Genomic DNA, 765,328 nt, shown 5'->3' with positions numbered 1-765,328 from the left:
GAAACGCCCGGTCCCATTCCGAACCCGGAAGCTAAGACCCACAGCGCCGATGGTACTGCATCCGGGAGGATGTGGGAGAGTAGGTCACCGCCGGACAATATTTGAATACAGGTCGAGCCCGTACCAGTGCTGGTACGGGCTCTTCCTCTTTAACCCGCCAATCCGGATAGATTGAATACATGGATTCCAAGGTCGAGACAAAAATCACCAGCGGGCGCGGTATCTTCTGGCTGATCCATTTCGCTGCATTGCTTGTTTCGCTGTCTTGTTTTGCCTACGGAACCACGATTTACGATTCCCTGCCGGAGACAATTCCGACCCATTGGGGCGCCGGCGGCAGCCCGGACGAGTGGGAAGCCAAGTCTTTCGGCACCGTTTTCTTCCCCTTGATGATGGGCGGCGGCCTCAGCGTCCTCCTGGCCCTGATTGCTGCCGTCGTGCCTGCCATGGTTCCCCCGGAGACGGATTCATCGGACTGGGAGCTGTACCGCCGGGAGGGGACGATCCGCGGCACAGTTGCGGCCCTGGGCTGGACCTCATTCCTGATAGCGGTGCTGATCGGTACGCTCACTGTTGCCGGCTGGCGAACCCCGGACCATGTCCCCGCCGGGCCGGCCCTCGTGATGGTTGCGCTGATTCTTGGCTGCCTGGTCCTTTGCTATGCGGCTGGCGCGCGCTGGGCGCGGCGGACGGCTGAGCGGGACGGTGTCCGCCCGACAGCAGAGGAACAGGAAGAGGAGAAGCGATGGGTGGGCGGTATCCTCTACAACGATCCGAATGACCCCCACGTGCTGGTACCCAAGCGCAGCGGGTCCGGCACTGGCTTGACGGTGAATGTCGGCAACCGCGCCGGACGCACCGCCGTCGTTGTGTTCCTGGTCGTTTTTGTTGTCCTTCCTGCCGGTTTCGGAGTCTTCCAGGCCCTGTAAGTACCGCCTGCCGGCTTGGCCAGTTTCTCCACTAGGCTTATACCCATGCGTATTGCTCGATTTGTACAGGACAGCGACCCCGCCTTCGGCGTGGTCGGCGGAGAAGAAGGCAGCGAAGAAATCGCCGTCATTAAGGGTGACCCGTTCTTTTCGGGCGTCCAGCTGACGGGGGAGCGGCACAAGCTGGAAGACGTGCGCCTGCTGGCCCCGATCATCCCGCGAAGCAAAGTGGTCGGCATCGGCCGTAACTACGCGGACCACGCCAGCGAAATGGGCAATGACGTGCCGCCGGCGCCGTTGATGTTCCTCAAGCCGAACACCTCGGTGATCGGCCCCAACGATCCCGTGGTGCTGCCCTCGTTCTCGGACGAGGTTTCCTACGAAGCCGAACTCGCCGTCGTCATCGGGCGCATCTGCAAGGATGTCCCGATTGAACGCGTGGACGAAGTCATCTTCGGCTACACCTGCGCCAACGACCTCACGGCCCGCGATGCCCAGCGCACCGACGACCAGTGGGCCCGCGCCAAGGGCTTTGACACCTCCTGCCCGCTGGGCCCGTGGATCGAAACCGAACTGGATCCCGAGAACACGGCGGTCCGCGGCTACCTCAACGGCGAACTGGTCCAGGACGGCAACACCAACTCGATGATCTGGGGGGTCAAGGAACTGGTTTCCTACGTCTCGCAGGCCTTCACACTGCTGCCGGGCGACGTCATCCTCACAGGCACCCCCGCCGGCGTCGGCATCATCAGCGACGGCGAACGCTTCGAGGTCGATATCGAAGGCATCGGCCGGCTGGTCAACACCGTCCGCAGCTGATGCCCCGCGGAGCGGACCGGGAGTCCGGCCGGAACACAGCCGTGCCTGCGCTGATCTGGTCCTTCATCCTCCTGGCCGCTCCGTTTCTCGGCTTTCCACCCGGTGCCGCCCTGCCGTGGGGTGCAGGTGCAGCGTTGCTGATGGGCGTTTTCCCGGCCGTCCTGGTCACCTACCTGCAGCGGCACAACGACCTCCGCAGCCTGCCGCCGTCGTCCCTGCCGCCCACCGTGCTTGGCGCGGCGGCACTGGCGTTTATGTTCCAGCGGCTCATCCTCTGGCTGGACGGCCCGCTGCCGCTTTCTGCGGCGGCCTTCGCCCTGCTGGCCGCAGTCCTCGTGCTGCTGGTCGCCAACGCGTTCACGTCCTGGTCCTGGCTGGACCTCACGCTGGGGGCGGGCATTGTGATCCTCGGTTCGACGGCGGCCCTGCTGTTCCCGGGATTGCCGGGGACAGTGTCAGGTGTCGTCATTGCCTGCGCCCTGGCGCTTTTCCTAGCCGCCCGGCTGCAGCAGGGACGCCCGGCAGGCCATCTCCTCGCAGCCGCCGCCGGAGCGGCAGCCGGCGGGGGAGTCTTCCTCTGGCTGCTGTCCTACGCACAATAAGGCGGCTACCGGACAGAAGAGTCTAAACTGGGAAGTATCATGACTAACGCTCCCACTCCCTTAGCTGACCTGCCCACCGTTACCGATGACACGCCCGTACGCGTGCGCTTCTGCCCGTCTCCCACGGGCACCCCGCACGTCGGCCTCATCCGGACCGCCCTTTTCAACTGGGCCTATGCCAAGCACACCAAGGGCACCATGGTGTTCCGCATCGAAGATACCGACACTGCGCGTGACAGCGAGGAAAGCTACCTCCAGCTCCTCGACGCGCTGAAGTGGCTGGGCATCACGTGGGATGAAGGCGTGGAAGTGGGCGGCCCGCACGAACCGTACCGGCAGTCCCAGCGCGGCGCGATCTACCAGGACGTCATCGCGAAGCTGCGCGAGGCCGGGTACGTTTACGAGTCCTACTCCACCCCGGAGGAAATCGAAGCACGCCACCGCGCCGCCGGACGCGACATCAAGCTTGGCTATGACAACTATGACCGCGACCTGACCCCGGAGCAGATCGAAGCCTTCCGGGCTGAAGGCCGTTCACCTGTGCTGCGCGTGCGGATGCCGGATGAAGACATCACCTTCACGGACCTGGTCCGCGGCGAGATCACCTTCAAGGCCGGAACCGTTCCCGACTTCGTAGTGGTCCGGGCCAACGGCGCACCGCTGTACACGCTGGTCAACCCGGTGGACGACGCGCTCATGGGCATCACCCACATCCTCCGCGGCGAGGACCTGCTGTCCTCCACCCCCCGCCAGGTCGCGCTCTACCGCGCGCTGATCGACGTCGGCGTGGCCAAGTACATGCCCTTGTTCGGGCACCTCCCGTACGTCATGGGTGCCGGCAACAAGAAGCTGTCCAAGCGCGATCCGGAGTCCAGCCTCTTCCTGCACCGGGAACGCGGCTTCATCCCCGAAGGCCTGCTGAACTACCTGTCCCTGCTGGGCTGGTCCCTGTCCGCAGATGAGGACATTTTCACGGTCGACCAGCTGGTGGAGAACTTCGACATCCACAACGTGCTGGCCAACCCCGCCCGCTTCGACCTGAAGAAGGCCGAGGCCATCAACGGCACCCACGTACGCATGCTCGAAGCCGAAGACTTCCGCAACCGGCTGGTTCCCTACCTGCAGCAGGCCGGCTTGGTAGGGGAGACCCTCACCCCGCGTGAAGAGGAAATCCTGACCGAAGCCGCCCCGCTGGTACAGGAACGCATCACCCTGCTGGGCGAGGCCCCGGACATGCTCGGCTTCCTCTTCAAGGCCGACGACGCCGTCGACGTTGCCGATGACGCCCGCAAGGGCCTGCCGGCGAACCTGGGCGAGGTCCTCGACGCCGCCCTGGCGGCGCTCGAGTCCGTGTCCGACTGGACCGCGGAGAACATCCAGGCAGCGCTGCGCCAGGCACTGGTGGAAGACATGGGCATCAAGCCCCGCCTGGCCTTCGGTCCGGTGCGCACTGCCGTCTCCGGACGCCGGATCTCACCGCCCCTGTTCGAGTCCATGGTCATCCTTGGCCGGGAATCCTCGCTCGCACGGATCCGCGCGTTCCGCGCCGCAGCCTAGGGAACACCGAAATGGGCAGGTTCATCGATGCGGTGCTGTTCGACATCGACGAGACCCTCATCGATCTGCAGGCGGCCATGGGCACTACCCTGCAGGCGGTCAGCGCCGATGACCTGACCCACTTCACAGCGGCGGACTGGGAGGCCTACACCTCCCTGTTCGCCGCCGACCCCCAGGGGCACTATGACGCCTACCTGGCCGGACGGCTGGGCTTTGCCGACCAGCGGGTGCTGCGCCTGCAGCATGCCCGCGAACAGGCGGGGCTGGCATCCCTGGACAGTGACGCGGCACGGGCATGGAACCAGGCCTATGAACAAGCCCTGCCGCAGTACTTCCGCGCCTTTGACGACGTCGCTCCGCTGCTCGATGCCTTGGAAGCCCGCGGCATCGCGTACGGGGCAGTCAGCAACAACGTGCACGACTACCAGCGGGCCAAGCTGGACGCCGCCGGGCTGCAGCGCATCAAGGTCCTGGTCGGCATCGACACCGTCGGTGCCGCCAAACCGGAACCGGCCATCTTCCATGAAGGAGTACGCCTGCTCGGCAGCCGGCTGGAACGGACCGCCTACGTCGGGGACAACCTGCAGGTGGACGCCGTGGGAGCGGCAGGCGCCGGCCTGCTGGGCGTTTGGCTCGACCGCACGGGCAATCCTTCTCCGGTGCGCGACGACGGAGCAGCAGCGCCTTCGGAAGTGCACACCATCGGGTCCCTCGGGGAGCTGCTGGAGCTGGTCTGAAGCGGGCACCGGGCTCGTTTTGTACTTGGTCCGGAAGCCGTGTATAGTTATATCTCGTGCTGAGGGGCTGCGGCCGGGGATAACTCCTCGAGAAGCAGCCGGAAAAGTGCATTGGGATATGGTGTAATTGGCAACACATCGGTTTCTGGTACCGACATTCTAGGTTCGAGTCCTGGTATCCCAGCGGTAATCAATTGGTGGTTTAGCCCCGATTGGTCTCCTCTGAAAGAGTATGAAATACTCTACAGGCCGGTTCTCCGAAACCGGCAAGGAAGTGCCTGGGTTGAAAGACTTGGAGCACTGTACACGGCCCCATCGTATAGCGGCCTAGTACGCTGCCCTCTCACGGCGGTAACGCGGGTTCGAATCCCGCTGGGGTCACAGATTACCGGCTCCGGACAATATGTCCGGGGCCGGTTTTGTTTTGCCCCGATAATATTGGCCCGCGGCGCAGGATTGCCGCCGTGCTAATTTCGAAAAGTCAGCCGCAAAACCATAACCAGAGGAACAGCCCGTGCCGTCCGAAGCCCTGACCGTGGACCAGCTCGATGAAAAGTCACTCCTGGCCCGGATCTTCCCTAGGCTCGGACCGGATACTGCGCTGCTGGGGCCGGGTGACGACGCCGCCGTCATCGCTGCTCCGGACGGCCGAACGGTGATCTCCATCGACACCCTCGTCCAGGACGCAGATTTCCGCCTGCTTTGGCCCTCCGGTTACCGCACCTCTGGGGCCGACGTCGGCTGGAAATGCGTGGCCCAGAATGTCTCCGATATCCGTGCCATGGGTGCGGTGCCCACCTCGCTGGTGGTCAGTCTCACCCTCCCGGGCAGTACGGAAGTCGCATGGGTGGAGGAACTCGCTGCAGGGCTTGCCGCCGGCATTGAATCCCTGGCATTCGAGCGGTGCTCCGTGGTGGGCGGCGACCTTGGCCGGGGCAGCCAGATTGTCGTCACGGCAGCTGTGACAGGTGATTTGGAGGGGCGGGACCCGGTTCTGCGTTCCGGGGCCCGGCCGGGGAACGTTCTGGCCCACATTGGATCGCTGGGACTCGCGGCCGGCGGGCTGGCCGTACTCGAGAGCAACGTTGACATGGCAGACCCCGGGAAGTCCAAGGACCACTTGCTTGCCGTGCTGGCCATGGCGCAGTGCAGGCCGCGTCCGCCGCGGACCGGCGCCGGACCCGAGGCAGCAATTGCGGGCGCTACGGCCATGCTGGACGTCTCCGACGGCCTGGTGCGCGACGCCGGACGCATCGCCCGCGCCTCGGGCGTGGCCATTGACCTCGACGCCGGCTATCTCGCCTCCCGGGCGGAGCTGCTGGCACCGGCAGCTGCGCGCCTCGGTGCGGATCCGCTGGCCTGGGTGCTCGGCGGGGGAGAGGATCACGGGCTGCTGGCCACCTTCCCGCCGGACGCGGTCCTGCCGGAAGGGTTTGTCCGTATTGGAGAGGTAACGGACGGCGAGGGAGTTACCTTCGGCGGAGAGGTGCCGCCGGCCGTCGGCTGGGACCACTTCGCCGGCTAGCTCAGGAGTCCGGCATGATGCGCCGGTTGCGGATCCGTTCGGCCAGCTCCAGCAGCTGCTCCCGGGACAGGTCCGGCAGGTGCTCCAGCTCCTTGACGAAGTCATCCAGTGCGTTGGTGGCCCGGGCCTTGAGGAGTTCGGTGTAGAAACCGACGATGATGCCGGTCATGAGGGCCACAACGAGGATCCCGTACAGGGTCACGACCACCGTGATAATCCGGCCGGCCGGTCCGGTAGCCACATAATCGCCGAAGCCGACGGTTGTGAAGGAAACGAACAGGTACCAGAGGCCGTCGCCGAAATCGGAGAATTGCGGTTCGAGCCGCGGCAGCAGGAAGCCGGCGACCCCAAGGACAATCAGGAAGCCAAAGAAAATGTAGTCGGCGCCGGAGATCCGGACAATGTGCCACAGCACCCGCATCCGCTTCATGGGAACTCCCTTGGGTTTCGATCCCCAACGGTTCTAGGTTCCCAATATAGGGTTACTCGCCGCTGTTGCGCAGTGCCTCGGTAAGCTGGGCTCCGGCCTTGGCCACCACTTCGGCGTGAACGCGGCCCGGCTGGCGGGTGAGGCGTTCTATCGGCCCTGAAATGGACACGGCGGCAATCACCCGTCCGGACGGCCCGCGCACCGGAGCGGAAACGGAGGCAACGCCGGGTTCACGTTCGCCCAGGCTCTGGGCCCAGCCGCGGCGTCGGACACCGGCGAGGACGGTCGGAGTGAAGCGGGCATTCTGCAGGCCCTCGAGCAGACGGTCATGGTCCTCCCAGGCCAGCAGACACTGGGCGGCGGAACCGGCTTTCATGGACAGCTGGGTGCCCACCGGGATGGTGTCCCGCAGGCCGATGGGCCGCTCGGCGGAGGCGACGCAGACCCGCCACTCGCCCTGCCGCCGGAAGACCTGGGAGCTTTCGCCCGTCGCGTCACGCAGCGACAGCAGCACCGGCCCGGCGGAGGCTATCAAACGGTCTTCACCGGCCGCGGAGGCCAGTTCCACCAGGCGTCCGCCCAGGACAAACCGGCCCTGGATATCGCGGCCGACCAGGCGGTGGTGCACCAGTGCCAGTGCCAGCCGGTGCACAGTGGGACGGGCCAGTCCCGTCGCGGAAACCAGCTGCGCCAGCGTGGTGGGGCCGGCTTCCAGTGCATCAAGCACCATGGCCGCTTTGTCGATAACGCCTACCCCGCTGACTGTGTCCATAAGCTGATACTGCCGTCTCACTATCTGAGATGCAAATCGGAAAGCTGGACCGCCGGCTCTGCCTGCTGGTTCTCTTGAGGGACTAGGGATTGAACCAAATGAGGGGTACCGGTATGGGTGAGCATGTGGCAGGCAGGACGCTTGCGCAGAAAGTCTGGGACGAGCACGTGGTCCGCAAGGGGGAGGACGGTGCACCCGACCTGCTCTACATCGATCTCCACCTCGTCCACGAGGTCACCTCCCCGCAGGCCTTCGAGGGCCTGCGGCTGTCAGGCCGCGGACTGCGCCGCCCGGACCTGACCATTGCCACCGAGGACCACAACACTCCCACCCTGGCCATCGACAAGCCCATTGCAGACCCGGTGAGCCGCACCCAGATCGAAACGCTGCGGGCCAACTGCGCCGAGTTCGGCGTGCGGCTGCATCCGCTGGGGGATGCCGAGCAGGGCATCGTCCATGTGGTGGGCCCTCAGCTTGGCCTGACCCAGCCCGGACTCACTGTGGTCTGCGGAGACTCCCACACCTCGACACACGGCGCGTTCGGCGCGCTGGCCATGGGTATCGGCACCTCCGAGGTCGAACACGTCATGGCCACCCAGACACTGTCCCTCAAGCCGTTTCGGACCATGGCAATCAACGTCGAGGGAACCCTGCGGCCCGGTGTGACGTCCAAGGACATCATCCTGGCGGTGATCGCCAAGATCGGCACCGGCGGCGGGCAGGGCTACGTGCTGGAATACCGCGGCTCCGCCATTCGCGCACTGTCGATGGAGGCGCGGATGACCATCTGCAACATGTCCATCGAGGCCGGCGCCCGTGCAGGGATGGTCGCCCCGGACGAAACGACCTTCGCCTACCTCAAGCACCGCCCGCACGCACCACAGGGCCGGGACTGGGACGCCGCCGTCGAGCACTGGAAATCCCTTGCCACGGACGCCGACGCCGAGTTCGACGCCGAGGTTTTCCTGGACGCCGACACCCTGGAACCGTTCGTCACCTGGGGAACCAACCCCGGGCAGGGAGTTTCGCTCTCCGAAGCAGTTCCCGCGCCCGAAGATTTCAGCGATGAAAACGCGCGCGCCGCCGCCGAACGTGCGCTGGCCTACATGGACCTGGCCGCCGGCACTCCCATGAAGGACATCCGCGTGGACACCGTCTTCCTGGGCTCCTGTACCAACAGCCGCATCGAGGACCTGCGGATAGCCGCGGATATTATCCGCGGCCGGCAGAAGGACCCGGCAGTCCGGATGATGGTGGTGCCCGGCTCCGCGCGGGTGCGGCTGGAGGCCGAAGCCGAAGGACTGGACCGGGTGTTCAAGGACTTCGGCGCCGAATGGCGGTTCGCCGGCTGTTCCATGTGCCTGGGCATGAATCCCGACCAGCTCGAGCCGGGGGAGCGCTGCGCCTCCACCTCCAACCGAAACTTCGAGGGCCGGCAGGGCAAGGGTGGACGGACCCACCTGGTCTCCCCGGTGGTGGCAGCAGCCACTGCCGTCCGGGGAACCCTCAGCTCACCCTCGGACCTTGACCCGCTGCCGGGCGCCGTCGTCGGCACCGCAGCCTAGGAGAACCGTCATGGACAAGATCACCACCCACACCGGAATCGGCGTCCCGCTGCGCCAAAGCGACGTGGACACCGACCAGATCATTCCGGCCGTCTACCTCAAGCGGATCACCCGCACCGGATTCGAGGATGCGCTCTTCGCCGGCTGGCGGAAGAACGAGGAATTCATCCTGAACCGGGAACCCTACCGCCAGGGCTCCGTGCTGGTGGCCGGGCCGGACTTCGGTACCGGATCCTCCCGCGAACATGCCGTCTGGGCCCTGAACGACTACGGCTTCCGGGCCGTGCTCTCCTCCCGCTTCGCTGACATTTTCCGCGGGAACGCCGGCAAACAGGGCCTGGTCGCGGCCCAGCTTGCGCAGGATGACATCGAGCTGATCTGGAAGGTCCTGGAAAACTCGCCGGGAACCACGGTCACCGTTGATCTGCAGGCCCGGACCGCGGTCTGCGGCAGCGTCACGGCTCCATTCGAGATTGACGAGTACACCCGCTGGCGCCTGCTGGAGGGATTGGACGACATTGCCCTGACCCTGCGCCATGAGTCGGACATCACGTCGTTCGAGGCCGAGCGCCCCGCGTACAAGCCCACCACGCTCCCTGCCCTGCACTAGTACGGTCCAGGCAGGGGCAGGCCGGCACCGCAATAATCAGCAGGCTTCCGGTTTGCACTCCGGCGGTTTTTCTGCCTCTCCCAGCGCCCCGATATCATTGATAGGCCCCGCTTCGGCGGGGCCTATCCGCTTTCCACTGCGGGCATGACCGGAATCACACCGGTTCCGGCCTGCCGGAGGGCGGCGTTATTTCAGTAAGCAGAGCCTTGCTCATATGCTTGAGTGCAGTCTCTTATTGCTTCCGGGGCCAATCTATTTTAAGAAATCAGGTGTTCATGGGTAGCGTCCTCACCATCCGAGGCGGTGTTCCTCTCTCAGGGAAGGTACCGGTCCGCGGGGCGAAAAATCTGGTCCCCAAGGCGATGGTTGCGGCCCTGCTTGGCACCGGCCCGTCCACCCTGCGCAACGTTCCTGAAATCAAGGACGTCGAGGTAGTTACGTCGCTGCTGCAGCTGCACGGCGTCGAGGTCACCAAGGACCCTGTCACGGGTGATCTCACCATGGATCCGAAGAACGCCAAGACGGCGGCGTCCAAGGACATCGACGCCCACGCCGGCGATTCCCGCATCCCGATCCTGCTCTGCGGGCCCCTCATGCACAGCCTGGGCGAAGCCTTTATTCCTGACCTCGGCGGCTGCAAAATCGGCGACCGGCCCATCGACTACCACCTGCAGATGCTGCGCAACTTCGGTGCCGTAGTGGAAAAGCGCCCCGGCGGCATTTCCATTTCCGCGCCCAAGGGCCTCAGCGGCGCAAAGCTCGAACTGCCGTACCCGAGCGTCGGAGCCACCGAACAGGTGCTCCTGACGGCGGTCAAGGCCGTAGGCATCACCGAGCTTCGCGGCGCGGCCGTGGAACCGGAAATCATGGACCTGATCGCCATCCTGCAGAAGATGGGCGCCATCATCTCCGTGCAGACGGACCGAGTGATCCGCATCGAGGGCGTTTCCGAACTCGCCGGGTACAACCACCGGGCGCTTCCGGACCGCAACGAGGCTGCTTCCTGGGCCTCCGCCGCACTCGTCACCAAGGGTGACATCTACGTTGAGGGCGCGGAGCAGAAGGACCTCACCGCCTTCCTGAATACCTACCGCAAGATCGGCGGCGCGTTCGACGTCGACGACGGCGGCATCCGGTTCTACCACCCGGGCGGCGCACTGAACCCGCTGGTGCTGGAAACGGATGTACACCCCGGCTTTATGACCGACTGGCAGCAGCCCCTGGTTGTCGCCCTGACGCAGGCCGAGGGCGTGTCCATCGTGCACGAAACCGTGTACGAGAACCGTTTCGGGTTCACGGATGCGCTGATCCGCATGGGTGCCAACATCCAGGTGCACCGTGAGTGCCTGGGCAGCGTTCCGTGCCGTTTCGGCCAGCGCAACTTCCTGCACTCGGCGGTTATTGCCGGATCCGTGCAGCTGCGCGGTGCAGAGATCGACATCCCGGACCTGCGCGGCGGCTTCAGCCACCTCATTGCGGCGCTGGCTGCCGAGGGAACCTCGCGGGTGACCGGCATCGAGCTGATCAACCGCGGGTACGAGCACTTCCAGGGCAAGCTCGAGGGCCTCGGCGCGGACTTTGACGTCGCTTCCGGCGTATCTGCCGGACTCCGGTAGCCTGACGGAATGACGGAATCGAATAAGTCACGGGTTGTTTTTGCTCTGCTCGCCGGATCTCTCCGGCCGGTATTCAATATCTTCCTGAAAAAGCAGTGGCAGGGGGCAGAGAACCTGCCGAAGGACCCGGGCTTCATTGTCTGCCCGAACCACGTGACTGAAATCGATCCGGTGGTCGTGGGGCACTTCCTGTACAACCAGGGGCGCCCGCCGCACTTCCTCGCGAAGGCATCCCTCTTTAAGGTGCCCGTGCTGGGACCGGCGCTGTCCGCCACGAACCAGGTCCCGGTGGAGCGGATCACCACCGGGGCCGCCGGTTCGCTGGACGCTGCCCGTGAAGCCCTGGCGGCAGGGCGCACGCTGGTCATCTACCCCGAAGGCACCCTCACCCGGGACCCCGACCTCTGGCCGATGAAAGGCCGGACCGGGGCTGCGCGGCTGGCCCTGCAGACCGGGGTGCCCGTCATTCCGATCGCCCACTGGGGTGCCCAGGAAGCCTTCCCGCGCTACGCGAAGTTCCCCAAGCTGTTCCCGCGCAAGCGGGTGCGGCTGGTGGTCGGCAAGCCCGTGGACCTGTCCGAATTCTCCGGACTGCCGATCAGCAAGGCAGTGCTGGACGCAGCCACGGAACGGATCATGTCCGACCTTACGGACATGGTCTCCAAGCTCCGCGGCACCCAGCCGCCCACCGAGCGGTGGAACCCCGTGGCCCGGGGCCAGCGGCAGGTGGGACGTTCCTTCGAAAACGGAGCCGGCGCATCCGCCACATCAACCAAACCAATCCAACCGGAGGCCGGACAGTGACCCCCCGCAGTGAACACCCCGCCGTCGTCGTCGTACTGGGCGCCGGCAGCTGGGGTACCGCCTTTGCCAAGATTGCCGCCGACTCGGGAGCCGGGCGCGGCACCGACGTCCGGCTCTGGGCCCGCCGCCCCGAGGTGGCCGCAGACATCAACGGCAGGCACCGCAACACCCAGTACCTCAAGGACACCGTCCTGCCCGCGAACCTGCGCGCCTTCACGGACCTCGGCGAGGTGCTCGCCGGAGCCGACATGGTGGTCCTCGCCGTCCCTGCACAGTCCCTGCGCGCACAGCTCCGGGACGTTGCCGGCCGGATCCCCGCCGACGCCGTCGTTGTGTCGCTGATGAAGGGCCTGGAGCGGGGCACCGACGCCCGGATGAGCCAGGTGATCGCCGAGGAACTGGGACTGCCCGCCGAGCGTATCGCCGTGGTTTCCGGACCGAACCTTGCCATGGAAATTGCCCGGCAGGAGCCCACCGCGTCCGTAGTGGCCTGCACCGACCTGGATACCGCCGCTTGGATCGCCGAGGCCTGCACGGCGCCGTATTTCCGCCCCTACACCAACGAGGACGTGGTGGGCACCGAGATCGGCGGCATCGTCAAGAACGTTATTGCCCTCGCGGTGGGGATCTGCGACGGCAAGGGCATGGGCGACAACACCAAGGCGTCCGTGATGACCCGCGGACTTGCCGAAACCACCCGCCTGGCCCTGGCGCTGGGCGGCAATGCGGAAACCATGGCCGGCCTGGCCGGCATGGGCGACCTGATTGCCACCTGTTCCTCGCCGCTGTCGCGCAACCACACGGCAGGTACGCTGCTGGCCCAGGGCCTGAGCCTTGCCGAGGTCAACGCGTCCATGACCCAGACCGCCGAGGGCATCAAGTCCGCGCAGGCCGTGCTGGACCGCGCCACCCAGCTTGGCGTCTACATGCCCATCACCGAAAACGTTGTCGCCGTACTGCAGGGCGTAATTACTGTTGACGAACTGGGCCCGCGGTTGCTGGCCCGAGAACTGAAATCCGAAGGTGTGTCCGCCCCGTGACTGTTGAACCCCTGCCCGCCGGTACCGTAGCTGACCGTCCCGGAACTGAGCGCCCCCGGGTTGCCGTCCTGTTCGGCGGACGCTCCAGCGAACACGCCGTCAGCTGCGTGACCGCGGCCGGCGTGCTGCAGGCCATTGATACGTCCAAGTACGACGTCGTTCCCATCGGCATCGCGAAGAACGGCCAGTGGAGCCTGGTGTCGGCTGACCCGGCCGAGTGGTCCCTGCGCGCCGCGACCCTGCCCGAGGTTCCGGCGTCGGAGGAATCCGTGGTGCTCTCCTCGCAGAACGGCAGCCGGGAACTGGTGGCACACGCCGCCGGCAGCCTGCCCCGCAGCCTCGGCACCATCGACGTGGTGATGCCGCTGCTGCACGGCCCCTTCGGCGAGGACGGAACCCTCCAGGGCATGCTGGAGATGGCTGACATGAGGTATGTGGGAGCAGGTGTCCTGGCGTCTGCCGTCGGCATGGACAAGCACTACATGAAGGTGGTCTTCGAATCCGCAGGCCTGATGGTAGGCCCCTATGAGGTCATCACCGACCGGCAGTGGCTGCGCGACCCGCAGTCCTGCCTTGACCGTGCCGGTGCCCTGGAATTCCCGCTGTTCGTCAAGCCGGCCCGCGCCGGTTCCTCCATGGGCATCACCCGTGTCACGGATGCAGCGGAACTGCCGGCAGCCATCGAAGCGGCACGCCTCCACGACCCGAAGGTGGTCGTGGAAGCCGGGATCGTCGGCCGGGAAATCGAAGTGGCCGTCCTGCAGGGACGCGGCACCGAGGATCCGCGCACCAGCCAGCCCGGCGAGGTTGCCGTGCGCGACGGCGGCCACGAGTGGTACGACTTCGAAGCCAAGTACGTGGACGGGGCGGCGGCAGACCTGAGCTGCCCGGCCGACCTTCCGGCGGATATCACCGCCCGGGTCCGCAGGCTTGCCGGGACCGCCTTCGACGCAGTGGGCGGTGAAGGCCTGTCCCGGGTGGACTTCTTCTACACGCCGGACGGCGAACTGATCATCAACGAGATCAACACCATGCCCGGCTTCACACCCATCAGCATGTATCCGCAGATGTGGGCCAAGTCCGGGTTGCCGTACACCGAGCTGATCGATGAACTGATTTCCCTGGCGCTGGCCCGGAAGACGGGGCTGCGCTAGCCCTGCCCGGCCTCCAGGTCCAGCGTGTCCGCGGGGCTCAGGCACTGGCTGGTGGGCTCGATTTTGGACACTGCGTTCTGCAGCTGGACCAAAAGCGTGGACGAGGCCACCTCGTTCGGATTAAAGATCACTTCCACCGCCGGTTCCCGGCCGTAGGTGGTGGCGGTCCAGGTGTCTTCGCCCTCACGCAGGATCCAGTCGACGCCGTTCACTGAGGCGCACGGATCGGTGGTCGGGCCCGGCACGGGGACACCGCACTTCAGGATCGCCCGGGACGGGTTGCCCCACGCGGCCGTCGACTGGCTGTCGGTGTCCCGCAGGGCGTAACCGGCCATCTCGTCCGGCAAAGCCACCATGACGGCGGCGCAGTCCGGATTGGCAGCGTCCGGGGCCGATTCGATGCTGGCTACCGGACTGCAGCCGGTGGCCGCCACTGCAGCGAGAATGAGGACTGCTGGTAACGCATAGAACTTCATGATTCCAGCGTATCCGCCGCGGTGCCCCGGACCGGAATCGGAATGTATAGACTCATACCGCCCCCGACCTGAGGAAAAACACTTGAGCGAGTACCCCTTTTCCCCTGAAACTGACGTTCCCGCAGACACCACGCGCAGGAAGTCACACCGTGTGCGAAATGTGCTGCTGGTTTTTGTTGCCCTCGTGTTGGTTGCCGCGCTGGCGGCCGGTGGCTACCTGTGGCATCTGGCGCGGACCTTCGACAGTTCCACGGACACCATTGCCAATGCGCTTCCAGAGACACGTCCGGAGAAGGGCGCTGCCGCAGGAGACTCACAGAACATCCTGCTGATGGGAAGCGATACCCGCGATCCCGCTTCCGGCGACGCACGGTCGGACACGATGATGCTGGTCCATATCCCCGGGGATCGAAGCGGCGTTTACGTTATGTCGATCATGCGGGACACCTGGGTGGAGATCCCCGGGCACGGGGAACACAAGATCAACGCTGCCATGGCTCTCGGCGGAGTGTCCCTGACGGTTGACACCGTTCAGACCCTGTTCGACGTCCCCATCGACCACGTGGCGATTATCGATTTTGAAGGTTTCCAGGGTCTGACGGACGCCCTGGGCGGGGTTACCCTCAACAACGACATCGCCTTCCAGTCCGAGGGCGGCCACGGCGAGTACTTTGCCGCCGGGCCGATCACCGTTGAGGGTGAGTCCGCGCTCAAGTACGTCCGCGAGCGGTACGCCTTTGCCGACGGGGACTACCAGCGGGTCAAGAACCAGCAGGCTTTCCTGAGCGGTGTGATCTCCGGTGTCCTCAACACGGAAACCCTGACCGACCCGGTAAAGGTCAGCAACATCGTGGGCGAAATTTCACCGTACCTGAGCGTTGATGAAGACCTGGACGCAGCGGCGGCAGGGGCGTTGGCGGTCAGCCTCCGCAACGTCCGGTCCGGGGATGTCCATATGTTCACCCTGCCGAACGCCGGGGTAGGCACGTCCTCCGACGGACAGTCGATTGTGGTGCCGGACGAGGCAGCCATCGCCGAAATCGGTGCTGCACTGGACGCTGACGACCTCGCCGGCTACCTCCGGTCCGCCGTTCCGCAGAGTTGACCGGCCCAACCGGCGGCAAATCGTTATCGGCCACTGTCAGTGCCCTGCGGTAGGCTTCCTAATGACATAGACGGTTAGCGGCAATGACGGCGAAGACCGGATGGGACGGGCCCCGATGAGCGGCACCAGCAGGACCAGAGACAGCTCTACAAGCAGGAAACGGGATTACCTTGCAGACTAAAATCACCGCCAACGCGCAAGCGCTGAAGCGATGGTTGAGCAACGCAGAGGTCTCCTTGGGTAACCACAGCGACCGCCTCAATGCCATCAATATCTTTCCCGTGGCCGACGGCGATACCGGCACCAACCTCTACCTGACGCTCCGCTCCGCCTCGAGGGCTATTGTGGAAGAGGATACCGCCGACATCGGCGAGCTGCTGGGAATAGCCGGCCGTGCAGCGATGGAAGAAGCCCGCGGCAACTCCGGAACCCTGTTTTCCGTCTTCCTCACCTCCATGGCGGAACCCCTGGCCGGCGCAACCCGGCTCTCCGCGCCGTTGCTCGCATCCGCCCTGCAGCGTGCGCAGCTGCGCTCCTGGTCGGTACTTAGCGACCCGGTGCCCGGCACCATGCTCTCCGTCCTCGAGGCGGCAGCCCACGCCGCCTCCGACAGCGAAGCAGCAGTCACCGGAGATGACAGCAACGTGGGACTCGCGGTCACGCTGCGCGCCGTGATGGACGCCGCCCTGACGGCCGTCATCCACACCGAAAGCCAGCTGGATGCGCTTGCCGCTGCCCATGTGGTGGACGCCGGCGGCGTCGGTTTCCTGCTGGTACTGGACGCCCTGCGAGCCGCAGCCCTGGGCGAGGAACTGCAGGAAGAACTGTTGGACGGACTGCACGGCTACGACGTCCAGGACCCGCACATCCACGCCCACATGCCCCGCATGGAAGGCGTGGAGGTCATGTGCACCATCACCCTCAGCCCGTTGGATGCAGCCACGCTGCGGCTCCAGCTGGACGAGCTGGGGGACTCCGTCATCATGAGCGCCGTCAGCCCGGTGGGAGACGGCTACCGCTGGCGGATCCACGTCCACACGCCCGACGCCGGTGCCGCCATCGATCTGCTGCGCACCCTGGGCGATCCCGAGAACCTGACCATCACCGAGCTGTCCGCAGACGGACACGAAACCAAAGAAGTCCCCGAGGCACATGGACTCTAGGCTCCCCGGAGAACTCGACTTTCCGCTGGACCGCCGGATCGGCAAGACCACGGCCAACGCCATGGAGAAGCAGCTCGGCCTGAAGACCGTCGGCGATCTGCTCCACCATTTCCCGCGCCGGTACCTCGAGCGGGGCGAACTCACACCCATCGCCGAAATACCGTTCGACGAAGACGTCACCCTGATAGCCCGGGTGCAAAGCAACAACCGCCGGCAGATGCGGGCCCGCAAGGGATCGATCGTTGAAGTGGTGGTCACCGACGACACCGACGGCAGCCTCGGCCAGCTGCACCTGACGTTCTTCAACGGGTTCAACGCCCACAAGGAGCTCACCGTCGGCACCCGGGCCATGTTCTCCGGCAAGGTCGGTGCCTACCGCGGCCAGCTGCAGCTGACCAATCCCAGTTACGCGCTGCTGGATGATGACGCCGTGGATGAGGAGGAGGCCAAACGGCCTATCCCCGTCTACCCGGCCTCCGCCAAACTAGCCAGTCCCACCATTGAAAAGTCCGTGTCGATGCTGCTGGACGTGCTTCAGGCAGCCCGGCTGCGTGATCCGATCCCGGAGCCGATCCGCCGTCGGGAACACTTACCCGACATCACGCAGGCCTACCAGCGGATCCACCGGCCGGCCACCATGGAGGAGGCCTACGCCGCCCGGCACCGGTTCCGGTACCAGGAAGCCCTGGTCCTGCAGACCGCACTGGCCCGGCGTCGTGCCCTGACCGCCGAAGAGGAAGCCACCGCGCGTCCGGCAGTGCCCGGCGGCCTCCTGGACCGCTTTGACGCGTCCCTACCCTTCACCCTGACTCGCGGCCAGGCCGAAATCGGGCGCGACCTTTCCGCCGAACTGGGCGGGGACCATCCCATGAACCGCCTCCTGCAGGGCGAGGTGGGCTCGGGCAAGACCCTGGTGGCGCTGCGCGCCATGCTGCAGGTGATCGACGCCGGGGGACAGGCCGCGCTGCTGGCACCCACCGAAGTTCTGGCATCGCAGCACTACGAATCCATCAGCGCCATGCTGGGACCGCTGGGCCGCGGCGGCCAGCTCGACGGCGATCCGGACGGCACCCGCGTGGCGCTGCTCACCGGGTCGATGAGCACCGCCGGGCGGCGGGCGGCCATGCTGGATGCTGCCGGCGGCGCCGCCGGAATCATCATCGGCACGCACGCACTGCTGTCCGAGAACGTCTCCTTTGCCGACCTCGGCCTGGTGGTGGTGGATGAACAGCACCGGTTCGGCGTCGAGCAGCGCGATGTCCTGCGCACCAAGGGGCACAGCACCCCGCACCTGCTGGTCATGACGGCCACCCCGATTCCCCGTACCGTGGCGATGACCGTCTTCGGTGACCTCGAGGTCTCCACCCTCACCGAGCTGCCGGCCGGGCGGGCCCCCATCTCCACCTACGTCTCGCCGCTGGCCGAAAAGCCGCAGTGGGAGCAGCGGATCTGGGCCCGCGCCCGGGAAGAGATCGACGCCGGCCGTCAGGTGTACGTGGTCTGCCCCAAAATCGGAGCGAAAGAAGAGGAACCCGGTACGGAGCTGGACCTGTTCGACGAGAAGGAAGCAGCTGCCGGACGGGAGCGTGCCCAGCGGCAGGAGCTGACCTCCGTCACCGAGTTGACCGAATACCTCACCACCGTGCCGGCGCTCGCAGGGAAGGTCATTGCGCCGCTGCACGGCCGGCTGGACCCGAACGACAAGCACGAGACCATGGCTGCCTTCAATCGCGGCGACATTGACGTGCTGGTCTCCACCACCGTCATCGAAGTGGGGGTGGATGTGCCCAATGCCTCGCTGATGGTGATCATGGACGCGGACCGGTTCGGCATCTCCCAGCTGCACCAGCTGCGCGGCCGGGTGGGCCGCGGCGGGCTGCCCGGCACCTGCCTGCTCGTGACGCAGCTGGAACCGGGACATCCGAGCCGTGAGCGGCTGGAGGCCGTGGCGGCCACCACCGACGGCTTCGAACTGTCCCGCAAGGACCTGGAACTGCGCCGCGAAGGCGACATCCTCGGCGCCAGCCAGTCCGGCGGCCGCTCCACCCTGAAACTGCTGCGCGCCGTCCAGGACGAAAAGCTCATTGAAAAGGCACGTGCCGACGCCGTGGCCCTGGTGGCCGAGGATCCGGACCTGCGCGACTACCCGGCCCTGGATGAAGCCATCGAGGCCTACCTGAACCCCGAAGCCGAGGCGTTCCTGGAGCGCGGCTAACGCCCGCCTTCCGTCCTCTCGGCTTCCGGCAGCGGATAAAGTGAAGGCATGAGCCGCATTATTGCCGGGGCTGCCGGCGGATCCTCCTTGTACAGCGTTCCGGGTGACGGAACGCGTCCCACCACGGACCGGGTGAAGGAAGCCCTCTTTTCCCGCCTCGAGTCCTACGGCATCCTGCAGGAAGCCCGCGTGCTGGATCTGTTTGCCGGGTCCGGTGCCCTGGGGGTGGAGAGCGCAAGCCGCGGCGCGGCCGCCGTCGACCTGGTGGAACTGGCCGACAAGCCCGCGGCCACCTGCCGGCAGAACGCGGAACTGGTCAACAAGATCCTGGGCCGGACCTGCGTCAACGTGCACCGGGCCAAGGCCGAAACCTTCCTGCTGCGGGTCCCGGCGGACGTGCGCTGGGACGTGGTGTTTATCGATCCGCCTTACGCGTTCACCGAAGCGGAGCTGGCTACGGTCCTTACCCCGCTGGCCGGGCACCTCGCAGTCGGAGCGGTTGTGGTGCTCGAGCGCTCCACGCGTTCCCCCGAGCCGGTCTGGCCCGAGGGCCTGGAGCGTTTCAGCGAGCGTAAATACGGTGAAACCACTCTGTGGTTCGCCGAACCCGCCGACGATGACGCAGAGTCCGACGACGCCGAGGCCGCGCAGGCCTAACCCGCGAAGCGGTCCAGATCCTCGCCCGTCAGCACCGCTGCCGGGTGCGGACCGGCAGCCAGGAGCTGCTGCGTCCACTCGGCGGGCCAAGGGAACCGGGTTGCCGCGAGCACGATGTTGCCGGGGTAGCGCCCCGTGAACATGTCCCGCTGCGCCAGCGCCGCCACGTCGCCGTCCGTGCGCTCAGAGTCCGTTTCCGTGCCGTCCGTGCCCAGCGCGGCCTGCATCTGGCGGACCTGCCGGCGGGCGAAGGCCAGCGGCGGATCGTCCCCGACGTTGACCAGCAGCACCCCGGCGGGGGAGAGCAACGCAAGCAGCTCGGCGTAGAAGTCCGACGTCGCCAGGTGCGCGGGTGCATCGGGGCCGGCGAAGATGTCCAGGACAATGGCATCGAAACGCCGGCCGGCAAAGCGGTCCAGTGATTCCCGTGCGTCCCCGATAACGGTCTCCAGCTTGGTGCCCTCCGGCAGCGGAAGGTGCGCCAGCACGAAGTCCAGCAGTTCGCGTTCCAGCTCCACCGCCGCCTGCTCGGACCCGGGGCGGGTGGCCTGGAGGTAACGGGTGAGGGTCAGCGCTCCGGCACCCAGATGCAGTGCACGCAGCGGCTCCCCGTCCGGTGCGGCCAGGTCCAGGACGTTGCCTATCCGGCGCAGGTACTCGTAGAAGATTTCCTGCGGGTGAGCCAGGTCCACGTGGGACTGCTCCGCGCCGCCGATGCTCAGGATGAAGGCACCGGGGGTGAAGCCGTCTTCGGTGATGGTGGCGTGGGCACCGATGCCCCGCAGCAGCCGGGACGCGTTCACAGCAGCCCGCCCAGCCGGGCGAGGCGCTCGGAGGCCTGGTCCAGGACGTCCGTTTTCTTGCAGAACGCGAACCGGAGCAGGGACCGGGTGCGCTGCGCTCCTTCCGCATGGCAGAACACGGCCACCGGAATGGCCGCCACACCGATCAGTTCCGGCAGCCGCCGGGCCAGTTCCGTGGCGTCGGTAATCCCCAGGGGCGACGTGTCGGCGGTAACGAAGTACGTTCCGGCGGACGGCAGGACTTCCATCCCGGCCGCCCGCAGTCCGGAACCGAGCAGGTCCCGCTTCGCCTGCAGTGCCGCGGCGGCTCCGGTGAAGTAGGAATCCTCCAGTCCCAGGCCGACGGCGACCGCGGACTGGAAGGGGGTGCCGGAGGTGTAGCTCAGGAAGGTTTTGACGGTGCGGACTGCTGCCACCAGCGGCGCCGGGCCCGTAAGCCAGCCGATTTTCCAGCCGGTCACGGAAAACGTTTTGCCCGCCGAGGAAATGGTCAGGGTCCGTTCCGCGGCACCGGGCAGCGTGGCTACGGGAATGTGCACCGGCCCGAAGGTCAGGTGTTCGTACACCTCGTCGGTGACGATCACGGCGTCGTGCTTCGCTGCCAGGTCCACGATCCGCTGCAGGACCTCGCGGGGAAGGACAGCGCCCGTGGGGTTGTGCGGGTTATTGACCAGCACCACCCGGGTGCGGTCGGTGAACGCCGCTTCGAGGGCGCCGTCGGCGGGGAGGAAATGCGGTGCCTCGAGGGCGACGGTGGTGTGCGTGGCGCCGCTGAGCCCGATGACCGCGCCGTAGGAATCGTAGAACGGTTCGAAGGTCAGCACCTCGTCGCCGGGACCCGTCAGGGCCAGCAGGGACGACGCAATGGCTTCCGTGGCGCCGGTGCTGACGATCACCTCGGTGTCCGGGTCCACGTGCAGCCCGTAGAACCGCTCCTGGTGCGCTGCGACGGCGGTGCGCAGGACGGGCAGGCCCTGTCCCGGGGCGTACTGGTTGGCGCCGGAGGCAATGGCTTCCCGTGCGGCGTCGAGCATTACGGCCGGGCCGTCCTCATCGGGAAAGCCCTGGCCGAGGTTGATGGCTCCGTGCTGTCCGGCAAGGGCAGTGATTTCCTCGAAAATGGTCACCCCGAGGTTGCCGTCGGCCGCGAGCAGGTTGGCCCCCGCGGCGGTCCGCTGCCAGGGCTGGGCGGCGGCCGGGCCGGTGCCGGACCGGGCGCGGAGCAGGGACGCGGCTGTGCTGATACTCATTCCTCAAGTATTACCCGCCCGCACCCGGTAGATTCGACCTATGCGACGCGCTGTATGCCCCGGTTCCTTTGATCCCATCCACAACGGCCACGTGGAGGTGATTGCCCGTGCGGCGACCCTCTTCGACGAAGTCATCGTGGCGGTGTCCACCAACTATGCGAAGAAGTACCGCTTCAGTGCCGAGGAACGCCTGGAACTCGCAGCGGAAACCTTTGAGGCTCTGAGCGGGGTCTCCGTGGTCCCCATGGGGGACGGGCTCCTGGCCGACTTCTGCCGGGAACACGGAGCCTCCGCGATCGTGAAGGGGCTGCGGTCCGTCCAGGACTACCAGTACGAACTGCCCATGGCCGTCATGAACAGGCAGCTCACCGGCGTCGAAACCGTCTTCCTGGCCGCGGAAAGCAGCTACACCCACCTGTCCTCGTCCCTGATCAAGGAAGTGGCGGCCCTGGGCGGCGACGTCGCCGGCTATGTTCCCCCAACGGTGTTCAAGCGCCTGACGGCAAGCTAGGCGGGGTCGGATCCGTCCCCGGACGCACCGGAGGGGAAGTACCGGGGACGCCGATTAGCCGGATGCCCCGTGGCGGGTAAACTGGGTGATGGAGCACGTGCCCGCACGTGTTCCTTGGCTGCGGTGCAGCCGCAGTTTGAGAGATTCCGGCAAGTCAGGCTAAGATGATATGTCGGTCTATGTTCTACAGGAGTTCTCATTAGCGAATTTTCGCGGTCCAATCCGGAAACTCCCCTGGCTATCAACGTCAGGGACCTCGGGCGCAGCCCGGGAACGATGCGGACCTTGCATGAACATGTACCGGCACCGAAAGACTTCGGTGTTGCGCTTATCGGCGTTCCGGAAGGATCCGGCCTCGAGCTCGATCTGAGGTTGGAGGCCGTGCACGAAGGGATTCTGGTATCCGGCGTAGTAATCGCCCCCGTAAAGGGCGAATGCGGCCGCTGCCTGAAGCCACTCGCGTACGACCAAGAAGTCGATGTGCAGGAACTCTTCTACTACGAGGACGCTGAGTCCTTCGAAGAAGAAGATGAAGAAGAGCAACACCGGATCGAGCGAGATGTCATCGATCTTGAGCCGGTATTGCGGGACGCAGTGGTTCTTACCATGCCGTTCCAGCCGGTGTGCCGGGAAGACTGCGAAGGCCTTTGCTCCGAATGCGGAGCGCGCCTTGAGGAGGATCCGGGTCACCACCATGAAGCAGTGGATCCTCGCTGGGCAGCCCTCGCCGGGCTGACCGGCACGGCCGCAGAAGATACTGCGGCACCAAGTACAGAGTCAGACGAGAGAGAAGAGAGTTAGCCGTGGCTGTTCCGAAGCGGAAAATGTCCCGCGCGAATACACGTGCACGCCGGTCCCAGTGGAAGGCGACCGCGCCCAACCTGGTGAAGACCGTGGAGAACGGCCGCGTCACCTATAGCCTGCCGCACCAGGCCAAGGTCGTAACCGACTCCGCCGGTACTGCGCTGTTCCTTGAATACAAGGGCCGCAAGGTCGCGGACGTCTAAGACCAGTGTTCGGCCCGGTTTTGCGCATCATTAGTGTTGTTGCGGTCGGGCACGTGAATACTGCTTTTCGGGTTGTATCCAAAAAGTGAAGAATACTGAAGAGCTTATGAAGCGTCTCGGTGTCGATATCGACGCCGGGACGCTTCGTCTTGCACTCACGCACCGTTCCTACGCTTACGAGCAGGGCGGCATCCCCACGAACGAGCGCCTGGAATTCCTGGGTGACTCCATTCTGGGGTTCTCGGTAACCGATGCGCTCTACCGGGATAATCCTGATCTTTCCGAGGGCGAGCTGGCCAAGCGCCGCTCCGCCGTCGTGAGTACCCGTGCCCTCGCCGGCATTGCCCGCGGCCTGGGGCTGGGGGAGTACATCCTGCTGGGCCAGGGTGAAAAGCTGACCAACGGGCGCGACAAATCCTCCATCCTTGCGGACACCACCGAGGCAATCATCGGTGCCGTGTACCTGGATCACGGAATCGAAACCGCGCGGCAGATGGTGATGCGCCTTGTCGGGCCGCTGCTGTCCAATGCCGAGGCACTCGGCGCCGGCACGGACTGGAAAACGAGCATCCAGGAGATCGCTGCCGGCCGGAAAATGGGCGACATCGAATACCGGGTCTCCGGATCCGGTCCCGACCATTCCCGCAGCTTCGTTGCTGTCCTGCATATCGGTGACAAGGCCTACGGCACCGGTGTCGGCCACTCCAAGAAGGAAGCCGAGCAGGAAGCCGCCGCTGCCTCCTGGAAGATGATCAACGCCAAGGAAGCCGATTCCGCGGCTGCCGGTTCCTAGGCACTCCCGGCAATGCCTGAGCTTCCCGAAGTCGAGGTGGTCCGCCGCGGACTGGCGTCATGGGTCCGCGGCCGTACCATCACCGGCGTCGAAGTCGTGGATCCCCGGTCCGTGCGGCGCCATGCGCCCGGCCCGGCCGACCTCGTCGCCAACCTTGAAGGCGCGGTGGTGGCCGACGTCGTGCGCCGCGGCAAGTTCCTTTGGCTGCCGCTGCTCGAGTCGGCTCCTTCACCGAACGGTGCGGACGACGACGTCGTGCCCCCCTTTGCGCTGATGGCCCACCTCGGCATGAGCGGGCAGCTGCTGATGGAGGACTCGGCGCTTCCGGACGAGAAGCACCTGAAGGTCCGGTTCACGCTCAGTCCCGCCGTTGATGCCTCCGGTGCTGCGATGCCGGACGAGCTGCGTTTTGTGGACCAGCGGATCTTCGGCGGTGTGTTCCTCACCGATCTGGTGCCGACTCCCGACGGCGCTCCCGGCGGCCTGTCCGAAACCGGACTTCCGCTCGTGGCGCAGGAAGCCGCGCACATTGCGCGGGACCCCCTCGATCCGGCGTTTTCCTTTGACGAGTTCTACCGTCGGCTGCGGGGCAGGAAGACCGGGATCAAACGCGCCCTGCTGGACCAGGGACTGATTTCCGGGGTCGGAAACATTTATGCCGACGAGTCCCTGTGGGCGGCACGGATGCACTTTGCCCGCCCCACGGACACCATGCGCCGGGCTGACGCGCTGCGGCTGGTCGAGGCCGCCCGGGACGTGATGACCCGTGCCCTGGCTGCGGGCGGCACCAGCTTCGACTCGCTGTACGTCAATGTGAACGGCGCCTCCGGGTACTTCTCCCGGTCCCTCAACGCCTATGGCCGCGAAGGGCTGCCCTGCCCGCGCTGCGAGGAACTGGGACTGCATACCCTGATCCGGCGGGATTCGTTTATGAACCGGTCGTCGTACAGCTGTCCCGTGTGCCAGCCGCGGCCCCGGAACGGCCGCTGGTAGTTTTCCGTTCCGCGAACTGGATCGGATGTCCGTCGAAGTCCTCGACGAATGCAACCCGCAGTTTTCCGTCCAGGAACGGGTGCGGTCCTTGAAGGTCTTTCGCTCCGGCGTCGAGCGCAGCTGTGTAGGCGGCTGCGGCGTCATCCGTCCAGAGCGTGAGGCACGCACGGTGTCCGGCCGTGACCGGGGTGAGCCCGTGGGCTTCGGCCGCCGGTCCAGGCAGAGCGAGCCCGAGTTCGAAGCCTTCCAATGACATTTCGATTTTGACGGGTGCTGTCCCTGCTCCCGTTGCGCGGAACTCTTCAGTGAAGCCGAGGGCCGCGTAGAAGCGTGCCGCCCGCGCGACGTCGGCGACGAACAAGATGACCTGCGGATTGTAGATTTTCACGGCTGTCCTCATCTCGGGCGTTGGAGTGCGCCCGTTCACGGCACCTTTGCGTACGGTAACAAATCCGGGTGGTATCCGTCGCCCAGCAGCCGGCGTCACACCGGGCGCGCTCCATCTATGGCTGGTCCCGCCACCAGCGCCAGGACCAGGAAAATCACGAAACTCTTGCAATCTTTTCGGAATTACGTAATTCTCTATTCATGACTGCAGGAGACGACGCCCGGCTGGAGGCGCTGGAAGCACGCGTGGCAGCCCTGGAGCAACGCACGGAAGCAGCCGAACCGACGTCGGCCGCGGACGGGGCAGACGTGTTCTGGGCCCTGGAAGGGGTGCGGAAGCGCCATCCCGAGCCGGGAGCCGTGCTGTTCACCGGCACCGCCACTACCGCCGCCGGTGCCCACTACGAGTACCAGTACGGGTTGGAGACCGGGCACCTGCTCGACGTCGACTGGACGCAGTTCGCCGAAACCCTTGCCTCCCTCGGCCATCCCGTCCGTCTGGCCGTGCTCCGCGCCGTGCTCGGCGGAACCGAGACCGTGGCAGAACTGGTGGAGGAACTGGGTTCCGGAACCTCCGGACAGATTTACCACCACGTTCACCAGCTGACCGCCTCGGGATGGCTCGCACCGCACGCCCGGTCCCGCTACCAAATCCCGCCGGCCCGGGTCATCCCGCTGCTGGCGATTCTGACCGCTGCCTCCGGAGGTAACTGACATGTCCAAACACCGACGCATGACCGTGGCCGTCCTGGCTGCTGCAGCGGTACTGGCCGCCGGGCTCCTAGCTGCCCCGTGGACGCCGCGCCTGTCGACGCAGGTTTCCGGGGATGCAGCCCTCGCCGATGCTGTCCGGCCCCTGCTGCAGAAACCTGCCGATGCGGTCAGCGTGGCCTACCTCGAAAACGGCGCTGTCCGGTTTGCCGGATTCGGTGCCGACGAGCGGACCGAGTTCGAAATCGGTTCGGTGTCCAAGACATTCACTGCAGCGCTGCTCGCCGACGCCGTCGAGCGCGGCGAGGTGACGTTGGAGACCACCGTTGCCGAGATCCTGGGGCCTGAGCTGCGGGTCTCGGAAGCCGAGATCGGCACCGTCACCCTGGCCGAATTGGCCAGCCACCGTTCGGGGCTACCCCGGCTTGCCACCGATCCGGGAGCGATGGTCTCCCTGCTTGCCGGCACCGTGCTCCACCGCGACCCCTACACCGCCTCGCCTGCCGAGGTGCTGGAGCAGGCACAGTCTGCGTCGGTGGGCGGAAGGGGAACGGTGGCCTACTCCAACCTCGGGTATGCCTTCCTCGGGCAGCTGCTCGCCAAGGCAGCCGGGATGGAATACACCGACCTGCTGGAGCAGCGGATTTTCGAGCCACTGGGAATGAAGGACACGTACGTGCCAATGACGGCCGACAACCTGCGTCCCGATGCTCCGACCGGCCGGAATGCAAGCGGACTGCCAGAGGGTGCCTGGACCGGCAACGGCGGGGCGCCGATGGGTGGGATCCGGTCTACCGCAGCGGATATGTCGCTCTACCTCCAGGCACTGCTGGCGGACGCTGCTCCGGGTTCCCGCGCCCTGGAACCGCAGTGGGATACCGGTGAGGACGGAGAGCAGGTGGGCCTGGCATGGTTCACCCAGGCTTCTCCCTCGAGTGGGCGGGCTGCGACCTGGCACAACGGCATGACCGGAGGCTTCTCGGCCATGGCGGCGATGGACCGCGAGGCGGGCACGGCGGTGCTGATCCTCTCCAACGTGGCTGCCGGGCAGGAAGAAGCTGCCTTGGCTTTGCTGAAGGAAGGTCTCTGATGACATTCACCCTGTTGTCCTGGATCCTCGCCGTCTGGCTGGTGGCGCTCTGCCTGTCCGTGGCGGTTCCCGTCTGGAAGCGGGCGGGACAGCCGTCCGGCCCCAGCCGGAGGTCTTTGCTGGCCGGTTTGATGGAAGCGGCATTTATCGCCGGCCTTTTACGTCTGATGTCCCCGTGGGCTTCCGGGTCTGTGGCCCTATGGGTGGTGGCCGTGGTCGCGCTCGCTGCGGCTGTTGCCGGTGCCGTTCTTCGCTGGCCGGAGCTGCCGGGTCGGGTTGAGTCTGAGGGTCCGTTACGGGAGAAGGTATCCGAGGCTACGACGGGACCGGAGCCGGCCGGTTCGGAGCTGGTTCCGAACCCAGACATCCCTGCGGAGGCGTCGGATCAATCCCGGCTGCCGCAGACCGCGGCGGCACAAGCCGCATCGGTGGAGCGGTCACGGCTACCGTTCTTTCCTGTGCGGGAAAGGGCGGCCGCACCCGGCACCGGGAATTCCGACCCTGGCAGCCCAGACCCCGGAAGCCCAGACCCCGGAAAGCCTGACCGGAAGCCGAAGGCCGGGAAGAAGAAGCCGAAGAAGGAGCCCGGAAACCTCGCGCTGGCGGGGAACGCTGCACTGCTGCTCGGCGTCGTCGTGGTTTCTTTTCTCGCTGGGTAAGGCCGGTTTCGGCCGCAAGAGCGTCGCTTGGAAGGCTATAAAAGACAACTGAAAAAACAGGTGGTTGAACGGGTATTTTACGCCTAGATCAGAGCTCCAGACCCCGATAGACTCGAACACATGTTCGAATATTCTCACCCTGCAAACCACCCTGCAAACCACCCTGCAAACCACCCGCGGACCGGCGGATCGACCGCCGGTACCGCGTTGGTGAACGCGTGGGTTGAGGTACTGGGGGATCAAGCTGAGGGCCTGTCCAGCGGGGCGCCGGATGACCGCGAGCTCATTGGCCGGATCCGGGCGCTCGAGGAACTGAAAGCCGCAGCCTCGGCGGCACAGGCCCGGGCCGCTGTAGAATTCGATGCCTCGCAGCGCCGGAAGCAGGCCGAGGCCGGAGTGCGGCGCGAGGATCTGGGCCGCGGTGTCGCCGGACAGATTGCCTTGGCCCGCAGGGAGTCACCGAGCCGCGGGGGACGGCTGCTGGGGTTTGCCAAGGTGCTGACAAAAGAGATGCCGTGCACGCTGGACGCGCTGACCCGCGGGAAAATCAGTGAATGGCGGGCAACGCTGCTGGTCCGCGAGACAGCTTGCCTGAGTCTGGAGGACCGGCGGCGGGTGGATGAAGAACTGGCCGGAGATCCGGACGTGCTTGAAAGCCTGGGGGACCGGCAGATCATTTCCCGTACCAGAGGTGCCGCTTACCGGCTCGACCCGCAGGCAGCGGCCAAGCGCGCAGCCAAAGCCGAATCCGAACGCTTTGTTTCCTGCCGTCCGGCACCGGACACCATGACTTACCTAACCGGACTACTGCCCGTCGCCCAGGGAGTGGGAGTCTTTGCCGCACTGTCCCGTGAAGCAGACCGGCTGCGGGCAACCGGAGATACCCGGGGGCGGGGCCAGATCATGGCGGACACTCTCGTGGAACGCGTGACCGGCCAGGCGGAGGCAGGGCAGCTGAAGGTGGAAGTTCAGCTGGTGATGTCGGACCGGACACTGTTCGGCGGAGACTCAGAGCCTGCTCTGGTCCCCGGGTACGGCCCGGTGCCGGCGCAATGGGCAAGGGACCTGGTCCGGGGAAGGCGTCCGGGGCAGGAACCCGGGCAGGACTCCGAACATGACGGGCAACGGGCTGCAGGCCGGACAACGAAGCAGGACAAGCAGGAAGAACGCTGGATCCGCCGGCTCTACACCGAACCGATTGCCGGTCAATTAGTCACTATGGATTCCCGGGCGCGCTTGTTCACGGCTTCGCTGGGACGGTTTATCGCGGCACGCGACCAGACCTGCCGAATGCCGTGGTGCGGGGCACCGATTCGGCATCTCGACCATATTCGTCCCCATCAGGACGGCGGTCCCACCGAAATCGCAAATGGGCAGGGACTCTGCGAGGCATGCAACCAGGCTAAGGAAGCACCCGATTGGAAGGCGCAAACGCTCGATCCGCCGCCGGGATCAACTACACCGCACACCGTCGAGACCACCACCCCAACAGGGCACACCTACCGGTCCACGGCGCCTCCGCTCCCCGGAAGCAGGGCCGAGGACAGCGCTGGCGATCGGACGGGAGGCAAGCCGCCCCCGAAGGGTTTCCTGGAAGCCTGCATCGTGGACCTGGTTTGGGCCGCGTAGCAGGCAGAACGCTACCGGTCCGCCAGCTCCGCAAGGACCCCGTCGGTAAAGGGAGGCCACACCTCGGCAGCCCAAGGACCGAAATCGCGGTCGGTAAGGCAGACAGCAGCAGCACGAGCCGCAGGATCCACCCAGAGGAAAGTGCCCGACTGGCCGAAGTGCCCGAAAGCGGCCGGCGAGCTGTTGGCACCGGTCCAGTGCGGAGACTTATGGGCACGGATCTCGAAACCGAGACCCCAGTCGTTCTCCTTCTGCCGGCCGAAACCGGGAAGCACTCCCGCCAGGCCGGGAAAGACCACCTGCGTGGCTTCCGTCAGCCGGCCCGGATCCGTGAGCGTGGGAGCCTGCAGCTCGGCAGCAAACCTGCTGAGGTCCGCAGCCGTGGAGACGGCACCGGCAGCGGGGGAGCCCTCCAGTGTTGTGGAAGACATGCCCAGCGGAACCAGCACGCCTTCCCGCAGGTATTCCCCGAAGGCCATGCCCGTAGCCTGCTCCAGTGTCTCTCCGAGTACCTCAAAACCCGCGTTGGAATACAGGCGCCGGGTACCGGGGGTGTAGCGGACGGTGCGCTCGCCGAAGTCGTAGCCGCCGGAATGGGCCAGCAGATGCCGGACGGTGGATCCCTCGGGGCCCGCAGGCTGATCGAGTTCCAAGGCTCCCTCATCGAGGGACACCAGAACGGCGTATGCGCTCAGCAGCTTGGTGACTGACGCCAGCCGAAAACGGAGGTCCTGGTCGCCGGCGGTTCCCAGCACCTCGCCGTCAACGCCTACGACGGCGGCAGCGGCGTGGTCTACGGGCCAGGACTCGATCTTCTGCAGGCTTTTCACGGGATCATCCTAGGAGTAGTGCCGGGCAAGCCGGATCATGCCGTCTTCAATCGAAACTTCGGGCGTCCAGTCCAGCATTTCGCGGGTTTCGCGCTGGTCAAACCAGTGCGACGTCGAGAGCTGCTCGGCTAGGAAGCGGGTCATGGGCGGCTCGTCATGGACCAGGCCCCGCCGGCCGGCCACCAACCATGCCTTCTCGATCAGGCTTCCTGCGCCGCGGGCAACCTTGCCGGGAACGCTCCAGCCCGGTGCAGCCACTCCAGCGGCGGCACAGATCCCGGCAATCAGTTCCCCTACCGGCCTCGGCTGTCCGTTAGTCACCACGAGGGCTCGGCCGGCCGCGGCATCCATCCGCTCCAGCCCGCGGACAATGGCTGCCGCCGCGTTGTCGATATACGTGGTGTCGATCAGCGCAGCACCGGCATCGAGCAGCGGCAGCCGGCCGGACCGGGCACGGTCGATCACGCGTTCCACCAGCTGCGTATCGCCGGGACCCCAGACGATATGCGGGCGGATGGCAGTGACCCGGAAATCGGAGGAGTTCTGCGCCAGCGCAATGAGCTCGGCCTGGGCCTTGGACGCGGCGTAGAAGCCGCGGGCACGGGACGGATCTGCAGTACCCGCACCGGCACCGGCAATCGGTTCGCCGAAGTGCGCCACGGACGGAGAGGACACGAAGACGACGTCGCGGACCCCGGCCGCCTGCGCAGCCTGCAGCAGGACCTGCGTACCAACGATGTTGGTTTCCTCGAACTCATGCCACTCGCCGGTAAAGGAAACCTTCGCGGCGAGATGGATTACTGCGTCCATCCCGTCCACGGCGCGGGCAGCAGCAGCGGGATCGGCAACGGACCCGGCCACGGAGTCCCGGCCCGGGACTCCCGGCCGGCGCTGGAACGTGCGGACCTTGTGGCCCTTGGCTTCCAGCAGGTCCGCAACGGCGCCGCCCAGCAGGCCGCTGGCGCCAGTGACGAGGACATTCCGGGGAGGCAGGACGGCGGAGCTCATCGCCGTCCCTTGCCCGGGCTCGGCACCGGACCGCCGGCGAGCAGCCGGGAGGCCCAGTCCGCCAACGCGGTGCGGTCGATCTTGGAATTGTGCCGGATATCGGTGGGCATCTGCGGCAGCACCAGTACCGCCGCCAGATCGAGCCCCACCAGCTCGGCCACGCGGGACCGTACAGCTGCAGTCAGCGCCGGAGTCGCGGTCCCGGCCCGGCGGGCGGGCGGTTCCGTTTCCAGCACGGCCACGGGCACCTGGGCACCGGCGGGTCCGACGCCGACCAGCGCCACCCTGCCTACGCCGTCGACCGTCTCGGCCGCCTGCTCGGCTGCCACCGGAGTCCGGACACCGTCCGCAGTGGTGAGGATGTGCCCCAGGCGGCCCTCGACCCACAGCCGGCCCTCGTCGTCGAAGTGGCCGACGTCGCCGGTGCGGTGCCAGCCGTCAATGGAGGAACTGTGGCGTTCCGTGATCCAGAGCCGGTCGTAGCGGTCCTTGACGTGCGGGGCGCTGACCAGGATTTCACCGGTGCGGTTCGCGACGGTCAGCGGTTTGTAGCCGACCGAACCGTCCGGCAAGACTTCGGCGATGGCCACGTCGGCCCGGGACACCGGGGTGCCCACGCAGACGCCGTTGCCGGTACCCGCGGCACGGATGCCCTCGAGGCTGATGTCGGTGACCGGCAGCGCTTCGGTCATGCCGTACGGGGTGTGCAGGGACGCCTTCGGCACCAGATCCTGCACCTGGGCCAGAAGCGGCTCGGCTATCGGGGCGCCGGCGGAAAGCAGCAGTTCCACCTGTGCCAGTGCGGCCCGCTGTGCAGCGTCCAGTTGGCCGGACGTGGCCAGCACGTTGGTCAGCGCCGCAGGGGAAGCAAAGATGGTGGTGGCATCCACGGCGACGGCGGCATCAGCCAGGGCTGCCGCGGTCAGGGTGCGCGGGGAGGTGACGTCCATGTCCGGAGTCACTGACGTTGCCCCCAGCGCCGGCCCCAGCAGGGCGAACGGCGCGAAGCCGGCCACCAGCGAGGTCCCGGCACGGAGGTTATAGGTGTCCTTGATGGCGTCGCGCATCGCGGCCAGCTGCCGGTGCGTGTACACCACGCCCTTGGCCGGGCCCGTCGAGCCGGAGGTGAACAGGACGGCGGCGTCGGCGTCGGGGTCCGCGGGATACCACGGCGCTTCGGAGCCGGAACCGTCGGCAATGAGACCCTCGACGGAATGCCGCACACCCAGCAGCCGTTTGCGGGCCGGAGACAGCTCGGACACGCTGATCCGGGTTCCCGGCCAGCCCAGCGCCCGGGCACCGATCAGCGCCCGGTCGATGCCGATCAGGAACGCCGGACCGGCGCCCTTGATGGCGCGGCCGAGTCCCTTGGTGCCGAGGCCGGCGTCGGCCACCACGATGACGGCGTTCAGGCGCAGGCACGCGTAAATCAGCGAGGTCAGTTCAATGCCGGGCGGAACCAGCAGGTTCACCCGGGTTCCGGGACGCACGCCCGCCGCGGCGAGACCCGCAGCGAGGGCATTCACGCGTTCCGCAAGGCCCGCCCAGGACAAGGTGCGCGGGGCCGTGCCTTCGCCTCCGCCCAGCGGTGCCATGTCGACGACGGCGGGGCTCGTATCGCGCGCCCGCTCATCCAACTCGGCAAGCATGGGGCGGAACGGCTCAGTGCGCCGGAGGGCGGAATCCGCAGGCTCTTCGACGGCGGTCCGCAGCCAGGCGAAGACGGGGGAGGCGATGTCGACGTCTTCGGGAAGCAGGTGCCCCGCACCCTCGAACCGGTGCACGGAGGATTCCGGCAGCCGCTCCAGCAGGTCGCGCAGGTAGCGGTCGGAAAAGACCGGATCCCGAGGACCCCAGAGAACCAGCGAGGGAACGTTGAGCCGGCGGATGCCCTCGGCTACGGTGTTCAGCGCGCGCCAGCTCGGGTGGGAATCGACGGCGGGAATGTCGGCAACGAAGTTCGCGACGCCCTGCCGGCGGGCCGCACCGCGGTACGGCAGCGCGAAGGCCTCCCGCACGGGAGCCGGGAGTGCTGGCTGCGCGAGGGAATGCGTGACCCGGATAAAGGCATCGGTGCTGCGCGTGCCCCAGGGGTGGACAGCCGGATGCAGGGCCAGCTTCAGGGCCGGCGGCAGCGAGTAGCCGGCCGGATGCACAGCGGTGTTGGTCAGGACGACGCCGGCCAGCTGGCGGCGGTGCCGCAGCGCCCAGCCCAGGGAAATCACGCCGCCCCAGTCATGGCCGACAGTGACCACGGGACCCGTGATCCCCAGCGTGTCCGTGAGGTTGCCGAGGTCGGTGATCCGGTCCTCCAGCCGCCGGAAGGCACCGGTGCGCTCGGAGAAGCCCATATCCAGCTGGTCAACGGCCACTACGCGCCACGGCTTGTCGGCGGAAGCGCCGGCAGCCAGCAGGGTGCGCCAGAGATAGGACCAGGTGGGATTGCCGTGCACGCAGAGCAGGGTTCCGGCCGGTTCAACCCCGGCGGCGGCCAGGTCAGGGCCGTTGTCGAGGATGTGCCACTTGCGCACGGAGCCGGCGACGTCGACGGCGGCGGTGGAGGGAACGTGGACAAACGTGGACCAGGCGGCGGAAACGCCGGGCCAAAGCTCCTCTACCACGCAATCTCCATCATGGTCGTGTTCAGTCCGGAGCCCACGCCCATGCACAGCACGCGGTCGCCGGGGTTCAGGGAACGGGATTCCTGGGCCAGGGTCATCGGCAGCGATGCCGGACCGACATTGCCCCAGTTCGGGAACGTGATCGGCACCTTTTTCCGGTCCAGGTCCACGGCCTTGATGATGGCGTTGGTGTAGGAGTTGGACACCTGGTGGGTCACGTAGCGGTCCATGCCGGACCAGTCCCAGCCGTTGCCATGGGCTTCGTGCCACGCATCCACCACGAGTTCCAGGCCGCCGTCCAGCAGGCCCTTGGTGTCGGTGTACATGCCGTCGATGCCGCCCACGCACAGCTCGTGGTGCTGGGTGCCGGCACGCGAAACGCCGCCGAGGATGCGGTGCGAGCCGGGGTGGCGGTCCGCGCGGCCGATGACGGCGGCAGCCGCACCGGAGCCGAGGGTGAGGGTGGCGAATTCCCGCAGGTAGTCGTCGCGGGTGGAATCGGGGGCGTTCAGGCGCTCGAAAGTGGCTTCCTGCACGCCCTGGGAATCTTCGCCGGCCACGATCAGGGCATAGTTGATCTGCCCTGAGTCGATCATGTTGGACGCCAGGGTGATGCCGTTGACGAAGCCCAGGCAGGCGTTGGCCAGGTCGAAGTTCATGGCGGAGGAGGGCAGTCCCAGGCCGTTGTGGATCTTCACGGCTACGGAAGGCTCAAGGTTCCGGCGCGTCACCGAGGTGTTGATGAGCAGTCCGATTTCGGATGCTTCGACGCCGGCTTCGGCCAGGGCCTTGGCACCGGCTTCGGTGGCGCCGTCGTCGAACGCGGTGCCGGGGGCCCACCAGCGGCGTTCACTCACGCCTGCCACCCGCTCGAGCAGGCGTTTGGAGAGCCGCAGCCGCTTGAGCGACGGCTCGAGGCGCTCGTCGAATTCACTGGAACTCATGACCACCGGAGCTTCAACGCTGTTCACGCTGAGGATGGCGGAGTTGGAGTGCTGGAAGTTGAAGTTCCCGGTCAAAATGCCTGCCTTGTCTGCTGCTGAACCTATCGCGCTGGCGGCCGCCGTGAAGCCTGCATCCACGCCCTAAAATCATATGACTCTTCTAGAAGCCTACTGACCGGCCCCGCGATTCCGCAGGCAAAAGCCGGATTACGCTCTCCGAGTAGAGCGGAATTTTGACGCTAACCGCGTAGATTTAAGGAATCAACCCCGGCAGGAGAGATTAACCCCCGTGCATCTGAAGACCCTGACCATGCGAGGATTCAAGTCCTTTGCATCGGCCACCACCTTTGAGTTCGAACCCGGTGTGACGGCGGTGGTTGGCCCCAACGGGTCCGGGAAGTCCAATGTGGTGGATGCCCTGGCATGGGTGATGGGCGAACAGGGCGCCAAAACCCTGCGCGGCGGAAAGATGGAAGACGTGATCTTCGCGGGTACGTCCGGCGCTTCCGGCCGTGCACCGCTGGGCAGGGCCCAGGTATCGCTGACCATCGACAACGCCGACGGCGCCCTGCCGATCGAATACTCCGAAGTCACCATTTCGCGCACGCTCTTCCGCACCGGCGGATCCGAGTACGCCATCAACGGCAGCCCCTGCCGCCTGCTCGACATCCAGGAACTGCTCTCGGACTCCGGCCTGGGCCGTGAGATGCATGTCATAGTCGGGCAGGGCCAGCTGGACAAGGTGCTGCACGCTTCAGCGGAGGAACGCCGGGGCTTTATCGAGGAAGCCGCCGGCATCCTCAAGCACCGGCGGCGCAAGGAAAAAACCCTGCGCAAGCTGGACGCCATGGCCGCGAACCTCGCCCGCGTCACCGACCTCACTGCCGAACTGCGGCGCCAGCTCGGCCCGCTGGGCAAGCAGGCCGCCGTCGCCCGCCGGGCCAAGACGGTGCAGCAGGATGTCCGGGACGCCCGTTCACGGCTGCTGGCCGATGACCTGGCCACCCTGAAGGCTGCCTACGAGAAGGACGCCGCGGATGAATCGGCCCTGAAGGCACGCCGCACGGTAGTGGAGGCTGCGGTGGAAGAGGGCCGGAAGCGGCAGGCCGAACTCGAGGCCCTGGCTGCGCAGGCCGCACCGAAGCTCAACGCCGCACGGGACACCTGGTACGAACTGTCCTCCCTGCAGGAACGGTTCCGTTCCCTTGCCGCGCTCGCGGCCGAACGTGCCCGGCTGCTGGGGGCAGCGGAACCGGCGGCCGGCAGCGGCCGGGACCCGGAACAGCTGCAGGCCTCCGCGGACCGGGTCCGCGCTGAAGCCGCGGCCTTGGACACCGAAATCGAGGACCGGCGGGCACGGCTGGAGGACGCCGTGGAGATCCGCGAGGCGGCCGAAGAGGAAGCGGCTGCGGAGGAAAAGCGGTATGCCGGGTTGCTCCGGGCCGCCGCGGACCGGCGCGAGGGCATGGCCCGGCTGACCGGCTCGGTGGAAGCCGCCCGTTCGAGGGTGGCCTCGGCACAGTCCGAAGCGGGCCGGCTGCGGGCCTCGATCACCGCTGCCGAGGAACGCCGTACCCGCGCCCGCGAAGAGTTCGAGCAGCTGGAAGGGTCCGCTGCCGGAGCCGAGGCAGGCGAAGCGGACCTGGACGCCGAGTATGAAGAAGCGCAGGCAGCCCTCGAAGCGGCCGAGCAGGAACTCCGGCAGCTGCAGCAGGCCGAGCGGGAAGCAGTCCGCGAAACCGAGAACCTCGCCGCCCGCCGTGAGGCCCTCGCCGTCGGCCTGGACCGGCGCGACGGCAGCGCCTCCCTGCGCGGGGCCGGGGTGGACGGCGTGCTGGAACCGCTGGCGGAATTGGTCAGCGTCAAGCCGGGCTGTGAACGGACAGTGGCGGCAGCATTGGGATCCGCAGCGGACGCCCTGGCCGCCGCGGACCTCGACGCCGCAGCCCGGGCCCTGCAGCACCTGAAGGACACGGGGGAGGGGCAGGTGGAACTGCTGCTGGGCGGGGCACCGGCCCGGGCCGCTGAGCTGCCCGCGGACCTTCCGGCCGGCGCGGTGCCCGTGCTGTCCCTGCTGAGCGCCGATGCCAAGGTGCAGGAAGCCCTGTACGCACTGCTGGGCAACGCCGTGGCAGTCCCCGACCTGGCCTCGGCCGTGAGCCTGGTGGCCGCCTCGCCCGGTGCCGTCGCGGTGACGCCCGACGGAGATGTGCTGAGCGCCTTCAGCGCCCGGGGCGGGTCCGCCTCGGCCCCGGGGCTGCTGGAAATCTCCGCCGCGGTGGAGGAAACGGATGCCCGCCTGGCAGCGGCACGCGCCCGGGCGGAGGAAGCCGGTGCCGGCATCGGCGCAGCGGCCGCGCGGGTCGAGGCGTGCCGGCTGCGGGCGGACACGGCGCTCGCGGCCCTGCACGAGTCCGATGCTCGGCTGGCTGCGGTAGCTGAACGGCTCGGCACTCTGGGTTCCGCCCTGCGCGCCGCCTCGGGGGAGGCCGAGCGGCTCTCGTCCCTGGTGGCGGCGGCAGAAGCCAACGTGGTGGCGGAAGAAGCGAAACTGGCGGCCGTGTCCGAGCGCCTCGCCGCAGCCGGCGAGGAACACCTGCCCGACGAGGAACCGTCTGCGGACCGGCGGGATGCTTTGGCGCTCGCCGCTGCGTCCGCACGGCAGGCGGAAATGGATGCCCGGCTGGGCCTGCGCTCGGCCGAAGAACAGCTCAAGGCCGTAGCCGGCCGCGCGGAGTCACTGGAACGCGCTGCCCTGGCCGAACGCCGGGCCCGGGCTGCCGCGGCGGAACGGGCCCGACGCCGTGCCGGACAGCATGCCCGCGCGGTTGCCGTGGGCGCGGCGGCAGAAGCCGTGCTGGCACACCTGCAGGTTTCCCTGGCACTGGCAGCCGAGGAACGCAGCCGTGCGGAGGAAGCCCGGACCGCACAGGAAGCCGAACTGTCCGCCGTCCGCAGCGCCAACAACGACGCCGCTGCGGAACTGGCACGGCTCACGGACTCCGTCCACCGCGACGAGCTGGTCCGTGCACAGCAGCGGCTGCGCATCGAGACCCTCGAAGCCCGCGCCCTCGAGGAGCTGGGCATGACCGCCGAGCATCTGGTGGCGAACTTCGGGCCGGACCAGCCGGTTCCGGTGCCCGCCGAGCCGGTCAGCGGCGACAAGTGGGCGGCACTGCGCACGCCCGTGGACGAGGACGGCAATCCGCTCCTGGACGGCATCCCGTATGTCCGGGCGGAGCAGGAGAAGCGGCTGAAGCGCGCCGAGCGGGACCTGGCGGCGCTCGGAAAGGTCAACCCCCTGGCGCTGGAGGAATTTGCCGCCCTGGAGGAACGCCACCAGTTCCTGTCCACGCAGCTGGAAGACCTCAAAGCCACCCGGAAGGACCTGCTGGACATCATTGCCGACGTCGACCGCCGCGTGGAAGAGGTCTTCACCGCCGCGTACCGGGACACTGCCGAGCAGTTCAAGCATGTCTTCGGCACGCTGTTCCCGGGCGGGGAGGGACGGCTGGTGCTGACCGATCCGGACAACATGCTGACCACCGGAATCGAGGTCCATGCCCGGCCGGCCGGCAAGAAGATCAAGCGGCTTTCCCTGCTCTCCGGCGGGGAACGCTCACTGACGGCCGTGGCGCTGCTGGTGGCCATCTTCAAGGCCCGGCCCTCGCCGTTCTACGTGATGGACGAGGTGGAGGCCGCGCTGGATGACACGAACCTCGGCCGGCTGCTCACCATCTTCGAGGAACTGCGGGAGTCCAGCCAGCTGATCGTCATCACCCACCAGAAGCGCACCATGGAAGTGGCGGACGCGCTCTACGGCGTGACCATGCGCGGCGACGGGGTTTCCACCGTCATCAGCCAGCGGATCGAGCGCGGGACGGAGCCCGGAGCCGTCCGGAGCTAGGACGCGTAACGGCTCACGAAGTTGCGCAGCACCCGCGGCGGCACGTGCACGGCCGATCCGCGGACGGCGTCCATCACCGTCTCCGCCTCATCCGGCTCAAAGTAGCCGGCATGCCGGTACACGGAGATCCGCGTCAGCAGCCCGGCCACGTCCAGCTCCGGATGGAACTGCGTGGCGTACAGGTTGGACTTCACCCGGAACATCTGCACCGGGCAGGTTGCCGAACCGGCAAGGTTCACCGCATGGGCCGGCAGCTCGGCGACGGCCTCCTTATGCCCCACGTACGCGGCGAAGGTATCCGGTACGCCTTCCAACAGCGGGTCGCGTCGGCCTTCGGGCGTCAGCCGGACCTCGACCGGGCCCACCGGCTCGCCGTACCGGCGGTCCACGGTTGCGCCCTGGTGCCGGCCCAGCGTGCCCACTCCGTAGCAGGCGCCGAAGAACGGGAAGTCGCGGGCCACGACGTCGTCCAGCAGCTCGGCCATCTCCGACTCCACCCGCAGCTGGACCGGGGACTTGGACTCCTCGGGATCGCTCGAGTTGAACGGGCCGCCGCCCACAATCACGCCGCTGTAGGAATCCAGGTCCACCGGCGGCAGCGGGCCGGCTTCGAGACGGACCCGGTGCAGCTGCCCCTCGTCGAGCCCGCCGAAGCGCAGGAAAGAGGCGTACTCCTCGTCGGCGGCGTCATCTTCGGCGCGGGTGGCCAGGAGCAGGAAAGGCTTCATTCCTCGATGGTAGTGGGGGCCGGGGCCGCTTTCCTGGCAGGCAGGGTCTCCCGCGCCGTCAGCCAGGCGATGAAGCCCATGGCGGCAATGGCACCGGTAACGCCGAACGCCCAGGAGTAGCCCAGCGAGTCGGCGAGCATGCCGGCGAGGATGGGACCGGCAATGGCACCGGTGTCGCTGGCCATCTGGAAGGTGGCCAGCACCTTTCCGCCGCTGCGCCCGTTGCCGATGATGTCGCCCACGGCGGCCTGCTGTGCGGGATTGAGCAGGCCGGTGCCCATGCCGGCGATGACGGAGATGATCAGGAACTCCGGCACGCTGGAGCTGAAGCCCATCAACGCGGTGGCTGCGGCGTTGACGGCCAGTCCGATAAGGGCCAGGGGCTTGCGGCCCCAGCTGTCGGCCAGCCGGCCGGAGAACGTCAGGACGACGGCGGTACCCACAGCGAAGGCGGTCAGGGAAATGCCCGCCACCTCCGGTCCGGCGGACAGCGCCGCGGCAGCGAACAGCGGAACCAGGGCATTCCGCACACCGAACGAGGACCAGCCGTTGGCGAAGGAGGAAACCAGCGCCGCACGGTACGTCGGATCCCGCAGCGCCTCCGCGACGGTCAGTACGGGCAGTGCGGCGGGCTTGGTGTCGTCGGGCCCGGCGACCGGCCGGGAGTCCTTCAGCCGGAGGAAGACGACGCCGGCGGCCAGCACCAGCGCGGCGGCATAGACAAGGAACGGAACGCGCAGTCCGAATCCGGCCAGCAGGCCGCCGAGCAGCGGTCCGCCGATATTGCCCAGCAGGAACGAGGAGGCATAGGCGCTGGAAACCCTGCCGCGGATCTCCGGAGGTGCAAGCCGGATGATGAGCGCCATGGCCGAGATCGTGAACATGGTCGAACCAATGCCGCCCAGGCCGCGGAAGACCAGGAGCTGCCAGTAGCTCTGGGCAAAGGCGCATGCGGCGGTGGACAGGGCCACGATCAGCAGGCCGGCAATGTAGACCGGGCGCTCGCCGAGCTTTTCCAGCAGCATGCCGCCGGCCGGGGCAAACACCAGCCGGGTGAACGCGAACGCGCTGACAATGACGGCGGAAGCGGTCACGCCGACGTCGAAACTCTGCGCGAACTGCGGTAACACCGGCGCCACCAGGCCAAAGCCAAGGGCGATGACGAAGGCGGCCGCGATGAGGACCTGGATTTCCTGCGGGATTCGGATTCTGGAAGAGCGCACCATGATAAGGCGATTCTCTCAGATCCCAGGGGAGGGGATGAGCAGCATGTGAGAAGCTTGGGAGCGTGAATGAGACCCTTTCGATAGTGATCTATGTCCTTGTTGCGATCGCCGTTGTCGGCTTCTCCGCGACACTGCTGGTACGGACCCGGCGTACACCCAAGAGCATGTACCCCACCCGCCGGGACGCCAACGATCCGGTCACGGGAACCGGCGGCGGCACCGACACCCTGGAGGCACCGCCGGGGGAGACCGACGTCGTCGTCCCGGATGACCTGCGCGACCTGGAGGAAGCCCCTGCCCCGCAGGCGCCGACCATCGAAACGCCCGAACCGGTGCAGGGCCGCCTGGCCCGGCTGCGGGCACGGCTGGCGAAATCCAACAACGCGCTGGGCAAGGCGCTGCTGGCACTGCTGTCCCGGGACACGATCGATGAAGACGTCTGGGACGAGATCGAGGAAACCCTCCTCCTTGCCGACCTGGGCACCGAACCCACCATGGAACTCGTGGACGCGCTGCGTCAGCGGGTCAAGGTCTCCGGCAGCCAGGATCCGCAGGAAGTCCACGCGATGCTGCGCGAGGAACTGATCAAGCTGGTGGATCCGTCCATGGACCGTTCCCTGGCAGTGACCCGCCACGCCGAGACCCCCGCCGTCGTTATGGTCGTGGGCGTCAACGGCGTCGGCAAGACCACCACCGTGGGCAAGCTGGCCCGCGTACTCGTCGCCGAAGACAAGGACGTGCTGCTGGGCGCTGCCGACACCTTCCGTGCCGCCGCCGCCGAACAGCTGGCCACCTGGGGACAGCGCGTAGGCGTGCCCACCGTGCGCTCCGAGATCGACGGCGCTGACCCCGCCTCCGTGGCGTTCGAAGCGGTCAAGGCCGGCATCGAGGGCGAAGTCGACGTGGTCCTGATTGACACCGCCGGACGGCTGCAGAACAAGGTCGGCCTGATGGACGAGCTCGGCAAGGTCAAGCGCGTCATCGAAAAGCAGGCCGCCGTGGACGAGGTCCTGCTGGTCCTGGATGCCACCACCGGCCAGAACGGACTGACCCAGGCGAAGGTTTTCGCCGAGGTCGTCAACATCTCCGGCATCGTCCTGACCAAGCTGGACGGCACCGCCAAGGGCGGCATCGTCGTCGCCATCCAGCGGACCCTGGGCGTGCCCGTGAAGCTCGTGGGACTGGGCGAAGGTGCCGACGACCTGGCACCGTTCGAAGCGGAGAGCTTCGTGGACGCACTGCTGAGCTAGGCAGCCTCCCGAACCCAAAGCCCCGTTTCCCGCAAGGGAGGCGGGGCTTTTGCGTGTCCGGAAACGTTTCCGAAATGTCGTTGTCACGATCCTTTTACCTCAGCGCCCGGTTTGTAACCTCCCGGCAACACCTCCGGGTCCGGACGGAAATCTGGCCCCGGCAGAGTTCGTTGTGCGGGAGATGCCCGCCATATGTGAAGGGACGTGAAGATGGATCTGTCAGCAGGTCACGTCTGGGTAATGGTTTCGGCGGCGCTTGTGCTGCTCATGACGCCGGGTGTGGCATTTTTCTACGGCGGCATGACCCGCGCCAAGGCCGCGTTGAACATGATGATGATGAGCTTCGTCTCGATCGGACTCATCGGCGTGGTCTGGATCCTCTGGGGCTTCTCCATGACCGGCGGGGACGGTATCGCCGGGCTGTTCGGCAACCCCTTCACCTCCTTCGGGCTGAAAGACATCCTCGGCTCCGAGGACCTCATCAGCGCCGGCTACGGGGCCACGTTCGCCATTATCACCGTTGCCCTGATCAGCGGCGCGGTGGCCGACCGGACCAAGTTCGGCGCCTGGGCGGTGTTCGTACCGGTCTGGGTGACCCTGGTCTACTGCCCGCTGGCGTTCATGGTCTGGGGCGGCGGACTCCTCGGTGCCGAAGGGGCCGTGGGTTCGGTGGTCGGTGAAGCCATCGACTTCGCCGGCGGCACCGTGGTCCATATCAACGCAGGCGTGGCCGGACTGGTCCTGGCCCTGATCCTCGGCAAGCGGAAGGGCTTCGGGAAGGACCCCAACCAGCGTCCGCACAACATCCCGTTCGTGATGCTCGGTGCCACGCTGCTCTGGTTCGGGTGGTTCGGCTTCAACGGCGGCGCCGCGGGCACTGCCGAGGAAGCGGGACTGATCTGGATCAACACCCTCGCCGCTCCGGCCGCAGCGATGCTCGGCTGGCTGCTGACCGAACGGCTGCGCGACGGCCGCGCGACGTCGCTCGGAGCCGCCTCCGGCGTCGTGGCAGGACTCGTGGCCATCACCCCGGCCTGCGCCAACGTCAGCCCGCTCGCTGCGGTGGGGCTCGGCCTGGTCTCCGGTGCCCTGTCCGCCCTCGCCGTCGGACTCAAATACCGGTTCGGCTATGACGACTCACTCGACGTCGTCGGCGTGCACCTCGTCGCCGGCCTTGCGGGCACCCTGGCCCTGGGCTTCATTGCCCTGCCGGTCGACGGCGCGGGCGGGGGCCTGTTCTACGGCGGAGGTTTGGGCCAGCTCGGCGCCCAGGCAGCAGCCGCGGCAGTGGCCATTGTCTTCTCCGGCGTCCTGACGCTGATTATCGGGCTGGCGATCCACAAGACCATGGGCTTCCGGATCTCGGAGGAGGACGAAATCAACGGCGTGGACCTGAGCGAACATGCCGAAACCGCCTACGAATTCGGCGGACTCGGCACCGGCGGCTCCTTCAGCCCCTTCCAGGACACGGCACGTGCCACCACAACCAAGGAGACGGTCAACTCATGAAACTCGTAACCGCTATTGTCCGGCCGGAAAAGCTTGACGCCGTCCGGGGAAGCCTGGAGAGCTACGGGGTCCAGGGCCTGACCGTAAGCTCCGCCAACGGGTACGGCCGCCAGCGCGGCCACACCGAGGTCTACCGCGGCGCCGAATACACCGTGGATCTGCTGCCCAAGGTCCGGGTGGAGATCCTGGTGGCCAATGACTGGGTCAACGACATTGTGGATGTCCTGGTTTCCACGGCCAACACGGGCCAGGCCGGCGACGGCAAGGTCTGGGTGGTGAACGTGGAGGAAGCCCTTCGGGTCCGGACGGGGGAGCGGGGGGACTCGGCGCTCTAACGCCCCGGCGCGAAAGGAACTTACCGCCCGGCTGGTGCTCCAGCCGGGCGGTCCGGCGATCCGGCGAAGCCATCCGCCAGGGCAGGAGGGGCGAATAGCGGGAGCGGCTTGGTACCCTTAACAGCTGGGCCTGCCAAACATGGCGAAGAACTGACGAAAGAAGTGCGCGGCACGTGTTCAATTCACTGTCTGACCGGTTGACTTCAACCTTCAAGAATCTCCGCGGCAAGGGCCGGCTCACCGAGGCCGACGTCGATGCCACCGTTCGCGAGATCCGCCGCGCCCTGCTGGACGCCGACGTCGCCGTTCCGGTGGTGCGCGCCTTCACCGCTTCCGTCAAGGAACGCGCCCTCGGCCTGGAGGTTTCGCAGGCGCTGAACCCGGGCCAGCAGGTCGTCAAGATCGTCAACGAGGAGCTCAAGGGCATCCTCGGCGGCGAGACCCGCCGGCTGCGCCTGGCGAAGAACCCGCCCACGGTCATCATGCTCGCGGGCCTGCAGGGTGCCGGTAAGACCACCCTCGCCGGCAAACTCTCCAAGCACCTGAAGTCCCAGGGCCACAGCCCGCTGCTGGTCGCAGCGGACCTGCAGCGCCCCAACGCCGTCCGCCAGCTGCAGGTCAACGGCGAACGCGCCGGCGTCCCCGTCTACGCACCGCACCCCGGCGTTTCCTCCGAGTTCGAGGCAGCCACCGGCGATCCGGTCGCCGTCGCCCGCCAGGGCATCGAGGAAGCACGCACCAAGCTTTACGACGTCGTCATTGTCGATACCGCCGGCCGCCTGGGCGTGGATGCCGAACTGATGCAGCAGGCCGCGGACATCCGCGCCGCGATCAACCCGGACGAAGTCCTGTTCGTCATTGATGCCATGATCGGCCAGGACGCCGTGAACACGGCGCAGGCCTTCAACGAGGGCGTCAACTTCACCGGCGTGGTCCTCACCAAGCTCGACGGTGATGCCCGCGGCGGTGCCGCACTGTCCGTGGCGTCGGTGACCGGCAAGCCCATCATGTTCGCCTCCACCGGCGAGGGCCTGACCGACTTCGAGGTCTTCCACCCGGACCGCATGGCCAGCCGCATCCTGGACCTCGGCGACGTCCTGACCCTGATCGAGCAGGCCGAGCAGAGCTGGGACAAGGACGAAGCCAACCGGATGGCGAAGAAGTTCGCCGACCAGGAAGACTTCACCCTCGACGACTTCCTCGCCCAGATGCAGCAGATCCGCAAGATGGGCTCCATGAAGAAGATGCTCATGATGATGCCCGGCGCCGCCGGCATGCGTGAGCAGCTGGAGAACTTCGACGAACGCGAAATCGACCGGGTGGAAGCGATTGTCCGCTCCATGACCCCGCACGAGCGGGTAGCACCCAAGATCATCAACGGATCCCGGCGCGCCCGCATCGCCCGCGGTTCCGGCGTCCACGTCTCCGAGGTCAACGGCCTGCTCGAGCGTTTCGTGCAGGCACAGAAGATGATGAAGAAGATGGCTGCCGGCGGCGGCATTCCGGGCATGCCCGGCATGGCAGGACCCGGCGGGTTCGGCGGTGCGCGCAAGAAGCAGCAGGCAGCCAAGGGCAAGAAGAAGGCCAAGTCGGGCAACCCGGCCAAGGCCGCCCAGGAACGGGCAGAGGCGGAGGCCCGGCGTGCCGGAGCCCGGCAGGCCCTGCCCACCGGCAGTGCGTTCGGCGGCCAGGAGGCGGACTTCGACCCGTCCTCGCTGAACCTGCCCAAGGGCTTCGACAAGTTCCTCGGTAAGTAGGGTCTGCACCGCACCCCCGCACAACGCCGGACTCGGAGTCCGGCGTTGTGTGTTTAATGGCGGATGCGCGCCTTCACGGCGCAGCGCCGAAGTTCGGCAGCAGAGGAAGGGACCAGCATGGCGGCACAGGGGCTGAGCGGCTTTTACGGGTCGGTCTTCCGACGCAGCATCACCGTACGGGTCCTGATCCGCACCAGCGACGGCCGCGTGCTGATGCTGCGTAACGGCAACGCCTGGGAGCTGCCGGGAGGAGTGGTGAAGGGCGGGGAGGATCCACGCTCCGCCGCCCGCCGCATTGCCCGTGCAACCCTGGATCCCGAGTTCAATGTCGGCCGCGTGCTGGTGCTGGACTGCGTGCAGGGCACCCAGGGACAGGCGGACTCGATCGATTTCCTGTTCGACGGCGGCACGCTGTCCACGTCCGTGACGTCCTTTACCGGAGCAGGCGGGGAGTGGGAGGCCGGCTTCATTCCCCTGGCGGATTGCGGTTCGGGACTGGACGAGGGGCATGGCGGGGAGTGGGGAGCCGCGCTGGAAGCACTGGAACTGGGCACCATGGTGGAACTCGTGAACGGTGAACCTGTTTCCGCGGGGCCGGTCGCCGCGCCGGCGCTCCGCCGGATGATGCCGCCGCTGGAGGGCTTCACCGGAATTCTTGGACATTAGGAGTGGGTTTGCCTCGGGAACGAGTGGTGTTTGTGCACGGCGCCGGCAGTTTCGGCGCGGCCGCCTGGCCCCGGCAGCACGGGCTTGCCCTCGACTATGACTGCCTGTTCCTTCGGCGCCACGGCTATGACGCCGTCGCCGATCCGCTGCCTCCGGACCTGGAAGCGGATATCGCCCTGATCCGGGAGGAACTGGCCGGCGGAGGGCACCTGGTGGCGCATGCGGCCGGTGCGGTTCCGGCCATGCTGGCGGCACTCCGCGATCCGGCTCGGGTCTTTTCCCTGGTCCTGTGTGAGCCTGCGGTCTTCTCCCTGACCCGCGACCTGCCGGCCACGACGGCTCACCGCAACCTGCTGCAGCCCCTCTTTGACGACGCTCCGCTGGACATTGTCCCGGGTGTCCCCACGCTGGTCCTTACCGGCGGATGGGAACCGCTGTATGAAGAGGTGGCGGATTTCCTGGTCTCGACGGGAGCCGAGCACCGGCAGGTCGGCGGGAACCACCGCCCGCAGGACACGGATGCCGGGCGGCAGGCGATCCGGGAGTTCCTGGCCTCTGTCAGCCGGATGCCGGCCAACTGATGGGCGGACCGTCCATCCGGAGCGCGGGCCCCGAAGATCTTCCCGTCCTGCCCGCGTTGGAGCAAGCATCCGACACGTTGCTGGACGGGATGCTGCCCGCAGGCCCCGGGGAGCTGCCGCCGCCGGCCACCGTTCCGGAGCTCGCAGCTTCCCTCCACATTCTGGTTGCGGGCAATCCGCCCGTCGGATTCGCCCGCCTGGAGGAGGTTGACGGACAGGCCCACCTGGAGCAGCTTTCGGTACACCCAGACGCCGCCGGAGCCGGAGTGGGCCGGGCGCTGGTGAAGGCTGCCCTCGGATGGGCGCGGCAGCGGGGCTACACCTCGATGACGCTGTGCACCTTTGCCGAGGTGCCGTTCAACGCCCCGTTCTACGCCAGCTGCGGCTTCGAGATCGTGACCCATCCCGTCGGCGGGCTTGCCGCACTCCGGACCCACGAAAGGCAGCTCGGCCTGGATGCCCTGGGGGAGCGGGTCGCCCTGCGCCGGGACCTGCTCAAGCGGCAGGGCCCGGCGTCCCGGCCGCCGTCGTCGTCCGGGACACCCTAGGCGAAGGATTCGGCCAGCCCCAGGGGCAGCTTTGCCCGCCAGTACTGCCGTGCCAGCAGCACCCCGAGGACCATGGGCACGGCGCCGATGGCCAGGAGGATCACCATAGCAGCGGGATCGACGTAGGGCAGGAAGGCAAACGAGACGCCGATGAACGCTCCTCCGAATGCTCCGAGCCACAGGTCGAAGCGCCAGCGGAAGGTGAGCCAGCGCCAGATTCCCCGCTGGGGCTCATCCAGCCGGAGGTTATCGGCGGCGGACAGCGCCAGATAGTGCTGTTTCTTGAGGTGGGAGACGAAAAGGACACCTGCGATTGCCGCCGCGAGGCCGCCGTAGAGCACCAGGTTGACCCAGACCTGGCCTCTCGCCGTGTCGCTGACGGTCTGCGGCCAGCCGCCCCCGAGGGAGAGCAGAACGGGAACGGGAATGAGGACGATCCAGAAGGCCAGCGCCGCACCCAGCCACGCCAGATGGGCCCGTGGGGAGAGATAGGTGTTGACGGAGACGACCGTTCCGCCCTCCAGGCCTTTGGGGGTCGTCGTGCTCACTTGGCCGCGCAGGACCCGTCCGGTGAAGATGAAGCACATCGCGAGCAGGAACAGAACCCCGGGGACGGAGGAAAGGACGGCGAGTTCGTCGATCTCGGAAGAGGAGAGGGGGAGGAGCCCTTCCGGAACCGGGACGTCATCATCCCACGACGACGGATTGTAGGTATTGGAGAAGACGAACAGGTTCAAGGCCACCATGGCCACGCCGAGCACCGCCAACACGACGCCGATGCCGGTGACGACCCCCAGCACTCTGCGCTTTGTTCTTCCGCCGGACGGTTTCCTGCTTCCGCCGGACGGTTTCCGCTTTCGTTGGACCGTTGACTGGCTCATCCCCGTTCCAGCCCAATGTCGTAGTCGGCGAGTATCCGGTTGTGTCGCTTTGCACCCAGCATGCGGATTTCCCCAGTTGTATTTGTCCGCGGCCCATTGCCGAGCCGACCGTAACAGGCATCAAGGAACCGGACAATGGGCCCTTGCATTGTCACCGCCTTCGCCCTGGGCAGGAGACTTGGGATTAGATGAAGCTTCAAGTAAACTCATTGCATGAACCTTCAAGTAAATGACCTGCTGCCCGCCGATCTCGCCATGGGCACGGTCATGCTCAAGGTGGGCGACCTCGCAAAGGTCTCCGCCTACTACCGCGGTGCCCTCGGCCTGGAGGTAGTGGCGGAGGCTGACGGCGGCCAGTATCTGGGGCGGGGAAGCGTCCCGGTGGTGCATCTGGCGCCGGCGCCCGGATTGCAGGTGGCCACCCGCGGCGAGGCAGGACTGTTCCACACCGCCGTCCTCTTCGAAACCCAGGCCGACCTTGCTGCCACCGTTGCCTCCGCGGCCCGGTATGACCCGTCGGCCTTTGCCGGTTCCGCGGACCACCTCGTCAGCGAGGCGTTCTACTTCACCGATCCTGAAGGCAACGGCATCGAGCTCTACTATGACAAGCCGCGCGAAACCTGGGGCTGGGATCGGACGGAGACCGGCAGGGAAGTGCGGATGGCGTCATTGCCGCTGTCTGCTCAGGCCTACTTCCGCGAGCACCTCACCGAAGCGGCACTGGATGGACTCCAGGCCGCCGATGCCGCCGTCGGGCACGTTCACCTGCAGGTAGGCGACACGGAAACCGCTGCCGCGTTCTACATCGATACACTCGGCTTTGAGCGGACCGCCGGTTTCCACGGGCAGGCACTCTTTGTCTCCGCCGGCGGCTACCACCACCACATGGCGATGAACGTCTGGAACAGCCGCGGCGCCGGACCGCGCCGCGACACGCTGGGCCTGGGCGAGGTACTGATTACCGTTCCAACCGCCGACGACGTCGCCGGGCTTGCGGACCGCCTTCGGGTTGCCGGAATTTCCAGCCACTCCACCGGGGCCGAGCTGCGTTTCGAGGACCCGTGGCGGAACCGGCTGCGTGTTGCCGCCGGCTGAAAATCCGCCGATATCCGCCGCGGCCGTGCGAGTCGCAAAAGATGAAGTCATCTGGCACAATGGTCTGGTACTCGATCTGCGCGGGCCCTCTCTCCGTGCATGCATCTTGTCCTTTTGAACCCCAACGTTATGGCCCGCCCCACGGGAGCAGAAGTACGGGTTCGCCCATTTCAGATCAGGAGTGACCACAAAAGTGGCCGTAAAGATTCGCCTTAAGCGCCTTGGCAAGAAGTTCTCAGCACACTACCGCGTTGTTGTCATGGATTCCCGTGCCAAGCGCGATGGCCGTGCCATCGAAGAAATCGGACTTTACCGTCCGACCGAAGAGCCGTCGTACATCGACATCAAGTCGGACCGTGCGCAGTACTGGCTCGGCGTCGGCGCCCAGCCCACCGAGCAGGTCGCAGCACTGCTGAAGATCACCGGTGACTGGCAGAAGTTCAAGAACATCGACGGCCAGGAAGGTACCCTGCGTACCAAGGCCCCGAAGGAACCCTTCGTGGTTCCCGAAAAGAAGTCCGTGATTGTCCCCGAGGCCATCACCCCGAAGGCCAAGAAGGAAGAGGCCCCCGAGGCCTCCACCGAGGCTGAGGCAGAGTAACTTGCTCGCTGAAGCGCTGGAGCACCTCGTGCGCGGAATCGTTGACAGTCCTGAGGACGTCAAGGTTTCCGCCAAGAGCAACCGCCGTGGGGAAACCCTCGAGGTTCGGGTTCACCAGGACGACCTCGGCCGGGTCATCGGGAGGCAGGGACGGACCGCACGCGCACTGCGCACGGTCATCGCAGCCCTTGCCGACGGTGAGCAGGTCCGAGTGGACGTAGTGGACACGGACCGGCGCCGCTGATCTGAAAATGATCACCGACGGCGCAGCGGAAGCGAACAGTTCTTCACTGCAGTACCGGAAGTAAAGCAGTACACAGGATCCGGCCCCGACACCAGATAATGGTGAAGGGGCCGGATTTTTTTCAGGCGCCGGCCAATCCAGGCGACGAAAACCCCATAGAGGAGAATCCATGCAGTTACAGGTGGCACGCATCGGCAAGCCGCACGGCATCCGCGGTGAAGTGACCGTCCAGGTGCTGACCGACGCACCCGAGGACCGCTTTGTCCCGGGCACCGAGCTCACCGTAGAGCCGGCCGCCAAGGGCCCGCTGACGGTGATCAGTGCGCGTTGGAACAAGGACATCCTGCTGCTGGGCTTCGAAGAAATCACGGACCGCAACGGCGCAGAGGAACTGCGCGGCGTGAAGCTGTTCATCGACACCGAAACGGTGGACGAGGACGACGACGACGAGGGCTGGTACGAGCACGAACTGGTGGGCCTGAAGGCACGGGTAGGCGACGACGTCGTCGGCACCGTCAGCGGCCTGCGCACCCTCACCGTCCAGGACCTGCTGGTGGTCGAGGACGGCCGCGGCGAGGAAATCCTCGTACCGTTCGTCGAGGCCATTGTCCCCGAAGTGAATATCGAAGACGGCTATGTCCTGCTCACTCCGCCGGAGGGGCTCTTCGAGCTGAATAAGCCCGAAGACAAAAAGGACGCAGCCCCGGCCGACACGAAGGAAGCCGGACAGTAAGTGCGCATCGACGTCGTCAGTATTTTCCCGGAGTACCTGGCAGCCCTTGAGCTGTCCCTGATCGGCAAGGCCCGGCAGGAAGGCCTGCTGGAGCTGGCCGTGCATGACCTGCGGGAGTTCACCACCGACCGGCACCGTACCGTGGATGACACCCCCTACGGCGGGGGAGCGGGCATGGTTATGAAGCCCGAGCCCTGGGCCGCCGCACTGGACGCGGTTGCGGGCGACGGCGACGAGCGGCCGGTCCTGATCGTCCCCTCGCCGGCCGGTGCAGTCTTCACGCAGGCCATGGCCTACGAGCTGGCCGAGGAGAAGCACCTCGTCTTCGCCTGCGGCCGCTACGAAGGAATCGACGAGCGGGTGCTGGAATGGGCCGGGGAACGCTTTGACGTCCGTCCCGTCAGCCTCGGAGACTACGTGCTCAACGGCGGGGAGGTCGCGGTGCTGGCCATGGTCGAGGCCGTAGGCAGGCTGGTGCCCGGCGTCGTCGGGAATCCCGAGTCCCTTGTCGAGGAATCCCATTCGGACGGGCTGCTGGAATACCCGGTCTACACCAAGCCCTCGGCCTGGCGCGATCGTGCCGTCCCGGAGGTCCTGCTCAGCGGCAACCACGGCAAGATCGCCCGGTTCCGGCGGGACGAACAGCTGAGGCGCACCGCGGCACGCCGGCCCGATCTGATCGAAAAGCTCGACGCCGCTTCGCTGGACAAGGCCGACCGGGCCACTTTGGCGGCGCTGGGCTACGAAATCCGTGACGGCAGGGTCTGCCCGCCCGCCTGACGGCAGCGCCGGATTGGTGCCGTTCGGATGCGTATGGCAAAATGGGGAGTTGTGTCATCTGGGTCCGTACCTGCCACAGGGGGAACGCGGCCAACAGATATGTACACACCGGCATTCCATCCTCGGTCCTGCCGGTCTACTAACTTCGACAGCATCCGTGCAGCCCGCATTTTGGGGGCGCATTCTTGCTGCCGTTACCAAAGTGAATGACCTGTGGCGTTCACCAGGAGTGATAAACAATGCACATCCTAGATTCTGTTGACGCAGCTTCCCTGCGTACGGACATCCCCGAGTTCCGCGCCGGTGACACGGTCAAGGTTCACGTAAACATCATCGAAGGCAAGAACACCCGTGTTCAGGTCTTCCAGGGCTTCGTGCTCAAGCGCCAGGGCGACGGCCTCCGCGCGACCTTCACGGTCCGCAAGGTCAGCTTCGGCGTCGGCGTGGAGCGTACCTTCCCGGTACACTCCCCGGTCATCGACAAGCTCGAGGTTGTCTCCAAGGGCGACGTCCGCCGCGCGAAGCTGTACTACATGCGCGATCTGCGCGGCAAGGCAGCCAAGATCAAGGAAAAGCGCGACTTCCGTCCCGCCAAGTAACTTACTTGACTGCAGCATCCGCCTCCGGGGGTCCCTCCGCGAAGCACACGAAACGCCGGCCCCGGTTTGTGGGCTGGCGTTTTGTGCTATGTGCTCTCGCCGCGGCCGTGATCCTGGCCGCCCTCGTGCGGGCGTTCCTGTTCGACGTTTTCTACATCCCCTCGGATTCCATGCAGCCGCTGCTGGAACCCGGTGACCGGATCCTGGTCTCCCGCACCGCCTATGATTCGGCTGACATCCGGCGCGGCGATGTGGTGGTGTTCGACGGCCGGGGCTCGCTGGCGCCGCTGCACAGCGGGCGTCCGGCAGTGGCCGACGCCGCGGTCACCGTGGGGCGCTGGGTCGGGCTGGCCGGCAGCGACACCGTTTACGTGAAACGGGTCATCGGTGTGGCGGGGGACAGGGTGAGCTGCTGCACGGACGGGGATCCGCGGATAACCATCAACGGAACTCCCGTGGACGAGCCGTACGTTTACTCTGGAGACGCTCCCAGCGACCACGGGTTCGACGTCGTCGTTCCCGAAGGCAGGCTGTGGCTGATGGGGGACCACCGGTCCGTTTCGGCGGATTCCCGGTCCCTGCTGGGAGCTCCCGGCGGCGGCCTGATCTCCACGGAACGGGTGATCGGACAGGCCCAGCGAATTCTTTGGCCGCTCGAGCGCGGCACCAATATTGACCGGCTATCCTTAGGAGCCGAGTGGAACACGGAGAAATAAGAGGAAACGCAATGTCGCAGCAACCGGACCAGTCCCCTGACGGGACGCCCGGCTCCGGGGAGCAGCGGGACCACGCAGCGCACTCGGCCGCACCGAAGGAAAAGAAACGCGGTTTCGGCGCCTGGCTGCGTGAAGTCCTCACGATCGTGGTGATAGCCCTGGTGCTGTCCTTCCTGATCAAGACCTTCCTTTTCCGGGCGTTTTACATCCCCTCGGGGTCCATGGAAGAGACGCTGGAAATCAACGACCGGATTTTCGTGAACCTTCTGGTCCCTGAACCGATGGACTTGAACCGCGGCGACGTCGTGGTCTTCAAGGACACCAAGGGCTGGCTGCCGCAGACCGCGGAGAAGGCAACGAATCCGATCCGCGAGGGCCTGACCTTTGTTGGCCTGCTTCCTGACGAGTCCCAGCAGCACCTGGTCAAGCGTGTCATCGGCACCGAAGGCGACCATGTGGTCTGCTGCGATGCCAACGGCAGGATCACCGTCAACGGCGAACCCTTGGACGAGCCCTACCTGTACCCCGGCGCCGCGCCCTCCGACATCCCCTTTGACGTGGTTGTCCCCGAGGGCAAGGTCTGGGTGATGGGGGACCACCGCAATGCCTCTGCCGATTCCCGCGAACACCAATACGGTGAGGGCGGCGGTTTCGTAGACGTGGCGGACATTGAGGGCAAGGCCGTAGTGACGGCCTGGCCGCTGAACCGCGTCGGCGGGGTTGACGACTATTCGGAAGTCTTCGAGGATGTCCCGGAACCGAGCGGCAGCAAGTGAGTTCCACGGCGAAGCCACCGACCCTTCGGTATGAGCGCACGTTCGCTGCCTCCGGGCACCGGATCCTGGCCGGCTGCGACGAAGTAGGCCGCGGCGCCCTGGCCGGACCGGTGTCCGTAGGGATGGTGGCCGTGGACCTGGCTACCGTGCGCTCCCTCAAGGGAGTGCGGGACAGCAAGCTGCTTTCCGTGGCGGACCGGAACGCACTGGTTCCGCAGATCAGGAAATGGGCCCTGGCCTGGGGTGTGGGCCATGCCAGTGCGGCGGAGATCGACCTGCACGGGCTGACCGTCGCCCTTCGCCTGGCCGGAACGCGCGCCTGGGACCAGGTGTGCTCAACCCTGCGTCCCGACGTCGTACTCCTGGACGGCAACTACAACTGGCTCTCGCCCGAGCGGCAGGGCAGCCTGTTCGACGATCCGGATGAACCGGCACCGGGATGCACCGCACCCGTGCACACCCGGATCAAGGCGGACATGCAGTGCCTGAGCGTGGCCGCCGCCAGCGTGCTGGCGAAGGTGGAACGCGACGCCATGATGGTAGAGTTTGCCGCTTCGAACCCGCACTATTCGTGGGAGATCAACAAGGGTTATGCCACCGAGTCGCACCGCGCGGCCATCGACGTCCACGGACCAACGCCGCTGCACCGCATGTCCTGGCGGCTGGGCTCCAAGCCCCGCCCGGCGGAACCGTTGCTGGAACCGGAAGACGACTTGAGCACAGTTGGGGGATGATAGGAACATGAGCGCCGAAGACCTTGAGAACTATGAAACGGACATGGAGCTCCAGCTGTACCGGGAGTACCGCGACGTCGTAGGCCTCTTCAGCTACGTGGTGGAAACCGAGCGGCGCTTTTACCTGGCCAACCACGTGGACCTGCAGGCCCGGTCCGCCGACGGCGAGATCTACTTCGACCTCACGCTGCAGGACGCGTGGGTCTGGGACGTCTACCGGTCCGCTCGGTTCGTCAAAAGCGTGCGGGTGATCACCTTCAAGGACGTCAACGTGGAGGAATTGACCCGCAACGACGACCTCACACTGCCGAAGGCCGACGAACTGTAGCTTCCGCCCCTGCCTTCGCCCAGCTGACGGATGGGCTCCTTGGGTCATTCCGGGCGAGGCTGGAAATCCATCCCTCAACCATTGTTCCGCGGTGGTTCAGCAGATATGGCACCGCGATCGGCGGCGGGAAACCGCAGCGCCAGACGGTCTTATAGCTGCCGGTGTTTCCCGCATTCGCCTTCCATGTGACCACATCCCAGTCCAGGTCCTCGAAGGCGTGCCCCACTGCCAGCCGGACCGCGCGGGACATCAGGCCGCGGCCCCGGTATTCCGGCGACGTGACGAAGCCCAGCGAACCGGAGGCTGCACCTTCGAAGCGCAGGTCGATGGTGCCTGCATAGCTGCCGCCGACGTCGAGCGCCCAGGACACGGCGTTTTCCTGCGGCACCGAGATGGCGGCCAGGTACTGCTGCGCCATCTCCGGCGTGTAGCCCAGCGGAATGGTGGTCCACTGGACCGACACAGGGTCGATGCAGCGTGCATACACGGCATCGAGGTCGGCGGCGGCGTGCGGACGGAGCAGGAGGATGTCGTCGCTGAGCAGTGGGATCGCGAAAGCCATCCCGACAGCCTAGCGGGTGTAATCCGGGCCTAGACTTAGCGGCATGCCCGAGTCCCGGCGCGGCTTCGACGCCAACCTCCGCCTGTACGCACAAATGCAGCCCGACGGTCCGTCACTGGCACACCTGCTGTCCCTGCAGGAGTCGCTGCCGGCCGGCACCCGGCTGGTGCCGCGGCAGCAGCTGCACCTGACGCTGATCCACTTCGGGAAGGTGCTGGACGTGCACCGGGCCGTCAATGCCCAGACCGGCATTTCGCGTTCTGCCTACGAGCAGCTGCTCGCCGGGTACGTTGCCCGGACCGAGGCGCTGCTGCCCGCGGTTTCCTTCCGGCTGGAGCCGGCGGGGTTTGCCGGGTTCGGTATGCGCGGATCGACCTTGGTAGTGGAATACCTGCCGACGCCGGAACTGGCCTTGCTGCATCGGGACCTGTACGCCGAGCTGGTTGGTTTTCTCGGCGCCGCCGGGATCCGGGACGCCGCGGCCTTCATGGCCGGTGATCCGAACTTCATGCATGCCGGGACCTTGCGCCCGCACATCTCCCTGGCGCGGGGGTTTGCGGGCACCCTGCCTTCGCTTCCGCTGGAATCCGTGACGCTGCAGCGGATGCCGGTGGTGTACCCCGGGCACTGACGGCATCCGGGGTACACCTTTGGGCTTAGGCTTTCCTGCGGCGGGCAATGACCACCAGTACCGCTCCGACAGCCAGAATGGCTGCGCCGGCCGCGGCAAGCCACGTTCCGCCGGCACCCGTGTGGGCGAGCCCGGCATCGGGAACGCGGGGGCTGGGGTTGCCGGCAACCTGGATCCCGGGGTCCGTGGTGCCCGGGGCCGGCGGGGTGCTGCCCGGGGCAGGAGTGGTGCTGTTCGATCCGGGCGGGGTTACCGAACCTGCCGGGGTTTCCGACGGGGTGGCTGCCGGTGTCGGCGTGACCGCACCTGCCGGGGGCCTGGACGGGGTGTCCGTGGGGGTCGGCGTCGGCTTCTGGGACGGGGTGTCCGTGGGGGTGGGCGTCGGCGTCGACGTGGGAGGGGGATTAGCAGGCTCCGGTGTCGGTGTCGGCGTCGGCGTGGAAGCGCACTCGGGAACCGTCATCACCTCCTCGAGCTCCTGATGCTGGGAGGCCTTTAGCTTCGGGTTCCCGGGGAAGGGCTCGGGATAAAGGAGGTTCTTCGGCCACTCATAAGTGCCTTCGAACTCGAGTACGTCTTGCTGGACGGCCCAGCCGGGACCGCATACCTCGAATGGAACCAAGGGGACCAGGGACGTTACATCGGTGAACCACTGGTGTCCGGGCTGCTTGGCCAGGAAGGTTTGTTTTCCCGAGTTCTCCCAGGCGGCCGGCTTCTGCGCGTCTACCTTCCGGTACAAGTAGATTCCTGTTTCCGTCACGGAAACCTCCGCCGAGGGAGACCCACTCGGCGACGTGGTTGGGACAGTGTCCCCGGTCGCCGGCGCGGCGGTGGCCAAAGCCGGTGCACCGGTGACAATCGACAGCCCCGCTAAGGCTGCAAATCCTGCCACGACAGCGGTTGTATTTCGCTTGCGGTTTTGCATGATGTCCTTTTTGTGAGTCGAACATGGGCGTTAGCGTCGCTATCCTGTCCGGGCCGTCTCAGCGTTCCCCTACGGAATGACGCAGTTTCCCGACAAGACCCGCTCAAATTCCGGTCGGGCGTCTTATCTGCCCTTGGCGGCATGGCATCGGTGGTGTATCCCGGAAGTTGAAAACACCGAGGTCCTGCCCACGACCAGCGAGGAGAGCGTTATGGATACTGCGGGACGGGTTGCCCTGGTGACCGGAGGATCCGGCGGGATCGGAGCGGCCGTGGTCCGACGGCTCGCGTTGAACGGCTATTCGGTGGGTGTGCACTACGCGCGGAACCGACAGACAGCGGACGGGGTTGTTGCCGACCTTGCCGCCGAGGGCGGACGTGCCTTGGCCGTGGGCGGAGACGTGGGGGACGAGCCCGCGATGGCCGCCGCGTTCGACGCCGTCGAGACAGCGTTCGGCGGTCTGGACGTGGTCGTCAACACCGCAGGCATCATGCTCCTTTCCCCTGTCGCCGAGCTGGATCTGGCGGACCTGGACCGGATGCACCACACGAATATCCGGGGAACGTTCGTGGTCTCGCAGCAGGCGGCCCGCCGGGTCCGTCCGGGTGGAACGATCATCAACTTTTCGACCACCGTCCGGCGCACCCAATACCCTGGCTACGGCGCCTATGTGGCCAGCAAAGCTGCAGTGGAAGGGATGACGCTGATCCTGGCGCGGGAACTGCGGGGACGGGACATCACGGTCAACGCGGTGGCGCCCGGACCGACAGCGACGGCGTTGTTCCTGGACGGAAAGGACGAGGCCACCGTCGAGCGGCTGGCCGAGGCGGCGCCGCCAGGGCGCCTGGGCCAGCCCGAAGACATCGCCGAAACCGTTGCCTTCCTTGCCGGGCCGGGTCGCTGGGTCAACGGCCAGGTGGTCTACGCCAACGGGGGACTGGCCTGAACTTCTGCTCCTCCACACCCAGGTTCCGGTGCGCGGCGGCGGAATCCTTCTCCACACGGCTGTGTGCTGCTGTGCCCGGTCCGTCCGGTTTGAGCCAACGTGGTGGACATGAAAGCCAAAGACATCCTGGGAAGCCGCGGAGAAGAACTGGCGGCGCGGTACCTGACCGACGCCGGGCTTCGCATCATCGACCGGAACTGGCGGTGTCCCGAGGGCGAGATCGACCTGGTCGCCGTGGACGGGGCCACCCTGGTGGTGGTCGAAGTGAAGACGCGCTCCTCGCTGGACTTCGGACACCCCTTCGAAGCGATCGGGCAGGATAAGGTCGCCCGCCTCTACCAGCTGGCAGGGGCCTGGGCCCGGGCCAACAGCCGCTACTTCACCCACCGCCGGATCGACGCAGTCTCGATTCTCGACGACGGCGCCAATCCGCCCGTCGTGGAGCACCTGCGGGGAATCTCCTGATGGGGCTCGGACGGACCTACGGGGTAGGGTTGGTCGGCCTGCAGGGCAGGATCGTTGAGATTGAAGCCGACATCGGTCAGTCCCTTCCGTCCTTTATCCTGCTGGGGCTGCCGGACGCCTCCCTTAATGAGGCGCGCGACCGGGTGAAGTCGGCGGCAAAAAACGCCGGGCTGCCGCTGAGCCGGCGCCGCATCACGGTCAACCTGATGCCTGCGGATGTACCGAAGCACGGCTCCGGCTTCGACCTGGCCATAGTCGTGGCTGCACTCTGCGCCGGCGGTGTCCTGCGCAGCCCGGGCCGCTGCATCTTCCTGGCGGAACTCGGACTGGATAGCCGGCTTCGGCCGATCCGGGGCATACTTCCGGCTGTTATGGCCGCGGTTGCGGCCGGCTACACGGACTTTGCCGTGGCGGCGGAGAACGCAGAGGAGGCTGCACTGGTGCCTGCTGCCCGCGTCCGGGGATACTCCTGCCTGGCCGAGGTGGCCGCCGACCTCGGCGCCGACGCCGAGCAGCTTAGTTTTCCACTGCCGGTGGCCCGTACCGGAGAAGATCCCGACCACGAAGAGGGCCCGGCTGAATCCCGGATCCCCGACCTTGCGGACGTGGCGGGGCAGGCAGAGGCCCGCTTCGCCGTCGAAGTGGCTGCGGCAGGAGCACACCATCTGTTGATGACCGGGCCGCCGGGCGCCGGAAAGACCATGCTGGCTGAGCGGTTGCCCGGCATCCTTCCGGACCTTTCCGATGACCAGGCAATGGAAGTCACCGCCATTCACTCCCTCGCCTGGCAGGGACGCCCCTGCCGCCAGCTGCTCCGTCGACCACCGTTCGAAAGTCCGCACCACACCGCGTCCACGGCAGCGGTGATCGGGGGCGGTTCAGGCATCCCGCGCCCCGGCGCTGCCTCCCGCGCCCACCGCGGCGTGTTGTTCCTCGATGAGGCGCCAGAGTATGAGAGACGGGTCCTGGACGGCTTGCGCCAACCGCTTGAGAGCGGCGAGCTTGTCCTGCACCGGGCAGCGGGTACAGCCGTGTATCCGGCACGCTTCCAGCTCGTCCTTGCCGCCAATCCCTGTCCCTGCGGACTCGCAACCGGCAAGGGAATCGAGTGCACCTGCACCTCCACACAGCGGCGCCGATACTTCAGCCGGCTCTCCGGTCCGCTGCTGGATCGGGTGGACCTGCAGCTGTCCGTGCAGCGGGTCTCCCTGGTCGACTACTTCGCCGCAGAGCCTGCGGAGGCCAGCTCCACGGTGGCGGCACGCGTGCTGGAGGCGCGGCGGTTCCAACGGGAGCGGCTTCAGCCGCTTGGATGCGAAACCAATGCCGAGGTTCCCGGCACCTTGCTGCGGGACAGCCTGCGGCCGCCGAGCAAAGCAACGTCGGCCCTGGACCGGGCCTTGGACCGCCAGCTCCTGACGGCCCGGGGCTACGACCGGGTATTGCGGGTGGCCTGGACCGTCGCCGATCTTGCCGGGCACGGAAGCCCGGACGCCGACGACGTCGGGCAGGCCCTCGCTTTCCGCCGGCAGGGAGCGGCGGCATGAGTAATGACGAGGTGTTGGTCGCACGGGCGGCATTGTCCAGGCTGTTCGAACCTTCAGATACCGTGGGCCTGGCACTCGTGGCGGCCGCCGGTCCGGTCCAGGCGCTGCAGATCGCCACCGGAGCGGCGGGCACGCCTCCGGATCTCGCCGCCGAAACGTCACGCTTTCCATCCCCGGGCAGCGGCCAGGGAAGCGCCCTGGCAGAGGGACTGAAAAGGTGGGCCCCGCGGGTAGCGGACCTTGCGCCGGACCGGGACCTGGACGCGATCCGCCGTCTGGGTGGGGAACTCCTTGTGCCGGAGGATCCCCGTTGGCCCGAGTCATTGCGCCACCTGCAGCAGGAAATGCCGTTGTGTCTCTGGGTACGGGGAGACCTGGAGCGGGGCCTGCCGGAACTGGACCGGACCGTGGCAGTAGTGGGTTCCCGGGACGCGACCGGATACGGGCTGTCCATAGCGGGGGACCTTGCAGCGGGGCTGGCCAACCGCGGGTACACCGTTGTCTCCGGAGGCGCCTACGGAATCGATGCCCAGGCACATCGTGCCGCGCTCGCAGCTGCATCCGCTGATGCCCCGGCCACGCTAGCGGTCATGGCGTGCGGTGCGGACCGGTTCTACCCGGCCGGCAACGAGGACCTGCTTCGCGCCGTCGCGGAGCGCGGACTGCTGCTGTCCGAAGTGCCGCCGGGATCTGCCCCCACCCGCTGGAGATTCCTGCAACGGAACCGGATCATCGCTGCGCTGAGCGCCGTCACCGTGGTGGTGGAGGCCCGCTGGAGATCCGGAGCACTGAACACTGCCCACCATGCCGCCGGGTTAGGGCGGGAAGTCGGTGCGGTGCCGGGCTCCGTGTACTCAGCCAACTCTGCCGGATGCCACCGGCTGCTGCGCGACGGAAGTGCAGTCTGCGTGACCGATGCCCGGGAAGTGGTGGAGCTGGCCGGGCCGCTCCGTGATGTCCCGCCGGGAGAGCCGGGCGATCCGGCCAGCCGGGCAGGGGACAGCCGGGAGGGAGGCCGCCGGGCAGATCACGACGGGCTGCCCGTGGAGGACCTGCTGTTGTTGGATGCGCTGCCGGTGCGCAGCGGAACGACCACCGAGAAACTGGCTACCGTCGCCGGGCTTTCCCTGCAAGGGGTGCGCGCCGGGCTGGCGCGGCTGGAATTGGAAGGACTGGCCGTACGGTCCGAAGGAGACCAGTGGCGCCGCGGCCGGCGTTAGCAGCATCGACATTTCGACTATCCGCACATCCAGGAAGGACGTCATCATGATCACTCACAAGATAGTCACCTCGCCGGTAGGGGTACTCACCCTCGTCGCTATGGACGGACTCCTGTCCATGGTCCGGCTGGGGCCGCCCGCTGCGCCGGCAGGGTCAGGGACACCGTACGGCATTGCGGCCGAAGACGGCTTCGAGGATGTCGAACGTCAACTGACGGAGTACTTCGAGGGCCGGCGCTGCTGCTTCAGCGTGGATACCAATCCCCAGGGGACCGAGTTCCAGCGCAGGGTATGGGAGCAGGTCTCGGGCATCGCCTACGGCAGGACGGCAAGCTACAAGCAGCTGGCGGTCCTGCTGGGCGACGCGGCCAAGGCCCGAAGCGTGGGAGCAGCATTGGCCCATAACCCGTTGAACCTGGTTGTGCCCACCCACCGCGTGGTGGGGTCCCGCGGCGCGCTGACGGGATACTCGGGCGGCGTCGATGCGAAACGGTACCTGCTGGAACTCGAGCAGGCCCCGCAGACAGAACACCTGCGGCGCAACTGCCTGCGTGCCGACAGCGTGCCTGCTTGAACGGCGGCGGCAAAGAGAGAACAGTAAAGAGGTGACATCAAAGGGAGCAGCAGGGCGAACTGCGTGGCCGGCGGAATTCCGTTCCGCACTGGAGGGCTTCTGCCGGTACCTTACGGCGGAGCGTGGCCGCTCCGAGCACACGGTCCGTGCCTATGAGTCGGATGTGTCGAAGCTGCTCGACTATGCCCTCGGCGCCGGAGCAGGCTCGCTCCAGGAACTGGACCTGGGCATCCTGCGCGGCTGGCTGGGCGAACTCAGTGCCGGCGGGCAGGCCCGTTCCACGCTGGCCCGCCGCGCCGCCACGGCACGCAGCTTCACCAACTGGGCCCTGCGCGAGGAACTTATCAGCGAAAACCCGGCCCTGCGGCTGAAAGCACCGAAGAAGGAAAAGACCCTTCCCGGCGTGCTGCGCAGCAGCCAGCTCGATGACCTGTTCGAAACCCTGCAGGCGGCTGCCGCCGAGGGCGAACCCGTGGCTCTGCGGGACCGCGCGATGGTCGAACTGCTCTACGCAACGGGCATCCGGGTGGGGGAGCTGGCCGGATTGGACGTCGACGACCTCGATCCGGACCGCAGGACGCTCACCGTGCTGGGCAAGGGCAACAAGGAACGCACGGTGCCTTACGGCCTGCCGGCTGCGCTGGCGGTGGATGACTGGCTGCGCCGCGGCCGTCCGTCGATGGCGACCGGGGACAGCGGTCCGGCATTGTTCCTGGGCAAGCGGGGCGGACGGGTGGACCAGCGGCAGGTCCGCAGCGTGGTGGCAGGGCTTTTGGAAGCCGTGCCGGACACGTCCGCCTCCGGGCCGCACGCCCTGCGCCACTCCGCGGCCACCCACCTGCTCGACGGCGGTGCCGACCTGCGTGCCGTGCAGGAAATCCTGGGCCATTCGTCGCTGGCCACCACGCAGCTCTACACACACGTGTCAGTGGACAGGCTGCGCCAGAGCTACAGCCAGGCGCATCCGCGAGCCTAAGGGACGGCCGCCCAGGGACCGCCGCCCGACTCCGGCAGCACCGCCGAGCCTGCGGTGCTGCAGAGGCTCAAAAGGATACATTGGCGCATCGACGTAACTTACGGCACAATGATGGACAGCGGTCACATCCGGCTCGATATCCGTCCATGCAGCAGCAGGTCGTTGGGGAAGACGTACCTACAGCTATGGAGGATGGAATGTCTGTTGTGATGGCGCGCGGCGTACTGTTTGTGCACTCTGCCCCTTCCGCGTTGTGCCCCCATATTGAGTGGGCCATCGGATCCGTCGTGGAAAAGCGAACGGATCTACAGTGGACCCCTCAGCCGGCTGCGCCCGGAATGGTACGGGCCGAAATCGCCTGGACCGGACCGCAGGGCACCGGTTCCCTGCTCGCGTCCGCGCTGCGCGGCTGGGCGCACCTCCGGTACGAGGTGACGGAGGAACAGAGCCCCGGAGCCGACGGCAGCCGCTGGGCACACACGCCTGAGCTGGGCATCTTCCACGCCGCCACCGACGTGCACGGCAACATCATGATTTCCGAGAACCGCATCCGTTACGCCTATGAAAACGGTGCCGGCGATCCGTCGGCGGTCTACCACGAACTCTCACTCGCCCTGGGCGAGGCCTGGGACGAAGAGCTGGAGCCGTTCCGGCACGCGGCCGACGGCGCTCCGGTGCGCTGGCTGCACCAGGTCGGCTAGTCTCCTCAAAAACTCCGTAGCAAACACAACAGGCGTCCGTTCCCCGCGGGGAACGGACGCCTGTTGTCGTAAGCGAACGGGTTAGCGGCTGCGCAGCACGGCGACGGCGTTGTGCCCGCCGAAGCCGAAGGAATTGCTCAGCGCCACGATGTCTCCGCCGCGCAGCTGGCGGCTGGAGGTCACCACGTCGAGCGGAATCTCCGGATCCTGGTTTTCCAGGTTGATCGTGGCCGGCGCCTGGCGCTCGTAGACCGCCAAAGCCGTCAGGACGGCTTCGACTGCACCGGAGGCACCCAGCAGGTGGCCCATCTGCGACTTGGTCGCTGACACGGCAACTCCGTCGAGGGCACTGCCCAGGGCAGCCTTCAGCGCGGTGTATTCCGGCTTGTCGCCCACCGGGGTGGAGGTGGCGTGCGCGTTCACGTGGACTACGTCCTCGGCCTGCGCCCGGGCATCAAAGAGAGCGGACTTCAGGGCCCTGGTGGCGCCGAGGCCCTCGGGGTCCGGGGCGGTGATGTGGTACGCGTCGGCGGTGACGGCCGTGCCTGCAAGTTCGGCGTAAATCCGTGCTCCGCGGGCCAGGGCGTGCTCTTCGCTTTCGAGCACCAGCGCACCGGCGCCCTCACCCATCACGAAGCCGTCGCGGTCCTTGTCATAGGGGCGGGAGGCACGCTGGGGATCATCGTTGCGCTTGGACAGGGCCTGCATGGAGGCGAAGGATGCCAAGGGCATCGGGTGAATGCAGGCTTCCGCGCCGCCGGCGACGACGATGTCGGCTTTGCCGGAGCGGATCATGTCCAGGCCCTGGTGGAGGGCCTCGGTTCCGGAGGCGCAGGCTGAGACGGGTGTGTGGGCGCCGGCGCGGGCACCCAGGTCGAGGCTGACCGCGGCGGACGGGCCGTTGGGCATCAGCATCGGAACGGTCATGGGCAGTACCCGCCGCGGCCCCTTTTCGCGCAGGGTGTCCCAGGCGTCGAGCAGGGTCCAGATGCCGCCGATACCGGTGGCGAAGGAGACGGCAAGCCGGTCGTGGTCAATGTCTGCGAGGCCGGAATCGGCCCAGGCTTCGCGCGCCGCGACGACGGCGAACTGCGTGGAGGGGTCCATCCGCTTGGCTTCGACGCGGGAAAGGACTTCCGAAGCGGGAGTGGTGGCCCGCGCTGCAAAGGTCACGGGCAGCGAGTACTTCTCCACCCATTCGTCTTCCAGGGTACGGGCGCCGGAGACACCCTGCAGTGCGTTCTTCCACATGGTTGGAACGTCCCCGCCGATGGGCGTGGTCGCTCCGAGGCCTGTGATGACTACTTTGCGGGCCATGATTCACTCTCTTGAAGCAGTTGCAGGTGCTGGTTCCGGCAGTACCGGGCGGCCGCCGCCAGGCAGCGGCCGCCGGAAGGTTATGCCTGGGCGTTGGAGATGAAGTCCACGGCGTCGCCGACGGTCTTCAGGTTCTTGACCTCTTCGTCCGGGATGCGCACGCCGAACTTTTCTTCAGCGTTGACGACGATGGTCATCATGGAAATGGAGTCGATGTCCAGGTCATCGGTGAAGGACTTGTCCAGCTCAACGGCCTCGGGGGCCAGACCCGTCTCTTCATTGACGATCTCGGCGAGGCCGGCCAGGATTTCTTCTTTGCTAGCCATGTTGGCTCCTTTTCTTGTAGTGCCGGTACGGGACCGGTCCGGTTTTCCAACCGCCGAAGCGGTGTGGTTCTGTGGGCTGCACCGGCGTGGCCGGCACTGCGGAATTGGGGCTAGGGAAGGACAACTACCTGCGCGCCGAACACAAGGCCGGCGCCGAAGCCGATCTGCAGCGACAGCTTGCCGCTCAGTTCGGGGTGCTCCTGCAGCAGGCGGTAGGTGGCCAGCGGAATGGACGCGGCCGAGGTGTTTCCCGCATCGGCAATGTCGCGGGCAATGATGACTGACTCGGGCAGCTTCAACTGCTTCGCCATCTCGTCAATGATGCGCATGTTGGCCTGGTGCGGCACGAAGGCGGAGAGATCCTCGGCGGTGATCCCGGCGGCGTCGAGCGCCTGCTGGGCAGCCTTGGCCATCTCCCATACGGCCCAGCGGAAGACCGTCTGGCCGTCCTGGCGCAGGGTGGGCCAGAGCTTGGTGTCCCGGTCGGAGAGGTCCGCGGGGCTCATGCCGCCGTCGGCCTCGGCGGCGAGGGAAAGTTCCCGGACATCCAGCATGGAGTGGGTCATGCCGATGGCACCGGACTTGCTGCCGTCGGATCCCCAGACGGAGGGCGCGATTCCGGGGGTGTCGGAGGGGCCGACGACGACGGCGCCGGCACCATCGCCGAGCAGGAAGGAGATGGTGCGTTCGGTGTTGTCGATGAAGTCGGAGAGCTTTTCCACGCCGATGACCAGCACGTAGGTGGCGGCGCCGGAGCGGACCAGCGCGTCTGCCTGGGCAATGCCGTAGCAGTACCCGGCGCACGCGGCGGAAACATCGTAGGCCGGTGCCGGCGTCGCGCCCAGCCGCTCGGTGATCTGGGTGGCCGCGGAAGGCGTCGCGTAGGGGTGGGTCACGGTGGAGACGATGACGGCGCCGAGCTGGGATCCCTCGATGCCGGCGTTCTTCAACGCCTCGCGTCCGGCAGCCTCTGCCATGTCCACCACGGACGTGCCCTTGTCCGCACGGTGCCGGGTCACGATGCCGGTGCGCTGGCGGATCCATTCATCGGAGGAATCGATCCACTGGCAGACGTCGTCGTTGCTGACAATGACGTCGGGGCGGAAGGCGCCGATGCCGTGGATTCGGCTGAATTCGTTGACGGGGGACTGCTTCAGGGTGGGCGTGCTCACGCGTTACCTTCTCCGGTTGTTGCTGCCGTTCCGGAATGCTCACGGATGAACTCCCGGGCAGCGGTTAGATCTTCTGGGGATTTCAGGGCGAGTGTCGGTATGCCCTTCATGCCGCGGCGTGCCAGTCCGGTGAGGGTTCCTGCCGGCGGCAGTTCCAGCAGGCCGGTCACGCCCATGCCGAGCATGTTCTCCATGCAGAGGTCCCACCGTACCGGGCGGGATACCTGGGCGATGAGGCTGTCAAGGTTGGCGTCACCGGACACCACTGCGGCGCCGTCGCGGTTGGAGAGCAGGGTGGCCAGCGGCGCCTGCGGGGTGAGGGAGGGACGCAGTGCTTCCAGGACAGTCACGGCGGGGGCCATGTGGGAGGTGTGGAACGCCCCGGCGACCTTCAACGGAATAACCCGTGCCTTGGCCGGCGGTGCTGCGGTGAGTACCTCGAGCTGGTTGTGCGTCCCGGCAGCCACGGTCTGCCCGCCGCCGTTGGCGTTCGCCGCCGTGAGCCCTGCGGCTTCCAGCACGGCGGCCACGTCGTCGGGATCCCCGCCCAGAATGGCGCTCATGCCCGTGGGCTCAACCGCTGCGGCGCGTGCCATGGCGTTGGCCCGTTCCCGGACAAACACCAGGGCGTCGTTTTCCGGCAGCGCACCGGCGATGGCGGAGGCGGTGATCTCGCCGACCGAGTGGCCGGCCAGGACGGTGGAGGATGTCAGTGCCGAGGGCTCCAGCAGCAGCCGGGCGGCCATCAGGCCCGCGGCAACGATCAGGGGCTGGGCGACGGCGGTGTCCTTGATGGTTTCCTCGTCGGAGACCGTGCCGTGGGCAATGAGGTCCAGGCCGGCGACGTCGCTCAGCGCGGAAAGGTGATCCCGTACGCCGGGCAGTTCCAGCCACGGTGAGAGGAATCCTGGCGTTTGGGACCCCTGGCCGGGGCAGACGATTGCAAGCACGTATACAGCTTTCCAAAGATAGGGGACGGGACCGGGTGTTTGCGTAGACCAAGCTCCCCGGACGCCTTTGTAGGAAGTCTACAAGCCAACGACGGCGCCTGGGCAGGGTTCAGAGGCGGACGGCGGGCTTCTCGGGGGCGGCTTTTCCGGCCGGTGCCAGGCGTCCGACCACCAGCGCGGTCTGCAGTACGAACGCTTCGCGGGGCAGCATCGGGTCCCATCCGGTCACATCGCAGACGCGCCGCAGGCGGTAGCGGACCGTATTGGCATGGACGAAGAGTTCACGTGCCGTGGCCTCCAGGGAGTGGCCCAGCGAGAGGTACGCGCTAAGGGTCTCGGCCAGCCCGTTGGAGGCACCCAGCAGGGGTGTGTAGATGCTTTCCACCAGGGCCTTGCGTGCTGTGTCATCCCCGGACATCACCCGCTCGGGCCACAGGTCGTCAGCCGCCACCGGGCGTGGCGCAGCCGGCCAGGCGCGGGCGGCGGTGAGTCCGGCGAACGCGGCCTGCGCGGACGGGCCGGCCTCGACAAGGGAGAGTGCGGGCGGGCCGTACACCACCGGTCCCGGACCGAAGAGTTCGGACAGGCGGGTGTAGGAGAAGGCCTTGTCCTCCAGGCCGCCCAGGACCAGGATCAGCCGCTCGCCCTGGATCCCCACGAGGGTGTCCTCGGCCAGCCGGCCCGTGGCCCGGCGGAGTTCATTCACGAATGTGGCATTGGCTTCGGCAGGAGAGCCGCCCACCATGACGGTGACCGGTGCCGCGGAGCTCCAGCCGACGGCGGCAATCCGGGAGCGCAGCGCGTCCGAACTCTCGCCGCGCAGGATGGCGTCGACCACAAGGGCCTCCAGCCGGGTGTCCCAGGCACCCCGGGTTTCGGCCGCACGGGCATAGACATCGGCGGCGGCGAAGGCCACTTCACGCGAATAGCGCAGCACCGCTTCGCGCAGTTTGGACTGGACCTCGCTGCCGGCCAGCTCCGGCACCCGGTCCTCGACCACCTGGACCACCACCCGGATCAGCTGGAGGGCCTTCTGCAGGCTGATCGAGCGGGTGAGCTCGGTAGGGGCGGTGCCGAAGACGTCGCTGAGCACCCAGGCGGGCGAGGCAGGACGCTGGTACCAGTTCACGAAGGACGCGATGCCCTTCTGTGCAACCATTCCCAGGGCCGAGCGCTCGTCCGGGCGCAGCCCCCGGTACCACGGCAGGGAAATGTCCAGCTGCTGCAGGGTGGCAGTCGAAAGCCTGCCGATATTCGCTTTCAGGCGCTCGACGGTGGGCTGGTCTGCTTCCGGCGGCGCTGAGGCAGCGGACGTATTGGGACGCACTGGCATACCTGCGAGCTTACGGCCTGCACGAGTGAACCGCTATTTTGTGTGAAGGCTACAAGTTGGCTAGGCAGGCAGCTTGGGTTTCACATCGTTCCCGGCTGCCGCCCGGTTACTGCCCATGCCGGCGCGGGGGCAGTGACAGCGGTACTACAGCGCCGATCCCAGCCGCCGGAATCGCTCCGTGCGCAGTGCCAGCCGCTCGTCCGGCGGAACGGCGCGAAGCGAGGCCAGCTCGTATTCCACGGCCCGGGCCATCCGCCGGCAGAATTCGGGTGCCTCCTCGGCGGCATCTGGCAGTTCCGCCACCGTGTGGTCCACAATCCCGTGGGCGGCCAGCGGCGTGCCTCCCGGAGCGAAGCCGGTCCCAGGGCAGCCTGTCCTGTTCCGTGTTCCCGGTCCTGCCCCAGCACTTTGCAGGATGTCCGGCCGAAGCGGGCCAGGGCCAGTAACAGGCCCGGGTCCTTTTCGCCCTGCCCGCTGCCGTTCAGGGGCAGCACGTCGCTCGCGCCGAAATGCAGCAGCTGGCGGACGCCCGGACGGCGGGGGTTGCGCGAAATCCGTATGGATTCCCAGTCAGGTCAACACGGGGCCGCCAAATGAAAAGGAACCGCCGCAGATGCGGCGGTTCCTTTTCATGTTCCCCGAGTTCGAGGACCGGCGGATTACCTAGGCGTCGCCGCCGGCGTTTCCGCTGGTGCCGGCGTTGACGTCCAGCAGGTGGTACTTCTCGATTGCCTCCTTGGGGGCATTGGCGTCGACTTCACCGCGGCGGGCGAGCATCTCCAATGCCCGCACCACCATCGAGTGGCTGTCGATCTTGAAGTACCGGCGAGCAGCTGCACGCGTGTCCGCAAAACCGAAGTCGTCGGCACCGAGGGTGGCGAATTCGTTCGGCAGGAACTGGCGGATCTGGTCCGGTACGGCCTTCATGTAGTCCGTGGAGGCAACAATCGGGCCGGTGGCACCGGCCAGCTGCTGGGTGACGAAGGGTACCCGCGGCTCAGAGCCGGGGTTCAGGAAGGCTTCCTCCTCGGCGGCGAGGCCGTCGCGGCGAAGCTCGTTCCAGGAGGTCACGGACCAGACATCGGCCGAAACACCCCAGTCCTCGGCAAGGAGCTTCTGGGCTTCCAGGGCCCACGGCACGGCAACACCGGAGGCCAGCAGCTGGGTGCGGGGTCCGTCGATCTTTGCCGGTGCGAGCAGGTAGATACCCTTGATGATGCCTTCCACGTCCAGGTCCTCGGGGGCCTTGGGCTGCTGGATCGGCTCGTTGTAGACCATGAGGTTGTAGATGACGTTCGGATCCTTGGAATCCGGGCCGTACATCTCCTCGAGGCCGTGGCGGACAATGTGTCCGATCTCGTAGCCGTAGGCCGGATCGTAGGTCTTCACCGCGGGGTTGGTGGAGGCCAGGATCGGCGAGTGGCCGTCGGCGTGCTGCAGGCCTTCACCGGTGAGGGTGGTGCGGCCGGCGGTAGCCGAGATCAGGAACCCGCGTGCCATCTGGTCGGTAGCCGCCCAGATGTAGTCGGCGGTGCGCTGGAAGCCGAACATCGAGTAGAACACGTAGACCGGGATCAGCGGCTCGCCGTGCGTGGCGTAGGACGTGCCCGCCGCGGTGAACGCCGCAATCGAGCCGGCCTCGTTGATGCCGACGTGCACAATCTGGCCCTGCGGGGATTCCTTGTAGGCCAGGACGAGGTCCCGGTCCACGGACAGGTAGTTCTGCCCCTTGGGGTTGTAGATCTTTGCCGTCGGGAAGAACGAGTCCATGCCGAAGGTACGGGCCTCATCGGGGATGATCGGCACAATGCGCTTGCCGAACTCCTTGTCCCGCATCAGGTCCTTGAGCAGGCGGACGAAGGCCATGGTCGTGGCGGCCAGCTGCTTGCCGGAACCCCGGTTGGCTACTTCGTAGGCTTTCTCGTCCGGAAGGTGGACGGGTTCGTGCTTTACCCGGCGTTCCGGGACGTTGCCGCCCAGTTCGCGCCGGCGTTCCAGCATGTACTTGATCTCGGGGGCATCCGCTCCCGGGTTGTAGTACGGCGGCTGGTACGGGTCGGCTTCGAGCTGCTCGTCGCTGATCGGGATCCGCAGGTGGTCGCGGAAGGCCTTCAGGTCATCGAGCGTGAGCTTCTTCATCTGGTGGGTCGCGTTGCGGCCCTCGAAGTGCGTGCCCAGGCCGTAGCCCTTGACCGTGTGGGCCAGGATGACCGTCGGCGCGCCCTTGAATTCCGTGGCGGCCTTGTACGCGGCGTAAACCTTGCGGTAGTCGTGGCCGCCGCGCTTGAGGTTCCAGATTTCCTCGTCGGTCAGGTTGGCAACGAGTTCCTTGGTCTCCGGGGTCTTGCCGAAGAAGTGGTCGCGCACAAATCCGCCGGACTCGGCCTTGTAGGTCTGGTAGTCGCCGTCGGGGGTGGCATTCATGATGTCCACCAGCGAGCCGTCCTTGTCGCGCTGGAGCAGGTCATCCCACTCGCGGCCCCAGACAACCTTGATGACATTCCAGCCTGCGCCTCGGAAGAAGGCTTCCAGTTCCTGCATGATCTTGCCGTTGCCGCGGACCGGGCCGTCGAGGCGCTGCAGGTTGCAGTTGATCACGAAGGTCAGGTTGTCGAGCTTGTCATTGGCGGCGAGCTGGAGCAGGCCGCGCGATTCGGGCTCGTCCATTTCTCCGTCGCCAAGGAACGCCCAAACATGCTGCTCGGAAGTGTCCTTGATGCCGCGGTTCTGCAGGTAGCGGTTGGACTGTGCCTGGTAGATGGCGTTCATGGGACCAATGCCCATGGAAACCGTCGGGAATTCCCAGAAGTCCGGCATGCTGCGCGGATGCGGGTAGGAGGACAGTGCATGCCCCTCGCGGGACTTCTCCTGGCGGAAGCCGTCCATGTCCTCTTCGGACAGGCGGCCTTCGAGGAAGGCGCGGGCATACATGCCGGGGGAGGCGTGACCCTGGAAGTAAATCTGGTCTCCGCCGCCCGGGTGGTCCTTGCCCCGGAAGAAGTGGTTCATGCCCACTTCGTACAGGGTCGCTGCTCCGGCGTACGTTGAAATATGGCCGCCGACGCCGATGCCCGGGCGCTGGGCCCGGTGCACCATGATGGCGGCGTTCCAACGCAGCCAGGCGCGGTATCGCCGTTCGATTTCCTCGTCACCGGGGAATTCGGGTTCCTGATCAACCGGGATGGTGTTGACGTAGTCGGTGGTGGTTACCATCGGCACGCCCACGCTCTGGGAACCGGCGCGCTGGAGCAGTGAACGCATTATGTACTGCGCGCGTTCAGTGCCCTGCGAACGGATCAGATCGTCGAGCGATTCGATCCATTCTGCGGTTTCCTCGGGATCACGGTCCGGCAGCTGGTTGGTTAACCCGCTCAGGATGTCCGTTGTGTCTTCTGCGGCCACGGCCAACCTCTCTCATGTACAGATTGTGTCTGCGGCATTCTTTCTGTGGTATCCGGCCGGTGTCCGCCGGATCTTCGCTTGCGCGTATGCGCGCCTCGGCGCCCCTTTTTATCCACTCTAGTCCCGAGCGGCCGTAGTTGCGTAGCCTGCCCGGCACTCATCGCTGACGGCGTAGACCCCCAAACCCTTGAAGCCTGCGGGTTTTAGGTGTTTCGTTGAGTCGGAGACAGCGCAGATCAGGCAAATGTGTGATTCCCTTGTATTTATGCAGTCAACCAGGAGGAGTGAAGTGAGCGAGGCCGAAGCCGTCACTGAAGAAAACGTGGCGAGCAGATTGGGTTTCAAGGACGGGGACCTGGTTCAGGAGTACGGCTACGACGAGGATGTGGACTTCGACTTCCGTGAGGACCTAGAGGACCTCATCGGCGGCGAGTTGCTCACTGAAGACGACCACGATGTTGTGGACGGCGTCATCCTCTGGTGGCGCGCCGACGACGGCGACCTCGTGGACGCGCTGGTCGATTCCCTGACCACGCTCGACGACGGCGGCGTGGTCTGGGTTCTGACTCCGAAGTCCGGGCGCGAGGGCTACGTTCCTCCGGCCGACATCGAGGAAGCAGCACCCACAGCGGGACTGCACGTCACCACTTCCCCGGGCGTCACCGATGACTGGGCTGCCACACGCCTGGTGAGCCGACGCAAGAAGTGACTGCGCACCTGCTCACGGCAGGTGCTGCGGTACCGGACTTCTGCCTTCCCAACCAGTTCGGCGAAGAGGTCCGGCTGGACGGTCTCCGGGGATCCGGCGTCGTGCTGGTCTTTTTCCCGTTCGCGTTCTCCCAGGTGTGCCGGGGCGAGCTCGCGGAGCTGCAGTCCGAACGTGCCCTTTTCGACGACGCCGGCGTGCGCCTGCTGGCAGCTTCCTGTGACTCGAAGTACACCCTGCGTGCCTGGGCCGAGCAGGAAGGCTTCGGCTTCGACCTGCTTTCCGATTTCTGGCCGCACGGCGAGACGGCGCGGGCTTTTGGGGCTTTTGACGCACGCAGGGGGCTGGCGGAACGCGCCAGCTTTGTGATGGACGGGGAAGGCGCCCTCCGCGCATGCATCCGTTCCGACCCGGGCGCAGCGCGTCCGCTCGAGCAGTACCGTACTGCTTTGGAGGCACTGTGAGCGAACAGCAGCCGAAGGACTCCCGCCCGGGCCTCGGCCTCACGGGTTTCGCCAGCGGCCATGCCCTCGAATCCGTTCCGCCGCCCACCGAGGCGGAGCTGCGGCTCCTCGAGCGCGCCGTCGGCTATCTGGGCGGGCAGCGGCTGGCGCTGCTGACCGGTGCCGGGCTGAGCACGGATTCCGGCATCCCGGACTACCGCGGGCCCGACGCGCCCCCGCGGAATCCGCTGACCTACCAGCAGTTTGTCGGTGATCCGGACCTCCGCCGCCGGTATTGGGCCCGCAACCACATTGGCTGGCACCATCTGCGCCATGCGGTGCCCAACCCCGGCCATGGGGCCGCGGTGGTCCTGGAACGGCGGGGACTGCTCTCGGGCCTGATCACCCAGAACGTGGACCGGCTCCACACGGACGCCGGCAGCGTCAACGTCATCGACCTGCACGGGCGTTACGACCGTGTGGTCTGCCTGAACTGCCGTTCGGGCTTTTCCCGTTCCGAAGTTGCCGGGCTGCTGCAGGAGCTGAACCCCGGCTATCTGGAGCAGGTGCGGCTCGACGGCGGGATCGCCCCGGATGCCGACGCGGATATCGCCGATACCGAGAACTTCGTCGTTGCGGACTGTCCCGTCTGCGGCGGAATGCTGAAGCCCGACTTCGTGTACTTCGGCGAGAACGTTCCCAAGGACCGAGTGGCCCGGGCCTTCTCTGTGGTGGACGACGCCGGTGCCCTGCTGGTGGCGGGTTCCTCACTGACCGTGATGAGCGGGCTGCGCTTTGTCCGGTACGCGGCCAAGGCCGGCAAACCGGTGGTCATCATCAACCGTGGGTCCACACGGGGGGATCCGCTGGCCACCCTGAAAATCGATATGGGAGTCAGCACGGCCTTGACCTGGCTGGCCGAAAACCTCCCGGACCTGCCGGCCGAAGCGCAGAACGGCGCCGATTAGGCATCCGGTGCGGTCTTACGGTAATGTAGTTCCTCGTGATGCAGGGCCTGCGGAGAAGTTTCTGACGGCCGGGCAACATGTCTTGGGTCTTTAGCTCAGCTGGTAGAGCGCCACGTTTACACCGTGGATGTCATCGGTTCGATCCCGGTAGGACCCACCAGAGAAGCCGCCGTTACTTTCCGCAGATGTGGAAGGCAACGGCGGCTTTTGGTTTAACCGCACAGACGTACGAAACGAGTGGGGTTGATGGCAAAGGAATTCCAGGCGCGGAAGCGCGTTGGCGCAGCGCTTGCCGTAATGATCCTGCTGGGCGGCTGCTCGGCGCCGGGCGACGCTCCGCTGGTACCACCAACCGCAGAGCAAGGCACCGCCAGCACCGCGGACACAGGGGCACCGGAAGCGATTGCAGCCGCCCTGGACGTGATGGCCGGGGACAGGCGGGAAGATTTCTCCGTGGCCCTCCAGGACAACCGCACCGGGAAGTCCTGGATCGAAAACCCGGACGGACGGTACCTCGAGGCAAGCCTGGTGAAGGTTCCCATCCTCCTGACCCTGGTCCGCCAGGCCACCGAAGAGCAGCGCAGCTTCACGGCGGAGGAAGAATACCTGGCAACCCTGATGATCGAATACAGCGACAATGAAGCCACCACCGAGTTGTACGGCCGGCTTGGGGGCCGGGAGGAACTGAACCGCACCTATGAGCTCATCGGGGTGGAGGATACGGAAGCCGGTGAAGTCTGGGGAGCCGGCGAAACCACTGCAGGGGACCAGTTGCGCATTGCCCGGACGGTGGCCTGCGGGGCCGACTGGCTGGACCCGGACCTGTTGGCGTTCGCCGTCGGACTCATGGAAAACGTCTGCCCGGAGCAGAACTGGGGGATCAATGCGGGGGTGCAGGCGCCCGATGCCGAGGTGGCGTTGAAGAACGGCTGGCTGCAGGACGACGACGCCGTGTGGAACGTGGGCAGCGCCGGGTTCGTCCGGACCGGGGGGAGCGACTACAGCATTGTTGTGCTCAGTTCCCGGAACTCCACGCTCGAGGAAGGGATCGGGATTGTCGAAGGCGTTGCCTCGGTGATCAACGGCTACGAAGCCGGGGCCTGATCCCGCGGCCGGGGCCCCTGTGGCGGCGGGACGCCGAAGAAGCATAGGCTGGAGCGTGAACACGGCGCAATGATCATGTGCCGTCCCCGTGCCCGCCGGGCACCCGAACCATCCTTGGAGAGAACTTGAGTGCACAAATTGGTGTAACCGGCCTTGCCGTCATGGGTGCAAACCTCGCCCGCAATCTCGCCCGCAACGGTTACACGGTGGCCCTGCACAACCGTTCCATCGAGAAAACGGATGCCCTGCTTTCCGCCCACGGCGATGAGGGGGAGTTCATCCGCACCGAGACGCTGCAGGAACTGGTTGACTCACTGGAGAAACCGCGCCGCGTTCTGATCATGGTCAAGGCCGGAGCGCCGGTGGATTCGGTGATCGGCCAGCTGGTTCCGCTGCTGGAGCCGGGCGACATCGTGATCGACGGCGGCAACTCGCATTTCGAGGACACCCGCCGCCGCGAGGCCGCCCTGGCTGAGAAGGACCTGCACTTTGTCGGCGTCGGCGTCTCCGGGGGTGAAGAGGGAGCCCTCCTGGGCCCCTCCATCATGCCCGGCGGTTCCCGCGAGTCCTACGATTCCCTGGGCCCGATGCTGGAGAAGATCGCCGCGAAGTACGACGGCGAGCCCTGCTGCACCTGGATCGGCACCGACGGGGCCGGCCACTTTGTGAAGATGGTGCACAACGGCATCGAATACGCGGACATGCAGGTGATCGGCGAGGCCTACGACCTGCTGCGCTCCGCTGCCGGCATTGAACCGGCCGAGCAGGCCAGGATCTTCAACGAGTGGAACACCGGCCAGCTCAGCTCCTTCCTGATCGAAATCACCGCGGAGGTCCTGGGCCACGTGGACGCCCGGACCGGGAAGCCGTTCGTGGACGTAGTGGTGGACTCCGCCGGACAGAAAGGCACCGGACGCTGGACGGTCGTCTCCGGCCTGGACCTGGGTTCCCCGGTTTCCGCCATCGCCGAGTCGGTCTTCGCCCGCGCACTGTCCTCCCAGCGCGGACAGCGCGAAGTTGCACAGCACACGCTCCAGGGCGAGGAAGCCGCCGTCGAGCTTCCGGATACGTTCGTCGACGACGTGCGGCAGGCCCTCTACGCCTCCAAGCTGGTCAGCTACGCGCAGGGCATCGACATGCTCAACGCTGCAGCCAGGGAATACGGCTGGGAACTGAAGCTGGACGAGATCGCCTCGCTCTGGCGTGCCGGCTGCATCATCCGCGCGGAACTGCTGGATGACATCATGAAGGCCTACGCCGGCAGCGAAGCTCCCGCGAACCTGCTGTTCGCCCCGGCATTCGCGGAGTCGATCGCCGCCGCCGTCCCGGCCTGGCGCCGTGTGGTCTCCGTCGCCGTGCAGCTTGGCATTCCCGTGCCGGTGTTCTCCTCCTCGCTGGCCTACTACGACGGCCTGCGCCGCAAGCGCCTTCCGGCGGCACTGACGCAGGGCCTGCGGGACCTGTTCGGTGCACACACCTACCACCGGGTCGACGCCGAAGGAACCTTCCACACCATGTGGGGCGAAGACCGCGCCGAGGTCGAGGCAGTGGACACCCACTAAGGAACCCAAAGGGTACTAAAAAGGTCCGCAGCGGAAGCTGCGGACCTTTTTAGTGTGCTGTTCCGGCTAGATGTAAATGGCCGGATCGATGTACTCGGCCGGGTCCACCGCGGGCTGGGTCATCTTGGTGTCCCGATGCCGCCACTTGGCCGGGATGCCGGTGATGATCGAATCCGCCGGGGCATCCTTGACCACCACGGCGTTGGCTCCCACCGCGCTGTTCGCACCTATGGTCACCGGCCCCAGGATCTTCGCTCCCGCACCTACGGTGACCCCGTCGCAGATGGTCGGGTGGCGCTTGACCTTGGCCAGCGAACGGCCGCCCAGGGTCACCCCGTGGTAAAGCATGACGTCATTGCCGATCTCCGCTGTCTCGCCGATGACCACCCCCATGCCGTGGTCGATAAAGAACCGGCGGCCGATGGTCGCTCCGGGGTGGATCTCGATGCCGGTGGTAAAACGGGTCACCTGCGAGAGCACGCGCGCCGGGAACCGCAGCGGGGGCCGGGCCCACATGCGGTGCGTCAGCCGGTGCATCCATATGGCATGCAGGCCGGAGTAGACAACGAGGTTTTCGAGCGAGCCTCTGGCCGCCGGATCGTGTGATGCGGCGGCGTCGAGGTCTTCGCGCAGTCGGGCTAACAGACTCACAGAGAACTTTCTGCTCGGATGATCCGCCCCGCAGGGACGGAACGCGGACTAACCGCGGATGTCGTCGTACAGGACCGTAGAGATGTAACGTTCTCCGAAGTCGCAGACGGTGGCAACAATCAGCTTACCGGCGTTCTCTTCGCGCTTGGCGAGTTCCAGCGCAGCCCAGACGATGGCACCGGAGGAGATACCGCCGAGGATGCCCTCCTGGGTGCCCAGTGCGCGGGCCGTGGCTACGGAATCCTCGATGGAGGCGTCAAAGACCTCGTCATAGACGGTGGTGTCCAGGATCTCGGGGACGAAGTTGGCACCGATGCCCTGGATCTTGTGGGGGCCGGGGGATCCGCCGTTGAGGATGGCGGAGTCCTTGGGCTCTACCGCCACAATCTTCACGTCCGGCTTGCGTTCCTTCAGGACCTGCCCGACGCCGGTGATGGTGCCGCCGGTGCCGATGCCGGCCACGAAGATGTCCACCTTTCCATCGGTGTCGGCCCAGATTTCCTCGGCGGTGGTGGCGCGGTGTACGGCCGGGTTCGCTTCATTGGCGAACTGCTGCGCCCAGATGGCGTTTTCGGTGGTGGCCACGATTTCCTTGGCCTTGTCCACTGCTCCGCGCATGCCCTCGGCGCCGGGGGTGAGGACAATCTCCGCACCGTAGGCACGGAGCATCACGCGGCGCTCCGTGGACATGGTTTCGGGCATAGTGAGGATCACCTTGTAGCCGCGGGCAGCGCCCACCATGGCCAGGGCGATACCGGTATTGCCGGAGGTGCCCTCCACGATGGTGCCGCCGGGCTGAAGCGCGCCCGCCTTCTCGGCGGCGTCGACGATGGCCACGCCGATCCGGTCCTTGACGCTGTTGGCCGGGTTGTAGAACTCCAGCTTCACCGCCACCTGGGCGGGAAGCCCCTCGGCGAGCCGGTTCAGGCGGACCAGCGGGGTACCGCCTACGAGCTGGGTTACATCGTCATAAATACGAGCCATGGTTTCCTCTATTCCTTCAACGTTCCTTCAAAAAGCCGGACTCAACAAAGCCGGACTCAGTTATGCCCGTTCCAGCCTATCGGCGCGGCCGGACAGCCTTAGTCCTGAAGCCATTCGGAGTAATACTTGCGGGCCTTGGCCAGCTTCGGATTGATGATCACCTGACAGTAACCCTGGCCGGGGTGCTTGGCGTAGAAGTCCTGGTGGAAATCCTCCGCCGGGTAAAACCGGGGAAGGGGCACGATCTCGGTGACGATCGGGTCCTTCCAGTTCTCCCGGGCACGCTCAAGCGCAGCTTCGAATTCCTTGCGCTGATCCTCGTCCCGGTAGAACATCGAGGACCGGTACTGGGTGCCGACGTCGTAGCCCTGTTGGTTCAGGGTGGTGGGGTCATGCTGCGAAAAGAACATGTCCAGGATGACTTCCGGAGGGATCATGTCCTCGTCAAAGGTCACGGCCACTACTTCTGCGTGTCCGGTGATCCCGGCGCTCACGCTGTCATAGTCCGGGTTGTCCACCGCGCCCCCTGTGTAGCCGGAAACTACGTCGGTTACGCCGCGGACCTTGCGGTAAAGAGCATCGAGGCACCAAAAGCAGCCTCCGCCTAATACATACGTCTTCATGCCCTTAACAAGGCATCAGGTCCCGCTTTGATTCCCGATGTCCGGTAACCGGGTGCGGCGGTGTTCGTTCCGTCACGGCAGGCGCGGCGGAATTGAGCACGGCAACGGCAGCGGGTAGAACTAAAGTCATGGAAGCGGATCACCCCCACGAGCGCGCCGGCGCGGACACTGAACCTGACCAGGCCACCGGCGGCAGCGACACACCCACCCTTGGCGACGTACTCCTGGCAGCCGAAGAGCTCTGGCCCGAATCACTGGCCGAGGACTGGGACGCGCCCGGCCTGGTTGCAGGCCGCGGCGACCGGGAGGTCCGGCGGATCCTGTTCGCGGTTGATCCCACCCGTGAGGTCATCGACGAGGCCCTTGAATGGGGAGCGGATCTGCTCGTCACCCATCACCCCCTGCTGCTGAAACCGGTGAACTCCGTAGCTGCCAATTCGTTCAAGGGCGATGTCGTGCACCGGCTGATCGAGGGCGGCTGCGCACTGTTGACGGTGCATACCAACGGCGACAGCGCCGTCGGCGGCGTGTCCGACGTGCTCGCAGATGCCTTCGGGCTCCGGAACGTCAGCCCGCTGGTTCCCGCCGCGGAAGGCCTGCCCGAAGAGGGAATCGGCCGGGTCGGGGATCTTCCCGAGATGCTGTCGCTTGCGGACTTCGCCGAGCGCGTCTTCAGCCTCCTGCCCGCCGTCGCCGGCGGCGTCCGCGTGGCGGGCGACCCGCAGGGCATGGTCCGCCGGGTGGCCGTCTGCGGCGGAGCCGGCGACAGCCTGTTCGACGCCGTCCGTGCCCAGCGTGCCGACGTCTACGTCACCGCGGACCTGCGCCACCATCCGGCGTCGGAACTGCGGGAGCGTGCCTCTGCCGGAAACGGCCGTCCGTACCTCATGGACGTCTCCCACTTCGGCAGCGAATGGCTGTGGCTGACGCCGGCCGCGAACGCCCTCGAAAATGTCCTGACGGACCAGGGCTTCGCCGCTGACGTGCGCGTCAGCGGCGTGAACACGGATCCGTGGGACTTCGTGCTGACGCCGTAGGCTGAAGTGATCCCCGGCGGTGGCATAGGCTTAGGAGAGCCGGGCCAGGCAGGCCCGGATATACACGGAGGTAACCGGTGGCAAAAGCATCGCCCGCGGAGCAGCTGAGGCTGCTGGATCTGCAGGCCCTGGACAGCAGGATCAAGTCCCTGCGCAATCAGGCCCGCAACGTTAGCAACAATCCCGAGATCGCGTCCCTGGCCGGTGCCGTCGCCGCAGCTGAAAGCGCACGCGTGGCAGCCGGCACGGAAGTGGCCGACATCGAACGTGAGCTCACCCGCGCCGAAGCGGACGTAGCGTCCGTTGTCGCACGGATGGCCCGTGACCAGCAGCACCTGGACAGCGGCAAGGGCGGCTCCAAGGAGCTCACGGCGCTGCAGGCGGAAATCGTATCCCTCGAACGCCGCCGGTCCGACCTTGAAGACGTCGAACTCGACGTGATGGAACGGCTCGAGGCTGCCCGCACCCGCGAAGCCGAAGCCGGTGAAGCACTGACATCCCTGCACGGGAAGCGCCGGGAACTGGAGGAGAAGCGCGACGCCGAACTCGCCGTCATTGCTGCCGACAGCTCCGACGCCGAAGCCCGCCGTGCAGAGCTGGCCGACAGCTTCGATACCGCGCTGCTTGCCGTCTACGAAAAGACCTTGTCAAAGCACGGCATCGGCGCCGCCCGGCTCTTCCACGGCACCTCCGAGGGCTCGGGCATGCAGCTGAGCCCCGGTGACCTTGCTGACATCCGCAAGGCTGCCGAAGACGAGATTGTGTTCTGCCCGGATTCGGGCTGCATCCTGGTCCGCTCTGCCGAGTGGGGCAGCTAAGCGGTGACATTGTTTGACCCGGAGCCTGACTCCGGCGAGGAACCCCGCCGTGCCTCCGCCGGCAGCTCCCGGCGGACCCTGATCGTGGAAGCCGACGGGGGGTCGCGGGGCAATCCGGGTATTGCCGGTTACGGTGCGCTGGTCCGCGATCCTGACACCGGCCGCATCCTGGCTGAAAAAGCCGAATACGTGGGCCGGGTGTCCAATAACGTTGCCGAGTATTCAGGCCTTATCGCCGCCCTGGAGCTGGCGCACAGCATCGACCCGGACTGCTGGATCCTGGCGAAGATGGATTCCAAGCTCGTGGTCGAGCAGATGAGCGGCCGCTGGAAGATCAAGCATGCCGACATGCAGAAGCTTGCGGCGAAAGCACGTTCCATCGTCAATCCGCAGCGGGTGAAATACCAGTGGATTCCGCGGGAACTGAACAAGGACGCGGACCGGTTGTCCAATGAGGCAATGGATGCCGGCACGGCCGGCATTCCGTGGAAGCCGCGCGCCGGTGCGGATACCAAGGCAGCCGCCGCCGCGGCGGTACTCGAAGCGGCGTCGTCTCCTGCTCCTGCGGCCGCCCCCACGGGACGGCTGCATCACACGGAGATCTGGGTCAACGACTTCGCTGCGGCGGAAAAGTCGCTGGGCTGGCTGCTGGAACGGGTGGGCTACGTCCGGAAGGACACCTGGACCACCGGTGCGAGCTGGCAGGGCGCCGAGGGCTACATCGTGCTCGAGGAAGGCCCCGACGTTGAACGCGGTCCCTATTCCCGGAAGCGGCCCGGACTGAACCACCTCGCGTTCTGCGCCGGTTCGGAGGCCGACGTCGAACTCCTGGCACGGCGTGCGGCCAGCCACGGCTGGACCCTGATGTTCGCGGACCGGCATCCCCACGCCGGGGGAGCGGAGCACTACGCCGCCTACCTGGAAAACGAAGAGGGTTTCGAAGTGGAACTGGTGGCCGGGTAGGGCGCTATCCGGCCAGGATGAGGTTGAGCTGGTACGGCTTCCGGCCTGCCGGGGGCACCAGCTCGGCCTCCCACTTTTCCTGTGCAGCAGCCAGCAGGTCCTGCGGCGTCGCCGGCTCCGTGCCGGTGCGCAGGAGCAGATGGCGGGCCAGCTCACCGCGGGTGTGCTTGGCGAAATGCGAAACCACTTTGCGTTGGCCGTCGCGGACGGTAAATACGTTAACCGCCGCCGTGCGCTGCGGATCCGGCACCCAAGCCGCGGCATAGGTGCTGGAGCGGCAGTCCACCACCAGTGAATCCCCGGCGTACTCGTCCAGCGGACCGGTCAGGTGCTGCTTCCAGAAGGCGGCAAGGCGCCCGGTCTCCGGAAGCCGCACTGACATCGAGAGCCGGTAGGCCGGAATCGGATCCGCAAAGCCGAGGGCACCCCACAGGGCGGACATCACCAGCACGGCATCGTCCGCACGCCGCTGCACCGCCGGCGGGAGCGAGGCGTAGCCCAGCGCGTCGTACAACACACCCGTGTAGACCTGGTGCGCGGGCGCGCAGGGCTCGGTGTCCAAGGCGGTATTGCGCCGTACTTCCGGGGCCAGGGTTGCCCCCACCCCCAAGACAGCCAGGGCATTATCGGAGCCGCTGGCTCCGGCCAGGGCCTTGAGTACCAGCGAGCGGGGTTCGGAAAGCAACGGGAAATGCAGCCGGGACGGGTCCAGGGGCGGCCCGGACGCTGCAGGGGTTTTTCCTTCGGAGGGCGGGAGCAGAATCAGCACCGGTTAATCCTACGCGAGCCGGCCGGCGCAGGTCCGGACCGGGCAGCGACTCCGGGACGGTAGAGTTGACTGTGGACGGGTTGGCCAGGCAATCGCGTCGGCGCGGATTCCTTCGAGGAAACCGCAGCCGCCGAGGAAAGTCCGGGCTCCGCAGGGCAGGGTGGTGGGTAACGCCCACTCGGGGAAACCCGCAGGCCAGTGCCACAGAAAAGAAACCGCCGGCTAAAGCTGCTTTGCAGCCTGAGCAGGTAAGGGTGAAAAGGCGGTGTAAGAGACCACCAGCGTCCCGGGTGACCGGGACGGCTAGGTAAACCCCACCCGGAGCAAGGCCATACAGGACACGTTTGAGGGCTGCCCGCCCGATGTGTCCGGGTAGGCCGCTTGAGGCAGCCGGCAACGGCGGCCCTAGATGGATGATTGCCGCTCCCGGTCCGGTAACGGTCCGGGCGTACAAAACCCGGCTTATCGGCCAACCCGTCCACATACTTCCGCAGAACGGCTGCGGCCGCTTGCAGCAGCCAAAGATTTGCGCATCGTTGGCAAAGCTTTCGTGCAATATTCCTTTTCCGGCACGTTGACTCGTTTTATTCAACCGGTGCTGGGCTAGTCTGTGGCAATGTCCCACACGGAGGCGGCAAGGAAGCCCCTGGTTCTGCGAAATGCGAATTTCCGACGGCTGTGGATCTCTTCAACCGCCGGAATATTCGGCACTGCCGTAACCAGCGTGGCCCTGCCGGTGATAGCGGTGACGGAATTGGACGCCTCGAACTCCACGGTTGCCGTCCTTTCCGGTATGACCTTTCTTCCCTGGCTCCTGTTCGCGCTGCCTATCGGCGTGCTCGTGGACAGGCACCGCCGCCGCCCGCTGATAGTGGTTTCGCTTGCCGTACGGACACTGCTGCTGGCCAGCCTGCCGGTGGCCTGGTGGCTGGGGGCGCTCACGGTTACCCAGTTATTCGCGGTGTCTTTCGGCGCAGGACTCGCAGCAGTGTTCTTTACCCTTGCCGAGCAGGCACTCGTGCCTGCTGCGGTGGACCGCGAGGAACTGGTGGAGGGCAACGGGCTCATGACGGGTTCCGGTGCCCTTGGCGACGCCGGCGGCCGGGCCGTGGGCGGCTGGGTCACGGATGCCTGGGGGGCATCCAATGCTTTGCTGCTGCAGGTCGCCGCGTCCTTTGCCTCCCTGACGGCGATTCTCCGGCTTGACGTTGCCGAGGCCCGTCCCGACCGCCCGAAGGACCGGAGGGTTTTCCGGGACATGGGGGAGGGACTGCGCTACACCTTCAGTACCGTGCCCCTGCGCGTGCTGCTCATCACCGGCGCGCTCTGGAACCTCGGCGGCAACATCGTGGTGTCGCTGCTGGTCCTGCTGGTGATCCGTTCCCTCGGAGAGTCTCCGGGCATGCTGGGCCTCCTGACGGCAGCTACGGCGGTGGGGGGAACCATCGGCGGCTTGTCCACCAAGTGGATCACCGGCCGTCTCGGCTCCGGGCGGGTGTGGCGGTATTCGATGTTCCCGGTAGTAGGCGGATACGCGACCCTGCTGTTCATCTCTCCGGGCTGGGGAATGACTGCCGGCTTTGTCGGACTCTTCATCGCGGGCTTTTCCATTGCCTTGAACATTGTCGTCTCCACGACCTTCCGCCAGCGGGTCTGCCCGCCGCAGATGCTCGGCCGTCTCGGGTCCGCCCAGCGGATGGTGACCTGGGGCATGCTCGCCGTCGCGGCATTTGCCGCCGGGCTGCTGGTCGAGGTGATGGATATCCGGGGAGGGATCCTGACCGGGATCCTGGTAGCCGCGCTTGCCCCGTTGGCCGCTGTCTTCGGCCCGCTGCGCCGGGTAAGGGATCTTGCGGACCTGGAACCTCCACGAGCGGAAGGTCCGGCAGGCGACCGTGCCGAAAGCGGCCTGCAGACCTCCTGAATGTGACTGATCTCTCAGCCGTGGGTCCGGCGGGGTTGATGTGTCCTAATACACTGGTAGGGATTACCGCCCAACCGGCACAACGCAGTGCCGGCTGAGAAAAGGATGTGAAGTTCTGTGAGCTCCAATTCGGATACGTGCCTTGATGCCTGGATGGATCGGGAGGCCCTCGCCGAGGCCATGATTCCGCTGATCGGGCGGCTCTACCGGGAAAACAGCGTGGTGACCTCGGTCTATGGGCGTCCACTCGTCAACAAGTCGGTTATCGACATCCTGAAGGCGCACCGGTTCGCCCGCCAGATCGACGAAACCGAACTCCCGGTCGCAGAGACCTACCCGTTGCTCCGGGCCCTGACCGAGCTGGAACTGGGTGCCGCGTCCGTGGACCTGGCCAGGCTGAGCAACAAGTACAAGGAGCAGGGCGGGGACCTCAACGACTTCCTGCGCGCCGAACTGGCCGACGTCGCCGGCAAGAGCGGAGCCGACGAGCGGACGAGCACCGACGTCGTCCTCTACGGCTTTGGCCGCATCGGACGGCTCCTGGCCCGGATCCTCGTGGAGAAAGCAGGCGGCGGGCAGGGCCTGCGGCTGCGCGCGATCGTAGTGCGGAAGGGCTCCGAAAACGATCTCGTGAAGCGCGCCAGCCTGCTGCGCCGGGACTCGGTCCACGGGGCCTTCAACGGCACCATCACGGTGGACGAAGAAAAAAACACCATCCTCGCCAACGGAACCCTGATCCAGGTCATTTACTCGAACGATCCGGCGACCGTGGATTACACGGCGTACGGCATCAACGATGCGGTGGTGGTGGACAACACCGGCCGCTGGCGCGATGAGGAAGGCCTGTCCCAGCACCTGGCCGCGAAGGGTGTGTCCCGGGTGCTGCTGACCGCACCGGGCAAGGGGGACCTGAAGAACATCGTGCACGGGATCAACCACGGGTCCATCACGGACGAGGACCGGATCATTACGGCTGCCTCCTGCACCACCAACGCCATCACCCCGGTGCTCAAGGTCCTCAACGACAAGTACGGCATTGTGAACGGGCACGTGGAAACGGTGCATTCCTTCACCAATGACCAGAACCTGATCGACAACTTCCACAACGGCGACCGGCGCGGGCGCTCCGCGGCGCTGAACATGGTCATCACGGAAACCGGTGCCGCGAAGGCGGTTGCCAAGGCACTGCCGGAGCTGGAAGGCAAGCTCAGCGGCAACGCGATCCGCGTACCCACCCCGGACGTGTCGATGGCCATCCTCAACCTGAACCTGGAGAGCGCCGCCACCAGGGACGAAGTGAACGCCTTCCTGCGCGAAACCTCGTTGAACTCTCCGCTGCACAAGCAGATCGACTACATCGCCTCGCCCGAGGTGGTGTCCAGCGACTTCGTGGGTTCCAAGCGCGCCGGGATCGTGGACGGTCTCGCGACCATTTCCAACGGCAAGAACCTCGTGCTGTACGTCTGGTACGACAACGAATTCGGGTACAGCTGCCAGGTGGTCCGGGTCCTGGAGGAGATGGCGCACGTCAACCCGCCGGCTTTCCCCAAGGCACAGTCGCTGGCAGCCATCGCCGGCTAAGGGCCGGCAACGCGCAGCGAGCTTAAATCACGAAGGGCCCGCAGGAGATTTCCTGCGGGCCCTTCGTGCGTTACGGGTGGTGTCGGTACAGAAGGACTCAGTGCCCGAAGGGGTCCGGGTCTACACCCGGCATCCAGGTATGGCCCGGGACGGTCCAGCCCTGCGCCTTCATCACCTTCCGCGCCTTGCGGCTCCAGCGGTCGGTAAGCCGGTCCACGTAGAGCTTGCCGTCGAGGTGGTCGTACTCGTGCTGCAGGACGCGGGCAAACCAGTCGGTCGCCTCGAACTGCACGGGCGCGCCGAACTCGTCGAAGCCGCTGATCTTCGCCCATTCGGCCCGGTTCACCGGGAAATTCTCGCCGGGTACGGAGAGGCAGCCTTCGGAGGTTTCGTCCGGATCGGGGGCGGAGCCCGGGATCTTGGACGTGATCAGGACCGGGTTGATGACGACGCCGCGGTTCGGAGCGTCGTCGTCGTTCTCATAGTCGAAGGTGAACAGGCGCAGGCCGACGCCGATCTGCGGGGCTGCGAGGCCGACGCCGTTGGCGACGTCCATCGTTTCGAACATATCGGCAACCAAGGTGCGCAGCTCGTCATTGAACTCTTCCACCTCGGCCGCCCTGCGGTGCAGTACGGGTTCTCCGTGGATGACGATGGGACGAACGGTCATTACTGTCTTTCTCTCGTGGTGTTGGTGCCGGGAACCGGGCTCAGCGGACGATGCCGCGTCCGATGACTTCCCGCATGATTTCGCTGGTGCCGCCGAAGATGGTCAGCAGGCGGGCGGCCAGGAAGGCCTGGGCCACCGGGTATTCCAGGATGTAGCCGTAGCCGCCGTGCAGCTGCAGGCAGCGGTCCGTGATGGACTTGGCCCGTTCGCTGGCCCAGAGCTTGGCCTTGGCGGCCGAGACGGCGTCGAGCTTTCCTTCATTGAACGCAAGGACGGCCGAATCGACGTAGGCTTCGGTGACTTCGACCTCGGTGAGGATGTCCGCCAGTGCAAACCGGCTGTTCTGGAAGTCGGCGATCCGGTCCCCGAAGGCGTTGCGGTTCTTGGTGTATTCCACGGTGGCTTCGTAGACCTGCCGGGCGACGGCGGAGGAGGCGACGGCGATGGCCAGCCGGCCCTGGGGAAGCTGCCCCTCGGCGTACTCCAGTCCGCGGCCGACGTCGCCCACAAGGTTGGCGGCCGGGACGTGAACATCGTCGAAGAACAGTTCAGCGGTGTCGGAGGCCTTCAGGCCCATCTTGTCGAGCTGGCGGCCGGTGCTGTAGCCCTCGGTTTTCTCCACCATGAACATGCTGAACGAATCGCGCTGTCCACGGCCGGTGCCGCCGTCCGTCCGGGCAAGGACCAGGGACGCATCGCCGCTGATGCCGTTGCCGATGAAGGTCTTCTGGCCGCTGAGGCGCCAGTCGCCGTCGTCGGTGCGGACCGCCTTGGTGCGGATGCCCCGGAGGTCGCTGCCCGCGCCGGGCTCGGTCCAGGCCACCGAGGTGACCAGATCTCCGGACACCATGCCGGGCAGCCAGTGTTCCTTCAGCTCGTCGGAGCCGTAGGCCAGCAGGTGGGGGAGGACCATGTCGTCATGCAGATGGAAGGCGAGGCCGACGGCGAGGTGGTTGGAGCGGGCAAATTCCTCGTCCATCACGGCGCGGAAGCGGTAATCCGGCATCCCGGCGCCGCCGAACTCCTCGGGAACGGCCAGACCGAGCAGGCCCTGTTCGCCGGCTGCTTTCCAGAGCCGGCGGGGCATCATGTGCGCCGCATCCCATTCCGGGTATCCGGCGGCGACTTCGCGGGCATCGAATTCCCGGACGACTTCCCGGAACAGCTCATGGTCCTCTTCGAACAGTCTGCGCTCCAAGGCGGCGCCTCCTCATTGATAAGCCACGCATAGGCGTATGGGGTTCAGTGCGGGCCATTGCCCACGGGCGCCGTGCATTAGGCACTGCACCGCTAACAGTGAAACACAAACATAAAAGGCCGCCCCGGACTAATCCGAGGCGGCCTTTCGAAGCTGGAACCGCCAGCCTCATTGGGGTGAGTAACGGGGGTTGAACCCGCGACCTCCTGGACCACAACCAGGCGCTCTGCCAACTGAGCTATACCCACCATGTGCCTCAAACGTTCATCCGCGAAGTCCAGGCGAGTGGTCTTGCGGACTCATTTATCTGAGGCAGCGGAATCAAGCTTACACGGTTTTTGGAGTGCTTTTGACACGTCCGGCGCCGAGCAGCACTTTTGTGATGGAGCTAACTCGAAATTCCTGCGGCAATCTTCTTCGCAGTGGCGGAATCCGGCCCCGGCGCGGGGACGAAAACAGCCTCGCGGTAGTAGCGCAGCTCATTGATGGAATCGCGGATATCACCGAGGGCGCGGTGGCCGCCGTTCTTCGCCGGCGCCTGGAAGTAGGCCCTCGGATACCAGCGGCGGGCCAGCTCCTTGATGGTGGATACATCGATGATCCGGTAGTGCAGGTAATCGATCACTTCGGGCATGTCGCGGGCCAGGAACATCTTGTCCGTCCCCACGGAGTTGCCGGCGAGCTGCGCTTTCTTGGGCTCGGGCACCCACTTGGTGATGTATTCGACGACGGCGGCCTCGGCCTCGGCCATGGTGATGCCGTTGGGCAGTTCGTCGAGGAGCTTGGAGGTGGTGTGCATCTGGCGCACAAAGTCACCCATCTGCGCCAGCGAGGCGTCATCTGGCTTGATGACCACGTCCACGCCGTCGCCGAGGATGTTCAGCTCGGAGTCCGTGACGAGGACGGCCACTTCGATCAGGGCGTCGTTCTTGATGTCCAGACCGGTCATTTCGCAGTCGATCCAGACCATACGTTCATTTGTTATTGGCACTCCTCCAATGTACCGCTTTCGACCACCTGGTCCCTGGAAAGGGTCCGGAGGCTAAAGGCTGGAGTGGCTGCGCTGGCGCCGGTCCGGAAGGGCGTTGTCAGCGGTGGCGTAGCTTGCCGGCACGCCGGACAGGTAGGGCTGCAGGGGAATCTGGCCGGTGTCGGGCGGTCCGAAGGTGCGGGTCCAGCGGCTCGGTTCGGCGGGCATCAACACCGGGGCGGCGGCAGCACGCCGTCCGTGCGGCGCGTTTCGGGCCCGGTCTGCGGAGCGGGGACGGGCATGCGCAGCGGCGGCTCCAGCGGATGGGGGAGATGCAACTGCAGCCGTGGGCGGGGCGGGCGCGGGAACGATTGCCGGAGCCGCCGGAGCACGCACCGCCGGAGCCGGCAGGGCCTGAGCGGGAACTGCGGAGGCCGCCGCCGTCGTCGTACGCGGCGGAGCGAAGAGCCAGCTGAGCCCGAAGGCGAGGAACAGCAGCGCCGACGCGGCGGTCACGGTCCCCCAAGGCACCTCGACCCACAGCATGGCGACGACGGCAACGGCAGTGAGGAAGACACCCCACGCCAGCAGTTCCGGACTGCGTCCCTGCGGTAGTGCGGGCCGCGCTGCCGCAACCCGGATCCTTACGGGTTTGTTTATCTTTGTTGCCCGGTGGCGCCCCACAGCCAATACCGCCTTGCCTCGTTTGTCACAACAGAAACACCAGTGTAAGCGACAGTGGTCCGGCTCACAGGATTGACGGCGGCCGCGTCGGCTACGACCCGGGCAAGCGCAGGGCCCGGTGCTAATATCAGCCTGTTACGGTACCCGGGCATTTTCATGCCCGCATTCGAAGCAGGTACCGGACCCTGACTGCCGACAGGCCCGCAGGACACAGTGTCACCCAGAGATTGGAACCACGTAGATGACCGCCCAGGTCCCCGCGACCGAGCCTTCGTCTCCTGGCACGGAGATAGCGAAAGCCGACCGCCCCAACATCGCGATCCTGCAGGGGTTCATCGGTTCCCTTTTGATCCTCTTCGGATCATTCGGCGTGGGCTGGCTGTCGCTCGATTCCGCCGCTCTCCGGAGCAATCCGCTGATTATCTGGATGCGCTTCGATCAGCCCATCGGCGCCGTGGCCGCTGTGCTGATGCTGGCAACGGGCGGGATGCTCCTGGTGCGGTCCTGGCTGCGGCTTGGCCAGCGGATGAAGGGGTGCTGGGGTCCGGAATCGCGTCCGGTGGTACTGCGCGCCGTGATCGCATGGTCGGCACCCATGTGCGTTGCCCTGCCGCTGTTCAGCCGCGATGTCTTCGCCTACATCGCCCAGGGGCTGGTGATGGTCAGCGGGTTGAACCCGTACAAGGACGGCTACTCCCAGATCTCCAACTACCTGCAGCTCGGCGCAGATGATCTCTGGGCCCAAAGCCCCACCCCTTACGGACCGGTCTTCCTCTGGATCGAGGAACTCGTGGTCCGGATTACCGGCGGCCAGCCTGAGTTCTCGATCCTGCTGTTCCGGCTGATAGCGCTGATCGGCGTCGCGCTCTGCGTCTACTACGTGCCGAAGCTGGCCGAGCTGCACGGCATCAACCCGAACCGTGCCCTCTGGCTGACCGCAGCCAACCCGCTGTTCCTGGTGAATTTCATCGCCGCAGTCCATAACGATGCCCTGATGATCGGCCTGGCACTGGCCGGACTGTATCTGGCCGCGACCAACCGGGCCCTCGCCGGCATCCTGCTGGTGACCCTGTCCATCGGCATCAAGCCGATCACCATCATTTTCCTTCCGTTTATCGGCCTGCTGTGGGCCGGAAAGAACGCGTCATGGCGGCGGAAGTTTGTCTACTGGTTCATGACTGCGGGCATTTCCCTGGGCCTGCTGTGGATCATGGGCCTGATCAACGGCTTCGGCTTCGGCTGGGTGGGCGCCCTGAGCACGCCCGGAAGTGTCTGGATCTGGTACGCCCCGGTGGGCTTCGCCGGCATGCTGGTGGCAACGCTGGGCAACGCCCTGGGACTGCCGGGCTGGACCCTGGCCGACATTGTCCACACGATCGGACGCGTGGCCTCCGTGGGGATTGTGCTGTGGCAGATGTTCGTGGGGCAGTACAGCCGCCTGATCAGGCGTCTGGCGCTGGCCTTCGCCGCCATCGTGATGCTGGCACCGATGATCCAGTCCTGGTACGTCGTGTGGCTCATCCCGCTGTTCGCCGTGACGGGCCTGCGGGATGACTGGCAGGTGAAGACGCTGTACCTGTTTGTTTCGTTCTTTATGGTCTACGCCATCAGCGACCAGCTCGATATCTGGCCCTACTTCGAGTTCAGCCTCAGCGCGGCCCGCCAGATCGCCGCCGTGATCGCGCTGGGCTTCGCCCTCTACCTGATCTTCCTGGATCCCAAGACCAAGGTCCTGTTCCGCAAAAAGCTTACGGAGCCTGCTCCGGGCGAACTGCGGACGCACTGAGGCTGTCGCCGCCGGCCCGGGTAAGGCGGATGACCCGGGCCACCGACCAGCCGAAGAGCACCAGCAGCAGGATGTTGCGGGCGGTCAGGAGCAGGGCCACGGCAATGTTCAGGTCGTTGTACAGGGCAGAGTAGAACATCGGATAGACCAGCGTGGTCAGCGCGGCAATCGCCGGCATAAGTACCCCGGGCACCTTCCACGCCTTGCCTTCCCAGGCCAGTCCGACGGCGACCACGGCGCCCAGCCACAGCATGAACTGCGGCGACCCCACCTTGTTGAACACAATGAACGCGCTCACCAGTGCCAGCGAGCCGGAGATCAGCAGGGCACGCGAATCGGCCCCGCGGCGCAGCGCCCAGATGAGCAGTCCGACGACGGCGAGGGCAGCCACCGCCAGCAGCGGCGTCATCAGCGCGGCCACGGGCTCGCCGAGGGCGCCGCGGACTTCGCGGGTGTTGATGACCTTGTCTTCGAAAATGTACGCGTCGGAGGATCCGAGGATCGCCTGCCAGAGCCCCGGCGTGGTGAACGGCGCTTCCATCTGCATGCCGCGGGCGCCCTGTTCACCGATGAAGCTCAGCAGGTGGGAAAGGCCGCCGGACAGTGCCACGGCGACGGCAATGACCGCCGATACGGCGGCACCGGTGGCCAGCAGGGTGAGGCGTTTCTTCCACGCCACGAGCACGGCGAGGATCACGGCGGCGGGCCAGACCTTGATCCAGGTAGCCAGCGACAGCAGCGCCGAGGCAAGGACGGGACGGGTGGCAAGGAAGAGCAGGCCCATAATCACCAGCGGTGCGGTAAGTCCGTCCACGCGCCCCACGGCAACCGGGCCGAGCAGTGCCGTGACGGCCAGCCACCAGTAGGCGGACGCGATGCCCTGGGTCCCGGCGCGCCGGGCAAGGACCGCGACGCCGGCCGCGTTCAGGGCGGTGAAGAGCAGGAACCAGGTGAACTGGTAGGCATCGTAGCCAAAGGCCGCTGACAGGACCATCGGTATGAGCGCCGCTATGGGATAGACCCAGCCGCCGTCAATCCCGACCCAGTAGCCGTTCTGGATTCCCGAGAACGCCCACAGCCGGTAGAAGCCCACATCACTGAGGACGTCCCCGCCCAGGATGCGGGTTGCGAGGGCGGCAAGGAAGCCCAGGTGGACTACGGCAAATACCGTCCAGAGGGTGGCGGGGCGGAGTAACCGATGATGCTGGAATGCCGATTTCCGGGTCATGCGAGGGTGGTGCTCCTTAGGTAAATCCGTTGCCGTGCCGCGTCCGTGCACAGCGATAAGGCTACCCAAGCGCGGCTCCCGGCATGCAATCCGCCGTCGGACACGGGATACTGGAGTAATGACCGACCTAACTGAAGAAGTGATTGTGGCGGATTTCGACGTTTCGGAGTGGGAACCCACGCCGTACCAGGTGGAAGGAACCAACAGCGAACTCTCCACGGTTCGGGCGGTGAAGATCTACGAGGGTGACATCACCGGGACGTCCGTCGCGGACCTGATTATGGCCGGCAACTCCGTGGGGGCCGGCTATGTGGGCTCCGAAGTCTTTGCCGGAACCATAGCGGGCCGCTCCGGAACCATGGTCATCCAGCACTGGGGGCTGGCCGAGGGGACTGCGACGGCGAGCTCCGGGCACATCATTCCAGGTTCCGGCACCGACGACCTCGCCGGCATCTCCGGCAAGGCCATCTACACGCAGGAAGAAGACGGCCAGCATCGGCTCGAGCTGCGGGTAACTTTCCCCGCTCCCCAGGCCTAGGCCCGCGGCCGGACTAGGCACCCAGCGCGGCGAACACCGTCGTCGCGAGCGAAGCGGCAATGACCAGGGCGAATCCCGCCAGCCACAGGGCGGCAGGAACCCCGGTACGCCGGAAGAGGATGTAGGCGTCGGAGCTTTCCAGGTTCCGGCGCCGGCGTGTGTGGACGCTCAGCACATTGAGCCAGTCCCGGACAGCGCCCACCAGGAGCGCGATACCGGTACACATGGCCACATAGCCCGCCACCGGCGGGGCAGCGAACCAGACCAGCAGCACCGAGACGGACGCGCAGCCGAAAGCAATCACGAACCCCTGGCCGTTTCGGATGAACAGCAGGGCGGCAACCAGGACCAGGGCGCTGAGCGACAGTGCCGCACCCGACCAGCCGCCGAGCGCTGCCAGCACCAGGACGGCACCGACCACGGCCGGAACGGGGTAGCCCCAGAAGCCGGCCCACGCCGCGGGGAAACCGCCCCTCCCCAGGGAACGCATGTCTCCTGAGTGGTCAAAGCGGAGGCGGATGCCCTTCACTACCTGCCCGGTCATCAGTGCCGCGAAGGCATGGCCGAGTTCATGGACAAATGTCACGAATAGCCCGAACCACCGCCACGTTGTCCGGGGAACGCTCAGCAGTGCGGCAGCGGCGGCAATCATCAGCAGCACCCCGGGCTCGGGTTCCACGGCCGGAACGCGGTCGAAGCCGGCCAGGACCCGCGACCACCACTCGGCGGCGACGCCCAGGGACTCATCCACGGACGGCCGCCGGTGCGGGCTTAGAGCTCGAGGACTCCGCGCAGGATGGAATCGCCGGAATGGGTGGGGTTGCCGTCAAAGGGCTCGTCCGAGATATCAACAATTGGGTACTCATCGAGGTCAAGATTAGCCGGAATGGTGAACCGGCCTTCCGTGCCCTCCATCGTCCCCAGACTGACCATGCGCTGCACGTCAGGGGCGATCAGCCAGACTTCGCGGAACCCCTGGGCATCGGATCCGCTCGCCGTGACTACCAGCTCGCGTCCGCCGTCGGAACGCTGGTCCACCTCGGCCCGACCCGTTTCCGAATAGGCAGGCAAGGGGGCCAGCTCCACCGCGGCAATAACTTCGCTGCGGTCTGCCAGGATCCGGGAGACGCCCCAGGTGCCCGCAGCTGCCAGCACCACGGCCGCAGCAGCGGCACCGAGGACCTGCGGCAGCCGACGTCGTTCGCGGCGCTTCCGGGCGGCTTCCAGCGGAACCGGCGTCGACCCTGCCGGGGGCGATTGCAGCGATGCCGGAGACGGCGCCGATCCGGTCTCGGCGTTCTTGTCAGGCGAAGACGATGCCTGCGCAGCCTCATTGGACGGAGCCGCGGGACGGGGATCGGCATCAAAGGGATCGGCGCGCACGGCATCCCCGAGTCCCAACCGGGCATGGATGGAGTCCCAGACCGACGACGGCGGACGGGGGAGCCCCTCGGGAACTGACGTGGTCCTTCCGGCGGTCACAACGCGGTGCAGCGCGGTGACCTCGGCGGTGCACTCGGCGCAGTTGTCGAGGTGCGCCGTGTCCTGTGGACCGGCCTCGCCGAGGGCGCACAGGGCCAGCGCTTCAGGTGGCAGATGCTGCATCGCTGACCTCCAATCGCTGCCGGAGTTGGACAAGGCTTCTTCGAATATGGCTCTTTACGGTACCCAACGGGAGTTTCAGTGTTTCCGATATCTGCTGATGTGTCAGGTCTTCATGAAAGGCCAGGCGGAGGATGGAACCCTGGGGTTCCCCGAGCCTGGCCAGTTCTGCATCAAGCACCACGCGGTCTGCCACGCCGTCGGGATCAGGACCGGCGGGCGGAACCGGGTTCCTGCCGGACTCCGGAACTTCCATCAGGGTTTCCGAAGAACGGCCCCGGGCAGTGGCCATGCCGACCGCCACGTTCCGTCCGATCCCTACCAGCCAGGCGGCGAGGGTGGAGCGGTCCGGTGCGTAGCTGTCCCGGTATTTCCAGGCCCGGATGAACACTTCCTGCACGGCGTCGTCGGCTGCGCCCTGATCGAGCAGCTTGCGCATCGCCAGCGCGCGGATCAGGGGCGAGAACCGACGGTAGGCCTCTGCCAGCGCCGCTTCGTCCCCTGCCGCAAAGGCATGGTCCATCGCGGCGTCGCGATCTGAGGCGCCCGTGGGCATCAGTGCCGTTCTCCTGCCGTGCGGGGCTGCGTCCGGTATGCGGCAGCTCTCTGAGGTAGCCACTATGGTACGGGTACGGCGGTGAGCACAACGTTGTCTTCATAGTCACCTACCGAGTCCAGCCATCTACCGCCGCACGTTACCAGTTCCAGCCGCGGCGCACCGTCACGGTCGAAGAGATTAAACTCGTCGAGTGATGCCTTGGGAATGTTCTGCACCTTTTCGGTGGTGTATTCCACGACGGTTCCGTCGCTGCGGGTCACGGTCACGGGGGTGCCGGCAGGGACATCGTCCAAGCCCGCAATGGGAAGTTCCTCGGTGCGTGAGTCCACATGGGCGGCCAGCACCGCTGCTCCGCAGGAGGATCCGGGCGCGGGTCCGTAGCGGTACCAGCCGGCCTGGTAATGGTTGTCCGGCAGCGTCATGGCGCCGTTTGCTTCCTGCCCCACCGGGATCACCTCCAGCTCGATGCCGGTTCCTTCCACGCTGACCCGCACGGGCTCGGGAACGGCTTCCGCCGGGGTAGGTACGGCGGGCCGCACGGGTATGTCAGTGGCGGGGACGGTCGGTGCCGCCGTCGACGTCGGCGCGGGCGCCGCCGTCGACGCCGGTGCGGGTGCCGTCGAAACCGAATCCGCCGGGGAAGCGGTCTCGGGGGCGCCGCTGCAGGCCGCCGTACCGCCCAGGATGCCGGCGGAGAGGCAAGCCGCTGCGGCGAAACGTCGCAGGGGAACAACGGGCATGGATGGACCTCCGGAAAAAGGGTGGCCCCGGTGCTGCGGCGCGGAAAGGGGGTGCGCCGCAGCACCGGGGGATCGGGCGGGTGCTGCTTAGCTGTCGCTGACCGTGGAACGGCGGCGCAGCAGGGCGGCACCCAAGGTGAGCAGCGCGACGCCGCCGACAGCGGCAGCCGCCGTCATGGTCTGGTCATCCCCGGACTGGGCAACCTGCTCCAGTGCACCCGGCACCGCGTGCGGCGCGGAGTGCAGCCCCTCGATGGTCTGGGTGGCGAGGGCCAGGTTTCCTGCTTCGAGCGAACCCCACGCATAGACAATCGTGTTCGTGCCTTCGGCCAGGGCGAGATCTGCCGGACCGATCACCGGAGTGGTGGTGCCGGCTGCAGCGACCGAAGCGGAAACCGTTCCGGCATCCACGGTCAGCGCTTTCTCATTGGGGTTGGTGAGGCCCTCGATCACCGGCGTGCCGCCGGCCAGGACGTCGACGGCCGGTGCGGCGGCCACGTGGCGGACGGTCAGGCGTGACTTGCCCGCGTCGACGGCGGATGTGTCATTGGTGAACAGGTTTGCCGTCGGGTTGCCCGAGGCATCCAGGTTGGCGGTGGCGGTGTAGTTGCCTCCCGCTGCCAGGTCAGCCGAGACCGGGCCGATGATCGGGGCGGAGGCGTCGGCGGCGTCGGCGGCCGTGATGGCCAGCTGGTAGTTGCCGCCCGGCAGCTCCAGCGGCCCGGCAAGATCACCGGGCATGAAGTCATCCAGGGTAAGCGTGCCGTTGACGTAGACGTCCACGGGAGTGTCCGGGACGCCGTGCAGTACCGACAGTTTTGCCGTGTCGGAATCAGCAGCGGATGCCGGTACAGCCGAGAAGGCTGCGGCGGCACCCAGTCCGAGGGTCGCGAGAGCGGTAGCGGTCTTGCGCATGGTCTGAGCTCCTTGATCTGCCGCACCTTTCGGGTACGGGTTCCGTGACTTACACCCCTACTACTTCCGGTGGGATCGTCTTGGATGCAGAACCGGCGATAATTTCCGCAGAAGTTTTTCGAGGAGCCGGGCCGGGGACTTCGAGGAGCCAAATCCGGGACGGTGGCGGCGGGTATTAGCCCGGGACGGGCGGCCCGCAGCAGCGGGGTGCGGGAACGGACTCGGACGGGAGCCTGCGGCGTCCGTAGTATCATCGTGTGGTTGCCCCCGTAGCTCAATGGATAGAGCAACGGCCTTCTAATCCGTAGGTTGCGCGTTCGAGTCGCGCCGGGGGCACTCAGCAGGATCTGTTGCAGCGCCCCGGCGGCGGCCTGGGGCTTCGCGTTTTGGCTGCCCGGCGACGCCAAGCCCGCGTAAACGCCCCGCCGGCCGTCCCGTCGGTCCGCGGCGACCCCACCCTCTTGGCATGACCTTCGCCGAGGCAGAGCACATGGTCCGGGGACTGACAGCTCTTCCTCCACAGGGCCGGCAGTGCCCCTTCCCGCCTTACGCGGTCCACATTCCGGCCCTTCCCGAGGGCACGCGCACGCACATCGGTGAAGACTCGCACGCACCGGCGGACCAGCCGGAACGCATGCGGGCGACACTGCGCATCGTCAAAGCACAGGCGCCGCGGTACCGAACCGAAGGCAGGAAAACATGAGTGACACCATTACGCTCCGGGGCTACGTTGCCACCGACCTCCGTCAGAACACCACTGACAATGGACTCGCGGTGGCGAGCTTTCGAATGTGCACCACGGAGCGCCGGTATGACCGCGACACCGGGGGATGGCAGGACGGACAGACAAACTGGTACGCCGTCAGCCTGTTCCGCCAGCTGGCCACCAACGCCGCGTTCAGCATCCACAAGGGGGACCGGGTAGTAGTGACCGGCCGGCTGCGCCTGCGGCAGTGGGTCACGGAGGACGGTCGCAGCGGCACCAGCGCCGACATTGACGCCGACACGGTGGGCCATGACCTGATGTGGGGGACCGCCAGCTTCCGCCGCACCACGTCCGCCGGCAGCGACGCATCCGGCGTCGGCGGCGGTATCGACGGCGGGATGGCCGGCGGAGCAGGAACGGACGACGCCGCCGGGCCCGGGTCTCACGAGGATCTTGAGTCCGCGGAGTCCCTGGGTCGGATTGATGCGCTGACCGGTGAACTTCTTGATGCCGTCGCCGGGGACAGCATGGCCGCGGAGGACAAACAGGCGGAAACCACGAAGGCTGCCCGTGAAGGAGCTGCCGCGCCGTATTGAGAGCGCACCCCTATATCCCGGGACCCCTTTTGTCCGCGCAGCGTAATACGTGGCACAATCGCCGGATGAACCCCCGCCGCAGAGCCCGACCGACCCCTCCCGCCGCTGGCATGGCGGCCGGGTTCCTGGCGCTCGCGGTCGGGCTTTCCGGCTGCGGATGGCAAGGGGAAAACACCGAGGAACCTGCGCCGGCGGGATCGACCGCGCCGGGATCGACCTCGGCGGAGACACCCTCGCCCCATGCCGCGGTCACCGAAGTACTGGAATCCGAGTTGGGAAAGCTGGCTGATTCGGATTCGCTGCCGGACGGGGAAGCGGTGGCTGCGGCGTTTGCCGCGGCCGGCTTCCCGGCGGGATCGGTGGAAGTCTCGGCTGACAGCACCCCGACCGGCCTGGAGGTTGACTCGATCCAGGCTGCGGCTGTGCAGGACGGGGAATGCATTTTCGGTGAGGTCCGGGACGGGTCGGCCTACGTCACAGTGTTGCCGGTGTTGTCCGGCGGCGGATGCTTCGTCGGGAACTGACCGGGAACTGACACCGGAATCCCCATGCAGGCACCGGCGCGGAGTCGGATCAGCTGTCCGGACCGGCAGGCCAACTCAGCCGGGGAAAGCCCCTTCGGTTTGTCGTGATCCCTGCGGTCTGTGACAATTCCTGCGCCGCGCGGTGCAGGAATCCGGACATACTGCGGGGATCCGGACAACTTGCGGGGACAACCTGCAGGGATCCGGACATGCTGCGGGGATCCGGACAACTTGCGGGGACAACCTGCAGGGATCCGGACATGCTGCGGGGATCCGGACGCTTTGCGGGGACAACCTGCGGGGATCCGGACATGCTGCGGGGATCCGGACGCTTTGCGGGGACAACCTGCAGGGATCCGGACATGCTGCGGGGATCCGGACGCTTTGCGGGGACAACCTGCAGGGATCCGGACGCTTTGCGGGGACAACCTGCAGGGATCCGGACATGCTGCGGGGATCCGGACAACTTGCGGGGACAACCTGCAGGGATCCGGACACCCTGGAGCCCCGGTCTCCCCGGCCGCAGCGCAGGGGTAACCGCCCGGGCCCGAAGCCGGGAAATGGTACATATCGGCGCTGACACATTAGCCTTGTAGATATGGCGGAATTTATCTACACGATGACCAAGGCCCGCAAGGCCGTTGGCGACAAAGTTATCCTCGACGACGTAAGCATGTCCTTCTACCCCGGTGCCAAGATCGGCGTGGTGGGTCCCAACGGTGCGGGTAAGTCCACCATCCTCAAGATCATGGCTGGACTGGACACCCCCTCCAACGGTGAGGCCCGGCTCAGCGCCGGCTACACGGTGGGCATCCTGCTCCAGGAGCCGCCGCTGAATGAGGAAAAGACCGTACTCGGCAACGTCCAGGAGGGCGTCGGCGAGATTTACGGCAAGATCCAGCGGTTCAACGAAATTTCCGAAGAGATGTCGCAGCCGGACGCGGACTTCGACAGCCTGCTTGAGGAAATGGGCAAGCTGCAGGAAGCCATTGACGCCGCCGATGCGTGGGACATTGATTCCCAGCTCGAACAGGCCATGGACGCCCTGCGCTGCCCGCCGCCCGAAGCCGATGTCACCCTCCTCTCCGGCGGTGAGCGCCGCCGCGTGGCGCTCTGCAAGCTGCTGCTGCAGAAGCCGGACCTGCTGCTCCTCGATGAGCCCACCAACCACCTGGACGCCGAGAGCGTGCTCTGGCTTGAGCAGCACCTCTCCGCCTACCACGGCGCCGTCCTGGCCGTGACCCACGACCGGTACTTCCTGGACCACGTGGCCCAGTGGATCGCCGAAGTGGACCGCGGACACCTGTACCCGTACGAGGGCAACTACTCCACGTACCTGGAAAAGAAGCGCGCACGCCTGGAAGTCCAGGGCAAGAAGGACCAGAAGCTGGCCAAGCGCCTCACCGATGAGCTGGACTGGGTCCGGTCCAACGCGAAGGGCCGCCAGACGAAGTCCAAGGCCCGTCTGGCCCGCTACGAGGAAATGGCAGCCGAAGCGGACCGCACCCGCAAGCTGGACTTCGAAGAAATCCAGATCCCGCCGGGCCCGCGCCTGGGCTCCCTCGTGCTGGAAGCCAAGGGCCTGCAGAAGGGCTTCGGCGACCGGCAGCTGATCGACGGACTGTCCTTCTCGCTTCCGCGCAACGGCATCGTCGGCGTCATCGGCCCGAACGGCGTGGGTAAGTCCACCCTGTTCAAGACCATCGTCGGTCTGGAAGAGCTCGACGGCGGTGAGCTGAAGATCGGCGACTCCGTGAAGATCTCCTACGTGGACCAGTCCCGCGGCGGCATCGACCCGGAGAAGAGCCTGTGGGAGGTCGTTTCCGAGGGGCACGACTGGATCCAGGTGGGACAGGTGGAAATGCCGTCCCGCGCCTATGTCTCCGCTTTCGGGTTCAAGGGCCCGGACCAGCAGAAGAAGGCCGGCGTGCTTTCCGGTGGTGAGCGCAACCGGCTGAACCTGGCCATGACCCTGAAGCAGGGCGGAAACCTGCTCCTGCTCGATGAGCCCACTAACGACCTGGACGTCGAAACCCTGTCCAGCCTCGAAAACGCGCTGCTGGAATTCCCCGGCTGCGCCGTGGTGGTCTCGCACGACCGGTGGTTCCTGGACCGTGTGGCCACCCACATCCTCGCCTTCGAAGGCACCGAGGAAAACCCGGCGAACTGGTACTGGTTCGAGGGCAACTTCGAGTCCTATGAGCAGAACAAGATCGAACGCCTCGGCCCGGATGCAGCCAAGCCGCACCGTGTGACGCACCGCCGCCTGACCCGCGACTAAGTCCGGCGCAGCCCGAGAAAAAAGAGCTCCGCTTCCCTTCGGGGAAGCGGAGCTCTTTTCGTGCAGGGTCGGCAGTGCTTACTGCGGGACGCGGACCATGCCTTCCTGGGCAACGGTGGCCACCAGTTCACCGCTTCGGTTGAAGATCCGTCCGGTGGACAGCCCCCGCGCGGCGGAAGCGCTGGGGGATTCCTGGACGTAGAGCAGCCAGTCATCCACCCGCACCGGCCGGTGCCACCACATGGCGTGGTCCAGGCTGGCAATGCTCATGCCCGGGGTGGTCCAGGCAAGCCCGTGCCCGCGCAGCACCGGTTCCAGCAGGGTGTAGTCGCTGGCGTAGGCCAGGGCCGCGCGGTGGAGGTTCTCGCCGTCGGGCATTGGCTTGAAGGTCTTCATCCAGACGGCGTTGTGCGGGGTCTTTTCCCGTCCGGCGCGAACGTAGACCGGGTCCATTACGTGGCGGATGTCCATGGGACGCCGGTGGGACCACGCCTCGGCCACCGGGTGGTCGAAGTCCTTCAGCAGTTCGGCAGTGGTCGGCAGGTCCTCCGGCTCGGGGATGCCGGCGGGCATCTCCTCCTGGTGATCCACCCCCGAATCGGGAACCTGGAAGGAAGCGATCATGGACAGGATCGGCTTGCCGTTCTGGTAGGCGTGGCTGCGCCTGGCGGAGAAGGAGCGGCCGTCCCGCAGCCGTTCCACACCGAAGGTAATGGGCACCTCGGTGTCGCCGGGGCGGAGGAAGTACCCGTGCATGGAGTGCATGATCCGGTCTTCGGGAACGGTGCGGGCCGCAGCAACAAGGGACTGGCCCAGCACCTGTCCGCCGAAGACCCGCTTGCGCGGTTCTGCCTGGGAACCCCCGACAAAAATGTCCTCGTCGGTCTTCGCGCCGTCGGCCCAGCTAAGGTTCAGGAGCTCGAGCAGGGACGCGGTCGGATCGAAGGATTCATCAATGGACATGAGGGACTATCTCCTAGCAGGAAAGGCGGTGCTGCCTCAGGCAGGAACCGTGGAACACTTCTAGCTTAAACGTACCGGCCAGTAACCAGTGCGGCCGCCGGTGCCCTGCGTTTTAGGGCAAACCTCACTCTCTGGAAAGATGGGGGCATGTCTGTGCATCGTTTCCCCGTCCAGCTTCGGTTCGGCGACCAAGATCCCAACGGCCACATCAACAACGTTCGGTTCGTCCAGTTCCTCGAGGAAGCGCGGGTCCAGCTGGGCCTGCTGCCGCTTCCGGCCGGTGCGGGCGGGCCGGGTAGCTTCCGGGACCTGGCCGGGGACAGGACGGCAACATACGTGGTCCGGCAGGAAATCGAGTACGTGTCGCCGTTGCTCCACCGGAAGGAACCTGTCTGGGTGGACGTCTGGGTGACCCGGATCGGCTCCAGCAGCCTTGCCTACGGTTTCCGCGTGGCGGATGAAGACCCGGCGACGGTGTACGCCTACGCCGAAGCGGCCATGGTGCAGGTGGAGGCTGCCACCGGCAGGCCCACCCCGCTCACGGACGAGCAGCGGGAAGTGCTCCAGGCGTGGATGGGCGAGCCCGTGCCGTTCCGTGCAGCCGTTCCTGCCGGACAGGGGAACTAGATGGACAGCGAACTCCGGCTGGCGGATCCGCAGGTCACGGCCGATCTGCGTAACTTCGTGGCCCGTGCCCGAACAGCCGACGACGGTGCGGTCCGCCTGCAGGCCGTGGGCAGTGTCCTGGCCGCCTATGTCTGCGTCCTGCGCCCCCGGATTCTCGGGGAAGACACACCGACCGTGCTGGGCCTGCGGACCATGCCGCTGGCTGCTCCAGCGGAGGTGGACGCCACGGTCCAGCTGTCGGCTGTGGGGGACCGGCTTGCCCGGATGGGAACCGCAGACACCGTGCTTCCCGTGCCGCCGATGACCGTGCGCGAAACGTGGGCGGGCATCCTGGCACCGCGTTCGGGCTGGCAGCCGGCCGGCCGGGTTCCGGTACAGCTGCTCGAGCAGACGGCACACCGCGGAATCCGCGAGGTCGCGGCGATGCTGCCCCAGAGTCCGGGAGCCGCCGTCGTGCACAGTGCCCGGACACGGGTCTGGGCGCAGCCCATGGGCGGAACCGAAACGCCGGTGCCCGCAGGGGCTGCCTTTGCGGCGCTGTCCCTCGGCTTCCTGCCCGCCGACGGACCCGAGACCGACGCCGCCCTGTTCAGCAACGGGCGCTGGCTGCGGCTGAGTACCCCGCTCGGGCATGTCCTGACCCGGTTGCCGGCGGTCCTGTAGGCCGGCCGCGGCGGCGGATCAGGCCGAATTGACCATGGAGTGGGCAGCCCGCTCCAGGTAATCCCAGAGGGTCCCCTCGTGCAGGGGTGAGAGCTCGAGGGAGTCGACGGCGGCACGCATGTGCCGCAGCCAGGCGTCCCGCGCCGCGGGGGTGACGATGAAGGGCATGTGCCGCATCCGCAGGCGGGGGTGCCCGCGCTGCTCGCCGTAGGTCTTCGGGCCGCCCCAGTACTGCTCGAGGAACAGGAGCAGGCGTTCCTTGGCCGGCCCGAGGTCTTCCTCGGGATACATCGGCCGCATCAGGGGGTCCTCCGCCACTCCGGCATAGAACACGTCCACGAGTTTCACGAACGTGGGATGCCCGCCCACGGCCTCATAGAAGTTGTCCGTGTACTGCGGCTGCTGGAAAGCCTGCGGTTGCAGCGTGGGCTGCTGCGCCGGCTGCAGCGGCAGGGATGCCGCGCTCGGGGGCGCCTGGGGTGCCGTTTCAGGCGACGGTTCAGTCATTGGCGGCCATGCCGTCCTTGAGCGCGCCGGCCTTCGCCGGTTCCTCCGGTTCTGCCGGTGTTTCGCCCAGGTACGTGCCCTGGGAGCGGTTGCCGATCTTGGCGATCTCGCCGTTGCGGATGTACCAGATGACGCCGCGGTCATCGATGATCCGCGTGATCCGGATGCCCACGGACTGCACCGTTCCGGCGGTGTCGCCGACTTCGATGACGTCGCCGATTCCGTACTGGTCCTCAATGGTGATGAAGAACCCGGCCAGGGCGTCGCGGATGAGTTCCCGCGCGCCGAAACCGAGGGCGATGCCGACAATGCCGACACTGGCCAGCAGCGGGGCGATGTTGATGCCGACGGCATCCAGGACCATGATGATCGCGACGGTCCAGATGGAAACGTTGACGGCGCTGCGCAGCAGGGCGCCGATGGTGTCTGCGCGCTGGGCGCGGCGTTTCTTGTCCAGGTTGCGCATCACCGGCTGCGCCCACTTGATCTTGGAGGAGTGCAGCAGCGAATAGCCCTTCTGGGCGCGCGCCACCAGCCGGTTGATCAGGAAACGGGCGACAAACCACACGCCCGTGGCGGCCAGGACAATAAAGGCAGCCTCGATCAGGCCGGAAAAGTCAAAATCATTGACGGTCACTGAAGAGAGGTCAATTTCGGAAGCGGAAAGCACGGGTAGCCGTTCACCTTTGTGTAGCCGGACAGTGGTCTGCGGTTAAGGCTACCCGTGCCGGCCGTGCCCGGAGGGCAGCCCGGGCACGGTCAGCGTCCGGGGCCGGTGCTCCACCGGGAAATTGACGCTCCGCGCAATGAAGCACAGTCGGTTCGCCTCGGCGTGCATCGGCCCGGTTGCCAGTTCGACGGCGGCCGGCCCGGCGCCGCCGTCGATAGTCACCTTGGGACGAAGCACGGCTGTGGTGAACTCACCGCTGCCGTCCCGGTTGAGCCGCAGCAGCCCCTCCGGGGAGTCCTCATAGGCGAGCACCCTGATGCCATTTCGGACCGCCACGTGGAGGTAGGAAAGCATGTGGCACTGGGCCAGTGCGGCCAGCAGAAGCTGCTCGGGGTTCCAGCGGTCCCGGTCGCCGTGGAAGGTGGGATCCGCCGTTCCGGGCAGGTCAGGCAGCCCGGGGGCGCGGATGATGTGGTCGCGGCCGTAGCCGCGGTAGGAAGCGGTCCCGTCGCCGCGGTTTCCCGTCCATTCCAGGTCGAGCGTGTAACGGTGTTCGGAGAGATTCACGTTCTCCAAGCTACCGTCTGAGCCGTGGGATGGAAGGGAACCGCGGCGGCAAGGTGTTACCGGTCGGCCTGCTGCGCCTTCAGGGCGCGGACCACGCCGTCGCGGCTTTCCAGGATCAGCCGTCGCAGCGAGGGCGAGTCCCCGCCCAGATCGGCGAGGAAGGCATCGGTGGTGTCCACCGTGTCCTGGCGCGTCAGCCGGGACGGGTAGAGGCCGACGGCGATCTGCTGGGCGATCTCGTGGGTGCGGCTGGCCCACACGTCGCGGATCGACGCAAAGTACTTCTGTGCGTACGGTTCCAGCAGGCCGGTGTCGTGGACCCGCATGAATCCGGCGATGGCCGAACGCTGCGCGGCGTTGGGCATGTCGGAGCGCTCCACGATCGCTTCCCAGGCCGCTGCCTTGGCTTCTGCCGTGGGAATGGCCGCACGGGCCATGGCCGCTGCAAGGGCACCCGTGGCGGTGGCATCGCGCTCGAGTTCCGCGTCGATGTCCGCTGTGCCCAGCCGGCCCCCGGCCACGAGACCGGTAAGCAGCTCCCAGCGCAGGTCCGCGTCGACAGTCAGCCCCTCAAGGGACTGCTCGCCGGTGAACAGACCTGCCAGCGCGTCCAGCTGCTCGTCCGACGAGGCGTGGGCGGCGAAGGCCTTGACGAACTGCAGCTGCGAATCGGAGCCCGGCTCCGCTGCCGAAGCCAACTCCCAGAGACTCTCCGCAGCGGCAACGGTCATGGGCCCGCGGTCCTGGGGGCTGACGTAGAAGGCCAGGGTGGTGGCCAGCTGGCGCAGCAGCACCTGGACAACGGTCGAGTCGGACTCGGAGGCGATGTTCTGCAGGACCAGTTCCACGTAGTTGCGGGCGGGGATCTCGGCGTCCCGCGCTGCGTCCCAGGCGGAGGCCCACACGAGCGTCCGGGGGAGGGAATCCGCAATGTTGCGCAGGCTGCGGGTGGCGGTGTGCTGCGAGGCGGCGTCCAGGCGGATCTTTGCGTAGGCAAGGTCGTCGTCGTTGAGCAGCAGCAGGGCCGGGCGCGGCTGGCCGATGAGTTCGGAAACTTCGGTGCGTTCGCCGTCGACGTCGAGCTCCACGCGGTGCGTGCGCTGCAGCCTGCCGTCCGCGTCCGGGTTGTAGAAGCCGATCGCCAGGCGGTGCGGGCGAAGGGTGGGGTATTCCTCGATAGCGCTCTGCAGCACGGCGAAGGACGTGATGGTGCCGTCCTCATCGGTCTCGAACTCCGGACGCAGGGTGTTTACGCCGGCAGTCTCCAGCCACTTCGCGGACCAGTCGGACAGGTCCCGGCCGCTGGCTGTTTCCAGCTCCGACAGCAGATCCGACAGCTCGGTGTTCTGCCAGGAGTGCTTGCCGAAGTACTCGCGCACGCCGGCCATGAACTTATCCTGTCCGACCCAGGCCACCAGCTGCTTGAGCACGGAAGCGCCCTTGGCATAGGTGATGCCGTCGAAGTTCACCTGGACGTCTTCCAGGTCCCGGATTTCGGCGACGATGGGGTGCGTGGTGGGCAGCTGGTCCTGGCGGTAGGCCCAGGCCTTTTCCAACGAGGCGAACGTGGTCCAGGACTGCTTGAACTCGGTGGCCTCGGCAGCGGCGAGGGTAGACATGAACTCTGCGAAGGATTCATTCAGCCACAGGTCGTTCCACCAGCGCATCGTTACCAGGTCGCCGAACCACATGTGCGCCAGTTCGTGCAGGATCGTCACGGCGCGGCGTTCCACGGTGGCTTCGGTAACCCGGGAACGGAAGACATAGCTCTCGAGGAAGGTCACGGCACCGGCGTTTTCCATGGCCCCGGCGTTGAACTCGGGCACAAAGAGCTGGTCATACTTTTCGAACGGGTACGGCGTACCGAACTGCTCCTCGTAGAAGGCGAAGCCCTGGCGGGTGAGTTCGAAGATGTTCTCCGCGTCCATGAACTGCATCAGGGACCGGCGGGCAAAGACACCCAGGGGGATGGTGCGTCCGTCGGAACTGGTCAGCTCGCTGCGGACGGACTGGTACGGACCTGCGATCAGCGCGGTGATGTAGGAGGAGATCCGCGGCGTGGGTTCGAAGGACCAGGTGGAGCGCGGACTGGCGTCCGTCAGGTCGCCGGCGGCAACGGGTTCCGGGGTGGGGGAGTTGGAAATGACGTCCCAGTGCGACGGCGCGGTGACCGTGAAGCGGAAGGTGGCCTTCAAATCCGGCTGTTCGAAGACCGCGAACATCCGGCGGGAGTCCGGAACCTCGAACTGCGAATAAAGGTAGACCTCGTTGTCCACGGGGTCCACGAAACGGTGCAGGCCCTCACCGGTGTTCATGTAGCGGGCGTCCGCGTCTACCACGAGTTCGTTGGACTCGGCGAGGTTCGGCAGGGAGATCCGCACGCCGTCGGACACCTCCGCCGGGTCCAGGGACACGCCGTTGAGCGTGATCCGGTGAACCGTGTCGGTGACCGCGTCGATGAAGGTCGAGGTCCCGGGGCGGGCGGAGAACCGGACGACGGTCGTGCTGCCGAACACCGTCTCTCCCCGGGTCAGGTCGAGGTTGACGTCGTAGGACTCGACGTCGAGGAGTTCTGCACGTTCACGGGCTTCGGAGCGCGTGAGATTCATACCTGGCAAGGTTGGGCCTTTCTCAAGGACAAGGAGTGCGGCGGATTCATGGTGTTTGCAAGAATCTTCCACACTAGTGATCTTGTGCAACAGTCTCTCACCGCCAAGCACCCTTCCAAAGCAGGGAACGGCGGATTGCAAAGAGCAATCCGCCGTTCCGGTGTCCTGCCGTCAGCCGCTAGTTGTAGCTGACCTGTACCTTGCCGTCGGCATCCCGGGTGATCTTTCCGCCCTTGAAGCTCTGGACCGTTGCACCGCCTGCGGCCGCGGTCGGACCGGAGGTCGGGTATCCGAGACGTCCCGTCTCCGCGCCCTGCGCACGGTAGGCGTCCCGGACGGGCCCGTTTGCGAGGATATGCGTTCCCGTGCCGGCAGAGGAGAGGATGGTGCCGCCCTCGTATTCCTGTGTGGTTCCGCCGTTGGAGGATTTTTCTCCGCTGGTCGGCAGGCCGAGGTAGCCCGAGTTGAAACCGGTGGAGCCCCAGGCTGAACGAATTGCCCCGTTCTTCGAGATCTGCGCCCCGGTCTTCTGGGACCAGATGATCGCGCCGCCCTCATAGTCCTGGTACTTGCCCTGCGCTCCCATGCTCCGTTCCCCTCCGGTGGGAAGCCCCAGATAGCCGGAGTTGAAGCCCGTGGAACCCCAGGCGGAGCGGATCGGTCCGTTCACGGAGACCTGGGCTCCGGTCTTTGCGGACCAGATAATGGCTCCGCCTTCGTAGTCCTGGTAGCTGCCCTGGGTGCCCATGGCCCGTTCCTCCCCGGTCGGCAGGCCCAGCGGACCGGCGTTGAAGCCTGTGGCGCCCCAGGCCGAGCGGATGGGACCGTTCCGGGAGATCCTGGCCCCGGTCTTCTCCGACCAGATGATCGCGCCGCCCTGGTAGTCCTGGTATTTCCCCTGAGTGCCCATGCTTGTCTCCGGGCCGGTGGGAAGCCCAAGGTAGCTGGCGTTGAAGCCCGTGGCGCCCCAGGCCGAGCGGATGGGGCCGCTCTTGGAGATCTGTGCTCCGGTCGCAGCGGACCAGATCATGGCACCGCCCTGATAGTCCTGGTAGGTGCCCTGGGTCCCCATCAGGACTTCATTGCCCACGGGATATTTGAGGTCCGACTTTTCCGCTCCGGCGGCACGCCAGACATTCCGGACGGCACCCGTGACGATCCAGGCCCCGGACGCAGGGGAGTGGATGATGGTTCCGCGCTGGTACTCCTGGGAGGTGCCGCCGTCTGCGAGCGTCACCTGGTTTGTCGTCGGGTAGCCGATGGGGCTGTTCTCGAAGCCGGAACGGCGCCAGGCTTCACGGATGGGTCCGTTCCGGGAAACGCGCGCACCCGTGGCCGGAGACCAGATGATGGCTCCGTTCTGGAAGTCCTGGTAGGTTCCGCCGTTGGGCAGTCCGCCTATTTCGTTGCTCGTGGGATAGCCCAGGTAGCTGCGTTCAAAACCGGTGTAGCCCCACTCGGTGCGGATCGGGCCGTTCTTGGAGACCCGCGCCCCGGTGGCGGGCGACCAGATAATGGCGCCGCCCTGGTAATCCTGGTAGGCGCCGCCGTTGGGCAGGCCGTAGACCTCGTCACTGGTGGGAAGGCCGAGGTAGCCGGCGTCGAAACCGGTGGACGCCCAGGCGGAGCGGATCGCTCCGGTGGAAACGCGTGCACCTGTGTTGGGGGACCAGATGATGGCTCCGTTTTGGAAGTCCTGGTAGGCCCCGCCGTCCTTCAACCCGCCGCGGATATCGCCGATCGCGTTGCCCAGCTCCGGGTGCGCCCTGCGGGCTTCGTCGATCGGGGCTCCGGCACGAGCGGCGACGCCGCCGGTCACCGTGACGGACGCGGCTTCGCCGCTGATCCAGTTGACGTGCACCGTTGTGCCGGAATGCGAGGTGAAGGTCTGGCCGGCCTGCCAGGTGCTGTTGGCATTGGTATAACCGCTGAAATCCCGGGTGTTGGGTGCAATAACCAGGGAATTCACGGCCCAGTCGTTCGCCAGGTCCGGCTTGACGATCTTCACGCCGCGGTTGCCGCCGACAGCCGTGGACTCGTCATATCCCACCGGAAGCCGAAGCTCGAGGTAATAGGTCTCGCCGGAAGAATCCCTGAATTTCACCGCACGCTGCGCGGAAGAGCCGGCCCAGGGCCTCAGGGTGTAGGTGATCGAGGATCCGGGTGTACCGGCGTTGTAGATCTCGTCGCCGCGGCCGAAACCGCCGGCGTCCCAGAAATACGAATTAATGGCCGGCGAAGGATACTGTGCGTAACCCATGAGATCGGAAGTGTCTCCGTACTCACGCGAGGTGCAGGAACCGTCGGCCCAGGCGCCGTTGGAGCCGACACCGATATCGGATCGGCCGTTGTTGCATTTGAGGCTGTTGGCGTGCAGCAGGCCCAGTACGTGGCCGAATTCGTGCGTCACCACGTTGTTGGTGAAGCCCGAAGGCTGCGGCATCAACACCGAACCGCTGGTGGGACCGGAAGTCCAGCCGCCGCCGAGGATGCCGCCGTACCCCCCGCTCTTGAGATCGCCGGCAGGCACAAAGACCAGCAGGGCATTGTTGGCGCTGTCCCGCCATCCGAGGTCACGCTTGATGGTATTCATCATGTCGGCGTAGTCCTGCCGGGAATTGGCGGAGCTGTTGATGGCGCGGGTGCTGGTATGGAGCACGCCCAGCCGGCCGTTGGACATGGCACGCCAGTACTGGTTGGCCGCGGTCATCGAGTTAAGTGCTCCGGCTTCATTCACCGCGCCCCGGTTATCGGTAAGCGTGGCGTACACGAGCGTGATGTTGATCGTCCCGCTGCGGGCGGCGGCACCCATCGTGCTTGCACCGCCGGCCGCGCTGCTGAAGGCAGAGGCGCCGTGGTCATGCGCTGCGGAGATGTCCGTCTCCACGGCGGAACGCACGGTCCCGTCCGGGTCCGTGACCATCGGAGTGTTGGGACCGGGGACCGGGAAGCCCCCGCCGACCACGGGGTCGTACCCGAGCTCATCCCCGGATTCGGCCGTGTCCGTGTGGCTTTCATCGCCGTCGGCGGGATGTTCCTCAGCCGGGTCGGCGGTCAGCGGGGCGGATGGCGTCGGTTCAGCCTCCGGCACGGCTTCCGCGACGGCGCTGCCGGCGTCGGGCGCAGGAGAGGGAGGCAGGGTGGCGGCGCCGGGATCGGCGGGGACCTGTGTGGCCGCGGGTTCGCCGGGGACGGCGTACTCCTGTGCCGGAAGCCCTCCTGCTGTCAGCGAAACGGCGAGGAGGGCCAGAACGGCGAGTTTTGCACTTTTCAAATGACTAATCCTTGTAGGGCGATTCCTGGTGGGCGCAACGGTGCTGTATCCGCGACGCCAGCGTCGGACGCGGGTAGACCGCTCCAATCCGGAGGGATCGGAGTATAGTCCTACCTGCTCTATCGGCACGCAGCAACGCCATGTAAGGGCGGTTTCCGGTCGGGCCGGGGGAATTTGGAGACGCGGCTGCAGCGGAAGCTAGGCTGGAAGCGTCTTTTCCCCATCCTCAAGAAACGGACTTACCCCAAATGCGCGTCCATATTGCAACCGACCACGCAGGCATGGAACTGAGCTCCCACCTCATTGCCCATCTGACGGGCAAGGGGTACGACGTCGTCGACCACGGCCCCCGGGAATACGATGCCGAGGACGATTACCCCGCGTTCTGCATCGATGCGGCCGAGGCCGTTGTCCGGGATCAGGAAGCGGGCACGGATGCCCTGGGAATCGTGCTGGGCGGCTCAGGCAACGGCGAACAGATCGCCGCCAACAAGGTTCGGGGAATCCGGGCCGCACTGGCCTGGAACCTGGAGACCGCAAAGCTCGCACGCCAGCACAATGATGCCAATATCGTCGCCGTGGGCGGGCGCCAGCACAGCGTAGAGGAGGCCACCGGAATCATCGAAGCCTTCCTCGCCGAGCCCTTCAGCGACGCCGAACGCCATGTCCGCCGGATCGGACAGATTGCACGGTACGAAACCACCGGCTCCACGCTCTAATGCCCGAAGGGCATTCCATCCACCGCCTGGCCCGGCAGTTCTCCTCGGTGTTCGGTGGCGAAAGGCTCACCGTAAGCAGCCCGCAGGGCCGGTTTGCTGCCGGTGCCGCCCGGCTGGACGGACATGTGCTCGAGGCGGCGGAAGCCCACGGCAAGCAGCTGTTCCTGCGTTTCGACCATGATCTCTACCTGCGCATCCACCTTGGCCTCTACGGCGCCTTCGATTTCGGCGGGGACGAAACGTTCATCGGATCCTCCAGTATCGGAGCGCCCCGGCGGCTGGGGGAGCAGGAGGTGGCAGGCGACGACGGCGCGGGCTACTCCGGGCCGCCCGAACCCAAGGGGGCGGTGCGGGTCCGGCTGGTTTCCAAGCACGGCTGGGCGGACCTGCGCGGCCCCACCGCCTGCGAGGTGGTGACCGAAGCCGAACGCCGAAAGGTGCTGGCCAGGCTGGGGCCGGACCCGCTGGCGGGCGGGGACGGCGGCGCCGGGGATGACGGCGCCGCAGGTGCCGGGCGTGCTGCGGAATTCACGCGCCGGCTGCGCAGCAAGGGCTCGCCTGTCGGCCTCCTGCTGATGAACCAGGAGGTGCTGGCGGGGGTGGGCAACGTCTACCGCGCCGAAGTGCTGTTCCGGGCCCGGATTTCACCCTGGCGGCTGGGCCGCAGCGTGGGCGAGGCCGAGGCGGGGGCCCTGTGGGACGACGTCGTGCGCCTGATGAACGACGGAGTGCGGCAGGGCCGGATCATCACTACGGAGCCGCAGGACCGGGACGACACCGGCGAGCCGGTCCCCGTGTCCGAGGCCCACTATGTCTATAAGCGGACCGGACTGCCGTGCCGGCGCTGCGGAACCCCGGTGGCGGGAACCGAGATGGGCGCCCGCAAACTGTACTGGTGCCCGTCCTGCCAGGCCGACTGATCCTGCCAGGCCGACTGAGCGCGGGCGCGGGCACCTGCCTGGCCGCCTGGCCTGCACGGGCCTAAAAGCAAGAAGGGCCTTCCGCGCGGCGGAAGGCCCTTCTAAGGTGGAGGGGATGACGGGAATCGAACCCGCGTAATCAGTTTGGAAGACTGAGGCTCTACCATTGAGCTACATCCCCGGCGCCGTAAGGCAGGTTTTACCTTAGCACGCGAAAACCGGCCGTGAGTAATCGGCCCGTATCCGGCTCCCAACCGGGTGCGGAATCGATCGTGGTGCCGGGAAAATTCGTCATACCAGCTTCAGGGCAGGTAGGCTGTCAGGTGCACTGACGGGGTGTAGCTCAGCTTGGAAGAGCGCCTGCTTTGGGAGCAGGAAGTCGCAGGTTCAAATCCTGTCACCCCGACTCTGTATAACCATGGTGCAGACCAATCCCAGAACCCTCAGGAGAACTTACGCTGTGAAGAGCGCCGTAGAAAACCTCACACCCACGCGGGTAAAGCTCAACGTCGAAGTTCCGTTCGAGGAACTGAAGCCGAGCATCGAAGAGGCCTACAAGACCATCGCCACTCAGGTGCAGGTCCCGGGCTTCCGCAAGGGCAAGGTTCCCAACCGCCTCATCGATCAGCGCGTTGGCCGCGGCTACGTCCTCGAGACGGCGATCAACGACGGACTCAACGGCTTCTACGCCGAAGCCGTCCAGGAAACCGGAATCAGCCCCCTGAGCCGGCCCGAAGTTGAGATCACCGAAGTGCCGGACCCGACCACCGACGAGGGCCAGCTGGTCTTCACCGTCGAGCTGGACATCCGCCCCGAAATCGAGCTCCCGGACTACGCCGGCCTCGAGGTCACCGTCGAGCCCGCCGAGGCTTCCGACGCCGACGTCGACAAGGCCCTGGACGAGCTGCGCAGCCGCTTCGGCACGCTGAAGTCCGTGGACCGCCCCGCCGCCGCCGATGACTTCCTGACCATGGACCTGGTCGCCAAGGTAGACGGTGAAGAGGTGGATTCCGCTGCTGACCTGTCCTACCAGGTAGGCGCCGGCACCATGCTCGAGGGTATGGACGAGGCCGTTACCGGCCTGAGCAGCGGCGAATCCGCCACCTTCAACACCAAGCTGGCCGGCGGTGAGCACGCCGGTTCCGACGCCGTGGTCACCGTTACCGTCAAGGCAGTCAAGGAGCGCGAGCTCCCCGAGGCCAACGACGACTTCGCCCAGCTGGCAAGCGAGTTCGACACCATCGCCGAGCTCCGCGAAGACCTCACCAAGCGCGCGGCCGAGTCCAAGCTGATGGAGCAGGGCGTCGAAGCCCGCGACAAGGTCCTGGAGAAGCTGCTCGAGCTCGTTGAGGTTCCGGTTCCGGAATCCGTCATCGAAGAGCAGATCGAACAGCACTTCAACTCCGAGAGCGCCCAGACCTCCGGTCCGGACCACGACACCGAAGAGCACCGCGCCGAGGTTCGGTCCAACACCGAGCAGGCGTTCAAGAACGAGATCATCCTTGACGCCGTAGCCGAGAAGGAAGAAGTAGGGGTCAACCAGAACGAGCTGATCGACTACATCGTTTCCTCCGCTTCGCAGTACGGCATGGATCCGAACCAGTTCGCCCAGCTGATCGACCAGAGCGGCCAGGTTCCGATGATGGTCGGCGAAGTCCGCCGCCGCAAGGCACTGGCCAAGGTCCTCGAGCTGGCCAAGGTCACCGACACCACCGGTGCCGAGATCGACCTCACCGAATTCGTCCGGCCCGCCGGCGAAGAGGTCGAGGCAGCAGAAGCAGAAGCAGAAGAGCAGCAGAACGAAGACAAGGCCTAGCCTGTCCCGGTTTCCTTAACCGCCTGTTGTGCCGCCGGTCCGAAAGGGCCGGCGGCACAGTGGTTTAAGCGTTCCTTTGGCGGGCGGCCCGCGCCACAGACCGATGTGACGCGCATCGTGCGCCGTCAGCGAACAGCCGGCCAAACAGAAGCAGATCGCCGCCGCGACAGGCTAGTGTCCTAGAAGAGACAAACGGCAGGAGCCGCTGGCACGGCCAGCATCCGTTCCTGCCAGAGCGAGAGGTCACTCAGTATGGCAACTGCACCGAACACACCCACCATGGCTACGGTGGACCCGGCCGGCCGGGACGACTACATCTACAACCGCCTGCTCAAGGAGCGGATTATCTGGTTGGGCTCGGAAGTCCGGGACGAGAATGCCAACGCGATCTGCTCCCAGCTTCTGCTGCTTTCCGCGGAAGATCCCGAGAAGGACATCTACCTTTACATCAACTCTCCCGGCGGCTCCGTGACCGCAGGCATGGCGATCTACGACACCATGCAGTTCATCCCGAACGACGTCGTCACCGTCGCCACCGGCCTGGCCGCCTCCATGGGCCAGTTCCTGCTCTCCTCCGGCACCAAGGGCAAGCGCTACGCAACGCCGCACGCCCGCATCCTGATGCACCAGCCCTCCGGCGGAATCGGCGGCACGGCTTCGGACATCAAGATCCAGGCCGAGCTGATCCTGAACATGAAGCGTGTGATGGCTGAGCTGACTGCCGAGCAGACCGGCCAGACCGTCGAAACCATCCTCAAGGACAATGACCGCGACAAGTGGTTCACCGCGCAGGAAGCCCTCGAATACGGCTTCTTCGACAAGATCTCCGCACACGCAGGCGGAGTGACCGGCGGCGGCGGAACCAACCAGGACCAGGCAGAGGGCAAGGACGAGGACTAGGGTCCCCGGCCAGCCACCCCTCCATTTGCAGACTTCAGGAGTAATTCATGAACCATAATTTCGGCACCGCCGGCTCCGCCGTCGCCCCGCAGATGCCCACCAGCCGCTACGTCCTGCCGCAGTTCGAAGAGCGCACGCCCTACGGCTTCAAGCGCCAGGATCCGTACACCAAGCTGTTCGAAGACCGCATCATCTTCCTGGGCGTCCAGGTTGATGACGCGTCCGCTGACGACGTCATGGCCCAGCTGCTGGTGCTTGAGTCCACGGATCCGGACCGCGACATCACCCTGTACATCAACTCCCCGGGCGGCTCGTTCACGGCCATGACGGCCATTTACGACACCATGCAGTACATCCGTCCGGAGATCCAGACGGTCTGCCTCGGTCAGGCTGCCAGCGCCGCCGCCGTGCTGCTGGCCGCAGGGACCCCGGGCAAGCGCCTGGCACTGCCGAACGCCCGCGTGCTCATCCACCAGCCGTCGCTGTCCGGCGGCCAGGGCGGCCAGGCCTCCGACCTGGAAATCCAGGCCGCCGAGGTCATGCGGATGCGTACCTGGCTGGAGGACACCTTGGCGCTGCACTCCAACCGCACCTCCGAGCAGGTCAATACGGACATCGAGCGTGACAAGATCCTGACCGCCGACTCGGCCCTGGAATACGGGCTGATCGACCAGGTGCTTGATTCCCGCAAGCTCAAGACGCCGGCCATTAACAAGATGTAACCTGCTTCGCCGAAATAACGGCATGTCCAGCCGGCCCGTGGCGCGTAATATCGCACCACGGGCCGTTTGGTTGCTGAATAGCTCCTCCAAGTGTCCTAGAGTGGATCATGGTTGGCTCAGCCCATGCTGCGGAACCGTTTTTGATGGACCATCTAAGGGGACTGAACTATGGCTCGCATTGGTGAGAGCACGGATCTGCTCAAGTGCTCTTTCTGCGGAAAGAGCCAGAAGCAGGTACGCAAACTCATTGCCGGCCCCGGCGTGTATATCTGCGATGAGTGCATCGACCTCTGCAACGAGATCATCGAGGAAGAACTCTCCGAGGTTGCTGACCTGGGTACCTTCGAGCTGCCCAAGCCGCGGGAAATCTTCGACTCGCTGCAGGAATACGTCATTGGCCAGGAACCCGCCAAGCGGTCGCTGGCCGTTGCGGTCTACAACCATTACAAGCGGATCCAGGCCGGCCATGCTCCGCGCAACGCCGGCAACCTTGCGGACGCGGTAGCGGCCGACGACGTCGAAATCGGCAAGTCCAATATCCTCCTGATCGGTCCCACCGGCTGCGGCAAGACCTATCTGGCGCAGACCCTGGCCCGCCGGCTCAACGTCCCCTTCGCCGTCGCCGACGCCACCGCGCTCACCGAAGCCGGGTATGTCGGCGAAGACGTGGAAAACATCCTGCTCAAGCTCATCCAGGCGGCGGACTACGACGTCAAGAAGGCGGAGCAGGGCATCATCTACATCGATGAGATCGACAAGATTTCGCGCAAGAGCGAGAACCCCTCGATCACCCGGGACGTCTCCGGCGAAGGCGTACAGCAGGCACTGCTGAAGATCCTCGAAGGAACGGTCGCCTCCGTGCCGCCGCAGGGCGGACGCAAGCATCCGCACCAGGAATTCATCCAGATCGACACCACCAACGTCCTCTTCATCGTGGCCGGCGCCTTTGCCGGACTGGAAGAAATCATCGGTTCGCGCTCCGGCCGCAAGGGCATCGGGTTCGGCGCGCCGCTGATCGAAACCACCAAGGGCACGGACTCGTACGCCGAGGTCATGCCCGAGGACCTGCTCAAATTCGGCCTGATTCCCGAATTCATCGGCCGGTTGCCCGTCATCACCACCGTGTCCAATCTGGACCGCACGGCCCTGATCCGTATCCTGACCGAGCCGAAGAACGCCCTGGTGAAGCAGTACCAGAAGATGTTCCAGCTCGACGGCGTCGAACTCACCTTCGAGCAGGGCGCCCTGGACGCGATCGCGGACCAGGCGCTGGACCGCGGCACCGGAGCCCGCGGCCTGCGTGCCATCCTCGAAGAAGTGCTGCTGCCGGTAATGTTCGACCTGCCTAGCCAGGAGGACGTCGCCACGGTGGTCATTACCGCGGATACCGTGGAGAAGAAGGCCGAACCGACCCTTATCTCCCACGCAGTCGCCACCAAGCGCCGGAACAAATCCGCGTAGTACGGGGTTGGGAGGAGTAGTACGTTCGGCGTTGAATGCGCCATCGACCGCTTCGAAGGAGTTTCCGTGACCGTAAATGGTTCTGCGTCGCCTGCCAGTTCCGCATCGACTGCCGATTTCTGGTTTGACCCGATGTGCCCGTTCGCCTGGGTCACCTCCCGCTGGATGGATGAGGTGGAAAAGGTCCGCGACGTCCGCACCAACTGGCACGTCATGAGCCTGTCCGTGCTGAACGAGGGGCGCGACCACCTTCCGGAGGACTACCGGAAGCGGATGGATGCGGCCTGGGGTCCTGTGCGCGTGATCATCGCAGCGCAGGAACTGCACGGCAGCGAGTACATCAAGAAGCTGTACGACGCCATGGGAACCCGAATCCATATCGGCGGCAACTCCGACTTCCCCACGGTGATCCGTGAGGCCCTGGCCGAGGTGGGCCTGCCCGCCGAGCTCGCGCAGTACGCCGAAACCGACGAGTATGACTCCCAGCTGCGCGCCTCACACAAGGAAGGCATCGCAAAGGTGGGGGACGACGTCGGCACCCCCATCGTGGCCTTCAACGGCACCGCCTTCTTCGGCCCGGTCCTGACCCGCATACCGCGGGGCGAAGAGGCCGGCGCGATGTTCGACGGCGCCGTTATGCTTGCCTCCAACCCGGCGTTCTTCGAACTCAAGCGCAGCCGTACCGAGAGCCCGCAGTTCGACTGATTGCTTTGCTTCCATAAACCAGAACGCCCGGCCGGGTAACCCGGCCGGGCGTTCTGCTGTCCTGCTGCGGTTACTCTGCCGGCGGTGCCAGTTCGACGTCGGAAACGCTCAGCTCGCCCTCGCCGACGGCCAGGTTGAGTTCGCGGACGTTACCGGCGGCCTTCAGATCCGCCTGCCCGGCACGGAGGCGGGCGACGGCACCCTCAGGCGCGGTGACCGTGGCCTTGAGGACCTCGGTCCGCTGCTTCACCTTGGCCTCGGACTTCGCCTTGCGGATACCGCCCAGGGCGGCGGCAACCGTACCGAGGATGCCGGCGTCGGCATCCACCACTGCGGCGGCGAGGCCGTCTACGTTGGGCCACGGCGCGCGGTGCACCGATCCGGCGCGCCACCAGCCCCAGACCTCTTCCGTGGCGAACGGCAGGAACGGTGCGAACAGGCGCAGCAGCGCATCCAGCGTGGTTGCCAGCGTAGCGAGCACCGAAGCCTGCTCCGCGTCCCCGGCAGCCCCGTAGGCACGGTCCTTGATCAGCTCCACATAGTCATCCGTGAAGGACCAGAAGAAGGACTCGGTCAGCTGCAGTGCCTTGGCGTAGTCGTAGCGTTCGAAAGCACTCGTGGCGGCGTTGACGACGTCGGTCAGCTGGGCCAGCAGTGCCAGGTCCAGCGCGTTGGTGATCACCGAGGTGTCCGCCAGGGCCACGTTCTTCTCCGTAGCGCCCAGGTTCAGGACGAACTTTGACGCGTTGAGCAGCTTGATGGCCAGCCGGCGGCCGATCTTCATCTGCGCAATTTCGTATGCCGTATCCGCTCCGAGCTTCGCCGAAGCGGCCCAGTAGCGCACGGCGTCGGAACCGAACTCGTTCAGCACGTCGGTGGGGACCACCACGTTGCCCTTGGACTTGGACATCTTCTTCCGGTCCGGATCCAGGATCCAGCCCGAAATCGCGGCGTGCTTCCACGGCGCAGCGGCGTTCAACGCATCGGCGCGGACCACTGACGAGAACAGCCAGGTCCGGATGATGTCGTGGCCCTGCGGCCGCAGGTCGAACGGGAAGACCTTCGCGAAGAGGTCCTCGTCCACGCTCCAGCCGCCCACAATCTGCGGGGTCAGCGAGGAGGTGGCCCAGGTGTCGAGCACATCCGCGTCGCCGATGAAGCCGTTCGGCTGGTTGCGGGCAGACTCTTCGTAGCCCGGAGCCGGTTCGGCGGCCGGGTCCACGGGGAGGGATGCCGAATCCGGCAGCACCGGGTGGTCGTAATCCGGGTTGCCGGCGGCATCCAGGGGGTACCAGACCGGAACGGGCACGCCGAAGAAGCGCTGGCGGGAGACCAGCCAGTCACCGTTGAGGCCCTCAATCCAGTTCTCGTAGCGGGAGCGCATAAACGCCGGGTGGAAGTCGATTTCCTTGCCCCGGGCAATCAGGCGTTCGCGGCGTTCCTCGTCGCGGCCGCCGTTGCGGATGTACCACTGGCGGCTGGTGACCACTTCGAGGGGCTTGTCGCCCTTTTCGAAGAAGTTGACCGGGTGGGTGATCTTCTTCGGTTCGCCGTCGAGGTCGCCGCTTTCGCGGAGCATTTCCACCACGGTTTCTTTGGCGCTGAAGACGGTCTTCGTGGCGATGGCCGCGTAGTTTTCCTTGGCCGTCTCGGTGGCGATCCACTCCGGGGTATCCGCGAGGATGCGCCCGTCGCGGCCGATCACGGCACGGGTGGGCAGGTTCAGCTCGCGCCACCAGGTCACGTCGGTCAGGTCGCCGAAGGTGCAGATCATGGCGATGCCGGAGCCCTTGTCGGGCTTGGCCAGCGGGTGCGCCTTCACTTCCACCTCGACGTCGAACAGCGGCGACTTCACCGTGGTGCCGAAGAGGCGCTGGTACCGCTCGTCGTCGGGATGCGCAACGAGGGCAACGCAGGCCGGCAGCAGTTCCGGACGGGTGGTCTCGATGTAGATCTTCTCGCCGTCGGGGGCGTGGAAGCTCACCCGGTGGTAGGCGCCGGGCTGCTCGCGGTCCTCAAGCTCTGCCTGGGCCACGGCGGTGCGGAAGGTGACGTCCCAGAGCGTGGGGGCTTCGGCCATGTAGGCGTCGCCGGCCCGCAGGTTGTCCAGGAAGGCGCGCTGGCTGACGGCACGTGAGTGGTCGTCGATGGTGCGGTAGGTGCGGTTCCAGTCCACGGACAGGCCCAGGGTGGAGAAGAGGTCCTCGAAGACCTTCTCGTCCTCCACCGCCAGCTCCTCGCACAGCTCGATGAAATTGCGGCGGGAGACGACGTCGAAATCACGCTGGTTCTTCGCGGCCTTGGCCGGCGGACGGTAGTCGGCGTCGTACGGCTTGGTGGGATCGCACCGCACACCGTAGTAGTTCTGCACGCGGCGCTCAGTGGGCAGGCCGTTGTCGTCCCAGCCCATCGGGTAGAAGACGTTCTTGCCGGTCATCCGCTTGTAGCGGGCCATCACATCGGTCTGCGTGTAGGAGAACATGTGCCCCACGTGCAGCGAGCCGGAGGCCGTGGGCGGGGGAGTGTCGATGGAGTAGACCTCGTCGCGGACCGTGTCCGGCTCGAACGCGTACGTTCCCTCCTCGCGCCAGCGGGCGCTCAGCTTGGACTCAAGCCCCTCAAGGGCGGGCTTGTCGGGGACGGAAACGGTCTGGGGTTCGTTGTCGGGCGTGTCTGTGCCCGGGATATGTTCAGCCATGGTTTCCATTCTTCCATGTAGGCCTATGGTCTGAGGCACTGCCGGGTTTACCGGACTGTCCCGGGTGTTGCCGCCTGTTTCCCGTCCTGCGGTGACTTCCCGAAGTAATGGGCCAGAAAGAAGGTCATGGCGACTGCTCCGGTGAGCAGCGAGATGCGTTCACGTGGACCGGACGGGGCCCGGCCCAGAAGGGCGACGCCGCCCGCTGCGTTCAGGGCGCTCCAGACGGCGTTGGCCACGGGGCCCGAGAGTCCGACGCCGGGCGGATTGGCAAACGGGGTGGGGAACCTTCGGCCCTGGACGGCGCTGACCCCGTGCGGGACTGCGTTGGCAAGGAGTACTCCGGCGAGGAATCTGGTGACAAGAGGCATGGACAGGTCCTGTTCGGTTCGCGGAGGGTCGGGGCAGCTAGCGGGGACGGCGTACCGAGAGCCTACAGCTTGGCCCCCGCCTGTGCGGGGCGGGGGTCTGCTGCGAGCACAGCGTCCCACCGGGTGGTGCTGCTGGTGCTGGTGGGAGCTCGGGAGATGCCAGGAGCCCCAAACCGTGGGACCCCGTGCGGGCAGGCACGGCCTCCATCCCTCCACACAGGACCGAACCGCATCGGGTGACCTGATGCACGCCACCCCGCAGCACGGAAGAGCAACAACCGGCCGGAGACCCACCACTGTGAGGGGATGCAGCAACTGGAGGCATTCCTGCTCACACGTTACGGAGTAGCCAGCTACGGGACGCTGACCGCCAACGGGTTCCCTCGGCGCACGATCGACCAGGCCTTGCGCACCGGGATCGTCCGGCGCGTGGCCCGCGGAACGTTGGCGCTGCCTCAGGCAGACGCCCGGTTGGTCCATGCCGCACGCAGCCAGACCTCGCTGACATGCACCTCGGCGGCCGACATTCTTGGCTGGTGGTGGTTGCTGACCCCACCCGAAACCGTACACGTCCGGTGCGACGCGGCCCGGTCAATACCCGGCACGGTTGTCCACCGGGGACAGCGGTCGGCACACCGGCTGATAGCACCGCCCCGGCAGATCCTGAAGGACGCCTTCCGCTGCCTTCCCCCGCTGGACGCACTGGTGATGGCGGAATCCGCAGTCGTAACCAAAGCCGTAGGACTGCAGAGCCTGCAGAAGGAATTCTCCGGTCAGCAGGACTGGCAGGTCCGGGCCCTGCTGGGGACCGTTCGGCGCACCACGGCATCACCGCTGGAGGTCTGCGCGCGGTTCCACTTGCTGAACGCCGGACTGCGGGTTGAGACAGAGGTGGCCCTGCCTGGTCTCGGACGAGTGGATCTGCTTGTTGACGGGTGGCTGATCATCGAGATCGATGGGTTCGCGTTCCACAGCAGCCGGGAGCACTACCGCGCGGACCGGCGACGCTGGAACACGTCGGCAGCGGGCGGGTGGATCACGCTGAGAATCACCGCGGAACTTGTCCTGCACCGGCCGGAAGAGTATGTGGATCTGGTGAAAAAGACGCGGGACATGTGGAGTCTTCGCGAACATGCCCAGCTGCCGCCGTCGTCACAGAGGGAAGGAAAGCGCCGCAAAACCAGGACGGAACCAAACGCTGGCTAAAGTGGTGCCATGACTGAGATCACACCGAAGCGGGCCGTTGTTACCGGAGCAAGTTCAGGGATCGGGGCTGCCGCAGTGCGCGCACTGCGCGCCTCGGGCTGGGACGTCGTCGCCGTCGCCCGTCGGAGGGAGAAGCTGGAGGCGCTCGCAGGGGAAACCGGCGCTGAAGCCATCGCTGCGGATGTCACCGATGACGCTTCGGTGGCACGGCTCGCCGAGCAGGTCCTGGCGGGCGGGGGAGTGGACGCCTTGATCAACAACGCCGGCGGTGCCTTCGGACTCGACCCGGTTGCGAACGGAAGCATCAGCGACTGGCAGCGCATGTACGACGTCAATGTGCTGGGGGCACTGCGGACAACGCAGGCATTCCTGCCCGCGCTGCGGGCGAACGGCCGGGGATCGGTACTGCTGCTCACGTCGACGGCGGCCTTTACCGCCTACGAGGGCGGTGCCGGTTACAGTGCAGCGAAGTCCGGGGAAGAAATGCTGGCCCGGACGCTGCGCCTGGAGGAAGCCGAACACAATGTCCGTGTCATCGAGATTGCCCCGGGCATGGTCAAGACAGAGGAGTTCTCCCTGAACCGGGTGGGGGACAAGGAGGCTGCGGACAAGGTGTACGCCGGCGTCGAAAAGCCGCTGACGGCGGAAGACGTCGCCGAGGTCATCGCGTTCGCGTTGAACGTGCCGCACCACGTCAACCTGGACCAGGTGGTCCTGCGCCCGCTGGCGCAGGCTGCCCAGCACAAGGTCATACGCACCGGATTGTAGGCGGGCAGGTACTCCCGGAGCGCCCCGCCGGGGACGGTGCTTCGACAACCGGCGCGGGCGTGGCCTAAACTTGACCGGAACAGCACTGACCCGGCCATCACCGGTGAGCTTCCGGAAGAACAGCTACCCCTTAAATAGGGGCAGCCCAGTAGAACCGGACGGGTAAGCCCGTCACAGCAGTCAATGAGCGGCAGCCGCGCGACCCCAGCACCAGCGGGAACGCACGGCGGCAAGCGAGGTGGTACCGCGGTTACCGCCGGCCTTTCGGGGCCGGTAGAGGCCGCCCTCGCATCCTGTTCCACAGCCAGATTCACTTGCCGCTATCAGGATGACGAATATGCCCTCTGTATACCCCAAAGCCAGCACCGGCGACGCAGCTTCTGCTGCCGTTCCCTCCTCTCCCCGGTTTCCGGAACTCGAAGAACGCGTTCTGAAGTACTGGGAAAATGACGGCACCTTCCAGGCTTCCATCGACGCCCGGCCGGCCGGAAACGACGGCGAGAACGAGTTCGTCTTCTACGACGGTCCGCCCTTCGCCAACGGCCTGCCGCACTACGGCCACCTGCTCACCGGCTACGTGAAGGACCTGGTGGCCCGCTACCAGACCCAGCGCGGCCGCCGCGTGGAACGCCGCTTCGGGTGGGACACCCACGGCCTTCCCGCCGAACTCGAGGCCATGAAGCAGCTCGGGATGAGCGACAAGGTCCAGATCGAGAAGATGGGCATCGACAAGTTCAACGATGCCTGCCGCGCCTCGGTCATGAAGTACGCCGGCGACTGGCAGGACTATGTCACCCGCCAGGCCCGCTGGGTCGATTTCGAGAACGATTACAAGACGCTCAACGTCGAGTACATGGAATCGGTCATCTGGGCGTTCAAGACCCTGCACGAAAAGGGCCTGACCTACAGCGGTTTCCGGGTGCTTCCGTACTGCTGGAAGGACGAGACACCGCTGTCCAACCATGAGCTGCGCATGGACGACGACGTCTACAAGATGCGCCAGGACCAGACGGTCACGGTCACCTTCCCCATCACGGCCGGCGACAACGCGCTTTCCGCCGAGCTCGAAGGCGTGCAGGCCATCGCCTGGACCACCACCCCCTGGACCCTGCCCACTAACATGGCCCTCGCCGTCGGACCCGAGGTCCGCTACGCCGTCGTGCCCGCGGGTCCGAAGGGCACCCAGGCCGGCGAGGGACGTTTCCTCCTGGCCGAGGACCTTGTGGGCTCCTACGCGAAGGACCTGGGGTACGACGACGCCGAGGCGGCCCGCGCGGCCGTCACGGCCGTCCACCTCGGCAAGGACCTCGCCGGGCTGCGCTACGCACCGCTGTGGAACTACTACACCGACACGGAAAAGTGGGGCACTGCCAACGCCTGGCAGGTCGTCACCGCGGATTACGTCACCACCACCGACGGCACCGGCATCGTCCACCAGGCACCCGCCTACGGTGAAGACGACCAGAAGGTCTGCGAGGAATACGGCATCCCCGTGATCCTCTCCGTGGACGAGGGCGGCAAGTTCCTGCCCATGTTCGCCGTCGGGGAGCTCGCCGACATCGCCGGACTGCAGGTCTTCGACGCCAACAAGCCGATCACCCGCGTCCTGAAGGCGGAGGGGCGGCTGCTGCGCCAGGCCAGCTACGAGCACAGCTACCCGCACTGCTGGCGCTGCCGGAATCCGCTGATCTACAAGGCGGTCTCCTCCTGGTTCGTTGAGGTCACCAAGATCAAGGACCGCATGGTCGAGCTGAACCAGCAGATCAACTGGATCCCGGAGAACGTCAAGGACGGCCAGTTCGGCAAGTGGCTGGAAAACGCCCGTGACTGGTCCATCAGCCGCAACCGCTACTGGGGCAGCCCCATCCCGGTCTGGGTTTCGGACGATCCCAACTACCCCCGTACCGACGTGTACGGTTCGCTGGCTGAAATGGAAGCCGACTTCGGCCGGCTGCCGCTGAACAAGGAAGGCCAGCCGGACCTGCACCGCCCGTTCATCGACGAGCTGACGCGACCCAACCCGGACGACCCCACCGGGCAGTCCACCATGCGCCGCGTGGAGGATGTCCTGGACGTGTGGTTCGACTCCGGGTCCATGCCGTACGCCCAGGTGCACTACCCGCACGAGAACGCCGACTGGTTCGAGAACCACAACCCCGGCGACTTCATCGTCGAGTACATCGGCCAGACCCGCGGCTGGTTCTACACCCTGCATGTCCTGGCCACGGCACTGTTTGACCGGCCGGCCTTCCGCAACGTCATCAGCCACGGCATTGTCCTGGGCTCCGACGGGCAGAAAATGTCCAAGTCGCTGCAGAACTATCCGAATGTCTCGGAGGTGCTGGACCGTGACGGTTCCGACGCGATGCGCTGGTTCCTGATGGCCTCCCCGATCCTGCGCGGCGGCAACCTGATCGTCACCGAGCAGGGTATCCGCGACGGCGTCCGCCAGGCCATCCTGCCGCTGTGGAATGTGTGGCACTTCTTCAGCCTCTACACCAACGCCGCCAACAACGGCAACGGCTACGAGGCCAAGGCCTGCTACGACTCCACCGAGCCGCTGGACCGCTACCTGCTCGCCGCCACCGGCGACCTCGTGCGGGACATGGGCACGGCACTGGACACCTATGACGTGTCCGTGGCCTGCGAGATCCTCCGCGCCTACATGGACACGCTGACCAACTGGTACATCCGCCGCAGCCGTACACGCTTCTTCGAAGAAGATACGCAGGCCTTCGACGTGCTCTACACCTGCCTGGAGACCGTGTGCCGGGTGGCAGCTCCGCTGCTGCCGCTGATCGGTGAGGAAATCTGGCGCGGCCTGACCGGCGGGCGCTCCGTGCACCTGACCGACTGGCCGGACGCGGACCTCTTCCCGAGCGACCCGGCCCTGGTGGAACGCATGGAGGCGACCCGCCGGATTGCCTCCGTCGGTTCCTCGCTCCGCAAGGGTGCCAACCTGCGCGTGCGCCTGCCGCTGTCCGAAATGACCGTCGTCGCTCCGGAGGCGCAGTCCCTGACCGGCCAGTTCGCAGCGATCATCGCGGATGAGCTGAACCTGAAGAACGTCCGCCTGGTGGAGGCCGCCGACGCCGACCCGGCAGAATTCGGCATCAGCCAGAAGCTCGTGGTCAATGCGCGCGCCGCCGGGCCCCGCCTGGGCAAGAACGTCCAGACGGCCATCAAGGCTGCCAAGTCCGGCGACTGGTCCGTGGACGACGCCGGCACGGTCACCGCCGGCGGCCTCGCCCTGGAGCCGCAGGAGTACACCCTGGAAACCGTCGTCGAATCGGATGAAGGGGAATCCGCCAAGGCGGTTGCCGTTCTGCCCGGCGGCGGCTTCCTGGTGCTCAACACCGAGGTCACCCCGGAACTGGCCGCCGAAGGCACCGCCCGCGACGCCATCCGGGCGGTCCAGCAGGCCCGCCGCGACGCGAACCTGCATATCAGCGACCGCATCCGCACCCGCATCAGCACGGGGGAGGAAGAGGCAGCCGCCCTCCAGGCCAACGTGGCCCTGGTGAAGGCCGAAACGCTCACCGATGACCTCGTCATCACCGGGGACCTGGTCACCGACGGCGCCGATACCGACGCCGAGAAATACACCGTCACAGTGGAGAAGATCTAATGAGTTCAGCAGACCGCCCGTCCGGTTCCATTGACGGGTTCTCCGTGGAGAGCGTCTACGCCGAGCTGCTTAGCCGCGCGCCGGAGAACAAGATGGAGCCGCGCATGGCTCCGCTGTTCCGGGCAATGGAGGTACTGGGGGAGCCGAACAAGGCGTTCCCGATCATCCACATCACCGGTACCAACGGCAAGACGTCCACCGCCCGCATGATCGAAGCCGGGCTGCGGGCTTACGGGCTGCGGACCGGCCGGTACACCAGCCCGCACCTGACCAGCGTCACCGAGCGGATCAGCATTGACGGCGAGCCTGTCAGCGATGAAACGTTTGTCCGGATCTGGGACGAGATCCATCCCTACCTGGACATTGTCGACGCCGAGCTGGAGGCCGCGGGCGAGCCCCGGCTGACGTACTTCGAAGCCGTGACCATCCTGGCCTTCGCGGTGTTCGCGGACGAACCGGTGGACGTGGCGGTCATCGAGGTGGGCCTCGGCGGCATCACCGATGCCACCAACGTCGGCGACGGCACCGTTTCCGTAGTCACACCCATTTCCCTGGACCATACCGAGCTGCTCGGCGACGACGTCGCCGACATTGCCCGGGAAAAGGCCGGCATCATCAAGGAGGACGGGTTCCTCATCAGCGCCGCCCAGCCCATGGAGGCAGCGCAGGTGCTGCTGGAAAAGGCCCACGAGGCAGGCGTCCCGTTCCGGTTCGAAGGCGTCGAGTTCGGCGTCGAATCCCGGGTGATGGCAGTGGGCGGACAGATGGTCACCATCAACGGCCTCGCCGGCCGCTATGAGGACCTGCAGGTTCCCCTGCACGGCGCCCACCAGGCCGAAAATGCCGCAGTAGCCGTGGCGGCGCTGGAAGCCTTCATCGGCGGCGGGACCAAGGAGCTCGACGTCGAACTGCTGCGTACCGGGTTCCTGACCGTCACCTCGCCGGGCCGCCTTGAGGTGGTGCGGACCGCACCCACCATCGTTGTCGACGCCGCGCACAACCCGGCGGGCGCGAAGGCAACCGCTGAGGCGCTGCGCGAGGCGTTCAACTTCACCACGCTTGTCCTGGTGGTCGGCATCCTGGCGGAGAAGGACGCCGTCGGCATCCTGAGCGAACTCCGGGAACAGTTCGGCGACCTGGTCAGCGGCGTTGTCCTGACCCAGTCCGGCTCGCCGCGGGCCATTCCCGCCGAGGAACTGGTCCAGGATGCCGTGGACGCCGGGTTCGCCGACGAAGACATCCAGGTCGAGCCCGGCCTGGACAACGCCATCGAATGGGCCGTAGCCAAGGCTGAGGAGAACAACGATCTCTCCGGCGGCGTGCTCGTGGTCGGTTCCATCACCTTGGTCGCCGAAGCGCGCACCCTCCTCGGAAAGTAGGCTTCGCAGCCATGGCTAAACTGACCAAAGCGCAGCGCGAATGGCGTCCGGGAATGCCCAAGAAGCGCCGCTCCGTCAAGGTAATGTTCGCGTCGACGGTGCTGACACTGGAAGCATTCGTGGTGCTGTTCGGGACGCTGGCGGTCTTCGGGCTGCACCGGGACAGCATCTCCCCGCCGCTGCTGCTCAGCGGCGGACTGCTGCTGGCAGTGGCGCTGATCGGAACCTGTGCGCTGCTCTCCAAGCCGGCGGGTCCGCTGATCGGGTGGATCCTGCAGCTGGTGATCATTGCCAGCGGATTCCTGGAACCCATGATGTTCCTCGTCGGCGTGCTCTTCGCCATGACCTGGTGGTACGGACTCAAAGCCGGAATGCGCCTGGACCGGGAAAACCGCGAACGGGACCGGATGCAGGCCGAATGGGAGAAAGCCCATCCCGAGGAAGGCAACGCGGCAGCCGGCCCCGAAACCGCCGCCGGCACCGACTAGGCTTAGATCCGATATCCGATCGTTCCAAGGAGATACACCGTGAGCACCGAGCGCACACTTGTCCTGATCAAGCCCGACGGCGTCGAGCGCCGGCTCACCGGAGCCATCCTGGCCCGGATCGAAGCCAAGGGTTACACCGTGGCCGAGCTGAAGAAGACCGAAGCCACTCGCGGCATCCTCGAAGAGCACTACGCCGAGCACCAGGGCAAGCCGTTCTACGAGCCGCTGGTCGAGTTCATGCTCAGCGGGCCGATTGTTGCGGTGGTCCTTGAAGGACAGCGCGTGATTGAAGGCTTCCGGTCCCTGGCCGGCACCACCGACCCCACCACGGCGGCACCGGGCACCATCCGCGGCGACTTCGGCCGCGACTGGGGTTCCGCCGTCCAGCAGAACCTGGTCCACGGGTCCGATTCGCCTGAATCGGCGGCCCGCGAAATCGGCATCTGGTTCAACTGACAGCACAGTCCATCCGGACGCAGGAAGGGCCGGCACCATCACTGGTGCCGGCCCTTCCTGTGTAATCCGCCTGCTTCCCGCCCGTTAGGGAATCAGGTTTTCGGCCCGAAGCCGCGCAAAGAGCGCCTTGAAGGCATCCTCCGTGCGGCGGTAGCCCGTGAAACCGGCGACCCGGCTCTTGCTCATATCCGTGAGTACCTCGACCTTCCGGCCAAGGTCGGCATCGGTGTGCCACCAGGAAGCCAGGCGTCCGAGGTCAGGCTCGGCCAGGCCGTGCTCGGCGGCAATCTTCGCCCAGGCTTCGGACATGCCGGCCATTTGCTCCTCCAGCGGACGCGGCTCCGACTCAAAACCGACGGGTTCCACCCCGAACTCGGCGGCCAGGCGCGGCCACAGGGAACGCCAGCGGAAAACGTCGCCGTTGACCACGTTGAAGGCTTCATTGGCGGTGTGCCCATCCGTAGCGGCCCAAAGCATGTGCTCGGCAAGCAGGCCGGCGTCGGTCATGTCGGTGACCGAATTCCACTGGGTTTCGGAACCCGGGAAAATAAACGGCATCCCCAGCTCGCGGCAGAGTGTCGCCTGCACGGCAAGGGTCTGTCCCATGTTCATGGCGTTGCCGACGGCGAAGCCGATCACGGTGTGGGCACGGTGGACCGACCAGGCGAAGCCCTGCCGCTCGGCCGCTGCCATCAGTTCGTCTTCCTGCGCATAGTAGAAGTTCTCCACCGGCAGGCGCGGCTCGTCTTCGGAGAAGGGAGTGTCCGGCATGGGACCCTCCCCGTACGCCTCGAACGGCCCCATGTAGTGCTTGAGCCCGGTCATCAGGGCCACATGCTCCAGGGGAGCGTCCGCCAGGGCGGTGAGCAGGTTCCGGACCATGGCCGAATTGACGGCAATGTTCTCCGCCTCCGTCTCCTGCCGGGACCAGGACGTAAAGAAGACATGCGTGGGGCGGGCGCCTTCCAGCGCCTTTGCCAGGCTGTCGGGGGAACCGAGGTCCGCTGCAACCGGAACGACGCCGGGACGCGCCGGGTCGGGGTTTCCGGCCTTCCGGGACAAGGCCAGGACGGTCCAGCCCTCGTTCGCGAGCAGGTCCACCAGGGCCGCTCCGGCGATTCCGGTGGCGCCGGCAACGAGTGCGGTGCGGGGAGTTTCCGGGCGGGCGGGCGTGGTTCTGAGCATGGTTCTCCTCATGGATCGAAATGCGGCGCTGCGGGGCAATCTTCCGCACGCCTTCCTCTGGGCCAACGGGGAACCGGCGGGGGAAATTCCTCACGGGTTCCGGAGAAAGTCGCCTAGGCTGTGGCCATGGCACTTATATACGACGCCGAGCTGCGTCCGGGCAAAATGGAATTGATCTCCGGCTGGTTGCCGGGCACCTGGTGGTTTCCCTCAACGGAACCGGTGACGGCTCGGAAGGTGGCTTCCTTCCGGTTCGATGACCCCGAGGGCGAGGTGGGAATCGAAACCCATATCGTGGAAGCCGGTTCACTGCTGCTGCAGGTGCCCCTGACCTACCGCGGCGCACCGCTGGCCGGCGCGGAGGAATTCCTGATCAACGAAATGGAGCACTCGGTGCTCGGGCGGCGCTGGGTCTACGACGCGCTCGGCGACCCGGTCTACGCCCGGGCCCTGGAAGCGGCACTCCTTTCCCGGCAGCCGCAGGCCGCCCAGTACCTTGAAAGCGACGGCGGACGCGAGCTGTTGTCCGAAACCGTGCAGGTCAGCAGCACGGGGATGCCCGACGGCGCCGGGCTGGTTGATGCGCCTGCTTCCGATCCGGAGGGCTGGGCAACCTCCGTCCTGACCGAGGGCGGCTGGGAGTTCTCCGTAGTGCGCTTGCTGGACCTGGACGGACGCACGGCACCGGACCCCTCGCTGACGGCCACATGGGAGGGCCAGGACATACCGGTGGTGCTCGCCTGGGGGCTTCCGCTGGAACGGTAGCTTCAACCCAAGGCCGCTGAGACTCCGGGGGAGGTCTAGCTGCCCAGGAAGGAGTTCAGGAACCGGAAGAAGATGGACGCCGCCGTCGCGACCCAGAGGAGAACGACGATCGGCCACGCCCAGTCCGTGAGGAAGCGGACCAGGCCGGCCGGCGCCGGGATGGTGCCGGCCGTCAGGTTGCGGATGGTCGTGAAGACGAACAGCGGAATCATGGCCGCCCACACCACGATGCAGTAGATGCACAGCACGTAAATGTCGAACAGTGCCTGGCTCCACAGCCAGACCACGAACACCATGCCGAGGGTGACGCCGATCTGCAGTCCGATCCAGTACCAGCGGGCGAACCGGGCACCCGCCAGCAGCCCCATGGCAGTGGTGATGACGACGGCGAAGGCCACGATGCCGATCAGCGGGTTGGGGAAGCCGAAGATGGCCGCCTGCCAGGTCTGGAACACCGTTCCGCAGGAGACCCACGGGCTGATGTCGCAGCTGGTGATGTAGTCGGCGTCCGCGTACACGTGGAGGCGTTCAATCACGAGGATGCCGGACGCGACCCAACCGACTACCGAGGTGACCAGGAGCGTCCAGGCAAAGGACCGGCGTTCCGGACGGACGGCAGCGGCTGCCTGGTCCCGGGGATCGGCGGCTTCGTCCGGGGTGGCGCCGGATGATGGACGGGCTGCGCTGGAGGGCACGGAAGCTCCTTACGGAGTAGCTGTCGGAAGTAACTATCTGCGTCGAGTCTATGCGCAGGGACGGGCCAAAAAGGCGGCCGTATGCGATAATGAAGCTTGGCTGACAACGGAACCACATTCCGTCGCCGGTCCAGCGACAGGCTTCCGGTTCTGCCGGTGACGCTTCCCGTGTAGTTGGCCCATCAATCCGGATGGGAACCAGGGAATCCGCCGGCCAGACCTACCCAGAACAGCCGTAACGAAAATTATCCGTTCCGCAGGGGTAGCAGGAAAAGCGCCGCTGGTCTTCGAGTGATACCGCGCCCCACAGCTGGCACGACCTCGAATGACATCCAGACGACTTCCGGCTGGCGGGCAGGCTGCGATGCCACCGCACAGCCGACACATTGCCTTGGGGCATTGGAATGTGGCCAGTGCCGCAGGGCCGGAGCATAGGCCTACATGACTAATCAGAATAATGGAACCAATGAACTGCCTGTGGAAACCGCAGCGGCAGGGGATCTTCCCGTGCAGCAGGGCGAGCAGCCGGCACCCGTAAAAAAGGCCACCCGCAGCCGCCGTAAGTCTGTCCCCGCTGCGTCCCCCGCAGGGCAGTCCGCAGCGGAGGCGCCGCAAGCCGAAACGGCAGCGGCGGACATCCAGCCGGAAACCCCCGCGCCCGCCGCTGAGAAGCCCAAGCGCACACGCACCCCCCGTAAGAAGGCAGCACCGGCCGCCGAAGCAGTCATGCCGCCCGAAGAGACCCCCGAGGCCGTTGCCGAGACCGCTTCCGCCGCTGCGGACTCGGTTTCCGCTGACGCAGCTGCCGAAACCGCCTCCGCTGAAGCAGCTCCCGCCAAGACAGTGCGCCGGCGCCGCAGCCCGGCCAAGAAGCCTGCCGTGGATGCCGTTGCCGTTGAGAACGCTGCTGCCGACGAAGTGACGCTGGCTGCCGGTCCGGAGTCCACCAACACTGCCGAACCCGCTGCCGAAGCGGCCGCTGCACCGAAAACCCGGACGCGCCGCCGCGCCAGCACGCCGACCGGCCCGGCACGCTCGGCTGAGTCGGCCGCGTCCGCTGCTGCGGAACCCGCCGAAACCCCGGCCGAGCCTGTGCTGCCCGCCGCGGCTGAAGCACCCGCCAAGGAAGAGTCCCCCGCCAAGGACCAGGAGCCGGCAAAGGCTGAAGCCGCAGGCCCCACCTCGGCGCTGGATCCGTTCTCGGTACCGGAATCGCCCACGTCGGTGCTGTTCCACGCCCCGGACCTCACCGCTGTGCGTTCCGTGCCGGTGGCCAAGCCCGCCGAAGCCGAAGAAACAGACGAGCCGGAGGGCAGCGACGATTCCGGCCGGTCCCGCCGCCGGTCCCGCCGCGGCCGCAGCCGCCAGGGCTCGGAATCAGGAAACGGGCAGGAAGCCGGTGCAGAAGAAGCAGCGACCGGCCCCGAGGACTCCGAGTCCGACGGTGTAACCTCCCGCCGTCGTCGTCGGCGCCGCCGCGGGGACGCCGATCTGGAACTGACCGGGGGAGCGGACGATGATCCGCCCAACACCGTCACCCGGGTGCGTGCACCGCGCGCCCACGCCGAGGCTCCGGTCTCGGACCGCGTGACCAGCGTCAAGGGGTCGACCCGGCTGGAAGCCAAGAAGCAGCGCCGCCGCGAGTCCCGCGAGTCGGGCCGGCGCCGCCACGTAATCACCGAGGCTGAGTTCCTGGCCCGCCGTGAGTCCGTGGACCGCCAGATGATTGTGCGCCAGCGTGACGAGCGGATCCAGATAGGCGTGCTGGAAGACGGCGTCCTCGCCGAGCACTTTGTCTCCAACACCCAGCAGGACTCCCTGATCGGCAACGTCTACGTCGGCAAGGTCCAGAACGTGCTGCCCAGCATGGAGGCCGCCTTCGTGGACATCGGCCGCGGACGCAACGCCGTGCTGTACGCCGGCGAGGTCAACTGGGATGCCGCCGGCCTGGACGGCCAGCCGCGCCGTATTGAACTGGCGCTGAAGTCCGGCGATTCGGTCCTGGTGCAGGTCACCAAGGATCCGGTGGGCCATAAGGGTGCACGCCTGACCAGCCAGATTTCCCTGCCGGGCCGCTACCTCGTGTACGTCCCGGGTGGTTCGATGACCGGCATCTCACGCAAGCTGCCCGACGTCGAACGCAACCGGCTCAAGAAGATCCTCAAGGACCACCTGCCGGAAAACGCCGGGGTCATTGTGCGCACTGCCGCTGAAGGTGCCAGCGAGGAAGAGTTGATGAATGACATCAACCGCCTCCGCGCCCAGTGGGAGAACATCGAAGCCAAGTCCACGTCCACCAAGACGCTGCCGCCGGAACTCCTGTACGGCGAACCGGACCTGACCATCAAGGTGGTCCGCGACGTCTTCAACGAGGACTTCTCCAAGCTTGTGGTCTCCGGTGAAGAGGCCTGGGACACCATCGAGGCCTATGTCACGTACGTGGCTCCGGACCTGGTGGGACGCCTCGAGAAGTGGACCAAGGACGAGGACATCTTCTCGGCGCACCGCATCGACGAGCAGATTGCCAAGGCGCTGGACCGCAAGGTGTTCCTGCCTTCGGGCGGCTCCCTGGTGATTGACCGCACCGAAGCCATGACAGTGGTGGACGTCAACACGGGCAAGTTCACCGGCAGCGGCGGCAACCTGGAAGAAACCGTCACCAAGAACAACCTCGAAGCGGCCGAAGAAGTGGTCCGCCAGCTGCGTCTGCGCGACATCGGCGGCATCATCGTCATCGACTTCATCGACATGGTCCTTGAAGCCAACCGCGACCTGGTGCTGCGCCGTCTCGTGGAGTGCCTGGGCCGGGACCGTACCAAGCACCAGGTCGCCGAGGTTACCTCGCTGGGCCTGGTACAGATGACCCGCAAGCGCATGGGCACCGGCCTGCTCGAGGTCTTCGGTGAGACCTGCGAGCACTGCGACGGCCGCGGCGTCGTCACGCAGGACGTACCCGTGGAGCACCGCCGCAGCACCAGCCACACGCCGGCCGGCAACGGCCACGCGGTTGCCGATGATAACCACCAGCAGCACCTCAAGCAGGAAAAGCAGTCCCGCGGGGACCGTAAGCGCAACCGCAGCCGCGGACAGAACGGCAACGTCCAGGCAGCGGAAGAGCAGCCGCAGGCTGAGGAACCGGTACAGGAAGACGCCGAGCGGCAGGCGAAGGCCGAAGCCGCCCGCGCGGCCTTGGCCAGCATTGCCGCTGCGACCGCCGCCGCACACGAGGTGGTTGACGCTGCCGCCAACGGCGACGCGGGATCGTCGGTACCGGCCGCGAATGAGGCAGCCGATGATGAGTCCGACACCGAGCCGGGGGCCGTGCTGAACATCCAGGGGGAAACCGTAGTGGTTCCCCGCCGCCAGAGGCGCCGCCAGGTGAAGGAAGAACCCGTCCTGACCCTCGAAAGCCTGACCGAAGCCTTCAACGAGGTCGCCTCGGCCGTGTCCCAGCCCGTGCAGCCGGCCGCCGATCCGGAGCCCGCTGCCCAGGCGCAGGAGCCGAAGTCCACCCGGCAGGCTGCAGTGCAGGCATCCGCACCGGAGGCACCGGCCCGCCCGGCACGCCGCCGCAGGGCAGCCAGCAGCCCGCAGGGTGCCGCCGAGGTCCTGGCACCGGCAGCAGGGGAAGCAGTTTCCTCCACGCCGGCACGGCATACGGTTACGGCGGCCGGCAAGCCGCCGGTTGCCCGTGAGGAAAAGACCGGTGCTGCGGCTCCGGTGATCCTTGGCGTAGGCGTACCCGCCTCCGAGCTGTAGGCCCGCGTACCACTGCCTGCGGGCGGCCTGTCCCTTAGGGGCCGGGCCGCCCGCAGGCTTTTAAGCCCGTGCCATGGACCCGCCGTGGCGCCGATGCCCGGAACACCGGCATCATGGGATAAAGTAGAGATCGAGCAGTGGCACCGGTTCGGTGGCGCCCTTGGTCTGAGTGCATATGTACGGCTGCATATACCGTGTGCAGGCACCGCATTTGCGGGTTATAGGACCATTAGCGTAGCCTTGAACTTCGGTGCGAACGCCTTCCAACCGTTTATCGGCTTAGGCGGAACTGCATGGCGCAAGGCAGGCCCAATCTGGTCCCAGCTAAATGCGCATCCAAGTATTAAACGTCGAGAGAAGTGAGTTCCCAAGTGGTGTACGCGATTGTCCGCGCTGGCGGCCGCCAAGAAAAGGTTTCCGTCGGAGACCTCGTAACCCTGGACCGCGTCCCCGGTGGAGCCGGTAGCACCTTTGAGCTGCCTGCCCTGCTTTTGGTTGATGGCGACAAGGTCACCTCTGCTGCACAGGACCTGGCCAAGGTTACCGTGACTGCAGAAATCGTCGAGAACTTCCGGGGTCCGAAGATTGTTATCCAGAAGTTCAAGAACAAGACCGGCTACAAGAAGCGTCAGGGCTACCGCTCCTCGCTGACCAAGGTCAAGGTTACGTCCATCAACTCCTGATTCTCCTGCCGGCCCCAGGGCCGGGAACGCGGGTGTGATCCCGCCTGAGGGTTTCAATATCAGTTAGCAAAGGCAGGCAAAGAAATGGCACATAAGAAAGGTGCGAGTTCCACTCGCAACGGTCGCGACTCCAACGCCCAGTACCTCGGCGTAAAGCGTTTCGGCGGCCAGGTTGTCAAGGCAGGCGAAATCATCGTTCGCCAGCGCGGCACCCACTTCCACCCGGGTGAGGGCGTTGGCCGCGGAGGCGACGACACCCTGTTCGCCCTGGAAGCAGGCGCAGTTGAATTCGGCAGCCGTCGTGGCCGCCGCGTCGTGAACATCGTGGCTGCTGCAGCCGCCGAGTAATCACCGGCATTTAGCTTTTCCGACGGGGCGGGCCTTGATGGCCCGCCCCGTCGTTTTTTAAGCCAAGTAGAATTGGCATGATCAAGAAGTTCCTTTGAAGGAGAACCATGGCCAGCTTTGTAGACCGCGTAGTGCTGCATGTTTCGGGCGGTACAGGCGGCCATGGTTGCGTGTCCGTCAAGCGTGAAAAGTTCAAGCCCCTGGGTGGGCCCGACGGCGGCAACGGCGGCGACGGCGGCGACGTCATCCTGCGCGTTGACTCGAATACCACCACCCTGCTGGACTACCACCACGCCCCGCACCGGCATGCCACCAACGGCGGCAACGGGATGGGCGACTGGCGCGCGGGCAAGACCGGCGAGACGCTGATCCTCCCCGTGCCGGACGGCACCGTCGTCAAGAACAAGGCCGGCGAGGTCCTGGCGGACCTGGTTGGGGAGGGCTCCGAGTACATCGCCGCCGCCGGCGGCCAGGGCGGCCTGGGCAACTCCTCGCTTTCCTCACAGAAGCGCAAGGCTCCCGGATTCGCGCTGCTGGGCGTGCCCGGCGAAGAGTCCGACATTGTCCTGGAGCTCAAGTCCATCGCCGACATTGCACTGGTCGGCTTCCCGTCGGCCGGCAAGTCCTCGCTGATTGCGGCCATCTCCGCGGCCCGGCCGAAGATCGCCGACTACCCCTTCACCACGCTGATCCCGAACCTGGGCGTTGTCCAGTCCGGTGACGTGCGCTTTACCGTCGCCGACGTTCCCGGCCTGATTGAAGGCGCCTCGGAAGGCAAGGGCCTGGGCCACAACTTCCTGCGCCACGTGGAACGCTGCGCCGCCCTGGTGCACGTGCTGGATTGTGCCGCACTGGAAACGGATCGGGACCCCATTGGGGACCTGGAAGTCATTGAGCGCGAGCTCGAGAAGTACGAAGTGGACATGAGCTACGCGGGCACCGACGGCGACGTCGTGCCGCTGAACCGCCGTCCCCGCCTTGTCGCACTGAACAAGGTCGACGTTCCTGACGGCCGCGACATGGCCGAGTTCGTCCGGCCGGAACTGGAGAAGCGCGGCTACCGCGTGTTCGAGGTTTCCGCGTCCAGCCATGAAGGCCTGCGTGAGCTCGGGTTCGCCATGGCTGCCATCGTCAAGGAAGCACGGGACGCCGTGGAGAAGGCTCCGCCGCGCATCCAGCCGCCGGTCCTGAAGCCGCGCGGCGTCAACTACAAGGGCGGCTTCCTGATCCGCCGCGAGGAGCGCAACCTTGAGCCGCTCTTCCGCGTCCTGGGCGAGAAGCCGGTTCGCTGGGTCCAGCAGACCGACTTCACCAATGACGAAGCCGTGGGCTACCTGGCGGACCGCCTGGCCAAGCTGGGCGTGGAGGAGAAACTGTTCAAGGAAGGCGCCAAGCCCGGTGACGCCGTGGTCATCGGCGAGGGCGACGGCGTCGTCTTCGACTGGGAGCCCACGATGATCGGCGGTGCGGAACTGCTTGCCGCCTCCCCGCGTGGCAGCGACATCCGTGTCGAAGACTTCTCCCGCCCCACCCGCGAGGAAAAGCGCGGCGACCACCAGAAGCGCAAGGAAGCCCGGGCTGCCGCCCGGGACGAGCTCGAAGCCGAGCGCAAGGCAGGCATCTGGACCGAGTCCGTGAACTACAAGCACTCGTCCCGTCCTGCGGACGTCGAGGGTAACGAAGCGGAGTAACGCCTTCATCTTCCCGGTAGGGACGGGGCGCAGCGCATAGGCTGGGCAGGTTATGAGTGAACACATCGAATTCGCCTCTCCTGCCCGCCGTGCGTTGACTTCCCGCTCCGGGCTTGCCCGGGCCCGCCGGGTGGTGGTCAAGGTAGGTTCCTCGTCCCTGACCTCCGTGGCGGGCGGGATCTCCGACTCTGCCCTGCGGTCCCTGGCCGACGTGCTTTCCGCCCGGCATGCGCAGGGAACCGAGATCATCCTGGTCTCCTCCGGCGCTATCAGCGCCGGGCTGGCGCCGCTGGGCCTCACCAAGCGTCCGGCGCAGCTTTCCTCCCAGCAGGCTGCCGCCAGCGTGGGCCAGGGCCTGCTGATGGCGCGTTACACGCAGGCGTTCAGTGTGCACGGTGTCACCGTCAGCCAGGTGCTGCTCACCATTGAGGACCTGATGCGCCGCGCCCATCACGCCAATGCGCACCGGGCCATGGAACGGCTGCTGAACTTCGGTGTCCTGCCGATCGTGAATGAGAACGACGCCGTCGCCAGCCACGAAATCCGCTTCGGCGACAATGACCGCCTGGCCGCCCTGGTGGCGCACCTCGTGAAGGCCGACGCGCTCATCCTGCTATCCGACGTCGACGCCCTCTACGACGGTCCGCCGTCCGAGGGTGCCCGCCGCATCCCCGAAGTCACCGGTCCCAAGGACCTGGCGGACGTGCGGATCGGCAAGGTGGGCAGGGCCGGCGTCGGTACGGGCGGGATGGCAACCAAGGTCGAAGCAGCCACCATTGCCGCGGAATCGGGCATCCCGGCACTGGTCACGTCCACGGCCAACGCGGCCGCCGCGCTGGCCGGAGAAGACGTGGGCACCTGGTTCACCACCCGCGGCCGGCGCCGGTCCATCCGCCTGCTGTGGCTCGCCCACCTCGCCCGTATCCAAGGCACCCTGGTGCTCGACGACGGCGCCGCAAAGGCAGTGGGGGACCGGCACCGTTCGCTGCTGCCGGCAGGAATCACTGCGGTCAAGGGGCAGTTCGAACCCGGTGACGCCGTTGCCCTGGCCGATACCGCGGGCCGCGTGATTGCCCATGGCCTGACCAACTACGGTTCGGACGAGCTGCCCTCCATGCTCGGCCGCTCCACCCGGGAACTGTCCCGCGAGCTGGGGCGCGGCTATGAACGCGCGGTGGTCCACGTTAACGACCTCGTTCTCCTGCACCCCAACGAAGCACCGGCACCCGCGCCGGATGCCGGCACCGGGCCTACACTGGGGTCATGACTTCCGTGAACACAACAGAGGCTGACCTGGAACCTGCCGGCACGGACAACGGCGTGGAAGCCCAGGTCCATGCCCTTGCCGACCGTTCCCGCGCGGCTGCCCGGCGCCTGGCGCGGGCCAACCGTGCCTGGAAGGACCGCGCCCTGCGGCAGATTGCGCAGAACGTCAATGCGAAACAGGCCGCCATCCTTGCGGCCAACGCCCGCGATGTGGCGGCAGGCCGGGACAACGGGACCTCCGCGGCCATGCTGGACCGGCTGTCGCTGACGCCGGCACGCATCACCGCGCTGGCCGCAGCGCTGGAGAACCTGGCCGGGCTGCCGGATCCGGTGGGATCCGTAGCCCGCGGCCAGACGCTGCCCAACGGCCTGCGGCTGCGCCAGGTGCATGTTCCGATGGGCGTGGTGGCCGCGATCTACGAGGCCCGCCCCAACGTCACCCTCGATATTGCCGGACTGGCGCTGAAAAGCGGCAATGCCGTTCTCCTGCGCGGCGGCAGCGCCGCGGAGAACACCAACGCCGTCCTCGTGGAGATCATCCGTGACTCCCTCGAGGAAGCGGGCCTGCCCGCCGATGCCGTGCAGAGCGTTGACCAGTACGGCCGTGAGGGCGCCACCGTCCTGATGAAGGCCCGGGGCCGGGTGGACGTGCTGATTCCGCGCGGCGGCCGCTCCCTGATCCAGTCCGTCGTCACCAACGCCACCGTGCCCGTCATCGAGACGGGGGAGGGCAACGTCCACATCTACCTGGACCGGACGGCGCCGGTGGAGATGGCAGTGGATATCCTGCTCAACGCCAAGACGCAGCGCCCCAGCGTCTGCAATACCGTCGAGACCCTGCTCATCCACGAGGGTGCTCCGGCTGCCCGCGACGTCCTGGCGGCGCTGGCTGCCGCCGGCGTCCGCCTGCACGCCGACCCCCGCGCCATGGAACTGCTGCCCGCCGGAGTCAGCGCGGAAAAAGCCGACGACGGCGACTGGGGGCGTGAGTACATGGACCTGGACCTGGCCGTGGCGGTAGTGGACACGCTCGATGACGCGCTGGAGCACATTCGGCGCTGGACCACCGGACACACTGAAGCGATCATCACCAATGACCTTGCCAATGCGGAGCGGTTCATTGCGGAGATCGATTCCGCGGCGGTGATTGTCAATGCCTCCACCAGGTTCACGGACGGGGGCGAACTCGGGCTCGGCGCCGAGGTGGGCATTTCCACGCAGAAAATGCATGCGCGCGGCCCCATGGGGCTCAGGGAACTGACCACCACGAAATGGATCATCCAGGGCGACGGGCAGATCCGCGACTAGTTCCGTCCAGCGCCCGGCGACGGGTCCGGCTGCGATGTGCACTCCGTTACGCGTACCATTGACTAAGAACCCGTTCCGCCGGCTGCCCGGCGGAACCTATCGATCTCTAGGGGAGATACATGCTGATCCAGCTTACGGGCGCCGTGTTTACTGCTGCCGAAGAACACCACGTTGAACTGCCGGCGTCTCCGTACGTCTACGGCGGAGTGATCTTTGCGGCGCTGCTGCTGCTGATGCTGATCACGGTGTCCTTCTCCAATGTGGGCAACCGCCACACGGCCGAGCCGGAGCACGTTGACCCCCAGCGCCAGTTCCCCGACAAGCATGACCACGGCCAGGCCATCCGGGACTGACCCCGTACGTGGAGTCAGCGGAGGCGTTCTTCCCCATGGGTGAACCGCAGCGGACACAAAGCAACGGAAAGCGCAGATTCCGCCTCGGAGTCATGGGTGGAACGTTCGACCCCATTCATAACGGCCACCTGGTTGCCGCGAGTGAGGTTGCGTCCACGTTCGATCTGGACGAAGTGGTTTTCGTCCCCACCGGCGACCCGTGGCATAAGCCGGCCGCCCAGCAGGTGAGTCCGGCCGAGCACCGGTACCTGATGACGGTCATTGCTACGGCATCGAACCCGCGGTTCACGGTGAGCCGCGTCGACATCGACCGGCCGGGCCCTACGTACACCATTGATACTCTGCGTGACTTGAAGACGGCAAGGCCCGAGGCTGACCTGTTCTTCATTACCGGCGCCGATGCCATGGCGCAGATCCTGTCCTGGAAAGACATCCAGGAGCTGTGGTCACTGGCGCGGTTCGTGGGGGTGACGCGGCCGGGGCACGTTCTGGAGAACGTCGGCCGGGATGACGTCTTCCTGTTGGACGTGCCGGCCATGGCGATTTCGTCGACCGATTGCCGGCGCCGCGTGGCCGAAGGCAACCCCGTGTGGTACCTCGTCCCGGACGGGGTAGTGCAGTACATCGCGAAGCACCGTTTGTACGCCGCCGACAGGCAGGCTCCGAACTCCGCGGAAACCGAAACAGAACCAGTAGCGTAAATACACATACCGGATGGGTAGGAAATGACTAACGGTCCAGAGTCCGCGCCGCGGCGCAGCCGCCGGGCGGCCGACGTACCCGTGGATTCCCCGGCCGGGCCGCGGGAACGTGAGTCCCAGCAGCGTGCCCGGGACCGGGAAGCGCTGCGTGCGTACAAGGCCCTGGCAGAGACGCCGGAGCGCCGTGACCCTGAGACTGCGCCGCCCACCCGCCGCCAGCTGAGGCTGCAGCAGCAACAGCGTGCTGCAGCTGCGGGTACCGGGGCCGGCTCGGCTGAGTTGCCCGCGGATGTCCCGGCCTCGCCGGAGGCAACCGGACCGGTCTCTTCCGAACCGTCTCCACCGGCACCTGCCGGTCCGTCGCTGCGTCGGGAACGACGCCGGCAATCGTCCTTGGCGGGTACGGACGCGGAACCGGAGTCCCAGGTCCCGGAGCCCAAGGCTCCGCAGCTTAAGGCTTCGGAACGGCAGGTTGCGGAAACGCAGGACGAGCAGGAATTGAGCTCTCGGGCATCCCGAAAGCAGAGCCGCCGCGCGGCACCGGCTTTGGCAACTCCCGCCGTTACGGAAGGTCCGGCCGCCGGTCCCGCTGCCGGCACCGACCCGAACGCCGACGTCGAGGGTATGAGCGTGGAACAGGCCCTGGCTGCCCGCCAGGCACTGGAGGGACAGGCCCGCAACCATGTTGCGGCCATGGAGGCACTGCAGGTTGATGATCCGCAGGCCGTGGACCTGGAACTGCTGGCCCAGCAGAAGGCCCTGGCCGAACGTGCCAAGGTACTGAACCGCCGCACCCGCGCCATCGAGAAACTGTCGCAGGAAAACGAGCAGCGCAAACCGTCGCCGAGCGACCCGAGTACTGCCCACAACCTGGCGATGGTGACGCCGCTCGAGTTCGTGAAGGTCCCGGGGATGGAACATCCCGTGATGAAGGCGCCGCAGACCTCGCACATTCCCATTGTCACCTCGTCGACGCCGGTGGTGGATCCGGAGGCTGCTGCCGCGCGGCCCCTGCCGGCGGTTCCTGCCCAGCGTCCGGCGTCCGTGCCGCGCCGGGTACCCGTCGGCGCCACGGACGTGCGCCATTCACGGATCCTCGCCCGCGCTGATGCGCTGGTCAATAAACCGGTTGAATCCGAGGAAGCTGCGGCCCCCATCGGTGCCCGCAGTGCCTTCGGGCTTGACCCCCTAGATGTCATGACGGCCGGACTCGGCCGTACCCGGAGGCTGCGTTTTGCGGCCGCCGGAGTTGCAGGTCTGGGCACACTTGCCCTGATCGTCGGAGTACTAATGATCGTCGGCGGCCTTGGCGGCTGACCGATTACCCCAAGGAGACACACTTTGAGCGCCACCGAATCTTCCATCGACATTGCACGGGCGGCGGCCAAAGCGGCCTCGGCCAAGATTGCGGACGATATCGTCGCAATCGACGTGAGCGAACGGCTTGCCATCACCGACGTCTTCCTCATTGCCTCGGCCTCGAATGAGCGCCAGGTCAACGCCATTGTTGACGGCATCGAAGAGGAACTGTCCAAGATGGACCTCAAGCCCGTGCGCCGTGAAGGACGCAGCGAAGGCCGTTGGGTCCTGCTGGACTACGCCAACGTCGTTGTGCACGTCCAGCACGAGGAGGACCGCGTGTTCTACGCCTTGGAGCGTCTGTGGAAGGACTGCCCCGAGGTTGACCTCCAGCTTGAAGACGCTCCTGCCGGCGCCGAGTCCGAATAGCCTGTGACCATGAGCGCCCCTGCCCCTTGGGATCCGGATTCCGCGTCGCGCCGGGTGGTTTTCTGGCGCCATGGACGTACGGAATGGAACCGGGCGGGGCGCTTCCAAGGGCAGCAGGATATTGCCCTTGACGACACCGGCCTGCGGCAGGCTGCCGAGGCGGCGGCAGTGCTGCGGTTCCTCGAACCCGACGCGATAGTTTCCTCGGACCTGAGCCGTGCCCTGGGCACAGGCAGGGTCCTGGCCGCCGAGACCGGTCTTGACGTGGCGGAGGACAAACGCCTGCGGGAAACATTTGCCGGCACGTGGGAAGGGCGTACCTTCACACAGATCGCGGAGCAGGACGCACCGCTGCTCAGCGCCTGGTCGGCGGGAGTAGGCAGCGCCCGGGCGGGCGGCGGGGAAACGCGCGTCGACGTCGGCCGGCGGGTCGCCGAGGCAGTGGGGGAGGCCGTCCAGGAACTGCCTGCCGGCGGCACGCTTGTGGCCGTAAGCCACGGGGGAGCGATCCGCGCCGGAATCTGCGCGCTGCTCGGCCTGCCTACGGAGTCCTGGGCGGTCATCTCGGGGGTATCCAATTGCCACTGGTCGGTCCTTCAGGAAATCCCGGACCGGCACGGGAATTCCGCCTGGCACCTGGCCCAGCACAACGTGGGGCTGGACTCGCTTCCCAGCGGCCCGGTGGAGGGCTGAAAGACCCTCTTTCCTGCCCGTCAGGGGAGCGCTGAGTGGATTTTGCGCTCCTGTTGATTTGTACTAAGGTAGAGGAGTTGCTTCGCCCCGGTGAACGGGAAAGTGAAGTAAACAACCTTTAGTTTTGGGGCTGTGGCGCAGCTGGTAGCGCACCTGCATGGCATGCAGGGGGTCAGGGGTTCGAGTCCCCTCAGCTCCACCAAAACCTTCGGGAGACCGAAGGGTTTGCGGTGGAAAATCACTGAAAGTTCGGGGCTGTGGCGCAGCTGGTAGCGCACCTGCATGGCATGCAGGGGGTCAGGGGTTCGAGTCCCCTCAGCTCCACCAACAAGACCGCTGGAACACGGGAAATCCTGTGTCCAGCGGTTTTTTAGTGCCCGGAATGCTCCGGTTTGTTGTGACGTAGCTCTCAATACTGGTCCACGGCAGGTCTTCCGTTCTCTCACCATCGGCCTTAGGCTACTCATTGTCACACTGACAATAAATCAGGAGAGCGTCATGAATGCAGTACTGGACTGGATGAACTCGCCGGCAGCATCCCTGCTTGGAGCACCCGTCAGCTGGATCGAAGTCATCGGGTTCGTCACCGGTGCTGCCTGCGTCTACGGCGTCGCCCGGCAGAAGGCCTGGAACTGGCCCGTGGGCATCATCAACAACATCGCGTTTATGGTTCTCTTCTTCGGGGCCGGGCTCTACGGCGAGACCCTCCTGCAGGCCGTGTTCGCCGGCGTCGCCGTTTACGGGTGGTACAACTGGGTCCGCGGCGCCAAGGATACGGAGCAGAAAAGCGACCTGCCGATCCGCGACGCAAGCCGGAACGAGATTATTGCCGGTATCGCCGCCGTCGTCCTGGCCACCGTGGGGATCGCCATGATCCTCACGCACGGAACCGACTCCGAGGTTCCCTGGCCCGATGCCTTCGTCCTGGCCGCGTCGCTCCTGGCCACCTACGGACAGGCGAAGAAGATCTTCCAGCACTGGTACGTCTGGATTGCCATCGACCTCGTCAGTGTTCCGCTGTACTTCTCCCGCGGACTCAACCTCACCGCCATCCTCTACATCGGTTTCACCGCCCTCTGCGTCTACGGTCTTATCGACTGGAAGCGCACCCGCACCGCGGCCGTCCGCCCGGCTGCCGAGGCCGGAAAGATACCGGCATGAGCCTGTTTGGCCAGGGTGTCGTGATCGGCAAGTTCTATCCGCCGCACGTCGGCCACCGGCACCTCATCGCCCGGGCGTCGGAGCAGTGCACAAGGCTCGCCGTCGTCATCCTTGGCAGCCGGTTCGAGAGTATCGCCCTTGAAGACCGGGTGAAGTGGCTTGCCGCCGAGTTCGCAGAGACGAACGTAACGGTCATCGGGATGCCGGACGACTGCCCGGTGGACTACAACTCCCGGACCATCTGGAAGGCACACAACGAGGCCTTGCGCATCGCCCTCAAGCTAAAGGGCATCACAGCCGTCGACGCCGTCTTCAGCTCCGAGGACTACGGCAGCGAACTCGCGCAGGACTTCGGCGCGGCCCACGTCATGGTGGACAGGCTCCGCACCGCCTATCCCGTCAGCGGCACCCTCTGCCGGGACGACATCGGCGCAGCCTGGCGGAACATCATCAAAGGTGCCCGGCAGGACATGGCCGTGCGAATCATCGTGGTCGGAGCCGAGTCCGCCGGCACCACCACCCTCGCCCGGGCACTGACCGAGCACTACCGGGCGAGCTTCCCCGAGCTCGTCGACGTTCCCGAATTCGGCCGCCAGTACACCTATGACAAGTTCGCCGCTCTGCAGGAAACCAAGCCCGACGCCGTCCTGTCCGACATGGTCTGGACCGCGGAGGATTTCGCCGTCATCGGGGAACGGCAGAACGAGATGGAAAACGAAGCAGCGGCGCGGTGTCCGCTGGTCATTGCCGATACGGATGTGATCGCCACTGCGCTCTTTGAACGGATCTACATCGGTGAGCAAAGCTACGGTTCCTACCATGCCGTGGAGCGGTTGCCCCGCCGCGACCTCTACCTCGTCACCGACCACGACGGCGTGCCCTTCGAGGACGACGGATGGCGCGATCCGGAGCACCCCCGGGCCGAAATGACCGAGTGGTTCAAGGAGGAGCTCACGGCAGCCGGGCATTCCTGGATCCTTGTTTCCGGCACTCCGGAGGAGCGGATATCCACGGCAACTGAGATAATCGACCTCATCATCGCCCAGCGGAACCGCTTCACCTCACCGCCCTGGGCAAAGCGGACGGTACTGACAGGAGCCTGATGGCCACCGAAGAAGAGCAGTTCCTTCAGGACTACGCGCCCAGGGAGTATCCCTCCGTTGCGCTGACCGTGGATCTGGTCGTCTTCGCCGTCAAAGGAAGCACCCTCCATGCAGCCCTCGTCCGCCGCGGAGGGCATCCCTTCAAGGGTGCCCTGGCGCTGCCCGGCGGCTTCGTGGGGCCGGATGAGGATGCCCTCACGGCTGCGTGGCGTGAGCTGCAGGAGGAAACCGGACTGGACCTGGGTGCGCACCGCGCCTACGTCGAGCAGCTCGCCACCTACAGCTCACCTGTTCGCGACCCGCGGATGCGCGTTGTGTCCGTCGCCCATCTGGCGCTGCTCGCAACCGACGGCAGCGCCCTGCCCGCGCTGAACCCGGGCACCGACACTGCAGCCGCGCAGTGGATGCCGGTATATGACGTCCTCGCCAATGAGGCGCTGGCCTTCGACCACCGCGAGATCCTCACCGCGGCCCTGGACCGCCTTGCCGGCAAGATCGAATACACCCTCACCGCAGCCAGGCTTCTGCCTGAGGAATTTGCCCTCTACCAGCTGCGCCGCGTGTACCAGGCCGTGTGGAACACCGACAAGCTCGACGCCGGGAACTTCACCCGGAAGATGACCGGCGCCCTGCGGGACACCGGACGCAAGGTCCTCCGCGGGAAGGGTGCCCCCGCAGCGGTATTCACCGTCAAGGACGAGTACCTCAGCCCGCCGATGATGCGGCCCGCGGAGGGCTGAGGCGTTTCCACCGGGGGCTGGACCCTCAGCGTCCGTCCCGCCAGGTCCGAAGCACCCCGGCAACAATAAGGGCCTGCCCCGCACAGTAGGTCAGCATGACAAGGGGATTGGTCCAGTCAGGCATCTGCTCGGGCAGGAAGATCCGGCCGGCCAGGATCGTGTCCGAGGCCAGGAACAGCAGGCCGCCGGCGGCCACCATCGGCCGGCAGCGCGCCGCCGTCGCCGCAGTGCCGGCGAGGACAATGCCGTACGCGGCCACGGCCAGGGCCAGACCGCCCAGTGCAGGCCACAGCACCACAAGCATCAGTACCCACCACAGCGGGAAGACCAGTGCCCACCGCGGGATTCGTCCGGCAGCGGCGTACCCCGCCAGGAGCCAGATATAACAGACGTGGGCCAGGCCGAAGGAGCCGAGCATTACCGGCAGTTCCGGTGCCGACGGGAAGAACGCGGCGGCGCCGTCACCGATCCAGGAGAAGAACAGGGCCGCAAGCAGCAGTGCCGCCGGCAGCATCCGGCCGGCAGGCCCGCGGACGACGCCGCGCGCGCCCCAGAGGGCGGCGACGGCAAGCAGCGGCATCAGGGTGAGTTTGGTGGGTTCGGCGATGTCGGTGGCTTCGACTGCCCGCGCCCCGACATGAACGGCAGAGGCTGCTGCGAAAGGCAGGAATCCCCACCACCACGAGCGGGGCAGGACGGTGGTCTGGCTTTGGGCGGGCGCGGCGGTCACGGCACTCCTTCGGGTCGGCTGCAGACCATCGTACGGTGCCTCCGGCGCGATGGCCGTTAGGCGCCCAGCACCCGGTCCAGATAGGCGTTCGCGAAGACCCGGCCCGGATCCAGCTGCTCCCGTACCGCCAGGAAGTCCCTGAAACGCGGGTACCGCTCCGCCAGTGCCGCCGCCTGGAGCGAATGCAGCTTGCCCCAATGCGGCCGCCCGCCGTGGGCGAGCATAAGTTCCTCGACGGCGTCGAAGTACTCGGCGAAGTCCTCCCGGTAATAGCGGTGCACGGCTATATAGGCGGTCTCCCGGCCGTAGGCGGTGGACAGCCAGCGGTCATCGGCCGCCGCCCAGCGGACCTCCACGGGAAAAGAGATCCGCCAGCGGCGCTCCTCGATCAGCTCCCGGAGGGCGGAGAAGGCCGGGCCCAGGCGGTCCGCCGGGACGGCGTACTCCATCTCCCGGAACCTCACGTTGCGCCGGGTGGTGAAGACCCGCGCCGAAGCGTCCGAATAGTCCCGGCCGCCGAGCAGCCGTGCCGCGGCGGCGTTCACGGCAGGGACAACCGCCGGTACCGCACTGCCTACGGCACAGGTACCCCGGAACACGGTGTTTGCCAGCAGGGAGTCGTTAATCCAGCGCGCAGCGGGACCGGGCGGACGGCAGCAGGCAGCACCGGGCAGGCGGGTGTTCGCCTTGGTGGCAGCGCGGTCGGTGTGCGGAAACCAGTAGAACTCAAAATGGTCGGTTGCTTTCACCCGGTCGTCCAGTCCCTCGAGCACATCCGCCAGGGGCTCGGACCGTTCTTCGGCCTGGAGCACGAATGCGGGTACGCACTGGAGGGTGACGTCGGCGATGACACCCAGGGCACCCAGTCCGAGGGCGGCGGCCGGGAGCAGGGGATCCCCGCTGCCCACGCTGAGCAGGCCGCCGTCGGGCTGGACCAGGGTCACGCCCGCCACTTGGGTGGCCATTCCGCCGAACCCGGCACCCGTTCCGTGCGTCCCGGTGGAAACTGCACCGGCGATGGACTGCCGGTCAATGTCGCCGAGGTTCGGCATTGCCAGTCCGTACGGTTCCAGCAGTGCCGGAATCCGATGCAGCCGGGTGCCGGCCCGGAGCCGCACCCGGCACCTTTCGGTGTCCACTGCGACTACCCCCTGCAGGGCACTGAGGTCCAGCTGGACGCTGTCGGTGGCGGCAATGTCGGTGAAGCTGTGGCCCGCCCCTACGGCCTTGACCCGCTGCCCGGCGCCGGCCGCGCCGGCCACGCAACGCTGCAGGCCGGCGGTATCGATCGGGCGCTCCACGCGAAGCGGTTCCGCAGTAACGTTCCGTCCCCAGTTTTCCCACCCGGCGCCCGCCGTCCTCACAGGAACGCCTTCCCCTCGCCGCGGTAGGTGGGCAACGTGTCCACGATCTTCCCGCCGTCCACGACCTGGTACTCGTTGAGGTGTTCGGCCGGCTCGCCGCTCTTGGCATGCCGGAACCAGACGCGGTCACCGGGACGCAGCGTCCCGGCAGCCGCTCCGTGCAGGGGAGTCTGTACCTCTCCCGCCCCTTCCCGCGGGAGGAAACGCAGGCCCGCCGGCCAGACCGGACGCGGAAGGCGGCTGGCTCCCGGCGGCCCCGAGGCGATCCATCCGCCGCCCAGCACGGTGGCGGTGTCCGACGTCGGACGGCGGACGACGTCGAACGCGTAGGCGGCGGCAGGGGCCGGCGTAAACGCACGGTAGTTGTCGAACAGGTGTCCGCCGAAGAGTCCGGAACCGGCCGTAATCTCGGTGACCGCCGGGTCCGCGCGCGTGGCTTCGATGGAGCCGGTGCCGCCGCCGTTCACGAATTCGAGCGGGGCCAGATCGCGCAGCCACCCGGCAATGAGCTGCCTGCGGCCGAGGAGCTCGGCCATGGACCGCGGCTGCAGGTGCCGCATGAGGACATTCCGCGGGCCTGCCCCGGGAACCGCGTCGCCCACGCCGGCCACCTGGGCTTCGTACATCATCAAACCCACCAGCCGGAAGCCGGGGCGGGCGGCAATCCGACGGCCCAGTCGGACGGCGTCGTCCGGGGTGTGCAGGGGAGACCGCCGGGTGCCGATGAAGCCCAGCGCCGGCGCCTGCCAGGAGGCGTCCGCATCCAGGCAGATACGCACCTCCGGGCGCTTGCCCGCCGGTGCCAGGGCATCTATCAGGTCCAGCTGGGACTCGTCGTCGACCATCAGGGTCACCCGGGCGGCCAGCCGTTCGTCGCCCAGCAGCCGGGTGAGGGCCGGCCGGTCCGTGCTGGGATATCCCACTAAAACATCCGTGCACCGCTCCGCCAGCCACAGGGCTTCGGGGAGTGTGTAACCGAAAACGCCCCGAAAACCGGGGAGCTGAAGCAGCGCCTCTATGACGCCGCGGACGCGGAGGGACTTGCTGGCAATCCGCAGGGGCATGCCGCCGGCGCGCCGGAGCAGGTCCGCAGCGTTGGACCGAAGAGCCTCCAGCCCCAGCACCGCCACCGGTGCCGGCAGGGCCGCGGTGGCCTCCGACAATGCGGGCCAATAGGTTTCGGGGGTCAGCCAGGGAGGGGACACGGGAACACCGGACGGCTCCGGTGTTCCCGGCAAGCCGGGCGGGAACAGTTGCAGAGGGGGAGCCGGAGTCCCGGCGTCGTTGCGGTTACCCATGGTGACCTCCGTTGTCTGCACCCACCCTAAACGCGGAATGCCGCACCCTCCAGCACGCAACGCTCGGCAGCCGCAGCGCAATGTCACAGACAAACACCAGCCTTCCGGGTTAGGGTGGTCACATCCGCAGAGCGAAACCGCTCGCCACGCCGACTGGGAAGTCGTACACCACCAGAAGGCCGCATGAGTTTAACCGCATCCTCCACTGCACCCGTTGAAGAAGTCCCGAGCGAAAAGAAGCCGCGCCGGAATAACGTCACCAGCACCTACTCCGGACTGCTTAAAGCCGTCCGTGACGAAGGCCTGCTGAAGCGCCGGAGCTCTTTCTACATCACCACTTTCGTGTTCCTGTGCATCGGCCTGGTTGCCGCCGCCACAGGGTCTTTCTTTATCGGGGAGAGCTGGTTCCAGCTGCTCATCGCCGCGGCGCTGGGCATCCTCCTGACGCAGCTAGCGTTTATTGCGCACGAGGCCTCGCACCGCCAGGTGTTCGAATCGGGGCCGGCTAATGACCGGGCCGGTAAGTTCGTGGCAAACGCCGTCGTCGGCATCAGTTACCAGTGGTGGATGAACAAGCACAGCCGGCACCATGCCAACCCCAACACGGTGGGCAAGGACCCGGACATCGACATGGACACCATCTCCTTCCTTCCGGAGCAGGCGGCACGGCAGAAGGGCTTCATGGCCTGGTTTGCACGCCGCCAGGGATGGCTGTTCTTCCCGCTGCTGATGCTGGAGGGCATCAACCTGCATGCGACGTCCATCAAGCACCTGTTCGCGAACAAGCAGGTCAAGGGACGCATCTCCGAACTGGTCATGGTCTTCACCCGTCTGGGCCTGTACCTGGCTGCCGTGTTCTTCTTCCTGCCGGTGGGAATGGCCTTCGCCTTCATCGGCGTGCAGCTTGCAGTTTTCGGTGTCTACATGGGTGCTTCGTTCGCCCCGAACCACAAGGGCATGCCGATTCTCCCCAGGGACTCCAAGGTCGATTTCCTTAGCCGCCAGGTTCTGACTTCGCGGAACATCGTGGGCCGCGGCATGAACACCCTGATGGGTGGACTGAACTACCAGGTGGAGCACCACCTGTTCCCGAGCATGCCCCGGCCGTCGCTGGCCCGGGCCAGCGAACTGGTGAAGGAACACTGCTCCAAGCACTCCATCCCCTACACCGAGACCACGCTCGTGCAGTCCTACGCCATTGTGGTCCGGTACCTCAACGAGGTGGGGCTCTCCGCCCGGGATCCGTTCGACTGCCCGGTCCGGTCAAAGTACCGCATCTAGCGTGCTGATCCGGCAAATACCTGCGATCGAAGCATCTGACAGACTAGGAATATGACAAAAAACCCCGCAGACCGTCCGGCGGATAAAACTCCGGTGGCCCACCTCGGCATGCGCATGGAGGATTCCCTGCATGCATGGCGCGATGAACGTGCCCGGAAGCGGGGGGACGTGCAGATAGTCCTTCCCTTCACCGGATACGGCTCCACGGAATGGGTGCGCGTACTTGGCCGGGTCATCCTGGCCAAGCCCGGTTATTTTGACGGCGCTGAAAAGTCGATGGCGTCCAAGGCGATCGCCGACGGCATCCGCGGCTGGCGGAACTTCATGAGCCCGCCGGTCAACAAAGCCACGGTCACCGTGGTTGTGGGCGACCAGAAGCATGTGGTCACCGCGGACCGGGGAGGAGTGGTTGACGCCGTCCTTCCTGCGGATCTTGCTCCGGGCTGGACCACCGTCCTGCTTCGTTCCGAAGACGGCGAGGAAACCACCGCGCCGATCTACGTGGTGGATCCGGCGGCCGAGGTTGGCGTCGTGTCGGACATTGACGACACCATCATGGTCACCGCACTTCCACGGCCGATGCTGGCAGCCTGGAACACCTTTGTCCTCGACGAGCACGCCCGTACGCCCACACCGGGAATGGCGGTGATGATGGACCGCCTGGCACGGGAAAACCCCGTGGGCCCGGTGCTCTACCTCTCGACCGGCGCCTGGAACGTCGCCGCTACGCTGACCAGGTTCATTACCCGCAACCTCTATCCGGCCGGTCCGCTGCTGCTGACCGACTGGGGTCCCACCACGGACCGCTGGTTCCGCAGCGGCCAGGCGCACAAGCGCAGCCAGCTGGAACGGCTGGCCCAGGAATTCCCGGACATCAAGTGGCTGCTGATCGGCGATAACGGCCAGCATGACGAAGAAATCTACGCCGACTTCGCCCAGCGCCACCCGGAAAACGTTCGGGCCATTGCCATCCGCCAGCTGTCGGCCGGCGAAGCGGTGCTGGCCGGCGGACGGACGGGCAAGCCGGGGGAGACCCCCGTGGACGTCCCCTGGATCTACGCGCCCGACGGCGCCGGGATGGCCCGTCAGCTCGCGGAGCTCGGGCTGCTGACCGACGAGGGCTAGTTTTCCCCCTTTCGCGAACCGGCTCGTGCCCTGGAGGTCCCAGGGTACGAGCCGGTTCGCGTTTAAGGCAGTTCCGCCTCAGTGATCGTTACTCCCCAGGGAACGCCTTCGGTGCCGTGTACGTCCACATCGAGCGCCCCTGCGGCGGGCCTGATGTCCACGGTAGGCGAATGGTTGTTCGCATCCGGCCCGCATGAGAGCTCCATTGGTCCTACCCTGGCCAGCTCGATGGTGATGGTGCCGGTCTGGGCGCAGGCTGCCTGCAGGGTGACGGCCTCGGCCTCGGTCTTGAGACCGCGGACGGCGCGGACGCCGCCGTTCCGGCTATTGGTCTGGACGACCAGAGCGGCTGCGCCCGGATCCGGCGCCGCGACCGGGAGCGCGGACTCGGACGGGTCGGCTCCCGGGCTCTGGCTTGCCGGGGTCTCCGAGACAGCGGAGCCTTCCCCTGTATCTGCTGTTGAACAACCCGACAAGGAGATAGCGGCAAGTGAGAATGCGGCTAATGCCGGCAGTGCAATTCTGCGTTTTTTCATTAACATTGGTTCCCCTTTTTAGTGGGGAGGCCCTCCATGTTGTCTAACCCGATTTCCGGGCGGCTGACCCCTACGGATGGTGCTTTATGAATCGCAGTTCAATCTGTGTTTACATTTCGAAGTCTTGCTTTTCCGCCGGGCAGTGTCAATAAGAAGACGCGTTCCCGGAGGGCCCGCCAGCCCTTGGATGCCCTTTATTTCAGGCTTTTTGGGGAATGCAATTAATTTCCTGAAACCGGCTTCCAGGGGGTAATTTCCCGTGTACTAGCTCTGCGGATTCAGGGCCGGGCGAAGGACATCGTAAGCCCACGCCGCCAGGGAGGTGGGGGTGGAGGTCACCAGGCTGCGGGGGTCTTCCGGGGTGAAGTCCAGCTGGCCGCGCGACATCCCCAGGATCCCCTCGATCCTGGCCTCCGTTAGTCCGGCCCCGCGCAGCATGCCGGCATACTCCGTCTCGGATATCTGCAGTGCGGCCAGCGGGCGGCCGACGGCGGCACCCACAACCGCAGCAACCTCACGGCACGAGAGGTCCTGCGGGCCGAGAACCCCGAGGGTGCGCCTGCCGTGCCAGTCCGTGGCCAGCAGCCGCGCGGCCGCAACGTCCCCGATGTCCCGCGGATCGACCCACGGCATCCGGTGCTCGACGGGCAGGATGGTGGTCAGCACGCCGGCGCGCACGGAGTCCAGATCAGCGAGCAGGTTCGTGAAGAAATAGCCGCAGCGCAGGTGCGTCACGTGCGCGCCCGTACCGTTCAGCAGTACTTCGGTGCGGGCCAGGCCGTCCACTTCACCGAACCCGCTGCGGACCTCGGCTCCCACACTGCTCTGGAACACCACGCGTGGAACGGCATTGGCGGTCACCGCTGCGGCGGCCGTCTCCCCGAACCGCTCATAGCCGTCCAGCGGGTCGTCGTCATCACTGGGCGGATCCACCCAGTACAGGGCATCGGCGCCGAAGGTGGCACGCAGGACGGCGTCCTCATCGTCCTGGTTGCCCTCCACCACATCGCAGAACCCCCGGAGTCCGGGCTCCAGCCGGGAGGCGTCGCGCAGCAGGGCCGTCGGCCGGACGCCTGCCTGGATGAGCAGCCTTAAGACCCGGGAACCAACGTGCCCCGTGGGCGTGGTAACGACAATTTTCACGGCGCTGTCCCTTGTCCGGCGTCATCCTTCGTGCGGCGCGGCCTGGTTGCGGTCCCTGCTGCGGGGGAGTCTAACCGTCCGCCCGCGCTGCAGGAAAGGGCGGCGCGGACCTAGGCGTCGCCGTCGGACTCCGTGTTGATGATCCGCAGGATGCGGCGCAGGTCCATGGCCAGGGCGGCCGTCGCATCCACGGGGCTGTCGGCCGAGCCCGAGGTGTTGACCAGGCGCACCAGTTCCACGAGCGCCTGGGTTGCCGTGGAGTGCTCCTCGCTTTCGGGATCCCAGGCCTCCACCGCTTCGGCGCAGCCGTTTACTGCTTTGGCCAGGGGTACGGTCAGGGCGGCCGGGACAGCGACGTTCTGCGGATTCCGCCAGATGGCGTCGGTGAGGACTTCGGTCATGTCCTTCACATGCCGGGTGGCGCGTTCCATGGCCCGCAGCGCCCGGTAGTCGGCAGTGAAATCACGGCTGTACTTGCGGCTGCGGATGTTTCCGTGCCGGCTGGTGTCCGCCAGCTCCACGGCTTCCCGGACCTCCTTGGTCAGGGTATCCAGTTCGCTCTCGCGCTGGGACCAGTCCTCGTGTTTGGGCGGCCAGGTTTCCTCCAGCGCCGTTCCCATGTCCCGCAGTTGCCGTGCCAGCGATTTCCGCAGTGTGACCAGCCCGTTGACGGCGCCGTTCAGGTGCAGGGGCGGGAAGACGAGGGCGTTGACGGCCAGCCCGACAACGACACCAACCAGCATCTGCACGCCGTAGCCGAACGAGTAGCCGTCCGGATCATCACCGCCCAGGAGCAGCACGAACAGCGCAGCCATCGGCACGTATTCCCGGCCGGACGCCCCCAGGAAGTTCAACCCGCCGAGCAGCACGCCAATGCCGACGATCACGGAAATGGTCCAGACATTCGGGGTGCCGATCAGCAGGGCCCCCAGCGCCAAAAGCATGCCGGTCACCAGGCCGGCCAGGGTTTCCATGCCGGTGCGGAAGGAGCCGGAGACGGTGGGGTACATGCTGACAATGGCACCCAGCGGAGCGTAATAGGGGTACTGCGAAGCCACCCCCGGCACGTGCGGGGCAAGTGTCCAGGCGATGCCGACAGCGAGGGTGGCCTTGAAGGCGAGCTGGAAGCGGGTGACGCGCAGGACTCCGGTCACCCGGTTGGTAACGGCACTCAATGACCGTTTGGAGATGGTTTTTTCGCCAGTGGTCATGTTTCGAGTATGGCCCGGGCCTAACTCAGGAAACGACTTTTCAGCCCTGCCGGGCACCGGATGTGGGGAGCGGCACTATGCTTCGGCGGCCCAGTACATCGGCCAGCCGGTCCAGGAACAGCCGGACCTGCACGTTTTGTTCGTGGATCAGCAGGGCGAAGATGCTACGGGCCAGCCGGATTTCGGGGACATCCAGCACTACGGTGCCGGCCGGCCGGTTCAGCATCGCCAGTTCGGGAACCAGCGCCGCGCCAAGGCCGGCGGAAGCCATGGCCAGGCTGGCGTTGAAGTCATCGCAGTACGCGGCCACCTGCGGGTGGAGGCTGCAGCTGGCGAAGAGCCGCTCGATCACCAGGGCATCGGGGGTGCCTGGATGATGCATGATCCAGGGCATCCCCGCCAGCTGCTCGGCGGACATCTCGGCACCGCTGCGGATGCCCCAGGACTCGGGCAGCACCACACGGAAATTATCGTCGCCCAGCCAGCGGCGGCTGATGGAGGACGGCCAGGCCAGCCCGCCCTGGCCCACCTGGTACACCAGTGCGACGTCGAGGTTCCCTCCCGTGCGCAGCCCCTGGATAGTCTGTGCCGGTTCGGCGACGGAAAGCAGCAGGTCAATTCCCAGATCCCGCCACTGGGGCGACGCCAGCAGTTCCGGCAGGGCGAAGGTGGCCAGGCTGGGGAAGATGCCCAGGCGCAGCACCTCTGAGCTGCCCGGTCCGGGACGGGCCGCGGCCGCCAGGAGGGCATCCATGTCGGTGAGCACCTTGACGGCGTGCCGGGCCATGACGACGGCGGCTTCCGTGGGCGAGGCGGTGCGGGCGGAACGCTCGAACAGGCGCGCACCGGTGTCCTTCTCCAGGGCGGACATCTGCTGGGACACGGCCGAGGCCGTGTAGCCCAGCCGCAGGGCGGCTCCGGCAAACGACCCGGTGCGGAGAACCTCCAGCAGCGTCTTCAGGTGCACGGGGTTGACCATTCCGGCACCCTCCTTCCTCGCCCCTGCGGGGCCGACCACAATATCTAGTGTTGGCGGGTACTAGACCCGACACGCCCACGGTACGCGACACGCTTGAATCTTGCCTGCCTCGTCACATGTGCATCGCGTTCTGCACAGGCTGTGGAGAACCCCTGCCGGGCCGCTGGAATCCCGCCTATTTACGCGGCATGCCCTGTGCACAAACTGTGGACGGCGGCCCCCTGTAATGACATACTTGTAATACATCATGTAGGGGTTCCACCTTGAGGGGCGCACTAGATGTAGTGTCTGGGCATGGAACTGGATGTAGTATCTAGGAACAGACTTCGAGAGCTTCACCAAGCTCCACAAGCAACTTTTTGAACACAACGAACGACCAGTATCGCCAGCTTCATCAGGCACCATCCAGCAGCACAGAACAGACTTCACGCTTCACTAGGGGAGACCACGCCATGACCGTTACGGTTTACACCAAGCCCGCCTGCGTACAGTGCAACGCCACTTACCGCGCCCTCGACAAGAAGGGCATTGTGTACCAGAGCGTGGACATGTCGCAGGACCCCGAGGCCCTCGAGCGCGTCCGTGCCATGGGCTACATGCAGGCCCCCGTTGTCGTCACCGAGCAGGACTCCTGGTCCGGCTTCCGGCCCGACAAGATCGAAGAGCTGGCCCAGGCGCAGGTTTCCTCCGTAGCCTAGGGAGCCGCCGGGCTCCGTCCGGCTTTCCCGCCGCAGCACCTCGCATCACGCACCACCCGCGCAATACCCGTCAGGAGCGCAGCAACCATGGCACTGGGGATGGCAGACCAAGCCGGCTTTGCGCCGGCATCGGCATCCGCAGGGGATGGACAACCGGAAACGGACGCCTCCCTGATCTACTTCTCCTCAGCCTCCGGGTATACCCGCCGTTTTGTGGAAAAGCTCGGGATCTTCGCGGCGGCTCTTCCGCTCCACACCTCCCAGCCCACACTGCTGGCCACCCGGCCCTACGTACTGCTGCTTCCCACCTACGGTGGAACGGCTGCATCACCGGGGGCCGCAGCCCGGGGCGCCGTTCCCAAGCAGGTCATCAAGTTCCTGAACAACGAGCGCAACCGCTCCTTGATCCGGGGTGTGATCGGGGCGGGCAACACAAACTTCGGGGACTCCTATTGCCTCGCGGCGGACATCATCGCCGTGAAGTGCCAGGTCCCCGTGCTGTATCGATTTGAACTCATGGGCACGTCCGAGGACGTTGCCAAGGTTAACGAAGGATTGGAAAAGTTTTGGACACATCAGTCGCAGAAGCCGGCATGACGGACTCCAAGGAGCTCCCGGAGGCTTACAAGGACCTGGGCTACCACGAGCTCAACGCCATGCTGAACCTGTACGGCAAGAACGGAGAGATCCAGTTCGACGCCGACCGCGCTGCTGCGCGCCAGTACTTCCTCCAGCACGTTAACAACAACACGGTCTTCTTCCATGACCTGGAAGAGAAGCTGGAATACCTGGTCAAGAACGAGTACTACGAGCCGGAAACGCTCGACCAGTACTCCATGACCTTCATCAAGGAGCTGTACACCCGCGCCTACAAGAAGAAGTTCCGCTTCGAAACCTTCCTCGGCGCGTTCAAGTTCTACACCTCGTACACGCTGAAGACCTTCGACGGCAAGCGTTACCTGGAGCGCTACGAAGACCGTGTCTGCATGGTTGCCCTGCACCTGGCCCGCGGCGACGAGCAGCTCGCCACGCAGATGGTGGACGAAATCATCGAGGGCCGCTTCCAGCCGGCCACCCCCACGTTCCTCAACGCCGGCAAGGCCCAGCGCGGCGAGCTCGTCTCCTGCTTCCTGCTGCGCATCGAAGACAACATGGAGTCCATCGGCCGCTCCATCAACTCCGCGCTGCAGCTCTCCAAGCGCGGCGGCGGCGTCGCCTTTGCACTGACCAACATCCGCGAGGTCGGCGCGCCGATCAAGCAGATCGAGAACCAGTCCTCCGGCGTCATCCCCGTGATGAAGCTCCTTGAGGACAGCTTCTCCTACGCGAACCAGCTCGGTGCCCGCCAGGGTGCCGGTGCCGTGTACCTGCACGCCCACCACCCGGACATCAACCGGTTCCTCGACACCAAGCGCGAGAACGCCGACGAGAAGATCCGCATCAAGACCCTCTCCCTCGGCGTCGTCGTCCCGGACATCACCTTCGACCTGGCCAAGCGCGACGAGGACATGTACCTGTTCTCGCCGTACGACGTCGAGAAGGTCTACGGCATGCCGTTCTCCGACATCTCGGTCACCGAGAAGTACTACGAGATGGTGGACGATTCCCGGATCAAGAAGACCAAGATCCGTGCCCGCGAGTTCTTCCAGACCCTCGCCGAGATCCAGTTCGAGTCCGGCTACCCGTACATCATGTTCGAGGACACGGTGAACCGGGAGAACCCGATCGACGGCAAGATCATCATGTCCAACCTGTGCTCGGAAATCCTCCAGGTTTCCCAGCCCACCACGTACAACGATGACCTGTCCTACGACGAGACCGGCAAGGACATCTCCTGCAACCTCGGCTCGCTGAACATTGCCAAGACCATGGACTCGCCGGACTTCGGCCGGACCATCGAGACGGCTATCCGTGCGCTGACCGCCGTTTCGGACATGAGCCACATCGGCTCCGTTCCGTCCATTGCCAAGGGCAATGACATGTCGCATGCCATCGGCCTGGGCCAGATGAACCTGCACGGCTACCTGGCACGCGAGCGGGTCTATTACGGTTCCGAAGAAGGCATCGACTTCACGAACATCTACTTCTACACGGTGGTCTACCACGCCGTGCGGGCGTCGAACCTGCTGGCCATCGAGACCGGCCGCAAGTTCGCCGGCTTCGAGCGCTCCAAGTACGCCACGGGGGAGTACTTCGACAAGTACACCAACCAGGAATGGGCACCGCAGACCCAGCGTGTCCGCGAACTGTTCGACGGCGTGCACATCCCCACCCAGGCTGACTGGGAGGCGCTGAAGGCTTCGGTCATGGAACACGGCATCTACAACCAGAACCTGCAGGCCGTGCCGCCCACGGGCTCGATCTCCTACATCAACAACTCCACCTCCTCCATCCACCCGGTGGCATCGAAGATCGAGATCCGCAAGGAAGGCAAGCTGGGACGCGTCTACTACCCGGCTCCGTACCTGACCAACGACAACCTGGAGTACTACCAGGATGCGTACGAGATCGGCTACGAGAAGATCATCGACACCTACGCCGCTGCGACGCAGCACGTGGACCAGGGCCTGTCCCTGACGCTGTTCTTCAAGGACACCGCAACCACCCGCGACATCAACAAGGCGCAGATCTACGCCTGGCGCAAGGGCATCAAGACCATCTACTACATCCGCCTGCGCCAGCTCGCGCTGGAAGGCACCGAGGTTGAGGGCTGCGTTTCCTGCATGCTGTAAGGCTGCCGCTTTCCGCACCCCCTTCCCCGAACTTTTGAAGACAAGGAATTATTCATGACCGAGAAGCTGAAGCTGATCGACGGCGTCCAGGCGATCAACTGGAACCGGATCCAGGATGAGAAGGACGTTGAGGTCTGGAACCGTCTGGTCAACAACTTCTGGCTGCCGGAGAAGGTGCCGCTGTCCAACGACGTCCAGTCCTGGGCCACGCTGACTCCGGATGAGCAGCAGCTCACCATGCGTGTGTTCACGGGCCTGACCCTGCTGGACACCATGCAGGCCACCGTCGGTGCCGTCTCGCTGATCCCCGATGCGCTCACCCCGCACGAGGAAGCGGTCTACACGAACATTGCGTTCATGGAGTCCGTGCACGCCAAGAGCTACTCCTCGATCTTCTCCACCCTGGCTTCCACCAAGGAGATTGACGAGGCCTTCCGCTGGTCCACGGAGAACCCGAACCTGCAGAAGAAGGCGCAGATCATCACCGATTACTACCGCGGCGATGATCCCCTGAAGCGCAAGGTGGCTTCCACCCTGCTGGAGTCCTTCCTCTTCTACTCGGGCTTCTACCTGCCGATGTACTGGTCCTCGCGGGCCAAGCTCACAAACACGGCCGACCTGATCCGCCTCATCATCCGTGACGAGGCAGTGCACGGCTACTACATCGGCTACAAGTTCCAGCGCGGTCTGGAGACGGTTCCCGAGGAGCGCCGCCAGGAGCTGAAGGACTACACGTACGAGCTGCTCTTCGAGCTGTACGAAAACGAAGTCCAGTACACGCATGACCTGTACGACGGCGTCGGCCTGGCCGAGGACGTCAAGAAGTTCCTGCACTACAACGCCAACAAGGCGCTGATGAACCTGGGCTACGAGGCCATGTTCCCGTCCACCCTGACGGACGTGAACCCGGCGATCCTCTCGGCCCTGTCACCGAATGCCGACGAGAACCACGACTTCTTCTCCGGCTCGGGATCTTCCTACGTGATCGGCAAGGCCGTGAACACGGAAGACGACGACTGGGACTTCTAGTTCCTTAGCGGAATCCGCACCATTGCCGCCGCGGCGGGCCTTTCGGGTCCGTCGCGGCGGCAGCGCTGTTTAAGGCGCGGAATGTTCTTCTTTCAGCCCATCACTCCGTACCTGTGAGATCTGGCCCTAGTTGGCGGAAACTCCGCCTACTAGACGACGCTTTCACGGATCCGTCTCCGAGGATGACCATCATGAACGCTCACCTGTAGTCGGGGACATCAGGTTGAGCCGAGAGGGAAGTGTGGGTGTGGCGGCATTACTCCCAGATTGGGCTGGGAGGGACGTCGACCGTTGGGCTGGGGCTCTAGCGCGAGTTCGTCTCTCGAGAGTGGCGGGCTGGGTGAAATTCTAGCTGCGGGTCCAGATGGAACTTTGGAGTCAAAAGCCGGAGAATGCCGAGGCTCGTCGTCGAACCGACCCGGGCTGTTCGTTCGTCACCGCGAAGTGACTGCTTGTACCCGACCGCAGCCGCTCTATGGCATTAAACAGAGCACTGGGTGGCGGACGGCCGAGTGGATTTTGGAGTACCGCCCCGAGATCAAAATTCACCAGTGAAACTCGCGTCGCAACGGGGAATTCGGTACTGGCGTCGTAGGCTCATTTCAAAGGCCGCTCTAAGGCGCAGGCGATAGGCAATTAGACACCTTCCGCTCTTTTCGCAAGGCAAAGCGTTCTTGAAGTGCCAATGGCTGACGGCACGCAATCGTTTGCGGTTGATGGCAGGTATGCAAGAAGGGGGAGGCATGGGGTTTTGGCACACCGGCTACATGGAGTTCCATGAACCGACTGGGGAAGGCACGGCCTTAGCGCCACGGCCTGTGACATTTCCATGCGGGAAATGCGGGGTGGAATTATCCACCGAACGCGATCTTCGCGTGCACAACTTCGAGGGACATTCAACTCAACGGCCAATCATGGTACTTAGGGGACGAGAGTGCGGCAATAGCCGACTCACCATCACTGGCGCGACATCTGTTGAGGATTGGGTGATCCACTCCGCTGACGCGGTGGCGCTAAACGGGAGCCCCGCGTCTGCCGACGATGTGGCGAAGAGCTTAGCAACCAAACGAAGCGGCATTGCTGAGGTGTCTCTGAGGAACAGCGATGTGGTTCAAACCTTCCACTTTGAGTTCTCTCTAGCCGAGGAAGACGACCTCGACGGAGTGGATGATGCCCTGAATCACTTCATCAAGAGTGGTGAGCTGAGTCTCCGTGCCATCGACGACTTCATCATGCGCTCCAAGCGTTACTCGACAGCATCTCGGTACCTGTCTGGTGTTGCCAACTATCTGTATGGCGTCCTCGCGCGTGAGGACAGCGCTGATTCAGCCGTCTGCGACGAGGCGCGTGACCGGGGCAGCTACCAGGGAAAGTACGACAAAGCAGTTGCAATCTTGAGAGGCTTTGACCGGCCACCTGCCGAGGCAGTGTGCGGCATCGTCGCTTTCCACTACAACCAATTCGGTCATGCGATGACGAAGACCAAGAGCCAGCGTGTCGCTGAAGTATCGCTGCGGTTTCAGGCTCTCCTGAAGGGGGAAGCGTGGTCCCGCGACGATTTGTCGCGGTCACCGCACTCGAGCTTGGATTTCGCGCTCAGTGACTCGGTCATCGAACAGGTGCTTCGGTGGAGTGCCTTACCGCTCAATGGCAGCGCCTTGGCAGAAGTAGAGGAATTGACGGCCAGTATCGACTCCCAACGACCATACGACGTTCTAAAGCTGCATCTGATCGCTGCCGAACACGCGCTCTCAGCAGGGGATCTCATCTCGGCGACTCGGCACGCTGAACGTCTTCGTGACAGCAGCGTGGCGGAAATCTGGTATGCGGCCTTCCGGAACCGTGCCCACAATCAAGGAGTTTCGTGAAATTTACTACCGACGATGGATTGCACGAAGTTATCGCGGAGCAAGTTCCTGCGATTGTCTCAATCAAGAATCCGCCAGCCGACGGACCGCGGGCGCTCAAAGTGGATAGCAAGAGGAAGAGCCGGCCACGATCAATTCTCGAGTTGATCGAATTCTCCTACGGTGAAGCGGGGCGCAAGCTCAACCTTGCTCGCAAGGACTTGGACAGTCTTTCTGTGAACAAAGACGTAATGCCGGAAGAGATCGCCGCCGTCCGGCGCCTAGCACCTGCAGATCCAATGCTTGCAGTGCCGCTTAGTCTGCTGGCAGCCCTGGCAGAGCTCGGGGCGAAGCATTCTGTCCTTCTCCGCCTTCTCCAGTTGGTCGAAGTGGCTTTCGCCAGCCACCCTCTTTTCGAAGGACGGATCGAACAGCTGCACGATCCCCGTGCCCTTCCGGGTCTCACAGCTGAGGAAGTGAATGAAGCGGTCACGAAGCTCAATCTCAAAGGACTGAGTCAGCAGACGTCGGTGGAGGCTTCGGAAACCGATCTGAAGCGCCTCCGGGTGAACGCGGTTACCGGATTGGGTCTGTTCCGCGTACTTCGTGATGGCTGGACGTCGAAGCAGTTCATTGCAGATATGGCTGCCTTCGTGTGGGACTCGCCGCCCCAGGAAAGCACGTCCAAGACTGCCGCTCTACTCGCAACTTCCAAAAGCACAGAAGCGCTGGCACAGCTGTCACGGCATTTTGAGGGCGCGATTCGTGATGCTCAACGAGCGACAGCCACCGCTCGCGCCCACGCCGCACATCAGGAACACCGCGCCGCGGCAGCGGAGGCCCACTGCCAAGGGCTTTCCGCCGAGCTGGAGATCGAGAAGCAGCGCTCTAATAAGCTTCTCGTTCAGGTGGATGACCTCACTCGGCTGCTTACGGCAGAGCAGAGCAGCCGAGTCGTCGACAAGAGCCATTTGGTGGATGACTACGAGGCATTGCGGACTCAAGTTATCCGGCGGCTCACGGACCAGGTCGGGCTCCTCAGCGACGGGCTTCACGCAATACGAAATGGAAGCACCGGTGTAGCGGAAGAGTTCGTCGACAGGGCTCTGACCGCAATAGATGGTGAGGTCACGCACCTCAAGGACCTTGATGGAGGGGTGCAATGATCGTCGGGTTTGACTTCGGGACTACTAACAGTTTGATTTCGGCCGTGGTAGGCGACCGCGTTATCGACGTGGTGGATGAGGAGGGGCGGCCGCACCCCTCAGTTGTTCGCTACGAGGGTGAAAGCGTTATCGTCGGTCGTGAGGCGCGGCGCGCGCTGGAGGAGGTCGGGATCGGGGTTTACGGCAACACCGTGCGCTCACCGAAGTTCCTCCTTGGGCAGGAAGTGGTCAGCGTGGGCGGGGTCGAGCGCAGCCCCATCGACATCGTGGCGGACGTGATCCGATATGTCCGCTCCGAGACGCGCCGCAGCCGACAGCGGCAGGTGCTGGGCGAGCTGGACCGCGCCGTCGTCACTATACCGGTCAATATGAACGGCCCACGCCGTGCTGCGCTTCGTGAGGCCTTTGCTCAGGCCGGAATCTCAGTGGCTCAGTTCGTGCATGAGCCTCTGGCCGCCTTATACGGCCACTTGCGCGGAGCGTCTGATCCTGTGAGTGAAATTCGCCGGCTCATGCGACGAAACGTGCTTGTTGTGGATTGGGGTGGAGGAACGCTCGACCTCACTCTGTGTCGGATCGAACCTGGCCGGATCGTCCAGCTTCGTAATGGCGGCACCGATCAAGTTGGTGGTGACAAATTCGATGAGGTCATCCGCGACGAAGTGGTCGCAAGGTTCTCGACCAAGCACGGAATTTCCGAATCGGATCACCCGATCCGGGAAGCGCGCCTCCGCTTGCTGCAGGACGCCGAACGTAACAAGATCGAGCTCTCCGATCGCCCGAGCGTCACCTTCTATCGACCTAACTACTTCCCTGAGTCCGACACCACGCTTGAGTATGCTCTGAGCCGCCAGGAATTGGACGGTATCACCCGTCCTTTGGTGACCAGCGGCATCCGAGAGATAGAGGCGCTTCTCGATAGCGTGGGCATGGCGCCTGCGCAGGTCTCTCTTTGCCTGGTGGCGGGCGGCATGGCGGCGATGCCAAGCATCCGCAGCCGATTGCACGAACTATTTGGACCGGAGCGGGTGCTCGTCCCAGCGAACAGCGCGACCCTTGTGTCCCAAGGAGCTGCGCGGATTGCGCACGATGCGCAGCGGCTGGTACTTGCGAAGCAGATCGAGTTGGAGATGGCCCGGGGGTCGCGGCTTCCACTACTACGGGCTGGAACGGAGATGCCCGCTGACGGTGAAGTCCGCCAGGATCGGTTTCACCTGTATTGCACTGACCCGACCGAAGGTGTTGCGAAGTTCTCCATTGTTGCCCCATCTGAGGTGGTTGAGCAGCCACAAGCGAGCGATCCGCGGACGTCGCTCGGTATTGTGACTGTATCGGTGGACACGACGGCGCCGCCGCTTGTTGAGCGGTTGGAACTCGGCGTGCAGGTCGATGACGACCTGATCTTGACGATCGACGCGGCATCCAGTCAGCGCGGTGACCGGTCGCGCGCGTCGTACTTCGACCTCGAGTTCGGCATCGGACTCACAGGGAGCGCCAATCTCGGACCAGTTGATATCGCAGATACGGACGCCTGGGTACAAAACGATGGTCTCATCGCCCGTGCCAACGTTGCGAATAAGCCGGACTCACAGCTGATCCCTGGGGATGTGTTGCATAAGCACAATCCGCTCGCGTTTGCCCGGATCCCCGGTCCCGATGAGGCAACGAGCGAGCAACGCACTGAATACCTCTACTACAAGCCGTGCGCCGTTTGTAGGCGCAAGTGGGGCGACCCCGCTTGTAGGTGCGCCACGGTGGCCTAAAGGTGGCAGCACAACAACTCGATGTACGCGTCACAGACGGCACTTCCGTCGTTGAATCTGTCCGCCGCGCGGTTCGGTTAACCCCGGAGGGGTACGCCGGCATCGTGTATGCAGGAGCTGTCTACCCGGTGTTCGTCGACGACGTTGTTGACATAGGCGGGGCGTCGCAGGAGATCGAGGACTGCAATAGGTTCCTCTTCGCGGGTGCCGCTGTCCCGTATGCCCCTAGAGCGGATGCCGCAGAGGCGCCGCAGCGGTTTGAAGGGTTCCACGGCGAGTGGAGCATCGAGACAGGTTCCTTTGGGCACTACGTCGTCTTCAACGCTTCCGAGCGGCTCGCAACGATCGTCGTCGACGCTTTGGAAGCTGGTGGTCTCGCTGTACAGCGGTGGGATGTCAGCCACCGTCTGGCCAGCGACGGCCAATTTTACGACTGGTTCGCCCGACTCCGCTTCAAAGGAAGTCACGACGAGGCCGTGTCGCGGGTCTCGGCTGTGCTCTTCCCTGTATCGGTCGATCCGTCTGTTGAATACCCTGATGCCCCGGCAGACACTCGTCTTGAGGATCTCGCGGCCAGGGTCGAAGAGCTGCTTGACCTGACGGGAGAGCTCAGAGAGAGACTCAACGCGTCCGAAGTTGAAGTTGCGTTCCTAACCCGGCGGCTCGCATCAGTTACGGACAGCGAGTTCAAGTTGTACGGGGAACTGGATACGGCGCTTGCTCATCAGAAGTCGCTCCACGATCAAATTAGCGAGTTGAGCCGCTCTCCGGAGCAAACCGCCGATACCAGGGCCCTTCTCGAAATGCAGTCGGAAACCGAAGAACTGCTCGAGCTGGCACTGACCGAGAACTCCGACCTTACTAGCAGCATCGGTGCACTCCGTAACCAAGTTGATCACGGAGACGCGCAAATTCTCACCTTAGAAGCAGCCGTTGTCGGTTTGAAGGCGAGGCTCGAAGAACTTGCGGAGCAGGAGGCGGAGCGTCGCCGAGCCGACTCTGTTCATCGTGCACCTCGCCGCGGTCTTCTCGGATTTTTGGATACGGCATTTGCCCGGCTCAACTTTGTTCTGGACGGTGACGAAGTTCTGGCCAATGTCGACGCGCCCGCCTCGCTGTTGCGGTCACTCGTGCAAATCGATATGGGACAGATGGTCGGAAAAGATCTTGAAGGCCTGGGCGGATGGCGTGAAGTTTCCAAACTGGGTACCGGCATGGCCGGCAGCGAAAGCATGGGCCGGATCTACTACAAACCTGATGGTGAGCGGGTGCTGGTAAGTGTCCACGTCAAGCAGGACGACAAGGAGCAACGCCGCCACATTGAGCGCCTTCGCTCACTTAACGGAGGCAACAAGCGCAGCCGCTAAGGTGTTCTTTACGGTGGAGGAGGTCCCGCACCTTCGGGACTGCCGACACTTGGAAGTGACACCAATCAACTCGCGGTAAAGGCGGTTCATGAGCTGAGAGCGGGTTCCAGGCAATCGGCAAAGCGCCTAATGTATCTCGCTGCATGCAACTGGCTTTGCCCGTACTCCTCCACAGCTTCCTGCGCTGCGACCTGAATATCGTTGAGTTTGAAGACTGCTAGATTGTGGGGCTCCTGAGCGTCTGCGGCAGTCGATCCTCCTAAGGGTTGTCCATGACGCCCTTATCACCTGCAGCGATGCCTCCGGCAGTCACTATGAGCAGTGGGACAACTAGAGGGGCAACCGTGTATTCACCCGGTGGTAGGTAAGAGAGCATGGTGCCACTGGGTGATGCCAATCCTAGGTTTTCGACTGACGTGGCATGACCGAAACGGCCTTCTCGCGAGTTGCTGTCTGTACCGCCCCGCCCAGCAAAGTCATGAGGTGAATACGGCCAGCGTGCTCACCACCCAATGATGATCCCCGGCCAGCGCCTGCCGGCACCTGATTAGCTATGTGCCAGCGGCGCACCGTTTGCTCTCCCCAATTTCTTCGGACGCCGAGGATACCCAACGGCAGTTCAGAACACTGCGCGATACCCACGGTTCGAGACTTCGCCCACTAGGTCCGTTGACTTTTGATGATGGGCCGGGGAAATTCCGCGGAGATATGCAAGGACTATCAGGTAGGTGCCGCCAGCCAGCCCAGAACCCCGTATCTGAAGGCAAAGGCGACGGGGATGAGGGCGAGGAAGACCACTAGCCCGAACAGTATCGCCGGACCGCCGATATTCTCGATGAACCCGGCATGGGCGAAAACCCCTGCAAAAAGCACTGCCATAACACCCAGTGAAACTGCCATGATGTTGGCCCATCCCGTCGACCGACGTGTCACGGACCTGTCTGCTGCTGCAGCTGAGACCAGTTGCCAGGCTGCCAGCAACGCCAGCTCGAAGGCTGCCACCGCGACCCCGATGACCGTGATGTACGAGGACGCCAGATCAGCAACCTCCGGATAGGCAGCCGCGGACCGAGCCGCCATCCGCGGAACAACGACGAGTTGGGTCAGCAGGGCGGCCACGGCAAACGCCACGACCGCGCAGCGGAGGGGGAGGGCTTCCTGCCGAGTCATGACGTGATCCTCGCCCGGGCCGGGACAGCTGTCAACCATGCATCAGCGGCCGCCGTTCCAGTAAGCAGGGCCGAGAAGCGCGTTGGAGCGAAGCACGTATGGACGCGGCTGCGCCGTCCGCTTACTCTTCGGCGCTATGACTGGAATCCCGGACAAAATCGAACCTCCGCTTGCCGGAACGGAAACCGAAACCCTGCTGGGTTCCCTGGACCGGCAACGCGCCACCTTTGCCTGGAAAACCGGCGGGCTTGGTGCCGAAGCCCTCACCGCCACCATCGGCTCCTCCGCGATTACCCTCGGCGGTCTGCTCAAGCACCTGGCGGGTGTGGAGGACATGTACTTCGCCTGGCGGCTGAAAGGCCAGGACCCGGGAGCTCCGTGGAATGCCGTTGACTGGCAAAACGACCCGGACTGGGATTGGCGTACCGCTGCAGACAACACCCCGGAGGACCTCTACGCGCTGTGGAGCTACGCCGTCGGACGTTCACGGCAACGCCTTGCCGCAGCGCTGGCCGAGGGCGGACTCGACCAACTGCTGCCCGCCATTAATGGCCAAGCCGGGAGCCTGCGCCGCATGCTGATCGACCTGATTGAGGAATATGCCCGGCATACCGGACATGCCGACCTGCTCCGTGAATCCGTGGACGGGCTGGTGGGGGAGGATCCTCCGGGGGACGTGTCCTGGCCCGCTCCGGCGTCCGGTGCCGCCGCCTATCCGGCCCCCGCGGCAGGCGCGTAGCCTGACCGCATGGAACCTGGCTCTGGCTCAGCCGTTGTCCGCACCCGCGGGCTGCACAAGAACTTCGGACGCGTTGCAGCGCTGAAAGGCATCGACTTGGATGTCCCGGCGGGAAGCGTCTTCGGGGTCATCGGTCCCAACGGTGCCGGCAAGACCACGCTGATGCGCCTGCTGCTGGACCTGCTGCGTCCCAGCTCCGGGGAGATAGCCGTCCTCGGCGTTAATCCCCGCAGCGGAGGGCCGGCCCTGCGTCGTCGTATCGGCTTCCTGCCGGGGGATCCGGCATTAGCGGACAGAGTCAGCGGACGGGAACTTCTCCGCTTTTTCTCACATATCAGTGGAGCCGTAGACCCGGGGACCGTTCCGGCGCTGGCGGAGCGGCTCGATCTGGACCTCGGCCGCCCGGTGCGTGCCCTGTCCAAGGGAAACCGGCAGAAACTGGGACTCATCCAGGCGTTTATGCATCAACCGCCGCTGTTGATCCTTGACGAACCAACCAGCGGATTGGACCCGTTGGTTCAACAGGAGTTTCTGGCGCTGGTGAGGGAGGCGAGCAGCAACGGCCAGACGGTACTGCTCAGCTCGCACGTTCTCAGTGAGATTGAGGAAGCCGCTGACACTGTGGCCATCCTTCGGAAGGGGGCAGTGGTATCCGCCGCCAGCACCGCGGATATCCGTGCGTCGGCCGGCCGCCGTGTGCGGATTGGTATCCCTGCAGCAGAGGCACCTGCCTTGGTTGAACGCCTTCGGCGGGTGCCCGGTTTCGAGCTGCTGCAGGTGCCCACGGACCCGGACCCCCTGGGCCCAGCCTCAATCCATGGCCGGTTCAAGGGTGACATGCCGGACCTGATCACGGCCCTGGCGGGACATCACCTCCTCGACCTGGTGGTGCAGGAGCCCGACCTCGAGGAGGCCGTGCTGCGGTTTTACGGGCCGGAGAACGCTGCCGGGCCGGCCGACGGCGGTGCCGCCGAATGAGTCGCCTCCCCTTGTTCACCCGTTCACTCGCCGCGTCATGGCGTCCGCTTCTGGGATGGGCGGCAGGCATCCTCGCTGTCCTGAGCCTGTACCTGCCCCTCTATCCGTCCCTGGCCGGCCAGGATTTCCAGGATCTCCTGCAGAGCCTGCCGCCCGAACTCATTTCCGCGCTGGGCTATGACGAGCTGACCACCGGCGCCGGCTACACCCAGGCGACGTTCTTCGGCCTCATCGGGTTCGCCCTCTTCACCATCGCCGCCATCTCCTGGGGAACCCGGGCGATTGCCGGCGACGAGGAGAGCGGGACACTGGAACTCGTGCTGGCCCACGCGGTCGGCCGGGTCCAGCTCGTGCTGGAGCGCAGCGCCGCCATTGTTGCGCGTCTGCTGCTGCTCGGCCTTTTCGCGGGTCTGGCCGTGCTGGTTTTCAACCGCCCCGCACAACTCGGACTCGTCCCTTCCCACGTTTGGGCCGGGTGTGCGGCGCTCGTCGGGCTGGCACTGCTGACGGCGTCCGTCGCCCTGGCTGCGGGGGCCTTCACCGGCCGCCGCGTCTGGGCGCTCACTGCGGCCGTTGCGGTCGCCGTCGGCGGGTACGCCCTCAACGCGGTGGCCAACCAGAACCAGGACCTGGACTACCTCCACGACTGGACGCCCTATCACTGGGCCTTCGGCTCCGGGCCGCTCAGCAACGGGGCGGATTGGGCCGGGCTCGGTGCGCTGTATGGCACAAGCGCGCTGCTGGTCCTGCTCGCTGCCGTCGCCCTTACCCGGAGGGACATCGGCACGTGACCGCCAGCCCTGTGCAATGATGTCCCCACCAAACACGACGGGTGGGCGCCGATGCGCAAGGTAAAGGGACTCGCAGCCGCGGCAGCGGCGGTGCTGCTGCTTTCCGCCTGCACGGACGCCGGATCGTCGACCGCGGAAGAGCAGTCCACTCCGCCGGTACCGAATGACGGCGCCTCAATCACGGCCTGCCAAAATGCCGTGGTCCTTGGCGAGGACCGGGTGCTGGACTTGAGCGATGCCCGCGACTTCCAGGCCTGGGGCTTAGTGGCGCCAGCCGGCGCTTCGGTTCCGTTCTCCACCGGATCGCCGGTGGAAATTGCCTGGCGGGTTACCGGGACCGGTACGTTCGATACATGGCTTGCCGATCCGCAGGGAAACCGGGTTGAGGCGTTGAAGAAACCGGGCACTTCCACTGGAGGGGAGCTGGACAAGCCGGGGGAGGGCTGGGACGCCGTCTACGAGTTTGACGAGCCCGGGTGCTGGTCGCTGCGGGTGGAGCGGCAGATGCCGGACCGCACGACGGCGATATCGGTCGACCTTCGGGTTGAGGAGGGGGCCCCTTCCTTCGCCTCAGTCAACGAAGTGTACGACGCCGTCGCGGGCGTCCTGGACTGCGACCCCGGCACCACAGCGGAACCGGTCACGATACAGATCGACGGATATCTTCCCGAGTACCGGATGTGCACCGACGCGGTCGAAATAGTCCGCTACGAGAACGAGGCGGACCGGGCCAAGGCGTCTGAATTGCTGCAGGCCGCCGAAAACCCGTTCCCGTACTTCGCCGAAGGCAGCAACTGGCACGTGCTGGTCCTGCCGGACCGTGAGGGACGGATGCCGGGCCCCGACCAAATCGCTGCCCTCGCCGCGGAACTGGGCGGCAGTTATGTCAGCGCAGCGGGCGAATAGCCCGCACGCCAGGCGTCATTATTCGTAACACTACGTTTATTGGACCAATAAACTTCCAATGACGAAAAAGCTGTGTAGGCTGGCAGCATGTTCACCGCATACGCCACAGTCCCGCAGGGATACACCGTCCACTCGGCAGCGACGCCGATGTCCTTCCCGGCCGGGGAGGCCCACCTCAAGGTCGAAGGCAGCCCGGCGGAAACCCCGCTGTACTTCTACCTCACCGGCGCCGATGCCAACGAGTACATAACCGCGGCCATGTGGATCGACCACGCCCACCAGGGCGGACACAAGGTCCAGGCCCTCATTCCGTACCTGCCCGGAGCCCGCCAGGACCGCGGCAATCCCTTCGGCGCCAAGGTCTACGCCAACCTCATCAACGCCATGAACGCCGACGAAGTGGTCTGCTTCGACCCGCACTCTCCCGTCATGCCGGCTCTGGTCCGCAACCTGCGCGCTGTGGATTCCTCGACCGTCATCGCCCAGGTCCTGCGGAACAAAGCAGGGGAGTATGCCGGCGTCATCTGCCCGGACGCCGGGGCGAAGGAACGCACCGCCCGAACCGCTGCAGCCCTCGGACTTCCGCTCTACTCCGCCGAGAAGCACCGGGACTTTGCCACCGGCAAGCTGTCCGGGTTCACCTGCGCGGAACTGCCCGACGAAGGACGCTTCCTGGTCGTGGACGACATCTGCGACGGCGGCGGAACCTTCATGGGCCTGGCCGCAGCCACCGGGCTGGGACCGGACCGCCTGGACCTGTGGGTGAGCCACGGAGTGTTCTCCGGCAAAGCAGCCCAGCTGCGGCAGGCCTACGGCTCCATCTACACCACGGATTCACACCCCGGCGCCGCCAACCCGGACGTCGCCGCTTCCATCACGCCCCTGATCTCCCACCTCATCTAAGGAACCGGCCATGACCACGACATCAGCACCGACCGCCCTGACCACCGCCAGCATCACCGCAGCCCTGTTCCAGACAGACGCGTACAAGCTCGGCCACGTCCACATGTACCCCCGGGGCACCACAAAGGTTCTCTCCAACTTCACCAACCGCGGCTCCCGGATCGAGGGTGTGGACCATGTGGTGCACTTCGGGCTCCAGGCCTTCCTGCAGAGGTTCTGCATTGAAGCCTTCGCGCCGTTCTTCGCCGCCGATGAAGACGACGCCGTGGCCGAGTACCAGGCCGGCCTCAACGACATCCTCGGCCCCAACACCGTCGGCACCGACCACATCCGGTCCCTGCACCGCCGCGGTTACCTGCCGCTGATCTTCCGTGCCGTGCCCGAGGGAACCCGGGTGCCCCTGCGGGTCCCCTCCGTCACCGTCGAATCCACCGAGCCGGAGTTCTTCTGGCTGGTCAACTACATCGAGACGGCGCTCAGCGCCTCCATCTGGCAGCCCTCCACCGCAGCGACCATTGCCGACAAGTACCGCGGCATCCTCGACACCGCCGCGGCGAAGACCGGTACGGACGCCGCCTATGTGGACTGGCAGCTCCACGACTTCTCTTTCCGGGGCATGCCCGGTGTCGAAGCTGCCGCAGCCTCCGGCGCCGGCCACCTGCTCTCCTTCAAGGGCTCGGACTCCCTCGGTTCGGCCGACTTCATCCGCCGCTACTACAACTCCTCCTTCGGCACGGACAACGGCCAGATCCTCGGTTCCATCCCCGCCAGCGAGCACGCCGTGATGTGCGCCGGCGGCCAGGACGGAGAAGCGGAAACCTTCCGCCACATCCTGGAGGTCAACCCCACCGGTAATATCTCCCTGGTCTCCGACGGGTACGACCTGTGGCACGTGCTGCAGGGCATCCTGCCCGGGCTCAAGGACATCATCACCTCACGCGACGGCAACGTCGTCATCCGTCCCGACTCCGGAGACCCGGCCGACATCGTCTGCGGAACCTCCACCCGCCCCGGCGCCGTCGCCCCGGACACGGCACCATCGATGGCAGAGGACCCGGCCTACTTCGGCGTCGTCGCCCTCCTGGACGCCGAGTTCGGCTCCACCCGCAACGACGCCGGCTACAAGGTGCTGAACAACGTGCGCGTTATGTACGGCGACTCCATCACCCCCGAGCGTGCCGCGGACATCACCGCACGCCTGGAGAAAGCGGGCTACGCCTCGGAGAACGTCGTGCTCGGCGCCGGTTCGTTCACCTACCAGTACGTCACCCGGGACACGTTCTCCTCGGCCATCAAGGTCACCTACATCGAGGTCAACGGCCAGCCCCGCAACGTGTTCAAGGATCCGATCACCGCCCAGGGTTTCGGGTCCAAGCGTTCCGCCACCGGCCGCCTGGCCGTCACCCGGAACGACGACGGCGAACTGGTCCTCATCGAGAAGGCCACCCCCGAGCAGGAAGCGGCATCCCTGCTGCAGCCCGTGTGGGCCAACGGCGAGTTCCTCCGCCGCCAGTCCTTCGCGGACGTCCGTGCCGTGCTCGGTAACATTGCCTCATGAATTCCGAAAGACAGCAGCCCCTCGTCTCGATCGATACCGTGCCCTTCATCGTGAGGGACGGGGGGCTGTGCCTGGTGACGGCGGAGCGGGCCAACGAGCCCTTCGCCGGCGTGCAGGCGCTCCCCGGCGTCCTCCTGCTTCCCTCCGAACGGCTGGCCGAGGCCGCACTGCGGGCGCTGACGGTCAAGACCGGAGTAGGGGAGGACCGAGTGGAACACCTCGACACGGCGGGTGTCTACGACAACCCGGACCGGGATCCACGCGGGCCGACCATTTCGATTGTCCATACCGCTGTCCTGCACCCGGACGCCCGGCTGAACGAAGCCGCCGTAAGGGTCACGCCGGTGGAGCGAGTATCCGGGCTGCCGTTCGACCACGACACCATCATCCGCCGTACCGCCGGCACCGTGCTGGACGCGCTTTGGGTGGACGCGCCACTGACCAAGGCGCTGCTGGGGAAGCACTTCACCACGGCCCAGGCCGCACGGATCAGCCGGAGCCTCGCGGCGGCCGCCGGACGCACCGAACCGGACTCCTCCAACCTGGGCCGGATGCTCGCCCGTAACCCTGGCCTGTCCAAATCCAGTGAGACAGTCGCCGCGGGCCGCGGGCGGCCGGCTGCAGGGTGGTCCTGGACATAGCCGGAAACATCGAAATTAATGGCGGCTTTCGAAAGGAGCAATCGGTTACAGTTATTGTCGCCAGGATTTGATCCGTTCAGCTGTGACACAGACTGACCTTACGAAAGTCGAACTCCATGTCTTTTGAGTATGTTTCAGCGGTAATGGCCCAAGGGGCGGGTGAAAGCGACGGCTCAGGAAAAACCTGGATCTTCGTCGCGGTAATAGTCCTGCTCACCTTGGTATTGCCGAATGCTTCGAAATCCACCAAATCCAAGGGGGAATCCGTCACATACGGAACCGGAACTCTCACAGCTGAAGAGGTTGTCGCGAAGCGCTTCCAGCCCACCAAATTCAAGGAGGGCTATGACCAGGACGAGGTGGATGACTTCTTGGAACGCACTGTCCAGGAGCTTCGGCGACTCGAAAAGGAACGTCTTGAACTGCAAAAGACGGACATTTTTAGGCAGGACATTACCGCTTCAATTCTCAGCCCTGAAGAGGTAATAAATCAGAGGTTCCAGCCGACAAAGTTCCGCGAGGGGTATGCGCAGAATGAGGTGGATGACTTCCTGGACCGGATTGCCACGGGTCTTCGGGACCGGGTTTCCGAAAATGAGCAGCTTCGGCGCCGGCTAGGCCCGTCCCAGTACGGAACTCCGACGACGCCGAGCTGACCCGGATACGGCACTTCGACGGACAGCAGCCCTCAAATTGATGCCAATCACTGGTGGAATTAATCAGTCGGCGGCCGTTGCCGTTGCCGCTTCGTGGCACCCCGTTGTTTCTTTGCATCGAGGCGGCGGTAGTTCGAGCCGCGGGTAGGTTTGGTGGTCCGGCGCGGAGCAGGTCCGGGCGCCAGTCCGTCTGCCACGAGTGCGGCGAGCTTGGCCAGGGCTGTTTCCCGGTTGCGAAGCTGGGAACGTTGCTCGGAGGCCGTCACGGTCAGCACTCCGGCCACGAGACTGCGTTTCAGCCGCTGCAGCAGCAGCAGGCGTTGCTGTTCCGACAGCACCGCAGAACCGGCTACGTTCCAGGAGAGTGCGACGCGGCTGTCCGAGGTGTTGACGTGCTGGCCCCCGGGGCCGGACGAACGGGAGAACCGCCACTCGAGTTCAGCCGCGGGAATCGTGAGCGCGGGCGACACCACCAAATCCATCCCTCCAGCGTCGCACGAACGAATCCGGTACGGCTAACGCGACTGCAGCCGGTCGGTGGGCAGCAGCAACTCGATTGCAGCGGTCATATCGGCGGCCTTGGCAATCGCGCCCTCCGCTGTGGGGGCCACCACCACCCGGTCCCGGTGGACTTCCTGGATCAGCACCGGAATCTGCCGGCCGTCGTCGTCGAGCCACCACTGCTCGATGAACATCCGAAGGCCGAGCTCGTCGAGCAGGGCTTCGGCGGCATCGAGGTCACCGGCCTCAGCGCAGCGGCGGTGCAGCAGGTCATACGGGACAAACCCGCCGTCGTCGGTCATATGGATATACCCGACGTGCTCGCCGTCGAGGCTCCGCAGATGGTCAAAGGTGTTGTCGGGCGGCAGGGGTTCGGACATGGCAGGACCCTAGCACCCTGGGATCACTCGGGCAGCAGGTCCCACAGTTTCCGGGTGGTGTTCCAGCTGCGGATGGTCATCGATTTGTACAGCGGCGAGGCCGCGATGGCACTCAGCCGGCTCTTGGTCAGCTCGGCGCTGAGCCGCTGCGAATAGATGACGCCTTCGCCGGCCCAGATCTCGTCAACGCCTTCCCTCGGCCGGAAAGCTTCCAGGGCGGTGTCGGCATCGATGTCCATGAGGAAGATCGCGTCCGAGTGGTAGAGGTCCGGCCGCTCACCAAAGTGCTGCGGCCGATGCTCGACGACGGCCTGCAGCTGCGCGCGGCCCAGCACCAGGACCTTGATGAGTTCGTCGTCGAGGTCGAAGCGGTCCGTGAGCGCGGCTTCGATCTGCCGTCCGACCGAGCCGGCGTCGTCATTCGATGCCAGGAAGACATTCCCGCTCGCAATGTAGGTGGACACCTGCTGGAACCCGAGGTTTTCCAGATGCCCCCGTAATGCCTTCATGGGGACCTTGTTCCGCCCGCCGACGTTGATGCCGCGCAGGAGGGCCAGATAAGGGAACGTGTCCGCGGCCGGGCTGTCGGTCACTGCACCGGGATGCGGCGGCGGATTTCGCGAACCGTGCCCGCCGGATCGGGGGAGTGGTCGTGGGACTCGGGCACGGTGACCAGCACGGCCTGCGGCATCCGCCGCGCCAGCTTCTCGGTGGCGGCCATGATCACCGGGTAGGTGGTGGTTCCCCGCAGGATGGTGACGGGGACCGAAACCTGTGCCATCGCCGCCGTCGGGGTGGACACGGCCTGCGACAGCAGCGCGTCATAGACGGCGGACTGCGCCAGCGGAACCAGGGAATCGAACATGGGGCTGGCCTGGATCTGTTCAATAAACGGTTCGGGCAGACCGATTCCTTCCCGCTGGAAGGTGGTCACGGCATCCGCCGGGTTCCCTGAATCAACAAGGGCCTGAAGCCGCTGCGGAAGGTCCATCGAGGGTTCCCCCTCGCCGAAGAGGAACGGCGGCTCGGACAGGAACAGATGGCTGATCGGTGCTCCCTCGGCCGCCGCCAGCAGGGCGAGCATGGCGCCGGAGGAATGTCCGAGGACCACCGCGTCGCCGCCGACGGCGTTGAGGACCGCTGTGAGGTCCTCCACCTCCCGCCGCGGAGAGTAGGGGGAAGAGTCCGTGCTTTCCCCGCGGGCACGGCGGTCCATCGTCACCGCCTGGAAACCGGCGGCTTTCAGCGCGTCGGCCAACGGGGCGCCGGCGTCGGCTGTCGAAAACGCACCGCCGACAATGACCACCGGCGGACCATGGCCCGTCTGCTCGAAAGCGATCCGGGTGCCGTCTGCTGAGTCTGCGTACAACATGCCCCAGATTCGATCATGCCGACGAGGCCCCGGCAATCAGTGGCTCCGCATCCGCGGCTCCGGCGGCCAACTTTCTTCCGCGCCTCCGGCACCCCGCCGCCGCGCGCGGGCCGTGGACCTAGCCGGCGACCTGGCTGCGCTGGCCGGTATCGACGGCGGCCACCGCACCGCCGTCGAGCAGGAGGTCCGCGCCGGTCATGAAGCTGGCATCCTGGCTGAGCAGGAAGGCCGTGGCATTGGCGATGTCGAAGGCGGTGCCGAGGCGCTTGGTGCCGGACGCCTCGATCATGGCACGCATTTGCGCGCCCGATTCGCCGGCGAGTTCCTGCTGTCCCATCGGGGTGGAAATGACGCCGGGGCTGATGCTGTTCACGCGTGCCCCGCGGGCACCCCAGCGCAGGCTGGCGGTCTGGACGCGGACCTGATTGGCGCGCTTGGCCACACTGTAGGCGTGTCCGGGGTGGTCGATGCCGGCAACAAACGGGATCAGCAGCAGATCGTCCGCAGGGACGGTGGCCAGGCTCGCCAGCACGTCGGCGGGCATCTGGCCGCCGGCCATGTAAGCGGACATGCTGGAAATGACGACGCCGGCACCGCCCGGGGCGATGACCTTCTCGAACTCCTCCAGCACCACGGCCACGCCGAACAGGTCGACCTTCCAGATCGCCTCCACCGGTGCCTGGACGGGGGAGAGCCCGGCGGTGTGGACGACGCCGGTTACCGCTCCCAGCTCACGGGCAGTTGCGGCCAGGGCGGCCACGGACTGACGTGAGGAGACGTCCACCTGCTGGGAGACGACGTCGTAGCCCTCACCGAGCGCGGTGGCCACTGTGCTCTCCAGCAGTTCTTCATTGAAGTCCGCCACCAGGATCTTCCGTCCTGCGCCGGACCGGCGCATAACCGCCTGCCCCATGCCGCCCATGCCGATAACTACCAGTACTTCCGAGGCCATGATGCTCCGATGCTTAGAGTGCCGGCGGGAAACCGCCGGATGTATGCCTCTGAGACTAGCGGGTCTCGGTTTCCCCGCGGCACGGCGCGGCGGTGGGCATCGAAGTTAGCCGGCAGGGTCATAGGCGACGGCGACGTCGAGTACCCAGACGACGCCGAAGCGGTCCTGCACCATTCCGTAGGCGGGGGAGAAGGCCGAGGGCGCCAGGTCCTGCAGCACGGTGGAGCCCTCGGCAAGCCGGTCCCAGAGAGCTGTGATCTCCTCGGCCGATTCGCCGCGGACCGAGACAAAGGAGGATTTGTCCCCCTGGTCGTAGGACACGCTGGCGGGAACGTCGTAGGCCATGATCGAGAAGCCGTTCCCGCCGATGACCTGCCCGAACTTGACCTGGCCGGCCTCCTCCGGGAGTTCGACGCTGTAGGCATCCTCATTGGTGACGACGATAAGCTGCCCGCCGAAAACCGAGTGGTAGAACTCCAGCGCATCCCGGGCATCGCCGCGGAAGTTCAGGTGGGGCGTGGTGGTGACAGACATGGGTTGCTCCTTCTGGGGTAGCCCGGGTGTTTCCCGGTAACACCCACTCTTCTCCCAGTAGAGGTCAGTTTCTGGCCGCTATATCGTTTATCTTTCTCGTATGCCCACCACGACGTCGCGGCTCCTGCTGCTCCTCTCACTTCTGCAGACCCCGCGGGACTGGCCGGGGCAGGTGCTCGCGGACCGGCTGGAGATCAGCCCCCGGACCGTGCGCCGCGACGTCGACCGCCTGCGGGAAATGGGCTATTCAATCCGGGCGTTGAAGGGGCCGGATGGGGGCTACCGCCTGGACGCCGGTGCCGAGCTGCCGCCGCTGCTTTTCGATGAGAACCAGGTGCTGGCGCTCGCCGTCGCACTGCAGTCCGCACCCCTTACGGGTGCGGCGATCGAGGAGGCCGCGGCACGGGCGCTGGCCACGGTCCGGCAGGTGATGCCCTCGCGGCTGCGCCACCGTCTTGACGCGCTGCAGTTCACCGCGCTGTCCGTGGGTCCCGGTGACGCCGGATCGGTTTCGCCGGAACTGCTGCTGACCCTCGCCGCTGCCGTCCGATCACGTCAGGTGCTGCGCTTTGACTATGCAGGTGCCCAGTCGGGAGACGGCGACGTCGGCTTCTCACCGCCGCGCCGGGCGGAGCCGCATCATCTGGTGGCCTCCCGCGGACGCTGGTACCTGGTGGCCTGGGACCTGGACCGGAACGACTGGCGGATCTTCCGTGCCGACCGGATCGCGCCGCGGACGCCGGTGGGTGCCCGGTTCCGGGAGCGGGAACTGCCCGGCGGCAGCGTGCACGCCTTCGTCTCCGCCCGGTTCCGGGGAACGGAGCCGGGAAAGAATCCCGGTAAGGGGTCCGACTGGCCCTGCCGGGGTGCCGTAATCCTGCATCTGCCGGCGGCCGCCGTCGTTCCGTTCGCCGGTGACGGCACGGTCGAAGCAGTTGGATCCGACCGGTGCCGGCTGGAGGCGGGCTCCTGGTCCTGGGCGGCACTGGCAGCCGCCTTTGGCCGGTTCGACGCCGGACTCGAGGTGGTCGGCCCGCCTGAACTGGCCGCCGCCTTCGGGAAGCTGGCTACCCGCTTCACCGCGGCGGCAGCACGGTAGGCGCGTGATATCTCCGCTTCTCGGTCGAGCGGGCCCGCGGGAACCGGGATCGGACTGCATAATGCCGTTATGGCTGCCCATCACCGGAACACGAATCCACTTCCCGCACTCTGGCAGGACCTGGCCCCGCTGCTGCCGACGGACACGGACACGGCGCCGTGGTCGGGGCCGCGCTGGTGGTGGGCGGGCGCACTGGACGTGGAAGGACTGGCCCTCGGATCCCTGCAGGCGCTGGCTACGGCGCTCGCCGCCGGGACCGGCGCCGCGGGCAGGAGCCGGGACATCGGACTGACCTCCCGGGGTGCCGCGGCGTCCTTTGCCTCCTATACCCACCTGCGGGTCAACGGCCAGGCCGTGGGCGGGTTCGCCCCGCTGTCGGGTTTCCGCCGCACCATCGACGGATGGGTCCGGCTGCACGCCAACTATCCGCACCACGAACGCGCCCTGCTTACGGCGCTGGGCGTTGCCTCACCGGACGCCGTAGATGCCGCACTACTGCGGTTGACCGCCATGGAGGTGGAGGACCGGGTGACGGCATACGGGGGAGTGGCAGCCGCGGTTCGGCCGCCAGCGGAGTGGATGAACTCCCCGGCAGGCAGGGCCCTGCAGGGGGAACCCTGGATCCGGCTGAACACAGCCCCGGCACCAGCGCCCTCCCGTACAGTGCCGGCTGCCCTGCGCGGCGGGTCCGGCGGGATTCTGGACGGCCTGCATGTTCTGGACCTGACGCGGGTGATCGCCGGTCCGTCGGGCAGCCGGATCCTGGGCGCCCTGGGGGCCGACGTGCTGCGGATCGACCCGCCCGCCACACCGGAGCTGGTGGAGCAGCACATTGACACCGGCTTCTCGAAGCGCAGTGCGGTGGCCGACCTAACCGACCCGGCCGCTTACCGGCGGTTCCGCGAGCTCCTCGAGGAGGCCGACGTCGTGCTGCTGGGGTACCGGGGCGGCTCCCTGGCCCGCTTCGGACTGGATCCGGAAGCGCTGCGGGCGGATTTCCCGGGACTGGGCGTGGTCAGCTTCGACGCCTGGGGGAATGCCGGGCCATGGGCGGCCCGGCGGGGTTTCGACAGCATTGTGCAGGCCGCGAGCGGCATTGCCACCATCTACGGCGGCGGGGAGGGAGACTCGTGGCGGCCCGGAGCGCTGCCGGTCCAGGCGCTGGACTATGCCACCGGCCTCGGGGCAGCCGCCGCTGCGGCGGCGCTCATGGGTGCCCGGAATCGAGGGATCAGCGGATCGGCCCATCTGTCGCTGGTGCGCACCGCGCTGGAGCTGATGCGGCTGCCTGCTCCGCCCTCGGGTACGGAACGGAACGAACTGGAACCGGAGCTCCGCACCTCGCCAAGCGCCTACGGCGAACTGACGTTTGTGCCGCCGCCCCTGCTGGTGGACGGAAAGCATCTTGAGTACAGCCGGCCGCCGCAGCGTTACGGCAGTTCTGTGCCGGTGTGGGACTGACCCCGCCTCCGGTCCGTCCGTTAGGGAAGGCGGCCCGGCCTCAGCAATGAGGGGACGGCAGCCCGCGCCGGATCCAGCGGCACGGGGCTGATAAGCACCGCCGGTCCGCGGTGAAGCGTCCCGCTGCTCAACGGCCGGCAGCGCAGCCCGCCCCGGCCCCGCATCGCCTTGTGCGCGCCGGGCGCCAGGACCTGATCCATCCAGGCGCACGGGTGGGCCTGCCTGCCGCCGTGGAACTCAACCAGGCCACCTGCCGATTCGAGAACAAAGTCCTGCCCCAACAGCGGGACCAGCTCGGCACCGCGGAGCACCACGTTCCGGCGGGCCAGCAGCGGGTCGAAAGGATCGGCACCAAGCTCCGCGGCGATGGCCTCCAACGACTCGACGGCGAACAAGGTCACGGCCGCATCCATGTGGGCCGCCTTGCCGAAGAACCGGTCCCCGACAATCCCCTTGCCGGCCACCACCTCAGCCTGGTCCGCATCAGTGGTGACGACGTCGGCCGCGCCGTCCTTGGCACGCCCGAAGTAGGCGTGTGCGGGCGACACGAGCAGGTGCAGGATCTCGACGTCGTACGCGTAACTCATGCCTCCACGCTAACCCTTCCGGTGCGGACGGTCCGCAGCCGCTCATCCCGTCCCCGGCACGGGCGCGCCGGTGCCGCGCGCGTTGGGCCGCACGTGCGAGGATGGCGCGAAATGACGAGGGTGCCATGCCGGATAAGGGGTGGGTAACGGGACAATGCGGTACGTCTACCTGCGGACCTGCGCGTCAATGGCCGGCCTGCTGTGTTTATGCCTGGTCGTCTCCCTTGCCGTGTTCCTGAACCTTTCCAATGAGCCGGCCGGCGCGGCGGCTGCCCCTGAAGCCCAGGCACCGGACAGCGTCACGCTCGTGGTCAACAAGCACCGTCCCCTGGCGGCGGACTATGTGCCGCCGGACCTGGTCGACGCGGGCGGGCTGCTGCTCCGCGCCGAAGCGGCTGAAGCCTATGCCCGCATGGTTGGGGACGCCGCCGCGGAGGGTGTCGCCATTTCTCCCGTCAGCGGCTATCGGTCGAGCGAAGAACAGTCCCGGCTGCACTCCTCCTACACCGAGAGGTACGGGCAGGAGGGAGCCGATTCGCTCTCCGCCCGGCCCGGCTACAGCGAGCATGAGACCGGGCTGGCCGTGGATGTCGGCAACCCGGATGGCCTGTGTGCGCTGGAAACCTGTTTCGAGGGAACGGCGGCCGGTGCCTGGACGGCGGCGAACGCGCACCGGTACGGCTTCCTGATCCGCTATCCGGCGGGGGCGGAACACATCACCGGGTATGCCTACGAGCCCTGGCACCTGCGCTACGTGGGGCCGGAGGTTGCGGCGGCCGTCTACGACGCCGGGGTGACCCTGGAGGAGTTCCTCGGCTTTCCGGCCGCCCCGGATTACTGATCGGGTGTAGCTAAACCGCCTTTACCACCGGCAGTTCGCTCCACTCGGTGGTGTACCGCGGCGAGGAATACTTACGCGACATGGTCCACTCCGGCGTCGCCGTCGACATCCCCGCCAGCCCGAGCCCGATGCTCGCCGCCCCGTATTTGTCCGTGACTTTCCCCAGCAGTTCGCCCAGGTTCCGCCGTTCCTGTGCGGAGACGAACTCCTCGAACAGGGGCTGCGCTCCGGCGGATTCCAGCCCGCTGAGCATCACCCCGGCCTTGGTGTAGGGCACCCCCTCGACCACCTGGGACTCCAGGGCACCGACGGCGGCCCGGCTGAGGACCACGGGATCCGACGTCGGGCTGGGCAGGCGCACCGTGGCCGAGGGGAACGACGCCGCCCGCTCGCTGAAGTGCGACGTGCCGGCATAAGCGGTGAGAATGCTGGCCTGCTGTCCTTCGCGCTCCAGCCGGGCGGCAGCCTGCTGGGCGTAGATGCTCATGACCTGGCGCATTTCCGCGCCGGTGGTGACCGGGGTTGAGAAGCTCCGGGAGAAGATCAGCTGCTTGCGGTCCGCCCGCTCGTCCTCGTGCGGAATGCAGGCGGTGCCGTTGAGCTCCAGCACGGTGCGCTGCAGGATGACCGAGAATTTCCGGCGGATCAGCGCGGGATCAGCGGCGCGCAGGTCCGCGACGGTGGAGATTCCCATGGCTTCGAGCTTCGTGCCCAGCCGGGACCCCACGCCCCACAGGCCGGTGACCGGCACCCGGGACATGATGGTTTCCACGGCGGCCGGGTCCATGGTCTCGAGGTTGCAGACGCCCTGCAGATGCCGGTTCTGTTTGGCGATCCGATTGGCGAACTTCGCCAGGGTCTTGGTGGTGCCGATGCCCACGCAGACCGGCAGGCCGGTGTGGCGGGCGACGGCGGTGCGGATGGTTGCGCCCTGCGCCTCCAGGTCGCGCGGCGTCCCGGCGAGTCCGAGGAAGGACTCATCGATCGAGTACACCTCCTGCCACAGCGCGTAGCGCCCCAGCAGTTCCATCACGCGGGAACTGAGGTCTCCGTAGAGCTCATAGTTGCTCGAGCGCTGGATCAGGCCCACGCGCGGCGCGGATTCGGCGAGCTTGAACCACGGCGTGCCGGTCTTGATGCCCAGCGCCTTCGCCTCGTCCGAGCGCGCCACCACGCAGCCGTCGTTATTGGACAGCACCACCACCGGCACCCCGGCCAGTTTCGGGTCGAAGGCGCGCTCGCAGGAAACGTAGAAGCTGTTGACGTCCACCAGGGCGATCCGCTGGGCGGCGTTCGGCGACACGGACTGCTCAGACATGGTGCAGGCAGCGGGTCACAACACCCCAGACGGACAGTTCCGACGGCTCCGCCACGAGGATGTCCGGATACCCGGGGCTTTCGGCCCGCAGCACGATCCGCTGCCCGCCCAGCAGCAGCCGGCGGACCGTGAGCTCGCCGTCCACCACGGCGACGACGACGGCGCCGTCGCGCGGAGTGAGTGAACGGTCCACAATTAGTTCATCCCCGTTGCAGATGCCGGTGCCCGCCATGGAATCGCCTTCCACCCGCACCACGTAGGTGGAGGTGGGATCGCGGATCAGGTGCCGGTTGAGGTCGATCCGGCCGTCGAAGTAGTCCCGGGCCGGACTGGGAAAGCCCGCTGCGGTGGCTGCGTCGGACTCCGTCGGCGGCGCGGGGCGGCGCGACCGGTCCGCTGAGAACACCGCCATGCCGAGGCCTCCTGAGGGGAAAATTCTAGAACATACTTTCGAACCCTCAGCCTAGCACCGGACCGCTGTACGTTACTTGAGCGGAACCCCGTGCGCATCGGTGCGGAAGGACTTGGCGTTGCAGAGAATCATCAGGCCTTCGACGAATCCCCAGACAGCTCCCATGCCCGTGAAACAGGTGAGGACAACTTGCGCGATGCCCACGCTGTTGTTGCCCAGGTAGAAGCGGTGGACGCCGAAGCCGCCGAGGAAAATCCCGAGGAGCCCGGCGGCGACGCGGGATTTCTGGGGCCGGTAACCGGACCCCTGCGGCGCATGGCCGAACTGGGCATGACCGTAGCCCTGGGCCTGCTGGTGGCCGGCAGCCGGATAACCCTGGCCGGGATACCCCGGGGCGGGCTGGTTCGGGTAGCCAGGGTTCGGGTAGCCCTGGACGGGATACCCCTGGGCCTGGTTCGGATATCCGGGTGAGGGATAGTGAGGTGCCTGCTGCTGCGGCTGCTGAGCCTGGGCCGCCGGCGGCGGGGTGGGCTCGGGTTTCTTGGGGGAGGCGTATTGCTCGTCCCACTCGTCGGACCACCGGTTTCCGTGGTTGTTTCCCTGGCCGGGACCGTTACCTGACATGGTTTCCTCCAACGTTTATTCGAAGCCATCCGGACCGGGTGTCGAGACTGCGCTTCCACTCCGGCGGCGAGCGCCGCAACCGTCCGGATATACCTGCTGCCTGCACTCTAACAGCCGCCGGAAACAGAAGCTTCGGACCCGCCGCCCCGGAGGGAGTTGCCCCTAGGCGCCCGCCCGTGCCCAGCCCGCGAGCCGGTCGCTGACTTCCATCCATCCGGTTTCCAGTACCTGTTCGCGGGGATGGGCGTCGTACCACTGGACGATTTCGCGGGCACCCTCGGAAAACGGAATGACTGCACGGTAATCCGGCACCAGGGATTTGATCTTGCTGTTGTCGAAGATGACCGAATGGCTCTTGTCGCCCAGCAGGCCCGGGCCCCGCCCCGGATCCAGCGCTGCAATGGTCTCGGAGGCCACGTGGACCAGGAGCGGCTCGGGGACGCCGGCGGCAGCGGCCAGGGAACGGTAGACGGCATCCCAGGGCAGGAACTCATCGGAGGTGATGGTGTAGCTTTCGCCGACGGCGGCGGGCCGGCCCAGAAGGCCCACGAAGGCCTTCGCGAAATCCCGGCTGTGCGTCAGCGTCCACAAGGACGTGCCGTCACCGTGCACCACCACCGGTAGCCCGGAGCGCATCCGGTGGATATCCGTCCAGTGTCCGGACAGCGGGACCATGGTGGCGTCATAGGTATGCGACGGGCGCACCACCGTCCCCGGAAAGCCCTCGCTCCGGTAGGCCTGCACCAGGATGTCCTCCCCGGCGATCTTGTCCCGGGAGTACTGCCAGAACGGGTTGCGCAGCGGCGTCGACTCCCGCACCGGCAGCCGCGCGGGCGGTTTCTGGTAGGCGGAGGCCGAGCTGATGAACACGTACTGCCCGGTCCGGCCGCGGTACAGCTCCACCGCCGCTGCCACATGCTCGGCGGTGAAGGACAGGAAGTCCGCCACGGCGTCGAACGTCCGGCGGCCCAGGGCGTCCCGCACGGCACCTGCATCCCGGACATCCGCGGCCAGGACCTCGACGCCGGCCGGCACCGGACGCAGCGCAGACACGCCCCGGTTCAGCACGGTCACCCGATGCCCGAGGCTGGAAGCGTGCGCGACGGCCGCGGCGCTGATTACGCCGGTGCCGCCGATGAAAAGCAGATCAAGAGCCGCGGGATGCGTCATTGCGGGTTTCCTTACGGGTTTCCTTGACTGGGGGCAGGAGCCGGGCTTAGGTGGAGGTGCCCGGCTCCGAACTGCACCAAGCCTAGATGAACGCACGGCAGGAAGGCACCGCCATGACAGAGAGTCCCCGCACCGTTGTCCCGGAACTGACGCTCGGCAACTCCGTACGGATTCCGCAACTGGGGTTCGGCGTCTTCCAGGTTCCGGCGGACCGGACGCAGGAAGTGGTGGAGGACGCCCTGGCTGCCGGATACCGGCATATCGACACCGCTGCAGCGTACGGCAACGAGGCCGGAGTGGGAGCGGCCATCGCAGCGTCCGGCATTCCGCGGTCCGAGATCTTCGTGACCACCAAGCTGCGCAACGGAGACCAGGGGAGGGCGAGGGCAGCGTTCCTGGACAGCCGGCGAGCGCTGAACCTCGACGTCGTCGACCTCTACCTGATCCACTGGCCGGTGCCCTCGCAGGGGACGTTCGTGCAGGCCTGGAAGGAACTCGAGGCCCTGTACCGGGACGGCTATATGCGCGCCATCGGGGTCTCCAACTTCCTCGCGGACCACCTGGATGCCCTGTATGAGCAGAGCCAGGTCCTGCCGGCCGTAAACCAGATAGAGCTGCATCCCGGATATCAGCAGGCGGCGCTCGCGGCCGACACCATTTCCCGCGGCATCGCGGTCGAGGCCTACAGCCCGCTGGGGCAGGGCCGGGAACTGGCCGGAGCGGAGGTGGCCGCGCTCGCAGAGAAATACGCAGCCACGGCAGCTCAGGTGGTGCTGGCCTGGCACCTGGGGTCGGGACGGATCGTCATTCCCAAATCCTCCGACTCGGCACGGATGCGGGAGAACCTGGCTGCCGCCGGGCTCGAACTGACGCAGGAGGAACTGGACCTCCTGGACACGCTGGAGGGAGGTCGCCGGATCGGTGCCGATCCGGCGACGGCGGACTTCAGCCAGTTCTGACCCGCCGGACAGTCTGGGGAGGATGGATGCGGCCGTCTCAGGAAGCACTGGATCTCCTGCACGCCATCGCCGACGTACTGCAGGACGGTCCGCTGACCGTGGGCACCATGTTCCGCAGCCCGGGGCTGCGTACCGGATCTAAGATCGTGGCCTTCCTCGGTTCCGGCGATTACCTGATCGTGAAGCTGCCGAAAGCCCGCGCCCGGGAGCTCATTGCTGCAGGCGCGGCAGGGCCGGTCACCATGGGTAAGCGCACCATGCGGGAATGGGTCGAGGTGCCGTCCGCCGCGGACCCGGAGTCCACGGCACGTCAATGGACGGCACTCACCCGGGAGGCGCTGGCATATGTCCGCAGCCTTCCGGGTTAGCTGACCTCATCTGGTATCCCGGGCGGTGCGGTCACCCAGGGTTTCCTTGCGTGAGTTGTTCGTGCGGCGGGTGACGGCCGAGGCCCAGACCCAGGTGGCCCGGCGCAGTCCGGCATCCTCCCAGAGCACCTGCACCGCCCGGGAGGACCAGCTGCAGGCTTCGCCCTTAACCCGCTCGGCAGCGCCGGGGAACCGGATCCAGGCCCAGACGGGCACGCCGGGCACCGACGTGGTGACCGGATTGTGCTCGAAGTCCAGCTCTTCCGGGGTAAGGCTGATCGGCTCGGCCCGCCGCGCATAGCGGGCCGCCAACCGCTCGGCGGCGTCCTGGTTCATACAAATAGAATATATGTTCGAATGCGGGTAACCGGCCCGGGTCCCTTCCCTGCTCCTGCGGGCGGCCGGTCCATGGTGCACAATAGGTGCCATGTGCGGACGGTACGTAATGGCAAGGGCGACGTCGGATCTGGTCTCGGCGTTCGCCGTCGAGCAAACGGTGGGACCGGATGTGCTGCCGTCCTGGAACGTCGCCCCCACGGACGACGTGCGGATCGTCACCGAGCGGTTCGCCAACGAAGCACCGGTGCGGCGGCTGGCGACGGCTAAATGGGGGCTGGTGCCGGTCTGGGCCAAGGACCCCAAGATCGGCTCCCGGATGATCAACGCCCGGCGGGAGACCATCCTGGAGAAACCGGCGTTCCGCAAGGCGGCCGTAAAGCGCCGTGCCCTGGTGCCGGCGGACGGCTACTACGAGTGGGAAAAGTCCGCGGACGGCAAGATCCCCACCTACCTCTACTCCGGGAAACAGGACCCGCTGGCCTTCGCCGGCCTGTACGAATTCTGGCCGGACCCGGCGCTGCCGGAGGACCACGAACACAAATGGCTGCTGAGCGTCACCATCATCACCACGAAAGCCGCCGACGCACTGGGCCACATCCACGACCGCACCCCGCTGATCATCCCGCCGGACCTCTACGCGGACTGGCTGGACCCGAAGCTGACCGACGGAGCCGACGTCGCCCAACTGCTGGACGCCGTGCCCGAACCCACGCTCACCCCGCGGGTGGTGTCGCGCGAGGTCAACTCGGTGCGCAACAACGGGCCGGAACTGATCGAGCCTGCGAGCGCCTGACCCCCGGTGAACCCCGGTGGATCACCAGGCGTAATCCTCCGGCGCCGGGGAGTGGCCCGGGAAGATCTCATCCAGGCGGGCCAGCGTCCCTGAATCCAGGGGAACGTCAAGGGCCAGCAGCGCCTCGTCCAGCTGCTCCTGGGTCCGCGGGCCCACCAAAGGCGCCGTCACCGCGGGCTGGTGCAGCAGCCAGGCCAGTGCCAGGACGCCGGGCAGGATGTCCAGTTCCGCGGCCAGGTCCTCGTACTGCCGGATCTGGTCCCCGTGTTTCTCGAGCAGGTCCCGCACCCTGCCCTCGGCGCGCCGCCCGCCGCCGTCGGCCTCCTTCGCCAGAATCCCGCCGAGCAGCCCGCCCTGCAGCGGTGACCACGGGAGGATGCCGAGCCCATACTGCTGCGCGGCGGGGAGGACTTCCAGCTCCACGGACCGGTTGATCAGGTTGTAGATGCTCTGCTCGCTCACCAGCCCCGCGAAGTTCCGCCGGTTGGCGTTCTCCTGTGCCCGGGCAATGTGCCAGCCGGCGAAGTTGCTGCTGCCGCTGTAAATGATCTTGCCCTGCGCCACCGCCACCTCCATGGCCTGCCAGATCTCCTCCCACGGCGTGTTCCGGTCCACGTGGTGGAACTGGTACAGGTCGATGTAATCCGTCTGCAGCCGCTTCAGGCTGGCGTCGAGGGCGCGGCGGATGTTCAGCGCGGAGAGGTACGTGTCATTGGGGCGCTCGCTCATGGAGCCGTAGAGCTTGGTGGCCAGGACGGTGTCCTCGCGCCGCCCGCCGCCTTTGGCGAACCAGCGTCCGATGATCTGCTCGGTCCAGCCCTTACGCTCGCCCCAGCCGTACACATTGGCGGTGTCGAAGAAATTGATGCCGGTTTCCCGGGCGGAGTCCATGATGGCGTGGGCGTCCGCCTCGTCGGTTTTGGGTCCGAAGTTCATGGTGCCCAGGCACAGGCGGGACACGGACAGGCCGGAGCGGCCAAGATGCGTATATTCCATCGGGCCAGTGTGCTCCCCGTTACGTTGCGGGGCCAGCCGTCGGGCGGCGCTGGGGTAGCCTGAAAGCCAATTCCGGAACGGCAGGGAGAAGCAAGCACGTGGCTGAATCGTATTACCGCTCGCTGGGCAACGACGCCTATGAGGCAACCATCCATACCCAGGGCGCCTGGAATCCGCAGGAGCAGCACATGGCCCCCATTTCCGGCCTGCTGGCCCACTGCCTGGAGCAGTTCCGTCCACGCCCCGAGCTGCGCATGGCCCGGATCAGCTACGACATTTTCGGGTTGATCCCGCGCACCGCCTTCGAGGTGAAAACCTCCGTCCTGCGCCCCGGACGGACCATTGAACTGGTGCAGGCCGAGATGGTGGTTGACGGGCGCACCGCCGTCCGCGCCACCGCCTGGCGCCTGGCCCGCGGCTCGACGGCCGAGGTGGCTGCCGTGGAAGACGATGCCATGCCCGGTCCGGCAGAGGCGGGCACCCATGAGGGCATGACCGAGTGGCCCGGGGCGTTTATCGAATCCCTGGAGAAGCGGGCGCTGCCGGGGCTGCGCCCGGGCCGCGGCCGGGCGTGGCTGCGCACCCCGCACGAAATGGTGGAGGGTACGCCGACGTCGGACCTGGTCCGCCTCGTGGGCATGGCAGACACCGCCAACGGTATTTCCACCCGCGTGCCTCCGGGCGGGGACAGCTACATGTTCCCGAACGTTGACCTGCAGCTGCACCTGCACCGCGAACCCCGCGGGGAATGGCTGGGCCTGGACACCCGGGTGACGTTCGGTGCCGACGGCATCGGCCTGACTTCGACGGTCCTGCATGACCTGCAGGGCCCGTTTGGACGCAGCGAGCAGATCCTGACCGTCCGGCCGCTCGGCGGAGCGTAGGCGGTGCCCGCCGCCTTGGAAGTATTCCGGCAGGAGGAATCCCTGGGCGCCGCCGCCGACCTCGACTTCGCGCTCGCCATGCTCGACGCCGTCCGCAGCGGTGGGCTCGGCCCGGCCCTGCGGATTTACCGTCCCCGCCCCACGGTGGCCCTGGGGCAGCGCGACGCCAAGCTGCCCGGCTTCGCCGCGGCGCAGGAGGCCTGCCGCCGGCACGGATTCGAGCCCCTGGTCCGCAAGGCCGGCGGCCGGGCAGCCGCCTACCATGACGGCTGCCTGGTCCTGGACCATGTAGAGCCGGACGCGGATGCCCTCGCCGGCTCGAGACGCCGGTTCGCGGACTTCGGCGAGCTGCTGGCCGGCGCGTTCCGCAAGGTCGGGCTGACCGCAGGTGTAGGCGAAATCCCGGGGGAGTACTGTCCCGGGGAATTCACCGTCTCCGGCCAGGCATCCGGCGGGGAGCGGATCAAACTGGTGGGCACGGCCCAACGGGTGATTGCCGGCGGCTGGCTGTTTTCCTCGGTGCTGGTGGTGGACAACGCCGGCCCGCTGCGCCGGGTGTTGACCGACTGTTATGCCGAGCTCGGGCTGGGCTGGGACCCGCGCACCGCCGGAGCCGCCCGGGACCTGGCACCGGGACTGGACATGGCCCAGGTCCTGGATGCCGTGCTGGCCGCCTACGCCGGCTACGCACCCGTCGTCGACGAGGACTTCGCCGCACTGCAGGGGAGAGTTGCGCAACACTAGGGCCGCGTCGCTTCGTCCCGGCGGTTCCCGGCGATAGTGTTGATGCCGGTGAGCCGGCATAACCGGAGCGGCCATCAACATCTCGTAACAAAGGAATTCCATTGGGCTCAGACACCGTTGAAAATACTGCGCTGCGGCTGCAGGCGGTCCTTGAGATCCTCGCAGCAGAGGACCCGTCAGCTACCGGCAAGGTCAGCAGGGCAAAGGTACTCGGTGCCGCCCTGGACCGTGTGCCGCTCGCAGGACGCGAAGCGGAGGCCCTGGCCAGCGGCACCTCCCGCGGTGAGCGTGCCCTGGTGAATGCCACCACCAAGCTCGTCAAGGCGGGCTGGATCCTCAAGGAAGCCCGCTCGGGCTGGAGCATCACCAACGAGGGCCGCCGGGCCCTGAAGGACTTCCCGGAACCGGCGCACCTGTCGGCCGCCCTCAGCGGAAAGCCGGTGGCTGCGGCCGAAGCCGCTTCCCCGGCAGAGGAAGTAGTGGAAGAGGTCCTGCGCGACGCCGTCGCCGTCCCCTCCGCTCCGGCCGAGCAGCACGGCTCGCACCCGGAGACCGATATCCCGGAGCCGTCCTTCCCGCAGCCGGAGTCCGTGGCCCTCGCCGGCGATTTCGGTGCAGCGCTCGGCACCGAGGACTGGAATCCGGCCGGGGCACAGTTCGCCTTCGACCGCCATGACGAACTGTGGAAGCTCACGGTGGACCTGCCCGAAGGCACGTACACCTACAAGGTGGCCTTGAACGGTTCGTGGGAAGAGAACTACGGGTTCGACGCACACCGCGACGGCGGCAACATCGAGCTGTGGCATGCCGGCGGTCCGCTGACGTTCCTGTATGACCACGCCACGCACAACGTGGTCACCAAGGCAACCGCCTAGGACCGACGCGGCGTCGTGCCCGGACCCTCAACGGGGTCCACCAGGAATCCGCGGGGTTCCCGCACCCACCAGACCCGTTCGCGGCGCAGCTCCGCGGGCGTGGAAAAGCGGTAGCGGTAGACACGGGCACGGATCCAGCGGGGCGGCTCGCCGTCGAACGGGTCCCTGCGCAGCAGGCGCAGGGTCCGCCGGTCGGCGGTGAGCAGCTTCCGCAGCAGCACCGGGAACCAGGCACCCGAGGCGCCCAGGCCCAGGAACCACATCAGCCAGTCCAGCCGCAGATGATAGGGCGCAAACTGGCGCGGCATCCGGTGCGGGTCCCCGGGCTTGCCCTTGAACTCGTACTCCAGCCAGCGGGCGTCCGGCCCCGGCGGATCGTTGGTGCCCTCGATGACCACCTCGTTCCGGTGCCGCGTGATGCTGCCGAACGCCCCGTAGGCATTGGAGAGGTGCCAGCGGTTGAAGCTGGCATTCATCAGCTGGTCGCGGCGGACCAGATTCTTCAGCGGTGCCCACGCCCAGTACAGCACCGCCAGGGTCACGGCGCCGACGACGACGGCGAACGCCGCCGGGGTTGCCGCCGGATCCGGTGCGGCGAACTGTGCCTCCGGGAGCACCGCCTGCACCGCCGAATCGCTGATCGCCGTGCACGCGAGCAGGATGGTCAGCACGTTCAGCCAGGCGAAGTTCCCCGAAAGGACCAGCCAGAACTGGGTCACAATCACCACCGCCGCGGCAATCGACGCCACCGGCTGCGGGAAGAACAGGAAGAACGGCACCACCAGCTGGGCGAAGTGGTTGCCCAGCACCTCCATCCGGTGCAGCGGCTTTGGCAGGTGGTGGAAGAACCAGCTGGCCGGGTTCGGCATCGGCTGGGTTTCGTGGTGGTAGTACAGGGCGGTGAGGTCCCGCCACACCTTGTCGCCGCGCATCTTGATCAGGCCGGCACCGAATTCGAGCCGGAACACCAGCCAGCGGAAGGCCCACAGCACCGCGACCGGAACCGCGACGTCGTCCGAGCCGAGGAACGCGGCCAGGAACCCCGCCTCCAGCAGCAGCGATTCCCAGCCGAACCCGTAGAACGTCTGCCCGATGTTCACCACGGACAGGTACAGCCCCCAGATAAACAGGAAAGCTGCCATCGGCAGCCACCACGGCCCGGACTGCGGCACTCCGGCCACCAACAGGGCGGCGACGACGGCGCCGGCCCAGACCACTGCGAGCAGGAACCGGTCCGAATAGTGCCAGTGGAAGAGGGTGGGGATTCCCCTGCCCTTGATCCGGGCCAGGAACTGCGGGGCCGGGAGCAGGCCGTTTTCGCCGAGCAGCGCCGGAAACTGGGCGGCCGCGGAGAGGAACGCGATCAGGTAGACGGCGCCGATGCCGCGCTGCAGCACCTGTCGGGCGAACTCGTATCCTTCGGCGCTGAACCACTCCATGGCATGTCAGCCTAGCTCCAGCGGCGGGCCGGCGCCGCCCGTCCGGGGGCCCGGCTTAAATGTACTTATTGATGTACACCCAGCGTCCCCCGAGGTCTGCACGGAGGGCTTCGAGCAGGGTCGTGACGAGTTCGGGTGAATACCCGCCGGTGCCGGTATCAATAATGACCGCGAAGGACGCCATTGCCATGCAACTCCCCAGGTCCCAGTCACCGAATAGTCCCGTCCATGAGCAGTCGGGACAGGCAAGCCGAGGCTCGGGGCCGCCGTCGTACCATTCACTGACCAGCGGAACAATCAGCTCGAGCGGAAACTGGAAGGGGCAGCGCCGGCAAACGGGACCCTCGGTACCCTCACCGGCAAAGTAGTACTCCCGTTCGGCGACAAAACTGTAGCTTCCGTTGGCGTCTGCGGATGCCGCCAAGGTGCGCGGTCCGAAGGCGTCGGCGGGGTGCTTGTCGTAGTAGGGGTCGTAGACCGTAGGGTCGGCCATGCTCCAGCCGGTGCTGCGGAACCAGCTCCGTACCTGGCTGAATCGTGCCTCGCTTCCTTGCGCGTCTACGGAAAGGTCCAGCAGTTGTTCCCGGTTATCGCTCATGCCACACGGTAACGAATGCCGCCGGAAAATACCCGGAAGAGCAACAGGTTCCTCTTGCCTGCCCCTCGTCCTACGCTGGAACGGTGGCAGAACCCTCTGCCGCGGGAGGTGCCGGAAAATGACCGGATCGCATGTCCTTGCCCTCGTTGTCGCCCATCCCGACGACGATGCCTACGGGCTGGCGGGAACAGTGGCACTGCACGAAGATGATCCGCAGTTCCGCTTCGTCCTGGTCCACGCGACCGACGGCGGCGCCGGGCAGATCGATCCGTCCTATCCGCCGGTCAACGAGCCGCTCGGGCGGATCCGCCGGCGGGAAACGGACGCGGCCTGGACGGCTCACGGCCGGCCGCCGGACCGCCACGAGTGGCTGGACTACGACGACGGCGCGGTGGCCGAGGTTCCCTTCGCGGAACTCGAGGAACGGATCGGCGGCATCCTGGCGCAGGAGCGGCCCGACGTCGTCGCCACCTTTGGTCCCGACGGGCTCACCGGGCATCCGGACCACATCGCGGTCGGTGCGGCTACGGACGCGGCCTTCGGGCATCTGAAGGCCGACGGCGGACCGGGACTGCAGCGCCTGCTGCACGGCGGAGTGTGCCGCTCCACCTGGGACCGGTGGAACCGCAGCCGGATCCGGCACGGACTCCAGCCGTGGATCGAGGGGAGGGTGTATGACGTGCATCCGATCCCGGATGAGCTGATCGGGATCGAGGTTGATGTCGGCAGCGTGGTTCACCGGGTGGTGGCGGGCCTGATGGAGCACCGGACCCAGCGCCATGTGGTCTCCCCGGGGGTGCCGCCGGACGTGGAGGAAGACGTCCGCTGGGGACGCACCGTCAGCTCCGAGATGCTGGCCATCGCGTGGCCCCCGTGGCAGCCAGGGGGTGCGGTGCTGGGCGATGTCTTCGAGGGGCTGGACTAGACGGGCGTCGTATCCGTCTTCGGTTCCTTGCGGTGCCCGGCGGAGGGTCCCTTAGCGGGCGTGTATTGGTTCCGCCCGCCCGTGAGATGGCTTGGTCAGATTGTTTGCACGCAGTAGCGTTCTTCGGGTGAATGAGGAAGCTGAAGAACTTGAAGGCGGAAACGCCTCAGAGAGTGTCGTTCGTATTGGCGATACTGTCCGCAAACCGTGGCAGGAAAACTCTGCCACGGTTCAGAAATACCTGAAAGCTCTCCAAGCGGCTGGCGTTGACGTGCCCGAACCCCTGGGCAAGGATCACGATGAGCGGCATGTCATCGAGTACGTCGATGGTAAATCTGCGATGGACCAGTTGCCCCTAGGGCAGAATGACCTCCTGCGGATCGGTCGTTTGATTCGCCAAATTCACGATGCCAGCGAAGGATTTGGCCTCCCGGATACGACCGGATGGAACCTTCTGCTTCCTGCCGACAACGCGAACCTAATGTGCCACAACGACCTGGCGCCATGGAACCTCATCATGGGTGAACGGTGGGTATTCATCGATTGGGACGCCGCGGGCCCGAGTACGCGCCTCTGGGACCTTGCATATGCAGTGCAGTCCTTTGGAATGCTCTTTGAAGGCCAACCCGTTCCAGAGGCAGCCGCGAGGCTGCGTGCTGTTATCGACGGATATGAAGCTGACGAGGTCTTACGGGAAGCGTTGCCCGAAGCCCTAGGAAAGAGGACGGCGGCCATGCATGAGCTGTTGAAGTCCTCACATGAAACCGGATTCCAGCCTTGGGCAGAAATGTATGTCAGCGGACACGGCGATCACTGGCGCGGGGCGGCTGACTATGTCCTACGCAATAAAGATGCCTGGAAACGGGCCCTGGCTTAGATTGCTGTTGGCCTACAGAGACCCGATGCAGGATCCTTCAGCGGGCACGTCCCTTGCCAGGCGGGGGAATAACGACAGTTGAGGTAGCTAAAGGCTGGTGTGAGCATGGCGAGTACACCCAGGCCGATCTCGCTGGACTATTCCCAGTCTCTCGAACGACGATCTACCGAGAAGTGCAGCGACGAGCAATCGCGGCCATGCCACAGCCCCGTCAATAGAATTGGTTTGACTGCGGTGCGTTAACCGGCTGACACCACCGTCGTTTTTGTTCGGGGAAGACTCGTCAGTACCAACGCGCCGACGATCGCCGCAATTCCACCTACGGTCAGGGCGTAGGTCGCACCGGCGCCGTCGACGAGGAGTCCGCCCAAGCCGGCTCCGACGGCGATCGCGATATTGCAGACCGTCACGATGAGCCCGCCGATTTGTTCAAGCCGTGTCGGTGCAGTCCTGGCGCCCCAGCTGAGCACTGCGGTCGGGAGTCCGCCGAAACCAAACCCCCAGAGTGCGGCGGCGATGAAGAGGCCGGTGATTGATCCGCCGGCGAGGAGCATAACGAGCATTCCGAGCCCCAATACCGCAGGGAAGAGGAACACGGCGGCCCGAAGCGCACGGTCGGCCAGGGGGCCGCTGAGAACGGTGCCCAGGACGCTGGCGGCTCCGAACACGAGCAGCAGCACGGCCAGGCCGCCGGCATCGATTCCGGACACGGTTTCTGCCGCCGGGCGGATATACGTGAATCCGCCGAAGTGGCCGCCGAAGACCAGCAGGACCGCAACCAATCCCACCACGACCACTCCGGAGCGAAGGGTCGATCCGAGGGCGCGAAGCCCGCTCACCCCTGTAGGTCTGATGGCCGGCAGTGTGGCCGCCTGCACGAGCAGGGCCAGAGCCGCGACGACTGCGGCGATGGAAAAGACGGCCCGCCATCCCCAGATTTCCCCGAGCCAGGCACCGAGAGGTACGGCAACGATGGTTGCAACCGCTACACCGGCGTTGATGACGGTCAGCGCGCGGCCGAGATGGTCGGCGGGTACCAGGTGCGCGGCCATGGCGGTGGCCATTGCCCAGAAGCCGCCAAGGGCAACGCCGAGCAGGAGCCGCGCCGACAGAAGAATGAAAAGGCCGGGTGCCAGGGCAACGAGGATGTTGGAGAGGATGGCCAAGGCGGTAAGACCGATCATGACCCGCCGGCGATCGGTGCGGGGGAGGACCACGGCGATAAAGAGGGCCGAGAAAACAGCAGCGACGGCGGTCATTGTCACGCTTTGTCCTGCAGCACCGACCGATACGTCCAGGGTTCCGGCGATACGCGGAAGGAGGCTCGCGGGCAGGAACTCAGACATAACGATCGCGAAGATTCCAAGGCCGAGCGAGACAACACCGCCCCAGGAGGCTGTCTGGCCTGCTTTGGTGAGGTGTAAGGGGGTGGCGGTCATTGTGGTGATCCTTCTCCTAGAAGTGCAGCTCGCCGTTTTCGTCCCGGAGGGTTCCGGTTGGGCCCTCCGAGCCGTGGGTGGCGAGGCGCACAACGACTCGTGCGCTTTCTTCCGGTGGCCTCCCGATTCCGAAGCGGGCCGTCATTTCCGTGGCAGTGGTGCCGGGTTCGAGTGCGTTGAACTTGATGCCGGGGTGGGACTTGGCGTACTGCACGGTGAGCATGGTCGCCGCCGTCTTGGACGCCGAGTAGAGGGCGAGCGGCAGGTCGAACTCCGGTCGATCGGGGTTGGTGACCGCCCAGAAGGATCCGGCGCTGCTCGAGATGGTGACCACATGGGCGTTGGCGGACCTGCGCAGCAGGGGGAGTGCGGCCTGCGTGACGCGGACAATACCTACCGCATTGGTATCGAAGGCCCGGAGGGCGGAGGGGCCGTCCATCTCTGTCTCGAGGACGCCCGCGTTGTGCACCAGGACGTCGAGCCGGCCCTCGGCGGCATCAATGCTCGCGAGTGCGCTGCTGACTGAGGGGTCGTCCGTTACGTCGAGCTGCACGAATCGAGCGCCCAGCTCTGCTGCGGCTTTCTCACCCCGCTCGGCATCACGGGCACCTATGTAAACGACATGCCCCAACTCCAGCAGTTGCCTGGCTGTTTCGAATCCGATGCCCTTGTTCGCCCCGGTGATTAATGTGATGGTCAATTTTCTGTCCTCTCGGTAGGCTCAGCTCCAGCTGAGCCACTGCAACGCTACGAATGCCTGCTTTCACCGGCCAGAGCCCTGTCCAGCCGGGGGAGTGACAGGACCCCCTCTGCCGCTGTCCCAACCGCCCTGCCAGGTCCTAGGCTGGCTCCCATGAGTAAGACATCGAACGCCCTTGGCGACTATCTGCGGGCCAGGCGCGAGCTGGTAACACCGAAGCAGGCCGGCATCCCGGACATAGGTGTGCGTCGCGTGCCCGGACTGCGGCGCGAGGAAGTGGCCATGCTCGCCGGCATCAGCGCCGATTACTACCTGCGGTTGGAGCGTGGACGGGACCGGCACCCCTCCGTGCAGGTCCTCGAGTCCATCGCCCGCGTGCTCCAACTTGACGACGAGCACCTCGCGTACCTGCTCACGCTGGTCGCGGACGTTCCCCGGCAGCGCGTTCGCCGGCCGTCCAAGGAAACCGTTCCCGCTGGTGCACTCAAGCTGCTGGATTCGCTCGCCCAGCCCGCCTTCATCGAGGGCCGGTACTTTGACATCCTGGCCGCAAACAGCCTGGCGAAAGCGCTCTCACCGCGTCTTGATCTCGGGGGGAACCAGCTGAGGGACATGTTCCTCGACCCGGCCGAGCAGGCCCTTTATCCGGAGTGGGAAGTGGTGACGGAGTGCTTCATTGCGAACCTTCGGCAGTCCGTGGGCAAGGATGTCGACAATCCCCGTTTCATCGAACTCGTCGGAGAGCTTTCGCTGGCGAGCCCCTACTTCCGCCGAATGTGGGCACGGCATGAAGTGCGGGCCCAGAGAGGCACACCGATGCGCCTCAACCACCCGCAGGTCGGGGAAATGACCCTCAACCGGGAGCGCCTGGGCATCAACGGAGCGGACGGACTGATGCTCGTCATTTACCACCCCGACGCCGGCTCCGACAATGCTGAGAAACTTGCGCTCCTTGCCTCCGCGGCCTTCTCAACGAACACGAGCCAGGAACATCCGCAAACCGGCGCCGGGTTAACCAGGGAGTGAAACCGTGACTACTGTCGGCATCCTCGGCGCGGGCCAGGCCGGAGCAACGCTTGCCCGCGTGGCAACCGCGGCGGGCTACGACGTCGTTATCGCGAATTCGCGGGGACCTGAAACCTTACAGCGGCTGGTCAAGGACTTGGGACCGCGGGCACGCGCAGCCTACGCGGCAGAGGCTGCGGCTGCAGCTGACTTCGCCGTCACCGCGTTCCCGTACGCGCCCGGTGACCGGCTGCCGGTGCGGGAACTCGCAGGAAAGGTCGTGATCGATAACAACAATTACATGGTCTGGCGCGACGGGAACTTCCCCGACGTCGACTCCGGGCTCAAGACAGTCCATGAGTTACGTCAGGAACAGCTGCCCGCTTCGAAGGTCGTCAAGGCGTTCACTCACGTCCAGTTCCATGAGCGCTTCCACCTCCGTGTCCCCAGCGACGCGCTGCCGGCCATCATGCGGCTGGCGCGACCGGCCGGAGCACCTGACCGTAAGGCGCTGGTCGTCTCCAGCGACTATCCGGAGGCCGTCGAACTGGTGACCCGGTTCTATGACGATCTCGGATTCGACGCAGTTGATAACAGTCCCCTGAGCGAATCCTGGCGCAGCAGCCCCGGTACGCCGATGTGGCACCACCACGTCGATGGACAAAGCCGCGAGGAACTCATCCGCAATCTGCAGCGCGCTCAACGGTCCGTCATCTCAACCCCGGCAGCGGCTCAGGCGAAGGGGCCCACGCCTGCGTAAAAAGCTTCGGGAGGCAGGCTCAGCTGGTCCTTGACGGCTTGCGTGTCTGCATCCAAAAACTCGTGCGACCCCTTCACCAGGGCATCGAGCACATCCGAGATGATCACGCGGGGGTCGTTCTTGGGAATGTCCCAGCCCTTCATCATGTCGGTATCGGTGGAAGAGAGGTGCACGCCCATCACGTGTGTGCCCTGGCCGGCAAGCTCCAGGCGCGTGCTGTTGGTGAGCTGCCACTCGGCGGCCTTCGCGGCAGCGTAGGCACCCGCTCAACCAGCTGGATCACGAATTCCCGTCCCAGCCCCCTGTTCGCTCCGGTTACCAGCGCAACCGTCTCAGTCATGTTCATGGCGCTGACATGACTCCCTGAACGATGAGGCCGACGCCGGCGGCCAGCACGCCGACGCCCAGCACAGCCGCTCCAATCCAGAGAAGCATAATGGCTCCGTTGGGCCGTGCGGGATCCTGGCCGAGGACGGTGAGGAGAACGACGCCGGCGATGACCTGGTGAGTGCTGTCGAGCATGATGTCCTCTCCTGGTACTGGTCAGCCGTTTCGCCGCATCCGAGCCACTTCGGCTTCAATACGGCGATCCGATATGGCGGGACGGCCTGCGTAGACGGGGATCCCCGCAATGACTGCGGCGACAAGAGTTCCCAGGATCGGCCAGACCGGCCAGAAGTAGCCGTCCGGCGTCGTGAAGTACCAGATAGCGACCTGAAGGACCGCGAGCAGCAGCCAGAGACCGACCACCCCCTTGTAGATGGTCTTCGCGATGACGCGGCGGCGGGCGAGTTCGTACGATTCATTGGGCGTTGACATGGTGTGGTCTTCCGTTCTGATGTCGGCGTTGGGGCATCAACGCTACAAATCCCGCTTATCAGCGGCCAGTGCCCTGCACAGCCGGGGGTTTGACAGGACCACCTCTCCCGCATTTGCCTGGCGCACCGGATACTGGCCGTGTGCCGACGGAACTCCCGGATAGCCGGCACGTGAAAACCCGAACAGATAGGGAGCAACCATGAGGATTGTGGTGACCAGTATTTTTGTGGACGACCAAGATAAGGCACTGGATTTTTACACGCGGGTGCTGGGATTCGAACAGCGGCAGGATGTGCGGGCGGGCGGGGCGCGCTGGCTGACCGTGAGGGTGCCGGGGGAGGACGCCGGGGTGGAACTGCTGCTCGAGCCGACCGGGCATCCCGCCGTTGCGCCGTTCACGGAGGCGCTGGTAGCGGACGGGATCCCGTTCACTTCCTTCGCTGTGGACAGCGTCGAGGACGAATATCACCGGCTATTGGACCTGGGCGTGGCTTTCACTCAGCCGCCTACCCGGATGGGACCGATAACGACGGCGGTTTTCTCCGACACCGTGGGCAACCTCATCCAGATCGCGGATACGGCGGACTGAAGCAGCCTTAGAAGCGGAACAGGGAATTGATCTCCTGCTTGGCGTCGTCCACGTAGACCTCGGTGCGCTCGTCGAAGAACGAGACCCGGTCCTTGAGCTGCGCCGAATCCGGAAGCACCCGTTCAAACGACCAGGCCAGGTCCGTTCCCGCCGGATGCCCGGTCACCGACCAGTAGTTCGCCGTCCCCTTGTACGGGCAGACGGACCGGAAGCTCGATGCGTTGAGGACATCCCAGTCCACGTCCCTGCGCGGAAAGTAGGTCCGCGGCGGAAGCATGGTTTCGTACACGAGCAGCGGCTGCCGGGTCTCGGCCAGCAGTTGTCCGCCCAGATGCACCCGCACGGCTCTCGAGGAGTCCACGGCGTCGACCCGGTGGAAAGGATCCCGGGGGTGTCCCTCGACCACCTGGTCTTCCTCCAGCCACCGGTCGAACGCATTGAAGTCGAGCAGCACATACCCGCCAAGATCTGCATCATCCGGACGGAACCCGGCACCGGGCAGCTCATGCGCTCCTGCACGCAGGTCCAGTGGCTGGCCGGGGGCAGTGTGCGCGGAGAACGGGTAGCGCGGGTCCATCAGGGCGCCGGGCGGCACATCGGCCAGCGGATCGCCGTCGGGTTCCGAAGCAGCCGTCACCTCCGCTGAGATATCCCCGGCGGGTACGGCGTAGATAGGGGTGACCCGCCTCGGCTCGTAGGCCAGCACCGTATTGGTGGAATCCACCACGGTGTTGCCGCCGAGCTGCGCACGGATACGCCGAGGCGTGGGTTCATAGCGCAGCTCCGGCAGGAGCTTCCAGAAAGCGGGACTGATTTGCAGGGCCATAAGTTCAGTTTCCGGCGGGATAACACCCGATACAAGGGCCTGCGGATACGGTTGGCAAAGTCTTAACCCTTGAAGTGCATAAGCACCCAGCGCCCGCCGAGATCCGCCTGCAGCTGCTCCGTAAGATGCCGGGACAGTTCCTGCGGATCCGGGGTCTGGGAGTCCTGATGGATGATGACGGCCAACGCGGAAAGCACCAGGGACCAGCTCAGGTCCCAGTTCCCCCAGGGCGCCTTCCATGAACAGCTCGGACAGGTAAGCTCCGGTTCGCGGTGCGAGTCCAGCCACTCCTGAATCATCCCGGCAGCTTCGTCGAAGTCCCGGTATTCGCCGCATTCCCGGCACTGGGGCCCGCCCACAGACCCTGCGTAATAGAAATCACGGCCGGGAATGAAAGTGAAGACAAAGTGCGGCGAGCGGGAATCCAGCTGCTCCCTCAAACGGGGACCCGGCCCGTCGGAAATATGCTCGATGTGGCGCGGATCGTAGTTATCGGGTGCGGGTGCACTCCAGCCATTGGCACGGAACCAGTTCCGCACCTCGCACATCCGCGCTTCGGCAGAACTCTCGTCCACGGACAAATCCAGCAGCATCTCGCGGTGATCCCCCATGCGCATACCCTAACCCGGGCGGTCAAGGCATGCGCATGGAAGATCGCGGCGGGTCCTAGTGTCCCCGGTCGATCCATTCCTGCAGGTGCGGACCTTCGGCGGCGATCGACGTCGAATCCCCGTGCCCGGTGAGCACCTTCGTCTCCGCCGGCAGCGTCAGCAGCCGTTCCCGGATGGACTCGATGATGGTCGGGAAATCGCTGTAGGAACGGCCGGTGGCGCCGGGGCCGCCGCTAAACAGTGTGTCGCCGCTGAAGACCACCGGCTCCGGAACGTCCTCGCCGGCGGCCAGCGAGAAGCAGACCGATCCGGGGGAGTGGCCCGGCGTGTGCAGGGCGCGCAGGGTATGGCCGGCAATCTCGAACGTGTCACCGTCCTCGATCACATCGTCCGGTCCCTCGTCGGGGAACACGGCGTCCCACAGCATCCGGTCCGCGGCGTGCAGGAACACCGGGGCGCTGAAGCGGTCCCGGGCTTCGCCGACGGCGCGGATGTGGTCGTCGTGCCCGTGGGTGAGCAGGATGGCCATGACCTCCCGGTCACCCACGGCTTCGGCAACCGCATTGATGTTGTGGGCGGGGTCGATGACGATCACCTGGGCGTCGTCGCCGACAATCCAGACGTTGTTGTCCACGTCCCAGGTGCCGCCGTCCAGGGAGAAGGTTCCCGAGGTGACCACGTTGTCGATGCGGAACATTACAGTTCCACCACCGAACGCAGGACCTTGCCGTCATGCATCTTGGTGAAGGCTTCCTCGATGTCGCCCAGGCCGATGCGCTCGGTGACGAAGGCATCCAGGTCCAGCCGGCCGAGCTTGTACTGCTCCACCAGCATGGGGAAGTCCCGGGAGGGCAGGCAGTCGCCGTACCAGGAGGACTTCAGGGAGCCGCCGCGGCCGAACACATCCGCCAGCGGCAGTTCGATCTTCATCTCCGGGTTCGGCACACCTACCAGCACCACGCGGCCGGCGAGGTCGCGGGCGTAGAAGGCCTGCTTATACGTTTCCGGGCGTCCCACCGCGTCAATCACGACGTCGGCGCCGAAGCCGCCGGTGAGGGCGCGGATGGCTTCCACCGGATCTTCGTCCTTGGAGTTGATGCCGTGCGTAGCGCCCTGGGCCATGGCCAGTTCAACCTTGGCCGGGTCGATGTCCACGGCGATGATGGTGGTGGCGCCGGCCAGCTTCGCGCCGGCGACGGCGGCAATGCCCACGCCGCCGCAGCCGATGACGGCCACGGATTCTCCGCGCTGCACGGCGCCGGTGTTAATGGCGGCGCCGATGCCGGCCATAACGCCGCAGCCGAGCAGGCCCACCGCGGCGGCGTCGACGTCGTCGTCCACCTTGGTGCACTGGCCGGCGGCCACGAGGGTCTTCTCGGCGAACGCGCCGATGCCCAGCGCGGGCGTCAGCTCGGTGCCGTCCTCCAAGGTCATCTTCTGCGTGGCGTTGGCGGTGTTGAAGCAGTACTGCGGCTCGCCCTTGCGGCAGGCGCGGCATTCGCCGCAGACAGCGCGCCAGTTCAGCACCACGCGGTCGCCGGGGGCTACCTCGGTCACGTCGGGGCCGACGGCGGACACGACGCCGGTGGCTTCGTGCCCGAGCAGGAACGGATAGTCATCATTGATGGCGCCCTGCTTGTAGTGCAGGTCGGTATGGCAGACGCCGCAGGTGAGGATGTCCACCAGCGCTTCGCCGGGCCCGGGATCCGGAACCAGGATGGTCTCCAGGGAGACGGGGGCGTTCTTTTCCTTGACGACTACGGCCTGAACCTTATGAACCATGAGTGTGCTGCCTCTTTCGATGTCCGGGCGGGACGCCTGAGTCCAGCATCCCGCTTCCCATCCTATGGACCCGGGGCGCCGGGGGCGAAGCGGGAAATGCCCTTCCGCTCCCGGCTCAACTGTCAGGGCCTGCCGCCGGACCGGGTACCGTCCTAGCATGGAAGGCAGGAACGGGTCCGGAGTCTGCCGGCCGCCAACACCAGGAAGTGCCCCCATGCTAGGAACCCTGTTGTACGGAGAGCGGGATGTCCGGGTGGAGGATGTCCCCCGGCCGGCACTCCAGGAACCCACTGACGCCATCCTGCGAGTGGTGGCGGGCTGCGTCTGCGGATCGGACCTGTGGCCGTACCGGGGCATCGACCCGGTGCGCCGTCCCCGTCCGATGGGGCATGAATACGTGGGCATAGTCGAAGAAACCGGGGCAGCGGTTTCGTTGATCCGGCCGGGCCAGTTTGTGGTGGGCTCGTTTTTCGCCTCCGACAACACCTGCGAGATCTGCGCCGCGGGGTATCAGAGCCGGTGTGTCCATGCCGTCGGCGTCGGCGGAGCGCAGGCCGAGTATCTGCGTGTTCCCCTCGCGGACGGCACACTCGTGGCGACGGCGGACCCGCCGGATGCAGACGTGATCCCCTCACTGCTCGCCGCTTCGGACGTGCTCGGGACGGGCTGGTTCGGTGCGGCGGCGGCCGAAGCCGGGCCCGGCAAGACAGTTGCGGTTGTGGGCGACGGCGCGGTGGGTCTCCTGGCCGTGCTGGCCGCCCGGCAGATGGGCGCCGAACGGATCATCGCCATGAGCGGCCACGCGGACCGTCAGGAACTGGCGCGGGAGTTCGGAGCCACGGACATCGTCCAGGAACGCGGCGACGACGGCGTAGCAGCGGTGCGCGAACTGACCGGCGGGCTGGGCGCCCACAGCGTCGTGGAGGCAGTGGGGACCCAGGCCTCGATGCTGCAGGGTATCGGCTGCACCCGCCCCGGCGGCCATATGGGCTACGTGGGGGTGCCGCACGGCGTGCAGCTGCCCGGGGAACAGCTCTTTTTCGCGGAGATTCACCTGCTGGGCGGCCCGGCACCGGTGCGCCGGTTCCTGCCCGAGCTCATGGGGTTGATCCTGCAGCGCAAGATCAACCCGGGGAAGGTCTTTACCCTGGAGCTGCCGCTGGGCGAGGCCGCGGAAGGCTACCGGGCCATGGATGAACGGCGCACCATAAAGGCCCTGCTGCGTCCCTGACTCACCGCCCGGCAGGTTCCCACCCGCGGCGCTAGAAGTCTACGTAGGTTCCGGTTGGAACGGTTCCGCTGAAGTCCGTTGCGGGACCGAAGCGTCCGTCGAGTCCACATTCCTGCTGTGAACCGGAAAACGACATCAGGTTGAACCCGTATGTCACATCGTGTGACTGGCCCGCCGGCAAGGTTAGTTGGAATACCGACTGTCCGGCACGCCAGCTGGCGGTTTCGAACGCCAGCGGGGTGACCTCGGTCCGCACTGCGGGGAGGATCGCGCTGAGCGGTATCGTCCCCTTGGAAGACGCCTGGCTGGTCACGGAACGTTCACTGGTGAGCGCGACAGGTGCAGTGACCGTGGAACTGTTCGTGAGCGTTGCCGTGCCGACTGTTTCCCGGCTTGTGGTGGACCCGGTGAAGGTGGTTGATGTGGACCCGGGTTCACATTCGGTGACAGCCGCTGAGGCCGGTGCCGCAAAAACCGCGGAACCGGCGATCAGTCCGGCTGTCGACAAAAGGACGGCGGTCCGCGTCGTCGTGGTCTTCATCTCGCTCCTTCGTGTCCCGGTAGTACCGTTCCCTCTGGAAGAGCCCCCACACTACTACTCAGTAACCGTGAGTCAAGCACGCGGTTCCGCCGTCCGCCGGGCCCGAGGGGCCTACCGCCTAGAGGCCGAGGCGGGACTTCACCTCGGAAGCGGAAGGGTTGGTGGCCGCGGAACCGTCCGGGAAAATCACGGTCGGGACGGTCTGGTTGCCGCCGTTGAGCGAGGCCACCAGCTCCGCAGTACCTTCCACGTCCTCGATGTTGACCTCGGTGTAGCCGATGCCCTGGGCATCCAGCTGGGACTTCAGGCGCCGGCAGTATCCGCACCATGAGGTGGAGAACATGGTGATGGTTCCGGTTGCGGGGGTGAAAGCTTCAGCAGTGGCAGCCACGATGGTTGCTCCTCTTCGTCGAAATGGATTGTTGCCCGATCCAACAATATTCCGGCCGGCGGCATTCCCGGTGGCAGACTGGAGGCATGTGCGGAAGATACGTCATGGCCCGCTCCGTGGGGGACCTCGTGGCCGACGCTGAAGCGGAGGCTGACGCCCGGCTGGAACTGCGCGCGTCCTGGAACGTGGCCCCGACGTCGGACGTCCCTGTTGTCCTCGAACGGTTCGTGGAGGTGCCGGGCCGGGGGCGGATGCAGGTGCGCCAGATCCACGTTGCCCGCTGGGGCCTGGTTCCGGGGTGGGCAGCCGATGCGTCCGTAGGCGTACGTGCGTTCAATGCCCGCAGCGAGACCGTCCTGGAAAAGCCCACGTTCCGCGACGCGGTTCTCTCGCGTCGCTGTGCGGTGCCGGTGGACGGTTACTACGAATGGAAGGCCGGCCCCGGCAAGGCACGCCGCCCGTTCCACGTGTCCCGGGCCGACGGCGCCCCGATCTACTTTGCCGGTCTCTATGAGTGGTGGCGGGATTCGGCCAAGGCCGAAGACGACGCGGAGAAGTGGCTGCTCTCGACATCGATCCTCACCGTCGCCTCGCCCCCGGAGGACAGCGCGGAACCCGTGCTGCGCGAACTGGCCGGCCTGCATGACCGGCTGCCGCTGCCGCTGTCCCCGGACGCAATGGCTGCCTGGCTTGACCCGGCGCGGCGCGATGCGGGCACGCTGGTAGCCCTGGCCGCGGCGCAGGCCTACACGACGGCGGCGGACTGGGTGTTGTCCGAAGCGCATCCGGCCGTAGGCAACGTGCGCAACGACGGCGAGTACCTGCTGCATCCGGACCCGGCGGAGACGGTGCCGACGGAGAACGTGCTGTTCTAGCGGGAACTTATTCGGAAATCACTGCCAGGGTGACCCGGCCGGCGTCGTCCACCCTGAGGCCGGGGTTGAAGCAGACTTCCCAGCGCAGCCCGTCGGGATCCGTGAAGTAGCCGGAATAGCCGCCCCAGCTCATCTGGGTTCCGGGGGCGGTGATGACCCCGCCGGCACCGGCGGCGTTGGCCAGCACGGCGTCTACCTCTGCTGCCGAGTCCACGTTGTGCCCGAGGGTGACCGGGGCGTTGTGGAGCTCGCCGACCGCGCCGGCTTCAGCCGCCAGATGGTCTGCCCGGAAAAAGGCCAGGAGCAGCCCGTGGTTGATCTGGAAGAAGATCACCTCGTCGGGGACGTATTGGACGGTTTCCCAGCCGAGCCGCGAAACGTAGAACGCGTGTGTTACTTCGAGGTCCCGTACGCCTACGGTGACCACGGAAACGTGGGGGTTCACGCCTATGATCCTGCCATGAAGACGCCCAACGGCCGTTACCCGGGTAGCGGAGGCCCGGTGCGGTGCCTGCTGCCCGGGAATGGTTACTCTTAAGGCATGGAACCAGCTGAGCAGAAATCCGTTTCGGGACAGCTCGATAATGTCCGGACAGCAATTGACGAAATCGATGAGGAAATTGTCGCGCTGATCTGGCGGCGGCAGCGGTTGGTCCGGCTCGCCGGGGGGCTGAAGGACAACGACGACGCCGTCCGCTCGCCCAAGCGCATGGAGGAAGTCATTGCCCATGTCCGCCATGCGGCCCAGGAGCAGGACGGCGACTGCAATGTGGTGGAACGCACGTACACGGCCATGATCGAGGCCTTCATCGACTACGAGCTGAAGGTCCGCCACGAGATGGAGACCCAGCGCAAGCTGGACGCCTTCAGCCGCAGCTAGCAGCCAGGCGCACCGCCCCCCGAACCCTCGCTGGAGACGCGGCCTGAATCGGGTAGGTTGTGGCGCATGGCACTTACCGTCGCTGACCTGTTTCCCGAAGCTGAGGGAAGCGAGCGTGCCTGGATTCACCTCGGCTGGGGATCCCGGAAGGAAACCCCAAAACACGTGGCAGCCAGGATCCTTCCGACCCTGGAGCTGCTTCAGGACCGCTTCGGCGTGCCGTCAGTGCGGTGGCAGATCACGGTGGGGAAAACCTTCGACCTGCAAAAGGAACTGCCTGTTCCACAGGATGCCGCAGCCCTCGCCGGGCTCATCGAGAGCCCCCGGCAGCGTGACCTGCCCGACGCCGAGGTTTCCACCGGAACGCTGAAAGCCAGGTTCACCCTTTTCGGCGGAGCGGACCCCGAAAGCGGGAAGCTGTTCGAGTTTGAGGTCGAGGCCGGCCGCAGCGGTCCCTACATGCGCAATGAAATCACCCTGCGCCTGCCGGACGGGTTCGTCTTCGGAACCCCGGGGAAACTGGCCGCCTTGTTTCAGCGGCTGGTCCGGATCTGGCAGCCGGAAACTGCCGCTCTGGAGTCGAGGGAAAGTTTGCGGGCTGTGTGGAAACGCCGTGACGAGCTGGGCGTCCGCAGATCGGATCCCCGCCTCGGATACATGAACTGGTTCTCCCTGACGGGGTACGGACGGCCGCCTTTCCCCCTGCATGCCCGAGTCCGTGCTTTTCCCGACGGCACCCTGATCTGCGCTCAGAGCTGGAACGCCGGCTCGGTGGCGGATCTGTATGCGGACCTGCAGGTCATGGGGATGATGCACGATATGCCGAAGGTCCAGGTGCTGGCACCGCCGCCCAATGATGATGAACAACCGCACACCGGAATGAAGGAGCACCGTGGGGGAAGCTAATAATGCGCCGGAAGAGAACCGCTGGCGTCCCGTGGCGGCGGCGCTCGCAGACCGCCGGCGCCTGCACCTGTACGCCCGCGCCGTGCTGGCAGCCGACGACGGCGCACACCTGGACCCGGAGGATCTCACCTCCGCCGAGGCCAAGTCGCTGGCCGTGCTGCAGAACGCCGGCCTGGTCCGCGTCGGCGAGCGCGGGGTGGAACCCGTGGCGACCGCCTTCGCCGATCTGCTGGCCGCCGGGGTACGGCCACCCGACACGTCGGCCCGACGCTTCCTGGTCAACGGCAGGCTCGAGTCCTACCCGCGCAAACGCTCCGACCGGCTGGAGCTGCTGCACTTCCTGGCCGGGGAGGTCTTTGAACATGCCCGGCCGCCGGAGCCGGGGCTGCGGCCGGTGCTGTCGGAGAAGGAACTCACCACCCGGCTGGCGGCCTTCACCGCAGACCCCGCTGCCATCCGCCGCTATCTGGTGGATGAAGGCATCGTGGCCCGGGATGCGGCAGGCACCCAGTACTGGCTCACCCGTCCCCGCCCGGCTGAAGGAATGGAATTTGCCTAGTTCCCCGGATACGGCCAACCTCACCGCAGTCGACGCGCGGGTTCTTCGCCCCGTGGAGGGGCTGGTGAACTTCCGCGACCTGGGCGGACGACGACGGCGCGACGGCACGCTTACGCCGCACGGGGTCTTCTTCCGCTCCGAAACGGTGGACCTGATCCGCCCCCGCGGCTGGGACACCCTGCATGCGCTGGGAGTGCGTACCGTCGTCGATCTCCGCCAGCCGCCCGAACGTGCGCGGGACACCACCGCCCGCCCGGACTGGCTCACCACGGTTCCCGTGGACCTGGACGGCCTGGCCGAGAACCCGGAGTTTTGGGAAGGGTACTGGAACAACGGGCTGATGGGCACGCCGCTGTACTACCTGCCGCACCTCACGCGGCTGCCGGACCGGATGGGTGCCGTCCTGCAGGCGCTTGCCGATGCCCCGCCCGGCGGGGTGCTCTTCCACTGCATGGCCGGACGCGACCGCACCGGAATGACGGCAATGGTCCTGCTCGCGGCAGTGGACGCGGAGCCGGAGGAGATCCGGGAGGACTACTTCGAAACCGTCCGCAACGCGGACGCCTTCGCAGCAGCAACGGGACGGCCCAATCCGGAGGCAGAGAGCGAAAAACTGTGCGCCGGGCACGGAACCAGCATGGACGGTGCCTTCCGTGCGGCGGTGGACGGCTTTTCGCTGCAGCGGCTCTTTGACGACGCCGGACTGCCGGAAGCAGTCCGCACCGGCATCCGCACCTGGCGGGGAGCAGCTACCGCCGGGCCTTAACGCTGCTCTGCTACTCCGACGTTCCCGCTTCGAGGATCGACACGATTGAGAAGAGCGTAAAGCAGACAGCCCCGAGCCCAACCAGCACGTGCGCGGGGACAAAGAACGCCGGGTCTGTGCCTGCGGCTTCAAAGAGGAACGCTGCGAAGAACAGGCAGGTGAGCGCTGTTCCGATGGGCATCAGCGGGATGCGGTTGGCCAGGGCAAACGTGCGACGCCAGACGAGGGCGAGCAACAGCACCTTCGACAGGATGCTGAAGCAGATCAGCCCGAGGCCGATCAGCACACATCCCGGGGCCAGCCGATAGGGTTCGTGTGAGCTGAACAGCACGAATAGTCCGAGCAGCACATTGATCGTGCCGGCGGCAGCGACAAGCCAGGGCCATGCGGAACGTTCGCCGTCGCTGAATTCGTTGCGCACCTGGCGCACGATGCTCGCGACCAGGGCGATCAGCGCCGTGCAGATTGCCGACAGTCCGATCAGGACGTGGCCGGCAACGAATCCGGGAGTATCTCCGCGCACCAACAGGCCGATCGCAAGGGAGAAACCGACGACGGCGGACACCACCGGAACTGCGAGCAGCACGGCGCCGACGGTGCGGGAGTGAGCACCTTCCGGCGGGCCGCCCTGGGGCTCGAGTAACTGTGCTGACTGGATGAGCGTGAATTTTGTGGACGCGGCCGCGACGGTGCTGACGCACGCGGCGACGAAGCCGATGCCGATCACAACGAAGCCCGCCGTGAGGTTCTCCGCGGTGTTGTCCCGGTTGGCCAGAACGATGCCCCAGAGGATGGCGGCGGCAGCAGCCACGTAGCCGGAGAGCGGCAGGATGATCGCCCAAACACGCCCATAGCGGTTGATGAGCTGCCTGATGATGGTGGCCGCCGTAGTGAACAGTGCATAACAGATTGCGGTCAGCCCGACGTTGACGTGTCCGGCGACAAACCGATTGGCATCGTCAGGCCCGGCCAGGATGTAGAGGCCAAAGGACAGACAGACAGCGCCCATGATTAGCGGTATGACGCGGAAAATGACACTTATCGTACGGTTCATGGCGTACCCCGAAGGTGAGACCGTGCGGCTTCGACATCTTGGCCGGTCCGCGTTTAGTGCCAGTTTGCGCCTGTCCTGACCGCGGAACAACGCCGGGGCAGGGAGCCGCTCCCGGACTATGGAAGTTAGCGCCCTCCACAGCCACGACGCCGGCTGGCACCGGCGGCAGGGATGGCCGCCGCCGACCGTTGACTTGGCAGGACGGCGGGCGTCGAATGGAAGTTCCAACCGGACTGCCATCATCCGGCCGAAATTTCCAAGGAGGAGTGCATGGCCGACCGGTTTACGCCCCACGGAACCGCAGCCACCCATCCGATAGCAGGTATGGCCGGAGCCATGGGAGCGCCGGTCAACGCCGTCCCCCTGGTGGCCCATTCCCCGCAGTCGCGGTCAACGCCTCCGCCGGGCGGTGCCGGAGCGCAGGGCAGCGCCGAGGCGGGAGGCGGGCACTCGCGGCGCCGGATCGCCTTCGTATTCGCCGGGCTGATGCTGGCGGTGCTCGTTGCGGCCCTGGACCAGACCATCGTCGCCACCGCGCTGCCCACCATCGTGGGGGACCTGCAGGGCATGGACCACCTGTCCTGGGTGATCACCGCCTACCTGCTGACCTCCACGATCGGGCTGCCGATATACGGGAAACTCGGGGACCTGCTGGGGCGCAAGAACATCTTCATTTTCGCCATCGTGGTGTTTCTGGGCGGGTCCGCCCTGTCCGGGCAGGCGCACAGCATGGCCGAACTCATCACCTACCGGGCCATCCAGGGCGTAGGCGGCGGCGGGCTGATCATCGGTGCGCAGGCCATCATCGGCGACATTGTGCCCGCCCGCGAGCGCGGCAAGTACATGGGAATGATCGGGGCGGCGTTCGGCATCGCTTCCGTCAGCGGACCGCTGCTGGGCGGCTACCTTACCGATTACTGGTCCTGGCGGTGGGTGTTCTACATCAACCTGCCCATCGGTGCGGTGGCGCTCGCGGTCATCATCACCGCCCTGCACCTGCCGCGGTCCGAACGCAAGGGGATCCGGCTGGACTATGCCGGTGCCGCACTGCTTGCGGTCGGCAGCGCGGCCCTGGTGCTGCTGACCAGCTGGGGCGGCAACAACTACGCCTGGACCTCGCCCACGATCCTTACGCTGGGAGCGGTGGCCGCCGTCGCCGTTGCCATCTTCATTCCGGTGGAACTGCGCGCGTCCGAACCGATACTTCCGCTGCGCCTGTTCGGGATCCGCAACTTCCTGATCTGCACACTGGTGGGGCTGGCGGTGGGGCTGGCCATGTTCGGGTCCATTGCCTACCTGCCGACCTTCCTGCAGATCGTCAACGGAGCCAGTCCCACTATGTCGGGGCTGATGATGCTCCCGATGACCGCGGGGCTGCTCACCACCTCGATCGGGACGGGGCAGCTGATCTCCCGCACGGGCAAGTACAAGATTTATCCGATACTCGGGTCCCTCACCATGGTCGGCGGCCTGCTGCTGCTCTCACGCATCTCCAGCACGACGCCGTATTCCCTCACCGCGCTGGGCATGTTCGTGCTGGGACTGGGGATCGGGGCGCTGATGCAGAACGTGGTGCTGATTGTGCAGAACAGCGTCCCGGCCAAGGACATGGGTACCGGGGTTTCCACCGCCAACTACTTCCGGCAGATGGGCGGTTCCCTGGGGATTGCCCTTTTCGGTTCCCTGTTCATCCGCCGGCTGAACGACCAGCTGGCCTCGGCACCGCCCGGAGCCGGCGATGCGGCGTCGGGCGGTGCCAATTCGATCAGCCCGGACAAGATCCGGGCGCTGCCCGCACCGGCGCAGGACTTCATCAAATCCGCGTTCGGCGAGGCGCTGCCGCCGATCTTCCTGCTCGGGGTGCCGATCCTGGGGGCGGCCTTTGTCCTGACGCTGTTCCTGGTGCAGCAGCCGTTGTCCAGGACGGCGCGGGTGGACGTGGACGCAACGTAGGCCGCCAACCGAGAAGAGAAGAAACCCGCCATGTCCCACAGAGCAATAACGCCGCGCACCGCGGCGCCCGCGGCCCGCTCCGGGCCCGCCCTGCCGAAGCACCGGGTGGCGGCTGCCCCGGGCGAGGAACCGAAGCGGAACCTCGTGCCGGTTTTCACGGGTCTGGTGCTCTCGGTGCTGCTGGCAGCCCTGGACCAAACCATCGTCGCTACGGCCCTGCCCACCATCGTGGGGGACCTGAACGGGTTGGAGCATCTGTCCTGGGTGGTCACCGCGTATATCCTGGCGGCAACCATCGGCCTGCCGATCTACGGCAAGCTCGGCGATCTGTTCGGCCGCAAGAGCATTTTCATTTTCGCTATCGTAGTGTTCCTCGCCGGCTCGGTCCTGTCCGGACTGGCGCAGAACATGGGCCAGCTGATCGGGTTCCGTGCGCTGCAGGGGGTAGGCGGCGGCGGGCTGATGATCGGGGCGCAGGCCATCCTCGGAGACCTGGTTTCCCCGCGGGAGCGCGGGAAGTACATGGGCCTGATCGGGGCGGCCTTCGGGCTGGCGTCCGTGGGCGGTCCGCTGCTGGGCGGCTGGATCACCGATGCCTGGTCCTGGCGGTGGGTGTTCTACATCAACCTGCCCATCGGCGCGGTGGCGCTCGCCGTCGTCGTCTCTTCGCTGCATCTGCCCAAACCCCGCGGCAGGCGCCCGAAACTGGATTACGCAGGCGCCGGACTGCTTGCGCTCGCGAGCGCAGCCCTGGTGATGCTCACCACCTGGGCCGGCACCACCTACGCCTGGTCAAGTCCGCAGATTCTTGCCCTGGCCGTGGTGACGCTGGCGGCCGGCACGTCATTTGTCCTGGTGGAGAGGCGGGCAGCGGAACCCATCCTTCCGCTGGGCCTGTTCCGCAGCCGGAATTTCCTGCTGCCGGTGCTGGTGGGCATCGCCGTCGGCATCGCGATGTTCTCCACCATCTCCTACCTGCCCACCTTCCTGCAGATGGTCAACCGGGCCACCGCCACGCAGTCGGGCCTGATGATGCTACCCATGATGGGCGGGCTGCTGCTGACCTCCATCGGCACCGGGCAGCTGATTTCGCGCACCGGCCGGTACAAGATCTACCCGGTGCTGGGCTGTGCGGTGATCATCGCCGGGTTGGTGCTGCTCTCCCGGATCTCAGACACCACCGCATACAGTTTCACCGCTCTTGGCATGCTGGTGATGGGACTCGGGCTGGGAATGCTGATGCAGAACCTGGTGCTGATTGTGCAGAACAGCGTGCCGGGCAGGGATATGGGCGCGGCCATCTCCGCAGCGAATTATTTCCGCCAGATCGGCGCCTCGTTCGGGATCGCGCTGTTCGGGTCGATCTTCATCCACCGGTTGGGCAATGAGATTGCAGCGGCGCCGCCGGGGGCCGGGACTGCCCTCGGCGGGGACATCAATTCGCTGAGCCCGGCCATGCTCCGCGGACTCCCCGCACCGGCGCAGGACTTCATCGCTGCGGCCTTCGGGCAGGCCCTGCCTCCCATTTTCCTGCTCAGTGTGCCCATCGTGGCCGTTGCCCTGGTGCTGTGCCTGTTCATCAGGGAAACGCCGTTGTCCACCACGGCGCGGGCCGACGTGGACAGCGGGAGGTAGGAGCGGGCCTGCCGTTAGGTGCCGTCATAACCGGATAGGGCGATCACCAGCAAGAAAAGTGCGGCCAGGGCCCCTCCCTGCCAGATCAGGGAGGGAATGATGTACAGGCGGGCGGCAAGCTTCTTGTTCCCCTGGATAAGCGCCGCGATGAATCCCGTCACTCCTCCGAGCAGGGTGAACAGGCCGGAAAAGGCGATGAAGCTCAAAAAGGAGAAGTCGGAGACGTCCCAGGCGGTGAAGGCGACGAGGGGGCGGACGAGGATCGCCCAGGCGATCGACACGAGGACCATTCCCGTTATCGCTGCCGCGCTGAACCGTGTTTTCCCGGAGGCCGCTTCTGGAGGAACCGGTCCCTGATCCGCAGGCAGGACGTCCTGCATATATGGATTATGGTGCTGCTGCGGTTCAGACTCCTGGCCGAACGGATCCCATGGTTCCGGTTGCTGCCGTCCACTAAGCGGTGTGTTGCTGTCTGCTGTCATAACCGGCCCCCATCCGATGAGTATTGCCTGGACCAAGGCATCCTGCGCAAAATCCAGCTGTCTGGAAACAGTGTGCACCATGCGGGCATCGGCGCCGGCAGCGGCGCACCTGGGCTCTGCTGCTTCTGAGCGGATCTCCCTTTCCGTCCATCCCCGAGTGGTGCCGTTTGTCCCCGGCTGGTCGTACACTGGTGGCGGAGCTGTTCGAACATATGTTCGAATTAGTTGCCAACTGATAACCAAGTGAACCAATGGATAAACCAGTGGGTTGGTGCGTGTGCGGCGTGCATGCATCCATGGGCGGAGAGGAAGCTGAATGGGTACCTTCAGCGAAGCAATCGAGGTGGTGTGCTCGCCCGCGGGCCAGCCTCTCCGGCTTATCTGGGGCGGGCGCACCTACAAGGTGGGGGCCGATCCTGTGCGCTGGTATGAACGCCGCAACTGGTGGGAAGAGGAAACCCGCGCCGAACGCGGGCACGGTGCCGGGCTGGTGGATACCGAAATCTGGCGGGTCCAGGCCCGGATCAATGACCGCTCCGACCTGCGTACCCTCGACCTCTCGCACCATGTCCGCAGCAACCGCTGGCGCCTGATCCGCATCCACGATGCCCTGAGGGACAGTGCCTAATGGAAGACAGTGCCTAAGCAATGAGCTTTACCCACCTGCACGCAGCCACTGCGTTCAGCGCCCACTACGGGGTGTCCTGGCCGGAGGAGATGGCGCAGGCCGCAGCGGCCGACGGTGCGGATGCGCTCGCCTGCACCGACCGGGACGGGCTCTATGGAACGGTCAAGCATCTGCGTGCGTGCATGGAGGCGGGCATCGATCCCATCGTGGGCGTGGACCTGGCCGTGCTGGATGGCAGCAACGCCGTCACGGGACGGGTGGTCATTCTCGCCCACGGGCATACCGGGGGAGCGGGCTACCGTGCCCTGTGCCGGCTGATCTCCGCCGCGCACGCCGCCACCTCCGCCTCCCGGGCACGCGCCGGCAAACCGGCAGGCGTCACCATGGAGCAGCTCGCAGGGTACGTCCGCGGCGCAGGAGCAGGGGAAGGCGTCTCCGATGTGGAGGCCGAACCGGTCCTGACCGTCCTCGTCGGCCCGCAGTCCGACGTCGGCCAGGCCATGCGCAGCCGCAGCTACGCCGTTGCCCGCACCCTGTTCGGCCGCTGGCGCTCGCTGATCCCTGCCCGGGCGCTCGCCGTCGAGGTGGTTACCCATCTGTCCGCCCCGGGGGAGAACCTCAGCCTTGCCCACGCCGTACGCATGTTCCGGCTGGCTGATGAGATGCGCGTGCCCGGCATCCTCACCAACGCCGTGCGCTACGTGGACGAGGATGGAGCCGCCACCGCTGACGTGCTCGACGCCGCGCGCTCGCTGACTTCCCTCTCCCACCTTCCGGACCGGCAGCCCAACGGGCAGGGCTGGCTCAAGGGGGCACGGGAGATGACTGCGCTGGCCCGCGAGATCAGCTCCGAGGCAGGCTACGGTTCCACGGGAGCGGCACGGATGCTGGCCGACACTGCGGCGCTCGCGGATAACTGCCGGATAGACCCCGTGGCGGATATGGGCTGGAAGCAGCCCGTGGTACCCGAAGCCTCGGTGATCGGCATCGAGGCCGAACCCATGATCGAACTGCGCCAGCGCTGCGAGGCGGGGATCACCCGCAGGCTGCGCGCCCGGGACTCGATTGCCGAGGTGGAACTGCGCAACCGGCTCGAACACGAGCTGGGCATCATCGAGCGGCTGGGCTTCGCCTCGTACTTCCTCACCGTTGCGGAAGTCTCCGCCATGATCACCGGAATGGGGGTACGCGCCGCGGCCCGGGGGTCGGGGGCCTCCTCACTGGTGAATTACCTGCTGGGCGTCAGCCACGTGAACCCGCTGGACCACGACCTGATCTTTGAACGCTTCCTCTCCCGGGACCGCTCCACGCTGCCGGACATCGACATAGACGTGGAAAGCGCCGAGCGGCACAACGTCTATCACCGCATCTTCGAACGCTTCGGCTCCGAACGGGTCACGCTGATGAGCATGCAGAACGGCTACCGGGCGCGCGGAGCGGTGCGCGACGCCGGACTGGCGCTGGGCATGCCCGAGGAGGAAATCGGCGCTGTGGCTAAGCAGCTATGGCGTTTCTCGGCCCGCAACTTCCGCGAGGCGCTCGCCGAAAAGCCCGAACTGCGCGAATTCTCCGGCCAGGTGGAAAAGAACCAGCAGTTGGACCTGCTGGTGGACCTCACCGAACGCCTGGACCGGCTGCCCCGGCACATTTCCATGCATCCGTGCGGAGTGATCCTGGGAGACACCTCCCTGCTGGACCGAACCCCCGTGCAGCCCAGCGGCCTGGGCCTGCCCATGTCCCAGTTCGACAAGCACGACATGGACCCCATGGGCATGCTCAAACTCGACGTGCTGGGTGTGCGGATGCAGAGCGCCATGGCCTTTGCCGTCCGCGAAGTAGTGCGTGTGCACTCCTCCCGTGAAGAGGTCATTGCCGCCGGGAAGCATCGGGACGGGCCGGAGAAGCCGGACCCGGAGTTCGTTGAACCCGACGGACGGATCAACCTCGACGCCGTGCCGTTCGACGACGAACCCACCTACGAACTCATCCGCAGCACGCACACCCTGGGTTGCTTCCAGATCGAATCCCCGGGACAGCGCGAGCTGGTGGGCAAGCTGGCGCCGCGCGAGTTCAATGACCTGATCATCGACATTTCCCTGTTCCGGCCCGGGCCGATGAAATCCGACATGGTCCGGCCGTTCCTGGAACACCGGCACGGTTTCTCCCCGGAGGTCTATCCGCACGAGGCACTGCGCCCGGTGCTGGCCGAAACCCACGGCGTCACGGTTTTCCACGAGCAGGTGCTGCGGACGCTGAACGTCTTTACCGGCTGCGGGCTGGCGAAGGCGGACGAACTGCGCCGCCTGCTGGGCAACGAATCCGCTGAGCCCGGAGTAGAGGAATACTTCCGCAGCAAGTCCGCCGCCCGCGGCTACACGCAGGAGACCATCGACAAGGTCTGGGACACGCTCAAGGCCTTCGGCAGCTTCGGCTTCTGCAAGGCCCACGGCGCGGCCTTCGCCGTACCCACCTACCAGTCGGCGTGGCTGAAGGCACACCACCCGGCGGCGTTCCTCGCAGGCATCTTCGAACACGATCCCGGAATGTACCCGCGCCGGCTGCTCGTCGCCGAGGCCCGGCGGATGGGCATCCCCATCCTGCCCCTGGACATCAACCGCAGCGGCGAAACCTACCGGGTGGAACGGCTCGACGACGGCCGGCTGGGGATCCGGCTGTCCCTGGCCGGGATCTACGGGCTGTCCGCCGTCGAGCTAAAGCGCATTGCCGCCGGGCAGCCCTATGACTCCCTGGCGGACCTGAGGGCACGAGCGAAGGTCTCCCGGCCCACCCTGCGCCGGCTGGCGCAGCTCGGCGCCTTCGATTCGCTCGGCAAGCAGACCGGCTCCGAGGGCAGCCGTGCAGACCTGATCCAGTACCTCGACGCCGCGCCGGCAAAGTCCGCGTCCCGGAAGCACGATCCGATTCCCGGGCAGCTGGCCCTGCCGCTGGGGGATACCGAGCTGGCGAACCTGCACCACCACCTGCCGGAACCGGGGCTGCGGGAAAAGGTCCGCACCGAACTGGACCTACTGTCCGTGGACGTCAGTGCGCACCTGATGGAAAGCTACGGTCCATTGCTGCGCGGGCTGGGCGTCACGCCCGCGGAAGCACTGATGGACCTGCGCAACGGGACCGAGGTGCTGGTCGCCGGGATCCGGGTGGCCACGCAGACGCCTCCCATGCGCGGGGGACGCCGGGTGGTGTTCATCAGCCTCGACGACGGCACAGGCTGCATCGACTGCACGTTCTTCCACGAGGCGCAGGAGAAATCCGGTCCGCTGCTTTTCGGCACGGAACTGCTGCTGGTCCGCGGGCTGACCCGCCGCACCGGCCCGCGGGGCATCAGCCTCCAGGCGCTCGAAGCATGGAATCTGGCGGACACGGACTCGCTTCCGAAACCCGGCAGCCCGCGCGGCATGTTGGTGGGGTCCAAGCGCAGCGGATAACATCGGTACGGGCGGAAGTGCGGCCGTGTCCAGGCCGTGCAGCAGACGCCGTACAACGAAATCTAGGAGACAACCGTGTCAGTGCCAGAGAAGTTCACCCTCATCGTCGACGGCGAAGAGACCACGGTGGATACTGGCACCACTGGTGCTCAGCTCTTCTTCGAACGCCGCGACGTCGTCGTGATGCGCGTGCACTCCGTCCTCAAGGACCTGGATACGCCGCTGGAGCAGGGCGACATCGTGGAATCCGTCACCATTGAGTCCGAAGACGGACTGAATGTCCTGCGCCACTCCACCGCGCACGTCATGGCCCAGGCCGTGCAGCAGCTGCGTCCGGATGCCAAGCTGGGCATCGGCCCGTACATCAAGGACGGTTTCTACTTCGACTTCGACGTTGCCGAGCCGTTCACGCCGGAGGACCTGAAGACCCTCGAGAAGATGATGCAGAAGATCATCAACTCGAACCAGAAATTTGCCCGCCGCGTGGTCAGCGAAGACGAAGCCCGCGAAGCCATGAAGAACGAGCCGTACAAGCTTGAACTGCTGGGCAAGAAGGACGGCGCCGAGGAAGCCGGCGAAGGTGCGAGCATCGAGGTCGGCGCCGGCGAGATCACCATTTACGACAACGTGGACCGCAAGTCCGGCGACGTCGTCTGGTGCGATCTGTGCCGCGGCCCGCACCTGCCCAACACCAAACTGATCTCCAACGCCTTCGCCCTGACCCGCTCCGCCGCCGCCTACTGGCTGGGCAACCAGAAGAACCAGCAGCTGCAGCGCATCTACGGCACCGCCTGGCCCACCAAGGACGCACTGAAGGCCTACCAGGAGCGCCTGGCCGAAGCCGAGCGCCGCGACCACCGCAAGCTGGGCACCGAACTGGATCTGTTCTCCTTCCCGGATGAGCTGGGTTCGGGCCTGCCGGTGTTCCACCCCAAGGGCGGCATCATCCGCAAGGCCATGGAGGACTACTCCCGGCAGCGCCACACCGAGGCCGGTTACGAGTTCGTTTACACCCCGCACATCACCAAGGGCCACCTGTACGAGGTTTCCGGCCACCTGGACTGGTACCGCGACGGGATGTTCCCTCCCATGCACGTGGATGAGGTTACCGATCCGGAGACCGGCGAGGTCACCAAGCCCGGCCAGGACTACTACCTGAAGCCGATGAACTGCCCCATGCACAACCTGATCTTCCGCTCCCGCGGACGGTCCTACCGCGAGCTGCCGCTGCGGCTGTTCGAATTCGGTTCCGTGTACCGCTACGAAAAGTCCGGCGTGATCCACGGCCTGACGCGCGTGCGGGGCATGACCCAGGACGACGCCCACATCTACTGCACCCGTGAGCAGATGAAGGACGAGCTGACCACCACGCTGAAGTTCGTGCTGGACCTGCTCAAGGACTACGGCCTGGATGACTTCTACCTGGAGCTGTCCACCAAGGACCCGGAGAAGTACGTCGGCTCCGACGATGTGTGGGAGGAAGCCACCCGCACCCTCGCCGAGGTTGCCGAAGCCTCCGGCCTGGACCTGGTCCCGGATCCGGGCGGAGCAGCCTTCTACGGCCCGAAGATCTCCGTCCAGGCCCGCGACGCCATCGGCCGCACCTGGCAGATGTCCACCATCCAGCTGGACTTCAACCTGCCCGAGCGCTTCGAGCTCGAGTACCAGGCCGCCGACGGCACCCGCCAGCGCCCCGTCATGATCCACCGCGCCCTGTTCGGTTCCGTGGAACGCTTCATGGCCGTGCTCACCGAGCATTACGCCGGCGCGTTCCCGGCCTGGCTGGCACCGGTGCAGGTGGTCGGCATCCCCGTGGCCGAAGCGTTCAACGACTACATGTTCGACGTCGTCGACAAGCTCAAGGCGCACGGCATCCGCGCCCAGGTGGACACCGGTACCGACCGCTTCCCGAAGAAGATCCGCACCGCGTCCAAGGACAAGATCCCGTTTGTCCTGATCGCCGGCGGCGACGACGCCGAGGCCGGCGCCGTCTCCTTCCGCTTCCGGGATGGCAGCCAGGACAACGGCGTACCCGTTGAAGAGGCCGTCAAGCGGATTGTCGAAGCCGTCCGTAACCGGGACAAGTAGGGCGGCGGGGACGCAATGGGAGAACAGCCTGACGACGCCGCGGTGACGGACACGTTCGAACTCGCCGGTGTCCCCGACGCATTCCAGCGGCTCTGGACCCCGCACCGGCTTGCCTACATCAAGGGCGGGCAGAAGCAGGTCTCCTCGAAGGAGACCTGCCCGTTCTGCGCCGCTCCGGAGCGGTCGGACGAGGAATCGTTGATTGTCCACCGCGGCCGGCACGCCTTCGTGATCCTGAACCTCTTCCCGTACAACGCCGGCCACCTGCTGGTCTGCCCGTACCGGCATGTGCCGGACTACACGGACATCGACCCGGAGGAGACGGCGGAGATCGCGGCGCTTACCCAGACCGCCATGCGCGTGCTGCGGAAGGTGTCCAGCCCCACCGGTTTCAACCTGGGCATGAACCAGGGGGAAACCGGCGGGGCCGGGATCGCCGCCCACCTGCACCAGCACATCGTTCCGCGGTGGGGCGGTGATGGAAACTTCCTGCCGATCATCGCGCAGACCAAGGCCATCACCCAGACCCTGGGCGACGTGCGCCGGCAAGTGGCCGATGCCTGGCCCGTAGAGGGCTCCGGCCCGGACAGTGAGGACTGACGCGTGCTCAACAAATACGCACGGGGATTCTTCACTGCCGTTTTCACCCCGCTGGCCACCTGGCTGCTCCGCCGCGGCGTAACCCCGGACATGGTCACCATTGCCGGCACGCTCGGTGTGATGATCGGCGGACTGGTCTTTTATCCGCTGGGTGAGCTGTTCTGGGGCACCATCTTCATCACCGTTTTCATCTTCTCCGACGTGGTGGACGGGATCATGGCCCGGCAGCAGCAGCGCAAGGGCAGCTGGGGCGGGTTCCTGGATTCCACCCTCGACCGCTTCGCCGACGGCGCCCTGTTTGCCGGCGTCGCCATCTGGTTCTTCACCGGCGGCGGCAACGACGCGATCGGCATCGCGGCCATCCTCTGCCTGGTAGTCGGCATGCTGGTTTCCTACATCCGGGCCAAGGCCGAGTCGCTGGGCTTCTCCGCCAACGTCGGCATTGCCGAGCGGGCCGAGCGGCTGGTCTCCCTGCTGGTCGCTACCGGGCTGGTGGGCCTGGGCGTCCCCGAGGTCCTGCTGCTGGTGGTCCTGATCCTGCTGACCCTGGCCAGCTGCGTGACCATCGGGCAGCGGATGCACACCGTGCGGAAGCAGGCGCGGATGGCCAACCCTGCCTAGGCAGGCTTATTAGGCGCAGCAGAAGGCGGGAACCGGTTATCCGGTTCCCGCCTTCTGTTTATGGTCCCTGCGGCTGCGGCTGCGGCTGCGGCTGGGGGAGCGGAGCCTAGGCCAGACCGCGCCGGTCCAGCAGCGGCTGGATCTGCGCATCGCGTCCCCGGAAGTTCCGGAACGCCTGCAGCGGGTCGATGCTGTTGCCGCGGGACAGCAGTTCCGTCCGGAAACGGTCCCCGTTCTCCCGGGTCAGGCCGCCGTTTTCCCGGAACCACTCGACCGTGTCGGCGTCGAGCACTTCACTCCAGATATACGCGTAGTACGAGGCCGCATAGCCGCCGGCAAAGATGTGCTTGAAGTATCCGGTGCGGTAACGCGGGGGAACCAGGTCCAGGTCGACGCCGGCCGCCGCCAGGGCCGCGGACTCGAAGGCTTCCGGATCCTGCACCGTTTCGCCCGGTGCGAGTTCGTGCCAGGCCAGATCCAGCAGGGCGGCACCCAGGTACTCGGTGGTGGAGAACCCCTCGCCCCAGACGGCCGCCGCATTCACCTTGTCGATTTCCTCCTGCGGCAGCGGCTCCCCGGTGACGTGGTGCTTTGCGAAGTTGCTGACCACCTCCGGCCACAGCATCCACATCTCGTTGACCTGTGACGGGTATTCAACGAAGTCGCGCGGTACGGAAGTGCCGGAGAACTGGGGATAGGTGACATCCGAGAACAATCCGTGCAGCGCATGGCCGAATTCATGGAATGCGGTCACGACCTCGTCGAACGTCAGCAGCGTCGGTTCACCGGCTGCGGGCTTGGAAATGTTCAGGTTGTTGATGACCACGGGAGGGGCGTCCAGCAGCCGGGACTGGTGGACCAGGGAGTTCATCCAGGCGCCGCCGTTCTTGGTGTCCCGGGTGTAATAGTCGCCCAGGAACAGGCCCAGGCCGGTGCCGTCGTCGTCCTTGACCTCCCAGACCCGGACGTCCGGGTGATAGCCCGCTAGGTCTGCCCGTTCGGTGAAGGACAGTCCGTAGAGTCGGTTGGCGGCGTAGAACACGCCGTCAGTGAGGACTCGTTCCAGTTCGAAGTACGGGCGCAGGGCGGAGGAGTCGACGTCGAACTTCTCCCGGCAGACCTGCTCCGAGTAGTACGCCCAGTCCCAGGCGGCCAGTTCGTGTCCGTCCCGCCGGGCCGCTGCGCGCAGCTCTTCGGCCTCGGCCTTGGCATTGCGGACGGCTGCAGGGGCGAGCTTGTCCAGCATGGCGTGGATCGCCGCCAGGGTCGGTGCGGTCTGGTCATCCGTCCCGTACTCGGCATGGTTCGCGAAACCGAGCAGTGCTGCCTTTTCCGCCCGCAGTGCGGCCATTTCCGCCGCGATTGCAAGCGTGTTCCCGTCATTGTTCCGGAAACCGCGGTTTCGGGCTGCCTCATGCAGCCGACGGCGGCTCTCACGGTTGGTCAGCGACGCCAGGGCCGGCTGCGGGGTGGGCAGCACGAGGGGCAGCAGGAACTTACCGTCATGTCCCGCTTCCGCCGCAGCGGTCGCTGCTGCGGCGATGTCGTCGTCGGGCAGGCCGTCCAGTTCTGCGGCGTCGTCCACCACCAGGGCCGAATCGTTGGTGTCCTTCAGCAGGCGCTGGGAAAAGTCCGTGCCCAGTTCCGAAAGCCGGGCGTTCAGCTCCCGCATGCGGGCCTGCCCGGCGTCATCGAGCTGCGCTCCGGCGCGGATGAAGCGGCGGCGGTACTCGGACACGAGGCGTGCCTGTTCATCGTCCAAGCCGGCGACGTTCTCCGCGACGGCTTCGACCCGGGCAAAGAGCTGCCGGTTGAGGTAGATCGTGTCCTCGTGCGCGGCGAGCCGCGGGCCGATCTGCTGCTGGATCCGCTGCACGCCTTCCGTGGCGTGAGCGGCACAGAGGGTGAAGAAGACGACGGCGGTGCGCCCCAGCTCCTGGCCCGATGATTCCAGGGCTTCGATCGTGTTTTCGAAGTCCGGTGCCTGCGGGTTCGCGGCAATACGGTCAATCTCGGCGGCATGCCCGGAAATTCCGGAGTCAAAGGCGGGCAGGAAAACGTCTTCGTTGATCTGCTCGAACGGGGGCAGCTGGTACGGCAGGCTACTCGGGTAAAGGAAAGGGTTGTCCATAAAGCCCAAGACTGGCACAGCGGGGCATCCCGCTCCAACCTGGCACTGCAGTATGACCGGTCCGACTCCCCGCTGCTGCAGCCCGCGGGCCTGGTGAGATGCGTGGGGAAGTTCATGAAACGCAACCTGGGTGTTCGTCCTGCGGCGGTGCTGGTGACGCAGGACGGCGGGGGAGGGTAGGCGTGTGGCGTGCGGACGGGTTAAACCGCTTCGGTGAGAAAGATCCACTCCGGTGAATCCCGTCGCACCGGGCTTCGGTCCCAGTGGCCCCAGCACTGGTCGACCGTAAGTCCTGCGGCTTCCAAACCGGCGGTAACCGTGTCCCAGGAAGGGAAGCGGAGGGTCTCGATCGTCGTCCGCGTTCCGGAACCGTCGGTCCAGGTATCGGTGTGCGTGACCAGATCGTCTTGCCGCCGTACGGTCTGCGTGACCGTTCCCCGGCTGGTGCTGTGCGTGCCCTCCCACCGGCGCCAGGCCTCAACATCCGGGTTGCGTACTTCGAACGCGAGCCTGCCTCCGGGCCTGAGCGCTCGTCCGGCATGGGTGAGCACCCGCACCCATGCGGTGTCATCAAGGAAGTACTGCGCGACATGTCCGGTCATCAGCACCAGATCTGCCCAGGCTTCCGGCAGGTTTTCCGCGGTTCCTCGAATCCAGGTGACGGCGTCGGCGTGCGGCTGGGCGGCTGCGAGCGAAAGCATGGTTTGTTCAGGCTCGACTCCCGTGACCTCATACCCCTGCCCCGCCAGCAGGCTGCACAGCAGGCCCGTTCCCGCTCCAAGATCCGCAACGCGCCGGGCTCCCGTCTCGGCGGCCAGTGCCAGGTAGAACTGCAGGTCCTGCCGGGCTTTGCTGTCCGCATCATATGCGGCCGCAAGTTCAGGGACGGCATAGTAGTTAGCGGGCTTCGATGTGCTCATGCGGTTCGTTTCAGTCGGGGGCTTTTCACTAGGGGAGCAGGGCAGCTTCGTTCTGGGTACGCGCCTGAACGGTAGCACGCGTCCCGGACCCGGGGCTGGCGGAGGCGGCCGCGGACCTGGGGCGCACCGACGTCGGGACGCCCAGCCGGCCGACTGCGGCCGGGTCCAGACCAGCCTCCGCGCCGACGATGGCACGCCTCCAACGAGCACCCAGTACCGGCAGCCCGCGGCAGGATTCTGACCGACCCTTTCACGTGTTACCCCAAGTCAGGGCGGAGGTACCCAAGGGTGTGGGTAGTTTTCCACAAGGACGAAACTCCTATTGCAGCGGTGGTTGGAAGTCCATAGCATCGAACACATGTTCGAATCAAATCGGGACTATCCGCCACCTGTTCATGGCGTTGAGCCCTGCTTCGGTACACCCGCTGGGCAGCACTGTGGCAGTAACGGTCCGGCGTCCGCGCCACCACTGTCCAGCCGTGAGCGCCCTGGTCCGGCAACCCTCAGCGAGGCGTATTGCGGCAATGAACCGTCATCCCCGCAGGTCGCCACGTGGATCACCGAGCTGTCTTCCGGGCGGGTCCTGGAGGAGATCGCCTCCGATACAGATGCCTGTCTGATAAGCCGGCTGCGCGTACTGGAAGAACTCAAGGCGGCTGCTGCAGCAGCCCAGGTCCGGGTCGCCGCCGCTTTCGATGCTTCCGTCCGTGCGGCACATGCCCGCTCCGGGGTTCCCCTGGAGCAGCAGGGGAGAGGAGTAGCTGCTCAAATTGCCCTCGCCCGACGCGAATCGCCTGCCCGCGGCGGGCGGATTCTTGGCTTCTCCAAAGCGCTTGCGCATGAAATGCCGTGCACGCTCCGGGCGCTGTCCGAGGGCAGACTCAACGAATGGCGGGCCACGCTGCTGGTCCGTGAAACTGCATGCCTTTCAGTATCCGACCGTCGTTTGGTGGACCGTGAGGTAGCTGGAGACCCCGCAGGGCTGGAGGGTTTGGGCGACGGACGCTTGATCGGCCGGATCCGGAAACTGACCTACCGGATCGATCAGGAAGCGCTGGTCCGCCGGGCAGCCAAGGCGCAGACGGACCGCCATGTTTCCTGCCGGCCCGCACCGGACACCATGACCTACCTGACCGGCCTGCTGCCGGTGGCACAGGGAGTCGCAGTCTTTGCAGCCCTCAGCCGTGAAGCAGATTACCTTCGGGCACGGGGCGATTCACGCGGGCGCGGCCAGATCATGGCGGACACGATGGTGGAAAGAATCACTGGGCTTGCCCAAGCGGACCGGGTGCCGTTGGAGGTCCAGCTTGTTATGACCGACCGTACGCTGCTGGCGGGTTCGAACGAACCGGCCTATCTCAGCGGATACGGCGCGGTGCCAGCCATGTGGGCGCGGGACGCGGTGCGGAAAGCTGCAACTGGAAGGGCTGGTGGTGGACTGGCCGCAAGCGGCAGCGCCGGCGGTGAAAGGAGCGGCAGCGCCTCGACACCCAAAGCCGGACGTAAGGACCCCGCGAGCCGACACGAAGAATCAGCGTCACCGGATCTCTGGCTCCGCCGCCTCTATACGGCGTCGACCTCCGGAGAGCTGATCGCCATGGATTCCAAGGCGCGGTACGTCCCCGATTCCCTGGCCAGGTTCATCTCCGCGAGGGATCAAACCTGCCGGACACCGTGGTGCAAGGCCCCAATACGGCACCGCGACCATATCCGTCCGCACCGCATCGGCGGGAGTACAAACGCCGAAAACCTGCAGGGCCTGTGCGAAGCCTGCAACCAGGCCAAGGAAGCACCAGACTGGCGGGCAAGGAGTGTTGGAAGTCCGGGCCGGCACACGGTCGAAATCACCACGCCGACTGGATACTCCTATCAATCCACGGCGCCGCCGCTGCCGGACGATTGATCATTTGAGCCGCACGCTAAACGGCAGGTGCGTGCAGCGCTTTGATTGCACCGTCGATTATGGATGTCCCCGTACCCGATCCCTGACCGGGACGCCGAGCTGGCGGGTGGTTCCGATCCGGGCCCAGTATTGAGCACCTATCGCTGTCGGTATCGCGCTGCGAGGGCATCTCCCGTGAGGGCACGGAACATCTCGGTCATATGGACAGCGACACCCGCATATTGCGCGATTCGGTCGGCACCGGCGCCGAGTGCGGCTCGAACTGGCTCCAGCGCAGGCGTAGTGGGGTCAGCGGCGGCGGCACGCAACAGCTCCAGACGCTGCGGGCCGGAGGTATAACCGAGTTCAAATAACGTCCAGTGGAACAGGTGCATCAGGGCGGTATCGCGGTCAAAGCCGTCATGCGTGAGCATGGATGCTTCTTCCTCCGCAGTGAGGTCGAAGTCGCGGTGGAGCGCCAGGCCGAAGTCGGTGAAGAGCAGTCTGCCGTCCCGGATGAGGATGTTCCCGGGGTGCACGTCAAAGTGCTGGAATCCCTGGCTGTTCATCCACGCTGTGGCTTTCAGGAGCTGGTCGACAACTTCAGGAAAGACGGTCGCCCCAGTGCCCTCGACCAGGCTTCTGCGCACCCAGGCGCCCAGAGTCTCGGGCACGTACTCAAGGAAGAACACCATGCTTTTGGACGCGTTCTTCATCGCGGTGAGCTTGCTCTGGACCGAAGGCCAATGTGGCCCCCACTGGCGGGGAGACGCATCGCCGTCGAACTCGCTAAGGTCTGCCTCGCATTTCAGATCAATGACTCGCCAGCCGAGCAGGAGCGGGAAGAAGTCCGCCACTCCCGTTTGAACCCACTCGGACGTCGCCTGATGTGCTGCCAGCTCCCGCCCGACCGCGTGGGTAGGGCTTCCTATGCCGTAGTGGGAAACGAAGGGAAGCCGGAGCAGACTTGCAGTGGCGGTGGGATCCGCTTCTTCGATGCTTGTCAGCGGGAGCTGTTTCACGAAGACAGTGGATTCACCGATGCGCACTGTCTTGGTTGTTCCCCCGATACCGATGCCTACTTGATCAGCATCATGGATAAGCATCCGCACGCCGGCATCGTCCAGCCCGTCGAGTATAGAAGAGATCGCTTGGGCTTCATCTATACGGACCGTCATCAGTACACCCTAAGGCCCGGTGCCGGCTCCGCGCGGCGGATTAAATGCTCTTGCCGGACCATCAGCAGGGGGAAGCCGCCCCACGCCCGGCAAGAGCTAGCGCGGCCGCTGCCCGGCGTGCTGGCGTGCCATTTCCGAAAGCTTCGACAGATCAGCCAGGTCCTGTTCCGAACGGGGAGCAGGGGAGAAGCTGCCGAACTTCCGCGTGGCTGCCTTTTCGATCAGGAAGTCCGCAATTGCCGGGTTCTTGGGAAGGAGGGAACCGTGCAGGTAGCTGGCCACGACGTTCTTGTACCGCGCGCCCTCGGTGCTGTCCTTGGTGTTGTTGCCCTCACCCTTGCGGATCTCCGCCAGCGGCTTCACACCCGGACCGAGGAACGTCTGGCCGCTGTGGTTCTCATAGCCGTGGATCTCGCCGAACTCTTCGCTGACGGAAAGCACGTTGCCGATCAACCGCACGTCACCTCCGTGGGTCTCCAGATCCAGGATGCCGATTCCCGGAATGAGCGCACCCTCATGCGTCTTGAAGAACCGTCCGAACAACTGGTACAGGCCGCAGATCACCAGCATCGGCAGGCCGTCCTCGGCAAGCCCCTGCAGGGTGGGAGCCAACTGCTGGAGATCCTGCTGGATCACCACCTGTCCGCTGTCCTGGCCGCCGCCGCCGACAATGATGTCGACGTCGGCAGGGAACTCGTCCCCCGCGTTGTACTCCTCGACGACAGGCTGGTAGCCGTACCACTTCAGGCGCTGCTTGAGCACCAGCACGTTGCCCCAGTCGCCGTAAATATTCATTTCCCGCGGGTACAGCTGCAGGATCTTGATTGTGCGGTCCTCGGTCATGAGACCACCTCTACCTTCGTGATCTTGGAGAGTTCCCGGCGTACGGCCAGCATGGCCGTGTACGTGCAGAAGATCCGCATGGGAACCCCGGGGGAGTCCTTGATGAAACGCTTCAGTCCGTCCGTGATGTCCGGTTCGATGGTGCGCACCGGCACGTCGTCGTACTTCAGCCGCAACGCCATGTCGTAGGCGCGCACGCCGCTGACGACGTCGACGCCGCCCTCGGCCAGGGACTCGAAGTCGACATCCCACAGCCAGGACATGTCCCGGCCGTCGGCGTAATTGTCATTGATGGCGATCATCGTCGAATAGCCGTGGGCGGCAAAGGACTTCAGGCCCAGGCGGAAGCCGCTGGGATTCTTCACCAGCACCAGCTCCAGCGGCTGGCCGTTGACGGTCAGGGACTCGCCGCGCCCGAAGGCAGGCTCCACATTGGCAAGCGCCTCGAACAGCGCGTCGGAGTCGAGGTCCTTGCCCTTGATGGTGCGCGCAAAGGCGAGGGCAGCGGCGGCATTGAAGATGTTGTAAACGCCGCGCAGCTTCAGCCCCGAGGTGCGGACCTGTCCGTCGACCAGGAAGTCCGCGTCCGTCTCACTCACGCGTTCAAGGACGACGTCGGCCTCCTGCGTTGCGGCCAGCGCTTCGGCAAGGCTGCCGCGCATCTCGTCGTCGTTGGGGAAGGTGCTGCGCAGCGAGGCATCGAGCCCGAAGTACACGGCACACTGGCCGTTCAGGGAATCCGCGATGCCCGCCACGCGGGGATCCTCACGGTTCAGGACCACCGTCTCGGTGGTCGCGCGGGCAATGGATTCCAGCAGGCGGGTGGTCTTGTCGATCTCGCCGAACCGGTCCAGCTGGTCACGCAGGACATTCAGCAGCAGGCTGTAGCGCGGCTGGATCAGTTTCACGAAGTGCACGGCGTGCGCCTCGTCCAGCTCCAGGACGGCGATGTCCGCATCCAGGTGCCCGCGCAGGTTCACCTCGCCCAGCAGGGCTGCCGCAACGCCGCGGGTGAAGTTGCTGCCCGTGCGGTTCGTGAAAACCTTCAGCCCCTGGCTCTCGAGCAGCTCCACCACCATCTTGGTAGTGGTGGTCTTACCGTTGGTTCCGGAGACGACGGCGACGCCGAGCGGCAGGTCTGCGAGGGTGCGGCGAATGAAATCGGGATCGATTTTCTCCACCACCAGGCCGGGCAGGGCGGAACCGCCGCCACGCAGTTTGGAGGCACTGCGGACCAGTTTTCCGACCAGGATGGAGAAAGAACTCATGGTTACTGAATATAGCGCACACCCTTGAAACGGCACCGTTCCGCAAGGCGTGAGGCTGCACGCATCGTGACAGGTCAGAGCTGGTTTATCCGTCCTTATCCGACGTCGGCCGGGAGCGCGGAAGCGTTTCCGGCCCCGGAAACGGATTCGGTCGCTAGAATTGTGGCAGTGCGTTCGGGAAGCTTAGCTGGTCTCCCTGTTCGGCCCGGGTTCCCCGGAGTCCTGGACGGGTGGCAAGCAGCCGGACTTTTTTATCGATCAGAGGAGAAGCGTAGAGCATGTCGGGCCACTCTAAATGGGCAACCACCAAGCACAAGAAGGCCGTAATTGATGCCAAGCGCGCCAAGTCCTTCGCCAAGCTGATCAAGAACATCGAAGTTGCAGCACGCGCCGGCGGAGCAGACATGGCAGGCAACCCGGCCCTTGAACTGGCCGTTTCCAAGGCCAAGAAGACGTCGGTGCCGATCGACAACATCAACCGTGCGGTCAAGCGCGGCGCCGGCCTGCTCGGCGAGGCCGTCGATTACCAGACGATCATGTACGAGGGCTACGGACCGCAGGGCTCCGCCCTCCTGATCGAGTGCCTCACGGACAACAAGAACCGTGCGGCCTCCGAGGTCCGCCTTGCCGTGACCCGCAACGGCGGCAACATGGGTGATCCCGGTTCCGTCGCCTACATGTTCACCCGCAAGGGCGTAGTGAACCTGCCCAAGAACGGCCTCACCGAAGACGATCTGCTGATGGCCGTCCTTGACGCCGGTGCGGATGAAGTAAAGGAATCGGGCGAGAACTTCGAGATCATCTCCGAGCCGCAGGACCTCCGCGCCGTCGTCGGTGCGCTGGAAGAGGCGAGCATCGAGTACGAAACCGATGAAGCCGAATTCGTTCCGTCCATGCATGTCGAACTGGATGCGGATGCTGCCCGCAAGTTCCTCAAGCTCGTGGATGCGCTGGAAGACCTCGACGACGTCCAGAACGTTTACTCCAACGCTGATATCCCGGCCGCCGTAATGGCCGAGCTTGAAGAAGACGACTAAGACGTACCTGTGTCTTTACGCGTCCTGGGGGTGGACCCCGGCCTGACCCGCTGCGGCCTTGGAGTAGTCGAGGTCGAGGGAAACCGCCGGGCCACCCTCGTGGCCGTCGGAGTTGTCGGCACAGTGGCCGGAACGGCGCTTGACGCCCGGCTGCTGGTCATTTCCGAAGCCATCGATCTGTGGCTGGACACCCACCGGCCCGATGTCCTGGCCGTGGAACGGGTCTTCAGCCAGCTCAATGTCAGCACGGTGATGGGTACCGCCCAGGCGTCCGGCGTCGTTATTGCCGCCGCTGCCCGGCGCGGCATCCCGGTCGCCCTGCACACGCCTACTGAGGTCAAGGCGGCGGTCACCGGCTCCGGCTCGGCCAACAAGGACGCCGTGGGCAAGATGGTGACCAAGATCCTGCGGCTGGACGAGATGCCCAAGCCCGCCGACGCCGCCGACGCCCTTGCCCTGGCGATCACCCACGCCTGGCGCCGCGGCGTCGCCGGTCCCGGACCCACCGCCGGCTCCGCCTCGCGGGGGACGGCACCCGCGACCGGGTTAACTCCGGCCCAGCGGCTGTGGGCCGAAGCGGAAGCGCGGGCAAAACGCGGAAGCTACTGAACAGCAGGGGAATGCGGGCGCCAGCAAGTAGGGTATTCGTAGATATGTTCTATACAGCTTCTGGAGTTCCTTCATGATCAGTTCCCTCCGCGGGGTCGTTTCGCACGTGGGCCTTACCTCTGCCGTCATTGATGTCCACGGATTCGGGATGCTCGTCCAGGCCACCCCGCAGACCCTGGCGTCGCTGCGCACGGGAAGTGAAGCCAGCGTCCATACCGCCATGATCGTGCGCGAAGACTCCATGACCCTGTACGGGTTCAGCGACGCGGACCAGCGCGAGGTCTTTGAAATCCTCCTCGGCGTCAGCGGCGTGGGTCCGCGGATCGCCCTCGCTGTCCTGGCGGTCCACACTCCTGAAGCCATCCGGGTGGCCGCCTCCACCGGGGACGACAAGGCCTTCAGCAAGGTCTCCGGCATTGGCCCCAAGGGTGCCCGCCGTATTGTCCTCGAGCTGGCCGACAAGCTGGTGCCGCACGGCACCGTGGAAAACCCGGCGGCACCGCGCTGGCAGGAACAGGTCCTGGCCGCAATGACCGGCCTCGGCTGGTCCGAAAAGGACGCGACCGCCGCCATGGACGACACCGCCGCCGAGCATCCGGACGTCGCTGCCGCCGGCAACGTCGGGGAAATCCTGAAACTGACGCTGCGCCGCCTCGGGACCGACGGCGCCCGGGTGTCCTCGCGCCGAAAGGCCGGCTGAGATGTCCACCACAGACTCCCTCGTCGCACCCGGTCCCGATCCGGACGACAAAGCCATCGAAGCCGCCCTGCGGCCCAAGAACTTGGACGACTTCGTAGGTCAGAAGCGCGTCCGCGAACAGCTGTCGCTGGTACTCGAAGCGTCCCGGCTGCGCGGCCGCAGCGCCGACCACGTACTGCTGTCCGGCCCGCCCGGACTGGGCAAGACCACCCTGTCCATGATCATTGCAGCGGAAATGAACGCACCGCTGCGGATCAGTTCCGGGCCGGCCATCCAGCACGCCGGTGACCTCGCAGCCATCCTGTCTTCCCTGACTGAGGGCGAGGTGCTGTTCCTGGACGAAATCCACCGCATGTCCCGGCCGGCCGAGGAAATGCTCTACATGGCCATGGAGGATTTCCGCGTCGACATCATCGTCGGCAAGGGCGCCGGTGCCACCGCCATTCCGCTGGACCTGCCGCCGTTCACCCTGGTGGGAGCCACGACCCGCGCCGGCCTGCTGCCCGGCCCGCTGCGGGACCGTTTCGGGTTCACCGGCCACCTGGAGTTCTACTCGACGGACGAGCTGGAACTGGTGTTGCGCCGTTCGGCCATGCTGATGGACATGAAGGTCAACTCCGCGGGCTTTGCCGAGGTTGCCGGACGCTCGCGCGGCACCCCGCGAATTGCGAACCGGCTGCTGCGCCGCGTCCGGGACTGGGCGCTGGTGCACGGCATCGAGCAGATCGACGCCCGCTCGGCGGGAGCCGCGCTGGATATGTACGAAGTGGACGTGCTCGGCCTCGACCGGTTGGACCGCGCCGTGCTGACCGCGCTGATCACCAAGTTCAACGGGGGACCGGTGGGACTGTCCACACTGGCAATCGCCGTCGGCGAGGAACCGGAGACCGTGGAGACGGTGGCCGAACCGTACCTCGTCCGTGAAGGCCTGCTCGGCAGGACCCCGCGGGGCCGCATTGCGACCCGGGCCGCGTGGGAGCATCTGGGCCTCCAGATGCCCGAGAACGTTGCCGCAGCCATGCCGCAGAACATGTTTTCCGGCCCCGGCACAAACACCTCATCCGCTCCCGCCGAGGAGGCCGGGCCGGAAACTTAACAGTCCGCTCCCACGTTTTCCGTTTAGACTGGCCCTTGGGCACGGTCCCGGCAGTATGCCAGGACGCCCGGCACTTCCCCAACAGAAACGGAACTCTCCACGTGAATATTGCTGATCTCTTTCTCCCTCTGCTGCTGGCGGTCTTCGTCATCATGATGTTCCGCAAGCAGAAGAAGTCGCAGCAGACGGTTACCCAGCAGCGGGCCCAAATGCTTCCCGGCACCGAGGTCATGACCCAGTTCGGGCTTTTCGGCCGGATTGTTTCCGTGGACCAGGAAGAAAACAAGGCCGTGCTGGAGCTTTCCCCCGGCAACACCGCCACGGTGCACCTCCAGGCACTGACCAAGGTCGTCACTGTTCCCGCCGAAGAAGCACCGGCCGATGACGCCGCTGCGGTCCCCGATGACGCCTCTTCCCTCACGCTCGGCAAGGACTCCTCCGAGCGCCGGGACGCCGTGCAGGACGAGACACCTGAAGAAACACTCAAGCGCCTGAACCGCGACGACAAAAAAGAGAACTAGACTCTCCACGAGCCAAGCGGGGCATCGGTGCCCCGCTTGCCGCCCGGAGACCATGACGGTCCCGGTGATCTTCGCCCTTAAGGAAAATTCCCTATGCCCCGTACCGGCCCCGGCTCGGCCGCGAAAAAGACGCTCCTCTGGTTGGGCGTCATTTTTGCTGCCCTGGCCCTTTTGCTTGGCGGTGGTTCCATGTGGAGCAACGCCAGCTGGACCCCAAAACTCGCCCTCGACCTTGAGGGCGGAACCCAGATGATCCTTGCTCCCGAGGTGCAGGGCGGTGACTCCGAAATCACGACCGAACAGCTCGACCAGGCCGTGGAGATCATCCGCCAGCGCGTGGACGGCAGCGGCGTCTCCGAAGCGGAGATCAGCACGCAGTCCAACCGCAACGTCGTGGTGTCGCTGCCCGGTGTCCCCGATCCCGAGACCCGCGAACTGATCCAGGCTTCCGCGAACATGGAGTTCCGTCCGGTCCTCACCGGCGGCGGGGGACAGGGTGCAGCAGTCACGGATCCCACTCCCGCGGAACAGCTGCCCACACCGTCGGCGGAACCCACGGATGCTTCGGACACCAACTGGATTTCACCCGAGCTCCAGACACAGTTCGAAACCACTGACTGCCTGAACCCGGACACCATCGCCAACGCGGAGCAGGCGCCGGCCGACGAGCCGATGGTCGCCTGCGAGCCCGGCACCGCCGGCAAATACATCCTGGGTCCGGTCGAAGTTCCCGGCGTGGACATTTCCACCGCCAGCTTCGGCATGGCACAGGGCAACAACGGTGTTTCCACCAACCAGTGGGCCGTGAACATCGAGTTCAACCGCGAGGGCACCGACAAGTTCCGCGACGTGACCGAGCGTCTCTTCGCCTTCCCGCAGGGCGACCCGCGGAACCAGTTCGCCATCGTCCTCGACGGGCAGATCATCTCGGCGCCGACCGTCAACGCCGTCATCACCGACGGCAAGCCCCAGATCACGGGCAACTTCACCCAGGAAAGCTCCGAAGCGCTCTCCGAGCAGCTGAAATACGGTGCCCTGCCGATCAGCTTCGAGATCCAGAGCGAACAGCAGGTCTCGGCGACCCTCGGCGCGGACCAGCTGCGGATGGGCATCATCGCCGGCCTGATCGGCCTGGCCCTTGTTGCCGTCTACTCGCTCTTCCAGTACCGCGCGCTGGGCTTCGTCACCATCATCTCGCTCGTCGTCGCCGGCCTGCTGACCTACCTGGCCATCGCCATCCTGGGCTGGAGCCACAACTACCGGCTCTCACTCGCCGGTGTGGCCGGCCTGATCGTCGCCATCGGGCAGACCGCGGACTCGTTCATCGTGTACTTCGAACGCATCCGTGACGAGCTTCGCGACGGCCGCGGGCTGGTTTCCGCGGTGGACAACGGCTGGAAGCGCGCCAAGCGCACCGTCCTGGCCTCCAAGGCCGTGAACATCCTCGCCGCCGTCGTCCTGTACTTCGTGGCAGTGGGCAACGTGCGGGGCTTTGCCTTCACCCTGGGCCTTACCGCCATTGCGGACCTCATCGTGGTCTTTATGTTCACCCACCCCACCATGGTGCTTCTGGCCCGCACCAAGTTCTTCGGCGACGGCCACCGGTTCTCCGGCCTCGATGCGAGCAAGCTGGGCGCGGTACCGCTGTACCGCGGCGCCGGACGGCTGCGTGATCCCTCCGAAGCACCGGCTGCGCGCACCAAGAACAAGGGAGCGGCCAAGGAAGCCGAACGAAGGATGACCATCGCCGAACGGCGGCTTGCCGAAAAGCAGGATTCAATGGCCGGTACCGGCCGCAGCTCCGAGAAGGACGGCGAGTAATGAGTAAGCTCCCCAGTTTCGCCGCATTCGGCAACGACCTTTACACCGGAAAGCGGTCCTACAACTTCGTTGGCAAGGCAAAGCTGTGGTTCTTCATCGCAGCGGCAGCCGTGCTGCTTTCGATCCTCATCCCGGTGGCCAAGGGTGGATTCAACCTCGGCATCGAATTCCGCGGCGGCTCCGAGTTCACCGTCTCCAACGTCAGCAATACCGACGTCAGCGGCGGTGAGAAGGCCGTGGCCGAGGTTGCCGGCACCGCCGACCCGAAGGTCACCAACATCGCCCCGGGCACCATGCGGATCCAGACGGAGAAGCTGAGCGATGACCAGACCATCGAGGTCAAGGAATCGCTGGCGGACACCTACGGCGTAAGCCAGGACGAGGTCACCTCCACCTTCATCGGTCCCACCTGGGGAAGCGACGTCAGCCGGCAGGCACTGGTGGGCCTCGTCGTCTTCGTCGCACTGGCAGCAGTGCTGATGGCCTTGTACTTCCGGACCTGGAAGATGTCGGTAGCTGCCGTCGTCGGGCTTCTGGTGGTTATGGTCGTCACGGCCGGCGTCTATGCGCTGAGCGGTTTCGAAGTGACGCCGTCGGCCATCATCGGTTTCCTTACCGTGCTCAGCTACTCGCTGTATGACACCGTGGTGGTCTTCGACAAGGTCCGCGAAAACACGAAGGACCTGGACAAGCGCACCAAGCGGACCTTCGCGGAAGAAGTGAACCTGGCCGTGAACCAGACCCTGGTGCGGTCCATCAACACGTCCGTGGTCGCAGTCCTTCCGGTGGCCTCCATCCTGTTCATCGGTGCGCTGCTGCTGGGCGCCGGCACCCTGAAGGACCTGTCCCTGGCCTTGTTCGTGGGGATCATCCTGGGCACCATCGCGACCATCTACATTGCAGCGCCCCTGTACGCCTGGCTGCGCCGGAATGAACCGGACATCCGCAAGCAGGCCAAGCGGGTGGCCGAACGCCGGGCCAACGAAGCAAAGGGCTCCGCGGCTGTCAGCGCCTAAGGGGTAAATCCCGCTCCGACCATCCGGTTCCGTACTCCACGCCAAAGGAGTACGGAACCGGCGGTTTAAGTGCGGTGCGGGCAGGCTTAGACTGGTTGACAGGTGCCGCGTAAGCGCGGCCGCCGAAAACGTTTTGACCACCTGCTTTTGAACGTACGAAGAAAGGTCGTCAGTGGCCAACAGTGCAACACCTGCCGATGAGGCAGGAAACAGCGGCACCGCGGGGATCGTCCCGGGGCATGAGGACACCGCAGCGCGCGAAGCTGCGGCGTTGGATGCTGCCGCCGGCAACACTGACGCCCTGCTTCCCGTCGCCGGCCCGGCGAAGGCCCCCGTACCGGTGAAACCCGGCAGCGGCGCAGGCCGCACGCCCTCGACCGGCCGCCGTGCCTCGACCCGTGCCCGGCTCGCCCGCCTGGCCGGCCGGGGCAACCCCGGCTACTCGCCGATGCTGGAACCTCTGCTCCGCACGGTCCGGGTCAACAACCCCAAGGAAGACCTGGACCTGATCCAGCGGGCCTATGTGGTTGCCGAGCGGAGCCACGAGGGACAGAAGCGCAAGAGCGGGGATCCGTACATCACGCACCCGGTGGCGGTGGCGACCATCCTGGCGGAGCTGGGCATGACCGGCACCACCCTGGCCGCGGCCCTGCTGCATGACACGGTGGAGGACACCAGCTACACCCTGGACGAGCTGCGGCGCGAGTTCGGCCCGGAGGTGGCGATGCTCGTGGACGGTGTCACCAAGCTGGACAAGGTCACCTTCGGGGACGCCGCGCAGTCCGAAACCGTACGCAAGATGGTCGTCGCCATGGCCAAGGACATCCGCGTTCTGGTCATCAAGCTCGCGGACCGGCTGCACAACGCCCGCACCTGGCGTTTCGTGTCGCCGGAATCGTCCGCCAAGAAGGCACGCGAAACCCTGGAAATCTTCGCCCCGCTGGCGCACCGGCTGGGCATGAACACCATCAAGTGGGAGTTGGAGGATCTTTCCTTCGCCGCACTGCACCCCAAGGTGTATGACGAGATCGTCCGGATGGTAGGCGACCGGACTCCGGAACGGGAAAAGTACCTGGGCACCGTGCGGTCGCAGATCGCCGATGACCTGCACGCGGTCAAGATCAAGGCCACCATCACCGGCCGGCCCAAGCACTATTACTCGATCTACCAAAAGATGATCGTGCGGGGCAAGGACTTCGACGACATCCATGACCTGATGGGCGTGCGCGTCCTGGTGGACTCCGTCCGCGACTGCTACGCCACCCTCGGTGCCCTGCATTCGCGGTGGAACCCCCTTCCCGGGCGGTTCAAGGACTACATCGCGATGCCGAAGTTCAACATGTACCAGTCGCTGCACACCACGGTGATCGGCCCCGGCGGCAAGCCCGTGGAAATCCAGATCCGCACGCATGACATGCACCGCCGCGCCGAATACGGCGTCGCCGCGCACTGGAAGTACAAGGACGGCAACAAGGGCCCCGAAGCCCCTGACGACATGGGCTGGCTGCGCAGCCTGGTGGACTGGCAGCAGGAAACCTCGGATCCCGACGAGTTCCTGGATTCGCTGCGGTTCGAGATTAATGCGCGCGAAGTCTTCGTCTTTACGCCCAAGGGCGAGGTCATGGCGCTTCCGGCCGGATCGACGCCGGTGGACTTCGCCTACGCAGTGCACACCGAGGTGGGCCACCGGACCATCGGGGCACGCGTCAACGGGAAACTGGTGCCGCTCAACAGCGAACTGCAGCACGGCGACTGGGTGGAGATCTTCACCTCCAAGGCCGAGGGCGCCGGTCCCAGCCAGGACTGGCAGGGCTTCGTCAAGAGCCCGCGCGCCCGGAACAAGATCCGGCAGTGGTTCACCAAGGAACGCCGCGAAGAGGCAATCGAAAAGGGCAAGGACCTGCTCACCCGCGGCATGCGCAAGCAGAACCTGCCGCTGCAGCGCCTGATGACGCATGATGCGCTGGTGGCGGTGGCCGAGGAACTGCACCACCAGGACATTTCCGCGCTGTACGCCGCGGTGGGCGACGGCCATACCTCTGCGCAGAACGTCATTGAGCACCTGGTCAACCTCATGGGCGGGCACCAGGGCGCCGAGGAGGACCTGGCCGAAACGCCGGTGGCCACCGCAGCCCGCCGCCCCAAGTTCTCCGATTCCGGCGTCACCGTACGCGGTACCGGCGATGTGTGGGTCAAGCTGGCCCGCTGCTGCACCCCGGTTCCGCCGGATCCGATCATCGGGTTCGTTACCCGCGGTTCGGGTGTTTCGGTACACCGCAGCGACTGCCGCAACGTACAGGAACTGCGCGCCACGCCGGACCGCATTGTCCCCGTGGAGTGGGCGCCCACCCAGTCCAGCGTCTTCCTGGTCGAGATCCAGGTGGAGGCACTGGACCGCAAGAGCCTGCTGTCGGACGTGACACGGGTCCTGTCGGAAAACCATGTGAACATCCTCTCCGCCAGCGTCAACACCTCCAGCGACCGCGTGGCGATGTCGAAGTTCGTGTTCGAGATGGGGGATCCGAAATATCTGAACCACATCCTCAGTGCGGTCCGCAAGATCGACGGCGTGTTCGACGTCTACCGCACCACGGGGTCGCAGCGGCGGGTCTAGGCTCCGGGATCCACTAACCGGTCGGCTCGGCGGCGGCAGCTGCAACGCGTTCCAGCGCCGCCGCCTTGCCCGGTACCCGGTGTCCGGCTTCCAGGGCCCGCTGCACGAGGTCCAGCCGGCAGCCCAGGGCCGGGAGCGCCGCCAGGCGCCGCAGGGTGGAAACCGCTTCCGCGGTGCCCGCATAGAGGGCGACGTCGACGGCGGTCCGCAGCGGAGAGGCGACCGACACTGTTCCTACGTCCACGCGGTCTGCGGGGCCCAGCAGGACCTCGTGGAGGACGGCGGTGCTGAAGGGCTGCAGGGCACCGGTGCGGCTGCGGCGGTCCGCCAGCACATCGAGCCGCGGCGGCCGCCGAGCGCAGCCGTAGATCCAGGCAGCGGTCAATCTCCCCATGGTCAGCCTGCGGCGCAGCTGCACGGGCAGCTCGGCAGACGCCGCAAGGGCACGGACCACCGGGTCCGGCCGGACATCCCAGCGGACAAAGGTTCCCGCGTACACGTGCCGGAGCAGCCCGTCCATTGCCATGGCCTGGAGTTCCTCGTGCCGGAACACCTCACCTGCGGTGAACAGTGCTCCGCCCGTGGAGGTGATCTGCGGGAGGGCACCGGGGTAGGGAAAGAGCTGCGCAGGCATGCACACCAGCATGTGCAGCCGGCGGGCAAAGCGAAAGCCCCGCCCCGCCCGTTGTGGATAACGGGAGGGACGGGGCTTTCGCTGTGGAACCGGTACGCAGCCTAGGCGAAGTCCTGCGCGGACTTCTGCAGCATTGCCAGCCACTGCTGGCGGGCTTCCAGGGCCTCGCGGGCGTCCGCGATCTTTTTCGCGTTGCCCGCCTTCTCGGCGTCGGCCAGGTCCTGTTCGAGGGACGCGATGGTCGCCTCCAGCTGGGACAGGGCCGAGTTGGTGCGTGCCTTGGTCTCGGGGTTGCTCCGCTGCCAGTGCTCGTCTTCGGCAGCCTTCACGGCTTCCTCAACCTTGCGGATGCCGGCCTCCATGCGGCCCATATCGGCCCGGGGCACCTTGCCGGCGTCTTCCCAGCGTTCCCGGATCGACTGGAGGGCCTTGCGGGCCGAGTTCAGGTCCGTGATCGGCAGGAGGGCCTGTGCTTCCTTCAGCAGCTCTTCCTTGACCACGAGGTTAGCGGCGAATTCCTCGTCGATAACCTCGTTGGCCGCCTGGCGGGCGGCGAAGAACTGATCCTGCGCGGCACGGAAGCGGGCCCACAGGGCATCGTCATCCTTGCGGCTGGCGCGCTTGGAGGCCTTCCACTCGTCCATGAGCTGCCGGTATTCGGCGGCGGTGTTGCCCCAGTCCGTGGACGTCGCCAGTTCCTCGGCGCGGGCAATGAGTGCCTCCTTCGCAGCCTTGGCGGACGAGTTTTCACTGTCCAGCTGGGAGAAGTAGGCACGGCGGTGGCGGTCGAAGACCGTGCGGGCGGAACGGAACCGCTTCCACAGGGTGTCCTCGGTGCTGCGGCCCAGGCGCGGGCCGTTCTTCTGCGCGGTCTTCCACGCATCGAACAGCTCGTTCATCCGGTTGCTGCTGGTCTTCCACTGAATCGTGGCCGGGTCCTTGGCAGCGATTTCCTCCGCCTCGGCAACAATGGCCTCACGGGCGGCAAGCTCACGCGCCTTGGCGGCCTCAGCCTCGGCGCGCTCGGCGGCCTCGGCCTCCTTGAGCGAGGCTTCGAGTGCTTCGATGCGGGCATCGAGAGCCTTGATATCGCCCACCATCTTGCGCTCGGCCACCTGCTGGGCCAGGTGCTTCAGGGTCTTGTGGATGTCCGCGGCCGGAGCCTTGACCTGCACCCGCTGCTCCAGGAGCAGCAGCTGGCTGGCGACGTCGTCGTACTTGCGCACGAAGTAGGCCAGTGCTTCTTCCTTGGAGGCGTCGGGGAACTGGCCGACGGCCGATTCCTCGCCGTCCACGATCAGGAAGACGTGGCCGTCCTCCTCGACCCGCGCGAAGCGGGCGGCTTCCTCCAGCGGGGTGGAGTGGGCGGCCGGAGCTGCCACCACCGGCTGGGCTGCCGCGCCGGGCCGGGGGCCTACTGCTGCGGGGGAGGGCCGTCGCGCCGCAAGTGCTGCGGGGCTCGGAGTGGCAGGCCGGGACGTCTCCGTAGTGGAAGGGCCTGCTGTTTCGTCGGATTTCTGACTGTCTGTCACCGCTAAAAGTCTTTCACTCGATGGATGGCAGTTTGCGAAGCCCGCGCCGCCACTTAGTTCAGGGTGAACGAGTTAATCGTCACCGGGTCTTTCGGGAAACCATCGGTCTCCCCGGAGGCTGTGCCCGAGGAAGCGATGGCCTCCAGTACGTCAAGACCTGACGTTACCTTACCCATTATCGTGTAGCCGCCGGTTTCCTGCGTTAGCGTCGAATCCTTGTAAACAATGAAGAACTGTGTGCCGTGGCTCATTTGGTCTTCACCGCGGGCGACGGCGATGGTGCCGGCGGGGTAAAAGCCGTCTGCCGGCGAGTTCTCCACCGGCCCCCACAGGAAGTCCTGGTCGGCCTTCCCGTCCCCGTTCGGGGAACCGCATTGGAGCACGGACGTGGATTCGGTGGCGGTCAGCCGGTGGCAGTCCTTGCCGCTGAAGTAGCCCGCATCGGCAAGCGTCTTGAAGGAGGCAACCGCCTGGGGTGCCGCCGTGCCGTCCAGTTCCACGCCGATTTCGCCCTGTCCCAGCGCCAGGGACCCGGTGAAGGTCCTGCCCTCGGCGACAGACGGATCCGGAACGTCGGGCAGTTCGACGACGTCGGCCTGTTCCCGCAGCAGCTCCAGGTCCGCCGCCGTGGGATCGGAACTGAACCACGCCATCTGCAGCGCAACGGCGAGGGCCAGGACAACGACGGCGGCCGCTGCGGCGAAGAGGTTGTCACGCTTGCGCCGCTTGGCACGGGCGGCGGCGAAGGCCCTCCGCGCTTCCATCCGGGCCAGCCGGCGCCTGTCTTCACGGCTGGTGCGGTTTGCTGCCACCGTTGCCTCCTGTACTGGATCGGATCGGGATCGGGTCTGGGAGCGGCGCGCCGGTCTGAAACGGGGGCTGCGTCCCAAGCGGCTAAAATGAGTGCCGCACATAGTTTATGCACGCTCATGCGTGCACCGTGGCCGGGCGGGGTTCCGCCTGCGCCGTTTCGCCCACCTAAGGAGTTGCCACCATGGCACGCAAGGCCTCACTGTCCGGTTTCCCCGAATGGCTACCGCAGGAGCGCCTTGTTGAACTCCATGTCCTGGACGTACTGCGCCGCACCTTCGAACTGCACGGCTTCTCCAACATCGAAACCCGGGCCGTGGAAACGGTGGGCCAGCTGCTGCGCAAGGGCGACATTGACAAGGAAGTCTACGCGCTGAGCCGGCTGCAGGCCGAAGAGGGCGAGGCCGCCGGCAAGGAAGATCCCAACCAGCTGGCCCTGCACTTCGACCTGACCGTGCCGTTTGCCCGCTACGTGGTGGAGAACGCCGGCCACCTCTCCTTCCCGTTCCGCCGCTACCAGATCCAGAAGGTCTGGCGCGGCGAGCGTCCGCAGGAGGGGCGCGCCCGCGAGTTCACGCAGGCGGACATTGATGTGGTGGGTGACGGAGAGCTGCCGTTCCGGTACGACGTCGAGCTGGCGCTGGTCATCGCCGAAGCCCTCGGCGCGCTGCCCATCCCCGAGTTCAAGATCAGGGTCAACAACCGCAAGCTGGCCGAAGGCTTCTACCGCGGCATCGGCCTGGAAGACACCGCCGGCGTGCTGCGCAGCATCGACAAGCTGGAGAAGATCGGGGCGCAGCGCGTAGCCGAGCTCCTGCAGGAGGAACTCGGCGCCACCCCCGAACAGGCCGAGGCAGCCCTGAAGCTGGCCTCCATCCGCACGGAGGACACCTCGTTCGTGGAGCAGGTCCGGGCACTGGGTGTGTCCAATGAACTGCTGGACGAAGGCCTCGATGAACTGTTCCAGGTCATCAGCGAAGCCTCCCGCCGCGCTCCGGGCCGGGTCCTCGCGGACCTCAGCATCGCCCGCGGCCTGGACTACTACACCGGCACCGTTTACGAAACGGTCCTGGTGGGACATGAAGCGCTCGGCTCGATCTGCTCCGGCGGCCGCTACGATTCCCTGGCCAGCAAGGGGAACCGCACCTTCCCCGGCGTCGGCCTCTCCATCGGCGTCACGCGGCTGGTCATGCGCATCCTCAGCCAGGAATTCGCGCAGGCTTCGCGCAGCGTTCCCACCACAGTGCTGCTGACCCTGGCCACCGACGAGTCCTGGTCCGAAGCCCAGGACACCGCCGCCCAGCTGCGCAGCCGCGGAATTTCGGTGGAAGTGGCCCCTAAGGCGGAAAAGTTCGGCAAGCAGATCAAGTTCGCCGACCGCCGGGGCATCCCGTTTGTCTGGTTCACCGCCGAAGACGGCAGCCACGAGGTCAAGGACATCCGCACCGGTGAGCAGGTGCCGGCCGATCCCGCGCTGTGGACTCCGCCGGCCGAGGACCTCACCGTGCAGGTAACCCCTGTGCAGGTGCCGTCCGCCTAGCGGCCCGGGCCGCCGCCGCGTTCCCGGAACGCGATGGCGGCCTGCACCCGGGAGGAGACTCCCAGCTTGGCCAGGACACGGGACACATGGGTTTTGACGGTGGTCTCGGCGATCCCCAGCCGACGGGAAATCTGCTGGTTGGACAATCCCTCGCCGATGCAGGCCAGGACCGCTTCCTCCCGTGCGGTCAGGGACTCCGCCGGCAGAGTCCCGGTAGCGGCTGCCGCTGCCGGTGCCGCAGCCGCAGCCGGTGACTGCACGAACGCGGAGATCAGCCTGCCGGTGACCTCCGGGGAGAGGACACTGTCGCCGTCGGCCACGCTTTGCACCGCGCGCACCAATTCGGCAGGTTCCACCGATTTCAGCAGGAATCCGGCAGCGCCGGCCCGCAGCGCGGCGAAAACGTACTCGTCAATGTCGAAGGTGGTCAGCACCAGCACCGCGGACAGTCCCTCTCCGGTGATCTCCGCGGTGGCGGCAATTCCGTCCATTCCGGGCATGCGAAGGTCCATCAGGACGACGTCGGGCCGCAGGGCGCGTGCCATGCGTACGGCTCCTGCACCGTCCGCAGCCTCGCCGACGACGGTGAAGCCGCCGATGGACTCCAGGATCATGCGCAGGCCGCCGCGGATGGCCGAGTGGTCATCCGCCAGCAGCACAGTGGCGGCGGTCAAAGCGTCTCCTGGTGCTGGCGGGGGAGTGCGCCGGGGAGCGCGCGGGGGAGGGCAGATGCCGCTCCGTCGGCGTCTTCTGCAGGCAGGACGGCTTCGACGAGCCAGGCTGGCCGCAGGTCCTGCCCCGCGGCAGGGCCGGCGACCCGTCCGGCAGAGAAACTGCCGCCGAGCTGCGCCGCCCGCAGTTTCATATTCCGCAGGCCCGAACCGTTTCCGGCGGCCGCGGAACTGCCGCCGTCGGAGGCGGGGAGAGCGTTGCGGATCCGCAGCTCCAGCTGTTTGTCCTGCCGCCGGACCGAGATACTCACGGGGCAGCCCGGCGCGTGCCGGACCGCGTTGGCCAGCGATTCCTGCACGATCCGATACACGCTGCTGCCCACCAGTACCGGCACCTCAACGTCACCGGACAGATGCAGTTCCACCGGGCTTCCGGCCAGCCGGGCGGAAGCGGCCAGGGACTCCAGATGGCCCAGACCCCCTGCGGCCGCAGCGGCTTCCGCCTGCTCCCGGCTGTCCAACGGGCCGTCGGACTGGAGCAGGTCGATCATGGACCGCATTTCCCGCAGGGCGGCGACGCTTTCCGTCCGGACCTGGGCCAGCACCCGGCGGTCCAGGGCAGCATCGGCTGCCGCCAGTGCAGCACCGGACTGCAGCGCTATGGCGGACAGATGCCCGGCAATCGCGTCGTGCAGTTCGCGCGCCATCGCTCCGCGCTCCGACGCCACGGCAACCTGCAGGTTGAGCTCGGCCAGCTGGGCGGTGCGTTCGGCCTTGAGGCGTTCCGTTTCCGCCCGCTGCCGTTCGCGTTCGGCCCTCTCGGTCTGGCGGCGCAGGGAGCCGGCCCACCAGAGCGGAACCAGGCAGACAAAAACCGCCTGGAACAAACCGAAGAGCAGGTACGGCCATCCCCGGTAGACCAGTCCTACGGAAACGGGAAGGACAACCATGCCGGTCACCGCCGCCCGCTGCACGCCGCGGCTTACGCGCGGGGAGCCAAAGAGGATTCCGGAGTACAGCACCTCGAACAGGAGCAGGTAGGTGATGATCCCGCCGCCGAGCAGTGCGCCGGCACCGGTTGCCGTTCCGGTGACGGCCAGCATCAGCGGAACATTCCGGCGGCGGAACAGCAGGCCCGTACATCCCAGCACCAGGACCGGTACCCAGGCCCAGTCCGGTGCACCCGGAATCGGCGGGAACAGACCTGCGGCGTTCACCCCGAGGAGTTTCAGCACGGTACCGCCCACCAGATAGCCGGCGGCCGCGGCGGCGCCGGAAGGCCAGATTCCGTTCCCGGTGCCCTGGTCTGGGGTTCTTTGCATGGGTTCAGCCTAAATGAGCGGCGCTCCCCTGGGGTCCGGGCGGCGGGCTATGTCCTCCGAAGGGATGACGGAAGGCACCCTCGCGGTGGCACCTTTCGCCGACGACACCGGGTTTCCCGCCCGGAAGGCTGGGGTCATGGACATCCTCGTGTATTTGATCATCGGCTCAGAGATTGGTTTCTGGGTCCTGCTGGCGGCCGGCCTGGGAGCCCGCTACCTGCTTCACCGCAGACGGCTGGGCATGGTGCTGCTCGCCTGTGTTCCGCTGCTCGACGTCGTGCTTTTGGCGGCATCCGCCGCCGATTTGGCACAGGGCGGACGGCCCGGGTCCATCCACGGACTTGCGGCGTTCTACCTGGGCTTCAGTGTCGCCTTCGGCCACAGCCTGATCCGGTGGGCGGATGTGCGGGTTGCCCACCGGTTCGCCGGGGGACCGGCACCGGTGAAGCCGGTGAAGGGGACGCCGGAGTACCGGCGGTCACTGTGGGTGGAATACGGCCGCGTCCTGCTGGCCACTGGAATTGCCGTCGCCGTCCTGCTGGGCATGATCGGAATCGTGGCCGCACCCGGGGAAGCGGAGGTGCTGTGGGACTGGGTGAAGCGGGCCGGCCTGGTCGCAGGGATCTGGCTGCTGGCCGGTCCGGTGTACGGAATGTTTGAAACCGCTCCCCGCGAACGCGCCGGCCTCCGCTGACCTCGTGGATGGCGGTCCAAGGCACAGGCCCCCTAGGCTTTAACCATGGCTGTTGACCCGCTTCCCACCCCGCCGTGCGCCGAACTCCACCTCCACATTGAGGGAACGCTGGAACCGGAGCTGATCTTCGAACTGGCCGCCCGCAACGGCTTGGACCTGCCCTACGACAGTCTCGAGGACCTTCGTGCGCGGTACCGGTTCACGGATCTGCAGTCCTTCCTGGACCTCTACTACTCCAATATGGATGTGCTGCGGACCGAGGCGGATTTCACCGACATGACCCGTGCCTACCTGCGCCGGGCTGCGGCGGCCGGGGTGCGGCATGTGGAAATGATGATGGATCCGCAGGCGCACCTAGTCCGCGGCGTCCCGTTGAGCGTCTCGGTGGGCGGAGTCTGGGCGGCTTTGGCCCGCAGCGAGGAAGAATTCGGGATCTCCACGGAGCTGATTGCCGCGTTCCTGCGCGACCATCCGGTGGCCGAAGCGCTGGAGGTGCTGGAGGAACTGCTGGCCATGGATGCGCCGATCATCGGGATCGGCCTGGACTCCGCGGAAGTGGGGAACCCGCCGTCGTCGTTCATCGAGCTGTACCGTCGTGCCCGGGAGGCAGGGCTGCGGTCCGTAGCCCACGCAGGTGAGGAGGGTCCGTCCTCGTACATCGAGGAGGCGCTGGACCTGCTTCACGCGGACCGCATCGACCACGGGATCCGCTGCCTGGATGACCCGGACCTGGTGGACCGGCTGGTCCGCGATCAGGTGCCGCTGACCGTCTGCCCGCTGTCCAACGTGCGGCTGCAGGCGGTGTCGGCCCTGGCTGAGCATCCCTTGCCGCGGATGCTCGAGCACGGCCTGAACATTTCCGTGAACTCGGATGACCCGGCCTACTTTGACGGCTACGTGGATGACAATTTCCGGGCGGTGCAGGAAACCTTCGGGCTCAGCAGGGCGCAGCTTGCCCAGCTCGCCGCAAACTCGATCGAAGCCTCGTTCGCGCCTGCCGGGCGCCGCGCCGAGCTGCTGGGCGAAGTCCGTGCGTGGGAGGCTGCCGGCGCCTAGGTGAGCGCCGGCCCCCGGATGAGGCTAGAACGGCGGCGTCCTGGGGGTCCGCGGGCGACGGAAACTCAACCGGACCACGAGCCCCGCCACCAGGATGATCAGGGCCAGGCTGATGGACACGGGCGGCAGGGCGAGGGCCAGCAGCAGTGCGCCCACCGCACCGGCCAGGTTCAGGACCCGGGGTGCGTAGCGCGTGCGGTCCTTCAGGGTGAAAGCACACACGGTGGTGATGGCCGCGTAGAACAGCAGGGCGAAGGACGCCATCCCCAGCAGTGCGTCCAGGTCCCCGAACAGCACAAGCAGCAGGACGACGGCGGCCGCCGTGGCTTCGGCGGCCCACGGGGTCTGTCCGCGGCCGAAGCGGGATTCCCTCGACGCGCCGAAGAAGGACGGAAGGTCGCGGTCCGCGGCCATGTCGGAGGCTGCCCGGCCTGCCGATTCCGTCAGCGACCACAGGCCGCCCAGGGCGGCGGCGGCAACAGCAAGGATAACGGCACCCGTACCGACGCCCGCGCCCACGCTCTCCAGGGGTTCAAGCAGGGGAGCGGTCTCGGCGGACAAGGCAGCCGCTCCGTAGTAGGCCAGCATCGAAGAACCCATGAACCAGTACAGTCCGAAGGCCACGGCAATGGCAGCGGGGATCGCGATGGGCAGGTTGCGTGAGGGATTGCGCACACCGGACCCCATCGTGGCCAGCCGCGTGTACCCGGAGAAAATGAAGAACAGCAGCCCGGCGGCCTGCAGCACGCCCGAGGTGGAAGCCTCAATCTCCGCACCCACCCGCACCGGCTGGTGAGGCGCCTCGTTGAAGAGCACCACCACTGTGAAGGCCAGGACGCTGAAGACAAAGGCCACTATGAAGCGGGTGACCCAGGAACCCCGGTTCACCCCCAGCAGGTTCACGGCGGCCATGACAATCACGGCTCCCGCTGCGCCGGCCCGAGGATGCTCAGGGACGACATACGCCCCGAATGCGAGGGCCAGGACAGCCGAGGAAAGCAGTAATGCCCAGATCAGGGTCCAGCCGGAAAGGAAACCGCTGTACGGCCCCAGCAGGATCCGCGCGGCTGTCCGCGCCGTGGCGTCTCCGCCCCGGTCCTCGGGGAGCCGGCGCGAGACGGCCCTGCTGAGCTGGAAGGTGGAGAGCCCGCAGAGGAAGGCCACAACCGCGGCTATGCCGAGGCCCGCGCCCAGCGCCGGTCCTGCAGCGGCCGCAGCCGGAGCGAAGGCGACGAACGCACCCGCACCGACGATGGAGCCTAGGCCGGCAGTGGTGGCATCAAAGCCGCCCAGGGGAACACGCGGCTGGGTAGTGCCGGACAACAGGCTTATCCAATCGGTAGGTACATGGCGGAGCGGGGGTCGGTTCACCGGTAAACTCTGAAGGAGACCGTGTATTTACAATGGGCGGAAACAGTGGTTTCCGCAAGTTTTTCGAAAGGACAGCTGTGCTGCGCACTCATGCCCTTGGTTCCCTGAGGGCCGAGCATATTGGACAGACCGTTACTCTCGCAGGATGGGTCGCCCGACGGCGCGACCACGGCGGCGTTGCCTTCCTCGACCTCCGCGATGCCTCGGGTGTGGCGCAGGTTGTGGTGCGTGAAGAGGATGTCTTCCACGGGCTGCGCAACGAGTACGTCCTGCAGATCACCGGCACCGTGCAGAAGCGGCCCGAGGGTAACGAGAACCCGGCCCTGGCTACGGGCGAAGTCGAGGTGATCGCGGACGACGTCGTCATCCTGAACACCTCTGACCCGCTGCCGTTCCAGATCGACGAGCATGTGGAGGTCGGCGAGGAAGCCCGCCTGCGCCACCGTTACCTGGACCTCCGCCGCCCGGCACCGGCCGCTGCCATGCGCCTGCGCTCGGAAGCCAACCGCGTGGCCCGTGAACTGCTGCACGATGAAGGCTTCGTGGAGATCGAAACCCCCACGCTGACCCGGTCCACCCCCGAAGGTGCCCGCGACTTCGTGGTTCCCGCACGCCTGGCCCCGGGTTCCTGGTACGCCCTGCCGCAGTCCCCGCAGCTGTTCAAGCAGCTGCTGCAGGTTGGCGGCTTCGAAAAGTACTACCAGATTGCCCGCTGCTACCGCGATGAGGACTTCCGCGCGGACCGCCAGCCGGAGTTCACGCAGCTGGACATTGAAGCCAGCTTCGTCGAGGAAGACGACATCATCGCCCTGGGCGAGCAGATCGTGAAGTCGCTGTGGAAGCTGATCGGCGTCGAGATCAGCACCCCCATCCCGCGCATGACCTACGCCGATGCCATGGCCCGCTACGGTTCGGACAAGCCGGACCTGCGGTTCGGCCTGGAACTCACCGAGCTGACCGAATTCTTCAAGGACACCACCTTCCGCGTCTTCCAGGCTCCCTACGTGGGTGCCGTGGTGATGCCGGGCGGTGCTTCCCAGGCACGCCGCACCCTTGATGCCTGGCAGGAATGGGCCAAGCAGCGCGGCGCGAAGGGCCTGGCCTACGTGCTGATCCAGGAAGACGGCACGCTGACCGGACCGGTCGCCAAGAACCTGACCGACTTCGAGCGGGAGAACCTCGCCGAAAAGGTGGGCGCCAAGCCCGGTGACTGCATCTTCTTCGGTGCCGGCGAAAAGAGCGAGGCACGTGCCCTGCTCGGCGCCGCGCGCGTGGAAATCGGCCACCGCACCGGCCTGATCGATCCCAAGGACTGGGCGTTCGTCTGGGTGGTTGACGCACCCATGTTCGAGCCGGCGTCGGCCGCAGTTGCCGCCGGCGACGTGGCTGTGGGCGGCGGGGCCTGGACGGCCGTGCACCATGCCTTCACCTCGCCCAAGCCCGAATTCATGGATACCTTCGACACGGATCCCGAGTCGGCAGTGGCCTACGCCTACGACATTGTCTGCAACGGCAACGAAATCGGCGGCGGTTCCATCCGTATCCACCAGCGCGACGTGCAGGAACGCGTCTTCAAGGTCATGGGCCTTTCGCAGGAAGATGCACAGGAAAAGTTCGGATTCCTGCTCGAAGGCTTCAAGTACGGCGCACCGCCCCACGGCGGCATCGCCTTCGGCTGGGACCGCGTAGTGGCCCTGCTGGCCGGCACCGAGTCCATCCGCGACGTCATCGCCTTCCCGAAGTCCGGCGGCGGCTACGACCCGCTGACGCAGGCTCCGGCGCCGATCACGCCGCAGCAGCGCAAGGAAGCCGGCGTGGACTTCAAGCCGGAAGCCAAGAAGGACAAGGAAGCAGCCGCGAAGGAAGCGTAGCTTCCCGCCGCAGGTACGGTACCCGGTCGCAGCATGCGGCCGGGTACCGTGTTTTAACCGTGTTTTGACATGCCCGCCTGCGCTGGACAGTCCGGCACCGGCACCCGATAGTGTTTGGGCATGAGAGATCGCTGGTTCAAGCAGGTGGATGTATTCGGCACGAAGCCCTATCTGGGCAACCCGGTGGCCGTGGTGTTGGATGCCGACGGTGTTTCCGACGCCGCCATGGCCTCCTTTGCCCGGTGGACGAACCTGTCCGAGACGACGTTCGTGCTGCCGCCCACCCAGGAAGGCGCCGACTACCGGGTCCGGATTTTCACGCCCGGGGGAGAGATCCCCTTCGCCGGGCACCCCACGCTGGGCACCTGCCACGCCTGGCTCGAAGCCGGCAACATCCCGCATTATCCCGGCGTCGTGATCTCCGAATGCGAAGTGGGACTGGTGACCCTGCACGCCTCGGCCGGGATGGCCGCGTTCGGCGCGCCGCCGCTGATCCGCTCGGGCGAGCTGGAGGAAGCCGTGCTGAAGCAGGCGGTGGACGCCCTCGGGATTACCCGGGACCAGGTTGCCGCCTCGAACTGGATCGACAACGGTCCCGGCTGGCTGGGCCTGCTCCTGAAGGATGCCGAAACCGTGCTGTCCCTGACACCGGATCCGGCGGCTATGGGCTCCCTGGCCGTGGGCGTCATCGGCCCGCAGCCCGACGGCGGCGAAACGGACTTCGAAGTCCGCGCCTTTGCACCCGGGCACGGGGTGCGGGAGGATCCCGTCACCGGCAGCCTCAACGCGGGGCTGGCACAGTGGCTGATCGGAGCCGGCCTCGCGCCGGAGCGTTACACCGTCACGCAGGGCACTGTGCTGGAGCGTTCCGGACTGGTGCGGATCTTTACCCGGGACCGGAAGATCTGGGTGGGCGGGGAAACCGCCACCTGCATTGACGGCACCGTAAAGCTGTAGCCGCGGACATGTTTACGCTGGCGTCCCTTCCGCACGCCGTCGTCGGCGCTCCCATGGCCGGCGGGCCGTCCACTCCGGCGCTGGCGGCGGCCGTCAGCAACGCCGGGGGTCTGGGCTTCCTCGCTGCGGGCTATAAAAGCGCCGAAGCGCTGGCCGGGGAAATCATGGCGACCCGAGGGCTGACCGGCCGGCCGTTCGGGGTGAACCTCTTCGTGCCGGACTCCGCGAACACGGGCGGTTCCGGAACATCCCGGCAGGTCGCTGCCGCCCTGGCCTACCGGGAGCAGCTGGCCCGGATCTATCCGCCGGAGCTGCTGCCGCTGCCGGACCCGGAGGACGACGACGGGTGGGATGCCAAGCTCGAACTGGTCCTCCGCCTGCAGGTACCCGTGGCGTCCTTTACCTTCGGCCTGCCCGGCGCAGACGTTATTACTGCGCTCCGGGACGCAGGCACCGCCGTCGCCGTCACCGTGACCACTGCACGGGAAGCCGAGCTGGCCGTTGCGGCAGGTGCACGGATGCTGTGCCTGCAGGGACCGGCGGCCGGCGGTCACCGCGGAACCTTCGACGCCGCGGCGGAACCGTCCGCGCAGCCGTTGGATGAACTGGTGCGTGCGGCCCGGGACGCCGTCAGTGACGATGTCGAGCTCATTGCCGCCGGAGGAATCAGCACCGCTGCACAGGTCCGGTCCCTGCGGGCCGCCGGGGCGGATGCCGTGCAGGTCGGCACCGCGCTGCTGTTGAGCCCGGAGGCCGGGACCGCGGCCGTGCACCGGGCGGCCCTGCAGGACCCGCAGTTTACGCAGACCGCACTGACCCGGGCCTTTTCCGGCCGTACCGCCCGGGGACTGGCCAACCGGTTCATGGCCGAACACGCGGATGCCCCGGCCGCCTATCCGCTGGTCAACCAGGTCACCAAGGGGCTCCGGGCACGGGCGGCAGCCGCCGGAGATCCGCACGGCACCAGCCTCTGGGCCGGAACCGGCTACCGCTCGGCAGTGCCCGAACCTGCCGCCGCCGTGGTCGCAGGTCTGGGGACGCGGTAACCGTTCCTAGGGCAGGCTGATCCGGACAAACACCGACGCCGCATTCCGGGCCGCCTGCGCCAGCACGGCTGCTTTCGGGTCTGCGACGTCCAGCGGGCGCAGCCGGGGCAGCGCGGCCCAGCGGGCGAACACCCGCCGGTCGGCCACCTGCTCGGCCAGCATCCGGTCGCCGCCGAAGACCAGGTACTCCGGAGCGGCGCTGCTGAATACGGCCACTGCCTGCTCCGCGACGGTCGCCACGAGGGCATCGGCTGCATTGGCCCGGCGGCTGTTCGGCGAACCCGTCTTCGAGCCCAGCAGGCGGCCTTCCCGGGCAACGCCCACGGCATAGCCGCCGCGCCGGACCAGCACCAGGCCCAGGGTCCGGGCCTGCCCGGCCAGCGAAGCCAGGCGTTCGACGTCGTTGGCGCCCCGTCCGGGGCGGCCGTCGGCAGGCCACGGTTCGAACAGTTCGGCCTCGGCGCCGGACGCGGCACGGACCCGCACGCCCTCATTCCCGGGGACAAACTCCAGTGCGCCCTGGCCCGCTTCGAACCGTTCCAGCCAGCCGGCCATCCGTTCTGCCGAAACATAGGTGGTGCGCGAGGCAGGCATGGACGGGTCTGCTTTCAACGTAAGAGGGGTGGACCTGCTCAGGTTACGGCACGAGTAGCCTTGAAGCGTGAATGGTTTGCCGGGGAATGATTTGTTCAGCGTAGACGGAGACGACGACGCGGAGTTCGACGACGCCGGGGCAGTCCCGGGCACGAGGGTGCGGCCGCGCAGCCCCCTGGCTGTCCGGATGCGCCCGCGCACAGTGGACGAGGTGGTGGGACAGCAGCACCTGCTCGGCCCCGGTTCGCCGCTGCGCACGCTGGCTTCCTCCGCCGATGAACGCAACCCCGCCGGACCCTCCTCGGTCATGCTGTGGGGGCCGCCCGGCACGGGCAAGACCACGCTGGCACACGTCGTCGCCCGGGGCGCCGGGCGCAAGTTCGTGGAGCTCTCCGCCATCACCGCCGGCGTCAAGGATGTCCGCCGGGTCATGGAGCAGGCCCTGACAGACCGGGACCTGCACGGCGTCACCACCATCCTCTTCCTGGACGAGATCCACCGCTTCAACAAGGCCCAGCAGGATGCCCTGCTGCCCGGGGTGGAAAACCGGTGGGTGGTCCTGATGGCCGCCACCACGGAGAACCCGTCCTTCTCCGTGGTCTCCCCGCTGCTGTCCCGGTCGCTGCTACTGACACTGAAACCGCTGACCGAGGAGGACATCGCCGCCCTGCTGCAACGCGCCGTCGAGGATGAACGGGGACTGGCCGGACGGGTGACGCTTAGCGCGGAGGCGCTGGAGCACCTGGTCCGGCTGGCGGCAGGGGACGCCCGCCGCGGCCTGACCGCGCTCGAGGCCGCCGCCGGCGTCGCCTACTCCGAAAAAGCGGACGGCGACGACATCCCTGAAGTCACCCTGAAACACGCGGAAGAGGCACTGGACGTTGCGGCGCTGCGCTATGACCGCGCGGGTGACCAGCACTATGACATCACCAGCGCGTTCATCAAGTCCCTCCGGGGATCCGACGTCGACGCCGCCCTGCACTACCTGGCCCGCATGCTGGAATCGGGGGAGGACCCCCGGTTCATCTCCCGGCGGCTGATCATCTCGGCATCGGAGGACGTGGGAATGGCGGACCCGACGGCGCTGCAGACCGCCGTCGCGGCCGCCCAGGCCGTCCAGCTGATCGGCATGCCCGAAGGACGGATCATCCTGGCCGAGGCGGTGGTGCATATTGCCACCGCACCCAAGTCCAACGCCGCCTACAACGGCATCAACGCCGCCATCGCCGATGTGCGGGCCGGGCGCGGGCAGGGCGTTCCATCCCATCTGCGCGATGCCCACTACCCGGGTGCGAAGCAGCTGGGGCACGGCAAGGGGTATATCTATTCGCATGACTCACCGCACGGCGTCGCACGCCAGCAGTACGCGCCGGATGACCTGGTCGGAACGAACTACTACGAACCCACCGGCAACGGAGTGGAGCGTGACATCTCCGCCAGGCTGGACCGGCTGCGGGGAATCATCCGGGGCGAGAAGTCCTGACCGGGAGCGCTGTTCCTGACCGGCGGGTCCTGCGGTGCGTGTTAGCATTGATGGTTGACTGGCAAGCCGGTTGTCGATTTCGACACCCTCGGCTGTAGCAGACGGCAGCGGTTGGCCGGAGCTCTCCCTAATGGAGGCCAGCATATTTCGCAGCAGTCACGGCACGTACTACCGCCGTGGCCAAACCGCCAAACAGTGAAAGGTGAACGTGGCTAACAACACACGTGCACGCCGGCAGGCACGCGCATCGCGCGCCCTCGGCATTGCTTTGACCCCCAAGGCAGCAAAGTACTTCGAGCGTCGGCCTTACCCCCCGGGTGAGCACGGCCGCGCACGTCGCAAGCAGGACAGCGACTACGCCGTACGTCTGCGCGAAAAGCAGCGTCTGCGTGCCCAGTACGGCATCCGCGAAGCACAGATGACCCGTGTCTTCGAAGAAGCCCGCCGTACCGCCGGCCTGACCGGTGAAAACCTGATCGAACTGCTCGAAATGCGTCTCGACGCACTCGTGCTGCGTGCCGGCTTTGCCCGCACGATCGCCCAGGCCCGCCAGCTGGTTGTGCACCGTCACATCATGGTTGACGGCGCCCGCGTGGACCGCCCGTCCTTCCGCGTTTCCGAAGGCCAGCTCATCCACGTGCACCAGCGCAGCGAGACCATGACGCCGTTCCAGGTTGCCGCAGCCGGCGCCCACCGCGACGTCCTGCCCGCCGTTCCGGGTTACCTCGATGTTTCCCTGGACAAGCTGCAGGCACGCCTCGTGCGTCGCCCGAAGCGCTCGGAAGTCCCCGTGACCTGCGAAGAGCAGCTCGTGGTGGAATACTACGCACGCTAATAACGGAAACATTTCCGTTTACTGTTCAGCCCGCGGCCTTGTGCCGCGGGCTGTTCCGTTATCCGGGGCCGTATTCCTCCTTTCGTGGCGTACACGGCAAAAGTAAGTGCCGCGGCGTTGCAGTAGGTAAGGTACATACCGGAGTCTTTCGCCGTATCCAGGCGGGGACTTCCGGGCAGAGCCGTTAACGGCGATGCGAACCACGAATTTTCTGCGCAAGAAGGAGTCCCATGTCGGGTGGAGATATAGCCGGTCTGATCGCGGCCGGTGTGTTTGCCGTATTGGTCGCGTTGCTGGCCGTTCCCGTCTGGAAACTGGGGAAGGTCTTCGACGAGATGCGCGGCGCCATCCGTACGCTCAGCGAGGAGACCACTCCGCTGATCGACGAGGTCACCACCACGGTGTCCACCACCAACCTGCAGCTGCAGAAGGTGGACGGCATCTCCTCGAACGTTTCGGACGCATCGGCCAACTTGTCCGCTCTGTCCTCCCTGGTGGCCGCCACCGTGGGTTCCCCGCTGATCAAGGTCTCGGCGTTCAGCTACGGCGTACGTTCCGCCCTCGCCTCCCGCAGGACCGCCGGCCGTGGCCGGCGCAGCCGCTAAGCACACCAACAATTACAGGAGCCAGCCATGATCAAGCGCGTATTTTGGATGTCCATTGGCGTTGCCATCGGCGTAATCGCCGTCCGCCGGGTTTCCGAGGCCAAGACCAGCCTGAGCCAGGCGGGGATCAACCGTGCGGTGGATTCCGCAGCCGGTGCCGTGCAGAGCTTCGCCGAAGCCCTGCGTGAAGGCATGGGCCAGCGTGAGGGCGAGCTGCGCGCTGCCCTGGGCCTGGACAACTCCGACAACGTTGCCGAGACCCTGAGGTCCACGCGCCGCTAAGCGCCGCACTTCTTCGTCACTGGCAGCACAGCATTACGCACGCAGTCCCACCTGCCTGCTGAAACACCATTACCGGAAGGGTATAGAAGCACCATGAAGTCCCACGAGATTGCACGCCGCTGGCTGGATTACTTCAGCAATAAGGGACATACGGTGGTGCCCTCGGCGTCGCTCGTCTCCAACGATCCCTCGCTGCTGTTCACCGTGGCCGGCATGGTGCCGTTCATCCCTTACCTCACCGCCCGCGAAAAGGCTCCGTACAGCCGGGCAACCAGCGTGCAGAAGTGCATCCGCACCGCGGACATCGAAGAAGTGGGCAAGACCGCCCGCCACGGCACCTTCTTCCAGATGGCAGGCAACTTCTCCTTCGGTGACTACTTCAAGGAAGAAGCAATCACCTACGCCTGGGAACTGCTGACCTCCGACGTCGAGAAGGGCGGTTACGGGCTGGACCCGCAGCGGCTCTGGGTCACCGTTTACGAGGACGGCGACGAGCGCGACGACGAAGCCCGCGCCATCTGGCGGGACAAGATCGGCATCCCGAATGACCGCATCATCGGGACCGGCAAGGCGGACAACTACTGGAACACCGGACAGGCAGGCCCGGGCGGCCCCTGCTCCGAGATCTACTACGACCGCGGCCCGGCCTACGGCCAGGAGGGCGGCCCGGCAGTAGACGAGACGCGCTACATCGAGATCTGGAACCTGGTCTTTATGCAGTACCAGCTCTCCGCCGTGCGCTCCAAGACGGACTTCGACGTGGCCGGCGAACTGCCGCAGAAGAACATCGACACGGGCCTCGGCCTCGAGCGTCTGGCGATGATCCTGCAGGGCGTGGAGAACATGTACGAGACGGACCAGGTCCGTCCCGTGCTGGATAAGGCCGCCGAGCTCTCCGGCAAGACCTACACCAGCTCCGAAAACCCCTCGGACCCGCACCACACGGACGACGTCCGGATGCGCGTGGTTGCCGACCATATCCGCTCCGCCCTGATGTTGATTTCCGACGGCGTGAGCCCGTCCAACGAAGGCCGCGGCTACGTGCTGCGCCGCCTCATCCGCCGGGCCGTGCGCGCCATGCGCCTGCTGGGCGTGGACACCGCCGTGCTGCCCGAACTGCTGCCCGTCTCCCGCGATGCCATGAAGGGCACGTACCCCGAGGTTGAAGCCGACTTCGCCCGGATCAGCCGGATCGCCTATGCCGAGGAGAAGGCGTTCCTGCGCACCATCGCCTCCGGCACCGAGCGCCTGGAAGAGGCCGTCAAGGTTTCCAAGGCCGCCGGAGCTCCGTTGAGCGGCGAAGAAGCTTTTGCCCTGCACGACACCTACGGTTTCCCCATCGACCTCACGCTGGAAATGGCCGAGGAAGCGGGCCTGAAGGTCGACGAGGCCGGATTCCGCTCGCTCATGTCCGAGCAGCGCAAGCGCGCCCAGGCAGATGCCCGCGGGAAGAAGCACGGGCACGCCGATATGTCGGTGTTCAACGAACTGCTGGCCGCCGGTTCCACGGTATTCACGGGCTACGACGAGCTGAAGACCGAATCGAAGGTCCGCGGCATCATTTCCGGGAACTCCCGCGTGGAATACGCCGGACAGGGTTCCGAAATCTCCCTGGTGCTGGACTCCACGCCGTTCTACGCCGAAGCGGGCGGGCAGGCCGCCGATACCGGCCTCATCACCGGTGACGGCTTCGTCCTCGAGGTGCAGGACGTCCAGCGCCCGGTCAAGGGGCTGAGCGTGCACAAGGCAATTGTCCGCGAAGGCGAGATCGCCGCCGGCGCCAATGTGCTGGCCGCCGTCGACGCCCAGCGCCGCCACGAGGCTGAGCAGGCGCACTCCGGCACGCACATCGTGCACGCGGCCCTGCACCAGATCCTCGGCCCGGAAGCGCTACAGCGCGGCTCCTTCAACAAGGCCGGCTACCTGCGCTTCGACTTCTCCTGGGGTGAAGGCCTCTCCGACGCCGCGAAATCCGAAATCGAAGAGGTCTCCAACCTCGCGATCCGCAGCAACTACCAGGTAGAGACCAAGATCATGTCCCTGGCGGACGCCAAGGCACTGGGCGCCACCGCACTGTTCGGCGAAGCCTACGGTGACACCGTGCGGGTCGTGGAAATGAACGGCGACTGGTCCCGCGAACTCTGCGGCGGCACCCACGTGGCCTCGACTTCCCGCATCGGCAGCCTGACCCTGCTGGGCGAACAGTCCGTCGGATCCGGCAACCGCCGGGTCGAAGCCTTCGTGGGTATGGACGCCTTCCGCCACCTCGCCGCCGAGCGGGCACTGGTGAATGAGCTCTCCGAGATGCTCAAGGTCCCTTCGGCGCAGCTGCCGGACCGCCTCGCTGCCACCCTGGCCAAGCTGAAGTCCACCGAGAAGGAACTCGAAAAGCTGCGCCGCGAGCAGCTGGCCGCTTCCGCCGCTGCCCTCGTAGGCACCGCAGTGGACGTAGACGGCGTCCGGCTCCTGGCCCACAACGCCGGCGAGGTCGGGGGAGCGGATGACCTGCGCACCTTGGCACTCGACCTGCGTTCCCGCCTGGGCAGCGAACCCGCAGCGGTGGCTGTCGCCGGTGTCTCCAACAACCGTCCCGTGGTGATTGTTGCCACCAACGAAGGTGCCCGCGGTGCCGGCGTCAAGGCCGGTGCCCTCGTCAAGGTTGCTGCCGGCGTGCTCGGCGGCGGCGGCGGCGGCAAGGACGACGTCGCCCAGGGCGGCGGCTCCGATGCAGGCAGGATCGGAGATGCCCTCACGGCGATCCGCGAAGCCGTGGCCGGGCGGAGCTGACTTGAGTGGTCTGCGCGGGGTGAAGCTGGGTGTCGACGTCGGCCTGGTTCGGGTCGGCCTCGCAGCCAGCGACCCCGACGGCGTCCTGGCCATGCCGGTCAGGACGCTGAAGCGGGACGCGAAGAAAAACAGCGACATCCGCGTGGTGGTCCGGGAAGCTGCGGAGCGGGGTGCCGTCGAAGTGTTTGTCGGCCTGCCGCGCAGCCTGGGCGGCGGCGAAACCGCCTCCACCCAGATGGCCCGGGACTACGCGCAGGCGCTGGTCCGGGCCCTGGCCGACGCCGGCCAGGAACAGCAGGTGCGGCTGGTGGACGAACGCCTGACCACGGTCTCCGCGCACCGTAACCTGCGCGAAGCTGGAATGAACAGCCGGAATCACCGTACAGTGGTTGATCAAGCGGCTGCAGTGGCTATTCTGCAGCAGGCTATTGACACACAACGATCCCAGAACCGGGACGTAGGGGAGCTGGTTACACTGCGCCGGCCGCGCCGCGAAAGCGGCGGGATGCCGGCCCCGACCGAGGAGTTCGAAATTTCGCAGGACATCGAGCGCGAAAGCGGTAATACGCCGTGAGCCACAGATATCCCGAGTACCCGGCCATGGCGGAGCCTGACCGCAGGCCCCGGGAGGGCGGCAGTCCTCTCCCCGTGGGCGTGTTCTTCGAGGAGCCCTCGGAGCTTCCCAGCCGCAGGAGCCAACGGCCGAGCCGCGAAAAGCAGCGTCGCCGCCGTCGCCGCACCATCATCATGATCACCGTGCTGGCCGTGTTTGCAGGCGTGATTTTCGGCCTCATCATGTTCCTCCGGGACCTGCTGGGCATGAACGAGATCCAGGACTACGAGGGTGCAGGCAACGGCACCGTGGCGTTCACCGTGGCAGAAGGTGACGGCCCGCTGCTGATCGGCGGAAAGCTCGAAGCCGAAGACATCGTCGCCACGTCCAAGGAATTCGTCAACGCCTTCACCGCCCAGTCTGACGGACGGGAAATCCAGCCCGGCACGTACGAAATGAAATACCAGATGTCCTCCTCCGCCGCCGTGGATGCCCTGCTCGGGGACGGCGGCAGCCAGGTGCATTACGCGGCAGTGGCACGCGACCTGCGCCAGGGCGAGGTCTTCGAAGTCCTGAACACCTCCACCCGGATCCCGCTTTCGGAGTTCCAGGCCTTGGCCGCGGACCCGCAGCAGTTCGGCCTGCCGGAGGAAGCCGTAAGCCTTGAGGGCTACCTGCATCCGGGCGAATACCGGTTCGACGTCGAAAAGGACGCCACCGAGATCATCACCGAGATGGTGGATAACACGTTCGCTGAACTCGAAGCGGCCGGTATTACCGATCCCGCCGAGCAGTACCGGATCCTGACCAAGGCCAGCATCATCCAGGCCGAGGCCGGGGAGGCTGACTACGGCGCCGTCGCCGGTTCCATCGAGAACCGGCTGGGCCCGGACAACAAGGAAACCAACGGGCTGATCCAGTCCGATGCCACGGTGACCTACGGCCTGAACCGCAAGAGCTATGAACTCACCGCGGAGGAAAAGGCGGACAAATCCAACCCGTACAACACCTACGCCAACCCCGGCCTGCCCGTCGGTCCCATCGGTTCCCCGAGCCGGGAGGCCATTGAGGCAGCGGCCAACCCGGATGACGTCCCGTACTACTACTGGGTCACCGTCAACCTGGACAGCGGCGAAACCAAGTTCTCCTCCACCCTCGCCGAGCACGCCAAGTACGTCGAGGAATACCAGAACTGGTGCAGTACCCAAAAAGCCGGGCGGTGTGGTTAGCGGTGGATAGCGCCCCGCGGCGCGCAGCCGTGCTGGGGCATCCGATCAGCCATTCCCGGTCACCCCGGCTGCACCGGGCTGCGTACAACCATCTGGGGTTCGACTGCAGCTACGAGGCAATAGACCTCCGTGTTGAGGAGGCCGCGGGATTCGCGGCCTCCCTCCGGGGGCAGGCGGGCTGGACCGGTCTGTCCGTCACTATGCCGCTGAAGGCGGTCATGGCGGCGCAGATGGACGAGGTCGAGCCGCTGGTGAAGGCCCTCGGGGTGCTGAACACCGTGACCTTCTCCCGGACAGGCTCCCGCACGGTCCTGACCGGCCACAACACCGATGTGGCCGGCATTGTCGGCGCGCTGCGGTACGCCGGAATCGGTTCCGGAGCGCGCGCCGTGGTGCTTGGCGCAGGCGGAACCGCGTGCGCCGCTGTTGCGGCACTGGCCCGGCTGGACCCGGCCGAAACGGTAGTCTGCGCCCGCCGCTTCCCGGTACCCGCCCCCGGACAGGCAGGGGTGCTGGAGGCAGGCCGCGCAACCGGCGTTGCCGTACACCCACGCCCGTGGGAGGAGGCAGCCGCCGCCTGCGCGGCAGCCGACGTCGTTATCTGCACCCTTCCGCCGCACGGCGCCGACGGCCTCGCGGACGCAATCTCCGAAGTCCGGCAGGACGCCATCCTCCTGGATGCCGCGTACGACCCCTGGCCAAGCCGGATCGCGTCCGTCTGGTCCGGGTTCGGCGGAACGGTGGTGCCGGGCATCGAGATGCTGCTCTACCAGGCCGTGGAGCAGGTAAAGCTGTTTACTGCGGACGCGTTCTTCGATGAACCCGGCGTCATAAACGCCATGTGTGACGCCGTGCGAATACCGCGGCGCTGAACGCCCCCGCCGGGCATGGCAGTATTGAAAGCATGTTGCGTTGGTTGACCGCCGGTGAGTCCCATGGCCCTGCATTGGTTGGAATTGTTGAAGGTGTCCCTGCCGGAGTGGAGGTGGACAGCACCCTCATCTCCGCGGCTCTGGCCCGCCGCCGCCTCGGTTACGGCCGCGGTGCGCGGATGAAATTTGAACAGGATGCCGTGCGCATCCTGGGCGGCGTCCGCCACGGCAAGACCCAGGGCGGCCCCGTCGCCATCGAGATCGGCAACACCGAGTGGCCCAAGTGGGAACAGGTGATGGCTGCCGATCCGGTGGACCCTGCAGTCCTGGCCGACTCTGCACGCAACGCGCCCCTCACCCGTCCCCGTCCGGGGCATGCTGATTTCACCGGCATGCAGAAGTACGGTTTTGACGAAGCCCGTCCTGTCCTGGAACGCGCCAGCGCAAGGGAAACCGCCACCCGCGTGGCGCTTGGTGCCGTGGCCTCCGCGTTCCTGAAGCAGCTGGGCATTGAGCTGGTCAGCCACACCGTGGGTATTGCCGGCGTGATGGCGCCCGGCGACTCGGCGTTGCCGCTCCCGGCCGACGTCGACGCGCTCGACGCCGATCCGATGCGCTGCTTCGATGCAGGCGTCTCGGCCGCCATGGTGGCTGAGGTCGATGCCGCCCATAAGGAGGGTGAGACGCTCGGGGGAGTGGTGGAGGTGCTGGCCTACGGACTGCCGCCGGGACTGGGCAGCTACGTTCATTGGGACCGCCGGCTGGACGCCCGGATTGCCGGTGCCCTGATGGGCATCCAGGCCATCAAGGGCGTGGAAGTAGGGGACGGTTTCCTGACTGCCACCCGCCGCGGCTCCGCCGCCCACGACGAAATCCTGCAGGATGCCGAGGGCCGGGTGGTCCGCTCCGGCAACCGCGCCGGAGGCATTGAAGGCGGCATGAGCATCGGCGAACTGCTGCGGGTACGCGCCGCAATGAAACCCATTGCCACCGTGCCGCGGGCACTGCGCACCGTTGACGTGAGTACCTCCGAACCGGCCCGGGCCCACCACCAGCGCTCGGATGTCTGCGCGGTCCCCGCTGCCGGTGTGGTTGCCGAAGCCATGGTGGCGCTGGTCCTGGCCGAAGCCGTGATCGAGAAGTTCGGCGGCGATTCCGTGCCCGAAACCGCACGGAACCTGCACGCCTACCTGGCCGCCATCCCGCAGCCGCTGGAATCCGCCGGTACCGATGTCTCCTAGGAGCGGCAGGTCCAGCGGGCTCGATCGGCACCTGGTCCTGATGGGCTTTATGGCCGCCGGGAAGTCCGTCGTCGGACGCGGGTTCGCTGCCCGCCACGGGATGCCCTTCCTGGACACGGACGAGGCCGTCGTGGCACGGTACGGGCCCATTGCCGGCATTTTCAGCGCCTACGGCGAGCACTATTTCCGCGAGGTTGAAGCGCGGGCCGTTGCCGCGGCCCTTGAGGCCCGGGTGCCCACGGTGATTTCACTGGGCGGGGGCGCGGTGCTGGACTCGGGGACCCAGCAACTGCTCGGCCGCGCCACTGTAGTGTTTCTGGATACGGACCTTGCCACCGTGCTTCCACGGATCACCCGTGCAGGCCACCGTCCACTGCTCGCACCGGACCCCGTCCGGCGCTGGCAGGAGCTGGCGGACATCCGCCGCCCCATATACGAATCCCTGGCCGACATCACCATTGACACCAGGGGACTTACTGTTCCGGCCATTATTGACCGGCTGACTTCCGTCCTCATCAAAGGAGAAGACTAGATGCCCTCCGACCCCACGATCATTCCGGTGACCGGCACCAACCCCGCAGAGAACTACGACGTCGTCGTAGGCAACGGCCTGCTTGGCCGGCTGCCGGACATGCTCGGTGAGCGCGTGCGCCGCGTCCTGGTGATCCACCCGCGCGCCCTGCGCACCACCGGCGATACCGTACGCGATGAACTCGCCGCCACGGGCCTGACCGCCGTCACCGCGGAAATCCCGGACGCCGAAGAGGGCAAGCACATCCAGGTGGCGTCCTTCTGCTGGCAGGTCCTGGGCCAGAACGATTTCACCCGGTCCGATGCCATTGTCGCCGTCGGCGGCGGGGCGGTCACCGACGTGGCCGGCTTCGTGGCCGCCACCTGGCTGCGAGGCATCAAAGTGGTGCACATCCCCACGTCCCTGCTGGGCATGGTGGACGCGGCCGTGGGCGGCAAGACCGCCATCAACACGGCTGAAGGCAAGAACCTCGTGGGCGCTTTCCATCCGCCCGCCGGGGTCCTGGCCGACCTGGACGCCCTGGCCACCCTGCCCAAGAACGAGCTGCTCAGCGGCATGGCCGAGGTCATCAAATGCGGGTTCATCGCCGACCCCGCCATCCTGGACCTGGTCGAAGCGAACCCGGTGGCAGTGGCCGACGGCGCTTCCGACGTCGTCCGCGAACTGGTGGAACGCTCCATCGGGGTCAAGGCCGAGATTGTCTCCTCGGACCTGCGCGAATCCGGGCGGCGGGAATTCCTGAACTACGGGCACACCCTGGGCCACTCCATCGAGCTGGCGGAACGCTACCAGTGGCGGCACGGCGCGGCAGTGTCCGTCGGCCTGGTCTTCGCTGCGGAACTGGGAAGGACGGTGGGCCGGCTGGATGACGCCACCGCGGACCGGCACAAGGAGATCCTCTCCTCGCTGGGGCTGCCCGTGACCTACCGCAAGGACCGCTGGTCCGCCCTGCTGGACGGCATGCGCCGGGACAAGAAGTCCCGCGGGGACCTCTTGCGCTTCGTGGTGCTGGACGGACTGGCCAAACCGTCCATGCTGGAGGTGCCGGATACCTCGCTGCTGTTCGCGGCCTACCAGGAGATTGCCTCCGAGCCGCAGGGCGGAATCCGCCTCAGCCTGTAGGTTCCGCGCGAGCGGGTAGAATAGTCGACGGACTTGAATAAAACGCACTTTGACTAACGACTGACGAACAATATCTAGACGGACAACGGAAGAGAAACTGTGGCGACGACCAACGACATCAAGAACGGCACCGTGCTGAAGCTTGAAGGCAACCTCTGGAGCATCATCGAGTTCCAGCACGTGAAGCCGGGCAAGGGTGGTGCGTTCGTCCGTACCAAGATGCGCAACGTGACTTCGGGCAAGGTAGTGGACAAGACGTTCAACGCCGGCATCAAGGTCGAGACCGCCACGGTGGACCGCCGCGACTACCAGTACCTGTACCAGGACGGCGAAGACTACGTCTTCATGGACACCTCCGACTTCGACCAGCTCACGGTCCCCGGCAAGATTGTCGGTGACAACGCGAACTTCATGATGGAGTCCATGATGGTCACCATCGCGATCCACGAGGGTTCGCCGCTGTACATCGAACTGCCGCCGTCGGTCACCATGGAGATCACGTACACCGAGCCGGGCCTGCAGGGCGACCGCTCCACCGGCGGCACCAAGCCCGCCACCATCGAGACCGGCTACGAGATCCAGGTGCCCCTGTTCCTGGAGCAGGGCACCAAGGTCAAGGTCGACACCCGCACCGGCGACTACCTGGGACGCGTTAACGAGTGAGTGCACGCAGTAAAGCACGGACCCGGGCACTGGAGGTCCTTTTCGAAGCCGAACAGCGTTCGGTTTCTGCCTTCGATGCCATTCGGGCCCGCCGCGAAAAGACCGACCAGACCATCAACCCCTACACCATGGACCTGGTGGAAGGCGTGGTTGCGATGCAGGAGCAGATCGATGAGTTCCTGAGCACGTATTCGCAGGGCTGGACGCTTGATCGCATGCCTTCGGTGGACCGCATCATCCTCCGCCTGGGCACTTGGGAACTTCTCTACAACGACGACGTTCCCGACAAAGTGGCCATCAGCGAAGCCGTGGAATTGGCGAAAGCGCTCTCCACGGACGAATCCCCGGCCTTCATCAACGGCCTGCTCGGACGGCTGCAGGAACTGAAGCCCTCCCTGCTGGCCTAGGCAGGATCCAAGCATCGAGAAAAGACCGGCCCCGCGGGGCCGGTCTTTTCTGCGTTTCCAGCCGTTTTCCCTGGCCTACAGGGCCTGCCCGGCCAGCATGGTGGTCCGGATGCCGGTGAGTTCCCCCAGCAGGGTCCGCTCGTACTCCATATTGGCGCTGACATCCCGGCCGGAGGCTATCTGCTGCCGGGTCAAGGCCAGGCGGGTGGCACGCCGGATGAACTCCTTCATGTGCGGTGCCGCCCCGGTGGCCCGTGCCCAGCCCATTGCCTGGCGGCGGCCGGCGCCGGTGGCCAGCATCCGCACTTCTGCGGGGGTGAACCAGCCCGCCGCTGCGTATTCGGAAAGCCGTTGCAGGGTCAGGCGCTGCTCCGCGCGGCGCAGCAGCCATACCCCGGTGACCGCCGCGCCGAAGAACGGAACCTGGAGCAGGAAGTAGAAGAGGAAGAAGTCCCCGAAAAACAACGCGGGACCCCCGTTCCACAGCATGTGCCCCAGAATGGCGGGAATCAATCCGATGACGAAGGCCGGCAGGATCCACGCGTTGCCCGCACGCCGCGCCGCCAGGCCCAGGGCGAGCCCGGTGCAGGCGGTGAACAGGACATGCGCAAAGGGGGAGAGCAGCCCGCGGAGGATGAAAATAAACCCGAGCTCGTACACCGTCTCGGGCCCGGCTGTCCGCAGCGCTGCCCCGAAATAGAGGATGTTTTCCGTGAAGGCGAACCCCGCTGCCACTGCAGCCGCAAACACGATGCCGTCCACCGGCCCGTCAAAGATCCGCCGGCGGACCAGCAGCAGCAGGAGGATGCCCAGGCCCTTGGCGATTTCCTCCACTACGGGAGCCTGGACCACCGCGCCCAGCAGGTCCGCCGAGCCGTAGGGGACCAGCTCCAGCAGGGCAAACGTGAAGTACGGGCCAACCACCAGGGCGATGGCCACCGAAACCCCGGCACCCCACAGGAACGAGAAAACCAGGCTGCTTCGCGGTTCCGGCTCCCACCGGTCCACCCACCAGATACCCAGCACGCAGATGCCCAGGGGAACCAGCGCCAGGAGCCCGCAGAAAATGAAGGCCGGCGGGCCGAGGCCGTCGAGAAGGTACATGCCCACCCAGGCCAGGGCCACGGAGGAGAGCGCAATCAGCACCACGGTGGCTGCCAGGCCCTTGTCCCGGCGTGGTGCCGGAGGGGACCAGAACGGCTGGACAGGTGCGGCGCCGTCGGCAGCGCCGTAGCCCGGAGGGGCGGGATGCTGCTGGTCAGGGTAGATACCGGGTGCGCTCATGCGCTGGGCCTGCTCATAGCAGACAGGATAGTTCCACCGCGGCATATCCCGTCACACACAGCGGGCGGCGGCGTGGCCTGTGATAGCTTGGTGCCGCATTCAACCTTTAAATTCCGTCCTGTGAGGCGGGGAAGGAGGAAGCGAATATGACGGCCAAAGATGCTCTTTCCAGCCGTACTGTTTTGTCTTCAGCTGACATTGACCGTGCCCTGACGCGTATTGCCTACGAGATCCTCGAGGCCAACAAAGGTCCCGAAGACCTGGTCCTGATGGGGATCCCGCGCCGCGGTTATCCGCTGGCCCAGCGCCTGGCCGCCAAGATCGCGGCGGCGGCTCCCGGCGTCGATCCCGCTGCCATCACCGGCCAGCTCGACGTCACCATGTTCCGTGACGACCTCGCCCGCAGGCCCACCCGGCCGCCCTACGCCACCCGCGTCCCGGTCACCGGGATTGACGACAAAGTGGTGGTGCTGGTGGACGACGTCCTGTATTCCGGCCGCACCATCCGTTCCGCGCTCGATGCCCTCGTGGACCTCGGCCGGCCGCGCATCGTCCGGCTGGCAGTGCTTGTGGACCGCGGCCACCGCGAACTACCCATCCGGGCAGACCATGTGGGCAAGAACCTGCCCACCGCATCCATCGAACAGGTCCGGGTCCGGCTGGCCGAAAGCGACAGCGCGGCCACGGGTGAAGCGGCCACAGACGAAGTGGTCATCGAGGGCACTGCATGAGGCACCTCCTGTCCACGCTGGACCTCAGCCGGTCCGATGCCCTGGCCATCCTGGATACGGCAGAGCAGATGGCCGCAGTAGGGGAACGGGAAGTAAAGAAGCTTCCGGCCCTGCGCGGGCGCACCGTGGTGAACCTCTTCTTCGAGGACTCCACCCGCACGCGCATCTCCTTTGAGGCGGCCGCGAAACGGCTGTCCGCCGACGTCATCAATTTCTCCGCCAAGGGATCGTCGGTCTCCAAGGGCGAATCACTGAAGGACACTGCACAGACGCTGGCTGCCATGGGCGCCGACGCCGTAGTGATCCGGCACGGTTCCTCCGGCGCGCCGGCGCGGCTGGCGTCCTCCGGCTGGATAGATGCCGCAGTGCTCAACGCCGGGGACGGCACGCACGAACACCCCACCCAGGCGCTGCTGGATGCCTTCACCATGCGACGGCACTGGGCGCGGCTGCACGGTACGGAATCCACCGGCACCGACCTGGCCGGAATGAAGGTGGTGATTGCCGGGGACGTGCTGCATTCGCGGGTCGCCCGCTCGGATCTGTGGCTGCTTCGGACACTTGGCGCGGAGGTCACCCTGGTTGCACCGCCCACGCTGCTGCCGTTCGGCGTCGAATCCTGGCCCTGCACCGTCAGTTACGACCTGGACGAGGCACTGGCGACCCGGCCGGATGCCGTCATGATGCTGCGGGTGCAGGGGGAACGGATGCACTCTGCCTTCTTCCCCTCCGTCCGCGAGTATTCCCGCCGCTGGGGCCTGGACGACGTCCGCCTCGACCGGCTGGACACCCTGGGCCTGACGGACACCATCATCATGCACCCCGGTCCGATGAACCGCGGGCTGGAAATTTCCGCCCGTGCCGCTGATTCGCCCCGCTCGACCGTCCTGGACCAGGTCCGCAACGGCGTTTCGGTGCGGATGGCCGCCCTTTACCTGCTGCTCTCCGGAGAGAACAGCACCCCCCGTACCCAGCAGGAGCAGCCCCGATGAGCACTACCGGCACCTATCTGATCCGCGGAGCGTCACTGCTCGGCACCGAACGTGCGGATATCCGCATCGAAGACGGCACCATCACCGCCGTCGCCCCTGAACTGCCGGTGCCTCCCGGCGCCGCCGTGGTCGAGGCGGAGGGCCTGATCGCCCTGCCCGGCATGGTGGACCTGCACACGCACCTGCGCGAACCCGGCCGGGAAGACGCCGAAACCGTAGAGACCGGCACCCGTGCCGCAGCACTCGGCGGCTTCACCGCCGTACACGCCATGGCCAACAGCATGCCGGTTGCAGACACCGCCGGCGTGGTGGAACAGGTCCTCAGCCTGGGGGAGCGGGCCGGCTGGGTGGATGTGCGTCCCGTCGGGGCGGTCACCGTAGGCCTGGAAGGCCGGCAGCTGGCGGAACTCGGCGCGATGGCCGACTCCCGGGCCCGGGTGCGGGTGTTTTCCGACGACGGCAAGTGCGTTTCGGACCCGGTGCTGATGCGCCGTGCACTGGAATATGTGAAGGCGTTCGACGGCGTCGTTGCCCAGCACGCGCAGGAGCCCCGCCTCACCGAGGGGGCACAGATGAACGAAGGCGAAGTCAGCGCCGTCCTCGGACTGGCCGGCTGGCCCGCCGTCGCCGAGGAATCCATCATCGCCCGCGACGTCCTGCTGGCACGGCACACGGGCTCCCGCCTGCATGTCTGCCACCTGTCCACCGCCGGGTCGGTGGAAATCATCCGGTGGGCCAAGGAACGCGGCATCCGGGTTACCGCCGAGGTTACCCCCCACCATCTGCTGCTCACCGACGAACTGGTCCGCACCTACGATCCGGTCTACAAGGTGAACCCGCCCCTGCGCACCGAAGCGGATGTGCAGGCGGTCCGCCGCGGCCTCGCCGACGGCACCATCGATATTGTCGGCACCGACCACGCCCCGCATCCCAGCGAACACAAGGAAGGCGAGTGGGCGACGGCGGCCATGGGCATGACCGGCCTGGAGACCGCGCTGTCCGTGGTGCAGCACGCCATGATCGACACGGGGCTGATGGACTGGGCAGGTTTCGCCCGGGTCACCTCTTCCACCCCTGCGCTGATCGGCCGGGTGGCGGGCCAAGGCAGGCCCCTTGCCGCCGGCGAACCGGCCAACGTCATATTGGTGGACCCGTCTGCGCGAAGGAGGGTCGACCCTTCTAAGATGGCTAGCAAGGGACGCAACAGTCCGTTTGCCGGACTGGAACTGCCCGGTGGAGTCGAAGCGGTTTTCTACGCCGGCCACCCCACCGTCCTGAACGGCAGACTGAACACGCCCCACCCCGCTGCCGCAAAGGAATCCTGATGGAACTGGTCTTTTTCTTCCTGGGCCTGGCCGCCCTTATCGTCGTGGTCCTGGGCCTGTTCGCCCTGGGCTGGCGCGGCCGACGACGCCGCCAGCAGGACACGCCCCGCCCCCTGCCCCTGCCGGACGAACTCTCCGATCCGGGCTTCCAGGCACTGGGCCAATACGTCGCCACCACCACCGCCGGTGACTGGCTGGACCGCGTGGCACTCTACGGCCTGGGCGTAAAGTCCAACGCCACCGCGGCGGTTTTCCCCGAAGGCGTGCTGTTTGCCCGGTCCGGTGCCGACGACCTCTGGATTCCGCGGCAGGATCTGCACGGCGTCCGCCTGGAGCGCGGCATAGCCGGAAAATTCGTAGAAAAGGACGGATTGGTCATTGTGACCTGGCAGCTGGGTCCCAAGCGCGTGGATACCGGCTTCCGTACCCGCTCCTCGGATGAGAAGACTCCCCTTGTCCGCGCCATTACCGAACTTCTGCCGGAATCGGCCACCCCTAGCGAGGAACAACTGTGACAGTTCACGAAACCATCAACCCCACGCCCGCCGTCCTCATGCTGGAAGACGGCCGCACCTTCCGCGGGCGTGCCTACGGTGCGCAGGGAACGGCCCTGGGCGAAGCGGTGTTTGCCACCGGCATGACCGGCTACCAGGAGACCATCACCGACCCCTCCTATGCCCGGCAGCTCGTGGTCCAGACGGCCCCGCATATCGGCAACACCGGAGTCAACGGCGACGACGCCGAGTCCCGGCGGATCTGGGTGGCCGGGTACATCGTGCGCGACGCCGCCCGCCGCCCCTCGAGCTGGCGTTCCGAATCCACCCTGGACGAGCAGCTGGCGGAACAGGGCGTCGTCGGCATCTCCGGCGTCGACACCCGCGCCGTGACCCGGCACCTGCGCGAACGCGGGGCCATGAAGGCCGGGATTTTCTCCGGCCCCGACGCCGAACGCCCCGACAGCGAACTGCTCGCCGAGGTCCGTGCCCAGCAGGGTATGGAGGGCGCACGGCTGGCCGAAGAGGTCAGCGTGGACGAAACCTACCTCATTGACCCGGCAGACCACGGCTGGGCCGGCGACCCGCTGTTCACCGTTGCCGCCATCGACCTGGGCATCAAGTCCATGACCCCGGTGCGCCTGGCCGAGCGCGGCATCCGCACCTATGTGCTGCCCGCCGCCTCCACCTTCGAGGACATCAAAGCCCTGGCCGCCGACGGCGTGTTTATGTCCAACGGCCCCGGCGACCCGGCCACCGCCGATGTCCAGGTGGACCTGCTGCGCGAAGTGCTGGATGCCCGCATTCCGTTCTTCGGGATCTGCTTCGGCAACCAGATCCTCGGGCGTGCCCTGGGCTTCGGCACCTACAAGCTGCGCTACGGGCACCGCGGGATCAACCAGCCCGTCCTGGACCGGCGGACCGGCAAGGTGGAAATCACCAGCCAGAACCACGGATTCGCCGTCGACGCCCCGCTGGACGGCCCCGTCACTGCACCGGAAGCCCGCTACGGCCGGGTGGAGGTCAGCCACGTCAGCCTGAACGACGACGTCGTCGAGGGCCTCGCCTGCCTCGACCTCCCCGCCTTCTCGGTCCAGTACCACCCCGAGGCTGCCGCCGGACCGCACGACTCCGCGTACCTCTTTGACCGCTTCGTCGAGCTTATGGCAGCCAGCAAGAGCAAGGAAAGCATCTAATGCCCCGCAGAACCGACCTCAAGTCCGTCCTGGTCATCGGCTCCGGCCCGATCGTCATCGGCCAGGCCGCGGAATTCGACTACTCCGGCACGCAGGCCCTGCGGGTGCTCAAGGAGGAGGGCCTGCGGGTCATCCTCGTGAACTCCAACCCGGCCACCATCATGACCGACCCGGAGTTCGCCGACGCCACGTACGTGGAACCGATCACCCCGGAGATGGTCGAGAAGATCATCGCCAAGGAACGGCCCGACGCGATCCTGCCCACCCTCGGCGGGCAGACGGCCCTGAACACCGCCATCGCCCTGGACAAGAGCGGCGCGCTGGAGAAGTACAACGTGGAACTGATCGGCGCGAACATCGCCGCGATCGAACTCGGCGAGGACCGCGAGAAGTTCAAGGGCGTCGTCGAGCGCTGCGGTGCCGAATCCGCGAAGTCGATCATCGTGCACAGCATGGATGAGGCCTTCGCCGCGGCCGACAAACTGGGCTACCCGATGGTGGTCCGGCCTTCCTTCACCATGGGCGGGCTCGGCTCCGGCCTGGCTTACAATGCCGAGGACCTGCGCCGCATTGCCGGGGCCGGCATCCAGTACAGCCCCACCTCCGAGGTTCTGCTTGAAGAGAGCATCCTGGGCTGGAAGGAATACGAACTGGAGATGATGCGGGATAAGAACGACAACGTGGTTGTCGTCTGTTCCATCGAGAATTTCGATCCGGTGGGCGTGCACACCGGAGACTCCATCACCGTGGCCCCCGCCATGACCCTGACCGACCGCGAGTACCAGAAGCTGCGCAACATCGCGATCGCCGTCATCCGCGAGGTAGGCGTGGACACCGGCGGCTGCAACATCCAGTTCGCCATCGAGCCGGACACCGGCCGCGTGGTGGTCATTGAAATGAACCCGCGCGTCTCCCGCTCCTCGGCGCTGGCGTCCAAGGCCACCGGCTTCGCCATCGCCAAGATCGCCACGAAGCTTTCCCTCGGCTACACCCTGGACGAGATTCCGAACGACATCACCAAGAAGACGCCGGCGTCGTTCGAGCCCACCCTCGACTACGTCGTGGTGAAGGTCCCACGGTTCGCTTTCGAGAAGTTCCCGGCCGCGGATCCCACGCTGACCACCACCATGAAGTCGGTAGGCGAGGCCATGGCGATCGGCCGCAACTTCACCGAAGCCCTGCAGAAGGCACTGCGTTCCCTGGAGCAGAAGGGCGCCTCGCTGTCCTTCGACCCGGTGGACGCAGCCGACGTGCCCGGACTCATTGAAGCGTCGCGGCGGCCCACCACCGCCCGGCTGCAGCAGGTGCAGCAGGCGCTGCTGGGCGGTGCCTCCATCGAGGAGCTCTTCGAAGCCACCGGTATCGACCCCTGGTACCTGGACCAGTTGGTGCTCATCAACGAAACCGCCGAGCAGATCCGTGCCACGCCGTCGGTCAACGAGGACATCCTGCGCCTGGCCAAGCGGCACGGCTTCTCCGACGAGCAGATCGGCGCGCTGACCAACACCCCCGAAGCAGTGGTGCGCGGCGTCCGGCACGCCCTGAACGTACGCCCGGTCTTCAAGACCGTGGACACCTGCGCCGCCGAATTCGCCGCGTACACGCCGTACCACTACTCCTCCTATGACGAGGAGGACGAGGTGGCCGAGCATGCCAAGCCGTCCATCATCATCCTCGGCTCCGGGCCGAACCGGATCGGGCAGGGCATCGAGTTCGACTACTCCTGTGTCCACGCGACCATGGCACTGCGCGAAGCCGGCCACGAGACCGTGATGATCAACTGCAACCCGGAAACCGTGTCCACCGACTACGACATCTCCGACCGGCTCTACTTCGAGCCGCTGACCCTGGAGGATGTCCTGGAGGTCATCGCCGCGGAGCAGCGCACCGGCGGCGTCCTAGGTGTTTTCGTCCAGCTCGGCGGGCAGACGCCGCTGAAGCTGGCACAGGCCCTGGCCGACGCCGGCGTGCCCATCCTGGGCACCTCACCCGCCGCAATCGACCTGGCCGAACACCGCGGTGCGTTCCAGCAGGTGCTGGACGAGGGCGGGCTCACCGCCCCCAAGAACGGCACGGCCGTGTCCTTCGAGGACGCCAAGCGGGTGGCGGACGAGATCGGCTACCCCGTCCTGGTCCGCCCGTCCTATGTCCTGGGCGGCCGCGGCATGGAGATCGTCTATGACGAAGCGAACCTCTCCCGCTACATCACCAACGCCACCGAGATCACCCCGGACCACCCCGTCCTGGTGGACCGGTTCCTTGAAGACGCCATCGAGATCGACGTCGACGCGCTCTTCGACGGCACCGACCTCTACGTGGGCGGAATCATGGAGCACATCGAGGAGGCCGGCATCCATTCGGGCGACTCCGCCTGCGTGCTGCCGCCCATCACCTTCGGCACCGACGTGATCGACCGGGTCCGCGAGGCCACCCGGGTGATCGCCGCCGGCGTCGGCGTCCGCGGGCTGATCAACATCCAGTTCGCCCTGGCCTCGGACATCCTCTACGTCATCGAAGCCAACCCGCGTGCCTCCCGCACCGTGCCGTTCGTGTCCAAGGCCACCGGTGTCCAGCTGGCCAAGGCCGCGGCTCTCATCGGCACCGGCGCCAGCATCGCCGAGCTGCGGGCCGCCGGGAAGCTGACCGCCGTCGGCGACGGCTCCACCCTGCCGCTGGACGCCCCGGTGGCCGTGAAGGAAGCGGTGCTGCCGTTCAGCCGGTTCCGGACCCCCGAGGGCACCGTGGTGGACTCTCTCCTGGGCCCGGAAATGCGGTCCACCGGTGAGGTCATGGGCATTGACAAGTACTTCGACACCGCCTTCGCCAAGTCACAGGCCGCCGCGAACAGTGCCCTGCCCACCGCCGGCAAGGTCTTCGTGTCGGTGGCGAACCGGGACAAGCGCTCGATCATCATGCCGGTGAAGCGGATGAGCGACCTCGGCTTCGAGATCCTCTCCACCGGCGGCACGGCCGAGGTACTGCGCCGCAACGGCATTGCCGCCACGGTGGTGCGCAAGGTCGGCGAGGGTGTCGGACCGGACGGCGAAGGGACCGTCGTGGACCTGATCACCGCCGGCGAGATCAACCTGGTGGTCAACACGCCTTCCGGCGGCCAGGCCCGCGGCGACGGATACGAAATCCGGGCCGCGGCAACGTCCATCGGCTGCCCGGTGGTCACCACCGTCTCCGAGTTCGGTGCCGCCGTGCAGGCGATCGACGCGATGCGCTCCTACGAATGGGACGTGACTTCCCTGCAGGAACACGCCGCCCGGTTGAAGGCAGCCGGTGCCTGAGGAACGTCCCGCTTTCGGTGCGCGGCTGCGCGCGGCCATGGACCGCCGCGGGCAGCTGTGCGTCGGCATCGATCCGCACCCCGAACTGCTGGCCCAGTGGGGCCTGAACGACGACGCCGCCGGGCTCGAACGTTTCTCCCTCACCGTCCTCGCGGCGGTGGGGGAGCAGGTCGCGGCCGTGAAGCCACAGGTGGCGCTGTACGAACGCCACGGATCCGCCGGGCTGGCGGTCCTGGAACGCCTGCTGGGGGAGTGTTCGGATGCCGGCGTGCTCAGTATCGCCGACGCCAAGCGCGGGGACATCGGCTCCACGATGGCAGCCTATGCGGACGCGTGGCTGCGGGACGGTTCGCCGCTGGCGGCCGACGCCGTGACGCTCAGTCCGTATCTCGGGTTCGGGTCCCTGCGGCCCGCCTTGGACCTTGCCGCTGCCACCGGACGCGGTGTATTTGTCCTGGCACTGACGTCAAACCCGGAAGGGGCGTCCGTTCAGCACGTCGGCGCCGGGGGAGCGGAACGGTCCGTGGCTGCCCGGATCGTGGACGCGGCAGCGGCGGAAAATGTGCGCCCGGGAGGTGGTTCCGGGACGGAACTGGGCTCCGTGGGACTTGTGGTCGGCGCGACCGTCGGCACGGCACTGGCAGATCTGGAGATCGACCTTGCCGCCTCGCGGGCACCGCTGCTCGCTCCAGGCCTGGGCGCCCAGGGGGCAACCGCCGCCGACCTGCGCGGAACCTTCGCTGCGGCGTACCCCAATGTCCTGGCTACCTCCAGCCGCGGCATCCTGCGGGCCGGCCCCGACCCCCGGGGCCTCCGCGACGCAGCGCTGCGGACCGGATCGGAGCTGGCATCCGTACGCTAGGGGAGCGGCATCTGCGAATCGGGTTCCATTGCAATTGGGCTTCGATTGCGGATAGGTTCGGAGCTACCAGCAGAGCCGCTGACAGCGGTGTGTCTTCGTCCGGGAGCGTCTCTTGAACCTCAAGCCACTGACAGAAGCCGAGCGTACGCTTGCCCGCGAAAAGGCCACCGCGGCCCGGGCGGTCCGTGCGGAGGTCAAGTCACGTATCAAGTCCGGTGATCTCAGCATCGAGGAAGTCATCCTGTCCCGTTCCGGCGAGGAAGCGGTTGGGCGGCTGAAGGTCATGGACCTGCTGCGCGCCCTGCCTGGTGTCGGGGAGCGCCGCGCAGCTGGAATAATGGCTACGGTAGGTATTGCGCCCACCCGCCGGGTCCGGGGGTTGGGCGTGCATCAGCGCAAGGCGCTGATAGACCTGCTGGCGAGCCATTAGGCTCCGGAGGCCCGCAATAACAACGAGTGAATGAGGTTTACGTGTCGCAACCGCGGCTGACAGTTCTGGCAGGTCCAACCGCAGTTGGCAAGGGCACTGTATCCACCTATATCCGGGACAACTATCCCGAGGTCTGGCTTTCCGTCTCGGCCACCACCCGTGCCCCCCGTCCGGGTGAAGAAGACGGCGTACATTACTTCTTCGTCAGCGCCGAAGAGTTCGACGCCATGATTGAGCAGGACCAGATGCTCGAGTGGGCAGTGGTCCACGGACGCAACCGCTATGGAACCCTGCGCCGCACCGTGGAAGCAGCCATGGCCGAGGGCCGCAGCGTATTGCTGGAGATCGATCTCCAGGGTGCGCGGCAGGTCAAGAAGTCGATGCCGGAGGCGAATTTCGTGTTCCTGGCCCCGCCTACCTGGGACGAAATGGTGCGGCGACTGGTCGGGCGCGGAACCGAAACGCCCGAAGAGCAGCAGCAACGGCTGGAAACCGCTAAACTGGAACTTGCTGCCGAGTCCGAGTTCGATCACACCGTCATTAATGATGACGTCCAGCGGGCTGCAGCTGAGCTTGTATCACTCATGGGAATCAGTCCGCGCACGCGCTGACAAACCGCGAATCCCGTTCAAGAATTTTGGAGAACCCTGTGTCTGAAGGCATCATCAACCCGCCGATCGACGACCTGCTCGAAGCCGCCGATTCCAAGTACGCGCTGGTCATCTACGGTGCCAAGCGCGCCCGCCAGATCAACGCCTACTACTCCCAGCTGCACGAGGGCCTGTTCGAGTACGTCGGCCCGCTGGTGGAAACCAAGCTGAACGAAAAGCCGCTGTCCATCGCCCTGCGCGAGATCAACGACGGCATGCTCGTGGTGCGCCCGAACGAGAACGCCGAGTAAAGCTCAGCGACCACAAGGGGGAAGGCAGCAGCGTGCGCATAGTCCTGGGCGTCGGCGGCGGAATCGCCGCGTACAAGGCCGCGTCGCTGCTGCGGCTTTTCACCGAGGCGGGGCACAACGTCACCGTTGTCCCCACCGAATCCTCCAAGCAGTTCGTCGGTGTTGCAACGTGGGAGGCGCTCTCCGGCAACCCCGTCTCCTCCTCTGTCTTCGACGAAGTGGAGAAGGTCAACCATGTGCGGCTCGGACACGAAGCGGATCTGATCGTGGTTGCCCCGGCCACTGCGGACCTGCTGGCCCGGGCTGCCGCCGGCCAGGCAAACGACCTGCTCACCAATACCCTGCTGATGGCCCGCGGGCCGGTGGTTTTCGCCCCGGCCATGCATACCGAAATGTGGATGCATCCCGCGACCACCGCCAACGTCGCCACCCTGCGCAGCCGGGGTGCCGTGGTGCTGGAACCGGGCATCGGGCGGCTGACGGGTAAGGACACCGGCCCCGGCCGCCTGCCGGAACCGGAAGCCATCTTCACCGCCGCACTGGCCGCCGTGGAAGCTGACAGCGTCGAAGCTGACAGCAGCGAGGCCGCAAACACCGCAGCCGCTCCCGGCGATCTGGCCGGCACCACCGTCACCATCACCGCCGGAGGCACCCGCGAACCGCTGGACCCGGTACGGTTCCTCGGCAACCGCTCCTCAGGAAAGCAGGGGACCGCGCTGGCCGAAGCGGCGCTGGCGGCCGGCGCCCGGGTGCGGCTCGTCGCGGCGCACATGGATGTTCCGGCGCCGAGCGGCGTCGAGCTTATCCGCGTCGAAACAGCCCTCGAACTCCGTACCGCCGTGCACGCGGCCGCCGCGGATTCCGACGTCGTGATCATGGCCGCCGCGGTCGCGGATTTCCGCCCGTCACAGGTGGTGGACACCAAAATCAAGAAGCGCGACGACGAAGCGGATCCCGTGATCACCCTCGTCCGCAATCCCGACATCCTGCAGGAACTGGTCCAGGCGCGCGAAGCAGCCGGAGCGGGCACCCCGAAACTCATTGTCGGTTTCGCCGCCGAAACCGGAGATGCCAGCTCCGATGTGCTCGAATACGGGCGCAAGAAGCTAGCCCGGAAGGGCTGCGACCTGCTGGTTCTCAACCGGGTCGGCAAATCCCTGGTCTTCGGCCAGGACGACACCGAGGTGAGGATTCTCTCACCGGCAGACGCCGCAGAGGATGCAGGCGAAAGCGCAGCCGGCACCAAAGCCGACGTTTCGGCACGCATCATCGCGCGGATTTCCGCCGAGCTCGCCGCACGCACCGCCTGAGGCCGCGCACCCTGCACGTGCTTCGATGGTCGGTGCGGCCCGGTAGAGTAAATCCCGTGACTTTTTCCGATACATCATCCCCCTCCAAGCCGCAGTCCAACCTGCGCCTTTTCACCTCGGAATCCGTCACTGAGGGCCACCCGGACAAAATCTGTGACCAGATCAGTGACGCAATCCTCGACGGCCTGCTCAAGGTCGATCCCGAGTCCCGGGTAGCCGTTGAAACCCTGGTGACCACAGGCCTGGTGCACGTCGCAGGAGAAGTGACCACCGAGGGTTACGTTGAGATCCCGCAGCTGGTCCGCGACACCATCCTGGACATCGGCTACGATTCCTCGGCCAACGGCTTCGACGGCGCCCGCTGCGGCGTGTCCGTATCCATCGGCCAGCAGTCCCCGGAAATCGCTTCAGGTGTGTTCAACTCCCTGGAGAACCGGACCGGCAAGGTTGTTGACCCCTATGACGCCCAGGGCGCGGGGGACCAGGGCATCATGTTCGGCTACGCCAGTGACGAGACCTCGGTGCTGATGCCCACGCCCATCTGGCTGGCCCACCGCCTCTCCGAACGCCTTACCACCGTCCGCAAGGACGGCACCCTCCCGTACCTTCGTCCGGACGGCAAGACCCAGGTCACCGTGGGGTACGACGGCGACCGGCCGGTTTCCGTGGACTCCGTGGTTGTCTCCACCCAGCACGCCGCGGAGCTGGACCTGGAACAACTGCGGGCCGACATGGTCGAGTACGTGGTGAACCCCGTCCTGGCCGGGACCGACCTGGACATTTCCGACGTCAAGCACATCATCAACCCCGGCGGCCCCTTCGTCATTGGCGGTCCCGTCGGCGATGCCGGCCTCACCGGCCGCAAGATCATCGTTGACACCTACGGTGGATTTGCCCGCCACGGCGGCGGTGCGTTCAGCGGCAAGGACCCGAGCAAGGTGGACCGTTCCGCGGCCTACGCCATGCGCTGGGTAGCCAAGAACGTGGTTGCCGCAGGCCTGGCCCGGCGTGCGGAAATCCAGATTGCCTACGCCATCGGGATGGCCCGCCCCGTGGGCATCTACGTGGAGACCTTCGGTACCGAGACAGTGGACCCGGCCCGGATTGCCGACGCCGTGCAGGAAGTCTTCGACCTGCGTCCGCTGGGCATCATCAACGGCCTGGACCTCAAGCGTCCCATCTACCAGCGGACTGCCGCCCACGGCCACTTCGGCCGTGAGGACGAAGGTTTCACCTGGGAGCGCAAGGACAAGGTCGAGGACCTCCGTAGCTACTTCAACGTGTAGCCGGCCATGGCCGCCGACGACACTACCGAGGCCGTGCAGCTTTCCCTGCTGCACGGCTTCACGCCGTCGGCAAAACCGGTAGGCAAGTCCCAGCCGGCTTCCGCCCTGCCGATTGCCCGTGTCCTGCTGGATTCCCCGCTGCCGCACCTGGACCGGCCCTTTGACTACCTGGTCCCCGCAGACCTCGACGCCGACGCTGTGCCCGGCGCCCGGGTCAAGGTGCGGTTCGGCGGCCAGGAACTCCCTGGATTTATCACTGAACGGGCGGCCGAAGCGGACACCACCGCCCGGTTGATTCCGCTGGGGAAGGTAATCTCCCCGCAGCCCGTGCTTTCGCCGCAGATCCTGCGCCTGGCCGAGGCCGTTGCAGCACGCTACGCCGGAACCGTCCATGACGTGCTGCGGGTGGCGATTCCGCCGCGTGCGGCGAGGGTGGAGAAGGAATTCACTCCGGAAGCGCGGGCGGCATCCGCTGGGACGGGCGCCGGGAGTGACGCCGGCTCCGGCTCCGGTGCCGACACTGATTCGGGAGCAGCAGCGGCAGACACCGTACCCGGACCGGAAGGGGCCGGAGCCAACCCGCTGGCACGCTATCCGCACGGACCGCGGTTCCTGACCCATCTGGCCGCGGGCCACCGCCCCCGCGCCGTGCTCTCCTCGCTCGGCGGTTACGGCACGAAGGACTGGCCTGCCGAAATTGCCGAAGCTGTGCGCTCCACGCTGCTCTCCGGGCGGGGCGCCGTCGTCGTCGTTCCCGACAATAAGGACCTCTCGCGGGTGCAGTCGGCGCTTACTGCCCGGATCGGTGCAGGCTCCTTTGTGCGGTTGACGGCCGAAGACGGACCCACTCCGCGCTACCGCAGTTTCCTCCAGTTGCTGCACGGTGATGTCCGTGTGGCCATCGGGACCCGTTCGGCCGCTTATGCGCCGGTGCGGGATCTCGGGCTGGCGGTGATCTGGGACGACGCCGATGATCTGCACGCCGAACAGCGGGCCCCCTACCAGCACGCCCGCGACGTCCTTCTGCTCCGTGCCGAACTGGAAGACGCAGCCCTGCTCCTGGCGTCGCATTCGCGGAGCACCGAGGCCCAGCGGCTGGTCGCCAGCGGCTGGGCAGCCGGTATAGCGGCCGACCGTTCAACCGTCCGGGCGCATGCCCCGCGGGTGGTCAGCACTACTGATTCCTTCACGATGGAACGCGACCCCTTGGCTGCCCGTGCCCGGATCCCGCACGCCGCGTGGAAGGCGGCGCAGGACGGGCTGACGCGCGGACCGGTGCTGGTCCAGGTGGCCCGGACCGGTTTCTCGCCTGCGTTGTCCTGCCAGGAATGCCGGGAACCCGCCCGGTGCCGCAACTGCTCCGGCCCCTTGGGCCTTGCCAGCAGGAACGGTATTCCGGCATGCCGCTGGTGCGGGCGGCCGGAGCCCATGTGGCATTGCGGCAACTGCGGAGGAACCCAGCTGCGGGGCTCCACCGCCGGTGCCGGGCGCACCGCCGAGGAGCTGGGCCGTGCGTTCCCCTCCACCACAGTGATTTCTTCCGCCGGCGACCACATCCGGACCGAGATTCCGGACACTCCGGCACTGGTCGTCGCCACCCCCGGCGCCGAGCCCGTAGCTCCGGGTGGCTACGCCGCAGCCATTCTGCTGGACGGCAATGCGATGCTGTCCCGCGAATCACTGCGCGCGGGGGAGGACACCCTGCGCCGCTGGTTTACGGCGGCATCGCTGGTCCGGCCGGCAACGGAAAAAGGCCTCGTGGTTGTCACGGCTGATGATTCGGCAACGGTTGGCCATCTGCTCCGTTGGGACCCGGCGTCGGCGGCGGAACGCGAACTGGAGCTGCGGCGCGAGCTGGGTTTGCCGCCGGCCGTGCGGTATGCCGAACTGACCGGGTCGCGGGAGGGGCTTGACGCGTTCATTACGCGGCTCGAGCTGCCTGAGGGTGTCCGGACCGTGGGGCCGGCGCCGCTTGCACCCGCAGTTGCCCCGCCGCCGGGGAACGCCCAGCAACGGGACAGCAAGTCTCCGGACGGCCAGTTGGGCGGCGCCGGCGGACGCTACCGGACACTCCTGTTTTTCCCCTACCCTGCGGCCCCCGCGATTACGGCGGCGCTTCGTTCAACCAAGGCTGCTGCCTCTGCCCGCCGGACGGGCGATCCCGTCTACATTCGAGTGGACGGAACCGACGTTCTCTAGGGCCTGGCGTCCTGCGACTGGTTCCAGCTGCAGTCTTTGCTTACAGCAGCTCGTGTTCCTGCAGCTGGTGCTTACAGCAACTCGAAAAGCACGGCGCAGGCGCCAAGCAGGGAAAGCAAAGCCAGTTGGGCCGCGCCGCCCAACCGGGACAACCGCCCCAACAGTCCACGGGGTACTCCGTGGATCATCCAGTACCGATGATTGACAGTGGGCAGCTTCACTGCTGCGTCCCCTTTCCCAGCCCCCGGGCCTGGCGGCTGCAGCTGTGTGTGCCCACCCACTTGCCCGGGCCGATCCGTTTCAAGGCGTACATTTCCCAGTATCCCGCCCCGCGGAAAGCAGAATTGACCGGAATCGGGGTGAAGTTTGCCACTGGGTGTGCCCCTGTGGCGGGTACAACGAAGGGCTCCGGATTTCCGGAGCCCTTCGTTGCAGAAAATGGAGTCAGGGATTAGGCCCCGACGGTTTCCCGGCTGGTACCTTCGACTGCGCTGTTTCCTTCGACTGCACCGTTTCCTTCGACGGTTTCGCCGTTGATAGCGGAAGCTTCCGTTGAGGTTTGGACGGCGATCTTGCGGGGCTTGGCCCGCTCAACCACCGGGATGATGACACTGAGGACACCGTTCTCGTACTGGGCCGAAATCTGTTCAGTGTCGATCCCCTGGCCGAGGTTGAGCTGGCGCAGGAAGGAACCGCTTTCCCGTTCGCGGGTGAGCCACTTGACCCCGTCCGTGTTCTGCAGCGTGCGCTGGGCCCGGATGGTCAGCAGCTGGCCGTCGACATCAATGTCGATGGATCCGGGATCGATCCCGGGGAGATCTGCTGCGAGGATGTACTGGTCGCCTTGCCGGTAGAGGTCCATGGGCATGCCGCGCAGGGTTCCTTCGCCACGCAGTGCCTGAGCCATGCGGTCCAGTTCCTGGAACGGATCAAACTTCATAGCCATGGTGGTACCAACTCCTTCAACATAATCGCTTTTTCAGCGGTGCCGAGATTCAGTTCCAAAGTTGAGTCAGTGACGCTCAACTTGCGAAAATGAGATTAGCACTCTCAAGGGGCGAGTGCCAACTACTTTTTCCGGTGTTGAATTTGTTCTCTTAGCGGTTGCCTCCGCGACCCGTTCGCACTGCTGCCAGGCGTGCCAGCTCCTGGACGTCGCCCGGGGTGCCGCGCCATGGAGCTCCATGTCCGGGGAGCACCCAGTTGGCCTCGATGCCGGCCAGCCGATTCAGGGAATGCAGGGCTAACGCAGGGTCATCAGTGAACGGTGCGGGCCGAATGCCCGTCCGCCCGGTCAGCACGTCGCGGGTGGTGAGTGCATCCCCGACAAAGACCGCATCCGCGGCCGGCACGTACACGGCAATGCTGCCCGGGGAGTGTCCAGGCAGGGCTATGACCTGCGGTTCACCCGGCAGCGGGAGAACGTCACCGTCCGCCACCTCGGAGACCTCGGTGAGGTACGTGGTTCGCCAACCCCGCTTGCGCACCGCGTAGGCGAAGAACCGGACCACGGGACCCGGCCGCATGGGGCCCATCGCAGGCTTTGGCTTCTTGCCGCCGCGAGCACGATCTGCATCCTCGGAGTGGACGAAGACAGGCACGTTCCGGGTCCGGCGCAGTCTTTCGGCAAAGCCGATGTGGTCACTGTCCCCGTGCGTCAGGACCACCCCGCGTATGTCGTCCAGGGTTCGGCCCATGGCCTTCAGTTCAGCGCGCAGATCCTTCCAATGCCCGGGGAGTCCGGTATCGATCACGGTAATCCCGTCCTCCGTGTCCACCAGATAAGCGGCCACAATGTCGTTGCCGATGCGGTGCAGGTGCGGTCCAAGCTTCACTGGTACTCCTTCTCATGGGCAGGCAGTTGGCCGATCCGTGCGTGCTGATTCGGCGGCACCAGCTGATGTGCTGCCATAAGCTGATTGGCCGCCACTATAGCCATGTGCTTCCAGCAGTGGCAGTCCTCCAGGGGCCGCCTTCAGGCTGCCCAAACAAAATCCGCTATGCATGCTTCAACGGGGGAGTGCAGGGAACGTTCTGGGGAACGCGCCGGGGGATGTTCCGGGGGATGTTCCGGGTGGTATGGCCGGTGCGCCGGCTGCGGCATTGTTCCGCGCGGTGTCGTCCCGGGCAGGGGCGGAGCGGTGGAACGATACGTGTGGCCGGTCGGCGTCGTCGTGTCCACCGTGTGTCCGGCGGGTGCCGTGTCTGCCGTGCCTGCCGTGTCCGCCGTGTCTCTGGTTCCGGTGGTGATGCCGGCTTCTGCTGCGGGCTCCGGACTGCTTATTCGGACTGGTTCTGCGGTCCACCCCGGCGCTTCCTTGGCATGGTTGCACGCCTCGCATAGCCCCTGCCCGTTGGCAGCATTTGTGGGTCCGCCGCGGTTGTGAGGGCGAATATGGTCCAGATGGCGGATTGGTGCTCCGCACCAGGGCATTCGGCAGGTGGTGTCCCGGGCCGCGATGAATCGTGCCAGCGATTTGGGAAACAGCCGTGCCCGGGAGTCCATTGCCACCAGTTCTCCCGTATCGGGAGCCGCGTAGAGCCTCCGGATCCAGCGTTCCGCATGCTTGTCGGGCCCGCCCACGTCCGGGTCCTTGGTCCGGCCCCGGTTGCTCCGGGCCAGGCTGCTCCGGCGTCGAACCAGATCCCGAGCCCATTGCGCCGGAACCGGGCCATACCCGGGCACTAGCACCGGTTCGGAATTGCCTGCCAGCAAAGTCCGGTCCGTCATTACCAGCTGGATCTCCACCTTCAACGAGCCGGCATCTCCCTGCCCGGTGACCCGTTCCACCAGGGTGTCGGCCATGATCTGGCCCCGCCCCCTTGCGTCGCCGGCGGCGCGTAGCCGGTCGGCCTCGCGTGAAAGGGCTGCGTATACGCCCACCCCCTGCGCGACGGGCAGTAACCCGGTCAGGTATGTCATGGTGTCCGGCGCCGGACGGCAGGAAACAAACCGTTCGGATGTTGCTTTCGCGGCACGGTTCACTGCCGCCCGTGGGTCCAACCGGTATGCGGCAGCCTTGGCACGGGCGATGATCTGCCGGTCACCCAGGGACTCCAAGAGACCGGTATCACCTGCCACTTCTTCATCCACCAGCCTGCGGTCCTGAAGGGAGAGGCAAGCTGTCTCACGCACCAGGAGGGTGGCCCGCCATTCGCTGATCTGCCCCAGGGACAAGGCCCGCATCGTGTACGGCATCTCCGAGGTAAGGACTTTTGCAAGACCGAGCAGCCGTCCGCCCTTGTTGGCGGATTCCCGCCGGGCCAGAGCGATCTGTGAAGCTACCCCTCGCCCAAGATCTTCCTTCCGAAGTCCGGCCTGTTCCTGCTTGCGCCGCTGCGAGGCATCGAATGCCGCTGAGATCCGTGCCTGCGCGGCGGCAGCTGCACCCTTCAGTTCCTCCAGTGCGCGGAGTTGGTCGATCAGTTCCGCATCCGAGACGATTTCCGAAACTGAACCCTCCGGCGTGTGGCCGGAGGTGGGCCCGGAATCTGCGGCCAAGTACTCCACCCAGGCGTCGAACACTGCGGATTGGACCTCCAGCGGCCCCCTCCGATGGTGATCAGCCGACGGCGAGTATTCGAACATGTGTTCGAGTCTAGCGTTCGTTCGGACTGGCTAAAAGGGCAAACCTACGCGTCGTAATACCTGTTTTTTGATCGGACACTGTGCGTTTGGCCTCGCGGGAACCGCGCCGAATTGCCGGGGCAGATGGCGCTTCGGGGCGCGCTGCGCCAGTAGGCGCGCTGGGGTAATCGTTGCCCGTGCCGGCAAAACAGGTTGTGCACAATTGAATTGTGCCCTACGGTGGGTCCATGAACGAATCCCTACAGCGGCAGGTGTGCTTCTCGCTGTACTCCGCCTCCCGGGCGGCCACGGCCCTCTATCGTCCGATGCTTGAAGAGATGGGGCTGACCTACCCGCAGTACCTGGTGATGTCCCTGCTCTGGGAGAAGGACGCCCAAAGCGTCCGGGACCTGGGGGAGGCACTGGACCTGGATTCCGGCACGCTTTCACCGCTGCTCAAGCGGCTGGAGGCAGCGGACCTGGTCCAGCGCCGTCGCGCCGTCGAGGACGAAAGGCGCGTCCGTATCCACCTCACGGATGCCGGCCGCGCGCTCGAACATGACGCGAGGAACCTGCCGGACCGGCTCGCAGCCTCCGCCGGACTGGCACCGCAGGACCTGGAAAGCCTGCAGGACACCCTCGCCAAGGTCACTGCCGCGCTGCGGCAGGCCGTGGCGAAGTAAATACCGACCATCAACCCCGACAGTAAGGTTCATTCCATGAGCAGTTACCCCGAAACCGGCCGCGAAATCCAGCTTGCTTCCCGCCCCGAAGGGTGGCCGACGGAGCAGAACTTCCGCCTGGCGGAGGTGCCGGTACCCGAGCTGCAGGAGGGCCAGGTCCTGGTCCGCAACCTGCACATGTCCGTTGACCCGTACATGCGCGGCCGGATGAATGACGCCAAGTCCTATGTTCCGCCGTTCCAGCTTGACGCTCCGCTGGAGGGCGGCGCCGTCGGTGAAGTCGTGGAGTCACGCTCACCGGACCACAAGCCGGGGGACAAGGTACTGCACGGCCTCGGCTGGCGCGACTACGCCGTCCTTGACGGGCGCCGTGCCCGCATCATCGATACGGAGGCCGCTCCGGCCAGCGCGTACCTCGGGGTGCTGGGCATGACCGGCCAGACGGCCTATGCCGGCCTGACCAAGGTGGCGGAGTTCAAGGAAGGCGACGTTGTCTTCGTTTCGGGTGCCGCGGGCGCCGTGGGTTCGCTGGTCGGGCAGATCGCCAAGGCCATGGGTGCCAAGAAGGTCATCGGCAGTGCCGGTTCCGCCGAAAAGGTCCAGCGGCTGCTGGACCTGGGCTTCGACGAGGCGTTCAACTACCACGACGGTCCGGTGAAGGATTCGCTGAAGAAGGCCGCCGGTGCCGACGGCATTGACGTCTACTTCGACAACGTGGGCGGCGAGCACCTCGAAGCGGCCCTTTCGGTAATGAACAAGTTCGGCCGGATCGCCATGTGCGGTGCCATCTCGCAGTACAACGATGCACCCGTCGGCCCGCGGAACCTGGCCATTGCCATCGGCAAGGAAATCACCCTCCGGGGCTTCCTCGTGGGCAGCTACAACCAGTACGCCGACGAGTTTGCCTCCCTGATGACCAGCTGGCTGCAGGAAGGCCTGGTCCGTTACGACGAGACGTTTGTGGACGGGCTCGAAAACTCCCCGCAGGCCTTCATTGACCTGATGAAGGGCGCCAATAAGGGCAAGATGATCGTTAACCTGGGCAAGTAAGGATCAACGACGACGGCGGCGGCCGGGGAACAGGCGGACAGCCTCCCCGGCCGCATCCATGAGCTGGTCGGCAGAGGCAGCCCAGCTGTAGTCGGCGGCCCGCTGCACGCCGGCGTGGGACGCCTTCTGCCAGCGCCCCGGTTCGCCCAGCTGCCGGACGGCGTCCGCGAAGGCCGACGGATCCTCCGGATCCACCAGCAGCGCCGCACCCCCGGAGACCTCGCGGAAAATCGGAATGTCGCTGGCGACCACCGGGGTGCCCACGGCCATTGCCTCAATCACCGGAAGCCCGTAGCCCTCGGCTTGTGACAGGGTCACCAAGGCCGTGGTGCGGCGCAGCAGGCCGTCATACTCCTCATCGGTCACGCCGTTGTGGAACGTTACGCGCGCACCGGCGGGAATCAGCGCTTCAAGCTCGCTTCGCCGCGCATCGGAAATCCGGCTCAGCAGGTGCAGCGTGTAATCCGGCAGGTATTCCATGCCGCGGATGATGGTCTCCACGTTCTTGTACGGCATGAAGGACCCCATATACAGCAGCGACGCCTCGGCTCCCGCGTCGTCCCGCGGTACGGCACCCTCCTGGGGTGCGTTGGCCACTATCCGGACGGGCCGTTTGGTCAACCGGTGGCGGGACATCAGCTCCCGCGTCGTCCCGCTGATGGTGGCAACGACGTCGGCCCTGTCCAGCAGCAGCCGCTGCGGCCAGTAGGCCAGGTGGTAAAGCCGCCACAGCCAGCGCACCGCCGCCGGAAGGAACGACGGCGGCGTCGGGTTCGAGTAATAGATCAGGTCATGCAGGGTCAGGATCAGCGGATACTTCCGGCCCCAGCTGCCCATGGTCTGCATCGGGCAGAAAACCGCGTCGGCACCGAGCCGGTTGATCCGGAAAGCCACAAACAGCTCGGCGGGGGAAAGCGGGCTGTTGATCTTCACCCACGGCAGGTCCGGGAGCAGTCCCAGCTGGCGTTCGTCCGAAATCAGCATCACGACGTCGGCCTGCCTGGCCACCGCCTCGATCAGGCTCGCGCCGTAGCGGCTGATGCCGTCATGGTGGTCGGTGCGGGTAAACCGGGCGTCTACGGCCAGGCGCATCCTCATATATGCCTCCGGGACAGGAAGTCCTCGATCGTATCGGCTGCCTCAGCCGGCTTTTCGTAATGCACCAGATGGCCCACGCCGGGCAGTATCTGCAGTTCGGCGTCGGGAATCAGCTCGGCAAGCAGGCGCTGCCCCCGCACCGATCCGAGGTCGTCCTGTTCCGCGGCGATGAGCAGCACGGGCATGGAAAGCTGCCCGGCGACGTCGCGCACCGTGGCCGAAATGGAGGCCCGGAAGGCATCGAGGACCACCCGGCGGTTGGCGAAGGCACTGAAGTACGCATCGTGCTGGGCATGGATCCAGCGGCGCAGGCCCGGATCCTTTGTCTTTGCCATCAGCATGCTCATGCCCCGGACAATCAGCGGGCTGCGGAGCAGCGCCATGCCGGGTTTTTCCGGCAGTGCGGCCGCCAGCCGGTAGTAAAGTTCAGCCGCCTTGCTGGTGATCCCCTTGGGACCCTCCAGCGCAGGCTCGCAGATGGGGTTCACGAGCACCAGCTCACTGATCAGTTCCGGTGACTGAGCCGCAAGGTGCGCGGCAATAATGGAGCCGAAGGAATGGCCGAGCAGGACCGTGTCCGGGCCCAAGCCCAGGTCCGCCAGTGCCTCGCGGACAAATGCGGTGTAGGCGGGGACATCGTGCGTAGAGGGAAGGGCGGCACCGGCGCCGAAGCCGGGAAGGTCGGGCACCAGGACGCGGTGGCGGGGGAGCGCTTCGACAATCCGCAGCAGTCCATGGTGGTCGCCGCGGAAGCCGTGGACCATGAAGATCGGCGGCAGGCCCGCGTCGTCCTCCGTGACCGGCGCGAAGTCCCGGCAGACCTGCTCGGTGCCGTCCACCGAAAAGGACCGCACGGCGGCCTTGCGCAGGAAAGGCGCAGGGGCGCCCGACGGCGTCGACGCACTCCGCGCTGCAGTGCCGGACATTCAGTTCACCTCGTCGGGATGCGATCCGGACCGCTGGCCCCGGTCCAGTCCGTTCAATGCCGTCCGGTGATCGGCGGTCAGCTCGAAGGAGTACAGGTCCAGGTTTCCGGCAATCCGCTCCGGACTGCTGGCCTTGGGAATAACGATGTTGCCGAGGTCCAGGTGCCAGCGGAGGATCACCTGCGCGGGGGAGCGGCCGAGCTCGGCCGCAATCCGCACAACTACCGGGTCCGCGAGGACTGCACCGCGGCCCAGCGGGCTCCACGCGGCCGTGCGGATTCCGAGCCGCTGGTGCAGCTGCCGCAGTTCCTCCTGCGCCAGCCAGGGGTGCAGTTCAATCTGGTTTACCGCCGGGACAATTCCGGTCGCGTCCAGCAGCTGCTGCAGATGGCCGGGCTGGAAATTTGAGACGCCGATGGCACGGACCCGGCCCGCGGCGTAGAGCTCCTCCAACGCCCGGTACGTGTCGACGAACTGTCCCCGCTGCGGGCACGGCCAGTGGATGAGGTACAGATCCAAGTAGTCCAGGCCCAGCCGGGAGAGGGACGCGTCAAAGGCACGCAGAGTGGAGTCGTAGCCCTGGTCTGTGTTCCAGACCTTCGAGGTGACGAAGATGTCGCTGCGGTCGACGCCGCTCGCGCGGGTGAAGGTGTTCACGGCCTCGCCCACCCCGGCTTCATTGCCGTAGAGGGCGGCAGTGTCGAGGTGCCGGTAGCCCGCCCCGAGTGCCTCCAGGCAGAGCCGGGCGGCGTCGTCGGCCGGGATCTTGTAGGTACCGAAGCCGACCTGATCCATCAGGACGCCGTTATTGAGCGGAATTCGAGCTGCAGGCTGCATATGACGACTTTACCGAGGTGCGGGCACCGTACCGAATCGCGCGCTGACTACCTGTTTTGCCGCGGGAAGATTGGCGTGGCGCCAAAGAGGTCGGCTAAGGTAATGGCGCTTCTTGCAAAAGATTGATTGCATAGAAACCAACAGTCCGCCCTCCCACTTGGGTCGTGGACAGATACGAATGATCGGAGGAGTCGATGGTGACTCTCGGAGAAGTTTTCATCAGTGAGCTGGCGGGCACCGCCATCCTCATTATTCTGGGCTGCGGCGTTGTGGCCAACGTCGCGCTGGCGAAAACGAAGGGTGCCGGCGGCGGGTTCCTGATGGTCAACTGGGGGTGGGCCATCGGTGTGTTTGCCGGCGTGTACGCGGCCGCTATTTCCGGCGCGCACATCAACCCCGCCGTCACGGTAGGTCTCTGGGCAGCCGGCAACGAGGAGTTTGCGCCGGGCGTCGAGGTTTCCTTCGGTGCGGCCATGGTCTACTTCGCAGGGCAGATGGCCGGTGCCATCATTGGTGCCTTCGTGGCGTGGCTCGCCTACAAGAAGCAGTTCGACGACGAGCCCGACGCCGCCAACATCCTGGGTGTCTTCTCCACAGGTCCGGCTATCCGGTCCTACGGATGGAACGTTGTGACTGAGGTTGTAGGTACCTTCGTCCTCGTCTTCACGATCGTTGCCTTCGCGGGAACGCCCACGGAACTCGGCCCGCTGGCTGTGGCCCTCGTGGTGCTCGGCATCGGTGCCTCCCTCGGCGGCCCCACCGGCTACGCCATCAACCCGGCCCGTGACCTTGGCCCGCGCATCGTGCACGCCCTGCTGCCCATCCCGGGCAAGGGCAGCAGCGACTGGGGCTACGCCTGGGTGCCCGTCGTCGGCCCGCTGATCGGCGGCGCCCTGGGCGGCCTTCTGGGCGCCCAGATTCCCCTCCCGCTTCCGGTATAAGCGGACCGGCCGGCCGTATGGTCCGGCCACCCCCAAAGACCCCCACCGCAAGGAGCAGAAACAATGCCTGACAATCCCAGGTACATCATCGCCATCGACCAAGGCACCACCAGCAGCCGGGCAATCGTCTTCGGCCACGATGGAAACATCATTTCCACCGGGCAGAAGGAACATGAGCAGATCTTCCCGCACGCCGGCTGGGTGGAGCACGATCCGATGGAGATCTGGACGAACGTCCGCGAAGTTGTCGGCAGTGCCCTGTCCAAAGCCAACCTGACCCGGCACGACATTGCCGCCGTCGGTATCACCAACCAGCGTGAAACGGCAGTGGTCTGGGACCGCAACACGGGCGAACCCGTCTACAACGCCATTGTCTGGCAGGACACCCGTACACAGCCCATCGTCAACGAGCTGGCGGAAAACGGCGGCCTGGACCGTTTCAAGGACACTGTCGGCCTGCCGCTGGCAACGTACTTCTCGGGTACGAAGATCAAGTGGATCCTGGACAACGTTGAGGGGGCACGCGAACGGGCAGAGGCGGGGGACCTCATGTTCGGCAACACGGACTCCTGGATTGTCTGGAACCTCACCGGCGGGACGGACGGCGGCGTACACATCACTGATGTGACCAACGCTTCCCGCACCCTGTTCATGAACCTTGAGACACTCACCTGGGATGAGGAGATCCTCAAGGAGTTCGGCATTCCGCGGTCGATGCTGCCGGAAATCAAGTCCTCCTCCGAGGTCTACGGCATGGTCGCGGGCTCGCAGCTGCTCCGCGAAACCCCGGTGGCCGGCATCCTCGGCGACCAGCAGGCCGCAACGTTCGGGCAGGCCGCGTTCGAGAAGGGCGACGCCAAGAACACCTACGGAACCGGCTGCTTCCTGATCTTCAACACCGGTGAGGAGATTGTCCGTTCCGAGAACGGCCTCATCACCACCGTTGCCTACCAGCTCGGCGACGCCAAGCCGGTCTACGCCCTCGAGGGTTCCATCGCCGTCACCGGCTCCCTGGTGCAGTGGCTCCGCGACAACCTGGGCATCATTAACAGTGCCCCGGAAATCGAAGAGCTTGCCCGCAAGGTGGAGGACAACGGCGGCGTGTACATCGTGCCGGCGTTCTCCGGACTGTTCGCACCTTACTGGCGTGCGGATGCCCGCGGTGCGATGGTGGGCCTGACCCGCTACGTGAACAAGAACCACATTGCCCGGGCAGCACTGGAAGCGACCGCGTTCCAGACCCGGGAAGTACTCGACGCCGTGAACGCCGACTCCGGTGTTCCGCTGACGGAGCTGCGGGTCGACGGCGGCATGGTTGCCAATGACGCGCTCATGCAGTTCCAGGCCGATATCCTCGGCGTGGACGTGGTCCGGCCCAAGGTCATCGAGACCACGGCGCTGGGCGCCGCGTACGCCGCAGGCCTGGCCGTCGGGTTCTGGAACGACACCGACGAGCTCGAGCAGAACTGGGCTGAAGGCAAGCGCTGGACCCCGCAGATGGATGACGCCGAACGTCAGCGCCAGATGCGGCTTTGGAAGAAAGCAGTCACCAAGACCTTCGATTGGGTCGACGACGACGTTGAGTAATCCGTACGCAGAGTGAAAAGGCCCCGGCAGCCAGGCTGCCGGGGCCTTTCGCATCTCTTCACACGGAGCCGGTTTGACCGGCACATCCACCCTTGGGTAGCGTTCGGGCAGCATCTACAGTGATGCAGGTCACAGAAGCAGGTGGAAGTGTCTCCCGCAGCAAACGCCGTACGATCGGAACTGCCAGTCGCCGTCATAGGCTCCGGACCCAGCGGCCTTGCCGCCATGCGTGCCTTGTCTGGCCAGGGGCTGGACTTTGTCGGCTTTGAACAGCACACGGACGTGGGCGGGCTCTGGAACATCGAGAATCCAGCCAGCACGGTTTACGAATCGGCGCACCTGATCTCCTCGAAATCCACCACCCAGTTTTCCGAGTTCCCCATGCCCCGGGACGCTCCCGACTATCCCGGGCACCGCCACCTGCACGCCTATTTCCGCTCCTATGCGGACCACTTCGGTTTGCGCCGTTTCATCCGGTTTGGTGTATCGGTCACCGCAGCGGAGCCGACCGACGACGGCGCCTGGACGGTTTCGTGGGAAAGCACCGACGGGCACGGAAGCGGCCGTTTCAGTGCTGTCATCGTCGCGTCCGGCACCCTGCACACGCCGGCAATGCCGGCCCTGCCCGGCCGGTTTGCCGGTGAGGTCCGCCATTCCGCCTCCTACAAAGATGCCCGGGAGTTCGCCGGGAAACGGGTACTGATTGTCGGTGCGGGCAACAGCGGCTGCGACATTGCGGTGGACGCCGTCCACCACGCCGCCGCCGTCGACATCAGCGTCCGGCGCGGCTACTACTTCATTCCCAAGTACGTCTTCGGCCGGCCAACCGACACCCTGAACCAGGGCAAGCCGCTGCCCCGGCCGCTGAAGCAGTTCTTCGACAAGCGGCTCCTGCGCATGTTCACCGGAGACCCGCACCGCTTCGGCTTCCCGAAGCCTGACTACCGCATCTACGAATCCCATCCCGTGGTGAACTCCCTGATCCTGCACCATCTGGGGCACGGGGACCTGCAGGTCAAAGGCGACATCGACCGGCTGGACGGGCAGACCGTGTACTTCCGGGACGGCAGCACGGGGGAGTATGACCTGCTCCTGCTCGCCACCGGGTATGCCCTGGACTATCCGTTCCTGGACCCGGCGCTGCTCGGCTGGGACGGCCCGTCGCCGTCGTTGTACCTGAACATCTTCAGCCGCCAGGCGGAGAACCTGCTGGTCATCGGCATGGTGGAAGCTTCCGGACTGGGCTGGGAGGGAAGGTTCCGGCAGGCCGAACTGGCAGCCGCCTACCTTGCAGGCCAAAAACACACCCCGGAGGCCGCAGAGGAGTTCCGGCAGCTGCTGGCGGGGGAGTCCCCGGATGTCACCGGCGGCTACCGGTATCTGGGCCTGGACCGGATGAGCTACTACGTGAACAAGGACGCCTACCGCGCCGAACTCGACGCACACCTGGACCTGCTTGCCGCTGCCGCTAGTGAAAAGGTGAACCACTGATGCCCATCGACGACGTCGTCCTGAACTTCACGCCGGCCTCCCTGCTGATCCTGAACGTGGTGCTGGCGATCATCATTCTCGGCATCGCCCTCGAGGTGCGTCCGGCGGACTTCCGGACCGTGGCGCGCAGCCCGAAGGCCGTGCTGCTGGGAATCTGCGCCCAGTACCTGGTGCTTCCCGCGGTGACGGTAGGGCTGGCGCTCCTGCTGCAGGTCCCGGCATCCATCGCCCTGGGCATGATCCTCGTTGCCTGCTGTCCGCCCGGCGGCATTTCGAATGTGCTCACCCACCGGGCGCACGGCAATGTTGCCCTGTCCGCTTCCATGACCGCCGTCTCGAATCTGGTGGCTATCGCCGTGATGCCGCTGAACGTGGCACTGTGGGCGCGGCTGAATCCGGCCACCGCCGGGCTGATGCGGGACTTCTCCCTGGACCGCTGGGAAATGCTGGTCCAGGTCCTGCTTATCATCGGCGTGCCCTTTGCTGTGGGCATGCCCCTCGCCCGGCGCTTCCCCGCGGTGACCGACATCCTGCGGCCCTGGGTGCAGCGGATCGGCCTGCTGGCCCTGCTCGTTTTCATTGTTGCCGGGACGGCCAGCAACCTTGGGCCGCTCCGCGAGCATTTAGGCACCATCTTCCTGGTCGTGCTGCTGCATGATGCCGTGGCGCTGGCCGTCGGATACTGGACGGCGGCGGCGGTGCGGCTGGACGAACCCAGCCGGCGGGCCTTCACCTTCGAAGTGGGTGCCCGCAATACCGGACTCGGACTTGGCCTGACGCTGACCTTCTTTGCCGGGCTGGGCGGGATGGCGATGGTGGCCGCCTGGTGGGGCATCTGGGACATCCTGGCCGGGCTGCTGCTGGCCGCCTGGTGGCGGCGGCGGGATGCGCGCCGCAGTACCGCAGCCAAGCCGGAGCCGCGGGAGACAGCACGATGACCCGAGTCTGCGTCACCGGCGGCAACGGCTTCCTGGGCAGCGCGGTGACCGCCGGCCTGGCGGACCATCCCGAAATCTCCTATGTCCTCAGCCTCGACATCCGGGAACCGGCGGAGGAACGCCGGCTCGCCGGGGTCGAGTACGCCCTCGCGGATGTATGTTCCCCGGACGTGGCGCGGCTGCTGCAGTCCCACCGGATCGACACCGTGGTCCATCTGGCCGCCATCGTGAATCCGGGCAAACACACCACCCGGGAACAGGAATTCCAAGTGGACGTGGTGGGTTCACGAAACGTACTGGCGGCCTGCATTTCCGCCGGCGTGAAGCACGTGGTCATTTCCTCGTCCGGCGCCGCCTACGGATACCACCCGGACAACGCCCCGTGGCTGACGGAATCCGATCCGCTGCGCGGCAATGACGAGTTTGCCTATTCCCGGCATAAACGGCTGGTCGAGGAGGAACTGGCCCGCGTCCGCGAAGAGCATCCCGAACTGCAGCAGACCATCTTCCGGATCGGCACCATCCTCGGCGAGCGGGTCCGCAACCAGATCACCGCCCTTTTCGACGCACCGAAGCTGCTTCGGGTAGCCGGCAGCGAATCCCCGTTCGTGTTCATCTGGGATGAAGACGTGGCCGGCATCATGGTGCAGGCCGTCGTCACGGGACGCAGCGGCATTTTCAACGTGGCCGGAGACGGTGCCCTGACCGTCCGCGACATCGCCGGGCTGCTGGGACGCGGCACCGTCACCGTTCCGGCGCCGGTCCTGGCCGCCGCGCTCTGGCTGGGGCACCTGCTGCGGCTGACCGTGCACGGGCCGGAGCAGGTGAGGTTCCTGCGTTACCGTCCGGTGCTGGACAACACCGCCCTGAAGCAGGAGTTCGGGTTTACTCCCACGCGGACGAGCAGGGAAGCATTCCTCGCGTTCCGGGCCGCCCGGGACGCCGCCCGGGACCTGCGTCAGAAGTAGGAAACCCCGTTCGTCTTGAACGGCAACCCCAGACCGCCGGCCACCTCGGACAGGACTTCCGGGCAGAAGAAGTACCACCGGAGTTCGGCTATCACCGGTTCCCCGTGGGCACAGCTGAGGCGAAGGACATCGGCCACAACCTCGGGAGTTTCCGGCGCATCCTTAGGGCGTTCCCACAGGAGGATCAGGTCCTCGCCGTCATAGCGGTGCACGCTGGCCCGGTAGAGCTCTGCGGCGTCCGGCCCGAAAGTGTGGGTCATGGAGCCGGTGCGGATCTCCTCGTGTCCGGTTTCGCTGACGTTGCCGATCACCTCCGTGCGTCCGCCGGCCAGGAACAGGCTGACCATGGCATCAATGTCGTAGGAGTTGAAAGCATCGGCGAGGCGGCGCAGCAACTCGGGGTGCCCCTCCGGCCGGGGTGGGCGGGCCTGTGTTGAACCGGTCCCGTCGCCGGCGGCAGCGCCGTCGTCGGCGGGAACAGGTCCTCCATCCCGGGCTGTTGCCAGCGTGCCCCGGCCGCGGTGAAGCGCGGACTTTACCGCCCCGGCGGTGGTGTCCAGCATTTGCGCGATCTCGGCCAGGGAGTAGTGAAACACGTCCTTGAGGACCACGCAGGCTCGTTCCCGGGGAGGCAGGACCAGCAGCAAATGCCCCAGCGCCGACTCCACCTCCAGGGATGTCAGGGGATCCGCGCCGTCGTCGGGCCGGTCCGCGCCCGGTTCGCTGAAGTCCTGCACCGTTACCCGGCCGCTGCGGCGCAGGGTATCCAGCCAGGTGTTCGTGGCGATCCGGATCAGCCAGGCCTGCACGTTGCTGATGGGTTCATGCCGTTGGGAGGCATCGGAAAGGGCCTTCACCAGGGTTTCCTGCAACAGGTCCTCGGCATCCCAGACAGTGCCGGTCAATCTGCGGCAATAACCGTAAACGGCCGGGCGCACAGGCTCGAGTGCTACCAGGAAGTTCCTTCGGGCCTGCCGGAGTTCTCCGGCCTGGACGTATATCGGTTCCGGCTTTGTTGCTGCTGCTGACATTCCTGGCTCCATCCCGTTCGGCCGCCCCGGCGGCTCCTGCGACAACAATGGCATTTTTGCTTTTGTCTTACCGGGTAGACGCACGGGATGGGGCAAAAGATACGCAGGGGTCCATCCTCCCTGCGGCTCACCCCAATGCACTGGCTCCGGGGGCCGTGTGCTGTTGTAAAGTGGAGAAATGATCGCAGTACTCCTCCTTAGCTAGCCGCGCACCGTCCGTGCGCGGCCGCCCCTTGCTTGTCGAGGGGCTTTTGTGTGTCTGGGGAGGACCTAAAAATTTATCGGGCCGGATTTACCGACGGCCCGCAGCGCGGATCGATTTTCTTTGAGGACAGAGGCGAAGCATAGTGAGCACGCAGTCACAGACTGATCAGCAGGAAGAGGCCGTCTACAGTTTCGCGGCCATCGAGCAGAAATGGCCGAAGGTCTGGGATGACCTCGGTGTTTTCACCCCTGCCGACGACGGCTCGCGCGAACGACGCTATGTACTGGACATGTTCCCGTACCCCTCCGGCGACCTGCACATGGGCCACGCCGAAGCGTTCGCGATGGGCGACGTCGTCGCCCGTTACTGGCGCCAGCGCGGGTATGACGTGCTGCACCCGATCGGCTGGGACTCCTTCGGCCTGCCCGCGGAAAACGCGGCCATCAAGAACAACGCGCACCCCAGCGACTGGACCTACCGCAACATCGAGACGCAGGCGGAGTCCTTCAAGCGCTACGCCATCAGCGTTGACTGGTCCCGCCGGATCCACACCTCGGACCCCGAGTACTACCGCTGGACCCAGTGGCTGTTCACCCGGTTCTACGAGCGCGGCCTGGCCTACCGGAAGAACTCCCCGGTCAACTGGTGCCCCAAGGACCAGACCGTGCTGGCCAACGAACAGGTGGTCAACGGTGCCTGCGAACGCTGCGGAACCCAGGTGACCAAGAAGTCGCTGAACCAGTGGTACTTCAAGATCACCGACTACGCCGACCGCCTGCTCGATGACATGGAACAGCTCAAGGGCCACTGGCCCGAGCGTGTCCTGGCCATGCAGAAAAACTGGATCGGCCGCTCCGAGGGCGCGCACGTCCGGTTCAACATCGAGGCCGACGGCGGCAAGCCCGCCGAGCAGGTCACCGTGTTCACCACCCGCCCGGACACCCTGGCCGGCGCCACCTTCTTCGTTGTCGCCGCGGACGCCCCGCTGGCGCTGGACCTGGTGACGGACGAAAACCGGAACGCCCTGCTGGACTACCGCGAATCGGTGAAGGCACTCTCGGACATCGAGCGCCAGTCCACCGAACGCGTCAAGACCGGCGTCTTCACCGGCCGGTACGCCGTGAACCCGCTGAACGGCGAGAAGCTGCCCGTCTGGGCCGCCGACTACGTGCTGGCGGACTACGGCACCGGCGCCATCATGGCCGTCCCGGCGCACGACCAGCGTGACCTGGACTTCGCCAAGACCTTCGACCTGCCCGTCAAGGCTGTGCTGGACACCGGTGAAGAGGATCCCGCCGTCAGCGGTGTGGCCACCACCGGCGAAGGCACCTTGATCAACTCCGGCGCCCTGGACGGCCTGCCCAAGGCCGAAGCCATTCCGGCCGCCGTCCGGATGCTCGAGGAACAGGGCACCGGCGAGAAGTTCGTGAACTTCCGCCTGCGCGACTGGCTGCTGTCCCGCCAGCGCTTCTGGGGTACCCCCATCCCGATCATCCACTGCGACAACTGCGGCGAGGTTCCGGTCCCCGATGACCAGCTGCCGGTCACGCTGCCCACCGGGCTGCGCGGCGAGGCACTGGCTCCGAAGGGCACCTCTCCGCTGGCCTCCGCAGAGGAATGGGTCAACGTGGCCTGCCCGAAGTGCGACGGTCCCGCCCGGCGCGATACCGACACCATGGACACGTTCGTGGATTCGTCCTGGTACTTCATGCGCTTCGTGTCCCCGCACTTCACGGACGGACCGTTCGATCCCGAAGCAGCGAAGAACTGGATGCCGGTCGGGCAGTACGTGGGCGGCGTCGAGCACGCGATCCTGCACCTGCTCTATGCGCGTTTCTTCACCAAGGTGGTCCACGACATGGGCCTGCTGGAAGCCAGCGAGCCGTTCAGCTCGCTGCTGAACCAGGGGCAGGTGCTCAACGGCGGCAAGGCCATGTCCAAGTCGCTGGGCAACGGCGTGGACCTGGGCCAGCAGCTGGACAAGTACGGTGTGGACGCGGTGCGCCTGACCATGATCTTCGCTTCCCCGCCGGAAGACGACGTCGACTGGGCGGATGTGTCGCCGTCGGGCTCCGCCAAGTTCCTGGCCCGCGCGTGGCGCCTGGGACAGGACATCACCAGCGAACCCGGCGTGGACTACTCGGCCGGGGACCGGAAGCTGCGCGCGCTCACGCACCGGACCGTCGCCGATGCCACCGAGCTGCTGGAGAACAACAAGTTCAACGTAGTGGTCGCCAAGCTGATGGAACTGGTCAACGCGACCCGCAAGGCCATCGACTCCGGCGCCGGCGCCGCTGACCCGGCAGTACGCGAGGCGGCGGAAGCCGTCGCCGTCATCCTGAGCCTCTTCGCGCCGTACACGGCCGAGGATCTCTGGAACCTGCTGGGCCGCGAAGCCTCCGTCGTAAACGCCGGCTGGCCCGTGGTCGATGAAACCCTGCTGGTGCAGGACACGGTCACCGCCGTTGTCCAGGTGCAGGGCAAGGTCCGCGACCGGCTCGAGGTCGCCGCGGACATCAGCGAGGAGGACCTGCGGGAGGCCGCCTTGGCATCCGACGCAGTGCAGCGGTTCCTGGACGGACGCAGCATCCGTACGGTGATCGTCCGGGCGCCGAAGCTCGTCAACATCGTCCCGGCCTAGGCCCGGACAACCATGGACTGGCTCGAACGGCTCGCATCGCGGGCCAGGGGACGGCAGCGGGAAACCGCGGCCGTCCCCGGGCCGTCCGTGGGAGTGGTGACCGATTCGGCGTCGGCACTGCCGGCTGGCTGGGCGGACGCGGCCAACGCCGCTGATTTTGTCCGGGTGGTTCCCATGCCCGTGATGATCGGGGACCAGATCTACGGCGAAGGATCTGCGGACCTGATTCCGGCCCTTGCCCTGGCGATGGCACAGGGCCATGAAGTGCGGACCTCCCGGCCGGCGCCGGGGCAGTTCGAAGCGGCCTACCGCGAGCTGGCTGCCGCCGGGTGCACCTCCATAATTTCCATCCATCTCTCCGGTCAGCTCTCAGGCACGGTGGACTCCGCCCGGCTGGCCGCCCGGACCGCCGAAATTCCGGTGGAGGTCATCGACAGTGCGACGGCGGCCATGGGCCTCGGTTTTGCCGTGGCGGCCGCGACGGAGAGCGCCCGGTCCGGTTCCTCCGCGGCGGAGGTCGCGGCATGCGCCCGTTCGGTAGCGGTCGATGCAACCATCCTCTTTTACGTCCCCAGCCTGGACCAGCTGCGCCGGGGCGGACGGATTGGTGCAGCTGCCGGCTGGCTGGGCACCCTGCTTGCCGTGAAGCCGATCCTGGTGGTCCGCGACGGCATGGTCCTTCCGCTGGAACGGGTGAGGACCGCGCCCAAAGCCCTGGCACGGCTGGCCGAACTCGTGCAGCAGGACATTGCCGGGCGAAACGGGAAAGTCCGCGCCGCGGTGCACCACTTCGGTAACGCCGCTGAAGCCGAACGGCTGGCCGGGATCATCGGCGCCGCCGCGCCCGAGGTGGAGTTCCTCCTCTGCCCGCTGCCCGCCGTCCTGGCCGCGCATGCGGGGCTGGGGGTGCTGGCCGTGGCGGTTGCCGGAGACGGGAGTGATGGAGGCCGGAGTGATCCTGCCGGACAGGACACGGGACCTGCCGGTACCCGTGTGCCGACGGAGGGGACCGCCGCGGAAGATGAAGGCTGCCGCATGGACAACGACAACGCAGCCGGGAAACCGGCCGCCAAAGGTCCGGCATCCCGGACCAGGTCCGCCGGACTCAAAGCCAGGGGCAATAAGACTTCCGGCGGCGCCAAGAATTAGCCCCCGCAATTGCGGCCGGTACGTGAAAACCGGGTGCTATAGTGAGCGGAAAATTTGCCCCTATTGAAAGCGATTACCGCTATGGCACCGTTTGGATTCGGCAAGAACAATGAAACTGCTCCGGCCGCTCCGGCTGTAGACCTTGGAAAGAAAGCCGGTGCTATTTCCCTTGAAAAGGGGAACCGGGTCACCATTGAAAAAACACCGGTAGTCACGGCCCGCTGCGAATGGTCGTCCAACACCGACTATGACCTTTACGCACTGGTCATCCTCAAGGATGGAACAGAGCTGGTTTGTTCCACATTCGGCTCCGAGGCCCAGCCGGTTCCCACGCCGGAACTGCTCGGGGGTGCCGTCCGTCATCTTGGCGATGTTGGTCGCGGGCAGAACGGCAAGGCGCAGGAAACCATTGAAATCAAGCTGACCGACGAGATTGAAGCCGTCGTTCCGATTGCTTACTCAGCCCAGTCCAACGGTATGGGCTCTTTCCGTAAGTACGGGGTTTCCCTGGGGATCGACAACGGTTCGGGAACCAGCGTAACTATCGATTCGGCGAACGCTTCCAAGCGCATGAGTGTGTTCACTGTTGCCATCGGAGTTATTCGCAATACCGCCGAAGGGGTTGTCGTTGAGTCGCTGGAGACTTATTCAAAGTCACTGAGTGAATTCCGTCCGGCCTGGCAGAATGGCCAGGTTGTTATGGACGCAGGCTCCAAGAACATCTTCAAGTAAATCCGAAACCGGATTGATGCAGGCGCCGAGAGGTTCTGTTTCATCCGGACCGGATCCGGGAGGCCTTGAAGTCCTGGATCGTCAGCGGAGCGGGGAACGGTGGGGAACCGCAAAGGTTCAGGAGTGGCCGCGGGAAATGGACGGCCGCTTGTCTCGTCCTCAACAATGCCGTCTCTGAGCGGCGGCTGGCCTTGGTCCGTCCACCGGCCTCAACACCGTGGAACCCCGGCGGGTGGCGATAGCTAGTTTTGTCCCATGGCACAGCATCGTTGGGATACCTCGGACGTCCATGTCCCTGAACTGGAGGGGGTGGAGCCGTCGGGCGATTCTCACCCCGAAAGTAGGCGCCGGTGGGCATTCTCCCTGCCGGCAGCGGTCTTGGCGGTGTGCCTGTTGCTGGGCAGCGGTGCGGCGATCGTACTGTTCCGGGACCGAGGTCCCGTTCCGGTGGCCAGCATCGATCTGTCCCCACCTGCCGCCGACCCGTCATCTGCCTTGGATCCGTCAGCGCCCGCTGAAGGCAGCGGCAGCCCGCCGGGCACTTCGTCTCCTGCATCCGCGACCCCGGCGCCTTCGGCTGTGCCGTCAGATCCGGGGGAGCCCGGCGGGGGCCCGGCAACCACGGTGGTTCACGTGGCTGGAGCCGTACAGCGCCCGGGGGTCGTCCGATTGGCGCCGGGCAGCCGGATTGTTGACGCCGTTGAAGCCGCCGGTGGAACGGCAGCCGATGCGGACCTCGCCGGCGTGAATCTCGCGGCCCTGGTGGAGGACGGCGCGATGGTGCTTGTTCCGAGGATCGGGGAGAACCCGCCGCGCACTGCCGGCACAGGAGGACCTGCGGCGGATGGCAGCGCATCCCGTGCGGCTGGTTCCGGAGCACGGGCTGAAGACGGCGCTTCGGGCAGCGTCAACCTGAACACGGCAGACTCGACCCGGCTTCAAACCCTGCCGAGGGTCGGGCCGGTGCTGGCCGAGCGGATCATCGCGTGGCGGACCGAGCACGGCAGGTTCAGCCGGCCCGAAGATCTTGACGCCGTTCCCGGGATCGGGGAAGCGATGATGGCTGCGTTGCTCCCACTGGTCACCGTCTAGCAGTTGACCAATGTCCAGCCGGGAAACGAGCAGGTGGTCACGGTACGTCGCGTCGGCGTTGGATCCGGACGCGCAGCCCTCGGGTCCGCAGGTCACCGGCAGCCAGGCAGCAGGTGACGGGGAGCCGGACGCGGGGCGCGGCGCGGCCGTCGGCGGCCCGTGGGAGAGGTGCCGGGCCGGAATCGGCAGGGCACGGGAAGCCTGGGACAACCGGGAAGCTGCGTCCGCTGACGTGCCTCCGCCGCTCCGTGAACTGCGGCTCCTGCCTGCGGCAGCAACGGTATGGGCCGCAGCCTTTGCCGCGGTCCGGTTACCGCCGCCGGCGGGATGGGCTGTGGCAGGCTCGGCCGCTGTTTTGGCGGTCCTTCTGGTCCTGGCAGCATCACGCGGGCAGGTCCGGGATCTACGGGGAGGAAGCACCCGCCCGGCAACATCCCGGAGGACGCCGCACCGCGGCCGCAGAAGCAGACCCGTGCACACCGGTGCCGCGGCGATCCTGCGAGGTGCCGCTGTCCCGGCCGCGGCGGCAGCACTGGTCTGTGCCGGCGCAACGGCCAGCTTGGCGGCACGCACCGGCGGACCTATCTCCGGGCTCATTGCCGAAGAATCCGCCATCACTGCAGAACTGCGGGCCGCATCGGATGCACGGCCTGCGGCGGCGGACCGGTTTTCGGGAAAGCCGCGTTACCTCATTGACGCCGTGGCGGAATCAGGCACTGCGGACGGCCAGCGGTTCGGCACTTCGGCGACGCTCCTGGTTGTCGGAGGAGAGGATTATGCCCCCATCAGGTTGGGGGACCGGTTCAGCAGTGCCGGCTCCCTGCAGCCTCTTCCGGCAGGAGACCGGAACCTTGCCCTCCTGCGGGCTGCCGTTCCGCCCGAGGTCACGCCTGCCGGCGGCTGGTACGCAGCGACGGCAGGACTCCGCGGAGCTTTTGTCCGGGTGGCTGAAGACCGCGGTGCGGACGTGGAGGGGCTGCTTCCGGGCATGGTGCTCGGTGACCGGGGCGGCCTCGATCCGGGCCTGGAGCAGGCGATGAAGAATACCGGCCTGACCCATCTGACGGCTGTCTCCGGCGCCAACTGCAGCTATCTGCTGGCATTCATCTTCCTGAGCGCCCGGGCGCTGCGGATGCCGCGGGCCCCGGCGGTGCTGCTGGCCTTGACCGGGCTGACGGCGTTCGTGCTCCTGGTAAGGCCGGATCCCAGTGTGCTGCGCGCAGCGGTTATGGGCGGACTGGGTACCCTCGCCGTGCTCTCCGGACGCGGACGTCTTTCGGCAGCATTGCTCTTCCTGTCGATCTCCGTACTGCTGTGCATTGATCCCTGGTTGTGCGGAAGCTACGCGTTCATCCTGTCAGTCTGCGCGACGCTGGGTCTTATTGTCTTGGGACCGCATCTGGTGCGGGTGCTGTCGATGCGCCTGCCCCGCTGGTTGGCAGCGGCCCTGGCCATACCCGTCGCAGCGCAGCTGTTTTGCTCCCCGGTCCTGGTGCTCCTGCAACCACAGTTGCCGGTCTATTCGGTTCCTGCGAATCTGGTGGCTGCGCCCGTTGTTCCTGCCGTGACGATTGCCGGGATGCTTGCCGTCGCGCTGGTGGGTGCAGCTCCGGCGCTGGCGACGCCGCCGCTCCTGCTTGCGTCCGCCGGAGCCTGGTGGGTGGCTAAAACTGCCCGGCTCTTTGAGTCCGTTCCCGGTGCGTTGGCGGCCTGGCCGGAGGGCAGCCTTGGCGTGGTGCTCATGAGCGTGTGCGCGGGTACGGCCGTAGTTGGCATCCTGTATCTCCCACGGCGCGCAGGCGGCGGGATATTCCCGTCACGGGCGGAACGGGCGGAACGGGCGGAACGGGCGGAACGGGCGAACGCAAAGGACGGGGAGGACGAAGCGAACCAGGGGGACAGGCGCACCGGGTCCCGGCGTCGGGGTTCAGGAACCAACCGGCAGGCAGGCTTCGCAGGGTGGCCCAGCCCCCGCCGGCGCTGGGTAGCGGCAGGTGCAGCCGCTTCGCTGGTCCTGCCGGCCGGTGCGGTCCTTGCTGTCCGTGCGCTGCAGGGAGAACGGGGCGAGGAGGATGAGTGGATGGTGGCCGCCTGCGACGTCGGGCAGGGGGACGGGTTCGCGATCCGTGCGGGTCCGGACAGTGCGGTGGTGATCGATGCCGGCGGAGAGCCCGACCCCATGGATGCCTGCCTTGATCGGCTGGGGGTGCGGACCGTTGAGTTCCTCGTGTTCACTCATGCCCACCTGGACCATTACGGCGGTGCTGCCGGAGTGCTTTCCGGACGGTCCGTGCTGCAGGTGGGCTACTCGTCGGCGGATCGGGAACTGCCGGAGAATCTGACCGGGGTGTTGGCCGGAACGGCAGCACCCCGGACACGCCTGGCCCAGGGGATGGCGGGAACGGCCGGCCTCGTGCACTGGGAAGTCCTCTGGCCGCCGGCATCGGGCAGTGCGGTGCCCGTGGCTGGAGACGGGGAGGAGAACAATGCCAGTGCCGTCCTGCTGGTGACTGTCGGGGATCCGGGGCAGGGGGAGCGGCCGCTGCGGATACTGTTCACCGGTGATGCCGAGGAGGAGGCCGCTGCAACGATTCTCGCAACACAGGCCAATCTTCGTGCCGGCGTCGACGTGCTGAAAGTGGCCCACCATGGGGCACGCAACGGCGGTGACGGCTGGTTCCGCGCAGTCCGACCGTCCCTGGCATTGATTTCCGTTGGTGCCGATAACGAGTACGGGCACCCGGCACCGGAAATCCTGGCGCAGCTCCGGTCTGCCGGCACCGGGGTGGCGCGGACGGACCAGCACGGCACAGTAGTGGTGGTCCGCGAAGGCAACGGTCTTGAGGTCCAGAGCCTGCCGCCGTAGATCCGATAGATCCCGTAGGTCCGGTAGGTCCCGCTGAGGATCGGCAGTCGAGGGCCGCCGCAGGCCGGAAAATACGGCCGCCGCCGGACGGAAAATTGGCCGCCGACCGGTACCGTGGCAATCTTGGAGGGAGGATATCCGCGGTGCGGATACCTTTCGATCCTTCGCCCCGGCAGGCCGGAAGGCCGCCACACAATCCCAGGAGCACCAGCTGTGAATCCGGCAGTCCCTTCCAAACGCAGCTCCAGCAGTAAGTCCTCCGCGAGCAAGTCCTCAGCGACGGTCTCCTGGCGCGAGGTCGAACCCGCACCGGTGGTCCTGCTGGCGGGCCCGGAGGACTATCTGGCCTCCCGGGCCCGGGACCGGCTGCGCGGGCTGCTCCGGGAGAAGCAGCCCGACACGGAGCTGGTGCACTTCGACGCCTCCACCTACGCCTCCGGGGAACTCACACTGCAGTCGAGCCCCTCGCTGTTCGGCGAGGCCAAACTTATCGAGGCCGTGAATCTCGCGTCGATGAACGAGGATTTCCTCACCGAAACGCTGGCCTATTTGAAGGATCCGTCCCCGGACGCCGTACTGGTGCTGCACCACGCGGGCGGCAACCGCGGCAAGAAGCTGCTGGATGCGGTTAAGGCTGCCGGAGCCCCCGTCGTGGAGTGCCAGCCCTTCAAGAAGGATGCGGAGAAGCTGGACTTCGTCACTTCGGAGTTCCGCACTGCCCGTCGCAGGATCGACCCGGGCGCGGCCCGCGCGCTGGTAAACGCCGTCGGGTCGAGCCTCTCCGAGCTTGCAGCATCCTGCCAACAGCTGATCAGTGATTCCACCGGCGAGGTCACCGAGGAACTGGTGGAGCGCTATTACGGTGGCCGGGTCGAGGCCACGGCCTTTAAAGTCGCCGACGCCGCCCTGGCCGGCCGCGCTGCGCAGGCACTGTCCATGCTCCGGCACGCGCTGGATACCGGCGTGGATCCGGTGCCGCTGGTCGGCGCCCTGGCCATGAAAGTCCGGGCCGTAGCCCGGGTGGCCAACCTGCGTGGCTCCTCTGCCTCGATGGCCAAGGAACTGTCCATGGCGCCGTGGCAGGTGGACCAGGCTCGACGGGATGCCCAGCGGTTTACCTCGGAGTCCCTGATCGAAGCTGTCCAGGCCCTCGCCGAAGCGGATGCACAGGTCAAGGGCGCCGGACGCGATCCGGTGTACGCCGTGGAACGGGCCGTCACCGTCATAGCCCTGGCAGCCTCCGGGCGCTAGGAGCAGTTAGCCAGCCAACACGCGCCGGCCCGGCGATGTCCGCCGGCGGTGTCCGCTGGCGGGCACGCAGCCGACACGCACCCCGCATCCTTAGCTGCCCACTGGCCCGCCGACACGCACCCGCACGGCTGTCCGAAACAGTCGAGAACAGTCCGGAAGCCGGCTTAAAACAAAGCGTGGCCGGTCCCGAAGGACCGGCCACGCTGAGTAAGTCTGCAATGCTGGCTGCTGGTTAGAGCGCGCTGACCTTCTTGGAGATGGCCGACTTGCGGTTGGCAGCGTTGTTCTTGTGGATTACGCCCTTGCTGACGGCCTTGTCCAGCTTGCGGCTGGCGGTCTTCAGCGCTTCGGCTGCTGCGTCCTTGTCGCTGGCCTTGACTGCGGCATCAACCTTGCTGATGACGGTCTTCAGCTCGGACTTCACCGAGTTGTTACGCTGACGCGCCTTCTCGTTGGTGAGGATGCGCTTCTTCTGGGACTTAATATTGGCCACTTATAAACTCTCTTTGTATTGCGGACTTGGTCGGTGAGGGTATTTCAGCCCAGACATTGACTGAGCGGCGTGGGGATACCGTAATGGCGTCTGAACCAAAGTGCCCGTCGACCTGCGCGGACACACAGCAATAAATGTTAGCAGAGTTTGGGCTCCGGTAACTAAAGTGCCGGTTCAGCGTGCCGGGCGCATCACGGCCAGCCGACGCGCAACTGTCTGGAACACGTTCCTATCCATGATTGCACCTTCCCGGCGCACGCTGCCCGGTTCGAGCCGGAGGACGCGGTCCAGCTTCACCTCACTGGGACGACCCTTGCTGTCCCACGGGCCGGTGCCGACGTCGAGGTAGCGAGGGTCGGACCCGCTGCTGTTGTTCCGGTCCCGGCTGGTCATCATGAGGCCCAGCAACAGGCCGCCGCTTCGCCCGATCAGCAGGACCGGACGGTCCTTGCCCTGGCTGGGGTCATCTTCGTACGGGACCCAGGCCCACACCACTTCGCCGGGATCGGGATCGCCGTCCGGCTGCGGGGCGTAGACCGGGGTCACAGGACCGGCGTAGTCGCCGGCGTAACCCGAAGGGGCTGCTGCCGGAGCGGTCCGCGCGGATGACGACGGCGACGACGGCGACTGCCGGGCAGCCGGGGTGTGCGGGGGAGTGGCCTTGGTCCCGGGGGAGGGCGACGGCGTCCGCCTGGTCTCCGGCGTCCGGCGTCTGTCCGGCGTTCGGGGACGGGCCGAACGGCCGGTTCCGCGGCTGCTTTCGGCAGGGCCGGCAGAGGAGGAAGCGGAGCGCAGCAGGCGCAGGGCCGAGCGGGCAAAGGAGGCAAAGGCGCGGGCATTAAAGGGCATGGCACTACGTTATGCTCCCGGCCACGAAACCTCAGGTGCGTCCGGTTCCTGCTGCGGCAGGCAAACGTGGGAGACTGTTAACTCGATAGAACACCCACCAGACCGCCAGGACCAAGGACACCCGCGCACCGCGCCGCGTCCGGCTTGTCCCGGAACAGTAAAGGAACCGCCACAGTGTCACCCATGGCCCGCTTCTCGCCGGTGCCTGCCGCGACGGATCCGGCGATCATCAGAAACTTCTGCATCATCGCCCACATCGACCACGGCAAGTCCACCTTGGCCGACCGCATGCTCCAGTCCACCGGAGTGGTTGAGCACCGGAACATGAAGGCCCAGTACCTGGACCGGATGGATATCGAGCGTGAGCGCGGCATCACCATCAAGTCCCAGGCCGTACGCATGCCGTGGGAACTGGACGGGCAGTCTTACGCCCTGAACATGATCGACACACCGGGCCACGTGGACTTCACCTACGAAGTCTCCCGTTCCCTGGCTGCCTGCGAAGGAGCAGTGCTGCTGGTGGACGCCGCCCAGGGTATCGAGGCGCAGACGCTGGCGAACCTTTACCTGGCGATGGAAAACGACCTGACCATCATTCCGGTCCTGAACAAGATCGACCTCCCGGCGGCGCAGCCGGAGAAGTACGCCGAGGAACTGGCGAAGCTGATCGGCGGCGATCCGGAGGACGTGCTGAGGGTCTCCGGCAAGACCGGTGTTGGCGTTGAAGCCCTGTTGGATCAGATTGTCCGCGAGATTCCGGCACCGGTGGGCGACCCCGACGCTCCCGCCCGTGCCATGATCTTCGACTCCGTGTATGACACCTACCGCGGCGTCGTCACCTATGTCCGCGTGATCGACGGGTCGCTGTCCCCGCGTGAACGCATCCAGATGATGTCCACCCGGGCCAGCCATGAGCTCCTCGAAATCGGTGTGAGCTCGCCGGAACCCACCCCGTCCAAGGGCCTGGGCGTGGGTGAGGTGGGGTACCTCATCACCGGCGTGAAGGATGTACGGCTGTCCAAGGTGGGCGACACCGTCACCAACCTGGCCAAGCCGGCCGAGAAGTCACTCGAGGGCTACGCCGATCCCAAACCCATGGTGTTCTCCGGGCTGTACCCCATCGACGGCGCCGACTACCCGGTGCTCCGCGAAGCGCTGGAAAAGCTGATGCTCAACGATGCCGCGCTGGTGTACGAACCCGAGACGTCCGCGGCGCTGGGCTTCGGCTTCCGGGTGGGCTTCCTGGGCCTGCTGCACCTGGAAATCACCCGTGAACGGCTCGAGCGCGAATACAACCTGGACCTGATCTCCACTGCCCCCAACGTGGAGTACGAGGTGACGCTCGAGGACAAAAAGGTGGTCACCGTGACCAACCCCAGCGAGTACCCCGAAGGCAAGATCAAAGAGGTCCGCGAGCCGATGGTCTCGGCCACGATCCTGGCGCCGAACGAATTTGTCGGCGCCATCATGGAGCTGTGCCAGTCCCGCCGCGGCGTCCTGGGCGGCATGGACTATCTCTCCGAGGACCGGGTGGAAATCCGGTACCGCCTGCCGCTGGCCGAAATCGTTTTCGACTTCTTCGACATCCTCAAGTCCAAGACCCGCGGCTACGCCTCCCTGGACTGGAAGGCCGACGGCGAACAGGTCGCCGACCTGGTCAAGGTGGACATCCTGCTCCAGGGCGAACAGGTTGACGCCTTCAGCTCCATCACGCACAAGGACAAGGCCTACGCCTACGGCGTCATGATGACCGGCAAGCTGCGTGAGCTGATCCCGCGGCAGCAGTTCGAGGTGCCCATCCAGGCAGCCATCGGCTCCCGCATCATCGCCCGCGAATCCATCCGCGCCATCCGCAAGGACGTGCTTGCCAAGTGCTACGGCGGCGACATCAGCCGTAAGCGCAAGCTGCTGGAAAAGCAGAAGGAAGGCAAGAAGCGCATGAAGATGGTGGGCCGCGTGGAAGTTCCCCAGGAAGCCTTCGTGGCTGCGCTTTCCTCCGACGAGTCCAAGGACAAATCCAAGAAGTGACACCCAGTGCACTGCCCCTCGGAGACCCGGCACCGGCCGACGGCCTCCTCCCCGCACAGGCCGCGGACGGAGCAGCGGAGCGGAACTTCGGACTGTACGTCCACATTCCGTTCTGCTCCGTCCGCTGCGGCTACTGCGATTTCAACACGTATACGGCCACCGAGCTGGGCGGCGGTGCGTCGCAGGCTGCCTACGGCGGCACGGCGGCCCGCGAGGTGGTCTTTGCCGCCGACGCCCTGCGGCGTTCGGGCCTGCCGGAGCGCCGGATGGGCACCGTCTTCTTCGGCGGCGGCACTCCCACGCTGCTCCCGGCGGAGGACCTCGCGCTGATCCTCCGCACCGCCGTCGACCAGTGGGGCCTGGCGCCCGGCGCCGAAGTCACCACCGAAGCGAACCCGGACTCCGTCACGCCGCAGTCCCTGCAGCTGCTTGCCGACGCCGGCTTCACCCGGGTTTCCTTCGGCATGCAGTCCGCCGTGCCGCACGTGCTGGCAGTGCTGGACCGCACGCACACGCCGTCGAGGGTTCCGCAGGCCGTGCAGTGGGCGCGCGACGCCGGCCTGCACGTGAGCGTGGACCTCATCTATGGAACTCCCGGGGAGTCCATGGCCGACTGGAAGCACTCGCTCGAAGAGGCACTGAGCTACGAGCCTGACCATATCTCCGCCTACGCGCTCATCATCGAGGAGGGGACCAAGCTCGCCGCCCGGATGCGCCGCGGCGAGGTCCCGCCCATCGACGACGACGACCACGCCGACAAATACGTGCTGGCGGATGAAATGATGACCGCCGCCGGACTGAACTGGTACGAGGTCAGCAACTGGGCGCGGACCCCCGAGGACCAGTGCCGGCACAACCTGGCCTACTGGCGCAGTGATGACTGGTGGGGCGTCGGCCCGGGTGCCCATTCACACGCCGGCGGCGTGCGCTGGTGGAATGCCAAGCATCCCACCGCCTATGCCCAGCGGATCGGCGCGGGGGAGTCGCCCGCCGTCGGACGCGAGACCCTGGACGCCGATACCCGGTACATGGAAGACGTTATGCTGCGGACCCGGCTCGCTGAAGGCCTGGCACTGGACCGGCTGCGTGAGCCCGGCAGGCTGGCCGTGGCGGGACTCATGGCCGACGGCCTTGTGGATCCGCGCGCTGCGCTGACGGGCAAGGTGATCCTCACGCCGCGGGGCCGGCTGCTGGCCGACGCAGTGGTCCGGCGGCTGCTGCCGGACTGAGTTCCCCGGCGGCGGTCCCGCCCGGCGGCGGTCCCGCCCGGCGGCGGTCCCGCCCTGCGGCGCTACTTGATGCGGCGCAGGTTGAGCGGGTAGCGGTACGGCCGGCCGCGGTTGCACTCGATGCCCGCGATCACCGAGGACACAGCCACGTAGACCCAGATCATGGCATTGAGCACGGCGAAGAAGCCGCCGATCTCGGGAATGAAGGACAACGCCCAGACGGTCAGGGCAGCAATGCTGGGCGGAAGCGTGAAGTTCAGGGCTTCCTTGGATTCCTGGGCAGTGAACGGACCGCGGTCGCGGAACACCAGGTAGATGATCAGTGACGGAACAAAAGCGAGGATGCCGCCGAAGTGCGCCAGAGTTGCCCACTGCCGGTCTTCGGACGCGGTCAGCGGCAGTGCGTTGGCCGGAGCCCCCTGGTAAACAGGACGCTGCGCTCCGCCGTGTTCTTCCGGTCGGGGGCGGTGGTTCTGGCGTGTGTTGGACACGGCGTATTTTCCTTTTGGCTCACGGTGACACAGGGTCGGTCCACTACTACGTATTCCTCAAGAGTACTGGCTCGCACGCTTCCTCACGGAAAGGAATGAGGCAGTGCGATGCGCGTCTCACCCGGGAACGGTCAGGAAATCGATGACTTCCTCCACTCGTCCGAGCAGTGACGGTTCCAGATCCGCATAGCTGTTCACCTGCCCCAGCAGCTTCTTCCAGCCCATTGCGACGTCGATATGGTCGCGGTGCGGCCAGCCCAGTCCCTGCAGGATGCCGGTTTTCCAGTCCAGGTGACGGGGGACCACGGGCCAGGCGGTACGCCCGATCACGGACGGCTTGATGGCCTGCCAGACGTCCACGTACGGATGCCCGACAATCAAGACATTGCCCGGCGCGCCGGGGGAGGTCATCGCCTCGGCGGCAATGCGCGATTCCTTGGAGCCCGGAACCAGGTGATCCACCAGGATGCCCAGCCTGCGTCCGGGGCCCGGGGCAAACTCCCGGACCGCGGAGTACAGGTCGTCGACGCCGTGGAGGGGCTCGACGACGATTCCCTCCACCCGCAGGTCATCGCCCCAGACCTTCTCCACCAGTTCGGCGTCGTGCTTGCCCTCCACCCAGATGCGGCTGGCCCGGGCGGTGCGGGCGCGCTGGTTGGCGACGCGGACCGAGCCGGACGCCGTCCGGGCCGGACCTGCCTTGGCCGCCGCCGCAGCCGCGGGCACAACTTCCACCGGCTCGCCCTCGAGCAGGAAGCCGAAGCCCAGTTCGAAGGATTTCTTTTTCCCGCGCCGGTCTTCCAGCACCATCAGGTGCAGTCCGCCGGATTTCTCCACGCGCACCACCGCACCAACCCAGCCCGAGGCAACGTCCTCAAGGACCAGGCCGGGTTCGGCGCCGACTTTGCGCAGGACGGTCCGGGCCGGCGCGGTGATGTCCTGCGGACCCCAGGAAAAGCTGGACACGGAAGTTGCCTCACTTACGGTTCTGATCGGGCGGAAACCGCAGCAGGCCGCGGGTTCCTCAATGCTAGCAACGCTGCCGATCCGTACTAGACTTGGCACTTGAACACTGTGAGTGCTAAACGTCCGGTGCTCTGCCCATAGGTCGCCCACAGATCACCGCGCAGGGCACCACGCAAGTAAGAATGCCGAGCAACCGCCGAGCACACCGCCGATCAACAGGGAGGGAAATCCATGAGTGAGCCACGCCGACTCGAGGTCCTCCGCGCCATTGTTGAGGACTACGTCCATTCGCGGGAGCCCGTGGGATCCAAGGCACTTGTGGAACGGCATCACCTGGGTGTTTCCTCGGCCACCATCCGCAATGACATGGCCGCCCTTGAGGAAGAGGGGCTGATCACCGCCCCGCACACGTCCGCCGGGCGCATCCCCACCGACAAGGGCTACCGCCTGTTCGTCGACCGGATTTCCGACGTCAAGCCGCTCTCCGCTCCCGAACGCCGCGCCATCCAGTCGCTGCTGGAAGAAGCCGACGACCTCGACGATGTGATGGACCGTACCGTCAGGCTGCTGTCGCAGCTGACCAACCAGGTGGCCGTGGTGCAGTACCCGCATCTGGGCAATGCCAAGGTCCGGCACATTGAATTTGTCCTGCTGGCTCCGGCGCAGGTGCTGGTAGTGCTCATCTCGACCACGGGGCGGGTGGAGCAGCGCGTCATTACCGTTCCGCAGCCGGTGACGGAGCCGGACCTGGGCGACCTGCGCCAGCACTTCCTGTCCGCGTTGGCAGGCACGCCGCTGAGCAGCATCACGAGCCAGCTGGCCAATGCCCTTGCCACGGTGCCGGCCGAACGCAGGCGCGTGGGCAACTCCCTGGGGCACTGCCTGGAGCAGCTGGCCGGCATCAACCGCGAGGACCGCATGGTGATGGCAGGGACAGCCAACCTGGCCCGCTCCACTGTAGACTTCCCGCTGACTATCGGTCCCGTGCTCGAAGCGCTCGAGGAGCAAGTGGTGATGCTGCGGCTGCTGTCGGAGATGGAACAGGATGCCCGCGGCGTTGCCGTCCGGATCGGCCGGGAGAATCCGTACGGCGGATTGTCGGAAGCCTCGGTGGTGGCTACGGGATACGGTCCCGACGCCACCGCGAAGGTCGGCATTCTCGGTCCCACGCGGATGGACTATCCCACCACCATGGCAGCGGTGCGAGCCGTGGCCAGGTACCTGTCCCGAATACTGAACAACTAACGCGGTCCCCAGCAGTTACGGACCCGCCTGCCGGGGAACCGGCGGGAACCCAACCTCCGTCTTCAAAGTTTGAAGGCACGCAATACAGGAAAGCGATGTGCACGAGTGAGCGATCACTACCAGGTTCTGGGTGTCGGACGAGACGCCACCGGTGAAGAAATCAAGAAGGCGTACCGGAAGCTAGCCCGCAAGCTGCACCCGGACGTCAACAATGCTCCGGGCGCCTCGGACGAGTTCAAAGCCGTATCGCACGCCTACGAGGTTCTTTCCGATCCGGAAAAACGGCGGATCTACGACACCACGGGCAACGAGAACGGCAACGACAACGGCTTCGGAGGCGGCGGTTTCGGCGCCCAGGGGTTCGGTTTCCAGGACATCTTCGACACCTTCTTCGGCGGCGGCGCCCCGGGCGGAGGACGCGGACCGGCCTCACGCAGCCGCCGCGGACAGGACGCCCTGATCAACGTCCGGATCGACCTCAAGGATGCCGTCTTCGGCACCAACAAGAAGATCGACGTCGACACTGCAGTCGTCTGCCCCACCTGCGACGGTTCCTGCTGCCAGCCCGGCACGTCTCCGCGCACCTGCGACATCTGCCACGGCACCGGTCAGGTCCAGCGGGCGGTCCGCTCGATCCTGGGCCAGGTCATGACCTCGGCACCCTGCGGCACCTGCAACGGCTTCGGCACCGTCATCCCCGACCCCTGCCACGAGTGCTCCGGCGAGGGCCGCGTCCGCAACCGGCGTACCCTGACCATCAAGATCCCGGCCGGCGTCGCCACCGGTACCCGGATCCAGCTCGGCGGGCAGGGTGAAGCCGGGATGGCCGGCGGTCCCGCCGGCGATCTCTACGTGGAGATCCGCGTCAACAATGACCCGACGTTCCTCCGTGACGGCGACGACCTGCACGCCACACTCACCATCCCCATGACTGCCGCAGCGCTGGGAACCACCGTTGCACTGGAGACCTTCGACGGCGAACGCGAAATCACCGTCAAGCCCGGCACGCAGTCCGGCGAGGTGTCCGTCCTCAACGACCTGGGCGTCACGCACCTTCGCGGCCACGGCCGCGGCGATCTCCGGGTGCACCTGCATGTGGAGACCCCGCAGAAGCTGGACTCAGAGCAGGAGGAACTGCTCCGCCGCCTCGCCAAGCTGCGCGGCGAGGAATACAGCGAGGGAAAGCTCAACAGTTCAGGCAACGGCGTTTTCGCCAAGCTGCGGGACCGTCTGGGCAACCTCTGAGATGACCAACCCGATTTTCTTCGGTGACCCGGCGCAGGTGGCGGCGGCCGGGCCCGGAGACATCTTCCGTCTCGAAGGCCCGGAAGCTCGGCACGCTGTATCTGTGAAGCGCCTCGGAGCCGGTGAAAGCGTGGACGTGGTCGACGGCGCCGGCCGCCGGCTCACCGGCACGGTAACGGAAACCGGTGCGTCGCTTCTGGAACTGCGGGTGTCAGGTGTCATCGACGAACCGGTCGAGCCCGAACGGTTCTTCCTGGTCCAGGCGCTGGCCAAGGGGGACCGGGACGAGCAGGCAGTGGAAGCTGCGACCGAGCTGGGTGTGGACACGGTGATCCCGTGGCAATCCGACCGCAGCATTGTCCGGTGGCGCGCCGAGAAGGCGGTTAAGGGACAGGCCAAATGGCAGGCCCTGACCTTTGCCGCTGCCAAGCAGTCCCGCCGTTCCCGCATCCCTGCGGTGGAGCCCGCGCTGGACAGCCGTGCCCTGCCGGCCAGGCTGGCGGAACTTGACCTCGTCCTTGTCCTCCATGAGGAGGCCGACGTGCCGCTGGCGGATGCGGTGCGTGACCTTGGCAGGCGCGGTCCGGACGAGGCCTCCGCCTCCATAGCGGTAGTCGTGGGTCCGGAAGGCGGCATCAGCCCCGCCGAGCTGGAAGCGCTGCGCGGGGCCGGAGCGGTCGCCGTCCGGCTCGGACCGCATGTGCTGCGTTCCTCCACTGCAGGTCCGGCAGCGCTGGCCGTGCTGAATTCGCTGCTCGGCCGCTGGTAGGAAGCCTGCCGGGCTAGCCCTCCGGATCCTCCCGGGACGCAGAGACCGTAATGCGCTTGGAATCCCCGGCGGTTTCCTGCCCGCTGTAGAAGACCCGGAGGCTGTATTCGCCCGGGGCGAGGGAAGCTGTGAAGCTGAATTCGCCCGTCTTGCCGGGCGCCTTGTCCAGTTGCACGCTGCCGGAAGCCGCAGCCCCGGCCGACGGCCTGCCGTCCACTATGGGTTCGGCCCGCCAGAGCAGTTCAACCGTCTGCGCCACCGCAGTCCCGCTGACCTCGACCTCGGTGCCCCGGATCTGGGATTCCTGCGGATCAATCACCCAGATCGGTGCCACCAGCGCGGGATCCCTGTGCAGCGGCTCCTCCAGGGTCACATGGCCGAACGCGCGGTACCCCTCCTTGCCGTCCACCAGGATCGCCACACTGCTTTCCTGCCCTACGGTGGTCAACCCCGCGTTGGCTGCTGCTGCCGTGGCGGTGTAGACCAGCTGCTGCACTGCACGGTGGGCCATGCCCGAGTCGAGGGAGCCCTTGAACGCGTCCGAGGAGATGTCCACGGTAATGACGTTCTTGCTGGAAATGGATGCGGTGACGCTGTCCGCCGCGTGCCAGGGAGTGAAGTAGTCCTGGTCCAGCGGTTGGGCCGCCGTCATGGCCTGGACTGCCTCGCCGATGGGATCACCGGTGTTGTCCGAGGAGAGGAACTCACGGTAAAGACTGACCGTCGAGTCGTTCCGTCCCAGCCAGTACACCGGCATGAGCGTTCCGGCGGAACTGGCCTCCGCCGGCGGGGAGACCGTCATCGGAGCAGCAGCGGAGGCCCCTGAGCCGTCGAAGGACGACGGCATCGTGATGGTGGGATTCTCGGCTAAGACGCCGCATCCACCCAGCCCCAGCGCAGCCGCGGCCAACAGGGAACCGGCCAGGAAATACCGCTGGCGAAGCCCTCGGAGACAGGACGTTGCGTCGTTGGATCCGGCGTCCATCTATCCTCCTCTGGGGTAACTCGAAAACGTACGTCTTCAACCTTTGCACATGCTTTGGGGCCTTCCCGTGCCGTGGACGGGCCAGCGCCCGGACTGAAACACGATTGAGACATCACCGTTGCGGGGCCGAGACAAAAACCCGATGCCGGTCGGTTCGCCGGGGAGCACATCAAGTAAGATTTAGGTAGCGTGCGGTGCGCGGCGCGTCGTCCGGGACCCGCGGAAATAATCGTCTGTACCAGGGCGTTTACTTTGCCGGGACGGATGGCCGGACCGGCCGTCACCACCGTAAAAAGTTCGAAGAACTTTAAAACCAGACTCTATAAGGGGCGATGAAAGGCCTGAAAGGGCCGTCTATATGACCGAATCTTCAACGGAAATCGGCACCATTCGGCTGGACAACCAGACAATAGTCTTTGACTCGACGGAACACATGGTCCAGTCTTTGGGTGCCAATGACGAGGCGCTCAGGATCATTGAGACGGCAAATCCCGAGGTAAGCCTGATGGTGCGCGGCAACGAACTGTCCGTGTCCGGCCCCGCGGCAGAGGTGGAACAGACCGTACGCCTGGTCAACGAAGTCCGTGTACTGGCCCGCCACCAGACCCGCGTCACGCCGCAGGTTCTCGAACAGCTGATCAGCATGCTCAAGGACCAGAGCACCCACCGCCCGGCCGATGTCCTGACGCAGAACATCCTCTCCACCCGGGGAAAGACCATTCGGCCCAAGACCCTGAACCAAAAGAACTACGTGGATGCGATTGACCGCAACACGGTGGTTTTCGGCATCGGTCCTGCGGGCACCGGCAAGACGTACCTGGCGATGGCCAAGGCAGTGCAGGCCCTGCAGCAAAAAGAGGTCAACCGGATCATCCTCACCCGTCCGGCAGTGGAAGCGGGGGAGCGGCTCGGCTTCCTTCCGGGGACGCTGAGCGACAAGATCGACCCGTACCTGCGGCCGCTCTACGACGCCCTGCACGACATGATGGACCCCGAATCGATTCCCCGCCTGATGGCGGCCGGCACCATCGAGGTGGCGCCCCTGGCCTACATGCGCGGCCGGACTCTCAATGACGCGTTCATCATCCTCGATGAAGCCCAGAACACCACGCCCGAGCAGATGAAGATGTTCCTTACCCGTCTCGGCTTCGGCTCGAAGATGGTCGTCACCGGCGACGTTACCCAAGTGGACCTGCCCGGCGGCACCGCCTCCGGCCTGCGGATTGTCCACGACATCCTGGGCGGCATCGACGACGTCGCATTCTCGGAACTGCAGGCAGTGGACGTTGTCCGGCACCGCCTGGTCAGTGACATTGTCACGGCCTACAGCGAATGGGACGAGGTCCGGCGCTCCGGCGCAGCCCGCGCCGAGGGCGGCCGGTCCAACGGCAGCGGCCATGCCAACGCCGGACGCAACCGGGAGGCCCGCGCATGAGCATCGAAGTGAACAACGAATCCAGTGCACCGGCTGTCGATGAAGAGGAACTCGCCCGGCTGGGCAGGTACCTCCTGGACAGCCTGTACGTCCATCCGGAGGCAGACCTGTCCATCATCCTCGTGGATGAGGACGCCATAGAAAAGCTGCACATCGAATGGATGGATCTGCCGGGTCCCACAGATGTGCTGTCCTTCCCGATGGATGAACTGCGCCCCGGAACCGCCGGCCGGATCACCCCCGCCGGGGTCCTTGGCGACATTGTGCTGTGCCCGCAGGTGGCGGCCCTGCAGGCCGCCGACGCCGGCCACAGCACCGGTGAGGAGCTGCTGCTCCTGACCACCCACGGCGTCCTCCACCTGCTGGGCTACGACCACGCCGAGCCGGAAGAGGAGAAGGAGATGTTCGGTCTCCAGCGCCGCCTCCTTTCCGCTTACCTGGGTAAACAGGCACCCAAGGAGACCCGAAGTTGAGTATTGGTGTCCTCGTCGTCATGGCCATGGCTTTCATGGTCCTGGCGGGCCTGCTCACCGCCGCGGAGTCGGCCTACGGCTACCTGCCCCGGCAGGACGCCGAAGCGCTGCTCCACGGCAAGGCAGGAGCCCCGCTGCGCCGCATCCTGGCGCACCCGGTGGCACACATGCACGCGCTGCGGTTCTGGCGCGTGTGGTTCGAAATGGCCATGGCGGTGTCCGTGGCGACGCTCTTCCAGCTGCTGCTGGATAATATCTGGCTGGCGGGACTGCTTGCCACGGTGACCATGGCTGCCGTCGGTTTTGTCCTCGTGGGCGTCTCTCCGCGGCAGATCGGGCGCAAGCACGTCACGGCCGTCGTTGTGCTCACGGCCGGACTGGTCCGCGTGCTGCGGACCGTCCTGGGGCCGATCCCCGGATGGCTCGTCCGCCTCGGCACCGCCGTCGCCCCCGGCACCCAGGGGCCCGATGCCGCGTTCTTCACGGAAGAGGAATTCCGCGAGCTGCTGGACCGCGCGTCCGACGCGGACATGATCGAGGATACCGAGGCGGAACTGATCCACTCCGTCTTCGAACTCGGCGACACCAAAGTCCGGTCCGTCATGGTCCCGCGCACGGACATGGTCTGCATCGAAGCCGGCAGCACCCTGCGCCAGGCCATGTCCCTGTTCCTGCGCTCGGGCTATTCCCGCGTCCCGGTGATCGAGGACAGCGCCGACCACCTGGTGGGCATCCTCTACCTGAAGGACGTCGCCGCGCAGATGCACAGTGACCCGGAGCGCGCCTCGGTGCAGAAGGTCGAAGATTACGCCCGAAGCGTCCGCTACGTTCCCGAGTCCAAGGCCGTAAGCGAACTGCTGCAGGAACTGCAGCGTGAATCAACGCACGTGGCGATCGTGATCGACGAATACGGCGGAACGGCGGGATTGGTTACGCTGGAGGACCTGATCGAAGAAATCGTCGGGGAAATCGTGGACGAGTACGACTCGGAGCGCCCCGACATCGAAGGCCTCGGCAACGGCCGCTACCGGGTCAGCTCCAAGACCGGGATCGACGACCTTGGTGAGTTGTTCGGCGTCGAACTGGAGGATGATGAAGTGGACACGGTGGGCGGCCTCCTGGCCAAGGCCCTGGGCCGCGTCCCGATTGTCGGCAGCGAGGTAGTGGTCGAAGGCATCGCCCTGCACGCCGAACGGCTGGAGGGCCGGCGCAACCGCGTTTCGCATGTGCTGGCCTGGAACACCGAAAACGAAGAAATCAGCGATGAGGGCAGAAACCCTGCTCCGCGCACCCGCTCTACAGAATTGGTACCCCGTAATGACTGAACCGCAGTTCCGCGCAGGATTCGTTTCCCTGGTGGGCCGGCCCAACGCCGGAAAGTCCACCCTGACCAATGCGCTGGTCGGTTCCAAGGTGGCCATCACTTCCGCCAAGCCGCAGACCACCCGGCACACCATCCGCGGCATCGTCCACCGCGAGGACTCCCAGGTGATCCTCGTGGACACCCCGGGCCTGCACCGGCCGCGGACCCTGCTGGGCAAGCGGCTGAACGAGCTGGTGGCGGATACTTTGGCCGAGGTTGACGCCGTTGGTTTCTGCCTGCCCGCCAACGAGGCAGTGGGCCCCGGCGACCGCTACATCGCTGCGCAGCTGGCGGCCCTGAAGCGGACACCCGTGATTGCCCTGGTTACCAAGACGGATCTGGTGGACCGCGCCGCGCTGGCCAAGCAGCTGATGTCCGTCACCGCACTGGGCAATGAAGTGCTGGGCGAGGCAGGATGGGCCGACGTCGTGCCCGTTTCGGCAGCTGACGGCTTCCAGGTCGATACCGTGGCGAAGGTCCTGGCGGGGCACATGCCCGCGTCCCCGCCCCTGTACCCGGACGGCGAACTGACCGACGAGCCCGAAGCCGTGATGGTGGCCGAACTGGTCCGCGAAGCAGCCCTTGAAGGCGTCCGCGACGAGCTGCCGCACTCCCTTGCCGTGGTAGTGGACGAGATTGTGCCGCGCGAGGGACGCAGCGAAGACAACCAGCTGCTGGATGTCCGGGTCAACCTCTACGTGGAGCGTTCTTCGCAGAAGGCCATTATTATCGGCCGCGGCGGGTCCCGGCTGCGCGACGTCGGAACCACTGCGCGACGCGGCATCGAGGCGTTGCTGGGCACTAAGGTGTACCTTGACCTGCACGTTAAAATCGCCAAGGACTGGCAGCGGGATCCCAAGCAGCTGGTGAAGCTCGGTTTCTAGTCCGGAGCGGCCGGCTCCCGTATCCACAGGAGCTGGCCGTACACTTTGAAGCATTCGTTTGAGCACATTGATTCATGAAGGGGACCGGCTATGTCATCTCGCCGTGCCGCAACGGGCGGCGGCCCCTTGGGAAAACCGACTGCAGGTAAGGGTTCAGCGGAACCGGGCGGGAGGCACCTCTCGAGCGGAGCCGCCGCAGGCCATCCGCTGCTGAAAGGCATCGCCGCGGCGCTGGCCCTGGTTCTGGTCGGCGGGGTGGTCTTCGGTGCCGTCCAGCTGCTGAGGCTGAGGGGCAACTTCGATACCCAGCCCCTGAACCTCGGGTCGAACGACACCCAGGTGGAGCAGGTGGACGCCAACACCGATCCCATGCAGATCCTGGTGCTCGGTACCGACCAGCGGGACGGGCAGGACTCGAACAACTCCGACGTAATGATGCTGGTGAACCTCACGGCGGACCGCTCGAACGTCACCGTGGTCAGTTTCCCCCGGGACCTCCTGGTCCCGCTGCCGGAATGCGAGGATCCCGCGTCCGGCGCGGTGTATGACGCCATGGACCTGGGCCAGCTGAACGGTGCCCTGGGCAACGGCGGACCCGGCTGCACCGTTGCTGCTATCAACGAGGTCACCGGCCTGTCGATCGACCACTTCATGATGGCCGACTTCGATGCGGTGAAGGAACTGTCGAACACCCTCGGCGGCGTGGAAGTCTGCGTCAACCAGCCCGTTGACGACCCGCTCTCCGGCCTGAACCTGCCGGCCGGAGTGAGCAGCGTCCAGGGCGAGCAGGCCCTCGCCTTCCTCCGGACCCGGCACGGGTTCGGCAATGGCGGCGACGAAGGCCGCATCCGCGCCCAGCAAAGCTTCCTGGCCTCCATGGTGCGGAAGGTCAAGGAGGAGGGAACGCTGAACAACCTGCCCAAGCTCTATTCGATTGCGGAAACCGTCACGAAGAACCTCACCGTGGACGAAGAGCTTGCGAACATCCCCGACCTGGTCTCCCTGGCAACCCGCCTCAAAGACGTTGACCTCGGGAACGTTGCCTTCGTGACGGCTCCCGTAGTGCCGTACGAATACGACACCAACCGGCTGGTCCTCGACGAAGCCAAGGCCCAGCCGCTCTTCGATGCACTGGTCTCCGACCAGGGCATCAGTGCGGGCGAAACCCCGTCCCCGGCGGCCACTGATACGGCTGAAGCGGGCACCCCCGCGACGGCGGAACCTGCCGCGCCGGCCGTGGACCCCGCTGCGGTTCCGGTGACGCTCGTCAACGCTTCGGGCACCGCCGGCCGCGACGCCGCGGTCCTTGGGTACCTCACTTCCAAGGGGTTCACCCAGGCACTTGCCGGCGGCGCAGCCGAGTCCGAGAGCCCGGCCACCCAGATCTTCTACGGCTACGGATATGAAGAGATGGCCCTGGAAGTGGCCCGGACACTGAACATTCCGGGCGTGCAGGTGGTACTCAGCACCGCCTACACCGGAGTGTCGGTGGAGATCGGCGCGGACTTCGCCAGCGGCTCCACCATGGGGGACCTGGGCGATCTGGGTGACCTGGACGGGCAAACCGCGGCCCAGGTTACGTGCCAGACGGCGTTTGGGAACTAGCCGTTCGGCAAACGGGATCGGCTGCATGTTAGTCTGGTCACGTGCACGCAGAGATCCTCCTCCTTAGCTGCCGCGGCGAGGCCACACAAGCACCTGCTTAGGCCGCCCCTCGCTGCGGAGTCTGTGTTGCCCGGCCACTCTTTCTGATGATCGACTAGAAAAGGCCAAACCAACACCATGCGTAACGCACAGCAGTCTTCGGGCATGCCGATCTCCAAGTACGTCCCTTTCCACGAACAGATTGCCGTGGACCTGCCGGACCGGACCTGGCCGGACAAGGTCCTCACCAAGGCACCGCGCTGGTGCGCCGTGGACCTGCGGGACGGAAACCAGGCGCTGATCGATCCCATGACGCCCGAACGCAAGCACAAGATGTTCGACCTGCTGGTGAAGATGGGCTTCAAGGAGATCGAAGTCGGTTTCCCCTCCGCCTCCCAGCTGGACTTTGACTTTGTCCGCCAGCTCATCGAGGGGGACCGGATCCCCGATGACGTCACCATCCAGGTGCTCACCCAGTCCCGGGAACACCTGATTGAGCGCACCTACGAATCCCTCGAGGGCGCAGACCGGGCGATTGTCCACCTCTACAACTCGACCTCGGTGCTGCAGCGCCGCGTTGTGTTCAACACGGACCGCGACGGCATTGTCGATATTGCCCTCTCGGGTGCGCGCCTGTGCAAAAAGTACGAGGAGCAGCTGCGCGGCGTCGACGTCACCTACGAGTACTCGCCCGAGTCCTACACCGGCACGGAGCTGGATTTCGCCCTGCGGATCTCCGACGCCGTCGGGGAAGTGCTGGAGGCATCTCCCGACCGGCAGATGATCCTGAACCTGCCGGCGACGGTGGAAATGACCACGCCGAATGTCTACGCAGACTCCATCGAGTGGATGCACCGGAACATTGCCAACCGTGAATCGGTGATCCTGTCACTGCACCCGCACAATGACCGGGGCACCGGTGTCGCAGCGGCGGAACTGGGCTACCTCGCCGGCGCGGACCGGATCGAAGGCTGCCTCTTCGGCAACGGCGAACGCACCGGCAACGTGGACCTGGTGACGCTGGGCATGAACCTGTTCAGCCACGGCATTGACCCCCAGATCGACTTCTCCGACATGGACGAGATCCGCCGCACCGTCGAATACTGCAACCAGCTCCCCGTGCCCGAACGGTCTCCGTACGGCGGAGACCTGGTCTTCACCGCCTTCTCCGGCTCCCACCAGGACGCTATTAAGAAGGGCTTCGAAGCCATGGAGAAGGAAGCCGCCGCCGCCGGCAGGACGGTGGGCGAGCTGCAGTGGGGCGTGCCCTACCTGCCGATCGATCCGAAGGACATCGGCCGCAGCTACGAAGCCGTGATCCGGGTGAATTCCCAGTCCGGCAAGGGCGGCGTGGCCTACCTGCTCAAGAACGAGCACAACCTGGACCTGCCGCGCCGCGCGCAGATCGAATTCTCCGGTGTGATCCAGCGCCGCACGGACACCGCCGGCGGCGAGATCACCGGAGCCGAGCTCTGGAAGGTGTTCCAGGACGAGTACCTGCCGAACACACCGGAGTCCGACGGCGCCGCCTGGGGACATTACGAGCTCACTTCGGTGAACGCGGACACGGCTGCCGACGGCCGCTTCAACCTCACCGCCGCCCTGAGCACGGACGGGATAGTGAAGCGGCGGATGGCCAGCGGAACCGGTCCCATCGCGGCGCTGCTGGAAATCCTGGGCCAGGACGGAATCGACGTCCGGCTGCTCGACTACACCGAACACGCCTTGTCCGCCAGCGGCAACGCGCACGCTGCGGCGTACGTTGAGCTGGCCGTGGGGGAGCGGGTGCTGTGGGGTGTCGGGATCGATCCCAACACGACCATGTCCGCGTTGAAGGCAGTCATCTCGGCCGTGAACCGGGCCATCCGGGACCAGTCCTAGGCCGCCCGGAGGCACGCCGGGCGGAAGCGGTCCGCCGGGCGTGCCCGGGCATGGGAAAATAGGTTCCGTGGCCAAATCCTTTGCATCCCGCACCTATCGGGATGACGCGGTTGTCCTGCGCACCCACAAGCTGGGCGAAGCGGACCGCATCCTCGTCCTCCTCACCCGCGAGCACGGGCAGGTGCGTGCCGTGGCCAAAGGCGTTCGGCGGACCTCCAGCAAGTTCGGTGCCCGGCTGGAACCCTTCATGGTCGCCGAACTGCTGCTCTCGCACGGCCGGAACCTGGACATTGTGACCCAGGCCCAGACCAAGGGCGCCTACGGGCACGGCATCGCAGCCGATTACGCCCGCTACACGGCGGCGGCCGCCATTGCCGAAACCGCGGAGCGGCTGACCGACATTGACGGCGAATCCGCGAAGGCCCACTACCAGCTGGTGATCGGCGCCTTTGCGGCACTCAGCCGCGGCTCCCACGCCCCGGAACTGATCCTGGATTCCTATCTGCTGCGCGCCCTGTCCACCGCCGGGTGGGCACCGAGTTTTACCGACTGTGCCCGCTGCGGGGCCGCAGGCCCGCACACCGCCTTCTCCGCCCCGCTGGGCGGCGCTGTTTGTCCCGCCTGCCGCCCGCCGGGCTCGGCGTCGCCGTCCCCGGAAACAATGGTGCTGCTGGGGGCGCTGCTCACCGGCGACTGGCCCACTGCCGACGCCTCCGGCCCGCAGCCGCGCCATGAATCCGCCGGCCTGGTGGCCGGATATCTTCAGTGGCACCTGGAACGGGTGCTGCGGTCCCTTCAACATGTGGAGCGTGTCTGACCTTGCGTTCAAAATCTTCCGCCGCCAAACCGGCAGGACCCGCGAGCCGGCCTGCGCCCCACCCCTCCGGTGCGGTCCCGCCGCAGGTTCCGGCCGAACTGGTGCCCGCCCATGTGGCGATCGTGATGGACGGCAACGGCCGCTGGGCGAACCAGCGCGGCCTGCCCCGGACCGAGGGGCACCGCGCCGGCGAGGCCGCGCTGCTGGACGTCATGGCAGGCGCCATCGAGATGGGTATCCGCCACGTTTCCGTGTATGCGTTCTCCACCGAGAACTGGAAGCGGTCCCCGGAGGAGGTCCGCTTCCTGATGGGCTTCAGCCGGGATGTGCTGCGCCGGCAGCGGGACCAGCTCAGCGAGTGGGGAGTACGGATCCGCTGGTCGGGGCGCCGCCCGCGGCTGTGGCAAAGCGTGGTGCGGGAACTGGAGATCGCCGAAGAGGAAACCCGCAGCAACACCGTGTGCACCTTGAACATGTGCGTGAACTACGGGGGCCGGGCCGAGATCGCCGACGCCGTTGCCGCCATTGCCGCCGACGTCCAGAAAGGCAAGCTGCGGCCGGGATCCATTTCCGAGAAGACCATCCAGAAGTACCTCGACGAACCCGACCTGCCCGACGTCGACCTGTTCCTGCGCACCTCGGGAGAGCAGCGGTTCTCCAACTTCATGCTCTGGCAGTCCGCGTACGCCGAGATGGTCTTTATGGATACGCTCTGGCCGGACGTGGACCGGCGGACCCTGTGGGAAGCCGTGGAGATCTACGCCCGCCGGGACCGCAGGTACGGCGGTGCGGTCGACAAGGCGGCCGGGGGCACGGACGCCGGCGAAGCGGACGGCCAGGCTGCTGCTCCTGCCGCTGACAAGGCCGGAGCTAGCGCGGGAGCATAAAGGCCCTGGACCACCGCAGGATTCCCTCGTAGACCCGGGTGCGGACCGGCAGCGCGGACAGCAGGGTGTCGTGCAGGGCGCCGTCGAACCGGTACACGGTGATTTCCGGACCAAGCAGGACGCCGCGCTGAACCATCAGGTTCACGTCCAGCACGCTGTCGGTCCGCAGCATCAGCGGATTCCACGCAGGGGCGATGGTGGAGGCCGCGGAGGCCAGCAGCAGCACCGGCACCCGGATGTCCAGGCCCCGGGCAACCTGCGCGTGGCCCGCGAGCACAGCCCTGAGCCAGCCGGCACGGACCGGGAAGCTGAACGGCGGCCGCCAGAGCGGATCCACGTCCCACTCTCCGTCCATAGCCGAACTGATGCTCCGGAAGTAGAAACCGAACTCCGGGATTTTCAGCCGTGTCCGGGGCCGGCGGCGGGCGACCGGTTCCAGCAGGCCGTTGGTGGCGAAGCGCAGCATGGAACTGCCGCTGAGCTCCAGCCAGGGACTGTTCAGGATCAGTGCCTGCAGGCGCCCGGGGAAACGGTCCGCCCAGAGCGCGGCGACCAGCCCGCCGGTTGAGTGCGCCATCAGCGTGGTGCGCATGCCGGCACCGCAGCGGGCCTGGAGGTCCGCTTCCATTGCCTCGAGCGCTGCCTCGATATCGGCGTCGTACTCCGCCAGGTCGCCCACATAGCCCTCCGACTGGCCCGGGCGCAGGCTTCTGCCGTACTTGCGCAGGTCAAGGGCATAGAAGGCCACACCTTGGGCGGCCCAGAACCGCGCCAGATCCGTCTGGAAGAAATAGTCACTCCATCCGTGCAGGTACAGGACGGCATCCACTTTGCCCTCGACCGGGACGGACGGAACCGCCGGGCAGTGCGAGACCAGGGTGGCAACCACCGGGCCTTCATCGTCTTCCCCCAGCTCGAGGGTCAGGCTGCGGAACCCGTCGCCGAGAACGTCAGGTTTCCAGGCGGGGTGTTCACGGCGCATGCAACTGACATTAGCCGACAGGCCGCCGGTTTGCGGTTGGGGTTTGGAACGCGGTGCCGGTTCTGGAATCTTTGACGTATGCGCATCTATCCCACCTTCTTCCGGCTCGTTTTCTCCGGCATGGATCCCGAACTGGCCCACCGGATCGGTTTTGTCCTGATCCGCGCGGCCGCCCGCACCCCGGCCGGTCCGGTACTGCGCCGCCTGATGCGCCCTGCCCCGGTACTGCGGACCGAGGCGCTGGGCCTGACGTTTCCCTCCCCGTTCGGGCTGGCGGCGGGATTCGATAAGGAAGGCTCGGGCATTGTTGCCCTCTGCAACCTGGGCTTTGGACACGTGGAGGTGGGTACCGTGACCGCTTCCGCCCAGCCGGGCAATCCGAAGCCGCGGCTGTTCCGCCTGGTCGAGGACCGGGCGGTGATCAACCGGATGGGTTTCAACAACGACGGCGCCGCCGCGGTGGCCCCCCGCCTGGACAAAGCCCGGAAGGGACTGGCAAAAGCCTTCGGGACGCCGCCCCCCGTCATCGGCATCAATATCGGCAAGACCAAGACCGTCGAGCTCACGGACGCCGTTGAGGACTACCTCGCCAGTGCCCGGGCCCTCGCCCCGCACGCGGACTACCTCGCCGTAAACGTCAGCTCACCCAACACGCCCGGGCTGCGGCTGCTGCAGGACATTTCCACGCTGCGCCCGCTGCTGGCCCAGGTGGGCAGCGCCGCGGACCAGGTCGCCGGCCGGCACGTCCCGCTGCTGGTCAAGATCGCCCCGGACCTGAGCGACGCGGACATTGACGACGTCGCCGAGCTCGCCCTGGCCCTGAAGCTGGACGGCGTGATCGCCACCAACACCACCGTCACCCGGGAAAACCTGGTCACGGACCCGGAGCGCGTCATTGCCTGCGGCGTCGGCGGGCTCAGCGGTGCACCGCTGAAGAAACGGTCCCTCGAGGTCCTGCGGCGGCTCCGCACCGCATTGGGGCAGGACGGCCCGGCCATCATTTCCGTCGGGGGAGTGGAAACGGCTGCCGATGTGCAGGAGCGACTCGACGCCGGTGCGGTCCTGGTGCAGGGGTACACCGCGTTCCTGTATGAGGGTCCTTTCTGGGCGGCACGGATCAACCGGGGCCTGGCCCGGTCCCGGCGTTAAAGCAATGAAAGGGCCGCCCGCGGGCGGCCCTTTCATTTTCGTACGGAAGTTGTCCTGGAAAACCTAGGAAGGGTACTGGCCGCGGGTGACCTGCGGCTTGGGCAGGCGGAAACGCCGCAGCTGCAGGGACCGGGAAACCCCATACCAGACATCACCGGGATTGGGTCCGCCGAACTTGGCCGTCAAGCGCTTCCGGATCTGCCGGCGCAGCATAAAGCTGTCCGCAATGACCAAAAGGATGAGTACCCAGAACGCAGCCATCACAATCAGCTGGACATCGACGCTCTGGATGAAGCTGAACAGGACGAACACCAGCGCAGCGATCATGATGAATTCGCCGAGGTTCCAGCGGGCATCGACAATGTCGCGGACAAACCGGCGGTTGGGGCCCTTGTCCCGAAGGGGAAGGTAACGCTCCTCGCCGGTGTCCAGCGCGCGGCGGGTCTTCAGCCGCTCCTCCCGGAGTGCCTCGCGGTTGGCAGCCTTGGCCGCCTTCCGGTCATCAGGCACCAGCGGCCGCCGGCGGGCGGCTACCTGGTCCTTGCGGCGGGGCGTCGGGGCTCCCTTGCCCACCCGTACGTTGGCTGCCTGGTCAGCGGCAGCTGCCTGGTCCACAGTTTCCTGCGCGGTGGGCGCTTCTTTCTTTCGTCCGAACACATCCCAAGGATACCGTGAAAGATTGTAGGGTTTTGGCTATGACTTCCAACCCCACTCCAGACGCAAATCCCTCATCCGCGGACGTCCACGAAGACGCCCTCCGTGCCAGCGTGGCCGCGGATTTCCCGCGGACCGTCGAGCAGCTCAAGTCCCTGGTGAGCATTCCGGGCATCGCGTGGGACTCCTTTGATCCCGAGCACCTCAACCGCAGTGCCGCCGCCGTCGCCGAGTTGGTCCGCGAAGCCGGCATCGAAGACGTCCAGGTGCTGCGCGTTGACAACGACGGCACGCCCGGCGGCCCCGCCGTCGTCGCCCGCCGTCCCGCCCGGGCCGGCGCGCCCACCGTCCTGCTGTACGCCCACCACGATGTCCAGCCGCCCGGGGACCCGGACCTCTGGGAGTCCGACCCGTTCACCGCCGAAGAGCGCAACGGACGGCTCTACGGCCGCGGCGCTGCTGATGACAAGGCCGGCATCATGGCGCATATCGGTGCGCTGCGTGCCCTGGAAGATGTCCTGGGGGAGGAGTCCGGCGTCGGCGTCACCCTGTTCATCGAAGGTGAGGAAGAAGCCGGATCCCCGACCTTCCGCACCTTCCTGGAGACCTACCAGGACCTGCTGCGCGCCGACGTCATTGTGGTGGCCGATTCGGGCAACTGGAAGGTAGGCGTACCGGCGCTCACCACGAGCCTGCGCGGGCTGGTGGACGGCACGGTCGAGGTCCAGGTGCTGGACCATGCCGTGCACTCGGGGATGTTCGGCGGTCCGGTGCTGGACGCGCCCACCCTGCTGGCCCGGTTGATTGCGACCTTCCATGACGACGCCGGTGACGTCGCCATCGCCGGACTCGTGTCCGGCGACGACGCCGCGGTGGACTACCCCGAGGCGGACTTCCGTGCCGATTCGTCGCTGCTCGACGGCGTCCGGCTCGCCGGAACGGGCTCCATTGCCTCCCGGCTGTGGACCAAGCCCGCCCTGTCGATCATCGGCATAGATGTGCCGACCGTGGCGATGTCCTCCAACACCATCCAGCCGAAGGCCCGCGCGAAGTTCAGCCTGCGCCTGGCCCCCGGGCAGAGCCCGGAGGAAGCCATGGCAGCCGTCGACGCGCACGTCCAGGCCCACGCTCCCTTCGGCGCCAAGGTCACCTTCACGCCGGGGGAGCAGGGCAACGCCTTCGCAACCGACACCAGCGCCAGCGCCGCACGCACCGCGCTGTGGGCCCTGGAGCGGGCGTGGGGGGTGCAGCCGGTGGAATCGGGCATGGGCGGATCCATCCCGTTCATTTCGGACCTCGTCGAATTGTTCCCGGAGGCGCAGATCCTGATCACCGGCGTCGAAGATCCGGATTCGCGCGCCCACAGCGCCAACGAGTCGCTGGACCTGGGCGACTTCCGGAACGCGATCCTGGCCGAAGCGCTGCTCCTTGCCCGCCTTGGTGCCGTAGCCGGCTAGGAAACAGGACAAAAGCAGGTGCCGGGCGGGAATTCTTTTAGGCCCGGCACCTGTTAGATCGTTGGGGGTCAGCAGACGTACCATTGAGACACTGGTCCGGCCCGCGGCAGGCGATTCAAGGCGTGCACGCGGAAAGACCAGCTGAGGAAAGAGAGAAACTATGAGCGTTTCCACCAGCGAAAACAAGACCGCCGCAGCAGAGGCCGAGCTGCCCGTACACGAAGTACTGCTGTCGGATGTAGCCGCACAGAAGGTCCGCAGCCTGCTGGAGCAGGAAGGCCGCACCGACCTCCGTCTCCGTGTGGCAGTCCAGCCCGGAGGCTGCTCGGGACTCATCTACCAGCTCTACTTCGACGAACGCGTCCTCGACGGCGACGCCGTCCGTGACTTCGACGGCGTCGAGGTCATCGTGGACAAGATGAGCGTTCCCTACCTGTCCGGCGCGTCGATCGACTTCGAGGACACCATCTCGAAGCAGGGGTTCACCATCGACAACCCCAATGCCGGCGGCTCATGCGCCTGTGGAGATTCCTTCCACTAGGAGCCAAGGCTGCGACGGCCCGTAACAGGAGCATTAAACGCCCGGCGCGGCGGTGATCTGTCACTGGATCGCCGCGCGTACGGGTAAGCTCTACACGTAGTAGTAAAACTAATGTCCGTAACCGGGAACTTTTTTGTCCCCGTGCGGACAGCACTTGCACGCAACAAGAGGAAGGGCCGTCTGTGAGTTCGCAGGACCGAACCAGCAGCCGACGCGCCAGGATCTTAAAGATCTCAGCCGTAACGTCGGCCGGCGCGTTGTTTTTATCGGGGTGTTCATCGGAGGCTCAAACGGGCTGGTTGCCGACGGACCGCGACACCACTAACCACACCGGCCGGATCATTGACCTTTGGGTCAACTCGTGGATCGCTGCCTTGGCTGTTGGTATCCTCACCTGGGCTTTGATCCTGTGGTGCATGGTTGCCTACCGCCGTCGCAAGAACGAGACCGGGTACCCGCGCCAGCTCAGCTACAACCTGCCGCTGGAGATTTTCTACACGGCCGTGCCGCTGTTCATGGTTCTGGTGTTGTTCTACTTCACCAACCAGGACATCAAGGCGATCAATGCAACCAGCGATGACCCGGACCGGGTCATTATTGATGTGCGCGCCAAGCAGTGGTCCTGGGACTTCAACTATGTCAACGAAGACAAGTACTACCAGGGCGTTCAGGTCAACCTTGACGGCCAGGAAGTCGACCAGGATGAGTTCCCCACGCTGGTGCTCCCCGTCGACAAGACCATCGAGCTGCAGCTGAACACCCGCGACGTCCAGCACTCCTTCTGGGTGCCTGCATTCCTGCAGAAGATGGACGTCTACCCCGGCCGCACCAACGTCATTACCCTCGAAACCGGCAAGACCGGCACCTTCGACGGTAAGTGCGCCGAGCTTTGCGGTGAGTACCACTCCGAAATGCTCTTCAACGTCGAGGTTGTCACCGAAGAGGCCTACAACGACTACGTAGAGACCCTGCCCAGCGGGCAGGTCGACGGGGACTACGACCGCCAGTACAACTCAGAATCTAGCGAAGTTAGGAAGTAGGTGACGTCATGACTACTCTCGAATACACTTCGGAAGATTCCGGCACCAGGGTTGCGCCTCGCGTAGTACCCGTCTCCAAGGGACGAATCGTTGTCAGCTGGATCACGTCCACTGACCACAAGACCATCGGGTACATGTACCTGATCGCCTCGTTTATCTTCTTCTGCCTCGCCGGCGTGATGGCCCTGGTCATCCGCGCGGAGCTGTTTGAGCCCGGTATGCAGATCCTGCAGACCAAGGACCAGTACAACCAGCTCTTCACGATGCACGGCACCGTGATGCTCCTGATGTTCGCCACCCCGCTGTTCTCCGGCTTCGCGAACGTCATCATGCCCCTGCAGATCGGCGCACCGGATGTCGCGTTCCCGCGGCTGAACGCCCTGGCGTTCTGGTTCTTCCTCTTCGGCAGCACCATTGCCGTTGCCGGCTTCATTACGCCGCAGGGCGCTGCGTCCTTCGGCTGGTTTGCGTACACCCCGCTCTCCAGCACCACTTTCTCTCCGGGCGTGGGCGGAGACCTCTGGGTCTTCGGCCTGGCACTGTCCGGCTTCGGCACCATCCTTGGTGCCGTCAACTTCATCACCACCATCATCTGCATGCGTGCCCCGGGCATGACCATGTGGCGGATGCCGATCTTCACCTGGAACACCCTCGTGACGGCCATCCTGGTCCTGATGGCGTTCCCGCCCCTGGCCGCTGCACTGTTCGCCCTCGGCGCCGACCGGCGCTTCGGAGCTCACATCTTCGATCCGGAACGCGGCGGCGCCATCCTGTGGCAGCACCTGTTCTGGTTCTTCGGCCACCCCGAGGTCTACATCATCGCGCTGCCGTTCTTCGGCATCGTGTCCGAGATCTTCCCGGTCTTCAGCCGCAAGCCGATCTTCGGCTACAAGGGCCTGGTCTACGCAACCATCGCCATCGCCGCACTGTCGGTGACGGTCTGGGCGCACCACATGTACGTGACCGGCGCAGTCATGCTGCCGTTCTTCGCCTTCATGACGATGTTGATCGCGGTGCCTACTGGCGTGAAGTTCTTCAACTGGATCGGCACGATGTGGCGGGGGTCCATTACCTTCGAGACCCCCATGCTCTGGAGCATCGGCTTCCTCATTACGTTCCTCTTCGGCGGCCTGACCGGCATCATCCTGTCCTCCCCGCCGCTGGACTTCCACGTCTCGGATACGTACTTCGTGGTGGCGCACTTCCACTACGTCATCTTCGGCACCGTGGTGTTTGCAATGTTCGCGGGCTTCTACTTCTGGTGGCCCAAGTGGACCGGCAAGATGCTCAACGAACGCCTGGGCAAGATCCACTTCTGGCTCCTGTTCATCGGCTTCCACGGCACCTTCCTCATCCAGCACTGGCTGGGTGTCCTGGGTATGCCGCGCCGCTACGCCGATTACCTGGTGGAAGACAACTTCACCGCGATGAACCAGTTCTCCACCATCGCGTCCTTCGTCCTGGGTGCCTCGATGATCCCGTTCTTCTGGAACGTGTACATCACCTGGCGCCACGGCAAGAAGGTTGAAGTGGATGACCCCTGGGGCTTCGGTGGCTCGCTCGAGTGGGCAACTTCCTGCCCGCCGCCGCGCCACAACTTCACCTCGCTGCCCCGGATCCGTTCCGAGCGTCCGGCACTGGACCTGCACCACCCCGAGCTGCAGCAGCACGTCACTGACGATTCCGCCGCTGCCAAGGTATTCGGCCCCGGCGACCGGAAGGAAAAAGTCTAATGAAGGTTGAGACTAAGCTCTTCGCTTACATGACGCCGTTCTTCATCGTCGTCGGTGTTGTCTACGGCTACATGGTGGATTGGATGGAGCCCGTCGGTTATCTGGCGCTCTTCCTCACCGGCGGCATGTCCGGCATGATCGCCTACTACATCGGCTTCACCGGCAAGCGCGTCGGCCCCCGGCCCGAGGACCGCCTGGACGCCGAGATCCACGAAGGATCCGGCGAGCAGGGCTTCTTCAGCCCGTGGAGCTGGTGGCCGCTGCTGCTGGGTGCCTCTGCCGCTATCGGCTTCCTGGGCATGGCAGTAGGCTGGTGGATCCTTTACATCGGCGCCGGCCTGGCCGTTGTCGCACTGGTTGGCTGGGTATTCGAATACAGCCGCGGAAACCACGCCCACTAGGGACCGCATAACAGCATAAAAAAGGAAGGACCCGCAGGAGACTGCGGGTCCTTCCTTTTTGCCTTGGCCCGCCGCGGCAGGACAAGGAGCGCGGCAGGGGAGGGGCGGTGCGGGATGCCGGTATCCTTAGACGGCAGCAGTATTTCCCAGCCGGAGGGGCGGAATAGAAACATGCACGTTACGGGTCCGTTCATTCGCTCGGGATACCGCGGGTGAGCAATCACCGGCTGCGCCTGATAACCGAGGGCATCGATCCCGGCACGGGCGTCGCCAAGCACTTACAGCTCCAAGGCATCCTCCGCCGCTTCGTGGAAACCCATGCCGGGGCAGGGGAAATCATCCCTTCGGAGCGTGAGCTCTCCGAACACTTCTCCGTAGCCCGCATGACCATCCGCCAGGCCGTGGATGCCCTGGTGGCGGACGGCGTGCTTGAGCGCGTCGTCGGGCTGGGGACCTTCGTGGCACGGACGAAGATGGACCTGCAGGTCCAGCTGACCTCGTACTCCGAGGAAATGCACCGCCGCGGCATGGTCCCTGACGCACACGTCCTGAGTTTCGAGCAGATCGGCGCCTCGCAGCTGGTGGCGCGTGAACTCCAGATCGAGCCGGGCCAGCCCGTCGTGCGGTTCCGGCGGCAGCTGCTGGCGGACGGCGAACCGATGAGCGTCGATGAGAACTTTATCCCCGCACACTACGTGCCGGGGATTCTCGAGGAAGAGCCGCCGACGTCGCTCTACAACGTGCTGAGCGAACGGTACGGGCTGGTGATGGAGTGGGGCGAGGACACCATTGAGGCAACGGCCGCCTCGGCCTCCATCGCCCGCCTGCTCAACGTTGAGCTCGGAGCACCGGTGCTGAAGATCCAGCGCCACGCCTATGTCTCGCGGGCGATGGTCGACTATTCGGTGTCCTACTACCGGGCGGACCGTTACAAGCTCTGGGTGCCGTTGCAGCGGCCCGGAGTCCGCACCCCACGCTCTTACCACCCACGCCGGCGCCCGCACGCCTGAGCGCCGCCCAGGGGGGCTCGCAGCCCCCGCCAAGACCCCACAGCAGGAAGAGGAACACCACGATGGTCACCATTCGGATGTACAAGCGCGACGAGGCGGGGGTGCTCCACTTCCGTGAGGCGCTCTATGACGAGGACGAAGGGCAGCTGATGCTTTCCTCCGGACCCGTGGGCTACGAAGGCTCGGCCAAGGTCCAGGAGGTGGCACCGGAAGCCGCGGAGGGCCTGCTGCACGCCTTTGCCGTCACCTCGGAGGAAGAGGGGTACGCGGAGATTGATCCGGCGGACCAGCACTGGGTCATCGTCCAGTACGCGCTCAAGACCGCCGAAGGCACCGAGCGGGACCGCTACCTCGAGCACAAGGCCACCCAGGCCATTTCCTCGTACTTCCTGTGGCGGGGACTGGGGGAGGTGGACCACACGGAATTCGCACCGCGGAAGCTGAATATCTATTGCCTGGTCCCGGACGTGAACAAGGCAGTTGCAGGCCTGAAGGTAGTGCTGCGGGATCCGCTGCTCGACTTCACCAAGCTCACCATCGGAGCGGCGCCCGTGGCGGATCTCTCCGCACTGAAGCAGCGGTACCCGCTTCCGGCCAAGCGGCCCTTCACACTGGCCTAACCGCGTTATCCGCCCGCCGGCGCATTGCCGAGGGACAAACAAAAGAAGAGGGCCCGACCGGATGATCCGGTCGGGCCCTCTTCTGCACTGCCTTGCGGTTAGTGCTGTTCGATCGATGCCTGGTCGTCAGCCTTGGCTGCAACCTCGGACGGCGATTCGTGGTGATGCGCGTTCTCCAGTTCGGACGGCGTCACCGGAGCAACGCGGTCCTCGAAGAAGAAGCGGGACAGCTTCGCGCGCCGCTTCTCCTTCCGGGAGACCTTGCCGTTGGCGTCCGGCTGGGCCGGGAGTGCCTTGTAGGAGTCAAAGTCCACCAGGCGGTAGCGCTTGTACTCGTCGAGCGGCTCATGCACCTCGATGTACTCACCGTGCGGGAGACGGACGATACGTCCGCTCTCAACACCGTGAAGGACAATCTCGCGGTCCTTGCGCTGCAGCGCCAGGGCGATGCGGCGGGCAATGATGAAGCCCAGGATCGGACCGACGAAGAACAGGACGCGGAGCCAGTACGTCACATCGTTCAGCGACACGTGGAAGTGCGTGGCGATGAGGTCGGAGCTGGCAGCAGCCCACATGACGCAGTAGAACGTGATGCCTGCAACGCCGACGGCGGTGCGGTACGGCGCGTTGCGCGGGCGGTCCAGCAGGTTGTGGACCCGCTTGTCCTTGGTCAGCCAGGCTTCGATCCACGGCCATGCGAAGAGCAGGGTGAAGACGAGGCCTGCCGGGCCCAGGGCCGGGAGCAGCACGTTCAGCGACAGGGTGTTATCGCCCCAAGGGAACGGGATGACCCATTCCAGCGGGAACGCCCCGATGAATCCGGGCATCAGGCGCAGGGCGCCGTCGACCCAACCGATGTACCAGTCGGGCTGGGTACCGGCGGACACGGGGGAGGGATCGTAGGGACCGTAGTTCCAGATCGGGTTGATGGTGAAGAAGCCCGCGATGATCGCAATCACGCCGAAGACGATGAAGAAGAAGCCGCCGGCCTTCGCTGCGTAGACCGGGCCGACCGGGTAGCCGACAACGTTGTTGTTGGTCCGGCCGGGGCCGCGGAACTGCGTGTGCTTGTGGATAACCACCATGAACAGGTGGATGGCAATCATCAGCAGGATCAGCGCCGGAACCAGGAGGATGTGCAGCATGTAAAGGCGGCCGATAATCGCGGTTCCGGGGAATTCACCTCCGAAGAGGAAGAAGCTGATGTAGGTGCCTACCACCGGGACCGACTTGATGACGCCGTCGATGATGCGCAGGCCGTTGCCGGAGAGCAGGTCATCGGGGAGGGAGTAGCCGGTGAAGCCCGCAGCCAGGGACAGGATCAGCAGGACGCCGCCCACCACCCAGTTGAGTTCGCGGGGCTTGCGGAAAGCACCGGTGAAGAACACGCGGAGCATGTGCACCGAGACGGCTGCTACGAAGAGCAGGGCCGACCAGTGGTGTACCTGGCGCATGAAGAGGCCGCCGCGGACATCGAAGGAGATGTTCAGGGAGGACTCGTAGGCCACGGACATTTCGACGCCGCGCAGCGGTACGTAGCTGCCTTCGTAATGCGTTTCCGCCATGGACGGATCGAAGAAGAACGTCAGGAACGTTCCGGTCAGCAGCAGGATGACGAAGCAGTACAGCGCAACTTCGCCGAACATGAACGACCAGTGGTCGGGGAAGACCTTGCGGCCGAGCCCCTTGACTATGCCGGAACCGTTGACGCGGGAGTCAACAAAGTTGGTGACCCGTCCCAGACGGGTCTTGGCCTCGTAAGGCGTGGCAGAGGGAACACTCATGATCAGCCACGCTCCCAGTAGCTCGGTCCGACAGGTTCTTCGAAGTCACGCTGGGCGACCAGGTAGCCCTCGCTGTCGACCTCGATCGGCAGCTGCGGCAGTGCGTGCCCGGCCGGTCCGAAGATGACTTTGCATTCCTGCGTGACATCGAAGGTCGACTGGTGGCACGGGCACAGCAGGTGGTGCGTCTGCTGCTCGTAAAGGGCAACCGGGCATCCAACGTGCGTGCAGATCTTGGAGTAGGCGACAATGCCGTCCACTGCCCAGTCTTCGCGTCCGGGGGAGGGATTCAGGTCCTCGGGGTTCAGGCGCATCAGCAGGACAACTGCCTTGGCCTTTTCCTCAAGCTTGTGCTCGGGCAGATCGTTCAGACCGTCCGGGATGACGTGGAACGCAGAGCCCAGTGTGACATCCGAAGCCTTGATGGGCGTGCCGCTGGGGTCGCGCACCAGGCGGGTTCCCTCTTTCCACATGGTGTGGCGAAGGGTGTTGCCCGGAAGCGGGCCGAGGTCCCGGAAGACGGCGATGGCCGGCAGCGGTGCCAGGACCATGGCGCCGAGGAGAGTGTTGCGGATCAGGGGACGGCGCTTGATGCCCGTTTCCTCGATGATGTCCCCAACCATCTTCTCCGCGACCACGCGGTCCTCTTCAGGACGGATCTCGTGACGGTCTTCGGTGATCTCGTGGTCCGGCATAAGCGTCTTTGCCCAGTGGACAATGCCGACGCCGATTCCGAGCATCGCGAACGCGGTGCCGAGTCCCAGGAGGATGTTCTGCAGCCGCAGTTCAGCGATGCTGGCATCATCCAGGTGGATGCTGAAGTACCCGATGAAAAATACGATGGTGCCGATGATCGACACGATGAACAGGCTCGCCACCTGCCGCTCTGCCCGCTTTTCGGCGCGGGGATTTGTGTCGGCTAGACGAGGGCGGTGTGGGGGAAGTCCCGGATTCTGGAACTTCTCCTCATCTCCCTGGCCAGCCGTAGCGACGGTGCCCGAGGTGTTCGGACTGCCGTGACTATGGTCGCCCATGATCCCCCTCATCCTTCTCTGAAAACTGCATTTATAGACCTATATGTAACTGTGATGTCACCCGTGGAGGTGAGCGCGGCTGTGGTTAGGAAGACCGGGAGGTCAACCAGATGGTGAAAGCGATGATGATTCCCAGACCAGCGGTCCAGATGAACAGACCCTCGGAGACCGGACCGAGCGAGCCCAGCTGGGCTCCACCGGGGGAGCCGCTGGATTCGATGTCCTTGAGGAACGTGATGATGTCCTGCTTGTCCTCGGGAGTGATGTTGGTGTCGCTGAAGACAGGCATGTTCTGCGGGCCGGTGACCATGGCCTCGTAGATGTGCTTTTCGCTGACGCCGTCCAGGCTCGGAGCGAACTTGCCCCGGGTCAGTGCACCGCCGGCAGCTGCTGCGTTGTGGCACATGGCGCAGTTCACGCGGAAGAGCTCACCGCCGTTGGCGGCTGCCTCTTCGTCTGTGGTGTCCGGCTCAAGGTATTCCGAGTCCGGAACCGAAGGTCCGGCACCGAGGCTGGAAACGTAGGCAGCCAGGTCAGCGGTCTGGTCTTCGTCAAACTGGACCGGCTTCTGCTGGGCCTGCGGGCCCTGCATGGCCATCGGCATGCGGCCGGTGCCGACCTGGAAGTCGACCGATGCTGCGCCGACGCCTACCAGCGAAGGACCGTTTTCGGTGCCCGTGGCTTCAATGCCGTGGCACGTTGCACAGTTGGCGACGAAGAGCTTCTCGCCCTCGCTGACGTCTTCGGCAGTGTACGTGGTGGTAGCCGCCTGGGCCTGGTTGGCTCCGTTGGCTACGGCATAGAGACCACCCGTAACGAGGAGTCCCAGCAGCAGCAGCGCGACTGCTGCGAGGGGATGACGCCGCCTTTGCGATAGTGCCTTCACTTCGTAGTTCCTAACTTATGTGGTCTTTGGGAAACTTGTGCCACTTTGAAGTATTTCGTGGGGTGCGATCCTCAAGCAGTGTTACTTGAGGAAGTAAATGATGACGAACAGGGCAATCCAGACCACATCAACGAAGTGCCAGTAGTACGAGGTTACGATCGCCGAAGTTGCTTCGAAGTGTCCGAAGCGCTTGGCGGCGTAGGCACGGCCGATGATGAAGAGGAACGCGATCAGGCCGCCGGTCACGTGCAGGCCGTGGAAACCGGTGGTGAGGTAGAACGCGGAACCGTAGGAGTTCGACGAGAGGGAGACGCCTTCAGAGACGAGCATGGCGTATTCGTAGGCCTGTACGGAGACGAAGATGGCTCCGAGTACGAAGGTCAGCAGGAACCACTCAGTCATGCCCCAACGGGAGAACTTCAGGAGCCCTCCGGTGCGGCGTGCCTGGAGTCGTTCTGCGGCGAAGACGCCGAACTGGCAGGTGAAGGAGCTGGAAACAAGGATCACCGTGTTCACGAAAGCGAACGGAACGTTCAGCTTCTCGGTCTCCATGGCCCACAGTTCGCTCGAGACCGAGCGGAGAGTGAAATACATGGCGAAGAGGGCAGCAAAGAACATCAGTTCGCTGGAGAGCCACACCACGGTTCCTACGGAAACCATATTGGGGCGGTTCAGCGTGGGGTGAGCCGGGGTACTGGGGGCATGGGTCGCTGTTGTCACATAGACATTATGGCGGTAAAACTGCCCAGTTCTCCAACAGATCAGGGCCGACGGCGCGTCCAAAGTCGGCCACGGCGCCCCGGATCCCTGTATTGGCGCGGAAATAGGCCTCGCAGAAAGAAATCAGCTTTTTCTACGAAACGTAGATAACCTAGGGTGTGTGACTACGATTCCGAGTTCCGGTGACACCTGGCCGAGCCTGATTAATGCCCTCATTGGAGGCGAAAACCTCTCCACCGAGCAGACCCGATGGGCGATGGCCACCATCATGGCGGGCAACGCCACGGACTCGCAGATTGCGGGGTTCCTCGTGGCGCTGCGGGCCAAGGGCGAAACCGTCGATGAGCTCACCGGGCTGGTCGAGGCCATGGTTGCCAGCGCCCGGCCCATTAACATCCCGGGGGAGACCCTCGACATCGTGGGCACCGGCGGGGACCGCCACAACACCGTGAACATCTCCTCCATGGCTGCACTCGTGTGTGCCGGTGCGGGCGCGAAGGTGGTCAAGCACGGAAACCGTGCTGCGTCGTCGGCCTCCGGATCCGCGGATGTCATTGAAGCGTTGGGGGTCCGGCTGGATCTGTCCGTGGAGCGGGTGGCGCAGGCTGCTGTTGAAGCCGGCATCACGTTTTGCTTTGCCCAGGTCTTCCACCCGTCCATGCGCTTCGCCGCCGTGCCCCGCCGCGAGATGGGGGTGGCCACGGCCTTCAACTTCATGGGGCCGCTGACGAATCCGTCCAACCCCAGCGCCTCGGCCATTGGTGTCGCAGACGCCCGGCTGGCACCGCTGATGGCCGGCGTGCTCGCAAGGCGCGGTGTGCGCGCCCTGGTGTTCCGCGGCGACGACGGGCTCGACGAGATGACCACCACCGGCGTCTCTACCGTCTGGGAAGTCCGTAACGGGGCCGTAGAGGAGTCCGTAGTGGATCCCTTGGATCTCGGGATCAGCCGGGCCACGCTGGAGGATCTGCGGGGCGGTGACGCCGCCGCGAATGCGGCAGTGGTGCGCAGCGTACTGGCGGGGGACAAGGGACCGGTGCGGGACGCCGTCGTACTGAACGCGGCAGCGGCACTGGTGGCCCTGGACAGCGAGGCGGACGGCCCGCTGATCGACCGGCTGTCCCGCGGCCTGGTCCGTGCCTGCGAGTCGATTGACAGCGGCGCGGCCCAGGCAGCGCTGGACCGCTGGGTGGCCGTTACGCAGTAAGCTCCGGCGGTCAGGCCGCCGGGGTTTGCTAGCTGTCGAAGCCCAGCGAGAACGCCGCGTCCAGGTCATGCTGCGAGTAGGCGCGGAACGCGATCTGCGTGGTGGTTCCGAGCACGCCGTCGACCTTGGACAGGCGGTTGGCAATCGCATCGGCGAGGTCCTCGTGGCGCTGCACCCGTGCGATGGCAATCAGGTCGCATTCGCCGGTCACTGAGTAGACCTCGCTGATGCCGTCGATCTCGGAGATTTCCTCGGCGCATTCCGGGATCCTGGCGGAGTCGGTCTGGATGAGTACGAAAGCGGTGATCATGGAGGGCCTTCCCTGCGGGTCTTCTAGCGCGGTGGCTTGTAAATGCGGTGGCGTCTAAATGCGGTGGCGTCTAAATGCGGTGGGGTTTTAATGCGGTTGCGTCGAGTGGTGCTCTCTTTGAGCCTAGTGGATGGAACGGCGCCGGCGGCGGGAAATCACTGTCCACACCGCGCGCTGGCCGAGCAGGAACACCCCGAGCACTGCGAGGGTGACTACTTGGAAGCTGACGGCGGTGCCGCCGCCGGCCAGCGCACGGATACCCAGGCCGGCGGCTACGGTTCCGAGCCAGATGACGACGCCGTCGGGCCATAGCCGTGCCGGACGCCGCCAGGCGCGCATGGCCGCCCAGGAGAGCAGGCAGGCCAGCAGGAACGGCAGCGCGGTGGTGAGGATGCCGAGCATGGCCAAGCCGTGTTCGTGGCTTTGCCGGCCGAGTGCGGCGAAAACGACGATGAGGACGAGGTCCGAAGCGAGAACCCAGGGCCAGGTCCGGACGGCCGTTGCGGATCGAACGGTCGTGTCTGTCATGCGGAGTCCTCCCGGGCGGGATGGGTGGAGCGTTTGTCGCGGACGTAGGGGCCGAGGAGCTCCCGGACGCGCTCCTCGACTGTCTCCCGGGCGGTCCCGGATTCGAGCAGCCGGGTGGACGAGTGCACGATGGCGTTGATGAGTTCGGCAGTGACCTGCGGCTCCGGCACCCCAAGAAGCGTGAGCGTGTCCATCAGCGGGGTCAGCAGCTGGCGGTGCATCATGGCACTTTGGTTGTTCAGTTCCTCGCCGGGGGCGACGGCGGCCAGCGCATTGCCGACGGCGTGTTCACCCTCTGCGACGAGCGCGATGTTGGTCAGGACGTACGCCAGGATGCGGTCTGCGGGATCCGGTTCCGCATCCATGGCCTCGCGCACCCGGCGGGTCCAGCGCGGAAACACATCCAGCACCAGGGCGTGCAGCAGGTCCTGGCGGGACTTGTAATACTGGTAGGCACTCGGACGGGCGAGGCCCGCCAGCGCGGCCACTTCGGCCATGCTGGGGGCCTCGCCCGTGCGGGCCAGGAGGGTGCGTGCCGCATCAAGCAGCGCCCGCTGCTGTGCCGCCCGGTGTTCGGCCACCGTGGGGGCAGTAATTCGGGGCACTTATGCCCTCCTGTTCGTGCTCTGGCTAGCTTGAGAGGCGACCATCCACCATCTCGACGACGCGGTCGCAATGGTGCAGGACGTCGTGATCGTGCGTCACCATAACTGTAGCAACGCCGCGCTCATGGGTTTCCCGGGCGAGCAGGGCAACCACGTCCTGGCTGCGGGCGCGGTCCAGTGCTGCAGTGGGCTCATCCACAAGCAGCAGCGAGGGCCGGTTTACCAGCGAGCGGGCAATGCCGACGCGCTGGCGCTCACCGCCGGACAGCTGGTCCGGACGGCTCCGGGCCTTGTGGTCCATGCCCACTGCCGCCAGGAGCTCCAGCGGATCGAGCGTGTCCCGGCTTCCGGCAAGCTTCTGCATCAGGCGCAGCTGTTCCACCGAATTCAGTGCCGGAATCAGGTTCCCGGACTGGAACACGAAGCCGATCTCCTGCAGGCGGAACCGGGCCCGGGCCGCCTTGCCCAAGGTGCCCAGATCCACACCGTTGACCCGGACCGTTCCGGAATCGGGGGTGGTGAGGGCCCCGGCCACGGCCAGCAGGCTGGATTTTCCGGCGCCGGACGGGCCGACGATGGCGACCATCTCACCGGGCCGGACGGTCAGCGACACGTTATCCAGGGCCTGCACCGTGCTGTCACCGTCGCCCAGGGCGAGGTTTGCGGACTCGATCAGCAGTCCGCCGGTACGCGTGCCGGGGGTGCGTTCTTCAGTGGCGGTGCTCATCTCTGTCCTCCAAGGGCTGCAAGGGGATCTACGCGGGAAATCCGGACGATGGCCAGGGCGGCGCCCACCAGGCCCAGGACGATCGTCAGGACCGTGGCCGTCACGATGGGAGTGGCCTCAAGCGCGAAAGGCATGGCCGTACCGCTCAGTCCGGCCCCCATGGCGAGGCCGGCGAGAATGCCGACGACGGTGGAGGTCACCAGGATGATGGCCGCCTGGAGCAGTCCGTCACGCAGCAGGTAGCCGGTGGAGGCGCCTACGGCGCGCAGCACCGCAAGTTCATGCTTCCGCTGGATGGTCCAGACCGTGAAGAACGCTCCGACCACGAGGGCGCAGATGGCGTACAGGAAGATCTGGATCATTTCCAGGGTCATGGTTTCGGCGGAGTAGCCGGGGGAGGCGTTGAAGGACTCCGCCAGGGTCGAGGTGACCGTTCGGGCGGCTTCATCGCCGGCGGCGTAATCGATGTCCGCACCGTCGGCTGCCTTCAGGGCAACCGTGCTGGCGGTGTCGAAGTCGACGCGGGACATGGTGTCAGTGGTCGGCGTTCCGGGGGCACTCTGTCCGCTGGCCAGGTACTGCCAGGTGTCCAGCGGGAGGTAGGCGAGGTCAACGTGTCCGAAAGTCTCCTGGCCGTCGGTGTAGCCCACTACGGTCAGCTCGACGCCGATCCGCTCCAGGGTGACGACGTCGCCGATGTGCAGGCCTTCTTCGGCTGCGGTGGCGGACACCACGATCTCGTTCGGGGCGGCCATGCTGCGGCCCTCGCCGACGGTCGGGGCCAGGAAGGAACCGGGCTCGATCCCGAACAAGGCCAGGTCAACCTGGGTGCCGTTGCCGGTGGTGCCATTCATCATGGCGGTGCCCATCAGTGCGGACTCTTCCACGCCGGGCTGCTCGGCCCAGACGGCGGCCTGGTGCTCGTCCACCACGCTGCGGGAAAAGGCATTGTCGGTCTTGGTGCCCTCGTTGAAGGCGAAGGCGGTGGCTGGCATGGCTTTCAGGCCGGACACGCCGTCGTTGACGAGTCCGGAGGACAAGCCGGATAGAAGGACCATAAGAACGGCGATGAGGGCGACGACGCCACCCATCAGTCCGAACCTGGCCCGGGCAAAACGCAACTCTCGAAGCGCTAGGAACATCGGAACCCCTTGGTGGATTGCTGGAAATGTTGCCAACACCGTGTTGGGAACATACCAACATCATGTCAGAAAAAGACCGGCTGGGTGAAATGCGCGCACTGGAGCTTCCCGGCCCGGGCCGGGCAAAGACAGGGGAGTGGCCTGGGCGCAGCCCGTCTGCTGCGTAGGTTCCGTGCCGGCGCACGGCTTCGCGGCGGGTGCAGGGGGACGACGTCGGCTGCAGGCCGTATCGGGCTGATCAGCCAGCCGGCACTGATGGTGCCGGCACTGTTCGTGCGTGTGATGGTTCTGCCGACCGTGCCGGACCGGCATCCCGCGGGCGTGGGGCGGGGCGGTGTGGGCGGTGCGGTCGGTGGCAGGGGCGGTTCCAGTTCCTGGTTGCCGATCCCCGCGGGGGCGCCGGCCCAGGTCTTACTGCGGCCGGGCGCACTGCGCCGGGCGAGCCGCCGGCGCCGGGAGGTAGTCCTCACCGGCGCCAACGGTTCCGCCGAAGGGCGGTTGGGTTGGTTAGGACCAGATGTCGTCGCCGCGCAGCGTGGCGTCGGCGCCGCCGTCGGTGTAGATGGTCTGCCCCGTGGTGTGGGTGTTCTCTTCGGAGGTCAGCCAGACCAGGAGGCGGGCAATAACTTCCGGTTCCGAGTGGCCGTTCAGCGGCATGGGCACGTTGGCGTCCACCATGGCCCGGCCTTCAGGGGTGGACAGCAGGTCTCGCGTCATCGCGGAGAGCACGGTGCCCGGTGCAACCGCGTTCAGCGGAATCCCGGCGCCGGCAAAGGCGGGGGTGATGCTCTCGCGGCGGACCCAGCGGCTCAGTGCCCGCTTGCTGGACGGGTAGTTCAGGTAGCCGGTCTGGGGGCCGTTGTCGGCAAGCGCCTGGCCGATCCGCAGGGCTTCCTCCTCGTTGCCGGCGAGCATGGCGTCGACAAGTTCGGGGGAGTTGGGCTGCAGGCTCGCCATGGAGCTGACGACGGCGGCGCGCGGGGCACTGCTCTTCGCCAGGGTCGGGGCCAGTTCGGTCAGGAAATCCGTGACGCCGAAGAAGTTCACGGCAACGGTGATGGGTGCCGGGGCGGAAATGCCGGCGCACGCGATGACTGCGTCGACGTTCCCGCCGGCAAGTTCCACGGCCTTCGCGACGGCGGCGGAGCGGCCCTCGGGCTTGCTCAGGTCCGCTTCGACGTCGGCGTTGCGCAGGTCGACGCCGATGACGGTGTTGCCGCGCTCCTTCAGGATGGCGGCGGTTGCTGCTCCGATGCCGGAGGCGGATCCGGTCACAATGTAGGTTCTAGTCATGTTTACAGTGTAGACCTGTCAGCCTCGTCCCGGCGTTTCAATGCAGCAGTTCCTGCCAGTCCGGCGGCACCCGGTCAGCTGGCCCGGGAACAGACTGGCTGTTCGGGTGGTGGGCCGGCGGGGCGAGCTCCGGCCCCACGAAGACCGAGGACTCCGCGTAGTTCCAGAACCAGTCCTCCCCGGGTTCGAAGCTGCGGATCACGGGATGCCCGGACTGCTGTTCGTGAAGGGTGGCGTGCTGCCCGGGGGAGCTGTCGCAGCAGCCGATGTGCCCGCATTCGGCACACCGGCGCAGGTGGTACCACCACCCCTGCTGCTCGGCGCATTCCACACAGCCCGGGCCGCTGGGCGGAACTGAAACGTTGATACCGGGGATCGGGTCCATGACGGACCTCCTTTGACGTACGGGCTGATCATCAGTACCGGCCGGCATACGGGAATGCCGTCCCCACCACGTTAGCCACCCGGCCGTCCCCGTCAACAGGTGCCGGGCACAACAGGTCCCGGGTCCGGGGTCCGGACTAGGCCAGCCAGGCGGTGGTGTCGGGCGGCAGCAGGCCGCCCTCGAGTGCGCCGCTGCTGAGCAGCACGGACCCTTCCGGCAGTTCGATGGCCGCACCGCCGAAGTTGGTGATGCTCTGCCACCCGCCGGGCCGTTGGAAGTGCAGCACGGTAGCCGCGCTCCGGACCCAGAGCAGTTCCTCCGGACCCTGCTGCTTTCCGCGCAGCTCCAAGGCACGGCGGTAGAAATGCAGGGTCGAGTCCCCGTCCTGCTCCTGGGCGGAGACGGCAGCCCGCGCGAAGTCGCCGGGCTGGGGCAGATGGGCGGAGCCGGTGCCGAAGCCGAAGGACGGGCCGTCCGCGGTCCAGGGCAGGGGTACCCGGCACCCGTCACGGCCCTTGTCCACACCCGCGTTGCGGTGGAACGTTGGATCCTGCCGGCCTGCGTCCGGGATGTCCGCCACTTCGTGCAGGCCCAGTTCCTCCCCTTGGTACAGGTAAGCCGAACCCGGCAGCGCGAGCATCAGCAGCGTGGCGGCCCGCGCCCGGCGCAGGCCCAGCTCACGGTCCAGCGCCGGTTCGGTGCCGCCCGAGAAGACCCACGCTTTTCCGTCCTGTCCTTTTTTACTCCCTGCCGGAGCGGGCGGCAGGCCGTACCGCGTGGCGTGCCGGACGACGTCGTGGTTGGACAGCACCCAGGTGGAGGAGGCGCCGGTGGCAGCGGCCTGGTCCAGGTTGGCGGTGATGACCTCCCGGAACCGGGCGGCATCGAAGTCCGCCTGGAGCAGGTCGAAGTTGAACGCCTGGCCCAGGCCTTCGGGACTGGCGTACCGCCCGCGGCGCGAGGCATGCACCCAGGCCTCGGCAACCGCCGTGCGCGGAGGATCGTACTCGTTGAACAGCTTCCGCCACTCGGCATAGATTTGGTGGACCTCGTCACGGTCCCAGAACGGGTGGCCGCCGTCGACACCGTCACCTTCCGGCGTCAGCTCGGCGCTGGCTGCCAGGGGCTCGGTAAGGTCCTTCGCCAGTGCGTGGGCCACATCGATCCGGAAGCCGTCCACGCCGCGGTCGGACCAGAAGCGCAGGGTGGTGAGGAACTCCGCGCGCACCTCGGGGTTCTCCCAGTTGAAATCGGGCTGTTCCGGGGCGAACAGGTGCAGGTACCACTGCCCGTCCGGCACCTGCTCCCAGGCGCTGCCGCCGAAGACAGACTGCCAGTCCGAGGGCGGCAGGCTTCCGCCGGGTCCTGTTCCGTCCCGGAAGATGTACCGGTTGCGGGCCGGGGAGCCCTTGGGGGACGCCAGCGCTTCCTGGAACCAGGCGTGGCGGTTGGAGGAGTGGTTCGGGACGATGTCCACGATCAGTTTGATGCCGGCGGAGTGCAGTGCCGCGGCAAGGTCATCGAAGTCGTCCAGGCCGCCCAGGCGCGGATCGACGGCGCGGTAGTCGTCGACGTCGTACCCGCCGTCCGCGAGCGCCGAGGGGTAGAACGGGCTCAGCCAGACGGCGTCGACCCCCAGTTGCGCAAGGTACGGAACCTTGGCCGTGATGCCGGGCAGGTCACCGAGGCCGTCTGCGTTCGAATCCGAGAAGCTGCGCGGATAGATCTGGTAGACGGCGGCCTGCCGCCACCAGTGCGGATCCTTCATCGGGTCGGCGTGGAACGGCTGTGCGGAAGCGGTCAAGGCGGTCCTTCGGGTATGCGGCGTTTATGCGTTCCCTGGACTCTACCAACGGGTGTGGCACAGCTGACATCTCAGGGGGCGGCGGCCCGGCGTTCGAGCACCTCCCGTTCGCGGCGGTTCCGGGCCAGGGCTGCGGCAGCGGAAAATTCGGCCCGGGCCTCGTCCGTCCGGCCGAGCCTTGCCAGCAGCTCGGCCCGCACACTGGGCAACAGATGGGATCCCCGCAGTGCACCTTCGGCCGCCAGGCGGTCCACGATGGCCAAGGCAGCTTCCGGGCCTGTCGCCATGGACACTGCCACCGCCCGGTTCAGTTCAACCACGGGACCGGGGGAGAGCCGGCCCAGTGCTTCGTAGAGCAGCACGATGCGGGGCCAGTCCGTGAGCTCGGGCCGTGCGGCCGTGGCGTGGCACTGCGCGATAGCGGCCTGCAGGGCATAGCTCCCGCGTGCGCGGCCGAGTTCCTCCGACAGCCCGTCGGCACGGGCAAGGCCAGCGACGCCGCGGTGGATCTGCGCCCGGTCCCAGCGGGTGCGGTCCTGGTCCGCCAGCAGGACGGGCGCACCGCCGGGACCGGTGCGGGCGGCGAAGCGGGAGGCGGAGAATTCCATCAGGGCCACCAGCGCCTGTGCTTCCGGTACCCGGGGGACCAGCCCGGCGAGGACCCTTCCGATCCGCAGCGCTTCGTTCGCCAGGTCCGGCCGGGTCCAGTTCTCGCCGCTGGTCGCCGCGTACCCTTCGGTGAACATCAGGTAGATGACATGCAGCACCCCGCGCAGCCGCGGCGTCCACTCATTGGGCTCCGGCGGTTCAAAGGGAACCCTGGCCGCCGCCAGGGTCTTCCGGGCCCGGACAATGCGCTGCTGCACTGTGGCTGCGGGGACCAGGAACAGCCGGGCAATTTCATCGGTGCGCAGCGACCCCACCACCCGCAGGGTCAAGGCAATCTGTGCCTCCGTGGAGAGCACCGGATGGCAGGCCGTGAACAGCAGCCGAAGCACATCATCGGGCAGCGGGTCCCACTCCGGGGCTGCCTCGTCCTGCGCCCGGCGTGCCAGCATCTCGTAGCGGTCCTGAAGCCGCTCGGCCCGCCGCCACCTGTCGATGGCCCGGCGTTTGGCCACCGTACTGATCCAGGCACCGGGGTTGCGGGGAATGCCGGTTCCGCTCCATGTGACCAGGGCCTCGGCGACGGCGTCCTGCGCGGCGTCCTCGGCAAGGCCGACGTCGCCGGTCACCCGGGCCAGGGCAGCCACAATCCGGGCGCCTTCGATGCGCCACAGGGCATCGAGGCGTCCCCGGACTGCTGCCGCGGAATCCACGGCTATCTGTTCTCCGCGTTCAGGTTCTCCTCTTCCTGACGCCACAGCTCTTCCTTCCGGATGTATTCGTTGTCCGCAAAGTCGGCGAAATCGTCAGCTTCATTCACGCGCCGGACCTCGAGTTTGGACCCGGGACCAAGCGGCGCACGGCTGGCCCACTCCGCGGCCTCCTCACGGGAGCCCACCTGCACAATCCAAAATCCGTTGAAGAGTTCGTGGGTTTCACCGTAGGGGCCGTCGGTGACCAGCGGCGGATCCTCGGAGAAATCCACCACCAACCCGCTGCCCTCGGAGACGTCCGCCAGGCCTTCGCCTCCGATCATCACTCCGGCATTGATCATCGACTCGTTGTAGGCACCCATCTGGTTGATGATCTGCTCAAACGGGATGGCCTTGGACGCCTGCAGCGCCTCGTCGGTGGCCCGCATGATGAACATGTACTTCATGGCACTCTCCTTGCTGCTTGTTTTATGGAAGGTGCTGATGCGCCTCCTACTATGACGTCGAACGGGCAGGATGGATATCGACAGCAGAGAAGAATTTTCCTGGCGCCGGAGTGCGGGGCCGCCTCAGTGCCAGCAGCCGTTCAGCCGACGGCGGTGATGCCGCGTGTCTGGTTGCGTCCCGGCCTTTCGGCCAGCCGGACCGGGTCCTACAGTGTGGTGCATGGCTGGGATTAGGGTGCGCCTCCTGGGGCCGCCGTCGATCGAGTGCCCAGCCGGTGACGGGAGGCAGCCCCGTGGCCGGAAGGGTTGGGGGCTGCTCACCTATCTGCTGCTGCACCGCATTCCCACTCCGCGCGGCCAGCTGGCCGCGATGCTGTTTCCCGATGCCGGGGATCCGCTCGGGGCGCTGCGCTGGCACCTGTCGGATCTGCGCCGCGTGCTGGGCCCGGGCTCGGTGCTGCAGGGCGACCCGCTGATCCTGCGGCTGCCGCCGTCGTCGTCCTGCGACGCCGATACCGCCGCACCTTGGTCAGCGGACACCGGGTCCGCCGAACTCCTTGAGCGGCTGGAGTTCGCTGACTGCCCCGGCTTCGATACCTGGCTGACCGTGGAACGCCACCGGCTGCGGCACTTCGTTGAAACAGCGGCCTACGAAAAGGGGTTGGCTGCCCTCGCCGACGGCGATACCGGCAGTGCCGTGCAGTTCGCCGGGCAGGCCGTTCGCCTGGACCCGCTGAACGGTGACTTCCATGCCCAGCTTGTCCGCGCCCTCCTGGCCGGCGGGGACCGCAGCGGAGCCCGGGACCAGGCCGCCCGGTGCACCCGCCTTTTTGCCGAACACCTTGGCCTGGGCATGCCCGCTGAAGTCCAGCAGGCCCTGGCCGCCCCGGATGTCAGGATCAGTGCCCTGCCGGCCACCGCCGTCGCTGTCAGGTCCTATCTGGAAGCGGCCGCGTCCTGCCTCGCCGCCGGTGCCGCCACGCCCGCGTTGGCGCACCTGCGGGTGGCCGGCGGCCTGGCCGAACGGACCCGGAACCGCCAGCTGCAGGCCGAGGCACTTCTGGCCCTGGCGGGAGCCCTGATCCACGGTGCCGGCGGCCGCGGCGCCGAGGTCGCCGACCTGATGCACCGCGTGGTGTCCCTCTCCGGGCCGGACGGCAGCCCTGCCGTGCAGGCTGCCGCCTACCGGGAACTGGGATTCCTCGCCGTGCAGCGCGGCTTCCCGGCGAGCGGGATTCGCTGGCTGGCCCGGGCGTTGGCGTTGGCGTCGGCGGCCGGACTGGCGGACGAAACGGCCAGGGTGTTGGGCGTCCGCGGAATGCTGGCCACCGATACCGCTGACTATCCCGCAGCCGCCGAAGCGCTGGCCACATCGACGGGCCTGAGCACCGACGGCGGCAACCTCCGGCAGGCAGCGTTCGCCCGTGCCATGCTGGGCCGGCTATACCTGCTGACCGGGCAGCACCGCACCGCCGCTGAGGAACTCGACGCGTCCCTGATGCTCCTCGCGAGTGAGCACTGGACCGCGTTCCGACCGCTGGTGGAGGCCCTGAGAAGCGAGGCATATCTGCTTTCCGGCGCTTCGGCGGAAGCGGCGGAGCTGGCCGACCACGCGGTCGCGCTGGCCGAGGCATTCGGGGACCGCTGTTATCTGGACTCGGCGTTCCAGGCCAAGGCCCGGGTCCTGCTGGCTGCCGGCGACCGGGCTGCTGCGGGAGAGTGGATCCGCCGCGGGCTGCGCCCCGACCCCTGGTACCGCTGGTTCCGGGGACGGAACCTGGAATTCGCCTGCACGGTTGCGCTGCATTCGGATCCCCCGCTGGCACTCGTGTACGCACGGGAGCTCAGCGAGTTGTCCAGCCGCTACGGGCACGACGAGCTCACCGTCCGGGCCTATTCCTTCCGGGCGGCGCTGGGGGACTCGGCCGTGGAAACGGCTATTCCGCTGCTGGCCGCCCGCATCACCAATCCCCGGCTGCGGGCTGACCTTGCCGGCCTTGCACACGGCACCGCACACGCCGGGATCGGACACTGACGGGGTCAGGCAGCACAAGGGGCGCAATGCAAGCCCCTCAAACGCAAGGACGTGAGGATCATGACGGACACACAAACCAGCCCCGACCGGGAACTGAAGGCGAAGCTCCGGGCGGTATGGGCGCTCGGGAACTATCCGGCCGTGGCCAGCGAGATCATTCCCGGCCTGGGACCGGTGCTGGTGGAGGCCTGCGGTGTTACGGACCGGGATGAGGTCTTGGACATTGCGGCGGGTACGGGCAACGCAGCAATTCCGGCGGCGGAGACCGGCGCCGCCGTGACAGCCTCGGACCTGACACCGGAACTCCTCGAATCGGGCAAACGGATAGCGCAGTCCCGGGGTGCGTACCTGAACTGGGTGGTGGCCGACGCCGAATCGCTTCCGTTCGCGGACGGCTCCTTCGACGCGGTGATCTCCTGCGTCGGAGTGATGTTCGCTCCGCACCACGGGCCGGCGGCGTCGGAAATGGTGCGTGTGTGCCGGCCCGGCGGAAGGATCGGGCTGATCAACTGGACCCCGGAAGGATTCATCGGGCGCATGTTCGCCGCCATGAAGCCGTACGCGCCGCCTCCGCCTCCCGGAGCGGAGCCGCCGCCGTTGTGGGGAAACCCCGAGCATGTGGAGTCTCTCCTGGCGGGCAAGGTGCGGAATTTCACCGCCGAACGCCGGACCCTTCGTGTTGACCGGTTCGCGACGCCGGAGGAATTCCTGGGCTTTTTCAAAGCGAACTACGGTCCCACCATCGCCGTGTACAAATCGCTCGGGGACAGCCCGGACCGCGCTGCAGCACTGGATCAGGAACTGCTGGAACTGGCGAGCCGGTTCAGCGCCGGCACGGGCAACACGGCCATGGACTGGGAGTACTTGCTGGTCACGGCGCGGCGCGCCTAGGGGAGTGGCCCAGGAGAGTAGGCCCAGGCGAGTGGGCCGGGCCCGGCCCGGTCAGTTCGGCTCCGCGCAGGAAGTCCCGCCGCGCACAGCGTCCCACTGAGTGAGGCGTATGTGACTGGAGGGTTCATTTTCTCCCCATGCGTCACAAACCTCGGGATCCTGTGGGAATCAGCCGCACCTTGTGTACAGCTGATGCTGCCTGCGGGCGATCCAGACAGCATCAGCTGTACACAAGCGGAACGGACCGGCGTCCGTCGTGAGGCATGGATGCTGCCGGAGAGTCGGCCCGGGAATCCGGAATTCGGTCAGCCGCTTGTCTATCAAGGCGCCGGTTTGTGGGTGTAGGACGGTTTCCGTGCGAGCCTGGCCCTCCGGGCCGGGGAACCCGCCCCGGGGGACCCCCTTCTCAACGCTAGTTGACATAATGTAGATTATCGGCGTTATTGACGGGGTGCCGGAAGTGGCGTAAACCACAGATATTCCCCAATCGTCCATCCGGCCCCGATTACCCGCTAATCCCCCGTTTTCGCCGCATTTTCCGGAAATTACCAGCGTCCGTCGTTTTCCGCGCCGGCTCCGGTGCCGTGGATGCTGTCCCGTACTGAAAGGCCGCCTACGGCTGGGGGCCCCAAAACGGCTGACCAGGTCCGACGGTTTCCGTCCCCTTGGCGCCCGATGCGCTGCCGCGTACTCAGTTGACATAACGTCCCCCGGGAACCCGGTCGGGTGATCTGCGCGGCTTTACATAACCGCCGCTCGGCTCCTGCCCTGCCCGGGAAACCGCGTGACCTGGTCGCGCGCCTTTCAGCCGGCGCCAGCCGCGCAAGGCGTAGCTTCCCGGGTTGACATAATGCCCCGATCAGCTGCTCGGCCGGGACTGCGCGGATTGACATAACCGGCTGCTCAACGCTGCCCTGCCGTGCCCTGCAGAGTGACCTGGCCCCGGCCGGCCCGGGCATGAAAGCGGGAATACAAAGTTCCGACGGGACGTTGATCACTTTCCTGCCGTATTTCGTCATCCGTGGCCCGCCACGCCTGTACGGTTTGGTGCAGCGACTTTCGTTGCCCTATATGATCTACGCTTCACCCCCCCACAATCAGGAGATAAGCACAAGAAAATGGCTACCGATTACGATGCCCCGCGCGTCAAGGAAGAAGACCAGCACACAGACTCCCTCGAGGGTCTGAAAGCTCAGCAGCGTGGCGGAGCGATGACAGCAGTCATCGATGTCGAAGAGTCAGACGCCATTGACGGTTTTGACCTTCCGGGTGCGGATCTTTCCGGCGAGGAACTGCTCATCAAGGTGGTTCCCCCGCAGGCAGACGAGTTCACCTGCATGTCCTGCTTCCTCGTACGCCACCGTTCGCAGATTGCCCGCGAAAAAAACGGCGAGGCCTACTGCGTGGACTGCGAGGGCTAGTCACTCCCCGAGCCGCCCAGCCGGGTTCCGCCAGACGGCGGACCCGGCTGTTTGTCTTTAACGGCCGGACCCGCGCCGTAGACTCTGCGCATGCCTACTTCCCTTCCCCCGTCCGCCCTGCCGCTTACCCCTGCGGACCGGGCACTCGTGGACCTGGCCCGGTGCACCATTGACGCTGCCACCGACGCCGGGCCCGACGAAGACGGCATCCACACCATGGGCGCGGCGGTCCGCACGGCCGACGGCGGCATGCACGCGGGTGTGAACCTCTATCACTTCACCGGCGGTCCCTGCGCCGAACTTGTTGCCCTGGGCGCGGCACGGGCGGCCGGAGCCGCCGAGCCCACCTGCATTGTCGCCGTCGGCAACCATGGCCGCGGTGTCCAAAGCCCGTGCGGCCGGGACCGGCAGATCCTTGCCGACTACTACCCCGGGATCCGCGTGATCCTGCCGACGCCGGAGGGCCCGGTCAGCATTTCCGCGGGAGACCTGCTGCCACTGGGATTCGTCCCGCCTGCGACATAACCGCCGGATGCGGGCCGCTCCCCTGCTGCGTGCCTGGACGCAGGCCGACGCTCCGTCCCTCCATGCGGCGTTCGCCGCCGATCCTGGGATCGAGCACCAGCTGGGCTGCCGGCTCGACGACGTCGGACAGGCCGCCCGGTATCTCCAGACCGCCCTGGCCGATTCTCCGCAGCGGCGAAGCTTCGCGGTCGACATGGGCGGCACGGCCGTAGGGAACATCGGAATCAGTGCCATCGACATGCGGCACCAGACCGCCTGGGTCTCCTATTGGCTCGCTCCGTCCGCGCGGGGACATTCCCTGGCCTCCCGCGGCGTCGCGGCCGCAGCAGCCTGGGCCCTCGGCGACGGCGGCCTTTTCCGCCTCGAGCTGGGACACCGGACCAACAACCCCGCATCGTGCCGGGTGGCGCTGAACGCCGGATTCCGGCCGGAGGGTATCGAACGGTCGAAACTGCGCTACGGCAAGGACCGCTTCGACGTGGAAACCCATGCGCGGCTTGCCTCCGATCCGGTGCCCGGCATCAGTGCGCTGCCGCTTCAATCCCCCGGCCCCTCCACGTCCTGAACCACTTCATTGCGGCGCAGGAACCACGGCCGGAACGGCGGGTCGAACCGCGCGAACCGCGGACCACCCAGAGGGGAGAACCCTTCGGCAGATACTGCAGCCAGCAGGGTGTGGAGATGGCTTTGGTAGTTGGCTTCGCTCCAACGGCCGGAAAACGCCGCAGCAGCCGCCGTCTGACCCGGCACCGAAACAATGCTGACGGCCGGATCCTCAGGTACCGGGGCGGCGGCAGCGGTCAGCTCCGCGGGCAGGACGAAAGCCACGCAGAAGGCACCCGGAATCGGGCTTGGCTCCAGCAGGACCGGAGCGGTCATTGCCAGGGCCTGCCCGTCGGTACCGGACGGCGCCTGTTCCGGCGGGAGCAGGAACGAGTTCCTCCCGCTGATGTACGCGTAGAGGTGCCGGAAGCCGGCATTGCCCGCCACCTGGAAGCCTGCGTTCACGGTGACCTGGGCCACGAGGTGCGCGGGGTAATGGCGCAACTCGAAACCCGGATACCGCCCCAGGACGCTGTACGTCTGCTGCTCGGTCATGGTGCCCACGACGTTACGCCGCCCTGGCTGCGCGCGAACACCGTAGCGGCCACTAGGATGAAGCGGTGCCCACAGATTCCACCGCCCTGCTGCGCGACCTGGTCCTGCCGATGCTTGAGCAGGAGCTCGTGCCGATAGTCCAACTGGGGCACCCCGCCCTCCGCCGTGAGGCGCTGCCCTTCGACGGCGAACTGGACGCCGCCGAACTGGACGCTCTCGTTGCGCTCATGCGCCGGGTCATGCATGCCGCCCCCGGCGTGGGACTGGCTGCACCCCAACTGGGTATTCCGCTCCAGATCGCGGTGCTGGAAGACACCTTCGACGCCGGTGCCGAAGCCTCCGCCCTCCGGGAGCGGGTTCCCCTGCCGTTCTTCACCATCATCAATCCCCGGTACGAAGCCGACGGAGACGAGACCGCCGCGTTCTTCGAAGGCTGCCTGTCCTTCGAGGGCTACCAAGGCGTGGTCCGCCGGCCCCGTTCCGTGGTGCTGGACTACACCGACCTGCAGTCCCGGCAGCGCATGGAGCGCTTCAGCGGCTGGCAGGCGCGGATAGTCCAGCATGAAACGGACCATCTCTTCGGAACCGTGTACGTGGACAAGATGCTTCCCCGGTCCCTGTGCAGCAACGCCGAATACGCCCGCCGCTGGGCCGCACCGGGTATCGGCGAGGCCCAGCGGATACTGGGTTTCTAGGCTAGGCAGGTTCTAGGCTAGGCAGGTTCTAGGCACGCGCAGGCTCCGGCGTGCGGGCCTGCTCCGGGGCCGGGTTCTGCGGCGTCGGCAGCCAGCGGGCCCACCATGCGAGCAGATGCTCGAAGCGGCGCCGCCGGTGCCACGGCGTGCCGCTGCGTGAAAGCTCGTGGTTTTCGCCCGGGAAGAGCAGCAGCTCGGTAGGCACCGACCGCAGCTTTAAGGCGGTGTAATACCGCTGGGCCTGCTCCACCGGACAGCGCAGGTCCTCTTCGGAATGGACCACGAACGTGGGGGTGCGGACGGAGTCCACGCACGCCATCGGGCTCTGCGCCTGCACGGCGGCCGGATCCGTGCCGGTGTAGCCGGCGCTGAAGAACCAGCCGATGTCCGCGGAGCCGACAAAGGACAGGGGATCCAGGAAGCCGCGTTCCACCACGGCGGCAGTGAACCGGTGGTCGTGCGCGATGGTCCATGCCGTGAGATAGCCGCCGTAGGATCCGCCCATGATACCCAGCCGGCTTCCGTCCAGTTCCGGATGCGCGGCCAGCGCACCGTCCACGAACGCCAGCACGTCGGCCAGGTCCAGGGTGCCCATGGCTTCCTTGATGCTTCGGCCGTGCGCCTGCCCGTAGCCGGCTGACCCGCGGGGGTTGCACATCAGCACCGCGTAACCGGCGTTGGTGTAGACCTGTGTCTCGTCGAAATAGCCCCAGCCGTACTGGGCGAACGGACCGCCGTGGATGTTCAGCAGCACCGGGTGCGGGCCGGGCCCCTCGGGCAGCGCCAGCCAGCCGTGCACGGGATAGCCGCCCCCGGAGGGATGGGTTTCCTCCACCGGCAGCGCCACTGCGGTTTCCCGGCGCAGCGCGTCGGAGAAGTCCGTGATGGGGCGGAGGCCGCCGGCGTCGACGACGGCGAGGTCGCCGGCCGTCCGCGGGTCGGTGTAGCCGACCACCACTGTGCCGCCCGCGGACCCGGCCGTTTCCACGACCCGGGGCCCCGCCACCAGGACTTCCACGCGTCCGCGCGGATCCACGGCCAGGAGTTCACCTGCCCCGCGCGTCCGGCGAAAGACCAGCACCTCGGCGCCGTGGTGCGGCACCACGGTACCCTCTGCGAGGTCAGCGCTCTCCGGATCCGTCAGTCGGCGCACTGCCGTTGGATCCGCTGCCGGGGCCGCATACAGTGCGGTGTTCCGGGCGACGAAATCGGTGCCGGTGACGGAAACCTCCTGGCCCAGATAGAACAGCCAGTGCCCGTTGGTGCTCTCCACCGGGTCCGAAACCGTCAGCGGGTTGCCGGCGTCGTGATTGGTAAGCCGGGTGAGGCCGGTGCCGTCGGGGAGAATGCTGAAGACATCGGACACCAGGGACGCATCCAGATCCGGGGAGGACGTGAACAGGATCCGGCCGCCGTCCGCCGTGAACACCGGCTGCAGATGGTCTGCTGCGTCGGAAGTCAGCTGGACGGCCTCGGGCAGGCCCTTTCCGGACTCGGCGCCGTCCTTGGCCCGGCCCCGCGGCTCGATGTGCGGTTCGGCGTCGAGGTCCGGCAAGACCAAGTGGAAGATCTGCACCGGCTTGTCGCCGGTGTAGCCCACCCCGTTCATCCGGTATTTGAAGGTGGTGATGAGCCGGGGATCCTCAGCGGCGGAACCCACGCCGTCCGTGGTTCCGTACCGGCCTTCCTCCGGTACGCGGGCGGAAAACACCACGCTGCGGCCGTCCGGCGAGAAATTGAACCAGGACACGCCCAGCAATGCGTCAGTCAGCCGGACGGGCTCCCCGCTGCCGGCACCGAGGATGAACAGCTGGGCCGGCTCCCCCGGTGCTGCACGCAGGAACCCGAGGCTGGAACCGTCGGGACTGTACTTCGGCGACGTGTCCCGGAAACCGCGGGTGAGCCGGCGCGGCCGGCCTCCCTGCGTCAGGGGAACCCGCCACAGCTGCCCGGTATAGGCATCGGCGGTGAAGTCCGGCCGGGTCACTGAGACCACGCAGTGCAGGGCATCGGGATGGACGGCCGGAGCGGACAGGGAATTCAGGAGAGGCAGGTCACATGGTTTCACGCTCCGAAGCCTAATGTCCGCGGCCGCCGGGGCCAACCGCCGCCTTAGGATGGACTCATGCCTTCCCTGCCGCTGCTGGTCTGTCCCGTCTGTGGCAGCAGCCTCGAACCCGATTCGGGCAACCGTTCCCTCAGCTGCGCTGCCGGCCATCGATATGATGCGGCCAAGCAGGGCTACTTCAATCTCCTCACAGGCGGCGGCACCAAGTTCCAGGCCGACACTGCCGCCATGGTGCAGGCCCGCACGGACTTCCTCGCGGCCGGGCACTACCAACCCATGGCGGCCGAGCTGGCACGCCTCGTATCGGCAGCAGCACCTCACGCAGGAGCGGTTCTCGACGCCGGCGCCGGCACGGGCTACTACCTCGCCGAGGTGCTTCGGCCGCTTCCCGGGGCCGCCGCGGTGGCACTGGACATTTCCAAGTACGCGCTGCGCCGTGCGGCCCGTGCGCTGCCGGGAAGCTACGCACTGGTGTGGGACGTCTGGCGGCGGCTACCGCTGCGGGATGCCTCCGTGGATGTGGTCCTGAACGTCTTCGCGCCAAGGAACCCGTCCGAATTCCGCCGTGTCCTGGCTCCCGGCGGCATCCTGGCAGTGGTGACTCCGCAGCCTGGGCACCTGCAGGAAATCAGGGCAGGCGCGGCGATGCTGGGTATCGCCGCCGAAAAGGAAGAACGGGTCAGCGCGTCCCTGTCGCCCGGTTTCTCTCCCGTGCAGACCGCACAGTGCACGTACTCCATGCAACTGGGCAAAGCGGACGTTCGAAACGCCGTGATGATGGGTCCTTCCGCCCGGCACCTGGAGCAGTCTGCCCTTGAACAGACCCTGGCCGGCCTGCCCGACCCCGTCGAGGTGACTGCGTCCTTCACCCTGCAGATCTTCCGCGCGGACTGAGCGCGGACGCACAAAACGTTATCCTTCCGCCGCCCGTAGCCCTAGGTCTGCGGCACGGTCTCGGGCAGAATGTACTAAACGCCCGGTAACCGACGCCGCGCGCTACCGGCGCCAAAGGCGGGGGAACAACCAGGACAAGCGGAACTGTCCGGAAGATAAGGGGAAAAACGGATGCAGGATGTCTTCGAATGGATGCTCAGCTACGGCTGGGCCCTCTGGTTGGTGCTTTTCCTCGGATTCGCCGCCGTGGAGGCCCTTACCCTGGACCTGTTCTTCGGCATGCTCGCCGCGGGCGCCCTGGCCGCTATGCTGGCGTCGTTCTTCGCCGCCCCGCTCTTCCTGCAGGTGGTGGTGTTCGCGGTGGTCTCCGTACTCATGATCGGCGTAGTCCGCCCGGTCGCCCTGAAGCACCTGCAGAAGGGCGACAAGGACCAGTTGTCCAATATCGACCGGATAATAGGCGCGCCTGCGCTGACGCTGGAATCCGTGACGGGTTCCTCCGGAACGGTGAAAATCGGCGGCGACACGTGGACTGCCCGCAGCGTTGACGGATCCCCGCTTCCCGCGGGCGTCGAGGTCAGCGTCGCACGCATCGAGGGTGCCACCGCCCTGGTCCAGGCTGCGGGAACGGAAACAACAGCGGCATCCTGAACAACCGGCGGCAAAGCCGCCAAACCGAATGCGGGCATTTCCGGAAGGGATCCCGCTGAACCAAACCGCGCGAGCCGGCCCGGCACCCGCGGAACGCAAGGGGGAACATGAGTGGAACAGCAGTCCTAGTAATTCTCGCCGTCCTGGTGATCTTTGTACTGGTCATCCTGGTCAAGGCGGTCAAGATCGTCCCGCAGGCCCGGGCAGGCGTGGTGGAACGGCTTGGCAAGTACCAGCGCACATTGAATCCCGGCCTGACCATCCTGGTTCCTTTTGTGGACCGGATGCTGCCCCTGCTGGACCTGCGTGAGCAGGTAGTGTCTTTCCCTCCGCAGCAGGTCATCACCGAGGACTCCCTCGTGGTCTCCATCGATACCGTGGTCTACTTCCAGGTCACCGACGCCCGGGCAGCCACCTATGAGATCGCGAACTACATCCAGGCAGTGGAACAGCTGACCACCACCACGCTCCGCAACGTGGTGGGCGGCCTCAACCTGGAAGAGGCGCTGACCTCCCGTGACCAGATCAACGGCCAGCTGCGCGGCGTCCTGGACGACGCCACCGGCCGCTGGGGCATCCGGGTCTCCCGGGTGGAGCTCAAGGCCATTGAACCGCCCCTGTCGATCCAGGATTCCATGGAGAAGCAGATGCGGGCCGAGCGGGAACGGCGCGCAACCATCCTGACGGCCGAAGGCACCAAGCAGTCGCAGATCCTCACCGCCGAAGGCCGCCGGCAGGCCGCCATCCTCGCTGCCGAGGGTGACGCCAAAGCCGCGATCCTCCGGGCCGACGGCGAGGCCCAGGCCATCGCCAAGGTCTTCGATGCCATCCACAAGGGCAATCCGGACCAGAAGCTCCTGGCCTACCAGTACCTGCAGACCCTGCCGAAGCTGGCCGAAGGCACGTCCAACAAACTGTGGATCATTCCCAGCGAGCTCGGCGAAGCCCTCAAGGGTGTCGGCAGCGCACTGGGCGACTTCGTGCCGGACGCGGCCATGCACTCATCCAACGGGAGCACCCCGGCCCAGGCCGCCGGCCCTGCAGCCGGAGCCTAGCCCCTCCGCTCCCCCTGTTAGCCGAATCCCGTTCGGTGCCGGTATAATCGGTTGTTTGCCGGACAATAGCTGCGGCACCGAACGGGACCGCCGACGGGAACAGCTGCGGCGTCGTCGGCGTTGTATTGGCTGTGACGGCCAGCCTTAGGCACCCTGCCGGTCCGCCTCCGGGCGGCAGGCGGGTACGGCACCGGCATAACAAGGGATCCGCCAGCGGATCCAGCGGATTGAAGAGGGAGAAAAGATGAGCGATCGTAGCCTGCGGGGTATGCGCCTGGGCGCGCAGAGCATGGAGACTGAATCCGGTGTGGAGCCGGCTCCCCGCCAGCGGGTGGAATACCGCTGTGAGGACGGCGAGCGTGTTTTCGTAACTTTCGCTGCCGAAGCGGACGTTCCTCCGGTCTGGATCTCCAAGACCGGCAAGGAAGCGCTTCTGGTGGACGGCGAGAAGCCGGACACCAGCAACGACAAGCCGGTGCGGACGCACTGGGACATGCTGCTGGAACGACGCAGCATCGAGGAACTTGAAACGATCCTCCAGGACCGCCTGACGATCCTGCGCGAACGCCGCGGAGAGCGCACCAGCGCCTAGATCCCTGCGGTGCCCTGGTCCGGTGAACGGACAAGGGCGCTTAGAGACAAAAAAGCGGGGCGGCTGCCAAACGGCAGCTGCCCCGCTTTTTTCTTTTCGGCTCAGCCGCGTCCGGTGAGCTTCCGCCAGCGGGCGGTCAGACCCCAGCGGGTCACATTGGCCATTGCCTCAACGACAATGTTGCCGCTCATCTTGGAGTCACCGAGTTCGCGTTCGACGAAGGTGATCGGCACCTCGGTGATCTTCAGGCCCAGGCGTGCCACGCGGAAGGTCATGTCCACCTGGAAGCCGTAGCCGACGGACTCGACGGCGCCCAGGTCCAGCTGCTCCAGCGTGCCGCGGCGGAAGGCCCGGTAGCCTGCGGTGATGTCCCGGACAGGGATGCCCAGCATGAACCGCGAGTAGGTGCTGCCGGCGCGGGAAAGCAGCTTTCGGTGGAACGGCCAGTTGACCACCGATCCCCCGGTGACCCAGCGGGAACCGATGACGAGGTCGGCGCCCGCCTTGGAGGCTTCAAGCAGGCGGGGCAGCTCCTCCGGGCGGTGCGAACCATCGGCGTCCATTTCGACCAGGATGTCGTAGCCGCGTTCCAGGCCCCATCGGAAGCCGGCAATGTACGCAGCTCCGAGCCCTTCCTTGCCCTTGCGGTGCAGCACATGCACCTTCGGATCGTTGGCAGCGGCTTCGTCGGCGTAGCCGCCGGTGCCGTCCGGGCTGTTATCGTCCGCGATCAGTACATCCGAATCTGGAACTGCGTCCCGCAGCCGCTTCAGTGTGATGGGGAGCGACTCGATCTCGTTGTAAGTGGGGATGATAGTCAGGACACGCACTCAGTAAGCCTTTCAGCGGACGCACGCCGCGTTGTTCGCGGCAGGGACGGGGTTACTCCCCCGGCAGACTATCCAGTATATGGGAGTACGCGGCCCCTCGGGTCAGCGCCTTGCAGCCCGGGACAGCGCAACCGGGCGGATCCAGCCGTCTTCGGGCCAGTACCGGCGAACTGCCGGCCCTGTTTTCTACTGACGGTTGAATCCACCCGGTTGTGTAATGCTGGACCCGGTAACCGTCACCCGCGGAGCAGCTGCTCGGGTGCGCGTAGTACAGGCCATGGCAGTACGGGCCGGCCGAAGGCACCCGAAGCGCAGCCTGGAAACAGCTCCAGGACAGCGCTCGGTATACCTCGAAAGGCCGGACCCGACTACGGTCCTCATAGACTACGTGCTGGCTAGCCCCTGTCAATATGGCCCCTGACTAGGACGTTTCCATGTCCATGCAGGTCAGACGCGGTGTGGAGGAGGCCGAAGCACGCAGGTTGTTTCGCTGTTCAGGCAAGATCCGGAGCGCGGTACAGTTCTTTGCCGTTGTGGACCGTCTGCAGGCAGCGCGGCTCGTCTCCGTTGTCCAGCGCGGGCAGCAGGGGCGTGCCGGCGCGCGGATCCGTGCTCCACGCGGATACGTTCGCATCCGGCGTCTGGACCATCAGTTCCTGCACTTCCCAGAGCGCAAAGGACGCCGGTGCTCCGGCGGCCAGCTGGCCCCGCATGAAATTGCTCTCCCCTGCCGCACGCCAACCGGCACGGGTATGGCCGATAAACGCCGCCCTCGCCGAGACCCGCTCCTTCGGGTTGGAATGGGACACAGCGGCGCGCACACCGGACCAGGGATCCAGCGGCAGGACGGGAGTGTCGGAACCCAGGGCAACGGGCACACCGGCGGAGAGCAGGGAGGCCATCCGGTTCATATTTCCGCGCCTGTCCCCCAGACGCTGTTCATACAGTCCGCCGGGATGGCCCCATGCAGCATCGAACCCGGGCTGCAGGCTGACAGTGACGCCGAAGCGCAGCAGTTCGGCAATGGCGGCGTCATCAGTCAGTTCCGCATGTTCCAGCCGGTGGTGGGCAGCCCGGACGGCTGCTTCCCCGACGGCCTCGGCAGCGAGGCGGAGCCCGGCCAGCGCCGTGTCCATCCCTGCGTCGCCAATGACGTGGAAACCGCCCTGCAGTCCGGCCTTCGTCATGAGCTCCAAGTGCCGCCCGGCCTGTTCCGGAGTCAGGTACATGGTGCCGCTTGTGTCGGGCCGGTCGGCGTAGGGCTCGCGCAGCGCAGCCGTCCGGGCACCGAAGGACCCGTCAATGTTCAGGTCGCCGGCGAGGCCCAGCAGCCGGCCCTCAAAGAAGTCCACCAGTCCGGCTACCTGCGCCTCGCTTTCGGCCAGCTGGCCCCAGTACGGCAGGATCTGCGGCAGCGCCTCGTCGCTGAGGGGACCGTCCAGGCCCAGCAACCGGCGCAGGTCCTCCGGCGGCGCAATGTGCGGGGCGGCCATTTCCGCGACTGCCACCACCCCGCGGGAGGCCGCATGCTTCAGGGCAGCCAGCTGGAAGACGCCGCGCTGGTCCGGATCGGCGTCGCGCGCTACGGTGCGCGCGGCGTCGTGCGCGGCACGGACGACGAAGCCGTTGTCCCAGCCGTCGTACTCCTGCAGCCGGAGTTCGGCCGCCAGCGTGCCGGAGACGGCCGCACAGTGCACATCGGAGCGGGAGAGGTACACGGCGCGGTTGCCGGAGGCTGCGTCGAGCTCGGCCGCGGTGGGCGCGCGCCGTTCCGGCCAGCGCGACTCGTCCCAGTTGGACCCCAGGATCAGGCCCGTGGTCCCCGCCGCATGGTCCCGGACCTTGTCCAGCAAATCGTCGAGGGAGGTGCATCCGCTCAGATCCAGCGTCACCAGGGACATGCCCAGCTCGGTGGTGTGGACGTGGGAATCCACGAATCCGGGCGCCACCAATGCGCCCTGCAGGTCCACTACGTCCATCTTGCTGTCCTGGATGGAGGTGGCGGCCTGTTCCGACCCCACCCAGGCGACGGTATCGCCGTCGACCAGCATTGCGGTGGCAAAGGGATCGCCGGCGCTGTAGACCGAACCGTTGCGGTAGAGCGTCAGGGTGCGGGCGCTCGGGATGGGACTGCCGTTCAAGGACTCACCTGTTTTCTGTAGGGCGATGGAGGGTGGCGGCGGTTCAGTCGCCGACGTTGGAGTAGGCGACGACGCCGCGCCGCACCAGGGAAATGGCGTCCAGGAAGCGGCGGCGCATGCCGGCCGGCAGGTCCGGGACCTTGGCCAGCTGGTCCAGCAGGTCGATCACCTGCTTGGCCCAGCGGACAAAGTCCCCCGCAGCCAGCTCAGTGCCGTTCAGGGCCACCTGCAGGTGCTTGCCCTTGACCCACTTGTACATGGGCCAGACCAGGCCAAGTTCGGGTTCGACGGTCTGCGGCAGCCGGGACGCCTCTTCGAGGTCCGTGAGCTCGGACCACTGGCGGATGACGATGTCCACCGCCGACTCCAGCGAAACACTCGGCATCTTCGGCCGCAGCCCGCGCTCTTCCCGCTTCGCCTGGTAGACCAGGGCGGAGGCCAGGCAGGCCAGCTCGGCGGCGTCGAGGTCGGTGAAGGCGCCCTGCTCCAGCGAGAGGGCCACGAGGAGGTCCTTTTCGCCGTAGATGCGCCGCAGTTTCTGGCCTGCCGGGGTCACGGCGTCGAGGCCGGACTCGTCCGGGGCTACGTAGCCGTACCTGGTCAGCACCTCGCAGACCCGGTCGAAGGTCTTGGCAATGGTGTTGGTGCGGCCCCGGATCTGTCCGACGAGGTTGTCGGTCTCCCGGCGCAGCTTCCACCAGCGCTCGGCCCAGCGGGCGTGGTCTTCGCGTTCGCTGCAGCCGTGGCAGGGATGCGCCCGCATTTTCCGGCGCAGCTCTGCGATTGCCTGCTCCTGCCGCTGGGTGCCCGCCGTGTGCATGGCATTGGCGCGGGCCGACGCCGGCCGCGGCGGCCGGTGGTCGTGCAATGCGTTGCGCAGCGACGAGGACAGATCGCGGCGGTCCTTGGGTGAGCGCGCGTTGAAGGACTTGGGGATGCGGATGTGCGAGACCGGTTCAAGGACGTCATCGATGTCGGCAGCGCTGATGCGCCGGATCTGCTTGTCTTCGGTCAGGATCGCCGGCCGCACCTCGCGGGCGGAGGCATCCACGTCCAGTACGACGGCGTGGCCGGAGTTCCGGCCGGCGGGAAGGAACACGATGTCCCCCGGGCGCAGGTTCTCCAGCGAGGCTGCGGCAGCACTCCGCCGATTCCGTGCCTTCGTCTTTGAAGCGGTGTTTTCCAGGTCGGAGAGCTGCCGGCGCAGGGCCGCGTATTCGTTGAAGTCCCCCAGATGGCAGGTCATTGCCTTTTCGTAGCCGGCGAGTGATTCTTCACGCGAACGGACCTGCTTCGCCAGGCCCACCACGGACCGGTCCGCCTGGAACTGGGCGAAGGAGGACTCGAGGATCCCGCGCGCCCGTTCCCGCCCGAACTGCGCGATGAGGTTGATGCTCATGTTGTAGGTGGGCCGGAAACTGGAGTTCAGCGGGTACGTGCGCCGCGAGGCCAGGCCCGCCACGGCAGCGGGGTCGGTTCCCGGCTGCCAGAGCACCACGGCGTGGCCCTCGACGTCGATTCCGCGGCGTCCTGCCCGTCCGGTCAGCTGGGTGTACTCGCCGGCTGTGATGTCCACGTGCGCTTCGCCGTTGAACTTGTCCAGCTTTTCCAGCACCACCGACCGTGCCGGCATGTTGATGCCCAGCGCCAGCGTTTCGGTGGCGAAAACCGCGCGGACCAGCCCGGCGGCGAACAGGCGTTCCACGACTTCCTTGAAGGTGGGCAGCATGCCGGCGTGGTGGGCGGCGAAACCGCGCACCAGGCCTTCGCGCCACGTCCAGAACCCCAGCACCTCGAGGTCTTCTTCGGGAATGTCCTGGGTGGCTTCGTCCACCACCCGGGCAATCTCCCGGCGCTCGTCTTCGTCCGTCAGCCAAAGCCCCGACTCGACGCACTGGCGTACAGCGCCCTCGCAGCCGTTGCGGGAAAAGATGAAGGTGATGGCGGGCAGCAGGCCGTTGCGGTCCAGCTGGGCGATGACCTGCGGCCGCGATGCCCGCTGGATGCGCGTGATCGGCGGCCCGCCGTGGCCGCCGCCGTGGCCGCCGGGCCTCCCTCCGCGGGAGGAGTCACGGCGTCCGCCGCGGGAGGAACCGCGTGGACCGCCCCAGTGGCCGCGCTGGTTGACGCGGGACTCGGCCCGCGCCAGTTCCATCAGCTCGGGGTTGACCCGGTAGCGTTCCTTGGCGCCGGGCTGCTCATCGGCCGCCTCGTCGAAGGAAACATCGGATTCGAACAGGTCGAAGATGTCGCGGCCAACCATCACGTGCTGCCACAGCGGAACCGGACGGTGCTCTGAAACCACCACGTCGGTGTCGCCGCGGACGGTGTCCAGCCAGGCGCCGAATTCCTCGGCATTGGACACGGTGGCGCTGAGCGAAACCACCCGGACGTCGGAAGGCAGGTGGATGATGACCTCTTCCCAGACCGCCCCGCGGAACCGGTCCGCGAGGTAATGCACCTCGTCCATGACCACGTAGCCCAGGTCGATGAGGGTGTCCGAGTTGGAATAGAGCATGTTCCGCAGCACTTCGGTGGTCATCACCACAACGTCGGCGTCCGGGTTGATGCTGGTGTCTCCGGTCAGCAGGCCCACCCGGTCACTGCCGTAGGCGGCCGCCAGCTCACTGTATTTCTGGTTGCTCAGGGCCTTGATGGGGGTGGTGTAGAAGGCCTTCAGGCCGTTCTGCAGGGCCAGATAGACGGCGAACTCCCCCACCACGGTCTTGCCGGCCCCCGTGGGAGCCGCGACGAGGACGCCGCGCCCGGCTTCGAGGGAGCGGCAGGCTTCCGACTGGAAAGCGTCCAGTTCGAAGCCCAGCGACTGCTCGAAGACCCCCAGCTGCGTCTTGGAATGTTCGGAACGTTGTTTTGCGGCAAGGTACCGCTCCGAAGGAGAAGTCATGAACCAAGCCTATGCGCTGCGCCCGCCGCAGTACGCCAATATCATCGGTGGGCGAACGCGTCCATGGCCTTACAGCTTGTCGATGGGGGTGGCGGTGTCCGCTTCGGCTTCCACTGCTGCTTCCCGCTCGGCCTGCTTCCGGACCCGGCGCCGGTCATTGAGCAGGCAGATGCCCACTGCTACGGCGAACAGCAGCAGCAGCGGCGCGGCGAGGTAGAACATGCTCAGGGCGTCGGCGCCGGGGGCAGCCATGGCGGCGAAAAGGCAGATCAGGAAGACGGTGATCCGCCAGTATTTGATGATGGTCCGCCCGCTCAACAGGCCGGCCAGGTTCAGGCCCACCAGGAATACCGGAATCAGGAAGGCGATGCCGAAGGCCAGGAGCAACCGCAGCACGAAGGCCAGGTAGACCGAAGCCGTAATGACGTTGGACCCGCCCTCGGGCGTGAAGTCGGTAAGCACCCGCACGGCCTGGGGCAGGATCAGCCACGCCAGGACAATACCGCCGATGAACAGCGGAACGGCGGCGGCCAGGAAGCCCAGGGCCGCGCGGCGTTCCTTGCGCTTGAGGCCGGGCGTGATGAACGCCCAGGCCTGGTAGAGCCACACCGGGCTGGAGGCCACAAGCCCCACGAATACCGAGACCTGGACCATCTGGTCGAACGGAGTAGCGACGCCTTCGAAGTTGATGGTGGTGAAACGGCCGCCGCTGTTGCCTGCGTCCAGGAGCGGCCGGGTCAGCGCCTCAAAAACCGGCAGGTAGACGAAGAACCCGCCCACGGTGCCCAGCACCACGGCGATGGCCGATTTGAAGAGCCTGTTGCGGAATTCCCGCAGATGCTCCTTGAGGGCCATCCGCCCTTCGGGGTTGGATTTGCGCCCTTTGTTCAGCGCCACGGCTGCTAGCGGCTGGTTGGCGGGTTACCCGCAGAATCCGGGGACCCGCCCGGGGTGCCGGAGGGCGGAGTCTGTCCGGGGAAGAACGTCTGTTCGGACGCCTTCTGCTGCGGTGCGGGGTGCACTACCTTCCCCTCCACCGGATCGGTGGGCGCCGTGGTCGAAGGACTGTCGTCCTTCATCTGGCGGACTTCGGATTTGAAGATGCGAAGGGACTGCCCCAAGCTCCTTGCCAGCCCCGGAAGCTTCGGAGCGCCGAAGAGCAGAATGGCCAGTACAACAATGACGATGATTTGCCAGCCTTCAAGCCTCATGGCGGTGTCCTTTCGTTGGAGAATATTCTATGTCAGAGTTCCGGGAAATCCCGCCACGCGCGCGGCTGTCCCTTGGCGGTGCGCCGCTCGATGCGGCGCAGGCGCCGGGCCTCCCGGCGGGCCGCCTTGCCGGCGTCGTAGGCCTTCCGTGCTTCGTCCGGATCCGTGAAGATGCCGGCAGGCTCTTCTTCGAGGACGGTGGACGGAACGGTATCCGGAGTGCGTAGGGACAGCTTCGCAGATGCGGCTTCGAATTCCCGGAGAATACCGAGGAACCTCTGGAAGAGCCGGTAGCCGATCAGGGCGTAGAAAGCCGCAGCGCCTGCCGCAAGGGCAAGCCAAATGAGTATCCAGGACCACCAAGGCATATCCCCAGCATAGTGGAGACTGCCTGCCCGGCCGGACCGGAGGCTAGGCAGGCCGGTAGTTCGCGGCGGCCGCCTCCAGCCAGGCCAGGGTGGCGGAACGCAGTTCGTCCGGCGCCGCGACCGCGGCTGCTCCGCCCAGGCGGGCAGTGAAAGCCGGGATCCAGCCGGTATCCGCGGTGCGCAGTTCCACGGCGGTCCGTCCGTCCTCCAGCGGGGCCTGCCGTTCGGCGTCGTAGGCCTCGGCCACCCAGAGGGCGGCGGGGTCCAGGACCATTGTGACCCGGTGATCCAGGGGTCCCGGGGTGAACAGGCTGGCGGGGAATGCGGCCCCCGGCTCCGGGGCGTGGGTCAGCGCCGGGCCGGTGTCCCGCACGCCGTGGATCCGGTCCACCCGGAAATTCCGCGGCGCTTCCGCCCGGTGGCACCACGCTTCCAGGTACCAGGTGTTGTCCACGGAGAAGAGCCGCCTCGGGTCAACGGTGCGGAGAGTGACTTCGTCGCGGCGCGGAACCAGATAGCGCAGTTCAAGCTGGCGCGTGCCGCTGATCGCCTGCTGGAGTTCGGCCAGTACGGTGCCGTCGGATTCGTCGTCCAGGCGGGCCGCGACGGCGGTGCCGACGCCGCCGGCCTCCCCTGCCGCTTCGGTCAGCTTCTCCAGGGCGCTGGCAACCGCGGCGGAGGAACCGATGCCCGGCAGTGCCGACAGTGTGTCCAACCCCACGATCAGGGCCGCGGCTTCGTCCATGCCGAAACGCACCGGCTCGGAGAGGTTCTCGGCGTTCTCGATGTAGATCCGGTCGTCGTCGAAACTGACGTCCATCAGCCCGTTGGGGTAATGCCGCGGGCCGCTCACGAACAGCAGGTTCAGGTCCTTGCCCAGCTGTTCCTTGCTGACACCGAAGGCATCGGCGGTCTCGTTCATGTCCGCGCCCTGGTTCGCCAGGACGTAGGGCACCAGGTCCAGCAGGCGGGTGAGGTGGTCCTGCGCGCCCGACGCCGGACGGCGGGCGGGAGCGGCGGAGGCGGCCAGTTCGAACCCGGGCAGCGGCCGGCGCTGGGTGTCCAGGGCCCGCGCGAGGGCGGTACGGACGGCGTCGGCAAATTCGGCCGGTTCGACGGCGACGGCGGCCGCACCGAGGGCGGCGGTGTCCGCGGCCAGCGCATCCAGGTCGCGGACCCGCAGGTGCAGCCGGTCCCGGCCCGCGTTTCCGGGCTCGATGGATTCTGCCTGCAGCCGCAGGGCCGCACCGGCGCCGGGGTCCACGTCCACTGCTGCCGGCCGCGGCGCGTAGACGTCGTCCAGGGAAGCGAGCGAGGCGTCGATGTCGAAGTCCGCGGGGACGGTGTAGGCGCCGGGCCGCAGCCGTACCGGCCCTTCCATCCGGGAAAGCCGGAAGATCCGTTCCGCACCGCGGTCCAGGTCGTAGCCCACCAGGTACCAGTGGCCGAAGCGGCTGCCCATGCCCCAGGGCTGGACCTGTCGGACGGACTGCTCCGTGCTGCCGACCGGCCGGTAGCCGAAGGTTACCGGGGTGTGGGTGGTGGCGGCACGCCAGATCTCGTCGAAATGCGCGTCATTGGTGCGGATGCTGGGCTGGAGGGGGATGGCCGCGGCGTCGTCGGGAAGTACCCCCCGGGCGTGGAGCTTGCGCAGGGCGCGGGCGGCGGCGGAGCCCAGCGATGCCTGGTCCCACATGCGGGCGGCCAGGGTCAGGACGGCGGATTCCTCGGGCGTGAACCGGACACCCGGAAGCCGGTATGCGTCCTGCCGGATGCGGTAGCGCTGCGTGGTGTTGTCCTCGAACATGGTCTCTTCGCTGTAGGACTCCACCGGGATGCCCTGCTCACGGAGGAAGGCCTTATCCCGGTCAAAGAGCTTTTCCCGGGCATCTGCCGTGGAGGCTTCGGAATACAGTTCAATCTCTTCGAACAACTCGTGCTTGGTGAAGCCCCTGCGCGTGGACAGCAGCGCAATGACCAGATTCAGCAGGCGTTCGGTTCTCTTGGCGGACACGGGAGCTAATCTACCTTCCTTCCGGGCCGGGACATGCGAAAGGGCGGAACCGCCGTCGCAGGTGACAGCGGTTCCGCCCTTGGCAGGAGGGACGGATCAGCGGACGCCGAGCAGGTCCACTACGAAGATCAGCGACTCGCCCGGAGCCACGGCGGATCCGGCGCCCCGGTCCCCGTAGGCCATCGAGGAAGGGATCTCGAGCCGGCGGCGACCGCCGACCTTCATGCCCAGCAGGCCCTGGTCCCAGCCCTGGATAACCTGGCCCACGCCCACACGGAAGTCCAGGGGTGTACCCCGGTTCCAGGACGCGTCGAATTCCTCGCCGGTGGAGAAGGCGACGCCCACGTAGTGGGTGGAAACCGTGTCTCCGGCCTTTACTTCCCGGCCGTCGCCGACCACGAGGTCCTCGATAACGAGATCCGTGGGGGCATCGTGGGCCGGGAAATCGATTTCCGGCTTCTGGCGGTCGTATTCACGCTTTCCGAATGACATTGGTGCTCCTTATGTCTGGTGGGTCAGGAGTTAAGGCTACTTGACTTCCTTGATGTCTACGACGAAGACCAGCGGACCCGAGGGGCTGCTGCCGCCGGCAGGATCACCGTAGGCCAGCTCGGACGGCAGGACCAAGAGGACCTTGGAGCCGGCCTTCTGACCGGCCAGGCCGTAGGTCCAGCCCGGAATCACGTTCGCCAGGGGGAACTCGGCAGGTTCGCCGCGCTCGTAGCTGGAGTCGAACGTCTCGCCGTCCCGCAGGCCGACACCGAGGTAATCGGCTACCACGGTCCCGGTGGATTCGAGCACCGGACCGTCGCCTTCTTCCAGGACCTTCACTACCAGGCGCTCCGGTTCCTCGGCGCCTTCCGGGATGGTGATGGACGGGGTGCCGTCTTCGGCGAAGGAAACCTCGGGAAGCTTCCCTTCGTCTTCAAGGGCCGTGACGTCTTCGCTGCTCATCAGCAGGGTGCCGTCGGTGTTCCGGGCAGCAGCTTCGTCCGGGCTCAACGTCGGGACCGTGTCCATCGCATCAGTGATGGTGAAGACGAGGAAATTCGCTTCGGTTCCGGCTTCTTCATTGGCCGGAATGTAATACGCGAAATCCGAGCCCACGGGAGCGCCGAGCAGTGCGTCATACATCTGCGAATTGCCGGACTTCAGGCTCTCGTCCACGGCGATGCCTTCTGCGTTTTCGCCGCTGTAGGTTTCCTGGCCGACCGTGCCGTCTTCCGGGTTGACGATCGCGAGGCGGATCATGGCCGTCTGGCCCTCGGCTACTTTGTCGCCGTCACCGTCGTTGACCCGGGTCAGGGTGGGCTCGTCGGCGCTCAGCGGCTTATCGAAGTCGACGCTCGGGACGGAGGTTTCTTCCTCGCCGCGCTCGATCTTCACGGAGGACAACGGCCCGCTGCTCTTGGCTTCATCGCCGCCGGAGCAGGCGGTGAGGAACAGCAGGAAGGGCAGGAGGATTGCTAGTACTTTACGCACAGTACTTCTTTCAGTGGTGGACAGTGAGCAGGGCGGCCTTACCGTAGTTGCCGGTACGCCGGGCAGGGAGACGCCGCGCGGCCGCAATACGCCCCAGACTAGCCGGTCCAGCTGGATGAAGCCTAGGTAAGGTTCCGGGGCAGCGCCGGCGGACGGCGGCGAAGAGGGATCAGAGAGTGGACAGCAGCGCCTCGACCCGTTCATCGACGGACGCGAAAGGGTCCTTGCACAGCACCGTCTGCTGGGCACGGTCATTAAGCTTGAGGTGCACCCAGTCCACCGTGAAGTCGCGGTTCGCATTCTTGGCACGGCGGACGAAGTCGCCGCGCAGCTTGGCGCGGGTGGTCTGCGGCGGCTGGTCCACGGCTTCCTTGATGTCGCTGTCCTCCACCACTCGGGCCGTTTCGCCGCGGGACTGCAGCAGGTAGAACAATCCGCGGCGCCGGGAGATGTCGTGGTAGGTCAGGTCGACCTGGGCCAGGCGCGGGGAAGACATCTCGAGTCCGTGCCGCTCTGCCACCCGGGTCACCAGTTTTTTCTTGATGGCCCAGTCGATTTCCGTATCGATCCCGGAGTGGTCGCCGGATTCGATGGCGTCCAGCGTGCGTGTCCACAGATCGATGATCCGTCCGACATGCCGGTTGTGCTCACCGTTGGCTGCGACGAAGTCCTGGACGCGCTGCAGGTAGATGCGCTGCAGGTCCAGCGGCGACATCGTGGAGCCGTTGGCCAGTTTCAGCGGCTGCCGGCCGGAGAGGTCATGGGAGGTTTCCCGGATGCTGCGGATCGGGTTCTCCAGGCGGAGGTCCCGCATCAGGACGCCGGCCTCGATCATCCGCAGCATCAGGTCGACAGACCCGGCCTTGAGGAGCATGGTCGTCTCGGACATGTTCGAATCTCCGGCTATCACGTGCAGCCGGCGGTAGTGCTCGGCGTCGGCATGCGGCTCATCCCGGGTGTTGATGATGGGCCGGGACCGGGTGGTCGCAGAGGAGACGCCTTCCCAGATGTGGTCCGCCCGCTGGGAAAACGCGAAGAGGGAACCGGACTGGGTCTTGAGCACCTTGCCGGCACCGACCAGCAGTTGGCGGGTGACCAGGAACGGAATGAGGACGTCCGCCAGCCGGGAAAATTCGAGGCGGCGCGGAATGAGGTAGTTTTCGTGGCTGCCGTAGGAGTTTCCGGCGGAGTCGGTGTTGTTCTTGAAGAGGTAGACGTTGCCGTTGAAGCCTTCGGCTTTGAGCCGGTCCTCCGCCTCCTCCACCAGGTCTTCCAGGATCAGCTCGCCGGCGCGGTCATGGGCCACCAGCTGTGCCAGGTCGTCGCACTCCGCGGTGGCGTACTCCGGGTGCGAGCCGACGTCGAGGTAGAGGCGTGAGCCGTTGGTCAGGAAGACATTTGATGAGCGGCCCCAGCTGACGACCTTGCGGAAGAGGTAGCGGGCCACTTCCTCGGGGGAAAGGGGACGCGAATCGGGCCCGGAATAGGCAATGCCGAATTCCGTTTCGACTCCATAGATCCTGCGGTCCATCAGTCTCCTTCCGCGCTGGCCAGCAAACGGTCCAGCTCAACGGTGTTTATCCTGCGGAACGCCCTGACGGTGCCGCGGGTGGAAAGCGGGTTCCGGTCCAGGACGGCGACCTCCAGCAGTCCGGCGCCCAGCGGTTCGGGTGCCTGCCCGTTGCCCGAACCGTTGGCTGCGCGGGTGGCGGAAAGCGCCTGAACCGCCGTCCGGATGGCGGAGCCGAAATCGGCGTCCTGGTTCCAGGACCGGCTGAGGGCTTCGTTGACGATCTCCGCCTGCCCGCCCATCACCGTGTAATTGCTTTCATCCGCGATGGAGCCGTCGAAGTTCAAGCGGTACAGGCGGTCCGAATACGGATCCTCCCCTACCTCTGCGACGGCCAGCTCCACCTCGAACGGTTTTCCCTCGGTGGTGAAAACCGAGCCGAGGCTCTGCGCGTAGACACTGGCCAGCCCGCGCGCGGAGACGTCGTCGCGGGAATAGGAGTAGCCGCGCACATCCGCGAACCGGATGCCGGCCTGGCGCAGGGACTCGAATTCGTTGTACTTGCCGACGGCGGCGAAGCCGATCCGGTCATAGATCTCGCTGAGCTTATGGAGGGACGGTGAAGGGTTCTCCGCCACCAGGGCAATGCCTTCCCTGCAGGTCAGGACCACTACCGAGCGTCCCCGGGCAATGCCTTTGCGGGCGAAGTCCGCCCGGTCCTTCATCAGTTGTTCGGGCGAGACGTAGAACTGCTGGGTCACGGCTACGCCTCCAGTCCGGCAGCGGTGCGCCTTGCGATGAGGTCACGGGAGAGTTCCTGCAGTTCCCGTTCGGGGATCTCCCGGTTGCCGGCACTGTTGACGACATAGACCACCGGCCACAGACGCCGGACCATGTCCGGGCCGCCGGTGGCCGAGTCGTCGTCGGCCGCGTCGTAGAGGGACTCCACGGCCACCCGGACCGCATCCTCCTCGTCGAGGTTCGGCTGCCAGAGTTTTTTCAGGGCGCCGCGTGCGAACACGGACCCGGACCCGACGCTGTGGTGCTCGTATTCCTCATACCGGCCTCCGGTGACGTCGTAGGAAAAGAGCCGGCCGGTCCGCCGCTGGGTGTCGAACCCGGCAAAAAGCGGGACAACGGCCAGTCCCTGCAGCGCCAGCGCAAGGTTGGAGCGCACCATGGCCGCGAGCCGGTTGGACTTGCCGTCCAGGCTCATAGGCGTTCCCTCGATCTTCTCGTAGTGCTCCAGTTCCACCTGGAACAGCCGGATCATGTCAAGGGCGAGCCCTGCCGTACCGGCGATCCCGAGCACGGAGTAGTTGTCCGCCGGGAAGACCTTCTTGATGTGCCGGCTGGCGATCATGTTGCCCATCGTGGCCCGCCGGTCCCCTGCCATCAGGACTCCCCCTGCGTAGGTGAGGGAAACGATGGTGGTGGCCTGCGGGGCGAGCTCCCCCGCGGAACCGTGCGACGCCGGTCCCAGGGATCGGGAGGACGGCAGCAGTTCGGGGCGGTGAAGGGCGAGATGGTCGGTAAAGGAAGAGGACGGGGCTTGATGGATGGAGGCGGCGGGGTCCCGGGGGGCCATCCGTTACTGACCGCCCTTTTGGATGAAGCCGCGGACGAACTCTTCGGCGTTGCTCTCCAGCACGCCGTCGATCTCGTCCAGCAGGTCGTCCACGCCTTCAGTCTCGGTGGAAGCTTCCGCTTCGGCTGCAGGGGGCGGGACGGCCTCGGTTTCTTCTTCTTCGACGGGATGCGTTCCGGTGTTTTTGCGGTCCTGGGTTGCCATGATGCCTAGCCCTTTCTTGCCCGGGGGATGAATCCTAGTCCTATGGTGCCACGGCGGCGTCGGAACCGGTCAGGAGTCTGGTGACAAAATCCTCCGCATCGGCTGATGCGTTGAAGAGTTCCTCGGTCAGGGCCCTGGTGCCGCGCAGCGGCTCGCGGGTGGGGATCCGCTGGAGCCGCCGCCGGGAGGGCAGTTCGAAGATGATCGAATCCCAGCTTGCTCCGATCACTTCCTTGGGGAAACGGGTGAGGCAGTTCCCGCGGAAGTAGGCACGGGTGTCGTCCGGCGGGGAGGTGACGGCACGGGCAATCTCCTCGTCGGTAAGCACCCGTTCCATCTGGCCCCGGGCCGCCAGCCGGTAGTACAGCCCCTTCTCCGGGCGCATATCCGAGTACTGCAGATCCACCAGGTGCAGCCGGGCGTCCGACCAGGCCAACCCGTCGCGCTCGCGGTAGGCCTGCAGCAGCTTCAGCTTCGCCACCCAGTCCACGGAAGCGGCTGCCTCCAGCGGGTCGCGCTTCAGGGTGCCCAGCAAAGCGGACCAGCGGGCGAGTATGTCTTCGGTGTCTGCGTCCGTTCCTCCGCCGGCGCGGGAGTGTGCCGCTGCTGCTTCGAAGTAGATCTCCTGCAGGTCCAGGCCGGTCACCATCCTGCCGTCCGTCAGTTCCACCAGCTGTTCCAGCGACGGGTCGTGGCTGATGGCCTGCAGTGCGCCCACCGGGTCCCGCAGCTCGACGGCGGGGGCGCTGCCGGCTTCGATCATCGACAGGACAAGCGAGGTGGTGCCGATCTTCAGCAGGGCGGATACCTCGCTGAGGTTCGCGTCCCCGATGATGACGTGCAGGCGCCGGTACTTTTCCGCTACGGCGTGCGGCTCGTCCCGGGTATTGATGATCGGGCGGCGGATGGTGGTTTCCAGCCCCACTTCCGTTTCGAAGAAGTCCGCCCGCTGGCTCAGCTGGAATCCCTGGCGCTGGTTGTTGGTGCCGATGCCCACCCGGCCGGAACCGGCGATGACCTGGCGGGAAACGAAGAACGGCACCAGTCCGCTCACGAGGGCTCCGAAAGGAACGCTGCGGGGAACAAGGTAGTTTTCATGCGACCCGTAGGAGGCGCCCTTGTTGTCGGTGTTGTTCTTGTACAGGTTGACGGGTGCGAATCCCGGCATCCTGGCGATATGCCGCATGGCGGACAGCACCACGGCGTCCCCGGCCTTGTCCCACAGCACGGCGTCGCGGGGCCGGGTGACTTCGGGCGAGGAGTACTCCGGGTGGGCGTGGTCCACGTACAGCCGCGCCCCGTTGCCCAGGACCATGTTCATCAGCACCGGGTTGTCCTGCGTCTGTTCTCCATATAGTGCTGCGGGTCCGCCGCCCTCCATGGCGATCTGTTCGGCGTCCAGCACCGGCGGTTCGTCGGTCAGCTGGGTGGGATCCGCAGCGGCACGGGGCACCGCGAATCCGCGCGCATCGTTCAGCGGCGCCTCGTCGGTGTAGTCCCAGCGGGTGCCCGACAGGTTGCCCGTCCCGGTCCGCAGCGTGGCCGCGTACGCGTTGACGATCTGGCTGGACAGGACGGTGGCGTTGGCGGTCGGCAGGGACGGAGCGAGCACGCCGTACTCGGTTTCCGTCCCCATGACACGGCGGACGGTCACAGATACTGTCCCGGGTTGGCCGCCGTTTCGATGGTCCGGCCCGGTTCCTGGCCGGCCTTGCCCTGGACGATGGTGCGGATGTAGGTGATCCGTTCGCCCTTCTTCCCCGAAATCCGTGCCCAGTCATCAGGGTTGGTGGTGTTGGGCATGTCCTCATGCTCGCGGAATTCGTCCACGACGGCGCGCATCAGGTGTTCGATGCGCAGGCCGCGCTGGTGCAGCTGCAGCAGGTCCTTGATGGCGTACTTCTTGGCCCGGTCCACCACGTTCTGGATGACGGCACCGGAGTTGAAATCCTTGAAGTAGAGCATCTCGGTGTCCCCGTTGGCGTAGGTGACCTCCAGGTATTCGTTGGCCTTGTCCTCGGCGTACATCTTCTCCACCGTGCGCCGGACCATGTCACTGACCGTTTCCACCGGATCGTAGCCGTGCTCGGCAAGGTCGTCGCGGTGCAGCGGCAGGTCCGGGGTCAGGTACTTCGCGAAGATCTCCGCCGCGCCTTCGGCATCGGGGCGCTGGATCTTGATCTTCACGTCCAGGCGGCCGGGCCGCAGGATGGCCGGATCGATCATGTCCTCCCGGTTGGAGGCGCCGATGACAATCACGTTTTCCAGCTTCTCGACGCCGTCGATTTCGCTGAGCAGCTGCGGAACAATGGTGGTTTCGACGTCGGAGGACACCCCGGTGCCGCGGGTGCGGAACAGCGAATCCATTTCGTCGAAGAACACCACCACGGGGCTGCCGTCGGAGGCCTTCTCCCGGGCGCGGCCGAAGATCAGGCGGATGTGGCGTTCGGTCTCCCCCACGTACTTGTCCAGCAGTTCGGGTCCCTTGATGTTCAGGAAGTAGCTGCGGGCACCAAGCGTACCGGTCTGCTCCATCACCCGTGCCGCGAGGGCGTGTGCCACGGCCTTGGCAATGAGCGTCTTGCCGCAGCCGGGAGGGCCGTAGAGCAGGATGCCTTTGGGCGGCTTCAAGCCGTGTTCGCGGTAGAGATCGGGATGCATGAACGGCAGTTCGACGGCGTCGCGGATCTGCTCGATCTGCGGTCCGAGGCCGCCGATGTCGGCGTAGGAGATGTCCGGGACCTCTTCGAGGACCAGGTTCTCCACTTCGCTGCGCGGGATCTTTTCCAATGCGTAGCCGATGCGGGTGTCCACGGTGAGGGCATCCCCCACCCGGACCTTTTCCCGGCTCAGGGGCCCGTTCAGGCGCACCACGCGCTCGTCGTCGGCCCGGCCGATCACCAGCACCCGGTCCGGTTCCAGGAGTTCCTTGACCGTAAAGAGTTCCCCGGCGCGTTCGAAGCCGAGGGCGGCAATGACGGTAAGGGATTCGTTCAGCAGCACCTCCTGGCCCGGGACGATCTGGCCCAGGTCCAGGAGGGGCGAAACGGCAACCCGGAGTTTGCGGCCCGACTGGATGATGTCCAGGCTTTCCTGGACTGCCGCGATGGTCGTCACGCCGGGTTCGGCTTCGCGGCGCTGGTTCACGCCGATGACGGTGCCGAAGCTGAAGGGTGTTGCTCCCTCGTTTTCGAGGGCATCCTTCAACCGGATGATTTCGGCTTTCGCGGTCTCCAGCATGGTCACGAGCCGGGCGTTGTTGTGGGTAAGGGCAGCGAGCTGCCGGTCCAGATTCCGGAGTTTGTCCCGAAGGACATTCAATTGGCGTGCTTCGGTGCCTGCTACAGCCGCTGCGGACACCGGGCGGGATTCCCCGGTCCCGGGTCCGACGTTTTCGGGTTCAGCCATCATACCGACCGCCTTCACGTAGCTCTGGGTCTGTTCAATGACAGTAACCCAGCGCTGCTGAAGATACACGGGGTCCGGCGTCTTGTGTTTAGCCGGTTACCCCCGTTATGGGGTGTCGGTCTCCTGCTGGAACTTTTCGGCGTTTTCGAGGGCTCCGCGCTGCACGGTGGAGCTGGCATCCTTGGCCGCACGGCGCAGCTTATGGGCGGAAACTTCCCGCTCCCCCACGGCCGCGGGGGTCCAGGCGTTGAGGTCCTCTTCGCTGAAGTTGGTTTTCGAAGCGCGGCGCTTGGCCACGAGCCCGGTGGCACCTTCTGCGAGCCGGCGCGCGGTGAGCAGGAAGCCGGTGTGGGCCACCATGCGGTGGTCCGGGCGTACGGCCAGGCCCTCGAGGTGCCAGCCGCGGACCATGGATTCCCAGCCGTCCGGCTCGGTGAAGCGGCCGTCTGCCCGGATGGCTTCCGCGGTGCGGGAGAGCTGGGTGACGGTGGCGACGTAGGAGATCCACACGCCGCCCGGGGCGAGCACGGTGGCTACGGCGTCGGTGCATTCCCAGGGAGCGAGCATGTCCAGGACCACGCGGTCCACGCTGCCGGGCTCTTCGGTTTTCACGACTTCGTCCTGGAAATCCCCGAGGGTGATGTCCCAGGCCGGATGCGGCCCGCCGAAGAAGGTTTCCACGTTTCCGCGGGCGATCTGCGCGAATTCCTCGCGCCGTTCAAAGGAGTGCAGGGTGCCGTGGTCACCGACTGCACGCAGCAGCGAGATGCTCAGGGCGCCGGAGCCGACGCCGGCTTCCACTACGCGGGCGCCGGGGTAGATGTCCGCCATGGTGACAATCTGGGCGGCGTCCTTGGGATAGACGACGGCGGCGCCGCGCGGCATGGACAGGACGAAGTCCGAGAGCAGCGGACGCAGGATCTGGTACTGGTGTCCGGCGGTGTTGGACACCACGGACCCTTCGGGCAGTCCGATGACGGTGTCGTGCTGCAGGTAACCGCGGTGTGTGTGGAAGGCGCCGCCCTCGGTGAGGGTGATGGTGTTGCGGCGGCCCTTCTCATCGGTGAGCTGGACCCGTTCCCCGGGGCGGAGCGGTCCCCTGCGGATCTCGGCACCGTGGGGTGCAGCAGCGGCGGCCTGCGCCTGGTTATCGGAGTTCATGGTATTCCTTTGGTTCTCTTGCTGGATTATGGGTGCCGGCGTGCTTGTGCCGGCAGGTAAAAGCTGGAGGTGTCAGCGCCGCGGGGCGGGCTTGCCGGTGACGGCGGCGACGACGGCGGATTGGCGCAGCAGGCCGGTAACCGTTCCGTCCCGGTCAATGACCGCGTATTCGCTGCCCTGCAGTTTGGCCAGGTACTGGACGAGTTCCTGTCCGGCCGCGGCTTCGGGAACATAGGCGCCGGCAGCCAGCGGGCGGGCGACGGCGCTCACCGGCACCTGGGCGGCCTGTTCGTGGGGAACCGAGGCAAGGGCGCCGCGGTCCACAACGGCTTCCGGCTGGCCGGTTGCGGCAGTGAGCACCACGGCGGCGTCCGGATACTCGCGGGCCAGCCGGAGTGCCTCGCCGACGGGTGCCCCGCCGGGCAGGGACACGGCCGGTTCCATCAGTGCACCGGCACTGACCTGCGGGAGCCGCAGGCGCACCCGCGCGTTGGAGATGGCAGAACCTGCCCCCATCCAGAGGAAGCCGCACAGCAGGGCGGCCAGCAGGACAAGGCTCAGTGAGGGCGTCTCTCCCCGGAGGTAGGGCGGAACGAAAACGGCGGCGAGGAGCAGGACCGAGATGATGCGTCCGGCCCAGCCGGCTGCGACCGTGCCGCGTTCCTGCGATCCGGTGATCTTCCAGACCGCGCTTTCCACAATGCGTCCGCCGTCCAGGGGCAGCCCGGGCAGGACGTTGAAAACGCCTATCAGCACATTGGCGGACACGAAGATGAAGGTGACCAGCGCAGCCACGCTGCCTTCGGAAAGGAGCTGCAGGACCCCGAATCCGGCTGCCGCCAGCAGGAAATTGGCTGCCGGGCCCGCCAGGGCGACGAGCAGGGAGCGTCCCGGGGTGGAGCGCAGGTCCCCGAACTGGGTGTGCCCGCCCCACAGCGTGAGGACGATCTTGGAGGTGGGCCAGTGGTAGGCGCGGGCGGTCAAGGCGTGCGCGGCCTCGTGCGCCAGGATCGAGAGCAGCAGCAGGACCGCGTACCCCAGGGCCACGGCAAAGGCACCGGCCCCAAGGCTCGGGAAAGCGTCCCGCACCTGCGGTCCGAACACTGCCACGATGAACGCGGCAATGAGGAACCACGAATACGCCAGGGTTACCGGTACTCCGGCAATGCTGCCCAGCGGGATACCTTCCCGGCGTTCCGTTCCGGCGGGCCCGTTGCTGCTCACCTAGCGGACTCCAGGACGGAACCGGGAAGCAGCTCGCGCAGCTGGTCTATTCCGCGGCCGGCCAGGGACTGCCATTCGTGCTCAAAGGCACCCGGCGGCAACGGAACGAAGTTCGGGACCGTCAGGGTCACCAGGCCGGCCGCCTGTGCGGACGTTGCCCCGGGCAGGGAGTCCTCGACGGCGACCACGCCGGCCTTGTCCAGGCCTGGAAGGGAGCGCGCGAGCGTGTCGAAGGCCAGCTGATACGGCTCGGGATCCGGTTTGCCGCGGCTGACCATGTCACCGGTCACCACGACGTCGAACGTCCCGGCGGGAAGCGCGCGGATGATTTCCTGCGCGAGCACCGGCTCCGACATGGTGACCAGGGCGCAGGGAATACCCGCGGCCTGCAGCTCGGCCAGCAGCTCGCGGGCGCCGGGGCGCCAGGGCACCTCGCGGCGGACCTGTGCCGCAACCTGTCCGATCAGCCGGTCGATGATTTCGCGGTTTTCCAAGGGGACACCTGCTCGTTGCAGCATTCCGGCGCTGACCGCCAGGGCCTGGCCGACCATCGCCTCGGCCTGGGCGTCCGTCCAATCAACGTTGAAATCCGAGGTCAGTTCCTTTTCGGCGGCGATCCAATACGGCTCGGTATCCACGAGCGTGCCGTCCATATCCCAGAAAACTGCCTGCAGTGCTGCGTCGGCGTGGCTGTGGGAAGAATCGGAAAGGAGGGGCATGCCCTAAGTCTACGGGGCGGCGGAAGCCGGTGTTTCTTTTGCTCTACGCGAAGCGCCGTTGCCCGGTCCTGACATGCGGGGCGGACGGGGCATAGTGTGAAGTGGTGAGCAATACCGAAGGCTTTGAAGCCACAGGCCTCCAGGACTTTTTTGGCGACGGGACGTCCTCCGAACGCGTCACGGTGATGCTGGCCGCGTTCGAAGGTTGGAACGATGCAGGTGAAGCAGCCTCCGATGCCCTGAAATTCCTGAGCCGGCACTGGGACAGCGAAAAAATAGCCAGTATCGACGCGGATGAGTACTACGACTTCCAGTTCACCAGACCGTCGCTGAAACGGACGGCTTCGGGCGGGCATCGGATCAAGTGGCCGACGACGCGGATCTCCCGTGCCGAGGTGCCGGACAGCAACCTGGACATCATCTTCGTTACCGGCGTCGAACCCTCTTACAAGTGGCGGGCCTACACCGCCGAGCTCATCGCCCTGGCCAAGGAACTGGACGTGGACTGCATTGTCCTGGCCGGTGCCCTGCTCGCCGATGTTCCGCATTCCCGGCCCATCCCGGTGAGCGCTTCCTGCGAGGAACCGGACCTGCAGGAAAGCCTGAGCCTGGAACCTTCCACCTACGAGGGGCCCATCGGCATTGTGGGCGTGGTGTCCGAAATGGCCGGCCTGGCGGACATCCCCTCCATCTCGCTCTGGGCGGCCGTACCGCACTATGTGGGGCAGGCACCCTCACCCAAGGCGCAGCTGGCGTTGCTCAACCGGATCGAGGAGCTGCTGCAGGCGCCCCTGGACACGCATCTGCTGACCGAAGAGGCCGAAGCCTGGGAACGCGGCGTGGACGAGCTCGCAACCGAGGACCCGGAAGTTGCGGCGTACGTCCGCCAGCTTGAAGAGGCCAAGGACACGGCGGAACTCCCCGAAGCCAGCGGCGAATCGATTGCGCGTGAATTCGAGCGGTACCTGAAGCGCCGACGCCGGGACTGAGCAGCGCCGAACCGCGGTTCGGCGTTCCGCCTAGAGCTGGAGTCCGAGCAGGGCATTCAGCGAGGCGCAGACGAGTTCGGCGCCCGCCTGGCTTCCCGCCGTTTCGCTGCGGACTGCGGCAGCGGCCCAGGCGTCGACGGCCTGCAACGCGGCCGGAGCATCCAGGTCATCAGCCAGCGCGGCGCGGATCTGCTCCAGGAGCGCGGCGGCGTCGTCGGCATTGGTGAACTGCAGGGCCTTCCGCCACGCCACCAGGCGTTCCTCGGCGCCGCGCAGCTGGTCGGAGGTCCAGAACCAATCCGTGCGGTAGTGGTGGGAGAGCAGCACCAGGCGGATGGCGGCCGGCTCCACTCCCTCGGCACGCAGCCGGGAAACCAGGACCAGGTTGCCCAGGGACTTGCTCATTTTCTGCCCGTCCAGCCCCACCATGCCGGCATGGGCGTAGTGCGAGGCCAGCGGTGTGCCCTCGCAGGCAAAGGCGTGTCCGGCACTCATTTCGTGGTGCGGGAAGACCAGGTCCGAGCCGCCGGCCTGCACAGTGAACGGACGGGGCAGGAAACGCTGGGCGATGACGGAGCACTCAATGTGCCAGCCCGGACGTCCGGTACCGAGCCGGCCGCCGTCCCAGGACGGTTCGCCGGTACGGGCCATGCGCCACAGCAGCGGGTCCAGGGCGTTCCGCTTGCCGGGACGCTCCGGGTCTCCCCCGCGCTCTGCGAAGACCGGAAGCATCTGTTCCCGGGTCAGGTGCGAAACCTGTCCCAGCCACCAGGCATCCGGATCGCCTTCGGCCAGGCGGGAAGCGGCCTCCACGTCGAAGTACAGGTCGCCGTCGGGCTCTGCGCCGCTGCCGGAAACCCGGTAGGCCAGGCCGCGGTCCATCAGGTCCTCCACCACCGGCACGATCCACTCCACTGCCTCTACGGCACCGATGTAGTGGTCCGGCGCCAGGACGTTCAAGGCCTCCATGTCGTCACGGAAAAGCTGCGTCTGTTCCTGTGCGAGCTCCCGCCAGTCCGCACCGGTGGCGGTGGCGCGCTCGAGCAGCGGATCATCGACGTCGGTGATGTTCTGGACGTACCGGACGGTGTGCCCGGCGTCGCGCCACTGGCGGTTGAGCAGGTCGAACGCCACGTAGGTGGAGGCGTGGCCCATGTGCGTGGCGTCGTACGGAGTGATTCCGCAGACGTACATGCTCGCTTCGCCGCCGGGACGCACGGTCACCCGGGCCTGTGCGGCCGTGTCATAAAGCCGGACGTCGTCCGACTTTCCGGGCAGGGAGGGCAGGGAGGAAGATTTCCAGGCAATCACCCCTCCACTCTAACGGGCACGGCTAGGCGGTAAGGACGCCGAAGCCCAGCAGGAGGTAGATGCAGATGCCGAGAAGGATGCGGTACCAGACAAAGAGGCGGTAGCTGCGGGTGGAGACGTAACGCAGGAACCAGCCGATGATGATGAAGCCCACAACGAAGGCGACCACCGTAGCGGCGCCGGTCTGCAGGGCGGTGTAGGGCATGGGCTCGTCCAGCGACTTGACCAGCTGGAACAGCCCGCTGCCGAACACTGCGGGAATGGCCAGCAGGAAGGCATACCGGGCGGCGGCCTCGCGGGTGTAGCCCATGAGCAGCCCCGCGGTAATGGTGCCGCCTGACCGGGAAACGCCGGGAATCAGCGCCAGGGCCTGGGCGAAGCCGTAGAGGATGCCGTGCCGATAGGTGAGCTGGTCCAGTTTGCGCTCCTGGCGGCCGACCGTATCAGCCACCGCCAGGATGATGCCGAAGACAATCAGCATGGTGGCGACGATCCAGAGACTGCGGAAGGTGCTTTCGATCTGGTCCTGGAAGAGCAGGCCCAGGACCACGATGGGGATGGTGCCGATGATGATCAGCCAGCCCATGCGGGCATCCGGATCATTGCGCGGTACCCGGCCGAACAGGGAGCCGAACCAGGACTTGATGATCCGGACAATGTCCTTCCAGAAATACACCGCGACGGCGGTTTCCGTGCCGAGCTGGGTAATGGCGGTAAAGGCCGCTCCCGGGTCCTGGGCTCCGGGCAGCAACTCCCCCACTATGCGCAGGTGAGCGCTGGAGGAGATGGGGAGGAACTCTGTCAGGCCCTGGATCAGGCCAAGGAAGATCGCTTCAAACCAATTCACACCTAAGACTCTAATTGACTCCTGCGACGCAGCCGTTCACCACCGCTACCGGTTGGCTGAACGTCCCAGCGGGTTGCCGTTGTCCTGGTCTCCGACGCTCGGATCCTCCAGGATTTCGTCCACCTCGTCCGCGGTGTCGTAGTCGTCCTCGTCCTCATCGTCTTCGTAGATCTCCAGCGGCGTCACTTCGCCGTAGGCGTCGTAAAGCACTTCCTCATAGACTTCGAAGGCATCGGCGATGGCCAGGTACGCGCTTTCGACCACTGGATCCTTGTCACCGCGTCGTGCGGCCGCGGCCGCGAGGTGTTCCTCGAACGCAGCGACAAGGGACTGGAGCGCGATGCGCGGATCTATGCTCATGACCTAGACGTTATCGGTAAAGTAGGGAAAATTGGAGGGAAATGCGCGAACAAATTCTTGCACCTGATGTCTCCCGCCGGCGCGAAAACTCCCGGGACTACGAGTACCTGGTGGTGTCGGTTGACCCGAACGAATCGCTGCCCGATGCTCGGCGCCGCCTCGTCGAGCACGCAGAATACGGCAAGTGGGAACTGCACCGCAGCCGCATCTACAGCGGCGGCGGACGGCGGTTCTGGCTGCGCCGAAGAGTCCTGCGCGTCCAGCGGACCACCTAGCCTCCGACCTTCCCTGCTCCACGGGGACCTACTCCACCGGGCCCTGCTCCACGGGGCCCTGCTCCACCGGGCCCTGCTCCACCGGGCCCTGCTCCACCGGGCCCTGCTCCACCGGGCCCTGCTCCACGGGGCCCTACTCCACGGGGCCTAGGACGGCGTTGGCCACGCCGGCATGCACGGAGTCCTCGCTCGAGGGGTGGAACATTCCGGCGAGGACGTCGCGGTAGAGCCGTTCCAGCTCGGAACCCCGGAAATAGCTGCGCCCTCCCGCTACCCGGACAGCGGTTTCCACGACGCCGCGCGCCGTTTCGGTGGTCCGGTACTTCAGGCCGGAAAGCAGCGGGAACCAGTAGCTGCCGTGGTCCGTCCCCTCCTCCAGATCCCGCGCCACAGCCCCGAGCTGCAGATGGACGCCGTCCATCCGGAGCGCGGCGTCGGCAATCTTCCAACGGGTAGCGGGGTCCGCCGACGCCGGAGCGCCGTCGCGCCCGGCACGGCCGGAGGCGGCCTCGACGGCCAACTCCACGGCGCGGTCTCCGATGCCCGTATAGACGGCGGACAGCAGGGTCTCAAACAAGGCGAAAATTCCGAAGACAAAGGCATCGCGGTGCGGACCCACCGGCGTCGAACGGACCATCCGTGCTGCCGGCACCACTGCGTTGTCCAGACGGGTGGTGCAGGACTGGCTGGCCCGCATGCCCATGGTGTCCCAGTCATCCGCGATGGTGATGCCCCCGGTTCCGCGGTCGGCAAACCCGAAGACCAGCCGCGGCTCCTCCGGGTCCGACGCATCCTTTCCGAAGATTCCCAGCCGGGTCCAGGCCGGGGACAGGCTGGTGAAGATCTTGGTGCCGGTGAAGGCGTAGCCGCCGTCGCCCGTCGGACGGGCCGCGGTGTGCGAATCGAAGAGTACGGCGGGGTTCCCCGGCTCGGACACGCCGAAGGCAAACAGCTCGCCCGCCGCCGCCTCGCGGAGCACGAAGTCCAGCGAGTGGTCTCCCGCCAGTGCGAGCAGGTGCGCCACGCCGCACCAGACCAGGTGCATGTTCACTGCCAACGCCGTCGCCGGCGCGGCGGATGCCAGGAGCCGCTGGCAGGAGACGACGTCGGGAATCCCCAATCCGGCCCCGCCCTCATCCGTTGGGGTGAACAGGGCGAGGTAGCCCGCGGCGCGCAGGTCCCCCAGGTCCTCGGTGAAGAAGCTGTTGGTTTCGTCATAGCCTGCGGCACGGGAGCGCACGCGCTCCAGTAGTTCCGGGGTGAGGATATCGGCGGGGGCCGGCAAGGGGTTCTCCTTCGAAAGGCCGGGCAGGGATCAGTAGTCGGTCAGCAGCCGCGACAGGACCCGGGTGCCGAACTTCAGGGAGTCCACCGGAACCCGTTCATCGACGCCGTGGAACATGCCGGTGAAGTCCAGGTCCTCCGGCAGGCGCAGCGGGGCGAAGCCGTACCCGGTGATGCCCAGCCGGCTGAGGGACTTGTTGTCGGTGCCGCCCGAAAGCGTGTAGGGCAGCACCGGAGCCCCGGGATCCTCTGCCTGCAGGGCGGAGATCATCGAGTCGACCAGGTTTCCCTTGAACGGCACTTCGAGGGACACGTCCTGGTGCTCGTAGCTGATGTCGATGCCTTCGCCGGCCAGTTCCCGGATGGTGGCCAGCACCTGTTCCTCCTGCCCGGGCAGGGTCCGGGCATCGATCAGGGCCTCGGCGGTGCCGGGGATGACGTTGTGCTTGTACCCGGCCTTCAACACGGTCGGGTTGGAGGTGTTCTGCAGGGTGGCACCCACAAACCGGGCAACGGTCCCCAGTTCGGCGAGGATCCGGTCCGGGTTCTCCGGATCGAACTCGACGCCGGTCAGTTCGGTGACGCCGTCCAGGAAGGCACGGGTGGTGTCCGTCAGTTCGATGGGCCAGGGGTGGCTGCCGATATTGGCGACGGCGCGGGCCAGCCGGGTGACGGCATTGTCGGTGTTGATCTGGGAGCCGTGCCCGGCACGGCCGTGGGCGACCAGCCGCAGCCAGGAGATGCCCTTTTCCGCTGTCTGCAGCAGATACGTCCGCTTCCCGCCGATGGTGGCCGAGAATCCGCCCACCTCTGAGATGGCCTCGGTGGCGCCGTCAAACAGTTCCGGACGGTGTTCCACGGCCCAGCGTGCGCCGTAGTCGCCGCCGGCTTCTTCGTCGGCGAAGAACGCGAAAACAATGTCCCGCCGCGGACGTGTTCCGGTGCGGGACATGGAACGCATCACGGACAGGATCATGGCATCCATGTCCTTCATGTCCACGGCCCCCCGCCCCCAGATCAGGCCGTCCCGTTCCTCGCCGCTGAACGGGTCCACGGTCCAGTCCGCTTTCTGCGCCGGAACCACGTCAAGGTGGCCGTGCACCACGAGGGCGGGCAGGGAGGAGTCGGTGCCCTCCATCCGCGTGACCACGGAGGCGCGTCCGGGGGCAGACTCGAAGAGATCGGCGGACAAGCCGGCTTCTTCGATCAGCCCGGCGGTGTACTCGGCGGCGGCGCGCTCCCCCGGCCCCGAATTGTCGCCGAAGTTGGAGGTGTCGAAACGGATGAGCTCCTGGCAGATCCGGGCCACCTCGTCTTCGGCGCGGGGCTGCTCGGCACGGACGTCTGTAGGCATGGGGCTTCTCCTTCGATGAACTGTGCAGCCAGCTTAGCCAGAGCAGCGGGAGGATGGGCCGTATTGCGCCTTCGCGGGACACCAATCTGCCTCCGGCTTGGGCCGATTCGTGGTTCGCGCCTAAACCGTGTTAGAGTTTTTCCCGTTGCTTCCACAGCTTTTGAACAACTGAAGAGCCTGTGGAAATCACCCAAGCGCGGGTGGCGGAATGGCAGACGCGCTAGCTTGAGGTGCTAGTCCTCTAACGAGGGTGGGGGTTCAAGTCCCCCTCCGCGCACAGCGAAGTCCTCCTGGAATCTACGGATTCCAGGAGGACTTTTTTGTTTGTCCGGAACCAATCCGTGTGATCTTTGACTCACATCACCCGCCGCCTTCGGTACCCTCGCACCATGGACGGCAGCGGAGTCTTTAATCTCCTGCTCGTGGCTTTTTTCATTCTGCTGGGCGGAATCTTCGCCGGTGCGGAGATGGCACTGGTGTCGCTCCGCGAGAGCCAGATCAGCGCCATCGAGCGGACCGGGAAGCAGGGCAGGCGCACAGCACTCCTGGCCCGCAACCCCAACCTGTTCCTGTCCGCAATCCAGATCGGCGTGACCCTCTCCGGTTTTTTCTCGGCTGCGTACGGCGCCTCGGCGCTGGCACCGGCGGTTGTGCCCTTGCTGCGTCAGTGGGGGCTGCCGCAGCCGACGGCGGAGGCAACAGCGTTCATCCTGCTGACCCTCGTTGTGGCCTACCTTTCCCTGGTGTTCTCGGAACTGGTGCCCAAGCGGCTGGCCATGCAGAATGCCGTCCTCTACGCGCGGTTCCTCTCCCCCGCCCTGAACCTGTTTGCCGTGCTGATGCGCCCCGCCATCCGGCTGCTTTCCTTTTCGACTGACACCGTGGTGCGCCTGCTGGGCGGAAATCCGAACGTCAAGACCGTGCCGGTGAGCAGCCAGGAACTGTGGGACATGGTGGCGGCGAGTCCGATGCTTGCCGAGGACAGCCGCCGGATTCTTTCGGACGTCTTCGGAGCGGGCACCAGGCTGGTGCAGGAGGTGATGCGGCCCAGGACCGAAGTGGTGTTTGTCCGGGCAGACCTTCCGCTGGAGGAAGCAAGGAACCGGGTGCGGCACCAGCCCTATTCCCGGTACCCGGTTACCGGCGCATCGGTGGATGACATCCTGGGGTTCATCCACGTCCGGGACCTGATGCCGGACCCGGACGTGACGGGCACGGATGACCGCACCGTAGCCGACATCCTCCGTCCCGTCCTGTTCCTGCCGGGGACCGCAGCAGTCCTGCCGTCCCTGGGCAGGATGCGCCGGGAGAACAGCCACATCGCAATAGTGGCGGATGAATACGGCGGCACTGACGGCATTGTCACGCTCGAAGACCTCGTGGAGGAACTGGTCGGGGAAATCTACGACGAGTACGACACAGGCCGGGACCCCGAGGACCGTTACCGCAGGGAAAAGGGACAGCTGGTGGTGGACGGTGCACTCATCCTGCAGGAGTTCGAACGGCTGACAGGCGTCGGCCTGCCTGAGGGCCAGTATGAAACGGTGGCCGGGTACATCCTGGAGCAGCTGGGCCGGATGGCCCGGCCCGGTGACACGGTGCAGGGCCCGGACTGCAGGCTCGAGGTACTCGGCGTGCGGGGACGGCGGATCGGCGCGGTCCGGGTAATTCCCGCGGCACCCGGGTAAACCCTCACCGCAGCCCATTGCCTAAAGACGGCGCCACCGCGCAGAATACCGACCAACGCGGCATCCCTGAACGTCCGGAAGGACAGCCATGGCTGACATCAAGGCGGAAACCGTCCAGCCCGAACTCAAGCGGGTCATGGGCACCAAACTGTTGCTGCTCTTTATTGTCGGCGACATCCTGGGCACCGGTGTCTATGCCCTGACCGGACAGGTGGCCGGCGAAATCGGCGGTGCGGCCTGGGCTCCGATCCTGCTCGCTTTCGCAGTGGCGACGATTACTGCCTTGTCCTACCTGGAACTGGTGACAAAGTATCCGCAGGCCGCCGGTGCAGCCCTGTACACGCATAAGGCCTTCGGTGTGCATTTCCTGACCTTCCTCGTGACCTTCGGGGTGCTTTGCTCCGGGATTACTTCCGCGTCAACGGCGTCGAAATTCCTTGCCGAGAATTTCATTGTGGGATTTCAGCTGGAGTGGGGGCAGACCGGGGTCACGGCGATCGCTGTCACCTTCATGCTGCTGCTGGCGGTGGTCAACCTGCGGGGTGCCGCGGAAAGCGTGAAGTTCAACATCGTCCTGACGGCCATTGAGCTGACCGGGCTCCTGATCGTGATTGTCATCGGGTTCTGGGCCATGACCCAGGGCAACGCGGACTTCTCCCGGGTGGTCGTGTTTGAAACCGAAACCGGCAAGAGCGTGTTCCTGGCCCTGACCGGAGCCACCGCCCTGGCCTTCTTCTCCATGGTCGGTTTTGAAGACTCGGTGAACATGGCGGAAGAGACCCGCGACCCGGCACGGATCTTCCCGAAGGTCATGCTGACCGGCTTGACCATCACGGTCTCCGTCTATCTCCTGGTGTCCATCGCGGCCGTGGCCGTGGTGCCGGTGGGCCAGCTGTCCGAATCCGCCACCCCGCTGCTGGAAGTGGTGCGTGCCGGTGCCCCCAACCTCCCCGTGGACACCATCTATCCGTTCCTCTCCATCTTTGCCGTGGCCAATACCGCCCTGATCAACATGCTGATGGCCAGCCGCCTGCTCTACGGCATGGCGAAGCAGGACGTCCTGCCCCGCGCACTGTCCGCCGTCCTGCCCGGACGCCGCACTCCGTGGGCATCCATTGTCTTCACGACGGCCATCGCAGCCGGCCTGATCATCGTGGTCACCAACTTCATGGGCCGGGAAACGGTGACCGCGCTGGGCGGAACCACCGCGCTCCTGCTGCTGGCCGTCTTCACGGTGGTGAACATCGCCTGCATCGTCCTGCGCCGCACGCCGGTGGACCGGCCGCACTTCCGCTCCCCCGGCATCATGCCCTTCATCGGTGCCATAACCTGCGCCTTCCTGCTTGGCCCCTGGGCGCAGGACGCCATCGAGTACCGGATTGCCGGGTTGCTGCTGCTGCTCGGACTGGCTCTTTGGGTGCTCACCTGGATCTGGAACCGGGCGGTCAAGGCGCGTAAAACCCGTTTCAGCGACCCCACGCAGCTGAGTTGAGCGAGCCAGCGATGAAGCAGGCAGGAAGAAGGAAGCCATGAGCGTCGTCGTCGGATATGTCCCCACACCGGAGGGGGAAACAGCACTGCGTGCTGCGCTCCGTGCGGCCCGGGACCTGGCCACCGCACTCGTGGTGGTCAATGTGGAGAGCACGCGCAAGCCGCGGCCGGAACATACCCCGGACTACCTGCAGACGTTGACCGGCGTCCTGGAGGGCAGCGGGGTTCCGCACGTCCTGCTTCACCCCATGGGGGATTTTGATGCCTCCGAGGAAATCCTGAAGGCTGCCCAGGAGCACGGGGCCCGGCTGGTGGTGCTGGGGATCCGGCACCGGACGCCGGTGGGCAAGCTTTTCCTGGGCAGCACTTCCCAGCGTGTGCTGCTGGAGGCTGCCTGCCCGGTCCTGGCGGTCAAAGCGGGCCAGGCATGAGGCCCGGCTAGCCCCGGAGCTCGCCCAGAATCGCTTCGATCCCGGTGAAGGTCTCCACGAAGGACGTGGACAGGGGCGACAGGCCCAGCCGGATGCCGTCCGGATTGCGGTAGTCCGGAATGATCCCCTGCTCCCAGAGCGCGGCGGTCACCGCTTTGAACTTCGGATGGTCGACGGTGATGTGGCTGCCGCGGCGCTCCGGATCGCGCGGCGAGGCCAGCACGACGCCGCGCGGCACCAGCAGCGCGTCCACAGCTGTGACGGCGTATTCGGTAAGCGCCTGCGACTTCGCACGGACGGCATCCATGCCGGCCTCCCGGATCAGGGCAATCATGTCCTGCATGGCGAGCATGCCCAGGATGGGAGGGGTGCCCGAGACCAGGCGGCGGATGCCCTCGGCCGGAACATAGCCCTGCGCCATGCCGAACGGGTCACTGGAGCCCAGCCAGCCCTGAATGGGCTGGGAGAAGTCCGCCTGATGGCGGGCGGCCACGTAGGCCCAGGCCAGCGCACCCGGCCCGCCGTTGAGGTACTTGTAGCTGCAGCCGACGGCGTAGTCGGCGCCCTCGGCGTCCAGCTCGGCGGGAACGGCGCCTGCCGAATGGCACAGGTCCCACAGGACCAGGCCGCCGGCGTCGTGCACAATCTCGTTGATTGCCGCTGAATCGGCAAGGTAGCCGGAGCGGTAGGCCACGTGGCTGAAGACGGCCAGCGCCGTCTGCGGCCCGACGGCGTCCGCCACCGCCTCGGCGCTCACTCCGCCGGCGTAGTCGGCCGACACCCAGCGCAGGGTCAGCCCGCATTCCCGGGCCACGCCTTCCAGGACGTACCGGTCCGTGGGGAAATTGTCGGCATCGAGCAGGATCTCGGACCGGCCGGGGCGGGCGGCAACGGCGGCGCGGGCCAGTTTGTAGAGCAGCACAGTGGTGGAATCCGCCACGATGCACTGGCCGGGGGCGGCACCGAGCGCCACCTCGCCGAGTGCGTCGCCGATCCGGCCGGGCAGCTCGAGCCACTGCTCGTCCCAGCCGCGGATCAACCGTCCGCCCCACTGGCGGGAGACGAAATCCTGCAGGTTTTCGGCGGTGGCGCGGAGCGGGCGGCCCAGCGAATTCCCGTCCAGGTACGCCCCGACTCCCTCTGCCGGCAGGAACCGGTCCCGGTAGCCCGCGAGGGGATCGGCGGCGTCGAGTTCCTTGGCGGCAACCAGCAGGCCGGCAGCATCAATCATGAGGGAACCTTAGCATCAGGCACATCCAAGCCCGTCCGCTTCCGGGCGTTGCCGGAGGCGGACGGGCTATGTCTGAGGTGTGCTCAGGCCCGGGTTGCGGCGCCGAACCCGTTGGGCCCCGCGCCGTTCGGATCCAGTGGAGATACCGAACCGGAGAAGTGCCGGCGCTGCGAACGCGGATTCCACCCCGTGAAGGTGGAGCCTGCCCAGCCGTCGGGCGTCTGGTCATCCGAGATGGCTACGGCAACGGTGGCCGGCAGGAACACCGGAGCCTCGAAGTCGATGCTCCACTGGAACGGGCCCTCGTGCGTCTGCACGGTGTCCGCGACGACCCGTGAGGCCAGGTACATGCCGTGGGCCAGGGACTGCTTCATGCCCAGTGCCTTCGCCGACAGGCGGCTCAGGTGGATGGGGTTGAAGTCGCCGGAGACCCGGGCGTAGTTGCGGCCGGCGTCGGCACCCAGGCGCCACAGCGCCGTCGGGAGCGGGGGAACGAATTCCGCGCGCGCCGCAGACTTGTCCGGGCGGTCGAACTTCGGCAGGAAGACGCCCTTGGCCAGATAGGTGGAACGGCCCCGCCAAACTGTTTCCGCGTTGCCGCCGGCCTCAACAGTGACCTCCGCGACGAGTTCCACCTGGGTGCCGGCACGGTGCCCGGCGAGGTTCTCCGCCCACGCCGTCACCGTCAGCGCTTCGCCATAGTGGATGGGCCGTAGATGCTGCACCTCGTTGCGCAGGTGCACCATGCCCAGCAGGGGCAGCGGGAAGTCCTCGCGCGCCATCAGGCTCATGGCCACCGGGAACGCGAAGGTGTGCACGTATCCGGTGGGCAGGTAGTCGCTGGCGCTGTGCTGGACCAGGCGCTGGAAATCGGTGAGCCGGGCCAGGTCCACGGACGCTCCGCGGACCACGTGCCGGTCCGACGTCAGCGTGCCCGCGGCCTTGGACGGCGACAGGCGCGACTTCGCCGCGCTGCCCACCGCCCCGGCATAAAGCCGCCCGAGCGTGGGGATCTCGCTCAGCTGGGTATCGCTCATGCGCCCACCATGTTCTGCCCGCAGACCCGTACGACCTGGCCGTTGACGCCGGCCGCGGAGTCGGAGGCGAGGAAGGAAATGGTTTCGGCCACATCCACGGGCAGGCCGCCCTGCTGCAGGCTGGACAGCCGGCGGGCCACCTGCCGGGTGAGGGCGGGAATGGCAGCGGTCATGTCGGTTTCAATGAAGCCCGGCGCGACGGCGTTGATCGAGCCGCCGCGCGGTGCCAGCAGCGGTGCGGTGGCGCGGACCATGCCGATGACGCCGCCCTTGGAAGCTGCGTAGTTGGTCTGGCCGCGGTTGCCGGCAATACCGCTGGTGGAAGCCAGCGAAACAATGCGGCCTTCCGGACTGAAGCCTCCGGAGGCCAGGAAGGTTTCGTTCATCCGCAGCTGCGAGGCAATGTTGACGGCAATGACCGAACCCCAGCGGGCTTCGTCCATGTTGGCCAGCAGCTTGTCGCGCGTGATGCCGGCGTTGTGGATCACAATGTCCAGGTGCCCGTAGCGTTCGACGGCGTGGGCCAGGATGCGGTCCGCGGCGTCTTCGCGGGTGATATCGACCTGGAGCGCGGTGCCGGAGATTTCGTTGGCCACCTTCGCCAGCTGTTCTCCGGCGGCAGGCACGTCCACGACGATCACGGATGCACCGTCGCGGTGCAGCACGCGGGCGATGGCCGCACCGATGCCGCGGGCGGCACCCGTGACCACGGCGACCTTGCCGGCGAGGGGCGCGTTCCAGTCCGCCGGAAGTTCACCGGCGTCGGAACCGACGGTGATGAACTGACCGCTGACGTAGGCGCTCTTGCCCGAGAGCAGGAACCGCAGTGCGGCCGCCACCGAGGGCGCGGTCGCCTGCACACCGTTGGCCAGCACGATGCCGTTGGCCGTCGCCCCGCCGCGCAGTTCGTGCGCAATGGAGCGCAGCGTGCCGTCGACACCTTGGCGTGCCGCTGCGGCTGCCGGGTCCTGGGCTTCCGCAGCGGGCCGGGAAACCGTGATGACCCGTCCGCCGGGAGCGAGGTCCCGCAGGGCCGCACCGGCAGCCAGGGTCGGTTCGCCCAGGTCCGTCGGCGCCGCGGCGTCGTCGAGCACGATCAGGATGGCGCCGAGCTTTTCCTTGGGCGTGGCGTGCCGGCGGACGTCCTGGTCCCAGCCAAGGAGCAGCTTGGAGAGGTCATCGGCGGCAGCGCTCTTGCCGAGCACGAGGACCGGGCCCGGCACCAGGGGCTTGGCCGGGTCGAAACGCCGCAGGATGGCCGGCCGGGGCAGGCCGAGCTTCTTGGACAGTTCCTTGGTGAAACCGCTGTTCACGAGGTTCAGGTAGGTGTCACTCATGGTTAGCGTGCCTCGAGGATCGCGACGAGGCCCTGGCCGCCGGCAGCGCAGATGGAGATCAGGCCGCGGCCCGAACCCTTTTCGTGCAGCATCTTGGCCAGCGAGGCGACAATGCGTCCGCCGGTGGCGGCGAACGGGTGGCCGGCGGCCAGCGAGGAACCGTTGACGTTGAGCTTGCTGCGGTCAATGCTGCCCAGCGGGGCGTCCAGGCCGAGCCGGGTCCGGCAGAATTCCTCGTCCTCCCAGGCGGCCAGGGTGGAGAGGACGGTTCCGGCGAAGGCCTCGTGGATTTCGAAGAAATCGAAGTCATCGAAGGTCAGGTTGTGGCGGGCCAGCAGGCGGGGAACGGCGAAGGCCGGGGCCATCAGCAGCCCGTCCTTGCCGTGTACGAAGTCGACGGCTCCGGCTTCGGCATCCACGATATTCGCCAGCATCGGCAGGTCATGTTCGCGGGCGTAGTCCTCGGAGCCCAGCAGCACCACGGAGGCGCCGTCGGTCAGCGGGGTGGAGTTGCCGGCGGTCATGGTGGCGTCATCGCCCAGGGACTTGCCGAAGGCGGGCTTGAGCTTGGCAAGCTTTTCCATGGTGGTGTCGGGGCGCAGGTTCGCGTCCTTTGCCAGGCCGCGGTACGGGGTCACGAGGTCGTCGAAGAAACCGCGGTCGTAGGCGGCGGCCATGTTGCGGTGGCTGTTGTAGGCCAGCTCATCCTGGGCCTCGCGGGTGATCTTCCACTGGGCGGTGGTCAGGGCCTGGTGCTCGCCCATGGACAGTCCGGTGCGCGGTTCGCCGGTGGACGGCGCGTTCGGGGACAGGTCCTTGGGACGGATCTTTGCGACCGCAGCCAGTTTCTGCTTGGTGGTCCGGGCGCGGGAGAGATCCAGCAGTGCACGGCGGAGGCCTTCGCTGACGGCGATGGGCGCGTCCGAGGCGGAGTCGACGCCGCCGGCAATGGCGGATTCCAGCTGTCCCAGCTTGATCTTGTTGGCCAGGCTGACCACTGTCTCAAGGCCCGTGGCGCAGGCCTGCTGCACGTCATAGGCGGGGGTTTCCGGCGACAGTGCCGAGCCCAGGACCGCTTCGCGGGTCAGGTTGAAGTCGCGTGAGTGCTTGAGGACGGCTCCGCCGGCTACTTCGCCGATCCGCTCGCCCTGCAGGCCGAAGCGGGCAATCAGCCCGTCGAGGGCCGCGGTGAGCATGTCCTGGTTGGAGCTGTAGGTGTACTTGCCGCCCGAGCGGGCGAAGGGAATGCGGTTTCCGCCGATCACAACCGCCTTGCGCACCGAAGACCCGGCGCCGTTGTTCGTGGGTGTAGCTCGTGCGGATTCAGGCTGTGCAGCCATTCGTCGTTCTCCTTGGGAGTGCATGGGGGTTGGTGTGACGCCAGTTACTGTAACCCAGCGTACCTGATACGCTCAGTATCGTGAACAACGTACTGGAAGATCCTTCCGCGCCGACCCCGGCCGCGGACGGCCGTGCCCTCCGCTGGGAAGCGCACCGGGCCGAGCGCCGTCGTACCCTCATCAAGACGGCCCGCCGGGCCGTGCATACCCTGGGCTGCGCGGCGTCGATGGAAGAGATCGCCGCCGCTTCCGGGACATCGAAGTCCGTGTTCTACCGCTACTTCGGGGACAAGGCCGGACTGCAGAAGGCAATGGGCGAAATGGCGGTGGCCCGGATGCAGGAAAAGATCCTGGATGCAGGCCGTACCGCCCCCTCCGCCAGGTCGGGCCTGCGCGCCATGGTCTCCGCCTACCTGCAGATGGCCGAAACCTCCCCCAACGTCTACCTGTTCGTGACCGGCCAGCTGGCCGACGGCGGGCCGGGACAGATCGACAGCACCCTCTCCTCCTTCTTCGAAACCATCACCGCAATGATGGACTCGGCCATGCGCCACTATCTGGCGGGCCGGGAGGTTCCGCCCGAGGCCAGCGCTACCGCGCAGTACTGGCCCACGGCGGCACTCGGGATGATCCGGGCAGCCGGTGAGCGCTGGATTGCCGCTCCCCCCGGCCCCGGGAAGCCGACCGAAGAACAAATGACCGACCAGCTGACCGCCTGGCTCTTTGACGGCATCGGCTACGACCGGGGGCATCCGCTCCCGACCCCTCCAGTTACTCCCTCCACCCACGAGAAGGAAACGCAATGACGCAAACACTTTCCCCCACCGAACGGCAGCTTCCGGCCAGCGCCACGATCAGCGACAACGATGCCGCCGTAGTGGACGTCGAGGCACTTGGCCGGGTCCTGCTCGGCAAATGGGCCGAGAAGCGGCTCGCGGCCCGCAAGATCGCAGGCATGGAAGCCATGCATACGCCCGCGGGGCTGACGTACACCGAGCACCGTGAGCGGGTCATGGACCAGCTGAAGATCCTGGTGGAGAGCAAGTCCGTCCACGGCGCATTCCCCAAGTACGTGGGCGGCGAAGACAGCCACGGCGCAAACGTCGCGGGCTTTACCGAACTCGTGGTGGCCGATCCGTCCCTGCAGATCAAGGCCGGCGTCCAGTGGGGTCTCTTCGGTTCCGCCGTGATGCACCTGGGCAACCGGGAGCACCACGAAAAGTGGCTGCCCGGCATCATGAGCCTGGAGATTCCGGGCTGCTTCGCGATGACGGAAACCGGCCACGGTTCCGACGTTGCCAGCATCGCCACCACCGCGGAGTACGACGCCGCCTCCGAAGAATTCATCATCAACACCCCCTTCCGTGCCGCCTGGAAGGACTACATCGGCAACGGCGCCGTCAACGGCAAAGCCGCCGTCGTCTTCGCCCACCTCATCACCCAGGGCGTGGACCACGGAGTGCACGCGTTCTATGTGGAGCTTCGCGACGACAACGGTTTCCTGCCCGGCATCGGCGGCGAGGATGACGGCATCAAGGGCGGGCTGAACGGCATCGACAACGGCCGGCTGCACTTCTCCAATGTGCGCATCCCCCGCACCAACCTGCTGAACAAGTACGGCGACGTCGCCGCGGACGGCACCTACACTTCGGACATCAGCAGCCCCGGACGCCGCTTCTTCACCATGATCGGCACCCTGGTGCAGGGCCGCGTTTCGCTCGACGGTGCAGCCGTCAACGCGAGCAAGCTGGCGCTGAAGACGGCCATCCAGTACGGCACCGAGCGCCGCCAGTTCAACGGTGCTTCCGACATCAAGGAAGAGGTGCTGATGGACTACCAGCAGCACCAGCGCCGCCTGCTCCCCCTGCTGGCCACCACGTTCGCTGCCACGTTCGCCCACGAGGAACTGCTGCATAAGTTCGACGACGTCTTCTCCGGTGCACATGACACGGACGCAGACCGCCAGGACCTGGAAACCCTTGCCGCGGGCCTGAAGTCCCTCTCCACCTGGCACGCCCTGGACACGCTGCAGGAATGCCGGGAAGCCACCGGCGGCGCCGGGTTCCTGGCCGAGAACCGGTTCACGTCCCTGCGCGCGGACCTGGATATCTATGCCACCTTCGAGGGTGACAACACGGTGCTGCTGCAGTTGGTTGCCAAGCGACTGCTGGCCGATTACGCCAAGGAATTCGCCGGTGCGGACTTCGGCGTGCTTGCCCGCTACGTGGTGGGACAGGCCACGGACGTGACCCTGCACCGCACGGGCCTGCGCAGGATTGCCCAGTCCTTCCGTGACTCCGGCTCGGAGAAGAAATCCGCCATTGCGCTGCGCGATCCGCGCACCCAGCATGACCTGCTGGCAGACCGCGTGGGCACCATGGTGGCGGAGGTTGCCACCGCACTTAAGGAAGCCCGCGGGCTGCCGAAGGACAAGGGCGCGGCGGTGTTCAACGAGAACCAGCACGCCCTGATCGAAGCCGCGCGTGCGCACGCAGAACTGCTCCAGTGGGAGGCCTTCACACGGGGGCTGGAACGGATCGAGGATGCCGGCACCCGGCAGGTCATGACCTGGGTCCGCGACCTGTTCGGGCTGCGCCTGATTGAAAAGAACGTGGGCTGGTACCTCATGAACGGGCGCCTGTCCGCACAGCGTGCCCGCACCCTGGGCCCGTACATCAACCGCCTGCTGGCCAAGATCCGCCCGCATGCCCTGGACCTGGTCGATTCGTTCGGTTACGGCCAGGAGCACCTGCGGGCTCGGATTGCTTCGGGCGCTGAGAAGGTCCGCCAGGACGAAGCCATGGAGTACCAGCGCCTGCTGCGTGCCAGCGGCGCCGCGCCGGTGGACGAAAAGGTCCTGATTGCCCGCCGGAAGGCCGAGCAGAAGAAGTCCGGCCGGAAGTAGCCTCCCCGGGTCCCGGGTCCCGGGTCTCCCGGGTCCCCGGGCAGGACGGGCAGGCGAAAGCCGAAGGGCGCCGTCGCACACTGTGCGAGGGCGCCCTTTGGGCGTTCGGATCCCCCGCCCGGCCTAGGCCAGGACGGAGCGGTACACCGCGAGGGTCTCCTCCGCGATGGACTCCCAGGAGAACTGCTCGGTCGCCCGGATGCGGCCCGCCTCGCCCATCCGCCGGGCCAGCTCCGTATCCGTGACCACTTCGGTCAGCGCAGCAGCGAAGTCCCGCACGAATTTCTCCGGGTCCAGCGGCGTGCCGGTCCCGTCGGTGACCTGCTCGATGGGCACCAGCAGCCCGGTGACGCCGGTATCGACGACTTCGGGGATACCCCCGGTGGCGCTGGCGACGACGGCGGTCCCGCAGGCCATGGCCTCGAGGTTCACGATGCCCAGCGGCTCGTAGACCGACGGGCAGGCGAACACGGTGGCGATGGAGAGGACCTTGATCAGCTCGGCGCGCGGCAGCATGCGCTCAATCACCACGACGCCGGTGCGGGTGCGCCGCAGTTCCTCGATCAGCACGGCGGTTTCCGCAGCCAGTTCAGGCGTGTCGGCTGCGCCGAGACACAGCACCAGCTGGACCTCCGGCGGCAGCATTGCCGCCGCGCGCAGCAGGTAGGGCACACCCTTCTGGCGCGTGTTGCGGCCAACGAAGACCACGCTGGGACGGTCCGGATCAATGTCGAGGGCACGGACGCCGTCGGGGTCGATATCCGGCTGCCACTGCTGCACATCGATGCCGTTGTGGACTACCCGAACCCGGTCCGGGTCCACATCGGGGTAGCTGCGCAGGATGTCCTGGCGCATGCCCTCGGAGACGGCGATGATGGCGGCGGCTGCCTCGTAGGCGGTTTTCTCCACCCAGGAGGAGACGGCGTATCCCCCGCCGAGCTGCTCGGCCTTCCATGGCCGCAGCGGCTCCAGGCTGTGGGCGCTGAGCACGTGCGGAACGCCGTGCAGCAGCGATCCCAGGTGGCCGGCCATATTGGCATACCAGGTATGTGAATGGACCAGGTCCGCTCCGGCCAGTCCGCCCAGGATTTCAAGGTCTGTCCCGAGGGTCTGCACGGCAGGATTCGCGGACTGGAGTTCCGCCGGCACCTCATAACTCTTTACTTTGGCTCCGTGGAAATCTTCGGGGCGCGGGGCCCCGAAACAATGCACATGGAGATCTACTTCTCCGGCCAGGACCCGGCTGAGCTCGGCAACGTGAACGCCTGCTCCTCCGTAGATTTCCGGCGGGAATTCCTTCGACACAATATCTACTCGCACTAAACCAACGTAGTGCACCGGGCAACCAGTGATCTAGTCTGAAGTCAGTAGACTTATTTTCGGAAGAGGTTCATGACAATGGCGCCAAAGAAGGTCCTGGCAGTAGTTCTCGCAGGCGGCGAGGGTAAACGGCTAATGCCGCTCACAGCAGATCGGGCTAAACCGGCGGTTCCCTTTGCCGGACGTTACCGCCTCATCGACTTCGCACTTTCAAACCTGGTGAACTCCGGGTACCTGCAGATCGTGGTCCTGACCCAGTACAAATCCCACAGCCTGGATCGGCATATTTCTGAAACCTGGCGGCTTTCCACCCAGCTGCAGAATTATGTAGCCTCCGTGCCCGCACAGCAGCGGGTGGGCAAGAGCTGGTTCCTGGGCAGCGCGAACGCCATCTACCAGTCCATGAACCTGATTGAGGATGCCCAGCCGGACATCGTCGTCGTCATCGGTGCGGACCACGTGTACCGCATGGACTTCTCCCAGATGGTCGAGGCGCACATTGCTTCCGGCGCGTCGGTCAGCGTTGCCGCCGTGCGGCAGCCGCTGCACCTGGCGGATCAGTTCGGCGTGATCGAAACCGATTCCGAGAACCCGGAGCGCATCGCTGCGTTCGTGGAAAAGCCGGAGACCACCCCCGGACTTCCGGATGATCCGGGCAGCTTCCTGGCCTCCATGGGCAATTACGTGTTCAACACCGATGCCCTGGTCTCGGCGCTGCAGTGGGACGAGGAGCGCCTGGTCACCAAGCACGACATGGGCGGGGACATCATTCCCTACTTCGTGGAACGCGGCGATGCTGCCGTTTACGACTTCACCCGGAACATCATTCCCGGTGCCACCGGCAGCGACCACCAGTACTGGCGTGACGTGGGCACCCTGGATTCCTACTACGACGCGAACATGGACCTGATTTCGCCGCTGCCGGCGTTCAACCTGTACAACCTGAAGTGGCCCATCTACACGCGGCAGAGCATCTCCCCGCCCGCCAAGTTCGTCCGCAGCGCCTCCGACCAGGCCGGAACCGCCGTCGACTCGATCGTGTCCGACGGCACCGTGATCTCCGGCGGCACAGTGACGGGGTCCGTGCTGGCGCAGGACGTCTACGTGGCCTCCAACGCCGAGGTGACCGACTCGGTGCTGATGGACAAGGTGCATGTGGGTGAGGGCGCGGTGGTCCGAAGGGCCATCATCGACAAGAACGTGCGCATCCCCGCCGGTGCCACCGTGGGAGTGGACCGGGAACTGGACCTCAGCCGCGGGTTCACCGTGACCGAGTCCGGCCTCACCGTGCTCAGCAAGGGACAGCGCGTCCCGGAGAACTAAACGGTCAGGGGCGGGGTGCCGGGTGTGAGATATCCCGGTGCCCCCGCCCCCGATACGGGTGCCTGCGGTCTTCTCCGGTATCCTCGGAAGGCGCACACGGTGCGCCTGCACTGTGGATCCTCCGGTGCCGATGAGCGTAAAGGCCCCCATGAGTACCCCTGAACTAAGCCCGGAAGAAATCCAGACAGCCCTGAAGGTCCTGGCTTCCATCCATGTCCTGGAGGAAGAAAACCCCGACTACGTCGCGGTCCGGCGGGCCACCGCCAAGATGTTCAAATCCGTGAAGAAGCACCGGAAGAACGAAAAGCGCACCGCCGTCGCCGAGGCGGACCGCGCCGTTGTCGCCCTCACGGCCACCGGCGCCGCTGACCGGATTGATGATGAAACCCGCGGTGCGCAGCTCACCACCGCGGCGCACGGACCGTCCGCCGGCACGCTGCTCAAGCCGCGCAACTGCTACATCTGCAAGCAGCCCTATACCGTAGTGGATGCCTTCTACCACCAGCTCTGCCCCGAGTGCGCGGGCTTCAGCCACACCAAGCGGGACGCCCGCACCGACCTGACCGGCAGGCGGGCACTGCTGACCGGCGGCCGCGCGAAGATCGGCATGTATATCGCCCTGCGGCTCCTGCGCGACGGTGCGCACACCACCATCACCACCCGCTTCCCGAAGGACGCTGCACGCCGTTTTGCCGCGATGGAAGACTCCGCGGACTGGCTGCACCGGCTGCGCATTGTCGGCATCGACCTGCGTGACCCGGCCCAGGTCATCTCGCTTGCCGAGTCCGTGGCGGAGGCCGGTCCCCTGGACATCCTGATCAACAATGCCGCCCAGACCGTCCGGCGGTCCTCCAACGCCTACCGCCCGCTGACCGACGCCGAACTGGCACCGCTGCCGGACGGTCCCATGCCCGAGCTGGTCACCTTCGGGCACACCTACGACGCGCATCCCACGGCGCTGGCCGGGTCAGTCGCCGCTCATCCGGTGCTGGCAGCCGACGCCGTCACGGCCCTGGCGCTCACCGCCGGCTCTTCGTCGCTGGCGCGGATGGAGGCCGGAACGGCAATCGACGCCGGCGGGCTGGTCCCGGACACGGCGCCGATCAACAGCTGGACGCAGGTGGTGGACCAGGTGGACCCGCTGGAAATGCTGGAGGTGCAGCTGTGCAACGTCACGGCGCCGTTCCTGCTCGTCAACCGGCTCCGCCCCGCGATGGCGGCGTCTCCGGCACGGCGGAAGTACATCGTGAACGTCTCAGCCATGGAAGGGCAGTTCTCCCGCCGTTACAAGGGACCCGGCCATCCGCACACCAACATGGCCAAGGCGTCCCTGAACATGCTCACGCGCACCAGTGCCGAGGAAATGCTGGAAACGGACGGGATCCTCATGACGGCCGTGGACACCGGCTGGATCACCGACGAGCGTCCCCACCCCACCAAGGTGCGCCTGGCGGAGGAAGGCTTCCACGCGCCGCTGGACCTGGTCGACGGCGCGGCCCGCGTCTACGACCCGATCGTGATGGGCGAAAACGGCGAAGACCAGTACGGGGTCTTCCTCAAGGACTACAAGCCCTCCCCCTGGTAGGCCTTCGGCACCGGCCCCGGCCGACGACGGCGGGCGGACAGCCGCTGCACCGCCTTGCCGATCTCGGAGACCACCAGGACGGTCGCCCCGACGGCGAAGCAGAGGAACCACTGCGCTGAGGTCAGCGGCACCGTGTCGAAGATGCCCGCGAAGATGCTCAGCTGCACCACCAGGATCTGCAGTACAACCACAGCGACGAGGGAAACCCAGATGGCGCGGTTGGTGAAGGTCCGCAGCGTGAAGACGCTGCCGGTTTCGGAGCGGACGTTCAACAGGTTGAACACCTGGTAGAACACGAAGGTGGTGAAGGCCATGGTCGTGGCGAAGTTGGTACTGCCGGCGCTTTCGGGGAACCACCGCGGAGCATTGACCAGGACGGTGCAGGTACCCACCGCCATCACGATGCCGAGCATTGTCAGCACGGCGATCCGCCGGCCCGTAAGCAGGGGCTCGGTGGCCGGCCGGGGCGGCTTTTTCATCACGTCCGGGTCGGTCCGGTCCACACCGAGGGCCAGGGCGGGCGGACCGTCCATGATGATGTTCACCCACAGGATCTGCAGTGCGGTGAAGGGTGCCCCGCCGGCGAAGCCGAAGGTTGCCGCCGCGAGGAAGATCAGCACGAAGCCCCACGCGGTGGTCAGCTGGAACCGGACGAATTTCAGGATGTTGTCGTAGATGCCGCGGCCTTCTTCGACGGCCGCCACGATGGTGGCGAAGTTGTCGTCGGTGAGGATCATCTTGGCCGCACCCTTGGACACGTCGGTGCCGGTGATACCCATGGCAATCCCGATGTCGGCGCGTTTCAGCGCCGGAGCGTCATTCACGCCGTCGCCGGTCATGGCCACGATGTAGCCGTCCGCCTGGAGCGCCTCCACAATCCGGATCTTGTGTTCGGGGGAAACCCGGGCCAGCACCCCCAGCTGCGGCGCCTGCCGCCGCAGCTCTGCATCATCCATGGCGTCAAGCGCCGTGCCCGCAGCGGCCCTGCCCTCGATCCCGAGGTCCCTGGCAATCGCCGAAGCCGTGACCAGATGGTCCCCGGTGATCATGTGCACGTCGATCCCGGCGGCCCGCGCCCGGGCAATGGCTTCGGCTGCCTCCTGCCGCGGCGGATCCAGGATCCCGACGACGGCGTACAGCACCAGGTTGGCGGCCTCGGCAAACAGCGCATCCGGGCTGGACGGCAGCGGTGCATCCAGTACCCGCCCGGCTACCGCCATGGTCCGCAGGCCGGCGTTGGCCAGGGACTCCACGTCGCGGGAGATGCGCGCGCGTTCCTCGGGGTCCAGCGGGACCAGGCCGTCCGGGGTCTGCAGGAACGCTGTCCGGTCCAGGACCACGCCGGGCGCCCCCTTGACGTTGCAGTGCACGGCGGCCGCGGCGTCGTCGGAGCGGTTGAACGTGGCCATGAACTTGTAGTCGGAGTCGAACGGAACTTCGGCGATGCGCCGGTGGGTGGCACGGGCGCCGGCGACGTCGATCCCGCCCTTTTCCGCCAGGACCACGAGGGAGCCCTCGGTCGGGTCTCCGGTCAGCCTGCCGTCCTCGACCGAGGCGTCATTGCACAGCGCCATGGCCATAAACGCCTCCGGCGGCAAGGGGGCGGACTGCCCGTCGGGGCTGAGGATCTTTCCGTCCGTGGAATAGCCGTTTCCGGTCACCCGGAACCGGCGGCCCTCGGGCGAATACAACCGCCGCACCGTCATTTCGTTGAGGGTGAGCGTGCCGGTCTTGTCCGTGCAGATCTGCGACGTGCTGCCGAGGGTCTCCACGGCTGCCAGCTGCTTGATGATCGCCCCGCGTGCGGCAAGCCGGGAGGCACCCATGGCGAGGGTGAAGGCCACGACGGCGGTCAGCCCCTCGGGAATGGTGGCCACGGCCAGTGAAACGGCGGTCAGGAACAGGTCTTCCCAGCTGTCCCCGCGCAGCAGCCCCAGCACGAACACGAGGGCAACGACGGCGAAGGCGATGTAGGTGAGGACCCGTGCCAGCTGGTCGATGCTGCGCTGCAGGGTGGTCTTTTCCTCCGCGGTACTGCCCAGCAAATGCGCGATGGTGCCGATCTGGGTTTCCATGCCCGTCCCCGTAACCAGCAGCACGCCGCGCCCTCGGGTCACATCCGTGTCCATAAACAGCAGGTTGGTGCGGTCCGCGACGGGCAGCTGCGGATCCGACAGCGGGGCGACCATCTTGTTGGTGGGCTTGGACTCGCCGGTGAGGGCCGCCTCGGCCACCTGCAGGCGCACGGCCTCCAGCAGCCGTCCGTCCGCGGGCACGCTGTCCCCCGCCTCAAGGAGCACGACGTCGCCGGGCACCAGCTCCGTCCGTTCCGCCGTTACCGCGTTGCCGGACCGCAGCACCCGGCAGCTGTCGACCGACGCGTTGCGCAGGGCTTCCAGGCTGTTCTCGGCCCGTTGCTCCTGCACATAGTTCAGGGTGGTGTTGAGGATGATGACCAGCAGGATCACCACCGGGGTTTCCCACTCGCGGGAGACCACGGCACTGACCACCGCGGCGATGATCAGGACGATGGTCAGCCGGTCCGAGAGCAGGGCCAGGACCTTCCGCCACACCGGTACTTTTTTGCCCTCGGCGAGCTGGTTCGGCCCGTAACGGGCCAGCCGGTCCCGGACTTCGCCGGCGTCGAGCCCGGTCTCCGGGTCGGTTCCCAGCGCCGCTGCCACCTCTTCTGCGGGGAACAACCACGGGGATTGGATCTGCTGCTGCATGGAAACGCCTGGGACGCTTCCACTGTTGCCTTGCGAACTCATGGGCGCTTCCCGGTTCCTTGAGGATGGTGCCCCAATGGTAGCAACGCAGGCCTTGGCAGCAGTATGCCAACGGCGGGCGGCCCGGGCCGGGAAGGCGGAAAGCTGGAGCGCTTTGGATAACGGCAGCGTCTGCGGCAGGGTGTAAACGTGCCAGATTCCTCCGCAGCCTCCACCGCCGCATCCTCCCCCGTGCCGCCCTCCCGGCGTGCCCGCCTGCAACGCACCGTCCCCGGGCTGCTGACCGCTGCGGCCGCCGTCGCCGCCTCCTTCCTGGTGCATCTGCTCCTGCCGGCGGTGCCTGTCCTGACGGCAGCAGTCGTACTGGGCCTGCTGGCGGCGAACCTCCCCGGTACCGCGGACCGGGCCGTCGGCTCCTGGAAGCCCGGACTGGCCCTGGCCGCGCGCAAATTCCTGCGCCTCGGAATCGTGCTGCTGGGGCTGAAGGTCTCGCTGGTCGATATCGCGGGACTGGGCTGGACAGCACTGCTGCTGATCGTGGCGCTGGTGCTGGCGGCGTTCGCGGGGACTTACGTCATCTGCCGGTTGTTCCGCCTTCCGGGTGATGAACCGGTGCTGATCGCTGCAGGGTTCTCCATCTGCGGTGTTTCCGCCATCGGGGCAATGGCCGCAGTCCGCAGGACCCGCACCGAAGAAACGGTGGTACCGGTCGCCCTGGTAACACTCTGCGGCACGCTGGCCATTGCAGCGCTGCCGCTTGCCGGCAGGGTGTTGCACCTGCCGCCGGAAGTTTTCGGCTCCTGGGCCGGGGCGTCCGTGCACGACGTCGGACAGGTAGTCGCCACGGCGCAGACCGCAGGAACCGCGGCGCTGGCGGCGGCCGTCGTCGTGAAGCTGGCGCGGGTGGTGCTGCTGGCCCCGATGACCGCAGCCGCCGGGCTGCTGGCCCGCCGCGCAGAGGCGCAGCTTCCGGTGCAGGGCAAGCGCCCTCCGCTGGTCCCCTTGTTTGTCCTGGGGTTCCTCGCGCTGATCCTGGTCCGCACCTGGGGCGTGCTGCCCGGGGCGGCGCTGGAAGCCGCCGCCGTCCTGCAGGAACTGCTGTTTGCCGCGGCGTTGTTTGCACTGGGGGCCGGTGTCCGGGTGAAGGCGCTGTTCGCCTCCGGTTTCCGCGCGGCGGCAGCGGCGTTGACCTCGTGGGCCCTGATATCCGGGCTGGGCCTAGCCGTGGCGGTGCTGCTGGCCGGATAGTGGGACCGGGGTTCCGCCAGGGCAGAACCAGTCCCGCCACCCAACTCCCCCGCCAGCCAACTAGGACTCGTGAGCCATGTCCGGAGAAGGCGTTGCGCAACACACCGTCGGCGGCGTCCAACGGCGTCATGCCGCGTCGTCGCGATCCCGCCGGCGGCCCGCGGACTTACCGGCTGCTGCCGGCCTGGTGCTCTGTGCGTTGATCCTGTGGTCCCTGCTGACCAACGTGGTTGACCCGCACTACGGCATTTCGCGGTACCGCACCGGATGGGCCCTTCTGGCCGCGGCGTCCGTGCCGGTGCTGATGGCGGGGCTGTATTGGCTGCTGCGAAAAGCGGCGCCGCTGGCTGAGCGGCACCGCGCCTTGACGTACCTGCCGTGGGCAGCGGTGTGGGTCCTGCTGCTGATCCTGCAGCTGCGGGTGGCCTACGCCGTTCGGCTGCCCCCGGACTGGGACGCGCATGCAATCGCCGATGCCGCCGCCGGACTGGCAGGCAAAACCGCTGACTCCGTCACCCCCTATTTCGAGACCAACCCGAACAACCTGCTCCTGGTGCTGCTGGTGGCGGCGTACTACGAGTTCGCGCTCTCGCTCGGCTACCAGGACCTGGGAATGATCACGGCGTTCCTCAACGGGCTGGTGCTCTTCACCGGGACGGTGCTGACCTATTGCGCGGTACGCATGCTGGGCGGCCGGACAGCCGCCGCCGTTTCGCTGGTGCCGACAACTGTCTTTCTGGTTCTCTCACCGTGGGCGGGAGTGCTCTACTCGGACACGGCGGGCGTGCTGTTCACCGTCCTGATCCTCTGCCTGCTGCTTGCTTCCCGCCGTTCGGCCCGGCTTGCCGTCCGCGTGCCGCTGTGGATCCTTGCGGGTGCGGTGGCCGCAGTGGGCTACGGAATCAAACCCACCGTGCTGATCTGCGTGGTGGCTGCCGGCATCACGGCGGTATGCCTGCTCGCATCCCGGAAGACCCCCGGAGTCCTGATTCTGGCGGTTGTGGTTGTTGGGGGGAGCTTCTTCATCGGCAACCGGCTGATCGCGGCCTTCGAACAACAAACCCCGGTCATTGCGTTCGATATCGAGGACAATCCCCGCGCGATGAACCCCGGCCATTTCCTGAAGGTCGGAGCAGGCACTACGCAGGGACCCCACGGCCCCTACTACGGCACGTACAACGAGGATGATTACCAGAGCACGGTTGCCCTCACCGGCGAAGAGGAGAAATTCCGGCAAGGGGTGCAAACGTACGCGGAGCGGGTGTCCAGCATGGGACCGGGCGGCTACGTTGTCTTCCTTCACCACAAGCTGGCGTGGTTCACCGGAGACGGTTCCTTCTTCTCCTGGGGCGAAGGAGTGCTGACCGGGGAAGATTTCCTTTCGTCCCGCCCGGCAGACCAAGGCATCCAGGACCTGTTCGGCAATACCCGTCCGAACTTCCACTGGCTGCTCTCCCTCTGGCAGGGAACCTGGTTCGCGGTCCTTGCCCTCGTGGCCGTGCCGTTGTTCCTGCGGACGCCCCGCCTCCTGCGCCCGGAGCTTTCGGCAATGCGGATTGCACTGCTCGGATTGCTCCTGTTCCTCTTGCTCTTCGAGGCCCGCGCACGGTTCCTCTATCTCTACGCGCCGTATTTCATAGTGCTGGCCTCGTTGTCCTTCACTGCAGTAATGGAACGACTGCAGGCAGCAGCGGTTCGGAGCCGCGTGCGGAGCCGGCCACGTCATGCGGCACTGCCGGGGGCTGCAGAAGTGATTGAATGAACAAGTGCCTAACCAGAACCTGAGCCGTGACGAAGCCGCTTTGCGATCCCGCCTGCTGTCCGTGACCTCCTATGACGTCCAGCTGGACCTGGGCAATGCCCGGGACCAGGACGCCGCAGGCTTCCGGTCGCGAAGCACCATAACCTTCGGCTGTTCAGAGCCCGGTGCCGGGACGTTCCTGGACTTCATCCACGGCGGTGTATCCTCGGTGGTCCTGAACGGCGTCGAGCTGGACCTGGCGGACGTTGTGGACGAATCCCGGATCCACCTGCCCGGCCTGCAGGAGCAAAACACCGTCACCGTGGACGGCACGGCGCTCTACAGCCGCAGCGGCGAGGGCCTGCACCGCTTCCGCGACCCGGCGGACGGGCAGACCTACCTCTACACGCAGTACGAGCCCGCCGACGCGCGGCGCGTGTTTGCCGACTTTGAGCAGCCGGACCTGAAGGCATCCTTCAGTTTCACCGTAACGGCACCGACCGGCTGGGAAGTGGCCTCCAACGGCGTCGAAACGCAGCGGACACCGCTGGGTGACGGCACCTTGAGCCGGTGGGAGTTCGCCCCCACCCAGCGCATCTCCACCTACATCACCACAGTCCTCGCCGGGCCGTACCACCGCGCCGATGGCGAGTGGTCCGTCCGGCTCGACGACGGCACCGATCTGCACGTTCCGCTGGCTGCGTACTGCCGTTCCTCCCTGGCCGGGTATTTCGACCCGGAAAACATCTTCGCGGTCACTAAGCGGGGACTGGACTACTTCCACCGCCTCTTTGCCTTCCCCTATCCCTTCGGGAAGTACGATTCCGCCTTTGTTCCCGAGTACAACCTCGGCGCCATGGAGAATCCCGGCCTGGTGACCTTCACGGAGGCCTATGTGTTCCGGTCCCGGGCTACGGAGGCGCAGTACGAGGCGCGGGCAAACACCATCCTGCATGAGATGGCGCATATGTGGTTCGGCGACCTGGTGACCATGAAATGGTGGGACGACCTGTGGCTCAAGGAGTCCTTCGCGGACTACATGGGCGCCCTGGCCGTGGACCGCGCCACCGACTTCACCAACTCGTGGGTCAGCTTCGCGAACCGGCGCAAGGCGTGGGCCTACGTCCAGGACCAGCTGCCCACCACGCACCCCATCGTGGCGGACATTCCCGATCTGGAGGCAGCGAAGCAGAACTTCGACGGCATCACGTATGCCAAGGGTGCCTCGGTGCTCAAGCAGCTGGTGGCCTACGTCGGGTTCGATACCTTTATTGAAGCCGCCCGCGGGTACTTCCGGGCCCACGCCTTCGGCAACACCACACTCGCGGATCTCCTCGGCGCCCTGGAAGCGGCGTCCGGCAGGGATATGGCGCTGTGGTCCAGCCGGTGGCTCCAGACCGCTGGCGTTCCGGTCCTGGTTCCGGAGACCGAAACCGACGACGCCGGTGCCTACACTTCCGTGGTCATCCGGCAGAATGCTCCGGATCCGGTCAGCGGCGAACAGGTCCCCCGGCCGCACCGGCTCCGCGTCGGCCTGTACGATTTCGACGCCGCCGGCGCGCTGGTCCGCACCGACAGCGTGGAACTGGACGTCGCCGGTGCACGGACGGAGGTACCCGAACTGCTCGGCAGGCAGCGTCCGGCGCTTCTGCTGCTCAATGACGAGGACCTTACCTACGCCAAGATCCGCTTCGACGACGCGTCGCTGGGCACCCTGCTGGAGTCCCTGCACCGGCTCAGCGATCCCCTGGCCCGGGCCATCACGCTCTCAGCTCTGTGGAACAGCGTCCGTGACGGTGTCCTCAGCGCCAAGGACTACGTACGGCTGGTCCAGCGGGTGGCGCCGCAGGAAAGCGGTGCCGGCGTCCTGCAGGTACTGCTGGACAACGCCCTCAGTGCCATCGAGTACTACGCACCGACGTCGCGGCGGGACGGATTGCGTGAGGAGTTCTACGCGCATATTGCCGAGCAGTTGAAGTCGGCGGCACCTGGCAGCGACCGGCAGATCATCTGGGCCCGGGCCGCCGCCGGCGCCGGACGGCGCAGCAGCACCTACAACCAGCTCCTGCGCGGACTGCTGGACGGCAGCGCCGGCGTCGAAGGCCTGGCAGTGGATTCCGATCTTCGCTGGCGCCTCTGGGTTGCACTTGCGGCCACAGATTCCGCGAGCCGCGCGGAACTGGATGCGGAGCTGGAACGGGATACCACGGCGTCGGGCCGGGTGGGCCACACCACCGCTGCGGCTGCCTTCCCGGATCCGGAGGTAAAGGCCGCGGCATGGCAGGCAGCAGTGCACTCCGACACTCTCTCCAATGAACTGCTCTCGGCGACAATCACCGGGTTCGGCCTGGGCAGCCACGAGCTGCTCGACGGATACATAGAGGACTATTTCGCCTCCCTTACCGGGGTCTGGTCCGCGCGCAGCATCGAGCTGGCTTCACGCGTGGTCGGCGGGCTCTACCCGGGGCACCAGGACGCAGCAGCGGGCATGGTGCCGGCCGACCATCCGGTGGTGCAGAAATCGGTCGAATGGCTGGAGCTCCATCCCCACGCGCCGGGCGCGCTGCGCAGGATCATTATCGAGCAGCAGGACCAGCTGCTTCGGTCCCTGCGCGTCCAGGCGGCCGGACTGTAGGCCCGGGTCAGGCCAGCTGCGGCTTGGCGACGGTGAGGAGGATGGCCGAGTCCTCCAGGGCCTCGACGGAGTGCCGTGCCTGCGGAACAATCAGCAGGTCTCCCGCGGAGCCGTCCCAGCTGTTTCCCTCGGCAGCGAGGGCAACCCGGCCCTTGAGGACGTAGACCGTAGCCTCGCCCGGATTCTCATGCTCGTCCATAACAAACCCGGCCCGGAGGGCGATCACGGTCTGCCGCAGCACGTGCTCGTGTCCGCCGTAGACGGTGGAGGCGCTGCGTCCGCTGGCCGCCTGCCGTGAGGATTCCATGTGTTGGCGGGCGAGGGCGGTCAGCGACTTTTTCTCCATCTCCGCAGTCTAGGCCTACGGACCGCCGCCGGGGTAGTTCGACGGCCCGCAGGCCCGCGGGTTAGGGAACGCGGCTCAGCCACTCCGGGGTGTCGAACTTTTCGGCGACCTTCTGCTCCGCGAGGGCAAGCTCCTCTTCGGAGATCGATGCCTCCACGGCGCCGTAACGCGCGGCGAAGGTGTCCATCATGGTTGCAATGATGTCTTCGCGGGAAAGCCCGGTCTGCCGCTTAAGCGGGTCCACGCGCTTTTTGGCGCTGGTAGTGCCCTTGTCGGAGAGCTTTTCCTTGCCGATGCGCAGCACCTCCACCATCTTGTCCGCGTCGATGTTGTAGGACATGGTGACGTGGTGCAGCATTCCGCCGCTGCTGAAGCGCTTCTGCGCGGCACCGCCGATCTTGCCCTGGTCGGTGGCAATGTCGTTCAGCGGAACGTACCAGGCGGAGATTCCGAGCTTCTTCAGGGATTCCATCACCCAGCCGTCCAGGAAGGGGTAGGAATCCGCGAAGCTGAGTCCGTCCACCAGGGACTGGGGAACGTAGAGGGAGTAGGTGATGGCGTTGCCGTGCTCCATGAACATGGCACCCCCGCCGGTGATGCGCCGGACAACGGTGACGCCGTGCCGGTCCGCACCTTCCGGATCCACCTCGTTCTTCAGGGACTGGAAGCTGCCGATCACCACTGAGGGCGACTCCCATTCCCAGAACCGGAGCGTGGGGTTGCGCTTACCGGCGCCCACTTCCTCCGCCAGGACCTCGTCCATGGCTACATGCATGTGGGTGGACAGCGGGGTGGGCGGGATGATCTCCCACTGGTGGTCGCCCCAGCCGGTGGCCTTGCCCAGGGCGCGGCGCACGGTGGTGGCCACGGCTTCGGGCGAGAAGCCGAAGAGGACCGCATCCGGGGACAACCGGGAGCGGACGGCTACGGCAATATCACCGAACGTCGTCTCGGCAGGCAGCCCCTCGAGGGCGGCATTGATATCCCCGAGTGCTTCATCAGGTTCCAGGAAGAAGTCGCCGCCAAGGGACACATCGGCCAGCCTGCCGTCACGGACTTCCAGGTCCACTACAACAAGTTTTCCGCCGGGCACTTTGTATTCCCCGTGCCGGCGCCCCTTGTTATCCGTGCTTGCCATCAAGACTCCTTAGCTCCGAACCGCTCTGCCGGGACCGCACGGCCCCCTGTTACAGGGAAAGGCCCGCCGGGCTGATGCCGGCGGACCTTTCTCTAAGTACTGCTGTATTTCCGTTACTGGCTACTTCTTTGCGCCGAAGCCCTTGAAGCGGGCGTTGAAGCGCTCCACGCGGCCGGCGGAGTCCATGATGCGCTGCTTGCCCGTGTAGAACGGGTGCGATGCAGAGGAGATTTCCACCTCGATGAGCGGGTAGGTGTTTCCGTCTTCCCACTCGATCGTCTTGGAGGAGGTGGCGGTGGAGGCCGTCAGGAAAGCGGTGTCGGACGCGAGGTCACGGAAGACAACCGGAGCATACTTGGGGTGGATATCAGACTTCACAGTTTTACCTTCTTTTGGTGCCTGGATTTTGCCAGGCACAGTGTGGTTGAAAGCTTTATCGGCCGTACATTCGGCCAGCAACCCATACTAGCGCATTTCACGGGCCGGCAGGAAACCCTTCGACCCTCGGTTCAGGAGAGCGGGCGGGTGCCCCACTGGGCGTTGACCGCGGTGATCGTCGAGGTGATGCCCTGGTTCAGTCCGGTGATCTCAATCTTCAGGGGCCGGTAAAAATCATCCAGGCAGAGTGAAAACGATCCGGCCGGAAGCACCGCGGATGAGCCGTCCGGAGGTCCGGTTTCGTTTCCTCGCTGCTGCGCATCCCCGGTGTCTAAATCCCCGGTGTCCAAATCCCCTGTGTCCAAATCCCCTGTGTCGAAGCTGCCGCTGATCTGCGTGCAGGGCTCCCCGTCGAGCACTGCCCCGTACCGGACGGCGACCTCTTCCGCCGGCGCGAGCAGTGCGGCTACTTTCTCCGGCCGGACGGTCAGCTCGGCGGCGTCGGCAAGGATCGCCGCATAGGCCTCTTCAGCCGTGCCGTCCCGGTCCGCGGAGATGTCCTGGTTCTCCTTATGCAGCACCCGCTGCCCCTCGCGGATGGTGATGGAGAGGTCCGTATCCGTGTCCTGCAGGGTCATGGCAAAGTCAGGCCCGCTGGCGAACCGGACACTGTATGTGCCCGCCGGGAGCCAGCTGGTGTCGGTCCGAAGGGTCTGGACGCCGCCTCCGCCCGCGGCCATGGCGGCAGAGACGCAGGCCCCGGCTTCCGCGCCGGACGCCGGCTCCGGATCCCGGCGGAGGAGCCACTGGCAGGCATCCTGGACCGGCTGCGGCATGCCTGCCTGACTGCCGGTGACACCCACCCGTGTCGGCGGAGCGGTGGTTGCGGGAACGGGCGCCGGCGGCTGGGTGGGATGGGCGGTGCGGGACGGCTCGGCAGCACCACCACGTCCGGTGGCCGACGGTGCCGCCGAAGCGGGTGCGTCCCGTTCCTGCAGCTGTCCGGCTGTGGGGCCGCAGGCCGAAACGGTCAGCAGTAATCCGGCGCACAGCGCCAGGACCTTGCCTGGCCGGGTGCTTGCACGGGATTCCATGGCAGCTCCGCTGTTGTCCTCGAAGGGTGGATGACTGCGCACAGTCTGGCACCTGAGGGGCTGCAGGGTAAGGGCAGCAGGCCGCCCGGCGGCCTTAGGGCCGACACTCCCAGAAGGCGACGGCGCTGGCGGCGGCCACATTCAACGAATCGACGCCCCCGCTCATCGGGATGCGCACGGCCAGGTCGACGCCGGCGAGGGTCGTCTCGGCCAATCCGTCGCCTTCCGTGCCAAGGACCAGGGCCAGGCGCTCGTCGCGGCGGGCGCTCAGTTCATCCAGGGTCAGGGAATCCTCCCGCAGTGCCAGGGCAGCAGTCACAAAGCCGGCTTCGCGGAGCTGTCCAAGTTGACCGGGCCAGTCCGTCAGCCGCACCCACGGAACCTGGAAGACGGCACCCATGCTCACGCGGATGGCCCGGCGGTACAGCGGATCGGCGCAACGGGGCGTCACCAGCACGGCGTCCACCTGCAGGGCGGCTGCGGATCGGAAGATCGCACCGATGTTGGTGTGGTCGACAATGTCTTCCAGCACCGCAATCCTGCGGGCCGTACCCAGCAGGCCGGGCAGGTCCAGGGGCGCCGGGCGTTCCATGGCCGCGAGGGCACCGCGGTGCAGGTGGAACCCGGTGATCTGTTCCAGGACCTCGGGCGTACCTACGTAGGCGGGCACATCCGGAAACCGGGCCAGGATGTCCGCCAGGTCCGGAAGCCATTTCTCGGCCAGGAAAAAGGACCGCGGGCGGTGTCCGGCGTCGACCGCACGGCGCAGGACCTTGGAGGATTCGGCGATGTACATGCCTTCCTCCGGTTCCCGCCGCTTCCGGAGGGAGGTGTCCGTGAGGGAGGTGTAGTCGTAGACGCGGGGATCGTCGGCGGACAGCAAATACTGGAGGTTCACCCGGAAACTGCTCCTAGCCGCGCCGGGCAGTGGCCGAGTAGCGGCCGCCTTCGCGGCGCAGATCCAGCGGCAGGTCAAAGGCGGTGCTCAGGTGTTCCTCGGTGAACACCTCGTCGATGGGACCGGACGCCACCACGCCGCCTTCGCGGAGCAGCAGGGCGTGGGTGAAGCCGGTCGGGACCTCTTCCAGGTGATGGGTGACCAGCACCATGGCGGGTGCTTCCTCGTCCCGGGCCAGTTCGCCGAGCCGGAACAGCAGGTCCTCGCGGCCGGCGAGGTCCAGGCCGGCGGCCGGCTCGTCCAGCAGCAGCAGTTCCGGATCCGTCATCAGGGCGCGGGCAATCTGAACGCGCTTGCGCTCCCCTTCGCTGAGGGAGGAGAAGCGGCGGTTCATGAAGGTGGACATGCCCCACTCGTGCAGGAGGCGGAAGGCGCGCCGTTCGTCGAGCTTTTCGTACTTCTCGCGCCAGCGCCCGGTCATCCCGTAGGACGCGGTGAGCACCACGTTGAGGACTGTTTCGTCTTCGGGGATCTGCCCGGCCAATGCCGCGGAGGCGAGGCCGATACGCGGGCGGAGTTCAAAGACGTCCACCGCGCCGAGGACTTCCTCGAGGATTCCCGCTACGCCGCGGGTTGGGTGCATCCGACCGCTGGCAATCTGCAGCAGCGTGGTCTTTCCGGCACCGTTGGGGCCCATGATGACCCAGCGTTCCCCCTCCTTGACCTGCCAGTTGACGCCGTCCAACAGGTTTTTGCCGCTGCGGACAACGCTTACGCCGGCAAATTCAAGAACATCACTCATAGCACTAGACATTAGGCTAAAGAAAGGGGCATTGGCGAAACGATGCGCGCCGGCGGCCATGCAGACGCGGCCGGGATCCCCGTAGCAAACACGTACCCACCCGTTGGACCGATCAGAACGGAAACCATGCCGAACTCCCCCGAATACAGTGTCGTCAGCTACGGGCGGGACCTGTCCGACGCCTATCTGGGGGCGGTGCAGAGTGCCGTCTCGGGCTTGGGGGCGCGGATCCTGGAACTGGAGAACGCTGCGGGGAACGGTTACACCGTGTCCAAGCTTTACGTGGGCTACGACGGCGGCCTCCCCCGGCTGCGGCGCGCCGTCGAAGCAGCCGCGGCAGCCGTGCCGGCAAGACCGGGCGGTGAGCACAGCGCCGTGGTGCCGCCGTCGCTCCTCGAGGACGCCCGGAAGCTGCTGGTGCTTGACGTGGACTCGACCCTGATCAAACAGGAAGTCATTGAACTGCTGGCGGCGCACGCAGGACGGGAAGCGGAGGTGGCCGCGGTGACCGAGGCCGCCATGCGCGGGGAACTGGATTTTGCTGCGAGCCTGCACGCCCGGGTGAAAACGCTTGCCGGGCTGCCGGCGTCCGTCATCGACGAAGTGGGTGCCCGGATTGAGCTTTCCGACGGCGCGGAACTGCTGGTGAAGGAGTTCCTTGCGGCCGGGCACGGGGTTGCCGTGGTGTCGGGTGGTTTCACCCAGGTGCTTGATCCGCTGGCCGACCGCCTGCGGCTCAGCTTCCGCAGGGCGAACCTGCTGGAAATCGAGGACGGGGTGCTAACCGGCGCCGTGTCGGGGGAAGTCGTGGACCGTGCGGTCAAGGCCCGCTCCCTGGCTGAGTGGGCTCGGGAGCTGGGTGTGGCACCCGGGCACACCATTGCGGTGGGCGACGGCGCCAATGACCTGGACATGCTCGCGGCGGCCGCACTGGGCGTGGCGTTTAACGCCAAACCGGCAGTGCAGGCCGCCGCGGATGCCGTGCTGAACCTGCCCCAACTGGACGCGGTTCAGCACTTCGTGAAGCTCTAGGCGGGTCCGCCTGCCGCTCCGGCGGCCAGGTAGTCCGCACCGCCCACGTATTCGGTGTGCCCGGACGGAACGTCGGCCATGGCCATGCGGGCTACTTCGGCGCCGAACTCCTGCACGGAGTAAAGCCTTCCGGCTTCCTCGCGGCGGGCTTCGATGGCGCCCGGGTTGGCCCGGTCCAGCAGGGTTGCCGTCACGGTGCCTTCGATCATGTCCCCGGAGACCACCACCAGGCTGATGCCCTTCTCTTCCAGCTGCGGGAGCATGCTGCGCAGCGCGTCCTCGCCGGCGCGCTTGCTGAGGGCAACGGCTTCGTATTCGGGCATGGTCGGTACCGAGCGAATGAAGTGCGCCTGGTGGCTGGTGACGAAGACCACCCGCGAACCGGCGGGCATCACTTCGAGCGCGGCGGTGAGCATGTTGACCTGCGCGTCGCGGTTGAGCTTCAGCGCGTAGTCCTCTTCCACGCCGGTTTCCATGCCGCCGGAGGCATTGAGCACCAGGATGTCGAGGCCGCCGAAGTTTTCCTGCGCGGCGGCCACCAGGGCAGCTGTCCCCTCGGGCGCGGTGAGGTCCGCGCCAACGGCGACTGCGCGTCCGCCGGCTTCCTCAATGGCGGCGACCACCTTGTTGGCACGCGGTGCCTTTTGGCGGTAGTTGACGACGACGCCGGCACCCTCGGCTGCCAGGAACCGGGCCACTTCGGCTCCGATTCCGCGCGATGATCCGGTGACTATCGCGGCTTTGCCCTCCAGCAGACCCATGTGAACTCCTCTTTGTAGAAAGTATCTAAGCGTTCAGCTCTTTGAACCCATCCTGCCAGCCGGCGGGCCGGCTGGCAGTTGAGGAAACCTCCAATGATTCCGGAGCCCCGCGTTGGGCCGTGCTAGTGCCCCATGCCCAGGCCGCCGTCGACCGGGATGACTGCACCGGAAATGTAGCCTGCCTCGTCGCCGGCAATCCAGCGCACCACGTTGGCAACTTCCTCCGGCTCGGCGAACCGGCCGGCGGGGATGGAGGACAGGTAGTTCTTCTGCGTGTCCTCGGGCAGGGCGCGGGTCATGTCGGTGTTGATGAACCCCGGAGCCACGACATTTGCCGTGATGTTGCGGGAACCCAGTTCGCGGGTGAGGGAACGGGCAATGCCGATCAGCCCGGATTTGGAGGCGGCGTAGTTGATCTGCCCGGGCGATCCGTACAGTCCGACCACCGAGGAGATCAGCACCACCCGGCCCTTCTTCATCCGGAGCATGCCCTTGGAGGCACGCTTAACCACACGGAAGGCGCCGGTGAGGTTGGTGTCGATGACGTCGGAGAAATCCTCTTCACTCATCCGCAGCAGCAGCGTGTCCCGGGTGATCCCGGCATTGGCTACGAGGACTTCGACCGGCCCGTGAGCGGCCTCCACCTCGGTAAATGCGGCGTCGACCGATGCCATATCCGTCACATCAGCCTTGACGCCCAGCATCCCATCGGGAACCTCGCCGCTGCGGTATGTGATGGCCACGCGGTCACCTGCGGCCAGGAACGACTTGGCGATTGCCAGCCCGATTCCGCGGTTTCCTCCGGTCACCAGGACGCTGCGGCCGGATGAGTTCTCTGTCGTGTTCTGCACGGATGTTCCTTCTTTCAGCCAGCGATTGGGGGTTTCCTCGATCCTACGTGCGACGGATTCAACTTCTGCAACGCCGCCGCTAGTGAGAGAATGAACGAACCTGTTTGGAGGGTGAGGAAGACTACCGATGGCTACTGATGGCTAGGGACACAAACCGCCGGGACAGCGTCCCCAGAATCACTGACGCGCCCAGCCCGCACACGGACGAAATGCGCGCCCGCATGATCAAGTACAGCGTGTCCATGGGTATCCGTGTGGTCTGCCTGTTCCTGATGTTCTTCGTGCACGGCTGGTTGTTGTGGGTGGTGATTGCCGGAGCGGTGGTGCTCCCCTACTTCGCGGTCGTCATCGCCAACGGAGGCTCGGATACCCGGCTTATGACCGGCTCTGATGCGATGATAGAGCGTCCGCCGGCCACTGCGCTGGACGCTCCGCGGGCGGCCGAAGAACCCGGTGAAAGCCCCGAAACCACTGTGTTGTCGGGCGAAATCGTAGACAATGACGACAACATCAATGACGACGAAGACAAGGCCTGATCCCCCAGCATGAACCTCCTCGATTCCCTCTCCGGCACCCCGGACGCCGGCGCCGGGACCCCGGTGTGCTCCCGGAAGGCGTGCCGGCTCAACGCGAGCTGGCAGCTGCTGTGGAACAACCCCCGCATCCATACCCCGGAACGCCGCAAGGCCTGGCTTGCCTGCGATGAGCACCGGGACTGGCTGGAGGATTACCTGCGCACCCGCGGCCTCTGGAAGGAAACCCTCCCGCTGGACGGCAGCACTGAAGGCGGTACGGCGTAGATGTACCGTTTCCTCTTTTCGCCCCGGTGGCTGGGCTGGTTTGTCCTCGTCTGCATCCTTGCGGCCGCCTGTGTGGGGCTGGGCCGGTGGCAGATGGACCGCCGCGAAGCCTCCCTCGCCGACAGCGCCCGGATCGAATCCAATTACGACGCCGCGCCGGTCCCCTATGACGAGGCCAGGAACTACTTCGACACGTACGACGAAGCAGCCGAATGGCTGCCCGTGAAGCTTGAGGGAACGTATGACTCCTCCGAGCAGCGCATCATCCGCAACCGCCCGCTGAAGGGCCGGCCCGGCTACGAGGTCCTGGTACCGCTGAAGCTTGATGACGGCACCAGCGTGGCGGTCAACCGCGGCTGGCTGCCGATCGGCGACGACGAGGCCGGCCGGCCGGACAGCATCCCTGCCGCCCCCGAGGGACGGGTGGGCGTGGTGGCCCGGATTAAGGCAACCGAACCCACCCTGGCCCGCAGCGCCCCTGAAGGCCAGCTTCCCTCCATCGATCTCGGCGCCTTCGCGGAGCAGCTGGACTATCCGCTGCACCAGGGCTCTTACGGGCTCATGGCCAGCGAGGACCCGGGTGCCGCCGTCGCACCCGAAAGCGCACCGCGGCCGGAGGTGGACGAGGGCCTGCACCTTTCGTACGGACTGCAGTGGTACGGGTTCGCGCTGATGATGTTCATCGGGCTGGGGTACGCCGCACGCCAGGAAGCCCTGAACCGCTATTACGACGGCATCGACGATGAAGACGAGGAGGACGACGATGAAATAATCGCCGCCCACCCGACTCCGTCCCGGCGTCGTCCGCCGCGCCGCAAAAAGCGCGGGCCCACCGGCGAAGAGGAAGAGGACGCGATCCTGGACGCCCAGGGGTTCTAGCCGCCGCTTCCGCAGGCATCTGCTCCCAGTGACATAAAAGGCGGCCCTGCTCCGATTGGAGCAGGGCCGCCTTTTATGTGCGGGGTGGGCCGGCGGCTAGGCCAGGGTCACCAGGTCGAGGTAGTTCTCGTTCCAGTGGTCCTCGTCGCCGTCCGGCAGGAGCACTACGCGTTCCGGGTTCAACGCCGCAACGGCGCCCTCATCGTGGCTGACCATCACCACGGCGCCGGTGTAGTTGCTCAGGGCGCCCAGGATCTCGGCGCGCGACGCGGGGTCCAGGTTGTTGGTGGGTTCGTCCAGCAGCAGGACGTTGGCGGAGGACGCCACGATGGTGGCCAGCGCCAGTCGGGTTTTCTCGCCGCCGGAAAGGACTCCGGCCTTCTTCTCGACGTCGTCGCCGCTGAACATGAAGGAACCCAGCACGCTGCGGACCTCGGCGTCGTCCATATCGGGTGCGGAGGAACGCATGTTCTCCAGAACGGTCCGGTCCGTATCGAGGGTCTCGTGCTCCTGGGCGTAGTAGCCCACCTTCAGCCCGTGTCCGGCAATGACCTTGCCGGTGTCCGGCTTGTCGACGCCGGCCAGCATGCGCAGCAGGGTGGTCTTGCCGGCGCCGTTGAGGCCCAGGATGACTACCTTTGAACCGCGGTCAATCGCGAGGTCCACGTCGGTGAAGATTTCCAGGGACCCGTAGCTCTTGCTGAGGCCCTCGGCGGTCATGGGCGTCTTGCCGCAGGGTGCCGGATCCGGGAAGCGCAGCGCAGCAACGCGGTCACTGGCGCGGACTGCGTCCAAACCGCCCATCAGGCGGTCCACGCGCTTGAGCATGCTCTGGGCCGCGGAGGCACCGGACGCACGGGCCTTCATCTTGTTTGCCTGGGCCAGCAGGATGCCGGCCTTCTTTTCGGTGTTGGCACGCTCGCGCTTGCGGGCGCGCTCGTCGGTCTCGCGCTGGACCTTGTAGCGCTTCCAGTCCATGTTGTAGATGTCGATGGTGGCGCGGTTGGCGTCCAGGCTGAAGACCTTGTTGACAGTCGCTTCAAGCAGCTCGGTATCGTGGCTGATCACGATCAGGCCGCCGGTGTGGTTCCTGAGGAACTCCCGCAGCCAGGCGATGGAGTCGGCATCGAGGTGGTTGGTGGGCTCATCGAGGAGCATCGTCTCGGCGTCGGAGTACAGGATGCGGGCCAGTTCCACACGGCGGCGCTGGCCGCCGGAGAGGGTCTTCAGGGGCTGGTTCAGCAAGCGGTCCGGCAGCGCCAGGTTGGCACAGATGGAGGCTGCCTCCGACTCTGCCGCGTAGCCGCCGGCCGAGAGGAACTCGGACTCCAGCCGGTCATAGCGGTTCATGGCCTTCTGCGAGATCTTCGGATCATCGCTGGCCATCTCGTCCTGGCACTTCTTCAGCTGCGCGGAAACCTTGTCCAGTCCGCGGGCGGAGAGGATCCGGTCCCGGCCCAGCTGGTCCATGTCCGGCGTGCGCGGATCCTGGGGCAGGTAGCCGATCTCGCCGACGCGCTTCACCGTGCCGGCGGCCGGGAGGGCTTCACCGGCGAGGACCTTGGTGAGGGTGGTCTTGCCGGCGCCGTTGCGGCCGACCAGTCCGATTTTGTCTCCCTTGTCAACACGGAATGAAACCGCTTCCATGAGCAGCCGTGCGCCTGCACGCAGCTCGAGACCAGATACGGAAATCACTCAGTGGACCTTTCGAAGGTTTTTGTATTGCAGATACGCTGCGCGGTGCGCGGGCCTTGAACGGTGGGATTCCACCGAGGCGGGAAGGGTCACAATGACCGGTCATGGGGGCCTGGTTGGCCGTAACAGCCTTTCCAGTCTAGCCGCCGATGCCCATTTGTAGAAAACCTCCAATGGAATCCCGCTCCGGCGCAGCTAATGTTCGAAACGAAATCCGGACCGTTTTTCTTCCCCTACAAGGAAAAGTGCAGCGATGAACAACACATCGGCCAACGCGCCGCGACCCCTCCCCGGCACTGGCACGCACGGCTCCAGGGGCTCCCACGGCACCCCCGGCACTGGCACGCACGGCTCCCCCGGCTACAGGCGCTCCCGGTGGACCTCGGCCGACCTGTCCCTGATCGCTGTCTTCGCCGCCCTCACCGCCGTCTTCTCCATCCTTCCCGGCGTGCCGCTGGGAGCCGGTGTGCCGATCACCCTGCAGACGCTGGCGGTCATGCTGACCGGAATGCTTCTTGGTCCCGGACGCGGAGCAGCGGCAGTGGGCCTCTTCCTGGTAGCGGGCCTGGCCGGCCTGCCGGTCTTCAGCGGATTCCGCGGCGGCCTGGGTGTCCTGGCCGGACCGTCCGCGGGGTACCTGCTGTCCTTCCCGGTGGCGGCCGCCGTCGTCGGCCTGCTTGCCGGCCTGGTGCTGCGCCGCGCCCGGAAGGGGAGGACGGTTCTCTTGTTCGCCGCGGGACTGGCCACGAGCTTCGCAGTGGTGCATCCGGCCGGCATCGCGGGGCTCATGCTCAACGGGCACCTGTCGTTCCCGGCAGCACTGGCAGCGGACATGGCGTTCTGGCCCGGTGACGTGGTCAAGAACCTGCTTGCCGCTGCGGTGGCCGTCAGTGTCTTCAAGGCCTTTCCACGTATGGCTGTTCCGGACCGCGGCGGCCGCTGATGCCCTGCATCCAGCTGCAGGACGTTTCCGTCATTCCACCCGGGGCAGCCGGGGAGGCCGGGGAGTCCGCGGAACCGATACTGCACCTGCTGTCGCTGACGCTGGACACTCCCCGCACCGCCGTCGTCGGCGCCAACGGTTCGGGCAAGTCCACCCTGCTGAAGCTGCTGAACGGGTTGGTGCTGCCGGATACCGGCACGGTCAGCGTGGACGGCCTGGACACTGCCCGGCACGGCGCGGATGTACGGCGGCGGGTCGGGTTCGTTTTCACCGATCCCCTCTCGCAGCTCGTGATGCCCACGGGGCGGGACGACGTCGAACTGTCCCTGCGTGCTTCGGTCCGGAACAGGTCCCAGCGGCGCGCAGCGGCCGAGGCCCGGCTGGTGGCGCTGGGGCTGCTGGAGTTGGCGGACCGAAGCATCTACGACCTTTCCGGCGGTGAACGCCAGTTGATGGCCCTGGCCTCGGTGCTGGCGGTTGAGCCTGCCGTGCTGGTGGCAGACGAACCCAGCACACTGCTGGACCTGAGGAACACCGCCCGGCTGCGGGAAGTCTTTGCCTCCCTGCCGCAGCAGGTCATCTACACCACCCATGACCTGGAGTTCGCCGCGGACGCCGATCGGGTGCTGGTGATGGATGCCGGCGCGGTGGTGTTCGACGGCGGCCCGCGCGAAGGTATTGCGGCGTACCGGGCGCTGGCGCTGGGGGTGCGATGAAGCGTTCCGCTGGCTCCTACGACCTGCTGGGCGCCTACCGCCCCGGCGTTACGCCCGTGCATGCGGCACCGCTGGGCATGAAGGCGGGCGCTCTGGTTCTGCTGTCCGTAGCTGTTTTGGCGGCGCGCTCCCCTGTGGTGCTGGTGGTTGCCGCAGTCCTGGTGCTGGCCGCCTATGCCGGCGCCCGGCTGTTGCGGGAGGCCTGGGTGCCGCTGAAGCTGATGTGGCCGGTCCTGCTGCTGCTGGGGGTTTTCCAGTGGTGGGCGTCCGGTGTGCTGGCAGCGGTCCTGGTGACCGGCAGCATTGCGGTCTGCGTAGTGGCGGCTCGGCTGCTGACACTGACCACTGCACCGCAGGTGCTGCTGGACGGGCTCGTGTCGTTGGCCCGCCCGCTGCAACCGCTCGGTGCGGACCCGGAACGTTTCGGGCTGACCTTGGCGCTGATGCTGCGCAGCATTCCGTTCCTGCTCGGGTCCGCCCGGGATGTCCGTGAATCTGCCATGGCCCGCGGACTGGAGCGCAATCCCCGCGCACTGACTGTTCCCGTGGTGATCCGTGCGGTTGCCTATGCCCGGCAGACCGGTGATGCGCTGGCCGCACGCGGTATCGGGGAAAGCTCCGACACGAAGGTTGACCAAGGCAACCGATAACCTGAGGGCATGAGTTTCAATAACAACGCGCGCCTGGATTCCTCCCGGGTCAGTGACCGGCGCGGCAAGGGTAAGGGCATTGCGGTCGGCGGCGGACTGGGCGGCGGGCTGCTGCTGATCCTGTCCCTGTTCTTCGGGTCGGACGTGATTGACGGCCTCGGCCTGAGCGACGGCTCCGGTGTAGCCGCCGGCCAGGCGCAGTCCGAGAGCATCGACACCTGCTTGAACGGCGAAGACGCCAACGAACGGCTGGACTGCCGCATCCTGGGCACCGCCGAAAGCCTGGACAGCTTCTGGGAACCGTACCTGGACGGTTACGGCCTGACCTACACGGAGCCCGGCGTGGTGCTCTTTACCGACCGGACCACCACCGGCTGCGGCACGGCAACCAGCGCTGTCGGACCGTTCTACTGCCCGGCAGACGAGCAGACCTATTACGACACTGCCTTCTTCTCCGACCTCGTCACCAACTACGGTTCCTCTGGCGGTCCGCTGGCGCAGGAATACGTGGTCGCGCACGAGTTCGGCCACCACATCCAGCAGATCACCGGCTCCAGTGCCGGCCGGAACGCCGATCCGCAGGGTGCGGACTCCGCCTCCGTACGCACCGAGCTGCAGGCCGACTGCTATGCCGGCCTGTGGGCACGGCATGCGGCGGACCAGCCGGCTCCGGGTTCGGACATGCCTTTCCTGGCTCCGTTCACCGAAGCCGATATCAGTGACGCCCTCTCTGCGGCGTCCGCTATCGGTGATGACCGGATCCAGGCTTCGGCCACCGGTCAGGTGAACCCGGAGAGCTGGACGCACGGTTCCAGCGCGCAGCGCCAGGCCTGGTTCCTGGCCGGCTACAACGACGGCGGCAGCCTGGAAAAGTGCGATACCTTCAGCGCTGCGGACCTGTCCCGCCCGTAGGGTCGGGCCGGATCCCGCCCGTAGGGTCTGGCCGGGCGGCTGTCCCGTTCCTGGGCCTGCCTTCCGGTCGCGTTTCGCCGGGCGGGAAGGCGGCATCAGAATGGTGGCGCTTGTTCCGGCAGAGAGTACTGCAGCACGTCATCCTGTAGCACCGAGTCCGTCTGTGGCACTTGCCTGAAATCTGTACCCGGACCCGGACCCGGCACCGCGTCCGGCGGTCCGAGTTCCAGAAAGGGGTCGGTCCGATAAACCCTCCCGGTCGGGGACGTCCATTGGATGACTCCGGGCGCGGGTTGGCACGCCTTCCAATAACCCAGGGTCTTGAACCGGTGGTGTCGACGGCACAGGTGTTCCAAGTTCCCATGGTCTGTAGGCCCGCCCTGTGCCCAGTCGATGGTGTGGTCAACGTCCGAATTCGCTGTACTGACCCGACAGCCGGGGAATCTGCAGGTTCCGTCCCTGGCCCGAAGCCAACGCCGGAGCCCGGCCGGGACCTTTCGGCGTCGTCCCACCCCGAGGATTTCTCCGGTGTGCGGGTCCTGCGCCAGTCCGGTCCACCCGACGGCGTTCCTAGCCAACCTACGGGCGGCTTCAGCGCTGATGGGCCCGTAACCGTGCAGTTCGGCCGGCTGGTCGTCCGCACCAAAGAGGGTTTCGGCGTTGATCAGGACCATGATTTCCGTCTTCGGGATTACCCCCTCATCCGGTCCGTTCTCTGAACCGGGCTTCCCCTTCACTGCGCCCTCAAATCCGAGCCCGTCCCCGCACTCTGTGGATGCGTCAGTGTCGTCGCCGGTTTGCCTCACGCTGCTGTTGTTCGAAGCCCCTCCCCGGGTTCCCGCCGCGGCGAAGAGTCCACGGCTGCTGCCCATCAGCAACTGGGCGAGGATGTCGGCACGGAGCTGGTCTGCTGTCCGGGAATCCCCAGCGGACTGCTCGCCCCGGGCTGCAGTACTGAGTGCCGTGTAGATCTGCTGGGCTTCAGCCGCACGCAGGTGCGCGGAAAGGCAGGACATACCGTCCTCTTCCCGGTCCAGAGTGACCTTGCGCTGTTCGAACGCGGTCAGGTGTCGCTCGCTTATGGTCTCCGGAAACTTCCCTTCCCGCAGACGCCGTGCCTTGCAGGAGAACCGGGCCCGCGTCTGTCCGGACGCAGCCGCCAGCAGGTCCGCCTCGAATTCCGGGAGCTGATCCGGTGGAACGTTCAGGCACTGGTCCAGTACGACCTGTACGTGCTGGTAACTCAGCTGTCCTTCTTCCAAGGCGGTCAGGGTGGCCGTGTGGGTGCTGCACAGCCTGTCCGCTTCGAACATCATCCGCTGGGCGGTGACCTGCGGGATATTCAGGATGGCGGCGCATTCGGAAGCCGCAAGGCTGAACGCCATCCCGGGCTCGAGCCGCCCCGACGCGGCACGAAAGTCCTCCCGGAAGATCTCTTCCATGCGGTTGATCAGGCGGGCTTGCAGTGCCTGCACCCAGGACATCAAATGGGCCATCCGGGACAGGGCTTCGCCGACTGTCTGTTCGTCAAAGGCTTCCAGGTTCTGCAGTGCCAGTGTCCCGGTGAAGCCGTCCGGATATTCGGCGTCAGGACTTCCGACCTGAGCGGCACCATCAGCGTCTGGCTCGGCGTCCAGTTCCGCCCGATACACCGCCAGGGTGCAGGCAGCACGGGGCGCATCCGCTTCACCCGCCATGCCTTCCGGCTGGGGGCATTCACTGCCTGGTTCTTCGGTTGTCCGTTCGGTGTTCCCGAGGTGATCCATACCTCAGGATTTCATCCCGCACTGACATTCCAGGCCCGAAAACTGGCCCAAACAGGCCTGATCCGAAGACCGGAAATACCCGTCTTTCGAACGCAACTACCTACCCCGGACACGCCGGTTCCGTTGACTGTTTCCGGACCATCGACTCGGGCACAAGGGCCGACGCCGACCGAACCTGCCCCTCAGCTCAGGCTTCCAGCAGCCCAACAGCGGACGCTGGAACGGCCCCGGCCAGCCAGACTCCTGAATCCGATCGATAGAAAGATACCCCCTGGGCCACGGCGACCCCGGTATCCACCGTCAGGATCACGGGATCGGCGTCCTTGCGCAGTCCCACCTGACGCGCCTGCTCCACGGAGTCCGACAGATGGACGTACTGCCGCCGCATGGGCAGAATTCCGGCTGCACGGATCTGCGGCACAGCAGCAGGCGAAGTCCCATGGAACAACACCGCCGGCGGTGAACCTGGCTCCCCTGCCGGCTCCACCGGTACGGAATGCCCGTGCACTGCGCGTATCCGCCCGTCGCTCATCTGGTGCCGTTTTTTCTCCGCAGCTTCCAGCACCTCGTGAAGTTCCTTCTCATCAACGGATGTCCACTCCGGTCCCAGCCGGTGCAGCGCAGCGAGCACGTCAGAAACCGGCGCCCAACCCTCCGGATCCAGCTCCAGCGAATACTCTTCCGGAGCATGACGCAGCGCATGGGATAACACCCGGCTGATCACTGTCCGGCTTGGTGGCTTAGCCATCGGTTCCACTTTCCTCAGCTCCAGTCGAACTCAACGAAGTCACGCACGGCAGCCAAAAGCCACTCCTCCATCGAGGGGTATTCATCCTGAACGTGGCGTATCGGCTTTCCGTCGGTCGACCACACGTCCCAGTCGTCGATCACCACAACGCTGCTGCCGGTCCAGCACGCAACGTCATCGTTGTCCGTCCTGCGGGCAAAGGGAACGATTCCCCATCCCGGGAAAACCTGCTCAATGTGCCGTGCCCGCCTCACCTGCGTTTCCCCGCGCAGCAGGTGCCACGGATCCAGATCAACCACCCCGCACTCGATCATGTGGGCGTAAAGCGCCGGCAAAGACTGCTCCGGCATCCTAGGTTGCCGGCTGCCCGACGTTCACTTCGGTGAAATCGCGGCAAAGCATCCACCGGCTGTCCTGGAGCCGCCAGGATTCCATCAGCAGGGCCCGCCCGGTCACTTCGCTGCCCGAACGGTAGGTCATCTCGTAGAACACCACAGCCTCGTCCCGGCCGCGGGGCGTGACTGTCCGGAAGTCCGCGTGCACGGTACTCCCCCGCAGGGCGGACACTGTGCCGCCAAACCCCTCGCGCGCCGTCGCCGCATCAAACGGCTCCGTGGCGGTTGCGTCCTGCCCCAGCCAGCCGTGGTACTCCGGCGACAGGAAGGTTTCGATTGGAGCGCTGTCGCCCGTGGCCATGGCTTCGTTCCACGCTGCCAGATACTGGTCATGAAAATGTGTGCTGTTCCCCATGGCGCACACGCTAGCACGCAGGCAGGGCCGCTTCCCCGCATTGGGGAAGCGGCCCTGCCTGTTCGACTAGCTAGCTGCCGAACCTTTAGATGTTGAAGCCGAGGGCGCGCATCTGGTCGCGGCCGTCGTCGGTGATCTTGTCAGGTCCCCACGGCGGCATCCATACCCAGTTCAGGCGCCACTCATCAACGACGCCGTCCAGGGCCTGGGCGGTCTGCTCTTCAAGCACATCGGTCAGCGGGCAGGCCGCCGTCGTCAGCGTCATGTCGATCAGCAGTGCGCCGTCCTCGGCGTACTTCAGGCCGTAGAGCAGGCCAAGGTCAACGACATTCACCCCGAGCTCGGGGTCAATGACGTCCTTGAGGGCCTCTTCGACGTCCTCAAGGGACGTGGAGGCCAGATCGGAGTCGCTCATATTTGCTCCTTCAGCTGTCTTTACTACGCGCCGGCTGCGGCGTTGGCGCCGGTGAAGCGGTCGTAGCCTTCTTCTTCGAGGCGGTCGGCAAGTTCGGGCCCGCCCTGCTCGGCGATGTGGCCGTCGACGAAGACGTGCACATAGTCGGGCTTGATGTAACGAAGGATACGCGTGTAGTGCGTAATGAGCAGCGTGCCCATGCCGCCCTTGGAGTGCTCGCGGTTAACGCCTTCGGAAACGATCTTCAGGGCGTCGACGTCGAGGCCGGAGTCGGTCTCGTCCAGGATGGCGATCTTCGGGTGGAAGAGTTCCATCTGGAGGATCTCGACGCGCTTCTTCTCGCCGCCGGAGAAGCCTTCATTGACGTTGCGCTGGGCGAAGTCGGCATCGATGCGAAGGTCGGCCATGGCCGCCTTGACGTCCTTGGTCCAGTGGCGCAGGGAGGGGGCTTCGCCGTCGAGCGCGGTCTTGGCGGTACGCAGGAAGTTGGTCATGGTGACGCCGGGAACCTCTACCGGGTACTGCATGGCCAGGAAGAGACCGGCGCGGGCACGCTCGTCAACGCTCATGGCCAGGACGTCTTCGCCGTCGAGCGTGATGGAGCCGCTGTCCACGCTGTAGCGCGGGTGACCGGCAATGGTGGAGGCCAGGGTGGACTTGCCGGAGCCGTTGGGGCCCATGATGGCGTGCGTCTCACCGGTTTTGATGGTCAGGCTGACACCCTTCAGGATCGGCTTGCGGCCCTGTTCGGTCTCAATGCTGACGTGAAGATCCTTGATCTCAAGAGTAGACATGCGAGTTGGCTTTCTCCTTTGCACCCGCGGGTGCGTTACTAAGCTTTGGGGATGGAAGGCGAGAGGGTCCGGGTGCCGGGATGATCCGGCACCCGGACTAGGGTCTCAGTAGGCTCCGGAGGCTTCGAGCTCGCGCTCGACGGCGTCGGTGAGACGCTCTTCCAGGGCAGGTACCTTGATCTGCTGGATGATCTCGGTGAGGAAGCCCCGAACCACCAGGCGGCGGGCGGTGTCCTCGGGGATGCCGCGTGCCATCAGGTAGAACAGGTGCTCGTCGTCGAACCGGCCGGTGGCGCTGGCGTGGCCGGCACCCTCGATCAGTCCGGTTTCGATCTCCAGGTTCGGTACGGAGTCGGCGCGGCCGCCGTCGGTCAGCAGCAGGTTGCGGTTGACTTCGTACGTGTCGGTGCCTTCTGCTTCCTTGCGGATCAGGACGTCGCCAACCCACACGGTGTGCGCGTCGCGGCCCTGCAGGGCGCCCTTGTACATGACGCGGGACTTGCAGTTCGCCACTGCGTGGTCCACGAACAGGCGCTGCTCAAGGTGCTGGCCGGCGTCGGCGTAGTACAGGCCGAACATTTCCACGTCGCCGCCGGTGGCGGTGAACTTGGAAGACGGGGTGACGCGCACCAGGTCGCCGCCAAGGCTGACGACGACGTGCTTGAACTTCGCGTCGCGGCCGATCTTCGCGTACTGCGCGGAGGCGTGCACGGCGTCGTCGTCCCAGTCCTGGACGGAGACGACGGTCAGTTCCGCACCGTCGCCGACCACGATTTCGACGTTCTGGGACAGCACTGCCGAACCCTTGTGGTCCAGGACCACAACGCCCTTGGAGAACTTCTCCGCGGTGATGACGATGTGCTGGGCGGCCGGATCCTTGCTGACACCGTTGATGGTCAGCGTGACGCTGCCTTCAACTACGGTCTCGGCGGGAATGGTTACGGCAGTGGCCTCGCGGAAGTCTTCCCACGCGGCGGCGGCAACCCGGTCTTCGGGGATGCCGGCCGAGCCGATGCGGGCGTCGGTGCGGGCAATGCTCTCGACCAGCACGCCGTCGGGGGCGACGACTGCCAGCTCGGGAGCTGTTCCGTCGAGGTCCGCGGTATGCAGTCCGCGCAGGCGCTTGAGCGGGGTGAACCGCCAGTCTTCTTCGCGGCCGGTCATTTTGCCGAAGTCAGCCCGGTGGAACGAGGTGGTACGGCCGGCGCGCGAGCTGTCCGGGATGCCCTCTCCGCCACCGTGGCTGTGGGACTTGCTGCTGTCGCCGCCCAGCGGTGAGGAGGCCTCGTTCAGCGGGGAGAGGTTTTCGCCCTCCTCGGTGAAGCCGTCAATGCGCACACGGCTGGTTTCCTTGGGGGAACCAACCTTCGCCTTGACCTCCTCCACTACATTGCTGACCTTTTCGGTCACGGTTTCGACGACGTCGTTAAGCTTCGACATTAACCGACGGCTCCTTCCATCTGGAGTTCGATGAGGCGGTTGAGTTCAAGGGCGTATTCCATCGGCAGTTCACGCGCGATCGGCTCGATAAAGCCACGCACGATCATTGCCATTGCCTCGTCCTCGGGAAGGCCGCGGGACATGAGGTAGAACAGCTGCTCCTCGCTGACGCGGGAGACAGTGGCTTCGTGGCCCATGGTGACGTCATCTTCGCGGATGTCCACGTACGGGTACGTGTCCGAGCGGGAGATGGTGTCCACCAGCAGGGCGTCGCAGCGCACGGTGTTGGCCGAGTGCGTGGCGCCTTCGCGGACCTGGACCAGGCCGCGGTAGGCGGCGCGGCCGCCGCCGCGGGCCACGGACTTGGAAATGATGGAGCTCTTGGTGTTCGGGGCAATGTGGACCATCTTGGATCCGGTGTCCTGGTGCTGGCCCTCGCCGGCAAAGGCGATGGACAGGGTCTCACCCTTGGCGTGCTCGCCGACCAGGTAGACAGCCGGGTACTTCATGGTGACCTTGGAGCCGATGTTGCCGTCAATCCACTCCATGGTCGCGCCCTCGTGTGCAATGGCGCGCTTGGTCACCAGGTTGTACACGTTGTTGGACCAGTTCTGGATGGTCGTGTAGCGGACGCGGGCGCCCTTCTTCACGATGATTTCGACGACGGCGCTGTGCAGCGAGTCCGAGGTGTAGATCGGTGCGGTGCAGCCCTCGATGTAGTGGACGTAGGAATCCTCGTCCGCAATGATCAGGGTGCGCTCGAACTGGCCCATGTTCTCCGTGTTGATACGGAAGTAGGCCTGCAGCGGGATCTCCACGTGGACGCCCTTGGGGACGTACACGAAGGAACCGCCGGACCACACGGCAGTGTTCAGCGAGCCGAACTTGTTGTCACCGACGGGAATGACGGTGCCGAAGTACTCCTGGAACATTTCCGGGTGTTCCTTCAGCGCGGTGTCGGTGTCCAGGAAGATGACGCCCTGGCGTTCCAGGTCCTCGCGGAGCTGGTGGTAGACAACCTCGGACTCGTACTGCGCTGCGACGCCGGAAACCAGGCGGCCGCGCTCAGCCTCGGGGATCCCGAGCTTCTCGTACGTGTTGCGGATGTCCTCGGGGAGGTCTTCCCAGGTGTTGGCCTGCTTCTCCGTGGAACGGACGAAGTACTTGATGTTGTCGAAGTCGATGCCGGAGAGGTCTGCGCCCCAGGTCGGCATCGGCTTGCGCTCAAAGTACTTCAGGCCCTTGAGGCGAAGGTCCAGCATCCACTGCGGCTCGTTCTTCTTAGCCGAAATGTCGCGGACGACTTCCTCACTCAGGCCGCGGCGGGCGGTTGCACCGGCGACGTCCGAGTCTGCCCATCCGTACTCGTATGTACCGATGCCCTCGAGTTCGGGGTTCTTCTCCAGGATGTCTGAAATCACAGACTCCGGCACCATGGAAGGTGCCGTTGGCTTCTGGGTTACTTGATCCGTCATCACGGCCTTTCTTGCTGATGAATGGATGTGGACTGGTTGGTCTCGGCGTGCAGTGGAACCTGCGGCGCGGATCGGGTCCGACCCACGGGAATGTGGGTCGTACAAACATGGCCGCCGCGGGAGAGCGTGGACAGTCGGCGGACGTCCACCTCCAGCAGGCGGGCAAAAACTTCGGTCTCCTTGTCACAGAAGACGGGGTAGGCCGTGGCGAGTCCCTGGATGGGGCAGTGCGCCTGGCACAGCTGGATACTCAGCAGCGTGCTCTTTTTCGCCGTGGCGCCGATCATGGTGGTCGACGCGACGAAACCGTCCTTCGTCAGTTCGGCGGCCAGCGCTTCGGCGCGGTCGGCGAGTTCGGGACCGGCGGCGTCGACGACGGGGCGGTAGCGATCCTCCATCCGGCCGAACCGTTCCGCGGCAAACGCCTCGATTGCCTGGGGGCCAAGGGCTGCACCAAGCTGGCGCAGCGCCTCGGTGGCGATGTCGAGGTAATCGTTGCCCAGGTGGGCCTGTCCCTGCGGGCTCAATACGTACCGCCGGGCCGGCCTTCCTGCACCGGAAGAGGAATTACGGACAAGCTTGACCTGGATCAGGCCCTTCCCCGAGAGGGCGTCAAGATGGCGGCGCACGGCGGCGGGCGTGAAGCCCAGCCGTTCCCCGAGCTCCGCGGCACTGACCGGGCCGTGCTCCAGAACCGCACCCAGCACTTTGTCCCGGGTGCGCTCCTCCGCTTCGCGGGCAGCGCTCGGCACGGCCGCCGCCTTAGTCTCAGAGTTGCTCACAGAATACACAACACAAGCATGACCTAATCTGTTCCCCGATTCCACTAAGGCAAGGCTTGCCATCGCCAAGGTCCATCGCGCGTGATGCCTGTGCCGGGGTCCTGTACTACCTAACGTAGAATATGCAGGTGCCTATCGATGAACCCTGCCTGACCATTAAAGGTCTGATCAAGGACTGCGGCCCGGTTGCTGGTCTCGACGGCAAAATGATCCGTGTGCTGGCCGGCGTCGACTTCAGTGCCCGCCGCGGATCCGTCACTGCCCTCCTTGGTGCCAACGGAGCGGGGAAGACCACCACGCTTGAATGCGCCCAGGGCCTGCAGTCCATTGACGGCGGGGAAATCCGCCTGCTCGGACAGGATCCTTACCGAGCGGATGCCCGCCTCCGGAGCCGCGTAGGCGTGATGCTCCAGGAAGGCGGACTCCCGCCGTCGGCCCGTCCCGTAGCCCTGCTTGAGCATGTGGCCCGCATGTACGAGGCACCCCGGCCGGTCGCCGAGCTGGTGGACCGCCTGGGTATCCGCAGCTTCGCCAACACCGGCATCCGGCGCCTCTCCGGCGGGCAGAAGCAGCGACTGGCCATGGCCGCGGCGCTGATCGGCCGCCCCGAGGTCCTTTTCCTGGACGAACCCAGCGCCGGCCTGGATCCCCAGTCCCGCCAGATCGTGTTCGACCTGATCTCCGAGCTGCGCGACGAGGGACTCGGCATCATCCTCACCACCCACCTGATGGACGACGCGCAGAAGCTGGCCGACTACGTCTACATCATCGACGCCGGCAAGACCGTCGCCTCGGGCACCGTAGCCGAACTCACCTCCGCCACCGGCTCCCCCGCCGAGCAGCGGTTGCTGACGTTCGACGCTGAACCCGGGCTCGACGTCGTCACCCTCGCCTCAGGACGGCTGCACCATCTGGAGGTGCAGGAGGCCGCACCCGGGCACTACGCCGTCCGCGGGGCGCTGACGCCCCACGACCTGGCCGCATTGGCCGCGTGGTGGGCGGAACGGAACATCCTGCCTTCTTCAGTACACATGGCTTCGCGTACCCTCGAGGACGTTTTCCTCGACCTGTCCGGAAGGACCATCCGTTGAGTGCTCCCGCATCGTTGCCGGCGCGCATCCTGAACCAGGGCCGGTATGAGGCCCTGACGATGCTGCGCAACGGCGAACAGCTGATCCTCGCCGTGGTCCTGCCGCTGCTGGCCATGGTGGCCCTGGTGGTCACTCCCCTGCTGGACGGCTACGGGACCAGCCGGATCAACATGGCTGCCCCGGGCATCTTTGCGCTCTGCGCCATGTCCACCGCATTTACCGGGCAGGGCATCGCCACCGGCTTTGACCGCCGGTACGGCGTGCTCCGCTACCTGTCCACCACTCCCCTGGGCCGCACCGGCCTGATTGCCGGGAAGGTCATTGCGGTCCTGGCCGTCCTGGCCATCCAGGCGGTACTGGTCTCCGTAGCGGCGCTGCTGTTCGGCTGGCAGCCGGAGCTGAGCGGGTTGCTGCCGGCCGCCGTGCAGCTGGTGCTCGGCGCGGTGGCGTTCACTGCCCTCGGCCTCCTGGTCGCCGGCACCGTACGGCCTGAGGCCACCTTGGCCATAACCAACCTGCTGTGGATCCTGCTGGCTGCCGCCGGCGGTATCATCATCCCGGTAGGCAACCTGCCCGATGTACTGCAGCCGTTTATCGAGGTCCTCCCCTCTGCGGCCCTTGGTGACGCACTGCGCTCGGCCCTGATCGACTCGCAGTTCAACATTTCCGCCACGCTGATCCTTCTGGCGTGGACAATACTGGGCGGCCTGGGTGCTGTCCGCTGGTTCAAATGGAGTTAGAAACCGTGTCATCAACCTCGGCCGGTGTCCCCGCCCGGCAGTCCAACAGCCAGCTGCCGGTGGCCGGACGCCTTATCCGCAACCTTGCCGTGGCCTCACTGGTGGCCAACATCGTAATCGTGGTGACCGGCGGTGCCGTGCGCCTGACGGCGTCCGGGCTCGGCTGTCCGGAATGGCCGCTGTGCACGGCCGATTCCCTCGTTACGACCCCCGAGATGGGGCTGCACGGCGTCATCGAGTTCGGCAATCGGCTACTCACTTTCGTGCTGACGGCCATTGCCTTTGCGATGGTCTTCTCCGTGTGGCGCCTGCGGTCCGAACGCCGTGATCTCTGGTGGCTTTCCATTGCCCTGCTGGCCGGCGTCCCGGCGCAGGCCGTCATCGGCGGGATCACCGTCCTGACGGACCTCAACCCGTGGGTTGTGGGCCTGCACTTCCTTGCCTCCACCATCATGATCACCGTGGCCGTGGTCATGGTGAACCGCTCAAGGCTTTCCGCGATGGACCTCCAGGCACGCCATGCTCCGCTGGCGGATAAAAACCTCCGCCCCGTACTGGGTGCCATCGGCGTCCTGTCCGCGCTGACCGTGGTGCTGGGCGTTGTAGTAACCGGTTCCGGCCCGCACGCCGGCGACCACGGAGCTGCGCGTAACGGCCTGAACCCGGACCTGATCACCCGCATCCACGTGGTGCCCGTCTACCTGCTGGTCTTTGCGCTGGCCGTGGCCCTGTACCTGGTGGTCCGCAGGGCGACCGATGCCCGGGTGCGCCGGGCCGTGATGGTGCTGGGCGTCGTCGTACTGGCACAGGCAGCCATCGGCTACGTGCAGCACTTCCTGCACCTGCCCATCGCACTGGTGGCCCTGCACATGTTCGGCGCCTGCCTGCTGACGGCCGCAGCCGCCCAGGCCGTCTATATCGGCTTCAACAAGCAGGTTCCCGGCGGGGCCGCGATTGCGGTCCAGCAGGCCCGGCGGGCGCGGAAGACCCGGACCGTTCGCAGGTAACGGGCGCACTTTCCGAAGAAGGGCCGGACTCCTGACGGGGTCCGGCCCTTCTTCTGTCTCCGGGCCTGGCCGGGACCGGCATGCACGGGGCCTGGTCGTCTGCCGGCCCGGACCCTGCCCCGCCCCACCCCGACACTGGATCGGCTGAGCAGATAACGGGGCTATGCCGGGTTCTGAAGGCCGTTATCTGCTCTTTCGACGCTTCACAACGAGGTTCCGGCTGGCATAACCGCTTCCGCAGCAACAGCACACTAGGTGGTGGGAATACCCGCTCGGAACTGCACTGGCCGGGGCTGCTGCATTCAAAGGGCAGTGGATCGGCACGTCCTAACGGAGGATGCGGCACGTTCTGGGTGAACACACGCACGGACCGGCACGGGAGAGGCACGGGGTGCTGTAACGGGCGCGGAGGACGTTCCGGGTTAGGCGGCTTTAATACTCCCTGCGAGCTCTGCGAGCAGGGAGTTTCGTTGCCGCCGTTCCGGAACGCCCGAAGCGCACGGCGCCCGAAGCGCACGGCGCCCGAAGCGCACGGCGCCCGAAGCGCGCGGCGCCCGGAGCGCGTTCTGCCCCCGGAACGCCCCGGCGAACCCTGGAAACAGAGAAGCCCGGACACAACAATGGCCGGACCCCTAAGGGGATCCGGCCACCGTAAAGCGGAAAGGCTAGACCAGCGCGCCGCCCACGAACGGATCCACGGCCAGGGCCAGGAAGAGGATCGTGAGGTAGCTGATGGACAGGTGGAAGACCTTCATGGCGGACTTGTCATTGAGCTCTTCGCGCTGCGCACGGGAATGCAGCTTGTGGGCCTCGGCCACGAACCAGCCGCCGGAGAGCAGGGCGGCAACGGTGTAGACCCAGCCGGCACCGCCCACGGGAACCAGCAGCAGCGAGCAGGCGACGGTGGCGTAGGCGTACAGCACCACCTGGACGGAGACGAGCTTGGCGCCCGCAACCGCGCCGAGCATCGGCACGCTGGCGTTGCGGTAGTCCTCGCCGTACTTCATGGACAGCGGCCAGTAGTGCGGCGGCGTCCACAGGAAGATGATCATGAACAGGATGATGGCCGGCCATTCCACCTTGTCGGTGACGGCAGCCCACGCGATGAGTACGGGCATGCAGCCCGCGGCGCCGCCCCAGACAATGTTCTGGGTGGTGCGGCGCTTGAGGATCAGCGTGTAGAAGACCACGTACAGGAGGATTGCTCCGAGGCCCAGAAGGCCGGTGAGCGGGTTGGCCCCGAACCAGAGCAGGGCAATGGCGACTATGCCCAGCACCCACGCAAAGACCATGGCCTCCCGCGGGGACACCTCGCCGGTGACCAGCGGACGGTTCTTTGTCCGCTTCATCAGCTTGTCCATGTCGCGGTCGATATAGCAGTTGAAGGCACCGGCGCTTCCTGCTGCCAGTGCGCCGCCGATCATGGTGACCAGGATCAGGCCCAGGGACGGAAGTCCCTGCTCGGCGAAGATCATGGTGGGCAGGGTGGTCACGAGCAGGAGTTCGATGACACGCGGTTTGGTGAGCGCCACGTATGCCCGGACCTTGCGGCCCGCCGTCATCTTCCCCGTGTGGACCGGGGACTCGGCATGCTGGGTAGTCACGAAGCGATCACTTTATCCAATCTGGAACGAAAAAGTCCGTCCTCATCATAACCTCTATCGGCTGTAGAAATCGAAGCATGGAATACGCATGCGCCTGCACACGTGCAGGAATCGGAACAGCGCCGGCCCGAAGGCCGGGATCATGCCGCAGGGGCGGGCAGGAAGCAGCCTTAGACGATAAGGTTGGAACGGACCTTTCCCGCGGCTAATTACGCTGCGGCACGGGAAAAGCAACAAACAGCATTAAGCAGTATCCGCGGCCTCGGCTGCGGAACGCGGAACAAGTTATGCCGTGAACGCGGTATCGATTTGCGTCTGCCGTTGGTTGTAGTGGTAAAGGAACCGGACGCACCCCGTTCACGGGGGCTTCCGGGCATGTCCGGCGCTGTACGGCGCCGGTTGTCTGTAGAGAGAGGGGCCCGGTAAACGTGCCACATATGGAAGAGCAAGAACTGATCTGGACCGAGACAGACCGCAAGGCAGTGGACACCGTCCGCGTCCTGGCTGCCGACGCCGTGGAGAAGGTCGGCAACGGCCATCCCGGCACGGCCATGAGCCTGGCTCCGGCCGCCTACCTTCTGTTCCAGAAGGTCATGCGCCATGACCCGTCCGATCCGCAGTGGATTGGCCGCGACCGCTTCGTCCTCTCCCCCGGGCACACCTCCCTCACGCTCTACATCGAGCTCTTCCTTTCCGGCTACGGCCTGGAACTCGAGGACCTGCAGTCCCTGCGCACCTGGGGTTCCAAGACCCCCGGCCACCCGGAATACCGCCACACCGACGGCGTGGAAATCACCACCGGCCCGCTGGGCCAGGGCCTGGCGTCCTCGGTTGGCTTCGCGTTCGCCCAGCGCCGCCTGCGCGGCCTGCTCGACGCCGACGCCGCCGAAGGGACCAGCCCGTTCGACCACACCATCTGGGTCATTGCGTCCGACGGCGACCTGCAGGAAGGCGTTACGGCCGAGGCCTCCTCACTGGCCGGGCACCAGGAACTGGGCAACCTCGTAGTCCTGTACGACGAGAACCACATCTCCATCGAAGATGACACCGACATTGCCTTCACCGAAGACGTGCTCAAGCGCTACGAAGCCTACGGCTGGCACACCCAGCGGGTGGACTGGACCAAGACGGGCGAATACGTCGAGGACGTTCACGAGCTCTACAACGCCCTGATGGCAGCCAAGGCCGAAACGGGCCGGCCGTCCATCATCTCCCTGCGCACCATCATCGGCTGGCCCGCGCCGAACAAGCAGAACACCGGCAAGATCCACGGTTCCGCACTGGGCGCCGATGAAGTGGCCGCGCTGAAGGAAACCCTGGGCTTCGACCCGGCCAAGAACTTCGACGTTGACCCCGAGGTCCTCGAGCACGCCCGCCAGGCAGTCGCCCGCGGCGCCGAGGCGCACGAGAAGTGGAACGAAGGTTTCAACGCCTGGGAGGAAGCCAACAACGAAGGCTCCGCACTGCTGGCCCGCCTGGAAAAGGGCGAGCTGCCGGAGGGCTGGGAGGCATCACTGCCCGTCTTCGAGGCCGGCAAGGACATGTCCACCCGCGCGGCTTCGGGCAAGGTCCTCTCCGCCATCGGCCCGGCACTGCCGGAACTGTGGGGCGGCTCCGCCGACCTCGCCGAGTCCAACAACACCACCATTGAAGGCTCCCCCTCCTTCATCCCCGCGGGGAAGCAGACCAACGCCTGGTCCGGCAACCCCTACGGCCGGGTGCTGCACTTCGGCATCCGCGAGCACGCCGCGGCATCGATCGTCAACGGCATCACGATGCACAGCAACACGCGCGCCTTCTCCGGTACGTTCCTGATCTTCAGCGACTACCAGCGTCCGGCCATCCGCCTCGGCGCACTGATGGGCGTGCCTGCCATCTACGTCTGGACCCACGATTCCATTGGCCTGGGCGAAGACGGTCCCACCCACCAGCCGGTGGAGCAGCTCGCTTCCCTGCGCGCAATCCCGGGGCTCGACGTCGTCCGTCCGGGCGACGCCAACGAGGTGGCCGTCGCGTGGCGAACCATCCTGGAGAACACCGAGAACCCGGCCGGCATTGTGCTGACGCGCCAGAACATCCCGACCTATGCGCGGGGCGCCGGCGCTGCCACCGCGACCGAGTTCGGCTCCGCCGAAGGTGCCGCCCGCGGCGGGTACGTGCTTGCCGAAGCCGTCCGCGACGGCAGCGTCGTAACGCCGGACGTCATCCTGGTCGGCACCGGTTCCGAGGTCCAGCTGGCTGTTGAAGCCCGCGAAGCACTCGCTGCCGAAGGCGTAGCCGCCCGCGTGGTATCGATGCCGAGCATCGAGTGGTTCAACAAGCAGGACAAGGAATACCGCGAGTCGGTACTGCCCAAGGACATCCGTGCCCGGGTTTCCGTCGAGGCGGGAATTGCCCTCGGCTGGCGTGAAATCGTCGGCGACGCGGGCCGCAGCGTCTCCCTGGAGCACTTCGGTGCCTCCGCCGACTACAAGACGCTGTTCCGCGAATTCGGCATCACTGCCGACGCCGTGGCCCAGGCTGCCCGGGACTCCCTCGACGCTGTCGGCGGCACCGGATCCGCCCCCGACGGCACAACCGGTGCCGCTTCCGGAGCACAGTCCACCGAGACCGGCGACCAGCAGTAATCCCCTTAGTTAAGGAGCATCAAACAATGACTTCCACTCCCACCGCCCGGCTTTCCGAAGCCGGAGTCTCCATCTGGCTCGACGACCTCTCCCGTGAACGGATTGTTTCCGGTTCCCTGAAGAAGCTCATCGATGAGCGCAACGTGGTCGGCGTGACCACGAACCCGAGCATCTTCGCTGCCGCACTGGCCAACGGCGAGTCCTACGCCGCCCAGGTGCAGCAGCTCTCGCGGTCGGGCGCCGACGTCGACAAGTCCGTCTTCGAGATCACCACCGACGACGTCATCCAGGCCTGCGATGTCTTCGCCCCCGTAGCCGAGGCCACGCACGGCGTTGACGGCCGGGTGTCCATTGAGGTTGATCCGCGCCTGTCACGCGACACGCAGGGCACCATCAATGAGGCGAAGGAACTCTTCGACAAGGTTGGCCGCTACAACGTGCTGATCAAGATCCCCGCCACCCAGGAAGGCCTGCCGGCAATCACCGCCACGCTGGCCGCGGGCATCAGCGTCAATGTGACCCTGATCTTCTCCCTCGAGCGCTACCGCGAGGTCATCAACGCCTACATGCTCGGCATTGAGCAGGCGAAGGAAAACGGGCACGACCTCTCCACCATCCACTCGGTGGCGTCCTTCTTCGTCTCACGCGTCGACGCGGAAATCGACAAGCGCCTGGACGGCATCGGCACCGACGAGGCCAAGGGCCTGAAGGGCAAGGCCGGCCTGGCCAACGCCCGCCTGGCCTACCAGGTCTTCGAAGAGCAGTTCGCCAGCGAACGCTGGCAGGTGCTGGCCGCGGCCGGTGCCAACGCCCAGCGCCCGCTGTGGGCCTCCACCGGCGTGAAGGATCCGGCCCTGCCGGACACCCTGTACGTCACCGGCCTCGTGGCGCCGAACTCGGTGAACACCATGCCGGAAAAGACGCTGGAAGCCACTGCGGACCACGGCGAAGTCACCGGTGACACCATCACCGGCACGTACGCCGAGTCCAATGCCGTCCTGGACCAGCTGGACGGCCTTGGCATCTCCTACAACGACGTTGTGGAGCAGCTGGAGACCGAAGGCCTGGATAAGTTCGTGGTCAGCTGGGGCGAACTCCTCCAGACCGTTCAGACCGCACTGGATACCGCGAAAGAGGCATAGGAAAAAATGACCACACTGTCCTTTGAAGCAGCCGGGGCGGCCAGCGTTGCCGTCGATGCCAAGGTGCCCGAACTCGTGGGGGATGAAGTTGCCTCCCGCCTCGTGGCCCAGGATCCCACCCTTTGGGGACCCGATGCCGAAGCCGAGGCGTCCATCCGCCTGGGCTGGCTCAACCCCGGAGAAAGCTCCCGGCCGCTCGTGGGACAGATTGCGGCGCTGAGGGAAGAGCTCGCCGCCGAGTCAGTGACCCGCGTGGTCCTGGCCGGCATGGGCGGCTCTTCCCTGGCACCCGAGGTCATTACCCGCACTGCGGGCGTGGACCTGACAGTCCTGGATTCCACCGACCCGGACGTCGTTGCGGCCGCCCTTGGAGACCGGCTGGCCGAAACCGTCATTGTCGTGAGCTCGAAATCGGGTTCCACGGTGGAGACGGATTCGCAGCGCCGGGTTTTCGAACAGGCCTTCACCGACGCCGGTATCGACGCCAGGTCCCGCATAGTGGTTGTCACCGACCCGGGGTCGCCGTTGGACGCGGCGGCCCGCGAGGCCGGTTACCGCGCCGTGTTCAACGCCGACCCCAACGTCGGCGGACGCTACTCCGCCCTGACGGCCTTTGGCCTGGTGCCTTCGGGCCTGGCTGGAGCCGACATTGAAACCCTGCTGGACGACGCCGAGATGACAGCGGAAATCCTGCGGGACGACGCGCCGGACAACATCGGCCTGGAACTCGGCGCAGCACTCGGCGGAACCGACCCGCTGCGCAACAAGATCGTCATTGTGGACGAAGGCTCCGGACTGGCCGGCTTCCCCGACTGGGCAGAGCAGCTGATCGCGGAATCCACCGGCAAGCTCGGCACGGGCCTGCTGCCCGTCGTCGTCGAACCCGGCGCCCCGGAGATGGTTTCCGGTGCCGGCGACGTGCTTACCGTACGGATTGTCCCCGTCGATTCCGAGGTGCTCCCCGAAGGAGACCAGGTAGTGGTTTCCGGCAGCCTGGGCAGCTCCATGATGCTCTGGGAATTCGCGACCGCGGTGGCCGGACGCCTGTTGAACATCAATCCGTTTGACCAGCCGGATGTCGAAGCTGCGAAGAAGGCGGCACGCGGCCTGCTTGACGCTACCCCGGAGCCCACGGAACCGTCCTTCATTGACGGGTCCGTCGAGGTGCGCGGGCCGGCTGACCTCCTCGGCACGGCGCACACCCTGCGGGGCGCGCTGGCGGCCCTGCTCCGGCACCTCGGCACGGACGGCTACCTCAGCGTCCAGGCCTACCTCGACCGTTTCCGGCAGGCAGAACTGGAGCAGATCCGTCCGGAGCTTGCTGCAGCCACCGGCCGTCCCGTGACCTTCGGCTGGGGTCCGCGCTTCCTGCACTCCACCGGCCAGTTCCACAAGGGCGGCCCGGCGCAGGGAGTTTACCTGCAGATCACCGGTAAGCCGGCACAGGACATCGGCATCCCGGACCGGCCCTTCACCTTCGGCGAACTCATCAGCGCGCAGGCTGCCGGTGACGCGCAGGTCCTCGCGGACCAGGGCCGCCCGGTACTGCGGCTGCACCTGTTGAACCGCGACGAAGGGGTCCGTGAAATCGAAAACGTCGTGCGGGCCCTCGCCGCAGAAGCAGGCAGTAAGTAAATGCCCGCCAAGGAAAAGACCAGGAAGGGCAACCCGCTCCGGGATCCACGGGACCGCCGGCTGAGCCGGATCGCCGGTCCGTCCTCCCTGGTGATCTTTGGCGTCACCGGAGACCTGGCCCGGAAGAAGCTCATTCCGGCGGTCTACGATCTCGCCAACCGCGGCCTGCTTCCGCCCAGCTTCTCGCTGGTGGGCTTCGGCCGCCGGCCGTGGAGCCACGAGGAGTTCGCCGCCCAGGTGAAGGAAGCGGTGCAGGCGCATGCCCGGACCGATTTCAATGAGGGCGTGTGGAAGCAGCTGGCTGAGGGTATCCGGTTTGTCGAAGGCGGATTCGACAGCGACGAAGCCTTCGAGGAACTCAAAGCGACCCTCGAGGACCTGGACGAACGACGCGGAACCCGCGGGAACCACGCGTTCTACCTTTCCGTGCCGCCCAAGTCCTTTGAACAGGTCTGCCAGCAGCTTTCCGAACACGGCCTGGCCAAGACCTCCGAGGGCAAGTGGCGGCGGGTGGTCATTGAAAAGCCGTTCGGCCACGACCTCGCCTCTGCCCGGGAACTCAACAACGTGGTGGAATCGGTGTTCCCCGCCGATTCGGTCTTCCGCATCGACCACTACCTCGGCAAGGAGACGGTCCAGAACATCCTGGCGCTGCGTTTCGCGAACCAGCTGTTCGAACCGATCTGGAACGCCAACTACGTGGACCACGTGCAGATCACCATGGCCGAGGACATCGGCATCGGCGGTCGGGCGGGTTATTACGACGGCGTGGGCGCCGCCCGTGACGTGATCCAAAACCACCTGCTGCAGCTTTTGGCGCTGACCGCTATGGAGGAACCCATTTCCTTCAATGCGGACCACCTCCGCGCGGAAAAGGAGAAGGTCCTGGCCGCCGTCCGGCTGCCGGAGGACCTCTCCCGCAGTTCCGCCCGCGGCCAGTACACAGGCGGCTGGCAGGGCGGTGAGAAGGTCACCGGTTTCCTGGAGGAGGAAGGGTTCAACCCGGATTCCAAGACCGAGACCTTCGCCGCGATCCGGCTCGATATCAATACCCGCCGATGGGCCGGAGCACCGTTCTACCTGCGGGCCGGTAAACGGCTGGGCCGGCGCGTCACCGAGATCGCCGTCGTCTTCAAGCGCGCCCCCAATCTGCTGTTCCGCGAACACAACGGTGACGACTTCGGCCAGAACGCCGTCGTCATCCGTGTCCAGCCGGACGAAGGTGCCACCATCCGCTTCGGCTCCAAGGTACCGGGCACACAGATGGAGGTCCGCGACGTTTCCATGGACTTCGGCTACGGGCACTCCTTCACCGAGTCCAGCCCCGAGGCCTATGAACGGCTGATCCTGGACGTGCTGTTGGGTGAGCCTCCGCTCTTCCCCCGGCACCAGGAAGTCGAGCTGTCCTGGAAGATCGTGGATCCGTTCGAAGAATACTGGGCGTCGCTCGACACCCAGCCGGAGCCTTACGCGCCCGGTAGCTGGGGGCCGGACTCCGCCAACGAGCTGCTCGCCCAAGACGGAAGGACCTGGAGAAGGCCGTGATAGTAGAACTGCCGGACACCACCACCTCCAAGGTGTCCAAGGAAATCGTAGCCATGCGCGAAAAAGGCGGCGTGGTCACCCTCGGCCGCGTGCTGACCCTGGTGGTGGATACCCAGCCGGACTTCGTAGAGGAGGCCATCGCCGCCGCCAACGAGGCCAGCAGGGAACACCCGTGCCGCATCATCGTGCTGGCCGAGGGCAGCCCGGACGAGAAAACCCGCCTTGACGCTCAGATCCGGGTGGGCGGCGACGCCGGCGCCTCGGAAGTGATTGTGCTGTCCGGGTACGGCGAACTTACGGGGGAAAGCGAATCCCTGGTGTCCGCCCTGCTGCTGCCGGACGCGCCCATAGTGGTCTGGTGGCCGCACGGAGTTCCTTCCGATCCGGCGCAGACTCCGCTGGGCTGCATTGCCCACCGCCGGATTACCGATGCCGCCACGGAGGATGATCCGAAGAAGGCGCTGTTGGGCCTGGCGGACAGCTACGCTGCCGGGGATACCGACCTGAGCTGGACCCGGTTGACGAATTGGCGCGTCCAGCTCGCCGCTGTCCTGGACGGTGGCGGAGCGGCCCAGGTCCGGTCCGTCGTCGTCGAGGGCGCCTCGGACTCGGCCAGCACCTTCCTGCTGGCCGCCTGGCTGAAAAAGGCATTGAAAGTACCGCTGGAGATCATCGAAGGGGAAGCCGGAACCGGCATCCACAGGGTAGTGTTTAGCCGCGGCGACGGAGACGTGGAACTGGCCCGGCCGGACCAGGTCACCGCGCATCTGACCCAGCCGGGGCAGCCGGAGCAGCAGATTGCGCTGCCGCGCCGCACCCTGCGCGACTGCCTGGCGGAGGAACTGCGTCGGCTGGATCCGGACGAGGTGTTCGGAGAAGTACTTACCGAGGGGCTGGCTGCGTGCCTGTCCAAGGAAGGGGCGGACGCATGAAGCACTCCCCCAAAGGCGTCAGCATCCACCCGGATCCCCAGGCGCTCGTCTCCACAACGGCAGCGCGGCTGATCACCAAGCTCGTGGACGTCCAGAGCCGACGCGGGGAGGCCACCGTGGTGCTCACGGGCGGAACCGTGGGTATCGCGACGCTGGAGGCTGTGACGGCCAATCCGGCGCGCACAGCGGTGGACTGGACGAAGGTCAACTTCTGGTGGGGCGATGAACGGTTCCTGCCGGCCGGCGATCCGGAGCTGAACTCACTGCAGGCGCGGCAGGCGATGCTGGATCCGCTTGGCGTCCCGGCCGGCCGCATCCACGCGGTCGCTTCCGCCAATGAGGCGGAGACGGTGGAAGACGCCGCAGCCGACTATGCCCGGCAGCTGGCCGACGCCGCCGCCGCCGAACACCTGGCAACCGGGTTCGAACCTGTGGACCCGCGGCTCCCCCGCTTTGACGTCCTGCTGCTCGGGGTAGGGCCGGACGCGCATATTGCGTCCCTCTTCCCCGAAACCCCGGGCGTTCGGACCGTCGGCGCCACCACCGTAGCCGTGCGGGATGCTCCCAAGCCGCCGCCGGAGCGGATCTCGCTCACGCTGGAGAGCATCAACACGGCGTTCGAGGTGTGGCTGGGTGTCGCCGGCAATGACAAGGCCGGCGCCGTGGGCCTGGCTCTCGCCGGCGCGGGGGAAATCCAGGTCCCGGCCGCGGGTGCCCACGGCCGCACCAAGACCCGGTGGCTGATTGACCAGGCAGCGGCATCGCAGCTGTCCCAGCGGCTCTTCGACTCCGAAGACCGCGACGCCGGCGACGAGGACTAGGCCCGACCCGCTTAAAAGGAATGGCCCCCGGACTCATCCGGGGGCCATTCCTTTTAAGCTATTGCTGCGCTGCTGCCTACGCTTCGCCGGCGAAGCGCTGGATCAGCCCGAGGGCCACGATGACCAAGCCCCAGGAGAGCGCCAGCGCCACCGTGAAGCGGTTCAAGTTCTTTTCGGCAACACCGGAGGATCCGAGGCTGCTGGTCATGCCGCCGCCGAACATATCCGACATGCCGCCGCCGCGGCCCTTGTGGAGCAGGATGAGCAGCGTCAGCAGCAGGCTCGTGATCGCAAGGAGCACCAGCAGGACGATCTTCAGAATTTCCACTTACGGCCTTTCGGGTGACTCATGGATTGGAGACGCCGCTGCGGCGCCCTTCAGCTGCAGTTCAGTCAGTCACCAGATGTTGTTCGAACCTGACAATATTAGCAAATTCGCCTACATCCAAACTGGCGCCGCCTACCAGCACGCCGTCCACGTCCCGCTCCCCCAGAATGCTTGCTGCATTGGCCGCCTTCACCGAGCCGCCGTAGAGCAGGCGGGTCTTGGCAGCAACGGCATCGTCGTACAGGTCCGCGATTTCGGCACGGATAGCGGCACACATTTCCTGGGCGTCCTCGGGGCCGGCAACTTCACCGGTACCGATGGCCCAGATGGGCTCGTAGGCAATGACAAGGCGTGACACCTGCCCGGCATCCAGTCCCGCGAGGTCCCTGCGGACCTGCTCCAGGGTGTGGATCACGTGATCCCCGGCCTGCCGGACTTCGAGACCTTCGCCAACGCAGAGGATGGGCACGAGGTTGTGGCGGTAGGCAGCCTTGAGCTTTTCGTTCAGCAGCTCGTCGCTCTCGCCGTGGACGGACCGGCGTTCGCTGTGCCCCACGAGGACGTAGCTGCAGCCGAGCTTGGCGAGGAACTGGCCGGAGATGTCACCGGTGTACGCGCCGGAATCGTTGGGCGACAGGTCCTGCGCGCCGTATTCCACCTTCAGCTTGTCGCCCGCTACCAGCGTCTGCGTGCTGCGCAGGTCGGTGAACGGAGGGAACACCACAACTTCCACGCGGCCGTAATCATGCCGTGCGTCGCTCAGCGTCCACGCCAGCTTCTGCAAAAGGGTGATGCCCTGGACGTGGTCCATGTTCATCTTCCAGTTGCCGGCGATCAGGGGTGTGCGGTCGAACTTGCCGTTCGTGGAGGTGGTCATGGTTACTCCGGTTTCTTACTCGCGGTGCGCCGGCGCTGAGGCCGGGCGGGATGGGACATGCGGGTGCGGGCCCGCTGGAACAGCGGACCCGCACCGTGGGTTTTACTTGTCGAGGACGGTAAGGCCCGGAAGGGCCTTGCCTTCGAGGTATTCGAGGCTGGCGCCGCCGCCGGTGGAGATGTGCCCGAAGTCGGCTTCCGAGAAGCCCAGCTTGCGGACGGCCGCTGCTGAATCGCCGCCGCCGACGACGCTGAAGCCGCTGGAGTCCTTCAAAGCCTGGGCAACGGCACGGGTGCCGTTGGCGAAGGCTTCGAACTCGAACACGCCCATCGGGCCGTTCCAGAAGATGGTCTTGCCGTGGCGGATCCGCTCGGCGAAGGCGGCAGCCGAGTCGGGGCCGATATCCAGGCCGATGCCGGAAGCGCCGAAGCGGCTGTCCTCCATGCCCTCGGCCGGAACGGTGTCGACGTCGGCGTCCGCAGCGAACTTATCCGCCACCACAATGTCGGTGGGCAGCACAAACTCGCAGCCCACCTCCTTGGCCCGGCTCAGGTAACCCTTCACGTTTTCGATCTGGTCTGCCTCGAGCAGTGACGCGCCGACCTTGTGGCCCTGTGCTGCCAGGAAGGTAAAGACCATGCCGCCGCCCACCAGCAGATAATCGGCCCGGTCCATCAGGTTCTCGATCACTGCCAGCTTGTCGGACACCTTGGAACCGCCCAGAACCACCACATAGGGCTTCTCCGGGTTCTCGGTGAGGCGCTTGAGGACCTCGACCTCGGTGTGCACCAACCCTCCTTCGTAGGCGGGCAGCACCTCGGCAACGTCGTAAACACTGGCGTGCCTGCGGTGCACGGCACCGAAGGCATCATCCACGTAGGCTCCGTTGCCGCCGGTCAGGGCCGCCAGCTCCCCTGCCAGCGCCTGGCGTTCGGCGTCGTCCTTGGAGGTCTCGCGCGGATCGAAGCGGATGTTCTGCAGCACCAGGACGGACCCGGCGGCCAGGGAGGCTGCCAGGCTGCGGGCACTGTCGCCAACCACGTCCTCGGCGAACTCCACCGGGAAGATGGAGAGTTCGTCGAGGCGGTCGACGGCGGGACGCAGCGAGTACTTCTCGTCCGGCTTGCCCTTCGGGCGGCCGAGGTGGGCCATCACAATAACCTTGGCACCGTGCTCCACGAGGGTCTGCAGGGTGGGAATCGACGCCCGGATGCGTCCGTCGTCGGTAACCCGGCCGTCGTCGAGCGGGACGTTCAGGTCGGAGCGGACGAGGACGTACCTGCCGTCAACGCCTTCGCTGATCAGGTCGGGGAGAGTTTTGACAGTCATGTCTACCTTTGCGTACTCGGTTGATTAAAGCTTTGAGCCGACAAGCTTGGTGAGGTCCACCAGACGGCAGGAATAGCCCCACTCGTTGTCGTACCAGCCCACGACCTTCACCTGGTTCCCCATAACGCGGGTCAAGCCGGAGTCGAAGATGCACGAGGCAGGATCGGTGACGATGTCGGAAGAGACAATCGGCTCGTCCGTGTAGCGCAGGATGCCCGCCAGCGGTCCGTTGCCCGCGGTCTTGTAGACATCGTTGATCTGTTCCACCGTGGCCTCCTTGGAAACCGTCACGGTGAGGTCGGTGACCGAACCGGTGGGCACCGGCACGCGCAGCGCGAAGCCGTCCAGCTTGCCGTCGAGGGCCGGCAGGACCAGGCCGATGGCCTTGGCGGCGCCGGTGGTGGTCGGGACGATGTTAAGCGCTGCGGCACGGGCCCGGCGGAGGTCGCGGTGCGGGCCGTCCTGCAGGTTCTGGTCTGCGGTGTAGGCGTGGACGGTGGTCATCAGGCCGCGTTCAATGCCGAACGCCTCATGCAGGACCATGGCCAGCGGGCCGAGGCAGTTGGTGGTGCAGGAGGCGTTGGAGATGATGTTGTGGGACGCCGGGTCGTAGTCGCCGTCGTTGACCCCCATAACAACCGTGAGGTCGGCGCCCTTGCCCGGCGCGGAGATCAGGACCTTCTTGGCGCCGGCGTCGATGTGCTTCCTGGCGTCCTCGGCCTTGGTGAAGAATCCGGTGGACTCAATGACGATGTCCACGCCGAGATCGCGCCAGGGGAGGTTCGAGGGATCCCGCTCGGCCAGTACGCGGATGGTCTTGCCCCCGACAACGATGTTGCCCTCGCTGACTTTGACATCGGCACCCAGGCGTCCGGTGACTGAATCGTACTTGAGGAGGTGGGCGAGGGTCTCGGGGCTGGTGAGGTCATTTACCGCGACGATGTCGAGGTCGGCGTTCTGCTCCAGGGCCGCCCGGAAGTAGTTGCGGCCGATACGCCCGAATCCGTTGATTCCAACACGAGTAGTCACTGTTCTGTCTCCTTGAGTAGGGGTTCAATCGAGAGCTGCGTGACCTCATGGTAAGAAGCCACCGGACTGACTGCGGCCTGACACTTCCGCTTGGGAAACCCTTCCGGCCGCGGCGCCGTGGCCCCGTCCCGCCGGTGCCCGAAAGCACCGGGCGGGACCGGACCTACGGATTTATCTTACGCGTCACAGTCTCCGTAGGGACCGGGGCACCCGCACAAATGTGCGGCAGGGGCTCAAGACTAAGCCGGGACGATCAGGCTCTTGGCGCCGGTGCGGGCGGCGTCGAAGCGCGCGGCGACGTCGGCCCAGTTCACGATGTTCCACCATGCCTTGACGTAGTCGCCCTTAACGTTGGCGTAGTCCAGGTAGTAGGAGTGCTCCCACATGTCGAGCATCAGCAGCGGGATGGTGCCCACCGGGATGTTGCCCTGCTGGTCGTAGAGCTGCTCGATGACCAGGTTCTTGCCCAGCGGTTCGTAGGCCAGGATGGACCAGCCGGAGCCCTGGATGGAGTTGGCCACGGCAGTGAACTGGCCGCGGAAACCGTCGAAGGAACCGAAGAACTCATCGATGGCTGCTGCCAGTTCGCCTTCGGGCTTGTCGCCGCCGTCCGGGGACATGTTGTTCCAGAAGATGCTGTGGTTGGTGTGGCCGCCAAGGTGGAAGGCCAGATCCTTGGAGAGCTTGCCGATGGTGCCGAACTCGCCCTTGTCGCGTGCCTCTGCCATCTGGGCGAGGGCGGTGTTGGCGCCGGCCACGTAGGTGGCGTGGTGCTTGTCGTGGTGCAGCTCCATGATGCGTGCGGAAATATGCGGCTCAAGGGCCGCGTAGTCGTACGGCAGTTCCGGCAGTGTGTATTCGTTCACGAAAATCCTCCGTTGGTGTCGGATCAAAGTTCCGGGCGGAATTCCCGTCCGGAAACTCGTTGTGCCGCCGAAAGGCAGCAGGCTTCCATCCTATGCAATAACGCTATTCGTCCAACATTTCCGGAGTGACGCTCGACTCAGTACCCGGAATGCCCAGTTCCGCTGCCCGCTTGTCAGCCATGGCCAGCAGCCGCCGGATCCGCCCGGCAATGGCGTCCTTGGTCATGGGCGGGTCGGCCAGGTGGCCCAGCTCGTCCAGGCTGGCCTGCTTGTGGGCCACGCGCAGTTCGCCGGCGTAGCGCAGGTGCTCAGGGACGTCCTCGCCGAGGATCTCCAGGGCACGCTCCACCCGGGCGCCGGCCGCGACGGCGGCCTGCGCGGAGCGGCGGAGGTTGGCGTCGTCGAAGTTGGCAAGCCGGTTCGCCGTGGCGCGTACTTCCTTGCGCATCCGGCGCTCTTCCCACACCATGAGCGCGTCATGCGCACCCATCCGGGTGAGCAGGGCCGCGATGGTGTCGCCGTCGCGGATTACCACGCGGTCCACACCGCGCACCTCGCGTGCCTTGGCAGCGATGCCGATCCGACGGGCGGATCCAACCAGGGCCAGGGCAGCTTCAGGTCCCGGGCAGGTGACTTCAAGCGAGGAGGAGCGCCCGGGTTCGGTGAGTGAACCGTGGGCAAGGAAGGCGCCCCGCCAGACGGCCTCCGCGTCGGCCGCGGAACCGTTCACGACGACGGAGGGCAGCCCCCGCACCGGACGTCCGCGGGCATCCAGGAGGCCGGTCTGCCGGGCGAGTGATTCGCCGTCCTTGACCACCCGAACCACGTAGCGGTTGCCGCGGCGCAGTCCCCCGCCGGACACCACAATGATGTCGCTGGCGTGGCCGTAGACCTCGGCAATGGCTGCCCGCAGCCGTCGGGCAGTAGACGCGAGGTCTACCTCGGCTTCGATGACTATCCGTCCGGAAATGATGTGCAGGCCGCCGGCAAAACGCAGCATTGCCGACACCTCGGCCTTGCGGACTGAGGATTTCTTCACGTCCAGACGCGACAGTTCCTCTTTTACAGCTGCGGTTAACGCCACAAATACACTCCTAATTCTCCCCAAAAATATCGTGGAAGGCGGTCGCGAGGCGGAGCGGATCATGGATCGGACGCCCCGACGCTGCCCCCACCTTACCGAAGACCGGACGGCCGCCCATTTCTGCTACAGCGTCCTCGAAGGCCGCTTTGTCCGCCACCACCGACGGATCCACCAGCACGGCGTCCACCTTGAACTCCGGTGCGTAGCGGCGGATGACGGCCAAGTGGTCGACGGCGGTCATCCCCGACGTTTCGGTTGTCTCATTGCTGAGGTTCATGGTCAGGCAGCGTTTGGCCGATGTGGCGCACAACGCGTCCCTAAGCTGCGGCAGCATCAGGTGCGGCAGGACCGACGTGTACCAGGAGCCGGGTCCCAGGACCACCCAGTCGGCCAGGTCGATTGCTTCCAGCGCGGCCGGGCACGCCGGCGCGTCGACGGGCAGCAGCCGGACGTCGCTGACGTTGCTGCGGGCACCGGCAGCGGCGAGGCTGGCCTGGCCGCTGATGGTCTCGAACAGGTCTCCGTCGGCGGTGCGCCGAAGGACGTCGCCTTCAATGGTCAGCGGCAGGGTGGACATCGGCAGTACCTGGCCGCGGGCACCCAACAGGGCGCCGGCCCACTGGAGTCCGGCGACGGGATCCCCCAGCAGCTCCCAGAGCGTGACAATCAGCAGGTTGCCGAGGGCATGGTCGTCCAGGGAACCTTCGACACCGGGCTGGGACCGGAAGCGGTGCTGCATGACGTCGCGCCAGGTGCGCCCCCAGTCAGTGTCGTCGCAGAGCGCCGCCAGGGCCATCCGCAGGTCCCCGGGCGGAAGGACGCCCAGTTCCCGGCGGAGGCGGCCGGAGGAGCCGCCGTCGTCCGCCACCGTAACGATGGCCGTGAGGTCGGTGGTGAGCAGGCGGAGGGCCGAGAGGGAGGCGGACAGCCCGTGGCCGCCGCCGAGCGCGACGATCGATCCGCTCCCGCTCCCGCTCTCACGCCCCTTCCCCTCGGGAATCAGGGGCAGGGGTCCGGTGAGGAAGGACATTACTCGCGCCCCAGATCCCGGTGGTGGGAGCTGACCGTTACGTGCGGAAGCTGGGCCAGTCGCTTGGCCAGTTCCTCCGTGACGGCCACGGAGCGGTGCTTGCCGCCGGTGCAGCCGACGGCGATCGTGGCGTAGTGCTTGTTTTCCCGGCGGTAGCCGTCAATGACGGGCTCCAGGGCGTCCACGTAGCGGTCCAGGAACTCCGCGGTGCCCTTGGCCTGCAGGACGTAGTCGCGGACGTCTTCGTCCAGTCCGGTGTGCGGGCGCAGCTGCGGAACCCAGTGCGGGTTGGGGATGAAGCGGACATCGGCGACGTAGTTCGCGTCCACCGGCAGTCCGTATTTGAAACCGAAGCTCATCACGTTCAGGCGCAACACAATCGGGCCGGACTCCGTGAACAGCTCCGTGACGGCGGTGGCCAGTGCGTGGACATTGAGCTTGGAGGTGTCCAGGACGATGTCGGAGGACTCCCTCAGCTCCGTCAGGACCTCGCGTTCGGCGGCGATGCCGTCCAGGATGCTGCCGTCGGCCTGCAGGGGATGCGGGCGGCGTCCCTGTTCAAAGCGCCGGACCAGGGTGGAATCATCGGCGTCGAGGAACAGCAGGCGGTAGGTGACGCCGGCGGCGCGCAGGTTGCGCAGGGCTTCGCGGATGTCCTGGAAGAGTTCCTTGCTGCGGACGTCGACCACCACGGCCAGCTTCGGGATGGACTGGGGCATCCGGGAGACCAGCTCGGTGAGGGTGCCGAGCATCATCGGAGGCAGGTTCTCGACGACGTACCAGCCGTGGTCTTCCAACGCATTGGCGGCGGTACTGCGCCCGGCACCGGACATGCCCGTGACTACGAGCAGCTCCGATTCCTCCGGTTTGACTACGGTCAAGCCGTCCTCTTGCGTCATTACTGTGATCCCATCCTGATTGTCCTGCTTTTCGAAGAACTCCGAACGGTTCGAAGCCGACACGCCGGTTCCCAAGCCTAACTAAGTTTCCAGGATTTCGCCGGTGGCCATATTGACCGCCGGAACTCCCGCCGTTTCCTTGTCCGCCAGGCGGCTGCGCAGGTTGGCGGCCATGGCCGGGCCGATGCCCGGCACCTCCAGGAGTTCCTCCTCGGTCGCGGCACGCAGTTTCTTCACGGAGCCGAAGTGCTTGAGCAGCGCCTGCCGCTTGGACGGTCCCAGTCCGGGCACCTCATCGAGCAGGGACGCAGTCATGGACTTGCCCCGCTTCTGCCGGTGGAAGGTGATGGCGAAGCGGTGCGCCTCGTCCCGGACGCGCTGGAGCAGGAACAAGGCCTCGGAAGCGCGCGGGAGGATCACCGGGAAGTCACTGTCCGGAACCCAGACCTCCTCCAGGCGCTTGGCCAGTCCGACCACCTGCACATCGGTGATGCCCAGATCCGCGAGGGCCTTCGATGCCGCCGCGACCTGGGGCTGGCCGCCGTCCACCACCACCAGGTTCGGCGGGTAGGCGAACTTTGCCTTGGGCGCCGGGGTCAGGGTGTCCGTCAACGGCTGGACATCGCCGTTGCCGCCGCGCTCGTCCGGCAGGTCCACCGGGGCATCCGGATCGGCGGCGGGATCCGCGTTCTCCGCAAGGTAATTGCGGAAACGGCGGGAAATGACGTTGTACATGGAGGACGTGTCGTCCCGGGCGGCGTCGCCGGTGATCGAGAACTTGCGGTAGTCCGATTTCTTCGGCAGGCCGTCTTCGGCCACCACCATGGAGGCCACCACATTGGTGCCCTGTACATGGGAAATGTCGTAGCACTCGATGCGCAGCGGCGGCGAGGGCAGGTCCAGGGCCTCCTGCAGTTCCTGCAGGGCGGCGGAGCGGGTGGTGATGTCCCCGGCCCGGCGGCTCTTGTGCAGCCGCAGGGCATCCGCGGCATTGCGGGCAACGGTTTCCATGAGGGCCTTTTTGTCTCCGCGCATGGGCACCCGGATGTCCACCCGGGCGCCGCGCAGCCCGCCCAGCCACTCGGCCAGCTCCTCCGCGTCCGGCGGCAGCACCGGGACGAGGACCTGCCGTGGAATGCGGTCGGTCGAGTTCGCCTCGCCGTAGACCTGCTGGATCAGGTGCTCCACGAGGTCGGCGGTGTCGTTGTCCTCGACCTTTTCCACCACCCAGCCGCGCTGGCCGCGGATGCGTCCGCCGCGGACATGGAACACCTGGGCCGACGCCTCGAGTTCGTCCTCCTCCAGCGCGAATATGTCCGCGTCCGTGTCTTCGCTGAGGACCACGTTGTTGCGTTCGAAGACTTTCCGCAGGGCCGAGATGTCGTCGCGGAGCCGGGCGGCGGTTTCGTAGTCCAGTTCGGCGACGGCGGCCTGCATCTCCTTCTCGAGGCTGGAGATGAAGCGCTTGCCCTCGCCGGCCATGAAGTCGCAGAGTTCCGAGGCCAGCTCGCGGTGGTCCTCGGGGCTGATCCGTCCGACGCAGGGGGCGGAGCACTTGTCGATGTAGCCGAGCAGGCACGGCCTGCCCGTGCGCTCTGCGCGCTTGAAGACGCCGCTGCTGCAGGTCCGGACGGGGAAGACCCGGAGGAGCGTGTCCAGGGTTTCGCGGATGGCCTTGGCCGGATAGAAGGGCCCGAAGTAGCGGGTGTCCTTGCGCCGGTCCCCGCGCATGACCTGGGCCCGGGGGTACTTCTCCCCCATGGTCACGGCCAGGTAGGGGTAGGACTTGTCGTCCCGGAACATGATGTTGAACCGGGGGTTGAATTCCTTGATCCAGGTGTATTCCAGCTGCAGCGCTTCGAGCTCGGTGCCGACCACCGTCCATTCGACACCGGCCGCGGTATGCACCATGGCCCGGGTCTTGGGCATCAGACCGCGCGGGTTCGCAAAATAGGAGTTCAGGCGGGAGCGGAGGTTCTTCGCCTTGCCCACATAGATAACCCGGCCGTGCTCGTCCCGGAAGCGGTATACGCCCGGTGCCGTGGGGATCTCCCCTGTTTTCGGCCGGTAGGTTGCTGGATCTGCCACCTCTCCATCCTACGTTCGCCTTTCGCCTGCCCCGGACGGCGGCATGGGGTTTCGCGCGGCGCTGAACGGTCCGGCCCGCTTCGGGTGCCGGTACGCGTGTTTACCGGGTACGGCTACCCCTCCGGCCGGTTCCGGTTGTAGCTGTCCGAGCGCTCCTGTCCGCTGAGCTCGGCGATGGCGTCCATGACGCGGTCAGTGGCCTGGCGGCGGGCCGGCAGCGCATGCTCCGGACCGGTCTTCTGGAAGTACAGCGGCTGCCCCACCTTCAGGGCGAAGTGTCCGGGCTTGACCGTTTTCTTGCCGGCGGGCTGCAGTTTGTCGGTGTCGATGAGCCCCACGGGCACCACCGGCGCCCCGGAGGTCAGGGCCAGCCAGCCCACGCCGGTGCGTCCGCGGTAGAGCAGTCCGTCGCGTGAGCGGGTGCCTTCGGGGTAGATTCCGACGCCGCCGCCCTCCTCAAGGATGTCCAGCAGGGTCTTGAGTGCCGCAACACTGGCGGCCTGCTGGTCGCGCTGCACCGGAATGGATCCCACGCCTTCGAAGAAGCTTTTCATCGCAAGCCCCTTGAGGCCGGTCCCGGTGAAGTATTCGGCCTTGGCGAAGAAACCCACGCGGCGCGGCAGCAGGGCCTGGACCAGGACGCTGTCCAGGAAGGACTGGTGGTTGCAGGCGACGATGAACGGGCCGTGGGCGGGAACGTGCTCGAGTCCGGTGATCGTGGGCCGGCACAGACCGGCGACAAGCCCGCGGGTGCTTGCCCGGGTCAGGTTATAGAGAACCATTCAGTGCCGCTCCGTTCTGCGCATAGGCCAGCACAGCATCGGCCAGTTCTTCCGCGGTGTCAACGACGACGGCGGCCCCCGCCGCGTCGAGCTCGCCGTCGGCAGCGAAGCCCCAGGAGACTCCGATGCAGTCGATTCCGTTGGCGGCGGCGCCCTCGACGTCGTGCCGGCGGTCGCCGATCATGACGGCCCGGTCGAAGGTGCCCGCGTGCCGCTCCAGAGCGGCACGGATGATGCCGGCTTTCCCGTTGAGCGCGGCGGCGGCCTGCTCGTCGGCGGGTGAGCCGTGAACGGAAGCAAAGAGGCTGTCCATGCCCTGCACCTCCAGGAGTTCCACCGCCAAGTGCCCGGGTTTCTGGGTGGCCACGGCCACGGTGTGTTCCGTGCGCAGTTTCTCCACCAGTCCGCGGATGCCCGGGTAAGGCCGGCTCTGTGCCATGCCCGCCTCCCGGTAACCCTGCCGGTAGTGGCGGATCACCGCTTCCAGGCGGTCCCGGGGAACGCCGGCAATGTCACGCAGGGACGTCACCAGGGACGGGCCGACCATCCGGAACAGGTCCGCCTCTGACGGCTCCGGCAGCCCGCAGGCGGTGAGGGCGGAACAGATGCCGCCCGTAATGGCACCGGCCGGATCAACCAGCGTTCCATCGAGATCGAACAGCACCAAAAGCCGGGGAGAAGTCACGGGCCTAAGTTTGGCATATCGGGGCGGCCCAAGGGAAAAAGGTATGCCCGGCGGCGCATATCTCCCGGGTGCGTTTTGCCCGCGCGACGGGACCGGGCATGCCGAAGGCCGGCGCCGCCCCCTCGGGCGGCCACCGGCCTTCATTGGACTACGGGTTGAGGATCTCCGCCAGGAACGTCGCGGTGTGGCTGCCTTCCACCTTGGCAACCTTCTCCGGGGTGCCGGAGGCTACCACCTTGCCGCCGCCGGTACCGCCGTCGGGGCCGAGGTCGATAATCCAGTCGGCGCTCTTGATGACGTCCAGGTTGTGCTCGATGGTGATCACGGTGTTGCCCTTGTCCACCAGTCCCTGCAGCACTTCCAGCAGCTTGCGGACGTCTTCGAAGTGCAGGCCCGTGGTGGGCTCGTCGAGGACGTAGATGCTGCGGCCGTTGGACCGCTTCTGCAGTTCGCTGGCGAGCTTCACGCGCTGCGCCTCGCCGCCGGAGAGCGTGGTGGCGGGCTGGCCCAGCCGGACGTAGCCCAGGCCCACGTCCACCAGCGTGTTCAGGTGCCGGGAAATGGGACCGAAGGCGGCGAAGAACTCTGCCGCCTCTTCGATCGGCATGTCCAGCACCTCGGCGATGTTCTTGCCCTTGTAGTGCACCTCCATGGTTTCCCGGTTGAACCGGGCGCCGTGGCACACCTCGCAGGGAACATAGACGTCGGGCAGGAAGTTCATTTCGATTTTCAGCGTGCCGTCGCCGTGGCAGGCCTCGCAGCGGCCGCCCTTGACGTTGAAGGAGAAGCGGCCCGGCAGGTAGCCGCGCACCTTCGCTTCGTTGGTCTCGGCGAAGAGCTTGCGGATGTGGTCCCAGACGCCGGTGTAGGTGGCCGGGTTGGACCGCGGGGTCCGTCCGATCGGGCTCTGGTCCACGTGGATGACCTTGTCCAGCTGCTCCAGGCCCTCCACGCGGGTGTGCCGCCCGGCCACGTGCTTGGCACCGTTGAGCTTGTTCGCCATGGTCCTGTAGAGGATGTCGTTGATCAGCGTGGACTTGCCGGACCCGCTGACGCCCGTCACGGCGGTGAAGACGCCCAGCGGAACATCTACGTTCAGGTTCTGCAGGTTGTTTTCCCGCGCTCCGACGATCTTCAGCTGGCGGGACTTGTCCACCTTGCGCCGCTTCGCCGGGATTTCGATCTTCTTCCGGCCGGACAGGTAGGCGCCCGTGATGGAGCGCTCGTTGGTGAGCAGCTCGGCCAACGGTCCGGAGTGCACCACCTCGCCGCCGCGCTCTCCGGCGCCGGGGCCGACGTCGACAATCCAGTCCGCTTCCTGGATGGTGTCTTCGTCGTGTTCCACCACGATCAGGGTGTTGCCCAGGCTGCGCAGCCGGATCAGGGTGTCGATCAGGCGCCGGTTGTCCTTCTGGTGGAGGCCGATGGACGGCTCATCCAGGACGTACAGCACGCCCACAAGCCCCGAACCGATCTGCGTGGCCAGGCGGATGCGCTGGGCCTCGCCGCCGGACAGCGTGGCTGCCGGGCGGTTCAGGCTCAGGTATTCGAGGCCGACGTCGAGCAGGAAGGTCAGGCGGGCCTGGATTTCCTTCAGCACCTGGTTGGCGATCTGTGCTTCGCGCCCGGTGAGGACCAGGGTGTTGAGGAAGTCCGCGGCTTCACGCAGCGGCAGGGCGCTGATCTCGGCAATGTTGCGGCCGTTGATCAGCACGGACAGGGACGCCGGGTTCAGGCGCGCTCCCCCGCACTCGGGGCAGGCGATTTCCCGCATGTACTCCTCGTACCGGTCGCGGGCGTGGTCCGATTCGGTTTCCCCGTGCTTGCGGTGGATGTACTGGATGACGCCTTCGAAGCCGGTGCTGTACTTGCGTTCGCGGCCGAAGCGGTTCCGGTACTGGACCACGACCTTGTGGTCCTTGCCGTGGAGCACTGCCTCGCGTGCCTTGGCCGGCAGCTTCTTCCAGGGGGTGTCCATGGAGAAGCCCATGTCCTTGGCCAGGCCGTCGAGCAGCCGGTTCCAGTACTCGGTGGTGGCGGTGCCCAGGGACCACGGGGCGATGGCGCCCTCGGCCAGGGACTTGGAGGGGTCCGGAATGATCAGGTCCTCATCGACTTCCAGCCGGGAGCCGATGCCGGTGCAGACCGGGCAGGCTCCGAACGGGTTGTTGAAGGAGAAGGACCGCGGTTCGATTTCGTCGATGGCCAGCGGGTGCTCGTTCGGGCAGGCCAGGTTCTCGGAGAAGGTGCGGGTGCGTCCGCTGCTGTCCTCGGGGAGGTCGACGAAGTCCACCACCACCCGGCCGTCGGCCAGGCCGAGTCCGGTTTCCACCGAGTCCGTGAGCCGCTGCCGGATACCGTCCTTGGCCACCAGGCGGTCCACGACCACTTCGATGTTGTGCTTGTACTGCTTGCCAAGCTTCGGCGGATCGGACAGCTGGACCTGCTTGCCGTCCACCCGGGCACGGGAGTAGCCCTTGGCGGCGAGTTCCTTGAACAGGTCGACGAATTCGCCCTTCCGGCCGCGGACCACCGGGGCAAGGATCTGGAAGCGGGTTCCCTCTTCCAGTTCGAGGAGCTGGTCCACGATCTGCTGCGGGGTCTGCCGGCTGACGGGCTCGCCGCAGACGGGGCAGAAGGGGCGGCCCACACGGGCCCAGAGCAGGCGCATGTAGTCGTGGATCTCGGTGATGGTTCCCACCGTGGACCGCGGGTTCTTGCTGGTGGACTTCTGGTCGATCGAGACGGCGGGCGAAAGCCCCTCGATGAAGTCGACGTCGGGCTTGTCCACCTGGCCGAGGAACATGCGCGCGTAGGCGGACAGGGACTCGACGTAGCGCCGCTGTCCCTCCGCGAAGATCGTGTCGAACGCCAGGGAGGATTTGCCCGAGCCGGACAGGCCGGTGAACACGATCATGGCGTCCCGCGGCAGGTCCAGGTCAACGTTGCGGAGGTTGTGCTCGCGCGCACCTTTCACTACCAGGCGGGAAAGGTCATTGGCTTTATGCGGCACGAACGTGGTGTCAGCCGTCGGAAGAGTCGATTTAGGCACGTTTTCCACTGTAGTTCAAACGCCGATTCGAAGAAGTATTCGACCCCCCGGGTTTCGCCGCGGGCGAAGCGGAACCGGTGCGGGGCTCCCTGGCTGCATGGCCTTGGAGCGATCCGAAACCCCGCAAACCGGAGGCTACGTGGCCGTTTAGCCCAGCGCCGCCCGCAGGAGGGACACGGCGTCGTCATCCGAGACGCCGTTGGCCCGCACCGCCGCGGCATAGGCGGCGGCAGCTTCGGCCACCCGGCCGCGGCCGGTGTCGCCGCCCGCCGCGACAACGGTGCCGGCGCGGGACCGCGTGGTGACGACCTGCGCCTGCTCCAGCTCGCGGTAGGCCTTCGCCACCGTGTTGACGGCCAGTCCGAGGTGTCCGGCCAGGGCACGCACCGGTGGAAGCCGGGTTCCGATGGCGAGGCGCCCCTCATTCACGGCGTCCAGGATCTGCAGGCGCAGCTGTTCGTAGGGCGGGACCGAGCTGGAAGCGTCAATCCGGACCCCTGCCAGCACACCGGCGTCGTTGCCGGCGGAGGTCGGTGCGGTTACGGGGGTTGTGTCAGGCGTCATGGTGCAATGCTAGTGCCCGGCCGGATCGGCAGGCGCCGGCATGTCGTCCTCCGCCCCTGCATCCTGTGCCGGCTCGGCGAACTGTGAACGGTAGAGCTCGGTATAGAACCCCTCGGCCTCCAGCAGCGCAGCATGGGTTCCCTGCTCCACGATCTGCCCGTCCCGCACCACCAGGATGATGTCCGCGTCCCGGATGGTGGACAGGCGATGGGCAATCACGAAGCTAGTGCGGTCCTGCCGCAGGGCGTTCATCGCCAGCCGGATGGCGATTTCGGTGCGGGTGTCCACGGAACTGGTGGCCTCGTCCAGCACCAGGATGGACGGGTTTGAAAGCCAGGCCCGGGCGATTGTCAGCAACTGCCGCTGGCCCTGGCTCAGCGCCCCGCCGTCGTACCCGAGCACGGTGTCGTAGCCCTCCGGCAGGGACCGGACGAAGTGATCCACATGGGTGGCCTGCGCCGCCTCAACGATCTGCTCCTCGGTTGCATCGGGTGCGCCGTAGGCCAGGTTCTCCCGCACCGTGCCCTCGAACAGCCAGGCGTCCTGGAGCACCATGCCGATGTGGCCGCGCAGTTCCTCGCGGCGGAGCCGGGCAATGTCGATGCCGTCGATGGTGATGCGGCCCGCGTCCACCTCGTAGAAACGCATCAGCAGGTTGACCAGGGTGGTCTTGCCGGCACCGGTGGGACCCACGATGGCCACGGTCTGCCCGGGCTCCGCGGTGAAGGACAGGTTCCGGATCAACGGCGCATCGGGGCTGTAGCTGAAGGAGACATCCTCGAAGGCCACCCGCCCCCGCACCGCCTTCAGGTGCTCGGGCCGGGAGGGGTCCGGCTGCTGTTCCTTCGCGTCAAGGAGGGCGAACACCCGTTCGGCGGACGCGACGCCGGACTGGAGCATGTTGATCAGCCCGCCAAGCTGTCCCAGCGGCTGGCTGAACTGGCGGCTGTACTGCACAAAGGCCTGCACGCCGCCGATGGACAGCTGCCCGTTGGCGACCTGCAGTCCGCCGACCACCGCCACGGCCACGTAATTCAGGTTCGAGATGAACGTCATGGCCGGCATGATGATGCCCGAGACGAACTGGGCCCGGAAGGCGGAGCGGTACAAGCGGTTGTTGGCGGGGGCGAAGCCTTCGATGATCCGCTCCTGCTGGCCGAAGGCCTTCACCACGTCCTGCCCGGTGAACATTTCCTCGATATAGCCGTTTACCTCGCCGGTGGACTTCCACTGGGTCTTGAACTCTGCCTGCGAGCGCCGGGCAATGAGGACGGTGACCAGTGCAGAGACGGGCACGGTAATCACGGCGATCAGCGCCAGCAGCGGGGAGATGGAAACCATCATTGCCAGCACGCCCACGATGGTCAGGACCGAGGTGATGATCTGGGTCAGGCTCTGGGAGAGGGTCTGGGCCAGGTTGTCGATGTCGTTGGTGACCCGGCTGAGGACGTCTCCCCGCGATTGCTGCTGGAAGTGGGACATGGGCAGCCGGAACAGTTTGCCGTCGACGTCGCGGCGCAGCCGGTACATGGCGTTCTGCACAATGCGGGCGGTCACCCGTGCCTGGAACCAGCCGAACGCGAAGGCGGCCAGGTAGATGCCCAGCACGCCGAGCAGGATCCCTGCCAGTCTGCCGAAGTCCAGTCCCTGCCCCGGGACCACGTCCATTGCCGCGAGCATGTCCGCCAGTTCCCGCTCCCCCGAGTCCCGCAGTGCCTGGACCTGGGCGTCCTTGGACACCCCCGCGGGCAGGCCCTGGCCGATGAAGCCGTCGAAGATGACGTTGGTGGCCTCCCCGAGGATCCGTGGCGCGCTGACGGCGAGCGCCACGGAGACGACGGCGGCAACCAGTACCGCCGCTACCCGTACCCGGTCCGGTGCCATCAGCACCAGGATCCGACGGACACTGGAGGCGAAGTTCTCCGGCTTGGCCGTTGCGGCGGCTCCCGGGCGTCCCCGTACCCCCGGCGTACTCATGCCACTTCCTCCGCGGTGAGCTGCGAAGCAACGATTTCCCGGTAGGTGTCCGAGGATTCCATCAGCTCTGCATGGGTTCCCTGACCTACGATCCGGCCTTCTTCCAGCACCAGGATCTTCGCGGCGTCGGTAATGGTGTTCACCCGCTGTGCCACGACAACTACGGTGGCATCCCGGGTCTGCGGCTTGAGTGCCGCCCGGAGCCGGGCATCCGTGGCGAAGTCGAGGGCGGAGAAGCTGTCGTCAAAGAGGTAGATGGACGGCCGAACCACCAGGGCCCGGGCAATCGCGAGGCGTTGCCGCTGTCCCCCGGAGAAGTTGGCTCCGCCCTGTTCCACCTGGTGGTCCAGTCCTCCCTCGGCTGTCCGCACGAAATCTGCCGCCTGGGCGGTCTCCAGGGCTTCCCAGAGTTCGGCGTCGGTGGCGTCCGGCCGGCCGAAGCGCAGGTTCGAGGCGATGGTTCCGCTGAAGAGGTAGGCCCGCTGGGGAACCAGCCCGATACCGCGGCGCAGCGAGGAGAGGGTGACCCCGGCAATGTCCTGCCCGTCGACGGCGATGCTGCCGGAAGTGGAGTCGAGCAGCCGCGGGACCAGGTTGAGCAGCGTGGTCTTCCCCGCCCCCGTGGAACCGATGATGGCCGTGGTCTCCCCGGGCAGGGCTTCGAAGCTGAGGTTGAACAGCACCGGGTCCTCCGCGCCCGGGTAGCTGTACCCGACGTCGGTAAAGGCGAGCCGCCCGCCGTCGTACGCCAGCGTCCCCGCCCCGGGGGCATCCGCAACGCTGGTCCGGGTATCCAGCACCTCGAAGATCCGTTCGGCGCAGACCGCTGCGCGGGGAAGCATCATGATCATGAACATGGACATCATCACCGCCATCAGGATCTGCATGATGTAGGCAATGAACGCCGTAAGCGCACCGATCTGCATCTGCCCGGCGTCAATCCGGAAGGCACCGAACCACACCACCGCGACCGTGGCGAGGTTGGCGATCAGCATGGCGGCGGGAAACAGCAGGGCCAGCAGCTGGCTCACCCGCAGCTGGGTGGAGGTGAGGTCCCTGTTCGCCCCGGCGAAGCGTTCCTGCTCGGAGTGCTCCCGGATGAACGCGCGGATGACGCTGATCCCCATGATCTGTTCCCGCAGGACCGAGTTGACCCGGTCGATCTGCCGCTGGGCCCGCCGGAACAGGGGAATCAGCCGCTTCAGCACCAGCCCGATCACCAGGAACAATGCCGGCAGGATCAACAGCAGGATGCCGGAGAGCGGTATGTCCTGGTTGAGGGCCAGCAGGACCCCGCCCACTCCCATGATGGGAGCCGAAACCATCATGGTGAAGGTCATCAGCAGGGTCATCTGCACCTGCTGCACGTCATTGGTGGTCCGGGTGATCAGCGACGGCGGCCCGAACAGGCCGACTTCCCGGGAGGAGAAGGTCTCCACGTTGGTAAACAGCGCGGCCCGGATGTTGCGGCCGGCACTCATGGCCACCCGCGACGCCAGATAAGTGGCCGCGACGGAACACAGGACCTGGCCCGCCGTGACGGCAAGCATCCACCCGCCCACCTGCATGATGACGCCCGTATCTCCGGTGACCACGCCGCGGTCAATGATGTCCGCGTTGAGGGTAGGGAGGTACAGCGTGGCGACGGTCTGCAGCAGCTGCAGGAGAACGACGGCGGCCACCGCGCCTTTATAGGGGGCCAGGTTTTCCCGGACCAGCCTCAGAAGCATCCTTGCAACGTACGCCCGTCCGCGAGCGCAGACAATACCCGGGTAAGACTGCTGCCCCCGGGGCCGGGACAGGGCCGGATCGCTAGACTGGCGGGATGGAGGATCTGGAGAACATCACTATCCGCAGCGTGTCCGTCAGCGAGATGGACAACAACGTCTACCTGCTCACCGGTAAAGCATCCGGTGCGCAGGTACTAATCGATGCCGCCGCCGACTTCCCCGCCATCCAGCAGCTGCTGGCCGAGGGTGCGCAGGACGCAGCGGTACCGGCGAAGCTGGAACTGGTCATCACCACGCACAGCCACTGGGACCATGTCCGGGCGCTCGCCGAAACGGTGGCGGCCACCGGTGCCCGGACCGCAGCCGGCACCGCGGACATCCCCGACATTGAGGTGCCCACGCTTGTTCCCCTGGAGCACGGGGACACCGGCACGTTCCCGGACTTCGAGCTGGAGGCCATCTCGCTGCGCGGCCACACGCCCGGGTCCGTGGCGCTGCTCTACCGCGATCCGCACGGTCCGGCCCACCTGTTTACCGGGGATTCCCTCTTCCCCGGCGGGCTGGGCAACACGCAGAAGGACCCGGAACGGTTTGCCCAGCTCTACCAGGACGTATTCGAACGTGTGTTCGATTACCTGCCGGATGACACGGTGGTGCACCCGGGACACGGTGCCGGCACCACGCTGGGCGCCGAGCGTCCGCACCTGCGGGAATGGAAGGAACGCGGCTGGTAGCTGCCGCGTTCCGTACCGCCAGGGCGCGCCGCTAGCCCGCCTTCCGCCCCACCATGAACAGCCGCCGGAACGGGAAAACGGTTCCCCAGGCCTGCCGCGGATAGGCCTGGCGGAGCAGCGCCGCGTATTCGGTTTCGAACGCGGTGAAGTCCTCGGTGGACAAGGCATCGATGACCGGACGCAGGGCGGTGCCGCGCACCCACTCCAGTACCGGGTCCTCACCGGCTAGGGCCTGGGCGTAGCTGGTCTCCCAGACGTCCGCTTCGAATCCGGCCTCGGTGAAGAGGGCCAGGTAGTCCACGGGCTCGTCCACGGCGTCGGCATGCCGCAGCACCCCCTCCAGCTTCGGGGCCCAGGCGGCGCTCGCCGCCAGTTCCCGCATCAGCACATGGGAAGGTGCCGTGAAGTTGCCGGGGACCTGTACGGCCAGCCAGGCGCCGTCGTCGAGCTGCTTGGCCCAGCGGCGCAGCAGCTCCTGGTGACCGGGCACCCACTGCAGTGCGGCGTTGGACACCACCACCTCCGTGCCCGGCTCCGGTTCCCAGTCCTCGATCCGGCCCTGCACGAAGTCCAGGTTCGACGGCGCGCCCTCCAGGGCCCGGGCCGCGGCGACCATCTCCTGCGAGGAATCGACGCCGGTAACCTGCGCCTGCGGCCAACGGGCCGCGAGTGCGGCGGTGAGGACGCCCGTGCCGCAGCCCAGGTCCACCACCCGGGCCGGGGAAGAAGCCGCTACCCGGGCCGTGAGGTCGAAGAACGGGCGGTCGCGGTGCGAGGAGAACTGTGTGTACTTTTCGGGATCCCATTTCATGGCCCCGAGCCTAGCCGCCGCACCCCGCGGAAAACGGGACCGGCACGGCCCCGTTAGTCTGGTATGGACATGAAACTTCTTGAGCAACTTGCCTCCGGCCCGTCCAGCACCCGCACCATCGATCCCGACGAGACCTACACGTCCTTCCTGGAGTGGGTGGAGAGCCGGGGAATGTCGCTGTACCCGGCGCAGGACGAGGCAGTGATGGAGCTGGTGACGGGCAACAACGTCATCCTGGCCACCCCCACCGGGTCCGGCAAATCGATGGTGGCGATTGCTGCGCATTTCCATGCCATGGCGCACGATGAGCGCAGTTACTACACCGCCCCCATCAAGGCCCTGGTGTCGGAGAAGTTCTTTGCCCTGTGCGAGATCTTCGGCGCCGAGAACGTCGGCATGGTCACCGGCGACTCCTCCGTCAACAAGGACGCCCCGATCATCTGCTGCACCGCGGAGATCCTGGCCAACATCGCCCTGCGCGAAGGGGCCGACGCGGACCTGGGCACCGTCATCATGGACGAGTTCCACTTCTACTCGGACCCGCAGCGCGGCTGGGCCTGGCAGGTTCCGCTGCTGGAGCTGCCGCAGGCCCAGTTCCTGCTCATGTCCGCCACCCTGGGCGACATGACCCGGATCGCCAACGAGCTCAGCGAACTCACCAACCGGGACACCGTCACTGTCTCCTCCGTGCAGCGGCCCATCCCCCTGCACTACTACTACGTGGAGACACCGGTCCAGGAATCCCTGGAGGAGCTGCTGGCCACCAAGCAGGTGCCGGTCTACGTAGTGCACTTTTCCCAGATCGAAGCCATTGACCGGGCCCAGGCCCTGATGAGCATCAATGTCTGCACCCGCGAGGAAAAGGACCGGATTGCGGAGCTGATTGCCGGCTTCCGGTTCGCCCCCGGCTTCGGCAAGACCCTGAACCGGCTGGTCCGGCACGGCATCGGCGTGCACCACGCCGGCATGCTGCCCAAGTACCGACGCCTGGTGGAGCAGTTGGCGCAGGCCGGCCTGCTGAAGGTCATCTGCGGCACCGACACCCTGGGGGTCGGCATTAACGTGCCCATCCGCACAGTGCTGATCACCGCCCTGTCCAAGTACGACGGCACGCGCACCCGGCCCCTGAAGGTCCGCGAGTTCCACCAGATCGCCGGGCGCGCCGGGCGGGCCGGCTATGACACGGCGGGCACCGTCGTCGTACAGGCACCGGAACACGTGATCGAGAACGTCAAGGCGATGGCCAAGGCGCAGGCGAAGTTCGGTGATGACCAGAAGAAGCTGCGCCAGGTGGTGAAGAAGAAACCGCAGGCCGGGTTTGTGTCCTGGGGCAAGCCCACCTTCGAAAAGCTGGTGGACGGCACCCCGGAGCCGCTGACCTCCAGCTTCAACATCACCCACTCCATGCTGCTGAACCTGCTGGAGCGTCCGGGTGACCCGTTCACCGCGGCCAAGAAACTGCTCACCAACAACCACGAGACCCGGTCCTCCCAGCTGGCCCTGATGAAGAAGGCCCTGAGCATCTACCGGGAGCTGAAGACCGCCGGCATTGTCGAGGTGCTGCCCGAGCCCGACGCCGACGGCCGCACCGTCCGCCTGAAGGTGCACCTGCAGCCGAACTTCGCCCTCAACCAGCCGCTGTCCCCGTTTGCCATGGCCTCCCTGGAGATTTTGGACCCGGACAGCCCGTCCTACGCCCTGGACGTGGTGTCCGTGATCGAGGCGATCATGGAAAAGCCCCGCCAGGTCCTCTCCGCCCAGGAAAAGAAGGCCCGCGGCGAGGCGATCGCCGCCATGAAGTCCCAGGGCATCGAGTACGACGAGCGGATGGCCCTGCTGGAGGAAGTCACCTATCCGCAGCCGCTGGCGGAGCTGCTGGAACAGTCCTTCGAGGTGTACCGGTCCGGTGCTCCCTGGCTGGGCGAGTTCGAACTCAGTCCCAAGTCGATTGTCCGCGACATGTACGAGCGGGCCATGAGCTTCGGCGAATACGTGCAGTTCTACTCGCTGGCCCGTTCCGAGGGTGTGCTTCTGCGCTACCTCTCGGACACCTACAAGGCCCTGCTGCACACCGTCCCGCCGGAACGGCTGCGCGAAGACCTGGAAGACATCATCGAGTGGCTGGGCGAGCTGGTCCGCCAGACCGATTCCTCGCTGCTGGACGAATGGGAAGAGCTGACCAACGGCATCAACCCCGATGCTTCGAACGAACCGGTCCTTCCGCCGGTGCCGGACCGGCTGACCGCCAACGTGCGGGCCTTCCGGGTCATGGTCCGCAACGAGATGTTCTCCCGGGTGAAGCTCTTTGCCGACGAGGACGACCGCGCCCTGGGCGAGCTCGACGGCGACGCCGGCTGGGACGCCGACCGCTGGGCCGAGGTCCTGGACGCGTACTTCGAGGAACACGAGGACATCGACGACGGGCCCGACGGCCGCGGCCCGAACCTGCTGATCATCAAGGAACTGCCCGGCAAATGGGAAGTCCGGCAGATCTTCAAGGACCCGGCCAACCACTTGGACTGGGGCATCACTGCGGAAGTGGACCTGCCCGCCTCGGATGAAGCCGGCAGCCCCGTCATCAAGGTGATCACCGCCGGCCGCCTGGATTAGGCTGGGCAGCATGCAGATCCGTCCCGCACGTCGAGAAGACGTCCCCGTCATCCTCGAACTGATCCATGACCTTGCCATCTATGAAAAAGAGCCGCACGCGGTAAAAAACACCGTGGCGGCCCTGGAAGCCAACCTCTTCGGCGAGCACCCGGCCATCTTCGCCCACGTGGCGGTGGAGCACGGAGCGATACAGGGCTTTGCCCTCTGGTTCCTGAACTACTCCACCTGGGAGGGCGTGCACGGCATCTACCTCGAGGACCTCTACGTCCGGCCCGAGGCCCGGGCCGGGGGCATCGGCAAGGCGCTGCTGCGCACGCTGGCGGAAACCGCCGTCGAGCGCGGCTACGCCCGGGTCGAATGGTGCGTGCTGAATTGGAATGAACCTTCCATCGGCTTCTACAAATCCCTGGGTGCCGTCCCGCAGGATGACTGGACCACGTTCCGGCTCGCCGGGGACGCACTGGCCAGCTTCGGCACCTCGTCAGAGGCGGCGAAGTGACCGCCGTCCCGCACATCCCTGTCCCCCACTCCGCCTCGCGCACCTACCCGGTGCGCGGCATGAACGTGACGGACCACTGGTTTACCGTGCCGCTGGACCACTCGGCGCCGGACGGCGAAACCATCACGGTCTTTGCCCGCGAATACGTCGACGCCGAACTGCCCGCGGGTGACATCGAAGACCTGCCGTGGCTGCTGTACCTGCAGGGCGGCCCCGGCGGCAAGGGCAACCGGCTGCTGCAGTTCGGCGGCTGGACGAAGGCGGCGTCCAAGCACTTCCGGATCCTGATGCTGGACCAGCGCGGCACCGGGCTTTCCACTCCGGCGGACCGGCAGACCCTGCCGCGCCGCGGAGACGCTGCGGCGCAGGCAGCGTATCTCACCCATTTCCGGGCAGATTCAATTGTGGCCGACGCCGAACTGATCCGGCAGGCCCTCGGCTCAGGGCCGTGGAGCACCTACGGGCAGAGCTACGGCGGCTTCTGCACCCTGACCTACCTCTCCTTCGCCCCCGAGGGACTGCGCGAATGCCTCGTCACCGGCGGGTTGGCCCCCTTGACGGGACCCGCGGACCGGGTCTACGAGGCAACCTTCCGGCGGGTGGCGGCACGCAACGCGGAGTACTTCGGACGCTACCCGGAAGACCGGGAAACCACCACGCGGATTGCCCGGCACCTCGAGTCCGTCCCGGAGTTCCTGCCCACCGGGGAACGGCTGACCGTGCGGCGTTTCCAGATGGCCGGGTCCTATCTGGGCGGCAACACCCGGGTGGACGGGCTGCATTACCTGCTGCAGGAAGCCTTCGTTCCCACCCCGGACGGCGAACGCCTCTCGGACACCTTCCTGGAGGCCGTCCACGGGCTGGTCACCCGTGCCCCGAATCCGCTGTACGCGGTGATGCACGAGTCAATCTACGGCCAGGGCGAAGCCACCAACTGGGCCGCGGAGCGCGTCCTGGAGTCCTTCCCCGAGTTCGAACCCACGGCCACGGAACCGCTCTTCACCGGCGAGATGGTCTACCCGTGGTACTTCGACGAGGACCCGGCGCTCGTCCCGCTTCGCGGCACGGCAGAACTGCTGGCCCGGAAGTCGGACTGGGATCCCCTCTACGACACCGCCCAACTGGCGCGCAACACCGTGCCCGTGGCCGCGGCCGTCTACACGGACGACATTTACGTGGACCGGGAGCTGTCCCTGGAGACGGCCGGTGCCGTGAAGGGTGTGCAGGTCTGGGAAACCGCCGATTTTCACCACGACGGAATTGCGGACGACGGCGAGGCCATCTTCAACCGCCTGCTGGGCATGGTCCGCGGCAAGGACGCGTAGGGTCAAAGGCAAAGGCAGGTCCCCCGGCGTACCGGGGACCTGCCTTCGTTGTCTTGGTGGCCGCTACAGCGGACGGTCAGCGAGTTTCCGGACCCATTCCGGGGTGGGCTTGCCGAGCTTGCGGTCGGTGGTGAGCCGGAGCCGTGCGGCCCGGATCTGCACCCGTTCGCGGTCCCGATCGCGTTCGGCCTTTTCGGCGGGGACCTTAGAGCCTCGTGCCAGCGGCAGTGCTGCTGTTGTCATCGTCAGCCTCCTCCGTTCCGCGTGCGCTCGTGATGTTTTCATTCTGGCTCATATCGCCGGTCGAGTCCACTATCGCCGTCAGCGGGCGTGCCCACGCAATGCTGATGATAGCCGCTTCCTCGGTTCCGGCAAGGTCACTCTGGGCCAGCAGGTCCAGGACGCCCAGTCCCGTCTCCTGCCGGCGGGGATCATCCGACAGGGAGGCCTCGATGGCCCACTGGGCACGGGTCCACCACTCCGAGCGCTGATCCGCCTTCCGGCGCTGCTCCAGTGTCTTCCAGCCGACAAAGAAGGTCAGGGCGCCGGCGAGCAGGACCGCCAGCGGGCCAAGGGCAGCGAGGATTTCCCACCAGGGTGCGCCGCCGAAAGGAACTGACGCAGCCGCCTCCGGCGGCGGGGTGGGTGGCGGAGAGAACATATCCACACCTTAGCCGCCGCCTGTGACACTCCCGGGCATTAGGTGCGGCTACTGGCCGGGTGTCCGGTCACCCGTCCAGAACGCGTAGGCGGACAACGTCAGGCCGTCGGCTATCTCCCCTGCCGCCATGAGGGCCGGGACGCTGTCCACCGGGACCCAGCGGAACCCATCTATTTCACCGTCGCGGGTGAGCGGTTCCGCGGACCGGTCCACGGTGGCCGCGACAACCACTGCATGGCCCTGCAGGAGAGAGCTGTCTGCCCACACGGGCCCCAGTACCCGGAAGCGGGTACCCTGCAGTCCGGTTTCCTCTTCCAGCTCGCGCGCTGCATCGTGGACGGCCAGGTCCGGCCCGGAGTCGGCAGGGCTCCCGAACCCCCTCGGAAACTCGAGGAAACTGCGCCCGGCTGCAGGCCGCCAGTGCTCCACCATGGCAAAGTGGCCGTCGGCCACCGCGACGATGACCACGCCGGGGGTGCCGTGTTCCGCAACAAGCCGGTGCTGCAGCCAGGACCTTCCGTTGCGGGTGACCTCTTCGGTCCACAGTTCAAGGCTTGGCGGTCCGGACCAGGCATACACCAGGCTCTGGCCCGGGCGAGGCTCCGGCATCACCGCGGGACTGCCGGGAAGTGGATATGTGCTCTCATTTTCTTCTTTCGCGTTGCGTGCAGCTCGGCAAACTCCACCAGGGGGACACCCAGGACAACCGTAGCTATGGCTGAACCGACGCCGGCAAGCAGGTTGGAGAAAAAGCCCGCCGTCAAGGTGCCGACGACGGCCGGCAGGAGCGTCAGCGCAATCCTCGTCCACATGGCTTTCCGGTCCTCCCCCAGGCTGACCGCGGCATTCGATCTGGCGACGGCATAGGCAAGTGCGTTGGATGTTTTCTGGCTTGGACGGGTCTGCCAATCGTGGATGGCTGACCGGGCCTGATGCCGCAGGACTGCATAAACCTGCGGCGGCATATCGTGGAGGGTGGCCACCAGGCTCCCCTGGAACTGGATGGTTTCACCTCCGGTCGGGCCCCGCCCGCGGCGCTGCGCCTCCTGCATAACGGTGTCCTCGCGGAACCGGAGCCAGTTGGTCTCATGCTGCTCAGCCATGGCGTCGAAATACGCGCCCATCCACCAGTCCTGCAGAAGCGTCGCGTTGCCTGCCAGCCGGGGCGCGTTTGCGTCAAGGTAGGACAGCGCGGCGGTACGGATCACGGTTTCCGACAGGAAATGCACAGCGGCGTCGGCCTCCGGCTCCGAATCGCGGAGTTCCCGTACGACGGCGGCCCGCCGGGACAACGCTCCCCTCAGGTCGAACGGTTCCCGGGTCCTTTCACGGACACGTATCTGATCTGCGGCTGCTTCGGCAAACCACGCTTCCCAGGCCCGGGCGAGCCGGTCGAATTCTTCCGTGGGCGCCTGGACATGCTGGCCTGCGTCCAGGCCTTCCCAGGCAGCCTGCAGTTCGGCCGCCACCGTCCGCGCCACCTCGGACGCCGGACAGCTGCGAAGCCGGGCGCTGCTCCTGGCGTGGAGGGCGGCCGCCAACGGGCGCGGTGTTTCCCAGAACATCGCCAACGAAGAAAACTCGAACTCCGCCAGGACCGGACTCAACGGATCCGTGCCCAGCAGGAGGAAGCGCAGGCTCTCCTCCAAGGAGGGCTTCCGCGCCACGACGGAGAACGTCTGGTCGAAGGAACCGGTGCGGGCGAGGAGCGTCCGGACGGCATCGGGGCCCCGATCCAGGAAGAAGGCGCCGTCGAGCAGCTGCACATCCAGCAGCAGAATCTCCCGGCTCAGGAGGTCGGCTGCCCGCAGCATGCCCGGGAAAGACACGCGGTTTTCCGGTGCAGCCGCCACGTCCGGGTCGGTAAAGAGTGCCTCGTCGGAGACCAATGAACGGAAAGTGTTCTTTTGCTCCACGGTGTCGAAGTCGAAAACCAGGGTCCGCTTCATTTGGAGCGGTTGTGAGCCACCAGCGTCAACCACGGTGTTGCCCTGCCTCCGGTAGGTTCGTCCGGCGTGCGGTTCCCCCCGGCTCAGTCATCCTGCAACCATAAGCGCGGCCTGGGCGATGACTGAAATTACCGGTCCACGGTCCGGGCCGTACCTGGAGGAACGGCGCCCGCCTAGGCGTGCCCGGCGGCCTGCATCTGCCGCAGTTCCTTCTTCAGGTCCCCCACCTCGTCGCGCAGCCGGGCAGCCAATTCGAACTGCAGCTCGGCTGCAGCAGCATGCATCTGCTCGGTCATGGACGCGATCAGGCTGGTGAGGTCCTCGGCGGGAGCAGCAGCCAGGCCGTCCTTCCGGACCCCCTTGCCCTTGCCCTTCGTCTTCTGCTTGGCAGCCTCCGCCAGGAGGGCCTTGGTGTCGGCATCCTCGCGCGCCAGCTGGTCCGTGATGTCCGCGATCTTCTTGCGCAGCGGCTGCGGGTCCACGCCGTGCTTCTTGTTGTACGCCACCTGGATTTCGCGCCGGCGGTTGGTCTCATCGATGGCCTTGGCCATGGAATCGGTGATCCGGTCCGCATACATGTGCACCTCGCCCGAGACGTTACGGGCGGCACGGCCGATGGTCTGGATCAGCGAGGTGGAGGAACGCAGGAAGCCTTCCTTGTCGGCGTCGAGGATGCTCACCAGCGATACCTCGGGAAGGTCGAGGCCCTCTCGAAGCAGGTTAATGCCGACCAGCACATCGAAGGTGCCCATCCGCAGTTCGCGGAGCAGCTCCACGCGGCGCAGCGTGTCGACGTCGGAGTGCAGGTATTCCACCTTGACCCCGTGCTCCAGCAGATAGCCGGTCAGGTCCTCGGCCATTCGCTTGGTCAGCGTGGTCACCAGGACGCGTTCATCCCGTTCGGTGCGGGTGCGGATTTCACCCAGCAGGTCATCGATCTGGCCCTTGCTCGGCTTGACCACCACCTGCGGATCCACCAGGCCGGTGGGGCGGATGATCTGCTCCACGTAGCCGTCGGACTTGGACAGTTCGTACTTGCCCGGGGTAGCGGACATGTAGACGGTCTGGCCGATCCGTTCCAGGAATTCGTCCCATTTCAGCGGGCGGTTGTCCATGGCCGAGGGCAGCCGGAAGCCGTGGTCCACCAGGGTGCGCTTGCGGGACATGTCGCCTTCGTACATGGCACCGATCTGCGGAATGGTGACGTGGGATTCGTCCACCACCAGCAGGAAGTCGTCCGGGAAATAGTCCAGCAGGCAGTGCGGGGCGGTGCCCGGGCCGCGGCCGTCGATATGCCGCGAGTAGTTCTCGATGCCGTTGCAGAAGCCCATCTGCTGCATCATTTCCAGGTCATAGGTGGTGCGCATCCGCAGCCGCTGGGCTTCCACCAGCTTGTTCTGCGATTCCAGTTCCTTCAGCCGCACCTGCAGCTCGTCCTCGATCTGGCGGATGGCCCGGTGCATCCGGTCCTCGCCGGCCACATAGTGCGACGCCGGGAAGACGTACATCTCCGTCTCTTCGTGGATCACGTCCCCGGTCAGCGGATGCAGGGTGTAGATGTTCTCGATCTCGTCGCCGAAGAACTCGACGCGGATCGCGTTCTCTTCGTACATCGGAATGATTTCCACGGTGTCGCCGCGGACCCGGAAGGTGCCGCGGTGGAAGTCCATGTCATTGCGGACGTACTGCATGGCCACGAAGCGGCGCAGCAGGTCATCGCGGTTCATCTGCTGGCCCCGGCGCAGGGTCACCATTGCCTCGATGTACTCTTCCGGGGTGCCCAGGCCGTAAATGCAGGACACCGTAGCCACCACAATCACGTCACGCCGGGTCAGCAGGGCGTTGGTGGCCGAGTGGCGCAGGCGTTCGACTTCCTCATTGATCGAGGAGTCCTTCTCAATGAACGTATCCGTCTGCGGGACGTAGGCTTCCGGCTGGTAGTAGTCGTAGTAGGAAACGAAGTACTCCACCGCGTTGTTGGGCAGCAGCTCCCGGAACTCGTTGGCCAGCTGGGCGGCCAGCGTCTTGTTCTGCACCATCACCAGCGTGGGCCGCTGCACCTGCTCCACGAGCCAGGCCGCCGTCGCGCTCTTACCGGTACCGGTGGCACCAAGCAGCACTACGTCCTTCTCGCCTGCGTTGATCCGCTCGGCGAGTTCCTTGATGGCGGTCGGCTGGTCACCGGCGGGCTTGTAGTCACTGATGACCTCAAACGGTGCTACGACTCTCTTGATGTCCTGCGCAAGACTCATGCCTATAAAACTACTCCGGTCCGCGGACAGCCGCGGTCCGCTTTGCTAGGGGCTGAACTACCGGCCGGCCCGGCTCCGCGCCTCGTTCAGCGGCACCAGCCGGGTCTCCCAGAGGTCGCGTACGGCGGCCACCAGTTCCTCGGGGGTGCCGGTGTTGTGCAGGACGACGTCGGCCGCCTCCGCCCGCTGTTCGGGAGTGGCCTGCGCGGCGATCCGGGCGCGCGCGGCCTCGGGATCCATCCCCCGGTCCTGCACCATGCGCTGAAGCCGCACGTCCTCGGGCGCCTCCACCACGACGACGAAGTCGAAGTTCCCGGCCTGGCCGGTTTCCACCAGCAGCGGGATGTCCTGGACCAGGATCCCGTCCGGCGGCGCCTCCGCCGCAAGCTGCGCGGCCCGCGCCCGGACCAGCGGATGGACAATGCCGTTCAGCACGGCACGGCGTTCCTCGTCGCCGAAGACCACGGCGGCCAGCGCCGGGCGGTCCAGCGAGCCGTCCGCGGCCAGGACCTGAGGGCCGAAGGCTTCGACGACGGCGGCCAGGCCTTCAGTGCCCGGCGCCACCACTTCACGGGCCAGGGCATCGGCGTCCACCAGCACGGCACCGCGCTGGACGAGGGTCCGGGCGGCCAGGGATTTTCCGGCGGCGATCCCGCCGGTGAGTCCAACCTTGAGCATGCCCCCACCTTACCGCCGTCCCGGGCCGGAACCGCCTACTAGACTGGAAGGGTGAGCGATATCGACGCGGCGGCGGGGCGCTACACCACCATCGCCGGTGAACACCGCGCTGAACTCGAAATCAGACGCTCACGCTTCATCACCGTGCTGCGCCGCACCGAAACCGAGGAGCAGGCGCGCGCCCTGGTGGCGGACCTGCGCCGCGAGTTCCATGACGCCCGGCACCACTGCAGCGCCTTCGTGCTGGGCCCCGGGCGCGAGGTGCAGCGTTCCAACGACGACGGCGAACCCTCCGGCACCGCCGGCATTCCGATGCTGGAAGCGCTCACCAAGCGGGAAACCTTCAACGGAGCGACCGACCTCAGCGACATCACTGCCGTGACCGTCCGCTACTTCGGCGGGATCCTCCTCGGCGCGGGCGGGCTGGTGCGTGCCTACTCCGAGTCCGTCTCCTCGGCCCTCGACACCGCTCCCCTGCTGCGCCGACGGCGGATGCAGCTTTACGGCATTCCGGCCGGACACTCCGCCGCCGGAAGGCTGGAAAACGACCTCCGTACCGCAGGCGTCAGCGTGCTGGGCACGGATTATTCCGCCGCCGGTGCCTCCATCAACGTCGCCCTGCCGGACACCCCCGACGCCCTGGCTGCCTTCCATGCCAGGCTCGCCTCCCTGACCGCCGGAGCCTCCGAACCGGTCCCCCTTGGAACAGAATGGATCGACCGTGACTGACCCCGCACCGGGCCGGACCGATTTCGACTTTTCCCGACTGCGCCGCAGGCCGGACGTCGAAGCTCCCAACCTGCAGGCCTGGGATACCGCCGACACACTTCTGCTCGACACTGCCGCAGCAGATCTTTCCGCAGCAGCGGACCCGGACCAGCCCGGCGTCGTCGTCATCGGCGACTCCTACGGCGCGCTCACGCTCGGAGCCGCGGCCCGGCACGGGCTGCACAGCCTCCGCGTGCACCAGGATCCGCTGAGCGGCGAACAGGCACTGGATGCCAACGCCGCGGACCTGGGGCTGCCGGACGTTTTCAGCCACCATTCCCTCACGGCGCCGCTTGTGAAAGACGCCCGCCTGGTGCTGCTGCGGCTCCCCCGCTCGCTGGCCGCGCTGGAAGAGATCGCTGCGCTGATCGCGGCCTCCGCCGCACCCGATGTCACGGTCTACGCCGGCGGACGGGTCAAGCACATGACTCCGGCCATGAACGAGGTCCTTGCCCGGTACTTCGGCTCCGTGACCGGCGGGCTGGGCCGGCAGAAATCCCGGGTCCTGACGGCCGGCTCGCCCCTTCCGGCCGGACAGCTCCCGGAACCCTCCTTTCCGATGTCGCAGCGGCACGACGTCGGACTGGCGCGGCCGCTGGAACTCTGGGCCTACGGTGCGGCGTTCGGCGGTACCGCGCTGGATCCCGGCACCCGGTTCCTGCTGCCGCACCTGGCCCAGGCGCGCGCTGCCCGGCGCGCCGTGGACCTGGGCTGCGGGACCGGGACCATCGCCGCCTACCTCGCGCTGACCCGGCCTGGCCTCACGGTCCTGGCTACGGACCAGTCAGCCGCTGCCGTGGCCTCGGCCGCACGGACACTGGCGGCCAACGGCGTGGCGGACCGCGCCGTCGTCACCCGGGCCGATGCCCTGGGCCCGCTGCCGGACAGCTCGGAGGAACTGGTGGTGCTGAACCCGCCGTTCCACATCGGTGCCGCGGTGCATGCCGGCATCGCCCTCAAGCTTTTTGCCGATGCCGGACGCGTCCTGCAGCCGGGCGGCGAACTCTGGACGGTTTGGAACAGCCACCTGCTGTACCGGCCCGCCCTAGCCAGGCTGGTGGGTCCCACCAGGGAAGTGGCCCGCAACCCCAAGTTCACGGTCACGGTCAGCACCCGGCGCTAACGCCGCCCCCGCCGTACGGCCCCTCCCGTGGGTCTTTTTTAACCGGAGAGAGCGCTCTCTTGACAGTGGCGCAGATCACTCCTAGCCTGTAACCGACGCGTAGAGAGCGCTCTCTCAGACTCCGCTCCCGGCGCAGGAACCGCTTTTCTTTCTCCCGCTTTCGTCGGATCACGCCACCGAACCACCTGGCACGGTCTACCACCCGGGATCATCAACTGCTTTACCCACACACAAAGGAGTGACCGTGAAGAATTTCCGACATCCCGCGGCGGCGATTGCAGGTGCTGCCGTAGTGGCCCTGCTGGCCGTAGGCTGCGGCGGCGGCGACAGCGAAGCTGCCAGCGAAGACAATCCCCTCGAACTGACCGTCACCACTTTCGGAACCTTCGGGTATGACGATCTGTATGCCGAATACGAGGAAGCCAACCCCGGCATCGACATCAAGGCCAACAACATTGACCGCGGTGCCAATGCACAGACCGATCTCTTCACCAAGCTCGCGGCCGGATCCGGCGTCAGCGACGTGGTGGCCCTCGAAGAGGGCTGGCTTGGCGCCGTCATGGACGTCTCGGACCAGTTCGTGGACCTGAACGAGTACGGCGCGGAAGACATCAAGGACAACTGGGTCGACTGGAAATACAAGCAGGGCACCGACGCCGACGGCCGGGTCATCGGCTACGGCACCGACATCGGACCGCAGGGCCTGTGCTACAACGGCAAGCTGTTCGAAGCGGCCGGCCTGCCCAGCGACCGCGAGGCAGTTGCCGAGCTCTTCGGCGGAGACGACGCCACGTGGGACACCTACTTCGAACTTGGAAAGCAGTACCACGAGAAGACCGGACAGGCCTGGTACGACCAGTCCGGGTTCGTCTGGAACTCCATGGTGAACCAGATGAAGGAGGGCTACTACACCGCCGACGGTGACTTGAACATCGAAGGCAATGACGCCATGAAGGAACAGTTCATGCAGCTCGCTGCCGGAACCCAGGCAGGGCTCTCCGCCAACGAAACCAAGTGGGACTGGGGAACCGGCAAGGCGTTCACTGACGGCTCCTTCGCCACCTTCGTGTGCCCGGGCTGGATGCTGGGCACCATCCAGGAACAGCTCGAATCGGCCGGCGGCGGCGCGGATTCGGGCTGGGACTTCGCCGATGTCTTCCCCGGCGGCGCCTCGAACTGGGGCGGTGCGTTCCTTGCAGTCCCCGAAACCTCCGAACACAAGGAGGAAGCGGCGAAACTCGCAGCCTGGCTCACGGCCCCCGAGCAGCAGGTGAAGCAGTCGGCGGCGGCCAACAACTTCCCCAGCACCCTTGAGGCGCAGGAGCAGCTGGCGGCGGATGCCACTCCGAACCCGATGTTCAACAACGCCCCGACCGGCGCCATCCTGGCTTCACGGGCCGAGGGCGTAGTTGCCCAGTTCAAGGGCCCGGACGATTCAGTAATCCAGGAAAAGGTCTTCGGTGTGGCACTGACCCAGCTTGATGCGGGCAAGGTCGACGGCGAAGGCGCCTGGAATGAAGCAGTTCAACTCCTGAACGAGCTGGTCGTCAAGGACTAGTACCCAGCGGGGCCTCCGGGTATCCGGAGGCCCCCTGATGGACTGTGAGAATCGATATGACCGTAACCATGAAACGGCCCGCGCCAGCCGCGCCGCCGGAGAAAATCAAACCCACGTTCAGGCAGCGGCTCAACATCTGGGACGTCAAAGCCTCCCCCTACCTGTACATATCCCCTTTCTTCCTGCTCTTCGCGCTGGTGGGCCTGTTTCCACTGGTCTACACGTTTTATGTTTCGCTCCACGACTGGCACCTGCTGAAGGGCCAGGGCGAGTTTGTCGGACTGGGCAACTTTGCGGATGTCCTCGCCGACCGCTTTTTCTGGAACTCGCTTTTCAACACGATGAGCATCTTCCTGCTCTCCGCGATTCCCCAGCTAGCCGGCGCACTGCTGATTGCAGCTGTCCTGGACCAGAACATCCGCGCCAAGACCTTCTGGCGCATGAGCGTCCTGCTCCCCTATGTGGTCACCCCGGTTGCCGTGGCCCTGATCTTCACGAACATGTTCAATGAGCAGCACGGCCTTATCAACAGCTTCCTGGGCAACTTCGGCGTCGATCCGATCATGTGGCGCACGGAGACATTCCCCAGCCACGTGGCCATAGCCGCCATGGTCAACTGGCGGTGGACCGGCTACAACGCGCTGATCCTGCTGGCCGCCATGCAGGCCGTGCCCCGCGACATCTACGAATCGGCCGCCATCGACGGTGCGGGTGCTGTCCGGCGCTTCTTCAGCATCACCCTGCCGAGCATCCGCCCCACCATGATCTTCGTAGTCATCACCTCCACCATCGGCGGACTGCAGATCTTCACCGAACCGCGCCTTTTCGATCCGACGTATGCCGGCGGCCCGGAGCGCGAGTTCCAGACCACCGTCCTGTACCTGTGGGAGATGGCCTTCCAACGGCAGGACTTCGGAGAGGCATCTGCCATTGCCTGGCTGCTGTTCCTCATCATCGTTCTTTTCGGAGTCCTTAATCTGGCCTTGTCCAGGCGGATAGCGTCCTCCGACGGCAGGCGGCAGCGCCGCCGGCCGGCAGTGAAAGGGAAGCAAAAGTGAGTATCGTCCAACAAAAGACCGTGCCGCGAACCCAACCGCAGCCGGTGCGCCGCGGTCCGGCGCTGCGGCATCGGCTCCTGGGCAACGGCCTTCGCCCTGGCTACCTGACCTACGGCCTGCTGCTTGCTTTCTTCATCGGGTCCTCCTACCCGCTCTGGTGGTCCGCGGTGGTGGGGAGCCGGTCCAATGAGGCATTGAGCCTCACCTGGCCGCCGCTGCTGCCAGGGGGGAATTTCTGGACCAATGTTGCCGAGGTGTTCGACACGATTCCGTTCTGGACGGCCTTGTGGAACAGCATCCTGATCTCGACCATCATCACCGTTTCCGTGGTGATGTTCTCCACGCTGGCGGGGTACGCCTTTGCGAAGCTGCGGTTCCGCGGGAACAACGGGCTGATGGTCGCAGTAGTGGCAACCATGGCGATTCCGACCCAGCTCGGCATCATCCCCCTCTTCATGGTGATGCGGCATTATGGCTGGACCGGTGAGATCGGTGCGGTAATCATTCCGACACTCGTGACCGCCTTCGGAGTGTTCTTTATGCGCCAGTACCTGGTGGACGTCATCCCGGACGAGCTGATCGAATCCGCGCGGATGGACGGCGCCAACATGATCAAGACCTTCTGGCATGTGGCCCTGCCCGCCGCGCGGCCGGCGATGGCCATCCTCAGCCTGTTTACGTTCATGTCGGCGTGGACGGACTTCCTGTGGCCGCTGCTGGTACTCGACGCCGGCAATCCCACCCTGCAGACGGCCCTGAGCCAGCTGCAGTCCAACCGGTATACCGACTACTCGGTGGTCCTTACCGGTGCCGTGCTGGCAACCATTCCCCTGCTCATCCTCTTTGCGGTGGCAGGCAAACAACTTATATCCGGAATCATGCAGGGAGCAGTGAAGGGCTAATGACGAACAACGCCACGGAGTGGAAGAATTTCCCGGCCGGCTTTATCTGGGGGTCCGCCACGGCGGCCGCCCAGGTTGAAGGAGCCGCGTGGGAGGACGGGAAGGAAGACTCCGTGTGGGACGCATTCGCCCGCACCCCCGGAAACATCAGGAACTCCGACACCCCGGCAACCGCGGTGGACCATTACCACCGGATGCCCGCCGACGTCGCACTGATGAAGGACCTGGGACTGGGCTCCTACCGGTTCTCCACCAGCTGGGCCCGCGTGCGCCCGGGTGACCGGAACACTAACTCTTTGGGGCTGGATTTCTATTCGCGCCTGGTGGATGAACTCCTGGGCGCCGGGATCCTGCCCTGGCTCACCCTCTACCACTGGGATCTGCCGCAGGCCCTGGAAGAGAAGGGCGGCTGGGCCAACCGGGACACCGCGTACCGCTTTGTTGAGTACGCCAATGATGTCTACTCCGCCCTTGGGGACCGGGTGCAGCATTGGACCACCTTCAACGAACCGTTCTGCTCCTCGCTGCTGGGGTACGGGTCCGGGGTGCATGCACCCGGCCGGCAGGAACCGCGGGCAGCGGTGGCAGCGGTGCACCACCAGCATCTGGCGCATGGACTGGCAGTCAACGAACTGCGGAGCCGTGGTGCGCAGGAGCTCGGGATCACCCTGAACCTCAGCAACTCCATCCCCCGCGATCCCGCTGACCCCGTGGATCTGGAAGCCGCCCGGCTTTTTGACTCCCTGCAGAACCGGATCTTCCTGGACCCCATCCTGCGCGGCGCCTATCCGGAGGATTCACTGAAGGACCTGGAACCGTTCGGCCTGGGCGACGTCATCCACCCGGGTGACCTGGACATCATCTCCGCCCCGATCGACTTCCTCGGCGTCAACCACTACCACGATGACCTCATCAGCGGGCATCCGGATAACAGCGGAACGGACGGCCACTCCGGCGGTTCCGGCCGGGAAGCTGCGTCGCCGTGGATCGGGGCCGAACACATCACCTTCCCGAGCCGCGGCCTGCCCCGCACCGCCATGGACTGGGAGGTCAACCCCGACGGGCTCCGCCGGCTCCTGGTCCGCCTCGGTGAGGAGTACCCGGCGCTGCCGCCGCTGTACATCACCGAAAACGGGGCTGCCTACGACGACGTCGTGAGCGACGACGGAAGCGTGCCGGATGCCGAACGGACCGGCTTCATCATGGACCACATCGCCGCGGTCGGCCGTGCAATTGAGGCGGGAGCAGACGTCCGCGGCTACTTCGTGTGGTCCCTGATGGACAACTTTGAGTGGTCCTGGGGCTACAGCAAGCGTTTCGGCATTGTCCGGGTGGATTACGACACCCAGGAACGCACCGTCAAGGACAGCGGCCTTGCCTACAGCCGGCTGATCGCAGCCAGCCGGGGCGAAGATTCCGGCACCCGTGGGACGGCTGCCGCGTCGATGGTGTGACGTCCCGTAAACTGGGCACCGATCGGGCGTCTCAGCCCTCAGTCGCGTAGGAGAAAACTGTGAGTGCTGAATCCGGCCAGGCGCGCCCCGCACCGACCCTGGAAATGGTGGCCGCCCTGGCCGGCGTTTCCAGGGCCACGGTGTCCCGGGTGGTCAACGGTTCGCCGTCGGTTGACCCGAGCATGGCCGACTCGGTGGAAAAGGCCGTCCGGGCGCTGAACTATGTACCCAACCGCGCCGCCCGGACCCTGGCCAGCCGGCGGACGTATACGGTGACCCTGCTCGTTCCGGAGTCCACCTCCAAGGTCTTTGCGGATCCCTTCTTCGCCAGTGTGGTGGAAGGAATCGCCCGTTACCTAAACACCACCGAATACATGCTCAACATGGTGACCTCCTCGGAATCCAACCCGGAGAAAACCCGCCGCTACCTGCTGGGCGGCAACGTGGACGGCGTGCTCGTGGTTTCACACCACACGGGCGACCATTCCTGGGAGCGGTTGAACGGCCAGCTGCCGGTGGTTTTCGCCGGGCGTCCGCTGGTGGACGCCGGCCAGAGCTACTTCGTGGAAGTGGACAATGAGGAAGGCGCTGCCGCGGCCACGGCCAGGCTCACCGGCGCCGGACGGCGGAGCATTGCCACGATCGCCGGGCCGCAGGACATGCTTGCGGGTGTGGACCGGCTCGCCGGCTGGCGGGCGGAAGTCCGCCGGGCAGGCCTGGATGACGCCCTGGTGGAGACCGGGGACTTTACCGTAGCCTCCGGGGCGGCCGCGATGCGCCGCCTGCTGGACCGCGGCAGGGAGATCGACGCTGTGTTCGCGGCAAACGACCAGATGGCGTCGGGTGCGTATTCGGTGCTGCAGGAACGCGGGCTGCGCATCCCGGAGGATATCGCCGTGGTGGGGTTCGACGACGACTACTACGCCACCAGCCTGAGTCCTGCCCTGACAACCATCCACCACCCGATCACCGCCCTCGGGGCAAAGATGGCGGAGGTGCTGGTGGACCTGATTGAAGGCAGGCCGACCGAACGGGTTAACCGCCTGCCGACATCGCTGGTGGTGCGGGACTCGGCCTAGGCGAGCCTGGGTCAGCCCGCAGAATCCGCCATGGGGAACGCCGGTTCCGGACCCAGCCAGAACAGGAACAGCAAGACAACGAATGCCACGAGGCGGCGTAGGCGCCGACGACGGTGGTGAGCACGGAGGCGGTCATCAGGGCCGCGAACTCGGCACCGGATCCGGCTTTCGCCGTTGTTCCGCCATGATCTCCCCCTGATCCCCCCTGCTCGACATCCAAGAACGGTTCTCCGGCCCTACCCCAGGGTGCCGCCCACCCGTCCGCACCCAGAAACGCCCGTACACGCAAAAAGCGGACCCCCACCGAAGTGGAGGCCCGCTTTAGGCAGTTACACGGTCCGGCTTACCGGACAGCGGAACCAGTGGGAATTAGTTTCCCGTGAGCTTCTCGCGCAGTGCAGCCAGGGCTTCGTCGGAAGCCAGCGTGCCGGCACCCGTCTCGGCAACGGCCGGCTCGGAGGAGTAGCTGGTGGTGCCGGAATCGGTGGATTCCGAAGCAGCAGCGATGTCCTCGGAGTTGTGCTGAGCGACCTGCTTCTTGTGGGCTTCCCAACGTGCCTGGGCGTCAGCGTACTGCTGCTCCCAAGCTGCGCGCTGGGTTTCGTAGCCTTCGAGCCATTCGTTGGACTCGGGGTCGAAGCCCTCCGGGTACTTGTAGTTGCCGGCTTCGTCGTACTCTGCGGCCATGCCGTACAGAGCCGGATCGAACTCGGTGCCCTCGGGATCGACACCCTCGTTGGCCTGCTTGAGGGACAGCGAGATGCGGCGACGCTCGAGATCGATGTCGATGACCTTGACGAACAGTTCGTCACCAACGGAGACAACCTGCTCGGCGAGCTCCACGTGGCGGACAGCCAGTTCGGAGATGTGGACCAGGCCTTCGATGCCGTCTTCGACGCGGACGAACGCACCGAACGGAACCAGCTTGGTGACCTTACCCGGAACAACCTGGCCGAGGGCGTGGGTGCGGGCGAAGGTCTGCCACGGATCTTCCTGCGTAGCCTTCAGCGACAGGGAGACACGCTCGCGGTCAAGGTCAACTTCCAGAACCTCAACGGTGACTTCCTGGCCAACTTCGACAACCTCGGAGGGGTGGTCGATGTGCTTCCAGGACAGCTCGGAAACGTGGACGAGGCCGTCTACGCCGCCAAGGTCCACGAATGCACCGAAGTTGACGATGGAGGAAACAACGCCGGGACGAACCTGGCCCTTTTCCAGCTTGTTGAGGAACGTGGAACGAACCTCGGACTGGGTCTGCTCGAGCCAGGCACGGCGGGACAGAACAACGTTGTTGCGGTTCTTGTCCAGCTCGATGATCTTGGCTTCGATCTGCTGACCGATGTACGGAGCCAGGTCGCGGACGCGACGCATCTCCACGAGGGATGCCGGCAGGAAGCCGCGCAGCCCGATGTCGAGGATAAGACCACCCTTGACAACCTCGATGACGGTACCGGTAACGACGCCGTCTTCTTCCTTGACCTTCTCGATGTCGCCCCAGGCACGCTCGTACTGAGCACGCTTCTTGGAGAGGATCAGACGGCCTTCTTTGTCTTCCTTGGTGAGCACCAGGGCTTCGACCTGATCGCCAACGGAGACAACGTCTCCGGGATCAACGTCGTGCTTGATGGAAAGCTCGCGGGAAGGGATGACACCCTCGGTCTTGTAACCGATGTCGAGCAGGACCTCGTCGCGGTCAACCTTGACAACGGTACCTTCGACGAGATCGCCGTCGTTGAAGTACTTGATCGTTGCGTCAATCGCGGCGAGGAAGTCCTCGGCAGTACCGATGTCGTTGATGGCGACCTGCGGGGTACCGGACTTCTCGTTGGTGGTGATGGTCATGTAGTTGGGACTCCGATGTGGAAGTTGTTTTGTATTCCGGACTGGTTTCCACTAACCGGCGGTTGGGCCGGGTGGCCCCCGCAGGCAAGATACTTGCCCAAGTGAATGCCGAAGGCACGAAAGTGCCGAAGACGAACAGCTTGTTTGCCCGGAGATGGACAGGATTGGTTATAACTTGCGCTATTACGCGCCCGATCAGTCTAGCCGGACCCGCCAACGCAGGTCAAAGGGAACTGCCGGTCCGTGGCTGAAAAATACCCGACTGCCACTCAGGTGATTAGAAATGCGTGCTGCAGTAAGGCGCCGGTCCGGCCGAAAACAGCTCGTCCAGGACGCCCAGGGCCGCTTCCCCGGCCTGCACCGACCCGGCTGCCGCCAGCGTCCGCGCACTCACTGACCCCAGATACAGGGAACCGAGTGCCGCCGCAGTCAGCTGCACCCGCGGCGTGTCCGCTTCTTTTCCGGCTGCGGCCGGACGCACGGTTCCGACGCCGCCGCGTACCTCGAGCACGAAACTCCCCGCTGCCAGCGCCATCGGATCGTCGACGTCGAGCACTACCGTGCCGTCGCCGAAGTATCCTCTGGCAGCAAGTGCGGCCACTGGGTCCAGGATCCGCAGCCACAAGACGTCCTCGACGTGCTTTACCTTGTACCGCCGGCGGTCAGTCAGCATCCACGGCAGCGGATCCTCCACCGGGGCCTCGGAGAAGGACAGCCGGTCCACCAGGTCAATGGATCCGAGGTAGCGCCAGAGTTCGCGGTAGGCCTCGTCGCTGGCCGCCACCAGGTCGGTGACCTTCACTGTGTGCGGCTCGTTCTGCCAGCCCAGCGACTTGTAGGCCGCATAGCCGTCCGGGACGCCGTCTGCGTTGTACCGGAGAACACCGCGCACGGCCAGGTCCGGTTGCGTGTTTTCCCCGCTCCACTCTCCCGCGGCACGCATGGCGTACGCATGCTGCCGACCCAGGGCGCCGAAGGTGCGTTCCAGGTGGGCCCGGAAGATTTCCGGCGCCAGCCCCCGGAGCTTGTCGGCGTCGGCAATCGCGATACTGCCGCGCGGCGGGGCGGCGAATTCGAGGCCGCCGCGGGTGTCCAGTTCGACGCCTGCGGTGGAGGTGGCGGCCCCGAACCCGAAGCGCCCGTAAATGGTTGCTTCCGACGCGGTGAGGGCGGCCAACGCCAGGCCGGAGTCTTTGGCCCGGGTGAGGTCCGCGGTAATCATCCGCCGCAGGATGCCCCGGCGCCGGTGCGTGGGACGGACGGTGACTGCCGTGACCAGGTGCGCGGGCAGCAGTTCGCTTCCCCCGACGTTCAGGTCATTGACCATGGTCCCGTAGGTGGCCACAGGCACGGCCGGATCCCAGGCATACTCCGGCAGGCCGTCGTCGTACACCGCGGTCAGGACGCGGCCGTCCCGCCGGTAGCCGTCCACTTGGGCAGGCAGCCCCTCCGCTTTGGTGCGGTCCTCGTGGAAACCCAGGTTGACGGCATCGAACCACTTGGCGGTCCGCTCGTCGGCTTTGCCCGGGTCCGCGGCGTCGTAGCCGGCAGGGAAGGAAGCGAACCGCAGCCCGTCCGCCGTGCTGTCCGTGCTGTGGTCCGTATCCATGGTTCCCCCTGTGTCTAGGCGGCAGTTTCGGCGGTAGTGCCTAGTGCCCGGCCTCGTGCCAGCTGATCCCCTCGCCGACGGAGACATCCAGCGGAACGGACAGGTCCGCCGCGGAACCCATCTGCTCCCGCACCAGCTTCTCCACCGCGTCCCGCTCCCCGGCGGCGACTTCGAGGACCAGTTCATCGTGGACCTGCAGCAGCATCCGGGATTTCAGCCCCTGCGCCTTCAGCTCGCTGTCCACGCCGAGCATGGCCTTCTTGATGATGTCCGCCGCGGATCCCTGGATGGGGGCATTGAGTGCGGCCCGTTCGGCCATTTCGCGGAGCTGCCGGTTGTCGCTGGACAGGTCCGGCAGGTAACGGCGGCGGCCCTCGATGGTGGAGGTGAAGCCGTCCTTGCGGGCCTGCTCGACGACGCCGCGCAGGTAGTCCCGCACGGCACCGAACCGCTCGAAGTAGTCACGGATCAGGGTCCGGGCCTCGTCCACCGGGATGGCCAGCTGCTTGGACAGGCCGAAGGAGCTCAGGCCGTAGACCAGCCCGTAGGACATCGCCTTGACCTTGGACCGCATGGCGCTGGTGACCTCTTCGGGGGCCACGTTGAACACGTGGGACCCGACGAACCGGTGCAGGTCCTCGCCCGCCTGGAAAGCGGCGATCAGCCCTTCGTCGCCGGAGAGGTGGGCCATGATCCGCATTTCGATCTGCGAGTAGTCCGCGGTGAGCAGCGAATCGTAGCCTTCGCCGACCACGAAGACCTCGCGGATGCGGCGGCCCTCTTCGGAACGGATCGGGATGTTCTGCAGGTTCGGGTTCACTGAGGACAGCCGTCCGGTGGCGGCCACTGTCTGGGCGTAAGTGGTATGGATGCGGCCGTCGTCGGCAACGGACTTCCGCAGGCCCTCGACGGTGGAGCGCAGCTTGGACGCGTCGCGGAAGGCGAGCAGCTGCTCCAGGAACGGATGTCCGGTCTTCACGATCAGGTCCGTCAGCGCATCGGCGTCCGTGGAGTACCCGGTCTTGATCTTCTTGGTCTTCGGCAGGCCGAGTTCGTCGAAGAGGACGGCCTGCAGCTGCTTCGGGGAGCCGAGGTTGATCTCCTTGCCGATGATCCGGAAGGCTTCCTCGCTCGCACGGGTGATGGTGGCGCTGAAATCGTCCAGCAGCCGGTCCAGCTTCTCCGAGGACACCGCAATGCCGGCGAGTTCCATTTCCGCGAGGACCTCGGACAGCGGCAGTTCCAGTCCGCCGAGGAGCTGGTTGGCGCCGCGCTCCACGAGCTGGCCGGCGAAGTGCTCGCTCAGCCGCAGGGCGGCAAACGCCTTGGACACGGCGGGCGTTGCCGCGTCTTCGTCCCCGAGGGACAGTTCCAGCTGGTTGCTGGCGGCGGCCGCGGGCACAATGTTCATCTTCAGGTGGTACTGCGCCAGGTCCGCCAGCTCATAGCTGCGGCGGTCCGGCTGGATCAGGTAGCCGGAGATGGCGGTGTCATCGACCTCGCCGGCCAGGTGGAGGCCGCGGGCAGCCAGTGCCTTGTAAGCCTCCTTGAAATCGTGGACCACCTTGGGCGCGTCAAGGTCCGCCAGCCAGTCCGCCAGCACCTGCTCGGCGGCGCTGTCGAGCTCGGTGAGCGGCACGTAGGCGGCCGATGCGTCCGTCACCAGGGCAATGCCGACGACGTCGCGTGCCCCGGCGGCACCCTCCGTCACCAACTGCACGGCAGTGCGGGCCTGGTTGGCGGCACGGAACCAGCTGTCCAGTTCCCCGGCATCGGTGATGATGCTGTGTTCAGGGGCGGGCACTTCGGCGTGCGCGGCGGCCTCGCCCTCATCTTCCCCGTAGACGTCGAAGAGCCGCTTGCGCAGCGCGTTGAACTGCAGGGCGTCAAAGAGTTCCTCAATGGCCTCCCGGTCCGGCCGCTGGGCGGCCATGGCTTCGAGGTCCACCGGCAGGTCCAGGTCCCGCAGGAGCCGGTTTAGGCGCCGGTTCCGCTTGACGTCCTCGATGTTCTCGCGCAGGGAATCGCCGACCTTGCCCTTGATGGAGTCCAGGTTCTCGAGGATGCCCTCCAGCCCGCCGTAAAGCTTGATCCACTTCGCAGCGGTCTTGGGACCCACACCCGGGACGCCGGGCAGGTTGTCCGCGCTCTCGCCCACCAGGGCAGCGAGGTCTGAGTACTTGTCCGGGGGAACCAGGTATTTTGCTTCCACGGCTGCGGCGTCCATGCGCGGCAGGTCGGAAACACCCTTCTTGGGGTAGAACACCGTGACGTGGTCATCCACCAGCTGGAAGGCATCCCGGTCCCCCGAGACAACCATGACGTCCCAGTTGAGGGCGGACGCCTTCTCGGCCAGCGTCGCAAGGATGTCGTCCGCTTCGTAGCCGTCCATGGACAGTGTGGGAATGCGCATGGCTTCCATGACCTTGATGATCAGGTCGATCTGCCCGTGGAACTCCTCGGGCGTCTTGTTCCGGCCGCCCTTGTATTCGGTGTATTCCTCAGACCGGAACGTAGGTGTGTCCAGGTCGAAGGCCACGGCCACGTGAGTGGGCTTCTCCTCCTTGATCAGGTTGATCAGCATGGAGGTGAAACCGTAGACGGCATTGGTGTGCTGGCCGGTGTCGGTGGAGAAGTTCTCGGCCGGGAGCGCGTAGAAGGCCCGGAACGCCATGGAGTGTCCGTCAATCACCAGCAGCCGGTTGTGTCCCCCGGCGTTCACGGTTCCCAGGGAAACGGGCGCTGCACCCGGGGTGCCCGGGGTTTCGGCGGCGGTACCGCCGTTATCAACGCCGCTTTTGCCGTCGTCTCCCGTGTTGCCGTTAATGTCGCCGTTAATGTTGCTGCTAAGGGGGGTCGTGGCCAGTTTGGTAGATTCACTCACAAATGCAAGCCTAGTTGCCATGAGCGAGATTTTCACGCCGGGCCCTTCCGGCCATCAGGCGGACACCAACCCCCACAAGCAGGAACTTATCGACGCCGGTGTCCCGGAAGAGATGCATGACTGGTTGTCCGCGCACGGCGTGGGCCGGCTGGTGGCGAAGATGGGCATCCGTTTCCTCGAGATGTCGGCGGACCGGCTGGTGGCCACCATGCCGGTGGAGGGCAACGAACAGGTGGCAGGCATCCTCCACGGCGGCGCGCACCTGGTCCTCGCCGAGACCCTCGGCTCCTTCGGCGCCGGCATCCATGCCGGACCCGGACGGCACGCCGTGGGAATAGAAATCGGAGCCACGCACCACCGGTCCGCGTCCTCAGGTCTGGTCACCGGAACGGCCACGGCCGTGCACCTGGGCAACACCCTCACCACGCACGAAGTGGTTATGACCGACGAGGACGGCCGCAGGCTCTCCACGGCACGCATTACGAACATGATCCGGGAGTCCCGCTAGGGCTCCTGCCCGGCGTGGATCCCGTAACACAGCCGTACGCTGCCGTCGGCGGACGGCCGGGCGCTGAGCAGCAGCGCCGGCCGTTCCGCGGCGAGGGGCAGCAGCGGCCGGCCACTGCCGAGCAGGACCGGATGCACCACCAGGCGCAGTTCGTCCAGCAGTCCGTGGTGCAGGTACTGGCCCGCCAGGTCCACACCCCGCAGCCAGACGTCCCCGCCGTTGGCCGAGTCCGCGATGTCCGCCGCGAACTCCTCCACCGGACCGCGGACAAACATGATGTCCGCTCCGGCGACGGCGGGAAACTCGTGATGTGTGTAGACCCAGACAGGCCCGGGCGGACAGTCCCACGCGTCGGCGCCGCCCTCCCCTACCTGCCGCTGCAGCCGGCCGTAGGTCCCCGCCCCCATCACCACGGCACCGGCGTTCGCCGGTGATTCGGCCACCCGGAACCGGTGGTCCTCCGGCGGGCCGGCGTCGTCGTCGGCGGTGAATCCGTCAAGGGAAACCGAGGCGTAGTACACAGTCCGCACCATGCCGCCATGGTAGCCAGCCGGCGGCCGGACGGGTATGGGCTGCGCCACAGTCGGCGCCGCCCGCGGAATAGGTTGGCGGGGTACCGGGTTGCGCCTATGAACCCACACTGCCGCTGTCAGCGCTGCCTATGCAGGCGCGGGCAGCGGCAATCGATAGGAAGAGTTACTTAGTGAACCTGTTTTCCCCGATGACCGCCGGCAGCCTTGAACTGTCCAACCGCCTCGTGATGGCACCGCTGACCCGCCAGCGGGCCGGACGCGACGGCATCCCGGGCCCGATGATGGTTGAGCACTACAGCCAGCGCGCCTCGCTCGGCCTGATCGTCAGCGAAGGAACGTATCCCAGCCGTGAAGGGCAGGGATTCCCCGGACAGCCCGGGCTCGTGGACCCCGAGCAGCTGGCAGGCTGGCGCCGGGTCACCGACGCCGTGCATGAAGCCGGCGGCCGGATTGTCGCGCAGGTCATGCACGCCGGCCGGGTGACCCATCCGAACATCAACGGCGGCGTGGACCCCGTAGCCCCGAGTGCCGTGGGCGTGGACGGCATGTCCCACACCTACGACGGCAAGCAGGCGTACACAGTGCCGCGTGCACTGGAAACCGAAGAACTGGCGTCTGTGACCGCGGACTTCGTGCGCGGGTCCAGGGCAGCGGTGGACGCCGGGTTCGACGGCGTGGAGCTGCACGGAGCGAACGGTTACCTCCTGCATGAATTCCTCTCCCCGACGGCGAACCAGCGCACGGACAACTACGGCGGAAGCCCCGAAAACCGTGCACGGTTCGTCATTGAAACCCTTTCCGCCGTGGCGGCCGAAATCGGCGCCGACCGGGTTGGCCTGCGCATTTCGCCCGAACACAATGTGCAGGGCTGCCTGGAGATGGACCCGGAGGATGTGCTTGCCACGTACGGCGTCCTGCTGGATGCCGTAGCACCGCTCGGCCTCGCGTACCTGAGCATCCTGCACCGTGATCCCGCCGGCGAGCTGGTCCAGGCCCTCCGCACCCGCTTCGGCGGCAAGGTACTGCTCAACACGGGCTTCGGCCCCCTCACCACCCGCGAGGAAGCCCTGGCCATGATGGACGACGGACTGGGCGACGCCGTCGTTGTCGGCCGTCCGGCCATCGCCAACCCGGACCTCGCGCGCCGCTGGCAGGAAGACCTGCCGCTGAATACCCCGGACGCAACGACGTTCTACTCCTTCGGACCCGAGGGCTACACGGATTACCCGTTCTACGCCCCGGACCCGGCGTTGCAGAACTAGGCACCACCAACGTAAAAGGCCCGCAGGATCAGATGATCCTGCGGGCCTTTTTAGTGTTTCTGAGAGCCTAGCCGTGCAGCGCCGGGACAATCAGGTAAATCCCGAACAGTACCGCTGCGGCGCTTAGTGCGAAGCAGGTGAACGCTCCCGCCTTTGCCAGGGCGACGCGGTTGCGCGGGGTGGAACCGGTCTCAGCATCGAGCGAGACCGCGTACAGGCGAACCCCGAACGAATAGATGCAGACCACGGTCAGCGCGGCGAGAAGCGTGACGCCGAAGACCGTCAGGTAGTCCATCCAGTGGATGTTCATTTGGAACCTTCCTTGACCTTGACCCCGGCAGCGGTGCTTCCGCCCTTACCGGAGTTGTTGTTCTTGCCGGTGCTGCCGTTCTTGCCCTTGCGGTTGTTCTTGCCGCGGCGCTTCTTGATGCGGACTACTTCACCGGCATTTTCAATGTCGCTGACGGCGTTGTCGTGGTTCACCGGGCTGCGGCGGGACCACAGGAAGATGCCCAGGATGGTGAGGGTGCCGAGAATGGAGATCGCAACCACACCTGCGGTGCCGATGGACGCGATGAGCGCCGCAATGGCACCCATGACGGCGGCAGCGGGAAGCGTGAGGAGCCAGCCGGCACCCACCTTCCCTGCGGTGCCCCAACGGACCTCGGCGCCCTTGCGGCCCAGGCCCGAACCGATGACGGAGCCGGAGGCGACCTGGGTGGTGGACAGTGCGAAGCCCAGGTGGGACGAGGCCAGGATGGCAGCGGCCGTACTGGTTTCGGCAGCAAAGCCCTGTGCCGGCTTGACCTCGGTCAGGCCGGTTCCCATGGTGCGGATGATGCGCCAGCCGCCGGCGTAGGTTCCGGCGGCAATGGCAATGGCACAGGCTGCAACGACCCAGAAGGCGGGGCCGGTGCCGGAGGTCTGCAGGCCGCCGGCAACCAGGACAAGGGTGATCACACCCATGGTCTTCTGGGCGTCGTTGGTGCCGTGAGCCAGGGCGACCAGGGAGGAGGAGAAGATCTGGGCGTAGCGGAAGCCGCCGCGCTTGCGGGGCAGCTTGTTGCCCGAATCGGGATCATGCCGGCGGGTGATCCGGTACGCCAGCTTGGTGGCGAGATAAGCCACGAACAGGGCGATGCACGGAGCGATCAGCGCAGGCAGGACAACCTTGGACATCAGCACGGAGTAATCCACCGAACCGAATCCGGCGCCGACAATCGCGGCGCCGATCAGCCCGCCGAACAGGGCGTGGGAGGAACTGCTCGGCAGTCCCCGCAGCCAGGTGATCAGGTTCCAGATGACGGCGCCCATCAGGCCGGCGAAGATCATGACGGGGGTTATCTGGATCCCGCCCTCACCTTCCTTGATGAGTCCGCCGGAGATGGTTTTGGCTACCTCCGTGGAGAGGAAGGCACCTACCAGGTTGAGCACGGCCGCCAGGGCGACGGCCGTTTTGGGCTTGATGGCACCGGTTGCGATGGGGGTAGCCATCGCATTGGCGGTGTCATGAAAGCCGTTGGTGAAGTCGAAGAATAGTGCTAGCGCGATCACCAGCGCGACCATGAGGGTGAGGTCCACCGCATACCCTAACTAAAGACGAGTGAAAGAATCCGCGCAGCGGGACATAGCTCGGCACGTGTTTGGCTGCCGACGCCCGCTTTACGCCAGATTGATCGTATGCGCTTGGACAGGCGCGTACCAAAGCGGCAGATGTGCCCTTGGTCTCGCTGATGGGCGGCCCGGTCAGATCCTGAGGCCGGTGTGCGGTTCCCGTCCTCCGAGTTCCACGTCGATCACGGTGTCCGGCGCCGGGAGGACCACGGTCCGGGTGTGGGTGGTCCGGGCATCCGGTTCAATGACGCTAAGGACATACTCACCGGATCCGGGCAGGGGCAGCTCGTAGTTCCCCCTGCCGTCTGAACGGGCCGAGGCTGCTACCTCTCCGCCCGGCCGGACCAGGATCACGAGTGCATCAGCGACGGCGCGGCCGGCATGCCGGATCCGTCCCGTGAGGGCCAGCGGCCGGCGGAAATGGAGGTCGTGGTGTACCGCCGCACCCCGGATGGCCAGCACTTCCGAAACCGGCAGCCAGCTGGCCTGGCTCGCAACCATGACGTATTGTCCCTCGCCGGGAAGCAGGACGGCATAGCCGCCGTCCTGGTCCGTGCGGTCCCAGTCCACCGGACTGCCACCGCTGTCCAGCACAGTGACGGTGCCCCGGCCCACCGGCCTGCCGTCAGTGGCCGACAGCAGCCGTCCGCTGACCATGATCTCCCGTTTTTCCTCCGGTTGCGGCTGCCGTTGTGTGCCGTCGGCGTGCAGGTCCGGGTGCGTGGCCTCGTGCCGGCGGGACCGGGGAATCAGGCAGGCGACGCCGGCGGCGGCCAGTGCCGCCAGACCGGCCAACACGAAAATGGTCCGGAACGCGTCCAGTCCGGGAAAGGTGCTGCCGCCGATGGTTATTGTCAGCGAGGCCAGGACAGTGGCCACTGCTGCGCTGCAGGTGGAGGTGCCTACGGACCGGAGCAGGGTGTTCAGGCCGTTGGCTGCCGCTGTGTCGGTGAGCGGGACGTTGCTCATGATGATGGTGGGCATGGCGGCCATGGAGATTGCCGTGCCGATGGACACGATCACGGCCCCGGTGATGATTTGAGGAACCGTGTGCACGAAGAGGATGCGTGCCAGATATCCCGCTGCCATAACGGTGCAGCCGGTCACCAGCGTGACCTTGGCTCCGTACGTGTTGGTGATGCGCGCCGAGACCGGGGAAGCCGCCACCATGGCCAGCCCTGACGGGATCATGGTGAGGCCGGCCGCGAGAACGCTCAGTCCGAAGCCGTAGCCGGTCTCCTTCGAGAGCTGCAGCTGCTGCGTGGTGACCAGCATGTTCGCGTACATGGAAAAGCCCACCAGGACGGCTCCGATGTTGGTGAGCAGGACCGGGCGGAGGGCGGATGTCCGCAGGTCCACCAGGGGCTGTCCGTTGCGCAGCTCCGCCGGAAACCACAGTGCGAAGCAGACGGCGGCGGCGGCAAAAAGGCCCAGGATCGGGTAACTGGTCCAGCCCCAGACCCCGCCCTTGGTAATGGCCAGCAATACGGCGGTCATGGCGGCCGACAGCAGCAGGGCCCCGACGTAGTCAAACGGAGCCGGGTTGCGGACCTTCGACTCCGGGACAAAGACGACGACGGCGGCAATCACCAACGCGCCAATCACTCCCACCACCCAAAAGGTGCCCTGCCAGCCCAACCGTGCATAGACCAGCCCGGCAAGCGGCAGCCCCAGGGCGCTGCCGATGCCGAAGCTGGCACTCATCAGCGCAACGGCGCCGGCGATCTTCTTCTGCGGCAGGGTTTCCCGCAGGATGCTGATCCCCACCGGTATCACCGCACCGGCAAGGCCCTGCAGCCCGCGGCCGACCAGGGCCCACGTGAAGGTCCCGCCGATGGAGGCCGTGAAGGCGCCGGCAACCATCAGGGCCATGGCCACCAGCAGCATCCGGCGTTTGCCGTACATGTCCGCGAGCCGGGAGACGATGGGGGTTGCCACCGCTGCGGAGAGCAGCGTGACGGTGACCAGCCAGGACACATCGTCGGAGGTGACTCCGAAGATCCGGGGGTATTCCGGCAGCAGCGGAACCACCGCGGTTTTTTCAAGCGAGACCACTATGCCGCCGCAGCCCAGCGTGGCAATGACCAGCCAGTCCGGGAACGTCCGTGCGCCCTTGCGTGCTGCTGGCCGTTCAGTCATGCGGCTCCTTCGGCTTCAGCTCGGCGGCCGCCCTAGCCCCGCGAGATGGGAACCTTGGTTGACGATGGTCCAACCTCGGGGACCGGCACGCGCACCTCCAGCACGCCGTCGTTGTAGGTAGCCGTGACATTGTCCTGGCTGGCTCCGGACGGCAGCGCTATTTCGCGGGTGAATGACCCGTAACGGAACTCGGAACGGTAGCCGTGCCGTCCCTTGTGCTCCGTCTTTTCCTTCCGTTCCCCCTTGATATGCAGGACCCCGTCGCTCACCGTGACGTCCAGGTCCTGTTCCGGATTGATGTTGGGCAGTTCGGCCCGGATCACCATGGCCGAGCCGTCCTGGTATTCCTCGACGGGGAAGGCAGGAACCTCCCAGTCCCCCTCGAAGAATTTACGGACCTGGTCCGGCAGTTCAAAACGCTCGCGCCGTGCAAGGGAAGCCATGGATATCTCCTTCTCGATTGCCCGGTCCGGCGGCGTTGGAGCGCGGGAGCCGGGCAGGAATAAGCGGTCCGGCAAGGGTACGTCCGGCACCGGCCGGCCCTCAATGAAAGACCAGGAAAAAGCGCTGCCGGACACTGCCTTTACCGCCGTTTTGGGTCCGGAGCCGCGTAAACCGCGCCAAACCTAGCACCGGGTATTTGCCGCGCGTAGAGTTTTTCCTGCGCGCAGCCTTGGGGGGACCCACCGCCGTTCACTACGGCCTGATGCCGGTTGGCATATTGTCGATGAGAGGCTTCCAAAATGGTGCAGAAAAATCCTGATTCGCTTTCCGTCAATCCGCTTTTTGCCCGGCCGGGCGAGGAGACTGCCGCTCCGAAATTCCGGCTGAATGATGGTGAAATGCTGCCGGAAACGGCATACCAGATTGTCCATGACGAAACCATGCTGGACGGCAACGCACGCCTGAACCTGGCGACGTTTGTCAGCACCTGGATGGACGACCACGCGAACCGGCTCTACAGCGAGACGTTCGACAAGAACATGATCGACAAGGACGAATACCCGCAGACTGCGCAGATTGAGCAGAACTGCTGGCGGATCCTCGCCGATCTGTGGCATTCCCCCTCCCCGGAGAACTCCATCGGCACCTCGACGGTCGGTTCCTCCGAAGCCTGCATGCTGGGCGGATTGGCGTTCAAACGGCTTTGGCAGCATCGGCGCCGCAGCGAGGGAAAGCCTACTGATAAGCCGAACCTGGTGATGAGTTCCGCGGTCCAGGTGTGCTGGGAGAAGTTCTGCAACTACTTCGACGTCGAGCCGCGGCTGGTGCCCATCAGTGAAGAGCACAAATGCCTGGACGGCTTCGAGTTGGAGAACTATGTCGATGAAAACACCATCGGCGTCGTCGCCATCATGGGCGTGACCTACACCGGCATGTATGAGCCGGTAAAGCAGATCGCGGCCAAGCTGGACGAGATCCAGGCCTCCACCGGCCTCGACATTCCCATCCACGTGGACGGGGCGTCCGGCGCCATGATCGCGCCGTTCATCCAACAGGACCTGGAGTGGGACTTCCGGCTGGAACGGGTCCACTCGATCAGCACTTCCGGCCATAAATACGGCCTGGTCTATCCGGGGCTCGGCTGGGTGGTCTGGCGGGAACGGCAGTGGCTTCCGGAGGACCTGATTTTCTACGTGAGCTACCTTGGCGGCGATATGCCGACCTTTGCCCTGAACTTCTCGCGCCCCGGTGCACAGGTGGTCCTGCAGTTTTACTTGTTCCTGCGCCTGGGCCGCGACGGCTATGCACGGATCCAGCAGGCCTCGCAGGACGTTGCGCTGCACCTGTCCGGCGCGATCGCTGAGCTGGGCCCCTTCGAACTGTGGAACGACGGCTCCGACATCCCGGTGTTCGCCTGGCGGCTGAAAGACGGATACACGGACAAGTGGAACCTGTATGACCTGGCGGAGCGGCTCCGCACCAGGGGGTGGCTCGTGCCCGCCTATCCCCTGCCGGACAACCTCTCGAACCTGACGGTGGAACGGATTGTGGTCCGCAACGGGCTGAGTATGGACCTGGCAGAGAAACTGCTGGCGGATATCCGACGGGAAACCACGTACCTGGATCAGCTGAGTGCCCCGATGCCTCGCGAGGCGGAGCGTCCCGGATTCCATCACTAATCGAGGAGGTGGCCTAAATGAGCGATTCGAAGGCAGCAAATTCCCCCGCAGCGGATCAGCAGCGGGCGAAATCGAAGCAGAATGCCCAGATCACCATCGGCGCCCTGGCGGTGATGAACATTGTGGCCGTGGTCAGCCTCCGCGGGCTTCCGTCGGAGGCCGAGTACGGCCTGAGCTCGATTTTCTACTATGTCCTGGCCGCCGTCGTCTTCCTGATTCCGGTCTCCCTCGTGGCCGCGGAGCTGGCCACTGGATGGCCGGAGACGGGCGGCGTCTTCCGATGGGTTGGCGAGGCGTTCGGGCCGCGGTGGGCCTTCCTGGCCATGTTCATGCTCTTCATCGAGGTGACCATCTGGTTCCCCACCGTGCTGACGTTCGGCGCTGTGTCACTGGCCTACACCGGGGACAACCAGAACCTTGACGCGCAACTCGCAGGAAACAAGCTCTTCGTCCTCGCGGTGGTCCTGGTGGTCTACTGGCTGGCCACGTTCATTGCCTTCCGCGGTGCGAAGGCCTTCTCCCGGGTAAGCCAGTGGGGCGGCATCATCGGAACCATCATTCCGGCGGCCATCTTGATCGTCCTTGGCTTCTCCTATTTCTTTGCCGGGAACACCCCGCAGATCCAGCTGGGCTGGGGCGAACTCATTCCCGACTTCGGCAACTTCTCCAACGTGGTGCTCGCGGCGTCGATTTTCCTTTTCTACGCCGGCATGGAAATGAACGCGATCCACGTCAAAGAGGTCAAGAACCCCACCCGCGACTACCCGATCGCCGTGCTGACCGCGGCGGCAGGGACCGTCATCATCTTCGTGCTGGGAACCCTGGCCATCGCGTTCGTGGTGCCCCAGGCCGATATCAACCTCACCCAGAGCCTGTTGACCTCCTACAACGACATGTTTGAATGGGCCGGCATTGGCTGGGCTGGACCCATAGTCGCGTTTATGCTGCTGATCGGCGTCCTCGCCGGCGTAGTGACCTGGGTGGCAGGTCCGTCAATGGGCATGCTTGCCGTGGCGAAGGCAGGTTACCTCCCCCGCTTCTGGCAGCACACCAACAAGAATGGAATGGGCACCCACATCCTGTTCTTCCAGGCCTTTATGGTCACCGGCCTGGGACTGACCTACGTAGTGCTGCCCTCGGTTCAGGCCGCCTACCAGATCCTGAGCCAGCTGACGGTGATCCTGTACCTCATCATGTACATGCTGATGTTCGCTGCCGCGATTTACCTGCGCTACAGCCAGCCGAACCGTCCGCGGCCCTACCGGGTGCCCGGAGGCGACGTCGGCATGTGGATTATCGGCGGCGTGGGTTTCCTCGGTTCACTGATGGCTTTCGCCTTCAGCTTCATCCCGCCCGACCAGATTTCCGTAGGATCCCCGGAAGTCTACGTGGGCATCCTCGTGGGCGGGGCTGTGGTGATGGTCATCCTGCCGTTCCTTATTTATGCCTTCCGCAAGCCGCACTGGCGGGACCGGACCAGCGAGTTCGTTCCGTTCACGTGGCAGATTGAGCATTCGCATCCCGGGACGGTCTCGGAGTCCAGTGTTTCCACCCAACAGTTGACCAGGGAAGCGGAATCCTCCGGTTCGCCGGTGATGTTCTCGCACGACGACGGCGGCGGGCACGGCGGGAGCACGGCGGTATGACACTCGATGACGCCGCAATTGAATCGGCGGTCCGGACGGCGTACGCAGACCACCGAAACGACTCCGGGGGAAGGAACGCCAGCTACATCCCGTACCTGGCGTCCGTGAACCCGGACCTCTTCGGGGTTTGCGTGATGACCGCGGACGGAGCGTTGTTCGAAGCCGGTGACACAGGCTTCGAATTCGCCCTGGAATCCATTTCCAAGGTGTTCTCCATGGCGTGGGCCATGGAACAGGTGGGGCTGGAAACCTTCCAGGAAAAGGTCGGTGCGGATCCTACCGGGGAGCCGTTCAACTCGGTGATTTCCGTTGTCCTGCACGGTGACACACCGGTTTCGCCCTTGGTCAATGCCGGGGCCATGTCCACGGTTTCCCTGATTCCCGGCGACAACGCCGAGGATCGGTGGGAGGCGATCCTGCAGGTCCAGAGCGCATTTGCCGGCCGGAGAATCACGCTGAGTGACGAGGTGAATAACTCCGAACAGTCCACCAACTTCCACAACCGGGCGATTGCCTGGCTGCTGTACTCGGGCGGCACCATGTATTCGGATCCGATGGAAGCGTGTGATGTGTATACCCGGCAGTGCTCTACCCTCGTCACCGCCCGTGACCTGGCGGCCATGGGAGCCACCATCGCCAACAAGGGAATCAATCCCTTGAGCGGGGACCGGGTGGTGCAGGCTGCCAACATCCCGGCCATGCTGGCCGAGATGACCATGGAAGGGATGTATACCGCCTCCGGTGACTGGGCCTACCGCGTGGGACTGCCGGGAAAGTCCGGCGTGGGCGGGGGCATCCTGGCCATCATGCCCGGCAAGCTGGCGATTGCCGGGTTTGCGCCGCCGCTGGACGAGGTGGGCAACAGCGTCAAGGCACAGCGTGCGGTGGCCCAGGTTGCCGCGGCGCTGGGCCTGAGTATCTACAAGGCCACCGAGTACAGCGACTAGCCCAGGTCCCGGCCTATCCGGTCCGCGGCGGCGCGCAGCGGCGGAAGCACGGTCTCCTCCACGCGTTCGGCGCTGTGCAGCTGCAGCGACACGTTGGCGGCCGCGACCACTGTGCCGTCGCCGCTGCGGACCGGAACGGCCACGCCCCGCAGGCCGTCCTCCAACTCATCAGCCACCCGTGACCAGCCCCGCTCGCCGGTCTCCCGAACGGACGCCCTCAGCTCCTGGATGGTGCGGACGGTGCGCGCGGTGTAAGGCATCAGTTCCACGGTGCTGAAATAGGCTTCCTGCTCCGCCTCGGGCAGGGACGCCAGCAGCACCCTGCCCATCGAAGTGGCCCAGGCCGGGAACCGGGTCCCGACGTTGACCGCCACCCGCACCAGCCGGGGGGAAGTGATCCGCGAAACATAGACGACGTCGGTCCCGTCCAGGATGCAGAGCGACGTTGTCTCGCCCAGGTCAACGGAGAGCTGCTTCAGGTGCGGCTCGGCCGCGTGCGGCAGGGAAAGATGCGCCAGGAACGAGGACCCGATGTCCAGGGTCCTCGGCGCCAGGCGGAAAGTGGTTCCGTCAAAGCCCAGGTAGCCGAGGTCCCGGAGGGTGAGGAGGAACCGGCGCGACGCAGCCCGGCTGATGCCTGCCGCCGCGGCTGCGGAGCTGACCGTGTGTTCGGGCACGTTCAGCGTGAAGGCGCCCAGCACAGCGAAGGCCTTCTCCACCGATTTCACGTAATAGCCGTCTGCGCCCTCCACTTAACGCGCTTTCGGTTCCCCGCGGGAAGCCAGGTACTGGGAGGCCAGCCGAACGGGTGCATTGGGTGCACCGTAACCTTCGTACCCGCCCCGCCGCTCCACCACTTCGAAGAACACGTTGCCCACGGTGCCCGTGTAGAAGTGCAGGAATTCGCCGTCACCGTCGCGGTCATAGAGCAGGTTCAGCCCCTGCAGTTCCGCCAGGAACCCCGGATCAAGCCGGAAGCGGGCTGCCAGGTCCTCATAGTAATTGGCCGGCACCGGCAGGAACCGAAGCCCCCTTTCGGCCGCCTGGCGGGCGGTGGCGACCAGATCGGTGGAGGTGAAAGCGACGTGCTGGGGGTACTCCGCGCCGCCGGGCCCGGATTCCACGATCAACGGAGCAATGTTCAACGCCAGCCGCACCCCGCCGTCGGCGCTGCGCATCACCTGGCTGCGGACCAGGCCCATGGGACTGGGGACTTCCTGCGAGGCGATAGGGGTCAGCGAAAGCGTGGACTCGTAGAAGAGCACCGCTTCGTCGAAGTGCTGCCACGGCTGGGACAGGTTGATGTGGTCAATGGCCGAAATCAGCGGCTGCGTCGGTTGCCCGGCGGTTTCCCCGGGGCCGGGCGTCGCCGCGGGTCCGAACTCGTCCGCCCACGCGGCAGTGCCGTCGGCGGTGGCTTCGCAGAGGAAGACCTCCGTGGAATCCGGGGCAAACACGGCCTGGAGCACCTGCTCATCCGCCTGGCTGCGTCGGCTCACCGGCCGGGCCCGCAGCTGCACCGCGCGGGAAGCTGCGGCCTGCGGGTCCTGCACGTCCAGCCCGAGTGCGGAAATGCCCGGTTCCATCCCGCCGGCCTGCTGCCCGTTGATGATCACCCGAGCCGTGCCGGAGGTCCACAGCTGCACGGGTTTGGTCCGGTGCCGCCCGGCGAAGGTGAAGCCCAGCTGGTGCAGGAGCGCGGAGACCGTGTCCGGGTTCCCGGCCTTGACCTCGGCGAAGTTGAACCCGGTGGGCTCGGCCACGCTCGGCAGGGTCGCGAGGGACATCGGATAGTGCGCACTGCCGTCGTGCTGCAAGAGGTACGACGCCGTGCGCTCCTCCAGCCAGATAAGGGACCGCATCGCGTCCACCGCGGTGCGGTCCTCGGCGGTCTGCCGGAACACGTCGTTGAAGATCTCCAGGGACACCGGTCCGTCATAGCCGCTGCGGACCAGATGGGCCATGAACCGCACCAGGTCGAACGCGCCCTCACCGGGGAAGACCCGGTAGTGCCGGCTCCAGGAGAGGACATCGAGGGATAGTTCGGGCGCGTCGGCGAGCTGGACGAAGAAGATTTTCTCCGCCGGGATTTTTTCGATCGCGGCCGGGTCCCAGCTGCGGGAGAGGATGTGGAAGCTGTCCAGGCAGGTGCCGATCTGCGGGTGGTCGGCCAGGTCCACTATGCGCTGGGCATGCTCGAAGTCATTTACGTAGCGTCCCCAGGCGAGTGCTTCGTAGGCGACCTTTACCCCGTAGCCGGCCGCCAGTTCACCCAGCCGGCGCAGCTGGTCCGCCGCCGCGGCGTCGTCGTCGATGGTCGCCGTGCCCACGTTGCTGCACAGCAGCATGGTTTCGATCCCGAGGCGGTTCATCAGTTCGAACTTTGCCCGGGCGCGGTCCAGGTTGGCTTCGAGCAGGGGGTCCTCGACGCCTTCAAAGTCCCGGAACGGCTGGTACAGGTCCAGGGTCAGTCCCAGGTGGGCCGCCAGGGCGCGGATCTGCTCCGGGCTGGACGGAGAGACCAAAAGGTCCGGTTCGAAGATTTCGACGCCGTCGAAGCCTGCATCGGCGCAGGCCCGCATTTTCTCTTCGAGCGTCCCGCTCAGGCAGACGGTGGCAATTGACGTGCGCATGGTGCTCCGGTCCCGGCCCTCAGCGGCCCTGGCTAATCAGTTCGTGGAAGTGGGCGAGCATCCGTGCCGCGTCGGGCCGGATGCCGGTAATCAGTTCAAAGGCATCCACGGCCTGGCCCACGGCCATCCGGCCGCCGTCCAGCACCCGGCAGCCCCGCGCCTGGGCGCCGCGGATCAGTTCCGTTTCCACCGGACGGTAGACGACGTCGGCCACCCACTGGGAGGAGTTGAGCAGGTCCAGGTCCACGGCAAGGCCTGGATGGGAATGCATCCCCACCGGAGTGGCATGGACCAGGCCGTCGGCACCGGGCAGGACGGCGGGGAGGTCAGCGGGCGTGCCGGCGCTGATCCGCTGGTCCGGGAAAAGCCCGGACAGCGCGGCTGCGCGTTCTGCGGCACGATCGGGGTCCAGGTCCAGCAGGGTCAGCTCGCCGGTTCCGGCTTTGAGGAGGGCGTAGGCCACGGCGGCGCCGGCACCACCCACGCCCAGCTGGACCACCGAGGCCAGCGCGGCATCCGGAAGTCCGCCGGCCAGCGCCCCGCCGAAGCCGGAGAAATCGGTGTTGTGCCCGATGAACCGGCCGTCCCGGATCAGGACCGTGTTTACTGCGCCGAGCCGCTCGGCGTCGTCCGACACAACATCAAGTTCGGCCAGGACCAGCTGCTTGCAGGGATGCGTCACGTTGAAGGCATTGAAACCCAGGTCCCGGCCTGCGCGAAGCAGCGCTCCGACATCGGTGCCCGGGCGGCCCAGCTGAGTGAGGTCAATCGGCCGGTAAATGTACCGGAGCCCCTGGTGATCGGCCTCCCTTTCATGCATGGGCGGGGTAAGGGAGGCGGTGATGCCTTCCCCGATCAACCCGACAATGAATGATTCCTCGGTGCCGCTCATGGCGCTGTTCCTTCCGGTGCCTACGTGCGGGCGGCAGTGCCTTTCGAACACGCAGGACACATATGCGCCGCTGCTTGCCGGACCCTTAGCTGTGGGCTACATTACTTCAAGCGTACGGACAATGCACACAAGTGCGTATAGCGCACACCGCCCCGGAGTTCCGTACCCCCCCCCACCACAGCCCACGTCAGGAGAGATGCAATGGACGCATCCGCCCCCGCTGGACCAGCAACGGGCAAGACCCCGCGCAAGGCCGCCACTGCCAGCTTTATGGGCAGTGCCGTCGAGTACTACGACTTCTTCATCTTCGGTTCCGCTGCCGCGCTCATTTTCCCGCGCGTGTTCTTCCCGGACGCCGACACCCAGGCCAGCGTCATGTCGCTCGCCACCTTCGGCTTCGCCTATATTGCCCGTCCGGTCGGCGCCGTCATTCTCGGGCATTTCGGTGACCGGGTGGGCCGCCAGAAGGTCCTGATGTTCACCCTCCTGCTGATGGGCGGAAGCACCTTCCTGATCGGCTGCCTGCCGGACTTCAATACGATCGGCTGGTGGGCTCCGGTCCTGCTGGTCTTCTGCCGCCTGATGCAGGGACTTTCCGCCGCAGGCGAGCAGGCCGGTGCCAGTTCCATGACCCTGGAACACGCGCCGGACAACCGCCGCTCGTTCTTCACGTCCTGGACACTGACAGGTACCCAGGGCGGGCAGATCCTTGCCGCACTGGTGTTCATCCCCGTGGTTGCCCTGCCGGACGACATCAAATACGGCATCGGCTGGCGCATTCCGTTCTGGCTGAGCGCCGTGGTTGTCGTCGTCACCTACTTCATCCGCCGCTCGCTGCATGAAACCCCCACCTTCACGGAGGCCAAGGAACGCAACGAGATCGCGAAGCTGCCGGCAGGCGTCCTGCTGAAGGACCACTGGCGCGACGTACTGCGGGTCATCTGCTGCGCCTTTATTGCAGCGGTTTCCACCGTCTACGGGACACTGGCCATCAAGTACGGCACCGAGGTAGGCAACGTGGACGCGAACATTACGCTCTGGCTCGTGGTGGCCGGCAACGTCTTCGCACTGTTCACGCAGCCGCTGTTCGGCCGGCTGGCCGACCGGATCGGCCGCCGTCCGGTCTTCATCTACGGCGCACTGTCCAGCGCGGTGATCATGCCGTTCTACCTGCTGTCCATGGAGTCCGGTAACACCCTGCTGCAGTTCGCCCTCTCCGTGGCGGTCTTCTCCTTCGGCTACGCGGCGGCGAACGCTGTCTGGCCGTCGTTCTACGGAGAGATGTTCAGCGCCAAGGTCCGATTCTCGGGCCTCGCCATCGGCACGCAGCTCGGCTTCCTGATGGCCGGTTTTGCACCGTCCATCGTTGCTGCCATCGGCGGACTGGAGCCCGGCGGATGGCTGGTGACCAGCGTATTCACCGGCACTATCTGCGCCATCGCCGCCATTTCCGCCCTCACCGCCAAGGAGACCGCGCACACCCCGACGGCGGAACTGGGCCTGAACCTGGCCAAGGCCGCCGCGCCGGTGCGCCCGGCCACGGCATAGGGACGGCAAGCACCAGTACAAGCACAAGCCAACAGGGCCGGGGCGGGAACTTTTCCCGCCCCGGCCCTGTGCCGTCTGCAGCGGTGCCATCTGCCGCAGTGTCACATACCGCGCAGCCGCGCCCGGCGCGAAGTCCAGGCGATGTATCCGCCCAACGCCCCCGTAGACGCGAGCCCGGCACTCATCAGCGGTGCCTGCCACGATTTCCAGCGGGACGAATCACCCAGCGTCAGCTCCCCCACTCCACGAATAAACGCCGACGCGAAGATTGCCGCCACCAGCCGGTTTCCCACGCGCTCCAGCCGCATCACCAGCGGAAGCAGTTCCTCGCCGCGGAGGTGGACCTCCACCCCCTCGATCTCCAGGGTGCTGAGCAGCCGGCGGGCCTGGTCCGGCAGTTCGGCACCCAGCTCCAGGACCTCCGTTCCGGCACGGCCGAGCCTGCGGGCATAGTTCACCGGGTTCAGCTGCTGCAGTGCCATCCTGCGCGCATAGGGGCCCAGGGTGGGGCCGAGCCGGAACTGGGGATCCAGCACCTCGCCCATGCCTTCGGTCATGATCAGCATCCTCAGCAGCAGCGCCATTTCCCGCGGCAGCTGGATGTGGTGCGTGCGCAGGATGCCCAGCCCGGTTGTAATGATGGTTCCCACCGGTGCCGACGCCAGGTCCTTGCCGGAATACAGGCGGATCAGCGGACCAAGGTCCATCCTGAGCTTCACGCGGTTCACCCGCATCCCGGAAGCATTGATCCGGACCAGCGCATTGGTGATCCGCTCCGGATCCTTGCGCACAATGCCGATGAACAGGGCCGACAGCTGGCTGCGCAGCTTCTCGTCCACCTCGCCCACCATGCCGAAGTCGATCAGTCCAACCCGGCCGCCGGGCTCCACGAAGAGGTTTCCCGGGTGCGGGTCGGCATGGAAAAACCCGTCATCGAAGACCATCTTCATTTCGACGCGTGAAGCAGCCACCGCCAGCGCCGGACGGTCGATCCCGGCGGCGTCGAGAGCGGCAACGTCCGTGACCTTCATTCCGCGGATCCGGTCCATCGTCAGGACACGGGAGGTGCTGTGGTCCCAATAAACGTAGGGAATGGTTATCGCAGCGTCGTCTTCGAAGTTGGCCCGGAACCGGTCCGCGTTGCGGCCTTCCTGGAGATAGTCCAGCTCCGAGCGAAGCGTGGAGGCGAACTCGTCCATCAGTCCGGTGAGGTCGTAGTCGCGGGCGGCTTCCCAGCGTTTGCTGGCCGCGTTGGCCAGGTTCTGCAGGATTTCCAGGTCCTGTTCCACCTGGGCAGCGATCCCGGGCCGGCGTACCTTGACCACCACCTCCGTGCCGTCCTTCAGGACGGCGGCATAGACCTGCCCGATCGAGGCGCTTGCCATGACCGTGGTGTCGAAGGACCGGAAGACCTCCAACGGGTCTCCGCCCAGTTCCTGGTGCAGCTCGTCCTTGATCTGCGGCCACGGGACCGCTTCGGCGTCATCCTGCAGCTTCGCCAGTTCGCTCTGGTAGTCCGGGGGCAGCAGGTCCGGACGGGTGGAGAGCAACTGGCCCATCTTCACGTACGTGGCACCGAGCTCCTCGAGGGCCGTACGCAGGTACTCCGGACGGGTGCGGGGTTTGCCTCCCGCCTCGGCCGCGTGCTGGCGGCGGAACGGCAGCCTGCCCTCCAGGCCAAGGGCGGACACCAGGAAGCCAAGGCCGTTGCGGGAGAGGATCTCGGCGATCTGCCGATAACGGTCCAGCTGGCTGATCATTGGTCTGCTCCGTCCGCGAAGGCTCGGTTCTCCGCTGCTGTTCGCTAACGAAACACTAGCCGCAGGGCAGGTTCCGCCGACAGGTCCTTCGTGCCTGCACCTCTTCTGTCGCCCGGTGCTCTTCTCCCGGCTGCGGAGGGCACCTAGACTCCGGCACATGCCGATGTCCTCACCTGACCAGCCGTCCGCCGCTTCGCTGCGGGAGCGGGTGTCTTCCCTCCCGCCGGATGAAAGACCCGCCCTGCTGTCCGGAGCGTCTTTCTGGACCACCGTCGCTGCCCCGGCGGCGGGGCTCCGGCCCCTGGTGCTCTCCGACGGGCCACACGGTATCCGGCGTCCACGCAGCGAGTCGGAACCCGGAATCGGTGACGCGCTGCCTGCCACCTGCTTCCCTGCGGAATGCCTCACCGCGTGTTCCTGGGACCCGGACCTGCTGGCCCGGCTCGGCACGGCGACGGCGAAGGAAGCGGCAGCTGCGCATGTCGACGTCGTGCTGGGGCCGGGACTGAACATCAAGCGCACTCCCCTGTGCGGGCGCAACTTCGAGTACTTTTCCGAAGACCCGCTGCTCGCCGGCGCGCTGGGTGCCGCCTGGATCCGCGCCCTCCAGTCCGAGGGGGTGGCTGCCTGCCCCAAGCATTTCGCGGCGAACAACCAGGAAGCGGACCGGATGCGGATTGACGCGTCGGTGGACGAACGCACCCTGCACGAGATTTACCTCCGGGCCTTCGAAACGGTGGTTCGGACCGCACACCCGTGGACCCTGATGGCTGCCTACAACAAGGTCAACGGCATCCACGCCGCGGAGAATGCCTGGCTGCTGCAGACGGTCCTGCGTGACGAGTGGGGATTCGACGGCCTGGTGATGTCCGACTGGGGTGCGGTCACCGACCGGGCGGCGGCGCTCGACGCCGGACTGGACCTGGAAATGCCCGCCAGCGGCGGATTGGGGCCGGCGGAGCTGCAGGCCGGACTGGAAGCCGGCACCGTCAACCAGGAGATGGTGGATTCATCCGCGGCGAGGCTCCTGCAGCTGGCGGACCGCACCGCCTCGCCGTCGCACAGCAGCGCGGACCCTGACGAACACCACCGGCTGGCACGCGAGGCCGCTGCGGCCTCCATGGTGCTGTTGAAGAACGAGGGCGGGATCCTGCCGCTCTCCCCCGATCTCCGACTGGCCGTGGTGGGCGAGCTGGCCCGCACCCCGCGGTACCAGGGCGGCGGCTCCTCGCAGGTGACCCCCACGCGGGTCAGCGTTCCGCTGGAGGTCCTGTCCGAGCGGACCGCTGCGGCCGTCTTTGCCGCCGGCTACCGGCTGGACGGAACGCCCGACCCGGAGCTGGTGGCCGAGGCTGAGGCCGCTGCCGCTGCTGCGGACGCAGTGCTGTTCTTCCTTGGCCTGCCCGAGGACAAGGAGTCGGAGGGATTCGACCGGCCGGACCTGGCCCTGCCGGAAAACCAGTTGGCGCTGCTGCGGGCGGTGACCTCCGCCAACCCCTGGACAGTGGTGATCCTGTTCAACGGCGGCGCCGTGGAGACCGGGTGGGTGGAGCAGGTACCGGCCGTGCTGGAGGCGTGGCTGCCCGGCCAGGCCGGAGGCGAGGCGCTGGCGGATGTCCTGCTGGGAGATGTGAACCCGTCCGGAAAGCTGGCGGAAACCTTCCCCCGGCGGATCGAAGACACTCCGGCGTTTGGGAACTATCCCGGCGAGGCAGGCACGGTCCGCTACGGCGAAGGGGTACTGGTGGGCTACCGCTGGTATGACGCGCGTGGGATCGAACCGGCGTTCGCCTTCGGGCACGGCCTGTCCTACACCGCTTTCGACTACACCGGCCTGGACCTCCGCCTTGTGGACACGGATACGGGGCCTGCCTTGGCCGTCGGGGCAACGCTCACGAATATCGGCAGCCGGGCCGGAGCCGAAGTCCTGCAGGTGTACTCCGGCGCTCCGGCGGGACCCGCGGTACGGCCGCCGCGCGAGCTCCGGGCCTTCCGCAAGGTCTTCCTCGAACCCGGCGCCTCGGCTCCGGTTGCGCTGACGGTACCGCTGCGGGAGCTTGCGAGGTTCGACCCGGCGTCGCACCGGTGGATTACCGACGGCGGAACGTACCGCATCGACGTCGGGTCCTCCTCCCGGGACATCCGGCTCAGCGGAACCATCGACCTGCCCGGCACCGACGGCGGCACGGCGGCGCCGCTGACACTGGATTCGACTATCGCACAATGGCTGGCGCATCCGCTGGGCCGGCAGCTGCTGGGCGGCGGGGACCCGGGCATGGCCGACGCGCTGGCGCTCATGGGCAGTATGCCGCTGCGACGGCTGGCCCGGTTTCCCGGCACCCCCCTTACGCGGGACCGGCTGGCCGCACTGGAACAGGCGCTGCGCGGCGCCGGCCCTGCGGGAGGCGCATCCGGCTAGGCGCCGAGCAGGGACCGGTAGATTTCCTCATGCGCTGCGGCTACCTGCCGGCGCTCTGCGGTCCGTTCCCCGCGGCTCATTCCCGGCCAGCTCCGGGCAGCGTGCACCTGCTTGAGCGCGCTGGCCAGGGACTGGGCATCGAGGCCGTCCTCGTTATGCACGAATTCCGTGACGCCGGCACGCTGCTGGGCGTAGAAGCCGCAGGACGGCGCCAGCACGGCCGTGCCCAGATCGGTGCACGCTTCGAGCCAGCCGGAATGGGTGCCGAACCGGTACGGCAGCACGGAGACATCCAGGCTCGACAGGTAGTCCCAGAGCTGCGGTTCGTCGAAGTAGTCCCGGACCTGCAGCTCGAGCCGTCCGGCCGCGGCGGCCTCCGCCAGCCAGCGGTGCAGTTCCGGCCGGTACTTGTCCCCTCCGGGGGTGAGGATGTCCGGATGCCCGTTCACCTGCAGCACGGCACCGGGAAGCTGTTCCACGGCGTCGAGCAGGCCCGGAAGGACCGCACCCTCCATCATGTTCGGGCGCAGGCTCTTCAGGTGCACACCGACGCGGAACTCCTCCCGCGGACCGGCTGCCAGCCGCAGGGCCTGGCGCCGCTCAAGCTCCGCCAGGTCCACCACGTGCGGATGCGGCAGCACGTGCGGGCGGCGGCCCCACCGGCGCTCGACGACGGCGGCGGCCCCGGGCGTCAGCGTGATCAGTTCATCAGCTGCGGCAATCAGCACATCCAGCTGCGCGTCATGCGCCTCCGGAGTGAGGTGGTGCGGATTGCGCAGATCGTGGACCGTGTAGACCAGCGGTTTCCCCTGGGCCTTCAGCTCGTCGGTAACCGCCTGCAGGTCCCGGGGCGAAATGGCGTCGAAGCCGAAGTGGATGTGCATCAGGTCGAAGCTGTCCGCGTTCTCCCGGATCCAGCCGGCGTCCAGCATGACCGGCGGCCACCATGTCGCCTCCGTGGACTGGCCGGGGTTGCGGGGGTCCGGGTCCGGCAGGCGTACCACCGGGTTCCGCTCCCCCGGGACGGCGCCGGTATGCCGGATATAGACCTGGCTGTGCGGCACTGACGCCACCCTGATGTTCGATCCTTCCGGCCTGCCCACGCATCCTCTTCCGCCGCTGTAAACAATCCGTGTTCAGTATACTTAGTATTTTGCGGCGCCCGCGGAGGGCGCCCCCGGCGGAAGGAAAGAATGCAGCCGCAGCAGACCGCCCCGGAGCAGGCGTTTTCGGTGCTTATCATCAGCTCCGGACGAGATGCCCACCTGTCCAACGCCGTCCGCGGGATCAGCCGCTCCACCCGCCGGCCGGCAGAGATCGTGGTCTGCTACCTGAACCAGCCCGAGGCTGTTCCCCCGCCGAGCGACGTGCCGCTGCGGGTGGTCCATGCGGCGTCGGGCGCCGGCGAACCGCTGCCGCTGGGGGCGGGCAGGAACGCCGCTGCTGCGGCGGCGCGGTCCGAAACACTGGTCTTCCTCGACGTGGACTGCATTCCCGCAACTGGCATGTTCGGGCACCTGCTGTCGGACCTGGACCGCACCCGCGGCCTGGTGATGGCCGCCCCCCGCTACCTCACGGCAGATGCGGACGTGCCGGGGTGGGTATCCGACGGCGACGATCAGGTGCTGTACCGGGACTCCGTACCGCACCACGCACGTGCTGCCCTGGCACCGGCGCCGGGAGAACCGGCACGTGCCTCGCAGGAATACGCCCTGTTCTGGTCCCTGGGGTTTGCCGTGCACCGCGGGACATTCGAACGGATCGGCGGCTTTGACGAGTCCTTTGCCGGGTACGGCGGCGAGGACACGGACTTCGCCTTCACCGCGCAGCGGAAGGCGGTCCCGCTGGCATTTTCCGGGGCAACCATGTTCCACCAGCACCACGGCGTTCACCGGCCGCCGCTGCAGCACCTGGAATCCATTGTCATTAACGCCAAGGCGTTCCGGGGCAAATGGGGCAGCTGGCCGATGACCGGCTGGCTCGAAACCTTTGCCCGGGACGGCTACGTATCCTGGGAGCGCGACGGCGGGGACCTGCGGCTGCTGCGCCGTCCGGGTCCCGCCGAGCTCGCCGCCGCCCGCGTCAATGCGCCGTACTGACGTCCCTGCCGGCGGGAACGGGTTCCCCCTCGCTCCCGGAGACGGCCGACTCGACGGCGGCCAGGAACCGTTCCCGGAAGTGGGCGGGAGAAACCAGGAGGGTCCTGGCCAGCAGCTGCGGATCGGTCCCGCGCAGTTCTTCCAGCAGGCCCCGCCAGTCCGCCACTGAGGCGAAGCTTGGCGCGGCGGCTGCGCCCGCCGACGCGAGCGAAGAGGCAAAAACGGCCTGTTCCCGGAACGGCCGGGGTTCGGGAATCAGCAGCGCCGGACGGCGTGCGGCGGCCGCGGCGGCCACCGCATTGTGGCCGGCCGAGGTGACCACCACATCCGCGGCGGCCAGCCGGGGCCCCGGATCCGCCACTACGCCCAGCAGCGACACATTCGCGGGAACCTGCCCCGGGGCGCCGGCGGTATGTCCCATAACGTCCCACTGCCACCCCGGTGTCTGCCGGGCCGCGGCAAGGACGTCCTCAAGTGATACGCCGCTGCCGCCCAGGGAGGTCTGCACCGCGACGGTCCGGGGCCGCACGGGGATGGGCCCGGGTGCGGTGTCCGGAGCGAGCATGCCCAGATAAGTGCTCTTGGAGCCGTAAGCCTGCAGATGCGCCGGATCTTCGATGGCTTCCGGGAAGTAGGCGATGAGCCGGTGAACGGAGTCGTAGGCCAGCCGGTGTGCCGTGTCGGTCCGTTCCCCGTGCATCCGGCGGTGGATAACCGGATAGCCCGCGAGCCTGGCAAAGGCGGCGACCTCCACGGACACATCCACGACCACCACGTCCGGGGCGAACTCTTCCCAGAGCCGGTGCAGCTGGCTGAAGCGGGACTGCAGCGCCGGACCTGCCGGCGCATAGTGCAGGAAGCTCCCCGGCCCGGGCGCGAAGGGTCCGTCGGGTCCGACGTCGGGCGGGAGCTGCGCGAACCGCGCTCCCCCGGGCAGGCGCGGAAGTCCCCCGGCCGGGGTGGTGCCGGTGACAAGCAGCTCCACGGCAGCCAGCCGGGCAATGTTGGCGGCGTGACGCAGGTGTCCGGTGCCGTGGTGGTGCGCGTAGTAGGCCACGCGTGGCATGCGGGAAGAAGGCAAGTGCTGCTCCTGTTAAGGCACGAGGACGGCGTCGGGATGGCCGGAGTCGGACAGGCCGTCCGGTTGGGGCAGGGAACGCATCTGCTCCTCGTAGGAATCCACCATGGCTGAGGCGCTGAAGCGGGCTGCGGATTTCCGTACCCGCTCACGGTCGAGGCCGCGGGCGTCCGTGACGGCTGCGGCCAGGGCATCGGCACCGAGGCCTTCCGCGAGCCGGCCGCCGTCGGCGTCGATGATTTCCGGCATGGCGCCCAGGGGCAGGGCAGCCACCGGCGTACCGCAGGCCATTGCCTCCAGTGCGGTCAATCCGAAGGGCTCGGACCAGACAGGCGAGGCAATGAAGACCTCTCCGGACCCAAGGAAGGCGGCCAGTTCCCGGTGGTCGAGGTGGCCGACGTGCTGCACCCCGCGGCCCAGGTGCGGTGCGACGGTGCGTTCGAAATACTTCGCATCGCTGATCGGCCCGGCGAAGTGCAGTTCCATACCTGCCATCCGGGCCGCATCAATCGCTATGTGCAGTCCCTTTTCGGGCGTGACCCGTCCGGCCCAGACGACGGTTCCGGTGCGGCGTCCGGTGCCTGCGGGCCAGTCCGCCAGCCGGATGCCGTTGTGGATGACGTGCAGGTCCGGCAGGTGCGGGGACCAGCCGGTGGCATTGCGGGCCGAAACACTGACGAAGCGGTGCAGCGGTGAAAGCGGTGCGCGGCCGTCCTCCACGGCGTCCACGATCCACGGCAGCGGCGGGGTGTGGAGGATGGTCAGCATGGGCACATCCGCCAGCTCCAGGTACGGGAGCAGGCTCAGGGAGTTGTTCACGACGACGTGGAAAGCGCCTGCCCGGACCGCGGCAACGGCGGAGCCCAGCGCGGCGTCGAGGGACTGCTGCTGCCGCTGCATTTGTGCGGGAGCCAGCCCGCGCCGGAATTCGAAGGTTTCCGGGAGGACCTCCACCACCCGGCCGCCGGACACGGAGCCGGCCTTGGCGAAGAGCGTAACGTCGTGGCCGCGGGACGCGAGTTCGTCTGCCATCAGCGAGGTGTGCATTTCGAGCCCGCCCTGGAACGGGCTGGAGATCGGGTGGTGCAGGTGGGACAGGACGGCTATGCGCAATGGTTTCCCGCCTGCCGCACGCCCCTGCGGCAGGGGGAAGTCAAGACTCATATTAGTAAGTATGCCTTGTATTCGCGGCCCGCACCTGAGCAGGCAGGCGGGTACTGACCGGCGGGGTACTGGCAGGCGGAGCCGCTAGGCGGAGTACGGCTCCACGCCGAACGGCACCGGCGGGATGTGGTGGGAAGGCAGGCGGTCGCGGTCGTAACTGATGGTGGTGTAGCCGTGCGGGACGGGCTTGCCTTCTTCATCCAGGTTGACGAACACGATCTTGTCGATCGTCAGGATACTGCGGCGGGTAATCATGTTCCGCACTTCTGCCTGCATGGTCAGCGACGTGCGGCCGAACTTGGTTGCCGTGAGCCCCATTTCAATCAGGTCGCCCTGCACCGCCGAGCTGACGAAGTTGATCTCCGACATGAATTTGGTGACCACCCGGCCGTTGCCCATCTGCAGGATGGCATAGACCGTAGCTTCTTCGTCGATCCAGCGCAGCAGGCTGCCGCCGAACAGGGTGCCGTTGGCGTTCAGGTCCTCGGGGCGGACCCACTTGCGGGTGTGGAAATTGATGTTCTCGAGGGGCATATATTCAGCTTATCCACAGGACTGTTGCTCATCGGCCGGATCCGTGGATGCCTTGCTCACAGACCCCTGTTAGCTGTCTGACGCTGCTGTGACGGCGCTCCCGGGCAGACGGCCGCCGCTTCAGTCGGGGGCCTCATTCAGCTGGTCGCCGAGGTGGGTCAGGTCACCGTCCGGTGGAACCTCCATGGCTTCGAGCGCTGCGGCCTGCAGCAGGTCCCGGATCAGGTCCGCCGACCCGCCCACGATCGTGGAGTCGAAGTCGATCTCGGAGGCCAGGAACCATGCGCCGTCGGCCGGCCAGAGAAGATTGGGGCTCTGGATCGGATCCCAGCCGTTGTGCTCCTGCCAGCCCGGTTCGGCAAAGACCGCCAGGCTGCCGGCAAACAACAGGTAGTCGCGCAGCGGCAGTTCGAGGCGGCGCGCGGTCTGCACGGAGTCGTGGCCCCGGAAGGGCTGCGCCGGCCCCTCCGGGTCTCCGGCGCCCGGGGACCCGGGAAGGGTCTCCCCGCTGCCGGCCACCCAGCCGTACCCGTCCCACAGCCCGGCAAAGCAACGGCCGGAAGTTTGTGTGTGTGCACCGAGAATGCGGCTTACCTCGGCCAGGGTGCCCGCCGGGAGCGCGCCGACCAACGGGTCTTCGTAGTGCCACCCCGGTTCATTCGATACCGGATTGCGGTAGCCGGCCAGAATGGAGGACCACTGCATCATCGGATGGGCCACCGTGCCGCGCACCTCCGCCAGCTCTTCCCAGCGCATGGGGCGGGACTCGGCACGTACCGGCCCGTCCTGCTGCCAGCCCAGCAGCTGCGCCCGGATCGGGTGGAAAACCCGTGCGTAGGCCTCGAACCCGCCGGGAACGGTGCCCGCAACTGTACCGGGCTCAGCCAGCCGCTCCGCGATCCAGACTCCGGACTGCGGATCGGAAAGCGGCCCTTCCAAGCTCGTCATGCGGCCCAGTATGCCCTACCGGACCCCGCAGCGGGTGCCGCTGCGGCAAGGGCTGCCGTGCCGTAGGCAGATCGGCCGGCTAGCTGAAACGTGCCGCACCCCCGGCAGCCGGCAGGTCCCGCGCGTCAACCGGTCCCTGGTCCAGCCGGAACGGCGGGTATTCGTCGCGCATCAGCGCCGTGTAGGCCAGGACGCGGTAGGACCAGCGCTGCAGGCCCATAACGAAGTCGAACAGCGGACGCGGATAGCGGCCGGTGAACAACAGGGCCACTGCAGCGACCAGGACCAGCAGGGTCAGCAGGGAGATGCCCACTGTCCAGCCGCCGGCCGACCGCAGGCCTTCGCCGGCCGGGTCCGTTGCCCAGTTCACCGCCGAGCCGCCGTCGCCGCCGCCCATGCTCCGGTCCCACCCGCCGAACGGGCCGTTTTGGCGCACAATGACGTAGCCGGACCCGGTGAACGCCCCCACGATCAGTGCCTGCGGGATAACCAGCAGCCACCACTTCACCAGCACCAGCCCGCGCGAAAGCCGTTCCGGGTAGGCGACGTCGAAGTCCGCCGGATAGTCGGTCCGCTCCAGGCTGAAGGGCGGATACCTGTCCGTGCCCAGCACGCCTGTGGCATAGAACGCCACCCGCCAGCTCCAGCGGAGCACCCCCACGTTGAACTCGAAAAGCCCCCGCGGATAACGGGCAGTGAAGAGGATGGCGAAACCCGCAATGACGGTGGCTACCCAGAAGGCGATCCACAGGAAGGCCAGCAGGATGAAGTGCGGAATGGCCAGGAACCACTTCACCAGCCACAACCAGCGGGAGAGCCCCGGGTCCAGTTCCCCGTAGAGCCGGGCCGGATACGGTGCCCCGGTGCCTCCAGCGGACAGCTGCGCTGCCCGGGCGCCGGACAACGCCGGTGCCTCCGCGGTGCCTGGCGGCGCACCTGCCGCCGTGGCGCCTGCCGGAACCGGCGTCCCTGCAGGCGTCCCCGCAGGCGTCTCATCGGAAGCGGGAACCGGCGCCGCTGCGTAACCATAGGGACCGTGCCCGCCGCTGGGCCCGGGGTATCCTCCGGTGTGCTTCCGGCCGGCCAGGATCGCAGCGAGGATCAGCGCCGCGCCGCCGAGCACCAGCACGACGGCCCCGATCAGCAGCCACCAGGCGAGAGGTCCCAGAACGTCGGAGCGGATTCCCACCTGCAGGTCCGCCGTGACCCCCGGAGAGGCGTCGGCGTTCATCACGACGACGGTCCATTCGCCCTCCTGCAGCGGCCACTCAAGCTCCTGCGTGCCGGTTCCTGCGGAAGAGGCGGACCAGAAGTCCTGCTCCCCCGGCGGGGCCGGTGCGGCGGCGCCCGGGCTCTCCTCGTATTGCGCGGAGAAGGGATCGAACGTAACGTCTCCGAGTTCCGAATGGGCGACCCCGGCCAGGTACCGGTCGACATCGGCCTTGGACGCAATCCCGATAAACAGCTCACCGTCGGGGTCGGTTCCCCGGACCTGCACCCTCCCGACATCGTCCTGAGCCCGGATGCCCGGACTCACCTCGACGTTCTCGCTGGTCAGGGCGTACGAGCCAACACTGTAGGTCTCTTCGGGAACGGATAGGTAGCCGTCGTCGCCCTGGGCCGCGGCCAGGGTTCCCAAGCCGGCAGCGCCGGCCCCGGCAGTCAGTCCGGCGAGGACCAGCAGGGAACCAATAACGATCAGTACGATTCTGCCTGCATTCATGGCGGTGCCCTTCGCTCGCTGGAAAGCGGTACCCCGGCTAGAAGTTGATCATGTGGCCGGTCAGTCCGTGGAAGGCTTCCTGCAGCGCTTCACTGAGGGTCGGGTGGGTGTGCACATTGCGGGCGAGTTCGGCCGCTGTCAGGTCCCACTTCTGTGCCAGGGTCAGTTCCGGCAGCAGCTCCGAGACGTCGGGGCCGATCAGGTGCCCGCCCAGCAGTTCCCCGTACTTGGCGTCGGCCACCAGTTTCACGAAGCCCACCGGTTCGCCCAGCCCGTGGGCTTTGCCGTTGGCGGTAAACGGGAAGGTGCTGACTATGACCTCGTGACCCTCGTCGCGGGCCTGCTGTTCGGTGAGCCCGAAGCTGGCTACCTGCGGCTGGCAGAAGGTGGCACGGGGCATCATGCGGTAATCGCCCAGCGGCAGGGTTTCCGCCTTGCCGATGGTTTCAGCTGCCACCACTCCCATGGCCTCCGCCACATGGGCGAGCTGGAGCTTGGCAGTGATATCGCCGATGGCGTAGATGTGCGGGACATTGGTGCGCATGTAGTCATCGATGCCGATGGCTCCGCGGTCGGTGAGCTCCACCCCGGTTTTTTCCAGGCCGAAGCCCTCGGTGCGCGGGGCAAAGCCGATGGACATCATCACCCGGTCGGCTTCGATGCTGCCCTGCTGGCCGTTCTTGTCCGTATAGGTGACTGTGACGGACGAGCCGTTGTCCTTCACCGTTTCCACCTTGGTGGAGGTGAGGATGGGGATGCCGAGCTTCTTGTACTGCTTGGTGATCTCCTTGGAGACGTCCACATCCTCGTTGGGCAGGGCCCGGTCCAGGAATTCGATGATGGTCACATCCACGCCGTAGCTACGCAGCACATAGCCGAATTCCATCCCGATGGCCCCGGCACCGACGATCACCATTTTCTTCGGCAGGTCCCGGTCCAGGATCTGGGCTTCGTAGGTGACCACGTTCTCGCTCAGTTCGACGCCGGGCAGCAGCCGTACGTAGGTCCCGGTGGCGATGATCGCGTTGTCGAACGTGATGCTCTCGCTGCCGCCTTTGGACAGGTCCACCTCGAGGGTGTGGTCGTCGGTGAAGACGCCGTGGCCGTCGTACTCCGTGATCTTGTTCTTCTTCATCAGGAAGTGGACGCCCTTGACCCGGCCGTCGGCGACCTGGCGGCTGCGGTCAAAGGCCGCTCCGTAATCAAAGGTGACGTCGCCGCTCATGCCGAACGTCTTGGCCTGGTTGGTGAAAATCTGCGCCAGTTCGGCATTGCGCAGCAGTGCCTTGGACGGAATGCACCCGACATTGAGGCAGACGCCGCCCCAGTATTTCTCTTCCACGATTGCCGTCTTCAAGCCCAGTTGGGCCGCGCGGATGGCGGCTACATAGCCTCCCGGTCCGGCCCCGAGGACCACGACGTCGTAATGTTCGCTCATGGGAACCAACTCTCCTTGCCTGGGGTGCGGGGAAATTCCTCAGCCGGTTTAAGGCTCTCACGAGGTGCCGCCAAGGGCACGGGTGCCGGGAACGATCAGATGTAGCCCCGGTAACCGGACCAGGCCCGGCGCCGCTCCGGAAACGGATCCGATTCAATCCGGTCCAGCTTGTCGAACACGCGGGTTTGCCGGCGGACTTCGTCGTAGGCCGGCCAGTCACTGCCGGGGTGGGAATGCCGGGCCAGGCTCAGCAACGAACCCTGGAATCGTTTGGACAGGGCCCTCAGCTCTCCTGCTCCGCCCAGCAGGGTCAGGGCCTTGGCGGTTCCGATTCCGATATCCCCGAACATCACCGGCACATCGAAGGAATGGGTGGCGCCGAACCCCAGCAGGTTCATTGCCGGTGTTGCATAGTCATAGCGGTATGCCCAGGTGGGAGCAACACGCGAGTGGCCCTCGGCAACCATCTGGCTGGGATACCAGAACACCAGGTCGCCGCTGATATCCACCGAACGCTGCCGGGACGGGTAGCCGGGATACGCAGCCACCACCCGGTCCCGCGCCAGCGGATCGGTGCCTGCAAACATCTTCTCGATCCGTTCGGGCGTGGACGGCAGGATGTTGGAAACCTTCGCGAACAGCGCCCCCTCCCGGGCCATGGTGCCCAGCACCAGGGGAACCGGATTCGAATCTCCGGCAAGGAACATGTCAACGGGGTGTCTGGGCAGGAAGTCGCCGTCTATCACCGGTGACACACTCAGCGACCCGGGCTGCTTGACCGGACCGATCTTAGTGGTCAGTTTCCGGGTGGCGTTGACCAGTTTCGCCGCTGGCAGCCCGGTCAGCGCTTCGGCGGCGGCAGAGGGTGGTACGCCGAGGATTTCCAGCAGATCAGCTGCCCACGCGGCGTGCATCTCCGGAGAATAGGCCGCCGATGGTGCCGGACTTTGCGCATAGGCCTGGTGGAACAGGGACCGGGCACTGGGAACGCACATCAGGGAGGTGACGGCGAGGCCGCCGGCGGATTCCCCGAAGAGGGTGACGTTGCGGGGGTCACCGCCGAATGCTTCGATGTTCTGCTGCACCCATTCCAAAGCGGCGACCTGGTCCCGCAGGCCCAAGTTGGCATCGAACGGCCGGTCCGGCGTCGAGTACGCGCGGAAGTCCATGAAGCCCAGCGCACCGATGCGGTAGTTGAGCGACACGTAGACAACGCCGCCGTCCCGGACCAGCCTTGTGCCCCGGTACGTCGGCTCCGCCGAGGACCCGGAGCTGAAGGCACCGCCGTACAGGTAGACCAGGACCGGCAGCAGCCCGTCCGCGGGTTCCAACGGTGCAGAGACATTCAGGGAGAGGCAGTCCTCGTCCATGGCCACCCGGCGCCGGGTTCCGGTGAGGCTGGGAGCTTTGGACTGGGGAGGAACAGGCCCAAAGCTGCCGGCGAAGCGGATACCGCTCCAGCTCTGCGGCGGCTGCGGCGCCCTGAGCCGGAAGCCGCCCACGGGTGGTGCCGCGTAGGGGATGCCGCGCCAGGTGCGCACGCCGTCGTCGACTATGCCCTGTACCAGCCCGCTGCCGGTTTCAACCACCAGTGAAGCAACGTCAATAGCCACAATCGACTCTTTTCAGCCGGGGGAACCGCTGACCTGCGACTACCTACGATAGGCGTGCGTCGATTGGGCCACCAGATCACGACCCGTTGCCGGCCGTCCCGGCCCAACATCCCCGGCCCAACATCCCCGGACCCGGCATCCCCGGGCCCGGCATCCGGGCCCGGCATCGGGCCCGGCCGTCCCGGTGCCTAGGCTGCGGTCGCGAGCTGCCGCTGTGAACCGGCGCTGCGCCGTCCATGGGCGGGCCTCGCCCCCAGGCGGCGGTGCAGGATGGCTTCCCGAAGGCAAAGTGCAGCCACTGCTGCGACGTTGAGGGCGATTTTTGTGCCCGTTGACCAATCGGTGCCGACGCACAACATCCAGACAAGGATCAGGACGGGCACCTCCGCCGACCTTAACGCCTTCACAGGGCGCTTCCGAGGCGCGCCAATGGAGTGCGCGGAATCCCTGCGCACCTGTACTGAACCGTAATGCCGTTGCTCCCGCAGGCCGCTGAGGCAGCACTGCGGTATTCCATCCTTGGAGCCATGAGGACACTTCTTCCGTGAAATCGCCCGAGACCTACGTTCCACACCTCCCAAGGATGCGTCACAGCATACTTTGTATCACATCCGGCACCGTGCCGCCGGATCGGAGGCCGGCGCCGGATCCGCCTGGTGCCCGGCGGCCAGCCGGGGCTAGGCTGCGCTGACTTTCCCGTCCGCGACTTCCCAGCGTGTGTCGAGCCGGACGTTCTCCAAGAGCCGCCTGTCGTGGGACACCAGCAACAAAGCCCCCTCGTAGCTTTCCAGCGCCTCTTCGAGCTGCTCGATGGCGGGCAGGTCCAAGTGGTTGGTGGGCTCATCCAGGACCAGCAGGTTCACGCCCCGGGCCTGCAGGAGGGCCAGCGAAGCGCGGGTACGCTCCCCCGGGGACAACGCGTCGACGCGGCTCGCCACCTGATCCGCCTTGAGCCCGAACTTGGCCAGCAGGGTCCGCGCTTCCGCGGATGAGAGTTCCGGGACAGCAGCTTCAAAGGCTTCCCCCAGCGGCAGGTGGCCCGGGAGCTGGCCGCGGCCCTGGTCGATTTCCCCCACCGCGACCGAGGCGCCCAGGGAGGCCGTGCCGGCATCGGGCACCTCACGCCCCAGCAGCAGCCGCAGCAGCGTGGACTTGCCGGCACCGTTGGGGCCGGTGATACCGATCCGCTCCCCGGCGTTCACCTGCACCGACACCGGGCCGAGGGTGAATCCGCCCCGGGTGAGTGCGGCGTCGTTCAACGTGGACACCACCGAGCTGGAGCGGGGCGCAGACCCGATGCGCAGCTGCAGCTGCCACTCCTTGCGTGGTTCCTCCACCTCGTCCAGGCGGGCGATGCGTGACTCCATCTGGCGGACTTTCCGTGCCTGCTTTTCGGATGACTCGGTGCTGGCCTTGCGCCTGATCTTGTCATTGTCAGGGTTCTTCTTCATGGCGTTGCGCACGCCCTGCGAGCTCCATTCCCGGGTGGTCCGGGCGCGGGAAACCAGATCCGCCTTCTTGTCAGCGAACTCGTCGTACGCCTCGCGGGCATGCCGGCGGGCGACGGCGCGTTCCTCCAGGTACGCCTCGTAGCCGCCGTCGTAGACCGCCACGCTGTTCTGTGCCAGGTCCAGCTCCACCACGGTGGTTACGCAGCGGGCGAGGAATTCACGGTCATGGGACACCAGCACGACGCCGCCGCGGAGTCCGCGGACAAACTGTTCCAGACGTGCCAGGCCGTCCAGGTCAAGGTCATTGGTGGGTTCGTCGAGCAGGACGATGTCGAAGCGGCTCAGCAGCAGGGCGGCCAGCGCCACGCGTGCCGCCTGCCCGCCCGAAAGCCCGGCCATCCCGGTGTCCAGGCCGAGCTGCAGGCCCAGGTCCGCCAGTACGGCGGGTGCCCGGTCTTCCAGGTCGGCTGCGCCGGACGCCAGCCACCGGTCCAGTGCGGCCGCATAGGCGTCATCCGCTCCGGGGAGTTCGGATCCCAGCGCCTCGGCAGCAGCCTCCATGGCTTCGGTGGAAGCCGCCGCCCCGGTACGCCGGGCCAGATACGCGCCCACGGTTTCACCGGCGAGCCGTTCGTGTTCCTGCGGCAGCCAGCCGACAAAGGCATCGGCCGGGGATGTGCTGACCGTGCCGGCCTGCGGTTCGGCCGCTCCGGCGAGCAACCGCAGAAGCGTCGATTTGCCGGCACCGTTGGCGCCCACCACGCCCACGACGTCCCCCGGCGCGACGGTGAGGGAAAGATGCTCGAAAAGGGTGCGGTGGGCGTGGCCGCCGGAAAGGTCCCGGGCGACGAGGGTTGCAGTCATGCCTCCATTCTATTTTGTGCACGCACCTGTTTCGGCTCAGGTCCGCGGCGGTAAGGTAGGCACCTGTTCCGTACCTAAGGACGATCATGACCTCCATGCATCCATCCGGTCCCGGGGCCCTTCGGCTGATCTTTCCGCAGTGGCAGGGCGCTGCCGGAGCAGGCGCCGTCGGTTCGCTGCCTGCGGGTCAGCCGCACCAGACCCAGCTTTCCTACCATCTCGGACCTTCCCTGCTCGAGTTGCTCTCCCCCGCCCATGAGGGACCCACCGCCTTTGTGCCGGTCAGCACCGACACAACGGATGAGGCAGTGGAGACGGTGGACGGCATTTATGCCCGCGAAGCGGTCCTGCGCCAGCTCCGGGAAGGGCTCCGGCTGGTGTCGGAAGCCGATCCGGCGTCAGTGGTCACTTTCGGCGGGGAATGTTCGGTGAGTGTCGCTCCGTTCAGTTACCTGGCCGCCAGGTACGGGCCGGACCTGGCGGTGCTGTGGGTGGATGCGCACCCGGACACCGGGACCCCGGGCGACAGTTATACCGGGTTCCGGTCGATGTCCCTGTCGGCGCTCGCCGGGGAGGGCGACGCCGAATTCCTGGCCGCGCTGCCGGCAGTGGTGGCGCCGTCAAACATCCTCCACGTCGGCCTGCAGGACTGGCAGGATCCCGGCATGGCCAATAAACGCCGGCTGGGGATCTCCAGCGTCGGGATCACCGACACTCCGGAGGATACCCGCCGGATTCTGGATTGGCTGGCGCTCACCGGAGCTACGAAGCTGGCCATCCACGTGGACCTGGATGTGCTGGACCGGCGGGATTTCACCGGAGCAACGGGCAACGGCACCCGGGGCATGCGGGTGCCGGATCTGCTTCGGATTATCGACGCCCTGGGCGATGCCGGGGAGATAGTCGGCCTCTCGCTCGCCCAGCACGCACCGCTGGAGCTCCTCCGCCTGGGCGGACTGCTGCGGGACCTGCCGGTCTAGGTCAGCGGTAGCCGCGGTACCCGTTCCAGGCTTCCCGGCGGTCCCGGTGCGGATCATGGATCACGTTGTCGGTGCCGTCGAAGACCTTGGTGGCGCGCGTCTCGACGCTGTACTCCGGCCACAGGCCCGGACCTCCGGTGCGGGCAAAGCGCAGCAGCGCACCGCGGAACCGGTTGCCAACGGAAACGGCAGTGCGCTTGCCGCCGAGCAGCGTCAGGAACCGGCCCAGTCCGTCGTCGTAGTTTCCGAACACCGCAGGGATGTCCATAGCGTGGGTGGCACCCATTCCCAGCAGGTTCGCCATCCGCGGGGCATAGTCAAACCGGTAGGACCACGTGGGCGCGTACGCGCTGTGCCCTTCCGCCACCTGGATACTGGGCAGCCAGAAGACGACATCCCCGCCTACGTCCACGGCGGCGCGCTTGGACGGGTAGCCGGGGTAGGCGGCGAGGACCTGTTCCTTGAGCTCCGGTTCCGTGCGGGCAAACATCGTGCCGATCCGTTCCTCCGTGGTGGGGAGGATGTCCTGCACCCGGTCGAACAGCGCGCCTTCGCGGAACATATTGCCGATGACGAGCGGGATCCGGTGCGCCTTGCCCGTCCGGAAGGCATCGATGGGATGCAGCGGCAGGAACTCCCCGTCGACCACCGGTGCTACGGCCCGGGCACCGGGCTCGGACTCCGGCGTGACCTTGCGGGTGAGCGTGCCGACTGCCTTCACCAGGCGCTGGGCAGGTAACGTGGCCAGCGCATTCGGCGCGTCCTCTTCGGAGACCCCCAGCAGCTCGATCAGGCTGGCTGCCCACTTTTCCGGCAGGCCGGGGCCATAGGCAGTAGAGGGTGCCGAACTCTGCACGAAGGCCCGGTGGAAGAGCCCCTCGGCAGACGGAACGCACATCAGCGCAGTAATCGACATGGCGCCGGCAGACTCGCCGAAAACCGTCACGTTCCCGGGATCCCCGCCGAAGGCGGCAATGTTGCGCTGGACCCAGCGCAGGGCGGCCACCTGGTCCGCCAGCCCGACGTTTACGTCGAACGGCCGCTCCGGCGTCGAATACCGGCGGAAATCCATGAAGCCGAGTGCTCCCAGCCGATAATTCATGCAGACGTAGACCACATCCCCGCGTTCCACGAGGTTCCGGCCGTCATAGTCCGGCGCGGAAGCCGCCCCGATGGTGAACGCGCCGCCGTGGAAATACACCAGGACCGGGCGCGGCGGTGCCTCGCCCACCGGTGCAGTGACGTTGATGGTGAGGCAGTCTTCGTCCATGGGAGTCTTCCGGCCGGCGCCCATGGACGGCAGTCCGCGTTCCTGCGGCGCTACGGGACCGTAGCGGCCGGCGTCCAGCACGCCCTCCCACGGCTCCACGGGCCGCGGCAGGCGCAGCCGCAGCCCGCCGATCGGCGGTGCCGCGTACGGTATTCCCCGCCACGTCCGCACGCCGTTCACTAGTGTTCCCCGCACCATTCCGTCCGACGTCGAAACAGTGAGGTCCGGCTGAGCGGTAGTTGTTGCCACAGCGTTCCTTCCGCGGTTTTTCGAGCCCAGCGCGATCATATCCACGCCGCGGAGGCCGCCGCTATCCCCGCCGAACCTATTCGCACGAACTGCTAAGCCCTTGGCGGACGGGAGGGGCGCAAACCCTGCACAAGTTCAACAGCATGCTTATGGTGGAGGAACCGTCACCAACCAAAGGAGTAACGCATGTCCCGCATCGCCATTATCGGAGGTCACGGAAAAGTCGCCCTGCACCTGGCCCGCCGGCTGACCGACAAGGGTCACACCGTCACCTCCCTCTTCCGCAACCCGGACCACGCAGCCGATGTTGAACAGACCGGCGCGGAAGCCGTCGTCGCCGACGTGGAAAACCTCTCCACCGAACAGATCACCGAACTGCTTCGCGGGCAGGACGCCGTCGTCTGGAGCGCCGGGGCCGGGGGCGGCACCCCCGAACGCACTTTCGCCGTGGACCGGGACGCCGCAATCCGCTCCATGGACGCCGCAGAAGCCGCCGGTGCCGGCCGCTACGTGATGGTGTCCTACTTCGGTGCCGGCAAGGACCATGGAGTCCCCGAAGACGACGGGTTCTTTGCCTACGCCGAAGCCAAGGCCGACGCGGATGAGCACCTGCGGGCCAGCGGCCTGAACTGGACCATCCTTGGCCCCAGCGCGCTGACCATGGATCCCGGCACCGGCCGGATCGAAACGGGAGCAGGAGTCGAGGGCAAGTCCGTTTCGCGCGAAGACGTTGCCCACGTGGCCGCCGAAGTCCTCGAACGCCCGGAAACCGCCGGAAAGACCATCGAGTTCAACAACGGCCCGACGCCGATTGCCGAGGCCCTGGATTCCCTCGCCTAGCCGGTCCACCAACAGCAACGGCAGCCGCACCTGCGGCTGCCGTTGCTGTCTGTCCGGTGTTAACCAGTGATTTTGTACTTCTCGCGGTCCGCGGCGTCGAGGACCTGCTGTTCTTCAACGGCCATGGCGCTGCCGCCGCGGCTCCGCGGCATCCACCACGCGCCGGGCTCGGGCGTCACGGGGTAGGTATCGATGCAGTAATCGATTCCCTCCTGCAGTTCCTCCTGCAGCCGGCGGGTCTCTTCGACAACGTCGGCATCCGCTTCGACGCGCATCATTTCGCCCACGTGCACGCGCACCGGGGTTTTCCAGACGGCCTTGATGCTTAGGCCGTGCCCGCGGGTCAGCATGCGGTGGCCGCCCCAGACCGACACCGGAATGATCGGGACTCCGGCCTCGGCGGCCATGCGAACGGCGCCGGTCTTCAGCTGCCGCACGGTGAAGCTGCGGCTGACGCCTGCCTCGGGCAGGACCGCAAGGTAATCACCGCCGCGCAGCTTTTCTACGGACTCCTTGTAGGCTGCTGCGCCGTCGGCACGGTCCACCACAATGTGCTCGCACCAGTCGCAGACAGCCTTGACGAACTTCTTTTTCGTGGCTTTCTTGGTGACGAGGAACCGCATGTGGACCTTCAGCTTCCGCCACATCAGGAGCTCCGCGAACGCGAAGTCCAGGTAGCCAAAGTGGGTAATGGCCACCACTGCCCCCTTGCCGGGGACGACGGTGCGGTTCAGGCCGTGGATGTCTTCGTGGGCGGGAAGGTTCTCCAGGCCGGAGGGGATCACGGGGACCCTGAAGAGGCTGCGGGCAGTGAGGCCCGTAAATACGATGCCTCGATAGACGAACTTGTTGGGGTTACGCTTTGCGGGCAACGTCGGCTCCTGAGTCGGGGGGAATTTCGGGGCAGGCAACGAAATTCTACCGCGGTGCCCGATGGACGCCGGCCTGTTTGTCCGCGCGGCGGGGAAATGTCCGGCTCCGTGCTTCCCAGGTCCTCGACCAGCAGACGGGGGCCCGTTTGGCGGCTATCTTTTAGCCATGGTGATACGCGGAAGGTTCGCCGGCCGGGGGCCGGGCGGAAGGCCGCGCACCGAACCGGCCGCCCCGGCCGATCCTGCTGCCGCACGCGACGCACTACTCGGCGACGTTGACTGGTTCGCTCTTCCGGAGGGAGCGGTCCGTTCACGGTTCGCGGCGCCCAGCGGGTCCCTGGCTGCCGTAAGCATGGGAGAGCCGGGCAACCCGCCGGTGGTCCTCGTGCCCGGTGCCATGGGGTCGAAGGAGGACTTCTCCCTGGTTCTGCCGGAGCTTGCGGCTGCAGGGTATTTCGCCTTCTCCTTCGATCTTGCCGGGCAGTACGAATCGACGGGCGCGGGCCCTGAGCATCTCCGCCCGCCGCGCCAGCGGTTCGACTTCGATCTGTTTACGGACGACCTCACGGCAGTGCTGACAGCGTGCGGCCCGGCCCATGTGGTGGGCTATTCATTTGCCGGCATTGTTGCCCAGCTGACCCTGCTGAAACGGCCGGACCTGTTCCGCAGTATTACCCTGCTCGGCTGCCCGCCCCAGGGCGGGCAGAGTTTCCGCGGCGTGAGCTGGATCGGCTGGGCGGCCCCCCTGGTCGGGGACAGGATCAGCGCGGACCTGATCGTCTGGGGTGTGAAGCGCAATTTCATCCGCGCTTCCCCGGGCCGGATGGCGCTTGTCATGCACCGGTTCACGCTCACCCGGAAGGACTCGATCCGGGACATGGTGGGACTGATGCGCCACGCCCCGGACCTGAGGCCGGCCCTGCGCGCCACCCCGGTTCCCAAATTAGTAGCCGTGGGCGAGCATGATGTGTGGCCGCTGCAGCTGCACCGCAGTTTTGCCGACAGCATCGGGGCGTCCTTTGCGTCCTACAGCAGCGGACACAGTCCCAGCGAGCAATCGCCGTACGAGTTCACCCGCGACCTGCTGCGTCTGTTCGGTTCCGCGTCCTGAGAGCGGCCCGCTCCCTGCGGCGCCGCAGCGGCGGCTCCTCGCGGAACTCCACTTTGAAGGTGTCATAGGCCATGGCCACCCGCCGGCCGAGGCCGCGCCACGTGTTGAAGGGCCGTGCGGAGACGGCCACGCGCAGGTCCGGATCCCACCGGACCTGCATCCCGGGACGCAACTGATAGCAAAGGTCAAGGTCATCATGCACCCGAGGATTGTCCCGGTGCACCCGGGTCCTTAGCCGGTTCCACATGCTGCAGTGGAGGCCGAAGTTGGAGCCGAAGATCGGCGGGTGGCCCATCAACAGTGTCATGGACCAGCGGTACCCGCCGATGTAAAGGTGTTCCGCGATCCACCGGATCAGCCGGTTAGCACCGTAGAACTGACCCGGTCCGGTCACCGCAGTGTCTTCCCCCGCTTCAAGCAGGTCTGCTTCCAGCCGTTCCAGCCATTGCGGCGGCGGTACCGAGTCCGCATCCAGCCGGGCCAGCCATTCGCCCCGCGCCTCGTCAAAGCCGCGGAACGTCGCGGAGGTGACCCCCACGCGGGGTTCGTAGATCCGGCGCACTCCCGCTGCCCGGCAGACGTCCGCCGTTGCATCGGTGCTGGCGTTGTCCACGACCAGCACCTCGTCCGGCGGCCGGGTCTGCCGTGACACCGCGTCCAGGCAGGCGGCCAGCATGACGGCGTCGTTATGGGAAGGGATTACCACTGTGATAGTTGACATCGCGTCCTGGCTGCCGGTTGTCCGTTGCCCTCCGATTCTGCCACCGCACCCCTGCCGCGGCCATGCCGCGGGCAGCGGGGGCGGTGCCGGGCACCAAAACGGGAACCGCCCTTCCCGGACCGGCCTTCGTCCAACCGCCCGTCACGCGGCTTAACCCGCGGACATACGGGGCCACAATCCTTGGCGGGGCGAAAGCTGCGCAATTAGCGTGGCAGGGCTGCGGCAGTCGGCTGCGCAATCCTCTTTTCCTAGGAGCAGTTCAATGCTTATTTCAGGCCTGCTGGTCGGGTTGGCACTCGGATTCGTTATGCAGCGGGGCCGCTTCTGCGTCACCGGAGCCTTCCGCGATGTCTGGGTTACACGCAATACCCGCTGGCTCACCGCGTTCCTGGTGGTTGTGGCCGTGCAAAGCGTCGGCGTCTTCGCCTTGGACGCCGCGGGCGTCATCACCCTGCAGGCCGAGGCGTTCCCCTGGCTGGCAACCATCGTGGGCGGCTTCATCTTCGGCTTTGCCATTGTGCTGGCCGGCGGCTGCGCCACCGGAACCTACTACCGCGCCGGCGAGGGCCTGGTCGGCAGCTGGCTGGCGCTGATCTCCTACGCACTGTTCGCCGCGATCATGAAGACGGGACCCCTGGCCGGTTTCAACACCGCGATGCGTTCCGTGACCGTGGAGCAGAGCAATTTCTACTCCGTCCTGGGCATCTCCCCGTGGCTGTTCGTGGCGGTGCTCGTCACCGCCGTGGCACTGGCGGTCCGGCACCACCTGGCCAAGCCCAAGTTCGCCGTGGCCGCCCTGCCGGCGTCGAAGACCGGACTGGCGCATCTCCTGTTCGAAAAGCCGTGGAATGCCTTCGCCACCGCCGTCGTCATCGGGCTCATTGCCACGGCCGCCTGGCCGCTGAGCTGGGCCACCGGCCGGGAAGACGGCCTGGGCATCACCACCCCCTCCTCCAAGCTGGTCACCTACCTTGTCACCGGCGATGCCGAGCTCGTGGACTGGGGTGTGTACCTGGTCATCGGCATCCTGCTCGGCTCCTTCATCGCAGCCAAGGGCAGCGGCGAATTCCGGGTCCGGGTCCCCGACGCCGCGACCGCTGTGAAGAGCCTCGGCGGCGGTGCCCTGATGGGCATCGGCGCCGCCCTGGCCGGCGGCTGCACCATCGGAAACGCCATGGTGCAGACGGCCCAGTTCACCTTCCAGGGCTGGACCGCGCTGATCTTCATGATCCTCGGCACGGGCGTCGCTGCGAAGCTCACCATCATGAACCACCGACCGGCGCCTGCCTCCGCACGCGTCCCCGTCGGCGTCTGATTCCCCCACCCAAAAGCTCGAAAAGGAAATACACCATGGCACAGGTCACCCTGGAAACCAACGGATCCGTCTGCCCCTTCCCCCTCGTGGAGGCCAAGCAGGCTATGACAACACTGACCAGCGGCGATGAACTCGTCATCCACTTCGACTGCACCCAGGCCACGGACGCAATTCCGCGCTGGGCTGCCGAAAGCGGCTACCCGGTCACGGATTTCTCCAAGCGCGGCCCCGCGGAGTGGTCCATCACGGTGCAGAAGCGCTAGCACCGCTTGACCGCCGCACCGCTGAAGCCCGGCTCCGCCGTTCCGCGCCAGTCAAGAGCGCAGGATCCGCTGGCGCCGGGCTTCGGCGATGGCGGCGGTCCGGTTGTCCACACCGAGCTTTTCGTAGATGTGCACCAAGTGCGTTTTCACAGTCGCTTCAGAGATAAACAGCTTCCGGGCGATGGCCCGGTTCCCGAGGCCCGTTGCCAGCAGCTCCAGCAGTTCGAGTTCACGGCTGCTGAGGGCCGGTGCCGGACTCCGCAGATGGCCCATCAGCCGGGCTGCAACCAGCGGCGACAATGCCGTCCGCCCGTCCGCAGCAGCAGTGACCGCGGTACGGATCTCCCCGGGATCCGCATCCTTGAGCATGTAACCGGCCGCCCCGGCTTCGATGGCCGCCAGGATATCGGCGTCAGTGTCATAGGTGGTCAGAATCAACACCGGCGGGCCGTCGGCCGCCCGGATTCTCCGCGTGGCCTCCACTCCGTCCATGCCCGCGCCCATCTGCAGATCCATCAGTACAAGATCGACTGGGGTGCCCAGCACCTCCTGTTTACGGACTTCGGCCACGGCTGATTCCCCGTCCGCGGATTCGGCGGCAACCCGAATGCCTTCAAAGTCCTCCAGCATGGCGCGCAGACCGGCCCGAACCACCGGGTGATCGTCAACCAGCAGGATCCGCATCACTCTCATGTCCGTGTCTTCGCCGGAGCCGGTTGCGCCGGTTGCTCGGCAGCCGGCAGCGGAAGCCGTACCGCCACCACCGCGCCTTCGCCGGGCGCGGATTCGATGCTCAGCACCCCGCCCAGATCCGCTGCCCGCTCGCGCAGGGAGAGCAGCCCGAATCCGCTGCCGTCCCGGCGGGGGACGTCCGGGAGCGTTGCGGTGCTGAAGCCCGCACCGTCATCGAAGACATCCAGCGTCACTGCGTCGGGGGCGTAGCTGAGGGTCAGTACCGCGGTATGTGCGCAGGAATGCGCCCGCACGTTGGCGAGGGAAGCCTGCGCCGCCCTCAGCAGGGTGGTTTCATACCGGGCATCGAGGTCCACTGGCTCTCCGTCCACCCGGAGGGTGCACTCCAGCGGCTGACCGCCGGAAGCCGCCTGCCGGGAGTTATCGGCGCAAAGGCGCTCCAGCCCCGCGATGAGGGTCCCGCTCCCCGTTGCCGGTTCGGTCAGGCCGCGCACAAACTTCCTGGCCTCGGCCAGGTTCTCCGACGCAGTGGCCTGGACGGTGGCAATGCGTTCCCGGGCCAGATCCGCCTGTCCGCTTTCCAGTGCCGCGCCGGCCGCCCGCGACATCAGGACAATGCTGGAAAACCCCTGGGCCAAGGTGTCATGGATCTCGCGGGCCAGGCGTTCCCGTTCCGCCAGGACGCCCGCACGATGCTGGGACGCTGCCAGCTGCCCGCGGGTGCGCCGAAGCTCGGCCAGCGCACGCCGCTGGTTCACGCTTTCTCCGTGCAGCGCCGCGTAGGCGAAGCCCATCACCACCGCAAAAAGGGCCCCCACCACCGGGCCCAACAGGACTGCGAGAGTAAACCCTCCGGAGTGCACGCCTTGGGCGGCGACCACCGCAGCCGTCATCGCGGTTACTGCCGCCAACGCGGGCACGGTCCGCAGCAGATGCAGGTCCAGGAAGAACAGGGGGAAGGCCAGCCAGGAAAAATCGGCGCTTATCAGCAGCAGAAGAAGCCATAGGAACGTTACGGCCGCCAGCCAATAGGGCCCGGCACGGCCGGGGTCCGGCCCGGTCCCCGTTGCTGCGTAGCGTTTCTCTGCCACGGTTCCGGCGAGATAGACGACGGCGAGCACACAGGCGCAGGCATAGGCAGCCACGAGGCGGGGTGTTCCGGGCCCGTCCAGGGTCAGCTGGACCAAAGCCAGAACAAGCAGCCCGGCGAAGGCAACGTGCAGGGCTACCCGCAGCAGGCGGAGCACGGCGTCCCCTGCGACGGTCGCTGCAGCGGCAGACACGGTGCCGGCGCCGCCGTCGGGACCCCCACTGCTTTGATTCGGCGCGCTCATGATTCCAGCCTAGGTCCGGCAGTCGGCGTCGGCATCAACCAAACGGTTGAGCGCAGGACCAACCGGTTTCTCCGCCCGGATCATCCGTCCATGCGATGGGTTCGCCCCGGGACCGGCGGAGGGTTGAAAGGTACCCTCCACTGCCGCTGCGGCGGCCGATCCGAAAGGAAGCAAAACGTGTATCTGGCACTCCGCGACATTCGCTTCGCCAAGGGGCGGTTTGCCCTGATGGGCAGCGTCGTCGCCCTGATTACCCTCCTTCTGGTGCTGCTCTCCGGGCTTACCGCGGGCCTGGGCAACCAAAACACTGCGGCGATCAAGGACCTTGGCTCCGCCGGGGTGAACATCGTTGCCTTCGGTGCACCCGACGGCGGTGAAGCCAAGGTCTCCTATACGGAATCAACCGTCACAGCTGAGCAGTTGGCTGAGTGGCGGAAGACGCCCGGCATCGAGACCGCTGAACCCGTAGGCATCACCCAAACGCGCATTACCGGCGGGGCCAGCGCAAACGTGGCTGTCTTCGGCGTCGAACCGGGCAGCACTCTCGCGCCCCGCCAGGTCGGCGACGGACAGATCCTCATTGGATCGGAAACAGCGGATTCCCTGTCCCTGGATCCGGGGGACGAAGTGCGCCTGGGCGGCCGGGTCCTGACTGTTGAAGACATTGTCGACCAGTCCTACTACAGCCATACGCCGCTCGTCTGGACGTCCCTGGCTACGTGGCAAGCTGCGGCCCATACCAACGATGAGGGCTCCGACGCGGCGCCGGTGGCCACCGTGATCGCCGCCTCGGGCTCCGCCGCCGAGCAGGCAGACGACGCCGCAGGCACTGTCTCCACGGGTATCCGCGGCTCTTTCAACGGACTGGGCGCCTACACCTCGGAAAACGGTTCGCTGCTGATGATGCAGGCGTTCCTGTACGGCATCTCCGCACTGGTCATTGTGGCCTTCCTGGCGGTCTGGACCATCCAGCGCACCCGCGACATCGCCGTGCTGAAGGCCTTGGGCGGCAGCTCCGCTTACCTGATGCGTGACGCACTGGCCCAGGCCGGGACCATCGTTGCCGCAGGTGCCGTCACCGGCGGGGTGCTCGCCGTACTGATCGGCCTGGCCGCCGCTGCGGTTGCTCCGTTCATCCTGTCGGTTTCCACCGCACTGCTGCCGATCCTCGGCATCGTGGTGCTCGGGCTTGCCGGGGCGGCCGGCGCCGTACGCCGGGTTGCCAAGGTAGATCCGCTGACTGCTCTCGGCGGCAACTAGGGACCTCCAGTCTGTATTCCCAAGAAAGGACCAGCACAACATGGCAGAAACCTCAGCTTCGGCATTTGTTCCACCCACCCGCGCAGCCACTGCCGCACTGCACCTGCAGGACGTAACCCTCGAATACCCCGACGGCGTCAGCACGCTGAAGGCACTGGACCGGGTCAGCCTGGCTGTTCCCCGGGGAAAGATCCTCTCGCTGGTGGGTCCGTCCGGGTCCGGCAAGTCCTCCCTCCTCGCCGTTGCCGCCACTCTGATACGCCCGGCGTCGGGCACCGTGACGGTGAGCGGCCGGGATGCCGGCGAACTGGACGACGCCGGCCGGACTGCACTGCGGCGTACCGCACTTGGCATTGTCTTCCAGCAGGCGAACCTGCTTCCGTCCCTCACGGCCGTGGAGCAGCTCGTCATCACTGACCGGCTGCGCGGCAGGGCCGGGAAGGAATCCGAGTCCCGGGCGCGGGAGCTCCTGGAACTCGTGGGGCTGTCCCAATCCACCGCGGCGCGCCATCCCCACCAGCTCTCCGGCGGACAGCGTCAGCGGGTCAACATTGCCCGTGCCCTGATGGGCAGTCCGTCCCTGCTGCTGGTGGATGAACCCACCGCCGCGCTGGACCACGACCGGTCCGAGGCGATTGTCCGCCTATTGGTTGCCGTGACACGCGAATTCGACCTGGGTACGGTGATGGTGACCCACGATACCGAGTTCGTGCCCCTGACCGATGAGGTGGCGGCCATGCGGGACGGCAGGCTTATTGAACACGACCCCGCAGCCTAGTCCTTCCGACGGGCGCGGCTGGGCTGGACCCGGGGCGGCTCCCCCGGCATCTTCGGATAGTCCGGCGGGAAAGGCAGTTCGCCCAGGCCGTTGGCCAGGTCCCGTTCCCACCAGCCCAGCAGGACGTCGATGGACCCCGGCCGGGCGGACATCTCCGCCCAGGGATCCCCGACGGTGCGCAGCCGCTCCGGAACTGTCTGCATAGTGAAGTCCGCAGGATGCACCCGTTCCAGCTCGTCCCAGGTGATCGGGCAGGAGACGGGTGCGTTCGGAAGCGCCCGGGGGCTGTATGCGCCGGCCATGGTCCGGTCGCGGTTGGCCTGGTTGAAGTCCACGAACACCCGCGTGCCGCGCTCTTCCTTCCACCAGGCCGTGGTCACCTTGTCCGGCATCCGGCGCTCCACCTCCCGGGCCGCGGCAATCACGGCATGCCGGACGTCCAGGAATTCACGCTCCGGGCGGATGGGCGCGAAGAGGTGGATGCCCCGGTTGCCCGAAGTCTTGATGTAGGCGTCCAACCCGGCCTCGGCGAGGATGGACCGCAGCTCCTGGGCCGGACGCACGGCGTCGTCAAAATCCGTGCCCGGCTGCGGATCCAGGTCAATGCGCAGCTGGTCCGGGTTGTCCGTGTTGTCCGCCCGTGACGGCCAGGGATGGAACACCACCGTGTTCATCTGCGCCGCCCACACCGCGGCGGCAGGTTCATCCAGGACCACCTGCGGGTGTGAACGCGCGCTCGGGTATTTCACGGTGACGGCGCGCATCCAGTCCGGCATGCCGCGCGGCGGATTCTTGGAGAAGAACACCTCTCCGCCGATGCCCTCCGGGAAGCGCTCCAGTGAGACGGGCCGGCCGCCGTTGGCCCGGATGAACGCCTCACCCACCTCCGCGAGATAACGGGCCAGATCCAGTTTCGTGATTCCGGGATCAGGCCAGATGACCCGTCCGGGACTGGAGATGCGGACCTGCCGCTCCCCCTCCGGGCCGGGAACGGCCAAGGTGGTTTCCTCGCGTGCCATCGTTCTGCTTTCCCTCATCGGACAGTGTGGGAAAGAGGCTACCGTGTCAGGCCGTAGGCTTCCCCCGCACCGGTTCCACCGGTGCGCCGGGCCGGTAGTTCTTCCGCCCGTGGACAAAGTGGTACAGCACCGTGGAGGCCAGCAGGACGGCGGCCAGCACCCAGTACATACCGTGGAATCCCATCAGCGGCAGGAGCATGCCCAGAAGCAGCGGACCAAGGCCCACACCGGCGTCCATCAGGATGAAGAACGTGGACGTCGCCAGGCCGATCCGGGCCGCCGGCGCCGTTGTCACGGCAATCGCCTGGGCGCACGGCATCAGTGCACCGAAGCCGAACCCCACAAACACGCCGGCCAGGGCCATCACGGTGTCATTGGGGGCGTAGGCCAGCAGCGCCAGGCCGACGGCGAAGGAGACCAGGGTCGGGTACACCACGGCGTTGTCACCGTGCCGGTCCTGGATGCGGCCCACAAACAACCGCGAAACCAGCACCACGCACGCATAGACCACAAAGAAGAGGCTGGCGCCGAGCACCAGGCCTTCCGTCTGGGCATAGGAGTTAAGGAAGGAGAGGATGCCGGCGTAAGCCGCGCCGGCAATGAACATCACCGATGCGATGGCCAGTGCCGACGGATCGATGATGTCCGTGAGGTGCATCCGCCACTTGTTCTCTTGTTCCTCGGCGGTCGGTGTGCGTTCCGGCAGGGACAGCACCAGGGACAAGGCGAGGGCGACGGCGGCGCAGCCGGCAGCAAACAGGAACAGGGCGCGGTAACTGACGGACTCCGCCAGGAACACGGCCAGGAACGGGCCTACCGCGGTAGCCATCGTGGTGGAGATACCGAAGTAGCCGGTACCCTCGCCCCGCCGGTGGACCGGAATGAGCCCCATGACCGAGGCGGAAATACTCGTGCTGGCCGCTCCGAAGGCCATGCCGTGCAGGATCCGGACAACCAGGAGCAGCGCCAGGTTGGACGCCGGGATATACAGCAGCGAGGCCACCACGAACACCGCAAGGCTGGTCACCAGCAGCCGGCGCCGCCCCACGAAGTCCAGGAACTTCCCGGCGAACACCCGTGCCGCCAACGCGCCGAGGACGAAGGATCCGGAAGCAAATCCGGCAGCGCTGTCGGATGCGGAGAACTCCTGCACCGTATAGAGCGCCATGGTGGTCATCAACAGATAAAACACCAGTGAGATAAAGAGGTTCGTGATGATCGCCAGCACAAATCCCCTGGTCCATAATTTCTGACCGCTGCCAGCCACTGCATTCTCCTGTTTCCTCGGAACAAGCGACCGATATTGGAAGGCCGCCTAACAATCTTACGCGCCGTCGTCACCGGTCGGGAAATCGGCCTGCCGCCGCCGTCCACGGGCTGGATTGGAGGAAATTACAGTGATCCCGACCACTTTTACCTGCGTGGTGATGCAGTCGTGACGGATGCGAAAACTTCAGTCACTCCTGTACCGGAGGGTGGAATTTCTCGAGCGCAGATCAGGGCGCAGGGACAGCGATTCCGAGGCGGTGGTACGCCTGTTACTGAAGGGGTCACACGCGTAACACCTGTCTCGAGGCCTGGATGACCAGCGACTCGGGGCAGGAGGAAAAGCCCTGTTAATATTGAGACTGAAGCCGGCCGATGTGGCCGAAGAGGCAGATTTCGGTTAGCATATCGCGCCCTCGATCACACGCCTGAGAGAAGCAGATCACACAATGGTTATCCAACCGTAACTATCTTGTACGGTTATTCCCATGCCGCTTTCTGATGCGGCTCCCCCGGGCTTGTTACCTAGCTCTGCCGCTGGTCCCGGGGTCCACAGAACGCACAACCACGGCAGAGGCGGGGGAACCAATTATGGGTTCCTTGAATCCTTGGGGTTAAGTCTCCGGTTTCACCGGCGGCCGGGTGTCTCCCATCCGAATCCGACAGCTCACCTCGCAGGTATCGGGAGAGGTTATTACATGACTTTCAACAAGACTCGTGGACGCCACCGCGCCGAGAACATCGTCGTTGCTGGCCGCGGACGGACCATCGGCAGCGCCGCTGCAGTAGTCGTCGCAGGTTCCGGCCTGATGCTCAGCATGGCCGCACCGGCCTCCGCCGGAGTTGTCGCCAATGACAACTACACCCCGTCGCAGGCCGTTGCACCGGCCGCTCCGGTAGCAGCCGCACCCGTTGCAGCCGCACCGGTAGCTGCCCCCGCAGCTGCTGCCACCACCCACACCGTTGTTTCCGGTGACACCCTGGGCCAGATCTCCGCCGCTTACGGCGTTGGCCTGGACTCCGTCCTGGCGCTGAACGGCCTGTCCCTGGCTTCGATCATCTACCCCGGCGATGTCATCACCGTTGCCGGCGAAGCCGCTCCGGCCATTGCTGCCGAGCCCGTTGCGTCCTACGCCGCTCCGGCTGCAGCACCGGTCGCAGCACCGGTTGAGCCCGCCAATACCGGCGTGGTCACCACCCAGTCCACCAACATCACGCCGGCTGCAGCAACCCCCGCAGCCAGCGGCACCAACGCCATCATGCTGGCTTCGGCACAGTCGCAGCTGGGCGCAGCCCAGGACTGCACCGTGCTGGTTGAGGTTGCCCTGCGCGCCGCAGGCCACAGCGTGGGGGACCTTGCTCCCGCACAGCTGGCCGCCTACGGCACCCAGGTCTCCACCCCGGAGCCCGGTGACATGGTCTACTACGCCGACGGCGGCATGGGCCTGGCCCACATTGCCATCTACATCGGCAACGGCGAAGCCATCCACAGCGGCTGGAACGGCAACCAGACCGTAGTCCAGTCCGTCAACGTCGGCTCCGGCCCCGTGTTCTACCGCGCATAAGGCTTCCAGCCACACCGCGCCAAAATAAGCGTCCGTCCCGCAAGGGACGGACGCTTATTGCGTTAAGCGGTGAGGACCGGCCGGACGCATCAGGGCACAAACCGGTAGCCCATGCCGTGTTCAGTGAGCAGGTGTTCCGGGGCAGCCGGGTCACGCTCCAGTTTCCGCCTCAGCTGTCCGATGTACAGCCGCAGATAGCCCGAGTCCGTGGTGCCGGGGCCCCAGACGTTCGTGAGCAGGGCCTGCTGGGTGACCAGCATGCCTGGATGGGCGAGCAGTTCGGACAGGAACCGCCACTCGGTCGGCGTCAGGCGGATGTCCGAGCCGTCGTCGACCCGCGCGATGCGCCGCGCGGCCAGGTCCACCCGTACGGCCCCGAACGTGATCTCGCTGGGGCCGGCCGCGGCGGGCGACCGGCGGGACAGTGCCCGGATCCGGGCCAGCAGCTCCTCGGTGGAAAAGGGTTTAGTGACGTAGTCATCCGCCCCCAGGTCCAGCGCCCGCACCTTGTCCGCCGGGTCGATCCGGCCCGAGACCACCAGGATGGGCACGGCACTCCAGCCTCGGACCGCTTCAATGACGTCCATGCCGCTCAGCCCCGGCATGCCCAGGTCCAGCACCAGCAGGTCCGGATGGGTGTCCACTGCCTTCCGGATGGCGGCACTGCCGCTTTCCGCTGTCACTACCTCATATCCGTACGCGCTCAGGGTGATGCGCAGCGCGCGGAGGATCTGCACGTCGTCGTCGGCGACCAGGATCTTCATCCGGCCACCGCCGGCGTGGAGATCCCTGCCGCATGGATACCGCGTTCAGCGGCAGGCAGCGAGAGGACCATGGTCAGTCCGCCGCCGGGTGTGTCTTCGGTTTCCAGCGTTCCGCCCATTCCTTCGGTGAATCCCTTGGCCAATGCCAGGCCCAGGCCCAGCCCGGTTGAGTTATCCGTGTCCCCCAGCCGCTGGAAGGGGACGAAGATTTCTCCCCGCCGCTGCTCCGGGACACCGGGTCCCGAGTCTATGACGCGGATTTCCACCCGGCCAGCAAACTCGCTGACGGACAGGACAGATTTCGTTCCCTCCGGGCTGAAGCGCACCGCGTTGGCCAGCAGGTTGACCAGAACCCGCTGCAGGAGCACGGGATCGGCCACCACCACGCGCGGGGCGGCGGGGATTTCCAGTTCCACGTCCGCCGGTCCCAGTTCGAGTTCCTCGAGCGCCGGCAGCACCGCATCCGCTACATTCAGGGGCTCCAGGCTCACGCCGACGACGCCGGCCTGCAGCCTGCTCACGTCCAGCAGGCTGGTGACGAGTCCGGAAAGTGAGGCCAGTGATTCCTCGGCGGTGGCGAGAAGTTCGCTGCGGTCCTGCTCGGACCAGGTGACGTCCGTTGCCCGCAGCCCGGTAACGGCGGCGGTCGCTGCGGTCAGGGGCCGGCGCAGGTCATGCCCGACGGCGGCCAGCAGCGCGGTGCGGACCTTGTCCGCCTCGGCCAGTGAGCCGAGCCCCCTGGCGGTTTCGGTCAGTTCACGGTGTTCCAGCGCCGCCTCCAATTGGGCGGTGATGACCGCCAGCAGCCGCCGGTCGGACGCAGCCAGTTCGCGCCCCCACAGATCAAGGGAGCACCGCTCCCCCACCGGCAGGCGGGTGAACGCCGGATCGTCGGGTGAGGCGGAGGCCGGCCACTCGCCTTCGGAGTACAGGTCTTCGCCCTCGGACCGCATCCGTGCGGCGCTCACGTTGAAGGCTTCACGGGTGCGGCTGACCAGGGCGGCCAGTGCATCTTCACCGCGCAGCACGCTGCCGGCCACCGATGCGAGCAGCTCGGATTCCGACGCCGAGCGCCGGGCGGTGCGCGCGCGGCGGGCGGCGGCATCCACCACGTAGCTGACGAGCAGTGCGTTCACTACGTAGAGCCCCAGTGCCAGCATGTGCGACGGCGTGGCCACGGTAACGGTGTACAGCGGTTGGATGAAGAAGAAGTCCAGGGTCAGGCCCGAGAGCAGCGCCGCGAACAGGGCCGGCCAGATGCCGCCGATCAGGGCCACGAGGATGACCAGCAGCTGGTAGCTCAGCACGTCGCCGGTGATGGTTTCGGCGCTCCGGAGCGAAACCAGGCCTGCCGTCAGCAGCGGACCGCCCACAAGGGCGAAGGCGAAGCCCAGCAGGCGCCGACGCATCGAGAGGGCGCCCCCGAAGTGCGGCAGCACCAGAGTCCGGGCAGCCGCCGAGTGGGAGACCATATGCACGTCGATGTCCCCGGATTCCCGGATGACCGTGGCGCCGATGCCCGGTCCGGACAGCAGTGCTGCGATCCGGGGGCGGCGGCTGACCCCCACCACCAGCTGCGTGGCGTTGACGCCCCGGGCAAAGTCAACCAATGCCCGCGGAACATCGTTGCCCACCACCTGGTGGAACGTGCCGCCGAGCTTCTCCACCAGGAGCCGCTGCGCGGCCAGTTCTGCCGGTTCCGGCCCGCGCAGTCCGTCGGCCCCGGAGACGTGGACGGCCAGCAGCTTTCCCCCGGCGGACCGGGCAGCAATCCGTGCCCCGCGGCGCAGCAGGGTGCGCCCTTCGGCGCCGCCGGTGAGCGCCACCACCACCCGCTCCCGGGCCTCCCATTTGCGGCTAATGCCGTGCTCTTCACGGTAGCGGTTCAGAGCCGAGTCCACCTCGTCCGCCAGCCACAGCAGGGCCAGTTCGCGCAGGGCCGTCAGGTTTCCGAGGCGGAAATAGTTGGACAGGGCTGCGTCCACCCGTTCTTCCGGGTAGATGACGCCGTCGGCCAGGCGGCCGCGCAGCGACTGGGGAGTGAGGTCCACCAGCTCCACCTGTTCGGCTCCGCGCAGGACGGCGTCCGGTACGGTTTCGGCCTGCAGGGTCCCGGTGATCTGCTCGATCACATCGTTGAGGGAGTCGATGTGCTGGATGTTCACGGTGGACAGGACGTTGATCCCGGCGTCGAGCAGGGCCTGCACGTCCTGCCACCGCTTTTCGTTCTTCAGTCCGGGCACGTTGGTATGGGCCAGTTCATCCACCAGCGCGTATTCCGGCGCCCGCGCCAGGACGGCGTCCAGGTCCAGCTCCGTGAGTTCCAGCCCGCGGTGGCTGAGGGCGGCGCGCGGGACCGTCTCCAGCCCCTCGGCCAGGGCAGCTGTCGCGGCGCGGCCATGGGTTTCCACCAGCGCGACGACGACGTCGGATCCCTCATCCCGGAGGCGGCGCCCCTCTTCAAGCATGGCGTAGGTCTTGCCCACGCCGGGCGCCGCCCCCAGGAATACCCTCAGTTGTCCTCGCGTCATGGACTAAGTGTCCAGCTCCGCCAGCGAAATGTTCAAAAGCAACACGTTGACGGTACTGCTGCCCAGGACTCCGGCGAACGGGGCCTGCGTGGCGTCGTCCACCAGGGCGGAGACCTGCTCCGGGTCCAGGCCGCGTTCGGCGGCCACCCGGTCCACCTGCATCCGGGCGTACTCGGGGCTGATGTGCGGATCCAGCCCGGACCCCGATGTGGTGACGGCATCGGCGGGGACGTCTTCCGGATCCACCCCTTCCAGCTCGGCCACGGCTGCCCGCCGCTCGGCCACGGCAGCCGCCAGATCCTCGCTCAGCGGGCCGAGGTTGGAACCGCTGGAGGCACCGCCGTCATACCCGTCCCCCGCTGCGGAGGGCCGGGACTGGAACCATTCGGGCAGGGCCGCGCCGTCGGCGTCCGTGAACGGCTGGCCGATCAATTCGGAGCCCACCTCGTTGCCGCCGCTGCTGACCATCGAGCCATTGGCCCGGCCGTGCAGCGCGGCCTGGCCGATCCCGGCCACTGCCAGCGGATACACGACGCCGAGCAGGAGCGTGAGCACCGCCAGGGCGCGGAGGGAGACGCCAAGCTGGCGCATGCTGCTGCGGACGGGATTCATTTCCTGCTCCTAGTAAGGGGGATGCTGCGGATGGTGCGGATGATGGTTGCCATGTCAGAACCCCGGGATGAGGCTGATCAGCAGGTCAATGAGCTTGATGCCGATGAACGGCGCAATCACGCCGCCCACTCCGTAGATCAGCAGGTTGCGGCTGAGGATCGAGGAGGATCCGGCAGCCCGGTACTTCACGCCGCGCAGCGCCAGCGGAATCAGTGCCACGATGATCACCGCGTTGAAGATCACCGCGGAGAGGATGGCCGAGGCCGGAGAGTGGAGCTGCATCAGGTTCAGCGCGGCAAGGCCGGGGAAAATCCCCACGAACATCGCCGGGATGATGGCGAAGTACTTGGCAATGTCGTTGGCGATCGAGAAGGTGGTCAGGGCGCCGCGGGTAATCAGCAGCTGCTTGCCGATCCCGACGATGTCAATCAGTTTGGTGGGGTCCGAGTCCAGGTCCACCATGTTGCCGGCTTCCTTGGCCGCGGACGTGCCCGTGTTCATGGCCACGCCGACGTCGGCCTGGGCCAGTGCCGGGGCGTCGTTGGTGCCGTCGCCCGTCATGGCCACCAGATGCCCGCCCGCCTGTTCGCGGCGGATCAGGGCCATCTTGTCCTCGGGGGTGGCTTCGGCCAGGAAGTCGTCCACGCCTGCCTCGGCGGCAATGGCCTTCGCGGTGTACGGGTTGTCGCCGGTGATCATCACGGTCCGGATGCCCATGGCCCGCAGCTGCGTGAAGCGTTCCTTCAGGCCGTCCTTGACCACGTCCTTCAGGTGGATCACACCGAGCACCCGGGTGCCGCCGTCGGCGTCCCGAACCGCCACCAGCAGCGGAGTGCCGCCGCCGGTCGAGATCTTCTTGACCTGGTCCTCGACCGCGATGAGGACGTCGACGTCGATGCCGCCGGACTCCGCCGTCCAGTCCAGGATGGCGGAGGAGGCGCCCTTGCGGATCTTCGCCCCGTCGGGGAAGTCCATGCCGCTCATCCGCGTCTGGGCGGTGAAGGGAACACTGGTGGAGCCGGCCGGCGGTTCCGGGCGGCAGCCCTTCGCGGCGGCCAGGTCCACAACGGACTTGCCCTCCGGGGTGGGATCCCCAAAGGAGGACAACACGGCGGCGTCGATCAGGTCGGTGCTGTCGGTGCCGTTGATCGGGATGAACCCGGCGGCCTGGCGGTTGCCGTACGTGATGGTGCCCGTCTTATCGAGCAGCAGCGTGGTGACGTCGCCGGCGGCCTCCACCGCACGGCCGGACATGGCCAGGACATTGCGCTGGACCAGGCGGTCCATGCCGGCAATGCCGATGGCCGATAGCAGCGCGCCGATAGTGGTGGGGATCAGGCAGACCAGCAGGGCCACCAGGACGGGGATGCTGACCGTGGCGGATGAATAGCTTGCCAGCGGGTTAAGCGTCAGCACCACCACGATGAAAATGAGCGACAGCGTGGCCAGGAGGATGTTCAGGGCAATCTCGTTGGGCGTCTTCTGCCGCGCGGCGCCTTCGACGAGCCGGATCATCCGGTCCACGAAGGTTTCCCCGGGTTTGCTGGTGATCCGGACGATAATCCGGTCGGACAGGACCCGGGTACCGCCGGTAACCGCCGAGCGGTCGCCGCCGGATTCGCGGACGACCGGGGCGGATTCGCCGGTGATTGCCGACTCGTCGACGGACGCGATGCCGTCGATGATGTCGCCGTCGCCGGGGATGATCTGCCCGGCCTCGACCACCACCACGTCGTCCAGCCCGAGATCGGCCGAGGGAACCTCCGAGATGGTTGCCCCGAGGCCGGCGGGATCGCGGCCGGAGTCGTAACCCTCCAGCCGGTAGGCGGTGGTGGTGGCCCGGCTGTTGCGCAGGCTGGCTGCCTGCGCCTTCCCGCGGCCCTCGGCCACGGCTTCAGCGAGGTTGGCAAAGATGACGGTGGCCCAGAGCCAGCCGGCAATCAGCCAGGAGAAAGCGCCGGGGACGGGTGTGCCGCCGGAGTCCTGCGGGCCGCCGAGGAAGGGCTCGGCAACGGCGATCGCGGTGATCAGTACGGCACCCACTTCGACGATAAACATCACCGGGGTGCGGACCATCAGCCGCGGGTCCAGTTTCCGGAAGGCTCCGGGCAGGGCGGCGGCCAGGGAGCCTGCGGTTATGCCACGGCCGGCAGGAGCCGGTTCGGAGTCCGCAACGGATTCCAGGGGTTTGGTAAGTGTGGACATGGTTATTGCAGTCCTTCCGCCAGGGGACCCAGCGCGAGTACGGGAAAGAAGGTCAGGGCAGTCACGATCACGGTGACGCCGCACAGCAGCGTCACGGACTGGGGCCTGTGGGTGGGCAGGGTGCCGGCCGAGGCGGGGACCTTGCCCTGTTCGGCGAAGGCTCCGGCCAGGGCGACCACGAAGACCATCGGCAGGAAACGGCCCACAAGCATGGCCACGCCGAGTGCCGTGTTCAGCCACGGGGTGTTGGCCGTGAGTCCGGCGAACGCGGAGCCGTTGTTATTGGCTGCTGAAGTGAAGGCGTAGAGAACCTCGCTGAAGCCGTGGAGCCCGGTGTTCAGGATGGAAGTGCCCTCGATGTCGGCCCGGATGCCGGGAACCGCGAAGCTCAGCGCCGTCCCCACCAGGACCAGGGTGGGCATGGTGAGGATGTAGAGGCTGGCAAGCTTGATTTCCCGCGGGCCGATTTTCTTGCCCAGGTACTCAGGAGTGCGTCCCACCAGGAGCCCGGCCACAAAAGCGGTGATGATCGCCAGGATCAGCATGCCGTAGAGCCCGGACCCGACGCCGCCCGGCGCCACTTCCCCGAGCATCATGTTCAGCATCGCCATCATGCCGCCCAGCGGACTGAAGCTGTCATGCATGGCGTTCACCGCACCGGTGGACGTCAGCGTGCTGGTTGAGCCAAAGAGGGTCGATGCGGCTATTCCGAACCGCTGTTCCTTTCCTTCCATGGAACCGGCCGCACCGTCCGCGGCACCGAATTCGAATGCGGTCATGGCCGCGAGCGACACCGTGAAGATTGAGGCCATGGCTGCCAGGATCGCGTACCCCTGCCGGCGGTCCCCCACCATGGTGCCGAACGTTCGGGGCAGGCTAAACGGGATAACGAGCATCAGGAAGATTTCCACCAGGTTGGTCCACCCGCTGGGGTTTTCAAACGGGTGCGCGGAGTTGGCATTGAAGAAGCCGCCGCCGTTGGTGCCCAGGAGCTTAATGGCTTCCTGGGAGGCCACCGGTCCGCCGGGGACCGTGGAGGTTCCGCCGAGGAGGTTGGTGACGGAGGTGAAGCCGTTGAAGTTCTGGATCACGCCGCCGAGGATCAGCACAACGGCGGCCAGGAAAGCACCGGGCAGCAGCAACCGCAGCACGCTGCGGGTCAGGTCCACCCAGAAATTGCCGATGGTGGTTGAGTTGCGGCCGGCCAGGCCGCGGATCAGTGCCACCGCCACGGCCAGACCCACAGCTGCGGACAGGAAGTTCTGCACCGCCAGGCCGGCCATCTGCACCGCGTAACCCATGGTGACTTCGGGCGAGTAGGACTGCCAGTTGGTGTTGGCCACGAAGGAGGCTGCCGTGTTGAAGGACAGGGCCTCGGGCACCGCCGGAAGGCCGAGCGAGCCCGGCAGCAGGTGCTGGAGTCGCTGCAGCAGGTAAAGCAGGAGCATGCTGGCCCCGGAGAAAACCAGGACTGAGCGCAGGTAGCTCTGCCAAGCCTGGCCGGAGGAACCGTCCACTCCGACCAGTCGGTAGAAGCCGCGCTCCGCACGGAGGTGTTTGTCGGAGGAGTACAGCCGGGCCATGTAGTCACCGAGCGGCCGGTGGACCGCCGCGAGCAGGACCACCAGGCTGAGGACCTGTGCGGCCGTTACCCAGCCGCCCATCAGAACCGCTCCGGTCGAACAAGTGCCGCCAGGAGATAGCCGACGGCGGCCACCCCGAGGCAGAGTGCAAGGACGTTGAAAACGATCACAGCTTTTCCACCGCCCCGGCCATCAGGACAAACGCAGCGAAAAGCCCTACGAAGCCCACCACAAATAAAACATCAAGCACGGGAATTGCCCCCAGCCGTTCAGCGTGCTGCCGCTTTGGCAGCACGGGCACACCTTGTGCCGCATCTGATTACATGCCCTCGCCGGCGCTCAAAGAGCCATCCTCACGCTTTCCTCACGCCGGCACCCCAAACCCTTACGGAATGCCCATGTAAACGGGTGATTGCGACGCCGGGCTGCCGGAGTGCAGCCGGATCGGGGCCGCGCGGTATACACTGTAAACTGTCGTCCACCGAAGGAACCGCCGTGTCCCGCAACCTGCCCCTCAGCCCCGCCGCGATAGCTGCGGCTGCACTCCGAATCGCGGACGCGGACGGCCTTGAGGCCGTCTCCATGCGCAGGGTGGCGGGAGAGTTCGGCGTTTCGGCGATGGCACTGTACCGCCATGTGGCGGACCGCAGCGCCCTGCTGCTCCTGATGGCCGATGCCGCCACCAAGGACTACGCCCTCCTGCCCGCCCGGGACCTGTCGTGGCAGGAAACCCTGGCACACCTGGCCGATGCCCAATGGCGGGCCTTCACGGCGCACCCCTGGCTGCTGCGCATTATCCTGACGCCGCGCCGGCTCGTGAACATGGCCACCCCGGACGAGGTGGAACTGGTGCTCTCCCGGCTGGGCTCAGCCGGCCTGAGCGAAGACGAAGGCTTCGACTGCCTGCTGGGCATTTCCGCGGCCGTGATCGGCACGGCGTCCATCACGGCCGCAGCCCACTTCGGAGCCCCGGGAAAGGCTGACGACTCCGATTCAAGCGGACACCCGCACTGGACGCCGGATGCCGTGGAGCAACACCCGCGGGCGGCCCGGTTCCAGGCCCAGGGCATCAGCTATTCGGGCTCACGCCGGTCACTGGACTTCTTCGTCGCAAACTTCATTGCCGGCGTCGAACAGCAACTCACCCAAGCTCCGGGCGCCCCAACCCGCCCGGTTTCACGGAAGGAAGAAAATGAAACTCAGCAATAAGACCGCCATCATCACCGGCGGGGCCGGCGGAATCGGCCAGGGCATTGTCCGGAGGTTCCTCGCCGAAGGCGCCAAGGTGGCCGTGGTAGACATCGACCAGGCCCAGGGCGACAAGCTGCTGGCCGATCTGGAGGGCAAGGGCGAGGTCATTTTCATCGCCAAGGACATTGCCAAGGCGGAGAACGCTGCGGCCATCGTGGCGGAAACCGTGGAGCGCTTCGGCGGCCTGGACATCCTGGTCAACAACGCCCACGCGTCCAAGCAGGCACCCATCATGGAAACCACGCCGGAGATCTGGGACCTGTCCTTCAACACGGGCACCATGGCAACTTTCCACCTGATGCGCGCCGCGTACCCGGAGCTGAAGAAGACCCGGGGCAGCATCATCAACTTCGGCTCCGGCGCCGGGATCAAGGGCCTGCCGAACCAGGTGGCCTACGCCGCGGCAAAGGAAGCCATCCGCGCCATTTCCCGCACCGCCGCAAACGAATGGGCCGCGGACGGCATCCGCGTCAACGTGGTTTCCCCCGTCGCACTGACCCCCGGCATTGTCCAGTGGAGCCAGGCCTTCCCGGAGGCCTACCAGGAAGTCGTCGACGGCGTTCCTCTGGGCCGCCTGGGCGATCCCGAAACGGACATCGCCCCCATCGTGGTGTTCCTCGCCAGCGAGGATTCCCAGTACCTGACCGGGCAGACCCTCATGGCCGACGGCGGCACCATCAAGCTCTACTAGCCGGCAGCCGGGGCCGGGCCGAGTATTGCCCAGCCCTTCGCCGGCAGGGCCAGCTGCCTGCCCGGGACGTCCAGCCCGCCCGCGCCGGCCAGGACGTCCCGGGCAGCTTCGGGCACCTGCACGGTGACCGACGTGTCCTCGAGGTTCATCGCCACGAACAGTGAGTGGCCGGCGTCGAACACCTCGTAGACCAGCTGCTCGTTGGCGAGCGAATGTACCCGTGTGCGGGCGGCATGCACCCAGTGGTGCCTGCGGCGCAGCCCGATCAGTTCCTGGTGCAGGTGGTAGAGCGGCTGCCCCACGGCCGAAAGCTCCTCGGGGGAAGCCGGGAAGGACGGACGGATGTCGTCGTCCCCTCCGGCGCGGTCCTCCTTGTCGCCCCGGTAGCCCTGCTCGTCGCCGTAGTACACCGTCGGGGTGCCCGGGAGGGTGAACAGCAGCACCAGTGCGTGCGCGAGCCGGCCCGACGGCGCCAGCCGGCTGGCGATGCGGGTGACGTCATGGTTGCCGACAAAGGTCAACGGCACAAAGGTGTCCAGGAAGGTGTTGTGCCGTTCCAGCGCGGCGGACAGCTCATAGAAGTTCGCTTCGGCCAGCGAACTCCAGATGGCCTTCCACAGTTCGTACTGGGTCACCGAATCCAGGTGTCCGGCACGCACGTCCTCCGGGTAGTTCCCGTGGATGTACTCCCCCACGAAATACGCGTCGGGGAACTCCGTGCGGACCTCGTCCAGGACCTTCGCCCAGAACGGTGACGGCACCGCGTAAGCGGCGTCCAGCCGCCAGCCGTCCGCGCCGCGGCGCAGCCAGTGCTTCATCACGTCGGCCACGAAATCCGCGACGGCGGGCTCGGCATGGTTCAGGGCCACCAGGTGGTGGTGGCCCTCGAAGTCTTTGTAGTCCGGTTCGGTTCCCGGCGTCCAGCCGTCCGGCCAGATAAAACCGAACCAGTCCGCCGTCGTCGCCCCCGGGCCCTGCTCGAGCGCCTGGCGGAAGGGGGCGAAGGAGCGGCCGGTGTGGTTGAAGACGCCGTCGAGGAGCACCCTGATGCCGCGTGCGTGCGCCTGGGCCACCAATTCGTCGAAGTCGGCATCGTCGCCCAGCCGGGAATCTATCCGGTAATAGTCGGTGGTGTCATACCCGTGGGTTTCGGAGGCAAACACCGGTCCGAGCGCGAGGCCGGAGGCCCCCATCTCCACGAGGTAATCGAGCCACGGAACCAGCTGCGTCAGTCCGTGCCGCGCCGGGGCCTGCTCCGGGAGTGCGGCCTTTTCCGCTCCGGCAAAGCCCAGCGGATAGACCTGCCACCACACCACATGCTCCACCCAGTCCGGCGTCGTCATATGTTTCTCATCCCTTCGCGCTGCGGAGTACTGCCTCCTAACAGTCTGCCATCAGCACGCTTACCTTCGGGAATTTCCTCCCGGCACCTGCATCCAGGCCTAGAGCATGCTCTCCGGGACGGAGGGGAAGTCCTTCGCTTCGTAGAGCTTGGCGACGGCGGTCATGTAGTCGGTCCACTGGGCACCGGCGATCGCGGAGCCGTCCACGTAAGAGCGGGTGACGCCGTTGATTTCCTGATCATTCAGGGAGGAGTAGGAGTTCCAGTTCCCCACCCAGGACGCCGTCGCGATGCCGGTGGTGTAGCCGACGGTCCAGGTCTGCTCGGACATGTCCGTGGTGCCGGTCTTGGCCGCGGCAGGGACGCCGATGGGGTGGATGCTGCCCGGTGAGCCCTCAACCAGTTTCTGCAGCGGCTGCGTCACGGCAGCGGCCACGTCCTCGCTGATGGCGCGGGTGCATTCGCCGCCGGCGACGTCGTAGGCGTTGCCGGAGCCGTCGGTGACTTCGGTCAGCGCGGTGGGTGTGCAGTACTCGCCGCCGCTGGCAAAGGTGGCGTAGGCCGAAGCGATGGTCAGCGGGGAGACTTCCTGGCCGCCGAGGACAAAGGAGGGACTGGTGACTTCCAGGGGTTCACCGTCCACTGCGCGGTGGACACCCATGCTGGTGGCAGTATCCCGGATGTCGCACAGGTCGAGCTGGGCTGCCTGCGCCACGGTGGCGGTGTTGACGGACTGCCGCAGGCCGTCCGCAACGGTCATCTTCTTCTCGTAGCCCTCGGAGGCGTTCTTGAATTTCCATTCATCGAACTCCGCATTCGGACCGAGGCAGCTGGCCTTCCAGTCGAAACCTGCCGGGTACGACGTACGCGTGGCGTCGATGGTGTCGTTGAGGCCGTGGCCGGCCGCCAGCCAGGCGGCGGTGGTGAACGGCTTCATGGTGGAACCGGGCTGGAACCCGTAGGGAGTGCCGCCCATGTCTGCGTCCACATTGAAGTTGAGCTGGGTTTTACCGTCGCCCAGCTCCGGCGTGTACTCGGTGTTCTGGGCCATGGCAAGAATTTTGCCCGTGCCCGGTTCCACGGAGACTATGGCCGAGCCGGCCCCGGAGGGATCCCCCACCGGAACCTGGGCTTCGACCTGCTTCTGCGCCTGCGACTGCAGCCGCGAGTCCAGCGTGGTCCGGATGGTCAACCCGCCCCGTGCCAGGAGCTTGGCGCGCTCTTCGACGTCGGCACCGAAGGCTTCCGACTGCAGGATGGTCTGTTCCACGTAGCTGCAGAAATACTGGGCCGTTTCGGCTCCCGTACATCCCGAGGTCACTGTCTGCGGGTTCAGGTCCAGTCCACTCGCCACCGCTTCGTCATACTCGGCCTGGCTGATCTTGTCGTTCTTCAGCATGGCCGCGAGCACGATGTCCCGGCGTGCCTGCGTTCCTTCGGGATTGGTGAACGGGTTGTAGTGGCTGGGCGACTGCACCATGCCGGCCAGCATCGCCGACTGTGCCGGGGTCAGCTCCGAAGCGGAGATACCGAAGTAGCTCTGGGCCGCGGCTTCCACGCCGTAGGTCTGTCCGCCGAAGAGGACGATGTTGAGGTAGCCCTCCAGGATCTCTTCCTTGGAGTACTGCTTTTCGACGGCGACGGCGAGTTTGGCTTCACGCAGTTTGTCGCCGAGGTCCTTGGTGCCGCTCAGGGTGAGGTCGCTGCCGCCCTTGCCGGAGGCAATGTCCCGGCTGATGAGCACGTTGTTCACGTACTGCATGGTCAGGGTGGAGGCGCCCTGCGTGTGCGAACCGGCCGCGTTGGAGGCAACGGCACGGGCAACGCCCTTGAAATCAATGCCGTTGTGCTCGAAGAAGCGTGCGTCCTCGATGGAGACGATGGCGTCCTGCATGCTCTGCGACATCTCGTCCAGCTCCACCGGAACCCGGTTCTGGGCATAGAAGGTGGCCAGCAGGACGCCGTCGGCGCTGTAGATCTTTGATCCCTCATCCAGGGGTCCGGTTTCCAGCTCGTCGGGCAGCTGGTCCAGCACTCCGACGGCCATGTCCGTGCCCGTGGCTGCTACTGCCGCCATGGGGATCAGGGTGCTGGCTGCCAACACGCCGGCCAGCAGGCTGACGAGGAGGAACGCGACTAACCGTCCGGGCACGGAAAGTCTCTCGAGGAATGAGGATTTGGGGGGACGCATCCGTACAAGTTATCGACATTGCCTGAGAAGGATCTTGACCGTATGGGTCACATCGGGTAAAGGACGGATGGAAGCGGCGTCCGGAATCAGGCCGGAATCCCGCTCCAGCATTGGGATCGGGCCGCTGCCGGTCCACGCTGCGGGCAACCGGCAGCGGGACCGGCCCGGAACCCCCGCGAGAACAAGATCACAGCAAACCCGCACTTCCGGGAGTGCAAAAGGAGGGGCCGCAAGCCGCTGATGCGACTTACGGCCCCTCCTTCTTTGTGTTGGCTAAAGCGTGTTGGCTAAGGCCTCACAGCAACGGTGCTTTAGGCGTCGACGACAATCGAGGTGATGGCCGGGGTGCGGTTGTAGAAGCGGCGCATCCAGTTGGCGACGGCGCGCTCGATGATGTCTTCGAGGTCCTCGCCCTTCGCGCCGCGGCGGTTACCGGCGTTGGCCAGGGCCTTTTCCACGGCATCCTCGGCCTTGGGCAGGTCCTCGGACTTGATGGTGAAACCCTTGGTGAAGAACTCAGCCGGCTCGGCAATGGTGCCCGTGTCGGCGTCGACCAGGGCCAGCACCGTCACGGCACCTTCCTCGGCCAGCTGCATGCGTTCCTTCAGCGTTTCCTCAGTGGTGTGGCCAACGCTGTCGCCGTCCACGAAGACCAGGTCCACCTGGTGCTTGCCGGAGATCGTGGCGCGGCCGCGGCGCAGGTCCACGGTCATGCCGTTCTCGGCGATGACGACGTCCCGGGGATCCATTCCGGTGGCCTCTGCGATGGCTCCGTTAGCTTTGAGGTGGCGCCATTCGCCGTGCACCGGCATCACGTTGCGCGGCTTGACGATGTTGTAGCAGTAGGCGAGTTCGCCGGCGCTGGCGTGGCCGGAGACGTGCACCTTGGCATTGCCCTTGTGCACCACGTTGGCGCCGATCTTGGTCAGGTTGTTGATGATGCCGTAGATGGCGTTCTCGTTACCCGGGATCAGCGAGCTGGCCATCAGCACGGTGTCGCCCTCGTGGATCCGGATCTGGTGGTCCTTGTTGGCCATGCGGGACAGCGCAGCCATCGGCTCACCCTGTGAACCGGTGCAGATCAGCACCACCTTGTGGTCATCGGTGCGCTGCAGGGACTTGAAGTCCACCAGGATGCCCTTGGGGATCTTCAGGTAGCCCAGTTCCTCGGCAATGGTCATGTTGCGGATCATCGACCGGCCCACGAAGGACACCTTGCGGTTGTAGCGCTCGGCGGCGTCAATGACCTGCTGGATGCGGTGGATATGGCTGGCGAAGCTGGAGACGATGATCCGGCGCGGGGCGGTGCGGAACACGGTGTCGATGGCCGGAGCCAGTTCCTTTTCCGAGGCCATGAAGCCGGGAACCTCGGCGTTGGTGGAGTCGGTGAGGAACAGGTCCACGCCCTCCACGCCCAGCCGGGCGAAGCCGGTGAGGTCGGTGATGCGGCGGTCCAGCGGGAACTGGTCCATCTTGAAGTCGCCGGTGTGCAGCGCCATGCCGGCCGCCGTGCGGATGGCAATGGCCAGGCCGTCGGGGATGGAGTGGTTCACGGCGAGGAACTCAAGGTCGAAGCCGCCGATGGTGCGGCGGTCGCCTTCCTTGACCTGGATCAGCTTGGGCTTGATCCGGTGTTCCTTCAGCTTGGCCTCGATGAACGCCAGGGTCAGCTTGGAGCCGACAATGGGGATATCCGAGCGCTCACGCAGCAGGTACGGCACGCCGCCGATGTGGTCTTCGTGGCCGTGCGTCAGGACCACGGCGACGACGTCTTGCAGGCGGTCGCGGATGGCGGTGAAGTCCGGCAGGATCAGGTTTACGCCCGGGTGTTCTTCTTCGGGGAAGAGCACGCCGCAGTCGACGATCAGCAGTTTGCCGTCGAATTCGAAAACGGTCATGTTCCTGCCGATTTCGCCAAGGCCGCCGAGGTTCATGACACGCATGGTTCCCTTGGCAAGTTCCCGGGGGGCTTTCAGGACGGCAGGTGTTCTATTCACGGATGAGGGTTCTTTCGTTGGGGATCGGATTGCAGGTTGGAACGGCAGCCGTACGGCGGCATTCCGGAAGTCTGTGGTGCGGCCAGAACAGGGCCGGCAGCTGTTGTGCTTCTTTCATTCTATTGACTTTTCCGGCGCGCCGGGGACACCGGGCCCTCACGGAGAGTCTCGGAAGGGTTCGGCGGGTGTTTTCTTCCCGTGCCGGCAGCGGTTCAGCCCCGCTGGAGGGCGTTCTTCTGCGACTTGTTGATCCCGGTGCTGCGGCCGCAGTTGGAGCAGGTAAAAGCGTAGCGGCGGCTGGTGGTGAAGACGGGGATGAAGAAGAGCGTCAGTCGGTTGGCGCGCTCTTCCACATACTGCTCTCCGTAGACACCGCAGTACTGGCAGGTGGCCGGCCGCGAAAAGAGTGAGGAGAGCACGGTCTTGAATCCAATGAGCACGAACATCCGACCACTCTACGTCCCGCCGGCAGGCCGGGGCGTGCGGACACGCGGGTTTTACTAAGGTTGCTTATCACTAAGGGGCATGGATATCTTTCGGGCATGCAACACCGCCGCCCCCGGCTGGACGCCGAATACCTGCTTCCGTTGAAGTGGGCCGAGGACACCGGCCTGGATGAGCTGGTGGAATACCTGGAACTGCTCAGCACGCACCTGCGGGTCCTGGTGGTCGACGGCTCCGGCGACGAGCTGTACGCGCGGCACGAGCAGGCCTTCCCTGCCGGCGTGTTCCACTGCCGACCCAGGCACCCCGAGTGCGGGAACGGCAAAGTCGACGGTGTCCTCACCGGCGTCGACCTGGCCGAGGCGCAGCAGCTCATCATTGCCGACGACGACGTCCGCTACACGCCGGAGCAGCTGGAACGGATCTGCGCACTGCTGGAGGAGGTCGACGTCGTCCGTCCACAAAACTACTTTTCCTCACCCTCTCCCCTGCCTTGGCACGCCCGCTGGGATACCGGCCGCATCCTCCTGAACCGTGCGTTCGGTGCCGACTACCCGGGAACGCTCGCGGTGCGGACCGCAATCCTTCGGCAGGCGGGCGGCTACAGCGGGGACGTGTTGTTCGAGAATCTCGAATTGTTGCGCACCGTCCGGGCAGCCGGGGGTGCCCAGATGCGTGCCGATGACCTGTTTGTCGCGCGGCTCCCGTCCTCCACAGCGCACTTCTTCCGGCAACGGGTGCGGCAGGCCTATGACGATTTGGCCCAGCCCCTGCGGCTCGCTGCCGAATTGTCCTTATTCCCGGTCCTGTGCTGGAGTGCCCGGAGGCCCCTGCACCTGGCGGCATTGGCCGCTTCCGTCACGGCAGCAGCGGAATACGGGCGACGGCGCGACGGCGGCCGCCGAGTCTGGGGTCCGGCGTCGCCCCTGTGCGCTCCGCTGTGGCTGGTGAGCGTGCGGTGTGTGTCTGGCTTGCCGTGCAGTGGCGGCTGCGCGGCGGCATCCCCTACTCGGGTGTGCGGCTGAAGACTGCTGCGCATTCGGTGCGCCGGATCCGGCGGTCGTTGCGGGGGTAAGCGGGGGTTACGGGGTGAGCGGAGTTGCGGGGGCCTGCGAGCGCTGGAGGTGCCGGGAGTGTGCCTGCGAGCGCGAACGCCAGGGCTGCGGAGGTGGGCCGTGAGGCTGCGTCTGCGAGCGCGTTCCAAATGGGACGCCCATTGGACGGGGAGAACGTCAAGTATTCGACAGAATGCCTGCCGAATTTCACGGAACCGATGGCAGCGGAGGGCGGTGGTGACCAGACAGCTATCAGCCTGATTCACTCCGGCCTCGGGCCCGAAAGACAGGTACCAGGTCAGGTATTTCGTTCCTTCTCGGTGCCGCTTACCGCCGATAAACTCGAACACATGTTCGAATATCGTCCGGATGGACACCACTTATCTGCTGACCCTTCCCACGCCAGTAGAGCGTTGGTGAACGCATGGGTAGGCGTCTTGAGTGAGGAGGGCGACGCTGAGTATGCCCCTCAGCCGGACCCAGAGCTAATCGACCGGATTCGAGCCTTGGAAGAGCTGAAGGCAGCCGCGTCGGCAGCGCAGGCCCGGGCCGCCGCGGCGTTTGATGCCTCACAGCGGAGGAAGCAGGCGGTGGAGGGAGTATCCCGTGACAAGCAGGGTTGGGGCGTGGCCTCGCAGATAGCTTTGGCCCGGAGGGAATCCGCCAACCGCGGCGGGCGCCTGCTGGGGTTCGCCAAGGCCCTGACCCAGGACATGCCCTGCACCCTCTACGCTCTGAGCCACGGAAAGATCAACGAATGGCGGGCCACACTGCTGGTGCGTGAAACCGCGTGCCTGAGCAGAGAAGACCGGCAGCGGGTGGATGCGGAAGTGGCCGGAGATCCGGAGCTGCTGGAATCCCTGGGAGATCGGCAGCTCATTTCCCGCGCCAGGGCAGCTTCTTACCGGCTGGATCCACAGGCTGCCGTGAACCGGGCTGCCAAGGCTGCATCCGAACGTTTCGTTTCCTGCCGTCCCGCGCCGGACACCATGACGTACCTGACGGGACTTCTGCCGGTCGCCCAGGGGGTAGGCGTGTATGCGGCCCTGGTTCGCGAGGCTGACCGGCTGACGGCGGCCGGGGACGGGCGTACCCGCGGCCAGATCATGGCGGACACGCTGGTAGGCAGAATCACCGGTCAGGCACAGGCGGACTCCATGAAGGTGGAGGTCCAGCTGGTAATGACGGACCGGACACTGCTTGCCGGAGAGTCAGAGCCGGCATTCGTCCCCGGCTATGGCCCCGTTCCGGCGCAGTGGGCCAGGGATCTGGTCCGCAACCGGGGCGTGGCTAAGGAGAACGCGAGCAGGGGACGTCGCCAGGATCGGAGCGACAGACCAGCCAGGGATGTCCAGACCTTCATCCGCAGGCTGTACATGGCTCCGGCAACCGGCGAGCTGATCGCTATGGATTCTCGCGCACGTTTGTTCCCGACCTCCTTGGCCCGGTTCATCGCCGCACGGGACTCTACCTGCCGGATACCGTGGTGCGGTGCTCCAATCCGGGAGTTCGACCATGTCCGGCGGCACAGCGACGGAGGTCCCACCAGCGTCGGGAACGGACAGGGACTCTGCGAAGCGTGCAACCACGCTAAGGAAGCGCCGGGGTGGTCCGCAAAGGCAAGCAAACCTCCCGGCTCAGCTGCCTCAACAGGCGCGGCGGGCGGAGGCATGGAAGGCTTACCCCCGATACTCGCCCATACCGTGGAAACCTCCACCCCAACCGGACACACATACCGCTCCACTGCGCCACCGTTGGCAGGTACTCCTATTGAGGACGGCCTGTCTGCGGTCGAGAGGATAGTGGTGGACCTGATCCAGGCGGCATAGCATGCGGCATAGCTGGGGGCACAGCCGGGTCTCCCGGCGCTCGCGGAATCTCCCCAGCGCTCGCCGGCTCTCGGACCCTGCCAGTCCACGTCGGCGACGGCCACCGGTAGGCTGGGGAGATGGCCAGATACTTTGACGTACACCCGGAAAACCCGCAGCCCAGGGCCATCGGCCAGATTGTGAATCTGCTCGAATCCGGCGGGTTGATCGCCTACCCCACCGACTCCTGCTATGCACTGGGAGTGCAGCTGGGCAACCGTGAGGGGCTGGAACGCATCCGGCAGATCCGCCAGCTGGACGATAAGCACCACTTCACCCTGGTTTGCCGCAACTTCGCGCAGCTGGGCCAGTTTGTGCAGCTGGACAACTCGGTGTTCCGCAGCATCAAGGCCGCCACCCCCGGAAGCTACACCTTCATCCTGCCGGCGGTCAAAGAAGTGCCCAAGTGGCTGCTCCAGCCCAAGAAGCGGACCGTCGGCGTGCGCATCCCGGACAACACGGTGGTGCAGTCGATCCTGGAGGGCCTCGGCGAACCGCTGCTCTCCAGCACACTGCTGCTGCCCGGCGACGAGGATCCCATGACCCAGGGCTGGGAAATCAAGGAACGCCTGGACCACCAGGTGGACGCCGTCATCGATTCCGGGTTCTGCGGCCCGGAGCCCACAACAGTCATCGATTTCTCCGGTGACTCGCCCGAAATCGTGCGGCGCGGAACCGGAGATCCGACACCCTTCGAGTAACCCCGGCGGCCCGGAACCTTTATTGGTTCCTGCGGTTGACTCTCCCTCGGCGCGCACGAAGTCTGGCACGCGTCAGGGGGAACCATCGCTAGGCACTCGCAGGGGAAACCACATGAAGAAGACGGCTAAAACACTATCGACGGCGATATTGAGTATCTGCGTCCTGGCAGGATGCGGCGTAGGTACCGGGCTTCCGGGCATAGGCGGCGGGAACGGCCATCCCACCGGCTCCCCCGGGCCCACAAAGACTTCCACACCCACTCCCACCACAAGTCCGACTCCTACCTCCACCCCGACCCCCACCGGAACACCGTCACCGACCCATACGGGGACACCATCCCCGACCCCGACGCCGACAGACGACGACGGCGGACACGGTAACGACGACGCCGTCAACGTAATCCTGATGGTCGGCGATGGGATGGGGACGGCGCAACGCGACGCCATCCGGCTCGCGTCGGTAGGGCTGACCGGGGAACTGGCCATGGATTCGCTGCCCGAGGTGGGCCGGGTCCACACCAACTCCGCGGATCCCGGTACCTTCATCACCGACTCGGCCGCCGCTGCCACCTCCATGGCCACCGGGGTGAAAACCTACAACGGCGCCATCGGAGTGGACCTGGAGCAGCAGCCCGTGACCTCGGCACTGGAAATCGCCGAACGGCTCGGAAAGTCCTCCGGGCTGGTCACCACCGCCCAGGTTACGGATGCCACCCCGGCCGCTTTCGGCTCGCACGTTTTGGACCGGGATGAGCAGAGCGCCATCGCTGCCCAGTTCCTGCGCAGTTCCCACCCGGAGGTGATCCTGGGCGGCGGTGAGGATTACTGGTACCCGGCAGGCAACCCGGGCAGGTACCCAGACAATCCCGCAGAGGATGATTCCGAGGAAAGCGCCGGCACCGAGGGCAACCTGGTGGAAGAGGCCCAGGACCTGGGGTATGAATACGTCTGGGATTTGCCCGGCCTGCAGGCGGCAGAGGGCGACATGCTCCTTGGGCTCTTCGCCAACGAGGAGATGTTCCAGTACGGCGACGACGTCGAAGAGGCTTACGAGCCCACGGTTCCGCTGACCGAAATGACCCGGAAAGCCATTGACGTCCTGAATAACAACCAGGATGACAACGGCTTCTTCCTCATGGTGGAGGAAGAGGGCATCGACGCCATGAGCCATGTCAATAACGGGGCGTTGACCATTGAGTCCGGCATCCAGTTCGACAACTCCGTCGCCCTGGCCAAGGAGTTCGCCGAGCAGGACGGGAATACCCTGCTGATCACGGTGGGCGACCACCAGACCGGCGGTATGACCATCGAACCGCTGGGTGATGATTCCAACCCGGAGAGCCCGGTGCAGGAAGGACCGTTCGACGTCGCCAACTCCGACCAGCAGTTCCAGATCGATTGGACCACCGGCGGCCATACGGGCGACGACGTGCCCCTGACCGCCATGGGACCCGGCGCCGAGATGCTGACGGGCGTTTATGAGAACACCCGGATTTTCGAAGTCATGGCTTCGGTGATGCGCTCCGGCACGGAACGGGACTTTGACCTACAGGCGCACCGCGGCGGACGCGGCGAAGTAACCGAAGAATCCCTGGCGGCCTTCGCACACGCATTGGAACTGGGCGTCACCACACTGGAACTGGACACGCACCTGACCGAGGACGGCCGGGTGATTGTCTGGCATGACGACATCATCCTGGCCGCAAAGTGCGCTGATACGGCCCCTGCCACTTCCGGGGATCCGGAGTTCCCCTACGTGGGCGACCGCGTAGCGGAACTGAGCCTCCTGCAGCTCCAGACCCTGAACTGCGGCTATCAGCAGTTGCCGGGCTACCCGGAGCAGGATGTCGCGGAGGGCAACCGGATTGCGGAGCTGAGCGATGTGTATCGCCTCGCCCGGGAGTACGGTGCACGCAGAATCCAGTTCAATGTGGAAACCAAGGTCGAGGAAGGCCAGGCCGGCGGGCCGCGCAGTGTCGCCCTGACCGAGGCGGTGGTGGACGTGGTCCGCGATGCGAACCGGGAGCGCCGCACCACCATCCAGTCCTTTGACTGGTCCACCCTGAACCTGCTCGAGCGGATCGCCCCGGAACTGACGAGGGTGGCTTTGGCCAGCACGGCGGAGGACCTCGGCGTAGGCCAGCCGGGCGCAGCCCCGCAGCTGGGCGGAATCGATATAGATGACTTCGGCGGGTCCGTTGTCCGTGCCGCCCAGGCCCAGGGCTACGACGTGCTCTCCCCCATCTTCACCACGGTCACTGCCGAGATGATTGCCGAGGCACACGCACTCGGCATGCCGGTCATCCCCTGGACAGTCAATGAGGTGGCAGACATGCACCGGCTCATTGACCTGGGCGTGGACGGAATCATCACCGACTACCCCACCCGGCTGCGCGCGGTAATGGAAGAGCGGGGCTTCGACCTTCCCCGGGCCTACCGCCGCTGAGTTCCGCAAGGACTGCGGCAGCAAAGGATCGATAACACCGGACACCGTGCCGGGACCGAAGCCTCGGTCCCGGCACGAGTCTGTTTCGCCACCGCGGCATCCCGTTTCGGCCCGCCGGATCGCGGATGGCATGCTGAAGTAATGCCCGGTCTCTACATCCTCCCCTCCAGCTGGCTGCTCGACGCGACCCCCGAGGCGGTGTGGGAGACCGTGGCCAGCCCGGACATGAGCTGGCCGCGCTGGTGGCCCGGCTGCACGCTCCAGGACCTCGCCACCGATCCGCGCGCCGAAGCAGACGCCGAAACCGCAGACCCGACTGCGGAACTGCTGGCCACTACCGTCCGTCTGCGCTTCCGTGCAGCATTGGGCTATCACCTGTCCATCACCATCCACCCGACCGCCGCGGCCCGGCCACGGATCATAGAGTTCGACGCCGGCGGAGACCTGGCGGGCACCGGCCGGATCCGCCTGTTCCCCGTGCCGGCGGCCGCTCCCGGGAACGCCCCCGGTGGCGCGGCGCAGACCCGGATGGACATCGACTGGAGGGTTCGGCCCACCCGGCCCTGGATGCGCCTGCTCACCCCCGTGGCACGGCCGGTCTTCACCGCAGCCCACTCGCTGCTGATGCGGCAGGGCGAACGCGGCCTGCGCCGGGAACTGGCCGGCTCAGGCAATCCGTCGCGGACGGCCGAAGAAGGTGCGCACACCGGGTGAGTAATGCACGGTGTCCGGCGGCCCTTCAACGGGAAGCCCGGCCGCAGGCACCAGTCCATCGTGGAAACGCGTCAGCCGGGCCGGATACAGCGGCCAGGGCCGGTGCGAGTTGGGAATGAACACCGTCCTGCCTGCGAAGACCGCATGCAGGCCGAACCGTGCGGTAAGCAGCAGGGACAGGCCATCGTCCGCCTGCCGCGCATAGTCCGGCACCACGGCGAAGGACGAGCGGGGCTGTTTCCCGAACCGCTCGACGTCGTACCCCGGCTCCCGGCCGGAACGCGCGGGGCGGCAGCGGGACCAGACATACGGAATGTGCAGGGTGCGGGCAACGAGGACCGGAACCAGCCGGGAGGCGTCCAGGGTCAGGAAGAGCACCCCGCGGCTGCCGTCGCTGCCGCGAGAATACAGGCGCACGTTGATTTCGGTGAAGGACCCGAAAAACGGAACGGGGACCCGCCCGAATATCCGGGTCTCCCGCGCCAGGAACCCCACCAGCCCCACCCAGGTGGAACCGTGGAAGACATCCGGTTCGACGCCGGGCGGCATGTACGGTGCGGCAGCAGACGCGGGAAGGCGCCAGTGGAGGAAAACGGTTCCGGCCCAGGACTGGGCCATCAGTATCGGCGGCGTCACCCTTGGTCCCGCGGGCCAGGGATCCTCCGTGCCGTGGACGGGGGTACCCATGGCGCCAAGCTAACAGCGCCCCGGCCGGGCGGAAAGAGTTAGACGGCCGTATCCGGCCGTTCCTCGCCGAAGCGTTCCACGGCCGTCTTCCGGCGGATCCGGTCCAGCCGGTTGATCACCGGTGCCGCCGTGATTCCGTGCAGCACGATGGAGGAGGCCACCACCAGGCCCAGCAGCCCCCACAGCTGCTCGGCGCCGTCGAAGTTCCCCTTACCCAGTGCGTAGCCGAGGTAATAAAGGGAGCCGATCCCGCGGACGCCGAAGAAGGCGATGGCCATCCGCTCGCGGGGGCCCGGCTTGCCGCCCAGCAGGCCCAGCCAGCCGGCAAGGGGCCGGACCACCAGCAGGAAGGCCGCGGCCACCGCCATCTCGCGCCAGCCGATGCCGGACAGCAGTCCGCGGGCAATGGCGCCGCCGAGCAGCAGCAGCAGGACCACGGTCAGCAGCCGTTCCAGCTGCTCCACGTAGCTGTGCAGCACCCGATGGTAGCCGTGGGTACGTTCAGCGGCCCGGATGGTAACGGCACAGACGAAGACGGCAACAAAACCGTAGCCGTCCAGCATCTCGGTGATGCCGTAGGCCAGGAAGGTGGCCGCCAGGGCCACGAAGCCTTCGGAGTGGTTGGAGAGACGGATGCTTTCCAGCCGTGCGGAGAAGAAGAGGCGGCTCAGGACCTTGCCCGTGACGAGGCCAAGGAGGACGCCCATCCCGATCCGCCAGAAAACGTCCACGGCAATCCAGTGCGGGAACCAGTCCGACGGCGCCGTCCCCACCAGGCTCATGCCGATGGCGAGGTAGACAAACGGGAACGCCAGGCCGTCGTTCAACCCGGCTTCGGAGGTCAGTCCGAAGCGGACCTCGTCTTCGGCTTCGCCCTCCGAGTCCTCTTCCTCATCGTCGGCGGGTTCGCCTACCTGGACCTCGGAGGCCAGGACCGGATCGGTCGGGGCCAGCGCTGCGGCCAACAGGATGGCCGCAGCCAGGCCGACGCCGAGGACCCAAAGGTTCAGCAGCGTCAGGCCCAGCAGGCTCAGCGGCATGGCAATGCCCAGCATCCGCCAGGTAGTGGACCACCGCCGCCAGCCGACCGGGCGGTCCAGTGCGAGTCCCGCGCCCATCAAGGAAATAATCACGCACACCTCGGTCAGGTGCGTCGTGAATTCTCCATACCGCACCGGATCCGGGTCCGGCAGGTCCTTCAGGAGGCTGAACGCCAGGATTCCCGCGCCAAGGAACACCATGGGCATGGAAACCGGAACATTGCGCAGCACCTTGGGCAGCACGGCTGCAAGGAAGACTGCTAGGCCGGCTGCAAAGAAGACAAGGCTGGGTCCGTCGAACACCCCCCGACATTAGCGGCGCATCGGGCACCCCGACAGGCGCCGCGCCGAATTGGTGTCGGCGCCCTAGGCCTCGCGGATGGTGACCTGCCCCGGCTGCGCTCCGTCGGCACCGAAGACGAGCCAGCGGGTAGCGATTTTTTCGGTGAAGAACCGGTCGTGGCTGACCACGATGACGGCGCCCGGGAAATGCAGCAGGGCGCGTTCCATGACCTGCGTGCTGGACATGTCCAGGTGGTTGGTCGGTTCGTCCAGCAGCAGGACGGGAGCCCCCGACAGCAGGCACTGGGCCATGGCGACGCGGGCGCGCTGCCCGCCGGAAAGGTTGCCGATCTTCTGCACCAGGTCCGCTTCGGAGAACTGGAACATGGTCAGGAACCGGTTGACGGACTTTTTCGTGGCGCTGAAGGCGAGGGATCCCGGCAGCGAGTTGACCGCATGGGTGACGGTGTCGGCGTCGTCGAGTTCCGCCAGCATCTGGTTGTAGGAAACCATGGCCGGCCCCTTCGGCCAGGTGACCTCTCCGGCGTCGGGCTGTTCTTCGCCCGTGAGCACGCGCAGCAGCGTGGTCTTGCCGCTGCCGTTGGTTCCAGTGACCGCGATGCGGTCCCCCTTGTTCACCTCGAAGCTCAGGTCCTCGAAGAGGACCTTTTCCCCGTAGGACTTGGACACGCCGCGGACGCGGCCAAGCACGTCCTTGACGTGCAGGCCGTCGTAGATGCCGGTGATGATTTCGTCCACGGGCCGGGGCGCACGGGATTTCTTGATCCGGGCCAGCTGGGTGCTGAGCCGCCCGCCGGCTTTGGCCGCCTCGCGGCGGTCCGCAATGCCTTCGGCTTCAAAGGCCAGCAGTTCCGCCTCGTGGACGAACTGGGCCTGGAGGTTCTTCAAGCGGAACTGCTTCTGCACCACGTACTCCGCGAAATTTCCCGGGTATTCGTGCAGGTGGAAGTTCTCCACCTCCACGATGCGGGTCACGACGGCGTCGAGGAACTTCCGGTCGTGCGAGACGATGATGGCTGCTCCCCGGAAGTCGCGGAACCAGCCCTCGAGCCATTCGACGCCGGCCACGTCGAGGTAGTTGGTGGGTTCGTCGAGCAGGAGCACTTCAGGCTGTTCCAGCAGGATCTTGGCCAGCGCCGCACGGTTCCGCCAGCCACCGGAGAGGGCATCGATCGGGCAGACACGGTGTGCGGCGGTGAAGCCGAGGGTGGTGAGCACGCTGTCGATGCGGCGCGGGTAGTCCCAGCCGTCGAGCCGGTCCATGGTCTCGAACAGTTCGGACTGGCGGCGGATGAGCCGGTCCATTTCCTTGCCCGCGGGATCGGTTGCAATGGCTTCATCAATCCCCGCCAGCTCAGCCTCGACGTCCTTGATTTCCGTGAAGACGGAATCCAGGACCTCGGCAATGCTGGCCTGCCCGTCCAGTTCGGAGAACTGGGAGAAGTAACCGATCTTCACGCCCGGTTCCACGGTCACGGTGCCCGAGTCCGGCTGGACCTGGTCCAGGACCAGTTTCAGGATGGTGGATTTGCCGGAGCCGTTCCGGCCGATCAGGCCGATCCGGTCCTTGGGATCGAGCCGCAGGAACGCTTCACGCAGCACCTGCTTGTTCTCGAAGGAAGTATTGACGTCCTGCAGCCGGATCAGGCTCATGGTGTCCTCTCAAAGGGGTTGGTTTCCTCGCCCCGCGGGACAACGACCATTCATCCTATCGGCTGATGCCGCACGCGGCGGCGAGACTAGCCGCGCAGGGTGTAGCTGCCCTGGGGGCGGCGGTTGAGGTGCGTGGCGGTGTCCACGTAGCTGCCGAGGTTACGGGCACGGGTGAGCGCCCGGCGGCCGGTGGAGACGTAGGTTCCCTCGGCACGCGGGGTTCCCAGCGGGCGGCCGTAGCAGGTGGTGTAGGTGCCCGGACGACGGGGCTGGGTTGCCGGAGCGGACTGCGACGCCGCGGGGGCAACGGTGCTGCCGGTGGTGGCTTTGCGGGGTGCGGCGTTTTCGGTGGTGGCCGTGCGGGGTGCGGCGTTTTCGGTGGCGGCCGGGGCTGCGTTTCGATTGATCAAAGTGGTCATGGTGTCTCCTCAGTTGACGCTTGGGGTGAGACTCGGGCCGTGGCGGCAGGTTTTGGGCAGCGTTCAGCCCGGGATGTGTCGCCGTTGATTGGTGCCCGCCGTTTATTTGGGCGGTGGTGCGCCTTAGCGGGCGGAGGAATCCGCCTGCATGGCGCAGGTGCTGCAGATGCCGCTGAAGGTGACTTCGGCAGCCAGTACGGTAAAGCCGGAATCGTCCGACGGGGTCAGGCAGGGTGCCTGGCCGATCACGCAGTCGACGTCCTTGATGGCTCCGCAGCGGATGCAGACCAGGTGGTGGTGGTTGTCCCCCACCCGCGACTCGTAGAGTGCCGGCGAACCGGCGGGCTCTACCCGCCGGGCCAGTCCGGCCTCGGTAAAGGCGGACAGGATGCCGTAGACGGCCTGCGCGGAAATACCCGGCAGTTCCGACCGAACGGAAGCCAGGACCTTGTCGGCACTGGAATGCGGTTCCCGCTGCAGCGCTCCCAGCACTGCTACGCGTTGTGACGTGGATTTCAGCCCCGCTGACCGGATGTTTCCGGCCAGGGTTTCTGCTGTTTCCGCCGCGTTCTGCATACCTAAAACCCTAACAGTTGTTTTGATTGCCTCAAGACAACTATCGACCTTTTGCGCTGTGATTCCGGACGCTGTGACCGCCGCCGCAGGCGGTCATTGACGCGGGCTGAACGCCTGGACCCGCCCGCATAGGGGACGATGGGAAAGGAAAGCACTACATCACCGTAAGGACGAGGACCATGGGCACTTTGAAAGAACAGCTGCAGGCGGATATGAAGATGCACATGAAATCGGGCAACCGCGTTGCCCTGACCACCGTGCGCAACGTACTGGGCGAAATCACCACCCGGGAGAAGTCCGGGAAGACGCCGGTGGAGCTCGACGACGTCCAGATTGTGTCCCTGCTGCAGAAGGAAGCCGCCAAGCGCCGGGATACGGCCGGGATCTACACGGAGGCCGGCGAGACCGAGCGTGCTGCCTCCGAGACGGCCGAGGCAGAGATCATCGAAGCCTACCTGCCCGCACCCCTGACCCGTGCCGACGTGGAGGCCATTGTGGATGAAGCAATCGCTGATCTGCGTGCCGGCGGGGAAGAGCCCACGAGGCGGCAGATGGGACAGGTCATGAAGCCCGTGACCGCCAAAGTGGCAGGACGGTTCGACGGCAAGACCGTGAGCGAAATCGTCCGTTCGCGTCTCGCCTAGCGGCGGCCGGTCCCACTGCTACTCTGGTTGCTGAACGCTCATTCCGCTCATCATCCGGAGGTACAGGTGCCCGCAACAGGTACGGGCCAGCGCCTGCTGGATTCCGCCACGGAGGCCTTCGCGGCGAAGGGCTTCCACGGCACCACCACCCGCGACATTGCAACGGCGGCCGGGGTCACTCCCGGCGCCGTCTATGTCCACCACCGTTCCAAGGAAGAGCTGCTCTACAGCATTTCCCGCCTCGGCCACGAGCGGACCCTGGAACTGGTCCGCTCCGGTGCCGCCTCAAGCAGCGATCCGGTGCAGCAGATCTCGACCATGGTGCGTGACTTCGTCCAGTGGCAGGCAGCCAACCGCACCAAGTCCAGCGTGGTGAACTTCGAGCTGGCTGCCCTTACGGAGGACCACCGGGCCGAGGTGCTGAAGATCCGCCGGGCCGTGGACGCAGAGTTCCGGACCGTCGTCGACCGCGGACGGCAGGAAGGCGTGTTCGACGTCGAGGACACCGGCCTTGCCGTCCTCGCCCTGCTCTCCCTTTGCGTGGACGTGGCCCGCTGGTACCGCAACGACGGACGGCAGACAGCAGCCGGCATCGGAGAACACCACAGCCGGCTGGCCCTGCGGATGCTGGGCGCGGCCGGACCGTCGAAGCCCTAGGCCTGTTGTCCGCTTCGGGGTGCCCGTCATACTGGAAGCCCGAACCTCAACAAGCGAGGTGCAGCATGGCTGAACCGACAACGCTGGTCTCCGGGATCGGCATGGGCGAGTCCGCCCGCTGGCACGCCGACGAACTTTGGTTCGCGGACTGGACGGCGGGGACCATCTCCGCACTGAACCCGGACGGGGACCTGCGGCGGGTGACGGCGGTGCCGTCCTTTCCAATCAGCTTTGACTGGCTGCCGGACGGGCGGATGGCCGTGGTCTCCGGGACGGACCGGACCGTCTTCCTGGAGATTCCCAATGCGGGACTGGTCCCGCACGCGGATTTGAGCGGACTGTCGGAGCACCCCTGGAACGAGATTGCCGTGCATCCCTCCGGCAACATCTATGTGAACGGCTTGGGCTACGACTATTCGGCTGACCCGCAAAGCAGCGGGATCATCGCGCTCATCCGGCCGGACGGTTCAGTGGTGCAGGTGGCGGACGGCCTGGCCTTCCCCAACGGCATGCTGGTCTCCGACGACGGCGCCGCCCTCGTGGTGGCTGAATCCAACGCAGGACGCCTGGCGTCCTTCGCCATTGCAGACGACGGCGCCCTCACGCCTGCCGGGGAATGGGCAGCGGTTTCGGGCAGCGCTCCGGACGGTATCTGCTGGGACGGCACCGGGGGCATCTGGTTCGCCGAAGTGCCCGGCGAACGCTGCGTCCGCGTCCGGGAGGGCGGGGCCGTGGTGGAAACGGTGCAGCTGGACCAGGGCTGTTTCTCCTGCGCCACCGGCGGCGACGACGGCGGCCTGCTGTTTATGATGACCGCCCAGTGGCCGGAGGTGATGGATCCGGCCACCCCCGGCACCGGGCAGGTCCTGGGCCTGCGGGTGCGCTGATCTCCGCCGGCCCGGGACCCCTAGGCGAACGCGGACAGTCCGGTGATGTGGCGGCCCAGGATCAGTGACTGCATGGAATCGGTGCCCTCATAGGTGAACACCACCTCCATGTCGGTCAGGTGCCGGGCCACATGGTTCTCCAGAAGCAGGCCGTTGCCGCCCATGATGTCGCGTGCCTCCGAGCAGACCCAGCGGCCCTGCCGGGCGGCGAACATCTTGGCCATGGATGCCATGGGACCGGTCATCTTCCCCTGGTCGCCGAGCTCGTTGAGGCGGAAACAGGTCAGCTTGATCGCGGTGACCTGGGCGAGCATGTTCGCGAGCTTGTTCTGCACCAGCTGGAACCCGGCAAGGGGCTGGCCGAACTGCACCCGGTCCTTGGCATAGGCCACGGCAATCTCGTACGCGGCCACGGCGTGACCCAGCGCTTCCCACGCGACTCCCCCGCGGGTCGCGGCCAGCACCTTGTTGACGTCCTTGAACGAGTTGCAGTTCTCCAGGCGGTTCTCCGCGGGAATGCGGAGGTCCTCGATGACGATGTCCGGCTGCAGCACGGCACGCTTGCCGATCTTGCCGGTGATCACGGTCGCCTGGTAGCCGGCAGGGTGGTTGCCGTCGGCATCCTTTTCCATAACGAACGCCTTGACTGCACCGTCGGCCTCGTCTCGGGCATAGATGATCACAATGTCCGCAAAGCTGGCATTGCCGATCCACCGCTTGTTGCCGTTCAGGATGTAGGAATCGCCCTCGCGGCGGGCGGTGGTTTCCAGCGACACGGAATCGGACCCGTGGGTGGGTTCGGTCAGGGCAAACGCGCCGATCTTCTCGAACCTGGCCATGGGCGGCAGCCACCGCTGCTTCTGCTCCTCGCTGCCGAGCATGTCGATGCTGCCCATGGCGAGGCCGGAGTGCACCCCGAAGAACGTGTTGATGGAGCCGTCGCCCCGGGCGAGCTCAGCTGCGGCGGTGGAGGCGGCCATGCGGCTCATGCCCGGGCAGTCGTAGCCCTTGATGGTGCCGCCAGCGATGTTCAGCGCGGCCAGCTTGGGAATCAGCTCGTAGGGGACCTCCGCCCGCTCCCAGTAGTCATTGATGACCGGCAGCAGATCGTTGTCAACGAACGCCCGGACCCGGTCCCGCACGTCGCGGGCCTCGTCGTCCAGCAGCTCATCGAGAAGGTAGAGGTCGGCGTCGACGTCGCCCACCGCGGTGGGGTCGAAGGCTGGGCGCGCGGTCTGTGTGACGGTCATGGAGGCTCCTGACGGAAGGTACTAACTAATCGTTCATTTAGTATGAGCCGCGCCACAGTACTGGTCAAGCGTGCGCTTCTTCGGCCGCGAGCATGTGCGGGGCGTTGGTGACCACCAGCCACGCGGGCAGCAGCGCCAGGCACAGGACGGCGGTAACGGTCACGTCACCGGTGATGACCACGGCGATGAAGAGCGCCATCCAGCCGTCCCGGGCAACGGCAAGCACCAGCCCCAGCACTGCAGCGGCCACCGCCAGGCTCACCGGCACTGCCGGCACGACGGCCGAAACCGCCAGGCCCGCGGCCACCCCGATGAACACCGCCGGGAAGATGCGGCCGCCGCGGAAGCCGGCAGCCGCGGAGATTACCAGGGCGGCGAGCTTGACCACCGCCAGGTACACCAGGGCCCAGGCCGGTTCATCGCCTCGGTGCTGCAGCAGTTCGGCTGACTCCTCGGCGCCCTTGAACAACGTGATTGTCCCGCCGGCCACTCCCAGCAGGCCCAGCAGCGCTCCGCCGAGCGTGGTGAAGAGGACGGGATTGCCGAGTCGGTGGAACCACCGGTGCACCTGTGCGAAGACGGCGACGCCCAACAGTCCGAAGGCCGCTGCCAGCGGCGCGATAACGAACCCGGCCAGCACGTCCCAGCCGTCGGGGCTGCCCATGGGCGGTAGTTCGATCCGCAGCAGTGTGCCGCCGAACAGGGTCATGGTCACCGCCCCGGCGCCGGCGGAGACGAGCGGAAGGAAGAGCCGGTCGAAGAGCGCGCCCCCGGTCTTGAGGGTCCCGGCCATGCCGGTGAAGAGCAGCGCCGCGGCCACCGGGGTGCCGAACAGTGCGCCGACGGTTCCCGCCACCGTCAGTCCGACGATCAGCCGGGCCGGGACACGGGTAAACGACCGGCCGATCAGCACCGTCAACAGGGCGGTGTTGATGGCGATGATCGGATTCTCCGGGCCCAGGCTGACACCGCCGGCCAGTCCGAGGACCGCGACGGCGGCCAGGGAAGGCACCACCCCGACGGGCAGGGCGGCACCACCAAGCTCCGACACCGCCGAATCCGGACCGGCATGGCCCGGCGCGTAGCGGACGATGAGCCCGACGGCGAGCCCGGTGAGGGTCAGGGTGCCGAAAATCCACCAGCCGCCGTCGGGGTCGACCCCGACGGCGGCTGGCAGGTTGTCCCAGATGAGGTGCTGCAGGAGCCGGCTGAGCTCGTCGAGGGCGAACAGGACCAGCGCCGACACGACGCCGATGAGGACCGCCGGAACTGCCAGTGCCAGCAGGGTCCGGACCCGGTTGTGCCCGAGGAGTCCATCCTTCGCAGGTTCGGACATGGCGTCACTTCCCTGGGTGCAGCCCCCGGCGGATCACGCGTGCCTAACCAAGGCTAGTAGCCCGGACCGGCCGCTCCTAGGGCAACCGGACCGGCGGCTAGTGGACGGCCATGCCCTCGGGCAGCTCGTTGGTGGGCCTGCGGACCAGGAACGACGCCGCGACGGCTACCAGTGAGACAACCGCACCCCAGAAGAACGCCGTGTGCACGCCCGAGGCGGCTGCGGAGACCGCTGACGCGCCGTCGGCCAGGGCCGCCGTCGTACCGGTGGTCATCAGGGTGATGAAAACGGCCGTGCCGGCGGCGCCGGCAAGCTGCTGCAGCGTGTTGATGATGGCACTGCCGTGGGAGTACAGCGACTTGTCCAGCGAACCCAAGGCAGAGGTGAACAGCGGAGTGAAAATGAAGCCCAGCCCGGCGTTCAGCAGGCAGTGCATCAGGATCACGAGGCCAACGGGGGTTTCTTCGGTCAGCAAGGTCATTCCCCACAGGGCACCGCTGAGCACCAGTGCGCCCGGAACCACCAGCGGGCGGGGACCGAAACGGTCAAACAGGTTGCCGACAATCGGCGAGAGGATGGCCATCACGGCACCGCCGGGGAGCAGCAGCAGCCCGGTGTGAAGCGTGTCCAGGCCCAGCACGTTCTGCAGGTACAGGGGCAGCACAATCAGGCAGCCGAACAGCGCCATCATGGACACCAGGACCATGATGATCGCCACCACGAAGGGCTTGCTGGTGAAGGTGCGCAGATCCATCAGGGCGCGGTCGGTACGCTGGAGCACCAGCTGCCGCAGCACAAAGCCGGCCATGGCCAGGACGCCGACGGCCAGCGGGATCCACAGCGGCATCAGTTCCTTGCCCTGTGCAGCCTCGCCGATGCTGCTGAGGCCGAAGATGAGGCCGCCGAAGGCGAAGGTGGACAACACGATCGACAGCACGTCGAACGGCACGCGCTTGGTTTCCGTGAGGTTCTCGATCTTCATCGCGCCCAGCCCCAGCGAGAGCAGGGCGATGGGCAGGACCAGCCAGAACATCCAGCGCCAGTCCAGGGCGTTGAGGATGATTCCGGAGACCGTCGGGCCGATGGCCGGTGCAACTGCGATGACGATGGAAATGGTGCCCATCATCTGTCCGCGCTTATGTGCCGGAACAGCATTCAGGACGGTGGTCATCAGCAGCGGGAGCATGATGGCGGTGCCGCCGGCCTGGATGATCCGGCCGCCCAGCAGGGTGCCGAACCCGGGGGCCAGGGCCGCCAGCAGCGTCCCGGCGCTGAACAGGGACATGGCGGTCAGGAACAGGCCGCGCATGGAGAAGCGCTGCAGCAGGAAGCCGGTGGCCGGGATGACCACGGCCATGGTCAGCATAAAGCCGGTGGTCAGCCACTGGGCGGTTCCCGCCGTGATGTCCAGGTCGGCCATGAGCCGCGGCAGCGCCACGCTCATGATGGTTTCGTTCAGGATGACCACAAACGAGGAGACCAGCAGCAGGCCGATCACGGTCTTGGTGCGCGGATCCAGGGTGGACGGAGCCGACGTCGTTGCGGCGCGCCGGGAGGTTCCGGCGGCAGGCACGGGCTTTGCGGAGGGATCGATACTCAAAGAGGGAAGGTCCTATTCATGATGCGGGTGCGCCGCATGCAGTGGGCGCGGAAACGGACGGCACTTCAGCGGGCCCGGCCTGCAATCCTATGCGCCGGCACCTGCCTGCCCGGACTACCGTGCCCGTCCGCCCGGCGTGTTCCGCCGGATATTCGCCCAGCGCTGAACCGGGAACCCGGGCCGGAGGCTGGAGGCGGCTTGAACCGGCTAGAACCCGGTGACCAGCAATCCGAACCCCAGCACAAACAGCACCACCATCCAGCAGCCGCCCGCTATCGCGGCCGCCGCGGTGAGGACCAGCACTGCCCAGGGACGCCGGAACCGGTTGCGGATCCAGTCGAAGACCAGCGGAGCGGACACCAGCAGCATTACCGCCGAGGCCAGGATCAGGGCCAGCAGCACTACCGCCTGGACGGTTTCGGGAAAGACCCAGAGCTGCAGCACAACGACGGCGACGGCCAGTGTCGCAGCCGCGGCCGACTGCACCAGCCATGCGACGCCGAGATGCGGCCAGGATTCCACGTTCTTGCTCATGTTCAGGAAGTCTAGTGGCGTTCCGGGCGGTCCAAGGTGACGGTGCGCAGATCCAGGCGGCGCAGGACACGGTCCACGGCCTCCGGATCCATGCCGGCCTGCCGGCGGGCATCGAGTACTTCCCGGCGGGCAGCGTCCATCGCTTCGCGCTGGACCACGTCCATGATTTCCAGGGTCGCCTTCCGGTCCAGCATCTTCTGCGAATCATCCTCCTCGTCGCTCTCCAGCATGGCGTGCAGCGAGGACATCCGCTTGGCCAGTGCGGCGCGGCGGTCCGGCGGCAGCTGCTGGATGGCCGTCGAGCGCTTCATCGTCTCGATTGCCACCCGTTCGGCCCGGAGCGCGAGTTCGCGTTCCATCCGGTCCGCCTCTTTATGGTCGTCAGGCAGCTTCAGGACGCGCATCAGCCACGGCAGCGTCAATCCCGGCAGCACCAGCGTCACCACGAGGACCGCGCACGCGCAGGCTACGACGAAGTTGCGTCCGGGCAGCGCGTCACCGGCGAGCGTGGTGCCCGGCAGGGCGAGGGCAAGCGCAAGCGTCGCCAGGCCGCGCATACCGCACCAGGACAGCACGAGGACCTCTTTCAGCGAACCCGGCACATGGTTCTTCTCAGTCCCGCCCATCCGGTAGATCGCCATCATCCACAGGAACCGGACAAGCAGCACGGCCGCGCAAACGGCCAGGATGCCCGGAATGAAACTCAGCAGCTGGGAACCCTCGTCCTTGATGATGTACCGCATCTCGATACCCACCAGGCCGAACGCGGCGCCGGCGGTCAGCAGCTCCACCACGTCCCAGAAGGCGGTTCGGGTCAGGCGCTCCTCCGAGTCCTGGGGGCGGGCCCGCCGGCCCAGTTCCAACGCGGTGACGACGACGGCGACCACTCCGGAGAAGTGCACTTCTTCGGCGAGCAGGTAGACGGCAAAGGGTGCAACGAGGGTGGACGCCGAACGCGCCACCAGGTTCGGCACGAACCGGTTCAGGCTACCGACGACCCAGGCCATCGCCAGGCCCAGCACCACGGCGCCGGCTGCGGCAATGAGGAAGTCCGGCACCACGTCCCAACCCACGTGCCCGCCGCTGGTGCTCGCTGCGACGGCGGCCTGGAAGATGACAATGGCAATGGCGTCGTTGAAGAGGCCTTCGGTCTGCAGCACCGTGATGAGCCGCCGCGGCATCCGGACCTTTCCAGCAACCGCTTCCACGGCTACCGGATCGGGCGGGGCAACAATGGCCCCCAAGGCAATCGCGGCAGGCAGCCCGAGCGCCGGCACCATGGCCCAGGACACACCGGCCACTACAGCCACGGTGACTGCCACCAACGCCACCGCCAGCAGTACCAGGGAACGCCAGCGCAGCCGGAAAACGGACCAGGAGCTGCGCTGGGCGGCTGCGAAGAGCAGCGGCGGGAGGAACAGCGGAAGGATAAGCTCCGGGTTGATGTGCACTTCGGGGATGATCGGCAGGAACGCGATCAGGGCCGAGGAAATCAGCATCAGCACGGGGTACGGCAGCCGGATGCGTTCGCCGATTCCCGCGGCCAGCACGGTTCCGAACAGCAGCCCGATCAGGAGTATCAGGAAATCCACCGGCTCAGCCGTCCGCTCGGTGCGTGCTTCGGACCGACTGCGCCGCGTGTTTCATAACCGCACCTGCTTCTTTCGGATGTGTAAGTATTTCGTTAATTATTGCATTGAGTGCATCGACTGGCGCACACCCAGGGCGGGCGGCGGAAGCGGCGGGTAAACGAGCAGGGAGCCCCGGGAGTCTCCACACCGCACGCTAAACCCGATAAAATTGGACGGACATCTGACTCGTTCAAGGAAGCTGCTCTATTGGCCATCAGCGATATGAGGCAAGACCCCGGCGAATTGAGATTGACCCCTCCTGCCATCAGTAAGGAGGGTCTGTACCCGTGACTGCCGTCTACGGCGTGGTAAGGGAAACCCGTAACCCGGCAGCCGCGATGAAGGCACTGACGGACAGTGCCGCCGCAGAGCCCCGCGGGCAGCAGGGCCAAGACAGCTCGGCGAATTCCCGGTCCGCTAAAGGTGCCGTCATCACCTGGGATCCCGATGACCTGCCCGGTGCCCTCCATCGGCTGCTGAGCTCCCATCCCCGCCATTTCTCCGACCCGGAGGCAGTGCCGGCGCGCCCTGTCCCCTTCCGGATGCACCTCATGGACGCGGATGTGCCCAAGTCGATCCAGCTGCACCCCCGGCCGGACCAGGCTTTGGCCGGCTATGTGCGTGAACAGACCCGCGGTGTCCCTTTGAACGCCGGAAACCGAAACTATAAGGACAGGTACGCCAAGTTTGAAGTGGCGGTATCCCTCACTCCCCTTCGCGTCCTGTCTGGACAGCGCAGCAGGGAAGAACTCCGTGCCATTGCCGACGGGGTGGACCTTCCATGGCTTGATACCTTATTGACGTTCCGGCATGAGATGCCGGTGCACGCCCTCCTCCGCATGCAGTCTTCCGAGACTGCCCGTGCACTGCGGGAAACCGAGGCTGCCATGGCCGGGGTGACGGAAACCGAAGGTCCTGCGGCAGACGCTGCGGCGGTTTTCCGCCGGCTTGCGCCGCTTTTTCCGGGCGACCGCGGAATTCTGATAGCCATCTGCATGAACCTCATCAAGCTGGACCCCGGTGAGGCAATGGTCACCCCCGCGGGGTGCCTCCACTCCTACCTCTCCGGCCAGGCCATGGTGGTTATGGGCCTGTCGGACAATGCGCTGAAGGCCGGGTTAACCACGGACTACGTGGACGTTGCCGAGCTGCAGCAGGTCCTGGGCGACGGCCAGCCCGGCCCCGCATTTCTTGAGGTGGAGCGTATTGATGAGCGCCAGGATCGTATTCCGCTCTGGAGTGAGGACCTGGACCTGCGACGGACCGTGATCGACGGCGGCACCGCATCCATTCCGCTGGAACGTTTCACCGTTGTGCTTGCCGCACTGGGAGAAGCGAGGGTCTGGGTGGGCGACGTGAGCACGTACTTGGAGCAGGGTGCCAGCATGCTCTATCTGGGCGACCCGACGACTGCCGAAGTCGAAGGCTCGGCACAGCTCTTCAGTGCGTCGAGGACCTAGCAGCCGGCGCGGACCTGCGGGTGGTGGCGGCAATGACCGCCAGGGCCACGAGCGCCCCTATGGTCGTTTGGACGGCCCGGTCCAGGGTTACGGCCAGCACCGGCTGGGTAGCAATAAACCCCGTCATCAGCAGGGCCACCGGCGTCAGGAACACCATTGCCAGGCCATAGTGCAGCACCGCGTAAATCTCTCCGCATAGCTGCAGCATGGCCAACAGCACCGCCAGCTGGACCGGCGACCACTGAACCTGGAGCAGCACCGCAGAGACCAGCACACCGGCGTAGGTGCCCAGGATGAAGTGCACTGCGCGGGTCACTCCCCCGGCCGCGTCCACTGCCGCGATCGGAGCGCAGGCGGCGAGCATCGCCCAGTATCCGTGTCCCAGCCCCAACCCCGCCGAAATCGAACCCGCGGCAGCAACGGCAGCAGCGTACCGGCCCGAGTGGCGCAGGATCCGCCCCCAGGACGGCGGCCGGTACGGCAGCAATGTCCGTGGAGTGTGGCGGCGCGCGTGCAGCCGGCCGGCAAAACCCAGCGCCACGGCGAGCAGCACGCTGCCCGCCACAGTCAGCGCAGCCTCCTCCAACCGTCCGGAGAACGGTGCAGCGGAGGTGGCGGTAAACGCGAAGATGTAGGTAAACGGGCCGGCGGGGCGCACCCTCAGATAACTGGCAGCCGCCGCAATAAGGCCCGCGATCACGGTTCCCGCCCCCACCACCGTCCAGGAATCCGCTCCGGAGAGGGACAGGAACACACCGGCCAGCACGGTCAGGACCATCAACACGCCCGACAGGGACTGGTGCTGCAGACGCCGCCAGTGCAGTTCCGCACGGCCGAAAACACCGGTCAGCGAACCGAAGATAGCGCACATCGTCAGGTCGGTCCGCCCCAGCAGGATCAGGACCAGCAGCGGCAGGAACACCCCGATCGCCACGCGGACGGCAGGCACCCGGTGCCCGCGGCCCGGAGGCACGGTGAGGAAGCTACGGACATGCTGCTGCACGGGAAACAACGAACCTTTCACTGCGGCCGAAGGCACATGGGCCGCGGTTCAAGCCTAGAACCCGCGGACGACGACGCCCGGCAGCTTCCCGTGTGACGGTCCTCGCATCCGCTGTTACATCCGGGCCTTTGTCCTTGCCGTGGCCTTGGCAGACCAAGGGTCCTCCGGCCAGGGGTGCCGTGGGTACCGGCCGCGCATCTCGGACCGGACCTGGGCATAGGGTCCGGACCAGAAGGATGCCAGGTCGTCGGTGACGGCCAGCGGCCTGCCTGCCGGGGACAGCAGGTGGAAGAGCACCGGGACGCGTCCATCCACGAGCCGCGGGGTTTCGGCCCATCCGAAGCACTCCTGCAGCTTGACCGCCACCACCGGCCGGCCGCCGTCGTCGTGCTCCGGATCCGGGTAGTCGATCCGGACCCGTGAACCGCTGGGCACCTCAAGCCGTTCCGGGACGAGGTCGCCCAGCCGGGATGCCTCCGGCCAGGGCAGCAGCCGCCGCAGCGCATCGGTGAGGTCGATGCTGTTGGCGGATGCTCCCCGGGCCAGGGCGTCCAGTTCGGGGCCGAGCCAGTCCTGCAGCCGGGCCAGCAGGGCCGGTTCGCTGACATCCGGCCATGGCTCCCCCAGTTCCCGGTGCAGCAGGGCCAGGCGCCGGCGCAGCGCGTCGGCGGCCGTGGAGAAGCCGACCAGTTCCAGCCCCTTTGCCGTCATGGCGCGGGCGACGGCGGCCCGTCCCTCCTCGGCGGACGGGCGTACCGGGGTGGAGCCGAGCAGGATTGCGCCGAGCCGGTGTTCCCGGCGCGCGGTGACCCGGCCGCCGGCGAATTCCGCCTCCACAGTGTCCGTGACGAGGTGTTCGGCGGCGGCTTCCGCGGTGTCCAGGGTCAACGGGGCGGCAGCGCGGATCACGGCACCGGTGCCGGCGGCGTCGCGCCCCTCGGCCCGGGCCACATCGGCGACGGCCAGCCAGTCCTGTCCCGTGAGGGAACTGCCCGCGGGCAGTCCGGCACGGGTTCCGGAGGCGAGCAGGTAACGCTCCGGGCCCGCGCCGGGAACGCGCCGCGCAATCCGGTCCGGGAAGGCCAGGGAAATCACGTACCCCGGCGCTTCCCCGGCCGGGACTTCCCGTTCGGCAGGGCCGGCAGACTTCTCCCGGCGGGCCAGCTGTTCCAGCCTCCTGACGTCTTCGGACCACCGGCGTTCACCGGGCTCGCGTCCGGTCCGCAGTCCGGCCAGCAAGCGGGTGAGGTCCGCCCCGTGTGCACGGTTGTCCCCCGAAAGCAGGGCAACGACCTCGGCTGCGGTCCGGGCACCCACCGCACCGGCGCCGTCGAGCAGTGCCCGTGCGAGCCGGGGATCGGCGGGCACGCCCGCGAGTGTTTTGCCGCGGGGCGTTGCCAGCCCCTCGGCGTCCACGGCACCGATCCCGCGCAGCACCTGGAGGGCGTCGCGCATGGCGGCCGGCGGCGGTGCGTCGGGAAGGGACAGGCCCTCACCTCCCGGGGCACCCCAGCATGCCAGCACCAGGGCTGCGGCCGTGAGGTCCGCGACGGCGATTTCCGGGGTCTGGTGGGCGGGCGCGGCTCCGTAGGCCCTGTCGTCATAGCAGCGCACCACCGTACCCGGCCCCAGCCGGGCGGCGCGGCCGGCCCGCTGCTCGGCGGAGGCACGGGAACAGGAGACAGTGACGAGGCCGGACATCCCGCGCATCGCATCCCGGCGCGGTTCGCGGGCAAGCCCCGAGTCGATGACCAGCCGGACACCAGGAACGGTCAGCGAGGATTCGGCCAGTGACGTGGACACAATGATCCGGGCGGGCTCGCCCGGGCCGCGGCCGGAAACGGCCCGGTCCTGCTCGGCGGGCGTAATCTGCCCATGCAGTTCCAATACCTCCGTTCCCGCCGGAATACGCGAACGCAGCCGGCCCGCCACGGTGGACACCTCACGTGCGCCGGGCACAAACACCAAGGCATCGACATCCGGATCCCGGGCCATGGCGTGGGAATGGGCCCGAAGCGCAGTATCCGCGACATGGTCCAGGAACCCGCGGGTCACGCCGCGTTCATCGAAGCGGGGAACCGGCGCGGGGGCCCAGACCGTTTCGAGCGGGTGCAGCGCAGACGGGCAGCCGACCACGGGAGCCGGCCCGGCGCCGTCGGGCGAACCGATCAGCGCGGCGAACCGCGGTGCGTCGAGGGTTGCGGACATGGCCACCAGGGTCAGGTCCTCGCGCAGCTGGCGGACCTCGGTGAGCATTCCAAGCAGGAGGTCCGTTTCCAGCCCCCGCTCATGGACCTCATCCAGGATGACGGCGGACGTTCCATCCAGGCCCGGGTCGGCCAGCAGGCGGCGCAGCAGAATTCCCGGCGTCACGAATTCCACCAGCGTGGAGGGTCCCGTGCGGCTCTCGCCCCGGACCGTGTAGCCGATCCGCCCGCCGAGGGCAGAGCCGTCCAACGCAGCCAGCCGGCGGGCCGCCGAACGGACCGCAACGCGCCGCGGCTGGGTGACCACCACCCGCGGCCGCGTCCCTCCGCGGGTGAGTACGTTGGCGACGAGCGGCGGCACCAGGGTTGTCTTTCCGGTTCCGGGCGGGGCCTGGACGACGGCGGTGCCCGCTCCGTGCGTTTCGCCGGCACCTCCGCCCAGCGCCGCTGCGAGCTGCGGGACCGACTCGGCGAAGACCAACCCGTTGCCTATGCCCGCAAGGTCGAAGGGCGGGTTGGTTGGGTGCGGAGAGGCCGGAGAAGTCACTCTTCCATTCTGCCTCCTGCGGGAAGCGGTAAAATGATAAGAGTCTCGTCACTCGCCCCTGCCTTTCCTCTTCCTTGGAGGTAGCAGTTGCCATTTTCCAAAGGCCAGATCCTGGTCCACCCCCATCACGGCCCCGCCGTTGTCAGCTCCTTCCAAACGCATCCGCGCATGCAGAAGAACTGTATTGTCCTGGAGGTCCAGTCCTCCCACCTGATGGTCTGGGTGCCCGTTGACCAAGTGGACCATGTAGGCCTTCGTCCGGTCCTGGACCGGGCGGGACTCGACACACTGTTTGGCGTCCTCCGCGCGCCCGCGGATAAAGAAGATCCCCAATGGTCGCGCCGGTACAAGGACAACGCGGAGAAACTTGCCACCGGTGATCCGATGGTGATTGCGGCCGTGGTCCGCAACCTGATGTTGCGCGAGGCGGACCGCGGTCTCTCGCAGGCCGAACGGGAAATGCTCCGGCACGCCCGTCGGCCGCTGCTGACGGAGATTTCCCTCTCGCTCGGACTCTCTGAAGTGGAGGCCGGCGCCAAGCTGGACGCCGTCTGGGCTCCGTCCAGCGCGGTCGCTTAGGCCGGCAGGTCCGTTACCGGACGGCAAGTCCGCTCTGCTGCCTCCGCGCACCTATGGGTGTGATGGATGTCACCATAGGCGCCGCCCTTATTCTGCACCCCTTTCGGGTTTACTTGAAGCGTCAAGTGTCTGGAGACACGAACCGTTACCCTAAGGAGGTGTGCTGCGTATGAACGACGGCACTCTGGAGTCCATCCCCGCCATCGATGCCGCAGCCCTCGGCCTCCTCTTCCGTGACGCGCGCACGGTCTCGGAATTCACTACGGCCGCTGTCACGGACGAGCAGCTTCAATCCATCTACGACTTGACCAAGATGGGTCCGACGGCGATGAACATCCAGCCGCTGCGGATCACCTGGGTGCGTTCCGCCGCGGCTCGGCAGCGGCTGGTGCAGCACATGGCCGAAGGCAACAAGGCCAAGACAGCCGCGGCTCCCATGGTTGCGGTGCTGAGCTTTGACCGCACCTGGCCTGAGCACTTCCCCACCGTTTTCCCGCCGGCACCGCAGCAGGGCGCAGTCTTTGCCGCCAACCCGGAACTGAGTGCCGTGATGGGCAATGACAATGCGCATCTGCAGGCCGGATACTTCCTCCTGGCGGTCCGTGCACTGGGCCTGGCCGCGGGGCCGATGGGCGGGTTCGACGCCGCCGGGCTGGACGCTGACCTGCACGCAGGCCTCAACCTGCAGTCCTTCCTCGTCGTCAACATCGGTGTGCCTGCCGGCGAGCCACGCCACCCGCGACTGCCCCGACTGGATTACGCGACGGCGACCACCGAACTCTAGGCCGCAGACAATAGACCGCCGCCCTGTTGGGGAAACAGCAGAGGGCGGACACCGTATCGGTGTCCGCCCTCTGCGGTTGCTGCTTTGCTTCTTTGCTTTACTCCGGGTTAGGAAGCCAGCGCCGGGATCTTCATGCCGTGCATGGTGACCAGCAGGTCGCGGGCGAACTCGGCCTGGCGGCGCTTTTCGGCGTCGTCCCAGCCCAGCTGCGGGGCCAGCAGGTCCGCCAGCTCGGTCAGCATGTCCTCGGACACCAGGCCGCGGAAGGCCAGCGAGGTGCGGCGGATCAGGATGTCGGCGAGCTGCGTGATCTGCTCGTTTTCCACCATGTAGGTCAGCTCGCGGGTGCTGAGCTCGCTGGTGGAGGCCAGCAGCTGGTCCCCGCCCTGGGACAGGAACTCCAGGACGTCGACGGCGCGGGTGCCGTAGCGGGTCAGCAGGACCCGGACGCGGTCACGGTCGGCCACGTCGGAGGCCATGCGGTTGACCCACAGGCGCTCTTCAGCCTCGGTGGCCGGGAAGTCCTTGCCTCCACCGATCTGCAGTTCCGCCGTCGTCGTCTTCCGCGGCATGCCCAGCGCGGTCATTGCCTCGGTGGCCAGGGTCTCGGACAGGGCGCGGAAGGTGGTCCACTTGCCGCCGACCAGGGACAGGCTCGTGACGTTCTTGCCGGCGCGCTTGTCCATGCGCTTTTCCACGCGGTAGTCGCGGGACACGAAGCCGGGCTGCGTGTCGTCGTGCTTCGGCAGCGGGCGGACACCCGAGAAGGTGTACACGATGTGGTCGCGGCGCACGTCAACCGTGGGGAAGACGTGGGCGATCAGTTCGAAGAAGTACTCGATCTCTTCGTCCGTGCAGACCGAGGCCTCGTTGATGTCGGCGTCGATGTCCGTGGTGCCCACCAGGACGCGGTCGCCCATCGGGTAGATGAGGACGATGCGGCCGTCGGTGTGTTCGAAGAACATTTCGCGGCCGGCGCAGGCTTCCAGCAGTTCCGGGTGGTCCAGGACGATGTGCGAGCCCTTGGTGCCGCCCATGAAGGAAGTGCGCTTGCCGAAGGAATCGTTGGTCTCGTCAACCCAGGCGCCGGTGGCGTTGATGACGACGTCGGCGTCGAAGACGAATTCTTCGCCGGTGACCTCGTCGCGCAGCACGGTGCCGGCGTCGGTGGTGCCGACGGCGCTGACGTAGTTGCTGGCGCGGGACTGCGGGTTGGCCTCGAGGCCGTCACGCAGCACGTCGAGGGTGAGGCGCTCGGGGTTGTGCACCGAGGCGTCAAAGTACGTGGCGGTGTACTTTACGTCCGGGCGCAGCTTCGGCAGTTCCTGCAGGGACTTCTTCTTGCCGACGAAGTTGTGCTTGGGGGCCACGCGGCCGCCGCGGGAGAAGAAGTCATACATCAGCAGGCCGGCCTTGATCAGCACGGCGCCGCGCTCGGTGTGCTTGCCCTGCTTGTGCGTCAGGAAACGCAGCGGTGCGGCAGTGATGCCCGAGAAGGTGGTGGTGATCGGGATGGTGGTCTGCAGCGGCTTGACGTAGTGCGGGGCCAGGCGGAGCAGGGCATTGCGCTCGACGACGGACTCGTGCACGAGGCGGAACTCGCCGTTCTCCAGGTAGCGGATGCCGCCGTGGATCATGTGGGAAGACGCGCCCGAAGCGCCCTGGCAGTAATCACCGCGCTCTACGAGGGCTACGTCCACGCCCTGCAGCGACAGGTCACGGAAGGTGCCGACGCCGTTGATGCCGCCGCCGATGATCAGCACCGAGGCCTTGGGCCGGTCCTTCAGCTGCTGTACCACCGGACGGGTCCGGGCGGCGGTCTTTGCCTTGCTGGGGTTCACGGAATTGTCCACGTATATCTCCAAACGCTTCTGTGGCTGCATTGCCATATCTACTCAATGGTCGAAGCCTGCGGCTCCCGGGGCCAACCAATGCACATACGTGCACCCTGCGATAATGGATTCATGGAGTACACAACCGTGTCGATGGACAGCAAATGAACATTGGTGTCAGTGGCCGGTTCCCGGACGCCTCCGGCGCCGGACCTGCAGCGAACGAGAAGGAAAGCCGCGACCGCGATGCCCTCCGGGCTGCGCAGATGTATTACCTGCAGAGCCTGACCATGGAGGCGATCGCCCGGGAACTTCGGATTTCCCGTTCCACCGTTTCCCGGCTGCTCTCCTACGCGCGCAGCACCGGGCTGGTCCGGATCGAGATCCGCAACCCGTCGGACCGGGCCCCGGCGCTGGAACAGGAGATTGCCTCCCGGTTCCGCATCCAGGCCCATGTGGTTCCGGTAGCCGAAACGGTCTCCCCCGCCCAGGCACTGCAGCGGGTCGCCGTGCAGGCGGCGCACCTGATCGGTCCGCTCATCGATTCGGATGCGATCATCGGCGTCGCGTGGGGCTCAACCCTGACGGCAGTGAGCCAGCACCTGCCGATCAAGAACACCCATGACAGCACAATCGTGCAGATGAACGGGGCCGGGAATTTCCGCACATCGGGCATCACCTACGCCAGTGAAATCCTGCAGCGTTTCGGCCACGCCTACGGGGCGCGGGTGGTCCAATTCCCCGTTCCGGCGTTCTTCGACCACGCCGAAACCAAGGAAGCGATGTGGCGGGAACGTCCGGTGAAACGCGTGCTGGATCTGCAGGCCCGGATGAACACCGCGATCTTCGGGGTGGGTTCCATGGAGGCGGGCGTGCCCAGCCACGTCTACAACGGCGCCTACCTGGACGAAGAAGACCTGAATGAACTGATGGCCGAGGGCGTAGTGGGGGACGTCGCCACCATGTTCTACCGGGCGGACGGCACCTGGGACGGGATCAAGCTGAACTACCGCAGCACCGGCCCTGACCTGTCTACCCTGCGGCAGGTCCCGCGCCGGATCTGTGTGGTGGCCGGGGAAACCAAGACCACCAGCCTGCTTGGCGCCCTGCGTGCCGGTCTGGTCACGGACCTGATTCTGGACGAAAATTCCGCCCGGCGGTTGGCCTCCTCCTAACCCCTTGTATCCTCCAGGAACCTTGCCAAGCCCGATCAGGAGGCATCCGCATGGACAACGAACCCACCCGACGGCTGCAGGAACTGCAGGGCGGGACCGACGCCGGGACAGCGCTGGAGTTCTTCGACGCCCTGCCGCCGCTTCAGGTGCCTGAGCTGTACGGCTCCTGGCGGGGTACTGAAATACCAACGGGTCACCGGCTCGACGGCCTGCTGGAACCGCTGGGCTGGCACGGGAAACGGTTCGACGGCGACGAGGAGGTCTTCCCTCTCGTCTTCGCCGGAGCCGGCGGGGGCGTGTTCAATGTGAATCCGGCGCTGGTCCCGCTTTCCGCAGTGCTGCGTTTCGGCCCTTTGCTGCAGAAGCCCGAACTGCTGGCGCAGATCCGCCCGGCGCTGCGGCTGGCGCGCACGCGGCGGCCCGGCGCCCGGCTGCGGATGACCGAGTACCGGGGCGTGTCCAGCGCCACCATGATCTATGACGCCCTGCCGGTCCTGGATGTCTTCCGCCGGGTCGATGCCGAAACGGTGCTGGGTGCCATGGACCTTCGTGGCCCCGGGGCTCCGTTCTTTTTCGCGCTGCACAGGGAGTAGGCGTTCGGCACTTAGTGGATGCTGTGTCGGGCAGAGCACCTATTGGCAGAGCTGCGTGCCCGGGTCCACCGCGATGGTCTCCAGGACCTTGCCGGTGGCGGTGTCTATCACGACTACTGAATCGGCGGGCCAGCTTTCGTCAGGGACGGGTTGGTAGCCGACGTCGGAGACATCAGTGGTTTTGCCGGCGTCGTTGCGGCTGCGGTTGAAGGCGTCGACGGTCTTGCCTGTGTTGGTATCGACAGTCACGGTTTCCTCCGGCAGACCGGTTGTATCGCCGGACACCGGGGTGGAGTTCCACCAGCCGTCGTAGCCGCCGACACAAGCGGCCTCTTCGTTTTCGGCGTGCGCGCTGCTGTGCCCGCTGCCGCCGCACCCGGATAGCGCGGCGCCCAGTACCAGCAGACCCGCAATCGCCGTCTTCTTCATGTTTGAGCCTCTCCCCCGATATTCCGGGGGAAGCCTAACAGGCCTCGTCGCTTGTCGGGGCGTACCGGAAGACACCGGTTGTACAGGCCGCCGACCCGTCATCCCCGTCGAACCCCGTCACTTCGCCAGCATCGCCACCGTGCGGTTCCAGAGACCCAAAGCCAGCGCAGCGTCCCCTGCCTGCTTGTTGGGCTTGGCCACCTTGCTCCGGACAAAGTACTTGCCGGTCGGGTAATCCGTTCCCGGAGTTCCCTCCGCAAGGAACACCAGTGTCCGGGCACCCTTTTCCGGAGTCGGAAGCAGCCTGCGCAGCAGTGGCGACTGGTAGACCGCACGCATAGCCGAGCCCTCGGCGCTGGAGAAGCTCGACCCGATCACGCCCGGGTGGAAGGCAGTGGAAGTTGCCCCGTGGGAACGGTACCGGCGGTCGAACTCCTCCGTGAACAGGATCTGCTCCAGTTTGGCGTTTCCGTAAGCCTTGCTGGGGTTGTACCCGTTTTCATTCTCCAGATCGTCCAGGTCCACGTTGCCGAACAAGCGGTTGGCCATGCTGGAAGTGTTGATCACCGTCCCGCCGGATTCAATGAGCCGGTCTGTCAGCAGCTGGGTAAGCAGGAACGGCGCCAGGTAGTTCACCTGGAAGGTCATCTCGTGTCCGTCCTCGGTAACCTGGCGGACATTGCCGAAAACCGCTCCGGCGTTGTTGGCCAGGACGTCGATATGCGGGTAACGCTGGAGCAGTTCCGAAGCCAGGGTACGCACGCTGCCCAGGTCCGCGAAGTCGGCCAGGAAATACTCGCCGCCCGTGTCCTTGGCGACGGCGGCGGTCTTCTCCGGCGACCGTCCCACCACCACAACATGATGCCCGTTTCGTGCGAGCTGCCTTGCCGCGGCGGCACCGATTCCGTCGCTGGCGCCGGTGATCACTATGGTTTTGGGAGACACGAAAGCCTGCTTTCCTCAGAGTGCGGCCGTGGCGGCAACACCGTTCCCACCTTAGCGGCGCGTGCCGCGGGCACGGTAGGCAAGCCCGGGTCTGCCCGGGTCAGCCGGCAACCGCAGCCCGCCGACCGGGCGCCCGCTAAACCGCCCGACCCTGCAGCCGCACCAGCTTGTCCGGGTTGCGCACCGCGTACACCGCCTGCACCCGGCCCTCCACGAGTTCCAGCTGGAAAACCGTAGTCACCGCCCCCTCTTCACGGAACGCGACCGCCGGCAGCCCGTTCAGTTCAATGAACTCGGGGACGGCCCCGGCACCGTACTTGTCCGCCAGCCCGATCATCAACCGTGCCACCTTCTCCGGACCGTAGACCGGCCGAAGTGCGGCGCTGACCTTGCCGCCGCCGTCGGAGACCAGGACCACGTCCGGAGCCAGGACGTCCAGCAGTGACTGGATCTGCCCGGTCATGGTGGCGGCCAGGAAACGTTCGACGGCGGCGCGGTGCTCGCCCGTATCCGGCACGGTCCGGGGCGTGCCGGACCGCAGCCGGGTCCGTGCCCGGTGAACCGTCTGCCGCACGGCGGGCTCGCCGATGTCCAGGGTCGCCGCAATCTCGGGATAACCGAAGCCGAAGACCTCGTGCAGGATGAACGCCGCCCGCTCCGGACCGCTCAGGGTCTGCAGCAGCACCAGCATCGCCGTCGAAACCTCGCTGGCGGTCAGGGCCGCCGTCTCCGGATTCTCCGGAAGCCGCGCAGGGCCGGTAGGCAGCGGTTCGGGCAGCCATTCACCCGGATAGTCCTCCCGCCGCCGGGACGCTGTGCGGAGGGAATTCAGCGCCTGGCGCGAGGCGATCCGCGCCAGGTACGCCCGCGGGTTTTCCACCTGTTCCGCCACCGCCCGCCACCGCAGATAGGTCTCCTGCACAACGTCCTCGGCATCGGTAACGGTGCCCAGGACGTCGTACGCAATGGTGAAGACCATCCCTCGGTGCTTCAGGAACTGGGAGTCACGGCTTGACCGGACCCCGGTCAGCTCCGCGTCACCGGCGCGGGAGCCGCCGCCGTCGTCGCCGTCTGGGGACCTGTTGGCCATGTGTACGCTCCGCTTCGTTTCGCTTCGCCGCGGATCCACCGCAGCGTCATCCGGCAGATGATTTCCTTTTGGACCGCGGCCATCCTGCCGTGCACATGGAAGCGGGTCGGAGAATCGTCGGCAGACAGGAATTGAACCGCTCCGTCACTGCGGCCCAGACTAATGCACAGACCGCGGAATCCGCTGTCGTGCCGCACTCCCGCCTTTCCGTCCAAAGCCCGGAGGATGTTTCCTGCCGCGTCGGCTCCCATCGGCAGGGCCGCCGCGCAGCACATCCGCAGGTAGTCGTAGAACGGTTCATCGATCACGGCCGCATCGCCGGCGCCGTAGATGCGGTCCTGGCCGCGTACCCGCAGGGTCGGTTCCAGGCTCAGCCGTCCGACGTCGTTCACCGGAAGTCCGCTGGCCGCGGCCAGGTCCGGTACGCCGAAGCCTGCGCACCAGAGCACGATGTCGGCACCCAGGCCGGTGCGGACGTCACCGTCGGCACGCACCGGCGACCCGCTGCGCAGTTCCACTCCTGCCCGGCGCAGGCTCTTCTCCACGGACCGGCGGGTCTGGGTGCCCAGCCGCGGCGCCACGGAACCGGCGCTGTGCAGGCTCACCTGCAGGTGTCCGAAGGACCTGGCGGCCTCCGCGGCCGTCTCGACGGCGGTCAGCCCGCCGCCCACCACGGCCACGCGGGCCCCGGCGGGCAGGGCAGCCAACTCCCCGCGTGCCGCCGCGGCACCGTCCAGCTGTTCGATTCTGAGGGCGCCGTCCGGTGCCGTCCCCGCTGCCGAACCCACGGCGTAGACCAGATAGTCGTAGCCCGCTTCTGCTCCCCCGGCCAGCTGAACCGTCCGCCGGTCCGGCCGGATCTCCACTGCTGCATCGGAGATCCGGCGCACGCCCGGATGCAGGATCGAATCGAAGCCGACGGTGGCGTCGGCACGGGTTCCGGCAGTGTATTCATGCAACCGGATCCGCTCCACGAACCGGGGCTCGGGGGTAACCAGGACGACGTCGAGTCCCGGCCTCCCGTTGGCCGCCAGCCGGTTCGCCGCCATTACCCCTGCGTATCCCCCGCCCAGAATGACTGCTGTGGTGCCCATGAGTGCACTCCCTGCTTTCGCGTCTCATCCGGCTTCCGCGCCGGCTGAACATGGGACACCGCCCGGGGACGGTTTGTGACCGGTTGCGGAGAAATCAGTCGGGCCGGACGGGTGCCGTGCCCGCAATCTCCTGCAGGGCCAGCACATGGGCGTCGAAGCTGCTCCGGCCGGCCGGGGTGAGTGCCACCCAGGTGACGCGGCGGGCGTCCCGACGGGCCGGCGACGTCGTCTTTGCCAGGCGCACGTAGCCGGCCTCCGCGAGAATTTTCAGTTGCTTCGAGAGCGTGGCATCGGAAATTCCCAGGGTGTCCCGGAGGACGGCGAAGTCCATCTCCTCCAGCGGGCGCAGCAGCCCGCAGATCCGCAGCCGCGTCGGCGGATGCACAACCTCGTCAAACCGGGGTTCAGGCATGCGGAACCGCGCGGAGCTGGTCAACAGCGGCCCGGAACGCGACTCCGGCGAGCCCGTAAACCGCAGCGAACGCCGCAAGGCTGGTGATCATCACGGCCCAGCCGAGTCCCAGCGACACCAGGCCCAGACTCACGGAAAAAAGAAACAGGCAGACCAGCGCCGCCAGGGCAATTGCGCCGTTCGCCCGCGCACCCAGCCTGCGGAACTTCAACCCGGTGTCACGGCGGATCAAGTGCAGGATGACGAACAGCAGTCCCGCGAGCAGCCAGGGCCAGGACGGAGATTGATAGTCGGCTCCGGGCCGGGCATCCAGTGCCGCCGCCACCCAGCAGGCAGCCAGTGCACCGATGGCTGCCACCAGCGCACGGGGAGGCGTGACGCCTGCTGCCAGGGTGTCGCGGTCGGTGGTTAAGTCTCTGAGCCGGGCGGCAGCATCCTCTGCCGCACCCAAGTTATTTTCCATGATGGAAAGAGTATTGGCCGGCAACCCCGGCGTCAATGTTGCGGGAGAGGTTACGGCAAGGGTTCGTGTGCCGGCTTCGAAGGCGGGGCCGGCGGCTTCGGCGGGGCCGGCGGGTGGTACAGCCCGGCGTACTCCTCCAGCGTGATGTTGGCGTCGTGGATCTTCAGGGCTGCATCGGGGCCCAGGTAACGAAGGTGCCACGGCTCGTAGGCGTAGCCGGTAATGGTCTCGGCACCTGCGGGATAGCGGATGATAAAGCCGTACCGGTGGGCGTTCGCAGCGGCCCACGCCCCTGCGCCGGTCCCCTCGAAGCAGGCCTGCAGCGAGCACGCGCCGTCGGCAGCACCGATGTCCACGGCCAGCCCTGTCTGGTGTTCACTGTGGCCGGGCCGTGCCGAAATCGATTCCGCCAGCGCGGAGCCGTAGCGCCCGGTGTAGGCATCATGCAGCCGGGCCTGCGCTTCGGCGGTCCGGAAACCGCTCACGGCATCAATCACCACGCCGGCGGCCGCGGCGTCGTTCTTCATCTGGACGAACGCGTCCGCTGCTTCCCGGCGCAACGGGACGCCACCGGCGTCAACCACGTCCTGTGGTGCATAGCCGGGGTCACCGAGCGGGCGCTCCTTGTTCACGACCACTGAGACGCTGCCGGGAGAATCGAAATCCTGTCCGGGCGGCGCCGTGAAGGCGGACACCGGCTGGTCCACGGAAAAGAGGTAGGCCAGCAGTCCGAGGCACACGCAACCGAGGATAGCGATGTGCGTGGTGATGTGCTGGCGCGGCATTGTCTTTCCCTCCCCTTCCACTTTCCCATAGCGGCGGCCGGTCCGGGAGGATCGACGCGTACGTTCGACACATCGCCTCCGGTCAAGCACAGTCGGCGGAAAATGCCGTCAAACGCGGCATCGACAAACCTTGTTTCCCCTAAAACCTAACGGTAAATTTAGGCGGCCGCTTCCATTTCCGTACCGCAGCGCCGAAGGGACCATCATCAGCGACGCCCAGAAAAACAGCTCCACATTGTCCGCGCTTTGGACAATCCAGGCCCTTCTCGCAATAGTCGGTTCCGCCTCCTCGCTCGCCGTTTCCCTGGTTCTTTTTGAAAATTCCGCCAGTGCAGCGATCCTTGCCGTTTCCACGTTCCTGGGTGCGGCAGCCGCCATCTACCTGGCGCCGTTGATCGGCGGGCTGACCGACCTCTTTTCCCGCCGTACCGCCATCTGCGCGGTCAACATCACCAATGCCGGCGCCATGGCGGCCATGGCCTGGGCAACCCTCATCCACAGCACGGCCCTGATGCTCGTTTTCGTTTTTGCCACAGCCGTCTGTTCCACCGCCCTGGCCCTGACCCTGCAGGCCTCTGTGCGGGTGCTGCGCTCAGAGAAGGACCTCACCAAGGTCAACGGCATGCTCGGACTCATTGATTCGGCACCGGTGCTGCTCGGTCCGGTGCTGGGTGCTGTCCTGTATTCGCTCGGGATGCCCGTCGCGGTGTTTCTGGCCGATGCAGTCTTGAGCGTTGCGGGCGCGGGGATGGTAGTGCTGCTCGCCTGGCCGGCGGAGGAAGCCCGGCCACGCAATGTGCAGTATTTCGGCGGCAATGTGAAAGCCGGTTTCCGGTTCATCAATGAGCGCCGTGATTTACTGCGCCTCCAACTCGCCTTTGCGGTCTACAACTTTGCCGGCGGCCTCTGTGTGCCGGTGGTAATTGTTTTTATCCTCTCCTTCCCGGGCACCGGGACCCCGGAATGGAATCTTTCGGCAAGCAATATCGCCAGTGGCCTGGGGCTGATGGCCGGCGCTGCCCTGGTCGCGCGGTTCGGCACTTCGGTCTCCCGGACCAACCTCGTGTGCGGCTCAACGTTCCTGGGGTCGCTGTTCGGCCGCGCGCTGGTCGTGGCCGCGCCCACCCTCTGGCTGGTCATTCCGGGGATGTTTCTCCGGAATGCGATGGTGCAGGCCACCAATGCCCCGCTGTCGGCGCTGTGGCAGGAACGGACACCGGTTCAGATCCAGGGCATCGTCTTCGGCTGCCGGCGGCTGCTCGGCCAGGGGCTCTTCCCGGTGGCAGTCCTGCTGGGCGGCGTGCTGGTGGATGTGCTGGCCACGGTGGACGGCATGAACCAGCAAAGTGCCGCCAAGACGGTGCTCATGATTGGCGGAGCACTCGAAATTGCCTGCATTGCGTACATTCGCTTTTCCCGGACGAGCAGGGTCTTCGAACCGGTGGAGGTCCCGCAGCCCACGGCTGCGTGAGGTTCGCTTAAACCGCCAAGGGCCGCTGCAGCGCAGCGGCCCCTGGGGTACTTCCGACGCGGGTCAGACGCCTGCGGGAACCCGTTCCTGCTCAGCCGGGACATCGGCGTCGACAGGGTGCTCCTCGGTGCGCGGCGGCTTGAAGTGGTCGATGACAGCCACTACGACCAGCGAGGCCGCACCCCAGATGCCGAGGGTCAGCAGGTGGGACCAGACGGTATCCGAGCCGAAGTACAGGATCGAGCGGATTGACTCGACGGCGGCCGGCATCGGCAGCACCTCGTGGAGGAAACGGAAGATTTCCGGTTCCATGTAGATGGACATCGCTGCTCCGGAGGCCGGTACGCCGAGGAACATCAGGATGCCGATCGTCGGGAGGATTGCAAGCATCCCCATGAACCGTTCGAAGACCGTGGTGAACATGGCGACGCAGAAGATGGCCACGGCGCCGGCTCCCCAGAGCGGCAGGAAGTGCCCGTCGATCGCCCCGACGAAGACGTCGGCAATGACCCAGAGGAAGGCCGACATCCCGACGGCCCAGGCCGCAACGATGGGGAGCAGCATGCGCAGCGGGCGGCTGGCCGGAGCCGCCGTCGAGCCGACCACGATGATCATGAACCCGGCCATGATCCAGCCCATGGCCAGGTACATGGTGGCCATGCCCATGGAGTCGGAATCCTTCAGCGGGGCAACATTGTCGTGTGCCATTTCCATTTGCTGTCCCGCGGAAACCTGGCCGAACACCGAGGTGAGGACCTGCTGCTGGCTCATGCCGCCGGCCTCGTTGGTGATGAGCGTGGCACTGGGGCTCTCGGCCGACGGCAGCACGTACGCGCCGACAACGGTACGGTCCCGGACCTGGTCGCGGGCGTCGTCGGCGTTATCCATCGGGCGCAGGTCAAAGAGCCCGGACATGTTTTCGTCGAGTCCGGATACTGCCTGCTCCGCCTGTTCCGCGGTGGAGCCGACGACGGCGACGGGCATGTCCCGCGGTGTCGGCTCGTACATTGCGCCCAGCATGAACGAGAGCATCATCGTGACCATGGCCAGCGGGAAGAAAGCCAGGGTGCCGTAGCGCCAGCGGCGGGTCTTCGGACGCGGCCCGCCGTGCAGCGAGGCGACGTTGATTGCCGGCGGAGCCGCGTTCGGCTTGCGGCGGCGCTTGACTGCATCGAGGACGAGGGTGAGCAGCAGGGCCGCCACCGCCCCGATCACGAGCACCAGCAGGTGGGGCCCGGCGCCGTTGCCGTCGAAGTACAGGAACGAACGCAGCGATTCACCGGTGGCGGCCGCGGGCAGGAAGCTGTGGAGGTACGGGTAGAGACCCGGCATGGTGTGGACGGACATGCTCATGTTGGAGGCGGGAACGCCCAGCACCATCAGGAACAGCATGCCGGCAAGGACGGCCATCGGGCCGAGGATCCGGGTTAGGAACAACTGGACGCTGCCGACGGCGAAGACCGTCAGCCAGGAGATCCCCAGCACGGCGGCGGAGTGTCCCTCGACGACGCCGAGCATCGGACCCGTCACGGCCCAGACGAGTCCGGCAATCAGTGCGGCCCAGCCGGCAAGCAGGGGAACGAAGCGGCGGAAACGAAGCAACTCGGGTGAGTTGGAAAGGACCAGGCTCAATGGCATGTAACCGGCCAGCATCAGGGCCGTGGTCAGGAACATTGCACCCAGCCCGGCCATGTCATGGTCCGGCAGCGGGGCGAGGTCCTCGGCCTGCAGGGCCAGACCCTGTCCGAGGACCTGCGGGGCCAGCAGTGCCGTGACGGTGCTGGACTGCGAGGCGCCGGCAGCACTTGCGGTATAGACCGAGGCGGTGCCCTCATTCAGCGACACTGCGCCCGAGACTTCACGGTCCAGGACCAGCTGGCGCGCTTCGGCGTCGGATCCCACCACTCGGACGTCGACGGCGTCGGGATCAGCGGCTCCCAGCGCGTCTGCGAAGCGGTCCGCCTGCGGGCCGGAACCCGTGACCGCAATCGGCATGTCGTTCGGCGTAGGCGCGTGCATGGCGGCGAGGTAGCCGCCCACCAGCATGGAAACCATCAGCAGAGGCATCAGGAACATGGCGACATAACGGCCGATCTTCTCGGCCTTTGCCCGCTTGGCCGCGGCAAGGGCCTCGGCGTCCGACGACTGCGCCGGGGTTTCTCCTGCTGGGTCCGTATCCGGCGGAGAACCTGGGGATGTCGGGGAAATACTGGTCAAGGACGTGCTCCTGTAGCTGAATTCAAGGGTGATGGTGCGAAGTGCGCGTCGACGCGATAGTCGAAGCGGGGCCTGTGGGACCGACTCGTCAAAATTACGCCATGTGGCGTAAATTGGGTAATTGAAGCAGCAGCAACGCCAGGACGAGGACATATATGGGACAGCACGGCGACAAGGCACGCGGAACCCTGCTCGATGCTGCCGAGGAGCTTTTTGCCCGGCACGGCATCGACGCCGTGTCCAACCGGCGGATCGCAGAGCATGCGGGAACCGCGAACCACTCCGCCGTCGCCTACCACTTCGGGGGGCGCGATGAACTGCTCGAGGCCTTGATCACCCGCCACCTCGAAGACACCCACCGCCGCCGTGCGGTGCTCCTGGAACAACTGGACGACGCCGCGGGGCTCCACGATCTGCTGGCCTGCCTGATCCTGCCGTGGGTGGACCACTTGGCGTCACTGCCCGTGCCGAGCTGGCGGGCGCGTTTCCTGCACCAGATGCGTGCGGTGCCCTCCATGGAATCCGTGCTTCAGCGGTCGGCCGTGGCCAACCCGGTCACCGAGGACTTGATCAGCCGGACCCAGGCCGCCGTCGGAGACCTCGCCCCCACCGTCCTGCACGGCCGTTCGTGGATCCTGGGCAACATGACCATCGGGGTCTGCGCGGAGTACGAGGCACGCATCCAAGACGGAGCCGAGACCCCGAACTGGACCGGAGTGGGCTACTTCCTGATCGATTCCTGCGCCGGGATGCTGTCCGCGCCGGTAACCCACCCCGGCGACTTCCTTCCGCAGCCGTCCCCGGTCTACCTGCTCTAGGGCTGCCTGCTCCAGGACTGCCCGTCAGGGCGTCGGGACCAGCTCTGCCCGGCGTCGGCCGAACATCCGGTCATAAAGGACCGAGAAGATCATGGCGACCGCAACGGCTATCAGGATGAGAATGAGCATGCCGATAATCCCGCTCTGCAGGCCCGCGTCACCTTCGGCGTCGAAATACAGCACCGCGCGGTTGGCCATGGTCATCTGGTACAGCGGCTCGCCCCGGGCGATGAACGTGAAGAACCCCGGCAGAGCCTCCAGCGGCACCACTCCGGTCGCAGCAGGCAGGCCCATAAACACCACGTAGATCAGCGAGAGCACCATGCCGATGCTGCCGAACAGGGTGATCAGCGCCGTGGTGACCGCCGATACCGTGACGATGGACAGCCAGGTCGTGAGGAAGAACCAGCCGCCGTGCGGAATCGGCATCCCGACGGCGGATGCCACCCACATCATCAGCCCAGCCGTCGGCAGCGCACCCAGGACGACGATGCCCCACTTGATCAGGTAGGTTTTCCACCGGGCGGGCTGCACCCTCGGCCCCAGGGCAAACCGCGGACCCATTTCGACCGGCGCCACTCCGAGCCGCGAATCGACCAGGAAGTGGATGGCCACGGAACCACTGACCCCCACCACCATCAGCAGCACGGAGTAGAAGAACGCACCCATGCCAAGGGCGGAACCTTCCGGCGGGGTTTCATAGGCGGTGGTGGTGACAGAGATCGGAGCCCGGAGAAGGTCCGTTGACGTGCCGTCCACGGTTGGTGCCACCTGCTGCTGCACCTCTGCAGGCAGGCCCAGCTCCCCGAGCTCGCGCTGTTGTTCCGCCCGGGCTTCCGTCTGCGCTTCCTCTGCGGCGGAGGTCAGCTGCTCGCCCAAACCGGTGTTGGCCTGTTCGAGCGCCGGGTCGACGGCGGCAGTCCCCAGGGTGCTCGCCAGTGGCCCGGCCAGCGGATTTGTGTAGACGGTGATGGACGGCCGCGTAACTTCCGTGTCCGTCAATGCGCCGCTCACCAGTCCCAGGGCGTCGGCCGAAAAGGACTCGGGAATGACGACGGCGCCGTGGATCTGCCCCTTGCGCAGCTGGTCCTGTGCCTCGTCCCACGACAGGACGCGCAGATCGATTTCGTCGTTTTGCGCGAAGCCCTGCTGCATCTGGTCCGTGATGTTCTGCCCGAGGTTCTCCGGGCTGCCGCCGTCGGCCGGCGTCGCACCCCTGTCCTGGTTGACCACGGCCAGCGGAAAGTGCTTGAGGTGGTCCCCCGGGCTGCCGAGACCGCCGATGTACAGGGCAGTGCCGGCACCGCCCAGCAACAGAAGCACCAGCAGCGGCAGGAGCCAGAACCGGGGAGACCAATACGAGTGCCGGTCGTGTCCGCGCCCCTGGGGCCGGGAATCGGATTCCATCGCATGTGCCGACATGGACACACCTCCCAGCTGAGCCTGAGTCGGGATTCGTCCTACCGTTTGAGGGTAGCCGCCGTGCAGGGCTGCGGATATAGCAGCGCCCCCGCTGGCCCTGTATCAGCAGACGAAGTCACCCACTAGCTCCTTGACTTTGCCGCAGCGTCAACTTCTAGGGTTGGTGGTGTCGAGAAGGAGCACACATGGACTGGTCCATTGCGGACGTGGCGAAACTGGCCGGGACAACATCCCGGACCCTGCGCCATTACGACAGCATCGGACTGCTGGCCCCCTCACGGGTCGGCGCCAACGGCTACCGGTATTACGACCGGGCAGCCCTGGTCCGGCTGCAGCGGATCCTGTTGCTGCGCCGGCTCGGGATGGGCCTGCCGCAGATTGGGCAGGTGTTGGAAGGCCAGCAGGATGATGTCGCTGCCTTGGCCGCGCATCTGGTGTATCTCCAGGATGAACAGGCCCGGCTGCAGACACAGATCCGTGCCGTGCGCTCGACGTTGCAGGCACTGAAAGGAGATGAGGAAATCATGGCAGAGAAAATGTTTGAAGGCTTTGTCCACACCACGTACCGCGAGGAGGTGGAAGAACGCTGGGGCACGGAGGCCTACGCCGAATCCGATCGTTGGTGGCGTTCGCTGGACGCCGCCGGCAAGCGCGGCTTCTCCGCTGAACATGCAGCACTGCAGGACGCCTGGGACGAGGCCCAGCGACGGGGGCTGGCGCCTGCGAGCGCCGAAGCGCAGGAACTCGCACGGCGGCATGCGGAATGGATTGCTGCCGGTACCCGGAAGGAGCCCGATCCGCAGATGCTGATCGGCATCGCTGAAATGTATGTGGCCGATGACCGCTTCGGAGCCAATTACACCCGTGAGTTCGACTTGGGTGCGCAGTTTGTCCGCGACGCGCTGGTCACCTACGCCCGGGGGCTGCGGGGCTAGTCCGGACAGCTGACGGCCCCTACCGGCTCTCCGGGCATCATCAGCTGTGCGGCGTCGGCCGCGCATGGCTTCCCGCCCTTTGGTGCTGCTGTGTCTGAGGGGGTCACTCCCTCCTCATCAGTCACGGAGGGTGGGATCCTGCGTGCTTCCGACCGCAAACGGGGTGCGCCGGGGACCGCCGCTGTACAGATAACGGGGCTAAGAGCCCGGGATAAGCCCGTTATCTGTACACCGGATACCCAGCCGCCCGGGATAAGCCCATTACCTGTACACCGGCCATCCCCACCGGGCACCCGGACCCGGCTAGCTCCCCAGCAGCCGAAGCAGCGCATCCAGCACCTGGGCCTGCCCCTTGACCAGCTTCGTGCGCGCCACGGCCTCCGGAAACCAGCCGGCCCGGTCGATCTCCGGGTACTCGCGGACGGTGCCCGATCCCCGCGGCCACTCCAATTCGAACGTGTTGCTCTCGATCCGTTCCGGAGCAAAGTCCGCCTCCGCGGCGAAGACCGTCACGGTCTTCTGCGCCGACTGCCGGAAAGTGCCCAGCAGCAGATACTCGGCCGCCGGGGCCTGCGTTCCCATCTCCTCGGCGAACTCCCGCAGCGCAGCGGCCCGCGGTTCCTCCTCGGGCGGGTACTCCCCCTTGGGAAGAGACCAGGCATGCTCGTCCTTCCGCGCCCAGAACGGACCGCCCATATGGCCGATCCACACTTCCAGGCCTTCAGCCCCGCGCCGGTACAGCAGGATCCCTGCACTGGAAATCATGTTCATCTCCCCTCGGAGGCTCAGGCGTCTCCAAACCCGAACGTGACAATGGGCGGCAGTCCGCTCCGCAAACGTTCCAAGACAAACCTTTCATGCGGGACGACGGCGGCGGGCAGGTCATCGAGGGAAAACCATTCCAGCCGGGCTGCCTTGCCGGGCTCCATGATGCGCGGCTCCCCCGACCAGCCGGTGCAGCGGAAGAAGAAGTCCACCCGCTCGTCCACGGCTGTCCCGGTGTCCTCCTGCGTACGGTGCATGGACGTCAGCGGCACGGCGTCGTCGGGCGCCACCGCTATGCCGAGTTCCTCCCGAGCCTCCCGCACGGCGGCCTGCACGGCGGACTCCCCCGCCTCCACATGGCCGGCTGCGGCCGTGGCCCAGTAGCCGTCCATGTACCCGGTGCCCTGCCTAAGCTGCAGCAGCACCTTGTCCCGGCGCTGGAAGATGAGATAGCTGGCCGGCACAACCTGGAATCGGTTCAACAACGCGGGAGTCCCCTCGGTCGGAAAGCTGGTGCCTCAGCCTAACCGAGCTTCACCGTGGAACTGCTCGGAGCAGGCGCCTGCTCGCGGCGGGCTAGAGCGCCGGCGCCGAAACTGCCGGTCCCGGAAGGCGCAGGGCAGCGGCGTCGCGGGTGTGGAACTGCCGTTCGAGTTCCTCCAGGCTCTTGCCCCGGGTTTCGGGCAGGTAGGCCCGAACGAACAGAACCGCGAAAACGCCGAGGCCGGCAAAGAGGAAGAACGTGTTGGAGATGCCGATGCCGGCGGTGAGCACGGGGAAGCTGAAGCCCACCGCAAAGTTGACCATCCAGAGGATGAACGCGGTACTGCCCATGCCCAGGCCGCGGATCTTCAACGGGAAGATCTCGGAGAGCATCAGCCACGTCACCGGGGAAATGGCACCCTGCTGGAACGCGAGGAAGGAGACCGTCAGCGCCAGGATCACGAACCCGCGGCCGGTGCCCTCCGGCAGCAGCAGGGAGAAGAGACCGATGAGGGTCAGCGCCGCGATGGTGCCCATCTGTCCGATCATCAGCATCGGCCGCCGGCCCACCCGGCCCAGCAGCCAGATCCCCACGAAGGTGGCGAGCACGGAAATGATGCCGTTGGCAATGTTCGCGGTCAGGGCGGCCTGGGTGCCGAAGCCGGACTGCTTCAGGATCTCGGTGCCGTAGTACATTATCGAGTTCGCGCCGGTGATCTGCTGGCAGATGGCCACCCCTACCCCGATCAGGAAAATCCGCCGCATCCAGGGGACGCGAAGGTCGCTGAAGGACCCCTTCTTGGCCTCGTAGTCTTCCCGCGCCAGTGCCCGGACATCGTCGATCTCCTGACGTGCGACGGCAGCGGTCCGGATTTTTTTGAGCACTTCGAAGGCTTCGGCGTAGCTGCCGCTGGCGGCCAGCCACCGCGGGCTCTCGGGCACGCGGAGCATCCCGAGCCACAGGCCGATGGCCGGCAGCGTGGCCAGCACCAGCATCCACCGCCAGATGCCGACCTGGTCGGACCACACATTGCCGAGCACGGCGTTGGTCACGAAGGCCAGCAGCTGCCCGGTCACAATCATTAGCTCGTTGCGGGTCACCATCTGGCCGCGCAGGTGCGCGGGCGACATTTCGGCCAGGAACACGGGCACCATGGCCGAGGCGCCGCCGACGGCGAGGCCCAGGACAAAGCGGAACCCCACAGTGACGGTGACGTTCGGCGCCAGGGACACCCCTATCGTGCCCAGGAGGAAAACCGCGGCAAGGCCCATGATCAGGCGGCGACGGCCGTACCGGTCCGCGAGCCGGCCACCTATCAAAGCACCGAAGGCGGCGCCGATGAGCAGGGAGCTGGTCACCAGTCCGGTGGTCAGCGGAGTCAGGCCGAGGTCTTCCTCCATAAAGGGCAGTGCACCGTTGATGACGCCTGTGTCATAGCCGAAGAGCAGTCCGCCGAGGGTGCTGACGCCCGCAATGCGCTTCAGTGCCTTATTGGGTTTGGCATCTTTGCCGGGATTGATGGTCGAGCTCATGATGCCTCCGTCGGTTTGCTCCGGCTCAGCGGATTCCGTTGACCCTGTCCCTGCTGCAGAAGGTCGCAGGCCGCGACGACCACGTTGGGCGGCGAGCCGCAGGCCCCGCAGCCACCCGCAGTGATCATAGCGACAGGCAACACTGTGCGCCTGAAAGTTTGTCCTGTCCTGCATCACTGCCATGGCTGTCTTGGCCACAGGCGGGGTTTCGCCAGCGGCTGGGGATTTCCGCCGGTGCGCATCCCCGCCGGATCGTGCGAGGATCGGCCTATGACCCAGCGCCTGATGCTCCTCGACACCGCGTCACTGTACTTCCGTGCCTTCTACGGCGTCCCCGACAGCATCCGCCGGTCCGACGGTACGCCGGTGAACGCCGTACGCGGCCTGCTGGACATGATCGCCAGGCTCACCACCGACTACGAGGCCACGCACCTGATCGCCTGCTGGGATGACGACTGGCGGCCGCAGTGGCGGGTGGACCTGCTGCCCACGTACAAGGCGCACCGGGTGGCCGAAGAAGTGAGTGGGAACCCCGACGTCGAAACGGTTCCGGATCCCCTTGAGGCCCAGATCCCGATGATCCGCCGCACGCTCGAGCTGGCGGGCATCGCCGTCGTCGGCGCTGCGGAACACGAGGCCGACGACGTGATCGGCACCTACGCATCCACCGCGTCCATGCCGGTGGACGTGGTGACCGGGGACCGGGACCTGTTCCAGGTGATCAACGACGAGAGGGACGTCCGCGTGATCTACACGGCCCGCGGCATGAAGAACCTGGACGTGATGACCGATGCGTCAATGGTGGCAAAGTACCAGGTGCTGCCCGAGCAGTACGCGGATTATGCGACCCTGCGCGGCGACGCGTCCGACGGATTGCCCGGCGTCTCCGGGATCGGCGAGAAAACCGCCGCGTCGCTGCTGGCCGAGTACGGCACCCTGGATTCGCTGCTGGCCGCCGCGCAGGACCCGGACAGCGGCCTCTCGTCGCCGGTGCGGTCCAAGCTCGCCAAGGCCGCGGACTATCTGGAAGTTGCACCGAAGGTGGTGAAGGTGGTGCGGGACCTCGAGCTGCCCACCCCGGCAAAGGCCGGCGCCGAGCTGCACCCGATCACCGGCGACGAGCGCGCGGAACTGGAGCGGCTCGCCAAGGACTGGAACCTGGGCGGGTCCGTGAAGCGGCTGCTGGACGCCTTCGACCGCTACGCGTAGGCGGCAAACAAAACACCCCCAGTCCGAAGACCGGGGGTGTTCAACTGCAGCAAATGGTGCCCGAAGTGGGACTCGAACCCACACACCTCTCGATACTGCATTTTGAGTGCAGCGCGTCTGCCAATTCCGCCATTCGGGCGTGCCCTGCGTCACGAAGCACGAGTACTTACCGTGTTGAGCGCAAAACTACTCTACATGCGGATACGCTGATTGTGTGAACTGCCGGTCTGCCGGCGGGAGAGACCGTATCTGAGGAGCCATCTGTGTCTGAGTCCACCGAGTCCGCGCCCGCCGCGTCGACCCACGCTGCGTCTGCCAACACGCCGTCCAACACCCCGGCCCGCCGTGTACTCGTCGCCGAAGACGAGACCCTGATCCGCCTGGACATTGTCGAGATCCTCACCGGTGAGGGTTACGACGTCGTCGGCGAGGCGGACAACGGTGAGAAGGCCGTCCAGCTGGCCAACGAGCTGAAGCCGGACCTGGTGCTGATGGACGTCAAGATGCCGCTGATGGACGGCATTACCGCTGCCGAGCAGATCGTCAAGGCACGCATTGCCCCGGTGGTGCTGCTGACCGCGTTCAGCCAGAAGGAACTGGTGGAGCGTGCGCGCGAGGCCGGTGCCATGGCCTATGTGGTCAAGCCCTTCACTCCCGCGGACCTGATTCCCGCCATTGAGATTGCCCTCTCCCGCCATGAGGAGATCAAGGCGCTCGAAGCCGAGGTCACCGACCTGAAGGAACAGTTCGCCACCCGCAAGCTGGTGGAGCGTGCAAAGTCGCTGCTGACCACCAAGATGGGCCTCACCGAGCCCGAGGCCTTCCGCTGGATCCAGAAGACTTCGATGGACCGCCGTCTGAGCATGCGCGAGGTTGCCGAGACCATCATCAACCAGGTGAACTGACACCTACTCCCCCGCAGGAACCAACACCAACGCAGGAACCAAAAAGGAAAGGTCCCGTCCAATCGGACGGGACCTTTCCTTTTAGTGCAGGGAAACGGGGAACCTAGATGGCCTTGGCCTGGCCCTTCTTGCTTTCCTTGATCGGCCACGGACCGACCTTTTCCTTGACGCGCTCCTGGCCGTCAGCACGCTGGCCTGCGTCGGCAATGTCACCGACGCGGTGCACCTTGATGCTGTTGGTCGAGCCGGCCTGTCCGGGAGGCGAACCGGCAGCGATGACCACCAGGTCGTCGTCTTCCACCAGGCCCTCTTCGAGCAGGGTGCGGTCCACCTGTGCGGTCATCTGGTCGGTGTGCTCGGCGAACTCCACGAGCATGGGTGCCACGCCCCAGAACAGGGTCATGTAGCGGTAGGTCTCCTCCACGGGGGTGAAGGCGAACACCGGCTTGGACGGGCGCAGGCGGGACAGGCGGCGGGCGGAGTCGCCGGACTGGGTGAAGGTACAGATGTACTTGGCATCCAGCTGGTCGGAGATTTCCACCGCGGCGCGGGTGATGGCGCCGCCGCGGGTCCGCGGCTTGGAGCCCAGCGGGGGAACACGGTTCAGGCCGTGCTTTTCGGTGGACTCGATGATGCGGGCCATGGTTTCGACGGTTTCGATGGCGTACGTGCCCACCGAGGTTTCGCCGGAGAGCATCACTGCGTCCGCGCCGTCGAGCACGGCGTTGGCGCAGTCGGAGGCCTCGGCGCGGGTCGGGCGGGGGTTGTCGATCATGGATTCGAGCACCTGGGTGGCCACGATCACGGGCTTGGCCCAGCGGCGTGCCAGCTCAATGGCGTTCTTCTGCACGATCGGAACCTCTTCGAGCGGCAGTTCGACGCCGAGGTCACCGCGGGCAACCATGATGGAGTCGAACGCGTCGATGATCTCTTCGAGGTTCTCCACAGCCTGCGGCTTTTCGATCTTGGCGATGACCGGCACGCGGCGGCCTTCCTCGTCCATGATCTCGTGCACGCGGGAAATGTCGCCGGCGTTGCGGACGAAGGAGAGGGCAACCATGTCGACGCCGCGGCGCATGGCCCAGCGGAGGTCGTCCTCATCCTTTTCGCTCAGTGCCGGAACGTTGACGGCAACACCGGGCAGGTTGATGCCCTTGTTGTTGGACACCTTGCCCGGTACTACTACCTCGGTGACAACGGTGTTGGCAGTTACCTCTACGGCACGCAGCTTGACCTTGCCGTCGTCGATCAGCAGGAAGTCGCCCGCGTTCACGTCGCCGGGCAGGCCCTTGTACGTGGTGGAGCAGATTTCCTTGGTGCCGGGAATGTCATCGGTGGTGATGGTGAAGGTATCGCCCACGTTCAGGAAGTGGGGTTCCTCGGTGAACCGGCCCAGCCGGATCTTGGGGCCCTGGAGGTCGGCGAAGATGCCTACGGGCATCCCCAGCTCGGCGGAGGCCTTGCGCACGTTTTCATACGTGGCGTTGTGTACGGAGTGGTCGCCGTGGCTCATATTCATACGGGCGACGTTCACGCCCGCGCGAAGAACCGCTACGGTATTTTCATAGCTGGCGATCGCTGGTCCAAATGTGGCAACAATCTTTGCGCGTCTCATACTTCTAGCCTAGTCTCCCTTGCCAGTTTGCGCATGGGAGCGGGCCGCGTGGCCACCCGGATCCTGCACCTCGGAAGCCGTGGTAGGCGGCTTTTTGCCCCGCCGCCAGAGGAAGTGCGTGCACAGATTCCCATAAAGCGGGTATATCGAGCGGCTCCGACCTAGAGGCAGCTGGAAAACGTTCCCGGCGAATGGGAATCTGTGCAGGCGTCCCGCCCGGTTCAGCCCACCCGACGCCGGTAGACGGCTGTCGCGACGGCGTAGCCCACACCCAGGATGCCGGCCAGCCAGAGAAGCGCGACCCAGAAATCGCTGCCGACGGGCTCCCGGGCAAGCAATGCCCGGAGGGTGTCCACGATGGAAGTCACTGGCTGGTTCTCGGCAAACCACGCCACCGGGCCGGGCATGGTGCTGGTGGGCACAAATGCCGAGCTGATGAACGGCAGGAAAATCAGCGGGTAGCTGAACGCACTCGCGCCCTCCACTGTCTTTGCGCTCAGCCCGGCGATCACGGCCAGCCACGTCAGGGCAAGGGTGAACAAGACGAGGATCCCGACGACGGCGAGCCACGCAGCCGGCGACGCACCGGAGCGGAAGCCCGCAATCAGGGCCACGCCGACAACGAGCGCGAGCGAGGCCAGGTTGGCGGTCACGGAGGTGAGGACGTGTGCCCAGAGCACACCCGAGCGGGCAATGGGCATGGACTGGAAGCGTTCGAAGATTCCTCCCTGCCGGTCGAGGAACAGCCGGTAAGCGGTGTAGGCCACGCCGGAGGCAACCGTGATCAGCAGGATGCCGGGCAGCGTGTAGTTGATGTAGGACTCCCCCGATCCGGTGCTGATTGCTCCGCCGAACACGTACACAAACATCAGCATCAGTGCGACCGGCGTAACCGCCGTCGTAATGATCGTGTCCGGGCTGCGGAGGACGTGGCGCAGGGAGCGTCCCGTGAGGGCGGCAGTGTCATGAAACGTCTGGGTGGTCATCGGTTTCCCTCTTTCTGCTGCGCCGGGGGAAGTTCCTCCTTCGGCGCGGTGCCGTCACCGGTATCGCCGGTGAGGGCGAGGAAGACGTCCTCGAGGGACGGCTGTTTAGTGATGTATTCGGCCTTTGCCGGCGGAAGGAGCTGCTGCAGTTCAACCAGGGTTCCGTTTTGGATGATGACGCCCCGGTGCAGGATCCCGATCCGGTCCGCAAGCTGCTCCGCCTCGTCGAGGTACTGCGTGGTGAGCAGCACCGTCGTGCCGCCGTCGGCAAGCTCCCGGATGATCTGCCATACCTCGTTGCGTGCCTGCGGATCCAGGCCCGCCGTCGGCTCGTCGAGGAAGATGATTTTCGGATCCCCGACCAGGCTCATGGCGATATCGAGCCGGCGGCGCATACCGCCGGAGTACGCCCCCGCCTTCCGGCTCCCCGCGTCGGTGAGCGCAAAACGGGCCAGCATGTCATCCGCTACCGCGCCCGGATTCTTCCGGTGGCGAAGCTTCGCGATGAGGACCAGGTTCTCGCGGCCTGTCAGCACTTCATCAATGGCAGTAAATTGGCCGGTCAGGCTGATCGATCGTCGCACTTCACCCGGGTGGGCTGCGACGTCGTGCCCGTCCACCGCTGCGGTGCCGGCGTCGGCCTTCAGCAGCGTTGACAGGATTCGCACCAGCGTTGTCTTGCCCGCTCCGTTGGAGCCCAGCAGGGCGAAGATACTGCCGGCATTCACCTCAAAGTCAACGCCGGACAACACCTGCAGATCCCGAAAGGACTTCTCGATGCCCTGTACCCGGATGGCGGGTTCGAGGGTTTGGTCGGTATGCATATCCGGTCTCCAATCCGGTGTTTTTATACCTCTTCGTCGGACCGGTCGATGGTCTCGATAAGGCGCCTGCGCTCCTTGTCGATCCACTGGCCGTCCGCGTAATTCGCCATGAAGGCCTCCGCGAACTCCACCGGATCCTGTCCGACAATGCTGCGGACCGGAGTGCCGTCAACAGCGGCACGCTCCACCAGATCAACAAGGTCCTCGAGCATCTGGACGTAAACATCACCCTTCGCAATCGGTGCCGCGTACATGAAGTAGCGTTCGAGCCCGTCCATGGCCCTGCGGTATCCGGCGGGCAGCTGTTCCTTGCGCTGCTTGAACCGGCGCCAGCGCCTCTTTTCCTCCAGCGGTCCCGTGACCAGCTCTATCCATTTGGCGGTCATGATGGGTCTCCTTCGTGCGGGTTCGAGGCGTGCTGCTGGAGCTGTTCAATCCGGGAAGCGAGAAAGCTCCAGGTTCCCCAGAACTCATCGAGGTACTCGGAGCCCCGGGTGTTCAAGGTATAGACCTTCCGCGGAGGTCCCTTTTCCGACGGAACCTTCTCGACGTCGACGAGTCCGCGTTTCTCGATCCGGACCAGGAGCGCATAGACGGTTCCCTCGGCAATCTCGGTGAAGCCCTGCTCACGCAGCCTGGCCGTGATGTCGTAGCCGTAGGCGGGTGAAACGGCGAGGATCCCCAGGATGATGCCTTCGAGGGTCCCCTTGAGCATCTCCGTCATCTGCTTGCCCATGGATGTTGCGCCTATCTACCTAGTGTTGCTAGCTACCAGTACACAGTAACACTAAGTACTGTCGGGGCAAGGAGCTTCGGCAAAGAAAAAGCCCGGAGATCAACTAAGTGATCTCCGGGCTTTTAGTGAAACGGTACGTACCTACTGCTGGTGCGGGGCCGGGGGCGGCGGAGGGGTGAAACCGGCCGGGGCGTTGGCGAATCCCGGATACTGGGGCGGCGCGGCCGCTCCCCCGTAGACCGGCGCCGTCGCTCCCCCGTAAGCCGGCGCGGGAACCGGCTTGGGGTTCAGCTCTTCCCCGATCCCGACCACCACGAAGGGCAGTCCTGCCTTGGAAAGATAGACGGGACGTGCCGTGCCGGCCAGCAATATGAGCGAGAACGACACTGCGTAGATGGGCAGGTCCCGGTAGACCACCAGGAACAGGCCCAAGCAGACTGCCAGCAGCATCGCTCCAACGAGCAGCGCCAATCCGACGAGGCCCTTGGGGCTGAAGCGGACCTCCATCCGGGGGCGCGCCGGGTGCCGTTTCAGTTGGCCGAGCTTCCTCAGGTAGATCACGAGCACGGCGATCCCGAAGGTGACCACCGCCCCGATGACCAGCGATGCAATGGCAGTCCCCATTTTCCTGTCCCCCAACATAAGTGTGCTTGTGTATGTGTGCACCGACACCCTACCCGACTTCGCGGCAGGCACGGCGCAACAAAAGCAGGCGCCGGACGAGTCTCCGACGCCTGCTTTGTTTACGCGGTTTCTACAGCACGGTGATCGCGCGGTCCGTCGGCGCCACCGGTGCGGGCAGCCGGGTGGAGCCCATCAGCCACTGGTCAACGGCGGCCGCGGCGGCCCGTCCCTCCGCGATGGCCCAGACAATCAGGGACTGCCCGCGCCCGGCGTCGCCGGCGGCGAAGACCCCCGGGGTTCCGGTCATGTAGTAGCCGTCGCGGGCCACGTTGCCCCGGTCGTCGAACTCGGCGGAGACCTGCTCGGCCAGGCCGGCCGGCTCCGGCCCGGTGAAGCCCAGGGACAGGAAGACCAGGTCCGCCGGAATAATCCGCTCGGTGCCGGCCTTCGGCAGCCGCCGGCCGTCTACGAATTCCGTCTTGGCCACCTTCACGCCGGTGAGCTGCCCGTCCTCCCCCACGAACTCCACGGTGGATGCCAGGAACGTGCGTTCCCCGCCTTCCTCGTGGGCGCTGGCCATCTCGAACAGCGTGGGGTACATCGGCCACGGCTGGTGCGCGGCCCGCTCGGCGGGCGGCTGCTGGCCGATCGCCAGCGTGGTCACCGACGCGGCCTGCTGGCGGTGCGCTGTGCCCAGGCAGTCGGCGCCGGTGTCTCCGCCGCCGAGGATCACCACACGCTTGCCCTCGGCGCTGATCTGGTTCTTGACGTTGTCCCCGGCCACGGCACGGTTGGACTGCACCAGGTAGTCCATGGCGAAGTGCACGCCGGACAGCTCCCGGCCCGGGATGGGCAGGTCGCGGGGCACGGTGGCGCCGGTGGCGATCACCACGGCGTCGTAGCGGCGGCGCAGCTGCTCCCAGCTGATGTCCCTGCCCACTTCGACGCCGGTGCGGAAGCGGGTGCCTTCGGCGCGCATCTGTTCCAGCCGGCGGTCCACCTGGATTTTCTCCATCTTGAAATCCGGGATCCCGTAGCGCAGCAGCCCGCCGATCCGGTCATCCCGCTCATACACGGCCACGGTGTGCCCTGCCCGGGTGAGCTGCTGCGCGGCGGCCAGACCGGCAGGGCCGGAGCCGACGACGGCGATGGTGCGGTCGGTCAGCCGCTCCGGCGGATGCGGGGTAACCCAGCCCTCGCCCCAGGCTTCGTCGATGATGGAGACCTCCACCTGCTTGATGGTGACCGGCGGCTGGTTGATGCCCAGCACGCAGGAGGCCTCGCAGGGGGCCGGGCAGAGCCGGCCGGTGAACTCCGGGAAGTTGTTCGTGGCGTGCAGCCGTTCAATGGCCTCGGCACCCTTGTCCCGCCACGTCAGGTCATTCCACTCCGGAATGAGGTTGCCCAGCGGGCAGCCCTGGTGGCAGAACGGGATGCCGCAGTCCATGCAGCGTCCCGCCTGGGCCCGCAGCACGCCCTTTTCCTGCGCTTCGTAGACTTCCTTGTAGTCCATGATGCGCACCGGAACCGGACGCCGCGGCTGGGTTTCCCGCTCCCGTACCTTCAAGAATCCGCGTGGATCAGCCACCGGTGACCTCCAAAATCTTGTTCCAGGCCTCAGCGCCGTCGGGATCGAGTCCCGCTTCGGCGGCGGAGGCGCGGGCGCCGAGCACTGCCGCGTAGTCCCGCGGCAGCACCTTGGTAATGCGGGAAACCGTGTCCTCGAAGCTCTCCAGCATCTTCTGGGCCAGGTCGGAGCCGGTCTCCTCCAGGTGCCGGACCAGCAGCCCGCGGATGATGTCGACGTCCTCGGCGTCCGGGGCATCGAGAAGCAGCTCGCCGCGCTCCAGGGACTCCTTGTTGACGCGGGCGGATTCCAGGTCCACCACAAACGCGGTGCCGCCGGACATACCCGCGCCGAAGTTCCGGCCCGTGGGCCCCAGGATCAGGGCCTGCCCGCCGGTCATGTACTCACAGCCGTGGTCGCCGATGCCTTCGACGACGGCGGTGGCCCCGGAGTTGCGCACCAGGAAGCGTTCGCCCACCTGGCCGCTGAGGAACATCTCTCCGCTGGTGGCGCCGTAGCCGATCACGTTGCCGGCAATGACGTTGCGTTCGGCTGCGAAGACGTTGCCGCGGTCCGGGCGGACGATGATCCGGCCGCCGGACAGGCCCTTGCCCACGTAGTCGTTCGAGTCGCCGAACAGCCGCAGCGTGATCCCGGCGGGCAGGAACGCGCCGAGCGACTGCCCGGCCTGCCCGGTGAGGGTGATGTCGATGGTGTCCGGAGCCAGGGTGTCCACGCCGAAGGTCTTGGTGACGGTGTGCCCGAGCATGGTGCCCACGGACCGGTCGGTGTTGACTACGTCCAGCGCAATCCGCACCGGCGCCCGGTTCTGCAAAGCGTCGGCGCTCATGTCGATGAGCTTATTGTCGAAGTGCAGATCGAGTTCATGGTTCTGCTGCACCATGTTCCGCAGCGGCGCGCCGGGATCCACCTCGGGTCCCCGAAGGATCGGTTCCAGGTCCAGGCCGTCGGCCTTCCAGTGGTCGATCGCGGCCTGGGTGTCCAGCAGTTCGGTGCGGCCAATGGCCTCCTCGAGGGTCCGGAACCCGAGCTCGGCAAGGATTTCGCGGATTTCCTCGGCAATGAACTCGAAGAAGTTCACCACGAACTCCGGCTTGCCGCTGAACCGGGCCCGAAGTTCCGGGTTCTGCGTGGCCACTCCCACCGGACAGGTATCCAGGTGGCAGACACGCATCATCACGCAGCCGGAGACCACCAGCGGCGCGGTGGCGAAGCCGAATTCCTCGCCGCCCAGCAGCGCCGCCATCACGACGTCGCGGCCGGTCTTGAGCTGGCCGTCCACCTGGACCACAACCCGGTCCCGCAGGCCGTTGAGCATCAGGGTCTGCTGCGTTTCTGCCAGCCCGAGTTCCCAGGGAGCCCCGGCGTGCTTGAGCGAGTTCAGCGGCGAGGCGCCCGTGCCGCCGTCGTGCCCGGAGACCAGCACGACGTCGGCCTTCGCCTTGGTCACGCCGGCCGCCACGGTGCCGATCCCGGCTTCGGATACCAGCTTCACGTGCACCCGGGCGCTCGGGTTGGAGCGCTTCAGGTCATAGATCAGCTGGGCGAGGTCCTCGATGGAGTAGATGTCGTGGTGCGGCGGCGGGGAGATCAGCCCGACGCCGGGCGTCGAGTGGCGGGTGCGGGCCACCCACGGGTAGACCTTCTGCGCCATCAGCTGGCCGCCCTCGCCCGGCTTGGCGCCCTGGGCCATCTTGATCTGGATGTCCTGCGCATTGGTCAGGTACAGGCTGGTGACGCCGAACCGGCCGGAAGCCACCTGCTTGATGGCCGAGCTGCGCTCCGGATCCAGCAGCCGTTCCGGGTCTTCGCCGCCCTCGCCGGTGTTGGATTTGGCGCCCAGGCGATTCATCGCGATGGCCAGCGTTTCATGCGCTTCCTGGGAGATGGACCCGTAGCTCATGGCACCGGTGGAGAAGCGCTTCACGATGCTGGAGACGGGCTCCACCTCGTCCAGCGGCACGGGTGTGCGGTCCCCGGTGCGGAAGTCCAGCAGCCCGCGCAGCGTCATGAGGTTCTTGGACTGGTCGTTCACGCCGTGGGTGTAGGCCTTGAACACGTCATACCGGCGTTCGCGGGTGGCGTGCTGCAGCCGGAAGACCGTCTCCGGGTTGAACAGGTGCGGCGGTCCTTCGCGGCGCCACTGGTATTCGCCGCCGTTGTCCAGGGCGCGGTGCGGCTCCTCCACGCCGTCGCTCGGGTACGCCTCGGCGTGCCGGGCAGCGGCTTCGGCGGCGATCACGTCCAGGCCGACGCCGCCGAGCTGGGTCTGGGTGCCGTGGAAGAACTCGTCCACCAGTTCCTGGCCCAGGCCGAGCGCCTCGAAGGTCTGCGCGCCGCAGTAGGACGCGACGGTGGAAATACCCATCTTGGACATGATCTTCAGGACGCCCTTGCCCAGGCCCTTGATCAGGTTGGCGACGGCCTCTTCGCCGGTGACACCGGTGATGTCGCCGTTGCGGACCAGTTCCTCGCAGCTTTCCATGGCCAGGTACGGGTTCACCGCGGAGGCGCCGTAGCCGATCAGCAGGGCCACGTGGTGGACCTCGCGGACGTCACCGGCCTCCACCAGCAGGGAGATCTTGGTGCGGTTGGCGCTCTTGAGCAGGTGGTTGTGGACCGCGGAGAGCAGCAGCAGGGACGGGATGGGCGCCCACTGGGCATTGGAATCCCGGTCCGAGAGCACGATGTACTGCACACCGCGGTTCACTGCACCGGAAACCTTCTCGCAGATCTCGCTGATCCTTGCCCGCAGTTCGGCTTCGCCCCCTTCGGGACGGTAGAGGCCGCGGACCTTCAGCGCTATCCGGTCGCCGTCGTCGTCGGTGAGATTGGCGATCTTGGCGAGCTCGTCGTTGTTGATCACCGGGAACTTCAGCGCAACCTGGCTGGTTTTCACCTGCTTCAGGGAGAGCAGGTTTCCGTTGGGGCCAATCGAGGCCTGCAGGGAGGTGACCAGTTCCTCGCGGATGGAATCCAGCGGCGGGTTGGTGACCTGGGCAAAGGACTGCACAAAGTAATCGAAGAGCAGCCGCGGCCGCTTGGAGAGCACGGCGATGGGGGTGTCGGAGCCCATGGCCCCCAGCGGTTCGGCGGCGGTGCGGGCCATCGGACCCAGCAGGATCCGCAGTTCCTCCACCGTGTAGCCGAAGGTCCGCTGCCGGCGGTTGATGGAGGCCTTGGTGTGCAGCACGTGCTCGCGTTCGGGCAGTTCCTCCAGGCGGACCTGGTTTTCCTTCACCCATTCCGCCCACGGGTTGGCGGCGGCAACCTCGGCCTTGATCTCGTCGTCTTCGATCAGCCGGCCCTCGGCGGTGTCCACCAGGAACATCTTGCCCGGCGAGACGCGGCCCTTGCGGACCACCTTGGCAGGGTCGATGTCCACCACGCCCACCTCGGAGGCCAGGACCACCAGGCCGTCGTCGGTCACCCAGTAGCGGGCGGGACGCAGTCCGTTGCGGTCCAGCACCGCACCTACCTGCACGCCGTCGGTGAAGGACACGGCGGCGGGACCGTCCCACGGTTCCATCAGCATGGAGTGGTACTGGTAGAACGCCCGGCGGGCCGGGTCCATGGTTGCGTGGTTCTCCCAGGCCTCCGGGATCATCATCATGATCGCGTGGGTGATGGGCCGGCCGGAGAGCATCAGCAGTTCGGCCACTTCGTCGAAGGACGCGGAGTCCGAAGCGCCGGGGGTGCAGATGGGGAAGAGCTCTTCCGGGGTCTGCCCGAGCAGCGGGTTCTTCATCTGCGACTGCCGGGCACGCATCCAGTTCCGGTTGCCCTTGACCGTGTTGATCTCGCCGTTGTGCGCGATGGCGCGGAACGGCTGGGCCAGCGGCCAGGACGGGAACGTGTTGGTGGAGAAGCGGGAGTGGACAATGCCCAGCCGGGTCTTGAACCGCGGATCGGACAGGTCCGGGAAGAACGGTTCCAGCTGCGCGGTGGTCACCATGCCCTTGTAGACCATGGTCCGGGAGGACAGCGAGGGGAAGTACACGCCGAACTTGTTCTGCGAACGCTTCCGGACGCGGAAGGCCCGGGCGTCCAGGTCCTCGGTTCCGATCCCTTCTTCCGGGGCCAGGAACACCTGGACGAAGTGCGGCATGCAGGCCCGGGACATGGCTCCCACGAGTTCGGCCACGATGGGCACCTCGCGCCAGCCCAGCACCCGCAGGCCCTCGCTGGCTGCAATGAGCTCGACGCCGGCGCGTGCGGTCAGCTGCTCCCGGTCCTCGGTGGGCAGGAAAGCGGTGCCGACGGCGTAGCCTCCGGCCGCGGGAAGTTCAAAGTCCACTACTGCGCGGAAGAATTCGTCCGGGACCTGGGTCAGGAGGCCGGCGCCGTCGCCGGTACCTTCATCGGCGCCCACGGCACCGCGGTGCTCAAGGTTGCGGAGGGCGGCCAGGGCGGCGTCCACAATTCCGTGGGTGGGCTCGCCCTGCAGGGTGGCAATGACGGCCAGGCCGCAGGCGTCCTTTTCATTCTCGGCGCGGTACAGGCCGGAATCCTCCGGGAGCGCGGCGAAACGGGTGAACGGTGACACCACCGTGTTCGGAAAAGCAGACAGGGAATCAGTCATAAGAAGTGAGTCCTTCCCCCTTGTAGAGCGTTGGGAGGGGACAGCGCTGGCCCCTGCGGAAATCCATGAGGGGATGCTCCGCGGCGTTGATTGATTTTACGGCTCACTTCACCCCGGTAAACCCCGAAACTGATCCGGTTTTTACTGGGAATCCCTGGTGCCGTTAACCGCCGCTTTTCCGGAGGGGTGTCCCGGTGCTGCAGCCGCCTGGCGCCACGTCAATGTGGCTCCGCCTGCAGCGCCTTCGAGGGTAACCCGAAGGGTCAGGCAGAAGGTCCGTTGTCCTTGGACCGGTGAGGAAGGGACTCCTCGGTTTTTGTCTCTGCGAGATTAGCACGCACGGGGCGTTCGGCTGATGCCGATTCCGCATTCCCGGCTTCTGTTTCTTTCTCGTTATCCGCGGCGGGAATACCGCCCTGAGGTGCGGGTTCGTGGCCCGGCAGGTAAAGCGAGCCCTCCCCGCCCTTGCGGGCCTTGAAAGTCAGGTAAATGAACATCGCGATGGAGGCGACAAGGATCAGCAGGCTGGTCCACACATTGAGGCGTTGTGTGACGCCGAGCAGCGTAATCATTTCGGCGTCGTCAATGCGCAGGAGCTCGATCCAGAGCCGTCCGGCGGTGTAGAAGGCCGCGTAGATCCAGAACAGGCGGCCGCCGCGGAGCCGGAAGCGGCGGTCAAGCAGCAGGAGCAGGGCGACACCGGCCAGGTTCCACAGGGACTCGTAAAGGAACGTGGGGTGGAACGTGGTGCCGGGGGCGGCGCCGTCGGGGAAGTTGGCGTTGTCGGCGTCGATTTCCAGGCCCCAGGGCGCGTCCGTTTCGGAGCCGAAGAGTTCCTGGTTGAACCAGTTGCCCCAGCGGCCCACGGCCTGGGCCAGCAGCAGGCCGGGGGCGCCGACGTCGGCGAACGTGGAGAGCTTGATGCCCGCACGGCGGCAGCCGATCCAGGCGCCCACGGCACCCAGTGCCACCGCGCCCCAGATGCCCAGTCCGCCCAGCCAGATCTGCGGAATGAGGGACAGGTCGCCGTCCGGACCGAAATACGCGTCGGGTGAGGAGACCACGTGGTACAGCCGTCCGCCGATGATGCCGAACGGGATGGCCCAGATCGAGATGTCCCAGACCGCGTCTTCCGGCAGTCCGCGCCGTTTCCAGCGCACGGACGTCATCCACAGGGCGAGCAGGATGCCGGCCAGGATGCACAGCGCGTACGCGTGGATGGTCAGCGGGCCCAGCGAGAAACTGCTGAAATCGGCAGGCGGGCTGGGAATGCTGGCGTACACGGACATCGGGTTCATTTGCTGGCCTTCGGGGATCCGGTACTGAGGTCACGGGTAAGGGCGGCGACGGCGTCCGTGCCGCCGTCGCGCAGGGCGGCCACCAGGGCGGTGCCCACGATGACGCCGTCGGCATAGGCACCGATTTCACGCACGTGTTCGGCACGGGACACACCCAGGCCTACGCAGACGCGCTGGGCGCCGGCGGCGCGGGCGGCGCTGACCACGCTCTGGGCGGCGTCGCTGACACTGTCGCGGGCACCGGTGACGCCCATGATCGAAACGGCGTAGACGAAGCCGCGGCTGGCGGCCACCGTGCTCTTCATCCGGGCTTCAGTGGAGGACGGGGCAACCAGGAACACCCGGTCCAGGCCGTACTTGTCAGACGCTTCGAGCCATTCGGAGGCTTCATCCGGGACCAGGTCCGGGGTGATCAGCCCTGCTCCCCCGGCTTCGGCCAGGCGGCGGGAGAACTCATCCACACCCATCCGGACCACCGGGTTCCAGTAGGTCATCACAAGCACGGCGGCGTCAGTAGCTGCGGTGATGCCTGCAACGACGTCGAACACCTGCGCCACGCGGAAACCGTCCGCCAGCGCCTGGGTGGTAGCGGCCTGGATGACGTGGCCGTCCATCACCGGATCGGAATACGGAATGCCGATTTCGATCAGGTCCGCACCGTTTTCCGCCAGGGCGATGCCTGCGGCGATGGTGGCTTCCACGGTGGGGAAGCCGGCCGGCAGGTAGCCGATAAGCGCGGCACGCCCCTGGGCTGCGGCCCGGTCAATCGCGGCCGCGGACTTGCTCTGCATTACCTCGGTGCTCAAAGCTGTTCCCCTTCTTTGCCGATTTCGGCTTCGGCTGAGCGCTCGTCCAGCAGGTTGAACCATTCGGCGGCGGTGGCCACGTCCTTGTCCCCGCGTCCGGAAAGGTTCACCAGGACAATCTTCTCGGAAACATTTCCGTCGGAGCCGGCCTCCTCGGCGAGCCGCCGGCCCACCTTGATGGCGCCGGCCAGGGCGTGCGCGGACTCGATCGCGGGGATGATGCCCTCGGTGCGGCAGAGCAGCTGGAAGGCATCCATGGCTTCGGCATCGGTGATCGGCTCGTAGCTGACCCGCCCGATGTCGGCGAGGTGGGCATGCTCGGGTCCGACGCCCGGGTAGTCCAGGCCGGCCGAGATGGAGTGCGATTCGACCGTCTGGCCGTCGTCGTCCTGCATGAGGTAGGAGCGGGCGCCGTGCAGCACGCCGGGCCGCCCCAGGGTAATGGTGGCGGCGTGGCGGCCGGTTTCAACGCCGTCGCCGCCGGCCTCGAAGCCGTAAATCTTCACTTCGGGATCGTCCAGGAAGCCGTGGAAGATGCCGATGGCGTTGGAACCGCCGCCGATGCAGGCGCACACCGCGTCCGGCAGCCGGCCGGCCTGCTCCAGCATCTGGGCGCGGGCCTCTTCGCCGATGACTTCGTGGAAGTAGCGGACCATGGCCGGGAAGGGGTGCGCCCCCGCGGCGGTGCCCAGCAGGTAATGGGTGCTGTCAACGTTCGCGACCCAGTCCCGCAGCGCCTCGTTGATGGCGTCCTTCAGGGTCTGGGAGCCATTGGTCACCGGAATCACCTTCGCACCGAGCAGTTCCATCCGGGCCACGTTAAGTGCCTGGCGGCGGCAGTCCTCGGCGCCCATATAGACCACGCACTCCAGGCCGAGCAGTGCTGCGGCGGTGGCGCTGGCCACGCCGTGCTGGCCGGCACCGGTTTCCGCGATGACGCGGGTCTTGCCCATCCGCTTGGCCAGCAGGGCCTGGCCCAGGACGTTGTTGATCTTATGGGATCCGGTGTGGTTGAGGTCTTCGCGCTTGAGGAAGATCCGCACTCCGCCGGCGTGCTCCGAGAAGCGTTTGGCCTCGGTGAGCAGGGACGGGCGGCCGGAGTAGTTCTTGTTCAGGTCCGCCACCTGGGCGGTGAACTCGGGATCGGCCTTGGCCTTCTCGAAGGTGTCTTCCAGCTCGTCAAGGGCCGCGATCAGGGACTCGGGCATCCAACGGCCGCCGTACTCGCCGAAGTACGGACCGGGCGCGTGCCGCAGGGAGGAGACTCCCCCGTTCAGGAAGGCCTCCGTAACGCTTCCGGTTCCGGTTTCTGCGGCAGCACCGGCTGCCTGAGCCTGTTCCGACTTCCCGATCATGAGCTTTGTGTCCTGTCCTGCTTGAGCCCGGGCCGTTCCTGCCCGGACAGGGAGTTGGTGCTATGGGTCAGCTTTCACCGTGGTGCCGGGCGCGGGCTGCAATCGCCTTAGCGCCGACGGCGGTGAACTCGCCGATGGTTTCAGCCGGGGATGCGTGCTTCACGAGGGCCTCGCCCACCAGCACGGCGTTGGCTCCGCTGGAAGCGTAGTGCTCGACGTCGGCAGCGTCACGGACGCCGGATTCGGCAATCACCACGGGACCGGCGGGAATGCTGCCGGCCAGGGAGGCGAACACCGAACGGTCGACGTCCAGGGTTTTCAGGTTGCGCACATTGATGCCGATGATCCGTGCGCCCAGGGCCAGGGCCCGGTCCACTTCTTCGGCGGTGTGGGTCTCGACGAGGGCATTCATGCCCAGCTCGTGCGTGAGGTCCAGGAAGCGGCGCAGCTGCGCGTCCTCCAGCGCCGCCACGATGAGCAGGATCAGGTCCGCGCCGTGGGCACGGGCTTCCCAGATCTGGTACTCATCGACGGTGAAGTCCTTGCGCAGCACGGGGATGCCGACGGCGGCGCGCACCGCATCCAGGTCCGCCAGGGATCCGCGGAACCGGCGCTGTTCGGTGAGGACGCTGATGACGGCCGCTCCCCCGCGCTCATAGGCTGCGGCGAGGGAAGCGGGGTCGGCGATGTCCGCCAGTTCGCCCTTGGAGGGGCTGCTGCGCTTGACCTCGGCGACAACCCGCAGTTCGGTCCGCGGTTGAGCGTTGCCGCCCAGTGCTGCGTACGCGTCCAGCGGGGCCGGTGCCTGCAGCGCCTGCGCGCGGACCTGTTCGAGCGAGACACTTTGCCGGCGTTCGGAAAGGTCTTCCCGAACGCCGGCAATGATGTCATCGAGAACGCTCACTCAGTGGCTGCTGTTCTTCAGCTTCGATCCGTTGACGCCGTAGCCTGCCTTGCGCATGATGAAGCCGACCAGCAGGCCGATCAGCATCACGGCGATGCCGGCGAAGAAGCCGACGAAGCTGGCCATGATGTAGGCAACGGAGGACACAGCGGCGCCGATGATCATAATCAGCACGCAGGTCCAGGCTGCGGGGGTGTTGCCGTGCCCGATGGTTTCATCGTGGATGCTGGCGTGGCTTTCGCCCTCGTTTTCCTGGCCGGCTCCCAGGTGCTGTTCGGTGCTGCTAGTGCTCATGATGAATCTCCTCGTTAACGAATCTGGTTTCCATTCTGCCATTACTGGGCGGAAACCCTTTCACATATTGCGCCGGTGTTCGGCGCAATCCGGTGGCTGTGGGGGAAACCTACTTGGGGTCGGTCGGGTCCTCGCCCCGCGTGAGCCGGTCCCAGCTGTCGATTTCATCGACGGGCGGGCCTGCCGCGGCGTCCTTGGGGTGACGTACCTCCGGGCTGGTTCCGGTGCCGGCTGCATCGGCATCCGGAGCCGCGCCGCCGTCCGGTTCCGCCGTGGGCGCGTAACGCCGCGACGTCGTCCAGTGCCGGCCCGCGAGGGCCAGCCAGATACCTGCGAGGGCAATGAGGATGCCGATGACCAGCGCGGCGTAGGGCATGGGGGTGAGTTCCACCTGTGTGCCCTCGGCGGAGCTGACGCCGATGGCCTTGCCGATGGCACCGGCCGCCCCCTGCAGGGGGTCGGCGATGATCGCCGAGGTGGCTACGGCCACTCCCACGCCGGAAACTACGATGATGACGGCGATGATCCAGCGGGCAATCCGCCCGGCGATTCCTGCCGCCAGGGCGGCGGCCACGCCCACCACGGCAAACGCGGTTACGGCGGTGGCGGCATCGCTGCCCGAGACGGCGACGTCGGGGGTCACGACGTTCGCGGCGGGCAGGGTGACGTTCAGCCAGGTGCGGGTGGTGGTGCCGAAGGCCAGTGCCGCCAGCAGGACGGTCACCATGATGACGATGCCCTTGCGCTGCCGGCGGGGGGTGGTGGTGCTCACTTGTCTGCTTCCTGTGCGATGGTTCCGGCGGGAGTGCCGGCGTCGTTTCCGGCGGGAGGTGCCGCAACGGTCTCCAGCGATCCGGCGAGGAGGGCGGCCCGCAGCGGAGCGGCCGCCTTGTTGACGGTTTCCTGCGCTTCGGCTTCGAGGTCCGAGTCGTTGACGATGCCGCCGCCGGCCTGGACGTACGCCTTGCCGTCGCGCAGCAGCGCGGAGCGGATGGCGATGGCCATGTCCATATCTCCGGCGAAGTCGAGGTAGCCCACGACGCCGCCGTAAATGCCTCGGCGGTGCGGTTCCACTTCATCCAGCAGGCGTAGGGCCCGGGGCTTCGGCGCGCCGGACAGTGTTCCGGCCGGGAACGTCGCAGCGAGGACGTCATAGGCGGTGGATGCGTCTGCGAGCCGGCCGACGACGGTGGAGACCAGGTGCATGATGTGGCTGAACCGCTCCACTTCCATGAACTGGGTGACGTCGATGCTGCCGGGGCGGCAGACCTTGGACAGGTCGTTGCGGGCCAGGTCCACCAGCATCAGGTGTTCGGCCCGTTCCTTCTCGTCTTCCAGCAGTTCCTCGGCCAGGGCCCGGTCCAGTTCGGAGGTCCTGCCGCGGGGCCGGGAGCCGGCAATCGGGTGCGTGATGACATCCCGGCCGGTCACGGTGACGAGCGCTTCCGGGGAGGAACCCACCACGTTGAACGGGTTGCCGTGCGCGTCCTCGAAATTAAACAGGTACATATACGGGCTGGGGTTGGTGGTGCGCAGCACCCGGTACACGTCCAGCGCCTCGGCCCGGCATTCGGCCTCGAAGCGGCGCGAGATGACCACCTGGAAGACTTCGCCGTCCACAATGGCCTGCTTGCCGCGCTCCACCGCCCGGGTGTATTCGGGCTTGGGCCAGCTTTCCTTCACATTGGCGGCGATATCGACGGCGGTTCCCGGCGCCAGCACGGAAACGGCCTGCGGGGTGGGTGCGGCGAGCCGGCCGAGCATCGAGCGGACGCGGGCCACGGCGTCGTGCCACGCTTCGTCCACGCGTTCGTCGGAGCCGTCGAAGTTGATGGCGTTGGCCACCAGCGTGACGGTGCCGTCGCTGTTGTCGTGGATGGCCATGTCCGAGACCAGGTTCATCGCGATCTCGGGCAGGTCCAGGTCATCAGCCGGCGGGTTGGGCAGTTTCTCCCAGTGCCGTACGGTTTCCCAGCCGACAAAGCCGACCATGCCCGAGGTAAACGGGGGAAGCTCGGCGAAACGGTCGGTGGCGAGCAGCTCCACGGTGCGGGCCAGGGCCTCGACCGGGCTGCCGTCCACGGGGACGCCGGCGGGCGGTTCGCCGAGCCAGTGCGCCTTGCCGTCCAGCGTGGTCAGGGTGGCGCGGGACCGGGCGCCAATGAAGGAGTACCGGGACCAGACGCCGCCGGACGCGGCCGATTCCATCAGGAAGGTACCGGCCTCGCCGTTGGTGAGCTTGCGGTAGATGCCGATGGGGGTGTGTGCGTCCGCCAGGACCGTCAGGCGCACGGGAATCACCCGGCGGTCGGCGGCCAGGGCCCGGAATTCTTCCAGGGTGGGGCGGATGGCTCCTAGATCCTGCATGGTGGTGTTCCTACTTCTTCCCTAAGCGATGGGTGGAGCGGGTTTATGCGGCGCCGACGACGGCGGGCAGCTCACGGCCGTCGAAGCAGGTGCGGGTACCGGTGTGGCAGGCCGCCCCCACCTGGTCCACGCGGATCAGCAGGGCGTCGCCGTCGCAGTCAACGGCTACGGACTTCACCCACTGCACGTGTCCGGAGGTGTCCCCCTTGCGCCAGTACTCCTGCCGGGAGCGGGACCAGAAGGTCACCCGGCCCGAGGTCAGGGTGCGGTGCAGGGCTTCGTCATCCATCCAGCCGAGCATCAGGACCTGGTTCGTGTCGTACTGCTGGATGACGGCGGCCACCAGCCCGGCGTCGTCGCGCTTCAATGACGCGCTGAGCCCGGGATCGAGGGAAGCCGGCGGATTCTGGGGGGAAGGTGTGGGAAGCATCGCTACCGATTCTACTGCCCGGCGGAAAAACGCCGCTCAACACGTTCTTTTGGGGCTGCAGCCCCGGCGAAAGACCGGGTTCCATGCTAGTTTCAGCAGTGATGCATTTTGTTGATCCGTCCCGTGAAGTCCTGGCCGAGACGCTGCTTGCAGCCGGGCCCAATGCACCCACGCTTTGCGAGGGGTGGCAGACCAAGGAGCTCGCAGCTCACCTCTATCTGCGCGAGCACCGGATGAGTGCTGCCCTGGGCACGTTCATCAAGCCCCTTGCCGCACGCGCGGACAAGGCGTTGGAGGAAACTGCGCAGAAGGCGTCCACCACGGAGAGTTACGCCAAACTGGTCCGCGCCTTCCGTGCCGGCCCGCCCCGCCTCTCCCCCATGCACCTGAAATCCGTGGACAACAGCGCCAACCTGAGTGAGTACTTTGTGCACACCGAGGACATTCGGCGTGCCTCGGACCGCTGGGCGCCGCGCGCCCTGGATTCCGACTATTCTGACGCCCTCTGGGCCGAACTGATCAAGCGCGCCGCCATCCTGTACCGCGGCGTGGACCTGGGCATTGTGCTGGTCCGTCCGGACGGCCCCCGGCATGTGGCCAAGCGCGCTCCGGTGTCCGTGGCGATTGTCGGTGAACCCTGTGAGCTGCTGCTGCACGCCCACGGCCGTACCGGCCACGCGCTGGTGATGTACGAGGGCCAGCCGGACGCCGTCGCCCTGCTGGAGAGCGCGGAGATCGGGCTTTAGCCCGGCTTTCCTGTTATCTCGTTCGCGGCGTTCTCCGCGGGATTTCTGCCGTACGTCGGGCGAGCCTGTTGGCACCCAACGGAAGCCCGATAGTGGCCCCTTGGCCGGCAGCGATTTCCAGTGCACCTTTCCCCTTCCGTGCAGCTGATGCCGGACACCTCCGCCTTCCGTACAGCTGATGCGGGACACGACCACCTTCCGTACAGCTGATGCCGGACACCTCCGCCCTCTGTACAGATAAGGAGCTTTGGCCTCACTGCAGACCGCATTAGCTGTACACAAGCGATGGAGGACGCGGCGACTTCGGTTGCGTCACCCGATTGAGGGTCACCGGTATTGACAACCGGCCTGCCCTTTCCGATCTTGGGGGTGTGCCGAACTGCCGCCCAGAAGCGTGTCCGGTGCTGCGCTCAGGCGCCGTTGTCCGGCGTCGTCTTGCCCTCACCCCGAGGAGATAGCTATGAGCCGTGTCCGCGTTGACCTCAATATCTCACTCGACGGCTTCGCCACAACAACGGACCAGACTCCGGAGAACCCGTTCGGCGACGACTGGGGGCGCCTCACCGCCGCGTATGCTGCCACCCGCACCTTCCGCCAGCGGGTGCTGCACGACGAAAGCGGAGAGGGAACCACCGGCGTCGACGATCGTTATGCCGAGCGCTACTTCGAAGACATTGGCGCGGAGATCATGGGCGCAGGCATGTTCGGGCTGCATGCGAACCCTGATGACCCGGACTGGCGCGGATGGTGGGGCGAGGACCCACCCTTCCATGTTCCGGTCTATGTGCTGACGCACGAGCCGCGGCAGTCGCTCGAAATGGCAGGAGGCACCACCTTCGAGTTCCTCACGGCAACACCCGAGGAGGCGCTGGATACAGCCACGGCGGTCGCCGGCGGTGGAGACGTGCGGGTCGGCGGCGGCGCTTCGACCGTGCGCGACTTTCTTCGGGCCGGTCTCGTCGATGATCTCCACGTTGGCATCGCCCCCATCATCCTGGGCCGCGGCGTGCGGTTGTGGGATGACCTTCGCGGTCTGGAGGCGGATTGCCAGGTCACCGCTGAAACGGCGCCGAGCGGCACCACGCATGTCACGTTCCGGCGCGGGGGGCGATCCTGACACTGCATGATCTGCTCCTGGGCCGAGAGGCCCGCAGGCATGCAAAAGGGGCGGCCCCCTTAGTGAGGGGGCCGCCCCTTTGAGATCGGAGCCGAGGTTAGCCGGCGGGATCGGCGTCCGGCTTCTCCGGGCTGTGCCCGGCTGCTGCCGCCCGGGTATCACCTTCGTTATGTCCGTCCTTCTTACCGAAGGGCAGCACCTTTTTCAGCGGGTGCAGAATCGCCATGACAACCAGGCCCCAGACCAGTCCGACGACGGCTGAGCAGAGCGTGTTCACGAGCCAGCCGAGGAATCCTCCCACCACGGCAAGGCCTGCCACGGGGTGTTCCAGCGCATGGACCAGGTCATACGGTGCATGCCAGCCAAGGTCGGAAACACCGACCAGCATGATGTGTCCGCCTACCCAGAGCATGGCGATGGTTCCCACGAAGGTGATGGCCGCCAGTACGGCAGGCATGCCCCGAACCAGGAGCCCGCCGACACGCTGGGATCCTGCTGATTCCTTCTTGGCCAGGTGCAGGCCAATGTCGTCCATCTTAACGATCAGCCCAACGGCCCCGTAGACGAGGATCGTGATGGCAATAGCCACAACAACGAGGATGATCGCCCGGACCCAGATGGACGCGTCGCCGACCTCGTTCATCGAGATCACCATGATCTCGCAGGACAGGATGAAGTCCGTGGTGATGGCTCCCTTGACTACCTTGGACTCGGCGTCGGGCCCTCGCTCTACCGCCGGCGCCTCCTTGTCCTCATGATGGCCGAAGAACTTGTGCCAGACCTTCTCCGCACCCTCGTAGCAGAGGTACGTGCCTCCCAGCATGAGAATGAACGGGATGATGACTGGAATGAAAGCGCTGATCAACAGCAGTGCCGGCAGGATGAACAGAAGCTTGTTCCGGAGCGAGCCCCAGAAGATGCGCTTGATCATCGGCAGTTCACGGGACGGGTCCGCACCGGACACGTACTGCGGCGTCACGGCGGCATCATCGATGACGACGCCGGCCGCCTTGGCACCCGCTTTCGCCGCTCCTGCCGCGATGTCGTCCACCGAGGCGGCGGCTATCCGTGCCAGCGCAGCGACGTCGTCCAGCAGGGCAACGAGCCCGCCGCTCACAGTGCGGCTCCATGCTGGTGCGGGACGGGCGGTTGTTCGTAGGTGGCGCCCTCGAGACGCAGAATTGGCATGATGCAATTATAGGTGGGATGGGAAGGCCCCTTAGTACAGGGACCAAGCGCGCCCGGCCAACAGGAAAGGCACCCCACCAAACGGCGGAGCGCCTTTGCTGACAGAAACAGCTACGAACTAGATAGTCGCCGCATCAATGACGAACCGGTAGCGGACGTCGGACTTCAGCACACGCTCGTACGCGGTGTTGATGTCCTCGGCCTTGATCAGCTCGATCTCCGGAGCAATGTTGTGCTCGGCGCAGAAGTCCAGCATTTCCTGGGTTTCGCTGATGCCGCCGATGTTGGAGGCCGCGTAGGAGCGGCGCTTGCTCATCAGGGTGAAGACCGAGATGGGCAGTGCCTCGGGCGGAGCACCCACGCTGACCATGGTTCCGTCCAGGCGCAGCAGGGACAGGTACTGCTGCAGGTCGATCGGGGCGCTGACCGTGTTGATGATCAGGTCGAACGTGTTCGCGAGCTTCTCGAACGTGCTCTCATCGCTGGTGGCGTAGTAGTGCTCGGCACCGAAACGCAGGCCGTCTTCCTGCTTGCTCAGCGTCTGGGACAGCACGGTGACTTCGGCGCCCATCGCGACGGCGATCTTGACGGCCATGTGGCCGAGTCCGCCCATGCCGACGACGGCGACCCGCTTGCCCGGCCCTGCGTTCCAGTGAGCGAGGGGCGAGTAGGTGGTGATGCCTGCGCAGAGCAGCGGAGCGGCTGCTTCATACGGGATGCTTTCCGGAACGCGGAGCACGAAGCCGTCATTCACGACGACGGAGGTGGCGTAGCCGCCCTGGGTGATGGTGCCGTCGCGGTCCTTGCTGGCGTAGGTGCCGACGTTGCCGTTCAGGCAGTAGTTCTCCATGCCGGCCCGGCAGTTTTCGCATTCGCCGCAGGAGTTGACCATGCAGCCCACGCCCACGCGGTCGCCGACCTTGTGCGCGGTGACGTCGGAGCCGACCTCGGCCACGGTTCCCACGATTTCGTGCCCGACGACCTGCGGGTACGCGATGGGTCCCCATTCGCCGCGGACGGTGTGTATGTCCGAGTGGCAGACACCGGCATAGGCGATGTCGATGAGGACGTCATGCGGGCCGACCTCGCGGCGTTCGATCGTGGTGGGGACCAGCGGATCGGTGGCGGAGGTGGCTGCGTAGGCGCGTGCGGTTGTCATATTTCTCCAAGCTGTGGGGGAACAGTGCCATAGGGCACTTAAAGCACAAGTCCGATCCGGCGTCGTTTATTTCCGCGGCGTTCCGACGGCGGCGGATCCGGCCCGCTTCGAGCCCAGCCGCCGGTACGCCAGACCGATGCCGCCGCAGACCAGGTAAGCCGCGCCAATGGACAGCCACCCGGCGAGGAAGCCGCCGGAGTATTGGAGCAGCAGGCCCATGGCCAGCGGCCCCAGCGCGAAACCGGAGTACATGCCCAGCGAGACGGCCCCGGACGCCGCGCCCACCCGTTCCCGGGGAACCTCGCGCAGCACGCCGGCCATCACCACCACGTTCACGCCCAGTACGGAGGCGCCGTGGAAGACGACGCCGGACCACAGCAGCAGCGGCACTCCGGTCTGTCCGGCGGCAAGGAGCAGGGCTGCGCCGCAGACCGCCCCGGCAGCGAGGATCAGCAGCAGGGTGGAGGCTCGGACGCCGTCGGCCATCCGCCGACCCCAGAGCACCCGTGAGGTCACGCCTACGACGCCGGCCACCGCCGCGGTGACGCCGCCCATCAGCAGCGAGAAGCCGATCTCCCGCTGCGCGAACAGGGGCAGGTAGACGTTGGTGGCCTGCATGCCCGCACCGGAAAACAGCGCAAACGCGGCCAGCAGCCAGACCGACGCCGGGAACTTCCGGTCCGCGGGCTGCCCGGGATCCCGCGGTGCCGGGAGCCGCGGTTCGGACGGCAGCCGGAACCACGCGTAGGCCAGCAGGAGGAGCAGGACCGCGACGGCGCCGACGGCGGCTCCACGCCACCCGGCGATCAGGGCGGCTGCCGGGAAGAAGAGACTGGAGAACAGCTGGCTGGCCTGTACGCCGGACTGCTTGATCCCCATCCAGCCGGGCCGTTTGCCGGGTTCGACGGCGTGGATGATGATGCGGTTGGTGGTGGGGTTTGAGATGGCCTGGGCGGGGCCGGAGAGCAGGACGGCGGCCAGCAGCCACAGGTAGTTGCCGGACAACGCGGCGAAGCCCAGGGCCAGTGCGGTGCCGCCGAAGATGATCAGCAGTTGGGAGCGGGCACTGATCCGGTCGCTCAACCGGCCCAGCCACATGGAGGACACCGCAGCCCCGGCGAAACAGGTCGCGGCCAGAAGTCCGAACTGTGCATCGCTGATCCGCAGGTCCGCCATGATCAGCGTGCTGGTGGCGGAGAGCCCGTAGTTCATCATCGGGCCGGCGCCCATGGCGCAGACCAGCACAAACAGCAGGCCCGGCCCGGCGGTGGAGCGCACGCTTATCCCTTCGTGGAGTAACAGGACCCATTGTGGCCTGTGAACACGAAGGTTACCGAGTGCGACAGCCGGGGCGTCCGGATATCATTGGTGGGCACCCGCCCCACTTCACTGCTAGGAACCCGAACCCGTTGAACAAGAAATCACTCAAGGATGACGGCTTCACCGGTTTCCGCCCCATCGACGGTCTGGACATCAACCGGATCCCGCAGCGTCAGGGCATTTTCGCCGTACTTCGGCCCGAGGGGTTCGAACCGCGGTTCCTCAAGGAAAGCACGGCCGGGGTGTTCAAAAAGAAGAAGCCAACCCTGTCCCGGGATGAGCTCGCCGTCGAATGGGTGGCGGATGCCGACGTGCTGTTTCTCGGCAAGGCCAGCGCCGGCAGCCAGGGCAACCGCGGTCTGCGACGGCAGATCTCCGAATTCGTGGACTTCGGCAGGGGAAAGCCGCCGGGGCACTGGGACGGCCGGCTGATTTGGCAGCTGCTCGATGCAGAGGATCTTCTGGTGGCGTGGAAGGAACTGCCGCCCGACGCGCTCAACCCGGCCCTCGCGGAGTACCAGGCGGAGTTCCGTCGGGTTTACGGCAGGCTGCCCTTCGCCAACCTCGTCCAGGCGCGGGCGTAGGAGCGGTTAGCCCTGCCTGATAACGGCGATCAGGGTCAATTCGAGTCTGCGGCAGGAATGCCTACAATTAAAAGACTGGTTGTGTGCCGGTCGGACCCTCCGGTCCCCCGAATAGCTTCGTCTTTGTCCCATTCTGGTGATGTAAGTGACCCTCGCGCGTAGTGATTCTGCCCTGTCACGGTCCGTAGGAACCGCTCGCCGGCTTTTGCCGCTGGCCTCCCGCGGCCTGCTGATTGACTGGGATCCCTCGACCTACCGGCAAACGCTGGAGCGGTTCGCCGGGGATCGGCCGGTCGAGATCCCCCATCCGGAGGCCGGAACCGGCTCTCCGTTTCCCTTCCGCCTCTGCGTCTTGGACGCCGTTGTTCCGCCGCCGATCATGCTGCACCCGCACTGGGAGCAGGCACTGGCGGGTTTCGTTCGGGAACAGGCCCGGGGCGTGCCGTTGGGCGCCCGAAACCGTAACTATAAGGACCGCAACCCGAAGTGTGAGGTGGCCGTAGCCCTCACGCCCCTGCGCGTGCTTGCCGGGGAACGGCCAATGGAAGAACTACGGGCCATCGCTTCGGGGCTGGAACTGCCCTGGCTGGGTTCGTACCTCCGCTTCCGCCATGAGACCGTCATCCACTCCGTACTGCGCATGTCAGCGGCCGAAACCGCAGCTGCACTGCGGGAAACAGCCACCGCTGTGGACCGGGCCCGGAACGTTGAAGGACCGGCCGCCGAGGCGGCCACCGTCGTACGTCGGCTGCAGCAGCTTTTCCCCCACGACCGGGGCATCCTGCTGGCTGTCTGCATGAAGTTGATTGAGCTGGAACCCGGGCAGGCAGCCGTAATCCCGCCCGGGTGCCTGCATACCTATCTGTCCGGCCAAGCAGTGCTGGTTATGGGCACCTCCGATAATGCGCTGCAGGCCGGCCTGGCCAACGGGTACGTGGACCTGTGCGAACTGCAGCTCCTAACGGCGGACGGACAGCCGCAGCCTTCTCCCCTGCCCGTGCTCGACGTCGGCGACGGCGAGCAGCGCATTCCGCTCTGGAGCGACGACATGGACCTGCGCCGGGTGGTCGTGGGCGATGATCCAAAGCCCGTCCGTCTGGGGCCGTTCAGCGTGGTGCTGGCTGCGATGGAACCCGCTGCCATCACCATGGATGAGGTTACGGCGGACATGGAGCCCGAAGAGAAGATCCTGTACGCCGGCGAACCCGTCACGGCCACGTTCACGGGGCCGGCCCAGATCTTCGTGGCCACGACACGCTAGCTGCTGCTAGCGGACGTCGAACCCGGCGTCGCGGATGGCCTGTTTGACCTGATGAATCGCGTCGTCCGGGCCGAAGTGGAACACCGAGGCGGCCAGGACGGCGTCGGCCCCGGCAATCACGGCGGCCGGGAAGTGCTCGGGCTTGCCGGCCCCGCCGGAGGCGATCAGCGGCACGTCCACTGCGGCGCGGACGGCCTTGATCATCTCGATGTCGAAGCCCTCACGGGTGCCGTCGGCGTCGATGGAGTTCAGCAGGATCTCACCCACGCCGCGGTCGGCCGCCTCCTTCGCCCAGGCGACGGCGTCGATCCCGGTGCCGGTACGCCCGCCGTGGGTGGTGACCTCGAAGCCCGACGGCGTGGCGCCGTCGTGCGTGCGCCGGGCGTCCACGGAGAGCGTCAGCACCTGCGAGCCGAAGTGCCGGGTGATTTCATCAATCACGTCGGGCCGGGCGACGGCGGCGGTGTTGATGGAGGCCTTGTCCGCGCCGTAGCGCAGCAGCCGGTCCACGTCCGCGATGGTGCGCACTCCTCCACCGACGGTCAGCGGAATGAAGACCTCTTCGGCGGTGCGGGCGACGACGTCGAACGTGGTGTCGCGGTTGCCGGAGGATGCGGTGACGTCGAGGAAGGTCAGTTCGTCGGCCCCGGCACGGTCATAGCGGTGCGCGAGCTCCACCGGATCGCCGGCGTCGCGCAGGCCTTCGAAGTTAATCCCCTTGACCACCCGGCCGGCGTCGACGTCCAGGCAGGGGATAACGCGGATGGCAACACTCATAGCGGGTCCCCTTCCCTAGATCCGGCAGGCGTGGATGCTGCTGACCAGGATGGCGCGGGCGCCGATGTCGTAGAGCTCGTCCATGATGCGGTTGGTGTCCGACTTCTTGATCATGGAGCGCACGGCCACCCAGTCGCTGTTCTGCAGCGGGGAAACGGTGGGCGATTCCAGGCCCGGGGTCAGCGCGGCCGCCTCGTCCACGAGATCCTTGCGGACGTCGTAGTCCATCATCACGTACTGCCGGGCGACCAGGACGCCGCGCAGGCGGCGGATCAGCACGTCGACGCCTGCGGGGCTGGCACCCTTGCGGCCGATCAGCACGGCCTCGGACTTCAGGATCGGTTCGCCGAAGATCTCCATGCCAGCGGCACGGAGGGTGGTTCCGGTTTCAACGACGTCGGCAATCGCGTCGGCGACGCCGAGGCGCACGGAGGATTCCACGGCGCCGTCAAGCCGGACCACGGAGGCGTTGATGCCGCGTTCGGACAGGTAGGAGCGCAGCAGGCCGTCGTAGCTGGTGGCCAGGCGCTTGCCTTCGAGCTGGTCGATGGAGGAGAAGTCCCCCACCGGGCCGGCGAAGCGGAAGGTGGAGGCGCCGAAGCCGAGGTTCATCAGTTCCTCGGCGTCCACCTGCGCGTCCAGGAACAGGTCGCGGCCGGTGATGCCGACGTCGAGCGTTCCGGCGCCAACGTAGACGGCAATGTCCCGGGGGCGGAGGAAGAAGAATTCGACGTCGTTATCGGGGTCCACCATGACCAGTTCGCGGGTGTCGCGGCGCTGGCGGTAGCCCGCCTCGTTGAGCATGGCGGAGGCGGATTCGGACAGGGCACCCTTGTTGGGTACGGCTACACGGAGCATGGGAGCATCTTTCGCTGGAAGTTCGTCTGGGAAGGTTCGACCGGCGGGCCACACGCTGAAAGTCAGCGCGCGGCTAGAGATGCTTGTAGACGTCCTGCAGGGTCAGGCCTTTGGCCAGCATCAGGACCTGGAGGTGGTAGAGCAGCTGGGAGATTTCTTCGGCGCATTCGGCATCGGATTCGTATTCGGCGGCCATCCATACTTCGGCGGCCTCCTCAACAACCTTCTTACCGATGCCATGCACGCCCGACTCGAATTCGGCCACGGTGCGTGACCCGGCGGGGCGGTCCTGAACTTTCTGGCTCAGCTCGGCAAAGAGGTCTTCGAAGGTTTTCACAGTGACAAGGGTACGCTGTGACGCCGGGTGGGGCGGAATCGTGGGGCGTGGTGGTTCGTCATGTTGTACTTGGCGCAACCTGTCAGTGCTGGAGCAGCAGGCTCCGGGTGTCCGGTGAAAAAGCATTATCGAAGACCGCACAGGCAGCACCGATGGCTCCCACGTCCGTACCGAACGCGGTCCCCTCCACCCGGATGTCCGAGGCATGCGGAGCGACGGTCAGTTTCCGCAGGGCAGCCGGAACCAAGGCAAGATACGTCTCGGAGAGCATCGGCCAGTATGGACCGCCGAAGATCACGCGGTCGAAATCCAGGGCATTCGTCAACACCGACACGGCTTTGGCCACGCGCGTCGCCGAACGGTCGATGATCGCTCCGGCACCGGAATCGCCCCGGCGCGCTTTCGCACAGAGCTCCAGGAAAGCCTCCTCGACGGCCGAAGGGTCCGTTTTGTCGACCGGCCCGAGATGGACGCCTGCCCGCACGGCCTCCTCAACCAGGTTCTGCGGCATGCACGTCACGGCCACACAGCCCCGCAGACCGCAGAAGCACACCGGCCCGTCCGGGTCGACGACGATGTGCCCCACCTCCCCCGCGTTCTGGCTCGTCCCCCTCAGCACCGCGCCGCCGGAGACAAGCCCCATGCCGATGCCGGTGCCCAGGTACACGAAGATGAAGTTTTCCGGCGACTCACTGTGACTGCCCCAGATTTCTGCAACTGCCGTAGCGGCAACATCCTTTTCGAGCACGACGGGGAAGCCCGTGGCCGTGCTGAGCGCTTTCCGCAACGGAACCCGTTCCCATCCGAGCAGGTGCGGCGGATCGACCACAATGCCGTGGTCGGAATCTATTGGCCCGGGCGAGGCGACGCCCACGCCGAGCACGCGCCGTGCGTCCACTCCGGTTTCCGTGAGCAGGTCCGACACCGCCTCCACCATCACGCCGATCACGGCATCGGCGTCCATCGGCTGCGGCGTCCGCCGCGCCGAATGGGACACCACCCGCCCGCTCAGGTCGAGGATCACGGTAGTGATGACAGCCGGGTCAAGGTGCACACCGATAGCGAAACGTGCCGAGGGATTGAGCGTGAGCAGTGTCCTCGGCTTGCCGGGACCCAGCTGGATCTTTCCCGACTCGAGAATGAGCCCCTCGTCCAGCAGGCGGCGCGCAATATTGGACAGTGTCTGTGCGGAGAGCCCCGAAATATCCGCCAATTCCACCCGGCTGAGCCCATCGGGAGAGCGCCGGATCGCGTCGAGGACCACTGTTTGGTTGAACCCGCCCATCCGCGGAAGGTTGGTGCCCCGGCGGATCGCGGATCGCTGTGGAGCGCTCAGGGCACAACCTCCGTCTGGACGTTTGGCCTCACCGGCCGTGGACACCAAATCTTAGCGTGACCAGCTCAAACGGCCGGAGCACAAGCTCGGTGTTGTTTCCGTTGCCTTGCCGGAGAGCGGAACTTTCCCGGGGCCGCTCCAGCAGGTCGGTTTCCGTGACGCCGGTATGGCTGAAACCGGCCGTCAGGGTCCCCCGTGCCCTGGTCCCGTGGGCCTCATAGAGACGCACAATAACGTCGCCGGAACCGTCCTCGGCCAGCTTGACCGCTTCGACCACCAGGGCCGGGTTGTCCAGCCGCACGAGGGGATCCACCGTGGTGCGTTCCACCCCGCTGATGGTGCGCAGGGGAAGATTCAACCGGTACCCCTCAGCAACAGCCTCGGGGATGCCTGCGCCCAGAACCACTGAGGTTGCCATCCGGTGGGTGCCCTGGTCGGCCGCCGGGTCAGGGAACACCGGTGCCCGCAGCAGCGACTGGCGCACTGTTGTCGTGGTGGCCCGGCCGGAGTGTGCAGAGCGGGTGATGTCGTGCCCGTAGGTGGAATCGTTGGCTACCGCCACCCCGTAGTCGGGCTCCCCTACGTGGACCCAGCGGTGGGCAACTGTCTCAAAACGGGCCGCATCCCAGGAGGTATTCGCGTGCGTCGGCCGATGGATATGCCCGAACTGGATTTCCGACGTCGCCCGCTCGGCATGGACATCCAGCGGAAAGGAGAGTTTGAGGAGTTTTTTCTGTTCATGCCAATCCACTTCGGTGCTGATCTCCAGCCGCGGCGCCCGGCTGTCGAGGGAAAGATGCTGGACCACCCGCGAGGAATTGAACGTGCGCTCGATCCGCAGCGCCGTGCCCGCGGGACCGTCCACGATCTCCAAGGCGGATACGTCCACCAAATCGACGGTGTTCCGGCGGTAGTGCTCGTCGATGTCCCACGCATCCCACTGCGTGGGGGTGTCACGGTGCAGCTGCAGCAAGTTGGCGGCGGAACCGGACGGAACGAGTTCCCGGCCGGCAATCCTGTCGTACATCGAACGGATGAGCCCGGCATGGTCAACGAAGATCCGGACGGCATCGTTTTCAAGGACGAACCCGTCCCCGGACCGGGACACGTTCCGCCTCTCCGGAGCCGGTTCGGGCCCGGCACCGAAAGCAGCTATTCCCGCCACCGGATAAGGGGACGCATTGAGCACCGCGGCGACCGGACCCCGGCCCAGAAGCTCATGCGCCGCCGCCTCGATGATCGTTCCCAGCGTGGCAGCCACCTCGGCATAGTTACGCTCGGCCTCCTGATATACCCAGGCGATGGACGTACCCGGCAGAATGTCGTGGAACTGCTGCAGAAGCACGGTCTCCCAGGCTTTGCTCAACTCCTCCGCCGGGTAGGGCGCCCCGGCCCGGACAGCAGCGGTTGCCGCCCACAGTTCCGCCTCACGCAGCAGGTGCTCGGAGCGCCGGTTGCCGCGCTTGGTCCTGGCCTGGGAGGTGTAGGTGCCGCGGTGGAACTCCAAATACAGTTCACCGGACCAGACCGGAGGTTCGGCATACTCCGCCTCGGCAGCCTCGAAGAAGGCGCGCGGGCTGGACAGCTCAACGGTGGGAGACCCTTCGAGGGACCGGGTGCGGCGCGCAGCGGCGATCATTTCCCGGGTGGGCCCGCCGCCGCCGTCGCCGTGGCCGAAGGGAACCATCGACGTCGTCCCGTTGCCCTTTTCGGCGTACTGCCGCTCCGCCCGCGCCAGCTCCGCCCCGCCCAGATCCGAGTTGTAGGTATCGACCGGCGGGAAGTGGGTGAATATCCGCGACCCGTCGATTCCCTCCCACCGGAAGGTGTGGTGCGGCATCGTGTTGGTTTCGTTCCAGGAGATTTTCTGGGTGAGGAACCAGCGGGCGCCGGCTCCAGCCATGATCTGCGGCAGCGCAGCGGAGTAGCCGAAGGAGTCCGGCAGCCAGACCTCCTCGCAGTCAATCCCGAACTCCCGCAGGAAAAACCCCTTGCCTGCCACCAGCTGCCGCACGAGCGCCTCCCCGCCCGGAAGGTTGGTGTCCGATTCGACCCACATACCGCCCACTGGAACGAAGTTGCCGGCAGCGACCTTTTCCTTCACCCGCGCGAAAAGATCCGGATAGGACTGCTTAAGCCAGGCGTATTGCTGCGCCGAGGACGCGGCGAAAACGAAGTCCGGGTTCTCATCAATCAGGTCGCAGACGTTGGAGAAGGTGCGCGCCACCTTGCGGACAGTCTCCCGCGTCGGCCAGAGCCAGGCCGAATCGATATGCGCGTGCCCAACGGCGTGCAGATGGTGTGCGCTTGCCGCGGCGGGTTTAGCGAGCACCGGCTGGAGGATGCGGCGGCCGACGGCGGCAGTACCGGACACGTCATCCGGGTCCATGGCATCCACCATCCGGTCCAGGGCACGAAGGACTTCAGCGCGCCTCTGTGAAGACTCGGGCAACTCCCGCATGAGTCCCATCAATGCCTCTACGTCCTGCTCGAGTTCCCATACCGGCAGGTCGAGGAGCCCTGCCTCGATCTGCGCCAACCGGTACAGCCGGGCGTCCCCGGCAGTCGCCTTGTCCCCGTAGGGTGTGGGGATAAAGAGGAAATCCTGGGCAACATTCGGGTTGGCGGCTGCTTCGATGTAGAGGTCGATTACGCCGCCCGCGCCGACGTCGAGCCGGACGGCGCGGTTCAGTGGCTCCACCCCCTTGATGATGGTCCCCGAGGATGAATACACGGTCCCCTCGGCCTGGAACCCGGGCTGCTGGCCGGTGAACCCCAGGTCGACAACGAGCTCGGCCCGGGCGTCCTTTTCCTCCGCCCAGGCTGCGGGCACCTTACCTTCGGCATGGAACCACACAGTGCCCCAGGGTTTGCCCCAAACCATTCCGTGCCGGGCCGGCAGGAACTGCTGCCCGACGGCCGTGGCGAACGGTACGGGTTCATCGGGAACCTCCCAGAAGGCCAGGTCGAGCGGCTCGGTGCGGCGGTAAAGGGCCGGTACGAGCCGTTCGCCGCGGAACCGCCGGACGCGGGCTTCAACAAGGGTGGCGTCATAGTGCATGGAGTGCTGCCTTTCGAGGCTGGTAAGGAGGGAGGCCGGTGTGCGCGGGGATCAGCCCTTGAGCGCTCCGGCGGTGGCGAAGGACCCGCCGATGCCCTTGGTGACGATGACGTAGAGAACGATCACGGGCAGGGAATACAACAGTGAAAAGGCAGCCAGCTCACCGTAGGCAACGCTCCCGTACTGTCCGAAGAAGTTGAAGACGGTGACGGCTGCGGGTTGCTTGTGGCTGGACAGCAGCAGGATGAACGGGATGAAGAAGTTTCCCCACGCCTGGATGAACACGAAGATGAACACCACCGCCAGACCCGGCCGCATCAGGGGTACGACGACGGTGCGGAGCGCCTTCATGGAGCTGGCCCCGTCTATCCACGCGGCTTCCTCCAGGCTCACGGGCACCGAATCCATGAAGTTCTTGGTCATCCAGATGGCCATCGGAAGGGACGTTGCAGCCATGAAGAGCGCAACCGCGGGCACACTGTCGAGCTGCCCCAGCCGGACGAACATGCTGTACACCGGGACCATCATGGCCGTGATGGGCAGTCCCGTGCCGAACAGCACCCCGTACAGGAACGGTTTGTTGTAGCGGGCCTGGTAGCGGGAGAGCGGATATGCGGCGAGGACGGCAGCAAGGACGGTGATCACAGCGCATCCGGTCGAGAGCAGGAAGCTGTTCCACAGCGGCCACAGGGTTTGCCCCGGCGTCAGCACCGCGGAGAAATTGGCCAGCGAAAACCGCTCGGGCATCCCCAGCGACGCACTCGCCCCGGGATCGAGGGAGGCGAGAACCAGCCAGGCCAGCGGCAACAGGAAGCAGGCCGCGATAGCGAGCAGCACACCGGAGGCTGCCGCCTTGGACGCACGGCGTTGTGTGGTGGCGATCCCGGCGCTCATGCGTTCCCTCCCGGTTTGAGGATACGGATATAGAGGAAGGAGAAAACCGCCCCCAGAAGCAGCATCACCGTCGCTATGGCGGTGCCGTAGCCGATCTTTCCCAGGCCAAACGCTTCAGCGTAGGCGAACAGCGGGAGCGTGGTGCTGCGCTGATTCGGGCCGCCGCTGGTCATCACGAAAATCAAGGTGAACACGGAGAGCGTCTGCAGGGTGATCAGCATGAGGTTCGTCGAGATGCTGTTGCGGATCATCGGGATGGTCACAAAGGCCAGACGTTTCCAGCCGCCGGCGCCATCGATTACCGCTGCTTCGGTGATTTCAGGGGCGACGTCGTTCAGGGCGGCTTCGTAGATCATCATCGAGAAGGCCGTCCCACGCCAGATGTTCGCGAGCACCACGGCTGCCAGCGGATAGGCAAAAAGCCATTCAACCGGTTCAATCCCGGCCAGGCCCGTGAGCGCGTTCAGTGTCCCGTCGCTGCTGAAAAATGCGTAGCAGGCAAAGGCAGCTACAATTTCCGGCAGCACCCAGGCCGTGACCACGGTCGTCGCAACGATCGAGCGGACGATTTTCGGTGCGTTGGCAGTCATCAATGCCAACGCCAGGCCGAGGAAGTTCTGGCCGATGACCGCCGAGACCAGCAGGAAAACGACGGTCAGCCAGAGGGCGTTCGGGAAGTCCGGGTCCGTCAGCAGCGCCACGTAGTTGTCGATGCCTATGAAACGCGGTTCGGAAGCCGCTCTGCCCGAAAGCGCCGCGTTGGTGAATGAACCCCAGATGGACCACAGGACCGGACCGAGCATAAACAACAGGAGCAGGACGACTGCCGGTGCCAAGGGGACGGCACGCCGGATCGACCTTCCCCTGGAGGAACGCCGCCCGGCAGGAACGGGTGACCGCACTGGATGGCGCGGCCCCCGCTCCTGCACCGGTTGGGTGGGAGTGGTTGTCATCCCCGGCTGACATTCTCTTCGCCTACGAGGGAAGTGACGGCTTCGTCGTATGCCGCCGCTGCCTCGTCCACCGATTGTTCTCCGGTCATAACCGCTTCCATGGCCTGCTGGATGTTCCCGGAGATCTCGGCGTAGTCGGAGGTGGTGGGGCGGTAGTGCGTCACTTCCACCAAGTCGCTGAAGAATCCGCTGACCGGACTGGATTCGGTGAAGGCCGGATCTTCCGCGACATCGCTGCGCACCGGAACCTGGGACGCGTTCACGTTGTAGGACAGGCTGTTGTCCTTGTTTAACGCGGTGCTGACGAAGTCAAAGGCCAGGTCCGGGTCCTCGGTCCCGGCGCCGACCGCGAGGGTCCAGCCGCCGGACATGCTGGTGGCGCCCGGCTCACCGCCGTCCTGGGTGGGCATCGGCGTCACACCCATCACCTCGGACCATTCGGGCCAGGGGGTCGGACCGTCCTCGAGCCAGTTCCCGGCAATCCATGAACCGTCGATCGAGGCGCCCACTTTGTTTTCCGGGTACCACTCGCCGTTGAGCTGCTGGTAATAGGTGGAATCGAGGGCTGTCGCGACGTCGGGGCCAAGGCCACCGACGTAAATGTCGGAGATGAACTGCAGGGAATCCTTGAAGCCCTGCGAACCGACAATCCACTTGCCTTCGTCAGTGTCGTAAAGGGTGTCGTCCGTGCCATAGAGAAGCATCTCGAAGCCCTGCATCGACGCTGCTTCACCCATGCCGGTGCCGGAGTAGATATTGAACGGCACGGCGTCGGGATCCGCTGCCTTTACCGCTTTCGCCGCGGCCAGAATGTCTTCCCAGGTCTGCGGCTCCCAGGGTATCGGCAGGCCGGCCTCTTCAAAGACAACTTTGTTGTACCAAAGCGCGCGGGTGTCAGTCCCCATCGGCACCGCATAGGTCTTGCCGTCTGATCCGAGTCCGGCCTGTTTTGCGCTTTCGATGAAGCCGGTATCCCAGTCTTCCCACTCGGCAAGGTAGTCATCAAGTGGCAGCAGATAGCCTGCTTCCGCGTCCGGCCGGACCCTGAAGCTGTCTTCATAGAAGACGTCCGGAGCGGTGTCCGGGGACCGCTGCATGAGGGACAACTTGGTGGCGTAGTCGTTTTCTTCTGCTTCGATCGGCTCCAAGTTCACCGTGACACCCGGGTTAGCCGCCTCGAAGTCTTCCTTCGCTTGCTGCATCAGTGCATCAACCTGCGTATACGCACTGGTTTTCTGGTACGCGACGGTGATCGATCCCCCGTCTGCGTTTTCTCCTCCTCCGCTTCCCTCGGGTGCGCAGCCACTGGCTGCGAGGACCAGGAGGACGGTGGTGGGCAATGCCCAGGACATGGACCTTCGCATGGTGCTCCTTTGCTCCATTCGCGACCCACGCTGTCTGAGCAACCGTTCGCTGTGACCGGAACCCAAAATGTGTGGGAGACGGCCCGGGTAGATATCGGCCGCCGTGCGGATAAGTAAAGCGACTGGACTAATTGCTGTCAACGGTTTCTTGAGAGGATCGAATCCGCACTCCGGGGCGGCGTACCCTGAGCTATGGAATCCGAGGTCCGCAATCTCAGCCTTCACACCGGCATCACGGTGCCGTGCCTGGTCCAGGGCGACGCCGATGCACCACCGGTATTGCTGCTGCACGCCTGGGCTGAATCCCGCCGGAGCTTCGACCGGCTGGTACCCGGACTGGCCGGCTTCCGGATCTACGCCCCAGACCTCCGCGGCCAAGGCGATGCGGATAAACCGCAGGACGGATACTCGCTGGCAGAGCAGGCCCAGGATGCCGCCGCGGTTCTGGATGCCCTCGACGTCGCGTCGGCGTCGGTCCTTGGCTCCTCGAGCGGCGGTTATGTGGCCCAGCAGCTGGCCGTTGCGCACCCCGGCCGGGTGGCGGCCCTCGTGCTGGTGGGCGCCCCCTTAACCCTCCAGGGCCGGCCCCCTTTCGCCGACGACGTCGACGGCTTGACGGATCCGGTCGCCGAGGACTGGGTGCACGGTTTCCTCGACTCGTTTCCCTTGATCCAAGAGGTTCCCCCGTGGTTCATCGAGGACCGGGTGCGTGACGGCGTCAAAATGCCATCCCACGCGTGGAAGTCCAGCCTGCGCGGCTTGTACATGGCCGCTCCGCCGACCGAAACGGGACCCATCGACGTTCCCACGCTGATCCTGTGGGGCGGGCAGGACGGCCTGCTGCCCCGCGCGGACCAGGACACCCTGGCCGCCCGGATTGAGGGCGCAGAACTGAAGATCTATCCCGATGCGGCCCACTTGGTCTTGTGGGAATGTCCGGAACAGGTCGCAGCGGATACGACGGCGTTCCTGGGCTCTCTCGCTTGAGGCCCGGTTCCGCCCAAAACCCGTCAGGGATGCAAACTTCCCGACATCATGTCGGTATAATCTTCTCGCCGGGCAGATCTGCCCGCGCGACAGTCGAAAGGACGCAAATGTACGTTGTGGTCAACACTTTGGAAGTTGGACCCGAAACCGCCGAGGCCTTTGAAAAGGCGTTCATTGACAGCATGGTGAATCTGGAAGGCGTCCCGGGACTGGGCCGCAGCACGTTGATGCGTCCCGAGGGAAAGAGCAACACGTATCTTTCCACCATGGAATTCGACTCCAAGGAGAGCTTTTTCGCGTGGCTGAAGTCCGATTCCTTCAAAGCTTCACACTCCGATGACCAGGCGCCGGGCATGCAGGCACCGAACGCTGTCGCTTCCTACACCGTCATCAAGGACACTGCAGCCTAGCGAAAAGTGACCGGGTACCTGCTGATCGCGGTTCCCTGTCGAGATTCCCTCCCCTGTTCCGTCCCCGGTGCGAACACAGCCACAATGGCTGTGTCACCACTGAACAAGGGAGACCGTCATGGCCAAGTACCTGCTGCTCAAGCATTACCGCGGCGCACCGGAAGCGCTCAACAACGTACCGATGGACCAGTGGACACCTGACGAAGTCGCGGCGCACATGCAGTTCATGGAGGACTATGCCGAACGGCTGCAGGCCAACGGCGAATACGTGGAGGGCCAGGCCCTCTCCCCCGAAGGAACCTTCGTGCGGTACGACGGCGAGGGCCGGCCTCCGGTGACCGACGGCCCGTTCGCGGAAACCAAGGACCTGATCGCCGGCTGGTTCGCCATCGACGTGGACGGCTATGACCGTGCGCTCGAATTGGCCGGAGAGCTGTCCGCGGCACCGGCCGCCGGCGGTAAACCGCTGCACGAGTGGATCGAGGTCCGTCCGTTCCTGGCTGCGCCCGTCACGATCACGGAATAACCACTCGTGGAAGAAAGCCTGCTGCGGGTGCTCACCCCGCAGGTCATCGCCGTCCTTGTCCGCCGCGGAGCCGACTTCGCGGCGGCCGAGGACGCGGTGCAGGACGCCCTGCTCGAAGCCCTGCGCACCTGGCCGGATAATCCGCCCCGGGATCCGAAGGGCTGGCTGGTCACCGCCGCGTGGCGGAAGTTCCTCGATGCCACCCGCGCGGAGTCGTCCCGCCGCCGTCGTGAACTAAAGGTCGACGGCGACCGCGCGCCCGGCGTCGTCGGCTCCACCGATGACACGCTGCAGCTGTATTTCCTGTGTGCGCATCCGTCGCTGTCCCCTTCCTCGGCGGTGGCGTTGACCCTGCGTGCCGTCGGCGGCCTGGCCACCCGGCAGATCGCTGCCGCGTATCTGGTGGGCGAGGCCACCATGGCGCAGCGGATCAGCCGGGCCAAACGGACCGTGGCCGGCGTCCGCTTCGACACCCCCGGCGACGTTGCCACCGTGCTGCGGGTGCTGTACCTGGTGTTCAACGAGGGCTACTCGGGCGACGTCGACCTCGCAGCCGAAGCCATCCGCCTTACGCGCCAACTGGCCGCCGCCGTCGACCATCCGGAGGTGCGGGGACTGCTGGCACTCATGTTGCTGCACCACGCCCGGCGGGCCGCACGGACCGACGGCGGCGGACGGCTTGTTCCGCTGGACCAGCAGGACCGCAGCCGCTGGGATACCCGGGTAATCATTGAGGGCGTGTCCATCCTGCAGCGGGCGCTGGCCCGCGACCGGCTGGGCGAGTACCAGGCCCAGGCCGCCATAGCGGCCCTGCACGCGGACGCGCAGACGGCGGAGGACACCGATTGGCCGCAGATTGTTCAGTGGTACGACGAACTGGTCCGGCTCACGGGCAGCCCGGTCGCCCTGTTGAACCGGGCCGTCGCCGTCGGGGAGGCAGATGGGCCGCGCGCAGGCTTGGCCGCGCTGGCGGAACTGGATCCGTCGCTCCCCCGGTACACCGCGGCTCGGGCGTACCTGCAGGAGAAGAGCGGCGACGTCGAACTAGCCGCGCGGCTCTACGCGGAGGCGGCCCGGCTGGCACCGAACCTCGCCGAGCGTGACCATCTGACCCTGCAGGCGGCACGGCTCAATGCTGCGGCGGGTGAAGGACGTACATAGCGGTGCGGCCGCACTTATTGACGCCGACGCAAGAGCTAAAAGACGGTATACCCTCCATCGACCACCAGCACGGAACCGGTAACAAAACTCGATGCATCAGAGGCGAGGAAAACGACTGCTGGGCTGACTTCATCGGGGTCGGCATAACGCTGCTGCGGTGCGTCTTCGATCCAGTAGCGTCGAAACCGGGGATCGTCCACTGGTGACATATCCGTTTTCACGTAACCAGGCGCTACAGCATTCACGCGGACACCGAGGGGCGCCCATTCGGCCGCCAGCGATTTTGTCAGCTGGTGCACGGCCGCTTTGGAGGCGTTGTAGGCCGGCTGCATCTGCGGACGGTTTACGATCATTCCCGAAATCGATCCAATGTTCACGATGCTCCCGGATCGGCGCTCGGTCATATGAGCGCCGACCTCCTGGGACATGTGCCAGAGTGCCGTGAGGTTCGTATCGATCACATGGGACCACTCGTCCTCGGTGACCTTCAGCGCCTCGTGGTGGATACAGGCACCGGCATTGTTGACGAGGACGTCAATGCGTCCCGCCTTGCCGACCGCCTCGGCGACAATGCGCTCGATGCCTGCCCTCTCGGTTAGCTCCCCTAGGACAACGTGAGAAGTGCTGCCGCGCGCCTCGATCTCGCTCTGCAGTTTGGCGGCGGCTTCAGCATCGCGTCCGTGCACGACGACGTCGGCGCCGGCTTCGGCGAGGGCAAGGGCAAACGCTCGGCCGAGGCCGCGGGTCGCGCCGGTCACCAGGGCAACACGGCCGTCCAGACGGAACTTGTTCAGTACGGTCACAGGTCTCTCTCATCTCTTCGGTCCATTTGAGTTTCCGGCGTAACCTCGGATGCTAGTTGCCGATAAGCCCTGCTGCCTTGTACAGGTCGATGTACTCCTGGGTGTTGTCTTTCGTGATGAGCGGATTGCCTACGTTCACCGAGACATTGTCTTCAGCCCCGGTCAAGAGGTCGTGCACTGCTTTGAGGTTCAGCTGGGCCAGCTCCGCGGCGTCCTGCAGTGAAGTAGCGGTCATCGTGCCCTCCTGGATGAGGAGGGTGGCTTCGGGTGTGCCGTCGACGCCGTATGCCAGCATCCCGTCGAAACCGGACTTGCCCTTCACCGCTTCGAGCGCCCCCGAAGCCATGTTGTCGTTCATTGAAATGACCGCGTCGATCTTCGGGTTGGCCAGCGACCAGTCCTCCATAAGGGTGAGCGCCTCATCCTTATTCCAATTGGCAGTGTCCTCGGCAACGATCGTGACATCCGGGCGCTGATCAAAGAACTCCTTTTCCCATGCCTCACGGCGCGCAGTGCCGTGGAAGTTCGCGGCTGGCCCGTTGAGGACCACAACATTGGCGTTCTCAGGGACTTGTTCCAAGGCAGCCTGAGCAACTATTGCGCCCTGGTCGTACGGATTGGCGTCCACGGAGCTCGCGCCGTCGATTCCCTCCACACGAGGATTGGTAGTGACCGTGACGATGCCGGCGTCGACGGCCTGCTGGATGTACGGAAGCTGGGCATCGGCGTTATTGGGCTGAATGATGATGGCGTCGAATTTGTTGGCGATCGCGTTCTCGATCAGTCGGTTCTCGATTTCATCGTCGGCCTGCCCATCGAAAACCTCCAAGGTGATGTCTTCATAGTTCGCAGCCTCGGCCTTCATTTCGTTCGCGAGCCACGCGGCGAAGGAATCCGCCTGTGCCCGGGCGATGTACGCAACCCGGTATTCATCTTTCTGTTCGCGTTCTCCGCCACCGTCGGAGGTGGGGTTGCCCGTGGTTACTGAACAACCAGCAACGTTGAGTGCCAAAAAGGCTGCCGCGCTGACCGCGGCGATCCTGCGGGTGAGGTTCTTCATTGAAGTCTCCTAGTGGACGTTGAAGGCAGAACGATTGGGATATGTCATTGCTTGGGATTGGCGTTTTCCAGGGCACCGGGTGACTCTCCGGCGGATGGTGGGGGCTGAACCGGCGGGGCCGACTTGAGGATGGTGGTCTTGGTCCTGCCCCGCTTGCTGAACACGTCGTAGGCCACGGCGACAACGATGATCAGCCCCATCACGATCTGCTGCACATAAGAGCCGATACCGATGAGATTCATAATGTTTCCGAGTACACCGACGATAAGTGCGCCGGCGAGCGTGCCGAAGACCGTCCCGACCCCGCCGGAAAAGCTGGTTCCACCAATAATCGGGGCGGTGATGGCCTGCAGTTCATAGCCGATGCCCGCATTGGGGAGGCCCGCGTTGACGCGTGACATGAAGATAACTCCGGCGATCCCGACCAACGCGCCGTTGATCAAGAACGCCTGATACTTCACACGCTCCACCGCAATGCCGGCCGCACGTGCCGCTTCCTCGTTGCCGCCAACGGCGTATACGGACCGGCCGTAACGGGTCTGGTTCATCAAGTACCAGATGACGGCAGTGATGATGAGCAATATCAGGACCGGTATCGGCAGCAAACCGAGGTTGCCCTGGCCGATCAAGATGAAATCCCCCAGCTGCAGGACGTTCTGCCCCTGCGTGAGTTCGAGGACCGCGCCTCGGGCCATCAGCATCATTCCAAGAGTGACGATGAAGGCCGGGGTGTGCAGAGTAGCTACGAGGAACGCATTGATGAGATTGCAGATCACGCCCACCGCTATCCCGGCTAGGAAGGCGAGAAGCATGCTATTGCTCGACTTATAGATCAGGACCGAAGCGACACCTGCGAATGCCATCACGGCGCCGGCAGAAAGGTCGATCATTCCGCCGATAATCAGCGTCATGGCACCGTACGCCAGGATCGTGATCACCGCGACTTGCCGCAGTACGTTGAAGACGTTGTCACCACTGAGAAAATTGGGGCTTAGGAAACTCGCTGCCACGAGTACCACTACCAGGATGATGAAAATGGAGTAGCGGCTTGCTTCGAAAGATCTCAGCCTGGACAACATAGTCATGCCACCTCGATTTGATTCATGGCGTGTTTGAGGATGGTTTCCTGTGAGAACTGATGCGGCTCCAACTCGGCGGTCATCCGCCCTGCCGACATGACGTAGATGCGGTCGCACATACCGATCAGCTCGGGCAACTCGGAAGAGATCATCAGGATGGCGCGGCCCTGGCGGGCCAGTGCGGTCATGAGCTTGTAGATCTCGAACTTGGCGCCCACGTCGATCCCCCGCGTGGGCTCATCGAGGAGCATGACCTTGGGATCGGCAATAAGCCAACGGGCCAGGAGAACTTTCTGCTGGTTGCCTCCGCTGAGCGATTCGATGCGGGTCTCGGTGCTCGGCGCCTTTACATTCATCTTCTGGAAGTACTCAGTGACTAATTGCTCTTCGACACTTGATCGATGAAATCCGCCGTGTATGACTTTCTTGAGACTGGCGAGCGTCGCGTTCTTTTTGATGCTGAGTTTCGGAATGATGCCCACCAGTCTCCGGTCCTCGGACAACATCGCTATTCCGTGCTCGATCGCCTTCTTCGGTGTATTGGTCCTGACCAGCACTCCGTCCACTTCGACGGTTCCTGAATCGAGAGGGTCGAGTCCGAAAACTGCTCGCACCACTTCGCTCCTGCCGGCACCGATCAGGCCCGCAAGGCCGACGATCTCGCCCGCCCGGATCTCGAAGTTGATGTCCTCGAAGGCATTCTCCCGGGACAGTCGCGAAGCTTTGAAGACCATGGCTCCCAGCTCAACACGTTCTTTTGGATAGCTTTGGTGGTCCAGATCGCGTCCCACCATCTGGGCAATCACCCGGGCCGAGGTGGTTTCCTGTGCCGGTTGAGAACTGACGATTGCGCCGTCGCGGAGAACGCTGACATCATCTGCGAGCTGGAACACCTCGTCCATTTTGTGGGAGATGTAGATGATCGACTTGCCTTCATCCCGAAGCGCCCGGATCTTCGCGAAAAGCGACTCGACTTCCTTGTGCGCGATCGCCGAGGTGGGCTCGTCCATGATGAGAATCTCGGCACTGTGATAGACAGCGCGCAGGATCTCCAGCGTTTGAATCTCGGATACCGTCAGCGTGTTGAGACGGCGGTTGCCGGAAAAATCCAGCCCCTCCTCTGTCATCACCCTTTTCGCTTCGCCGCGGATATAGCGCCAGTTCACCCTGCCGTACTTGAGGGGAAGACGTCCCATGAAGAAGCTCTCCGCGATTGTCATCTCCGGGACATAGTTCAATTCCTGGGAGATCATCGCGATGCCGTGGGCCCGTGCATCGATCGGGCTCTTGATGTGCACCTCCTCGCCGCGAACGTGGATCGTTCCGCTGTCGGGCTGGTAGATGCCGTTGATGATCTTCATGAGCGTGGACTTGCCCGCTCCGTTCTCACCGCAGACTGCGTGCACGGAACCGGGACGCACATCAAACGAGACCTGGTTCAGCGCCTTCACCCCGGGAAAGGACTTATTCAGGTCCCGGACCGACAGCAGGGCGCTGCTCATGCTGTGCCCCGCACATGCGGATTCTCCACGGTGCGCACGCCCGGAAGGACCATCCGCTTGAGGGAATTTCCAGCGCCTTCACCTACGAGAGCGTCCTCGACCTGCTCAATTCCGTATTCGTGGGTGACAAGCGAATCGACTTCCACAAGACCGGATATAAGAAGCGACCGTGCTATCGGCCACGTATTCGTATATCTAAACGTCCCGGTGACACTCAGCTCCCGCATGGCGATTTCGGGCACGGAAAGCGGAAATTCATCAGCGCTGCCGACCAGTACTACTGTCCCGCCTGCACGCGTGGAACGGATTCCGTTGAGAATGGCCGGCGTCGCCCCCGAGGCGTCAACGAATACATGCGCACCCAGTTGCTCCGTGGAATCCGCAGCTGGATCCACGACGCGGAGGCCATAACCTGCAGCAAGAGCGCGGCGGCCAGCGTTAATGTCGGCGACGACGACGTCGGTGGCGCCGAAGGCCCGCGCGACCTGGCCCGTCAGGATCCCAATTGGACCGCCTCCGGCGATGAGTACGGTATCTCCCACCTTTATCCCGCCCTTTTGCGCAGCGGCGATGCCGACGGACAACGGTTCCATAAGAGCCGCAGCATGATCGCTGATCGAGTCCGGCACGTCGTACGCGAAATCGTCTTGGATCAGGACGTATTCACAAAACGCTCCGTCAATCGGGGGCGTGGCATAAAACTCCATCTTCGGGCACAAGTTGTAGGCGCCCTCTCGGCAGAATTCACACACTCTGCAGGGACGCTGCGGCTCGATTGCCACCCGGCGGCCAACCCGGGACTCATCTACATCTGCACCGACGGCAACGATGGTGCCGCTCGCTTCGTGGCCGAGAACCAACGGGGACTCCACAACATAGGGACCGATACGGCCATGCTGGAAGTAGTGCACGTCTGACCCGCACACCCCCACGCTGTGAACCCGGATCAGCACCTCATCGGCCGCGGGAACCGGCACCGGCCGCTCCTCGACGATCAGGTCTTTCACTCCTCGAAGTACGCTCGCAGTCATCGTCGACGGGATCAGCACCATGAACTCCTTCGTTCCAGGTCTGCGCTTCAGTAGCGGGATGCGGTGAACATTAGAACGGTTTACGTAGAGTGGTCAATGTCTCCTCAAGGCCTTTACTTCGCATGGAACTTTTCTACTCAGGTAGTCGTGGCAGCGTTTAAACGTTTAGGTTGTTAGCATCGCGCAGTGACTAGGCAACCGAATCCCTCTAAGGCACCGACACTGACGAGCATCGCCCGGTCCCTGGGGCTTTCTCCTGCCACGGTCTCCAACGTCTACAACCACCCCGAGCGGGTCTCAAAGTCGGTGAGCGAGCGTGTACTCGCCGTTGCGGATGCGGTCGGGTACGCAGGGCCGGATCCCGTCGCCCGCCAGTTTCGCCGCGGGAAATCGGAGACCATCGGCGTTGTCTTCACGGACGAGATGTCCTTCGCTTTGCGCGATCCAGCCTCGGTCTCCCTCCTCGCGGGCCTTTCGACGGCCCTGCAGGATGCCCAGCTAAACCTGCTCCTGCTGCCGGCCGGCCCACCTCTTGGCAGCTCACGGGTATCAAACGTGATGGGAGCGGTGGTGGACGGCTTCGTGTTTTATTCGGTACCCGACGATGACCCGCATTTGGCGGCTGCGCTCAAGAGAAGGTTGCCGATTGTCGTCGTCGACGAGCCGGAAGTTGTGGGACACGCCGACTGGTTGGGACTCGACGACCATTCCGCAGCAGCTGATCTTGGTCGCTACTTGAGCCGCTTGGGCCACCGGAAAGTGGGGGTGATTACCTCCAGGTTGGGCCGTACCCGGCATAACGGGCCAGCGGATGAAGAGATGTGGAAAAACGCTGTCTACTCAGTCCAGCGCAATCGCATCCATGGTCTGAGGGAAGGCCTCTTCGGAGCGGACGCTGGGTCGATTGCGGTCGAGGAGCGCTTTGAAAACTCGGTGGACGCCGGGGTTACCGCTCTTCACACCCTTTTGCACCGGGACCCGGGCATCACTGCGGTCTGCTGCTTCGGTGATGTCCTGGCAATAGGCGCCCTTGAGGGGGCACGCCAGCGCGGATTGAGTGTGCCTGGGGACCTGACAGTCACAGGATTCGACGACGTGCCGGAAGCCGCACGGGCGGGTCTGACCACTGTGCGTCAGCCGCTGTTCGAGAAGGGCCGCATCGCTGGTGAAATGCTGCTCAGCCATCCGTTCTCCGATCGCCCCCGTCGCAGGTATCTGCCGACGTCCCTGGAGGTTCGGTCGACAAGCGACCGCCCGAATCGCAATTCCGTGTAAGCGGGGCCGTTCAGCTCGTCGGGTCCCGGCTGCCTGGAACCACAACACGCCAGGACTGAAGGCGTGGCCGCGATCCTAATCCTCCTTTCCTCGGCCGAGAAGCATTTAGCTAGGACTTCCTTGGCCTGATACGGTTTTTAGTCTGATTCACGCCCGCGGTAAGGACCGCCTGCCACACCGCGCCGCGACCGCCGCAGCAGCCGGCAAGCCCTACCTCCCCCACCAACCCCGAAGCACCGAGAGCACAAACCCACATGAGCAAGCACGCAGCAATGCCCGAACGGCCCGAACCGACGCCGATCCCCAACCCCGAGCGCACGCTCACCGTGTGGGAGGACGGGGTGCAGCTGGACTTCACCTTCGCCGACTGCATGAAGTACCACGGCCCGGGCTTCCCCGGCGGCGTCGCGCACGCCTTCGCAGCACTCGGCCGCGCATTGCCGGAACTGGCAGCCCGCACCCCCGGCGGCCGGGTGGAGCGCCGCGGGATCCGGATCCGCACCCCCTTCGGCGGCCCCGGCGCCCGGGACGCCTTCGAACTCGTGACCCGTGCGGTCACCGGCGACCGCTACGCCGTGCTGCCGGAGCTGGCCCGTCCCGAGCGCGGCAACACCCTGGCCCGCTACGTCTTCGAGCTGACCGCCGGGGAGGCAACCGTCACCTGCGTGATCCGGAATGAGGGCATCGTCGCGGACGAGTTCATCGAGCTCACCGCGAAGCCGGAGAAGACCGCTGACGAGCTGGCCCACCTGGAAGTCCTCAAGCGCGAGATGCGGGACCGGATCCTCGAGCGCGACCCGGCTCAGGTGTACGACGTCGAAGGCTAATTTCCACCTATTGGAAACCGGCCCTTCGCCTAGTGCCTGCGGTAGCGACTATTGGCAGAGGGGTCCGGGTGTTCTTCGCAGATTGAGGCAACCACCTTGGTCCCCGTTTCATCCGGGCTGATCCGGATATTGACCGGCCGCCCGTAGGTGTCGGTAGCCGGTATGTCGTAGGGATTCAGCGTGGTTTTGCTCTGCACAGTCAGGATGAGCGTCTTGGGATGATCCACTGTGTAACCGTGTTCCTGCCGCAGCATTTCCGCGATCCTGCCTTTAGCCGCTGACAGTTTCCTCTTGGCTGCAACTCCGACCTTGATGAGCACGGCAAAAGAAACAACGATAACGGCCAGAAGAATAATGATCCCCAGCATCAGCAGGTCTTTATAACCCTCAGCCTTGGGGTCACCCATGAATTCGCTGGCGACGATCATTCCAACGATCGATCCGATCGCCAGCACGATTGCCAGCCATGGGGCGGGCACCTTGGGAACGAGGCTTTCGCCCGCTTCTACTCCGGGGATTTCTTTGGCTTTTGACACTTTGAGACCTAACGGTAAAAGGCGTGCGGAACAGTAACTTCAGCAGTAGCACTGCAACGATACGGCTGGATCGCACGGATCACGGATTAAACCAAAACAGATTCAAGCGGGACGCGGAATCACTAAGAGATCCCCCACCTCGCAATCCAGCGCATTGCAGATCGCGGTCAGAGTGGAGAACCGGATGGCCTTGGCCCGGTCATTCTTGAGCACCGACAAATTCACCAGACTCACGCCAACCTGGCGGCTCAGTTCCGTCAACGTCATCCCGCGGGCTTCCAGGAGTTCATCAAGACGGCAGTGGATGTTCGACGAATCATCCGCCGGCATCAGACCAGGCCGTCCGTATCCTGCTGAATCCGACGGCCGTATTGGAAGACTCCCGCAACCAGTATCAGGACGAGGCTAAGCACCAGCGGCCAGGGGCTCAGCGTGCCTTCAAAGAGGACCAGTTCGTCGCCCGTCTGCCGCTCCATCACGACCAGGTCCGCGACGCGGGGCAGCGCGATTCCGTAGAGGCCCTGGCTAAACGTCCCGACCAGCAGCAGGACGATGCCGCAGGCGCCGATGATCCGTACGGACGCGGCGGTGAACAGGACCGCGCTGCGGAGCCGGTAGGCCAGCAGGAATACCAACGCCTGGACGGCCAGCACACCTGCCTGGTGCAGCGCCGAAGACCAGGCAAGGAGCGCTGCGGGGCCGGAGGGAAGAGCGGGAACCGTAGCCGTCAGTGTTGTGTAGTGCGCTGTCACTCCGGCCGTCAGCCCGTCCACACTCTGGTCCCGTGCGCTGACCGGAAGCTCCAGCGTCACCGGGCCCGTGAAGTACCCGACGATTTCGGAGATTGAAAAGGCAGTGCTGACCACCGCGGCCAATGCCGCCACAATCATGAATACGGTCGCGTCCGTTCGCGAAACGATTCTCTTTTCGCCTGCCGGCGCGCCGGTGTTTTTCATCAGCTTCATGTCCCCCCCCCCATATCGACTTTCGTTATTAACGATTGTCGATAACCTACGGCGCTGCGGTGTCGGCGTCAATGGCACCCTCCGATAACCGTCTCACTCTGGCGGCCCAGCCCGGCCGGCGCTAGGCTCCTGCGCCCTGGGCCCGGCGGATCCGGCAGCCCACCCTCTTCGGAAGGATCGGCATGCGCATTGTGCGGACGTGGCGCGGCGTAGTCCGCAGCGACGACCTCGAGACATACGTCGAATACGTTCAGGAGACCGGGATCGACGAGTACCGCGCCACTGCCGGCAACCTCGGCGCCTGGATTCTCACCCGGAGTCTGGACGAGGAGCGTAGCGAGATTGTCACGGCTTCCCTATGGGTTTCCCTGGAGGCGATTCGCGCTTTCGCGGGCGACGACGTCGGCGCGGCCGTCTTCTATCCCGAGGACGATCGGTACCTGCTGGAGCGTGACCGCACCGTCTCGCACTATGAGCTCGCCGACTAGTCCGGCCTAATGCTGTTCGTAGGGATGGTTTGCCGCTGGAGTGGGATGTTCCTCGCAGATGGAGGCGACCACTTTGGTACCCGTTTCATCCGGGCTGATTCGGATATTGACCGCCCGCCCGTAAGTGTCGGTCGCCGGTATGTCGAAGGGATTTAGCCGGATGGTGGAATTGCCGGTCAGGATCAAAGTTTTCGGGCGGTCAACGGTGAACCCGTATTGCCACCGCAGGGATTCGGCGATGTTCCGGTTGGCTGCTGATATTGCCTTCCTGAGTTTCACGATAAGCGGGATCGCGACCACAAGACCCACAAGCGCAGCGAGGAGAAAAACCAGGAGTAATACGAACCAAAACTCTTCTGCCGGACTGCCCTCAGTCTCGTCCATAGCCACACCTGCGAGGATGAGCCCAATGCCCGGGCCACCCAGCATGCCCATCAGCAACCACGAACTGGTCACCTTCGGAACGAGGCTCTCGCTCGGCTGCACACCGGGGATTTCTTTCGCTTTTGACACTTTGAGACCTATCGATAACGGGCGGACCGGCGGATCAGCAGTAGCAGTCTCCCGGGTGGGAGACAGGATCTGAATTAGACCCGGCGTTCGCGACGGTAGCCGGCAGCCTGAAGCATCAGCAGCGCAAGGGCACCGGCCAGGCCGAAGGGCAGCAGATACACACCCATCATCTGGAAGTTCATCATCGCTACGTCCTGGGCACTCGTGACTGCACTGCCGCCGCCGTAAATGGCCGACGTGATTTGGAGGTTGCCGGAGAGCCAGATCAGTCCAAGGACAAGCATCATCGCCACAACCGCCCACGCGGCACAGAGATAGGGGTTGAACCGGCTCCTGGGGGCAGCAGCCACTCCGAGGGGCCCTTGAGCAGCGGCGCCGTCAACGTCCGCGTCACTGAACTCCGCTTCGGTATGGGTAGTACGACTGGACACCCGCGGAGGTTCCCCGCCGTCATCCACCACTTCCACCCAGTCCCCGCTTTCGCCAGGCACCGGGCGGGAGTACATCCGGTAATCCGATTCACTGGTGCTTCGCCGATTTCCCATGGCCCGAAGCCTACTACGGGGCGGCTCCGGCCTGAGGAGCGGATGGGCACAAAGGTTAAAAGCCGATGCCCGTGTTCCGGTGATGGAACACGGGCATCGACCCGAGACGGATAAGAATCAAGGCGGGCAAACCGTGCGCCGCCTAGCTCTCTTCCACCTCCGAAAACAGGGCGATGAAGGTGGTCCCGGTGGCCTTCAGCTGACCGAAGAGGTCCGCGGCCGCAGGTGTTGTTACGGCAGCGGAGGCGTCCTCATAGGTGTCGAAGTACAGGTCCAGTGTCCGGTGGGCAGGCGTGGGCGAGCCGTTTTCCTTCGGCCATACCTTTCCTGCCTCGTAGCGGAGCAGCTTCGGGAGCTGCTTGGCGCTGTCCGCGATGCCTTTGTAGGCCGCCTCAAAGGCGTCGGGGTCCGCGGGGTTATCAATGACGAAGGTGATCTTGGTGGGCATGGTGTTCTTTCCTTTCGGGGGTGGGGATGGTTGAAGTGTCCGGGCACGTGGGACGGTTGTCTACCGTGCGGCGGTCTCCAGGAGCCGGAGCCAGACTTCACTGATCGTGGGATAGGCCGGAACCGCATGCCAGAGCCGGTCGATCGGCACTTCCCCGGCGATTGCGATGGTTGCGGCGTGCACCAGCTCGGTCACGTCAGGTCCGACGGCGGTGAACCCGACAATCGTGTTGGTGTCCTCCTTGATGACGATGCTTGCCCGGCCGGTATAGCCGTCGGCATGCAGGGAGGCACCGGCAACCGATCCAAGGTCGTATTCCACGGAACGGACCCGGAGCCCGGCGTCGACGGCGCCGGCCAGCGTGAGGCCGGCGGAGGCAATCTCGGGGTCAGTGAAGATGACCTGCGGAACTGCCCGGACGTCGGCGGTCGCCGCATGACGCCCCCACGGGAAGTCCTCCACAGGAGCGCCGGTTGCCCGTGCCACGATCGAGTCCCCCGCAGCCCGGGCCTGGTACTTGCCCTGGTGGGTGAGCAGCGCCCGTCCGTTGACGTCGCCCGCGGCGTAAAGCCAGCCGCCGTCGGGCACGGTCCCGTCGGGGCCGACCACCCGGAGCGTCTCGTCCACGTTCAGCCAGCCGGAGGCCGCGAGCCCGAGGCGTTCAAGCCCGAGGTCGCCGGTATTCGGCCTGCGTCCCGTCGCAACCAGGACCTCGTCGGCGTCGATAATCCCGCCGTCGGCCAACGCTATGTGCACGGTGCCGCGGGCATCGCGGGTGACCTCGCCAGGGCTTGCACCGATCAGCACCCGCACGCCGCTGCTCCCGAGGGACGCGACAACGTGCTCGGCAGCGTACGGCTCGACCCTCGGCAGGACGCCGTCGCGCGCAATCAACGTCACCGCAGCGCCCAGCGCGCTGAAGGCCGATGCCATTTCCGTGCCGACGACGCCGCCGCCGATGATCGCGAGCCGCTCCGGGATTTTCTTCGCGGACACCGCTTCACGGCTGGTCCACGGGGCGGCGTCCGCCAGTCCGGGGATCGGCGGAAGCGCCGCGCTGGTGCCGGTGGCGACGACGACGGCGTGCCGCGCCGTGATCGTGCTGACCGTGCCGTCCCGGCCCGTGACCTCCACGGTCCGCAGGGCACTGATCCGCCCGTGCCCGCGCTTCAGGGTGATGCCGGCCTGTTGGAGCCAGGCGACCTGGCCCTCGTCGTTCCAGTTCGAGGCGAACCGGTCCCGGCGGGCCAGCACCGCGTCGACGTCGAGCGTGCCGGTTACCGCCGCGGCGGCCCCGGGCAGCTGCCGGACGGCGCGGAGGGCGGCGGCGTCCCGCAGCAGCGCTTTGGTCGGCATGTATGCCCAGTAGGAGCATTCGCCGCCCACCAGCTCGGATTCGACAATCACCGCGCTCAGGCCGCCGGCAACTATCCGGTCCGCAACGTTCTCCCCCACCGGACCGGCGCCGATAACAATAACGTCCGTAACTGTCCCGGTCATCGCGTGCCTGCCTTGGCGAGACGCTGCAGCCGGATCGCGGAGAGCAGGAAGAACACGCCGCCGAGGGTGGCGTATCCCGCGACGCCGGTGAGGGCCGCCGAGGAGCTGCCGGACATCAGGATGAATCCGGTGCCGGCGAGGGTGGAGATGCCGCCGCTGAGAATCATCGGCCACTGCCCGCCCAGCCGCAGGCGGGAAACGGCAACGGCGAGCTGGACGGCGCCCGCAGTAATAGCCCACACACCCCAGACGACCAGTACTGCGGACACTCCCGAGGTGACGGCCACGCCGAGGGCGACGGCGGTCAGCAGGCTGAGCGCCATATTCACCAGGAGCAGCGGGCCGGGACGGGTGGCGCGGGAGGCGCGGTGGTCGACGACGGCGGCCGCGACGTCGAACAGCGGGTAGAGGATGAGCAGGGCGATGCTGAAGGGTCCGAGGGTGGAAGCGGTCAGGGCAATAAGGACTGCCCAGACGATAGCGAATCCGAAGCGGACGAAGTACAGCTTCCGGAGGACCGGCGAGATCGCCGGTGGGGCCTGGATGGTTGATGCAGTCATGATGTTCCGTTCTGTTTGAAGTGTTTGAAAGCGGGAAGGGGGCCTGTGAGGGGTCATCGGACGGTTACAGCCGACGTCGCCGCTTGGAGAATGAGGCCCGCGACGGTCGAAGGATGGCTGACCATGACGGCATGGGAGGCCTCGACCTCGATGACGGCCGCGCCGGTACGATGCGCCATCATCCCCTGCAGGTCCGGGTCGATGGCCCGATCCGCAGTGGTGACGAGTACATAGGCGGGCACGGTACGGAAGGCCTCCCGGGTGATCGGTTCCGCGACCGCCCGGACGTTGGCGGGACGCTGGACGATGCCGAGGACACCTGCCGTGCGCTGGTCGACGTCGGCGGCGAACGCTTCGCGGAAGCCCTCCGGGCTGATGTGCACCTCAGGCCCGCCCGGTGTCTCGACTGTCACCAGGGGCAGCGGGGTCGAAGACTGAGCGGCCAGCTGGCCGACCGTCTCCCCCGCAACCGGGATAAATGCCGCGACGTACACGAGGGCTCGCACATCGAAGGCACTCGTATCGACGTTCGTGATGATTGCACCGCCGTACGAATGGCCCACCAGCACCACGGGACCCTCGACCGCCGCTAGGTAGCTGGCCAGGTAGGCCGTGTCATGTTCCACGCCCCGCAGCGGGTTCGCAACGGCCCGGACAGGGAATCCTGCGTGCAGGAGTTCGTTGATCACCGGCACCCAGCTGGAGGAATCGGCCCACGCGCCGTGCACAAGCACTATGGTCGGCAAGCCCTGGTTTTCGGCCTGGTTTTCGGCGGCGGCGGAATCGGTGGCGGACCCCAATCGGGGTGAATTGTTGAACATCTCGGTTGTCCTTTCATCGGTGGTGAAGCCGCCCGACCGTCATCTGGAAGGTGTTTCGCGGCTGGTAGAATGACCAGTCACTCTACTTAGAAGGAGCGTAATGTGGATCACGGGGACACGCAAGGGCAACGGGAAGGAAACCATGGCAGAGGCTGTGAAGGTATCGATGAGGGAACGACTCGTCGAAGCCGCGACTGAGCTGTTCTATGCCGAGGGGCTGCGGGCGGTCAGCGTCGACAAGGTGATCGACCGTGCCGGCACGACGAAAGTGACCTTCTACCGGCATTTCAAAAGCAAGGACGACCTGGTGGTGGCCCATCTGGAACGCCGGGCAAAGATTGAGCGCGAGGGAATCGGCGCTGCAATGGAACATGCAGGCGGAGATGCCGATAAGACGTTCCAACTCATTGCCGAACACTTAGGCACGATGTCGTGCGAACCCGGATTCCGCGGGTGCCCCTTTATCAACGCCGCGGCAGAATATCCGGATCCCGCCAGTGCGGTCCGTAAAACCATCAAGGACCACCGCGAATGGTGCAAGGCTGCGTACACGGAAATTGTCCGTCCCCTGGCTCCCGCCGACCCGAACGCTGTGGCCCAGGACCTGATGCTTCTTCACGGCGGTGCGATGGTTGCCGGCTACCTTGACGCCGACGGCGATAACCTCGCCGCGTCCTTCCTGCGCAGCTGCCGTGCGGTCGTCAACGCCGGCTGACTGCGGACAGATTCATGAGCGCCGAAGGCGCCCGCTGCGAACGTGTGCGGCAGCTTGCTGCCCGCCTAGATCGCCGGAAGTGTCGCCGTGTCGATGACGAACCGGTACCGAACATCGGATGCGAGAACACGTTCGTAGGCATCGTTGATGGCGTCGGCGGCTATGAGTTCAATTTCGGGTGCGATGCCGTGCTCGGCGCAGAAGTCCAGCATGTCCTGGGTCTCACGGATACTGCCGATACCAGTGCCCGCGAACGAGCGCCGGTTGCTGCACAGCGTGTACACCTGTACCGGCAGTACCTCCGTCGGCGCACCGATGTTCACCATGGTTCCGTCGAGGCCGAGCAGTAAGAGGTAGCCATCCACGTCGATCTTCGCGCTCACTGTGTTGATGATGAGATCAAAGGTGTTGGCGAGGGTTTCGAATGTAGCCGGGTCACTCGTGGCGTAGTAGTGGTCAGCACCGAACCGCAGCCCGTCCTCCTGCTTACTAAGCGAGTGCGAGAGAACCGTGGTTTCCGCTCCCATGGCATGTGAAATCTTTACGGCCATGTGACCGAGTCCGCCCATCCCAATGACGGCTACCTTCTTGCCTGGGCCGGCATTCCAGTGCGCCAGTGGTGAATAGGTCGTAATGCCGGCGCACAAGAGGGGCGCGGCCGCTTCATACGGGATGCTCTGCGGAACACTCAGCACGAAGTCCTCCACCACGACGATATGCGTGGAGTACCCACCCTGGGTGATAGTGCCGTCGCGGTCCACGGCGCCGTAGGTAGCGGTGTTGCCGTTGAGGCAGTACTGCTCTGCACCCGCGCGGCAATTGGCGCATTCACGGCAGGAGTTGACGAGGCACCCCACGCCGACGCGGTCGCCGACTTGGTGCTGTGTGACGTCCGCACCAATCTCGCTGACGACCCCGACGATCTCGTGACCCACCGTCAACGGGTACTGGACCGGCCCCCAGTCACCCCGAACAGTGTGGATGTCTGAGTGGCAGATCCCCACGTAGGCGATCTCGATAAGTACGTCTTTCGCGCCAACGCTGCGTCGTTCAATCGTGGTAGCGACGAGCGGATCAGTGGGCGATATCGCGGCGTAGGCACTCACGGTCCGAGTCGGACGAGTCGCGATCTGAACTGGTGAAACCATGGTGGACTCCTAGAAACAGACTAGTTTGCTAAGTTGCGTGCCGACGCTTCTCGCCGGTCCTGCACGAGGCAACCGGATTTGTGAGTCGTGAATCTACTTAGCCCTCAGAGAGTTAGCCAGTGCCCCCGCGGGCCGAGGCACTGGCAGCCCCCCCCTTTGCCTGCAGGTCCACGCTTTTGCCGTTCCACAACAGGTAAAGGCCCTTATCCGGGCGCGCATGGTCAGCGGCCGGAATAGCGGTTGGCCTGACGGCGACCGTCGATGCCGAGCACGGCTGCGAGCTGTGGGACCGGGTGAGCCCGGCACCTTAGTATTCGTTCATGACCAGCGCGGCCAGCAGCCCCTCCGGTAACACCCGGCTGCTGGCCGTCGCCATTCTCGCCACCTTCGTGGCCTTCCTCGACGGATCCATCGTCACCGTGGCCCTGCCGGCCATCAGCGGAGAACTCGGCGGCGGGCTGCCCACCCAGCAGTGGACCGTGAACGCCTATCTACTCACCCTGGGGGCGTTCATCCTGCTGGCCGGCTCACTCTCGGACTCCTTCGGCCGGCTGCGGATCCTGCGGATCGGCATCCTGGGCTTCGGGGTCTCCTCCCTCGCCTGCGCCTTGGCCTGGGCACCCGGCGTCCTGATCCTCGCCCGCGGCATCCAGGGCATCACCGCCGCACTGCTGGTGCCCGGCTCGCTGGCGCTCATTACGACGGCGTACCGCGACGCCGCGCGGGCCGCCGCGATCGGCAGGTGGACGGCGTGGACCGGCACGGCCGCGATCATCGGCCCGCTTCTGGGCGGAGTGCTCGTGGACGTGGGAAGCTGGCGGCTGATCTTCGCCGTAAACGTCCTGCCGGTGGCCGCCTGCCTGCTGCTGATGACCGGCCTGCCGGAGAGCAGCGGACCGAGGCGGGCCGCGTTCGACCTGCCCGGCGTTGTGCTGGCCGTTGCCGGACAGGCAGGTCCTGTCTATGCACTGATCGAACAGGAGCGGCTCGGCTGGGGGCATCCCGCCGTCGTCGTTCCCCTGGCCGCAGGGCTGCTGGCCCTAGTGCTGTTCCTGCTGCGCGAGGCCCGAGCACCGGCACCGATGATGCCGCTGTCCCTGTTCCGGGCGCGGAACTTCCGCTACGGCAACGTGGTCACTGCGGGCGCTTACGCCGGGCTCTCGCTGGGGACCTTCGCCGTGACCGTTTTCGTGCAGGAGACCGCGGGGTTCTCCGCGACGGCGGCCGGCTTCACTGCCCTGGCGCTGCCGGTGGCCATGCTGCTGCTGTCCGCCCGCGTCGGCAGACTGGCCGGGATTTACGGGCCGCGCCTATTTATGACCGCCGGGCCGGTGATCTGCGGGACCGGGTTCCTCCTTATGCTCATGGTCCAGCCGCCGCTGGACTTTCTTACCGAGCTGCTGCCCGGGCTGCTGCTGTGCGGGCTGGGCCTGGCGCTGATGGTGGCGCCGCTGACCTCCGCGGTGCTCGGCGCACTGAGCGAGGACGACGCCGGCATCGGCTCCGCGGTCAACAATGCCGTGTCGCGGGTGGCCGGGCTCATTGCCATCGCGCTGGCCGGCACCGTGTCCGGCGGCGCCCTGGACTTTCCGGGCTTCCGGCAGACGGTGCTGGTGACCGCGGTCCTGTTCCTGGCGGCCGGGGCGGTCGCGTTCCTGGGGATCCGGAATCCGGCGACGTCGGCCCCCCACTCCCCTGACGGTTGAGGAGGAGCGGATACGCCGTCGTCGTGCTCCCCTTCACCGGGCCATGGTGCAGGCGGGCTAGCCTATTCGCGGGACCAACGCTGCGGCATTTTCGGGCGGCATTTCCTCGCCGCTGCGGACCAGAAGCAGTGCCAACCCGGTGCAGGCAACGAAGACGGCGCCGCCTGCAGCGACCGGGAGGGCCACATCGATGGTGGCCAGTGCTCCACCGGCAAGGGAACCGGCCATCGGGCCCAGCAGTTCCAGGGTGCGTGTTCCGGCATTGACCCTTCCGCGGAGGTTGTCCGCTACCAGCCGGGCGGTATTCCTCGTTTCAACAGCCTGAGTTCGATGCCGCTTTCCGCGGTCTGGGAAACGGCACCGGTCGCGGTGCTGGTAACGGTGGCCTATCTGGTCTTGCTGCTGACATCGGTGCTGCTTTGCGCCGTCCTCGTCACCGTCTCCCTCACCGCCGGCTCAACTTCCCGACGGCTCGGGACCCACCACCAGGCAGGTGCTTGACGCTGTAGCGAGAACCCGGCCGGCGGCGTCGCGCAGGTCCGCTTCGACAAACGCTGCGTTGCGTCCGGCCTTGGTCACCCATCCGTGGGCGGTGACGGTGCCCGTGTTCGCGGTGGCGGGCCGCAGGAAGGACACTTTGAGTTCGAGGCTGGTGTAGCCGGCGCCGGCCGGCAGCGTGGAGTGCACGGCGCAGCCGCAGGCGGAGTCCAGGACGGTGGCGAAAAAGCCGCCGTGGACGGACCCGATCGGGTTGTAGTGCGATTCGTCCGGTTCCGCCGTCATCACCACATCCCCCTCGCTTACGCTGACGAGGCGCAGCCCCACGTGGCTGCTGATCGGCGGGCCGGGAACCTCACCGGCGGCAAGCGCCTGCAGGTGCTCGAGTCCGGTCCGCGAGAATATGCGTGCGACGTCCCGTTCTGCAGGGGAGTATTCAAGCGTTTTCGAACGCATTTCGGAAGCGGGCATCGGAGCTCCTTCAGGGTTGGTGAGTGCTGGGACTCATAGACACAGCAATGCAGGCCATCTTGTCATGCCGGGTTCATGGCCGCAGATCCCAGCCCGCACAGCAGCCGAGCAACGCCGGCGACCGCGTCCTCGACGGTCCGTTCTCCAGGTCCTCGCCCACCCGCAGCAGCGCGAAAACAGGGACGGCGGTAGCTCTTCTCATGGTTCTTTCCCCCGGGAATCGTAGACGGTGGGGCTCTCCGACGACGGCGGCCCGGCCCCGCCGTCGTCGTGCCGCGGCGCTGCCGGCTAGAACCCGGACCGCCAGTCGAGAATGATGTCCGCAACCTCGTCGAGGTGTGACTCGAGGAGGAAGTGGCCGCCGTCGAGAAGTTCCACGCGGGCCTTGGGGACATCGTGGCGGAACTCTTCGGCTCCGGCCGGACCGAAGATTTCGTCATTCCGCCCCCATACGGCAAGCACCGGAACCTGGGTGGAACGCAGCCATTCGTGGAGCGCCGGATACAGTGCCCGGTTGGTGTGGTAGTCGCCGAAGAGCGCCAACTGGGCCTCGTCGACGCCGGAGCGGGCCAGGAGCGCCAGATCGTGCTCCCAGGCGTCCGGGTCCACGGTGGTGGGGTCCGGAACGCCGTGCTTGTACTGCCACTCGACTGCCTCCCGGCCCAAGGCCGGACGCAGGACCGCCTTGTTTTCTGGCGAAGGGTCCGCACCGTAGGCCCAGATGGGAGCCCAGAAGTCGGGCACAAAACCCTCTTCGTAGGCGTTGCCGTTCTGCGAAATCACCCCTTCCACCGCTGCCGGGTTGGCCAGGGCCAGCCGCCAGGCGATGGGGGCGCCGTAGTCCTGGGTGTAGACCGTATAGGCGTCCACGCCGAGTTCAGCCAGGAAAGCACGCGTCACCTCGGCCAGCCCGTCGAAAGTGTACGTAAACTCCTCGACCGACGGCGCTGACGAGCGGCCAAAGCCGACATGGTCCGGGGCGATCACCCGGTATTGTTCGGCGAGCCTGGGGATGAGGTGGCGGAACATGTGCGAGCTGGTGGGATATCCGTGCAGGAGCAGGAGCACCGGGGCGTCCACGGGGCCGGCTTCGCGGTAAAACACGTCTAGCCCGTTGACGGAAACGGTGCGGTGATGGACGGCAACCATGGACTAACCCCTAACAATCGTTTTACTGGTTATGGGACGGTAGCATGGAACTCGTTCAGCGCACCCGCGTAACCCCTGGAAAGTGTGCCGTCCTCCGAGAAAGGAACCCGATGGTCGAGGATGAAGACCTGCTGCTGGCGCTGCTGAACAGCACACCCGTTGTCGCGGGCCGTCCCACGGATGGACTCGCGGGCGCCTCCTGCGTCGAGTTCGTTGCACGCTACGGAGGCACGGGCTCTCAAGCCGAGCTTGCACATCTTCGACGGATGCGGGAGTGCCTGCAGGACGCCGTCCGGGAATCCAATGACGCACTGTCCCGCCTTTCAACAGCGCTGGGCGACGGCGCCCTGGTCCCCCGGGTCACTCCGCAGGGACTCCGCTGGGAAGTCCGGGCGCCGGAGGACGAGCGGCTAGCCTTCCGCGCGGCGCTTGCCTGGTCCCGTGTGGTCCAGGAGTTTCCCGGCCGTCTTCGTCCTTGTGCCAACAACGAGTGCAACCTCTTCCTCATCGACAGGAGCCGGCCGGGCACCGCCAAGTGGTGTTCCATGGCCGTCTGCGGCAACCGCATGAAGGCCCGCTCCCATGCCGGGCGCCAGCGGGCGGCTGCGGACCGACCGTAACGGGTCTGATTGTGAGTCGGCCGGGGCCCGGATCAGAGTAGCGTCCCAGGGCCGTTTGACCACCCTGTTAGGTTCGGACCATGGGGACAATCGAGAGCCGCACACTACATACCCTCGTGGATGCCGCCGTTGAAGGGCTGCCGCCCGCTGCCCAAGCAGCGCCCCGCTCGATTGCGGACACAGGGTCAGCCCACACCGTGGTCCTGCTGGACGGCACCGCCGCCGTTCGAATTGCACGGGACCCGGACACGGCGGCCGCCATGCGGAAGCTGCAGCAGCTGGTGGACAGCGTCCCGGACTCGATCGGCTTCCCCGGCGGACCGTGCCCTGCAGGGGAAGGCGAACCCGGCCAGCTTCGAGACCTCGGAGGGCACAACGTGTTCTGGGAAGGGAACCGCATAGTCGGGGTACTGGATTGGGATCTGGCGTCCCGGAGCGACCGCTCCACGGATCTTGCCTGCATCGGTGTCTGGAACGGGTGGGACAAGCTGCCGCTGATCGCCGGCTCCGCGGAAGTGCGCCGTGCTGCCATCCGGCGGAACACCTTCCGGCTGCAGCAAGTCGCGTTCGCGTTATTGAACGGCCGGCCCACGGACGAGATCGGGCAAGCGGTCGCCCGGGCAAACGCGTGGCTCCGGGAAAGCTTGTAACCGGTGGACTCCAACGAACCTCGCTACCGGACAGTTGCGCTGCGGGTTGTTGTGCCCGGTGCCTGCCTGCTGCTTGGGCTTGCGTTAGTCCTGTCATCTGCCACCGGCTGGATCCTCGTGATCGGCTCCCACGTCGTCAGCCCCTGGCCGGCGGCCGCCGCGCTGCTGCTGGCCGCCGTGGCGATTCGGTGGCTCGGCTCTCGGAACCGCGTCGGCGACCGCAAAAATCCACGGTTGCACTCCCCCGTTCCGGCACTGCTGGCGGCCGCCGTCGCGGGAGTCGGAATCGCCGTCGGATCGCTGCTCGACGCAGGGACCGAGAGCTTCATTCTGGATCCCCAGGGACCGGAGGGCTGCCGCGCCGCAGTGCGTGAGTCCGCTTTCCTCATGTCAGGAAGCGGCAAGGTTTACGCGGTCGGCAGCCACGGAATCGGCAGGCTGGCCGGTGAGTGGAACAGCGACGACGGCTACCGGCCGATCGAGGCCGGCAACTACACCCTGGAATGGACCGCGTCCGGCGGGCTGCTCACCGTCGGCGGCGCCTCCACCCCCAACGGGTATCGGCTGGTTGAAGACAGTGAATACACGGTGCAGGTCGACGCCGACGGCAACGAGCTCAGCGGTTACGTGCCCGTGGGGCCCACCAGGTTTGAGCAGCAGCCGGTCGCCTGCCATTGAGCCAGGTTTCCGCTAGTCCACCGGCAGCGCGAAATAGGTCGGCAGGTCCTCGTACTTGAACATTGCCAGGCCCTCACTGGTGATCGCCGTGGGGAGGTCACGCTTCGCCTCGTCGAACTGCGGCGCCATCTGCTCCGGGAACTTCAGGTACCCGGTTCTATCCCCGGCGTTGTTCCTGCCGTACACCTCGCCCGCGTCGGAGACCATGGCGGGGTAAAAGTCTGACGCCGGGTCGATCCGCTTCTGCTCCCCCGTCCTCAGATTCACCACCCACTGCGCGTCAACGCCCTGTTCGTTCTGCCAGTGCATCAGATGCAGCTCACCATTCGGGCTGGCCGCTGTTGCGTATCCGGGCAGCCGGGCCGCCGGGAAGGCGCATCCCTGTGCCGCGCCCTCGAAGACAACCGGTTGCCCGGTGTGCACGTCGACGGACTCGCACGTCTCGTCCACTTTGCGGACGGAAACGAACGTGGAGCCGAAGACGATGGACCCGGACGGATGGTCCGCGAACGTCATCGACCATTCGCCAATGCTGAGCGTTGCCTCCGGCAGACCCTGCTGCGGGTTCGCTGCCCGGGGTGAGCGGTACACGTCCACCCCGTCGATCCGGGCCAGCCAGGACTGCCCCTCAAGTTCCGGAATCGGTTCCAGCAGTCCTATCTCGGCATTGAGCACCCGGACAAAACCGGCGCTGTCCGGGCCGGCTGCGACGCCGCTTTGCATGCCGAGGCCGCCGTCGGTGGCGGTGAAGGCCAGCGCACCGTTACCGTCATGCGTCGACGTCGGACGGTAGCCGGTCATATCCTCTTCGACGGCCGTTGCTTTCCCCGCCGCGTCGACGACGATCAACTGGGCAACGGGTGCAGCACCTTGACCGGCGCCTGGCTGGAGCGGCACGCCGATCTGGTAAAACGTGAAGAACTCCTGCCCGTTCTGCCGCACCCGGTCCAGGGACGGCTCGACGCGCTGTTCCGGGTCCAGTCCGAGGGACGGCGACCGATACAGGATGTCGCCGGCGCTGTCGGTCACCACGAGGGTCTGGTCCCGGGTCTGCATATCCTGCTCAACGAAGGCAGTCAGGTCACCGATGACCTCCGCCCCGGCCCCTTTCTGGGCGTACCAACCGGCTTGGCTCAGCCACCGCGCCGGTAGGGCACCGGTCGCGTAGGAAAAGCCTTCCTCGTAGGAGGCGGGCTTGCCCAGCGTTGGCCGCTCAGTCGCGGTGGGCTCGGGTGTCCGGGAGGGGCTCGCCGAAACAGGGGCGGACGTCCGGGACGGGGACGCATCGGCCCCGTCGGTTGAAGAGGCTGGATCCTGCGACGACGGAGCACAGGCCGTAACGAGCAGCAGCGCTGCAAGACAAGGTGCGACGACGTGCTTGTTCATGCTGATTCCCCCATGGTGGTACCCGAAAACCGGAGTGTGCCGACCACTGTCACTTTGTGCCCGTGGGACGGCCTTACTTTAGACACCCTAACTAATGGCGCAACCGTCCAATCATGGGCCCGCGGCAATATCCCCCTGTGCGCCAAAGAAACTCCTAGCGCAAATAGCCTTCTCATTGTTGACTAATGCCCATGCCAGCCGTTGAAATCCGCCGAGCCACCGAAAATGACGCCCACAACCTCGCTCGCGTCCATGTCCACGCATGGCAATGGGCCTATCGCGGATTGATGCCCGATTCCCTCCTCGACGCACTGGACATTGAGCGGAGAGCTGCGGGATGGAAGCGAATGATCCATGAAGGGCGGGTGCCGCAACCACATTTGGCCGTGATCGGCTCGAACGTCGTGGGGTTTTCCCATGCGGACAGCAGCAGCGACGACGACGCCGACCCTCAGGTCGGAGAGGTCACGGCCCTCTACCTCCTGGAGGAATTTGTCGGCACGGGAGTCGGGCGCCGCTTGTGGGAGGCAGCGCTGAACCAGCTGCGCGAAAGCGGACACACCGTTGTCTCGGTGTGGGTGCTGGATTCCAACCAGCGCGGAAGAACCTTCTACGAACGAAGGGGAATGTCCCCGGACGGAGCAACCAAAGAAGAGTCCTTCTCCGGCTCCACCCTGACGGAGGTGCGGTACCGCTCTTCGTTGCATGCGGCGGGGAAGAGACAAGGGGCTATCGGCGTCGAGGGCCAGGACCGTTAGTCGTCAGGGCGATCGATAGTCCAGTAGCTCACCTCGTCGTCGGGAAACGGCCGCTCCGCCATTCCGATCTTGCGCGCTACCCGTTTCGACTGCTCGTTACCGGCATCGATCGTCGCGGAGATGAACTCCAGATGAGAGACCTCAAAGACGTAGGCGAGCATCGACCGGCCAATTTCGGTGGCATAACCTTTGCCCCAGAACCTTTGATGGAAAACGTATATCAGTTCGTCGAAGTCCTGGCCGGGCGCACGGATGACGCCGCAATAGCCGACAAATTCGCCGCTGTCCCGTTCAAAGACGGCTGAGGTGCCATAGCCGCGCTTCGCATACTTTTCTTTGCAGACCTGAATCCATCCTGCGACTTCGAACCGGTCCAATGTCGTCCCGTCACCGACGAACCGCATGACCGCCGGATCCGCGCAGAGCGCTGCAAAGTCCTCCAGATCCTCTCCACAAAGTGGCGGGCTTCAAGGCGGTCGGTTTCAAACATCATCCGGGAACGATAACCCACGGCAGCCGCATAACTCATTCCCTGTCTCCGGGGGCTTCTCCACTGCCCGGCCGTTCCGAAAGGGCACAATGACCAGTCCGAGGTGCCGTTGGTGGCCACTGTACTGGGAGAGCAGACGTTCCTCCCGCGCCATGGATTCGTCGCAGTTGTCTCTGATTCCATCGCTCGTGAGACGCTCTCAATCTCTCCGCGAGGATCTCGGTAACGGCTTTTGCCGCTCCTGCATCTTACTGTCAAGCTGATCAAATGACTGTTCAGCTCGTCCCTCTCCGCGCCCAACAATTCCCTGCCTGGATGGAACGAAGCCGCACTGAATACGCATCTGATCTCATTACGACAGGCGAATCCCCGCAAGAGGCACATCGGCGCGCTTATGAGAGCCTAGATGCCGCGTTTCCTGAGAACATTCCAACCACAGATAATGCCGTGTTCGATGTTCTTGACGGTACCGGCACAACCATTGGCTACCTTTGGGTTGGAACTGACAGTTCTGAAGATCATCGCTCTTGGTGGGTGTGGGACATAGTCGTTGATGAGGAGCATCGCGGCAAAGGGCTAGGCAGGAAGGCAATGAAGCTGGCCGAAGACTACGCGCGTTCCCAAGGCGCCCACACCCTTGGACTCAGCGTCTTCGGATTCAACCACGGCGCCCGAGGACTCTACGAATCGATGGGTTACGAAATAGTGACCACGAAAATGAAGAAGCACCTCTAAACCTTGAATCTGTGCCCCATCGAAGGATTCTTTAGCGGCCGCCCAAGGTGGGGTGGATAGTTCAGAGTCCGAGCGCTCCAGTCGGCCGAAGGAAATGGAATCGCCGTACCCGGTCGACTGGCCCTAACGGGCTGGGACGCATCCGCTGCCGGTGGGGAACGGCGACTGTCGTCAGCCGGCCCGGACGGATTCATCCTGGCCGGAGTCCGCCAGGGTCACTCCGGCGACCGACCAATTCTCACGGGGCAGCTCGTGAAGAACAACCCGAATAGTGTCCGGCCGAATCTCCATAACCCGGGCATAAGTTTCCGTAAGCGCTGCCAGCAGCTGGCGCTTCTTCTCGGTGGTGGATGGCGAGGCGTTAAGTACCTGAATAAGTGGCATCCGCAGAGTCTGCCACATTGCCGATGTCATTCCCGGAGGAAAGCTCGGTAGGGCGGTGATGCTCCGGTGGGGAGCGACTGCCTTCCCGTCATGGTTATCCTTAGCCGCATGCGCAACCTACCAACCACACAATCATGAAGATCGGAATCGTCGGCGCCGGCGGAGTCGGCGCCTACTTCGCCGCCGCCCTGTCCCGGGCAGGCCACGACGTCCACCTCCTGGTTACGCCCCGCCATGTCGATCCCCTTTCCGACCATGGGATTCACCTCACCTCGGGCGACGGACGGGATGAATTCATCGCGCTGGCCGGTGTTTCAACGGACGCTGCAGCCATCGGGGTGTGCGACGCCGTCATCCTAGGCTGCAAAGCAGGCCAGGTCCGCGCCGTCGTGGAAACCGCACTGCCGCTCCTCGGACCCGATACCCCGGTGCTGCCGCTGCAGAACGGTGTCACCGCATCCGAGCAGATCGAAGCCGCCGCCGGAAGCGGGCACGCTCTCGGCGGGCTGTGCATGATCATCTCGTACCTCGTCGAACCCGGGCACGTCCATCACGTGGGCGGGAATCCTGCCGTCACCCTCGGCGAGCTCAACGGCACCCCGACTGCTCGGGTAAAGGCCGTCGCCGCCGCTTTGATTTCAGCCGGCATCAGCACCCGTATCTCTGACGACATCACCACCGACCTGTGGCGGAAGTTCATGCTCATTGCCTCCTACGGCGGCATCGGAGCGCTGTGCCGTAAAAACGTGGGTGAAACGCGGACCCATCCGGGCACGCGGACGTTAGTTGAAGACGCCATGCGTGAAGTCGCCACGATCGCCGCAGCGGTTGGAGTGAACCTCACCGAGGATGACGTGAAAACGACAATGGCCCAGTACGACGCATTCACGCCCGACAGCACCGCTTCCATGCAGCGCGACCTCATCGCGGGACGCCCTTCCGAACTCGAAGAACAAAACGGCGCCCTCGCCCGTATCGCCGCGAAGCACAATACCCCTGCACCTATCCACACAACCATCTATCGGGCACTGAGCATCCTGGACCGTCCCACCTAGCCGATGCGTACGAAGGGCCTGGTACCCGTACGGAGGTACCCCTCAGGGGCTGGTGGGTTCGGCGTCGTGCAGGACCGTCCCGTCACGAAGGGTGATGGTGTAGGCGAGGTCAGGTGCGGGGCCGCCGTTGCCCTCAAGCTCGGAACCGAACGCGGTTCCCGGCCACCAGGCAACGTACCGGCCGTCTTCGAGGGAGGCCTGGACCTGCTGCCCATCGGCCGTGTGAATGGTTACGCCGACAACGTTGTCCCCGATTTGGCCCTGGGTGAGGGAAACCGTAGGCCGCGGCCGGCTGATCAGCGTCCTGCGGTCGTTGTATTCGGTGATGGGACCCTGCGTGAACTGATCCCCGACGGGCACTGCACCTTTTCCGCCGTTGCCCGAGGTTGCGACGTCGTCCGCCCGGCCGCTGCCTACCGGCACATGCGCCAGACAGTCCGCGGAGGTATCGTTCGCTCCGGCGTAAAGGAGCACCACCCACTCCCCCCTGCGCTCGGCGATGTCGAGTGACGGAGAGTCGATGTTCAGGCCCTGCTCGCGGCATGCCTTTTCCGTGGTGGCCAGGTCTGCGTCGGTCAGGGTCTCAGGGACGGGTGTCCAGGAAGCGTAAGCATTTTCCGCGCTAAGCAGGTTCGGGGCCAGTACGACGGCGGCCGCCAGGACCGCCGCGACGGCCGGTACCGCTATCCAGCGGGTGCGCCGGTGCTGCCGACGCGGGGCCGGCTCGATCCGTTCGGCTGTTGTGCCCGCCCCGGCTGTGGGATCGGTGGCAAGGATCTGCTGCAGTCCCGTCTCGTACCGCTGTCGGGATTCGCCGTCCGGTGCGGAACGCGGTGCCGGGTCCAGCGTGCGCAGGGCCCTGAGATAGGTATCGGGTTTCATATCAATTCCTCCAAGGTCGAGTAGTCCGGCGCCCGGTGCCGAAGGGCACGGTGCAGGGACTGGCGTGCGCGGTGGAGACGGATACGGTAGGCGGCCGCAGAGATTCCCAGTACGCGGCCGGCCTGCGGAGAGGTCAGGTTTTCCCACACTGCGAGCGACAGCACTTCCCGGTCCTCGGGCCGGACCCTGCTCCAAGCGGCCGCCAGGTCCACTTGGAGGGCAACCAAGTCGTCCTCCGGATCAATGAATTCCGGGATATGGGAGGCTATCCGAACCTCAAGGGCACCTTGGCGCGCACGGGAACGCTGATCGTTGAGCAGACAGTTGCGGGCCGTGCCGTACAGCCATGCCCGCGCGTCCCCTGGCTCCCGAGGCAGGTCATCCAGCCGGCGCCATGCTGCCATGAAGGCTTCATGGGTTACGTCTTCGGCCCGGTGCGATTCCGTCCGGCGCTGCACAAAGCGCAGGACGTCACCGTATGTTGTCGCGTAGAGCGCGGCGAAGCGGGCCTCGCGTTCCTTAGAGCTTCGTGTTGTCCCCATACCTCTACATGTCCGGCTCGGTGCCAAGTGTTACTAACCAGAGAAGATCACTGGATCGTACAGTGCCGGTGACGGATGGCAGTCTCTGCCACACGCCAGGTTAAGTCCGAGATCCGGGGCCGCCTCAACACTCTTGACAGCGGCAAACCTGTAAAGCCAACTAGACGTGTAAAGCGAGCTGTACATCCGAGGAGGCCGGCAATGTCCGTTGAGCAAACCCGCACAAAGTGGGGATATGCCAAGTTCGGAACCGGCCGCGTACCGGCCGCAGCCATCGCTGTTCCCTGTGGATTAGCCCTTGGAGCAGCAGGAGGTTTGCTGTCTGTCTTGCTCGGCATCACCGATCCGAATCCTGCCCTCGGCTTCTGGGTCTTTTTTGCCTGCATCGCGATGCCGGCTGTGGCCCTGGTCTATCTCCTGGTCGTGGATCGAAACACTTTGATAGGTGCAACCGAACGGCCTGACGACTCCGTCGAATCCGGGTGGATCGACAAGGCGGCTGCGGGTTCCTTCATGGATCTGATCCTGGTGCTTGGGGTCGCGGCTACCGTTCTGGCCTTCATCCCACGGGAGCTGGTAATCGATCTGAAGCTCGTCCTTCCAGCTGTGATCGCTCTGGGCTTCGCCTCCTTCGGCATCCGGTACCTGGTGCTGCGGTGGAAAGGCTGACGTGAAGAACCTGGTGCATGAGTCACGTCAGCGCCTGGCCTGGTCCCAACAGCGGCTCGCTGACGAGCTGGGCGTATCCCGCCAGACCGTCATCTCCATCGAACGCGGACGTTTTGACCCGTCATTGCCGCTGGCCTTTCGGATCGCCGGCGTCTTCAACTGCACCATCGAGGACCTTTTCTTTCCCGACGAGCCGCAATGAGGGGCGGCGGTGCCAAAGAGGTAGAGCCGACCCTGCGTCGCTATCCGGCATTCGTCCGGTTTTGGCTCGCGTCGACGGTTTCCGACTTCGGAACTTATACGACCACTTTGGCTTTGTCCGTACTGGTACTGGTAACCATGAACGGGACGGCGCTGTCGTCGTCGATAATGAGCCTTGAGCCCGGCCAGCGTTTGTGAAGTTCCCATGTGGTGATGACGAGGCATGTCCAGTCCAGAATTGCCGCCAACAGGCAGGCAGGCAGGGGAAAACATTGGTCACCATGGTGGATGTACCAGCACACTAACTGTAGGGACGGCTAGGGAACGGGGAGGCTATGAGCGCGGAGTTGGCCATCAGTGTTCAGGGGCTCGAGAAATCTTTCGGGAAATTCCAGGCTCTGAACGGGCTGAACCTCCAAGTTCAGCGTGGGCAGGTGCACGGTTTCCTGGGGCCAAACGGCGCCGGGAAGTCAACAACTATCCGTGTGCTCCTAGGACTGTTGAAGGCCGACGCCGGAGCCCTGCAGGTCCTGGGAAAGGATCCGTGGCGAGAGGCCGTGCCGCTGCATCGCCGGCTTGCCTATGTGCCGGGCGATGTCGCGTTGTGGCCGGGCATGACCGGCGGCGAGGCCATCGACCTGCTGGGATCGCTCCGCGGCGGCCTGGACGAGGGGCGGCGGGCGGAACTGATCCAGCGGTTTGAGCTGGATCCCGCGAAGCGGGGCCGCCAGTACTCCAAGGGTAACCGGCAAAAGGTGGCCATCGTCGCCGCCCTGGCCTCCGACGTCGAGCTCCTAATCCTTGACGAGCCAACCAGCGGTCTGGACCCGCTGATGGAGAACGTCTTCCAGGAAGTGATCGGCGAGGCAAAGCAACGCGGCACCACGGTGCTGCTCAGCAGCCATATTCTCGCCGAAGTTGAAACCCTCGCGGACCGGGTGAGCATTATCCGGGACGGACGGATCGTGGAGGAAGGGACACTGGCCCAGCTTCGCGGGCATACCACCGTCGCCGTCCACGCCACTCTGGAACGTGACCCACAGCCCGGCCAGCTGGCCGCATTCGAGGACGTGCACCTGGACGGCGGCAAACTCACGGCTGTGGTGGAGTCCGCACGGGTGGGTGAGGCAATGGCAGCACTCACCCCGTTCGGCATCACATCGCTGACCGTCGAACCGCCCTCGCTGGAGAGCCTCTTCCTGCGGCTGTACGAGGACGACGCCCCCTCCACACGGGCGCGCCCATGAGCAACGCCCTGACGGGTACCGGACCGCTGCTGCGTGCTACTGTCCGGTTCGACGGACGTAGCTTTGTGCCGTGGATCCTGATCGCGACGGCACTCTCTGCGTCCTCCGTACTCGTCTACCCATGGGTCTTTCCCACCCAGCAGGACCGCCTCGGACTAGCGCTTGCCATTGGCTCCAACCCGGCACTGGGCCTGATCTTCGGACCGGCCTACGATCTGAGCACCGACGACGGCTTCAATGCCTGGCGCAGCCTCGCCCTGGGCGGTTTCCTCGCCGCCCTCGGATCGATTTTCACCGTCACCCGGTCCAGCCGGGGCCAGGAGGACTCCGGACAGGCCGAGCTTCTGGCATCCGGTGTGCTGGGCCGGGGCAGCCGCCTGCTGGCGGGAGTCAGCCTGGCCCTGATCGGCTCGGCGGCTCTCGGAGCCGTCGCCGGGGTCGTCACTGCCTGGTGCGGCGGCGGCTGGAATGCCTCCCTGCTGCTGGGAGCAACGTTCGCTGCCACCGGTTGGATGTTTGCTGCGGTCGCCGCTGTGACCGCGCAGCTAGGATCCGATGCGCGGACGGCCAACTCGCTGGCCGTGGGCACCTTCGGCGCGTTGTTCCTGCTGCGCGGATTCCTGTATTCGGTGGAGGCACCGGACTGGATGTCCTGGACCAATCCGTTAAGTTGGATGACCGAAACCCGGCCGGCCAGCGGCAACCACTGGTGGCCGCTGCTTCCCGCAGTGGCCCTCGCCCTGGTCCTGCTCGGTGTAGCCTTCCTGCTGCAGTCGCGGCGCGACTTCGGGCAGGGGGCCATCGTTCCCGATCCCGGCCCGGCCCGGGGCAGAGTTGGAACTCCATGGAGCCTGGCGGTCCGGCTGAACCGCGCCCCGATCCTGACATGGACCATTGCATTCATGATTATCGGGGTGGTCTTCGGATTTTTTGCCCGCTCCTTTAAGGACATCCTGAGCGGTGACAGTGCTGCCGCCTCGGTTCTCGCCTCCGGTGCCGCCACGCCGGAGGCTCTCGCGCCGGCCTTCCTGGTGACGATTCTGAGCCTTGCCGGAATCATTGCGGCCATTCCCGGCGTGCAGATCCTGCAGAAGGTGCGGACCGAGGAGCTCGCGGGCCGGCTGGAGCCCGTTCTGGCCGCCGCCGTTCCGCGCTCCCGTTACTTCACGGCAAACGTCATGCTCGCATTGGCCACACCAACCATCTACCTGCTTCTCGCTGGAGCCATCATCACGGTGCTGGCCTCCGGAGACCTGGGCATCGACGCCGGCAAGGTTCTCCTGCAGGCCGTGGTGACCGTTCCGGCCATGTGGACGGCCACCGCCGTTTCGGTGGCGGTCGTCGGTGCACGGCCGCAGGTGGTAATCGCGTCCTGGGCCGGTGTTTTTATTTCCTTCGTGCTCACGTTGCTGGGCCCGACGTTCAGGCTCTGGGACTGGGTACTGGCGATCAGTCCGTTCTGGCACGTTCCCAACGTTTCCGTCGACGACGAAGGATGGGCCGGGTTGACGGGAATTTCCGCCGTCACCGCTGTGTTCCTACTGATCGGTTTCACTGGTTTTCGCCGTCGGGACCTCGATGGGTAGCCATTCGTCGCTGGCTCAACGGCGCACCAGCCCTTCCGGCGCCGCTCGATCCACGAAAGAGGAGACATCATGCAGACACGCACTCTGGGCAGCCAAGGCCTGACCACTTCCGCCATTGGTTACGGCTCAATGGGCATCTCGCTTGCCTACGGTCCCGGTGATGAGCAGGAAGGCATTTCTGCGATCCAGAAAGCGCATGAGCTGGGCGTGACGTTCTTTGATACAGCCGAGCTGTACGGCTGGGGTGCGAACGAGGAGATCGTTGGCCGGGCCGTGAAGAGCTTCCGTGACGAGGTTGTCATCGCCACGAAGTTCGGCTTCACGCGCGACGGCGGTTTCGATAGCCGCCCGGAACACATCCGCGACGTCGTCGAGAACAGCTTGGGTCGTCTCGGCGTAGACCACATCGATGTGCTCTACCAGCACAGGGTGGACCCCAGCGTTCCCATCGAGGATGTCGCCGGGACCGTGAAGGAGTTTATCGATGCCGGCAAGGTGAAGTACTTCGGTCTCAGCGAAGCTGGCCCGGAGACCTTGCGCCGCGCCCATGCCGTGCAGCCCGTCTCGGTCCTTCAGACCGAGTACTCCCTCTTCGAGCGCGACGTGGAGGTGCTGTTCCCCGTCCTGAACGAGCTCGGCATCGGGTTCGTGCCCTACTCACCCCTCGGGCGCGGGTTCCTCACCGGCACCGCGAAGCCGGCAGCCGAGTATGACGAGACCGACATGCGCAGCTGGGACGCCCGATGGCAGCCCGGCAACTTCGAGAAGAACGTCGACGCCACCCGTAAGCTGACTGAACTCGCCGCATCCAAGGACGCCACCGTGGCGCAGCTCGCCCTTGCCTGGCTGCTCGCACAGGGTGAACACATCGTCCCGATCCCCGGCACCCGCAGTGCCAAGCGCGTCGAGGAGAACGTCGGCGCCGTTGACCTCAGTCTCACTGATGCCGACCTGGCCCGCATCAAAGAGATCCTTCCGACCGGCGGATTCGGTGCCCGCTATCCGGAAGGCATGAGCCCGACCTGGCAGTAATCAGCTAAGGGAACACCGAGGCGCGGGACCCGCAATGGGCCCCGCGCCTTCGTCTGGGACAACTGATCCTGCTGTCGTCAGTGCACAGCGCCCAGTTCGATGAGCAGCACACCGCCGGCAATAAGGACTATTCCCAGGCCCATCAGCCAGGTGAAGGGTTCCTTGAATAAGACCCTGCCGATAACCGCAGTCAGTGCAACGCCGGCCGCCGCCCAGATCCCGTAGGCGATGCCCAGCGGCAGGCCGTGGGCGAGGGTGAGGGTGAGCATGCCGAACGCCACCAGATAGCCGACGGCGACTCCGGCGTACCAGCGCTTGTCGTCGACGGCGAGACGGAGGGAAACTGTGCCGGCTACTTCGAAGACGATCGCGCCGATCAGGAACAGGTAGGCCATTATGCGGTTTCGGCTTTCTCATGTGCCGCTTGGGACCCGAGTTCGACGCAGAGCACCCCGGCGATGACAACGGCAATGCCGATGCCCATCAGCAGGGTGAGCGGTTCGCCGAAGAAGACCAGGGAGCCGATGGCGGTCAGGGCGACGCCGCTTGCGCCCCAGACGCCGTACGCGACACCCAAGGCCATGCCGGCGCGCAGGACGCCGGCGAGCAGGATGAAGGAGCCTAGATAGCCGGCCGCGACCACGGCATAGAGACCGGCATGCTCCAGCGCACCTTTGAGCGAGAGCGACGCCGTCACTTCAGCCAGGATGGCGGCGGACAGGAGCAGCCACCCTTTTGCGGCGTTGTTCATCGGCCGGTTCCTTCCGGGACGTAGTAGCGGGTGGACTGCCGCATCGTATCCCGGAACTAGTTCCCCTGTTCTCCGGAGCGGCCGTGTTCCAGTCCGGTAGGAATACCGAGGAATGCAGGTTCCGGCGTCCCACAGCAGGACTCAGCAGTGGGTGCAGCAGCTGCAGGTTCCGGCGTCCCACAGCAGGACTCAGCAGCGGGCACAGCAGCTGCCGGTTCCGGCGCCGAGCAGCAGGACTCAGCAGCGGGCGTAGCAGCTGCCGGCTCCGGCACACCGCAGCAGGACTCAGCGGCAGGCGCAGCGGTGGCGTCGGTATCGCAGCCGGCCACGGTATCGCAGCTGCCGCCCAGATCCGTGGAGCAGACCCCGGTTTCGGGCAGGACGAGTTCGACGTCGTCGGCCGCCTTCTGGTCCCCGGCAAGGGCCGCGGCGATGGAACGGACCTGCTCATAGCCGGTGGCCATCAGGAACGTCGGTGCCCGGCCGTAGGACTTCATCCCGGTGATGTAGAAGTCCTTCTCGGGGTGGGACAGCAGCCGGGCGCCGTGCGGCGTCACGGTGCCGCAGCTGTGGAATTCCGGATCGATGAGCGGCCCGAGCGCCCGCGGAGCTTCCACGGCGGCATCCAGATCCAGCCGGATTTCACGGAGCATGTCCAGGTTCGGCCGGAAGCCGGTGGCCGGAACCAGCAGGTCGACGTCCAACTGCGTCTCCCCGCATGGAGTGGTCCCGATGACGGCGAGGCTGCCGGAGCTCTTGAAGCCGGTAATGGTGAACGAGGTGTGCAGTTCGATGCGGCCTTCCTCGACCAGGGTCCGCAGCCGACTGCCCAACGCGCCGCGGGCCGGCAGTCCGTCCAGGTCGCCGCCGCCGTACACGCTGGCCGCCGAGGACCGGCGGATGGCCCAGCTGATCCGGGTGTCCGGTTCCTGCTCGGCCAGCTCCCCCAGCGCCAGCAGCGTGTTGGCCGCCGAATGGCCTGCACCGACCACCAGGATGTGCTTGCCGGCGAACCGGTCGCGGTCCCGGCCGGTGACATCCGGCAGCGGCGCCGTGATGAAGCCCTCTGCATAGGCGGCGGCCTCCCCCGGTGCTGCGAGTCCGGCCGAGCCCAGCGGGTTCGGGGAGTTCCAGGTGCCGGAAGCGTCGATGACGGCGCGGACCCGGTGATCGGCGGTTGTGCCGTCGGCGGTCCGGACACGGACCAGGAACGGAGTGGCATCGCGCCCGCCGGTGCGGGTTTTGTCCAGGCCTTCCCGGCTGACGGCAACAACTTCGCTGTTGGTGTGCAGCACGTTCCGGATGGCGGGCACGGCAGCCAGCGGCTGCAGGTACTGCTCGAGGAGTTCCACGCCGGTCGGCAGGGTCTCGGCGTCCGGTTCCTGCCAGCCGGTGCCGGCGAGCAGGCGGCGGGCGGCGGCGTCGACGTCGTACTGCCACGGCGAGAACAGCCGAATGTGCCCCCAGGCGCGCACGGCCGAGGCGGGCGCGTCGCCGGCTTCGAAGATGACCGGAGTCAGTCCGCGTTCGAGCAGGTGCGCGGCGGCCGCCAGGCCCACGGGGCCGGACCCGATGACGGCGACGGGAAGCTGGGACAGTTCAGTGTTCATTGGTGCTTTTCCTCAAGGAGTACGAAGGTTTTGCTAAGCCGGCAGGAGGTCGGCGATGAGTGCGGTGATCCGGGTCTTGATGTCGTCGCGGATGGGTCGGACCGCGTCCACTCCCTGGCCTGCGGGGTCGTCGAGTTTCCAGTCCTCGTAGCGCTTGCCGGGGAAGATCGGGCAGGCGTCGCCGCAGCCCATGGTGATCACGACGTCGGACTCCTTCACTGCCTCGGTGGTCAGCACCTTGGGCAGCTCGGCGGACATGTCGATGCCCTCTTCGGCCATGGCTTCGACGGCGGCAGGGTTGACCGAGTCGGCGGGAGCGGATCCGGCGGACCGGACTTCGATCCGCCCCTCGCCGAGGTGTCGCAGGTACGCGGCGGCCATCTGCGACCGTCCGGCGTTGTGCACGCAGACGAACAGGACGGAGGGCTTGGCTGCGGTTTCGGTGCTCATCGGTTCGTCTTTTCTGTGGTGGCGTTTGTGGAGGCGGCAGGGGTGGCGGCAGGGGTGGCGGCGGGCCAGTATTTCTTCTGCGCCCAAAGGGCGACGTAGACCAGGGCGACCAGGACGGGGACTTCGATCAGGGGGCCGACGACGCCGGCCAGCGCCTGCCCGGAGGTCACGCCGTAGGTGCCGATCGCCACGGCGATGGCGAGTTCGAAGTTGTTTCCCGCGGCGGTGAAGGCCAGCGTGGTGGTGCGGGCGTAGCCCAGGTCCAGGAGCTTGCCCAGCAGCATGCCGGCACCGAAGACCACGAGGAAGTAGACCAGCAGCGGCAGGGCAATGCGGGCGACGTCGAGCGGGTTCGAGGTGATTTCATCCCCCTGCAGGGCGAACAGCAGCACGATGGTGAACAGCAGGCCGTAGAGCGCCCACGGGCCAAGCTTCGGCAGGAAGGTGCCCTCGTACCAGTCGCGGCCCTTCGCCTTTTCACCGAGGGTGCGGGTGAGGAAGCCGGCCAGCAACGGGATGCCCAGGAAAACCAGCACGCTGGCGGTGATGGCCCAGAAGGAGAAGCCGGCGCTGGTGGTTTCCAGGCCGAGCCAGCCGGGCAGGACCTGCAGGTAGAACCACCCCAGCGCGCCGAAGGCCAGCACCTGGAAAACGGAGTTGATGGCGACCAGCACGGCGGCGGCTTCGCGGTCACCGCAGGCAAGGTCGTTCCAGATCATCACCATGGCGATGCAGCGGGCCAGCCCCACGATGATCAGCCCGGTGCGGTATTCGGGCAGGTCCGGCAGGAAAATCCAGGCCAGGGCGAACATAAACGCCGGTGCGGCCACCCAGTTCAGTACCAGCGAGGTGATCATCAGTTTCCGGTCGGCAATCACCCGCGAGGTTTCGTCGTAACGGACCTTGGCCAGCACCGGATACATCATCACCAGCAGGCCGACGGCGATGGGCAGCGACACATTGGACACCTTCACCGAGTCCAGCGCGGGACCGATGCCCGGAACGAACCGGCCCAGCAGCAGCCCGACGGCCATTGCGGCGAGGATCCACACCGGCAGGAACCGGTCAAGCGTCGAAAGCCGGCCGGTGACCTGACCGGTCTGGGGTGGTGCGGTGGACGTGCTCACAAAGCTCCTCGGCGGGACATCGACAGGGCGAACTGCATTGAAGAATATCGATATCCTTCGATGTCGAGTATCCCGGGATATATCGATACCTGTCAATCTGTGCATAATGGGCAGGTGACCTCTGCACTGACAGTTCCCGCTCCCGCCGTCGAGGCATGCTGCACCCCGCTGACTTCTGAAGCGCTGAGCATCGAAGACGCCCAGCGCTTCGCCCAGCTGCTCAAGGCCGTGGCCGAGCCGACCCGACTGCGCCTGGTCTCGATGATCGCCGCCCAGGAGAACAAGGAAGCCTGCGTGTGCGACCTCACCGAGCCGATCGGCCTCGGCCAGCCAACGGTGTCCCATCATCTGAAGATCCTGGTCGACGCCGGCATCCTGCACCGTGAGAAGCGCGGTGTCTGGGCCTACTACTCCATCGTGCCGGGTGCGCTCGAACGCGCTGCTGCTGTTTTGTCGCCCCGGTGAGCCTGCAGCGCCTGGTGGTTTTGTAGATCGCTCGGTCTTCGGGTGTCGATCTAGCGCCCGCTTAGACTGCATCCATGTCAGTCTCCCCGCAGTCCTCCTTGGTAACCCTCATTCGCTCCACCCAGCTGTCCGACGCCGCGGAGTATGCCTACGCCGCCACGGCACCCGCGGACGCCAGGCTCATCTTCCTAGCGGGCTCCTGCCCGCTGGAGGAAGACGGCTCGACGGCGGCCATCGGCGACTATGCCGGCCAGGCGGCCAAGTGCATGGCCAACCTGGAGCTTGCGCTGAAGGCCGCCGGGGCGACACTCGAGGACGTCCTCAGCACGCGGGTGCTGGTTGCGTCCAGTGCCCAAGCGGACCTGGTCACCGCCTGGGAAGTAGTTCGGGATGCCTTCGGCAGCCACGACGCCCCCAGTACTTTGCTGGGCGTCACAGTGCTGGGTTACGACCACCAACTCGTAGAGATCGAAGCGGTAGCCGCGGTCCGCGACTAGTACCTTTCCACTGCCTTGCTACGCCGGGCCCAGAACAGCACCGGGATCAGCAGCAAGGCCAGGATGCCGCAGGAAAGGGCGAGTGCGGCGTAGCCGGCGCCGGCCATCGTCACGCCGGACAAGGTTCCGCCTCCGGCCCCGGCCAGGGCAACCAGCACGTCGATCTTGCCTTGGACGCGGGGACGGATCTCCGGCGACGTGTTATCGACTACCAGTGCCGTGCCGGCAATCAGGCCGAAGTTCCAGCCCATGCCGAGCAGGGCGAGGGCCAGGATCAGCAGGCCCAGGGATTCCCCCGGCGCGAAGGCTGCAGTGACTCCGGCCAAGAGCAGGGTGACCCCGGAGGCGATAGCCATTGGAGTACGTCCGAGTTTGTCCACCAATATCCCCGTGACGAGCGACGGCAGATACATCGCGCCGATGTGCACCCCGATAACCATTCCGACCGCGGCAAGGTCATGGTGATGGGCCCGCATATGCACCGGCGTCATGGTCATGATCGCCACCATCGCGATCTGGGTCAGCACCATCACGGCGGCACCCACGTAGACTCCGGTCCCCGGACGTACCGCTGCTTCGCCGACGGTGCTCGGCATCGGATCCGCTGCCTGGTTCCGGAACCGGCGTGCCAGCAAGAACGGGTCCGGGCGCAAAAGCACCAGCAGTACGACGCCGGCGGCCAGGAACGCTGTTCCGGCAAGGAGGAAGGGGCCGGCCAGGGCGGGAATACCCAAGCCCTCGGCGAAGCGGCCCATGGGCGTCACCAGATTGGGTCCGGCAACCGCCCCGAACGTCGTCGAGACCATCGCAATGCTGATGGCCTGTCCCCTGCGGTCCGGCAGCGCCAGGTCCGTTCCGGCATATCGAGCCTGCAAATTGGTGGCCGTTCCCGCCCCATATAGGAACAAGGCCGTAAACAGCAGAACAGGGCTGTCCACCACAGCAGCCAGGACCACGCCCAGCGCACCGAGACCGCCGGCCAGGAACCCGGACCCGAGTCCGATCCGCCGTCCGGCCCGCTGGGTAACCCTTCCCACGAGGTAGGCCGCCAGCGCGGAACCCAGGGTAATCAGCCCCGCCGGCAGGCCGGCCAACCCCTCCGACCCAAGCATGTCCTGCGCCAGGAGTGCCCCCACCGTGACGCCCGCGGCCAAGCCCGCCCCACCGAGAATCTGGCTGAGGACAACCGCGGTGAGGGTACGCCGCTGCACTGCGGCACGGCGCGCCTCATCCAGCACGATGGTCTTCATCCCCCGAGAATAGCCCGTACCAACGCGGGCATCCCAGCACTTAAAGCGCCGCGGCAATTACGCCTACCGCTGGTACTGTTCCACTGGTACAGTCCCCAGGCATGGACACAAACACCCTGCCACAGCCCACCGTCAATGCCCGCTCGCTTCTGCTGCCGTACACACTCTCCCTGGTTGCGGCCATGCTGCTCGTCCAGGCGTTGATCGCCCTGACCGGCGGCACAGTCACCGTCCTCGCCGGAGTCCTGACCGGCGCCGTCGCCGCCGGAATTGCCGTCTGGATGTGGCGCAACGCCCGGAAACTCACCCGGGTCCGCTTCGGTTTCGCCGTCGCGCATGCGATCGCCTTCGTCTCCGTGACAACCTCGTTCAATGCGCACGCGGTGCTGCGGGCGTTCACCGCGGGGGGCGACGGAGCCGCCGCCGAACTTCTGGGAACGCCATGGTTCGGGGCAACCCTGGTGATGAGCGCGGCCTGGGGGCTCGGGCTGCTGGTCCACCTCACCGGTGCGGCACTGGGCCGCGGCTGGGAGGACTGAGCATGGCCCGCCCCACGGAGGACGAGGAATGGGTGGAAGCCCGGATCGAGTCCTGGGTGGAGACCTATAAGAAATCGATGCTGACGCCGGTGATCCTTCGGGTCGTTGAAGCTGCGCAACCGGTGACGGTCGCCCGGATTGCAGCCGGCGTCGCGTCGGCCACCGGATGGACGATCACCGAACGGAGCATGTACCGGAGCCTGAAGCGGCTGCAGGATTCCGGCTTCCTACAGAGCGCAGAGGTTGCCGCACCCCGGACCGGAGCCAAGCGCAAGGAGATTTCGCTGACCGCGGTGGGCGCACGGTTCCTGGCCGGCATCAACGACAGCCTCGTCGGTTTCTCCCCGCCGCGCAGCGGGGAGGGTGCCGGCGCCTAGAGCACCAGATCAAACTCCAGCCGGCCGTGCCGGACCCCGTTCACCTGCACCTCCAGGGCGTGCGTACCGGCGTAATGCCGCCGGGTGGTCATCTGCCGGAAGCCGTGCCGGCCGCTCAGCTGCCGGGACTCCCCCGGTTCCAGGGACACGGTCGCCAGCTTGAAGACCTTCTCGGCCGTGGACCTGTTCGCCTTGACGTAGTGCACTGCGTAATCAACTGACAGGCGGGCCGGAGCGTCGCCGGTGTTGCTCAAGACAAAGTCGAAGGTTAGTTCGCCCGGCAGCTGCAGGACGGTTGTCTCCGTCTGCAGCCCGGTAATGCGCACCTCCGCTGGAGTGAAACCCATCAGCTCAAGCGCGCCCGGGTTTCCATTTTTCACCAGGGTGCGCAGGCTGCGCCGCACCACCCAGATGGCACCGGGCGTGCCGGTCTGCTGCCAGCGTGCGGCCGCCTTCAGCACGAGCTCGGGCGCGTGCCGCGCGAGGTCGTTGGTGTGGTTGGCGACGGACCGGCGCACGTATTCGGACTCGTCATTGTGCATCGCATCCAGCAGCGGCAGCGTGGCTCCCGATGTAGCGAGCAGCGACGGTACCCGGACGGCCCACGGCAGGTAGGGCCGGGTTCCCTCGCTGGCCAGCCGGCGTACGTGTTCGTTGGGGTGGTCGGTCCAGGTTCGGATGATGTCCAGCGCCCGCTTGTGATCGGCCTTCAGCAGCCGCCGGATGGCGAACTCGCTGGTCAGCCCCGGGGTCAGCTCCGCGAGCAGGGCTAAGGCGTCGTCGAAGGCCGGGGTGCCGCCGTCGGCCAGTGCCAAAGTTACGGCAGCCTCGGTGACGGGCCACAGCACCCAACCGGTGAAGGTCGGATCGTCCAGCGCGGCGCGGAACGCAGCCGCGGCGGCCGGATAGGTGCCCAGTGCGCTAACGAGGGCGTGCGCGACGGCGTCCGTCCGGCCGCGCAGCGACAACGGTTCCAGCTGGGTCCGGGTGGCCAGCACCCCGTCCCAATCGACACCGGGTGCCGCGCCGGCCAGCGCATCGTGCAGGGTCTTGACCTCGTTCGGCCCCAGCAAGTCATCCATCGCACCCATGGTGGTCCCCCGTTTTCCATTGCCTCTGATATCCGACGGGCAGCCAAACTGGATCCGATTGTCCCTTTGCTCGAGCCGGGTAAGCCTATCCCTAACCTACTGGTTATCGGATTCAGCCGCCGCTGCCGAAATCATCTGCGCTGACGCGACGGTAGGACTCGGCGATGATTCCTTCGAGGATCTCGAGGTCCACCTTCGCCAAGTCCTTGATGTACAGGCAGCCAGCACCCGTCGTGTGGTCGCCGAGCCGGGACAGTTGCTCCGTGTACGCGTCCACGCCGTCAGGAAGGTAAACCGTGGTGGCGCCCTTGCGCGGAGAAAATGCCGCCGCGCCGGCGTCCCCCTCCCGGCCGCTGGCATATTTGTAGTGGTAGCTGCCGAAGCCGACGATCGACGGCCCCCACATAGCCGGCTGCTCGCCCGTGATCCGCGTCATCAGCGCGACCAGGGTCTGGGCGTCGCGGCGGCGAACGGGAGATGCCACACCGTCGATGAAGCTGCTGACGCTGGTGCTGGCTGGTTCCATGGTGCGCCTCCTGGTTTAGGTCACGGCTACCGGGTCCGCGGGTCCGGCATCATCACTTCCACCTGCGGCTTCTCGTCCCGCTTGGCCTTCCACCAGACAAAGAATCCGGCAAGGGTGAAGCCGCCGTAGAAGAGGTACATAAACGCTGTGGCGTAGTAACCGGCGCTGAAGAGCAGCGGCACGCCCACTATGTCCACGGCCACCCAGATGAGCCAGAACTCGACCCAGCCCTTGGCCATGCCGTAAGTGGCCAGCAGCGAGCCGACGAAGGTCCAGGCGTCGGCCCACACCGGTTCGTAGGAACCGAGCCGGGCGAAGACCGGGGTCAGGGCAACGGTGCCCAGCAGCATGATGGTCACCAGCCCGATGCGTTCCCGGCCCGAAGCCCACTGCGGGGTCACCGCGCTCTCGCCGTGGGACTTGCTCTGCTGCCAGCGACGCCAGCCGTAGATGGACACGGCGATAAACATGATCTGCCGGCCGGCCTGGCCCAGCAGCGTGGCCGTATCGGCGCCGCCGAACATGGAGCCAAGGAAGACGGTCAGCAGGAGCAGGTTGCCCAGGATGCCGACGGGCCAGGCCCAGACTTTACGGCGCATACCGCCGAAGGCGCTGAGCAGCCCGAAGATGTTGCCCACAAGTTCGCGCACCAGCAGTGAGCTTGAGCCCACCGGAATCTGTGCCTCGAAGAGCCACCGTAGAAAATCCATGTCGTCCTATCCCTAAGCGGGTGCTCCGGGGGTACGACAGTACGATGCGTCGCCAGGGTGCGACCGGGTCGAGGGGTCACCCCTGCAAAAGGGGACCTCGAAGGGTCGGCAAAGCCGGCGGAACAACAAACTGCACGTGCTTCTCCCATCCAGACTTTAACTGTCGGTATCGGAATTTCACCGATTCAACCGAACCGCTGCCCCGATTACTCGGATCAGCAGTGCGGGTCGCGGACTATAACCGCCGGTTCGGAATTACACCGACCCCGGAGCACGTTTGTTGCTAACTATTCTTGCACAGCAGCCTCGGCAGATGCGCGCAGTTTGCGGATAGCGTCATTGGGATCACCAGCGCCGTACACCGCCGACCCGGCCACGAACACGTTCGCTCCGGCCTCCGCGGCCCGTTCGATGGTCTCCGGGGAGATCCCACCGTCCACCTGGATGGCCAGCGGCAGCCCGGAGCCGCGGACGGCCTCGGCAGCGCGGCGGATCTTGGGCAGCGTGACGTCCAGGAACTTCTGCCCGCCGAAGCCCGGCTCCACCGTCATGATCAGCAGCATGTCCAGTTCGGACAGCATGTCCAGGTACGGTTCCACCGGGGTGGCCGGGCGCAGGGCCATGCCGGCCTTGGCGCCGCGCTCCCGCAGGTCGCGGGCGAGCTTGATCGGGGCCGTCGACGCTTCTACGTGGAACGTGACCGAGGCGAGGCCGGCTTCGGCGTACAGCGGCGCCCAGCGGTCGACGTCGGCGATCATCAGGTGCGCGTCCAACGGCAGGGCGGACACCTGCTGGATCCGTTCCACCACGGGCAGGCCAATGGTCAGGTTCGGTACGAAGTGGTTGTCCATAACGTCCACGTGCACGGCGTCCGCGGCGCTGATCCGCTGCAGCTCGGCTTCGAGGTTCACGAAGTCGGCCGAGAGGATGCTCGGGTTGATGCAGCACTTGCTCACGAAGGGTCTCCTAGATTTTGCGGCGGATCAGTGCCAGGAACATGGCGTCGGTGGCGTGGATGTGCGGCCACAGCTGGGCGGTCGATTCGTGGCCGGCCTCCAGCGCGCCGGGCAGGCTGACGGCGTCCAGCGCGGCGCCGGCGTCGAGCAGTTCCAAGTCGTTGCGCTTGCGCATCACGTCGGCGACGACGGCGGTGGTTTCCGCGGGGTGCGGAGAGCACGTTACATAGGCCACCACTCCCCCGGGCTTAACCGCGTCCACAGCGGTGGTGAGCAGCTCGCGCTGCAGGATCCCGAGTTCGCCGACGTCGGTGGGCTTGCGCCGCCAGCGGGACTCCGGACGGCGGCGCAGGGCGCCCAGGCCGGTGCAGGGTGCGTCGACGAGAATCCGGTCGAAGGTTTCCGGGTAGTCCTCGGCGATGGTCCGGCCGTCTCCGGTACGCACGTTCCAGGTTTCCCCGGGCACAGCGTCCAGGGCCTGGCGGACCAGCTGCGCGCGGTGCGGAGCGGGCTCGTTGGCCAGCAGCACAGCGCCGGATTCGTGGGCGAGGGCGGCGAGCAGTGCGGCCTTGCCGCCGGGGCCGGCACACATGTCCAGCCACTTTTCCACGCCGTCCTCATCGACGGACGCGCCGCCGAGGTCCAGTTCGGCCAGGGCACGGGCGACCAGCTGGGAGCCGGCGTCCTGCACGCGGGTGGTGCCGGCGCGGACCGAGTCCAGCCGGCCGACGTCGCCGGCGGAGAACAGCGCCGAATCCTTCACGAGCTCGCCGTCCGTCGCTCCGGCGGCGCGGGCCTCATCGAGGTCGCCGAGGCCGGGCAGGGCGACCAGGTTCACCACGGGAGCGTCGTTGTCGGCACGCAGCAGGTCGGTGATCTCATCGACACTGCGTCCGTGCGCCACGAGTGACTGGCGCAGTGCCCGGACAATCCACTCCGGGTGGGAATGCTCAATGGCGGAGCGCTTAACTGCGTCGGTTTCGCCTTCGGTGAGCAGCTCCACCCACTCGTCCAGGCTGCGGGCGGCGACCTTGCGCAGCACCGCGTTGATCAGCGCCGAGGGTCCGGCGCCGATGACGGCACGGGCCAGGCCGACGGTCTGGTCGAGGGCGGCATGTGCAGGGACGCGCATGGCCAGCAGCTGATGGGTGCCGATGCGCAGGGCGTCCAGGACAGCGGGGTCCAGGCGCTCCAGCGGGCGGTCCACGCACTTGGCGAGGATGGCGTCATAGGTGCCCTGGCCGCGCAGGGCGCCGTAGGCCAGTTCGGTGGCAAAGCCGGCGTCGCGCTTGTCCAGCCGGTGCTTGCGGATGCTTTTCGGCAGCACGAGGTTGGCGTAAGCGTCCTCGCCGGAGACGGCGCGGAGCACTTCAAAGGCAACCAGCCGGGCCGGATCGGCTGCGCGGGTGCGCTGGCCGGGGGCGGCGGCGGTGCGGGTCTTCACTGCGGCGCGGCGGCGTTCGTGGCCCTTGTCGTTGCGGTGCTTTTCAGGTTGGGGGGTCATTCGAAGACCACGTCCTCACGGTTGGCGAGGCCGCGGGCCCAGTCGGGCCCCGGCATCATTTTCTTGCCTGCGGGCTGGACACGCAGCAGTTCGAGTCCGTGTGAGCCGGTGCCCACGACGGCGGCGGCGTCCCCGCCGCCGGTGAAGCGGACCTGGCCGGGGCGCAGGTCGGTGACATCGGGGCGCAGCTTGGCCGCGCCGATCTTGAACCGGGAGCCGTCCCAGGTGGTCCACGCGCCTGGTTCGGGGGTGACGCCGTTGATGCGGCGGCGGATAGCCAGGGCCGGCTGCTGCCAGTCCACGCGGGCATCGTCGATGCTGAGCTTGGGTGCCAGTGTGATGTCCCCCTGCTGCGGCACCGGCACGGCGGCGCCGGCGTCGACTGCGCTGAGCGTCTGGGCCAGCAGCACGGCACCGGAGTGCGAGAGGCGTTCGAGCAGGTCACCGCTGGTGTCCTCGGGCCGCACCGTTTCGGTGAGGGTGCCGTAGACCGGGCCGGTGTCCAGCCCGGTTTCAAGCAGGAAGGTGGACGCGCCGGTGATGTCGTCACCGGCAATGACGGCGTGCTGCACCGGGGCGGCGCCGCGCCAGGCAGGCAGCAGCGAGAAGTGCAGGTTGATCCAGCCGTGCTTCGGCACGGTGAGGGCGCGGGCCGGAACGAGGGCACCGTACGCAACGATGGCTGCGACGTCGGGCTCCAGGGCGGCGATGGCCGCGATGGCTTCGTCGTCCACCTTTGCAGCGCGGATCACGGGCAGACCCAGTTCCTCGGCGCGGGCGGCCACCGGCGATGGCGTCAGGACCTTTTTGCGGCCCAGCGGGGCATCGGGGCGGGTAAGGACGCCGACGACGTCGAACCCGGCGTCAATCAGCGCGTCGAGGGACGGTACGGCGACCGCGGGGGTGCCGGCAAACAGGACGCGAAGTGCCGCGGCCACCTAGGCTCCGGCCTGGGTGCCGAACGTACCCTTGGCCGCCTGGCCGAAGGTACCGAAGCTGGAGCCCACGCTCTGGGCACGCTGCGCTGCGGTACGGTCCGCGATTGCGTCGTACTCGCGCTGCCGGATGGCCCGGAGTGCTTCCTTGCGGTGCTCGCCTTCGAGCCGGTCGATATAGAGGGCGCCGTTCAGGTGGTCCGTTTCGTGCTGGAAGCACCGGGCGAGCATGCCCTCCCCTTCGATGCTGATGGGGTTTCCGTGCAGGTCCTGGCCGGTGACGCGGGCCCAGCGGAAGCGCGGTGTCTGGTAGCCAAGCCCGGGGATGGACAGGCAACCCTCCAGATGGTCCGGCTGGAGGTCATCGCTCAGGTCAAGGACGGGATTGACCACATGCCCGGCCTGGCCGTCCACGCGGTAGGTGAATACGCGCAGGCTGACGCCCACCTGGGGTGCTGCCAGCCCGGCACCTTCGACGTCCTCCATGGTTTCCTCCATGTCCGCTACCAGCTTCGCCAGTTCGGGGCCGAAGTCGGTCACGTCTTCGGCGCGGGTCCGCAGGACCGGGTCGCCGAGCGTGCGGATAGTCAGGATGGCCATCGGGGGTTTGTTCCTTACTCTTGCTGCAGGGGATCGGAATCCAGTCTAGTTGGCTCCGCCGCCCGCCGGGACGCTCAGGCCTGAGGAGCGCCCGCTGCCACCGAAGTCTGCGGATCTGGCGTCGGTGCAGCCTGCAGGGTTGAAGCCTGTGCAGCGGGGGCTTCGTGCGCTCCGACCGGGGGCGGCGGCACGGGCAGCAGGGCACGGCCTGCGGCAACGGCGTCGATGTTGGTCTGCCAGACCCGGCGCAGTGCGCAGAACTTGAACCAGTGCTGGGGCAGCACGTCCGGGTTGGCGCGCATGGGACGCACCTCGGTCTGGCCCACGGCGACGCCAAGCAGCAGCGGGTCCTGTCCGTAGGCCCACGGCTCCCAGGTGCCGGCACCGGCGTCGACCAGCGATTCCTGTGCCTTCATCCCGGCAACGAGCTGCATCACGACCTTGTCATCCAGCTGCTTCACCTGTCCGTCGCGGTCGGTGTTCTTGGTCTTGTAATCGATCAGGCACAGCCGGCCGCCGATCCGCGCCACCAGGTCCAGGGTGCCGGCGTAGCCAAGCTCGGCGTTCCACACGGTGATTTCCGGGGCGATGGGCTGGACATCGTAGAGCTTCCACCATTCGTCGAACCGGTCCGCGAACTGGTGCTCGCCGCGGGCCACAAGGTCCTCGCGGGCACGTTCGAGCTCATGCGGGCGGTCCAGGGCGCGGAGCGCAACCTGCTCGCAGTAGAAGTGGACGCGCGTGCCCCGCTGGGCGGCGGCGTCGCGGTAGCGTTCGGAGGCCGAGGAGGCCTCCTTGACCACGGAGCGCAGCTGCGACGGGCTCCCGAGGGCGGCGGTGAGTTTCGGATCCTTGACGACGGCGGAAGCTGCCATATAGCTGTGCCAGCCGTCCAGGGACGTTGAGCCCTGGGAAATGACCGTGGTGATGGACGGGACCGTGGGCGGCTCGGAAAGGGACCGCGAATACATGCGTCCGTATTCGGTTGCGTGTGCCAGTGCTGGTTCAGTCATGTCTCCAGTCTGCCACCCGGCGGTGACAGTCTGCTTTCGGCTCCCCGCACGGCCTGCGACTAGCGGCGTCCGCCTGCGCGGACCCGGTCTATCACGGCATCGACGCGGCTTCGAATCTCATCCTTGCCTCCGACCAGCCCGAAAGGAGGGCCGTCGTCCGTAGTGCCCCACGGCACGAGTACGTCAAAGTCCAGATCACGGACCTGCGCGAGGCTGGCGAGGTAATCACCTCGAAGGTGCTCGTCCAGAACCACCGCTTTCCACTCGCCGTGCTCAATCCAGATGAAGTCCCCGGTGAACAGGAAGCGCCTGTCCCCGTTGTTCCATAGGTAGCTTGTTGTGCCCGCAGTGTGTCCCGGCGTCGGAATTACCTCCAGGTCTTCGCCAATCATCTGACGCCGGTCAAACACGGCCGACACCGGAAGCGACCCGGCCACCTCGGCACGGTCCCCCTCATGGACGTATACCGGAACATCGAACTCCGGCACTCCGTACATCGCTTCATGGGCATGGTTGATCAGCAGCCGAGCAGCTCCGCCCCGGTCCATGATGGCCTCCGCGGAGCTGTTGATGCCCGGCGAGTTGTAAACAATCATGTTGCCGCCGGGCCGCTCGAGGACGAACGAGCGAAGCAGCACGTTGTGCTGATAGGGCAGGCGCACGGCGGAAGTGGCAAGCAACCCGTCCAAGGGTGCGTGCAACGGGCTGGTTTCCGGAAGGGTCACGATTGGCTCCGTAGTCATTGGGTCCGCAGTGTGGATGCAGGACCCATAACTACGCCCCAAAAAGAGCCGGCGCCAGATAGACGCAAAAAGCCGCCACCTTCCCGAAGGAAAGTGACGGCCAGTGAAGGGTGGGCGATACTGGGTTCGAACCAGTGACCTCTTCGGTGTGAACGAAGCGCGCTACCACTGCGCCAATCGCCCTTCTTTTGCTAAATCACGTTGATGCGCCCGGAAGCACTCCAACGTCTAAAGATGCTAGCCCAGATCCCGCCCCAGTCCAAACCTGGGCCGAACCCGGGACCGATTGGACGAACCCGCAAACGTCCTATAGAGTTTTTCTTCGTTGGAAAGCGGGGGTTCGCCGCGGAAAGCGCAAGCAATCCGGGGCAATAGCTCCCTCACCTGATCAACATGCGGACGTAGCTCAGCTGGCTAGAGCACCACCTTGCCAAGGTGGATGTCGCGGGTTCGAATCCCGTCGTCCGCTCGCAAGTCACTGTACAAGCCGCTCCCGGTTCGCCGGGTCCGGTTCTCCAAAGCTTTATGCGGCGGTTACGGTGGGGTGGCCGAGAGGCGAGGCAGCGGCCTGCAAAGCCGTATACGCGGGTTCGAATCCCGTCCCCACCTCCACAGTGGATTGTAAGAAACCCATTTATGGGCGCGATTGGCGCAGCGGTAGCGCGCTTCCCTGACACGGAAGAGGTCACTGGTTCGATCCCAGTATCGCGCACGAACAGTACTGTTTCAGTGCTTTTCTTGCGGACGTAGCTCAGCTGGCTAGAGCACCACCTTGCCAAGGTGGATGTCGCGGGTTCGAATCCCGTCGTCCGCTCTCCCTTCTGCTTATGGTTTTCCAGGAGTAATCCTGAACGGGCCGAGCAGTTTAGGGCGCGATTGGCGCAGCGGTAGCGCGCTTCCCTGACACGGAAGAGGTCACTGGTTCGATCCCAGTATCGCGCACGGACAGTTTCGACTGTTTGCATTTGCGGACGTAGCTCAGCTGGCTAGAGCACCACCTTGCCAAGGTGGATGTCGCGGGTTCGAATCCCGTCGTCCGCTCTCCCCCGGCGAATTGCCGGCTTAGAAGGAACAGGTTATTGCCTGTTCCTTCTTTTTGTTTAACCCGCAGTTCACACCAGCCGGATCTGCTCAGCAATAAAAGCTAAGTTTGCTTATTATCCGGCCTCTCGATAAAGTCTTTCCAGTAGAGAAAATGTCGACATGGTTTCAGTAGCGGGATCAAAGTTGCATGGCCACCAGGCCGCTCACACCACTACTTGAGGAGAACCACATGGCTAATACGCAGACTCACAACGATCACACGAACACCACCGTTCGCAACGCCAACGACATCAAGGTGTCCACGCGGACCCTCGAATTCGCCGTTTACGTCCTGGCCGTTATCGCCACGATCATCACGGCAGCAGTTGTTGGCGACAACGCCAACGAAAACGGCCTTGACGTGTTCAACGCCGCACAGGCAATGCAGTACATCACCTTCCTCACGGTCGGTCTGATGGTTGCCCGCGGCCTGGCCAAGTCCGGCCACCGCGGTAACAACAACCACAACGCGTAACACGCGTTTCCGGCCTTGAGCCGGACGCTTATTCCGGCGTGGAGCTCCTTGAGCTTCACGCCGGTTTTGCTTTAAATGCACATGTTTCCGGCGTCGGCATCAGCAACTCCCCCGCGGTTCTTTGCCGATAAACATCCCTGAAGACCTTAGAGTGTGGCCTATGGAAATCCGCCCGCTGGACCTCGATAATGACAGCGCCATGGCCGAGGCCTACCGCATTGAATGCGCGGCAAACCAAAGCGTAAGGCCCGGCTGGATTTCCCCCAACAAGGAAGCCCGGATTCTTGGCTGGCGTACACCCAACGGATGGCAAAACCATTTGCTGGGTGCATGGAACGGCACCACATTGATTGGTTTCGCAGCCGGCATGCATTCACCCGATACTCCGGACACCACGTGGATATTCGTTTGGGTCGACCCCGTCCACCAAAACGCAGGGGTTGGGTCGGCATTGGCTCGTGCCGCCGAAGACGCCGGTCCTGCATCCACGGCCAGGTTCGTGGCAAGCGCCATCCGGTCGTCCTCGGTCGAATTGGACGCGCTGATGCAGAATTTTGCTTTCCCTCTGGGTTATTCCCCGGCAACCACCGAAACCGTCGTAGAGCTGGATCTCCGTGACGCACAGCTTGCCGGTCCGACGACGGCGCCCGGCTACGAAATTTCAACGCACGTCAACGGCGTCCCGGAGCGGTTCCGGGAACAGGTTGGGCAGATCAAGGGCCTCGTGGATGCCGAGGCGCCCAACGGCGAGCTCGGCTGGGGTGAGACACCTGTATCGCCCGATGAGTATGCCGCCGAGATGGACCTCTGGATCGCGCAGGGGTCCACGGTATTCGAGTCGATCGCCGTGGACGCCGCCGGAAACGTTACCGCCTGGACCTGCCTGGTGGTTGATGCCGATACCGAACGGCCGGCGCACATCGAAGGGACCCTCGTGGTCTCCGGCCACCGCGGCCACGGCCTCGGAGCGGCCGTGAAGCTGGCTTCCCTGCACCGCGCCGTCGAACTGGGAAACGTCCGCACAGTCAGGACCAGCAGCGATGACGGGAATGTATGGATGCGTTCCATCAACACCCGCCTCGGGTTCACTCCCGTGGAGACCGAGATCATCCTGCAGAAGGAAACGATCAGCCCGTGACCGCGTCCGCTGCCACGTGTGCGGCATACAACGTCTCGAAAGTGGCATGCAGCGGCCAGAACCGGGACGCAGGAATGGCGCCCCCGGCAATGGCGGCTTCCAGATACGTCAGGTGGGTAATCCAGCCGGGGCCGTAGGAATCGACGAGGGCTCCGAGGTCGTGGTGCGTGAAGTCCATCAGTGTCCCCTCCTCCGCGTCCTGCAGTCGGATCTGGATCCGTGATTCGTGTTCCTCGGGAAACTCCCAGCTCATGGCCAAATGGCGCGGCTCCTCCACGTCGGTGATAACGCTGCGGGACAGGTAGCCGCCGCTATGGTCGACGACGATTGATCCGTCCGCTCGAACGTCGCATTCCACGGGACGGCCCAGCCACTGGGACAAAAGGGCTGCATCAGCGAACCCCGCCCAGACGGCCGGCGCCGGGGCGGGAAACGTCCAGGAAATCCGAAGCGAACCGTCGGCGGTCGAAACTGAAGTGAGCGGCATGGCCACGATTGTGGCACACCGTCATGTTCGCCGCACCGATCAGCTTCCGATGGCGAGTGCCAGCTGTTCGGCGGACGGGAGATCAGCCAGCACCACCTGGTAGCGGTGGCCGCCGGCGTCGGAGAACGTGACTGCACCGGCGCCGCCCATGTTCAGTCTCGTCAGGGAGCCGCGTCCGTGCCGCGTCACTGGCCAGTTCACCAGACCGGTGTTCAGTCCGTTGTCTCTGGCCACCGCGATGTCCTGTACGTTTCGGCGCTGAATGGAGCGTTTCCAAAGGGGTCCGCGTAGGGTGACGTACTGCTGGTCTACCGCAACCGTGATCCGCGCAAGAAAACACCACCAGCCGGCAGCGAGCAGGAACGCTGCGGCAGCTACATACAGCGGCCACACCGACTCGACGGCTGCCCCTACGCCCAGCGCGGCACCCACGGCGGCCAGCAAGGCTCCGCCTCCCCACCGCAGCCAACCGGGCGAACGTTCCACGAACCTGACACTGCTTGCCGGTGCCTGCGGCGCCATGCCTTCCCCCTCATCGTTTGCGCGGGCGGTCCTGATTAGGGAACGCTACCTCATTCTCCTGGCACCCTGAGAGGCTGCCGCCTACCCCATCCGCTCTTCCAGTCCGCAACTGTCTCGCTGGTGATCCAGCCGGTCCGCGCATAGTCTTTCACCACTCCCGCTGGCCCACCTGAAAGGATCCTTCCGTGACCATTGCCATCTTCGGCGCGACCGGACAACTCGGCGGCCTCGTGATTGACTCCCTGATCGCACGCGGTGTCGCGCCGGGCGACATCCTTGCCCTGGGCCGCAACCAGGACCGCCTGTCCCAGCTCGCCGGCCGCGGCCTGCGTACGGCACGGGTTGACCTCGACGACGCCGCCACCACAGCCGGTGTGCTGGACGGCGTCGAAAAGGTCCTGCTCATTTCCATGAGCGAACCGGGACGCCGCGTTGCGCAGCATGCAAACGCAATCGAGGCAGCACGGAACGCCGGCGTCCGCCAGCTGGTTTACACCTCAGTTCTTGAGGCGCCGACGACGATTCTCGCCCTCGCTCCGGAGCATCGAGCGACCGAGGAACTCATCACTGCGTCCGGCCTTCCGGCGACCTTTCTGCGCCATGGCTGGTACACGGAAAACCACAGGCAGGAGTTCGACGCCGCGCGGCAAACCGGCGTCGTCGCCAACAGTGTGGGTCCAGGGCGCATTGCCAGCGCCCCGCGCCGGGACTATGCCGAGGCAGCCGCTGTCGTGCTCAGCACTCCAGGCCACGAAGGCAAGGCCTATGAACTATCCGGGGATACGGCCTGGACCTACACGGAATTCGCTGCGGCCGCGCAGGAAGTGCTTGGAACCCCCGTGCGCTACGAGGTCCTGGCACCGGAGGAAGAACAGAAACAGCTGGTCGCCCTCGGACTTGATGAGGCGACCGCAGGCTTCCTGGGTACGCTCAATGCCAATATGCGCGACGGTGCGTTGGCTCCGGCGCCCGGCGACCTGGCCAAACTGATCGGCAGGCCTACCGAGCCGCTGATCGAGACCATGCGCGCCTGGGTCCGCTGAGCTGCGTCGTCAGCCGGCCCGGCGCTGCAGCCGCCGGCGTACGGCTATGAAGACAGCGCCGGCAAGGATGATGTGCACCAAGACCAGGGCGATCGCACCCGGTTCAACCCAGGTGATGGTCCATCCTGAGTCGAGCCATCCCGTTCCCCCGAGAATCGTGCGGGTGACGGTCAGCTGCGTCCAGTGGAATGCGACCGCCACCAACAACGCGCCGGGCACCGGGATGCGCCGGGCCGCCACGAGCGCGAGCCCGAACAGCACCAGCTGCACGATGTAGACAATCGGGTCGTTACCTGCCGGGAACACCTCGATTCCTCCTCCGTCGCCGCCGAGCACGGTGGTGATAGCCCACCGCACCGGTCCCACCACCACTCCCACGAATGGGAACAACGCAGTGGTCACCAGCGTCGCAACCGCCAGCCCCCAGCCGTCCCGCAGGTTCGTCCAGACATACCCGCGCAGGGCAAGTTCCTCCGGAAGCGCCTCGTAGAGAGCCAGCACCACGCCGTTCAGGAGCAGGAAGCCCAGGAACACGGCAAGGTCGAGCTGTTCCACCCGTATCCACCCGGCCAGGCCGGCGGGTAGCCAGACGAGGAGGCCGGTGAGCGCGCCCACAGCCATGCCCAGGGCCAGCGGCCGGGCGGCTGACCTGCTGAGGCCGAGTCCCTCCAGGTCGCGGTGGTCGAGCCGCCGACGCAGCAGCACGATACCCGGCACCACGACGGCGGACATCAGCACTGCCTGCAACAGGACTTCAGGAAGCCGTCCCCAACCAAATGCCTGGCCCAGGGCTTCGGCAATTCCTATGGCGGTTCCAAGGCTGATGCCGAGAAATGCCCATCCAAGGACTGCAGCCTGGAGTGCGCGCCGCCGCGGAATCGGTTGCCGCGTCTGGTCCGGCAGGTGAGACGTCACTGCAGTCGGTGTGCGTGCAGGCATATCGAGGGTCCTCATTTATCGCGTCGGGGCGGTAGTGCAGGATCGACGCCAGTCCACCACGAAGACCCGGGCAACCTACGAAGCCACGCCCGCTGGGTTGATTGCCGCGGCGACCGTAGCGGTGGCAGCGTACATCCGAGCAGCAACGGCGTCCTTGTTCGTCGACTCGGACTCGTGGATAAAGGCGGTTTTGCCGCGTCGCATTCCACAGAAGTCGATGATGCCGTGCTCCACCGAGGTGCTGAAGGACTGCGTATAGCCGTGCCTGGCAAAAGATTCAAAGCCCTCCTGTGCCAGGTGGACGATGCGGGTCGGCTCCTCCCCCAGCAGGTTGTGCAGCTGCGCCGCGGTGGCGTGCGTCAGCGATCCGGGATCCGGATGCGCGGTAACGATCAAGGTCCTCATGGCTGCTTACTCCTATCACCTGTCCCCCGGCCTCGCAGCGGGCCCCGAAAAATTACTCGCTTCGGCACCCCGGAAATTACTTGGTTTTTCTGAACGGCGGGCTGGCGCATGTGCCAAAACTACGTGTTCGCTGAGCCCGGCCATCCCTAGGCTTTGAATGCCTTGGCCGGGGGCGTGGCCGGGATCCACGGGAGGCCAAGAGGCGAGTCTCGCATTGCACCGCACCAATGCTGAGGAGATCACCGTGAAGAAATCATCACCTGCCCTCGCCGTTCTTGCCGCAACCGCAGCGCTGGGGCTGGCAGCCTCACCTGCGACCGCCGGCGGACGGCACCACCCACCATCACCATCCCCAGTACCTGTTGCCGGGGAAGTCACCACCGTTGCCGAGGGGCTGCTCGGTCCCTTGAGTTTCGCCGTCGGCCGTGGCGGCACCCTCGACGTAGCCCAATCATTCACTACGCTCCTGACCCGCATTACTGACGGCGGAGAACCCGAGGTCCTGGCCACGGCACCCGACGGCTATTCCCCCGGTTCCGTTTCCCGCGACCGCGGAGCTACCTATTACACGGTTGCCACCGGCGCCGGAAGCAACGACCCGGTCGCCAACGTCACCTTGCTGCAGTTCATTGACCGGGACGGCAACATTGAGACCGTCGCGGACATTTCCGCCTACGAATTCGCTGAGAATCCGGACAGCATCAACACTTACGGCTTCGAGGAGGCGCTTCCCGCCGAATGCGCGGCCCAACTGCCGCCTGGTGTTGCCCCTGCTCCCTACACCGGGCTCCCGGACTCCAACCCCGTGGCTTCGCTTCCCGGCAGGTACGGCGGAACCATCGTGGCCGACGCGGGAATGAACGCCCTCATCCAGGTGAACGACGACGGCGGCATCCTGACGGTCGCGGTGCTGCCTCCTGTGCCGCTCACCATTACCGCCGAAACGGCCGCGGGGTTCGGGCTGCCGGCGTGCACGGTGGGACTCACCTACAACCTGGAACCGGTGCCGACCGACGTCGAACGCGGTCCCGACGGCGCCCTGTACGTGACCTCGTTGCCGGGCGGCCCGGAGGGTGGAGCTCCGGGTTCCGTGTTCCGGGTCGACCCGGCCACTCTCGCACCGGAACTCGTGGCGACCGGCTTCATCGGGGCCACCGGTCTGGCGGTGAACGACAACGGCGATATCTTCGTGGCGGAGCTGTTCGCTAACCGGATCTCGGTAGTACCGTCCGGATCAGACACTCCGGAGCTGTTTCTGGAGGCCAACCAACCGGCCGCCCTGGAACTGCGCGGCGACGCGCTGTACGCGTCGGTTGATGTACTGGCCGGACTCCCGGCCGGACCAGGCCCCGAGGCCAAGCCGGTTGCGGAGCCTCCGGCCGAGCCGGCTCCTCCAACCGGCGGCAGCATCATCCGGATCGAACTGGACGACAACTGCGCCGGATACCACCATCACCACGGCGGTTCGGATCGGCACTCGGGTGACGGCGTCCGGGAGGACGGGTCCGGGGAATAGCGAAGGATATGCCCGCAGAGGAAAGTCCTTTCCTCCAACCCCTGCGGGACCTAACATGGAGGCGAACGGGAAACGAGCGGGTTTCCCCTGTGAAAGGAGGTGATCCGTGTCTGTATTTGACGAGCTCAAAGGCAGGGCCGGTGAGCTGAAGGAAAAGGCCACCGGATTTGTCGGACAGAATGCCGACAAGATCAAGGGCGGCATCGATCAGGCAGGGAACTTCGTCGACCAGAAGACCGGTCGCAAGTACTCCAGCAAGATCGATGGTTTCCAGAGCAAGGCCTCGGAAGCAGTTGATAAGACCAACCGCAACCGCGAGCCGGGAACCGGCAACGGTCCCGGACAGACGCCTCCGGCCTAACGACCCGAGAGCACGACAAAGAAGCGCCGGTCCCGCCGAGAGGCGGCACCGGCGCTTCCGCCGTTTAAACGGGTCCTGCTACGACGCTTCACCCGTCTGGCCCTCGCGGGCCAGTGCGGTCAGGCGCGAAACAGCTCGGAAGTACTTCTTCATGTACCCGCCGGCCATCATTTCCTTGGTGAACAGCTGATCGAACGGCACCCCGCTGGCCAGGATCGGCACGTCCTTGTCGTACAGCCGGTCGGCAAGGACCACAAAGCGCAGCGCCACGGACTGTTCGGTGATGGTCTGCACGTTGTGCCAGGCGACCGCTTCCACCCCGTCGAGCATCTGCCGGTACCGGCTCGGGTGGACCTGGGAAAGGTGGTTGATGAGTTCGGAGAAGTCGTCAACAGCGACGGTCCGGCCGGAGAATTCGGTTTCCATCCGCACTTCCAGTTCCCCGTCCTGCAGCGGCTGGGGCGACTCGGGCAGACCGCGGTGGCGGTAATCCTCACCGTCAATGCGGACGACGTCGAACTGGTCCGCCAGGACCTGGATCTCGCGCTGGAAGTCGACGGCGGCAAAGCGGCCCTCGCCCAGGGAACCCGGCAGGGTGTTGGACGTAGCCGCAAGCTTCACGCCGGCGTCGGCCAGTTCACGCATCAGGCGGGACATGAGCACCGTGTCGCCCGGATCGTCGAGTTCGAATTCGTCAATGCAGACCAGTTTGTAGGCGCTCAGCGCATCCACGGTCTTGCGGAACGTAAGCGCACCCACGAGGTTGGTGTACTCCACAAACGTGCCGAAGGCCTTGGGCCCTTCCACGGCATGCCAGAGCGAGGCCAGCAGGTGGGTCTTGCCGACGCCGAATCCGCCGTCCAGGTAGAACCCGGCTTTGCTCTCGGGTTTCCTGCCGCCGAAGAACTTCCGCAGGCCGCTGGGCTCGGGAGTGTCGACGTCGGCTGCGAAGGAACGCATCGCGCCCACGGCTTTGGCCTGGGAGGGCTGCTCCGGATCGGGACGGTAGGAATCAAAGGACACGCTGCCGAACCGGGGCGAGGGGAAGAATCCCTGCAGCAGTTCATCCACCGATACCTGGGGAGTCCGTTCTGTCAGGTGCTCGAGTTGTGCCACTGCGCGCTTTTCCGTCCGTTTGATGCCTGCTTCCGGCACGAAACGTGCCGGTTCTGCGGCGTTCTGCCGCCCTCGCTACGATACGCCAACGCGTTCGGGAATCTGGAACCGCCGCCGGTGGACTGCGGCTGTGTCTGCGGTCCATAGTCGGAGCATGATGCAGCAGCAGGACACGGCGGGCGCTCATCGGTATTCAGGCGAAGAGCGGACCCTGATGGGGCTGGAGTTCGGCACAGCTGGAGCGGCGCTTGGCGGTGGCATCCTCCTGGCCCTACGCCCCGACGGGGCCTTCCTGCACGCTGACCCGTCCGTGCTGCGGCGGACCCCGTTCCGGGACTGGCGGCGTCCGGGACTTCTCCTTGCCACAGGTTGCGGCGGCGGTTACCTCACCGCCGGGATGCTGCACCTTCGACGCCACCGGGCCGCCCGGCGGGTTTCCATCGCCGCCGGGCTCGCCCTGATCGGTTTGGAGGCTTGGGAAACCGCGTTCATCGAGTTCCAGCCGCTGGAAGCGGTGTTCGCGGGGATCGGCGCAGCCGTCGTCGTGCTGGCACTGCGCCTTCCGCCGGAGACGCCCGATCCAGGGGCACTAGGTGCTGCAGGTGCACTCCCGGCGGCACATTCACTGCACCGCAGGCGGCGCCGCAGAGGGCGCCCGATGAAGGCTGGCCTTGCGTCGACCGTAGCGGATGTCCGCCTGCATCCCTGAGGGGATCGGGTCAGAACGGCGGCACCTGTTCCTGCAACGAATCTTCCACGTCTGACTCCTCCCGTCCCTCTCGGGTGGAGTACATACCCGGATTCGGTGCCGTGTCCGGTAAGCCAAATTCCAGGAAAGGTTCCGTGCGGTAGACGCGTCCGGTCGGCGAGGTCCACTCGATCACCCCGGGCGAGGGCTGACAGGCTTTCCAGTAACCGAGGGTCTTGAACCGGTGGTGGCGTCGGCACAGATGTTCCAGGTTTCCGTGGTCGGTGGGTCCGCCGCGGGCCCAGTCGACGGTGTGGTCAATGTCCGCGTTCGCGGTGTTGACCCGGCAGCCGGGAAACCTGCAGGTTCCGTCCCGTGCCCGGAGCCAGCGGCGGAGTCCGGCAGGGACTTTTCTGCGCCGTCCTACGCCCAGGATCTCTCCGGTGTGCGGGTTTTGCGCCAGCCCGGTCCATCCGACGGCGTTGCGGGCCAGTCGGCGGGCTTCTTCGGCGCTGATGGGGCCGTAGCCGTGCAGCTCGGCGGGCTGCTCGTCGGCTCCGAAGAGGGTTTCGGCGCTGATCAGGACCATGATTTCCGCTCGAGGGACGATTCCCTCGTCCGGTCCTGCGTCTTGGCTCGTCGCGGTTTCGCCCGCTGCCGCATTTCTGTCCGCACTTCCACCGTCCGCCCCTCCAACACGGGCTGAACCGCTACCCGCAACACCGCCAGTCCAGCTAGTCCTGCCGGTCCCGCCTGCACCGTCCTCCACCCGGCCAGTCCCAGCAGCATTCCTGACACGAGCCGTTCCGAACCCTCCCATCAGCAGCTGCGCGAGGATGTCCGCACGCAGCTGATCCGTAGTCCGGGAATCGCCGGCTACCTGCTCACCCCGTGCTGCGGTACTCAAGGCCGTGTAGATCTGCTGGGCTTCTGCGGCCCGCAGATAGGCGGACAGGCAGGACATGCCGTCTTCTTCGCGGTCCAGGGTGACCTTGCGCTGCTCGAACGCGCTCAAATGCCGTTTGCTGATGGTCTCCGGATACCGTTTCTCGCGCAGCCGGCGGGCCTTGGCGGAGAACCGGGACCGGGTCTGGCCCTCCGCTGCTGCCAGCAGGTCTGCCTCAAATTCCGGTAGCGCCGAGGCTGGAACGTTCATGCATTGTTCCAGCACCACTTGGGCATGCTGGTAGGAAAGACGCCCCTCTTCCAGTCCGGTCAGGGTTGCCGTGTGGGAAGTGCATAGGCTCGTCGCTTCGTTCAGGAGCCGCTGACCGGTGACCTGCGGAACGTTTAGGATGGCCGCGCATTCGGAAGCTGCGAGGCTGAAAGCCAGACCCGGTTCGATCCGCTCGGAAGGGGCATACGTGTCGTCCCGGAAGAGTTCCCCCATGCGGTTGATCAGGCGGGCCTCCAGGGCCTGCCCCCAGGAAATCAGGTGCGCCGCCCGGGAAAGGGCTTCGCCGACCGTCTGCTCGTCAAAGGCTTCAAGGTTCTGCAACGCCAGTGTCCCGGTGAAACCGTCCGGGAAACCGCCCGCAGCCTCTCCACCCGGACCCACGTGGTCAGTGCCTTCAGGTTCTGCAGGCTCGGCTGCCGGTTCAGCCCGGTACACCGTCAGGGTACAGGCCGTGCGGGGCTCATCCGTTTCACCGGCGGTGCCATCCGGCTGCTGGTCTTCACTGCTTGGTTCTTCGGTTGTCCATTCGGTGTTCCCGAGCTGATCCATACCTCAGGATTTCATCCCGCACTGACATTTCCGGACCAAAAACAGGCTCAAACGAGCCTCCGCGGAAACCTAAAATACGCGTCTTTTTGAGACGACTACGTGCTGGGAAAACCGAGCATTTTGACCTGGCAGCAGGACCACACAGACCCCAACCGAATATGACCCTCAGGCCCTCCGCATCGGCTCGATTCGCGGCGCGTCGGGAAGCTGGCGTACCGCACCCGTCCAGGGCAGCAGCACAGCATCCCACCGGGTGGTGCTGGTGGTGTCGGAGGGACCTCAGCGACACCAGCAACCCCAAACCGTGGGACAGCGTGCCGAATGGCTTCACCTCCAGGGTTCGGCGCATGGAAGTTTTCGGCCGCCGTCATCGTTAGGCTAGAAGGAAGCCCAATTGCCGAGGAAAGAAGTTCCGCGTATGTCGATCGCAGCTGACAGCAGCCCCAAGTTCTCCGCCTATGCCCACCCGGAACGCCTGGTCTCCACGCAGTGGCTGGCCGACAACCTGGACGCTGAGAACCTGGTGGTCCTTGAATCCAACGAGGACATCCTGCTGTACGAAACGGGCCACATCCCCGGTGCCCGGAAGATCGACTGGCACACCGACCTCAACGATGCCGATACGCGGGACTTCGTAGACGGTAAGGCCTTCGCCCAGCTGATGGCCCGCAAGGGCATCACCCGGGACTCCACCGTGGTGATCTACGGCGACAAGAGCAACTGGTGGGCCGCCTACGCCCTGTGGGTCTTCACCCTCTTCGGCCACGAGGATGTCCGCCTGCTCGACGGCGGCCGCGACAAGTGGATTGCCGAAGGCCGTCCGGTCACCACCGACAAGGTCCCCGTGGAACCCGCCGAATACCCCGTGGTGGAGCGTGACGACGAGAAGATCCGCGCGTTCCTGCCCGACGTCGTCGGACACCTGGGCAAGGGACCGCTGATCGATGTCCGCTCCCCCGCCGAATACACGGGCGAACGCACCCACATGCCCGATTACATGGATGAGGGCGCCATGAAGGGCGGCCACATTCCCACCGCGAAGTCCGTTCCGTGGAGCAAGGCCGCAGCCGAAGACGGAACCTTCCGCGCCCGCGAGGAACTCGAAGCGCTCTACAAGGACGACGCCGGGCTGAAGGAAGGCGACGACGTCGTGGCCTACTGCCGCATCGGCGAACGTTCCAGCCATACCTGGTTTGTGCTCAAGCACCTGCTGGGCTTCGAGTCCGTGCGTAACTACGACGGGTCCTGGACCGAATGGGGCAACGCCGTGCGCGTTCCGATTGCCCGCGGTGAAGAACCCGGCAACGCCCCCAGCTGAAGCACCAAGTAAGAGAGATTTACTCATGACTGCCACACCCGAAAACGCTGTCCCGGACTCCCTGGCCGAGATCATCGACGACTTCCAGGCCATGGAGGAATCCGACCGCCTGGAGCTGCTGCTGGAATTCTCCCGCAGCCTGCCCGATCTGCCGGCTGAAATCGCCGACCGGCCCGAGCTCCTCGAACAGGTGGTGGAATGCCAGTCGCCGGTGTTCCTCAGCCTGGACGTGGACGACTCCCCCGAGCACCTGGTCTCGCTGTTCTTCAAGGCACCGCGGGAGGCCCCCACCACCCGCGGGTTCGCGAGCGTGCTTTACGAAGGCCTGAACGGTCTTCCGGCCGCCGCCATCCTGGCCGTTCCGGCCGATGTTCCTGACCGTCTGGGCCTCACCCGGGCCATTACCCCGCTGCGCATGCGGGGAATGTCCGCCATGCTGGGACGCATCAAGCGTCGGCTCGCCCAGCACGAAAAACTGGCACAGCAGCCGGCGTAGCCCGTAACCGGCCGGGTTTGCGGCCGCAGGAGCACAGGAGACGCAGCCATGGCAGGGAACCGCGACAAGCATCCGGGTAAGGGCGCGACGCCGGCCACCAAGGTACTGGACGACGCCGGGGTCACGTACACGGTGCACCACTACGAGCACGACGCCGGCGCGCCGTCGTACGGGCTGGAAGCCGCCGAAAAGCTCGGACTGCCGCCCGAAGCCGTCTACAAAACGCTGATGGTGGATCTGGGCGGGCATCTGGCGGTGGCCATGGTTCCGGTAGCCCTGAACCTGGACCTGAAGAAGTTCGCCGCCCTGATGGGGGCGCGCAAGGCCGTGATGGCTGACCGGCGGGACGCGGAGCGGCGCACCGGCTACGTGGTGGGCGGCATTTCACCGCTGGGGCAGAAACACTCCTCCCCTGCCGGAATCGAATCCCGGGTGGAGCTGCTGGACACCGTGTATGTCTCCGGCGGCCGGCGGGGGCTGCAGATCGGACTCTCGCCCTTTGACCTGCTCCGCCTCACGCACGCCATCACGGCCCCCATCGCCGCCGCACCTGCCTAGCGGCGGTTCCGCTCTCCTTTGGAGAGGTGGTGCAGGGCGTAACCGTAGCTCAGCCGGACCCGCTGCGGATCCTCGTTTAGCCACTGATCGGCGGTCCCGTTGGGGAATTCCATGCTGATCACGTCGACCAGGTCCTGCGGCTTGTCAAAGGTCCAGCTGCTCATGACCAGGGTCGTGGAGGCACCCTGCTGTGCCCACCAGTCCTTGATGTATTTGCCCTCGCCCTGATGCGCCGATGCGTTGGCCGCCTCCAGCAGGGCCGCAAAGTCGCCGTCGCACTGATCATTGTCGATGACGACCAGTGATCCGCCCGGACGCAGGACCCGCAGGACTTCCGTCAGCCCCGCCGTGCAGTCGCTCTGGGGCGACGGAAAGAAATAGGCGAACCGGGCATGGACAACATCCACCGAGGCGTCCGGCAGCGGGATGTGTTCAGCCGAGCCGTGCAGGACCTCGGCTCCGCCGGGCCTTGACCGGGCGGCCGCGAGCAGCTCCGGATCGGGTTCGACGCCGATGACGGACTTTGCGAGTTCGGCATAGCGCGGCAGCCAGAACCCGGTGCCGCAGCCGAGATCGAGGAGAGTCCGCCCGGCCCAGGGCGCCAGGCCCGCAAGTGCATTCCAGACCACCCCTTCCCGGTCAAAGGCCCGATTCTCCAGCTCATACAGCTCGGGATGTGCACCCTGGTTCCAGGCCGGAAAAAAGTCGTCCAGCGGAGCGGCCCCCTGTTGGTCCTGCATTATTGGTCCCCCCGTGAATGTGTCAGTGCGCCTCTAACCTACTCTGTGCCTGCCCTGGTTTTGTGCGGGTCCGGTCCGACGCCCGGCCTGCATTTCCCTGCGGTTTGTGCATTTTCCTGCGGTTTGTGCCTTTCCCTGCGCCGCGCCGCGCAGGGATTGGCACAAACCGGAGGGTTCTTCCCAAAGCGCAGGAAAACCACCGGTAGTAATGGCAGGATGAACCAACGCCATCGCCCTGGCGGGCCACACCAGCACCATCATCGGGGGAATCTTGTTGTCAGTCAGCGAAACACACCAGCCAGCCAGCCAGCGGCCCGAAGCGACGCTCGGGCAGGCCGCCTGGGCGTCGATGTTCGTCGCCCTGTACATTCTCGCCGCCTCCGGCGCACTGGTAGCGCTCGGACTCTCCGGCGTCGTTGACTTCACCCTCGAGTCGCTTCTCCCCGCTGCCTTCGGCTCCGTCACGGCCGCGGCGATGCTGGCCCTTTACGTCCACCTGTTCCGCCGCAATTCGATGACACCTGCGGACCTCGGGTTTCGCCGGCCCGGGCTGAGAATACTGCACCTGCTGTGGCAGATCCCCGTGGCGATCATCGTGTGCATGCTGGCACAGGGCCTGTTCCTCGGGCTGCTGTCCCTCATCGACTTCGATACGGCAACGGCTCGGTCCACCAGCGACCCGCTGAAGGATCTCGGCGGCCTGTCCACTCCGCTGACGGCCGTCGTCGTGCTTGTCGTAACGGTCCTGACGCCGCTGTGGGAGGAAGTCCTGTTCCGGGGCGCCCTCCTCGACGGGCTCTCGCGGCGCTTCCGGCCCTTCACCGCCGTCGTCCTGTCCGCAGCACTCTTCGCTGTGGTGCACCTGGTCCTGGTGGGATTCGCCTACCTCTTTATGCTGGGCCTTGCGCTGGCACTGCTGCGGCGCTTCCACGGGAACATCTGGGCCCCGATTCTGCTCCACGCCGCAAGCAACGCCCTTGTCACCCTTGTAGTCCTTACCGCGATCTAACTACCCGCTATTCCGCGTCCATACGGTGCTCCGCCGGATGCCGGGTGCGGCCCAGGGCTTCGTTGAGCCACCCCAGGACCAGGCGCTCCCACCGCTCGGGGTCCACGTTGTATTCCTTGGTATGCCGGGCCTTGGTGAAAGCCTCGAACGTGATGACGTCCGGGTTTTTCTCCGCAAGTTCCGCGGACGGCCCGTACGGCACAAAGTCGTCGTCCTTGCTGTGCAGGATGAGGGTGGGGATCCGGATTTCCTCCGCACGGGTCACCCAGTCCATGCTCTTGAGGTCCAGCGGAGCAGCCAGCCCGGTCAGCGCCCGTCCGGCGGCGTTGGAAATCAGCCACTGTCCCAGCCGGCCGGCCTGGGCAGGAATCCGGTTGACGCGGGCATGGTGGGCCAGCACGTCCACCCAGTTGATCACCGGCCCGTCCAGCACCATGGCACGGATGTACCGGCGCAGCGGCGAGCGGTCCGCGGCCTGCAGGCTGATCGCCCCGCCCATGGACCAGCCGAACAGCACCACATCCTGGGCGCCGTGGTCCAGGGCGTAGCGGATGGCCGCCTCCACGTCCTGCCACTCGGTCAGGCCCAGCCCGTACCGGCCGTCGGCGGCGTAGGGGGCCTCGCCGTCGTTCCGGTAGGAAATGACCAGGCTGGTGAGCCCGGCTTCGCGGGCGGTACGCAGCGCCCGCAGGCATTCGGTCCGCCGGGCGCCTCGGCCGTGGACCATGATGGCCCACGTGTCGGCACCGGGAGTACGCACCAGCCAGGCCGGCGCCGTTCCGTTTTCCACCGGGATGTCGACTTCCTCCTCGGGAAGCCCGACGGCGGCCGGCGAGGGATAGATGGAACCGCTCCACCAACCGCGGCGCGCCTTGCTTAGGTCGCCGCTATACACCTCTTCCACGTCCCGCTGCACGGTGCCCTCACGGGGCACATAGGAACGAATGGCTCCGATCCGGGCATGCCCGTTGCCGTTGTCGAAGTACAGGCTGTACGTGCCTTCGACCGTGGTGTCCAGGTTTGCCGGCAGGATGACCTGCCGGCCGTGCTCGCTGTCCATGACGGCCAGGATCTCCAGGTTCGCATCCCGCGTGCGCGCCGGGGTGACCACCTGGCGCGCGAAGTAGATGCCGAGTCCGGAGGCAGCCGCCACGACGGCGGTGGAAGCCGCAGCACCGACGCCGGCGCCGAACGCCGTCCAACGGACCCACGGAACCGAGAGAACCGGGGTGGTGCCGGAGGATGCATCGGAAGGAACGGAGATAGCCATAGAACATTTTTACCGGATGGGTGCCGGGTCCGTGTAACGGCAGGCCGGTGCGGCCTTGGGCGGCCTGCCCGGACAGGCGTACTAGGCTGGTGCGCATGACTTCGACAATTGTGGTGCTGACGGAAGAATCGCTGGGTAGCCGCGACATAGACAACCTGCGTGCGGTTGCAGGAGAGAACCCCGTCCGCTTTGAGGTTCTGGTGCCCGCTGATCCGGGCCGGAACCTGCTGGTGGACGTGCTGGACAACCTCAGCCTGCTCGATTTTGCAGAAGCCTTCCGGAACCTGACCGGCGGCCGCCCGTCCAAGGCCGACGAGGTGAAGGAAGCGGTCACCTCGCTCGCCGACTCCCTGGAACAGCTGCAGGCAGCCGGCCTCGAGGCCACCGGCACGGTCACCGGCGAAGACCCGGTGGCCGCCGTCGTCGAAACCGCCAAGCGCACGCACGCGGACCAGGTTGTAGTGATCACCACGCCGCACGCCGTCGAAGACACCTTCCACACGGACTGGGCCAATGAGGCGCAGGACCGGCTCGGCGTTCCCGTGCTGCATCTGTACAGCGGCTCGGGATTTATTGGCGACTCTTAAGCGTTGACGCTGACATGACTACCGAAGAGAACACCGGAACCGTCCCGGTCCAGAAAACCGACGAGCAGTGGCGCGAGGAACTCACTGAGCAGGAGTACGCCGTGCTGCGCAAGGCCGGCACCGAACGGCCGTACACCGGCGAGTACTGGGACACCAAGACCGCCGGCGTTTACCAGTGCCGTGCCTGCGGCAGCGATCTGTTCACCAGCAGCGAGAAGTTCGATTCACACTGCGGCTGGCCGTCCTTCTTCGCTCCGCTGGCCGAGGGCAAGGTCCGCTACCTGCATGACCGCAGCATGGGCATGGACCGGATTGAAGTCCGCTGCGCCAACTGCGATTCGCACATGGGACACCTGTTCGAAGGCGAAGGTTTCGACACTCCCACCGACCAGCGGTTCTGCATCAACTCCGTCTCCGTGAAGCTGGTCCCCGCCGCCGACACCGCGGAATAGGGAGCCATGGAGCACGGAGTCTTTCCCGGGGAAACAGTTGCCGGGCCCGACCTCCCGGACGAGGTCATCGACCGGTACCGGGAGCTGAGCGCGGACATCGCGTCCGGCGTCGGCGTGGTGTCCACCCGCCTTCGCGGACGCGACTACGCGGCGACCGTCAGCGGGTTCCTCTCCGTCTCCTACGATCCGCCCACCCTCCTCGTGAGCCTGTACGCCGAGGCACGCATTGCCGAGGCAGTGATCGACGCCGGCAGCTGGGCCCTGAGCCTGCTGCCGGCTCGGCTGCGGGGCACTGCCAACTGGCTTGCCAGTCCCGGCTCGCCCCTCGAAGGGCTGCTGAACCAGGTGAACTACGGCCGGGCGCCGGAAACCGGTGCCGCCGTCATCGAGGACTCCATCGCCTGGTTTGAGGTCCGCACCACGCAGGTGACGACGGCGGCCACCCACCAGCTGATCGTGGGCGAGGTGGTGTCCATGGGCCGGCGCGCGGGGGCCGACGACGAGGCCGACCCGCTGCTGCACTTTGCCTCCGCTTACGCCCGGCTGGCCCGCTGACCTTTCGTTCCTTCCGCTGCGGCCGCCCGACCCGGTCGAACCATTGTTTCCCTCCCGTGCCCCACGTAACGTCGATGAACGGGGGAACGTTTCGCAGCCGGATGGACGCTGCGGATCCACCGGGCCTGAGGAGATGCAAATGGGCACAGACCAGTACCATGAGCCGCCTTCCGAACTTCCCGCAGAGACGCGGACCTTTGCGCGCATGTGCGCCAGCCTGGCGGAGGAAGCCGAAGCCATCGGCTGGTATGTCCAGCGGATGGCCGTGGAACCCGACGCCGAGTCGCGGGCCATCATGCTTGATTCGCTCGGCGAGGAGTTCAAGCACTTCAGCATGGAACTTGAATTCCTGCTGCGCCGCACTCCCCTCTGGCGGGAAATCGCCCGCGGCATCCTCTTCACGGACGGCGACATAGTCCGGCACGGCGAGGCCTCGGAAGCCGAAGCCACCGGAGACTAGCTTGCAGGAACCCGCAACCGCCCCTCCGCTCAGGGAGATGCCGCATGGCACGCAACAGCTTGCTGGACCGTTTCCGACCCGTCGGCGCGCCAGGACCGGCCGGTCCTGCCGGCGTCCCGGCTACTGACGACGAAGGCACAGCCGCCGAGCTTATCCCCGTCTTCGAAGCACTTGACCCCACGATCGCCGAGGGCAGCGAGCAGACCGGATCCGCCGGTGCGCAGGCACAGCAGACCGTCGCTGCTGCCCGGCGCCAGGCCGCTGCCCTGGTGGAACAGGCCCGGTTGGACAGCGGTGCCGTGCGCGCCGAAGCCGCAGCGCGGGTCTCCGCCGAAGCCGCAAGCGAAAATGAACACCTGCTCGACGAAGCCCGGGAAGAGGCACAAAGACTCCGCAGCCACGGCGAATCGCGGGTGCCGGAACTCGCCTCCGCCATTGTGGCGGACCTGGTGCAGGACCTGCTGGGCCGCGGAACGGACACCGGCTGATGCGAGCGGACTGGGTGGCGGCCACCGTACGAGCACGGTCCATGGCGCAGCGGCGGGTGGGCGCCGGCACCTGCCGGGAACTCTCCGCGCTGCCGGACCTCCCGGCAGCCGTCGAGGCCTTGGAAGGATCGGTGTACGCCGATCAGCTGTCCGGCGCCCGAACACTTGGAGCCGCGCAGCAGGCCACCCGGCGTACCGTGCTCTGGCAGCTGCGTGTCCTGGCGGGCTGGCTGCCGGCCGGCCAGGACACGCAGCTGGTCCGGGCTGCCGCCGCACGGTACGAGGCGGACAACATCGTTGCCCTGGCCGCCGCACTGCGGCGGAACGTCGCCAGCGGGACGGAGCCGGAACCAGCGTCTGATTCCGCACCCGTGTTCGACCTGGGCGGGCTGGCCACGGCCTGGCCGCGGCTGCAGACCGCCGACTCCCCCGAGACCCTGCAGGCCATGCTGGCCGCGTCGCCCTGGGGCGACCCCGGGTCCGCCGTGTCCCTGCCGGATATGCTCACCGCCGTCTGGCTGCGCCGGCTGGCCTCGGCCGCCCCTGCAACACGCCCGTGGGCCGTTGCCGGTGCCGTGCTGCTGGCCGCCCGCCTGCTGCTGGTGACCCGAACCGGAACCACGGACCGGCTGGTATCCCTGCTCCGTCCGCTGATCGGCACCGAATGGACCGAAGCTGCGTCGCTGCCGGAACTGACAGCGGCACTGAGCCCGGCGGCCGGACAGGCCCTGGCCGAGGTGCAGGAACCGCACGAGCTGTGGCGGGCAGAGGCCCGTCTCGCCGCGCAGGTCGAAGCCGACGGTTTCGGCCTGCTGCGGGCCGGGCTGCCCGGCCCGGACGTCGTTGTCGGGGCCATGGCGGTCCTGGCCGCTGATGCCTGGCGGGTCCGGGCCGCCCTGGCCGCCGCCGCGACCGGCAACGGGAGAAGCGAGGTGCTTGATGCCGTGGCGTGAAACCCTCAGTCCGGTTCGGATGGAACGTATTGCCCTGGTCTGGCCCTTGGACGCCGGCCGTCCCGTGCTGACCGAGGTGGCGGGCAGCGCCGCCGTCGAACTGGATCTTCCCTACGAGCCCGGTGACGGACCCGACGAGCTGGAGCGCGCTGAAGACGCCGCCGTCGTGCACGGTCCCGTGGCCGCACTGGTTGGCTGGTCCCCCACCCGGCAGCTGCCGGAACTCCGGAAGGCCCTGGAACCGCACGGCGCCTCGGCGGTTCCCCTGCGCCGGCCGCACGGCGTGCAGCCACCCACCCAGCTGACCGGCGAGGAACGACGCCGGCCCCGGCTGTCACGGCTGCTGGTGGACACCTACACCACGGTCCCCTATGCGGACCTGGACCCTGCACGGATAGCCGCCGTGGCGTACGTGGTGATGTTCGGCATGATGTTCGGCGACGCCGGGCAGGGTGCGCTGCTGGTGATTGCCGGGCTGCTGGTCCGGTTCCTTCGCGTGCCCTGGCTGGACCGCTACCGCCGGACGTGGCTGTTCATTACCGGCGCGGGTGCCGCTGCGGTGTTTTTCGGGTTCCTCTACGGGGAGTTCTTCGGTCCCACCCACGTGCTGCCGGTGCTGTGGCTGGAACCGCTCGAAGAACCCATCCCGCTGATCGTCGCCGCCCTGGTGCTGGGCGCCGTCCTGCTGGCCGGGTCCTACGCGCTGGGGACCATCAACCGGGTCCGCGAGGGTGGCTGGGCGTATGCCCTCTACGCCCGCTCGGGGTTGGCCGGCGCGTTGCTGTTCGCGGCAATCGGGCTGGTGGCCTGGGGGCTGCTGGCCGGCAGCGCAGTAATCCTGGTGGCCGCCGGAACCGCAGCACTGATCGCACTGGTGTTCATCTTCATCGGTTTGTTCGTGGAATCCGGCGGCGGGCCCACCGGCGGGCTGCAGGCCACAGTGGAGCTGGTGGACACAGTGGTTCAGCTGGCTTCCAACTTGGTGTCCTTTACCCGGCTGGCCGCGTTCGGCCTCACCCACGCCGCCCTGATGATGGTGGTCTGGCAGGCAACCACGGCCATCTGGGAACCGGGCTGGAGGATCATTCCCGCCATCCTGATGTTCGTCCTGGGCAACGTGCTCACCTTCGCCCTGGAAGGCCTCGTTGCCGGAATCCAGGCCCTGCGGCTGGAGTACTACGAGCTTTTCTCCCGCGTCTTCACCGAGGAGGGACGCCCGTTCCGCCCCTGGACCCCCGATCTTGGCGCCGCCCCTGCCCCCGCCCCTGCTGAAAGGCCTCTGCCGTGAATCCCTGGTTTGCCGTCCTTCCACTGGCCCTGTTCCTTACCGTCCTGCTGGCCGGGGGCGCCCTGGCCCTGATGCGCCGTCGCCGCCGGGCGGGGATCCGCGCGCTGCTCGGGTTGAACGGCGTCCTGATGGCCGGAGCACTGGCCCTGCTGGTCTCCGCCCTGAACGCGGCACCGGCCACGGCGGGCGACGGCGGAGCCGCCGCCACCGCTGTCGCTGCAGCGACCGACGGCAGCGACAGCAGCGGTGCGGCCCTGATCGGCGCCGCCATAGCCGTCGCCGGGTCCTCCATCGGTGCGGCCATCGCCGTGGCCTACACCGGCTCGGCTGCCCTGGCGGCAATGAGTGAGCGGCCGGAAATCTTCGGACGCGCCATGGTGGTGGTCGGGCTGGCGGAAGGCATCGCGATTTACGGGCTGATCATTTCCATCATCCTCATCGGCCAGGCATGAGCCGCCGGGAAGGAAGTGTTGCAGCGGTGGGCAACCGTGCCCTGCTGGAGGGGTACCGGCTGGCAGGGGCCGTGCTCTACCCGGCCGCGGGAGCAGCCGATGTGCGGGCGGTCTGGGCCAACCTGCCGGACTCGGTGTGCGTTGTCCTGCTCACGCCCGACGCCGCCGCGGAGCTGGGCATCGAACTGGCCGATCCGGCGTCGCCCCTCACCGCGGTGCTGCCTTCATGACCCGGCTGCCGCAGGGCGCCGAGGCAGCCCTGGACCCGGTGCGCCAGGCACTGCGCCGAAAGGCCGGGACGGAAGCCGCCCGGCTGGATGCCGAGGCCAGGCAGCAGGCCGCGGATCTGCTCGGCCGGGCGCAGGCGGAAGCGGACGCCATCCACCGAACGGCGCAGCGCGAGGGGGCCGAGGCCGCCAGGGCCGACGCCGCTGCCTCCTCCGCACGCGCCCGCAGGCAGGCACGCCGGACAGTGCTGGCCGAACAGGAAAACCTGCGGTCGCTGCTGGCCGAGCAGGTGCAGGAGCAGGTGCATGAAGTCCGGAGGGACCCGCGCTACCCGCAGATCCTGCGGCGGCTGACAGCGCAGGCGGACCGCGTCCTCGGCCCCATGGCATCCGTGACCGAAAGCTACAAGGGCGGAGTCATCGGAACAGCCGGTTCGCGGCGGCTGGACCTGTCGCTGCCCACCCTGGCCGACCAGGCGCTTGAGGACCATGCCGGGGAGGTGCGGCGGTTATGGGACGACGCGTGAGGACTTCGGGCCCGGCTGAATCAGCAGGCGGCGGCCGGATCACCCGGGTGAGCGGACCGCTCGTGGAAATCAGCGGACTGCCGGGATTGTCCATGCTTGAGGTGGTCAACATCGGTCCGGACGGCATTGCCGCGCAGGCGGTCGCCATCAACGGCGACGAAGCCACCCTGCAGGCTTATGAGTACACCGGCGGATTGAAGGCCGGCGACCGCGCCGAGCGGACCGGCCATCAGCTGGCCGGACTACTGGGGCCGGGACTGCTGGGCACGGTCTTCGACGGGCTGCTGCGCCCCCTGTCCTCCGCTCCCCTGTGGCTCACGCAGGAGCGGCAGAGTTCGGCCGAAGACCCGGCAGTACTGGAGACCCGGTGGGAGTTCGCGCCGACGGTGGCCGTCGGCGACGTGGTGCGGGCCGGCCAGGTGCTGGGAACCGTCCCCGGAGTGGGGACGATCGAGTTCCGCGTGCTGGCACCGCCGTCGGTCTCCGGGGAGGTGACCTGGCTGGCCGAGGGCAAGGTCCGGCCGTTGGATCCCGTGGCCCGGATCGGCGGCGTGGAGGTGCCGCTGGCGCAGCGCTGGCCGGTACACAGCCCCCGGCCGTTCGGCGAGCGCATCACCGATGTGGTTCCGCTGCAGACCGGGCAGCGGGTCCTGGACCTGCTCTTCCCGGTTCCCCGCGGCGCGGCAGCCGCGGTACCCGGCGGCTTCGGCACTGGCAAGACCCTCACCCTGCAGCAGATCGCCAAGTGGTCGGACGCGGATGTGATTGTCTATGTGGGCTGCGGCGAGCGCGGCAACGAGATGGCCGACGTCCTGGAAGGGCTCTCCGGGCTGGACGATCCCCGCACCGGCGGGAAGCTGATTGACCGGACCGTCATCATCGCCAATACCTCCAACATGCCCATGATGGCCCGGGAAGCGTCCATCGCCACCGGCGTCACCGTGGCCGAATTCTTCCGGGACATGGGTTACGACGCCGTCGTGATTGCCGACTCCACCTCCCGCTGGGCCGAGGCGCTGCGCGAGTTCGCCAACCGCAACGGCGACCTCCCCGCCGAGGAAGGCTATCCGGCTTCCCTCGCCAGCGAACTCGCGGCGTTCTACGAACGCGCCGCCCGGGTCCGCACGTTGGGCGGTGCGACGGCGTCGGTCACCGTGATCGGGGCGGTCTCCCCTCCGGGCGGGGACATGAGCGAACCGGTGACCACCGGCACCCAGCGCTTTGTCCGTTCCCTGTGGCTGCTGGACCGGGACCTCGCCTACTCCCGGCATTACCCTGCCGTCAGCTGGCGCGGTTCCTTCTCCCGGGATGCGGAGTCGCTGGGCCGCTGGTACTCCGCCCACGGGGATCCGCAGTGGGCACAGCGCCGCGCCTCCGCCTCCCTGCTCCTCTCGGAAGCTGACCGGCTGACCGCCCTGGCGGAAATCATCGGCGCCTCCTCCCTCCCCGGACATGAGCAGATGGTCCTCCTGGGCGGGCGGCTGATCCGCGACGGGGTGCTGCTGCAGAACGCGCTCAGCCCCAATGACGGCTACAGCTCCGCCGACAAGGGTGCCGCCCTGCTGCAGGCGGTCCTGGATGTGGTGGACACCTGCCAAACCCTGGTGGCCCGCGGGGTGCCGCCGGCCGACGTCGACCGCTATGACTTCTCCCCCATCCTGCGCCTGCGCGAAGACACCGGGCCCACCGATGCCGCCGGGGTGCAGGAGCGCGGCCGGGCCTTCGTGCGGCAGCTTACCGAGACACTGGACCAGCCATCGACGGGAGATGCCCATGGCTAGCGGCAACCGAGCACGGGTGGGACACAGCGATGTGCGTGAACTGCGCGGACCCCTGCTGGTTCTGGGCGACACGGAGGGTGTGGGCTGGGACGAGTTCGCCACCGTCGACGTCGACGGCGGTCCCCAGCGGCACGGGCTCGTGCTGGAGATAGACGGCGACGAGACCACCCTGCAGGTGCTCGAAGGCACCGAGGGCATGGCACTGGGCGGAGTGGAGGTCCGGTTCCAGGGCCGGCCGCTGGCGGTGCCGGTGGGTACCGGCTGGCTCGGCCGGGTATGCAACGGACGGGGAGAGCCGCTCGACGGAGGCCCGCCGGTCACCGCGGAGCACACCTCCCCGGTGAGCGGCTGGCCGCTGAACCCCGTCTTCCGGGAACCGCCGCAGGACCCGGTGATCACCGGCATCTCCGTGGTGGACGCCCTCACCACCCTGGTCCGCGGCCAAAAGCTGCCGATCTTCTCCATCCCCGGGCTGCCGCACCTGACCCTGGCCACGCAGATCGCCGCCCAGGCGACCGCATCCTCCGGGCGGGCCTTCCGGGTGGTGTTCGCTGCCATGGGCATGACGCATGCCGATATCGCCTATATCCGCGACCGGCTGGAGGAACGCTCCGCCGCCGGCGAGCTGGTCCTGCTGCTGAACGCGGCCGATGATCCGGTGATTGAACGCATCCTGACCCCGCGCATCGCCCTGACCATCGCGGAGTCCCTGGCCTACGACGACGGTTCCGACGTGCTGGTGGTGATGTCGGATATGACCAGCTACGCCGAGGCGGTGCGCGAAGTGTCCGCGGCCCGCCGGGAAATCCCGGCCCGGCGCGGCTACCCGGGTTATCTCTACAGCGACCTGGCCACCCTGTACGAACGCTGCGGACGCGTCCGGGGCCGGGAGGGATCGGTGACCATTGTGCCGGTGCTGACCATGCCCGCCGGGGACATCACCCACCCGGTGCCGGACCTCACCGGCTACATTACCGAGGGGCAGGTGGTGCTCGACGGCGACATCGACGCCCGCGGCATCTATCCCCCGGTGGATGTGCTCTCCTCCCTGTCACGACTGATGCGCAGCGGTGCCGGGCGGGGACGCACCCGGGAGGACCACCTCGACGTCGCCGCGCAGATCCTGTCCGCCATGGCCCGCGCCCGGTCCGCAGCGGAACTGGCCGAACTGGTGGGGGCCGCGGCGCTGAGCGAAACCGACAAGGCCTACATCGAGTTCCGCACAGTGGTGGAGAAGGAACTGCTCAACCAGGGGCGGGACGAACTGCGCACCCTGGAACAGACGCTGGACCTTGCCTGGCAGGCACTGTCCCTGCTGCCGCGGCGGGAACTGACCATGCTGTCCGCCGAATTCCTGGACCGGTACCTGCCCGGGACAGGCGCGGACGTGCCATGAGCGGAGTCCAGCCGTGAGCGGGTTCCGGTCCGGAGGCAGCCGCGCCGAGCGGTCCGAGGTGCAGCGGCGGCTCGCCACGGCCCGGCGCGGGGCCGAGCTGCTGGACCGGAAGCAGCGCATCCTGCAGGCGGCCATCGACGGCCTGCAGGAACGCGCCGATGAGGGCATCCGCGTCTGGGAAACCAGAGCCCGTGAAGCCGCGGTGTGGCTGCAGCGCAGTACCGGGCTGGACGGTGCGGACCGGCTGCTGGGGGCGGCCCCGCCGGACCCGGCGGTCGCCGTCGTGCAGTGGGGCGGGGCGATGGGCATCTCGTATCCCGAATCCGCATCCTGTACGGTGCCGACGTCTCCGCCTGCCGGCGGCAGCTCTGCCCTGGCGTTTGCGGCGTCGGCGCACCGGGCAGCCCTTGAGGCGGCCGTGGCCGCGGCGGCCGGGCAACGGGCGTTGCTGCTGGTGTCGGAGGAACTCGCCGCCACCCGGACGCGGCAGCGGGCAGTAGAGAATCGGTGGATCCCCCGGCTGGAGGAACAGTTGACCGCTATCGAACGCCGCATCGCGGAGCAGGAGCTGGAGGAGAGCCTGCGGCTGCGCTGGGCTGCCGGGCTGATGTGAGGGCGGGAACGCGGGCGGCCCTCAGCGGAACAAGGACCCGTTCAGGGCACGTTGTGGCCCGCTGCCTGAAGGAGTCCGTACCACTCGCCCCTGGTCAGCGGAATGTCCGATCCCTGTGCCGCATCGGTGACGCGCTGCGGCGTCGTGGTCCCGAGGACCACCTGCATCCCGGCCGGATGCCGGGCGATCCAGGCGACCGCGATCGCGGTAGGCGTCACCCCGTACTTCACCGCGAGCCTGTCGAGTTCGGCGTTCAACTCCGGGTAGTCGGGCGACCCGAAGAAGACGCCGCCCTGGAACCCTCTCTGGAACGGTGACCAGGCCTGCAGGGTGATCTTATTGATCCGGGCATAGTCGACCAGGCCTCCGCCGTCGCGGCTGATCGAGTCGTCATGGCTGGCCATGTTCGATGACAGGCCCTGGGCGATAATCGTGGAGTGCGTGATTGAGAGCTGCACCTGGTTAGCCACGATCGGCTGCCGCACCGCGGTCTTCAGCAGGTCGATCTGGCGCGGGGTGTGGTTGGAGACTCCGAAGGAGCGGACCTTTCCGCTGGACTCGAGGTGGTCGAAGGCACGGGCGACTTCCTCGGGTTCGACCAGGGCGTCAGGCCGGTGCAGCAGCAGCACATCGAGGTAGTCGGTGCGCAGCGCCTTCAGGGATTCCTCTGCCGAGGTGACGATGTGTTCGTACGACTGGTCGTAGCCCCATGGGTCGTCGACGATGCCCGTCTTGGTCTGCAGGCTGATCTGCCCGCGCTCTGAGGAGGTCAGCTGCAGCGCCTCGGCGAAACGGCGCTCGCACAGGTGGTAGCCACCGCCTGGGTGGTTGAACCCGTACAGGTCGGCGTGGTCGAAGAAGTCGATCCCCGCCTCGCGGGACGCCGTATACAGGGCACGGATCTGCTCATCGGTGTCGCCGGCGATGCGCATCATTCCCGCAATGACGTTGGGCACCAAAAGGTCGGTACTGCCGAAGGGCACAGTCTTCATTGGTTCCTCCAGGTGGGCTTTGGTCGGGGAGGCGTGTCCCGGGGGCCCCAGCCTACCGGGTTGGTGCCGGGCAGGGTGCTGGACCGCCGGAACCGGGAACGAGTCAGGGCTTAAACGCCACCGCGCGCACGGGCGAACCGTCCAGCCCCTCCAGCCGCAGGGGCAGCGCCGAGAACCACGGTTCCGGCCACGGCACCGCGTCCAGATTCGTCAGGTTCTCGACGATCCCGCCGCCTGAGCCCAGGAACACATCGTGGAACGGCAGGAACGTTCCGCCCTGGGCCTGTCCGGGTTCCGCCGGTCCGGGAGTTGGATCCGGGTTCAGGGTGTCGACGCCGACCAGCCGCACCCCGGCCGCCACCAGACGCTCGGCGATTTCGGCATCGAAGGTCGGGTGCTGCAGGTAGGTGCGCGTGTTGAAGTGCCGGGACCAGCCCGTGGAGAACAGCACGATGGTTCCGGGCAGCAGGCCCGCCAGTTGCCCGCTCACGTCCTTCCAGCTCAGGACGGTGTTGGCGGCGGACCCGGGCAGGGAAACGATCCGCGCGGGACCCATGAGGGCCTCCAACGGCATCGCGTCCACGGCAGTACCGTCCTGCACCGTATGCAGCGGCGCGTCCAGATGCGTTCCGGTATGGCTGCCCAGGTGCAGCTGCGCCACGGCGAAGCCGTCCGCAGCCACGGTGGCCGCACTGCGCAGCTCCACCGACGGGTCGCCCGGGAAAACCTGCATTCCGGTGCGGACCGGATGGCTGAGGTCGACAACCTGCATCGGCTACACAGTTCCGTCCGCAACCGGGGCGGGCTCGCTCAGGTGGAGGGACTGCGGCCGGCCTGGAACCACGCGGCCGGTCACCGCACACCAGCCGAGGTAGAGGACAAAGGTGAGGGCAAAGGTGGGGATGGTCGCCCCGAGCGGACTGGGCAGCACATAGGTCAGGAGCACGGAGGCACCCGCACCCACCAGCCAGGCCACCAGCGCCGCCGCGTTGACACCGCTCCGGAACCAGTAGCGCCCGCCGTCGCCAAGCAGGATGTCCGCGCTGTACGAACGTTTCTGCACTACGTAATAGTCCGCGATCATCACCGCGAACACCGGAATGAACAGGGCGCCGATGACGGTCAGGAAGGACGTGAAGCTGTCCAGCAGGCCCAGCCAGGTGGAACCGAGGACGGACACGGCACCCAGCACGACGGCTGTGGGAAGGAAACGGATCCGCCGGGACGGCACCATGTTCACCACGGAGGAGACCATGCCGTACACCACCATGGTGTTGGTCGCCATCACGGACAGGAAAATCACCACGGCCAGCGGCGCGCCGAAGATCGCCACGATCAGGGCCGGATCGAAGCCCACCGCCTCGCCGCCGTCGAGCACAACATAGCCGATCGCGGTGGCGCCCAGCGCCATGGCCAGAACTGTCGAGACCACGTAACCGACGGCGGAGCCGGCCACGCCGGCGGTCTGGGACTTCGCCAGCCGGTTGAACTCGGCGGAAAGGACCGTCCAGGAGATGGCCGTGGCAATGACGACGTCGAGCACGGAGATCGCTGACATCCCGGCGTCGGCGTCCCGCGGAATGGCAGCGAAGTCAGCCACCGGGAATTCCCGGAACGCGACGGCGAAGACGTAGGCCATGATGGCCAGGATCACCAGGGCCAGCCACGGCTCCACGCGGGCGATGCCCTTGTGGCCGAAGATGGCCAAGGCCACCACCAGCAGCTGGCAGAGCACGGAGAAGAGGACGGGGCTGGAGAAACCGGTGGCGCGTTCCACCAGGAAGTTCACCGTGACTCCGGCAAGCATGGCCTGGACCCAGCTCCAGCCCATCAGGATGACCACGTTTGCGGCCACGGGCAGGAACGAGCCACGCAGTCCGAAAGACCCCTTGGTCAGGGACATGGTGGGCAGCCCGGTGCGCGTGCCCATGTTGCCCACCAGCACCAGTACTCCTCCCCCGATCAGGGTGCCCAGCACGATCATAGCCAGGGCCATGGGCCAGCTGACGCCGGGAACGAAGAGGGTTCCGGTGAGCAGGGTGGTGACCACCAGGTTGGCGGCCAGCCAGATCATGCCGATGCGTCCGACGCCGAGGGTGCCGCGGAGCGGGCCGTAGCCCTCGGCGTCCTTGTCGAGGCGGAGGGAGAGACGGGTCCAGGCGGACGGCTGCCCGGTTGCTGACATTGGATTCCCCTTAGGCAACGACGACGACGGGCGTGGCGCCGGCTTCGGCGCCTTCTGCAGCACCCGCATCCGCCGGCTCGAGACTGAAGCCGGGGTCCGGCACCGGGGAAAGATGCTCGTGAACTGCCAGGATCCGGTCCCCGGACCGGGTGAAGACGATCGTTTCCCGTTCCCGGGTGGTCGCCGTGGCGCCGGGGGTGCCGGCCGTTGTCAGCACCGTGTGGCTGAACACCGCGCTGGTGCCGTACACCTGCACATGTGCCTCGGTACTCTCACAGGACGTGACCGACCAGCCGTCAGCTAGCCAGAATGCCCAGAGCGCCTCGTATTCGGCACGGCTTTCAAGCCTGGCCGGCTCCGTGTGGAAGACGAACGTAGCGTCCGGAGCGAACGCCGCGAAGTACTCCTGCGTGTCTGTACGGGAGAACGCGGCGACCAGGCGGGCCGCCGCGTCCAAGACGTCGGTTTCGGACAGGGACTGGGCCGGAGTGGGGGTATCCATGGGCCAGCCTTTCAGAACGGGCTGCGGGCAGCGTTAGCGGATGGGGCGTTCCTGAAACGCACCCTCAGGAAACAAGTGGTGCGTATTAGAAAACCTGCTCCAGTCTGATGTGAGCGCTGTCACGTGTCAAACGGGGCGGGACCCGCTCGGTGTGGCCGGCCCGCGCGTGCCGCCCGTCGCGTGCCGCCCGTCCCGCCTACAGACGGAAGCCCTCGTCCAGCCGCTCGATGATGGTGACGTTCGCCTGGCCGCCGCCCTCGCACATGGTCTGCAGCCCGTAGCGGCCGCCGGTGCGTTCGAGTTCATGCAGCAGGGTGGTCATGATCCGCGCACCGGTGGCGCCGATCGGGTGGCCCAGGGCGATGCCGCCGCCGTTGACATTGACCTTGTCCATATCCACGCCGAGCTCACGCTGCCAGGCCAGCACCACGGAGGCGAACGCCTCGTTGATTTCAAGCAGGTCCATGTCATCGATGCTCATCCCCGTGCGCTTCAGTGCATGGCGGGTCGCTTCGATGGGGGCACTGAGCATCATGACCGGATCATCCCCGCGGGCGGAGATGGAGTGGATGCGGGCCCGCGGCTTCAGACCGTAACGGCGCACCGCGTCCTCGGAGGCGAGCAGCAGGACGGCGGCGGCGTCGGAAATCTGCGAAGAGGTGGCGGCCGTGAGGTGCCCGCCCTCGGCCAGCGGGGCCAGGGTGGCGATCTTCGCGCGGTCGGGATCGCGGGGGCCCTCGTCCGCGGTGACCCCGTTCATGGCAAGGATTTCCCGGTCAAAGCGCCCCTCGGCCTGCGCGGCGATGGCCCGGACGTGGGATTCGACGGCGAAGTCCTCCATCTCCTCACGGCTCAGCCCCCACTGCTTCACCATCATTTCCGCGCCGATGAACTGTGAGATCTGCTGGTTCCCGTAGCGCTTTTCCCATCCCACGGAACCGGCGAACGGGTTCGGGAAGCCCAGCTCCTTGGCTGCGGAGTTGGCGAAGGACAACGGGACGGAGGACATGCTCTGCACGCCGCCGGCAATCACCAGATCACTGGTGCCGCTCATAACGGCCTGCGCCGCGTAGGACACGGCCTGCTGGCCCGAGCCGCACTGGCGCTCCACGGTGGTGCCGGGGACACGTTCAGACAGGCCTGCCGCGAGCCAGGAGGTGCGGGCAATATCCATGGCCTGCGGTCCCACCTGGTCGATGGCACCGAGGATGACCTCGTCATACTCTTCGGAGTCGATTCCCGTGCGCCTAACCGTTTCGGCAATCACGTGCGCGGCGAGGTCGGCAGGGTGGATTTTGCTCAGCCCCCCGTTGCGCTTGCCGACGGGAGTGCGGACGGCGTCGATGATGAACGCTTCAGCCATGGTCGAGGGCCTTTCGTCGTTGTAAGGCAGGTTGGCACCAAGTCTTCGGAACCCGGGGCGGCACTCGATGCACAAGGCATGTGCCGTGCACCACAATAAGCGATTCTGACGCGCCGGTAACCAGACCGGCGGTATGTGTCCGGCCGTGCCGCCTTCCGGCCCGGCCAGCCCTCCGGTTTGTCCAGATCCCCGGCCCGAGTCCCTCCGGTTTGTCCAGATCCCTGCACTTTGTGACATTCCCTGCGCTGCGCGGCGTAGGGATCGCGACAAACCGGAGGGATTGCGACATAACCCAGGGATTCAGCACCGGGCCCCGCACCGTCCGCACGATCCCCGCGACCCCAACACCGCAACGGGCGGACGCCGGCCCCGCACCGTCCGCACGAGCCCAGACCCAGCCCCGGCACCGAGCCACGCCGGCCCCGCACCCGAGCACTTGCTCGACTTCGTCCTCCCGGAATCCAACCTAAAGAACCCTTGCTAAAGATTCCTTTAGCACTTAGCCTCGACCCATGAACCAGACCCCGGACCCGGCGGAACCCGGCATCAAACGGCACGCGGCAACCCCGGGAGCGCCCGGCGAGCAAGTGTTCGCCGATCCGGTGCAGATCCGCGCATTGGCGCATCCGGTCCGGCTGGAACTGCTCGGCCACCTGGACGACGCCGGAACGGCCACGGCAACTCAGTGTGCCGCCGCCATCGGCGAATCCGTAGCCAGCTGCTCCTACCATCTGCGTATCCTGGCCAGGCACGGCTTCATCGAACAGGTCCAGCAGGCCGGGCGCGAAAAACCGTGGAAGACGGTTGCACTCCACCGCTCGCACGTCATCGATCCGAAGGCGCCCGGCTCCGTACACGCGGTTTCCGCCGTGGCCGCCATAGAGGTGGACCGCCAGCTGGCACGCATCCAGTCCTGGCTCCGCCGCTCCCCCGCACTCCCTCCGGAGGACCTTGAGGTTTCCACGGTGCACGAGGCCCGCACCTACGCCACCCACGAAGAAATCCTGCAGCTGCGCGAAGACCTGTGGCAGTTGGCCCGACGCTTCGAAGGCCGCTGGGAGAACCCGGATCAACGCCCCGAAGGAGCGGTCCCGGTCCGCCTGTTCTCCGTCCTCAATGTCGATCCGGGGCAGGAATGACCACGGCGCCGCCGGCAGTGGGCACCAACCGCGACGTCCTGCGCGTTCCCGGCTTCCGGAGACTGGCGCTGGCCTGGGTGTTCTCCAACTTCGGCGACTCGGTGCTGTTCCTGACCGCCGCCATCTGGGTCAAGCAGCTCACCGGCAGCGACGCCGCCGCTGGCCTCGTCTTCGCGGCCCTCGGCCTCCCGGCCCTGCTGGCGCCCTTCACCGGGCGGCTGGCAGACCGTTACCGGCGTCGACCGCTGCTCATCATCAACAACCTGGGCGCCGGCGTCGTCGTCCTGGCACTCCTGGCTGTCCGCGGCGTCGACACCGTGTGGCTGGTCTATGCAGTCATCTTTGTTTACGCCATTTCCTCCTACATCACTGCAGCCGCCCAATCCGGACTGCTTCGCGACCTGCTGGACACCCGACTCCTCGCCCCCGCAAACGGCATCCTGAGCAGCATCGACCAGGGCCTGCGCATCGTCTCGCCGCTGGCAGGCGCCGGGATGCTCGCCCTCTGGGGAATGCACACCGTTGTACTGCTCGCCAGCACCTGTTTCCTTGCGGCCGCGCTGATCCTGGCCACCTTGAAACTGGCCGAAACGGTCTCTGTCCGGGACGCCGGTGAGACGTTCTGGCAGAGCATGACGGCGGGTGTCCGGTTCATGGCACGGCATCGCCTGCTCGGCCGCGCCCTGCTGACCCTGGGTATCGCCATGGGCGCCACCGGCATCCTCAACGTGACCGTCTTCGCCACGGTGGAGCAGGGCCTGGGGAAGCCGCCGGAGTTCCTCAGCGTGCTGCTGGGCGCACAGGGAGTCATGGCGGTCTTGGGCGGGCTCACGGCCAGCCTGGTGATCCGGCGATTCGGGATCCGCCGCTGCATGGTCTTCGGCGTCGCCCTGCTCGCCGGCGGCGTACTGACCACCGCGCTGACCGTCCTGCCCTTGGTGATGGCCGGCGCCGCGGCGGTCGGCACGGGCGCTTCGTGGATGATCATCGCCTTTGTCACGCTGCGCCAGGAGGAGACACCGCCCGGCATGCAGGGGCGGACCGCGGCCGTAACGCAGGTAATGACCAACCTTCCCCAGGTCGGGGCCTCGGTGCTTGCGGCGGTGCTCATCGGGATCCTGCCTTACCAAGTGCTGGTGGCGTCCATGGCCGCCGCCAGCCTGCTTGCGGTGATGCCCCTGCTCTCCCGGCGCGCACGGTCGGTCGGAGACGCGCGTGGCGACGGCGACGACGGCGGCACCGACACACCCGTCCGGGTGCCCGAGAGAGGACGGGTAGAATGAAAAAGCTGTGTTCTGAGCAGCCGACTGCCCGGCAGCAAGCAGTTCCCCCGCCGGCAGTCCCACCCACCAGAGTCTGAAAGCAGCGGAGTGTCCCAACAGGTTTCCACCCCCGTCAGCGCCACCGCCACCAAAGAGATCATCAAGGAGTCCGCCCGGCGGCGTACCTTCGCCGTGATCTCGCACCCCGACGCCGGTAAGTCCACGCTCACCGAAGCGCTGGCCCTGCACGCCCGGGTGATCGGCACGGCCGGTGCCACCAACGGCAAGGAAAACCGCCGCGAAACGGTCTCCGACTGGATGCAGATGGAAAAGGACCGCGGCATCTCCATCAGCTCCACTGCCCTGCAGTTCGCGTACCGCGACACCGTGATCAACCTGCTGGACACGCCCGGCCACGCCGACTTCTCCGAGGACACGTACCGCGTCCTCGCCGCGGTGGACTGCGCAGTGATGCTGGTGGACGCCGCCAAGGGCCTGGAAACCCAGACCATGAAGCTCTTCGAGGTCTGCCGCGCCCGGAACCTGCCCATCATCACCGTGATCAACAAGTGGGACCGGCCCGGCCTGGATCCGCTGGCCCTGATGGACGAGATCACCGAACGCACCGGCCTCGAGCCGATGCCGCTGACCTGGGCCGTGGGCATCGCCGGCGACTTCCGCGGCGTCTGGGACCTGCAGAAGGACGAATACGTCCACTTCGAACGGCAGAACTCCGGCGCCTCGCTGGCGAAGGAAGAACACTTCAGCCCCGAAGACGCGCTGGCCCGCGAAGGCGACGTCTGGACCGATTCGCTGGACGAAGCCGAGCTGGTCATCGACGGCCGCGAGTTCGACCGCAACAAGTTCCTGGACGCGAAGGCCACCCCCATCCTCTTCTCCTCGGCAGCCCTGAACTTCGGCGTCAAGCAGATCCTGGACGCCCTGGTGGACCTGGCGCCGTCGGCCTCCGCCCGCGAGGACAAGGACGGCGGGCTCCGGCCGGTCGAGGCGCCGTTCTCCGGCTTTGTGTTCAAGGTGCAGGCCGGCATGAACAAGGCCCACCGCGACCACGTGGCATTCATCCGTGTCTGCTCCGGCATCTTCGAACGCGGCATGGTGGTCACGCATTCCAACACCGGCAAGACCTTCGCCACCAAGTACGCGCAGCACCTGTTCGGCCGCGAACGCGAGGTCATCGACCAGGCGTACCCGGGCGACGTCGTCGGGCTGGTCAACGCTTCCGCCCTGCGGGTGGGCGACAGCCTCTACGTCGAGGAACCGGTGGAATACCCGCCCATTCCGTTCTTCTCCCCCGAACACTTCCGCGTGGCTCGGTCCCAGGACCCCAGCCGCTACAAGCAGTTCCGGCGCGGCATCGACCAGCTCGAGCACGAGGGCATCATCCAGGTGCTGCGCTCGGACCGGCGAGGCGATCAGGCACCGGTCCTGGCCGCCGTCGGCCCGATGCAGTTCGAAGTGGTCGAGGACCGCATGACGCAGGACTTCAATGCGCCCATGCGCTACGAGCAGCTCTCCTACTCGCTGGCCCGGCTCACCACGGCAGACGCCGCGGAAATCCTGTCCAACGTGCATGGGGCCGAGGTCCTGGTCCGCACCGACGGCGCCTACGTGGCCGTCTTCAACGACGTCTGGGCGCTGCGGCGGGTGGAAAAGAACCACCCGGAGGTGTCCCTGACGGTCATCGGTACCGAATCGCCCAACAGCAGCCGCGGCTACTAGGCTCTGCTTCCCGCACGCCTTCGGACTTCGTGAAGGGATTCTTCCCAGGCGCACCGTTCGGTGCCAATCTGCGTTAGCCTGCCCGAATGATGCGGAAAGGGATCGCGGGATGCTGGGTACTCCTGGCTGCCTCACTGCTAACAGCGGGGTGCGGGGGCGGCGCGGGCGCGGGCGCGGCGCCAGCTGACCCGGCCGGAACGATGGATCCCGCACCGGCAGTGCATCCTGCCCCGCAGATCGAGTGCACGAGCGGCGCGGACGCGGCGCCCGCCGGACCGGTGGAGGTCGTAGAACCCGTACCTGCGGGCCAGTCTGCCACTCCGGAACAGCCCACCCCGCCGGACCAGGCTGCCCCCGAGGCAACGCCTACTGACCCCGATCCCTGCGCGCTGTCCGTCTCCCACGCGGCGGAACCCGGTGAGGCTGCCGAGGCGTTGGAGTACTGGACACCCGAGCGCATGGAAAGCGCCATCCCCGAGATGCCCACGGAGAACGAGCCCCGGAGAGAAGGCGGCCATTCGCCGTCGGACCCAAGCGAGACCACTGGAGTGACCCCCGCCACATCACGTTGAGCATAAGCATTGCTAATTTATCCGCAGCTTTCAGGTAAGCGTTAGGAATTTGTGAGTATGCTGGCCGCAACTACTCCACCTGCCGCCCCCGGTCTCACGGGAAGGCCCTTCCCGGAAGGCACTGCACCATGTCCTCCCCTGTTTTCCCCTCACTCTCCCGCCCGGTTTTCGCTGCCGTTACCGCGGACGTCCGGCCCGAGGAATCCGAAGCCTGGACGGCGCTGAAGCAGGCGGCCACGGCCCTGCAGCCCCTGCAGAACAAGAACGGATCGGTGGATCCCGAGCACCACGGGCAGGCGGTTGAACTGATTGGAACCATTGCCGCTGCCGTCACGGCCCTGGCTCCGGCCTTCCCGCACGACGCCGGGTATCTGCATCTCGTAGTGGAAGACTTTGAACGCTGGGTGGACGGCGGACTGGACAAGGAACCGGATTTCCTGGATTCGCTGATGGCCTTCGCCCCGCAGCAGGACCGCGTGAACGGCCTCTCCCATCTGGTGGTCTTCCCCATGTACACGCAGAACGGCAGCACCAACCGCCTCGTGGAAGCCGTGCTGATCGAGGTTATCTGGCCTGAATTTGTCGCCGAGCTCGAGGCCGGCGAGTACTCCAACGGGCTCTTCGTCCCCATCCGCTTCCTGGACTTCACCCCCGGCTACGACACCAACTCCGCCGTACTCTTCCCGGAAACCGTGGCCGTGCGCGAAACCCCCGCCTTCACCTGGGGCGCCATCTTCGCCGACCGCGAGGCCGCCCGCTTCCGCAAGGTCCTGGCCGCGGCCGCGGACATCACCTCGCTGCAGCTTCCCGCCGAGGCCGCCGAACTGCTGAACAACCAGCAGCTCACCGAGGAAACCTTCATCATGTGGGACCTCATCCACGACCGCACCCACATGCGCGGGGATCTCCCGTTTGATCCGTTCATGATCAAACAGCGCATGCCCTACTTCCTCTACTCCCTGGAGGAACTGCGCTGCGACCTCACCGCGTTCCGCGAAGCCGTGAAGATCCAGCGGAACGAGGACGCCCCCGAGGAAACCCGCCGGCACGCCCGGCTGGTCCAGTACGCGGTGATCTTCGACCGCATCTTCCGCTTTGCGATCACCGGCAGCCGGGTGCGCAACTACGACGGCCTCGGCGGCCAGCTGCTCTTCGCCTGGATGCACCAGAACCACGTACTCCACTGGACCGACGGAAAGCTCAGCATCGACTGGGAGGAAACGGCCGACGTCGTCGTCCGGCTGGGTGCCGAAATCGAGGAGCTCTACTGGCGTTCCATCGACCGGCCCAAGACCGCGCACTGGCTTGCGGCGTACGATCTGGTGGCAGGAACACTGACGCCGAACCCGGCCTCGGTCTGGGCCCGCGGCCCGCAGGCCCTGCCGCTGGACGGGCCGCCGCGCGGCCTTACCGACCAGGTGCTCGACGACGAATTCCCGCTCTCCATGTTCTACGAAGCCCTGTCCAAGAAGATGGCCCCGGTGATCGAATCCACGGCCGGGATCACCGGCTACCGCACGGGAGGCACCTCCGAATGAGCGCTGAATCCGGCACGGCAGCCCCGGCCCCGTTGAAGGGCCGGACCGTCCTGGTGGCCGGCGCCGGAAGCCCCTCGGGCACTGCCGTCTGTGAAGCCCTGGAGGCGGCGGGTGCCAAGGTGGTTGCGGTAGGCCGCGATGCGGCACGGCTCGAGAACACGCTGTTCCAGCTGTACGACGCCGACGTGCGCACCTGCGACCTCAGCGACGCCGGCGAAGTGGCGGCCCTGGCGGCCGACATGCAGGAAATCTACGGCGGGATCGACGGACTGATCCACCTCGTGGGCGGCTGGCGGGCCGGTACCGGCATCGGCTCCCAGAGCGAGCAGGACTGGGACTTCCTGGAAACGAACATCCTGCGCACCCTGCGCAATGTCAGCCGCAGCTTCTACGACCAGCTCGAGGCCTCCCCGGGCGGGCGGCTGGCGATCGTCTCCTCCACGGCCGTGGAGTCCCCCACGGCCGCCGGCGCGGGATATGCGGCTGCCAAAGCCGCGGCCGAAGCCTGGGTCCGGGCCATCGCCGCTGGTTTCCGCGGTGCCCAGTCCGGACGGAAGGAAGACCCGGAACCCCAGCGCGCCGCCGCCGTCGTGTTCGTGGTCAAGGCATTGGTGGACTCCGCTGAGCGCGCCGCAGCCCCGGACCGCAGGTTCCCCGGCTACACCGACGTCGCGGACCTGGCCGCCGCCGTCGTCCGGCTCTTCCAGCAGGATGCCGCAGAGGTCAACGGGCAGCGGATTCGCCTCGTACCGGCGACGTGACCTGAACTACATCAAGGTAAGAGATACTAGGAACCGTGACTGACATACTCCCCCTGCACGACACCGCAATTAAGGCTTTTGCTTCCGACAACTACTCCGGTGTCCATCCGGAAATCCTCGCCGCACTGACCGCCGCGAACCAGGGCCACCAGGTGGCCTACGGCGAAGATGTGTACACCGCGAAGCTGCGCGAGGTTTTGACCGACCAGTTCGGCAACCACATCCGCGCGTTCCCGGTCTTCAACGGCACCGGCGCGAACGTCATCGCCCTCCAGTCCCTGCTGCCCCGCTGGGGTGCGGTCATCTGCCCGACGACGGCGCACATCAACGTCGACGAGAACGGCGCACCGGAGCGGATCGGCGGCATGAAGCTGCTGGGCATCCCGACCGACGACGGCAAGCTCACGCCCGAGCTGATCGACCGTGAGGCGTGGGGCTGGGGCGACGAGCACCGCGCGCAGCCGCTGGCCGTTTCCATCACCCAGTCCACCGAGCTCGGCACGCTGTACACGGTGGAGGAGATCGCCGCGATAGCGGACCACATCCACGCACGCGGAATGAAGCTGCACATGGACGGCGCCCGGCTGGGCAACGCCGCCGCAGCGCTGGGCGTGACCTTCAAGGAAATGACCGCCGACGCCGGCGTGGACATCCTCTCCCTGGGCGGCACCAAGAACGGGATGATGTACGGCGAGTGCATTATCACCTTCGACCCGGAAGCCTCCCCCGGACTGGATTACCTGCGCAAGATGAACATGCAGCTGGCCTCCAAGATGCGCTTCATCTCCGCACAGTTCGTCGCCCTGTACGGTACGGACCTGTGGCACCGCTCCGCCTCGCACGCGAACGCCATGGCGAGTCGCCTCCGCGCCGCCGTCGAGCAGATCGACGGGGTGGAAATCACCCAGCCCAGCCAGGTCAACGCTGTCTTCGCCAAGCTGCCTGCCGGTGTCGCCGACCGCCTGCGCGGCGACTTCCGGTTCTACGACTGGGACCAGTCCACCGGTGAAGTGCGCTGGATGTGCACCTTCGATACCTCCGAGGATGATGTTGATGCCTTCGCTGCGGCCATCGCCCGCGAAGTCGCTGCGGATCCGGCACCGCTGGCCGCCCGCTGAGCCGCGGTTACCTGCCGTCCGGCCGCTTCCGCGGCATGGACGGCAGGTAACGAAACGGCCACAGCGGCGAGCCTGCCCCGCCCCCGGCCCTGCACAGCCCGTAGTCTGCGGAGGTGAGTGCAATAGGTGACCTGTCCCAGGTACCCCCGGATTTCCTGACCGCGCTCGGTGCCCTGCGCCGGGCGGCCTGCCGGGCGGAGCTGAAGCTGGAAGAAATCCCGGCACCCACGCGGCTGGCCCCGTATGCCGTTTCCCTCGGCGCCGAGGTTCTGGCTCCCGGCCCCGTCGGTCCGGGCAGCCTGCACGGACCCGCCGCACCCCCGGTCCCCGACCAGCTTGAGCTGGCCACCGGACGCTTCATCCTGCTCCACGATCCCGCCGGCTCCCCCGTCTGGAACGGCACCTTCCGCATCGTCACCTATATCCGTGCGGAGCTGGAACCGGACATGGGCAATGACCAGCTGCTCGGCTCCGTCGCCTGGACCTGGCTGGTGGAAGCGCTGGAGCAGCACGACGCCCGCTATTCCATGGCCGGCGGAACGGCCACCCGGGTGCTGTCGGAGAGCTACGGCACCCTCGAGCGCCGGGACGATTCGATCGACATTGAACTCCGCGCCTCCTGGACCCCGGCCGACGCCGATGTGCAGTCCCATCTGGAAGCCTGGTCGGACATGGTGTGCACCTTCGCCGGCCTGCCCCCGCTGCCCGACGGCGTCACGCCCCTTCCCGGCCGACGCCGGAGCTGAGCGCTGCACCTGCCGCGGGCGCGGACCCGCGGGCTGTCCCCACTGTCCGCAGCCGCCGGCTTCCTCGGTAGAATGGAATCCTTATGACCGCGCACATACCCGGCACGACCGAAAACCAGTCCAGCACCACATCCGATTCAGCCGGAGAACAGCCGGAGCCGCAGCCGATTCCGGTGCTGGAAACGCCGCGGGACGGCGTGCCGCTGGTCATTGATTCCCAGCGCGGCCTCGAACGGGCCGCAGCGGCCCTGGCCGCAGGCACCGGCCCGGCCGGTGTCGATGCCGAACGCGCCTCGGGATTCCGCTACGGCCAGCGCGCGTTCCTGGTCCAGATCCGCCGTGAAGGCGCCGGTACCTGGCTGATCGATCCGGAAGCCTTCGATGACCTGCGCATCATCAACGACGCCCTGAGCGGCGTCGAGTGGATCCTGCATGCGGCGACCCAGGACCTGCCCTGCCTTTCGGCACTGGGCATGTGGCCCGACAAGCTCTTCGACACCGAACTGGCCGCGCGCCTCGCCGGACTGCCTCGCGTGGGCCTGGCGGCCGTCATCGAAGCCCTGCTCGGCTTCTCGCTGGCCAAGGAACATTCGGCTGCGGACTGGTCTACCCGCCCGTTGCCCGAACCGTGGCTGCGTTACGCCGCGCTCGACGTCGAGGTCCTCGCCGAGCTGCGCGTGGAACTGATCCGCGTCCTGGCGGAAGCCGGCAAGCTGGAACTGGCCGAGGAGGAATTCGAAGCCATCCGTACCGCTCCGCCGGTGCCTCCGCGGGTGGATCCCTGGCGCCGCACCTCCGGCATGCACCAGCTCCGGGACCGCCGCCAGCTGGCCGCCGTCCGCGAACTCTGGACCGAACGCGAGCACCTGGCCGAGCTGCGGGACACCGCACCCGGCCGGCTGATTCCGGATTCGGCCATTGTCGCCGCCGCCCGGGCCATGCCGACGACCGTGCCGCAGCTGCTCAAGACCCCCGGCTTCCACGGCCGCGCGGCACAGAAGGAAGCTCCGCGCTGGCTCCGCTGCATCTCCGCGGCGCGCTCTTCTGCGGACCTGCCCCCGCTGCATATCCCGACCCATGCACCGCCCCCTCCCCGCGTCTGGGCCAAGAACGATCCGGCAGCCGCTGCCCGCCTGCAGACCGCCAAACCGCGGCTCACCGCGCTGGCGGAGAAGCTGAACCTGCCGCTGGAGAACCTGCTCACGCCGGACCATCTGCGGCGCCTGGCCTGGCGTCCGCCCGCCGAAATCAACCTGGAGACCGTGGGGGCCGCACTGCGCGACCTCGGTGCCCGGGAGTGGCAGATCGAGCAGACCGCCGCTGTCCTCACGGTGGCCTTCCTCGATCCGGACCCGCTGGAGGAAAAGCCGGCGGAGGACAAATCCGCCGGCCACCGCGGCCGCTAGCGGGTAGAGCCTGCTTCCCTACTGCTTCCAGGTGGTAATCCGGTGGGCATGCTCCGGCAGCCACTCCTGAAGGGGAGCCACCAGTTCCGGGTCCACAACCACGTCAAGGTCCATGGAGGACTCCAGGATCGGCTTGATGGCATCGGGTACCCGGTTCGGGCCCTTGTACAAGGGCTTCAGCATGGAAATCGCCGGCTGAACGCCTTCTGACCAGATACCCTGCAGCGTCAGCGACCACTGCGCCATCAGCAGCGGATCAGTGCCGACGTCGTGCCCCACATAGATAAACGGCTGCCTGCCTGGAACGGCCATGGCCTCGAGCTTCTCGATTGACTTAGGGAGACGCCCGGACAGTGACTCGTCCTGGTTGACGGCAACCTCCGAGCCAAACGCCGAGGCCTTCAGTCCCTTTTCGTCCAGGCCCGTGTACGGGGCACCGAAGAAATGTGTGGCGCAGAGAGTCGCGACGACAGATGCCGCGGTGACCATGCGCCGGTCAGAGACTGCGCGGATTCGCGGGAGCAGAAGTTCAGCGGCACCAATGACTGCGCAGGCCACCGCAACCAGTTCCACTGCCAGCATCGACTTGTGGAAGTAATACGTGATCTCGTCGGCGCTTGCGAGCTGGAACACTGCCAAGGCAATGAGCAGCACGGCGGCATAGAGCGGTGTGGCAAGAAGCCAGCCCGAATGCTCAGCCCTCTGGATGGTGCGGGACCGGGTCCCGCGTGACGCTGCCAGGGCCCAGACCACCACGACATTCGCCATAACGAAAATAAGGGTATGGCCGGGATCCGCTTCACTCATCCCGCCGTCAGTGTTCAGCACTTCGCCTGCAGACAGTTTCCGAAGCTGCCAGGCGGCAGCCAGTACGCCTGCGAAGCCAATGGCGATAATCAGGACCTGGCCTGTGAGTTCCGGCCAGCGCCAATCGCGGCGATGCGACAGCAGATACGCGGCATAGACGATAACCGCCGGGAGGCAAAGGACGAGCAGCAGGATCCAGCCATGTGCCACTCCAACAACGGCAAGCACCAGAGCCGCTGACGAGACAAGAGGATGCAGGAGTGTCCGCAGGTGCACCAGCGCTATAACGGCAATGCAGAGGGCCACAGCAAGTCCGAAGTTCGGGAACGCGTTGAACACCGGGATGGCCCCCGGGCCCACAACCCAGGCAGTGCAGGCCAATGCCGTCAACGGTGCCGTCACTGCAAGACGGCGCCGGAACACCGGCAGGGCAGTCAGCGCCGAAACCACCAAAACCGTCCCGAGGATGGAACTGACCCCCACAAGCTTGAGGAACAGGGTAGCTTCCCCGGCGGCGTCCATGGCTTCGCTGCCCATGGAAATCTCCGCAAGGGACGCCAGCAGGGCGTGATAGCCCTGCGGATACGACGAGGCGGTCCACGAGCTGCCGTCGAATGCCGGTGGAAGCACCGCGATCACCGAGCCGTGGTTCCGGATCATGTTGAACATGTTGAAGTGCGGCACAAAATCCCAGGACCGCGTCAGGAGGAACAGGGTGGACTCGAGACTTCTCGAGAAGAGGTAATTATGGACAATCCAGGTTGACGCAGCGCCGGCAAGGAGCGGAAGAACGTCCATCGAACGGAACTCCGGCAGCAGCCTCCGTAGGGACAAGCCCCTGGCAGCCACAGCACCGGCCGAACCACACAGGACCCCCGCTGCCAGCGCCAACAGGATAGTGCCCCGGTCCGTAAACAGCAGGTCGGCTCTGACCCACCACAGGAACGGGGAAATGCCGGCAAGTCCAATGATGCCAAGCAGGATCCGAAGCGAAAAAGACCTGGCGACGGGCGTAAGGATGATCATCCCGGCCAACAGGACCAAACTGCCCCACCCGACCAGTCCTCCGGCTGCCCGGACTGCCACGACTGTCCCAAACCCGGCAGCGGAGCAAAGCAGGGAGACCAACACCCACGTGAATGTGGCACTGCGGGTGCGGCGCGCGGCCCGATGGGAGGACGACAAATGACGCGGGAGCACAGTGCTCTGTTCGTCGGTGGCTGTTGTTCTGATCTCGTCCCCCGTTAACTATCCCGAAAAATCCCGGCGTCTTACAATACCAGCAGTGTGCCATCGGCCTGCCCCCTCCGTGATGCACGGAACGCCGCCCGCTCCTAGCCAGTGGCTGCTGACCCTCCCAGATCCAGTTCAAGCACCCATGCCTCCGCGGTTTCCCCGCGTGGATCGATCACGAATCCCAGCCCCTGGTAGGCCCGCAGGGCGACGGCGTTCCCCTTGGCGACCCTCAACCCCGCGCTTCGGGCGCCCTCGGCGCGGGCCCGTCCCAGGACCAACCGCATCAACCGTTTCGAAAGCCCCTGCCCCCGGAACATCGGGTCCACGATGACCCGGGCAATATGCGCGTGCCCGTTCTGCACGGTCAGCTCGGCATGCCCCAGCGGCGAACGCCCGGCACACATTACCCAAGAGCTAAGTCCCGGCACGGCTGCCGGTTCCGCGAACTGTGCACCGGTTGGCGGCCACGACAGCCGGGGTCCGGCAAACATCAAAAGCGCGGCATCGTCGGGAATCCAACTGATGACGGTGTCCAGGTCCCGGGAAGTACGTGGGCGCAGGGATAGCGGTTCGGGCATGTATGGATTATCGTCACCCGCGACGGCACCCGGTAGTGCCACCCCTCAGGAAAGCGGATCCACTATGGACGAGACAGCTTCGACGATCTACCGCACGCACATCGCAGCCACTCCCGGCCGGGTCTGGGCAGAGCTGACTGCTGCCGGCACCCCGAAGGCCTGGATGTGGGACTCGGTCCTGACCGGATCGTTGGCGGAGGGTAGTTCCTATGCCTTCCGCTACGACGGCGAGGACCTGATCACCGGAACGGTCCTGACGGTGGAGGCTCCCGTACGCCTGGCCCTGACATTCAACCCGGAATGGGATGGAACGGTGGCCGCCGAACCTCCCGGTGTCCTCGAATACACCCTGGAACAAGCCGGAGACGGGTGTGATCTCACCGTCCGCATCACCGGACTGCACGGTGCCTCCGCCATCTCCGTGGACCATGACACACCGGGCATCTACGCGGGACTGAAGACACTGTTGGAAGCAATACCCGTGGCCGGACAGGCGGAACCTGTCTAGGGGTTGGGCAGCCCTGTCCCAGGGCGCAATAATTGCGGATGCCACTTCTCGCGCAGACCCCGGACACACTCCAAGTGGGGAGGTTCACCCTCCACATCCTGACGGCGGCGGACTGGCGCCTTGAGCAGGCCCTGTCCAGGGACGGCGACGTCATCCGCTGGACCCTCTTCCCGCCGGACCTCAGCGAGGATCGGGCCCGCTACCGGATGAGCCGGGCAGCGGAAGCCCGCGGCGAGAGCCTCCTGGCCCGGTACTCGCTGCGGGAGGGCAAGGAGGTGCTGGGCACAGCGGGAATCTCATCCACGGTGGACGGCACGCCGGAGCTTATGTATGCACTGTTGCCCTCCGGCCGCGGCCGGGGCGCCGCCACTGCCGCCACGCGCGGACTCAGCGACTGGGCCCTGGCCAGTGGCATTCCCAAGGTCGCCCTGCGCACCATCTACGGAAACAGCCTGAGTGAGGCTGTTGCGCGCAGGGCCGGATTCCATCCGGTGCGGACCGAGCAGCAACGCCAACGCGGTGCACTCGTCAAGATGTACTACTGGACCCGGTCCGGTTCGGACGGCACTCGGCTGACGGACTAGTCGCCGGTGGAGCCGTCCAGCAGCTCGCGCAGAATGTCCAAATGGCCGCAGTGCCGGCCGGTTTCTTCAATCATGTGCACCAGCACCCAACGCACGCTCTGTTCCCCATTGCCGCCCCGGCAGCGGTCCTCCAGGCCATACCGCGCCAACACTTCCCGTGACCGGCGGCAGGCAACGTCATAGTCGGCAAGCAGCCGGTCCAGGCTGTCTGACTCGGAGACGCGGAACTCTCCGTCCGGGTCCTCGTCGGACCACCGTGTCCGCACCCCCTGCTGCCCGTCTATCCGGCCCTGGAACCAGAACTGCTCGACGTCGGTCAAGTGCTGAACGAGTCCCGAGACCGTTGTCAGGGAGGGCAGTAGCTGTTTGGCGCCGTCGGAATCGCTGAGTCCTGCCGCCTTCAGGTGCACTGTGGCCCGGAAGTAGTCCAGGAAACCGATCAGGGTCTCACGTTCGCCTGCTGTCTCGGGCGGGTCCACCCGGGTGTCATTTTCCATGGCCCCAATCTAAGTGTTCTTCCCCTTATCGGCCGTATTTACATAGGGTGCCGAACAGGTTAGGGTGGTAATCCCTTGGTTTAGACGCGGGCCCGGGTTCCTCTGTTTAGGATTCTCAATGACCCAACGTCCCATTGTTTCCATTGATCTGTTCCCGGCCTTTTCCGCAATGACGGACAGCACGCTTGAATCCCTGTGCGATCAGGCGTTTATCCAACTTGAAGACGGCCCCCTCGTTGAAGGGCTTCTTGCCTTCTACCTCTCCCTTCAAGCGGAGATTCGAGATCGTGAGGCCCAAACCGTTCCGAGGACGATGCTCCCGGTGGAGCAGCAGAGCGGCTGGCAGCCCGTTTCGGCCTAGACCGGGCCCGACCCCCAAGCATTTTTCCGGCTGGCAAAGCAGCCTTAAACCAAGCCGTCCCGGCACCCAACGCGTTGTACGCGCCGGGTGCCGGGACGGCTTTGGTTAATGGTGCGGTCTAGCGGCGTACCTGGTTGCCCTTGCCGCGGCCGGCAACGGCCTCGGCGACGCCGATCAGCAGGACGGCGGCAACAACGGCGACGATGAAGCCAAGGATGTTGAGCTCCCAGATGTCTCCGGTGCCCAGCAGGCTGGCGATGACTCCGCCGATGACGGAGCCGACAAGGCCGAGAAGGAGGGTCGCAACGATTCCCAGGTTCTGCCGGCCCGGCTTGATCAGCCGCGCGAGGGCTCCGATGACAAGCCCTGCAATGATGAATCCGATCATGGTTCTGGTCCCTTCGTAGCGGTGCATGCAACGGGAGCACGAGGCGCCCGCGCGTTCTGCAGTTAAGCTTAGACAAAACCCGCTGGATTTCCTAAGCGTGCTGTCTAATTCGGCTTGGCCAGGCCGGGATAACCGGACGATTGGGTCCGGTCAGCCCGGCAGTGTCAGCTGCCCGGCTATTCGAAGACAGGCACCCCGTTGCGTACCAGGCGCCAGTTGTCCTCGGCGAAATCAGCCGGATCCACGGTCCCCTGGGCCACCACATAGTCGATGAGCAGCTGCCGGATTTCCGTCTGCTGGTTCACCAGCACCGGAGCCGTGGAAATGTGCGGGAAATTCCCGCCGCCTGACTGCCGGTAGTTGTTGGTTGCCACGGCAAACCGCTGGGCCGGATCCACCGGAGCCCCGTTGAAGCTCAGGTTGACGATGCGCTCCCCCACCGGGCGGCTGATGTCGATGTCGTAGTCGACGCCGGACATCATGTCGTAGTTGTAGTCGGGAGTGCCGCCTGCGTTGGTCAGGGTGGCGGGATCCACCGGTGCGCCGGGGGCGGTCTGGGTGAAGTACTTCGCCGAGTACTCCAGGTAATCCTTGACCTGTGCGCCGGTCATTTCCACGCCGAACAGGGTGTTCGGGAAGACGTACAAACCGGCGAGGTCCCGGATGGTGACCGGACCGGCGGGGATTTCCGCGGTGCGGCTGAAGGGTGCCACCAGCGAGAGCACCGGCAGGTCGGCGTTGGGGCCGCCGTCGAGCGCCCGGTCCACCGCCTGGGCCTGGACGGAATTCACGAAGTCCATCACGGCGGTGTCGCGGTACCGGGACTCCTCCGCGGGCATTGACTCGGTGGCGTTGCCGACGGGCGTGTTGACGTAGTCGATCACGCGCTGGTGCTGTTCGGCCACCAGTTTGGAGACCACGGGGTCCGCCTCGACGGTGTTGGCGTTCAGCAGGGATGCCGACGCCGAGGTCACGTCCCACTGCCCCCGCACCTTGGTCAGTTCGAAGTCCATAACGGACAGGCGCATGCCCCAGTTCAGCGGCTCGGTCAGCAGTACCTTCTCGCCGGTGGTCTTGTTGGCGACGAACCGTTCAGGGATTTCCTGATGGGCATGGCCCACCAGGATGGCGTCGATGCCGGGCACGGTTTCAGCCAGCTGGGTGGAGGCGTTTTCCAGCGGCAGGTCGTCGCCGTAGGAGGAGGTGCCGGAGGTTCCCGAGTGGGAGCTGACCACCACCACGTCGGCGCCGCGTGCCTTCATTTCGGGAACGTATTTCTGTGCCTGCTCCACGATGCCGGGAAATTCGAGCTTCCCGTCAACGTTGTTCTTGTCCCAAATGGCCACCCCCGGATTCGTGAGTCCCAGGATCCCGACCTTCACGGGTTTGTTGCCCTTCGTCTTGACCGTCTTGATGATGTACGGGGTGAAGGCAGGTTTGTCCGTTGCTGCGTCCACGGCGTTGGCCCCGAGCAGCGGGAAGTCCAACTGGCCTTCAAACTCGCGGAGCAATTCGAGGCCGTAATTGAATTCATGGTTGCCCAGTGCGGCGGCGTCGTAGTCCATGGAATTCATTGCCGCAGCCATGGGATGGATTTCCCCGGTCTCCGTGATCGGCTCCGTGTTGGCGAAATAGTCGGTCAGGGAAGTGCCTTGGATGGTGTCGCCGGCATCTATAAACATGGTGGATTCCACGCCGCGGTCGGCGCGGACGGAGTCCACCAGTGTGGAGACCTTTGCCAATCCGACGTCGTTGTGTGCTGCGTCGTCGTATTCGCCGTCCTTGAAGTAATCCCAGTTCTCGACATAGCCATGCATGTCGGAGGTCCCCATGACCGTGACACTGGTCTTCTGGTCCTTGCCGGCATGCTCGGGCGGCGCGGCTGCTGCGGGTGTCATCGACACGAGTGTAACTGCCACGGCCGCGGTGACTGCGGTGGCAGTGCCCCGGCGGCGGACGGATGAATGCATCAATCTAAACAACTCCTCATAGTGCGTGTGAATGTCCCCTTAGGCACCCTTACAGGTAAAAGTTCCATTCCGGAAGACCTCGGCGTTCTTTTGCTTCCACTTTTCTCCAAATAAAAAGACTCCAGTCTGTCCGGCCTGAAAGGCGACATCCAAAACGTAACGTAATCCCACCTCACTCACACGCTGCACTAAGGGGAAGCCTTGAAAAACGAAAACAGGCGCCGGAGTTTCCGGTGCGCATTGGTATTGGCCATCGGCAGTGCCGTTGCCCTCTCCCCGGTGGCGGCCGTGGCCGCCCCGGCCAAACCTGCGCTGGCACCCAGCGGATTCTCCGGTGCGCCGGGACCGGACGGGAACGCCGCCAAATCAGACGACCGTTCCGATCCGGCGGCCGACGAACGCCGGCAATTGAACCAGCAGGCTATTGAAAAGGTCCTCCGCTCAGAAGCGCCCGTGCAGACGCGCGGCGGTTCAAAGGCCGTGCAGGTGGCGCCCGGGCAGTGGGCGGAGTACGGACTGGAGGACAGCGACCAGATCCTGTCCTTCCTCATCGACTTCGGCACCCAGGTGGATCCGCGCTTCCCGACTGCGCCCGCCGGGCCGCAGCACAACCAGATTCCGGAACCGAACCGCGCGGTGGACAACTCGACGTACTGGGAGCCGGACTTCGACCGGCAGCACTATCTCGATATGTTCTTCGATCCCCAGGGGGAATCGTTGAAAACCCTCTATGAGGAGATGTCCAGCGGCCGCTACACGGTCGACGGCGATGTCAGCGACTGGGTTACGGTCCCCTACAACTCCGCCAGCTACGGGGAGACCGAGAGCCAGCAGGACATGACCCGCTTCGTGCAGGACGCCGCCGACGCCTGGTACGAGGCGCAGATTGCTGCCGGGAAGACTGCCGCGGATATCGACGCCTATCTGGCCGGGTTCGACCAGTGGGACCGCTACGACTACAACAACAACGGCAACTTCGATGAGCCCGACGGCTACATCGACCACTTCCAGGCCATCCACGCAGGCGAGGGCGAAGAGGCCGGCGCTCCGACGTCGACCATCTGGTCGCACCGCTGGTCAGTTGGCCAGGCCGGCGCCGGCACGCAGGGACCCGCCACCAACCCGTTCGGTGGTATCCGGATCGGCGATTCCAAGGTCTGGATCCGCGACTACACCACGGAACCGGAAAACGGCGGCCTCGGCGTGTTTGCACACGAGTACGCCCATGACCTCGGACTTCCGGATCTCTACGACACCAGCGGCGGCGAAAACAGCACCGGATTCTGGACGCTCATGAGCTCCGGTTCCTGGCTGGGCCACGGCAACGGAACAATCGGCACCACACCGAACCACATGGGGGCCTGGGAAAAGCTGCAGCTCGGCTGGCTGGACTACGACACCGCGGCCGCCGGCACAAAGTCCACCCACAAGCTCGGCCCGGCCTACCACGCAACCAAGAAACAGCAGGCCCTGGTGGTCACGCTGCCCCGGGATGCCGCCGGAAACGGCCGTTACTACATTGCCGAAAACCGGCAGTACATGGGTTACGACGACACCCTGCGGACCGGCCCGTACAACTTCGGCTGGGCGGTCAGCGCCCCGGACCGGGTAGAGCACTACCCGTACCAGGACGGCTTGCTGGTCACGTACTGGAACGCCGGACAGCGGAACAACAACACCCAGCAGCACCCGGGTGCGGGTCTGATCCTTCCGGTTGATGCGCATCCGCAGACCCTGCGGTGGTCCGACGGCACCATCGCCCGCAACCGCATCCAGAGCTTCGACGCCACCTTCGGCAAGGAAGCCACCGACCCGATCCTCCTGCACCGGGAAACGGCCACCGGGATGACCACTATGCAGGCACCGTCCCGTCCCGGCGTTCAGGTATTCGATGACACCAACCCGAACGCCTACTACGATCCGGCGAACCCGCAGGCGAGCGTGGTGGTGGCCGGGACGGGCACGAAGATTACCGTCGTGAACAGTAATCCGAAGGGCATGATGACGGTGCGGGTGAACTAGGCCGCCCTTTGCTGGAACCGTTTTCCAGGCTTGGCCCCGCCTACGGGGCCTGGCTCCGGCGGCAACGAAATTCCAGAGCTCGCAGAGCTCGCTTGGAATATTAAAGCCGCCTCCGCCAGACCCCTACGGCTAACCCGACAGCGTCACCGCACAAGCGAAGTCACCACACAAGAGAAACGGCAGGGCCTCGGTATCGTCCGAGGCCCTGCCTTTTCCTTGTTGCCGTCGTCCCTAGATCGTTATGCCCCAGTTGGGGTGGAGTCTTCCCAGTATTCTTCGCCGTCCTCGTCAAAACGGCCGGTCGGGGTGAGGCCCAGGTGGCGGGCGACCGAGGCTGAGGCAGTGTTTTCCGGATGGATAGACGCCGTGATCCGGACCGGTGGTTGTTGGTGCCGCAGCCAGGTGACCATGGCTCGGGCGGCCTCGGTGGCAGCACCCCGGCCCTGGAACGGCTCACCCACCACCCACGCAACGTCCGACGTCGCCCCGTCCGTCTCCACCGTGGCCTGGACAAACCCGATGCTTCTGCCCTGTTCACGGATAATCCAGTTGAGCCACGCCTCACGGCCGTCCGGCGATGATCCAATCGATTGGGCGGCATACCGCTTCTCCAGCTCCTCAGCTGTCGGTGCCTGACCGCCGATGTACTGGTAGATGGCTGTGCCGGCCAAAACGCTCACCATGTCGGCCGCGTGGTGCACACCCAACGGTTCCAGTGTGAAGCGGTCGGTGGGGATCAGTGCGGCCCGCAGGATGTCCGGCATCGCTTCCTCCTAAAGGATCCGCTGGAAGAGCAGATGGTCCTGCCACTCTCCGGCAATTCGCAGGTAGTCCGGTGCCATGCCGATCCGCTCGAACCCTGAGCGGTCCAGGACTCTCTGCGACGCGGCGTTCTCAAGCAGGGTTGCCGCCTGGATCCGGTGCAGCCCCAGCTGGCTTCGACCCAATTCGACGACTGCCGCCACCGCTGCAGTGCCGATCCCCCGTCCGGCGTAATCGCCGTCCACCCAGTAGCCGAGGTTGGCCGATTGGAAGGGACCTCCGACGATCCCGGTGAGGGTAATGGTCCCGATGATCCGCTCGTGATGAACCAGGACCCAGGGCACCTCCGTACCCGCGGCATGCTGGACCAGCTTTGACCGGATGACCGAGCGTTGGCCGGCAGGAGTGAAGAACAAATCCTCCCGGAGCGGTTCCCAAGGCGCCAAGTAGGTCCGGTTCCGGTGGTAGGCGGCGGCGAGTGCATCGGCGTCGGACAAGTCCGCGACTCGAAGCCGGACACCGTGCAGCAGCTGTGTGGCGGGGAAAGGTTCGCTAAGCACACTTCAGGGTAGCTGCCGTGTTCCCGGTCACTGTGTAAAGCGCCTACGCCGCGCGTCGCCACCGGAGCGCCAGTGCAGGGCCCGCGCAATGCCCGCCGTCTCCCACGCGGCCAACTCGCAGGTTGGTGTGGAAAGCTGGCCCCATGAATAGGACGGAACGGATTCCAGCGTGGCTGCGCCGCACCGGCATTGAGGTGGCCGGATGGTCCCTGGTGATCCTGGGCCTGGCCGCTCTGGTGCTCCCCGGCCCGGGGCTGCTTATGGTGGTGGCCGGGCTGGCCGTCCTGTCCCTGCGCTATGCGTGGGCCCACCGCTGGCTGCATCCCGTGAAAGCACGCGCTTTCCGTGCGGCCGCTCAGGGGGTGCAGACCACGCCGCGGATTGTCGCGACTGTCTGCGGCGGCCTGGCGGTCATGGCCGCCGGCGTGATCTGGGGGCTTTGGCGGCAGGTGCCGCATTGGTGGCCGCTGCAGGATTCCTGGTGGCTGCCCGGCGGGTGGGTCACCGGTGGAACGCTCATTGGGTCGGGCGTCATCGGCCTGGCCCTGATTGTTTACAGCTATGTGCGCTTCCGCCGTCCGGGGTCAACCCGTCACTAGGTCCTCGACGCCGGGGGCCGGCCCGTCTAGCGGAACCCGGCCAGCGACTTGGTAAAGGCGACCGGCAGCGCGGCCAGCCCGGCCAGCACTGCCCACAGCCAGAGCACCGGCAGGGTGCCCGCTGCCGCTGCCGCCAGCCCGGCCAGCAGCGCTGCCACGGGCATCACGCCGAGGGTCAGCGTCCGTTGCGCGGCACCCACCGTGGCCAGTTCGTTCCGCGGCACCGTCCGGGGCAGCACTTCCGCACCGGCGACGCCGGACAGAGCCACCAGGCAGCCCCAGGCCAGGGTGGAACCCGCTAGCCACGCCAGCGCCGGACCGGGGAGGGCGGAACAGAACACCGCCAGCAGGACGGCGGGCACCGACAGCAGGGCGGCACCGGTCCTGACCGCTTTCAGCCCCAGCCGGCCTGTGAGGTACGGCGCGGCCGCAGCACCGGAAACGGCTCCGAGAGCGGACAGCACCCCCAGGGCCGCAAAGGCCGGCGGCGCAACAGCCAGGTCTCGCAGCACGTAGACCGGCAGGACGGTGTTGCCGACCATGGCACCGGCATTCGTCAGGCAGGCGGACAGGGTCAAGGCCCTCAGCGCCGGGGTGCGCCGGAGCGTGGCGAATCCACGGCGGGCCCGCCCACGTGCAGGGCGCCCGGGAGCCGGTGCAGCCGCAGGCAGCCGGATCCCGAGTTGAAGCAGCCAGGACGAGGCATAGGCCGCAGCACCGGTCAGGAGCAGCACCGGCATGCCCATCAGGCCCAGAACAGTGCCGGCCGCGGCAGCGCCGCCGGCAGTAGTCGCCTGGTTGATCATGGCCAGCCGGGAGTAGGCCCGCTTCATTCCCTGCGGACCGGACACCACCGGGACAACGGTGGAATGGGCGGTGGTGAAAAGGAGGTCCGCGATACCGATCAGCACGGCAGCAGCGAACAGGCCGCTTCCGGAGAGCCACCCCTGCCAGGCGCCGGCGGCGAGGAACAGCAGGACTCCGCAACGCAGCAGGGAAGCTGCACCCATCGCAAGCAGTGGTTTGCCGATGCGGTCCACGGCCACTCCGGCGCTCATACCCAGCAGCAGGAAGGCTGCAATTCCGGTGGCGTTGAGAATACCCACGAATACCGGCCCGAGACCCAGCACCGCAACCGCAAGAATGGGCAGGACCGTGCGGGTCAGGGCGTCGCCGAAACCTTCCGCCGCACCTGTGGAGGCGAGGAGGCGGAAAGGGCGTTCACTCCGCCCCCCGGCGGCCGTCACCGGATCCGGAAGTTGATCAGTAGCCACGCGACTCCCCCTCATGTGTCAGGTAATGCCTGACACATACTGTCAGGGGTTGCCTGACAACACAAGGGGTAGGTTCGATGGACCGCTGGCTAGACTGGGGCCATGCCTTCTGAGCTGAGCGGTACGGACCGCGATCACCCGGGAAATGAGCCCTTCATGTGTTCGTTCTGTCTTCGGCCGCGGGAGGAAACCGGAGTATTGGCAGCGGCCCCCACCGCAGCCATCTGCCGGGACTGTGCGGAAGGTGCCCGGAAACTGCTGGATACACCCCGTCCGGCGGACCCCGATCCGCTGCCGGCCACGCCCTGGGAGGCGCTGAGCAACGACGAGTTGCTGGAACGGCTCCCCCGCGTGGCGGAAGCACGGGACCAGGTGGAGGAGCAGCTACGTCGCTGGGTGGGAGCGGCCCGCGGCAGGAGCATCAGCTGGGCCGCCATCGGCTCGTCGCTGGGGATGTCCCGCCAATCCGCATGGGAGCGTTTCCGGACCGCGCCCTAGGCTACGGGAGCAGCTTGAGCGCCGCCGACAGGTAGGGTGCCGTCCGGCTGGCGTCGCACGCGGCGACGTCGTCGGCCGTGCCGGCACAGATGATCCGGCCGCCTTCCTCGCCGCCGGAGGGCCCCATGTCGATGACCCAGTCCGCGGACGCCACCACGTTCATGGAGTGCTCCACCACCACCACGGTGTTGCCGTTATCCACCAGCCGGTTCAGCTGGCGCAGCAGCAGCTGCACGTCCTGCGGGTGCAGGCCGGTGGTCGGCTCGTCGAGCAGGAACAGCGTATGGCCGCGGCGGGCGCGCTGCAGTTCGGTGGCGAGCTTGATCCGCTGTGCTTCGCCGCCGGAGAGCTCGGTGGCGGGCTGGCCCAGGCGGAGGTAGCCCAGCCCGACGTCGAGCAGCGTCCGCAGGCTCCGGGCTGCCGCCGGAACGTCAGCCAGGAACTCGGCGGCGGTTTCCACCCGCATCGCCAGGACGTCGGCAATGCTCTTGCCCCGGTAGGTGACCTGCAGGGTTTCCTCGTTGTAACGGGCGCCGTGGCAGACCGGGCAGGGGCCGTAGGTTCCGGGCAGGAACAGCAGTTCGACGGCGAGGAAGCCTTCACCCTGGCAGGGCTCGCACCGTCCGCCGGCCACATTGAAGGAAAAGCGTCCGGCGTTGTAGCCGCGGGCGCGGGCTTCCTCGGTGCCGGCGTACAGCTTCCGCACCGCGTCGAAGAGTCCGGTATAGGTGGCGAGGTTGGAGCGCGGGGTGCGGCCGATGGGCCGCTGGTCCACCCGGACCAGCCGGTCCAGGTGTTCCAGTCCGGCGATGCTGCGCACGTGGGCCCCGGGATCATGTTCTTCGGGAGCTTCCGGGTCTTCGGGTTCAGTCGGCACGCCGTTCACCTGGCGGCCCACCGTTTCGGCCAGGACCTGGCTGACGAGGGTGGATTTGCCGGAGCCGGAGACGCCGGTCACTGCGGTGAAGACGCCGAGCGGGATCTCGGCATCCAGTCCGCGCAGGTTGTGGCGGGTGATTCCCTTCAGGCTCAGCCACTGGTCCGGCGTGCGGCGGGCCGGCTTTGCTGTTTCGGCCTCCCCGAACAGGAACGGACGGGTGGCGCTCTCCTCAACCTCGGCCAGGCCCTCGACCGGTCCGCTGTAGAGCACGGTTCCGCCGCCGTCGCCGGCCTGGGGACCTACGTCCACAATCCATTCGGCGCTGCGCACCACATCCATGTTGTGCTCAACGACGAACACGGAGTTGCCGGCGTCCTTGAGTTCCTGCAGCACGGTCAGCAGCGGCTCGGCGTCGGCCGGGTGCAGTCCCGCGGAGGGCTCGTCCAGGACATAGATAACCCCGAAGAGGCCCGAGCGCAGCTGGGTGGCGATCCGCAGACGCTGCATTTCCCCGGGTGAAAGGGTGGGGGTGGCACGGGAGAGGCTGAGATAGCCGAGGCCCAGGCCGATCAGCACCTCCAGCCGGCCCAGCAGGTCCCGTGTGATGGTTACCGCAACTTCAGTGTCTTCATTGGAGGCCGCCGCACGGGAGGCGGTGCCCGCAGATTTCAGTTCCGCCGTCGGCCGGATGATTTCGGCCAGCTCCGCCAGCGTGGCACCGTTCAACTCGGCAATGTTCCGGCCGGCGAACGTGACGGCAAGCGCCTCGGGACGCAGGCCCGCTCCGCCGCAGACGGGGCAGGGACCGGACACCATGTAGGCCAGGACGCGTTCGCGCATCTGGGCGCTGCCGGAATCCGCGAGGGTATGCATCACGTAGCTCTTGGCGCTCCAGAACCGCCCCTTGTACGGTTTGGCTACGCGGTCGCGCTGCGGAGTGATCATGACTACCGGCTGTTCTTCCGTGAACAGGATCCAGTCACGGTCCTTCTTCGGCAGCTTCTTCCAGGGCACGTCGACGTCGTAGCCGAGCTGGATGAGGATGTCACGCAGGTTCTTGCCCTGCCAGGCGCCGGGCCAGGCGGCAATCGCGCCGTCCCGGATACTGAGGCTGGGATCCGGGACCAGGGACTCTTCGGTGACGGTATGCGCAATGCCCAGTCCGGAGCACTCCCGGCAGGCGCCGGCGGCTGTGTTCGGCGAGAAGGCGTCAGAGTCGAGGCTGCCCGGTTCGGCATTTGCCGGATAGGTGCCGCCGCGCGAATACAGCATCCGCATCGAGTTGGAGAGCGTGGTGAGGGTGCCGACGGTGGAGCGCGAGCTGGGGGCTCCGCGGCGCTGCTGCAGGGCGACGGCGGGCGGCAGCCCGGCGATTTCCTCCACCTTCGGGTTGTGCCCCTGCGAGAGCAGGCGGCGCGCGTAGGGGGCCACCGACTCGAAGTAGCGCCGCTGCGCCTCGGCGTAGATGGTACCGAAGGCCAGGGAGGACTTACCTGAACCTGAAACGCCGGTGAAGGCGACAATCGCGTCGCGGGGGATGTCGACGTCGACGTTGCGCAGGTTGTTCTCCTGCGCTCCGCGCACGCGCACCATGCCGCTGGCGTGCAGATTAGGGGCAGATTCCGGGGAAGTTTTCGCGCTAGTCATCATCAACAGGTTACCGAGCCCGTGCTCCCGGGACTAAATCATCAGCATGCTTTCCGCCTAGAGCGTGAGCTGCCGGACTGGCACGTTCTTACCCATTGGCATCATGGGCGTGCCGCAGCGCCGTCCCGTAACGCCGCAGCAGGGCATCGCCTGCCTGCCGGGCGGCCGGCGAGACAGTGTCCAGGGTCAGGAAGCCGTGCACCAAACCGGGGTGGGCCACATAGTCGACGTCGGTTCCACCGCGCACCAGGGTTTCAGCCAGCAGCTGCCCCTCGTCCCGCAGCGGATCATGCTCTGCCGTGGCGAGCAGGGTCCGCACGGACATCAGCCGCCGTCCGCCGGCAGCGGCAACAGCCAACGGGCTGTACTCGGCAAACATCTCCGGGGACGCCGCCGGCACCCACTGTGAAATGAAAAACGTCAGCTCCCGCACCGACAGACCCCATCCCTCGCCCTTTTCGCCGGCACTGGGCAGGGCTAGGGCCAGGTCGGCGTTGGGATAGGCCAGCAGGAGCAACTGAGGCTGCAACGCGGTACCGGCCAGCCTGTCTGCGGCCAGGAAAGCGATCAGGCCGCCGGCACTGTCACCGGCCAGCCCGACGCCGGGACGGACGGACCCCAGTTCCCCCGGACCCTCCGCAACCCAGGCCAGGGCACACACAATGTCATCCACTGCCGCCGGCGCGGCATGCTCGGGGGCGAGCCGGTAGTCCACCGCCAGGACCGCGGTGTTGGCCAACAGTGCGAGGCGGCGGCAGAGCCTGTCGTGCGACTCGAGCCCGCCGAACACGAACCCGCCGCCGTGCACAAACACCGTCAGCGGCTGAATTCCGGCACCAGAGCGGTACAACCGGGCCCGCAGCGCAGGCCTTCCTGGGATGGTGATGTCGGTGACGCTGGCCAGTTCCGGGCCGGGAGGCCGGGCGCGGTCCTTCCTCAACAAACAGATGGTTTCGAGTGAGGGCTCCACGCTTTCGCCGGCACGTATCTCATCCAGCCAGGCAGCCAACGCCGGATCAGCTATGGACTCCATGCGCACAACTTACCAGCGCCGTTAGCGGGACACCTTCCAACCGGTGGACGCCGGGAGGAAAATGACGACACCAGCGGACTCCACGATTGCTCTTCGATGTGCACATGGCCACGTACGGCGGGCCCGCCACGCACCCCGGGGGGAATTATCAAAGGAGATTGACATGAGCTTCTGGGAATCCATGTGGAGCATCGTTGTGGCGTTCTTTTTCGTGGCCTATCTAATCCTGCTGTTCCAGATCCTGTCGGATCTGTTCCGTGACCGGGAACTCGGCGGTTTCGCCAAGGCGGCCTGGATTTTCTTTCTGTTCATCGCCCCCTTTATTACGGCGCTGGTGTACATCATCGCCCGGGGCGGAGGCATGGCTGCGCGGGGTGAGGCCCGGGTCCGGGAGGAGGCGGAGGCAACAGACAGCTATGTACGGCGGATCGCCGGAACGGCTTCTCCCGCCCAGCAGATTGAGTCCGCACGCAGCCTCCTTGCCGACGGGAGCATCACCGAATCCGAGTTTGACCGGCTGAAGTCCATGGCGCTGTCCGCCTAACCCCCGGCCGCATGAAAAACCTGCTGATGACGTGCCTGCTGCAGATACTTGCGGCAAGCGCAGCCCTTCTGCTGAGTATGTGGTGGGTGCCCGGATTCCGCGTCCAGTGGCCCGGATTCGTCGCCACGGTACTGGTTGTGGTGCTCGCCCAGGCACTTATGACGCCGCTGACCAACTGGGCGGCAAAACGCTACGCGCCCGCGTTCCTCGGCGGGACGGGGCTCGTCGCTGCCCTGTTGGCGTTGGTGATAGCCAGTACCATCCCGGCTGGAATCAGCAACACCGGGATTGGCAACTGGATCCTTTCGGCACTCATCCTCTGGGTCGCATCGGCGGCCGGAACAGCGGTTGCCCAGGTTTTGGCCTCACGTCGCGGGGGCTCCCCGGACCAGGCTGCCGGACGCGCATAGCCCTGCTCCCCGCCTAACCTGCTCCGTTGCTGCCCGGTGCACCGGAATCCCGGCACGGACCACGGGTTTGTCGAACGCCGGTATGTGGGTAGGGTCGATTCGGAAGCGGCGTGATCCACGCCATAGCGGTCAGTCCATGGCTGTCCGCCGGCGTCCTTGCGGCCTATGTTACTCACGAGTAACATCGACTCGGACGTTGTTCCGTTTCATATCTCAAAGAGGAGTAAGTACGTGAGCCCACAAAGCCGATCACGGCAGATCAGGGACGTAGTTTTCGTTGACGGAGTGCGGACCCCGTTCGGCAAAGCAGGCGAAAAAGGCATCTACGCCGGCATGCGGGCTGATGACCTGGTGGTCAAGTGCATCCGCGAACTGATGCGCCGCAACCCCTCCCTTCCTCCGGAACGCATTGACGAGGTTGCCATTGCAGCCACCACCCAGTCCGGCGACCAGGGCATGACCATCGGGCGCACCGCCGCGCTGCTGGCCGGCCTGCCGCGCACCGTCCCGGGCTTCGCCATTGACCGCATGTGCGCCGGTGCCATGACGGCCGTGACCACCACTGCGTCCGGCATCGGCTTCGGCGCCTACGACGTCGTCATCGCCGGCGGTGTGGAGCACATGGGCAACCACCCGATGGGCAAGGACGCCGATCCGAACCCCCGCTTCATGACCGAGCGGCTGGTGGACCCGGCCGCCCTGAACATGGGCAACACCGCGGAAAACCTGCATGACCGCTTCCCGCACATCACCAAGGACCGCACCGACGCGTACGCCGCCGCCAGCCAGGAGAAGCTGGCCAAGGCCTACGCCGGTAATGCCATCCAGCCGGATCTGGTCCCCGTCGCCACGAAGAAGCCCGGCTCCGGCTGGACGCTGAACACCGTGGACGAACCGCCGCGCCCGGGCACCACCGTTGAAGACCTCGCCCAGCTGCGGACCCCGTTCCGTGCCCACGGCCGGGTCACCGCCGGCAACGCCGCCGGCCTGAACGACGGCGCCACCACCGCCCTGCTGGCCTCCGCCGAAGCGGCCGAGGAACTGGGATTGGGCGTCAAGATGCGCCTGGTCGGCTACGCCTTCGCCGGCGTCGAGCCCGAGGTCATGGGCTACGGCCCGGTCCCCGCCACCGAAAAGGTGCTGGAGCAGACCGGACTGTCCATCGAGGACATCGGCCTGTTTGAGATCAACGAGGCCTTCGCCATCCAGGTGCTGGCTTTCCTGGACCACTTCGGCATCGCCGACGACGATCCCCGCGTGAACCGCTACGGCGGCGCCATCGCCGTTGGCCACCCGCTGGCCTCCTCGGGCGTCCGCCTGATGAACCAGCTGGCCCGCCAGTTCGAGGAAGACCCGAGCGTGCGTTACGGCATGACGACCATGTGCATCGGCCTGGGCATGGGCGCCACCGTGATCTGGGAAAACCCGAACCACCCCGACTACAACACCGATTCCACGGAGGCCACGAAGTAATGTCTGCTCCTGACTACCAGCGCCTCGCGGGACTCTTCCCCACCGAGGTCATCACCCACTCGTACGTCTCCGACATCCAGCTGCCGGGCAACCAGGGCACCTTCGCCCTGATCACCCTGGACAACGACGTCGACCACTCACGTCCCACCACGCTCGGCCCGAACACGCTCCTTGAGCTGGGCGAGAAGCTCGACGAGCTCAAGGCCCGTGCGGACAAGGGCGAGATTGTCGGCGTCGGCGTCACCGGCAAGCCGTTCTACCTCGTCGCCGGCGCCGACCTTTCCGCCGTGAAGTCCATCTCCGAATATGAAGACGGCGCCGCCATGGCCCACCTGGGCCATGACGTCTACGCCAAGCTCGGCAACCTGGGCGTGCCCAGCTTCGCCTTCATCAACGGCGTTGCCCTCGGCGGCGGCCTGGAGATCGCCCTGCAGTCGGATTACCGCACGGTCTCCACCGGCGCCGGTGCCCTGTCGCTGCCGGAGGCCTTCATCGGCCTGGTTCCGGGCTGGGGCGGCGTGTACCTGCTGCCGCGCCTGATCGGACCCGAGAACGCCGTGAAGGTGATGATCGAGAACCCGCTCAGCAACAACCGCACCCTCTCCGGGGCTGCCGCTTACAAGCTGGGCATTGCCGACGCCCTGTTCGAGCCGGCCGACTTCCTGGAGCAGTCCCTGGCCTGGGCCTCCCGCGTCATCAGCGGCGAGGAGCAGGTTTCCCGGCCCAACGCCGTCGAACCCGCCGAGGCCGGCGAAGCCTGGGACGCCGCCGTCGCCAAGGGACGTGCGTTTGTGGAGGCCAAGACCTCCAACGCAGCCCCCGCCCCGGCCCTGGTCCTGGACCTACTTGAAGCCGGCAAGACCTGGACCCGCGAGGAATCCCGCGAGGCCGAGTGCAATGCCTTGGCCGAGCTCATGCAGACCCCGCAGTTCCGCTCCACGGTCTATGCCTTCCTTGACCTGGTCCAGAAGCGCGGCAAGCGCCCCGCCGGCGCGCCGGACAAGAAGCTGGCCCGCCCGGTCACCAAGGTGGGCGTGGTCGGCGCCGGCCTGATGGCCAGCCAGCTCGCCCTGCTCTTCGCCCGGCAGCTCAAGGTGCCCGTGGTGATGACGGACATCGACCAGGCGCGCGTGGACAAGGGCGTGGGCTACGTGCACGCCGAGGTGGACAAGCTCCTGGCCAAGAAGCGCATCTCCCCCGACGCCGCCAACCGCACCAAGGGCCTGGTCACCGGTTCCGTCTCGAAGGAAGCGTTCTCCGACGCCGACTTCGTCATCGAGGCCGTCTTCGAGGAACTCTCCGTAAAGAAGCAGGTGTTCGCCGAGGTGGAGGCCGTGGTCTCCCCCGAATGCATCCTGGCTACCAACACCTCCTCGCTCTCCGTGACGGAAATGGCCGCGGACCTGCAGCACCCGGAGCGGGTAGTGGGCTTCCACTTCTTCAACCCGGTCGCCGTTATGCCGCTGCTGGAAATCGTGCGCGCTCCCAAGACCGACGACGCCGTGCTGGCCACCGCCTTTGTCCTGGCCAAGCAGCTGAAGAAGACGGCCGTGCTGGTCAAGGATGCCGCAGCCTTCGTGGTCAACCGCATCCTGGGCCGCATGTTCGGCGAGATCACCATGGTCTTCGATGAGGGCACCGACGCCGCCACCGCAGACAATGCGCTGCGTCCGATGGGCCTGCCCATGTCTCCGTTCACCCTGCTCGCCCTCGTGGGCCTGCCGGTGGGACAGCATGTGCAGGAATCGCTGCACTCGGCCTTCGGTGAGCGCTTCTGGCTCTCGAAGAACTCGCAGAAGATCATCGACGCCGGCATTAAGTCCCTGTGGCAGAAGGACGAGGACGGCAACGCCTACATCCCCGAGGAAACCCTGGCGATGCTGGACTTCGGCACCACGCCGTCCACCTCCGAGGAAGTCCTGCGCCGGACGCAGGACGCGCTGGCCGAGGAAATCGGGCTCATGCTCGAAGAGGGCGTTGTGGCAGCTCCCGAAGACATCGACCTGTGCATGATCCTGGGTGCCGGCTGGCCGATGCACCTGGGCGGCATCACGCCGTACCTGGACCGTGTCGGTGCATCCGAGCGTGTGAACGGCAAGAAGTTCCATGAGGCTGCTGTGGCTGCTCCAGCCTAGCTAGGCCGTTTGTTTCGCCCGCGCCGGGCGGACCGGAACGGCGGCAACGAAAATCCTTTGCTCGCAGAGCTCGCAAGGATTATTAGAGCCGCCTAACCCGGTCCGTCCGGCGCTTTCGCGTGCCTGTCCCGGTACATTTCATTCGGGTCTGGTCAGCGGGCAGCGGCCGCGCTAGCCTCCCTGCATGAGTCAGGGCCCAGCATGGTCGCAGACGCGTACAAAGCGAATGGTCGTGTTCATGCTCAGTGCTTGCGTCTCGTTGTGGCTGGTTCTTCTCCTACCGTTCGACGAGCCGTGGAATTGGCTATTGATAGGTCTTTTCCTGGTACTGGGCGCTGCTTTCATCAGGCTGCTGGCAGGCTTCGTCCTACATCAGCGTGGGGGTTACCGGCAGGAACGCCGGGAAGAGACCGGCGGCTAGCGATCCAGCGAATCCGCAAAATCAGCTCAGGATTTAGGAGAACAACCATGTCTTTCCAGGCTTATCTAGACGCAGTTGAAGAAAAAACAGGATTGACGCCCCGCCAGCTTATGGATATCGCCGCAGCCAAGGGGTTCAGCGGCGGCAACGTCAAGGCCGGCGATATCCTCGAATGGCTCAAGACCGATTACGGAATCGGACGCGGGCACGGCATGGCGCTCGTCCACGTCATCAAAAACGGCCCCCAAATAGATCAGAAACACGTCGGAACCACAGGAACACACCGGGACGACTCCGACACCCTCTGGCTCGACGGCAGGGCCACCAAACCGGAATGAACCTCCCGAACCACGCAGGCCGGGAGTCGGCGGCGGGTCTGCATGCTTCGAAGGAGCCGCAGGGTCCGGGTTAGGCGGCGGGTCTGGATGCTCCGAAGGAGCCGGAGGGTCCGGGTTAGGCGGCTTTAATAATGCGAGCGAGTTCTGCGAGCTCGGATTTTCGTTGCCGCCGTTCCGGACCCTCCGGCGCACCCAAGGCGACGCACGGTTGCCGAGAGGAACCTAGAACAAAGCGACCTTCGGCGTCCGCGGGAAGATCCGGTCCAGTTCCTCGAGGTCCTTCTCGGACGGGACCCAGGAAACGGCGTCGGCATTCTGCTGCACCTGCTCCACCTTGGTGGCACCGGCAATCACTGAGGCCACGGACGGCTGGGCGGCAAGCCAGGAGAAGGCCACCTGGACCTCGGTAAGGCCGCGCTCGGCAGCGAACCGGCCAAACGCGCCAAGCTGCTCGAAGTCAGCGTTCTCGAGCAGGTTGGTCCGGGAATGCGTCAGCCGGCTGCCCTCGGGAGCCTTGCCGCTGCTGTACTTGCCCGTAAGCAGGCCGTTGGCCAGCGGGAAGTAGGGCAGCACGCCCAGTCCGTAGGCTTCGGCTGCCGGAGTGACCTCCAGCTCGGCCCGGCGGTCCAGCAGGTTGTAATGGTTCTGCGAGGAGATAAACGGAGTGAAGCCGCCCATCCGGGCCACAAACTCGGCTTCGGCAATCTGCCAGCCCGCCCGGTTGGAGTGTCCGATGTACCGGACCTTGCCGCTGGTCACCAGATCATCCAGGGCCGCGAGGGTCTCCTCGATGGGCGTCAGCGGGTCCGGGGTGTGGAACTGGTAGAGGTCAATCCAGTCCGTGTTCAGGCGGCGCAGGGAAGCCTCCGCAGCCTTGACGATGTACCGGCGGGATCCCCGGGCACCGAAGTCTGCACCGTTGACGCCCTTCATGTCCATGCCGAATTTGGTGGCTACCACCACGTCGTCGCGGCGGTTGCCCAGCGCCTTGCCCAGCATTTCCTCGCTGAGCCCCGGGGTGCGCCCGTAGGCGTCCGCAACGTCAAACAGCGTAATGCCGGCGTCGACAGCGGCGTTGACGACGGCGTCGGTGCCCTCCTGCGATTCGGTGGGCGTCCCCGGACGGCCCAGATTGTTGCAGCCCAGTCCGACCGTGGAGACGGTCAGGCCGGAATTTCCGAGTCTGTTGTAAGAAGTCATGCAAGCTACGGTACTCCCGTGTACCGATCTCCTTGTGCGTCCCCTGGATCCCTGCGGTTTGCGCAGAATCCTTCGGTTTGTCCGGCTTCCTGCTCGGCGCGGCGCGGGAATCCGGACAAACCGCAGGGATTCGGACAGAAGGCAGGGATTCGGGCTGCCGCTGCGCAGCGGAGGCTTTTCCCAAACCGGCAGCAAAGTCCCGGACCGGCAGCAGAACGCGTTAGCCCAGGAAGGTGTCCAGGCTGTTGTTGGGACCCGGGGCCTTGTCCGTTTCCAGGATGTACTGGATGGGAATGGCTCCGGTGGGAAGCAGTCCGGTGTAGACCTGCTCGCTGCGCCGGCGCTCGGCCTCGATGCCCTCTTCCTGGACGGCGGCGGAGAACGCCTGCACTGCCAGCGGCTCGGTCCCCTGCTGCTCGCTCCAGATAATGTACATGCCGTACAGGTCCGCTACGGGTGTTGTTTCGTCATCCAGATCGCCCACCGTGCATTCAGCGAGAAAGCGTGGGACGTCCGAGGGCATGTGGTGTTCCATACATTCGAGCCTATCCCCTGAAGGCCCCGCCGGGCACTCCCCTGCGGCGATCAACTACTGGTTTGCTGCAGGTAATCCTCGAGCCCCAGCGGGGCAATACCGGTGAGCTGTTCGATGTCCGGGGTGGCCGGTGCCAGCTGGCCCTCGGCAATGGCCCGGTAGCTGCTCGTCCACGCCTCCGCCTGCCATCGGGCGGCGCCCGCCTTCATTCGGGAGGCCATGGCCTCGTCCTCGGTTTCCGCCTGGTAGCTCACGGGTCTTCCGGTGACCCGGGCCAGGATGCCGGCAACATCCTCCATGGTCAGCTCATCAGGACCGGTCAGGGTGTAGGTGCGGTTCCGGTGCTGCTCCGGCGACAGCAGGATCTTCACGGCGGTGCGGGCAATGTCCCTCCGCGCCACCGGGGCGAAACGCCCCTCTCCCGCCGGGCCGCGGATGACGCCGTCGGGCTGGACAAAGGTGGGAAGTACGTCTTGGTAGAGGCAGTCGCGCAGGAACGTGTGCTCCAGGCCCTGCCGGGACGCGATGTACTCCTCGGTGGCTGCGTGGTCTCGGGCCAGCGTGAAGACGGCGTCGGGCGCCGCGCCCATGAAGGACGTGTAGACGATGTGCTCCACACCGGCGTCGACGGCCGCGTCCACAAAGGTGCAGTGGTCCTCCACCCGGTGCGGGCTCTCAGCGGCTGACACCATAAACAGGGTCTGCACCCCGCGCAGGGCACTGACCGCCTGCGGCCTATCCAGGTAGGAGGCCGCGAAGACGGGGGTATCCGGCAGCTCGGGCAGGCGGGCGGTGCGCCGCGCGAGCAGCCGCTGCCGGACCCCTGCCTCTGCGAGCAATCGGGCAACCGCGCCGCCCAAGGCACCGGTGGCTCCCGTAACGGCAAGGGCAGGAACATTATCCGCCATGGCTTACACCCCTTCAGAGTGGTCCGGCCGCGCCGGACCCTGCGCGGCTACTGGATCTTCGGTACCTGCCCCGTCGGCATTTCGGAGCCCGGCAGCGGCCGGGCAAACGGCACCTTCGTGCCGAGGACCTGGGCGACGACGTCGTTGGCGATCTGCCGGGCGGTCAGCCCCACGCGCTCCAGCACCTCGCTGCGGCTGCCGTGGTCGAGGAACTCGGCCGGCAGTCCAACCTCGTTCAACGCGGTATCCACGCCAGCGGCCCGCATTTCCTGCCGGATCCGCGAGCCCACACCGCCGGCCCGGACGCCGTCTTCGATCACGATGACAATCCGGTGGTCGGCGGCAATGCGGATGATGGACTGCGGCACGGGCAGCACCCAGCGCGGATCCACGACGGTGGAACTGATGCCCTGCGCGCCGAGCCTGTCGGCGACGTCGAGGGCCATGCCCGCCATGGCACCCACGCTGACGATCAAAACGTCATTGGAGCTGTCCTCGGTGGGGCGCCGGGCCAGGATGTCCACGCCGTCGGCGGTCCGTTCCACGGCGTCGATGTCGCTTCCGACCGTGCCCTTGGAGAAGCGCACTACGCTGGGGGCGTCGGAGATGGCCACGGCTTCGCGCAGCTCCTCCTTCAGCCGGGTGGCGTCGCGCGGCGCGGCCAAGTGCAGCCCGGGGACGATCTGCAGCATGGACATGTCCCACATGCCGTGGTGGCTGGCCCCGTCCGGACCGGTAACGCCGGCCCGGTCCAGGACGATGGTCACGCCGGCCTTGTGCAGGGCGACGTCCATCAGCAGCTGGTCGAAGGCACGGTTCAGGAAGGTGGCGTACAGCGCCACCACCGGGTGCAGGCCGCCGAAGGCCATGCCGGCGGCGGACGTGAGGGCGTGCTGCTCGGCGATGCCGACGTCGAACACCCGGTCCGGATGCCGCTCGGCAAAACGGTGCAGGCCCACCGGGATGAGCATGGCACCGGTGATCCCCACGATGTCCGCGCGTTCGTCGGCGATCTCGGCGATCTCGGTGGCGAATACGGACGTCCAGGATTCCTTGCCGCCCGGTTCCACGGGGGCGCCTGTTTCCGGGTCGATGATCCCGACGGCGTGGAACTGGTCCGCTTCGTGGGCGCGCGCCGGAGCGTAGCCGCGTCCCTTCTCGGTCATGGCGTGCACAATGACCGGGCCGGCGTAGTTCTTCGCTTTGAGGAGGGCGCGTTCGACGGCGTCGAGGTCGTGGCCGTCGATCGGTCCCACGTATTTCATGCCCAGGTCCTCGAAGAGGCCCTGCGGGGACCACCAGTCCTTGATCCCCTTCTTCGCGGCGTGCAGGCTGCGGTAGGCGAAACGGCCCGCAGGACCGCCCTGCTGCAGGCGCTTCCGCCACCAGTCCAGGGTGTTCTCGTAGGCGTGGTGGGTGCGGACGGCGTCGATGGTCGGACGCAGGGACGCCAGGTAGTCGGCAAGGCCGCCGATGGTCGGGGCGTAGGAGCGGCCGTTGTCGTTGACCACAATCACCACGCGGCGGCGCTGGTCCACGGCAATGTTGTTAAGGGCTTCCCAGGCCATGCCGCCGGTCAGGGCGCCGTCGCCCACCATGACCACGGTGTAGCGGTCGCCTTCGCCGCTGAGCTGCCGGGCACGGGAGATGCCGTCCGCCCAGGACAGGGAGGATGAGGCGTGGGAGCTTTCCACGATGTCGTGGACCGATTCGGCCCGCGACGGATAGCCGGACATGCCGCCCTGCTGGCGCAGCGTGGCGAAGTCCTGGCGGCCGGTGAGGATCTTGTGCACGTAGGACTGGTGCCCGGTGTCAAAGACAATGCTGTCCCGCGGCGAATCAAAGACCCGGTGGATGCCCATGGTCAGTTCCACCACGCCCAGGTTCGGTCCGAGGTGCCCGCCGGTCTGCGCGACGTTAGTGATCAGGAATGAACGGATCTCCTCAGCAAGCCGCTTCAGCTGTGTCAGCGAAAGCCTGCTGAGGTCCCGAGGATCCCGGATTGTTTCCAGAAGTCCCAACAGGGGTGCCTCCCTTGAGTCGTATCGGCGGCACTGCACACCGTCGCAATGGATTAACTCTAACGCGCGGCGTGCGCTCCGCGGTTCCTACCCAACGCTTCAGGGCCCCGTTTCCCTCCACCGCCCTTTGGACGGATCGGGGAAACGGGGCCCTGAACGTGGTGCGTTTGCTACTACTTAGCGGAGATCTGGCGCAGTACGTACTGCAGGATGCCGCCGTTGCGGTAGTAGTCGGCTTCACCCGGAGTATCGATGCGGAGGACCGCGTCGAACGTGATGGCTTCGCCGTTTTCGGGGGTGGCCGTGACCTTTACGGTCTTGGGCGTGGTCCCGTTGTTCAGTTCGGTGACACCTTCAACGGAGAAGGTTTCCGTACCGGTCAGGCCCAGGGACTCGGCATTGACGCCGGCCGGGTACTGCAGCGGAAGGACGCCCATGCCGATGAGGTTGGAGCGGTGGATGCGCTCGTAGCTCTCGGCGACAACGGCCTTGACGCCCAGCAGTGCGGTGCCCTTGGCGGCCCAGTCACGCGAGGAACCGGATCCGTATTCCTTGCCGGCCAGGACTACCAGCGGGGTGCCGGCAGCCTGGTAGTTCATCGCGGCATCGTAAACGGCAGCCTGCGGTGCGTCGGCCTGGCTGAAGTCACGGGTGAAACCGCCTTCAACGCCGTCGAGCAGCTGGTTCTTGATGCGGATGTTGGCGAAGGTGCCGCGGATCATGACTTCGTGGTTGCCACGGCGCGAGCCGTAGGAGTTGAAGTCCTTGCGGGCCACACCGTGTTCCAGCAGGTACTTGCCTGCGGGGGTGTCGGACTTGAAGGAACCGGCCGGGGAGATGTGGTCGGTGGTGACCGAATCGCCCAGCTTCAGCAGCACGCGTGCGCCTTCGATGTCGGAGACGGGCTCCGGCTCGGCCTTCATGCCCTCGAAGTACGGGGGCTTCCGGACGTACGTAGACTCCATGTCCCATTCGAAGGTTGCACCTTCGGGGGTGGGCAGGGACTTCCAGCGGTCGTCGCCTTCGAAGATGGTGTCGTAGCTGTCGCTGAACATCTTCTTGTCGATGGAGGCATCGATGATCTGCTGGACCTCGACCGGGTTCGGCCAGATGTCCTTCAGGAAGATGTCGTTGCCTGCTTCGTCCTGGCCCAGCGGGTCATTCTCGAAGTCGAAGTCCATGGTGCCGGCCAGGGCGTAGGCGACTACCAGCGGCGGGGAGGCCAGGTAGTTCATCTTCACGTCCGGGTTGATGCGGCCTTCGAAGTTGCGGTTGCCGGAAAGAACGGCGGTGACCGCCAGGTCGGCTTCGTTGATCGCCTCGGAGATTTCCTCTTCGAGGGGACCGGAGTTGCCGATGCAGGTGGCGCAGCCGTAACCCACCACGAAGAAGCCGAGCTTCTCGAGGTACGGGATCAGGCCGGACTTCTCGTAGTAGTCCGTGACAACCTTGGAGCCCGGAGCAACGGAGGTCTTGACCCACGGCTTGGACGCCAGGCCCTTGTCCACCGCGTTACGGGCCAGCACGGCGGCGGCCATCATCACGGAGGGGTTGGACGTGTTGGTGCAGGAGGTGATCGAGGCGATCGTTACCGCACCGTGGTCCAGCTCGAAGCTGCGGCCGTCGGCCATGGTGACCGGCACGGAGTTGGTGGCGCGGTGGGCGGGAGCATCCGCCTCGGCAACCAGGTCGTGGTCATGGTCTTCAACCGTGGTGGCGTTGGCATTGAACGAGGGGGCGTCGGAGGCCGGGAAGGTCTCTTCCAGCGTCTCGTCGACAGTGCCGCTCTCGGCCTCTACGGTCTCGTGGACGTAGTTCTTGAGGTCGTTACGGAACTGCGTCTTGGCGTTGGTCAGTTCCACGCGGTCCTGCGGACGCTTCGGGCCGGCGATGGAGGAAACCACCGTGGACAGGTCCAGTTCCAGGTACTCGGAGTACTTGATTTCCTTGGACGGATCGTGCCACAGGCCCTGTTCCTTGGCGTAGGCCTCAACGAGGTCTACGTTCTCCTCGGACCGGCCGGTGAGGCGCAGGTATTCCAGCGTCACGTCGTCGATGGGGAAGATCGCCGCAGTGGAACCGAACTCGGGGCTCATGTTGCCGATGGTGGCGCGGTTGGCGAGCGGAACAGCGCCGACGCCTTCACCGTAGAACTCGACGAACTTGCCGACCACACCGTGCTTGCGCAGCATTTCGGTGATCGTCAGGACGACGTCGGTGGCCGTTGCGCCGGCGGGGATCTCGCCGGTCAGCTTGAAGCCGACGACGCGCGGGATCAGCATGGAGACGGGCTGGCCGAGCATTGCTGCTTCGGCCTCAATGCCGCCAACGCCCCAGCCGAGCACGCCCAGGCCGTTGACCATGGTGGTGTGGGAGTCGGTGCCGACGCAGGTGTCCGGGTAGGCACGCAGGACGCCGTCAACTTCGCGGGTCATGACTGTGCGGGCCAGGTACTCGATATTGACCTGGTGCACGATGCCCATTCCCGGGGGAACAACCTTGAAGTCATCGAATGCCGTCTGGCCCCAGCGGAGGAACTGGTACCGCTCGCCGTTGCGCTGGTATTCGATCTCCATGTTGCGCTCAAGGGCGCCGGAGTTGCCGAAGGCATCGATCTGCACGGAGTGGTCGATGACCATTTCGGCAGGTGCCAGCGGGTTCACGCGCTTGGGATCGCCGCCGAGAGCGGCAACGGCCTCGCGCATGGTAGCCAGGTCAACGATGCAGGGTACGCCGGTGAAGTCCTGCATGATCACCCGGGCAGGGGTGAACTGGATTTCGGTGCTGGGCTCTGCGTCTGCGTCCCACTGCGCCAGGGCACGTACGTGGTCTGCCGTGATGTTTGCACCGTCTTCGGTGCGGAGCAGGTTCTCCAGCAGGACCTTGAGGCTGAACGGAAGGCTCTGGGCGCCTTCGACGGAATTCAGCCGGAAAATTTCATACTCGGACCCTTTGACGTCTAAGACGCCCTTGGATCCGAAGCTGTCCACATTAGTCATAACAGGACTCCTCTCGCCACCTTGTTATCTTTGTCCAGGTCACAACTGCCCGCCAGTTAGGTTTCCCTAAAAAGTCGGGCAAAGGGGGCGGCATGGAAACCGGTGGTTCATTTCCTGCCGACACAGGCCCCCTGCCTGGGCAACGACTCCTCCGAAAACAGAAATTTCCGGAGAACTCCCCCATAAAGGCGCAGTACTGGACAACTGCTTCCCATCCTAGCCTTTACAGGGGCGCCCCGAGGAGATATGGGCCACGACGCGTCGTGACCGGCGTCGCCGGCGGCGTTTCCGGCGCCGGCGACGGTCCCGCTAGCGCTTGCGCAGGACGGCGAAGGACTCCATGTGGTGGGTATGCGGGTACAGGTCGAAGACCCGCAGGCTGTCCATTTCCCAGCCGGCGGCACGGAAATAGCCCAGGTCCCGGGAGAACGACGCCGGGTCGCAGGACACGTAGCCGACCACGCGGGGCGCGGCGGCGTCGATCTGCTGCACCACCGCTTTCCCGGCTCCGACACGGGGCGGGTCCAGGAGCACGACGTCGAGGTCCCCGGCTTCGCGGAGCATCTTGTCCACCCGGCCCTGGCTGATCTGCACCTGGGGCGCGGCGAAGAGGTTCTTCCGGGCGTCACGGCTGGCGCCCGGGGATCCTTCCACCGAGAGCACCCGGCCGGATTCCCCGGCGGCCGCGGCCAACGGAGCCGTGAACAGCCCGGCACCTGCGTACAGGTCCGCCACGGATTCCCCGGACTGCACCTGGAGCCCTTCGAGGACTGCCGAGGCCAGCGTCTGCGGTGCG

General features: G+C 66.2%; 729 protein-coding genes, 18 tRNA genes, 1 rRNA gene, 1 other RNA gene, 3 pseudogenes and 2 riboswitches (1 of these 754 only partly in view). Of the genes and pseudogenes, 391 read left to right on the top strand and 361 right to left on the bottom strand.

Annotation, left to right across the window (positions count from 1 at the left end):
- From rrf to thiL, 9 genes are all read left to right on the top strand, one after another.
- Window positions 1-96, top strand: a 5S ribosomal RNA gene (gene rrf, locus NNX34_RS11200); the annotation flags it as partial.
- A gap of 83 nt (window positions 97-179) precedes the next feature.
- Window positions 180-929, top strand: coding sequence for a DUF1648 domain-containing protein (locus tag NNX34_RS11195; protein WP_255766571.1), 750 nt, complete (start codon window positions 180-182; stop codon window positions 927-929).
- 45 nt (window positions 930-974) lie between these two features.
- On the top strand, window positions 975-1,748 hold the full coding sequence (locus NNX34_RS11190; RefSeq protein WP_227923562.1) for a fumarylacetoacetate hydrolase family protein: 774 nt from the start codon (window positions 975-977) through the stop codon (window positions 1,746-1,748).
- Window positions 1,749-1,789: 41 nt separating this feature from the next.
- Window positions 1,790-2,350: a hypothetical protein gene (locus NNX34_RS11185; protein WP_255766570.1), complete on the top strand. Its 561-nt coding sequence runs from the start codon at window positions 1,790-1,792 to the stop codon at window positions 2,348-2,350.
- A gap of 39 nt (window positions 2,351-2,389) precedes the next feature.
- Window positions 2,390-3,907: a glutamate--tRNA ligase gene (gene gltX, locus NNX34_RS11180; protein ID WP_255766569.1), complete on the top strand. Its 1,518-nt coding sequence runs from the start codon at window positions 2,390-2,392 to the stop codon at window positions 3,905-3,907.
- A gap of 11 nt (window positions 3,908-3,918) precedes the next feature.
- Window positions 3,919-4,644, top strand: a complete 726-nt coding sequence (locus tag NNX34_RS11175; protein ID WP_255766568.1) for an HAD family hydrolase — start codon at window positions 3,919-3,921, stop codon at window positions 4,642-4,644.
- Between the two features lie 112 nt (window positions 4,645-4,756).
- Window positions 4,757-4,828 (top strand) — tRNA-Gln (locus NNX34_RS11170).
- Window positions 4,829-4,952: 124 nt separating this feature from the next.
- Window positions 4,953-5,025 (top strand) — tRNA-Glu (locus NNX34_RS11165).
- A 133-nt stretch (window positions 5,026-5,158) separates the two neighbouring features.
- Window positions 5,159-6,169, top strand: coding sequence for a thiamine-phosphate kinase (gene thiL, locus NNX34_RS11160; protein WP_255766567.1), 1,011 nt, complete (start codon window positions 5,159-5,161; stop codon window positions 6,167-6,169).
- 1 nt (window position 6,170) lies between these two features.
- On the opposite strand, the gene NNX34_RS11155 is transcribed toward thiL, so the two are convergent.
- Together NNX34_RS11155 and NNX34_RS11150 are read right to left on the bottom strand one after the other, a co-directional pair.
- On the bottom strand, window positions 6,171-6,599 hold the full coding sequence (locus tag NNX34_RS11155) for a potassium channel family protein (protein ID WP_255766566.1): 429 nt from the start codon (window positions 6,597-6,599) through the stop codon (window positions 6,171-6,173).
- 52 nt (window positions 6,600-6,651) lie between these two features.
- Window positions 6,652-7,371, bottom strand: a complete 720-nt coding sequence (locus NNX34_RS11150; RefSeq protein ID WP_227923577.1) for an IclR family transcriptional regulator — start codon at window positions 7,369-7,371, stop codon at window positions 6,652-6,654.
- Window positions 7,372-7,469: 98 nt separating this feature from the next.
- Between NNX34_RS11150 and leuC the strand changes: the two genes are divergently transcribed.
- The 6 genes from leuC to NNX34_RS11120 all read left to right on the top strand — a co-directional run bounded on the left by leuC (window position 7,470) and on the right by NNX34_RS11120 (window position 14,160).
- Complete coding sequence (leuC, locus tag NNX34_RS11145) at window positions 7,470-8,936, top strand: 3-isopropylmalate dehydratase large subunit (RefSeq protein ID WP_255766565.1); 1,467 nt, start codon at window positions 7,470-7,472, stop codon at window positions 8,934-8,936.
- A 10-nt stretch (window positions 8,937-8,946) separates the two neighbouring features.
- Window positions 8,947-9,546, top strand: a complete 600-nt coding sequence (gene leuD, locus NNX34_RS11140; protein ID WP_255766564.1) for a 3-isopropylmalate dehydratase small subunit — start codon at window positions 8,947-8,949, stop codon at window positions 9,544-9,546.
- A gap of 275 nt (window positions 9,547-9,821) precedes the next feature.
- Window positions 9,822-11,162, top strand: a complete 1,341-nt coding sequence (murA, locus tag NNX34_RS11135; protein ID WP_255766563.1) for a UDP-N-acetylglucosamine 1-carboxyvinyltransferase — start codon at window positions 9,822-9,824, stop codon at window positions 11,160-11,162.
- A 9-nt stretch (window positions 11,163-11,171) separates the two neighbouring features.
- Window positions 11,172-11,966 carry a 1-acyl-sn-glycerol-3-phosphate acyltransferase gene (locus NNX34_RS11130; protein ID WP_255766562.1) on the top strand — a complete coding sequence of 265 codons (795 nt, stop codon included), beginning with the start codon at window positions 11,172-11,174 and terminating at the stop codon, window positions 11,964-11,966.
- Window positions 11,963-13,006: an NAD(P)H-dependent glycerol-3-phosphate dehydrogenase gene (locus NNX34_RS11125; protein WP_255766561.1), complete on the top strand. Its 1,044-nt coding sequence runs from the start codon at window positions 11,963-11,965 to the stop codon at window positions 13,004-13,006. Before NNX34_RS11130 ends, NNX34_RS11125 begins: the two co-directional genes overlap by 4 nt.
- Window positions 13,003-14,160, top strand: coding sequence for a D-alanine--D-alanine ligase family protein (locus tag NNX34_RS11120; RefSeq protein WP_255766560.1), 1,158 nt, complete (start codon window positions 13,003-13,005; stop codon window positions 14,158-14,160). Before NNX34_RS11125 ends, NNX34_RS11120 begins: the two co-directional genes overlap by 4 nt.
- Here the strand turns inward: NNX34_RS11120 and NNX34_RS11115 are convergent.
- Window positions 14,157-14,636 carry a DUF3515 domain-containing protein gene (locus tag NNX34_RS11115; RefSeq protein WP_255766559.1) on the bottom strand — a complete coding sequence of 160 codons (480 nt, stop codon included), beginning with the start codon at window positions 14,634-14,636 and terminating at the stop codon, window positions 14,157-14,159. The two genes, NNX34_RS11120 and NNX34_RS11115, sit on opposite strands and share 4 nt — an antisense overlap.
- Before the next feature lie 82 nt (window positions 14,637-14,718).
- On the opposite strand from NNX34_RS11115, the gene NNX34_RS11110 reads away from it, so the two are divergent.
- The 4 genes from NNX34_RS11110 (at window position 14,719) to rsmD (ending at window position 19,776) form a co-directional block, all read left to right on the top strand.
- Window positions 14,719-15,741 (top strand): LCP family protein, encoded by a 1,023-nt coding sequence (locus NNX34_RS11110; protein ID WP_255766558.1) that lies wholly within the window; start codon window positions 14,719-14,721, stop codon window positions 15,739-15,741.
- 203 nt (window positions 15,742-15,944) lie between these two features.
- Window positions 15,945-16,904, top strand: a complete 960-nt coding sequence (locus NNX34_RS11105) for a DAK2 domain-containing protein (RefSeq protein WP_255766598.1) — start codon at window positions 15,945-15,947, stop codon at window positions 16,902-16,904.
- Window positions 16,894-19,119 carry an ATP-dependent DNA helicase RecG gene (locus NNX34_RS11100; protein ID WP_255766557.1) on the top strand — a complete coding sequence of 742 codons (2,226 nt, stop codon included), beginning with the start codon at window positions 16,894-16,896 and terminating at the stop codon, window positions 19,117-19,119. Before NNX34_RS11105 ends, NNX34_RS11100 begins: the two co-directional genes overlap by 11 nt.
- A gap of 48 nt (window positions 19,120-19,167) precedes the next feature.
- Window positions 19,168-19,776, top strand: coding sequence for a 16S rRNA (guanine(966)-N(2))-methyltransferase RsmD (gene rsmD, locus NNX34_RS11095; RefSeq protein ID WP_255766556.1), 609 nt, complete (start codon window positions 19,168-19,170; stop codon window positions 19,774-19,776).
- Here rsmD and NNX34_RS11090 read toward each other — a convergent pair.
- The gene (locus NNX34_RS11090; protein WP_255766555.1) at window positions 19,773-20,579 is read right to left on the bottom strand and encodes a fused MFS/spermidine synthase; all 807 of its coding nucleotides are present in this window, start codon (window positions 20,577-20,579) and stop codon (window positions 19,773-19,775) included. The genes rsmD and NNX34_RS11090 overlap by 4 nt on opposite strands.
- Window positions 20,576-21,829, bottom strand: a complete 1,254-nt coding sequence (locus NNX34_RS11085; protein ID WP_255766554.1) for an aminotransferase class I/II-fold pyridoxal phosphate-dependent enzyme — start codon at window positions 21,827-21,829, stop codon at window positions 20,576-20,578. The genes NNX34_RS11090 and NNX34_RS11085 overlap by 4 nt, the downstream gene beginning before the upstream one ends.
- Window positions 21,830-21,869: 40 nt before the next feature.
- Here NNX34_RS11085 and coaD point away from each other — a divergent pair, with 40 nt between their 5' ends.
- From coaD to mutM, 5 genes are all read left to right on the top strand, one after another.
- Window positions 21,870-22,340 (top strand): pantetheine-phosphate adenylyltransferase, encoded by a 471-nt coding sequence (gene coaD, locus NNX34_RS11080; RefSeq protein ID WP_255766553.1) that lies wholly within the window; start codon window positions 21,870-21,872, stop codon window positions 22,338-22,340.
- Window positions 22,341-22,574: 234 nt separating this feature from the next.
- On the top strand, window positions 22,575-23,141 hold the full coding sequence (locus NNX34_RS11075; RefSeq protein WP_227923697.1) for a DUF177 domain-containing protein: 567 nt from the start codon (window positions 22,575-22,577) through the stop codon (window positions 23,139-23,141).
- Between the two features lie 2 nt (window positions 23,142-23,143).
- Window positions 23,144-23,347: a 50S ribosomal protein L32 gene (gene rpmF, locus NNX34_RS11070; RefSeq protein ID WP_146364453.1), complete on the top strand. Its 204-nt coding sequence runs from the start codon at window positions 23,144-23,146 to the stop codon at window positions 23,345-23,347.
- An 85-nt stretch (window positions 23,348-23,432) separates the two neighbouring features.
- Entirely contained in the window at window positions 23,433-24,140 is a 708-nt protein-coding gene (rnc, locus tag NNX34_RS11065; protein WP_255766552.1) for a ribonuclease III, read from the top strand.
- Window positions 24,141-24,152: 12 nt separating this feature from the next.
- Window positions 24,153-25,133: a bifunctional DNA-formamidopyrimidine glycosylase/DNA-(apurinic or apyrimidinic site) lyase gene (gene mutM, locus NNX34_RS11060; protein WP_255766551.1), complete on the top strand. Its 981-nt coding sequence runs from the start codon at window positions 24,153-24,155 to the stop codon at window positions 25,131-25,133.
- Here the strand turns inward: mutM and NNX34_RS11055 are convergent.
- The gene (locus NNX34_RS11055; RefSeq protein ID WP_255766550.1) at window positions 25,069-25,521 is read right to left on the bottom strand and encodes a VOC family protein; all 453 of its coding nucleotides are present in this window, start codon (window positions 25,519-25,521) and stop codon (window positions 25,069-25,071) included. The genes mutM and NNX34_RS11055 overlap by 65 nt on opposite strands.
- A gap of 200 nt (window positions 25,522-25,721) precedes the next feature.
- On the opposite strand from NNX34_RS11055, the gene NNX34_RS11050 reads away from it, so the two are divergent.
- From NNX34_RS11050 to NNX34_RS11040, 3 genes are all read left to right on the top strand, one after another.
- On the top strand, window positions 25,722-26,234 hold the full coding sequence (locus NNX34_RS11050; RefSeq protein WP_255766549.1) for a helix-turn-helix domain-containing protein: 513 nt from the start codon (window positions 25,722-25,724) through the stop codon (window positions 26,232-26,234).
- 1 nt (window position 26,235) lies between these two features.
- On the top strand, window positions 26,236-27,321 hold the full coding sequence (locus NNX34_RS11045) for a serine hydrolase (RefSeq protein ID WP_255766548.1): 1,086 nt from the start codon (window positions 26,236-26,238) through the stop codon (window positions 27,319-27,321).
- Window positions 27,322-28,100: 779 nt separating this feature from the next.
- Window positions 28,101-29,609, top strand: coding sequence for a DUF222 domain-containing protein (locus tag NNX34_RS11040; protein ID WP_255766547.1), 1,509 nt, complete (start codon window positions 28,101-28,103; stop codon window positions 29,607-29,609).
- Between the two features lie 11 nt (window positions 29,610-29,620).
- Here the strand turns inward: NNX34_RS11040 and NNX34_RS11035 are convergent, their stop codons facing one another.
- The 4 genes from NNX34_RS11035 to NNX34_RS11020 are packed head-to-tail and all read right to left on the bottom strand — an operon-like array spanning window position 29,621 to window position 35,087.
- Window positions 29,621-30,439: a serine hydrolase domain-containing protein gene (locus tag NNX34_RS11035; protein WP_255766546.1), complete on the bottom strand. Its 819-nt coding sequence runs from the start codon at window positions 30,437-30,439 to the stop codon at window positions 29,621-29,623.
- Between the two features lie 9 nt (window positions 30,440-30,448).
- The gene (locus NNX34_RS11030) at window positions 30,449-31,447 is read right to left on the bottom strand and encodes an NAD(P)-dependent oxidoreductase (RefSeq protein ID WP_255766545.1); all 999 of its coding nucleotides are present in this window, start codon (window positions 31,445-31,447) and stop codon (window positions 30,449-30,451) included.
- Window positions 31,444-34,068 carry an alpha/beta fold hydrolase gene (locus NNX34_RS11025; protein ID WP_255766544.1) on the bottom strand — a complete coding sequence of 875 codons (2,625 nt, stop codon included), beginning with the start codon at window positions 34,066-34,068 and terminating at the stop codon, window positions 31,444-31,446. Before NNX34_RS11025 ends, NNX34_RS11030 begins: the two co-directional genes overlap by 4 nt.
- The gene (locus tag NNX34_RS11020) at window positions 34,062-35,087 is read right to left on the bottom strand and encodes a 3-oxoacyl-ACP synthase III (RefSeq protein ID WP_255766543.1); all 1,026 of its coding nucleotides are present in this window, start codon (window positions 35,085-35,087) and stop codon (window positions 34,062-34,064) included. The genes NNX34_RS11025 and NNX34_RS11020 overlap by 7 nt, the downstream gene beginning before the upstream one ends.
- Before the next feature lie 214 nt (window positions 35,088-35,301).
- Here NNX34_RS11020 and smc point away from each other — a divergent pair, with 214 nt between their 5' ends.
- Window positions 35,302-38,919, top strand: a complete 3,618-nt coding sequence (gene smc / locus NNX34_RS11015; protein ID WP_255766542.1) for a chromosome segregation protein SMC — start codon at window positions 35,302-35,304, stop codon at window positions 38,917-38,919.
- On the opposite strand, the gene NNX34_RS11010 is transcribed toward smc, so the two are convergent.
- A complete protein-coding gene (locus NNX34_RS11010) occupies window positions 38,916-39,647 on the bottom strand; it encodes a glutamine amidotransferase (protein ID WP_255766540.1) in 732 nt (243 codons plus the stop codon). The two genes, smc and NNX34_RS11010, sit on opposite strands and share 4 nt — an antisense overlap.
- The gene (locus NNX34_RS11005) at window positions 39,644-40,870 is read right to left on the bottom strand and encodes an MFS transporter (RefSeq protein WP_255766539.1); all 1,227 of its coding nucleotides are present in this window, start codon (window positions 40,868-40,870) and stop codon (window positions 39,644-39,646) included. The genes NNX34_RS11010 and NNX34_RS11005 overlap by 4 nt, the downstream gene beginning before the upstream one ends.
- Before the next feature lie 65 nt (window positions 40,871-40,935).
- On the opposite strand from NNX34_RS11005, the gene ftsY reads away from it, so the two are divergent.
- From ftsY to NNX34_RS10970, 7 genes are all read left to right on the top strand, one after another.
- Window positions 40,936-42,123 carry a signal recognition particle-docking protein FtsY gene (gene ftsY, locus NNX34_RS11000; protein ID WP_255766538.1) on the top strand — a complete coding sequence of 396 codons (1,188 nt, stop codon included), beginning with the start codon at window positions 40,936-40,938 and terminating at the stop codon, window positions 42,121-42,123.
- A 210-nt stretch (window positions 42,124-42,333) separates the two neighbouring features.
- Window positions 42,334-43,632, top strand: coding sequence for an ammonium transporter (locus NNX34_RS10995; RefSeq protein WP_255766537.1), 1,299 nt, complete (start codon window positions 42,334-42,336; stop codon window positions 43,630-43,632).
- The gene (locus NNX34_RS10990; RefSeq protein WP_227923647.1) at window positions 43,629-43,967 is read left to right on the top strand and encodes a P-II family nitrogen regulator; all 339 of its coding nucleotides are present in this window, start codon (window positions 43,629-43,631) and stop codon (window positions 43,965-43,967) included. The genes NNX34_RS10995 and NNX34_RS10990 overlap by 4 nt, the downstream gene beginning before the upstream one ends.
- A 173-nt stretch (window positions 43,968-44,140) precedes the next feature.
- A complete protein-coding gene (gene ffh, locus NNX34_RS10985; protein WP_229951593.1) occupies window positions 44,141-45,724 on the top strand; it encodes a signal recognition particle protein in 1,584 nt (527 codons plus the stop codon).
- 117 nt (window positions 45,725-45,841) lie between these two features.
- Entirely contained in the window at window positions 45,842-46,390 is a 549-nt protein-coding gene (locus NNX34_RS10980) for an NUDIX domain-containing protein (protein WP_255766536.1), read from the top strand.
- A gap of 8 nt (window positions 46,391-46,398) precedes the next feature.
- Window positions 46,399-46,971 (top strand): alpha/beta fold hydrolase, encoded by a 573-nt coding sequence (locus NNX34_RS10975; protein WP_255766534.1) that lies wholly within the window; start codon window positions 46,399-46,401, stop codon window positions 46,969-46,971.
- A gap of 56 nt (window positions 46,972-47,027) precedes the next feature.
- Complete coding sequence (locus NNX34_RS10970) at window positions 47,028-47,519, top strand: GNAT family N-acetyltransferase (protein WP_255766532.1); 492 nt, start codon at window positions 47,028-47,030, stop codon at window positions 47,517-47,519.
- On the opposite strand, the gene NNX34_RS10965 is transcribed toward NNX34_RS10970, so the two are convergent.
- Complete coding sequence (locus tag NNX34_RS10965; protein WP_255766531.1) at window positions 47,516-48,319, bottom strand: hypothetical protein; 804 nt, start codon at window positions 48,317-48,319, stop codon at window positions 47,516-47,518. The genes NNX34_RS10970 and NNX34_RS10965 overlap by 4 nt on opposite strands.
- A gap of 294 nt (window positions 48,320-48,613) precedes the next feature.
- Here NNX34_RS10965 and NNX34_RS10960 point away from each other — a divergent pair, with 294 nt between their 5' ends.
- From NNX34_RS10960 to NNX34_RS10915, 10 genes are all read left to right on the top strand, one after another.
- Window positions 48,614-49,495, top strand: a complete 882-nt coding sequence (locus NNX34_RS10960) for a VOC family protein (RefSeq protein ID WP_255766529.1) — start codon at window positions 48,614-48,616, stop codon at window positions 49,493-49,495.
- 193 nt (window positions 49,496-49,688) lie between these two features.
- On the top strand, window positions 49,689-50,096 hold the full coding sequence (gene rpsP, locus NNX34_RS10955) for a 30S ribosomal protein S16 (RefSeq protein ID WP_255766527.1): 408 nt from the start codon (window positions 49,689-49,691) through the stop codon (window positions 50,094-50,096).
- Window position 50,097: 1 nt separating this feature from the next.
- Window positions 50,098-50,340 (top strand): RNA-binding protein, encoded by a 243-nt coding sequence (locus NNX34_RS10950; RefSeq protein WP_255766526.1) that lies wholly within the window; start codon window positions 50,098-50,100, stop codon window positions 50,338-50,340.
- Window positions 50,341-50,509: 169 nt separating this feature from the next.
- Window positions 50,510-51,073, top strand: a complete 564-nt coding sequence (rimM, locus tag NNX34_RS10945; RefSeq protein ID WP_255766524.1) for a ribosome maturation factor RimM — start codon at window positions 50,510-50,512, stop codon at window positions 51,071-51,073.
- A complete protein-coding gene (gene trmD / locus NNX34_RS10940) occupies window positions 51,074-51,853 on the top strand; it encodes a tRNA (guanosine(37)-N1)-methyltransferase TrmD (RefSeq protein WP_255766523.1) in 780 nt (259 codons plus the stop codon).
- Window positions 51,854-52,092: 239 nt separating this feature from the next.
- On the top strand, window positions 52,093-52,452 hold the full coding sequence (gene rplS, locus NNX34_RS10935; RefSeq protein ID WP_146364401.1) for a 50S ribosomal protein L19: 360 nt from the start codon (window positions 52,093-52,095) through the stop codon (window positions 52,450-52,452).
- Window positions 52,453-52,457: 5 nt separating this feature from the next.
- Window positions 52,458-53,168, top strand: a complete 711-nt coding sequence (gene lepB / locus NNX34_RS10930) for a signal peptidase I (protein WP_255766522.1) — start codon at window positions 52,458-52,460, stop codon at window positions 53,166-53,168.
- 11 nt (window positions 53,169-53,179) lie between these two features.
- Window positions 53,180-53,944: a signal peptidase I gene (lepB, locus tag NNX34_RS10925; protein ID WP_255766521.1), complete on the top strand. Its 765-nt coding sequence runs from the start codon at window positions 53,180-53,182 to the stop codon at window positions 53,942-53,944.
- Window positions 53,941-54,678 carry a ribonuclease HII gene (locus NNX34_RS10920; protein WP_255766520.1) on the top strand — a complete coding sequence of 246 codons (738 nt, stop codon included), beginning with the start codon at window positions 53,941-53,943 and terminating at the stop codon, window positions 54,676-54,678. The genes lepB (NNX34_RS10925) and NNX34_RS10920 overlap by 4 nt, the downstream gene beginning before the upstream one ends.
- A 7-nt stretch (window positions 54,679-54,685) precedes the next feature.
- The gene (locus tag NNX34_RS10915; RefSeq protein ID WP_227901490.1) at window positions 54,686-55,006 is read left to right on the top strand and encodes a DUF2469 domain-containing protein; all 321 of its coding nucleotides are present in this window, start codon (window positions 54,686-54,688) and stop codon (window positions 55,004-55,006) included.
- On the opposite strand, the gene NNX34_RS10910 is transcribed toward NNX34_RS10915, so the two are convergent.
- On the bottom strand, window positions 54,978-55,568 hold the full coding sequence (locus NNX34_RS10910) for a GNAT family N-acetyltransferase (protein ID WP_255766516.1): 591 nt from the start codon (window positions 55,566-55,568) through the stop codon (window positions 54,978-54,980). The genes NNX34_RS10915 and NNX34_RS10910 overlap by 29 nt on opposite strands.
- Before the next feature lie 43 nt (window positions 55,569-55,611).
- Between NNX34_RS10910 and NNX34_RS10905 the strand changes: the two genes are divergently transcribed.
- The gene (locus NNX34_RS10905) at window positions 55,612-56,199 is read left to right on the top strand and encodes a 2'-5' RNA ligase family protein (protein WP_255766515.1); all 588 of its coding nucleotides are present in this window, start codon (window positions 55,612-55,614) and stop codon (window positions 56,197-56,199) included.
- A gap of 25 nt (window positions 56,200-56,224) precedes the next feature.
- On the opposite strand, the gene NNX34_RS16155 is transcribed toward NNX34_RS10905, so the two are convergent.
- Window positions 56,225-56,959: an LPXTG cell wall anchor domain-containing protein gene (locus tag NNX34_RS16155; protein ID WP_370647259.1), complete on the bottom strand. Its 735-nt coding sequence runs from the start codon at window positions 56,957-56,959 to the stop codon at window positions 56,225-56,227.
- 376 nt (window positions 56,960-57,335) lie between these two features.
- On the opposite strand from NNX34_RS16155, the gene NNX34_RS10895 reads away from it, so the two are divergent.
- From NNX34_RS10895 to NNX34_RS10865, 7 genes are all read left to right on the top strand, one after another.
- Window positions 57,336-58,070, top strand: coding sequence for an SDR family oxidoreductase (locus NNX34_RS10895; RefSeq protein WP_255766514.1), 735 nt, complete (start codon window positions 57,336-57,338; stop codon window positions 58,068-58,070).
- 99 nt (window positions 58,071-58,169) lie between these two features.
- Window positions 58,170-58,535: a YraN family protein gene (locus NNX34_RS10890; protein ID WP_255766513.1), complete on the top strand. Its 366-nt coding sequence runs from the start codon at window positions 58,170-58,172 to the stop codon at window positions 58,533-58,535.
- Window positions 58,535-60,082, top strand: a complete 1,548-nt coding sequence (locus NNX34_RS10885) for a YifB family Mg chelatase-like AAA ATPase (RefSeq protein WP_255766512.1) — start codon at window positions 58,535-58,537, stop codon at window positions 60,080-60,082. The genes NNX34_RS10890 and NNX34_RS10885 overlap by 1 nt, the downstream gene beginning before the upstream one ends.
- Window positions 60,079-61,302 (top strand): DNA-processing protein DprA, encoded by a 1,224-nt coding sequence (gene dprA / locus NNX34_RS10880; protein WP_255766510.1) that lies wholly within the window; start codon window positions 60,079-60,081, stop codon window positions 61,300-61,302. The genes NNX34_RS10885 and dprA overlap by 4 nt, the downstream gene beginning before the upstream one ends.
- Before the next feature lie 46 nt (window positions 61,303-61,348).
- Entirely contained in the window at window positions 61,349-61,876 is a 528-nt protein-coding gene (locus NNX34_RS10875; RefSeq protein WP_255766509.1) for a methylated-DNA--[protein]-cysteine S-methyltransferase, read from the top strand.
- Window positions 61,877-61,907: 31 nt separating this feature from the next.
- The gene (locus tag NNX34_RS10870) at window positions 61,908-62,852 is read left to right on the top strand and encodes a tyrosine recombinase XerC (RefSeq protein WP_255766508.1); all 945 of its coding nucleotides are present in this window, start codon (window positions 61,908-61,910) and stop codon (window positions 62,850-62,852) included.
- Between the two features lie 197 nt (window positions 62,853-63,049).
- Window positions 63,050-63,553 (top strand): DUF3145 domain-containing protein, encoded by a 504-nt coding sequence (locus tag NNX34_RS10865; protein WP_227923692.1) that lies wholly within the window; start codon window positions 63,050-63,052, stop codon window positions 63,551-63,553.
- Between the two features lie 81 nt (window positions 63,554-63,634).
- Here the strand turns inward: NNX34_RS10865 and fabF are convergent, their stop codons facing one another.
- The 8 genes and pseudogenes from fabF to aceE form a co-directional block, all read right to left on the bottom strand.
- Window positions 63,635-64,870: a beta-ketoacyl-ACP synthase II gene (fabF, locus tag NNX34_RS10860; RefSeq protein ID WP_255766506.1), complete on the bottom strand. Its 1,236-nt coding sequence runs from the start codon at window positions 64,868-64,870 to the stop codon at window positions 63,635-63,637.
- Between the two features lie 80 nt (window positions 64,871-64,950).
- Window positions 64,951-65,196, bottom strand: a complete 246-nt coding sequence (locus NNX34_RS10855; RefSeq protein WP_255766505.1) for an acyl carrier protein — start codon at window positions 65,194-65,196, stop codon at window positions 64,951-64,953.
- Between the two features lie 110 nt (window positions 65,197-65,306).
- The gene (locus tag NNX34_RS10850) at window positions 65,307-66,368 is read right to left on the bottom strand and encodes a beta-ketoacyl-ACP synthase III (protein ID WP_255766504.1); all 1,062 of its coding nucleotides are present in this window, start codon (window positions 66,366-66,368) and stop codon (window positions 65,307-65,309) included.
- Window positions 66,365-67,318, bottom strand: a complete 954-nt coding sequence (locus tag NNX34_RS10845) for an ACP S-malonyltransferase (RefSeq protein WP_255766503.1) — start codon at window positions 67,316-67,318, stop codon at window positions 66,365-66,367. Before NNX34_RS10845 ends, NNX34_RS10850 begins: the two co-directional genes overlap by 4 nt.
- Before the next feature lie 109 nt (window positions 67,319-67,427).
- Window positions 67,428-68,651, bottom strand: coding sequence for a CdaR family transcriptional regulator (locus tag NNX34_RS10840; protein ID WP_227923715.1), 1,224 nt, complete (start codon window positions 68,649-68,651; stop codon window positions 67,428-67,430).
- A 144-nt stretch (window positions 68,652-68,795) separates the two neighbouring features.
- Window positions 68,796-68,954: a hypothetical protein gene (locus NNX34_RS16150; RefSeq protein ID WP_370647258.1), complete on the bottom strand. Its 159-nt coding sequence runs from the start codon at window positions 68,952-68,954 to the stop codon at window positions 68,796-68,798.
- 29 nt (window positions 68,955-68,983) lie between these two features.
- Window positions 68,984-69,220, bottom strand: a pseudogene (locus tag NNX34_RS16145) (acetyl-CoA carboxyl transferase); the annotation flags it as partial.
- A gap of 94 nt (window positions 69,221-69,314) precedes the next feature.
- Window positions 69,315-72,059: a pyruvate dehydrogenase (acetyl-transferring), homodimeric type gene (aceE, locus tag NNX34_RS10830; RefSeq protein WP_304659840.1), complete on the bottom strand. Its 2,745-nt coding sequence runs from the start codon at window positions 72,057-72,059 to the stop codon at window positions 69,315-69,317.
- A 283-nt stretch (window positions 72,060-72,342) separates the two neighbouring features.
- Between aceE and NNX34_RS10825 the strand changes: the two genes are divergently transcribed.
- From NNX34_RS10825 to gndA, 6 genes are all read left to right on the top strand, one after another.
- Entirely contained in the window at window positions 72,343-72,762 is a 420-nt protein-coding gene (locus tag NNX34_RS10825; RefSeq protein WP_255766501.1) for a DUF3052 domain-containing protein, read from the top strand.
- Window positions 72,759-73,223 (top strand): peroxiredoxin, encoded by a 465-nt coding sequence (locus NNX34_RS10820; RefSeq protein ID WP_255766500.1) that lies wholly within the window; start codon window positions 72,759-72,761, stop codon window positions 73,221-73,223. The genes NNX34_RS10825 and NNX34_RS10820 overlap by 4 nt, the downstream gene beginning before the upstream one ends.
- Window positions 73,220-74,170: an NAD-dependent protein deacetylase gene (locus tag NNX34_RS10815; protein ID WP_255766499.1), complete on the top strand. Its 951-nt coding sequence runs from the start codon at window positions 73,220-73,222 to the stop codon at window positions 74,168-74,170. Before NNX34_RS10820 ends, NNX34_RS10815 begins: the two co-directional genes overlap by 4 nt.
- Window positions 74,171-74,254: 84 nt before the next feature.
- Window positions 74,255-74,330, top strand: a tRNA-Val gene (locus NNX34_RS10810).
- A gap of 86 nt (window positions 74,331-74,416) precedes the next feature.
- Complete coding sequence (locus NNX34_RS10805) at window positions 74,417-75,274, top strand: class A beta-lactamase-related serine hydrolase (RefSeq protein WP_255766498.1); 858 nt, start codon at window positions 74,417-74,419, stop codon at window positions 75,272-75,274.
- A 125-nt stretch (window positions 75,275-75,399) separates the two neighbouring features.
- Window positions 75,400-76,836, top strand: coding sequence for an NADP-dependent phosphogluconate dehydrogenase (gndA, locus tag NNX34_RS10800; RefSeq protein ID WP_255766497.1), 1,437 nt, complete (start codon window positions 75,400-75,402; stop codon window positions 76,834-76,836).
- Between the two features lie 66 nt (window positions 76,837-76,902).
- Here the strand turns inward: gndA and epsC are convergent, their stop codons facing one another.
- The 3 genes from epsC to msrA all read right to left on the bottom strand — a co-directional run bounded on the left by epsC (window position 76,903) and on the right by msrA (window position 79,094).
- The gene (gene epsC, locus NNX34_RS10795; RefSeq protein WP_255766495.1) at window positions 76,903-77,487 is read right to left on the bottom strand and encodes a serine O-acetyltransferase EpsC; all 585 of its coding nucleotides are present in this window, start codon (window positions 77,485-77,487) and stop codon (window positions 76,903-76,905) included.
- Between the two features lie 48 nt (window positions 77,488-77,535).
- On the bottom strand, window positions 77,536-78,471 hold the full coding sequence (gene cysK / locus NNX34_RS10790) for a cysteine synthase A (RefSeq protein ID WP_227923738.1): 936 nt from the start codon (window positions 78,469-78,471) through the stop codon (window positions 77,536-77,538).
- A gap of 98 nt (window positions 78,472-78,569) precedes the next feature.
- Window positions 78,570-79,094 (bottom strand): peptide-methionine (S)-S-oxide reductase MsrA, encoded by a 525-nt coding sequence (gene msrA / locus NNX34_RS10785; protein ID WP_255766492.1) that lies wholly within the window; start codon window positions 79,092-79,094, stop codon window positions 78,570-78,572.
- A gap of 128 nt (window positions 79,095-79,222) precedes the next feature.
- Here msrA and NNX34_RS10780 point away from each other — a divergent pair, with 128 nt between their 5' ends.
- From NNX34_RS10780 to NNX34_RS10770, 3 genes are all read left to right on the top strand, one after another.
- Window positions 79,223-80,131: a Nif3-like dinuclear metal center hexameric protein gene (locus NNX34_RS10780; protein WP_255766491.1), complete on the top strand. Its 909-nt coding sequence runs from the start codon at window positions 79,223-79,225 to the stop codon at window positions 80,129-80,131.
- Between the two features lie 77 nt (window positions 80,132-80,208).
- Window positions 80,209-80,949 carry a C4-type zinc ribbon domain-containing protein gene (locus tag NNX34_RS10775; protein WP_255766490.1) on the top strand — a complete coding sequence of 247 codons (741 nt, stop codon included), beginning with the start codon at window positions 80,209-80,211 and terminating at the stop codon, window positions 80,947-80,949.
- A 3-nt stretch (window positions 80,950-80,952) separates the two neighbouring features.
- Complete coding sequence (locus NNX34_RS10770) at window positions 80,953-81,912, top strand: reverse transcriptase-like protein (protein ID WP_308219728.1); 960 nt, start codon at window positions 80,953-80,955, stop codon at window positions 81,910-81,912.
- Between the two features lie 4 nt (window positions 81,913-81,916).
- Here the strand turns inward: NNX34_RS10770 and NNX34_RS10765 are convergent, their stop codons facing one another.
- On the bottom strand, window positions 81,917-82,681 hold the full coding sequence (locus NNX34_RS10765) for a peroxide stress protein YaaA (RefSeq protein WP_255766489.1): 765 nt from the start codon (window positions 82,679-82,681) through the stop codon (window positions 81,917-81,919).
- A 76-nt stretch (window positions 82,682-82,757) separates the two neighbouring features.
- On the opposite strand from NNX34_RS10765, the gene rnpB reads away from it, so the two are divergent.
- The 3 genes from rnpB to NNX34_RS10750 all read left to right on the top strand — a co-directional run bounded on the left by rnpB (window position 82,758) and on the right by NNX34_RS10750 (window position 86,186).
- Window positions 82,758-83,162: RNase P RNA component class A (gene rnpB / locus NNX34_RS10760), an RNA gene on the top strand.
- Between the two features lie 135 nt (window positions 83,163-83,297).
- Window positions 83,298-84,605, top strand: coding sequence for an MFS transporter (locus NNX34_RS10755; RefSeq protein ID WP_255766487.1), 1,308 nt, complete (start codon window positions 83,298-83,300; stop codon window positions 84,603-84,605).
- A 117-nt stretch (window positions 84,606-84,722) separates the two neighbouring features.
- Entirely contained in the window at window positions 84,723-86,186 is a 1,464-nt protein-coding gene (locus NNX34_RS10750) for a glyceraldehyde-3-phosphate dehydrogenase (protein WP_255766486.1), read from the top strand.
- Between the two features lie 97 nt (window positions 86,187-86,283).
- On the opposite strand, the gene NNX34_RS10745 is transcribed toward NNX34_RS10750, so the two are convergent.
- The 5 genes from NNX34_RS10745 to NNX34_RS10725 form a co-directional block, all read right to left on the bottom strand.
- Window positions 86,284-86,856, bottom strand: coding sequence for a peptide deformylase (locus NNX34_RS10745; protein ID WP_255766484.1), 573 nt, complete (start codon window positions 86,854-86,856; stop codon window positions 86,284-86,286).
- A 40-nt stretch (window positions 86,857-86,896) separates the two neighbouring features.
- Window positions 86,897-88,054 (bottom strand): acyl-CoA dehydrogenase family protein, encoded by a 1,158-nt coding sequence (locus tag NNX34_RS10740; protein WP_255766483.1) that lies wholly within the window; start codon window positions 88,052-88,054, stop codon window positions 86,897-86,899.
- Window positions 88,055-88,226: 172 nt separating this feature from the next.
- Window positions 88,227-88,302, bottom strand: a tRNA-His gene (locus tag NNX34_RS10735).
- A 140-nt stretch (window positions 88,303-88,442) separates the two neighbouring features.
- Window positions 88,443-89,045 (bottom strand): oligoribonuclease, encoded by a 603-nt coding sequence (gene orn, locus NNX34_RS10730; RefSeq protein WP_255766482.1) that lies wholly within the window; start codon window positions 89,043-89,045, stop codon window positions 88,443-88,445.
- A gap of 51 nt (window positions 89,046-89,096) precedes the next feature.
- Window positions 89,097-89,708 (bottom strand): hypothetical protein, encoded by a 612-nt coding sequence (locus tag NNX34_RS10725; RefSeq protein ID WP_255766481.1) that lies wholly within the window; start codon window positions 89,706-89,708, stop codon window positions 89,097-89,099.
- A gap of 241 nt (window positions 89,709-89,949) precedes the next feature.
- On the opposite strand from NNX34_RS10725, the gene mptB reads away from it, so the two are divergent.
- A complete protein-coding gene (gene mptB / locus NNX34_RS10720) occupies window positions 89,950-91,494 on the top strand; it encodes a polyprenol phosphomannose-dependent alpha 1,6 mannosyltransferase MptB (RefSeq protein WP_255766480.1) in 1,545 nt (514 codons plus the stop codon).
- On the opposite strand, the gene NNX34_RS10715 is transcribed toward mptB, so the two are convergent.
- Window positions 91,457-92,722, bottom strand: a complete 1,266-nt coding sequence (locus tag NNX34_RS10715) for a glycosyltransferase family 87 protein (RefSeq protein ID WP_255766479.1) — start codon at window positions 92,720-92,722, stop codon at window positions 91,457-91,459. The two genes, mptB and NNX34_RS10715, sit on opposite strands and share 38 nt — an antisense overlap.
- Before the next feature lie 118 nt (window positions 92,723-92,840).
- Here NNX34_RS10715 and NNX34_RS10710 point away from each other — a divergent pair, with 118 nt between their 5' ends.
- Window positions 92,841-93,260, top strand: coding sequence for a DUF3224 domain-containing protein (locus NNX34_RS10710; RefSeq protein WP_255766478.1), 420 nt, complete (start codon window positions 92,841-92,843; stop codon window positions 93,258-93,260).
- 13 nt (window positions 93,261-93,273) lie between these two features.
- On the opposite strand, the gene NNX34_RS10705 is transcribed toward NNX34_RS10710, so the two are convergent.
- From NNX34_RS10705 to NNX34_RS10685, 5 genes are all read right to left on the bottom strand, one after another.
- Window positions 93,274-94,011, bottom strand: coding sequence for a M50 family metallopeptidase (locus tag NNX34_RS10705; RefSeq protein WP_255766477.1), 738 nt, complete (start codon window positions 94,009-94,011; stop codon window positions 93,274-93,276).
- A gap of 20 nt (window positions 94,012-94,031) precedes the next feature.
- Window positions 94,032-94,865, bottom strand: a complete 834-nt coding sequence (locus tag NNX34_RS10700) for an anti-sigma factor (RefSeq protein WP_255766476.1) — start codon at window positions 94,863-94,865, stop codon at window positions 94,032-94,034.
- Entirely contained in the window at window positions 94,846-95,418 is a 573-nt protein-coding gene (locus tag NNX34_RS10695) for an RNA polymerase sigma factor (RefSeq protein WP_255766475.1), read from the bottom strand. The genes NNX34_RS10700 and NNX34_RS10695 overlap by 20 nt, the downstream gene beginning before the upstream one ends.
- 62 nt (window positions 95,419-95,480) lie before the next feature.
- Window positions 95,481-96,161: a class F sortase gene (locus NNX34_RS10690; RefSeq protein WP_255766474.1), complete on the bottom strand. Its 681-nt coding sequence runs from the start codon at window positions 96,159-96,161 to the stop codon at window positions 95,481-95,483.
- A gap of 87 nt (window positions 96,162-96,248) precedes the next feature.
- A complete protein-coding gene (locus tag NNX34_RS10685) occupies window positions 96,249-97,076 on the bottom strand; it encodes a DUF4397 domain-containing protein (RefSeq protein ID WP_255766472.1) in 828 nt (275 codons plus the stop codon).
- Between the two features lie 263 nt (window positions 97,077-97,339).
- On the opposite strand from NNX34_RS10685, the gene NNX34_RS10680 reads away from it, so the two are divergent.
- The 4 genes from NNX34_RS10680 to ettA all read left to right on the top strand — a co-directional run bounded on the left by NNX34_RS10680 (window position 97,340) and on the right by ettA (window position 101,183).
- Window positions 97,340-97,412 (top strand) — tRNA-Arg (locus tag NNX34_RS10680).
- 363 nt (window positions 97,413-97,775) lie between these two features.
- Window positions 97,776-98,378: a single-stranded DNA-binding protein gene (locus tag NNX34_RS10675; protein WP_255766471.1), complete on the top strand. Its 603-nt coding sequence runs from the start codon at window positions 97,776-97,778 to the stop codon at window positions 98,376-98,378.
- A 110-nt stretch (window positions 98,379-98,488) separates the two neighbouring features.
- The gene (locus tag NNX34_RS10670) at window positions 98,489-98,902 is read left to right on the top strand and encodes a hypothetical protein (protein WP_255766470.1); all 414 of its coding nucleotides are present in this window, start codon (window positions 98,489-98,491) and stop codon (window positions 98,900-98,902) included.
- A 598-nt stretch (window positions 98,903-99,500) separates the two neighbouring features.
- The gene (gene ettA / locus NNX34_RS10665; RefSeq protein WP_227921013.1) at window positions 99,501-101,183 is read left to right on the top strand and encodes an energy-dependent translational throttle protein EttA; all 1,683 of its coding nucleotides are present in this window, start codon (window positions 99,501-99,503) and stop codon (window positions 101,181-101,183) included.
- 78 nt (window positions 101,184-101,261) lie between these two features.
- On the opposite strand, the gene NNX34_RS10660 is transcribed toward ettA, so the two are convergent.
- On the bottom strand, window positions 101,262-102,146 hold the full coding sequence (locus tag NNX34_RS10660; protein ID WP_255766469.1) for an acyl-CoA thioesterase II: 885 nt from the start codon (window positions 102,144-102,146) through the stop codon (window positions 101,262-101,264).
- A 147-nt stretch (window positions 102,147-102,293) separates the two neighbouring features.
- Between NNX34_RS10660 and NNX34_RS10655 the strand changes: the two genes are divergently transcribed.
- Both NNX34_RS10655 and NNX34_RS10650 read left to right on the top strand, forming a co-directional pair.
- Window positions 102,294-102,773, top strand: a complete 480-nt coding sequence (locus tag NNX34_RS10655) for a thioesterase family protein (RefSeq protein ID WP_255766468.1) — start codon at window positions 102,294-102,296, stop codon at window positions 102,771-102,773.
- On the top strand, window positions 102,774-103,436 hold the full coding sequence (locus NNX34_RS10650; RefSeq protein WP_255766467.1) for a hypothetical protein: 663 nt from the start codon (window positions 102,774-102,776) through the stop codon (window positions 103,434-103,436).
- Between the two features lie 18 nt (window positions 103,437-103,454).
- On the opposite strand, the gene NNX34_RS10645 is transcribed toward NNX34_RS10650, so the two are convergent.
- From NNX34_RS10645 to NNX34_RS10625, 5 genes are all read right to left on the bottom strand, one after another.
- The gene (locus NNX34_RS10645; protein ID WP_255766466.1) at window positions 103,455-103,943 is read right to left on the bottom strand and encodes a globin; all 489 of its coding nucleotides are present in this window, start codon (window positions 103,941-103,943) and stop codon (window positions 103,455-103,457) included.
- Window positions 103,936-104,613, bottom strand: a complete 678-nt coding sequence (locus NNX34_RS10640) for a mechanosensitive ion channel family protein (RefSeq protein ID WP_255766465.1) — start codon at window positions 104,611-104,613, stop codon at window positions 103,936-103,938. Before NNX34_RS10640 ends, NNX34_RS10645 begins: the two co-directional genes overlap by 8 nt.
- A 48-nt stretch (window positions 104,614-104,661) precedes the next feature.
- Window positions 104,662-105,180: an OsmC family protein gene (locus tag NNX34_RS10635; protein ID WP_255766464.1), complete on the bottom strand. Its 519-nt coding sequence runs from the start codon at window positions 105,178-105,180 to the stop codon at window positions 104,662-104,664.
- Window positions 105,181-105,236: 56 nt separating this feature from the next.
- Window positions 105,237-107,789 carry an aminopeptidase N gene (pepN, locus tag NNX34_RS10630; protein ID WP_255766463.1) on the bottom strand — a complete coding sequence of 851 codons (2,553 nt, stop codon included), beginning with the start codon at window positions 107,787-107,789 and terminating at the stop codon, window positions 105,237-105,239.
- A gap of 178 nt (window positions 107,790-107,967) precedes the next feature.
- Complete coding sequence (locus NNX34_RS10625; RefSeq protein ID WP_255766458.1) at window positions 107,968-111,063, bottom strand: zinc-dependent metalloprotease family protein; 3,096 nt, start codon at window positions 111,061-111,063, stop codon at window positions 107,968-107,970.
- Window positions 111,064-111,311: 248 nt separating this feature from the next.
- Here NNX34_RS10625 and NNX34_RS10620 point away from each other — a divergent pair, with 248 nt between their 5' ends.
- Window positions 111,312-111,782, top strand: a complete 471-nt coding sequence (locus tag NNX34_RS10620) for a ribose-5-phosphate isomerase (protein WP_255766457.1) — start codon at window positions 111,312-111,314, stop codon at window positions 111,780-111,782.
- On the top strand, window positions 111,782-112,702 hold the full coding sequence (locus NNX34_RS10615) for an Fpg/Nei family DNA glycosylase (protein WP_255766456.1): 921 nt from the start codon (window positions 111,782-111,784) through the stop codon (window positions 112,700-112,702). The genes NNX34_RS10620 and NNX34_RS10615 overlap by 1 nt, the downstream gene beginning before the upstream one ends.
- A 107-nt stretch (window positions 112,703-112,809) precedes the next feature.
- On the opposite strand, the gene NNX34_RS10610 is transcribed toward NNX34_RS10615, so the two are convergent.
- A tRNA-Gly gene (locus NNX34_RS10610) sits at window positions 112,810-112,883 on the bottom strand.
- Between the two features lie 151 nt (window positions 112,884-113,034).
- Here NNX34_RS10610 and NNX34_RS10605 point away from each other — a divergent pair.
- The 6 genes from NNX34_RS10605 to NNX34_RS10580 all read left to right on the top strand — a co-directional run bounded on the left by NNX34_RS10605 (window position 113,035) and on the right by NNX34_RS10580 (window position 118,306).
- Window positions 113,035-113,108 (top strand) — tRNA-Pro (locus tag NNX34_RS10605).
- A gap of 54 nt (window positions 113,109-113,162) precedes the next feature.
- A complete protein-coding gene (tig, locus tag NNX34_RS10600; RefSeq protein ID WP_255766455.1) occupies window positions 113,163-114,518 on the top strand; it encodes a trigger factor in 1,356 nt (451 codons plus the stop codon).
- A 279-nt stretch (window positions 114,519-114,797) separates the two neighbouring features.
- A complete protein-coding gene (locus tag NNX34_RS10595; protein WP_227922731.1) occupies window positions 114,798-115,418 on the top strand; it encodes an ATP-dependent Clp protease proteolytic subunit in 621 nt (206 codons plus the stop codon).
- Between the two features lie 47 nt (window positions 115,419-115,465).
- Window positions 115,466-116,140 carry an ATP-dependent Clp protease proteolytic subunit gene (locus NNX34_RS10590; RefSeq protein WP_227921049.1) on the top strand — a complete coding sequence of 225 codons (675 nt, stop codon included), beginning with the start codon at window positions 115,466-115,468 and terminating at the stop codon, window positions 116,138-116,140.
- A 168-nt stretch (window positions 116,141-116,308) separates the two neighbouring features.
- Window positions 116,309-117,601: an ATP-dependent Clp protease ATP-binding subunit ClpX gene (clpX, locus tag NNX34_RS10585; RefSeq protein ID WP_255766454.1), complete on the top strand. Its 1,293-nt coding sequence runs from the start codon at window positions 116,309-116,311 to the stop codon at window positions 117,599-117,601.
- A gap of 66 nt (window positions 117,602-117,667) precedes the next feature.
- Window positions 117,668-118,306, top strand: coding sequence for a DsbA family protein (locus tag NNX34_RS10580; protein ID WP_255766453.1), 639 nt, complete (start codon window positions 117,668-117,670; stop codon window positions 118,304-118,306).
- Window positions 118,307-118,376: 70 nt separating this feature from the next.
- On the opposite strand, the gene valS is transcribed toward NNX34_RS10580, so the two are convergent.
- Complete coding sequence (gene valS, locus NNX34_RS10575) at window positions 118,377-121,004, bottom strand: valine--tRNA ligase (RefSeq protein ID WP_255766451.1); 2,628 nt, start codon at window positions 121,002-121,004, stop codon at window positions 118,377-118,379.
- Between the two features lie 47 nt (window positions 121,005-121,051).
- Complete coding sequence (locus tag NNX34_RS10570) at window positions 121,052-121,375, bottom strand: hypothetical protein (RefSeq protein ID WP_255766450.1); 324 nt, start codon at window positions 121,373-121,375, stop codon at window positions 121,052-121,054.
- Between the two features lie 306 nt (window positions 121,376-121,681).
- Here NNX34_RS10570 and NNX34_RS10565 point away from each other — a divergent pair, with 306 nt between their 5' ends.
- The 6 genes from NNX34_RS10565 (at window position 121,682) to ndk (ending at window position 129,300) form a co-directional block, all read left to right on the top strand.
- A complete protein-coding gene (locus NNX34_RS10565; protein ID WP_255766449.1) occupies window positions 121,682-122,581 on the top strand; it encodes a hypothetical protein in 900 nt (299 codons plus the stop codon).
- A 9-nt stretch (window positions 122,582-122,590) separates the two neighbouring features.
- Complete coding sequence (locus NNX34_RS10560) at window positions 122,591-123,349, top strand: SDR family oxidoreductase (RefSeq protein ID WP_255766448.1); 759 nt, start codon at window positions 122,591-122,593, stop codon at window positions 123,347-123,349.
- 328 nt (window positions 123,350-123,677) lie between these two features.
- Entirely contained in the window at window positions 123,678-126,977 is a 3,300-nt protein-coding gene (gene ileS / locus NNX34_RS10555; RefSeq protein WP_255766447.1) for an isoleucine--tRNA ligase, read from the top strand.
- Window positions 126,977-128,356, top strand: coding sequence for a folylpolyglutamate synthase/dihydrofolate synthase family protein (locus NNX34_RS10550; protein ID WP_255766446.1), 1,380 nt, complete (start codon window positions 126,977-126,979; stop codon window positions 128,354-128,356). Before ileS ends, NNX34_RS10550 begins: the two co-directional genes overlap by 1 nt.
- Before the next feature lie 11 nt (window positions 128,357-128,367).
- Window positions 128,368-128,844 carry a DUF4233 domain-containing protein gene (locus tag NNX34_RS10545; protein ID WP_255766445.1) on the top strand — a complete coding sequence of 159 codons (477 nt, stop codon included), beginning with the start codon at window positions 128,368-128,370 and terminating at the stop codon, window positions 128,842-128,844.
- Between the two features lie 39 nt (window positions 128,845-128,883).
- A complete protein-coding gene (gene ndk / locus NNX34_RS10540) occupies window positions 128,884-129,300 on the top strand; it encodes a nucleoside-diphosphate kinase (RefSeq protein WP_227921063.1) in 417 nt (138 codons plus the stop codon).
- 84 nt (window positions 129,301-129,384) lie between these two features.
- Here ndk and NNX34_RS10535 read toward each other — a convergent pair whose 3' ends face one another.
- Window positions 129,385-130,485 carry an SDR family oxidoreductase gene (locus NNX34_RS10535; protein ID WP_255766444.1) on the bottom strand — a complete coding sequence of 367 codons (1,101 nt, stop codon included), beginning with the start codon at window positions 130,483-130,485 and terminating at the stop codon, window positions 129,385-129,387.
- Window positions 130,486-130,611: 126 nt separating this feature from the next.
- Here NNX34_RS10535 and NNX34_RS10530 point away from each other — a divergent pair, with 126 nt between their 5' ends.
- The gene (locus NNX34_RS10530; protein WP_255766443.1) at window positions 130,612-131,250 is read left to right on the top strand and encodes a hypothetical protein; all 639 of its coding nucleotides are present in this window, start codon (window positions 130,612-130,614) and stop codon (window positions 131,248-131,250) included.
- A gap of 35 nt (window positions 131,251-131,285) precedes the next feature.
- On the opposite strand, the gene NNX34_RS10525 is transcribed toward NNX34_RS10530, so the two are convergent.
- Window positions 131,286-131,945 (bottom strand): vitamin K epoxide reductase family protein, encoded by a 660-nt coding sequence (locus NNX34_RS10525; protein WP_370647256.1) that lies wholly within the window; start codon window positions 131,943-131,945, stop codon window positions 131,286-131,288.
- A gap of 441 nt (window positions 131,946-132,386) precedes the next feature.
- Here NNX34_RS10525 and NNX34_RS10520 point away from each other — a divergent pair, with 441 nt between their 5' ends.
- The 16 genes from NNX34_RS10520 (at window position 132,387) to NNX34_RS10445 (ending at window position 147,479) form a co-directional block, all read left to right on the top strand.
- Complete coding sequence (locus NNX34_RS10520; RefSeq protein ID WP_255766442.1) at window positions 132,387-135,704, top strand: ribonuclease E/G; 3,318 nt, start codon at window positions 132,387-132,389, stop codon at window positions 135,702-135,704.
- A 371-nt stretch (window positions 135,705-136,075) separates the two neighbouring features.
- Window positions 136,076-136,387, top strand: coding sequence for a 50S ribosomal protein L21 (gene rplU / locus NNX34_RS10515; protein WP_146361875.1), 312 nt, complete (start codon window positions 136,076-136,078; stop codon window positions 136,385-136,387).
- Window positions 136,388-136,471: 84 nt separating this feature from the next.
- Window positions 136,472-136,735 (top strand): 50S ribosomal protein L27, encoded by a 264-nt coding sequence (gene rpmA, locus NNX34_RS10510; RefSeq protein WP_104053918.1) that lies wholly within the window; start codon window positions 136,472-136,474, stop codon window positions 136,733-136,735.
- Between the two features lie 107 nt (window positions 136,736-136,842).
- Window positions 136,843-138,426: a GTPase ObgE gene (gene obgE, locus NNX34_RS10505; RefSeq protein WP_255766441.1), complete on the top strand. Its 1,584-nt coding sequence runs from the start codon at window positions 136,843-136,845 to the stop codon at window positions 138,424-138,426.
- Between the two features lie 52 nt (window positions 138,427-138,478).
- Window positions 138,479-139,693 carry a glutamate 5-kinase gene (proB, locus tag NNX34_RS10500; RefSeq protein WP_255766440.1) on the top strand — a complete coding sequence of 405 codons (1,215 nt, stop codon included), beginning with the start codon at window positions 138,479-138,481 and terminating at the stop codon, window positions 139,691-139,693.
- Window positions 139,690-141,000, top strand: coding sequence for a glutamate-5-semialdehyde dehydrogenase (locus tag NNX34_RS10495; protein ID WP_255766438.1), 1,311 nt, complete (start codon window positions 139,690-139,692; stop codon window positions 140,998-141,000). Before proB ends, NNX34_RS10495 begins: the two co-directional genes overlap by 4 nt.
- A gap of 119 nt (window positions 141,001-141,119) precedes the next feature.
- Window positions 141,120-141,353, top strand: a complete 234-nt coding sequence (locus NNX34_RS10490; protein WP_227921083.1) for a hypothetical protein — start codon at window positions 141,120-141,122, stop codon at window positions 141,351-141,353.
- Window positions 141,354-141,388: 35 nt separating this feature from the next.
- On the top strand, window positions 141,389-142,054 hold the full coding sequence (gene nadD, locus NNX34_RS10485; RefSeq protein ID WP_255766437.1) for a nicotinate-nucleotide adenylyltransferase: 666 nt from the start codon (window positions 141,389-141,391) through the stop codon (window positions 142,052-142,054).
- A 24-nt stretch (window positions 142,055-142,078) separates the two neighbouring features.
- Window positions 142,079-143,371 carry a hypothetical protein gene (locus tag NNX34_RS10480; RefSeq protein WP_255766436.1) on the top strand — a complete coding sequence of 431 codons (1,293 nt, stop codon included), beginning with the start codon at window positions 142,079-142,081 and terminating at the stop codon, window positions 143,369-143,371.
- Window positions 143,372-143,395: 24 nt separating this feature from the next.
- On the top strand, window positions 143,396-143,782 hold the full coding sequence (rsfS, locus tag NNX34_RS10475; protein WP_227921091.1) for a ribosome silencing factor: 387 nt from the start codon (window positions 143,396-143,398) through the stop codon (window positions 143,780-143,782).
- A gap of 9 nt (window positions 143,783-143,791) precedes the next feature.
- The gene (locus NNX34_RS10470) at window positions 143,792-144,475 is read left to right on the top strand and encodes a histidine phosphatase family protein (RefSeq protein WP_255766435.1); all 684 of its coding nucleotides are present in this window, start codon (window positions 143,792-143,794) and stop codon (window positions 144,473-144,475) included.
- 126 nt (window positions 144,476-144,601) lie between these two features.
- A tRNA-Ala gene (locus NNX34_RS10465) sits at window positions 144,602-144,677 on the top strand.
- 49 nt (window positions 144,678-144,726) lie between these two features.
- Window positions 144,727-144,802, top strand: a tRNA-Ala gene (locus NNX34_RS10460).
- Between the two features lie 171 nt (window positions 144,803-144,973).
- Window positions 144,974-145,636, top strand: coding sequence for a nicotinamide riboside transporter PnuC (pnuC, locus tag NNX34_RS10455; protein WP_255766434.1), 663 nt, complete (start codon window positions 144,974-144,976; stop codon window positions 145,634-145,636).
- Window positions 145,633-146,739: an AAA family ATPase gene (locus NNX34_RS10450; protein WP_255766433.1), complete on the top strand. Its 1,107-nt coding sequence runs from the start codon at window positions 145,633-145,635 to the stop codon at window positions 146,737-146,739. Before pnuC (NNX34_RS10455) ends, NNX34_RS10450 begins: the two co-directional genes overlap by 4 nt.
- Window positions 146,739-147,479: an NUDIX domain-containing protein gene (locus tag NNX34_RS10445; protein ID WP_255766432.1), complete on the top strand. Its 741-nt coding sequence runs from the start codon at window positions 146,739-146,741 to the stop codon at window positions 147,477-147,479. The genes NNX34_RS10450 and NNX34_RS10445 overlap by 1 nt, the downstream gene beginning before the upstream one ends.
- Window positions 147,480-147,504: 25 nt before the next feature.
- Here NNX34_RS10445 and NNX34_RS10440 read toward each other — a convergent pair whose 3' ends face one another.
- The 3 genes from NNX34_RS10440 to NNX34_RS10430 are packed head-to-tail and all read right to left on the bottom strand — an operon-like array spanning window position 147,505 to window position 150,778.
- Window positions 147,505-148,209, bottom strand: a complete 705-nt coding sequence (locus NNX34_RS10440) for a lysoplasmalogenase (RefSeq protein ID WP_255766431.1) — start codon at window positions 148,207-148,209, stop codon at window positions 147,505-147,507.
- A gap of 56 nt (window positions 148,210-148,265) precedes the next feature.
- Window positions 148,266-149,573, bottom strand: coding sequence for a D-arabinono-1,4-lactone oxidase (locus NNX34_RS10435; protein WP_255766430.1), 1,308 nt, complete (start codon window positions 149,571-149,573; stop codon window positions 148,266-148,268).
- The gene (locus NNX34_RS10430; protein WP_255766429.1) at window positions 149,570-150,778 is read right to left on the bottom strand and encodes an amino acid deaminase/aldolase; all 1,209 of its coding nucleotides are present in this window, start codon (window positions 150,776-150,778) and stop codon (window positions 149,570-149,572) included. Before NNX34_RS10430 ends, NNX34_RS10435 begins: the two co-directional genes overlap by 4 nt.
- Window positions 150,779-151,054: 276 nt before the next feature.
- Here NNX34_RS10430 and NNX34_RS10425 point away from each other — a divergent pair, with 276 nt between their 5' ends.
- Together NNX34_RS10425 and NNX34_RS10420 are read left to right on the top strand one after the other, a co-directional pair.
- Entirely contained in the window at window positions 151,055-152,152 is a 1,098-nt protein-coding gene (locus NNX34_RS10425) for an acyl-CoA desaturase (protein WP_227921104.1), read from the top strand.
- 51 nt (window positions 152,153-152,203) lie between these two features.
- Window positions 152,204-153,277 (top strand): App1 family protein, encoded by a 1,074-nt coding sequence (locus NNX34_RS10420; protein WP_255766428.1) that lies wholly within the window; start codon window positions 152,204-152,206, stop codon window positions 153,275-153,277.
- A gap of 62 nt (window positions 153,278-153,339) precedes the next feature.
- On the opposite strand, the gene NNX34_RS10415 is transcribed toward NNX34_RS10420, so the two are convergent.
- The 4 genes from NNX34_RS10415 to NNX34_RS10400 all read right to left on the bottom strand — a co-directional run bounded on the left by NNX34_RS10415 (window position 153,340) and on the right by NNX34_RS10400 (window position 157,146).
- On the bottom strand, window positions 153,340-153,813 hold the full coding sequence (locus NNX34_RS10415; RefSeq protein WP_255766427.1) for a hypothetical protein: 474 nt from the start codon (window positions 153,811-153,813) through the stop codon (window positions 153,340-153,342).
- Between the two features lie 264 nt (window positions 153,814-154,077).
- On the bottom strand, window positions 154,078-154,956 hold the full coding sequence (locus NNX34_RS10410) for an NAD(P)H-binding protein (protein WP_255766426.1): 879 nt from the start codon (window positions 154,954-154,956) through the stop codon (window positions 154,078-154,080).
- A 110-nt stretch (window positions 154,957-155,066) separates the two neighbouring features.
- A complete protein-coding gene (locus NNX34_RS10405) occupies window positions 155,067-156,167 on the bottom strand; it encodes an aromatic acid exporter family protein (protein ID WP_255766425.1) in 1,101 nt (366 codons plus the stop codon).
- Window positions 156,168-156,207: 40 nt separating this feature from the next.
- A complete protein-coding gene (locus NNX34_RS10400; protein ID WP_255766424.1) occupies window positions 156,208-157,146 on the bottom strand; it encodes a LysR family transcriptional regulator in 939 nt (312 codons plus the stop codon).
- Window positions 157,147-157,598: 452 nt separating this feature from the next.
- Between NNX34_RS10400 and nrdH the strand changes: the two genes are divergently transcribed.
- The 8 genes from nrdH to NNX34_RS10360 all read left to right on the top strand — a co-directional run bounded on the left by nrdH (window position 157,599) and on the right by NNX34_RS10360 (window position 167,748).
- A complete protein-coding gene (nrdH, locus tag NNX34_RS10395) occupies window positions 157,599-157,844 on the top strand; it encodes a glutaredoxin-like protein NrdH (RefSeq protein WP_146361766.1) in 246 nt (81 codons plus the stop codon).
- Between the two features lie 99 nt (window positions 157,845-157,943).
- On the top strand, window positions 157,944-158,441 hold the full coding sequence (gene nrdI / locus NNX34_RS10390) for a class Ib ribonucleoside-diphosphate reductase assembly flavoprotein NrdI (protein ID WP_255766423.1): 498 nt from the start codon (window positions 157,944-157,946) through the stop codon (window positions 158,439-158,441).
- Complete coding sequence (gene nrdE, locus NNX34_RS10385) at window positions 158,438-160,576, top strand: class 1b ribonucleoside-diphosphate reductase subunit alpha (RefSeq protein WP_255766596.1); 2,139 nt, start codon at window positions 158,438-158,440, stop codon at window positions 160,574-160,576. Before nrdI ends, nrdE begins: the two co-directional genes overlap by 4 nt.
- A 54-nt stretch (window positions 160,577-160,630) precedes the next feature.
- Complete coding sequence (nrdF, locus tag NNX34_RS10380) at window positions 160,631-161,605, top strand: class 1b ribonucleoside-diphosphate reductase subunit beta (protein ID WP_229951693.1); 975 nt, start codon at window positions 160,631-160,633, stop codon at window positions 161,603-161,605.
- Between the two features lie 845 nt (window positions 161,606-162,450).
- Complete coding sequence (locus NNX34_RS10375; protein WP_255766421.1) at window positions 162,451-163,473, top strand: hypothetical protein; 1,023 nt, start codon at window positions 162,451-162,453, stop codon at window positions 163,471-163,473.
- Entirely contained in the window at window positions 163,470-164,618 is a 1,149-nt protein-coding gene (locus NNX34_RS10370; RefSeq protein ID WP_255766420.1) for a hypothetical protein, read from the top strand. The genes NNX34_RS10375 and NNX34_RS10370 overlap by 4 nt, the downstream gene beginning before the upstream one ends.
- Window positions 164,615-166,381 (top strand): Hsp70 family protein, encoded by a 1,767-nt coding sequence (locus NNX34_RS10365; protein WP_255766419.1) that lies wholly within the window; start codon window positions 164,615-164,617, stop codon window positions 166,379-166,381. Before NNX34_RS10370 ends, NNX34_RS10365 begins: the two co-directional genes overlap by 4 nt.
- 2 nt (window positions 166,382-166,383) lie before the next feature.
- Window positions 166,384-167,748: a hypothetical protein gene (locus NNX34_RS10360; protein WP_255766418.1), complete on the top strand. Its 1,365-nt coding sequence runs from the start codon at window positions 166,384-166,386 to the stop codon at window positions 167,746-167,748.
- 720 nt (window positions 167,749-168,468) lie between these two features.
- Here NNX34_RS10360 and NNX34_RS10355 read toward each other — a convergent pair.
- On the bottom strand, window positions 168,469-168,918 hold the full coding sequence (locus NNX34_RS10355; RefSeq protein ID WP_255766417.1) for a DUF2975 domain-containing protein: 450 nt from the start codon (window positions 168,916-168,918) through the stop codon (window positions 168,469-168,471).
- A gap of 136 nt (window positions 168,919-169,054) precedes the next feature.
- Here NNX34_RS10355 and NNX34_RS10350 point away from each other — a divergent pair, with 136 nt between their 5' ends.
- The 9 genes and pseudogenes from NNX34_RS10350 (at window position 169,055) to NNX34_RS10310 (ending at window position 176,090) form a co-directional block, all read left to right on the top strand.
- Window positions 169,055-169,657 carry a DinB family protein gene (locus tag NNX34_RS10350; protein WP_255766416.1) on the top strand — a complete coding sequence of 201 codons (603 nt, stop codon included), beginning with the start codon at window positions 169,055-169,057 and terminating at the stop codon, window positions 169,655-169,657.
- 9 nt (window positions 169,658-169,666) lie between these two features.
- Complete coding sequence (locus NNX34_RS10345) at window positions 169,667-170,635, top strand: ABC transporter ATP-binding protein (RefSeq protein ID WP_255766415.1); 969 nt, start codon at window positions 169,667-169,669, stop codon at window positions 170,633-170,635.
- The gene (locus tag NNX34_RS10340) at window positions 170,632-171,426 is read left to right on the top strand and encodes an ABC transporter permease subunit (protein ID WP_255766414.1); all 795 of its coding nucleotides are present in this window, start codon (window positions 170,632-170,634) and stop codon (window positions 171,424-171,426) included. The genes NNX34_RS10345 and NNX34_RS10340 overlap by 4 nt, the downstream gene beginning before the upstream one ends.
- A gap of 51 nt (window positions 171,427-171,477) precedes the next feature.
- Window positions 171,478-172,332, top strand: coding sequence for a hypothetical protein (locus tag NNX34_RS10335; protein ID WP_255766413.1), 855 nt, complete (start codon window positions 171,478-171,480; stop codon window positions 172,330-172,332).
- An 87-nt stretch (window positions 172,333-172,419) separates the two neighbouring features.
- Window positions 172,420-173,235 carry a ribose-phosphate pyrophosphokinase gene (locus NNX34_RS10330; RefSeq protein ID WP_255766412.1) on the top strand — a complete coding sequence of 272 codons (816 nt, stop codon included), beginning with the start codon at window positions 172,420-172,422 and terminating at the stop codon, window positions 173,233-173,235.
- Window positions 173,236-173,245: 10 nt separating this feature from the next.
- Window positions 173,246-174,793, top strand: coding sequence for a nicotinate phosphoribosyltransferase (locus tag NNX34_RS10325; protein ID WP_255766411.1), 1,548 nt, complete (start codon window positions 173,246-173,248; stop codon window positions 174,791-174,793).
- Window positions 174,790-175,434: an NUDIX domain-containing protein gene (locus NNX34_RS10320; protein WP_255766410.1), complete on the top strand. Its 645-nt coding sequence runs from the start codon at window positions 174,790-174,792 to the stop codon at window positions 175,432-175,434. The genes NNX34_RS10325 and NNX34_RS10320 overlap by 4 nt, the downstream gene beginning before the upstream one ends.
- A 224-nt stretch (window positions 175,435-175,658) precedes the next feature.
- Window positions 175,659-175,865 (top strand): annotated as a pseudogene (locus NNX34_RS10315) (DivIVA domain-containing protein); the annotation flags it as partial.
- Window positions 175,857-176,090: a DivIVA domain-containing protein gene (locus tag NNX34_RS10310; protein ID WP_370647268.1), complete on the top strand. Its 234-nt coding sequence runs from the start codon at window positions 175,857-175,859 to the stop codon at window positions 176,088-176,090. The pseudogene NNX34_RS10315 and the gene NNX34_RS10310, both read left to right, overlap by 9 nt.
- 59 nt (window positions 176,091-176,149) lie before the next feature.
- On the opposite strand, the gene arfB is transcribed toward NNX34_RS10310, so the two are convergent.
- The 6 genes from arfB to NNX34_RS10280 form a co-directional block, all read right to left on the bottom strand.
- Window positions 176,150-176,572 (bottom strand): alternative ribosome rescue aminoacyl-tRNA hydrolase ArfB, encoded by a 423-nt coding sequence (gene arfB / locus NNX34_RS10305; protein ID WP_255766409.1) that lies wholly within the window; start codon window positions 176,570-176,572, stop codon window positions 176,150-176,152.
- 33 nt (window positions 176,573-176,605) lie between these two features.
- A complete protein-coding gene (locus NNX34_RS10300) occupies window positions 176,606-176,971 on the bottom strand; it encodes a serine/threonine protein phosphatase (protein ID WP_255766408.1) in 366 nt (121 codons plus the stop codon).
- Window positions 176,972-176,994: 23 nt separating this feature from the next.
- Window positions 176,995-177,564, bottom strand: coding sequence for a DUF1697 domain-containing protein (locus tag NNX34_RS10295; protein ID WP_255766407.1), 570 nt, complete (start codon window positions 177,562-177,564; stop codon window positions 176,995-176,997).
- A complete protein-coding gene (locus NNX34_RS10290; protein ID WP_255766406.1) occupies window positions 177,561-178,343 on the bottom strand; it encodes an alpha/beta fold hydrolase in 783 nt (260 codons plus the stop codon). Before NNX34_RS10290 ends, NNX34_RS10295 begins: the two co-directional genes overlap by 4 nt.
- A 118-nt stretch (window positions 178,344-178,461) precedes the next feature.
- Window positions 178,462-179,295, bottom strand: coding sequence for an SDR family oxidoreductase (locus tag NNX34_RS10285; RefSeq protein WP_255766405.1), 834 nt, complete (start codon window positions 179,293-179,295; stop codon window positions 178,462-178,464).
- A gap of 105 nt (window positions 179,296-179,400) precedes the next feature.
- Window positions 179,401-179,829, bottom strand: coding sequence for a VOC family protein (locus NNX34_RS10280; protein ID WP_255766404.1), 429 nt, complete (start codon window positions 179,827-179,829; stop codon window positions 179,401-179,403).
- 100 nt (window positions 179,830-179,929) lie between these two features.
- Between NNX34_RS10280 and NNX34_RS10275 the strand changes: the two genes are divergently transcribed.
- Together NNX34_RS10275 and NNX34_RS10270 are read left to right on the top strand one after the other, a co-directional pair.
- Entirely contained in the window at window positions 179,930-180,928 is a 999-nt protein-coding gene (locus tag NNX34_RS10275; RefSeq protein ID WP_255766403.1) for a YafY family protein, read from the top strand.
- Between the two features lie 69 nt (window positions 180,929-180,997).
- Entirely contained in the window at window positions 180,998-182,389 is a 1,392-nt protein-coding gene (locus tag NNX34_RS10270) for a CoA transferase (protein ID WP_255766402.1), read from the top strand.
- 20 nt (window positions 182,390-182,409) lie between these two features.
- Here the strand turns inward: NNX34_RS10270 and NNX34_RS10265 are convergent, their stop codons facing one another.
- On the bottom strand, window positions 182,410-182,976 hold the full coding sequence (locus tag NNX34_RS10265) for an MOSC domain-containing protein (RefSeq protein WP_255766401.1): 567 nt from the start codon (window positions 182,974-182,976) through the stop codon (window positions 182,410-182,412).
- 139 nt (window positions 182,977-183,115) lie between these two features.
- Between NNX34_RS10265 and NNX34_RS10260 the strand changes: the two genes are divergently transcribed.
- Window positions 183,116-183,817: a D-alanyl-D-alanine carboxypeptidase family protein gene (locus NNX34_RS10260; RefSeq protein ID WP_255766400.1), complete on the top strand. Its 702-nt coding sequence runs from the start codon at window positions 183,116-183,118 to the stop codon at window positions 183,815-183,817.
- Between the two features lie 10 nt (window positions 183,818-183,827).
- Here NNX34_RS10260 and NNX34_RS10255 read toward each other — a convergent pair whose 3' ends face one another.
- From NNX34_RS10255 to NNX34_RS10240, 4 genes are all read right to left on the bottom strand, one after another.
- On the bottom strand, window positions 183,828-185,135 hold the full coding sequence (locus NNX34_RS10255; protein ID WP_255766399.1) for a Y-family DNA polymerase: 1,308 nt from the start codon (window positions 185,133-185,135) through the stop codon (window positions 183,828-183,830).
- The gene (locus tag NNX34_RS10250) at window positions 185,128-185,547 is read right to left on the bottom strand and encodes a LexA family transcriptional regulator (protein ID WP_227921169.1); all 420 of its coding nucleotides are present in this window, start codon (window positions 185,545-185,547) and stop codon (window positions 185,128-185,130) included. Before NNX34_RS10250 ends, NNX34_RS10255 begins: the two co-directional genes overlap by 8 nt.
- Window positions 185,548-185,619: 72 nt before the next feature.
- On the bottom strand, window positions 185,620-186,171 hold the full coding sequence (locus NNX34_RS10245) for a TM2 domain-containing protein (protein ID WP_255766398.1): 552 nt from the start codon (window positions 186,169-186,171) through the stop codon (window positions 185,620-185,622).
- A 162-nt stretch (window positions 186,172-186,333) separates the two neighbouring features.
- Complete coding sequence (locus NNX34_RS10240; RefSeq protein ID WP_255766397.1) at window positions 186,334-187,341, bottom strand: NAD-dependent epimerase/dehydratase family protein; 1,008 nt, start codon at window positions 187,339-187,341, stop codon at window positions 186,334-186,336.
- Window positions 187,342-187,454: 113 nt separating this feature from the next.
- Here NNX34_RS10240 and NNX34_RS10235 point away from each other — a divergent pair, with 113 nt between their 5' ends.
- A complete protein-coding gene (locus tag NNX34_RS10235) occupies window positions 187,455-188,300 on the top strand; it encodes an aldo/keto reductase (RefSeq protein ID WP_255766396.1) in 846 nt (281 codons plus the stop codon).
- Between the two features lie 26 nt (window positions 188,301-188,326).
- Entirely contained in the window at window positions 188,327-188,668 is a 342-nt protein-coding gene (locus NNX34_RS10230) for a hypothetical protein (RefSeq protein ID WP_255766395.1), read from the top strand.
- A 6-nt stretch (window positions 188,669-188,674) separates the two neighbouring features.
- Here NNX34_RS10230 and NNX34_RS10225 read toward each other — a convergent pair whose 3' ends face one another.
- Entirely contained in the window at window positions 188,675-189,004 is a 330-nt protein-coding gene (locus NNX34_RS10225; protein ID WP_255766394.1) for a hypothetical protein, read from the bottom strand.
- A 91-nt stretch (window positions 189,005-189,095) separates the two neighbouring features.
- On the opposite strand from NNX34_RS10225, the gene NNX34_RS10220 reads away from it, so the two are divergent.
- The gene (locus NNX34_RS10220) at window positions 189,096-189,800 is read left to right on the top strand and encodes an SOS response-associated peptidase (RefSeq protein WP_255766393.1); all 705 of its coding nucleotides are present in this window, start codon (window positions 189,096-189,098) and stop codon (window positions 189,798-189,800) included.
- A gap of 21 nt (window positions 189,801-189,821) precedes the next feature.
- Here the strand turns inward: NNX34_RS10220 and NNX34_RS10215 are convergent, their stop codons facing one another.
- Complete coding sequence (locus NNX34_RS10215; RefSeq protein WP_255766392.1) at window positions 189,822-190,796, bottom strand: aldo/keto reductase; 975 nt, start codon at window positions 190,794-190,796, stop codon at window positions 189,822-189,824.
- Between the two features lie 98 nt (window positions 190,797-190,894).
- Here NNX34_RS10215 and NNX34_RS10210 point away from each other — a divergent pair, with 98 nt between their 5' ends.
- The 3 genes from NNX34_RS10210 to NNX34_RS10200 all read left to right on the top strand — a co-directional run bounded on the left by NNX34_RS10210 (window position 190,895) and on the right by NNX34_RS10200 (window position 193,299).
- Window positions 190,895-191,680: a thioesterase family protein gene (locus NNX34_RS10210; protein WP_255766391.1), complete on the top strand. Its 786-nt coding sequence runs from the start codon at window positions 190,895-190,897 to the stop codon at window positions 191,678-191,680.
- 15 nt (window positions 191,681-191,695) lie between these two features.
- On the top strand, window positions 191,696-192,424 hold the full coding sequence (locus NNX34_RS10205) for a lipoate--protein ligase family protein (protein WP_255766390.1): 729 nt from the start codon (window positions 191,696-191,698) through the stop codon (window positions 192,422-192,424).
- A gap of 101 nt (window positions 192,425-192,525) precedes the next feature.
- Window positions 192,526-193,299 carry a winged helix-turn-helix domain-containing protein gene (locus NNX34_RS10200; protein ID WP_255766389.1) on the top strand — a complete coding sequence of 258 codons (774 nt, stop codon included), beginning with the start codon at window positions 192,526-192,528 and terminating at the stop codon, window positions 193,297-193,299.
- Here NNX34_RS10200 and NNX34_RS10195 read toward each other — a convergent pair.
- Together NNX34_RS10195 and NNX34_RS10190 are read right to left on the bottom strand one after the other, a co-directional pair.
- The gene (locus NNX34_RS10195; RefSeq protein ID WP_255766388.1) at window positions 193,296-194,738 is read right to left on the bottom strand and encodes a lipase maturation factor family protein; all 1,443 of its coding nucleotides are present in this window, start codon (window positions 194,736-194,738) and stop codon (window positions 193,296-193,298) included. The two genes, NNX34_RS10200 and NNX34_RS10195, sit on opposite strands and share 4 nt — an antisense overlap.
- Before the next feature lie 55 nt (window positions 194,739-194,793).
- Window positions 194,794-195,336: a hypothetical protein gene (locus tag NNX34_RS10190; RefSeq protein WP_255766387.1), complete on the bottom strand. Its 543-nt coding sequence runs from the start codon at window positions 195,334-195,336 to the stop codon at window positions 194,794-194,796.
- 118 nt (window positions 195,337-195,454) lie between these two features.
- Here NNX34_RS10190 and NNX34_RS10185 point away from each other — a divergent pair, with 118 nt between their 5' ends.
- Together NNX34_RS10185 and NNX34_RS10180 are read left to right on the top strand one after the other, a co-directional pair.
- Window positions 195,455-196,261, top strand: a complete 807-nt coding sequence (locus NNX34_RS10185; protein ID WP_255766386.1) for a PIG-L deacetylase family protein — start codon at window positions 195,455-195,457, stop codon at window positions 196,259-196,261.
- Between the two features lie 127 nt (window positions 196,262-196,388).
- Window positions 196,389-197,138 carry a phosphotransferase gene (locus NNX34_RS10180; protein WP_255766385.1) on the top strand — a complete coding sequence of 250 codons (750 nt, stop codon included), beginning with the start codon at window positions 196,389-196,391 and terminating at the stop codon, window positions 197,136-197,138.
- 239 nt (window positions 197,139-197,377) lie between these two features.
- Here NNX34_RS10180 and NNX34_RS10175 read toward each other — a convergent pair whose 3' ends face one another.
- Together NNX34_RS10175 and NNX34_RS10170 are read right to left on the bottom strand one after the other, a co-directional pair.
- Window positions 197,378-198,577 carry an MFS transporter gene (locus NNX34_RS10175; RefSeq protein WP_255766384.1) on the bottom strand — a complete coding sequence of 400 codons (1,200 nt, stop codon included), beginning with the start codon at window positions 198,575-198,577 and terminating at the stop codon, window positions 197,378-197,380.
- A gap of 16 nt (window positions 198,578-198,593) precedes the next feature.
- The gene (locus NNX34_RS10170; RefSeq protein WP_255766383.1) at window positions 198,594-199,277 is read right to left on the bottom strand and encodes an SDR family NAD(P)-dependent oxidoreductase; all 684 of its coding nucleotides are present in this window, start codon (window positions 199,275-199,277) and stop codon (window positions 198,594-198,596) included.
- Window positions 199,278-199,430: 153 nt separating this feature from the next.
- Between NNX34_RS10170 and NNX34_RS10165 the strand changes: the two genes are divergently transcribed.
- Window positions 199,431-200,303: a helix-turn-helix domain-containing protein gene (locus NNX34_RS10165; protein ID WP_255766382.1), complete on the top strand. Its 873-nt coding sequence runs from the start codon at window positions 199,431-199,433 to the stop codon at window positions 200,301-200,303.
- A gap of 4 nt (window positions 200,304-200,307) precedes the next feature.
- Complete coding sequence (locus NNX34_RS10160) at window positions 200,308-201,042, top strand: NADPH-dependent F420 reductase (protein WP_255766381.1); 735 nt, start codon at window positions 200,308-200,310, stop codon at window positions 201,040-201,042.
- On the opposite strand, the gene NNX34_RS10155 is transcribed toward NNX34_RS10160, so the two are convergent.
- From NNX34_RS10155 to NNX34_RS10145, 3 genes are all read right to left on the bottom strand, one after another.
- On the bottom strand, window positions 201,015-201,215 hold the full coding sequence (locus NNX34_RS10155) for a hypothetical protein (RefSeq protein ID WP_255766380.1): 201 nt from the start codon (window positions 201,213-201,215) through the stop codon (window positions 201,015-201,017). The genes NNX34_RS10160 and NNX34_RS10155 overlap by 28 nt on opposite strands.
- A gap of 169 nt (window positions 201,216-201,384) precedes the next feature.
- The gene (locus NNX34_RS10150) at window positions 201,385-201,564 is read right to left on the bottom strand and encodes a hypothetical protein (protein ID WP_255766379.1); all 180 of its coding nucleotides are present in this window, start codon (window positions 201,562-201,564) and stop codon (window positions 201,385-201,387) included.
- Between the two features lie 21 nt (window positions 201,565-201,585).
- Window positions 201,586-201,861 (bottom strand): hypothetical protein, encoded by a 276-nt coding sequence (locus NNX34_RS10145; RefSeq protein WP_255766378.1) that lies wholly within the window; start codon window positions 201,859-201,861, stop codon window positions 201,586-201,588.
- A 199-nt stretch (window positions 201,862-202,060) separates the two neighbouring features.
- Between NNX34_RS10145 and NNX34_RS10140 the strand changes: the two genes are divergently transcribed.
- Complete coding sequence (locus tag NNX34_RS10140) at window positions 202,061-202,450, top strand: VOC family protein (RefSeq protein ID WP_255766377.1); 390 nt, start codon at window positions 202,061-202,063, stop codon at window positions 202,448-202,450.
- Between the two features lie 7 nt (window positions 202,451-202,457).
- On the opposite strand, the gene NNX34_RS10135 is transcribed toward NNX34_RS10140, so the two are convergent.
- The 4 genes from NNX34_RS10135 to NNX34_RS10120 form a co-directional block, all read right to left on the bottom strand.
- Entirely contained in the window at window positions 202,458-203,276 is an 819-nt protein-coding gene (locus tag NNX34_RS10135) for a DUF427 domain-containing protein (protein ID WP_255766376.1), read from the bottom strand.
- A gap of 62 nt (window positions 203,277-203,338) precedes the next feature.
- Window positions 203,339-203,887: a hypothetical protein gene (locus NNX34_RS10130; RefSeq protein WP_255766375.1), complete on the bottom strand. Its 549-nt coding sequence runs from the start codon at window positions 203,885-203,887 to the stop codon at window positions 203,339-203,341.
- Window positions 203,888-203,942: 55 nt separating this feature from the next.
- Window positions 203,943-204,584 carry an MBL fold metallo-hydrolase gene (locus NNX34_RS10125; protein ID WP_255766374.1) on the bottom strand — a complete coding sequence of 214 codons (642 nt, stop codon included), beginning with the start codon at window positions 204,582-204,584 and terminating at the stop codon, window positions 203,943-203,945.
- Window positions 204,584-205,669 carry an S-(hydroxymethyl)mycothiol dehydrogenase gene (locus NNX34_RS10120; RefSeq protein WP_255766373.1) on the bottom strand — a complete coding sequence of 362 codons (1,086 nt, stop codon included), beginning with the start codon at window positions 205,667-205,669 and terminating at the stop codon, window positions 204,584-204,586. Before NNX34_RS10120 ends, NNX34_RS10125 begins: the two co-directional genes overlap by 1 nt.
- Window positions 205,670-205,883: 214 nt before the next feature.
- On the opposite strand from NNX34_RS10120, the gene NNX34_RS10115 reads away from it, so the two are divergent.
- Window positions 205,884-206,900, top strand: a complete 1,017-nt coding sequence (locus NNX34_RS10115; RefSeq protein WP_255766372.1) for a zinc-dependent alcohol dehydrogenase family protein — start codon at window positions 205,884-205,886, stop codon at window positions 206,898-206,900.
- A 31-nt stretch (window positions 206,901-206,931) separates the two neighbouring features.
- Here the strand turns inward: NNX34_RS10115 and NNX34_RS10110 are convergent, their stop codons facing one another.
- Both NNX34_RS10110 and NNX34_RS10105 read right to left on the bottom strand, forming a co-directional pair.
- Window positions 206,932-207,441, bottom strand: a complete 510-nt coding sequence (locus tag NNX34_RS10110; RefSeq protein WP_255766371.1) for a hypothetical protein — start codon at window positions 207,439-207,441, stop codon at window positions 206,932-206,934.
- A gap of 118 nt (window positions 207,442-207,559) precedes the next feature.
- Entirely contained in the window at window positions 207,560-207,784 is a 225-nt protein-coding gene (locus NNX34_RS10105; RefSeq protein WP_227933722.1) for a mycoredoxin, read from the bottom strand.
- Between the two features lie 134 nt (window positions 207,785-207,918).
- On the opposite strand from NNX34_RS10105, the gene NNX34_RS10100 reads away from it, so the two are divergent.
- Window positions 207,919-208,707, top strand: coding sequence for an SOS response-associated peptidase (locus NNX34_RS10100; RefSeq protein ID WP_255766370.1), 789 nt, complete (start codon window positions 207,919-207,921; stop codon window positions 208,705-208,707).
- 7 nt (window positions 208,708-208,714) lie between these two features.
- Here NNX34_RS10100 and NNX34_RS10095 read toward each other — a convergent pair whose 3' ends face one another.
- The gene (locus NNX34_RS10095; protein WP_255766369.1) at window positions 208,715-209,152 is read right to left on the bottom strand and encodes a VOC family protein; all 438 of its coding nucleotides are present in this window, start codon (window positions 209,150-209,152) and stop codon (window positions 208,715-208,717) included.
- A gap of 96 nt (window positions 209,153-209,248) precedes the next feature.
- On the opposite strand from NNX34_RS10095, the gene NNX34_RS10090 reads away from it, so the two are divergent.
- The 4 genes from NNX34_RS10090 (at window position 209,249) to NNX34_RS10075 (ending at window position 211,818) form a co-directional block, all read left to right on the top strand.
- Window positions 209,249-209,587 (top strand): chorismate mutase, encoded by a 339-nt coding sequence (locus tag NNX34_RS10090; protein WP_227921230.1) that lies wholly within the window; start codon window positions 209,249-209,251, stop codon window positions 209,585-209,587.
- 66 nt (window positions 209,588-209,653) lie between these two features.
- Window positions 209,654-210,493 carry a hypothetical protein gene (locus tag NNX34_RS10085; RefSeq protein ID WP_255766368.1) on the top strand — a complete coding sequence of 280 codons (840 nt, stop codon included), beginning with the start codon at window positions 209,654-209,656 and terminating at the stop codon, window positions 210,491-210,493.
- On the top strand, window positions 210,480-211,052 hold the full coding sequence (locus NNX34_RS16140) for a DUF2087 domain-containing protein (RefSeq protein ID WP_255766367.1): 573 nt from the start codon (window positions 210,480-210,482) through the stop codon (window positions 211,050-211,052). The genes NNX34_RS10085 and NNX34_RS16140 overlap by 14 nt, the downstream gene beginning before the upstream one ends.
- Window positions 211,045-211,818, top strand: coding sequence for a tyrosine-protein phosphatase (locus NNX34_RS10075; RefSeq protein WP_255766366.1), 774 nt, complete (start codon window positions 211,045-211,047; stop codon window positions 211,816-211,818). The genes NNX34_RS16140 and NNX34_RS10075 overlap by 8 nt, the downstream gene beginning before the upstream one ends.
- 10 nt (window positions 211,819-211,828) lie before the next feature.
- Here NNX34_RS10075 and NNX34_RS10070 read toward each other — a convergent pair whose 3' ends face one another.
- Window positions 211,829-212,872 (bottom strand): DUF2776 family protein, encoded by a 1,044-nt coding sequence (locus NNX34_RS10070; RefSeq protein WP_255766365.1) that lies wholly within the window; start codon window positions 212,870-212,872, stop codon window positions 211,829-211,831.
- 270 nt (window positions 212,873-213,142) lie between these two features.
- Here NNX34_RS10070 and NNX34_RS10065 point away from each other — a divergent pair, with 270 nt between their 5' ends.
- Window positions 213,143-214,825 (top strand): MDR family MFS transporter, encoded by a 1,683-nt coding sequence (locus tag NNX34_RS10065; RefSeq protein ID WP_255766364.1) that lies wholly within the window; start codon window positions 213,143-213,145, stop codon window positions 214,823-214,825.
- Between the two features lie 30 nt (window positions 214,826-214,855).
- Window positions 214,856-216,460 (top strand): MDR family MFS transporter, encoded by a 1,605-nt coding sequence (locus NNX34_RS10060; protein WP_255766363.1) that lies wholly within the window; start codon window positions 214,856-214,858, stop codon window positions 216,458-216,460.
- Between the two features lie 14 nt (window positions 216,461-216,474).
- Here NNX34_RS10060 and NNX34_RS10055 read toward each other — a convergent pair whose 3' ends face one another.
- Window positions 216,475-216,840, bottom strand: a complete 366-nt coding sequence (locus tag NNX34_RS10055) for a hypothetical protein (protein ID WP_255766362.1) — start codon at window positions 216,838-216,840, stop codon at window positions 216,475-216,477.
- Between the two features lie 418 nt (window positions 216,841-217,258).
- On the opposite strand from NNX34_RS10055, the gene NNX34_RS10050 reads away from it, so the two are divergent.
- The 5 genes from NNX34_RS10050 (at window position 217,259) to pgsA (ending at window position 224,325) form a co-directional block, all read left to right on the top strand.
- Window positions 217,259-217,570 carry a DUF6504 family protein gene (locus tag NNX34_RS10050; protein ID WP_255766361.1) on the top strand — a complete coding sequence of 104 codons (312 nt, stop codon included), beginning with the start codon at window positions 217,259-217,261 and terminating at the stop codon, window positions 217,568-217,570.
- 20 nt (window positions 217,571-217,590) lie between these two features.
- Entirely contained in the window at window positions 217,591-221,016 is a 3,426-nt protein-coding gene (locus NNX34_RS10045; protein WP_255766359.1) for a DNA polymerase III subunit alpha, read from the top strand.
- A 75-nt stretch (window positions 221,017-221,091) separates the two neighbouring features.
- Window positions 221,092-223,104 carry a threonine--tRNA ligase gene (gene thrS, locus NNX34_RS10040; RefSeq protein WP_255766358.1) on the top strand — a complete coding sequence of 671 codons (2,013 nt, stop codon included), beginning with the start codon at window positions 221,092-221,094 and terminating at the stop codon, window positions 223,102-223,104.
- Window positions 223,105-223,119: 15 nt separating this feature from the next.
- The gene (locus tag NNX34_RS10035; protein WP_255766357.1) at window positions 223,120-223,704 is read left to right on the top strand and encodes an HIT domain-containing protein; all 585 of its coding nucleotides are present in this window, start codon (window positions 223,120-223,122) and stop codon (window positions 223,702-223,704) included.
- Between the two features lie 3 nt (window positions 223,705-223,707).
- Entirely contained in the window at window positions 223,708-224,325 is a 618-nt protein-coding gene (gene pgsA / locus NNX34_RS10030) for a phosphatidylinositol phosphate synthase (protein WP_255766356.1), read from the top strand.
- A gap of 106 nt (window positions 224,326-224,431) precedes the next feature.
- Here the strand turns inward: pgsA and NNX34_RS10025 are convergent, their stop codons facing one another.
- Window positions 224,432-226,456, bottom strand: coding sequence for a M3 family metallopeptidase (locus NNX34_RS10025; protein WP_255766355.1), 2,025 nt, complete (start codon window positions 226,454-226,456; stop codon window positions 224,432-224,434).
- A gap of 200 nt (window positions 226,457-226,656) precedes the next feature.
- Complete coding sequence (locus tag NNX34_RS10020; RefSeq protein ID WP_255766354.1) at window positions 226,657-227,376, bottom strand: class I SAM-dependent methyltransferase; 720 nt, start codon at window positions 227,374-227,376, stop codon at window positions 226,657-226,659.
- Window positions 227,377-227,734: 358 nt separating this feature from the next.
- Between NNX34_RS10020 and NNX34_RS10015 the strand changes: the two genes are divergently transcribed.
- Window positions 227,735-229,279 carry an HNH endonuclease signature motif containing protein gene (locus NNX34_RS10015; RefSeq protein ID WP_255766353.1) on the top strand — a complete coding sequence of 515 codons (1,545 nt, stop codon included), beginning with the start codon at window positions 227,735-227,737 and terminating at the stop codon, window positions 229,277-229,279.
- A 137-nt stretch (window positions 229,280-229,416) separates the two neighbouring features.
- Here NNX34_RS10015 and NNX34_RS10010 read toward each other — a convergent pair whose 3' ends face one another.
- From NNX34_RS10010 to NNX34_RS10000, 3 genes are all read right to left on the bottom strand, one after another.
- Window positions 229,417-230,436 (bottom strand): hypothetical protein, encoded by a 1,020-nt coding sequence (locus NNX34_RS10010; RefSeq protein ID WP_255766352.1) that lies wholly within the window; start codon window positions 230,434-230,436, stop codon window positions 229,417-229,419.
- A gap of 96 nt (window positions 230,437-230,532) precedes the next feature.
- Window positions 230,533-231,279, bottom strand: coding sequence for a type 1 glutamine amidotransferase (locus tag NNX34_RS10005; protein ID WP_255766351.1), 747 nt, complete (start codon window positions 231,277-231,279; stop codon window positions 230,533-230,535).
- Window positions 231,276-232,547: a Mur ligase family protein gene (locus NNX34_RS10000; RefSeq protein ID WP_255766350.1), complete on the bottom strand. Its 1,272-nt coding sequence runs from the start codon at window positions 232,545-232,547 to the stop codon at window positions 231,276-231,278. The genes NNX34_RS10005 and NNX34_RS10000 overlap by 4 nt, the downstream gene beginning before the upstream one ends.
- Window positions 232,548-232,825: 278 nt before the next feature.
- Between NNX34_RS10000 and NNX34_RS09995 the strand changes: the two genes are divergently transcribed.
- The 8 genes from NNX34_RS09995 (at window position 232,826) to NNX34_RS09960 (ending at window position 241,961) form a co-directional block, all read left to right on the top strand.
- Window positions 232,826-233,584, top strand: coding sequence for a YebC/PmpR family DNA-binding transcriptional regulator (locus NNX34_RS09995; RefSeq protein WP_227921280.1), 759 nt, complete (start codon window positions 232,826-232,828; stop codon window positions 233,582-233,584).
- 9 nt (window positions 233,585-233,593) lie between these two features.
- A complete protein-coding gene (ruvC, locus tag NNX34_RS09990; RefSeq protein WP_255766349.1) occupies window positions 233,594-234,193 on the top strand; it encodes a crossover junction endodeoxyribonuclease RuvC in 600 nt (199 codons plus the stop codon).
- A 73-nt stretch (window positions 234,194-234,266) separates the two neighbouring features.
- Complete coding sequence (gene ruvA, locus NNX34_RS09985) at window positions 234,267-234,893, top strand: Holliday junction branch migration protein RuvA (RefSeq protein ID WP_255766348.1); 627 nt, start codon at window positions 234,267-234,269, stop codon at window positions 234,891-234,893.
- 1 nt (window position 234,894) lies between these two features.
- Window positions 234,895-235,989: a Holliday junction branch migration DNA helicase RuvB gene (gene ruvB / locus NNX34_RS09980; protein ID WP_255766347.1), complete on the top strand. Its 1,095-nt coding sequence runs from the start codon at window positions 234,895-234,897 to the stop codon at window positions 235,987-235,989.
- 101 nt (window positions 235,990-236,090) lie between these two features.
- Window positions 236,091-236,510: a preprotein translocase subunit YajC gene (gene yajC / locus NNX34_RS09975; RefSeq protein ID WP_255766346.1), complete on the top strand. Its 420-nt coding sequence runs from the start codon at window positions 236,091-236,093 to the stop codon at window positions 236,508-236,510.
- Window positions 236,511-236,603: 93 nt separating this feature from the next.
- A complete protein-coding gene (gene secD, locus NNX34_RS09970; protein WP_255766345.1) occupies window positions 236,604-238,331 on the top strand; it encodes a protein translocase subunit SecD in 1,728 nt (575 codons plus the stop codon).
- Entirely contained in the window at window positions 238,331-239,347 is a 1,017-nt protein-coding gene (gene secF, locus NNX34_RS09965; RefSeq protein ID WP_255766344.1) for a protein translocase subunit SecF, read from the top strand. The genes secD and secF overlap by 1 nt, the downstream gene beginning before the upstream one ends.
- A 172-nt stretch (window positions 239,348-239,519) precedes the next feature.
- Window positions 239,520-241,961, top strand: coding sequence for a bifunctional (p)ppGpp synthetase/guanosine-3',5'-bis(diphosphate) 3'-pyrophosphohydrolase (locus NNX34_RS09960; RefSeq protein WP_370647255.1), 2,442 nt, complete (start codon window positions 239,520-239,522; stop codon window positions 241,959-241,961).
- Window positions 241,962-241,974: 13 nt separating this feature from the next.
- Here NNX34_RS09960 and NNX34_RS09955 read toward each other — a convergent pair whose 3' ends face one another.
- The 3 genes from NNX34_RS09955 to NNX34_RS09945 form a co-directional block, all read right to left on the bottom strand.
- Window positions 241,975-242,595, bottom strand: a complete 621-nt coding sequence (locus tag NNX34_RS09955; protein WP_255766343.1) for a type IV toxin-antitoxin system AbiEi family antitoxin — start codon at window positions 242,593-242,595, stop codon at window positions 241,975-241,977.
- Window positions 242,596-242,696: 101 nt separating this feature from the next.
- Window positions 242,697-244,127: a DUF349 domain-containing protein gene (locus tag NNX34_RS09950; protein ID WP_255766342.1), complete on the bottom strand. Its 1,431-nt coding sequence runs from the start codon at window positions 244,125-244,127 to the stop codon at window positions 242,697-242,699.
- Between the two features lie 53 nt (window positions 244,128-244,180).
- Window positions 244,181-244,939 (bottom strand): peptidylprolyl isomerase, encoded by a 759-nt coding sequence (locus NNX34_RS09945; protein WP_255766341.1) that lies wholly within the window; start codon window positions 244,937-244,939, stop codon window positions 244,181-244,183.
- A 182-nt stretch (window positions 244,940-245,121) separates the two neighbouring features.
- Between NNX34_RS09945 and hisS the strand changes: the two genes are divergently transcribed.
- Window positions 245,122-246,477 (top strand): histidine--tRNA ligase, encoded by a 1,356-nt coding sequence (gene hisS, locus NNX34_RS09940; protein ID WP_255766340.1) that lies wholly within the window; start codon window positions 245,122-245,124, stop codon window positions 246,475-246,477.
- Here hisS and NNX34_RS09935 read toward each other — a convergent pair.
- Together NNX34_RS09935 and NNX34_RS09930 are read right to left on the bottom strand one after the other, a co-directional pair.
- Complete coding sequence (locus NNX34_RS09935) at window positions 246,474-247,091, bottom strand: response regulator (protein WP_370647267.1); 618 nt, start codon at window positions 247,089-247,091, stop codon at window positions 246,474-246,476. The genes hisS and NNX34_RS09935 overlap by 4 nt on opposite strands.
- 56 nt (window positions 247,092-247,147) lie before the next feature.
- Window positions 247,148-248,470 carry a sensor histidine kinase gene (locus tag NNX34_RS09930; RefSeq protein ID WP_255766337.1) on the bottom strand — a complete coding sequence of 441 codons (1,323 nt, stop codon included), beginning with the start codon at window positions 248,468-248,470 and terminating at the stop codon, window positions 247,148-247,150.
- A gap of 13 nt (window positions 248,471-248,483) precedes the next feature.
- Between NNX34_RS09930 and NNX34_RS09925 the strand changes: the two genes are divergently transcribed.
- Window positions 248,484-249,164, top strand: a complete 681-nt coding sequence (locus tag NNX34_RS09925; protein WP_255766336.1) for a hypothetical protein — start codon at window positions 248,484-248,486, stop codon at window positions 249,162-249,164.
- Window positions 249,165-249,209: 45 nt separating this feature from the next.
- Complete coding sequence (locus NNX34_RS09920) at window positions 249,210-250,220, top strand: adenosine deaminase (RefSeq protein WP_255766335.1); 1,011 nt, start codon at window positions 249,210-249,212, stop codon at window positions 250,218-250,220.
- 24 nt (window positions 250,221-250,244) lie between these two features.
- Here the strand turns inward: NNX34_RS09920 and NNX34_RS09915 are convergent, their stop codons facing one another.
- Complete coding sequence (locus NNX34_RS09915; protein ID WP_255766334.1) at window positions 250,245-251,543, bottom strand: APC family permease; 1,299 nt, start codon at window positions 251,541-251,543, stop codon at window positions 250,245-250,247.
- Between the two features lie 125 nt (window positions 251,544-251,668).
- Here NNX34_RS09915 and aspS point away from each other — a divergent pair, with 125 nt between their 5' ends.
- From aspS to NNX34_RS09900, 3 genes are all read left to right on the top strand, one after another.
- The gene (gene aspS / locus NNX34_RS09910; protein ID WP_227921325.1) at window positions 251,669-253,462 is read left to right on the top strand and encodes an aspartate--tRNA ligase; all 1,794 of its coding nucleotides are present in this window, start codon (window positions 251,669-251,671) and stop codon (window positions 253,460-253,462) included.
- A gap of 120 nt (window positions 253,463-253,582) precedes the next feature.
- Window positions 253,583-254,419, top strand: coding sequence for a PhzF family phenazine biosynthesis protein (locus NNX34_RS09905; RefSeq protein ID WP_255766333.1), 837 nt, complete (start codon window positions 253,583-253,585; stop codon window positions 254,417-254,419).
- Between the two features lie 8 nt (window positions 254,420-254,427).
- Window positions 254,428-255,465: a nitronate monooxygenase gene (locus tag NNX34_RS09900; RefSeq protein ID WP_255766332.1), complete on the top strand. Its 1,038-nt coding sequence runs from the start codon at window positions 254,428-254,430 to the stop codon at window positions 255,463-255,465.
- A gap of 6 nt (window positions 255,466-255,471) precedes the next feature.
- Here the strand turns inward: NNX34_RS09900 and NNX34_RS09895 are convergent, their stop codons facing one another.
- Window positions 255,472-256,059: a Vms1/Ankzf1 family peptidyl-tRNA hydrolase gene (locus NNX34_RS09895; protein WP_255766331.1), complete on the bottom strand. Its 588-nt coding sequence runs from the start codon at window positions 256,057-256,059 to the stop codon at window positions 255,472-255,474.
- Window positions 256,060-256,126: 67 nt separating this feature from the next.
- Here NNX34_RS09895 and NNX34_RS09890 point away from each other — a divergent pair, with 67 nt between their 5' ends.
- The 13 genes from NNX34_RS09890 (at window position 256,127) to nusB (ending at window position 268,670) form a co-directional block, all read left to right on the top strand.
- Window positions 256,127-257,542: a replication-associated recombination protein A gene (locus tag NNX34_RS09890; protein ID WP_255766330.1), complete on the top strand. Its 1,416-nt coding sequence runs from the start codon at window positions 256,127-256,129 to the stop codon at window positions 257,540-257,542.
- 208 nt (window positions 257,543-257,750) lie between these two features.
- Window positions 257,751-258,377 (top strand): 30S ribosomal protein S4, encoded by a 627-nt coding sequence (gene rpsD, locus NNX34_RS09885; RefSeq protein WP_104054795.1) that lies wholly within the window; start codon window positions 257,751-257,753, stop codon window positions 258,375-258,377.
- 230 nt (window positions 258,378-258,607) lie between these two features.
- Window positions 258,608-258,982, top strand: coding sequence for a DUF948 domain-containing protein (locus NNX34_RS09880; protein ID WP_227921340.1), 375 nt, complete (start codon window positions 258,608-258,610; stop codon window positions 258,980-258,982).
- A gap of 27 nt (window positions 258,983-259,009) precedes the next feature.
- The gene (locus tag NNX34_RS09875) at window positions 259,010-259,264 is read left to right on the top strand and encodes a hypothetical protein (protein WP_227921347.1); all 255 of its coding nucleotides are present in this window, start codon (window positions 259,010-259,012) and stop codon (window positions 259,262-259,264) included.
- 93 nt (window positions 259,265-259,357) lie between these two features.
- Window positions 259,358-262,051 (top strand): alanine--tRNA ligase, encoded by a 2,694-nt coding sequence (alaS, locus tag NNX34_RS09870; RefSeq protein WP_255766329.1) that lies wholly within the window; start codon window positions 259,358-259,360, stop codon window positions 262,049-262,051.
- Window positions 262,008-262,625: a Holliday junction resolvase RuvX gene (gene ruvX / locus NNX34_RS09865; RefSeq protein WP_370646996.1), complete on the top strand. Its 618-nt coding sequence runs from the start codon at window positions 262,008-262,010 to the stop codon at window positions 262,623-262,625. The genes alaS and ruvX overlap by 44 nt, the downstream gene beginning before the upstream one ends.
- The gene (mltG, locus tag NNX34_RS09860; RefSeq protein ID WP_255766327.1) at window positions 262,622-263,833 is read left to right on the top strand and encodes an endolytic transglycosylase MltG; all 1,212 of its coding nucleotides are present in this window, start codon (window positions 262,622-262,624) and stop codon (window positions 263,831-263,833) included. The genes ruvX and mltG overlap by 4 nt, the downstream gene beginning before the upstream one ends.
- A gap of 2 nt (window positions 263,834-263,835) precedes the next feature.
- Entirely contained in the window at window positions 263,836-264,705 is an 870-nt protein-coding gene (locus NNX34_RS09855) for a shikimate dehydrogenase (protein WP_255766326.1), read from the top strand.
- Window positions 264,706-264,737: 32 nt separating this feature from the next.
- On the top strand, window positions 264,738-265,946 hold the full coding sequence (gene aroC / locus NNX34_RS09850) for a chorismate synthase (RefSeq protein ID WP_255766325.1): 1,209 nt from the start codon (window positions 264,738-264,740) through the stop codon (window positions 265,944-265,946).
- On the top strand, window positions 265,936-266,478 hold the full coding sequence (locus NNX34_RS09845) for a shikimate kinase (RefSeq protein ID WP_255766323.1): 543 nt from the start codon (window positions 265,936-265,938) through the stop codon (window positions 266,476-266,478). Before aroC ends, NNX34_RS09845 begins: the two co-directional genes overlap by 11 nt.
- A complete protein-coding gene (gene aroB, locus NNX34_RS09840; RefSeq protein WP_255766322.1) occupies window positions 266,479-267,600 on the top strand; it encodes a 3-dehydroquinate synthase in 1,122 nt (373 codons plus the stop codon). It abuts the gene before it with no gap.
- 99 nt (window positions 267,601-267,699) lie between these two features.
- A complete protein-coding gene (efp, locus tag NNX34_RS09835) occupies window positions 267,700-268,263 on the top strand; it encodes an elongation factor P (RefSeq protein WP_227911484.1) in 564 nt (187 codons plus the stop codon).
- Window positions 268,260-268,670: a transcription antitermination factor NusB gene (nusB, locus tag NNX34_RS09830; RefSeq protein ID WP_227921364.1), complete on the top strand. Its 411-nt coding sequence runs from the start codon at window positions 268,260-268,262 to the stop codon at window positions 268,668-268,670. Before efp ends, nusB begins: the two co-directional genes overlap by 4 nt.
- A gap of 75 nt (window positions 268,671-268,745) precedes the next feature.
- On the opposite strand, the gene NNX34_RS09825 is transcribed toward nusB, so the two are convergent.
- Window positions 268,746-269,954: a PrsW family intramembrane metalloprotease gene (locus NNX34_RS09825; RefSeq protein WP_255766321.1), complete on the bottom strand. Its 1,209-nt coding sequence runs from the start codon at window positions 269,952-269,954 to the stop codon at window positions 268,746-268,748.
- 146 nt (window positions 269,955-270,100) lie between these two features.
- Here NNX34_RS09825 and pyrR point away from each other — a divergent pair, with 146 nt between their 5' ends.
- From pyrR to NNX34_RS09760, 13 genes are all read left to right on the top strand, one after another.
- Complete coding sequence (gene pyrR / locus NNX34_RS09820; protein WP_255766320.1) at window positions 270,101-270,685, top strand: bifunctional pyr operon transcriptional regulator/uracil phosphoribosyltransferase PyrR; 585 nt, start codon at window positions 270,101-270,103, stop codon at window positions 270,683-270,685.
- The gene (locus tag NNX34_RS09815) at window positions 270,682-271,677 is read left to right on the top strand and encodes an aspartate carbamoyltransferase catalytic subunit (protein ID WP_255766319.1); all 996 of its coding nucleotides are present in this window, start codon (window positions 270,682-270,684) and stop codon (window positions 271,675-271,677) included. The genes pyrR and NNX34_RS09815 overlap by 4 nt, the downstream gene beginning before the upstream one ends.
- Window positions 271,674-273,002 carry a dihydroorotase gene (locus NNX34_RS09810; protein ID WP_255766318.1) on the top strand — a complete coding sequence of 443 codons (1,329 nt, stop codon included), beginning with the start codon at window positions 271,674-271,676 and terminating at the stop codon, window positions 273,000-273,002. Before NNX34_RS09815 ends, NNX34_RS09810 begins: the two co-directional genes overlap by 4 nt.
- Entirely contained in the window at window positions 273,002-273,517 is a 516-nt protein-coding gene (locus tag NNX34_RS09805) for a hypothetical protein (protein ID WP_255766317.1), read from the top strand. The genes NNX34_RS09810 and NNX34_RS09805 overlap by 1 nt, the downstream gene beginning before the upstream one ends.
- Before the next feature lie 38 nt (window positions 273,518-273,555).
- A complete protein-coding gene (carA, locus tag NNX34_RS09800; RefSeq protein WP_255766595.1) occupies window positions 273,556-274,692 on the top strand; it encodes a glutamine-hydrolyzing carbamoyl-phosphate synthase small subunit in 1,137 nt (378 codons plus the stop codon).
- Window positions 274,692-277,985 carry a carbamoyl-phosphate synthase large subunit gene (gene carB, locus NNX34_RS09795; protein WP_255766315.1) on the top strand — a complete coding sequence of 1,098 codons (3,294 nt, stop codon included), beginning with the start codon at window positions 274,692-274,694 and terminating at the stop codon, window positions 277,983-277,985. The genes carA and carB overlap by 1 nt, the downstream gene beginning before the upstream one ends.
- Window positions 277,978-278,847, top strand: a complete 870-nt coding sequence (gene pyrF, locus NNX34_RS09790; protein ID WP_255766314.1) for an orotidine-5'-phosphate decarboxylase — start codon at window positions 277,978-277,980, stop codon at window positions 278,845-278,847. Before carB ends, pyrF begins: the two co-directional genes overlap by 8 nt.
- A gap of 112 nt (window positions 278,848-278,959) precedes the next feature.
- A complete protein-coding gene (gene mihF / locus NNX34_RS09785; RefSeq protein WP_227921382.1) occupies window positions 278,960-279,277 on the top strand; it encodes an integration host factor, actinobacterial type in 318 nt (105 codons plus the stop codon).
- Window positions 279,278-279,318: 41 nt separating this feature from the next.
- Window positions 279,319-279,888 (top strand): guanylate kinase, encoded by a 570-nt coding sequence (gene gmk / locus NNX34_RS09780; RefSeq protein ID WP_255766313.1) that lies wholly within the window; start codon window positions 279,319-279,321, stop codon window positions 279,886-279,888.
- A 26-nt stretch (window positions 279,889-279,914) separates the two neighbouring features.
- Window positions 279,915-280,178, top strand: a complete 264-nt coding sequence (gene rpoZ / locus NNX34_RS09775) for a DNA-directed RNA polymerase subunit omega (protein ID WP_227921386.1) — start codon at window positions 279,915-279,917, stop codon at window positions 280,176-280,178.
- A gap of 32 nt (window positions 280,179-280,210) precedes the next feature.
- The gene (gene coaBC / locus NNX34_RS09770; RefSeq protein WP_255766312.1) at window positions 280,211-281,488 is read left to right on the top strand and encodes a bifunctional phosphopantothenoylcysteine decarboxylase/phosphopantothenate--cysteine ligase CoaBC; all 1,278 of its coding nucleotides are present in this window, start codon (window positions 280,211-280,213) and stop codon (window positions 281,486-281,488) included.
- A gap of 56 nt (window positions 281,489-281,544) precedes the next feature.
- Entirely contained in the window at window positions 281,545-282,774 is a 1,230-nt protein-coding gene (gene metK / locus NNX34_RS09765) for a methionine adenosyltransferase (RefSeq protein WP_255766311.1), read from the top strand.
- Window positions 282,775-282,780: 6 nt separating this feature from the next.
- Window positions 282,781-284,973 carry a primosomal protein N' gene (locus NNX34_RS09760; protein WP_255766310.1) on the top strand — a complete coding sequence of 731 codons (2,193 nt, stop codon included), beginning with the start codon at window positions 282,781-282,783 and terminating at the stop codon, window positions 284,971-284,973.
- A gap of 71 nt (window positions 284,974-285,044) precedes the next feature.
- Here NNX34_RS09760 and NNX34_RS09755 read toward each other — a convergent pair whose 3' ends face one another.
- The 4 genes from NNX34_RS09755 to NNX34_RS09740 all read right to left on the bottom strand — a co-directional run bounded on the left by NNX34_RS09755 (window position 285,045) and on the right by NNX34_RS09740 (window position 288,562).
- Window positions 285,045-285,194 (bottom strand): hypothetical protein, encoded by a 150-nt coding sequence (locus NNX34_RS09755; RefSeq protein WP_255766309.1) that lies wholly within the window; start codon window positions 285,192-285,194, stop codon window positions 285,045-285,047.
- A gap of 230 nt (window positions 285,195-285,424) precedes the next feature.
- Window positions 285,425-285,919 carry an Hsp20/alpha crystallin family protein gene (locus tag NNX34_RS09750; protein WP_255766308.1) on the bottom strand — a complete coding sequence of 165 codons (495 nt, stop codon included), beginning with the start codon at window positions 285,917-285,919 and terminating at the stop codon, window positions 285,425-285,427.
- A 151-nt stretch (window positions 285,920-286,070) separates the two neighbouring features.
- Window positions 286,071-286,808 (bottom strand): MBL fold metallo-hydrolase, encoded by a 738-nt coding sequence (locus NNX34_RS09745; RefSeq protein WP_255766307.1) that lies wholly within the window; start codon window positions 286,806-286,808, stop codon window positions 286,071-286,073.
- 140 nt (window positions 286,809-286,948) lie between these two features.
- Window positions 286,949-288,562, bottom strand: a complete 1,614-nt coding sequence (locus tag NNX34_RS09740; RefSeq protein WP_255766306.1) for an HNH endonuclease signature motif containing protein — start codon at window positions 288,560-288,562, stop codon at window positions 286,949-286,951.
- Window positions 288,563-288,789: 227 nt separating this feature from the next.
- Here NNX34_RS09740 and NNX34_RS09735 point away from each other — a divergent pair, with 227 nt between their 5' ends.
- Together NNX34_RS09735 and NNX34_RS09730 are read left to right on the top strand one after the other, a co-directional pair.
- A complete protein-coding gene (locus NNX34_RS09735) occupies window positions 288,790-289,224 on the top strand; it encodes a MarR family winged helix-turn-helix transcriptional regulator (protein ID WP_227921403.1) in 435 nt (144 codons plus the stop codon).
- A gap of 36 nt (window positions 289,225-289,260) precedes the next feature.
- Entirely contained in the window at window positions 289,261-290,274 is a 1,014-nt protein-coding gene (locus tag NNX34_RS09730) for an NADP-dependent oxidoreductase (RefSeq protein WP_255766305.1), read from the top strand.
- 3 nt (window positions 290,275-290,277) lie between these two features.
- Here the strand turns inward: NNX34_RS09730 and NNX34_RS09725 are convergent, their stop codons facing one another.
- From NNX34_RS09725 to NNX34_RS09715, 3 genes are read right to left on the bottom strand one after another with little or no spacing between them, the layout of a single operon-like run.
- Window positions 290,278-291,366 carry a glycosyltransferase family 1 protein gene (locus NNX34_RS09725; protein ID WP_255766594.1) on the bottom strand — a complete coding sequence of 363 codons (1,089 nt, stop codon included), beginning with the start codon at window positions 291,364-291,366 and terminating at the stop codon, window positions 290,278-290,280.
- A 2-nt stretch (window positions 291,367-291,368) separates the two neighbouring features.
- Entirely contained in the window at window positions 291,369-292,298 is a 930-nt protein-coding gene (locus NNX34_RS09720) for an alpha/beta fold hydrolase (RefSeq protein WP_255766304.1), read from the bottom strand.
- A complete protein-coding gene (locus tag NNX34_RS09715; RefSeq protein ID WP_255766303.1) occupies window positions 292,299-293,135 on the bottom strand; it encodes an aldo/keto reductase in 837 nt (278 codons plus the stop codon). It abuts the gene before it with no gap.
- A gap of 197 nt (window positions 293,136-293,332) precedes the next feature.
- On the opposite strand from NNX34_RS09715, the gene NNX34_RS09710 reads away from it, so the two are divergent.
- The 5 genes from NNX34_RS09710 (at window position 293,333) to NNX34_RS09690 (ending at window position 299,060) form a co-directional block, all read left to right on the top strand.
- Window positions 293,333-294,076, top strand: a complete 744-nt coding sequence (locus NNX34_RS09710) for an MIP/aquaporin family protein (protein WP_255766302.1) — start codon at window positions 293,333-293,335, stop codon at window positions 294,074-294,076.
- Between the two features lie 63 nt (window positions 294,077-294,139).
- Window positions 294,140-295,663, top strand: a complete 1,524-nt coding sequence (glpK, locus tag NNX34_RS09705; RefSeq protein ID WP_255766301.1) for a glycerol kinase GlpK — start codon at window positions 294,140-294,142, stop codon at window positions 295,661-295,663.
- A 141-nt stretch (window positions 295,664-295,804) separates the two neighbouring features.
- Window positions 295,805-297,154: a flavin-containing monooxygenase gene (locus NNX34_RS09700; RefSeq protein WP_370647252.1), complete on the top strand. Its 1,350-nt coding sequence runs from the start codon at window positions 295,805-295,807 to the stop codon at window positions 297,152-297,154.
- Window positions 297,154-298,092, top strand: a complete 939-nt coding sequence (locus NNX34_RS09695) for a bile acid:sodium symporter family protein (protein WP_255766299.1) — start codon at window positions 297,154-297,156, stop codon at window positions 298,090-298,092. The genes NNX34_RS09700 and NNX34_RS09695 overlap by 1 nt, the downstream gene beginning before the upstream one ends.
- Window positions 298,089-299,060, top strand: a complete 972-nt coding sequence (locus NNX34_RS09690; RefSeq protein WP_255766298.1) for an SDR family oxidoreductase — start codon at window positions 298,089-298,091, stop codon at window positions 299,058-299,060. The genes NNX34_RS09695 and NNX34_RS09690 overlap by 4 nt, the downstream gene beginning before the upstream one ends.
- Here the strand turns inward: NNX34_RS09690 and NNX34_RS09685 are convergent.
- Window positions 299,051-300,091 carry a sigma-70 family RNA polymerase sigma factor gene (locus NNX34_RS09685; protein WP_255766297.1) on the bottom strand — a complete coding sequence of 347 codons (1,041 nt, stop codon included), beginning with the start codon at window positions 300,089-300,091 and terminating at the stop codon, window positions 299,051-299,053. The two genes, NNX34_RS09690 and NNX34_RS09685, sit on opposite strands and share 10 nt — an antisense overlap.
- Before the next feature lie 344 nt (window positions 300,092-300,435).
- On the opposite strand from NNX34_RS09685, the gene leuS reads away from it, so the two are divergent.
- The 6 genes from leuS (at window position 300,436) to holA (ending at window position 310,027) form a co-directional block, all read left to right on the top strand.
- Window positions 300,436-302,937 carry a leucine--tRNA ligase gene (leuS, locus tag NNX34_RS09680; protein ID WP_370647266.1) on the top strand — a complete coding sequence of 834 codons (2,502 nt, stop codon included), beginning with the start codon at window positions 300,436-300,438 and terminating at the stop codon, window positions 302,935-302,937.
- Between the two features lie 12 nt (window positions 302,938-302,949).
- Window positions 302,950-304,086 carry a DegV family protein gene (locus NNX34_RS09675; protein WP_255766295.1) on the top strand — a complete coding sequence of 379 codons (1,137 nt, stop codon included), beginning with the start codon at window positions 302,950-302,952 and terminating at the stop codon, window positions 304,084-304,086.
- Window positions 304,087-304,149: 63 nt separating this feature from the next.
- Window positions 304,150-304,818 (top strand): hypothetical protein, encoded by a 669-nt coding sequence (locus NNX34_RS09670; protein ID WP_255766294.1) that lies wholly within the window; start codon window positions 304,150-304,152, stop codon window positions 304,816-304,818.
- 633 nt (window positions 304,819-305,451) lie between these two features.
- The gene (locus NNX34_RS16135) at window positions 305,452-305,910 is read left to right on the top strand and encodes a helix-hairpin-helix domain-containing protein (protein ID WP_255766293.1); all 459 of its coding nucleotides are present in this window, start codon (window positions 305,452-305,454) and stop codon (window positions 305,908-305,910) included.
- 472 nt (window positions 305,911-306,382) lie between these two features.
- A complete protein-coding gene (locus tag NNX34_RS09660) occupies window positions 306,383-308,776 on the top strand; it encodes a ComEC/Rec2 family competence protein (protein WP_255766292.1) in 2,394 nt (797 codons plus the stop codon).
- Between the two features lie 213 nt (window positions 308,777-308,989).
- Window positions 308,990-310,027, top strand: coding sequence for a DNA polymerase III subunit delta (holA, locus tag NNX34_RS09655; RefSeq protein ID WP_255766291.1), 1,038 nt, complete (start codon window positions 308,990-308,992; stop codon window positions 310,025-310,027).
- 232 nt (window positions 310,028-310,259) lie between these two features.
- Here holA and rpsT read toward each other — a convergent pair whose 3' ends face one another.
- A complete protein-coding gene (gene rpsT, locus NNX34_RS09650) occupies window positions 310,260-310,520 on the bottom strand; it encodes a 30S ribosomal protein S20 (protein ID WP_146361896.1) in 261 nt (86 codons plus the stop codon).
- 174 nt (window positions 310,521-310,694) lie between these two features.
- Window positions 310,695-311,369: a type II toxin-antitoxin system PemK/MazF family toxin gene (locus NNX34_RS09645; RefSeq protein ID WP_255766290.1), complete on the bottom strand. Its 675-nt coding sequence runs from the start codon at window positions 311,367-311,369 to the stop codon at window positions 310,695-310,697.
- A gap of 174 nt (window positions 311,370-311,543) precedes the next feature.
- On the opposite strand from NNX34_RS09645, the gene lepA reads away from it, so the two are divergent.
- Together lepA and hemW are read left to right on the top strand one after the other, a co-directional pair.
- Window positions 311,544-313,397 carry a translation elongation factor 4 gene (gene lepA / locus NNX34_RS09640; RefSeq protein ID WP_255766289.1) on the top strand — a complete coding sequence of 618 codons (1,854 nt, stop codon included), beginning with the start codon at window positions 311,544-311,546 and terminating at the stop codon, window positions 313,395-313,397.
- On the top strand, window positions 313,394-314,626 hold the full coding sequence (gene hemW / locus NNX34_RS09635; protein ID WP_255766288.1) for a radical SAM family heme chaperone HemW: 1,233 nt from the start codon (window positions 313,394-313,396) through the stop codon (window positions 314,624-314,626). The genes lepA and hemW overlap by 4 nt, the downstream gene beginning before the upstream one ends.
- 62 nt (window positions 314,627-314,688) lie before the next feature.
- Here the strand turns inward: hemW and NNX34_RS09630 are convergent, their stop codons facing one another.
- Both NNX34_RS09630 and NNX34_RS09625 read right to left on the bottom strand, forming a co-directional pair.
- Window positions 314,689-315,117 (bottom strand): DUF4870 domain-containing protein, encoded by a 429-nt coding sequence (locus NNX34_RS09630; RefSeq protein ID WP_255766287.1) that lies wholly within the window; start codon window positions 315,115-315,117, stop codon window positions 314,689-314,691.
- Between the two features lie 117 nt (window positions 315,118-315,234).
- The gene (locus tag NNX34_RS09625; RefSeq protein ID WP_255766286.1) at window positions 315,235-316,083 is read right to left on the bottom strand and encodes a DUF3097 family protein; all 849 of its coding nucleotides are present in this window, start codon (window positions 316,081-316,083) and stop codon (window positions 315,235-315,237) included.
- A 231-nt stretch (window positions 316,084-316,314) separates the two neighbouring features.
- On the opposite strand from NNX34_RS09625, the gene hrcA reads away from it, so the two are divergent.
- The 3 genes from hrcA (at window position 316,315) to NNX34_RS09610 (ending at window position 319,342) form a co-directional block, all read left to right on the top strand.
- Window positions 316,315-317,328: a heat-inducible transcriptional repressor HrcA gene (gene hrcA, locus NNX34_RS09620; protein WP_255766285.1), complete on the top strand. Its 1,014-nt coding sequence runs from the start codon at window positions 316,315-316,317 to the stop codon at window positions 317,326-317,328.
- A 105-nt stretch (window positions 317,329-317,433) separates the two neighbouring features.
- Window positions 317,434-318,573, top strand: coding sequence for a molecular chaperone DnaJ (gene dnaJ / locus NNX34_RS09615; RefSeq protein ID WP_229951825.1), 1,140 nt, complete (start codon window positions 317,434-317,436; stop codon window positions 318,571-318,573).
- 1 nt (window position 318,574) lies between these two features.
- Window positions 318,575-319,342 (top strand): 16S rRNA (uracil(1498)-N(3))-methyltransferase, encoded by a 768-nt coding sequence (locus tag NNX34_RS09610; protein ID WP_255766284.1) that lies wholly within the window; start codon window positions 318,575-318,577, stop codon window positions 319,340-319,342.
- Between the two features lie 13 nt (window positions 319,343-319,355).
- On the opposite strand, the gene NNX34_RS09605 is transcribed toward NNX34_RS09610, so the two are convergent.
- Complete coding sequence (locus NNX34_RS09605; RefSeq protein WP_255766283.1) at window positions 319,356-320,327, bottom strand: GerMN domain-containing protein; 972 nt, start codon at window positions 320,325-320,327, stop codon at window positions 319,356-319,358.
- A 358-nt stretch (window positions 320,328-320,685) separates the two neighbouring features.
- On the opposite strand from NNX34_RS09605, the gene NNX34_RS09600 reads away from it, so the two are divergent.
- The 8 genes from NNX34_RS09600 to NNX34_RS09565 all read left to right on the top strand — a co-directional run bounded on the left by NNX34_RS09600 (window position 320,686) and on the right by NNX34_RS09565 (window position 329,711).
- Window positions 320,686-321,762 (top strand): PhoH family protein, encoded by a 1,077-nt coding sequence (locus tag NNX34_RS09600; RefSeq protein ID WP_255766282.1) that lies wholly within the window; start codon window positions 320,686-320,688, stop codon window positions 321,760-321,762.
- A complete protein-coding gene (gene ybeY / locus NNX34_RS09595) occupies window positions 321,759-322,235 on the top strand; it encodes an rRNA maturation RNase YbeY (protein WP_255766281.1) in 477 nt (158 codons plus the stop codon). Before NNX34_RS09600 ends, ybeY begins: the two co-directional genes overlap by 4 nt.
- A 20-nt stretch (window positions 322,236-322,255) precedes the next feature.
- Complete coding sequence (locus tag NNX34_RS09590; RefSeq protein ID WP_370647029.1) at window positions 322,256-323,560, top strand: hemolysin family protein; 1,305 nt, start codon at window positions 322,256-322,258, stop codon at window positions 323,558-323,560.
- The gene (era, locus tag NNX34_RS09585; RefSeq protein ID WP_255766279.1) at window positions 323,553-324,482 is read left to right on the top strand and encodes a GTPase Era; all 930 of its coding nucleotides are present in this window, start codon (window positions 323,553-323,555) and stop codon (window positions 324,480-324,482) included. Before NNX34_RS09590 ends, era begins: the two co-directional genes overlap by 8 nt.
- 90 nt (window positions 324,483-324,572) lie before the next feature.
- Window positions 324,573-326,087: an LCP family protein gene (locus NNX34_RS09580; protein WP_255766278.1), complete on the top strand. Its 1,515-nt coding sequence runs from the start codon at window positions 324,573-324,575 to the stop codon at window positions 326,085-326,087.
- Between the two features lie 177 nt (window positions 326,088-326,264).
- On the top strand, window positions 326,265-328,007 hold the full coding sequence (gene leuA / locus NNX34_RS09575) for a 2-isopropylmalate synthase (RefSeq protein WP_255766277.1): 1,743 nt from the start codon (window positions 326,265-326,267) through the stop codon (window positions 328,005-328,007).
- Between the two features lie 67 nt (window positions 328,008-328,074).
- The gene (gene recO / locus NNX34_RS09570) at window positions 328,075-328,824 is read left to right on the top strand and encodes a DNA repair protein RecO (RefSeq protein WP_227921472.1); all 750 of its coding nucleotides are present in this window, start codon (window positions 328,075-328,077) and stop codon (window positions 328,822-328,824) included.
- Between the two features lie 2 nt (window positions 328,825-328,826).
- On the top strand, window positions 328,827-329,711 hold the full coding sequence (locus NNX34_RS09565) for an isoprenyl transferase (RefSeq protein WP_370647251.1): 885 nt from the start codon (window positions 328,827-328,829) through the stop codon (window positions 329,709-329,711).
- Here NNX34_RS09565 and NNX34_RS09560 read toward each other — a convergent pair.
- A complete protein-coding gene (locus NNX34_RS09560; RefSeq protein WP_255766276.1) occupies window positions 329,695-330,693 on the bottom strand; it encodes an alpha/beta hydrolase in 999 nt (332 codons plus the stop codon). The two genes, NNX34_RS09565 and NNX34_RS09560, sit on opposite strands and share 17 nt — an antisense overlap.
- A 78-nt stretch (window positions 330,694-330,771) precedes the next feature.
- Here NNX34_RS09560 and NNX34_RS09555 point away from each other — a divergent pair, with 78 nt between their 5' ends.
- Window positions 330,772-331,842, top strand: a complete 1,071-nt coding sequence (locus NNX34_RS09555; RefSeq protein WP_255766275.1) for a quinone-dependent dihydroorotate dehydrogenase — start codon at window positions 330,772-330,774, stop codon at window positions 331,840-331,842.
- Window positions 331,843-331,905: 63 nt separating this feature from the next.
- On the opposite strand, the gene NNX34_RS09550 is transcribed toward NNX34_RS09555, so the two are convergent.
- Window positions 331,906-332,499, bottom strand: coding sequence for a DUF3043 domain-containing protein (locus tag NNX34_RS09550; RefSeq protein WP_255766274.1), 594 nt, complete (start codon window positions 332,497-332,499; stop codon window positions 331,906-331,908).
- Window positions 332,500-332,537: 38 nt separating this feature from the next.
- Between NNX34_RS09550 and NNX34_RS09545 the strand changes: the two genes are divergently transcribed.
- The 7 genes from NNX34_RS09545 (at window position 332,538) to NNX34_RS09515 (ending at window position 339,298) form a co-directional block, all read left to right on the top strand.
- On the top strand, window positions 332,538-333,953 hold the full coding sequence (locus NNX34_RS09545; protein WP_255766273.1) for a dipeptidase: 1,416 nt from the start codon (window positions 332,538-332,540) through the stop codon (window positions 333,951-333,953).
- A 160-nt stretch (window positions 333,954-334,113) separates the two neighbouring features.
- Complete coding sequence (locus NNX34_RS09540) at window positions 334,114-334,494, top strand: iron-sulfur cluster assembly accessory protein (RefSeq protein ID WP_227921490.1); 381 nt, start codon at window positions 334,114-334,116, stop codon at window positions 334,492-334,494.
- A gap of 182 nt (window positions 334,495-334,676) precedes the next feature.
- Window positions 334,677-335,534: a cytochrome c oxidase subunit II gene (gene coxB / locus NNX34_RS09535; RefSeq protein WP_255766272.1), complete on the top strand. Its 858-nt coding sequence runs from the start codon at window positions 334,677-334,679 to the stop codon at window positions 335,532-335,534.
- Window positions 335,535-335,542: 8 nt separating this feature from the next.
- The gene (gene ctaD / locus NNX34_RS09530) at window positions 335,543-337,267 is read left to right on the top strand and encodes a cytochrome c oxidase subunit I (protein ID WP_229951841.1); all 1,725 of its coding nucleotides are present in this window, start codon (window positions 335,543-335,545) and stop codon (window positions 337,265-337,267) included.
- The gene (locus tag NNX34_RS09525; protein ID WP_255766271.1) at window positions 337,267-337,668 is read left to right on the top strand and encodes a cytochrome c oxidase subunit 4; all 402 of its coding nucleotides are present in this window, start codon (window positions 337,267-337,269) and stop codon (window positions 337,666-337,668) included. The genes ctaD and NNX34_RS09525 overlap by 1 nt, the downstream gene beginning before the upstream one ends.
- Window positions 337,669-337,895: 227 nt before the next feature.
- On the top strand, window positions 337,896-338,678 hold the full coding sequence (locus NNX34_RS09520; RefSeq protein ID WP_255766592.1) for a GntR family transcriptional regulator: 783 nt from the start codon (window positions 337,896-337,898) through the stop codon (window positions 338,676-338,678).
- Window positions 338,679-338,740: 62 nt separating this feature from the next.
- On the top strand, window positions 338,741-339,298 hold the full coding sequence (locus tag NNX34_RS09515) for a hypothetical protein (protein WP_255766270.1): 558 nt from the start codon (window positions 338,741-338,743) through the stop codon (window positions 339,296-339,298).
- Between the two features lie 98 nt (window positions 339,299-339,396).
- Here NNX34_RS09515 and NNX34_RS09510 read toward each other — a convergent pair whose 3' ends face one another.
- From NNX34_RS09510 to NNX34_RS09495, 4 genes are all read right to left on the bottom strand, one after another.
- Window positions 339,397-341,082, bottom strand: a complete 1,686-nt coding sequence (locus tag NNX34_RS09510; RefSeq protein WP_255766269.1) for a ubiquinol-cytochrome c reductase cytochrome b subunit — start codon at window positions 341,080-341,082, stop codon at window positions 339,397-339,399.
- Between the two features lie 2 nt (window positions 341,083-341,084).
- A complete protein-coding gene (locus NNX34_RS09505) occupies window positions 341,085-342,116 on the bottom strand; it encodes a ubiquinol-cytochrome c reductase iron-sulfur subunit (RefSeq protein ID WP_255766268.1) in 1,032 nt (343 codons plus the stop codon).
- An 85-nt stretch (window positions 342,117-342,201) separates the two neighbouring features.
- Complete coding sequence (locus NNX34_RS09500; protein WP_255766267.1) at window positions 342,202-343,002, bottom strand: c-type cytochrome; 801 nt, start codon at window positions 343,000-343,002, stop codon at window positions 342,202-342,204.
- Window positions 343,003-343,083: 81 nt separating this feature from the next.
- On the bottom strand, window positions 343,084-343,722 hold the full coding sequence (locus tag NNX34_RS09495) for a heme-copper oxidase subunit III (protein WP_255766266.1): 639 nt from the start codon (window positions 343,720-343,722) through the stop codon (window positions 343,084-343,086).
- A 160-nt stretch (window positions 343,723-343,882) separates the two neighbouring features.
- Here NNX34_RS09495 and trpD point away from each other — a divergent pair, with 160 nt between their 5' ends.
- Window positions 343,883-344,929, top strand: coding sequence for an anthranilate phosphoribosyltransferase (gene trpD, locus NNX34_RS09490; protein ID WP_255766265.1), 1,047 nt, complete (start codon window positions 343,883-343,885; stop codon window positions 344,927-344,929).
- A gap of 28 nt (window positions 344,930-344,957) precedes the next feature.
- On the opposite strand, the gene NNX34_RS09485 is transcribed toward trpD, so the two are convergent.
- The 10 genes from NNX34_RS09485 to NNX34_RS09440 all read right to left on the bottom strand — a co-directional run bounded on the left by NNX34_RS09485 (window position 344,958) and on the right by NNX34_RS09440 (window position 353,488).
- Window positions 344,958-345,239, bottom strand: a complete 282-nt coding sequence (locus tag NNX34_RS09485) for an Lrp/AsnC family transcriptional regulator (protein ID WP_255766264.1) — start codon at window positions 345,237-345,239, stop codon at window positions 344,958-344,960.
- Window positions 345,240-345,362: 123 nt separating this feature from the next.
- Window positions 345,363-345,767, bottom strand: a complete 405-nt coding sequence (locus NNX34_RS09480) for a DUF3054 domain-containing protein (protein ID WP_255766263.1) — start codon at window positions 345,765-345,767, stop codon at window positions 345,363-345,365.
- Complete coding sequence (locus tag NNX34_RS09475) at window positions 345,764-346,372, bottom strand: TetR/AcrR family transcriptional regulator (RefSeq protein WP_255766262.1); 609 nt, start codon at window positions 346,370-346,372, stop codon at window positions 345,764-345,766. Before NNX34_RS09475 ends, NNX34_RS09480 begins: the two co-directional genes overlap by 4 nt.
- A gap of 25 nt (window positions 346,373-346,397) precedes the next feature.
- Window positions 346,398-347,099, bottom strand: coding sequence for an ABC transporter ATP-binding protein (locus NNX34_RS09470; protein WP_255766261.1), 702 nt, complete (start codon window positions 347,097-347,099; stop codon window positions 346,398-346,400).
- Entirely contained in the window at window positions 347,096-348,241 is a 1,146-nt protein-coding gene (locus tag NNX34_RS09465) for an ABC transporter permease (RefSeq protein ID WP_255766260.1), read from the bottom strand. The genes NNX34_RS09470 and NNX34_RS09465 overlap by 4 nt, the downstream gene beginning before the upstream one ends.
- Before the next feature lie 507 nt (window positions 348,242-348,748).
- Window positions 348,749-349,534, bottom strand: a complete 786-nt coding sequence (locus NNX34_RS09460; RefSeq protein WP_255766259.1) for an SDR family oxidoreductase — start codon at window positions 349,532-349,534, stop codon at window positions 348,749-348,751.
- A gap of 37 nt (window positions 349,535-349,571) precedes the next feature.
- Entirely contained in the window at window positions 349,572-349,919 is a 348-nt protein-coding gene (locus NNX34_RS09455) for a UBP-type zinc finger domain-containing protein (RefSeq protein WP_255766258.1), read from the bottom strand.
- Window positions 349,920-350,055: 136 nt separating this feature from the next.
- Entirely contained in the window at window positions 350,056-351,687 is a 1,632-nt protein-coding gene (locus NNX34_RS09450) for a glycoside hydrolase family 13 protein (RefSeq protein ID WP_255766591.1), read from the bottom strand.
- Between the two features lie 107 nt (window positions 351,688-351,794).
- Window positions 351,795-353,042, bottom strand: coding sequence for an RNA polymerase sigma factor (locus NNX34_RS09445; RefSeq protein ID WP_370647265.1), 1,248 nt, complete (start codon window positions 353,040-353,042; stop codon window positions 351,795-351,797).
- 2 nt (window positions 353,043-353,044) lie between these two features.
- Window positions 353,045-353,488, bottom strand: a complete 444-nt coding sequence (locus NNX34_RS09440; protein ID WP_255766257.1) for a YciI family protein — start codon at window positions 353,486-353,488, stop codon at window positions 353,045-353,047.
- Window positions 353,489-353,708: 220 nt separating this feature from the next.
- On the opposite strand from NNX34_RS09440, the gene NNX34_RS09435 reads away from it, so the two are divergent.
- From NNX34_RS09435 to NNX34_RS09415, 5 genes are all read left to right on the top strand, one after another.
- Window positions 353,709-355,523 (top strand): BTAD domain-containing putative transcriptional regulator, encoded by a 1,815-nt coding sequence (locus tag NNX34_RS09435; protein WP_255766256.1) that lies wholly within the window; start codon window positions 353,709-353,711, stop codon window positions 355,521-355,523.
- 60 nt (window positions 355,524-355,583) lie between these two features.
- Window positions 355,584-356,414, top strand: coding sequence for a class I SAM-dependent methyltransferase (locus tag NNX34_RS09430; protein WP_255766255.1), 831 nt, complete (start codon window positions 355,584-355,586; stop codon window positions 356,412-356,414).
- Between the two features lie 1,118 nt (window positions 356,415-357,532).
- Complete coding sequence (locus NNX34_RS09425) at window positions 357,533-357,835, top strand: DUF4193 domain-containing protein (RefSeq protein ID WP_227911407.1); 303 nt, start codon at window positions 357,533-357,535, stop codon at window positions 357,833-357,835.
- Between the two features lie 90 nt (window positions 357,836-357,925).
- Entirely contained in the window at window positions 357,926-358,360 is a 435-nt protein-coding gene (locus NNX34_RS09420) for a cytidine deaminase (protein ID WP_255766254.1), read from the top strand.
- 7 nt (window positions 358,361-358,367) lie between these two features.
- Complete coding sequence (locus NNX34_RS09415) at window positions 358,368-358,925, top strand: GNAT family N-acetyltransferase (RefSeq protein ID WP_255766253.1); 558 nt, start codon at window positions 358,368-358,370, stop codon at window positions 358,923-358,925.
- Here NNX34_RS09415 and NNX34_RS09410 read toward each other — a convergent pair.
- Entirely contained in the window at window positions 358,898-359,458 is a 561-nt protein-coding gene (locus NNX34_RS09410; protein ID WP_255766252.1) for a heme-binding protein, read from the bottom strand. The genes NNX34_RS09415 and NNX34_RS09410 overlap by 28 nt on opposite strands.
- A 65-nt stretch (window positions 359,459-359,523) precedes the next feature.
- On the opposite strand from NNX34_RS09410, the gene NNX34_RS09405 reads away from it, so the two are divergent.
- Window positions 359,524-360,153, top strand: coding sequence for a peptide deformylase (locus tag NNX34_RS09405; RefSeq protein ID WP_308219730.1), 630 nt, complete (start codon window positions 359,524-359,526; stop codon window positions 360,151-360,153).
- A gap of 28 nt (window positions 360,154-360,181) precedes the next feature.
- On the opposite strand, the gene NNX34_RS09400 is transcribed toward NNX34_RS09405, so the two are convergent.
- Window positions 360,182-362,221 (bottom strand): S9 family peptidase, encoded by a 2,040-nt coding sequence (locus tag NNX34_RS09400; RefSeq protein ID WP_255766251.1) that lies wholly within the window; start codon window positions 362,219-362,221, stop codon window positions 360,182-360,184.
- 57 nt (window positions 362,222-362,278) lie between these two features.
- Here NNX34_RS09400 and NNX34_RS09395 point away from each other — a divergent pair, with 57 nt between their 5' ends.
- From NNX34_RS09395 to NNX34_RS09380, 4 genes are all read left to right on the top strand, one after another.
- A complete protein-coding gene (locus tag NNX34_RS09395; protein WP_255766250.1) occupies window positions 362,279-363,115 on the top strand; it encodes a putative RNA methyltransferase in 837 nt (278 codons plus the stop codon).
- A 171-nt stretch (window positions 363,116-363,286) separates the two neighbouring features.
- The gene (locus tag NNX34_RS09390; RefSeq protein ID WP_255766249.1) at window positions 363,287-363,766 is read left to right on the top strand and encodes an NfeD family protein; all 480 of its coding nucleotides are present in this window, start codon (window positions 363,287-363,289) and stop codon (window positions 363,764-363,766) included.
- 107 nt (window positions 363,767-363,873) lie between these two features.
- Window positions 363,874-364,821, top strand: coding sequence for an SPFH domain-containing protein (locus tag NNX34_RS09385; protein ID WP_255766248.1), 948 nt, complete (start codon window positions 363,874-363,876; stop codon window positions 364,819-364,821).
- Between the two features lie 244 nt (window positions 364,822-365,065).
- Window positions 365,066-365,413, top strand: coding sequence for an RNA polymerase-binding protein RbpA (locus NNX34_RS09380; RefSeq protein ID WP_227921562.1), 348 nt, complete (start codon window positions 365,066-365,068; stop codon window positions 365,411-365,413).
- A gap of 101 nt (window positions 365,414-365,514) precedes the next feature.
- On the opposite strand, the gene NNX34_RS09375 is transcribed toward NNX34_RS09380, so the two are convergent.
- From NNX34_RS09375 to NNX34_RS09290, 18 genes are all read right to left on the bottom strand, one after another.
- Window positions 365,515-366,243: a polyprenol monophosphomannose synthase gene (locus NNX34_RS09375; RefSeq protein WP_227921564.1), complete on the bottom strand. Its 729-nt coding sequence runs from the start codon at window positions 366,241-366,243 to the stop codon at window positions 365,515-365,517.
- Between the two features lie 494 nt (window positions 366,244-366,737).
- The gene (locus NNX34_RS09370; RefSeq protein ID WP_255766247.1) at window positions 366,738-368,384 is read right to left on the bottom strand and encodes an amidohydrolase; all 1,647 of its coding nucleotides are present in this window, start codon (window positions 368,382-368,384) and stop codon (window positions 366,738-366,740) included.
- Window positions 368,385-368,427: 43 nt separating this feature from the next.
- Complete coding sequence (locus NNX34_RS09365; RefSeq protein WP_255766246.1) at window positions 368,428-371,289, bottom strand: RNA helicase; 2,862 nt, start codon at window positions 371,287-371,289, stop codon at window positions 368,428-368,430.
- Window positions 371,290-371,358: 69 nt separating this feature from the next.
- Window positions 371,359-372,186, bottom strand: a complete 828-nt coding sequence (tatC, locus tag NNX34_RS09360) for a twin-arginine translocase subunit TatC (protein WP_255766245.1) — start codon at window positions 372,184-372,186, stop codon at window positions 371,359-371,361.
- Window positions 372,187-372,191: 5 nt separating this feature from the next.
- A complete protein-coding gene (tatA, locus tag NNX34_RS09355; protein WP_255766244.1) occupies window positions 372,192-372,500 on the bottom strand; it encodes a Sec-independent protein translocase subunit TatA in 309 nt (102 codons plus the stop codon).
- Between the two features lie 32 nt (window positions 372,501-372,532).
- Complete coding sequence (locus NNX34_RS09350) at window positions 372,533-372,868, bottom strand: hypothetical protein (protein WP_255766243.1); 336 nt, start codon at window positions 372,866-372,868, stop codon at window positions 372,533-372,535.
- Between the two features lie 43 nt (window positions 372,869-372,911).
- Window positions 372,912-374,882: a WYL domain-containing protein gene (locus NNX34_RS09345; protein WP_255766242.1), complete on the bottom strand. Its 1,971-nt coding sequence runs from the start codon at window positions 374,880-374,882 to the stop codon at window positions 372,912-372,914.
- A gap of 96 nt (window positions 374,883-374,978) precedes the next feature.
- Window positions 374,979-375,374, bottom strand: a complete 396-nt coding sequence (locus NNX34_RS09340; protein ID WP_255766241.1) for an FKBP-type peptidyl-prolyl cis-trans isomerase — start codon at window positions 375,372-375,374, stop codon at window positions 374,979-374,981.
- A 36-nt stretch (window positions 375,375-375,410) separates the two neighbouring features.
- The gene (locus tag NNX34_RS16130) at window positions 375,411-376,364 is read right to left on the bottom strand and encodes an FKBP-type peptidyl-prolyl cis-trans isomerase (RefSeq protein WP_255766240.1); all 954 of its coding nucleotides are present in this window, start codon (window positions 376,362-376,364) and stop codon (window positions 375,411-375,413) included.
- Between the two features lie 169 nt (window positions 376,365-376,533).
- Window positions 376,534-377,895: a Pup--protein ligase gene (pafA, locus tag NNX34_RS09330; protein WP_255766239.1), complete on the bottom strand. Its 1,362-nt coding sequence runs from the start codon at window positions 377,893-377,895 to the stop codon at window positions 376,534-376,536.
- Window positions 377,895-378,635, bottom strand: a complete 741-nt coding sequence (gene prcA, locus NNX34_RS09325; protein ID WP_255766238.1) for a proteasome subunit alpha — start codon at window positions 378,633-378,635, stop codon at window positions 377,895-377,897. The genes pafA and prcA overlap by 1 nt, the downstream gene beginning before the upstream one ends.
- A gap of 2 nt (window positions 378,636-378,637) precedes the next feature.
- Complete coding sequence (prcB, locus tag NNX34_RS09320; protein ID WP_255766237.1) at window positions 378,638-379,462, bottom strand: proteasome subunit beta; 825 nt, start codon at window positions 379,460-379,462, stop codon at window positions 378,638-378,640.
- A gap of 3 nt (window positions 379,463-379,465) precedes the next feature.
- Window positions 379,466-379,666, bottom strand: coding sequence for a ubiquitin-like protein Pup (locus tag NNX34_RS09315; protein WP_227921592.1), 201 nt, complete (start codon window positions 379,664-379,666; stop codon window positions 379,466-379,468).
- A gap of 40 nt (window positions 379,667-379,706) precedes the next feature.
- Entirely contained in the window at window positions 379,707-381,302 is a 1,596-nt protein-coding gene (gene dop / locus NNX34_RS09310) for a depupylase/deamidase Dop (RefSeq protein ID WP_255766588.1), read from the bottom strand.
- A 14-nt stretch (window positions 381,303-381,316) separates the two neighbouring features.
- The gene (gene arc, locus NNX34_RS09305; RefSeq protein WP_370647002.1) at window positions 381,317-383,077 is read right to left on the bottom strand and encodes a proteasome ATPase; all 1,761 of its coding nucleotides are present in this window, start codon (window positions 383,075-383,077) and stop codon (window positions 381,317-381,319) included.
- A gap of 102 nt (window positions 383,078-383,179) precedes the next feature.
- The gene (locus NNX34_RS09300) at window positions 383,180-384,235 is read right to left on the bottom strand and encodes a tRNA (adenine-N1)-methyltransferase (RefSeq protein WP_255766236.1); all 1,056 of its coding nucleotides are present in this window, start codon (window positions 384,233-384,235) and stop codon (window positions 383,180-383,182) included.
- Between the two features lie 72 nt (window positions 384,236-384,307).
- Window positions 384,308-385,459, bottom strand: a complete 1,152-nt coding sequence (locus tag NNX34_RS09295) for a site-2 protease family protein (RefSeq protein WP_255766235.1) — start codon at window positions 385,457-385,459, stop codon at window positions 384,308-384,310.
- Window positions 385,456-386,178: an HAD family phosphatase gene (locus tag NNX34_RS09290; RefSeq protein WP_255766234.1), complete on the bottom strand. Its 723-nt coding sequence runs from the start codon at window positions 386,176-386,178 to the stop codon at window positions 385,456-385,458. Before NNX34_RS09290 ends, NNX34_RS09295 begins: the two co-directional genes overlap by 4 nt.
- Window positions 386,179-386,282: 104 nt before the next feature.
- Between NNX34_RS09290 and NNX34_RS09285 the strand changes: the two genes are divergently transcribed.
- The gene (locus NNX34_RS09285; protein ID WP_255766233.1) at window positions 386,283-387,167 is read left to right on the top strand and encodes a PAC2 family protein; all 885 of its coding nucleotides are present in this window, start codon (window positions 386,283-386,285) and stop codon (window positions 387,165-387,167) included.
- 30 nt (window positions 387,168-387,197) lie between these two features.
- Here NNX34_RS09285 and mshC read toward each other — a convergent pair whose 3' ends face one another.
- From mshC to NNX34_RS09270, 3 genes are read right to left on the bottom strand one after another with little or no spacing between them, the layout of a single operon-like run.
- Window positions 387,198-388,478 (bottom strand): cysteine--1-D-myo-inosityl 2-amino-2-deoxy-alpha-D-glucopyranoside ligase, encoded by a 1,281-nt coding sequence (mshC, locus tag NNX34_RS09280; RefSeq protein WP_255766232.1) that lies wholly within the window; start codon window positions 388,476-388,478, stop codon window positions 387,198-387,200.
- 22 nt (window positions 388,479-388,500) lie between these two features.
- Window positions 388,501-389,325 carry an undecaprenyl-diphosphate phosphatase gene (locus tag NNX34_RS09275; protein WP_255766231.1) on the bottom strand — a complete coding sequence of 275 codons (825 nt, stop codon included), beginning with the start codon at window positions 389,323-389,325 and terminating at the stop codon, window positions 388,501-388,503.
- A 45-nt stretch (window positions 389,326-389,370) separates the two neighbouring features.
- Entirely contained in the window at window positions 389,371-389,685 is a 315-nt protein-coding gene (locus NNX34_RS09270; RefSeq protein ID WP_255766230.1) for a hypothetical protein, read from the bottom strand.
- A gap of 41 nt (window positions 389,686-389,726) precedes the next feature.
- On the opposite strand from NNX34_RS09270, the gene NNX34_RS09265 reads away from it, so the two are divergent.
- Window positions 389,727-389,960: a DUF5703 family protein gene (locus tag NNX34_RS09265; RefSeq protein ID WP_229951905.1), complete on the top strand. Its 234-nt coding sequence runs from the start codon at window positions 389,727-389,729 to the stop codon at window positions 389,958-389,960.
- A 133-nt stretch (window positions 389,961-390,093) separates the two neighbouring features.
- On the opposite strand, the gene NNX34_RS09260 is transcribed toward NNX34_RS09265, so the two are convergent.
- Window positions 390,094-391,245 (bottom strand): acyl-CoA dehydrogenase family protein, encoded by a 1,152-nt coding sequence (locus NNX34_RS09260; protein ID WP_255766229.1) that lies wholly within the window; start codon window positions 391,243-391,245, stop codon window positions 390,094-390,096.
- A gap of 30 nt (window positions 391,246-391,275) precedes the next feature.
- Window positions 391,276-392,598, bottom strand: coding sequence for a M20/M25/M40 family metallo-hydrolase (locus tag NNX34_RS09255; protein ID WP_255766228.1), 1,323 nt, complete (start codon window positions 392,596-392,598; stop codon window positions 391,276-391,278).
- Between the two features lie 194 nt (window positions 392,599-392,792).
- Here NNX34_RS09255 and NNX34_RS09250 point away from each other — a divergent pair.
- The 4 genes from NNX34_RS09250 to NNX34_RS09235 all read left to right on the top strand — a co-directional run bounded on the left by NNX34_RS09250 (window position 392,793) and on the right by NNX34_RS09235 (window position 396,208).
- A tRNA-Leu gene (locus NNX34_RS09250) sits at window positions 392,793-392,875 on the top strand.
- 112 nt (window positions 392,876-392,987) lie between these two features.
- Entirely contained in the window at window positions 392,988-394,286 is a 1,299-nt protein-coding gene (locus NNX34_RS09245) for a hemolysin family protein (RefSeq protein ID WP_255766227.1), read from the top strand.
- An 88-nt stretch (window positions 394,287-394,374) separates the two neighbouring features.
- Entirely contained in the window at window positions 394,375-395,778 is a 1,404-nt protein-coding gene (locus NNX34_RS09240) for an APC family permease (RefSeq protein ID WP_255766226.1), read from the top strand.
- Between the two features lie 37 nt (window positions 395,779-395,815).
- On the top strand, window positions 395,816-396,208 hold the full coding sequence (locus NNX34_RS09235) for a universal stress protein (protein WP_255766225.1): 393 nt from the start codon (window positions 395,816-395,818) through the stop codon (window positions 396,206-396,208).
- Between the two features lie 7 nt (window positions 396,209-396,215).
- Here NNX34_RS09235 and NNX34_RS09230 read toward each other — a convergent pair whose 3' ends face one another.
- The 4 genes from NNX34_RS09230 to NNX34_RS09215 all read right to left on the bottom strand — a co-directional run bounded on the left by NNX34_RS09230 (window position 396,216) and on the right by NNX34_RS09215 (window position 401,153).
- Window positions 396,216-397,439, bottom strand: coding sequence for a kynureninase (locus tag NNX34_RS09230; RefSeq protein WP_255766224.1), 1,224 nt, complete (start codon window positions 397,437-397,439; stop codon window positions 396,216-396,218).
- A gap of 83 nt (window positions 397,440-397,522) precedes the next feature.
- On the bottom strand, window positions 397,523-398,476 hold the full coding sequence (locus tag NNX34_RS09225) for a MaoC/PaaZ C-terminal domain-containing protein (RefSeq protein WP_255766223.1): 954 nt from the start codon (window positions 398,474-398,476) through the stop codon (window positions 397,523-397,525).
- On the bottom strand, window positions 398,473-399,813 hold the full coding sequence (locus NNX34_RS09220; RefSeq protein ID WP_255766222.1) for a 3-oxoacyl-ACP reductase: 1,341 nt from the start codon (window positions 399,811-399,813) through the stop codon (window positions 398,473-398,475). Before NNX34_RS09220 ends, NNX34_RS09225 begins: the two co-directional genes overlap by 4 nt.
- Window positions 399,814-399,815: 2 nt before the next feature.
- Window positions 399,816-401,153, bottom strand: coding sequence for an acetyl-CoA C-acetyltransferase (locus NNX34_RS09215; RefSeq protein WP_255766221.1), 1,338 nt, complete (start codon window positions 401,151-401,153; stop codon window positions 399,816-399,818).
- Between the two features lie 80 nt (window positions 401,154-401,233).
- On the opposite strand from NNX34_RS09215, the gene NNX34_RS09210 reads away from it, so the two are divergent.
- Together NNX34_RS09210 and NNX34_RS09205 are read left to right on the top strand one after the other, a co-directional pair.
- The gene (locus tag NNX34_RS09210; RefSeq protein WP_370647250.1) at window positions 401,234-401,959 is read left to right on the top strand and encodes a TetR/AcrR family transcriptional regulator; all 726 of its coding nucleotides are present in this window, start codon (window positions 401,234-401,236) and stop codon (window positions 401,957-401,959) included.
- Complete coding sequence (locus tag NNX34_RS09205; RefSeq protein WP_255766220.1) at window positions 401,956-404,058, top strand: acyl-CoA dehydrogenase; 2,103 nt, start codon at window positions 401,956-401,958, stop codon at window positions 404,056-404,058. Before NNX34_RS09210 ends, NNX34_RS09205 begins: the two co-directional genes overlap by 4 nt.
- A 123-nt stretch (window positions 404,059-404,181) precedes the next feature.
- On the opposite strand, the gene glgA is transcribed toward NNX34_RS09205, so the two are convergent.
- Window positions 404,182-405,378 (bottom strand): glycogen synthase, encoded by a 1,197-nt coding sequence (glgA, locus tag NNX34_RS09200; protein ID WP_255766219.1) that lies wholly within the window; start codon window positions 405,376-405,378, stop codon window positions 404,182-404,184.
- Between the two features lie 72 nt (window positions 405,379-405,450).
- Between glgA and glgC the strand changes: the two genes are divergently transcribed.
- Both glgC and NNX34_RS09190 read left to right on the top strand, forming a co-directional pair.
- Window positions 405,451-406,701 carry a glucose-1-phosphate adenylyltransferase gene (gene glgC, locus NNX34_RS09195; protein WP_308219733.1) on the top strand — a complete coding sequence of 417 codons (1,251 nt, stop codon included), beginning with the start codon at window positions 405,451-405,453 and terminating at the stop codon, window positions 406,699-406,701.
- Window positions 406,702-406,849: 148 nt separating this feature from the next.
- Entirely contained in the window at window positions 406,850-408,286 is a 1,437-nt protein-coding gene (locus NNX34_RS09190; RefSeq protein ID WP_255766218.1) for an SDR family oxidoreductase, read from the top strand.
- Here NNX34_RS09190 and NNX34_RS09185 read toward each other — a convergent pair.
- The gene (locus NNX34_RS09185) at window positions 408,265-411,015 is read right to left on the bottom strand and encodes a cation-translocating P-type ATPase (RefSeq protein WP_255766217.1); all 2,751 of its coding nucleotides are present in this window, start codon (window positions 411,013-411,015) and stop codon (window positions 408,265-408,267) included. The genes NNX34_RS09190 and NNX34_RS09185 overlap by 22 nt on opposite strands.
- Before the next feature lie 231 nt (window positions 411,016-411,246).
- On the opposite strand from NNX34_RS09185, the gene NNX34_RS09180 reads away from it, so the two are divergent.
- From NNX34_RS09180 to pepN (NNX34_RS09170), 3 genes are all read left to right on the top strand, one after another.
- Window positions 411,247-412,263 (top strand): putative sulfate exporter family transporter, encoded by a 1,017-nt coding sequence (locus NNX34_RS09180; RefSeq protein ID WP_255766586.1) that lies wholly within the window; start codon window positions 411,247-411,249, stop codon window positions 412,261-412,263.
- Between the two features lie 76 nt (window positions 412,264-412,339).
- Window positions 412,340-414,025, top strand: coding sequence for a hypothetical protein (locus tag NNX34_RS09175; protein ID WP_255766216.1), 1,686 nt, complete (start codon window positions 412,340-412,342; stop codon window positions 414,023-414,025).
- Between the two features lie 4 nt (window positions 414,026-414,029).
- Window positions 414,030-416,639: an aminopeptidase N gene (gene pepN, locus NNX34_RS09170; RefSeq protein WP_255766215.1), complete on the top strand. Its 2,610-nt coding sequence runs from the start codon at window positions 414,030-414,032 to the stop codon at window positions 416,637-416,639.
- A gap of 7 nt (window positions 416,640-416,646) precedes the next feature.
- On the opposite strand, the gene NNX34_RS09165 is transcribed toward pepN (NNX34_RS09170), so the two are convergent.
- The 6 genes from NNX34_RS09165 to NNX34_RS09140 form a co-directional block, all read right to left on the bottom strand.
- The gene (locus NNX34_RS09165; RefSeq protein WP_255766214.1) at window positions 416,647-416,985 is read right to left on the bottom strand and encodes a cupin domain-containing protein; all 339 of its coding nucleotides are present in this window, start codon (window positions 416,983-416,985) and stop codon (window positions 416,647-416,649) included.
- 61 nt (window positions 416,986-417,046) lie between these two features.
- Window positions 417,047-418,123 (bottom strand): biotin/lipoate A/B protein ligase family protein, encoded by a 1,077-nt coding sequence (locus tag NNX34_RS09160; RefSeq protein WP_255766213.1) that lies wholly within the window; start codon window positions 418,121-418,123, stop codon window positions 417,047-417,049.
- 120 nt (window positions 418,124-418,243) lie between these two features.
- The gene (locus NNX34_RS09155) at window positions 418,244-418,501 is read right to left on the bottom strand and encodes a type B 50S ribosomal protein L31 (protein ID WP_146361982.1); all 258 of its coding nucleotides are present in this window, start codon (window positions 418,499-418,501) and stop codon (window positions 418,244-418,246) included.
- Window positions 418,502-418,632: 131 nt separating this feature from the next.
- A complete protein-coding gene (locus NNX34_RS09150; RefSeq protein WP_255766211.1) occupies window positions 418,633-419,637 on the bottom strand; it encodes a hypothetical protein in 1,005 nt (334 codons plus the stop codon).
- A gap of 52 nt (window positions 419,638-419,689) precedes the next feature.
- Window positions 419,690-420,493: an RNA methyltransferase gene (locus tag NNX34_RS09145; RefSeq protein WP_227921660.1), complete on the bottom strand. Its 804-nt coding sequence runs from the start codon at window positions 420,491-420,493 to the stop codon at window positions 419,690-419,692.
- Window positions 420,494-420,506: 13 nt separating this feature from the next.
- Entirely contained in the window at window positions 420,507-421,295 is a 789-nt protein-coding gene (locus tag NNX34_RS09140) for an ABC transporter ATP-binding protein (RefSeq protein WP_255766208.1), read from the bottom strand.
- Between the two features lie 126 nt (window positions 421,296-421,421).
- Between NNX34_RS09140 and serB the strand changes: the two genes are divergently transcribed.
- Entirely contained in the window at window positions 421,422-422,327 is a 906-nt protein-coding gene (serB, locus tag NNX34_RS09135) for a phosphoserine phosphatase SerB (RefSeq protein ID WP_255766206.1), read from the top strand.
- Here serB and NNX34_RS09130 read toward each other — a convergent pair.
- Together NNX34_RS09130 and NNX34_RS09125 are read right to left on the bottom strand one after the other, a co-directional pair.
- Window positions 422,324-423,088, bottom strand: a complete 765-nt coding sequence (locus NNX34_RS09130; RefSeq protein ID WP_255766205.1) for an SDR family oxidoreductase — start codon at window positions 423,086-423,088, stop codon at window positions 422,324-422,326. The two genes, serB and NNX34_RS09130, sit on opposite strands and share 4 nt — an antisense overlap.
- Window positions 423,089-423,210: 122 nt before the next feature.
- Window positions 423,211-423,939 carry a beta-ketoacyl-ACP reductase gene (locus NNX34_RS09125; protein WP_255766204.1) on the bottom strand — a complete coding sequence of 243 codons (729 nt, stop codon included), beginning with the start codon at window positions 423,937-423,939 and terminating at the stop codon, window positions 423,211-423,213.
- Between the two features lie 137 nt (window positions 423,940-424,076).
- Here NNX34_RS09125 and NNX34_RS09120 point away from each other — a divergent pair, with 137 nt between their 5' ends.
- The 3 genes from NNX34_RS09120 to NNX34_RS09110 are packed head-to-tail and all read left to right on the top strand — an operon-like array spanning window position 424,077 to window position 425,618.
- Window positions 424,077-424,475: a DUF3099 domain-containing protein gene (locus NNX34_RS09120; protein ID WP_255766203.1), complete on the top strand. Its 399-nt coding sequence runs from the start codon at window positions 424,077-424,079 to the stop codon at window positions 424,473-424,475.
- A 9-nt stretch (window positions 424,476-424,484) separates the two neighbouring features.
- Window positions 424,485-424,739: a hypothetical protein gene (locus NNX34_RS09115; RefSeq protein WP_255766202.1), complete on the top strand. Its 255-nt coding sequence runs from the start codon at window positions 424,485-424,487 to the stop codon at window positions 424,737-424,739.
- A complete protein-coding gene (locus NNX34_RS09110; protein ID WP_255766201.1) occupies window positions 424,740-425,618 on the top strand; it encodes an SURF1 family protein in 879 nt (292 codons plus the stop codon).
- A 96-nt stretch (window positions 425,619-425,714) separates the two neighbouring features.
- On the opposite strand, the gene NNX34_RS09105 is transcribed toward NNX34_RS09110, so the two are convergent.
- Window positions 425,715-427,313 (bottom strand): ABC-F family ATP-binding cassette domain-containing protein, encoded by a 1,599-nt coding sequence (locus NNX34_RS09105; RefSeq protein ID WP_255766200.1) that lies wholly within the window; start codon window positions 427,311-427,313, stop codon window positions 425,715-425,717.
- 253 nt (window positions 427,314-427,566) lie between these two features.
- Here NNX34_RS09105 and NNX34_RS09100 point away from each other — a divergent pair, with 253 nt between their 5' ends.
- The 4 genes from NNX34_RS09100 to NNX34_RS09085 are packed head-to-tail and all read left to right on the top strand — an operon-like array spanning window position 427,567 to window position 430,534.
- Window positions 427,567-428,256 (top strand): biotin transporter BioY, encoded by a 690-nt coding sequence (locus tag NNX34_RS09100; protein WP_255766199.1) that lies wholly within the window; start codon window positions 427,567-427,569, stop codon window positions 428,254-428,256.
- Window positions 428,256-428,972, top strand: coding sequence for an energy-coupling factor ABC transporter ATP-binding protein (locus tag NNX34_RS09095; protein WP_255766197.1), 717 nt, complete (start codon window positions 428,256-428,258; stop codon window positions 428,970-428,972). Before NNX34_RS09100 ends, NNX34_RS09095 begins: the two co-directional genes overlap by 1 nt.
- Complete coding sequence (locus NNX34_RS09090) at window positions 428,969-429,622, top strand: energy-coupling factor transporter transmembrane protein EcfT (protein WP_255766196.1); 654 nt, start codon at window positions 428,969-428,971, stop codon at window positions 429,620-429,622. Before NNX34_RS09095 ends, NNX34_RS09090 begins: the two co-directional genes overlap by 4 nt.
- A 9-nt stretch (window positions 429,623-429,631) precedes the next feature.
- Window positions 429,632-430,534, top strand: a complete 903-nt coding sequence (locus NNX34_RS09085) for a neutral zinc metallopeptidase (protein WP_255766195.1) — start codon at window positions 429,632-429,634, stop codon at window positions 430,532-430,534.
- A 95-nt stretch (window positions 430,535-430,629) separates the two neighbouring features.
- Here the strand turns inward: NNX34_RS09085 and NNX34_RS09080 are convergent, their stop codons facing one another.
- The 9 genes from NNX34_RS09080 to NNX34_RS09040 all read right to left on the bottom strand — a co-directional run bounded on the left by NNX34_RS09080 (window position 430,630) and on the right by NNX34_RS09040 (window position 438,674).
- Window positions 430,630-432,231 carry an HNH endonuclease signature motif containing protein gene (locus NNX34_RS09080; protein ID WP_255766193.1) on the bottom strand — a complete coding sequence of 534 codons (1,602 nt, stop codon included), beginning with the start codon at window positions 432,229-432,231 and terminating at the stop codon, window positions 430,630-430,632.
- Between the two features lie 256 nt (window positions 432,232-432,487).
- A complete protein-coding gene (locus tag NNX34_RS09075; RefSeq protein ID WP_255766192.1) occupies window positions 432,488-433,048 on the bottom strand; it encodes an RNA 2'-phosphotransferase in 561 nt (186 codons plus the stop codon).
- A gap of 14 nt (window positions 433,049-433,062) precedes the next feature.
- Window positions 433,063-433,398: a hypothetical protein gene (locus tag NNX34_RS09070; protein ID WP_255766191.1), complete on the bottom strand. Its 336-nt coding sequence runs from the start codon at window positions 433,396-433,398 to the stop codon at window positions 433,063-433,065.
- 1 nt (window position 433,399) lies between these two features.
- On the bottom strand, window positions 433,400-433,798 hold the full coding sequence (locus tag NNX34_RS09065) for a nuclear transport factor 2 family protein (protein WP_255766189.1): 399 nt from the start codon (window positions 433,796-433,798) through the stop codon (window positions 433,400-433,402).
- Window positions 433,799-433,883: 85 nt separating this feature from the next.
- A complete protein-coding gene (locus NNX34_RS09060) occupies window positions 433,884-434,213 on the bottom strand; it encodes a metal-sulfur cluster assembly factor (protein ID WP_227921694.1) in 330 nt (109 codons plus the stop codon).
- A 23-nt stretch (window positions 434,214-434,236) separates the two neighbouring features.
- A complete protein-coding gene (gene sufC / locus NNX34_RS09055; RefSeq protein ID WP_227921696.1) occupies window positions 434,237-435,007 on the bottom strand; it encodes a Fe-S cluster assembly ATPase SufC in 771 nt (256 codons plus the stop codon).
- A gap of 105 nt (window positions 435,008-435,112) precedes the next feature.
- Window positions 435,113-436,447, bottom strand: a complete 1,335-nt coding sequence (gene sufD / locus NNX34_RS09050) for a Fe-S cluster assembly protein SufD (RefSeq protein ID WP_255766187.1) — start codon at window positions 436,445-436,447, stop codon at window positions 435,113-435,115.
- Window positions 436,447-437,922 (bottom strand): Fe-S cluster assembly protein SufB, encoded by a 1,476-nt coding sequence (sufB, locus tag NNX34_RS09045; protein WP_269436537.1) that lies wholly within the window; start codon window positions 437,920-437,922, stop codon window positions 436,447-436,449. The genes sufD and sufB overlap by 1 nt, the downstream gene beginning before the upstream one ends.
- On the bottom strand, window positions 437,922-438,674 hold the full coding sequence (locus NNX34_RS09040) for a metalloregulator ArsR/SmtB family transcription factor (protein ID WP_255766186.1): 753 nt from the start codon (window positions 438,672-438,674) through the stop codon (window positions 437,922-437,924). Before NNX34_RS09040 ends, sufB begins: the two co-directional genes overlap by 1 nt.
- 152 nt (window positions 438,675-438,826) lie before the next feature.
- On the opposite strand from NNX34_RS09040, the gene NNX34_RS09035 reads away from it, so the two are divergent.
- The 3 genes from NNX34_RS09035 to NNX34_RS09025 are packed head-to-tail and all read left to right on the top strand — an operon-like array spanning window position 438,827 to window position 441,542.
- The gene (locus NNX34_RS09035) at window positions 438,827-439,795 is read left to right on the top strand and encodes an ABC transporter ATP-binding protein (protein ID WP_255766184.1); all 969 of its coding nucleotides are present in this window, start codon (window positions 438,827-438,829) and stop codon (window positions 439,793-439,795) included.
- The gene (locus tag NNX34_RS09030) at window positions 439,792-440,535 is read left to right on the top strand and encodes an ABC transporter permease (RefSeq protein ID WP_255766183.1); all 744 of its coding nucleotides are present in this window, start codon (window positions 439,792-439,794) and stop codon (window positions 440,533-440,535) included. The genes NNX34_RS09035 and NNX34_RS09030 overlap by 4 nt, the downstream gene beginning before the upstream one ends.
- A 5-nt stretch (window positions 440,536-440,540) precedes the next feature.
- The gene (locus NNX34_RS09025) at window positions 440,541-441,542 is read left to right on the top strand and encodes a heme A synthase (protein ID WP_255766182.1); all 1,002 of its coding nucleotides are present in this window, start codon (window positions 440,541-440,543) and stop codon (window positions 441,540-441,542) included.
- Window positions 441,543-442,207: 665 nt separating this feature from the next.
- Here the strand turns inward: NNX34_RS09025 and NNX34_RS09020 are convergent.
- On the bottom strand, window positions 442,208-443,146 hold the full coding sequence (locus tag NNX34_RS09020; RefSeq protein WP_255766181.1) for a heme o synthase: 939 nt from the start codon (window positions 443,144-443,146) through the stop codon (window positions 442,208-442,210).
- A gap of 437 nt (window positions 443,147-443,583) precedes the next feature.
- On the opposite strand from NNX34_RS09020, the gene tkt reads away from it, so the two are divergent.
- The 6 genes from tkt to pgl are packed head-to-tail and all read left to right on the top strand — an operon-like array spanning window position 443,584 to window position 451,848.
- Complete coding sequence (tkt, locus tag NNX34_RS09015; RefSeq protein WP_255766180.1) at window positions 443,584-445,773, top strand: transketolase; 2,190 nt, start codon at window positions 443,584-443,586, stop codon at window positions 445,771-445,773.
- 26 nt (window positions 445,774-445,799) lie between these two features.
- Window positions 445,800-446,915 carry a transaldolase gene (tal, locus tag NNX34_RS09010; RefSeq protein WP_255766179.1) on the top strand — a complete coding sequence of 372 codons (1,116 nt, stop codon included), beginning with the start codon at window positions 445,800-445,802 and terminating at the stop codon, window positions 446,913-446,915.
- A 6-nt stretch (window positions 446,916-446,921) separates the two neighbouring features.
- The gene (locus NNX34_RS09005) at window positions 446,922-448,550 is read left to right on the top strand and encodes a glucose-6-phosphate isomerase (protein ID WP_255766178.1); all 1,629 of its coding nucleotides are present in this window, start codon (window positions 446,922-446,924) and stop codon (window positions 448,548-448,550) included.
- Entirely contained in the window at window positions 448,551-450,095 is a 1,545-nt protein-coding gene (gene zwf, locus NNX34_RS09000; protein ID WP_255766177.1) for a glucose-6-phosphate dehydrogenase, read from the top strand. It begins immediately after the preceding gene.
- The gene (locus NNX34_RS08995) at window positions 450,092-451,027 is read left to right on the top strand and encodes a glucose-6-phosphate dehydrogenase assembly protein OpcA (protein WP_255766176.1); all 936 of its coding nucleotides are present in this window, start codon (window positions 450,092-450,094) and stop codon (window positions 451,025-451,027) included. Before zwf ends, NNX34_RS08995 begins: the two co-directional genes overlap by 4 nt.
- Window positions 451,024-451,848, top strand: coding sequence for a 6-phosphogluconolactonase (gene pgl / locus NNX34_RS08990; RefSeq protein WP_255766175.1), 825 nt, complete (start codon window positions 451,024-451,026; stop codon window positions 451,846-451,848). The genes NNX34_RS08995 and pgl overlap by 4 nt, the downstream gene beginning before the upstream one ends.
- Window positions 451,849-451,924: 76 nt before the next feature.
- Here pgl and secG read toward each other — a convergent pair whose 3' ends face one another.
- From secG to NNX34_RS08915, 15 genes are all read right to left on the bottom strand, one after another.
- On the bottom strand, window positions 451,925-452,176 hold the full coding sequence (gene secG / locus NNX34_RS08985; RefSeq protein ID WP_255766173.1) for a preprotein translocase subunit SecG: 252 nt from the start codon (window positions 452,174-452,176) through the stop codon (window positions 451,925-451,927).
- A gap of 61 nt (window positions 452,177-452,237) precedes the next feature.
- Complete coding sequence (tpiA, locus tag NNX34_RS08980) at window positions 452,238-453,053, bottom strand: triose-phosphate isomerase (protein WP_255766172.1); 816 nt, start codon at window positions 453,051-453,053, stop codon at window positions 452,238-452,240.
- A gap of 102 nt (window positions 453,054-453,155) precedes the next feature.
- Complete coding sequence (gene pgk, locus NNX34_RS08975) at window positions 453,156-454,382, bottom strand: phosphoglycerate kinase (protein ID WP_255766171.1); 1,227 nt, start codon at window positions 454,380-454,382, stop codon at window positions 453,156-453,158.
- 24 nt (window positions 454,383-454,406) lie between these two features.
- On the bottom strand, window positions 454,407-455,411 hold the full coding sequence (gene gap, locus NNX34_RS08970; RefSeq protein ID WP_255766170.1) for a type I glyceraldehyde-3-phosphate dehydrogenase: 1,005 nt from the start codon (window positions 455,409-455,411) through the stop codon (window positions 454,407-454,409).
- A gap of 239 nt (window positions 455,412-455,650) precedes the next feature.
- Window positions 455,651-456,277: a superoxide dismutase gene (locus tag NNX34_RS08965; protein WP_255766169.1), complete on the bottom strand. Its 627-nt coding sequence runs from the start codon at window positions 456,275-456,277 to the stop codon at window positions 455,651-455,653.
- A gap of 103 nt (window positions 456,278-456,380) precedes the next feature.
- Window positions 456,381-457,361 (bottom strand): DNA-binding protein WhiA, encoded by a 981-nt coding sequence (gene whiA / locus NNX34_RS08960; RefSeq protein WP_227921727.1) that lies wholly within the window; start codon window positions 457,359-457,361, stop codon window positions 456,381-456,383.
- Window positions 457,362-457,371: 10 nt separating this feature from the next.
- Window positions 457,372-458,391, bottom strand: coding sequence for a uridine diphosphate-N-acetylglucosamine-binding protein YvcK (yvcK, locus tag NNX34_RS08955; RefSeq protein WP_255766168.1), 1,020 nt, complete (start codon window positions 458,389-458,391; stop codon window positions 457,372-457,374).
- On the bottom strand, window positions 458,391-459,290 hold the full coding sequence (rapZ, locus tag NNX34_RS08950; protein ID WP_227933489.1) for an RNase adapter RapZ: 900 nt from the start codon (window positions 459,288-459,290) through the stop codon (window positions 458,391-458,393). Before rapZ ends, yvcK begins: the two co-directional genes overlap by 1 nt.
- 81 nt (window positions 459,291-459,371) lie before the next feature.
- Window positions 459,372-461,378 (bottom strand): excinuclease ABC subunit UvrC, encoded by a 2,007-nt coding sequence (uvrC, locus tag NNX34_RS08945; protein ID WP_255766167.1) that lies wholly within the window; start codon window positions 461,376-461,378, stop codon window positions 459,372-459,374.
- 113 nt (window positions 461,379-461,491) lie between these two features.
- Window positions 461,492-462,160, bottom strand: coding sequence for a 1-acyl-sn-glycerol-3-phosphate acyltransferase (locus tag NNX34_RS08940; RefSeq protein WP_255766166.1), 669 nt, complete (start codon window positions 462,158-462,160; stop codon window positions 461,492-461,494).
- The gene (locus NNX34_RS08935; protein WP_255766165.1) at window positions 462,147-462,845 is read right to left on the bottom strand and encodes an HAD hydrolase-like protein; all 699 of its coding nucleotides are present in this window, start codon (window positions 462,843-462,845) and stop codon (window positions 462,147-462,149) included. The genes NNX34_RS08940 and NNX34_RS08935 overlap by 14 nt, the downstream gene beginning before the upstream one ends.
- Before the next feature lie 148 nt (window positions 462,846-462,993).
- A complete protein-coding gene (gene uvrA / locus NNX34_RS08930; RefSeq protein WP_255766164.1) occupies window positions 462,994-465,897 on the bottom strand; it encodes an excinuclease ABC subunit UvrA in 2,904 nt (967 codons plus the stop codon).
- Between the two features lie 147 nt (window positions 465,898-466,044).
- Entirely contained in the window at window positions 466,045-466,461 is a 417-nt protein-coding gene (locus NNX34_RS08925) for a GntR family transcriptional regulator (RefSeq protein WP_255766163.1), read from the bottom strand.
- Between the two features lie 9 nt (window positions 466,462-466,470).
- Window positions 466,471-468,438: an ABC transporter ATP-binding protein gene (locus NNX34_RS08920; RefSeq protein WP_255766162.1), complete on the bottom strand. Its 1,968-nt coding sequence runs from the start codon at window positions 468,436-468,438 to the stop codon at window positions 466,471-466,473.
- Window positions 468,435-470,168: an ABC transporter ATP-binding protein gene (locus NNX34_RS08915; RefSeq protein WP_255766161.1), complete on the bottom strand. Its 1,734-nt coding sequence runs from the start codon at window positions 470,166-470,168 to the stop codon at window positions 468,435-468,437. Before NNX34_RS08915 ends, NNX34_RS08920 begins: the two co-directional genes overlap by 4 nt.
- Before the next feature lie 95 nt (window positions 470,169-470,263).
- Between NNX34_RS08915 and NNX34_RS08910 the strand changes: the two genes are divergently transcribed.
- Window positions 470,264-470,902: an MBL fold metallo-hydrolase gene (locus tag NNX34_RS08910; protein ID WP_255766160.1), complete on the top strand. Its 639-nt coding sequence runs from the start codon at window positions 470,264-470,266 to the stop codon at window positions 470,900-470,902.
- 31 nt (window positions 470,903-470,933) lie between these two features.
- On the opposite strand, the gene NNX34_RS08905 is transcribed toward NNX34_RS08910, so the two are convergent.
- Window positions 470,934-471,713, bottom strand: coding sequence for a trans-aconitate 2-methyltransferase (locus tag NNX34_RS08905; protein WP_255766159.1), 780 nt, complete (start codon window positions 471,711-471,713; stop codon window positions 470,934-470,936).
- 69 nt (window positions 471,714-471,782) lie between these two features.
- Here NNX34_RS08905 and NNX34_RS08900 point away from each other — a divergent pair, with 69 nt between their 5' ends.
- Genes NNX34_RS08900 through NNX34_RS08890 form a run of 3 tightly spaced genes read left to right on the top strand, consistent with a single transcriptional unit; the run spans window position 471,783 to window position 476,147 of the window.
- Entirely contained in the window at window positions 471,783-474,323 is a 2,541-nt protein-coding gene (locus NNX34_RS08900; RefSeq protein ID WP_255766158.1) for an RNA helicase, read from the top strand.
- Between the two features lie 10 nt (window positions 474,324-474,333).
- The gene (locus tag NNX34_RS08895) at window positions 474,334-474,822 is read left to right on the top strand and encodes a GNAT family N-acetyltransferase (protein ID WP_255766157.1); all 489 of its coding nucleotides are present in this window, start codon (window positions 474,334-474,336) and stop codon (window positions 474,820-474,822) included.
- Between the two features lie 59 nt (window positions 474,823-474,881).
- Window positions 474,882-476,147 (top strand): alpha/beta fold hydrolase, encoded by a 1,266-nt coding sequence (locus NNX34_RS08890; protein ID WP_255766585.1) that lies wholly within the window; start codon window positions 474,882-474,884, stop codon window positions 476,145-476,147.
- A gap of 63 nt (window positions 476,148-476,210) precedes the next feature.
- Here the strand turns inward: NNX34_RS08890 and NNX34_RS08885 are convergent, their stop codons facing one another.
- The 6 genes from NNX34_RS08885 to coaE all read right to left on the bottom strand — a co-directional run bounded on the left by NNX34_RS08885 (window position 476,211) and on the right by coaE (window position 481,687).
- Window positions 476,211-476,390: a hypothetical protein gene (locus NNX34_RS08885; protein ID WP_255766156.1), complete on the bottom strand. Its 180-nt coding sequence runs from the start codon at window positions 476,388-476,390 to the stop codon at window positions 476,211-476,213.
- The gene (locus NNX34_RS08880) at window positions 476,353-476,808 is read right to left on the bottom strand and encodes a hypothetical protein (RefSeq protein ID WP_255766155.1); all 456 of its coding nucleotides are present in this window, start codon (window positions 476,806-476,808) and stop codon (window positions 476,353-476,355) included. The genes NNX34_RS08885 and NNX34_RS08880 overlap by 38 nt, the downstream gene beginning before the upstream one ends.
- Before the next feature lie 48 nt (window positions 476,809-476,856).
- A complete protein-coding gene (locus NNX34_RS08875; RefSeq protein ID WP_255766154.1) occupies window positions 476,857-477,417 on the bottom strand; it encodes an NUDIX hydrolase in 561 nt (186 codons plus the stop codon).
- A complete protein-coding gene (locus tag NNX34_RS08870) occupies window positions 477,417-478,757 on the bottom strand; it encodes a hypothetical protein (RefSeq protein WP_255766153.1) in 1,341 nt (446 codons plus the stop codon). The genes NNX34_RS08875 and NNX34_RS08870 overlap by 1 nt, the downstream gene beginning before the upstream one ends.
- Window positions 478,758-478,930: 173 nt before the next feature.
- Window positions 478,931-481,009: an excinuclease ABC subunit UvrB gene (uvrB, locus tag NNX34_RS08865; protein ID WP_229951969.1), complete on the bottom strand. Its 2,079-nt coding sequence runs from the start codon at window positions 481,007-481,009 to the stop codon at window positions 478,931-478,933.
- A 57-nt stretch (window positions 481,010-481,066) separates the two neighbouring features.
- Window positions 481,067-481,687, bottom strand: a complete 621-nt coding sequence (coaE, locus tag NNX34_RS08860) for a dephospho-CoA kinase (RefSeq protein ID WP_255766152.1) — start codon at window positions 481,685-481,687, stop codon at window positions 481,067-481,069.
- A 51-nt stretch (window positions 481,688-481,738) separates the two neighbouring features.
- On the opposite strand from coaE, the gene NNX34_RS08855 reads away from it, so the two are divergent.
- The 7 genes from NNX34_RS08855 (at window position 481,739) to NNX34_RS08825 (ending at window position 489,629) form a co-directional block, all read left to right on the top strand.
- Window positions 481,739-482,416, top strand: a complete 678-nt coding sequence (locus NNX34_RS08855; RefSeq protein WP_255766151.1) for a YigZ family protein — start codon at window positions 481,739-481,741, stop codon at window positions 482,414-482,416.
- Complete coding sequence (locus NNX34_RS08850) at window positions 482,409-483,578, top strand: methyltransferase (protein ID WP_255766150.1); 1,170 nt, start codon at window positions 482,409-482,411, stop codon at window positions 483,576-483,578. The genes NNX34_RS08855 and NNX34_RS08850 overlap by 8 nt, the downstream gene beginning before the upstream one ends.
- A gap of 244 nt (window positions 483,579-483,822) precedes the next feature.
- The gene (locus NNX34_RS08845) at window positions 483,823-485,136 is read left to right on the top strand and encodes an ABC transporter substrate-binding protein (protein ID WP_255766149.1); all 1,314 of its coding nucleotides are present in this window, start codon (window positions 483,823-483,825) and stop codon (window positions 485,134-485,136) included.
- A gap of 56 nt (window positions 485,137-485,192) precedes the next feature.
- Window positions 485,193-486,194 (top strand): carbohydrate ABC transporter permease, encoded by a 1,002-nt coding sequence (locus NNX34_RS08840; protein ID WP_255766148.1) that lies wholly within the window; start codon window positions 485,193-485,195, stop codon window positions 486,192-486,194.
- Between the two features lie 20 nt (window positions 486,195-486,214).
- Window positions 486,215-487,096 (top strand): carbohydrate ABC transporter permease, encoded by an 882-nt coding sequence (locus NNX34_RS08835; protein WP_370647031.1) that lies wholly within the window; start codon window positions 486,215-486,217, stop codon window positions 487,094-487,096.
- Window positions 487,096-488,550, top strand: a complete 1,455-nt coding sequence (locus NNX34_RS08830) for a GH1 family beta-glucosidase (RefSeq protein WP_255766147.1) — start codon at window positions 487,096-487,098, stop codon at window positions 488,548-488,550. Before NNX34_RS08835 ends, NNX34_RS08830 begins: the two co-directional genes overlap by 1 nt.
- A 104-nt stretch (window positions 488,551-488,654) precedes the next feature.
- Window positions 488,655-489,629, top strand: coding sequence for a LacI family DNA-binding transcriptional regulator (locus NNX34_RS08825; RefSeq protein ID WP_257795032.1), 975 nt, complete (start codon window positions 488,655-488,657; stop codon window positions 489,627-489,629).
- A 369-nt stretch (window positions 489,630-489,998) separates the two neighbouring features.
- On the opposite strand, the gene rpsA is transcribed toward NNX34_RS08825, so the two are convergent.
- From rpsA to polA, 3 genes are all read right to left on the bottom strand, one after another.
- Window positions 489,999-491,471, bottom strand: coding sequence for a 30S ribosomal protein S1 (rpsA, locus tag NNX34_RS08820; protein WP_227921792.1), 1,473 nt, complete (start codon window positions 491,469-491,471; stop codon window positions 489,999-490,001).
- A gap of 277 nt (window positions 491,472-491,748) precedes the next feature.
- On the bottom strand, window positions 491,749-493,080 hold the full coding sequence (locus NNX34_RS08815) for a GNAT family N-acetyltransferase (protein WP_255766145.1): 1,332 nt from the start codon (window positions 493,078-493,080) through the stop codon (window positions 491,749-491,751).
- A gap of 40 nt (window positions 493,081-493,120) precedes the next feature.
- Complete coding sequence (polA, locus tag NNX34_RS08810) at window positions 493,121-495,964, bottom strand: DNA polymerase I (protein WP_370647249.1); 2,844 nt, start codon at window positions 495,962-495,964, stop codon at window positions 493,121-493,123.
- A 19-nt stretch (window positions 495,965-495,983) separates the two neighbouring features.
- On the opposite strand from polA, the gene NNX34_RS08805 reads away from it, so the two are divergent.
- On the top strand, window positions 495,984-496,472 hold the full coding sequence (locus NNX34_RS08805; RefSeq protein WP_255766143.1) for a PaaI family thioesterase: 489 nt from the start codon (window positions 495,984-495,986) through the stop codon (window positions 496,470-496,472).
- On the opposite strand, the gene NNX34_RS08800 is transcribed toward NNX34_RS08805, so the two are convergent.
- On the bottom strand, window positions 496,469-497,005 hold the full coding sequence (locus NNX34_RS08800; protein WP_255766142.1) for a dihydrofolate reductase family protein: 537 nt from the start codon (window positions 497,003-497,005) through the stop codon (window positions 496,469-496,471). The two genes, NNX34_RS08805 and NNX34_RS08800, sit on opposite strands and share 4 nt — an antisense overlap.
- Window positions 497,006-497,133: 128 nt before the next feature.
- Here NNX34_RS08800 and NNX34_RS08795 point away from each other — a divergent pair, with 128 nt between their 5' ends.
- Window positions 497,134-498,267: an alkene reductase gene (locus tag NNX34_RS08795; RefSeq protein WP_255766141.1), complete on the top strand. Its 1,134-nt coding sequence runs from the start codon at window positions 497,134-497,136 to the stop codon at window positions 498,265-498,267.
- Between the two features lie 67 nt (window positions 498,268-498,334).
- Here NNX34_RS08795 and NNX34_RS08790 read toward each other — a convergent pair whose 3' ends face one another.
- The 4 genes from NNX34_RS08790 to NNX34_RS08775 form a co-directional block, all read right to left on the bottom strand.
- A complete protein-coding gene (locus NNX34_RS08790) occupies window positions 498,335-498,577 on the bottom strand; it encodes a hypothetical protein (RefSeq protein WP_257794955.1) in 243 nt (80 codons plus the stop codon).
- A complete protein-coding gene (locus NNX34_RS08785) occupies window positions 498,574-499,848 on the bottom strand; it encodes an inorganic phosphate transporter (RefSeq protein ID WP_255766140.1) in 1,275 nt (424 codons plus the stop codon). Before NNX34_RS08785 ends, NNX34_RS08790 begins: the two co-directional genes overlap by 4 nt.
- Before the next feature lie 165 nt (window positions 499,849-500,013).
- Entirely contained in the window at window positions 500,014-502,020 is a 2,007-nt protein-coding gene (locus tag NNX34_RS08780) for an MFS transporter (RefSeq protein ID WP_255766139.1), read from the bottom strand.
- A 32-nt stretch (window positions 502,021-502,052) separates the two neighbouring features.
- The gene (locus NNX34_RS08775; RefSeq protein ID WP_227921809.1) at window positions 502,053-502,463 is read right to left on the bottom strand and encodes an Hsp20/alpha crystallin family protein; all 411 of its coding nucleotides are present in this window, start codon (window positions 502,461-502,463) and stop codon (window positions 502,053-502,055) included.
- 300 nt (window positions 502,464-502,763) lie between these two features.
- Between NNX34_RS08775 and NNX34_RS08770 the strand changes: the two genes are divergently transcribed.
- The 3 genes from NNX34_RS08770 to glsA are packed head-to-tail and all read left to right on the top strand — an operon-like array spanning window position 502,764 to window position 506,736.
- Window positions 502,764-504,143 carry a glutamate decarboxylase gene (locus tag NNX34_RS08770; protein WP_255766138.1) on the top strand — a complete coding sequence of 460 codons (1,380 nt, stop codon included), beginning with the start codon at window positions 502,764-502,766 and terminating at the stop codon, window positions 504,141-504,143.
- A 17-nt stretch (window positions 504,144-504,160) separates the two neighbouring features.
- Window positions 504,161-505,789: a putative glutamine/gamma-aminobutyrate antiporter GadC gene (gene gadC / locus NNX34_RS08765; RefSeq protein ID WP_255766137.1), complete on the top strand. Its 1,629-nt coding sequence runs from the start codon at window positions 504,161-504,163 to the stop codon at window positions 505,787-505,789.
- Entirely contained in the window at window positions 505,786-506,736 is a 951-nt protein-coding gene (gene glsA, locus NNX34_RS08760; protein WP_255766136.1) for a glutaminase A, read from the top strand. The genes gadC and glsA overlap by 4 nt, the downstream gene beginning before the upstream one ends.
- On the opposite strand, the gene NNX34_RS08755 is transcribed toward glsA, so the two are convergent.
- Genes NNX34_RS08755 through NNX34_RS08745 form a run of 3 tightly spaced genes read right to left on the bottom strand, consistent with a single transcriptional unit; the run spans window position 506,733 to window position 510,261 of the window.
- The gene (locus NNX34_RS08755; protein ID WP_255766135.1) at window positions 506,733-507,488 is read right to left on the bottom strand and encodes an IclR family transcriptional regulator C-terminal domain-containing protein; all 756 of its coding nucleotides are present in this window, start codon (window positions 507,486-507,488) and stop codon (window positions 506,733-506,735) included. The genes glsA and NNX34_RS08755 overlap by 4 nt on opposite strands.
- Complete coding sequence (locus tag NNX34_RS08750; RefSeq protein WP_255766134.1) at window positions 507,489-509,369, bottom strand: bifunctional sugar phosphate isomerase/epimerase/4-hydroxyphenylpyruvate dioxygenase family protein; 1,881 nt, start codon at window positions 509,367-509,369, stop codon at window positions 507,489-507,491.
- Window positions 509,370-509,388: 19 nt separating this feature from the next.
- Entirely contained in the window at window positions 509,389-510,261 is an 873-nt protein-coding gene (locus tag NNX34_RS08745) for a shikimate dehydrogenase (RefSeq protein WP_255766133.1), read from the bottom strand.
- A 201-nt stretch (window positions 510,262-510,462) separates the two neighbouring features.
- On the opposite strand from NNX34_RS08745, the gene NNX34_RS08740 reads away from it, so the two are divergent.
- Window positions 510,463-511,809 carry an MFS transporter gene (locus NNX34_RS08740; protein ID WP_255766132.1) on the top strand — a complete coding sequence of 449 codons (1,347 nt, stop codon included), beginning with the start codon at window positions 510,463-510,465 and terminating at the stop codon, window positions 511,807-511,809.
- Between the two features lie 101 nt (window positions 511,810-511,910).
- On the opposite strand, the gene NNX34_RS08735 is transcribed toward NNX34_RS08740, so the two are convergent.
- A complete protein-coding gene (locus tag NNX34_RS08735; RefSeq protein ID WP_255766131.1) occupies window positions 511,911-513,569 on the bottom strand; it encodes an AarF/ABC1/UbiB kinase family protein in 1,659 nt (552 codons plus the stop codon).
- A 157-nt stretch (window positions 513,570-513,726) separates the two neighbouring features.
- Here NNX34_RS08735 and NNX34_RS08730 point away from each other — a divergent pair, with 157 nt between their 5' ends.
- Window positions 513,727-515,988: a glycoside hydrolase family 3 C-terminal domain-containing protein gene (locus tag NNX34_RS08730; protein WP_255766130.1), complete on the top strand. Its 2,262-nt coding sequence runs from the start codon at window positions 513,727-513,729 to the stop codon at window positions 515,986-515,988.
- Here NNX34_RS08730 and NNX34_RS08725 read toward each other — a convergent pair.
- Window positions 515,985-517,052, bottom strand: a complete 1,068-nt coding sequence (locus tag NNX34_RS08725) for a glycosyltransferase family 1 protein (RefSeq protein ID WP_255766129.1) — start codon at window positions 517,050-517,052, stop codon at window positions 515,985-515,987. The genes NNX34_RS08730 and NNX34_RS08725 overlap by 4 nt on opposite strands.
- 129 nt (window positions 517,053-517,181) lie before the next feature.
- Here NNX34_RS08725 and NNX34_RS08720 point away from each other — a divergent pair, with 129 nt between their 5' ends.
- On the top strand, window positions 517,182-518,087 hold the full coding sequence (locus tag NNX34_RS08720) for a glycosyltransferase family 2 protein (protein ID WP_255766128.1): 906 nt from the start codon (window positions 517,182-517,184) through the stop codon (window positions 518,085-518,087).
- Here NNX34_RS08720 and NNX34_RS08715 read toward each other — a convergent pair.
- From NNX34_RS08715 to abc-f, 8 genes are all read right to left on the bottom strand, one after another.
- Window positions 518,071-519,168, bottom strand: coding sequence for a glycosyltransferase (locus tag NNX34_RS08715; RefSeq protein ID WP_255766127.1), 1,098 nt, complete (start codon window positions 519,166-519,168; stop codon window positions 518,071-518,073). The genes NNX34_RS08720 and NNX34_RS08715 overlap by 17 nt on opposite strands.
- Before the next feature lie 12 nt (window positions 519,169-519,180).
- Complete coding sequence (locus NNX34_RS08710; protein WP_255766126.1) at window positions 519,181-520,329, bottom strand: glycosyltransferase; 1,149 nt, start codon at window positions 520,327-520,329, stop codon at window positions 519,181-519,183.
- Window positions 520,330-520,413: 84 nt separating this feature from the next.
- Entirely contained in the window at window positions 520,414-520,863 is a 450-nt protein-coding gene (locus NNX34_RS08705) for an acyl-CoA thioesterase (RefSeq protein ID WP_255766125.1), read from the bottom strand.
- Window positions 520,864-520,983: 120 nt separating this feature from the next.
- Window positions 520,984-521,811: a hypothetical protein gene (locus tag NNX34_RS08700; protein ID WP_255766124.1), complete on the bottom strand. Its 828-nt coding sequence runs from the start codon at window positions 521,809-521,811 to the stop codon at window positions 520,984-520,986.
- A gap of 79 nt (window positions 521,812-521,890) precedes the next feature.
- A complete protein-coding gene (locus NNX34_RS08695; RefSeq protein WP_255766123.1) occupies window positions 521,891-523,534 on the bottom strand; it encodes a DUF4389 domain-containing protein in 1,644 nt (547 codons plus the stop codon).
- 37 nt (window positions 523,535-523,571) lie between these two features.
- Window positions 523,572-524,972, bottom strand: coding sequence for a dihydrolipoyl dehydrogenase (gene lpdA / locus NNX34_RS08690; RefSeq protein WP_255766122.1), 1,401 nt, complete (start codon window positions 524,970-524,972; stop codon window positions 523,572-523,574).
- 95 nt (window positions 524,973-525,067) lie between these two features.
- Window positions 525,068-526,585: a carboxylesterase/lipase family protein gene (locus tag NNX34_RS08685; protein WP_255766121.1), complete on the bottom strand. Its 1,518-nt coding sequence runs from the start codon at window positions 526,583-526,585 to the stop codon at window positions 525,068-525,070.
- 677 nt (window positions 526,586-527,262) lie between these two features.
- A complete protein-coding gene (gene abc-f / locus NNX34_RS08680; RefSeq protein WP_255766120.1) occupies window positions 527,263-528,900 on the bottom strand; it encodes a ribosomal protection-like ABC-F family protein in 1,638 nt (545 codons plus the stop codon).
- An 86-nt stretch (window positions 528,901-528,986) separates the two neighbouring features.
- Between abc-f and NNX34_RS08675 the strand changes: the two genes are divergently transcribed.
- Window positions 528,987-529,880: an arginase family protein gene (locus NNX34_RS08675; RefSeq protein ID WP_255766119.1), complete on the top strand. Its 894-nt coding sequence runs from the start codon at window positions 528,987-528,989 to the stop codon at window positions 529,878-529,880.
- Window position 529,881: 1 nt separating this feature from the next.
- On the opposite strand, the gene NNX34_RS08670 is transcribed toward NNX34_RS08675, so the two are convergent.
- Window positions 529,882-531,399, bottom strand: a complete 1,518-nt coding sequence (locus NNX34_RS08670) for a carboxylesterase/lipase family protein (protein WP_255766118.1) — start codon at window positions 531,397-531,399, stop codon at window positions 529,882-529,884.
- Window positions 531,400-531,585: 186 nt separating this feature from the next.
- Between NNX34_RS08670 and NNX34_RS08665 the strand changes: the two genes are divergently transcribed.
- Window positions 531,586-532,239, top strand: a complete 654-nt coding sequence (locus NNX34_RS08665; protein WP_255766117.1) for an SDR family oxidoreductase — start codon at window positions 531,586-531,588, stop codon at window positions 532,237-532,239.
- Between the two features lie 59 nt (window positions 532,240-532,298).
- Here NNX34_RS08665 and NNX34_RS08660 read toward each other — a convergent pair whose 3' ends face one another.
- Window positions 532,299-533,111 carry a 1-acyl-sn-glycerol-3-phosphate acyltransferase gene (locus NNX34_RS08660; protein ID WP_255766116.1) on the bottom strand — a complete coding sequence of 271 codons (813 nt, stop codon included), beginning with the start codon at window positions 533,109-533,111 and terminating at the stop codon, window positions 532,299-532,301.
- Between the two features lie 166 nt (window positions 533,112-533,277).
- Between NNX34_RS08660 and NNX34_RS08655 the strand changes: the two genes are divergently transcribed.
- A complete protein-coding gene (locus tag NNX34_RS08655; protein ID WP_255766115.1) occupies window positions 533,278-534,222 on the top strand; it encodes an alpha/beta fold hydrolase in 945 nt (314 codons plus the stop codon).
- Here NNX34_RS08655 and NNX34_RS08650 read toward each other — a convergent pair.
- A complete protein-coding gene (locus NNX34_RS08650) occupies window positions 534,182-534,928 on the bottom strand; it encodes a glycosyltransferase family A protein (RefSeq protein ID WP_255766114.1) in 747 nt (248 codons plus the stop codon). The genes NNX34_RS08655 and NNX34_RS08650 overlap by 41 nt on opposite strands.
- Window positions 534,929-535,205: 277 nt before the next feature.
- Between NNX34_RS08650 and NNX34_RS08645 the strand changes: the two genes are divergently transcribed.
- Both NNX34_RS08645 and NNX34_RS08640 read left to right on the top strand, forming a co-directional pair.
- The gene (locus NNX34_RS08645) at window positions 535,206-536,258 is read left to right on the top strand and encodes a YeeE/YedE family protein (protein WP_255766113.1); all 1,053 of its coding nucleotides are present in this window, start codon (window positions 535,206-535,208) and stop codon (window positions 536,256-536,258) included.
- Between the two features lie 35 nt (window positions 536,259-536,293).
- A complete protein-coding gene (locus NNX34_RS08640) occupies window positions 536,294-536,521 on the top strand; it encodes a sulfurtransferase TusA family protein (RefSeq protein ID WP_255766112.1) in 228 nt (75 codons plus the stop codon).
- Window positions 536,522-536,572: 51 nt separating this feature from the next.
- On the opposite strand, the gene NNX34_RS08635 is transcribed toward NNX34_RS08640, so the two are convergent.
- Together NNX34_RS08635 and NNX34_RS08630 are read right to left on the bottom strand one after the other, a co-directional pair.
- Entirely contained in the window at window positions 536,573-537,214 is a 642-nt protein-coding gene (locus NNX34_RS08635) for a response regulator transcription factor (protein WP_152272204.1), read from the bottom strand.
- Window positions 537,211-538,548 carry a sensor histidine kinase gene (locus tag NNX34_RS08630; RefSeq protein ID WP_255766110.1) on the bottom strand — a complete coding sequence of 446 codons (1,338 nt, stop codon included), beginning with the start codon at window positions 538,546-538,548 and terminating at the stop codon, window positions 537,211-537,213. The genes NNX34_RS08635 and NNX34_RS08630 overlap by 4 nt, the downstream gene beginning before the upstream one ends.
- A gap of 177 nt (window positions 538,549-538,725) precedes the next feature.
- Here NNX34_RS08630 and NNX34_RS08625 point away from each other — a divergent pair, with 177 nt between their 5' ends.
- Window positions 538,726-539,808, top strand: a complete 1,083-nt coding sequence (locus NNX34_RS08625; RefSeq protein ID WP_152272206.1) for an ABC transporter permease — start codon at window positions 538,726-538,728, stop codon at window positions 539,806-539,808.
- Between the two features lie 40 nt (window positions 539,809-539,848).
- The gene (locus tag NNX34_RS08620) at window positions 539,849-540,586 is read left to right on the top strand and encodes an ABC transporter ATP-binding protein (protein ID WP_255766109.1); all 738 of its coding nucleotides are present in this window, start codon (window positions 539,849-539,851) and stop codon (window positions 540,584-540,586) included.
- Here the strand turns inward: NNX34_RS08620 and ligD are convergent.
- Window positions 540,583-541,605 carry a non-homologous end-joining DNA ligase gene (gene ligD, locus NNX34_RS08615; protein ID WP_255766107.1) on the bottom strand — a complete coding sequence of 341 codons (1,023 nt, stop codon included), beginning with the start codon at window positions 541,603-541,605 and terminating at the stop codon, window positions 540,583-540,585. The genes NNX34_RS08620 and ligD overlap by 4 nt on opposite strands.
- Window positions 541,606-541,651: 46 nt before the next feature.
- On the bottom strand, window positions 541,652-542,872 hold the full coding sequence (locus NNX34_RS08610; protein WP_255766106.1) for an MFS transporter: 1,221 nt from the start codon (window positions 542,870-542,872) through the stop codon (window positions 541,652-541,654).
- Window positions 542,873-543,421: 549 nt separating this feature from the next.
- A riboswitch (cyclic di-AMP (ydaO/yuaA leader) is annotated at window positions 543,422-543,566 on the top strand.
- A gap of 3 nt (window positions 543,567-543,569) precedes the next feature.
- Here NNX34_RS08610 and NNX34_RS08605 point away from each other — a divergent pair.
- Window positions 543,570-544,436 (top strand): LysM peptidoglycan-binding domain-containing protein, encoded by an 867-nt coding sequence (locus NNX34_RS08605; RefSeq protein WP_255766104.1) that lies wholly within the window; start codon window positions 543,570-543,572, stop codon window positions 544,434-544,436.
- A gap of 89 nt (window positions 544,437-544,525) precedes the next feature.
- On the opposite strand, the gene NNX34_RS08600 is transcribed toward NNX34_RS08605, so the two are convergent.
- Genes NNX34_RS08600 through NNX34_RS08570 form a run of 7 tightly spaced genes read right to left on the bottom strand, consistent with a single transcriptional unit; the run spans window position 544,526 to window position 552,426 of the window.
- Window positions 544,526-545,200, bottom strand: coding sequence for a response regulator (locus NNX34_RS08600; protein ID WP_255766103.1), 675 nt, complete (start codon window positions 545,198-545,200; stop codon window positions 544,526-544,528).
- Window positions 545,197-547,731 (bottom strand): ATP-binding protein, encoded by a 2,535-nt coding sequence (locus tag NNX34_RS08595; RefSeq protein ID WP_255766102.1) that lies wholly within the window; start codon window positions 547,729-547,731, stop codon window positions 545,197-545,199. Before NNX34_RS08595 ends, NNX34_RS08600 begins: the two co-directional genes overlap by 4 nt.
- Before the next feature lie 3 nt (window positions 547,732-547,734).
- The gene (gene kdpC, locus NNX34_RS08590; protein WP_255766101.1) at window positions 547,735-548,343 is read right to left on the bottom strand and encodes a potassium-transporting ATPase subunit KdpC; all 609 of its coding nucleotides are present in this window, start codon (window positions 548,341-548,343) and stop codon (window positions 547,735-547,737) included.
- A gap of 54 nt (window positions 548,344-548,397) precedes the next feature.
- Window positions 548,398-550,548, bottom strand: coding sequence for a potassium-transporting ATPase subunit KdpB (kdpB, locus tag NNX34_RS08585; RefSeq protein ID WP_255766099.1), 2,151 nt, complete (start codon window positions 550,546-550,548; stop codon window positions 548,398-548,400).
- A 2-nt stretch (window positions 550,549-550,550) separates the two neighbouring features.
- Window positions 550,551-552,212, bottom strand: a complete 1,662-nt coding sequence (gene kdpA, locus NNX34_RS08580; RefSeq protein ID WP_255766097.1) for a potassium-transporting ATPase subunit KdpA — start codon at window positions 552,210-552,212, stop codon at window positions 550,551-550,553.
- A complete protein-coding gene (locus tag NNX34_RS08575; protein ID WP_255766095.1) occupies window positions 552,212-552,301 on the bottom strand; it encodes a potassium-transporting ATPase subunit F in 90 nt (29 codons plus the stop codon). Before NNX34_RS08575 ends, kdpA begins: the two co-directional genes overlap by 1 nt.
- Window positions 552,298-552,426, bottom strand: coding sequence for a hypothetical protein (locus tag NNX34_RS08570; protein WP_255766094.1), 129 nt, complete (start codon window positions 552,424-552,426; stop codon window positions 552,298-552,300). Before NNX34_RS08570 ends, NNX34_RS08575 begins: the two co-directional genes overlap by 4 nt.
- Window positions 552,427-552,626: 200 nt before the next feature.
- Between NNX34_RS08570 and NNX34_RS08565 the strand changes: the two genes are divergently transcribed.
- The gene (locus NNX34_RS08565) at window positions 552,627-553,340 is read left to right on the top strand and encodes a TetR/AcrR family transcriptional regulator C-terminal domain-containing protein (protein WP_255766093.1); all 714 of its coding nucleotides are present in this window, start codon (window positions 552,627-552,629) and stop codon (window positions 553,338-553,340) included.
- Entirely contained in the window at window positions 553,324-554,073 is a 750-nt protein-coding gene (locus tag NNX34_RS08560) for an SDR family NAD(P)-dependent oxidoreductase (RefSeq protein ID WP_255766092.1), read from the top strand. The genes NNX34_RS08565 and NNX34_RS08560 overlap by 17 nt, the downstream gene beginning before the upstream one ends.
- On the opposite strand, the gene NNX34_RS08555 is transcribed toward NNX34_RS08560, so the two are convergent.
- The 4 genes from NNX34_RS08555 to NNX34_RS08540 all read right to left on the bottom strand — a co-directional run bounded on the left by NNX34_RS08555 (window position 554,070) and on the right by NNX34_RS08540 (window position 560,049).
- A complete protein-coding gene (locus tag NNX34_RS08555) occupies window positions 554,070-555,416 on the bottom strand; it encodes an alpha-amylase family glycosyl hydrolase (RefSeq protein WP_255766091.1) in 1,347 nt (448 codons plus the stop codon). The two genes, NNX34_RS08560 and NNX34_RS08555, sit on opposite strands and share 4 nt — an antisense overlap.
- Window positions 555,417-555,515: 99 nt before the next feature.
- Window positions 555,516-557,567, bottom strand: a complete 2,052-nt coding sequence (locus NNX34_RS08550; protein ID WP_255766089.1) for a transglycosylase domain-containing protein — start codon at window positions 557,565-557,567, stop codon at window positions 555,516-555,518.
- A 350-nt stretch (window positions 557,568-557,917) separates the two neighbouring features.
- Window positions 557,918-559,549 carry a ribonuclease J gene (locus tag NNX34_RS08545; RefSeq protein ID WP_255766582.1) on the bottom strand — a complete coding sequence of 544 codons (1,632 nt, stop codon included), beginning with the start codon at window positions 559,547-559,549 and terminating at the stop codon, window positions 557,918-557,920.
- Window positions 559,550-559,815: 266 nt separating this feature from the next.
- On the bottom strand, window positions 559,816-560,049 hold the full coding sequence (locus NNX34_RS08540) for a zinc-ribbon domain-containing protein (protein WP_227921905.1): 234 nt from the start codon (window positions 560,047-560,049) through the stop codon (window positions 559,816-559,818).
- 96 nt (window positions 560,050-560,145) lie between these two features.
- Between NNX34_RS08540 and NNX34_RS08535 the strand changes: the two genes are divergently transcribed.
- From NNX34_RS08535 to NNX34_RS08515, 5 genes are all read left to right on the top strand, one after another.
- On the top strand, window positions 560,146-561,072 hold the full coding sequence (locus tag NNX34_RS08535; protein ID WP_255766088.1) for a glycosyltransferase family 2 protein: 927 nt from the start codon (window positions 560,146-560,148) through the stop codon (window positions 561,070-561,072).
- A 536-nt stretch (window positions 561,073-561,608) separates the two neighbouring features.
- Entirely contained in the window at window positions 561,609-562,931 is a 1,323-nt protein-coding gene (locus tag NNX34_RS08530; RefSeq protein WP_255766087.1) for an HNH endonuclease signature motif containing protein, read from the top strand.
- 119 nt (window positions 562,932-563,050) lie between these two features.
- On the top strand, window positions 563,051-563,671 hold the full coding sequence (locus tag NNX34_RS08525; protein WP_227921911.1) for an L-threonylcarbamoyladenylate synthase: 621 nt from the start codon (window positions 563,051-563,053) through the stop codon (window positions 563,669-563,671).
- 112 nt (window positions 563,672-563,783) lie between these two features.
- Window positions 563,784-566,117, top strand: coding sequence for an alkaline phosphatase (locus NNX34_RS08520; RefSeq protein ID WP_255766086.1), 2,334 nt, complete (start codon window positions 563,784-563,786; stop codon window positions 566,115-566,117).
- A gap of 141 nt (window positions 566,118-566,258) precedes the next feature.
- A complete protein-coding gene (locus NNX34_RS08515; RefSeq protein ID WP_255766085.1) occupies window positions 566,259-566,831 on the top strand; it encodes a hypothetical protein in 573 nt (190 codons plus the stop codon).
- On the opposite strand, the gene NNX34_RS08510 is transcribed toward NNX34_RS08515, so the two are convergent.
- The 5 genes from NNX34_RS08510 to NNX34_RS08490 form a co-directional block, all read right to left on the bottom strand.
- Complete coding sequence (locus tag NNX34_RS08510; RefSeq protein ID WP_255766084.1) at window positions 566,784-567,518, bottom strand: YqjF family protein; 735 nt, start codon at window positions 567,516-567,518, stop codon at window positions 566,784-566,786. The genes NNX34_RS08515 and NNX34_RS08510 overlap by 48 nt on opposite strands.
- A 38-nt stretch (window positions 567,519-567,556) precedes the next feature.
- Entirely contained in the window at window positions 567,557-568,861 is a 1,305-nt protein-coding gene (locus NNX34_RS08505) for a sodium:proton antiporter (RefSeq protein WP_255766083.1), read from the bottom strand.
- Window positions 568,862-568,924: 63 nt separating this feature from the next.
- Complete coding sequence (locus tag NNX34_RS08500) at window positions 568,925-570,514, bottom strand: ABC-F family ATP-binding cassette domain-containing protein (RefSeq protein ID WP_255766082.1); 1,590 nt, start codon at window positions 570,512-570,514, stop codon at window positions 568,925-568,927.
- 86 nt (window positions 570,515-570,600) lie between these two features.
- Window positions 570,601-570,933, bottom strand: a complete 333-nt coding sequence (locus tag NNX34_RS08495) for a hypothetical protein (RefSeq protein WP_255766081.1) — start codon at window positions 570,931-570,933, stop codon at window positions 570,601-570,603.
- Between the two features lie 123 nt (window positions 570,934-571,056).
- Window positions 571,057-571,509 (bottom strand): Fur family transcriptional regulator, encoded by a 453-nt coding sequence (locus NNX34_RS08490; RefSeq protein WP_255766080.1) that lies wholly within the window; start codon window positions 571,507-571,509, stop codon window positions 571,057-571,059.
- 179 nt (window positions 571,510-571,688) lie between these two features.
- Here NNX34_RS08490 and NNX34_RS08485 point away from each other — a divergent pair, with 179 nt between their 5' ends.
- The 3 genes from NNX34_RS08485 (at window position 571,689) to NNX34_RS08475 (ending at window position 573,697) form a co-directional block, all read left to right on the top strand.
- The gene (locus NNX34_RS08485) at window positions 571,689-572,153 is read left to right on the top strand and encodes a GatB/YqeY domain-containing protein (protein ID WP_255766079.1); all 465 of its coding nucleotides are present in this window, start codon (window positions 571,689-571,691) and stop codon (window positions 572,151-572,153) included.
- A 66-nt stretch (window positions 572,154-572,219) separates the two neighbouring features.
- A complete protein-coding gene (locus tag NNX34_RS08480) occupies window positions 572,220-572,810 on the top strand; it encodes a TetR/AcrR family transcriptional regulator (RefSeq protein WP_255766078.1) in 591 nt (196 codons plus the stop codon).
- 65 nt (window positions 572,811-572,875) lie between these two features.
- On the top strand, window positions 572,876-573,697 hold the full coding sequence (locus NNX34_RS08475; RefSeq protein WP_255766076.1) for an SMP-30/gluconolactonase/LRE family protein: 822 nt from the start codon (window positions 572,876-572,878) through the stop codon (window positions 573,695-573,697).
- 20 nt (window positions 573,698-573,717) lie between these two features.
- Here NNX34_RS08475 and NNX34_RS08470 read toward each other — a convergent pair whose 3' ends face one another.
- The 5 genes from NNX34_RS08470 to NNX34_RS08450 all read right to left on the bottom strand — a co-directional run bounded on the left by NNX34_RS08470 (window position 573,718) and on the right by NNX34_RS08450 (window position 580,009).
- Window positions 573,718-574,947, bottom strand: coding sequence for an acyl-CoA dehydrogenase family protein (locus NNX34_RS08470; RefSeq protein WP_255766075.1), 1,230 nt, complete (start codon window positions 574,945-574,947; stop codon window positions 573,718-573,720).
- A 64-nt stretch (window positions 574,948-575,011) separates the two neighbouring features.
- Entirely contained in the window at window positions 575,012-576,283 is a 1,272-nt protein-coding gene (locus NNX34_RS08465) for an ion channel protein (RefSeq protein ID WP_255766074.1), read from the bottom strand.
- A 97-nt stretch (window positions 576,284-576,380) separates the two neighbouring features.
- Window positions 576,381-577,883 (bottom strand): MDR family MFS transporter, encoded by a 1,503-nt coding sequence (locus tag NNX34_RS08460; protein WP_370647009.1) that lies wholly within the window; start codon window positions 577,881-577,883, stop codon window positions 576,381-576,383.
- 207 nt (window positions 577,884-578,090) lie between these two features.
- Complete coding sequence (locus tag NNX34_RS08455) at window positions 578,091-578,417, bottom strand: hypothetical protein (protein ID WP_255766073.1); 327 nt, start codon at window positions 578,415-578,417, stop codon at window positions 578,091-578,093.
- Window positions 578,418-578,428: 11 nt separating this feature from the next.
- On the bottom strand, window positions 578,429-580,009 hold the full coding sequence (locus tag NNX34_RS08450; RefSeq protein WP_255766072.1) for a Na+/H+ antiporter: 1,581 nt from the start codon (window positions 580,007-580,009) through the stop codon (window positions 578,429-578,431).
- Window positions 580,010-580,335: 326 nt separating this feature from the next.
- Between NNX34_RS08450 and NNX34_RS08445 the strand changes: the two genes are divergently transcribed.
- Window positions 580,336-581,508, top strand: coding sequence for a hypothetical protein (locus tag NNX34_RS08445; RefSeq protein ID WP_255766071.1), 1,173 nt, complete (start codon window positions 580,336-580,338; stop codon window positions 581,506-581,508).
- Here NNX34_RS08445 and NNX34_RS08440 read toward each other — a convergent pair.
- Together NNX34_RS08440 and hrpB are read right to left on the bottom strand one after the other, a co-directional pair.
- A complete protein-coding gene (locus NNX34_RS08440) occupies window positions 581,489-582,511 on the bottom strand; it encodes an FUSC family protein (RefSeq protein WP_255766070.1) in 1,023 nt (340 codons plus the stop codon). The genes NNX34_RS08445 and NNX34_RS08440 overlap by 20 nt on opposite strands.
- A gap of 114 nt (window positions 582,512-582,625) precedes the next feature.
- The gene (hrpB, locus tag NNX34_RS08435) at window positions 582,626-585,265 is read right to left on the bottom strand and encodes an ATP-dependent helicase HrpB (RefSeq protein WP_255766069.1); all 2,640 of its coding nucleotides are present in this window, start codon (window positions 585,263-585,265) and stop codon (window positions 582,626-582,628) included.
- Window positions 585,266-585,352: 87 nt separating this feature from the next.
- Between hrpB and NNX34_RS08430 the strand changes: the two genes are divergently transcribed.
- Together NNX34_RS08430 and NNX34_RS08425 are read left to right on the top strand one after the other, a co-directional pair.
- On the top strand, window positions 585,353-585,844 hold the full coding sequence (locus NNX34_RS08430) for a CarD family transcriptional regulator (RefSeq protein ID WP_255766068.1): 492 nt from the start codon (window positions 585,353-585,355) through the stop codon (window positions 585,842-585,844).
- 169 nt (window positions 585,845-586,013) lie between these two features.
- Window positions 586,014-586,628, top strand: a complete 615-nt coding sequence (locus NNX34_RS08425) for a malonic semialdehyde reductase (RefSeq protein WP_255766067.1) — start codon at window positions 586,014-586,016, stop codon at window positions 586,626-586,628.
- 107 nt (window positions 586,629-586,735) lie between these two features.
- On the opposite strand, the gene NNX34_RS08420 is transcribed toward NNX34_RS08425, so the two are convergent.
- A complete protein-coding gene (locus NNX34_RS08420) occupies window positions 586,736-588,511 on the bottom strand; it encodes a glycerol-3-phosphate dehydrogenase/oxidase (RefSeq protein WP_370647264.1) in 1,776 nt (591 codons plus the stop codon).
- A gap of 215 nt (window positions 588,512-588,726) precedes the next feature.
- Between NNX34_RS08420 and NNX34_RS08415 the strand changes: the two genes are divergently transcribed.
- Both NNX34_RS08415 and NNX34_RS08410 read left to right on the top strand, forming a co-directional pair.
- Window positions 588,727-589,635, top strand: a complete 909-nt coding sequence (locus tag NNX34_RS08415; RefSeq protein ID WP_255766579.1) for a sugar-binding transcriptional regulator — start codon at window positions 588,727-588,729, stop codon at window positions 589,633-589,635.
- A gap of 50 nt (window positions 589,636-589,685) precedes the next feature.
- Window positions 589,686-590,228 carry a DUF4334 domain-containing protein gene (locus NNX34_RS08410; protein ID WP_255766065.1) on the top strand — a complete coding sequence of 181 codons (543 nt, stop codon included), beginning with the start codon at window positions 589,686-589,688 and terminating at the stop codon, window positions 590,226-590,228.
- Window positions 590,229-590,267: 39 nt separating this feature from the next.
- Here the strand turns inward: NNX34_RS08410 and NNX34_RS08405 are convergent, their stop codons facing one another.
- From NNX34_RS08405 to NNX34_RS08375, 7 genes are all read right to left on the bottom strand, one after another.
- A complete protein-coding gene (locus tag NNX34_RS08405) occupies window positions 590,268-590,657 on the bottom strand; it encodes a hypothetical protein (RefSeq protein ID WP_255766064.1) in 390 nt (129 codons plus the stop codon).
- Window positions 590,658-590,774: 117 nt separating this feature from the next.
- The gene (locus NNX34_RS08400; RefSeq protein ID WP_255766063.1) at window positions 590,775-591,602 is read right to left on the bottom strand and encodes an SDR family NAD(P)-dependent oxidoreductase; all 828 of its coding nucleotides are present in this window, start codon (window positions 591,600-591,602) and stop codon (window positions 590,775-590,777) included.
- A gap of 136 nt (window positions 591,603-591,738) precedes the next feature.
- Window positions 591,739-592,692 (bottom strand): RNA polymerase sigma factor SigJ, encoded by a 954-nt coding sequence (sigJ, locus tag NNX34_RS08395; RefSeq protein WP_255766062.1) that lies wholly within the window; start codon window positions 592,690-592,692, stop codon window positions 591,739-591,741.
- On the bottom strand, window positions 592,629-593,786 hold the full coding sequence (locus tag NNX34_RS08390; protein WP_255766061.1) for an NAD(P)/FAD-dependent oxidoreductase: 1,158 nt from the start codon (window positions 593,784-593,786) through the stop codon (window positions 592,629-592,631). The genes sigJ and NNX34_RS08390 overlap by 64 nt, the downstream gene beginning before the upstream one ends.
- Before the next feature lie 94 nt (window positions 593,787-593,880).
- Window positions 593,881-594,198 (bottom strand): transcriptional regulator, encoded by a 318-nt coding sequence (locus NNX34_RS08385; RefSeq protein WP_255766060.1) that lies wholly within the window; start codon window positions 594,196-594,198, stop codon window positions 593,881-593,883.
- Window positions 594,191-594,661 (bottom strand): hypothetical protein, encoded by a 471-nt coding sequence (locus NNX34_RS08380; protein WP_255766059.1) that lies wholly within the window; start codon window positions 594,659-594,661, stop codon window positions 594,191-594,193. The genes NNX34_RS08385 and NNX34_RS08380 overlap by 8 nt, the downstream gene beginning before the upstream one ends.
- 50 nt (window positions 594,662-594,711) lie before the next feature.
- Window positions 594,712-595,446, bottom strand: a complete 735-nt coding sequence (locus tag NNX34_RS08375) for a D-alanyl-D-alanine carboxypeptidase family protein (RefSeq protein ID WP_255766058.1) — start codon at window positions 595,444-595,446, stop codon at window positions 594,712-594,714.
- A gap of 235 nt (window positions 595,447-595,681) precedes the next feature.
- On the opposite strand from NNX34_RS08375, the gene NNX34_RS08370 reads away from it, so the two are divergent.
- Window positions 595,682-596,917 carry an MFS transporter gene (locus NNX34_RS08370; RefSeq protein ID WP_255766057.1) on the top strand — a complete coding sequence of 412 codons (1,236 nt, stop codon included), beginning with the start codon at window positions 595,682-595,684 and terminating at the stop codon, window positions 596,915-596,917.
- Window positions 596,918-596,980: 63 nt separating this feature from the next.
- Here NNX34_RS08370 and NNX34_RS08365 read toward each other — a convergent pair whose 3' ends face one another.
- Window positions 596,981-599,134: an ABC transporter permease gene (locus tag NNX34_RS08365; protein WP_255766056.1), complete on the bottom strand. Its 2,154-nt coding sequence runs from the start codon at window positions 599,132-599,134 to the stop codon at window positions 596,981-596,983.
- 155 nt (window positions 599,135-599,289) lie between these two features.
- Between NNX34_RS08365 and NNX34_RS08360 the strand changes: the two genes are divergently transcribed.
- Window positions 599,290-599,952, top strand: a complete 663-nt coding sequence (locus tag NNX34_RS08360) for a TetR/AcrR family transcriptional regulator (RefSeq protein ID WP_255766055.1) — start codon at window positions 599,290-599,292, stop codon at window positions 599,950-599,952.
- Between the two features lie 24 nt (window positions 599,953-599,976).
- Here NNX34_RS08360 and NNX34_RS08355 read toward each other — a convergent pair whose 3' ends face one another.
- Window positions 599,977-601,374 (bottom strand): YhgE/Pip domain-containing protein, encoded by a 1,398-nt coding sequence (locus NNX34_RS08355; RefSeq protein WP_255766054.1) that lies wholly within the window; start codon window positions 601,372-601,374, stop codon window positions 599,977-599,979.
- 185 nt (window positions 601,375-601,559) lie between these two features.
- Between NNX34_RS08355 and NNX34_RS08350 the strand changes: the two genes are divergently transcribed.
- Window positions 601,560-602,309 carry a MerR family transcriptional regulator gene (locus NNX34_RS08350; RefSeq protein WP_255766053.1) on the top strand — a complete coding sequence of 250 codons (750 nt, stop codon included), beginning with the start codon at window positions 601,560-601,562 and terminating at the stop codon, window positions 602,307-602,309.
- 303 nt (window positions 602,310-602,612) lie between these two features.
- On the opposite strand, the gene NNX34_RS08345 is transcribed toward NNX34_RS08350, so the two are convergent.
- The 3 genes from NNX34_RS08345 to NNX34_RS08335 all read right to left on the bottom strand — a co-directional run bounded on the left by NNX34_RS08345 (window position 602,613) and on the right by NNX34_RS08335 (window position 605,090).
- Window positions 602,613-603,074, bottom strand: coding sequence for an NUDIX domain-containing protein (locus NNX34_RS08345; RefSeq protein WP_255766050.1), 462 nt, complete (start codon window positions 603,072-603,074; stop codon window positions 602,613-602,615).
- Window positions 603,075-603,094: 20 nt separating this feature from the next.
- Window positions 603,095-603,556: an NUDIX domain-containing protein gene (locus NNX34_RS08340; protein WP_255766049.1), complete on the bottom strand. Its 462-nt coding sequence runs from the start codon at window positions 603,554-603,556 to the stop codon at window positions 603,095-603,097.
- A gap of 94 nt (window positions 603,557-603,650) precedes the next feature.
- On the bottom strand, window positions 603,651-605,090 hold the full coding sequence (locus NNX34_RS08335) for a sugar porter family MFS transporter (RefSeq protein ID WP_255766047.1): 1,440 nt from the start codon (window positions 605,088-605,090) through the stop codon (window positions 603,651-603,653).
- A gap of 270 nt (window positions 605,091-605,360) precedes the next feature.
- Here NNX34_RS08335 and NNX34_RS08330 point away from each other — a divergent pair, with 270 nt between their 5' ends.
- Window positions 605,361-606,299 (top strand): 5'-3' exonuclease, encoded by a 939-nt coding sequence (locus tag NNX34_RS08330; protein WP_255766046.1) that lies wholly within the window; start codon window positions 605,361-605,363, stop codon window positions 606,297-606,299.
- A 54-nt stretch (window positions 606,300-606,353) separates the two neighbouring features.
- Here the strand turns inward: NNX34_RS08330 and NNX34_RS08325 are convergent.
- A tRNA-Leu gene (locus NNX34_RS08325) sits at window positions 606,354-606,438 on the bottom strand.
- Window positions 606,439-606,562: 124 nt separating this feature from the next.
- Here NNX34_RS08325 and NNX34_RS08320 point away from each other — a divergent pair.
- A complete protein-coding gene (locus NNX34_RS08320) occupies window positions 606,563-607,204 on the top strand; it encodes a response regulator (RefSeq protein ID WP_255766045.1) in 642 nt (213 codons plus the stop codon).
- A gap of 103 nt (window positions 607,205-607,307) precedes the next feature.
- Here the strand turns inward: NNX34_RS08320 and pyk are convergent, their stop codons facing one another.
- From pyk to hisI, 16 genes are all read right to left on the bottom strand, one after another.
- On the bottom strand, window positions 607,308-608,819 hold the full coding sequence (gene pyk, locus NNX34_RS08315) for a pyruvate kinase (protein ID WP_255766044.1): 1,512 nt from the start codon (window positions 608,817-608,819) through the stop codon (window positions 607,308-607,310).
- 221 nt (window positions 608,820-609,040) lie between these two features.
- Entirely contained in the window at window positions 609,041-609,805 is a 765-nt protein-coding gene (locus NNX34_RS08310) for an ABC transporter permease (protein WP_255766043.1), read from the bottom strand.
- Complete coding sequence (locus tag NNX34_RS08305; RefSeq protein ID WP_255766042.1) at window positions 609,802-610,629, bottom strand: ABC transporter ATP-binding protein; 828 nt, start codon at window positions 610,627-610,629, stop codon at window positions 609,802-609,804. The genes NNX34_RS08310 and NNX34_RS08305 overlap by 4 nt, the downstream gene beginning before the upstream one ends.
- A 23-nt stretch (window positions 610,630-610,652) precedes the next feature.
- Window positions 610,653-611,015: a DUF1048 domain-containing protein gene (locus NNX34_RS08300; RefSeq protein WP_255766041.1), complete on the bottom strand. Its 363-nt coding sequence runs from the start codon at window positions 611,013-611,015 to the stop codon at window positions 610,653-610,655.
- Complete coding sequence (locus tag NNX34_RS08295) at window positions 611,012-611,365, bottom strand: PadR family transcriptional regulator (protein ID WP_255766040.1); 354 nt, start codon at window positions 611,363-611,365, stop codon at window positions 611,012-611,014. The genes NNX34_RS08300 and NNX34_RS08295 overlap by 4 nt, the downstream gene beginning before the upstream one ends.
- A gap of 141 nt (window positions 611,366-611,506) precedes the next feature.
- On the bottom strand, window positions 611,507-611,989 hold the full coding sequence (locus NNX34_RS08290) for a hypothetical protein (RefSeq protein ID WP_255766039.1): 483 nt from the start codon (window positions 611,987-611,989) through the stop codon (window positions 611,507-611,509).
- 130 nt (window positions 611,990-612,119) lie between these two features.
- Window positions 612,120-613,577, bottom strand: coding sequence for a glutamate synthase subunit beta (locus NNX34_RS08285; protein ID WP_255766038.1), 1,458 nt, complete (start codon window positions 613,575-613,577; stop codon window positions 612,120-612,122).
- On the bottom strand, window positions 613,570-618,159 hold the full coding sequence (gltB, locus tag NNX34_RS08280; protein WP_255766037.1) for a glutamate synthase large subunit: 4,590 nt from the start codon (window positions 618,157-618,159) through the stop codon (window positions 613,570-613,572). The genes NNX34_RS08285 and gltB overlap by 8 nt, the downstream gene beginning before the upstream one ends.
- Before the next feature lie 263 nt (window positions 618,160-618,422).
- Window positions 618,423-619,457 (bottom strand): prolipoprotein diacylglyceryl transferase, encoded by a 1,035-nt coding sequence (gene lgt / locus NNX34_RS08275; RefSeq protein WP_255766036.1) that lies wholly within the window; start codon window positions 619,455-619,457, stop codon window positions 618,423-618,425.
- Entirely contained in the window at window positions 619,454-620,248 is a 795-nt protein-coding gene (gene trpA / locus NNX34_RS08270; protein WP_255766578.1) for a tryptophan synthase subunit alpha, read from the bottom strand. The genes lgt and trpA overlap by 4 nt, the downstream gene beginning before the upstream one ends.
- An 11-nt stretch (window positions 620,249-620,259) precedes the next feature.
- A complete protein-coding gene (gene trpB, locus NNX34_RS08265; protein WP_255766035.1) occupies window positions 620,260-621,618 on the bottom strand; it encodes a tryptophan synthase subunit beta in 1,359 nt (452 codons plus the stop codon).
- Between the two features lie 67 nt (window positions 621,619-621,685).
- On the bottom strand, window positions 621,686-622,522 hold the full coding sequence (gene trpC / locus NNX34_RS08260) for an indole-3-glycerol phosphate synthase TrpC (RefSeq protein ID WP_255766034.1): 837 nt from the start codon (window positions 622,520-622,522) through the stop codon (window positions 621,686-621,688).
- Window positions 622,523-622,816: an HGxxPAAW family protein gene (locus NNX34_RS08255; RefSeq protein WP_227922063.1), complete on the bottom strand. Its 294-nt coding sequence runs from the start codon at window positions 622,814-622,816 to the stop codon at window positions 622,523-622,525.
- Between the two features lie 109 nt (window positions 622,817-622,925).
- The gene (locus tag NNX34_RS08250; RefSeq protein ID WP_255766033.1) at window positions 622,926-623,588 is read right to left on the bottom strand and encodes a Trp biosynthesis-associated membrane protein; all 663 of its coding nucleotides are present in this window, start codon (window positions 623,586-623,588) and stop codon (window positions 622,926-622,928) included.
- Window positions 623,585-625,183, bottom strand: a complete 1,599-nt coding sequence (locus NNX34_RS08245; RefSeq protein WP_255766032.1) for an anthranilate synthase component I — start codon at window positions 625,181-625,183, stop codon at window positions 623,585-623,587. Before NNX34_RS08245 ends, NNX34_RS08250 begins: the two co-directional genes overlap by 4 nt.
- A gap of 43 nt (window positions 625,184-625,226) precedes the next feature.
- Complete coding sequence (gene hisI / locus NNX34_RS08240; RefSeq protein WP_255766031.1) at window positions 625,227-625,613, bottom strand: phosphoribosyl-AMP cyclohydrolase; 387 nt, start codon at window positions 625,611-625,613, stop codon at window positions 625,227-625,229.
- Between the two features lie 101 nt (window positions 625,614-625,714).
- Between hisI and NNX34_RS08235 the strand changes: the two genes are divergently transcribed.
- Together NNX34_RS08235 and NNX34_RS08230 are read left to right on the top strand one after the other, a co-directional pair.
- Window positions 625,715-626,359, top strand: a complete 645-nt coding sequence (locus NNX34_RS08235) for a TIGR03085 family metal-binding protein (RefSeq protein ID WP_227922799.1) — start codon at window positions 625,715-625,717, stop codon at window positions 626,357-626,359.
- A gap of 460 nt (window positions 626,360-626,819) precedes the next feature.
- On the top strand, window positions 626,820-627,476 hold the full coding sequence (locus NNX34_RS08230) for a dihydrofolate reductase family protein (protein ID WP_255766030.1): 657 nt from the start codon (window positions 626,820-626,822) through the stop codon (window positions 627,474-627,476).
- Window positions 627,477-627,573: 97 nt separating this feature from the next.
- Here the strand turns inward: NNX34_RS08230 and NNX34_RS08225 are convergent, their stop codons facing one another.
- The 3 genes from NNX34_RS08225 to NNX34_RS08215 all read right to left on the bottom strand — a co-directional run bounded on the left by NNX34_RS08225 (window position 627,574) and on the right by NNX34_RS08215 (window position 631,101).
- On the bottom strand, window positions 627,574-628,593 hold the full coding sequence (locus NNX34_RS08225; protein WP_255766029.1) for a DUF808 domain-containing protein: 1,020 nt from the start codon (window positions 628,591-628,593) through the stop codon (window positions 627,574-627,576).
- A 189-nt stretch (window positions 628,594-628,782) separates the two neighbouring features.
- On the bottom strand, window positions 628,783-629,823 hold the full coding sequence (locus tag NNX34_RS08220) for an NAD(P)-dependent alcohol dehydrogenase (RefSeq protein WP_255766028.1): 1,041 nt from the start codon (window positions 629,821-629,823) through the stop codon (window positions 628,783-628,785).
- Between the two features lie 66 nt (window positions 629,824-629,889).
- On the bottom strand, window positions 629,890-631,101 hold the full coding sequence (locus tag NNX34_RS08215; RefSeq protein WP_255766027.1) for an MFS transporter: 1,212 nt from the start codon (window positions 631,099-631,101) through the stop codon (window positions 629,890-629,892).
- Between the two features lie 131 nt (window positions 631,102-631,232).
- Here NNX34_RS08215 and NNX34_RS08210 point away from each other — a divergent pair, with 131 nt between their 5' ends.
- Window positions 631,233-631,727 carry a hypothetical protein gene (locus NNX34_RS08210; RefSeq protein ID WP_255766026.1) on the top strand — a complete coding sequence of 165 codons (495 nt, stop codon included), beginning with the start codon at window positions 631,233-631,235 and terminating at the stop codon, window positions 631,725-631,727.
- Between the two features lie 205 nt (window positions 631,728-631,932).
- Window positions 631,933-632,988: a type I phosphomannose isomerase catalytic subunit gene (locus NNX34_RS08205; RefSeq protein WP_255766025.1), complete on the top strand. Its 1,056-nt coding sequence runs from the start codon at window positions 631,933-631,935 to the stop codon at window positions 632,986-632,988.
- 6 nt (window positions 632,989-632,994) lie between these two features.
- Here the strand turns inward: NNX34_RS08205 and hisF are convergent, their stop codons facing one another.
- The 8 genes from hisF to NNX34_RS08165 all read right to left on the bottom strand — a co-directional run bounded on the left by hisF (window position 632,995) and on the right by NNX34_RS08165 (window position 642,568).
- Entirely contained in the window at window positions 632,995-633,765 is a 771-nt protein-coding gene (gene hisF / locus NNX34_RS08200; protein ID WP_255766024.1) for an imidazole glycerol phosphate synthase subunit HisF, read from the bottom strand.
- A 15-nt stretch (window positions 633,766-633,780) separates the two neighbouring features.
- Complete coding sequence (gene hisG, locus NNX34_RS08195) at window positions 633,781-634,623, bottom strand: ATP phosphoribosyltransferase (RefSeq protein ID WP_227922084.1); 843 nt, start codon at window positions 634,621-634,623, stop codon at window positions 633,781-633,783.
- 73 nt (window positions 634,624-634,696) lie between these two features.
- Window positions 634,697-634,960 (bottom strand): phosphoribosyl-ATP diphosphatase, encoded by a 264-nt coding sequence (locus NNX34_RS08190; RefSeq protein WP_152218540.1) that lies wholly within the window; start codon window positions 634,958-634,960, stop codon window positions 634,697-634,699.
- Window positions 634,961-635,042: 82 nt separating this feature from the next.
- On the bottom strand, window positions 635,043-636,245 hold the full coding sequence (locus NNX34_RS08185) for an ROK family transcriptional regulator (RefSeq protein ID WP_255766023.1): 1,203 nt from the start codon (window positions 636,243-636,245) through the stop codon (window positions 635,043-635,045).
- Window positions 636,246-636,324: 79 nt separating this feature from the next.
- Window positions 636,325-639,357, bottom strand: coding sequence for a glycoside hydrolase family 38 C-terminal domain-containing protein (locus tag NNX34_RS08180; RefSeq protein ID WP_255766022.1), 3,033 nt, complete (start codon window positions 639,355-639,357; stop codon window positions 636,325-636,327).
- Window positions 639,358-639,408: 51 nt separating this feature from the next.
- Window positions 639,409-640,251 (bottom strand): carbohydrate ABC transporter permease, encoded by an 843-nt coding sequence (locus tag NNX34_RS08175; RefSeq protein WP_255766021.1) that lies wholly within the window; start codon window positions 640,249-640,251, stop codon window positions 639,409-639,411.
- Window positions 640,248-640,952: a carbohydrate ABC transporter permease gene (locus NNX34_RS08170; protein ID WP_370647244.1), complete on the bottom strand. Its 705-nt coding sequence runs from the start codon at window positions 640,950-640,952 to the stop codon at window positions 640,248-640,250. Before NNX34_RS08170 ends, NNX34_RS08175 begins: the two co-directional genes overlap by 4 nt.
- A 248-nt stretch (window positions 640,953-641,200) precedes the next feature.
- A complete protein-coding gene (locus tag NNX34_RS08165; protein WP_255766020.1) occupies window positions 641,201-642,568 on the bottom strand; it encodes an extracellular solute-binding protein in 1,368 nt (455 codons plus the stop codon).
- A 192-nt stretch (window positions 642,569-642,760) separates the two neighbouring features.
- Here NNX34_RS08165 and NNX34_RS08160 point away from each other — a divergent pair, with 192 nt between their 5' ends.
- From NNX34_RS08160 to NNX34_RS08145, 4 genes are all read left to right on the top strand, one after another.
- Window positions 642,761-643,555 (top strand): alpha/beta fold hydrolase, encoded by a 795-nt coding sequence (locus NNX34_RS08160; protein WP_255766019.1) that lies wholly within the window; start codon window positions 642,761-642,763, stop codon window positions 643,553-643,555.
- A 107-nt stretch (window positions 643,556-643,662) separates the two neighbouring features.
- On the top strand, window positions 643,663-643,965 hold the full coding sequence (locus tag NNX34_RS08155; RefSeq protein ID WP_255766017.1) for an antibiotic biosynthesis monooxygenase: 303 nt from the start codon (window positions 643,663-643,665) through the stop codon (window positions 643,963-643,965).
- 118 nt (window positions 643,966-644,083) lie between these two features.
- Window positions 644,084-644,491, top strand: coding sequence for a YciI family protein (locus tag NNX34_RS08150; protein WP_255766016.1), 408 nt, complete (start codon window positions 644,084-644,086; stop codon window positions 644,489-644,491).
- Between the two features lie 6 nt (window positions 644,492-644,497).
- Window positions 644,498-645,652, top strand: a complete 1,155-nt coding sequence (locus tag NNX34_RS08145; RefSeq protein WP_255766015.1) for a DUF6596 domain-containing protein — start codon at window positions 644,498-644,500, stop codon at window positions 645,650-645,652.
- Between the two features lie 35 nt (window positions 645,653-645,687).
- Here the strand turns inward: NNX34_RS08145 and NNX34_RS08140 are convergent, their stop codons facing one another.
- From NNX34_RS08140 to NNX34_RS08120, 5 genes are read right to left on the bottom strand one after another with little or no spacing between them, the layout of a single operon-like run.
- Window positions 645,688-646,455: an SDR family NAD(P)-dependent oxidoreductase gene (locus NNX34_RS08140; RefSeq protein WP_255766013.1), complete on the bottom strand. Its 768-nt coding sequence runs from the start codon at window positions 646,453-646,455 to the stop codon at window positions 645,688-645,690.
- A gap of 52 nt (window positions 646,456-646,507) precedes the next feature.
- Entirely contained in the window at window positions 646,508-647,515 is a 1,008-nt protein-coding gene (locus NNX34_RS08135) for a sugar ABC transporter substrate-binding protein (RefSeq protein WP_255766012.1), read from the bottom strand.
- A 44-nt stretch (window positions 647,516-647,559) separates the two neighbouring features.
- Window positions 647,560-648,600, bottom strand: a complete 1,041-nt coding sequence (locus NNX34_RS08130; RefSeq protein WP_246165415.1) for an ABC transporter permease — start codon at window positions 648,598-648,600, stop codon at window positions 647,560-647,562.
- On the bottom strand, window positions 648,597-650,096 hold the full coding sequence (locus NNX34_RS08125) for a sugar ABC transporter ATP-binding protein (protein ID WP_255766011.1): 1,500 nt from the start codon (window positions 650,094-650,096) through the stop codon (window positions 648,597-648,599). The genes NNX34_RS08130 and NNX34_RS08125 overlap by 4 nt, the downstream gene beginning before the upstream one ends.
- Complete coding sequence (locus NNX34_RS08120; RefSeq protein ID WP_255766010.1) at window positions 650,093-651,148, bottom strand: NAD(P)-dependent alcohol dehydrogenase; 1,056 nt, start codon at window positions 651,146-651,148, stop codon at window positions 650,093-650,095. Before NNX34_RS08120 ends, NNX34_RS08125 begins: the two co-directional genes overlap by 4 nt.
- 165 nt (window positions 651,149-651,313) lie before the next feature.
- Here NNX34_RS08120 and NNX34_RS08115 point away from each other — a divergent pair, with 165 nt between their 5' ends.
- A complete protein-coding gene (locus tag NNX34_RS08115) occupies window positions 651,314-652,402 on the top strand; it encodes a LacI family DNA-binding transcriptional regulator (RefSeq protein ID WP_255766009.1) in 1,089 nt (362 codons plus the stop codon).
- A gap of 254 nt (window positions 652,403-652,656) precedes the next feature.
- Window positions 652,657-653,229: a hypothetical protein gene (locus NNX34_RS08110; RefSeq protein WP_255766008.1), complete on the top strand. Its 573-nt coding sequence runs from the start codon at window positions 652,657-652,659 to the stop codon at window positions 653,227-653,229.
- Window positions 653,230-653,258: 29 nt separating this feature from the next.
- On the opposite strand, the gene NNX34_RS08105 is transcribed toward NNX34_RS08110, so the two are convergent.
- The 3 genes from NNX34_RS08105 to NNX34_RS08095 all read right to left on the bottom strand — a co-directional run bounded on the left by NNX34_RS08105 (window position 653,259) and on the right by NNX34_RS08095 (window position 654,730).
- Window positions 653,259-653,765, bottom strand: a complete 507-nt coding sequence (locus tag NNX34_RS08105; RefSeq protein ID WP_255766007.1) for a hypothetical protein — start codon at window positions 653,763-653,765, stop codon at window positions 653,259-653,261.
- 102 nt (window positions 653,766-653,867) lie between these two features.
- Window positions 653,868-654,095 (bottom strand): helix-turn-helix transcriptional regulator, encoded by a 228-nt coding sequence (locus tag NNX34_RS08100; protein WP_227933365.1) that lies wholly within the window; start codon window positions 654,093-654,095, stop codon window positions 653,868-653,870.
- Window positions 654,095-654,730: a hypothetical protein gene (locus NNX34_RS08095; protein WP_255766006.1), complete on the bottom strand. Its 636-nt coding sequence runs from the start codon at window positions 654,728-654,730 to the stop codon at window positions 654,095-654,097. Before NNX34_RS08095 ends, NNX34_RS08100 begins: the two co-directional genes overlap by 1 nt.
- 182 nt (window positions 654,731-654,912) lie before the next feature.
- Here NNX34_RS08095 and NNX34_RS08090 point away from each other — a divergent pair, with 182 nt between their 5' ends.
- Window positions 654,913-655,218: a hypothetical protein gene (locus NNX34_RS08090; protein WP_255766005.1), complete on the top strand. Its 306-nt coding sequence runs from the start codon at window positions 654,913-654,915 to the stop codon at window positions 655,216-655,218.
- A gap of 6 nt (window positions 655,219-655,224) precedes the next feature.
- Here NNX34_RS08090 and NNX34_RS08085 read toward each other — a convergent pair whose 3' ends face one another.
- The 6 genes from NNX34_RS08085 to NNX34_RS08060 all read right to left on the bottom strand — a co-directional run bounded on the left by NNX34_RS08085 (window position 655,225) and on the right by NNX34_RS08060 (window position 659,605).
- Entirely contained in the window at window positions 655,225-655,731 is a 507-nt protein-coding gene (locus NNX34_RS08085; protein WP_255766004.1) for a hypothetical protein, read from the bottom strand.
- Between the two features lie 74 nt (window positions 655,732-655,805).
- Window positions 655,806-656,276, bottom strand: coding sequence for a hypothetical protein (locus NNX34_RS08080; RefSeq protein ID WP_255766003.1), 471 nt, complete (start codon window positions 656,274-656,276; stop codon window positions 655,806-655,808).
- Between the two features lie 142 nt (window positions 656,277-656,418).
- The gene (locus NNX34_RS08075) at window positions 656,419-656,724 is read right to left on the bottom strand and encodes an EthD family reductase (protein ID WP_255766002.1); all 306 of its coding nucleotides are present in this window, start codon (window positions 656,722-656,724) and stop codon (window positions 656,419-656,421) included.
- Between the two features lie 60 nt (window positions 656,725-656,784).
- Window positions 656,785-658,224 carry an NAD(P)/FAD-dependent oxidoreductase gene (locus NNX34_RS08070; protein ID WP_255766001.1) on the bottom strand — a complete coding sequence of 480 codons (1,440 nt, stop codon included), beginning with the start codon at window positions 658,222-658,224 and terminating at the stop codon, window positions 656,785-656,787.
- A complete protein-coding gene (locus tag NNX34_RS08065) occupies window positions 658,221-658,784 on the bottom strand; it encodes a hypothetical protein (RefSeq protein ID WP_255766000.1) in 564 nt (187 codons plus the stop codon). The genes NNX34_RS08070 and NNX34_RS08065 overlap by 4 nt, the downstream gene beginning before the upstream one ends.
- Before the next feature lie 53 nt (window positions 658,785-658,837).
- Entirely contained in the window at window positions 658,838-659,605 is a 768-nt protein-coding gene (locus tag NNX34_RS08060; protein WP_255765999.1) for an alpha/beta fold hydrolase, read from the bottom strand.
- 100 nt (window positions 659,606-659,705) lie between these two features.
- On the opposite strand from NNX34_RS08060, the gene NNX34_RS08055 reads away from it, so the two are divergent.
- The gene (locus NNX34_RS08055; RefSeq protein ID WP_255765998.1) at window positions 659,706-660,320 is read left to right on the top strand and encodes a TetR/AcrR family transcriptional regulator; all 615 of its coding nucleotides are present in this window, start codon (window positions 659,706-659,708) and stop codon (window positions 660,318-660,320) included.
- Window positions 660,321-660,385: 65 nt separating this feature from the next.
- On the opposite strand, the gene NNX34_RS08050 is transcribed toward NNX34_RS08055, so the two are convergent.
- Window positions 660,386-661,468: an NAD(P)-dependent alcohol dehydrogenase gene (locus tag NNX34_RS08050; protein ID WP_255765997.1), complete on the bottom strand. Its 1,083-nt coding sequence runs from the start codon at window positions 661,466-661,468 to the stop codon at window positions 660,386-660,388.
- Between the two features lie 320 nt (window positions 661,469-661,788).
- On the opposite strand from NNX34_RS08050, the gene NNX34_RS08045 reads away from it, so the two are divergent.
- Complete coding sequence (locus NNX34_RS08045; protein ID WP_255765996.1) at window positions 661,789-663,174, top strand: MFS transporter; 1,386 nt, start codon at window positions 661,789-661,791, stop codon at window positions 663,172-663,174.
- Between the two features lie 57 nt (window positions 663,175-663,231).
- On the opposite strand, the gene NNX34_RS08040 is transcribed toward NNX34_RS08045, so the two are convergent.
- Complete coding sequence (locus NNX34_RS08040; protein WP_255765994.1) at window positions 663,232-663,402, bottom strand: hypothetical protein; 171 nt, start codon at window positions 663,400-663,402, stop codon at window positions 663,232-663,234.
- Between the two features lie 102 nt (window positions 663,403-663,504).
- Between NNX34_RS08040 and NNX34_RS08035 the strand changes: the two genes are divergently transcribed.
- The gene (locus tag NNX34_RS08035) at window positions 663,505-663,675 is read left to right on the top strand and encodes a hypothetical protein (RefSeq protein WP_255765993.1); all 171 of its coding nucleotides are present in this window, start codon (window positions 663,505-663,507) and stop codon (window positions 663,673-663,675) included.
- Here the strand turns inward: NNX34_RS08035 and NNX34_RS08030 are convergent.
- The 3 genes from NNX34_RS08030 to NNX34_RS08020 form a co-directional block, all read right to left on the bottom strand.
- Window positions 663,631-664,143, bottom strand: a complete 513-nt coding sequence (locus NNX34_RS08030; RefSeq protein ID WP_227921193.1) for a PaaI family thioesterase — start codon at window positions 664,141-664,143, stop codon at window positions 663,631-663,633. The two genes, NNX34_RS08035 and NNX34_RS08030, sit on opposite strands and share 45 nt — an antisense overlap.
- Window positions 664,144-664,216: 73 nt before the next feature.
- Entirely contained in the window at window positions 664,217-664,345 is a 129-nt protein-coding gene (locus tag NNX34_RS08025; RefSeq protein WP_255765992.1) for a hypothetical protein, read from the bottom strand.
- A gap of 86 nt (window positions 664,346-664,431) precedes the next feature.
- Window positions 664,432-665,292 (bottom strand): alpha/beta fold hydrolase, encoded by an 861-nt coding sequence (locus NNX34_RS08020; protein WP_255765991.1) that lies wholly within the window; start codon window positions 665,290-665,292, stop codon window positions 664,432-664,434.
- Window positions 665,293-665,402: 110 nt separating this feature from the next.
- Here NNX34_RS08020 and NNX34_RS08015 point away from each other — a divergent pair, with 110 nt between their 5' ends.
- From NNX34_RS08015 to NNX34_RS08005, 3 genes are all read left to right on the top strand, one after another.
- Window positions 665,403-665,912: a CGNR zinc finger domain-containing protein gene (locus NNX34_RS08015; RefSeq protein WP_255765990.1), complete on the top strand. Its 510-nt coding sequence runs from the start codon at window positions 665,403-665,405 to the stop codon at window positions 665,910-665,912.
- A gap of 80 nt (window positions 665,913-665,992) precedes the next feature.
- Window positions 665,993-666,562, top strand: coding sequence for a phosphotransferase (locus tag NNX34_RS08010; RefSeq protein WP_255765988.1), 570 nt, complete (start codon window positions 665,993-665,995; stop codon window positions 666,560-666,562).
- 3 nt (window positions 666,563-666,565) lie between these two features.
- The gene (locus NNX34_RS08005; protein WP_255765987.1) at window positions 666,566-667,240 is read left to right on the top strand and encodes a hypothetical protein; all 675 of its coding nucleotides are present in this window, start codon (window positions 666,566-666,568) and stop codon (window positions 667,238-667,240) included.
- Between the two features lie 12 nt (window positions 667,241-667,252).
- Here the strand turns inward: NNX34_RS08005 and NNX34_RS08000 are convergent, their stop codons facing one another.
- Window positions 667,253-668,626, bottom strand: a complete 1,374-nt coding sequence (locus NNX34_RS08000; protein WP_255765986.1) for a hypothetical protein — start codon at window positions 668,624-668,626, stop codon at window positions 667,253-667,255.
- A gap of 191 nt (window positions 668,627-668,817) precedes the next feature.
- On the opposite strand from NNX34_RS08000, the gene NNX34_RS07995 reads away from it, so the two are divergent.
- On the top strand, window positions 668,818-669,384 hold the full coding sequence (locus NNX34_RS07995) for a GNAT family N-acetyltransferase (protein ID WP_255765985.1): 567 nt from the start codon (window positions 668,818-668,820) through the stop codon (window positions 669,382-669,384).
- Here the strand turns inward: NNX34_RS07995 and NNX34_RS07990 are convergent.
- Window positions 669,381-669,833, bottom strand: a pseudogene (locus NNX34_RS07990) (GNAT family N-acetyltransferase); the annotation flags it as partial. The gene NNX34_RS07995 and the pseudogene NNX34_RS07990 sit on opposite strands and share 4 nt — an antisense overlap.
- 308 nt (window positions 669,834-670,141) lie before the next feature.
- Here NNX34_RS07990 and NNX34_RS07985 point away from each other — a divergent pair.
- Complete coding sequence (locus NNX34_RS07985) at window positions 670,142-670,609, top strand: N-acetyltransferase (RefSeq protein ID WP_255765984.1); 468 nt, start codon at window positions 670,142-670,144, stop codon at window positions 670,607-670,609.
- A 171-nt stretch (window positions 670,610-670,780) separates the two neighbouring features.
- Here NNX34_RS07985 and NNX34_RS07980 read toward each other — a convergent pair whose 3' ends face one another.
- Window positions 670,781-670,993: a tautomerase family protein gene (locus NNX34_RS07980; protein ID WP_255765983.1), complete on the bottom strand. Its 213-nt coding sequence runs from the start codon at window positions 670,991-670,993 to the stop codon at window positions 670,781-670,783.
- 134 nt (window positions 670,994-671,127) lie between these two features.
- Here NNX34_RS07980 and NNX34_RS07975 point away from each other — a divergent pair, with 134 nt between their 5' ends.
- Window positions 671,128-672,048 carry a ketopantoate reductase family protein gene (locus NNX34_RS07975; RefSeq protein WP_255765982.1) on the top strand — a complete coding sequence of 307 codons (921 nt, stop codon included), beginning with the start codon at window positions 671,128-671,130 and terminating at the stop codon, window positions 672,046-672,048.
- 42 nt (window positions 672,049-672,090) lie between these two features.
- Here the strand turns inward: NNX34_RS07975 and NNX34_RS07970 are convergent, their stop codons facing one another.
- Both NNX34_RS07970 and NNX34_RS07965 read right to left on the bottom strand, forming a co-directional pair.
- Window positions 672,091-672,930: a hypothetical protein gene (locus NNX34_RS07970; RefSeq protein ID WP_255765981.1), complete on the bottom strand. Its 840-nt coding sequence runs from the start codon at window positions 672,928-672,930 to the stop codon at window positions 672,091-672,093.
- The gene (locus NNX34_RS07965) at window positions 672,927-673,472 is read right to left on the bottom strand and encodes an RNA polymerase sigma factor (RefSeq protein WP_255765980.1); all 546 of its coding nucleotides are present in this window, start codon (window positions 673,470-673,472) and stop codon (window positions 672,927-672,929) included. The genes NNX34_RS07970 and NNX34_RS07965 overlap by 4 nt, the downstream gene beginning before the upstream one ends.
- Window positions 673,473-673,787: 315 nt before the next feature.
- On the opposite strand from NNX34_RS07965, the gene NNX34_RS07960 reads away from it, so the two are divergent.
- The 5 genes from NNX34_RS07960 (at window position 673,788) to NNX34_RS07940 (ending at window position 678,207) form a co-directional block, all read left to right on the top strand.
- Window positions 673,788-674,141 (top strand): hypothetical protein, encoded by a 354-nt coding sequence (locus NNX34_RS07960; protein WP_255765979.1) that lies wholly within the window; start codon window positions 673,788-673,790, stop codon window positions 674,139-674,141.
- Between the two features lies 1 nt (window position 674,142).
- Window positions 674,143-674,343 carry a helix-turn-helix transcriptional regulator gene (locus NNX34_RS07955; protein WP_255765978.1) on the top strand — a complete coding sequence of 67 codons (201 nt, stop codon included), beginning with the start codon at window positions 674,143-674,145 and terminating at the stop codon, window positions 674,341-674,343.
- 334 nt (window positions 674,344-674,677) lie between these two features.
- Window positions 674,678-675,589 (top strand): ABC transporter ATP-binding protein, encoded by a 912-nt coding sequence (locus tag NNX34_RS07950; RefSeq protein WP_255765977.1) that lies wholly within the window; start codon window positions 674,678-674,680, stop codon window positions 675,587-675,589.
- A complete protein-coding gene (locus tag NNX34_RS07945) occupies window positions 675,586-677,175 on the top strand; it encodes an ABC transporter permease (protein WP_255765976.1) in 1,590 nt (529 codons plus the stop codon). The genes NNX34_RS07950 and NNX34_RS07945 overlap by 4 nt, the downstream gene beginning before the upstream one ends.
- A gap of 69 nt (window positions 677,176-677,244) precedes the next feature.
- Window positions 677,245-678,207, top strand: coding sequence for an aldo/keto reductase (locus tag NNX34_RS07940; RefSeq protein ID WP_255765975.1), 963 nt, complete (start codon window positions 677,245-677,247; stop codon window positions 678,205-678,207).
- A gap of 77 nt (window positions 678,208-678,284) precedes the next feature.
- Here NNX34_RS07940 and NNX34_RS07935 read toward each other — a convergent pair whose 3' ends face one another.
- Genes NNX34_RS07935 through arsB form a run of 5 tightly spaced genes read right to left on the bottom strand, consistent with a single transcriptional unit; the run spans window position 678,285 to window position 682,145 of the window.
- On the bottom strand, window positions 678,285-678,602 hold the full coding sequence (locus NNX34_RS07935; RefSeq protein ID WP_255765974.1) for a multidrug efflux SMR transporter: 318 nt from the start codon (window positions 678,600-678,602) through the stop codon (window positions 678,285-678,287).
- A complete protein-coding gene (locus tag NNX34_RS07930) occupies window positions 678,602-678,958 on the bottom strand; it encodes a multidrug efflux SMR transporter (RefSeq protein ID WP_255765973.1) in 357 nt (118 codons plus the stop codon). Before NNX34_RS07930 ends, NNX34_RS07935 begins: the two co-directional genes overlap by 1 nt.
- Before the next feature lie 56 nt (window positions 678,959-679,014).
- Window positions 679,015-680,568 carry an FAD-dependent oxidoreductase gene (locus NNX34_RS07925; RefSeq protein WP_255765972.1) on the bottom strand — a complete coding sequence of 518 codons (1,554 nt, stop codon included), beginning with the start codon at window positions 680,566-680,568 and terminating at the stop codon, window positions 679,015-679,017.
- 33 nt (window positions 680,569-680,601) lie between these two features.
- Window positions 680,602-681,018 carry an arsenate reductase ArsC gene (locus NNX34_RS07920; protein ID WP_227922172.1) on the bottom strand — a complete coding sequence of 139 codons (417 nt, stop codon included), beginning with the start codon at window positions 681,016-681,018 and terminating at the stop codon, window positions 680,602-680,604.
- On the bottom strand, window positions 681,015-682,145 hold the full coding sequence (gene arsB / locus NNX34_RS07915) for an ACR3 family arsenite efflux transporter (protein WP_255765971.1): 1,131 nt from the start codon (window positions 682,143-682,145) through the stop codon (window positions 681,015-681,017). Before arsB ends, NNX34_RS07920 begins: the two co-directional genes overlap by 4 nt.
- A 114-nt stretch (window positions 682,146-682,259) precedes the next feature.
- Here arsB and NNX34_RS07910 point away from each other — a divergent pair, with 114 nt between their 5' ends.
- The gene (locus NNX34_RS07910) at window positions 682,260-682,610 is read left to right on the top strand and encodes a metalloregulator ArsR/SmtB family transcription factor (protein ID WP_255765970.1); all 351 of its coding nucleotides are present in this window, start codon (window positions 682,260-682,262) and stop codon (window positions 682,608-682,610) included.
- 74 nt (window positions 682,611-682,684) lie between these two features.
- Complete coding sequence (locus tag NNX34_RS07905; protein ID WP_255765969.1) at window positions 682,685-683,107, top strand: RidA family protein; 423 nt, start codon at window positions 682,685-682,687, stop codon at window positions 683,105-683,107.
- Here NNX34_RS07905 and NNX34_RS07900 read toward each other — a convergent pair.
- Window positions 683,104-684,357: an MFS transporter gene (locus NNX34_RS07900; protein ID WP_255765968.1), complete on the bottom strand. Its 1,254-nt coding sequence runs from the start codon at window positions 684,355-684,357 to the stop codon at window positions 683,104-683,106. The genes NNX34_RS07905 and NNX34_RS07900 overlap by 4 nt on opposite strands.
- A gap of 101 nt (window positions 684,358-684,458) precedes the next feature.
- On the opposite strand from NNX34_RS07900, the gene NNX34_RS07895 reads away from it, so the two are divergent.
- Together NNX34_RS07895 and NNX34_RS07890 are read left to right on the top strand one after the other, a co-directional pair.
- Entirely contained in the window at window positions 684,459-684,896 is a 438-nt protein-coding gene (locus NNX34_RS07895) for a hypothetical protein (RefSeq protein WP_255765966.1), read from the top strand.
- Between the two features lie 2 nt (window positions 684,897-684,898).
- A complete protein-coding gene (locus NNX34_RS07890) occupies window positions 684,899-685,273 on the top strand; it encodes a PadR family transcriptional regulator (RefSeq protein WP_255765963.1) in 375 nt (124 codons plus the stop codon).
- On the opposite strand, the gene NNX34_RS07885 is transcribed toward NNX34_RS07890, so the two are convergent.
- From NNX34_RS07885 to NNX34_RS07840, 10 genes are all read right to left on the bottom strand, one after another.
- A complete protein-coding gene (locus tag NNX34_RS07885) occupies window positions 685,270-686,355 on the bottom strand; it encodes a DNA alkylation repair protein (protein ID WP_255765962.1) in 1,086 nt (361 codons plus the stop codon). The two genes, NNX34_RS07890 and NNX34_RS07885, sit on opposite strands and share 4 nt — an antisense overlap.
- A gap of 121 nt (window positions 686,356-686,476) precedes the next feature.
- Window positions 686,477-686,890 carry a DUF1801 domain-containing protein gene (locus NNX34_RS07880; protein ID WP_255765961.1) on the bottom strand — a complete coding sequence of 138 codons (414 nt, stop codon included), beginning with the start codon at window positions 686,888-686,890 and terminating at the stop codon, window positions 686,477-686,479.
- Window positions 686,891-686,916: 26 nt separating this feature from the next.
- Window positions 686,917-687,600 carry a nicotinamide riboside transporter PnuC gene (gene pnuC, locus NNX34_RS07875; protein WP_229952129.1) on the bottom strand — a complete coding sequence of 228 codons (684 nt, stop codon included), beginning with the start codon at window positions 687,598-687,600 and terminating at the stop codon, window positions 686,917-686,919.
- Between the two features lie 132 nt (window positions 687,601-687,732).
- Window positions 687,733-687,879: riboswitch (FMN riboswitch) on the bottom strand.
- Window positions 687,880-687,887: 8 nt separating this feature from the next.
- A complete protein-coding gene (rpe, locus tag NNX34_RS07870) occupies window positions 687,888-688,556 on the bottom strand; it encodes a ribulose-phosphate 3-epimerase (protein ID WP_229952130.1) in 669 nt (222 codons plus the stop codon).
- A 10-nt stretch (window positions 688,557-688,566) separates the two neighbouring features.
- Complete coding sequence (locus NNX34_RS07865; RefSeq protein ID WP_227933336.1) at window positions 688,567-690,060, bottom strand: RsmB/NOP family class I SAM-dependent RNA methyltransferase; 1,494 nt, start codon at window positions 690,058-690,060, stop codon at window positions 688,567-688,569.
- Window positions 690,057-690,998, bottom strand: coding sequence for a methionyl-tRNA formyltransferase (fmt, locus tag NNX34_RS07860; RefSeq protein WP_255765959.1), 942 nt, complete (start codon window positions 690,996-690,998; stop codon window positions 690,057-690,059). Before fmt ends, NNX34_RS07865 begins: the two co-directional genes overlap by 4 nt.
- Window positions 690,999-691,595: a peptide deformylase gene (gene def, locus NNX34_RS07855; RefSeq protein WP_255765958.1), complete on the bottom strand. Its 597-nt coding sequence runs from the start codon at window positions 691,593-691,595 to the stop codon at window positions 690,999-691,001.
- A 74-nt stretch (window positions 691,596-691,669) separates the two neighbouring features.
- Complete coding sequence (locus tag NNX34_RS07850; protein WP_255765957.1) at window positions 691,670-692,608, bottom strand: cytochrome; 939 nt, start codon at window positions 692,606-692,608, stop codon at window positions 691,670-691,672.
- A gap of 59 nt (window positions 692,609-692,667) precedes the next feature.
- A complete protein-coding gene (locus NNX34_RS07845) occupies window positions 692,668-693,351 on the bottom strand; it encodes an MBL fold metallo-hydrolase (protein WP_255765956.1) in 684 nt (227 codons plus the stop codon).
- Window positions 693,352-693,462: 111 nt separating this feature from the next.
- A tRNA-Val gene (locus NNX34_RS07840) sits at window positions 693,463-693,534 on the bottom strand.
- A gap of 212 nt (window positions 693,535-693,746) precedes the next feature.
- Between NNX34_RS07840 and NNX34_RS07835 the strand changes: the two genes are divergently transcribed.
- The 8 genes from NNX34_RS07835 to NNX34_RS07800 all read left to right on the top strand — a co-directional run bounded on the left by NNX34_RS07835 (window position 693,747) and on the right by NNX34_RS07800 (window position 696,047).
- Window positions 693,747-693,820 (top strand) — tRNA-Gly (locus NNX34_RS07835).
- Window positions 693,821-693,889: 69 nt separating this feature from the next.
- Window positions 693,890-693,963, top strand: a tRNA-Cys gene (locus NNX34_RS07830).
- A gap of 28 nt (window positions 693,964-693,991) precedes the next feature.
- Window positions 693,992-694,063: transfer RNA gene (locus NNX34_RS07825), tRNA-Val, on the top strand.
- A gap of 28 nt (window positions 694,064-694,091) precedes the next feature.
- Window positions 694,092-694,165: transfer RNA gene (locus NNX34_RS07820), tRNA-Gly, on the top strand.
- Between the two features lie 56 nt (window positions 694,166-694,221).
- Window positions 694,222-694,293, top strand: a tRNA-Val gene (locus NNX34_RS07815).
- Between the two features lie 25 nt (window positions 694,294-694,318).
- Window positions 694,319-694,392: transfer RNA gene (locus tag NNX34_RS07810), tRNA-Gly, on the top strand.
- Between the two features lie 232 nt (window positions 694,393-694,624).
- Window positions 694,625-694,909 carry a hypothetical protein gene (locus NNX34_RS07805; protein WP_255765955.1) on the top strand — a complete coding sequence of 95 codons (285 nt, stop codon included), beginning with the start codon at window positions 694,625-694,627 and terminating at the stop codon, window positions 694,907-694,909.
- A 160-nt stretch (window positions 694,910-695,069) separates the two neighbouring features.
- Window positions 695,070-696,047 carry a GNAT family N-acetyltransferase gene (locus NNX34_RS07800; protein WP_255765954.1) on the top strand — a complete coding sequence of 326 codons (978 nt, stop codon included), beginning with the start codon at window positions 695,070-695,072 and terminating at the stop codon, window positions 696,045-696,047.
- On the opposite strand, the gene NNX34_RS07795 is transcribed toward NNX34_RS07800, so the two are convergent.
- Together NNX34_RS07795 and NNX34_RS07790 are read right to left on the bottom strand one after the other, a co-directional pair.
- A complete protein-coding gene (locus NNX34_RS07795) occupies window positions 696,037-696,534 on the bottom strand; it encodes an SRPBCC domain-containing protein (RefSeq protein ID WP_255765953.1) in 498 nt (165 codons plus the stop codon). The genes NNX34_RS07800 and NNX34_RS07795 overlap by 11 nt on opposite strands.
- 39 nt (window positions 696,535-696,573) lie before the next feature.
- Complete coding sequence (locus NNX34_RS07790) at window positions 696,574-697,020, bottom strand: hypothetical protein (protein WP_255765952.1); 447 nt, start codon at window positions 697,018-697,020, stop codon at window positions 696,574-696,576.
- 221 nt (window positions 697,021-697,241) lie between these two features.
- Here NNX34_RS07790 and NNX34_RS07785 point away from each other — a divergent pair, with 221 nt between their 5' ends.
- Window positions 697,242-698,099: an SDR family oxidoreductase gene (locus tag NNX34_RS07785; RefSeq protein ID WP_255765951.1), complete on the top strand. Its 858-nt coding sequence runs from the start codon at window positions 697,242-697,244 to the stop codon at window positions 698,097-698,099.
- 9 nt (window positions 698,100-698,108) lie between these two features.
- Here the strand turns inward: NNX34_RS07785 and NNX34_RS07780 are convergent, their stop codons facing one another.
- Together NNX34_RS07780 and NNX34_RS07775 are read right to left on the bottom strand one after the other, a co-directional pair.
- On the bottom strand, window positions 698,109-699,038 hold the full coding sequence (locus NNX34_RS07780; protein WP_255765950.1) for a CPBP family intramembrane metalloprotease: 930 nt from the start codon (window positions 699,036-699,038) through the stop codon (window positions 698,109-698,111).
- A gap of 75 nt (window positions 699,039-699,113) precedes the next feature.
- On the bottom strand, window positions 699,114-699,443 hold the full coding sequence (locus NNX34_RS07775; protein WP_255765949.1) for an NAD(P)H-dependent oxidoreductase: 330 nt from the start codon (window positions 699,441-699,443) through the stop codon (window positions 699,114-699,116).
- Window positions 699,444-699,687: 244 nt separating this feature from the next.
- Between NNX34_RS07775 and NNX34_RS07770 the strand changes: the two genes are divergently transcribed.
- Complete coding sequence (locus NNX34_RS07770; protein ID WP_255765948.1) at window positions 699,688-700,959, top strand: ScyD/ScyE family protein; 1,272 nt, start codon at window positions 699,688-699,690, stop codon at window positions 700,957-700,959.
- Window positions 700,960-701,065: 106 nt separating this feature from the next.
- The gene (locus NNX34_RS07765) at window positions 701,066-701,320 is read left to right on the top strand and encodes an antitoxin (protein WP_229952144.1); all 255 of its coding nucleotides are present in this window, start codon (window positions 701,066-701,068) and stop codon (window positions 701,318-701,320) included.
- Window positions 701,321-701,398: 78 nt separating this feature from the next.
- Here the strand turns inward: NNX34_RS07765 and zapE are convergent, their stop codons facing one another.
- Entirely contained in the window at window positions 701,399-702,436 is a 1,038-nt protein-coding gene (gene zapE, locus NNX34_RS07760; protein ID WP_255765947.1) for a cell division protein ZapE, read from the bottom strand.
- 154 nt (window positions 702,437-702,590) lie between these two features.
- Here zapE and NNX34_RS07755 point away from each other — a divergent pair, with 154 nt between their 5' ends.
- Complete coding sequence (locus tag NNX34_RS07755) at window positions 702,591-703,145, top strand: hypothetical protein (protein WP_255765946.1); 555 nt, start codon at window positions 702,591-702,593, stop codon at window positions 703,143-703,145.
- Between the two features lie 10 nt (window positions 703,146-703,155).
- On the opposite strand, the gene NNX34_RS07750 is transcribed toward NNX34_RS07755, so the two are convergent.
- A complete protein-coding gene (locus tag NNX34_RS07750) occupies window positions 703,156-704,850 on the bottom strand; it encodes an HNH endonuclease signature motif containing protein (protein ID WP_255765945.1) in 1,695 nt (564 codons plus the stop codon).
- A gap of 418 nt (window positions 704,851-705,268) precedes the next feature.
- On the opposite strand from NNX34_RS07750, the gene NNX34_RS07745 reads away from it, so the two are divergent.
- The 3 genes from NNX34_RS07745 to ybaK are packed head-to-tail and all read left to right on the top strand — an operon-like array spanning window position 705,269 to window position 707,222.
- On the top strand, window positions 705,269-706,168 hold the full coding sequence (locus NNX34_RS07745) for a sulfurtransferase (protein ID WP_255765944.1): 900 nt from the start codon (window positions 705,269-705,271) through the stop codon (window positions 706,166-706,168).
- A 25-nt stretch (window positions 706,169-706,193) separates the two neighbouring features.
- Window positions 706,194-706,664: a SufE family protein gene (locus NNX34_RS07740; RefSeq protein WP_255765943.1), complete on the top strand. Its 471-nt coding sequence runs from the start codon at window positions 706,194-706,196 to the stop codon at window positions 706,662-706,664.
- A gap of 48 nt (window positions 706,665-706,712) precedes the next feature.
- Window positions 706,713-707,222, top strand: coding sequence for a Cys-tRNA(Pro) deacylase (gene ybaK / locus NNX34_RS07735; RefSeq protein ID WP_255765942.1), 510 nt, complete (start codon window positions 706,713-706,715; stop codon window positions 707,220-707,222).
- On the opposite strand, the gene NNX34_RS07730 is transcribed toward ybaK, so the two are convergent.
- Entirely contained in the window at window positions 707,219-707,962 is a 744-nt protein-coding gene (locus tag NNX34_RS07730; RefSeq protein ID WP_255765941.1) for a class I SAM-dependent methyltransferase, read from the bottom strand. The genes ybaK and NNX34_RS07730 overlap by 4 nt on opposite strands.
- A 274-nt stretch (window positions 707,963-708,236) precedes the next feature.
- Here NNX34_RS07730 and NNX34_RS07725 point away from each other — a divergent pair, with 274 nt between their 5' ends.
- On the top strand, window positions 708,237-708,971 hold the full coding sequence (locus NNX34_RS07725) for a CPBP family intramembrane glutamic endopeptidase (RefSeq protein WP_255765940.1): 735 nt from the start codon (window positions 708,237-708,239) through the stop codon (window positions 708,969-708,971).
- A 7-nt stretch (window positions 708,972-708,978) separates the two neighbouring features.
- On the opposite strand, the gene NNX34_RS07720 is transcribed toward NNX34_RS07725, so the two are convergent.
- Window positions 708,979-710,241, bottom strand: a complete 1,263-nt coding sequence (locus NNX34_RS07720) for a S9 family peptidase (protein WP_255765938.1) — start codon at window positions 710,239-710,241, stop codon at window positions 708,979-708,981.
- A gap of 95 nt (window positions 710,242-710,336) precedes the next feature.
- Here NNX34_RS07720 and NNX34_RS07715 point away from each other — a divergent pair, with 95 nt between their 5' ends.
- The 13 genes from NNX34_RS07715 (at window position 710,337) to NNX34_RS07655 (ending at window position 720,020) form a co-directional block, all read left to right on the top strand.
- Entirely contained in the window at window positions 710,337-710,828 is a 492-nt protein-coding gene (locus tag NNX34_RS07715) for a hypothetical protein (protein WP_255765937.1), read from the top strand.
- Window positions 710,829-710,842: 14 nt separating this feature from the next.
- Window positions 710,843-711,280 carry a peptide-methionine (R)-S-oxide reductase MsrB gene (gene msrB / locus NNX34_RS07710; RefSeq protein ID WP_255765936.1) on the top strand — a complete coding sequence of 146 codons (438 nt, stop codon included), beginning with the start codon at window positions 710,843-710,845 and terminating at the stop codon, window positions 711,278-711,280.
- Between the two features lie 6 nt (window positions 711,281-711,286).
- A complete protein-coding gene (locus NNX34_RS07705; protein WP_255765934.1) occupies window positions 711,287-711,835 on the top strand; it encodes a flavin reductase family protein in 549 nt (182 codons plus the stop codon).
- Window positions 711,836-711,974: 139 nt separating this feature from the next.
- Window positions 711,975-712,295 carry a hypothetical protein gene (locus NNX34_RS07700; protein WP_255765933.1) on the top strand — a complete coding sequence of 107 codons (321 nt, stop codon included), beginning with the start codon at window positions 711,975-711,977 and terminating at the stop codon, window positions 712,293-712,295.
- A 44-nt stretch (window positions 712,296-712,339) separates the two neighbouring features.
- A complete protein-coding gene (locus NNX34_RS07695; RefSeq protein ID WP_255765932.1) occupies window positions 712,340-712,783 on the top strand; it encodes a hypothetical protein in 444 nt (147 codons plus the stop codon).
- The gene (locus NNX34_RS07690) at window positions 712,783-713,736 is read left to right on the top strand and encodes a V-type ATPase subunit (RefSeq protein ID WP_255765931.1); all 954 of its coding nucleotides are present in this window, start codon (window positions 712,783-712,785) and stop codon (window positions 713,734-713,736) included. The genes NNX34_RS07695 and NNX34_RS07690 overlap by 1 nt, the downstream gene beginning before the upstream one ends.
- Complete coding sequence (locus NNX34_RS07685) at window positions 713,723-715,024, top strand: V-type ATPase 116kDa subunit family protein (RefSeq protein ID WP_255765930.1); 1,302 nt, start codon at window positions 713,723-713,725, stop codon at window positions 715,022-715,024. The genes NNX34_RS07690 and NNX34_RS07685 overlap by 14 nt, the downstream gene beginning before the upstream one ends.
- Entirely contained in the window at window positions 715,021-715,476 is a 456-nt protein-coding gene (locus NNX34_RS07680; RefSeq protein ID WP_255765929.1) for an ATP synthase subunit C, read from the top strand. The genes NNX34_RS07685 and NNX34_RS07680 overlap by 4 nt, the downstream gene beginning before the upstream one ends.
- 26 nt (window positions 715,477-715,502) lie before the next feature.
- Window positions 715,503-715,706, top strand: coding sequence for a hypothetical protein (locus NNX34_RS07675; protein ID WP_255765928.1), 204 nt, complete (start codon window positions 715,503-715,505; stop codon window positions 715,704-715,706).
- Window positions 715,703-716,230, top strand: a complete 528-nt coding sequence (locus NNX34_RS07670; RefSeq protein ID WP_255765927.1) for a V-type ATP synthase subunit E family protein — start codon at window positions 715,703-715,705, stop codon at window positions 716,228-716,230. Before NNX34_RS07675 ends, NNX34_RS07670 begins: the two co-directional genes overlap by 4 nt.
- Entirely contained in the window at window positions 716,227-718,011 is a 1,785-nt protein-coding gene (locus NNX34_RS07665; RefSeq protein WP_255765926.1) for a V-type ATP synthase subunit A, read from the top strand. Before NNX34_RS07670 ends, NNX34_RS07665 begins: the two co-directional genes overlap by 4 nt.
- Window positions 718,004-719,407 carry a V-type ATP synthase subunit B gene (locus NNX34_RS07660; protein ID WP_255765925.1) on the top strand — a complete coding sequence of 468 codons (1,404 nt, stop codon included), beginning with the start codon at window positions 718,004-718,006 and terminating at the stop codon, window positions 719,405-719,407. The genes NNX34_RS07665 and NNX34_RS07660 overlap by 8 nt, the downstream gene beginning before the upstream one ends.
- Before the next feature lie 13 nt (window positions 719,408-719,420).
- Window positions 719,421-720,020, top strand: a complete 600-nt coding sequence (locus NNX34_RS07655) for a V-type ATP synthase subunit D (RefSeq protein ID WP_255765924.1) — start codon at window positions 719,421-719,423, stop codon at window positions 720,018-720,020.
- Between the two features lie 41 nt (window positions 720,021-720,061).
- Here the strand turns inward: NNX34_RS07655 and NNX34_RS07650 are convergent, their stop codons facing one another.
- From NNX34_RS07650 to NNX34_RS07630, 5 genes are all read right to left on the bottom strand, one after another.
- Window positions 720,062-721,012, bottom strand: coding sequence for an aldo/keto reductase family oxidoreductase (locus NNX34_RS07650; protein WP_255765923.1), 951 nt, complete (start codon window positions 721,010-721,012; stop codon window positions 720,062-720,064).
- A 103-nt stretch (window positions 721,013-721,115) separates the two neighbouring features.
- A complete protein-coding gene (locus NNX34_RS07645; protein ID WP_255765922.1) occupies window positions 721,116-721,784 on the bottom strand; it encodes a cyclase family protein in 669 nt (222 codons plus the stop codon).
- 3 nt (window positions 721,785-721,787) lie between these two features.
- Window positions 721,788-723,197: a cytosine permease gene (locus tag NNX34_RS07640; RefSeq protein WP_255765921.1), complete on the bottom strand. Its 1,410-nt coding sequence runs from the start codon at window positions 723,195-723,197 to the stop codon at window positions 721,788-721,790.
- Between the two features lie 10 nt (window positions 723,198-723,207).
- Window positions 723,208-723,699, bottom strand: a complete 492-nt coding sequence (locus tag NNX34_RS07635; RefSeq protein WP_255765920.1) for a nuclear transport factor 2 family protein — start codon at window positions 723,697-723,699, stop codon at window positions 723,208-723,210.
- A gap of 196 nt (window positions 723,700-723,895) precedes the next feature.
- On the bottom strand, window positions 723,896-725,062 hold the full coding sequence (locus NNX34_RS07630; RefSeq protein ID WP_255765919.1) for an acetyl-CoA C-acetyltransferase: 1,167 nt from the start codon (window positions 725,060-725,062) through the stop codon (window positions 723,896-723,898).
- A gap of 512 nt (window positions 725,063-725,574) precedes the next feature.
- On the opposite strand from NNX34_RS07630, the gene NNX34_RS07625 reads away from it, so the two are divergent.
- From NNX34_RS07625 to NNX34_RS07585, 9 genes are all read left to right on the top strand, one after another.
- Window positions 725,575-726,201 (top strand): helix-turn-helix domain-containing protein, encoded by a 627-nt coding sequence (locus NNX34_RS07625; protein WP_255765918.1) that lies wholly within the window; start codon window positions 725,575-725,577, stop codon window positions 726,199-726,201.
- A complete protein-coding gene (locus NNX34_RS07620) occupies window positions 726,198-727,484 on the top strand; it encodes an MFS transporter (RefSeq protein WP_255765917.1) in 1,287 nt (428 codons plus the stop codon). The genes NNX34_RS07625 and NNX34_RS07620 overlap by 4 nt, the downstream gene beginning before the upstream one ends.
- An 87-nt stretch (window positions 727,485-727,571) precedes the next feature.
- Window positions 727,572-729,203, top strand: coding sequence for a peptide chain release factor 3 (locus NNX34_RS07615; protein WP_255765916.1), 1,632 nt, complete (start codon window positions 727,572-727,574; stop codon window positions 729,201-729,203).
- Window positions 729,204-729,403: 200 nt separating this feature from the next.
- Window positions 729,404-729,775 carry a hypothetical protein gene (locus NNX34_RS07610; RefSeq protein WP_255765915.1) on the top strand — a complete coding sequence of 124 codons (372 nt, stop codon included), beginning with the start codon at window positions 729,404-729,406 and terminating at the stop codon, window positions 729,773-729,775.
- Between the two features lie 128 nt (window positions 729,776-729,903).
- Window positions 729,904-731,313 carry a DUF6421 family protein gene (locus tag NNX34_RS07605; protein WP_255765914.1) on the top strand — a complete coding sequence of 470 codons (1,410 nt, stop codon included), beginning with the start codon at window positions 729,904-729,906 and terminating at the stop codon, window positions 731,311-731,313.
- Window positions 731,310-732,074, top strand: a complete 765-nt coding sequence (locus NNX34_RS07600; RefSeq protein ID WP_255765913.1) for an SDR family oxidoreductase — start codon at window positions 731,310-731,312, stop codon at window positions 732,072-732,074. The genes NNX34_RS07605 and NNX34_RS07600 overlap by 4 nt, the downstream gene beginning before the upstream one ends.
- Window positions 732,075-732,109: 35 nt before the next feature.
- A complete protein-coding gene (locus tag NNX34_RS07595) occupies window positions 732,110-733,192 on the top strand; it encodes a low specificity L-threonine aldolase (RefSeq protein WP_255765912.1) in 1,083 nt (360 codons plus the stop codon).
- Between the two features lie 122 nt (window positions 733,193-733,314).
- A complete protein-coding gene (locus tag NNX34_RS07590) occupies window positions 733,315-733,938 on the top strand; it encodes a DUF3000 domain-containing protein (protein WP_255766576.1) in 624 nt (207 codons plus the stop codon).
- 83 nt (window positions 733,939-734,021) lie between these two features.
- Entirely contained in the window at window positions 734,022-735,344 is a 1,323-nt protein-coding gene (locus NNX34_RS07585) for an HRDC domain-containing protein (protein WP_255765911.1), read from the top strand.
- A gap of 18 nt (window positions 735,345-735,362) precedes the next feature.
- On the opposite strand, the gene NNX34_RS07580 is transcribed toward NNX34_RS07585, so the two are convergent.
- Together NNX34_RS07580 and NNX34_RS07575 are read right to left on the bottom strand one after the other, a co-directional pair.
- Entirely contained in the window at window positions 735,363-736,949 is a 1,587-nt protein-coding gene (locus tag NNX34_RS07580) for a hypothetical protein (RefSeq protein ID WP_255765910.1), read from the bottom strand.
- Between the two features lie 536 nt (window positions 736,950-737,485).
- Window positions 737,486-737,965 (bottom strand): GNAT family N-acetyltransferase, encoded by a 480-nt coding sequence (locus NNX34_RS07575; protein ID WP_255765909.1) that lies wholly within the window; start codon window positions 737,963-737,965, stop codon window positions 737,486-737,488.
- Window positions 737,966-738,029: 64 nt separating this feature from the next.
- Between NNX34_RS07575 and NNX34_RS07570 the strand changes: the two genes are divergently transcribed.
- Together NNX34_RS07570 and NNX34_RS07565 are read left to right on the top strand one after the other, a co-directional pair.
- Window positions 738,030-738,473 (top strand): SRPBCC domain-containing protein, encoded by a 444-nt coding sequence (locus tag NNX34_RS07570; protein ID WP_255765908.1) that lies wholly within the window; start codon window positions 738,030-738,032, stop codon window positions 738,471-738,473.
- Between the two features lie 38 nt (window positions 738,474-738,511).
- Window positions 738,512-739,057 (top strand): GNAT family N-acetyltransferase, encoded by a 546-nt coding sequence (locus tag NNX34_RS07565; protein ID WP_255765907.1) that lies wholly within the window; start codon window positions 738,512-738,514, stop codon window positions 739,055-739,057.
- Here the strand turns inward: NNX34_RS07565 and NNX34_RS07560 are convergent.
- On the bottom strand, window positions 739,054-739,554 hold the full coding sequence (locus NNX34_RS07560) for a DinB family protein (protein ID WP_255765906.1): 501 nt from the start codon (window positions 739,552-739,554) through the stop codon (window positions 739,054-739,056). The two genes, NNX34_RS07565 and NNX34_RS07560, sit on opposite strands and share 4 nt — an antisense overlap.
- A 118-nt stretch (window positions 739,555-739,672) precedes the next feature.
- On the opposite strand from NNX34_RS07560, the gene NNX34_RS07555 reads away from it, so the two are divergent.
- Complete coding sequence (locus NNX34_RS07555) at window positions 739,673-739,915, top strand: hypothetical protein (protein WP_255765905.1); 243 nt, start codon at window positions 739,673-739,675, stop codon at window positions 739,913-739,915.
- Between the two features lie 118 nt (window positions 739,916-740,033).
- On the opposite strand, the gene NNX34_RS07550 is transcribed toward NNX34_RS07555, so the two are convergent.
- Both NNX34_RS07550 and NNX34_RS07545 read right to left on the bottom strand, forming a co-directional pair.
- Window positions 740,034-740,303 (bottom strand): GlsB/YeaQ/YmgE family stress response membrane protein, encoded by a 270-nt coding sequence (locus tag NNX34_RS07550; protein ID WP_255765904.1) that lies wholly within the window; start codon window positions 740,301-740,303, stop codon window positions 740,034-740,036.
- A 176-nt stretch (window positions 740,304-740,479) separates the two neighbouring features.
- The gene (locus NNX34_RS07545) at window positions 740,480-742,201 is read right to left on the bottom strand and encodes a bifunctional UDP-sugar hydrolase/5'-nucleotidase (protein ID WP_255765903.1); all 1,722 of its coding nucleotides are present in this window, start codon (window positions 742,199-742,201) and stop codon (window positions 740,480-740,482) included.
- A 318-nt stretch (window positions 742,202-742,519) separates the two neighbouring features.
- On the opposite strand from NNX34_RS07545, the gene NNX34_RS07540 reads away from it, so the two are divergent.
- Window positions 742,520-744,295, top strand: a complete 1,776-nt coding sequence (locus NNX34_RS07540; RefSeq protein ID WP_255765902.1) for an immune inhibitor A domain-containing protein — start codon at window positions 742,520-742,522, stop codon at window positions 744,293-744,295.
- A gap of 239 nt (window positions 744,296-744,534) precedes the next feature.
- On the opposite strand, the gene NNX34_RS07535 is transcribed toward NNX34_RS07540, so the two are convergent.
- Both NNX34_RS07535 and NNX34_RS07530 read right to left on the bottom strand, forming a co-directional pair.
- Window positions 744,535-745,059, bottom strand: coding sequence for a GNAT family N-acetyltransferase (locus NNX34_RS07535; protein WP_255765901.1), 525 nt, complete (start codon window positions 745,057-745,059; stop codon window positions 744,535-744,537).
- Between the two features lie 9 nt (window positions 745,060-745,068).
- Entirely contained in the window at window positions 745,069-745,617 is a 549-nt protein-coding gene (locus tag NNX34_RS07530) for a GNAT family N-acetyltransferase (protein WP_255765900.1), read from the bottom strand.
- Between the two features lie 143 nt (window positions 745,618-745,760).
- On the opposite strand from NNX34_RS07530, the gene NNX34_RS07525 reads away from it, so the two are divergent.
- Complete coding sequence (locus NNX34_RS07525) at window positions 745,761-746,216, top strand: PGPGW domain-containing protein (protein WP_255765899.1); 456 nt, start codon at window positions 745,761-745,763, stop codon at window positions 746,214-746,216.
- Window positions 746,217-746,242: 26 nt separating this feature from the next.
- On the opposite strand, the gene NNX34_RS07520 is transcribed toward NNX34_RS07525, so the two are convergent.
- On the bottom strand, window positions 746,243-747,490 hold the full coding sequence (locus tag NNX34_RS07520) for an MFS transporter (RefSeq protein ID WP_255765898.1): 1,248 nt from the start codon (window positions 747,488-747,490) through the stop codon (window positions 746,243-746,245).
- 102 nt (window positions 747,491-747,592) lie between these two features.
- On the opposite strand from NNX34_RS07520, the gene NNX34_RS07515 reads away from it, so the two are divergent.
- Complete coding sequence (locus NNX34_RS07515; RefSeq protein WP_255765897.1) at window positions 747,593-747,988, top strand: ClpX C4-type zinc finger protein; 396 nt, start codon at window positions 747,593-747,595, stop codon at window positions 747,986-747,988.
- Window position 747,989: 1 nt separating this feature from the next.
- Here the strand turns inward: NNX34_RS07515 and uvrA (NNX34_RS07510) are convergent, their stop codons facing one another.
- The gene (gene uvrA / locus NNX34_RS07510; RefSeq protein ID WP_255765896.1) at window positions 747,990-750,515 is read right to left on the bottom strand and encodes an excinuclease ABC subunit UvrA; all 2,526 of its coding nucleotides are present in this window, start codon (window positions 750,513-750,515) and stop codon (window positions 747,990-747,992) included.
- Window positions 750,516-750,603: 88 nt separating this feature from the next.
- A complete protein-coding gene (locus tag NNX34_RS07505) occupies window positions 750,604-751,548 on the bottom strand; it encodes an alpha/beta hydrolase fold domain-containing protein (protein ID WP_255765895.1) in 945 nt (314 codons plus the stop codon).
- A gap of 163 nt (window positions 751,549-751,711) precedes the next feature.
- Here NNX34_RS07505 and NNX34_RS07500 point away from each other — a divergent pair, with 163 nt between their 5' ends.
- The 5 genes from NNX34_RS07500 (at window position 751,712) to NNX34_RS07480 (ending at window position 756,869) form a co-directional block, all read left to right on the top strand.
- Window positions 751,712-752,092, top strand: a complete 381-nt coding sequence (locus NNX34_RS07500; protein WP_255765894.1) for a PLDc N-terminal domain-containing protein — start codon at window positions 751,712-751,714, stop codon at window positions 752,090-752,092.
- A gap of 11 nt (window positions 752,093-752,103) precedes the next feature.
- Complete coding sequence (locus tag NNX34_RS07495) at window positions 752,104-752,502, top strand: phage holin family protein (protein ID WP_255765893.1); 399 nt, start codon at window positions 752,104-752,106, stop codon at window positions 752,500-752,502.
- A 231-nt stretch (window positions 752,503-752,733) separates the two neighbouring features.
- Window positions 752,734-753,975, top strand: coding sequence for an acetyl-CoA C-acyltransferase (locus NNX34_RS07490; protein ID WP_255765892.1), 1,242 nt, complete (start codon window positions 752,734-752,736; stop codon window positions 753,973-753,975).
- Complete coding sequence (locus NNX34_RS07485; RefSeq protein ID WP_255765891.1) at window positions 753,975-756,110, top strand: 3-hydroxyacyl-CoA dehydrogenase NAD-binding domain-containing protein; 2,136 nt, start codon at window positions 753,975-753,977, stop codon at window positions 756,108-756,110. The genes NNX34_RS07490 and NNX34_RS07485 overlap by 1 nt, the downstream gene beginning before the upstream one ends.
- A gap of 468 nt (window positions 756,111-756,578) precedes the next feature.
- Window positions 756,579-756,869, top strand: a complete 291-nt coding sequence (locus NNX34_RS07480) for a DUF4287 domain-containing protein (protein WP_255765890.1) — start codon at window positions 756,579-756,581, stop codon at window positions 756,867-756,869.
- A 222-nt stretch (window positions 756,870-757,091) separates the two neighbouring features.
- Here NNX34_RS07480 and NNX34_RS07475 read toward each other — a convergent pair whose 3' ends face one another.
- The 6 genes from NNX34_RS07475 to NNX34_RS07450 form a co-directional block, all read right to left on the bottom strand.
- A complete protein-coding gene (locus NNX34_RS07475; protein WP_255765889.1) occupies window positions 757,092-758,069 on the bottom strand; it encodes an aldo/keto reductase in 978 nt (325 codons plus the stop codon).
- 220 nt (window positions 758,070-758,289) lie between these two features.
- Entirely contained in the window at window positions 758,290-758,604 is a 315-nt protein-coding gene (locus NNX34_RS07470) for a hypothetical protein (RefSeq protein WP_255765888.1), read from the bottom strand.
- A 50-nt stretch (window positions 758,605-758,654) separates the two neighbouring features.
- Entirely contained in the window at window positions 758,655-759,512 is an 858-nt protein-coding gene (locus tag NNX34_RS07465) for an SDR family oxidoreductase (RefSeq protein WP_255765887.1), read from the bottom strand.
- Window positions 759,513-759,559: 47 nt separating this feature from the next.
- Window positions 759,560-761,533, bottom strand: a complete 1,974-nt coding sequence (gene dxs / locus NNX34_RS07460; RefSeq protein WP_255765886.1) for a 1-deoxy-D-xylulose-5-phosphate synthase — start codon at window positions 761,531-761,533, stop codon at window positions 759,560-759,562.
- Window positions 761,534-761,706: 173 nt separating this feature from the next.
- Window positions 761,707-764,532 (bottom strand): aconitate hydratase, encoded by a 2,826-nt coding sequence (locus tag NNX34_RS07455; protein ID WP_255765885.1) that lies wholly within the window; start codon window positions 764,530-764,532, stop codon window positions 761,707-761,709.
- A gap of 309 nt (window positions 764,533-764,841) precedes the next feature.
- Window positions 764,842-765,328, bottom strand: partial view of a class I SAM-dependent RNA methyltransferase gene (locus NNX34_RS07450; RefSeq protein ID WP_255765884.1) — the 3' end only. It continues 803 nt past the right edge of the window; 487 of the gene's 1,290 nt are visible here — the last part of the coding sequence; its start codon lies beyond the right edge, outside the window — the gene reads right to left on this strand; it ends in the stop codon at window positions 764,842-764,844.

Source organism: Arthrobacter sp. zg-Y1116 (genome assembly GCF_024385485.1).
Lineage (GTDB): Bacteria > Actinomycetota > Actinomycetes > Actinomycetales > Micrococcaceae > Arthrobacter_B.
The sequence above is the reverse complement of the archived record's forward strand: the minus strand, read 5'-3'. Positions and strand labels throughout refer to the sequence as shown.

Coding starts and splice junctions, on each gene's coding strand:
- NNX34_RS11195 (WP_255766571.1), top strand. CDS start 180: ATGGATTCCAAGGTCGAGACAAAAATCACCAGCGGGCGCGGTATCTTC.
- NNX34_RS11190 (WP_227923562.1), top strand. CDS start 975: ATGCGTATTGCTCGATTTGTACAGGACAGCGACCCCGCCTTCGGCGTG.
- gltX (WP_255766569.1), top strand. CDS start 2,390: ATGACTAACGCTCCCACTCCCTTAGCTGACCTGCCCACCGTTACCGAT.
- NNX34_RS11175 (WP_255766568.1), top strand. CDS start 3,919: ATGGGCAGGTTCATCGATGCGGTGCTGTTCGACATCGACGAGACCCTC.
- NNX34_RS11155 (WP_255766566.1), bottom strand. CDS start 6,599: ATGAAGCGGATGCGGGTGCTGTGGCACATTGTCCGGATCTCCGGCGCC.
- NNX34_RS11150 (WP_227923577.1), bottom strand. CDS start 7,371: ATGGACACAGTCAGCGGGGTAGGCGTTATCGACAAAGCGGCCATGGTG.
- leuC (WP_255766565.1), top strand. CDS start 7,470: ATGAGGGGTACCGGTATGGGTGAGCATGTGGCAGGCAGGACGCTTGCG.
- leuD (WP_255766564.1), top strand. CDS start 8,947: ATGGACAAGATCACCACCCACACCGGAATCGGCGTCCCGCTGCGCCAA.
- murA (WP_255766563.1), top strand. CDS start 9,822: ATGGGTAGCGTCCTCACCATCCGAGGCGGTGTTCCTCTCTCAGGGAAG.
- NNX34_RS11130 (WP_255766562.1), top strand. CDS start 11,172: ATGACGGAATCGAATAAGTCACGGGTTGTTTTTGCTCTGCTCGCCGGA.
- NNX34_RS11115 (WP_255766559.1), bottom strand. CDS start 14,636: ATGAAGTTCTATGCGTTACCAGCAGTCCTCATTCTCGCTGCAGTGGCG.
- NNX34_RS11100 (WP_255766557.1), top strand. CDS start 16,894: ATGGACTCTAGGCTCCCCGGAGAACTCGACTTTCCGCTGGACCGCCGG.
- rsmD (WP_255766556.1), top strand. CDS start 19,168: ATGAGCCGCATTATTGCCGGGGCTGCCGGCGGATCCTCCTTGTACAGC.
- NNX34_RS11085 (WP_255766554.1), bottom strand. CDS start 21,829: ATGAGTATCAGCACAGCCGCGTCCCTGCTCCGCGCCCGGTCCGGCACC.
- coaD (WP_255766553.1), top strand. CDS start 21,870: ATGCGACGCGCTGTATGCCCCGGTTCCTTTGATCCCATCCACAACGGC.
- mutM (WP_255766551.1), top strand. CDS start 24,153: ATGCCTGAGCTTCCCGAAGTCGAGGTGGTCCGCCGCGGACTGGCGTCA.
- NNX34_RS11050 (WP_255766549.1), top strand. CDS start 25,722: ATGACTGCAGGAGACGACGCCCGGCTGGAGGCGCTGGAAGCACGCGTG.
- NNX34_RS11045 (WP_255766548.1), top strand. CDS start 26,236: ATGTCCAAACACCGACGCATGACCGTGGCCGTCCTGGCTGCTGCAGCG.
- NNX34_RS11040 (WP_255766547.1), top strand. CDS start 28,101: ATGTTCGAATATTCTCACCCTGCAAACCACCCTGCAAACCACCCTGCA.
- NNX34_RS11030 (WP_255766545.1), bottom strand. CDS start 31,447: ATGAGCTCCGCCGTCCTGCCTCCCCGGAATGTCCTCGTCACTGGCGCC.
- NNX34_RS11010 (WP_255766540.1), bottom strand. CDS start 39,647: ATGAAGCCTTTCCTGCTCCTGGCCACCCGCGCCGAAGATGACGCCGCC.
- NNX34_RS10995 (WP_255766537.1), top strand. CDS start 42,334: ATGGATCTGTCAGCAGGTCACGTCTGGGTAATGGTTTCGGCGGCGCTT.
- NNX34_RS10990 (WP_227923647.1), top strand. CDS start 43,629: ATGAAACTCGTAACCGCTATTGTCCGGCCGGAAAAGCTTGACGCCGTC.
- NNX34_RS10980 (WP_255766536.1), top strand. CDS start 45,842: ATGGCGGCACAGGGGCTGAGCGGCTTTTACGGGTCGGTCTTCCGACGC.
- NNX34_RS10960 (WP_255766529.1), top strand. CDS start 48,614: ATGAACCTTCAAGTAAATGACCTGCTGCCCGCCGATCTCGCCATGGGC.
- rimM (WP_255766524.1), top strand. CDS start 50,510: ATGCAGTTACAGGTGGCACGCATCGGCAAGCCGCACGGCATCCGCGGT.
- rplS (WP_146364401.1), top strand. CDS start 52,093: ATGCACATCCTAGATTCTGTTGACGCAGCTTCCCTGCGTACGGACATC.
- lepB (WP_255766521.1), top strand. CDS start 53,180: ATGTCGCAGCAACCGGACCAGTCCCCTGACGGGACGCCCGGCTCCGGG.
- NNX34_RS10915 (WP_227901490.1), top strand. CDS start 54,686: ATGAGCGCCGAAGACCTTGAGAACTATGAAACGGACATGGAGCTCCAG.
- NNX34_RS10910 (WP_255766516.1), bottom strand. CDS start 55,568: ATGGCTTTCGCGATCCCACTGCTCAGCGACGACATCCTCCTGCTCCGT.
- NNX34_RS10905 (WP_255766515.1), top strand. CDS start 55,612: ATGCCCGAGTCCCGGCGCGGCTTCGACGCCAACCTCCGCCTGTACGCA.
- NNX34_RS10895 (WP_255766514.1), top strand. CDS start 57,336: ATGGATACTGCGGGACGGGTTGCCCTGGTGACCGGAGGATCCGGCGGG.
- NNX34_RS10885 (WP_255766512.1), top strand. CDS start 58,535: ATGGGGCTCGGACGGACCTACGGGGTAGGGTTGGTCGGCCTGCAGGGC.
- dprA (WP_255766510.1), top strand. CDS start 60,079: ATGAGTAATGACGAGGTGTTGGTCGCACGGGCGGCATTGTCCAGGCTG.
- NNX34_RS10875 (WP_255766509.1), top strand. CDS start 61,349: ATGATCACTCACAAGATAGTCACCTCGCCGGTAGGGGTACTCACCCTC.
- NNX34_RS10865 (WP_227923692.1), top strand. CDS start 63,050: ATGTCTGTTGTGATGGCGCGCGGCGTACTGTTTGTGCACTCTGCCCCT.
- fabF (WP_255766506.1), bottom strand. CDS start 64,870: ATGGCCCGCAAAGTAGTCATCACAGGCCTCGGAGCGACCACGCCCATC.
- NNX34_RS10855 (WP_255766505.1), bottom strand. CDS start 65,196: ATGGCTAGCAAAGAAGAAATCCTGGCCGGCCTCGCCGAGATCGTCAAT.
- NNX34_RS10840 (WP_227923715.1), bottom strand. CDS start 68,651: ATGCCAGTGCGTCCCAATACGTCCGCTGCCTCAGCGCCGCCGGAAGCA.
- NNX34_RS10805 (WP_255766498.1), top strand. CDS start 74,417: ATGGCAAAGGAATTCCAGGCGCGGAAGCGCGTTGGCGCAGCGCTTGCC.
- cysK (WP_227923738.1), bottom strand. CDS start 78,471: ATGGCTCGTATTTATGACGATGTAACCCAGCTCGTAGGCGGTACCCCG.
- msrA (WP_255766492.1), bottom strand. CDS start 79,094: ATGAAGACGTATGTATTAGGCGGAGGCTGCTTTTGGTGCCTCGATGCT.
- NNX34_RS10780 (WP_255766491.1), top strand. CDS start 79,223: ATGGAAGCGGATCACCCCCACGAGCGCGCCGGCGCGGACACTGAACCT.
- NNX34_RS10755 (WP_255766487.1), top strand. CDS start 83,298: ATGTCCCACACGGAGGCGGCAAGGAAGCCCCTGGTTCTGCGAAATGCG.
- NNX34_RS10745 (WP_255766484.1), bottom strand. CDS start 86,856: ATGACCGTTCGTCCCATCGTCATCCACGGAGAACCCGTACTGCACCGC.
- mptB (WP_255766480.1), top strand. CDS start 89,950: ATGACCGCCCAGGTCCCCGCGACCGAGCCTTCGTCTCCTGGCACGGAG.
- NNX34_RS10715 (WP_255766479.1), bottom strand. CDS start 92,722: ATGACCCGGAAATCGGCATTCCAGCATCATCGGTTACTCCGCCCCGCC.
- NNX34_RS10710 (WP_255766478.1), top strand. CDS start 92,841: ATGACCGACCTAACTGAAGAAGTGATTGTGGCGGATTTCGACGTTTCG.
- NNX34_RS10700 (WP_255766476.1), bottom strand. CDS start 94,865: ATGCAGCATCTGCCACCTGAAGCGCTGGCCCTGTGCGCCCTCGGCGAG.
- NNX34_RS10695 (WP_255766475.1), bottom strand. CDS start 95,418: ATGCCCACGGGCGCCTCAGATCGCGACGCCGCGATGGACCATGCCTTT.
- NNX34_RS10690 (WP_255766474.1), bottom strand. CDS start 96,161: ATGCCCGTTGTTCCCCTGCGACGTTTCGCCGCAGCGGCTTGCCTCTCC.
- NNX34_RS10685 (WP_255766472.1), bottom strand. CDS start 97,076: ATGCGCAAGACCGCTACCGCTCTCGCGACCCTCGGACTGGGTGCCGCC.
- NNX34_RS10675 (WP_255766471.1), top strand. CDS start 97,776: ATGAGTGACACCATTACGCTCCGGGGCTACGTTGCCACCGACCTCCGT.
- NNX34_RS10670 (WP_255766470.1), top strand. CDS start 98,489: ATGGCGGCCGGGTTCCTGGCGCTCGCGGTCGGGCTTTCCGGCTGCGGA.
- ettA (WP_227921013.1), top strand. CDS start 99,501: ATGGCGGAATTTATCTACACGATGACCAAGGCCCGCAAGGCCGTTGGC.
- NNX34_RS10660 (WP_255766469.1), bottom strand. CDS start 102,146: ATGTCCATTGATGAATCCTTCGATCCGACCGCGTCCCTGCTCGAGCTC.
- NNX34_RS10655 (WP_255766468.1), top strand. CDS start 102,294: ATGTCTGTGCATCGTTTCCCCGTCCAGCTTCGGTTCGGCGACCAAGAT.
- NNX34_RS10650 (WP_255766467.1), top strand. CDS start 102,774: ATGGACAGCGAACTCCGGCTGGCGGATCCGCAGGTCACGGCCGATCTG.
- NNX34_RS10645 (WP_255766466.1), bottom strand. CDS start 103,943: ATGACTGAACCGTCGCCTGAAACGGCACCCCAGGCGCCCCCGAGCGCG.
- pepN (WP_255766463.1), bottom strand. CDS start 107,789: ATGAATCTCACGCGCTCCGAAGCCCGTGAACGTGCAGAACTCCTCGAC.
- NNX34_RS10620 (WP_255766457.1), top strand. CDS start 111,312: ATGCGCGTCCATATTGCAACCGACCACGCAGGCATGGAACTGAGCTCC.
- NNX34_RS10615 (WP_255766456.1), top strand. CDS start 111,782: ATGCCCGAAGGGCATTCCATCCACCGCCTGGCCCGGCAGTTCTCCTCG.
- NNX34_RS10595 (WP_227922731.1), top strand. CDS start 114,798: ATGGCTACGGTGGACCCGGCCGGCCGGGACGACTACATCTACAACCGC.
- NNX34_RS10590 (WP_227921049.1), top strand. CDS start 115,466: ATGAACCATAATTTCGGCACCGCCGGCTCCGCCGTCGCCCCGCAGATG.
- clpX (WP_255766454.1), top strand. CDS start 116,309: ATGGCTCGCATTGGTGAGAGCACGGATCTGCTCAAGTGCTCTTTCTGC.
- valS (WP_255766451.1), bottom strand. CDS start 121,004: ATGGCTGAACATATCCCGGGCACAGACACGCCCGACAACGAACCCCAG.
- NNX34_RS10570 (WP_255766450.1), bottom strand. CDS start 121,375: ATGCCTCTTGTCACCAGATTCCTCGCCGGAGTACTCCTTGCCAACGCA.
- NNX34_RS10565 (WP_255766449.1), top strand. CDS start 121,682: ATGCAGCAACTGGAGGCATTCCTGCTCACACGTTACGGAGTAGCCAGC.
- NNX34_RS10560 (WP_255766448.1), top strand. CDS start 122,591: ATGACTGAGATCACACCGAAGCGGGCCGTTGTTACCGGAGCAAGTTCA.
- ileS (WP_255766447.1), top strand. CDS start 123,678: ATGACGAATATGCCCTCTGTATACCCCAAAGCCAGCACCGGCGACGCA.
- NNX34_RS10550 (WP_255766446.1), top strand. CDS start 126,977: ATGAGTTCAGCAGACCGCCCGTCCGGTTCCATTGACGGGTTCTCCGTG.
- NNX34_RS10545 (WP_255766445.1), top strand. CDS start 128,368: ATGGCTAAACTGACCAAAGCGCAGCGCGAATGGCGTCCGGGAATGCCC.
- NNX34_RS10535 (WP_255766444.1), bottom strand. CDS start 130,485: ATGCTCAGAACCACGCCCGCCCGCCCGGAAACTCCCCGCACCGCACTC.
- NNX34_RS10530 (WP_255766443.1), top strand. CDS start 130,612: ATGGCACTTATATACGACGCCGAGCTGCGTCCGGGCAAAATGGAATTG.
- NNX34_RS10520 (WP_255766442.1), top strand. CDS start 132,387: ATGACTAATCAGAATAATGGAACCAATGAACTGCCTGTGGAAACCGCA.
- rpmA (WP_104053918.1), top strand. CDS start 136,472: ATGGCACATAAGAAAGGTGCGAGTTCCACTCGCAACGGTCGCGACTCC.
- obgE (WP_255766441.1), top strand. CDS start 136,843: ATGGCCAGCTTTGTAGACCGCGTAGTGCTGCATGTTTCGGGCGGTACA.
- proB (WP_255766440.1), top strand. CDS start 138,479: ATGAGTGAACACATCGAATTCGCCTCTCCTGCCCGCCGTGCGTTGACT.
- NNX34_RS10495 (WP_255766438.1), top strand. CDS start 139,690: ATGACTTCCGTGAACACAACAGAGGCTGACCTGGAACCTGCCGGCACG.
- NNX34_RS10490 (WP_227921083.1), top strand. CDS start 141,120: ATGCTGATCCAGCTTACGGGCGCCGTGTTTACTGCTGCCGAAGAACAC.
- nadD (WP_255766437.1), top strand. CDS start 141,389: ATGGGTGAACCGCAGCGGACACAAAGCAACGGAAAGCGCAGATTCCGC.
- NNX34_RS10480 (WP_255766436.1), top strand. CDS start 142,079: ATGACTAACGGTCCAGAGTCCGCGCCGCGGCGCAGCCGCCGGGCGGCC.
- NNX34_RS10470 (WP_255766435.1), top strand. CDS start 143,792: ATGAGCGCCCCTGCCCCTTGGGATCCGGATTCCGCGTCGCGCCGGGTG.
- pnuC (WP_255766434.1), top strand. CDS start 144,974: ATGAATGCAGTACTGGACTGGATGAACTCGCCGGCAGCATCCCTGCTT.
- NNX34_RS10450 (WP_255766433.1), top strand. CDS start 145,633: ATGAGCCTGTTTGGCCAGGGTGTCGTGATCGGCAAGTTCTATCCGCCG.
- NNX34_RS10445 (WP_255766432.1), top strand. CDS start 146,739: ATGGCCACCGAAGAAGAGCAGTTCCTTCAGGACTACGCGCCCAGGGAG.
- NNX34_RS10425 (WP_227921104.1), top strand. CDS start 151,055: ATGAGTTTAACCGCATCCTCCACTGCACCCGTTGAAGAAGTCCCGAGC.
- NNX34_RS10420 (WP_255766428.1), top strand. CDS start 152,204: ATGACAAAAAACCCCGCAGACCGTCCGGCGGATAAAACTCCGGTGGCC.
- NNX34_RS10415 (WP_255766427.1), bottom strand. CDS start 153,813: ATGAAAAAACGCAGAATTGCACTGCCGGCATTAGCCGCATTCTCACTT.
- NNX34_RS10405 (WP_255766425.1), bottom strand. CDS start 156,167: ATGACCACTGGCGAAAAAACCATCTCCAAACGGTCATTGAGTGCCGTT.
- NNX34_RS10400 (WP_255766424.1), bottom strand. CDS start 157,146: ATGGTCAACCCCGTGCACCTGAAGACGCTGCTGGAGGTTCTCCGCACC.
- nrdH (WP_146361766.1), top strand. CDS start 157,599: ATGACCGTTACGGTTTACACCAAGCCCGCCTGCGTACAGTGCAACGCC.
- nrdI (WP_255766423.1), top strand. CDS start 157,944: ATGGCAGACCAAGCCGGCTTTGCGCCGGCATCGGCATCCGCAGGGGAT.
- nrdE (WP_255766596.1), top strand. CDS start 158,438: ATGACGGACTCCAAGGAGCTCCCGGAGGCTTACAAGGACCTGGGCTAC.
- nrdF (WP_229951693.1), top strand. CDS start 160,631: ATGACCGAGAAGCTGAAGCTGATCGACGGCGTCCAGGCGATCAACTGG.
- NNX34_RS10365 (WP_255766419.1), top strand. CDS start 164,615: ATGATCGTCGGGTTTGACTTCGGGACTACTAACAGTTTGATTTCGGCC.
- NNX34_RS10355 (WP_255766417.1), bottom strand. CDS start 168,918: ATGACTCGGCAGGAAGCCCTCCCCCTCCGCTGCGCGGTCGTGGCGTTT.
- NNX34_RS10350 (WP_255766416.1), top strand. CDS start 169,055: ATGACTGGAATCCCGGACAAAATCGAACCTCCGCTTGCCGGAACGGAA.
- NNX34_RS10345 (WP_255766415.1), top strand. CDS start 169,667: ATGGAACCTGGCTCTGGCTCAGCCGTTGTCCGCACCCGCGGGCTGCAC.
- NNX34_RS10340 (WP_255766414.1), top strand. CDS start 170,632: ATGAGTCGCCTCCCCTTGTTCACCCGTTCACTCGCCGCGTCATGGCGT.
- NNX34_RS10335 (WP_255766413.1), top strand. CDS start 171,478: ATGCGCAAGGTAAAGGGACTCGCAGCCGCGGCAGCGGCGGTGCTGCTG.
- NNX34_RS10330 (WP_255766412.1), top strand. CDS start 172,420: ATGTTCACCGCATACGCCACAGTCCCGCAGGGATACACCGTCCACTCG.
- NNX34_RS10325 (WP_255766411.1), top strand. CDS start 173,246: ATGACCACGACATCAGCACCGACCGCCCTGACCACCGCCAGCATCACC.
- NNX34_RS10320 (WP_255766410.1), top strand. CDS start 174,790: ATGAATTCCGAAAGACAGCAGCCCCTCGTCTCGATCGATACCGTGCCC.
- arfB (WP_255766409.1), bottom strand. CDS start 176,572: ATGGATTTGGTGGTGTCGCCCGCGCTCACGATTCCCGCGGCTGAACTC.
- NNX34_RS10300 (WP_255766408.1), bottom strand. CDS start 176,971: ATGTCCGAACCCCTGCCGCCCGACAACACCTTTGACCATCTGCGGAGC.
- NNX34_RS10290 (WP_255766406.1), bottom strand. CDS start 178,343: ATGTTGTACGCAGACTCAGCAGACGGCACCCGGATCGCTTTCGAGCAG.
- NNX34_RS10285 (WP_255766405.1), bottom strand. CDS start 179,295: ATGGCCTCGGAAGTACTGGTAGTTATCGGCATGGGCGGCATGGGGCAG.
- NNX34_RS10280 (WP_255766404.1), bottom strand. CDS start 179,829: ATGTCTGTCACCACCACGCCCCACCTGAACTTCCGCGGCGATGCCCGG.
- NNX34_RS10275 (WP_255766403.1), top strand. CDS start 179,930: ATGCCCACCACGACGTCGCGGCTCCTGCTGCTCCTCTCACTTCTGCAG.
- NNX34_RS10270 (WP_255766402.1), top strand. CDS start 180,998: ATGGCTGCCCATCACCGGAACACGAATCCACTTCCCGCACTCTGGCAG.
- NNX34_RS10265 (WP_255766401.1), bottom strand. CDS start 182,976: ATGAGTTACGCGTACGACGTCGAGATCCTGCACCTGCTCGTGTCGCCC.
- NNX34_RS10255 (WP_255766399.1), bottom strand. CDS start 185,135: ATGTCTGAGCAGTCCGTGTCGCCGAACGCCGCCCAGCGGATCGCCCTG.
- NNX34_RS10250 (WP_227921169.1), bottom strand. CDS start 185,547: ATGGCGGTGTTCTCAGCGGACCGGTCGCGCCGCCCCGCGCCGCCGACG.
- NNX34_RS10245 (WP_255766398.1), bottom strand. CDS start 186,171: ATGTCAGGTAACGGTCCCGGCCAGGGAAACAACCACGGAAACCGGTGG.
- NNX34_RS10240 (WP_255766397.1), bottom strand. CDS start 187,341: ATGACGCATCCCGCGGCTCTTGATCTGCTTTTCATCGGCGGCACCGGC.
- NNX34_RS10235 (WP_255766396.1), top strand. CDS start 187,455: ATGACAGAGAGTCCCCGCACCGTTGTCCCGGAACTGACGCTCGGCAAC.
- NNX34_RS10230 (WP_255766395.1), top strand. CDS start 188,327: ATGCGGCCGTCTCAGGAAGCACTGGATCTCCTGCACGCCATCGCCGAC.
- NNX34_RS10225 (WP_255766394.1), bottom strand. CDS start 189,004: ATGAACCAGGACGCCGCCGAGCGGTTGGCGGCCCGCTATGCGCGGCGG.
- NNX34_RS10220 (WP_255766393.1), top strand. CDS start 189,096: ATGTGCGGACGGTACGTAATGGCAAGGGCGACGTCGGATCTGGTCTCG.
- NNX34_RS10215 (WP_255766392.1), bottom strand. CDS start 190,796: ATGGAATATACGCATCTTGGCCGCTCCGGCCTGTCCGTGTCCCGCCTG.
- NNX34_RS10195 (WP_255766388.1), bottom strand. CDS start 194,738: ATGGAGTGGTTCAGCGCCGAAGGATACGAGTTCGCCCGACAGGTGCTG.
- NNX34_RS10190 (WP_255766387.1), bottom strand. CDS start 195,336: ATGAGCGATAACCGGGAACAACTGCTGGACCTTTCCGTAGACGCGCAA.
- NNX34_RS10185 (WP_255766386.1), top strand. CDS start 195,455: ATGACCGGATCGCATGTCCTTGCCCTCGTTGTCGCCCATCCCGACGAC.
- NNX34_RS10175 (WP_255766384.1), bottom strand. CDS start 198,577: ATGACCGCCACCCCCTTACACCTCACCAAAGCAGGCCAGACAGCCTCC.
- NNX34_RS10165 (WP_255766382.1), top strand. CDS start 199,431: ATGAGTAAGACATCGAACGCCCTTGGCGACTATCTGCGGGCCAGGCGC.
- NNX34_RS10150 (WP_255766379.1), bottom strand. CDS start 201,564: ATGCTCGACAGCACTCACCAGGTCATCGCCGGCGTCGTTCTCCTCACC.
- NNX34_RS10145 (WP_255766378.1), bottom strand. CDS start 201,861: ATGTCAACGCCCAATGAATCGTACGAACTCGCCCGCCGCCGCGTCATC.
- NNX34_RS10140 (WP_255766377.1), top strand. CDS start 202,061: ATGAGGATTGTGGTGACCAGTATTTTTGTGGACGACCAAGATAAGGCA.
- NNX34_RS10135 (WP_255766376.1), bottom strand. CDS start 203,276: ATGGCCCTGCAAATCAGTCCCGCTTTCTGGAAGCTCCTGCCGGAGCTG.
- NNX34_RS10130 (WP_255766375.1), bottom strand. CDS start 203,887: ATGGGGGATCACCGCGAGATGCTGCTGGATTTGTCCGTGGACGAGAGT.
- NNX34_RS10125 (WP_255766374.1), bottom strand. CDS start 204,584: ATGTTCCGCATCGACAACGTGGTCACCTCGGGAACCTTCTCCCTGGAC.
- NNX34_RS10120 (WP_255766373.1), bottom strand. CDS start 205,669: ATGGTTCATAAGGTTCAGGCCGTAGTCGTCAAGGAAAAGAACGCCCCC.
- NNX34_RS10115 (WP_255766372.1), top strand. CDS start 205,884: ATGCTAGGAACCCTGTTGTACGGAGAGCGGGATGTCCGGGTGGAGGAT.
- NNX34_RS10110 (WP_255766371.1), bottom strand. CDS start 207,441: ATGAAGACCACGACGACGCGGACCGCCGTCCTTTTGTCGACAGCCGGA.
- NNX34_RS10105 (WP_227933722.1), bottom strand. CDS start 207,784: ATGTTCTCCACCTCATGGTGCGGATACTGCCGGCGCCTGAAGTCCCAG.
- NNX34_RS10100 (WP_255766370.1), top strand. CDS start 207,919: ATGTGCGGAAGATACGTCATGGCCCGCTCCGTGGGGGACCTCGTGGCC.
- NNX34_RS10090 (WP_227921230.1), top strand. CDS start 209,249: ATGGAACCAGCTGAGCAGAAATCCGTTTCGGGACAGCTCGATAATGTC.
- NNX34_RS10085 (WP_255766368.1), top strand. CDS start 209,654: ATGGCACTTACCGTCGCTGACCTGTTTCCCGAAGCTGAGGGAAGCGAG.
- NNX34_RS10070 (WP_255766365.1), bottom strand. CDS start 212,872: ATGAACCGTACGATAAGTGTCATTTTCCGCGTCATACCGCTAATCATG.
- NNX34_RS10065 (WP_255766364.1), top strand. CDS start 213,143: ATGGCCGACCGGTTTACGCCCCACGGAACCGCAGCCACCCATCCGATA.
- NNX34_RS10060 (WP_255766363.1), top strand. CDS start 214,856: ATGTCCCACAGAGCAATAACGCCGCGCACCGCGGCGCCCGCGGCCCGC.
- NNX34_RS10055 (WP_255766362.1), bottom strand. CDS start 216,840: ATGCAGGACGTCCTGCCTGCGGATCAGGGACCGGTTCCTCCAGAAGCG.
- NNX34_RS10050 (WP_255766361.1), top strand. CDS start 217,259: ATGGGTACCTTCAGCGAAGCAATCGAGGTGGTGTGCTCGCCCGCGGGC.
- NNX34_RS10045 (WP_255766359.1), top strand. CDS start 217,591: ATGAGCTTTACCCACCTGCACGCAGCCACTGCGTTCAGCGCCCACTAC.
- NNX34_RS10035 (WP_255766357.1), top strand. CDS start 223,120: ATGGGAGAACAGCCTGACGACGCCGCGGTGACGGACACGTTCGAACTC.
- NNX34_RS10025 (WP_255766355.1), bottom strand. CDS start 226,456: ATGGACAACCCTTTCCTTTACCCGAGTAGCCTGCCGTACCAGCTGCCC.
- NNX34_RS10020 (WP_255766354.1), bottom strand. CDS start 227,376: ATGAGCACATCGAAGCCCGCTAACTACTATGCCGTCCCTGAACTTGCG.
- NNX34_RS10015 (WP_255766353.1), top strand. CDS start 227,735: ATGTTCGAATCAAATCGGGACTATCCGCCACCTGTTCATGGCGTTGAG.
- NNX34_RS10010 (WP_255766352.1), bottom strand. CDS start 230,436: ATGACGGTCCGTATAGATGAAGCCCAAGCGATCTCTTCTATACTCGAC.
- NNX34_RS10005 (WP_255766351.1), bottom strand. CDS start 231,279: ATGACCGAGGACCGCACAATCAAGATCCTGCAGCTGTACCCGCGGGAA.
- NNX34_RS10000 (WP_255766350.1), bottom strand. CDS start 232,547: ATGAGTTCTTTCTCCATCCTGGTCGGAAAACTGGTCCGCAGTGCCTCC.
- NNX34_RS09995 (WP_227921280.1), top strand. CDS start 232,826: ATGTCGGGCCACTCTAAATGGGCAACCACCAAGCACAAGAAGGCCGTA.
- ruvA (WP_255766348.1), top strand. CDS start 234,267: ATGATCAGTTCCCTCCGCGGGGTCGTTTCGCACGTGGGCCTTACCTCT.
- ruvB (WP_255766347.1), top strand. CDS start 234,895: ATGTCCACCACAGACTCCCTCGTCGCACCCGGTCCCGATCCGGACGAC.
- secD (WP_255766345.1), top strand. CDS start 236,604: ATGCCCCGTACCGGCCCCGGCTCGGCCGCGAAAAAGACGCTCCTCTGG.
- secF (WP_255766344.1), top strand. CDS start 238,331: ATGAGTAAGCTCCCCAGTTTCGCCGCATTCGGCAACGACCTTTACACC.
- NNX34_RS09955 (WP_255766343.1), bottom strand. CDS start 242,595: ATGCCTGCGCAGCTCTTTCCCTACCCCGGTGCCCTCCCGCAGATCACC.
- hisS (WP_255766340.1), top strand. CDS start 245,122: ATGGCACGCAAGGCCTCACTGTCCGGTTTCCCCGAATGGCTACCGCAG.
- NNX34_RS09935 (WP_370647267.1), bottom strand. CDS start 247,091: ATGATCCTGGAGTCCATCGGCGGCTTCACCGTCGTCGGCGAGGCTGCG.
- NNX34_RS09930 (WP_255766337.1), bottom strand. CDS start 248,470: ATGCAAAGAACCCCAGACCAGGGCACCGGGAACGGAATCTGGCCTTCC.
- NNX34_RS09925 (WP_255766336.1), top strand. CDS start 248,484: ATGAGCGGCGCTCCCCTGGGGTCCGGGCGGCGGGCTATGTCCTCCGAA.
- NNX34_RS09920 (WP_255766335.1), top strand. CDS start 249,210: ATGGCTGTTGACCCGCTTCCCACCCCGCCGTGCGCCGAACTCCACCTC.
- NNX34_RS09905 (WP_255766333.1), top strand. CDS start 253,583: ATGAGAGATCGCTGGTTCAAGCAGGTGGATGTATTCGGCACGAAGCCC.
- NNX34_RS09900 (WP_255766332.1), top strand. CDS start 254,428: ATGTTTACGCTGGCGTCCCTTCCGCACGCCGTCGTCGGCGCTCCCATG.
- NNX34_RS09895 (WP_255766331.1), bottom strand. CDS start 256,059: ATGCCTGCCTCGCGCACCACCTATGTTTCGGCAGAACGGATGGCCGGC.
- NNX34_RS09880 (WP_227921340.1), top strand. CDS start 258,608: ATGTCGGGTGGAGATATAGCCGGTCTGATCGCGGCCGGTGTGTTTGCC.
- NNX34_RS09875 (WP_227921347.1), top strand. CDS start 259,010: ATGATCAAGCGCGTATTTTGGATGTCCATTGGCGTTGCCATCGGCGTA.
- alaS (WP_255766329.1), top strand. CDS start 259,358: ATGAAGTCCCACGAGATTGCACGCCGCTGGCTGGATTACTTCAGCAAT.
- ruvX (WP_370646996.1), top strand. CDS start 262,008: ATGCCCTCACGGCGATCCGCGAAGCCGTGGCCGGGCGGAGCTGACTTG.
- aroC (WP_255766325.1), top strand. CDS start 264,738: ATGTTGCGTTGGTTGACCGCCGGTGAGTCCCATGGCCCTGCATTGGTT.
- NNX34_RS09845 (WP_255766323.1), top strand. CDS start 265,936: ATGTCTCCTAGGAGCGGCAGGTCCAGCGGGCTCGATCGGCACCTGGTC.
- aroB (WP_255766322.1), top strand. CDS start 266,479: ATGCCCTCCGACCCCACGATCATTCCGGTGACCGGCACCAACCCCGCA.
- NNX34_RS09825 (WP_255766321.1), bottom strand. CDS start 269,954: ATGAGCGCACCCGGTATCTACCCTGACCAGCAGCATCCCGCCCCTCCG.
- pyrR (WP_255766320.1), top strand. CDS start 270,101: ATGACGGCCAAAGATGCTCTTTCCAGCCGTACTGTTTTGTCTTCAGCT.
- NNX34_RS09815 (WP_255766319.1), top strand. CDS start 270,682: ATGAGGCACCTCCTGTCCACGCTGGACCTCAGCCGGTCCGATGCCCTG.
- NNX34_RS09810 (WP_255766318.1), top strand. CDS start 271,674: ATGAGCACTACCGGCACCTATCTGATCCGCGGAGCGTCACTGCTCGGC.
- NNX34_RS09805 (WP_255766317.1), top strand. CDS start 273,002: ATGGAACTGGTCTTTTTCTTCCTGGGCCTGGCCGCCCTTATCGTCGTG.
- carA (WP_255766595.1), top strand. CDS start 273,556: ATGCTGGAAGACGGCCGCACCTTCCGCGGGCGTGCCTACGGTGCGCAG.
- carB (WP_255766315.1), top strand. CDS start 274,692: ATGCCCCGCAGAACCGACCTCAAGTCCGTCCTGGTCATCGGCTCCGGC.
- NNX34_RS09760 (WP_255766310.1), top strand. CDS start 282,781: ATGGCCGCCGACGACACTACCGAGGCCGTGCAGCTTTCCCTGCTGCAC.
- NNX34_RS09750 (WP_255766308.1), bottom strand. CDS start 285,919: ATGGCTATGAAGTTTGATCCGTTCCAGGAACTGGACCGCATGGCTCAG.
- NNX34_RS09740 (WP_255766306.1), bottom strand. CDS start 288,562: ATGTTCGAATACTCGCCGTCGGCTGATCACCATCGGAGGGGGCCGCTG.
- NNX34_RS09735 (WP_227921403.1), top strand. CDS start 288,790: ATGAACGAATCCCTACAGCGGCAGGTGTGCTTCTCGCTGTACTCCGCC.
- NNX34_RS09730 (WP_255766305.1), top strand. CDS start 289,261: ATGAGCAGTTACCCCGAAACCGGCCGCGAAATCCAGCTTGCTTCCCGC.
- NNX34_RS09725 (WP_255766594.1), bottom strand. CDS start 291,366: ATGCGCCTGGCCGTAGACGCCCGGTTTACCCGCACCGACCACCATGAC.
- NNX34_RS09720 (WP_255766304.1), bottom strand. CDS start 292,298: ATGTCCGGCACTGCAGCGCGGAGTGCGTCGACGCCGTCGGGCGCCCCT.
- NNX34_RS09715 (WP_255766303.1), bottom strand. CDS start 293,135: ATGCAGCCTGCAGCTCGAATTCCGCTCAATAACGGCGTCCTGATGGAT.
- glpK (WP_255766301.1), top strand. CDS start 294,140: ATGCCTGACAATCCCAGGTACATCATCGCCATCGACCAAGGCACCACC.
- NNX34_RS09695 (WP_255766299.1), top strand. CDS start 297,154: ATGCCCATCGACGACGTCGTCCTGAACTTCACGCCGGCCTCCCTGCTG.
- NNX34_RS09690 (WP_255766298.1), top strand. CDS start 298,089: ATGACCCGAGTCTGCGTCACCGGCGGCAACGGCTTCCTGGGCAGCGCG.
- NNX34_RS09685 (WP_255766297.1), bottom strand. CDS start 300,091: ATGTCAGCAGCAGCAACAAAGCCGGAACCGATATACGTCCAGGCCGGA.
- NNX34_RS09675 (WP_255766295.1), top strand. CDS start 302,950: ATGGACTGGCTCGAACGGCTCGCATCGCGGGCCAGGGGACGGCAGCGG.
- NNX34_RS09645 (WP_255766290.1), bottom strand. CDS start 311,369: ATGCCCTTTAATGCCCGCGCCTTTGCCTCCTTTGCCCGCTCGGCCCTG.
- hrcA (WP_255766285.1), top strand. CDS start 316,315: ATGAGTGAGCCACGCCGACTCGAGGTCCTCCGCGCCATTGTTGAGGAC.
- NNX34_RS09610 (WP_255766284.1), top strand. CDS start 318,575: ATGACCAACCCGATTTTCTTCGGTGACCCGGCGCAGGTGGCGGCGGCC.
- NNX34_RS09605 (WP_255766283.1), bottom strand. CDS start 320,327: ATGGACGCCGGATCCAACGACGCAACGTCCTGTCTCCGAGGGCTTCGC.
- NNX34_RS09600 (WP_255766282.1), top strand. CDS start 320,686: ATGACCGAATCTTCAACGGAAATCGGCACCATTCGGCTGGACAACCAG.
- ybeY (WP_255766281.1), top strand. CDS start 321,759: ATGAGCATCGAAGTGAACAACGAATCCAGTGCACCGGCTGTCGATGAA.
- NNX34_RS09590 (WP_370647029.1), top strand. CDS start 322,256: ATGGCCATGGCTTTCATGGTCCTGGCGGGCCTGCTCACCGCCGCGGAG.
- era (WP_255766279.1), top strand. CDS start 323,553: ATGACTGAACCGCAGTTCCGCGCAGGATTCGTTTCCCTGGTGGGCCGG.
- NNX34_RS09580 (WP_255766278.1), top strand. CDS start 324,573: ATGTCATCTCGCCGTGCCGCAACGGGCGGCGGCCCCTTGGGAAAACCG.
- leuA (WP_255766277.1), top strand. CDS start 326,265: ATGCGTAACGCACAGCAGTCTTCGGGCATGCCGATCTCCAAGTACGTC.
- NNX34_RS09560 (WP_255766276.1), bottom strand. CDS start 330,693: ATGCGCCGTGAACACCCCGCCTGGAAACCTGACGTTCTCGGCGACGGG.
- NNX34_RS09555 (WP_255766275.1), top strand. CDS start 330,772: ATGCGCATCTATCCCACCTTCTTCCGGCTCGTTTTCTCCGGCATGGAT.
- NNX34_RS09545 (WP_255766273.1), top strand. CDS start 332,538: ATGACTTCCAACCCCACTCCAGACGCAAATCCCTCATCCGCGGACGTC.
- NNX34_RS09540 (WP_227921490.1), top strand. CDS start 334,114: ATGAGCGTTTCCACCAGCGAAAACAAGACCGCCGCAGCAGAGGCCGAG.
- ctaD (WP_229951841.1), top strand. CDS start 335,543: ATGACTACTCTCGAATACACTTCGGAAGATTCCGGCACCAGGGTTGCG.
- NNX34_RS09525 (WP_255766271.1), top strand. CDS start 337,267: ATGAAGGTTGAGACTAAGCTCTTCGCTTACATGACGCCGTTCTTCATC.
- NNX34_RS09515 (WP_255766270.1), top strand. CDS start 338,741: ATGGTCACCATTCGGATGTACAAGCGCGACGAGGCGGGGGTGCTCCAC.
- NNX34_RS09510 (WP_255766269.1), bottom strand. CDS start 341,082: ATGAGTGTTCCCTCTGCCACGCCTTACGAGGCCAAGACCCGTCTGGGA.
- NNX34_RS09505 (WP_255766268.1), bottom strand. CDS start 342,116: ATGGGCGACCATAGTCACGGCAGTCCGAACACCTCGGGCACCGTCGCT.
- NNX34_RS09485 (WP_255766264.1), bottom strand. CDS start 345,239: ATGATCACCGCTTTCGTACTCATCCAGACCGACTCCGCCAGGATCCCG.
- NNX34_RS09480 (WP_255766263.1), bottom strand. CDS start 345,767: ATGACAGACACGACCGTTCGATCCGCAACGGCCGTCCGGACCTGGCCC.
- NNX34_RS09470 (WP_255766261.1), bottom strand. CDS start 347,099: ATGAGCACCGCCACTGAAGAACGCACCCCCGGCACGCGTACCGGCGGA.
- NNX34_RS09465 (WP_255766260.1), bottom strand. CDS start 348,241: ATGTTCCTAGCGCTTCGAGAGTTGCGTTTTGCCCGGGCCAGGTTCGGA.
- NNX34_RS09460 (WP_255766259.1), bottom strand. CDS start 349,534: ATGACTAGAACCTACATTGTGACCGGATCCGCCTCCGGCATCGGAGCA.
- NNX34_RS09455 (WP_255766258.1), bottom strand. CDS start 349,919: ATGGACCCGATCCCCGGTATCAACGTTTCAGTTCCGCCCAGCGGCCCG.
- NNX34_RS09450 (WP_255766591.1), bottom strand. CDS start 351,687: ATGAAGGATCCGCACTGGTGGCGGCAGGCCGCCGTCTACCAGATCTAT.
- NNX34_RS09440 (WP_255766257.1), bottom strand. CDS start 353,488: ATGAAGTACATGTTCATCATGCGGGCCACCGACGAGGCGCTGCAGGCG.
- NNX34_RS09435 (WP_255766256.1), top strand. CDS start 353,709: ATGGCTGGGATTAGGGTGCGCCTCCTGGGGCCGCCGTCGATCGAGTGC.
- NNX34_RS09430 (WP_255766255.1), top strand. CDS start 355,584: ATGACGGACACACAAACCAGCCCCGACCGGGAACTGAAGGCGAAGCTC.
- NNX34_RS09425 (WP_227911407.1), top strand. CDS start 357,533: ATGGCTACCGATTACGATGCCCCGCGCGTCAAGGAAGAAGACCAGCAC.
- NNX34_RS09420 (WP_255766254.1), top strand. CDS start 357,926: ATGCCTACTTCCCTTCCCCCGTCCGCCCTGCCGCTTACCCCTGCGGAC.
- NNX34_RS09415 (WP_255766253.1), top strand. CDS start 358,368: ATGCGGGCCGCTCCCCTGCTGCGTGCCTGGACGCAGGCCGACGCTCCG.
- NNX34_RS09410 (WP_255766252.1), bottom strand. CDS start 359,458: ATGACCGAGCAGCAGACGTACAGCGTCCTGGGGCGGTATCCGGGTTTC.
- NNX34_RS09395 (WP_255766250.1), top strand. CDS start 362,279: ATGCCTTCCCTGCCGCTGCTGGTCTGTCCCGTCTGTGGCAGCAGCCTC.
- NNX34_RS09390 (WP_255766249.1), top strand. CDS start 363,287: ATGCAGGATGTCTTCGAATGGATGCTCAGCTACGGCTGGGCCCTCTGG.
- NNX34_RS09385 (WP_255766248.1), top strand. CDS start 363,874: ATGAGTGGAACAGCAGTCCTAGTAATTCTCGCCGTCCTGGTGATCTTT.
- NNX34_RS09380 (WP_227921562.1), top strand. CDS start 365,066: ATGAGCGATCGTAGCCTGCGGGGTATGCGCCTGGGCGCGCAGAGCATG.
- NNX34_RS09365 (WP_255766246.1), bottom strand. CDS start 371,289: ATGACTTCTCCTTCGGAGCGGTACCTTGCCGCAAAACAACGTTCCGAA.
- tatA (WP_255766244.1), bottom strand. CDS start 372,500: ATGAGGCTTGAAGGCTGGCAAATCATCGTCATTGTTGTACTGGCCATT.
- NNX34_RS09350 (WP_255766243.1), bottom strand. CDS start 372,868: ATGCCTTGGTGGTCCTGGATACTCATTTGGCTTGCCCTTGCGGCAGGC.
- NNX34_RS09340 (WP_255766241.1), bottom strand. CDS start 375,374: ATGTCATTCGGAAAGCGTGAATACGACCGCCAGAAGCCGGAAATCGAT.
- pafA (WP_255766239.1), bottom strand. CDS start 377,895: ATGGACCGCAGGATCTATGGAGTCGAAACGGAATTCGGCATTGCCTAT.
- prcB (WP_255766237.1), bottom strand. CDS start 379,462: ATGGCCCCCCGGGACCCCGCCGCCTCCATCCATCAAGCCCCGTCCTCT.
- NNX34_RS09315 (WP_227921592.1), bottom strand. CDS start 379,666: ATGGCAACCCAGGACCGCAAAAACACCGGAACGCATCCCGTCGAAGAA.
- dop (WP_255766588.1), bottom strand. CDS start 381,302: ATGGGGACGGAAACCGAGTACGGCGTGCTCGCTCCGTCCCTGCCGACC.
- arc (WP_370647002.1), bottom strand. CDS start 383,077: ATGATGGCTGAACCCGAAAACGTCGGACCCGGGACCGGGGAATCCCGC.
- NNX34_RS09300 (WP_255766236.1), bottom strand. CDS start 384,235: ATGAACTCCGATAACCAGGCGCAGGCCGCCGCTGCTGCACCCCACGGT.
- NNX34_RS09290 (WP_255766234.1), bottom strand. CDS start 386,178: ATGCCCCTCCTTTCCGATTCTTCCCACAGCCACGCCGACGCAGCACTG.
- NNX34_RS09270 (WP_255766230.1), bottom strand. CDS start 389,685: ATGAGCATAGATCCGCGCATCGCGCTCCAGTCCCTTGTCGCTGCGTTC.
- NNX34_RS09265 (WP_229951905.1), top strand. CDS start 389,727: ATGCGCGAACAAATTCTTGCACCTGATGTCTCCCGCCGGCGCGAAAAC.
- NNX34_RS09255 (WP_255766228.1), bottom strand. CDS start 392,598: ATGCCTACAGACGTCCGTGCCGAGCAGCCCCGCGCCGAAGACGAGGTG.
- NNX34_RS09245 (WP_255766227.1), top strand. CDS start 392,988: ATGGACGGCAGCGGAGTCTTTAATCTCCTGCTCGTGGCTTTTTTCATT.
- NNX34_RS09240 (WP_255766226.1), top strand. CDS start 394,375: ATGGCTGACATCAAGGCGGAAACCGTCCAGCCCGAACTCAAGCGGGTC.
- NNX34_RS09235 (WP_255766225.1), top strand. CDS start 395,816: ATGAGCGTCGTCGTCGGATATGTCCCCACACCGGAGGGGGAAACAGCA.
- NNX34_RS09230 (WP_255766224.1), bottom strand. CDS start 397,439: ATGATTGATGCTGCCGGCCTGCTGGTTGCCGCCAAGGAACTCGACGCC.
- NNX34_RS09225 (WP_255766223.1), bottom strand. CDS start 398,476: ATGAGCGATACCCAGCTGAGCGAGATCCCCACGCTCGGGCGGCTTTAT.
- NNX34_RS09220 (WP_255766222.1), bottom strand. CDS start 399,813: ATGAGTGACACCTACCTGAACCTCGTGAACAGCGGTTTCACCAAGGAA.
- NNX34_RS09215 (WP_255766221.1), bottom strand. CDS start 401,153: ATGGCTGCACAGCCTGAATCCGCACGAGCTACACCCACGAACAACGGC.
- NNX34_RS09205 (WP_255766220.1), top strand. CDS start 401,956: ATGACGCAAACACTTTCCCCCACCGAACGGCAGCTTCCGGCCAGCGCC.
- glgC (WP_308219733.1), top strand. CDS start 405,451: ATGACAATGGCGCCAAAGAAGGTCCTGGCAGTAGTTCTCGCAGGCGGC.
- NNX34_RS09190 (WP_255766218.1), top strand. CDS start 406,850: ATGAGTACCCCTGAACTAAGCCCGGAAGAAATCCAGACAGCCCTGAAG.
- NNX34_RS09185 (WP_255766217.1), bottom strand. CDS start 411,015: ATGCAGCAGCAGATCCAATCCCCGTGGTTGTTCCCCGCAGAAGAGGTG.
- NNX34_RS09175 (WP_255766216.1), top strand. CDS start 412,340: ATGTCCGGAGAAGGCGTTGCGCAACACACCGTCGGCGGCGTCCAACGG.
- NNX34_RS09165 (WP_255766214.1), bottom strand. CDS start 416,985: ATGGAGAAAAAGTCGCTGACCGCCCTCGCCCGCCAACACATGGAATCC.
- NNX34_RS09160 (WP_255766213.1), bottom strand. CDS start 418,123: ATGGCAAGCACGGATAACAAGGGGCGCCGGCACGGGGAATACAAAGTG.
- NNX34_RS09140 (WP_255766208.1), bottom strand. CDS start 421,295: ATGAGTGATGTTCTTGAATTTGCCGGCGTAAGCGTTGTCCGCAGCGGC.
- serB (WP_255766206.1), top strand. CDS start 421,422: ATGCCGAACTCCCCCGAATACAGTGTCGTCAGCTACGGGCGGGACCTG.
- NNX34_RS09130 (WP_255766205.1), bottom strand. CDS start 423,088: ATGGGTCTGCTGGAGGGCAAAGCCGCGATAGTCACCGGATCATCGCGC.
- NNX34_RS09120 (WP_255766203.1), top strand. CDS start 424,077: ATGGCTAGGGACACAAACCGCCGGGACAGCGTCCCCAGAATCACTGAC.
- NNX34_RS09115 (WP_255766202.1), top strand. CDS start 424,485: ATGAACCTCCTCGATTCCCTCTCCGGCACCCCGGACGCCGGCGCCGGG.
- NNX34_RS09110 (WP_255766201.1), top strand. CDS start 424,740: ATGTACCGTTTCCTCTTTTCGCCCCGGTGGCTGGGCTGGTTTGTCCTC.
- NNX34_RS09100 (WP_255766199.1), top strand. CDS start 427,567: ATGAACAACACATCGGCCAACGCGCCGCGACCCCTCCCCGGCACTGGC.
- NNX34_RS09095 (WP_255766197.1), top strand. CDS start 428,256: ATGCCCTGCATCCAGCTGCAGGACGTTTCCGTCATTCCACCCGGGGCA.
- NNX34_RS09090 (WP_255766196.1), top strand. CDS start 428,969: ATGAAGCGTTCCGCTGGCTCCTACGACCTGCTGGGCGCCTACCGCCCC.
- NNX34_RS09085 (WP_255766195.1), top strand. CDS start 429,632: ATGAGTTTCAATAACAACGCGCGCCTGGATTCCTCCCGGGTCAGTGAC.
- NNX34_RS09080 (WP_255766193.1), bottom strand. CDS start 432,231: ATGGCGGGTGAAGCGGATGCGCCCCGTGCTGCCTGCACCCTGGCGGTG.
- NNX34_RS09075 (WP_255766192.1), bottom strand. CDS start 433,048: ATGGCTAAGCCACCAAGCCGGACAGTGATCAGCCGGGTGTTATCCCAT.
- NNX34_RS09070 (WP_255766191.1), bottom strand. CDS start 433,398: ATGCCGGAGCAGTCTTTGCCGGCGCTTTACGCCCACATGATCGAGTGC.
- NNX34_RS09065 (WP_255766189.1), bottom strand. CDS start 433,798: ATGGGGAACAGCACACATTTTCATGACCAGTATCTGGCAGCGTGGAAC.
- NNX34_RS09060 (WP_227921694.1), bottom strand. CDS start 434,213: ATGAGCGACTCCGATCTGGCCTCCACGTCCCTTGAGGACGTCGAAGAG.
- sufC (WP_227921696.1), bottom strand. CDS start 435,007: ATGTCTACTCTTGAGATCAAGGATCTTCACGTCAGCATTGAGACCGAA.
- sufD (WP_255766187.1), bottom strand. CDS start 436,447: ATGTCGAAGCTTAACGACGTCGTCGAAACCGTGACCGAAAAGGTCAGC.
- sufB (WP_269436537.1), bottom strand. CDS start 437,922: ATGACGGATCAAGTAACCCAGAAGCCAACGGCACCTTCCATGGTGCCG.
- NNX34_RS09035 (WP_255766184.1), top strand. CDS start 438,827: ATGCAGGTGCCTATCGATGAACCCTGCCTGACCATTAAAGGTCTGATC.
- tkt (WP_255766180.1), top strand. CDS start 443,584: ATGGAAGAGCAAGAACTGATCTGGACCGAGACAGACCGCAAGGCAGTG.
- tal (WP_255766179.1), top strand. CDS start 445,800: ATGACTTCCACTCCCACCGCCCGGCTTTCCGAAGCCGGAGTCTCCATC.
- NNX34_RS09005 (WP_255766178.1), top strand. CDS start 446,922: ATGACCACACTGTCCTTTGAAGCAGCCGGGGCGGCCAGCGTTGCCGTC.
- zwf (WP_255766177.1), top strand. CDS start 448,551: ATGCCCGCCAAGGAAAAGACCAGGAAGGGCAACCCGCTCCGGGATCCA.
- pgl (WP_255766175.1), top strand. CDS start 451,024: ATGAAGCACTCCCCCAAAGGCGTCAGCATCCACCCGGATCCCCAGGCG.
- tpiA (WP_255766172.1), bottom strand. CDS start 453,053: ATGACCACCTCCACGAACGGCAAGTTCGACCGCACACCCCTGATCGCC.
- pgk (WP_255766171.1), bottom strand. CDS start 454,382: ATGACTGTCAAAACTCTCCCCGACCTGATCAGCGAAGGCGTTGACGGC.
- yvcK (WP_255766168.1), bottom strand. CDS start 458,391: ATGTCCTTCCTCACCGGACCCCTGCCCCTGATTCCCGAGGGGAAGGGG.
- rapZ (WP_227933489.1), bottom strand. CDS start 459,290: ATGACGCAAGAGGACGGCTTGACCGTAGTCAAACCGGAGGAATCGGAG.
- NNX34_RS08940 (WP_255766166.1), bottom strand. CDS start 462,160: ATGGTTCTCTATAACCTGACCCGGGCAAGCACCCGCGGGCTTGTCGCC.
- NNX34_RS08925 (WP_255766163.1), bottom strand. CDS start 466,461: ATGACGCCTGACACAACCCCCGTAACCGCACCGACCTCCGCCGGCAAC.
- NNX34_RS08920 (WP_255766162.1), bottom strand. CDS start 468,438: ATGAGTACGCCGGGGGTACGGGGACGCCCGGGAGCCGCCGCAACGGCC.
- NNX34_RS08915 (WP_255766161.1), bottom strand. CDS start 470,168: ATGCTTCTGAGGCTGGTCCGGGAAAACCTGGCCCCCTATAAAGGCGCG.
- NNX34_RS08910 (WP_255766160.1), top strand. CDS start 470,264: ATGGAGGATCTGGAGAACATCACTATCCGCAGCGTGTCCGTCAGCGAG.
- NNX34_RS08905 (WP_255766159.1), bottom strand. CDS start 471,713: ATGAAATGGGATCCCGAAAAGTACACACAGTTCTCCTCGCACCGCGAC.
- NNX34_RS08900 (WP_255766158.1), top strand. CDS start 471,783: ATGAAACTTCTTGAGCAACTTGCCTCCGGCCCGTCCAGCACCCGCACC.
- NNX34_RS08895 (WP_255766157.1), top strand. CDS start 474,334: ATGCAGATCCGTCCCGCACGTCGAGAAGACGTCCCCGTCATCCTCGAA.
- NNX34_RS08890 (WP_255766585.1), top strand. CDS start 474,882: ATGAACGTGACGGACCACTGGTTTACCGTGCCGCTGGACCACTCGGCG.
- NNX34_RS08885 (WP_255766156.1), bottom strand. CDS start 476,390: ATGACAACAGCAGCACTGCCGCTGGCACGAGGCTCTAAGGTCCCCGCC.
- NNX34_RS08880 (WP_255766155.1), bottom strand. CDS start 476,808: ATGTTCTCTCCGCCACCCACCCCGCCGCCGGAGGCGGCTGCGTCAGTT.
- NNX34_RS08875 (WP_255766154.1), bottom strand. CDS start 477,417: ATGCCGGAGCCTCGCCCGGGCCAGAGCCTGGTGTATGCCTGGTCCGGA.
- NNX34_RS08870 (WP_255766153.1), bottom strand. CDS start 478,757: ATGAAGCGGACCCTGGTTTTCGACTTCGACACCGTGGAGCAAAAGAAC.
- uvrB (WP_229951969.1), bottom strand. CDS start 481,009: ATGAGTCTTGCGCAGGACATCAAGAGAGTCGTAGCACCGTTTGAGGTC.
- coaE (WP_255766152.1), bottom strand. CDS start 481,687: ATGCTCAAGGTTGGACTCACCGGCGGGATCGCCGCCGGAAAATCCCTG.
- NNX34_RS08840 (WP_255766148.1), top strand. CDS start 485,193: ATGACCGTAACCATGAAACGGCCCGCGCCAGCCGCGCCGCCGGAGAAA.
- NNX34_RS08830 (WP_255766147.1), top strand. CDS start 487,096: ATGACGAACAACGCCACGGAGTGGAAGAATTTCCCGGCCGGCTTTATC.
- NNX34_RS08825 (WP_257795032.1), top strand. CDS start 488,655: ATGGTGGCCGCCCTGGCCGGCGTTTCCAGGGCCACGGTGTCCCGGGTG.
- rpsA (WP_227921792.1), bottom strand. CDS start 491,471: ATGACCATCACCACCAACGAGAAGTCCGGTACCCCGCAGGTCGCCATC.
- NNX34_RS08815 (WP_255766145.1), bottom strand. CDS start 493,080: ATGGATACGGACCACAGCACGGACAGCACGGCGGACGGGCTGCGGTTC.
- NNX34_RS08805 (WP_255766143.1), top strand. CDS start 495,984: ATGAGCGAGATTTTCACGCCGGGCCCTTCCGGCCATCAGGCGGACACC.
- NNX34_RS08800 (WP_255766142.1), bottom strand. CDS start 497,005: ATGGTGCGGACTGTGTACTACGCCTCGGTTTCCCTTGACGGATTCACC.
- NNX34_RS08795 (WP_255766141.1), top strand. CDS start 497,134: ATGCAGGCGCGGGCAGCGGCAATCGATAGGAAGAGTTACTTAGTGAAC.
- NNX34_RS08790 (WP_257794955.1), bottom strand. CDS start 498,577: ATGAACATCCACTGGATGGACTACCTGACGGTCTTCGGCGTCACGCTT.
- NNX34_RS08780 (WP_255766139.1), bottom strand. CDS start 502,020: ATGACTGAACGGCCAGCAGCACGCAAGGGCGCACGGACGTTCCCGGAC.
- NNX34_RS08775 (WP_227921809.1), bottom strand. CDS start 502,463: ATGGCTTCCCTTGCACGGCGCGAGCGTTTTGAACTGCCGGACCAGGTC.
- NNX34_RS08770 (WP_255766138.1), top strand. CDS start 502,764: ATGGTGCAGAAAAATCCTGATTCGCTTTCCGTCAATCCGCTTTTTGCC.
- gadC (WP_255766137.1), top strand. CDS start 504,161: ATGAGCGATTCGAAGGCAGCAAATTCCCCCGCAGCGGATCAGCAGCGG.
- glsA (WP_255766136.1), top strand. CDS start 505,786: ATGACACTCGATGACGCCGCAATTGAATCGGCGGTCCGGACGGCGTAC.
- NNX34_RS08750 (WP_255766134.1), bottom strand. CDS start 509,369: ATGCGCACGTCAATTGCCACCGTCTGCCTGAGCGGGACGCTCGAAGAG.
- NNX34_RS08745 (WP_255766133.1), bottom strand. CDS start 510,261: ATGAGCGGCACCGAGGAATCATTCATTGTCGGGTTGATCGGGGAAGGC.
- NNX34_RS08740 (WP_255766132.1), top strand. CDS start 510,463: ATGGACGCATCCGCCCCCGCTGGACCAGCAACGGGCAAGACCCCGCGC.
- NNX34_RS08735 (WP_255766131.1), bottom strand. CDS start 513,569: ATGATCAGCCAGCTGGACCGTTATCGGCAGATCGCCGAGATCCTCTCC.
- NNX34_RS08730 (WP_255766130.1), top strand. CDS start 513,727: ATGCCGATGTCCTCACCTGACCAGCCGTCCGCCGCTTCGCTGCGGGAG.
- NNX34_RS08720 (WP_255766128.1), top strand. CDS start 517,182: ATGCAGCCGCAGCAGACCGCCCCGGAGCAGGCGTTTTCGGTGCTTATC.
- NNX34_RS08710 (WP_255766126.1), bottom strand. CDS start 520,329: ATGAGTCTTGACTTCCCCCTGCCGCAGGGGCGTGCGGCAGGCGGGAAA.
- NNX34_RS08705 (WP_255766125.1), bottom strand. CDS start 520,863: ATGCCCCTCGAGAACATCAATTTCCACACCCGCAAGTGGGTCCGCCCC.
- NNX34_RS08700 (WP_255766124.1), bottom strand. CDS start 521,811: ATGACGAGCTTGGAAGGGCCGCTTTCCGATCCGCAGTCCGGAGTCTGG.
- NNX34_RS08695 (WP_255766123.1), bottom strand. CDS start 523,534: ATGAATGCAGGCAGAATCGTACTGATCGTTATTGGTTCCCTGCTGGTC.
- lpdA (WP_255766122.1), bottom strand. CDS start 524,972: ATGAGCGAACATTACGACGTCGTGGTCCTCGGGGCCGGACCGGGAGGC.
- abc-f (WP_255766120.1), bottom strand. CDS start 528,900: ATGACTGCAACCCTCGTCGCCCGGGACCTTTCCGGCGGCCACGCCCAC.
- NNX34_RS08675 (WP_255766119.1), top strand. CDS start 528,987: ATGACCTCCATGCATCCATCCGGTCCCGGGGCCCTTCGGCTGATCTTT.
- NNX34_RS08665 (WP_255766117.1), top strand. CDS start 531,586: ATGTCCCGCATCGCCATTATCGGAGGTCACGGAAAAGTCGCCCTGCAC.
- NNX34_RS08655 (WP_255766115.1), top strand. CDS start 533,278: ATGGTGATACGCGGAAGGTTCGCCGGCCGGGGGCCGGGCGGAAGGCCG.
- NNX34_RS08645 (WP_255766113.1), top strand. CDS start 535,206: ATGCTTATTTCAGGCCTGCTGGTCGGGTTGGCACTCGGATTCGTTATG.
- NNX34_RS08640 (WP_255766112.1), top strand. CDS start 536,294: ATGGCACAGGTCACCCTGGAAACCAACGGATCCGTCTGCCCCTTCCCC.
- NNX34_RS08635 (WP_152272204.1), bottom strand. CDS start 537,214: ATGAGAGTGATGCGGATCCTGCTGGTTGACGATCACCCGGTGGTTCGG.
- NNX34_RS08630 (WP_255766110.1), bottom strand. CDS start 538,548: ATGAGCGCGCCGAATCAAAGCAGTGGGGGTCCCGACGGCGGCGCCGGC.
- NNX34_RS08620 (WP_255766109.1), top strand. CDS start 539,849: ATGGCAGAAACCTCAGCTTCGGCATTTGTTCCACCCACCCGCGCAGCC.
- ligD (WP_255766107.1), bottom strand. CDS start 541,605: ATGGCACGCGAGGAAACCACCTTGGCCGTTCCCGGCCCGGAGGGGGAG.
- NNX34_RS08605 (WP_255766104.1), top strand. CDS start 543,570: ATGACTTTCAACAAGACTCGTGGACGCCACCGCGCCGAGAACATCGTC.
- NNX34_RS08600 (WP_255766103.1), bottom strand. CDS start 545,200: ATGAAGATCCTGGTCGCCGACGACGACGTGCAGATCCTCCGCGCGCTG.
- NNX34_RS08595 (WP_255766102.1), bottom strand. CDS start 547,731: ATGACGCGAGGACAACTGAGGGTATTCCTGGGGGCGGCGCCCGGCGTG.
- kdpC (WP_255766101.1), bottom strand. CDS start 548,343: ATGAATCCCGTCCGCAGCAGCATGCGCCAGCTTGGCGTCTCCCTCCGC.
- kdpB (WP_255766099.1), bottom strand. CDS start 550,548: ATGTCCACACTTACCAAACCCCTGGAATCCGTTGCGGACTCCGAACCG.
- kdpA (WP_255766097.1), bottom strand. CDS start 552,212: ATGGGCGGCTGGGTAACGGCCGCACAGGTCCTCAGCCTGGTGGTCCTG.
- NNX34_RS08560 (WP_255766092.1), top strand. CDS start 553,324: ATGAAACTCAGCAATAAGACCGCCATCATCACCGGCGGGGCCGGCGGA.
- NNX34_RS08555 (WP_255766091.1), bottom strand. CDS start 555,416: ATGACGACGCCGGACTGGGTGGAGCATGTGGTGTGGTGGCAGGTCTAT.
- NNX34_RS08545 (WP_255766582.1), bottom strand. CDS start 559,549: ATGCGTGTCATGAACCTCGGCGGCCTTGGCGAAATCGGCAGGAACATG.
- NNX34_RS08540 (WP_227921905.1), bottom strand. CDS start 560,049: ATGTTCGTGCTCATTGGATTCAAGACCGTGCTCTCCTCACTCTTTTCG.
- NNX34_RS08535 (WP_255766088.1), top strand. CDS start 560,146: ATGCAACACCGCCGCCCCCGGCTGGACGCCGAATACCTGCTTCCGTTG.
- NNX34_RS08525 (WP_227921911.1), top strand. CDS start 563,051: ATGGCCAGATACTTTGACGTACACCCGGAAAACCCGCAGCCCAGGGCC.
- NNX34_RS08520 (WP_255766086.1), top strand. CDS start 563,784: ATGAAGAAGACGGCTAAAACACTATCGACGGCGATATTGAGTATCTGC.
- NNX34_RS08515 (WP_255766085.1), top strand. CDS start 566,259: ATGCCCGGTCTCTACATCCTCCCCTCCAGCTGGCTGCTCGACGCGACC.
- NNX34_RS08510 (WP_255766084.1), bottom strand. CDS start 567,518: ATGGGTACCCCCGTCCACGGCACGGAGGATCCCTGGCCCGCGGGACCA.
- NNX34_RS08500 (WP_255766082.1), bottom strand. CDS start 570,514: ATGAGCCTGATCCGGCTGCAGGACGTCAATACTTCCTTCGAGAACAAG.
- NNX34_RS08495 (WP_255766081.1), bottom strand. CDS start 570,933: ATGACCACTTTGATCAATCGAAACGCAGCCCCGGCCGCCACCGAAAAC.
- NNX34_RS08490 (WP_255766080.1), bottom strand. CDS start 571,509: ATGCAGAACGCGGCGGAAACAGCAGAAACCCTGGCCGGAAACATCCGG.
- NNX34_RS08485 (WP_255766079.1), top strand. CDS start 571,689: ATGGGCACTTTGAAAGAACAGCTGCAGGCGGATATGAAGATGCACATG.
- NNX34_RS08475 (WP_255766076.1), top strand. CDS start 572,876: ATGGCTGAACCGACAACGCTGGTCTCCGGGATCGGCATGGGCGAGTCC.
- NNX34_RS08470 (WP_255766075.1), bottom strand. CDS start 574,947: ATGACCGTCACACAGACCGCGCGCCCAGCCTTCGACCCCACCGCGGTG.
- NNX34_RS08465 (WP_255766074.1), bottom strand. CDS start 576,283: ATGTCCGAACCTGCGAAGGATGGACTCCTCGGGCACAACCGGGTCCGG.
- NNX34_RS08455 (WP_255766073.1), bottom strand. CDS start 578,417: ATGAGCAAGAACGTGGAATCCTGGCCGCATCTCGGCGTCGCATGGCTG.
- NNX34_RS08425 (WP_255766067.1), top strand. CDS start 586,014: ATGAACGACGGCACTCTGGAGTCCATCCCCGCCATCGATGCCGCAGCC.
- NNX34_RS08420 (WP_370647264.1), bottom strand. CDS start 588,511: ATGCAGCCACAGAAGCGTTTGGAGATATACGTGGACAATTCCGTGAAC.
- NNX34_RS08415 (WP_255766579.1), top strand. CDS start 588,727: ATGTATTACCTGCAGAGCCTGACCATGGAGGCGATCGCCCGGGAACTT.
- NNX34_RS08410 (WP_255766065.1), top strand. CDS start 589,686: ATGGACAACGAACCCACCCGACGGCTGCAGGAACTGCAGGGCGGGACC.
- NNX34_RS08405 (WP_255766064.1), bottom strand. CDS start 590,657: ATGAAGAAGACGGCGATTGCGGGTCTGCTGGTACTGGGCGCCGCGCTA.
- sigJ (WP_255766062.1), bottom strand. CDS start 592,692: ATGGCCAACAGGTCCCCAGACGGCGACGACGGCGGCGGCTCCCGCGCC.
- NNX34_RS08390 (WP_255766061.1), bottom strand. CDS start 593,786: ATGGGCACCACAGCAGTCATTCTGGGCGGGGGATACGCAGGGGTAATG.
- NNX34_RS08385 (WP_255766060.1), bottom strand. CDS start 594,198: ATGCCTGAACCCCGGTTTGACGAGGTTGTGCATCCGCCGACGCGGCTG.
- NNX34_RS08380 (WP_255766059.1), bottom strand. CDS start 594,661: ATGGAAAATAACTTGGGTGCGGCAGAGGATGCTGCCGCCCGGCTCAGA.
- NNX34_RS08375 (WP_255766058.1), bottom strand. CDS start 595,446: ATGCCGCGCCAGCACATCACCACGCACATCGCTATCCTCGGTTGCGTG.
- NNX34_RS08360 (WP_255766055.1), top strand. CDS start 599,290: ATGGGACAGCACGGCGACAAGGCACGCGGAACCCTGCTCGATGCTGCC.
- NNX34_RS08355 (WP_255766054.1), bottom strand. CDS start 601,374: ATGTCGGCACATGCGATGGAATCCGATTCCCGGCCCCAGGGGCGCGGA.
- NNX34_RS08350 (WP_255766053.1), top strand. CDS start 601,560: ATGGACTGGTCCATTGCGGACGTGGCGAAACTGGCCGGGACAACATCC.
- NNX34_RS08345 (WP_255766050.1), bottom strand. CDS start 603,074: ATGATTTCCAGTGCAGGGATCCTGCTGTACCGGCGCGGGGCTGAAGGC.
- NNX34_RS08335 (WP_255766047.1), bottom strand. CDS start 605,090: ATGAGCTCGACCATCAATCCCGGCAAAGATGCCAAACCCAATAAGGCA.
- NNX34_RS08330 (WP_255766046.1), top strand. CDS start 605,361: ATGACCCAGCGCCTGATGCTCCTCGACACCGCGTCACTGTACTTCCGT.
- pyk (WP_255766044.1), bottom strand. CDS start 608,819: ATGAGACGCGCAAAGATTGTTGCCACATTTGGACCAGCGATCGCCAGC.
- NNX34_RS08310 (WP_255766043.1), bottom strand. CDS start 609,805: ATGACCACCCAGACGTTTCATGACACTGCCGCCCTCACGGGACGCTCC.
- NNX34_RS08305 (WP_255766042.1), bottom strand. CDS start 610,629: ATGCATACCGACCAAACCCTCGAACCCGCCATCCGGGTACAGGGCATC.
- NNX34_RS08300 (WP_255766041.1), bottom strand. CDS start 611,015: ATGACCGCCAAATGGATAGAGCTGGTCACGGGACCGCTGGAGGAAAAG.
- NNX34_RS08295 (WP_255766040.1), bottom strand. CDS start 611,365: ATGGGCAAGCAGATGACGGAGATGCTCAAGGGGACCCTCGAAGGCATC.
- NNX34_RS08290 (WP_255766039.1), bottom strand. CDS start 611,989: ATGGGGACTGCCATTGCATCGCTGGTCATCGGGGCGGTGGTCACCTTC.
- gltB (WP_255766037.1), bottom strand. CDS start 618,159: ATGACTGATTCCCTGTCTGCTTTTCCGAACACGGTGGTGTCACCGTTC.
- lgt (WP_255766036.1), bottom strand. CDS start 619,457: ATGAACCCGATGTCCGTGTACGCCAGCATTCCCAGCCCGCCTGCCGAT.
- trpA (WP_255766578.1), bottom strand. CDS start 620,248: ATGCAGAGCAAGTCCGCGGCCGCGATTGACCGGGCCGCAGCCCAGGGG.
- trpB (WP_255766035.1), bottom strand. CDS start 621,618: ATGATCGGGAAGTCGGAACAGGCTCAGGCAGCCGGTGCTGCCGCAGAA.
- NNX34_RS08255 (WP_227922063.1), bottom strand. CDS start 622,816: ATGAGCACTAGCAGCACCGAACAGCACCTGGGAGCCGGCCAGGAAAAC.
- NNX34_RS08245 (WP_255766032.1), bottom strand. CDS start 625,183: ATGCAGGATCTAGGAGCCATCCGCCCCACCCTGGAAGAATTCCGGGCC.
- hisI (WP_255766031.1), bottom strand. CDS start 625,613: ATGCTTCCCACACCTTCCCCCCAGAATCCGCCGGCTTCCCTCGATCCC.
- NNX34_RS08235 (WP_227922799.1), top strand. CDS start 625,715: ATGCATTTTGTTGATCCGTCCCGTGAAGTCCTGGCCGAGACGCTGCTT.
- NNX34_RS08230 (WP_255766030.1), top strand. CDS start 626,820: ATGAGCCGTGTCCGCGTTGACCTCAATATCTCACTCGACGGCTTCGCC.
- NNX34_RS08220 (WP_255766028.1), bottom strand. CDS start 629,823: ATGACAACCGCACGCGCCTACGCAGCCACCTCCGCCACCGATCCGCTG.
- hisF (WP_255766024.1), bottom strand. CDS start 633,765: ATGAGTGTTGCCATCCGCGTTATCCCCTGCCTGGACGTCGACGCCGGC.
- hisG (WP_227922084.1), bottom strand. CDS start 634,623: ATGCTCCGTGTAGCCGTACCCAACAAGGGTGCCCTGTCCGAATCCGCC.
- NNX34_RS08185 (WP_255766023.1), bottom strand. CDS start 636,245: ATGGGCGGGTTCAACCAAACAGTGGTCCTCGACGCGATCCGGCGCTCT.
- NNX34_RS08180 (WP_255766022.1), bottom strand. CDS start 639,357: ATGCACTATGACGCCACCCTTGTTGAAGCCCGCGTCCGGCGGTTCCGC.
- NNX34_RS08175 (WP_255766021.1), bottom strand. CDS start 640,251: ATGAGCGCCGGGATCGCCACCACACAACGCCGTGCGTCCAAGGCGGCA.
- NNX34_RS08165 (WP_255766020.1), bottom strand. CDS start 642,568: ATGCGAAGGTCCATGTCCTGGGCATTGCCCACCACCGTCCTCCTGGTC.
- NNX34_RS08160 (WP_255766019.1), top strand. CDS start 642,761: ATGGAATCCGAGGTCCGCAATCTCAGCCTTCACACCGGCATCACGGTG.
- NNX34_RS08155 (WP_255766017.1), top strand. CDS start 643,663: ATGTACGTTGTGGTCAACACTTTGGAAGTTGGACCCGAAACCGCCGAG.
- NNX34_RS08150 (WP_255766016.1), top strand. CDS start 644,084: ATGGCCAAGTACCTGCTGCTCAAGCATTACCGCGGCGCACCGGAAGCG.
- NNX34_RS08135 (WP_255766012.1), bottom strand. CDS start 647,515: ATGAAGAACCTCACCCGCAGGATCGCCGCGGTCAGCGCGGCAGCCTTT.
- NNX34_RS08130 (WP_246165415.1), bottom strand. CDS start 648,600: ATGACTATGTTGTCCAGGCTGAGATCTTTCGAAGCAAGCCGCTACTCC.
- NNX34_RS08125 (WP_255766011.1), bottom strand. CDS start 650,096: ATGAGCAGCGCCCTGCTGTCGGTCCGGGACCTGAATAAGTCCTTTCCC.
- NNX34_RS08120 (WP_255766010.1), bottom strand. CDS start 651,148: ATGGTGCTGATCCCGTCGACGATGACTGCGAGCGTACTTCGAGGAGTG.
- NNX34_RS08110 (WP_255766008.1), top strand. CDS start 652,657: ATGAGCAAGCACGCAGCAATGCCCGAACGGCCCGAACCGACGCCGATC.
- NNX34_RS08100 (WP_227933365.1), bottom strand. CDS start 654,095: ATGCCGGCGGATGATTCGTCGAACATCCACTGCCGTCTTGATGAACTC.
- NNX34_RS08095 (WP_255766006.1), bottom strand. CDS start 654,730: ATGAAGCTGATGAAAAACACCGGCGCGCCGGCAGGCGAAAAGAGAATC.
- NNX34_RS08090 (WP_255766005.1), top strand. CDS start 654,913: ATGCGCATTGTGCGGACGTGGCGCGGCGTAGTCCGCAGCGACGACCTC.
- NNX34_RS08080 (WP_255766003.1), bottom strand. CDS start 656,276: ATGGGAAATCGGCGAAGCACCAGTGAATCGGATTACCGGATGTACTCC.
- NNX34_RS08075 (WP_255766002.1), bottom strand. CDS start 656,724: ATGCCCACCAAGATCACCTTCGTCATTGATAACCCCGCGGACCCCGAC.
- NNX34_RS08070 (WP_255766001.1), bottom strand. CDS start 658,224: ATGACCGGGACAGTTACGGACGTTATTGTTATCGGCGCCGGTCCGGTG.
- NNX34_RS08065 (WP_255766000.1), bottom strand. CDS start 658,784: ATGACTGCATCAACCATCCAGGCCCCACCGGCGATCTCGCCGGTCCTC.
- NNX34_RS08060 (WP_255765999.1), bottom strand. CDS start 659,605: ATGTTCAACAATTCACCCCGATTGGGGTCCGCCACCGATTCCGCCGCC.
- NNX34_RS08055 (WP_255765998.1), top strand. CDS start 659,706: ATGTGGATCACGGGGACACGCAAGGGCAACGGGAAGGAAACCATGGCA.
- NNX34_RS08050 (WP_255765997.1), bottom strand. CDS start 661,468: ATGGTTTCACCAGTTCAGATCGCGACTCGTCCGACTCGGACCGTGAGT.
- NNX34_RS08045 (WP_255765996.1), top strand. CDS start 661,789: ATGACCAGCGCGGCCAGCAGCCCCTCCGGTAACACCCGGCTGCTGGCC.
- NNX34_RS08040 (WP_255765994.1), bottom strand. CDS start 663,402: ATGGCCGGTTCCCTTGCCGGTGGAGCACTGGCCACCATCGATGTGGCC.
- NNX34_RS08035 (WP_255765993.1), top strand. CDS start 663,505: ATGCCGCTTTCCGCGGTCTGGGAAACGGCACCGGTCGCGGTGCTGGTA.
- NNX34_RS08030 (WP_227921193.1), bottom strand. CDS start 664,143: ATGCCCGCTTCCGAAATGCGTTCGAAAACGCTTGAATACTCCCCTGCA.
- NNX34_RS08025 (WP_255765992.1), bottom strand. CDS start 664,345: ATGAGAAGAGCTACCGCCGTCCCTGTTTTCGCGCTGCTGCGGGTGGGC.
- NNX34_RS08020 (WP_255765991.1), bottom strand. CDS start 665,292: ATGGTTGCCGTCCATCACCGCACCGTTTCCGTCAACGGGCTAGACGTG.
- NNX34_RS08015 (WP_255765990.1), top strand. CDS start 665,403: ATGGTCGAGGATGAAGACCTGCTGCTGGCGCTGCTGAACAGCACACCC.
- NNX34_RS08010 (WP_255765988.1), top strand. CDS start 665,993: ATGGGGACAATCGAGAGCCGCACACTACATACCCTCGTGGATGCCGCC.
- NNX34_RS08000 (WP_255765986.1), bottom strand. CDS start 668,626: ATGAACAAGCACGTCGTCGCACCTTGTCTTGCAGCGCTGCTGCTCGTT.
- NNX34_RS07995 (WP_255765985.1), top strand. CDS start 668,818: ATGCCAGCCGTTGAAATCCGCCGAGCCACCGAAAATGACGCCCACAAC.
- NNX34_RS07985 (WP_255765984.1), top strand. CDS start 670,142: ATGACTGTTCAGCTCGTCCCTCTCCGCGCCCAACAATTCCCTGCCTGG.
- NNX34_RS07980 (WP_255765983.1), bottom strand. CDS start 670,993: ATGCCACTTATTCAGGTACTTAACGCCTCGCCATCCACCACCGAGAAG.
- NNX34_RS07975 (WP_255765982.1), top strand. CDS start 671,128: ATGAAGATCGGAATCGTCGGCGCCGGCGGAGTCGGCGCCTACTTCGCC.
- NNX34_RS07970 (WP_255765981.1), bottom strand. CDS start 672,930: ATGAAACCCGATACCTATCTCAGGGCCCTGCGCACGCTGGACCCGGCA.
- NNX34_RS07965 (WP_255765980.1), bottom strand. CDS start 673,472: ATGGGGACAACACGAAGCTCTAAGGAACGCGAGGCCCGCTTCGCCGCG.
- NNX34_RS07950 (WP_255765977.1), top strand. CDS start 674,678: ATGAGCGCGGAGTTGGCCATCAGTGTTCAGGGGCTCGAGAAATCTTTC.
- NNX34_RS07945 (WP_255765976.1), top strand. CDS start 675,586: ATGAGCAACGCCCTGACGGGTACCGGACCGCTGCTGCGTGCTACTGTC.
- NNX34_RS07940 (WP_255765975.1), top strand. CDS start 677,245: ATGCAGACACGCACTCTGGGCAGCCAAGGCCTGACCACTTCCGCCATT.
- NNX34_RS07935 (WP_255765974.1), bottom strand. CDS start 678,602: ATGGCCTACCTGTTCCTGATCGGCGCGATCGTCTTCGAAGTAGCCGGC.
- NNX34_RS07930 (WP_255765973.1), bottom strand. CDS start 678,958: ATGAACAACGCCGCAAAAGGGTGGCTGCTCCTGTCCGCCGCCATCCTG.
- NNX34_RS07925 (WP_255765972.1), bottom strand. CDS start 680,568: ATGAACACTGAACTGTCCCAGCTTCCCGTCGCCGTCATCGGGTCCGGC.
- NNX34_RS07920 (WP_227922172.1), bottom strand. CDS start 681,018: ATGAGCACCGAAACCGCAGCCAAGCCCTCCGTCCTGTTCGTCTGCGTG.
- NNX34_RS07905 (WP_255765969.1), top strand. CDS start 682,685: ATGTCAGTCTCCCCGCAGTCCTCCTTGGTAACCCTCATTCGCTCCACC.
- NNX34_RS07900 (WP_255765968.1), bottom strand. CDS start 684,357: ATGAAGACCATCGTGCTGGATGAGGCGCGCCGTGCCGCAGTGCAGCGG.
- NNX34_RS07895 (WP_255765966.1), top strand. CDS start 684,459: ATGGACACAAACACCCTGCCACAGCCCACCGTCAATGCCCGCTCGCTT.
- NNX34_RS07890 (WP_255765963.1), top strand. CDS start 684,899: ATGGCCCGCCCCACGGAGGACGAGGAATGGGTGGAAGCCCGGATCGAG.
- NNX34_RS07885 (WP_255765962.1), bottom strand. CDS start 686,355: ATGGATGACTTGCTGGGGCCGAACGAGGTCAAGACCCTGCACGATGCG.
- NNX34_RS07880 (WP_255765961.1), bottom strand. CDS start 686,890: ATGGAACCAGCCAGCACCAGCGTCAGCAGCTTCATCGACGGTGTGGCA.
- pnuC (WP_229952129.1), bottom strand. CDS start 687,600: ATGGATTTTCTACGGTGGCTCTTCGAGGCACAGATTCCGGTGGGCTCA.
- NNX34_RS07865 (WP_227933336.1), bottom strand. CDS start 690,060: ATGACCCCCCAACCTGAAAAGCACCGCAACGACAAGGGCCACGAACGC.
- def (WP_255765958.1), bottom strand. CDS start 691,595: ATGGCCATCCTGACTATCCGCACGCTCGGCGACCCGGTCCTGCGGACC.
- NNX34_RS07850 (WP_255765957.1), bottom strand. CDS start 692,608: ATGACTGAACCAGCACTGGCACACGCAACCGAATACGGACGCATGTAT.
- NNX34_RS07845 (WP_255765956.1), bottom strand. CDS start 693,351: ATGACTACGGAGCCAATCGTGACCCTTCCGGAAACCAGCCCGTTGCAC.
- NNX34_RS07805 (WP_255765955.1), top strand. CDS start 694,625: ATGGCTAATACGCAGACTCACAACGATCACACGAACACCACCGTTCGC.
- NNX34_RS07800 (WP_255765954.1), top strand. CDS start 695,070: ATGGAAATCCGCCCGCTGGACCTCGATAATGACAGCGCCATGGCCGAG.
- NNX34_RS07795 (WP_255765953.1), bottom strand. CDS start 696,534: ATGCCGCTCACTTCAGTTTCGACCGCCGACGGTTCGCTTCGGATTTCC.
- NNX34_RS07780 (WP_255765950.1), bottom strand. CDS start 699,038: ATGCCTGCACGCACACCGACTGCAGTGACGTCTCACCTGCCGGACCAG.
- NNX34_RS07775 (WP_255765949.1), bottom strand. CDS start 699,443: ATGAGGACCTTGATCGTTACCGCGCATCCGGATCCCGGATCGCTGACG.
- NNX34_RS07755 (WP_255765946.1), top strand. CDS start 702,591: ATGATGCAGCAGCAGGACACGGCGGGCGCTCATCGGTATTCAGGCGAA.
- NNX34_RS07750 (WP_255765945.1), bottom strand. CDS start 704,850: ATGGATCAGCTCGGGAACACCGAATGGACAACCGAAGAACCAAGCAGT.
- NNX34_RS07745 (WP_255765944.1), top strand. CDS start 705,269: ATGTCGATCGCAGCTGACAGCAGCCCCAAGTTCTCCGCCTATGCCCAC.
- NNX34_RS07740 (WP_255765943.1), top strand. CDS start 706,194: ATGACTGCCACACCCGAAAACGCTGTCCCGGACTCCCTGGCCGAGATC.
- ybaK (WP_255765942.1), top strand. CDS start 706,713: ATGGCAGGGAACCGCGACAAGCATCCGGGTAAGGGCGCGACGCCGGCC.
- NNX34_RS07730 (WP_255765941.1), bottom strand. CDS start 707,962: ATGCAGGACCAACAGGGGGCCGCTCCGCTGGACGACTTTTTTCCGGCC.
- NNX34_RS07720 (WP_255765938.1), bottom strand. CDS start 710,241: ATGGCTATCTCCGTTCCTTCCGATGCATCCTCCGGCACCACCCCGGTT.
- NNX34_RS07715 (WP_255765937.1), top strand. CDS start 710,337: ATGACTTCGACAATTGTGGTGCTGACGGAAGAATCGCTGGGTAGCCGC.
- msrB (WP_255765936.1), top strand. CDS start 710,843: ATGACTACCGAAGAGAACACCGGAACCGTCCCGGTCCAGAAAACCGAC.
- NNX34_RS07705 (WP_255765934.1), top strand. CDS start 711,287: ATGGAGCACGGAGTCTTTCCCGGGGAAACAGTTGCCGGGCCCGACCTC.
- NNX34_RS07700 (WP_255765933.1), top strand. CDS start 711,975: ATGGGCACAGACCAGTACCATGAGCCGCCTTCCGAACTTCCCGCAGAG.
- NNX34_RS07695 (WP_255765932.1), top strand. CDS start 712,340: ATGGCACGCAACAGCTTGCTGGACCGTTTCCGACCCGTCGGCGCGCCA.
- NNX34_RS07690 (WP_255765931.1), top strand. CDS start 712,783: ATGCGAGCGGACTGGGTGGCGGCCACCGTACGAGCACGGTCCATGGCG.
- NNX34_RS07685 (WP_255765930.1), top strand. CDS start 713,723: ATGCCGTGGCGTGAAACCCTCAGTCCGGTTCGGATGGAACGTATTGCC.
- NNX34_RS07670 (WP_255765927.1), top strand. CDS start 715,703: ATGACCCGGCTGCCGCAGGGCGCCGAGGCAGCCCTGGACCCGGTGCGC.
- NNX34_RS07660 (WP_255765925.1), top strand. CDS start 718,004: ATGGCTAGCGGCAACCGAGCACGGGTGGGACACAGCGATGTGCGTGAA.
- NNX34_RS07650 (WP_255765923.1), bottom strand. CDS start 721,012: ATGAAGACTGTGCCCTTCGGCAGTACCGACCTTTTGGTGCCCAACGTC.
- NNX34_RS07645 (WP_255765922.1), bottom strand. CDS start 721,784: ATGCAGGTTGTCGACCTCAGCCATCCGGTCCGCACCGGAATGCAGGTT.
- NNX34_RS07640 (WP_255765921.1), bottom strand. CDS start 723,197: ATGTCAGCAACCGGGCAGCCGTCCGCCTGGACCCGTCTCTCCCTCCGC.
- NNX34_RS07635 (WP_255765920.1), bottom strand. CDS start 723,699: ATGGATACCCCCACTCCGGCCCAGTCCCTGTCCGAAACCGACGTCTTG.
- NNX34_RS07630 (WP_255765919.1), bottom strand. CDS start 725,062: ATGGCTGAAGCGTTCATCATCGACGCCGTCCGCACTCCCGTCGGCAAG.
- NNX34_RS07625 (WP_255765918.1), top strand. CDS start 725,575: ATGAACCAGACCCCGGACCCGGCGGAACCCGGCATCAAACGGCACGCG.
- NNX34_RS07620 (WP_255765917.1), top strand. CDS start 726,198: ATGACCACGGCGCCGCCGGCAGTGGGCACCAACCGCGACGTCCTGCGC.
- NNX34_RS07610 (WP_255765915.1), top strand. CDS start 729,404: ATGGATCCCGCACCGGCAGTGCATCCTGCCCCGCAGATCGAGTGCACG.
- NNX34_RS07605 (WP_255765914.1), top strand. CDS start 729,904: ATGTCCTCCCCTGTTTTCCCCTCACTCTCCCGCCCGGTTTTCGCTGCC.
- NNX34_RS07600 (WP_255765913.1), top strand. CDS start 731,310: ATGAGCGCTGAATCCGGCACGGCAGCCCCGGCCCCGTTGAAGGGCCGG.
- NNX34_RS07585 (WP_255765911.1), top strand. CDS start 734,022: ATGACCGCGCACATACCCGGCACGACCGAAAACCAGTCCAGCACCACA.
- NNX34_RS07580 (WP_255765910.1), bottom strand. CDS start 736,949: ATGGACGTTCTTCCGCTCCTTGCCGGCGCTGCGTCAACCTGGATTGTC.
- NNX34_RS07575 (WP_255765909.1), bottom strand. CDS start 737,965: ATGCCCGAACCGCTATCCCTGCGCCCACGTACTTCCCGGGACCTGGAC.
- NNX34_RS07570 (WP_255765908.1), top strand. CDS start 738,030: ATGGACGAGACAGCTTCGACGATCTACCGCACGCACATCGCAGCCACT.
- NNX34_RS07565 (WP_255765907.1), top strand. CDS start 738,512: ATGCCACTTCTCGCGCAGACCCCGGACACACTCCAAGTGGGGAGGTTC.
- NNX34_RS07560 (WP_255765906.1), bottom strand. CDS start 739,554: ATGGAAAATGACACCCGGGTGGACCCGCCCGAGACAGCAGGCGAACGT.
- NNX34_RS07555 (WP_255765905.1), top strand. CDS start 739,673: ATGACCCAACGTCCCATTGTTTCCATTGATCTGTTCCCGGCCTTTTCC.
- NNX34_RS07550 (WP_255765904.1), bottom strand. CDS start 740,303: ATGATCGGATTCATCATTGCAGGGCTTGTCATCGGAGCCCTCGCGCGG.
- NNX34_RS07545 (WP_255765903.1), bottom strand. CDS start 742,201: ATGACACCCGCAGCAGCCGCGCCGCCCGAGCATGCCGGCAAGGACCAG.
- NNX34_RS07535 (WP_255765901.1), bottom strand. CDS start 745,059: ATGCCGGACATCCTGCGGGCCGCACTGATCCCCACCGACCGCTTCACA.
- NNX34_RS07525 (WP_255765899.1), top strand. CDS start 745,761: ATGAATAGGACGGAACGGATTCCAGCGTGGCTGCGCCGCACCGGCATT.
- NNX34_RS07515 (WP_255765897.1), top strand. CDS start 747,593: ATGCCTTCTGAGCTGAGCGGTACGGACCGCGATCACCCGGGAAATGAG.
- uvrA (WP_255765896.1), bottom strand. CDS start 750,515: ATGACTAGCGCGAAAACTTCCCCGGAATCTGCCCCTAATCTGCACGCC.
- NNX34_RS07505 (WP_255765895.1), bottom strand. CDS start 751,548: ATGGAGTCCATAGCTGATCCGGCGTTGGCTGCCTGGCTGGATGAGATA.
- NNX34_RS07500 (WP_255765894.1), top strand. CDS start 751,712: ATGAGCTTCTGGGAATCCATGTGGAGCATCGTTGTGGCGTTCTTTTTC.
- NNX34_RS07495 (WP_255765893.1), top strand. CDS start 752,104: ATGAAAAACCTGCTGATGACGTGCCTGCTGCAGATACTTGCGGCAAGC.
- NNX34_RS07485 (WP_255765891.1), top strand. CDS start 753,975: ATGTCTGCTCCTGACTACCAGCGCCTCGCGGGACTCTTCCCCACCGAG.
- NNX34_RS07480 (WP_255765890.1), top strand. CDS start 756,579: ATGTCTTTCCAGGCTTATCTAGACGCAGTTGAAGAAAAAACAGGATTG.
- NNX34_RS07475 (WP_255765889.1), bottom strand. CDS start 758,069: ATGACTTCTTACAACAGACTCGGAAATTCCGGCCTGACCGTCTCCACG.
- NNX34_RS07470 (WP_255765888.1), bottom strand. CDS start 758,604: ATGGAACACCACATGCCCTCGGACGTCCCACGCTTTCTCGCTGAATGC.
- NNX34_RS07465 (WP_255765887.1), bottom strand. CDS start 759,512: ATGGCGGATAATGTTCCTGCCCTTGCCGTTACGGGAGCCACCGGTGCC.
- NNX34_RS07455 (WP_255765885.1), bottom strand. CDS start 764,532: ATGACTAATGTGGACAGCTTCGGATCCAAGGGCGTCTTAGACGTCAAA.